The sequence below is a fragment of the Hydrogenophaga sp. BPS33 genome, assembly GCF_009859475.1.
Classification (GTDB): domain Bacteria; phylum Pseudomonadota; class Gammaproteobacteria; order Burkholderiales; family Burkholderiaceae_C; genus Hydrogenophaga.
In genome coordinates, this window is record NZ_CP044549.1 from 3,000,530 (window position 1) to 3,913,300 (window position 912,771).

Here is a 912,771-nt window from a genome sequence, read left to right on the forward strand (position 1 = left end):
GCGATCGATCGGCAGAGGCAGGGGCTCGAGGCCTTTGAGCGTTTGCTTCCAGTAGTTCAACTGATCGCCCAGTGCCTCGCTGTTCAACGCCTGGCGCTGCCAGCTGGCGTAGTCGGCGAAGTCGATCAGCAGCGGTGCCAGGGCGGGTTCACGCCCACGCAGAACCGCTGAATAGATCAGCGACAGCTCCTTCATCAGAATGCCGGTGGACCAGCCATCACCGATGGCATGGTGCACAGACCAGTACAGGACGTGGTCCTGCTCGTCGAGTTGGAGCAGCGTCGGCCGGTGCAACGGCCCCTGGGCCAGGTCGTAGGTGCGAGAGCTGAATTCGCGCAGCATGGCCGCAGCGGCGGAATCGCGTTCACTCGCCGGCAGGTGCATCAGGTTCACGCGTTGAACGGGGACGCGTTCGACCGGCCCGATGCGCTGCATGGGCTCACCGTCCACGGACACCAGCGTGGTGCGAAACGCTTCGTGCCGTTCCGTGAGCCGATGCAGGGATTCGACCAGAGCAGCCGTGTCCAGCGCGCCGCGCAGGCGGACCGCAAAGGGCATGTTGTAGGCCGTGGTTTCAGGGTTGAACTGCTGCACCAGCCACATGCGGCGTTGCGAATAGGAGGTGGGGAGCAGCTCATCGCGGGAAACGCGCGCCACCACCGGCAGCGCAGGCGCATGCCCACCCGAGGCTTGGTGCAGGTGCGCGTCCACGGCGGCGGCCAGATCCGCGATGCGTGGGGACTCGAAGAGCACGCGCAAGGGCAACTCGACGCCCATCACGTCTCGAATGCGCGCGACCACCTGGGTGGCGAGCAGGGAGTGGCCACCCAATTCGAAGAAGTTTTCGTACACCCCGAACGATTCGGCGCGCAGCACCAGGCGCCAGATGTCCCACAGCGTCTGCTCGAGCGGGCCGCGTGGCATGACGATCACACGGTCTTCTTGCGCGGGCGTTTGCAGATCGCCCGGTGCCGGCAGCTTGCGGCGGTCCACCTTGCCGTTGGCTTGCATGGGCAACGCGGGCAGGAACACGGTGGCGGCGGGGAGGTAAGCCTCGGGGAGTTGCCGAGCCAGGTCGGCCCGCAGCTCTCTGGCGGTGGTTTGCAGACCTGGCTTGGTGACCACATAGGCCACCAGCATGGGCTGCCCGTCCTTGTCCGAACCGGGTACCACGGCGCATTGCTGCACGCTGGCATGGCGCGCCAGCACGGCGGCCACCTCGGCGGGCTCGACGCGCACGCCCCGGATCTTCACCTGATCGTCCAGGCGCCCGGCGATCTCCAGGCTCCCGTCGTGGCGCACGCGACCTCGATCGCCCGTGAAGTACAGCGCGTCTGGAGGTAGCTCTGTGCCCGCTGCGCCGTCACGCCATGGGTTCTGGCGGAACCGCTGCTGGTTTTCCTCCGGACGATTGAGGTAACCCAGGGAGCGCATGGGGGTGCGCAGCACCACTTCACCGCTTTCGCCCACGCCGCAGCGCTGACCCGAGGGTGTCAGGACCAGGACCTGGCTGTCCGGCAAGGCCAGGCCCACGGGCTGGATGCCGCTGCTGGGCACCTCGTCGACCACATGGAAGCAACGCGCCATGGTGGTTTCCGTCGGGCCATAAAGGTTCACGATGCGTCCGGCGGTGCCACAGCGGGTGCGCCAGCCATTGACCAGCGAGTCCAGCAGCGGTTCGCCGGCCGCGAACAGCCAGCGCATCGCATGCAAGGGTTGCTGCAAGCGGGTTCCTCGCAGCCACACCTGCATGACCGACGGTGTGGTGTGCGCAACGGTGATGGACTCGCGGCCCATCCAAGCCAAGGGATCGAGCAGGTCCCTATCCTGCGGAATGCACAGGGTGGCACCGCTGGTCAACGGCAGGAGGATGTCGCGCAGCACCGGATCGAAGGACAGGCCCACCAGTTGCGAAACGCGATCATGTGGCGTGATGTCGAACCTTTCACGCTGCCATTCGATGAAATGGCTCAGGCCGCGGTGGCGGCCGAGAACCGCCTTGGGAACGCCGGTGCTGCCGGAGGTGAAGAAGATGTAGGCAGGATCGTCCGCGCCGACGCGGGCGCACGGGAAGGCCGGAACAGGCTCGGCATGGGCGGCCAGAATGTCGTCCAGCTGGGGGCGAAGCACCAGCATGCCTTCCATGTCGATGGCGTCGTAGTCCTGTGCATCATGGGCGGCGTCTCCGATCAGGCAGATCAGGCGCGGCTTGCATTCGCGCAGCATCGATTGCTTGCGTTGCAAGGGCATCGCGGGATCGACCATGACAAACACGGCACCTTGCATCAGGGCCGCCAGCATCGATGCCACCACCGCCACACTGCGCGCCCCCGAGATGGCGACCACATCGCCCGCCATGACACCCGCGCCGCGCATGCGGTGGGCGATATGGCGCGAAGAGGCTTCCAGCTCGGCATAGGTGTAGGACCTCTGCGCGAATTGCACGGCAACCTCTGCCGGCTGCCGCGCGACGTGCGCCAGCACCCTGTCGATCACGGGCGTGAACGGCCCCGGCTCCAGCGGCACCGATGGGTCTGCCAACAGGGCCTGCCCTTGCGGGGAGAGCAGCGAGAAGTCGGCCAATGGCCGCTCGGGTTCCGTCGCCGCCTGTTGCAGCACCACGCAGAACTGGTCGAGCAGGTGGCCCACCGCGGACGCGCACAGGCGATCGGTGCGGTACGTCACGCCCATGTGCACCTGGCCGGGCAAGGCCTGCATATAGAGGGTGAGGGCGAATTTGGGCGCGGCCGAGCGCAGCGGTAGGGTCTCGGTGGCAAGACCGTCCAGCTTCAGGTGCCCGTCCCAGCGCCCGGCGGCGTTGACGAGCACATCGAAGAACGGCGTGCGGTCCAGTTCGCGCTGGGGCGCGAGTTCGGCCACCAGCCGGTCGAACGGCACGTCCTGGTGGGACCAGGCGTCGAGCATGTTGCTGCGCACGTGCTGCAGCAGATCGGCAAAGTTCCTCAAACCATGGAACTGGCTGCGCAGGACGACGGTGTTGAGCAGGGGGCCGACGATCGGCTCGAGCTCCGGGCTGTCGCGACCCACCACCGGCATGCCGACGGCGACGTCCTGCTGGCCCGAACGGCGCATCAAGACCAGCTTGAACGCGGCCAGCAGCACCATGAAGACGCTGGCGTTGTGGCGCGCGGCCAATGACTCGATGTGCCGGACAAGGGGCGCGGGCAATGTCAGGGCATCCAGGGTGGCCTCGTCGGCCTTTTGCGCATCTGCGCGGTCCAGTTCGAGCGGTAGCCGCAGTGGCTGCAGGTCGTGCAACTGCCCGCGCCAATAGTCCATCGAGTTGGACAATGCGCCCGATTGCGCGCGCGCCTGCTCCCACAGGGCGACGTCGCGCCACTGCAGTGCGGTTGCGGGCAGCTCGGTGGGTGCACGGCGGTGCTGCGTTCCGTATTCGGTGGCGAGTTCGCGCAACAGGATGTCGAGCGACCAACCGTCGCAGGCCAGGTGATGGACCACGAGAAGCAGCACATGGTCTTGCTCGCTGATCTGCACCAGCGTGGCCCGCGCCAGGGGCGCCAGCGCCAGATCGATGCGCTCGTGAGCCAATGCGTCCAGTTCGTGTTGCAGTGCCTTGCCGAGTTGTTGCGCGCCCGACGCCGGCAGGTCGACCCGGTGCAACGGCCAGCGCGCTTCGCTAACTTCTTGCAGCATCGGCACGCCGTCGCTTTCCACCACGTGGCTGTGCAGCAGCGCGTGCCGCTCGCACAGCACCTGAAGACTGCGTTCGAGGGCTGCCACGTCGATCGGGCCGCGCAGCCGTGTGGCGAGCGGAATGTTGTATTGAGCCGAGTCGCCGTCGAGCTTCTGCGCGAACCACATGCCTTGCTGAGCAGCAGTCAAGACGGAGACGGTGCCTGCGGGGGCCCGGGGAATGCCTGCCACCTGCAAGCCGTCGACCGTGTGTCCCAACGCCTGCGCGAATGCCGCTACCGATGGCGCGTCGAACAGGGTGCGCAGTGGCACTTCATGGCCCAGCTGCTTGCGCACCCGCGAAAGAACCTGCATGGCCAGCAGCGAATGGCCGCCCAGCTCGAAGAAGTTCTCGTGCACGCCAAACTGGCTGTGCTGCAACAACTCGGCCCAGATCGCCCAAAGCGTTTGCTCCGTGGCGTTGCGCGGCGCGACGAAGGCGCTGTCGTGGCCGGTGGCCGACTGCTCGGGCACGGGCAAGGCGGCGCGGTCGATCTTGCCGTTGGGCAGGGAGGGCAACTGGGGCAGGGTGACGATGGTGCTGGGCACCATGGCCTCGGGCAGTCGCCGTGCCAGGGCGGACTTGAGTGCGTCGAGGTCGATGTCGTGGCCCACGACGTAGGCCACCAGGCGCTTGAGGCCCGGGGTGTCCTCGCGCACGGTGGCCACCGCCTGGCGCACGGCAGGCAGCTCGAGCAGGGCGGCCTCGATTTCGCCAAGCTCCATGCGGATGCCACGGACCTTGACCTGGCTGTCGGCACGGCCGAGGTAGACCAGGCGGCCGTCGCGCAGTCGGCGCACCAGGTCGCCGGTGCGGTAGAGGCGCTGGTGGGCCTCGATGGGGTGGGGCAGGAAGCGCTCGGCGGTGAGGTCCGCCCGGTTCAGGTAACCCCTGGCCAGGCCGGCGCCGCCGATGTAGAGCTCGCCGATGACGCCCATGGGGACGGGCTGCATGCGCGCATCGAGCACGAAGCACTGGGTGTTGGCAATGGGGCGGCCGATGGGGACGGTGGCGGCGGTGTCGTCGTCGTGCTCCAGTGGCAGGCCGTGCGCGGCGGTCACGGTGGTCTCCGTGGGGCCGTAGAAGTTGCCCAGCGTCGCCTGGGGCAGGCACTGCTGGAACTGGCGCACCAGCGCCCAGGGGAGCGCTTCGCCGCCACAGATAACATGGCGCAGAGCGCTGCATTGGGCCAGCGGTGGCTCCTCAAGCAGAACGCCCAGGTGCGAGGGCACCAGGCTCACGTGGGTGATGCGCTCATCGCGCAGGGTGCGCGCCAGCGCAGCGGCATCGCGCTGTTCGCCCACGGCGGCCAGCACCGCCGTGGCGCCCGCCATCAAGGGCAGGAGCAGATCGACGATGGCCGGGTCGAAGCTGATGGTGATGACCTGCAGCATGCGATCGCCCGGCACCATCTGCACGGTCTCCTGGGTCCAGTGCAGCAGATTGCACAGCGATCGGTGCGTGACCATCACGCCCTTGGGCTGTCCGGTGGAGCCGGAGGTGTAGATGACGTAGGCGAGGTCGTTGGGCCCGCTGGCTGCGGGCGGGTCGTGCGCATCCACCTCGGGCAGGGTGGGCAGCAAGGTGTCCAGGCTCAAGCGCTGCGCGCCATCGGGCGCAGGCAGTCGCTGCAGCAGATGGGACTGCGTGAGCATGAGCGGTGCGGCGGTATCTGCCAGCATGAAGCCCAGGCGCTCGCTGGGCAGGCCGGGGTCCATGGGCACGAAGGCGCCACCGGCCTTCATCACGGCCAGGATGGCCACGCCCAGTTCGATCGAGCGCTCCATGCACACGGCCACGCGCACATCGGGGCCCACGCCCAGCGTGCGCAGGTGGTGGGCCAGGCGGTTGGCCTGGGCGTTGAGCTCGGCAAAGCTCAGGCGTTGCGGCCCGAAGGCCAGCGCCTCGTGCTGGGCGGATGCGCCCGCACGGCGCTCGATGAGCCGGTGCACGGGCTCGTCCAGCGGGTAGGCCTTGGCGTTGGCGTTGCCCGCCAGCCACAAGGCGTGCTGTTCCTCGGGCGAGACGATTTCCAACGCGAGCACGGGCTTCTCGGGCTCCTGCTCCAGGGCGTGCGCCAGTTGTTCCACCGCGTGGGCCAGATACTGTGCGAGCTTTTGCGCGTCGATGCCGCCGACCGCCTGTGCTTCCAGCGCAAACGCTTCGCCCAGGTCGTCGACGGCGATACCGAGGGGGTAGTTCGTGCGCTCTTCAGCGCCCAGCATCTGCAGGCCCTCGGGCCAACGGCTGCCGCCGAGGTGGCTGGGGTTGGCGATGTCGGGAGAGACGCGCATGTCTGCACGGCTGTGCCGGAAATTCAGCGTGCTGTTGAACAGCGGCGTGGCCGGCGCAACGCCGCTGCAACGCTGGGCCAGGACCAGGGAGGCATGCTCGTGCTCGATGAGCTCGCGCAACCGGGCATTGACGCTGTGGACCAGACCGTGCACCGAAGCCTTCAGGGGCACGCGCAGGGGCAGGGTGTTGATGAACAGTCCTACCGTGCGTTCCATGGAGACCGTGCCCTCGAGCCGCCCCGAGAGCACGGTGCCAAAGACCACGTCGTCACTGCCCGAACAGCGCGCGAGCACAAGCGCCCACGCGGCATGGAACAGCACCGCAGGGCTGAACCCCTGGACGCGGGCCAGGTGGCGAAGCCGACCGGCAAGGGCCGGCTCCAGCGACACGCCCATGGTGTTCAAGGGGCCGTTGCCGGTGGGCGAGGGCATCACGCCAAACGCGGTCGTGGGCTCGGTCACATCGCCCAATTGCTGCTGGAAGTAGCGCGCGTGCGATGCATCTGCACCCTGGCGCGAGAGCGCGACGAAATCGCGGTACGCATGGGCAGACTTGGGTGGCGGTTGGCGGCCCTCGAGGAACTCGATGCCTTCTTCCATCATCACCGCAAGCGAAACGTGGTCGCTGACGATGTGGTGCGCGAGTACCGCCATCAAGACGCGGTGGTTCTGCGGATCCTGCGCCACGCGGATCGACAACAGCGGCGCCTGGGTCAGGTCCAGACGGGTGTGCTCAGGATCGGTGTCTGCGCGCAAGGTCTGCAGCGCGTCGGCGCCGGGCGGCACGTCGACCGTGGCCACGTTCAATTTGGCCTGGCGCAGCACCACCTGCACCGGTGTGCCCAGGCCGTCCCAGAAAATGGCGGTGCGCAGGGCTTCGTGCCGGTCCACAGCGGCCTGCAGCGCGGCCACGAAACGCGCGGGCAGGGTGGCGTCTTCGCAGGACAGCAGTGCGCGCGAGAGGTAGATGTCACCCTTGGTGTCCATCCGGTGGTGGAAGAGGATGCCTTCCTGCAAGGGCGCCAGAGGGTAGATGTCCTGGATGTTGCAGGCACCACCAGGCATGTGTGCGCTGATGGTGTCCAGCTCCTCGCGCGTCAAGTCGACCAAGGGGAGCATGTCCGGCTCGATGACCGTGCAGCCCGGCGGAATGCGAGGGGCGGTATCGGACTGCATCGGCACTGCCTGTGCCTGCAGGCGGGGTGAGGCCGAGGCCAGCGCCGCCAGGGTGGGGTTGTTGAAGACGGCGCGCACGGTGACGTCGAACCCAGCCTGCCGCACCAGACCGACCATGCGCATCACCAGCAGCGAGTGGCCGCCCAGTTCGAAGAAGGAATCGTGGCGGCCCACACGCGGTACGCCGAGCAGCTCAGACCAGATTGCGGCCATGCGGGACTCGACGTCTCCCACGGGAGCTTCGTACACCGGCCCGCTTTGCGCCGTCGTGGCATCGGGCACGGGCAAGGCGGCGCGGTCGATCTTGCCGTTGGGCAGGGAGGGCAATTGGGGAAGGGTGACGATGGTGCTGGGCACCATGGCCTCGGGCAGTCGCCGTGCCAGGGCGGACTTGAGTGCGTCGAGGTCGATGTCGTGGCCCACGACATAGGCCACCAGGCGCTTGAGGCCCGGGGTGTCCTCGCGCACGGTGGCCACCGCCTGGCGCACGGCAGGCAGCTCGAGCAGGGCGGCCTCGATTTCGCCAAGCTCCATGCGGATGCCACGGACCTTGACCTGGCTGTCGGCACGGCCGAGGTAGACCAGGCGGCCGTCGCGCAGTCGGCGCACCAGGTCGCCGGTGCGGTAGAGGCGCTGGTGGGCCTCGATGGGGTGGGGCAGGAAGCGCTCGGCGGTGAGGTCCGCCCGGTTCAGGTAACCCCTGGCCAGGCCGGCGCCCCCGATGTAGAGCTCGCCGATGACGCCCATGGGGACGGGCTGCATGCGCGCATCGAGCACGAAGCACTGGGTGTTGGCAATGGGGCGGCCGATGGGGACGGTGGCGGCGGTGTCGTCGTCGTGCTCCAGTGGCAGGCCGTGCGCGGCGGTCACGGTGGTCTCCGTGGGGCCGTAGAAGTTGCCCAGCGTCGCCTGGGGCAGGCACTGCTGGAACTGGCGCACCAGCGCCCAGGGGAGCGCTTCGCCGCCACAGATGACATGGCGCAGAGCGCTGCATTGGGCCAGCGGTGGCTCCTCAAGCAGAACGCCCAGGTGCGAGGGCACCAGGCTCACGTGGGTGATGCGCTCATCGCGCAGGGTGCGCGCCAGCGCAGCGGCATCGCGCTGTTCGCCCACGGCGGCCAGCACCGCCGTGGCGCCCGCCATCAAGGGCAGGAGCAGATCGACGATGGCCGGGTCGAAGCTGATGGTGATGACCTGCAGCATGCGATCGCCCGGCACCATCTGCACGGTCTCCTGGGTCCAGTGCAGCAGATTGCACAGCGATCGGTGCGTGACCATCACGCCCTTGGGCTGTCCGGTGGAGCCGGAGGTGTAGATGACGTAGGCGAGGTCGTCGGGCCCGCTGGCTGCGGGCGGGTCGTGCGCATCCACCTCGGGCAGGGTGGGCAGCAAGGTGTCCAGGCTCAAGCGCTGCGCGCCATCGGGCGCAGGCAGTCGCTGCAGCAGATGGGACTGCGTGAGCATGAGCGGTGCGGCGGTATCTGCCAGCATGAAGCCCAGGCGCTCGCTGGGCAGCTCGGGGTCCATGGGGACGAAGGCGCCACCGGCCTTCATCACGGCCAGGATGGCCACGCCCAGTTCGATCGAGCGCTCCATGCACACGGCCACGCGCACATCGGGGCCCACGCCCAGCGTGCGCAGGTGGTGGGCCAGGCGGTTGGCCTGGGCGTTGAGCTCGGCAAAGCTCAGGCGTTGCGGCCCGAAGGCCAGCGCCTCGTGCTGGGCGGATGCGCCCGCACGGCGCTCGATGAGCCGGTGCACGGGCTCGTCCAGCGGGTAGGCCTTGGCGTTGGCGTTGCCCGCCAGCCACAAGGCGTGCTGTTCCTCGGGCGAAATGATTTCCAACGCGAGCACGGGCTTCTCGGGCTCCTGCTCCAGGGCGTGCGCCAGCTGTTCCACCGCGTGGGCCAGATACTGTGCGAGCTTTTGCGCGTCGATGCCGCCGACCGCCTGTGCTTCCAGCGCGAAGCCATCGGCCAGGTCGTCGACCGAAATGCCCATGGGATAGTGGGTACGCTCCTGAGCCCCCAGCATCTTCAGGCCCGCCGGAAGGCGCGGCAGGTGAGCGCCGCTGCTGGTCACGTGCATGTCGGCGCGCCCGTGCCGGTAATTGAGAATGTTGTTGAACAGGGGCAAGGTCGTCGGCACGGCGCTGCAGTGCTGCGCCAACGCCAGAGAGGCGTGCTCGTGTTCAACCAGTTCGATCAGCCGCTGGTAGGTGGCCTGCACCGCGTCTTTCACGGACTGTCCGGCCAGCGGCACGCGAACGGGCAGGGTGTTGATGAACAGCCCCACGGTGCGTTCCAGGCCCGTGGTGCCTTGCAGGCGGCCTGAGAGCACGGTGCCGAACACCACATCGTCCACGCTGGCGCAGCGGGCGACCACGAGCGCCCACGCAACGTGGAACAGCACCGCAGGACTGACGCCATGGACGCGCGCTGCCCGCCGGATGAGGGCAGCCAGGGTGTGGTCCAGTGCCAGGCCGGCGACGCCGGCTTCGCGTTGGTCGGCGGAGACGCTCAGCACGCCAAAGGGGGCGGTGGGCTCGCTCACACCGGCCAGCTGCCGTTCGAAGTAGCGCTGGTGCGCCTGCAGATCGGTCTGGCGCGAGAGCGCGACGAAGTCCCGGTAGGGCTGGCTCGAAACGCGGGGCGGCGTGTGGCCTTCGAGAATGTCGAGACCTTCTTCCAGCATGACCGCGATCGACACGTGATCGCTGATGAGGTGGTGCGTGAGCAGGGCGACCAGGATCCGCCGTTGGCTCGGATCCTGTGCGACGAACACCGAAATGAGTGGCGCGCGGCTCAGATCGAGTCGCACACGGTTGGCGTCGGTGGCGGCGCGAAGGGTTTCCAGCGCGTCAGCGCCTGCAGGCACGTCGACCTGGACGACGTTCAGAGGTGCATGGCGCAGCACAACCTGCGTGGGCTCGCTCAAACCCTCCCACAGCACCGCGGTGCGCAGCGCCTCGTGCCGGTCGACCACGGCCTGGATCGATGTCACAAGGCGGTTCTGGAGGTCGGCGTCGTCGCAAGCAATGAGCACGCGGGTGAGGTAGATGTCGCCTTCGGTGTCCAACTGGTGGTGGAACAGGATGCCCTCTTGCAGCGGCGCGAGCGGGTAGATGTCCTGGATGTTCGCCACGCCGCCGGGGACGCGAGCGCCGAGGCTGTCGAGTTCCGCCTGGGTCAGGGCGCACAGGGGCACCATGCTGGGCTGGATCGACATGCAGCCGGTCGGAATGACGCCTTTGGCCACCCAGGGCGCGTCGGGCACCGGCTGGAGTGGTTGTGCCATGCTCGCGAGTGCGGACAGCGTTGGTGTGTTGAACACGTCGCGAACGCTCAGGTCGTAGCCCGCGTGCCGCAGCAGGCTCACCATGCGCATCACCAGCAGCGAGTGGCCACCGAGTTCGAAGAAGGTGTCGTGACGGCCCACGTGCGGCACGCCGAGCAGCTCGGACCAGATCGCGGCCATGCGGGACTCGACGTCTCCTTGCGGCGCTTCGTATGCCGGCCCGCTCTGCGATGCAGTGGCATGGGGCGCGGGCAACGCCGCGCGGTCGAGCTTGCCGTTGGGCAGGGTGGGCAGCTCGGGCAATGGCACGATGGCACTGGGTACCATGGCTTCGGGCAATTGCTGCCGCAATGCCTGCCTCAGGGTGGGTGGGTCGGTTTGTTCGCCCACCACATAGGCCACCAGCTGCTTGAGGTCGGCGACGTCTTCGCGCACCAGCACCACGGCCTGGCGGACCCCCGGCAGGCTCTTGAGGGCAGCTTCGATCTCGCCGAGCTCCATGCGCACGCCGCGGATCTTGACCTGAAAATCCCGGCGACCGATGTATTCGAGTTGGCCGTCGGGCAACCAGCGCACCAGATCGCCCGTACGGTACACCCGCTGGCCCTGCTCGAAAGGGTGGGGGACGAACAGCGCAGCGGTCAGATCGGGGCGGTTGAGGTAGCCGCGCGCCAGACCAGCGCCGCCGATGTGGAGTTCGCCCACGGCACCTGCGGGCATCAGTTCCCCGCAGGCATCCAGCACGTAGCACTGGGCATTGGCGACAGGGCGTCCGATCGGCACAGTGTCGGCATCCTTCAACGGCCCCGTCGCCTCGAAAAGGGTGGTGTCGATAGTGGCTTCGCTCGGACCGTAGAAATTGCCCAGGATGGCATGGGGCAACTGCAGGCGGAATCGCTGCGCGAGCTCCAGGCTCAACGCCTCCCCTCCCGAGCAGACCCAGCGCAGGTCGCGGCAGTTGGCGAAGTCGGGGTCGTCCAGCAGCGCCTGCAGTTGCGAGGGCACGAGCACCAGCTGTGTGATTCGCTCATCTCGGATGGCGCGTATGAGGTAGCCCGTGTCGCGGTGCATGCCGGGTTCGGCCATCACGATGGTCGAGCCGGCCAGCAGCGGATGGTAGAAGTCCGAGATGCTGGCGTCGAAGCTGATGGTGGTCTTCTGCAACAGGCGGTCGTGCGGGGCCATCGAGAGCTTGTCGACCTGCCACAGCGCGTGGTTGCTCAGGGCGCGATGCGGCACCATCACGCCCCGCGGCTGCCCGGTCGAGCCCGAGGTGTAGATGACGTAGGCCAGGTCGTCCGGCGCGTTGACGCAAACAGGGTCCAGGTCGTCTTCGAGTGGGCCGGTGGCGGGCCCGGCGTCGGGGGGGAGCTCCAGAAATTGGCAGGGGGTGGCGCCAACGGACGCCGGCAGCCGCTCCTTCAGGTGCGCTTGCGTCAGCACCACAGGGGCCGAGGTGTCGTGCAGCAGGAAGGCCAGGCGCTCCGATGGCAGTTCCGGGTCGAGAGGCACAAAGGCACCGCCGGCCTTGAGGACCGCCAGGTAGGCGACCACCAGTTCCACCGAGCGCTCCATGCAGATGCCCACCCGCACATCGGGCTTCACACCGAGTCGGCGCAGCTGGTGCGCGACGCGGTTGGCGCGGCGGTTGAGTTCCTTGTAGCTGATGCGCTGCTGGCCCGACACCACCGCTTCGTGGTCGGGCGCCTCGCGCACGCGCTGCTCGATCAGTGTATGGATAGGGGCGTCGCTGGCCAAGGCGCGGGCCGTGCCGTTCCACTCGACCAGCTGGGTGTGGCGTTCCACCGGTGTGAGCATCTCCAGATGACCGATGGCTTTCGCGGGATGGGCACAAAGGTCGGCCTGCACATTGGCCAGATGGCTCGCCAAGCGCGCGATGCTGGCGTGCTCGAAGAGGTCGCGGTCGTATTCGATCCAGCCGCGCAGGCCCTCGTCGGTCTCTTGCAGTTCCAGGCTCAAGTCGAACTTGGCGACCGTGCTGCCCAACGGCAGGCGTCGGGCCACCACATCTCCCATGCCATATTGGGCGGGCTCGCGTGGCTGCAGGACGAAGAAGGTCTGCGTCAGCGGCATGCGGCTTCGATCTCGGGGCAGATCGAGCGCTTCGATCACCTCTTCGAACGGGACGTGGTGGTGCTCAAAAGCGCCCAGGGAGGTGGCCTTGACCTGGGAGAGCAGCTCAGCAACCGTCATGCCCGGTGCGAAGTCGCTGCGCAAGGGCAGGGTGTTGGCAAAGTAGCCTACGACACGGTCGAACTCGACACGCGAACGGTTGGCAATGGCCGAGGCAGTGACCACGGTGGATTGGCCGCTGTAGCGGTGCATCAACACTTGCCATGCCGCCAACAGCACCATGAAGAGCGTGGTGTCGCTGGCCTTGGCGGCCTGCAGCAATGCCTGGTGCTGCGCCGCCGTGAAATGCAGATCGAGACGCCCGCCACGGAATTGCTGGTGGACCGGGCGTCGGTGGTCGGTGGGGAGTTCGAGGCAGAGCGGGGCATCGCGCAGCTGGTTCTTCCAGTAACCCAGTTCGCGTTCGCGCACGCCGCTGTCCAGCCACCGGGATTCCCATTCGGCAAAGTCGAGGTACTGGAGGTGCGCCGCCGCAAGCTGGGGGTCCTCCCCTTTGGCTCGGGCGGCGTAGAGCTGGCTCAACTCGTCCAGGATCAGCTGGATGGACCAGCCATCGCTCACGCTGTGGTGGAAGATCCAGAGCAATTGGTGCAGTTGCGGGGTCAGCGTCACCAGGGTGGCACGCACCGCGGGTTCGTTCAGCAGGTCGAAGGCGTAGGCGGCTTCCTCGGTGGCAATGGCGTCGAGCTGTCGCCGGGCCGCCTGCTCGTCGTGTGGGTCCAGCAGGACGTGGCGCATGCGCCAGTCTTCCAGGGGCTCCACACGCTGGCGCTGGACCCCCTCCACATTGACCCAGCGCAGGCGCAGGATTTCATGGCGCTGGATCAGTTCCATCAGGCAGCGTTGCAGGAGCGCCGCGTCCAGCGGACCCTCCATGCGCAGGGAAATCGGAATGTTGTACAGCGCGGTGCCCGGGGCGAGCTCCTGCCAGAACCACATGCGCTGCTGGCGCGTCGAGAGCGCCAGCAGGCCCTCGCGCCGGGCCAGGGCGTCTCGAACCAGAACGCTCGGCTGGGCGCTGCCTTCGTTCAGCAGCCCCTGGATGCGCGTGGCGGTGCTGCGCAGATCGGGTGCGGCCAGCATGAGGGAGGAGGGCAGCGCGCAATCCAGAATCGCCTCCAGCGACTGGAGCATCCGGAAGCTGGTGAGCGAATCCAGCCCGCATTCGATGGCCGAGGCATCCAGTGAGAGCTCGTCCTGCGACCTGCGCGTGAAATGGGCGACACGGTTGAGCAGCAACTGCTCCAGGGCGTGGCGCTGGGCCGCCGGGTCGGTGAGCTGGCGCAGTTGCGATGCCAGGGCGGGCAGATGGTCGTCGTCCGCTTCGGCCACGTCCACGAGCATGGCTTCGTCGCGGTGCAGCACCTGCAAGCGACCTTCAAGGTAGTCCTGGCGGCAGCTCTTGCGACGGATCTTGCCGCTCGACGTCCGTGGCAGAGAGCCCGCCTGCACCAGCACGACGGCGTGCAAGGGCAGTTCGTAGGTCTCGGCGATGGCTTTGCGGATCTGGACCGCGACATGGCCGAGGTCCTTGGACTTTTCGCGCCGCTCGACTTCCTGCACCAGTGCGACTTCTTCGCCTTCCGGTCCTTCAATGGAGAAAGCAGCACCATAGCCCACGCGCAAGGCGGTGTCGGTCGATTGCGCCGTCCACTCCAGATCGTGGGGATAGAGGTTGCGCCCGCGAACGATGATCAGGTCTTTGAGGCGCCCGGTGACGAAGACTTCCCCGTCGTCCAGGAATCCAAGGTCACCTGTGCGCAGAAACGGGCCCTCGCCGTCTGCGAGGCAGGCCTGGAAGGTGGCTTGCGAGGCTTGCGGTTGCTCCCAGTAGCCCTGTCCGACGCTTGTGCCGCGCACCCAGATTTCGCCCACCGATGTACTGGGCAGGGCCAGTTGCGTGTGGGGGTCGACGATGCGCAGCTCCATGCCCTCGAAAGGCACGCCGCAACCCACGATGGCGCGGCTGTCGCTCGTGCCATCGGCGACATACACGACCTGATGGTTCTCCAGCGAAGGCACGTGCAACGTGCGCGCGCGGCAGCCTTGGTTCATCCGTGTGGTGGTGATGCCCAGCACGGTCTCGGCCATGCCGTAGGACGGCATGATCGCGGTGCCTGAAAGGCCATGCGGCGCAAAGGAAGCTGCGAACGCTTCCATGGTGGCCAGCTGAATGGGTTCGGCGCCGCAGCTGACCGATCGCAGGCTGCTCAGGTCGGCGTGCCACTCGGGTTGTTGCTGGCGCGCGCGCACGCAGGCGGCGTAGGCAAAGTTGGGACCGCCTGTGTGGGTGATCTCGAAACGGGCAATGGCTTCCAACCAGCGCAACGGACGGCGCAGAAAGGTCAGCGACGACATCAGGTACGAAGAAATACCCGTGTCGAATGGCCACAGCAGGCCCAGCACCAGGCCGTAGTCGTGGTGATGGGGCAGCCAGGTCAGGGCGCGGCTTTGCGGGGTCATGCCCATTGCGCGCGCGCCGCTGTGGCATTGCGCCACGATGTTGCGGTGCGTCAGGATCACGCCGCGCGGCGCGGACGTGGAGCCCGAGGTGTATTGCAGGTACGCAATGGTGTCCGGCGTCACGAGCTGGCTGTCGGCGGGCAGCTGGCCGGGGGCCGTGGCGCGAGGAAGCATGTCCAGGCTGCTGCACAGGATGCGCTGCTCTCCCGCCACCATCTCCTGCAGGGCCGTCAGGGTTTCGCCAAGCTCGCTGCCCACCATCATCAGCCGAGCGGAGGCGTCCTTGAGAATGGTCAGCAGGCGGGGGGCACTGTTCTTGAAGCGCGCGGCATCGGGAGCCGGGACGGGGATGGCAATGCGGCCGGTGATGACGCAGGCCCAGAAGGCGCGCACGAAATCGAGGCCGGGAGGGTAGACCAGCAGGACGCGATCTCCCCATCGGGTCTGGGCCACCAGAGCGTCTGCGACTTGGCACACCTGCTCGAACAACTCGGCATGGGTGATGGACTCGGATAGCCCCAGTGTGTCTCGAACAAAGGCGTATGCGAGGCGTTGCGGATGTTGCTCGCAGCGCGTGGCGAACATCGATGCCAGTGTCTCGGTCTCCGTGCCGCTGTTGTCTGTCAATGGCAGCAGCACGCCGAGCCCAGCAGAATCGATCATTGTTTCAAAATCCTTTGGCGCAGCCAGAGTTCGGTCATGGAAAGAAAGGCCGATTGCGCCTTGAGGCTGGTGACCAGATGGTCTGAAACCTCAAGGTAGTGGAACGCCACCTTGTCGAAGAAGGGGTATCGGCCAAACATGGCCTTGAATTGTCCTTTGTGATTGAAGAACTCCGGTTCACCACCGGAGAAAACGAAGAACAATTCCACGCCGTCGGCGGTTAATGTCTGCGCGCGCTGCACGAACTCCTCTATGGGCGGCGAGGTCGACATGCCGATCCAGCGCGCGGTCTCGGGCGCCGCATCGGGCGTGGCGCGAAAGCCCGCAGAGACTCTTGCCCACAACTTTTTCATGGCGCCCACCATGCCTGCACGCCGCAGCTTGTAGAGGAAAGTACGCACGCGGAACTCAAGCGTGGGGTAGGCATAGAGGTCCCAGAGCAAGACGGCGCGCATGCGCCTGTCTTGCAGGGCCACGAGATGGCCGACCACCGCCCCCGAGCAAAAGCCGATCATGAGGAACTGGTCGCAGCCATAGCGCGCCTGCGCCGCGTCCATGACGGCTTGGGTGTCCGCCACCCATTGGTCAATCACAGGCAGGTTGCCGCTGGCGCGCAAGCTGTCGCCCAAGCCGCTCATGTCAAAGCGCACCGACGGCACGCCCAATGCCGCAAAGCGGCGCGCGAGCTGCACATTCATGCGGTGGGGGCCCACGCGGGGGATCACGCCCGAGTTGGACAGGATGGCGACGCAACGGGGCGGATCCGAGGAAGGGTGCGCGGCGGGGGTGAATGTGGCGACGAGGTGGTTGTCGGTGCCCAGGATCAGCGTTTGCTCTGCCATGGTCATGAGAGGGTGGAGATGAGCGTGCGCGGAATGTCCGGCGGTGCGATCGCCGTTCCCATGGCCTGACTCGACATCCAGTCGGTGCGGGTTTCGACGGTGTGAAGATGGAACAGGGCTTGAGCGCCCATCGTTTCGAACATCGGCCGTTGCTCGGCGTGGACGGCACAGACGACGCGAATGCCCCGGCGCAGCGCGGGCAGCAGGTTGATGTCGCCCATCTCCTGCAAGTCTTCGCTCAACTTGGGGCCGAATTCGAAGCCCAGCAGGTTGCCCGGCAACTGCGGTTGCACAGCCTTGCCCGAAGACAGCAGCCGTTCCCATGGCACACGGAACATGCGAACGAGTTCGGCACAGTGGCCGTCTTTCAAGGCTTGGACGTAGGCCTTTCCGTTGAACACAGGTTCCCACAGCACCAGTTGGGCAGGCGGCGCCTTCGCGCGCAGGGCCGCGCGCAAAGCGATGTTGGCGCCCAATCCCATGCCGAACCAGTGCACCGGCGCCTGGCCGCCTTGTTCGAGCGAGGCGTGGGCATCCAGAACATCGTCGACCCACTGGGCAATCGACTGATCGCCTTCATCGCCGGGTGAGTCGCCCGTTCCGTGGTAGTCGAACCGCAGCGTCTCGCCGCCCTCGCGCGCCAAGCGGTCGGCTACCACGCGGTAGATGGCTGCCGTGCGCACGGCTTCCTGGCCGAGCGGACGGCACAGCAGAAACTTCGCCCGCAGGGCGGTGCCTGTTTCTGCGGCCATGTGCACGCCCACCATGCCTCTGGAGGGGCGTCCGAAATGTCGAATGGATAAGGTCATGTGCTGGCGTAACCCGGTTCCTCCCCAGCTCAGGCGCGGTGAACCAGGCGGACAAGTCGCTCGATCAGACTGGGACTTGGCGCGGGTTTTTCCTTCACGGTCGAAGCTTGGGTGCTCGCGGTATTTTCGCCATCATAGGCGGCTGCCAGCTGAGCCAGGGTTTCGGACACATAGCGGCGTGGGCTGATCTGCTTACCGATGCGTTGTTCGAGCTTTTGCACCGCCTGCATGGCGGTCAATGAGGTGCCGCCCAGATCGAAGAAATTGTCGTGTGGACGGATGTGGGCGATGCCCAGCAACTCGCTCCACACCGCCTGGATCTCCTGCGCGGTGGTGTTGCCGCTGGGCCGTGTCGGCACGGCTGCCTGGTGCGGGCGCAGCTGGACCGATTGGGAGAGGTGCAACAGGTCATCGGACGTGCGGGCAATGCGTTCAAACCAGCGCACGTCCAGCGCACCGCGCGCGGCCGGGGGCAGAGCGGCCTTCAGGCTCGCCATGGCCCGGTCGTTGTCGATCGGCACGTCGCCGGTGGGCTGCAGGCCCACGACGAGTCGGCGCCCCAGCGCATCCCAGCCCAGGCCGACGGCGGCCGCAGCCACGCCGGGCAGTGCAATGGCGACGCGCTCCAAGGCTTCCAGTGAGATCCGCTGTCCCGCGAGAATGGTTTCGGCGCGTGTTTCGCCCAGGTATTGCAACTGGCCATCGCTGCGCCAGCGCACCAGGGCTCCTGGCGCGGTCCAGCGCTCGCCGTGCGGAGCGCGCAACCACAAGGGCGCGCTCATGCCAACCGCCACCGGTTCGCCAGCGCGCTCGGCCACCTGCAGCGTCTGGGTGACCAGTGGGCGGCCAAAGAGGTTGAAGTCCTGGACCTGCGCGATCCAGCCCACCGCCACCGGCAATGCGCCGGTCCCTGGTTGGTAGACCGACAACACGTTGGCGCCCGCGTCCAGCAGGCCAGCGACCAGGTCGGTGGAGCTCTCCTGGACATCGATCGCCGCGATCACGGGCAGACAAGCGCCTTGGCGGGCGTCGCGGATGCGCTTCCAGACGTTGACTTCGGCATGCACCAGGCCCACACGTTCCGTGGTCATGCGCCGGATCAGTTCGTCGGCGTTGTTGACGATGGCCTGGGTGGCGAACACCAGCTGGGCGCCTGTGCACAGGGCCAGGCCCAGCAAGGCCAGGTGGGCGGCGGGCGTGGGGGACAGCGCCAGAATCTGATCGCCGTCGAGCAGCTTGACCTGCGCCGCCAGCGCGGCGCTCACCAGCGCCCATTGCTCCCGGCTGACGGGCAATGCAGGCGATTTGGACAGCGCGGCGGCGTCCTGTGGCTGCAACGACGCTGAGGGGGCCGCACTGTATGCTGTCACGGCCGAGGCGTCGAGGCGCACCACCTGGGTGGGAAGGCCGGCAGCGGGCAGCGTGTCCACCAGCACCCATCGCGCGGCCTCGCTGGCGCTGTCCAGGCATGCGCTCAGGCTGTCGGCATCGACGCTCAGGCAGGTGTGGCCTGCCCGCAGCACCGCCAGCGCGGCGACAAGCTGGGCGACCGGGTCGGACAAGGCAATGATCACCGTGCCAGGCGTTCCGCTGGACGGCAGTGCCAGGGCTTGTGCCGTGGTCACGACCCGGCGCTCGAGCTCCTTCGCGTCCACCGAGGCGGACGCGGTGCGCACCACGACGGTGTCGCCTTGCTGCTGCGCAAGCTTGGACAGGGCATCAAGCAGGTCCTTGCTCGGAACCACCGGCGCGTCGAGCGCCTGAAGGGCCTGCAGCGCCGACGCGTCGGGAGCCATCAGGCTGGACACGGTCCGGGTCGGATCCACCGCCACAGCCGCCAGCATGGACAGGAAGCGATCGCGCACGGCCTGTGCCGTGGTGGACAGGTACACGCCCGTGTCGTACTGCACGCTGACTTCGATGCCCGAGGGGATTTCGACCAGTCCCAGATTCAGGTCTTCGGTCGAACCCTTGTGGTGGACCAGCACGCGTTCGTGCGCCAGATCGCCCCATTGCGTGGGGCGGTTGCGGGCGTCCTGGAAGGTGAACATGGCCTGGTACAGGCTGCCATGCACGCCGGGTTGTTCGGCTTCGAGTGCGCTTGCAATGCGCTCGAACGGGACATCCTGGTTCGAGAAGGCCGCGACCACCGTGGCGCGCACGCGCGCGATCCAATCGACCCAGGTGAGGGACGGGTCCACCGGCAGGCGCACCGGCAGCATGTTGTTGAAGAAGCCCATGATGGGCTCCAGGTCTGCGTGCGGACGTCCGCGAACCGGCACGCCGACCGTGGGCGTGGGCTCGCGCAGCAACTGCGACAGGATCACCGCATAGACCGACAGGGCCACGATGCTCAGCGTGGATCCTGTGCGCTTGGCGACATCGCGCACGTGATCGGCTTCGGCGGCGGTGACCTTGCGGAACTCGATGGCCCCGATGCGGTGGGCGCCGGGTTGGCGGGTCAAGTCGGCTTGCGGCGTCTTGACGGGATGCTTGTGGAACTGGTCTTTCCAGAACGCCATCTGCTGGGCCAGCTCTTCGCCTTCCAGCCACTTGCCGTGCCAGTCGGCGAAGTCGCCGTAGGACAGCGCCAGGGCGGGCAGCTGGGACGGCTTGCCCTCGCAGAAGGCCTTGTAGTGGGCGTTCATCTCTTCGTAAAGAAGATCGAACGACCAACCATCCCAGATCAGGTGGTGCGTCATGAAGAACAACACATGGTGCTGCTCCTCCAGGCGGAACAGCCGGGCCTTGAACAAGGGGCTGTGGTCCAGCGCGAAGGGATGCGACACCAGCTCCTGTATGCGCGCTTGCAGCGCCGCTTCGCGTTGTGCGGCCGGAAGTGCGCTCAGGTCTTCCAGGGGCAGCAGGGAGAACGGGACGTCGTCGGCGACAACCTGAACGAATGCATTGCCGACGCGGGCGACGCTGGTGCGCAGTGCATGCTGACGTCGCACGACTTCCTGGAAGGCGCGGTCGAAGGCCTCCAACTGCATGGGACCGCGCAGGCGGTGCGCCGAGGGCACGTTGTAGACCACCCGATCGGGTTGCATTTCCTCGATGAAGCGGATGCGCTCCTGCATCAGCGTGAGCGGCGCTTGCTGTTGCTGCGGCCTGTGCACGATGGGTGTGCGCTGTGGCGCGCTGCTGCCGCGCTGTTCGTCGATGCGGCGTGCCAGCTTCTCTGCCGAAGGCGACTCGAACAGCATGCGCAGGTTGAGCTGCAGGCCAAGCGACTTGTTGAGCTGGGCCACCACCTTGGCTGCGAGCAGGGAGTGACCACCCAGCGCGAAGAAGTCCTCGTCGATGCCGACCGCAGACAGTTTGAGAACCGTCTGCATGGCTTGGACCACGGCCTTCTCGGTGTCGTTGCGCGCGGATTTGACCGCACCGCTGGACATGGCGGGCGCCGGGCCGGTAGGCGCGGGCAAGGCCTTGCGGTCGATCTTGCCGTTGGGCAACAAGGGCATGGCGTCGAGCAGCACGATCTGTTGCGGCAGCATGTAGTCGGGCAGCCCGGTGCGCAGCGCTTCGCGCAGCGCGTTGGGCTCGGGCCGGGTGCCAGTGCGGGGTACCGCGTAGCCGATGAGGCGCACGTCGCCCGGGCTGTCTTCCCGCGCCATCACGACGGTGCGGGCAATGTCGGGCAGCGCGGCCAGGCGGGCTTCGATCTCGCCCAGTTCGATGCGGTAACCGCGGATCTTGACCTGGAAGTCCAGGCGGCCCAGGTGTTCCAGCGTGCCGTCTTCGCGCCAGCGGGCGAGATCCCCTGTGCGGTAGAGGCGCGCACCAGGTGCGCCATCAAACGGATCGGCAACGAATTTTTCGGCTGTGAGTTCAGGGCGCTTGAAATAGCCGGTGGCAACGCCAGCCCCGCCTATGCACAGTTCGCCTTCCTGGCCGATGGCGCAGGGACGCATCTGCTCGTCGAGCACCCAGACCTGGGTGTTGTCGATGGGGTGGCCGACGGTGATCTTCTGCGAGGCGTCGGTGATACGGCACAGCGTGGACCAGACCGTGGTCTCGGTGGGGCCGTACATGTTCCAGAGTTCCACGCCCGCGCCGAGCAGGCGTTCGGCCAGCGACGGCGGCAAGGGCTCGCCCCCGCACAGGGCACGCATGCCGTTGGGTGCGCGCCAGCCGGCGTCGAGCAGCATGTGCCAGGTGGTGGGCGTGGCCTGCATCACGTTGATGCGGTGTTCGGCGATCAGCCGAGCCAGGGCTTCGCCGTCCATGGCGTCTTCGCGCTGGGCCAGCACCACGCTGGCGCCGACGGTCAAGGGCAGGAACAGCTCGAGCACGGCGATGTCGAAGGACAGGGTGGTGACGGCCAGGAGTCGGTCGTCCGGACGCAGCCCCGGTTCGCGGCGCATGCTCGCGAGGAAGTTGCACACCGCGTTGTGCGGCAGTACCACGCCCTTGGGCTTGCCGGTGGAGCCCGAGGTGTAGATCACGTACATGGGGGCGTCGTCCGCCCAATCGGCCTGAGGCGGCAGAGCGCTGTCCGAGGCGGCGGCGATCGCGGCAGCGTCGTCGTCGAGGCGGATCTGCTGCTCGCGCGGGACACCGGACAGGCTGGCATGGGCGGCGTCGGTGATCACCAGGCGCACACCGGCGTCTTCGGCCATGTAATGCAGACGGTCCTTGGGGAACCCGGGATCCAGCGGGACATAAGCGGCGCCGGTTTTCAGGATGCCGAGCAGGGCGGGCACGAGATCGGGGCCGCGGGTGAGGCAAACGCCCACCAGCATGTCCGCGCCAATACCGCGCGAGCGCAGCAGTTGGCCCAGGCGATTGGCACGCGATTCGAGCGCGGCGTAGGTCAGGCGCGTGCCGTTGGCCACCAGGGCAGGCGCATCGGGGGTCGCCGCGGCTTGGCGTGCAACCCATTGCTCCACACGGGCGCGGGCTTCCTGCGGCGTGGCGGTGGCTTTGTTCCAGGCGACCAGGCGCGGGTCCACCGCAGGCGCGGCGGTTGCCACGGGAGGGGCGACCACGGCGGTGAGCACGGGCAGAGGGGCGTGGCCCACCATGTCGAAGATCTGCGTCTTGAGCTGGTCGACCAGGTCGCGCGCGCGCTCAGGGCTGAAGTATTCGCTGCTGTGGTGCAGGTCGAGGGTGAGCGCGTCATCCTGCTCGTAGAAATTGAAGAACAGCTGGCTGAGCAGACCGCGCTTGCGCCCCTCGTGCATGGTGGCTTCCAGCGGCGCGTAGGCCGAGAGATCCACCTTGGGATTGAGGTTGAAGTAAATCCCGGTGAGGGCCGGACGGTCGCCGCTGCTGCGGATGCCCAGCGCGCGGGCCACCGTGCCCTGGGTGATGAGCGGATGTTCCAACGCGTCCATCAGATGGGAGCGCACCCGCTGCAACACCGCGCCGGTGTGCTCGCCAGGGGCGCAGGTCAGGCGCAGCGGAAGGTCCAGCACGCCATCGGCCATCAGCGGGCCGTGCCGCTGCAGGCTCTGGCTTGCATAGGGAATGCACACCACGAAGTCTCCCTGTCCACTGCGCTTGTGCAGCATCAGCGTGACGGCGGTGAGCAAGAGCTGGAACAGCGTGGCGCCCGATTGCCTTGCGTGCGCGCGCAGACGGCCAAAGGCATCGCCATCGATGCGCATGGAGCAGGTGTCCGCCGCGAAGCTGCGCGGCGTTGCCGGCGTGCGATCGCCCAGGTTCAAAGGGGCGGGCGGGTTGCGCAGTTGTTGCTGCCAGAAGCGAAGGGCCTCCTGTCCGTCCGGGCCTTCGAAGCGCGCCTGCTCTTCTTCAGCGAAGTCCAACGGGGATTCGGCCGCTTTGAACGGCGGTGGCATCCCCATGCTGCGGGCCTTGTAGGCGGTGGCGAGTTCGACGTTGAAGACGCTGGAGGCCCAGCCGTCGAATACCAAGTGGCTGGCCACCACGTGCACCACGGTCCGGCCGTCGCTCAGGTCGAGCAGGCTCACGGCGGCCAGGGGTGCCTGGTCGAGCGGGAACTCTCGCAGGCTGGCCTGGCTGCAGAAGTCGTCCAGTGCCTTGTCCGCGTCGGCCTGCTGGCGCAGGTCGACCTCTGCGATCGGAATGGGCTTGGCCGGTGCGAGTGTCTGGCGCGGTTCGTCGAGGCTGAATTGCACCCGGAAGGTGTCGTGGCGGGTCAGAACATCGTGCAGCGCTTGCTGGAGCGCTGCACGATCGACCGGCCCCTTGAGGCTGACGCACAGCGATTCGTTCAGGGCACGGCGCGCCGAGGGGTCGAAGCCGCCAGCAAGCCAGCGCTCGTTCTGTCCCGGGGTGATCTGGGCTTCGGTGCGCGGAGCAGTGCCCGCGTCAACCCCGCCTTTGGGCGGCGGTGGGGGCGTGCCGTCCTTGGGCAGGATGAAGCCCTCGGCCATGAGTTCGTCGATCGTGTCGGTGAACGCGCGGAAGATGCGATCGGTGTGCTCGTCGGTCATGCCGGCGGTCACAAAGTGGCCGAACTGCTCGTACAGGTGCATGCCCTTGAAGCGAGCCAGGTGGTAGAACAGGCTCACGTACGGCTGGTTGTCGTCCCATTGCAGGCGCCAGATGGAGGCGCAGTGCACCGCCTTCACCGGCGCGCCGCGCACCGCGAAGGCGGTGTTGAGGCGGTCGATCAGGCGCTGGGTGCGGTCGTTGAGATCGCGGTAGAAGCCCCTGCCGCCTTGCTTGATCTGCAGCAAGGTGGCGTGCGCGGCAGCCAGTGCAAGCGGGTGGCGCACGAAGGTTCCGGCGAAATAGGTGACGCCGGCTTCGGGGTAGGAGTCGTCTCCGAATTGCCAGTGGCCACCGTCCAGCGCATCGAGCCAGTTGGCGTTGCCGGCGATGGCTGCGAACGGCAGGCCTCCGCCGATGACCTTTCCGTAGGTGGCGATGTCGGCACGCACGCCGTAGAACTCCTGGGCGCCACCAGGTGCGACGCGAAAGCCTGTCACCACCTCGTCAAAGATCAGCGCGCAGCCGGCTTTGTCGGCGATCTGGCGCAACGACTGCACGAACTCGCGGGGCTGGATCGTGGGGTACTTGTTCTGGATCGGCTCGGTCATGATGGCCGCCAGTTCGTGCCCGCGTTCGCGCAGGATGCGCAGCGAGTCTTCGCTGTTCCAGTCCAGCACCAGAATGTTCTCTACCGTGTTGGCCAGGATGCCGGGAGCGGCCGAGACCGAGCGAAGCTGCTTGGTACCGCGCACCACCACCTCGTCGAAGATGCCGTGGTAGGAGTTGCTGAAGATGGCAATGGTCTTGCGGCCGGTGACGGTGCGTGCAATGCGCATGGCACCCATGACGGCCTCGGAACCGGTATTGCAGAAGCCCACGCGTTCCATGCCGGTGAACTCGGTCATGAGTTTGGCGACCTCGGCGGCCAAGGGGTGCTGCGGGCCCACTTCGAAGCCCTGGTCGACCTGCTGGTGCAAGGCTTGTGCCACGCTGGCGGGCTGGTAGCCCAGCAGGTTGCCGCCAAAGCAGGAGAGCAGGTCGATGTATTCGTTGCCGTCCAGGTCCCACATGCAGGCGCCGCTGGAGCGGTTGACCACCAATGGGTAGATCAGGTCTTTCCAAAGCGGGTTGAAGCCCGTCACCACGCGCGGATCGGCCATGACCTTGCGGTATTGCTGGCTGAACGCCTTGGACTTGGCGCTGCGGGCGTTGGAGCGCGCGATGAAGTCGTCGAGCCAGCGCCGTTGCGCCGGGGTGAAGTCGCCCTGGGCCTGCAAGGTGAGGCGCGGCGATGCGCCGAAGGGCTTTTCGACCAGCGACTTGAGCGAGGGCTGCGCCGGTTCGGCGGCGTTACCAGGCTCGGCCATGGCGACAGACGCCGGTGTCGTGGGCAGCGGCGCGGTGGCAGGCGCTGACACCGCCACAGGTGGGGGCATGGCCGCAGCGGGCGCACTGGTCAACATGGGCTGTCCGGCGAGCACGGCGAGTTGCTGCGCCATCAACTGCATCTGCTGTTGCATCAATTGGTGAACGGCGCTGGCGTCGCCCGGCAGCAGCGCCATTGGCATGGCAACCGGCATCGCCGCGGGGGCGACATAGGTGGCGGTGGCGCCGGGCATCGCAGCGGGCATGGCCGTAGACGCTGTCGCGGCGACGGGCGCCGGGGCAGCGACGGAGGCCGCAGGTGCAGGCGGTGCGAACTGATCGGGCGGCAGTTCGCCGTCAAGGAACTGCGCGAGCGTGTCGATGCTGCGGTACTTCTCCATCAGCTGGCGGAAGGTGAGCGCGACATTGAACGTCTTCTTTACCTGCAGCGCCGCTTGTGTGAGGCTCAGGGAGTCAAGCCCGAGCTCCAGAAAACCGGTGGCCGAGTCGGCGCTTTCGATCTCGACGCCCGCGACGTCCTCGAACAGTGCACGCAGTCGCGCAGCCAACAGTGCGGGCCGCGCGTTCGACGGGGTGGCGGGGGCGGGTGAAGACATGGCGGTGGACATGATCGTGGTGCTGATGGTGGGTGCGACGGCGGTCGCGCTGACATCGGATGGGACAGAGGCAGAAGGCGTGGGCAGCACGGCTTGGGGCAACGGCGCCGATGGCAGCGCTGCGTCGAGCCAGAATCGCTTGCGTTCGAAAGGGTAGGTGGGCAGCCGCACACGGCGCCGTTGCTGGTCGCTCGCCAGTGGCGCAAGTTCCAGACCCAGTGTCCAGAGCTGACCGCGCGCGTGAAGGAGCAGGGCCGTCTCCGCCTCGGGTGCATCGCCCAGACTGGGCACGCAGACCGCCGCGCGCTTGCCAGCGCCATGCTGGCGAACCAGCGTGGACAACGTGCCGCGTGGGCCGATTTCAAGGAAGGCGACATCACCGGTGGCCAGCGCGCTTTTGATCGCTGGCGAAAAGCGCACGGCTTCGCGCAGGTGGCGCGCCCAGTAGCCCGGGTCGGTGGCTTCGCTCGCCTGCATCGGCTGGCCCGTGAGCGTCGAGATGATAGGAATCTGCGGCGCCGAAAGATGCACCTGGCGAACCGCTTCTTCGAACGGCGCGACGGCGCTGTGCATCATCGATGAGTGGAAGGCGTGGGAGGTCTGCAGCAGCCGCGCGACAACGCCTTCGGCCTCCAGCCGAGCCTGCCAGGCTTGCACGGCGGGCGTCGGGCCGGCCACAACGCATGCGCTGGGCCCGTTTTCAGCGGCGAGCGAGAGTTCGGGCGGCAGCAGCGGCATCAGCTTGTCGAGCGGGAGCCGAACCGAGAGCATGCTGCCGCCCGGCAGGGCTTGCATCAGCGCCCCGCGCCGGGCCACCAGCCGGGCTGCGTCTGCCAGCGGCATCACGCCCGCGAGCACCGCTGCCGCAAACTCGCCCACGCTGTGACCGATGAGGGCCTGCGGACGCGCGCCTTGTGCCAGCCAGGACCGGGCCAGCGCGACCTCCAGCACGAACGTGGCGGGCTGCGTGGTGTCCGTGGCCACCAGCGCGTCCGCGGCGCCGTCGAACATGCGGGCCTTCAGATCGTAGGGGAGCACGTCTTTCAGCGCGTCGAGGCATTCGTCAAACGCGGCGCGGAACGCTGCGTCGTGGGCATACAGCTCACGGCCCATGCCAGCGTACTGCGCGCCCTGTCCTGGGAACAGCCAGACCAGCGGCGGCACGGCCGCTGCGACTTCGCGCAGCGCGCGCTGCGGGTGGTCGATGGTGCGCAGCGCCTCCAGGCACTCGCCCACTGAAGCGCCCACCACCGTGAGCCGGTGGGCAAAGCGGCTGCGGCCCACGAGCAAGGTGTGGGCCGCATCGGCGAGGTTCAGATCCGGGTGCGCGCTCAGATGGTCGTCCAGCTGCTGCGCCATGGCGTCCAGCGCGGAGCGCGTTCGCGCCGAAAGCTGAAGCAACTGGGGGCCGCTCACTGCGGGCGAAGGGGTTGCCAGCGGCGCTTCCTCGATCACGGCGTGGGCATTGGTGCCACCGACGCCAAAACTGCTGACGCCCGCGCGGCGCGGTTGTGGCCCGCGCGGCCAGGCCGTGGCCTCGCCGTTGACGACGAAGGGGCTGTTGGCGAAATCGATGTTCGGGTTCGGCCGATCGAAGTGGATCGTGGCTGGCAGTTGTTCTGTGACCAGTGCCAGCGCCGTCTTGATCACGCCGGTGGCGCCCGCCGCAGTGATCAGATGGCCCAGGTTGCTCTTGACCGAGCCGATACGGCAGAAACCGGTGTCCTGGGTGCCCCGGCGGAAGGCGCGGGTGAGGCCTTCCACCTCGACCGGATCGCCCAGTGGGGTGGCCGTGCCATGCGCCTCGACGTAGGAAATGCTGCGCGGCTCGACGCCGGCATCTTCATGGGCCGCGGCGATGACCGCCGCCTGCCCCTGCACGCTGGGCGCCGTGAAGCTGGCCTTGCCACCGCCGTCATTGTTGGTGGCGATGCCCCGGATGAGCGCGAACACTTGGTCGCCGTCGGCCTGCGCATCCGACAGCCGCTTGAGCAGCAGCACGGCCGCGCCGTCGTTGAAGGCGGTTCCGCTGGCGTCGGCATCGAAGGTGCGCGTGTGGCCATCCTTCGACAGCATGGCGCCTTCCTGGTAGAGGTAGCCGCTGCGGGGCGGGGAGGTCACGGAGGCCGCGCCGGCCAGCGCCATGTCGCAACGTCCCAGGCGCAAGCTGTCTACCGCCTGTGCAATCGCCACCAGGGAGGTGGAGCAGGCGGTGTTGATGGCAATGGCCGGGCCCTTGAGGTTGAGCTTGTGCGCCACGCGCGTGGCCACGTAGTCCTTGTCGTTGGCCACCATCACCTGGAACTCGCCGATGCGCTCGATGGCCTCGGGGTGGGCCAAGACATGGCGCTGCAGGTAGGTGGGCGTGTAGACGCCGGCGAACACGCCCACAGCCTGCTCGGTCCGATCGGGCGCGTAGCCGGCGCGCTCCAGGCATTCCCAGGCGATCTCGAGAAACACGCGGTGCTGCGGATCCATGATTTCGGCTTCGCGCGCCGAAATGCCGAAGAACGTGTTGTCGAACAGCTCGATGCCGTCGACCACGCCGCGGGCTCTCACGTAGTTGGGGTCGTCGCGCAGCGAAGGCGGAATGCTCGGGTCGAGCGTTTCGAGCGAGAACGGCGTGATGGCATCGCGACCGGCGATCAGGTTGTCCCACAGGGCTTCCACGGTGGAGGCACCGGGGAAGCGCCCGGCCATGCCGACGATGGCGATCGGGTCGTCGTCGCGGGTGGTGCGCCGGCGTGACTTGGCCGAAGTGGCCAGGGGCACTTCATTCTCACCAGCGGGCGGCGTCAGGCATTCGACCAGCGCGGCCGGTGTGGGCGAGGCAAAGATGGTCGGCGCGGACAAGGTCTTGCCCGTCAAGCGGGTCAGCCCCTCCAGCACGCGCATGGCCAGCAGCGAGTTGCCGCCGAGCTCGAAAAAGTTGTCGTGGCGCCCCACCTGGTCGATGCTGAGCACGCTGCCGAACACCTCGCAGCAACCTGCTTCCAGCGCACCGACGGGTGCCTGGTACGGCACCGAGAGCTCAGGGCGGGCGCCACTGGGCGGCGGCAGCGCATGGCGGTTGATCTTGCCGTTGGGCAACAGCGGGATCTCCGACATTGGCACGAAATGCTGCGGCACCATGTACTCGGGCAACAGCGCTGAGAGATGCTCCCGCATCGACGACACCGACGGCATGGCCTGGTGTGGCACCACATAGGCCACCAGTCGCACATCGCCCGGGCGGTCTTCGCGCGTGATCACCACGGCGCGCGCTACCGCGGGGTGGGCACACAGCTGCACCTCGATCTCACCGAGCTCGATCCGGTAACCGCGCACCTTGACCTGGTGGTCGGCGCGGCCCAGGCATTCCAGGATGCCGTCAGCGCGCCAACGTCCGAGGTCGCCGGTCTTGTACAGGCTGGCCCCCGGCGCTGTGGAGAACGGATCGGACACGAAGCGCTCGGCGGTGAGGTCCGGCCGGTTCAGGTACCCCAGCGTGACGCCGTCGCCACCGATCCACAGTTCACCCGTGACACCCACGGGCAATGGGCGCATGCCCGCGTCCAGCACGTGGAATTGTGTGTTGAGAACGGGCTTGCCGATAGGAATCGGCACTGCGGAAGAGGTGACGTGGTGAAAACTCGACCACACCGTGGTCTCGGTGGGTCCATAGCCGTTCCACAGCTCGGCCACGCGTGGGATGAGTTCGTTGGCCAGGTCGGGTGGCAAGGGCTCGCCTGTGCAGATGGCCTTCATTCCCTTGTGGCCAGGCCATCCGGCGGCCAGCAGCAGCCGCCAGGTTGACGGCGTGGCATCGATGAAATTGACCTTCTGGTGTTCGATGAGCGTGCGCAGGGCCGACCCGTCGGTCGTCTCGGCGCGGTTGGCCACCACGATCCGCGCGCCAACCGTCATCGGGAGGATGACCTCGGAGACCGCAATGTCGAACGAGAGGGTGGTGACCGCCAGGACCACATCGGACGTACCCATGCCAGGCACCTGCGCCACGCTTTGCAGTAGGTTGACGACCGAGCGGTGCGGTACACGAACGCCTTTGGGCTTGCCGGTCGAGCCCGAGGTGTAGATCACGTAGGCGGGCATTTCGCTGTGAGCGCCCAGCGCCGTTGACACCGCCGGAGCCGAGGCAATGGTGTCCAGCATGACCACGGTGGACTGGGCCGGCTGCCAGCCGTCGGCCACGGATTCGTCGCGCAGCACCAGGCTGAGGGCGGCGTCTTCGGCCATGAAGTCGAGCCGGTCCACAGGGAAGGTCGGGTCCAGAGGGACATAGCCCGCGCCCGCCTTCAGAATGCCGTACACGCCGACCATCATCAGGTGGTTGCGTCCGCATGACAGGCCCACCAGATCGCCGGCTTGCACGCCACGCCGCCGCAGTTCTTCGGCCACACCGCAGGCGCGCTGCTGAAGCTCGATGAAGGTCAGGCGCTCCTCTCCAGCGACGACCGCGACCGCATCGGGCGTGCGCTGGACCTGGGCATCGATCATGGCCTCAACACGCAAGGAGCGGTCCAGCCTGGCCTGGGTGGCGTTGAACCGCGCCAGAAGCGTCTGGTCTTCGCCGATCGGTGCGAGCAGTCCTGCCAGTGGCTGGTCAAGCCGGTCGGCCAGACCGACAAGGATCTGCTGGTACAGGCCCAGCCAGCGCCGAACCGTGGCGGCGTCGAACAGGTCGCTGTTGTACTGGCAGTACAGCACCAGGCCCTGGGCGTCTTGCTCTGCGTTGAGGAAGAGCTCAAAATGCTCGGCCACACGCGCAGGCGTCCACACCTGGGTTTGCACATCGGGCAAAGGGGCTGCAGCGGCGTCCAGGCTCGGGTTTAGGTTGAACTTGACGCATGCGAGGGGTAGGCGGCCTTGTTCGGCGGCGGGCTTGTAGTGCTCCAGCAGAAGTTCGAGGCCGCAACTCATGTGGTCGTATGCATCGAGCACAGCGCTCTGAGTCGTGGCCAGCAACTGGCTGGCGGGCGCTTCGAGGTCGACCGCCAGCCGCAGAGGCAAGTGCGAAACGCACTGGCCCACGAGACGCTCAAGACCTTCGCGCAGTTGCGCCGCCGCCGGCACGGCGATCACCACATCCGTGCTGCCGCTGAGGCGGGCCACCAGCGCCGCATAGCCCGCGCACAGCACGCTGAAAAAGCTGGCGCCTTGCCGGCCTGCGGTTGTTTTCAGACGCGCAATCAACTCGGGGTCCAGGCGCAGTTCCGCCCTTGCTGCGTTCAGGGTGCGCTGTGCGCCACGAGGTCGATCCGTTGGCAGGTCCAGCGTGGGCCACGCGTCGGCGTACACCCCGGCCCAGTAGGTGAGATCCTTCTCGCGCTCGATCGCCGCCGCACCCGCGATCTCGTCCCGGGCGAATTGCACGAAGCTGGGCGCAGCGTCGAGCGTGGCTACCGTACCGCTCACGCCGGCCTTGTAGAGCGCGACGATGTCCTCGATCAGAACGCCAAACGACCAACCGTCGCAGACGACATGGTGTGCCACCATGCCCAGACAGGTGTCGTCCGCGCCAAGTTCGAGCAGCACGGCCTTGAACACCTGTCCCTGTCCGATATTCAGCGGCGTGTCCACCAGTTGTTGCAGCGTGCGCTGAAGCCGCTCCTCACGTTCAGGCTGCGGCAGCCCGCGCAGATCCAGGCGTTCGATCTGCAGGGATGGGGGCGACGCGGCCGACATCCCGGCGCCATCGATCCGCAAATGCAGGGCGTCTTGGCGCCGCACGGCTTGATCCACGGCGGCAAGAAATGCTTCGCGCTGCAGAGGCCCGCGGATGCGCAAGGCGCGGGCTTCGTTCCAGGCAAGCGTGGCACGCGTATCCAGAGACAGGGTTTGAAGAACCGACCTTTGGGAGGAGGTCAAAGGTATGCGTTGGACATCAAGGATCGATGTTTGTGTCGAATTCGGTTTCACGAAATCACTCCTTGGCGCATTGCCATTCCGGTTTCGCGCCTCCTGCGGGTGTCGCTGGCGGCCATCAGCGGCGTGCAAACGAGTACCATCGGAAACTTGTGTAACAAATCATAGCGGTGAAATGTTTCCATTTTTCGCCTTTGTATGAGCATTCTGCGCGACGTAGTCCACGAAGCGCCCGGAAATTCAACCGCCGTGTGTTCGCTCATCGTTGCGCCATGCCATGCTTCGGCGCGAATTGCCATTGTTGCTGCTGCAAGGCCGCGCTTGCTGTGAAAAAGTTACAAGCCTCTTCCTTTGTTTTAGGTGCGCTCTGTGCCGGAGGCACATTGGCGCTGGCCGTATGGGCTGCGGCAACATGGCCGGGTATTGCCGACGGCTTCTTCTGGCGTTACGAGCGATGGGAGGCTCGCCCCACGCTGGGACAAAGGCTCTTTGAGCGCCGTCTGCTCGCCCATCAACTGGGGCAGGACCGGTTGGTGCCTGAGGGCGCGGTTGTCTTCCTGGGTGACAGCCATCTTCAGGTCTTGCCCGTGGGCGCCCTGTCTCAGGCTTACAACTTTGCCATTGGCGGCCAGTCCGCTCAAAGGTTGAGCGAGCGGATTGGGCGCTACACCTCGGTGCGGCAAGCGCGTGCCGTCGTCATCGGTGCGGGTTCCAACGACCTGTTCGAAGGCCGCGGCCCCGAGGAAGTCGCTGAGGCTTGGGCGTCGTTGCTGGACCAGGTGCCTGCTTCGGTGAAGGTGGTCTGCGTCGGCCTGCCAGTGCAGGGGCCGGGGACGGCGCACCGCAAACTTCAGTCTTCCGCGAATCAACGCATCGGCGACATGTGTGCCCGGCGGCGCCACGAGATGATCGACGTGGTGCCGGGCGAAGGCGCATTTGCCGATGTCTCGTTTGCCGCCGATGGCGTTCATCTGGACGACCAGGGCTCGCGCCGCCTGTTGTCCCGCATTGACGCCGTGCTGCCGAAAAGCTGAATCCTGCCAACTCTGGATGTCATGACCGAACATACGCACGCACTGGACCAGCGTCAGCCGTCCCTGGACTGGCTTCGCGGAGTTGCCGCCATGATGGTGGTGCTGTTTCACTATTGCCATGCCGGGTTGCGCGATGGCTGGTTCAAGGGCGAGCAACACCCCGTCGTCTACGCCGTCACGGCCTACGGTTATGTGGGTGTGCATCTTTTCTTCATGATCAGTGGGTACGTGATCATGATGACCGCGCAACATGCAAACACGCGGCGGTTCATGGCCTCGAGGGTGTCCCGCTTGGCCCCTGCACTCTGGGTTTGCGTGACCTTGACGGCGCTGGTGGAGTTGGCGGTGCCGACGGCACCCATCAAACCCGAATCATGGGCGCAATACTTCGCCAATCTCACGCTGGTGCCGCGCGTTTTCGATGAGGCGTACATGGACGGGGCCTATTGGTCTTTGGCCGTGGAGATCAACTTTTACGCCATGGTGGCCCTGGCGATTGCCACAGGGCAGCTCAAGCGCATCGAGACCTTGCTGCTGCTCTGGCTGGCGCTTTCGTTGGTCAACTACCTGCGGCCCATGCACACGGTTCAAGTCTTTACCAGCGCCCAATGGGCGCCGTTGTTCACGGCAGGTGCCATCTTCTATCTGGTCAAGCAATCTGGCTGGACTGCGCGCCGCCTGCTCTCGATATCCGGGTCGACCCTGTTAGCGTGTCTGTATCTCTGGCGGGAGAATGGTGTTGTTCCCGACCTTGAGCATCTGTTGCGCCTGGACGCAGGCCCCAACCATTTGGTTATCGAAGCCATCCTGCTGTCCTTCTTCGGCTTCTTTTTCTGCATGGTTCACGGCAAGGTGCGGGTCAAGAGTTCGAGGTGGAGTTTGCTCGCAGGGCGCCTGACCTACCCGTTGTATCTGGTGCATCAACACGCCGGCTATGCCTTGTTCAGTCTCGCGGCAGCCTCGGGACTCACCGCTGCAGTGGGTCTGTCCTGGGTAACCGTCGGATTGCTCGCGTTGGCAGTGGCGGCGGCATGGCTGGTTAACGTGTGTGTCGAGGAGCCTTGGTCAGCGCCTTTGCGCCGGTGGTTGGCAGGCGCGGGCCGGACAAAACAGATGCAAGTGCATCGCAAGGCGCTCAAGGCGTCGAAATAGGAGGTCTGCGAGATACGTCGCGGATACCATGGAGGAGTAAGGGAAATGACCGATTCGGAGGAGGCACCGAGGCCTGGCAAGTGGAAGTATGAAGCGCCCTTGCTGCTTGTGGTCGTCGATACGGAGGAGGAGTTCAACTGGGGTCTGCCTTTTGACCGGCAGGCTACCGCGACGCACTCGATCACGGCGCAGGATCGGGTGCACGGCGTGTACGACAAGCTCGGTGTCGTGCCGACCTATGTCATGGACTACCCGGTGGCCGCTTCACGCACGGCGGCGCACTACCTGCGCACGCTGGTCGACGCGGGAAAGGCCGAGTTTGGTACGCATTGCCACCCCTGGGTGACGCCGCCGTACAGCGAGCAGGTGTCGGTTTTCAATTCCTATCATGGAAACCTGCCGCGTGAGTTGGAGGCCGAGAAAATCCGGCTGACCACCGAGGCGGTTGCTCAGGCGTTCGGACGCTCACCGCGCGTCTTCAAGGCGGGCAGGTATGGTCTTGGGCCGAATACCTTCGGCATCCTGCGCGAACTGGGTTACAGCGTCGATTGCAGTGTCGTGCCACATACCAGCTTTGCTCACGAAGGCGGCCCCAATTACCAAGGCATGCCGGATCAACCGTATTTCCCTGACGCTTCGCACGCGCTGCTCGAGGTGCCTCTTACCGTGGGGTACTCGGGCTCATTGCGCCGATGGGGCGTGACCAGGCCTGCGTTGATGCAGAACCACTTCGCGCAACGCCTGCATCTCCCAGGCATCATGAGCCGCATGGGTTTGCTGGAGCGGGTTCGGCTGAGTCCGGAGGGCTTTGATGAGAACACGCTCAAGCGGCTTCTGAGGACCATGGTGCAGGATGGTGTGCAGGTGTTCACCATGACCTACCATTCGCCCACGCTGCAGCCAGGCAACACGCCATACGTTCGAACGCCTGCCGATCTGGAGGCTTTCCTCCGCACCATTGAAAATGTGTTGCGCTATTTCCAATCGGAGCTGGGAGGGCGCTTTTCAACCCTGGAGAGGTTAGAAAGGCTGATTCGGGTTCAAGACAGCCGCGCGCGCGCCGAACCTTGCCCGCTTGAAACAGGATCAACCCTGGCGCCAGGACACCAGGGTTGATCGGGGTCAGCGTGGCACGATGGCCCAGGTGGGATCGCTCAGGAAAGCCGCATCGATCAGGGGTGTGAATCCCTTCCAGCGTGTGTAAGCAGAAGAGGCGTTGGTCACGCCAGCGTTCACGGCCGATGCCAGAGACGCGCGTGAGATGGCAGCGTAGCCTTCCGCGGTCGCGGGATACGCCTCCACGTTCATGGCCAGACTCGAACAGGGGCTGTTCACCGCTTCCGGATAGTTGCGCGCGAACAGCTCGCGCCAGGTGGTGATCAGGCGCCCACCCGTGTCGCGGATCCACCAGTAATATCCTGGCGCCTTCACTGTGCAGAATCCATCGCTTTCAGCAAGATAGCGTCCCACGTTGAAGCGGCTGAACCAATCCAGAATGTCTTTCGACTTGGGTTCGTCGTTTTCGGCCATCCAGCTGAACACAATGCCCATGAAATCGTTGTTCCAGGGCACCGCTCGCCCGGCTTCATAGCGGTTTTCGATCGCCCCCAGCGGCGAAACGCCCGCATTGTTGGTGTAGTTGGTCTGGTACCAGGTCAGGTTGTTCGACAGGATGGTCTTGAAATAGCTCTTTTGAGGGTGCGTTTCGGGCAACGCAAAGGCCGCCTCGGCGATCGACCTCATGCCCCATGCCTGGCCACGGATCTGGTTTTCGTAGATCAGGCCTTTGCCAGCTTCCCGAGAGATGGGGTGGACGTTTGCAATGTTCCAGGATGCCCAGAACATCATTTCGTCCAGATAGAACTCATCGCCGGTGAGGAGGTAGGGAATGTATGCGAACGACCCTTGGTGGGGCGTGTCGGGCTCCCAGATGGTGCTGCCGGAAACCGCGGGCAAGACCGGGCTCGATGTGCCGAACAGCACCGTCACATTCGGGTTTCTCTGAACGTCCAACGGCTGGCCGGTGCCTTCGTCGCGGTAGTGCACGGGCACTGCGGCGGACGCGTCCGCGTTGGCCATCATGCTCGCCCGGGCCCGCTCGTCTTGTGTGAGGAGGTACAACACCGTCCAGCGCGGCAGCGCGCCAATCTCCGGGCGCCCACCCGTGGAAGGGAAGTAGGGGTTCAGCATGGCGCGTCCCATGGGGCTCGTGTCCGAGGCAGCGAGATCACGGGCCTCCTGGGCCAGTACGCTATCGGGGATTCTCAGCGCGAGATCAAAATTCCAGGTCGCCTTGCTTGCAAGGAAGTAAGGCATGTGATGTCGAATCCTGTACTGAGGCGCAGTGGCACCCGTCCATAGAACCTTGTGCCAACGCGAATGATGGTTGTGCGTGAACCTGGGCTGCGTGTGGATCAATTGCCCGTTTTTGCGGACGTTCAGTTCGTAGGTGATGTTTCCGGGGCCCGTCTTGAAGGTCCAGTTGTTCTCGAGCACCATGTCCGTGCGAATCCGCGCGCCGTTTTCGTACAGACGGGTATGCAAGCGAGCATTGAGATGGGGATGTTCCTCGTTGGTGGAGCTGTTCTTGAATGGGGCCAGGACCGTGTACTCGGTGGCCACGGTGCCATTGAGCCTTCGACTGGTGCCTTGGGCGATGCTTTGTTTGAGCAGATCTTGGGGCCGAGAGACCCACGTCGAGACCAAGGTGCTGCCGTTGTATACCTTGGCTTCCAGTTCAAGATTCCAGTCAGGATCGGCAGGAATGCTCTGGGTGGATGTGTTCTTTGCGCCCAGGAAAAGGTTGATCAGCTTGGGCTGGTTGGCTTGAAGATTGCTGACCTTTGCACTCAAGACGGCGAATCGAACCGACCCGTCACGGTGCGAGGCCGTTTGGTCCACCTGCAGGGGGACGGCCGCGCCGGTGCTGTCGGTGGCAACGAGTCCCTGCGAGCTGGGCCAGTTCCCAGCCTTGAAGGGCTGGCCGAAGGTCACGGGAACCGACGTTTGTGTGGTGGTTGATGAGACTTCGATGCACGTGATGGCCTGTGCGGCACAGGCAAGTCCGTTGGCACCTGGAGCTGGAGCCGGTGCCGGTGCCGGTGCTGGTGCCGGTGCTGGTGCTGGTGCTGGTGCTGGTGCTGGTGCTGGTGCCGGTGCCGGTGCTGGTGCTGGTGCTGGTGCTGGTGCTGGTGCTGGTGCTGGTGCTGGTGCTGGTGCTGGTGCTGGTGCTGGTGCTGGTGCCGGTGCTGGTGCCGGTGCTGGTGCCGGTGCTGGTGCCGGTGCTGGTGCCGGTGCTGGTGCCGGTGCTGGTGCTGGTGCTGGTGCCGGGCGAGGAGCCGGAGCTGGTGCGGGCGAGGATGCAATCGCTTCACCGGGGGTGTTGGCCGCGGCTGAACCACCTCCGCCACCGCCACAGGCCGATACGGCTGCAAGCAGGAAAAGCACAGACAGCCGCTTCAGATCGCTGGCGTTTGCAGAGTTGGAGAGGTTCATGATGGGCGTCAGCTGATGGAGCTGGAAGGGGGACCGTTGGAATCAGATGAAAAGGGGACTGCCGCTGCCGTGTTCGTTCTTGGGAGGGCTGGACAGGGCCTCGATGGAATCTTCGTCCGACGGGGGAGGGCCGGTAGGACGGCCCGACAGAGCGTCTGTCCAAAACGATATGTGGCACAAGAATGGGACTGTAATTTACAGATTCCATGCAGTCGAAACATCTAGACACTTTTTCCGTGGGCAAACCGCCTTTCGGGCATTGATTGGACGATGCGAGGAGCCAAGAAGGCGTGGACCATCGGAATTGCCATGGGCAACCCAAAGCCATCTGACGCCACGGCATTGCCCGGAACGTTAGATCGATGAATTCTTGGAGGCCTCCGCGAGATGCGCATTCCACAAATTAAGCTATTCGCGTGAATGTGCGGCATGGATTGTCGAGGCGATGTCCTCGGCCTGGTGTAGTGACGTGTTACCAGTTGCAGGCACTGTTGAGCGGTTCAATTCCGCCCGGTTGGGGCTTGAAATCCCCATGACGGCGCTTCGATCGCACCCGGAAGCGTCATGAAAATTCGACGCGCCTTGTTGAAATCATCGGTTACAAACCCGGTCATAGGGATGGGTGCGGGCGGCTGTACCCACCGCAGGAGAAGCGCATCCATGCGCAGGAAGTTTTGCTCCGCCTCCAGAAAAACATTCAACTCCGAGCGCACGTCTGCGTGGTCGCGAACGGCGATGGTTCCTTCGAAATGGTTGCCCCGCAGAGACACCTGGGTGGGGCTGCCGCGCGCCAAAAAACCCGCCGTGTTGATAAGCGTGTTGTGAGCCAAGACGATGTCGGACGAGGCATTTACGTCGATGCCCGCATCATTGCAGTGCGCAACGATGTTGTTCGCGGCCAATCCGTGACGGTGCTGGAAGTCTTGGCAAGCGTTTTGACGGCAAATGGCTTCGGCGTTACCGCCCCCCCCACCGAAAGAAATGCCCACGCGTACCCCCGGATGAGAAATTTGCTGCGGTGAGCACACGACCAGATTGCGCTCAATGCGCCCACCCTCGCTGGCGCCCTTCATGAACAGGCCATAGGCAATCCGGTTGCCCTGGCCTTTGGCAAAGCCCACGACCAAGTTGTCTTGAACCCTCCACTGGTGGGCGCCCACCAGATCGAGCATCACCACAGGATTCCCCGTCTGGCGCGGGGAGGCATTGGTCAGGGAATTGAAGGCGACCAGCCCATGGTCGGGCCAATCGCCGTTCAAACCATTCACTTTGATGTGCGCGTTGAAGTCTTCTATTCGATTGTTTCGAAGAACCACGAATGCGCCACGGCCAAGCACGTGGAAAGCGTGTTCGCAATTGTCGTGGTCGGTGCACACGCCCTTGATGTTCAAGTTTTCAAATGACCAATGCGGGCGATCGACACGGATGCCGCTGACTTGCGAGAACTCCAATTGCACGCTGCCAGGACGGATTGCGCTGACCACGATAGGCATGTCACGGTGCCCGTCCTTGCCCAATTGCAGCGTTCGAGAGAAGCGGTAGAGGCCCGGCTCGATGACGATGTGGGTGCCGGGCTCGGCCACCAAGAGGGCCTGCTCAAGCGCAAAGGCCGTGCGGACCCGCACGACCGTTCCCTTGATCGGCACGGCCGGGGCCATTGACGTGGCTTGCTGTCCTTTTCCCAATGTCGGCAATGCACCGAGGGGAGGTGGCCGCTCGTATCGGATTTGCACGGCACGCAAGGTGGGGCCGACAAGCGCCACAAGCCAAGGGTGTCCTTCCAGGCGGAGCTGGATGTAGCGAATGATCTCCTGCGGGCTGCGCGAGCTTGCCGCCTCCAGCGCTCGCTGTCCGAGACTGCTTGCCATGCTGGCCAGCATCAACAGCAAAATGCCCGCGATCGCAAAGGAGACGTGCCGCCGCCACGATTTCAATGGAGTTCTCCTTTGTGCGCCGCAAAGATGATAGCTCCGAGCGTGCAAGAAGCAACGCTATGGCCGTTCAAGATCGGAATTGACGAATGCGGTCGCTATCATTTGCGCCTTCCAAAGAAGTTTCCAGAAAAGTTGCACCATGAAAATTACTGTGGTCGGGACCGGTTATGTGGGTTTGGTCAGTGGGGCCTGCCTTGCAGAAGTGGGCAACGACGTTCTATGTCTGGACGTGAATCCCGACAAGATCCGCATCCTGGAAGAGGGCGGTATTCCCATCTACGAGCCGGGCTTGCAGGACATGGTTCGGCGCAACGTCGCGGCCGGCCGCTTGCACTTCACCACCGACATAGATCGCGCCGTGCAGCACGGCACCATTCAGTTCATCGCGGTGGGGACGCCACCGGACGAGGATGGTTCGGCCGACATGCGCTATGTGCTTGCGGCGGCACGCAACATCGGTCAACGCATGACGGACTACAAGGTGGTCGTGGACAAGAGCACCGTGCCCGTGGGCACCGCAGATCGGGTTCGCGAAGCGATTGCTGAAGAATTGCACAAGCGTGGCGTGCAAACGCCGTTTGCGGTGGTGTCCAACCCCGAATTCCTCAAGGAAGGTGCGGCCGTGGACGACTTCATGCGTCCGGACCGCATCATCGTCGGCGCCAGCGACGAGCAGGCGGTGCACCTCATGCGTGCGCTGTACGCGCCGTTCCAGCGCAACCATGAGCGGTTGATTGTCACCGATGTGCGCAGCGCCGAGCTGACCAAGTACGCCGCCAACGCCATGCTGGCCACGCGCATCAGCTTCATGAACGAACTGGCCAATCTGGCCGAAAAGCTCGGCGCCGATATCGAGATGGTCCGTCAGGGCATCGGCTCGGATCCACGCATCGGCTACCACTTCCTGTATCCGGGCGCCGGCTATGGGGGATCCTGTTTCCCCAAGGACGTCAAGGCGCTGATCAAAACCGCTGCCGACGACGCCGGCCTCGATTTGAAGGTCCTGACCGCGGTGGAGGCGGCCAATGACGCGCAGAAGCATGTGCTGGGCGACAAAGTCAAACGCAAATTCGGCGCCGATCTGAAGGGGCGGCATTTTGCGGTCTGGGGGCTGGCTTTCAAACCCAATACCGATGACATGCGCGAAGCTCCCGCGCTGGAGTTGCTGGCCGATCTGCTGGCCGCCGGCGCCACTGCGACCGCCTACGACCCGGTGGCCATGCACGAAGCGCAGCGCATCCTGGGCGATGAACCGCGCGTCACTTTTGCCAAGTCGCCCAATGACGCTCTCGAAAATGCGGATGCACTGGTGATCGTGACCGAATGGAAGGAGTTCCGCAGCCCCGACTTCGACACCATCAAGACCAAGCTCAAGCAGGCGCTGATCGTGGACGGGCGCAACCTGTACGACCCGGCAGTCGTGCGCAGCCAGGGCTTTGAGTACCTGCCGATAGGCCGCTGAGCCATGGCGCGCTGGGGTGCGCCGGTGGTGGCCATCCTGGCGGCGGCAGCGTGTCTCAGCCTGGCTGTTGGGCATCCGCTGGCATCGGTATCGCTGGCGGTGGTGCTGTGCTGTGTCACCATGGGTTGGGCCGCCTGGCGGCCTTGGACCATCGGATGTCTGTTGGCGACGTTGTTGCCAGTGGCCAGCCTCGCGCCCTCGACGGGCTGGTGGCTGATCGACGAATTCGATCTGGTCGTGCTGGCCGTGCTGGCCGGCGCCTACGCACGCATGAGCTTCGATGCCTGGAGGGGTGGCGCTGCAGACGCTGCGGCGGTTCGCGATCGCGTGGGCTTCGGCTTGTGGATGGCGTTGGGCGTTTCCAGTACTTTGAGTCTGGTCATCGGGCTGCTGGATGCGGGCGCTGGCACAGGTGCGCAGCCGGATCTATGGACACGCGCCTTGTATGGCGGCTACGCCAGCGTTTTCAATCCTGTGCGTGTCTCCAAGAGTCTTCTTTGGGCGCTCCTCTTGCTGCCCGTTCTGCAGCACCTGCCCGAGTCGCGGCGCAAGTTCATGGTTGCTTCCACGGTGCAGGGGCTGGCCTTCGGCCTGGCCATGGTCTGTGCCCTTGTGCTTTGGGAGCGTTGGCGGTATGTGGGCATCTTCAACTTCACCGACTCATACCGCACGGTGGCGGGCTTTTGGGAAATGCACGTGGGAGGCGGCGCGATCGACGCGTACCTCGCAATGGCGGTGCCTGTCGCGTTCTGGGCGGTTTGGTGGGTGCCTGCCGGCTGGCGCTGGAGCGGCGCGGCACTGTTGGCGCTTCTGAGCACCTATGCCGTGCTGACCACCTATTCGCGAGGGCTGTACCTCGCGGTGGCGATTTCTATCGTGTTCATGCTGATCGTCGCTCGGGTTTGCCGCATTCAGCCTGCCGCCGGTTCGCGCGTGCGCGGCTGGTCGCTCAAGGGCCTGTCGCTGGTGCTGGTGGCTCAGGCGGTATGGGTGTTGGGCGGGCATACGTTCATGGCGGGGCGCGTCGCCCGCGTGGACGCCGATCTGCTGGACCGTGCGGCGCATTGGCGCGATGGTCTGGGTCTGCTCAAGACGCCCACGGACTGGATGTTCGGGCTAGGTGCGGGGCGCCTGCCGGCGCACTACAGCGCCGAGGTACCGGGCGGGGAGTTCGCGGGGCAGGCGCTGTGGCGGCACGGACCGGACGGCACCGCAGTGGTGGAACTTTCAGGGCCCGCGACACGCCAGGACATGGCCTATGACTTCGGCCTCACGCAGCGCGTCGATCTCTGGTCCGAAGGCAACTACCGGGTGCGGATCCGGTACCAGACCGACGCACCGTTGGTGTTGCTGTTGAGTGTGTGCGAGCGGCACCTCCTGTACGACTTCCGCTGCCAGTGGAAGCATGTACGTCCCGAGGCCGCCGTGGCGGACCCGGATCAGTGGCACGAGATGGTGTTGCCCGGCAAGGCATTCGCGCCCGCCGGACGGGCCGTCGCTCTGCGAGACGGCATGTTCACCATGACCGTGTTGAGCGTGGGCCGGACTGCACGCATCCATGAAGTGGCACTGTGGGACGCCCGAGGACACCAGGTCTTGAAGAACGGCGACTTCGCGCGAGGGCTGATGCATTGGTTTCCCGCCGCGCAAGGCAGCTTCAAGCCTTGGCACATCGACAACCTCTACCTGGAGATTCTGATCGAGCGGGGCCTGTTGGGTTGGCTGGTGGTGGCGCTGTTGGCGGCCTGGACAGGCCATGGCCTCGCCCGTGCTCTCCAGCATCGCGAACCCTGGGCCCTTGCGCTGTCCGGTTCTCTGGTGAGCATGGGGGTGCTCGGTCTGGTCATCAGCGTCACCGAGTTGCCTCGTGTCGCCTTTATGCTGCTGCTCATCCTGTTGACCACGTCACGGTTGAGGCGTTCTCCACAATCCCTCTCTTGTAACGGCATGTAGCCAATGCGTATCAACGGGTATCCTCGCACTGTTCTCAAGTGCCGGGCACTGCTGCCCTTATTTCAGGAACCGGAAGTTTGATCAAGCTCTTCAACCACTACTTCGATCGCCGCACGCTGGCGAAGATGTTCATGGATCTGCTGTTGATCACCGTGGCGTTCATGGCCACTCTGGTGATCCTCACCGACGCAGAAGAATTGACCGTCGCGCAGTTCGGCCAGGGGCTGTTCCGTGCAGTGCTCATGAGCGCCGGTTTTCTGGGCGTCAACTCCGCGCTGGGCCTCTACGACCGGGGCACGGCCCTTAACAACACCCAATTGCGCGCACGCGTGCTGGTGTCATTCCTGATGATGGGCGTCATCGTGGTCGGGGTGCTGTTGCTGCTGCCTGTGAAGGCGTTTTGGGGGCACACCTGGGCCGTCGTGATTGTGATGATGGCCACGGGCCTGCTGCTGGTCATCCAGGTGTTGACGGGTGAGATTCTGGCCAAATCGCTCGCCAGGCGCCGCGTGCTGGTCTACGGCACGGGTGTGAAGGCGCAGGCGGTGGGAGACAGTCTGAAGCGACCCGCCTCGAGCGCCGAGTTGTGCGGCTATTTCGCCAGTCCGAACGAGCGCGAGCATCTGGTGACCAGTTGGGGCACGCTGGGGTCCGACCAGACGCTCACGGAGGTGGTGACGCAGAAGCGGATCGACGAAATCGTGGTCGCGCTGTCCGAGCGCCGAGGTGGCAGCATGCCGATGCGCGAATTGCTGGATTGCAAGCTGGCGGGGGTGCGCGTCACGGACATCGCCACCTATTTCGAGCAGGAGCTTGGTCAGATCCGGCTGGACGCCGTATCGGCGGGCTGGCTGATCTTCGGCGATGGGTTTGACCAGGGTTTCGTGCGCACGACCATCAAGCGCCTGTTCGATCTGGCGGGTGCGGTGGTTCTGATCTTGCTGGCTTTGCCGATCATGGCGGTGACGGCGCTCATCATCAAGCTGGAGAGCTCGGGCCCGGTGCTCTACAAGCAGGAACGCGTCGGGCTCAACAACAAGCCCTTCAACGTGGTGAAGTTCCGCAGCATGCGCACCGACGCGGAGAAGGACGGTGTACCCCGCTGGGCCACCGCGGGCGACAGCCGCGTCACGCGCGTGGGCAAGGTGATCCGCAAGCTGCGCATCGACGAGTTGCCACAGCTCTTCAGCGTGCTCAATGGCGACATGAGTCTGGTGGGCCCGCGCCCGGAGCGCGCGTTCTTCGTCGAGAAACTCGCGCAGGAGATTCCGTTCTACGCCGTGCGCCACAGCGTCAAGCCGGGTGTGACGGGGTGGGCGCAGGTGCGTTTCCCGTACGGCGCCACCGTGGAAGACACGAAGAAGAAACTGCAGTTCGACCTGTACTACGTGAAGAACCACTCGTTGTTCCTGGACCTGGTGGTGATCTTCGAAACCATCGGCGTGGTGCTCACGGGCAAGGGCGCCCAGTAGGCGCTGCGCGCGTCCTGGGTATCTTGGCGTCAGGCCAGGGTATGCAGTGGAATGTCTTTCTCCGCGGCCAGGGCGTCGAGCTGCCGGCGGGTCTTGCGCTCGATGAAGCTGGCGATCGCGGCGTGGGTGTCGGGCTTGAAAAGCGTGCGAAACCCCGTGTACTCCAGACCCGCGGCCGCGCACAGCGCGGCGGCGAAATGTGGCTCCAGTGCCGCCACGGCGACTCGGCCGTCCTGGCAGGCATAGACGCGGTAGCCCGCGTGCGCGCCGCCGATCGCCCCACTGGGCAATGACAGGCCCCAGGTGCGAGGCAGGGCGAGCCAGGCTGCCGCATCGGACAGAGGAACCTCCTGTACGCAGCCCTTGCCCGAGGTCTTTTGCGTCAGCACCGCCTTGAGCACGGCCTCGCTGGCCATGACGGAGCCACACATGTCGGCAAAGAGCGTCGGGGGCAGATCCAGGCCCGTGATGAGCCCGGCCTCCGACAGGTAGGTGAGGTCATGGCCGGGTTCCTCGGCGCGCGCACCGGGCGCGCCCACGATGCAGACCAACGAGAGCGCCGGGTAGCGTTTGCGCAAGTCAGGCCACCGCAGGCCGAGCTTGTGCAGCGCGGAGGGGCGAAAGGAGGTCAGCAACACGTCGGTACGGGCCAGTTCCTTGTGCAGCGTGGCCTGGCCTTTCTCGGACTTCAGGTCCATCGCCACCACCTTCACGCCCGCGTGCAGTGTCGCGTAGGTGGTCGGGCTGTACTGGCCCATGGGATCGCCGCTGCCGCCACCGGGCGCGGGCGGTTCGACCTTCAGGCAGGTGGCGCCCATGTGTTTCAGGCGCATGAGGGCCGCTGGGCCGGGCAGGTTGAGCGCAAGGCTGAGCACGCGCACGCCGCGCAGTGGCTTGAGCGTGGGGGCTGGGCGGGGGGCGATGTTCATCGCCACACTGTACCGGCGAACCGCGCCGCGCGCGTGCTCAGCGTTCGCCAAAGTTCAGGGGCAGTCCCACGTAGTTTTCCGCGAGCGAGCGCGAAAGCGATTCGGAGTTCACCAGGTAGTCCAGCTCAGCTTCCTGCACTTTCTGTCCAAAGCCTGCGGTGTCGGGAAAACGGTGCATCAGCGAGGTCAACCACCAGGAGAACCGCTCGGCTTTCCACACGCGCCGCAGGCAGCGCTCGGAGTAGCTGTCGATGCCGGCCGAGGTCATGTCGCGGTAGTACTCGATGAACGCGCCCGAGAGGTACTTGACGTCGCTGGCCGCGAGGTTGAGTCCTTTCGCGCCGGTGGGCGGCACGATGTGGGCCGCATCGCCTGCGAGGAACAGGCGACCGAAGCGCATCGGCTCTGCCACGAAGCTGCGCAGCGGCGCGATGCTCTTTTCGATGGTGGGGCCGGTGATCACGCGGGATGCCATCTCCGGATCGAGGCGCCGCCGCAGCTCGTCCCAGAAGCGCTGGTCGCTCCAGTCCTCGACCTTGTCGTCCAACGGGCATTGCACGTAGTAGCGGCTGCGCGTCGGGCTGCGCATGGAACACAGCGCGAAGCCGCGCTCGCTGTTGGCGTAGACGATCGCGTGCGGAGACACTGGTGGCACGTCGGCCAGGATGCCGAGCCAGCCGAAGGGATAGACCTTCTCGTATTCGGTGATCGAACCCTCGGGCACGCTGGCGCGGCACACGCCATGGAAGCCATCGCAGCCCGCAATGAAATCGCAGGCGATCTCGTGTGTCTGCCCGTCCTTGCGGTAGCGCACGCGCGGCTTGTCGCTGCCGTAGTCCAGCACCTCCACGTCGGCCGCCTCGTACACCGTCGGCAGGTTGGCCGCGCTGCGGGCTTCCATGAGGTCGCGCGTCATCTCGGTCTGACCATAGGCGGTGACCACCTTGCCGTGGGTGAGCCCGTGCACGTCGATGGCGTGGCGCGTGCCTGCGAACACCAGTTCGATGCTGTGGTGCACCGTGCCTTGCGCATCAAGGCGCTCTCCCACGCCGGCCTCGCGCATCAGATCGGTGGTGATCTGTTCGAGAATGCCCGCGCGGATGCGGCCCAGCACGTACGCGCCGCTCTGGCGCTCGACGACGATGTTGTCGATGCCGGCCTTGTGCAGCAGTTGGCCAAGCAACAGCCCGGCAGGGCCGGCGCCGATGATGGCAACCTGGGTTCGCGTCATGGAAAGGTCTCCTGGTTCAAGCGGGTTCGAGCATAGAAACAGGTGATGTCCGCCACAAGCGCAGGACGGAGCCGTTGCGCGATGATCGGATTCATTGCGCGATCATCGCGCATAATTTGCCCATGACCACCACGCCACCCATCGCCAAGGCCGACCTCATCGAGGGCATGGCCAAAGGCATGGCGGTGCTGGAGAGCTTCGACACCGAGCGCCAGCGCCTCAACGCCACGCAAGCCGCCGAGCGCGCCGGCCTCACGCGCGCGGCGGCGCGCCGCCACCTGCTCACGCTCGCACACCTGGGCTATCTGGAGTCCGACGGCAGCCACTACTGGCTCGCCCCGAAAGTGTTGCGCTTCTCCGGCAGCTACCTGGCATCGGCGCGTCTGCCGCGCTTGTTGCAGCCTACGCTGAACCGCCTGGCGGCCCAGACGCGAGAGTCGTTTTCCGCCGCCGTGCTGGATGGCGACCAGGTCGTGATCGTGGCGCGCAATGTGTCGCTCGGGGGCCAGCGCCTGATGGCCTACGGCCTGCACCTGGGCGCACGCTTGCCCGCGCACGCCACCTCCACCGGCCGCGTGCTGCTGGCTGGCCTGCCGCGTGCCGAGTTCTCCACCTGGCTCAAGGGCCGCGAATTGCCGCGCCTGACACCCCGCACCACGGTGGAGCACAAGGCGTTTCGCGAGCTCATCGCGCGGGTTCGCCGCGAGGATCTGGCCATCGCGCGTGAAGAGCACGAACTGGGCGTGTTCGCGTTGGCCGTGCCACTGCGCAACATGCAAGGCCACGCCGTGGCGGCGCTCAACGTGGTGGCCTCGCCCGATCGCTTCGATGCGCCCCGGTTCCTGCAGGACATGCTGCCGCTGCTGCAGGATGCGGCGCGGGAGTTGCGGCCGCTGCTGTGAGCGCCGCTACGTGGCCGAACGGCATCGAAGGCGCCAGGGGTGGCTTCAAACGCCCAGGTACTGCGCCAGCAGCTCGGGCTGCGCGTGCAGTTGTGCCGAGCTGCCTTCGTACACCACCTCGCCCTTGACGAGGATCACATTGCGGTCGGTGATCTGGGTGACGTGCTTCCAGTTCTTGTCGACGATCACGCTGCTGATGCCGCTCTCGCGGATCAGGCCGCAGATGCGCCAGATCTCGCGCGCGATCAACGGGGCCAGGCCTTCGGTGGCTTCGTCGAGGATGAGCAGGTCGGGGTTGGTCATGAGCGCGCGGCCGATGGTGAGCATCTGCTGCTCGCCGCCGCTGAGCTGTTGTCCGCCGTGGTTCAGGCGTTCGGCCAGGCGGGGGAACGTATCGAGCACGCGCTCGTAGGTCCACCCGCGTTGTCCCTGCGTGCCGGCGCGCGCCGACATCACCAGGTTCTCCTTCACGCTGAGGTTGCCGAAGATGCCGCGGCCTTCGGGCACGTAGGCAATGCCCTGGCGCGCGATCTCGAAGGTGGGCGCGCCGGTCATGAGCCGGCCCTTGACCTGCACCTGGCCACCGCTGGGTTTGACGATGCCCATGAGTGTCTTGAGCAGCGTGGTCTTGCCCATGCCGTTGCGGCCCATGAGGCCGATGGTCTGGCCCTTGCCGACGGTGAAATCGACACCGCGCAGGATGTGGCTGGCGCCGTAGTGGGTGTGCAGGCCCTTGGCTTCGATGAGGGTGCTCATTGGACTACCTTCCATGCTGCGCATTGCGGGGCCGGGCGGCGCTCATGTGTGTTCCTCTTCGCCCAGATAGGCAGCTTGCACGCCGGCATCCGCCCGCACTTGCGCGGGTGTACCACTGGCGATCACCTGGCCGTTGACCATCACCGTGAGCAGGTCGGCCAGGGAGAACACGGCATCCATGTCGTGCTCCACGAGCATCATGGCGTGGTCCTTCTTGATGCGCAGTAGCAGCTCGACCATGCGCTCGGCCTCCGCATGGCCCATGCCGGCCAGCGGCTCGTCGAGCAGCAGCACGGTGGGCTCGGTGGCCAACGTCATGGCGATCTCGAGCTGGCGCTGCTCGCCATGGCTGGTGGTGCCGGCGATGGTGTGGGCACGCGCCGTGAGGCCGGCGAGTTCGATCGCGCGCTCGCAGCGCCGGTTCACCTCGGTCATGGCGCTCGCGGCGGTGAGCCAGCGCACCGGGTTCCAGGGCGTGTGGCGTTCGCGCGATTGCGCGGCCAGCCGCACGTTGTCCCAGACGGTGAAGGGCAGGAAGATGTTGGTCTTCTGGTAGCTGCGGCCCAGGCCCAGGCGCGAGATGCGCTCGGCGCTCTTGCCCTGCGTCTGGGCGCCGTTGAGCGTGATGCGGCCCGAAGTGGGCGGCAGGTCGCCCGAGAGCAGGTTGGTCAGCGTGGACTTGCCCGCGCCGTTGGGCCCGATCACCGCGTGGATGCGGTCGCGGTGCAGCTCGACCGACACGTCGTTCACTGCGGCCAGGCCGCCAAAGCGCTTGGTGAGGTTCTTCGCGCTGAGAAGCAGCGTGCTCATGGTGCCGTCTCCCGCTTCTTCGAAAACCGTTCTACCAGGCCCAGCAGACCGCGCGGAGCAAAGACCACCACCAACACGATGAAGCTGCCCATGAGCAACTGCCAGTGTTTGGTCAGGTCCTTGAAGAAGTGCATGACGTACTCGAAGGCAAACGCGCCGACGATCGCGCCCGCGAAATTGCCCATGCCACCGAGGATCACCATCATGATCGCGTGCGCGCTCATGTGAAAGCCCATCAACTCGGGGTTCATGAAGCCGGTCTGCGCCGCCCAGAGAAAGCCCGCCACGCCGGCGAGCGCGCCGGCCAGCGTGAAGGCCGCGAGCTTGTGGCCGAAGGTGCCGTAGCCCACCGCGCGCATGCGGTGTTCGTTCACGCGGATGCCGGCGAGCACGCGGCCAAAGGGCGAGAACAACAGCCGGCGCAGGAAGGCATAGACCAGCACCAGCAGCAGCAAGGTGAAGTAGTAGAACGTGGTCTTGTTCTCCAGATCGATGCCGGTCCAGCCGAACAGCGAGGCGTCGGGGCGGAAGTTGATATAGATGCCGTCGGAGCCGCCCAAGACCTTGTTGTCGAAGAACAGAAAGAACACCATCTGCGCAAACGCCATGGTGACCATGATGAAGTAGATGCCATGCGTGCGCACCACGAAGAAGCCGATGACCAGCGCCGCCAGCGCAGCGCCCAGCACCGACACCGGCAAGGACCACCACAGACTGATGGGCGCATCTGCCGGCGTGAGAAAGGCCAGGGCATAGCCCGCCAGGCCGAAGTACGCGGCGTGGCCGAGCGACACGAGGCCGGTCACGCCCTGCAGCAAGTCCAGGCTCATCGCGAAGATCGCCAGGATCATCATCTGCGAGAGCATCTGCAGGTAGAAGCCGCCGCCATCCAGCGGAATCAGCGGAAACGCGGCCAGCGCGATCGCGCCCAGCCACAGGATGAACTGGATGCTGCGTGGCAGTCTTTCGAGTTGGGCGGTGGGTGCACTCATGACCTAGCCCCCACGTTGGTCACTTCGTGTACTGCGCTGCCCCCCAAGGGGGCCTTCGCATCTTGGAGCGGTCCGGCGATGCTCATTGCTTGAAGAGCCCCTCAGGCTTGTAGAGAAGAACCAGGGCCATGAGCATGTAGACCGCCATGCCGGCGATCTGCGGCACCAGCACCTTGCCAAAGGTATCGACCAGGCCCACGAGCAGGGCGGCCACCAGGGCGCCGCGCACCGAGCCGATGCCGCCGATGACCACGACCACGAAGCACATGATCAGCACCGAGCTGCCCATGCCGGGGTACACGCTGGAGATGGGCGCGGCGATCATGCCCGCGATGGCCGCGAGCGCCACGCCCAGCGCGAACACCACGCCGTGGATGAGGCGGATGTTGATGCCCAGCGACTCGGTCATTTCGCGGTTGAACGCGCCAGCGCGGATCTTCATGCCCAGGCGCGTCTTGGAGATCAGCAGGTACAGCCCCAGTGCAAGCGCAACGCACACGCCTGACATCACCAGGCGGTAGACCGGGTAGGAGAGGTTGTCGGTGAGCGGGATCGACCAGTTCAGCATCTCCGGCACCGGCACCGAGTGCACGTCGTCGCCCCACAGAATCGAGCGCATTTCCTCGAAGATGTAGATCAGGCCGAAGGTGAGCAGCACCTGGTCGAGGTGATCGCGCTTGTAGAAGTGGCGAAACAGCAGCCATTCGAGCAGCCAGCCGAACACCACGGCCAGCATGGTGCCGAGCACGATCGCCACCACCAGGCTGTTGAATTGGCCCACGAGGAACCAGGCCAGGTAGGCGCCCAGCATGTAGAAGCTGCCATGCGCGAGGTTGACCACGCCCATGATGCCGAAGATCAGGGTGAGCCCGGCGGCCAGCATGAACAGCAGCAGGCCGTACTGCAGGCTGTTGAGCAGCTGGATCAGGAGGTTGGCGAAGTCCATGGGGGAAGCTCAGACGGAGAGGCGGTCAAAAACCAGACCAGCGCCCGGGGCGCTGGTTTGTGGTGTCGCAAACCTGGGGTGCGGCTCGATCAGCCCATGCGGCAGCCGGTGGCCGGGTCGGCCACAGCCTTCTGCGCGATGCCGATCACCTTGTTCTCCTTGTTCTCGACCTTGCGCATGTACATGTCCTGGATCGGGTTGTGGGCCTTGCTCATGGTCCATTTGCCGCGCGGACTGTCGATCACGGCCCCCTCCATGGCGGCATACAGGGCCTTCTTGTTGTTGAGGTCGCCCTTGACGGCGTTGGCGCCCTTGATCAGCAGCAGGCCGGTGTCATAGCCTTGCACGGCGTACACGTCGGGCTGGAGCTTGAAGGCCTTGGCGTATTCCAGGCGGAATTGCTTGTCGCGCGGCGTGTTGAGCGAGTCGCCGTAGTGCATGGTGGTGAGCACGCCGTTGGCCGCTGGGCCAGCCGCTTCGAGCACGCCCTCGGTGAGGAAGCCCGAACCATAGAGTTGGATGGACTTGTTCAGGCCCGCAGCGGCGAAATCGCTCATGAACTTGGCCGCGCCGCCACCGGCGAAGAAGCAAGCCACGGCATCGGGCTTGAGCGAGGCGATTTCGGTCAGCAGTGCCTGGAACTCGACGTTGGGGAAGGGCAGGCCGAGCTTCTTCATGATGGTGCCGCCGGCTGCCGTGTAGCTCTGCTCGAAACCCTCGAAGGCCTCGTCCCCCGCGGCATAGCTCCAGGTGATCCACACCGCCTTCTTGTGGCCGTTGGCGACCATGGCCTTGCCCAGGGCCAGCGTGGGCTGCGAGTTCGTGAACGAGGTGCGGAACACGTTGGGCGCACACTGCGCGCGGGTGGCAATGTGCACGCCCGCGTTGGGAATCAGGTTGAGCACGCCCGTGTCGCGCGCCACCTTGTGGATGCCCATCTGCACGCCGGAGTGCACGGTGCCGACGAGCACATCCACCTTGTCGCGTTGTACCAGCCGGGTGGCGTTCTCGATGCCCTTGGCGGGGTTGGATTCGTCGTCCACCTTGAAGTACTCGACCTCGCGCCCGCCCAGCTTGCCGCCCTGCTCGTTGAGCGCCATGCGAAAGCCGTTTTCGATCGCCGCGCCGAGTTGGGCGAAGGTGCCGGTATAAGGCAGCATGAAGCCCACCCGCACCTTGTTGGACTGGGCGCGCACGATCTGCGGCAGCAGCAGGCCGGAAGAGGCGGCGCCGATCACGGCGGCGCTGCGGGTCAGAACGATTCGGCGGGTGGTCATGGAAGTCTCCTGTGGGTGGTTGCCTGAATGCGATTCACTGTAGACGGGTGGAGCAGGGTGTGGCGATCCAGAATTACCCGTACTTGAGGTTTAAAACATTCACAAATGAATTTCACGCCGGCAGAGCGGCCCGCATGGCCAGCGCCAGCCATTTGCGGCACCAGGCGTTGCCGAGCGCTGCGGCATCGGTGCCGTCGGAGGCATCGTGGCGGAAAACCTCGCCGACGCGCACCGCGCCCAGGTCGGCCAGGCGTTCATCGAAACACAGGCCGCCGTTGCAGAAGGTCTGGGCATATGCGCTGTCGCCCAAAGCCATCACGCCATAGCGCACGTGGCCCAGATAGCGCGGCTCGCTGCCCAGGGAGTCGTACAAGCGGCGGGCGTTCGCCGGCACGTCCCCCGAGCCGTGGGTGGATGTGCAGATGAGATATATTGCATCCGCCTCGAACGCTTGTATGTTCAGACCGTCCATGCGCCGCACCTCGATGCGATCGATCAGATCGGCGCAACCCATCTCGACAGCCTGAGCCACCGCTTCAGCATTGCCGGTGACAGTGCCAACCAGGATGAGGAGTTTGGTGGGTGGATTCATGATGAATGGCCTGCAATATATTTCATGAATCCAGGTTGCGATGACCGGGTAAACCCGGTTATTCGGCGCTGCCGTCGGTTTGCCGTGGTGGGCGCCGGCGCTCTGGAATTGGCCTGCCCGGAGGGACTCGAACCCCCGACCTGCTGCTTAGAAGGCAGCTGCTCTATCCAGTTGAGCTACGGGCAGACAGGGTGACCAGTTGACACGAAAAAGGCCCACACTGTGGGCCTTTTTGTTCTTGAAAAGAAATGGTCGGAGCGGCGGGATTCGAACTCGCGACCCTCTGCTCCCAAAGCAGATGCGCTACCAGGCTGCGCTACGCTCCGACTAAGCGGCGAATTGTACCTGCTCGGAACGCGGGTTTTGGGCGGGTCAGCGTTTTTCGTATTGCGTCTTGCCAAAAAGAATGTCGCGCGACTTGTCGTCGGTGAGGGGCTTGCGCGCGTCAGCCAGCACCGCCACGCCGCGCTGCACCGCCGGGCGCGCGGCGATGGCATCGAACCACACCTTCAAGCGCGGATAGTCCGCCCAGTCGATGCCCTGGTTCTGCCAGCTGCGCAGCCACGGGAAAATGGCGATGTCGGCGATGCTGTACTGGTTGCCTGCGATGAATTTCTGCCCGGCCAGCTGCCGGTCCATCACACCATAGAGCCGCTTGGCCTCGTTGGTGTAGCGATCGACGGCATACCCGATCTTCTCGGGCGCGTACATGCGGAAGTGGTGCGCCTGCCCCAGCATGGGACCCACGCCGCCCATCTGGAACATCAGCCATTCCATGACCTTGAACTTGGCGCGGTCGCTGCCGGGCAGGAACTTGCCGGTCTTGCTGGCGAGGTAGAGCAGGATGGCGCCCGATTCGAACAGGCTGATGGGCTTGCCATCGGGCCCGATCGGATCGACCAGGGCCGGGATCTTGTTGTTCGGACTGATCTTCAGAAACGCCGGCTCGAACTGGTCACCCTTGCCGATGTTGACCGCGTGCACCTGCCAGTCGCGGCCCAGGCGCAAGCCGCATTCCTCCAGCATGATGTGGACCTTGTGGCCGTTTGGCGTGGGCCAGGAGTAGACGTCGATCATGGGGCCAGCCTTTCGTTGAAGAGCGTGTGCACAAGCGCCGCACTCTACGGGAATTCAAATGGCCGTACCCACGCAGGGGCGCGCGATCAACTGCCGCGCGTGATGGGCATCTCGACGTCGTTCTTCACCAGCATGTGCTTGGCCAGCTCCAGCTTGGCGATGGCCACGCGGTGCACCTCGTCGGGGCCATCGGCAAAGCGCAGCGTGCGCTGCATCGCGTAGGCATAGGCCAACGGGAAATCGTCGCTCACGCCGCCACCGCCGTGCGCCTGGATGGCCATGTCGATGATGTCGCAGGCCATGTTGGGCGCGATCACCTTGATCATCGCGATCTCGGCCTTGGCCACCTTGTTGCCCACCGTGTCCATCATGTAGGCGGCCTTGAGCGTGAGCAGGCGCGCCATCTCGATGCGGCAGCGCGCGTCGGCAATGCGTTCGTGCCACACCGATTGCGCCGAGATCGGTTTGCCGAAGGCGACGCGGCTGTTGAGCCGCTTGCACATCAGCTCCAGCGCGCGCTCGGCGATGCCGATGGAGCGCATGCAGTGGTGGATGCGGCCCGGGCCCAGGCGGCCTTGCGCGATCTCGAAACCGCGGCCTTCGCCCAGCAGGATGTTGCCCACCGGCACGCGCACGTTCTTGAGCACCACTTCCATGTGGCCATGCGGGGCATCGTCGTAGCCGAACACCGAGAGCGCCCGCACCACGGTGATGCCCTGGCTGTTGGCGGGCACGATCACCATCGACTGCTGCGAGTGCCGCGGCGCGTCGGGGTTGGTCTTGCCCATGAGGATGTAGACCGCGCAGCGCGGGTCACCCGCGCCGGAGGACCACCATTTGCGGCCGTTGATCACGTAGTGGTCACCATCGCGCTCGATGGTGCACTGGATGTTGGTGGCGTCGCTGGAGGCCACGTCCGGCTCGGTCATCAGGAAGGTGGAGCGGATCTCGCCGCGCAGCAGCGGCTCCAGCCATTGGTCTTTGAGCTCTTCGCTGGCGTAGCGCTCGAAGGTTTCCATGTTGCCGGTGTCGGGCGCGGAGCAGTTGAACACCTCGGCGGCGAAGGGCACGCGCCCCATGATCTCGCACAGCGTGGCGTACTCCAGGTTGGACAGGCCCTGGGGCGCGCGCGGGCTGCGCGGCAGGAAGAGGTTCCACAGGCCGGCCTCGCGTGCCTTGGGTTTGAGCTCCTCGACGATGCGTGTGGGAATCCAGGCGTTGCCCTGGGCGCGGTTGGCTGCGATCTCTTCGAAGAAACGCGCTTCATTGGGGTAGATGTGTTCGTCCATGAACGCGAGCAATTGCTCGCGCATGGCCTTGACCTTGTCGGTGTAGTCGAAGTTCATGGGGGCTCCAGGAGGGATGCAGTTGGGACGGTCGGGGCGTTCAGCGGACGGCGCTGGCGAATTGCCAGGCCATCTCGGCCAGAGGGCGGGCGCCCGCGCCGGAGGCTTTGGCCTCGGCGCTGGAGGCGGTTCCTGCTTCGGCGCGCTTGGCGATGCCTTGCAGGATGGCGGCGAGGCGGAACAGGTTGTAGGCGAGGTAGAAGTTCCAGTCGGCCTTGAGCTGCTCGGGGCTGGCAAAGCCGGTGCGCTCGCAGTAGCGCGCGATGTACTCGGCTTCCGACGGAATGCCCAGGGCCGCGAGGTCCAGGCCCTGGATGCCCCGGAACATGCCGGGCGGGATGTGCCACGACATGCAGTGGTAGCTGAAATCGGCCAGCGGATGGCCCAGGGTGGAAAGCTCCCAGTCGAGCACGGCGAGCACGCGCGGCTCCTGCGGGTGGAACATCAGGTTGTCGAGCCGGTAGTCACCGTGCACCACCGAGACCATGGATTCGTCGCGCGCCATGGCCGGAATGTTCTGCGGCAGCCACGCCATGAGCCGGTCCATCTCGGGAATGGGCTGGGTGATCGAGGCCTGGTACTGTTTGCTCCAGCGGCCGATCTGGCGTTCGAAATAATTGCCGGGCTTGCCATAGTCGCCCAGGCCGACGGCCGTCGGCTGGACGGTGTGCAGCGCGGCGATGACGCGGTTCATCTCGTCGTAGATGCCGGCGCGCTGCGCGCTCGACATGCCGGGCAGCGACTGGTCCCACATCACGCGGCCGTCCACGCACTCCATCACGTAGAAGGCGCGCCCGATCACCGATTCGTCTTCGCACAGCAGGTGCATCTGCGCCACGGGCACGCCTTTGCCGTGCAGCGCCCCCATGACGCGAAACTCGCGCTCGATCGCGTGCGCCGAGGGCAGCAGCTGGGCCACCGGCCCGGGCTTGGCACGCATCACATAGGCGCGCGCGGGCGTGATGAGTTTGTAGGTCGGGTTGGACTGGCCGCCCTTGAACATCTCGACCGAGAGCGGTCCGGCGAAGCCCGGCAGGCGCGGTTGCAACCAGCGTTCGAGCGCCTCGACATCAAAGGCGTGACGGTCCGAGACGGCGCGGGTGCCTACGTAGTTCTGGGTATCGGTCATGCGGCAGGCTCCGTGTTCCGTGCGGGGAGTGCCTGCCGCCGCCGTGCCGCGACGTTCAGGCCTCGGTTTCTGCGATGCGCATCAACATCTCCCGGTTGCGCACCACCAGGCCGCCTTGTTCGATGCGGATCGCGTTCTCGCGCTCCATCGACTTGAGTTCCTGGTTCACGCGCTGGCGCGAAGCGCCGAGCAACTGCGCCAATTCTTCCTGCGCCAGTTGCAGGCCGATGCGCATCTCGCTGCCATCGGACAGGCACGGCACACCGTAGCTGCGCACCAGGTGCAGCAACTGCTTGGCCAGGCGCGCGCGCAAGGGCAGGGTGTTGAGGTCTTCGACCAGGCCGAACAGCGTGCGGATGCGCCGCGCCTGCAGGCGCATCAAGGCCTCGTACAGCTCGACGTGGTTGGACAGGATTTTCTGGAAGTCGCTGCGCGCCACACACAGCAGGGTGGTTGCGCCATGCGCATAGGCGTCGTGCGTGCGCTGGTCGCCATCGAACATCGCCACGTCGCCGAGCCACACGCCAGGCTCCACATAGGTGAGCGTGATCTGCTTGCCCGAGAGCGACGTGGAGCTCACGCGCACCGCGCCACGCGCCACGGCCGACCACTCGGTGGGTGGGTCGCCGCGCGCGACGATCAGGTCGCCGTCCTTGAACCGCTTGACGTGGGCGCATCGGAGAATGTCGTGACGCAGGGAAGGGGAGAGGGTGTTGAACCAGCGACCACCATTGATCGCCTCGCGTTCTTCCATTGTCAGAATCGGTTCGTCCATGGGCTGTCTTTTGCGTGACTGGGGATGGGCTTCATTGTCGCCACTGGGACGTGGCGTGCGGGTCAGAGTATGCGTGCAGCGGTACGCCGGTTCAGCGGTACTGGGCCGGCCGCTTCTCCAGGAACGCGCCGATGCCTTCGCCCGCGTTGGGATGGTGCAGGTTGCGCACGAAGTGCTCGCGCTCGGCATTCAGTTGCGTGTGCAGGGGCGCGGCGACGGCTTCGTTGGCCAGTTCCTTGACGCTGGCCAGCGCGTTGGGCGCGCGCGCATTCAGGCGCTCGCATACCGCCAAGGCCTCGGAGAGCGCGTTGCCGTCGTCGCATACCTGGGAGATCACGCCCAACTGCAGCAGGCGTTCGGCGCTGATGCGCTCGCCCGCGAGCAGCAGCTGCAGGGCGGTGGCGCGGGGCACGGCGCGCATCAGGCTCCAGGTAGCGCCACCGTCGGGCGAGAGGCCCACGCTGGTGTACGACATGGCGAACACGCTTTTCTGCGCCGCGACGATCAGGTCGCAGGCCAGCGCCAGCGAGAAGCCCGCGCCCGCGCAAGCCCCTTCGACCGCGGCTACCACCGGCTTGGGAAAGGTGTGGATGGCTTCGATCCAGTTGCCCAGGCCCTCGACGCTTTGCGACTGCACCTCGGGCGGGAGTTGCCGGTTGCCCAACAGGCGCTGCAGGTTGCCGCCAGCGCAGAAGTGCGCCCCCTCGCCGGTGATGACGACGCTGCGCACCTCGGCGCTGCGTTCGGCTGCGTTGAGCGCTTCCACGCCGGCGGCGTACATGTCGGGGCCCAGCGCGTTGCGGTGCTCGGGGTTGCTGATGGTCAGCACCATGGTCTGTCCATGGCTGTGGCTCTTGAGGCTGGCGGTCATGGTCAAGCCTCCTCGTGGGTCAGGCTCAGGCCCAGCGCGCCGCGTCGGCGCAGCCAGGGCGAAGGGCGGTAACGCGGATCGCCATAGACGGTCTGCAGGTTGAACAGGATCTCCAGCACGTTGGTGGGGCCGATGCGGTCGCCCATGGCCAGCGGGCCCAGTGGGTACCCCAGGCCGAGCGTGACCGCCACGTCCAGATCGGCTGGCGAGCACACGCCCTGCTGGCACATGTCGGCCGCGATGTTCACGATGGTGGCCACCACGCGCTGCGTGACGAAGCCGCCACTGTCGCGCACCACGCTCACGGCCTTTCCGTCGCTGGCGAAGAGGGCGTGGGCGGCATCGCGCATGTCGGGGCGCGTGGCCGGGTTGGTGGCGAGCACGCGGCGGCGCGTGGCGGCGTCTTCCAGCATCATGTCGATGCCCATGGTGCGCGTGGCGTCCAGGCGTTCGACAGCGGCCAGCGTGGTCACGTCCATGCCCAGCGGGGCCACGAGGATGAGCGCCGAGTCGGACGGCGCGGCGGCCGTTTCGATGCGCGCGCCCAGGTTCTTGAGCAACTGGTACAGCTCGGCGCGGCGCGCGGCCTTGGGCGAGACCCAGACCGGCGGCAGCTCGGCCACCGTGGGCACGGCGGGCTCGGCGGGCACCTGGGCCACACCCTTGTCGTAGACGTAGAAGCCTTCGCCGACCTTCTTGCCTACCACGCCACCGGCCATGCGCTGCGCGGTGATCACGCTCGGGCGGTAGCGCGGCTCCTCGAAGTACTGGTGGTAGATCGAGGTCATCACGGGGTGCGAGACGTCCAGTGCCGTCAGGTCGAACAGCTCGAACGGGCCGAGCTTGAAGCCCATCTGGTCCTTGAGGATGCGGTCGATGGTGGCGAAGTCCGCCACACGTTCGCCCACCACGCGCAGCGCCTCGGTGCCGTAGCCACGGCCGGCGTGGTTCACGATGAAGCCGGGGGTGTCCTGCGCGGCCACCGGCGTGTGGCCGTATTGGCGCGTGTAGTCGGTCAGGCGCTGGCACACCGCGGCGCTGGTCTTGAGGCCGGCGATGACTTCTACCACCTTCATGAGCGGCACCGGGTTGAAGAAGTGGTAACCCGCGAGCTGGGCCGGGCGTTGCAGGCCAGCAGCGATGGCGGTCACGGAGAGCGATGAGGTGTTGGTGGCCAGCACCGTGTCAGGGCCGACGATGCCTTCGAGTTCGGCGAAGAGCTTTTGCTTGACGTCCAACCGTTCGACCACCGCTTCGATCACCAGATCGCAGGTGGACAGATCGGTCAATGCAGAGGCCACATGGAGGCGGGAGAGACACGCTTCCATCTGGTGGGCTTCCATGCGGCCTTTACCCACCAGGGTTTTCCAGGTCGCTTCGAGCGCGGTGCGCGCGGTCTCGGCGGCACCGGCCTGCACGTCAAAAAGCCAGACTTCGCTGCCGGCCTGGGCCGCCATCTGGGCGATGCCGCGGCCCATGGCACCGGCGCCGACGATGGCAGCGCGGGGAAAAATGGGATTCATAAAGTGTGTTGAAGTTGGAAAGGACGGGAGGGGGAGCTATGACAGAATGCCCGGACGAAAAGGATGAGGACATTCAACGTGCGCCAGATCTGGACAGGCTGTATTTTGCTATTAACTGCATGGAGCAGTTCGGCGGTTACCCTCGGGAGACACAGCGGCGGCGCCATCCTTGGACAACCCTTGGACATCCGCGTTCAAGTTCTGCTGGCCCTCGGCGAAGACGTGGCCAACCAATGCCTCAGCGCCGACGTGCTGTATGGCGACGTGCAATTGCCCGGCAGCCTGGTGCGCCTCACCCCGCAGAAAGCGGTTGCCGACGCGCAGGCCTCGGTGCGGATCCAGTCGCCGCAGGCAATCAACGAGCCCATCGTCACGGTGTTCGTGCGGGCCGGTTGCAGCACGGCCTTCACCCGGCGTTTTGTGCTGCTGGCCGACCCGTTGACGGAGCCCGCACCCAGCGCCAGCGGCTCCTCGCCCGTGGTGGTGCCGGCCCTGCCGTCCGTGGAATCACCTTCTGCCGCTGCACCGACGCGGGGCGCTGGCGGCTCCGTGCGCTCGAACAACGCCTCTGCACCTGCCGTGCGCTCCGCGCCGCGCGAGCGCCAGGCCACGACAGCACCGGCCGCACCACGCGTGCCCAGCGTCGTGCGCCGCTCCTCGCCTCCTGTGCCGAAGGCGGCCACGCCGCGCCTGCAATTGGATCCGATCGATCTGAGCCTGACCGTCGAACGCGATCCCACGCTCAAGCTCTCGCCCCTCCTGTTGAGCGAGCCGGCCGCTTCGCCAGAGGCGCGGGCCGCGGCCGGGCAATTGTGGAAGGCGCTCAGTGCGTCGCCGGAACAGGCGCTGCAAGATGGCGGCAAGCTGGCCGCGCTGGAGGCCGAGGTCGCGCAACTGCGCAGCGCACAAACCCAGGCGCAGACACGTCTGGACGCACTCAACGCCGAGGTGGAGCAAGCGCGCGACCAGCGCTACCGCAACTGGCTGGTCTACCTGCTCGGCGGCCTCCTGTTGGTGGCCTTGTTGGCGCTGCTCATGCTCTCGCGCCGCCGCCCGGCGCGCGACGAGGGCTCGAACGCCTCGCTCGCGTGGTGGTCGCCGCACGAGGCGCAGAGGGCGGACAAGGCCGCTCCAGCCACGGTCGGGTCCGTCGCCGGCCCGCGCAAAGGCCCAGGGCCCGTGCCCGGCAAGGCTGCCGGGCACCGCCGGGATCTGGACCAAGACTCAGGCCCGGACAGCCTGTCTGGTCTGGACGACGACGGTCCCTCTGAGCCTGCGCGCACCGATGCGCCCGTGCCGGCGCAAGCCACGCGCGAACGGCGCGACTTTTCGCCCAGTGCCTTGGGTATCTCGCGCTCGGTTGCGGCGGAAGAGCTGTTCGACGTGCAACAGCAGGCCGACTTCTTCGTGTCGCTGGGCGAAGACGATCGCGCCATCCAGGTGCTGCGCAGCCACATCGCCGAGAGCCACGAGCCCAGCCCGCTGGCGTACCTGGACCTGTTCAAGCTGTACCACCGCCTGGACCGGCGCGAAGCCTATGACGCGCTGCGCGACGAGTTCAACCACGTCTTCAATGCCGGCGCGCCGCCCTTTCACCGCTACACGGCGCAGGGACAGGGCCTGGAGGCCTACGAGTCGGCCTTCAGCCGCATCCAGTCGCTGTGGCCGCAGCCGCGCGTGCTGGACTTGATCGAACGCTCCATCTTCCGCGATGCCAACGACGACCAGGTGGAGGTGTTCGACCTGGAGGCCTACCGCGAATTGCTGTTGTTGCACGCCATCGCCAAGGACCTGATCCAGCGCGATGGCGTGGCCCTGGCCGACCATGCCGACTTCAGCCACACCAACATGCGCCCGCTCAAGGCCGATGGCCGGCATGGCGATGATGCGCGCGAGGGGCGGCGCACGGAGCCCATGCCGCTGGACCGCATGCATCCGGTGTCGTCGCACCTGGGGCTGGACATCGACCTGGACGCGCTGGAGGCACTGCAGGCGTCCTCCGAGATCTCGGCTTTCGAGGCGTCCTTGCCCGAGGTGAATGTCCCTGTCAGACCCGCTACCGGGCACGAGCGTGGGGATCGCCCGCACGGCGATGGCCACCTGATGGACTTCGAGATCGTGGATTTCATGCCACCCGATGAAGACCCGGCAGTGGATCCGAACGGGCGCGACGGCGCGCGCAAGAACCGGTCTTAGGCACCAGCGGTCTGGGCGCTCGAACGGGGCGCTTCCTGACGTTCAGCGAGAGAATTCAGCGAGAGAAGCTGGCGCGTGCGCTGGCCGCGGCTTCCAGCACCAGGCTGCGGAACTCTGCCAGCGTGGGGTCGTTGACCGCCTGCGGATCGGACACCAGCAACACCGCGGTGCTGGGCAAGGCCGGCGCCACACGCAGCACGCGCAACAAGCCCACGCTCTCGTAGAAGCGCGCCACCGACTCGGGCAACAGGGACAGCAGATCGGTGGAGGTGACCAGCGCGGCACTGGTGTCCAGGCTGCGGGTTTCCACAAAGGGCTGGATGCGGGGCATGCCTTGCTCTTCGCAGAAGCGGTCCAGCACGCTGCGCGACGTGCTGCCCGCGGCGGTCAGAGCCCAGCGGTGTTGCAGCAAGGTGTGCAACGGCAACTGCCGGCGCCGCGCGAGGGGGTGCTGTGCCGAAGCGACCACCAGTGGCCGCTCTTCGTACAGGCGTTCGGCCACCAGTTGCCGGCCGATCGCCTCTTCGCCGCCGACGTGGCGCATGACGGCGAAATCCAGGCTTGCGCGCTGAACCGCTGCGTGCAGGGAAGCTGAGGCGTCCTCGACCAGTTGCAGTTTGTAGTGCGCGTGCTGGGACAGCCGGTTGACGATGTGGGGCATGAGCGTGCGCATGGAGCGGGGAATGCAGCCCAGGCGCACAACCACCGCTTCGGACCTGGCCGCCAGGTCCATGCGCTCGATGCTGCTGACCAGGAAGCGCGCCTGTGCCACCAATGCGTGGCCTTTTTCGGTCAACGCGCTGCCGGCGGCGGTGCGCTCGAACAACCGGGCGCCGAAACTGTGTTCGATGTCTGCAAGCACCTTGGAGACGGCGGGTTGGCTGATGCCCAACTGCTGGGCTGCCTTGTGGATCGAACCGCTGTCGGCGATCGTGACCAGGACTTCCATGTGGCGTCGTTGAAAGCGCATGGGGATATGTTTTGGTTATTGCTAGATGCGATAAATACATTATTTACGTTATCTGCAAGGGCCGATAGAGTGCGCTCAGCCATGCCGCTTCGGCAGGCGAGAACCGATGGAGAACGCCTTGTGAAGATCGTGAAAGTGGAATGTCTGCCGGTGCACCCGGGCTGGCGCAAGAACCTGGTGTTTGTGCGCGTCGAGACCAGCGACGGCGTCGTCGGCTGGGGCGAGGCCTACAGCCAGTACGACCGCGATGGTGCCATCGCGGCGCAGGTCGAGTCGCTCGGCCAGTACCTGGTGGGCCGCGAAGCCTGGAACATCCGGCATTTCCTGCAGATCGCGTACGACGACTACGCGCAGCGCCGCGCCTCGCTGGAATTCTGGTGCGCGGTCTCCGGACTGGAGCAGGCCTTGTGGGATATCGCCGGCAAAGTCGCCAACCAGCCGGTCTACAACCTGCTGGGCGGCACCTGCCGCCAGAAGATCCGCGTCTATGCCAACGGCTGGAGCTACAAGATGTCTTCGCCGGCCGACTTCGCGGCGGCCGCCGAGAAAGTGGTGCGCCAGGGCTTCGATGCGCTGAAGTTCGACCCCTTGCCGCGGCCCTGGCGCACCCACGTGCCGCGCGAGCACATCCGCCAAGCAGTGGCCGTGGTGAAAGCGGTGCGCGACGCGGTGGGGCCGAAGGTCGATCTGTTGCTCGATATCCATCGGCGGCTGTCGCCCACGGCGGCGATCGCCTTGTCCAGGGCCGTGCAGGAGTTCGACATCTACTGGTTCGAGGAGCCGTGCCCGAGCGAGAACCTGGAGGCGATCGGCGAAGTGCGGCGCGCGACCGAGATTCCGGTGGTCGCCGGCGAAGCGCTGTACGGGCGCGCCGATTTCCGCCGCTTGCTCGGCGCGCGGTGCGTGGACATCATCAACCCCGACGTGTCGAACTGCGGCGGCATTCTGGAGCTGAGCCACATCGCCGCGGCGGCAGAGGCCGAACTGGTCGCGGTATCGCCCCACAACTACAACTCCACCACGCTCTCGCTGTCGGCCACGGTGCACGCGGCTGCCTGCATGCCCAACTTCATCATCACCGAGTACTTCCTGCCCTACGAGTCGTTTGGCGGTGTCGTGTCGCGCAACCCGCTGGTGCCGAAGAACGGCTACATCGATCTGCCCACCGAGCCCGGACTCGGCCTGGAGATCCTGGAAGACGTGGTGCGTGCCCATCCGGGGAAGTCCTACACCCCGCGCACCTTCCGCGTCGCCGAGGACGCGGTGGTTGCGGGCGTCGAATAAGTCCGATTTCGATGGTTCCAACAAACCCAGGAGACAAACCATGACCTTTCTTCGCATCCTGATCGCCGGCCTGATCGCCCTGGCCGCAGCCGTGGCCCATGCGGCGACGTTCCCCAGCCAGCCCATCCGCATCATCTGCACCGCCGCGGCGGGCTCGCCGCTCGACGCCATGGCGCGGGCCGCGGGCAAGCAGTTGGGCGAGGTCTTGAAAGTGCCGGTGGTGGTGGAGAACCGCGTCGGTGGCACGGGGACGGTGGGCATGTCCTTGGCGGCCAATCTGCCGGCGGATGGCTATACCCTGGTCACTGCCACCGGGTCCACCTCGTTCCTGCTGGCCGACCCCGCGACGACCTTCAAGCCCTCGGACTTCCTGTTTTTCCGCGGCCTGCAGGCCGAACCCTCGAGCATGGCAGTAGCGGCGAACAGTCCGTACAAGACGCTCAAGGATCTGGTGAATGCGCTGAAGGCGGACCCCAGCAAGGTCACGATCGGCGGGTTTGCCGCGGCCGGCTTCCACCAGTACGTGCTGTACCGGCTGCAGCAGCAGGCCGGCTTCGAGTCGGTGTGGGTGCCGTTCAACGGCGGCAACCAGGCGGTACTGGCCGTGCTGGGTGGGCACGTGGACGCCGTGGGCATCACACCGAGTTCGGCTCTGGGCCAGATTCAGAAAGGCGAGATGCGGCTGCTGGGCATCAGCTCGTCCGCGCGGGACAAGAACTTTCCCGATGTACCGACCTACAAGGAGCAGGGCTATGACGTGGTGGAGGAAATCTGGCGCGGCCTGATGGTCAAGCGCGGCACGCCGCCCGAGGTGCTGGCGACCTTGAACGCGGCGCTGGACAAGGTGGAGGCCTCTGCCGAATGGCAGGGTTTCATGAAGGCAAACATGCAGGCACCCATGGGTTTGAGCAGCGCGCAAATGCAGCGCCACGTGGAAGCGGAAGTGGCTTCGCGGCGTGAGTTCCTCGGCCGCATCGGCAACGTGAAAAAATGAGCGTGACCGACATGCAGGCGGACACGGGTACCACCTCGCTGGTCGTCGCTTTGTTGGCGCCCATGCCCGAGCGCTTGTTGCAGGCCCTGGGTGACGCCGGTCATCGCATTGCCCAGCCAGGTGACGCCTGGTGGGCCGAGGCCAGTGTGGCGGTCACGCGAGGTTCGCTGCCCACGGGCGATGAGATATTGGCGACGCTGCCACGGCTGGCTTTGCTGTGTTGCTGGGGCAGCGGATTCGACGGCATCGATCTGCAGGCCATGGCGCACCGGGGCGTTGCGGTTGCCCGTTCGCCGGGCAGCAATTCGGCCAGCGTGGCCGACCTGGCCATGGGCTTTGTCATCGCCTTGTTGCGCGGCCTGCCGCAGGCCCAGGCGCATGTGCGTTCGGGCGCCTGGCAGAAGGCCGAGCTGCGTTTGCCGCCCGCGCGCGGACTCACGGGTTCGCGCCTGGGCATCTTCGGCGCCGGTGACGTCGGCCGCCGTGTGCTGGCGCGCGCACAAGCGTTTGAGATGGAGCTGGCTTGCTGCAGCCGTCGCGATCCGGGCCTGCCGGGAGTGCGCTACTTTGCGCAATTGCGGGAGCTGGCCCAGTGGTGCGACGTGCTGGTGCTGTCGGTGCGTGCGGATGCCTCGACGCGCCACGCCGTGGACGCGCAGGTGCTGCAGGCGCTGGGGCCACAAGGCTGTCTGGTGAACGTGGCGCGCGGTTCTGTCGTGGACGAGGCCGCGCTCTGTGTGGCCTTGGCGCAGCGCACGCTCGGCGGCTTCGCCAGCGACGTGTTCGAACACGAACCCGTGGTGCCGTCACCCATGCTGCGCTTTGCGAACGCGGTACTGACGCCGCACGTGGGCGGCGCCACGCAGCAAGCGCAACAAGCGCAGGTGGACGCCGTGATGCACAACCTGCAGAGCTTCCTCGCGACCGGACAGCCCGCGCACCCAGTGACAACGGCCTAGTCCGGTCACCCTTGCATCGCCCGTGGGCGTGGCTTCAGCGGCGGACCTGCAACGCCCCAGGGTTGACGATGTTCGTCGGCGTGCCCTTGATGTAGTTCACGACGTTGTCGAAAGCCGCCGAGAAATAGGTTTCATAACTGTCCTGCTCCACGTAACCGATGTGCGGCGTGCAAATGCAGTTCTCCAGACGCAGAAGTGCGTGGCCTTGCAGGATGGGTTCGGACTCGAAAACGTCGATCGCCGCCAGTCCGGGGCGGCCACGGTTCAACGCGGCGATCAAGGCGTCGGGCTGGATGAGCTCGGCGCGCGAGGTGTTGACGAGCAATGCCGTGGTCTTCATGCAGGCCAGGTCTTCGGATGTGACGCAACCCGCGCTGGACTCGCTCAGGCGCAGGTGAAGACTGATCACGTCGGCGGCTTCGAACAACGCGGTCTTGCTGGTGGCTACGTCATAGCCATCGGCCGCCGCGCGGGCGCGGCTTTCTTCGCGGCCCCAGATGATGACCCGCATGCCGAAGGCCCGGCCATAGCCCGCGACGATCTGGCCGATGCGCCCATAGCTCCAGACCCCCAGCGTCTTGCCCTTGAGCACCATGCCCACGCCGAAGTTGGGTGGCATGGCGGCGGCCTTCAGGCCAGCTTGCTGCCAGGCGCCGTGCTTCAGGTTGGACACGTATTGCGGAATGCGGCGCATCGAGGTCATGATCAGCGCCCAGGCGAGCTCTGCCGTGGACACTGGCGAGCCCACGCCCTCGGCCACGGCAATGCCGCGCTCGGTGCACGCGGCCACGTCCACGTGGCTGCCCACTCGGCCGGTCTGGGCGATGAGCTTGAGCCGGGGCAATTTCTCGATCAGCTGGCGCGTGATCACGGTGCGTTCGCGGATCAGCACGAGCACGTCGGCGTCGCGCAAACGAATGGACAACTGTCCGACACCTTTGACGGTGTTGGTGAAAACTTTGGCGGGAAAGGCTTCCAGCTTTTCGGCACAACGCAGCTTGCGCACAGCGTCCTGATAGTCATCAAGGATCACAATATTCATGGGGCCGTATTGTGCCTGCCCATGTTGTGGCTCCCTGGACGGGTCCAGGTAACAAAACGCGCCGAACCGCACCATGCCGCATGCGCGTATGCGGCGAGCTTGGCCCCTCGCTGCGTTACGCGACCCGTGCAGCGCGCCTGTTTTCCTGGTCCACCAGGCGATCAAGTTCGGCGCAGACGTCGTTGATCCGACCCGAAATGACCAGCCGCACGCCCGAGCGGTGGACAGGTGCAACGTCGGCTTGGCGCAGCACACGCACGCGGCTCAAGGAAGATGCGGGAACCGGCGCGGCAGCGCACGCCGGGTCGATCGAGGTGCCACCGGATACACGCCGTCCCAGCCAGCCCGCCTTGGCGAAGCGCTGCACCGCCCGCGTGACCAGCGGCTCGTTGGCAGCAGGCGTGCTTCGAATGGATGGCGTGGGCAGCCAGCAGTCGATCAACTGCAGAGGCGCGCGCCAGGTGTTGGTGGTGAAAAGCTTTCCCATGTGAAACTCCATCGTTGGGGTTGAACACAGGCAGGATTGCAAACAAAGGCGCCTTGGCAGGGATGTGTCCATCAACGCGGAATGCCATCCAGCAATCCGCAGGACAAAACGCCCGCCACCTGCCAAGGCGACTCTGGCCGAAGCCGGTCAGAGCTGGAAACTGTTGCGGATCAGGCCCACGGCAAGGCCTTCGATTTCGAACGGCTCTCCCGGCTCGACCACGATGGTTTTGTAGTCCGGGTTCTCGGCATGCAGCTCGATCAGGTGCTGGCGCCGCATGAAGCGTTTGACGGTGACGTCATCCCCCAGGCGGGCGACCACGATCTGGCCGTTTTTCGCCTCCTTGGTGGATTGCACGGCGAGCAGGTCGCCATCCATGATGCCGATGTCGCGCATGGACATGCCGCGCACCTTGAGCAGGTAATCGGGCGTGCGCTGGAACAGGCTGCGTTCCACCTGGTAGGTCTGGTCCACATGCTCCTGCGCCAGGATGGGCGAGCCGGCGGCGACACGGCCAATGAGGGGCAGCACCAGCTGGCCCAGGCTGGGGATCGGCAGTGTAAGCTGGCGCCCGCGCGAGTCGTTGATGGATTGCAGGTCTTCGCTGCGCAGGCGAATGCCGCGCGACGTGCCGCTGACCAGCTCGATGACCCCCTTGCGCGCCAGCGCCTGCAAATGCTCTTCGGCCGCGTTGGCCGACTTGAAACCGAGCTCGCTGGCGATTTCGGCCCGGGTGGGCGGCGCGCCGGTGCGGGCGATGGCACTCTGGATCAATTCCAGAATCTGCTGTTGCCGTGCGGTGAGCTTCGGTGCGGTATGGGGCATGTCAAACATGGAGACCTCGTTGAAAACGTGGGTGCCAAGGGGTGGATTGCCTTGTGGATCAGCCGGTGCGCCGCTGAGCGGGTGGTACCTGTTTGCTTATCCAGTGGCTGTATTTTTAACCAGTTTCAAAGGATTGGCAAGTGTTGGATGAAAACCGGGGCCAGCGGCTCGTGATACTGGGCACCGGCGGCACGATCGCTGGCCGGGCGGCCCAGTCGGGCGACAACGTGGGCTATGTGGCGGGGCAGGTGTCGGTGGCTGACTTGGTCGCGGCGGTGCCGGCGCTGGCGCACCTGCCGTTGGTGGTGGAGCAGGTGGCCCAGATCGATAGCAAGGACATGGGCTTGCCGGTCTGGCAGGCCTTGGCACGCTCGCTCGCGGCCCATCTGGACGATCCTGCCGTGTCGTCCGTGCTGGTGACGCACGGCACCGACACGCTGGAGGAAACCGCGTTCGTGCTGCAGCAGGTGCTGCAGCCCAGAAAACCCGTGGTGCTGACCTGCGCCATGCGCCCGGCCTCGGCCTTGTCGCCAGACGGTCCGCAGAATCTCAGCGACGCCGTGGCCGTGGCGCGGCAGGCCACGGGCGGCTGCGTGGTCGTGGTCTGCGCGGGGCAGGTGCACGCGGCGCGTGACGTGGCCAAGGTGCACACCTACCAGCTCAACGCGTTCGATTCCGGTGATGCCGGTCCATTGGCGCGTGTGGAAGAGGGCGGAGTGCGCCGCTTTCGGGCTTGGAGCGCCGGGGATTCGCGCGACGCTGCACCCGCCCAGGCTTCGCCCGATCTTCTCGAGCGCTTCCTGGCGGCCGAGGCGCTGCCGCGCGTCGAGCTCGTCACCAGCCACGCCGATGCGGATGGCAATCTGGTGCGCGCCTTGGCGGCGCAACCCGCGCCGGCGCGCCCACTGAAGGGCATCGTGGTCGCGGCCACCGGCAATGGCACGGTGCACCGATCGCTGGTCGAGGCGCTGAACGAAGCCAAGGCCAGCGGCGTGCGCGTGGTGCTCGCCAGCCGCTGTGCAAGGGGGCGGGTGGTGCCGCACGCGGGTCTGGCGTTCGAGCATTCGCACGGCCTCTCGCCGGTCAAGGCGCGACTGGCGCTGGCACTCGAGTTGCTGATGGGCTGAGCGCATGTTCGCCGCGCTCGGCGCCCATCCGTGGGCCTATCCGATGCTGGAGGTGGTCCACCTGCTGGGCGTGGCGTTGCTGCTGGGCAATCTCACGCTGCTGGAGCTGCGCGTGTTCGGTTGGGGCAGGGCATTGCCGATCGAACCGCTGGCCCGTTTGAGCCTGGGCATCGTCGCGCTGGGATTCGTGCTGGCCGCGGCCTCGGGTCTTTTGATGTTTGCGACGCAGGCTGGGGAACTGCTGGCCAATCGCGTGTTCACAGCCAAGATGGTGTTGATCATGCTGGCGGGTGGCAACGCCGGCTGGTTCCATGCCCGCCGCTCCCTGCAGCGGCAGGACCGCATGGCGCGTGTCCTGATGCTGCTGTCGACGGTGCTGTGGCTGCTGGTATTGACCTGCGGCCGTTGGATTGGCTACGTGTGAAGGAGATGGTCATGCAGCGACGAGATCTGATGCAGGCGGGCGCGGCGTTCGGATGGGGCGGCTGGAGCGCGCTCGCGCAGGCCCACCACGGCTGGAGCAGCTTCGACCAGGACCGCCCGCTCTACCTGGAGGGCCGGGCGGCCAGCGTACGCTGGCGCAACCCGCATGCGGAGCTGGTGCTGGACGTGCCCGAGTCGCTGCGCCTGCCGCCCGATCTGGCGCAGCGCAGCCTGCCGGCGCAGACGGCATCCATCGACGGTCCCGCGCTGCTCGCCAGGACCGTGCTGCCCACCCGGCGCGACCGCCGTTGGGAAATCGAGTTGGCGCCGCTGTTTCGCCTGGGCCAGTGGCAGGTGCCCGAGATCAAGAACGGCATGCCGCTGTCCGTGGTGGGATTCGCGTTCAAGGACGAGAAGGGCGAGGCGATCCTGCGCGCCGAGTACCTGTTTCTGGACGGCAAGACTTACGGCCTGCGCTCCAGTCCGGCCTGAGTGCGCGGATGCAAAAAACCCGGCGCGTGGCCGGGTTCTGGATGGGGTGTTGAGCGCGCCTTATTTCGACAACGCTTCAAAGACGCGCGCCGTGATGTCTTCCACCGAGCCGGTGCCGCTGATGGCGCGGTACTTCGGCGCGTCGGCGCCGTTGCCACGGGCCCAGCTGCTGTAGTAGTCCACCAACGGGCGGGTCTGCGCGCTGTAGACCTCCAGGCGCTTCTTCACGGTCTCTTCCTTGTCGTCTTCGCGCTGGATCAGCGGCTCGCCGGTCACGTCGTCCTGGCCGGCGACCTTGGGCGGGTTGAACTTGACGTGGTAGGTGCGGCCCGAGGCGGGGTGCGAACGGCGCCCGCTCATGCGCTCGATGATGGCGTCGAACGGCACATCGATTTCCAGCACGTAGTCCAGCTTCACACCCGCGGCCTTCATCGCGTCGGCTTGCGGGATCGTGCGGGGAAAACCATCGAACAGGAAACCGTTGGCGCAGTCGGCCTGCGCAATGCGTTCCTTGACCAGATTGATGATGAGGTCGTCGCTGACCAAACCACCCGACTCCATCACCGACTTGGCTTGCAGGCCCAGTGGGGTGCCGGCCTTCACAGCGGCGCGCAGCATGTCGCCGGTGGAGATTTGCGGGATGCCGTATTTTTGGCAAATGAACGTGGCTTGCGTTCCTTTGCCCGCACCCGGGGCGCCCAACAGAATCAGTCTCATCGTCTTCCTTCTCTCAGAGTTTCAAAGCGTCGCCGCGTGTCTCGCGCGGTCCCGGGCATGGCTGCCGGGGTATCCATTCGAGGATAGCATGGGCACCCCACGGCCAAACTGACAGCGAAAGACGGGGTTTAGCGGGCCGCTCAACGGCTGGCTTGCAGCAGTTCGCGCACGCGTTGCAGGTCTTGCGGTGTGTCGACGCCGGGTCCTGGAGCGTGCTCGGTCAGGTGCACCGCGATGCGCTGCCCGTGCCACAACACGCGCAACTGTTCCAGCGACTCCGTGCGTTCCAGCGGTGCTGGCTCCAGCACGGGGAATTGCCGCAGGAAACCCGCGCGGTAACCGTAGATGCCGATGTGGCGCAGCGGCGCGGGCGAGGGCAGGACCGCGCTGGCCGGGCCCGCTTGCAGCGCCGCCATGCCGTCGCGCCACCAGGCAATGGGAGCGCGGCTGAAATACAGCGCGGTGCCCGCGCGGTCGAGCACCACCTTGACGACGTTGGGATTGAGAAAATCGTCCGCGCTGGCAATGGCGTGGGCGGCGGTGCTCATGACGCAGTCGTGGCGGGACTGCAGTTCCGCGGCCACGGCGTCGATCAGCCGGGGTTCGATCAGCGGCTCGTCGCCTTGCACGTTCACCACCACGGCGTCGTCGGGCAGTTCGAGTTGCGCGCAGGCCTCGGCCAGGCGGTCGCTGCCCGAGGGATGGTCTGTGCGCGTGAGAAGGGCTTGAACGCCGTGCGCCTGGCAGGCTTGGACGATGCGCGCGTCGTCGGCCGCCACCACACACCGGTTCGCGCCACTTTGCAGCGCGCGCTGCGCCACGCGCACCACCATGGGCACGCCGGCGATGTCGGCCAGCGGCTTGTCGGGCAGCCGGGTCGATGCCAGCCGCGCGGGGATCAGGACCGTGAAACCCTGGGCAGCGTTCATGCCAGCGGCGCAGGCGCCGAGGGGCGGGCTGCTTCCTCATCGCTGAGGGTGCGGGCTTCGTGTTCGAGGAGGATCGGAATGCCGTCGCGCACCGGGTAGGCCAGGCGCGCGCTGCGGGAGAGCAACTCCTGCTTGTCGCGATCGAAGATCAGAGGGCCTTTGGTGACCGGGCAGACCAGCAGTTCGAGCAGTTTGGTGTCCATCGCGCGATGATAGTCGCGCCGCGCCTCAACGCCCGGCCTCAACGCCCGGCTGTGACGGCCGCCAGGCGGGCCTCGACTGCGGCGAAGAACGCGGGGTCGGGTGCCAGCTCCAAAGGCACCGCCCAGGCCTGCCGTGTGCCGTCGGCAGGCAATAGCGGAAAGAGCTTCACTGCGTCTTTTTCGGTGCAGACCACCACGTCCGCGGGATGGCGCAGCAGCTCGGCGTAGGCGGTCGCGTCAGCATGATCGGGCAGGGGAATTTCCTGCTCGGGCACGAGGCCGCTTTCGCGCAGCATGCTGAAGAACACCTCGGGCCTGGCAATGCCGGCGGTGGCCGTGAGGGCCTGCCCGCGCAGTTGCGCCAATGGCACGCGCTGGCCTTGCGGCCCGAGCGCGTGTGTGGCCAAACGCCGCAGCGCGTCGAACACCGGCAGGCCGTGCGCATCCACGGGCTGGCCTGGTTGGCCCTCGCGGCTTTGCCGCAGCACCAGATCGGGCCTGAAGGGCGAGCCGGGCGCAGGCGGCCAGGGTTCTCGCAGCAAACCGGCGGGCAGCAGCCAGCCGTTGCCCACGCCCCGGTCGTCGAACACCACGATGGCGAGATCGCGGCCGAGCGCAAGGTGCTGCAAGCCGTCGTCGCAGACCAGCACGTTCACCTGTGGATGTGCCGCGAGCAGGGCACGCGCCGCGTCCACTCGGCGCGCGGCCACGCACACCGGCACGCCGGTGCGCTGATGGATCAGCAGCGGCTCGTCGCCCACATCGGCGGCCGAGGCGTTGGCGTGTACCGGCGTCGCATCGGCTCCCTGGCGGCCGTGCCCACGCGACACCACGCCGGGCCGCCAGCCGCGCGACACCAGGTGGTTGACCAGAGCGATGGTGCAAGGCGTCTTGCCGGCGCCACCGAGCACCACGTTGCCGACCACGATGACGGGCACCTCCAGGCGGTGCACGCGCAGCACGCCCATGGCGTACAGGCGCCGGCGCAGGGCGATGAGGCTTCGGTACAGGAGGGAGACGGGCCAGAGCAGGCGCATGGGCCCGCCGCGTTGCTGCGCGGCCCGCAGCCAGCGCGTCTGGCGCCGGGTGTCCGCCTTGCCCTGGCTCATGGCACGCGGCCGGGGCGCACGGCCTGCGTCAGGATCTGCCCCGGGCGCCGCCCGACTGCTGGGTGGCGAACGTGATCTGGATCAGGCCCGCGCGCCGCGCGGCGTCCATCACGTTGATGACCGATTGGTGGGTGGCGGCGGCATCGGCGCTGATGATCACCACGGTTTCGCGGTTGTTCTGCGAGGCCGCCGACAACACCCGCGTGAGGGCTTCGACGCTTGTGCTCTCGACCACCTGGCGATTGATCGAGTAGCGGCCATCGCTGCCCACCGCCACCACGATTTCCTTGGGGTTCTGCTTGGGCGCCTGGGCATCGGCCGTGGGCAGGTTCACCTGGAGCTCGGTGAACTTGCTGTAGGTGGTGGTGAGCATCAGGAAGATCAGCACCACCAGCAGGATGTCGATGAACGGGATCAGGTTGATCTCGGGTTCATCGCGCTCGCCGCGCCGGAAGTTCATACCGTGGGCTTCCGCAGCGAGAGCAGGTGGCGCGCGAAGCGCTCGGACGCCAGCTCCATGCCCAGCAGGTAGCTGTCAACCCGTGCGCGGAAATAGCGCCAGAAGATCAGCGCCGGGATGGCGATGATCAGGCCGAAGGCGGTGTTGTAGAGGGCAATGGAAATGCCGTGGGCCAGTTGCTCCGGGTTGCCCATGCCGGGCACCGCTCCCGAGCCCTGCGCGGCCTGCGAGCCGAAGATCTCGATCATGCCGATCACCGTGCCCAGCAGGCCCAGCAGCGGGGCGGCCGAGGCGATGGTGGCCAGCGCGCCCAGGTACTTCTGCAGCTTGGCCGCAGCCTCGCGGCCCGCACCCTCCAGGCTGGCGCGCAGATCGTCTTCGCTGGCACGGGGATTGATGTTGAAGGTGCGAAAGCCGGTGGCCAGCACCGTGCCGAGCACCGAGTTCTGTTCCAGTTGCCTGACCACGTCGGGGCCGGGGATGCCATTGCGCGAGACCATGATGGCTTCGTCGAGCAATTTGGGGGGGGCGATCTTGCGCGTCTTGAGGCTGACGAAGCGTTCGATGATCAGCGCCATGCCCAGCACAGAGCAGATGATCAGGGGCCAGATCGGCCAGCCGGCCGCTTGTATGATGGAAAACAAATCAGGGCTCCAGACAATTGCAGGCGACGGCCATGGGTTTCAGTGGCCTTGAATGGTCGCAGGATTATGTCTCAGGCCATGGCCGCCCCTCTGCGAATCGCGGCCGTTCGGCCATTGCGCTTCGGTCCCACACCCGCATCGGCTTGCCCCCCCGCCCATGCACAGATCTTGTGGATAACTTTGTGAAAAACCCCTTCGCATTTCCGTCAAACGCAGCGCTGCCCTGGCTTGGCGACGCATTGATCACAAAACAGGCAGTGCAAAACGCTTTGGAATCAAGGCTCTTTGCGCGATCGCGCGCCACGCTTGCCGCATTCGCGGCCAGGCCCAGCTTTCATGCGCCCTGTGGACATATTCGCTCCGGAGACGCTTGTGTCTGAGCCATTCCCGATGGGCGATCCAGCATCGGCGCGCCGCGTGTGGGCGGTTGGTCCGCTGATGCGAGCCGTGGCCGACACGCTCGCGGCGCGCTTCAATCCGGTGGCAGTGCGCGGCGAGCTTTCGGGCTTCTCGCGCGCGGCCAGCGGGCATTGTTATTTCTCGTTGAAGGACGACACCGGCCAGGTGCGCTGCGCGTTGTTTCGCCGCTCTGCCGAGCAGCTCACGTTCGCGCCGCGCGATGGCCAACTGGTGGAGGCACGCGGCAAGCTCGACGTCTACGGCCCACGCGGTGACCTGCAACTCATCGTCGAGACTTTGCAGCCCGCCGGGCAGGGCGCCTTGTTCGAGCAGTTCCTCAAGCTCAAGGCGCAGCTCGAAGCCGAAGGCCTGTTCGATGCCGATCGCAAGCGTGCGCTGCCGGTCCAGCCGCGCAGCATCGGCGTGGTGACCTCGCTCGGGGCGGCCGCCTTGCGCGACGTGGTCACCGCGCTCAGGCGGCGCGTGCCGCACATTCCGGTGGTGGTCTACCCGGCGGCGGTGCAGGGCGGGCAGGCGCCATCGGAGTTGTGCGCGGCCTTGCAGACCGCCTATCGCCGGCACGCCGAGACCGGCGAGAGCGAGGTGCTGCTGCTGGTGCGTGGCGGTGGTTCGCTGGAAGACCTGTGGTCGTTCAACGACCCGAACCTGGTTCGCACCGTCGCGCAAGCGCCCATGCCCGTGGTCTGCGGCGTGGGGCACGAGACCGACTTCACCCTGGCCGACTTCGTGGCCGATCTGCGCGCGCCCACGCCCACCGCGGCGGCCGAGCTGTGCGCGCCGGCGCGCGAGCAGCGACTGGGCGAACTGGTCTACCTGCGCGAGCGGTTGGCCGATGGCGTGCGCAGCGATCTCGACCAGCGCGGCCAGCGTCTGGACCGCGTGGCCCAGCGCATGGGACGGCCCTCGGGCCGTGTGCACGAAAGCCAGCAGCAGCTCGCCGGCTTGCAGCACCGCCTGCAAGGCGGGCTGGTCCTGGCGGCGCAGCAGCATCGCCACCGCTGGCAAGTGCTGGCACGCGCCTTGCCACCGTCGCTGCAGCGCGCGATGGATGGGCAGCGGCAACGCCTGCAGCGCGCGCAAGCCGCGTTGGGCCTGCTCGACCCGCAACTCGTGCTGGAACGCGGCTACGCCTTCCTCACCGACGAACACGGGCAGGCCGTGACCAGCACCACGCAGACCCAACCCGGCCAGGCCTTGCAGGCCACGCTGGCCGATGGCCGCATCGGTCTGCACGTGGACAGGGCGGCCGAGTAACCCTGTTCGGCGAGCCCTCGATGACCGTGCCTACAATGCACGGTCCAACGGCCGGGCGGCCCCGCAGGCCCCGACCGACATGCGCAGCTTCACAACACCAACGCAAGAGGAACCCCATGGAACATACCCTGCCCAAACTGCCTTACGACCTCGACGCCCTGGCGCCGCACTACAGCCGTGAAACGCTGGAGTTCCACCATGGCAAGCACCACAACGCCTACGTGGTCAACCTCAACAACCTGCAAAAGGGCACCGAGTTCGAGAGCATGGACCTCGAGTCCATCGTGAAGAAGTCCAGCGGTGGCATCTACAACAACGCCGCGCAGATCTGGAACCACACCTTCTTCTGGAACTGCATGAAGCCCAACGGCGGTGGCGAACCTTCGGGCGCGCTGGCCGCGGCCATCACCGCCAAGTTCGGCAGCTACGCTGCGTTCAAGGAAGCCTTCGTGAAGTCCGCAGTGGGCAACTTCGGTTCGGGCTGGACCTGGCTGGTGAAGAAGGCCGACGGCTCGGTGGACATCGTCAACATGGGCGCCGCCGGCACGCCGCTGACCACTGGCGACAAGGCCCTGCTGACGGTGGACGTTTGGGAGCACGCCTACTACATCGATTACCGCAACCTGCGTCCCAAGTTCGTCGAGACCTTCCTCGACAAGCTGGTGAACTGGTCGTTCGCCGAAGCCAACTTCGCTTGAGGCGTCCGCGCTGAACGCTAGGGCTCGAAGGGCAACCTTCGAGCCCTTTTTGCTTACTGGCAGTCGAAACTGCAGCATTTTTTTTGATCGTGTTTTTGCATCGTGAGACCTGGCTTGCAAAAACGGGGTCTTGGCGCCAACGCGCATCGCAAAATCACGGGTTGGTCCGATGATCCGGTCACCGAGAGACACGTGTCGTGCAGAACGCGGCATATCCAACCTATTCTGGAGATACACATGAGCAGCCAGCAACCCACCATCATCTACACCCTGACGGACGAAGCGCCGCTGCTGGCCACCAGCTCGTTCCTGCCCATCATTCGCACCTTCGCGGCGCCCGCCGGCATCGACGTGGCCACGCGCGACATCTCCGTTGCCGCACGTGTGCTGGCTGCTTTCCCCGAGCACCTGACCGATGAACAGCGTGTTTCCGACGACTTGGCCGAACTGGGCAAGCTGACGCTCAAGCCCGAGGCCAACATCATCAAGCTGCCCAACATCAGCGCGTCCGTGGCGCAGTTGAAGGCCGTGATCAAGGAGTTGCAGGACAAGGGCTACAAGATCCCCGACTTCCCGGAGAGCCCGAAGAACGACGAAGAGAAGGACATTCGCGCACGCTACAACAAGTGCACCGGCAGCGCCGTGAACCCGGTGCTGCGCGAAGGCAACTCGGACCGCCGCGCGCCCAAGGCCGTCAAGGAATACGCGCGCAAGAACCCGCACAGCATGGGCGAGTGGAGCCAGGCCTCGCGCTCGCACGTCTCGCACATGCACCACGGCGACTTCTACCACGGTGAGAAGTCGATGACGCTGGACCGCGCGCGCGACGTGAAGATGGAGCTCATCACCAAGAGCGGCAAGACCATCGTGCTCAAGCCCAAGGTCTCGCTGCTGGACCGCGAGGTCATCGACTCGATGTTCATGAGCAAGAAGGCCCTGCTGGCTTTCTACGAGAAAGAAATCGAAGACGCACACAAGACCGGCGTGATGTTCTCGCTGCACGTGAAGGCGACCATGATGAAGGTGTCGCACCCGATCGTCTTCGGCCACTGCGTGCGCATCTTCTACCGCGAAGCCTTCGAGAAGCACGGCAAGCTGTTCGACGAGCTGGGCGTGAACGTCAACAACGGCATGGTCGATCTCTACAACAAGATCGCCTCGCTGCCGCAAAGCAAGCAGGACGAGATCAAGCGCGACCTGCACGCGTGCCACGAAGGTCGCCCCGAACTGGCCATGGTGGACTCGGCCAAGGGCATCACCAACTTCCATTCGCCCAACGACGTGATCGTCGACGCCTCGATGCCCGCCATGATCCGCAACAGCGGCAAGATGTGGGGCGCCGATGGCCGCTTGAAGGACGTGAAGGCCGTCATGCCCGAGTCGACCTTCGCCCGCATCTACCAGGAGATCATCAACTTCTGCAAGTGGCATGGCGCGTTCGACCCCAAGACCATGGGCACGGTGCCCAACGTGGGCCTGATGGCGCAGCAGGCCGAGGAATACGGCTCGCACGACAAGACCTTCGAAGTGCCCGAAGACGGTGTGGCCAACATCACCGACCTGAACACGGGTGAGGTGCTGATGAGCCAGGACGTGGAAGCCGGCGACATCTGGCGCATGTGCCAGGTGAAGGACGCCGCCATCCGCGACTGGGTCAAGCTGGCCGTCACGCGCGCGCGCAACTCGGGCATGCCCGTGGTGTTCTGGCTGGACTCGTACCGCCCGCACGAGGCGCAGCTGATCACCAAGGTCAAGATGTACCTGCACGAGCACAACACGGCCGGTCTGGACATCCAGATCATGAGCCAGGTGCGCGCCATGCGTTACACCCTGGAGCGCGTGATCCGTGGCCAGGACACCATCAGCGCCACTGGCAACATCCTGCGCGACTACCTCACCGACCTGTTCCCCATCATGGAACTGGGCACCTCGGCCAAGATGCTGTCCATCGTGCCGCTGATGGCCGGTGGTGGCATGTACGAAACGGGTGCGGGCGGCTCGGCGCCCAAGCACGTGCAACAACTGGTGGAAGAAAACCACCTGCGCTGGGATTCGCTGGGTGAGTTCCTGGCCCTGGCCGTGTCCTTCGAGGACTTGGGGCTCAAGACCGGCAACGAGAAGGCCAAGATCCTGGCCAAGACGCTGGACACCGCCACGGGCCAACTGCTGGACAACAACAAGAACCCTTCGCCCAAGACCGGCCAGCTCGACAACCGTGGCAGCCAGTTCTATCTGGCGCTGTACTGGGCACAGGCACTCGCCGCACAAACCGAAGACGCGGCCCTGGCCGCCAAGTTCGCGCCGCTGGCCAAGCAACTGGCCGAGAACGAGAAGGCCATCGTCGCTGAGCTGACCGAGGTGCAGGGCAAGTCGGTGGACATCGGTGGCTACTACAAGCCGGACTTCGCCAAACTGGAAACGGTGATGCGCCCGAGCAAGACCTTCAACGCGGCGCTGGCATCCGTGAAGTCCTGAGCGCGTTCATCCGCACGGCAAGGATGACGAGGCCGCCGGCAACGGCGGCCTTTTTCATTTGCCGAAAAGCGCGCCGCTCAGGCGCGTGCCGGCTTTGATGCCGCGCTGGGCGAACCAGCCCTGGTGCATCTCCAGCACGTAACGCACCGGCTTGGCCGAGCAGTGCGAGTCCAGGCTTTGCGGCTTCATGTCCGCGAGGTTCACGATGGTGCCATCGTCGGCAACGAACGCTGCTGTCAGAGGCAGCAAGGTGTTTTTCATCCAGAAGCACTGGCCGGCCGGCTGTTCGAAGACGAACAGCATGCCTTCGTTCGTGCCCATGTCGCGCCGGTGCATCAGGCCGATTTCGCGTTGCTGTGGCGTGGCTGCCACCTGGGCGTCGATCAGACGCATGCCCACCGACAGGGAGACGCGGGGAAGGTCGAGTTGCGGTGTGTTCTGGGACCAGGCCGCGCCGTTGAGCGCGAAGAGCAGGCCGCAGAGGGAGAGAAGTGATTTCATGATTCGAAGTGCGTGAGGCGGTCGAACAGGCCCGGATTGTCGGCTAAGGTGGGGGCCGGGCGCGTGGCGGAGGGCTTGCGCATGTTGAGTCTAGAATTTCGCGGCTTGTTCCCGTCCCCGTTTCCTGGAGCGTTCCCCGCATGTACCAGCACATCCAAGTGCCGACCCAAGGTCAGAAGATCACCGTCAACAGCGATTTCTCGCTCAACGTGCCCGACCAGGTCGTGCTGCCGTACATCCAGGGCGATGGCACCGGGGTTGACATCATGCCGGTGGCGCTCAAGCTGGTTGACGCCGCAGTGGCCAAGGCCTATGCGGGCCGCCGCCAGATCCACTGGATGGAGGCCTACGCCGGCGAGAAGGCCACGGCGCTGTATGGCCCCGATGCCTGGCTGCCCACCGAAACCGTGACCGCTCTGCGCGAGCACGTGGTCTCGCTCAAGGGCCCGCTCACCACCCCGGCGGGCAGCGGCATCCGCTCGCTCAACGTGGCCTTGCGTCAGGCGCTCGATCTGTATGTGTGCCTGCGCCCGGTGCAGTACCTGCCGGGCGTCCCCTCGCCCTTGAAGGAGCCGGAGAAGACCCACATGGTCGTGTTCCGCGAAAACTCCGAAGACATCTACGCCGGTATCGAGTTCGAAGCCGGCTCGCCGCAGGCGCAAAAGCTCATTGGCCTGTTGCAGGACGAGATGGGCGTGACCTCGATCCGTTTCCCTGGCACCTCGGGCGTGGGCATCAAGACCGTGTCGCGCGAGGGGACCGAGCGGCTGATGCGCAAGGCGATCCAGTACGCGATCGACCACGACAAGCCCAGCGTGACCATCGTGCACAAGGGCAACATCATGCGGTACACCGAAGGCGCGTTCCGCGACTGGGCCTACGCGCTGGCGCAAACGGAGTTCGGTGCCGAGTTGCTGGACGGCGGCCCTTTGTGCCAGATGCGCAACCCGAAGACGGGCCGGGAGATCCTCATCAAAGACTGCTTCGCCGACGACTTCCTGCAGCAAAGCCTGCTGCGGCCGCTGGAGTTCTCGGTGGTGGCCACGCTCAACCTCAACGGCGACTACATCGCCGACGCACTGGCCGCGCAGGTCGGGGGCATTGCCATCGCGCCCGGTGCCAACCTGTCGGACACGCTGGCCAGTTTCGAACCGACGCACGGCCCGGTGCCCAAACTGGCTGGGCGCGACTACGCCAACCCGTGCGCGCAGATCCTGGCCGCCGAGATGCTGCTGCGCCACCTGGGCTGGAAAGAGGGTGCCGACATCCTCATCGCCGCGCTCAAGGCGGCCATCGCCAGCAAGCAGGTGCCGCACGACTTTGCCCGCGCCATGCAGGGCGCGGTGCAGGTCAGCACCTCGCGTTTTGGCCAGGTGATGGAAGAGTTCATCGAAGAGATGTGAGCCGCGCGCGGGCGTGCACCGGCAAGCCGCGCTGAGCGCTCAGGGCAGGCGTTGAAAGCCTCCGAGCTTCAGTCCGGCCCGAACGCTTCACCGATGTCTCGCGCGGTGGCCTTGGCCACCGGCACCATGCGCGCCAGCCAGCTCGGCGACATGCTGCGCGAAAAGGTCGAGCAGGCCAGCACGCCAAGCAACTGTCCCGAGCGGCTGCGAACAGGGACTGCGATCGCGCTGCTTTCGTCGTTGCGCTGGCCGTTGCGCTGGGTGTGGCCACGCTGGCGCGCGTTGCGCATCATCTGACGCAAGGCCGGCGCGTTCCAGCGCGCAAGACCGCAGTCTTGTTGGTTCAGCAGGTCGATCAGGATGCGGCGTTCCTTGCGGTCGCAGAAGGCCAGGTAAGCGTTGCCCAGGGCCGTCGACAGCAGATCGTAGGCCTGGCCGATGGAGGTCGGCTTCATGGAGTACGGGCTGTACGGCATCGAACACACATTGGCGCGCACCACCGGGCCGTCGATCACGCCCATGGCCATGGGCCACTTGCTGTCCCTGGTGGCGGCGATCACGATCGGCCGCGCCACATCGGCCAAGCGGTTCTTCTGCGTCACGCCCCGGCTGAGTTCGGTCACCGACTGCGTCAGACGGTAGCGGCCCGCCATCTCCGGGCCGCTGTAGACGCAGTGCTCGGCCTGCAGCGTGCTCAGCAGACGGTGCAAGGTGGACTTGGGCAGACCCGTGCGCTCCTGCAGCGCCTGCAGGCTCCAGACCTCGCGCTCGTTCATGAGGCGCAGCAGGTTCAGCACGCGCTGGACGGCGCGTATCGGGTCGTCTTTCATGGGGGCAGATTACCGCACCAAGCCCGGAAAACCGGTGCGCCCTTGCATTCCGACAGTCGGAATCCGCCGTTTCAGCCGAGCCGCGACGCTCATTTTGGGCGGCTGCGTGCCTAGACTGCCGCACGCACTTCAACAACAGAGACAAACACATGCAAGCGATTCCCACACGTCGACGCCAACTGACCGCTGCTCTGGCCTTGCTGCCTTTCGCGGGCCTCTCCGGCTTCTCGGGCGCAGCCCTGGCCAACACCACCTACCCCAACAAGCCCATCCGCCTGGTCGTGCCGTACCCACCGGGTGGGTCCACGGACTTGCTGGCGCGTCTGTTGAGCAAGCAGTTCTTCCCCGCCGCGAACCAGCCGACCGTGGTGGAAAACACCGGTGGCGCTGGCGGCAACATCGGCGCGCAGATGGTGGTGCGCGCGCCGGCCGACGGCTACACGCTGGAGGTGGGCGCGATGTCGCAACACGCAATGAACGGCTCGCTGTACAAGGGCCTCACGTTCGACCCCATGGCCGACTTCGTGCCCGTGGCCATGCTGGCCTATGTGGTCAACGTGATCGCCGTGTCCACGCGGCTGCCGGTGAACAACCTCGCCGAACTGCTGGCCTACATCAAGTCCCACCCGGGCAAGGTGAACTATTCGTCGGGTGGCATCGGTTCGCACAACCACCTCACGCTCGAATACCTGGCGCGGTTTGCAAATCTGAAGATGACGCACGTGCCTTACCGCGGCGGCGGGCCGGCCGTGGCCGCGCTGGTGGCGGGCGAGGTCGATCTGTTCGCCGGCGGCGCCTCGCTGCTGATGCCGCAGGCCCATGCCGGCAAGGTCAAGCTGATCGCGGTGACCGAGGCCAGGCGCTCCGAGCTGCTGCCCGACGTGCCCGCCGTGGCCGAGAGCATTTCCAACTTCGAGGTCAGCAACTGGTACGGCATCTTTGCGCGCAGCAACCTGCCGGGCCCGTTGCTGGCGCAGATCAACCGGGAAGTGGACCGCGCCATGAGCGAGCCCGCGACGAAGCAGCAGCTGCGCGATCGTGGCATGACGCACACCGTCATGTCGCCCGCGCAGCTCGACAAGCTGCTCAAGGCCGAGCACAAGCGGTGGTCGGACATCATCACGTCCATGAACATCGCGGCCGAATGATGGGCGCGCGTGACTTTGCCGCCGAAGCGCTGGCCCGCCAGGCGATCGACGCGCTGAACGCGCGCTTCGCCTACCAGATCGACAACGGTCAGTCCGCACAGGTGCCCGAGCTGTTCACCGTCGACGGCCACTACGCCATCGCCCATGGCGCAGAACGGCGCGTGAGCACGGGCCAGGCGGCCATCCGCGCCGCCTACGAAGAGCGCGCGGCCCGTGGTGCGCGGACTTCGTGCCATTTGTTCACCAACCTGCATGTGTCTGGGGCCACGACCGACACCGCTCACAGCCATTGTTTCCTGCTGCTGTTCGCGCAAGACGGTCTGCCGCCACACCCGGCGCAGCCGCTGCTGGTGGCGCGCTACGACGACATCTGCGAACGCGACGCGCAAGGCCTATGGCGCTACCGCTCGCGCGAGGCCACAGTGCTTTTCGTGAGCGACGACCACCGCCCCATCGCTTTGCCGCTGGCCAAGGCCTGACGCCTTCTCCAACCCCCCATACGAGACAGACCATGAACCCCTTCCAGACCTTGGGCCGCGTGGCCCGGGTGGCTGCGGTGTGCGCGATGGCGTGCATTGCCGGCACCACACTGGCCCAGGACAACGCCGCGCGCAGCAGCACCTGGCCGCAGCGCGCGGTCACCATCGTGGTGCCTTATCCACCGGGCGGCTCGCTCGACGCCATCGTTCGCCCCTACGCCCTGGCCCTGCAGCACCTTTGGGGCCAGCCGGTGGTCATCGACAACAAGCCGGGCGCCAACGAATCCATCGGCGTGCAAACCTTGCTCAAGGCGCCGGCCGATGGCTACACCTTGCTCGCGGCCACCGACTCGGCCATGGTGCTCAACCCCTTGCTCAATCCCAACCTGGCTTACAAGCCGCAGCAGGACTTCGCACCGATCACGCAACTGGTCGACATGCCCATGGTCTTCGTGGTTCCCGACAACTCGCCCGCGCGCAGCATGGCCGACTTCGTGCAGCTGGCCCGCGACGCCTCGCGCCAGCAACGCGATCTCAGCTACGGCTCCAGCGGCGTGGGGGGGCCGCTGCACCTGGCGTTGGCCGGTTTCGTGGCCGATCACCAGCTCAAGATGGTGCACGTGCCGTACAAGGGTGCGGCCGAGATGCTCAAGGACGTGTCCACCGGTCTGGTCGATGCGTCCGTCTCGGGCGTGGCCTCGGCTCGCCCGCTGCTCGAAGCCCACCGCCTGCGCGCCCTGGCAGTGTCCAGCGCACAGCGCATGGCCTCGCTGCCGGGCGTGCCGACCTTGTCCGAAGCCGGCATCGCCGATTTCGGTGCCAGCTTCTTCATTGGCCTCGTGGCGCGCACCGGCACGCCGCTCGAGGTGGTGCGCGCGGTGCAGGAGGCGGTGAAGAAAGCCGCCGCCGATCCGGCGGGCCGACAGCGGCTGGAGACGGCAGGGGCGATCAATGTCGCTTCCTCGCCCGCGGAGTTCGCGGCGGTGGTCACGGCACGGCACGCTGCGCTCCAGGCGCGCCTGGGCAAGATCAAGATCGAGATGCGATGACGCCCGGTTTTCGCGACCAACTCGTGGGCGGCGCTGCCCTGTTCGGCAGCTTCATCAAGACGCCATCGCCGCACGCCACCGAAATCCTGGGCGACCTGGGCTTCGACTTCGTGGTGATCGACGCCGAGCACGCGCCGTTCGAGCGCCACGCGATGGACACCATGCTGCTGGGAGCGCGGGCCGCCGGCATTGCGGCGCTGGTGCGTGTGCCAGCGCTCAGCGGGCCGCACATCCTCGCGGCGCTGGACGACGGGGCGGCCGGCGTTCTCGTGCCGCACATCGATTCGGTGGACAAGGCGCGCGAACTCGTGACACTGAGCCGCTACGCGGGCCGCCGCGGATTCTCGAATTCGACCCGGGCCGGTGGTTATGGTGGGCGCGCGATGTGGGACCACGTGGACATGGCCGATCGCGCGATCGCGGTGATCGCCATGGTTGAAGACGTGGCCGGTGTCGATGCCATCGACGCGATCGTCGATGTGCCGGGACTCGATGGCGTCTTCATCGGCCGGGGCGACCTCGCCGTGGCCCTGCAAGACCGCACGCCGAATGCCGAGCGCGTGGCCGCGATGACCGAACGCGTGCTGCAGGCCACACGCCGCGCTGGCAAAGCCGCGTGGGTGATGACAGCCAGCGCGCAGGAGGCCGCGCGCCTGCAGCCGTTGGGTGTAAGGGGCTTCATCGTTTCGTCCGACCAGGGTTTCCTTCGCAGCGCAGCTTCTCAGGCGCTGGGCAGCTTTCGTACCGCCTGCGCCGCAGGAGTCTGATGCCTTCGTTTTCTATGTTCCGCGCCATGTCTCCCACGTCTCCCGATCCCCGTGCCAGCCTGGCCGCTTACGGTCCCTCCACCTCGACACAAGGGTTCTCGCCCGCCGAGATCGCGCGTTTCCACGACGGCCCACCGCAGCACGAAGCTGCGGGCTTGAGGATGTGGTTCGCGCGCGGCCAGAACTTCATCGTGGCCTACGTCGAGGCGCAAGCCGGTGCCTGTTTCGAGCGCGCCGATCAGCCCGACGAATACGTGCTGCTGCAGCCCGATGAGAGCGCGGCGGTGGACATCGAATGGCAGGGCCGTACCACGGCCGTGGCGGGCCACCGCATCGCCTTCGTGCCCGCCGGGGCGAGCGCCTTGCGCGTGCGCCAGGCCGGCCGGCTGGTGTTGCTTTTCAGCACGCAATCGGCCGATCTGTGCGCACGCTGCAGCAACCAGGCTGCGTACGAAGCGCCGCATCCTTACATGCCACCGTTCGCGCCCTGGCCCACGGCGGCCGATGGCCCATGCGTGCGCCACCACAGCCTGGACGTGGCCGACGAACCCGGGCGTTTCGGCCGCATCTGGCGCTGCTCGACCTTCATGGTCAATGTGCTGCCGGCGCAAGTGGGCCCGCGCGACGTGGCCCAGCTCTCGCCCCACCACCACGACGACTTCGAGCAAGGCTCGCTGGCGTTGGAGGGGGCTTTTGTGCACCACCTGCGCTGGCCGTGGACGGGCAACATGCACCACTGGCGCGAAGACGAAGCGGTGCACTGCGGCGCTCCCTCGATCGCGGTGATTCCGCCGCGTGCCATCCACACCTCGCGCGCTGTGCTCGAAGGGTTGAACCAGCTGGTCGACATTTTTTCGCCGCCCCGCTGGGACTTCTCGCTCAAGCCCGGCTGGGTGCTCAACGCCGACGACTACCCGCTGCCCAAGGAGGGCGCGCCATGACCACCACCCCAACCCCACGCCGTCCCCTGGTGGTGCTGGCGCACCCGAACCTGGGTTGCTCGCGCCTGAACGCGGCCATGCTCGCGCCGCTGCGCGCCCGCGGCTCGGCCGACGTGCTGGATCTCGTCGCCGAGAGCCCGAACGGCGATTGGGACATTGCCCAGCACCAGCAGCGGCTGGTCGCCGCCGATCGCATCGTGCTGCAGTTTCCACTGACCTGGTACAGCGCACCGCCCGTGCTCTCGACCTGGCTGGTGCGCATCTGCCAGCGTGGCTGGGCCTATGGGCCGGGCGGGCGGGCGCTGAACTTCAAGACCTTTGGCGTCGCCGTGACCACGGGCTCGCACGGCCGCGACTACACGCACGAAGGCCGCTACCGCCATTCGTTGGCCGAGGTGCTCACGCCCTACGAACTGCTGGCGCGCCACACCGGCATGCACTACCTGGCGCCGTTTGCCATTACCGCCGCGCGGGAAATTGACGACGGTGCGCTCGCCGTGCAGGCACTGGCCTATGAGCAGCACGTGCTGCACGCCACGCCCAAGGTCCAGTTCGCAGGCCGGGACGACGACCGCGCCAAGACCGTTTACACCCGACCCGTCACCACTTGACACCACCGACAGCCCACCATGAGCACCCCAAACCCCACGCAGGCCGACCACGGCACAACCGCACCTCGAGCCTTCATTGCGCCCGCGCAGCTCATGAATTGGAACGATTTGCCGCGCGAGAAGATGCGCCCGGGCATCGAGCGCGCCGGCTTTGGCGGCGACCACGTGCTGTGCCAGTTCGCCTGGGTGCAACCCGGCGCCACACTGCGCCCGCACAGCCACGACTTTGACCAGTTGGTGGTGGTGGTGGAGGGCGAGTGCATCTTTCACGTGGGCGGCGTGCCGCACGCCTGCAGGCCGGGCAGCCTGTTGCGCGTGCCGCCACACACCGAGCATTACATCGAGGTGGTGGGCGACAAGCCCGTCTTCGAGATCGACCTGTTCGCGCCGGTGCGCGAAGACTACGCCCACCTCATGGACCACCAGCGCGAGCCGGCGGCATAAGAACGCTCAACGCGGCGCGCGCCAGCCGCCTCCCAGCGCCGCTACCAGCGCCATGCTGGCGCTCAGGCGCTCGGCCTGCACGTCCAGCGCGGCGCGGCGGGCCGAGAGCGCGAGGTTCTGCGCGGTGGCCACTTCGAGAAAGCCGATCTCGCCGGCTTCGTACCGGTAACCCACCACCCGTTCGTTTTCCGCCGCCAGCGCCACCAGGCGCTGTTGCTGCTGGTCTTGCTCGGCGAGTGTGGACAGCTGTGCCAGCGCGTCCTCGGTCTCGCGCACCGCGCTGAGCACGCCCGTGCGCCAGGCCGCGGCCTGTTCGTCATAGGCGGCCATCGCCACCGCCTCGTCCGCGCGGCGCGTGCCGCCATCGAACAAGGTGGCCGCCAATTGCGGCCCGAGCGACCACACGCGCGCCGGTGCGTCCAGCAGACGCGCCAGACTGCTGGCCTGCAGCGTGCCACTGGCCGAGAGCGTGAGGTCGGGCAGCCACGCGGTCTGTGCCACGCCCAGGCGCGCGTGAGAGGCGGCCAGCAGGCGCTCGGCCGCGGCCAGGTCGGGGCGGCGGCGCAGCAGTTCGCCAGGCACCGCGGTGGGCACGCTCGGCAGCGGTGGCAGCGCGTTCGCTCTGGATGCGATGGGAAATTCGCCCGGCGTGCTGCCGACGAGCAAGGCCAGCGCGTTGGCCTCCAGCGCGCGCTGGCGCTGCAGCGCAAAGACCTGCGTGCGCAGCGACTGCAGCTGCGTCTCGGCCTGGATCACGTCGGCGCGCGCGACCACGCCGGCCTCGTACTGGTAACGCGTGACTTGCAGCGAGCGCTCGTAGGCGGCATCGGCCTGGGCCTGGAGCGCCAGGTGCGCGTCCAGCGCACGCAGCCGCACGTAGCCCTGTGCGGCGGCCAGTTGCAGCGCGAGCCGTGCCGCATCCACCAGCGCGGCCTGCGCCTGCGCACTGGCCATGGCCGCCTCGCGCGTGCGCGCCACGCGGCCCCAGAGATCGGGTGTCCAGGAAAGGTCCAGCCCCGCGCTGTAGAGCTGGCGCGTGCCGGTGTTGGTGGTGACGCCACTGGCGCTGCCGCCACTCCTTGTGGCTGCCACGCCCGCGCCCAGCTGCGGCAGCGCGAGGGCACGCGCCGCGTCCACCTGCGCCAGGGCCTGGCGCCAGCGCGCCTCGGCCTGCGCCAGTTCGGTGTTGGCGCTGGCCACGCGGCGCAGCAACTGGTCCAGTTCGGGGTCGGCGTAGGCCGCCCACCAGTCGCTTTCGGGCATGGCCTGGGGCGGGGCTTTGCCGCTGTCGTGGTGAAAGCGGGCGGGCAGTTCGATCTCGGGCGCGCGGTGGTCGCCCGTGCTGGCGCAGGCGGCGAGCAGCCAGGGCAGGGTGGCGATGGCGAGTGGGCGCAAGGGCGTCGAAGCGGGCATGGGTCAGGCGGTCTTGGCCGCGGTCGGATCGGCTGAGGAAGCCTGGGGAGCGCGGCGGCGCAGGCGCTCGAGCACCAGGTAGACGACAGGCGTGGTGTAGAGCGTGAGCAACTGGCTCACCATCAGGCCGCCGATGATGGCGATGCCCAGCGGGCGCCGCAGCTCGGAGCCTTCGCCCAGGCCCAGCACCAGGGGTACCGCGCCGAGCAGTGCCGCCAGGTTGGTCATGAGGATGGGGCGCAGACGGCGTTGCGCGGCCTCAAAGATCGCGTCCTGCGCCGAGAGGCCGCGCGTGCGCTGCGCGCTCAGCGCGAAGTCGATCATGAGGATGGCGTTCTTCATCACCACACCGATCAGAAGGAACAGGCCCAGCAACGCGATCAGGCTGAACTCGGTGTCGGAGATGCGCAAGGCCAGCAGCGCACCCACGCCGGCCGAGGGCAGTGTGGAGAGAATGGTCAGCGGGTGCAAGGTGCTCTCGTACAGCATGCCCAGCACCAGGTACACCGTGACGAGCACGGCCAGGATCAGCCAGGGCTGGCGCTTGAGCGTCTGTTGCAGGCTGTTGGGATCGCCCTTGTACTCGCCAGTGGCGATGCTCGTGGGCAGCAGCAGGCCGCCCACGGCGCGCTCGATCGCCTGCTGCGCCTGCTGCAGGCTCACGCCGGGCGCCAGGCCGTAGCCGATGCCGGCGGAGGCGAACTGCGCGTCGTGGTTCACGCGGTCGCGCGTGAGGCCGTACCGCCAAGTCGCGATCGCGCTCAGCGGCACGCGTTCGCCAGCGTCGTTCTGCAGTTGCAGGTGGTCCAGGGCCGAGGGCTCGCTGTTGCCGCGCGGGTCGGCTTCCATCACCACGCGGTACTGGTTGAGCGCGTCGTACAGCGTGGCCACCTGGCGCTGCGAGAAGGCATTGTTCAAGGCCGTGGTGACCGTGTCCATGCGCACGCCCAGGCGGCGCGCGGCCTCGCGGTCCACGGACAGCACCACTTGCTGCGCGTCCTCGCCGCCGGGGATGTCGACGTCGGCCAGTTCGGGCAGCGCGCGCAGCGCCTCGCCCACCGGCCGCGTCCAGCGCCGCAGGTCCTCCAGCGAGTCCGAGCGCATCACAAACGCATATTCACCGTCGCCACCGCCGCTGGAGAGGCGGATGTCCTGGTCGACCGAGACGAACAGAATGCCACCGGCGATCTTGGGGGCGGCCGCGCGCAGCCGCGCGACCACGGCGGAGGCCGGTTCGCGCCGCTCGGCCAGCGGTTTCAGGCGGATGCGGAACCAGGAATTGCTGGTGCCGGTGCGCCCGCCGCTCACGCCGGTGACGTCGGCCACAGCCGGGTCGGCCACCAGCAGGCGCCGGAAAGCCTCCACCTTGGGCTGCATGCCCTGGAACGAAAAGCCGTCGTCACCGCGCACGAAGCCGCTGAGCTGGCCCGTGTCCTGCTGCGGCAGCATGCCTTTGGGGATCGCGACGTAAAGCCAGACGTTGAGCGCCACCGTGGCCAGCAGCAGCAACAGGGTGAGAAAACGGTGGCGCAGCGCGAAGTCCAGGCTGCGCGCGTAACCGTGCTGCACGTCGGCCAGCAGGCTGTGGAAGAAGCGCGCGAGCGCACCAGGCTGGCGCAAAGGCGGGCCGGCTGGCAGGCCGTGTGCGCACAGGGCTGGTGTGAGCGTGACCGACACCGCCAGCGAAATCAGCATGGCCGCCACCAGCGTGATGGCGAACTCGCGGAACAGCCGCTCGACCACGCCACCCATGAACAGCACCGAGACGAACACCACGATCAGCGCCAGGTTCATGGCCAGCAGCGTGAAGCCGACTTCGCCCGCACCGGTGAGCGCGGCACGCCAGACGGTGCGCCGCCCGACCTCGCGCTGCCCCGCAGCGGCCTGCGCGGCGCGCGCGGTCTCGATGTGGCGCTGGATGTTCTCCAGCACCACGATGGCGTCGTCCACCACCAGGCCGGCCGCGACGATCAGCGCCATGAGCGAGAGGTTGTTGAGCGAGAAGCCCTGCCACCACATCACCGCGAAACTGCCGACGAGCGAGACGGGCAGCGCCAGCGCCGGGATCAGCGCGGTTCGAAAACTGGCCAGGAAAGCCCAGACCACGGCCATCACCAGCACGCAGGTGAGCACCAGGGTGAACTGCGCCTCGCGCAGAGTGGCGCGGATGCCGGGTGAGCGGTCCATGACCACGCGCAACGCGGTGTCGGCTGGCAGCAGGGCGCGCAGCTGGGGCAGTTGGGCGTTGATGGCGTCGATGGTCTCGACGATGTTCGCGCCCGGGCGACGGCTCACCAGCAGCACCACGGCCGGCCGGTCGTTGTGGTAGCCGGCGGTGTAGCGGTTTTCCACCGAATCGGTCACGCTGGCCACTTCGTGCAGGCGCACCAGCGTGCCCGCGTCGTGGCGCACCACCAGTTGCTCGAAATCGGCCGCCGTGCGCAGGGGCGCGGGCAGGGCGATCTGCCAGCGTTGCGCGTCCTGCTCGATCTGCCCGACCGGCCGCCAGGCATTGGCGTCGGCGATCGCGCTGCGCACATCGTCGAGCGACAAGCCGCGGTGCGCCAGCGCCTCGGGCCGGGCCTGCACGCGCACGGCTGGCAGGGAGGAACCGTCCACCGTGACCTCGCCCACGCCCACCACCTGTGCCAGTTTCTGTGCCAGCACGGTCGAGGCGTTGTCGTACAGCGCCGAAGGCGGCAGGCGCGGCGAAGACAGGGCCAGCGCCATGATCGGCGCTTGCGAAGGGTTCACCTTCACGAAGCTGGGATTGCCGCTCATGCCCGAGGGCAATTGCCCGCGCGAGGCGTTGATGGCCGCCTGCACTTCGCGCGCGGCGTCGTCGATGTCGCGCGTGAGGTCGAACTGCAGCGTCACGTTCGTGCTGCCCTGGTTGCTGCTGGAGCGGATGCCGGTGACCCCCGCGATGCTGCCCAGCGCGCGTTCCAGTGGCGCGGCCACGGTGGAGGCCATGCTCTCGGGACTGGCGCCCGGCAGGCTGGCGCGCACCTGGATCACGGGGAAGTCCACGCGCGGCAGCGGGGCCACCGGCAGCAGGCGCAAGGCCAGCAGCCCGGCCAGCACGATCGCGATGGCCAGCAAGATGCAGCCGATCGGGCGGCGGATGAAGAAGCGGGACAGCGCGTTCATGGCGGTGCGGGCTCAGGTCGCCGTGGGCGCGGCGCGCCGGCGGCCCAGCCGGTCGAAGGCCAGGTACACCACCGGCGTGGTGAACAGCGTGAGCACCTGGCTCACGATCAGGCCACCCACCATCACGATGCCCAGCGGTTGCCGCAGTTCCGCGCCCGAGCCGCTGGCCAGCATCAGCGGCACCGCGCCGAACAGCGCGGCCAGCGTGGTCATGAGGATCGGGCGAAAGCGCAGCAGCGCCGCGCGGTGGATCGCCTCGCGCGGCGACAGGCCCAGGCGGCGCTGCGCGTCGAGCGCGAAGTCCACCATCATGATCCCGTTCTTCTTCACCAGGCCGATCAGCAGCACGATGCCGATGACCGCGATCAGGTCCAGCGAACGACCCATCAGCAGCAGCGCGGCGAGCGCGCCGACCGTGGCCGAGGGCAGGGTGGACAGGATGGTCAGCGGGTGCACCGCGCTTTCGTACAGCATGCCCAGCACCAGGTACATCACCACCACCGCCGCCAGCACGAGCCACAGCGTGTTCGTGAGCGAGTTGCGAAAGGCCTGCGCGGCGCCCTGGTACACCAGCTCCACCGCGATCGGCAGTTCGATCTGCTGGCGCACCTGCTCGATCGCCTGCACCGCCTCGCCCAGCGAGTGGCCGCGGCCCAGGTTGAAGGACAGCGTGACCGCCGGGAATTGGCCCTGGTGCTCCACCGCCAAGGGTGCACGCCGCTCGACCACCTTGGCCACGGCCGAGAGCGGCACGGGCCGCGCGTCAGCGCCGCCCGTGGCCGGGTTGATGAAGATCCCTTCGAGCGCGCGCAGGCCACCCTGCGCGGCGTCGTCGCTCTCCAGCACCACGCGGTACTGGCTGGCGTGTGTGAACAGCGTGCTGATCTGGCGCTGGCCGAAAGCGTTCTGCAGCGCCGAGGCCACGTCGCCCATGCGCAGTCCCAGGCGCGCGGCCGCGTCGCGGTCGACCTCCAGATAGGCCTGCAGGCCCTCGCGCTGCAGGTTGCTCGCCACGTCGGCCAGCTCGGGCCGCGCGGCCAGCGCGTCTTGCATGCGTTGGCTCCAGTCGGCAAGCAAGGCGCTGTCGGGCGAACTCAAGGTCAACTGGTATTGCGTGCGGCTCACCCGGTCTTCCAGCGACAGTTCCTGCACGGGCTGGAACCAGGCCTCGATGCCGGGCACCTCCTGCGCGCGTTCGCGCAGGCGCTCGATGAGCTGCGGCGCGGTGATCGAGCGCTCGGCGTGCGGCGCCAGCGTGAGCAGCATGCGGCCGCTGTTGAGCGTGGCGTTGCTGCCGTCCACACCGATGTAGGAGGCGATGCTGTGCACCGGCGCTTCCTTCAGCAGCACCTCGGCCAGTGCCTGCTGCCGCTCGGCCATCGCCCCGAACGACACGCTTTGCGGCGCCTCGGTCACCACCTGGATCGCGCCCGCGTCCTGCACCGGAAAGAAGCCCTTGGCACGGCGAGGTAGAGCAGGGCGGTGAGGGCCAGCGTGCCGGCCATCACCACCAGCGCCAGCGGCTGTCGCGCCAGTACCCATTCGAGTGCGCGGCCGTAGCGCTCGATGGTGCCGCTGAGCCAGTCGCGCCGTTCGCCGTGCGCGGCTGAGTGTGTGGGTGAATCGCGCAACATGCGCGCGGCCATCATCGGTGTGAGCGTGAGCGACACCACCAGCGAAATGCCGATGGCCACGGCCAGCGTGACCGCGAACTCGTGGAACAGGCGGCCCACGACGTCGGCCATGAACAGCAGCGGAATCAGCACCGCCACCAGCGAGACCGTGAGCGAGACCAGCGTGAAGCCGATCTCGCTCGCGCCCTTGAGCGCGGCCTCCATGGGCCCCGCGCCTTGCTCGCGGTGGCGCGCGATGTTCTCCAGCATCACGATGGCGTCGTCCACCACGAAGCCGGTGGCGATGGTCAGCGCCATCAGGCTCAGGTTGTTGAGCGAATAGCCCAGCAACAGCATGGCCGCGAAGGTGCCGACCAGCGACAGCGGCACCGCCACGCTGGGGATGAGGGTGGCGGGCAGCGTGCGCAGGAACACGAACGTCACCAGCACCACCAGGGCGATGGCGAACAACAGTTCCTTCTGCACGTCGCGCACCGAGGCGCGGATGCTCTCGGTGCGGTCCGACACCACTTGCACCTTCACTGTGGCGGGCAGGCTGGCCGTGAGCTGCGGCAGCAATGCACGCACCTGATCGGCCACGGCGATCACGTTCGCGCCGGGCTGGCGCTGGATGTTGAGCAGCACCGCGGGGGCCAGTCCGCAGCCGGTGGCGTGCGCGTCGCCGCACACCGTGCCGGCCCAGGCGGCGAGAAAGCGGTCTTCCGCGCCCTGGCTCACATTCGCTACGTCGGCCAGTCTCAGCGGCGCGCCATCGCGCCAGGCGACGATCAGGCGCTGGTATTCCTCCGCCGAGCGCAACTGGTCGTTGGCGTCCAGCATGGTGCTGCGCAACTGGCCATCGAAGCTGCCCTTGGGCTGGTTGTTGTTGGCCGCGGCGATGGTGCTGCGCAGGTCTTCCAGCGTGAGCCCGTTGGCCGCCAGCGCCCGGCTGTTGGCTCGCACCCGGATCGCCGGGCGCTGGCCACCCGCCAGGCTGACCAGGCCCACGCCAGGCAGGCGCGAGAGATGGCCGGCCATGCGCGTGTCCACCAGGTCCACCACGCGCGGCAGGGGGAGTGTTTCCGAGCCGATGGCCAGGGTGAGGATCGGCACGTCCGCCGGATTCACCTTGCGGTAGATCGGCGGCGCCGGCAGGTCGGACGGCAGCAGGCTGGAGGCGGTGTTCAGGGCGGCCTGCACATCCTGCTCGGCCACACCCAGGTCAACTTCCAGCGCGAACTTCAGTGTGATGACGGACGCGCCGGCCGAGCTGGTGGAGGAGATCTGCGACAGGCCCGGGATCTGCCCGAGCCGCCGTTCCAGCGGAGCGGTGACCGTGCGCGCGGTCACGTCGGGGCTGGCGCCGGGCTGGAATGTGAAGACCTGGATGACCGGGTAGTCCACCTGCGGCAGCGCGGCCACCGGCAGTTGCCGCCAGGCCAGCAGGCCGGCGATCAGCACCGCCAGCATCAGCAGCGAAGTGGCCACCGGCCGCAGGATGAACGGGCGCGAGAGCGAAGCCTGTGTGGGCGACATGGCTCAGCGCGCCGTCGACGCCTCGGGCGCCAGTGGCGAGGTGCTGGGCAGTTGCGTCTGCTCCACCACCAGCACCGCGCGGCCGTCTTCCAGCCGGTCCAGGCCTTCCAGCACCACCGGTTCGCCATGGGTCAGACCTTGCGTGACCACGGTGCGACCACCGCTGGCCGGCCCCAGCGAGAGAACCCGCACCTGAGCCTTTCCATCGGCGATCACGTACACATAGCTGCCGCGCGAGCCGTGCTGCACCGCGTCGGTGGGAATCGTCACCGCGCCAGGCAATTGGCGCAGGGCCAATCGCACGTTCACGAACTGGTTCGGAAACAGCGCATCGTCGGCGTTCTCAAAGCGCGCTTTCAGGCGCAGCGTGCCGGTGGCCACGTCGATCTGGTTGTCCAGCGTGTCCAGCCTCCCTGTGGCCAGGCGTTGGCGGTTGTCGCGGTCCCAGGCCTCGGCCCGTGGGGGCTTGTCGGCAGCGTGCGCGGCGCGCACATCCGCCACCAGAGGCTCGGGCACGCTGAAGGTGACCGATACCGGTTGTGTCTGGGTGAGCGTGAACAGACCGTTCGCGTCGTTGGCCGAGAGCAGGTTGCCGGCGTCGACACGTCGCAAGCCGATGCGCCCGGCGATCGGCGCCACGATGCGGGTGTACGAGAGTTGCAACTGGGCGTTGTCGACCTGTGCCTGGTCCGATTTCAGCGTGCCCCGCAATTGCTGCACCAGCGCGGCCTGGCGCTCCAGCGTCAGGCGCGCGACCGCGTCTTTCTTGAACAGGTCCTGGTAACGTGCGAGTTCGCTTTCGGCATTGCGCAATTGCGCCTGGTTCTGCTGTTGTTGACCCTGCGCCTGCGCCAGGGCCACGCGCAGCGGCTCGGGATCGATCTCGGCCAGCAACTGACCTTGCTTGACGCGTTCACCTTCGCGCACCCGCACGCTCGCCAGCTGCCCATCCACGCGGCTGCGCACCGTGACCGTGTTGTACGGCGTGACCGTGCCCACGGCGCGCGCCTGCACGGTGAAGTCCTCGGTGCGCGCCGCCTCCACGCGCACGGGCACCGGCTGTCGCCAGGCGTTGGGCAAGGGCGGCGGCACGGGTTGTGGGCGCAGGAACCACCAGGCCAGCGCGAGCACGCCCAGCACAATGGACAGCCACAGCAGGCGGCGCGGCCATGGGCGGAGAGAAGGGCGAGTCGTGGCGTCGTCCGGCAAGGGCATGTTGGATGGAAATGGCGGCGAGACGCCGATGGTGGCGCATGACGCACACGGCGACAACAGCTGCGCGCGGGTGCGCTGCGCCGCTTGTGACGAGGTGTGGATGGGAGGAATATGGAGTGATGAATGATAACCACTCTCAATGGCGGGCCGTTGCCGATGGGTGGCACAAGAAGTCCTTGGAAAGCCTTGCAACAAGCCCTGGTTTGTCGCCCAACTTCACACTTCGTGTGATCACTTTCGTCTCACAATGGGCCATGCTCAAACACGCGCTTCTCACTTTGCGAGCAGGCATGCGGCCTGCCGGGGTTTCGCGCCTGCGCGAATCCCGGGACGGGGTTGGGGCCGCGAGCGCACCGCTAGAATCGTTTTCATGGCCACCCAGAACCCGAGAAAACCGCCCGAACCGCTCGTCAACCCGCCGGCGGGCAACGACGATTCGGTTGTGCTGGAGCGCCGCACCCAGCGCACCCAGCCCCCGCAGATGTTCCAGGTCGTACTGCTCAACGACGACTTCACCCCCATGGAGTTCGTCGTGCACGTCATTCAGGAATTTTTCAGCAAGGACCGCGAAACCGCGACCCAGATCATGCTCAAGATCCATTTGGAGGGAAAGGGTATTTGCGGCGTGTACTCGCGCGATGTCGCGAGCACCAAAGTCGACCAGGTCCTCCAGGCCGCCCGCGCGGCAGGCCATCCTTTGCAGTGTCTGAGTGAACCGGTTGAATAAATCCGAGTCCACCCCATCTGAGCACCAGTCTTCCATTTTTCCAAGCCCAAAGGACGTGCACCATGATTGCCCAGGAACTTGAAGTCAGCTTGCATATGGCCTTTGTCGAGGCCCGGCAACAGCGGCACGAATTCATCACCGTCGAGCACCTGTTGCTCGCGCTGTTGGACAACCCCAGCGCCGCCGAGGTGTTGCGCGCCTGCTCGGCCAACATCGACGATCTGCGCAAATCCTTGACCAACTTCATCAAGGACAACACCCCGCAGGTGGCGGGCACCGACGAGGTGGACACGCAGCCCACGCTGGGTTTCCAGCGGGTGATCCAGCGCGCGATCATGCACGTGCAGTCCACCGGCAACGGCAAGAAGGAAGTCACCGGCGCCAACGTGCTGGTGGCCATCTTCGGCGAAAAGGATTCGCACGCCGTGTACTACCTGCACCAGCAGGGCGTGACGCGCCTGGACGTGGTGAACTTCATCGCCCACGGCATCCGCAAGAGCGATCCGCCCGAGGCCGCCAAGCCCGGTGAGAGCGCGGCCGAGAACGAAGAGGCCGGCGAAACCAAGAGCAACGAAAAAGCCTCGCCGCTGGAGCAGTTCACCCAGAACCTCAACCAGCTGGCCAAGGACGGCAAGATCGATCCGCTCATCGGCCGCGAGTACGAGGTGGAGCGCGTGATCCAGATCCTGTGCCGCCGTCGCAAGAACAACCCGCTGCTCGTGGGTGAGGCTGGCGTGGGCAAGACCGCGATCGCCGAGGGCCTGGCCTGGCGCATCACGCAGGGCGACGTGCCCGAAATCCTGGCCGAATCGCAGGTCTATTCGCTCGACATGGGCGCGCTGCTGGCGGGCACCAAGTACCGCGGTGACTTCGAGCAGCGCTTGAAAGGCGTGCTCAAGTCGCTCAAGGACAAGCCCAACGCCATCCTGTTCATCGACGAGATCCACACCCTCATCGGGGCCGGCGCGGCCTCGGGTGGCACGCTGGACGCGTCCAACCTGCTCAAGCCGGCCCTCTCCAGCGGCCAGCTCAAGTGCATCGGCGCGACCACCTTCACCGAGTACCGTGGCATCTTCGAGAAAGACGCCGCGCTCAGCCGCCGCTTCCAGAAGGTGGACGTGGTCGAGCCGACCGTGCCCGAGACCATTGAAATCCTCAAGGGCCTCAAGAGCCGCTTCGAAGAGCACCACAGCGTGAAGTACGCGGTGGCGGCCCTGCAGGCGGCGGCGGAACTCTCGGCCAAGTACATCAACGACCGGCACCTGCCCGACAAGGCGATCGACGTGATCGACGAAGCCGGCGCGGCCCAGCGCATCCTGTCGCCCTCCAAGCGCAAGAAGACCATCGGCAAGGCCGAGGTCGAGGAGATCGTGGCCAAGATCGCGCGCATTCCGCCCGCGAACGTGTCCAACGACGACCGCAGCAAGCTGCAGACGCTGGAGCGCGACTTGAAGAGCGTGGTGTTCGGCCAGGACAAGGCGCTGGAAGTGCTGTCGTCTTCGGTGAAGATGGCACGCTCGGGCCTGGGCAAGGCGGACAAGCCGATCGGCGCCTTCCTGTTCAGCGGCCCCACCGGTGTCGGCAAGACCGAGGCTGCCAAGCAGCTCGCCTTCATCATGGGCATCGACCTGCTGCGCTTCGACATGTCGGAGTACATGGAACGCCATGCGGTGAGCCGTCTGATCGGCGCGCCTCCGGGCTACGTGGGCTTCGATCAGGGCGGTCTGTTGACCGAAGCGATCACCAAGAAGCCGCACTGCGTGCTGCTGCTCGACGAAATCGAGAAGGCGCACCCGGACATCTTCAACGTGCTGCTGCAGGTCATGGACCACGGCACGCTCACGGACAACAACGGACGCAAGGCCGACTTCCGCAACGTCATCATCATCATGACGACGAACGCGGGTGCCGAGACCATGAACAAGGCGACCATCGGCTTCACCAACCCGCGCGAATCGGGCGACGAAATGGCCGACATCAAGCGCCTGTTCACGCCCGAGTTCCGCAACCGTCTGGATGCGACCGTGAGCTTCAAGGCGCTCGATGAAAACATCATCATGCGTGTGGTCGACAAGTTCCTGCTCCAGCTGGAGACGCAACTGGCCGAGAAGAAGGTGGAGGTCACCTTCACCGACGCCCTGCGCAAGCACCTGGCGAAGAAGGGCTTCGATCCGCTCATGGGTGCCCGACCCATGCAGCGCCTGATCCAGGACACGATCCGCCGTGCGCTGGCCGACGAGTTGCTGTTCGGTCGCCTGACCGATGGTGGTCGCCTCACGGTGGACATCGAGACGAAGAAGGACGACGCCGGCAAGGAAACGCAGGAAGTCCTGCTCGACATCCAGCCCCTGCCGAAGAAGGAAGGCAAGGCCAAGTCCGAGGAAGCCACGGCAGGCTGATCGGCTCGCCCCTTCGACATGCAAAAGGCCCGGTTTCCCGGGCCTTTTGCTTTTGCTTTCCTGTGCTCGGGTATCCGTCTGTCTCAGCGTTTCCCGCCAAGCAATCCGCCCAGGATGCCACGCACCAGTTGGCGGCCCAGGCCGCTGGCCACGCTGCGCGCCGCGGTCTTGGCCATGGTCTGCACCAGGCCGTCGTACTGCCCGCCGCGCGGGCCGGTGCGGCCGAACAGGGCCTCGTTGACCATGCCACCAATGCCGCCGCCCTCGGCCTGTGCGGGTTGTTGGGAACCGCCCGGTATGCGCGGCGTTTTTGTGGCGGACGGCCGATCGGTTTGTGCTTGTGCTTGTGCGTCGTCCCCGCGCTTGCCGGCGTGCTGGGCAAACATTTCGTACGCGCTTTCCCGGTCCACCGTCTTTTCGTAGACGCCGGCCACCAGCGAATCGCGCCGCAACTGCCCGCGTTGCTCCGGTGTGATAGGGCCGAGCTGGCTGCCCGGTGGCAGCACGAACACGCGCTCGGTTTCGCTGGGGCGTCCCTTGGCGTCCAGCAAGCTCACGAGCGCTTCGCCCACGGCCAGCTCGGTGATGGCTGCTTCAATGTCCAGCCCCGCCTTGGGGCGCATGGTCTGCGCGGTGGACTTCACGGCCTTCTGGTCGCGCGGTGTGAAGGCGCGCAGCGCATGTTGCACGCGGTTGCCCAGCTGACCCAGCACGCTGTCGGGAATGTCCAGCGGGTTCTGGGTCACGAAGTACACGCCCACGCCTTTGGAGCGCACCAACCGCACCACCAGTTCGATGCGCTCGATCAGCACCTTGGGGGCTTCGTTGAACAGGAGGTGCGCCTCGTCGAAGAAGAACACCAGCTTGGGCTTGTCCGGGTCGCCAATTTCGGGCAGCGTTTCGAACAGTTCCGACAGCATCCAGAGCAGGAAGGTGGCGTACAGGCGCGGTGCGTTCATGAGCTTGTCGGCCGCCAGGATGTTGATCACGCCCTTGCCGTCGACGGTTTGCATGAAGTCGTTGATGTCGAGCATGGGCTCGCCAAAGAACTTGTCGCCGCCTTGTTGCTCCACCTGCATGAGCCCGCGCTGGATGGCACCGATGCTGGCCGCGCTGATGTTGCCGTACTCGGTGGTGAACTGCTTGGCGTTGTCGCCGATGTGCTGCAGCATGGCCCGCAGGTCTTTCATGTCCAGCAGCAGCAGGCCGTTGTCGTCGGCGATCTTGAACACCAGGTTGAGCACGCCCGACTGGGTGTCGTTCAGGTTCAGCATGCGCGCCAGCAGCAGCGGGCCCATGTCGCTGATGGTGGCGCGCACGGGGTGGCCGAGTTCGCCGAACACGTCCCACAGCGCCGTGGGGCAGGCTTGGGAGGCGGGCGGGGTGATGCCCCGGTCCTTGAGCACCTGGGTCATCTTCTCGCCGAAGCTGCCACGTTGGCTGATGCCGCTCAAATCACCCTTCACGTCGGCCATGAACACTGGCACCCCGATGTTGGAAAACTGCTCGGCCAGGGTTTGCAGAGTCACGGTCTTGCCTGTGCCGGTGGCGCCGGTGATGAGCCCGTGGCGGTTGGCCAGGCCGGGCAGAAGATGGGTTTGTACTTGGGCGTTCTGGGCGATCAGCAAGGGCTCGGCCATGGGATCCTCGGTGCGGTTGGGAAAACGGGGCTGCCGCATTGCACCATGAAACGGGGGCTTCGTCATCGGGCGGCTCCGAGCCGTCCAGGCCCCGGCGAAGGAGGGTACCGGGCGAAACGTAAAATCGCTCCCTTACCTCCAACAGGCACAAGGAACCGAGTCGATGGCTGGACACAGCAAATGGGCCAATATTCAGCACCGCAAGGGCCGGCAGGACGAGAAGCGCGGCAAGATCTGGACCCGCGTCATCCGTGAAATCACCGTGGCCGCGCGACAGGGCGGCGGCGACCCGGGCATGAATCCGCGCCTTCGGCTGGCGATCGACAAGGCCAAGGCGGCCAACATGCCGGCCGACCGCATCAAATACAACGTGGACAAGGCCTCGGGCAATCTGGAAGGCCAGGCGCTCGAAGAGATCCGCTATGAAGGTTATGGCATTGGTGGCGCGGCGGTGATCGTCGACACCATGACCGACAACCGCGTGCGCACCGTGGCCGATGTGCGCCATGCGTTCAGCAAATACGGCGGCAACCTGGGCACCGAGGGTTCGGTGGCCTTTCAGTTCAAGCACTGTGGCCAGCTGATCTTCGCCCCCGGCACATCCGAGGACAAGGTCATGGAGGTCGCGCTGGACGCCGGCGCGGACGACGTGATCGGCCACGACGACGGCGCGATCGAAGTGCTCACCCCGCCCACCGAATTCGAAGCCGTGAAAAACGCGCTGGAGGCCGCCGGCCTCAAACCCGAGGTGGCCGAGGTCACCATGCGTGCCGAAAACACCATCGAACTGGCCGGCGACGACGCCGCGCGCATGCAGAAGCTGCTGGATGTGCTGGAAGACCTGGACGACGTGCAGGACGTGTTCCACAACGCCGAGATCGGCGAATAAAGGTCTGATCCGATGAACGTACTGGTTATCGGCGGCGGAGGCCGCGAACACGCCCTGGCCTGGAAAATGGCGCAATCCGAAGGCGTGCAGCAGGTGTTCGTGGCGCCCGGCAATGCCGGCACCGCGCGCGACCCGGCTTTGACGAACCTGGATATCACCGACAAGACGGCGCTGCGCCAATGGGCGCAGGCACAAGGCATCGCGCTGACCGTGGTCGGCCCGGAAGCGCCGCTGGCCGCTGGCGTGGTGGACGAGTTCCGCGCCCATGGCCTGGCGATCTTCGGCCCGACCCAGGCCGCCGCCCAACTGGAGAGCTCGAAGGCGTTTTCCAAGGCCTTCATGCAGCGCCATGGCATTCCCACGGCGAAATACCAGACCTTCACCGACCCCGCCCAAGCCCATGCCTACGTGGACGCGCAGGGTGCGCCCATCGTCATCAAGGCCGACGGCCTGGCGGCGGGCAAGGGCGTGGTGGTGGCCATGACCGTGGCCGAGGCGCACGAAGCGATCGACTTCATGCTGCTGGACAACACCCTGGGCGTGGTGCACAACGAAGGTGGCGCGCGCGTGGTGATCGAAGAGTTCCTCACCGGCGAAGAAGCCAGCTTCATCGTGCTGTGCGATGGCGAGCACGCCCTGGCCCTGGCCACCAGCCAGGACCACAAGCGCCTGCTGGACGCCGACCAGGGGCCCAACACCGGTGGCATGGGCGCGTACTCGCCCGCGCCCGTGGTCACACCTGCGATCCACCAGCGCGCGATGGACGAGGTGATCCTGCCGACCCTGCGCGGCATGAAGGCCGACGGCATTCCGTACACCGGTTTCCTCTATGCCGGCCTGATGATCACGCCCGATGGCCAGGTGAAAACGTTGGAATTCAACTGCCGCATGGGCGACCCCGAAACGCAGCCCATCATGATGCGCCTGCGCAGCAACCTGGCGCAGGTGCTGCTGGCCGCCACGCGGGGCGAACTGGACCGCACCACCATTGAGTGGGACCCGCGCGTGGCGCTGGGCGTGGTGATGGCGGCGGCGGGTTACCCGCTGAGCCCGCGCAAGGGCGACACCATCCAAGGCTTGCCGGCCGATGAGGCCGATCGCATGGTTTTTCATGCCGGAACGGCCGACAAGGCGGGCGAAGTGCAGGTGTCGGGCGGTCGGGTGCTCTGCGTGACCGCGCTGGCGGACTCCGTGGCCCAGGCCCGCGAGCGTGCCTACGAGGTGGTGGACGCCATCCGCTTCGACGGTGCGCAGTGCCGGCGTGACATCGGGTACCGGGCGCTGTGAATCGGGCCATGCATTCCCAGGATGCCGTGCAACCCCTGTCCCTGAGCGCCAGCGCCACGCCATGAGCCTTCAACCGAGCCCGACCGCCATGGTCCGCGAGTACCTCACCGACTTGCAGGACCGCATCGTGTCGACCGTGGCGATGGTCGACGGAGGAAGCTTCGTGGTGGACCGCTGGACCAAACCCGCTGGGGAGCGGCTGCAGGGCAGTGGCATCACGCAGATCCTCGAAGACGGTATGGTGTTCGAGCGTGCTGGCTGTGGTTTTTCCCATGTGAGCGGCCCACAATTGCCGCCGTCGGCCACCCAGCACAGGCCCGAGCTGGCGGGCGCACCGTTCGAGGCCATGGGCGTGTCGCTGGTGTTCCACCCGCGCAACCCCTATGTGCCTACGGTGCACATGAACGTGCGCATGATCGCGGCCACGCCTGCCAATGGGGCGCCGGTGTGCTGGTTCGGTGGCGGCATGGATCTCACGCCGTACTACGGTTTCGAAGAGGACGCGGTGCATTTCCACCGCTCGTGCAAGCAGGCGCTCGACCCTTTCGGGGTGGACAAGTACCCGCGCTTCAAGACCTGGTGCGACGACTACTTCTTCCTGAAGCACCGCAACGAGCAGCGTGGCATTGGCGGCGTGTTCTTCGACGATTTCTCCGACCTCGGCTTCGACGGCAGCTTTGCCATGACCAGTTCGGTGGGCGACGCGTTCCTGGACGCCTACCTGCCCATTGTCGACCGGCGCAAGAACACGCCCTATGGTCAGCGCGAGCGCAGCTTCCAGCTCTACCGCCGTGGCCGCTATGTCGAGTTCAACCTGGTCTGGGACCGGGGGACCCACTTCGGCCTGCAATCGGGCGGGCGCAGCGAATCGATTCTGTTGTCCATGCCACCGTTGGTGAGCTGGGCCTACAACCGCCAGACCAAACAGGGCACGGCGGAAGACCGGTTGTACAAGGAGTTTCTGGTGCGCAAGGACTGGCTGTGACGGCAAAGACGAACCACGCTCCCAGGCGGGTGGGCATGTTTGGCGGCGCGTTCGATCCGCCCCATTGGGCGCACCGCGCGCTGGCCGAAACCGCGCTGGGCCAGTTGAACCTGGATGCGCTGCACATCCTGCCCACCGGCCACGCCTGGCACAAGTCGCGCGTGCTCTCGCCCGCCACTGACCGTGTGGCCATGTGCGAACTGGCCTTCGGGGATTTGCCCAAGGTGCGGCTGGACGAGCGCGAAATCCACCGCGAGGGGCCGAGCTACACCGCCGACACCTTGCGCGAACTCCAGCGCGAATACCCGCAGGCGCAGCTGTTCCTCGTGTTGGGCGCCGATCAGTTGCTGGCGTTCAAGAACTGGGTCCGCTGGCAGGAGGTGCTCGAACTCGCGACGCTGGCGGTGGCCAACCGCGCCACCAACATCGGTGCCGAGGTGCCGCTGGACAGCGCCGCCGAGACCGATCTCTCCAGCGTGGACCTGCCGTTCGAACTGCTCAACATGCCCCTGAAAAACATCAGCGCCACGGCCGTGCGGGCCCGCGTGGGGCAGGCCGCACAGCGCGGCGCGGCGCTCGACGTTCTGGTGCCAGAGCCCGTCGCACGCTATATTTCACAACATCTTCTTTACCAATCTCCTACATGAGCAGCGAAACCACAGCCAAGAAAGACATCCAGCGACTCCAGCGAGCCATCGTCGATGGCCTGGAGGACGTCAAGGGTCAGGACATCGTGGTTTTCAACACCGAACACCTTTCGCCCCTGTTTGAGCGGGTCATCGTGGCCAGCGGCACCTCCAACCGGCAGACCAAGGCCCTGGCCGCCAGCGTGCGCGACGCGGTGCGCGAGGCCGGCTTTGACAAGCCGCGCATCGAGGGCGAAGACAACGGGGAATGGATCATCGTGGACTGCGGCGCGGCCGTGGCGCACGTGATGCAGCCCGTGATCCGCCAGTACTACCGTCTGGAAGAGATCTGGGGCGCCAAGCCCGTGCGCCTGAAGCACGGTGCCGACAAGCCTGCCGAAGCAGCCAGACCGGCGGCGAAGAAGAAAGCTGCCAAGACCGCTGAAGCGGCGCCGGTATCGGCCAAGACGGTGGCCCGAAAAGCCGCTGCGAAGAAGGCCCCGGCGGCCCAACCCGCCAAACAGCCCGCCAAGAGCACGGCGGCCAAGACGGCCGCACCCAAGCGCGCACCGGCCAAGACCAGCACCGCCAAACTCGTGGTGGGCAAACCGGTGGCGAAGAAGGCCGCCGGCAAACCCGCCGCCAAGCCCGCCGCAAAGAAGACCAGCAAGCCGGCCGCCAAGAAGAAGGCATGAGGCTGCTGATCGTCGCGGTCGGGCAGCGTGTGCCCGACTGGGCCCAGACCGCCTACGACGATTACGCCAAGCGCTTTCCACCCGAGTTGCGGGTGGAGCTCAAATCCGTCAAGACCGAACCGCGCGGCTCCAAGACCTTGGAGACGCTGCTGGCGGCCGAGCGCGAGCGCATCGAAGCGGCCATTCCACGCGGCAGCCGCGTGGTGGCGCTCGATGAGCGTGGCACCACCCTGACCACCAAGGCCCTGGCGCAGCAACTGCAGCAATGGCAACTGGAAGGCGATGACGTGGCGCTGGTGATCGGCGGGCCCGATGGGCTGGAGCCCGCGTTTCGCGCGAAGGCGCACCAGCGCATCCGCCTGTCCGACCTGACCCTGCCGCACGCCATGGTGCGTGTGCTGCTGATCGAGCAGCTTTACCGCGCCTGGTCGGTCAATGCCAACCATCCCTACCACCGCGAGTGAGCATGTCTGATTTCATCTATCTCGCGTCCCAGAGCCCACGCCGCAAGCAATTGCTGGAGCAATGGGGCGTGCGCTGCGAGCTGTTGCTGCCCGACGCGAACGAGGACGTGGAGTCGCTCGAAGAGGCCCGGGCTGGCGAGGCGCCCACGGCTTACGTGCAACGCGTTACGGCGCTCAAGCTGCGGGCGGCGCTGGAGCGCTTGAAGCAAAGGGGCTTGACGCCCGCGCCGGTGCTGTGCGCCGACACCACGGTGGCGCTGGGGCGCCGCATTCTGGGCAAGCCGGCCGATGCGGCCGAGGCGCGCCAGATGCTGGCCGAGCTGGCAGGCAAGCGTCATCGGGTGCTGACCGCCGTGGCCGTGGGCAAACCGAGAGGCCGGGTGTGGTCTGCCTTGTCGGCATCCTCGGTGACGTTCGCGCCGCTCAGCGCCGCACAGATCAAGCGCTATGTGGACAGCGGCGAACCCATGGGAAAGGCAGGTGCCTACGGTATCCAGGGTCGCGCAGGGCTCTGGGTGAGCCATATCAGCGGCAGTTATTCGGGCATCATGGGTCTGCCCGCGCACGAGACGGCGCAGGTGCTGCACGCCGCAGGCGTGCGGCTGATCTGAGACACCACAACCACAACGCTGCGAAGAGGGGCCTCATGAGCCAGGACATTCTGATCAATTGGTCGCCGCAGGAAACGCGCGTGGCCGTGGTGGAGCTGGGGGCCGTGCAGGAGGTACACCTGGAACGCACGCTGGAGCGCGGCCTGGTCGGCAACATCTACCTGGGCAAGGTCTCGCGCGTGCTGCCTGGCATGCAGTCCGCCTTCATCGACATCGGGCTGGACCGTGCCGCGTTTCTGCACGTGGCCGATCTCATGCCCAACATCGCCGCCAAGCATGCCACGCCGCGCGCCAGCGCCCCGGTGGCACCGGTACCCCCGGCTGCGGCCGACGCGGCGGTGGCCGCCACCACCGCCCCCAAAGTGCTCACGCCCAACCCGGTGTTGCCGATCGAGCGCCAGATTTTCGAAGGCCAGGCGCTGATGGTGCAGGTGCTCAAGGACCCCATCGGCACCAAGGGCGCGCGTCTCACGGCGCAGATCAGCATTGCCGGCCGCTTGCTGGTGTTCCTGCCGCAGGACAACCACATCGGTGTCTCGCAAAAGATCCCGCCCGCGCAGCGCGAGGCCTTGCGCCAGCGGCTGGTGCGCCTGACGGCCAACCCCGATGGCAGCCCCGCGGGCGGCTTCATCCTGCGCACCAACGCCGAAGACGCCACCGATGAGGAACTGGTGGAGGACACGGCGTACCTGCGCAAGACCTGGCTGCGCATCAAGGATGCGGCCACGCGCCAGCCACCGGCCACGCTGCTGCACGAAGACCTGAACCTGATGCAGCGCGTGCTGCGCGATCTCGTGGGGGCGGACACGCAGTCCATCCGCATCGACTCGCGCGAGCAGCATGGCCTGCTGCTCGGCTTTGCGGGCGAGTTCATGCCCGACACGGTCAAGAAGCTGCAGCACTACAGCGGCGAGCGGCCGATCTTCGACCTGTACAACATCGACGAAGACATCGTGCGCGCGCTCAGCCGCCGGGTCGACCTGAAGTCGGGTGGCTACCTGGTGATCGACCAGACCGAGGCGTTGACCACGGTGGACGTGAACACCGGTGGCTTCGTGGGGGCGCGCAACTTCGACGACACGGTGTTCCGCACCAACCTGGAGGCCGCGCAAGCCATCGCGCGCCAGCTGCGCCTGCGCAACCTGGGCGGCATCGTGATCGTGGACTTCATCGACATGGTGCGCGACGACCACCGCGATGCGGTGCTGACCGAATTCCGCAAGCAGATCGCGCGCGACCGCGTAAAGACCATGATCGGTGGCTTCTCCCAACTGGGCCTGCTGGAGATGACGCGCAAGCGCACGCGCGAGTCGCTGGCCCACATGCTCAGCGAATCCTGCGAAGCCTGCGCCGGCAGGGGCGTGGTAAAGACCGCGCGCAGCGTGTGCTACGACATCCTGCGCGAGATCCTGCGCGAGGCCCGCGCCTTTAACCCGCGCGAATTCCGCGTGGTCGGCTCGCCCAAGGTGATCGAACTCTTTCTGGACGAGGAGCGGGCGCATCTCGCGGGCCTGTCCGATTTCATCGGCAAACCGATCTCGCTGCAGAGCGAAGGATCGATGACGCAGGAGCAGTACGACATCGTGCTGCTCTGAGGAGCGTGTCGATGTCGCGTGATGGCGTGACAGTCAAACGGGTGATGTGCATCATCACCCATGTCACGTTGACCGATGTGGCCCAAGCGCCAATGATGGCACCCTGAGGGAGCGCGCCGCCGCCCCACGGTGATCACGACAGGAGACGCCCCATGACGAGAAATCCTTCCACCGTCTTTCCCGAGCAGATCCAGTGGGAAACGGACGGCACCAGCCGCATTCCGTTCCAGGCCTACACCGACCCGGCGCTGTACCGGCAGGAACTCGACCGGTTCTTCTATCGAAGCCATTGGTGCTACGTCGGGCTGGAGGCCGAGGTGCCCAACGCGGGCGACTTCAAGCGCACCGTGATCGGCGAGCGCTCGGTGTTGATGACCCGCGACAAGGACGGCTCGATCCACGTGGTCGAAAACGTCTGCGCGCACCGCGGCATGGCGTTCTGCCGCGAACGCCATGGCAACCGGCGCAACCTGACATGCCCCTACCACCAGTGGAGCTACAGCTTGTCGGGCGACTTGCAGGGCGTGCCTTTTCGCCGTGGTGTGCGGCAAGACGGCAAGCTCAACGGTGGCATGCCGGAGGACTTCAACCCCGCCGACCACGGCCTGACGAAGCTCAAGGTGGCGCGGCGTGGCGGGGTGGTGTTCGCCTCGTTCGACCATGGCGTGGAGCCCTTGGAGGACTTCCTCGGCCCTGCCATGCTGGGCTACTTCGATCGCCTGTTCGATGGCCGCCAGCTCCGGATCCTGGGCTACAACCGGCAGCGCATTCCGGGCAACTGGAAGCTGATGCAGGAGAACATCAAGGATCCGTACCACCCAGGCTTGCTGCACACCTGGTTCGTCACGTTCGGCTTGTGGCGCGCCGACAACAAGTCGCAACTGCTGATGGACACGCACCACCGCCATGCGGCGATGGTCTCCACGCGCGGCGCGGCCGGCAACGCCGAGCAGGTCACCCAGGTGTCGAGCTTCAAGGCCGGGATGGCGCTGAACGACGCGCGTTTTCTGGACATCGTGCACGAACCCTGGTGGGGCGAGCCCACCGCGGTGATGATGACGGTGTTCCCCAGCGTGATCTTCCAGCAGCAGGTCAACAGCGTGTCCACGCGCCACATCCAGCCCGATGGGAACGGCGCCTTCGATTTCGTCTGGACCCATTTCGGCTTTGAAGACGACGAGGAGGCGATGACGCAGCGCCGCCTGCGCCAGGCCAATCTGTTCGGTCCGGCCGGCTTCGTGTCGGCCGATGACGGTGAGGTGATCGAGTGGTCGCAGGAAGCGTTCGAGACCAAGCCGGTGCACCGCACGCTGGCCGAACTGGGTGGACGCGACGTTGGCGATACCGACCACATGGTCACGGAGACATTGATTCGGGGCATGTACGCCTACTGGCGCAAGGTGATGGAAGCTCAATGACCATGGACCTTCAGCACTACTTCGAACTGACGCAGCTCTACGCGCGCTACGCCTCGGCGCTGGACGCGGCCGACTGGGACGCCTGGCCCGAGTTCTTCACCGACGACTGCCTCTACAAACTGCAGCCGCGCGAAAACCACGAGCGCGGCTTTCCCTTGGCCACGCTGGCGTTCGAGAGCAAGGGCATGCTCAAGGATCGCGTCTATGGCATCCGCGAGACCTTGTTCCACGACCCCTACTACCAGCGCCACGTGGTGGGCGCACCGCTGGTGCAACGGGTGGATGCCGACGGCCGCATCCACGCCGAGGCCAACTACGCCGTGTTCCGCACGCGCCTGTCCAGGGAGTCGACCGTGTTCAACGTGGGCCGCACGCTGGACCAGGTGGTGCACACGCCGCAAGGCTTGAAGTTCGCCGCACGGCTGGTGGTGTACGACAGCGAGCTGATTCCCAACTCGCTCATCTACCCCATCTGAGAGGCTGAGAGTCTTTTGCTCATGCCGACGGCCCTCGCCGAGCCACTGAGGGAGGCCGTGCCCTCGCTTTAGATTTCAGGCCGGAAACTCTGCGCGTGCAGGCGCGCATACAAGCCGTTGGCGTTCAGCAATTCCCGGTGTGTGCCTTGCTCGCGAATGCGCCCATCGGCCAACACGATCACGCGGTCCGCGTGTTCGATGGTCGAAAGCCGGTGCGCGATCACCAGCGTTGTGCGGCCTTTCATGAGGCCTGCCAGCGCTTCCTGTACCAATCGCTCGGACTCGTTGTCCAGCGCCGAGGTGGCTTCGTCCAGGATCAGGATCGGTGCGTCCTTGTAGATAGCGCGCGCAATGGCCAGGCGCTGACGTTGTCCACCTGACAACTCCGCCGCGTTGTGGCCCACTGTGCTGTGGATGCCTTGTGGCAGACGCTCGATCAATTCCCCGAGGTTGGCCGACTTCAACGCGGTGAGCACCCGGGCTTCGTCTATCTGGTCATCGGAGGCGCCCAGGGCCACGTTGGCCGCGAGCGTGTCGTTGAGCATCACGACGTCCTGGCTCACCATGGCGTACTGGCGGCGCAGGCTGCGCAGTTGCCAGTCGGTCAGCGCCACGCCATCCAGGCGGATGTCGCCGCGCTCGATCTCCACGAAGCGCGGCAGCAGGTTGACCAGGGTGGTCTTGCCCGAGCCGGACGGGCCGACGAAAGCCACCACCTCGCCCGGGTGGATCTCCAGCGACACGCCGCGCAGCGCGACCAGGCTGTCGTCGTCCAACGGCTGCGCCGCGCGGCCACTGGCGTCTTCCTTGGCCGGGTAGCGCACCCAGACATCGCGCAGCGAGATCGCCCCCTCCACGCGCTCGGTGGTGTGCGTGCCCTCGGCCTGCTCGGGCGTGTGTTCGATGAGCTCCAGACCCCGCTCGATCGCGGCCAACCCGCGCGTGATCGGCGCGGCGATCTCGGCCAGGTGGCGAATGGGCGTGATCAGCATCAGCATCGCCGTCACGAAGGCCACGAAGTTGCCCACGGTCACGCCGCTGGTGCTGCTCTGCCACAGCGCGACCGAGATCACCGCCGACAGCGCCGCCGAGGCCAGCAGCTGGGTCAGTGGGGTCATGGCTGCGGTGGCGATCGTCGACTTCAACGCCAGCCTGCGCAGAGTGACGCTGAGCGCATCGAAGCGCAGCGATTGCCGCTCCTGGGCGCCGTGCAGGCGCACCATGCGGTGGGCGAGCGCGTTTTCCTCCACCACATAGGCCAGGGCGTCGGTCGCTTGCTGGCTGTCGCGCGTGAGCTTGTAGAAGCGTCTGGAGAGCACGCGCATGATCACGATCAGGCCTGGGAACACCAGCAGCACGATGAGCGTGAGTTTCCAGTTCAGGTAGATCAGGTAGCCCATCAGCGCGATCACGGCCAGGCTGTCCTTGGTCATGGTGAGGATCGCGGTGACCAGCATCTGCGAGCCGGTCTGCACTTCGTAGACCAGGGTGTTGGAGAGCTTGCTCGCACTCTGGCGCGCAAACAGGCTCAATTGCGCATCGTTGAGCTTGGTGAACATGGCGCGGCGCAGGTTCAGCAGGCCCAGGCTGGCGGTATAGGACAGCGCGTACTGCGCGATGTAGCCGGCCAGGCCACGGATGGCGAACAGGCCCATCAAGGCCACGGGCACCATCCACAGGGCAATGTTGCCTTGCGCGAAACCGCGGTCCAGCAAGGTCTTGAGCAGGGCGGGGACCAGGGGTTCGGTCAGTGCGCCGATCAAGGTGCACACAGCGGCCAGCGCGATGCCCGCCTTGGCCGAGCGGAAGTAGGGCCAGAGCCGAAACAGCCGTTGCGTGATGCTGCCGGCTGGGGGCTGGTGCGAGGGGGTGGAGTCGGTCAAGGGCAGGTCGCTTCAGAAAATCGTGCGGATCACGGGAACATTGCGGCGCGAGAGGAGTCAAGCTGCGACAGCGTGCCAGGCGAGCACTGCGCACACATCTTGTCACGGAAGGCCCTAGGCCCTCCGTTATTATCAGTTGGTTGTCTGCAGCGCCAACCGGCGCTGCAATTCCATGCACACGCGACACACACAGGATGCAGGATTTGAATCCACACGACATGCCAGCCTCGCTCCCGAGGCGATCCGTTCTCGGCCTGGTCTCCTCCCTCCCACTGCTCACCTGGCCCGCCTCGCAGGCCCTGGCGCAATTCCGCGTTGAAGTGGCCGGCGTGGGCCTCACGCAGTACCCGTTCTCGGCGGTGGCTTTCCGCGGCAACGACGCCGCGAGCGAGAACATCGCCAACATCGTGCGCGCCGACCTCGAGCGCAGCGGCCAGTTCCGCTTCGTCAACCCGGTGCCGGGCGCACTGGACGAAACCTCGCGCTCTTTTGACTTTGCTCCTTGGCGTGAACGTGGCTCCGACACCTTGCTCACCGGCAGCGTCACGCGCCTGGCCGACGGCCGCTTCGATGTGCGTTTCCGCCTGTGGGACGTGGTGAAGGCGCAGGACCTCGGTGGCCTGAGCTACCCCGTGGGCGCCACCGACCTGCGCCTGGCGGCCCACCGCATCGCCGATCACGTCTACGAGAAGATCACCGGCGTCAAAGGCGTGTTCTCCACCCGCATCGCCTACGTGACCAAGGCGGGTGCGCGCTACAACCTGTGGGTGGCCGATGCCGATGGCGAAAACGCCCGCGCCGCACTCACCAGCCCCGAGCCCATCATCTCGCCGAGCTGGGCCCCTGGCGGCGCGCAACTGGCCTACGTGTCGTTCGAAGCGCGCAAACCGGTGATCTACGCGCACGACGTGGCCACTGGCAAACGGCGCCTGCTCGCGAACTTCAAGGGCTCCAACAGCGCGCCGGCGTGGTCGCCCGACGGCCGCTCGGTCGTGGCCACGCTGTCGCTCTCGGGCAACGCGCAGATCTACGCCATGGACGCCAACGGCGGCGAGCCCCGGCGCCTGAGCCAGTCGGCCAGCATCGACACCGAGCCGGTGTTCAGCGCCGATGGCAAGAGCATCTATTTCGTGAGCGACCGTGGTGGCTCGCCGCAGATCTACCGCATGGGCGCCCAGGGCGGCAGCGCCCAGCGCCTCACCTTCAACGGCAACTACAACATCTCGCCCGCGCCCAGCCCCGATGGCCGTTGGCTGGCTTTCATCTCGCGCGTGAGCGGCGCGTTCCGCCTGCACGTGATGGACCTGGCCAGCGGCACGGTCACCGCGCTGAGCGAATCCGGCGGCGACGAAAGCCCCAGCTTCGCGGCCAACAGCCGCATGATCATCTACGCCACGCGCGACCGCGGCCAGGAAGCGCTCATGACCACCACGGTGGACGGTCGCATCAAGACCCGCCTGGCGGGCGCGCAAGGCGATATCCGCGAACCCGAGTGGGGCCCATTCCTCAAATAACGCATCCGTCCTACGCGCTTCGGCCGTGGGATTCCCCATACTGTTTTCTTTTTTTATCCTAAGGTCACTGCCATGTTCAACGCCTCTGCCTTCGTCCCCTCCACGGCTCATCGCACGGTCCGTGCCGTTGCCGTTCTCGGCCTGGTCGCCGTCCTCGCCGCGTGCGGCTCCAACGTCAAGCTCGACGACGTGCCGGTGGTCGACCGCACGGGCACGGGCGTGGCTGGTGGTGCGGGTGCAGGTGGCCAGTCGGGTGCGGTCGATCCGCGTGGCGTCTCGGGTGTGTCCGTCGGTGGTGACAACGCGGCCCAGCCCAACGCCATGAGCCGCATCGTGTACTTCGACTACGACAGCTTCGAAGTCAAGGGCGACTTCGCCGCGGTGCTGGAAACCAATGCGCGCTACCTCAATGCCAACCGCAGCCGCCGCGTGAACCTCGAAGGCCACACCGACGAACGCGGTGGCCGCGAATACAACCTGGCACTGGGCCAGAAGCGTTCCGAGGCCGTGCGCCGCTCCCTGTCGCTGCTGGGCGTGCAGGAGTCGCAAATGGAAGCCGTGAGCTTCGGTGAGGAAAAGCCCGCGCAGACCGGCTTCGACGAGGCCGCCTTCAGCAAGAACCGCCGCGTTGAACTGACCTACCGTTGAACACCACCATGGCCTTTCGTATGCGCCGCTTTCCTGGCCTGTTGAGTGCCAGTGCGCTGGCAGCGGCCGCCCTGTGGCCCTTGCAGGCCCACGCCTTGTTCGGTGACGACGAGGCCCGCCGGGCCATCGTCGAATTGCGGCAGAAGGTCGAGGCCAACCAGAAGGCCACCGATGCCGCCAACGCCGAAGCGCGCGAGAGCAATGCCGCCACGCGCCGCAGCCTGATCGAACTCTCCAACCAGATCGAGCAACTGCGTGCCGAACTCGCCCGCCTGCGCGGGCAGAACGAACAACTGGCGCGCGAGGTCTCCGAGCTGCAGCGCCAGCAGAAGGACGTGCAGGCCGGTGTGGACGAGCGCTTGCGCAAGGTGGAGCCCTTGCGCATCGAGCACGAGGGCCAGGCGTTCAGCGTCTCGCCCAACGAGAAGCGCGATTTCGATGCCGCGATGGAGCTGTTGCGCAAATCGGAATTTGGCCCCGCATCGGCCGCGTTCGGCGGTTTCCTGCAGCGCTACCCAGCCAGCGGCTACCGGCCTTCGGTGCTGTACTGGCTGGGCAATACGCAGTACGCCAACCGGGCGTACAAGGAGTCGGTGGAGAGCCATCGGCGGCTGGTGAGCGAATTCCCCACCCACCTGCGCACGCCCGAGGCGATGCTGGCCATGGCCAACAGCCAGATCGAACTCAAGGACCCGAAGGCCTCGCGCCGCACGCTGGAAGAATTGGTCAAGGCCTACCCGAACTCCGAGGCCGCGGCCGCGGGGCGCGAGCGTCTCGCCCGTCTGCGCTGAGCATGGCGTGAACACGGCACAGTCCCCTGGCGGGACCGTGCCGTGAGGCCATGGGCCGCCTCCTACAATGGCGGCCATGGAAATCGCCGACCTTCTCAAGCTCCAGACCCAGGTACTCTGGGCCGCCTTTGCCGTGGCCGTGGCCTTCGGCTTCATCGCGCAACGCACCCACTTCTGCACGATGGGGGCCATCAGCGACATCGTGAACATGGGCGACTGGACCCGCATGCGCATGTGGGGCATGGCTGTGGGCGTGGCGATGGTGGGCTTCTACGCCATGGCCTGGCTCGGATGGATCGATCCGGACAAGTCGATCTACACCACGGGCCGCGTCATCTGGCTCTCGGCGCTGGTGGGCGGCGCGTTGTTCGGCTTCGGCATGGTGCTGGCCTCGGGCTGTGGCAGCAAGACGCTGGTGCGCATCGGCGCGGGCAGCCTCAAGTCGCTGGTGGTGTTCTTCGTGATGGGACTGGCCGCGTTCGCCACCTTGCGTGGCGTGTTCGGCGTGCTGCGCGTCAACACGGTGGACCGCGTGGCCTTCGACGTCGCCGCCGGTGGCGCGATGCCCGCGTGGATCGCCAGCGGCTTCGGCCTGGACCCGGCGCTCACGGCGCTGTGCATGGCGGTGCTGGTGGGCGGCGGCCTGGTGGTCTGGGCCTTGATGGGCAGCGGTTTTCGCACCGCCAACAACCTGTTCGCTGGCCTGGGCATCGGCCTGGTCATCGTGGCCATGTGGTGGGTCAGTGGCAGCCTGGGTTTCGTGCCCGAGCACCCCGAAACGCTGGACGCCGTGTACCTCGGCTCCAACACCGGCCGCATGGAGTCGCTCACCTTTACCGCGCCCATGGCGTATGCGCTGGACTGGTTGATCTTCTTTAGCGACACCTCCAAGGTGCTCACCTTCGGCGTGGTGACTGTCGCCGGCGTGGTGGTGGGGGCGCTCGTCTGTGCATTGCTCGAAGGCAGCTTCCGCTGGGAGGGTTTTCGCAGCACGCAGGACACCGCCTTGCACATCGCGGGCGGTGCGCTCATGGGCATTGGCGGCGTGACGGCCCTGGGCTGCACCATCGGCCAGGGCCTCTCGGGCTTGTCCACGCTGAGCTTCGTGAGCGTGGTGGCGGTCACCGGCATCGTGCTTGGTGCCATTGCCAGCCTGCGCTTTCAGATGTGGTTGCTGGAGCGCGAGTGAGCTCCAACGCATTGCCGTCCGAGGTCTTCGAGCGCCGCTTTGGCGGGCTGCGCCGGCTCTACGGCGTGGCCGGTGCGCAGTGCATTTTCGATGCGCACGTGGTGGTGGTGGGCATTGGCGGCGTGGGCTCGTGGGCGGTGGAAGCATTGGCGCGCAGCGGCGTGCGCCGACTGACGCTGATCGATCTGGACCACGTGTCCGAATCCAACATCAACCGCCAGATCCATGCGCTCGAACCCACGCTGGGACAAGCGAAGGCCGAGGCCATGCGCGAGCGCATCGCGCTGTTCCACCCCGGCTGTGTGGTCGACGTGATCGACGACTTCGTGGCTCCAGACAACTGGCCCGCCTTGCTCGACGCGCTGCCGGCGGAGGCGCGCCAGCCCTCGGCATTGATCGACGCCTGCGATCAGATGCGTGCGAAAACCGTGCTGGCCCATTGGGCGGGCATCCATGCCGTGCCCTTCGTGACCGTGGGTGCGGCCGGGGGCAAACGCCAGGCACAAGCCGTGGAAGTGACCGATCTCGCCGAGACCACGCACGACCCCTTGCTGGCGCAGTTGCGTTACCAGCTGCGCAAGCACCACCAGGGCGCGCGCCAGGGGCGCATGGGCGTGGCCTGCGTGTTCAGCCGCGAAGCGGTGGCGCCACCCGACGCGTCCTGCGCCATCGAGGGGGACGTCGGCGATGGTTCGTTGAACTGCCACGGCTATGGGTCGGTGGTGAGCGTGACGGCCACCTTTGGCATGGCGGCAGCGGGGTGGGTGATGAACGTGCTGGCGAATGCGCACGCAAAAAAATCGCGGGACCCTCAAAGGCCGGTGTCAACGACGCTATAATCTGAGGCTTCGCGCAGTCGACAAGACTCGAATCCCACAGCTTTCGCTCGGTGTTCACGCGAAATCCCTTCGGGGGGCGTTAGCTCAGTTGGTAGAGCAGCGGACTCTTAATCCGTAGGTCGAGTGTTCGAGTCACTCACGCCCCACCACCGCATCCGATTCAAGTTGCCTGCGTCCGCAGGCAACCTGGTTTTGATGGGACGTTAGCTCAGTTGGTAGAGCAGCGGACTTTTAATCCGTTGGTCACAAGTTCGAATCTTGTACGTCCTACCAAATAAAAAGCCCTGATCGCAAGACCAGGGCTTTTTCATTGGTGCCCTGCGCAGGGCACCCTGAACTCACTTCTTCTTGAAGAACCCGTAGATCACCAGCAGGATGATCGCGCCGATGACCGAGGCGATGAAGCCGACCGCTTCGCCCGGCTGGTACAGGCCCAAGGCAGCACCAAGGTAGCCGGCCAGGAAGGAGCCGGCCACGCCGAGGATGGCGGTCATGATCCAGCCCATGCCGTCGTCGCCGGGCTTGATGGCGCGCGCGATGAAGCCCGCGATGAGACCAATGAACAAGGTAGCAAGTATCGACATCATTTGATGGTTCCTCCTCAGGGTGGGTGGTGTGCCGAACGGCCGGCGCCGCCAGCATACCCCACTGGGTGGTTCAGGCGCTGGCCGCTTCAATGGCTTCCTGCAGCTCCAGCCAGCGCGCTTCGAGGGATTCGTTTTCGTCGCTCAAGGCCTTGAGCCGGCGACCCGCCTCCGCGAGCTCGGCGGGCTTGGCCGGTTGGCTCATGGCTGCTTCGAGGTCGGCCTTTTCCTGGGCCAGTTGCGCCATGCGCTTCTCGGCTTTTTCCAGTTCTTTTTTCAGCGGCTTGGCTTTTTCGGCCTGTTGCTGGCGGCGCTGCGCGTCCTGCCGTTTCTGTTCCGGCGTGGTGCGGTTGGGCTCGCTCGCCACGGGCATCGCGGCAGGTTCGGGGGCGCGCTGCTGCTGGCTGCGCTGTTCCTGGCGTTGTGCCTCGCGTGCCTGCTTGGCCACGTCGAGCAGGTAACGCTGGTAGTCGTCCAGGTCGCCATCGAACGGGCCGATGCCGCCGCGCGAGACCAGCCAGAACTCGTCGCACACGGCGCGCAACAAGGCGCGGTCGTGGCTGACCAGCATGACGGTGCCTTCGAACTCGTTGAGCGCGACCGACAAGGCTTCTCGCGTGGCCAAGTCCAGGTGGTTGGTGGGCTCGTCGAGCAGCAGCAGGTTGGGGCGTTGCCACACGATCATGCACAGCACCAGGCGGGCTTTCTCGCCCCCGCTCATGCTGCCCACGGCCTGCTTGACCTGATCGCCGGTGAAGTTGAAGCTGCCCAGGAAGCTGCGCAGGTCCTGCTCGCGCGTGGCCTGGCCGCTCAGGCGGCCCTGTGCCGTGCAATCGCGCACCAGGCGGATCATGTGCTCCAGCGGCGTGTCAGCAGGGCGCAGCACGTCGAGTTCCTGCTGCGCGAAGTAGCCGATGTTCAGGCCCTTGCCTTCGGTGATCACGCCGCTCAAGGGCGCGAGATCGCGCGCGATGGTCTTGACCACGGTGGACTTGCCCTGGCCGTTGGCTCCGAGGATGCCGATGCGTTGGCCCGCGAGCACCGACTTGCTCACGTCGCGCACGATGGTGGTGGGCGGGTCGCCGTCGTTCGCGCCCGGGTAGCCGAAGCTGACGTCGGCCATGGCGAGCATGGGGTTGGGCAGGTTCTGCGGCTCGGTGAATTCGAAGGTGAACTCCGCATCGGCCAGCACCGGGCCGATCTTCTCCATGCGCTCGAGCGCCTTCACGCGGCTCTGCGCCTGCTTGGCCTTGCTGGCCTTGGCCTTGAAGCGGTCGATGAACTTCTGCAGGTGCGCCATCTTGTCCTGCTGGCGCGCATAGGCCGATTGCTGCAAGGCCATCTGTTCGGCGCGCATGTCTTCGAAGCGGCTGTAGTTGCCACCGTAGCGTGTGAGCTGCGCGGCGTGGATGTGGAGGGTGACGTTGGTGACCGAGTCCAGGAATTCGCGGTCGTGGCTGATCACGAGCATGGTGCCGTCGTATCGCTGCAGCCAGGCTTCGAGCCAGACCAGCGCGTCCAGGTCCAGGTGGTTGGTAGGTTCGTCGAGCAGCAGCAGGTCGCTGGGGCACATGAGCGCGCGCGCGAGTTGCAGGCGCATGCGCCAACCGCCGGAGAAACTGTCGACCGGGCGTTCCAGCTCGTCGGTGCGGAAACCGAGGCCGAGGATGAGGGCCTGAGCGCGCGCCGGGGCGTCGTGCGCGCCCGCGTCGTGCAGCGCCATGTAGGCGTGCGCCATGCGCTCGCCGTCGCCGCTGTCTTCGGCGGCCGTCACTTCCTGCTGGGCCGCCAGCAGCGTGGTGTCGCCCTCGATGACGAATTGCGTGGCCGACATGCCGGTCTCGGGCATGTCCTGCGCGACTTGCGCCATGCGCCATTGCGCGGGCACGTAAAAGTCGCCCTTGTCCTCGTGCAGCGCGCCATCGAGCAGGCGGAACAGGCTGGATTTGCCCGCGCCGTTGCGGCCGACCAGGCCGACTTTTTCGCCCGGGTTGATGACGCAGGATGCGCCATCGAGCAAGACCTTCGCACCGCGGCGAAGGACGACGTTCTTCAATGTGATCATGGGGTGGACGGCTGCGCGTGGCGCAGCGTCATGTGGGATTCAAGAGGGATTCGCGCGTGAGCAGCAGCACCTGGTCGTCGCCGGCACTCGTCTCGAGCCAGATGGCTTCCAGTTGGGGGAATGCGGCCTCGAAATGCGCGCGCTCGTTGCCGATTTCCAGCACCAGCACGCCATTGGGTTTCAGGCAGGCCGGTGCCTCGCGCAGCAGGGTGCGCACGAAGTCCATGCCGTCGGTGCCGCCCGCCGTGTTGCCGTCGAGCGCCAGGCTGGGTTCGGCGCGGTATTCCGGCGGCAGCGCTGCCATGCTCCGCGCGTTGACGTAAGGGGGGTTGCACAGGATCAGGTCCCACGGGCCGGGGCAGGCGTCCAGGCCGTCGGACTCGATCAGCCCGATGCGGTTCTGCAACCCATGGCGCTCGACGTTGATGAGGGCGACTTCCAGGGCGTCGGCAGAAAGGTCGGCGCCGGTCACGCGCACGTCCGGGTAGGCCATGGCCGCGAGCACGGCCAGGCTGCCGTTGCCGGTGCACAGGTCGAGCACGTCGCGCGTGGTCTCGTCCAGCCAGGGGTCGATGGAGCCTTCGGCCAGCAGCTCGGCGATGAAGCTGCGCGGCACGATCGCGCGCCGGTCCACATGGAAGGACACGCCTTGCAACCAGGCTTCGCCCGTGAGGTAGGCGGCGGGTTCGCGGGTGTCGATGCGGCGCTGGACGAGTGCGAGCACCTGGGCGTGCTCGTCCGGGGTGACGGGGCGGCGGGCGAGTGCGTCGACATCGCTGTCCAGCGGCAGGCCCAGTTGCCACAGCACGAGCCACACGGCTTCGTCCTGCGCGTTGGTGGTGCCGTGGCCATAGGCGAGCTGTGCGGCGTCGAGTCGCTGGCGGGCTTGGGCCAGAAGGTCTTTCAGGATCACGGTCGGTTCAGGGTTCAGGTCTTGGCCTGGGCACCGAGGTGCTCCAGGGTGCGTCGGTAGATGTTCTTCAAGGGTTCGATGTCGGCCACGGCCACGTGCTCGTCGATCTTGTGGATGGTGGCGTTGGGTGGGCCGAGCTCGATCACCTGCGGGCAGACCTGGGCGATGAAGCGCCCGTCGCTGGTGCCGCCGGTGGTGGAGAGCGTGGTTTCCAGGCCGACTTCGTCGCGCACCGCCGCGCGCACCGCGTCGACCAGCGCGCCCGGTGGGGTGAGGAAAGGCCGGCCACCCAGCGTCCATTGCAGGTCGAAGTCGGCTTCGGGCTGCAGGCCGTGGCGCTGCAGCAGTTCGACCACGCGCTGCTGCAGGCCTTCGGGTGTGGACTCGGTGGAAAAGCGGAAGTTGAAGTCGATCACCACGGTGCCGGGGATCACGTTGCTCGCGCCGGTGCCGCCGTGGATGTTGCTCACCTGCCAGCTGGTGGGCGGGAAGTAGTCGTTGCCCTGGTCCCAGACCGTGGCGGCGAGCTCGGCCAGTGCCGGCGCCGCGAGGTGGATCGGGTTCTTCGCCAGGTGCGGGTAGGCGATGTGGCCCTGGATGCCCTTGACCGTGAGCTTGCCGCTCATGGTGCCGCGCCGGCCGTTCTTGATCATGTCGCCGGTGCGCTCGACCGAGGTCGGTTCGCCGACGATGCACCAGTCCAGCCGCTCGCCGCGCTGGCGCAATGCGTTGCAGACGACCACGGTGCCGTCCAGTGCGGGGCCTTCCTCGTCGCTGGTGAGCAGGAAGGCGACGTCGATCGCGGGCTGCGGATGGGCGGCCACGAATTCTTCGCAGGCCACCACCATGGCCGCCAGCGAGGCTTTCATGTCACTTGCGCCGCGCCCGTACAGCCTGCCGTCGCGGTGGCTGGGCACGAAGGGGTCGCTGGCCCAGTCCGTGACCGGCCCGGTGGGCACCACGTCGGTATGCCCGGCGAAGACGAGTGTGGGGCGCAGGCCTGTGCCCAGGCGGGCCCAGAGGTTGGTGACGCGGAAATCCGCCGGACCGCTTTCGATGGTTTCGCAGACAAAACCCAGCCGCTGCAGACGCGTGGCGATCAGCGCCTGGCAACCTTCGTCGCGGGGGGTGACGGAGGGACGGGCGATCAGCTCTTCGGTCAGGCGCAGGGTCGAGGTCATGGGTCAGTGCTTCACGTCCAGCGTGAACTCGGTGAAGGTGGCGAGTTCGCCGCCTTCGTCTTCGGCATGGGCCGCTTCGGCGGCCTTGCTGGTGTTGAAGTCGTTCTGCAGGCGCCAGAGCAGGTTGTTGGGGGAGTCCGCGTGGGCCAGGCCTTCGTTGCGCGAGACCAGGCCGTCGCGAATGAGGCGCGCCAGGTCCTGCTCGAAGCTTTGCGAGCCTTCGGCCAGCGATTTCTCCATGGCTTCGCGCACGCCCGAGAAGTCGGCTTTCTGGATCAGGTCGGCGACCAGCGCGGTGTTGAGCATGACTTCCATGGCCGGCACACGCCCGCCCGTGTGGGTGCGCAGCAGGCGTTGCGAGACGATGGCGCGCAGTGCCGCGGCCAGGTCGCCCAGCAGGGTGGGGCGGACCTCGACCGGGTAGAAGCTCAGGATGCGGTTGAGCGCCTGGTAGCTGTTGTTGGCGTGCAGCGTGGCCAGGCACAGGTGGCCCGATTGCGCATAGGCGATGGCGGCCGACATGGTTTCGCGGTCGCGGATCTCGCCGATCAGGATCACGTCGGGGGCCTGGCGCAGCGCGTTCTTCAGCGCGATCTGCAGCGAGGCGGTGTCCGAGCCGATCTCGCGCTGGTTCACGACCGACTTCTTGTTGCGGTACACGTACTCGACGGGGTCTTCAATGGTGAGCACGTGGCCGGTGGTGCGTTCGTTGCGGTGGTCGATCATGGCCGCGAGCGTGGTGGTCTTGCCCGCGCCGGTGGCGCCGACCATGAGCACCAGCCCACGCTTCTCCAGAATCAAATCGGCCAGTATCGGCGCGACGTTGAGCGTGTCGAGCGGTGGGATGTCGGTGGGCACGAAACGGATCACCACCGCGATGTTGCCGCGTTGGCGGAAGGCGCTGACGCGGAAGTTGCCTACCGATTCCAGCGGCACCGCCATGTTGAGCTCACCCGTTTCCTGCAGCTCTTCCAGGCGGGTGGGCGGCACGATCTCGGCCAGCAGGTTGCGCGGCGCATCGGCGGGCAGCACCTGGCTGTTGACCGGGATGGTCTGCCCGTTGATCTTGATCATCGCCGGGGCATGTGCCGTCAGGTACACGTCCGAAGCCTTCTTCTCGGCCATCAGGCGCAGGATGCGCTCCATCGTTCCGCTGCTCATACCGAACTCCCTTCCATGTGCGTTGTGATCGGGGTCGCGTCAGGTCAGCATCAATCCCGCAGCAGGTCGTTCAGGCTGGTCTTGGAGCGGGTTTGCGCGTCGACCGTCTTCACGATCACGGCGGCGTACGTGCTGTAGTCCTTGCCCGAAGCCGTCTTCTTGGGCAGGTTGCCGCTGATCACCACGCTGCCGGCCGGCACGCGGCCGTACGAGACTTCACCGGTGTCGCGGTTGAAGATGGGGGTGCTCTGGCCGAGGTACACGCCCATGCCCAGCACCGAGTTCTCTTCGACGATCACGCCTTCGACCACTTCGGAGCGCGCGCCGATGAAGCAGTTGTCTTCGATGATGGTCGGGTTGGCCTGCAGGGGTTCGAGCACGCCGCCCAGGCCCACGCCGCCGGAGAGGTGCACGTTGGCGCCGACCTGCGCGCACGAGCCCACGGTGGCCCAGGTATCGACCATGGAGCCTTCGCCCACGTAGGCGCCGATGTTCACGTAGCTGGGCATGAGGATCGCGCCCTTGGCGATGAAGCTGCCGCGGCGCGCCACAGCCGGTGGCACCACGCGCACGCCGGTGGCCTTGAGTTCGGCTTCGCTCAGGTGCGAGAACTTGGTCTGCACCTTGTCGAAGAAGCCGAGATCGCCGGCGCGCATCATTTCGTTGTCCTTGAGGCGGAAGGACAGCAGCACGGCTTTTTTGATCCACTGGTGCACGGTCCACTGGCCCACGCCTTCGCGCGTGGCCACGCGCAGATGGCCGTTGTTGAGTTCGGCGATCACGTGCTCCACGGCATCCGTCACCTCTTTGGGTGCCGAGGCGGGCGAGAGTTCGGCGCGGTTGTCCCAGGCGGTGTCGATCAGGGTTTGCAGTTGTTGGCTCATGTGATGTGATGCTCGAGGCTGAGGTAGGAAAGAGAAGCGGGAAAAAGATGGCAGCGGGGCGTCAGGCGTGGCGCTGCACAAAGGAGTGGATGCGTTGGGCGGCTTCGAGGCATTCGGCGGTCTCGGCCACCAGGGCCATGCGGATGCGCCCGGCGCCGGGGTTCACGCCAGCGACTTCGCGGGCCAGGTAGCTGCCGGGCAGAACCGTGACATTGTATTGAGCCAGCAGTTCGCGCGCGAACGCCTCGTCGGCGCTCAGCCCGGGCACGGCCTGGGCGAACGAGGCCGGCACGCCGGCCCAGAGGTAGAAGGCGGCATCGGGCAGGGCGACGTCGAGCACCTCGGCCAGCACCGGCGTGGCCTGGGCGAACTTCTCACGGTATTGGCGGCGGTTGTCGACCACGTGCGCTTCGTCGCCCCAGGCGGCGATGCTGGCGGCCTGCACTACCGTGCTCATGGCGCCCCCGTGGTAGGTGCGGTAGAGCTGGAAGGGCTGGATCAGCGACGCGTCGCCGGCCACGAAGCCGCTGCGCAGGCCGGGCACGTTGCTGCGCTTGGACAGGCTGGTGAACATCACCAGGCGGCGGAAATCGTGCCGGCCGAGTTTCGTGGCGGCCTCCAGCCCACCCAGCGGCGGCTCGTCGCGGAAGTAGATCTCGCTGTAGCACTCGTCGGAGGCGATCACGAAGCCGTGGCGGTCGCTGAGTTCGAACAGGGTCTTCCACTCGTCCAGCGGCATGACCGCGCCGGCCGGGTTGCCGGGCGAACACACGTAGAGCAGTTGGGTGCGGGCCCAGACCTCGCCGGGCACGCTGGCCCAGTCGGGCGCGAAGTTGCGCGCCGGGTCGCTGGCCACGTAATGCGGCACCGCGCCACCGAGCAGCGCCGCGCCTTCGTAGATTTGATAGAACGGGTTGGGCATGACCACCGTGGCGCCTTCGCGCGTGGGGTCGATGACGGTCTGGGCAAAGGCGAACAGCGCCTCGCGCGTGCCGTTGACCGGCAGGACCTGCGTGGCCGCGTCCAGCGCCACGCCGTAGCGTCGCTGCATCCAGCCCGCGCAGGCTTCGCGAAAGGCCGGGGTGCCGGCGGTGGGCGGGTAGTTGCTCAGGCCGGTTTCCAGCGCGTCCGTGAAGGTTTGCTTGAGGAAGGCCGGGGCTTCGTGCTTGGGCTCGCCAATGCCCAGGCTGATGGGGCGAAGCGCGGGGTTGGGGGTGACGTCGGCGAACAACTGGCGCAGCCGCTCGAAGGGGTAGGGCTGCAGGCGCGAGAGCAATGGGTTCATGGCCGCCGATTATCGTGCAGGCGCACGGTATCATCGTCGCCACCCTCACCGCGCGCGCCGCGGTGAAATTGCCTTTGAATTCAACCACTTGGCCTTGCCAAGGGAGCTCTCAAGCGTGCGCCTCAACTCGATCAAGCTCTCCGGCTTCAAGTCTTTCGCCGAACCGACCAACTTCATGCTGCCCGGCCAACTCGTCGGCGTGGTGGGTCCCAACGGGTGCGGCAAGTCCAACATCATGGACGCGGTGCGCTGGGTGCTGGGCGAGTCCAAGGCCTCGGAGCTGCGCGGCGAATCCATGCAGGACGTGATCTTCAACGGCACGACCTCGCGCAAGCCCGCCAGCCGTTCCAGCGTCGAACTGGTGTTCGACAACAGCGACCACCGTGCGGGCGGCCAATGGGGCCAGTTCGCCGAAATCGCCGTCAAGCGCGTGCTCACGCGCGATGGCACGAGCAGCTACTACATCAACAACCAGCCGGTGCGCCGCCGCGACGTGCAGGACGTGTTCCTCGGCACGGGCCTCGGCCCGCGCGCCTACGCCATCATCGGCCAGGGCACCATCAGCCGCATCATCGAGAGCAAGCCGGAAGAGCTGCGCCTGTTTCTCGAGGAAGCCGCGGGCGTCTCCAAATACAAGGAGCGCCGCCGCGAAACCGCCAACCGCCTGTCAGACACGCGCGAGAACCTCACGCGGGTGGAAGACATCCTGCGCGAACTCAACGCCAACCTGGAGAAGCTGGAGAAGCAGGCCGAGGTGGCCGCGCGCTACAACGAGCTGCAGTCCGGTGCCACGCTCAAGCAGCACCAGTTGTGGTTTCTCAAGCGCAGCGAGGCCGAGGCCGACCAGGTCAAGGTGAAGAACGATGCCGCGCAGGCGGTCAACAACCTGGAGTCGCGCACCGCCGACCTGCGCCGCGTCGAGTCCGAACTGGAAACCATCCGCCAGGCGCACTACGCCGCGGGCGACCAGGTGAACCAGGCGCAGGGCAAGCTGTACGAGGCCAGCGCGGAGGTCGGCAAGCTCGAAGCCGAGATCCGCTTCGTGGTCGAAGGCCGCCAGCGCGTCGAACAGCGCCTGGTGCAGCTCAAAGAGCAGATCGCCTCCTGGGCCACGCGCAGCGAGGACGCGACGGTCGAGCTGGAGCAACTGGCCGAGTCCATGGTGCAGGCCGAGGAACAGTCGGTCGTGCTGGCCGCGCAGGGCGAGGAGCAGGCGGGCGCGTTGCCCACGCTCGAAGACCACCTGCGCCAGGCGCAGATCCGTGCCAACGAGCAGCGCGGCAGCGTCACGCAGGTGCAGCAGCAGATCCAGGTGCTGGCCGCCGAGCAGCGCAACGTGGAAGAGCAAAGCCGCGCGCTCAACCAGCGCCGCGAACGCCTGGACACCGACCGCAAGGCGCTGGCCGCGCCCGACGAGGCACGCCTGCTCGAAGCGCAGGCGCAACTGGCCGCGGCCCAGGAGAGCGCCGAACTCAACGACGCCGTGCTGCACGAATTGCAGGACAGCGTGCCGCAACTCGACGAGCAGCGCCGCGCCGCGCAGCAGGCCGTGAACCAGGAATCGGCCAGGCAGGCCGATCTGTCCGCGCGCATGGAAGCGCTCAAGGCGCTGCAGGACAAGGTCAAGACCGACGGCAAGCTCAGGCCCTGGCTGGCCAAGCACGGGCTGGACAGCCTGCAGGGTCTGTGGAGCCGCATCCATATCGAACCCGGTTGGGAAAACGCGCTCGAAGCGGCGTTGCGCGAACGCATGGGCGCGCTGGAGGTCTCGCGCCTGGACATGGTGCGCGCCTTCGGCAACGACGCGCCGCCGGCCAAGCTCGCGTTCTACAGTCCGCCTGCGGGCGCAACGGCGGCGACCAGCGCCACCAGCCTCAAGCCCCTGGTGCAATGGCTGCGCCTGAACGACGCAGCGCAGCAGGCCCTTTTGAACGAGTGGCTGCACGGCTGCCTCACGGCTGCCAGCCTGGAAGAAGCGCTGGCCCAGCGTGCGCAGTTGCAACCCGGCGAAGTGATCTTCGTCGCCAGCGGCCATGCCGTCACCGCGCACAGCGTGAGCTTCTACGCGCCCGACAGCGAGCAGGCCGGCCTGCTGGCGCGCGCGCAGGAAATCGAGAATATCGACAAGCAGCTCAAGGGGCAGGTGCTGATCGCCGAGCAGGCGCGCACGGCCTTGGTGCGTGCCGAGGCCGCCTACAGCGACGCCTCGCAGCGCCTGGTGAGCGCAAGGCGCGAAGCGGCCGAGTCGCGCAGCCGCGCGCACGCATTGCAGGTGGAGGCCTTGCGCCTGACCCAGCTGGCCGAGCAGACGCGCGCGCGCAGCGAGCAGATCGGCGCCGATCTGTCCGAGGTCGATGCGCAGCTCGAAGAACTGCAGGAGCGCCGCGTGACGGCCGAAGCGCGCTTCGAAGAACTGGACATGCAGCTGGCCGACAGCCAGGAGCGCCACGCCCAGCTGGACGACAAGGTCATCGAGGCCGAGCGGGCCCTGAACCAGGCGCGCGAGCAGCAGCGTTCGCTGGAGCGCACCGCGCAGGAAGCGGTGTTCGCCCTGCGCAGCCTGCAGGCGCGCCAGAGCGAATTGCAGCGCTCCATGGAAACCGCCGCCACGCAGGAGAAGTCGCTCGCCGAAGAAGAACAGCGCGCCAGCGAGGAGCTGGGACGCCTGAACGATGCGGCGGCCCAGGCCGGGCTGCAGAGCGCGCTGGACGTGAAGCTGGAGCGCGAGCAGGCGCTGGGCGCGCTGCGCAGCCAATACGACGACCTCACCACCAAGCTGCGCGCCAGCGACGAGCGCCGCCTGCAGCTCGAACGCGAGCTGGAGCCGCTGCGCAACCGCATCACCGACTTCCAGCTGAAGGAACAGGCCGCGCGCCTGGGCGTGGAGCAGTACAGCCAGTTGCTCGACGAGGCGCAGGCCGATCTGGCGGCGGTGGCACAGAGCATCACCGAAGGCAACGTGCGGCTCAATGGTCTGCAAGGCGAGATCGACCGCTACCACCGCGAGATCCAGTCGCTCGGCGCGGTCAACCTCGCCGCGCTCGACGAACTCACGGCCGCGCGCGAGCGCAAGACCTTCCTCGACGCGCAGACGGCCGACCTGGTGGAAGCCATGAACACGCTGGAAGACGCGATCAAGAAGATCGACAACGAAACGCGCGAACTCCTGGGCAGCACCTTCGAGACTGTCAACGGCCACTTCGGCCGCATGTTCCCCGAGCTGTTTGGCGGCGGCAATGCCAAGCTGATGATGACCGGCGAGGAAATCCTGGACGCGGGCGTGCAGGTGATGGCGCAGCCCCCGGGCAAGAAGAACCAGACCATCCACCTGCTCTCGGGCGGGGAAAAGGCGCTCACCGCCATCGCGCTGGTGTTCGCCATCTTCCAGCTCAACCCGGCGCCGTTCTGTCTGCTCGACGAGGTGGACGCGCCGCTGGACGACGCCAACACCGAGCGCTACGCCAAACTGGTCACGGCCATGTCCAAGGACACCCAGTTCCTCTTCATCAGCCACAACAAGATCGCCATGGAAATGGCCAAACAACTGATCGGCGTGACCATGCAGGAGCAGGGCGTCTCGCGGATCGTGGCGGTGGACATGGAGTCCGCCGCCGGCATGCTCGAAACCTCCTGATCGAAACCCTTCAGCACGCACCATGAGCACACTGCAAATCGGTCTGGCCATCATCGGAGGGCTCGTGTTGGCGGGCGTCGTCGCCTACAACGCCTGGGTCACCAGCAAGAGCGCGCCGCGCACGGTGCGCGAACGCGCGGGCGGCGGCGCATCGCCGGACGAACGCGCCGGCGACGAAACCTTGCCCTACACCCCGGCCGACCTGACCGAGCACGAGATGCAACGCGTCGATCCGGTGTTTGGCGATACACCGGGCGCACCGGAACCGGCCGATCCCGCCGAGGTGGCTGCGGCAACGGCTTCTGTCAGCATCAACCCCTTGATGGGCCAGCCACCGGAGAAGCGGCCGGGCCTGGACGCGCTGATCGACGTGATCGCCCCCCTGGTGCTGGAGCACGAGGTCTCGGGCGATGCCGTGTTGGCGGCTTTGCCGGGCACGCGGCGCGTGGGCAGCAAGCCGTTCGCGGTGGAAGGACAGAGCGAGGCCACCGGCGAATGGGAAGGCCCGCGCGCCGGGCAGCGCTACCGCGCGCTGCAGGCCGGCGTGCAACTGGCCAACCGCTCGGGCGCGCTCAACGACATCGAGTTCTCGGAGTTCGTGGTGAAGGCCCAGGCGTTTGCCGACGCGGTCGGTGCGGCGCCCGATTTCCCCGACATGCGCGCCGAAGTGGCCCGCGCGCGCGAACTCGACGCTTTCGCCAGTGGGCACGATGCGCAACTCGGCTTCACGCTGCGCGCGCGCCGCACGGCCTGGAGCCCGGGCTACGTGGCGCAACACGCCGCCCGGCTGGGCTTCGTGGCCGGGGCCTTGCCCGGGCGCATGGTGCTGGCCAGCGGCCAGAACGGGCAGGCCCCCATCCTGAGCCTCGTGTTCGATTCCCAGGCCGCGATGGCCGAAGACCCCGAGCAGAGTGCCTTGCGCGAAATCGCGCTGTCGCTGGAAGTCACGCACGTGCCGCGCGGCGAGCAGCCTTTTGCGCGCATGCGCCAGGTGGCAACCGCGTTGGCCGACGCCATGGAAGGCGTGATCACCGACGACGGTGGCCAGCCGCTGTCGGCCGACACCATGGACCGCATCGGCGCCGACCTGGAAAGCCTCTACGACGCGCTGGACAGCCGGGACCTCGCGGCCGGCTCGGCCCAGGCGCGGCGCCTCTTCTCTTGACCTCCGTGTGCCTTCACGCTCCACCGCTTCGCCGGTATGACCTCTGATCTTTTTGCCGAGCCTGCGTCGCCGGCCGAGCGCGCCGCCGAGCTGCGCGCACAACTGCATTACCACGCCCACCGCTACTACACACAGGACGATCCGGAGATTCCGGACGCGGCCTACGACGCGCTGTTTCGCGAACTGCAGGCCATCGAGTCCGCGCACCCCGAGCTCTTGACCCCCGATTCGCCGACCCAGCGCGTGGGCGGCGCCATCCTCAAGGAATTGGCGCCCGTGCGGCACGCCGTGCCCATGCTCAGCATCCGCACCGAGACCGACACCGAGGCCAGCGGCGCGGTGGCGTTCGACGCACGGGTGCGGCGCGAGCTGCGCCTGGGCGAGTCGGACCCCCCTGTGGATTACCTGGCCGAACTCAAGTTCGACGGTCTGGCCATGAGCCTGCGCTACGAACAGGGCGTGCTGGTGCGGGCCGCTACGCGCGGCGATGGCGAAACCGGGGAAGACGTGACGCACAACGTGCGCACGATCGGGCAGATCCCGTTGCGCCTGCCGGCCGAGGTGCCCGAGGTGCTGGAAGTGCGTGGCGAGGTCTACATGCGCCGCGACCAGTTCGAGGCGCTCAACGAGCGCCAGCGCGAGAAGATCGCCAGCGGCGCCAAGGGCGAGAAGACCTTCGTAAACCCGCGCAACGCCGCAGCGGGCGCCGTGCGCCAGCTCGATTCGAAGATCGCCAGCGAACGGCCGTTGAGTTTTTTCGTGTATTCCTGGGGTGAGGTGCTGGGCGATGCCCAACCGCCGGCCACGCAGTACGACTGGCTCATGCGCCTGAAAGCCTGGGGCTTCCCCGTGGCCGAGCAGACCACCCGCTGCCGGGGTGCGGACGACCTGGTGGCGTTCCACCAGCGCATTGGCGCCCTGCGCGACAGCCTGCCGTTCGACATCGACGGTGTGGTCTACAAGGTCGACTCGCTGGACCTGCAGAAGCAGATCGGCTTCGTCTCGCGCGAGCCCCGCTGGGCGGTGGCGCACAAGTACCCGGCGCAGGAACAGCTCACCACGGTGCAGGCGATCGACGTGCAGGTGGGGCGCACCGGCAAGCTCACGCCGGTGGCCAAGCTCGCGCCCGTGTTCGTGGGCGGCGTCACGGTGACCAATGCGACCTTGCACAACGAACTGGAAGCGCGCCGCAAGGACGTGCGCGTGGGCGACACGGTGGTCGTGCGCCGCGCGGGCGACGTGATTCCCGAGGTGGTGTCCGTGCTGGCGGACAAGCGCGTGGGCGATCCGCCGCCGTTCACCATGCCGAGCCAGTGCCCGGTCTGCGGCAGCGATGCCGTGCGCGAGGAGGGCGAGGCCGACCACCGCTGCACCGGTGGCCTGTTCTGCGCCGCGCAGCGCAAGGAAGCCATCCTGCACTACGCGCACCGCCGCGCGGTGGAGGTCGAAGGGCTGGGCGACAAGCTGGTGGAACAACTGGTCGACAGCGGCCTGATCAAGACGCTGCCCGATCTCTACAAACTTGGTTTCACCGCCTTGGCCGGGCTGGAACGCATGGCCGAGAAGTCGGCGAACAACATCGTGGCGGCGCTGGAAAAGTCCAAGCACACCACGCTGCCCCGCTTCCTCTTCGGCCTGGGCATCCGCCACGTGGGCGAAGCCACCGCCAAAGACCTGGCGCGCCATTTCGGCAACCTGGATCGTGTCATGGCCGCCAGCGTGGACGAGCTGCTGCAAGTCAACGACGTCGGCCCGGTGGTGGCCCAGAGCATCCACACCTTCTTCGAGCAGCCGCACAACCGCGAGGTGGTGGCCCAGCTGCGCGCGGCCGGCGTGACCTGGTCGGAGAACGAAGGCGAGCAGAACACGCCGCAACCCTTGCTGGGCAAGACCTTCGTGCTCACCGGCACCTTCCCGACCTTGACCCGCGACCAGGCCAAGGACTTGCTCGAAGCGGCTGGCGCCAAGGTGGCGGGCTCGGTGAGCAAGAAGACCGACTACGTGGTGGCCGGCGCGGAAGCTGGCAGCAAGCTGGACAAGGCGCAGACGCTGGGCGTGGCGGTGATCGACGAGGCGGCGATGCTCGACATGCTCCAACCACCCGCAGGCGGTTGAGCGCGCTACACCGCCGCCTTATTCGCCCAACCGATAACTCAGCGTGAGGCTGGCGCGCCAGTCGCGCTCCGTGTTTTCCACGGGCCGGTCGCCGGTGGCCCTGGACACCGCCAGGTCCAGGCTGTATTGCTTGTGGTTGGTCAGGCGCACGCCCAGGCTGACCGAACGCAAACGTTCGGGGTTGGGCGTGCCCAAGCGGGCGTAGACGCGCGCCGCTTCCAGCAACACATAGGGCTGCCACTGCCGCAGCCACACGCTGTCGACCACAAAGCTGCGGTTGAGTTCGAGCCCGAGACCCCAACCCGAGTCGCCCACCGCTTCGCCCGCGCCGTAGCCGCGCGCGAAGCGGTTGCCGCCGAAAGAAAGCTTTTCGCCGCTGGGCAGGTTGTGCGGGCTGTACTGCACCGCAAACGAGGCGGCGGTGCCGAAGCGGTTCGCGAAGCGGTGTTGGTGGCCGCCTTCGATCAACAGTTTCGAGAAGTCCAGTTCCACCGAGCTCGGCCCCGCCAGACCCGTTACGTTGCTGGTGATGCGGGCGCGCGCGCCCATGCTGTCGATGCCCTGGGTCAGCCGCAGGTTGAGCTGCACGCTGTCGTTGGGCATCTGGCGCGAATACGCCACCTGGGCGAACACGGCGCGCACCTGGGTGTCGTCGACGAGTTGCGCGCCATTGGCCGGGTTGGTGATCGCATCGCGCGTGTTCGTGCCGTAGAGGCCGGTGCTCACCACCCAACTGGCCTCGCGGGTGAGCTTGAGCGGCAGCGTGGCGGCAAGCTCGGCGCGTTCCACCTCGGTTTCGCGCTGCAGCGGATTGCTCACGCCCAACTGCTCGTCGGGGTCGCCTCGATAGTGCGACAGCGACCCCTTCAGCGACCATCCTTCGTCTCCCACGAACTGCTCGTAGTGCGCTGCGCTGTAGTGGTCGTTCCTGGCCGAGGACAGGAGCGTCGAAGCGCCAAGCTGACTGCCGGACACCAAGGGATTGTTCAACACGCCGCTGACCACCGCGCGGGGATGGGGCTTGCGCGTCTCCAGACCTGCCACCACGTCATAGGGTTTGTGTCGCGCGGTGATCACCAAGGCGCTGGCACCGTCCGTGCTGGTGGGCAACTGCATCTGGGCCTGTATGCCTACGCCGGGCAGGCGCCCAAGCAGATTGGTGAAATGCTCGAAGGTGCTCGAGCGCAGAGGCTTCTCGTGCAGGATGTGGTTGGCGATCTCGCGCAGTTTGGACTCGGCCTTGCCCGCATCGCCTTCGATGCGGACCGTTTGCACATGCCCTTCCACCGCCACGATGCGCACCACGCCGTTGGCGAAATCCTGCATCGGCACGTAAAAGAACGACAAGGCGTAGCCGCGCCGCTGGTACAGCGCGGTGGCCTGTTGGCTGCGCTCGACGAGCGTGCCGACCGACGTGGGCGTGCCCGCCAGCGGCGCGAACAGCGCTGCCACGTCGTCAAAAGGGATGGACCGCACGCCCTCGATGGCGAACTTCGTGGGCGTGACCTGGGTGTTGAGCACGGCAGCGGCCGGCGGTTCAGGCCGCTGGACGTCGACTTGCACGGGCGTCTCGGGCTGCATCGGCAACTCGGGACGGGGGAGGGTGTCCAGTGGACTGCCGACGGGGGCGGCGCTTTGCGCGCCCACCCCCGTGGTCACCCACCAGGACGCCCCAGCGAGCAGAAGCTGCCGGGTAACGCGTCGGGGCATGGACTGCTCTTTCTCCTGGAACCGAGGTTCAGCGTTGCAGCGCGCCGGTGAGGCCACCGGTGATCGAGCCGACGGCGTTCACCACCGGGGTGAGGATGTTGCCGGCACCGGTGTCCGTGCCACCGCTGGCCACGGTGCTGGTGAGCCCGGTGACAACGCCGACCACAGGCGCGAGAACGCCGGTGCCTGCTGTACCGCCGGTGGTTCCGCCGACGGTGTTGGTCAAGCCAGTGACGAGTCCGGTGACGGGCGCCAGCAAGCCGCCAGTCGTGCCGCCCTCGGTGCCTCCCAGGGCGACCCCGACGTTGGTGACCAGTCCGCCGGTCTGCCCCACCACTTGGCCGAGGCTGTTGACGATGGGTTGGTTGCCATTGCCTGACACGCCCACGCCCAACTGCTCCGCCGTGCCGCCCACACCGACGACCAGATTGCCCACCAGGTTGCCCGCACCCGTGGCGCCACCCGCGCTGGAGGTGAGTTGCGATGCGGTGGCGGTGATCGGAACGATCAGGCTGTTGACCGTGCTGCCCACTTGCTGGACGGGGCTGGTGGCGCTGGCGTTGGGCGGCGCGTCCACCAGACCGCTTGCATGGCCGAGGGTGTTCGAGGTGTTGCCCAGAATGCTGCCCACCGGAGCGGCGAGCGGTGCATTGCTGCCGCCCACCGCGGTGCCAGCCTGGCCCAGCGCCTGCGTGATCGGTTGCACGAGCTGCCCCACCGGCGCGCCCAGGCCGGTGGCGGACCCCACCGTCTGGGTAGCGCCCACGACCGTGTTGGCCACCGTTTCCACCGCGTTGCTGCCCTGGCCCAGCACCTGGTTGAGCGGACCGGTGCTCGCCTGTGTCTCGACCGTCTGACCCACGCGGCTGACCACGCCGCCGACCTGATTCACCAGCTGTCCCGCCACGTTGGTGACCGGGCGCAGCGCGGAAGTGGCGGGGTTGCTGCCCAGGCCGGTGACGACGTCGCCGGCACTTGAGACGGTGCGGCCTGTCTGGGTCACCGTGCCCCCCACGCCGGCGGCCGTGACGCCCAGGGGATTGTCGACCTCGCCCATTTGACCCAGGCCATTGGCCAACGCGGCGCCGAGCGTGCCCACGGTGTCGCCCGCGTTCGTCACCAGTTGGTTCGTGGCTTGCGCCGACTCGGTGCCGACCACGGGCTGGACCACGTTGCCCAGCGTGCCACCGAGGCCAGACACGGTCTGGCCCAGGTCGGTCACCGTGTTGCCTTGTTCGCGCACGATTTCGGCCAATGGCGACGAGCCACCCGAGCCAGAGCCGCCACCGCCGCCGCCTGTGGCCACACTGCCACCACCGGCATCGCTGGCCAGCGTGCCAGACCCCGAGCAACCGGCCAAAACCAGCGTTGCTGCGGCCAATAGGGTTAGACCGGCGCGCGCCGGACCTTGGGAGCGATTGCTTGTCTTCATGGAAATATCCTCCGAAAAATGGGACGCCGCACAAACCCCGGAATGGGGAAGCAGCCAGCTGATTTTTGGCAACGAATTGAATTGCCTGGGTTGGGTTGGATTCACGCTATTGATCGCCAATAGACGTGACCAATCGGTCAAATTAACTGGTGCCCAGATGAACTCTAGTACGTTGTCCGTCAAGCAGAAATAGGACTTTCGCCCCCTGTCACTAGCGGTATTTGCAAGCCCGGAGTTGAATTGATGGGGTATATTGGCGACGGGAAACTTGTATTGCAATGGAAAAATGTGGCCTTTTCTTTGCAATGCCATGGAGTCTTTTTATTGGATTTGGCTTTGGCCGACATTTCTACGTCAAGGACATTCCCTACAATGAAATTGGAAATATGTCACATTCGCGCGTGGCCGCATTGCCCGTGCAATGCCTGCGATTTGCTGAAAACCCAAGCCCATGACCATTCAGACCATCTTGAAGATGGGCGACGAGCGCCTCTTGCGCCACGCCCAACCGGTGACCGTGTTCGACACCCCCGAACTGCACCAGCTCATTGCCGATCTGCAGGACACCATGGCCGCTGCCCGCGGCGCGGGCCTGGCCGCACCGCAGATCGGGGTCGACCTGCAGGTGGTGCTGTTCGGCAGCGGCCTGCCGAATCCCCGCTACCCGGACGCGCCGCCGGTGCCGCGCACGGTGCTCATCAATCCGACCATCACACCGCTGGGCGACGAGGAAGAAGAAGAGGACTGGGAAGGTTGCCTGTCGGTGCCCGGCATGCGAGGCGTGGTCCCGCGCTGGCGGCGCATCCGCTACCAGGGCCTGGACGCGCAGGGGCGCGCGATCGACCGCGAGGCCGAGGGTTTCCATGCGCGCGTGGTGCAGCACGAGTGCGACCACCTGTGGGGCACGCTGTATCCCATGCGTGTGCGCGATTTCCGCCGCTTCGGTTTCACCGAGGTGCTCTTTCCCGGGCTCGGCGTGGTCGAAGACGACTGAAGCCACACGCTCACACTGGCTCAGGCCTCGCATACAAACCGTATCGCTTCTGAAACGAATTGAAATGTTCGGCCGGTGAAATCGACTAGAGTCGGTCCCCGGAATAACAACCGAACAGGGACTCCCGTTCATGAAGCGATTGCTTGCCATGATGGCCAGCGCCGCCGTGCTGAGCGCGTGCAGCGTGACCAAACCACCTGCCGAGGTGCCGGTGGAATTGCCCAGCACCTGGTATGCCCCGCCGCTGCCGCACCAGGGCAGCACCGAACAACTCACGGCCTGGTGGAGCGCGTTCGACGACCCGCTGCTCGCCGACTGGATTGCGCGCGCCCAGACCGTGAGCCCTTCCGTGGCATCGGCGCGTGCACAGGTGTATGCGGCGCGCGCGGCGCGCCTGGGTGTCGAGGCACAGACCGGCCCGCAACTCAACGCGGTCGCGAATGCCTCGCGCGGCATCACCGACACGAGCCTGCCGCTGGGCACCACCTTGAGCGCCGGCCTGCAGGCTTCCTGGGCCATCGGCCTGTGGGGTGAAGCGGGCGCACGCCGCAGCGCTGCGCAGGCGCAGCAGGAAGCGGCGGGCGCTGGCTGGCACGAAGCCCGTGTGCTGGTGGCTTCCGAATTGGCGCAGTTGTATTTCGGGCAGCGCCTGTGCCGCGAACAACTGGCGGTGGCCGCACGCGACCGCGACTCGCGCGCCATCACGGCCGAGAACAACGCCACGTCCGAACGCGCCGGGCTCACTGCCCCGTCCGTCGCTGCCCTGGCCCGCGCCAGTGGGGCCGAAGGCGCGGCGCGCTACCGCCAGCAGGAGGCGCTGTGTGAGGGGCAGGTGAAGTCGCTCACCGCGCTCACCCACCTGCCCGAGCCCGAGGTGCGCCAGCGCCTGGCCGGCGCGCCAGACCTGCAGGCTTTGCTGCGCACCGATCGCATGGACCGCATGCTGTCGGTGAACGCGGTGCCGGCCGATGCGATCCGCCAGCGGCCCGACGTGTACCGCGCTCAACGCGAGCTCGTGGCCGCCAGCGAAGAGGTGGGCGTGGCCAAGGCCGCCTTGTTGCCCAGCCTGTCGTTCTCCGGCAGTGTGTTGCGCAACCGCTTCTCGGGCGGTGGCATGCAGGTCTCGGCCACGTCGTGGTCGGTCGGGCCGCTCACGCTGAGCATGCCGCTGCTCGGACGCGGCGCCCTGCAGGCCAACACCGACAGTGCCCAGGCGCGCTACGAGGCGGCCGCGGCCGCCTACGCGGGCACCGTGCGACAGGCCGTGGCCGAGGTGGAGCAAGCGCTGGTCACGCTCTCGGGCCTGCGCGAGCGCGTGGCGGCCACCGACACCGCGGTGACCGGTTATGGCCAATCGTTCCAGGGCACCGAAGCGCGTTACCGGGTGGGCCTGGCCAGCCTGAACGAGCTGGAGGAGGCGCGCCGCCTCAAACTCAACGCCGACAGCAGCGCCGTGGCCTTGCAGCAGGAACGCATCAACGCCTGGATCCAGCTGTACGTCGCGCTCGGCGGTGGCTTCGATCCCGTGAACAACCCCGACGCCTTCATCAAAGACCCATCATGAACGCAGCTCCCTCGACATCGCGCAAACGCTGGCTCTGGCTGGCCATCGCTCTCGCCCTGGTGCTTCTGGCGGTCTTCGTCGTCTTCCTCCAGAAGTCGGCGAGCGCACCGGACGAAGCGGCTTCTGCGGAAGACCAGGCACCCCGGCCTTCGCTGACCGTCACCGTGGCCAAGCCCGAGCGCCTCAATCTGCCCATCCGCCTGCAGGCCAACGGCAACATCACGGCCTGGCAGGAAGCCAGCGTGGGCGCCGAGGTGAACGGCCTGCGCCTGGCCTCGGTGAACGTGAACGTGGGCGACGTGGTGCGCAAGGGCCAGGTGCTGGCCGTGTTCGCCAGCGAAACCACCCGCGCCGACAGCCTGCAGAGCCAGGCCAGCCTGGCGCAGGCCGAAGCCAGTTTCGAGAACGCCAAGGCCGACGCCGACCGCGCGCGCTCGATCCAGGACTCCGGCGCCTTGTCCAAGTCACAGGTGGCGCAGTACCTCACGCAGGAGCGTGTGGCCAAGGCACAGTTCGAAGCCGCCAAGGCCGTGCTCAGTGCCACCGAGGTGCGCCTGGGCAACACCCGCGTGCTCGCGCCCGACGACGGCGTGATCTCCGCGCGCACCGCCACCGTGGGCGCGGTGGTCGGCGCGGGGCAGGAATTGTTTCGCATGGTGCGCCAGAGCCGCATGGAGTGGCGTGGCGAGGTCACGCCCAGCGAAGTGGGGCGCGTGCGCGTGGGGCAGAAGGTGGACGTGACGGCGGCCACGGGGCTTGAGATCGTGGGCAAGGTGCGCGCGATCGCGCCCGGTGCCGATCCGCAGACGCGCAACATCCTGGTGTTCGTGGACCTGCCGCGCCATGCCGAGCTCAAGGCCGGCACCTTCGCGCGTGGCAGCTTCGACCTCGGCCAGAGCGAAGCGCTCACCGTGCCTGCGCAGGCGATCGTGGTGCGCGATGGCAGCAACTACGTGTTCGTGGTCGATGACCAGGCCAAGGTCGCTCAGCGCAAGGTGCGCACCGGGCGCCGTGTGGACGAGCGCGTCGAGGTGCTCGAAGGCGTGAAGCAAGAGGAGGCGGTGGCCGTGCAAGGCGCGGGGTTCCTCAACGACGGCGATCTGGTGAAGATCGTTCAATGAGGGCCGCCAGATGAACGTTTCCGCGTGGTCCATCAAAAATCCGATTCCGGCAGCGATGCTGTTCGTCATGCTCACGCTCGCCGGCCTGTTCTCCTTCAAACAGATGAAGGTGCAGAACTTCCCGGACCTGGACCTGCCCACCATCACCGTGGTGGCGGCCCTGCCGGGCGCCTCGCCCAACCAGCTCGAGAACGACGTCGCCCGCATCATCGAGAACAGCCTGGCTTCGCTGCAGGGCTTGAAGCACATCTACACCAAGGTGCAGGACGGGACGGTCTCGCTCACGGCCGAATTCCGCATCGAGAAGAACACCCAGGAAGCGCTGGACGACGTGCGCTCGGCCGTGGCCAAGGTGCGCAGCGAACTGCCCACCGACCTGCGCGACCCGATCGTCAACAAGGTCGAACTGGCGGGCGGCGCGGTGCTGGCCTACACCGTCTCGTCCGACAAGATGGACGCCGAGGCCCTGTCCTGGTTCGTCGACAACGACGTCTCCAAGCAGTTGCTCTCGGTCACCGGCGTGGGCGCGGTCAGCCGCGTGGGCGGTGTCGACCGCGAGGTGCAGGTGCTGCTCGACCCGCTCAAGCTGCAGGCGCTGGGCACCACGGCCACCGATGTGTCGCGCCAGTTGGCGCGGGTGCAGATCGAGAGCGCGGGTGGGCGCGTCGACCTGGGCGGCAGCCAGCAGCCGCTGCGCACGCTGTCGCAATTGGCCTCCGCCGAGGCCTTGTCGAAGATGGAGATCGCGCTCTCCGATGGCCGCTACGTGCGCCTGGAGCAGATCGCCGAGGTGCGCGACACCATCGCCGAGCCGACCGCCGCCGCCTTTCTCGACGGCAAGCCGGTGGTGGGCTTCGAAGTGGCGCGCAGCCGGGGCGCGAGCGAGATCGAGGTGGGCGACGGCGTGCGCGCACGCCTGAAGGACCTGCAGACCGCGCGGCCCGACCTGCACATCACCGAATCGTTCGATTTCGTGACGCCCGTGGCGGAAGAATTCGACGCGTCCATGACGCTGCTCTACGAGGGCGCGCTGCTGGCCGTGCTGGTGGTCTGGCTGTTCCTGCGCGACATCCGCGCCACCTTCGTCTCGGCCATTGCGCTGCCGCTGTCGGCCATTCCGGCCTTCATTGGCATGTACTACATGGGCTTCACCATCAACGTGGTGACGCTGCTGGCGCTCTCGCTCGTCATCGGCATCCTGGTGGACGACGCGATCGTGGAGGTGGAGAACATCGTGCGCCACATGCGCATGGGCAAGTCGCCGTACCAGGCCGCGATGGAGGCGGCCGACGAGATCGGCCTGGCCGTGATCGCCACCACCTTCACGCTGATCGCGGTGTTCCTGCCCACGGCCTTCATGGCCGGCATTCCGGGCAAGTTCTTCAAGCAGTTCGGCTGGACGGCGGCCCTGGCGGTGTTCGCCTCGCTGATCGTGGCGCGCGCACTCACGCCCATGATGGCGGCCTACATCCTCAAGCCCTTCATCCGCAAGGACATGCCGCGCTGGGCCGACTCCAACCCGGTCACACGCGGTTTCTGGCGCTGGTCCAACAACCAGGAAGAGCCGGCGTGGCTGAACCGCTACCAGGACTGGGCGCGCTGGTGCATTCGCCACCGCTGGATCACCAGCCTGGGCGCGGGCGCGTTCTTCGTCGGCTCTCTGGCGCTGATCCCGCTGCTGCCGCAGGGCTTCATTCCGCCGGACGACAACTCGCAAACCCAGGTGTTCCTGGAGCTCTCACCGGGCGCCACGTTGGAGCAGACGATTGCCACGGCCGAGCGCGCGCGTCAATTGGTGACGGCCGTGCCGCACGTGCGCTCGGTCTACACCACCATCGGCTCGGGCACGGCCGGCACCGATCCGTTCGCGCCACAGGGCGCGGCCGAGTCGCGCAAGGCGGCGCTGACCATTCAGCTCGACCCACGGGGCGAGCGGCCGCGCAAACAGGGCATCGAAAACCAGTTGCGCGAGGCCATGTCCAACCTGCCGGGCGTGCGCAGCAAGGTCGGCCTGGGGGGCTCCGGGGAGAAATACATCCTCACGCTTACCGGCGCGGACGCACACGCACTGAGCACCGCAGCGCGCGCCATCGAGCGCGACCTGCGCACCATCCGCGGCGTGGGCAGCATCCAGTCCACGGCGGCCCTGGTGCGCACGGAAATCATCGTCACACCCGATCTGGCGCGCGCCGCCGAACTGGGCGTGACCAGCAGCGCGATCGCAGAAACCCTGCGTGTGGCCACGGTCGGCGACTACGACAACGCCTTGCCCAAGATGAACCTGCCCGAGCGGCAGATCCCGATCGTGGTCAAGCTCGATGAAGGCGCCCGGCACGACCTGGATGTGCTCAACCGCCTGGCGGTTCCAGGCAGCCGAGGCCCGGTGATGCTGGGGCAGGTGGCCTCGCTCGAGTTCGGTGGCGGGCCAGCCGTGATCGACCGCTACGACCGTGCGCGCAACATCAACTTCGAAGTGGAGTTGGCCGGTATTCCGCTGGGCGACATGAAGATGGCCGTGGAGAAGCTGCCCAGCCTGCGCAACCTGCCACCGGGCGTCTCGGTGCTGGAGATCGGCGACGCCGAAGTGCAGGGCGAACTGTTCGCCAGCTTCGGCCTGGCCATGCTGACCGGCGTGCTTTGCATCTACATCGTGCTGGTGCTGCTGTTCAAGGCCTTCCTGCACCCGGTCACCATTCTGGCCGCGCTGCCGCTGTCGCTGGGCGGCGCCTTCGTGGCCCTGTTGCTGACGGGCAAGAGCTTCTCTATGCCTTCGCTGATCGGCCTGATCATGCTCATGGGCGTGGCGACGAAGAACTCGATCCTGCTGGTGGAATACGCCATCGAGGCGCGGCGCGAGCACGGCCTGAGCCGGCTCGACGCGATCCTGGACGCCTGCCACAAGCGCGCGCGCCCGATCGTGATGACGACGATTGCCATGGGCGCGGGCATGCTGCCCATTGCCATCGGCTGGGGCGCGGCCGATGGCAGCTTCCGTTCCCCGATGGCGGTGGCGGTGATCGGCGGCCTGATCACCTCGACCTTCCTCAGCCTGCTGGTGATCCCGGCGGTGTTCACCATCGTGGACGATGTGTCGATCTGGGCGTCTGGGTTGTTTCGCCGCAAGGGCTCGGCGGGGCTGGATGCCGCTGAGCGCACCAGGGCCTGAGAGGCTTTTCTCCTCCCTCCGGCACCGTGGGCATCTACAGCGAAGTGTTTGACCGCTGTGGCCACCGGCAATGGAATGGCTCCCACAGCCCTTCAGCCTTCCCCTTCACTGCTGCGCCCACTGGACCAGACTTTCATGCTCGTCGTACATCGGCAACTTTGGTGAGATGTCGTAGGCACCAGACTCAATGATCGCAATAGCGAACCTGCATGCCTGAAGCTTGTCGGGGTGGTCAAGCCAGGCGTTGACAGCCGCTTCACCACTTCGGCGAACGAGGGCCGTGAGTTCGTCCATGGTGGCCTTGCGTCTGGCTACACCGCCTGCCGCTTCGTCCTCTGCGAAGCGTGCCCCCATGTACTTCTCAGAAGCCAGGATGTATTTGACGTTGCGTGCTTGCCATCTAAGGCTACGCTGATCAAGCCATCGAATTGAGCGATGTACCTTGCTGAGCGTGACCGACGTTGGGAAGTCGGTCAAATTCGCGGCGAGCCGCTGCCTTTCCGCCCCGAGATGCGCACTTGAGGTGCGCTGCGGGCGCACTCATGCCATGAGGCGCTGTCGCGCCAAGTAGATGTTCGCCAAACCCAGAACCACGAATGCGCGCGTGGCGTTCTTGGCAAGACCTCGGTAGCGCACCTTGGCAAAGCCCCACAGCCGGACATCGGCTTTGTGAAAGCAGGGCAATCGGCGGTCGTGAAGGTCGAGACGTTTCAATACACCAGGTACGGCACTCTCGATGCCGAGGTCTCTTCGGTGTCGCACGACGCGATCAACGACAAGACACGAGGGCTGATTTACGCCAGCCGCGTGCGCATGGGCAAGACTTCGTTGATGGTGGATGACACGCTGGTTGGCTTGAGTCCGGGGATGGCGGTGACGGGGGCAGTGAAGACCGGGCGTAGACGGGTGATCGAGTATTTTCTGGCGCCGTTGTTGCAGCCACAAGCAAGCGTTTGAGGAAGCGTTGAGGTGGTGAATGACGCGTCGCGCTTGGCTTGTGCTGCCTCAGGCCTCTTGAAGTTCGGCGTCGAGCAGGGCCTGCGCCATCGGGTGCGCCGAAGCCAATGGGGGCGTCCCATGCACCGTGGCGCGCAGCCCGCTGCGCCGCGCGGGGAAGTAGTCGAAGATGGACTGGTGCTGTGTGCAGCGGTTGTCCCAGATCGCCACGGAATGCGGCTGCCAGCGGAAGCGGCACATGAAACGGGGGTTCTCGATGTGCCGGTACAGCATGGCCAGCAGCGTTTCACTCTCGAGTTCCGAGAGCCCGTCCACATGCGACGTAAAGACCTTGTTGACGAACAGCAGCTTGCGGCCCGTTTCTGGGTGAACCGCCACCACGGGGTGCGCGTTGCGCGGGTAAGCCATGTCCGGGCGCACGCCGTTGACCTTGGACCAAATCCTGGCGGCATCGTGCACCGCCGTGAGGCCTTCGAGAAACTGCTGCATCGGCGGCGACAGAGCGTCGAAGGCGGTGGTCATGCTCGCAAACAAGGTGTCCCCTCCCACCGGCGGCACCTCGTTCAGGTAGAGCATGCTCGCCATGGGCGGCGCCTGTTGGGCGCTGAGGTCGGTGTGCCAGATCTCGCCTGCGACGGCCTTGGAGTTCTCGTCGGCATAGACGCGCAGCAGCTCGGGGTGCACGGGGTGGTTGAACTGCGACATGGGATGCACCTGCAGCGACCCGAAGCGTTGCGCAAACGCAATGTGCTGTTCGCAGCTCAGGTGCTGGTCCCGGAAGAAAACGACCTGATGATCCAGAAGTGCGCGCCGGATCGAGGCGAACTGCGCGTCCTTGAGCCTTGCGAGGTCGACGTTCAGGATTTCTGCGCCGATCGTGGGGGTCAATGGGCGAACGTCGAACGCGGTGGACTGGATCATGGGGAAATGCCTCCTGGGTTTTTCTGGTGGTGGAAAACGGCGCTCATTCTGACAAACGAATCGCGTTGTACAACCCAGCCATGAGGCCTGTCTTATCGCCCCAGCCTCAACCCTCCAACGTCTCCAGCAACTCCGTCTCCAGCTCGATCTGCCGCTTGTTCATCTGCAACTGCGCGCCGCTGATGAGGAAGGTATCTTCCACCCGCTCACCCAGCGTGGTCACCTTGGCCAGCTGCACGCCGATCTCGTAGCGCGCCAGCACGCGGGTGATGCCGTAGAGCAGTCCCGCGCGGTCGCTCGCCGAGACCGAGAGCAGCCAGCGCTGCGCCTTGTCGTCGGGCCGCAGGTCCACGCGCGGCGTGACCGGAAAGCTTTTGACACGGCGCGAGATGCGGCCTTTCACGGGTGTGGGCAACGGGCCGCGCTCGTCGATCGTGCGCGCGAGGTTGTTTTCCACCATGGCGATCAGCTCGCGGTAGTGCTCCGACATGTCGGGTGCGACCACCTGGAAGGTGTCGAGCGCGTGTCCGGTGAGCGTGGTGTGCACGCGCGCGTCCAGGATGCTGAAGTGCGAGCTGTCGAAATAGCCGCAGATGCGCGCGAACAGGTCGCTCTGGTCGCCGGCGTAGACCAGCACCTGCAGGCCTTCCACGTCGGGTGAGATGCGCGCGCGCACGATGCATTTGTCCGCCGCAGCGGGCGCGCCCTCCTTGAGCGCGGCTTTGGCCGCCGCCTGCTGCGCGATCTGGCGCGAGAGCACGCGCGTGTGCCAGGCGATCTCGTCGGCCTGGTGGCGCATGAAGTAGCTCACGTCCAGCGTGTCCCACAGCGCCTTGTGCGCCATGTGGGGCAGGGCGTGCAGGGCCAGCATGGACAGGGCCTCGCGCTTGCGCGCCTCGATCACCGCGTCCGGGTCGGGTGCGCGGCCGCCCAGGGCCCGCAGGGTGTAGCGGTACAGGTCTTCGAGCAGCTTGCCCTTCCACGCGTTCCACACCTTCGGGCTGGTGCCGCGGATGTCGGCCACGGTGAGCAGGTAGAGCGCGGTGAGGTAGCGCTCGTTGCCCACGCGTCGGGCGAAGGCCGCGATCACGTCGGGGTCGCTCAGGTCTTCCTTCTGCGCCATGCGACTCATGGTGAGGTGTTCGGACACCAGGAACTGGATCAGCTTCGTGTCTTCGCGCGCGATGCCGTGCTGGCGGCAGAAGGTGCGCACGTCGCGCGCGCCCAGGTCGGAATGGTCGCCGCCGCGTCCCTTTGCGATGTCGTGGAACAGCGCGGCGATGTACAGGATCCAGGGCTTGTCCCAGCCTGCCGAGAGCTGCGAGCAGAAGGGGTACTCGTGCGAATGCTCGGCAATGAAGAAGCGGCGCACGTTGCGCAGCACCATCAGGATGTGCTGGTCCACGGTGTAGACGTGGAACAGGTCGTGCTGCATCTGGCCCACGATGTGGCGGAACACCCAGAGGTAGCGCCCGAGCACGGAGGTCTGGTTCATCAGCCGCATGGCGTGGGTGATGCCTTCGGGCTCCTGCAGGATCCGCAGGAAGCGCGCACGGTTCACCGGGTCGGCGCGGAAACGCGCGTTCATCACCGGACGCGCGTTGTACAGCGCGCGCAGGGTGCGCGCCGACAGACCCTTGATGCCCACCGTGGTCTGGTAGAGGTGGAAGGTCTCCAGGATGGCGTGCGGCTGCTGCACGTAAAGGCTGTCGCTGGCCACTTCCAGCATGCCGCCCTTGTCGAAGAAGCGTTCGTTGATCGGGCGCAGGCGGTCCACGCCGGGCTCGTCGCTTTGCAGGCGCTCGTGAATGTTGAGCAGCAGGATCTGGTTGAGCTGGCTCACTGCCTTGGCGGCCCAGTAGTAGCGCTTCATCAGCGCTTCGCTGGCGCGGCGCGTGCCACGCGCGTCGGGCTTGCCAGGCTCCGGTACCTGGGCCTTGAAGCCGAAGGATTCGGCCACCGCGGTCTGCAGATCGAACACCAGGCGGTCTTCGCGCCGGCGGGCCAGCAGGTGCAGGCGTGCCCGGATCAGGTTCAGCAGGGCCTCGTTGCTCTTGATCTGGCGCGCCTCCAGCGGTGTGGCCAGGCCCTTGCGGGCGAGTTCGTCCCAGCTGCGCCCCAGGCCCGCGGCCTTGGCGACCCACAGGATGATCTGCAGATCGCGCAGGCCACCTGGCGACTCCTTGCAGTTGGGCTCCAGCGAATACGGCGTGTTCTCGAACTTGTGGTGGCGCTGGCGCATCTCCAGCGTCTTGGCCACAAAGAAGGCCTTGGGGTCCATCGCCTCGGCCAACTCGCCCACGAGCCGGGTGAAGGCGTTCTTGCTGCCGCTGACGAGACGGCACTCCAGCAGCGAAGTCTGGACCGTCACATCCTTGGAGGCCTCTTCGACGCACTCGGCCGCGGTGCGCACGCTGGAGCCTATTTCCAGCCCCAGGTCCCAGCAGGCGCCGATGAAGGCTTCCAGCCGGGCCTTCAGGGCGTCGTCGGTGTCGGGCGCGCTGCCATCGGGCAGCAGGACCAGCACGTCCACGTCGGAGTAGGGGAACAGTTCGCCGCGGCCGTAGCCGCCCACGGCCAGCAGCGCGAAGGCCGGGCCGAAGCCGGCGCGCGACCAGAGTTCGCCCAGGGTCCGGTCGGTCAGGCGGGAGAGGTCGTGCAGCGCCTTGCGCACGCCGCGCGTGGAAGCGCCCTGCACACCGAGTTCGGCGAACAGCGCGGCCTTGCCGTCGCGGTATTGCTGGCGAAGGGGGCCGAGGTCTTGCACGGCGGTGGTGGCGGGCGCCTGCGGCGCCACGGCCTCAGGCAAGGGCGGTGGCCGGTGGCGGCGTCACAAAGGCCGGCGCGGGCAGGCTGCCGGCGGACAGCGTCAACACCTCGTAGCCGGTCTCGGTCACCAGCACCGTGTGTTCCCACTGGGCGGAGAGCGAGCGGTCGCGCGTGACGATCGTCCAGCCATCGCCCATTTCCTTGATGTCGCGCTTGCCGGCGTTGATCATGGGCTCGATGGTGAAGGTCATACCCGGTTTGAGTTCCTCCAGCGTGCCGGGGCGGCCGTAGTGCAGCACCTGCGGCTCCTCATGGAAGCGCTGGCCGATGCCATGGCCGCAGAACTCGCGCACCACCGAGAAGCCGTTGCCCTCGGCGAAGGTCTGGATGGCATGGCCGATGTCGCCCAGGCGGATGCCGGGGCGCACCATCACGATGCCTTTCCACATGGCCTCGTAGGTCACCTGGGTCAGGCGGCGTGCCTGCACCGAGCAGGCCGCTTCGCCGCCGATGAGGAACATGCGGCTGTTGTCGCCGAACCAGCCGTCCTTGATGACGGTCACGTCGACGTTGAGGATGTCGCCCTTCTTGAGCGGTTTCTCGTTCGGAATGCCGTGGCAGACCACGTGGTTGATCGAGGTGCAGAGGTGGCCGGGGTAGGGCGGGTAGCCGCTGGGCTGGTAGCCGATGGTGGCAGAGACCGTGCCCTGCTGCTTCATGTACTCGGCCGCGAGGCGGTCGATCTCGAGCGTGGTGACGCCCGGCTGGATCAGTGGCGTGAGGTAGTCCAGCACTTCGGAGGCTAGGCGGCAGGCGGTGCGCATGCCCGCGATGCCGGCTTCGTCTTTGTAGGTGATGCTCATGAACGCGATTATGGACTCCCCCCTGCGCCGCTGCGCGGCTTCCCACCTCTGTGGCGCGCCTTCGGCGCTTCGAGGAGGGACGGCGCCTTGGGCCGGCTGAGCCGTCCCTTGGCGCCTCTGGACGAGGACCCTTCTCTCCGGAGAGCGTGCCTTCGCTCCCTTGCCCCTTTGGTTACGTTGTTCCATGCGAGGGGCACAGCAAGCGGCATCATTCGATGATAAATTTGATGCCTTTCATCCTGATGGAGAACGCGTTATGCGCACCACCCTTGCACTGGACGACGACCTGCTCGCACAGGCTCAGCAAATGACCGGTCTGGTGGAAAAGTCCACTCTCGTTCGCGAAGCCTTGCGTGCCTTGATTCAACGCGAAAGCGCCAAGCGTTTGGCCTTGTTGGGTGGCACTGAGCCCGATCTGGTCGACGTGCCGCGCCGGCGCGAAGGACGTGCGGAGCGCACATGATTCTGGTCGACACCTCCGTGTGGATCGACCACTTGCGAAGCAGCGATGCAGCTTTGGTGGAAAGGCTTCATCAGGGCGCGGTGCTGGGACACCCGTTCGTGACGGGTGAACTGGCCCTGGGCAGCTTGCGCCAACGTGCCGCTGTGCTTGAAGCCCTTCGGGCGTTGCCGCAGGCGACACCGGCGCGCGACGACGAGGTCTTGCTTTTCGTCGAGCAGCATGCCCTGCATGGCTTGGGCATTGGTTGGGTGGATGCGCATCTTCTGGCCGCCACCCGGCTCACTGCAGGGGCGCAACTGTGGACGCGAGACAAGCGGCTTTTGGCCACATGTCAGCGTCTGGGATTGGCCCACCAAGCCGCGCATTGATGCCCATCGATGGGAATGGCCGGCGGGTAAAATTCCGGGTTTTCCCGCCCCACCCACCCGTCCTTCCGGGTCAACGCACCTCAGGCTCTCCAACGTGTCCCTGCACCTGCGCTTTTTTGAAGGCGGCAACGCCGTCAGCGACTTCAAAGTCCAGCAAATCCTGCCCCGCCTCGTGGGCATTTCCGACAAGATCACCAGCCTCTCGGCGCGCTTTGTGCACCTGGCCAGCTTCGACGCCGAGCCCGACGCCGCCGCGCTGCAGCGCGTGGGCGAGCTGCTGACCTATGGCGAACCCGGCACCGCCGCGCACGCGCAACTGGAAGCCGCTGGCGCACCGGCCCTGCTGGTGATGCCGCGCCTGGGCACCGTCTCGCCCTGGGCGTCCAAGGCCACCGACATCGCCCACAACTGCGGTCTCGCGCTGCACCGCGTGGAGCGCCTGGTGGAATACCGCGTAGGCCTCAAGTCGGGTTTGCTGGGCAAGAAGGGCAGCCTGTCCGAAGAACAACTGCGCGCCGTGGCCGATCTGCTGCACGACCGCATGACGGAAAACGTCTCGCTCGACCGCAGCCAGGCGCAGGCGCTGTTCACCGAACTGCAGCCCGCTCCCATGGAGCAGGTGGACGTGCTGGGCGGCGGGCGCGCGGCGCTGGAGCGGGCCAACACCGACTGGGGCCTGGCCCTGGCCGAGGACGAGATCGATTACCTCGTCAACGCCTTCAATGGCCTCCAGCGCAACCCGACCGACGTCGAACTCATGATGTTCGCGCAGGCCAACAGCGAGCACTGCCGCCACAAGATCTTCAACGCGCAATTCACCATCGACGGCGTGGCGCAGGACAAGAGCCTGTTCGGCATGATCCGCAACACCCACCAGCTGGCACCGCAGCACACCGTGGTGGCCTATTCGGACAATGCCTCCATCATGGAAGGCAGCGCGGTCGAGCGTTTCGTGGCCCGCGCAGGTGGCAACGCGTCTCCGGCCTATGCCGCCGAACCGGCCACGCACCACGTGCTGATGAAGGTGGAAACGCACAACCACCCCACCGCGATTTCCCCGTTCCCCGGCGCCTCCACCGGCGCGGGCGGCGAGATCCGCGACGAGGGCGCCACCGGCCGTGGTTCCAAGCCCAAGGCAGGCCTCACGGGCTTCACGGTCGGCAAGCTGTGGGGCGGCTTGAGCGACCAGCCGGGCGGCAAGCCCGAGCACATCGCCAGCCCTCTGCAGATCATGACCGAGGGGCCGCTGGGCGGCGCGGCCTTCAACAACGAGTTCGGCCGGCCCAACCTGCTGGGCTATTTCCGCGAGTACGAATTGGCGGTGGACGGCGTGCAGCGCGGTTACCACAAGCCGATCATGATCGCCGGAGGCGTGGGCGTGATCGACGCCGAGCAGACGAAGAAGATCGAGTTTCCTGCCGGCTCCTTGCTGATCCAGTTGGGCGGCCCAGGCATGAAGATTGGCATGGGCGGCAGCGCGGCCAGTTCCATGGCCACCGGCACCAACGCCGCGTCGCTGGACTTCGACTCCGTGCAGCGTGGCAACCCCGAGATCGAGCGTCGCGCGCAAGAGGTCATCAACCATTGCTGGCAGCAAGGCGCGGACAACCCGATCCTCGCGATCCACGACGTGGGCGCGGGTGGTTTGTCCAACGCCTTCCCGGAGCTGACCAACGACGCCGGACGTGGCGCGCGCTTCGACCTGCGCGCGGTGCCGCTGGAAGAGTCGGGACTGGCGCCCAAGGAAATCTGGTGCAACGAAAGCCAGGAGCGGTACGTGCTGGCGATCGCGCCCGAATCGCTGGAGGTCTTCAAAGGCTTCTGCGAGCGCGAGCGCTGCCCGTTCGCTGTGATCGGGGTGGCCACCGAAGAACGCCAGCTGGTGCTGGCCGACGAGGGGCAGCCGAGCCCGGTCGACATGCCGATGAACGTGCTGCTGGGCAAGCCACCCAAGATGCACCGCGACGTCAAGACCGTGGTCCGCACGCCCACGCCATTGAACCTCACCGGCGTGGACCTGCAGAAGGCCGTGATCGATGTGCTGAGCCACCCGACCGTGGCCTCCAAGCGCTTTCTCATCACCATCGGCGACCGCACCGTGGGCGGCCTCTCGCACCGCGACCAGATGGTCGGCCCCTGGCAAGTGCCGGTGGCCGATTGCGCCGTCACCCTCGCCGATTTCAAAGGCTTCGCAGGCGAAGCCATGAGCATGGGCGAGCGCACGCCGCTGGCCGCGCTGGACGCCGCCGCTTCGGGCCGCATGGCGGTGGCCGAGGCCATCACCAACCTGCTGGCCGCGCCGATCGAGTTGCCGCGCGTGAAGCTCTCCGCCAACTGGATGGCCGCCTGCGGCGAACCGGGCGAAGACGCCGCGCTGTACGACACCGTCAAGGCTGTGGGCATGGAACTGTGCCCGGCGCTGGGCATTTCCATTCCGGTGGGCAAGGACAGCCTGTCCATGCGCACGCAATGGAAAGAGGGCACGGAGACGAAGAAGGTCACCTCGCCGGTAAGCCTGATCGTGAGCGCCTTTGCCACCTTGGCCGATGTGCGCGGCACGCTCACGCCGCAGTTGAACCGCCAGCTCGATGACACCACGCTGGTGCTGATCGACCTGGGCAAGGGCCGCCACCGCATGGGCGGCAGCGTGCTGGCCCAGGCGCTGGGGCAAGGCGGCGGCGAGGTGCCCGACCTGGACGACCCGCGGGACCTGGTGAACCTGGTGAACGCGGTGAACACCTTGCGCGCCCAAAGCCGGATCTTGGCCTACCACGACCGCAGCGACGGTGGCCTGCTGGCCGCCGCGGCCGAGATGGCTTTCGCGGGCCAGGTGGGCGTGGCGCTCAACGTGGACCTGCTCGTCACCGAGAGCGACGGTATCCGCGACAGCCGCGCCGAGATGGGCGATGCCAAGAACTGGGCCAGCCAGGTCAGCGCGCGGCGCGAAGAGCTCACGCTCAAGGCGCTGTTCAGCGAAGAACTGGGCGTGCTTCTTCAGGTGCGCACGGAAGACCGCAATGCCGTCATGCAGACCCTGCGCGAGCACGGCCTGAGCAGGCACAGCCACGTGGTGGGAAAGACGCGTCCCGCCTCGTCGGCGATCGACGCCGGCAAGGGCCAGTTGCAGGTCTGGCGCGACACCAAGGCGGTGTTCTCGGCCAGCCTGTTCGACCTGCAGCAGGTGTGGGACAGCGTGAGCTGGAAGATCAACCAGCAGCGCGACAACCCGGCCTGTGCCGATGCCGAACACGCGGCCGCGGGCCGCCCGGACGATCCGGGCCTGCATGTTTTTCTCCCTCTCCCGCTCGCCGGAGAGGGTCTCCCCGCGCCGGCGCTGAACCTCTCGCGTCCGAAGGTCGCGATCCTGCGCGAGCAAGGTGTGAACTCGCACGTGGAAATGGCCTACGCCTTCACGCAGGCCGGCTTCGAAGCCTTCGACGTGCACATGACCGACCTGCAGACCGGCCGCGCCAGGCTGGCCGATTTCAAGGGCGTGGTGGCCTGTGGCGGCTTCAGTTACGGTGACACGCTGGGCGCGGGCATCGGCTGGGCGCGCAGCATCACCTTCAACCCCGCGCTGTCCGCGCACTTCCAGGCCTTCTTCGCCCGCCCCGACACCTTTGGCCTGGGCGTGTGCAACGGCTGTCAGATGTTCGCTGAGCTGGCCGACATCATTCCCGGCGCCCAGGCCTGGCCGCGCTTCACCACCAACCAGAGCGAACGCTTCGAGGCGCGTCTGTCGATGGTGGAGGTGCTCGAATCGCCCAGCCTGTTCCTGCAGGGCATGGCCGGCAGCCGCCTGCCGATCGCGGTCGCGCACGGCGAGGGCTACGCCAACTTCCACCACCGGGGCGATGCGGCCCAGGCCATCGCGGCGATGCGCTTCACCGACAACACCGGCGCGGCCACCGAGGCCTACCCGTTCAATCCCAACGGCAGCCCGGGTGGCCTGACCGCCGTGACCACGGCCGACGGCCGCTTCACGGCCATGATGCCGCACCCCGAGCGCGTGTTCCGCAACATCCAGATGAGCTGGACCGACCAGGACCCGTCTGCCGCCAGTGCCTGGATGCAACTCTGGCACAACGCGCGCCGGTGGATTGGGTGAACTCCCCCCTGCGCCGCTGACGCGGCTTCCCCCCTCTGTGGCGCGCCTTCGGCGCTTCGAGGGGGGACGGCATCTTGGGCCGGCGCAGCCGTCCCTCGATGCCCCTGGATCGAGGCACGCGCGCCGGAGAAGATGTGGCATCTTGAGTGGGCGGAGTCGCACGTTTGAACCAATAACTGGAGAACGCACCATGGCCATCGAGATACCCAAGGACGCCCGAGACCAGGCCATCGCCTCGATCCAGCGCTACTTCGAGGAAAACATGGACGAGCGCATCGGCAACATCGCCGCCGGTGGCCTGCTGGGTTTCTTCGTGGAGGAGATCGGGCCCGTGGTCTACAACCAGGCGGTGGCCGAGGTGCAGGAACGGCTGCAGATGCGCGTGTCCGAACTCGACATCGAGGTGCACGAAGACGCGTTCACCTACTGGCGCAAACGCGAGAAGACCGGCGGCAAGGGCCGTTGATGGGCGGTGTGCCGCAGGCGTTAGAGTGACGGCCATCGCTCACTTTTGCCCAAGGGAACACGCACATGGCCGGATCCAGTCTGCTCGCGCTGATCGACGACATCGCCACCCTTCTCGACGACGTGGCCCTCATGACCAAGGTGGCTGCCCGCAAAAGCGCGGCCGTGGCCGACGATGTGGCGGGCATGACCAAGCTGGCCACCCAGAAGACGGCCGGCGTGCTGGGCGATGACCTCGCGCTCAACGCGCAGCAGGTCACCGGCGTGAAGGCCGACCGCGAGTTGCCGGTGGTGTGGGCCGTGGCCAAGGGCTCGATGATCAACAAGGCCATCCTCGTGCCTTCCGCCTTGCTCATCAGCGTGATCGCCCCCTGGGCGATCACGCCCTTGCTCATGCTGGGCGGTCTGTTCCTCTGTTTCGAGGGGGCGGAAAAGCTCTGGCACGCCTTTGCCCCGCACAAGGCCGAAGAGCAGGCGCAGCGCGAGCAAAGAATCGAAGCCCTGGCGAACGAAAACGTCGACCTCGTGGCACTGGAGAAAGACAAGATCAAGGGCGCGGTGCGCACCGACTTCATCCTCTCCGCCGAAATCATCGTCATCACCCTCGGCACGGTGGCGGCCGCCAGCATGGGCATGCGCGTGGCCGTGCTGGTGGGCATCTCGCTGATCATGACTGCGGGCGTCTACGGTCTGGTGGCGGCCATCGTGAAACTGGACGACCTGGGGCTGCACCTCCACCAGCAGGCCGCGGCCTGGAAACAGTCGCTGGGGCGCGGCATTCTCGCCGCCGCGCCCTGGCTGATGAAGACGCTCTCGGTGGTGGGCACGGCCGCCATGTTCCTGGTGGGCGGTGGCATCCTGGTGCACGGCATTCCGGCGCTGGGGCACGGCATCGAAGCCTTCACCGCCACGCTGGGCTGGATCGGCTCGCTGGCGTCGAGCCTGGCCGGTGGTCTGGCGGGCCTGGTGGCCGGCGGTGTGGTGCTGGGCGTGGTCAGCCTTCTCAAACGCCTGCGCCGCGGGCCGACGCCGGCCTGAACGCGTCGACTTCCTTCCCTGTCTGGGGATGGCGCCGTCCCGAGGGCCGGCCTAGAATGGCCCCGCCACACCGCGCGGGCCATGGCATCCCAACACACCCGAGCCCGCGCAACCCGGGCGTGGCCACGAGGGGTGAGGGCGGCATGGACGGCATCTTCATCAGCTACCGGCGCGACGACTCCGCAGGTTACGCGGGTCGCCTGTACGACCGGCTGATTCCCCACTTCGGCGCCGAGCGCGTGTTCATGGACGTGGAGGGCATCGAACTCGGTGCCGACTTCGTCACCGCGATCGAAGAAGCGGTGGGCTCCTGCCGCGTGCTGGTCGTCATCATCGGCGACGAGTGGCTCAGCACCCAGGACAAAGCCGGGCGCCGTCGGCTCGAGGACCCGCACGACTTCATCCGGCTGGAGACCGTGACCGCGTTGCAACGCGGCATCCGCGTGGTGCCGGTGCTGGTGGGCGGCGCGCTCATGCCCCGCGCGGAGGATCTGCCGCAAGACCTCAAACCGCTGGCGCGGCGGCAGGCGATCGAGGTCAGCCACAAGCAGTGGGATGCGACCACCGCGGAATTGATCCAGGCGCTCGAAGGCATGTTGGCGCCCGGGACCGCGAGAGAGTCCCGGCCGCAACCGCTGGTGGACCCGTCGGCGCTGTCCGGCGGGTCGGGCAACGGGTCGGCGCAGCCCTTCGTGCGGCGCGCCTGGCCGAAAGCCGCCGGTGCGATGGCGGTCTTGTTGGTGGCGTTGGCCGCTGGCTGGGTTTGGTTGGGCGGGAACAGCGGTGAGGCGGATTCGAAGCGCGCCGACAGCGAGCGGTGGATGACCGCGGAGAAGCCGCCCGACGATCGCGAAACAGCCCCGGTGGCCCCGGTGGTTGCGGCGGCCGCGCCGCCGGCTACAACACCCACCACGCCATCGGCCACAACAGCCGCCGCACGGCCGGCGGCCGTGGCAGCAAGAGTACCCCCTGCACCCCCCGCCGTGGCGGTGGAAACGCCCCCGGCAGCAGCCTCGCCCCCACCCAAGCCGGTGATCCGGGTGTTCCAGGCGCAGGCAGACCCCGCGGGTGCGCGGCTGTGCTACGCCGTCGCCCATGCCGAGTTCCTCACCTTGTCGCCCCATCCGGGCGAGTTGCAAAGACTGGTAAAGGACTGCGTGGTCGTGGCGGTCACCGAAACCACCACGTTCACACTGCGGGCGCGCAACGCGGTGGACACGGTGTACAAGTCGATCTCGGTGTCGCCACGGCCGCTCGCCGTGGCACCGCCCGCTGCGACGCCAGTCCCCGAAGCCCCACGCCCCGCAGCGGAGGCCGCCCCTGCCGGCTTGCCCCGCGTGGGCGAGAGCTGGACCTACCGCACCAGCGGCAAATGGCCAACCAGTCCGAAACGCAGCATCGTCATTGCCGTGCAATCGGTGGCCAACGGCGTGGTCACCGACGGTTTGCGCGCCGAAGGCCTGGCCAGCGACACGCGCCGCTCCAACGGCTCGCGGCCCATGTTCATGAGCTGGCCCGCTATCGGCAACGAATTCAGCCCCTACCTGGCGGCTTTCGTCGACATGAACCGCATGGAGACCCTGCGCGGTTTCTCCACGCCGGACATGGAGCCGAACTGGAGCCAGTGGTATTCGGAGGCCAAACGGATCGGGCAGGAGACGGTGAACGTGCCGGCCGGCAGCTTCCATGCCTACAAGGTCGAGGTCTGGAGCAGCCGCAGCGCCACGGGCGGCCCGATGCAAGCGGGTATCGAACCGGTGCGCGTGCACTACCTGATCTGGTATGCGCCCGATGCCAAGCGCTATGTGAAGATGCAGCGGCGCGTGCTCATGGCCTCAGGGCTGGAGGCCGAGCGCGACATCTTTGAACTGGTCGCCCGAAGATAGGAGCTCCCCCCTGCGCCGCTGCGCGGCTTCCCCCCTCACTTGCGCGCCTTCGGCGCTTGGAGGGGGGACGGCATCTTGGGCCGGCGCAGCCGTCCCTCGATGCCTCTGGAGCAAGGCACGCTCGCCGGAGAGGAGACTGTGCCTCTGGATGCTTGACCTCAAGCGGGGCGGGTGCGGAAGAACTTGAGCGGGCTGGCTTTCGTGGCCGCCATCACCGCGGGCTTGATGCGCCCGACCACATGCATCTCGCAAGGCTTGCAGTCGAAGCGCAGCGTGAGCTTTTCGTGGTTGTGGGTGATGGTCATGGGCTCGGCGCGGATCGTGCCCTGCACGCCCTTGACTCCCTTGGCCTGCTTGGGACACAGGCTGAGCGAGAAACGCACGCAGTGCTTGGTGATCATCAGGCTGACTTCGCCTTCTTCCTCGTGGCTCTCGTAGGCGGAGGCGATCACCTTCACGCCATGTTTCGCGTAGAAATCGCGCGCTTTGTGGTTGAACACGTTGGCCAGATAGGTGAGCGTGTCTTCCGGGTAGGGCGTGGGTGGCGTCACCGGCACGGCGCGTGGCAGCCGTTGCCAGGCCGCCTCGCGCGCGGCTTCGAGCGCGGCAATGGCTTCGCGGCGCAGCGGGTTGAGCAGGGAACTGGGCACGAACCAAGGCTGCGAAAGGCTGAGCGAGACCTCGATGGGCTCGAAGCAGGTTTCGCCCAGGCGGCCCAGGCTCTCGCGCAGGCGGGCTTGGGCCTGTGCGGCGTCCTTGGCGCGTTCCAGCGCGCAGGGCAGGTGGGCGTGGGCGCTGTGCCCGTCCTCGTCGGTCACGGTGAGGCTCAGGCCTTCGGCGGTGTCCTCCAGCCGCAGCCACACGCCAATGCGCCGCTCGGCGGACTTCTTCTCCAACGTGCGCACCCAGTCCATGTCGCGGTTGCGGTTGACGATGGTGTCGCGCTTGAGGTGGCGCAGGGTGTCCATCGCATCCTTGGGAAACACGCGCCAGCGGCCCGGTGGGCCGGCGGGCTCGGCCCGGTTGATCTGCAGGCCCACGAGTTCCTTGTGCAGGTCCAGGTAACACAGGCCGTCACCGTTGTGGACGACCGTGGCCGGGTCGTCGGTCTGGAGCTCGACGAAATCGGCGCCGACCTTCGTCACCCAACCGATCGGGCGTCCGGGGTTCTTGGGCGTGTCGAACGCGCCGATGTCGTCCTGGCGGCCCTGCACGAAGTAGTCGGTGAATTCGCGGTTGAAGTTCTGGTCCGGGTCGGGCGTGAAGCTGAAGGTGGCGCGCCCGCTGGCGCCGCGCGCGAGCTCGGGCCGCTCGTCCAGGATCTCGTCGAACAGGCGCCGGTAGTGCGCGGTGATGTTCTTGACGTAACCCATGTCCTTGTAGCGGCCTTCGATCTTGAAGCTGCGCGCGCCCGCGTCGATCAGGGCACGCAGGTTGTCGCTCTGGTTGTTGTCCTTCATCGAGAGCACGTGCTTGTCGTGCGCCACGATGCGGCCCAGGTGGTCCGTAACGTCGTAGGGCAGGCGGCAGGCCTGCGAGCAGTCGCCCCGGTTGGCGCTGCGCCCGGTGTGCGCATGGCTCACGTAGCACTGGCCGCTGTAGGCCACGCACAGCGCGCCGTGGACGAAGAATTCGATCAGGCAGCGATGAGGGTCGAGCACGTCGCGCACGGCCGCGATCTGCTCCAGCGTGAGCTCGCGCGCCAGCACGAGTTTGGACAGGCCCGCGTCCTGCAGGAAACGCGCTTTCTCGGGCGTGCGGATGTCGGTCTGCGTGCTCGCGTGCAACTGGATCGGCGGCAGGTCGATCTCCAGCAGGCCCATGTCCTGGACGATGAGCGCGTCCGCGCCCGCGTCGTACAGCTGCCAGGCCAGCTTGCGCGCGGGCTCGAGCTCGTCGTCGCGCAGGATGGTGTTCATCGTCACGTAGATGCGGCTGCCGAAGCGGTGCGCGTGCCGGGCCAGGCGGGCAATGTCCTGCACGCGGTTGTCGGCGCTGGTGCGCGCGCCGAACGAGGGGCCGCCGATGTACACGGCGTCGGCACCGTGCTGGATGGCTTCGATGCCGATATCGGCGTCGCGCGCCGGGGAAAGCAGTTCGATCTGGTGGGGCAGCATGTCGTTCGAGGAGCAGGCAGAATCGGGCGGGCCCGGTATTGTCCAGGAGAACGCCGATGACATCCAAGTCCGAATCCCCTCAGACCGCGTTCGTGCTCGTGCACGGCGCCTGGCATGGCGCGTGGTGCTGGCGCCGGCTGTTGCCCCTGCTGCGCGGTGCCGGGGTGGAGACCCACGCCGTCACGCTTACCGGCGTGGGCGAACGCGCCCACCTGCTGAGCCCGGCGGTGGACCTGCACACCCACATCCAGGACGTGTGCGGCCTGATCGAAGCCGAAGAATTGCAGCGCATCGTGCTGGTGGGCCACAGCTATGCGGGCGTGGTGGTCACCGGCGTGGCCGACCGCCTGCAGCGCGACCACCCAGGCCTGCTGGCGCACCTGGTCTACCTGGACGCGGCCTTGCCTTATCCCGGTGACAGCTGGAGCAGCCACCAGTCGCAAGAAACGCGGCAGGCCCGCATCGACGCGTCCAAACCCAGCGGGGGCCTGAGTTTTCCGCCGCCCGACGCCTCGGTCTTCGGCCTCGAAGGCGCCGACCGCGACTGGGTCAACCGGCGCCAGACGCCGCAGCCGTTTCGCCTGTACCAGCAGCCGCTGGACTTTGACGGCGCGCGCGTGGCGGCCGTGCCGCGCACCTTCATCGACTGCACCTCGCCCGCCTTGCCCACCATCGCACCCGCGCGCCAGCGCGCGCGCAGCGAACCGGGCTGGCAGGTGCTGGAGCTGGCCACGGGCCACGACCCGATGGTGAGCGAACCCCGGAAACTGGCGGACATGCTGCTGGGCATCCACCGCGGCACCCAACCCTGACCCGCCGCCATGGCACACGACACCCAGCGCCTGGACCGCATCGACCTGCTGCGCGCAGCGGCCATGCTGTGGATGACGGCCTTCCACTTCTGTTTCGACCTCGACTTCTTCGGCCTGATCCAGGAGAACTTCTACCGCGACCCGTTCTGGACCTGGCAGCGCACCGCCATCGTGAGCCTGTTCCTGTTCACCGCGGGTCTGTCGCAGGCGGTCGCGCACCACCAGAGACTGCCGTGGTCGCGGTTCTGGCGGCGCTGGGGGCAGGTGGCGGGGGCTGCGCTGCTGGTGACGGTGGCCTCGATGCAGATGTTTCCCAACAGCTTCATCTACTTCGGCGTGTTGCACGCCATCGCGGTGATGCTCATCGTCGTGCGCCTCACGGCGGGGTGGGGCGCGTGGTTGTGGCCATTGGGCGCGCTGGTGATCGCGCTCAAGTTCGCCGCACCGTGGGCCATGGCCGCGTGGCCGGTGCTTGACGTGCTCAACACGCCGGCACTCAACTGGCTCGGCCTGATCGACCGGTTGCCCATCACCGAAGACTACGTGCCGCTGGCACCCTGGCTGGGCGTGATGTGGTGGGGCATGGCCGCTGGGCAGTGGGCCTTGCGCCATCGGCCGCATTGGCTGGGCTCCAGCGATGCCAAAGCCACGGGCGTGCGCCGTGGCCTGGTCACGCTGGGGCGCTGGAGCCTGAGCTACTACCTGCTGCACCAACCGGTGATGATCGGTCTGGTGTGGCTGGGGGCGCAGATGCTGTGACGCCGGAACCGCAAAGGCCGTCCGGACCTCAGCTGTTGGGCTGAGCGGCCTGCTGGGCGCCGCCTTGCGCCATGGCCGCGGGTTTGGCTTTCCACCGGTTTGCCGTATCGGCCAACCGGCCAAAGGCGTCCGAGTCCAACTTCTTCTCGTGGATGGCCAGCAGGGCGTTGGCCTTTTTAAGCGGTTCGATGTAGTGCAACACGGTATTGCCGTCAGGGCCCTTTTGATGGGGGTCGATGGCGGGCTTCGCCAGCAGCAACCTCACCACCGCTTCGGCTTCGTCCGCGTCGACCTCGTCAAGGTTCTCGGCCCCGTCGAGCTCGTCCGAATCGTGGACCGCGGCGATTCTTTCGCCGGCCTGGATGGCCAGCAGCAAGGGTGTGTTGCCGGCGCTATCGCGCCGGTTCAGCATCTATGCCAAGCGTTGCTGTTGCTGTTGATCCTCCCGCGAAGACATCTGCAGCACCTTCGCGGTGCTCAACAGGAACTGGACCATGCGCTTGTTCATCGATTCGACCGCCAGATGCAAAGGTGTTCGTCCGTCCAGTGTGGGCTGGTTCAGCACGGCGTCCAGCGTGAGGTTCTCGCTCTTGCTTTGCAAGATCGGGGTGTCAGTCAACAGCCATTGAACGGTCTTGACGTCGCCGTACAGACAGGCGGCATGCAAGGGCCGGCGACCGTCTTTCGTGGGTTGGTGAACATCGGCTTTCTTCTCCAACAGAAGAGGCAGCATAAGCCGGGGCAATTCCGCGTGCTGATGCTGGACCGCAAGGAAGAAGGGGGTAGCGCCCTCGCGGTTCACGCTTTCGATGTCGGCGTCGCCCTTGTTGCGGGCATGGCGCATGGGGCTGTCGGGCGCAACCGGGGAAACCTTCGAGATGGGCGAGGTTTGAGAGAGCATGGCGGTCTCTCATGGAAATGGTCGCCTTGGGAAACCATGCACAAAAGATTGTTCCGCCCCATGCAAAACGCCCGGTGCGCAGCATCGGGCGTTTCAGGCCCGTCGTGCGTCAACGGGCAGGGGTTGGGTCGAAACCTTATTCGATCTTGGCCTTGTCGCGCAGCGACTGCTGGAATTCCACCAGCTTTTGCTGCTGCATCTGCTGGGAAATCTGCGGCTTGAGTTCTTCCAGTTTGGGGATCACGGCGGTGCGCTCGTCTTCGAGGCGGATGACGTGGTAGCCGAACTGCGTCTTCACCGGGGTTTGCGTGAGCTCGCCCTTTTTCAGCTTGACCATGGCTTCGGAGAACTCCGGCACATAGCTGCCCGCGGCCGCCCAGTCGAGGTCGCCACCGTTGGCACCGGAGCCCGGGTCCTTGGACTGCTTCTTGGCGATGTCTTCGAACTTGCCGCCCTTTTTCAAGCTGGCGATGATGGCCTTGGCCTGGTCTTCCTTTTCCACCAGGATGTGGCGGGCGCGGTATTCCTTGCCACTGTTGGCCGCGGCGAACTTGTCGTACTCGGCCTGGATGTCCGCGTCGGTCACCGGGTTGGCTTTCTGGTACTCGGTGAACAGGGCGCGGATCATGATGGTCTGGCGCGCCAGCTCCATCTGGTTCTTGTAGTCGTCGGTGGCGGCCACGCCGCGCTTCTCGGCTTCCTGGATGAAGATCTCGCGCAGCACCACTTCTTCCTTCAGCTGGGCACGAACGTTGTCGTCGACCGGGCGACCCGAGGCTGCGATCTGCTGTTCCAGCACCGTCACCCGCGCGGTGGGCACGGCCTTGCCATTGACGATGGCCACGTTCTGCGCCAAGGCCCAGGGAGCTGCCGTGAGGAGGGCCGCCGCCGTGAGGGCCGTCAGGGGAAATTTCATGGTGTTCCTCGGGAAGAAAAAAGAAGTTGGAGCCGCCGCGAAGGGCAGGGTTTCAGCGAACAGGTATCAGAACGTAGCGAAGGGATGGGCGTCGACCGTGATCAGGTCTGGATCTCGATGGCCAGCGCGTGAAGGCCGGCGGCTGTGAATTTTTGCAGCGCATCATACACAAGGCGGTGCTGCGCGATCCGGCTCTTCCCGGCGAATGCCGGCCCGCCAATGCGGACCCGAAAGTGCGTGCCATAGCCCAGGCTATTGGCCCCGGCATGGCCTGCGTGTGCGGCACTTTCGTCCAGCACTTCCAACCGTGTGGGCGACAGCGCTTCGCGAAGGCACGCCTTGATGGCGGCGGCGGTGGGCACGGTGGTGGATGGGCTCATGGCTTCTTCTCCGCCACGTCGTCCTTCAGATGGCGCGCGATGTACAGCCCCTGGCCCACGATGAAGACCACCGGGAACACATATCCCCAGAGCTTGAAATTCACCCAGTCTTCGGTGGAGTAGTAGGCCGCCACATAGGCGTTGATGCCGGCCATGAACAGGAAATAGCCCACCCAGGCCACCGTCAGCCGCGCCCAGACGTTGTCGGGGAGCTGGAGTTGGCTGCCCAGAAGCAGCTGCAGGAAGTTTTTCTTCCAGATCCACAGGGCCGCAGCCAGCACGATCGCCATGCTCGCGTAGAGCACCGTGGGTTTCCATTTGATGAAGCGCTCGTCCTGCAGAAACAGCGTGAGCGCGCCGAACACGAGCACCAATACCAGCGTGACTTTGTGCAAGGTCTGCAACTTGCGGTCGATGGCGTAGATCAGGCCGGTCTGCACCACGGTGGCGGCCATCAGCACCGCCGTGGCGGTGTAGATGTCGGCCATCTTGTAGGCCAGCACGAAGAGGGCAATGGGGAAAAAGTCGATCAGAAGGCGCATCGCGCGATTATCGGGCTTGGCGCGTCGGCTTCCTTAGGCAGGGCTTTGGCCGGCCAGCGCGGAACTTGCTCGCGCCAAGGCTGTCTCTATGGGAGTTTTGAGATCGATCGCTGTCATGACCACCGGAGGGAAAGCCGCATGAACACCCAGGAACAACAAGCCATCCTCACCATCGCCTTGCTGGCCGCGTTTGCCGACGGCAACAAGGCCGACACCGAGCGCGAGTCCATTCGCCGGTTGGCCGAGTCGCTCAATCCCGAAGCCAGTGGCATTGCCTTGCCGCGCCTGTACCAGGACGTGCTGCTCAAGCGCGTCACGCTGGCCGATGCGGTGGCCGGGTTGGGCGATGCTGGCCACCGCCAACTGGCCTACGAAATGGCGGTGTGCGTGTGCGATGCGGATGGGCGCCAGGGCCCGGCCGAAAGCGCGTTCCTGCAAGACCTCAAGAAGCGCCTGGCGCTGGATGCGGGCGAGGTCGCGGCCTTCGAGCGCGAAGAGCAGGCCGTGGTGGCCGCGGCCGAGCAGGCGGCGCCCGTGGTGGCGGCCTCGGTGGCCGCCGGGGCGGATCTGGACAAGTCGATCCTGAACCATGCACTGCTCAACGGGGCCCTTGAGCTGCTGCCGCAGTCCTGGGCGTCGATGGCCATCATTCCGCTGCAGATCAAGATGGTCTATGGCATCGGCAAGGCACACGGCGTGGAGCTGGACCAGGGCCACATCCGCGAGTTCATCGCCGCGGCCGGTGTGGGCCTGACGTCCCAGTACCTGGAGCAGTTCGGCCGCAAGCTCCTGGGCGGCTTGCTGGGCAAGGCCGCCGGGCGCACCATGGGCCGTATCGGTGGCGCGGCCACCGGCATGGCGTTCTCGTTTGCCACGACCTATGCGCTGGGGCAGGTGGCCAAGCGCTATTACGCGGGCGGCCGGGCGATGAGCACCGAGTTGCTCAAGCAGACGTTCCAGGACTTGCTGGGCCCGGCCAAGCAGATGCAGACGCAGTACTTACCGCAGATCCAGCAGAAGGCGGCCACGCTGGACATGGGGCAGGTGATGAAGATGGTCAAGGGTTAGGAGCCCTGCGCCCGCGCATGCTCCTGGGCCAAGATCGCGAGGACGAAGCCCGCTTTCTCGTGTGGCAAGAAGAAAGGAGGCCCGGGCCTCCTTGTGTTCAGACCACCGCGGGGGCCGTCGACGCCATGGCTTCGCTGGCGATCGTCATCGAGCGTAGCCGCAGCGCCGGATCGAACACGTCGCTCACCATCATGAATTCGTCGGCCTGCGTCACCTTGGCCAGCGACTCCAACCCCTCGCGCACCGTCTGCGGCCCACCGATCACGGCCACGGCCAGGAAGTCCGCGATCGCCGCCCGTTCCTGCGAATGCAGGCCTTGCATGAAGTTCTGGACCGGTGGCGGCAGCTGGCCGCGTTTGCCGGTGAGGATGCCCAGCACCCGCTGGTAGGTGCTGCTGGCCAGGTACTCCGCCTCGTCGTCGGTCGGCGCGGCAATCAGCGGTACGCCGACGATGGCGTAGGGCTCGGCCAGGGTGGCCGAAGCTTGGAAGTGCGTGCGGTACACGTCCAGCGCCTGCAACAGCAGGCGCGGCGCGAAGTGCGAGGCGAAGGCGTAGGGCAGGCCGCGTTCGGCTGCCAGCTGCGCCGAAAAAAGGCTTGACCCCAGCAGCCAGATCGGCACGTTGGTGCCCGCGCCCGGGTTGGCGATCAGTCGCTGGCCGGGCGTGGCGGGACCGAGCAGGTGCTGCAGTTCGGCCACGTCGCGCGGGAAGTCGGCCTCGGTCTCCACGCGGTCGCGCCGCAGCGCGCGCATGGTGTGCGGGTCGGTGCCAGGCGCGCGGCCCAGGCCCAGGTCGATGCGGCCGGGGTAGAGCTCGGCGAGGGTGCCGAAGGCCTCGGCCACCACCAGCGGCGCGTGGTTGGGCAGCATCACGCCGCCCGAGCCGATGCGCATGGTCTTGGTGCCACTGGCGATGTGTCCGATCAGCACCGCCGTGGCGGAGCTGGCGATGCCGCTCATGTTGTGGTGTTCGGCCAGCCAGTAGCGGGTGAAGCCCAGCGATTCGGCGTGCTGAGCGGTGCGCAGGGCGATGGCCAGCGCGTTGGCCACGGTGCTGCCTTCGCGCACCGCGACCAGGTCTAGCATGGACAGGTGGATGTCAGAGAGCGGTTTCATGCCGGGAGGAATCCTTCGATCGACAGGTAGCGTTCGCCCGTGTCGTAGTTGAAGCCCAGCACGACCGCGTTGGCGGGCAGTTCGGGCAGCTTCTGCGCGATGGCGGCCAGCGTGGCACCCGAGGAAATGCCGACCAGAATGCCTTCTTCGCGCGCGCAGCGGCGTGCCATCTCGCGCGCGGGCTCGGCGTCGACCTGGATCACGCCGTCGAGCAGGCTGGTGTCGAGGTTGTTGGGGATGAAGCCCGCGCCAATGCCCTGGATGGGGTGGGGCGCGGGCGCGCCGCCGGAGATGACGGGCGAGGCCGTCGGCTCCACCGCGAATACCTTGAGTTGGGGCCAGCGGGCCTTGAGCACGCGCGCAATGCCGGTGATGTGGCCGCCGGTGCCAACGCCGGTGATGATTGCGTCGATGCCATCGGGGAAGTCGGCCGCGATTTCCACCGCGGTGGTGCGCATGTGCACGTCGACGTTGGCGATGTTGTTGAACTGCTGCGGCATCCATGCGCCGGGCGTGCTGGCGACGATTTCCTCGGCGCGCGCGATCGAGCCCTTCATGCCTTTTTCGCGTGGCGTGAGGTCGAAGGTGGCGCCGTAGGCCAGCATGAGGCGGCGGCGCTCGACCGACATGCTGTCGGGCATGACCAGGATGAGTTTGTAGCCCTTGACCGCGGCCACCATGGCCAGGCCGATGCCGGTGTTGCCCGAGGTCGGCTCGACGATGGTGCCGCCCGGTTGGAGCGCGCCCGAGCGCTCGGCGTCTTCCACCATGGCCAGCGCAATGCGGTCCTTGATGGAGCCACCCGGGTTGCTGCGCTCGGATTTGATCCACACCTGCTGCCCCGCGTTGCCGAACAGGCGCTGCAGGCGGATGTGCGGCGTGCGGCCGATGGTCTCGAGGATGTTCTGGGCCTTCATGCGGTGTCCTTCTGGGGTTGGTGTTCGAGCGATGCGGAGTTCATGCAGTAGCGCAGGCCGGTGGGCGCGGGGCCGTCTTCGAACACGTGGCCCAGGTGCGCGCCGCATTGGCTGCACACGGTTTCCACGCGCACCATGCCGTGGCTGCGGTCGGTGATCTCGGTGATCGACCCTGGCACCGCTTGCGAGAAGCTGGGCCAGCCGCAACCGGCGTCGAACTTGGTGTCGGCGTCGAAGAGCTTGTTGCCGCAGCAGATGCAGTGGTAGCTGCCGTCGGCCCACACGCGCTCGTATTTGCCGCTGTACGGGCGCTCGGTGTGGGCGTGTCGGGTGACGTCGAAGGCGTGCGGCTCGGCGCCTTTGGCCGCGAGCACTTCGCGCCACTCGGCCTCGGTTTTCTGGATGGGGAAGGTCATGGCGTGTCTCCGGTCATGATGAACAGCTGATCTCGATCTGGCGGGCCCAGTCGGGCGGGAAGTCCGCGAGGTCTTCCTGGCCCGCGACATCGTCAAATGGGCGCTCCAGCGCGCTTTGCAAGCGCGCGACTTCGCTGTGGTCGCCTTGTTTCGCGCGCTGAATGGCGACTTCGCCCAGGTGGTTGCGCAGCACCACGCGCGGGTTGGTGCGCAGCATCTGCGCCAGCGTGGTTTCTGCGTCGAATCCAGTTTGCGCCTGCAAGCGCTCGCGCCAGCGCGCGGCCCAGGCGTCGAAGGCCTCGCGCTGCAGGAACAGGTCGCGCACGGCGTCCAGCGGGCCCGCCACCGCCTGGCTCAGGCGGCGCCAGAAGATGGTGAAGTCCACCGCATCGGTGGCCATGAGTTTCATCAAGGTATCGGTGAGCGCGGCGTCTGTCTCGCGCACCTCACCCAGGCCGAGCTTGGCGTTCATGCGCCGCTGCAGCGCGGCGGGCATCCGGGCCTTGTAGGGCTCCAGCGCGTCCAGCGCGTCCTGCTGGTCGTCCATCAGGGGCAGCAGCGCCTGGCCGAGCGCGAACAGGTTCCAGTAGGCGATGTTGGGCTGGCGGTTGTAGGCGTAGCGTCCGCCGGTGTCGGAGTGGTTGCAGATGTGACCGGGGTTGAAGGCGTCGAGAAACTGGAACGGACCGTAGTCGATGGTCAGTCCCAGGATGCTCATGTTGTCGGTGTTCATCACGCCGTGGCAGAAACCCACGGCCTGCCATTGCGCCACCATCTCGGCGGTGCGCGCGCTCACGGCTTCGAGCAAGGCCGCATAGGGGTTGCCTGGAGCCTCGCGGCAGGCCGGGTAGAAGCGGTCGATGACGAAGTCGGCCAATTGACGCAGTTCGTCGTGCAGGCCGTTGTGCGAGAAGTGCTCGAAGTGGCCGAAGCGGATGAAGCTGGGCGCCACGCGCGTGACCACGGCCGCGGTCTCGATCTCTTCGCGGCGCACTGGCGCGGGCGAGCCCGTGACGCACAGCGCACGGCTGGTGGGGATGCCCAAGGCATGCATGGCTTCGCTGCAGAGGAATTCGCGGATCGAGCTGCGCAGCACCGCGCGGCCATCTCCCATGCGGGAGTACGGCGTGAGGCCCGCGCCTTTCAATTGCACTTCCTGCGGACCCGATGCGGTGTCGACCTCGCCCAGCAAGATGGCGCGGCCGTCGCCCAGTTGCCCTGCCCAGTGGCCGAACTGGTGGCCGCTGTACACGCTGGTCAGCGGCTGCGTGCCCGCGATGGGCAGGTTGCCGGTGAAGGCCTCGAGCGCGGCGGGCGAGGCGAGCCAGGCGCGGTCCAGTCCGATCAGGTCGGCCACGGCCGGGCTGGTGCCGACCCATTCGGGCGCAGGCAGGGGAGTAGGGGATCGCAAGGTGTAGAAGGCTTCGCCCAGGTCCGCAAAGCGGTTGCGCCAGGGCAGGCCCAGGTCCAGGCCGAGGTCGGTGGCCTTGTCAAAGGGTCGGTTCATGTGTGCCATTGTCCCCATCGGGCCCGACATGAGGGGGCGCAGGGTCAATCCGGTTGGGCCATCAACTGTGGACGTCCAGGGGCTGCTCTTCCTGCAGGCGGCTGCGGTACTGGCCTGGCGACACGCCGAACCAGCGCTTGTTGGCGCGGAAGAAGTTGCTCTGGTCGGCAAAGCCCAGCAGGTCGGCCACCTGGCCCAAGGTGTGGCGCGACTCGGCCAGGTACTTCTGTGCAAGGTCGCGCCGTGCGCCGTCCAGCAGTTGCTGGAAGCTGGTGTTTTCCTCGTGCAGGCGGCGCTGCAGCGTGCGGTCCGCCATGGCCAGGCTGCTGGCCACATCCTCGCGCCGGGGTTCGCCCAGGTGCAGGCGGCGCAGGATTTCTTCGCTGACGCGGTGCGCGGTGCTGCTGCTGCCCAGGCGCACCAGGCGTGCTTCGATCACGCGCTGGTGCATGTCGAACAGCACCGGGTCGCGCGAAAGCAGGGGCATGTCCAGGTCGGCGCGCGTGAGCAGCAGGCGGTTGCGCGGCTGTCCAAAGCGAACCGGACAGCCGAAGGCGCGCAAGTAGGGTTCGGCCTCCAGCGGCTCGGGATCGACGAATTCCACGGCCAGCGCCTGCACCTCGCGCCGCGTGATCCAGCGGCACAGCGAGGCCACTGTGAGCAGGCTGTATTCAAGCCGCTGGCGCGGCAGGGGGCGGGCGTTGCCGATGAGGCCGAGCACCAGCCAGCAGTTGTCCCCTTCGGGTTCGAGCTCGAGCGTGATGGCGTCGGAGATGACCGCGTAATAACGCGCCAGACTCATCAAGCCGGCTTTGAGCGACGGGCTGGCCAGCATCACATAGCCGATCGCATCGAAGTTGACATGGCGCGCTGGCAATTCGCGGTCCATGCCCAGCGCCGGCTTGCCGGACCAAGCCACCGCCACTTCCCACAGGCGGGAGATCTTCTCGACTTCGACGCGCGCATCGGGGTCGCGCAGCACGGCGCCGTCGATACCGGCAGCGCACAGAAGGCGGGGCGCGTCCAGCCCCTGCGAGGCAAACATGTCGGCCAGGCATCGGACCCAACTGGCCGAGCTGGTTCGGCGGGGGCGGGATTGGCGTTGTGAAGTCACTCGATTGGCGTTGTTGCGATAGCGGCGCTTGGGCGCCCGTTCCTAGAATTCCTGAGCAGGCAGGCGCTGTCGGAAAGCTCGGATTCAACGGGATTTCAGGCGTGGGCGCAAGTGCTTTCTGGCTTCAAAAAACGGCAGGAGACAAGACATGAATGGCGCCACGGCATGGGCTCGAACCCCATGTCACGCAATGGACAACCCCGGGGCGCTCCGGGTAGAACCCCTGGGTGTCCAGGGTGGGCAAGCGGCTACGATGGCCGCCACAACCCATCCCTATTTTCAGGAGACCTCCATGCTGGGCCAGATGCAGAGCCAACCCCTTTTGATTTCGTCGCTGATCGTGCACGCCGAACGGCACCACGCGAGCGGGGAGATCGTGTCCCGGCGCGTGGAGGGCGACCTTCACCGCAGCACCTGGGGCCAGATCGCCAGCCGCTCGCGCCAGGTGGCCAACGCGCTCGACGGCCTGGGCCTGGCGCAGGGCGATCGCGTGGCCACGCTGGCCTGGAACGGCTACCGCCACCTCGAGCTCTATTTCGGCGTGAGCGGTACCGGACGTGTGCTGCACACGCTCAACCCCCGCCTGCACCCGGAGCAACTGGTCTGGATCGTCAACCACGCCGAGGACCAGGCCTTGTGCTTCGACATGACCTTCCTGCCCCTGGTCAAGGCCGTCGCGGCCAAGTGTCCGACGGTGAAGCACTGGATCGCGCTGTGCGATGCCGACAAACTGCCCGCCGACAGCGGCATCCCGGGCCTGCAGAGCTACGAAGCCTGGATAGGCCAGCACCCCACCACCTACCACTGGCCCAGCTTCGACGAGAACTCTGCCTCCAGCATGTGCTATACGAGCGGCACCACCGGCAATCCCAAGGCCGCGCTGTACTCGCACCGTTCGACGTTGTTGCACGCCTTCGGTGCGGCGCTGCCCGACGCCATGTGCCTCTCGGCGCGCGACAGCGTGCTGCCGGTGGTGCCCATGTTCCACGTCAATGCGTGGGGCCTGCCGTACGCGGCCGCGGCCATCGGCTGCAAGCTGGTGTTCCCCGGTCCGGCACTCGATGGCAAATCGGTGTATGAACTCATCGAGGCCGAGAAGGTCACCATGGCCGCGGGCGTGCCCACGGTGTGGCAGATGCTGCTGGGCCACCTGCAGTCGAACAACCTCAAGTTCAGCACGCTCAAGCGCACTGTCATCGGCGGCTCGGCCTGTCCGCCTGCCATGATCCGCGCCTTCAACGACGTCTACGGCGTGGAAGTGCTGCACGCCTGGGGCATGACCGAAATGTCGCCACTGGGCACGGTCTGCACACTGAAGAACGCGCAACTCGAGCTGCCGCCAGAGGAGCAGCTCAAGGTCCGGCTCAAACAGGGTCGAGGCATCTTTGGTGTAGACATGAAGATCGTCGACGACGCTGGCCAAGAGCTGCCCTGGGACGGCAAGGCGTATGGCGATCTGCTGGTGCGCGGTCCCTGGATCATCGCCAGTTACTTCAAGGGCGAGGGCGGCGACCCGTTGCAGTACGACGCGCAGGGCCAGGGCTGGTTCCCCACCGGCGATGTGGCCACCATCGACGCCGACGGCTTCATGCAGATCACCGACCGCAGCAAGGACGTGATCAAGTCGGGCGGCGAATGGATCAGCTCGATCGACGTGGAGAACATCGCCATGGCCCACCCGGCCGTGGCCATGGCGGCCTGTGTGGGCATGAAACACCCGAAGTGGGACGAACGTCCCATCGTGGTGGTGGTGAAGAAGCCCGGCGCGGAACTCACGCGCGAAGAGTTGCTGAGCTTCTACGAGGGCAAAACCGCCAAGTGGCAGATCCCCGACGACGTGGTCTTCGTCGATGCGATCCCACTCGGTGCCACCGGCAAGATGCAGAAGATGACCTTGCGCCAGCAACTCAAAGACTATGTGTTGCCCGGTGTGTGAAGCGCATGCGTTTCGCGAAGTGGCGCAGAGGTTGTTTCACACGTGCCCCTCACCCCAGCCCTCTCCCCAGAGGGGCGAGGGAGCAATACACGGCCTCCGGAGAGCAGTGCCTCTTCCAGAGGCATCGAGGGACGGCTGCGCCGGCCCAAGATGCCGTCCCCCCTCGAAGCGCCGAAGGCGCGCTACAGAGGGGGGAAGCCGCGCAGCGGCGCAGGGGGGTGTTCCCCTATTTGTCGCGTGCGCGATAGAAGGCCGGGCAATCCCCTACGCGGTGCTGCGCGCTATGCATTTACGCTGCGCCTACCCGATTCGTCAACCAGGAGACAAGACATGAAATGGACCGTGAAGATCATTGCCGGCGCCTCGATGTTGGTGGCCGCCAGTGCCGCGTTTTCCCAGGCGGGTCAAACCGTCAAGATGGTGCGGATCGACCCTCTCACAGGCCTGCTGGGTCCCGTGGGTGTGAGCCAGAACAAGGGTTACCAGTTCTTCGCCGAGAAGTTCAGCGGCAAGGGCAACCCCGCCGGCGTGAAGTTCGAAGTGACCGCGATCGACAACAAGCTCAGCCCCGCCGAGAGCCTGAACGCGCTGAAGGCCGCGATCGACCAGGGCGTGCGCTACATCATCCAGGGCAATGGCTCCTCCGTTGCGCTGGCCCTGGCCGACGCGGTCGAGAAGCACAACGCGCGCAACCCGGGCAAGGAGGTGCTCTACCTCAATGACTCCGCCGTCGACCCCGATCTCACCAACAGCAAGTGCAGCTACTGGCACTTCCGCTTCGACGCCGACACCTCGATGAAGATGGAGGCCATGGCCAGCTTCATGGCCAAACAGCCCGACATCAAGAAGGTGTACTTCCTGAACCAGAACTACTCGCACGGCCATCAGGTGGTGAAGTTCGGCAAGGAGGCGTTGGGCCGCAAGCGCCCGGACATCCAGTTCGTGGGCGAAGACCTGACGCCGCTGGCGCAGACGCGCGATTTCGCGCCTTACATCGCCAAGATCAAAGCGTCGGGTGCTGACACGGTGATCACCGGCAACTGGGGTTCCGACCTTTCGCTGATGATCAAGGCCGCCAACGAAAACGGTTACACGGGCAAGTTCTTCACTTACTACGCGGGGGTTACCGGCACGCCGACGGCGCTGGGCACCAACGGCGCGGGCCGGGTCTACCAGATCGCCTACAACCACTACAACATGGGTGGGCAGATGGACCGGTGGATGAAGGAGTTCAACGCCAAGTACAACGACGACTTCTACACCGGCTCCACCATCCGCATCTTCGAGTTCCTCGGTGCCGCGATGGCCAAGGCCAAGTCCACCGACCCGGTGAAGGTGGCCGCCGCCATGGAGGGCCTGACGGTCAAGAGCTTCAATGGCGAAGTGACGATGCGCAAGAACGATCACCAACTGCAGCAGCCGCTGTACATGTCGGTCTGGCAGAAGGCGGACGCCAAGTACCCGTACAGCCCGGAGAAGACCGGCATGACGCTGGCGCCCGTGGCGGAGTACCCGAACTACGTCTCGAGCACACCCACGAGCTGCCAGATGAAGCGGCCGAGCTAAGAGCCACCCCCGCCGCGCTGCGCGCGACCCCCTCGAGGGGGCGACACTGCGGCCCGGCGGAGCCGGTTCCGCGTCGTCTCTGGACGGGTACATTTCGCGCCGGCTGATTTCGCTTGCTGCTCAAGAGCCCGATCGGGTTGCCGGATCGGGCTCTTCCATATTTCGTGATGAAAGGTCTTGGGGAATGGAGTTTTTCATCATCTCGATGTTGAACGGTTTGAGCTACGGGCTCCTGCTGTTCATGCTGAGTTCGGGCCTCACGCTGATCTTCAGCATGATGGGCGTGCTGAACTTCGCACACGCCAGCTTCTACATGCTGGGGGCCTACATCGGCTACACGGTGGCGCAGTTCGTGGGCTTCTGGCCGGCGCTGCTGATCGCGCCCCTTGTGGTGGGCCTGCTCGGCGCGGCATTCGAACGCCAGTGCCTGCGCAAGGTGCACAAGTATGGCCACGTGCCCGAACTGCTGGTGACCTTCGGCCTGTCCTACGTCATCGTCGAACTGGTGCAACTCATCTGGGGCCGCATCGCGGTGGAATTCCGTCCGCCCGAAGAACTGCGCGGCCCGGTCTTCACGCTCATCAACCATTCGGTGGAGGGCCTGCGCATGGTCTGGGGCAGTGCCGCACCCGAGCTGTGCAGTGTCGCCGACGCCGCCGTGCGCGTGGTCTGCTCGCCGTTCCCCGCCACACGCGGCTTCATGATGCTGGTGGCCGTGGTGATGCTGGCGTCGGTCTGGTTGCTGCTCACGCGCACCCGCATCGGCCTGGTGATCCAGGCCGCGCTCACGCACCCGGATGCGGTCGAATCGCTCGGGCACAACGTGCCGCGGGTGTTCATGCTGGTGTTTGGCGCCGGCTCGGCACTGGCCGGGTTGGCCGGCGTCATCGGCGGCAGTACCTTCCTGACCGAACCCGCCATGGCTGCCACGGTCGGCTCGGTGATCTTCGTGGTGGTGGTGGTCGGCGGCATGGGCTCGCTCTCGGGTGCGTTCGTCGCTTCGCTGCTCATCGGTGTCATCCAGACCTTCGCCGTGGCGTTCGAATATTCGCTGCTCACGCTGGCCCAGCAGATCGGTCTGCCGCTGTCGGATGCGGTTGCCAACAACTCGTACGTCAAGCTCACCCTGTCGCAGGTGGCACCGATCCTGCCGTACCTGTTCCTGGTGCTGATCCTGATCTTCCGGCCGCGCGGCCTGCTCGGCAAACGGGAGGGCTGAATGACGACCACGCACTACAGCTTCAAACCCCTCAACGTCGGCCGCTGGATCGTCTGGGGTCTCTTTGCGCTGCTGCTCATCGTGGCGCCGAAGGTCTTCACCAGCGGACTGGGCATGACCGTGCTTTCGCAGATGGGCATCGCCATCATCGCCTGCCTGTCCTACAACATCCTGTTGGGGCAGGGCGGCATGCTCAGCTTCGGGCATGCGGTCTACACGGGCCTGGGCTCGTTCCTCGCCATCCACGCGCTCAACAGCGTGGGAGACGGATCGCTGCCAATGCCCGTGTCGCTGGTGCCGATCGTGGGCGGTCTGGCGGGCATCGGCTTCGCGGTGCTGTTCGGCTACGTGACCACGCGCAAGGCCGGTACAACCTTCGCCATGATCACCCTCGGCCTGGGCGAGCTCGTGTTCGCGCTGTCCCTGATGATCCCCGAGTTCTTCGGTGGTGAGGGCGGCGTCTCCAGCGACCGCATGGTGGGCAAGCCGTTCATGGGCATCACCTATGGCCCGCAGGTGCAGGTGTACTACCTCATCGCGGTCTACACCTTCATCTGCGTGGCGCTCATGTTCGCGTTTACGCGCACGCCGCTGGGCCGCATGCTCAATGCCGTGCGCGACAACCCCGAACGCGTGGAGTTCGTCGGTTACGACACGCAGAAGGTGCGCTATTTCGCCTTCATCATTGCCGGCTTCTTCGCGGGCATCTCAGGCGGCCTGGGCGCGCTGAACTTCGAGATCGTCACCGCAGAAGTGGTGGGCGCCGCACGCTCGGGCGCCTACCTGCTGTTCACGTTCCTGGGCGGTGCCACGTTCTTCTTCGGCCCCATCATCGGCGGCGTTCTGATGGTGCTGGCCTTCGTGCTGCTGTCGGAGTTCACCAAGGCCTGGCTGCTCTACCTGGGCCTGATCTTCCTCTTCATGGTGATATACGCGCCCGGCGGCATCGCCAGCCTGATCATGATGAACCTGCGCGTCGCGTCCTTTGGCCGATTGCGCGAGCTGTGGGTGAGCTACATCGCGCTGGCGGGCACGGCGCTGGTGATGTTGCTCGGCCTGGGCGCGATGATCGAGATGGTCTACCACCTGCAGCTCAATACCACGCTGGGGTCGGAGCTGCGCTTCCTGGGCGTGCCGCTGGACGCGCACGGCGTCAACAGTTGGTTCGGTGCCGCCCTGGTGGCGGTGACGGGGTTTGGCCTGTTCGAACTCACGCGCCGCGCTTTCCTGCGCCAGTGGAGCGAGATCCAGGAGTTCATCGAGAAAGAAATCAAGCGGAGGGAGGCGCTGTGACGCACGCACTCGAACTCAGGGACCTGCGCAAGAGCTTCGGCAAGACCGAGATCATCCGCGGCGTGAACCTGGCGGTGAATGCCGGCGAGCGCGTGGGCATCATCGGCCCCAACGGCGCGGGCAAGTCCACGCTGTTCAACCTCATCAGCGGCCGCTTCGCCCCCACCAGCGGGCAGGTGCTGCTCAATGGCCAGCGCATCGACGGCAAGAAGCCGTTCGAGATCAACCGCGCCGGCCTCTCGCGCAGCTTCCAGATCACCAACATTTTCCCCAAGCTCAGCGTGTTCGAGAACCTGCGCTGCGGTGTGCTCTGGAGCCTGGGCTACAAGTACACCTTCCTGAGGTTCCTAGCCGACCTGGACGACGCCAACGAGCGTGCCGAGCAACTGATGGAGATGATCCACCTCGACCGCAAGCGCGACGTGCTGGCCATGAACCTCACCTATGCCGAACAGCGCGCGCTGGAGATCGGCATCACCATCGGCGGCGGTGCCAATGTGATCCTGCTCGACGAGCCCACGGCGGGCATGAGCAAGAGCGAGACCACGCGTTTCATCAACCTGATCAAGGAAGTAACCGTGGGCAAGACCTTGCTCACGGTGGAGCACGACATGGGCGTGGTGTTCGGCCTGGCCGACCGCATCGCCGTGGTGGTGTACGGCGAGGTCCTGGCCTTCGACACGCCCGACGCCGTGCGCGCCAACCAGCGCGTGCAAGAAGCGTATCTGGGCTCGCACGTGGCCGATGCACAAGGGGCGGCCGCATGAGCGCCGCGCGGAGGGTAGTCCAGTGAACGCCGCATGGAGGATGGTCCAGTGAGCATGCTGAGAATCGACAACCTGCACGCCTACTACGGCAAGAGCCACGTGTTGCATGGCGTGGGCTTCGAGGTACAAGCCGGCGAAATCGTGGCGCTGCTCGGGCGCAACGGCTCGGGTCGCTCCACCACCGCCAAGGCCATCATGGGGCTGGTGGACTGCAGCGGCAGCATCCACTGGAAAGGCCAGGAGATCCTGGGCAGGAAGGCCTACGAGGTCGCGCATCTCGGTGTGGGCTACGTGCCCGAGAACCGGGACATCTTCCCCACACTCACCGTGCACCAGAACCTGATGCTGGGCCAGAAAGGCAAGGGCAAAGGCTCGCGTTGGAGCTTCGACGACATGTACACCATGTTCCCGCGCCTCAAGGAGCGGCAACACACCGAAGCCGGCGTGCTTTCGGGCGGCGAGCAGCAGATGCTCACGCTGTGCCGCACGCTCATGGGCGACCCGGACCTGATCATCATCGACGAGCCCACCGAGGGCCTGGCACCCAAGATCGTGGAGCTGGTGGGCGAGTACCTCAAGACGCTCAAACAACGCGGTGTGTCGGTGTTGCTGATCGAGCAGAAGTTGACCATTGCCATGGCCATCTCGGACCGCGCCTTGGTCATGGGGCACGGCAGCATCGTGTTCCAGGGCACGCCCGATAGCCTGCGCGCGGACCCCTACACGCGCAAGGAATGGCTGGAGGTGTAGGTGGGTTCCACCGCTGATCATCCAGGGCAAATCGCTCGTCGGGCTGCGGGGATTTCCCATTTCTGCAGTGCTGTCATTTTGCTGACCTCACGTGTTGTTGGGTTGCAATTTTCGGTCCGAACTCTGCCCGGTATTGGAACTTTAGGATTTATTCCAGCATTGCCGTGCCACAATCGCCGCTCGCACGACTTTGCGCCCGGTGCTATCCTTTTCAGGAGTACCGCCTGGGGCTTGCGGCCCGCACAAAAAAAGCAAGCGTGAGTTCGGGGAGCTGATGTTTGTGGGCGCGGTCGAACCAATCGAGCCCTTGTGGGAGCATGTCCAGTGGAAGAGGCGCAAGTCAGTCCCAAACTCAAACTACTCGTCGCCGACGATCACCATCTGGTGCGCGAAGGATTGAAGCTCGCCCTGCGCGAGATCGATCCCGAGGTCATCGTGATCGAGGCCGACACGCTGGGCAAGGCGATCGACGCCTACCGGACCCACGGCTATTTCGATCTCGTCCTCCTGGACCTCACCATGCCGGGGAACTCGGGCATGAGTGTTCTGGAAGGTTTCGAGCAGAGTTGTCCCGAGGCCAGGGTGGTCGTGATTTCGGCCTCCTACGATCTTCAGACGGTGCAAGCCGCGGTGCGCCGTGGCGTGCTGGGCTTCATCCCCAAGTTGTCCGGCAAAGACGCCTTGATCAGTGCGGTCCGCTTCATCCTGGCGGGCGGTATCTACGTGCCGCTGGAGGCCATGATGGCCATGCCGGAAGAAGACCGTCCCGCGCACGCCGGCAACCGAGGCCCGGGCGCGGTGACGGTGTCCCAGACGCCACGCGACGTCGGTCTGACCACACGGCAGATCGAGGTGCTGCGCCAGTTGCTCGAAGGCAAATCGAACAAGCAGATCTGCCGCGAAATGAACCTGGCGATGGGCACCGTCAAGGGCCATGTGGCCGCCATCCTGGTCGCGCTCAAGGTCAGCAGCCGTGCGGAAGCCATCGCCGCGGCCATGAAGATGGGGTGGGCGCCCTTGCTGGCCAACGGGCACGACGCCTGACCAGGGGCCATGACCATCAGCGCCGTTGTGGGGTCATGGCGTTGAATCTCGATCCATCCCACCGACAACCCTTGCACGTGCTTGACACCGTGCTCAACCACGCACCGGACTCGGTGCAGGTGATCGACCCGGACTCGGGCGAATACCTGTACGTCAACGATGCCGCCGTGCGCCTCTATGGCCTGTCGCGCGAGGTCATGATGGAGCGAGGCGTGATGTGGGTCACCCGGTATCTGCACATCTGGACAGAAGAGCAGCAGTGCGAGCAATTCCGCAAGCTGATCGAGCTGTCCCCGAAGCCGATCTCGACCGTGCAGCCCTTGCAACGTGCGGGCCGTGAAACCGTCTGGATCGAGACCACGGCGCGCGCCCTGGAAATGGAGGGCAAGTGGCTGATCGTCACGATGGCCCGCGACATCTCCGAGCGCAAGGCGGCCGGCCGCAAGGCCCAGTTGCTGTTCGCAGCGGTGAACCAGGCGCCGGACGCCATCATGATCGTGGATCCGGAGACGCTCGAATTCATCGATTTCAACGAAGGCAGCGCACGCATGGCCGGCCTGACCCGCGACGAGATGATGCGCATGGGCCTGCGCAAGATGAACGACCTGGGGCGCATCTCGACCGAAGCGGAGTTGCGCGAACGCTATGACGCGTTGATCGCCAGCCATCCGAGGTCCGAAACCGAGACGCGCGAATGGCATATGCCCGGGCAGCCCCCGATCTTGCTGGAAACCACGCGGCGTGCGGTGAAGGTGGAGGGGAAGTGGGTCATCATCACGGTCTCGCGCGATGTCACCGAACGCGAGCGCGCCGGCCAGGACATGGCCGCGCACGTCGTGGAGCTGGCCCGCTCCAACCGCGAGCTGGAGCAGTTCGCCAACGTGACGTCGCACGACCTGTCCGAACCGTTGCGCATGGTGGCCAGCTTCACGCAGTTGCTGGCCCGGCGTTACCACGCCCAGCTGGACGATGAGGGCAGGGAGTACATCGACTACATCGTCTCCGGGGCGCAGCGCATGAAGCAGTTGATCGACGATCTGCTGTTCTATTCCAAGGCCGGCCGGCCGGACGCGCAGACCCAATGCGCGCCCTTGGGTCTGGCGCTCGACGCCGCGCTGGAAAACCTGGCGCACGCGATGGCCGACTCGAACGCGGTGATCAGGCGTCCCGTCACGCTGCCCACCTTGCGGTACGAACGTACCGGCATGACGCAGGTATTCCAGAACCTGGTCAGCAATGCATTGAAATTCAGGCGGGCGAACGCGCCCGCGACCGTCACCATCACCGCGCAGCGCTCGGAGGCCGAATGGACGATTGCCATCGCGGACAACGGCATCGGCGTGGACCCGGCGTACTTCGATCGCATCTTCGTGATCTTCCAGCGCCTGCACAGCCGCGAGGAATACGAAGGCACCGGCATCGGTCTGGCGATCTGCGAGAAGATCGTGGAGCGCCACGGTGGGCGCATCTGGGTGGAGGCGGCGGGGCCCGAGGGGGGCGCCTGTTTCAAGTTCACCTTGCCACTTCAGCCTTCCAGCACCGCGACGAGCTGACCGTCTTGCACCGGATCGCCTTCGGCGACGAGCAGTTCGAGGACCGTGCCGTCCTGTTCGCTGCCGGCCGGAATCTCCATCTTCATGGATTCGACGATCAGCACGGGCTGGCCCGCTTCCACACGGGTGCCCACGGGGGCCTCGATCTTCCAGACCTTGCCGGTGACGTCTGCGCGAACTTCGATACGTGCCATGGAATGACTCCTGGAAATGTTGACTGTGGGATGGGCGCCCTCACACGGGCGCAGGGACGGTGGGTTGCTTCCTGGCCTGTTCCAGCACTTCGGCGCCCAGGCCGGTGTGCACTTCGCCGGCGTTGAACGACGGGCTTTGCAGGACCTGCCGGACGAAGGCGATGTTGGTCTTCACGCCTTCGATGGTGGTGGCGTCCAGCGCGGCCACCAGGCGCTCGATGGCCTGCGCGCGCGTGGTGCCGTGTGCGATCAGCTTGCCGATCATGGGGTCGTAGAACGGCGTGATCGTGTTGCCTTCGGCGAAGCCGGTTTCCACACGAACCCCTTCAGCGCGGGGAAACCGCAATGTCTTGAGCGGGCCCGGCGAGGGAAAGAAGCGCACCGGGTCTTCGGCGTAGATGCGTGCTTCGATGGCGTGCCCCTGCAGCTCGATGTCCTTCGGCAGCACGTCGTCCAGCCGATCGCCCCAGGCCAGGCGCACCTGGGCACGGACCAGGTCGATACCCGTCACGGCCTCGGTGACCGCGTGCTCGACTTGCAGCCGCGTGTTCATCTCCAGGAAATGGAAGTGCCCCGCGCCGTCGTACAGCGTTTCCACGGTGCCGATGACGTCGTAGCCCAGGCCGGCCAGGATGCTGGCCGCCTGGTCGGCCGCCGCGTCCACCTGCGCGCGCGGGATGGCGGGCGCACCGGCTTCCTCGATGACTTTCTGGTGGCGCCGCTGCACGGAACAGTCCCGTTCGAACAGGTGGCGCACGTTGCCGTGCCGGTCGGCGAGGATCTGGAACTCCACGTGGCGTGGCCGTTCGACCAGGCGTTCGAGGTACAACTCGGCGTTGCCGAAACTGCGCTGTGCGAGCGAACGCGCCTGCTCGACGGCCTTGAGCAGTTGCGCGTCGTCGCGCGCGGCCAGCATCCCGATGCCGCCACCACCGCCGGCCGGCTTCACCAGCACGGGGTAGCCCACGCGCGCCGCCTCGGCCAGCGTGCGGGCCTCGTTCGTGTCCAGCAGCTCGGAGCTCGCGCCCATGGGCATGCCGTGTTGCGCCATCAGCTCGCGCGCGCGCGTCTTGTGCCCCATGGCTTCGATCCAGCGTGGGCTGGGGCCGATGAAGCAGGCACCGCTGTCGTTGACACGCTGCGCGAAACCGGCGTTTTCCGACAGGAAGCCGTAGCCCGGGTGCAGGCCGTCCGCACCAGAGCGTTGCATGACGTCGAGCAAGGCGTCCTGGTTGAGGTAGCTGGCGCGCGGATCGGAGGCGCCGATGGCGTAGACCTCGTCGGCCAGTGCAAGGTAGGGCAGATCCTGGTCCGCCTCGGAGTGCACGGCCACCGTGCGGATGCCCAGCGCCTTGAGCGAGCGCAGCACGCGCGCGGCGACGGCACCCCGGTTGGCGATCATCACTTTGTGGAACATGGCTGGTGCACCTTCAACCGAAAGCGGCCTGGGAGGCGCCAGCGTGCGCCGACTCGGCGGGGGACGGGCCGCACCAGATCGCGCGCGCCGCTTCGAGACGCGTCAGATCCGCTTCGCTCATGCCCAGGTCGTTCAGCAACACGTCGCGCGTGTCTTCGCCGATGCCCGAACCCACCTTCGTCACCTCGCCCGGCGTGCGAGACAGCTTGGGCACGACGCCGGTCATCGTCACCTCGCCCAGCGTGGGATGCGGCATCTTCAGCAGCATCTCGCGTGCCCGGTAGTGCTGGTCTTCGAAGATGTCGGCAATGGTGTTCACGCGCGACGTGGGCACCTCGGCTTCCATCAGGATGCGCACCGCGTCATCGGCCGTCTGCTGCGAACTCCAGGCGGTGACGAGGCCGTCGATCTCCTCCACGCGTTCACCGCGCGCGCGCTGCGTGGCATAACGCGGGTCGGTGGCCCACTCGGGGTGCCCCATCGCGTTGGCCAGCCGTCGGAAGATGGCGTCGTTGTTGGCCGCGATCAGCACCCAGTGGCCGTCCTGCGTGGGGTACAGGCTGTTGGGCGCGGTGTTCATCAGGCGCGAACCCTGGCGCTTGGGCACATAGCCGGTGCGGGCATAGGTGGGCACGGCTTCTTCCATTTGCGAAAACGCACTTTCGTACAAGGCCACGTCGATCATCTGGCCGATGCCACTGCGCGTGCGCTCGTACAGCGCCATGACGGTGCCGAACGCGGCGTAGACGGCGGTGAGGTAGTCGGTGGTGGCCAGCGCGCAGCGCGCGGGCGGGCGGTCCGGGTCGCCGGTGAGGTGGCGCACGCCGGCCACGGCTTCGCAGATGGCGCCGTAGCCCGGCAGGTCGCGGTAAGGGCCGCTCTGGCCATAGCCGCTGATGCGCACCGTCACCAGGCCGGGGTTGCGCTGGCGCAGCACTTCTTCGCCCAAGCCGAGCCGGTCGAGCACGCCGGGGCGGAAGTTCTCGACCAGGATGTCGGCCTTGTCGAGGAGTTGCAGCGCGATGTCGCGTCCCTGCGGGGTCTTCAGGTCCAGCGCGATGGCGCGCTTGTTGCGGTACATCGACGAGGCATAGAGCGACACGCCGTCGATCTGGGCGCCGAAGTTGCGTCCCGGGTCGCCTTCGTGGGACTCGATCTTGATCACGTCGGCGCCGAAGTCCGCGAGCAGCCGCGCACACACGGGGCCGGCGATGGTGGAGGAGAGTTCGACGACGCGGTGGCCGGCCAGCGGGCCGCGGCGCTCAGGTGAAGGTGCGTTCATGTTGAGCCTTGGAGGACGGTGGGTTCGCTATGGGCGTGGGGCAGGGCGTGGCGGGCCACGTCCAGAATGCCGCGCACGATGTAAGGCACGGCGATGGCTTCGGCGAAGCGGCCGTTGGTGGGTGGGCCGATGGCGAACAAGCGGTCGTGCACGCGGCCATGGGCATCGAGCAGGCGCCCGCCCATGTCCACATCGATGCCCGCGCCGCCCGGCGCGTCGCGGCCCACGCCATCGGCGATCAGGGCTTGCCAGAATGGGTTTTGCGAGGCGCTGGGCCGAGGCTGCGGGCCGGTGCAGTTGATGATTGCGTCGACGTGCAGGGTCTGGCATTCGCCGCGTTCCCGCGACGCGTACGACACGTGCAGCCCATGGCCGCGCCGATGTGCGCCACGCAGACGGCCGGCCGCAAAACCCAATTGCCCGCGCTCCACACCTGCCCGCGCGATCGCCTCGGTCTGGGGCGGGTTGCGGAAGCGGAAACTGTCGTACCAGCTCTTGACGTGGCGCTGGTACTGGCGCTGTTCCGCCGGCGACCATTGGTTCCAGAGGATCCAGGCGGCATCGCGGAATTCGTCGAACGGCACGTGCCAGCTGGACGTGGCTTCATCGACCTCGGCGATCTTGCGGCGCAGCAGGGCCACTGTTTGCCGCATCGAGAGCGCGTGCCCGGCCTCGCGCAGGAGCGGGGGGTCTTGCTCGAACACGCGTTCCCACATCGAACGCGTCGACCGGTGCGGATTCTGCGAGGCCGGGCGCAAGCCACGCCGCGACAGCGCCAGGACCGGGCCTTGGTGGCCTTTCGCGGCCAGCACCGCGAAGGTGTCGGAGGCGGTGAGGCCGGAGCCGATCAGCAGGACCGAGGCCCCGCTGCCGATCGCGTCGAACCGGTGCGTGGCCCAGGGGTTGCCGAACCAGCCCGGGTGGTCAGAGATGGCGGACAGCTCGCGCGGCGTGCCGACCGCGTTCCAGCCCAGGGCGAGAATGCAGTGATCCGCACGGATGCGCTGTCCACCGTGCAGCCCCACCTCCACGTGCGCGGCACCGGGCGACGCGCGCAGGGCTTGTTGCTGGACGTGGTCGATGGCCGAGCCACTCGGGTTGGACCGTGCGTGGCGTGCGACCTCGGCCGCCATGTAGCGGCCGAAGGCGCCGCGCCGCGCGAACACCAGGCCGCTGGCCGCCGTGGCCTGCGGGTCCAGCGCCGCCTCGCCGGTTCGCGCCATCCAGTCCGCGAAGTCGCCCGGGGCATCCGGGTAGGGCGAGTGGATGTGGGCAGGGCCGTTGAGCCGCAGGTCGGGGTCGACGGCCGCGTGGGCAATGCCCATGCCCAGCGCGGCGCTGGGCTCGACGATGCGGATGTCCAGCGGCTCCTGCGAGCGCTGGCTCAGGTGGATGGCGCACGCGGCGCCACTGAAGCCGCCGCCCACGATCACGACAACGCGTCGATCGGTCATGGCGCCCTTACTCGAAAGAGAGCTTGGCGTCCTGCGTCAGCTTGTTCAGGCGATCGGTCTCGGTCTTGATGAAGGTCGCGAAGGACGCCGAACTGCCGCCCACGATGTCCATGCGCGTGCCCAGTTGCTGGCGCACGTCGGGCAGCGCGAGCGCGCGGTTGAGTTCGGCATTGAGCCTCTGCACGATCTCCGGGGGCGTCCCCTTGGGCGCGTGAAAGCCCACCCAGCCCGCCGTTTCCACCGTGCCCAGGCCCGCCTCGGCGGCGGTCATCACATCGGGCAACGAGGCGTTGCGCTTCGCGGCGGTCACCGCCAGCGGAACCACGCGGCCCGATTTGATCAGCGGCAGGGCCGAGGTGATCGAGTCGATGGCGACGGGAACGACGGAGGACAGCAAGGCGGTCTGCATCGCGGCCGGACCGCTGTGGGGCACATGGACCAGGGGGATTTTCGAGTGGGCCCGCAGCGTCTCGATCGCGAAATGCGAGGGCGATCCCACGCCGTACGAACCGATGTTGAGTCCGCCCGGCGTGGACTTGGCCTGGGCCAGGAAGTCCGCCGCCGTCTTGATGCCGGAGGTCGGCAGCGTGATGAGCACCAGGGGCGACACGCCGACCAGGCCGATCGGAATCAGATCGTTTTCGGGGGAGTACTGCAGCTTGTCCTTGAAGATCGCACGGGCCGCCGTGGTCGAGCCGGGCACCGTGGCCATGATGGTGTAGCCGTCGCCCGCCATGCGCGCAACCGTCGTGGCCGCGAGAACGCCGCTGGCGCCGGGCTTGTTCTCGATCACCAAGGGTTGCCCCATGCTTTCGGACATCTTCGGCCCGAGCAGACGCGCGATGAAGTCGGTGGCGCTGCCCGGCGGATAGCCGACCACGACCTGGATCGGGCGGGAAGGGTAGGCCTGCGCGCCGGCCACGCCGGGCCACAGGCCCGCGCCAAGCGTGCCCATGGTGCCGAACGCACCCAGGGTGCCGAGAACCTGTCGTCTGCTGGGGAATGCCATGTCTTGTCTCCTGTTGGATGTCGGTGGGGAAATGACGGTCCGCATGAGGGCGATGCCAGTATGGGGTTGCCCACCTATGTGGTCAACCAGGTTTACCATGTGGGTAAAAAAAATCAGCGCATCGGGCGCAACTTGGGTCCGAGGTTGCGCTGCGTCTTGCGGTAGGCGTCGCCCACCCAGTCGCACAGCAGGCTGCGGGTCTGGGCGGGTTCGATGATGTCCACCACGCCAAAGCGTTCGGCTGTGCGGTAGGGCGAGCCCAGCGGTGCGAAGCTGGCTTCGAGTTCGTCGCGCGTTTTCTGCGGATCGTCCGACGCCTCGATCTCGCGCTTGAAGGCCGCGGCGACGCCGCCTTCGATGGGGATCGAGCCCCAGCGCGCGGAGGGCCAGCCGAAGCGGTGCGGCAGCGCCGTGCCCGAAGGACCGACCCACGGCCCGAGCATGCTGCCGGCCAGGCCGAAGGTGCGCCGCAGCACCACGGAGATCCAGGGCACGGTGGATTGCTCGATGGCCGCCGAGGCCTTGAGCGTGGCGATCATCGTGCCTTCGCGTTCGGCGTTCGGGCCGGTCATGGTGCCCGGTTGGTCGGGCAGGTTGACGATGGGCAGGTGGAAGGTGTCGCACATGTCGACGAAGCGCTCCAGCTTGCGGGCGGCGGCGGCAGTGAGGGCGCCGCCCATGATGGCGGGGTTGTTCGTGATCACGCCGACCGGGTAGCCGTGCAGGCGCGCCAGCGCGGTCACGGTGGAGCGGCCGTATTGCGGCGAGATCTCGAAGACGGAGTCCGTGTCGAAGATGGCCTTGAGAATGGGCAGCGGCGCGAAGGTCTTGCGCCGGTTGCGCGGAATCGCATCGTTGAGCCAGGGCTCTTCGCGATGGGGGTCGTCGGCCGTTGCGCCTCTTGAGGGCTGCTCCCATACGTTGGCGGGCATGTACGATAGGAACTTGCGCACCATCTCGAACGCGTCGTCCTGCGAGTTCGCGATGTTGTTCACCAGTCCGCTTTCGCGGTGCACGTCGGCGCCGCCCAGGGCTTCCTTGTCAATGTCGATGCCCAACGCCTGTTTGACCACAGGCGGCCCGGCGGCGAACACCTGGCTCTGGCCGCGCACCATGACGGTGAAATGCGCGGTGGCCACGCGCAATGCTCCCAGGCCGGCACAGGCCCCGACGGCCACACCGACCACCGGCACTTCGCCCAGAAGCGCCTGCGAAGGCAGGAGCGCGTAGCCCGGAATCTTTGTGTGCCCCATTTGCTGCAGCAGCTTCACGCTGCCGCCGGCCGTGTCGACGAAGCGCACCAGCGGCAGCTTGTACTCGTTGGCGTAGCGGTCTGCGTAGATCCACTTCTCGGAGACCGCCGCCTCGGACGAGCCGCCACGGATCGAGGAGTCGTCGGCGATGACCACGGTGCGGCGGCCGTTCAGATGGGCCAGCCCCATGACGTGGTTCGACGGCGTGAACGACTCCAGCTGGCCCTGTGCGCCGTACCGGCCTTTGCCCGCCAGCATGCCCAGTTCGCGAAAGCTGCCCGGGTCGGCGATGGCGAGCAGATGTTCTCTTGCCGTGCGTTTGCCCGCGGCCCGCAGCCGGGCGACGGCTTCTTCGCCGCCGTGTGCGGCCGCGCCGGCCCGGCGCTGCGCCATCTCGTCGAGCTCGGGCTGCCATTCGGAAGAGGGGTGTGTCATGCGTGGTTCCTCAAACGTTTCGATGGTTTTGCCTGCCGTCTCCTGCAAGCGCATCCGCAGTATGCAGGCATGTCCTCAATTGGTCAACCATGTTTACTATATGCGCTCATCCACCTGCGCGCTAGACTCTGCGCATGCCTTCATCCTCGCCGTCGAAAACTTCCAGAACAGCATCCTCTACCGACAAGCTGGCCGTCGTTCGGGCCAACGCCATCGGGCGCTTGCTGCTGCTGGCGCGCAAGAGTTTCATGCGCCGGGTGACGCAGGAACTGCGCGACCAGGGCAAGCCGGAACTGCCTGCCGCCTTCCTCAGCCTCTCCCCCTACATCGACGCCGAAGGCACGCGCAACACCGATCTGGCCGAGCGCGCCGGCGTGACCAAACAAGCCATCGGAAAAATCGTCAAGGAGTACGAGCTCAACGGTCTGCTCATGCGCACCCCCGATGAAAGCGACGGACGTGCGTGGCGGGTCAGCATCACGGCCGAGGGCTTGCGGCAACTGGCGCAAACGTACCGCGTGGTGGCCCGGATCGAAAAACACTACGAAGCGCTCATCGGGCCAGACCTGTTCCCCGAGGTCCGCAGAGCCTTGCGCCTGATCGTCGACGACGCAGCAGCGCCTGGCGCGGTCGCCAAGCACCGCTCCCGGGGCGGGAAGAAAGGGCTATGAATCCTCCGCTGCCTTTTGTTTGGGCAGTGTGAAGTGGAATGCCGTGCCTTCGCCGGGGCGCGACTCCACCCAGATGTGCCCGCCATGGCGCTCCACGATCTTCTTGCAGATGGACAGGCCAATGCCCGCACCTTCGTAGGTACTGCGCGTGTGCAGGCGCTGGAAGGCCTGGAAGATGCGGTCGAAGAACTCTGGCGCGATGCCGATGCCGTTGTCTTCCACGGAGATCTGCCAGTGTGTTTCCAGGTCCTGGATCCGGATGCGCACCTGCGGGTCGGTCTCGCTGCGGAACTTGAGCGCGTTGCCTATCAGGTTCTGGAATAGCTGCATCATGCCGATCGGGTCCGCTACCACCGAGGGCAGTGGCGTGCGCACGATCCGCACCTCGCTGTCGCTCACGGCCTTGGCCAGATTCGCCAGGGCGTCGTTCAACGCATCGTCGAGCGCCAGTGGCTTCATCTGGGTGGTCGCGCGGCCTGCTCGGGAGTACAGGAGCAGCGCATCGATCAGCAGGCGCATGCGTTGCGCGCCACCGAGGATGAACTCGATGAACTCGAGCCCTTCGCTGTCCAGCCGGTCCGCGTAGCGCCGTTTGATCAGTTGGGCGTAGCTGGACATCATGCGCAGCGGCTCCATCAGGTCGTGTGAGGTGACGTAGGCGAACTGCTCCAGATCCAGGTTGGAGCGCGCGAGCTCGGCCATGCGCCGCCGGATCTCTTCTTCCGCGGCCTTGCGCTGGGAGATGTCGCGCGCCACGCTGGCGATCAGCCAGCGGTCGTGCAGGTACACGGCGCGACGGGTCGACTCGATGGTGGTGATGCTGCCGTCGTCGCGCCGCAACTGGCGTTCGTTGGTGAGCGAAAGCGGGTAGTTGCGGATCAGTTCGGCGTAGACCTCCCGCAACTCCGCTTCCTCGACGTTGGCCTCTTTCATGACCCACTTCAAGCCGCGCGCGAGCAAGGTCTTGCGGTCGGTGCCGTAGAGCTTGCCGGCGCCTTCGTTGAGGTCGACGTACTCCAGACTTTGCGGGTCGATCATGTACACGCCGTCCACCGCCTCGTTCACGGCCAGGCGCATCTGCTCGATCTGCTGCTGGGCGAACAGGCGCTCGGCCAGGTCCCGCATCGTGACCGCCACGATCCATTCTTCGCCCATCTGGAACGCGTGCTTGGTCAGTTCGACCGGACAGCGGTAGCCCTGCCTGTGGTAGCCCTGAACCTCGGAGATCAGGGGCTGCGGGTACTGCCCTATGAGCTTGCGGAAATCGCGCTCGATGGCCTCGCGGTCCAGGTACTCCCACCACGGCCCATAGGGTTGCGCGCCGATGAGCTGCTCGCGGGTGTGCCGCAGCATGCGGCAGGCCACTTCATTGGCATCCAGGATGGTCCAGGTCGCCGGGCGGATCAGCAGCATGCCGTCGGGGCAGAGATCGAGCGCGCGCACGAGACGCTCCAGGTGTTGCGAAGGGCTGGGTGGCGCGTCCACGTCGGAGGCGGGCGCAGCCATCGACACGCGGATCACCATTTCGCCGGCGTCGTCGTCGTGCGCCAGTCGCAGTTCGGTGGAGACCGTCGAGCCATCGCAGCGCCGGGTGACCACGGAGCAGGGCGACACGGTGTGCCGCCCGATGCCCTCCCAGCCCAGATCGGACAAGGCCATGCCCACAAGGTAGACGTGGGGCATGGCGGGGGCCAGGAACTGGTGCGCCGCGCAGTTCGCAAAGGAGATTCTGCCGCCCGAGGCGCACAGCCAGATTTCCGACGATAGCTCCAGCAGATGCTTGAAATTCATGAGCGCCGATGTATCGCTTTCACTGGACTGGGAATGATAGGCCCCTACCGGCATCTGTATGGCACGATGTGCGCCGCAGGCGGCCATTGGGACCGGTGTGTGGATGGAGACAAGCCGGTGACACCTGCCTCTTGCGGCGCTGCACAAACTTTCTAGAATCGAACGGTCGTTCTTTTCATGACCATGCGGCGGTCCTTGACCGCCGACACACCCAGGAGATTCCATGACCGCTGAGTACCAGGTCCACGGCGATGTGGCCGTCATCACCATGAACAACCCGCCGGTCAACGGCCTGGGACTGGCGACCCGCCAGGGCATCACCGACAGCCTGGCGAAGGCGGAAGCCGACCCGGCGGTCAAGGCCATCGTGCTCACGGGCGCGGGCAAGGCGTTCTCGGGCGGCGCGGACATCCGCGAGTTCGGCACGCCCAAGGCCCTGGCCGAGCCCAACCTGCTGTCGGTGATCCTGGCGGTGGAGAACGCCGCCAAGCCGGTGGTTGCCGCGATCCATTCGGTGTGCATGGGCGGTGGCCTGGAGTTGGCGCTGGGTTGCCACTACCGCATTGCCGCGCCCGGCACCAGCGTGGCACTGCCCGAAGTGAAGCTCGGCCTGATCCCCGGTGCCGGTGGTACGCAGCGCCTGCCGCGCGCCCTGGGCGTGGAGCCGGCGCTGAACATGATCGTGAGCGGTGAGCCGGTCAAGAGCGAACTGCTGGCCCAGGTACCCGGCCAGAAGCTGTTCGACAAGATCGCCGCGGCGCCCGAAAGCCTGGCCGAGGAAGCGCTGGCCCTGGCCCGCGAAATGGCCACGAAGCACGCCGACGGCAGCGCCTTGCCCAAGGTGCGCAACCTGCCGTGCAAACACCCGCAGGGCGATGCCTATTTCCAGTTCGCGCGCAACATGGTCAAGGGCATGGCGAAGAACTTCCCGGCGCCAGCCAAATGCGTGGACGCGGTGGAGGCCGCGACCAAGAAGAAGTTCGACGACGGCATGGTGTTCGAGCGCGAGATCTTCATCAACCTGATGTGGACGCCCGAATGCCGCGCGCTGCGCCACCTGTTCACCGCCGAGCGCGCCGCCGGCAAGATCCCGGATGTGCCCGAAGACACGCCCAGGCGCGAGATCGCTTCGGTGGCCATCATTGGCGCGGGCACCATGGGCGGCGGCATTGCCATGAACTTCCTCAACGCCGGCATCCCGGTGAAGATCCTGGAGATGAAGCAGGAAGCGCTGGACCGCGGCATCGCGACCATCCGCAAGAACTACGAAGCCCAGGTGAAGAAGGGCAAGCTCAAGCAGGACAAGTACGAACAGCGCATGGCCTTGCTCACCACCACGCTCAGCTACGACGACATCGGTTCGGCCGACCTCGTGATCGAGGCCGTGTTCGAAGAGATCGGCGTGAAGGAAAAGGTGTTCAAGGAACTCGACCGCGTGATGAAGCCGGGTGCGATCCTCGCGTCCAACACCTCCACGCTGGACGTGAACCAGATCGCCGGCTTCACGAAACGCCCGCAGGACGTGGTGGGCCTGCACTTCTTCAGCCCGGCCAACGTGATGAAGCTGCTGGAGGTGGTGCGCGGCGACAAGACCGCCAAGGACGTGCTGGCCACCGTGATGGCCCTGGCCAAGAAGATCAAGAAGACCGCCGTGGTCTCGGGCGTGTGCGACGGCTTCATCGGCAACCGCATGGTCGAGCAATACGGCCGCCAGGGCGGCTTCCTGCTCGACGAGGGCTGCACGCCCGAGCAGGTGGACAAGGCGATCGAGAAGTTCGGCTTCGCGATGGGTCCGTTCCGCATGGGCGACCTGGCCGGCAACGACATCGGCTGGGCGATCCGCAAGCGCCGGTATGTGGAAAAGCCCGACATGAAGTACAGCAAGACCGCCGACCTGCTGTGCGAGAAGGGGCGCTTCGGGCAGAAGACCGGCGCGGGCTGGTACGACTACGTACCGGGCAAGCGCGACGCGATTCCCAATGCCGAGGTGGTGAAGATGATCGAGGAACACCGCAAGTCCCTCGGCATCACGCCGCGCAAGATCTCCGACGAGGAGATCGTGCAGCGCCTGGTGTACTCGCTGGTGAACGAAGCCGCGCACATCCTGGAAGAGGGCATCGCCAACAAGGCCAGCGACATCGACGTGGTCTACATCTTTGGCTACGGCTTCCCGATCCACCGCGGCGGCCCGATGATCTACGCGGACACCGTGGGCCTGTTCAACGTGGTGCAGAGCATGAAACGCTTTGCGAAGAATCCGCTGGACGACGCGAAGTTCTGGGAGCCGGCGCCGCTGCTCCAACGTTTGGTCGCTGAGGGAAAAACCTTCAACTGATCCCACCCACACAAGACCGAACAGGAGAACATTCCATGACCAACGCCGTCATCGTTTCCACCGCCCGCACGCCCCTGGCCAAGAGCTGGAAGGGCGCCTTCAACATGACCCACGGCGCCACGCTCGGCGGCCACGCGGTGCAGCACGCCGTGCAGCGCGCCGGTATCGACGCCGCCGAAGTCGACGACGTCCTCATGGGCTGCGCCAACCCCGAGGGCGCCACGGGGGCCAACATCGCGCGCCAGATCGCGCTGCGCGCGGGCCTGCCCATCACCACCTCGGGCGTCACCGTCAACCGCTTCTGCTCTTCGGGTCTGCAGACCATCGCCATGGCGGCGCAGCGCATCATCGCCAACGAAGGCGACGTGTACGTGGCCGGTGGCGTGGAGAGCATTTCCTGCGTGCAGCAGGAAATGAACACCCACATGCTGGCCGACCCGTGGCTGGTGAAGCACAAGCCCGAGATCTACTGGAACATGCTGCAGACCGCCGAGCAGGTGGCCAAGCGCTACAACATCGGGCGCGACGCCATGGACGAGTACGGCGCGGCCAGCCAGCAGAAGGCCACGGCCGCGCTGGAAGCCGGGCTGTTCAAGGCCGAGATCGCGCCCATCACCGTGACCGCCGGCGTGGCCGACAAAGTCATGGGCCTGACCACGAAGCAGGTGACGGTGGAGAACGACGAAGGCATCCGTGCCGGCACCACCCAGGAAGGCATCAGCGGCATCCGCCCGGCCATGCCTGGTGGGCTGATCTCCGCTGGCAACGCCAGCCAGTTCAGCGATGGTGGTGGAGCCTGCGTGGTGATGAACGAAACCCTGGCCGAGAAGCGCGGCCTCAAACCGCTGGGTCGATTCCTCGGTTTCGCGGTCGCCGGTTGCGAGCCCGATGAAATGGGCATCGGCCCGGTGTTCGCCATTCCCAAGGTGCTCAAGCGCCTGGGGCTGAAGATGGACGACATCGACCTGTGGGAGCTCAACGAAGCCTTTGCGGTGCAGGTGATCTACTGCCGCGACAAGCTGGGCATTCCGGGTGACCGCTTGAACGTCAATGGTGGCGCGATCGCCGTGGGCCACCCCTATGGCGTGTCGGGCCAGCGCCTGACCGGCCACGCGCTGATCGAAGGCAAGCGCCGCGGCGCCAAGCGCGTCTGCGTGACGATGTGCATTGGTGGTGGCATGGGTGCCGCCGGGGTATTCGAAGTGCTCTGACGAGCACGCCCCCCGCGCCGCCTTCGGCGTCACCCCCCTCGGGGGGCGATGCCTAGGACCGGCGGAGCCGGATCCGCGGCATCTCTGGATGGGGTCACGCGCTCCGGCTTCGTGGATTGTTCTGGAAGGGATTCATGTCATTGCGCCCCACGGTCGATTTTCTGCTGTACGAGTGGCTGGATGTGCCGTCGCTGAACGCGCGCGCGCGTTTCGCCGACCACAGCCGCGAGACGTTTGACGCGGTGCTTGACACCTGCGAGCGCATCGCGCGTGAGAAGTACGCGCCGTTCAACCGCGTGGTGGACGCGCAGGAACCGTACGTCGACGGCGACAAGGTGGTGCTCCCCCAGGCCACGCACGACGCGCAGAAAGCCTATGCCGAGAGCGGCATGCTCAGCGCCGCGCAAGACTACGAAGTGGGCGGCATGCAGTTGCCCTACACGGTGGAGGCGGCGGCCAATGCGTTCTTTGCCATGGCCTCGGTCAGCATCGGCAGCGGCATGCTCACCATTGGCAATGCCAACCTGCTGATGGCGCATGGCACCGAGGCGCAGAAGAGGGTGTTTGCCCTCAACGAATTCAGCGGCCGCTTCTCGGGCACGATGTGCCTGTCCGAACCGCAGGCGGGCTCGTCGTTGAGCGACGTGGCCACGCGCGCCGTGCCGGACGGTGCCGATTTCGCCGACGACCCGCTGGGGCCACGTTACCGGCTCAAGGGCAACAAGATGTGGATCTCGGCCGGCGAGCACGAGCTCACCGAAAACATCATCCACCTGGTGCTGGCGAAGATTCCGGACGAGAGTGGCAGGCTGGTGCCCGGCACGCGCGGCATTTCGTTGTTCATCGTGCCGAAGTGGTTGGTGGCGCTCGAAGACCCTCACCCCAACCCTCTCCCGCAGGCGGGAGAGGGAGCAAATGCCCTTCTGTCCGAAGACCGTGCCTTCCCCCCTCTCCCGCTTGCGGGAGAGGGTAGGGGTGAGGGTCTGCGCGTCCAACTGACGCAACGCAACGACGTGGCCCTGGCCGGCCTGAACCACAAGTGCGGCTGGCGCGGCACCACCAACACGCTGCTCAACTTCGGCGAAGGCAGGTACCCCGTGAACGGCGAAGCCGGCGCCGTGGGCTACCTCGTGGGCGAAGCCGGCAAAGGCCTGCACTGCATGTTCCACATGATGAACGAGGCCCGCATCGGCGTGGGCATGGCCGCCACCATGTTGGGCATGGCCGGCTACCACGCCAGCCTGGACTATGCGAAGAACCGCCCACAAGGCCGCCCCATGGGCCCGGGCGGCAAGGACCCGGCCCAGGCACCCGTGCGCATCATCGAACACGCCGACGTCAAGCGCATGCTGCTGGCGCAGAAGGCGTATTGCGAGGGCGCGCTCGCGCTGGAGCTGTACTGCGCCCGACTGGTGGACGAACAGCACACGGGCGACGCCGCCACGGCGGACGACGCGCGGTTGCTGCTCGAAGTGCTCACGCCGATCGCGAAAAGCTGGCCGAGCGAATGGTGCCTGGAAGCCAATTCGCTCGCCATCCAGATCCACGGTGGCTATGGCTACACACGCGACTTCCCGGTGGAGCAGTACTGGCGCGACAACCGCCTGAACATGATCCACGAAGGCACGCACGGCATCCAGGCGATGGACCTGCTGGGCCGCAAGGTGCTGATGGAGGGTGGCAAGGGCCTGAGCCTGCTGGCCGCGCGCATCAATGACACCCTCCAGCGCGCGATCCCCATCCCCGAACTCGCCGCCCACGCCAATGCCCTGGGCCAGGCGCTCGCGCAAGTGGGCAAGGCCACCAAGGCCGCCTGGGCCACAGGCGAGCCCACCGACGCCCTGGCCAACGCCGTGCCGTACATGCAGGCCTTCGGCCACACGGTGCTGGCCTGGATCTGGCTGGACGTGGCCCTGGTCGCACAGGCCGCCCCCGACTCGAACGCGCGCACCGGGCGCCTGGCCGCGATGCGCTATTTTTTCCACTATGAGCTGCCGAAAATCGGCGCCTGGTTGCAGGTGGTGGGCCAGCGCGACCAGACTTGTGCCGACGTTCCCGAAGCCGCTTTCTGAAAAACAGGAGACATGTCCATGACCCGAACCGTGACCCAACTCTTCGACCTCAAGGGCAAAACCGCCTTGATCACCGGTGGCTCGCGCGGCCTGGGCCTGCAGATGGCGCATGCGCTGGGCGAGGCCGGTGCGCGTGTGCTGGTGAGTTCGCGCAAGGCCGAAGACCTGGAGAGCGCGGTGGCCGAATTGCAGGCCGCCAACATCGACGCGCGCTGGATTGCCGCCGACTGCTCGAAGGAAGAAGACATTGCACGCCTGGCCGACGAGAGCCTGCAGCGCCTGGGCGACATCGACATCCTGGTCAACAACGCCGGCGCTGCCTGGGGCGCACCGGCCGAAGACCACCCGGTGGACGCCTGGGACAAGGTCATGAACCTCAACGTGCGCAGCTATTTCCTGCTGAGCCAGGCCATCGCCAAGCGCAGCATGATCGCGCGCAAGTCGGGCCGCATCCTCAACACCGCCTCCATCGCCGGCCTGGGCGGCAATCCCCCGGGCATGCACACCATCGCCTACAACACCTCCAAGGGGGCGGTGATCAACTTCACCCGCGCGCTGGCCGCGGAGTGGGGCCGGTACGGCATCACCGTCAATGCCATCTGCCCGGGCTTCTTCCCGAGCAAGATGACCGTGGGCACCTTGAAGGCCATGGGCGAGGAACAGCTCGCTTCGCACGCGCCGCTGCGCCGCCTGGGCGACGACGAAGACTTGAAGGGCATCACGGTGCTCTATGCGTCCGACGCCGGCAAGCACATCACGGGCCAATGGCTGGCGGTGGACGGTGGTGTCAGCGTGATCACGGGGGGCTGAGCGTGGTCGGCGTCGAGCGGTTATCGTCGACGCCTCAAGACCAATGACCTCTCCTTCGACACCATGGAATTCAGCGTTCACATTCCCTTCGTCCAGCACCTGGGCTTCACCCTGCACAAATTCGAAGGCGGCGAGTCCGAACTGCGCTTCGACCCCAGGGAAGAACACCACAACTCGTTCAGCGTGGTGCACGGCGGCGCGAGCATGACCCTGCTGGATGTGGCCATGGGCCATGCCGCGCGCTCGCTCGAACTCAAGATGGGAGTGGTCACGATCGAAATGAAGACCAGCTTCCCTCGCGCTGCCAAAGGGCCCCTCACGGCGTTGGGCAAGGTTCTGCACCGCACCGCCACCATGGCCTTCACGGAAGGGCGTATCGTGGACGCGTCGGGCCAACTTTGCGCGCACGCCACCGGTACCTTCAAATACGTCCCGCAGTTGCCAGTGGGTTCGCGCAGCACCCAACCTTTGAATCTCATTCCCACCGATTGACCCGGAGAACACCATGCCCACCAACCACCAGATCCTGCTCGACAACCGCCCCGAAGGCGAAGCCACGACCGCCAACTTCAAGCTGGTCACGGCCCAGACGCCGGCGCTCACCGATGGCCAGGTGCTGGTGCGCCACCATTTCCTCAGCCTGGACCCGTACATGCGCGGCCGCATGAACGACAGCAAGAGCTATGCGGCCTCGCAGCCCCTGGGCGAGGTCATGATCGGCGGCACGGTCGGTGAAGTGGCCGAATCGAAACACCCGAAGTACCAGGTCGGCGACAAGGTGGTCGGCATGGGCGGCTGGCAGGAATACAGCGTGGTCGACGCGAACCAGCCCGGCGCACTGCGCAAGGTGGATACCACCCACGTGCCGCTGTCGCACTACCTGGGTGCGGTGGGCATGCCCGGCGTGACGGCCTGGTATGGCCTGGTCAAGATCATCAACCCCAAGGCCGGCGACACCGTGGTGGTGAGCGCGGCCACGGGCGCGGTGGGCAGCGCGTTCGCCGCATTGGCCAAGGCGCGTGGCTGCCGCGCGGTGGGCATCGCCGGCGGACCGGACAAGTGCAAGTACGCGGTGGAAGAGCTCGGTTTCGACGCTTGCATCGACTACAAGTTGCACAAGGACGCGTACTCGCTGGCCAAGGCCCTCAAGGCCGAATGCCCGAACGGCATCGACGGCTACTTCGAGAACGTCGGCGGCATGGTGCTCGACGCCGTGCTGCTGCGCATGAACGCCTTCGGCCGCATCGCCGTCTGCGGCATGATCGCCGGCTACGACGGCCAGCCGTTGCCACTGACCAACCCGGCCTTGATCCTGATCAACCGCTTGAAGATCGAGGGCTTCATCGTCAGCGAGCACATGGAGGTATGGCCCGAAGCGCTCACCGAGCTCGGCACGCTGGTCGGCACGGGCAAACTGCGCCCGCGCGAGACGGTGGCGCAGGGACTTGCATCCGCCCCCGAAGCCTTTTTGGGTTTGCTCAAGGGCAGGAACTTTGGCAAACAACTCGTGAAGTTGATTTGATGCCCTAAAGGAGCGCGCCATGGCCGCTGCCACGCACGAGGTGTTCAACCAGCCCAAGCCGCTGGTGGATGTAAATCTGTTCGACGGCAACCAGGCTCTGCAGGCGGCGTTGAAGTTCAACGCGCCGTCGTTGAACACCGCGCCCCTGCAGGCCTTGGGCGCGGTGGTGGGCAGCGGCGAGATGCAGGTGCATGCGCGGCTGGCCAACGTGCACACCCCGCTGCTCAAGACGCACAACCGTTTTGGCGAGCGCATCGACCAGGTGGAGTTCCACCCGAGCTACCACGCGCTGATGGCGCTGGCGGTGGGCGCGGGTTTGCATGGGGCGGCCTGGGGTGAGGGTGCCACGAATGCGCACCTCCAACGGGCCGCCGGCTTCATGCTCTTCACCGAACTGGAACCCTCGGTTCTGTGCCCCATCTCCATGAGCTACGCGGTCGCGCCCGCGCTCAGGGACAACGCCGCCATCCACCAGGACTGGTCGCCCGGCCTCACCAGCCGTGTCTACGACCCCGTGCTCAAGGTCTGGCGCGACAAGGCCGGTCTCACCATGGGCATGGGCATGACGGAGAAACAAGGCGGCTCCGACGTGCGCGCCAACACCACCCACGCCGAGCCCGCCGGCCGCGACGCCTGGGGCCAGCGCTACGCCGTCACCGGCCACAAGTGGTTCTTCTCGGCGCCCATGTGCGACGCCTTCCTCATCCTCGCGCAGACCGCCAGCGGCCTGAGCTGCCTGTTCCTGCCACGCGTGCTGCCCGATGGCACGCTCAATGCGCTCTACATCCAGCGCCTGAAGGACAAACTCGGCAACAAGGCCAACGCGAGCTCGGAAGTGGAGTTCGTGGGCGCCACCGCCTGGCTGGTCGGCGAGGAAGGCCGCGGCATTCCGCAGATCCTTGCCATGGGCACCATGACGCGGCTCGATTGCGCGCTCGGCACCAGTGGCCTGATGCGCCAGGCACTCTCCATCGCGCTCAACCACACCCGCCAGCGCAAGGCTTTCGGCAAGGCGCTGATCGATCAGCCGCTGATGCAGAACGTGCTGGCCGATCTCGCGCTCGAATCCGAGGCATCCACCGCGCTGGCACTGCGCCTGGCGCACAGCTTCGACCGCATCGACGACCCGCACGAGCAGGTGATGACGCGCCTGCTCACGCCCGTGGCCAAATTCTGGATCTGCAAGCGCGGCAGCCACTTTGCGCAGGAAGCCATGGAATGCCTGGGTGGCAATGGTTATGTGGAAGAGGGCGGCGAAGGCGTGATGGCGCGCATCTACCGCGAGATGCCGCTCAACTCGATCTGGGAAGGCGCGGGCAACATCATGGCGCTGGACCTGCTGCGCGCACTGCGCAAGGCCGACACCGCGGCCGCCCTGGCCCACGAACTCGCCCCCGCGCGCGGCATGCACCGCGCGTTGGACCACCTGGCCGAGCGGCTGCCGCTGCGTGTGGAAGCCATGGCCACCGAAATGGAAGCACGCCGGCTTGCGCAGGACGTGGCGCTGGCGGTGCAGGCCGCGCTGCTGGCGCAGACCGCCCCCGCCGCCGTGTTCAGCGCGTTCTGCGATTCGCGCCTCGACGGTCAATGGGGCCACAGCTTCGGCTCGCTCGGCGCCAGCGTCGATGTCGGTGCCATCATCGAACGCGCTTTGCCGCACTGACATCTTTTCACACCACGATGCCCATGCCCGACCTCATCCTCCATCACTACCCCATGTCGCCGTTCGCCGAGAAGGCGCGGCTGATGCTCGGCCACAAAGGTTTTTCCTGGCAGAGCGTGACCATCCCCAGCGTCATGCCCAAGCCCGATGTGCTCGCGCTTACCGGTGGCTACCGGCGCACGCCCCTCCTGCAGGTCGGCGCCGACATCTATTGCGACACGGCCTTGATCTGCGACGTGCTCGAACACCGCCAGCCCACGCCGCCGCTGTACCCCGAACACCAGAAGGGTGTGGCGCGCGTGCTGGCGCAGTGGGCCGACAGCACCCTGTTCTGGGCCGCCATGGGTTATGCCTTGAGCCCCAAGGGCGCCGCTGCTCTGTTTGCGAAACAAGCACCCGAAGTGGGGCAGGCTTTCGCCGCCGACCGTGCCGCGATGCGCACCGGCATGGTCAACCTGCGCGCGGGCGACGCCACCGCCGCCTTGCGCAGTTACCTGCGCCGCCTCTCCACCATGGTCGAGGAACAACCCTACTTGCTCGGCCAGGCGCCCTGCGTGGCCGACTTCGCGGCCTACCACCCCTTGTGGTTCATCCGCGTGATCAACCCTGCCATGGCGGGCATTCTCGAGGCCACGCCCCACGTGACCGAGTGGCTGGACCGCATGGCGGCCATCGGCCATGGCACGTCGTCCAAGATCACGTCCACCGATGCCATTGCCGTTGCCGCCGCCGCGCAGCCCGCGCCGCTGGCCGATGACGCGTTCCAGGACGAGCACGGCATCGACCTGGGCAGCCGTGTCACCGTGGCGGCCGAAGTCTTCGGCCAGGAGCCCACCGAAGGCATCCTGCGCGCGGCCACGCGCACCCGCTACACGCTGGAGCGCACCGACGCGCGGGCAGGGCGGCTGCACGTGCATTTCCCGCGCATCGGCTATGTGCTGAGGGAAGTGCGCGCTTGAGCTCGCCTGCGATCGCCTGGCGTTGCCTGCCTTTCGATGCCCTGCATGCCCGCACGCTCTACGCCTTGCTGCAACTGCGCACCGAGGTCTTCGTGATGGAGCAGACCTGTCTGTTCCAGGACATGGACGGCGCCGACGCCTTGTGTTTTCATCTGCTGGGCGAGCGCGCGGACCAGCTCATCGCCTACGCCCGCCTGGTTCCCGCTGGCCTGAAATTCCGCGAGGCCAGCATTGGGCGCGTGGTGACCTTTCCGGGCGCGCGAGGCGGCGGCCTGGGCCACGTGCTCATGCGCGAAGCCGTGCGGTCGCTGCACGGCCTGTGGGGCGCGCAGCCCATCCGCATCGGCGCGCAGGCGCGGCTGCAAGCGTTCTACCAACAACATGGTTTCGAGCCTGACGGTGCGCTCTACGTCGAAGATGGCATCGACCACATCGAAATGCTCAAGCGATAAGGAGACCCACATGATCCAAGACTTCCAAGGCAAGACCGCAGTGCTCACCGGCGCAGGCTCGGGTTTCGGCCTCGAATGGGCGCGCATCGGCGCGCAACGCGGCATGAACCTGGTGCTGGTGGACGTGCAGCAGGACGCGCTGGACAAGGCCACCGCCGAGATGGAGGCCACCGGCGTGCCGGTGCTCGCGCGGCGGGTCGATGTGTCCAGCCAGGCGCAGATGGAGGCGCTGGCCGCTGAGGTGCAGCAGCGGTTTGGCGCGCCGCATTTCGTCTTCAACAACGCGGGCGTGGGCTCCGCGGGCCTGATCTGGGAGAACTCGGTGCGCGACTGGGAGTGGGTGCTGGGCGTGAACGTGTGGGGCGTGATCCATGGCGTGCGCCTGTTCACCCCCATGATGCTCGCCGCCGCGAAGCAGGACCCGGCGTGGCGCGGCCACATCGTCAACACCGCCAGCATGGCCGGCCTGCTCACGCCGCCCAACATGGGCATCTACAACGTCAGCAAGCACGCGGTGGTGAGCCTGACCGAGACGCTCTACCAGGACCTGAAGCTGGTGAGCGACCAGGTCAGCGCCAGCGTGTTGTGCCCGTACTTCGTGCCCACCGGCATCAACGCCAGCCACCGCAACCGCCCGGCCGCAATGGCCGATGAAAAGCCCACGTCAAGCCAGCTGATCGGGCAGGCCATGACCGACAAGGCCGTGGGCTCGGGCAAGGTCACGGCCGCCGAGGTGGCGCAGCGTGTGTTCGACGCGATCAGCGCAGACCAGTTCTACATCTTCAGCCACCCGCGCGCGCTGGGCAACGTGCGCTCGCGCATGGAAGGCATCGTCAACCAAAGCAACCCGGCCGACCCCTTCCTGGAGCGGCCCGAGATCGGTGCAAGCCTGCGGGCGGCGCTGCGCGCGGGCTGACCATGAGAGAGGGCGGCCACACGCTGTTTCCCACCGCCATCGGCACCTGCGGCATCGCCTGGGGGCCGGCTGGCGTGGTGGCGGTGCAGTTGCCCGAAGCCGACGCGCCGCGCACCCGCGCACGCCTGCTCAAGGGCTTGCCACCGCTGCCGGCCGTGGACCAGCCGCCTGCCGCGGTGCAGGCGGCCATCGCTGGCGTGCAGGCCTTGCTCAAGGGCGAGGCGCGAGACTTGCTGGAGATCGAACTCGACATGGCCAAGCTCACGCCGTTTCAGCGCCAGGTCTACGCCATCGCCCGCGCCATCCCGCCGGGCCAGACCCGCACCTACGGTGAGATCGCGCGCGAACTCGGCGACGTGGGTTTGTCCCGCGCGGTGGGCCAGGCCATGGGGCACAACCCGTTCGCACCCATCGTGCCGTGCCACCGCGTGTTGGCGGCGGGTAACCGGCCCGGTGGTTTTTCCGCGGGGGGTGGAGCGGTCACCAAGCTGCGCATGCTGGCGATCGAGGGCGCGCTCGAGCCGGATCTGTTCGACGGAGAAGGTCGGTGATCACCGCCACCGAACTGCTCTCAGGCGCTGTTCGGGTGGTCGATTACCGCTGCAGCGCCGGCCCCGTCGAGCGGCCGTTCACCGAACTGCACGAAGGGCACTCGATCTCGTACGTGCGCAAGGGAACCTTCGGCTACCGGGCGCGTGGAGCCTCCTACGAACTGGTGGCCGGCTCGGTGCTGGTGGGCCACCCCGGCGACGAGTTCATGTGCACGCACGACCACCACGTCTGCGGCGACGAATGCCTCGCGTTTCACCTCTCCCCCGGTTTCGTGGAACTGCTGGGTGGCGACAAGGCCACCTGGCGCACGTGCGGTCTGCCGCCGTTGCCAGAGCTCATGGTGTTGGGGGAGCTCGCGCAGGCCGTGGCCAGTGGCCGCCACGATGCCGGCCTGGACGAAGTCGGCCTGTGCTTCGCGTCCCGTTTCGTCGCGGTCGTGACGGGTCGTCAACTGGCGCCACAAACGGCGGCCGAGCGCGACCGCCGCCGGGCCGTGGAGGCCGCGATGTGGATCGCCGCCCATTCGCACGAAGACATCGACCTGGACCGCGCGGCCAGCGAAGCCGCCTTGAGCCCGTTTCACTTTCTGAGGCTGTTCTCGCGTGTGCTCGGCGTCACGCCACACCAATACCTGGTGCGCTCGCGGTTGCGGCACGCAGCGTCGCTGCTGGCCGACAGCGACCGGCCCGTGACCGAGGTGGCGCTGGAGGTGGGTTTTGCCGACCTGAGCAACTTCGTGCGCACCTTCCACCGCGCGGCCGGCGTTGCGCCGGGCGGCTTTCGCCAGGCCGCGCGAACCGGCGCGAAACAAGACCGCAAGATTCTCCAAGACCGCGTGACGGCCCTGATCGACGATGGACGCCTCATCCACCCATGAACAGGACACACACCATGGCCACCATCGTCAAAGAATTCGTCGTAGAAGCGCGCCTGGAGCAGGTCTGGGACGCGTTGCGCGACTTCCATGCCGTGCACCAGCGCCTGGCGCCCGGCTTCGTCAGCGACTGCCGCGCCGAGGAAGGCGCGCGCGTCGTGACCTTCGCCAACGGCATGGTCGCGCGCGAGCTGTTCGTGGGACTGGACGAGCAGACCCATCGCCTGAGCTACAGTGCCGTCGGCGAGCCACTGGGGCACCACAACGCGTCGGCGCAACTGTTCGCCGAAGGTCCGCAGCGCACGCGCTTCGTGTGGGTCACCGATGTGCTGCCCAACCGGATGGCCGGCTTCATCGACACCATGATGGAGCAAGGCGCCGCCACGATGAAGCGCACGCTGGAGGCCCAAGACTGATGGGGCTTCTTGAAGCCAAAAGCCTCCTGTGCACAGGGGGTTCGAGCGGTCACGGCGCACGCCGGTGGGTGCATCTGCACAATGCAGCACAGAGAGCGTGGCGAACACCATTGTGTCGCCACGCTCGGGGTGCCCGCAGGCACCCGCGCTGCCATCGCCGCGCAACCCGTTTGTCGCCATAACAATGAAAGGAAATGAGGAATGGCCAACCACAAACTGAACACACCGCTCACACGAGCACCCGAGGGAGGAGGGCGCTGGCCGCTGATCCTGTTCGGTGTCGTGCTGCTGCTCATCGGCCTGGTGCTCGCCGTAGGCGGCGTGCGCCTGGCCACCCTCGGTGGCTCCTGGTACTACCTCATCACCGGCGTGACGCTGGTGGTCAGCGGCTTGCTTTACGCCACGCGCCGCATGGCCGGCTTCTGGCTCTTCGCTGCGGCCTTCTTCGGCACGGTGGTGTGGTCGCTGGCCGAAGTGGGGCTGGATTTCTGGCCGCTGGTGCCACGGCTTGCCCCGATGCTGGTGCTCGCGCTGCTGGCCTTTCTGGTGCTGCCGCGCCTGTCGTTCGGACGCACGCGCGCGCCCGCCTGGGGAGGCGCACTGGTCATGGCCGTGTTGCTGATCGCCGGCGGCGCAGCCATGTTCGTGCCTCACGGTGTGATCGAAGGTTCGGCGAGCGCCAGCGCGGGCGCCGCGCCCACGGCGAGCGGCGAATCGCGCTGGCAGTACTACGGCCGCACCCCCAGCGGCACGCGCTACGCGCCGTTCGCGCAGATCAACACCTCCAACGTCAACCAGTTGGAAGAGGCCTGGACCTTCCGCACCGGCGACATCGCCGGCCCGGGTTCTGAGAACCAGAACACGCCCACGCAGATCGGCGACACGCTGTACGTGTGCACGCCGCACAGCCAGGTGATCGCGCTCGATGCCGATACCGGCGAACAGAAATGGAAGTTCGACCCCAAGGCCGATGCCAAGATCTGGAACCGTTGCCGTGGCGTGGCTTACTACGAACCGTCGACCGTGACCGCCCGCATCGGCGACGTGCCGGCTTCCCCGCCGGCACAGGCCTGCGCACAACGCATCGTGCTCACCACGGTGGACGCGCGCATGATCCAGCTCGACGCCAAGACCGGCGAACCCTGCGCCGGCTTCGGCAACGGTGGCACCGTCGACCTGAAACAAGGCATGGGCGAAGTCAAGCCGCTGTATTACTTCCAGACCTCCATGCCCACCGTGGTGCGCAACGTGGTGGTAGTCGGCGGCTGGGTGTTCGATGGCCGTGAGATCGACGAGCCTTCGGGCGTGGTGCGCGCCTTCAGCGCCGACACCGGCGAACTGGTCTGGGCCTGGGACCTGGGCAATCCGAACATCACCAAGCTGCCGCCACCCGGCGAGAGCTACACCCGCAGCACGCCCAACGTGTGGTCCACGCCCGCGTTCGACGACGAACTGGGCCTGATCTACCTGCCCACCGGCAACAACCCGCCCGACTTCTGGGGTGCGCAGCGCTCCAAGGCCTCGGAGGCATATTCGTCGTCCATCGTGGCGGTGGATGTGACCACCGGCAAGGAACGCTGGAAGTTCCAGACCGTGCACCACGACATCTGGGACTACGACGTGCCCGCGCAGCCCGCGCTGTACGACGTGCCCGATGGACAGGGCGGCAAGGTGCCCGCGCTGATCCAGATCACCAAGCGCGGCCAGATCTTCATGCTCGACCGCCGCGACGGCAAACCCATTGCCGAGGTGAAGGAGCTGCCCGTGCCGCAAGGCGGACAGGAAGGCGACTGGACCAGCAAGACCCAGCCTTACTCGGTGGGCATGCCCGCCATCGGCACCGAGCCGCTGTCCGAAGCCCGCATGTGGGGCGCGACCTGGTTCGACCAGCTGGCTTGCCGCATCGCCTTCAAGCAACTGCGGTACGAAGGCGAGTTCACGCCGCCCACGACCACGCCCAGCCTGATCTACCCCGGCTACTACGGTGGCATGAACTGGGGCAGCGCCTCGATCGACGAGCACAACGGCATCCTGGTGGTGAACGACATCCGCATGCCGCAGCTGGTGCGCCTGGTGCCGCGCGCGGACGTGGACGACAAGAAGATCACGCTCAGCCACGGCGTGGGCATGCACCCGCAGGCGGGCACGCCTTACGCCATCACGCAGCAGGCCTTCAACTCGCCGCTGGGCATTCCCTGCCACGCGCCGGCCTGGGGCACCGTGACCGGCATCGACCTCAAGACCCGGCAGATCGTCTGGCAGCGCCCGGCCGGCACGGTCGAAGATGCCGTGGTGAGCGGCGTAAAGGCCGGCGTGCCGGTGCCGCTGGGCATGCCCACCCTGGGTGGCCCGATCACCACCGCTGGCGGCCTGACGTTCTACGGTGGCACGCAGGACTACTACCTGCGCGCCTACGACACGCTGAGCGGCAAGGAGCTCTGGAAAGGCCGCATGCCCGTGGGCGGCCAGGCCACGCCCATGAGCTACGTGTCGCCCAAGAGCGGCCAGCAGTACGTGGTGATGTCGGCCGGCGGTTCGCGCCAGTCGCCCGACCGGGGTGACTACGTCATCGCCTACCGGCTCAAGCGCTGAGCGTCTCACCCGCACCGCGCGCCGTGCAGCAGCCTTCCCGCCGCGAAGCGCTGCCCGACGTGCTGCGCGCGCTGGCGCTGGTATCGGTGCTGGTCGTCAACGCCGTGGGTTACGCGGTGGCGCCCTATGGTTCGCCGCTGGGACTGCGCACCCCGCCCGACAGCACCTGGGCGGCGCTGACCCAGGGCCTGGTCGCGGCCGTGCTGCAGGGCAAGGGCTACACCTTGCTGGCGTTCGTGTTCGGCATGTCGCTGTGGTTGGCGGCGCGCGGGCGCTCCAGGCCCGACGCGCTGCGCCGAGGCCAGGTGCGCAACCAGCGCCTGCTGGGCCTGGGCGTCGTCCACGGTGTCTTCATCTATTTCGGTGACATCCTGACGATGTACGCCCTGGTCGGGCGCACGCTCCTGGCGCGGCTGCACATGCCCTGGAGCCGGCTGCGGCGCCACTTCCGGCGCGCGCTGGTCTGGGCCGTGCTGGCCAAGGCGGGACTGCTGACGCTCATGTTCGTGTGGTTGCCCGAGCGCACCGATATTGCAGACGGATCCTCGCTGTCGACCGTGCAGGGCGCCTGGTCGTTTCTGAAACTCAACGCCAGCAACTACCTGGCCAACCAGGTGGTGGCGCTCGTGTTCCTCGGGCCGGTGTTGTACCTGTGCATGCTGGCGGGTGTCGCCGCGGCACGCTTGCGGCTCCTGACGCACCCGCGCTGGCGCGCGGCGCTGCGCCGTTTCCTGCGTCGGTTCGGCCTGCCCGTGCTGGCGTTGACTGCCGTGTACGGATGTGGTGTTGCATGGACCGCCCCGACCGCGGTGCTCAACCCCTGGCTGGAGGCGCTGGGCGATGTGAGCGCCATTCCTGTGGCGGCCGTGTATGTCGCGGCCTTGGCGCTGGCCAGCTCGGGAGGACAGGCGCGCTGGTGCCATGGGCTGGTGCCACTGGGTCGGCGAACGCTGAGCTTGTATGTCGGGCACAGCGCGCTGTGCCTGGCCCTGTTTTCCGGTGTGGGCCTGGCGTGGTTGCCCACCACCGCACAGACGGTGCTGTTGTCGCTGGGCTTGTGGGGCCTGGCTTGGGCCGTGGCCAGGCGCAGTGGTGACCGGCGCTGGCCGCTGGAAGCGTGGATGGCGCGGCGCTGAACGCCAAGTTGCTCGCCAGGTGGCTCGCCGGGCTGCGGGTCGGACAGATCAGGCGTCCGCGCCGCCCTGCTGGTCGGCCAGCGTCCGCCCCATCACCAGCGCGCGCCCAGCGAACATGCCGCCCGTGGCTTCCAGGGCCATGCGCTCCGCATCGCGCTGGCGCAGATCGTCCATGATCGCGTCTGCTTCGGCTTCGTCCGCCCCCATGGTCAGCACGGCCTGGCGGCCCATGGCCATGGCCGACTCGAAGGTCTCGCGCACGATGTAGCCCACGTCGGCCTTGCGCAGCTCCAGGATGTGTTCGCGGTCGAACGCCCGCACCAGCAGTTGCGCCTGGGGGAAGTCGGTCCTGGCCAGTTCGGCCACCCGGGTGGCGGCTTCCTTGTTGTCGATGCAGACCAGAATGGCCTGCGCCGAATGCGCGCCCGCGGCGTGCAGCACATCGGCGCGGCAGCCGTCGCCGTAGTAGACCTTGAAGCCATAGGCCTCGGCGTCGCGGATCATCTGCACGTTGTTGTCGATGATGGTGATGCTCGCGCCACGCGCGATCACGCCCTGGCTGGCGATCTGCCCGAAGCGCCCGAAGCCGATCACCAGCACGCTGGCGTTCTGGTGGCCATCCACCGCTTCGATGCCGTCCATCGACACCCCGGCCTTGGGCGCGAGCCGCTGGTGCACCAGCACCACCAGCGGCGTGAGCGCCATGGACAGCACCACGATGGCCGTCATGTTGGCGTTGACCACCGGGTCGATCACGCGCGCGCCCAGCGCGGCGGCAAACAACACGAACGCGAACTCACCGCCTTGCGCCATGAGCACCGCGCGGTCCAGTGCGTCGGTGTGCGAGCTTCGCGCAAACCGCGCCACGCCGTAGATACACAAAGCCTTCACCACCATCATGGCCAGCACGCCGCCCACGATCAGCGGCCAGTTGCGCGCGACCACGGCCAAGTCCAGCGACATGCCCACGCTCAGGAAGAAGAGGCCGAGCAGCAGACCGCGGAAGGGTTCGATGTCGGCTTCCAGCTGGTGCCGGAAGGTCGATTCGGAGAGCAGCACGCCCGCGAGGAACGCGCCCATGGCCATCGACAAACCGCCCAACTGCATCAGCAGCGCCGCGCCCAGCACCACCAGCAGGGCGGCGGCGGTCATGACCTCGCGCGCCTTGGCATTGGCCAGGATGCGAAACAGCGGGTTGAGCAGCCACACCCCGGCGGCCACCAGCGCGACCAGAGCGCCCAGCGCCAGGCCGATGCTGGCCCAGCGCGAACCCTGCGCCGCCACCGCGCCGCCCACATCGGCCGGGGCGATGAAGGCCACCACCGCCAGCAAGGGCACGATCAACAGGTCTTCAAACAACAGGATGGCCACGATCTTCTGCCCGCGTGGCTGGGCAATGTCGCCGCGCTCGCCGAGCAACTGCATGACCACGGCGGTGGAGGTGAGCACGAAACCCATGGCGCTGACGAAGGACACGCCCAGGGGAAAACCGAACGCCAGACCGACGGCCGTGAGCAGCAGGCCACACACCACCACCTGCAGGCTGCCCAGGCCGAAGATGGCGCGGCGCAGGCTCCAGAGGTGCGAGGGTTGCATCTCCAGCCCGATCACGAACAGGTACATCACCACGCCCAGCTCGGCGGTGTGCAGGATGGTGGCCGGGTCGCTGATGAGGCCCATGCCGAAAGGCCCGATGGCCAGGCCGGCGGCCAGATAGCCCAGCACCGAGCCCAGCCCCAGGCGCTTGAACAGAGGCACGGCCACCACGGCGGCGCCCAGCAAGGTCACGACTTTGAGCAGATCGCCTGCGCTGCCTTCTACGGCCATGGGATTCTCCGGGTGAAAAGAAGAGGGAAGAAGAGGGAGGGGGAAAGGCGAAATTGTGACGTACGCGAAGATCGCGCCAGGCCCGACCCCGCGGCCACTACGCCATTCGAGTCGCGCGACAATCGCCGGCTTATGTTTTTTTCCCGCTTCCTCAAATTGGCCCTGATCCTGGGCCTGCTCTCGGCCATCGGTCCCTTCGCCATCGACATGTACCTGCCCGCGCTGCCCGACATCGGCCACAGCCTGGGGGGCGACGTGGGCGCGGTGCAGATGAGCCTGACCGCCTTTTTCCTGTCGCTCGGCGTGGGCCAACTGCTGTACGGGCCGGTGTCCGACATGGTCGGGCGCAAACCACCGCTGTACTTCGGCCTGGGCCTGTTCACCCTGGCCAGCGTGGGCTGCGCTCTGTCCACCGACATCCAGACGCTGGTGGCCCTGCGTTTCCTGCAAGGCCTGGGTGCTGCGGCCGGCATGGCCATTCCGCGTGCCGTGGTGCGCGACCTGCACACCGGCAACGACGCCGCGCGCCTCATGTCCCTGCTGATGCTGGTCTTCAGCGTCTCGCCCATCCTCGCGCCTCTGGCAGGCAGCGGCGTGATCGCACTGACCGGCTGGCGCGGCGTGTTCTGGGTCGTGGCGCTGGCGTCCGTGGCCGGCCTGGCCCTGGTCTATGCCACGCTGCAGGAAACGCGCTCCGAGGCCGAGCGGGTGGAGAGCAGCCTGGGCAGCGCGCTGCGCGGCTACGGTGTGCTGCTGCGCGACTGGCACTACCTGGGCCTGGTGGGCATTGGCGCAACCGCCATGGCCGGCTTCTTCGTCTACCTGGCCGGTTCGCCCTTTGTGCTGATCAACCACTACGGCCTCACGCCCACGCAGTACAGCCTGGCGTTTTCCTTCAACGCCGTGGCCTTCATCGGCGCGTCGCAATTCACTGGCCTGCTGGGACGCCGCTTTGGCCTGGTGCGCCTGGTGAAGGCCGCGGCCACGGCTTCGGGCGCGACCATGGCCGTGCTGCTGGCCTACTACCTGCTGGGCGGCGATGAACTGCCCGTCCTGATCGCGCTGTATTTCATCGCCAGCGGCTTCATGGGCCTGGTGATTCCCACCGCCTCGGTACTGGCGCTGGAAAAACACGGCGCCATTGCCGGCACCGCCTCTGCGCTGATGGGCACGCTGCAGATGCTGCTGGGCGCGGCCGCCATGGGCCTGGTGAGCCTGTTCGCCAACGGAAAGCCTTTGCCCATGGTGATCGGCATGGCCTGCGGCGCCTTGCTCGGGGTGTTGCTGACTTGGGTCACGCTTGCCGGCGATACCGCCACGCATCTGGCCGCCGAGGCGAACGGGTGACACGGCAGGACGGCCTGCCGTTGCCCCAGCGCACCACCGCCGTGCTGGTGGTGGTGCTGGGTATCGCCATTTCGGTGATCGACAGCAGCATCCTCAACCTCGCGCTGCCCGACATCGCGCGCGAACTCCAAGCCACGCCCACCCACGCCATCTGGGTCGTCAACGCGTACCAGATCGCCTCGCTCGTCATGTTGCTGCCGCTGGCCGCGCTGGGCGACCGGCTGGGTTATCGGCGGGTCTATCTGGTGGGCATGGCGCTGTTCGCGCTCTCGTCCATCGCGGCCATGCTGGCGAATTCGCTGCCCATGCTGATCGCGGCGCGCGCGCTGCAGGGCTTGGGCGCGGCCGGCGTCATGAGCGTGAACACCGCGCTGATGCGCCTGATCTACCCCAGCCACCGCCTGGGCCGGGGCATCGCGCTGAACTCCATGGTGGTGGCAACGTCGACCATGGCCGGGCCGGCGGTGGCGGCGGGCATTCTGTCGGTCGCGTCCTGGCATTGGCTGTTCGCGATCAACGTGCCCATCGGCCTGCTCATCTTCTGGCTGGGGCGGCGGGCCTTGCCTTTCAACCCGGAGCGCGAGAACGCCGCTTCGCGCTTTTCGTGGGTCGACGTGGTGCTCAACGTGCTCATGTTCACGCTGGTCTTCGTGGGTGCGGAGCAGTTGGGCGTGGGCGGCGCGGAGCCACTGGGTGCGCTGTTCCTGGTGGCGGGCCTGCTGGTGGGTGTGTTCTACATTCGCCGCCAGTCGCACCAGGCCACGCCGATGTTCCCGGTCGACCTGTGGCGCAATCCGGTGTTCGCGCTGTCCATGTGCTCGTCCCTGGGCGCTTTCTGTGCGCAGATGCTGGCCTTTCTGTGCCTGCCGTTCCTGCTGCTGGAAGTGCAAGGGCGATCGCACCTGGAGGCCGGCCTGCTGATGACGGGCTGGCCCATCGCCACGGTGGTCGTGGCGCCGATCGCGGGCCGCCTGATCGGGCGCGTGCCGGCGGGGTGGCTCGGCGGCATCGGCATGGTGGTGTTCGCGGCGGGCCTGCTGTCGCTGGCCGTGCTGCCCGAACACGCGTCCAGCGCCCATGTGGCGTGGCGCATGGCACTGTGCGGTGCGGGCTTTGCCCTGTTCCAGTCGCCCAACAACCACACCATCGTCACTTCGGCGCCCCTGCACCGCAGCGGCGCGGCCAGCGGCATGCTGGGCACGGCACGGCTCACGGGCCAGACCATTGGGGCAGTGGTGCTGGCGGTGGTGTACGCGGTGTGGAGCCAGAAGGACGGGCAGGGCGAGACGGTGGCGCTGTGCGTGGCGGCCGGGTGTGCTTTGCTGGCGGGCGTGACGAGTTCGCTGCGGGTGAGGGCCGGCGGGCCACCCTTGCCGCCGGCGGCATCCGCGGTTTGAGGGCGCGTCGCTGCGTGCCATGGCGGATGGCCGGGAACCGGCTGCCCGAACCCCGTTACGAACGGTCAGGTTCCCCGAAGCCACGCCCAAAGGACTCTCATGCAAGCAGGCACCCAAAGAATCACCAAAGATAAGCACCTTGGCCGCGAAGCGTTTGCAGAGATCGACAAACATGGGACGACTGCGGTCTTTGTCCGTGAGGTGCCTCATCCCAGGCGCTCAGGGTTCGCCGCGGTGCGCGAAGCGATCTCGAACCTGAAGGCAAGGGTGATTTATCGGATGAATGCCGAGCAAGCTCGCCGCAAGTTGGACGACGCGGCACTTCTGGCGTCAAGCCGGGCGCTGAGCGCAGCCAACGAAGCGCTTCGCCAACAGTTGCACATCAATGATGCAGACGCATCTCAGAGGCCTCCCAAGCGTCACCCTGACGGCACGCCCATCGTGCTCACGCCTAAGGAGGAAAACAAGGAACTTCAAGCCACCAACTTCGTTCTGCGCCAGATGGTCCAGGCGGACGGGCAACTGGTGGATGCCCTGAACATCGCAGTGCACGACCGTGACACCAACGGGGCGGCTCTTGCAGAAAGGGTTGACGCGCTGTATGAAACCCTGAAGCTATTGGACGCCGATCGCAAGATCGAAGCCCAGATCGCGGGCCTCTACCTGCGCCGCGTGCAGGGCTACGTGAGCAGTAAGAAGATGGACGTGCAGAAGCTCGGCTACTTGGTTGCAGCGGCCGATGTCTGTCGTGGTGGCAACGAACTCAACGAGGGAGGAAAGGCCGTACTCGACAACATCGTCTTCTGTGCTCGGGCCGAACTTTTGCGGCGAGACGCTGTGTCAGGGCTTGACAAGGTCGACCGGCAGAAACTCAAGGTGATCTCGGACGACGCCAACACGCTGTTGGAGATGACCAACCAACGATGGTCCCATTTGACGTCGACCGACGTGATTCCTGGGACGAAGCTCACGCTCTCTAACCTGGGACAGTTGATCAATGACGCCGCCGACAGGCAGGCGGCCTTCCGGGCCGCCGACATCATTCTCAAAGTGGCTGGCAAACAAAATCCCAAGAATCTGTCTGACCGGGAGCGCAAAGATCTTGAGGCGGCGTTCGATCTTTGCAAGAAGCGTCCGAAGCTGTTCAATCAGACGCAGACGCAAGCGCTGAAAAACTTTCACGAAAGCCTCCATCCGAAACCGAAGGCCACGGTTCTCTCGATGCCCCTGCGACCCGTCGAGAACGTGATGACGATCATGACGCCGGCCACCCATCAAAAGACAAAGGCGAACCCGCAGAATCCCGTTCGGCAGCCGGCTCCGTCAACGACGGTCCAGGTGTCGAGCACCAAGGTGGACAAGGCCACGCTGTTGAGGGCGGAGCAGAAGAAGGTCCAGAACGAGTTCCAGAAGTTGCTGAGCGAAGCCATGGGTTACATGTGGGACCCTTCGCCTGATTTCGACGACAGCCTCGATGAGTTCAATCGTGCTGCCGCTGTTTGTTTGGTCGATGCGGCGCGAATGTTCCAGAAGGCCATGGCGCAACCCCGACTCCAGCTCACCGACTACGAGCAGTCCAAGTGGATCCGCGAGAGTGTTAAGAAGATGAGCCCCACCGTGCTGGAAGAGATAGAGACCCGGCTGGACGATGGACTGCTCGGTGATCTTTTCAGTTGGATGAGGTCGATGAACAGTGTTCCGATGGATATGGAGGATTTCGTGGGGCATTGGGCGCACGAGGTTCGGAACGCCGGTGCCGAGAGCGATTGAGCAGGAGCCCCAAAATGCCCAAAACCGTTTCCCACCAAGATCGTCGCGTCGCCATCTCCGGGACCGATGCCCAGAGCACCAAAAAAGTCTGGGTCCCCAAGGTGCCCACACCCAGGCGCTCCGCGTTCAGTGAGGCGCGCCAGGCGGTGTCAAGGGCGGTCAGTCATCTCAAATCCAGCTCAGCCCGCCTTGCCGACGGGTTAGAGCGCGCCGCAAAGTCAAACGACCGTCTACGCCAGGAGAACGAGACGCTTCGCCGGCAACTGCACATCCCGCAGCCGAAGAAGCCGAGCCCCCGGGCTTCGGAGTTCTTCGGCATGAAGGTGAAGCTCCATGAGCTTCAAGAAGAGCACAAGCAACTTGAAGCCAGTCAATTCGTTCTGGGAGAAATCGCCTCGGCCGACGCGCAACTGACGCGGGTGATAGACGCCTTGACAGGCCTGGACCACGCCGAGATTGCCTTGGAGGCCCACGCGTTCTTTCAACAGCTCGAAGACCTGGACGCGCATCGGCGGGACCCCAAAAAGCCCGAACACACAACGGCTGCGCTCTTTGGCGCGCGGATCCAGGTTCGCTTGAAGGGAATCTCTGTGGTTCGAGCGGCTGCATTGCAGCGCAGTGCGATGGCTTTTCTGAACAAGAAGGATCCGCCGTCGGCGGCCGAACGAGCGGTGGTCGAATCCATTCTGTTTGGGGTGCGCGCGCGGGCCTTGCCGAGCAAGACCAGCAAAGAATTCCTCCAAATGCTTGACAGCCAGCAGCTCGGCGCAGTGTCGACGAGCGCCACGCTCCTCTTGGCAGAGCCGGGCAACCGTGGATTGGCTCTCAAGCCCAAGGACGCGGTGCCGGGAACGGGATGGACCGTCAAAGCATTGCAACGCCTGCAAAAAAACGTCGACGCACTGCAAAAGAAGAGGGCGATCACGCCGACCACCGGCCAGAACCTTGGCGTTCCCACGACCCAGGCCAACCCGGTCCGCAAGTCGCTCGCGCCCTCGGCCATCCAGCCGTCCGTGGTGGCCCAGACCACGGCAAAGCGCGACAAGACCCAGGCAGATGCCGCCCAGCAGGCGTTTCAGCGCACCTTGGTGGAGGCCATGAACTTCATGTGGAACGAGGACGGTTCCGAAGACGGTTTTGCCGAGATGATGGACACCTCCGCTTCGGGCCTTTTTGTCAAGGCCATGGCTCAGCTGCAGGCGGCAGGTTTGGACGACGATGGGCAACGCCAATGGATTCGCGATGCGCTGGGATCGCTGAACCCAGACCTTCTGCAGCATCTGCGCACGCGGATGGACAAAGGACTTCTGAAGCGCCTGGTGCAAGAGATTGACGACAGCCATTTCGACGGGAAGCAGGACCTGGAGAACCTTGAGAACGTCTGGTGGCACGAGGTGATGGCGCTCAGCGACCCCAGCGCCTGAGCAGTTCCGTGTCGCCGGCCCTGGGTACTACGGCACGGGACCGGCTACCAAGCCCTCGGCAAGGGCCCGCGCCGACAGCGGCGCACACCCCTCGGCCTTGTTGCTGATCGTCACGTACACGTTCTGGCCCGCGCCCGCGATCCCGGCGATGGTCTTCACCAGCAGCGCCCGGGTCTCTTCGTCCACGTCGTGGATGCGGTCGTACGGGCTGTACTCGCGCTGCGCGTCCTCGTACCCATAGGCCCCGTGCAGCGGGTTGAGGTTCCAGCGGCACACCATCGGCCCTGGCCATAGCCGACGCAACAGGGGCAACTGGTCCGCCAGGCGCGGCATCTTGGCGTGCAGGCACAGGCACCAGGTGGCACCGGCCTCGCGCAGCACGGCCGCCAGCTCGGGCACGAACACCGGGTCCAGCCATTGCGGGTCGCGCACCTCCAGCGCCAGCACGCCGTCGGGTGCGGTGGGCGACAGCGGCGGCTGGGCCAGCAACAGCGTGCGCACGCGCTGCAGCACGAGCGGCAGGTTGTGCAGCAAGTGCCGAGGCATCGGGCTGAGCTGGAACACCAGGGCGCCGACCTTGTGGCCCAGGCCCGCGAGCGCGGGTGCCACGAAATCCTGCGTGGCCAGCGCGGGGTCGAGGAAGGCGGGGTTGGCTTGCAGGCCACGTCCGTCCTCGCCGCGCACCAGCGCATCGGTCACGTGGCTCGGGGCCTTGACCACGAAGCGGAAATCGTCCGGCACTTGCGCCGCGTAGCGCGCGTATTGGTCTTGCGTGAGAGGGCGGTAGAAGCTGCGGTCCACGCTCACGGTGCGCATCAGAGGGTGCTGGCCGTAGGCGCGCAAGCCCTCCTTGGACAGCAAGGAGTCGCTGTAGTGGCCGTCGTCCCACACCAGATTCGCCCAGCCCGGGTAGCTCCAGGACGACGTGCCCAGGCGCACGCGCGTAGGCAGGGCCGCCGCCAGCGCCTGCAACGCGGGATCGGCTGGTGCAGGTGCGACCTCGGCCGCGCGTTTGCGCCGCGCCGGGGCGGCCACGGGCTCTGGCGCCGGGGCGGCCGTGGGGGATGGCGGTGGTGGCGGCAGTGGCGGCGATGGGCCGAACAGGTCGTCTTGCATGGTGAGAGCCGGTTGGTTTGCGTACCACAAACCGCAGCCGGACCCGCGCCATGTTAGCCGCGGCGGGTGTGGCAAACTTCCGCGCTTCTTTTGTTTCCACATCGACGGGGCATGCAGCAGATCATTCGGCAGATCGCCACAGAAATCAGGGTTGAAGAACGTCAGGTGCAGGCAGCCGTGGAGCTGCTGGATGGTGGGGCCACGGTGCCCTTCATTGCGCGCTACCGCAAGGAGGTCACGGGCGGGCTTGACGACACGCAGCTGCGTGAACTGGCCTACCGGCTGGACTACCTGCGTGAACTCGAAGACCGTCGCGCCACGGTGCTCAAGAGCATCGACGAGCAAGGCAAGCTCACCGACGCGCTGCGGGCCGCTATCGCCGCCGCGCCGACCAAGCAGGAGCTTGAAGACCTCTACCTGCCGTTCAAGCAGAAGCGCCGCACCAAAGGCCAGATCGCGCGGGAATTTGGCATCGAGCCGCTGGCCGACAAGCTGTTCGCCGATCCCACCCTGGACCCGGCTACGGAGGCCGCCGCGTTCACCAAACCGCCCGAGGTGCTGGACGACGGCAAGCCCGGCGCCGACTTCTCCACCGTGCCGGCCGTGCTCGATGGCGTGCGCGACATCCTCTCCGAGCGCTGGGCCGAAGATGCCGCGCTGGTGCAGAGCCTGCGCGAATGGCTCTGGGCCGAGGGCCTGCTCAAGAGCACGCTGGTAGCAGGCAAGGACGAGAACCACCCCGACAACGCCAAGTTCCGCGACTACTTCGAGTACGACGAACCGATCTCGCGCGTGCCCTCGCACCGCGCGCTGGCCGTGTTCCGTGGCCGTGCCTTAGAAATCCTGGACGCCAAGCTGGTGTTGCCCGAACCCGAGGCGGCGCCCACCGCCACGGCCAAGCCCGGCCCCGTGGTCTCGCTGGCCGAAGGCCGCATCGCGCTGCACCTGGGCTGGAGCCACAAGGGCCGCGCCGCCGACGATCTGCTGCGCAAGTGCGTGGCCTGGACCTGGCGCGTGAAGCTCTCGCTCTCCAGCGAGCGCGACCTCTTTGCCCGCCTGCGCGAGAGCGCCGAGGCGGTGGCGATCAAGGTGTTTGCCGACAACCTGCGCGACCTGCTGCTGGCCGCGCCGGCCGGCCCCAAGGTGGTGATGGGCCTGGATCCGGGCATCCGCACCGGTGTGAAGGTGGCCGTGGTCGATGCCACCGGCAAGCTGGTCGACACGTCCACCGTGTACCCGCACGAACCCCGGCGCGATTGGGACGGATCGCTGCACACGCTCGCGTTGCTCGCGCGCAAGCACGGTGTGAACCTGATCGCCATCGGCAATGGCACGGCCAGCCGTGAAACCGACAAACTGGCGGCCGACCTCATCAAGATGCTGGAGAAAGCCGGCCAGAGCGGCGTGCTGAAGGTGGTGGTGAGCGAAGCGGGCGCCTCGGTGTATTCCGCAAGCGAGTTCGCTTCCCAGGAAATGCCCGATGTGGACGTGAGCCTGCGCGGCGCGGCCAGCATCGCGCGCCGCCTGCAGGACCCGCTGGCCGAACTGGTGAAAATCGATCCGAAGAGCATCGGCGTGGGCCAGTACCAGCACGATGTGAACCAGAGCGAACTCGCCCGCACGCTCGAAGCGGTGGTGGAAGATTGCGTGAACGGCGTGGGCGTGGACCTGAACACCGCCAGCGTGCCGCTGCTCTCGCGCGTCTCCGGCCTGTCGGGCAGCGTGGCCAAGGCCGTGGTGCGCTGGCGCGAGACGCACGGCGCGTTCAAGAGCCGCCAGCAGCTCATGGAAGTGTCGGGCCTGGGCGCCAAGACCTTCGAGCAGAGCGCTGGCTTCCTGCGCATCCGCGGCGGCGACAACCCGCTGGACATGACGGGCGTGCACCCCGAAACCTACGCCGTGGTCGAGCAGATCATGGAGAAAACCGGCAAGCCGGTGGCCGAGCTGATGGGCCGAGCCGACATGCTCAAGACCTTGCGGCCCGAGCTGTTCGCCAATGAGAAATTCGGCGTCATCACGGTCAAGGACATCTTGGGTGAACTGGAAAAGCCAGGCCGCGACCCGCGTCCGGATTTCCAGGTGGCCCGGTTCAACGAAGGCGTGGACGACATCAGCGACCTGCGCGAGGGCATGATCCTCGAGGGCACGGTGAGCAACGTGGCGCAGTTCGGCGCCTTCGTCGACCTCGGCGTGCACCAGGACGGGCTGGTGCACGTGAGCCAGCTCGCGCACAAGTTCGTGAACGATGCGCGCGAAATCGTCAAGACCGGCGACATCGTCAAGGTCAAGGTGATGGAAGTGGACGTGGCGCGCAAGCGCATCGGCCTGTCGATGAAGCTGGGCGACGCGCCCAGTCGCAGCGGCGCTGGCGGCGGCCCGCGCGACAACCGCTTCGAGCCCGCGCGTGGCGGTGCCCAGCGCGGTGGACGCCCAGGCGGGCAGGGCGGTTACACCTCACCCGCCGCGCCGGTGGCGTCCGCGATGGCGTCGGCATTTGCCAAGCTGAAGCGGTAGGCGAGACCGGGCGAGAGGGAGCGAAGGGGGGCGGGCTCAAGTCCTTGGGCGCGCTGCCGATACAGGGGCATTCCAAAGACCCCTGCATCGGACTCCTACGCCTTATGGAACTCGAAGCCCTCTTGAACTACCCGCGGGCTTTGCCCGCCATGTCGCGCACCGTCTCGGACCTGCTGGCCGAGATGAACAAGGAGGATCCGAGTCCCAAGCGGGTGGCCGGCCTGGTGGCGCAAGACCCGGCGCTCACCACCCGCGTGCTGCGCCTGTCCAATTCCGCGTTCTTTCGCGTCAGCCGCCAGATCGGCAGTGCCGACGAGGCGGTGGCCCTGCTGGGCATGACCCACGTGCGCTCGCTGGTCATGGCGGCCGCCCTGGGTTCGAGCTTCAAGAACGTGCCCGGCGTGGACCTGATGCAGTTCTGGCGCTACAGCCTGCGCGTGGCCGACATTTCGCGCTCCCTGGCCGCGCTGCTGCGCCAGAACGAGGGCAACGCTTTCACAGCCGGCCTGGTGCACGCCATCGGTGACCTGCTCATGCACATCGCCATGCCCGACCTCATCGGCCCGATCGACATGGGCACGCCCCCGCTGGACCTGCGCCGCGCCGATGTGGAGCGTGCGACGCTGGGCTACAGCTATGCCGACGTGGGGGCGGCCATGGCCGAAAAGTGGCAATTTCCGGCCGTCATCGTCTCGGCGCTCAAGAACCAGGCCTCGCCTTTCGAAGACGATTCGTACGACCCGCTGGGCGGCGTGCTGCACCTGGCTTCCTGGCGCGCGCGCGCCGAAGAGATCCGGTTGGACGAAGGCGGCCTGGCCGCCACTTTTCCCGACATGGTGGGCCTCAGTCTCGGTCTGGATCTGGACAGCGTGCTGGGCAAGGACCCGACGGAATGGTCGTTCTCACAGGCACTCAGCGCGTTCATCGACTGAGAAGGTGCAAACGAATCCGCCAGGGCCGCTCTGCGGTCCAAAGGACATCAAAAAGTCTCAAGTGCGACACCCCAGCGCCGAAAACACAGGTACCTCCTGTGGATCGTCGTGCAACCCAAGGGCCTATCACCATGCAACTCGAAAAGCTCCTCAAGCAACCGGATGCGCTTCCTTCCATCCCCAAAGTGGTGCGAAAGCTCATCGACACGTTCGACCATGAGGATGTGGATGCGATGTTGGTCGCGTCCCTGATCGAAGACGACCCTGTGCTCACGGCGCGGCTGCTCAAGACCGCCAATTCCGCCTTTTTCGGCTTGACCCGCTCGGTGTACACCGCGCGCGACGCCATCAACGTGCTGGGCCTTATCAAGGTGCGCGCCCTGGTGATCGCCGCGTCCTTCGGTGAAGGCTTCCACACGGTGGGCGGCGTCAACCTCAATCAGTTCTGGCGCTACAGCCTCAACAGTGCCAACCTCTCGCGCTACATCGCACTGCCCATCAAGATGGACGAGAACACCGCCTTCACCGCCGGCCTCATTCACGGCGTGGGCGAGCTGGTGATGCATGTGGGCATGCCCGAGGCCATGATCGACCTCGACCGCAGCGTGCCCATGCTCGACCTGAAACGCAGCAAGGCCGAACGCGGGTTGTTCGGCTACAGCTACGCCGAAGTGGGCGCGGCGCTGGCACGCGAGTGGAGCTTTCCCAAGCGCATGATCAACGCCATCCTTCACCAGACGGCGCCGTTCGACAACGAGGTGTACGAGCCCATGGCGGGCGTGATCCACATTGCGTCCTGGCGCGCCCGCGCCGAAGAACAGCAGATGCGCTCGGAAGTGCTTATCAACACCTACCCCGATCCGGTCGGGCTGGTGCTCGGCATCGACCCCGACACCGTGGTCGCCGAGGACATCCCGTCCCTTTCGCGCCAAGCCGAGACGGAAGGCTCGTCCTCCCCTTAAGAGTGCCCTCATCGGGTTGCGCGAAAATCGCAGCCCTATGTCAGCGCTTCGTCTCTACGCCGGCCCTCGGGCCCGGCGCCATCTCGAACAACACGGCCTGCTTCCCCAACACGTCGGTGTGATTCCCGCAGCCGCTGGCGGGCCCAAGGGCCTCATCCTCGGCCCCCTTGACCGGTTTGTCTTCGGCCACTGGCTGCCCCAGACCACGCAACCGGTGCACCTTGTGGGCGCTTCCATCGGTGCCTGGCGCATGGCCACGGCCTGCCTGAACGAGCCCTTGGCCGCCCTGGAGCGGCTCGAACGCGATTACATCGCCCAGCACTACGAGCTGCCGCCTGGGCAGAAACGGCTCACCGCCAGCCAGGTGAGCCATCGGTTCAGCGACAACCTGCGCCTGTTCTATGGCGGGCGGGAAGAAGAGGTGCTGCAGCATGCGCGCTACCGCCTGCACATCATCGCCTCGCGTGGACGCCTGCTGCTGCAGCGCGAGGGCGCCCTGCGCACGCCCCTGGGCTACCTGGGCGCCTACGCCGCCAATGCCGTGCGCCGCGAGGCCCTGGGTGCCTGGCTCGAACGCGTGGTGTTTTCGTCGGTGCCGCCCTTGAGCGGCGGTGTGAGCGCATTGCCCTTCGCCACGCAGGACTACCGCACCCGCCAGGTGCCGATGATGGCGGACAATTTTCTAGACGCGCTGCAAGCGAGCTGCTCGATCCCCTTCATGTTGCAGCCGGTGCTTGGCATCGCGGGCGCGCCCCCCGGCGCCTACTGGGACGGCGGCCTGACCGACTACCACCTGCACCTGCAGTACCGGCCCGCGGCCGACGCGCCGATCGTGCTCTACCCGCACTTCCAGAAAGCCGTGGTGCCGGGCTGGCTCGACAAAGCCTGGACCGGCCGGCACCGCAGCAGCCCGGCACTGGATGCGATGCTGGTCATCGCGCCCGATCCGGCTTGGGTGCGCGCGCTGCCCAACGGCAAACTGCCCGACCGCAACGATTTCGTGCGCTATGGACAGAACCTGGCCGCGCGCATGCAGGTCTGGAACGGGGCCGTGAGCGCGGCGCAGCAACTGGCCGATGAATTCGCGCAGTGGGTGGAAAAGCCCGATCTGTCGCGGGTGGAGCCCTTGTAGGCTTCTGGCCAGGGGGGCACGGGGATAATCGAGCCCATGCCTTCCTTCCTCACCGCCGCCCTGTACCAGTTTGTCGACCTGCCCGATTTCGCCGAGCGGCGCGATCCGCTGCAAGCCTGCTGCGAGGCGAACGGGGTCAAGGGCACCTTGCTGCTGGCGCGCGAGGGCATCAACGGCACCATTGCCGGCCCGGCCGCCGGTGTGCATGCGGTGCTGGCGCACCTGCGGGCCGACCCGCGGCTGGCGCAACTGCCGCACAAGGAATCCTGGAGCGAGCACCCGCCGTTCCACCGCATGAAGGTGCGGCTGAAGAAGGAAATCGTCACCCTGCGTGTGCCCGGGCTCGACCCGAACAAGACCGTGGGCCAGTACGTGAAACCGCAGGACTGGAATGCTTTGCTGGCCGATCCCGACGTGTTGCTGATCGACACGCGCAACGACTACGAAGTGGCCATCGGCACGTTCGAAGGCGCGGTCAATCCGGACATCAAGACCTTCACCGAACTGCCGGCCTGGCTCGATGCCCAACCCGCGCTGCAGGGCAACGGCCGCAAGCCCAAGGTCGCGATGTTCTGCACCGGCGGCATCCGCTGCGAGAAGTCCACCGCCCTCATGAAGATGCGTGGCTTCGACGAGGTCTACCACCTCGAAGGCGGCATTCTCAAATACCTGGAAGAAGTGCCGCCCGAACAGAGCGCCTGGCGCGGGGAGTGCTTCGTGTTCGACGAGCGCGTGAGCGTGGGCCACGGCCTGGCCCAGGGCCCTCATGAGCTGTGCCGCTCCTGCCGTTGGCCGCTCGGCCCTGAGGACAAGGTCTCACCGCATTACGTCAGGGGCGTGAGCTGCGCCCATTGCCACGACCAACGCAGTCCGGAAGAAAAAGCCCGCCTGGCCGAGCGCCAGCGGCAGGTGGAGCTGGCCGAGGCCCGGGGCGAAGTGCATGTGGGCGCGCGCATGCCCGACACCACGGCCTGACGCGCTTCACATCGAGGCCCGCAGCATCGCCTCGTAGTCGTCCGCGCTGGCCAAACGCGGATTGGTCTTGTGGCAGTGGTCGGCCAGCGCACCCTCGATCACACGGGGGAACAGATCGGGCGTCACGCCCATGGCCGCCAGGCCCGAAGGCAAGCCCAGCCGCTGGTTCATCGCCTGGATCGCCTCGGGCACGTCGCTGCCACTGGAAAGGCCCATGGCGTGCGCCATGCGCTGCAGTCGCTGGTCCTTCTGCATCGACTCGGCTTGGGCATTGAAGCGGATCACCGCTGGCAGAAACACGGCGTTCAAGGTGCCGTGGTGCAGGCGCGGGTTCACGCCGCCCAGGCTGTGGCTGAGCGAATGCACGCAGCCCAGGCCCTTCTGGAACGCCATCGCGCCTTGCATCGACGCGCTCATCATGTTCAGGCGCGCCTCGCGGTCCTGGCCGTTCTTCGTGGCGCGTTCGATGTGCGCCCAGCCGCGCAGCAGGCCATCGAGCCCGATGCCATCGGCCGGTGGGTTGAAGGGGGGAGCCATGAAGGTTTCCATGCAGTGCGCGATGGCGTCCATGCCGGTGGCTGCGGTCAGCAACGGCGGCAGGCCCAGCGTAAGTTCCGGGTCGAGCAGCGCGGTTTTGGGCACCAGATGCCAGCTGTGAAAGCCGAGCTTGCGCCCGTCGTCCACGATCACGATCGCGCCCCGCGCCACCTCGCTGCCCGTGCCGGCCGTGGTGGGCACTGCGATCAGCGGCGGCACGCGCTCGGTGATTCTGGGCGAGCCGCCTTCGATGGTGGCGTAGGTCTTGAGCGGCCCTTCGTGTGAGGACGCGATGGCCACGCCCTTGGCACAGTCGATGGCGCTGCCACCGCCGAGCGCGATCAGGCCATTGCAATCCGCCTGCCGGTACACCTCGACAGCCGCGCGCACCGCGGCTTCCGTCGGGTTGGAGGGCGTCTGGTCGAACACGACCGGTGTCCAGCCGGGCAGGGCGGCCACCGCCTTGTCGAGCAGCCCCGCGGCCTTGACGCCCGCGTCGGTGACGATGAGCGGGCGCGTGATGCCCACGCGTTCGCATTCGGCCTGCAATTGCGTCAACGCGCCGAAGTCGATCAGGATGTTGGTCACGTACAGAATCTGGGCCATGGGTGTGTCTCCGTTGAGCAAAACTATACGGGTGCCTCACGGGTTTGCCCATGGTGCGCGGGTCACGCAAAAGACAGCCACAATCGGTGCCCATGTCCCACCGCGCCGCCCCCCGTTCCTTGCTCACCCCCGTCACACGCCGCCTGCTGGAGAACATCGAACGCGCTGGGCATCCGCCCCTGCAGACCCTGTCGCCCGACGAGGCGAAGTTGTCCTACGAGACCGCCGCGGGCATCCTCGAAGTGGCGCCGCAGCCCTTGGCCCGTGTGGACGATCTGGGTATGCCAACCCGCGATGGGCAGACCTTGCACGCCCGCCTGTTCGCGCCCGCGTCCGAACAAGCCTTGCCCGTGCTGCTGTTCTTTCATGGCGGTGGTTTCACCGTCGGCAGTGTCGCGACCCACGAACCGCTGTGCCGCCAACTCGCGCACCTGGCGCAGTGCGCGGTGGTCTCGGTGGACTACCGGCTCGCGCCCGCCGCGAAATTCCCCACCGCCGCGAACGACGCCTGGGACAGCCTTGCATGGCTGCGCGAGCAGGCCGGCGCGCTGGGGCTCGATGGCACGCGCATCGCGGTCGGAGGCGACAGCGCTGGCGGTACATTGGCCACGGTCACGGCCATCGGGGCGCGCGACATGGGCTGGCCGCTGGCCTTGCAATGCCTGTTCTACCCCGGCTGCGCCGGCCACCAGGACACCGCCTCGCACAAGACCTTCTCGCAGGGTTTCCTGCTCGACGAAGCGCTCATCACCTACTTTTTCGACCAATACGTGCGCAGTCCGGCCGACCGCGACGACTGGCGCTTTGCCCCTCTGGACGGCGTGGACGAGAGTGGCCATGTGCGCGACCTGGAAGGTCTGGCGCCCGCGTGGATCGGCCTGGCCGAATGCGACCCGCTGGTGGACGAAGGCGTGATGTACGCCGACCGCCTGCGCCATGCCGGTGTGCCGGTGGACCTGGAGATCTACGCCGGCGTCGTGCACGGCTTTGTCAATTTCGGCCGTGCCATTCCCGAGGCGCGTACCGCCCATCAACATGCAGCCGCCGCGCTGCGCCAAGCCTTTGGAGTTGCCTGAGATGCCTTCCCTGAGCCGTTCCGACTTCCGCTTCTTCCACCGCATGCGCGTGCGCTGGGCCGAGGTGGACATGCAGAAGATCGTGTTCAACGCGCACTACCTGATGTACTTCGACACGGCCATCAGCGACTACTGGCGCGCGCTGGCATTGCCGTACCACGAGAGCATGGAGCAGCTCGAAGGCGACCTCTACGTGGTCAAGGCCACGGTGGAATTCCACGCCTCGGCGCGCATCGACGACCAGATCGACGTGGGCATGAAGCTCAGCCGCGTGGGCAATACCTCGCTGACGTTCACCGGCGCGATCTTTCGGGGCAACGAGCACCTCATTACCGGCGAATTGATTTATGTGTTCGCCGACCCGGCCACGCAGACCTCGCGCCCGGTGCCCGTGGCACTGCGCGACACGCTCCAGGGCTACGAGGCCGGCGAGGCCATGACCCAGGTGCGTTTGGGCGGCTGGGAGAAGCTCGGTGCCGACGCGCAGCAGTTGCGCACAGCTGTGTTTGTGGAAGAGCAGCGCATTCCCAAGGAGCTGGAGTGGGACGAGGCCGATGCGGTGGCGGTGCACGCGGTGGCCTACAACCGCCTGGGCCGGCCGGTCGCCACCGGCCGTTTGCTGCCGCACGAACCCGGCGTGGCGCGCATCGGCCGCATGGCGGTGGAACGCTCGCTGCGTGGCGGGCGGCTGGGGCGCGACGTGCTGCATGCGCTCATGGACGCGGCGCGCCAGCGCGGGGACAGGGAAGTGGTGCTGCACGCGCAGAACACCGCCGAGGGGTTCTATGCGCGGCTGGGGTATGAGCGGCGAGGGGAGCCGTTCGAAGAGGCGGGGATTGCGCACCAGGAGATGGTGGCGAAGCTGTAGCCATCGGCGAACGGGCCAAGCCGTGCTTGAAACTACCAGCGCAAGGTTTCGAGGCGGTGTTCAGCGTGGCCGATGCCGGGGGCGATGCGAGGGTCGTGCGTCCACTCGTTCATCTGCACGTTCCAATCGCAGGGGCCCGGAGTCGCTCTGACCACCAGGCTGCTGCGCGTGCCATAGGCGCGTCCCGGCATGCGCACGAACGGGCTGGACAATGCCCGCTCCATATCATCGGGCACGCCGGTGTGCGGCAGTTCGAGTGCGTTGGCCACGCCCGAATCCAACAGCGTGTTCGTGAGCAGTGTCATCCAGGCCTCGTCGGTGGCGTGCTCGCGCAAGCCGGCCAGCGATTCGTTCACCGCCTGCTTCAAGCGCAGGGTCTTGGGCCAGGGTGTGTCGAGACTGGCATTGGACAGGCCGTACACGCCCGCACCCAACGTCTTGCGGTGCAAGGTGGGCGCACGAGGCTCGTGCGGGGCCTCGGGGTCGCGGTTGCCCAGCCAGCTCCAGCGCTGTAGGTGGAAGTCGCCCACCACCAGGTTGAAACCGCCGTAGGCCTCGGGGTCGATCCCGTCGGCAAACCGGTCTTGGTCGCCATCGCTTTGCAGCCAGCGTGTGACGAGCTCTCCCCGGCTGCGCGAGCCCGGACCCGCAACCGACTGGCGCACATTGGTCAGCATGGCCACGCGGCCTTTCGGGCTCAAGGCGAGCCAGGTGCCGCCATCGCGCAAGTCGCGCCCGGCCACCACCTCCGTGCCGTCGTCCAGCGTCCAGCGATGCAGCGCCGCGGTAGGGCGGTCGTGGAACTCGTCGCGGTTGGCCGCGATGAGCAAGGGACAACGCGGCTCGGCGTTCAGGGCAAAGGCGATGAGGCACATGGCAGCACCGGCCGAGGTGGTCAGATGTCTTCGAGCAGGGAGTAGGGCAGGGGCAGCAACTGCAACGCCGCACCGCTGGCGCTGCCGGCGTGCAGGCTGCCGTCGGTGGTCGCGTTGGTCTGCATGGAGACGATGGCGTCGAACCCGCCGGCGGGGTGGGCCGCGGCCTGCACCACGGTGCCGCAGGGTTGTTCGGCGTCGCGGCTGTGAAAGACTTCCTCGCCCGCTGCCATAGGCGCATCGCCGTGCACCACATAGGCCCGACGCTTGAGGGTGCCGCGGAACTGGCTGCGTGCCACCACTTCCTGTCCGGGGTAGCAGCCCTTCTTGAAGTTCACGCCACCCACCGATTCGTAGTTCAGCATCTGCGGCACGAAGGCGTCGAACACCGGCTGGCTCAGCGTGGCCACGCCGCTGCGCACCTCAAGCCATTGCCACAGCGGCTCGGCCAGGGGTTCGCCCTGGGGTGCATCGTTCTGTGCCGGTGCCACCCAGAGGGCTCGCGCCAGGCCTTCTGCGGGGTACAGGCGCACCACACTGGCATCGCCATCGCGCCATTGGCTCCAGGGCGCATCGGGCAGCGCGGGTGGCACGGCCGAGCCGACCATGCCGTACAGCGCGTAGGCCTCGCTCGCATCGCTCAGCCGGACCTTGGCGCGCAGCACGAACATGGTCAGGCGCTTGAGCGTCGGGGCCAGCAGGTCGCGGCCGCAGACGAGCAGGATCTCGGTTTCGCTGCGCTTGAAGCCGACGAAGCTGGCCTGCATGCGGCCTTTGGCCGAACAGAACGCGGCCAGGCGTGCTTCGGACAGCTTGAGCAAGGCAAAGTCCTGCGTGAGCTGGCCTTGCAGGAAGGTGGCAGCGTCTTCGCCTTCCACGCGAATCACGCCGAGATTTGCAAGACGGGTGATGCCGCTGGTGGCGAGGCCGGCGGCGGCGCTGTGGGGGATCGTCGAGGTGCTCATCGCGTGGATTATCATGGCCGACCCGATTCCCCGTCGCCTGTTCCCGCCTTGTCCCTGACGAGCCTAAGCCCGTGATCCGCTTCCTGAAATTCCTGGTGGTTTTGCCCTTGCTGGCAGGCCTGTTGGCGGCCGTCGGGGGCCTGTGGTGGCTCCAGCAGCCACTGCCGCTGTCCGCGTCGCAACCCGCACCGCTGGTGGTGACGATCGGGCCGGGATCTTCCGCGCAAAAAGTCGCCGATACCATCGTGGACGCGGGCGTCAACACCCCACCGGGCTTGCTTTACGCCTGGTTCCGCCTCTCCGGCCAGGCGCGCGACATCAAGGCCGGCACCTACGAAGTCGCCACCGGCACCACGCCCCGGGCCTTGTTGTCCAAGCTGGTGCGCGGGGAGCAGGCGTTGCGCAGCGTCACGCTGGTGGAGGGGTGGAATATCCGCCAGGTTCTGCAGGCGGTGCGCAGTTCGCCCGATCTCACGCAGGACATGGACGGCATGAGCCACAGCGACATCATGGCGCTCATCGGCTACCCAGGCCGCCATCCCGAAGGCCGTTTCTTTCCCGATACCTACCGCGTCGTCACGCGCGCGCCTGCCTCCAGTGTGCTCAAACAGGCCGCCCAGGCCATGGAGCAGCGGCTGGCCCAGGCCTGGGAGCAACGCGACGGCGCGTCGCCCTTGCGCACGCCAGACGAAGCGCTCGTCCTCGCCAGCATCGTCGAGAAGGAAACTGGTCTGGAGAGCGACCGTCGGCGCGTGGCCTCCGTGTTTTCGAACCGGCTGCGCGTCGGCATGCGGCTGCAGACCGATCCCGCGGTGATCTACGGCCTGGGTGAACGCTTCGATGGCAACCTGCGTCGGGCCGACCTGGACACGGACACGCACTACAACACCTATACCCGGGCAGGGTTGCCGCCCACGCCGATCGCCATGCCTGGCATGGCGTCGTTGTTGGCGGCCGTGCGCCCGGCGTCCAGCGACGCCATGTATTTCGTGTCGCGTGGCGACGGCTCCAGCCAGTTCAGCGCCACGCTCGAAGAACACAATGCGGCGGTGCGGCGCTACATCCTGCGCCGCTGACCCGCATCCTTTCCCCGTTCCCAACCTCCATACATGCCCTCGGCCGGACTCTTCATCACCTTCGAAGGCATCGACGGCGCGGGCAAGTCTACGCACATTGCGGGTCTGGCCGATGCCTTTCGCGCCGCCGGGCGCATGGTGGTCCTCACGCGCGAACCCGGCGGCACACCGCTGGCGGAGAAACTGCGCGACCTGGTCTTGAACGACGCGATGGATCCGCTGAGCGAGGCCCTGTTGATGTTCGCCGCGCGCCGCGACCACCTGCAGCAAGTGATCGAGCCCGCGCTGCGGCGCGGCGAGGTCGTGCTCTGTGACCGCTTCACGGACGCCACTTTCGCCTACCAGGGCAGTGGTCGGGGCTTCGATCTGGACGTGCTGCGCCAGCTCGAGCAATGGGTGCAAGCCCGGCCAGACGGCGAGCCCTTGCGCCAGCCCGATCTCACCGTGTGGTTCGACCTGCCACCGGTGGTCGCGGCCCAACGCCTGGCCGCTGCGCGTTCGCCGGACCGCTTCGAGTCACAGCCCCAGGCGTTCTTCGAGCGCGTGGCGGCAGGCTACGCCGCGCGCATGACGCAGGCGCCTGCTCGCTTTGCCCGTATTGCATCGGACCAGCCGAAGGAGCAGGTCTGGCAACAGGTGCACACGGCAGTGGCGCAGCGGGGTTGGTTGAAAGGAGGCGCTGCATGAGCGCCGCCCGGCCGTTCCTAAGGCGCTTGGCCCCCCAGTGCGCAGCACGGAGGGAAGTCCATTGAGCGCGACACCCTTGGCACCCTGGCTGCAAGGCCAGTTGCGCAGTTTGCTGGGCCACCGGGGACATGCGCTCCTGCTGGCCGGGCCGTCGGGTCTGGGGCAATACGACCTCGCGCTGGCGCTGGCGCGGGCTTGGCTCTGCGAAAACCCCAGCGCCGACGGTGCCTGTGGCGTCTGCGGCAGTTGCCATGCCATCGACGTGCGCACGCACGCCGATCTGTGCGTGCTGATGCCCGAGACCCAGTGCCAGGCCCTGGGCTGGCCGCTGGACGAGGGCGCGCAGAAAGAGATCGACGACAAGAAGCGCAAGCCCAGCAAGCTGATCCGGGTAGAGGCGGCGCGCGAAGCGGTGGCCTTCACACAGTTCACGCGCTCGCGCGGCCGCACGAAGGTGATCCTGGTGCATCCCGCCGAGCGCATGAACGTCGAATCGGCCAACACGCTGCTCAAGACACTGGAAGAGCCTCTGGGCGAGGTGCGCTTTGTGCTCGCCACCGAAGCGGCGCACCAGTTGCTGCCGACCATCCGCAGCCGTTGCCAGACGCATGCCATGGTGTGGCCCACCGAGCCTGAGGCCCTGGACTGGCTGGTGCAACAGACCAGTGCGGCGGGCAAGGCGGTGGACCGCGCCCAGGCCCAGGCCTGGTTGCAGGCGGCGGGCGGCCGTCCCGACGACGCCCTGGCCCTGGCCGATAGCGGATTGCAAGGGGCCACCTGGGCGCAACTGCCGCAAGCCCTTTCCCGGGGCGATTGGGGAACGCTGGCAGGCTGGCCGCCGGCTCAGCAATTGGCCGTGCTGCAAAAACTGTGTCACGACCTGATGGCACACGCCGCTGGCGCGCCGCCGCGCTTTTTCCCGACCGAGCAACTGCCACCGGCGCCCCGCTGGGCGGTGCTTGCGCAATGGTCGCGTGAGTTGGTCGCGGCCGCGCGCACGGTCGAGCATCCGTACAGTGCAAACCTGACGCAAGAAGCCTGGGCGGCCCGAACGCGGCAGGTGCTGGCCAGCGGAGCAGGGCGCAGGGACGGCTGAAGCCGGGCCTCGCACCGATGTGCGAGGCGACGAATCACGGATTTCTCACGGGTTCGGCGAAAAGTTGGTGCAGCAGGACCCGCCGCTCACGGGAGTGTTGCCGCTAAACTCGCGCCTCATGAGCACCTCTCCGGCCCCAACAGCGACGACGGCGCGTCCGAGCGTGATCCAGCTCTCCATCAAGGAGAAGGCCGCTCTGTATGCCGCCTACATTCCCTTGTTCGCCGACGGCGGGATCTTCATCCCCTCCGCTCGCGAGTACCGGCTCGGCGATGACGTGTATGTGTTGCTCAGCCTTCCCGATGACCCGCAACGCTATCCGGTGGCCGGCAAGGTGGCCTGGGTGACGCCCGCCAAGGCGCAAGGCGCCCGCACCCAGGGCGTGGGCATCCGGTTCCCCTCCGACGAGAAGTCGCGCCAGCTCAAACTCAAGATCGAAGAGATCCTGGGCTCCAGCCTGGGCTCTGACCGCGCCACGCAGACACTCTGAGCGCAAGCCCAATGGCCGGTGGGGCGCACAATGCGTGCCCATCGGCTTTTTTTTGTGTCCGCGCCTTCCCTTCATGTTCACCGATTCCCATTGCCATCTGAGTTTCCCGGAGCTGAGAGCCCGGTTGCCTGAAATCCTGGCCGAGATGTCGCAAGCGCAGGTCGACCGCGCGCTGTGCATCTGCACCACCCTGGAAGAGTTCGACGACGTGCTCGGCCTGGCCCAGGCCCATGGCCATCTGTGGGCCACCGTCGGCGTTCACCCCGACAACGAAGACGTTCGGGAGCCCTGCCTGGAGGATCTCTTGCGCAGCGCAGCGCATCCCAAGGTCATTGGCATTGGTGAGACCGGGCTGGACTACTACCGGCTGGGCGAACGGACCGTGGCCGATATGGCGTGGCAGCGCGAGCGCTTTCGCACCCACATCCGCGCTGGGCGTCAAACCGATTTGCCTCTCGTGATCCACACCCGCAGCGCGTCGGCCGACACCTTGGCGATCCTGGCCGAGGAGGGCGGTTTCCGTTCGGCGTCAGGTGTTGGCCAGGCTTTGTCCAAGGGCGTGTTCCATTGCTTCACGGAAACCATGGACGTCGCCCGCGCGGCGCTCGACCTGGGTTTCTATGTGTCCTTCTCCGGCATCCTGACCTTTCGCAACGCTGCCGATCTGCGCGAAGTCGCGGCGTTCGTGCCGCTCGATCGCACACTCATCGAAACCGACAGCCCCTACCTGGCGCCGGTGCCCCACCGGGGAAAGACCAATACCCCGGCCTGGGTGCCCTGGGTGGCACAACAGGTTGCCGACATCAAGGGCCTGGCAGTGGACACAGTGGCCGAGGCCACCAGCCGCAATTTCGAGCGGCTTTTTGACAAGGTCAACGGCCGCCCCGTGGCTGACAACATTTAAATATTTACATTAAAAACATGAAAAATCACGTTGTTTTTAAATGGATATTTTCTCTGCTTGTCACCATATCAACGGCCGTGCAAGCCAGTTCGTTCGAAGATTTTTTCATTGCCATCAAACGCAACGACGTGCCCGCGCTGCGCCAGTTGGCGCAGCGCGGATTCGATATGAACACCCGCAACGAAGCCGGCGACCCCGGGCTCGTGCTGGCCATCCGCGATGGATCGGGCGCTGTCGCGCAGTATCTGGTCAGCGAGAAGTCGGTGAACATCGAGGCCCGCACAGCCAAGGACGAGAGCGCCCTCATGCTGGCGGCGCTCAAGGGCGAGCTGGATCTGGCGCGTCGATTGATCGCACGCCAAGCCGAGGTCAACAAACCCGGCTGGACGCCGTTGCATTACGCCGCCACGCACCCCGGCAACGCCAGCGTCGACATGGTGCGGCTCATGCTGGAGCACCACGCCTATATCGACGCCGAGTCGCCCAACGGCACTACGCCGCTGATGATGGCGGCCCAGTACGGCCAACCGGCCGTGGTCCAGCTCCTGCTGGACGAGGGCGCCGACCCCTTGATCAAAAACCAGAGGGGACTGACCGCAATGGATTTCGCGCACCGCGCCGGCCGCGCGGCATCGGCAGAAATGATCGCGGCCGTTGTACGTGCGCGTCAACCCAAGGGAAAGTGGTGAGCGAGAGCATGTAGCAAGGCCTTGTGGCCCAACTTGGTGCAGCCAAAAGTAGGTGTAACCCACATGAGCCGATCGGCTGAGTGGCATCACAATCGCCCGCGGATCTACAAAACCAGGAGACGCCATGAAATTGGCCAGCCAAAAAGACTTCTTTTCAGGATTGATGTTCACCGCCGTCGGCGTCGCGTTCGCGATAGGTGCCACCAACTTCACCATTGGCAGCGCCGCGCGTATGGGCCCAGGCTATTTCCCGTTGTTGCTCGGCATCGTGCTGATCCTTTTGGGATTCACGATCACGGCGCAGTCGTTCAGGAGCAATGCGCCCAATGGCGATCCCGTCGGGCGCTTTGCCTGGCGGCCTCTTGGCTTCATCATCGGAGCCAACCTGGCCTTCGGTGTGTTGCTGGTCGGCGTACCTGCCCTGGGCATCCCGGCCTTCGGCATGATCATCGCGATCTATGCGCTGGTGCTGATTGCGGGTTACGCCCGTCCCAACTGCAGCTTCAAGGAGTCCGTGGTCCTCGCCACGGTCCTCGCGGTGGGCAGCTATTTCGCCTTCGTATACGCATTGAATCTGCAGTTCCCGGTGTGGCCTGCGTTCGTGTCCGCCTGACCCGGAGACTATCGAATGGAACTTCTTGATCATTTGGCGCTGGGCTTCGGCGTCGCCTTCACCTTTCAGAACATCCTGTACGCGCTGATCGGGTGTCTGCTGGGCACCTTGATCGGCGTGTTGCCAGGCATCGGGCCGGTGGCCACGATCGCCATGCTGCTGCCGGCCACTTACGGTCTGCCTCCCGTGGCGGCGCTGATCATGCTGGCCGGTATCTATTACGGTGCGCAATATGGTGGATCCACCACTGCCATTCTGGTCAACCTGCCGGGCGAGTCTTCGTCCGTGGTCACGGTGATCGATGGTCACCAGATGGCCAAGAAGGGCAGGGCGGGTCCCGCCTTGGCTGCAGCGGGCATTGGCTCGTTCTTCGCCGGCTGTGTGGGCACCTTGTGGCTGGCCGCCTTCGCGCCACCCCTTACCGAAGTTGCCCTGAGCTTTGGTCCTGCCGAGTACTTCTCGCTCATGATCGTCGGCTTGATCGGCTCGGTGGTGCTGGCTTCGGGATCGCTCGTCAAGGCATTGGCCATGATCGTGCTCGGCTTGCTGCTGGGCCTGGTGGGCACCGACGTGAACTCGGGTGTCGCCCGCTTCAGCTTCGACATTCCGGAACTCACCGACGGCATCAGCTTCACCGTGATCGCCATGGGCGTGTTCGGCTACGGGGAAATCATTTCCAACCTGTCCACGCCCGAAGGCGAGCGCAGCGTGTTCACCGACAAGGTGCAAGGCTTGATGCCCACGAAGGAAGACTTCAAGAACATGGTGCCTGCTGTGCTCCGTGGTACGGCCTTGGGCTCTTGCCTGGGCATTCTGCCTGGCGGTGGTGCGTTGCTGTCTGCTTTCGCCGCGTACACGATCGAGAAGAAGGTCAAGATGAAGCCGGGCGAAATTCCGTTCGGCCAAGGCAATATCCGTGGTGTGGCCGGTCCTGAGTCTGCCAACAACGCCGGTGCGCAAGCGTCCTTCATTCCGCTGCTGACACTGGGTATTCCGCCCAACGCCGTGATGGCTCTGATGGTGGGTGCGATGACGATCCACAACATCCAGCCGGGCCCGCAGGTCATGACCAGCAACCCCGAGTTGTTCTGGGGCCTGATTGCCTCCATGTGGATCGGCAACGCCATGCTGATCATCCTGAACCTGCCGCTGATCGGCATATGGATCAAGCTGCTGGCCGTGCCTTACCGCTGGTTGTTCCCGGCCATCGTGTTGTTCTGTGCGATCGGGGTGTACTCGACCAACAACAACAACTTCGACATCTGGATGGTCGCCATCTTCGGTGTGATCGGCTACATCTTCATCAAGCTCGGCTGTGAACCCGCGCCCCTGCTGCTGGGTTTCATTCTGGGCCCCATGATGGAGGAATATCTGCGGCGCGCGTTGCTGATTTCTCGCGGCGACTGGAGCGTCTTCGTAACCCGTCCCATTTCCGCCTCATTGCTGGGTGTGGCTGCACTGATGTTGGTCATCGTGCTGCTGCCATCGATCAAGAAGAAACGCGAAGAAGCTTTCGTCGAAGAGTGATGCTTGGCCGCCGGGTGCGAACCACCCGGTAGGAGAGGTCCGATAAGCCCGAACCGTTGCAAGATGGTTTGGGCTTTTTTGCGTTTCATGCGCTCGTTCGAGGAGGTCGCCTGGTATCCAAACGCGTTTCTGCCCAGCCAAGGTGCGGAATTGACGCAGGTCAAGGAAGGACGGGGAAGGGGCCACCAGGGCCGATAGCTGGCGGCAACGCGATCGATTACCCTCGCGCCATGGGCGCAAGGTATTCACTGTCGACAAAGCTGATGTGCATTGGCGTGGGACTTCTTCTCGTTGCTCTCACCTCCATCAGCCTGACGCTTTGGATCACTCGGCAACTCGAAGGCGGCGCTGCCGCGGTCAACGAGGCCGGGCGCATGCGCATGCAGACCTGGCGAATCGCCAGCGTGGCGCAGGCCGGGCGCTCCCCGCCCGAGCTGGCGGCCCTGGTGCAGCAGTTTGACCAGAACCTGGATCTGCTGCGCCGAGGGGACGCCAGCCGTCCGCTGTTCGTGCCTTGGGACGATGCGGTCGGCCAGGCGTTCGCCACCGTGGAAACGCTGTGGCAGAACCAGCGCCCGCTGTGGTTGCAGGACCGCCCGCCCGAGCCAGCGCAGGCGCTGGCAGCGGCCGGCGCGCTCGTCGAAGCCATCGACGGCCTGGTGCTGGCGATCGAGAAGCAGCTCTCGGGCTTCACCGCCATCCTCAACCTGATCCAGTTCCTCATGATGGCCTTGGCCATCGCCGGCGCAGTGGTGATGCTCTACACCGGGTACATGTATGTCATCCACCCGCTGGCGCACTTGCGCGAGAGCCTGCGTCGGCTGGAGTCGGGTGACTTCAAGGTGCGCGCAGGGGTCGAGACGCTCGACGAGTTCGGCCAGGTGGCAGCAGGCTTCAACCGCATGGCCTCCGCGCTGCAGTCGATGTATGCGGGGCTGGAGAGCCAGGTCGAAACCAAGACGCAACGCATTGAGGCGCAGCGCGCGCGGCTGGAGACGCTTTACGAGGTCAGTGCATTCATGGCGCAGGCCGGCAGCATCGAGGAGCTTTCGCGCGGTTTTTCCCAGCGCGTGCGCGCGGTGGTGAAGGCCGATGCGGCGGCGGTGCGCTGGAGCGATGAGGCCAGCCAGCGGTACCTGCTGCTGGCCTCCGATTGCTTCCCGCAGGACATGTTGGCGCATGAGCGCAGCCTGCTGGCCGGGGCCTGCGCCTGCGGCAACCTGCAGCCCGATGCCAGGACACGCGTCATTCCCATCCACAGCCACGACGAGGCCCAGGTGCGCCGCTGCGCGTGCGTCGGTTTCGAGACGCTGGTGAGTGTGCCGGTGCGGCTGCAAAACCGGGTGTTGGGCGAGATCGACTTGTTCTACCGCGCGAAGGTCAGCCTGAGCGTGGGCGAGACCGAGTTGCTCGATGCCCTGGCCAGCCACCTGGCGAATGCGCTGGAGAGCCTGCGTGCCTCCGCCCTGGAGCGCGAGGCGGCGGTGGGCGAGGAGCGCACACTGATCGCACGCGAACTGCACGACTCCATCGCCCAGTCGCTGGCCTTCCTCAAGATCCAGGTCCAACTGCTGCGCGACGCAGTGCAAAAGAAGCAGGAAGCGCGGGTGACCAGCACGCTCGATGAGCTCGACGAGGGTCTGCGCGAGAGTTTCAACGACGTGCGCGAGCTGCTGGTGCACTTCCGCACCCGCACCAACACGGACGATATCGAACGCGCGTTGCAGGAAACGCTGCAGAAGTTCCAGCACCAGACAGGCCTGCCGGCGAAGCTGCACGTCGAAGGGCATGGCTTGCCCTTGCCCGCCGATGTGCAGGTGCAAGTACTGCACGTGCTGCAGGAGTCGCTCTCCAACGTGCGCAAGCACGCCCGTGCCCAGCATGTCCAGCTCGACGTGGTCAAGGGCGCGCAATGGCGCTTTTGCGTGCGCGACGACGGCGCGGGCTTCGACGCGCTGGACGCGCCCGGCGAATCCCACGTGGGCCTCAAGATCATGCACGAGCGCGCGGCCCTCGTCGGCGCCCGCGTGGACGTGAGTTCCGAGCCCGGCCGAGGCACAGCCGTCACCCTGACCCTGCCGCCCCATCCGGTGGCGGAAAACGCCATCGCCACACCCGTTACCGAGCACGCCATTCCATGACCGACACCATCGCCCGTCCGATCCAGTTGCTCGTGGTCGACGACCACTCGTTGTTCCGCCGCGGACTCATGGCGCTGCTCGCGCAGGACCCGCGTTTTGAAGTGGCTTGCGAGGCGGGTGACGTGGGCGAAGCGTTGCGCTGCGTGGCGCGCCAGCGACCCGACGTGATCCTGCTCGACAACCACCTGCCGGGCGTACTGGGCGTGGACGCCATCCCCGCACTGCGCGAAGCCGCACCGGGTAGCCGCGTGCTCATGCTCACCGTGAGCGAGAACGAGTCCGATCTGGTGGCCGCGCTCAAGGCCGGCGCCGACGGCTACCTGGTCAAGACAGTGGAGGCGCAACACCTGTGCGAGGGCATCGTCAAGGTGATGGAGGGCGAGTCGGTGGTCAGTCCCGAGATGACCACCAAGCTGGTGTCGGCGTTGCGATCACCGCCGTCTGCCAACGGCAAAGCGGCCGATGCACCGGTGTGCACCGCCACCTCTGCTCCCGAACTCGCCGCGCTCTCGGCGCGTGAACTCGAGATCCTGCACCTGATCGCGTGCGGCGACAGCAACAAACACATTGCCCGCCAGCTCGACATTGCCGAGACCACGGTCAAGATCCACGTACAGCACATCCTGCGCAAGCTCCACCTCACCTCGCGTGTGCAGGCGGCGGTGTTCGCGGCCCGTCACGCGTCCTAGTGGGCTGACATGCCCCCGTGACGCCATCGTGTCCCGGCATCGCTCTCGCCCCCGCCGGGGGAGGAGCACTTTCACTTCTTTGCTCATACGTCGTGACTATCGTGCCGGGGTCGACGAATCGACCCGGAGGCATTGATACAGATCAATTGCCGGCCATCAACCGGCCCGCCTAGTTCTTCCGGACACACGGCGCCCTGCCGCCATCGTTCTTCCGCACCGCCTCGCATGCCCGGCAGGCGGATAGCCACCAGCGCACCCAGCGCCGACAGTCTTGCCATGCCCCGCGTGGAGAAAGACATCATGGCCTCTGAGCTGAACAACGACAAAAAAGCCTGGTCGGTGCTGATCGTCAGCACGCTGGCCTTCACCGTGTGCTTCATGGTCTGGATGATGTTCGGTGTCATCGGCATCCCGATCAAGAAGGCACTCGACCTCAATTCCACCCAGTTCGGCCTGCTCATGGCCACACCCGTGCTCACCGGTTCGCTGGTGCGCGTGCCGCTGGGCATCTGGACCGACCGCTACGGTGGCCGCATCGTGATGGCCATTCTCATGGCCATCACCGTGCCGGCGATCTGGCTCATGAGCTACGCCACGGCTTACTGGCACTTCCTCACCATCGGCCTGTTCGTGGGCTTGGCGGGCGGCTCCTTCTCGGTCGGCACGCCCTACGTGGCGCGCTGGTTCCCCAAGCACCGCCAGGGCATGGCCATGGGCGTGTACGGCGCGGGCAACTCGGGCTCTGCCGTCAACAAGTTCGTGGCGCCGGTGCTGCTGGTGGCCTTCGGCTGGGCTGCGGTGCCGCAGGTGTACGCGGCCATCATGCTGGGCACGGTGGTGCTGTTCTGGCTGTTCAGCCACAGCGACCCGTCGCACCTGGTGCCGAGCAACGTGTCTTTCATGGACCAGCTCAAGGCACTCAAGGATCCCAAGGTGCTCAAGTATTGCCAGTACTACAGCATCGTCTTCGGTGGCTATGTGGCGCTCTCGCTGTGGATGGTGCAGTACTACGTGGGCGAGTTCGGCCTGGACATCCGCGTGGCCGCGCTGCTGGCGGCGTGCTTCTCGCTGCCCGGTGGCGTGCTGCGCGCGGTGGGCGGCGTGATGTCGGACAAGTTCGGCGCGCACAAGGTCACCTGGTGGGTGCTGTGGGTGAGCTGGATCTGCCTGTTCCTGCTGTCGTATCCGCAGACCGACTTCACCGTGCTCACCGTCAATGGCCCGCGCTCCTTCCACATCGGCCTCAACGTCTACCTCTTCACCGGCCTGATGTTCATCCTGGGCATCGCCTGGGCCTTCGGCAAGGCCAGCGTCTTCAAGTACATCAGCGACGACTATCCGAAAAACATCGGCGCCATCAGCGGCATCGTCGGCCTGGCCGGGGGCATGGGTGGGTTTGTGCTGCCGATCCTGTTCGGCGCGCTCATGGACCTCACCGGTATCCGTTCCAGCGCCTTCATGCTGATGTACGGCGTGGTCTGGGTATCGCTCATCTGGATGTACTGGACCGAGGTGCGCCAGACCGAAGTCATGGGCGCCAACGCAAAACCATTTTCCTTTCAGAACTGACGCTTTGCGTTGGTCAACACATCATGAACAACACCAACAAGGTCGGTCCAGACATCGTGGACTGGAGGCCGGAGGATGAAACCTTCTGGAACCTCACCGGCAAAAAAATCGCGTACCGCAACCTCTGGATCTCCATCCCGGCCCTGCTCTGCGGTTTCGCGGTGTGGAGCATGTGGGGAATCATCACGGTGCAGATGATGAACCTGGGCTATCCGTTCACCCAGGCCGAGCTCTTCACCCTGACCGCCATTGCCGGCCTGGCCGGGGCCACGATGCGCATCCCGGCTTCGTTTCTGATCCGACTCTCGGGTGGGCGAAATACCATTTTTCTGACCACCGCCATGCTGCTCGCGCCTGCCCTGGGTACCGGCATCGTGCTACAGCACCCCGAGTGGCCCCTGTGGTCGTTCCAGTTGATGGCTTTGTGGTGTGGCGTGGGAGGGGGCAACTTTGCCTCCTCCATGTCCAACATCAGTACGTTTTTCCCCAAGCGCCTGCAAGGCACCGGCCTGGGGCTGAACGCAGGCCTGGGCAACTTTGGCGTGACCACGATGCAGATCGTGATCCCGCTGGTGATGACCGTGCCTTTGCTGGGGACGTTTGGTGGTGACGCGATGGTGCTGCAAAAGGAAAGCGGCTGGATCTTGGGCGCCATCCCCCCTGGCACTCCCACCTGGATCCAGAACGCCGGTTTTGCCTGGGTGCTGTCTCTCGTGCCGTTGTCGGTCCTGTGCTGGTTCGGCATGAACAACCTCAAGACGGTTTCTCCCAACACCGGCGGGCCGATCGCCGCGTTTCTCAAGATCATCTGGCTCTACACCCTGTCCTTCGTCCCGGCCGGTGTTGGCCTGTATCTCTACTTGCCGGCACCCAGCGGTCTGGGACTGCTCAACATGTGGCTTGCCATGCCTTTCATCATTGTCAGCACGCTGATGGTGATGAAGATCACCGCCTTTGGCACGATGAAGGAAAACGTGGCCAAGCAGTTTGCGATCTTCCGCAACAAGCACACATGGTCGTTGACCATTCTCTATATCGTCACATTCGGCTCGTTCATCGGTTTCTCCATGGCGCTGCCGCTGTCGATGAAGGTGATCTTTGGTGTCAGCCACGTGGTGGATGCCAATGGCGTCCTGCAGCACACGCTGGTCAATCCCAAGGGCCCGCCCATCCTGGCCTACGCCTGGATCGGCCCTTTCGTTGGTGCAGCGATTCGCCCGTTGGGTGGCTGGATGGCCGACAAGCTCGGTGGCTCCATCGTGACCCAATGGGTGTGCGGCGTGATGGCTATCGCGGGGGTTGCCGTCGGGTATGTGATGCAACTCGCCTACCAGTCGGCCACGCCGGAACAGTATTTCTTTATCTTCCTTGCGCTGTTCATGTTGCTGTTTGCCGCCAGTGGCATCGGAAACGGCTCGACCTTTCGAAGCATCGGCGTGATCTTTGACAGCCAGCAGGCCGGTCCGGTCCTGGGCTGGACCTCGGCAGTGGCCGCCTATGGCGCCTTCATTGCGCCGGTGGTGATCGGTGAGCAGATCAAGCTCGGCACGCCGCAAACGGCCATGTACGGCTTCGCCATCTTCTACGCCGCCTGCCTGGTGCTGAACTGGTGGTTCTACCTGCGCAAGGGCGCCGAGATCCAGAACCCATGAACACGTCGCACGCCTGCCGCAATGCCCCCATTTCCGGAGACCTTCATGAGCCACTTTCTCGACCGCCTCACCCATTTCAGCCTGCCCAGGGAGTCTTTCTCGGGCAACCACGGCCAGAGCACCGGCGAAGACCGCACTTGGGAAGACGCCTACCGCAACCGCTGGGCGCACGACAAGATCGTGCGCAGCACCCACGGCGTGAACTGCACCGGCTCGTGCTCGTGGAAGATCTACGTCAAGGGCGGCATCGTGACCTGGGAAACCCAGCAGACCGACTACCCGCGCACGCGCTGGGACATGCCCAACCACGAGCCGCGTGGCTGTGCGCGTGGCGCCTCCTACAGCTGGTACCTCTACAGCGCCAACCGGGTGAAGTACCCGATGGTGCGCGGGCGCCTGCTGGAGCGCTGGCGTGCCGCGCTGAATGTCGCGAAAACCCCGGTGGACGCCTGGGCCAGCATCGTCGAGAACCCCGAAGCCCGGCGCGACTACCAGCAGGTGCGCGGCATGGGCGGCTTCGTGCGCAGCACCTGGGACGAGGTCAACCAGCTGATCGCCGCAGCCAACGTGTACACCATCAAGCAGCACGGGCCTGACCGCATCATCGGCTTCAGCCCGATCCCCGCCATGAGCATGGTGAGCTACGCCGCCGGTTCGCGCTACCTCTCGCTCATCGGTGGCGTGTGCATGAGCTTCTACGACTGGTACTGCGACCTGCCACCGGCCAGCCCGCAGGTCTGGGGCGAGCAGACCGACGTGCCCGAATCGGCCGACTGGTACAACAGCTCGTTCATCATCGCCTGGGGCTCCAACGTGCCGCAGACGCGCACGCCCGACGCCCACTTCTTCACCGAGGTGCGCTACAAAGGCGCCAAGACGGTGGCCGTGACGCCCGACTACTCAGAGGTCGCCAAGCTCTCCGACCTCTGGCTGCACCCCAAGCAAGGCACCGACGCAGCACTCGCCATGGCCATGGGCCACGTGGTGCTCAAGAACTTCTATTTCCCGGATGGTGGCAAGCCACGCAGCAGCTATTTCGACGACTACGCACGCCGCTACACGGACCTGCCGCTGCTGGTGATGCTCAAGGAACACGTGTTGGCCGACGGCACCACCACCCTGGTGCCCGACCGCTATCTGCGCGCCAGCGATTTCAACGGCCAGCTCGGCCAGAAGAACAACCCCGAGTGGAAGACCGTGGCCTTCGACACGGGTGGCAAGGCCGTGCTGCCCAACGGCTCGATCGGCTTTCGCTGGGGTGAGGCGGGACGCAGCGACGAAGGCAAGTGGAATCTGGAGGCCAAAGAGGCTCGCAGCGACACCGAGGTGAAGCTCAAGCTCTCGGTGATCGAAGACGGCGAGCAGGACCACCAGGTGGTGGACGTGGCCTTTCCTTACTTCGGCGGCGAGGCCGCGCCGCATTTCACCGCCAACGCGCAGAACGGCGCCATCAACCACGCCCGCGTGCCGGCCGTGCGCCTGCGCCTGGGCAAGGCCGGCGAAGAGCGCCACGCCATGGTTGCCACCGTGTTCGACCTGCAGGTCGCGCAGTACGGTATCGACCGGGGCCTCGGCGGGGGCGCGAAGAACTTCGACGACAACGCCGCCTACACGCCGGCCTGGCAGGAAAGCATCACCGGTGTGCCGCGCGACCAGGTCGTCACCGTGGCGCAGCAGTTCGCCGACAACGCGGACAAGACGCACGGCAAGTCGATGGTGATCATCGGCGCAGCCATGAACCACTGGTACCACGCCGACATGAACTACCGCGGCGTGATCAACCTGCTGATGATGTGCGGCTGCATCGGCCAGAGTGGTGGCGGCTGGGCGCACTACGTGGGCCAGGAAAAGCTGCGCCCGCAAACCGGCTGGACCGCGCTGGCCTTCGCGCTCGACTGGATCCGCCCGCCGCGCCAGATGAACAGCACCAGCTTCTTCTACGCGCACACCGACCAGTGGCGCTACGAGAAGCTCGGCATGGAAGAGATCGTGAGCCCGCTGGCCGACAGGGCCGCGTTCGGCGGCAGCATGATCGACTTCAACGTGCGTGCCGAGCGCATGGGCTGGCTGCCGAGTGCGCCGCAGCTCAAGACCAATCCGCTGCAGGTGGTGAAGGACGCCACCGCCGCCGGGCTTGATGCCAAGGATTACGTGGTGCGCGCCCTGAAAGACGGCACGCTGGCGATGAGCTGCGAAGACCCGGACGCACCGCAGAACTGGCCACGCAACATGTTCGTGTGGCGCAGCAACCTGCTGGGCTCCAGCGGCAAGGGCCACGAATACTTCTGCAAGCACCTGCTGGGCACCGAGAACGGTGTGCAGGGCAGGGACCTTGGGACGGATGAGGCAAAGCCACAAGAGGTCGTGTGGCACGAGCAGGCGCCGCAGGGCAAGCTCGATCTGCTGGTCACGCTCGACTTCCGCATGAGCACCACCTGCCTGTATTCGGACATCGTGCTGCCCACCGCGAGCTGGTACGAGAAGAACGACCTCAATACCAGCGACATGCACCCCTTCATCCATCCACTGTCCGCAGCGGTGGACCCGGTGTGGCAAAGCCGCAGCGACTGGGAGATCTACAAGGGTTTTGCGCAGGCTTTCAGCGAAGTCTGCGTGGGCCATCTCGGGGTGGAGAAAGAGGTGGTGCTCACGCCCATCATGCACGACACCCCCGGCGAACTCGCCCAGCCTTTCGACGTGAAGGAATGGCGCAAGGGCCACTGCGAACCCATCCCTGGCAAGACCGCGCCGCAGATCAGCGTGGTCGAGCGCGACTACCCCAACGTGTTCAAACGTTTCACCGCGCTCGGGCCGCTGATGGACAAGCTGGGCAACGGCGGCAAGGGCATTGGCTGGAAGACCGGCGTCGAGGTCGAGCAACTCGGCCAGCTCAACGGCACCACGCTCGACGAGGGCGTGACCCAGGGCATGCCGAAGATCGTGACCGACATCGACGCCTGCGAGGTGATCCTGCAGCTCGCGCCCGAGACCAACGGTCATGTGGCGGTGAAGGCATGGGAAGCGCTGGGCAAGCAGACCGGCCGCGACCACACGCACCTGGCGCTGTACCGCGAGGACGAGAAGATCCGCTACCGCGACATCCAGGCCCAGCCGCGCAAGATCATCAGCAGCCCGACCTGGAGCGGCATCGAGAGCGAGACGGTGAGCTACAACGCCGGCTACACCAACGTGCACGAACTCATTCCATGGCGCACCCTCACGGGCCGCCAGCAGTTCTACCAGGACCACCCCTGGATGATTGCCTTCGGTGAAGGCCTGGGCAGCTACCGGCCGCCGGTGGATCTGAAGACCACCCAAGGTATCCACAACATCAAGCCCAACGGCAACAAAGAGATCCAGCTGAACTTCATCACGCCGCACCAGAAGTGGGGCATCCACTCGACCTACAGCGACAACCTGATGATGCTCACCCTCAACCGGGGCGGCACCGTGGTGTGGTTGAGCGAAGACGATGCGAAGAGCGCGGGCATCGAAGACAACGACTGGGTCGAGCTGTTCAACATCAACGGCGCGGTGGCGGCGCGCGCGGTGGTCAGCCAACGGGTGAATCCAGGCATGGTGATGATGTACCACTCGCAGGAAAAGATCATCAACACCCCGGGCTCGGAGATCACCGGCGTGCGCGGCGGTATCCACAACTCGGTCACGCGCATCGTGCTCAAGCCGACCCACATGATCGGCGGCTACGCGCAGCTCAGCTACGGCTTCAACTACTACGGAACGATCGGCACCAACCGCGACGAGTTCGTGGTGGTGCGCAAGATGGACAAGGTGGACTGGCTCGATACACCGGCCGACGACCACCTGATCCGCGCCTACCAATCTCAAGGCGAAAACCCTTGAGCACCCGCCGAATCGAAGGAGCCTGAATCATGAAAATACGCGCACAAATCGGCATGGTGCTCAACCTGGACAAGTGCATCGGTTGCCACACCTGTTCGGTCACCTGCAAGAACGTCTGGACCAACCGCCCCGGTGTGGAATACGCCTGGTTCAACAACGTCGAAACCAAGCCCGGCATCGGCTACCCGAAGGAGTGGGAGAACCAGGAGAAGTGGCAGGGCGGCTGGATCCGCCGTGCCGACGGCTCCATCGTGCCCAAACAGGGTGGCAAATGGCAGCTGTTGATGAAGATCTTTGCGAACCCGCACCTGCCGGAGATCGACGACTACTACGAACCCTTCACCTTCGACTACGACCACCTGCAGTCAGCACCCGAGATGAAGCACGCGCCCACCGCGCGCCCGCGCAGCCTGATCACCGGCAAGCGCATGGAGAAGATCGAGTGGGGACCGAACTGGGAGGAGATCCTGGGCGGCGAGTTCGCCAAGCGCAGCAAAGACAGCAACTTCAACGGCTTCGAAGCCGCGCAGAAGGCCATGGTGGGGGAGTTCGAGAACACCTTCATGATGTACCTGCCGCGCCTGTGCGAACACTGCCTCAACCCGGCCTGCGTGGCGAGCTGCCCCTCGGGCTCCATCTACAAACGCGAGGAAGACGGCATCGTGCTGATCGACCAGGACAAGTGCCGTGGCTGGCGCATGTGCGTGAGCGGATGCCCCTACAAGAAGATCTACTACAACTGGAAGAGCGGCAAGGCCGAGAAGTGCATCTTCTGCTACCCACGCATCGAGGCCGGCCAGCCCACCGTGTGCAGCGAGACCTGCGTGGGCCGCATCCGCTACCTCGGCGTGCTGCTGTACGACGCCGACCGCATCCAGGAAGCCGCCAGCGTGCCCAACGAGACCGATCTCTACAAGGCGCAGATCGACCTGTTCCTGGACCCGCACGACCCAGCGGTGATCGCGCAGGCGCGCGCCGATGGCATCCCCGACAACTGGCTGGAGGCCGCGCGCCATAGCCCCGTCTACAAGATGGCGGTGGACTGGAAAGTGGCGCTGCCGCTGCACCCCGAATACCGCACGCTGCCCATGGTCTGGTACGTGCCGCCGCTCTCTCCCATCACCGCCGCGGCCAACGCCGGGTACCTGGGCGACAACGGCGAGATTCCGGACGTGAGCCAGTTGCGCATTCCGGTGAAGTACCTCGCCAACCTGCTGACGGCGGGCGACACCGCGCCGGTGGTGCGCGCGCTCGAACGCATGCTGGCCATGCGCAGCTACCAGCGCGCCAAGCATGTGGACGGCGTGATCAACCAGGACGTGCTTGAACAAGTGAGCTTGAGCGTGCGCGAGGTCGAGGACATGTACCAGACCATGGCGATCGCCAACTACGAAGACCGCTTCGTGATTCCCACCACGCACCGCGAATACGCCGAGAACACCTTCAACATCAAGGGCGGCTGCGGCTTCAGCTTCGGCAACGGCTGCTCGGAAGGGCAGACGGAAACCAGCCTGTTCGGCAGCGAGAAAAAGCGAACGATACCCATCAAGGCGGGGGTCTGACATGGGCCTGTTTTCCACCCCCCCGAAACCCGCCGTTCACACACTGCGTGTGCTTGCCCACCTGCTGCGCTACCCCACCGCCGACCTGCGCGCCCACGCCGCTGAACTGCGCGACGCGCTGCATGCGGAGGCCGCGTTGCCGGCCGCGCGGCTGGTCGAGCTCGATGCGCTGCTGGCGCACCTGAGCCAGCAGCCCGCGCTGGAGGTCGAGGCCGACTACGTCGAGCTGTTCGACCGCGGTCGCAGCACCGCGCTGCACCTGTTCGAGCACGTGCTGGGCGACTCGCGCGACCGGGGGCCGGCCATGATCGACCTGATCCAGACCTACGAGAAGGCCGGGCTCTACCTCGGACCGGCAGAGCTGCCCGACCACCTGAGCGTGCTGCTGGAGTTCGCCTCTACCCAGCCTGCTGCGGTGGCGCGCGAGTTCCTTGGCGAGAGCGCACACATCGTGCGCGTGATTTTCAGCGCTCTGAAGAAGCGCCAGAGCCCCTACGCCAGCGTGCTGGCCGCCGTGCTGGAGATCGCGGGTGAGAAGGCCGAGCCCGTGCCCGTGGCCCCCGATCCCGGTGTGGATGAGAGCTGGGCCGAGCCCGCGGTGTTCGGGGGCTGCTCCACCGAAGGTCAGGCGCGGCCCGGCCAGCCGCAACCCATCCGCATCGTGAAGGCGGCCACCGGTCGCCACCCATCCCCCCCAACAGGAGCACAGGCATGACCTCACTGCACCACTTCCTCTTCGGCGTCTATCCCTACATCTGCCTGGCGGTTTTCCTCATGGGCAGCCTGGCCCGCTTCGACCGCGACCAGTACACCTGGAAAAGCGATTCCTCGCAGTTGCTGCGCCGGGGCCAGTTGCGGTGGGGCAGCAACCTGTTCCATGTCGGCATCCTGTTCCTGTTCTTCGGGCACGCCGTGGGCCTGCTCACGCCGCATTTTTTCTACGAAGGCTTCCTGGATGCCGCGGTCAAGCAGCGGCTGGCCATCTATGCGGGCGGCACCGCCGGTGTGATCTGCTTCGTCGGCCTCTCACTGTTGCTGCACCGGCGCATCTTCGACCCGCGCATCCGCCTGACCAGCCACCGCACCGACCTCGCCATCCTGGTCATCCTGTGGGTGCAGCTCACGCTGGGCCTGATCACGCTGCCGTACTCGTATGCGCACGCCGACGGCAGCGCCATGCTGGTGCTGGCCGAATGGGCGCAGCGCATCGTCACCTTCCGCCCCGATGCCTCGGCCCTGGTCAACATGGACTGGCCCTACAAGGTGCACCTGGTCCTGGGCATGACGATCTTCCTGCTGTTCCCGTTCTCGCGGCTGGTCCATGTGTGGAGCGGCTTCGCCAGCGTGGCCTACCTGGTGCGGCCTTACCAGGTGGTGCGCAGCCGCCGCCTGGGCGTGCCGGCCAATCCGACCAACCCTGCCCACCCTTCCAAGCCCCGCTGATCCACCTCACCCACGGGAGCCCCCATGAGCCAGGACCTTTCCACATCGCCCTCCACCGGTTGCGGCAGCAGCGCCTGCGCTTGCAAAAGCCCTGCGGCCGCTGCGGCCCCGGCCGAGATCGCCAGCGTCAACGGCATCCAACTGCACAAAGCCGGCGAGGTGCTGGACGCGCAGACCCTGCGCGAGCGCGCCTGCACCGAACTGTTGCGCCAGCAGGCGGTGAGCGCCGGCCTGCTGCCGCGCTTCACCGGCGTGAGCGCACCCGAGCCCGACGCCGGCACGCGCAGCGCGATCGAGGCCCTGCTCGAAGCCGAAGTGCACTCGCCCGAGCCGGGCGCCGAAGAATGCCGGCGCCACTACGAGGCCCACAAGCCGCGCTTCGTCGTGGGCCAGGCGCTGCACGTTCGGCACATTCTGTTCGCGGTCACGCCGGGCGTGCCGGTGAATGCGCTGGCCCAGCGCGCCGAGGCGGCGCTGCTGGAGCTCTCGCGCCAGGGGGGGCCCTCCGATCGTTTTGCGCAGCTCGCGAGCGAACTCTCCAATTGCCCATCCAGCGCCCAGGGCGGTGACCTCGGCTGGATCACACCGCAGGACTGCGCGCCCGAACTGGCCAAGGCCCTTTTCCTGCAGAACGACGCCATCCAGACCGTCGGCCTGCACCCGCGTCTGGTGCACAGCCGCTTCGGCTTGCACATCGTCGAAGTGCTGGAGCGCGACCCAGGCCGCCTGCCCGAATTCTCCGAGTTGCAGGCACAGATTGCCGCACGCCTGACGCTGCAGTCGCAGGCCACGGCGCTTCGCCAGTACATGCAGTTGCTGGTGGGTCAGGCACAAGTGGAAGGTGTACAACTGGAGGGAGCAGACACGCCCCTGGTGCAATGACGCCACCTGTCGCCAGCGCACCACCGGACGACCTGCTGTAGCGTCTGCGGCGCCATCACAAGGCACGCCGCTCGGCGCGGGGGAGCAAATGATCGGAAGGAAACCTCGAACATGAAACGCGACGCGCCCAAGAACGCCACCATCGCCATCGGCCAGCAGCCCATCACCCTGGACGTGCTCCAGGAAAAATACCTCAAGGACGGTGAGACCAGCGAACAAGGCATCTTCCGCCGGGTGGCGCGTGCCCTGGCCTCGGTGGAGCCCGAGGCCGACCGCGCTCTGTGGGAACAGCGCTTCTTCGACAACCTGCAGGCCGGCGCCATCGGTGCCGGCCGCATCATGAGCGCGGCCGGCACAGCGATCCAGGCCACGCTGATCAACTGCTTCGTGCAGCCCGTGGGCGACTGCATCCAGGGCGTGGACGAAGGCGGCTACCCTGGCATCTACGAGGCCCTGCGCGAGGCCGCCGAGACCATGCGGCGTGGCGGCGGCGTGGGCTACGACTTCTCGCGCATCCGTCCGCGCGGCGCCGAGGTCAAGGCCACCGCCTCGCTGGCCTCGGGCCCGTGCAGCTACATCAACGTGTTCGACCAGTCCTGCGCCACCGTGGAGAGCGCTGGGGCGCGGCGCGGCGCGCAGATGGGCGTGCTGCGCATCGACCACCCCGACGTGATCGAGTTCATCACCGCCAAGCGCACGCCGGGGCGCTGGAACAACTTCAACGTGTCAGTCGGCGTGAGCGACGACTTCATGCGCGCGCTGGCCGACGACCAGCCCTGGGCGCTGGTGCACCGCGCGCGCCCCGGTCCCGCGCTGCTGGCCCAGGGCGCCCACCAGCGCGCCGACGGCCTGTGGGTCTACCGCAGCCTGCCCGCGTGTGAACTGTGGGACACGGTCATGCGCTCCACCTACGACTTCGCCGAGCCCGGCATCCTGTTCCTCGACCATATCCAGCAAGACAACAACCTGCGCTACTGCGAGACCATTGAGGCGACGAATCCCTGCGGCGAACAGCCGCTCCCCCCCTACGGCTGCTGCGACCTCGGGCCAGTGATCCTGCCGCGCTTCGTGCGCCACCCCTTCGGCTTCGGTGGCTTGCCCACGTTCGACTTCGAGGCCTTCGAGCGGGTGGTGGCGCTGCAGGTGCGCGCGCTGGACAACGTGCTCGACGTGACCTACTGGCCGCTGCCGCAGCAGCGCGAGGAAGCCGCGGCCAAGCGGCGCGTCGGCGTGGGTTTTACCGGCATGGGCAATGCGTTGGCCATGCTGTGCGTGCGCTACGATCGCGCCGAGGGGCGCGCCCTGGCCGCGCAGATCGCCGAGCGCATGCGCGACGCGGCTTACGCGGCCTCCGTGGCGCTGGCGCAGGAGAAGGGCGCGTTCCCCAAATTCGACGCCGACGGCTACCTGGCCGAGGGCACCTTTGCCAGCCGCCTGCCCGAGGCGCTTCGCAAGGCGATCCGCACCTACGGCATCCGCAACAGCCACCTGCTGTCGATCGCGCCGACCGGCACCGTCAGCCTGGCCTTCGCCGACAACGCGTCCAATGGCATCGAGCCGCCGTTTTCCTGGATGTACCGGCGCAAGAAGCGCGAGGCCGACGGCAGCACCACCGACTACGCGGTGGAAGACCATGCGTGGCGGCTCTACCGCGAGCTCGGCGGCGACACGGGCCAGTTGCCCGAGTACTTCGTGAGCGCCCTGTCCATGCCGGCGTCCGACCACCTGGCCATGATGGAAGCCGTGCAGCCCTTCGTGGACACGGCAATCTCAAAAACCGTGAACGTGCCGGCCGACTGCCCGTACGACGATTTCAAAGACTTGTACAGACAGGCCTGGCACGCACAGCTCAAGGGCCTGGCCACCTACCGGCCCAACGCCATCCTCGGTTCGGTGCTCGACACCAGCGCTACGCCTGAAACGACGGCGAGCGTGGCCAACGTGGACCCGATGCGCACGGTGATCGAGAGCCGGCCCAAGGGCGCGTTGGCGGCGGTCGCCGACAAGATCGAGTACTGGACGCAGGAGGGCCAGCAGACGCTGTATCTGGTCGTCTCCTTCCTGCCGGTGCCGGCGGCCGACGGCTCGGGCATGGTTGAACGGGCGATCGAGTTCTTCATGCCGGTGGGGCAGAGCGGCGAGTCGCAACAGTGGGTCACCTCCAGCATGCGCCTGCTGTCGCTGGCCGCGCGCGGTGGCTTCCTCGATCGCGCGCTGAGCGACATGCGCAAGGTGGTGTGGGACCGAGGTCCGGTGCGTCTGGGCACGCACGAAAAGGCCGATGGCACGAGCGTGCCGATGTGGCACGACTCGGTGGTGGCCGCCATTGCCTATGCGGTTCAGATCCTGATCGCGCAGCGCAACGGGGTCACGCCCGCAAGCCTGCCCCCGCCGGTGGCAGTGGCGCCCACGCCGGGCGCGATGCCGGGCCGCAAATGCAGCGAGTGTGGCGCGCACGCGATGATCCGCAAGGACGGCTGTGACTACTGCACGCAGTGCGGCCATCTCGGGACATGCGGATGAGCACGGCCCAGCACATTCCGGCATCGCTGGCCCATGCAAGCCCACAGCCGATGGTCTTGTACGAACGCAGTGCCAGCAAGGTCGATGCGGTCGAGCGCGAATACGCGCGCATGGTGGCCGACCTGATCCAGACGCGACAGACCGTTCTACCCAAGCGCCTGCTGTCGCCCGCGCCGGCCAACCTGGAGACCCCATGAACATCGAAAACTTCGACGACCTGCTGCGCGCCGCGCGCCGGCAGCCCCTGCCGCAGCGCCTGCTGTTCGTTTTTGCCGACATCGAGCTGCCCGACGACGCCACAGAAATCCAGCGGCTCGAATTCGAGCAAGGCGAGGGCGGGGCGCTGGTGCCGCGGATGTGCGTGGACAAGGCGCTGGACGAACTCGAATCGTTCGAGCAGCTGGCGCGCGAGGCCCAGGCCTACGGCCAGCCCTGGGGCATGGTGTTCGCCGCCGCGCTCTCGGGCTCGCCAAGCCGCTCGCCCAGCAGCGCTGAGGCTGAGCAGGCGCTGCAGGATATGGTGGAGGCCATCCGCCGAGGCCAGTTGCAGGCCTTCATCCCGTTTAATCCGCAGGGGCAGGCTGTTGTGCTGGGCTGAGAGGCTGAGAGGGCCTCCACAATGGATATCTCTGGCAAGTCTTTGTGGCGCCCAAACCGGCAAGGCGCGGCTTCACAAACCTTCATCGATCATGAGACGCTTGTCTGAGACCGCCGCCCAGGTGTCGGCGTCGGGCAGCGCGGGCTTGGTGCGCGAGATGGTCGGCCACGAGCGGGCGAGGCGGGCGTTGATGTCCAGGAAATCGCGCTGCATTGGCGGCGTGTCTTCTTCCGCATAGATGGCATCCACAGGGCATTCCGGCACGCAGACCGCGCAATCGATGCAGTCGTCCGGGTCGATCACCAACATGTTGGGGCCTTCGCGAAAAGCGTCGACCGGGCATACATCGACACAATCCGTGTACTTGCAACGGATGCAGGATTCTGTGACGACAAAAGTCATGGGATGTGGCACGTCGCGGCCAACACGGGGCCGGCGCGCAGTGCGTCCAAAAAAAGGGCAGTGGTGTTTCTCACTCTCATGGTTTTTCTCCTTGGCGTAAAAAATCGAATGGGTGATGCCGCTCTGGTGCGGGTGCACCGGAGCATGAGACCTCAAACGCGCACATCGCTCAAGCGTTGCCCAGGGCGAAGCGGAGGACGCGCTGCGTCGCTACAGCTGGCCGGGCAACGTGCGTGAGCTGGAGCATGTAATCAGTCTCGCGGCGTTGAAAGCCGTGAGCTCGTCGAGGACTGTCAGCGCCAGGCGATCCGGCAGGCACTCTCGTTGCATCAGGAAGAGGTGGCGCTGTCTGGCCAGTTCAGGAACGGAACAATGCCCTTTCATTGAATGGGAGACGCATACAGCGAATCACCTGGCGCCATCGCCTCCTCTATATTTGCACAACCATGACCAACACTTTCACAGCAGCCTCGACTGCCGGACCCAAGACATCGATCGACAAGAGCAAGATCCGCTTTCTGTTGCTGGAGGGCATTCACCCCTCGGCCATTGCGGTGCTGAAGGCGGCCGGCTACTCTCAGATCGAGAGCCTGCCCGGTGCACTGGCTGACGACGAACTCAAGGCCAGGATCGCGGATGTCCATTTCGTGGGTATCCGCTCCCGCACCCAACTCAGCGCCGAGGTGTTGGCCCATGCCAACCGGTTGACGGCGGTGGGCTGCTTCTGCATCGGCACCAACCAGGTGGATCTGAGCGCGGCGCGCGAACGCGGCATTGCCGTGTTCAACGCACCGTTCTCCAACACCCGATCCGTTGCAGAACTGGTGCTTGCCGAAGCCATTCTGTTGATGCGCGGCATTCCCGAAAAGAACGCCGTGGCCCATCGAGGCGGCTGGTTGAAATCGGCCAGCAACGCGTACGAAATTCGCGGCAAGACCTTGGGCATTGTGGGCTATGGGGCCATCGGCACGCAGCTGTCCGTGCTCGCCGAAGCGCTGGGCATGAAGGTGGTGTTTTTTGATATCGCCACCAAGCTGCCCATGGGCAATTCGCGGCCGCTGACCAGCTTGGCCGAGTTGCTGACCACCGCTGATGTGGTGAGCCTTCATGTGCCGGAAACGGCCGACACCCAATGGATGATCGACGCGCCACAGCTCGCGCTCATGAAGCCCAATGCGGTGCTGATCAATGCGTCGCGCGGCAGCGTGGTGAGGCTTGAAGCGCTGGCTAGCGCGCTGCAATGCAAGGCGTTGCTGGGCGCCGCTATCGACGTCTTCCCGCAAGAGCCCCACAGCAACCACGACAACTTCGAGTCGCCTTTGCGCGGCCTGGACAGTGTGATCCTCACGCCCCACATCGGAGGCTCAACGCTGGAAGCCCAGGAGAACATCGGCGTCGAGGTGGCGGAGAAACTCGTCAAATACAGCGACAACGGCACCACCACCTCAGCGGTCAACTTTCCCGAAGTGGCCTTGCCGGCACACCCCGGCAAGCACCGACTGCTGCACATCCATCGCAATGTGCCCGGCATGCTCTCTCGCATCAACGGCATTTTTTCGGATCACCAGATCAACATTGCCGCGCAATATCTTCAGACGCGCGAGGACGTGGGTTACGTGGTGATGGACATCGATGCCACCCACTCGGAATTGGCATTGACCCAGCTGACCGAGGTGCCCGGAACGCTGCGCAGCCGTGTCCTGTTCTGAGACCCACGGGACCATGGCATTTCCTCGGAGTTGATGTGGATCAATCCATTCTCTTCATGGCTGGTCGTGGTCCTTTAAGATGCATAGAATATACATCTTATAAGGCCTTGCGATCGGCAAGCCAAGGAGTCCGAATTGATGGTCACCGAACTGTGTTCCGAGGATGACGTTTCCAACCTGGTCCACGCGTTCTACGCACGGGTGCGGCAGGACGAGGTCCTCGGCCCCATCTTCGACGCGCACGTAGACGAATGGGAGCACCATCTGGCGAAGCTGGTGGACTTCTGGTCGTCCATCCTGCGCCGTACCGGGCGTTTTGCCGGCGCGCCCATGCCCAAGCACGCCGTTCTTCCAGGTCTGACCGCCGAACTGTTCCAGCGCTGGTTGGCATTGTTCCGGGAGACCGCCGCAGCACAGCCCAATCGCGCCATGGGCGAGCAGGCTTGCGCGATGGCCGAACGCATCGCGCAAAGCCTGTGGATGGGCTACCAGATGAACCGCGATCCAGATGCCATCCCGACCGCGCTGTCACATGACTGAGTTGATGCGAATCGACGAGCCGGGGCAGGCGAGGGCGCTTGTCCCGCAGTGGTCTGCATTTCTCGAGATGGGCTTCCGGCCTCTGTACCTAGCAGGCTGCTTCTGGGCTGCTGTCGCGGTAGCGCTTTGGCTTTTCGCGCCAAGTCTGCTGCGTGGACAGCTTGCCGGCGTGATCTGGCATGCGCACGAGATGCTCTGGGGCTTCATCGCCACCATTGCCGTTGGTTTCCTGCTCACGGCGGGCAACAACTGGACGGGAATGAATCTGCTCAAGGGCCGCGCACTGGGTGCCTTGGGTCTGCTGTGGGTGCTGGCGCGCGTGGGCTACCTCGTTCCCGGCGCGGCCTCCTTCTGGCTGGCCGCGGCTTGCGAGCTTCTGTTCTTTGCCTGGGCGGCCGCAGCGCTGGGTCGCGCCATCTACGGTGCTTTGAACCAGCGCAATTACGGTGTGCCCTTGCTCGTGCTGGCGCTGGGCGTGGCCGACGCCTTGTTCCTGCTCGCCGCGTGGCAGGGTGACTACGTGCTTCTGATGCAGCGCTTCAACGCGGGACTGCTGTGCATGGCCGTGGTTGCACTGCTGGTGGCACGTCGGGTGATTCCGTTTTTCGCCATGCGGGCGGTGCCGGGGTTGACGATTCCCATGCATACCCGCAGCGGCCATTGGCAACTCGGCGCGAGTGGCCTGGCCATCGCCTTCGGGCTGTTGGGGTGGATGTCGGCCATGGCCACTTTCCTGGCCGCAGCCGGCGTGATCGCACTGGTCCAGGTGCTGGCCTGGAAACCGTGGGCGGTGCGGCGCGTGCCTTTGCTCTGGATTCTCTATGTCGGTTACGCCGCGCTCGGTATGGGCCTGCTGGTGGCGGCTGCGCATGCGTCGGGATGGCTGTTGCGCGCCGCATGGCCAGTGCATGTGATCGGCGTGGCCGGATTTTCGGTGCTCATCATCGGGATGGTGACGCGCACGGCGCTGGGGCATCTGGGACGACCGCTGCGTGCCGGTAGCCTCATCGTGTGGTGCTATGTGCTGGTGATCGCCGCCGCCGCGCTCCGCCTGCTGGCCTTGTTGCCGACCAGCTGGGCGATGATCGCGTTGCACGCCTCGGCCGGTGCCTGGGTGCTGGCGTTTGGGTTGTATGGTTGGCGTTTTTTCCCGATGATGATTCGCCCAGGCCTTGACCAGAAAGCGACGTCGGTGCTCAAGGCGGTGAAGATTTCCACGCCATCGCGCACATCCCGATGATCGGAGTCCATCGATGCGGCTGACCACGATGACCGACTATGCGCTGCGCCTGTTGATGTACGTGGCGCAGCAGCCGGAGCGTCTGTGCACGATCTCGGAGGTCGCACAGGCTTACGGCATCTCCGAGGCACATCTGATGAAAGTCACGCACCAACTCGGCCTGCAGGGCTGGATCGAGACCGTGCGTGGCAAGGGAGGCGGGATGCGCCTGGCGCATTCCCCCCAGACCATCAACCTCGGCGCCGTGGTGCGCAGCATCGAGCCGGACTTCGCGCTGGTGGAGTGCTTCGCCACTGGGGGCCAGTGCACGTTGACAGGCCAGTGCCGGCTCGCCGACGTGCTCGGCGGCGCCTTGCAGAGCTTCATGGCGCACCTGGACGGTTTCACGTTGGCCGACCTGCTGCCGGGAGGGGGTCTTCAACTCGCAAAAGGGCGCCGCATCCGCATTGAGCGGAGGAGGTCGGTTTGAGCATCTGTGTGCTGTTGGCGAAGACCATGCATTGTTTGCAAGGGTGATGCATGGTGCTGGCCGACTTATATCCCTTCATAAAGGCGACCCACGTGGGGCTGGCGTTGCTCAGTGGCGGTCTGTTCGCGGGGCGGGGCCTGGGCGTGCTGCTGAGTGCGACCGCACCCATGGCGCCATGGGTGCGCCGTTTGAGCCAGGTTATCGACACCGCCTTGTTGGGCGCGGCATTGCTGTTGCTGTGGATACTGCGGATCAATCCCTTTGCCACGCCGTGGCTGCTGGTCAAGCTCACACTGCTGGTGGCCTACATCGTGTTCGGGACACTCGCGCTCAGACGGGCGTCGACCCGTACCGGCAAGGCGCTGGCATTCGTTTTGGCCTTGTGTTGTTTCGCGGTGATGGCGGCCATTGCCCGCACGCACGACCCGATGGGCATGTTGCGCATGATGGGCTTGTGACGGCGGTGCGTCCCGAAGGAAGCCCATATGCACGTTTTCCGCATCTACCGCTACGACCCGGATCTCGATGTCATGCCCCGCATGCAGACGCTGGAGATCGAAGTCAACCGGGGCGACCGCATGTTGCTCGATGTGCTGATGCGCCTGAAGGCCATGGACCCGAGTCTGAGCTTTCGCCGCTCTTGCCGCGAGGGCATTTGCGGCTCGGACGCCATGAACATCAACGGCAAGAACGGCCTGGCCTGCATCACCAACATGAACACACTGCCACGCCAGGTGGTGCTCAAGCCGCTGCCCGGGCTGCCAGTCATACGCGATCTGATCGTGGACATGACCGCCTTTTTCAAGCAATACCACTCGATCAAGCCCTATCTCGTCAACCCGGCGCCGGCCCCCGAGCGCGAACGCTTGCAGTCGCCCGAACAGCGCGACGAACTCAACGGCCTGTACGAATGCATCCTGTGCGCCTGCTGCACGTCGGCATGTCCGAGCTTCTGGTGGAATCCGGACAAATACGTCGGGCCGGCCGGCTTGCTGCAGGCCTATCGCTTTCTCGTGGACAGCCGCGACACGGCCACCGCCGAGCGGCTCGACAACCTGAACGACCCGTATCGCCTGTTCCGATGCCGCTCCATTCTGAACTGCGTGGACGTGTGTCCGAAGGGCTTGCGGCCCGTGGGAGCCATCAGCAAGATCAAGGAAATGATGGTTCGGCGAAGCCTTTGACGTTTCTGGCAGCACCGTTCAAGCTTGCCTCGCGCACCCATCCGTGTCACGCGTCTACCACCCGTCTCAACCAGGAAACCCCATGGCACTGCATCATCTTCAGCCGGGCGAGATCGCCAACCTGCAACATGTTGGCGGTGATGCACTGAGCAGCCAATCCAGCGCCTTGTTCAAAACCGATCAGTTGGAGGTCATGCGCCTGGTGTTGCCCCTGGGCAGCTCCTTGCCGTTGCATTCGGTGGCGGGCGAGATCACGGTGCAATGTTTGCAGGGCGCTATCGAGTTTGAGACGCCGGGGCATTTGCAGAAGCTGCAGGCGGGGCAACTGCTCTACCTGCGCGGTGGAGAGCCACACAGCCTGCTCGCGCTGGAGGATGCCTGCGTGCTGGTCACCGTCGTACTGGGTGCATGACCACGCCGGTTTAAAGGCGGCTGGTGATGCGACGCAGCAAGCGGGACCGTGAGCGGTCCGGAAGGAAAGCCACGCAACACCGTAAGGTGATCTTTAAACATTCCACGATGTATATTATGTATATATAAACAAAGACAAACGCGGATGTTGCGCTGCGTCCAGCCGGTCTTTGCATCGCATGCCAGCGCGCCGGAGAAAATCCATCGACCCGTCTGCGAGTGCGCCAGGACGCGAAGCGCCGCCGTTGAGTGATTCAAGGTGCCTGGATGCGGCTGATGTACTCGAGAAGCACCAGGATACGGGCGCGCACCAGCCCGGCCGAGTCGTAGTGTCCGCGGGCTTCCCGCATCTGCTGGGCGTCTTCGATTCTGTACTCACGGCCCCAGACCGGCATATCTCGGGAACCGTGGCTGGGCACGTCCGCACCATCGATGACGGCGTACAGGCGATTGATCGGCAGCACCCCCTGGTTTTTCTTCGCCAGCTGCGTGAGGTCTGGCGGGCTCTTGCGCAGGAGGTCCACTATCGGTCCGTTGCCTTTGCCTCCAACGCCATGGCAACTGGCACAGTTGTCGGCGAATTCCTGCTTGCCGGGATCGAAGACGGCGGGCTGCGCCAACGCAGTGCCCCAGCAGGAAACGATGGCGAGTGTGAGAAGTGCTCTCGGGATAGGCTTCATGAATGTTCTCCTGGTTGCGTTGGTTGTCCGTTCGACGGGTGTGTCCATGCCGTCACTGGATCGCAATGCGCTTGCTGGAAACGTCGGTCTTCTTCGGAAGCGTCAGGGCCAGGATGCCGTTCTTGTAGCTGGCCTGGACCTTGCCCTCGTCCACGGGACAAGCCAGGGTGAAGCTGCGGCTGGCGTAGCCCTCCTGGCGTTCACGGCGAAGCACCCGGTCACCGTTGCCCTTCTCTTCCTTGTCCGACTTCACCTCAGCGCTGATGGTGACCTGGTTGCCGTCGACACGCACGTCGATGTCATCCTTCTGCACGCCGGGGATCTCGGCCTTGACGGTGTAACTGCCGTTGTGCTCGGAGAGGTCGATCTTGATGCGCGGAACCGCGTCGGGCATGTCTACCCGCCATGGTCGCAATAGCGAGCGAAACGCATCGTCGAAGGGATCGATGGCAAAAGGGTCAATCGCACGAAGTTCGTTCATGGTGGTGCTCCTTGGTGACAGTGAACAGGTTCGTCTGTGAGGTCCGTCGCACGACGGAACTCCGGTGCACAGGCATATTGCGACAGCGCAGCGGAAGGCCGATTGAGCACACGCAACAAAGGCAGAAAAAGCCACAAAGGTCGCGTCGGGCCCGCTCGCCAGCGTTGACGCCACACCGTTCATTTCAATGGTCATCGCGGCTCTGAAAAGAGATGGCCCGCCGTCCTTTCGGAGGGCGGGCCCTGGTGTGCATTGAGCAGGCTCAACAGAACGCTCGTGCACGGTCTGGCGGTGCTGTCCAAAAGCCCACCAGATGCGCGACGTGAAAAACCCGTGTCAGGACCCCAAGGTGCGTGAATTGCTTTCGCGCACGCGCAAGGCCTACACCAAGCGGGGTGAGATGCCCAAGAAGAAAGAAGCACTGACCAAGGGTCTTCTCGAAAACGAACCAGAGTGGTGTCGACCGGCCCTAAAACCACAAGCCGGTGCTTGGGCCAGCAGGTGCTGCACTGGAGGATTGGCTACTGACCTGCGGGATCCACGAGGGCGCCCTCTTCCGCCGGGTGCTCAAGGGCGGCCACCTGGGCGGCACGCTGTCGGCCGCCGCCGTGTCAGCGGCAGGGTGGATCCAGCAACGTGCTCAGCGCCTGGCCACCGCCGTAGCTGCCCTGAATTGGCGCCTCACCGCCCAAGGAAATGCGGATCGCACAGTACTTGAACTCGGGGATCTTTGCGAACGGATCGAGCGCCGCGTTCGTCAGCCGGTTGATCGCCGCCTCGTAGTAACAGAACGGCACGAACACGGCACCGCGCGGCGAACTGTCGTCGGCCCGCGCGTACAGCACCACTTGGCCGCGACGCGACACGATCGTCACAAGGTCGCCCGGGCGTCCGCCCATCGCTGCGAGATCCAGCGGATGCACCAGCGCGACCGGATCGGGCTCGAGAGCATCCAGTGCGGTCGCGCGACGCGTCATGCTGCCCGTGTGCCAGTGCTCGAGTTGACGCCCCGTGATCAACACCGTCGGGTATTCGGCATCGGGGCGTTCGTCGGCCGGGATGATGTCTGCCGGCACGAAGCGCGCACGGCCACTCTCACGCGGAAAGTCGTCGGTGAAGACGACCGGAACTCCGGGATCGCCTTCGTTGACGCAGGGGTACGTGACGGCATGCTCGCGCTCGAGGCGGTCCCACGTAATGCCGCCGATGCTGGGCATCGTGTGGCGCATCTCCTCGAACACCTCCGACACATGGCTGTACTGCCAGTCTAGGCCGAGACGCTTGGCGACCTCTTGAATGATCCACAGGTCCTGCCGCGCTTGGCCTGGCGGGTCGGTCGCCTGACGCCCCATCTGAACCAGCCGGTCGGTGTTGGTGAAGGTCCCGGTCTTCTCGGGAAAGGCACTGGCCGGCAGGATCACGTCGGCGAGGTAGGCGGTCTCGGTGAGAAAGATGTCCTGCACGACGAGGTGATCAAGGGCGGCCAGTGCTTCGCGCGCATGATTGGCATCGGGGTCCGACATGGCGGGGTTCTCGCCCATCACGTACATGCCGCGAATGCCGCCCGCCTTGATGGCGTGCATGACCTCGACCACGGTCAGGCCGGGCTTGTCGTCGAGCGTGCCGGCGGGCAGTTTCCAGGCCTGTTCGAAACGCGCGCGCACCGCGCCGTCGGACACATGCTGGTAGTCCGGGTACATCATCGGGATCAGACCCGCATCGGACGCGCCTTGGACATTGTTCTGGCCACGCAGCGGATGCAGCCCGGTGCCGGGCCGACCAATCTGGCCCGTCATCAGCGCGAGTGCAATCAGGCAGCGCGCATTGTCGGTGCCATGCACATGCTGCGAGAGGCCCATGCCCCACAGAATCATCGATGCCTTCGACGTGGCGAACAGACGTGCCACTTCGCGGATCGTGTCGGCGTCGATGCCACAGATCGGCGCCATGGCATCGGGCCCGTAGCCTTCGACGTTCCTGCGCAGCTCGTCGTAGCCGATGGTGCGGCTGGCGATGAAGTCCTTGTCGACCAAGCCTTCGGTCACGATGACGTTCATCATCGCGTTAAGCAGCGCCACGTCGGTATCGGGCTTGAACTGCAGGTAGCGGTGGGTGATGCGCGCGAGCTCGGAGCGGCGCGGGTCGCAGACAATGAGCTTGGTGCCGTTCTTGATGGCGTTCTTGATCCACGTTGCAGCCACCGGATGATTCACAGTCGGGTTGGCGCCAATGAGAAGCACCACCTCGGCCTTCATCACGTCCATCACCGGATTCGATACGGCCGCCGAGCCGATGCCCTCCAACAGGGCAAACACCGACGAGGCGTGGCACAGGCGCGTGCAATGGTCGACGTTGTTGCTGCCGAAACCGGTGCGTACCAATTTCTGGAATAGGTACGCTTCCTCGTTGCTGCCCTTGGCAGAGCCGAAGCCGGCGAGCGACTTCTTGCCGTAGAGGTCGCGAATCTGCCTGAGCTTGCCACCGGCCAGCGCGAGCGCCTCCTCCCACGTCGCTTCGCGGAATACGTCCTTCACCCGCGCGGGGTCCATCGTGAAGTCGCCGCGCTTGGGTACGTCGGCACGCCGGATCAGCGGTTGGGTGAGCCGGTGCGGGTGGTGTGCGTAGTCGAACCCGTAACGACCCTTGACACACAGGCGTTCTTGGTTGGCCGGGCCATCTCTTCCTTCCACATAGAGGATCTTGCCGTCCTTGACGTTGTAGGTGAGTTGACACCCGACGCCGCAATACGGGCACACCGAGGCCACTTGCTTGTCCGGCACGGCAAGCGCGACCTCGCGCGCCGGCATCAGTGCCCCGGTGGGGCAGGCCTGCACGCACTCGCCGCAAGCCACGCAGGTCGACGTGCCCATGGTGTCGTCCATGTCGAACACGATCTTGGCCCGGTCGCCGCGGAAAGCGAGGCCGATGACGTCGTTGACCTGCTCGTCTCGGCAGGCGCGTAGGCAGCGCGTGCACTGGATGCACGCGTCGAGGTTCACTGCAATGGCGGGGTGCGAGAGGTCATGAGAAACCCGCGCGCGTGCCTCGAACCGCGGCTTGCCGACGCCGAGCTTGCGAGCCCATTCGTCGACTTCGTTGTGACGGGTATAGGCCTTTTCCGGCATGTCCGACAACAACAGCTCCAGCACCAGTTTCTGCGACTTGAGTGCTCGCTCGCTGTCGGTCGTGACCTTCATGCCGGCGGAGGGAGCCCGGCAGCAGGCGGCGGCCAGCACGCGCTCGCCGTCGATTTCGACCATGCACGAGCGGCAGTTGCCGACGGCGCCGAGCCCCTCCTTGTAGCAAAGGTGCGGGATCTCCACGCCTTCGCGCTTGGCGATCTCGATAAGGGTTTCGGTCGTCCGGCCCGCCACGTCGCGTCCATTGAGCTGGAAGGTGAGGAGCGGCGCATCGAGATGGGCCGCTTCGTTCTGGGTGATCGCGTCCATGGCGGTGTCCTGGCTCTAGGCCAACTCGTGCGGGAAATACTTGACCACGCAATCAACAGGATTCGGCGCCGCCTGGCCGAGGCCGCAGATGGATGCGTCACGCATCACGATCGACAAGTCGGCCAGCAGCTCGACATCCCAGTTCGGCTTGTCGATCAGCGCGGAAGCCTTGGCCGTGCCGTTGCGGCACGGCGTGCACTGCCCGCACGACTCGTGCTTGAAGAAGCGCATCAGGTTGCGCGCCGCACCGACCGCGGTGTCGCGGTCCGACAGTACGATCACGGCGGCCGAGCCGATGAAGCAGCCATGGGGTTGCAAGGTGTCGAAGTCGAGCGGGATGTCGTTCATCGCCGCCGGCAGGATGCCGCCCGACGCACCGCCCGGCAGGTAGGCGTAAAACGCGTGGCCGTCCTGCATGCCACCGCAGTATTCGTCGATCAGTTGCTGGATGGTGATGCCGGCCGGAGCGAGCTTGACGCCGGGATGCCTCACGCGGCCCGACACCGAGAAGGAGCGCAAGCCCTTGCGGCCGTTACGGCCCTGCCCGGCAAACCAGGCACTGCCCTTTTCCACCAGTTCGCGCACCCAGAACAGTGTCTCGAAGTTGTGCTGCAGCGTCGGCCGCTTGAACAGGCCGACCTGTGCAACATAGGGCGGGCGCAATCGAGGCATGCCGCGCTTGCCTTCAATCGATTCGATCATCGCGGACTCTTCGCCGCAGATGTAGGCGCCGGCGCCGCGCCGCAGGATGATCTCCGGCATCGCGGCGAGGGGCGGACGCGAGCGAAGCTTCTCGAGCTCGGCTTCCAGAATGGCGCGGCAGCCGTGGTATTCGTCGCGTAGGTAAATGTAGATGCGAGCGATGCCCACAGCCCAGGCCGCGATCAGCATCCCTTCCAGAAAGCGGTGCGGGTCGCGTTCCAGCAACACCCGGTCCTTGAAGGTGCCGGGTTCGCCCTCGTCGATGTTGACGGCCATCAGGCGCGGCGCCGCTTCGACGCGAACGATGCGCCATTTTCGCCCCGCGGGGAACCCGGCGCCTCCGAGCCCACGCAGGCCCGAATCCTCGAGCGTCTTGATGACCGATTCGACATCGCGGGCGCCCGAGTCGCACGCTTTCAGCAGCGCGTAGCCGCCCTTCGCCAGGTAGGCGCCGAAATCGATGTACCCTTCGGGCAGGTGACGTGTTGCGTTATCGGCAACCTTGGCCACAACCGTCTCGCAGTTCGCGTGGGGCACGGGGTTCTGTCCGACGGCCACCGCCGGCGCCTGCTCGCAGCGGCCGATGCAGGGCGTCGCAATCACCCGCACTCCCTCGCCTAGCAGCCCGGGCAGCCGCGCCAGCAGATCCTGGGCGCCTGCCATCTTGCAGGACAGCCCGTCGCAGACGCGCACGGTCAGCGCAGGCGGCGCCGATTCGCCTTCTTTCACGATATCGAAGTGGTGGTAGAAGCTCGCGACTTCGTACACCTCGGTCTGCGCAAGGCGCATCTCCTGCGCCAGGGCCGCCAGGTGCGCGGCCGACAGGTGGCCGAAGCCGTCCTGGATCTTGTGCAGGTGTTCGATCAGCAGGTCGCGCTGGCGCGATTCATGGCCCAGCAGCCGCTGCACATCTTCCAGTGCGCCGGCATCAACGCGGCGGCCCTTTGGCGCCTGGCGCTTGCGTTGCTTGGAAACTTCGACTTCCAGCACTGAGACCGGTATGACCGTTGGATTCATATCATGTAGTCCAGGATTCACAGTCCTGCTGCGAGAACAATTTCGCGACGCCAAGGTCGTCCGCGGCGCCTGGTTGCCATGTTGCCGTATCAGCTATGGTCGCACCATTTTGGTCCTTAATCTTGCTGCTGTGTTGCTGTGCTGCTGTGCGCCACCGCTTCGGGCGAGAGCTCGCGGATCGCTTGGTACTGCATGATGGCGACGATCAGCGCCGCCACACCGTCGCCGAGCAGTGTCTCGCGGTTGTACGCCCTGCCCCACTGCAACACCGGTAGCGACGGCAGCCACTCACGCCGGCGGGGCGGCGGGTTCATGCGCTCGGGCCCAACGCGTTCGCGAGTGGCGCCAGCCCGACCTGGCGGGTCGCTGTCGTCATAGCCAGCCGATCCAAGCGCGGGGTGGCCACGTCAGGCCCCCATCCGGCGGCGCAAGCCGGTGCGCTCGGCCACTTCGAAGATCACCATCCCGACAACCATGGCCGCCACGAACACAGCGGCCTTCCATTCGCCGGACGCCATGGAGACGATGCCAGGCCCCGGGCAAAAACCTGCCAGGCCCCAGCCGGCGCCAAACGTCAGGCCGCCGATGACCAGACGTTTGTCGATCTGGGTCGCCTTGGGCATGTGCAGCGCGCCACCGAGAAGGTTGGTGGTGCGCTTGCGAGCCAAAGCGAAGGCAAAGAAGCCCACGGCGATCGCGCCGCCCATGACGAAGGCGAGCGAAGGGTCCCAGGCGCCGAAAAGGTCCAGGAAGCCAAGCACCTTGCCAGGGTCGGCCATGCCGGAAAGCAGCAGACCCAGGCCGAACAGCAGGCCCACGAAAAATTCAGTGATGCGGTGCACGTGAACGCTCCTTACAGCACGTGGCGAACCACGAAGACCATGGCGAAACCTGCGCCCATGAAAGCAAGGGTGGCCACCAGCGAGCGGGGCGACAGGCGCGAGAGCCCGCACACCCCGTGCCCGCTGGTGCAACCCGAGCCGTAGCGCGTGCCCAGGCCCACCAGCAACCCAGCGGCCACTATGGTGACGGAGCCCGCGTCGATGCGCGGTGCCTGCGCGAAGCCGGCGGGCGCCAGCAGGCCATAGACCAGCGGAGCCGCTAGCATGCCGAGCAGGAAGGCGATGCGCCAGCCGGCGTCGCCCGCCTTCGGCGGCAGCAGGCCTCCCAGGATGCCGCTGATGCCCAGCACCCGGCCATTGAGCAGGATGAACAAGGCCGACGCCACGCCCAGCAGGATGCCGCCGGACAGCGAAGCCCACGGCGTGAAATTCGCCCAATCGATGTTCATCGCTTTTTCCCCTTCTTTCCGCAGAACTGTGCGTACAGCACCTGCATCACCGCCAGCGCCTGGGGACTGTCGAGCAGGTAATAAATGTTTTTGCCTTCGCGGCGCGTGCTCACCAGCGCTTCTTCGCGCAGCACGGTGAGCTGTTGCGACAGCGTGGGCTGCACGATGCCGAGCAGTTCCTCAAGCTCACCGACGCGGTGTTCGCCCTGAGAGAGCTGGCAAAGGATCAACAGGCGGTCCGGGTTGGACAGCACCTTCATCAGCCGGCAGGCTTCGGCCGCGGCCTCCTGCATGTCCTCGAGGTCAAGGGTGGCGTTCTTCATCGCAATGGAATCTCCGGTTCGTCGTCGATGCTCAGACTATATTGACCGACAATATATTTGTCAATAAACTATCCAAAGCTTATTTGAAGGAGCCCGCCATGAACCCATCCGGTACCGCACCGCAAGTGCACGGCCAGTTCGACCCGGCCACCTGGACCGTGACCTACGTCGTTCACAACGGCCAGGGCAGCGAGTGCGCCATCATCGACTCGGTGCTCGACTACGACCCCAAGTCCGGCCGCACGCGGCACGCCTCGGCCGACCGGGTGATCGAATACGTGCGCGCCCACGACCTGAAAGTGCGCTGGATCCTGGAGACCCATGCCCATGCTGACCACCTCTCGGCCGCCCCCTACCTGCGGGCCCAGTTGGGTGGGCAGATCGGCATCGGCGCCCACATCACCACGGTGCAAAAAGTGTTCAAGGGCGTCTTCAACCTCGAACCCGGCTTCCAGATGGACGGCTCGCAGTTCGACCACCTGTTCCAGGAAGGGGAGTCCATCCCGCTGGGCACCTTGTCTGGCGAAGTGATGTTCGTGCCCGGCCACACGCCGGCCTGCGCCGCCTACCGATTCGGCGACGCGGTGTTCGTGGGTGACACACTGTTCATGCCCGACGTGGGCACGGCGCGCTGTGACTTCCCTGGCGGCAACGCCCGGGCGCTATACGCCTCCACCCGCAAGCTGCTGAGCTTGCCGCCCGAAACGCGCCTGTTCATGTGCCACGACTACCCGCCGGACGACCGCCCGGTGGCGTTCGAGACCACGGTGGCCGAACAGCGCGCCAGGAACATCCACGTGCACGACGGCGTGAGCGAAGACGCGTTCGTGGCCATGCGCACGAAGCGCGACGCCACGCTGGAGATGCCCACGCTGATCTTGCCTTCGGTGCAGGTCAACATCCGCGCCGGCGAGCTGCCGCCCAAGGAAGACAACGGCGTGGCCTACCTGAAGATCCCCCTCAACACACTCTGATCGAGTGCATTCCCTCTCCTCCATAACCTCCGGAGAACTTCCATGACCAAGAACGTCGGCGGCATCGACCGCTCCCTGCGCATCGTCATCGGCCTGGCCCTTATCGTGGCCGCGGCCACTGGCACCATCGGTCTGTGGGGCTACATTGGCGCCCTGCCCCTGGTCACGGGCCTGGTTGGCTGGTGCCCGCCCTACGCCATCTTCGGCTTCAACACCTGCTCGATGAAGAAGTCATGACGGCGGTGTCTGTGTCGCTCCAGCAGCAGGCTGACTACCGCTTCGAAATCCGCTTCGGCAGCGACCTTCCGGCGCTGATCGCGGACGAGCCCGCGCCACTGGGTCAGGGCGAGGGCCCTTCGCCCGCGCAGCTGCTCTGCGCCTCGGTGGGCAACTGCCTGAGCGACTCGCTGCTGTTCGCGTTGCGAAAATTCAAGCAGGCGCCCGAACCCTTGCACTGCGAAGTGCAGGCCGAAGTCGGGCGCAACCCGGAAGGCCGGCTGCGCATCCTCGGCATCCACGCCACAATCCGTCTCGGTGTGGCGGCCAGCTCGCTGCTGCACCTGGATCGCGCGCTGGCCCAATTCGAGACCTTTTGCACCGTCACGCAAAGCGTGCGCCAAGCCATCCCTGTGCGCGTGACCGTGGTCGATACCGAAGGCGCGAACCTGCACGATGGGACCTGAAGTGGCCTGGTCCGATCGTTTCGCAGCAGGCGGCTCGGCTAGGCAATGGCAAGAGCGTTGACCACGCTGCCCACGCCCGGCGCAGACCAGGCCGCACTCTGCGCAGCCTCCCGTTCGGCCCACGAGTGCACTTTGCCGTGCAAAGTCACTTGTGCACCGTTCACAGTCACCTCGATGCCCTTGGCTTCCCGTTCGGCTTGGCGGGTGAGTGCATCCCGGATGGACTTCTCCACACTGCTCATGGTCACACGAGGCGCCACAGTGATGCCGTTGCTCACGCCGACCACACCGGTGAGGTTGCGCGCCGATGAATAGGCGGCTCGGCGCTGATACTCCCATTCGACTTTCCCGCTCAAGGTGACCCAGCCTTTCTCGACCTTGAGATGAACGGCGTCCCGGGGCACCCGCGTGTTCCACGCCAACGCCTGCTTGGCGGCTGCCGCTATGTCTCCATCGTCGCGTTGGCTGGAAGTGGGCAGCTTGACGTCGATTTCCACCGCGAGCGCCTTGACCCCATTCACGCGCTGGGCTGCGCGTTCGGCAGCGTGCTTTTCTGCATAAGACGGGAGATGTCCCGTCAGCGTGACGACACCGTCCTTGACGATGACGCCCACATCGGCTTCGTTGACATCTGGCGTCCATTTCAGTTCCGCAAGGATGTCGTCCTTCAGTTGCATGTCGGTCTTCATGGTGATTACCCCTTTGTGGATTGGCGCGGACCTACGCCATTTGGCGACGCATTTGTTCCGCATCAGCCAGTCTAGAAAGGGCTGCTCGTCGCATGTTGAGCATTGTCAATCTGTGCTCAACACCGCACCGCGAGCGGCGTTGGGCCGGTAGACCGCAAGCCCTTTGAGCCGGGCGTTGCGTATCTCCAGCGCTTAGCGCCGTATGAAATTTGGCACCCACCTTTTTCGCCCGGGCTTGATCCTGCTCAAGCCACTGGCTTTAGCAGCGCGCAAGTTCAGAGTTTGATTTTTCCGAATTCAACCTCGACGCAAACCTTGTAAGGTCAATCACATCGACGGAGCAGCATGAGCATCCGAACAACTGATCTCCTATTGGGCTTGCAGTTGCTGCTGTTGCTGGCTGCGGCCAACACGGCGCCGCTGGTGGCCAAACGCATTCTCAAGAAAAAATGGTCCTGCGCGCTGGACGGAGGGTGGCATTTTTTGGATGGGCGCCCTCTGCTGGGAGCTTCCAAGACCTGGCGAGGTGTGTTGGCGGCCCTCCTGTTGTGCACGCTGATCGCCCCTCTTCTTGGCTTCTCGCTCGGGGTTGCTGCCCTGATGGCAACAGGTGCGATGGCTGGCGATGCGATTGCCAGTTTCATCAAACGACGGCTTGCCATCCCGCCGAGCGGACAGGCGTATGGACTGGATCAGATCCCGGAAGCCTTGCTGCCCTTGTTGCTGGTGCAGCAGGTCCTGCCAGTGTCACTGCTGATGGTGGCGGCACTCACGCTTCTGTTCCTGTTGCTGGAGCCGCCATTGGCTCGCTGGAGCCACCGGATTGGCTTCAAGGATCGCCCATACTGAGAGAGAAATCCGGGCTTCGACCATCCTCTCTCGCAACGGATCTTCTCGATGGCCTCGAGCATCAGCAGTGCCATGTGTCTTCGGTCTCATCGAGCGGGCTCTGTGGACGGCGCGCCCGAGGGAACTCCTGCGCGATCCGCAAGCGCCTGGCGAAGCCGATCGGCCTTGTCCGTCTTCACTCGACCCGCAACAATGTCTTCAAGCCGCGTCTTGCGGCCGTAGAACGCATCGGTTTGCCTGGAGCTGAAGCGCACGTCGCTGACGGCAACGGACCAGTTTGCGACGGTCAGTCCAGCGTCGGCATTCAGCGAGAAATCAGAGTCATGGCAATCTCCGTGGGCGTTCGGGAAGCATAGGTACAGCGGTTGTGCCAGGCCTTGAGATTGCTCAATCGATGGCGCTCTCGCTGCAACCACGACGGCCCTTCAACATCCCATCAGTGGCAGATGCGAGCCCGACGTTCTTCGAGGCTTGGCTGTCCGCATTGAGTGAAATCAATCCGTCTCTTCGATGCCGCTCCATCATGTCGACGAGCCCTATTCCTCTGTCAATCCACCCAGGAGTCCATCATGCAAGTGGGATCGTTTTGCACGCGAAAGGTCATCACCGTCGATGACCGCAGCAGCATTGCGCAGGCCGCCGCGCTCATGCGCGAGCACCATGTCGGTGCTCTGGTGGTCGTGCAATCGCTGGCGACGACCTCACAGGTCACCGGTATCGTGACAGACCGCGATCTGGTGACGCGGGTACTGGCCGATCCCAAGGTCAGCCTGCTCGATCCGATCGCGCAATGGGCTCAAGGTCCCTTGGCCGTGCTTCTGGAGAGCGACGCGCTGGACGATGCCGTGACGGCGATGAAGCAGCGCGGTGTGCGCCGGCTCCTTGTGAAGGACGCCAAGGACGAACTCGTGGGCATCCTTTCGCTCGATGACCTTCTGGCGGCATTCGCCTTTCAACTGGCGGAACTTTCTGCAGCCATCGAAAGCGGATTGCGCCGCGAAAAGAGCCTGGCGCCAGTGGCCTCGGCGACGCCCCGCTCAGAGATGCGCTTTCCTTGTTTCGGCACGGGCACCTGGTTTCCAGCTGTCGATCGGGACGAACGGTCATGACATGGTTGGGCAGGCGTCGCATCCCGTGTTGACGCCTTTGACCGAATTCAGCGCGCTTCAACAGCAGGATCTTCAGAAAGATGGCCCGCCTTCCGTACGGAGGGCGGGCCCAGGTGAAGGTCCCTCATTGAGCGCGCTCAATGAAACCGCAGATACCCGGCAGGTGGAGAAATGCCGCGGGCCGGCTCGTTTTCCTGGTCCCGCCACACGCTCATGCTATGAGGCCGCATTGCTCATGATCAATGCAATGCCTTCAAACCCGCACCAACATGCGCTTTCCATCGCCAGTCGGCCCCTTCACCAAGAGGAGTTCAACGAACATGAGCGCCAAACAACTTCTGTTTCGAGACGACGCGCGCGTGCGCATCCGCAAGGGGGTCGACGTTCTCGCCGATGCGGTTCGCATTACCCTGGGCCCCAGAGGTCGCACCGTTGTGCTGGAGCGCGATTTTGGTGCGCCTCAAATCGTCAACTCGGGTGTGATCGTCGCGAAATCGATTGAACTCGAAGACCGATTCGAGAACATGGGCGCGCAGCTCATGCGCGAGGTGGCGTCTCGAACCAGCGATCAGGCTGGAGACGGAACCACCACGGCCACGGTGCTGGCGCACGCCATGATCCATCGAGGTCTGCGCTATCTGGCTGGCGGCATGAATCCGATGGAACTCAAGCGCGGCATGGAGCAGGCCATTGAGGTGGTGGTCGCGGAACTGCGCGGCATGGCGCGCCCGTGCGCCGATTCACAGGAGATCGCGCACGTGGCTTCGATCTCTGCCAACAACGACCGCTCCATCGGCGCGTTGCTGGCTCAGGCGATCGACAAGGTGGGAGCCGCAACGGAAACCGAACTGAAAGAGCGCAAGGTTCGGGTCGAAGACGCACTGCATGCCACTCGCGCGGCGATCGACGAAGGCATCGTTCCGGGAGGCGGCGTCGCTCTGCTGCGCGCGCGTCGCGCACTGCGCAAACTCCAGGGCCCATCGCTGGACCATGACTCGGGTATTCGCCTCGTCGAGCAGGCGCTGGAGGAGCCATTGCGTTGCATTGCCGCAAACGCTGGCGTAGAACCCTCGGTGGTGGTGCAGCGCGTCGAGGATGCCGCGGTGCAACAGCATGGCTTCAACGCCGCCACGCTCACCTACGGCGACATGCTGCAGATGGGTGTGTTGGACCCCGCCAAAGTGACACGGTTGGCGCTGCAGAACGCAGGCTCCATCGCAGCCCTGGTGCTGACCACCGATTGCATGATCGCCAAGGCCCCGAGTCCCCAGCAGCATGGCCACGAAGAAGGTGATCCCTCTCTCCTCCCGGACTTTTGATGCCTCAGATCTTCTTGACGGAATTCGTCCGGGTCGGTGAAGCTGGCCACGAGCAGGTGCTGGCCTTTGCGGCTGAGCGGGGCGACCCCTTGCCGCCGGGAGACCGGCTGCGGCCATGGTGTCATTGAATGGCAATGCGCTTTTGCGAGACGTCGGCCTTCTTGGGCAGCGTCAGTTCCAGGATGCCGTTCTTGTAGCTGGCCTGCACCTTGGCCTCGTCCACCGGGCAAGCCAGCGTGAAACTGCGGCTGGCATAACCTTCCTGGCGCTCACGTCGCAGCACGCGACCACCGTTGGCCTTCTCCTTTGTGTCCGACCGCAACTCTGCGCTGATGGTGACCATGTTTCCATCGACGCGAACGTCGATGTCCTCCTTCTGCACGCCGGGGATCTCGGCCTTGACGGCATATTTGCCATCTTGTTCCGAGAGGTCGATCTTGATGCGTGGTGCGGCGTCTGGCAGCCCCGTTCCCCATGGCCGCATGAGGGAGCGAAATGGCGATTCAAAGAGATCGAAACCAAAGGGTTCCAGGGTGCGAAGTTCTTTCATGGTGAAGCTCCTTTGAAAAAGCAGTGAGAAGGGACGCTCTGGACGGCCAGCCGCATCACAACGGTGTTCGAGCGAAGCACCATGTTGCGGCGCAATCTCTCGTGGCGAATTGAGCATGCGCAACAAGAACCGGCGGCGCTGAAGGGATGCGGTGGCAACGACCGCCGGGTCTGCTCCATCAGCGCGGCGTTTGATCTGGGTCAATCCCTCTCGTTTGGCAATCAATAGGCTTGTCAAAGCAGCTTCGTGCCCCTGTCCACTGCGGCACGCCATGACTTTCCGAGGACACCACCATGAAATCGCTCTCGACGATCCTCGCCATCTCAACCGCAACCCTGCTGACGGCCTGCGCCGGCCCGATAGGGGCGCCGGGGCACATGGCGGGCAGACACCGACCCGCCGCCGACAGTGCCCCGGTCATGCAGGAGCACCTGGAACACATGCAAACCATGCGCGACAAGATGAGCCGTGCACAGTCGCCCCAGGAGCGGCAAGCCTTGATGGAGGAACACATGAAGGCCATGCGCAACGGCATGGATTCCTTGAAGAGGATGGAGGGTTTGCACGGCAAACCGGGGCCGGCCATGGACTTCTCGCAGCGCCAGCAAAGGATGGAAGCGCAAATGGACATGATGCAGACCATGATGGACATGATGCTGCAGCGCATGCCACGCTGAAGCGCGTGAAGCGGGTTCGCGAGCCACGGAAAATGCAACTCCAGTTCCTGGGTGCCACAGGCACCGTGACGGGCTCCAAGTACATGGTGCGGCACGGCAAGGCGCGGCTCTTGATCGACTGCGGCCTGTTCCAGGGTTACAAGCAGTTGCGTCTGCGCAATTGGGCGCCCTTGCCCGTTCGAGCCGACCACATCGATGCCGTCGTTCTGACACATGCGCACATCGACCACAGCGGCTACCTGCCTCTGCTGGTGAAGCAAGGTTTCAGAGGCGCGGTGTACTGCACACCTGCCACGCGCGACCTGTGCCGCATCATGTTGCCCGACAGCGGTGGCCTGCAAGAGGAAGAGGCCGAGTTTCTCAACCGCCATCGCCTGAGCAAGCACTCGCCGGCCCTCCCCCTGTACACACGCAAGGACGCGGTCCATTGCCTCGAACGCTTTCACACCGTTCCCTGGGATACGCCTTGGGAACCTGTACACGGCGTGAAAGCGCGGCTGTATCGCGCAGGCCACATCCTGGGCGCGGCCTCGGTGCTGCTGGACAACAGCGTGTCCACCCTGCTCTTCTCGGGCGACCTGGGTCGACCCGCCGACATCCTGATGCCCGCGCCGGACCCCATCGTGTCGGCGGACCGCGTGGTCGTCGAGTCAACCTACGGTGATCGCCTGCATCCCGACATCGATCCGTGGCAGCAACTGGCGCACATCATCCGTCGCACAGCCGCGCGAGGGGGCGTCGTTATCGTGCCGGCGTTTGCCGTGGGGCGTGCGCAGACCCTGTTGCACATGGTTCAGGTGCTGATGCAGCGTGGCACGATCCCCCATCTCCCGGTGTACCTGGACAGCCCCATGGCGGAAGATGCCACTGCCGTGTTCGTGCGCCATGCGTCGGAACTGCGCATTTCGGCGCAGGCGTGCCGGGCATTGCCTCTGAGCGCCACCCAGGTCCGCACGACGGACCAATCCCGGGAGCTCTGTGCCCGGCGTGGGCCGATGGTGATCATCGCCGGCAGTGGCATGGCCACGGGCGGCCGCGTGCTGCATCACATCAAGAAGTTCGCACCAGACAGGCGCAATACGATCCTGTTGTCGGGTTTCCAGGCCGGCGGTACACGTGGCGCCGCGCTGGCGTCCGGTGCGAGGAGCTTGCGCATTCACGCAGAGGATGTGCCCATCCACTGCGAAGTCGCGCAACTGTCCTGCGCTTCCGCGCACGCCGACGCTGCGGAGGTTCAAGCATGGTTGGCGGGCATGAAAACAGCGCCGGTCGCCACGTTCGTCACGCACGGTGAACCTGCCGCCGCCGACGCCATGCGCCAGCGCATTGAACGCGGACTCGGGTGGAACGTCTGCGTTCCCGACTACCTTGAAACCTACGCCGTCTAGCCCATGTACAAACGCATTCTTGTTCCTGTGGACGGCAGCCCCACGTCAGACCAGGCCCTGGACGCCGCGATCGACCTCGCCCTGTCCGGCGGCGGCCACCTGCGCTTGGTTCATGCGCTGGATGAACCCCTGTGGTTGGCCGCGTATGGCATTCACGGCCGCACCGGTGCCGGCCTTTATGACGCCATGCGCGACAGCGGCCATGAGCTGCTACAGGCGTGCATGGAGAAGGCGCAGTCCGCGGGGGTCGAGACGGACATGATGCTGCTCGACAAGCCAGGCGTTCGGCTCGGCGAGGCCGTCGCCCAGGCCGCCAAGCGCTGGAACGCAGATCTTGTCGTGCTCGGCTCGCACGGCCGAAGGGGATTCCATCGGGCGGTTCTGGGCAGCGGCGCCGAAGAGGTGATCCGCCAGGCGCCTGTGCCCGTTCTGGTGGTTCGGTGCCGCACGGGCGTCCCTGCGGCGACGTGATCCGGCACGCGCATGTCGGCTGCCGGCCCCGCAACGGGCGCGTTTGACAAGGATCAATACGCCGAAAGGGCGTCGCCCCACAATGGGTTTTCCTTTGCGAGGACTCACCATGGATGCGACGAAAAACCCTCTCTATCAGCAGTTGCTCTCGACACTGCGGCAGCGCGAAGGCGAACTGCGGACCTTGCTCCAGGCCGACGACGACCAGGCTCTCGCATCGGCAACGGGCGATGCCGAAGTCATCGACTTCAAGGAGCTCGCAGCGCAAGGCGCTGCCAGCGCCGTGGCGGATGTCCAGATGGCCCATGCGGCCGAGGAGCTTGCCAACGTCCTGACCGCTCAGCGCCGACTGGATGACGGCACCTATGGGTTCTGCGCCGACTGTGGCGAGCCGATCACCGAGCAGCGCCTGCTGGCCATGCCGCAGGCCCTGTACTGCACCGCGTGCCAGGCCGCGCACGAACAGGCCTCGGGCAGGCTTGCGCCATCGAGGAAGACCCCATCATGAGCAACCTGAGAGTTCTGGATCCCCCAGCGAGGATCCAGATCCCGATCCGGTGACCGAGGCCGGCGTTCGCCCTCGCGCAGGATCCGGCAGGCCACTCCTGCGCGCCCACGCCGTGTGCAAAACCTACGGCAGCGGTGAGACGACCGTGCATGCGCTGCGCTCGGTGGACCTGGAGGTCCTCGAAGGCGAGTTCATCGTCTTGCTGGGTGCTTCGGGCAGTGGCAAATCCACCCTGCTCAACATTCTCGGCGGGCTGGATCGCCCGAGCTCGGGCGAGGTGTCGTTCCTCGATGAGGCGCTGACAACGGCGAGTGAAGACAGCCTCACCCGTTACCGCCGCGAGCACGTCGGGTTCATCTTCCAGTTCTACAACCTCATCCCCAGTCTCACGGTCGCCGAGAACGTGGCGCTGGTCACCGACATTTCGCGCGACCCCATGCCGGTGGACGAAGCGCTCGCGCTGGTGGCGCTCACGCCCCGGCGCAACCACTTTCCCTCTCAACTCTCTGGAGGCGAACAGCAGCGCGTGGCCATCGCCCGCGCCATCGCCAAGCGGCCCCAGCTTTTGCTGTGCGACGAGCCGACCGGCGCGCTGGACTACGCCACCGGGAAACTGGTGCTCGAAGTCATTGCCCGCATCAACGTGGAACTGGGTACGACGGCCATCGTGATCACCCACAACGCGGCCATCGCCGGAATGGCCGACCGCGTCGTGCGTCTGGCGGACGGGCGCATCGCCAGCGTGGAGAAGCCGCCGCGGCGGCTGACACCGGCCGAACTGTCGTGGTGACTGCGATGAAAGCGCTGGACCGCAAAGTCTTCCGGGATCTGCGTCTCCTCTGGAGCCAGGCCCTCACCATCGCCCTGGTGGTGGCCAGCGGCATCGGCGGATTCCTCGCCATGCTGTCCGCGGTGGATTCCCTGGCACGCGCGCGAGACGCCTTCTACGTCGAGGGTCGATTCGGTGACGTCTTTGCGGCGGTGCGCCGCGCACCCGCCTCTCTCGCGCCACGACTGGCGGAACTGCCGGGCGTGATCGACGTGCAGACCACCGTGGAAGCCATGGCGCGTGTGAGCGTGCCAGGCAGCGTGGACCCGGTGATGGGGCAATTGATCGGCCTGGACCCACAACAGCCGCCCCGCCTCAATCAGGTGCTCCTGCGCTCGGGGCGGTGGGCCGAAGGCGGCACCCGCAGCGGCGAACTGGAGACGGTGGTGACGGAGAGCTTCGCACAGGCACACCGGCTTGCACCCGGCGCGACGGTCAACGCGCTCGTCAACGGCAAGCGCAGGACCTTGCGCATCACCGGGACGGCCCTGTCCCCCGAATACATCTTCGGCGGCATGATGGGCGCGCCGGACCTGCGGTCCTTTGGTGTCTTCTGGCTGGACCGCAACGAACTGGCCGCCGCGCTGGACATGGCGGGCGCGTTCACACGCGTGACGCTCAAGCTGGCGCCGCAGGCGTCTCAGGGCGCGGTCATCGACGCCGTCACCCGCTTGCTCGCCCCGCTGGGGGGATCCCCCGCGCACGGGCGCGACGAGCAGACCTCGCATGCGATGCTGAACAACGAAATCAAGGAGCAACGGGTCTTGGGCACGGTGTTGCCCGCCATCTTCCTGGCGGTTGCCGGGTTTCTGCTCCATGTCGTCACCGCCCGACTCGTCGCGACACAACGCGAGCAGGTGGCCGCGCTCAAGGCGCTGGGGTATGCGAACCGAGCCATCGCATGGCACTACCTCAAGCTCGTCGCGCCCATGGTGGGTGGCGGCTATCTGCTGGGACTGGCGCTGGGGAATTGGCTTGGGGAAGGCCTGACGCGGCTCTACGCGGACTTCTTTCACTTTCCGAGCTTCGAACACCGCATTCCCCTGCTCCTGGCGGCGCTGGCCCTGGTCATCGTGGGGCTCACAGCGCTTCTGGGCACGCTGACCGCCATTGCAGCCACGGTTCGACTCTCCCCGGCCGAGGCGATGCAGCCACCCGCGCCAGGCCGCTACCACCGCGCGTGGCTGGAACGCCTGCCGGGGATTCGCCCCACACCGGCACTGCGCATGATCCTGCGCAACATCGAGCGCAAACCGCTGCGCGCCGCCGTCACCACCGGCGGCATTGCCGCCGCCGTGGCCATCGTCATCATGGGCAACTTCTTTCGCGATGCGATGGACGCGATCGTCCATACGCAGTTCGACCTGGCGATGCGCGGCGATCTCATCGTCTGGGCCAACGACCAGGTCGACGAGAGCGCCGCCCGTGAGCTGGCCAGGCTGCCGGGGGTGCTGCAGGTGGAGGCGGGGTACCGGGTGGCGGTCCGCTTCAGCCACGGCTCGCGCAGCGAAAACAGCCTGGTGGACGGGCTGTCGGTCTCGCCCGAACTGCAGCGCGTGGTGGATGTGGACCGCAAGGTCGCCTTTGCGGGCCTCCATGGCGTGCTGATGACCGATCGCCTCGCGGACAAGCTCGGCGTCAAACCGGGCGACACCGTGACCATGCAGGTGCGCGAGGGGCGCCGGCAGACGCGAGAGGTCGTCGTGGAACGCACGGTGCGCGACATCATGGGCCTGAACAGCTTCATGGAGCGCAGTGCCTTGCTGCAGCTGCTGGGGGAAGGCCACGTCGCCAACAACTTCAGCCTGCGCGTGGCAAAGGGCGCATTGCCGCAGGTGCTGGAAGCCACGCGAGATCTTCCCCGCATCGCGGGGGCGTTCAGCAAAGCCACATTGCTGCGCAACATGCAGGAGGTGAGCGGGCGCAACATTCTCATCATGAGTTCGATCCTGACCGCGTTCGCGATCGTGATTGCCGTGGGGGTGGTCTACAACAACGCGCGCATCGCGTTGGCCGAGCGGACATGGGAGCTGGCCAGCCTTCGGGTGCTGGGCTTCACCCGAGCCGAGGTCTCGTTCATTCTGCTGGGTGAACTGGCCCTGGGCATCGCCATCGCGCTGCCGCTGGGCATGGGTCTGGGCTGGGGTCTTACGCACACCGTCGTGGAGCTGATGCGATCCGATCAGTTTCTCTTTCCGGTGGACATCCAGCCCCGCACCTATGCCTGGTCCGCGCTGGCCGTCGTCGCGGCGGGCGTGGCCAGTGCCCTGGTGGTGCGCCGCCGCATCGACCGCCTGGACATGGTGGCGGCACTGAAAACGAGGGAGTGATGACGATGCCCAAACGGAGAATGGCCCTATATGGCGCAGTCGCCCTGGCCGCCCTGGCCCTGCTGGCCTGGGCACTGGCGCCCAGGCCGGTGGAGGTGGAGGCCGCGCGGGTGGAACGCGGCCATTTCGAATATGCCATTGAGGAAGACGGGCGAACCCGCCTGCGAGATCGGTACGTGGTGGCGGCGCCCGTGGCGGCCCACCTGTCGCGCATGACACTGCGCGAAGGCGATCGTGTGCAAGCGGGTGACACCGTGGCGGTGCTCACGCCGGTGATGTCCTCCCTGTTCGACGAGCGCAGCCTGCGCGAAGCCACGGCGCGCGCCCGGGCCGCGCAAGCGGCGGTTGCGGGCGCACAGGCGCGGCTGGAGCGCGCACGGCTCACGCAGGACGAGGCCGGGCTGGATTTCCACCGCACCGAAACGCTCGCCAGAGACGGATTTGTTGCCCCTTCGCGCCTGGACAGCGCCCGGCTGGCGCTCGATGCATCGCGGCGCGAACGCCAGGCCGCCCAGGCCGCGCTCGAGATGGCGGTGCATGAACGGGAGCAAGCACAGGCATCCGTACTGCCTGCAAATCCCGGCACGGCCGCCGGGCGGCCCCTCGCGGTGCGCGCGCCGGTCTCGGGCGTGGTGCTGCGAGTGCCATTGCCCAGCGAAAACACCGTGGCGTCCGGTGCCCCGCTGCTCGACATCGGAGACCCGTCGCAAATGGAAGTGGTGGCCGAGCTGCTCACCACGGATGCCGTTCAGGCCACGCCCGGCACACGCGCCTCGATTGAGCGATGGGGCGGACCTCCCGTGCAGGGACAGGTCCGTCGCGTCGAACCCGCGGCCTTCACCAAGATTTCCGCGCTGGGCATCGAAGAGCAGCGCGTCAAGGTGCTGATCGACATCACCTCTCCCCCAGCCCAGTGGCTTGCACTGGGCGACGGGTTTCGTGTGACCGTGCGCGTGATCACCATCAGCACCGACGATGCGGTGATGGTGCCAGTGGGCGCGCTGTTCCCGCACGGCAGTGGGGAGATGGCGGTCTATGTGCTGGATGCAAACACGGCGCGGGTGCGACCGGTGCGCATCACCGCCCGCAACAGCAACATGGGCTGGGTCCGCGAGGGGCTGACGCCGGGCGAGCGCGTCATTGTCTACCCGCCGCCCGGTGTGACCGATGGCCGGCGCGTGAGCGTGCTGATGCCTTAGCACGGCCGCCCTCCACTTCCTGCGCGCCACTGGTCGCATCGATCGCAGCCAGCGCAGGCGCCTGCTCGGCGGTTGAGAAATATCAAGATCCTAGGCGCGGCGCGGCCTAGAGTGGGCATCTCATCACTGATGGAAACGGGCCGTTTCCGGATTCGATTGACCTTGCAAGGAGAAACAGCGTGAAGACAGATGCATTGCTCAAGGCGGACGTCACGTCCGAACTCGCCTGGGACCCTTCGGTGGGTGAACGCGCCGGCATTGGCATTGCCGTCAGGGACGGCGTGGTCACATTGAGCGGCCAGGTCGACAACTACATGCGCAAGTACGCGGTCGAGCGGGCGGTGCGGCGCGTCTCTGGCGTTCGGGGAATCGCCGTGGACCTCGAAGTCCTGTTGGCCGACGGCGCGAAGACCAGTGACACGGACATTGCGCAGGCCGCCTTGAGTGCCATGCACTGGCACTCCGCAGTGCCCGACGACCGCGTGCGTATCGAGGTGGATGACGGCCATGTGACGTTGACCGGCGAGGTGGACTGGGCCTATCAAATGGCCGGTGCCGAACAGTGTGTTCGTCCGCTGCGGGGCGTCAAGGGCGTGACGAACAACATCCGCATCCGCCCTCACGCGAACGTCGCGGACATCGCCACCGGTATTTCATCCGCGCTGACCCGTCACGCCCAGCGTGAGGCCCGCAACATTTCGATCCAGGTCGACGGTGGCGTGGTCACCCTGCGCGGCAAGGTGGACTCTCTGCGGGAGCGCGAGGCCGCCGTCGGCACGGCCTGGTCTGCCAAAGGCGTGACACGCGTCGTGGATGAACTCGAGATTGGCGCCTGAGCGCCCTCTTCTTCCAATCATTTTTCAAGAGAGTCTTCCATGTCTTACAAGCGCATTCTGGTGCCCTACGACGGGAGCGAAACGTCCGACAAGGCGCTGGTCGCCGCACTCAATATGGCCCGTGAACAGGGCGGTCGCGTGCGGGTGATACACGACATTGACGAGCTCGCGATGGCCAGCGGATACGAGTACGCCGGCGAGTTGGCCCAACTCGCCCGCGACCAGGGCAAGAAGCTGCTGGACGACGCGCTCGTCATGGTCCGTGCAGCAGGCGTGGAAGGCGACACCCGTCTGCTTGACGTGCCGGGCAGGCGCCTGGGCGATGCCGTGTCGGACGAGGCCGCGGTATGGCAGGCGGATCTGGTCGTCGTCGGCACGCACGGCCGGCGTGGCCTGAGCCGGGTGCTGCTGGGCAGCGGCGCGGAGAGCGTGATCCGCCTGTCCACCGTCCCCGTACTCGTGATCCGGGGTGATGACAAGGGCGTCGGCTCCTGACGCTGCTCTTTCGGCCATGCAAGCCCGCGCTCGATGGCTGGTGACGGCACTGGTGATCGGTGCGATGGCGCTCGCGGGGGCTTTGCCAGCACGGGCGCAGGCGCCAGCGCCGGCGCGTGAGGTACCCGCTCTCTCGGTCGGGTTCACGCCCAACTACCGCGCCATCATGAGACGCGCGGGTCCGGCGGTCGTGGGTGTTCTCGTGGACGGCGTTCAGATGCCTTCATCGGTCAACGACCCGGCCGATGCAAGACGGTCTGCCCGCCCGTTCAGATCGCCATTTCCATTCCATGGCCAGGGATCGGGTTTCATCATCAGCCCCGACGGGCTGGTGCTCACCAGCGCACACGTCGTTGCCGAGGCGCGGCAGGTCACGGTGCGCCTGAGCGATCGCCGCGAGTTTCGCGCCAGCGTGCTGGGCCGCGACGACTTGACCGACGTCGCGGTATTGCGCATCGCGGCCCACGAGCTGCCGATCCTCACGACCGGCCATGTCGATAGCCTTCAGGTCGGCGACCCGGTCGTGGCCATTGGCGCGCCCTTCGGTCTGGAGCAGAGCATCTCGCATGGGATCGTGAGCGCTTTGGGCCGATCCATCGTCGGATTCACCTCGGTGCCCAACATCCAGACCGATGCGCCCGTCAATCCCGGTCATTCCGGCGGCCCACTTCTGGATGCCAGTGCCTCCGTGGTCGGCATGCATGCAACGATCTTCTCGATCTCGGGTGGCTACCAGGGCGTCTCGTTTGCCGTACCGATCGACGTGGTGCTTCGGGTCAAGGACCACATCGTCGCGCACGGTCGCATGCGCCACGCCTACCTGGGTGCAACGATCCAGAATCTGGACCGCACCCTCGCCGCGGCGTTCGGTCAGGAACGGCCGCGAGGGGCGCTGGTCTCCGGGGTGGCCGTTGGCAGCCCCGCAGCGGCGGCCGGGTTGACGGCGGGCGACATCATCACCGCCTACAACGGAACGCAGATCGACCGCACCGGAGACCTCCTTGGCCATCTCAGCCTGGCAGCGCCCGGTGAGCGGATTCGCCTGGGGTTGTGGCGCGCGCGCGGCGCTGGCGAGCTCACCGTGCGTCTGGGCGAAGCCACGGGCGACGATGACCAGAGCGATGCGGAGGAAACGGATGCGCAGGAGCTGGGCTGGCATCTGCGGCCGCTGACGAACCAGGAGCGCGAGTCGCTGGGCGTGTCCAGCGGTGTCTGGGTGGATGAGGTGGCGCATTTCAGCGCGCAAGCCGGCTTGCTCGCGGGTGATGCCATCCTGTCCATCAATCTCAAACCAGTGCGGTCTGTTCAGGATGTCCTTGCGGCGGTCAGAGGCCGGCCGTCGCACCTGGCGCTCCTGATCGACCGAGATGGCGTGCGCCTGTTCATTCCGATGTGGCTCGAATGAGCGCAGATCAACGCGCCAAGATTTCCCTCAACGCGCCTGGATCCAGGCGCTCACTTTCAGGAGTATCACCATGACCTTCAACGTCGGCGGCCTTGACCGCACCCTTCGCATCCTCTTCGGCCTGGCCCTGGTGGCGGCGGCCGTCACGGGCACCGTGGGCCTCTGGGGTTATGTGGGCCTCATTCCACTGATCACGGGCCTGATGGGCTGGTGCCCGCTCTATGCCGTCCTCGGGCTCAAGACCTGCCGCACCGCAAAGTGATCCGGCACGCGGCGCGGATACGGCCGCGCGAGCTTGCCTTCGTGCGTCCTTGACTCTTGTCAAGGTGCGCCTGCGACAGGGGGTTCACCATGGAGCCAGATGCCGCGCCAGCCCCCCGCCCTTGCGAGGTGGCGGTGTCGGCATCACTGGAGGCACACACCATGGAAAACACAGCACGTCCGAGCGCGCGATTGACACCCGCGCCCGCCTTTCAAGACCGGTTCCCCACCGCGTACACCATCCTCTTCGGGCTCATCATCCTGATGGCGGCGCTCACCTGGATCCTGCCCGCAGGCCAATACGAACGCGTCGCCAACCAGGCCCTGGGCAAGGATGCGCCGGTGCCGGGCACCTACAAGGTGGTGGAGGCCGCCCACCAGGGCGTTCTTGACGTGTTGATGGCACCCATTTCGGGGTTTTACAACCAGGCCACCGGCGTCGCCAATGCCATCGACGTCTCGCTCTTCGTGCTCATCATCGGTGGCTTCCTGGGCGTGGTAAACGCCACGGGCGCCATCAACACCGGCATCGAGCGCGTGATGCTGCGCCTCAAAGGCCGTGAAAAATGGATGATCCCGGCGCTGATGCTCCTCTTTGCCGCCGGTGGCACGACCTACGGCATGGCGGAAGAAACGCTGGCGTTCTACGTGCTGCTGCTGCCGCTGATGATCGCGGTGGGCTACGACGCGCTCACGGGCGTGGCCGTGATCATGGTGGGCGCGGGCATCGGGGTGCTGGGCTCCACCATCAATCCGTTTTCCACCGCCATCGCGTCCAACGCGGCGGGCATTCCTTTCACGCAAGGCATGGCGTTGCGGTTGGCCATCCTGGCACTGGGTTGGCTGATCTGCGTGGCCTACGTCATGCGGTACGCCGAACGTGTTCGCAAGGATCCGTCCAAGTCGCTGGTGGCCGACCTCAAGGTCTCCAATGAAGCGCACTTCCTGCGCCATCGCGACGAGCACCGGGATGCGGTGCTCACCGGTCGGCAAAAACTCATCCTGCTCATGTTCGGCGCCACCTTCATCGCCATGGTCTGGGGCGTGGCCCTGCGTGGCTGGTGGATGGCCGAGATGTCGGCCCTGTTCCTGGCCTCGGCGATCGCCATCGGGCTGGTGGACTGGATGGGCGAGAAACCCTTCACCACCGCCTTCGTCGACGGATCGCGTGAGCTGCTGGGTGTGGCGCTGGTGATCGGCCTGGCGCGTGGCATCGTGGTCATCATGGACCAGGGCAAGATCACCGACACCATTCTGCACACCTTCGAAGGCTGGATCGGTGGCATGTCCGATGTGGCCTTTGTGAACGCGCTCTTTGCCACCGAAGGCCTGCTCAGCCTGCTGGTGCCCTCCACCTCCGGGCTGGCGGTGTTGAGCATGCCCATTCTTGCGCCGCTGTCGGACTTCGCTGGCGTGCCCCGCCACCTCGCTGTCACGGCATTCCAGACCGCAATCGGCATCACCAATCTGGTCACGCCCACCTATGCGGTGGTGGTGGGCGCGCTGGCCATCGGGCGCGTGCCCTATCAACGGTGGGTGCGCTTCATCTGGCCGCTCATGCTGATGTTGGCCGTGCTGAGCATGGCGTCCTTGAGCGTGGCGGTGCTGCTGTGAGCGCGCCGACACCGGCGCCAGGCGGCGCGCCCCGGTTGGGTGTGCACTCGGAGGTGGGCAAGCTTCGACGGGTGCTGGTGGGTTCGCCCGGGCTCGCGCACGAACGCCTCACGCCCGCCAATTGCGAAGCCATGTTGTTCGACGACGTGTTCTGGGTGCAGCAGGCGCGCACCGACCATTTCGACTTCGTCTCGAAGATGCAGGATCGCGGCGTGGAAGTGCTGGAGATCGGCCAGTTGCTGGCCGAGACCCTGGCGCTGCCCGCCGCGCGGGATTGGGTGTTGCAGCGCAAGGTCACGCCGGACCACGTGGGCGTGGGCATGCTGGATGAGCTCAAGGGCTGGTTGGGGGAACTTCCCGCCGATGCGCTGGCGCGCCACCTCGTGGGCGGCGTGGCGGTGCACGACCTGCCCTTCAAGCCGCAAGGCATGTTCGGCCCCTCCCTGGGCCCTGACGGCTTTGTCCTGCCGCCGCTGCCCAACTACATGTTCACCCGCGACACCAGTGCCTGGATCTACGGCGGTGTGACGCTCAACCCCATGCACTGGCCGGCGCGCCGGCAAGAGACCTTGCTGACCGCGGCGGTGTATCGCTTCCATCCGCTGTTTGCGCAACCGGGTGTGCGTGTGTGGTGGGGCGATCCCGATGTCGACCACGGACCCGCGACCCTGGAGGGTGGCGACATCATGCCCATTGGCAACGGCGTGGTGCTGGTCGGCATGGGCGAGCGCAGCACGCCGCAAGCCGTGGGGCAGCTCGCACAGGCGCTGTTCGCGGCTGGTGCGGCCCAGCGCGTGGTGGCCTGCCAGATGCCGCCATCGCGTGCGGCCATGCACCTTGACACGGTGTTTTCCTTCTGCGACCGCGACACCGTCACCAGTTTCGTGGACGTGGCCGCGCAGATCGTCTGCCACAGCCTGTATCCCGACGGCCGAGGCGGCGTCGACCACCGCCGCGAGAACAAGCCCTTGTTCGACGTGGTGGCGCAATGCCTGGGCCTGAAGCAGTTGCGCGTCATCCCGACCGGTGGCGACGGCTACGAACAGGCGCGCGAGCAATGGGACGACGGCAACAACGTGGTGGCGATCGAACCGGGTGTCGTGATCGGCTACGACCGCAACACCCACACCAACACCCTGTTGCGCAAGGCCGGCATCGAGGTCATCACCATTCGCGGCGGCGAGCTGGGCCGGGGCCGGGGCGGTGGGCATTGCATGACCTGCCCGTTGTGGCGCGAGGCATGACGGCCGCGAATCCTCCCGAACACGAAAGACCGACTCCCGTTTGCGCATGGTCAATGTCCGCAAGCGGGTCGAGGGGTAGATTGAAGTGCATCGTCAAAGGAGAACACCCTCATGAGCAAGAACGTATTGGTCGTCGTGTACTCCTACACGGGCACGTCCATGGCCGTCGCGAAACTGATGGCCATCCAGCAGAACTGGTCTCTCGGCTGGATCGAGGAAAAGCGGTCACGCCGGGGTGCCTGGGGCAGTTGGCGATGCCTGCTGGATTCCTTCCTGCGCCGCCATCCGCCCATCCGGTACCACGGCTCCTCGCCGGGCCACTTCGACGCGGTGGTGCTGGTGTCGCCGATCTGGGCCTTGCGACTGGCCGGCCCCATGCGCAGCTTCGTCGTGGCCGAGCGGGAGCGGCTGCGCGACGTCGCGGTGGTGTCCGTGATGGGAGGCCAGGGTGGCCCCAACGCGGTGGCCGAGGTGGCCGACATCCTCGGCCGGGCGCCCTTCATGAGCATGACCGTCACGGCACGGGAGGTCGATGACGGAAGCTGTGCGGCAAGGCTGCAAGCCTTTGGCACAGCGGTGCAAGGCGCCGAGGATTCGCGCGAGGTGGTCCGACCGACCACCTTGTCCACCGAAGCCGTCTGAGCCATTGCAAGCGCCTCGCCGCAGCCCTCCTCACGGTTGTGCAAGGCAGGGCTGGGCTCTTGGCGCACGGCGGATTGAAGGTCAGGTGGGCGTTGTGGCCGCTTGCCAGCGCGCCACGAGAGCGTCCACATCCACCCCGTCTTCGGTGCAGACCTCGATGGCGAAAGCCTGTTCGTCGGTTTCCAGAGGCTGGCGGTTGGCCAGTTGGCGCTCCAGCACCTTCACATCCGCCTCGGAGGCGTCCGCGCCAGAAGCGTTGCGGGCGGCCAGGCGATGGCGCAGCGTTTCAGGGCTTGCCTTGCAATGAAGCACGGAGAACGGCACCCGCAGTTCGGCAGCCAGCGTCTGAAACCGGCGCCGCTCGCGGGCTAGCAAAAAGGCGGCGTCCACAATCACCGGGTAATCCGCCTGCAGCGCTTCGCGCGCCCGGTGCCACAGGCTGTCGAACGTGTCGAGCGTGGCCTGCTCTGTGTAGATGTCCAGACCGAGCGCCATGGAGCGCTCCAGGGGGGCGAGACCGAACAGGCGCTTTCGCTCCACGTCCGAGCGGATGCGGATGGCTTGCGCCGTGCGCAGCAATTGGGAGGCCAGCGTGGATTTTCCGGAGCCTGACAGGCCATAGGTGATCATCAGACGCGCGTTGTCACGCGTCGGGGCGCACCCTTGGACCGCACACGCCAGGTAATCCGGGCTGGGCATCTGCGGCGGGGGCGGTTTGCTCAGGCCGCAGGTCATGGCCCGGACCATCGCCCGGTAGACCTCATAGAACCGCAAGACCGCCAAACCCGCATAGTCTCCGCTGCACTGCAGCCAGGCGTCCAGAAAACGGAACGCCAGATCCGCCCGGCCATGCGCCTTCAGATCCATGGTGAGAAAGGCCACGTCGCTCATCACGTCGATCCAGCGCAAACCCGGGTCGAACTCGATGCAGTCGAACGGCACCAGTTCGCCGTCGATCAGGGCGACATTGCCCATGTGCAGATCGCCGTGGCATTCGCGGACCGATCCGCCGCGCTGGCGTGCGGACCATGTCGACGACAAGGCCGCGTCCTGCGCCTGCAGCCAGACACCGAGCGCGCCATGGCGAGGATCTTCGCCTTTGGCTTGCAGCGCGGCCAGCACGTCTGCGGCCAATCGGAAGATGCGCCGCGGGCTGCCCCAGCCCGATGACCGCGAGACCGGCGCGGTGGCATGCAGCTGCGCCAGGTGCCGGGCCAGGCCATCGAGCCAGACGGGCTCCAGCCCACCCGACAACAGCAGGTTGCGCAGCAGCGACGATTGGGCGAACCTGCGCATGCGGACCACGTGGTCGATGGGCTCGCCGGCGTTGCCACCGTCCAGCCTGGGAGCCTTGGGGGTGCCGCGCACGGGCACCACGTCCAGGTAGAGGCGAGGAGCGAACCGCCGGTTGAGACGCAGCTCTTCTTCGCAGAAGTGTTTTCTCGCCTGGACACTGCTGAAGTCCACGAACGGCAAACGCACCGGCTTCTTGAGCTTGTAGGCGTATACAGGTGCGAGCAAGATCCACGAGAGGTGGGTCTCGATCAGCTCGATCGATTGCCCCGTCTCCCGGCTCAACACCTTGCGCAGCGCTGCGATCAGTTTCGTGTCCATATGGAAGGACCCATGATGGGTGCTTTGCCCGGACAAGGCTTGATGCAGGTCAAGCTCTCGGGCGCTCCCCCCCACACGTGCGTGAAGTCCTGCGCGGATTGACTTGCGTCAAGTGGGAGGCGAGCATGAAGGATCACCATCCACCCTATTCTTGGGAAGCACCGTGACGATTCGCTACATTGATCGCCTGCTGTCACCGTCCTCTGTGGTCGTGGTGGGGGCATCCGCTCGGCCCGGCAGTGTGGGTGCGACGGTCTGGAGAAACCTGCGCAGCGGTCCGTTCAACGGGCCGGTATACGGCGTGAACCCCCGTCACACCGAACTCGACGGTGTGCCCATTTTCGCCACGCTAGATCGCTTGCCCGCCGTCCCGGATCTCGCTCTGATCTGCACCCCGGCGTCCACCGTGTCAGCGCTGGTCGGGCAACTGGGCCAACTGGGCACACGTGCGGCGGTGATCATCACGGCAGGATTGAGCGCAGAAGACAAGCGCGCGGCATTGAGCGCGGCGCGCCCCTTCACGCTGCGGCTGCTGGGACCCAACTGCCTGGGCGTGCTGAGCCCCCACATCGGTCTCAACGCCAGCTTCGCGCACACGGACGCACTGGCGGGCGACGTGGCCTTTGTGTCGCAGTCGGGTGCGCTCGTCACCGCCGTTCTGGACTGGACGCGAAGCCACGGTGTGGGACTCTCGCACCTGATCTCGCTGGGTGACCATCTTGACGTGGACTTTGGCGATCTGCTGGACCACCTCGCCAGCGATGCCCGAACACGTTCGATCCTGCTCTATGTGGAGTCGATCGAATCGCCGAGAAAGTTCATGTCCGCCGCGCGCGCGGCAGCGCGCAACAAGCCGGTGATCGTGGTCAAGGCCGGGCGCGCGGGCCATGGTGTGAAAGCGGCGGCGTCCCACACCGGCGCGCTCGCGGGCTCCGACAAGGTGTACGACGCGGCCATCCGCCGTGCCGGGATGCTGCGCGTCGATACCCTGCAGGAGCTGTTCATCGCCGCGGAAACCCTCTCGCGGTTTCGTGGCAATTCGTGCGCCACGCTCAGCATCATGACGAATGGCGGCGGGGCCGGTGTCATGGCGGCCGATGCGGCGGCCCACCAGGGTGTCGTGCTCAGCGAACCCGGCGCAGCCCTGATGGCACAGCTTGATGCCGTGTTGCCCGCCCATTGGTCGCGTGCCAATCCCATCGACATCATCGGGGACGCTCCCATCGAACGCTACACGCAGACCCTCTCTGCGCTGTTGGCCGACGAGTCGGCCGGCGCCGTGCTGTTCCTGCATGCACCTACCGCCATCGTGCGCAGCGAGGACATCGCGCGCGCCTGTCTTCCGCTGGTGCGCGCGAACACCGATCGGGTGATGAGCGCCTGGCTCGGCGAGGACGCGGTGGCCCAAGCCCGCCGGCGTTTCCAGGAGGCTGGCGTGGCCGACTACGCCACGCCCGAAGAAGCGGTGCGCGCTTTCGCGATGTTGCAGACTTACCGGCGCAATCAGGCCACGTTGATGGAAATGCCCAGCGCGGGCCCCACGGTCACACCCGACCTGGCGGCGGTACAAGCCAGCCTGGACGCGGCCATGGCCCAGGGGCGCGAATGGCTGGACGAGCAGGACGTCCGGGCATTGCTGGCGGCATACGGCATCGCCACCGTGACCTCGGCGACAGTGGCAGCCACGCCGCAGGCGGCGGTGGAGGCGGCCCATCGCCTGGGTTACCCCGTGACGCTCAAGATCCTCTCGCCCGACATCACGCACAAATCGGATGTCGGCGGTGTGCGGCTCGGGCTGGACAGCGACGTCGCCTTGACCGACGCGGTCAACGCGATGCTGCAGGCGGTGCACGCCGCCCGGCCGCAGGCGCGCATCGACGGATTCACGCTGCAGACCATGGTGCGGCGCCCCCACGCACACGAATTGATCGTCGGCGCCAGCGTGGACCCCGTGTTCGGTCCTGTGCTGCTCTTCGGCCAGGGCGGCACGGCGGTGGAGGTCATCGACGACACGGCCATGGCCCTGCCACCGCTGAACCGGGCATTGGCGCGAGAACTGGTCTCGCGCACCCGCGTGGCCAAACTGCTGGCAGGGTACCGCGACCGCCCGCCTGCGCAACTCGACGCCCTGTGCGACGTGCTGGTGGCCGTCTCCCGGATGCAGGCCGATCTGCCGGCGATGGCGGAGCTGGACATCAATCCGCTGTGGCTGGACGAAGACGGCGCGCTGGCGCTTGACGCGCGGGTGCGGCTGTCCCTGGCACCCGTGTCGGGTGCCTCGCGCTTTGCCATCCTGCCCTATCCGACACAGTGGGTGCGCGAATGCCTCTGGGACGGGCGAAAGCTGCTGATTCGCCCGATCCGGCCAGAGGACGAGATGCAGCACCGGCGCTTTCTCGAATCCCTTGCCCCGGAAGACGTGCGCCTGCGCATCTTCTATTCGCGCCACGACCTCCCGCGCAGCGAGCTCGCGCGCCTCACTCAGATCGATTACGACCGCGAGATGGCCTTCGTGGCCGAGGCCGCTGACGAACAAGGCTCGCCTCAGACACTGGGCGTGGCGCGCGCCCTGAGCGATCCGGACGGCGTGGAGGCGGAGTTCGCCATCATCGTGCGCTCCGACCTCAAAGGCCGCGGCCTGGGTACCCTCCTCTTCGAGCGGCTCATCGAACACGCAAGGCACCGGGGCACATGTCGCCTGGTTGGGTTCGTATTGCACGAGAACACCCGCATGCTCAGTCTGGCTCGCGCCATGGGCTTGCGGGCCGATCCTGGCGATGGGAGCGATCCGGGCACCGTCCGCATGGTCCTGGACATGAAGGACTGCCCTGCTGCGGCCCCCGCAGCGAGGGAGTAACCCCTGCGACGCAAAAAGCAAGCCTGGCGAAAGCTGGCCGTGCTACGCTTTCGGCCGATTTGGTGTTCACGGTCGGATTGGCGCAATTTTTTGTGTGTACCTCGCATGAAATCAGCCCCTCATATCGCGGTGCTCGACGATGAAGTCGACATCACACAGCTCTTGGCCAATTACCTGCCGAGCCACGGATTTCGCGTGTCGCAGGTTCATGACGGGGATGCCCTGATTCGGCTCATGGAGCACGATCCCGCCGATCTGGTGTTGCTAGACCTGGGCCTGCCCGGCGAGGACGGCTTTTCCATCGCGCGGCGCCTTCGGGGCCGCTGGCAGATCGGCCTCATCATCGTCACGGGCCGCGGCGATGCGGTCGACAAGGTCGTGGGCCTGGAAGTGGGTGCCGACGACTACGTGACCAAACCGTTTGACTTGCGCGAGCTGGTGGCACGCATCAAGGCCGTGCTGCGGCGGCTGCTCGCTCATCCGCTCACCCCGCCCGCGGGTTCCTCGCTGCAATTCGCCGGCTGGCGCCTGGACGTGCAAGCCCGCAGCCTGCGCAACCCACAGGGCACCGATGTGGCGCTCACCAGCGGCGAGTTCGAGTTGCTCAGCGCCTTCGCCCAACACCCGGGGCGCGTGTTGTCGCGCGACTTCCTGCTGGAACACACCCGAGGCCGGGAGGCAGCGCCGTTCGACCGCACGATTGACGTGCAGGTGGGACGGCTGCGAAGAAAGCTGCAGGCGCAGCAGGGTGGCACCGAGATCATCAAGTCCGTGCGCGGTGCCGGGTACATCCTGGTGCCTCCCGTCGCCCATGGCTGACGCTGACACGCAACCGCCGCCACCGGGCGACGACACGGACGACGTCTTCAGGACGATCTTCCAGGCTTACCCCGATTCCTTGCTGGTGGTCGACAGCGCAGGCCTGATTGCCATGGCCAACGCCGCGGCAGCGACGCTGCTGGGCTACACCGTCGATGAACTGGTAGGTTTGCCTGTGGACGCGCTCGTGCCGCAGAAGATCCGTTCGCGACACGCTTCCTACCGCAAGGTCTACGGACAGGCCCCCACACCACGGCCGATGGGCCGCCGCATGGACCTGACGGCTCAGCGCAAGGACGGCACCGAGGTCATGGTGGAGATCGCGCTGAGTCCGCTGCAAAGCCATGGCCTACCTTTCGTGGTCGCGGCGATCCGCGACATCGGAGCCTATCCTCGCGTTCAGCAGGCCTTGCAACGCGCTCGCTACAGTGAGCATCTGGCTCAGTTGGGGCGCCTCGCCGTGGATACGCGAGACCTGCAGGTGATGCTGGAACACGTTCCCAGCATCATCACCACGGCGCTTCAGGTCGAGGTGGCCGCGGTCTGGCTGCTCGATGGCGAAGGGCAGGAGTTCGCCCTGGTCAGCGGCGTGGGGCTGCTGCCGGGAGAACACATCGGCACCCGCATGGCAAACACCCCCGACACGCCCCTGGGATACACGGCATCCCGTGCGGAGCTGTTGGTCATCCCGGACTACCGCCATGAAACCCGTTTCATCGTGCCGCCGCTGTACCTCGACAGTGGGCTGGCGAGCGCGCTGGCGGCGCCGCTGTCCGACCGAGGGCGCGTGATCGGCATGCTGTCTGTGCGCTCCAAGGAAGTGGATCGTTTTGGCGTTGAGGAACTGCGGTTCCTGGAATCACTCTCCAGCCTGCTGGCCACCAGCCTGCAGCGCGTGCAGTCGGAGGAAGCGCTCAGCCACTCGCAACGGATGGAGAGCGTAGGTCAACTCACGGGCGGCATCGCGCACGACTTCAACAACCTGCTCACCGTCATCCAGGGCAATCTGCAAGTTCTGGAGGAGTCGCCGACGCTCGCTGACAACGGCCATGCCCGGCAACTGGTCGGCGCAGCCACCAGAGCCACCCGCCGGGGCGCCGAACTCACCGGCAAGCTGCTGGCGTTTTCCCGCCGCCAGGTGCTGCAACCCACCGCCGTCGACACCCATGCCCTCCTGCAGTCGCTCACGGGCATGCTGTTGCGCACGTTCGACCAGCGCATCCGCATCGAGGTCGACGCGGCACACGGTGTCGCGTCCGTGCTGGCGGATCCCGTGCAGCTGGAGTCGGCCTTGCTGAACATCGCCTTGAACGCGCGCGATGCCATGCCGGAGGGAGGCACGCTGCGCTTCCATGTCGACATGTGCAACGGATTGCCGTTGACACTTCGGGAGGGGCAAGGCACGACGTCCGGCGGCAGCTATGTGGCGATTTCGCTTTCAGACACGGGCACCGGCATGGCGGAGAGCGTCAAGGAACGCGCCTTCGAGCCATTTTTCACCACCAAGGAGGCCGGTCGTGGTACGGGGCTGGGTCTGAGCACCGTCTATGGCTTCGTCCACCAGTCCCGGGGAGCGATCACGATCGACAGCAGCCCGGGCCGTGGCACCACCGTCACGATCTACCTTCCCGCCGTGCGCGAGGCCCCTGCCGTGGCCAGCGAGGACGAGGTGGTCGAAGCGCTGCCTGTGGGACTTCGGGTCATGCTGGTCGAAGACGATACCGAAGTGCGCAAGGTCGTTCAGTTGTTTCTGGAGAGCCTCCAGTGCAAGGTGGTCACCGCCGCGACGGCCCGGCAGGCGCTGGCCATCATGAAAGCGGAACCGCTGCCCTTTGGCCTGCTGTTGAGCGACATCGCGCTGGGCGCCGGCATGCGCGGAACGCTTCTGGCCGCCGAGGCGCAAAAGCAGTTTCCGCACCTGGCCGTGCTGTTGATGTCGGGCTTTCCCGTGAATCCGGTCGCTGCCGACGATGGGGACCAAATCCGCTGGGAGGTGCTTCGCAAGCCCTACACCCGGTCTGAACTGTCACGCGCGATGGCGCGCGCCCTCTCAAGCGCCTGAGAAGGCCGGCTCACTGCATCGCGACGGGCACCGGGGAGAGGTGGCGTTGCACGAAGGCGGACAAGGCGCTGACATCCGGAATCTGGACATCGCGGCGGCCCTGCGTGGCGAAGCCGATGACGTGGTCGCGCGCCAGGCGCGACAGTGCACGGCTGACCGACTCCAGCGTCATGCCCAGGTGGTTGCCGATCTCCGCGCGGGTCATGCGCAGGGTGATCTGGTCGGTGCGGATGCCGCGCTCGGCCAGCGAGCCCGCCCAACACAGCAGGAAGTCGGCCACGCGTGCCACGGCGGGCAGTGTGCAGATCGACATCAATGCCCCCTGGTCGCGGGCAAGGGCCAGACTCATCGCGGCATGCATCGCGTGCAAAACCGCCGGGCAGGACGCGCTCGCCTCCATCAAGGACTGGTACGGAATCACCCAGATCTCGCCCGTGTCCATGGCGATCGCGTCCGAGCCATGGTGTCCGTCTGCAATGCCGTCGAACCCGAGCCAGTCGCCACGGAAGTTCAGGCTGACCAACTGCTCGCGCCCGTCGGCCGCCAGGTTGACGATCTTGCACAGGCCCGAATTCAGGATGTACAGGTGGACAAACCGCTCGCCAACACGGTAGATGACGTCTCCCGCGTGAACGACACGGCGCTGGGGGGCGAGCTGCTGCCCCAGCAGACCCAGCATCTCCGATATCTGGCGGCCCGCCGCCAAGGGGGCCTGGGCGGGCGGCGGCGCTGCGTTGCTGCAGCCGCGCGCCAGCGGCGCGAATGGGGTGGGGTTCTTCGCTGGCAAAGCGCGCGCGATGGTGTGCATGGGAACTCCTGTCGTGTGTTCAAGAGGCAGGACTCCGATGCTAGGCACCGTCTGGAAACGCCGCGACAACGGACAGAATCGTTGCGTATCGCTCGGTGAACGATCGATGTCTCGTCTGTAACGGCGGGATCGGCCCTCGCGCGTCAGTGCGCCATCAGCACGGGCAGCGTCATGGTTTGCAGGATGGTGCGCGTCGCGCCGCCCAGAACCCACTCCCGCGCCCGGCTGTGACCGTAGCTGCCCATCACCAGCAGATCCGCGCCCAGATCCGCTGCCCTCGACAACAGGGCGTTGCCCATGTCGCGCTCCTCCGCCCCACCCGCGTGCAGGGTGGCGTGAACCTTTTGCGCGCCCAGATAGCGCTCGAGCGATCGCAGGGCGTCGTCAACGCCCTCCCCGTGCGCCACCACATGCACCTGAGCGGCGCGCTTCAACCACGGCATGGCGGCGGAGACGGCACGGGCAGCCTCCCGGGTCTCCTTCCATGCCACCAGCACCGTGCGGCCCACGGTTTCAACGCGGCCCGCGTAGGGCAGCACGAGTGCCGGGCGACCGCTCTGCACGAGCACACTGGGTAAAAAGTCGGCGGGCACTTCACCGTCGGCAGGGTCGTCTTCGTGTCGCTGCCCCAGGATCAGCAGATCGGCGTAAAGCGCCCGCTGCGCAAAGCCCCATGGTCCGTCCGCCAATGGCTCGGCCCAATGGAGCCGTGGGGAACCCGCCGCCGCCTTGACGAAGGTGGCATGCGCGCGGTCCAGGCCTTCTTTGTCAAGAGCCAGCAACAGCTCCACGGCAGCCGCCGCGCCTTCCACCGCATAGGGATAGCGCGTCAAGGAGGTCAGCATGCAAGGCTGGGCAATGACCTCGGCATCAAAATCTTCCGCCAATTGGCGGGCCACGGCGGTGCGAACGGCCGAATGTTCGGAACTGTCGATATGAAGCAGGATGGAGCGAAGGGCTTGCATGGAGAACTCCTTGATGGGATGCGAGGCAGGTTACGCCGCTGGCGCTTGCTGAGGCTTGCGCAACGTCAAGGTGCACGAACACCCTGTGCCGTCGGACTTGCGTTACGTCAAACCCCGTAGGGAGCGCGAGCTTTAAGGTCGGTCGTGCAGCCGTACACCTCCCACCACCCCGCGAACGGAGCAATCCATGTCCTTCCGCCATGCCGTGATCTGGATGGATCACCACAGCGCCCATGTCATCGAATTCGACGCCGAGCACATGCAGGAGCGCCACCACCGGGCCCATGACCACCCCACCCGCCAACACCGCAGCCAGGTGCGCAGCGAGCACGAGTTCTTTGCCGAGGTCTGCGATGCCTTGGCCAGCATGGAGTCCATCCTGCTGACCGGCGCTCACAAGGTGCAGGCCGATTTCCACCACTTCATCGACAAACATCGGCCGGCACTGCTGCCCCGGATCAGCGGTTGGGAAGTCGTGAACCACCCCACCTCGGCACAGTTGGTGGCATTGGCACGGCATCGTCAGCACCAGGCCGCCATCGGCCTGGCGACCAGACCCTGACCGCGGCGAAGGCAGCCATGATGCGCGCCATGGTGCTGACGCAATGCGGCCAGGCGTTGCGCCTGCAGGTGCGGCCGGTTCCGCAACCGGGTCCGACGGAAGTCCGTCTGCGTGTTCTGGCCTGCGCAGTGTGCCGAACCGATCTGCACATCGTCGACGCGGAACTGTCTGTGCCGCGCCTGCCCCTGGTTCCAGGCCACGAGATCGTCGGCATCGTCGAGGCGTTGGGCCGAGCCGTGAACACCCTTCGCGTGGCGCCTTGCGCTCGGTGCGCAAGGGTGGGCGCGTCGTGTGCGGCGGCATCCACATGAGCGACATCCCTGGCTTCCCGTACGCTTGGCTCTGGGAGGAGCGCCAGTTGCTGTCGGTGGCCAACCTCACGCGTGCGGACGCCATCGGGTTTCTGGCATTCGCCGCGGAGCATCCATTGCAGGTCGAGATCAGCCGGTATCCCCTGGAGCGAGCCAACGAGGCGCTGGACGACCTGCGGGCTGGCCGCGTGCAGGGCGCCGCGGTGCTCGAGCCGTGAGCAGCGGCAACAGGCTCGGCACGGTTTCGCTGGTGGACACCCGCCGCTCGCAGCGGCCCGACTGGTCACCACCACCGCGCTGAGTCGAAACATGAAAACCATCGGCCCATGGAGATTGCAGCGCGGCTTGAGAAAGCTCGGGCCGGGTCTCATCACTGGCGCGGCCGACGACGATCCCAGCGGCATCGCCACGTACTCCCAAGCCGGTGCCCAGTTCGGCTTGTCGATGCTCTGGACGGTGGTTTTCACACTCCCGCTACGCCGTGGCCGAGGCTGCCGGCTGGCCAGGGCTTCTATGCCGTGATCGGCGCGCGCGTGCGCCGCCTGGGCTGGGTCGCCACACTGGCGATGGCATTGACGGTGCTGGGCATGTTGGTGACCTCGGCTTAATCTGGCGCAAATTTTGGGCAAGCACCATCGCGGCTCCTCAGAGGAGTACCTATGCCCATGGCATCGCCCAGCATGTCCGCAGACCCCCACTTGCCACCCCCGGTGGCCACCGCCCCCACCTTGAGCATCTGCCGGGAGAACGATCCCGAGCGAGCACAGGTGGAGTCCTTCATCCGGGAGGTATACGCCCGCCGCTACGGTGCGCAGGTCCGCCACTTCGCCCCGGTGCTCGCGTTCCTGCGCGATGCCACGGGCATCGTCTCGGCTGCCGGGTATCGCCAGGCGCACCAATCGCCGTTGTTCCTCGAGCGCTATCTGGACGCGCCGGTGGAGACCCTGCTCGCTTCGGGCCATGGGGCTGCCCCCGCGCGCCAATCCATCGTCGAGGTGGGCCATCTGGCGGCCACACGCGCGGGCGAGGGGCAGCGCCTCATCCTGATGCTGAGCGTGCATCTGGCGCAGCAGGAATTTCAATGGGTCGTGAGCACCCTGACCCACGAGCTCAGGATGCTCTTCCTGCGCATCGGCGTCACCCCTTTGACCCTGGGCGTCGCCGATCCCGCGGCGTTGGGCGATGAAGCCGTGCATTGGGGCAGCTACTACGAACACAGCCCACTGGTCCTGGCCGGCCATCTGCCTCAGGCGATGCGACGTCTGTCGCTGCGCCATGGTGGGGGCGTGCAATGACCACGGCGATGGAGAGTCCCGCCGTGCTGGATGACGGCACCCGCACCTGGAGCGCCACCGAACTGGAATCGGCCGTCGCCACCTTCACCGCCGTGTTGCGAGCGCAGGACGTGAAGGTTCTGGCCACCTTGTTGGACAACTCGGTGGCATGGGTCGTGGTCGATCGAGCCGCCGAACGCGCCGGCGTCGTGCATGTGCCTCTGCCGGTGTTCTTTGTCCGGGACCAGATCACCCACGCGCTGCAAGCGACGGGTGCCGACGCCATCCTGCTGCCCGCCACCGCGCCGTGGCCACAGGGCTCGCCATCGCCTTGCCACGTGGCCGGCGAAGCGCTGGCGCTGTGGCGCCTGCCAGGCCACCCGGTGCCCATGCCCGAAGGCACTGCCAAGATCACCTTCACCTCGGGCACGACCGGCATGCCCAAGGGGGTGTGCCTGCGCGCGTCGACCATCGACGGTGTGTCGCGCGGCGTGGTGCAAGCGTTGGCGCCGCTGGGGATCCAGCGCCACCTCTGCGTGCTGCCCTTCGCCGTGCTGCTGGAAAACATCGCTGGACTGAGCGCGTCGCTGAGGAACGGCACCACCTGCATCGTGGTGCCGCTGTGGCAAGTCGGGCTGACCGGTTCGTCGAGCTTTGATGTGGCCCAGTTCCATGCGGCGGTGTTGCGCCTTCGTCCCGACAGCCTGATTCTGTTGCCGCAGATGCTGCGCATGTGGGTCGGCTATCTCGCTGCCACGCGACAACGCGCATCCGCCGGACTCCAATTCGTCGCCGTGGGTGGAGCGTCCGTGGGCGCAGGGCTGGTGGCAGCGAGTCGCGCCTTGGGCATACCGGCCTACGAAGGCTATGGCCTGTCCGAAGGTGCTTCCGTGCAGACCCTCAACCTGCCCGGGGCCGACCTGGCCGGGAGCGCGGGCGGGGCGCTGCCCCACGCGCGCCTGCGCATCAGCGAAGAAGGCGAGGTGGAGGTGGCAGGCAGCCTGTTCGCGGGCTATCTGGGTGACCCCCGTCCCGTGCCCGAATGGTGGCCCACGGGCGACCTCGGCTCCATCGACGCGCAAGGCTTCCTGCAAGTGCACGGCCGGCGCAAGAACGTGCTTATCACTTCCTTTGGGCGCAATGTCTCCCCCGAGTGGGTGGAAGGCGCCTTGCAGGAGGCCGGCGTTGCCGTGGCGGTGGTGTTTGGCGACGACCAGCCCACGCTCAGCGCGGTGCTCTGGCCTGCGAATGCCCAGGTGTCCGATGCCGCGTTGCAGGCGGCGGTGGACACCGCCAATGCCGCCCTGCCCGACTACGCCCGTGTGCACCGTTGGGTGCGCGCCAGACGCGCCTTCGACACCGCATCCGGCATGGCCACGGCCAACGGGCGGCCGCTGCGTGCGGCCATCTTCCATGCCCATGCGGACGCGCTGGCCGATGTCCTTCCATCCCCCATTTCCACCACGGAGCCTTCATGAGTTTTTACACACAACTGCTGGCGCAGACCGAGCTCGATCGCATGTCATTGCTCTCCACCCCCATCATCCAGGGCTGCCTGCGCGGCGAAGTTTCGCTGCCCAGCTACATCGCCTTTCTTCGCGAGGCCTACCACCATGTGCGCCACACCGTGCCGCTGATGCAGGCCTTTCGCGCGCGCATCCCCGCGGGACGCGAATGGCTCGCCCCGGCGCTGGACGAGTACATCGAGGAGGAGCAAGGCCACGATGAATGGATCCTGGACGACATCCGCGCCTGTGGCGACACCAGCGACGTGCGCAACAGCCGCCCCGGCATCGCCACCGAGGTGATGGTGGCCTACGCGTACGACACCATTGCGCGGGGCAACCCGTTGGCCTTCTTTGGCATGGTTCACGTGCTGGAGGGCACCAGCGTCTCGCTGGCGCTGCTGGCGGCCGACCAGATTCAGAAGCCACTGGCCCTGCCCGACGCCGCCTTCAGCTACCTGCGCTCGCATGGCACGCTGGACCAGGAACACGTCCAGCACTTTCAACTGCTGATGGACCGGATCACGGACCCGAAAGACCAGGCCGACATCGTGCACGCCGCGCGCGTCTTCTTCCGTCTCTATGGGGATGTGTTCCGCGGCCTTCCGCTGCCGCAGGCGTCTGCCGTGGCCGAGGGGGTCGCGGCATGAAGGCTTCGCAAGCACGTGTTGTGCTCACGGGAGCCAATGGCGGCATCGGACAGGCCGTTGCGGCTGCACTGGCACAGGCCGGTGCCTCCCTGCTGCTGACGGGCCGCTCGCCCGCGCGGCTGTCCGCCCAGGCGCGCGCACTCCAGCAACGCATGCCCAAGGTGCAGGTGGACTGGCACGAAGTGGACCTGCAGTACCTGGACTCCATCGCATCGCTGGCGAAGCAGGCGGCCGACTGGCGGTGCAACGTGCTCATTCACGGCGCCGGCGTTGCGGAGTTCGGACGGTTCGACACCGCGACGCCCGATCGGATGTCGAGGATTCTCCACACCAACCTGCTCGCGCCCATGGTGCTCACGCAGGCTCTGCTGCCCCACCTGCGCAGCCAACCCCAGGCACAGGTCATCTGTATAGGTTCCGTCCTGGGCGCAATGGGCTTGCCCGGTTTCAGCGTCTATGGCGCCAGCAAGTTCGGCCTGCGCGGCTTTGCGCAGGCACTGCGGCGCGAGCTGTCCGACACCTCGGTGCGCGTGCAATACCTGGGTCCGCGAAGCACCCGAACGGCCTTCAACTCGGCCGAAGTTGCCGACTACAACCAGGCGACCGGGACGGCCATGGACACGCCCGAGGTGGTGGCGAAAGCGCTGCTGCGGATGCTCGAAGCCGGGACCGCCGAGCGCTTCCTCGGATTCCCGGAAAAGCTCGGCGTGCGCCTCAACGGTCTCATGCCCGGCCTGCTGGACGGCGCTTTCGAGAAGCACCGTGCCAGCCTGCCCAGCCGTTTGAAGACACCCAACCCATCCATCCCAAAGGAAATGAAAAATGCGAATTGACCGAAACACGTTTCTGCGCGCGGGTTGCGCCGCCTTTCTGGCCGCCTCAGGCGCCTTTCCCCTGATGGCGCTCGCCGCACCCGTGGATGACGCCGTGGCCGATCTGCAGCGCGACTGGGAGGTCATCCGCTACCAGACGGCTGCAGCCGAGCGCGAGAAGCGTTTCGAGGCGCTGGCGGCGAAGGCGCACAAGGTGAGCGAGTCGTTTCCCGGCCGCAGCGAGCCGCTGGTCTGGGAAGGCATCATCGTCAGTTCGTATGCCGGCGAAAAGGGTGGGCTCGGCGCCCTGGGCCTGGTCAAACAGGCCAAGGCACTGTATGAGGCCGCGATCCAGATCGACGGCAACGCGCTGGAAGGATCGGCCTACAACAGCCTGGGGGTTCTCTACTACAAGGTGCCGGGCTGGCCCATGGCCTTCGGCGACAAGGCCAAGGCGAGCGAGCTGCTGCAGAAGGCGCTGTCCATCAACCCCAAAGGCATCGATCCCAACTTCTTCTACGGTGAGTACCTGATCGAAACCAGGCAGGCGGAGAAGGCGGCCGCCTACCTGGAGCGGGCACTGCAGGCACCGCCGCGCCCGGGGCGCCAGGTGGCGGACACGGGGCGCCGCGAGGAGGCCCGCCAGCTGCTCGACAAGATCAAGGAGAAGTGATCTGCGCGAAGCGGACCGTGGCGCGCACCGCGTTGCCGTGCGCACCGGCGTCGTACACGATCTCCAACCCGTGCAGCGCTGCGATGCGCTGCGCGATCGACACCCCCAGCCCGCTGCCGCCCTCTTCCTGGCCCGGCGGCCGGTGGAAGCGCTGGCCCAAACCGGCCAGTTGCTCGTCAGACAAGGGACCACCCGCGTTCTCCACTTCGATCTGCGTGCTGCCCATGCGCAGCAAGACGGTGCTGTCCGCTGGCGCGTAACGCGCGGCGTTGTCGACCAGGTTGCGTAACAGCACCGTCACCAAGTGGGTGCTGCCGATAAGCGGCAGGGCCGGCCTGTTGGTCTCGGGCCACTCGCAGGCGAGTTCGATGCGGCGGCGATCGGCCAGCTCCAGGCAATCGCTCATCACCTGCTCCACGATCGGCGGCCAGTCGATCTCCACGCTCAACAGATTGGCCGTGGCCGTTTCGGCGCGCGACAGCGCCAGCATCTGCGTCACCAGACGGTCCATGCGCGTCAAGCCGGCATCCATCTGTTGCTGCGCCAGCCTGCGCTCTTCATCGCTCTTGGATCGCTTGACCACATCCCACTGCGCGCGCAGCACCGCCAGCGGCGTGCGCAGTTCATGCGCCGCATCGGCTGTGAACCGCCGCTCGCGCTTCAACAGGCTGTCAATGCGCTCGAACAGGCTGTTCATCGCAGCCAGCAAAGGCTTGAGCTCTGCTGGCGCGCGCGCATCGGGCACGGGTGCGAGATCGCCGCCGTCGCGGGTGTGGAGATTGCCGGTCAGTGCATGAATCGGGGCCAGCGCCCGGCGCACAGCCCAGGCCATGGCCACCAACAACAGGGGCAACACCAGGACCCAGGGCAGAACCTGGCTGGCGACGAGCGCAAAAACCACCTCGTCACGCTCGTACGCACCTTGGCCCACGGCAACCAGCCACTGGCCCGAGGTGGATTGAAGGTAGTAGACGCGCCACGGCTGGCCGGCCACCAGGTCATCCACAAAGCCGACCGCATTGGCACGAAACGGCAGGCCCCCGCCCTCGCGGTCCGACATGACGATCTTTCCCTCACGGTCCCACACCGCCACAGCCAGGTCGCGCACGTCGCCTTCACCACTGTCGGCTTGCCCGGCCTGCGGCAGCGGGGGCAGGCTCGGTTCGCCTTGTAGGGACAGCGCAGGCAGCATGGTCGCCTGGATCTGCCTGGCCAGCCGGATCAGCTCGGTGTCGTAGAGCTCATTGACTTCATGGCGCGAGCGGTTCACGGACATCCACACGGCGACCGCCCACACGAGGGGCGCGCAGACCAGCAGGTAGAGCATCAGGCGCCGTTGAAGGCTCATGGGGCCACCTCTGCCGCACCCAGTGCATAGCCCACACCGCGCACGGTGCGGACGATGCCGGGATCGATCTTGCGGCGCAGATGGTGGATATGGACCTCCAGTGAGTTGCTCTCGGGTTCGGTCTCGCTCCAGTCGTACAGTTTTTCCCGTAGCAGCGCCTTCGACAGCACGCGCTGGGGATCGAGCATCAGAGCCTCGAGAAGCGCCAGCTCGCGGGCGGTAAGCTCCACACCCTGTCCCTTCCATCGCACCAGCTTGCTCGCCGGGTCGTATTCAAGCTCGCCGTGTCGCCAGGTGGGCTGTGCGCGGCCCGAAGCGCGGCGCAGCAAGGCGCGCAGGCGTGCGGCCAGTTCATCGATGGTGATGGGCTTGAGCAGGTAGTCGTCCGCGCCGGAGTCCAGACCGGCGATGCGCTGGTCGATGCCATCGCGCGCGGTCAGCACGAGCACGGGCAACTGCACGCCGCGATCGCGCCAGCGGCGCAGCCAGTAAAGGCCATCGCCACCGGGCAGGCCCAGGTCCAGCACAAGGGCATCGTAGGGAGCGGCCACGAGCGCGCCATCGGCATCCTTGCCATTGGTGAACCAATCGGCGGCATGACCGAGCTGGCGCAGCCCCGCCGCCAGGGCCTGCCCCAGCAGCACATCGTCTTCCACGAACAGCACTCGCATGAACGGTTCACTCCTGGTCCACGCAAGCGCGCAGATGGGGAGCCATTATGAGGAGCAGACGCGCAGCAGCCCGCAGAACCATCGAGGCGCCTGCTGCGCCACCAACGCCAACGAGGGCGGCTCGCCCGTCAAGGCGAGATAGACCGCGCAGTCGACACCCAGAACGAGCAGCGCGGCCATTCCGATGGCCACCACCGTGCTTGCAAACACCAGGCTGCGCCGCACGGGCAACGCCAGCCTCGTGCGCGGGTGCAATTTCCTACCGTGGGCGAGATCGTTCATCGACAGGGATCGTGGCAGGCGAAGATTGGCTCCACCTTAAGACGACTGGGAACGCCTGTCGTTCATGCGGTCAGTTGTCGAAGTCGCGCTCCAGGCTGGCCATGCGCCTGACGCGATGAAGGTCATGGACGTCGAAGCGCAGCGCCTCCCGCGCCGGTAGGTTCGAGGGCGCGATCAGGGATCGAGCGAGCTTTCGTTTGGGCGGATGGAGATGGCTGCCTGGCCTTCGCGCCCCTGGCGCGAGCGCTGCAGCAACAAGCCCACCAGCACCATGGCCGCCGCCGATCCGGAAAGGCCCGGCGACGCGAGCACCAGGCTGGCAAGGCCATCCACCGCGGCCACGCTGACCTGCTGCGCATGGTCCACGAGTGCAACGATGTGCGCGCCCTGGACGTTGTTGATGTCTTCCAGCCGCACGCTCAGGTCCTGCCAGCCGCCGCGAAAACGGATCTTGGCGAAGATGCCATCGGCAATTGCCACGAGCGACAGCACGCCCAGGGGGCGCAGCAGTTGCTCCAGCATGTGTCCCCGGTCGCTCGGCAGTGCGGTTTCGTATACCTCGGCCACCAGCTCCGGGATCGCCCTCTCTTTCTCGGGCGTCGCGGTCATGAGGGCCTGACGTTCTGGGCCGTGATGGCGCGCATGTGCGCCAGCGCCGTTTCCAGCGCTTCTTCCGCGTGAACGAAATCGTTGTGCCGGGTGAACCAGGCCGCTTCGTCCAGCGCGAGCAGGGTTTCGGCGACACCGGCGGTGGACGTGGTGCGCAGTGCGCGACGCGCCTCGCGAATGGCCCACATGGCGTGGCTGTTGTGGCTGGTGTAGATGTCGACCTGCGCGCGCCGGACGTGTTCCATGGCCGCTGTCGAGAACTGCTCGGCGCTGGCTTCATGGAACGGGTGCGCGTAGGCGGTTGCCCCCACCATCGCGTCAACAAACATCAGAGTCGAGAGATCGTTTGACATATGCCGCCTTCTTTGAAAGTGAGTTGGTGTGGGTGTCACTTTGATCCGCGCGTGGCGATTGGAGGTTGCAAATGAAGAAGCCGCAGATGACATATGTCATCTGCGGCTTCTTGAGGCAACCGGGTGAGCCGCTCGTTTGCCGCGAGCGTGTGCTCCCCTGCCCTGCTTCGCTGTCAAGCCGCTGGCTTCGGAGCAGCCGGCATCGTCTTCTTGGTCGTGGACTTCTTGGCCACGTGCTTCTTGTGCGCAGGGGCCTTGGCCTTGTGCTTCTCAGCGGGCATCTTCTGCGCCATTGGTGCGGCGGCAGGCGCCGCAGCCGGGCTTGCCATCGGGGTGGCGGGCTTGGGCGATTCCATGGTGCTTTGCGCAAAAGCGCTGGCCCCCATGGCTGCGATCGCGGCGGTGATGAGGACGGTACGTAATTTCATTCGAAGCTCCAGGTTCGCAGCGTTCTTGAATTGCGGTCGATGCTGCGTTTCGTCAACCACGGCCCCAATGCTGCGTGCCCCCGCTGCGTCCCTGGTTTCAATCCACCCGCCTGCACATTTCACTTGCAACGGGTGGTGCGCGGCCCAACCCCGCCGCCGAGGCGAACCGCGTCCGGCGTCAGAACAGCGTTTCCACGTCGCTGGACAGCAGGTACCCGGCGCCCCGCTCGGTGAGGATCAAGGTGGGGTTGGTCGGGTTCGGCTCGATCTTCAGGCGCAGGCGGCGGATCTGCACATCAATCGTGCGGTCGTACACCTCGGCTTCGTGCAGGCGCGACATTGACAGCAACTGATCGCGGCTCAACACCCGCCGTGCCGCCCGGCACAGCGCGTTCAGCAAGCTGAATTCGCCGTTGGACAACTCCACCGATTCGCCGGCCGGCGACGTGAGGCGGCGGGTGCGCAGGTTCAGCTCCCAACCCGAGAAACGGTAGGCTCGGCGGGTGTTGTCGCGCTCGGGCAGCGTGGCTTGCACCTGGTAGCGGCGCAGCACCGCGCGCACGCGGGCGAGCAGCTCGCGCGGGCTGAACGGTTTGGTGACGTAGTCGTCGGCGCCCAGTTCCAGGCCCATGACGCGATCGGCCTCTTCGCTGCGGCCCGTCAGCAGCACGATCGGCACCGTGGCCCGCTCGCGCAGCAAGCGCGCCAGCTGCATGCCGTCCTCGCCCGGCAATTTGAGGTCCAGCAGCACGAGGTCGATGGCTTCCTTGTCGAACAGGGCAAACATGTCCTTGCCCGAGCGACCGGCGCTCACGCGCATGTCGTTCTTGCCCAGGTACTCGACCACAAGATCGCACACGTCGTCGTCGTCGTCGATCACGAGAATGTGGGGAACGTTGGTGGTGTTCATCGCGTCGTGCTCAATGGGAGTCGGGCGAGCCACCCGGCCGCAGCGGATGGTAGCGCATGGCACTGCAGCCGCCGCGCTGCAGCGCATACTCGACCACCTTGTGCAAAGGTGCTTTGTTGAACCCTTTGAATTCCGACACCTCTTCCCGCCCGTTGGCCGCCTGGCTGCCGTGGCTGTTTGCATTGGCGCTGTGGTTGCTGCTGGTGGCCGTGACCGCGTTGTCGCTGTGGCAATTGCACCGCACCGCACTGGACAGCCAGCGGCGGGAAATGGCGTTGCTGTCGCTCGCCCTCACCGACGAACTCGACAGAGGCCTGCGTGGGGCCGAAGAGGGTTTGCAGGCGCTGGGCACGGAACTCGGCAGTCGCCAATCGCCCGCCACGGGCGGCGACACCGTGCAGGCGCTGCGCACGCGCGAAGCCCTGATGCCGATGGTGAGCGCGCTCTGGTTGCTGGGCCACGACCGGGCGCTGATCGCCTCGTCCGAAGCATCCCCCGTGCCCGACCTGCAGACCTTTGTGCCGCGCCTGGAAACGCTGGCTCCTGGGGCCACGGCCCTGAGCCGGCCGTTCGCGCAGGCTGACAGCCCGAACAAGCTGGTGGCGCTGGCGTTTCGCGTGGGTGCCCTGCGCGAGCACCCGGGCGGCTGGATCATCGCCGCCATTCCCGCCAACAACCTGCTGGGCGCATTCGGTGTGGCGCTGCCCGCGTCGGACGCGCGCATGGCGATCTTTCGCCGCGACGGCGAGCGTCTGGCCGCCGTCAACGTGGGCCATCTCAGCGCCGACGAAGCCGCGCAGGCCAAACGGCACCGCGCCGGCATCCTGCGCTTCAGCGATGGCACCGACAACCTGGTGGACTCGCACCGGGTCCCGCGCTACGGTCTTGATGTGGTGTTGTCGCGCGAACTCGGGGCCGTGCTCGAAGGCTGGCGTGGCGCGCTGAAGCTGTCGGTCGGGGCGCTGGCGTTCCTGCTGGTGACGATGGCGGTGGCGGTGCACATCGTGACGCGCTCCGAACTCCAGCGCATGGCCGCACAGCAAGCCCTGCAGGTGCAGCTGGGCCGTACCAGCCGGCTGGAAGCGCTGGGCGCACTGGCCGGTGGCGTGTCGCACGACTTCAACAACGTGCTGGCCGGCATCGTGGGCTACGGCGAAATGGCGCAGGATGCCGCCCCAGTGGGCAGCGCCCAGGCTCGGCACCTCGACAAGGTGTTGCAGGCGGCCCAGCGTGGCAAGTTGCTGATCGAGCGCATCCTGTCATTCAGCCGGGGCGGCGCGCGCGCCTCGACCGTCTTCGAACTGGAGCCAGTGGTCGAAGAGGTGCTGACGCTGCTGACCGCGTCCCTGCGTCCCGGGGTGGTGCTGGAGCGTGTGCTGGGCGCCCCGGGCGCGAGGCTGCGCGGCGATGCCACCCAGGTCTTCGAAGCGGTCATGAACCTGTGCACCAACGCCATGCAGGCCATGCCCGAGGGGGGCATGCTCAGCGTTCAGCTGGAGCGCCGGCGGGTGAGCACGCCGCAGGTGCTGTCCCACTCGCCGCTGCCCGTCGGCGAGTATCTGGCGCTGAGCGTGAGCGACCAGGGCGATGGGATCACACCCGATGTCATGGAGCACCTGTTCGAGCCCTTCTTTTCGGCACGCACCACGCAGACGGGCACCGGCCTCGGGCTGGCAGTGGTGTTCGGGGTGGTGGCCGAGTTCGGCGGTGCCATCGACGTGGACAGCCGGCCTGGCGAGGGTGCGCGTTTCACCTTGTACCTGCCCGAGTGCACCGACGCGCTGCCCGGGGCGGCAGAAACGGTGACGGTCGTGCCCGAAGGCGCGGGTCAGCGCTTGCTGGTGGTCGACGACGAACCGGCGCTGCTGGCCATGGCCGAAGAATTGCTGAGCGGCCTGGGCTACGAGCCGGTGTGTTTTGCGGATGCCCGTGACGCCCTGCAGGCCATCACCGAAGCGCCCGACCGGTTCGCAGCGGTCGTCACCGACGAGATGATGCCGGGACTGAGCGGCACGGCGTTGGCGAGCGCCCTGCGCGAACAGGCCGTGCACCTGCCGGTGGTGCTGGTGAGTGGCTACGGCGGCGCCTTGCTGGCCCGGCGCGCCAGCGACGCCGGCGTGACCCGCGTGCTCATGAAACCTCTGCGGCGCGACGAACTCGCGCACACCCTGGGCGAACTCCTCTGAGCGCAGAGGACGCGTGCCAGGCTGGCCCGGGCGTGGTTCGGCCTGTGTGACAGATGGCATACAGGTCCATCCCGTGCGACACATACCGCCACATCGGGCGCACCAAGATGTGTCCATGCCGGATAGCCAGTCCCCTGAGACCGTTATGTCACGCCTGTTGATCCACGCCTCGGTAAACGGTGACGGCGGCCGCGGGATGTTGGGCGCGCTGGTGCGCCGCGCGTGGGCCTGCGTGCGGCACACACCCGACAGTGGTGTGGCGACACTGGAGATCCACGACCTGCAAGGCCACCGCATGCTCACTTTGACGGACGCGAGCGCGTTGGTCGACATCGTTCTGCCCACCGGAACCTACCATGTCACCACGCAAGTCGGCGAGAAACGGCGCAGCTACACCGCCGCGCTGCAGCCCGGCACCACCACCGTCCTGTATCTGCAACCGCATGCCGCCGCGCGCATTCCCCACGCCGCGTCTCCGGCGCGATAGTTGCTTTGTCCATCGGGGCAAATACGGGGCTGCTCCCGCCAAGTGACCCGAAGCCCAGAACTACAATGATTTCACCGCCCGTGCCGCCCCGGCACGCACATTCAAAGGTATATCGATGAAGACACTGTTGCTGTCATTGAGTCTGATTGGCGCCGCTGCCCTGGTGGGTTGCGGCAAAACCGAAACGCCCGCACCTGAAGCGGCTGCTCCGGCTACCGCACCGTCGGCCGCGCCGGCGCCTGCGCCAGCCGAATTGCCGGAGTTGAAGGTCGCCATCGACCCGACCTACGAGCCCTTCACCTACAAAACCGCCGACGGCAAGCCCACCGGCTTCGACGTGGACATCGCCAACGCCCTGTGTACCGAAATCAAGCGCAAGTGCGTGTTCGTCGAACAGGTCTGGGACAGCATGATCCCCGGCCTGCAGGCCAAGAAGTACGACGTCATCGTCAGCTCCATGTCGATCACCGAAGAGCGCCTGCAGGTCGTCGACTTCACGGACAAGTACTACTTCACGCCGAGCCGCATCGTTGTCAAGACCGGCACGCCGTATACCGATCCGGCCTCGCTCAAAGGCAAGAAGATCGGCGTGCTCAAGGGCAGCACGCAAGAGAAATACGCCATGGGTGAACTCAAGCCCGCTGGCGCCAGCATCGTGCCCTACGAAGCACAAGACCAGGTCTACCTCGACATCAAATCGGGCCGACTGGATGGCACTGTCGCCGATCAGGTCGAGGTCACGGGGGGCTTCCTGAGCAAGCCCGAAGGTGCGGGCTACGGCTTCGTCGGCCCGGTGCTCAACGAGCCCAAGTACTACGGCACCGGCGTGGGCGTGGCCCTGCGCAAGGGCGAAACGGCTCTCAAGGACGAGCTCAACGCCGGTATCAAGACCATCCGCTCCAACGGCGTCTACGACACCGTGGCCAAGAAGTACTTCGACTTCGACGTCTACGGCAACTGAGCCGTTGCGGTTTGTCCGGCTACTTCGTCTCGATCCTGCAAGGCGCCCTCCTGACGGTGGGCGTTTCACTGGCCGCCCTCGTGGTGGCCATTTTGTTGGGCCTGCTGGGCGCGGTGGCCAAGCTCTCCGGTCGACCGCTCCTGGTGGTTCCGGCCACGGTCTACACCACGCTGGTGCGCGGTGTGCCCGAACTGGTGCTGATGCTGCTGATCTTCTATGGCGGCACCATCGGGCTCAACCACTTGCTGGCTGCATTGGGCAGCAAGTCCTCGGTGGACATCAATCCCTTTCTGGCGGGCACGCTCACCATCGGCTTCATCTACGGCGCCTACATGACCGAGACGTTTCGCGGCGCCATTCTCTCGATCCCCAAAGGGCAGATGGAGGCCGCCTGGGCCTTCGGCATGGGGCCGGTGCGCACCTTCCTGCGCATCACGGCCCCCCAGATGGTGCGCTACGCCCTGCCCGGCTTCACCAACAACTGGCTGGTGTTGATCAAGGCCACGGCCCTGGTCAGCCTCATCGGCTTGAAGGAGATGACCTACCTGTCGAAACAGGCCAGCGCGGCCACCCGCGAACCGTTCACGTTCTTCCTCTTCGCGGCGGCGCTGTTCCTGGTCTATACCTCGGTGTCCCTCTGGGCTCTGCGCCGGCTCGAGCGGCGTTTCAGCCTGGGCGTGAAGCGCGCCCAAACCTGAGCAGCAAGCCATGCGCTGGGACGTCATCTTCCAATCCAAGCACCTGGCCATGTATGGCGAGGGTCTGATCACGACCCTGTGGTTGCTGCTGTCTTCGTTGGGCGTGGGGGCGGTACTGGCCCTGTTGTTCGCACTCGCGCTCACGAGTTCGATCGCGCCCTTGCGCTGGATCGTCGGTGCCTACACCTATGTGATCCGTGGCACACCGCTGCTCATTCAGCTCTATCTCATCTATTACGGCCTGGGCCAGCTGGAATGGATCCAGGCGCGATGGGATGAAGTCTGGCCGTGGACGCACTTCAAGGAGCCCTTCTTCTGCGCCCTGCTCGCCTTCAGTCTGAACACGGCCGGCTACACCGCTGAAATGCTGGCCGGCGCGATCCGCGAAACCCCGGCCGGCGAAATCGAAGCGGCACAGGCCATGGGCATGGGCCGCGCGCAGGCCATGCGCCGCATCGTGCTGCCCAGCGCCCTGCGCCGCACGCTGCCCGCCTACAGCAACGAAGTGGTGATGATGCTGCACGCCACCAGCCTGGCCAGCACGGTGCCCGCGATGTTGGACGTGACGGCCGCCGCCAGCCGCATCTACTCCGACTTCTACCTGCCTTTCGAGGCCTACATCTTCGCGGCAGCCATCTACCTCACCATCACCTTCACCCTGGTGGGCATGTTCAAGCTCGCCGAGCGCCGCTTCCTGGCCCATCTGGCGCCGCGAGCGCACTGAAAACCCCGGACAGCCCGTGTTCGCCCCATGCAACGCCTCGAATACCCCCTGCTGAGTGCCAGTCTGGGCCACCAGAAGACCCTGGTCGGCTTTCGGTATGGCACGCCGGGCGCGCGTCCCAAGGCCTACATCCAGGCGAGCCTGCATGCCGAGGAACTGCCCGGCATGTTGGTCGCCCACCACCTGCGGCAATCCCTTGAGGCCGCGGAAACGGCCGGGCGCCTGCGGGGCGAAGTGATCCTGGTGCCCGTCGCCAACCCCATCGGCTTGAGCCAGCGGCTGCTTCACCGGCCTGCGGGGCGCTTCGAGTTCGGGTCGGCCGAGAACTTCAACCGCCACTACCCCGACATGGCCGCCGCGGTGCTGGCCGATGCCCAACCGCTGATGGGCGCGAATGCCGAGGCCAATGTGGCCACGGTACGCCGTCTCGTCGGCCAATGGCTCGCGCGCTGGCAGCCCACGAGCGAACTCGAGAGCCAGCGGCGCCAATTGCTGCTGCTGTCACACGATGCCGACCTGGTGCTGGACCTTCACTGCGACATGGACGCGGTGATGCACCTCTACAGCGAAGAGGCGTGCTGGCCGGCGTTCGAACCCCTGGCGCGGCTGCTGGGCTGCCAGGCGGTGCTGCTGGCGCACGAGTCGGGCGGTGGTCCCTTTGATGAACGCCTGTCGGGCTTGTGGTGGCAGCTCGCTGCTGCCTTGAAATCGGCCGGTGTGAACGCGCCATTGCCTCAGGCTTGCGCCAGCACCACCGTGGAACTGCGCGGCGAAGGTGACGTGTCGCACGACCTGGCCAGGCAGGATGCGCAGGCCATCGTCGCGTTTCTCGAGCACGCGGGCGCCCTCGCCTCTACCGCGCCGATGCACTTGCCGCCCATGGCCTGCCAGCCCACGCCCTTGGCCGGTTCTCAAACGCTGCATGCGCCTGTTCCCGGCGTCCTGGTTTTCCTGGCCCGACCGGGTGACACGCTTGGGGCCGGCGACGTGGTGGCCGAAGTCATCGACCCGACGGCTGCTGGCCAGGCCCGCGTGCACGAGGTGCGTGCCGAAGTGGCCGGTGTGTTCTATGCCAGCGTGCGCGAGCGCTACGTGGTGGCAGGCGGTGAAATCGGCAAAATCGCCGGCGCCACGCCGTTTCGCTCGGGCAATCTGCTGGGCGCATGAGTTTCCCTTTTTCTTCCGGGCATCCCAGAACATGACCACCGAATCCAATGCCACCCGAACGCCCGGTCGTCCCTTGCTGGAAGTCCAGGACATCCACAAACGCTTCGGCGCGAACGAAGTGCTCAAGGGCGTGTCGCTGCAGGCGCGCGCGGGCGACGTGATCAGCCTGATCGGCAGTTCCGGCTCGGGCAAGAGCACGCTCTTGCGTTGCATCAACCTGCTGGAGAACCCCAACAGCGGCCGCATCGTCCTGGGCGGCGAGGAGTTGCAACTCAAGCCCGACCGGCATGGCGAGCTGCGGGCGGTCAACGCGGCGCAGTTGCAGCGCTTGCGCACCAAGCTGGCCATGGTGTTCCAGCACTTCAACCTGTGGGCCCACATGACGGTGCTGCAGAACGTCATCGAAGCGCCCGTTCACGTGCTTGGCATCCCGAAGGACAAGGCCGTGGAGACCGCGCGCCGTTATCTGGAGCGCGTGGGTTTGCGCGGTGTGGAGGACCGCTACCCCTCGCACATGAGCGGCGGCCAGCAGCAGCGCGTGGCGATTGCGCGGGCGTTGGCGGTGGAGCCGGACGTGATGCTGTTCGACGAGCCCACCAGCGCGCTCGACCCGGAGCTGGTGGGCGAGGTGCTGCGCGTCATGAAGCTGCTGGCCGAAGAAGGCCGCACCATGGTGGTGGTGACGCACGAAATGGGCTTCGCGCGCGAGGTGTCGTCGCACCTCATCTTCCTGCACCAGGGCTGCATCGAGGAGCAAGGCGTCCCGCGTGAGGTGCTGGCACACCCCAAGAGCGAACGTCTGGCGCAGTTCCTCTCGGGCAACCTCAAGTAACAGGTCCGCTCAGCCTCTCCGCCTTTCAGGGGCGCAGCTCCAGCGTCGATCGCCATTGCTGCGGCTTCATGCTCAGGGTGCGGTACTGCACCTCGACCCAGCTGTCGGCCATGTCGCGGTAGCGGCCGGAAAACACATTGCCGCTCTGCCCCGTCTGGTAAATGAAGCGCGAGTTGTCCATGTCGGCCAGGTCGTACACCGCGCGCAGGCTGGCGGCGTGGCGGTTGGCGTATGGAGCGCCGGCCTTGTCCAGATGGTATTGCCCCACGTTCACCGTGAACGGATCGCCGCCCGTGGGCCGGCGCACTTCGAAGAACCTGGCCAGGGGCTTCACGTTGCTGAAAGGGCGGTGGATCGAAATCGCGGGGTGCGCCCTTCCCCAGCGCCAGTTCGCCACATCATCGCCCTGCTCGGCTTGCAAGCGCTTGAGCGCATCCGTCAGTGCCTGGCCGCTGGCCACCGAACAACCGGCAGCGCCGCACCAGCTCGCATCGTTGCGCTCCAGAATGCCTTCGACCGCGCTGCGGAACAGGCGCTTGCCGTACAGGCCGGCAAAACGCTGCTGCCCCACGCGTTCACCAATCACGCGGCGGGTGAAGCTGTCCACCCAGGCGGTGTAGATCAGCGGCGCGGCCGCGTCGGCCCGCATCTCCCCCTTGAAGTCGCGCAACGCCGCCTGGGCAGCCGGAGCCAGCGGGTGGTCCGAGACGGCTTTTTGCAGGAACGGCAGCAAGCGCATGGTGGCCGCCGAATACACGTCGGCATGCAGGGCCTGGAAGGACTCCAGAGAATGCTTCGGCGTTTGTTCCAGCAAGGCTTCGATGCGCTCCTGGCGGTACGGAGCAACCCAGTCCTGCGTGAGGAAGTGCGGGTAGTCGGCCGCGTGGATGCGCTGATTGGCGGTGGCAATCCAGCCACGGGCGCCATCGTCTTGCGGTGTGTCTTCGTAGGGCAACCAACCCGTCCAGTCGTAGCGCGTGTCCCAGCCGGGCGAAGGCGCGATGCCGCGGATGTCGTTCTCTGGCGTGCGCACCGGCACCCGGCCTGCCGCCTTGAAGGCGATACGCCCTGTCCGGTCGGCCATCACGATGCTCTGCATCGGGGAGTTGAAGTCGCGAAATGCGTTCAGAAGCTCGTCGACCGACTGCGCCTGGTTCGCCACCAAGGTGGCCACGACGTTGCTGTTGTCCGTGTCCAGTGCGGTCCAGCGCAGGGACAGCACGTAGCGGCTGGTGTCCAGCACGCGGCCGTGGCTGGCTTGCGCATCGCTGAGCACCGGCCCGTGGCGCGTGCTGCGCACCATGTGGCTCACATCGGGCTTGCCTTTGACGCGGATGGTTTCCATGCGCATGCCGAAGTTGGCCCAGGCAGGTTCACTGCCCGTGGATGGCACGCGGTACTGCGCCGGGTTGGCCGGGTTGATCTGCTCCAGGTAGAGGTCCTGCACGTCCGGCCCCGTGTTCGTGAAGCCCCAGGCCACCTGCTCGGTGCGCCCCAGCACCACGAAGGGCGTGCCGGGCAGCGTCGCGCCGATCACGTCCATGCCCTTGACGCCGTCGGCCGCCGGCGCCTGGAGGCGCGCGAAGTACCAGATGGCCGGCGCGCTCAGGCCCAGGTGCGGGTCGTTGGCCAGCAACGGCATGCCCGAAACCGTGCGCGAACCGTTGACCACCCAGTTGTTCGAACCCTTGCCCTCGTTGTCGCCCAGACCGTCGGCCCAGCGCTGCAGGTCCGCGCCGATCTGTTCGCGCACGGACGCCAGCAGGCCTGACGCCTCGGCCGCGGCCGGCGTGGCGGATATCTTGACCGGCGTATTCCGGTACACACCGAGATCGCGGTACAGCTTGGCCAGGTCGGCCGTGGCGGCAGGCCGTTCCCCGGGGTAAGGCGGAAACAGCTCCCACAGGGCCTGGGTGTCCAGCGTTTCCAACGTGCTCAGCCGGGCGAACTCGTTGCCCCAGTTGCCGCCGAGGTCGAGCGCCATCATGAGCGACCAGCCTACGCTGTCCAGCGGATCCCAATAACGGCCGGCCAAAGCCTCTTCTTTCGGATCGATGCCCAGCAGCAGAAACTCCGGCGACAGCGCCTGCTCGGTGTGGGCAAAGAAGGCGTTCACCCCGTCGCTGTAGGCCTGCAGGGCGTCTTTCGATTCGGTGGGCAGCATGTCGAACTGCCGGCGAGACGCCTCGCGGATACCCAGCGTGCGCATCAGCTTGTCGGTCTCCAGCGTGGCCTCGCCCAGCACCTCGGACAAGGTGCCGCGCATGACGCGCCGGTTGAACTCCAGTTGCCAGCCGCGCTCCTGCGCATGCACGTAGCCGATGGCCATCCAGGCGTCGTGCGGGCGGCTGGCCAGCACATGGGTGACGTCGCTGGCATCGCGCTGCACCTTGACGCTTGCCGAGAGGCCGGCCAGGTGGAGGGAGCCATCCATCTTGGGCAAGGAACGCAAGGCGTAGAAAGCCAGCAGCGCAGCACCGGCCACGAGCAAGACCATAAAAAGGCCGAGGAGTCGCTTGATCCAACGCACGGGTGTCTCCGAAAAAGCGTGTCGAACAATGCAGCGCCCATCGCGGCGCCACGGCGGCCGCGCCGCTTACTTGCGCGCGCCGCCCGGCCCCAACGCCAGGTTCCCCTCGATGAGCTTGAACCTCACGGTGGGTGCGCTGAAATCGCTGAACGGCGCACCCATGGCGATCTCGCCGTCGCTGTGCAACAGGCATTCCTGCCGGCGCAGCGCGATCACATGATCGCCGCCCACAAAGCGCACCCAGGTGCCATAGCTGCTGATGTCTTCGAGCACATAGTTGCCCGAGCGGATGTCGATCGAAACATGCAACCGCGACACACGCGGATCGCTGACCACGAAATCGGCCTCGGGCACGCGCCCGATCTTCATGGGCAGATCGGTCAGGCTGAACGGCTGGAGGCTGTCCAGCCAACCCAGTTCAATGCCCCCGAAGACGGCATCCTTGGTCGGGACCAAGGCCTGCAGATCGGCTGGCAAGGTGAGGAACTCCGACAACATTTCGGGCTGCCATTCGATGCGGAATACCTCGCAAGGCTCCACCCGGCCCTTGATGCGCATGGGGCCCAGGCTGCGGCTGCGCACGTTGTGGCGCGGCCCCAGTTTGCGGATCACGGTGTCGGTGGCCATGATCTGCTCAGGGCCCGCCAGATCGCTCAGCCGCGAAGCCACGTTGACCGCGTCGCCGAAACAATCACCATCGACCACCACGACCTGGCCACGCGCCATGCCGATCTGCATCATGAGTTTGAGACGGTCCGGCCACTGCAGAAGGCGCTTGGCATGCTCCTGCTGGATCTGGACCATGGCGTCCACCGCTTCGTGGTTGTTGGCGAACGACATCAGCACGCCATCGCCCAGCATCTTCACCACCGTCCCCCCACCTTGAGCACCCATGGAGCCGATCCATTGGGTCAATTTGGTGACCGCCTTGGTGGCACGGTCGTTACCCAGTGTTTCAAACACCGAGACGCTACCGGTCAAATCCACAAATGCAATGGTCAGTTCTGCCATAAGACGCTAGGAATAACCGCTGGATTACAACACACCGCCCCCCGGTATCCGACCCGGCTGCCCCGACCACGCACGGCCTGGGGCCGTCGGTATGCACAAAAGTGTATTAATGTACTAAAAACATTAGAAACAAACTCAGAAGTCGGCGCTAAGCACCTGATTTATTTGTTGTTTTTTGCTTTGATACAGGTGTTTGAGATTGCAAGTTTGTGCAAGCTCGCCGTATCCTGTGGCCCATTGCAGCCATTTCATTTGCTCCACCTCCATGCGCTGGTTCAAGCCCGGTATTCGCAACAGCATTTCGGCCCTTCTGGGGCCGGACGCGCGCAGAGATTCGCTCGAATCGCTGGAGCCGGTGCGTGAAGCCATGCTGGCCTTGCTCGGCGAGGACGGCGCCCGCGCCCATCCTGAACTTTCCCGCAAGCTGCGGTATGTGCGCGACGCGCACAGCCTGTGGTACGCGCGCGCCGAAATGGTCGCGGTGCTGAGCGAATTGCATGGCGAGGCGCTGGCGGTGCACCGGGTGCAAAGCCTGTCGCCCGCGTTTCAAGGCCTCCTGCCCAAGAGCCTGATGAACGCCAGCCTGCAGCGCCGCTAGGTCTTATCCCCAGAAAATCAGGGCATCGCGCCCGTCCACCAGCAGATCCACCTGGCGCCCCACCGGCAGCAGCACCTTGGTCGGCACATGGCCAAACGGCAAGCCGGTGAAGACCGGCGTTTTCGTGCGCGTGCGCAGCCAATCGATCACCGTCTGCAGCTTGAAGCCACGGTCGTAACCAGGCACCAGCTTGAAGCGGTTGAACGAGCCCAGCAGCACGGCCTTCTGACGACCGATGACGCCGGCGTTGAGCAATTGCGTGAGCTGCCGTTCGATCCGGTACGGGTGTTCGTTGGCATCCTCCAGAAACAGGATACCGCCCTCCACCTGCGGCAGGTGCGGCGTGCCGATGAGTGCGCAGATCACGTTGAGATTGCCGCCCCACAGCGTGGCGCCGTTGAGCTTGAGGCGGTAAGGTTTGTCACCCTTGCCCGGATAGGCTTTGGCGTCCGATGCGGGCAATGTCCAGCCCGCGCCTTCGCCATGGCCGAGCAGCAGATCGTCGAAACAAGCCTCCATGATCTCGTCCGTGGCCTGCGCGCCAAAGTCCTCGCCCAGCGCGGGCCCGGCCCAGGTGATGGCGCCGGTCTTGGCCATCAACGCCATCTGCAGGGCGGTGAAATCGCTCAGGCCCACGAACTGGGTGCCTCGCTCGATCGCTTTGGTGATGGCCTTGAACGGCAGCTCGCCCACGATGCGCGTGAGGCCGTAACCGCCACGCGTGATCAGCGCGACATCGGCGCCGCTGGCAGCGGCGCGGCCGATCGCAGCCAGGCGCGTGGCGTCGTCGCCGGCGAAGCGCATATGGCTGCTGAGCGCGCTCTCATCGATTTCCACCTCATGGCCCAGCGCCTTGAGCCGCGCCACGCCACGGCGAAACGCGGCCTTGTCGCGCACCGCGCTGGAGGGGGAATAGAGGTAGATGTGGCGCGGGCCGTGGCGATGACTGTGGTCATGACCGCAAGTGGGACTGCAAACGTGATCGTCGTGGCGCATGACAAGGAGGCGGGCAAAGGGTGGGATTATCGCGGGGTGAAATAGTGCACGGCGGCCTGGGCAATTGCTTCGCCGTGCTCCTGCACGAAATGGCCGGCATGGGGCAACAGCATCGGCGGCGGGCAACCGCGGATCGACGCGTGCAAAGCGCGCATGACCGGCTCCCCCAGCACCGGGTCCTGCTGCCCGATCACCATCAGGCTCTGTCCCTGCCATTGGCCCGACCAGAAGTCCCTGGCCCGCCGGCCGAGGACCGCACCCTCGTCCTGCGTGTGCTCGGGCACCATGGGTGGGAAGGCGCGCAAGGCCGCGCGGTGTCCGCGGTCCGGAAACGGTGCGTTGTAGGCCTGGCATTCCTCGGGGGACATGTGCGGGTTGCCGCGCGCGAACAGGCGCGCCACGTCGAAGCCGGGGTTTTGCGCGCACATCTTGCGCCACGCCAGGAAGCCGGGCGGGAGCGGCACATCGCCCGTGGCCAGGGTGGTGTTCATCACGAGCAAGCCGGCGTAGCGTGAGGGAGCTTCCATGGGCAGCGTGAGGCCGAGCAGGCCGCCCCAGTCCTGCACCACCAGCACCACATGCCGCAGATCGAGCCGTTCCACGAACTCGAGCAGCACCTGCCGGTGCCAGCCGAAACGGTGTGCGCCGTCCTTCTTGGGCTTGTCGCTGCGGCCAAAACCGATGAGATCGGGCGCGACCACCCTCGCGCCGCTGACCACCCACGATGGGATCATCTTGCGGTACAGGTAGCTCCACGCCGGGTTGCCATGCAGGCAGAGATAGGTCAACGGCGCGCCCTGCTTCGGGCCTTCGTCCAGGTAATGCAGCCGCAGTCCTGCCAGGGCCGGCAGGTCGCTCAGGTAGTGGGGCGCCCAGGGGTAGTCCGGCAATCCGGCGAAGCACGCCTCGGATGTGCGCAACGCATCTTCTCGCAGCGGGTGCAGGTTCACCCGGCGGTCCTTGAAGAAATCGCGCAGCAACAGCGCGCCCTCCTCGGCCAGCACACCGCCTCGCACCTCGGTCTGGTGGTTGATCTGCGCATGCCCGAAGAGATCGAGCACCGAGCCGGCCGCGCCGGTCTTGGGGTCGGCCGTGCCAAACACCACGCGCGATAGCCGCGCGTGCAGCATGGCGCCGCTGCACATGGCACAGGGCTCCAGGGTGACGTAGAGCGTGCAGCCGTCGAGCCGGTAGTTGCCCAGGGCCTGCGCGGCGGCGCGCAGCGCGACGATCTCGGCGTGGGCGGTGGGGTCGTGGCCTTCGATCGGCGCATTGCGCCCGATCGCGATCACCTGGCCATCCTTGACCACCACGGCACCCACCGGCACCTCACCCGCCTGCGCGGCGGCGCGGGCTTCGCCCAGTGCCAGGCGCATCCAATGGGCGTCGTCTGTGGCGGGCGTGGTGGGCATGCGGCGAGTGTAGGCCAGAGCTGTCAAGCGGCCGCGCATGTCGGCCCTTGTAAAATGGCTGCGGGTGTTCTTGCGGCAAGGTGCCGTGAACAGGTTCAAGCGCTGGTCGGGCCGCCGCGCGGAATGGATGCGACCATGAACCGAACCCCGTCTCGGCAGACCCTGCCGCGTGCTCAGATCCTTGCCGAGCGCGCCTTCTCCACCCTCGAACGATTTCTCCACATCGAAGCCGTCAGCGGCATCGTGCTGTTGCTGGCCGCGACCGTCGCACTGATCTGGGCCAACTCGGCGGCGGCCGGCAGCTACCACGCGCTCTGGCACGCCCCACTCACGATCGGCCTGGGCGGCCATGTGGTGTCCCAGTCGCTGCACTTCTGGATCAACGACGCTCTGATGGCGGTGTTCTTCCTGGTCGTGGGGATGGAGATCCGGCGCGAGATCCACGAAGGCGCGCTGGCCAATTTCAAACTCGCCGCGCTGCCCCTGGCTGCCGCGCTGGGAGGCGTGGCCCTGCCGGCGTTGATCTACGCCGCGCTCAACAGCACGCCGGTCCAGCTCCGCGGCTGGGCTGTGCCCACCGCGACCGATATTGCCTTCGCCGTGGGCGTGCTCGCGCTGCTGGGCCGGTCGATTCCGGGCAACCTGCGCGTTCTGCTCCTGGCGCTGGCGATCATCGACGACATCGTCGCGGTGCTCATCATCGCGGCCTTCTATTCGGGCGGGCTGGACTTCAGCGGCCTGTGGGTGGCCGGCCTGGGGGTGTTGATGGTGCTGGGCCTGCAGCAGATCGGCGTGGGTTCGGCCTGGGCCTACGTGCTGCCGGGTGCCGTGCTGTGGCTGGGCTTGCTGAAGACGGGCGTGCACCCTACCCTGGCCGGCGTGGTGCTGGGCCTGATGACACCGGTGCTGCCCGGGCGCGCGCGCGAACGGGCGCTGGACACCGCCACGCGCGTCGTGCAGGACCTCAACGGCCGCACCGACCTCACACCCCATGCGCTCGCCGGCCCCTTGAAGGAGCTGCGGCAGGCGCAGCGCGAGGTGCTGGCGCCGGTGACCCGCGTGCAGATGGCCCTGCACCCTTGGGTGGCCTATGGCGTCATGCCGCTGTTCGCGCTGGCCAACGCCGGCGTCTCCATCGATGGCGTGGATCTCGGCGCGGACGGCGCCCAGGCGGTGACAGCGGGTGTGTTGCTCGCCCTGGTGCTCGGCAAGCCGCTGGGCGTGGTCCTGGCGAGCTGGCTGGCGGTGCGCCTGGGCTGGTGTCGCCTGCCGGAGGGGGTCTCGTGGTCGGGGGTCTGGCTGGTCGGGCTGTTGGCCGGCATCGGTTTCACCATGTCGATCTTCATCGCGACCCTGGCCTTTGACAACGCCAACCTGCTCAACGCCGCCAAGCTGGGCGTGCTGCTCGCTTCGCTCGTGGCTGCTGTGCTGGGTCTCGCGTGGGGGGCCGTGCTGGCCTGGCGCGGGCGCCGGCACCGAGCTCTGGCATGATCGCGCCCTATTCTCGTTTTCCCTGATGCCAAACCCGCTTCAAAGACGTTGGGAGCTGGACGCCTTGCGCGGCCTCATGCTCGTCCTGATGACGCTGACCCACATGCCGACGATGTACTCGTTGCCATCGGGTCAGCCGTTCGGCTTTGTCTCGGCGGCCGAGGGCTTCGTGTTTCTCTCGGCTTATATGGCGGGTCGCGTGTACGGAAGACGCGCGCTTCGCGACGGTTTGCCCGCCATGCAGATCGCGTTCCACGAACGCGCGCTCAAGCTCTACCTGTGCCAGATGGCCCTGCTGCTGCTGGCGTTCACGGTGATCGCCTGGCTGGGCGTCACCAACCGCCAAGGGGGCGTGACCGGCTTGCTGGAGTTCCTGTTCATCGATCCCACGCTGGCGGTGCCCGGCGCCGCGCTACTGGTTTACAACCCACCGTTGCTGGACATCCTGCCGATGTACATCGTGTTCATGCTGGCCAGCCCCTGGCTGCTGCGCCGCGGTCTGCAATCGGGCTGGAGCGGCATCCTCATGGTCAGCGGCCTGCTCTGGCTGGGCGAGCAATGGGGGCTGGGCCATGTCTTGCACGGCACGGCCGTGGAGCTCACGGGCCTGGCGATTCCGTACAAGGACACCGGTGCCTTCCACTGGACGGCATGGCAGGCGCTCTGGGTGATCGGTTTGTGGCTCGGGGCGCGCACGCAACCGTTGCCCCGCATACCGATGTGGCTGCTCCTGCCGGCCGCTGCGTACGCGCTGGGCATGCTGGTGTGGCGCCACGTCGCGGGCCAGGCGCCGTTGCCCTGGTTGCCGGCGGTGGACCTGCTGCTCAACAAGTGGTCGCTCGGCCCGATGCGGGTGCTGAACTTCGCCAGTGTGTTCGTGGTGCTGGTGTCGGCCGGTCCGTGGCTCGTGCGCGTGCTGCCGCGTTTGCGGGCGCTGGAGTTGCTGGGACGGCATTCGCTTTCGGTGTTCTGCGCCCACATCGTGATCGCGCTGTTCACCCTTGCCTTCTTCGGTTCGACGCAGGTGATCCGCCCATGGAGCACCGACGTCACCCTGCTGCTTGCAGCGTTCGCCGGCCTGTTCGCGGTGGCGCTGATCGGGGAAGAGCGGGATCGCAAGGGTTGGCAGGGCTTGCTGCCATTCTGGCGCGCGCGCTCCCAGGGTTCCTGAAGCGCGGCCGCAGGCCGTCGGAACTTTCCCGTCGCCGCGCATCCCCAATCCGGCATGAACTCCGCCGACCGTCAGTGGGAACTCGACGCCCTGCGCGGCCTGATGCTTGTGCTGATGACCCTCACGCACCTGCCCACCCGCCTGGCCGACCCCCTGGGCCAGCCACTGGGGTTCGTCTCCGCGGCCGAAGGCTTCGTGCTGCTCTCGGCGTACATGGCGGGTCGGGTGTACACGGCCAAGGCCGATCGCCAAGGCCCCGAGGCGATGAAAAATGCCTTCTTCAACCGGGCGCTCAAACTCTATGCCTGCCAGCTCGCGTTGCTGGTCTTCGCCTTCACCGTCATCGCCGGCCTGGGCTTGGCGCTGAGCGAAGTGGCCATCACCGATTTGTTGAGCTTCTTCCTGGAGCGCCCGGTGGTGGCGGCCCTCAGCGCGGGCCTGTTGCTGTACAGCCCGGCGCTGCTGGACATCCTGCCCATCTATATCGTGTTCATGCTGCTCAGCCCATTGGTATTGCTGCACGGCATGGAGCACGGTTGGCGAACGGTGATGGCGCTGAGCCTGCTGTTGTGGGTCGGCGCGCAGTTCGGGCTGGGGCCTGCCGTCAACCGTTGGGCCATGGGCTGGTTCGACATGCCCGTGCGCTACCAGGACATGGGCGCGTTCGAGATATTCGCCTGGCAATTCCTTTGGGTGCTGGGCTTGTGGATGGGCTTCACCCACAGCCAGCCAGGCCACGCGCCAACGTCCTTCCCGCGCTGGATGGTCGGCGCGGCCATGGCCTTGGCGATCGTGGGTTTTCTGTGGCGGCACACCGCAGGCCAGACGCCCATGCCCGACGGCTCTGCGGTCAACCTCATGTTCGACAAATGGCATCTGGGACCGTTGCGGCTCATCAACCTGCTTGCGCTCCTGGTGCTGGTGATGCACTTCGCGCCCTGGCTCCAGCGGCACCTGCCACGCTGGCGCGTGCTGGAGACGCTGGGCAAGGCGGCCTTGCCGGTGTTCTGCGCCCATCTGGTGGCGGCGCTGCTGGCGCTGGCGGTGTTCGGGCCGGCCCGCCCGGAGCGGCCTTGGTCGGTGGACCTGCTGGTGCTTTTTGTCGCCTTCTATGCGCTGTGGATCACCGCGCGCCTGTCTTTGGCCGCCGACCGCCGCGCGGATCGGCAGCGGGCAAGCAAGGTCCCGGCGGCAGATCTCAGCTCTTCAGGTGCAGCGCGATGATGCGCTGCCAAAGGGCGTAACCTTCCGTGTTGAGGTGCAGGCGATCACCGAGAAACAGCTCCGGGCGCGCCTGGCCTTGGGCATCGACCATGGACGAATACACGTCGATGAAATCGAGCTGGGGTTCGACTTGGCTGTACGCCTTGACCATCGCGTTGGTTTCGCGCACCGCGGCGAGCATGCCGGCGCGCGACGGGCTGGGCTTGATGGACACAAAGGCGATGCGTGCCTGAGGCAGCTCGGCCTTGACCGATTGCACGAAGTCCGCGAAACGCTGCGTTACCGCCCAAGGCGACACCCCCTCGGCCAGATCGTTTTCGCCCGCGTACACCACCACCAACCGGGGCTTGTAGGGCAACACCAGGCGGTGGACCAGCTTCACGCAATCGATCAGTTGGGAGCCGCCGAAGCCGCGCTTGATCACCACCGGCTGGTCGGCGAAGCTCGTCTCCAGGTTGTTCCACATGCGGATGGAAGAGCTGCCGACGAACACGACGCCGCCCGATTGGGGCGCTTGCTTCAGGTCGGCGGCGGCGAAGGCTTCCATGCTGGCCGTCCAGCGCGGATCGATCGCCGCCAGTTGCTGCGAGCCATCCGGCACGGCCGGTACCACGGAAAGCATCGCGTTCGGCTTGAGCGGTTCGGCTTGAGCGCCTTGCAATAGACCCGCGCCCAGCACGCAGGTCAGGACCGCATTTCTCAGGGGAGCCGCCAGGCGTGAACGACGGGAAATGGTGTGTGGCAAGGCGAACATGGAAAGTTTTGAGGCGCTGAATGGACCCGGCTCTGGCGCAAAAAGTTCAGATCGCAGCAGTGTAAGCAAGCGTGTTTTTCCCGTCCATGGCGAGGTTGGTATCAGGCAACACCGCCGGCCATGCCGAGCTGGCGCATCCATCCCGCGAGCGCACGCTCATCGGCATTGCCGGCTTCGTAGGCGGCCAACAGGGCGGTGTGGGATTCCGGCCGGTGCTGGTTGAGCTTCACCTTGCACTGCAGCTCGGTGACGCGCAGTTCAAACGCCACGATGCCCTGCGCCATCTTGCGCTGGTAGTCGCCATCCAGGGCCCGCCACTGGTCCGCGTAGGCCGGGTCGTGGTCGTGGATCAGGTGCTTGAGCAGCCGGTCCTTGTCGTCAAAATGCTCCAGGATGCGCGCCTGCACCGTCGCGTGCACCGCGAGGTAGTTCCAGGTCGGCACGCGCACCAGATCGGGGTAGACGCGCGGCGTCATGTAGGCATGCGGGCCGAGAAACGTCACGAGGGCACGGGGACGGGCCTGCAGATAGCGCCCGTGTGGATTGGGCTTGGCGCAGTGGCCCAGCAGCGTCAGAGCGCCCTCTTCTTCCAGCAGGTGCAGTGGCAGCTGCGTCACGAACGGCAGGCCATCGTCATCGACCGAGATCAGGCTGGCGAAGGGGTGGCTTCGCATCAGCGACACGGCGATCGCGGGATCCTTGGCGGCGAACTGGGGTGGCAGGTACATGCCGCCATCATCCCGCATCCGAGGGGTTCGGGCTCAGGCGCCGTTGGGCACCACCAACACGTCGTTCTCGGCGATTTCGAGCATGCGTTGCGCCACGCTGCCCAGCAACAGGCCGAGCACCCCGCCGCGCTGCTTCGTGCCCATCACCACCAGGTCGGCCGGGTGTTCCTGACCGTGGGCATTGAGCAGCAGGCCGGGATCCCCGTGTTCCAGCCAGGTCTGCAGGCGCGCGTGCGTGCTCTCGGGCAGCGCGCAAGACTGGATGAAGGCTTCGGCTTCGCGCTGCGCCTGCGCCAGCCCATCGGCGCGCACCTTGGTCTGGTCCACACCGCCGATGGCCGGGTAAGGGTTGTCGAAGGCATGGAACAAGGTGATGTCGGCGTCGGGAAACAGGTCGTTGGCCACCCGCTGCAAGGTGTGGCGCGAGGCCGGCGAGAAGTCGCTGGCCACGACTACCTGCCGGTACGGCGCGCGGGCCCTGTTGCGCACCACCAGCAAGGGCACAGGCGAGCGGCGCACGAGCGCGTCCACGGTCGATCCCAATACCACACGGCTCAAGGCCCCGTTGCGCGCCACGCCGATGACGATGAGGCCGCAGCCTTCGGCGGTGGCCACGGTGAGCACCGTGTCGGTCACCGCGCCCTGCTCCACCATGGGCACCAGCGTGAGGCCTTCGGCCTGCTCCACGTCGGCGCGCAAGTGGCGTTCGGCGCGCACCATGCGCATGCGGTCACCGCCTATCTGCCCCGTGGCACGCGCCAGCACCGAGGTGGCGGCTTCGGCAGGTTCGCTCTCCACGACGGTGAGCGCGACCAGGCGAGCTTGCCATTGGCGCGCGATCCACACGGCGCGGTCGAGCGCGCGGTCGCTGCGGCTGCCGAGGTCGGTGGCGAGCAGGATATGGCGGGGCGTGGCGGATGGATTCAAGCGAAGGCTCCTTTCTGCCGTTGCGGCACAGGCGTCGACCTTAACCGCTGCGGCGCGCCGGGGCCACCGCAGCCTTTGAGCGGGATCAAGTATCCCGAAAGCGGGCATGGGGTCTGCCCATCGAGCGGGCAAGCTGCGATGATGGGACCACCATGAACGCGCTCTTCAACCACCCCGCCATGCAAAGCCTGGTGCTGCCACCGCTGATGACGTGGCTCGCGGTCTGGCTGCTGCGCCGCGCAGCGGGTCCGCGCTGGGCACCGCTGGGCGCGGCCCTGGGCCTGCTGGCGGCACTGGCGTTGCTGCCGGGTTTCGACTGGCCGGCCTTGTCGCGCGTGCAGAAACTGCCCTGGGCCGTGCTCGGCGCAACGTTGGTGTCGGCGACCTGGCTGGCCTTGGCATCGGCCCCGGTCGGCAGCCGCCTGCGGGGTGTGGTCCTGTCGGCCTTGCTGACCGTGGCTGCACTGGGGCTTGCCGCCATGGGCGCGCTCGGTGGTTCCTTGCTGCTGGCGCAACTGGCGCTGATGGTGGCGGCCACCACGGCGGCGCTGGGTCTGTGGGTCTGGTGGCGCCCCGCATCGGGTTTGCGCGTCCCGCTCGCGGCCTTGCTGCCGGGCTTGGTGGCGGCGCTGCTTATCGCATCGTCCCTGTTCGGCGCACCTGGGAGCACCAGCGCGAGCGGCGAGGACGACGTTTACTACTCCCCGCAATGGAAATGAGGTAACGGCATGCCGATGGTGGTTCAGGAATGCGATGTGACGACGCTGGCGCCCAACGCCCCCAGCACCCCGCCTACCGTCGTGACCGATATTCCGCCCGACTGGCATGAGCTCTGGTCCCAAGTGCTGCAGGCGGCTGCGACCGCCAGCACGACCCGCCTGTTGAGCCATGCCAGCGGACGCGGCTGGGTTCTGTCGGGCCGGTGCAGCGAGCGCAGCGCAGCCTTGTTCGGCCTGTACAAACCCGTGCTCGATGCCCGCACGGCGCGCCGCCACGCGCCCTTGTCGATGCCCTGGGTGGTGGCGCAGATGGGGCAAAGCCTCGATGGTTTCGTGGCCACCTCGACGGGAGACTCCTACTACGTCAACGGCCCGCATGGGCTGCTGCACCTGCACCGCCTGCGCGCTCTGTGCGACGCGGTGATCGTGGGCGCGGGCACGGTGGCAATCGACAATCCGCAACTCACCACGCGGCGTGTGCCCGGGCCACAACCGGTGCGGGTCGTGATGGACCCTTCGGCGCGGCTCGACGGGCAGTCCCGCGTGTTCCACGATGGCCAGGCACCCAGCCTCTGGCTCTGCGACACGCGCCACGCAGCGCTGGCCCGTCGGCGCCTGGGCGCGTCAGCGCCCCACACCACCGAGGTGCTCGCGGTGGACGGCTTGCTCGACGGCACCGGCACCTGCCGGCCGGAGCGTGCCGTGGCTGCGCTCGGCCTGCGCGGGTTCTCGCTGCTCTTCGTGGAGGGCGGCGGCACGACCGTGTCGCGCTTCTTCAGGGCGGGCGTCATCGACCGCCTGCACCTGGTCATCGCCCCGGTGCTGATCGGCAACGGCCGCCGCGGTCTGCAGGTGCCGGCGCACGAAGTCATGGCCGATTGCCCGCGTCCACGCGCACGCACCCTGGCCCTGGGCGAAGACATGTTGTGGGACCTGGCGCTGCGCCCGGGCGAGCTTCAGTGAGGCGGCAGCGCGAGCAGGTCCACATGGCCCACGCGCAGACAGCTCGCGCCGACCACGGACGCTCTTCTTTCGCGCCAGGCCCGTAGCAACGCGCTGGACTGGGGCCCTTGCTCACACGCAGCGGCTGCCATGCCGTCGACCAAGGCGCGCTGCAGGCCGACGGCGGGTGCGCCCGCGCGGCCATCGATCCACCAGTCGCTCGGTGCGGTGAACACGCGGTAGCCGGCGTCGCGCAGCGCACGCCGGCAGACGCCGATCGCGTCAGCGCCCAGCGCGGGGCCAAACCCCTTGTCTCGCCGTTGGTGGGCGCGGAACAGCCGGGCCACCGTGGCGTCGCCCGGTTCTGGGGGTGACCAGACATGGCGGCCATCGACATTGAGCGTGAACAACACGGTTGCGCGCGCCGCCGCGATGTGGGCCAGCGCCTGCCGCAGCCAGGCCAGGCCCACCAGATCGAGCAACGCCGAGGCCGTGACCAGATGGGCCGCGTGCCAGGGCAAGCGGTCGACGTGCTGCGCCAGATCGGTCCGCTGCCGCACCGTGCGGGCCTGAAAACCCGGGCCCGACAGGGCCGGCGGCAGGCGCTGCAACAGCGCGGCGTCGTGGTCGAGCATCAACCACTCTTGCTCGCCGCCCAGCACGGGCGCCAGCCAGCGCAGATTCGCGCCGGTGCCGCAGGCCAGATCGATCACGCGCCACGGCACACCCTGCGGCGGCCGAAGCGCGCTCAAGCGGGTCGGCAAGCGCAGGCGGCCCGCTGCGCCATTTCGAGCTGCCGCGTCGAAAGGCTCTCTTTGCCGCAGCCAATCGGCGCTGAAGCTGGCCTTGGGGTCTTTCATGCCACCCCCTCCAGCACGGCCGCGAAGCGCGCTGCCTGTTGCGGCCATGTGGGCAACTGCCGGGCCGCTGCGCGGGCGCCTTCGGCCAGGTGCGCGCGCAGTCCGGCGTCGGTGATCACGCGTGCCAATGCCGCTTGCAAGGACAGCGCATCGCCGGCGGGCACCAGCAGGCCAGCAGCGCGAGGCAAGGTGTGGGCCAACGCGCCGCCATCGGTGCAGACCACCACAAGGCCATGGGCGATCGCCTCGGCCACCACCATGCCGTAGCCCTCGTACAGCGACGGCAGCACGAAAACATCGGCCGCGGCGTAGTGGGCGTGCAGGGCCGCAGCGGGCAGTTCGCCGTGCCAGACCACGCGCTCGCCCAGGGGCGCGGCCTGGGCTTGCACGCGCGCGGCGGTGCCTGGCGCCCGCGCGGTGCTGCCTACGAGATGCAGCACCCACGGCAAATGCACCAGCCCGGCCAGCGCTTCCAGCAGCACGGCGTGCCCTTTGCGCGGTGTGAGCGTGGCCACGCAAAGCAACTGGACCGGGCCACCTTCGTGGCGTGGCGCATGGCTCGGCGACACCGCATCGGTGCCCGGCTCCACCACCGCGATGCGGTCCAAACGAACCCCCATGGCCGCCACGTCGTCCACCGTGCTGCGGCTGGTCACCACGACGTGCCGCGCGAGTTGCAAGGCCTGTGATTCACGGGCCTGCAAACGGGAGCGTTCGTGCGCGTCCAACCCTGTCTCCAGGTGCAGAGGGTGGTGCACCAGCGCCACCCAGCGCAACCGTTGGGCATGAGGCTGCACCTGTTGCGCCAGGCCACCAAAGGCCAGGCCATCGGCGACCACCAGGGCGCCATCGGGCAAGGCCGCGATGCGGCCCGCCGCATGGGCGAGATCGGCGGCCTCTGCACGCGGCCAGCAGCCCTCGAGCGTGTGCACGTCCACCGTCCAGCCCGCCTCGCGCAAGGCCAGCACCAGCCGGCGGTCGTAGGTGTATCCACCAGTTGGCGTGTTCCAGTCGCCCGGTATCAGGACATGGCAAGCCCGCTCGGCCATCGGTTCAGGCGCCCGTGTGCGCCGGTAGCGCACCCTCGTGGGCCGCCCACGCCACGTGCGATTCGTGCAGCGTGACACGCATCTGTTGCAGGCCACTGGCCGTGGCCGTGGGCGCGGCGTGCGGTCCCATCGCGCCGGCGGCGATGCGCGCGGCGATCCGGTCGAAGATCGCCCGCGCCAGAAATTCGGTCGTGGTATTGCGGCCTCGGAACTCAGGCACCTCGTCCAGGTTGCGGAAGTTGAGCGCGGCCAGTTCGTCGCGCAGCACCTGTGTGGCCAGGCCGATGTCGACCACGATGCCATCGGGGTCGAGCGCCTCGCGGCGCAGCTCCAGATCGACCACGTAGGTCGCGCCATGCAGGCGTTGCGCGGGGCCGAACACCGCGCCCTGGAAGCTGTGGGCAATCATGAAATGGTCTCTGACGTTGACGGCGTACATGGGGCTCTCAAGGTAGGGGTGGGTAATCGATGCGCTGGCACAGCGTCGCCGGTGCGCCAGAGCCGGCCAGGCGCTCCAGCACCTGCGGCAGTTCCGCGAACGGCGCGGTGTCGGTGATGAGACGGTCCAGCACCGGAGCGGTGAGCAGCGAAAGCGCCAGCTCCAGCCGCGTGCGGTGGCTCCAGCGCCCACGTTGCCGGGGCGCCACGTGGCCGACCTGCGAGCTCTTGAGCGTGAGCCGCTGCGAATGGAAGGCCTCGCCCAGCGGCACGCTGACGGCACGGCTGCCGTACCAGCTGAGTTCCAACACGGTGGCTTCGAATGCGGCCAGGTTCAGCGCGGTGGCCAGTCCGGCCGGCTGTCCGCTGGTGTGGATGACCAGATCGGCCGGCGTGCGCGCCTGTGCCGGCAGGGCGAAGTCCGCACCCAGCGCGGCGGCGATGCCGGCACGCGAAGGGTTGGTGTCCACCACCTGCACCGAGCCTTCGGGCAAGCGCGCGGCCAGCCAGGCCACCAGCAGACCCAGCGTGCCACCACCCACCACGGCAATGTGCTGACCGGGGCTGGGGTTGGCATCCCAAAGGGCGTTGATGGCGGTCTCCATGTTCGCTGCCAGCACGGCGCGCGCGGCCGGCACGCCGTCGGGCAGCGGCACCACTGCGGTGGCCGGCACCTGGAACACGGTTTGGTGCGGGAACAGGCTGAACACGGTGCGCCCGAGCAGCTCGGGTTGCCCTGCCTCGACCACACCCACGTTCACGTAGCCATACTTCACCGCGCCGCCGAAGCTGCCGGCCTGGAACGGGCCGCGCATGCGCTCGAACTCGCTGGTGGGCACCTCGCCGCGAAACACCAGGCCTTCGGTGCCCCGGCTCACGGCGGTGTGCAGGGTGCGCACGCGGACCTCGCCCTCGCCCAGGGCGGGCAGCGTTTCGGGGCGAATCTCGGCCCGGCCGGGCTCGACCACCCAACAGGCGTGGGCCAGCACTGCAGGGGCATCGTCGACAAGGGTCATGAACGAAAGGATGAAAGTGGTGTCGGAGCAGAAGAGCGTGCATGATCGCCGAGAACCCGGGGTCCGACCACGCACGGATGCAAAACCGATGAAAACCGCCCGCCCAGCTCCAGCTTCTCACGACGCCCTTGCGCAGGTCTTCGGCGCACTGCGGCGCGACGCGGCGCGTGAGCTCATCGCCATGGGTGCGCTGGTATTGGCGCTCGCGTGGTTCCTGAGCGACATGGCGGGCCTGGGCGTGGACTACCGCCTCAAGGCTTTGCTGTGTTTTGCGGCCGGTGCCGCGCTGGTCTGGCGTGGTCTGCCCCACCATCCGCACCCGCGCTTCGGCCCGGCCAACCGCGTGACGCTGGCGCGCCTGGCCCTGATGGCCCTGGTCGCGGCCCTGATCGGCGAAGCCCTGCCCCGCCCGCCCCTGAGCGCCACCTCTCCCGCCGTGTGGTGGCTGGTGGTCGTGGCCACGGCCACGGCGCTGCTCGATGCGGTGGACGGCGCACTGGCGCGCCGCACCGGGCTGTCCAGCGTCTTCGGTGCACGCTTCGACATGGAGACCGACGCCGCCTTCACCCTCGTGCTCTGCGCGCTGGTGCTGCAGGCTGGCCAGGCGGGGCCCTGGGTGCTCGCCTCGGGCCTGATGCGCTATACCTTCGTGGCCGCGGCCCGGCATTGGCCGTGGCTGAGCGCGCCGCTGGCGCCGAGCAAGCGCCGCCAGACGGTGTGCGTGGTCCAGATCACGGTGCTGATCGTGTGCCTGGGCCCGATCGTGCCGCCGTGGCTGGCCAGCGCGCTGGCAGCACTCGGCCTCGCCTTGTTGACCCTCTCGTTCGCCACCGACGTGCGAACCCTGGCGCGCCTGCGCCCCACTCCCCTGGAGGCCTGACCATGCGAATGCCGTTTCTCTCTACCGCCGCCCTGTCGCTGCTACTCGCCACGGGCACCCCGGCCCAGGCGCAGGCCGCGCGCTACCAGCTCGATCCGGACCACATCACGATCGGCTTTCTGGTCGACCACATCGGCTACGCCAAGGTGCTCGGCATGTTCCGCGCGGCACGCGGCAGCTACCGCTTCGACGAGGCGAGCGCCACGCTGTCCGAAGTGCGCATCGAGGTCGAGTCCGCCAGCGTCTTCACCAACCAGCGCAAGCGCGACGACCACCTGAAAGGCCCCGACTTTCTCAACAGCGGCGAATTCCCGCGCATGGTCTTCACCGCCAGCGGTGCCAAGCGCACGGGCGAGCGCACGTTCGAGATCGCCGGCCAGCTCGAACTGTTGGGCAAATCCTTGCCGCTGACGCTGCAGGCCACCTGGAACAAGAGCGCCGAATCGCCCATGGGCGGCCCGCTGAGCAAGCCCTACACGATGGGCGTCTCCGCCCGTGGCAGCTTCAAACGCAGCGCCTATGGCATGAACTACGCGGTGGCCAACGGCTGGGTGGGCGACGAGGTGCCGCTGATCATCGAGTTCGAAGCGGTCCGTCAATGAGCCGCTTCGTGTGAGCACAGCCCCGCCATCGGTGCTCGGCTGGCTGTGGCGCTTCACCCTGGCGTTCGGGGTGCTGAACACGCTGCTGACCTTCGAAAACCGCTGGCCGGGTTTTGGCGTGCACGTCATGCCGCGCCTGTCGTTCGAGCTGTGCGTGGGCGTGGCGCTGCTGCTGGCCTGGGTGGCGTGGCGGGGAGCGCTGTCCGCGCGCGGTGCGACGGTGGCGACCCTCGGCTTCGTCGTGCTCGTCGCCGTGCGTTACGCCGACGTGACCGCGCCCGCGGTCCTGGGCCGCCCCGTCAACCTGTTTTGGGATGGACGCCATGGCGCCGAATTGCTGCGCCTTGCCGCGCAATCGTCTTCCACCGAGCAGTTGACCCTGGGGACGATCGCGCTGGTGCTGGGCACCTTGCTGCTGTTCTTCACAACGCGTGCGGCCATTGCCCTGCTGGCCCGGTGTCTCCGCTGGAAGCCACCGCGTCCCTGGCTGTTGACCGCCGTGACGGCTCTGGCCTTGAGCTTTGCCGCTTACGCACCCGATAGGCGAGACACGCGCTGGTTTTTTTCCCTGCCGCTCACGCCCACGTTGTGGCACCAGGCTCACTTGCTGGCGGGCGCGTGGTGGCCGGCACACCGCGAGGCGGCGCTTGGCCCTGGCCCGGCATTCGACGGTGATTTGTCCGGTCTGGTGGGCGCGCAGAGTCCGGCGGACGTGCTGCTGGTGTTCGCCGAGTCGTACGGAGCCGTGACCTTCGACCATCCGGATCAAGCCACCGCATTGGCCGCTGCCCGCGCGGCCCTGGACAACGCCATCCACCTCAGCGGACGCACTGTGGTGACGGGGCGCGTCACCGCACCTACCTTCGGCGGCGCGTCGTGGTTGTCGCATGCGGCGTTGCTCGCGGGCGTGGACACCTCCCAACCCGCCGACCACGACCTGCTGCTCGCCAGCCAACGGCCTACCCTGGTGAGCCACTTCGCACGCCATGGCTACCGCACGGTGGGCTGGATGCCCGGCCTCAAACGACCTTGGCCCGAGGGTGCTTTCTATGGATTCGAGCGCCTCGCCGACGATGCGGGCATCGGCTATCGCGGCCCGGACTTCGGCTACTGGCGCATTCCCGATCAGGCCGCAATGGCGCTGCTGCATGCGCAGGAACTCGGGCCGCCTCGTTCGTCGGCACAGCCGCGCTTCGTCTTCTTTCCGACCACCAGCACCCACGCCCCGTTCTACCCACTCGCGCCGATCGCACCGGACTGGTCGCGCCTGAGTGGGCCCGATGCCTACACCCAGGCGCAAGTCCAGTCGGCACTGGCCCAGCCACCCTCGCCACAGCAGACCATGGCGCGCTACATCGACAGCTTGCGCTACCAACATGCGTGGATGGCGGACTTCCTCCAACACCACGCGTCGCCTTCCCTGGTGATGGTGGTGCTGGGTGACCACCAGCCGCCCGCGCTGGTCAGCGGACCCAAGGCATCGTGGGACGTGCCAGTGCATGTGATCAGCGACAACCGGGCCTTGCTGCAACGCTTGCTGGGCAGCGGGTTCGTGCCCGGTCTGGTGCCGCCTCCACACGCGCTGGGGCCCCTGCATGCCCTGACGCCCATTCTTCTCAAAGCGTTCGAAGCGCCGAGCGCGCACGAGTCGACGGGGGTCGAACACGTCTCCACCTCAAGCGCTTCTCCCGGCTCCTGAGCGCGCGTCGAGCCAGGCGTGCACGTCGCCCGAGGGCGCGTCGGCTGGCAGGTCGCGCAGCCACTGGCACATCGCGTGGGCAGAGCCGCCGTCGGAATCGAGCAAGCGCAGCCGTTCGCCGATGGACACCGCGTAGCGATAGCGGCCGGGGCCGGCCAGCCACTCCAGCCGGTCGATGCATCCGAGGGCGACATCGCGCACGGCGGGCAGGAACTCGAAGGACAACGCCGGCAGTGGCTGGCTCAAACCCCGCAGCACCTCCAGTTCGAAGCCCTCCACATCGATCTTCACGAAATCGGGAGTGCCGTAATGGGCGATCAACATGTCCAAGGTGCCGACCGCGACCAACGGCCCCTCGTGCCAGCGCACCCTCTGGAAGGACGGGGCGGCACCCGCGCGCCGCACGAAGTCGGTCGACAAAGTCGCCACCGTCGGCGTGCGCGGACTCGCCATCAAGCGCGCGTGTCCAGGCGCGCTGGCGAGCGCCTGGGGCAGCACGACCACCTGCACATCGTCACCGAAACGGCGCTGCAGCAGGCGCACGAAATCCGCCTGGGGCTCCAGCGCGACCACGCGGGCGCCGAGCGCCCGAAACGCCGCCACACGATTCCCTGCATGCGCTCCAACGTCAAACGCCAAACCACTTGCAGGCACAAAGCGCCGGTAGAAGCGCCGCAGTTGCGCGCCGCGCCAGGGGATGGCGCGGTACACAAGCCAGGAGCGCAAGAGACCAAGTTGTCGGTCGCAGCGCAATCGAAGGGAGGAACCTCGGGACATCACGCTATTGTGCGAGGGGGAAACCGCCATCGGAGGTCATAGGAACTGCCGTGCAGGCGTTGTTACGCATTTGCCATTCAGTGTGCCGCAGACCCGGTCCACCCAGTGGAGGCCTCCCATGACCTTGAATATCAAACCGTCGTTGCCTTCGGTCACCTCGACCCCATCCACCCCCTCCAGCGCACCCGACGCGCCGAAGGCCTCCACCTTGGAGGTGGCGAAAGCGGTGGCCACCTTCCGGCAAATTGAAGTCCAGGAAGAGGCGCTCGTCCAGCAGATCAACCAAGGCGACCTGTGGCGCCTTGAACTTAAGCGCATCTGTCGGACACTGGCGGGCGACCTGAGCAATTACTCCCGGACAGATGTTGAAGAGATGGCAAAAGAGGCTCTCAACATCGAATCCAAACTCGAGGCATTGAACAACCCGGAGAGGGCCCGGACCGACGGCCCAAGATTTTGACCAAAAGACAGGAACTTCACCATGAACCAAGAACTTGCCGATCCGAAAGACGTCGCCGCTTGCCTGGAAAAGGTACGCACCACGCTGGGCCAATTGGACGAACTGCAGGACAGCTTGAAGCGGCGCGCCGCCACCCTGTCCGCCAACGCCGAAGAGATCACCGGCCAGCTGCGTTCTGTCGGCATCGACACACCCGAGGCGATCGAAAAGATCTATGAGTCGTTGGACGACGATGTCAAGGCGTCGGTGCGCTCTGTGGCGAGCTTTTCTCCAACGCTTTCCCCTAGCGGTTCGACACCCAAATCCAGGCACATGGGGCGCATGGTTTAAGCGACGAACCATCGCAAGCGATTCCCGCTTGCGTTGGCGCGCAGGCTCACCTCAGGCGTTCGTTCCTCATTCCCACTCAATAGTGGCCGGTGGCTTGCTGCTGACGTCGTAGGTCACGCGGTTGATGCCGCGCACCTCGTTGATGATGCGACCGCTGACCTTCTTGAGCAGCGCGTACGGCAACTCAGCCCAATCGGCCGTCATGAAGTCGCTGGTTTGCACTGCGCGCAGGGCCACCACGTAGTCGTAGGTGCGACCGTCGCCCATCACGCCCACGCTCTTGACAGGAAGGAACACGGTGAAGGCCTGGCTGGTGAGGTCGTACCAGGTCTTGCCGCTGTGCGGGTCTACCGTGGAGCGCAGTTCCTCGATGAAGATCGCGTCGGCACGGCGCAGAAGATCGGCATATTCTTTTCTCACCTCGCCCAGAATGCGCACGCCCAGACCCGGACCAGGGAACGGATGGCGGTAAACCATGTCATGCGGCAAGCCCAGCGCCACACCCAGTTCGCGCACCTCGTCCTTGAACAGATCGCGCAGCGGTTCGAGCAGTTTCAAGCCCAACTGCTCCGGCAAACCGCCCACATTGTGGTGGCTCTTGATCGTGACGGCCTTTTTGCTTTTGGCACCACCAGACTCGATCACATCGGGATAAATTGTTCCCTGTGCCAACCACTTGGCACCTTTTGTTGATGCACCACTTGAAGTCAGTTTGGCGGCTTCGGCCTTGAAGACTTCGACAAATTCGCGGCCGATGATCTTGCGCTTGGCCTCCGGATCGCTGACGCCGGACAGGTGACCCAGGAACTGATCGGCCGCGTCCACGCGGATCACCTTGGCGTGCAGCTTGCCGACGAACATGTCCATCACCATGTCGCCCTCGTTCAGGCGCAGCAGGCCATGGTCGACGAACACACAGGTCAGCTGGTCGCCAATGGCGCGGTGGATCAGGGCTGCGGCCACGGACGAATCGACGCCGCCCGACAAACCCAGAATGACCTCTTCGTCGCCCACCTGTTCGCGGATCTTCTCGACTGCTTCGGCAATATGGTCGCGCATCACCCAGTCAGGGTCGGTGTCGCAGATCTCGAGCACGAAGCGCTCCAACAGCGCCCTGCCCTGCACCGTGTGCGTGACCTCGGGGTGGAACTGCACCGCGTAGAAGCGGCGCTCTTCATCGGCCATGCCGGCGATGGGGCATGAATCGGTGCTGGCCATGAGCTTGAACCCCGGGGGCAGCTCGGTGACTTTGTCGCCGTGGCTCATCCAGACCTTGAGCATGCCGTGGCCTTGCGGCGTGGTGAAGTCGGCGATGTTCTTGAGCAACGCGGTGTGCCCACGCGCTCGCACCTCGGCGTAACCGAACTCGCGCGTGTGCGAGCCTTCCACCTTGCCCCCCAGTTGTTGCGCCATGGTCTGCATGCCGTAGCAGATGCCGAGGACGGGCACGCCGAGCTCGTAGACCGCGTCAGGCGCCTTGTCGTCCACCTCGTACACGCTGGCGTGGCTGCCCGAGAGGATCACGCCCTTGAGCTGACCATCGGCGGCGAATTCGCGCACCCATTCGCTGCTGACGTCACAGGGATGTACTTCGCAGTACACGTGTGCCTCGCGCACGCGGCGCGCGATCAGTTGGGTGACCTGGGAACCGAAATCGAGAATGAGGATTTTCTGGTGCTGCATGGCGGGTTGGATCGTCGCGTCAGGGAAAAGAAAAAGGCCGTCTCGCGGACGGCCTGTGGGGTGGACCTGATCAGTCCGCCCGGTAGTTGGGCGCCTCTTTCGTGATCTGCACGTCGTGCACGTGGCTCTCGCGGATGCCGGCCGACGTGATCTCGACGAATTCGGCCTTGTTGCGCATGTCTTCAATGCTGGGGCAGCCGCAGTAACCCATGGCCGCGCGAAGGCCGCCGGCCATCTGGAAGATGATGGAGACCACGGAACCCTTGTAAGGCACGCGCCCCTCGATGCCCTCGGGCACCAGTTTGTCGGCGTTGGGGTTGCCGGTGCTGCTCTCCTGGAAGTAGCGGTCGGCGCTGCCTTGCTGCATGGCACCGATGGAGCCCATGCCACGGTAGCTCTTGTAACTGCGGCCCTGGTACAGCACGATCTCGCCAGGTGCCTCTTCGGTGCCGGCAAAAATACCGCCCATCATGACGGTGTTGGCGCCCGCCGCGATGGCCTTGGCGATGTCGCCGCTGTAGCGAATGCCGCCGTCGGCGATCATGGGCACGCCCGTACCCTGCAAAGCGCTGGCGACGTTGTCGATGGCCATGATCTGCGGCACGCCCACACCCGCCACGATGCGGGTCGTGCAGATGGAGCCAGGACCAATGCCGACCTTGACCGCATCGGCGCCGGCTTCCACCAGCGCCAAGGCCGCAGCGCCGGTGGCGATGTTGCCGCCGACCACGTCGATATGCGGGTAGTTCTGCTTGACCCAGCGCACGCGGTCGATCACGCCTTTGCTGTGGCCGTGCGCGGTGTCGACCACGATGGCGTCGACGCCGGCCTTGACCAGCGCCTCCACGCGCTCCTCGGTACCCTCTCCCACCCCCACCGCAGCACCCACGCGCAGGCGGCCGGCGGCGTCGCGCGCGGCGTTGGGGAAGTTGAGCTGCTTGGTGATGTCCTTGACCGTGATCAGGCCCTTGAGCTCGAAGGCGTCGTTGACCAGCAGCAGGCGCTCGAGCTTGTGCTTGTTCAGCAGCGTCTTGGCCTCGGCCGGCGTCGTGCCATCGGGCACGGTGATCAGACGATCGCGCGGCGTCATGATTTCGCTCACCGGCAGGTCATAGCGGGTTTCAAAGCGCAGGTCGCGCCCCGTCACGATGCCGACCACCTTGCCGGCGTCGACCACCGGGAAACCGGAAACGCCCAGGTCGTCCGAGAGCTTCATCACCTGGCGGATTGTGGTCTGCGGAGAAATCACCACGGGATCGCGCAACACGCCCGATTCGTAGCGCTTGACCTTGGCGACATGGGCCGCCTGCTCTTGCGCGGTGAGGTTCTTGTGAATGATGCCGATGCCGCCTTCCTGGGCAATTGCAATGGCCAGGCGGGCCTCGGTCACCGTGTCCATGGCCGCGGAGACCAGGGGCAGATTCAGGGTGATATTGCGGGAGAACTGGGTGGCAAGCGAGGCGTCCTTGGGCAGGACCTGGGAGTACGCTGGCACCAGCAACACGTCGTCGAAGGTGAGCGCTTTGCCGAGGAGGCGCATGGGTAAAGCTCCAAAAGGGTGGATTGTAGCCGGGCGTCCCTAGGACAAACCCGCGCCGGGGTTGCCGTGCCCACAACCGCCCATGTGCCCAAATCGACCGCTCCCGCGCTTCTTCGGCCCACGCGCCATGGCCCATGCAGGCCCCTCGCTACACTCGCCGAATGCTTCAAAAAACCACCTTTTCCCCGTTGTGGCGCGCCCTCGCGTTGACCGGGCTGTTGCTGACGTCCAGCGTGTCGGCTCTCGCGCAATGGCAATGGGTGGACGACGGTGGTCGCAAAGTCTTCAGCGACACCGCGCCGCCCGCCAGCGTGCCCGAGCGGAACATTCTCAAACGCCCCAATGGCGCCCCCGCCGCGCCTCGCGTGGCCGCCCCTGCGGCACAGGACGACAAGGCCGCGTCCAACCCGACCCCGCAGGCGCCCACCGTCGACAAGGAACTCGAGGCCCGCAAGAAGCAGGCCGAACAGGCTGAAGAGGCCAAGCAGAAGGCCGAGGAGCAGCGCGTGGCCAAGGCCCGCAGCGACAACTGCGAGCGCGCCCGTAAAGCCAAGGCCGCTATCGATTCCGGCGTGCGTCTAGCCACCACCAACGCCAAGGGTGAGCGCGAGATCATGGACGACAAGGCGCGTGCCGCCGAGTCTCGGCGTCTCGACGAGATCGTGCGCAGCGACTGCGGCCCCATGCCCAGGCCCACGGCTCAGTCGGCGGTTCAGTAACCTGCTTTGGAGCCCGGGCGCCGCCGGGCGAACAAGCCTGTGGAGCGCGCGCCCTGTCCCGCAAAGCGCTCGCGACGTGCCACTTTGGGGTCCACCCGCAGACCGCGCACCACTTCCACGCGATCACCCTCTTTCAGCACACGATCCCACGCGGCCTTGCGGCCCCAGATGCCTGCCGTCAGCGCTTCTGTTTCGATTTCGGGAAAGCGCTGCAACCACCCTGCGAGCTCCAGCGCGCCGCGCAAGGTGCATCCTTCGCGCACCGTCAATGCGACTTCATGCACCGCGCGCGGTGCCAGGGCGTAGAGAAGAACAATCTTCATGGCCGCGCCGATCAGTTCGTGCCATAGACCTGATCGGCCCGCTTCACGAAGGCGTCCATCAGGCTGCCGGCGATCTTGTCGAACACGGGCCCGATCAGTGCCGCCAAGGTGCCACTGGAAAAGCCATAGCTCAGCTGAAACTCGACTTTGCAGGCCCGCTGCGCGCCATCGCCCAAGGGGGTGAACGACCAGACGCCATCAAGGGCGGAGAAGGGTCCGTCGACCAGCTTCATGAGCACTTTGCGGTCGGACTCATGGGTGTTGCGGGTCGTGAAGGTCTGGCGCAAACCGCTGATGGAGATGCCCACCCGGGCCACGACACCATCGTTCAATCGCTCCAGGACCTCACCGTGATCGCACCAGGGAAGAAACTGCGGGTAGCGCTCGATGTCGGTGACCAGCGCAAACATTTCGTGTGCGCTGTGCCACAGCAGGACGGACTTGTGAATGGTTTTCATACAATCCAGCCCATTGTATTGGCCTCAAACGGCCTCACCTTGCCCCTTCATGGCCACCAAAAGCAGCAAAGAATCCTCCGCGAAAACCGGCACCGACAGCCGCATTGCCGACAACAAGAAAGCCCTCTTCAACTACGCCATTGAAGAGCGCTTCGAGGCCGGCATGGTGCTGGACGGCTGGGAGGTCAAGGCCTTGCGCGAAGGCAAGGTGCAACTCACCGATGGCTACGTGGTGATCCGTGACGGTGAGATGTTCCTCATCGGCTGTCAGATCAACCCTTTGCACACGGCGTCTTCCCACGTCAGCCCGGATGCCGTTCGCACCAAGAAGCTGTTGCTGCACAAAGAGCAGATTCGCCGCCTCATTGGCAAGGTCGAGCAGAAGGGCTACACCCTGGTGCCGCTGAACCTGCATTGGAAGGGCCGCAACGTGAAATGCGAGATCGCGCTCGGCAAGGGCAAGGCCGAGCACGACAAGCGCAACACCATCAAGGACCGCGAAGGCCAGCGCGAAGTGGATCGCGCCATGAAGTCGCGCAACCGGTGATGCGGTTTTTTTTGCGCTTCACCCGAGCTGTTTGAGCGGGTGCGAATCCGCCGACCAAGGGCTCTCGAAGAACGCGTCGACCTGCGCGGGCGTCACGTCTTCGATGCGGGCGGGGTTCCACTTCGGCGCATGGTCCTTGTCCACCGCGAGTGCGCGGATGCCCTCTACCGTCTCGCTGGCCGCACCGGGGCGCAGGTGGAAACAGCGGTGCACCATGTCGCGTTCCATGCGCAGGTCGTCGGCCAGCCCCATGCTGCGTGCCCTGCGGATCTGCGCCAGCACGACATGCAGCATCAAGGGCGAGCGTTGGCGCAGCGTGGCAGCCGTCTGGCGCGCCCATTCGCTGTCGGTACTTTCCAGCGCGGTCACGATCTGCGGCACATCGGGTAGCCCGAACACGCGGTCCACCTCCTTCACGGGCCATGGCGGTGGCGTGACCACGGTGCTCAGGTGGCTCGCACACCAGCGCTCGACCGCCGCGCCGTTCTCGAAGGGCGTCTTTTCGAGCGACGCCCACAGGCCGGGCAAGCGGCCCGAGTCGATGTAACCGTCCGCCAAACCCGCGGCCATGGCCTCTTGGCCGCCAAGGACAAGACCGGTCAGCGCGAGGTATTCGCCCAGGTGCCCGCGGCAGCGGCTGAGAAAGTAGCCGCCCCCCACGTCCGGGAACAAACCGATGTTCGTCTCGGGCATCGCAAGCTTGCTGCGCTCGGTCACGACGCGCAGACTCGCGCCCTGGCTGATACCCATGCCGCCTCCCATGACGATGCCGTCCATGAGCGCAATGTAGGGCTTGGGGTAGGTGTGGATCAGGTGGTTGAGCGCGTATTCCTCGGTGAAGAAATCCTCGAGTTCGGGGTTGCCGGCCAGCGCAGCCTGGTGGAAGAAACGAATGTCGCCGCCCGCGCAGAAGGCCCCGAAGGGCCCTTCCTTGCCCATGCCGCGCACGACCACGGCGAGGACCGCCGCGTCGTCCTTCCAGTCGAGCAGCGCGCGGGTGATGTCGCGGATCATGCTCAACGACAGCGCGTTGAGCGCCTTCGCACGGTTGAGCGTGATGCAGCCCACGCGCCCGCGGACTTCGGCGATCACAGGGTTGTCGGTGGATGCGGTGGCGTTCATCATTTTTCCAATGCAATGCAACAGTGGGTCAGGGCAGTTGTTTGTCGAGGGTCTGCAGCCGCGGCGTGCCCATGCGCGAGCGCCAGCCCAGCAGTTCGTTGATCATGAGCGCGCCGATGACCAACGAGCCACCGAGGAGCACTTCGCGCCCGGGGGCCTCGCCCGCGCCGAGCCACACCAGCAGAATGCCGAAGATCACTTCCAGCAAGGCCAGCAGCGAGACTTCGGGTGCCTTGAGGGAGCGCGCACAGACCACCGCCAGCGCACATGGGGTCGCCAGTTGCACCGCACCCAGCAAGGCCAGCCAGGCGATGTCGGTGCCGGAAGCCTGGAACGGCAGCGCCAGGGGCAAGGTCACCAGGGACGACAGCACACCGCCCAGCAGCACCGAAGGCACGAGGTCGATCTTTTCACCCTGGGTCTGGCCGCGCTGCATCACGGTCCAGTTGACTGCGCTGGCAATGGGCACGCAAAGTGCCACCAGCGACCCGATGACGAGACCACCTGATTCGGTGGTCGGGTCCGAGAAGGCGTGCAGGAACTGACTTCCGTACATGTAGACGATGCCAACACCCGCAGCCACGATGGCGACCCACGTGCGCAGGGCCAGTCGATGACCAACGACCGCGCGGGCCACCAGCGCGGTGAATAACGGCCCCACCGCCATGATGATGAGCACGTTGGCCACGGTCGTGAACGTCAACGCGAGCATGAAAGCCGTGAACATGACGCTCCAGCACACGCCCGAGATCCAGAAGACTTTGGAGTGCGCCAGCACACCCCAATGCCGCTCCAACGGGGTTTGCTTGGGATCGTCTGCGATGACCCCGCAAGCCCTGTCCGACGTGCGCCACAACGGCAAAATGACCAGCAGCGAGAGCGCGGTGAACGCGCTGCGCCAGAAGGTCACTTCGAAGCGGGCGGCCGACTCCAGCTGGCGCGTCACCACCCCGGCGATGGACCACATCAGCGTCACGGCGATCATCATGAACACCGCCTGGGTGTGCGTGAGTCGGTTCAGAAGGCGAAACGGCATGGCTGCAACGTAAAAAAGGCCGCGTTCCGGAGAACGGCGGCCTGTGCGGGTGGGTCAAGCGTCGCGGCTGGCGCGCTTGCGCTCGTGCTCCTTCAGGTGGCGCTTGCGAAGGCGCACGCTCTTGGGCGTGATTTCGACCAGTTCGTCGTCCTCGATGAATTCCACGCCGTACTCCAACGTGAGGTCGATGGGCGGTGTGATCTTGATCGCATCTTCCTTGCCACTGACGCGGAAGTTGGTGAGCTGCTTGGTGCGCGTGGCGTTCACCACGAGGTCGTTGTCGCGGCTGTGGATGCCGACGATCATGCCTTCGTACACCGGGTCGTTGGCCCTTACGAACATGCGGCCACGGTCGTCGAGCTTGCCCAGGGCGTAAGTGAAGATTTCACCGTCGTCCATGGAGATCAGCACGCCGTTCTTGCGCCCGCCAATGTCGCCACGGTGCGGTTCGTAGCAATCGAAGATGTTGGCGATAAGGCCCGAACCGCGCGTCAGGTTCAGGAATTCGTTGGTGAAGCCAATCAGGCCACGGGCCGGAATGCGGTACTCCAGGCGCACACGGCCACGTCCGTCCGACTCCATGTTCACCAGCTCGCCCTTGCGCTCACCCAGGGCCTGCATCACGCCGCCCTGGTGGCTTTCTTCGATGTCGGCGGTCACCAGCTCGATAGGTTCGTGCTTGACGCCGTCCACGTCGCGGAACACCACACGCGGCTTGGAAACGGCCATCTCGTAGCCCTCGCGGCGCATGTTCTCCAACAGGATGGTCAGGTGCAATTCGCCCCGGCCCATCACCTCGAAGATGCCCTCTTCATCGGTCTCGTTCACGCGCAGCGCCACGTTGTGCTGCAGTTCCTTCTGCAGTCGATCCCAGAGCTGGCGGCTGGTCACGAACTTGCCTTCACGGCCCGCCAGTGGCGAGGTGTTCACGCAAAAGTTCATGGTCAGCGTGGGTTCGTCCACGCGCAGCATGGGCAGGGGCGCCGGGTTGGCAGGGTCGGTCACGGTCACCCCGATGCCGATGCCCTCGATGCCGTTGATCAGCACGATGTCGCCGGGGCCGGCCACCGGGGTCTGCACGCGGTCCAGGCCTTGGAAGGTCAGCACCTGGTTGACGCGGCCCTTGATGGCCTTGCCGTCCGGACCTTCCATCACGAGCACGTCTTGCATGGGCTTGAGGGTGCCCTGGCTGATGCGTCCCACGCCGATACGACCCACGAACGTGGAGAAGTCGAGCGCGGAGATCTGCAGTTGCAGAGGCGCAGCGGGGTCACCGGAGTTGGCCGGCACGTGCTTGAGGATGGTGTCGAACAGGGCCGACATGTCAGGGCCCCATTGTTCGCCCGGAGCGCCCTCTTCCAGCGAGGTCCAGCCGTTGATGCCTGAGGCGTAGACCACGGGGAAATCGAGTTGTTCGTCGGTTGCGCCCAGTTTGTCGAACAAATCGAAGGCGGCATTCACCACCTTCTGGGGGTTGGCACCGGGCTTGTCGACCTTGTTGACCACCAGGATGGGACGCAGGCCCAGGGCCAAGGCTTTCTTCGTCACGAAGCGCGTCTGGGGCATGGGGCCTTCCTGCGCATCGATCAGCAGCACCACGCTGTCCACCATGGACAGCGCGCGCTCCACTTCACCACCGAAGTCCGCGTGGCCCGGGGTGTCGACGATGTTGATGTGCGTGCCTTGCCAGCTCACGGCGCAGTTCTTGGCCAGGATGGTGATGCCGCGCTCGCGCTCGATCGCGTTGTTGTCCATCACGGTGTCAACCACCTTCTCGTGGTCGGCAAAGGTGCCCGACTGGCGCAGCAGTTGGTCAACCATGGTGGTCTTGCCATGGTCGACGTGGGCAATGATGGCGATGTTGCGGATTTGTTTGCTCATGATGCGAGTTCCGGTGAGGTTTCCAGGATTTGCTGTATTTCGGTGGGGCTCAGCAGCCGCCCCGGGATGAGTTCACCTGCCACGGTGCGCGCGCTGCCGAGCAGCACGGGCGGCGATGCGGGTGGGTCGTGGGCGCCGTGCGGGACCGGGCCAAACACCGCCACGCGCGCGCTGTCCGCCCAATCGCCGCAGCGTCGCATGCCGCTGAGAAACCGCCCGGCATCGTCGGCACCGAGCGTGACAGCGTCGTGACCGTCCAGCAGTGCCTGCACGGGCAACAACCGTTCGATGCGATCGTTTTCACCCAGGGCTTCGAGCGCGTCGAGGGTGATGCATTGCGACACCTCGAACGGGCCGGTGGCGGTACGGCGCAGCATGGAGAGATGGCCGCCGCAACCCAGGGCTTCGCCGATGTCCTCGCCCAGCGTGCGGATGTAGGTCCCCTTGCTGCAACGCACCCGAAGCCGCACATGCGGCGCGTCGCCCTGCAATTGCAGGTCGAGCAACTCCAGTTCGTGGATGACGACGTTGCGCGCCTCGCGCTCCACCGTTTCACCCTCGCGCGCATATTCGTAGAGCGCCTTGCCGTCCTTCTTCAAGGCGCTGTGCATGGGCGGCACCTGGGCGATCGGACCCGTGAAGCGGTCGAGCACCTCGACCACCTGGCCCACACTGCAATTCACAGGGCGGGTTTCAAGGACATCGCCTTCGGCATCGGCGGTGCGGGTCTTCACCCCCAGGCGGACGGTGGTTTCGTAGGTCTTGTTCGCATCCAGGTGCAACTGGCTGAACTTCGTGGCCGCGCCAAAACACAGCGGCAGCACGCCGGTGGCCAGCGGATCGAGCGTGCCGGTGTGGCCCGCCTTCTCCGCGCGCAGCAACCACTTGGCCTTCTGCAGGGCCTGGTTGCTGGAGAGTCCCAGCGGCTTGTCGAGCAACAACACCCCATGCACAGGGCGCCGTTGCACCCGTGTGCGTGGCGCGTGCATCTTCAACCCTCGTCTTTGGAGCGTGAAGCGACGGCCTTGGAAATCAAGGCATTCATGTCGGCCGCACGCTCGGTGGTGCGGTCGAACACGAAGTGCAAGGTCGGCACCGTGTGGATGTGCAGACGCTTGAAAAGGCCGTTGCGCAGGAAGCCGGCTGCGGCGTTGAGGCCCTCCCGGGCCTCATCGGGATTGCCGGTGAGCAGGCTGAAGAACACCTTGGCGTGCGCGTAGTCGGGCGTCACCTCGACCGCGTTGATCGTCACCATGCCCACCCGCGGGTCCTTGAGCTCGCGCGCGATCAGCTCGGCCAGATCGCGCTGGATCTGGTCGGCCACGCGGAAACCGCGGTTGGGGGTGGAAGACGCTTTGCGGGGCATGGTGGGTTACAGCGTACGCGCCACTTCCTTGACCTCGAAGAATTCGAGCTGGTCGCCTTCCTTGATGTCGTTGTAGTTCTTCAGCTTGATACCGCACTCGAAGCCTTCGCGGACTTCGCGCACGTCGTCCTTGAGGCGTTTGAGCGTGTCGATCTCGCCGGTGTAGACCACGACGTTGTCGCGCAGCAGGCGGAAATGCGCGCTGCGCGTGACCATGCCCGAAGTGACCATACAACCCGCAACCGTACCGATCTTGGAGGCCACGAACACGGTGCGGATCTCGGCCGCGCCAATCACTTCCTCGCGCTTCTCCGGCGCCAGCATGCCCGACATGGCCGCCTTCAACTCGTCCACCGCGTCGTAGATGATGTTGTAGTAACGCAGGTCCACGTCGTTGCCTTCGGCCAGCTTGCGCGCGCCCACGTCGGCACGCACGTTGAAGCCGATGACCACGGCCTTCGAGGCAATCGCCAGGTTGACGTCGGACTCGCTGATACCGCCCACGCCGGCAAACACCAACTGCACCTTGACTTCGTCGGTCGAGAGCTTGAGCAGCGACGCCGACAGTGCCTCCTGCGAACCTTGCACGTCGGCCTTGACGATGATCGGCAGCAGCTTGACTTCGCCCGCCGACATGTCGGAGAACATGTTCTCCAGCTTGGCGGCCTGTTGCTTGGCCAGCTTGGTGTTGCGGAATTTGCCCGCGCGGTAGGTGGCGATTTCGCGCGCACGGCGCTCGTCGGTCATCACCATGAAATCGTCGCCCGCCTGCGGCACTTCCGCCAGACCCTGGATTTCCACCGGAATCGATGGCCCAGCCGACTTGATCGTCTTGCCATTCTCGTCGAGCATGGCGCGCACGCGGCCCGAGGTCTGGCCGACCAGGATCACGTCGCCGGTCTTGAGCGTACCGCTTTGCACCAGCACGGTGGCCACCGAGCCGCGGCCCTTGTCCAGGCGCGCTTCGATCACCAGGCCCTTGGCCATGGCATCGACCGGCGCCTTGAGTTCGAGCACTTCGGCTTGCAGGAGCACCTGCTCCAACAAAGCGTCAATGCCCTCGCCGGTCTTGGCCGACACACCCACGAAGGGAATGTCGCCACCGAACTCTTCGGGCACGACTTCTTCGGCGACCAGCTCGGAGCGCACCTTCTCGATGTTGGTGCCCGGCTTGTCGATCTTGGTGATGGCCACGACCATCGGCACACCTGCCGCCTTCGCGTGCTTGATCGCTTCCTTGGTTTGCGGCATGACACCGTCATCGGCCGCGCACACCAGAATCACGATGTCGGTCGCCTGGGCGCCCCGCGCCCGCATGGCGGTGAACGCCTCGTGGCCCGGGGTGTCGAGGAAGGAGATCATGCCGCGTGGTGTCTCCACGTGGTAAGCCCCGATGTGCTGCGTGATGCCGCCGGCTTCGCCCGCAGCCACCTTCGCGCGGCGGATGTAGTCCAGCAGCGAGGTCTTGCCGTGGTCGACGTGCCCCATAACGGTGACCACCGGTGCGCGTGGCAAAGCTTCGGCGTCTGTTTGCGCCGCTTCTTCGTCGGTGAAGGCTTCCGGATCGTCCAGCGCTGCCACGACGGCCTTGTGTCCCAGTTCTTCCACCACGATCATGGCGGTGTCCTGGTCCAGCGGCTGGTTGATGGTGACCATCTGCCCCAGCTTCATCAATTGCTTGATGACCTCCGAGGACTTCAGGCTCATCTTGTGCGCGAGCTCGGCCACGGTGATCGTTTCGGGCACGTGCACCTCGATCGACTTGAACTCGGTCGGCGCCACGAAGCTGCCCGAGCCCGAGTCGCGTGAATCGCGGTCATTGCGCCGGCCACGCGGGCCTCCGCGCCAGTTGGAACGTCCGGCCGTGGTGTCGCCACGGGTCTTGATTTCCTTCTTCTTGGCCGCGTCGTCCTTCCAGGTGGAGGACAGGTTTTCGGATTTGACTTCCTTCTTGCCTGCGGCACCCGCAGCGCCTGGCGCTGCCGTGGCCGCTTGTGGGGCCTTGCCGGGCGTGCCTGCTGGTTTGTGCAACGTGCCCTTGATGCCGGCCTTCGGATCGGCGCTGGGCTCGGGCTTCTTCGCCACCAAGGTTTTGGCAGGCGCGGACATCATCGCGCGGATGCTGGCGGCTTCGGCCTCGGCCTTGCGGCGGCGCTCGTTCAAGTCCTGTGCGCGCTGCTCTTCCTGGCGCTTGGCTTCCGCGGCCTTCTCGGCGGCCACGCGGGCTGCGGACTCGCGCTCCAGCGCGGCGGCCTTGGCTTCGGCTTCCTTGCTGGCCTTGAGCGCAGCCGTGTCGACCTCTGGCTGCGGCGCAGCGGCTTCACGGGCAGCCGCTTCCTCGGCCGCGCGTGCCTGCTCTGCCTTTTCCTTTTCCGCTTGAGCCTGGGCCTGACGGGCCTCTTCGGCCTCACGTGCCTTGCGCTTCTCGGTCAATTCTTCTTCCTGACGGCGCAGCAGCTCCGCCTGACGACGGGCCGCCTCTTCGCGGCGCGCGAGTTCCTCGGCATCGATCAAGGGAGCCGCCGGCGCAGCGGCAGGCTCGGCAACCGTCTCGGGCACCGCCACGTCGTCGTCGCGCTTGATGAAGGTGCGCTTCTTGCGCACTTCCACCTGGATCGTGCGGGCGCGACCGGTCGCGTCGGCCTGCTTGATCTCGGAGGTCGACTTCTTGACGAGGGTGATCTTCTTGCGTTCACCGCCGGCAGTGCCATGGCTGGCCTTGAGGTGGCCGAGCAGCGACTGCTTGTCGGCATCGGTGACCGCGTCGGCCCCGGACGTCTTGGGCACACCGGCTGCGGAGAGTTGCTCCAGCAGGACGGTGGTGGGTTTGTTCAGCTCAGCAGCCAATTCGGCAACAGTGGTACTGGTCATGGGTTCTTTCTCTCCGCGTGGGCCTCCGCTGGTCAGTTCGTGGACGGCGCTTCGTCACCGGTAAACCAGTGCGCGCGTGCCAACATGATCAGCGCCGTGGCCTCTTCAGGCGTCTGTCCGGTGATATCGGTGAGTTCGTCGGTGGCCAGATCGGCCAGCTCGTCTCGCGTATGGATGCCGCCTTCGGCCAGCTTGGCGATGAGCTCCGGCGTCAGACCTTCGAGGTGGCGCAGGTCCTGCGACACTTCCTCGACGCTTTCCTCGCGGGCGATTTCCATCGTCAGCAAAGCGTCCTTGGCGCGCGTGCGCAGCTCGTTGACGGTGTCTTCGTCGAACGACTCGATTTCGAGCATTTCCTGCAGGGGCACATAGGCCACTTCCTCGAGGCTGGTGAAACCTTCCTCGATCAGGATGTCGGCGATTTCCTGGTCCACGTCCAGCTTGGCCATGAACACCTTGCGGATGCCATCGGCCTCTTCGGCCTGCTTCTGGGCCGACTCGTCGGCCGTCATGATGTTGATGCGCCAGCCAGTCAGCTCGGAGGCCAGCCGCACGTTCTGACCTCCGCGGCCGATCGCGATGGCGAGGTTTTCCTCGTCCACCACCACGTCCATGGCGTGGCGCTCTTCGTCCACCACGATGGAGACCACGTTGGCCGGCGCCAATGCGCCGATGACGAACTGGGCCGGATCTTCCGACCACAGCACGATGTCCACGCGCTCACCGGCCAGCTCGTTGGTCACACCGTTGACGCGCGAACCGCGCACGCCGACACAGGTGCCGATGGGATCGATGCGCTTGTCGTAGCTGTGCACGGCGATCTTGGCGCGCGAGCCAGGGTCTCGGGCACAGTTCTTGATCTCGAGCAGACCTTGCTCGATTTCGGGCACTTCCTGGCGGAAGAGCTCGATCATGAAAGCTGGCGCGGCGCGCGAGAGCAGGATGGGCGCGCCACGCAGCGTCAGGTCGACTTCCATGATCATGGCGCGCACCCGGTCGCCGGTGCGGAAGTTCTCCTTGGGGATCATCTCGCCGCGCTTGAGGCGCCCTTCCACGCGGCCACTCTCGACGATGAGGTCGCCCTTGTCCATGCGCTTGACGGTGCCCACGAAGACCTTGTCGCCGCGCGACATGAAGTCGTTGAGCAGCATTTCGCGCTCGGCATCCCGGATCTTCTGCAGGATCACCTGCTTGGCGGCCATGGCGCCGATGCGGCCGATGGGCACGCTCTCGACCGGCTTCTCGATGTAGTCGCCGGGCTCGAGGTCGGCGAGCTCGTCGCGCGCATCGCTGAGCATTTCCTCGGCATCGGGGTTCTGCAGACCGGCCTCGTCGGGCACCACCAGCCAGCGGCGGAAGGTTTCGTAGGCGCCGGTGTCGGGGTCCATGGCGACACGGATGTCGACCTCGCCCTTGTAGAGTTTTTTGGTGGCCGAGGCCAACGCGAGTTCAACAGCGCCCAGCACGACGTCGCGCTCGACGTTCTTCTCGCGTGAAATCGCATCGATCAGCATCAACATTTCGCGGTTCATTTCACTCGCCCACCTTTCCGAATAGCTTTTTCGTAGTCACAACGTTTTCTCTCATTCATCGCCCGGCGCGGCAGCCGCGCCAGGCGCCTGACGACCCTTGAAACTCACGATCGGCGCCAAGCGTGCCTGCTGGATGTCGGCCAGCGAAAAGACCATGGCCTGCAGCGGCACCGCAGCCCGCTTCTTGCTCACCCGCTGCCCTGGCTTGGGCTCGGGCGCGTCGCTCCACACCACTTGCCACTGAACGCCATCGGCGGCACGTTCGAGCGTGCCGCGAAACTTCTTGCGGTTGGCCGCCACATCGGAGCCGGTTGCACCGATCGGCGCCTTCAGCGTCAGGTCCACCACATGGCCTTCGAACCGCACATAGTCCAGCTCGCGCTTGAGCGGCCGGTCAATGCCGGGGGAGCCCACTTCAAGGCGTCGGTATTCCAAACCTTCCACTTCCAGCAGGTATTGCAACTGCCGCGTGATCTGCTCGCAATCTTCCACCGTCACAAACCGTTCCGCCGGCCGCGGCTGGCCGGCTTCTGGTGCGCTCCAGGGCAAGTCGATCGTGACCCGCAGCAACCCGCCAGCGGAGCGTTCGAGCTCCACCAGGTCAAAACCCAGTCCGGTAACGGTTTGCTCTACGGTGTCTTGCCAAGCCATGCGGTGTGGTGTCTTGCCCAGGGTTTGCATTGCCCTGGGTCGTCCGCAGGGCGAAAATCGTTCGGCCAAAAAAAATGGGCCGGTGAGAACCCGCCCATTTGGTCGTGAAGCAAGGATTGTAACCCTTTTACACGCCGCCTTCAAGGCTCGCTCAACCGGCGGCCTGGACCAGCGCCCGCGTATAGGGGTGCGTCGGGGCTTGCAGCACCTGTCGCACGGTACCGCTTTCGACCACATTGCCATCCTTCATGACCAGCACGTCGTGCGCCATGGCCTGGATCACGTCCACATCGTGGGTGATGAGCAGGTAGCTCAGCCCCCGTTCGCGTTGCAGTCGCTGCAACAAGGCCAACACCTGTTTCTGCACCGTCACGTCCAGGGCGCTGGTGGGCTCGTCCAGCACGAGCAACTCGGGACCGATGATGAGCGCACGCGCAATCGCCAGACGTTGGCGCTGGCCACCGGAGAATTCGTGCGGATAGCGTTGCAGCCAGTCGCCGCCGTGCGTCGGGTCTTCCACCAGGCCCACATCGGCAAGAGCGGCCACCACCCGCTCGCGCCGCTGCTGCGCCGAGAGCCCGGGTTGGTGCACCTCCAGGCCTTCCCCCACGATCTGTTCGACCGTCATGCGGGGCGACAGAGAGGAAAACGGGTCCTGGAACACCACCTGGGCGCGCTGGCGCAAGGCTTTGTCTTTCTGACCACCATGCCATGCCGTGCCGGCCAGTTGAAGCTGGCCCTGGTGCGGCAGAAGTCCCAGCACGGCAAGCGCCAAAGTGGACTTGCCCGAGCCGGATTCGCCGATCACGCCCAGGGTGCGCCCGGGTGCGACCGACATGTCCGCGCCCCGCACGGCCACGAATTCGCCCTTGCGGAACCAGCCTTTCAAACCCGGCAACTTCACCGGATAGGCCACCCGCAGATCTTTCGTCATCAGCACAGATGCCGCATCGGCCTGGATCTCGTCCTCGACCACATCGCGCACCGGTTTGCTCGCCAGCAGCTTGCGGGTGTAGGCATGCCGTGGCGCGGCGAACACGTCGCGCACCCCGCCCTGCTCCACCAGATGCCCGCGCTCCATCACGGCCACGCGGTCGGCGAAGCGGCGCACCAGGTTCAAGTCGTGCGTGATCAGCAGCACCGCCATGCCATGCTGGCGCTGCAGTTCGGACAGCAGATCCAGGATCTGCTCGCGCAGGCTCACATCCAGTGCGGTGGTGGGCTCGTCGGCGATCAGCAGCCGGGGCTTGCTGGCCAGGGCCATGGCGATCATGGCGCGTTGGCGTTGGCCGCCGCTCAGCTGGTGCGGGAAGGCGTTGGCACGCCGCGCGGGCTCCGGAATGCCGGTGGAGGCCAGCAGCTCGACGGCCGCGGCGCTGGCCTGCCGGGGCGAGAGGCCCTTCTTGAGTTGCAACACCTCGCGGATCTGGTCACCCACCGTATAGAGCGGGTTGAGTGCGCTCATGGGCTCCTGAAACACGAAAGCCACTTCGTCGCCACGCACGCCGCGCAACTGCCGCTCGGTAAGCGCGAGCAGGTCTTGCCCGTTGAGCAGCACGGTGCCCGAGACCTCGGCGTTGTGCACCAGGCGCAGCAGCGACAAGGCCGAGACGGTCTTGCCGGAGCCGGACTCGCCCACCAACGCCAGCTTCTCGCCCGTGCGGATGGCGAAATCAATGCCGTGCACGACTTCCTGAGCGCCGAACGCCACCCGCAGGCCTTGCACTTGCAACAGGGCTTCCTGGCTCATCGGTCGGCCTTTCGGGGGTCTAGCGCATCGCGCAGGGCGTCGCCCATGAAGGTCAGCAACAACAGCGTGAGAACGAGCACGGCGAAGGTGGAGAGCGAGATCCACCAGGCGTCGATGCTGTTCTTGCCCTGGCTGAGCAGTTCGCCCAGCGACGGTGTGCCCGGCGGCACGCCCAGGCCGAGGAAGTCGAGCGAGGTCAGCGCCAGGATGGCCGCGCTCATGCGAAACGGCAGAAAGGTCACCACGGGTGTGAGGCTGTTGGGCAACACGTGGCGCCAGATGATCTGCCCGTTGGATAGGCCCATCGCGCGCGCCGCGCGCACGTAGTCCAGCTGGCGGTTGCGCAAAAATTCGGCCCGCACGTAGTCGGACAGGCCCATCCAGCCGAACAGGCTCAGCAGGATCAGCAGCAGGCCGACGCTGGGCGAGAACACGGCGGAGAAGATGATGAGCAAGTACAGCTCGGGCATCGAGCCCCAGATTTCGATGAAGCGCTGAAACGCCAGATCGGTCTTGCCCCCGAAGAAGCCCTGGATGGCGCCGGTGACGATGCCCAGCACCACGCCGATGGCGGTGAGCGCCAGCGCGAACAGCACGCTGACCCGAAAACCGTAGATCAATTGCGCCAGCAGATCGCGGCCCCGGTCGTCGGTGCCGAACCAATTGGCGCGGGTTGGCGCGGAAGGGTTGGGCTTTTCGGCAAAGTAGTTGATCGTTTGCGCGCCGTAGGGGTTCGGCGCGTAGACCGCCCAGTTGTCACCGCGGGTAATCTGCTCGCGGATGAACGGGTCGAGGTAGTCGGCGGGTGTTTCGAAGTCACCGCCGAACGTGGTTTCGGCATAGTCCCGCACGATGGGGAAATAGGTCTTGCCCTCGTAGCGCACCACCAGCGGACGGTCGTTGGAGAGCACTTCGGCGAACAGGCTGGCGATCACCAGGACACAGAAGATGATGAGGCTCCAGTAGCCCAATCGGTTGCGCTTGAAGCGCTGCCAGGCGCGCCGGGCCGGGCTGAGCGAAGTGTGCGCCGCCATCAGTCGAACTTGACGCGGGGATCGACCCACACGTAGCAAAGATCGGAGATGAGCTTGGTCACCAGGCCGATCAGGGTGAAGAGAAACAGCGTGCCCATGACCACCGGGTAGTCGCGCCGGATCACGCTCTCGTAGCTCAGCAGGCCCAGCCCGTCGAGCGAGAACAGGGTTTCGATGAGCAGTGCGCCGGTGAAGAAAGCCCCGATAAAGGCGGAAGGAAAGCCTGTGATGATGGGGATGAGCGCGTTGCGGAACACGTGCTTCCACAGCACCTGCCGCTCGTCCAGCCCTTTGGCGCGCGCGGTCATCACGTACTGCTTGCGGATCTCTTCGAGGAAGGCGTTCTTGGTCAGCATCGCGGTGACGGCGAAACTGCCCAGTACCATGGCCGTGACCGGCAAGGTGATGTGCCAGAGGTAGTCGATGATGCGAGCCCCCCAGCTCAGCTCATCCCAGTTGGAAGAGGTCAGGCCGCGCAAAGGGAACCACTGCAGTTGCCCCCCGAAGATCACCAGCAGTGCCACGCCGAGCACGAAACCCGGGATGGCGTAGCCCACCAGCACCAGCAGGGTCGTGACGAAGTCGAACTTCGAGCCCGCGCGCACTGCCTTGGCCACGCCCAGCGGCACGGCCACGCCGTAGCTGATGAGGAAGGTCCAGAGGCCGAGCGTGATGGAGACCGGCAGTTTTTCCAGGATGAGTTCGCCCACCGGTTTGTTCTGGAAGAAGCTGTTGCCCAGGTCGAAACGCGCGAAGCGGCCCAGCATTTCCACGAAGCGCACGTGCGCGGGCTTGTCAAATCCGTAGAGGGCCTTGATCTGCTCCAGCCGCTCGGCGTCCACGCCCTGCCCTCCGCGGTAGGCCATGCCACTGCCCTCGGTCCCACCGGGGCCCGCGCCGGCTCGGGCTTCGGCCAGGTACTGCTCCACCGGACCACCGGGCACGAACTGGATGACCACAAAGGTGAGCAGCAGCACGCCAAAAAGGGTGGGCAGCATGAGCAGCAGGCGCTTGAGAATGTAGACCCACATATGGCTTTACCTTTTTGCCCACCAGGTGCTGATGGCCCAGGTTTCGGCCTGGGTGTAGGGCGGCATCTGCGCCGGTTTGTCCAAACGCGCCGCGTTGTACGCCATGCGATGCACGTTGACGGTCCATTGCGGGATCAGGTAGTGGCTGTGGGCGATCACGCGCTCCAGGGCATGGCAGGCGGGCAGCAGTTCGGCCTTGTTTTTGGCGCTGGTCATGCGGCGGATGAGGGAATCCACGGCGGGACTCTTGACGCCAGCGAAGTTCCCCGAGCTCGGCGTGTCCGCGGCCTTGCTGCCGAACATGTCGGCATACTCCTGCCCCGGATTGTTGGTGCCGGCAAAGGCGATGGAGATGATCTCGTACTCAAACCGGTCCACCCGCTGCTGGTACAGCGCGTAATCGACCGAGCGGAAGTTCAGGCGGATGCCCAGCTTCTCGAGGCTTTGGATCCACGGCCCGACGGAGCGCACGCCACCCTCCCGGCTGTCGAGGTACTCCAGCACCATCGGCTGACCTTGCGCATTGCGCAGTGCGCCATCGCGGTACACCCAACCCGCCTCCTGCAACAGCGTGCGGGCACGGCGCAGATTGGCGCGCAGCGACGAATCGCCGTCGGTGCGCGGCGGCACCGTCATCGGGCCGAACACGGTGTCGGGCACCTTCCCGCGCCAGGGTTCGAGCAGCGCCAGTTCTTCGGGCGACGGCGTGCCATGCGTCTCGCAATCGGTATTGCCGAACAGGCCGTTCACCCGCTGGTACGAGTTGTAGAACATCTGCCGGTTCATCCACTCGTAGTCCAGCGCCAGGCCCAGGGCCTCGCGCACGCGCACGTCGGCCAGCTTGGGGTTGCGCGTGTTGAGCACGTAGCTCTGGAAGCCCGAGGGCAGCCGGTGTGCGAACTCCCCCTTCACCAACTCACCGCTGTCAAAGCGCTTGCCGCTCATGCGGCGCGCCCAGTCGCCCGCCGAAAACACCTGCATCAAGTCGTACTCGCTGGCTTTGAAACCTTCCAGGCGGGCCGTGTTGTCCTTGTAGATTTTGACCGTGATGCGGTCAAAGTTGTCGGTGCCGCGCTTGACATTGAGGTCGCGCGCCCAATAGTTCGGATCGCGCACGTAGGTGATGTCGCGGCCGAAGGTCACCGGCCCGATCTTGTAGCGGCCGCTGCCGATCGGAATGTCCATGACCACCTGGTCGAAGGGCTTGGGCTTGCCGTTCTCCATGCCCCATTGGCGGCTGAACACGGGAATCGTGCCGACGGTCAGGGGCAGTTCGCGGTTGGGCCGCTTGAAGCGAAAGCGCACGGTGCGCTCGTCGATCACGTCCACACCCACCACGTCCTCCAGCAAGGACTTGTAGGCCGGCATGGTCTGCGGGCTCATCAAGGTGTCGTAGCTGTGGCGCACGTCGGCGGCCAGCACCGGGTCGCCATTGTGGAATCGCGCCTCAGGCCGCAACTTGAACGTGGCCGACAGACCATCAGCCGCGACGTTGACGTCTTGGGCGAGCAGGCCGTAGGCCGACGCGGTCTCGTCCAGGGAGGGCGTGAGCAGGGTGTCGAACATGAGCGCAGCCAGGTAGGCCGGCGCCGAACCGCGGATGGTGAACGGGTTGTACTTGTCGAAGGTGGAGACCCGTTGGTTGCTCACCAGCCGCAAATCCCCGCCCTGCGGGGCTTGCGGGTTGACGTAGTCGAAATGCGCGAAACCTGGTGGGTACTTGAGATCGCCCCAGAGCGCATAACCGTGGGCTGCCCAGCCCAGCGGGCTCCACGCCACCAAGGCCACGGCCACGCCCCAGGTGGCGAGGTGGCGGTGGAGGTTGGGAAGGATGACGCGCATGAGACAATTCTGAAGGAATTTTCTCTGGAGATTGAAAAATGGGTTTCCTCGCAGGCAAGAAGCTGCTGATCACGGGCGTGTTGTCCAACCGATCCATCGCCTACGGCATTGCCAAGGCTTGCCACCAACAAGGCGCCGAACTCGCGTTCAGCTATGTCGGCGAACGGTTCAAGGACCGCATCACCGAGTTCGCGGCCGACTTCAATTCGACGCTCATCTTCGACTGCGACGTGAGCGATGACGCGCAGATCGACAAGCTCTTCGCCGACCTGGCGCAGACCTGGCCCAAGTTCGACGGCTTCGTGCACAGCATCGGCTTCGCCCCGCGCGAAGCGATCACCGGCGACTTCCTCGAAGGCCTTTCCCGCGAAGCCTTCCGCATCGCGCACGATATCAGCGCCTACAGCTTCCCCGGCATGGCCAAGGCGGCCCTGCCCTATCTGAACGACAAGGCGTCGCTGCTCACGCTGAGCTACATGGGCGCCATCCGCGCCGTGCCCAACTACAACACCATGGGCCTGGCCAAGGCCAGCCTGGAAGCCTCGGTGCGTTACCTGGCCGAGTCGCTGGGCCCCAAGGGCATGCGCGTCAACGGCATCAGCGCCGGCCCGATCAAGACGCTCGCGGCCAGCGGCATCAAGGACTTCAGCAAACTGCTCAACCTGGTCGCCAGCGCGGCCCCGATCCGCCGCAACATCACGATCGAGGAAGTCGGCAATGTGGCCGCGTTCCTGCTGTCCGACCTGGCTTCCGGCGTGTCAGCGGAAATCACCTACGTGGACGGCGGCTACGCCCAGACCACGGGGGTGAGCCGCGACAGCCAGGCCATGCTCTGACCTTCCCTTCCATCCACAAGACCCCGGTACCCTGAAGCGGGCTGGGGCACACGCCATCGCATGCCTTTGCAACGACGCAAATGGTTGTCCGGGCTCGGAGCGACGCTGCTCCTGAGCGCCTTGAACGCCTCGGCCCAGGCTGCCGACGCACCCGCCCTGATGCTGGCGGGCGTCTACCGCCCGGGCATGCCTCTGGCCGCCTATTGGCTCAGCGAAAAATACGACGGCTTGCGCGCCTTCTGGGACGGGCAGCGCCTGCTGTCCCGAGGCGGCGAGACCATCGTGGCACCGGCCTGGTTCACCGCTGGCTGGCCTGCCGAACCCATGGATGGCGAACTCTGGGCCGGTCGAGGGCGCTTCGAGGAAGCGCTGTCCACGGTGCGCCAGCAGACGCCCAACGAAGAAGCCTGGCGCCGCATCCGCTTCATGGTGTTTGACATGCCCGCCCACCCCGGGCCGTTCTCGGACCGCATCACGGCCTACCACGGACTGGTGTCGCGCATCGACCAGCCCTGGGTGCGCGCGGTGCCGCAGGAACGCGTGCCCAACCACGCGGTGCTCATGGCACGGCTGGACCGCATGGTGAAGGATGGCGGCGAGGGCCTGATGCTGCACAAGGCCGATTCGCACTATCGCGCCGTGCGCAGCGACGACCTGCTCAAGGTGAAAACGCACGACGACGCCGAAGCCCGCGTGATCGGCTACGTGCCGGGCCAAGGCCGGCATGCAGGGCGCATGGGTGCCTTGCTGGTGCAGACGCCAGCGGGCCTGCGGTTCCGGCTGGGCACCGGGTTCACCGATGCCCAGCGCGAGCGCCCGCCCGCCGTGGGCGAATGGGTGACCTACCGGTTCAGGGGTATCAACACCAGCGGTGTGCCGCGTTTTGCAAGCTTCGTAAGGATGCGGCCCGACGCGCCGGGTTAGCAAGCCTTTCACGGCGCGCGTGCCCAGATCCAGGGGCAGCAAGGGACGGCTTTGCCGGCCCAAGATGCCGTCCCCCCTCGAAGCGCCAAAGGCGCGCCACAGAGGGGGGAAGCCGCGAAGCGGCGCAGGGGGGTGTTCCTACTTCACGCAGTCGGCGAAGAAACGCTTGCGGCCATCGTCGCCCACCACTTCCACCAGACCGTGGATGTCGGTCTCGAAGCCCGGGCACTGCAGGTTGAATTCGCGCGCGAACTTCAGGTAGTCGACGATCTTCTTGTTGAAGACCTCACCGGGGATCAGCAGCGGAATGCCCGGCGGATACGGCGTCACCAGGCTGGTGGTGATGCGGCCTTCGAGCTCGTCGATGGGCACCCGCTCGGTGGTGCGCTGCGCGATGTGCGCGAACGCGTCGGACGGCTTCATGGCCGGCGTGAGGTCGCTCAGGTACATCTCGGTGGTCAGGCGTGCGATGTCGTAGCGGGCGTAGAGCTCGTGCACGTGCTGGCACAGGTCGCGCAGGCCCATCTGCTCGTAGCGCGGGTGCTTCTGGCAGAACTCGGGCAGGATGCGCCACATCGGCTGGTTCTTGGCGTAGTCGTCCTTGAACTGTTGCAGCGCGGTGAGCAGCGTGTTCCAGCGGCCCTTGGTGATGCCGATGGTGAACATGATGAAGAAGCTGTACAGGCCCGTCTTCTCGACCACCACGCCGTGCTCGGCCAGGAACTTGGTGACGATGGACGCCGGTATGCCTTCGGCCTCGAAGCGGCCGTCCAGATTCAAGCCCGGGGTGACGATGGTGGCCTTGATCGGGTCCAGCATGTTGAAGCCCGGCGCCATGTCGCCAAAGCCATGCCAGTCCTTGCCGTTGAAGGACACGTCCTTCTGCTTGAGCACCCAGTCGCCGGTCTCGCCCATGCCCTCGTCGGCCAGATCGTCCGGCCCCCAGACCTTGAACCACCAGTCGTCTTCGCCGAACTCGGCCTCCACCTTGCGCATGGCGCGGCGGAAATCGAGCGCCTCGAAAATGCTCTCTTCCACCAGCGCGCGGCCGCCGGGCGGCTCCATCATGGCGGCGGCCACGTCGCAGCTGGCGATGATGGCGTACTGCGGGCTGGTGCTGGTGTGCATCAGGTACGACTCGTTGAACAGGTGGCGGTCCAGCTTCACGTTCTGCGAATCCTGCACCAGCACGTGGCTGGCCTGGCTGATGCCGGCAAGCAGCTTGTGGATCGACTGCGTGGCGTACACCACCGACTCCATCGGCCGCGCGCGTTTCTTGCCCATGGCGTGGAAGTTGCCGTAGAACGGGTGGAACGCCGCGTGCGGCAGCCAGGCTTCGTCGAAATGCAGGTTGGCCACATACCCGTCGAGCATCTGCTTGATGGCCTCGGTGTTGTAGAGCACACCGTCGTAGGTGGACTGCGTCAGTGTGAGTACGCGCGGTTTGACGGTGGCCGCGTCGACGCCGTCCAGCAACGGGTTGGCGCGGATCTTGGCCTGGATCGATTCGATCTCGAACTCGCTCTGCGGAATCGGGCCGATGATGCCGTAGTGGTTGCGCGTGGGCTTGAGGAAGACGGGGATCGCGCCCGTCATGATGATGCTGTGCAGGATGGACTTGTGGCAGTTGCGGTCCACCACCACCACATCGCCCGGCGCCACGGTGTGGTGCCACACCATCTTGTTGCTGGTGCTGGTGCCGTTGGTGACGAAGAAGCAGTGGTCGGCGTTGAAGATGCGTGCCGCGTTGCGTTCGCTCGCGCCGATCGCGCCATTGTGGTCCAGCAACTGGCCGAGTTCTTCCACCGCGTTGCACACGTCGGCGCGCAGCATGTTCTCGCCGAAGAACTGGTGGAACATCTGGCCGACAGGGCTCTTCAGGAAGGCCACGCCCCCGGAGTGGCCCGGGCAGTGCCAAGAGTACGAGCCGTCTTCGGCGTAGTCGAGCAGCGCCTTGAAGAACGGCGGTTGAATGCCTTCGAGATAACTTTTGGCTTCGCGGATGATGTGGCGCGCCACGAACTCCGGTGTGTCCTCGAACATGTGGATGAAGCCATGCAGCTCGCGCAACACGTCGTTGGGCAGGTGCCGGCTGGTCTTGGTTTCGCCGTAGATGTAGATCGGCACGTCCGAATTCTTGCGCCGCACCTCGTCGATGAAGTTGCGCAGGTTCAGCACCACCGGGTCGATGTCCTCGCCCGAACTGAACTCCTCGTCGTCGATCGACAGGATGAACGCGCTCGCGCGGCTTTGCTGCTGCGCGAACTGGCTCATGTCGCCATAACTCGTCACCCCCACAACCTCGAAGCCCTCGACCTCGATCGCCTGCGCCAACGCGCGAATGCCCAGGCCCGAAGCGTTCTCGGAGCGGAAGTCCTCATCGATGATGACGATGGGAAAGCGGAATTTCATGTCGTTCTCCAGCCGCACGGCGCCGGCCACAGGGGAAAAGGTACCGACGGGCTCGAAGGGCCATCGGTGGCAAAGCAGGCGCGAAGTGTACGGAAATCGCGTGTCACCCTGCAGAACATGCCGGGCTTTTGCCGCAGAATGTGGCGCGAGCCAGACATACCGGCCTGCTTCAGGTAGGGTCGACCTCCCTCTTTATCGTTCCCCAGTCAGGAGTATTCGTTCATGTCGGAATCAACCTTGTGGTGGCTGTTGGCCGGTGCTGCCGTGGCGCTGGAGCTGTTCACCGGCACGTTCTACCTGCTCATGCTGGCGGTGGGCATCGCGGCCGGGGCCTTGGCCGCACACGCGGGCTTCGGGATCACGGCGCAGATCATCGTTGCAGCGGTGGTGGGATCGGCGGCGGTGGTGGGCTGGTATCTCATCAAGCGGCGGCGCGATGGCGACCCGTCGGTGCGCTCCATGCGCAGCGTCAACCTCGACGTGGGCGAGGTTCTGCACATCGACGAGTGGCATGCCGATGGCACCGCCACCGTGAAGTACCGCGGTGCGCAGTGGACCGTGATCCAGCGGCCGGGCAACGCACCCACGCCGGGCAGCTACCGCGTGGCCGAGCTGGTGGGCAGCCGGTTGCTCGTCGAAAAAGTCTGAGCACGCATGCGCTACCCTCGCCCCTTCTGAAACTTTTAGAGACACGAACGCCATGGAACTCGCCATCATCCTGCTCGTCATTGCGGTGATCTTCATCACCCGCTCCATCAAAGTCGTTCCGCAGCAAAACGCGTGGGTGGTTGAGCGGCTGGGCAAGTACCACGCCTCGCTGGCTCCGGGCCTGAACTTTCTCGTTCCCTTCGTCGACAAGGTCGCCTACAAGCACAGCCTGAAGGAAATTCCGCTGGACGTGCCGAGCCAGGTCTGCATCACGCGCGACAACACGCAATTGCAGGTGGACGGCATCCTGTATTTCCAGGTCACCGACCCGATGCGCGCGAGCTACGGCTCGTCGAACTACATCGTGGCCGTGACGCAGCTGGCCCAGACCTCGCTGCGTTCGGTCATCGGCAAACTGGAACTCGACAAGACCTTTGAAGAGCGCGACATCATCAACGCGCAAGTGGTGCAGGCCATTGACGAAGCGGCGCTGAACTGGGGCGTGAAGGTGCTGCGCTATGAAATCAAGGATCTGACGCCCCCCGCCGAAATCCTGCGCTCCATGCAGGCACAGATCACGGCCGAGCGCGAGAAGCGCGCGTTGATCGCGGCCTCCGAAGGCCGTCGTCAGGAACAGATCAACATCGCCACCGGTGAGCGCGAGGCCTACATCGCCCGCTCCGAAGGCGAGAAGCAGGCGGAAATCAACAACGCGCAAGGTGAAGCCGCAGCCATTCTCGCAGTGGCCGAAGCCAACGCCGAAGCCATTCGCAAAGTTGCGGAAGCCATTCGCCAGCCTGGCGGCCAGGAAGCGGTGCAGTTGAAGGTGGCCGAGAAAGCCGTTGAGGCCTACAGCAAGGTAGCGGCCGATGCGACCACCACCCTGATCGTGCCCAGCAACATGACCGAGGTGTCTGCGCTTATCGCGTCTGCCATGAAGATGGTCGGCACCGGCAAAAACGTCTGATTCCGAGCCGGACCTGTTGATTGGCCTGCTACAATCGCAGGCTTCGCGGAGAGGTGGATGAGTGGTTTAAGTCGCACGCCTGGAAAGCGTGTGTGGGCTAATCCCCACCGCGGGTTCGAATCCCGCCCTCTCCGCCAACGATCGGTCCGAAGACGTCCCAAAGCGTCCAAGGCAACCCCCTAAAAGCCCTGCAAGTCCATGATTTGCGGGGCTTTTTTGTTTTTCCACGCCAAACACGTTCGTTGGCAACCACGGCCTCTTCCTGGACGCCGCTGACACCGTCCCGTTTAGCGAAATGTGGTCGCTGCAGGAACGCTGAGCTGGCCCATCTGATGAACGCGCAGCGACGTCTTGACGATGGCACCTATGGTTTCTGCGCGGACTGCGGCGAGCAGATCGCCGAGCAGCGGCTGATCGCCATGCCACAGGCGCCCTATTGCATGACTTGCCAGGCCCAGCATGAGAGTCCGCTTGATCGACATGGGTCGGTCTTGCGCACCTGAAATTCCGGAACACGCCCACTTGGCTCTTGCGCCATGGGCGCGCTGCCCGAAGTCAGGTGGGCGTACGAGGCAACACCAGTTGGGCTTCCAGGCCGCCTTGTGGGCGGTTGCGCAGGGTGAGGCTGCCGCCGTGCATTTCAGCGATGCTTCTGGCGATCGTCAGGCCCAGCCCGGTGCCTCCTGTATCTCGGCTGCGCGACGCATCGACGCGGTAGAACGGCTCGAACACACGTTGGAGTTCATGGGGCGGCAAGCCGGGTCCCTCATCGCGCACGGTGATGCGCAGGGCTGCGGGGTCGTCCTGCACTTCCACCGCAGCAACGTCGCCGTACTTGACCGCGTTTTCGACCAGGTTGCGCACGCAGCGTTTCAAGGCCGTGGGTTGCGCCGGATACGGCTGCAGCGCCCGCCCTGTGAGGGTCATGCGACCGCCCGTCTCGATCACGTCGGCCTGCAAACTTTCGAGCAAGGCGCCCACGTCGATCGGCTGCGCGTCCTCTGCCCCGTAGGCGCCGCGCAGGTAGTCCAGCGTTGCCGCCACCATCGCTTCCATTTCCTCCAGATCCTGCGTGAACTTGCGCCGTTGCTGCGCGTCGGGCAGCATTTCGGCGCGCAGCCGAAGCCGCGTCACCGGCGTCTTGAGGTCGTGGGACATGGCCGCCAGCACGCTGGTTCGTTCGCGCAGGTAGACGACCAGGCGGGCCTGCATCGCGTTGAAAGCGTGCGCGGCACGCACCACCTCGATCGGCCCCGACTCCGCCATCGGCGGGCGATGGATATGGCGTCCGAGTTCGTCGGCCGCGTCGGCCAGCACCTTCAGTGGGCGGGTCACCCAGCGCACGGCCACGAGTGACACGGCGATCACCGCCGTCAGCAGCACCGCCAGGCTGGCAAGCAGCCGGTAAGGCCACCCGATCGCCTGTTCCGGCTGGCGGGCGTCGAAGGTCACCAGCGTGCCGTCGTGAAGCCGCACCTGCGCGACGAACGACAGTCCGCGCTGCGCCGCTTGCGCATGCATGGCGCCATGCGGCCCACCCGATCCCCCACGCACCGCGCCGGGTCCAAAGGCGCCCGGCCCATGCAGCGGTGCTGCCCAGGTGGCGGCATCGTCGATCGCCACCGCCTCCACAGCCCAGCCATCGCCAAGAGCGCGGCGAATCACCGTGCCAAACAAGGCCGTGCGGGAGCCCGGCGGCGGTGCCGCAGGCAGCGCGGCCCTGTCGAGGCTCACCACCAGGGGCGGCTCGGCCAGCACTTGGGCGATCTGGCGCCGGCCCGATGCATCCGACGATTCCAGCAGCCGAACGATGTCGGCGATGCGCTGCGCCGACTGCGCACCGCTCGCGCGCAACAGCAGCTCGCCCCGCTCCTGACTGTGAATCGCAAAGCTCACCAGTTGGGCGACCGTCAGCCCGGCGAGCAGCACCAGCACGAGTCGGCTGAACAAGGACCGTGGCAGCAGGTTCATGGCGGCGCGTTCTCGACCACGGCGGCCAGCACATAGCCCTGTCCACGCACGGTCTTGATGATGGACGGTTCGCGCGCATCTTCTCGCAAGCGTTGGCGCAGGCGGCTCACCTGCACATCGAGGGCGCGGTCGAAAGGGTCGGCATCGCGCGACAGCATCAACTCGATCAGCTGATCGCGTGTAAGCACCTGGCCCGGATGGTCCAGCAAGGTGCGCAGCAGCTTGAACTCCGTGGCACCGAGTGGGACCACCACGCCGTCCGGTGCCGTTAGGTTGCGCGTCACGGCGTCCAGCAGCCAACCCGCGAAGCGGAACCAGCGCAATTCCACCCGCCGCAGGTTGGGTGGAAGGGCTTTCGATCGGCGCAGCACGCTCTTGACGCGGGCGAGCAGTTCGCGCGGGCTGAAAGGTTTGGGCACATAGTCGTCTGCCCCCACTTCCAGGCCGACGATGCGGTCGGTTTCGTCGCCGCGCGCGGTCAGCATGATGATGGGCACCTGTGAGCGTGCTCGCACCGAGCGGCACAGGCTGATGCCATCCTCCCCCGGGAGCATCACGTCCAGCACGATCAGGTCCGGGTCACCGGCAGCGAGCGCCGCCCGCATGCCGCGGCCATCCGCTACCGCTGTCACACGGTAGCCATTCTCTTGCAGGTAGCGGCTGAGCAGATCGCGGATGTCCGCGTCGTCGTCGACGACCAGCAGGTGTTCAGGCGTGGTGTTCATGGCGTCGATGGTGAGCTCCGGGGGACCCGTTTCTCCAGATAAATTGCATCGCCACCTGTCAGGCGAGGCGCTTGCAAGATGGCGATACAAAACCAGGGCGCAGTGACACACGCCCGCTGGCGGTGGGTGGTCTGATACATGCTCCTCCCAACCACTTGAAAGATCAGACCATGAAACGAAACGTCAAAACGGCACTCGGCGTCATTGCCACGCTCGGCATCGCACTCGGCGCTTCCGCCGTGGCTGCCCACCCGGACCGGATGGGCAACATGGAAGGCGGCATGGGCCAGCACGGCCCGATGTCTGGCGCCATGCACGGCAGTGGCGGCATGGCCGGCCAACAGCTGATGACCCCACAGGAGCGCGATGCCCTGCGCGAGAAGATGGCCGCAGCGAAAACGCCCGAGGAGCGCCAGGCGCTGGCGGCGGCGACGCATGCCGATATGGAAAAACGGGCCAAGGAACAGGGCATCGCCCTGCCAGCGCACCGCGGACCGCATGGCGCGATGGGCGCACAGCAAGGCCCCGGCAGCAAGCATCGGCATTGAACGGCGAAGCATCCGGCGAGCCTGGCCGCGATGCGGGGCAACGTGAAGCGTCGGCGCAGGCATAGCGAAGACACTACAGGAGCGCTTCGGGCGCCAGAGCCCCGAGCAGCCCAACCAGCCAGCGCCGCCACGGGCTGGCCAGCGGGTCGCTCGTGTAGCGCGCCGGCAGCCCCTTTTCCCGCGTGTCCCAATGCAGTGATGCGCCGGCATTGCCGGGCTCGTCGAGCGCCACCTGGAACACCTGGTCGGGCACGATGGCTTCGTCAAACAGGCGGGTCAGTTGTCCGCCCAGTTCGCGGCTCTCGATCCGCAAGGCCACTTCGGTGTTCAGCAGTCGCGAGCGTGGGTCCAGGTTCATCGAGCCGATGAACACCGTCTCCCCATCCACGACGACCGCCTTGGAGTGCAGGCTCGCGCCGGACGACAAGCCCAGCCGCGGGGCGCCCTCCGTGGCCCCGCCCGGCCGCAACTCATGTACGGTGATCCCGCACGCCAGCAGTTGAGGGCGGTAGCGGGCGTATGCCGCGTGCACCAGTGGAACGTCCGTGGACGCCAGCGAATTCGTGAGGATGCGCACCGGCACGCCACGCCGCGCCACGCCACAGAGGACCTCCACGCCCGATGGAGCAGGAACCAGGTAGGGCGAGACCAACACAACGTCCCTTTGCGCGTTTTCGATCGAGCGCCGCAGCTGCGAGAAGATCGTGCCCGTCGGCGCCAGCGCATCGGCATCGGCATCGGCGGGCAATTGGTCGAGGATTTGTGCCGGTGCGGCCACCATCGGGACCCCACCCATGCGCACAAGCCCGCCGAATGCCGTCTTGCGCAGCTCGCGCACATAGTCACTGTCGCGAAAGCGCAGCGTCCGCGCGGCCATGTCGTCCCACAGTTTTTGCAACTCGACTGCTGCCTGAGGCAGGCCGGCGATCGACGCGATCGGCACGGCCATGTCGCTGTTCCAGTAGCGGTCGAAGCTGCGCCCCATGTCGCTCACCACCGGACCGGCTGCCAGCACGTCGAGATCGGCAAAGTCGCCCTCCGTCGACAGGTTGAAGTAGGCGTCGCCCAGGTTGCGCCCGCCCATCACGGCAACTGCACCATCGGCGATCCACAGCTTGTTGTGCATGCGGCGGTTCAGCCGGTCGGTATCGGTCAGCCATTCCAGCAGTTGCGAGAACCCGAGCTGGCCTCGCTCGGCAAACGGATTGAACAGCCTCACTTCGAGGTTCGGTTCCTCCGCGAGACTCGCGAGGCGGAGTTCGTGGTCGCCGACGTTCAGGTCGTCGACCAGCAGGCGCACGCGCACGCCGCGCCGCGCGGCCCGCAACGCCGCATCCATCAGCGCGGTGGCGCTCGCATCGTGGGCAATGATGTAGTACTGCAGATCGAGCGTCTTCTGTGCTGTTTCTGCCAGTGAAGCCCGCGCGGCAAATGCCTCGGGGCCGGAGACCAGCAGGTGAAACGCTGACTGCCCGGGCCCTGTTGCCAACGGTGCATACGTTTGACCCAGCGGCGTGCGCAAGGGCTGGTCGAACGCATGGGACGGCGTGCGGACAAGGTTTGTCGGATACGGCGTGCAACCCGCGACGAGCAGCGCGATCAGAACGGCGACGATCCGTGGAACGCTGGCCTGGCAACGTCCTTCGGTCATTCTTGCGGGCCGCTCCGGATACAAAGGCCCCGTTGCGCGAACGGTTCGAATGCATCGGGCGTGCTGTAAACCGGGGCGAAGCCACCGCCAGGCGTGCGGAAGTTGGTGGTCTGGCCCTGGTACAGGCGCGCCGCATTCCATTGGGTCGCGCCGTCGTAGACATAGGCGCGCAGATCGAACTTCATCGCCTGCGCTGGGTCGTGCTTGTCGATCCTGCGCTCCCCCGGTGTGACGATCGCCTGAGCCACGTAGTCGCCAGCGAGGATGTCCTGCCAGACCCGCCTGGTCAGCTTGTCGCCCCGGTAGGCGGCACGGCTACCGAAACCGGCCACCGGCTTGAAGAACAAACCACGGCGTGCGTCCCACAGCCTTTGCGCCTGATCGATGGCGACCACCTCTGTGCGGGGAACATGTTCCAGCAAAACCTGCCGGGTGGATGCGGGCACGCCCAAGCCCTTCAGGCGCGCCGCGTCGCTGAACAACGCAAGGTGGCGCTTGTCGGCGTACAACGCATGCGCTTGCGGGTGCGGTGTCAGTACGACGCCCTGCTCCATGTAGGCCTGGCGCAGCGCCGCGCTTGCCGGCTGCTCCAGGTAGAAGTCGGTCAGCCGGTTGTAGACGAGGTCGATGACCTGCTCGCCGTGCCACAAGCGGCCCGCGCGCCACTCAAGCGCTTGCGGATCGGCGATCACGGTTCTCAGACCGTGCCGCTCGAACAGTTGCTGGAACAGCAGGAACTCGGGATAAAGGTATTGATGCGGCGGCGCGGTATCGACGATGGCTATGCTGGCGAGAGGCCGCGTTGCACCCGCACGCATCCACTCCTGACGGAACATATCGACGATGCGCTGCTCGAAGGTGCCCACGCTGGACAGGGTGGGCACCAACGGATCCATGGCGTTGCAGCAGGCCCTCTGAGCACGGGCCAGCACCGCATTGAGCATGGCCCCACCTGCGTTGGTGTTGATCTCGATCAGCCCCAGTTGGTCTCCATGGAGGTGGAAGTCGTGGCCAAAAAAAACGCCCCGCGGACCGCCCTCCCCGAGTCGCGCAATGGCCGGCGCAGCGGCCAACACCTGCTCCCGATACGCGGGCAGCGCCACCACCGACTCGACCGCCTGTACCACCTGCGCCATGCGCCGCAGGTGCCGCGCGCTGACGAACACCGGCCTTGCAGCGAACAGGAAAGGACAACGCTCCCGCACCATCGCCGACAAGCCGGCCTGGCCCAGTTCGACATTGAGCGCAAGCGCCAGGGCATCCTCGTCCAGGCTGAAGCAAAAGCATTCCTGGTTGAGCGCCTCGACGTCACTCGCGCACGGAAACATTCCGGGTTGCGGTGAGACGGCAGGCTCCTGAAGCCCGCTGGCATCAAGGGAAGTCATGTTCCGGGCACTCCTGCGCAGGTGGTTCCAGGCATGAAGGTACCGGGCGATAGGCGATCGAGCTTGATATGCGTCAACGGCGTCGTCGATCGCGCCCACTTACGCCACTTCAGGCGAAAGCTGGTGAACGGCCTGGTAGTGCGTAAGGAAGACCTCGCCGCTGAGCCTGTGCAGAAACTCGGTCGACTTCAATCGGTCCATGACCGGCCCCTTCACCTCCGACAGGTGCAGCCGCACACCGGCATCGCGCAGCCGCCGGTCGATGGCCTCCAGGCTCTCAAGCGCGCTGGCATCGATGTCGTTGATGGCCGAACACTGCAGCACCACGTGCTCCAGCTCGGGGTGGCTCGCCACGGCGTTGTTGATGCGGTCTTCCAGCGCGCGCGAGTTGGCGAAATACAAACTCTCGTCCACCCGCAAACTCAGCACACGCGGACTCACACGCACGGCATGGCGCAGCACATTGCGGAAATGCTCGGTGCCCGCCACCAGACCCACTTCGGCCATGTGGGGCCGGCTCGTGCGGTAGAGATACAAGGCCAGCGATACGCCCACGCCCACGACCAGTCCGCTCTCCACGCCCACGGTGAGCGTCGTCACCAGCGTGGCCAGCACCGCGGCGAAATCCGACTTTCCGTAGTGCCACGTCTTGCGCAGGATGCCCAGGTCCACCAGCGACAGCACCGCCACCACGATGGTCGCGGCCAGCGTGGCCTGTGGCAGGTAATACAGTGCCGGCGTGAGAAACAGCGAAGCCAGCGTGATGCCGAGCGCCGTGAAGACGCCAGCCGCCGGTGTCTGCGCCCCGGCGTCGAAATTGACCACCGATCGCGCAAACCCGCCGGTGACTGGAAATCCTCCGGTGAATGCAGCACCCAGGTTGCTCGACCCCAATGCCACCAGCTCCTGGTCCGGATCGATGCGCTGGCGCCGCTTGGCCGCCAAGGTCTGCCCGACAGAAACCGACTCGACGAAACCGACCACGCTGATGAGCAATGCGGGCACCAACAGTTGCTGCCACAGCTCCAGATTCCACAGTGGCAGCGTGAACGGCGGCAAGCCCTGTGGCACGGCACCCACGATCTTCACGCCCTGCCCTTGCCAGTCCAGCGCCCAGGTGAGCAGGGTCGTGACCAGAATGGCCGCGACAGGACCGGTCTTGGCCACCGCGTCTGCGGCGCGCGGGCCCATGCCGGCACGCTGCAGCAGTGGCTTGAGGCCGCTGCGCACCCAGAACAGGAAGGCCACTGTCAGCACCCCAATGCCCAGCGTCAGCACGTGCACCTGACCGATCTGCGTCAAGAGTGACAAGCTCAGTTCGACAAAGGTGTGGCCATCTGCCTTCACACCCATCAGCGTCTTGAGCTGGCTCGCCGCGATGAGTATCCCCGAGGCGGAAATGAAGCCGGAGATGACCGGGTGGCTCAGGAAGTTGGCGAGAAAACCCAGGCGCAGCAAGCCCATGGCCAACAGCAGCACTCCCGAGAGAAACGCCAGCGTGATCGCCACCGCCCAGTACTGCGGTGTACCTGCGACGGCGTGCTGTCCGATGGCTGCCGCCGTCATGAGGGAGACCACGGCCACCGGCCCCACGGCCAGCACGCGGCTGGTGCCGAAAATGGCGTAGAGCAGCAGCGGGGCCACGCTGGCATACAGGCCGACTTCAGCCGGCAGACCGGCGAGCATGGCGTAGGCCAGGCTCTGCGGAATCAACATGAGGGTGACGATGAGCGCCGCCAGGCTGTCGCTCGCCAGCGCCTCACGGTTGTAAGCGCGGCCCCACTGCAACACCGGCAAGGACGGCAGCCACTGGCGCCAGGGGAACGAGAGGTTCATGCCATGCAGCTCACGTCAGGCCCCGAGGCGCCGGCGCAAGCCCGTTCGCTCGGCAAGCTCGAAGATCACCATGCCCGCGAGCATGGCCGCCACGAACAGCGCGGCCTTCACCTCGCCAGAGGCCATGGAGACGATGCCCGGCCCTGGGCAGAACCCCGCCAGGCCCCAGCCCGCGCCAAAGGTCAGTCCGCCGATGACCAGCCGCTTGTCGATCTGGCTCGTCTTGGGCAAGTGCAGCGCGCCGCCCAGCAAGTTCGTGGTGCGTTTGCGGGCCAGCGCAAAGGCGAAGAAGCCCACGGCAATGGCGCCGCCCATGACGAGCGCCAATGAAGGATCCCAGACGCCAAACAGGTCCAGGAAGCCGAGCACCTTGGCAGGGTCGGTCATGCCGGAGAGCAGCAGGCCCAGGCCAAACAGCAGGCCCACAAGAAATTCGGTGATGCGGTGCATATGTGTGCTCCTTACAGAACGTGGCGGACCACGAAGACCATGGCAAAGCCCGCGCCCATGAAGGCCAGGGTGGCGACCATGGAACGGGGCGACAGGCGCGAGAGTCCACACACGCCGTGCCCGCTGGTGCAACCCGAGCCATAGCGTGTGCCCAGGCCGACCAGCAGCCCGGCTGCGACGATGGTGGCAAAGCCCGCATCGATGCGCGGCGCCTGCACAAACCCGGCCGGCGCGAGCAGGCCATACACCAGTGGCGCTGCCAGCATGCCCAGCAGGAAGGCCACGCGCCAGCCCGCGTCGCCCGACTTCGGTGGCAACAAGCCGCCCAGGATGCCGCTGATGCCCAACACCCGGCCATTGACCAGGATGAAGAAGGCCGAGGCGACACCCAGCAAAACGCCGCCCGACAGTGACGCCCACGGCGTGAAATTGGCCCAATCAATCGTCATGGCTTACTCCTTCTTGTCCACACAGAATTGTTCGTACAGCACCCGCATCACTGCCAGCGCTTCTGTGCTGGCCAGTGCGTAATAGATGCTCTTTCCCTCGCGGCGGGTGCTCACCAGACCCTCGTCACGCAGCACCGTGAGCTGCTGCGACAAGGTCGGCTGCACGATACCGAGCAAGGCCTCCAGCTCCCCCACGCGCAGCTCGCCCTGCGAGAGCTGGCACAGGATCAACAGACGGTCGGGGTTGGAGAGCACTTTCATCAGCCGGCAAGCGCGCTCGGCACCCAGGTGCATCTGCTCCAGATCCAGCAACGCAGTTTTCATCGCTCTTGCTTCCGGTTCGTTGATATGGCGCAAGGCAGCGCCAGCGAATGGTGCGAATATATTGACATACAATATATCTGTCAATATATTATTGGCGACTTATTTACAGGAACTGTCATGTCTCCTCTTCCGCGCTCCGCCGCCCATCCCCAAGTGCACGGCATGTTTGATCCTGCCACCTGGACCGTGACCTACGTCGTTCACAACGGCCCGGGCAGCGACTGCGCGATCATTGATTCGGTGCTCGACTACGACCCCAAATCCGGGCGCACGCACCACGCCTCGGCCGACAGGGTTGGCGACTACGTCCGCGCCAACCACTTGAACGTGCGATGGATTCTGGAAACCCACGCGCACGCAGACCACCTCTCTGCCGCGCCCTACCTCCGCGCGCAACTGGGCGGCCAGATCGGCATCGGCGGGCGCATCACCCAGGTGCAAAAGGTGTTCAAGGGCATCTTCAACCTGGAGCCTGACTTCCGGCAGGACGGCTCGCAGTTCGACCACCTGTTCCAGGAGGGTGAAACCATCCCGCTGGGCGCACTGTCTGGCGAAGTGATGTTCGTGCCCGGCCACACGCCGGCCTGCGCCGCCTACCGCTTTGGTGACGCCGTTTTTGTGGGCGACACGCTGTTCATGCCCGATGTGGGCACGGCGCGCTGTGACTTTCCCGGTGGGGATGCCAAGACGCTCTACGCCTCCACCCGCAAGCTGCTGAGCCTGCCGCCCGAGACGCGCCTGTTCATGTGCCACGACTACCCGCCGCCCGGTCGCGCGGTGGCGTTCGAGACGACCGTGGCGGAGCAACGCGCGAAGAACATCCACGTGCACGACGGTGTGAGCGAAGCCGAGTTCGTGGCCATGCGCACGCGGCGCGACGCCACCCTGGAAATGCCTACGCTGATCTTGCCCTCTGTGCAGATCAACATCCGCGCCGGCGCGATGCCGCCCAAGGAAGACAACGGCGTGGCCTATCTGAAGATCCCCTTGAACGTACTCTGATCGGGTGCCTTGATTCCTGTCTGCCTGTCCATCCACCATTTCTGGAGAATCACCATGACCAAGAACGTCGGCTCTATTGACCGCACACTGCGCATCGTCATCGGCCTTGGCCTCATCGCGGCTGCCGCCACCGGCACCATCGGCCTGTGGGGCTACCTGGGCGTCGTCCCTTTGCTCACCGGCCTGATCGGCTGGTGCCCGCCTTACGCGATGCTGGGCTTCAATACCTGCGCCACGAAGAAGTGAAGCGCTTCGCGTTGTGGTGCGTCCATTTGAAGGCCGACCGCTTCGACCACGGCACCCAACGAGTTGCCATGGACATCACCTCCAACCCATGGGTACGCCCAACGTGAACTATGGCGGCATTTGCAGAAGCCCCTTTGGATCATGCAACTGCCGGATCACGTGAGCCAGGAACCGCCCCCCTACGGCCCCGTCAATCACCCGGTGGTCATACACCAGGGTCAGTGGCAGAAACAGACGCGTCGCCAAAACACCGTCCAAATCGACCACCCTTGGGCTGGCGCGGCCTACACCGAGGATGCCCACCTCCGGCGCATTGATGATCGGCGTGAACCCAGTGCCACCCAGCAGACCGAGATTGGTGATCGTGAAACAGGCGCCCTCCGCGTCGCTCATCGCAAGCCTTCCCGCCTTCGCCTTGTCCGCCAGGATCTGAATGGCTGCCGCGGTCTGCAAAACATCCTTCCGGTCAGCGTCGCGCACCACAGGCGCCAGCAGTCCGATCGGCGTTTCGGCGGCAAATGCGATGTGGCAGTATTTCTTGAGCACCAGTTCATTGGCCTGCGTGTCCAACGACGCGTTGAAGTCGGGAAAGAACTTGAGCGCACTGGCGCACGCTTTCATGACAAACGCCAACAACGTGAGCTTGATGCCCGGACTCTGGGCGGCCATGTCATGTTGCAATGCCATCAGCGCCGTCAAATCGCATTCGTCGAACTGTGCCACGTGCGGCACCTCGGCCCAACTGGCCGACAGACGCCGGGCAATGACCTGGCGGACCCGGCTGAAGGGCTTGCGTTCGACCTCGCCGAACAGCGCGTAGTCGTAGGTCTCAACCTGTGGTGGGGAGATCATGGCGGTTACCTGCAGGCGTCAGGCCAGACCAAATACCTGATCGCCACTTTTGCCACCCAGACCTGGATGGATATCAAAGCGCACCACGCCCACAGCGACACCGGAGCCCGCCGCAGCAGCGATGCGGGCCGTTCCCGCAGTGCCAAAGCCGCCACACAACTCGACGGCCACTATGCCCTGATCCAGCAGAGAACGCACGACCAACTCGGCCTGTTCATAGTTGGGAGCTCCGATCGTGGTGAGTTCCACCTCGGGGGTGCGCACGACACTGCGGTGCTCGGCCGGATTTGCACCCGGTGCAAGAAAAATGAAGGCGGCTTTCAATGCCATGAGCATCTCCTTGGTGATGGGGATTCAAACCTGTTTCTCGGGCTGAAATCCGGCCACGAATCGATCGATTTCCTCTTCGCTCACGTTGCCAGCGGCGATCACGCCGATCAGTGCCCCCACCGGCAATACCGTGCCCTGAGCAGCGACCTGCCTGCGCAGAACACCAGCAGCCTGCGCCTCGCATTCGTTGGTGACCTTTTCGGTCTCCACATCGAATACGCGCTGGCCCGCCTCGATCACCGCGCCCGGCACCACGTGCCAAGCTGCTACCGTGCCTTCCTTCATGGTGAGACCAAGCTTGGGCATGGTGAGAGCCTGAATGGCCGCCGCACTCATCGAGCGATCGCCGCTTTGGCGCCATAGGCCACTGCATCTCTCACCGCGTGGGCGATGGACGCCGCGTCGGGGATATACGCGTCCTCCAGGTTCGGCGCAAATGGAACCGGCGTATGCGGCGGCGTCACCATCCGCACGGGCGCACGCAGCGATTCGAACGCCTCTTGCGCCACAAGCGCCGACACATCGGTGGCGATATTGCAACGCGGGCTCGCCTCGTCCACCGCCACCAGCCGGCCAGTTTTGCGCACGCTGCGCAAGATCGCATTGGTGTCCATGGGCGAGGTCGTGCGCAGATCAATGACGTCACAGTGGATCTGCTCGGCCTCCAGCATGGCCGCCGCCGCAATGCAGAACTTCACCATCCTTCCCACCGCGACGATCGTGGCATCCTCGCCGGTGCGCACCAACTTGGCCCTTCCGAAGGGGATGGCATAAGGTTCATCGGGCACTTCTTCCACGTCATCGTACATAGCCTTGTGCTCGAAGAAGATCACTGGATCGTCATCTCGAATGGCCTGGATCATCAGGCCCTTGGCTTCGTAGGGCGACGACGGGATCACCACCTTGAGCCCGGGAATGTGGGTGAAGACGGGGTACAGGCACTGGCTGTGCTGACTGGCCGCACGAGAACCGGCGCCATACAGTGTTCGCACCACCACCGGCGTGGTGGCTTTGCCTCCGAACATATAGCGGAACTTGGCCATCTGATTGATGATCTGGTCGCCGCAGACACCAAAAAAATCGACAAACATCAGTTGCGCCACCGGACGCAAGCCGGCCACCGCAGCCCCTGCGGCGGCGCCGATGAAAGCGCTTTCGCTGATAGGGGTATCGATGACCCGCTCTCGGCCAAATGCGCCCAGCAGGCCCTTGCTCGCGCCAAGCACGTCGCCCCAGGCGTCCTGTTGTCCTTTTGCGCCCATGCCACCGGCAATATCCTCGCCCATCACGATCACTCTCGCGTCGCGCTCCATTTCCTGGCGCATGGCTTCGTTCAAAGCTGCGCGAAACGATTTCGTGCTCATGCTGGTTCTCCTGCGTAGCTCTTGTAGACATCGGTCAACAATTCGGATTTGTCAGGCGGCGCCGATGCGCGGGCCTGCGCCACGGCGACGTCGATCAGGCAAGCCACATCGGTTTCGATCCGATCCAGGACCGGCGCTTCGACCTGTCCGGAACTCGTGAGTCGCGCGCGCAGGAATTTGAGGCAGTCGAGAAAGTTGCGCTCCTCCCGGACCTCGCCCGGGGGGCGATAGGTCATCTGATCGCCTTCGAAATGGCCGAAGTAGCGGGTGAACTCGATATGAATGAATTCCGGCCCACCGCCGGCGCGCAGTCGGGCCACCGCCTCCTGGGCCGTGCGGTACACGGCAAAAAAATCGTGCCCATCGATGCGCATCCCCGGGATGCCAAAGCCTTCCGCGCGGCGCACTGGGTTGTGCCCGCCAATGGACCAAGCGCTGGCGGTGCTTTCTGCGTAGCCGTTGTCTTCGAGAACGAACAGCACCGGCAGTTGGTAGACCGAAGCGAAATTCAGGGACTCCAACGTGGTCCCCTGGTTGAAAGCGCCGTCGCCAAAGAAGGCGACCGCCACCGCTTTGCTGTGCGTTACCTTGGCGGCCAGCGCGGCACCGCATACCAGGGGTGGCCCACCGCCTACGATGCCGTTGGCGCCCAGCATCCCTTTGCCGATATCGGCGATGTGCATTGAACCGCCCTTGCCCTTGCACAGCCCATTGCCGCGCCCGAAGATTTCTTTCATCATCGCTCCCACGTCGCAGCCCTTGGCAATGGCATGGCCATGACCGCGGTGTGTGCTGGCAATGTGGTCGCCATCTTCCAGTTGCATGCACACGCCAACGGCCGATGCCTCCTCGCCAGCGTAGAGATGCACGAAGCCCGGAATTTGTCCGGTGGCAAATTCCTTGTGAACACGCTCCTCGAACTCGCGGATCGTGCACATGTCACGATACGCTCGTATCAGTTCTTCCATTTCGATCTGCATACCGAGTCTCCTTGGGTTGACACTGGTTTGCCGCGCTGATGATTTTCTGCGCGACGCAAGCCAACGATAGGCGCGCTGCGAGCAGACCTCTTGAGTTGACGCAATGAAGTGCAAATTCATCGGCGTTCGAAGGCGTTTGAGCGAGCGCGCCCCACCCCGTCCAGCAGGCGCCTATTCGGCAGCCTTGGGGTATCCCACGGTCTGCGACAGCAGCACTTGCTGGCCGTGATCCAGTCCGAGTGCCTCCGCAATCGCCTCGCGATCGATCCAGGCGCGTAACACTGTTGCCAGCCCATTGCTTGCGGCGAACAGGTAGACGTTTTGTGCCACTGCACCAGCCGCGACATGCGCGAAGGCATCGCGCTGCGCCACCGGCACCATGCTCATGCGCGCGTGATGGGCCACGTAGACCAGGTCCAGGGGCGCCTCGTCGACAAAATCCTGATAACCCGTGATGCGACGCAGGTCCACGCCCGCGGCCAGTTCAAGCGCATGGGCCACCGGGTCGTAGCGGTAGGCGCCGCCGGGGAGGGCTGCATAGACCTCGATCTCCTGGGCATTGAGCGCCGAAGGCGATGTGCGCCCGCCATCAGAACGGTTCACGCCAAACGCAGCCCACAACAATTCCGACAGCATCTGCAACGGCAACGGCCGAGATGCGAACTCCCGCACCGAACGGCGCTCCGCCAAGGCGCGCATCAGTTCCATGCCGCCTGACGTACGAGGTTCAGGCAGTTCGATGGAGGATGCAGCAGAGCCCGCCACCGGTTTGGCGCGCAAACGTCCCATGGCGCCCAGGACGAGTTTGGTCATTGTCTTCATGGCGTTTTCTCAGCGCATCTCGCGGCCCACTGCACCGCAGAATTTCAGGCCACATCCTCTCCAATGCGCATGACGACACGCCCCTCGATGTCCCCCGCGCGCATCCGCTGCAACACCTGGTTGATGTTGTCCAGGCGGTCCTCGGCATAGACCGTGTGCACTTTGCCCTCGGCGGCGAAAGCCAGGGCCTCCTGCAAGTCCTTGCGCGTGCCAACGATGGAGCCACGAACAGTCTTGGCGTTGAGCACCACGTCGAAGATCGGCAGAGGAAAGTCGCCTGGGGGTAGCCCAACGAGCGCCATGGTTCCTCGCTTGTGCAACATGTCCAGCGCCTGCGCGAACGCGCTGCGCGAAACCGCCGTCACCAGAACACCATGCGCACCGCGTATGGCGCGTTGTATCTCCTGCGCGGGATTCTGTGAATGGGCGTTGACGGTCATCTCCGCGCCAAGGGTGCGCGCCAGAGCAAGCTTGGCGTCATCAATGTCTACGGCAATAACGTGAAAGCCCATGGCCTTGGCATACTGCACCGCCAGATGGCCAAGGCCCCCGATGCCGGACACTGCCACCCAATCGCCAGGCTTGCATTCGAGCATCTTCAGGCCCTTGTATACCGTCACGCCTGCGCACAACACAGGCGCTATCTCAAAAAAGCCGACGTTGGCGGGCAGGTGCCCGACGTAGGCAGGATCGGCCAACACGTACTCGGCGTAGCCGCCGTTGACGGTGTAACCCGTCATCTGCTGGCTATCGCACAAAGTCTCCCAGCCAGTGATGCAGTGTTCGCATTGGCCGCATGCGGTGTGCAGCCAAGGCACGCCAATGCGGTCGCCTTCCTTGATTCCAGAGACGCCTTTTCCCAGCGCGGCGACGAACCCCACGCCCTCATGACCGGGAATAAAAGGCAGCGAAGGCTTCACAGGCCAGTCACCGTCGGCCGCATGCAGATCGGTGTGGCATACACCCGAGGCCATCACCTTGACGAGAACCTGGCCAGGCAAGACCTCCGGTATGGGAACTTCATCGATTTGCAGCGGTTGACCGAAGGCGTGAACGACGGCGGCTTTCATCAGGGGCATGGAAATCTCCATTGGCGCTGGGAACATGGGGTCGATGGATTCGTTACAAAGAATAGAAGGCGATGTCGACCGACCCTTTGAGCCAACTCAAGCGAGAGCACGAAAGGTCTTGGACCACGGGTTGCGCCGCTTGGAAGTCGCACCCGATGTTGGCAGGCCCGAACGTGAATCGGCGCCTTTCAAAGTGGGGCCGCGACGGCTCGGTAGAACTTGATCAAACGCAATCCCCTCACCCCCGCCCATGTCTAACCTCGTGCGCTCCACTCAACGCGAAGGAGTCAAGATATGTCCACGAAGATCGAACAGGAGAGGCGAAAGGCCGCGGAAATGGCTCGCGCCATCAGTTGTGTGCACGAAGTCATCAACGACATCCGTCTGCGGTGAACCTCCAGAGTCTCATTGACGCGCTGGGCGAACGCGTCCGAGTCCCCTTCTCGCTGACCATGCCGGGTGGTCACGGGTATCGCAGTGGCGTGGGCAGCCCCCTCTTCCACATCATTCTTCGATCCGAAGCCACATTGGCTTCGTGCGTGATGCACGGCCACATCGGACTGCTTGATGCCTACTTCAACCAGGATGTCGATATTGAAGGCGATCTTGGCGCAGCGCTCGCCGCAGGAATGGCTGGCGGGCTTGATCGGCTACCCAGTGCCATCGGCCAAGTTGAAAACGAGCTCCATGAGTTGCGATTTTTCAACCGGCGCAAGCATCACGCCAAGTCCAATGCCCGCGCCCACTATGGCCTGGGAACCGAATTCTTCCGACTTTGGCTCGACGACCCGCTGATGATGTACACATGCGTCTACTGGCCGCAAGGGACTCTGACACTTGAGGACGCTCAGCGTCAAAAGATCGATCATGTCTGCCGCAAACTGCGCCTGTCTGCGGGTGAACGGTTTGTCGACATCGGTTGCGGCTTCGGCGGCTTCATCGTCTGGTAGAGCGCGAGGTGATGCGGCTGGGCGGAATCAAATCGCTGTACTCCGACAGCTTCTTCTCGTTCAAGGAGTTCGCCGAGGCTTATGGCATGGAACAGTTCGCCAGCTTGAAGGCCAAGTACGACCCGCAAGGACGGGCGCAAAGCCTCTATGAAAAATGTGTGTTGCGCGCATGATGCCCCTTTCACGGCAATCTCGATGCTCTTGGCCTCGCGCTCTGCTTGGCGTGTTAGCGCATCGCGAATCGATTTCTCCACGCTGCTCATGGTCACACGCGGCTTGAGCGTGACATCGTTGCTGACGCCCACCACACCCAAGAGGTTGCGAACCGCCGAACTGGCGGCACTGCGCTCGTATTCCCATTCGACCTGGCCGCTGAGCGTGATCCAACCTTTCTCCACCTTGGCGTGCACCGTATTGGGCACCATCGTGTTCCATGCCAATGCCTGCTTCGCAGCGGCGGCGATGTCCGCGTCTGTGCGTTAATTGCTGTTGGGCAGGTTCACCGTGATCTCCATCGCCAACGCCTTCACTCCATTGACGCGCTGTGTGGCTCGCCCGGCGGCATATTTCTCCGCATACGAAGAAAGGTGCCCCGTCAGTGTGACGACGCCATCTTTGACGATCACGCCCACTTCGGTCTCATTGACATCAGGCGCCCACTTCAGTTCGGCCAGGATGTCGTCCTTGAGTTGCATGTCAGTTTTTCATGGTGATTTCGTAGCCAGACACCTTGTGTGAGATCGCGGACCGGCTGCCCAGGCAGAAATTTAGAAGTTCACAAGGCGCGCAAGCACCTGTCCACGTGCGAACGGCTCTCCGACGGGAACGCAGATTTCCTCAAGAACGCCGTCATGTGGCGCTTCGATATCGACGCGCCAGTCGGCCAGGCGAGCGCTCCCCAATCGCTGCCCCGACCGGACACGGTCACCTTCGCATGCAAGCCATCCCTCGACGAACGCGGCACCTGCACCTTCGATCGATTCCCATCTTGCTGGATCAACCATGACATCGCTCACAATATCGGCTCCCTCGCAGTAGGGTGACGGCATGGCGGCAGCACAGGGCCAAGCCTCGATTCTGTGGCTCCAGCGGCAATGTACGGTGGCGGACAGACCAGACGGGGCGTCATCGTGATCATTTGGAAATGCCAAACCATCACTTTGTGGACCAGACTGCGCCAGCACCGTGCGCCACGTCCCCGTTGGAGCGCATCACACGCCGCGCGCGGGTCATCAAGCCGTTGACCTACCGGAACAGCGCCGGCCGAAAAAAGATCGTACCCATCGGTCCTTGCCTGATAGAGCACAGCCCAGGTACCCATGTCGACATTGTCTGGGGGGCATCGGGCCAACACTCGGCTCAACTGCCGAAAGAGGCCATCGAGAACGCCGAAGCCGATGGTCAACTCGTCCTGTTGGAGTGACGGGGTTGAACTCATCTCGCATCGTCGAAGGGTTCGAGGGAAAATGGGTCGAGGGTGCGAAGTTCGCTCATGGTGTTGCTCCTGTTTGAACGGTGGAAATAGATCACCTGGCAGGTCCGCGACATCACGTGACAAGGTGCCGGCGCGAAGGGAATTGCAGCGTGTCGTGTGTCTGTGCTGGTTGTATTGAGCATGCTCAACAAATCATCAGGTCACGTGCAACTTGATGAAGTGCCAGGCTCAACCTGCAGGGCCGCGGCAATCTCCTGGCGCTGGCTTGTTGCAAGGGCGTCAAGAGCGCTTCGTAGAAGCAGCCTGCGGATTGCGCTGGCTCAGTGCAACGGCACTCTCCCCCTCCAACAATGGCTTCTTCTGTGCGCTGCGCCCACGGTGTCGAGGCGACGCACAACCAAAGAATTTCCGGAGCTGTCCGGGGCAAGGTACTCGAATGGCAAATGTGTTCAAGACGAAACCGCTGCCACACGGTTCGTTGCAGTTGGATGGGGATCTGGTCATTCCTAGCCAAGCGCAGGGGCTCGTCGTTTTCGCGCACTGCAGTGGCAGCGGGCGGCAGAGCCCGCGCGATCAATGGGTGGCCCGCGCGCTGCAACGCTCGCAAATGGCCACTCTGCAAATCGACCTGCTCACGGAGGACGAGTCCCGCGATGGCCGGCGGTTGTTTGACATCGATCTTCTGGCGCACCGCATGATCGAGACCATCCGATGGACCTCGCTCCACCCCGATTTGACCGACCTGCGCCTGGGCCTGTTTGGTGCCAGCGCGAGCGCGGGAGCTGCGCTGGTAGCTGCCGCTGCCCGACCAGACCGTGTGGCGGCCGTGGTGTCGCGCGGGGGGCGTCCGAACCTGGTCATGGACCACCTGGAGCAAGTGCAGGCGCCCACGCTATTGATCGTGGGCGGGCTGGATGACGAAGTACTGGCGCTCAACCGCGAAGCAATGCGCCGGCTGCACGTGCCCCGGCGGCTGGAGGTGATACCCGGAGCGGGCCATCGGTTCGAGGAGCCAGGTGCCTTGGGCAGTGTCGCAATTTTTGCGTCGAGCTGGTTCTCTCAATACCTGTGCGCAGCGAGGCCCACATGAACCAGCACCACTGGAGCGACTCCGGCCAACTGTCGCACGCGCGCGCCTATGCCTCGTTCAGCCCGGATATGGCGACGGCCTGGGTACCCTTCGAGAACCGGGCGCAGGCCGGCCGAGCGCTGGCCGACCAGTTGCAACACCTGCGCATGAAAGGACCGTTGGTGGTGCTGGCCCTACCACGAGGCGGCGCACCCGTTGCCGCAGAAATCGCCCGCACGCTCGGTGCGCCGCTGGACCTGCTGTTGCTGCGCAAGATTGGTGCGCCATTCCATCCCGAACTGTCGGTGGCGACTGTGGTGGAGGGATCGCCACCCGAGGTGGTGGTCAACGAAGAAACTGCCGAACTGCCTGGCGTGGACGAGGCCTGGATCGAGGCTGAGCTGCCTGCGGCGCTGCGTGAGCTCGAACGCAGCCGCAGTGTGTACCTGGGGGACAGACTGCGACAGCAGGTGCAAGGTGCCACCGTGATCGTGGTCGACGACGGCATCACCACGGGCATCACAATGACCGCGGCGTTGCGGGCACTGCGACGGCGCCATCCGGCCCGTCTGGTCGTAGCGGTACCGGTGGGGCCGTATGCCGCCCTCATGGCCTTGCGTGAGGAGGCGGACGAGGTGGTCTGCTTGATCACGCCAAGACCGTTTCACGCCATCGCCCTGCACTTCCTTGAATTCCACCAACTTGGCGACGCGGAAGTGTGCGTCGCGCTGAACGCGACCACCGCCACACTGCGGCCCAGTTGAGCCGGCTACGCCAGTGAATGTGTGTTTGACCGCGCGCTCCTTGATGCCCCGCATCGTCACCCCGGCGCCAACCTGATCTTCTCAGGGGAGCCAGGTGTCGTGCCCGGATCGAACCCATCGAGCCGGTGTTCCAGCCCGAAGCGGATCAGAGCGGCGGTGCTGTCAAGCTGAAGCTTTTCGAGGATGCGGGTCTTGTGCGTGCTCACCGTCTTGATGGAAAGGTGCAAGGCGACAGCGATATCCACCGGGCGCTCACCCGCCACGATGCGCTGCATGATTTCCAGTTCGCGGTTGGACAGCGCGGTGAGGGCGGATGCCTGGCGGATCCCGCTGAGTTGCTGAACCACCTGCTCGGCCAGCGCCGCGGTCACGAAGATCCCCCCTGAGGCGACCTTGCGCACCGCCGCGATCAACTCGTCTCCCGCACTTTCCTTGGTGACGTAGCCGCTGGCGCCCACCTGGAAGGCACGCAGCGCGTACTGCTCCTCGCTGTGCATGGTCAACACCAGCACGGCAACGGCGGGGAAGCTTTCCTTGATGCGGCGGATCATCTCCAGTCCGCTCATCCCGGGCAGAGACAGATCGGCGATCACCAGATCAAATGGCTCACGCCGCAGGCATTCCAGGGCATGAAAACCGGTACCGGCCTCCGCGACGGACCACTGGTTGCTCAATGGGTCAAGCAGACGTTTGAGACCCTCGCGCACCACGGTGTGATCGTCCACCAGCAACAGGCGGAGCTGTATGTTCCGGCCAGTGCTGTTCATGGCGTTTGCCCAGGTGGGTTGATCGGGGGTTCGAGGGTTCCTCGTGTGGACTCGTCGAACAGCGGCTCTGTCGCTGCCCAGTAGAGCTCTTCCAGCGCCTGGTCCGTTGGCTTTGCCAACGGCACTTGCACCACCAGGCGAGCGCCGCCGTCGTGCGAATTGCCCACGGAGAGATGTCCGCCCAGCATCAGCACCCGCTCCCGGATGCCCAGCAAGCCAAAGGAGCCCGCGCTGCGCGTGCGGGTGCCCTTGGGAAAACCCACGCCATTGTCCTGGATGGTCAGCAGCAATGCCTGGCCGTCGTTCTTGAATTCGACCAACACCTGGGTAGCGCGTGCGTGGCGTGCGATGTTGGTTAGGGCCTCTTGCACGATGCGGTAGAGCGTGATCGCCTGGTTGGGCGAGATCTCGCGCACGCCCACATCCAAGCGGGCATGGCTCTTGATGCCGGTGCGCCGCATGAACTCCTTCAATTGCCAGTCGATCGCCTCAGGCAAGCCCAGGTCGTCCAGCATGGGTGGACGCAGGTCCATGGAGATGCGGCGGGTCGATGCCATCGTTTCGTCCAGCATGTCCAGCATAAGTTGGGTGCGCTCGCTCAGGGATGTGTGGGGTTGGTCGCGTTGGCAGGCGATCATCTCCAGCTTGAGGGCGGTGAGCCGCTGACCTAGCTCGTCGTGCAATTCGCGAGCTATGCGCCGGCGCTCTTCTTCCCTCGCCTCGACCATTCTGGCCGAGAACTCGCGCAAGGTACGGCGTGAACGCTGCAGTTCCTTCTTCTCGCGCGTATGCTGGGTAATGTCGTTGATCACCATCTGAACGAAGCTGCTCTCGTGATCGGGCAGCGTCGCCATCACCAGTTCCACCTCGCGCAACCTGCCATCGGCGCGCTGGAGGGAGCCAGCCAGCACCGTTCCCCTTTCCGACTGCGCCAACTCCAGCAGTTTGCTGCGCACGGCGAGGTGCGTCGCGGACGGGAGAAACTCGACAATGGAGCGGCCGATCAGGTTCTCGGGGCGTTCAAGTCCGACGAGTTTGGCACAGGCGGTATTGGCAAATACGACGCGCTCCTTCTCGAGGATCCAGATCGCCACGGGTGCGCGCTCAAAGATGGAACGCAGGCGCTGATTGAGCTGTTCGATGACCGAGCTCATGCGCCTGAACTCGCTCAAGTCGCGCAGCAATGCGGTGTAGTACATCAACGGGCCACTGGCGTTCGCCACCTCACTTTTGAAGATCGCCGCCTCCAGCGGAAACTCCTCGCCGTTGGCGCGCAAGCCCAGCACCTGGCCACGCTGCCCCATCGGGCGCTCGGTCTGAACGGAATCACAGAACTGCCGGACCAGATGCCCATGCGCGGCACGCAGGCGCTCAGGGATGAGCTGGCCAAGCTCCATGCCCAGCGCCTGCTCGCTCGTGAGGCCGAACATGGTCAGGCCCGCCGGATTGATCATGACGATGCGCTGTTGTTGATCGACCGTGATCACCGCTTCCAGCGCTGCGTGTGCAAAACGATGCGCTGCCATCGCTTCAAAGGGAAAAAAAGCGCTGGATTCAACACTGAACGTCATGCGAACAAGCTCCCGAAGTTGCCTAAGGGCATCTTAGAAAGCAATTGGCGGATCAACCAGCCCTCGGGACCCAGCAAGCTTGATTTACATCAAGGCCCTACTCCACGGCTAGGATTTTTCCGAATCACGCGTGGGAATCGGTCGATTCGCAAGCCGCCTCAATCCGAGCGCAGGTCGCGCCGAAGTCTGATGGCGCGCGGCGCACCAACGCGGCATCCTTGTCCCATACCTGTCACGCACGTCCACCACCTCCCAAGGAGCTCCTCTTGAACCCATCGACTTCTCCTGCAACGTGCCAGACGCCGCGCAGCGTCTCGGGCACAGCCCAGTGTGGGCATAGCACCCTGGCCGACCTCATGCGCATGCTATGCACCGACACAACGGGCATCCCCGATACGCAGCAGGCCGCCGAAATGGCCGTGAGCCTGCGCAGGGTTCCCGCTGGCGCCACCCTCATCCACATGGGTGCCTCGAGCGATGCGTTGTACTTCGTATGCTCAGGCACCTTCAAGATCTTCCGTACCGACGAAGACGGTTACGAGCAGGTGCTTGCCTTCGCTGGACGCCGAGAGGTGCTGGCCTTTGACGCGCTGTGCATGGAAACCCACCCCACCGCTGCCAGCGCGCTGGAAGACTCCACCGTCTACGTGATCCGGAAGGTCGAACTGCACGACTTCAGCCGGTCCGTGCCGGCATTCGAGCACGAACTGCAGCGCGCCGGCAGCCGTGCGCTTGGCCGCACCAACGAACTGGCGGAGTTGATGGCGGCCGTGGCAGCTGAGGTACGGCTTGCAAGATTCCTCCTGCTGCTCTCGCGCCGCATGGCCACCAACGGGCAGTCGCCACGGCGCTTCCACCTGCGCATGGGCCGGCGCGACATCGCCAGCATACTGGGCGTGGCACACGAAACAGTGAGCCGCTCTTTCACCGCTCTGGTGGCGGCCCGCCTCGTTCATGTGAGCGACCGCGACGTTGAGATCCTCGACATGGATGGACTCAAAGCCTATTCGCGAAGCACCCGTCGGGCACAGGACGAGGGAGGACTCGTGCGCGCGCGCCGCCCGGCATCTCCGCTCGCCATGGTCCAAAAAGCGCAGAGTTTGTGCCCGCTGGCGGCTTGACAATGGTTGTCGGCACCGCAGGCGCTCGCACCCGTGGAACGAGGGCATTTCGAACACGCCATTGAAGAGGATGGGCGCACGCGTCTGCGGGAGCGCTACATGGTTTGCGCACCGCTTGCGGCCCACCGTTCAATCAGACAGCGCCAACATCCAGATGATGCCCCAGCCGATTAGCGCGGTGACCACCACGACGGCCAGGGCTACCACCGCACAGAGAACCCAACTGCCTGCGAACGGAAGCATGGAGGTCTCCTTCTGGAAAACTTTCGTTGGCCGGAAAGCGGCGCGCTTGCGCAAAATTCTGGAGTGCTTCATAGCGCAACTTTTGCGCACAGCGGGTCTTCTTCGTTTGATTCAACGCAATGACCACGCATCCATGTCCGCGCCATCCATCGCGCTGCTGGCCGGACTGTGCGCTGGTTGAGAAATGTCAAGCCGCGTCGCTGCCGTCGGCATAGATTGAGGCATTCCCCCATGCTTGGAGACGCACATGACGCAACCCGATCCCGACAAGATGCTGTGGATGTACGAGACGATGCTCGTCATCCGGCACTACGAGGAAACGCTCGCCCAGGTCTATCTGGAAGGCAAGTTGCCGCCGAACATCCAGAAGGGCCTGGCGTTCGACATCGCTTCGGGGCCCGTGCCTGGGGAGATGCACCTGTCCGCTGGGCAGGAGCCGGTGGCAGTGGGCGTCTGTGCGCATCTCACCGATGCGGACACGGTGGTCGGTACCCACCGGCCTCACCACTTCGCCATTGCCAAGGGTGTGCCGCTGCCACAGATGACCGCCGAGATATTCGGCAAAGTCACAGGTCTGGGCCGCGGCAAGGGAGGCCATATGCACCTGTTCGATCTGCCACACCGCTTCAGTTGCAGTGGCATCGTCGGCGCGAGCATGCCACCGGCCTGCGGCGCGGCGCTGGCCGCCAAGATGACCGGCAGCGGTGCAGTGGCTGTGGCCTTCTTCGGCGAAGGCGCGGCGAACCAGGGCGCGTTTCACGAGTCGCTCAACCTCGCGGCACTCTGGATGCTGCCGGTCGTTTTCGTGTGCGAAGACAACCGCTGGGCGATCTCGGTTGCCAAGGAAAAGGCCACGTCGGTGGCCTCCAACGCCAGGCGCGCCGTGGCCTATGGCATCGAAGGCGTCGAAGTCGATCACAACGACGCGCTGGCGGTCTTCCAGGCAGCAGGGCCGGCCATACGCAAAGCCCGTGAGGGCGGTGGCCCCACCTTGATCGAGGTAAAGACCGATCGCTACATGGGCCACTTCCAGGGGGATGCCGAGGTGTACCGCTCGAAAGCTGAAGTTCCATCCCTGCGCCAGCACGACCCCATCCGCGTGCTGGAAGCCAGCATGCGCAGGCAAGGCGATCTCGACGATGTTGCGGTGGAGCGCTTGCGCACGCGAGCGCAAGCGCAGGTCACCACCGCGTTCGAGTTCGCACGCGCCAGCGCCTACCCTGCCGCTGAAGAGGCTCTTCAGCACGTGTTTGCCTGAATCCCGGGAGATCGATCATGACGCAACGCAAGCTCACCATGGCCCAGGCGATCGCGGAGGCCATTGGCCAGGAAATGGAACGCGACCCACGGGTCTTCGCCATGGGCGAAGACATTGGCATTTACGGCGGCATCTTCAGCGCCACGTCGGGGCTGCTGGAGCGCTTCGGGCCAGAGCGCATCCGCGACACGCCGATCTCTGAAACGGCCTTCATCGGCGCGGCCACCGGCGCCGCGGCCGCCGGCATGCGGCCCATCGCCGAACTGATGTTCGTCGACTTCTTTGGTGTCTGCATGGACCAGATTTACAACCATCTGGCCAAGAACACTTACATGTCGGGTGGCGCGCTCAAACTGCCAGTGGTGCTGACCACCGCCATCGGCGGGGGCTATGGCGATGCGGCACAGCACTCGCAGTGTCTTTACTCAACCTTCGCGCACATGCCCGGACTCAAGGTGGTGGTGCCTTCGAACGCATACGACGCCAAAGGCCTGATGATCCAGGCCATCCGCGACGACAACCCCGTGCTGTACATGTTCCACAAAGGCATCATGGGGCTGCCGTGGATGCAGTACCACGAAGGCGCGACCACCGAGGTTCCTACGGATGCGTATACCTTGCCTTTCGGCCAGGCGGCCGTGGTTCGGGAAGGTCGCCACGTGACGATCGTGACGCTTAGCCAGATGGTGCACAAGGCGATGCTGGCGGCCAGGACGTTGGCGGCTGAAGGCATCGAGGTCGAAATCATCGACTTGCGCACGCTGGTGCCGCTGGACACCGCAACGGTGCTGCGCTCGGTCGCCAAAACCGGTCGTCTGCTGGTGGTGGACGAGGACTATCTGAACTTCGGCTTGTCGGGAGAGATCGCGGCCGTGGTGGCGGAGCACCTGGACGACATCGAGCTCAAGGCGCCGGTGCGGCGGCTCGGTGTGCCGGCAGTGCCGATCCCTTACAGCCCGGCACTCGAACCGCAGGTCATCCCGTCGATCAACCGCATCGCAGAGGTCTGCCGTGCGTTGGTCGATGCCAAGCTGAAAGCTGCCGCATGAACGCCGATGTTGTTCTGCCGGAACCCGCTTGGGAAGGCATTGATGCTGGCGTCCACGCGCTGCTCGACAGCTGGTTGGTGCAGCCGGGTGCCCAGGTGCAGGAAGGCGATGCGCTCGCCCACGCCGTGCTCGTGAAGAGCACGCTTGACGTGGTCGCACCGGTGTCGGGTCGCCTGGCGGAGCAGCTCGTGGGCGCAGGTGAAACCTTCGCCCGCGGGCAGCCCGTCGCACGCATCGCGGCGTAACCACCATGAAGCGCGCTCGTATCTGGACCGGGATCGACCGGCGGGCCTCACTCTCGCTGGGGCGTTCCATGCGCGGGCTGCAGACAGCCGCCTTGCTGCCGGTCCGCTTGCGGATCACTGGCGGCGGTGCGGTGTTGCGTGGCCCCTGGATGTTGCGCTGCGCAGTGCGCCTGCCCAGAGAGCATGAACTGCTTCGCGGCGGGCCGGCGCAAGCAGCCCGCTGGCTCGGAGGTGTACACGTCAAATGGCTGCGCCGCATGGGCATGGCCCATGTCGAGTGCTACGAAGGCCCTGTCCTGGAGCACTGGTCGTGCTTTGCGGGGCGGGTACCAGGCGAGGTGGTGATGCACCGGCAGAAGATCACCGGCATTGCACAAACCTGGCGACGCCACGACGTGCTGCTGACCTCAGGGACGCTGCTGTCGGCCGTGCCTTGGTCGCTGTTGTGCGACGCCATGCACCGCAGCAGGCTGTTCGAAGCGGACGCACTCAAAGTGCGGGCCATTGACGTGCAGCAATGTCTTGGCTCCCTCCCTCCCCAACCCTGGGCCGAAAGCCTGTTTGTCACACTGAGCGAGGCATTGCTCAGCGCCCAACCGCTTGCACCCAACGCAAGCGAAATCAGACCCATTGCGCACAGCGGATGTGACCGCTGACCCCGCCCTTTGATGTCCCCCCCTCACCCTTGAAAGGTCTCGCCATGTCGTACAAACGCATCCTGGTTCCCATCGATGGAAGCCCAACGTCTACCAAAGCACTGGTCGCGGCACTCGAATTGGCCCGTGAAAATGATGGCCGCGTGCGGTTGATGTACGCCCTGGATGAACTCGCGCTGATCAGCGGCTTCGAGTACTCGGGCGAGCTGATGAAAGCCGCCCGCGAGCAGGGCCAGAAGGCACTGGACGATGCGCTTGCAATCGTTCAGTCGTCGGGCGTCGAAGGCGATACCCGTCTGATCTCAACGCCAGGCAAGCGGCTCGGCGAGGCCGTGGCGGAGCAGTCGTCCGACTGGCAGGCAGACCTTGTCGTGGTCGGCACGCATGGCAGACGCGGCCTGAGCCGTGTGGTGCTGGGCAGCGGCGCAGAAAGCGTGCTGCGTTTGGCCATCGTACCGGTGCTTGTGATCCGCGGGGACGACAAGTCCTGATGCGCTCCCCATGTTTTTGACAGGACGCGCCACGCGCAAGCTGAGCGCGCCTGTTTTTGGCCTCGTCGCGAACGCTGGCGCCTTGCTTTCCGGGGCCAGCCTTGCTGAAAACTCCGCGTTGTTCCTACGCGTTCTTTCCTGAACGCTTCAGAGCCTTGCTTGCTGCATCCTTGGCGGACTGCGCGGCGTCGCGTGTTGCCTTTTCGGCCTTTTCGAAGGCTTCGCGTGCAGCGGCAGCGGCCTTTTCAGCCTCTTCCTTGCCCTTCTGCACATCGGCTTTTGCCAGCTCCTTGGCACGCGCAAGGGCTTCGCCGGTGGCATGCGCCGCGTTCGCCATTTCCTGCTGCACGCGCAGGATTTCTTCTCGCGCTTCGCCCCGTGCAGCGTCGGCCTCCACCTTCCACCGCCGTGCCGCATCGCGAGCGGCTTCGTCGGCTATGTGCGCGAGCCGAACGATCATCTGCGTGGTGCGTTGGGACCAGTCACCCACGGCGGCCTTGCCGCGTTCGGCAGCCGCCTTCGCGTGCTCGGCCATTTGTTGCGCGGCCAGGTCGGCCTTTCGCAGCCTGCTCGCGTCGGCGGGTTTGGTGTCCGCGGGCTGCGTGGCGACAGGCCCCTGCGCGGCCGACGGCTGTGGTGTTGGAGCGGTCGGGTCGGACGCCGCATGGACGGTGCCTGCCAGGAAAAAGACGGCGCACGCGATGAGTGAGGGCTTTGCTGTCATGGTGAATTCTCCGCATCAAAAGAGAAAACGATAGGCGCTTTCAGCGTGCGACAACTTGACAAGCATCAAGTCCGGCGAGCGTCAACGCGCATAGGGTTGGAGCAACGCATGAAGGAGCTCAAAATGTACCCACGCATTCTCTTTCCCCGTCGCAGGGAGACCGCTCACAGGAATCTGTGGGTGCGGCATTTTCGAATCCACCGTGTCGTGGCACTCCTGGCCACAGGTGGCTTGCTCTGCACAGCCGTGATGGCCCAGAACCGTGGCCAACTGCTCTACGAAACGCATTGCATCGCCTGCCACTCCGCCCAGATGCACTGGCGTGACAAACGGCTCGCCCAAGACTGGGGCAGCTTGCGTGGGGAGGTGCAACGGTGGCAGGCAAACGCTGCGCTGAACTGGACAGAGGAAGACGTCACCGATGTGTCGCGCTATCTGAACCAACACTACTACCGCTTCTCGGAGCCGGCGTCTCCGGTGGCCGCCGGGGTACCGATGCGCCAAAGTAGCGTGCCGTAATCCTCAGCCAGCGCCACGTTCACCGGAGAATGCCCATGGCTGCCGAAGGCTTCGTCCAGGTCGGCCCAGTCCTCTTCCGTCAATACGCGCTCGGCCAGCGGCAACACCATCTCTTCCTCCAGACGCATGTGCTCGAGATAGAAGTCGACATAGGCCTTCATCGCGGCCTCGAATGCGCGGCGCCGCCGCGTGCCCAGCATCTCGAAAGCCAGCAGGGCGTGCTCGACGTCGCGAATCTTCCGACCACCGTGCTCGTGCTCATAGTCGAGCTGGTCGAGCAACTCGCGTTCCTGCGGCGCACGCGCACGAAGCTTGGGGAAGAAAATCTCCGATTCCCTGCGGTGATGCTGCTTCTCGGGAAAGTCATCCAGGTAGAAGAGCGTCGCGCGCAACGTATCGAAGTCGGGCATCGATTCAGCCTCGCGGTGCCGCTCCAGAAGCTCCAGCACCGATCGCAGCAATGTCGCGAGCGAAGCGTGCTCGGAAGTGATGACACGGATTGTCTGGCGCATGGCTGTCCCCTCTGGATCCCCGTTCGTGTTCGGGCCAGTCGCCCATCGGGCGAGCGCCCTCGGCAAGTCGCTGGCCACTGTAAGTTCCCCCATCGGGTTGAACATTGATACAGCGCAAGATCTCCCTCACTGGCGCCAGCGGCCCCTGTCATCCCGATGCATTGAGCCATGTCAAAGCACGCCGTGGAGGAACACGTATCTTCGATTCCATTCGTATCGGAGAACGTTTTGAAATGCACATGGCCCGCTTCGCACATTGGCGGGAACGCTTCCCGGTGGATGGGCGCTGCGCTCGGGGGAACGGCGTTGCTGCTCTGCGCGCTGGTGGTGGGCCCTTCCCCGGTGCGGGCGAACGATCTGGTCGATGCTGCGCCGGCCTTGTCGGTGGGGTTCACACCCAACTACCGCGCGATCGTGAAACACGCGGGACCTGCGGTGGTCGGTATCGTGGTGGAAGGGGTGCGCACGCCATCAGCGCTTGAGCTTGTGTCCGATGCGGGAGCGCCTGCGCTGCTTTTCAAAACCCCTCTGCCCTTTCACGGCCAGGGATCGGGCTTCATCATCAGCGCCGACGGACTGGTGCTCACGAGCGCGCATGTGATTCAGGGTGCCCGACGGATCACGGTGCGCATGAGCGACCGCCGCGAATTTCGCGCCCAGGTGGTGGGCAGCGACAGCGTGACGGATGTGGCGGTATTGCGCATCGGGGCCCGGGATTTGCCGGTTCTGAGGGCGGGGGCGATAACGCAACTGCAAGTTGGCGACCCGGTGGTGGCCATCGGCGCGCCGTTCGGCCTGGAACAGAGCGTCTCGCACGGTATTGTGAGTGCCATGCGACGCTCACTGCCTGGTTTGTCCGCCGTGCCACAGATTCAGACCGACGCTCCCGTGAACCCGGGCCACTCCGGGGGACCACTGCTTGACGCAAGTGCCTCGGTGATGGGCATGCTCGCGCAGATCTACTCGCTCTCCGGCGGCTATGAAGGTCTTTCGTTCGCCGTCCCCATCGATGTGGTGCTGCGCGTCAAGGACAACATCCTTGCCCACGGACGCATGGCGCACGGCTACCTGGGTGTGACGATGCAGAACCTGAGCCTGACGCTGGCCAGCGCCTTTGGTCAGGAGCGGCCCCACGGGGCGCTGGTGGCGGGCGTGGACGTGGGCAGCGCTGCCGAAACAGCAGGGCTGAAAGTGGGCGACATCATCACGGCTGTCAATGGTCAAACGCTCGGTCACGCCAGTGAGCTCACCGGCCATCTGGGCGTGGCATCTCCTGGCGATCGGATGCGTCTGACCGTGTGGCGTGCACGGACGTCGCAAGAAGTGGTGGTGCGCCTTGACGAAGCGACGGATCTCGATGAGGTGGACAGCGCCGATGCGGCCACTTCCGCCAAAGAGCCGCAAGAGCTGGGTTGGCGGCTACGAGCGCTGTCGAATCAGGAGCGCAATCTGCTCGGCGTGGCCAGTGGCGTCTGGGTCGATGAGGTCAGCGCCGTCAGTGCGCAAGCCGGGTTGCGCGCGGGCGATGTTCTGCTGGCAATCAACCTCAAGCCCATCCTGTCCACCGACGATGTGGACAGGGCCGTGCGGGAACGCCCGCTGCAACTGGCGCTGCTGATCGACCGCGACGGCACGCGCATGTTCATTCCACTCGCGATGGAATGACGCGACACAAAAGCTCTGTCTCATTTTCCGTCCTTTGCGCGTCCTTGATACTTGTCAAGGTGCAACGGCAACGTCAAGTCCAACATGGAAAGGGATGCTGCGCACGCCCCTCGACAGAACCTGGCCCACGAAAGACACACCATGGCATTCAACCTGCACCAACGCTGCTTTCTGACGCTGCGCGATTTTTCTGCCGGCGAGATCGGCTTTCTGCTCAAGCTCGCGGCCGATCTGAAGACCGCCAAAACCACGGGCACGGAGCAACCTCTGCTGCGCGGCAGGGAGATCGCGCTGATCTTCGAAAAGGACTCCACCCGCACCCGCGTCGGCTTCGAGGTGGCGGCCCACGACCAGGGCGCCACCGTGACCTACCTGGGTCCATCGGGCAGCCACATCGGCCACAAGGAGTCGATCAAGGACACGGCGCGCGTGCTGGGGCGCGTGTACGACGCGATCGAGTACCGCGGCTTTGGACAGGCGGTGGTCGAGACCCTGGCCACATGGGCCGGCGTGCCGGTCTACAACGGGCTCACCGACCAGTTCCACCCGACGCAGATCCTGGCCGACTTTCTGACCATGCGCGAACACAGCGAGAAACCGCTGCGCGACATGGCCTTCTGCTTCCTGGGCGACACGGGCAACAACATGGGGGCCACGCTGCTGACGGCAGCCGCCAAGATGGGCATGGATGTGCGCCTGTGCGGGCCGCAAAGTCTGTGGCCAAGCAAGGACATCGTCGATGAGGCGCTATCGCTGGCCCAGGAGAGCGGAGCTCGCATCCTTCTGACCGAGGACGTGGCCGCTGGCGTGAAGGATTGCGACTTCCTTTACACCGATGTCTGGGTGTCGATGGGCGAACCCGAATCGGTCTGGGCCGAGCGCATCCGGCTGCTGCTGCCTTACCAGGTCAACGCGCAGACGATGGAACTGACGGGCAACCCGCGCGTGCGCTTCATGCATTGCCTGCCCGCCTTTCACAACACCGAGACCGAGGTGGGTGCGCAGATTCACAAGCTGCACGGCATCAGCGCGATGGAGGTCACCGACGAGGTGTTCGAGAGCCCCGCGTCCATCGTGTTCGACCAGGCCGAGAACCGCATGCACACCATCAAGGCGGTGTTGGTGGCGACCCTCGGAGGCTGACATGGCACGTGTCGTGGTGGCTCTGGGCGGCAATGCGCTGTTGCGACGGGGCGAACCCGTGAGCGCGTCGACCCAGCGTGACAACATCCGCCGCGCCGCGAAAGCGCTCGCGCAACTCATGGGCGAGGGGCACCAGTTGGTCATCACCCACGGCAACGGCCCCCAGGTGGGCTTGCTCGCGCTGCAGGGCGAGGCCGCTGGCAAGGGCGCGTTTCCGCTGGACGTGCTCGGCGCCGAAACCGAGGGCATGATCGGCTACGTGTTGCAGCAGGAGCTGGACAACGCGTACGCAGGGCCGGCGCAATTTGCCACACTGCTGACGCAGGTCGAGGTGGATCCCGGCGATGCGGCCTTTCGCACGCCGCGCAAGCCCGTGGGCCCCGTCTACACCGAAGGCGATGCGCGGCGGCTGGCCGAGCAGCGCGGGTGGGCCATCGCGCGCGATGGCGATGCCTGGCGCCGCGTCGTGGCGTCGCCACGGCCGGTGCGCATTCTGGAGATCGACGTGATCCGCCTGCTGGTGGATCAAGGGGTGACCGTGATCTGTGCGGGCGGTGGCGGCATTCCCGTGGCGCAGCGACCTGACGGCAGCTTTGTCGGCGTGGAAGCCGTGATCGACAAGGACCACGCAAGCGGTTTGCTGGCCGCCGAGCTGAAGGCGGACGCATTCCTCATGCTGACCGACGTGCCCGCGGTGTTCACCGACTGGGGCGCTCCCGCCCAGCGCGCGCTGGGTGACGTGACGCCGCAAGACCTGGCGGCCCTGGACTTTGCCGCCGGCTCCATGGGCCCCAAGGTGCAGGCCGCCTGCGATTTCGTGAACCGCACCGGCGACATGGCTGGCATCGGCGCGCTGGAGGACGCATCCGCCATCCTGGCGTGCCAGGCCGGCACACGCGTGGTGCCGGCGCTGTCGCGGTGACCAGACCCGTCATGTCCGCAGGCATCCCCTCTTCCCAGGCATCGCAATCGAACGTCGAGCACCTGCTGAGCCTCGCAGCGGTGGACGGCACCTGCGGGCTGGCTGCGGCCGACGCCGAACAACGGCGCGCCCGGCATGGGCCCAATGCATTCGACGTTCAGCGGCCGCGCTCGGCCTGGCTGAACTTCCTGGACCAGTTCCGCGACCCGCTGGTCTACCTGCTGCTGATTGCCGCGTGCGTCACGCTCGTGGCCTGGTGGGTCGAGGCCGAAGGGGGCTTGCCGGTCGACGGCATCGTGATCCTCTCGATCGTGGCGCTCAACGCGGTGCTGGGCTTCCTGCAGGAGGCCAAGTCCCAGCGCGCCGCCGCCGCGCTGGCGCGGCTGGCGTCGGCCACGTCCGGCGTCTTGCGCAGCGGCACGGTGCTGCGCATACCGAGCACGGAGCTGGTCAGCGGCGACATTCTGTTGCTGGCCGAGGGTGACCGGGTGGGCGCCGATGCCCGGCTGATCGACGCCCATGCGCTGCTGGTGCAGCAGGCGTCGCTGACCGGCGAGAGCGAAGCCGTTCAGAAGCAGGCCGGCGAGCTGAGTGGCGAGCATCCCCTGGCCGATCGCCACAACATGGTGTTCAAGGGCACGGAAGTGGTTCGGGGCAATGGCCGCGCGCTGGTCACGGCCATTGGCATGCAGACGGAAATGGGCGCGATCGCCCATTTGCTCGCCACGACACCCGATGAAGCGACACCGCTGCAAAAAGAGGTGCGCCACATCGGGCGGGTGCTGGGCGGGGCGGTGCTGGTGATTGCCACCATCGTGATCCTGACGGAGCTCTGGACCGCCGACATCCGCACCTGGACCGAGGCCGTGCCGGTGTTGCTGCTGGGCGTGTCGCTGGCCGTGGCCGCCGTGCCCGAGGGCCTGCCGGCCATCCTCTCTCTGGTGCTGGCCCTGGGTGTGCAGCGCATGGCCGCACAGAAGGCCATCGTCAAGAAGCTGTCCTCGGTCGAGACACTGGGTTCCGCGTCCGTCATCTGCACCGACAAGACGGGCACGCTGACGCGTTCCGAGATGACCATCCAGCGGGTCATGACGGCCTCGGGCAGCAGCAGCGCGGATGGCGTGGGCTACGCGCCCGAAGGCCGGATGCACCACAAGGGCGAAACACTGCAGCCCGGTGCGCTGCACAGCGAAGTGGTGGCACTGCTCAGCGGCGGCAGCCTGGCCGGCAACGCCGACCTGCGCCAGGACGCCGATGGCAATTGGGTCATCCAGGGCGACCCCACCGAGGCCGCCTTCCTCGTGGCCGAGCGCAAGCTGGACGCGCACGAGCGGCGGCTGCAGCGTTTCGACCGCATCGCCGAGGTGCCCTTCACCTCCGAGCGAAAAATGATGTCCGTGGTGGCGATCGACCACGCGCACGCCGACCAGCTGGTGTTGATCAGCAAGGGCGCGCCGGACGTGCTGCTCGACCATTGCACGCGCGCGCGCGTCGGCATGGACGCCGTGCCGCTCACCGCGGACGCGAGGGCGCGGGTGCTGGCCGATGTCGAACAGCTGTCCCATGCCGCGCTGCGCACGCTGTCGGTGGCCTATCGCCCGCTGGAGGCAGGTGAGGATGCACAGGCGGGTGAGGCGCTGGAGCAAGACCTGGTGTTCCTGGGCACGGTGGGCATCATCGACCCGCCGCGCACGGAGGTGGCGCCGGCGATCGAGGCGGCGCGCGCGGCGGGCATTCGCATCATCTTGATCACCGGCGACCATCCGCGCACGGCCGAGCGCATTGCCGAAGACCTGGGCATCATCCAGGCCGGTGCCACCGGGCTCACCGGTCTCGACATCGACCGGCTCGACGACGCGGCCCTGGGCGACGCGGTGCGAACCGCCTCGGTGTTCGCGCGGGTGGCACCGGCGCACAAGCTGCGCATCGTGGACGCCCTGCAGGCACAGGGGCATGTGGTGGCCATGACCGGTGACGGCGTGAACGATGCGCCAGCCCTCAAGTCGGCCGACATCGGGGTGGCCATGGGCGTCACGGGAACCGAAGTGACCAAGGAAGCCAGCAAGATGATCCTGGCCGACGACAACTTCGCCACCATCATCGCGGCGGTGCGCGAGGGCCGCGGCATCCTGGACAACATCCGCAAGTTCCTGCGCTACCTGCTCTCGTCCAACATGGGCGAGGTGCTGACCGTGTTCCTGGGCATTGTGCTGGCGCGCTCGCTCGGGTTGGTGGACGCCGCGGGTGCGGTGGTGTTGCCGCTGTTTGCCACACAGATCCTGTGGATCAACCTGATCACCGACACCGGCCCGGCGCTGGCGATGGGGGTCGACCCCCATGCCGACGACGTCATGACCCGCCCGCCCCGCCCGCCGAACGAGCGCGTGATCGATGCCCGCATGTGGGTCACCGTGGGCGTCACCGGCATCACCATGGCGGTGGTCACGCTGCTGACGTTGGACCTGTTGCTGCCCGGTGGCTGGATCGAAGGCGAGCACGGTCTTGACGTGGCCCGAACGGCGGCATTCACCGTGCTGGTGCTGGCCCAGCTCTTCAATGCGTTCAATGCGCGCTCGGACACCACCAGTGCCTTCGTGGGCGTGCTCAGCAATCGCTGGCTCTGGGCTGCCGTGTTGCTGGGCGCCACGCTGCAGATCCTGGTGGTGCACTGGCCGGTGCTGAACCTGGCTTTCAGCACCACGCCTCTGTCGGCAGGGCAATGGCTGCTGTGCCTGTGCATGGCCAGCGCCGTGCTGTGGGTGAGCGAACTGCACAAGTTCTTCAGGCGACGCCCATCGCAGCGGCGTGCGGTAGCCGCGACTTGAGCCGCAACGCCGCCGGCACACGGGTGGCCGCTTCCGTCCCCCGCTCGCCGCTTCATGACACGCTCAGGTAGACCAACGCCGCGTTCACCGCGTACGCCGCCACCAGTCCCACGCTCACCCAACTGAGCACACGCAGGGCGCGACCTTGCGGGCGCATCACCAGGCCGATGATGACCAGGCCTGTCATCACCAAGGCCGTCACCGCCGTGCCCGCGTGCACGGCCGAGGCATCGGCCAGCAGCGGACCGCGAACATAGAAGGCATCGTCCACCGCCAGAATGGCGACGTTGAACAGGTTGCTGCCCAGCAGGTTGCCGATGGCCATGTCCAGTGCCCCCAGTCGCAGGGCGCCCAGCGTCACGGCCATCTCCGGCAACGTGGTGACGACGGCCATGAGCACGGTGCCGACGAAGCTGCGCGACAGCCCCAGCGCCTGCGCCAGGCCGTCGGCCACCTGGGGCAGCCAGCTTCCCGCAGCCAGCACCACCAGCGCGGCCAGGCCGAAGGCGCGCCAGTCGCGGCGGGTCTGTCCCAGCGGCGCCGACGCCACGGGCGCGAGCGACGCAGCAGCATCGGCCATGGCTTGGCGCTCGTGCCCGTGCACGCCCCGCAGCGCCAGCAGGTACAGCGCCAGCAACAAGGGGCTGTACACCCCCACGTGCAGCACCGCCGGCGCACGCGCGCCCGTGAGCAGGCTCAAGGCGACAAAGCCCAGCATCACCACGCCGAAGCCAGCCGACAGCAGGTGCGTCGCGCTGGCCTCGCGGTACATCGGCTGCTCGCGCTGCAGCGCATCGATGACGACGAGGAACAGCAGGTTGATGACGCAAGCGCCGAGCGCATTGCCCACGGCGAGGTTGGGCGCGTCGACGAAGGCCACCGCGCTGATGCCCGAGGCCAGTTCTGGCAGGGAGGTGACCGTGGCCAGCAGCGCCAGACCGACCCAGCCACGCCCCCAGCCGTAGGCCACGGCCAGGCGGTCGGCGCTGCGGCTGAGCACGAAGCCTGCGCGCGCGATCAGCACGGCGCAGACCGCGAGCTGGATCACCAGCCAGGCCAGTGTCACGACCATCCCCTGCTGCGGACCCAACCCCAAAGCGTGTGCGCCTCTTCCGCCGCCTGCACGGTGCTGGCAGCCCTCTGCAGCGGCAGCAACACAAGTACCTCGGCCAGCGAAGCGGCCAACAGAGACCGGATCAACTTCCACGGGCCGGGGGAGACGCCGCAACTCTGTTCGACCGCGCTGCCGATGTCGGCAACGCCCTCATCAGCCATTCAACAACTCACGACGCCTCGGGGCGCGCATTGCCCTTGAAGAATGTCATCCAGTTGCTCGCCAGCGCATGCACTTCGTCTGCGGACGCCCCAGCGGGCAGCACGCCGCCGTCGTTGACCAGATGACCGAAGCGGCTGATCAGCTCGTTCTGCATGTCCACGGCCACCGCGCCGATCTGTTGCCAGTAGCGGGTGGCGCCATCGACGTCAAAGCGCATCAGGTCGGCCTGGATTTCCAGCAGTTGCGCAGGGTCGCTGGCTTCCTTGAGCCTCTGTGCCGCGTTCGAGTAGTGGGTCAGTGCTTCATGCGCCGCTTTCTCCTGAATGTGGCGAATGGCTTCGAAGCCGTGGAACATCGAGCAGGCACCCTCGGCCGCCAGCGCCATCTGCTGGCGCGGCACATCGAGTGCGGCGTTCAATGCGTCGGTGGGCGCCGGGACGGTCGGCGCGGTTTTGGTGGATCGTCGGGTGGCCATGGTCGTGTCCTTTCCTGAGAAGACGTGGAGGTTGCCAGGACGGCCCGTTCATGATGTGCACGAGAACCATGCCGAGCATTGACGAACATCAATCTCCAACGTGGCGGTGACACTTATCTTGAAGGCTGTGCAAGTGTTTCCAGGAGACTGCCATGTCCACCGAATGGTTTCTGATCGCCAACGCCGCGCGAGGCTTCATCGCACAACGCTGCAGAGGCCAACCGCTGACCGTCATCGCGCACTTCGAGCACCCGGCCAGCCGACTCAAGTCGGCCGCGTTGGGCGAAGACAAAGCCGGCCGCGCGCTGGCGCCGGCCGGCTTCGGCGGTGCGGCTTTCGAACCGCGTGCCGATGCGCAGCGCAAGGAGCACCTGCGCTTCGCACACGAACTCGCCACGCATCTGGAAGAAGCGGCCCTCGTGGAGGGCTACGACACACTGGTGCTGTTCGCAGGCAACCCCTTTCTTGGCGAATTGAAGGGCGCACTGGCCGAGGCCACCCTGCGCCGGCTAGCCCACAGCGTGCCCGTGGACCTCACGCGTGTGGGGCAGGCGGAACTGGGGCGGCGCATCGCGGACGAACTCGCGGCCGCGTCCTGAACGTGGGCCTCACGGCGCGAGCGCCTGTGCAATGCGCAGCGTCCTTGATGTAACGCAAGTGCGCGCCGGGTGGGTGACCGAACATGGCGGCATGCAAAGATCCGCAGCGCTCAAGCCACCTGCATCGCACGGCCCCCCCGGCCATGGATGTGCCACTCAAACTCTGGATCGCCCGCCTGGCCAGCGGTCTGTCACCCGCCGCGCTCGTCCTGGCACCGATGGACTGGTGGCTGCACCTGCTGGTCTCACCGGCCAAGCAGGCGCAACTGACCGCCAGCGGGCTGAACAAGGTGCAAGCCTGGGCCTTCTATCTCTGGCGCGCCGCGCATGGTCCGTGCGAGGATTGCGTGACACCCGCGCCGCAAGAGAAACGTTTCAGCCAACCAGAATGGCAGCAGTTGCCATTCAATGCCCTCGCCCAGGGATTCCTTCTGCAGTTCGCGTCAGCGCGGACCCACGCTGGCTCGTGGTGGTCTCACTGGCAAGGGTGGCTGGCCACGCACTCTTCACGGCGCGTGAAGGCGCGGCCCGTGGCGGGCCTGAGGCTGCACGGGCGCTCCGTTCCCGCGCCCGGCACCTATGTGCACGACAGGGCGCCAGCGCACCGGTGATCGCTTGCGCCGTGGCAGGCGCCGTCTCACCCCGTCAGAGTGACACATCGGAGGCCAACGCCCTGGCAGCCCCCCATTTGGCCGCAAGGGAATCGATGTCCACCGTGTCCTGCGTCGATACGGCCATGGTGAACGCCTGTTCGTCGGTCTCCAGCGGCTGGTGGGTTGCGAGCTGGTGCTCCAGCACCTCGACACCCGCTTCCGAGGCGTCCAAGCCGGTGGCAGCGCGAGCCATCACGCGATGGCGCAGCTTGGACGGGCTCGCATGGCAATCCAAGATCGAGAATGGCACATGAAGTTCTTCCGCCAGCGCTTGGAAGCGGCGCCGCCAGTCGCTTTGCAGGAAGGCAGCATCCACGATCACCGGGTAGCCCGCCCGCAGCGCATCGCTTGCGCGCTTGCGCAGGCTCTCGAAGGTGTCGTTCGTGGCTTGTTCGGTGTAGATGTCGAGTCCAAGCGCCGTGGAGCACTCCTGTGGATCAAGACCGAACAGACGCTTTCGCTCCACATCCGATCGAATGCGGACGGCCCCGGCGGCGCGCAACAGTTGCGACGCGACCGTGGATTTCCCCGAACCCGAGAAGCCATGCGTGATCAGCAGGCGGGCGTTGTCCCGCGGCGAGGCTGCCCATTCGGCCGCGCGCGCCAGGTAATCGGGTCTGGATGCCGCGTTTGAGGATTGTTTTCCCAGGCCGGACGTCATGGCCCGGACCAGCGCGCGGTAGACCTCATAAAAATGCAGCACCTGCAAGCCGGCATGGTCCCCGCTGCGTTGCAGCCATTCATCCAGGAAGCGAAAGGCAAGATCCCGGCGCCCGTGCGCTTTCAAGTCCATCGTCAGGAAGGCGATGTCGCTCATCACATCGATCCATCGAAGCCCGGGGTCGAACTCGATGCAGTCAAACGGCACCAGTTCACCCTCGATCAACACGACGTTGCCGGTGTGCAGATCTCCATGGCATTCGCGGATCCATCCGCCCCGCTGGCGTGCTGTCCACGCGGGTCGCAATGCCCTGGCCTGCTCGTTCATCCACCCGTGCAAGCGCACATGGCGGCTGTCTTCGCAGCGTTCCTGAAGCGAAGTCAGGACATCTGTGACTTTTCGAACGATCATGTCCGGACCGCCAATGGGCGACGCTGGCGAGACCGCCGGTGCCGATGCGTGAAACTCGGCCATGCGGCTCGCCAGCCCATCGAGCCATGCGGGTTCGATTCTTCCGGATTCCAGCAGGTTTCGCAGCAGCGATGACTGCGGGAATCGCCGCATTCGGATCACATGGTCGATGGGCATTCCATCTTTGATGCCGCCCATGCGCGGGGACTCGGGCGAGCCGTAAACCGGCAGCACGTCGATATACAACGGGGGCGCGAAACGCTGGTTGAGACGCAGTTCTTCCTCACAGAAGTGCTTGCGGGCATCCACACTGCTGAAGTCCACGAACGGAAAGCGCACCGGCTTCTTGAGCTTGTAGGCGTAAATGGGGGTGAGCAAAACCCAGGAGATGTGCGTTTCGATCAGCTCGACCGGCTGACCAGTCTCCCGACTCAGCATCTTGCTCAGCGATGCAACCAATGTTGTGTCCATATCTCTCGGCCATCACAGCCATGTTCCGACGTCCCGAAAAGAATTCGCCCCCTTTTCGTCAGGGTTCAGCCGTCCAGCGGCACCCCACCGCCGAAACGGCAAATCCATTGATCCATGTACTCGCGCTGCGCAATGCCGAGTGAGCGCTGCCACACGGCCAGCATTTCCCACGGGAAGGAATACGAGCGCATCAGGTTCTCGCCCATGGCGATCTGCCAGCTCGTGAGCGCTTGAAGGAAGCCGTCCGGAAATGTCAACAAGTCGGGCGAAGTGTCTTTGATGGACATGGCGGTCTCCAGAATTGATGAGGACTTCATCTTGTGCGATTTCGCCGCCGGACCGCTTGATGGAAATCAAACCCGGCGGTGAGGGACGCCCGGGACGATTTCAGTGATAGGGCCTGTTGACACCATTGCTCCAAGTGCGAAGGGCTTGCCTTGGGGTTGCAGCCCAAAAGGCCATGCGCCGCGTCGCTGACGACTGCCGGCTCACTGCAGCACCGCGGGTGCGGGAGACAGGTGGCCTTGCACGAAGGCAGATAAAGCGCCGAGGTCCGGAATCTGAACGTCCCGGCGGCCTTGCGTGGCAAAACCGATGATGTGGACTCGCGCCAAACGCGACAGCGCGCGGCTGACGGACTCCAACGTCATGCCCAGATGGTTGCCGATCTCAGCACGTGTCATGCGAAGGGTGATCTCATCCGTCCGCATGCCCCGCTCGGCCAGCGAGTCGGCCCAGTTGAGCAGGAAGTCGGCCACGCGCGCAATTGCCGGCAACGTGCAGACGGACATCAGCGCGCCACGATCGCGGGCAATGGCCTGGCTCATGGCCGCGTGCAGCGCGTGCAGGATGGCCGGGCAATTCTTGCTGGCCTCCATGAGGACCTCGTAAGACACCACCCAGATCTCGCCTGTGTCCATGGCAATCGCATCAGCGCTGTAGTGCCCGTGGGCAAGACCATCGAAACCCAGCCAATCACCGCGAAAGCTCAGGCTGACCAATTGCTCACGCCCATCGGCCGCCAGGTTCACGAACTTGCACAGGCCCGAATTCAGGATGTACAGATTGAAAAAACGCTCGCCCGACCGGTAGATGACATCGCCCGCGTGAACGACCCGGCGCTTGGGTTCGATCTGTTCGCGCAGCAAGCCGAGCGTGGCCGATATCTGCCGGCTCGCGGCGACAGGGTCCTGCGCGGGTATGTGCGCCGCAGTGCCGCTGCCATCGGCCACCGGATCGGACATGGCGAGGCTGGCTTTGGGAAAGGGTCGCGCGGTCGTGTGCATGTGTGCTCCTGTGCGGTTTCCGGGGGGACACATCGATGCTAGGTTCCGCCTGAAAACGCCCGGACAACGAACGGAATCGGCGCGCAACGCTTGGTAAACCGAATGTGTCCGGCGTGTGACACACAAGTCCCCCCCTCCTCCGTATTGGTCGCGCTGGCCCAGGACGAGCAGATCCGCGTACGAGGTCTTGGGCAAGAAGTCCCACGCTCCTTCTGCCAGGGTTTTGGCCCACTGCAGGCGTGAAGACCCCGCACTGGCCTTGGTGAAGGTGGCATGGGCCTTGTCCAGGCCTTCCCTGTCCAGGGCCAACATCATCTCGATGGCTTGCGCTGCGTCAATCCGCGCAGGGGGCTCGTGTCTTAAGGTGCACCACTACCCCGACCAACCCCAGCGGCGCATACGGGCCGCTACCGGAGAAATCCCATGGCATTCATTCACGCCGTGATCTGGCTGGATCACCACCACGCCCATGTCATCGAGTTCGACCCCGAACACACCCAAGAGCACCATCTTCAAGCCCATGGCCACAACACCCGCCAGCATCGAAGCGAGGTGCGAAGCGAACATGAATTCTTCGCCCAGGTTTGCGATGCCGTGGCCGACATGGCATCCATTCTGGTGACCGGCGCGCACAAGGTGCAGGCGGACTTTCGCCACTACATCGAAAAACACCGGCCGAGCCTCGCACCAAAGATCAGCGGCTGGGAAACCGTGGACCATCCCACTGCAGCGCAGTTGGTGGCACGGGCGCGCCATCGGCAACACCAGGCCGCCAACGGTCTGCTCACCCGGTCCTGAGCTTGCCGGGAACAGCCATGATGCGGGCGATGGCCACAAAGAGCACGCGCATGATTTGCTCAGGCTTGAGCCCGAGGTGCTCGAACCACCATGGCGGTCTGCCGGCTCATCCGCCCAGGCGCAGCAGCTTCGCTCGCAGGTGCGCGAGCTCTTGCTCCAGGTCGACCACGAGTGAGGCCAGTTCCGGCACGGCATCAAAATCCCGCTCGAGATGGGCCATGCGCACCGCCCGGTGCAGGTCGTTGGCGTCGAAGCGCAACACCTCAAACGCCGGCACGGCTTGCGGATTGAGCAATCCCTCCTCGAGCCGCTGCTGCACCCAGGCCTCGGTCACACCGGCCAGGCGGCTCAGTTGCGCGAGGTCGAGCCAGACATCGTCCAGCACCACTTGCACCTGGTAAACGGGGTCTTTCATCGCGCACCTCCTTTGGCCACGGGCGCCTGCTCGGCGACATGCTGTTTGCGCGCGTCGAAATCTGGCAGCGCGTTGGCCATCTGTTCGTAGAGCTCCCGTACCCTGGGGTCGTGGGCACTGGGCAAGATCACCCCCACGTGCAAATCCAGATCACCGGGTTGTTTGGCCGGCAAGCCGCGACCGCGCACCGTGATCACCTGGCCATTCTTCGTCCCCGCCGGCACGCGTACCTTGAGGACACGACCATCGGGCAAGCTCACGGGCACCACCGCGCCCAGGGCGGCTTCCCACGGCGCAAGCGGCAGCGCCACGATCAAATCGGCGCCATCCACCTGGAACCGGGCATGCGGGCGCAAGCGCACTTCCAACAGCAAATCACCTGGCGCGCCGCCACCGAACCCCGCGGAGCCCTGGCCCGCGAGGCGAATCAGCTGCCCTGCCTTCACCCCGGGAGGAATTGTCACCTCGAGGGTTCTTTCAACCAGTCGCAGGTGCCCTTCGGCGTCGATGGTCGGTGACCTGAGCGAGATCACGCGGCGCACACCCTGCCAGGCCTCTTCGATGTCGAGCAGGATAGAGGCATGGTGGTCTTCGCCCCGTGCTCGGAAGTGGTCCGCCCCTTGCTCGCCGCGCGGCGGCTGCCGGGCCTGTCGGCCCATCCGCCCAAACAGCTCCTCGAAAAACGCGCTGCGGTCGCCGCTGCCCATGGTCGACCCGCTGCCGCTGAACTCGAACCCCTCATCCCATCCCGGTGGCGGGGTGAAGCTCTCGCCCGCCTGCCGGCCCTGGCCAATAGCATCGTAAGCGGCGCGTTTTTCGATATCAGAGAGCACCGCATAGGCCTCGTTGAGTTCGCTCATGCGCTCGGCCGCGTCGGGCACCTTGCTCACGTCGGGATGGTACTTGCGCGCGAGCTTGCGGTAGGCCTTCTTGATGTCCTCGGCGCTCGCATCGTGGGCCGAGCCCAGCACCTTGTAGTAGTCCTTGAACTCCATCAGATACCTCTATGCCGCCACCAGAATGGGCAGAAGCCGATCGTATTCGCGTTTGACGACGGCGTGGCACTCGCAACTGCGGCGCTCCAGGCCTCTTCGATCCAGCACCGTGATGTGGCCCGGGTGGTAGCGGATCAAGCCGGCGGCCTGCAGTTTCAGCGCGGCCTCGGTCACGCCACCGCGCCGCACGCCGAGCATGTTGGCGATGAGTTCGTGCGTCATCAACAGCTCGTTGCTCGACAACCGGTCCTGGCAGTGCAACAGGCACCGGCAAAGCTGTTGGTCGACGGTGTGATGGCGGTTGCAGACCGCTGTCTGGGACATCTGGACCATGAGGGCCTGCGTGTAGCGCAGCATCAGGTGCTTCACCGGCGTCTGGAATTCGAACTCGTCCCGGACAACGGCCGCCTTGAGCCGAAAACCCAGACCCGCGCTGCGCACCACGGCCTGGCTGGGGGTACTTTCGCCGCCCATGAAGGCCGCAACGCCCACCACGCCTTCGCACCCGACCATGGCCACCTCCGCCGAGCCGCCGTCGTGCAGCAGGTAGAGCAAGGACACAATGGCGGTGGTGGGGAAGTAGACGTGGGCGGGTATTCGACCTGACTCGCACAACACCCTTCCCAGCGGCAGTTCCACGGGCTCGATATATCCCAGCCACCGATGCAGGTCGGCATCGGGCAGAGCGGCCACCAAATGGTTGTCGGTCGCGTTGCATTCAAAACCCATGGGTCACCTCCTGAAGCGGCGTCGCGCGTCGTTGGCACCCTTGAGTGAAGAGCTCTTTGCGCCGTGCCCGACATGGCGCCAGCTTGCCGCTCCCGGCCCCCCGCCCCGTTGATCTGCGTCAACCTCTGCGCAAGGTGGTCATTGGCTTTCTTGAACCCGATGACAGGCATCGGTGACCATCGATCCACGCTCATTGCCAGCCATACCGGCGGATGTACACGCGCTTCATCAGCGTGGTGAGCGTCGCGTAAGCCAGCAGGATCGCCACCAGCCAGCCGTAGTAGGCGGGGGGCAAGGCCTGCAACTGGAAATACCCGGCGAGAGGCCCCACCGGCAGCCAGAGTCCAATACCCATGAGAGCCGGCGTCATGGCCATGAGTGGCCACGCGGCACGGCTCTGCACGAAAGGCAGTTTCGGCGTGCGCAACAGGTGAACCACCAGCGTCTGCGTGAGCAGGCCGACCACGAACCAACCCGACTGGAACAAGCCCTGCTGGCCCAGGCTGTTGGCCTGGAACACCCACCACATCACGCCAAAGGTGAGGATGTCGAACAGCGAGCTGATGGGGCCGAAGAACAGCATGAAGCGGCCGATGTCGGACGGGTTCCACATCAGCGGCAGGGCCACCAGCTCGGCGTCGACGTTGTCGAACGGAATGCCGGTTTGCCCGATGTCGTACAACAGGTTCTGCACCAGCAATTGCAGCGGCAGCATCGGCAGAAACGGCAGGAAGGCGCTGGCGACCAGCACGCTCAGCACGTTGCCAAAGTTGGAGCTGGCCGTCATGCGGATGTACTTGAGCATGTTGCAAAAGGTGGTGCGGCCTTCGACCACACCATCGACCAGCACGAGCAGGCTCTTCTCCAGCAGGATGATGTCGGCCGCCTCCTTGGCAATGTCCACCGCGCTGTCGACCGAGATGCCGACATCGGCGGCGCGCAGCGCAGCGGCATCGTTGATGCCGTCGCCCACGAAGCCCACCACGTGCCCGTGGGCCCGCAGAGCACGCACGATGCGCTCTTTTTGCAACGGGGTGAGTTTGGCAAAAACGCTGTGTGTTTCGACCGCGGCCTCAAGCCCCTCGTCGCTCAGCGCGTCCACGTCCGAGCCCAGCAGCACGCGATCGCTCTGCAGGCCGACCTGTTGGCACACATGCCGGGTCACGACTTCGTTGTCGCCGGTGAGCACCTTCACGCCGATGCCGTGCACGGCCAGCTTCTTCAGGGCCGGCGCAGCCGATTCCTTGGGTGGGTCGAGAAACGCGATGTAGCCAACGAGCGTGAGGCCCGCCTCGTCCGCTTTCGTGTAGGTGGTCTGTCCTGGCGGCAGCGTGCGCACCGCCACGGCGACCACGCGCAGGCCTTCGGCGTTGAGGCCATCCACCACGGCCTGCGTGCGCTCCCGCAAGGCCTGGTCCAGCGGTACCGTGGGCATCTCGCGCTCGCCATCGAGGCTGGCATCCACGTCCTCGGGCATATGGGCTCGCGTGCACACGGCGAGCACCTCTTCGACGGCACCCTTGCAGATGAGTTCGTGGTGCTGCTCTCGCCCCTCAGACATGGCCGCCACCACCACCGACATGCGCCGGCGTTCGAAGTCGAAGGGGATCTCGTCGACCTTGCGGTACACGTGCTCGAGCTTCAATCCCGCCACCCGTTCGACGTTCTCGAGCACCGCGTGATCGAGCAGGTTCTTCAGGCCGGTCTGGTAGTAGCTGTTCAGGAAAGCGAAGTTGAGCACCTCGTCGGTGTCGTGGCCCTCCACGTCGACATGGTGTGCCAGCGCGATCTTGTCCTGCGTCAGCGTGCCGGTCTTGTCGGTGCACAGGATGTCCATCGCGCCCAGGTTCTGGATCGCGTCGAGCCGCTTGACGACCACCTTCTTTCGCGACAACAGCACCGCACCCTTGGCCAATGTGCTGGTCACGATCATGGGCAGCATCTCGGGCGTCAGGCCCACCGCTACCGACAGCGAAAACAGGAAGGCCTGCAGCCAGTCTCCCTTGGTAAAGCCGTTGACGAGAAAGACAATGGGCACCATCACCGCCGCGAAGCGGATCAGCAACCAGCTCACGCTGTTGACGCCGGCCTGGAATGCGTTGGGCGTTGTCTCGGTGGCTGCGGCATGCGTGGCCAGCGTGCCGAAATAACTGCGGCCACCGGTCGCGACCACAAGTGCCGTGGCCGAGCCCGAAACCACATTGGTGCCCATGAACACCAGATTGCGCTGGTCCAGCGCGGCGGTGCTGAGGGGCGCCTGGGAACCAGGGGAAAGGCCCTCCACGAACTTCTCCACCGGCAGCGATTCGCCGGTCATCGCTGCCTGTGCCACGAACAAGTCGCGCGCGCCAAGCACGCGGCAATCTGCCGGCACCATGTCCCCGGCCGACAGTGCCACCACGTCGCCAGCCACGAGTTCGCGCAAGGGAATGTCGTGCTGCCCTGCCCCGTGGCGCAGCACGGTCACAGTGTTGCTGACCATTGCGCGCAAACCTTCCGCCGCGCGGTGGGAGCGGCCTTCCTGCACAAAGCGGATGCCCGTACTCAGGGCCACCATCGCGTCAATCACCACGGTGGCCTTGGCATCCGCACTCAAGAAGGACAGTGAGGCCAGTGCGCTCAGCAACAGGTTGAATGGGTTGAGGTAGCAGCGCCACAAGCGCAGCCAGCCAGGCAACGGCGGCTCGTGCTGGACCTCATTGGGTCCGTCATGGGCCAGGCGCGTGGCCGCCTCGGCTGGCTCGAGCCCGTCGGCTTGAGACCGCAGGCGCATCAGGGCCAGCGAGGGGGATTCCCGGGCCACGAACAGGAGCTGTGCGCCGACGGTTGCCATCGGTGCACCGGCTTGCGCCTTGTGCCAGGGTTGCGCCACCAGGGCTTCCAGCAAGGGCCGGCGCTCGAAGTGCTTCTTCGCGCGCCGGCGACGCAGAAACGTGCTGAAGCCTTCGGTGAGGGCGGTGTGCATGGTGCTGTGGGGTTGGGACGCCTATTGACGACGCCGTTCGTGCGCAGACGTCGGCGCAAAAACCTCAGCCTATGCAGAAATTCATCCACGCGCCGTCCGGTACCGAACACCAGGAACACCGCGCATGCACATGGGCGTCCGCTGCCGTACGGACGTCGTCGTCGCAACGGCACACTCTTGAAGATCCGCCACCAAGCAGGTCAACGACCATGAAAACCGATACCCAAGACACGCCGCGATGTATAAAACGGCCATGGTCCGCGCATCCCGTTCGCCCCCATCGCTCAATGTCCTGATCGAGTCCCTGTACGACGCAGCGGTAGACGCGCGGGCCTGGGACGGCATGGCGCCCGCGCTGGCGACCACGTTCGGCGCCGACAGCGCCATCTTCAAGCTCCATGGCAGCACCGGCGTGCATCTCCTGGAACGGACCGACAACCTCCACACAGCCCCCGCAGACAAGACTTGGGCCGATCACTGGCACCACAACGACCTATGGGTGGAACGCACGCAAGCTCTGAAGACATCGGGCATCGTCACCAGCCAGCAGTTGCTTCCCGACAGCGAGTTCGAGCGAAGCGGCTACTACCAGGACTGGAATCGACATCTCGGCGTGTACCACATGATCGGCTCGGTGTTCCCAATGGCATCCGGCCTCAGTGGCGTGGTGGGCATCCACCGCCCCCGAAGCAGTGCCGCATTCGGTGCGGCGGACCGGCGGCGCATGGCCCGCCTGTTGCCCCACCTGCAACGCGCCATGCGCATTCGCAGCCATCTGGCGCCTTCCCGGCTGGCTGCAGACGCGCAGGCGGCTGCGTTTGACCGCCTGCACACACCCGCCCTGGTTCTCGATGCGGACGGGCGGCTTCTGCATGCCAATGCTCAGGGCGAAGGCTTGCTGCGCGAGGGTTCGAGCTTGAGCCTGAGCGCGGACCGCGTGATCGCGGTGAATCCGAATTCGAGGTTTCGGTGGCGCATGCTCGTGCAACAAGCCGCGCTGACCGAGGGTGGATCGCTGCTGCTCGCACGCGCGGGCCGTGCCCCCGTCACCGCACTCTTCGCGCCGCTGCGGGTTGCATCTCAGAACAACGCTGCGGTGCTGGTGTTGTTGCGCGACCCCGAACAGCAAGTCGCCTCGCCCGATGTGCTGGGTCAGCTGTTCGGCCTCACGCCGACAGAAGCCAGGGTGGCGGCAGCGATTGCCGAAGGCCTTGCGCCCGAGCAGATCGCGCAGAGGCTGGGCATTGGCGTGGGCACCGTGCGCTCGCACCTGCGCCAGGTACTGAGCAAAACAGGCACCCACCGCCAGAACGGGTTGGCTGCATTGATCACGCGCAGCGTGGCCATGTTGGGCGAGACGACCCACTCGCTGCGCGGCTGAGCGCTCCCTTTCGGATCTGCGCCTCTTCCATTTGGCAGAGGCGCGCTACCCGTGCGGTGGCTATCCTGCGCCCCAAGCCACTGAAAGGAATCTCGTCATGCGCAGGCAATCCGCTCCAAGCCGTACCACCCTGCTGGCTTTGCTGCTCGGGACCGTACTCGTCCCGGCGCTTGCCGCGCCCGACCACTTCGACATCGTTGGCTTGCGTCTCGGCATGACCGAGCAACAGGTTCGCAGCACCCTCAACGCGCACAACCCGCAACTGCAGCTCAACAGCAAGACCGTGAGCTACACCTATTCCGATGGAACGAAGCAGCACCAGACCGCACCCGCATTGGCCGAAATCGTGGCGGTGGCCATGAATGGAACAGAGAACATCACCCTGCTGTTCTCCCAGCCGCCCAAACCGGCGCGCCTGGTGGGCGTGCGCCGTGTTGCCTCGTTGCCCAACCCACCCACGCACGAACAGATGGTGCAGGCCACGTTGCAGAAGTACGGCCCACCCGCCGTGAACCGACCTCGTGAGCGGCTCAAGCCTGAGACGCGGTTGATCTGGATCGAACCTGGCAAGCCCCAGTGCTGGCGCAGCAGTGCCAAGCAGGTGGCGGTGTTCACCGCCGCATCGCCCGTGCTCGACGTTCTCCAGCAATTCGCTCAGCGCCAGAAAATGGGATTCGCACCGGCAGACCTGTCGCAATGCGGCGCAATCGCCCAGTTCGTCACCGCCTCCGACCCGGTACGGAACTTCACCATGGAGATGACCGACACGGGCCCGTGGCTGGACACGCTGCAAGCCACCCGCGCCTGGGTATCGGGCTTGGAAGCGCAGGCGAAGAAGGCCCGTGTGGGCGCTGGCACAACGCCCAAGCTTTAAGAGCTTGCCTTACCCTTCGCCTGTGGTCACGCCCACAAGTCCTGCAACATGTGCTTACTCGATATGTGCCCTACCGATAGACACGACACTGGATAGAGCGCACCGTATTGGGTGGTGGAGCGTCTTGACTCCACCACGTCAGGAGATGGTGATGAATGCAGAGACACCAGGGAGCAGACGCAGCGCGTGGACCTCTTACCACTATGCACGGATCTGCTGCACCCCAGCAGCCAGAAACACCAAGCGCGAGGCCTCCACCACAAGCCAATGGCAGCCTGCAGATATTGCCGTTCTTGAAACCCTCAGGGTGCTGGTGAACGCTGGCAACGAGGTCTACGGATCCGACTCCCATTGGATCGAGCGACGGTACAGCGCAACACCTGGCAGCCAGTAAGCCGTACTGCGCGAGCTCCGGCCCACCCTCCGGTGGGCTTTTTTACGTCCGCTCGCCCTCCAACGCTTGAAACACATCCACGGCGCTCGGAGGCGGCTCAATACGCGCTGTGTGCCCGAGCGAACAGACCGGACCTGTGCAGGAGAGGACGATGAATCGGTCTCTCTTCACTATCCGGAGTTCACCATGGCGAAATGCGAAGCATGCGGCAACGACTACGACAAGTCGTTCGAGGTTGTTGTGGAGGGAAGAACCCACACCTTCGACAGTTTCGAATGTGCGATCTTCGCGCTGGCGCCAGCTTGTACGCACTGCGGCGTGCGCATCGTCGGCCATGGACTGGAGAAAGACGGACAGATGTTCTGCTGCAACCATTGCGCCGAACACTTCGGAGTCAAGGAGTTGCGCGACCGCGCTTGAGCGAAGCACGCAAAGATCTTAACCACCATCCAGGAGATCCGTATGCAACTATTGAAAGAAGTGATGAGTCGCGATGTCAAAGTCATCAGCCCGGATATGACAATCAGGGAAGCCGCCAAGCTGATGCACGATGAAGGTTTCGGAATGATGCCGGTGGGCGAGAACGACCGCATGATTGGCGCGATCTCGGATCGCGACATCGTCATTCGCGCCGTGTCCGAAGGAAAGGATTGCGACACCAAAGTTCGCGATGTCATGTCCGAAGGGATCACCTGGGCGTATGAAAACGATACGGTGGCCCGGGGCGCAGGCATCATGAGTGAGAAACAGATCCGGCGTCTTCCTGTAGTGGATCGAGACAAGAGACTGGTTGGCATCGTCTCGCTAGGTGACTTTGCTGTCGAGGCCGACGACATTGAGCCTGCGGCCGATGCGTTGGTCGACATCTCCCGCTCCTGATCGGCCCCCATCAAGGACCGATGAGAAGGGGTACGGCTAAGCATGTGCGCGGACCGGCGTGTGCGAACAGCTGCACGCCGAACATCCCCAGGCACATGGAACACACGGGGCCTCGCGCCCCGTTATCGTTTTTGCTCCCGCGTAAGCACGCTCAACGTGCCAGGCCCGCGTCCAAACGCGGCAGTCCTTCGAACTTGCCCACGGAGCCTCTTCGGCGTCCGCCTTGACGGCGGTCCGCCTTCTCCTGCAGCGGCCGGGAGTTCACCAGCTCCTCCGCGGCGCTGGTCAGTTTCGTCAAAGCGATGTCGAACGCCGCCAGTTCCGACGGGCTCAGGGTGGCCAACACGAGGTTGTTGAGTTGTACCGATTGGGGAAAGAACTCCGCATGCAAGGCGAGGCCGCGCGCGGTGATGTCGACCCGGGCGCGGCGGCGATCGTCGGGGTCGGCGATGCGTGCGAAGAGCTTCTTGGTCACCAGGTCGGATATGTGGCGCGAAACCCGTGGGCGCTCGAGGTGCGAACGTTCTGCCAACTGGGAAGGCGACATCGCGCCGTGGTCCGCCAGGATGCAGATCAGGCGCCATTCGCGCCGGGTGATGCCGTAGCGCCCTTCGCAAATGCGCGTCACGAGCGCGCCGCTGCTGGCCAGCAGGCAGTTGAGCCGGTAGTTCAGCAAGTCGTCGACGGTGGCGGGTTGGGCGAAGGACATGGTGCGAATCAAGCCAAAAAAGAAGCTTGCGAAGTGTGAACGTGCCCTGCGGCATTGGCAAGCCAGTGCGATACCAGCGGCCAGGTAGTTGTATAGAAGAACTACCTCCTTCGCTCCTAGACTGGTTTTCACCCACCCACTCTGGAGCCTTTGAATGACGCCGCAACTGCCCCCACAGGGCTTGAAAATCTCCGACTCGGATGTGTTCGACCTCAACATGTCCTGGCGCGGCCTGCGCATCAACACGATGTGCAACGCGCTCTGCGACCCCACCAACCGCGAGGCCTGCAAAGCCGACGAAGAAGCCTTCATGGCGCGCTTCGGCCTGACCGAGGATGAGAAGAGACTGGTGCGCGCGCGCGACTTCAGCGGCCTGCTCGCTGCCGGCGGCAACATCTACTTCCTGCTCAAGCTGGGCGTGGTCACCGGCAACGGCCTGTACCGGATGGGCGCCTCGATGCGTGGGGAAACGCACGAGCAATTTCTGGCCACCCGCAACGACGCGGGAGCGGTGTGATGGGCGGCAAGATCATCGCCGGCATCGGCACTTCCCACGTGCCCTCCATCGGCGGCGCCTACGACCGCGGCCGCACCCAGACCCCCGCCTGGAAGCCCTTGTTCGATGCCTACGTGCCGGTGCGCGAATGGCTCCGAGAGATCCGGCCCGACGTGGCCATCATGGTCTACAACGACCACGGCGCCGACTTCTTCTTCGACAAGTACCCCACTTTCGCGGTCGGCTGCGCCGACCAGTACGCCATTGCCGACGAAGGTTTCGGCACGCGACCGCTGCCGGCCATTCCGGGCGATCTGGCGTTTTCGCAGCACCTGTGCCGCTCGCTGGTGTACGACGAGTTCGACATCACGGTGTGCCAGAAGATGGCTGTGGAACACGGCTTCCTGGTGCCCATGCACCTGTGCTTCGACCACGACGAAACCTGGCCCGTGGCCTCGGTGCCGATCGCGGTCAACGTGCTGCAGCACCCACTGCCCACCGCGCGCCGCTGCTTCCGGCTGGGTCAATCGATCCGCCGTGCCGTGGAAAGTTATGAGCGCGATCTGCGCGTGGCCATCATCGGCACGGGCGGCATGTCGCACCAGCTCACCGGCAAACACTTCGGTGACATGCAGCGCGACAACGACCTGCACTTTCTGGAGCGCATCGAGCACGACCCCGAGAGCCTGGCCGGGCTCACGCACCAGACCCTGATGGAGAAGTTCGGCGTGGAAGGCATCGAACTGATCATGTGGCTGGTGATGCGCGGCGCGCTCTCCAACGACGTGCAGCGCGTGCACCGCCACTACTACGCGCCCATGACCACCGGCATGGGCTTGATCACGCTCGAGGAGAAGGTCTGATGCGCACCCAAGTCGGCATCATTGGCGCAGGACCGGCGGGGCTGATGCTCGCGCACATGCTGCACCTCGAAGGCATCGAGTCCGTGATCATCGAACGTTCCAAGAGAGAGCACGTGCAGAACCGCCTGCGCGCGGGCGTGCTGGAACAGGGAACGGTGGAGATGATGCGCGAGCTCGGCCTGGGCGAGCGCATCGGCCAGCTGGGCCTGGAACAACACCGCATCGATTTCCGCTTCGGTGGCGAGTCGCACCCGATCGACTTCCACGAGGCCACGGGCGGGCGCAGCGCCTGGGTGTACCCGCAGCACGAGGTGGTGAAGGATCTGATGGCCGCGCGCACCGCCGCCGGTGCGCAGATGCTGTTCGAAACCCCGGTGACCGCGATCGAGGGCATCGACGGCACCCGCCCGGTGGTGCGTTTCGAAAAAGACGGCGTGGCCGGCGAACTGCACTGCGACTTCGTGGTCGGCTGCGACGGCTTTCGCGGCATCAGCCGCCGGGCCATTCCCGCGCGGGAAGGCCAGGTGCACGACCGCATCTACCCCTTCGGCTGGCTCGGCATCCTGGCCGAAGCACCGCCCGCCACGAACGAAGTCACCTGGGGTTGCCACGAAGACGGCTTCGCGATGATGAGCATCCGCACGCCCTCGGTCACGCGCCTGTACCTGCAGTGCGAACCCGACGAGAACCCCGACCACTGGTCCGACGACCGCATCTGGTCGGCATTGCACAAACGGCTCGACGTGCCCGGTCTGCCGCCGATCAACGAAGGCCGCATCACGCAAAAAGGCGTGACGGCGATGCGCAGTTTCCTGTTCGAACCCATGCAGCACGGCCGCCTGTTCCTGGCGGGTGACGCGGCCCACATCGTGCCGCCCACAGGCGCGAAAGGCTTGAACTCGGCCATGGCCGACGTGAAGGTGCTGGCGCGCGCGCTGGAGCAGCACTACCAGCGCGGTTCGCAAGACCTGCTGGCCCGCTATTCGAAGACCTGCCTCAAGCGCATGTGGCTGGTGCAGCGCTTCTCCGCCGGGCTTTGCACGATGGTGCACAGCTTCGCGGGCGACAGCTCGTTCGTGCGGCGCCTCCAACGCGCCGACCTCGACTACATGACCGGCACCACCGCCGGCCGTCTGCAGTTTTCCGAGAATTTCACCGGTCTTCCCATCGATGCCTGAAGGAGCTTTCCCATGACACCCCCGACTGCCATTTCTTCTTCGGTGCGCCGTGCCTTGCTGGGCGGCATCAGCGCTGCGCTGCTGCTGGGGGCGACGCCCCTCGCCGCACTGGCCCAGGCCTGGCCGTCCAAGCCGGTCCGCATCGTGGTGAACTTTCCACCCGGCAGCTCGCCCGACGTGCTCGCACGCGCGGTCTCACAGCCGCTGCAGCAGGCCCTGGGCCAGCCGGTCATCATTGAGAACCGCGCGGGTGCCAGCGGCATGATCGGCGCAGAAGCCGTGGCGAAGTCCGTGGCTGATGGGCACACGCTGCTGATGACCGCAGGCAGCGCCATCACCACCAACCCGTTCATCTACGCCTCGATTCCTTACGACACCGAGAAGGACCTCACGCCCGTGGCCGCCGTGGCGCGCATCGTGCTGTTCCTGGAAGCGAAAGCCAGCCTGCCGGTGAAGGATGCGAAAGAGTTCCTCGCCTATCTCAAGGCCCATCCGGGCAAGCTGAGCTACGCCTCGGCCGGCAACGCGACCGGCCTGCACCTGGCGGGCGAAATGCTCAAGAGCCAGGCCGGTGTGTATGCGCTGCACGTGCCCTACCGGGGATCGGCCCCTGCGTTGCAAGACCTGCTGGCGGGCCAGGTGGACTTCTTCTTCGATCCGGGCATTGGCCTGACCCATGTGCGGGCCGGCAAGCTGCGCCTGCTGGCGGTGGCCGGCATGAGCCGGTCGGCGGCATTTCCCGAGGTGCCGACCCTGGACGAAGTCGGCCTCAAGGGCTTTGACGCCGGCCAGACGCACGGCTTCTACGCCCCGGCTGGCACGCCCGCGCCGGTGGTGGAGCGGCTCAACCGCGAGATCAACCTTATCCTGGCGATGCCGGCGGTGAAGACGCAGATCGAGACGATCGGCGCCGAGGCCACACCGCTGTCGGTGCAACAGTTCACCACCGTGATGGCCGACGACAGCAAACGCTACGGGGCGATCATCAAGGAACGCAACATCAAGGCGGACTGAACGCAGCGCACTTCAAATTGTGGAGCTGCCACCAGCACGGACCTGAACGCTTCCCTCCTGCGGCACCCCCGCCTGCGCGGTGGCCTGCGTGGCTGCCGTCGCCCTGGCCGCGAAGGGCGAACCGCATTCGTTCGCATACACCTTGGTGAACTCGGCGCCCAGCAGGAAGATCTGCGCCGCGTAGTACACCCAGGCCAGCAGCACCACCAGCGAACCGGCGGCCTGGAAAGACTCGGTGATGCCGCTCTTGCTGATGTAGAGCCCGATGAGGAACTTGCCCACCTCGAACAGCAGCGCCGTCACCACCGCCCCGATCCACACCTCGTGCCAGCGCACCGGCGTGCTCGGCATGAACTTGAAGATCATCGCGAAGATCACGGTGGTGAAGGCCAGCGACACCAGCAGGTTGATCGCGTACAGCACCGCGGCCGACCCGGGCATCAAGGTGCCCAGCCAGTTGGCCATCGCTGCCGTCACCGCGCCCGCCACCAGCGACACCATGAGCATGAAAGCCAGGCCCAGGATGAGCCCGAAGGAGAGCAAGCGCGCCCGCAGCACGGCCCACACGCCCTGAGGCTTTTCGCGCTCGGGCACATGCCAGATGCGGTCCAGCGCGCTTTGAAGTTCTGCGAACACAGTGGTGGCGCCCACCAGCAGCACCGCGATGCTGATGGACCCGGCGACCATGCCGCGTTCGGTGTCGCTGGCGGCGGCCACGAGGCCTTGCACGAGGCGGGCACCCTCAACGCCGAGGAGACCGCTCAACTGTCCGGTGATCTGCCCGGTGACCGCTTCGTGGCCGAAGATGGCGCCCGCCACGGCGATGACGATGACCAGCAGCGGCGCCAGCGAAAACACCGTGTAGTAGGCAATGGCGGCACCCATGCTGGGTGCGAAGTCGTCGAGCCAGGCCACGATGGTTTTCTGGATGAGTGAGAAGGCGCGCTTCACGTTCATGGGAGCATTGGATCAAAGCTGCGCGCAATAGGGTGTAGGACGACAGGCCCTCCTCCTTGCCCGTACCATCCCGAAGAAATTCCACCGAACGGACCCATGACACTCTCTCTCGTTGAAGGCCTGAGCCTGCTGGCCGCCTTGCTGGTCGGCCTCTCCAAAGGCGGCATTCCCGCCATCGGCATGATCGCCGTGCCCCTGCTCACGCTGGTCACATCGCCCATGAAGGCCGCCGTGCTGCTGCTGCCGATCTTCGTGGTCTCGGACATCGTCGGCGTCTGGCTGTACCGCCACAGCTACAGCCTGGAGAACCTGAAGATCCTGATACCCGCGGGCATCGCTGGCGTCGTGGTGGGCTGGCTCACCGCCTCGCACGTGCCGGACCGGGCGCTGGCTTTCCTGCTGGGCGCGGTGGGCATCGGCTTCTGCCTGAACGTGTGGCTGCGCAAGGGATCGGTGTCGCCGCCGCTTGCGCCCAGCGGCCCCAAGGGATGGTTCTGGGGAACGCTCTCGGGCTTCACCAGTTTCATCTCGCACGCGGGCGCGCCGCCGTTCCAGATCTACCTGCTGCCCCAGCGGCTGCCCAAGGCGGTGTTCGCGGGCACGGCCACCATCTTCTTTGCGGTGATCAATGCCGCCAAGATTCCGCCCTACCAGAACCTGCAGCCCTACTCGCTGGAATCGCTCTGGAGCGCGGCGGCGCTCGTGCCGGCGGCACTCATCGGCACGGTGCTGGGCGCCTACCTCACCCGGCGCATCGCGGATGCCTGGTTCTTCAAGCTCGTGCAGGTGAGCCTGTTTTCGGTGTCGGCCAAGGTGCTCTACGACGCCATCTGGGGTGGATGACGGCGCATCAGCACGGTGTGGCCGCCGCCAGCACGCTTTGCCGCCGCCGCTGCTGCCACAGCGAGCCGGCGAACACCACCAGGCCCGCGGCCGCGAGCAGCGCGCCGACCCAACCGGTTGACGTCCAGCCCATGCCCGCGGCAATCGCCAAGCCGCCCAGCCAGGCGCCCAAGGCATTGGCCAGGTTGAAGGCCGAGTGGTTCAGCGCGGCGGCCAGGGCCTGCGCCTCGCCGGCCACGTCCATCAAGCGGATCTGCAGCGCCGGCGCCAGCGCGACGACGGTGCCGACCAGCAAGACGTTGAACGACACCGCGGCCGCGTAGGGGGCGGTCACCAGCATCAGCAACAAGACCAGGGCCGACCACACCAGCGTGCCGCCGATGGTGGGCAACAAAGCCTTGTCGGCCAGGCGCGCGCCCACCAGGTTGCCCGCGATCATGCCGACGCCGAACAGTGCCAGCACCAGCGGCACGGCGCCCAGGGAAAGGCCGGTGACTTCGATCAAGGTCGGCTTGATGTAGCTGAACACCGCGAACATGCCACCGAAGCCGATGGCGCCCGTGCCCAGCGTGAGCCAGACCTGCGGGTTCTTCAGCGCACCCAATTCGCGCAAGGGACTCGCGCCTTCGGGTGCCGGCAGATGCGGCAGCGCGCGGTGGATCAACACACTGGCCACCAGGGCGACCCCGCCCACCAGCACGAAGGCGCTGCGCCAGCCCCAGTGCTGCCCCAGCCACGCCGCCATGGGCACGCCCACCAGCGTGGCACCGGTGAGGCCCAGCATCATCAGGCCCACGGCCTGCGCGCGCCGCCCCGGCGGCACCAGCGAAGCCGCCACGAGAGACGCCACGCCGAAGTAGGTGCCGTGCGGCATGCCGGCGACGAAGCGCAGCAGATTCAGGCTCGGGTAGCCCGGCGCTGCAGCGCTGGCCAAGTTGCCCAGTCCGAACAACAGCATCAGCACCACAAGCAACAGCCGCCGAGGCCAATGGGCGGTGAGCACCGCCAACAGCGGCGCACCCACCACGACGCCCAGCGCGTAGGCGCTGATCACATGGCCGGCCTGGGGGATGCTGATCGACAGGCTGTTGGCCACCTCGGGCAGCAGGCCCATGATGACGAACTCACCCGTGCCAATGGCGAACCCGCTGAGCCCGAGGGCCCAGACGGTGCGGCGGAAAGCAGGATCGGTGGTGGAGGTGGAGGTTGAGACAGTGGTGACCGCGTCGGCGGTCTCGGGAACAGCATAGGCAGGCATGCGGCGATTTTGCTGCGATGCAGCAAACCTTGTGCACCCGAAGGACTTGCGTTCAGCGGATGGTCACTTGGACCCGGCGGTTGCGGGGTTCCGCCACGCCGTCCCGGGTGGGCACGAGCGGGTTCGTCTTGCCATGCGACTCCAGCGTCAGTGCCGAATACTTCAAGCCCGAAGCGCGCAGTCGATCTGCCACGGCCTGCGCCCGCTGCGCGGACAGCACGAGGTTGTCGTCGGCGCTGCCCACGGTGTCGGTGTGGCCGATCACCACCAGCTCCACCACCGCATCAGCTCCCCGCGCTCGGACCCGATTCAAGATCTCGGCGAATTGGCGTTCCGATTCCGCGGTCAATCGCGCACCCCCGGTGAAGAAATACAGCATGAAATGTTCGGGGGGTGCCGGTTGTGCCGCCTTCGCATCGGAAAAGTCGGCATTGAATTGCGCCGGCTGGAGCTCGGTTTTCACCTCGCGGCCATCAATGCCCGCCACTTGGCCGGCGCGCGTCAATACCTGCTGACCTTGTGCGCCCGTCACCATTACCTGCCCCACCGCCCCGTCTGGATCCGGCACCAGCACGACGTACGATGCTGGCATTTTGGAAGCGCAGGCGGTCAACAGCAACAGCATGCCGGCACAAACCACCATTCGCAATCGGGATGAAAATTTTTGCATTTCGATTTCGCCTCGTTGGGTGCCCACGATTCGGCCAATTGCGATCCGTGATCGGCGTTCGATGATGCCATCTTTGCAAATCTTGAATACCGCCCTGAGGTATTCAGTACACTCATTCATTTCCCCTCGGGCTGGCCACATGCAACAAGAAGACATCGAGTGCGAGCAGCGGCGCGACGCATTGGCGGCATTTCTCGTCGGCAATTTCCCCGACGTGGATGCACAGACACTGCAAGAGGTTCAGTCGCGCGTCGAATGGCTTCACTTGCGGGCCGGCGAGGTGTTGATGGAACAGGGGGCGCCCGGCGATGCCGCCTACCTCACGATCAGCGGGCGCCTGCGCGTGTACGTCAAGGGCGATGACGGCGCATCGCGCATGGTCCGCGAACTCGGGCGCGGCGAGATCACGGGGGAAATCAGCCTGTACAACGACGCGCCGCGTTCGGCCACCGTGGTGGCGATCCGCAACACCGTGGTGGCGCGGCTGGACAAGGCGCAGTTCACCGCGCTCGTGGAACGCCATCCGCAGGTGTCCATGGCGCTCACGCGCAAGATCATCGAGCGCCTGCAAACCCAGAACGATCGCCGCCCCCTGCCCCCGCCCGTGACCGTGACCTTGCTGCCCATCACCGGCGGCCAGATCGATGCCACGGGCTTCGTGCAGCGTCTGGCGCAGGCCTTGGAACCGTTCGGCCGTGTCTGCTGGGTGGACGCGGCCCATGCGACCTCCACCACGCCCGCCGCACTGGAAGATCTGGAGGCCGGGCACGACTTCGTGCTGATGATGGCCGACCCGCAGCCCACGGCCTGGACGCAGCTGTGCGTCAGCCAGAGCGACGAGGTGCTGCTGCTGGCCGATGCGAACCAGCCCGCCGCGATCGCGCCGGTGGAACAGGCCTGCATGGTCGACCCGCCGCAACGCAGCGAGGTGGCGCAAACGCTGGTGCTGCTGCACCCGGCCAGCACCCAGTCGCCACTGGGCATGCGCCGCTGGGTCGACCGCCGCCCCGTCACCGGCCACGTCAACCTGCGCCCCGAACTCGATGGCGACATCGCGCGCCTGGCACGCCTGCTCAGCCGCAATGCGGTCGGCCTGGTGCTCGCCGGTGGGGGCGCGCGCGGCTTCGCGCACCTGGGGGCCTGGAAGGCGCTCAAGGAACAGGGCATCGAGATCGACTGCGTCGGCGGCACCAGCATGGGTGCCGTGATGGCGGCGGCCATCGCCGCCGACCGGGACATCCCCAGGACCCTGGACGTGCTCAAGCAGGCCTTCAAGGTCAACCCCACCGGAGACTACAACCTGCTGCCCCTGATCTCGCTCATCAAAGGCGGGCGCGTGCGGACCATCGTCGAACGCTCCATCGACTCGCTCATGGGCGGGCCGGTCGACATCGTCGACCTCTGGAAAGGCTATTTCTGCATCGCCAGCAACTACTCGCAAGGCAGCGAGACCCATTTGCACAAAGGCGACCTGGGCCGGGCCTTGCGCGCCAGCATCGCCATTCCCGGCGCCCTGCCGCCGGTGTTGATGGACGGTGAAATGTTCTGCGACGGCGGCACCTTCAACAACTTCCCCGCCAATGTGATGCGCAACATGCGTGGCGTGGGCAAGGTGATCGGCGTGGACCTCAGCGCGCGCCGCACGCGGCGTTTCGAGTTCGACGAGATGCCCGGGGCCTGGCAGGTGCTGTTCGACCGGCTCAGGCCGCGCGCGAAGCGGCGCTACCGCGTGCCCTCGCTGATCGCGTACCTGCTCAACGTCTCGGTGCTCTACAGCGTGTCGCGGCAGGCGGAGTCGCGCAAGCAGACCGACCTGTACTTCAACCCCGAGCTGTTCAAGTTCGGCTTCCTGCAATGGTCCCGCTTTGGCGCCATCGTGGCGCAAGGCGATGCCCATGCGCGCGAGGTGCTGGGTGCGCTCAGCCCCCACGAAAAGCAGGCGTGGGGCATTCGCGAGTTCTGATGGCCACCGCCCGCGGCATTCGCACATGAAGCTGCGCCTGTTGTCCCTGCGCGCGGTCGCGGCCCTGCTCAGCATCGCCACGGCCGCCCTGGGCCTGCTGCTGGTGCTGGCCGATCCCCTGCCGCTGCAGGCCTTGCGCCACCAGGGCTTCGACCAGTACCAGCGCTGGCAACCCCGGACGTACGAAGCGGCGCCGGTGCGCATCGTCGACATCGACGAGGCCAGCCTTGCGAAGTTGGGCCAGTGGCCCTGGTCGCGCGACAAGCTCGCCACGCTCGTGACCCAGCTCGGCGCGCAAGGGGCTGCGGCGATCGGCTTCGACGTGGTGTTCGCCGAACCCGACCGCACCTCGCCGCGCCGCGCGTCGGCGGACTGGGCCTTGTCGCCGGAGCAGGCGCGCTCGATCGCGGCACTGCCGGACAACGACGAAACCTTCGCCAAAGCCATTGCGCAGCACAACGTGGTGCTGGGCTTCGCGCTGCGCAGCGACACCCGCGCGGCCACGGCACCGCCCGCCTTGCCCAACGCGCGGTACCGCACGGTGTGGCTGGGCGAACCCAGCCCGCAAGCCTTGCACACCTTTGCCTCGGCCGTGCCCGCGCTGCCCGTGCTGGATGCAGCCGCCAGCGGCAGCGGCGCGTTGACCTTCGTGCCCGATACCGACGGCGTGGTGCGCCGCGTGCCCCTGCTGATGGCGCTGGGCCAGACGCCGGTGCCCGGTCTGAGCACCGAGCTGCTGCGCGTGGCGCAGGGCGAACACAACCTCGTCGTGCGGCGTGCCGAAGGCGATGCGCCGGCCCTGGCGCAGCTGCGCATCGGCCAGGCCAGCATCCCCACCAATGCACAAGGCGAGCTGTGGCTGCACTACACCGAGGCCCGGCCCGAGCGCTACCTGCCGGCCTGGAAAGTGCTGGCAGGAAATGCCGACCCGGCCCTGCTGGAGGGCCACATCGTGCTGGTGGGCAGCTCCGCGCAGGGCCTGCTGGACTTGCGCTTCAACCCCTTGGGCCGCGTGATGCCCGGCGTGGAAGCGCACGCACAAGCCATGGAACAGGTGCTCACCCAGCACTACCTGAACCGGCCGAGCTGGGCGGTGGCGGCCGAGGCACTGGCGGTGGTGCTGGGTTGCGTGGCCCTGGTGTGGGTCGGCGTCTTCGTGCCCTCGCTGTGGGCCGCGGCCACCGCGTTGGCGCTGGTGGCGGGCGCGCTCTGGGGCGGCTGGCTGGCCTTCTCGAACCAGCGCCTGCTGCTCGACAGCTTCACACCCGCACTGACATGGGCGCTGGCGTTCGTGCTGGCCAGCCTGTGCCGGCACTTCTGGAGCGAGCGGCAACAGCGCTGGGTGAAGGAAGCGTTCTCGCGCTACGTCTCGCCCAACCGGGTGGAACACCTGATGAAGAACCCGGGCCAGCTGGAACTGGGGGGCAAGCGCCAGGACTGCAGTTTCATCTTCACCGACCTCGCCGGCTTCACCAGCCTCATGGAGGCGATTGATCCGGCCCAGGCGGTCTCCCTGCTCAACCGCTACCTGGAAGAGATGATCTCGATCGCGTTCCGCCACCAGGGCACGCTGGACCGCATCGTGGGCGACGCCCTGGCCATCATGTTCTCCGCACCGGTGGTGCAGCCCGACCACGCGCAGCGCGCCATGGACTGCGCCCTCGAGATGCACGCCTTCGCCACCGCCTACGCGCGCGAAGTGCAAGGCCAGGGCATCGCCTTTGGTCTCACGCGCTTTGGCGTGCACTCGGGCGAAGTCATCGTCGGCAACTTCGGCGGTGGCGCCCTGTTCGACTACCGTGCGCTGGGCGACCCGGTCAACACCGCAGCCCGGCTGGAAAGCGTGAACAAGCACCTGGGAACGCTGATCTGCGCTTCCGAGACCACGTTGTCGGCCTGCACCGGCGTGCGGGCCCGTCCGGTGGGTGAACTCGTGCTCATGGGCAAGACCCAGGCGCTGCAGGTGCACGAGCCGCTGCCCGACCCGCCGCCCGAAGACTATGCCCCGATCGAGCTGTACCAGGCCGCGTACGGCGCGTTGCGCGACGGGGATGCACGGGCGCGCGAGTGCTTCGAGCAATTGCAGGCGCTCTACCCCGGCGATCCCCTGGTGGCGCTGTACGGCGCGCGGCTGGCGCAGAACGAACCCGGCGTGCGGATCGTGCTCAGCGCGAAGTGATCACGGTTCCTCGACCTTGACCAGGAATTGCGTGCCACGCACGCCGATCATGCCGCTGGGCGTCTTGACGTTGACCGCCTCGGGCTGCAGCTTGGCGATGACGCCCGAGACGTAGTTCAGCGTGCCCTTGCCCATGCGGGCACCCAACTTGAGCTTGCCCTCGGCGGGCTCGTACAGGTAGTCCTCGACGGTGAGCTCGGTGCTCGGACCGAAAGACATGACGGTGTTGTCCTTGAACATCACGCCCATGCTGGACTGCGCCTCGGTCTTGAGCGCGCTGCCCTGGTGCAGCGGCGTTCCGGGCTGGGCCTGCACCACCTTGCCGTCGGTGGTGACAGTGGCCGTGCCCTTGACGTTCTTCACGTAGCCCACTGGCGCAGCACTGGGGTCCTGCGCGTGGGCCGCACCCATGGCGCTCACCCACACCGACCCCGCAGCGGCCAGAAGGATGAGAGGGGAACGTCGCGTGGATGGTGCGCGCATGGCAGGATCTCCGAGAAAGGGGTCGAGGGCCTCATTGCCCCAACTTTCCAAGCACAGAGATCACCCCACGCCGAAATGCGACCGACGAGCGGAATCATAAACGTTATGACCGGAAATCAATCACATCAACGAGCCGGCCCCCGAATTTTCTAGAACTTTTTCGCACGGGACCGGCACCACCCCGCCACCGCCCAAGGGTTTTAACTGGTTAATTTCATCATCTATTTTGTTTCTTGCGGAAACCAATATGGTTTAATCCGGTTCTTCGAAACGAGGATCTGGAGCGTCCCTTGAGCACAGGCAGCAGCGAGCCCACCCGTTGGGCGATCGACGAGGTCACGGTCACCCCTTGCATCCAGCGGCAGGAAGATCCCACCTGGCAATTCGCGCGCGGTGGCATCCCGCAGATCCAGGGTTGGATCGTCACGCTGCGCAGCGCGTCTGGGCACGAAGGCTGGGGCCACGTGTTGACGACACCCATCGCCCAGCCCGATGCACACGGCATGCGCCTCGCCGTCGAGGCCGCCGCGTCTGCGGTGCGCGGCCTCGGTGCGCTGGACCAGGAAGCGCTCTGCGCGGTGCTCGGGGAAGTCTGCCCGGACCGGCCCAGCGTGCAGGCGGGCTTTAGCAGCGCCGCCCTGGAGCTCTCGGCGCGCAGCTTGAACCTGCCGCTGCATGCGCTCCTGGGTGGCGCGGTGAGACGCTCCATCCCCGCCACACGGCTGATCCCCATCAAACCGCCCGAGGCCATGGCCGAGCAGGCGCACCGCCTGCAGGCCCAGGGCTACCGCGGCCTCAAGCTCAAGCTCAACGGCCAAGCCGATGCCGACATCGCCCGCGTGCGCGCAGTCCGCGCCGTGGTCGGCAACGGCATGCTGCTCACGGTCGACGCCAACCAGGCCTACGACGCGGCCAATGCCATCGAGGTCTGCCGCGCCCTGGCGCACGAGAACGTCACGCTGATGGAGCAGCCCGTGCCCGCCGCGGACGTCGACGGGCTCAAGCGCGTCACCGACGCCGGCCTCATGCGCATCGAGGCCGACGAATCGATCGGCTCGCTCGCCGGACTGGTCCGCCTGATCAAGATGGACGCGGCGCATTCCTACAACCTCAAGGTGCCCTACCTGGGTGGCCTGCGCAACACGCTCAAGGCCGCGCAGATCTGCGAAGCCGCCGGCGTGCGCTGCCGCCTGGGCGCCATCTTCGCGCCCCGCATCGCCTCCGCCCAGGCGGCGCACCTGGCCGCCGTTCTGAAGTCGGTCGACGGCGGCGCGGAGATCGCGGAATCGGAACACCTGCTCGACGACCCCTTCAGTGGCTTCGACGCGCGCGATGGCCTGGTGCCGGTGCTGGCCGGCCCGGGCAGCGGCGTGCGCTGGAGCCGCACACACGAAAACCTCAACGAAAGGAGACCACACCATGCCTGAAACCACCCTGCCCCGCCCCGACCGGCGCCTCGCCTTGCGCCACATGGGCGCGGCTGCCATCGCGTCCACCGTTCCCATGGGAAGCGTCTGGGCCAAGGAGGGCTTCCCCGAGCGGCCCATCCGCGTCGTGGTGCCCTACACCCCGGGGGCGATCAACGACGTGCTCGCCCGCGCCATCGGCGACAAGATGTCGCGCACGATCGGCCAATCCGTCATCGTCGACAACCGGCCCGGTGGCAACACGCTCATCGGCACCCAGTTCGTGGCCAAGTCGCCGGCCGATGGCTATACGCTGCTGCAGATCCCGGCCGCGCACGCCATCAACGCGGCCCTGCTGCCCAAACTGCCTTACGACTCCATCAACGACTTCAGCTTCATCGCGCTCGTGGCCCGTGCCCCGTTCCTGCTGATCGTCAACAGCGAGCTGCCCTTCAAGACGGTGGCAGAGTTCGTGGCCGCGGCGAAGCAGAAGCCCGGTCACTACTCCTTCGCGTCCTCGGGCAACGGCGGCAACGCCCACCTGATGGGCGAGCTGCTGAACATGCAGGCCGGCGTGCAGATGCTGCACGTGCCGTACAAGGGCACGACGCCAGCGCTCAACGATGTGATGGCCGGTCAGGTGCATGCCACTTTCAGCACCTATTCCGGCGCGGCTGCGGCGATCCGCTCGGGCAAGGTGCGCGCCCTGGCCATCACCAGCGCGCGCCGGGCCGCCGCGTTCGCGGACATTCCCACCATCGCGGAGTCGGGCTACCCGAACTACGACGTGGCGGGCTGGTGGGGCTTCGCCGCACCCGCCGGCACACCCGCGCCCATCGTGGCCAAGCTGCACCAGGAGCTCTCGGCGGCCTGCCAGGCGCCCGACCTGGTGCAGAAGATGAAGTCCGAAGGCGTGGACATGCAGGTCTCCAGCCCGGCCGAATTCAAGGCCCATCTGGAGCGCGAGATCGTGGTGTGGAAGGACGTGGTGCGCAAGGCCAACATCAAGGCCGAATAAGCAAAGCCCTGACTGGTCAACCGGCCATGCGGCCAGGCCCTCCATTGCTGAATAGGTGCTAGATTTCGCCGCCTTGCCCAACACGGGGTAAGCGGAAAGAACCTAGACAGGGAGGAGGTCTCGATGAGACAAGGCGTTTTTGTGCCTGGGGCCCAGCGCGGTGCCGCGCGGCAGGCCATCACTTGGGGCCGTTGCGGCCTCGCGCATCTCGCGACGGCTGGGTGTTCCTTCCTGCTGGCGCTCGGCCCCTCGCTGCTGCAAGCCCAGGTGGTCGAACCCGCCAGCCAACTGAGCAGCACCCGGGTGGTGGTCTACGAACGCGACCCGCTCACAGGCGTGGTCACGGCCGAGACCACGCAGCCCGACGTGGCGCCACACTGCGTGCGGCGCGAGTTCACGCACGACGCCCACGGCAACGTCACCGCCACGCGCGAGCGCAACTGCGCCAGCGGCACCGCCTCCGGCACCGCCGCCTTCGACACCCGCGTGCACCAGACCGCCTACGCCGCCACCGCCCAAAGCACTGCTGGCATCTACCCCAGCAGCCGCACCAACCCGGCCGGCCACGGTCAACAACTCGAATACGACAACGCCTGGGGCAGCCCCACCCGCGAGACCGACCCCAACGGCCTGTCCACCACCCACACCCAAGACAGCCTGGGGCGGCGCACCCGCAGCGTCTGGCCCGACGGCCGGGTGACGAACTGGCGCTACGACTACTGCAACGCCCAGGGCACCAGCTCGGGCAGCGTGCCCGTGCCCAGCGGCGTGGCCCCCTGCGCGCCCCGCGCCGTGCTGCGCGTGCTCGAAGTGCCCACGCGTGGCGAGGGCGGCCCCATCAACGGCGCCGTGCGCGCCACCTACTTCGACCCCCAGGGGCGCGAAGTGCAACAGCAAACCCTGAGCTTCGCCGCGGGCGACGGTGCTGCGCCCGGCACCAACCGGCGCTGGGCCACCGTGCGCACCGAATACGACGTGGCCGGCCGCGTGCAGCGCAAGAGCGACCCCTTCTTCGACGGCGACACCCCGGTCTACACCCGCTTCACCTACGACGCGCTGGGCCGAACCACGCTGCAGAGCAAGCCCAGCCCCTACGCGCCCGGCGGCCTGCAACAGACCGCACACCGCTACGGCCCGCGCAAGGTGATCTCCGTCAACGCACGCGGCCAGCAGCAAACCCGCGAGTTCGACGAACACGGCCGCATCCTGCGCGTGATCGACGCGCTGGCCCAACAACAGCGCTACCACTTCAGCGCCTGGGCCGGTGTGCACCTGATCCGCGACGCCCTGGGCCACACCACCCAGATCCACTACGACCAGGGCGGGCACAAGGCGCGCATGGTCGACCCCGGCATGGGCACCTGGACCTACCAGCACGACCCGCTGGGCCAGTTGCGCGCGCAGACCAGTCCCAAAGGCCAGACCGCCACCTTGCACTACGACACCCTGGGCCGCATGGTGCAGCGCACCGAGCCCGACCTGGTGAGCCACTGGCACTACGACACCACCGCTTCGGGCGCTTCGTGCGCCACCAGTGCAACAAGCACAACGAGCAAAGGCCAACTGTGCGAAGCCACGGCCGACAACCAATACCGCCGGCTGCGCCAGTTCGATGCATGGGGCCGCCTCGTGCAGGAGCGCACCACGCTCGATGCAGGCACGGCCTACGTAAGCCAACTCCACTACGACGCCGACAGCCGCGTGGCGCGCCAGACCTGGCCCACCGGTCTGGCCGTGGACCACCTGTACGACGGCCCCACCGGCGCGCTCACCGAGCTGCGCCTGGCGCCCAGCGGCCAGTCGATCTGGAAACGCCAGGGCAACGACGCGCGCGGCCAGTTCACCCAGGTCTGGTACGGCAACGGCGCGCAGACTCTCAACACCTACGACAGCCAGACCGGCCTGCTGCAAGCCTCGCGTGCAGGCCCCAGCGGCGCGCCCACGACGCTCATCGACCAGGCCTACGACTACAACCCCCTGGGCCACCTGAGCAAGCGCAGCGACCACCGGCACGGCACCGAAGAAATCTTCACCTACGACGAACTCAACCGTCTCACGCGCAGCCTGCTCAACAACACCGCCCGTGCGCAACTGCTGCGCAACATCGCCTACGGGTACGACGCGCTGGGCAACATCAGCTCCAACTCCGAGGTCGGCACCTACACCTATGCCCGCGGCCCGGGCGCGCGCCCGCACGCCTTGCTGCGCATCGACGGGCAGGCCGGCAAACTGGCCAACCCCACCTACACCTACGACCCCAACGGCAACGTGCTCAGCGTCGCGGGCACCAACGGCCCACAGCGCAGCCACACCTGGACCAGCTTCGACAACCCCTTGAGCTTCTCGCTCAGCCAGGGCGAGGTGCAAGTCGACTTCCTCTACGGCCCGGAGCACCAGCGCATCCGCGAAGTCAAGCGCAAGGCCACCGAAGGCGTCGCCAGCCAGAAGACCGTGCACGTGCTGCACCCGGACAACGAAGGTGCGCTGTACTTCGAGCGCGAGGTGACCCAGGCCGGCCCGGGTACCGGCCAGGCTGAAAACCGCCACTACATCAGCGCGGAAAAGGGTGCCTTCCTGCTCATCACCAATGCCTCGGCCCTGCAGGCCAGCCCTGTGGCCACCACGCTCACCGACGCCGAGCAGCGCTACTGGCACAAAGACCACCTGGGCTCCATCGTGGCCAGCACCAGCGCCAACATGGACGTGATCGAGCGCATGGCCTACGACCCGTTTGGCAAGCGCCGCCACATCGACGGCAGCTTCGACCAGACCGGCAGCATCGACGCGAGCAGCACCAACCGCGGTTTCACCGGCCACGAGCACCTGGACGAGCTCGACTTCATCCACATGAACGCGCGGGTGTACGACCCGGACGTGGGCCGCTTCTTGAGCCCCGACCCCACGGTGCCCGAGTTCACCAACCCGCAGGCTTACAACCGGTACGCGTACACCATCAACAACCCGCTGAATCTGGTGGACCGCAATGGGTTTGCGCATACCTCGCCGGGCTCCGATGGTGGCGAGAGCAACTCGTCAAACGGCACTCCGTCTGGAGACGGAAACGGTCCGAGTGGGGGGAGTGGGGATGCGGGTGGAGATTCGATAGGTGTGGGGCCGAAGCCTGGAGACAAGGACACCCTTGCTGCAACAGGCGTGGTGGGAACGACGGTCGCACAACTTTCCTTGCGAACCGTGCCGGTGCCAGGCATTCCCAAGACGCCACCCAAAACGCCTTCACAAGCAGACGCGATGGGCGTGCCGCCGACGGTGGCACCACCTGCGCCGGTGCAGTTGCCGACGCCGCCCAGCATGGTGGATAGTCTCCGCTTGGCAAGTCCAGCATGGGGGCTGATTCATGACATCGCAACGTCAATTTCATGGGGGGCTTTGACAACCAACCAGGTAGCGAGCGATGAAACAAATCCACAAAAAATTTCTGATGATGCAGTGAATAATCTGACACGTGGGTTACGTCCAGAACTAGATAAGAGACAACGCATGGTCAGAGGTCACTTCGTCAGCGACAAAGGTGATGCACAAGAGAGTTTTAACTCATTGCCAGGAGAAATGGGCCCGAATGATCAGAAAACTTTGCCAGACAAAAGTGTCGCTGGTATTCATACTTCAACAACGACCGGTCTTACGACGGTTCACGTCAATCGTCCCCCAGGACGACAGGATGTGAAGGTTCGTCATACAAAATGAGGAGAGTTCTGTGAGACGAGTTCGCGAATTTGAAATCTGGTCTAAAAGGAGGGAGCTGCTGCCTGCTGATTTTGGCAAAGCGCTTGCGGTGCGACTTTGGGCGCTAGGTGTGCCGGAGCATGTAGTTCTTGGATTGAACTTCATTCCAGACGAGACTGATTCATTGAATTTAAAATCAATGATAGAGGATGGAGAGTTGACTCTAGAAGAGTTTGTGATTTTTTGCAAAGAAAACTCTCTTGTTCAGAATATTTCCTCAGTAGTCTCAGCTGGTTTATATCTCGAGTACTGCTTTGGCAGATGTCTAGCATGGATTCATTTTCCAGAAGATTGCTCGCAAGAAAGTTTTGTGAAATTGGTGCGAATGGTCGAGTTGCAAGGATGTCGCGTTGTCGACCCCGAGACCTTGATGGATGTCGTTGTCTAGGCAAGATCTAATACGAAGCGGGAATTTACTGATAAAGGGAGAGAGATATGCGATCGAAATTTCAACAAAGAAGGTTGTTTGAACAGACGCTGAACAAGATTATTGGGTGTAATTTGAAGGCGCTCCCAACGACCTGCTTGATCGCTGCGGATGACTTCAACGATGAAGCATCATTCAAAAGACTGGTTGCAGATTTGCTTGCTTATGACTGTCGCTATTTCATGACCTATGGGCTTGTTGCCGAAGTACTTCACGACAAGATCGATGAGGTTATCAGTGATCTCGAGTTGGGCTCCAAAGGAATTCTTACCGCAGCTCACTCAGATGAGCCAATCGATGAAATTGCATGGTTCTTCGTAAATGCGACGGCACCGGAAGAGGATTGTGTGCAGTATTTTTTTGGATTTGACGACAAGGCGGCATTTAATGAGCTATCTCGCGCAGTAAAAAAAGAAGTTCAGAAATTGAATGCCAAATTTAATGACTGATTATTTTTAGGATAAATTCAAGTGATCTCTCCATTTGAAATAGATGGCAATGCAATTTGGACTATTCCGGCATCGAGTGGCCGGGAGTCCATTCTTTGCAAGAAGCTATCCGATTTGGAAGGCGAGCTCATTCTGTGCAGCGTAGGCATTTCTGGGGATTTCTGGGGTCGTAAGCCGTCACCTGAGCAGTCTCAATTGGTTCGACCCAGAAATTTTGAAAGACGATGGTGAGGTGCTGTGAAGAAATGTGTCTTTTCCAGCTCCGGATCCATGATCGTTCCTGAAGTGCATGATTCGCTCATAGATCGGATTGATTTTGATGCCAAAGCATTGGCCATTTATGTTCGCAATCCGGCTGGTTAATTAAGCAAGTTGTCGTTTTCAGGTGTCGTCTATTTTTTCTGCAACGGAATGAGGCAGCAAAACTTGATTCTTGACATATGGATAGATGATAGGGAGGAATCCATCGCAAGGATGGCAGAAACTCTTGTTCACGATGAATCTGATGTCCAAAAAATGCACCGCTCCAATATGCTCGAAAAGCTTTCCAGCTCCGAATTGAAGATCATCCAGTGCTCTCCATCGTATGGGGGAGAGTTTGCATTGGTTTGTAATGATGTTTTTTACCAAGAGTGCATCGGCGAGACGAAAGTGCCGTAATGCGAGTTCGCGAGTTCGCGAGTTCGCGAGTTTGCCGATCATTCGGCATCTCAAGGCAGACCACCGCATGGAGCGCTGTCACCTCAAGGGCGAAACCGGCGACCGGCTGCACGCGGTGCTGTGTGCGGCGGCAGGCAGCAGGCACTCCACGCAGGGCTGGCGTCGACCTCACGCCGACCGACTCCAGGCATTGCGCCAGCCTGAAAATAAATCAGATCCAACTCCTTAGAATGAGCCGATGTCTGATTTCCCGCGGGTGAAGCACCCATGAGCAGTTCCAAGCGCACGGTGCCCGCACCCCGGGTGATGAGCGATCTGATTTCCACCCGGATTCACGCCCTGGCCAATCTCTCCTCGGCCACGACGACCTTGCGCGTGGAACGCAAGTACGGCCTGAGCCTGCTCGAGTGGCGGTCGCTGGGTCAGCTTGGTGGCTTCGCCCCGTTGTCGCTGAAAGAGCTGGCGCGCCGCGCCGGCCTGGAAAAGAGCTACGCCAGCCGCACGGTCTCGGGCTTGATCGAGCGCGGTCTGGTGGCCAGCGAGCGCAGCGATTCGGATGGCCGTGGCGTCATACTCAGCCTCACGCCCAAAGGCAAGGCCTTGTACGAAACCGCGTTCGAAGATGCCGTGGCCCGCAACGAGCGCCTGCTGAGCCCGTTGAAAGACGAGCAGCGGCTGCAGCTGATCGAGATCCTGGGCCTGCTCACCGTGAGCGCCCGGCGTGCGCTGGAGAACGAGCGCAACGGCGTGGACGATGGCAGCGACGCGGATGCCAGCCCGGCATCGCGCAAGAAAGCGCGCTCCGCGAGCTCGCCCAAGGACGGCGCCGAAGGCTCGGTCGATCTGGTGGAGATGCGCTACCTGCTCTCGCGCCTGAACGAGCTGGCAGGCAAGTCATAGAGACACCCCCTGCGCCGCTTCGCGGCTTCCCCCCTCCGTGGCGCGCCTTCGGCGCTTCGAGGGGGGACGGCATCTTGGGCCGGCGCAGCCGTCCCTCGATGCCTCTGGATCGCGCCTCGCGCTCCGGACACTTGGCGTGGTCTAGTCGTGCCCCGAGGGCCTTCGCAGCGGGTTGAGCCCGCTTCGCGCCACGCGGCCATGCAGTTCGCGGCCCAGTGCCTGCTCGCAGGCCTCCACGGTGGCGAGCAGGCCGTCCATGTCGATGCCGGTCTTCACGCCCATGTTCTCGAACAGGTCGACCAGGTCTTCAGTGCACACATTGCCGGTGTGGCCACCGCCGTATTTCACCTTGGTCGGGTGCCCGCCCACGCCCCCGAAGGCGCAGTCGAAATGGCGCACGCCCGCCTCCAGCGCCGCCACGTAGTTGACGAGGCCGGTGCCGCGCGTGTCGTGGAAGTGGGCGATCGGGATGACGTCGGGAAATTCGGCCCGCATGCGGGTGAACAAGGCCTTGGTGGTTACCGGCGTGGCGGTGCCGGTGGTGTCGCCCAGCGCCACGTGCCGCACGCCCGCATCGCGCAGGCGGCCCACGTCGGCGAGCACGCTGTCGGGGTTCACCGCCCCTTCGAACGGACAACCGAAGGCCATGGACACTGTGCCGATCAGGCGGAAACGCCCATTCGCCCGCGCCGCCATCTCGCGGATGTTGGCCCATTGGTCCTCGCGCGTGCGTGCCAGGTTCTTCAGCGAGTGCGTGTCGGTGGCCGACACGAGCAGGCTGATTTCGTTGGCGCCGAAGCCGGCGTCGGCATCGGCCAGGGCGCGCTCGACCGCGCGCACGTTGGCGCAGGTGGCCTTGTAGAACGCACCTTCGCGGCGCGGCAAGGCCTGCAGCATGGCGCTGGCATCGCCGAACTGGGGAATCACCTTGGGGTTGCTGTACGAGGTGGCTTCCACGCGGGCAAAGCCGAGTTCGGCAAAGCGCTGCACCAGCGCCACCTTGGTGGCGGTGGGCATGAAGTCCGGTTCGTGCTGCAGGCCGTCGCGCGCGAAGCACTCGCAGAGCGCCACGTCGCGGCCGTCGTCTTCGAGGGAGAAAGTCTGCGCGTCCGTCATGCCGCCACCGTGTCGCTTTGGATGTTCCAGTGCCGGATCGCGTGCTCGCGCAGCTTGTTCTTCTGCACCTTGCTGCTGCCCGTCATGCCGATGTGCTCGAAGCTCTCGACCAGCGCGATGTAGCGCGGCACCTTGAAGTTGGCGCAGCGCGCCTTGCACCAGGCCACCAGTTCGTCGCCACTGGCCTCGTGGCCGGCCTTGAGCAGCACGAAAGCGCCGGTCACCTCGCCCAGGCGCGCATCGGGCACGCCGATGACCTGCGCCTGCTGCACGGCGGGGTGCGCGTGCAGCACTTCCTCCACCTCGGCCGGGGCGACGTTCTCGCCGCCGACGCGGAACATGTCCTTCAGGCGGCCCACCATGCGCATGCGGCCATCGGCGCGCTGTTCGCCCAGGTCACCCGTGCGCAGCCAGCCGTCGGCCGTGAAAGCCTTGGCCGTGGCCTCGGCCATCTGGTAGTAGCCGCGCATCACGTTCCAGCCGCGCACCTGGATCTCGCCCGCGCCTGCGCCGGGCGCCACCACGGCCCCGCTCTCGGCATCCACCAGGCGCACTTCGACGCCGGGATGCGGGTGCATGAAGCCGTCGCGGCGCAGCTCGAACGCGTCGTCGTGGTCGCTCAGCAGCACGTTGGGCGAGGCTTCGGACTGGCCGTAGGCATTGCAGATGTGGGGCACGCGCATGACGTCGCGGATTTTCTGCATCACCTCGGGCCCGGCCGCCGCCCAACCGCCTCGGAGGTGCAAACGCTGGGCGTCGAAATCCGGGTGGCCCATGAGCATGAGAAAGATGGTGTCGTTGCCCGAGGTCAGCGTGCAGCGCTCGGCTTCGAGCACGTCCAGCGCCTGCTTTACGTCGAACTTCGGCAGGCTCAGCAGGCAGCAGCCGGTGGTGAGGCTCACCAGCACCGAGAGCGTGCTGCCCGCCACGTGGAAGAAGGGGCGGATGCTGAAGTAACGGTCTTCGGCGCGCACGTTCATGCGGCGCGCGACCGAGGCCGCGTCGCCCAGCATGTTGGCGTGGCTGAGCATCACGCCCTTGGGGAAGGAGGTGGTGCCCGAGGTGTACTGGATCAGCAGCGTGTCGTGGGGCGACACGCCCTGGGCGATCTGCGCGAGCTCACCCTCGCTCACGCTGGTGCCATCCGCCACAAACGCATCGAAGCTGCGCACGCCGCGTGGCGTTTCGCCCGCCCCCACCACCACGGCCTGCGCCAGCAGCGGCAAGGCCTTGCCTGGCAACTGCGCATCGATGGCCGGCTCGACCTCGCGCAGCAAGGCCGTGAAATCGATGCCGAGGAAGCGGTCGACATAGATCAGCAGTTTCACGTCCGCCTGTTGCAGGCAGAACGCCAGCTCTTCGGCCTTGAAGCGGGTGTTGACCGGTACCGTCACCGCGCCCAGGGACGCGCAGGCGAAGAAGGCCGCGATCCACTGCGCGCCATTGCCCAGCATCAGGCCGACGTGATCGCCCTGGCGGATGCCGGCTGCGTGCAAGGCCGCTGCGATCTGGCGGCTTTGCGCCTGGAGTTCCTGCCAGGTCACGCGCTCGTCCGGGCCCACGTAGGCTTCCTCGGCGCCACGCGCCTGCACCGTGGCCGCCAACACCTGAGAGAGTGTCAGCGGCAGCGGCACCCGGTGTTCATCGAGCAGGCGCATCGCTGCCCTCCTTCGCGCCGAAGCCCGCGATCGCCTTCTGCCAATCGCTGCCGCGCAGGTTCTCCTGGATCGCCAGCAGTTCGATCGCCATCGCGCCTTCGCGGCTGGTGCCCAGGCCGTCGTCGATGCTTTTTTTGGTCAGACGCACCGTCAATGGGTTGGCCGCGGCGATCTGCGCCGCCATCTCGGCGATGCGCGCATCGAATGCCTCGGGCGCGATCACGTGGTTGACCAGGCCCAGCGCCAGGGCTTCCTGTGCGTCCACCACGCGGCCGGTGAACAGCAGTTCCTTGGCCATGCGCCGGCCCACGATGCGCGGCAGGCGCTGCGTCGCGCCCACCGTGCCCCAGCCCACTTCGGGGTATTTGAAAGCGGCCTGGGTCGTGGCCAGCACGAAGTCGCAGGCGGCCGCGATCTCGCCGCCCGAGCCGAAGGCCGGCCCTTGCACGGCCGCGATCACCGGCTTGGACAGGGCTTCGAGCGCGCCGTAGGCGGTGAAGCCTTCGACGCGGCGCGCCACCAGATCGGCGGTGCTGAAGCCCTGGCGCTCCTTGAGGTCCGCGCCGGCGCAGAACACGGCGCCGCGTGCGCGCACCACCACCACGCGCACGGCGTCGTCGGCGTCCAGCGCTTCGCACACGGCGGTGATCTCGCGGCACATGGCCAGATTGAGTGCGTTGCGGCTTTCAGGCCGGTTCAGCCAGACGGTGGCCACCGGGCCTTGCAGCTCCAGCTGCAGCATCGTGAGTTCGGGCAGGGTCTTCATCGTGTCGTTCAGTCTTGCAGTTTCATGCCGGTGGCCTTGACCAGCTCGGCCAGTCGCTTGCCATCGGCGCGGATGTAGTCGGTGGCCTGGGCCTTCATCTGCGGCATCACCTCCGCATTCTGGGCCGCCAGGAGCTTCTTGAATTCGGGTTGGCCCTGCACCTTCTGCAGCGCCTGCGCCAGCTTGTCCACGATGGCCGCTGGCGTCTTGGCCGGCACAGCCAGGCTGTACCAGCTGCCGGTCTCCATGCCGGGGAGGCCGGCTTCGGCGAAGGTCGGCACATCGGGCAGATCGGCCGAGCGCTTGCTTCCGCCGTAGGCCAGCGCACGCAGGCGATCGGTCTTGACGAAGGGCAGCACGCCGGAGATGTTCAAAAGGCCCACCTGCACCGAGCCGGCCACCATGTCGGTGGCAGCGGGCGCCGCGCCCCGGTAGGGCACGTGCATGAGGCTCACGCCGGCTGCGTGCTTGAACATTTCCCCGCCGATGTGCGGCGAGCTGCCCATGCCGGCCGAGGCGTAGCTCAGCTTGCCCGGCTGCGCCTTGGCCAAGGCGATGAGTTCCTTCAGGCTCTTGGCCGGCACCGAAGGGTGCACGGTGAGCAGGTTGGGCACGTTGGCCACCATGCCGACGAACTCGAAGTCGGCGATGCCGTCGTAGGGCACCTTGGTGGCGGTCGGCGTCACTGTGTGTGCGGCGGCGGTACCGAGCAGCAGCGTGTAGCCATCGGGCGCGGCCTTGGCCACAAAGGCCGCGCCGATGCTGGCGCCGCCACCGGCCTTGTTTTCAACGACCACGGGCTGGCCGAGCGCATCGCCCAGGTCCTTGGCCAGTGCGCGGCCCAGCAAGTCGGCCGGGCCGCCCACGGCGTAGGGGTTGACCAGCACGATCGGGCGCGAGGGGTAATGGTCCTGCGCCACGGCATGTGCCAGGGGCAAGGCTGCCAGAACGGCGGCGATCAGGGTGCGGCGAATCAGCTTCATGCTTGTCTCCAGGTTTCGTTGGTGAAAATCAAATGGCTCCGGCCTCGCGCAGCGCGTGGCGTTCTTCGTCGCCCAGGCCCAGCTTCTCGCGCAGTACGTCGTCGGTGTGTTCGCCCAGCAGCGGTGGCCGGCTGGCTTCGGGGTCGTCCAGGCCCTCGAAACGCAACGGCACTTTCAGGCCTTTGAAGCGGCCGATCTGCGGGTGCTCGTACTCGATCACCATGCCGCGCGCGGCCACGTGTTCGTTGGAGACGACCTCGTCGACCTGCAGGATCGGCCCCGCCGGTACACCCACGGCATCGCAGCGGCGGCAGAGTTCGTCGCGTTCCAGCCGGCCGATGGCGGCCTGCAGGCCGGCCATGACCTCTTCGCGCCGCGCCAGGCGCTCGGCGTTGCGCGCCAGGCCCGCGTCCGCGGCCCAGGCTTCGAGGCCGAGCAGGTTGCACAGCGGCGCCCAGTGCTGGTCGCTGCCGGTGATCTGCACCCACTTGCCGTCGGCGCACACGAAGGCGGCCGACGGAATGCGCCCGGGGTGTTCGGTGCCCAGGCGCTCAGGCACCTCGCCCAGCGTGAACCAGCGCGCGGCGGCGAGCGAGAGCAGGCCGACCTGGCCGTCGAACATGGAGAAGTCCACGTGGCTGCCGCGCCCGGTCTTCTCGCGCCCGGCCAGCGCCGAGAGGATCGCGACGCAGACCCACAGGCCCGAGCTCAGGTCGGCCACCGGCAGGCCCGGCTTCACCGGTCCGCCACCGCGCTCGCCCGTGAGGCTCATGATGCCGGCCATGGCCTGGAACACGGTGTCGTAGCCCTTGCGTTTCGCGTAGGGCCCGGTCATGCCGAAGCCGGTGCAACTCACATGGATCAGGCGTTCGTTGAGCGCGGACAGCGCCGCGTAGTCCAGCCCGAACTTCTTCATGGTGCCCACCGGGAAGTTCTCCAGCACCACGTCGGCCTGTGCGGCCAGCCGGCGCACGATGTCCTGGCCTTCGGCACTGCGCAGGTTGACGGTCATGGACCGCTTGCTGCGGTTGAACGCCAGGTAGTAGGCCGAGACGTCGCCGCCCTGCCCGTGCACCACCGGTTCGAAATCGCGCGTCTCGTCGCCGCTGCCCGGTTGTTCCACCTTGATCACGTCGGCACCCAGCTCGGCCAGGATCATGGAGGCGAAGGGACAGGCCAGGACGCGCGAGAGGTCCAGGATGGTGAGGCCCTGCAGCGGCTTCATGCCTTGGCCTTGCGAAAGCCGCGCATCATCACGTTGGCGTCGCGCCCGACGTCCAGGGCCGGGCCGAGCGCCAGATCGGCCACGCGGTGGAAGCTGCGCTTGGTGGTGGCCATGGCGATCGGGCTCCAGCCCGCGATGGTGGTGGCCATCTTCACCGCCTCTTCCAGCACCTCGCCATCGGGCACCACGCGGTTGCACAGGCCCCAGGCCTTGGCGCCCGCGCCATCGAGCGGCTCGGCCAGCGACACGAGCTCGAACGCCTGCTTGCGGCCGACCTGGCGCACCAGGTTGGCCATGACCACGGCAGCCACGATGCCGTGCTTGAGCTCGGGGTAGCCAAAGCGCACGGTGGCCGACATCACGCTCAGGTCGCACGCGATCGCCAGGCCCGCGCCACCGCCCAGCGCGTTGCCGCGCACGGCCGAGACCACCGGCTTGTTCATCTGCGAGAACACCAGGTGCAGCGCGGTGGTGAGGTCGGCACGCGCGGTCACGGCCTGCGGGTCTTCGGGCGTGAGGGCCGAGAACTCGGTGGTGTCCGCGCCGGCACAGAAGGACTTGCCCGCGCCGGTGAGCACCACGGCGTGGATGGCGCTGTCCTGGTCGGCGGCGCGCAGGCTGTCGAGCAGTTCCTGCGTCAGGCGTGTGTTGAGCGCGTTGTGTTTTTCCGGGCGGTTGAGGGTGAGGATGCGGACGGCGCCGCGGTCTTCGATGAGCAGGTGTTCCATCGCGTGGGTTTCCTTGGTCGGTGTGTTCAGGTGTTGCTTCGGGCGTCTTGCTCGCCCATGGCCCGCAGGCGTTCGGTGGCTTCGCGCAATTCGCGCACGAGCTGGGCCATGACCTCGGCGGCCGGTTCGATGCGCTGCACCAGTCCGGCCGACTGGCCCAGCTCGACCTTGCCCCACTCGATGTCGCCATCGAGCGCGGCCTGCTTGAGCGTGCTCTTCTTGAACAGGGCTTCGTAGTCGTCCTGCGCCACCTGGTCGCGCTCGGCGTCGAAGATGGCCTGGGCAAAGGCATTGCGCAGGCCTCGCACCGGCAGGCTGCGCCGGCCCACTAGCACGGTGTCGTGCACGTCGGCGTCGAGCACGGCGGCCTTGTATTTGTCGTGCACCGTGGCCTCTTCGGTGAGCAGGAAGCGCGTGCCGAGCTGCACCGCGTCCGCGCCGAGCGCCAGCAAGGCCGCGATGCCCCAGCCATCGGCCACGCCACCGCCGGCGATCACGGGAATCGACACCTCCTGCAGCACGCGCCGCACGGTCACCAGGGTGCTCACGTCGTTGACCGGTGGATGCCCGCCGGCCTCGGAGCCCACCACGATCAGCGCGTCCACGCCCGCGTCCGCCGCCTTTTTCGCGTGTTCCAGCGTGGAGACCACCTGGATCCAGGTGGAGCCAATGTCGCGAAAGCGTTGCAGGTGCGCGCGCGGGCCGCCTTGCGAGGCGATCACCACCGGCACACGCTGCAGGTGCATGGCGTCCAGCAGGTCCTGCGCGCCGGGCCGGTACAGCGGGATGTTGACGGCGAAGGGTCGGTTGGTGGCGGCGGCCAGTTCGCTCAGCATGCGCACGAAATCGGGCGTGCGCAGCGGACCTGCGGCCAACACGCCCAGACCACCGGCGTTGGACACGGCAGCCGGCAGCGCCACGCTGGACGAGGCCCAGCTCATGCCGGCCTGGACGATGGGATGGGCAATGCCCAGCAGTTGGGTGATTCGGGTTTTCATCGAGAATTTGCGGTCTATTTGGTTTCTAGAATAAACCATTTAGAAGATTTAAGCAACTATTTATGCAAACCTCGAACCCACTCGGTAGCGCGAAGCTGAGCGGCCAACTTGCGGCCAGCGGCAACATTCCCTTGCCGGGCGGCCCGCAGGCGCACGACCAGTTGGTGAAGGAAGAGCGGGTGGCTTATGCCGCGTTGATCAAGCGGCCGAGGGCTTCTTCTCGATGGGGTTGGCGGTGAGCCCCTCGGCCGGATACGCCCGCATGAATTCGCGCGCTTTCTCCGGATGGGCCGCGTTCAGCCAGGCGCCATACGAACCTTCGTTCAAAATCGCCAACATCCGCTTTTCGCTGCCCGGTTGTCCGTAACGGTGCATCAGCGCGTGGCTGTTGGCGTTCACCGTGAGCAGGCAGAAACTGGCGATCACCCCGCCCTGCGCACCCGTCCAGCACTCCCACAGACCGGCCACGCCCATGGGTTTGCCGTCCACCCGCGCCACACGCGTGGGCACGGCCTTGCCGCTGCGCAAGTCGTCTACCTGAAACGCCATCATGGGCACGATGCAACGCTGCGCACCCAGCCAGGCGCCGCGAAAGTTGTTGGACGTGCTCGCGGTTTCCGAGCGTGCGTTGACCAGCTTGGTCGAACGCAGTTTTGCGTCGGAAGCGGATTTCACCCAGGGCGGGACCAGGCCGAACTGACCCACGACGAGCTCGCGCTCGATCGCGCCTGGGGTCGGGTGTTCGGCGCCTTCGCCCGAAGGCGGTGCCGGTGGGTTGCGGATGAACACGCCGGGGCGACGAGGCCACACCTGGCGCCCCACCGCAGTGTCGATGGGCGCGTCGACGTCAAAAATATCCCGGTACAGGTGGTCGGGACGCAGGCATTCGTATTGGGAGGTCATGGCGAGGATGGTAGGCGTCAAGGCCCTCACATTCCTGCCTATGCTGCGCCGGTCAAGCCGAAAAGGGGCTTGATACGGGATTGGACTCCTGTCAAAACTCCCCTACAGCGAGAGCCGTGGGGTCTACATATCCGCAGAGCCTGCGGCTTCTTCGCTCGTGAGCCAATTTTTGGCGGCCCGGGTGGAGAGCCCTCGGGCTCGCCGGTTCCCGCAGGGGAGTTTTCCGGTAGTCCAATCCCCTCGGGCCGCCGCCCCTCTCGCCACCGTCACGGTCACGGCGCAATGCATCTCGTTGATGGGCAAGGTCTGTGATCAGGTGGTCGAGCTGTCGTCGCGCAATGAGGGCTCGCGCAACCACTCAAGCAGCAACGCGTTGATCGTATCGGCGCGCTCGTATTGCACCCAGTGCCCCGCGTCCTTGAGCACGTGCACGGGGTTGCGCGGAAACATCGTGCGCAGCTTCGGTGCGAGTGTGGCGGGATCGGCCGTCACGTCGTGCTCGCCCCAGGCCATGAAGGTCGGCGCCTGGCGTTGCGCGAGCAGTTCGAGCAGACCGCCTTTGAGCGCGACGTCCTTGCTGCGAAAACGCGTGTGCACGCAGGCATCGGTGTGCAGGCGCAAGGCCAGCGGGTCGACCTGCTCTGCGGGCATGCTGAGCATGTGCACCGCCAGGTTGTGGCGCATCGCGCTGTCGAGCGCTGGAGCATCACCCTTGCGATAGGCTTCGCGCCATTGCACCAGTTCACCGTTGGGACGCCGCCGCGTGCCATGGCCCGCGCTGCCCAGCAAAACAAGCCGCCGTACAGGCCGCCGCGCGGCCAGGTGCGCAGCCACCAGACCGCCAAACGAAAAGCCCACAAGATCGAAAAGCGTGTGAGATCCGATCACAACGTTCAGGCTGCCCAGCATAGCCTCCAGCAAATCGGGCAAACCCTCGCCGTGCAGGTCGGAGTCGCCATAGCCCGGCATATTGGGCACCCACACCGTGTGCTGGGTCGCCAGGGCATCCACGTTGCCCACCCAGTGCAACCAGCTGCCGTGCCCGCCGTGCAGCAAGACCAGGGGCTGGCCGGTGCCGAAAGCGCGCCAGGTGATCACGCCCCGCTCGGTCTTGACGCGTTCGACGCGCGCGCGCCGCTCAAGGTCGTCGATCAGGCCGTGGGCTTGCAGCAGGTCGTTCATGGTGTGCACTGTAGCGGCAGTGCACAACCCGACCCCGACCACCGAACGCGAGCGCTGAACGTCAGCGCACCTCACCCGTGCGGGTTTCGCTCAGGAAGGGCAAGGTCATGGGGGACGCGGCACTGCGTTGTTGCTGCAGCCGCCGTTGTTCCCCCCGTTCCACCGAGTCGTGCAACACCGCGACGAACCAGGCCAACAACAGGCCTGCGCCCACCAGGGCGATCCAGATCAGCGCATGCGTCAGGAAGCTGAACCACGAAACGTCGTGAGGACTCGCCATGGGAGCGTTGCGGTTCATGGGACCTCCTTGGGGAATTTGAATGTCTCTCTTCACCATGCCAGCGCGGCACGTCGCTGTCTGTAGGCGTTGGCCTACAACGATCAGGCTACGACCTCGCGCATGCGGCTGAGATCGCGGCGGTAGCGCGTGGCCAGCCCGACCTTCTGTTTGTCGCTCAGGATTTTTCCCGAGAGCTGAAAGAATTTTTTCTCTTCTTCCCGCAGGTGGTGGTGCACCTCATGGGACAGCTTGCGCACCAGCTCGGGCCAGGCTTCTGGCTTGTCGCGCGCGTCCTCCAGGGCTTCCACGCATTCGTCGATCTCGTGGTGCTCGTGCAGGGCGTGGCGCGACGATTTCAAGCCCATGTCGTCAAAAAGAATCTGTGCGTACAGGTAACGCTCTTCGGCGGCCGCGTGCGCAGCGAGCTCCACACGCAGTGTCTTGAAGGTTTCCCAGGCGCGCGCGTCATCGGGCTTGAGATGGGTCAGGCGACGGCAAAGGGTGCGCTGGGTTTCGTGGCTCTCGCGAAGGGCTTCGTAGATGTTGTCCATGGATTCTCCTTTGGGACAAGTCTAGGAACGCGCGGGGCTTGTGCCTGTCGGCCTGGCGCGAAGCGGCTTGTAGGACAGACCCTCCCCCGCGCACAAAAAAAAGCCACCGCGCGAACGGTGGCTTCGAATGCCGCATTCCCGCAAAGCAGGATCAACGCGGCGAACGGTCTCCGAAAAGACCTTCAGGGAATCTGGTCAGCGGATCACGGCCAAGTTGGTGCGCACGCCGCCCTTGAAGGTCATGAGCGTGAGCGCGCCGTTCTTGATGTCGCCCTTTTCGTCGAAGGCGATGTTGCCGGTCACACCCTTGTAGTTGGTGGCCTTGAGTGCGGGCAGGTAGACCTTGGGGTCGGCGGAGCCAGCGGTGACCATGGCGTTGGCCATGACCTTCACGGCGTCGTACACGTACGGGGCATACACCTTCACGTCATCGCCGAACTTGGCCTTGAAGTCGGCGCGGAACTTGTCCATGCCTTCCTTCTGTTCGCCTTCCACGCCACCGGCTTCCGCGCAGTAGACCTGCTCGTCGCCCAGGCCATCGGCGGCCAGCTTCGGCAGTTCGGTGGTGCAGATGCCGTCGCCGCCCATGAACTTGGCGGTGATGCCCAGTTGCTTCATCTGCTTGAGCATCGGGCCGGCCACGGCGTCCATGCCACCGAAGAACACAACGTCGGGCTTCTTGGCCTTCAGCGTGGTCAGGATGGCGTTGAAGTCGGTCGCCTTGTCGTTGGTGAACTCGCGGCCCACCACGGTGCCGCCCGCGGCCGTCACGCCCTTCTCGAATTCGTCCGCGACGCCCTGGCCGTACGCGGTGCGGTCGTCGATCACGGCCACGTTCTTGGCCTTGAGCGTTTCGACCGCGTACTTGCCCAGCGTGCCGCCGAGGTGCACATCGTCGGCCACGACGCGGAACGCGCCTGCGTAGCCCTGGCGGGTGTACTTGGGGTTGGTGGCCGAGGGCGAGATCTGGGGAATGCCCGCGTCGTTGTAGATCTGCGAAGCCGGAATGGTGGTGCCGGAGTTCAGGTGGCCGATGACGCCAGCGACCTTGGCGTCGACCAGCTTGGTGGCTGCGGCCGTGCCTTGCTTCGGATCGGCCGCATCGTCTTCTGCCAGCAGCTCGAACTTGACCGGTGCACCAGCGATGCTCAGGCCGGCGGCGTTGAGCTCTTCGATCGCCATCTTGGCGCCGTTTTCATTGTCTTTGCCGAGGTGGGCGATTGCGCCGCTGGTGGGACCAACGTGACCGATCTTGATGACCTGGGCCGACGGCGCAGGCGCCGCGGCAGGAGCCGCCGCAGGGGCCGCTTCTTCCTTTTTGCCGCAAGCGGCAAGTGCGACAGCCGCCGCGATGACAGCCAGTTTGGTGTTCAGTTGCATGGTTTTCCTCGGAAAGGATAAGAATTGGAATGCGGAGGGAACTTTATTTCTCCACGCACATAAAGATACTCCAAAAAACCTGCAGATTTCACGCTGCGCGGCGCGGCGCCAACGGATCGAGGGTTCTCCCGAACGCAGCAGCAACGCGCCGCATGCCGCATAAGTCTTACGTATGCGGCCCGACGATCTCATTCCTGCGGTGCGAGCTTGAGGTCGTGCCGCTGAGGTTCGATACCCTGCGCCTTGTAGCGCTTCCAGCGCTCGCGCGCGTGGCTGCGGTCGCCCTCGTCGTTGGTCACGACCTCGATCACGCGGGCAAAACGCCCGTACCCAGGGGGCATCTCGGCGCGCAGGTTCACCAACACCGACGCTCCATGGTCGTGGTCGGTGGCGCTGGCGAGGTGGATCGGCGAGTGGGCCTGCACATGCGGCGGGTCGTTTGGCCCACTGTGGGGCAAGAACTCCCCGACCACCGAGGTCCAGAGCGCCGCATCGAGCGCGGCGCGCTCGCCATCGTCCACCAACACGAGCAGCCGTGCGCCCTTGAGGTACGCCTTGCGCAACAACCGGCAGGCGTAACCCAGCCGGTCTGGCGCGTTGAAGTGGAAAGCGACCTCGGTCATCTCGCTCGGCTGGGTCAGGCCACGTCAGGCTTTGGCGGTCTTGCGGGCTTTTGCGCGCGGCGCAGCAACGCTTGCCCGACCCGTGGCGACCTGGTCCAGCAGGTATTGCAGCAGCAAGGGTACCGGCCGGCCGGTGGAGCCTTTGGCCGCGCCGCTCTTCCACGCGGTGCCGGCAATGTCCAGGTGCGCCCAGGGCAGTTCGGCGGTGAACTTCTGCAGGAACTTGGCCGCGGTGATCGCACCGCCCGCACGGCCCGCGACGTTGCCCATGTCGGCGAAGTTGGATTTCAGGCCTTCGGCGTATTCGTCGTCCAGCGGCATGCGCCAGCACGGGTCCAGCGCCGTTTCGCCGGCCTGCTGGAGCGCCTGGGCCAGATCGTCGCGGGTAGAGAACAGGCCCGAGCGCACGCCGCCCAGGGCGATCACGCAGGCGCCGGTCAGGGTGGCGATGTCGATCACGCTGTGCGGCTTGAAGCGCGCGGCGTAGGTCAGCGCATCGCACAGGATCAGGCGGCCTTCGGCATCGGTGTTGAGAATTTCGATGGTCTGCCCGCTCATGCTGGTGACCACGTCACCGGGCTTCACGGCCATGCCATCGGGCATGTTTTCGCACGAAGGGATCAGCCCCACGACGTTGATCGCCGGTTGCAGCTCGGCCAGCGCCGCGAAGGTGCCGAGCACGCTGGCCGCACCGCCCATGTCGAACTTCATCTCGTCCATTTCGGCGGCCGGCTTGATGGAGATGCCGCCGGTGTCGAAGGTGATGCCCTTGCCCACCAGCACCACCGGGGCGGCGTCTTTGGCGCCGCCGTTGTAGTGCATGACGATGAAGCGCAGCGGCTCGGCCGAGCCCTTGGCCACCGCCAGGAACGAGCCCATGCCCAGCGCCTCGACCTGCTTGGGGCCGAGCACGTCGACCTTCATGCGCGGCTTGCGCCCGAGCTTGCGCGCCGCTTCGGCGAGCAGGCTGGGCGTGGCGTGGTTGGCCGGGCGGTTGGCCCATTCCTTGGCGAACTCCACACCGGTGACGAGCGCACGGCCCGCCTCGAAACCCGCGCGCACGGCGGCGATCTGGCCCACGCCCAGCACCACCTGCTGCAGCGTGCGGGCCTTGGCCGACGGCTTGGTGGTGGTGTAGACGTAGGTCGCGTCCGCGCAGGCCTGCACGGCGGCCCGCACCGCCCCCGCGTCCGCCTCGAACAGGCTGAGCAACAGGCCCAGTTTCTTCACGCCAGGCTGCTTGAGGGCGCCGACGCCAGCGGCGACCGCCTTGCGCACCGAGGCAGAGGAACCGTCGCCCACGCCCACCAGCAGCACGCGCGCGGCCTTCAACCCGGCCGGGCGGTAACACAGCAACTGCTTGCCCACGCCCTTTTCCAGGTCGCCACGCTGCAGCGCCTGCCCCACCAGCTGCGACAGGGCACCGGCCTCGGCCTTGCCTGGCGGCGTATCGGGCACGAGCACCAGCAAGGCATCGACAGCCCATGAGGCAGCTTGGGTGGGCGAGAGTGATTTGAGTTCGAAGTCCATAATCGTGTTTTCCTGTTCTCGATCGATGTTATTCCATTCCTCCATCCGCAAAGAGCTGGCGCGCAGCTTCGGGGCCACGCTGCTGGTGCTCTTCACCATCGTGCTGACCATGTTGCTGATCCGCACGGTCGGGCTGGCCTCGCGTGGCAGCGTGAACCCGCAGGAGATCGCACTGGTGCTGGGCTACACCGTGATCGGCCGCATGCCCACGGTGCTCACGCTCGCGCTGTTCATCGCCATCGTCTTCACGCTCTCGCGCATGTACCGCGACAGCGAAATGATCATCTGGTTCTCCAGCGGGCGCTCGCTCGGGGGCTTTCTGGGCCCGGTCATGCGTTTTTCGTGGCCGATCCTGTTGGTCATCACGCTGGGGGTGTTCTTCGTCTGGCCCTGGGCCAACCAGCAGACCGACGCGCTGCGCGACCGGTTCGAGCGCCGGGGCGACCTGGAGCGCATTGCGCCCGGGCAGTTCCAGGAATCGTCGAGTGGCAGGCGTGTGTTCTTCATCGACAAGGACACCGCCGATGGCACCGAGGGGCGCAACATTTTTATCTCCAGCACCGAGAAGGACGGCAGTGAAACCGTGACCTCGGCGCGCTCCGGGCGCATCGAGTGGATCGAGGACCGCCAGATCCTGATGCTCAACAACGGCCAGCGCCTGGAGGCCGCCGCCGACCAGAGCACCCTTCAGGTGAGCGAGTTCGAGGAGTACGGCACCCAGATCGGGGGCACGACCCTCAGCGACCGTGGCGAGGCGCTCAAGGCCCGCAGCAGTTGGGACCTGCTGGCCGACCCGACGCGCCCCAACCTGGGCGAATTCGGCTGGCGCGTGGGCATGGCACTGACCGCCATGAACTTCGTGCTGATCGCGGTGGCCACCACCACCGGCAACCCTCGCGCTGGGCGCGGGGGCAATCTGTTCTTCACCCTCTTCTCGTTCGTGTTTTATTACAACCTGCTCAACCTCGGGCAGAGCTGGGTGGCCAGCGGCCTGTTCAGCCTGGGCGGTTACATGCTGACCCTGCACGGCGGCGTGTTCGCGGTGACCGTGTTGTGGATGCTCAAGCGCCACCACAACCTGAGCTTGCGCAACTGGCTGCGGGCCCGGCGTGTCGCGCGCGCCGAATTGCAAGGCGCCGCCCCATGAAAACCATCCGCCGCCTCATCTACGGCGAAGTGTTCGCCGCCGTGTTCTTCGTGCTGCTGGCCTTTCTCTCGCTGTTCTTCTTCTTCGATTTCGTGGACGAGCTGCCCGAATTGGGCAAACCCTCCGCACTCGACCCCAAGCTGATCTACGAAGTCCCGCATGCCTTGCTCTACGTGGCCCTGGGCATGCCCAGCCGCATCTACGAGCTGTTCCCGATCGCCGTGCTGATCGGCTCGGTGTTCGTGCTGGCGCGCCTGGCGCAGGGCTCGGAATACACCATCCTGCGCACCAGCGGCCTGGGGCCCTGGCGGGCGCTGCGCACCATGCTGGGCCTGGGCGCGATCTTCGTGGTGCTCACCTTCGCCATTGGCGACTACCTCGCGCCGATCTCGGACAAGACGGCGCAACTGCTCAAGGCCCGCTACCAGGGCAACATCAGCCTGGGCCAGACGGGGGCCTGGCTCAAGGAGAAGCAGCCGTACAGCAACTTCTCGGTCAACGTGGGCTCCCTGTCGCCGCAGGGCGGGCTGGGCAACGTGCGCATCTTCGAGTTCAACAACCAGGGCTTCCTGGTCTCGACGCTGCGAGCGGACACGGGCCAGATCGAGGCCGACGACTCCTGGACCTTGCGCCAGGTGCAGCGCAGCGAATTCGACACCGCCGGCCAGACCTCGGCGCGCGTGCTGCGGCAGAACCTCGAGACCTTCCGCTGGCCCAGTGGCATCAACGCCGAAATGGTGTCGGTGGCCTTGCTCAAGCCCGACCGCATGCCCACCGCCGACCTGTTCGGCTACATCCGCCACCTGGAGGCCAACGGCCAGACCGCGCAACGCTACGAGATCGAGTTCTGGCGCAAGGTGTTCTACCCCTTGAGCTGCCTGGTGATGGTGGTGCTCGCCCTGCCCTTCGCCTACCTGCACTTTCGCTCCGGCAGCATCACGGCCTACGTGTTCGGCGGCGTGATGATCGGCATCAGCTTCTTCCTGCTCAACAACGTGTTCGGCTACATCGGCAACCTCAACCAGTGGCAACCGTGGCTGGCTGCAGCCTCGCCGGCCATGATCTACTCCATCTTCTCGCTCGGCGCCTTCGGGTGGCTGGTGCTGCGCAGGTAAGGCCATGCTGGGTGTGATTGTCCTGGCGCATGGGTCGCGCGACCCTTTGTGGCGCGCACCGATTGAGTCCGTGGCGCGACAGATCGCCGACCGCGATGCCTCGGCGCTCGTGTCTTGCGCCTACCTCGAACTCTGCGAGCCCGATCTGGCCACGGCCGCGCGCGACATGGTGGCCCAAGGCGCCACCCGCATCCGCGTGCTGCCGCTCTTCTTCGGCATGGGCAAGCACGCCCGCGAAGACCTGCCACAGCGCATGGCCGATCTGGCCGCCGCCCACACCGACACCGCCTTCGAACGCCTGCCCACCGCAGGCGAGGACCCCCGCTTGACCGCATTGCTTGCAAAAATCGCGCTGGAGACCCAGGCATGAACCTGCACCAATTTCGCTTCGTGCAGGAAGCGGTGCGCCGCAACCTGAACCTCACGGAAGCCGCCAAGGCCCTGCACACTTCGCAGCCGGGCGTGTCCAAGGCCATCATCGAGCTGGAGGACGAGCTCGGCATCGAGATCTTTGCCCGCCACGGCAAGCGCATCAAGCGCGTGACCGAGCCGGGCCAGCAGGTGCTCAAAAGCATCGAGGTCATCCTGCGTGAGGTGAACAACCTCAAGCGCATCGGCGAGCAGTATTCGGCGCAGGACAGCGGCACGCTCTCCATCGCCACCACCCACACGCAGGCGCGCTACGTGTTGCCCGGCCCGGTGGCGGCGCTGCGGCAGGCCTACCCCAAGGTCGGCATCAGCCTGCACCAGGGTTCGCCCGACCAGGTGGCCAAGATGCTGATGGAGGAAGTGGCCGAAATCGGCATGGCGACCGAGTCGCTGGTGAACTACCCCGAACTGGTCACCTTGCCCGCCTACGAATGGCAGCACGTGCTGGTGCTGCCGTTCGACCACCCGCTGCTCGATCGCGAGCACATCACGCTGGACGACCTGGCGCAGGTGCCGCTGATCACCTACCACCCCAGCTTCACCGGCCGCACGCGTATCGACCAGGCGTTCGCGCTGCGCCACCTCACCCCGACCATCGTGCTCGAAGCGATCGATTCGGACGTGATCAAGACCTATGTGAAGCTCGGCATGGGCGTGGGCATCGTGGCCGAGATGGCGATGCAGGGCGAGAACCAGACGCCCGATCTGGTGGCGCGCCCGGCGGCCCAGCTATTCGGCCACAACCTGGCGCGTGTGGCCTTCAAACGGGGCACCTACCTGCGCCATTTCGTGCTGCGTTTTGCCGAGCTGCTGAGCGACCGCCTCTCACGCGATCTGATCCTGCGCGCGATGAGCGGCACGCCCGATGACTACGAGCTATGACCCCATGACGGCCCCTCGCACACCCACGTTCCCCTCCCGCCTGCCCAAGGTCGGCACCACCATCTTCAGCGTCATGTCGGCCTTGGCGGTCGAACACGACGCGGTCAACCTCGGCCAGGGGTTTCCCGATTTCGATTGCGACCCGGCCCTGGTCGACGCCGTCACACACGCCATGCAGGCCGGCCACAACCAGTACCCGCCCATGCCCGGCGCGCCCGCGTTGCGCCAGGCCATGGCGGCCAAGATGCAGGCGCTGTATGGCCTGGCGTGCGACCCGGACAGCGAGATCACGGTCACGGCGGGCGCCACGCAGGCCATCCTCACGGCCATCCTGGCGGTGGTGCAGCCGGGCGATGAGGTGATCGTTCTCGAACCCTGCTACGACAGCTACGTGCCCAACATCGAGCTGGCCGGCGGCGTGCCGGTGCGCGTGCCGCTGACCCCTGGCAGCTTCCGACCCGACTTCGATCGCATCGCCGCGGCCATCACCCCGCGCACGCGCGCCCTGCTCATCAACAGCCCGCACAACCCCAGTGGCACGGTCTGGAGCGCCGCCGACATGCAACGCCTGCAAGCACTGCTGGCGCCCACCGACATCGTCCTGATCAGCGACGAGGTCTACGAGCACATGGTGTTCGACGGCCAGGCACACCAGAGCGTGGCGCGTTTCCCCGGCCTGGCCGCGCGCGCCTTCATCATCAGCAGCTTCGGCAAGACCTACCACGTCACGGGCTGGAAGGTGGGCACCGTGGTGGCGCCCGCCGCGCTCACCGCCGAGTTCCGCAAGGTGCACCAGTTCAACGTGTTCACCGTGAACACGCCGGTGCAGCACGCGCTGGCCCGCTACATGGCCGATCCGGCGCCGTACGTGGAGCTGGCGGCCTTCTACCAGCGCAAGCGCGATCTGTTCCGCGAAGGACTGAGCACCACGCGCTTTCGGTTGCTGCCCGGTGAAGGCACGTACTTCCAGTGCGTGGAGATATCGAACCTGGCCGTCGCCGAGCGCGATCTGCCCGAAGGCGACTTCTGCCAATGGCTCACGAAAGAGATCGGCGTGGCCGCCATCCCCTTGTCGGCGTTCTATGGCGACGGGTTCGATCAGAAGGTGGTGCGCTTCTGCTTCGCGAAGAAGGACGAAACCCTGCGGGAGGCGCTCAAGCGCCTCGCTCGACTCTGAGCGAAGACCGGCTCATGTGTTGAGCTGCGCCCAGGCCTTGTCCAGGCGCTTCACGCTCACCGGCTGGGGCGTGCGCAACTCTTGCGCGAAGAAGCTCACGCGCAATTCTTCCAGCAGCCAGCGCAGCTCTTGCAAGCGCGCATCCTGCACACCCTTGCGCTCGGCCACCAGGCGCCAGAAGCGCTGGTCCTGAGGGCGCAGTTCGGCCAGTTTGCCTGCATCGCGCGCGGGGTCGGCGCGCAGCTTGTCCAGCCGCAGTTGCACGGCCTTCAGATAGCGCGGCAGGTGCTGCAGTTGCGCGTACGGCGTCTGCAGCAAGAAGCGCTTGGGCACCAGACGCTGCAGCTGTTGGCCAATGTCGGCCGCGACCTCGGCCGGTGGCTTGCTGTCCTTGAGCTTGCGCGCGGCGGCCGCGAATTCGCCGAGCACCGTGCCCGCCGTGCGAGCGATCTCGTTGGCGATGAGCGTGAGCCGTCCACGGCCCTCTTCCACACGGCGCTTGAAGGCGGCCTCGTCGGTGGGCAAGGGGTCGCCCAGGAAGGCGCGGTCCAGCGCGAGTTCGAGGATCTGTGCGCGCAACTCTTCCAGCGTGCCGCCCCCGCCCGCCTCCTTGCCCACCTGCATGTAGGCCACGCCCATGGCCTGCAGGCCGGGCAGGTTCTTCTCCAGGTATTTCAGCGCATCGCGGATCTGCAGGGCAAACAGCCGCCGCAGGCCTTCGCGGTGGCGCGACTGGGCCACCTCGGGCTCGTCGAAAACTTCGATGCGCACCGCATCGCCATCGTCCACCAGCGCGGGAAAGCCGATCAGCGTCTGGCGGCCTTGCTGGATTTCCATCAGCTCGGGCAGTTCGCCGAAGTTCCAGGTGGTGTGCCGCTGGGTGGCGCTGGTGCGGTCTGTTGGAGAAGAGGCTTTGGCTGTTGCTCCCTCTCCCGCTCGCGGGAGAGGCTTGGCCTGTCCTGAGCTTGTCGAAGGAGGGTGAGGGCCTCGCGCCTGCGGGGGACCCTCACCCTGCCCTCTCCCGCGAGCGGGAGAGGGTGAAGGCACTTCGCCGGCGGCGTCCGACGTCGTCGTTGCAGACAGCTTCAATTGCGCCAGCGCCTGGAAGGCCCCGCGCGCCTTCGCACCCAGCTCGGCTTTCAGCGCAGCCAGGTTGCGGCCTTGCCCGAGTTGCCGGCCGTGCTCGTCTACCACACGCAGGTGCATGAAGTGGTGCGGACTGAGCATGTCGACCTTGATGTCGTTGCGCACGATGTCGAGTTGCGTGGCCTGGCGCACGAGCTTGAGCACCGCGTCCATGAGGTTGCCCGATGCAAACGCGGCCGGCTCGCACAGCGCCTGCGTGAACTTCTCGGCCGTGGCGGGCAAGGGAACCAGGCGCGAACGCGGGCGCTGGTGCAGGGTCTTGAGCAGCGCCAGCACCTTGTCCTTGAGCATGCCGGGTACCAGCCAGTCGCAGCGGTCTTCGCTGGCCTGGTTGAGCGCGAAGATGGGCAAGGTGACCGAGAGGCCATCGCGCGGGTCGCCGGGTTCGTGCAGGTAGCTGCAGGCGCAGTCCACACCGCCCAGGCGCAGCGTCTTGGGAAAGGTCTGCGTGGTGATACCGGCCGCTTCGTGGCGCATCAGCTCCTCGCGCGTGAGCAGCAGGAGCTTGGGGTTCTCGCGCACCGCATCGCGGAACCAGCGCTCCATGGAAGCCCCGGTGCAGACGTTCGCCGGCACCTGCTGGTCGTAGAAGGCGTAGATCAGTTCGTCGTCCACCAGCACGTCCTGCCGGCGCGACTTGTGCTCCAGCTCGGCCACCTGCCGCACCAGTTTCTGGTTCGCGGCCAGGAACGGCAGGCGCGTGTCCCATTCGCCCGCCACCAGGGCTTCGCGGATGAAGATCTCGCGTGCGCCCACCGGATCCACCCGGCCGTAGTCGGTACGCCGGTTGCTGTAGACCACCAGGCCGTACAGCGTGGCGCGCTCCAGCGCCGTGACCTGCGCGGCCTTCTTCTCCCAATGCGGGTCGAGCAACTGTTTCTTGATCAGGTGCGCGCCCACCTGCTCCAGCCATGGCGGCTCGATGTTGGCAATGCCCCGGCCGAACAGGCGCGTGGTCTCCACCAGCTCGGCGCAGACGATCCAGCGACCCGGCCGCTTGCTCAGGTTCGCACCAGGATGGCGGTGGAACTTGATGCCGCGCGCACCGAGGTACACGTCTTCGGTTTCGTGTTTCTGCCCGATGTTGCCGAGCAGGCCCGAGAGCATGGCCAGGTGCAGCTGTTCGTAGCTGGCCGGCTTGTCGTTGAGCTTCCACTGGTGTTCGGCAACGACGGTGTGCAGTTGGGTATGGATGTCGCGCCACTCGCGCACACGCCGCACGTTGATGAAGTTTTCTCGCAGCGCGTTCTCGTATTGCCGGTGGCTCAGCTTGTGGTCTTTGCCGTGGCCACCCTTCGTGTCGTCCAGCCATTTCCACAGCTTGAGCGTGCCACTGAACTCGCTCTTCTCGTCGTCGAACTTGGCTTGCGCCTGGTCGGCCTGGGCCTGCTTGTCCAGCGGGCGGTCGCGCACGTCCTGCACGGAGAGGGCCGAGGCAATCACCAGCACCTCGTCGAGCGCACCGCGCTGCTGCGCTTCCAGGATCATGCGGCCCACGCGCGGGTCCAGCGGCAGGCGCGATAGGGTCTGGCCGATGGCGGTGAGTTCGTTGGTGTCGTCCACCGCGCCGAGTTCGGCGAGCAGCTGGTAGCCGTCGACGATGGCGCGTTTCTGCGGTGCCTCGATGAAGGCGAAGTCTTCCACCGCGCCCAGGCGCAGCGCCTTCATGCGCAGGATGACACCTGCGAGCGAGCTGCGCAGGATCTCGGGGTCGGTGAACTTCGGACGCCCGATGAAGCCCGCCTCGTCGTACAGCCGGATGCAGATGCCATCGGCCACGCGCCCGCAACGCCCGGCGCGCTGGTTGGCGGCGGCCTGGCTGATGGGTTCGACCAGCAACTGCTCCACTTTCTGGCGGAAGCTGTAGCGCTTGACGCGCGCGGTGCCGGCGTCGACCACGAAGCGGATGCCGGGCACGGTGAGCGAGGTCTCGGCCACGTTGGTCGAGAGCACGATGCGCCGACCGCTGTGGTCTTGAAAAATGCGCTCCTGTTCGGCCTGGGACAGCCGCGCGAACAAGGGCAGCACCTCGGCGTTGCGCAGCGTCGGAACATGGCTGAGGTGCTTGCGCAAGTGGTCAGCAGCTTCTCGAATCTCGCGCTCGCCCGGCAGGAACACAAGGATGTCCCCACCTTGCGGCCCGCGCCACAGCTCGTCCACCGCATCGGCGATGGCGTTGTTCAAGTCGTACTCGCGGCTTTCCTCGAAGGGCCGCCAGCGTACTTCCACCGGAAAGGTGCGGCCCGAGACCATCAGCACCGGTGCCTTGCCCTTGCTGGAGGAGAAGTAATCGGCAAAGCGGTCGGCATCGATGGTGGCCGAGGTCACCACCAGCTTGAGGTCGGGCCGGCGCGGCAGGAGTTGGCGCAGGTAGCCCAGCAGGAAGTCGATGTTGAGGCTGCGCTCGTGCGCCTCGTCGATGATGATGGTGTCGTAGGCGCGCAGCTCGGGGTCGGTCTGCGTCTCGGCCAGCAGGATGCCGTCGGTCATGAGCTTGACGGAGGCATCGCGTGAGAGGCGGTCCTGGAACCGCACCTTGTATCCGACCACATCGCCCAGCGGTGTCTTCAATTCCTCCGCAATGCGTTTGGCCACGCTGGAGGCGGCGATGCGCCGTGGCTGTGTGTGGCCGATGAGCTGGCCCCGCTGCCCAGGTTTGGCGTTGCATTTGCCGCGGCCCATGCCCAGCAGGATCTTGGGCAGTTGCGTGGTCTTGCCCGAGCCCGTTTCGCCGCAGACGATGACCACCTGATGGTCGCGCAAGGCGGCCTCGATCTCGTGGCGGCGGGCCGAGACGGGCAGCGACTCGGGAAACTCAATGTGCAGCGGCGTGGAAGACAAGTGGGGAACTTCGGTCAAAATCGGGCAGCCGGCCATTATCCGCGCCCGCAAAGCCCCTCGCCCGCAGCCCTTCGACACCTTCATGTCCAACGTCTTCAACTTCACCTTCGTTCCATGGTTCCGTTCGGTCGCGCCATACATCCACAAGCACCGCCACAACACGCTGGTGGTGGGCATCGCGGGCGAGGCGATCGCGGCGGGGAAGCTGGAAAAACTGGCGCAGGATCTGGCGCTGATCCAGAGCATGGGCGTGGAGATCGTGCTGGTGCACGGCTTTCGACCGCAGGTGAACGAGCAACTGCGCCTCAAGGGGCAGGAGGCCAGGTACTCGCATGGCATGCGCATCACCGACTCGGTGGCGCTGGACTGCGCGCAGGAAGCGGCTGGGCAGTTGCGCTATGAAATCGAAGCTGCGTTCAGTCAGGGCTTGCCCAACACGCCCATGGCCGGCGCGACGGTGCGCGTGATCTCGGGCAACTTCATCACCGCGCGTCCCGTGGGCCTGATCGACGGGGTGGACTTCCTGCACTCGGGCCTGGTGCGCAAGGTCGACACCGAAGGCATCCAGCGCACGCTGGACATGGGCGCGATGGTACTGCTCTCGCCGTTCGGCTTCTCGCCCACCGGCGAAGCCTTCAACCTGCAGATGGAAGACGTGGCCACCTCGGTCGCCGTGGCGCTGCAGGCCGACAAGCTCATGTTCCTGACCGAGGTCCCCGGCATCCGCGTGGACGGCTCGGACCCCGAAAGCGATATCGACACCGAACTGCCGCTGGCCGACGCCAAGAAGCTGCTGGCCTCGCTGCCCCCGCCGATGCTGCCCACCGACCCGGCGTTCTACCTGCAGCACTGCATCCGCGCCTGCGAAGGTGGTGTCGACCGCAGCCACATCCTGCCCTTCTCGGTCGATGGCGCGCTGCTGCTGGAGATCTACACCCACGACGGCATCGGCACCATGGTGGTGGACGAAAAGCTGGAGAGCGTGCGCGAAGCCACCATGGACGATGTGAGCGGCATCGTCGCGCTGATCGAGCCGTTCGAGAAGGACGGTACCCTGGTCAAGCGCGAACGCCACGAGATCGAGCGCGACGCGGGCAACTACACCATCATCGAGCACGACGGCGTGATCTTCGGCTGCGCCGCGCTCTACCCCTACCCGGAAGCGCGCACCGGCGAAATGGCCGCGCTCACCGTGTCGCCCGACACCCAGAGCCAGGGCGACGGCGAACGCCTGCTCAAGCGCATCGAGACGCGCGCCAAGGCCCAGGGCCTGCAAAGCATCTTCGTGCTCACCACGCGCACCATGCACTGGTTCATCAAGCGCGGCTTCGTACAGGTGAGCGCCGATTGGCTGCCCGAGGCGCGCAAGCGCAAATACAACTGGGACCGCAGAAGCCAGGTGCTGGTGAAAAAGCTCAACTGACGCGGGCCCGAGGCCCATGCACCATCAGGCGGTGGGCTTCTTCATCCAGAGCGCGATGGCCAGCAGCGCGATGGCCGCGAAGCACAGGAAGGACCAGTTCGCGATCGACAGGCCGAGAAAGGTCCAGTCGATCACCGAGCAATCGCCGCTGCCACGAAAGATCATCGGAATGGCGCGGCGCAGCGGGAACGATTCGATCATGCCGAAGAAGTCGCGCCCGCAGCTCATGATCTCCGGCGGATTCCATTGCAGCCAGCTCTGGCGCGCGGCGGTGAAGGCACCGAACACCGACAGCAGACCCATCAACACCACGCCGCCGTACAACGCGATACGCTGGCGGAACAAGGCAGCGACACCCGCCACCACCGCAACGCCCACCAGCGCGTAACGCTGCACGATGCACATGGGACAAGGCTCCAGGCCCACCACGTGTTGCAAATACATGCCGAAGGCCAGCATGGCCACGCAGACCAGCGCCACACCCGCCAGGATCCGGCGAGGATGTTGCGTCAGGAACGAGGCGATGCCTGGGGAGGTAAGGGCTGTCAAAGGAAGTCCTGAAGAAGGGAAAACGCGGCCGCCAGGCGGGACAGAGCACTGAGCCCGCAAGTCTGCCGCAAGTTCCCGGCCTCAGCGCTCTCAGCTCACGAACGCGCGCTCGATGACGAAGTCACCCGGCGTGGTCGTGTTGCCTTCCTTGAAGCCGCGCTTTTCGCACAAAGCCTTGAGGTCGCGCAGCATTTCTGGGCTGCCGCAGATCATGACGCGGTCTTCGGCCGGATTGAGCGGGGGAATGCCCAGGTCCTTGGCGACCACGCCATCGGCCAGCAACTGCGGAATGCGGCCCTGGTGCATGAAAGGCTCGCGCGTGACCGTGGGGTAATACAGCAGCTTTTGCTTGACCGCATCGCCCAGAAACTCGTCGTGCCGCAGCTGTTCGGAGATCAGTTCGCGATAGGCCAGTTCCTTGACCTGGCGCACACCGTGGATCAGCACCACCTGCTCGAAGCGCTCATAGGTTTCCGGATCGCGGATGACGCTGAGGAACGGCGCAAGACCGGTGCCCGTGCCCAGCAGGTACAGGCGCTTGGCGGGCAGCAGATAGTCGATCAGCAATGTACCCGTGGGTTTGCGCCCCACCACCAGGGTGTCGCCCACCTGGATGTGTTGCAGGCGAGAGGTCAGCGGGCCATCCTGCACCTTGATGCTGAGGAATTCGAGGTGATCGGCCCAGTTCGGGCTCACGATGCTGTAGGCGCGCAGCAGCGGTTTGCCGTCCACCCGCAGTCCGATCATGGTGAAGTGGCCATTGGAGAACCGCAGCGAGGTGTCGCGCGTGGTCGTGAAGCTGAACAACCGATCGGTCCAGTGGTGAACGCTGAGCACGCGCTCTTCCAGAAATGCACTCATGAAAGGTCCTGATGGGGGAAACCCCGTATTGTAAAAACTTGGGCTGGCCTGGGAGCTGGCGTGGGCATCGGCAGTCCCCACAGGTCCAGCGGGCTCCGAAACCTTGCTACAGTGGCGGCCTGCCAGGGCAAGTCGCCCTCGCCGGCCAATGGCGAACCACGCCAGTAAAACAAGAGCTGGATCATGCCAACGATCGCCAAGCTCTGGAACGAATAAATTCTTCCGTTCGTTATAACCAAACCATCTAATCCCACCCCAAGGAAACGACCATGGCACGCACTGTTCATTGCATCAAGCTCGGCAAGGAAGCCGAAGGCCTGGACTTTCCCCCCTATCCCGGCGAAATGGGCAAGCGCCTGTATGAGAACGTCAGCAAGGAAGCCTGGGCGGCCTGGCTCAAGCACCAGACCATGCTGCTCAATGAAAACCGCCTGAACCTGGCCGACGCTCGCGCCCGCCAGTACCTGGCGCGTCAGATGGAAAAACACTTCTTCGGCGAAGGTGCCGACGCCGCCGCCGGCTTTGTGCCCCCGCCTGCCGAAGGCCAATAAGCCACCCGGCGCTGTACCCGCGGTCGCGCCCTCCTCGTGCCCGATTCTTCTGCTCGCCACGCCCTGGTGATCGGCGCCGGCTTGGCAGGCGCTGCCACATGCGCGGCGCTCGCCCGGCGCGGCTGGCGGCTCACGCTGCTGGATGCCGCAACTGGCCCGGCCCAGGGCGCATCGGCCCTTCCCGTGGGCATGCTGAGTCCGCACGTCACGCGCGCGCCCACGCCGATGTCGCGCTTGAGCGCGCTGGGCGTGGCGGCCACGCTCGACGAATTGCAACGACGGGTCCCGCAGGGACACGGCTGGCGCACCTGCGAAGTGGACAACCTGGGGCACCACCCTGGTCGCTGGCCGGCCGCGATGGTGCGCCCCGCTGCCCTGGTGAAGGCCTGGCTGGACGAATCGGCGCAGCTGGGCCTGTTGGAGTGTCGTTGGCAGGCCAACGTCCACAAACTCTTGCGCCAGTCCGGTCTCTGGCAAGCCCTGGATACCCACGGCGAGTGCCTGGCGCAAGCGCCGGTGGTGGTGGTGGCCAGCGCCTACGGCAGCCACGCCTTGCTGACTGGCGCCTCCTCACTCGTGGATGGCGATGCCCTGCCCTTGCGTCCCGTCAAGGGGCAAATGAGTCTGGGGGAGCTTCACGAAGCACCATGGGCCGCCCGCCCCCAGCGCGATGACGGCGTGTTCGTTCCCTGCTACGAAGATGCGGGGCTGGCACCCCAATGGCCCACCCGCCTCTGGGCCATGGGCTCCACCTACGAACGGGGCGAAAACAGCACCCACCTGAGCGCGTCGGCACACGAACGCAATGCCATCGGCCTGGAGTCGCTCTGCGCACCTGCCGCCGCCGCCCTGCGAGAAGCGCAAGCCCAGGGAAGTTTGCTGGGCTGGGCCCAGGTGCGCTGCGCCTCGCAAGATCGCCTGCCTCTTGTGGGCGCTGTGCCCGATGGCAAAACCTTGGAGGAGAGGATGGTGCAAGCGGGGCCTCGACGCGGTCGGATGTCGCTGGCAGAGACGCCACGCCATGACGGCCTGTTCATGCTGAGCGCCCTGGGATCTCGCGGCATCGCACTGGCACCTTGGTGCGCGAGCCGCCTGGCCGCCACCATGGAGGGCGAACCCACGCCAGACGAGCAAGCCGATCTGCTGCGCGCCATCGATCCCGCTCGCTTCGCCTCGAAGCGGGCACGCCGGTAGTCAAACTAAATCAGATCCAGCCACTGCGAGACCTGGCTGGGCCGGAACGGCCGCTCCAGCAATGCCGAGATGCCGACCCGGTACACGTCGCGGCGCACGCGCATGCGTCGCCACCAGCCCGCCAGCGGACCGGCCAGCTCGGTCGTGGCCAAGGTCAAGGCCTGCGGATAACGCTCGACGAAATGGCGCATGAGCGCCCACACGTCCATGCGGTGGTCGTCCAGGTTGAACACGCCGCACACGTAGCGGTAACGCGACATGAGCTCGAGCGCATGGGCGGCATCCGAGGCCTCGTCCACGTGCGCCACGCCGGCGAGGGCCAGGCGCGTACGCAGGTAAGTGCCCTCCTGCTCGTCGGTGCCGACCACCACCGCCCGCCGCACGAAATCGCCCGGTTCGCTCAACGCGCCCAACGCCACGTCCAGCGGTGCGGGCGAGGTCACATCCAGGTCCACCATGCCCGAATCCCACCGGTGCGCGGCATACACCGCGTCCAGGTCGTGCAGAACGGCCGCCCAGTCCATGGGGCGCTGCATCACGCGCCAGGCGTGGGCGGGGGCGTCCGGGCCCACCCAGATCAGCCGCTGGCCCGGTGGCATTTCCTTGGCATGGGACAGCACCGCCTCCAGGCTTTCCCCATCGACCAACGCAACCTGCGCGACCGCGGCGGGCGATGGCGCCGAGGGCGAGCGCGAGGGCATCCACAGCGCATACGTCAACTCACGGTCCTGGGACAGGCGAAAGATGGTGTTGAGCGCGTGCCGCTCGACATCCGAGAACCCCACCACGCTGACCAGAATGCGCTGCTTGTGCATGGCGCGGATGTTAAGTCCGCCCCACCCCTCTCCCGCGCCAGCCGCCGCAACAAGCCGCGATTTCCCGTGCGATCCGGCACGTGCCGTCCTTCATATTCTGGACGGGCATATATGCATGAGCAAAAAATCGTTTGGGATATATCACTGCGTCTCTACAGTTCGGCCCATGCCTGACATCGCCATCATCCTGGCCGGATTTTTTGTGGGACTCATCGTGGGTCTCACGGGTGTGGGTGGCGGCTCGTTGATGACGCCCATCCTGATCTTCTTCTTCGGCGTCAAACCGTATCTCGCGGTCGGCACCGATCTGCTGTTCGCGGCCGTCACCAAAATGGGGGGCACCGTCAACCTGGCCCGGCAAAAGCTGGTGCCCTGGCGTGTGGTGGGTCAGCTCAGCGCCGGCAGCTTGCCTGCCGCCGTCGTGACGCTGCTGGTCCTGCGGCAATTGGGTCCGGCCAGCGCCGCCGTCCAAGCCCTCATGACCAACACCCTGGGCCTGGCGCTGTTGCTCACGGCCGCCGCCATGCTTTTCAAGGCGGTGCGCGGCAAACAACTGCCACGCCACCTGCCCGAGGACCAGTGGGACAAAGCCACACATGCGCGCCATTGGAGCCTGCCCGTCCTGTTCGGTGCGGTGATCGGCACCCTGGTCACGCTCACCTCGGTCGGTGCCGGTGCCATTGGCGTGTCGGTGTTGCTGCTGCTGTTCCCCCTGCTGCCGCTGCCCCGCATCGTGGCGACCGACATTGCCTACGCCGTGCCGCTGACCCTGGTCGCGGGCCTCGGCCATGCCAGTCTCGGCTCGGTCGACTGGCCTTTGCTCACCCAGCTGCTGCTCGGCTCGCTGCCCGGTATCTGGCTCGGCACGCGCCTCATGCGCCACACGCCCGAACGCCTGGTGCGCTCGGCCCTCTCAGCGCTGCTGGCCTATGCCGGTCTGAAACTGATTGCCTTTTGATTCCTGAAGCCCACGAAGACGATGTACCAATATTCCGACTTTGACCGCCAGTTCGTGCGTCTGCGCGCCGCCCAGTTTCGCGATCAACTGACCCGCTGGCAGGCCGGCACGCTGGCCGAAGACGAGTTCAAGCCCCTGCGGCTGCAGAACGGCTGGTATGTGCAACGGTTTGCACCCATGCTGCGCGTGGCAGTGCCTTACGGTGAGATCTCCAGCGCGCAGCTGCGCGTGCTTGCCACACTGGCACGCGACTTTGACCACAAGGAAGACAACGACGTCTCCAACGCCAACGCTGGCCTGGCCGAGGTGCCGACCCTGCCCGACCGCTGCGGCCACTTCACCACCCGCTCGAACGTCCAGTACAACTGGATACCGCTGTCGCGCGCCGCAGACGCAATGGATCTTCTGGCCAGCGTAGGCATGCACGGCATTCAGACCAGCGGGAACTGCATCCGCAACACCACCACCGACGCACTCGCCGGCATCGCGGTGGACGAAGTGGCCGACCCACGCCCGTTTGCCGAAATCCTGCGCCAGTGGAGCACGCTGCACCACGAGTTCGCCTTCCTTCCGCGCAAGTTCAAGGTGGCCATCACCGGCGCGCGCGAAGACCGCGCCGCCACGCCCTGGCACGACGTGGGCCTGCGCTTGCTACGCAACGTGGATGGCGACCTGGGCTTCCAGGTCCGCGTGGGCGGCGGCATGGGCCGCACCCCCATCATTGGCAGCGTGATCCGCGAGTTCCTGCCCTGGAACCAACTGCTGAACTACCTGGAAGCCGTGATCCGCGCCTACAACCGCTATGGCCGCCGGGACAACATCTACAAGGCCCGCATCAAGATTCTGGTGAAGGCAGAAGGCCAGGCGTTCACCGATCAGGTTGAAGCCGAATACCGCGACATCATCGAGAAAGACGGTGCACCCCACACCATTAGCCAGGAGGAACTCGACCGCGTGAGCGCCTTCTTCGCGCCACCACAGCTCAACTGCGACCGCAAGAGCGCAGACGCCAAGATCGCGAACATCCTCAAAGCAGCGGCCGAAGACGACCTGGAGTTCAGCCGCTGGCTGCAGCAGAACGTGACGGCGCACAAGAACCCCGACTTGCGCGCGGTCACGCTGTCGTTCAAGCGCCTGGGCCAGTCCCCGGGCGACGCCACGGCGGACCAGCTCGACCGCGCCGCCGACCTGGCCGAGCGCTTCTCCGCAGGCGAAGCCCGTGTGACCCACGAGCAGAACCTGCTGCTGCCCTGGGTGCGCTGCGATCAGTTGCCAGAACTCTGGCGCGAGGCGCGCCGACTCGGCCTTGCCAAGCCCAACATCGGTTTGCTGACCGACATGATCGTCTGCCCCGGTGGCGACTTCTGCGACCTCGCCAATGCGCGCTCGCTGCCGTTGGCGCAAGCGATCCTGAGCCGCTACAAGGATCTCGACGAGTTGTACGACCTGGGCGAGATCGACCTGCACATGAGCGGGTGCATCAACTCCTGCGGCCACCACCACAGCGGGCACATCGGTGTGCTCGGCGTCGACAAGGACGGCAAGGAGTGGTACCAGATCACGCTCGGCGGCTCGGACGGCTCGCGCCTCTCCGGCGAAGCCCAAGCCGGCAAGGTCATCGGCCCCTCGTTCGCGGCCAGCGAAGTGCCCGACGTGATCGAAGCCCTGCTCGACACCTACCGCGCACAGCGCAACGATGGAGAAACCTTCGTGGCCACCCTGCGCCGCACCGGCGCCGACGCCTTCAAGACCGCCGCCAATGCGGTGCGCACGAGCACGGCCCGCGCCACGGCCTGAGGACAGACAGATGAGCCAGAACCTCCAACTCTTTCGCGCCGACAGCTTCGTGGCCACGGAAGCCGAAGCACAACGCCTCTCGATCGGCAACGACGCCGATCCACGCGAGGCAAAACTCGACGGCATCACCGCCATCGAACTGCACTTCCCCAAGTTCAACGACGGCCGTGCTTTCAGCCAGGCTTTTTTGCTGCGCCGCCGCCTCGGCTTCACCGGCGAGATCCGCGCCACCGGCGACGTGCTGATCGACCAGTTGGTGCAGATGCAACGCAGCGGCTTCACCCAGGCCGTGCTGCGTGCCGACCAGAACCTGGCCCACGGCCAAACCTTGCTGTCGCACTACCCCGCGTTCTACCAAGGCGACGCGGTGCACACCACGCCGCACTTTGCCGAAGCTGCCTGAGCACCGAGAAACCACACCATGAGCGACATCGACCTCCCACGCATCAACACCGAACTGGGCCGCAACGCTGACGGGCTGGTGGCGTGGGCACTCGGCCTGGGCCAGCCCGCCATCGTCACCACCAATTTCCGGCCCTTCGAGGCCGTGATCCTGCACCTCGTCACGCGCGTGAAACCCGATGTGCCCGTGGTCTGGATGGACAACGGCTACAACACCGAGGCCACCTACCGCTTTGCCGACGAAGTGAGCAAGAAGCTCGATCTGAATCTGCGCATCTACCTGCCGCGGCGCTCTCGCGCCCACCTCGAGGCGGTTGACGGACCCGCACCAGCACTCGACGATCCGCGCCACGCCGCGTTCACCGAAGAAGTGAAGCTGGAGCCGTTCGCCCGCGCGTTGCGCGAAACGGCACCCAAGGTCTGGTTTACCGCTCTCAGGGCCACGGACACCGCCGTTCGTGCCCAGATGGACCCCGTGAGCATCAATCCCGATGGCCTGATCAAGGTCGCGCCGCTGCTGCACTGGTCGTCCAAGGAGCTGCACCAGTACTGCGAGGCCCACGGCCTGCCCAACAACTTCGACTACCTCGACCCTACCAAGGGCGAAGACAACCGCGAATGCGGTCTTCATCTGGCCCACTGACTTCGACATACCCATGAACGCCCGCACCGAAAACGCCGTGATCCAGACCGCCTTGCAACAGGCCCATGATCACCATCTGAGCAACGCCCACCTGGACGCGCTGGAAGAAGAAACCATCTTCATCCTGCGCGAAGTGGCTGCGGCGTTCGAACGCCCCGCGCTGCTGTTCTCCGGCGGCAAGGACTCGCTGGTCATGCTCAAGTGCGCGGAGAAGGCTTTCGGCGTCGGCCGCATTCCTTACCCACTGCTGATGATCGATACCGGGCACAATTTTCCCGAAGTGACCGACTTCCGCGACCAACGCGCGAAGGAACTGGGCGCCGAACTGATCGTGCGCAACGTCGAAGACTCCATGGCGCGCGGCACCGTTCGTCTGGCGCATCCGGGTGAGAGCCGCAACGTGCACCAGTCGGTCACCTTGCTCGAAGCCATCGAGGAATTCCGCTTCGACGCCCTGATCGGCGGCGCACGCCGCGACGAGGAAAAAGCGCGCGCCAAGGAGCGCATCTTCAGCCACCGCGACAGCTTCGGCCAATGGCAACCCAAGGCCCAGCGTCCCGAACTCTGGACGCTGTTCAACACCCGCCTGCAGCAGGGCGAGCACTTCCGCGTGTTCCCGATCAGCAACTGGACCGAGCTCGACGTGTGGCAATACATCGCGCGCGAGAACATCGCCCTGCCCTCCATCTACTACACCCACCAGCGTGAAGTGGTGGACCGCCGCGGCCTGCTCGTGCCCGTCACCGAGCTCACGCCACCGCGCGATGGCGAAACAGTGCAAGTGCGCGACGTGCGCTTTCGCACCGTGGGCGACATCACCTGCACCTGCCCGGTGGAAAGCCTGGCCGCCACGCCCGACGACATCGTCATCGAAACACTCGCCGCCGAGGTGAGCGAGCGCGGCGCCACGCGCATGGACGACAAGACCTCCGACGCCTCGATGGAGAAGCGCAAGAAAGACGGGTATTTTTGACCCCCCGCGCCGCGCCTGACGGCGCGTCACCCCCCAGGGGGCGGCGCTGGCGGCCCGGCAAAGCCGGTTCCGCTGCGCCACTTGAAAAGACATCTCCCGCTGAAAGATCACCATGACTGTTGCTGAACTCTCTCCCACCGCCCAGGACACCCGCTCCGCCTTGCGACTCATCACCTGCGGCAGCGTGGACGATGGCAAGAGCACCCTGATCGGCCGCCTGCTGGTCGACAGCAAGGCTGTATTGCAAGACCACCTGGCCGGGGTGCAACGCCACGGCCAGACCGACCTGGCGCTGTTGACCGATGGCCTGTCCGCCGAGCGCGAACAAGGCATCACCATCGACGTGGCCTACCGCTACTTCAGCACCGAGGCGCGCAAGTTCATCATCGGCGATGCGCCGGGCCACGAACAGTACACCCGCAACATGGTGACGGCGGCCTCCAGCGCCGACGCGGCTGTGGTGCTGGTCGATGCCACCAAGCTGAACTGGGCCGATGCCGCCCTGCAACTGCTGCCGCAGACGCGCCGCCACAGCCTCTTGCTCAAACTGCTGCGTGTGCCCTCAATCGTCTTCGCAGTGAACAAGCTGGATGCGGTCGAAGACAGTGCCGTGGCCTTCCGCCACATCACCGACGCACTGCAAGCCTTCGCCGCGCAAGCAGAAATTCCCGTGACCGCCGTCGTACCGGTCTCGGCGCTCAAGGGCTGGAACGTGGTGGACGCCAGTGAACATGCCGGCTGGTGCGATTACAACGGCCCGACGTTGCTGGAGATTCTGGAAGGTCTGCCGGTGACGCCCTCCGATACCGCTCTGCCCTTCGCCTTTGCCGTGCAGTGGGTGGAGAAGTTCAGCGGCTCGTCCGACACCTCGCAAGGCCGTCGCGTCTTCTGGGGCCGCGTGGCCACGGGCAGCGTGCAGCCCGGTCAGTCGGTGCGCATCATGCCCAACGGACAGACCGCCGTGGTCGCACAGGTGCTCAACCACGTGCGCAACCCACAAGCCGTCACGGCGGGCCACAGCGCAGGCATCGTGCTCGATCGCGAGGTCGACGTCTCCCGTGGCGACTGGCTGCTGGCGGTTGAAGACGGCTCCCCGGCCACCCTCGAAGCGAAGCGCGAGATACGCGCCACCGTGGCCTGGCTCGACGACGAGACACTGGTGCCCGGGCGCGTGTACTGGGCCTTGCACGGCCACCGCTGGGTCAAAGCCAAGATCAAGCGCATCGTGCACCGCCTGGACATCCACACCCTCGCCGAGGAAGACGCCCAGCAACTTGAACCCAATGCCATCGGCCACATCGAGCTGGCCCTGCAGGAGCCCTTGGCCACGCTGCCTTTCGAGCGCTCGCGCACCCTCGGGTCTCTCGTCCTGGTCGACACCGCGAGCCACCGCACATCGGGCGCGTTGCTCGTGCTCTGAAAACCATAACCCCTTAATGCGTACCCGCCCGAGGGGCATGTGCCCTCGGTGGGTTCCGGGAAACTCTAAAATCCCGTGTTCTACCGATTCCCGATACCACCATGACCCACGTTGTCACCGAAGCCTGCATCCGCTGCAAATACACCGATTGTGTGGACGTCTGTCCCGTGGACTGTTTCCGCGAAGGCCCGAACTTCCTCACCATCGATCCGGATGAGTGCATCGACTGCGCCGTGTGCATCCCCGAGTGCCCCGTCAGCGCGATCTACGCTGAAGAAGACCTGCCCAAGGACCAGCAGCACATGATCGAGATCAATGCCGAGCTGGCCCGCCTGCCCAACTGGAAGAGCATCACCAAGCGCAAGGACGCATTGCCCGATGCCGAAGAGTGGAAAGACCGCACCGCCAAGCTTTCCGAGTTGATCCGCTGATCCTGCCGGCCGCGACGCGGCCCGCAGCGTTAAGCTCCACGGCATGACTCTCGCCAACACACCCGACGGCCTCATCGAAACCGACGCCGTCATCGTGGGCGCCGGCCCCGTCGGCCTGTTCCAGGTCTTCGAACTGGGCCTGCTGGAGATCAAGGCCCACGTGATCGACGCGCTCACCGTCCCTGGCGGCCAGCCGTCCGAGCTTTATCCCGACAAGCCCATCTACGACATCCCCGCCATTCCGGTGTGTACCGGGCAGGAGCTTGTCGATCGGCTGCTCGCGCAGATCAAGCCCTTCGGCGCCACCTTCCATCTCGGCCAGGAAGTCAGCACCGTGCAAGCGCAGGACGACGGCCGTTTCTTCGTGGCTACATCCACGGGCACGAGCTTTCTCACCAAGACCATCTTCATCGCCGCGGGCGTGGGCGCATTCCAACCACGCCCGCTCAACGTCGATGGATTAGAGCGTTTCAAGGACACGCAGCTGTTCTACAGCGTGAAGGACCCGAGCCGGTTTGGCGACCAGCATGTGGTCGTCATCGGCGGTGGCGACTCGGCGCTGGACTGGTCCTTGAACCTGGCGGCCGACGGTCCGCACCGCGCCAAGAGCCTCACATTGATCCATCGCCGCGATGGTTTTCAGGCCGCTCCAGCCAGCGTGGCCCGCATGCGCGATCTGTGCGAGCAGCATCGCATGCGGTTCATGGTGGGACAGGTCACGGGGTTTGAAGAAGAGGCGGGCCGGCTGGCCACCTTGAACGTCACCAACCCCGATGACGAAACGCACACCGTGCCGGTGGACATGCTGCTGGTGTTCTTCGGCCTCTCGCCCAGGCTGGGTCCCATCGCCGAATGGGGCCTGGACATCGAGCGCCGGCAACTGCGGGTCGACACCGAAAAGTTCTCCACCAATGTGCCAGGCATCTTCGCGGTCGGTGACATCAACACCTACCCCGGAAAAAAGAAGCTCATTCTGTCGGGCTTCCACGAATGTGCCTTGGCCGCGTTCGGCGCTGCGCCCATCATCTTTCCCGACAAGAAGGTGATGCTGCAGTACACCACCACCAGCCCCAAGCTGCACAAGGCGCTGGGTGTAGCTTCCCCCATCCTCGACTAAGCCTGGGACTGCGTGAAAATCAACGGCGCACGACGAACGCCAGAAACGCAAAAGGCCTTCCGAAGAAGGCCTTTTGCATTTGTTGTTCTGGCTCCCCGACCTGGACTCGAACCAGGGACCTGCGGATTAACAGACCAAAGGGGAACTCCGTGCGTTATTCATCATACTCGGAAAAACGCGCTTCCAGGAGAGTCCCACCGCCGGAGAAGATGTCAAAAAAAATGGAGCCTCCGAAGAGGCCCCATGACAGCACTTTGCCGTTCACCGATCAGATCAAGATCGGGCAGAGACAGAGCGTAAATGGCCGCGCTCTATTTCGGCTTTGCCCAGAAGCGGAACACTTTTCCCCTTTTGGGGAAGATCACTCGCCCATTCTTGAGTCGAATGGAGCGCGTGAACACCCAGTGCCCGCCCTGGCTACTTTCGTTGGTTGTCATAAGACCCCCATAACCATGCGTTACCGGGATGTTCTTGCCCAAACGACAACCGCAGCGCTACACTGAAGCTATCTCCTCAAGAGATGTTCGGGGGGACCGGTCAAACCCGCTTCGCCTGATCCCAGCCCTGGAGTGTTAGCGCACCCAGGGCTTTTTTCGTCTGTGCATGTGTACAGTGACACCGCGACGGGCCCACTATATCTGGTGTCCAGGCCTCATTCAAGTCACTACGGGTAGTGTTTTCTGAGAAGTTGCCGTGTGTCGGAGAGACAGCGGGAAAATGGCAGCTACTAGCTGAGTTTCCCTGTTACAAATTTAGACGGGTGACTCCCCTACACGCCCCTACACACATTTTTGGGCAGAAACCTGTAACAGCGGCAGAGATCTTGGTTACCTTCCATCAGACATTGCGAGCCGACGAACGGCAATGCCTCAGCGAGCACTGCAAGGGTGCCACTTCGTTTCCGACCCCGGGCACCTTGCGTTGCAGTCAGCCCTTGACCGGGGCGTATTGCTGAGCGAGCGTAAGGCCGCTGAGCACCGCAGCCAGATCCACAGGCTCGAACGAGACGCCTTTACCCGTGGGCTTGTGATCGCCGCTGCCCTTGCCCCGGGCGTACAGGCGCAGGTCGATGATCTGGCGACCCTCCCAGACCTTGAGATGAATTCGGATCTGCGTCCGTTCGCTCTTGGGCACGGTGGCGATGAGCACGCTGCTCTCGGGCTCGGTGACTTTGCGCCGCGGCGGCTTCTCGCGTGGTGCAGTTCGCGGCAGCAGGCGGTCGATGTCCTTGATCAGCTTCTTCAAGTCCTCGGCCTGTGGATCACCCGCAGGTAGGCCAGCGGCCGCTGCCTCCAGCTTTTCGCGTTGCGACTGCAGCCGCTCCATGCGATGTTGATCCATGGTCAGTGCGCGGTGGCGACGTGGGCAGGATCCAAGCTGGCGGCGTAGGACTGGACCAGCGTCTGCGCTCCAGGCTGCGCGGTGTAGAACAGCGCGATGCCGCTGCCTGCGGCCCAAGCTTCGGGGACCGGCCGGAACCCAAGCGCCTGATACCAGCGGGCTTGCACCTTGTCGCCCCACTCGGCAGAGCCGACCATGGCCATGGCATCCCCCTGGACGTGCCTGCGCGTGGCGTTCATGACATCGCGATCAAACTCGCCGACCTGCTCCGCGTGCGGAGTCAGGCCGAGATAGACCAGCCGCAGCCCCAGGTCCCTGCAGGGGCTCGCGCAGAGCTGGCCCACTGGTGTGCCCCCCACGTTGATCACCGCGCTGCTCAGTGCGCCGTTGTGGATGCCCAGGAAGGTCAGTTGTGCGCGCTGCTTGGGGTCGAAGCGCTTGAGGCGATCGGCCTCCTCGTCGCGCAGGCATTGCCCGATGAATTGCGCGTGGTGTTCTTTGGCGGGGTGCCAGTTGAGTGTGGTCATGTTGGATTCCTGTGTTGATCATTGGCCGCCGACGGCGGTGGTGAGGTCTGGGGCGCGCTGTGGCCCCTGCATGCCCTGGTCGCTAAATACGCCAGAGTCCTGGGGTTCCCAGAAGTAGGTGCTGTCCCAGTCGCGTTCAGCTCGGGCGCGCATCTTGTCGAGGTAGCCCGGCGAAAGCGCTTCCTGCATCTGATTCAGGAACGCCTGATCGATCGCAAGCTTGGCATACCAGAGGTTGATGGCAGGCATGTGCCCGCGCGCCCAGCGCCAGGCCTCGGCGCCCACGTGAGTGTCCTTGCCCTGGGCCGCTTCGCGCACGTTCTCGGCCACCACGTCATAGGCGAGTTCAAAGGCGCTGCCCGCCACCGGCCCAGCGATACCACTGAGCGCAGCGCTCGCTCCCGACTGGCCTCCACGGCCCTCGCCGCTGAGCATCATGTCGCCGAGAAAGCCAGCACCACCACCCTGCGAGAACGCTGCCAGCCAGAACTTGCTCAGCTTGCCCAGGTTCTCGCCCTCGTCGCCAGTCACATCGCGCGGGTCGCGGCCGGCGGCCAGGTCTTTCAGCTGCAGCGCGAGCGCGCCGAATAGGGTCATGCCAAAGCCCAACGCCGCGCCGTAGGTCAGGCGGCCTGCCGGCGCCAGGTCACCGGACAGCGCCCGATCCCAGTGGCGCGAAATCATGGCCACGGGGAAGCTCTTGAACAGCATCAACGATCGCCACAGCTCGCCCTTGCCGGTGCCCTTTCGCAGACCGCCGGCCTGCAGCGTGCGCGTGGCCAGGTCAGGCGCCAGCGAGGCGTATTCCGACTCATCGGTGATGAAACCCAGCACACGCGAGATCGCCCGGTCCTTCAGGCCGCGCTCGACGCCGTGAGCCATTGCGATGCTCTGAGGCGTGAGCATCTTGGTGTTGCGCCACACCTCGGGCGTAGCTTGGTTGAGCACGGCCCACTCATCCGATGTGAAGCCCTTGGACTCCAGCCGTGCGCGGTCGCTAGCCTGCAGGTGCTCCCAGGGCGTGCGCGAAATGCGGGCCAGGCCACCCATCATGGTGACGCTGAAACCGCGCCTGAGCGCGTCCGTCCACGCATTCATGAAACTGGCCTTCATCGTTGCGTTGGCGAGCCTGGCGGTCCAGCCCTGGCCGATGTTTCCATCTGCCCAGCGGTTCATGTCAGAGATCTTGGACTCAGCGATCAAGCCCGCCATGTCGCCGAACTCGCGCGAGTCTCGACCGAAGGCACGGAGCAGGTTCACAGTCCCCTGCCACATGGGCAGACGGTTGTACCCCAGGGTGGTGAAGTACGTGGGGATGTCGGTTACGGCCGACAGCGTGGCGCCCTGCAGCTTGCCGAACACTTCAATGTTTCGAATGCCCTGACCGATGCGCGCAGCGCTCTGGCTCTGTGGGTTGTTCAGGTCGCCCTTGAGCGTCTTCCACATGTCCTCCGTGTCCATGATTCCGGCCACCCGATCAGCGCCACCGGCCTGCTGCGCGGTGTCGTGCATGGTGCGGAACAGCGCTGCGGGATTGGGCCCCATCTCCTCCGTAAGCCCGATGTTGCGCGCCATCCAGCCGATGTGCCCATTCAACGCATCGAACACAGTGCCGGCGCCGTACTTGCCCAGGTACTGCACATAGCCCTCCGGCTCCGCGAAGTGGATCACCCGGGCGTGGCTACCAGCGTTCGCCAGCGATCCCTCGCCACGGTACACGCCGGGCTCCACCTTGGACCAGCCGTCCGATGCGATCGTGCGCCATGCCTCCTCCAGAGCCTCGCCGAGCTCCGCATCGCTCATGCGTCGGCCGTCCTCGTTGACGTAGCGCGAGCGGTCGACGATCGGCAGCACGTCACGCACCCAGGTCTCGATGCCGGCCTCGCGGATGCGCCCGCCATCGTGCGGCTGGGGCAGGTAGCCATAGCTCAGCTTGCGCACGTCGCCCCCCGCGTCGTTGAAGCGTGTGCGCATGTCCTCGGCGGTCTGCAGCCAGGCCTTCGCCGCGGCTTTGGCACCCTTGTCGCCGCTGTCCTTGCCGAACACCTCGCGCACGAATGCCAGCGACTTTTCGGGGTTCTCCAGGTTGGAGATCCAGCGCACGCCGCGCATCACGAGCGATCCGGTGTCCTGCTTCGTGGCGAAATCAATGGCGTCCAGCGCTTGGGTCAGGTACTGGCGCGAGATGCCCTTCACGTAGGCGTCCGCCTGCTCGAGCTTTTTCTGGATGACCTTGAACCCGTTCTTGCCCGCGCGCTCCACCTCGGGCACGTGCCGGGCGTGGGCCTCGACGGTCAGGGCTGCGCGCTGCTCTTTCAAGGTCGCCGCGTGCTGGAGGTCCTTGCTGGCCATCTCCGCAGCCTGGCGCAGGCGCTCGGCCTTGCCCATGCGGCGCCATGCGTCCGGGTTCTTCGCAGCAAGGCGACGATGGGCCTCCACCAGCTTGTCCTCGATGCCGCGCGCCTCGGCCTGAGTGATCTCTCGCCCTATGGCCGTCTGCACGGCCTGCACACATTCAACTCTCATGATCCGACCCTCAACATGCATTCAACTGCGGCCTCGAAGGCCTTGGAATCCGCCAGATCCTGCTTGGCCGCCAGGCGCGCCTGGTTTACGGTGTCCTCTGCCCGCATGGGCCGGTCTCCATCGTCCATGCGGACCAGCAGCGTGGGGTGCTCACGGGCGACCATCTCCGCGCGCGCCAGCGGGCGATTGGGCACTTCCGGAGGCAACGCACGCGACAGCCTGTCGTACGCGTCGGCGAGCATCTCGATTGGCTGCACCAGGCCGCCGCGGTTGGCATCGATCGCGCGGTATTGCTCGACCAACTCAGGGATGCGCTTCGGGTGTTGTTCAACCGCGCTCATGGCGCTGGCCATCAACGGCGACACCTGCCCGCCGCGCTGGAGTTCTTCGAGGGCCTCCACGGCGGTGCGCCCGGTGCCGAGCAGATGCCTCGCGTTCTCCATCACCTGCGAAATGTCCAGGCCGCCGGGCAGGTTCCAGTCCTCGCCGCGCGGTACGAAATCGGCGCGCACGGGTGCACCATCGTCCACATGGTCGAGTTGATCCACCACGCCGCGCAGACGTTGCTGCATGTCGCCGATTACCTCTGCCGCCCGCACGGGGTCCACAGTCACGTCCAGCGCTTGAACTGGCGCCCCCTCATCCAGCGCCCTGGCGGCGTCGTCTAGCGCCTTGGTGTGGCTGTTGGCCACCTCGGGCTGGGTGATGTCGCCCAGCGCGCGCTCGGTCACGGTCTGCGTGCGATGTGAGACGAGCGCGGCGTCCACCAGGTCCGGGTCCTGTGCCATGTCCTCGATCGGTGACTGCTTGCCCCGACGCCCGCGTGCTCTGTGGAGGGCCACGCCAACCGCGCCCGGCACCACAGCCGAAAGCGCGAGGCCCAGCGGGTCCAGAGGGTCGTATTCCTGCGCGATGTCGTCATAACGGGCGTTCTCCAGAATTTGGCGGGTGATCGCCTGCTCGGCGACGAACGCCCCAGGGCCACCAGCAGCCACCAGGGCGGCCGTGCGCAGCGCTGTGGTGCCCACGGCAGGCAATGCCACGCTGAGGCCCACAGCGGCGCCACGAACCGCGCCAGCCTTCGCCGCGGTCTTGGGGTCCACCCCCCTGTCCATCAGCTCCTGCGCGCCCGTCACGCCTTCGTCGATGCCCGTGCCCACAACGGCACCCACTGGGCCGGCCATGACGGCGTACCCCGCCACCTTGCCCAGTACGCGCGCGCCCTCCTGCAGGAACTGGCTGGCCACGGTCGAGGTGGCCGGGTCGGGTCGAAGCGATTGAACGCCGCGCCTCAGATCCCGGTCCATGGCTTGGCGGGTGATGGAGCTATCGGCCAGCATCTCCTCCTGCTCGGCCGCGGTCATTGCCATGGGGTTGCCAACCACTGACGGCGCCACGGTGTTCGCCACGCGCGCGGTCTGCATGCCGCCCTGTGCCAGACCCTTGAACGGTGATGCCGCGATCTCGCCGGCTTGAGCCCATGCGCTCACCTTGGGCGGCTTCGGCTCCGGCGGGTTCGCTGCCCGGTGCGCCAGCGCGCGCTCGGTCTCGTCTGCGAAAAGTGCGTCCCACATGGTCAGTCCTCCACCGCGATGCGCAACGGCACCTTGTTGCCGGTCATCACGAGCTGCCCGCCCGACTCCAGGGCATAGCTGCCCACGCCCGCGGGAATGAGCTTCACCGCGCCCATGTTGCTCACCAGCTTGTCGACGCTCATGGCCTGGCCACCAATGAAAACCTGATCGCCGCCGGCCTGCAGTTGCACAGCCTTCGAGTCCAAGCGCTGCATGCGCTGGCGGAACTGCCGCGGCGTCATGCCGTACGGGATGGGCACCTTCGATCCAGCCCATTCGGTCAGGCCTCCGGTGGCCAGATCTACGGCTTGCCGCCAGTCCCTGCGGCCTTCTGCGCGCAGTCCGTCATAGACCCCTTGAGCTGCGGAGATCGCGGCATCACGGGCCTGCGTGGTGGCCCAGGGCACGGCCGACAGTTCTTCTGCGATGCGGCGGTGCTGCTCGCTGGTCACAGCGTCAGCACTTGCATCCTTGAGGCGGCCGGACTTCTTGGCGTCGGCCCCGTTCAGGATCAGCTCAGCCGGGTCTCGCGGTGCGCGCTTGGCATTGGCCGCAAGGAACATGGCTTCGCCGAGCACGCTCTCCTTGCCGCCCAACTGCTTGGCCAGCGCCTGAGCCTGTCTTGCGTCCAGTGTGTTCGCGATCTGTCGAACGGCCACGTTCTGCTGCGCGACTGGCAGCATCGAGAGCATCCGTTCGACGGTCTTGGCCTCGGACTTCAACAGCGGTGAGACCGGCCGCCCCACCCGCGCGGAGATGGTCGCGGCCTGGTCTGCGCGTGCGACGAGTTGCGGGCCGAGTTGATCCAGGCTGCTCAGATCGATGGGCCGCACTTCGTCGATCAACCGACGATTCACGCCGTAGAGCAGCGGATCGTCTTCCAACTGCGTGCGCGATTCCGACGCCAGTTTTTCCCAACTGGCAATGCGTGCTTCGTTGGCAGGTGTGGTGCCGTTTTTGGTGGCCTGCGCACGGGCTTCGAGGATCTTGGCCTCCTGCTGCTGCGGGCTCAAGGTCGCGAAGCCGGCGCGTTCGGTTGCCTGCACCAGTAGCTCGCGCAGCGCGGGGGCGTAGGCGGTGCCCGCCGTCCTGGCGCTTACCTGGTCGAGATACTGCGGGGATGGGATGCCGCCGCTGTCGATGATGGTCTGAGTCGCCTTGAGGGACGCTTCGGCCTCGCGCGCGCGCCGTGCGGCTGCGGCTTCGGCTCGTGCAATGCGCGTCTGTTCCTTCTGCTCAAGGTAGCCTTTGCGCGCGAGGATCTGGTTTTCCAGCTGACCACGACGCTCGGGCGTGAGGTCCGCGAACTCGTCGCTGTCCAGCTTCTTCATCGCGGCGTCAAGGCCCTTCATGTCCTCAGACGCGCCACGCACGAGAGCCTGTCCTCGGTTGCCGGCCACGCGCTCGCGAAACCCCCACGAGAGTTTTTCCAAGTCGTCGGCACCATAGCCTGCAGCTGGGCCCAGACTCGCAAGCGCTGCGGTCGCCGCTTCGGTCGCGCGCTTCGGGTCCGTCACAGCGAACCGCTCCTGGCTCTCCAGGTAGCTGAGCAAGCCTGCACGCGTGTCGTCACGGTCTCGCCGCGCAACACCTTCGCGCACGGTGCTGCTGAGCCGGCGCATGCGAAGCTCCAGCTGGCTCTGCGCGAGTTGGCGATGCTCCACCGGCACCGTGGCCAGTGTGTCATCCATGCGGCTCTGTGCGAGCGCGCGCCATTCGTCATCGGCCCTGGTCTTGTCCAGGGCGCCGGAAGCTACCCGGGTCGCCACATCATCGGCCACGTCCACCAGGTCCTGCTCGCCGCTTTGCATGCGCTGCAGCGCGGTGGCCTTGTCTGCCTGCACGCGCAGCAGGCGGGCGCGTTCGATCTCCTCGGCTTGGCGCGCGGCCTCGCGCCGCTCCTGTGCGACAAGCTGTTCACCTGTGCCTTCTACTGCCTGGGCCAGGGCGCCGCCATAGGCCGCCTCGGACCCTGCCGCATCTCGCATTCCACCGCCACGGGCCACCACCTCGCCAAGCCCTTCGCCTCTCGGTATACGTGCCATGTCAATCTCCCATCCCGGTCTTGCCGTCAAAGTAGAAGGCACTCACCGGATCGACCGCTTTCTTGGCCCCTTTCCAGTTGCCATAGGCCTGTCCGGCGCTGCTGAAAAGCGATGCCATCAGTTTGTTGTTTCCGGCCTTCTCAGCCATGCGACCGGCGCGCAGCAACGCGTCCGAACGCCTGTTACCGCTCAGGATCAGCATCTCTGCATCCTGTGCGCCAAGCAGGCCAATCTCATGCTCAGGACCAAGGGCGAACTCGTCGAGCCGTGCACCGCTTGCTGCGGTGGCCGCCCGCGCCGCGCCCTTCTGGCGTATCACCTCGCGGCGCACGCGTGTGGCCTGCTGCTCGGCGGTGTCGCGCTCGTACGCGGCGTCCACCTTCGCGAGCGCGTTCTGGGTTTTCCCCATCTCGGCGCTGGCTAAACCCCCGCCGATTTGGCCGACCATCGAGAGCATGGAGCCGGTGGACATGAAGGTGTTGGTGGTCATGCCCATATCAGACCCCCAGGGTTTGACCTGTTGCGGGTGCTGATCCACCAGCGCCACCGGTGAACAGGGAGTTTTGGCGCAGCGCCTGGCGGCGCATCTGGGTCTGAGCGTATGCGTCCTGCGTAGCCTTGGCCTCCGCTGCCTTGCGCTCAGCCTCCACGCCGGCCGCCTTGGCCTGCATTTCCTTGCGGTCCTTCTTTGCATCTTGAGCGCTGTCAACGCTCACCGCCGTGCCGATTCCGGCAAGGATGAGTCCACCAGTCATTGCCATGATTCAAAGTCCTTTCGAAAAAATGACGTCCTGAACGCCATAACCCATGCGGGGGAGAAGCCCTTCAAGCGGTGTCCCCTGCTTGGCGTGCCACAGCAGCATCTGCACCCCGCGGTCCTTCGCCGCGGCCTCAGTTCGCTGGATCAACCCGATGCCCAAACTGCCGAAGCGATGTTCTTTCGAGACGAACACGACATCGTTGTGCGCGGTGCGCAGCGAGGCGTAGTGCAGCGCTTGGCCGAGAATGCTCACGGAGTACCCCACCATCTGTTCGCCCGAGAAGGCGCCCAAGGCAATCAAGCGGTCGGCACGCTCCAGCTCCGCGTATGCAATCAGGTCGGGTTCGAGCCTCATCAGGTCCTTGTTCAGCGCCACCTCCTGGTAGTGCTCGTCAAGCAGCGGGCCCACTTTGTCGATCCATTCCGTGACCTTGATCGGCCGGATGCTGGTCTTGGGCTTCTCCATGAACATCACGCCGGTGTGCGTCATAACGGGGTTGCTCATGTCCATGTTCATCCTCCTGCCTGGTCCACGACTGCCACCTCGGTGCTCGCGGCGTCCTCGGCACCTACGGCCGCGATCACGGCGGGATCGAAGTTGTCATCGCCCAGCAACATCTGGATGCTCTGCCCTACTTGAAGGAAGTTGGCATGGGCTGAGATCGCGAAGTTCTCACCGGGCGGGATGTTCTCCGGCCAGTTCAGGACAGTCTTGATTTGCCGGGCCATCCACCACGTGTATTGCGATGGCTTGGCGATCTCTGCAATAGAGCTGTATGCAATGTGTCCGTCTTTCGTGAGGGTGTTCCTCCCGCGCACTCCGCGCAGCTTCTCAACGACGCCACCGGTCACGTCCGCCAAGCGCAGGAGATGGTGAAGGACTGTGTTGAGCGAAGCGCCGACCTCACTGGAAATCTTGGTGGCCTGCTCCATGTCGCGTTCGATCTCCTGGCGCAGCTTGCGCACCGACCGATACACCGCCATGCCTTCACGGCGCCCCAGGAACGCCTTGGCACCCTCCAGCGAAGTCACTGCTTGCTGCAGCTCCGCATTGAGCCGCAAACGCTGCGCGCGGCGTTCCTTTGCGCGGGGCGACTCAAGATCCAGAAAGTCGGTCGTGTCCTCAATCTCCAGCTGCGCAAGGTCGTTGCGCAAGCGCTCGACAGTGCGATCACGCTCGCAGATCAGTCGGTGCACCTCGCCGATCATTGGATCGCTGGGCAGTTCGGGGGTTTTGAGATTTTGCAGGTGTTCCATGTTCTCTCCGAGTTCAGGCGCTCAGGCCGTCATATGGTTCTTCGCCACCGGCTGTGCGCTCGAAGTGGTTGCGGACCTGTGCGCTGACGCGCGCATGGTCCTTGTGGCGAGGATTGCGGTACGCCTCGGAGCCCATCAAGGCTGTCACGTCTTGACCGCCCGTTGCGCCGCCTGCTGGTGCTGCTGGTCGGTCTTCGCCGACCTCTTTGCCGAAGTGCGCGGCAAAGCGCCAAAAAACAGGGTCGGTGCCGAAACGGGCCTTCACGTCCTCCTGGAGGTCCGGGGGCATGGCCGCCACGGCACGCTCTGCGGCCCGCATGTTCCGCTGCATGTCCGCAGGGTCTGGCCAGGCCTGAGCAAGCTCCGCTTTCGCTTGATCCAGCGTGACCGCGGCCGCATCGTTCATGAAGGCGGGCAATGCCTGGAAGTACTCGCCCATCACGAAATCGAGTTGCGCCTGCGACAGGCCGGCCTCATGCGCGCGTTCGAAGAATGGGGCGAAGGTCCCCTCGGGGATCTCGAGCTCCAGGTGCTCGGGGATGGTCAACGCATACGCGCTCGGACTCTCCGGCGCGCCTTCCGGTTTGCCGAAGCGCCTCACGGCGTGGTCGTAGGCCTGGGCCAACTTCTGGCTGGATGCCTCCAGGTCCATGTTGCCGTCAGCGCCGCGCACCTGGAACTTCTGGGGCATCCACTGGGCTACCTCCGCGGGAGTGTTGGTGTCCACATGCGAAGGACTGAACAGCGAGCCAGGAGCGGCTGGCACGGCCTCGGCAACGGGTGCCGGCGTGGTGGGTTGGGCAATGGCGATTTCGTTCACAAAGGTCTCCTGTGGTGGTCAAACGGTGATGCCCTCGCGCGCGTGCGAAAACGCGCGTGCGCGACCCCAGACAGGGCTTTCGGGGGACAAATGGGTGTTTCGGGCGGGGCTCATATGGCGTCTGCGAAGAAGTGGTTCCTGCCGTTGCCGCCGCTCTGCATGTTCTCGTCGAGGTCGTGCTCGATCGCGATCTGCTTCCCGGCGGTGTTGAGCTTCCATACGCCGTCGTCGCCCCGGTACCAGACGCGAATCCATCCCTTGCGCAGGTAGTTCAGGAAGGTCTGGCGCCAGTCCTTCTGGGCTTTGGCCTTGCCGTTTTGATCAGCCTTGAACCACAGCCACGCAACTTCACCGAGCTCTTTGCTGATCCCGATGCTGCTGAGGTACGCGTACATGGGGTCTTCGTCAGCGAACATCTTCGAGCCGCTTGCTTTCACCTCTGCGTACCAGGCATCAAAGGTCTGTCCATCAATTGATCGACGAGCACGCTTCGCGCGCACTGGTGGTTCTTGATGGTTCAATGATGGTTCGGGTGCAGTGGGCTGCATCCCTTCCATGCAGAGAACTGCAGGGGTTGGCGCAGTGGGCTGCAGGGGTGCAGTTCTCTGCAGGGGTGCAGAACCTTGCACCCCTCCCGACACCAAAACGATGCGGTACAGGTTGGTCCCGCGAGGCCCTTCGTTCGGCCGAACCTCAAGCTCGCCGCTGTTGCGAAGCGTGCTGAGAATCGCCTGCGCGTTGCGCTGCTGCATGCGGCATTTCTCTGCCAACGTCGTGACGCTCGGGTACGCGTGGCCCTGATCGTCAGCGAAGTCGGCGATCGCCAGAAGCATGAGCAGATGGGTCCCGCCGTGCTGGGAAAACTCCCAGACCCTGGCCATGGTGCGCACGCTCATCGGATGGCACCCACCTGACGCGCAAACGCCTCCAGGGCGTCCACGTCACCACAATGACGACTGCACCCCTTCCAGACCACCAGGAAGCCGCCAGTGGCCAGCGCGTGGCACTGGTGACCCTTGAGGGCGAGCGCGGCCTGCAGCGTGCTCTGCAGCTTCACAGCGTCGTGCGTGGTGGGCTCGGCGACGGCGCTCATTTCTCTCCCCTTAGCTTGGCGTAATCCCGCGCAAGCCGCTGAGAGGCAGAAATCTTTGCCTTGACGCTCCGCGCCAACTTACGCCGCGCGTTCCCTTCGTCGTCCGCGGCGTCGGCGATCGCGAGCAGCTTCAGCAGCTCGCCTGCGGAGGGCGCGGGTTTGTCCCAGGACATGGTGATGGTGCGAATGCTCATGCGGCCTCCAGGAATCGCTCGCTGGCAGCTATCCGCCCCGCCTGCATCACGTAGGTGTCGAAGGCCTGCGGATCGATCAGCCGGCGCTTGGCGACCAGCAGGAGGGCGCCGCATTCCGCGAGCTTGGCCCTGTTGTTCCGCACGTACCACTCCAGCGACTGGGCCGCGGGGAAAAGGTGCTTCCGACTCTCCTGGTACTGGGTCATTGACACCAGGCCCATCACTGCGCTGTCTTGCATATCGAACTCCTATGTGTTGATGGCCCCTGTCAAGGCCCCTGTGACTAACTGCGTCACGCACGCATCTTTGAGCCGACCATCGTTTGGTTTCTCGAAGATTTAGCGTGTGGGCATCTTCTGACGGAGTGCCGTTCTGATTCCCGATAATCTGACGGAGGCAAGCCCCCGAACCGGAACGTGATCGAGGCAGCGTGCGGAAACAAAAAAGCCGCCTCGGGGGCGGCTTGTGTCAGGGCCGGATGGGCTACCTGATGCGGGTCTTCTGGGAAGCCTTGCGGATCAGCTGCTGCACCGCGTGATCGTGCTTTGCAGCCCGGGCGCGGCGCCATTGAGCATGCTGGGGGTTCTCGAAAACCTCGCCCCGCTCCACCAGGGCGACCATCTCAGCGGCCAGCTCGAAGAAGCGCTGCTGCACCTCGTCCGAGTACTTCCATTCGATATCGCCGTCGTCGGTGTGATTGATCGCACGCGCAAGATTTGCAACCCCCAACCGGGCGCATAGGCGCGCACCCTCGCGGGCCTTTTCTTCTGTGAAGAGTGGTGAATGCGTCACAGCCTCTGCTGCTGTGGGGCGGGTAGACTTTGGATTAGCCATGGTGCACGTCCTTTCAGGTTGGTGCGTTGTGGTCAGGGCACAGCGGATCCGAAGCGGTGGCTGGCGAGCTGACCCGACGACGCCAGGGCATACACCTTGCGCGCCGAGATGGCCAACTGCTTCGCGACATCGGACGCCGACAGCATGCTCATGGAAGCCTCCGCCGTTACTGGATCTGCCCCAGCACACGGTTGACCAGTTCGGCCTTGTGGCCCACGGTCAGGTGGCTGTAGCGCTTCGTGACCTGCAACTGACGATGCCCCAGAAGGTCGCCGATTTCAAGCAGGGTTGCCCCTGACTGCGCGAGCATGGAGGCGCAGGAGTGCCGCAGGTCATGGAAGCGGAAGCTCTTGATCTTGGCCACGCGCAGAACATCCTTCCACATTGGCTCGAAGGCATAGGGCTGGTCAGGTCGACGTGGAGACAGGAACACCAGAGAAGTGGGCGCTGCGGCGAACCGTCGCAGTTCCTCCACCACGGCAGGCACGAGCGGCAAGACCTTGGGATCGCCATTCTTGGTGCGCCCAACGTGCGCCAGTCCGCGCTCGAGATCCACTTCGCTCCAGCGCAGGCCCTGCAATTCACCCTTGCGGGCCCCGGTGGTCAACGCCATGAGCACCAGCAGATACAGGCGCGGCCAGGATGCCGCCTTCACCGCGTCCAGAAGCCGCTGGCGCTCAGCATCCGAAAGGTATCGAGTTTGCTCGTTGTTTTCCTCGCGGCGCTCCACAGCGCGGCACGGGTGCACCCAGCCCTTCGGTGCAATGCGGCGCTTGATCGCCCAGGTGAACACCGCAGCGATGCTGGCACCGTATCGGTTGATCGTGGCGGGCGAGATGCGGCTGCGCTTGGCCTTGTAGATGGGTTTGCCGTGGGCGTCGTTGCCCGCGAAGTAGGTAGCGGGCTGATTGGCCAGGGCTTCGAGTGCAGCGTGGATGTGGTCGTCGCTGACCTGATCCAAGGTGAGGCCTGGCAGGCGTGCGCGCCACCAACTCAGGCGCTGCAGGCGCGTGACATCACGGCCGGCGTAGTGGGCCATGTAGAGGTCGATGAGACGGTCAATCTCAAGCGACCCCGCGCGCATTGGGAGGGTGGGAGGACCGGTTTGCGCCTCGCTGACAGACGAGACGCCGCCACCGGCGGACAGTGGGAAATGCTCCATGATCGAACTCCGTGAAGTTTTGAAACCTCCGTCACCGGAGGACTTAACACGGAGCCCTGAAAAGGGCCATCTACACTAGGAAATCTGGCTCCCCGACCTGGACTCGAACCAGGGACCTGCGGATTAACAGTCCGTCGCTCTACCGACTGAGCTATCAGGGAACAGCCTCGAATTATAGCGTCGTTTTATCCAATTTTTTTCCAGCCCCGCAATGTCTTTGATCAAACCTCTTTTTTGGCTCAGCGCCCTCGCACTCGCTATCGCATCGCTGGTCCCCGTGACGCTGCTTGAAGGCACCGTCTTCAACTTCTGGGACAAGGCGCAACACGCCAGCGGCTTTGCATGGCTTGCGGTCTTGGGGGTGCTTTCGTATCCAAAGAAACCGCGAGGCGTGGCCCTGTCTTTGTTGGCGTATGGCGCGGCCATCGAACTGGCGCAGGCCGCCACCGGTTGGCGCTACGGCGAGTGGTCCGACCTGGCCGCGGATGGCGTGGGCATTCTGATCGGCATGTTCATTGCCGCGTGGGTTTTGCGCAAAACGCCACGCACGGCCTCTTGAACCCACGGGGACGCCGCGCACAATAGCGGCATGTCACAGTCCCCTCCCACCCGCGCATTGCCTTGGCTGGAGCCAGGCCAGGCATTTCCGCCTGTGGAAACGGCGTGGGGCGCAGCCGATCCGGCACCGGGTTTGCTGGCCGCGGGTGGTGTGCTCGACATGCCCACCTTGGTCGCCGCGTACTCGCGGGGCATTTTCCCGTGGTACAGCAGTGGTCAACCCATTCTCTGGTGGAGCACAGACCCTCGCATGGTGCTGGAGCCATCGGCCTTTCGCTTGCACCGCTCCTTGCGCAAGACCCTGCAACGCTGGTTGCGCGAAGGCCGCCTTGAGATCCGAATCGACCAGGAGTTCGAACGCGTGATCCGCGCTTGTGCACATACCGCGCGGGATGGCCAAGCGGGCACATGGATCCTGCCCGCCATGGTGGAAGCCTATGTCAGGTTGCATCAAGCGGGCTTGGCGCACAGCGTGGAAACCTGGCTCGACGGCGAGCTGGCCGGCGGGCTCTATTGCGTCAACCTGGGCGGCATGGTTTATGGAGAGTCCATGTTCAGCCGTCGAACCGATGCCTCCAAGGCAGCACTGGGTGCCCTGGTCGCTTTCTGCAAGGCCCAGGGCCTGCCTTTGATCGACTGCCAGCAGAACACGGCGCACCTGACCTCGCTGGGTGCGCATCTCATGTCCCGCGCGGACTTCTGCGACCACGTTCGCACGGCCCTGGCACAACCTTCACCGCCCTGGAAATTCCTCCCCGTATACTGGCAACACCTCCTCTCTGACGACGGTCCTCGCGCGTGACCCATCTCAAAGAACTCCCGTTGCAGGCGCTGCAGTTCTACGCCACAGCGCCCTATCCCTGCAGCTATCTGCCGGATCGCCAGGCGCGCTCACAGGTGGCCACGCCGAGCCATCTGATCCACAACGACGCCTATTCCGATCTCGTCACGCACGGCTTTCGCCGCAGCGGCATGTTCACCTACCGTCCCTACTGCGACGGCTGCCAGGCCTGTGTGCCATTGAGAGTTCCTGTTGCCACATTCAAGCCCAGTCGCAGCCAGCGGCGCTCGATGGCTCAGCATGGCGCTTTGCAAACGCGCGTGCTCAAACTGTGCTTCATTCCCGAGCACTACCAGCTCTATCTCCGATACCAGAACAGCCGCCATGCGGGCGGCGGCATGGACCACGACAGCATCGATCAGTACACGCAGTTCCTGCTGCAAAGCCGTGTCAACTCCCGACTGGTGGAGTTCTACGAGCCCACGTCATCGGGCGCCCCGACAAAACTCAAGATGGTCTCGATCGTCGATGTGCTCAACGATGGTTTGTCGGCCGTCTACACGTTTTACGAACCTGAAGAGAAGGCCAGCTATGGCACCTACAGCGTGCTCTGGCAGATCGAACAGGCACGCGCACTGAAGCTGCAGAACGTCTACCTCGGCTATTGGATTGGCCAGAGCAGCAAGATGAGCTACAAGGCCAGCTTCCGGCCACACGAGCTGCTGTTGAATAACCACTGGGTCGAGGCGCACCGGCAAGCGTAGACCGGGGCCATTGAGCCCGCAGCGCCAGGGCGCCGATTTCATCTCGTAAAATCGACGGCAACCTTAGGCATCCATGACCAAACGTTCCGAGTCCCTCCCCAGCACGCCGACCGTCCAGGTCATCGAACGCATGTTCAACCTGCTCGAAGTCCTGGCGTCGCGCGAAGATCCCGTGTCGCTGAAGGAAATCAGCGAAAAGACCGGTCTTCATCCTTCCACGGCACACCGCATCCTCAACGACCTGACCATAGGCCGTTTCGTCGATCGCCCTGAAGCGGGCAGCTACCGGCTGGGCATGCGGCTGCTTGAACTGGGCAACCTCGTGAAAGCGCGCCTGAGCGTGCGCGACGCCGCCCTGCTGCCCATGCGCGAACTGCACAAGCTCATCCAGCAGCCCGTCAACCTGAGCGTGCGCCAGGGTGACGAGATCGTGTACGTCGAGCGCGCCTACAGCGAACGCTCGGGCATGCAAGTGGTTCGCGCCATTGGGGGGCGGGCTCCTTTACACCTCACCTCGGTCGGCAAGCTGTTCCTGGCGGACGACGAGCCCCAACGCGTGCGTGCCTATGCCACGCGCACGGGATTGGCTGGCAACACGCGCAACAGTCTCACGCAATTGGCCACACTGGAGCGTGAGTTGGCGCAGTGCCGCCAAGCCGGGGTCGCACGGGACAACGAAGAGCTCGAATTGGGAGTGCGTTGCATGGCCGCCGGCATCTACGACGATCAGAGCAAGTTGGTCGCAGGCCTTTCCATCTCCGCACCCGCCGACCGCATCGACGAAAACTGGGTGCCCAAATTGCGCGCAACGGCGGCAGAAATCTCCACCGCGCTGGGCTGCCCCAAATCACCATCGGGGACGTTGATCCGCTGAGTGCGTTGCCCTGCAGCCATAAAAAAACGGCCCTTGTGGGCCGTTTCTTCATTGGGTGGCGCCGTCAGCCTTGGGGGCGAGCGACCATGCGCGCATCGGTCTGCACTTCCACCCAACGCCTCACGCGCTCGGCATCCTGCATACGGCCCCATTTTCCGGAGGCATCCAGAAACACCATGATGAGTTGCCGGCCGGCCACCTTGGCCTGCATCACCAGGCAACGGCCCGCTTCAGAGATGTAGCCCGTTTTCTGCAGACCGATGTCCCACGACGGGTTCTTGATCAGGCCGTTCGAGTTGTTGTAGTGCAGCGTGCGGCGGCCCAGGTCCACCTCGTAGCTGGGCGACGTAGAGAGGTCGCGCAGGATGGGCATTTGGTAGGCCACCGACACCAGGGTAGCCAGGTCCCGCGCGCTCGACTGGTTTGAACTGGACAAGCCCGTGGGCTCCACGTACCGTGTATCGCGCATGCCCAACTCCGCAGCCTTGCGATTCATCAGGCGCACGAACTCCGACAGGCCCGCAGGATGGGTGCGACCCAACGCATGTGCCGCACGGTTTTCGCTGGACATCAACGCCAGGTGCATCAGCTCACCGCGACTCAGCGTTGTGCCCACTGCCAGTCGCGAACTGCTGCCCTTGTAGGTGTCCACATCGTCCTGCGTGATGGTGATCATCTCCTGCATGTTCAGCTTCGCCTCTGCGACCACCAAACCGGTCATGAGCTTGGTCAATGAAGCAATCGGCAACACAGCGCCATCGTTCTTGCTGAAGAGCACTTCGTTGGTGTCCTGATCGATCACCAGCGCCACGGTGGAATTGAGCTCAAGCGGATCGTCGATGCCACGCAAACCCAGCCGCGCGCCTTCGGACATGCGAGGTGCCACGGCGGTCCGCATCACGGCCGCTCCGCTGGCAGATTTGCGTTGCACGGCCACCTTGTGCAGCGTCCCGGACTTGCCCGCCGCCATCTGCACCTTCACCCGTCCCTTTTGCTTGGCGGCTACCGTGACCGACTTGCGGCTCGGCGCCTTTGCCACGGTCGACTTGGTCTTGCGAGAAGCGGTCACGGCGCGCTTGGGCGCCGTCTTGGCCGTTACCGTTTTCTTGGTCGTCTTGGCCGTTTTCGCCTTTGTAGCAGCTAGCGCATGCATGGGCGCCATGGACAGCGCCATCCAGCTGGCCGCAGCCACCAGCAACAATATCTTGCGAAAGCGATCGACGCTTATGACCATGAATCCACTCCAGCAACATGAAACGCGCAGGAGCGGAGTATAAACATCTTGAAAAATCTAGCAATATCAATTGCTTGTGAAACTGTCTTCAATGAACGGTAGAACAGAGGCGGTTTTGGGTACCATTTTCTCCGTTTCTTGAAGCAGATTCAGCTAAGTCTTTGATTTAATTGAATTTATCCCTGAGCTGCCACGCGATCCGCTTTGCTGTGCAGTTTGTTCAGCGCGCTGAGGTAGGCCTTGGCGGAGGCGACGACGATGTCCGGGTCCGCACCCACCCCATTGACCACACGACCGCCGTGTTGCAATCGCACGGTGACCTCACCCTGGCTTTCTGTCGAACCGCTCGTGATGGCATTGACCGAGTAGAGCAGCATTTCCGCACCACTCTTGACGTGGGTTTCGATCGCTTTGAGCGACGCGTCCACTGGCCCATTGCCATCGCTCTCGCCCTCCACTTCCTTGCCATCCACGGTGAAGACCACGTTCGCATGAGGGCGCTCACCGGTTTCGCTTCTTTGCTTGAGCGAGACCAGGCCGTACTGCTCCTTTTCTGCGGTCACGCTTTCGTCGCTGCACAGCGCCAGGATGTCCTCATCAAAGATCTCGCTCTTGCGATCGGCGAGTTCCTTGAACGCGGCGAAAGCGGTGTTGATTTCGCTCTCGGACTCCATCTCGATACCCAGCTCCTGCAGGCGCTGCTTGAACGCGTTGCGCCCGCTCAGCTTGCCCAGCACGATCTTGTTGGCACTCCAGCCCACGTCTTCGGCGCGCATGATCTCGTAGGTATCCCGCGCCTTGAGCACGCCGTCCTGGTGGATGCCGCTGGCGTGGGCGAACGCGTTGGCACCCACCACGGCCTTGTTGGGCTGCACCACGAAACCGGTGGTCTGGCTCACCATGCGGCTGGCCGGCACGATCTGCGCCGCATCGACCCCGACATCGAGGTCGAAGTAGTCGCGCCGCGTACGCACCGCCATCACGATCTCCTCCAGCGAGCAGTTGCCCGCGCGCTCGCCCAGGCCGTTGATGGTGCATTCCACCTGGCGCGCTCCACCCAGCTTCACGCCGGCCAGCGAATTGGCCACCGCCATGCCCAGGTCGTTGTGACAATGCACCGACCAGATCGCCTTGTCGGAATTGGGCACGCGCTCGCGCAGGTTGCGGATGAACTCGCCATAGAGCTCCGGAATGGCGTAGCCCACGGTGTCGGGAATGTTGAGCGTGGTCGCGCCTTCCTTGATGACGGCCTCCAGTACGCGGCAGAGGAAATCGGGATCGCTGCGGTAGCCATCTTCAGGACTGAACTCAATGTCGTCTACCAGGTTGCGCGCGAATCGCACCGATTGCACCGCCTGCTCCAGCACCTCTTCGGGTGTCATGCGCAGCTTTTTTTCCATGTGCAGCGCACTGGTGGCGATGAAGGTGTGGATGCGCGCACGGCGAGCGCCTTTCAAGGCCTCTGCAGCACGCGCGATGTCGCGGTCGTTGGCGCGCGCCAGCGAACACACTGTGGACTCCTTGATGGTGTTGGCAATCGCCTGCACGCAGTCGAAGTCGCCATTGGAGCTGGCGGCAAACCCCGCCTCGATGACGTCGACCTTGAGGCGCTCAAGCTGGCGCGCGATGCGCAGCTTCTCATCCTTGGTCATCGACGCGCCGGGCGATTGCTCGCCGTCGCGCAAGGTGGTGTCAAAAATGATCAGTTTGTCGCTCATGGGGAAACTCCATTGGAATGGTTGTCGTGAGCAGCCTGCATCAGGCCGCTTGAGAGATTTCGGATCCGCGGGCATGCGCCGCCAGCCCTGCGCGCTGCATGCCGGAGACGATGGCCTTGAAGGAGGCGGACACGATGTTCGCATCGATGCCCACGCCAAACAACGTGCGATGGTCATCGATCCGCAGCTCGACATACGCCACAGCGCGGGCTTCGGCTCCGGAACCGATGGCGTGCTCATGGTAATCCAGCACGCGCAATTGTCGGCCCGTGGCGGCGGCAATGCCATTGACAACAGCGTCGATGGGGCCGTTGCCCTGCCCGTCCACAGCCACCACCTGCCCTGCGATCGGCAACTGCGCGGACACGCGCACGCGCTGCCCATCCACATTGGCAATCGTCGGCTGCACTGGCGCCTGTTTCGGCGAGAGGCCGTATTCGCGCTCGAAGATGGACCAGAGATCGCTGGCGCTCAGTTCCTTGCCCTCGGCGTCCATGACGCGCTGCACCACCTGGCTGAATTCGATCTGCAGCCGGCGTGGCAACTCGAGTCCGTATTCGCTCTCGAGCAGGTAGGCCATGCCCCCCTTGCCCGACTGGCTGTTGACCCGGATGACCGCCTCATAGCTGCGCCCCAGATCCTTGGGGTCGATGGGGAGATAGGGAATCGCCCAGACATCGCCGTCCCGCCGAACCGCGAACGCCTTCTTGATCGCGTCCTGGTGCGAGCCCGAGAACGACGTGTAGACCAGCTCGCCCACATACGGGTGGCGGGGATGCACCGGCAATTGATTGCAGTACTCCACCTCGCGCCGGATGGCATCGATATCGGAGAAGTCGAGCTGGGGCGATACACCTTGCACGTAGAGGTTGAGCGCGACATTGACGACATCGAGGTTGCCCGTGCGCTCACCGTTGCCGAAGAGGCAGCCTTCGACGCGGTGCGCACCGGCCATCATGGCCATCTCGGCGGCGGCGGTGCCAGTGCCGCGGTCGTTGTGCGGGTGCACCGACAACACCACGTTGGGCCGATCGGCGAAGCGCCGGCTCATCCACTCGATCTGGTCGGCGAAAACATTGGGCGTTGCGTTCTCCACCGTCGTGGGCAGGTTGAGAATCACCGGCCGCCCTGCGCCCCACGCGGCAATCGCGGTTTCGCACGCCTGCCAGGACACCTCCAACTCGGCCATGCTGAAGGTTTCGGGCGAGTATTGCAGCACCCATTCGGTCTCGGGCTGTGCATCGGTGAGGCGCTTGATCTGCCCCACGCTGCGCTCGATCAATGCCATCACCTCGGGCACGCTCATGCCGAACACCACGTCGCGCCACACGGGAGCCACCGCGTTGTAGACGTGCACGATGGCTTTGCGCGCACCACGAAGAGACTCGACCGTGCGCGCAATCAACTCTTCACGGGCAGGCGTCATGACCTGAATGGCCACATCCGAGGGAATACGACCTTCGTCGATGAGACGGCGCAGGAAGTCGAACTCCACCTGAGAGGCCGCCGGGAAGCCCACTTCGATTTCCTTGAAACCGATCTTCACCAGCAGATCGAACATGCGCAGCTTGCGCTCCACATCCATCGGTTCGATCAGCGCCTGGTTGCCATCGCGCAAGTCGGTGCTCAGCCAGATGGGTGCCTGGGTCAGCACGGCGTCGGGCCAGATGCGGTCCTTGAGGCCGATGGGTTTGAAAGCGGGGTACTTGCTGGTAGGTTGTTTCAACATGGTGCACTCTCGATGGTCTGTGAAACCCGCAACCCCAAACTAAAACGGCCCGTTGCGGGAGCAAACGGGCCGTTTTGAAGGAATGCGCGCGCGCTATCCAGACTGCCCGTGACGGACATCCAGTAGTAGAGCGAAAGCGCGAAAACTCATGCGGGGAACTCTATCACAAGTTTTTGGTGACGCCGCTCAATCGTCGTGCAGACCGCGTTCATCGGGCTCATCGGTGGAGGTGCTGATCACGCTGGTGGGTTTCCCCTTGGCCTTGCGCCAGCAGTACACCGCGTACCCCGAAAGGCCATACACCACGAACAGCGCGAACAGCACGGTGGGCGGGTGGATGTTGATGACCGCGATCCCCAACGCCACCAGCACGATGGCCGCGAACGGCACGCTCTTCTTCAGGCTCAGGTCCTTGAAGCTGTAGAACGGCACGTTGGTGACCATGGTCAGGCCGGTGTAGAGCGTGATGACGAACATGGGCCAGGTCACGTCCTGCGGCGCGATCTCCAGCTCGGTCATGAGCCAGATGAAACCCGCCACCAGGGCAGCAGCAGCCGGCGATGGCAAGCCCTGGAAATAGCGCTTGTCCACCACCCCGGTGTTGACATTGAAGCGCGCCAGTCGCAATGCCGCACAGGCGCAATAGACGAACGCCGCAATCCATCCCCAGCGGCCAATGTCGCGCAGCGTCCACTCGTAGGCAATCAGCGCCGGCGCCGCGCCGAAGGACACCATGTCGGACAGGGAATCCATCTGTTCGCCAAAGGCGCTCTGGGTATTGGTCATGCGCGCCACGCGCCCATCCAGGCTGTCGAGCACCATGGCCACAAAAATCCCGACGGTCGCCAGATCGAAGCGGCCGTTCATGGCCATGACCACGGAATAGAAGCCGCCGAACAGCGCAGCCAGTGTGATCATGTTGGGCAACATGTAGATGCCCTTGGGACGCCGCGGGCGTTCCTCGTGTTGCGTCATGTGCGGTTCTGTTCCATCGTGCATGGGAGGCCTCTCCTGTCTTCTTGTGTCGGGCGTCGGCCGCTGCGACAGCGATCTGCGTCAAATGTGCAGTGTACGGCAGGGCTGGCAGGGTGAAAAACGACAAAGGCCACCGAAGTGGCCTCTGTCTTTGACCCGCCGCGTGGACGGGTCGCGCGCGCTCCAAGGGATCAGTTGCGCGTCTGGTCCACCAGCTTGTTCTTGGCGATCCAGGGCATCATGGCGCGCAGTTGGGCACCCACCACTTCGATGCTGTGATCGGCCGTGTTACGACGGCGTGCGGTCATCGAGGGGTAGTTCGTGCGGCCTTCGCTGATGAACATCTTGGCGTATTCACCGTTCTGGATGCGCTTGAGCGCGTTGCGCATGGCCACGCGCGACTGCTCGTTGATCACCTCGGGACCCGTCACGTACTCGCCGTATTCGGCGTTGTTCGAGATCGAGTAGTTCATGTTGGCGATGCCGCCTTCGTAGATCAGGTCGACGATGAGCTTGAGTTCGTGCAGGCACTCGAAGTAGGCCATTTCGGGTGCATAGCCCGCTTCCACTAGCGTCTCGTAACCCATCTTGATCAACTCGACCGCGCCACCGCACAACACGGCTTGTTCGCCGAACAAGTCGGTCTCGGTCTCTTCCTTGAAGTTGGTTTCGATGATGCCAGCCTTGCCGCCACCGTTGGCCATGGCATAGGACAGGGCCAGGTCACGCGCCTTGCCGGTCTTGTCCTGGTGTACCGCCACCAGGTGGGGCACGCCGCCGCCTTGCGTGTACGTGTTGCGCACGGTGTGGCCAGGGGCCTTGGGCGCGACCATCCACACGTCCAGATCGGCGCGCGGGATAACCTGGTTGTAATGCACGTTGAAGCCGTGGGCGAACGCCAGCGAAGCGCCTTGCTTGATGTTGGGCGCCACGTTGTTGTTGTAGACCTCGGCGATCTGCTCGTCGGGCAACAGGATCATGACCACGTCGGCGGCCTTCACGGCGTCGTTCACTTCCAGAACGTTCAGTCCCGCTTTGCCGACCTTGTCCCACGAGGCGCCGCCCTTGCGCAGGCCGACCACGACCTTCACGCCGCTGTCGTTCAGGTTTTGCGCATGGGCGTGGCCCTGGCTGCCGTAGCCGATGATGGCCACGGTCTTGCCCTTGATCAGGGACAGGTCACAGTCTTTGTCGTAGAAAACTTTCATCTCATTGCTCCAATAGATTGATGGGTTGTGCCGTTCTTCGCGAGCCTGTCGAAGGGCTCTCGGTACCCTGCCCCGCCTCAGCAGCGGAACAAGGCTTCGACAGGCTCAGCGCGAACGGGCGAAAGGCTGAGCCCCGAAAAAGTCAAACGCGCAGGATTCTCTCACCTCGGCCGATGCCGCTGGCACCGGTGCGCACGGTTTCGAGAATGGCCGAGCGGTCGATAGCCTCCAGGAAGGCGTCGTTCTTGCCCTGGTCGCCCGTGAGTTCGATGGTGTAACTCTTCTCGGTCACGTCGATGATGCGACCGCGGAAGATGTCGGCCATGCGCTTCATTTCCTCGCGCTCCTTGCCCACCGCACGCACCTTCACCATCATGAGCTCGCGCTCGGTGTAGGCGCCTTCGGTGAGGTCGACCACCTTGACGACTTCGATCAGGCGGTTCAGGTGCTTGGTGATCTGCTCAATGACATCGTCCGACCCCGTGGTCTGGATCGTCATGCGCGAGAGGCTCGGGTCTTCGGTGGGCGCCACCGTGAGCGATTCGATGTTGTAACCACGGGCGGAGAAGAGTCCCACCACGCGCGACAAGGCGCCGGGTTCGTTCTCCAGCAAGACAGCAATGATGTGTTTCATGGGTGCGATTCCTCTTTTCGCCGCCCTCCCCCGTGCACGGTAATGCACGGGCTCGACGGACAATAGATTCGTCTAGGGGGATGAAGCGGCACGTTGACCGACGCCGCTTCGCTTGAAGGTGTTTACAGGTCCTCGGAACCCAGCAGCATCTCGGTGATGCCTTTACCGGCCTGGACCATGGGGAACACGTTCTCCGTGGGGTCGGTGCGGAAGTCCATGAACACGGTGCGGTCCTTGAGCTTGCGCGCCTCGCGCAGTGCCGGCTCCACGTCCTGCGGCTTTTCGATCAGCATGCCGACGTGGCCATAGGCCTCGGCAAGCTTCACGAAATCGGGCAAGGCGTCCATGTAGCTGTGGCTGTAACGGCCTTCGTAGTCCAGCTCCTGCCACTGCCGCACCATGCCGAGGTAGCGGTTGTTCAACGAGCAGATCTTGATCGGCGTCTTGTACTGGAAGCAGGTGGACAGTTCCTGGATGTTCATCTGCACCGAGCCTTCGCCGGTAATGGTGAACACCTCGGCGTCCGGTTTGGCCAGCTTGATGCCCATGGCATAGGGAATGCCCACGCCCATGGTGCCCAGGCCTCCGGAGTTGATCCAGCGGCGTGGTTCGTCGAAGCGGTAGTACTGCGCCGCCCACATCTGGTGCTGACCGACGTCGGACGTGATGTAGGCGTCGGCATCCTTGGTCATGTTCCAGAGCGTTTCGATCACGTACTGGGGCTTGATGACGTCCTGGTTGCCACGGTCGTACTTCAGGCAGTCCCTGGAGCGCCAGGCCTCGATGGTCTTCCACCATTCGCCCAACGCCTTCTCATCAGGACGCGAGGCGTTCTCGCGCACCATGTTGATCAGCTCGGTCAGCACGTCCTTGACGTCGCCGACGATGGGCACATCGACCTTGACGCGCTTGGAGATGCTCGAAGGGTCGATGTCGATGTGGATGATCTTGCGCTCGTTCTGCGCGAAGTGCTTGGGGTTGCCGATCACCCGGTCGTCAAAGCGCGCGCCCACGGCCAGCAACACGTCGCAGTTCTGCATGGCGTTGTTGGCTTCGATCGTGCCGTGCATGCCCAGCATGCCGAGGAACTTGCGGTCCGACGCGGGGTACGCGCCCAGTCCCATCAAGGTGTTGGTGACCGGGTAGCCCAGCATGTCCACCAAGGTGCGCAGCTCCTGGGTGGCATTGCCCAGCAGCACGCCGCCGCCGGTGTAGATGTAGGGCCGTTTCGCCGTCAGCAGCAGTTGCAGGGCCTTGCGGATCTGGCCGCCATGGCCTTTGCGCACGGGGTTGTACGAGCGCATTTCAACCGACTCGGGGTAGCCGTGGTATGGCACCTTGTTGAACGACACGTCCTTCGGGATATCCACCACCACGGGACCGGGACGGCCAGTGCGCGCGATGTGAAAGGCCTTTTTCATCACCGCGGCCATGTCGCGCGCATCCTTCACCAGGAAGTTGTGCTTGACGATGGGGCGCGTGATGCCGACGGTGTCGCACTCCTGGAAGGCGTCCAGACCGATCGCGGCCGTGGGCACCTGGCCGGAGATGATGACCATCGGAATGCTGTCCATGTAGGCGGTGGCGATGCCGGTCACGGCATTCGTCAGGCCCGGGCCGGAGGTGACCAGGGCCACGCCCACGTCACCGGTGGCGCGCGCATAGCCGTCGGCCGCGTGCACTGCCGCCTGCTCGTGGCGCACCAGCACGTGCTGGATGGTGTCCTGCTTGTAGAAAGCGTCGTAGATGTGCAGCACAGCACCACCGGGGTAGCCCCAGATGTACTTCACCTGCTCGGCCTGGAGGGCCTTGACGAGGATTTCTGCGCCGCGGAGGTCTTGGGGGGCTGCGCCTGTACCCGACTGGGCGGCGGCAGCCGAGGCCAGTTCGGCCTTGCTGATTTCCATGATGAACCTTTCGAGAATTTCTCTGACGAAAAACCTTGGGTGCCTCTAGACCAACTCTTGTGAAGCGGTGTCGAGACTTAAGACCAATGGCCATGGGCGGGCACATACCCCGCCGGACCTTGATCCGTTTGCCTTTTTGAATTGCAGCCGCGATTATCGCACCGCAACACGAAGAACATGCCGCGATCGCCGCCAAATGCGTGCTCGCGCCCTTGAATTTGCTGCGATGCGACAATCGCCGCTCCGCGTTTTTTCGATGCGCGCCCCGCGCCACGGCCCCTTTTCATGACCGAACACCCACCCGACAACCGCCCTGCGCTGACGGCGCCCTCCCTGCGCCGGCGCATGGCGTGCTGGCTCTACGAAGGCATGCTGATGTTCGGCGTTGTCTTCATCGCGGGCTATCTGTTCTCCACCCTTACCCAGACCCGCCACGCGCTGGACAACCGCCACGCCCAGCAGGCCTTTCTGTTCGTGGTGTTCGGCATCTACTTCACCTGGTTCTGGGCCAAGGGCCAGACCCTGGCCATGAAGACCTGGCACATCCGCGTCGTCGACCGCCACGGCCAGGCCCTGACCCAGTCCCGCGCCTTGCTGCGCTACCTGCTGTCCTGGCTCTGGCTGCTACCGCCCTTGGCCGTCTCGGGGCTCTTCAAACTGGCCGGCGGCGAACTCACCGTGTTGCTGATCGGCTGGATCGTGATCTGGGCCCTGCTCTCGCGCTTTCATCCGCAGCGACAATTCCTCCACGACGCGCTGGCCGGCACACGGCTGGTGCACCATCTCTCACCCGCCAAGCGATGACCGCACGCCCCGACCAGGAACCGGTAGACGCCCAAAAGCGGCGCACGGGCCTCTCCCGCATCGCCCACGCCTTCGGCTACTCCGTGGCGGGCCTGCGCGCGGGCTGGGGCGAAACCGCCTTCCGCCAGGAGGCCCTGGCGGCCGTCATATTGGTTCCCACCGCATTCTGGCTGGGCAACACGTGGGTGGAAACCGCGTTGTTGATCGCCTCCGTGGTGGCGGTGATGGTGGTGGAGCTGCTCAACACCGGCATCGAAACGGCCATCGACCGCATCGGCCCCGAATGGCACAACCTGTCCAAGCGCGCCAAGGACATGGGCAGCGCCGCTGTGCTCCTGAGCCTGCTGCTGTGCGGCGGCATCTGGCTGGCCGCCCTGTGGGCGCGCTGGGCCTGAAAAACAACCATCCCCATCTCCTGAACATGACCACTCCCGCCTTTTCCCTCTGCGTGTATTGCGGCTCCCGCCCGGGTGTCGACCCGGCTTTTGCCGAAGTGGCCCGCGCCACCGGCACCTGGATCGGATCGCATGGGGGCCAGTTGGTCTATGGGGGCGGCCGCAACGGCCTCATGGGCCTGCTCTCCGAGGCCACGCTGAAGGCCGGCGGACGCGTGGTCGGCATCATTCCCAAGGCACTGGTCGAGAAGGAATGGGCCGACGACCGCTGCACCGAACTGCACGTGGTCGACACCATGCACGAGCGCAAACGCATGATGGCCGAGAAGGCCGATGCGTTTCTGGCACTGCCCGGTGGCATCGGTACGTTCGAGGAGTTTTTCGAGGTCTGGACCTGGCGCCAGCTCGGCTACCACGACAAACCCGTGGGCCTGCTCAACGTGGCAGGTTACTACGACGGCCTGATGACCTTCCTGCGCACCGGCGTCGAACAGGCGTTCATGAACGCGTGGCAGATGGACCTGATCCGCGTGGGCTCGGACCTCTCCAGCCTGCTGCCCGAACTGGTGCAATCGGCCGGGCTCTCGCCCGAGCCGCGCATCGAGGCGATCTGAGCGGGATCAGACCGCCGTTTCGTCCTGCTCGCCGGTGCGGATGCGCACCACGCGCTCCACTTCCGTCACGAAGATCTTGCCGTCACCGATCTTGCCGGTGCGCGCTGCGCGGATGATCGCGTCGACACAGCGGTCCACGTCGTCGGACTTCACCACCACCTCGATCTTGACCTTGGGCAGGAAGTCGACCACGTATTCGGCACCGCGGTAGAGCTCGGTGTGGCCCTTCTGGCGGCCAAAGCCCTTGACCTCCGTCACGGTCAAGCCGGTCACGCCCTGCTCGGCCAGAGCCTCGCGCACCTCTTCGAGCTTGAACGGTTTGATGACGGCGGTGATTTGCTTCATGCGGGGTCTCCAGGACGGTACGGTGTTTCGCGGGGGATTATGCCCAAGGGCGCCATCCCCAGCGGCGCGCTGCGGCAATGGTTCAGCCAGATCTCAAGCGCGGTACTTGCTGGTGATCGGATAACGCCAGTCCTTGCCGAAGCTGCGGTGCGTCACGCGAATGCCCACAGGCGCTTGCCGGCGCTTGTACTCGTTGATGCGGATGAGGCGCACCACCTTGTCCACGTCGGCACGCTCGAAACCCGCTGCCACGATGCTCTCGGGGCTCTGGTCGTTCTCCATGTAGCGCTCGATGATGGCGTCGAGCACGGCGTATTCGGGCAGGCTGTCCTGGTCCTTCTGGTCGGGTCGCAATTCCGCGCTAGGCGGGCGCGTGATGATGCGCTCTGGGATCGGGTTGGCCCCGGTGCCGTACGGATCGTGTGCATTGCGCCAGCGCGCCAGCTTGAACACCATGGTCTTGGCCACGTCCTTGATGACCGCGAAACCGCCCGCCATGTCGCCGTACAGCGTGCAGTAGCCGGTGGCCATCTCGCTCTTGTTGCCGGTGGTCAGCACGATGCTGCCGAACTTGTTGGACAAGGCCATGAGCAAGGTGCCGCGGATGCGCGCCTGCAGGTTTTCTTCGGTCGTGTCTTCGGGCAAACCGGCGAACTCGTTGGCCAGGCTGGCCTTGAACGCTTCGAACTGCGGCGCAATCGCGATCTCGTCGTAGCGCACACCCAGGCGCTCGGCCATGTCGCGCGCGTCGATCCAGGAAATGTCCGCCGTGTAGGGCGAGGGCATCATCACCGTGCGCACCTTGTCCTTGCCCAAGGCATCGACCGCGATCGCCAGCACGAGCGCCGAATCGATGCCCCCCGACAGGCCGAGGATCGCGCCGGGAAAACCGTTCTTGCCCAGGTAGTCGCGCACGCCCAGCACCAGTGCGTGCCAGAGATCGGCCTCGGGACTGTGCGCGCGGTCGGTCTCGGCGGCAATCTGCCAGCCCGCACCGTGCCGCGCGAAGGCCACGTCGAACAAGGTTTCTTCAAAGCTCACCGCACGGCCCGCAAGCGCGCCATCGGCCCCCAGCACGAAGCTGCGGCCTTCGAACACGATCTCGTCCTGCCCGCCCACCAGGTGGGCGTAGACCAGCGGCAGGCCCGTGGCGCGCACACGCTCGCGCATGGTGGCTTCACGCTCGCCGCCCTTGCCGGCATGGAAGGGGGAGGCGTTGATGACCGCGAGCACCTCGGCGCCGGCGGCTTTCGCGTCGGCCGCGGGCACGTCGAACCAGGCGTCTTCGCAGATCAGCAAACCCACGCGCACACCTTCCACGACGATCACACAAGCGCCATGACCGGGCACGAAATAGCGGCGTTCGTCGAACACCTGGTAGTTGGGCAGTTCGCGCTTGGCATAGGTATGGATCACGCGGCCCTCGCACAGCACGCTCGCCGCGTTGTGCAAGCAAGACACGGCCACGCTGCGCTCGCGCCGTTCCACCGCCACGCCCGCGGCGCGCGCCGGATGTCCCACCACGATGTGCAGGCCTTTGAGATGCGCCGTACCGCTGGCCACCACTTTGAGGGCATCATCGCAGGCGTCGATGAAAGCGGGCCGCAGGAACAGGTCTTCGGCCGCGTAACCGCACACCGCCAGTTCCGGCGTGAGCAGCAGGCGCACGCCGCGCCCATAAGCCTGCGTGGCGGCATCGACGATTTTTTGGGCATTGCCCACCATGTCGCCCACCACGAAATTGAGCTGGGCCACGCAAATGGAGAGAGTCATGGAGTTGTCTGGAAATCGGGCTGGAGTTGCCGCGCGCAAGCGGTGGCCGGGAGCCGTGATTGGCTGAAATCGATTATGTCACCCGGGTCTTCGTGTCGCCGCGCGAGATCGACGCGCACGCGTGGAATGCCTTGCTCGCGCTGCAGACCGATCCGAGTCCCTTCGTGCGGCACGAGTATCTGAGCGCCCTGCACGACAGCGGCAGTGCCAACGCAAGCACCGGCTGGCAGCCGCAGTTCCTGACGCTGTGGCATGGCGAAGCGCTGCACGCGGCCTGCCCCATGTACCTCAAGAGCCATTCGTACGGCGAGTACGTGTTCGACTGGGCCTGGGCCAACGCCTACGAGCAGCATGGCATGCGCTACTACCCCAAGGCGCTGGTCGCGGTGCCGTTCACGCCGGTACCCGGAGCGCGCCTGCTGGCGCGTGACGCCACGGCGCGAGCCGCTCTCGTGCGCGCACTGATCGATCGCGCACGCGATGAGAAACTCTCCTCCCTACACCTGCTGTTCGCGCAGCCGCAGGACATCGCCGCCTGCGAAGCCGCCGGACTGATGCTGCGCCACACCGTGCAGTTCCACTGGCAGAACGAAGACGCCCACAGCGGCGCGCCGTTCCGCGATTTCGACCATTTCCTCGCCAGTCTGCAGCAGGAAAAGCGCAAGAAGATCCGGCAGGAGCGGCGCAAGGTGTTCGATGCCGGCGTGCGTTTCCGCTCGGCGCGCGGCAAAGACATTTCCGATGCCGACTGGGACTTCTTCTACCGCTGCTACGAGCGCACCTACCTCGAACACGGCAATGCACCCTACCTCAGCCGCGATTTCTTCCACCGCATGGCGCAGAGCATGCCGGAGAACTGGCTGCTCTTCGTCGCCGAATTCGATGGCCGCGCCATCGCCTGCAGCCTGATCGGCATCGACAGCGCCACGCTCACCGCCTACGGGCGCTACTGGGGCGCGCTGGAGCGGGTGGATTGCCTGCACTTCGAGGCCTGCTACTACCAGCCATTGATCTGGTGCATCCTGAACGGCTTCGCGCGCTTCGAAGGTGGCGCACAAGGCGAACACAAGATGGCGCGTGCCCTGCTCCCGGTGAAGACCACCAGCGCGCACTGGCTGGCACACCCGGCGTTCGCGGATGCGGTCGACCGTTTCCTGCAACGCGAAGGCCAGGGCATCGGGGAGTACCTCGACCACCTGGCCTTGCGCAATCCGTTCAAGGCAGAGCCTTGAACACCTGAGCGATCAGGCCTTCTGGGCCTTCTCGTAGTTCGCGATGCCGTCCAGGATCTCCTGGTGAGCGGCGTCCTTGCCTTCCCAGCCCAGCACCTTCACCCACTTGCCCGGCTCCAGGTCCTTGTAGTGCTCAAAGAAGTGCTGGATGGTGTTCAACCGCATCGGGTTCAGGTCCTCGGGCTTCTGCCACTGGGTGTAGATCGACAGGATCTTGTCGGTCGGCACGGCCAGCACCTTGCCGTCTTCACCGGCCTCATCCTGCATCTTCAGGATGCCGATCGCACGGCAGGGCACGACCACGCCAGGGATCAGCGGCACGGGGGTGATCACCAGCACGTCCACCGGGTCGCCGTCGCCCGAGATGGTTTTGGGCACGTAGCCGTAGTTGGTCGGGTAGTGCATGGCGGTGCTCATGAAGCGGTCCACGAAGATCGCACCGGTTTCCTTGTCCACCTCGTACTTGATCGGATCGGCGTTCATCGGGATTTCGATGATCACGTTGAACGAGTCGGGCACGTTTTTGCCTGGAGTGACGTTGTCGAGAGCCATAAGGTTGTGGGAAGTAGTTGAAACGAAAGAATTCGCCCGAAGACCGGCGGGTACACAAAGGCGCGTACAGACAAGTCTGACGCGCCTAGGATTTACCCTGATTTTACTGATTCAGAACTGACTTCCCGTGCGATCGGCACGCGCATTCGCGCAATTGCCCTTAAATTCGTAGCGTTGGCCAATCGCCCTGTCCCGACGCTGCGCAACGCAGCATCCACTGGCAGCGAGGAAGCAACGCAGCGGGGGCATCCCCGGAGGCGTTGCCCCCTCCAAGTCGAAAACGAGCAGGAGCAAATCTGATGGTTGGACAATCTGCGCTGATTTTTGCGTTGGTGTGTGGACTCATTGCCGTGGTCTACGGCTTCTGGTCCCGAAGTTGGATTCTTTCGCAGGACGCGGGCAACGCCCGCATGCAGGAGATCGCGGGCGCCATTCAAACCGGTGCCGCGGCCTATCTGGCGCGGCAGTACAAGACCATTGGCATCGTCGGCGTGGTGCTCGCCGTGCTGATCGGCATCTTTCTCAACCCCATCACCGCCATCGGCTTCGTGCTGGGCGCGGTGCTCTCGGGCGCGTGCGGCTTCATCGGCATGAACATCTCGGTGCGCGCCAATGTGCGCACCGCACAAGCCGCCACCAAGGGCATCGGCCCGGCGCTGGATGTGGCCTTTCGCGGCGGCGCCATCACCGGCATGCTGGTGGTGGGCCTGGGCCTGCTGGGCGTGGCCGGCTTCTTCTGGTTCCTGCTGAGCCAGGCAGGCACGAGCGGAGCCAACAGCCTGAGCCAATTGCTCAACCCGTTGATCGGTTTTGCCTTCGGCTCCTCGCTCATCTCCATCTTCGCGCGGCTGGGCGGCGGTATTTTCACCAAGGGCGCTGACGTCGGCGCCGACCTGGTGGGCAAGGTGGAAGCCGGCATCCCGGAAGACGATCCGCGCAACCCGGCCGTGATCGCCGACAACGTGGGCGACAACGTGGGTGACTGTGCCGGCATGGCGGCCGACCTGTTCGAAACCTATGCGGTCACGCTCATCGCCACCATGGTGCTGGGCGCGCTCATGGTCACCGCCGCGCCGATGCAGGCCGTGCTCTACCCGCTGGTGCTGGGGGCCGTGTCCATCATCGCGTCGATCATCGGCTGCTTCTTCGTCAAGGCCAGCCCCGGCATGAAGAACGTGATGCCCGCGCTCTACAAGGGCCTGGCCATCGCCGGCGTGCTCTCGCTCATCGCCTTCTGGTTCGTCACCGGCTGGATCGTGCCGGACAACGCCATCACCGCCAGCGGCAGCCAACTGCGCCTCTTCGGCGCCTGCGCCGTGGGCCTGGTACTGACCGCCTTGCTGGTGTGGATCACCGAGTTCTACACCGGCACGCAATACTCACCGGTGAAGCACATCGCGCAAGCGTCCACCACCGGCCATGGCACCAACATCATTGCCGGCCTCGGTGTCTCCATGCGCTCCACGGCATGGCCGGTGCTGTTCGTCTGCGCGGCCATCATTGCGGCCTACGCGCTGGCCGGCCTGTACGGCATTGCCACCGCCGCCACCGCGATGTTGAGCATGGCAGGCATCGTGGTCGCGCTGGACGCCTATGGTCCCATCACCGACAACGCCGGCGGCATCGCCGAAATGGCCGAGCTGCCCAGCAGCGTGCGCGACATCACCGACCCGCTGGACGCCGTGGGCAACACCACCAAGGCGGTGACCAAGGGCTACGCCATCGGCTCGGCCGGCCTGGCCTCGCTGGTGCTGTTCGCCGACTACACGCACAAGCTGGAAACCTACGGTGCCAAGGTCAGCTTCGACCTGAGCGACCCGATGGTGATCATCGGCCTGTTCATCGGCGGCATGATCCCCTACCTGTTCGGTGCCATGGCCATGGAAGCGGTGGGCCGCGCCGCCGGTTCGGTGGTGGTGGAGGTGCGCCGCCAGTTCAAGGAGATCCCCGGCATCATGGAAGGCACGGCCAAGCCCGAGTACGGCAAGGCGGTGGACATGCTGACCTCGGCGGCCATCAAGGAAATGATCATCCCCAGCCTGCTGCCGGTGATCGTGCCCATTCTGGTCGGCGTGTTCCTCGGTCCGAAGGCCTTGGGCGGCCTGCTCATGGGAACCATCGTCACCGGCCTGTTCGTCGCCATCTCCATGTGCACGGGCGGTGGCGCGTGGGACAACGCCAAGAAATACATCGAAGACGGCCACCACGGCGGCAAGGGCAGCGAAGCGCACAAGGCCGCCGTGACCGGCGACACCGTGGGCGACCCCTACAAGGACACCGCCGGCCCGGCCGTGAACCCGTTGATCAAGATCATCAACATCGTGGCGCTGCTGATCGTGCCGCTGCTGCCCCTGGCGACCTGAGCTTTCTTTCGCCACGGCTTGAAGGCCCGCTTCGGCGGGCTTTTTCATGTCCGCACCCGCAGTGCGGTGCCTGCGGGCCTGCCCGTCCACGCGCGGGCACACTCGCCCATAATCGGACCATGTCCGAACGCGTCATTCCCCTGATCGACCAGCGCCTGGTCTCGGTGCCCGCGCGCGTTCCTTCGGGCGTGATCGCACCGCGCGGCCTGCTCAGCGATGCGCGTGGCCGCCCGCTGCGCGATCTGCGCATCAGCGTGACCGACCGCTGCAACTTCCGCTGCAGCTACTGCATGCCCAAGGACATCTTCGACAAGGACTATCCCTACCTGCCGCACAGCGCGCTGCTCAGCTTCGAGGAAATCACACGCGTGGCGCGCCAGTTCGTCGCGCACGGCGTGCAGAAGATCCGCCTGACTGGCGGTGAGCCGCTGCTGCGCAAGAACCTGGAGATCCTGATCGACCAGCTCGCCGCCTTGCGCACGGTCGAAGGCCAGCCGCTGGACATCACGCTCACCACCAACGGCTCGCTGCTGGCGCGCAAGGCGCAGGCGCTCAAGGCGGCCGGGCTGCAACGCGTCACCGTGAGCCTGGACGGTCTGGACGACGCCATCTTCCGCGCCATGAACGACGTGGACTTTCCCGTGGCCGACGTGCTCGACGGCATCGCTGCCGCGCAGGCCGCGGGCCTGGGGCCGATCAAGGTCAACATGGTGGTCAAGCGCGGCACCAACGACGACCAGATCCTGCCCATGGCGCGCCATTTCAAGGGCAGCGGCATCGTCCTGCGCTTCATCGAGTACATGGACGTGGGCGCCACCAACGGCTGGCGCATGGACGAGGTGCTGCCCAGCGCACAGGTGGTGCAGCGCATCCACCGCGAACTGCCGCTGGTGCCACTGGGCGCTTCGGCACCGGGAGAAACCGCCGAGCGCTGGGGCTATGCCGATGGCAGCGGCGAAATCGGCGTGATCAGCAGCGTCACGCAGGCCTTCTGCGGCGACTGCAACCGCGCGCGCCTGTCCACCGAGGGCCAGCTCTACCTCTGCCTGTTCGCCAGCCAGGGCCACGATCTGCGCCACCTGGTCCGCGGCGATGCCACCGACGAGCAGCTCGCCAGCGCCATCGCCGCGATCTGGCAAGGTCGCAGCGACCGGTATTCCGAGCTGCGCGCCAGCCTGCCGCCCGATGCGGGCCACGGGAGACGCCGCGTCGAGATGAGCTACATCGGCGGGTGACGATGAGCATGGACCCCGTGGGTGCCGCCGCCGCGCAGGACCTTGCCATCAGCACCGCCGCCGAACGTCTGGCCCACCTGGTCCAGCCTGTCGCCGAGGCCGAAGATGTCGCACTGCGCCACGCCCAGGGCCGCGTGCTGGCGCGGGACATCGTCTCGCCCATCGACGTTCCGCCGCACGACAACTCGGCCATGGACGGCTATGCGTTCGACGGCTTGCAACTGGCCGCCGGTCAGGCGCTGCGGCTGCGCGTGATCGGTACCGTGCTGGCCGGCAGGGTCTGGAGCGGCGAGATCGGCGTGGGCGAATGCGTGAAGATCATGACCGGCGCGCCCATGCCGCAAGGTCTGGACACGGTGGTGCCCTTCGAACTCGCGGCCCTGCAAGGCGATACGCACATCGTTGTGGCGCCTGGTGCGGTCCGCCGGGGCGACAACCGCCGCCGGCGCGGGGAAGACCTGAAAGCCGGCCACAGCGCGCTGCGCCAGGGCCAAGCCCTGGGCCCGGCCGCATTGGGCCTGATCGCCAGCCTCGGCCTGCCGAGCGCGCCGGTCTGGCGCCGCGTGCGGGTGGCCTATTTCTCCACCGGCGACGAAATCCTGAACCCAGGCGACCCGCCCCGCGAAGGCGCGGTGTACGACAGCAACGGCTTCAGCCTCATGGGCCTGCTCACGCGCCTGGGTGTGGACGTGATCGACCTGGGCGTGGTGCGCGACACGCCCGCGCAGCTGGAGGCTGCACTGCGCGCTGCGGCGCAGCAGGCCGACGCGATCGTCACCAGCGGCGGCGTGAGCATGGGCGATGCCGACCACACCAAGGCCACGATGGCACAGCTCGGTGAGGTGGCGTTCTGGCGCATCGCCATGCGCCCGGGCAGGCCCATGGCGGTGGGGCACATCCGCCGTGCCGGGCACGGCGCCCCTGCCCTGCTGTTCGGTCTGCCCGGCAATCCGGTGGCCGCGATGGTGACCTTCCTGGTCTTCGTGCGCCCCGCTCTGCAGCGTCTCATGGGCGCGGTAGTGACCGACCCCGTGTGTCTGCGCGCCACCAGTTCAGAGCGCCTGCGCAAGAAACCTGGGCGCACCGAGTACCAGCGCGGCATCGTCACGCGGGCCGCCGACGGCGCGCTGAGCGCGCGCACCACGGGCCCTCAAGGCTCGGGCGTGCTGCGTTCGATGGTCGAGGCCAACGGCTTGATCGTGCTGCCCCACGAACAGGGCGACGTGGCCGTGGGGGATACGGTAGAGGTCATGATGTTCGATGGGGCGATTTGAAGCACGCGATCGGCGCAGGGTCGGGCGGCGTGTCGGGTATTGATATGTCTTCGCAACGGCCCTGCGTGTCGAACGCGACGTGGGGTTGCAATGGCATGAGCAGCGCGCGGGTGGTCAAGTCGCTCTTCATGAACCTCTCCTGTTCAATGCGGCGTTCGGATTCGCGCGGCGCTAGCGCCGGCGCCTAGTGCAACGTCCGCAGCCGGTCTTCGGTCTCGGCATCGATCGGGCGGAAGTGCTCCACCTCGAGAGGATCCGCGCGATGCCGCAGTTGGACGCTATGGTCGCTGTTCGCAAGCATCTCGAGCAGCTCGTGCATGGTCCGACGCGCCTGGGCGGACAGGCCCTCGGGAACCACGAAGTGCGCTTCGCAAGGTGAGAGCAGAAGGTCGCCTTCGTGCGCCTTTCCATGACGGCCCAAGGCATCGAGCCATGCCACCAGGTTCATCGCACCGTGCACCACGGTCTCGCCCAGAGAGGGAAGTGCCAGGAGCGCCATGAACGTCGTCGAGACGTCCAGCAAGGGAGCGTCCACGTGGAGGTGCAGTTGGTCCATGCGCGGCTGGCTCTGGCACAGCACGTCGACGATCTCGGGCGTGGCACGAAGATGGAGCTCTGTCCAGGCATCTCGACTCGACAGGAGCGGCTCGCACTGCTGGGCGTCCAGCGGGGACCGGCTCAGGTCCAGCACGGTGGCATCCGACAAGGCGATGACCGTGGCCCAACGGCTCTTCTTCTCATTGCCTTCCCGGGGTAGCGCGACGTCCAGCACCAGTCTCTCGCAGCGAACGCCCGCCAGGCATGCTTCATCGTGCCCGCGGCTGCTGACGGACAACTCCCCCAAGGCAGTGCTCCGCGCAAGGAGTGCCCAGCCTTGGGAAGCGTGCGAGTTCAACGCCTCGTCCATGTCCAGATGCAAGTTGGGCTTGGGCAGTTGCTGGAGAAACTCGACGAGGCGTTCAACCTCAACGGCAGGCAGGGACGTTGCCAGGCGCAGCGCCACTTCCGTCGCCTCCGGCCAATCCTGCGCGCATTTCTGCAAGGTCTGGGCCTTGCCTGGGTCGCCCCCCACGTTCAACGTATAGGATCCGGGGTAGGCCTGCACCAGACGGGACAACAGGCGGTGCTGGTGGCGGTCCAGCAGCAGATCGGTGGCGTACTGGCGGGCGTCGTCGCCAATGTCGTGCGGCTCACCGCCGTCGAGCAGGGTCCGGATGGCATCCGCAGCGACATGCTCGACGGCATCCCGAGCACTGCTCCGCACCAGCGCATCCAGCAGATCGTACAGAGACTCGGCGGGCTGCACACCGTGGGGTGTGAAGACCGGATCGGCCAGGGTTTCCGGTGGGGTCTTGCGAGGGGATGGCCCGTCAGCCAGAACCGATGCGAAAGCCGGCTCGGGTCGGTATTGCGGTGTGTTGGAGGAGATCATGGCGAAGCGTCCTGGTTGAAAAGGACCCCTTGGTAACCGGCTCAGCGCCTTGGTTTCCTGCCAGCTCCCTGCAAGACCCGATCAGCTGGGCACGCCCCGGTTGGCCAATAGGTCGGCGCGCTCATTGCCCGGATCGCCCGCATGGCCCCTGACCCAATGCCAGTCGATCTTGTGCACGCCACCATGCACCAGCGCGTCGAGCCGCTGCCAGAGGTCGGCGTTCTTCACCGGTTGCTTCGACGCCGTCACCCAACCCTTGCGCTTCCAGCCGTGGATCCATTCGGTGATGCCCTGGCGCACGTACTGGCTGTCGAGATACAGCGAGACCTGGCAAGGGCGCTTGAGCGCGGTCAGGCCTTCGATCACGGCGGTGAGTTCCATGCGGTTGTTGGTGGTGTTGCGCTCGCCGCCCCACAGCTCCTTCTCGAAGCCCTCGGACTTGAGATACACGCCCCAGCCGCCCGGGCCCGGGTTGCCCTTGCAGGCGCCGTCGGTATAGATAACCACATGGTTCAAGAAAAATGCTCCTCGATGAAAACAGAATGTGAATTCAGTGCCGGTTGGCCACCGACACGGGCGCGGACGCGGTAGCGCGCCGCGGCTTCCAGGCCGGCCCCAGCAGACGCATGCCGCGCACGCGCTTGACCGCGACCACGAAATACACCGCACCGAAAATCGGCCACCAGCGCGCGCCGGCACGGTCCAGCCAGGCGTATCGGTTGAGCCACTTCTGCGAGTGCATCGCTGGCCGGTAGCAGCCGAAGCGGTCCGACTCGATCTCGAAACTGAGCAGGCGCAACCAGTCGCGCAAACGCCAGGGCCCGATGAAGTCGCCCGCTTCGGGCAGGTACAGCTGCGGGGCACCGAGCAGCCGACCCCGCGACTGCCGAAAACCCCACAGGCTGGCCGGGTTGAAGCCCGAGATGACCACCCGCCCTTCGGGTACCAGCACGCGCTCGACCTCGCGCAAGACGTGGTGCGGGTCGGCGCTGAACTCCAGCGTGTGCGGCAGCACCACCAGGTCCAGGCTGGCCTCTGGAAACGGCAGCGCAGCGGCATCGGTCACCAGTGCCAGGCGCGGCGGACGGCGCTCCCGGGACAACGCGCCCTCCCACGCCAGCGCTTCGGGCAGCGCCAGCCAGCGCTGCGGCATGCGGTTGGCATGCAGGCCATCAAGTTCGGGCAAACCCAGCTGCAAAGCGTTGAAGCCGAACAGATCGGCCACCGCCAGGTCGAACTGCGCCCGCTCCCACGCCAGCAGGTACTCGCCCGGCGCGGTCGCGAACCACTCGGTCAATCCTATAATTTTCTCGGTCATGTGGTGCGGGAATGGACTCGTTGCCCCACCGAAGTCTGCGACACTGCAGACCACCGGGAAGGCCAAGCCCCGCACTCTACACGCCCCAACCCGCCATGCACCTCACTCCCATCCCGGCGTTCAGCGACAACTACATCTGGGCGCTTCACGACGGCCAGCAGGCCCTGGTGGTCGACCCTGGCGAGTCCGAAGGCGTCACGGCCTGGCTGCACCAGAACGCGCTGCGGCTGGACACCATCCTCATCACCCACCACCACGCCGACCACACCGGCGGCGTGGCCGCGCTGCGCGAGGCCACCGGCGCGCGCGTGATCGGCCCGGCCTACGAGACCATGCCCGAACCGCTGCAGCGCGTGTCGCAAGGTGATGAGGTCGAGGTGCTCGGCCTGCGCCTGTCGGTGATGGAAGTGCCTGGCCACACCGCCGGCCACATCGCGTACTACACGCCCGAGATGGATGGCGCACCGCTGCTCTTCTGCGGCGACACGCTGTTTTCCGGCGGCTGCGGCCGCCTGTTCGAAGGCACGCCGGCCCAGATGCTGGACTCGCTCACCCGGTTGGCCGCCCTGCCCGGCGACACACGCGTGTGCTGCACCCACGAGTACACGCTCTCCAACCTGAAGTTTGCGCAAGCGGTCGAACCCGGCAACGCCAAGCTGCTCGCCTACACCGAGCGCTGCAAAGTGCAGCGCGCGCAGAACTTTCCCACGCTGCCCAGCTCCATTGCCCTGGAAAAGCACATCAATCCCTTTTTGCGCACCCGTGAACCGGCCGTCGTGCGCGCCGCCCTGGCCCATGCGCCGGGCAGCGCCGACGACGAGGTGACGGTCTTCGCCACCCTGCGCGAATGGAAGAACGTTTTCAAATGACCCTTGATTTCCCGATAGCCCCAGCCTCGCCACGCGCCGCACACGCCCTGGCATCCGTGCCCCGATGGGCCTTGCCGGCCGCGCTCGCCGTGGTTCTCTTCGTCTCCGGCTGCGCCACCACGACCTCCACCGCCCCGGATGCGGCCCGCACGGGGGACGCCACCACCAGCGCCCCGGCCAACCCACCCACCCCCAGCCTGCCCTCGTACCGCCTGCCCAGCCACGTGCCGCTGAGCGACATCACCGCCGCCAGCACCAGCACCAGTCCCTACAACGTGGCCACGCTGGACGCGCCAGCCGATCTGTGGGACCGCATCCGCCGCGGCTTTGCCATGCCGGACCTGCAGAACGAACTGGTGGTCGACCGCGAACAGTGGTACGCCACGCGCCCGGATTACATGCAGCGCATGACCGAGCGCTCCAGCCGCTACCTGTTCCACATCGTCGAAGAGATCGAGGTGCGCAACATGCCGATGGAGCTGGCGCTGCTGCCCTTCATCGAAAGCGCGTTCAATCCGCAAGCCGTCTCCAGCGCGCGCGCCGCCGGCATGTGGCAATTCATGCCCGCCACGGGCGCTTCCTTCGACCTCAAGCAAAACGCCTTTCGCGACGACCGGCGCGACGTGCTCGCCTCCACGCGCGCGGCACTGGACTACCTGCAGCAGCTCTACACCCGCTTTGGCGACTGGCACCTGGCCCTGGCGGCCTACAACTGGGGCCAGGGCAACGTCAACCGCGCCATCACGAACAACCAGCGCCAAGGCAAGCCGACCGGCTACACCGATCTCAGCATGCCGGCGGAAACGCGGCTGTACGTGCCCAAGCTGCAGGCCGTCAAGAACATCCTGGCGCGCCCGGAGGCCTTCAACACCACGCTGCCCTTGATCGGCAACCACCCCTTCTTCGACACCGTCGCGCTGCAGCGCGACATGGACGTGGCGCTCATCGCGCGCTTGGCCGAAGTCGAAGAGAAAGACTTCCGCGCGCTCAATCCCTCGCTGCGCCAACCCGTGGTGATGGCCGCCGGCACGCCCAACGTGCTGCTGCCCTGGGACAACGCCATCATCTTCCAGCGCAACCTGCAAAATTACACCGGCCCTCTGGCCAGCTGGACCGCGTGGGTCGTGCCCAGCACCATGACCGTGGCGCAGGCCGCGGCCCGCACCGGCATGAGCGAATCCACGTTGCGCGAGGTGAACCACATTCCACCCCGCATGCGGGTGCGTGCCGGCTCCAGCCTGCTCGTGCCGCGCAGCGAGACGCGCAACAACGACGTGCCCGTGCACGTGGCGGACAACGGCCAGATCAGCTTCCAGCCGGAAGTGGTCTTGCGGCGCACAGTGGTGAAGGCGCGCAAGGGTGAGAACGTCACCAAACTGGCCCGCCGCTATGGCGTCAGCCCCGTGAGCGTGGCCGAGTGGAACAAGCTCGGGGTGAATTCGGCGCTCAAGGCGGGCCAGAGCGTGGCGCTCATGCTGCCCCACCGTGCGAAGGCCACGACAGCCAAAGGCGGCAGCAGCAAGAAGCAGGCGGCGACCAAGCCGACCCGCAAGCAGGCGGCCGCCAAGCCCACGAAGAGCACGAAGCAGCCGGCCAAGACGCGCGTGGCCAGCAGCAGCGCCAAGAAGCCCGTCAAGAAGAAGCCGTAGAGAGCTTCGCGCGCGCCGCCTCTCAGGCTCTGAAGCGCTGCTTGGCCTTGCGCGCGAAATCGTTGGTGAAGGTGCGCGACAGGTCGACCTTCTGCACCGCCTCACCGTCCTCGAACTGCGCCAGCATGCGCGCGGCGGTGGCGGGTCCGGTTTCAGGCATCAGGCCATCGACCGTCCAGGCTTCGCGCAGGCGCATGAAAGCCGACAGGTACAGCGAACGGTCGCCCTGGAAATAGCGCTCGGGCACAGTCTTGACGATGTCGGAAGGCCCTGCCGTCTGCAGCCACTTGAGCGCATGCACCAGGGCATCGGCGAGGGCCTGGCTGGCCTTGGGATGCTGTGCGAGGAACTCGGGCGGCGCACACAGGCAGGCCGATGGCATGGGGCCGCCGAACACCTCCGAGGTGCCGCGCGTGCTGCGCGTGTCCGCCACCACCCGCAAGGTGCCCAGTTGCTCCAGTTGCGTCATGGTCGGATCGTTGTAGCTGATGGCGTCCAGCTCACCGCGCCGAAATGCCTGCACCGCTGCGGCGGCGTTGGGCAAGGGCACGAACTGCACGTCCACCGAGCGCAAGCCCACTTTGCCCAGCACCACGCTCACCACCTGCTGCGATGCGGCCCCGGAGGCCATGATGCCGACCCGCGCGCCGCGCAGGTCGTTGGGCGTGCGGTAGTGCCCCATGGTGTCCTTCGACACGCCCACCACCACCTGGGGCGCACGCCCTTGCAGCACGAAGGACTGCAACGGCAGGCCGCGCGCCTGCATGGCGATGGTGTTCGCATAGGTGCCCGAAAGAATGTGCGCGGCCCCGGTGCGCATGGCTTGCAGCGACTGCGTTTCGTCGGCGAACTCGCGCACCTCCACGTCCAGCCCCTCCTGCACGAAATAGCCCAGGCGCTCGGCAATGGTCAGCGGCAGGTAGGAGAACGAGGTGCGCTGATCGACCGCGATGGCCAGCCGGGTCGCACCGGGGCGCGGTGATGGTGGCGTGACCGGTGCGCTGGCCGACGGCGTCTGGGCGCGCAGCGGCGGCAGTGCTGCGGCGATCACGCCCAGCGCACAGGCTCGGCTCCAGTTGCGACGACTCCACATGGCCCCTTGTCCTCTCCGGCGGTGTTCTTTTCAGTGAGGACTCCAGCGTAAGGCTGGTGAAAGAATCGCGCATCAGGACCAATCCCGAGCGGGTTTTCACCGACGGACGGCCCGTCGATGTAACGACCTGCAACACCGCTGTGGGGTGGTTCCGACACTCAGACAAACAGGATGGCGATGTTCACCAGCAGCGCCAAGGCCCACACCGCGCTGCGCGCGGTGGCGAGGTCGGCGACGTACATCATCACGTACAGCAGGCGCAGCACGACGAACAGGAACGCCAGCACGTCCACGCGCATCTGCACCGCGCCGAGCTGGTGCGCGATGACCACCGCGCCGATGAAGAACGGCAGCGCCTCGAAGGTGTTGTCCTGAGCGGCGTTGGCGCGTGCGCGCCAATCGGTCTGGCGCGCGAGCCAGGCACGCGGGTTGTGGTTGTCAAAGCCCCCTTGGCGCCGGGGCTTGCCCAGTTGTCCCGCCTTGGCGAGCCAGGCGCAGCCCATGGGCACCAGGGCCATCACGAGCACACACCAGTAGGCGATGGTCAATCCAGCGAGTTTCATGCGTTGCCTTCTTGAAAGAGAAACCGCGCGCAGCGGCTGGGCTCAGCGCCGATCCACCAGGGCGTGGGCGATGGTGCCGAGGTCCACATATTCCAGCTCGCTGCCCACCGGCACGCCACGCGCCAGGCGCGTCACCTGCACGTCGTTGCGGCCCTTGAGTGCCTGCGCAATCACGTGCGCGGTGGTTTCGCCCTCGGCAGTGAAGTTGGTGGCCAGGATCAGTTCGCGCACCGGCGTTTCGCCCGGCGCGGGCGGCGCGTTGATGCGATCGAACAGCTTTTGCAAGCCAATGTCGCGCGGGCCCACGTCATCCAGCGGGCTGAGCTTGCCCATGAGCACGAAGAACAAGCCCTTGTATGCGCCCGTGCGCTCCATCGCGGCCTGGTCGGCCGGCGTTTCCACCACGCACAGTTGCGAATGGTCGCGCCGTGGGTCGCGGCAAGTGGGGCAGACCTCGTCTTCGGTGAAGGTGTGGCACAGGCTGCAATGCCGCACCGATGCGGTGGCGTGGTCGAGTGCGCGCGCCAGTTGCGTGGCGCCCGCGCGGTCGTGCTGCAGCAAATGGAACGCCATGCGCTGCGCCGACTTCACACCCACGCCGGGCAGGCGCCTGAGCGCCTGGACAAGCAGCTCCAGCGAATGGGTTTCGGCCATCGACAGGTGGGCTCGTTCGGACCTGGCGGCCCGCTCAGAACGGGAACTTCATGCCACCGGGCAAGCCGGGCATCCCCGGCATGCCGGCGGTGATCTTGCCCATCTTCTCGGTGGACGTTTCCTCGGCCTTGCGCACCGCTGCGTTGAACGCGGCCGCCACCAGGTCTTCGAGCATGTCCTTGTCTTCGCCCAGCAGGCTGGGGTCGATGGTGACGCGCTTGACGTCGTGCTTGCAGGTCATGAGCACCTTCACCAGGCCGGCGCCGGACTCGCCGGTGACCTCGATGTGGGCCAGTTCGTCCTGGGCCTTCTTCAGGTTGTCCTGCATGGCCTGGGCCTGCTTCATGAGGCCGGCAAGTTGTCCTTTGTTGAACATGGTCTTCCTTGGGTTTCGAAAAATGGAGATGGATCAGGCGGTGATGGCCTTGAGCGTACCGGGCACGATTCTGCCGCCAAAGTCGCGCATCATCGTCTGCACGAACGGGTCGGCCAGGATCTGCGCCTCGGCCTCGCGCTGCCGGCGTGCGGCGGCGGCGGCCACGCGCATGGCCGGTGAGTCGGTGACAGGGCCGATCTCGACCGTCAAACGCACATGGTGCCCGATCGTCTGCAAGGCCGCGGCAAAGCGCTCGCGGGTATTGCCCTGGTTGAGCGACATGCGCTCGACGCGCAGCATCCATTGATCGGTATCGCGCGCCACCAGTTGCGACTGCAGGCCAAGCTCGCGCACCAGCGCGGTGACGGCCTCGGCGCGCACGAGTTGCATGACGGTCTCGAACCAGAAATCGCCTTCGACACTCCCCCCCGGCGCGGCCGGCAACACCGTTTGCGTGCCAGGCTCGGCGCGCGCCTGGGGTTGGTCCAGCGGGCTAGGCTCTCCGGCATCGACCACGGGAATCGCCATCACGCGGCGCACCGTGCTGGAGGCCGGCGCGGCTTCTTCTTCCCATGGCGGGCCGTCGTCGTCGGGCCAGGGTGCGTCGTCTTCCGGTGGCTCTGAAGATGCTTTGGGGTGAACCACCGCAGCGGGAGCCACGGGTGCTGAGACTGGGCGCGCGGCAACCGCATGGGGCGCGCGCACGGGCAAGGTCACCAGGGCGGGATCGGTGGCGGGGGTGGGTGTCGGCGCGGCCGCCGGCGTCGACACAGGCGCAGCTGCCGGTAGCACAGCGGCGCGAACCGCCGCAGGCATGGTCGCCGGAACCACGGCCGAGGCCGGTTCAGCCGTTTTCAGTGTTTTTTTTTCCGCTGTTGCGCTGGTGGCGACGCCGGCGGGTTTGAAGGCCATGAGCCGCAACAGCACCATGGTGAGCGCGGCGTACTCGTCGGGTGCCAGACCCAGCTCGGCGCGGCCATGCAGGCACAGGCTGTAGAGCAATTGCGTTTCGTCGGCAGGCAGGCTTTGTGCGAGTTGCGCGATCTGCGCCTCGTCCGGATCCTCCAACCCATCGGTGGCCTGCGCGCGCTCGGGCACGGCCTGCAACACCGCCATGCGCTGCAGCACGCCGGTCATTTCCTCCAGCGTGGAGGCCGCGTTCAGGCCGTTGAGGCGCAAGGCGTCGACGGTGTCCACCACGGCAGCGCCATCGGCACGGGCCAGGGCATCGATCAGGCGCAGCACATACGAGCGGTCCACCGCGCCCAACATCTGGCGCACCCCGGCTTCCTGCAACTGGCCGCCGCCAAACGCGATGGCCTGGTCGGTCAGCGAGAGCGCGTCGCGCATCGAACCGCGCGCGGCGCGCGACAACAGGCGCAGTGCCTGCACATCGGCCGGCACGTTTTCGGCCTGCAGCACCTGCTGCAGGTGTTCCAGCACCGTCTCGGGCGCCATCGGGCGCAGGTTGAACTGCAGACAGCGCGAGAGCACGGTCACCGGCACCTTCTGCGGATCGGTCGTGGCCAGCACGAACTTGAGGTATTCGGGCGGCTCTTCCAGCGTCTTCAACATGGCGTTGAACGCCGTGTTGGTCAGCATGTGCACCTCGTCGATCATGAAGACCTTGACGCGGCCTTGCACGGGCTTGTAGACCGCCTGTTCGAGCAGCGCCTGCACCTCGTCCACGCCGCGGTTGGAGGCGGCGTCGAGTTCGGTGTAGTCGACGAAGCGGCCGCTGTCGATGTCGGTGCAGGCCTGGCACACGCCACACGGTTCGGCGGTGATGCCGCCCTGCCCGTCCGCGCCGAGGCAGTTGAGCGACTTGGCCAGGATGCGCGAGACGGTGGTCTTGCCCACGCCGCGCGTGCCGGTGAACAGGTAGGCGTGGTGCAGTCGCTGGGTGGTCAATGCGTTCGAGAGTGCCTGCACCACGTGACCCTGCCCCACCATTTCGGTGAAGGTGCGCGGGCGGTATTTGCGGGCCAGAACGACATAGGACATGCGGACGATTCTAAGCTGCGGGTTATCGCGCTCTCGGCCCACGGCGGCCTTTCTCATCGCCTACAATCGACCCCGACGGGCCTTCCCGCATGGTGAAGCGGCCAACCGGGTCAGGTGGGGAACCAAGCAGCCCTAACTGTGAATCCAGTGCCGGGGTCAAGGCTCGTCACCTTCTTCAAATTGTGCAAGCGTCGTGGCCTATTGGCCATTTCGTGAGGGCTGAGCGCATACATGGAACGTTACGCGTTCTCCACTGGCGTCAGCCTCGACAAGACTCCCGCACGGCAGACCTCCAGAATTTCATCGGCGAGCGGCGACCCGTCAGGGCAGGCGCGCGAAAGCACCATGGCGCCCACCATCTGCGCGATCACTTCAATGCGTCTGGCGCGCAAGGCGTCTACTGCTTGGCCGCCCTCCAGCTCAGCGTATGGCTCTGCAAGTGTCGCCAGCATGCTTTCAAGGCCGGTCTCGAAAACCATCTTGATAGGCTCAGGCTGACGCGCTGCGTCTGTGCACAGCGCGGCCATGGTGCAACCCTCATCGCGCGCGTCGCGGTGCTTCCGCGACAGGTAGTGCTTGACGACCACCGATGCGTCGACACCTTCGGCCTTGGCAGCCGATTGCGCAAAACCACAGGCCGCCGCTTCTGCCAGCAGCTCGGCCTTGGAAGAGAAGTGCTTGTAGAACCCGCCGTGGGTGAAGCCCGCGACCGCCATCAGTTCCGCGATACCCACTCCGTCGTACCCACACTCGCGAAACAGCGCAGAAGCCGTTTCGACGATGTGCGCACGGTTGGCCTGCGCCTGCACTTTGGTGACTCTCATGTCTGTGAACCCCTCTGGATATGCCAACGGTGGACGCGAAAATATTCATTGATGTCGATCATCATAAAACATCTTGACAACAAAGATTATGATTGACATCATTAATAATGGCACATCCGGAAAGAACCTGAACACGCGTGTTTCCCACGTGACCGCACCCCCAGTTACACGCGGTTCAGTTTCTTGAGGAGTGACTCATGACCGACCACGCACTTCGCCAGCCCCGCACGCAGGATTCACAGCGCCATCGGACGATGGCAGCACCGGGTCGCAACCTCGACAACACAAGAGACGGCATATGACATTCAAGGCTCTGCTCGCCACAAAGAACGGCGACACCATTTCATCCCAGTTGGTCGACTTCAAAGAAGAGCAACTGATGCCGGGCGACGTCACCGTCGCGGTTGAGTATTCGACGGTGAACTACAAGGACGCGCTGGCGCTCAGTGGCCGCTCGCCCGTCATTCGCCAGTTTCCATTGATCCCCGGCATCGACTTCGCGGGCATTGTCGAGACCTCGACCTACCCAGGCATCGAGGCCGGCGACCGCGTGCTGGCCAACGGGTGGGGGCTCAGCCAGACGCACCACGGCGGCTTCGCGCAGAAGGCTCGGGTGAGCGGCGAATGGCTGGTCAAGATTCCTGCGGTCCTGTCGACCCGGGACGCCATGGCCATCGGTACCGCCGGATACACCGCCATGCTGTCCGTGTTGGCGCTTGAGCATGGTGGTCTGACGCCCTCGCATGGCGACATCCTGGTGACGGGCGCCAATGGGGGTGCCGGGTCGGTGGCGATTGCCCTGCTGTCCCAACTCGGCTATCGCGTGATCGCATCGACCGGCCGACTCGAGGAAGCCGACTATCTGCGCGCGCTGGGTGCAGCGGAAATCATCGACCGCCACACGCTGTCCGAGCCGGGCGCACCAATGGGCAAGGAGCGCTGGGCCGGGGCCATCGATTCCGTGGGCAGCCACACGCTGGCGAACGTGCTGGCGCAGACCCGCTACCGCGGCGTGGTCGCTGCCTTTGGCCTCGCACAGGGGGTGGATCTGCTGGCATCGGTCCTGCCCTTCATCTTGCGCAACGTCACGCTCGCGGGCATCGACTCGGTCCAAGCACCGCAGCCAGCGCGTCTGCAGGCCTGGTCGCGTCTGGCCAGCGACCTGGATCTGGGCAAGCTTGCGCGGACCACCCAGATGATCGGCCTGGCAGCGGTTGCAGAAATCGCGGCGAAGGTGCTCGAAGGGAAGGTTCAAGGGCGCACCATCGTCGATGTGAACGCGTGACCCTGGAACACCGCATTCCCACTCCCGACCCGCATCAAGAATTGATGCAGAAAGTTTCCCCATGAAAGCCTTCATCATCGATCGGTATGGCAAGAACGAAACGGGCCGTGTCGCCGACATGCCGGAACCCGAGGTGGGGGACGATGACGTTCTGATCCAGATCCACGCGGCGAGCGTCAATGCGCTGGACATGAAGATCATGAGCGGCGAATTCAAAATGATTCTTCCTTACCGCCTGCCTCTGATCATGGGCAACGATGTGGCCGGTATGGTCGTTCGCGTGGGTGCTCGTGTTCGCAACTTCAAGCCGGGCGACGAGGTCTATGCACGCCCCGACGACGACCGCATCGGCACCTTTGCCGAGTTCATCGCCGTCAAGGCATCGTCGCTGGCGCTCAAGCCCAAGAATCTCAGCATGGTCGAGACCGCGTCCCTTCCACTGGTGGCGCTCACGGCCTGGCAGGTGCTGGTCGAATCCGCTCAACTGAAAAAGGGGCAGAAGGTGTTGATCCATGCGGGCTCCGGTGGCGTCGGCACCATCGCGATCCAACTGGCCAAGCACCTCGGGGCTTTTGTGGCAACGACCACCGGCACAAGCAACGTCGAGTGGGTGAAGGCTTTGGGCGCGGACGTGGTCATCGACTACAAGAAGCAGGATTTCGCCACGGTGCTACGAGACTACGACGTGGTGCTGAACAGTCTCGGCACCGACGAGCTGAACAAATCGCTGCAGATTCTCAAGCCGGGGGGGCATCTCATCTCCATCTCAGGGCCACCCACGCCGGCATTCGCCAAAGCGCGGGGATTGGCCTGGCCGCTGCAACAGGTGCTGCGCCTGCTGAGTTTCGGGATCCGGGGCAAGGTGAAGAAGAAAGCCGGCGCATACACGTTCGTCTTCATGCGGGCTGATGGAGCCCAGTTGCGCGAAATCACGGCCCTGGTTGAATCGGGTGCCATCCGCCCCGTGGTCGACAAGGTGTTCGCGTTTCAGGACATCCGCGAAGCGTTGACCTACGTCGACGCGGGACGCGCCAAAGGCAAGGTGGGGATACGAATGATGTAGGTGTCGCCGGTCTTGCCGAAGCCGCGCCTCGGCTCTGGGAATTTCAGCAGCCTGCTCACCGTGGAGCCAGTGCGGGGGCCAAGGCTCGTCGCATTGTTCATCGAACTTCGCGCGACACCTTCAGCATGTCGTCAAAAAACACCACGGCCCTGGCGCCGATGTGTTGGTGCAGTGCCGCGCGGTCCACACCCGCTGGGTCGACGCAACCCGCGGGCATCATGTCGCGGCCAAAAGTGTCGCATTCAGTGTCGCATTCGTTGACGAAGATTTCGTGATCCACCGGGCCTGGCAACACCTCCAGTAGCGTGCGCGGCGCGTGCCGAGCGGCAAATGCTGCGTGTTCTTCGGCCGGGGTCTGGGTGTCCTGCGCGCCCACGATGATGTAGGCCGGTATCTTGAGTTGCGCCAGCCCCTCTTCGTCCATGCCAAATCCAGGAAAGACCCCCGGTGCCATCGAGAACGCGGCCTTGACCCGGGGATCGCGCACACGCAGCGCAGGCGTGGCATCAAGCGGCATTTGCGCTCGCAGGGATGCGGCCAGCAAGGGGTTGCTCTTCCAGGCACGCAGGAACGCCAGGTACTTCTCGGCATTCACCATGGCACCCCCGATCCACAGCGAGGCAAAACCGCCCTGGGAATGGCCCGCCACACCAATGCGCTGCGGATCGATCTAGCCTACATGGGGCTCACTGCGGCCACGTTGTTTCCAGGTTTAGACGGCGCTGCAAGAGCGCTTCGGCACAAGATGAGCTTCAAGCGCCACGGTACTTAATAACTCTTCCATCCTCAGCGCAGCCTCTTCAAGCTCCAACAACCCCACAACGAAAAACGCACGGCCCAGGCAGTGCGTTTTTGCTGAGGGCGGCGCAAGCGCCCGCCTCACACCTGCGCTTCAGCGCCTTGCCTGCGCGCCTGCACAAACTTGCCCAAGCCCACCACCAGCACCGCGCCCGCCGCCGCCGCGACATAGTGCAGCCATGGATGTGCCATGGTGTAGCCGTGCACCAGGTTGTCGTTGACGATGGTTTCGCCGCCGACCCAGCCGATCAGCGCGGCGCCCAGCGTGATGATGACGGGAAAACGCCCCATGAGTTTGATCATCAGCGTGGAGCCGAAAATCACCAGCGGAATGCTGATGGCCAGGCCCAGCACCAGCAGCACCATGTTGCCGTGCGCGCTCGCGGCCACGGCGATCACGTTGTCCAGGCTCATCACGAGGTCGGCAATGAGAATGGTGCGGATGGCGGCCATCATCGTGCTCGTGCCCTTGTGTCCGTCGTCGTCCTCTTCTTCGCTGGTCAGCAGTTGGTAGCCGATCCAGAGCAGCAGAACGCCACCGATGACCTGCAGGAACGAGAGCTCCAGCAGCTTGGCCGCCACCACCGTGAGCACGATGCGCAACACCACGGCCGCGCCGGAACCGAACATGACGGCTTTGCGTTGTTGCTCCGCGGGCAGCGAGCGGGCCGCCAGAGCAATGACGACGGCGTTGTCGCCCGAGAGAATGATGTTGATCCAGATGATCTTCAACAGATCGATCCAGAAGTCGGAGGTACTCAGAAATTCCATGCAAACCTCATCCGTTGAATGCAAAAGCGCCGCATCGATGCGGCGCTTTTGAAAGAATTGCATCACTGTAGGATGTAAATTCAGGTTTTTCTGTTCGTGATACTGCGTAATTTGCGCAGCCTTGTACCCTTCAATTCCATGATCGCGCGCGACCCCCATCTCATCACCAGTTGGCATGCCCACGTGTACTTCGACGCCCCCAGTCGCGATGCGGCCTGGGCGTTGCGCGAGGTGATTGCCAATGAGTTGGGCGCGCGCGTGGAGATCGGGCGCTTTCACGAACGGCCCGTGGGGCCCCACCCGGCGTGGACGTACCAGGTGGCGTTTGGTGCACGCGAGTTCGCCTACGTCGTGAGCTGGCTCTCGCTCAACCACGGCACACTGGACGTGCTGGTGCACCCGAACACCGGCGACGAACTGCGCGATCACCGCGACGGCGCGATGTGGATCGGAAAGTCCTACACGCTGGACTTGAGCGTGTTGGGCGACTGAACCACCCTCAAGGCGTACAGAAGCGCAGCGCACCCTGCCCCGCCGCGACGCCGCTGGCCAGGCAAGCCGTGAGCAGGTAGCCGCCGGTAGGGGCCTCCCAGTCGAGCATTTCCCCCGCGCAGAACAAGCCGGGACGCGCGCGCGCCATGAGGTGCTCGTCCAAGGCCTCCCAGCGCACGCCCCCGGCGCTGCTGATGGCCTCGTCGATCGGACGCGCCGCCACCAAGGTGATCGGCAGCGCCTTGAGCGCTACGGCCAGCCGCGCGGGCTCGTGCATCGAAGCCTTGTCGAGCAATTCGTTGACGATCGCCATCTTGATGCCCTCCAGGCCCAGGCGGCTCTTGAGGTGGCTGGAGAGGCTGCGCGAGCCGCGCGGGTGCGCGACCTGGGCCAGCACATGTTCTGGCGTGCGGTCGGGCAGCAGATCGAGTTCGAACGTGGCCTGGCCGTGTTGTGCGATCTCGTCGCGCAAGAGGCTGGACGCGGCGTAGATGAGGCTGCCTTCCACCCCCGTGGCCGTGGCGACGAATTCACCCTTGCGCTGGAAGACGTGGCCCTGACTGTCCACCACGCGAATGGCCACCGACTTGAAGGGCTGGCCCGCGAAGCGTTCGCTGAAAAACGCGCTCCAGCCACGGGCCACGTCGAAGCCGCAGTTGCTCGGCCGCAGAGGGGCGACGTCCACCCCCACGGCCTGCAAGCGCGGCGCCCACGCGCCGTCGGAGCCCAGGCGGGCCCAACTGGCGCCACCGAGCGCCAGCACCGTGGCCCGGGCTTGCACGCGCGAAGGTCCTTGAGGCGTTTCGAAGACGAGGCAACCGTCTTCGTCCCATCCGGTCCAACGGTGCCGCATGTGAAAGTGCACCGGTGCGCTGCCCTCGCCCTGCGGATGGCGCAGGCGGTGCAGCCAGGCGCGCAAGAGCGGCGCGGCTTTCATGTCGGTAGGGAACACGCGCTGCGAGCTGCCGACGAAGGTGTCGATGCCCAGGCCTGCAGCCCAATCGCGCACGGCCTGCGGGCCAAAGGCGTCGAGCAAGGGCCGCAGGCGCGCGGCCTGCGCACCGTAGCGACCGATGAAGGCGGGCAAAGCTTCGGCATGCGTGAGGTTCATGCCGCCTTTGCCGGCCAGCAGAAACTTGCGCCCGACCGAGGGCATGGCATCGAACAGATGCACCCCCAGGCCGGCACGGCCCATCACTTCGGCGGCCATCAGGCCAGCCGGCCCGCCGCCGACTACGGCGACATCGGTTTGAATGAGGTTCAAGGAATCAGAAAGGCTCATGGCGTGAGGAGATGTCGATCCAGGGGCATCGAGGGACGGCTACGCCGGCCCAAGATGCCGTCCCCCCTCGAAGCGCCGAAGGCGCGCCACTGAGGGGGGAAGCCGCGTCAGCGGCGCAGGGGGGAGTTTCAGTCTTGCAGTTCGATGAGGCGCCCTTGGGCGTTGATGAAGGCCAGCCGCACGGTATCTCCCGGATTGGCCGCCGCAACGGCCTGCCGATAACCGCGCATCTGCGCGATCAGCGCGGGCTGTCGTTCGGGGTGCGCGGCGCTTTTGTGGTCGAGCACCCACCATTCGCCGGTGTCGCGCCGGCGCACCAGGCGGTCCAGGCGCAACAGCTCGCCCTGGTGGAACAGTTCGACCTCGCTGCCCCAGTGGTGCAGCAGCTCGGCATCCCAGGCCCAGGCGGCATCACCGCCGATGATGCGACGAGCCATGGCCAGGGCGTCGCGCGCCTGCACGGTGTCGAGCGCGAATTCGCGCGCCACGGCTTGCGCGTGCTCGGGCCCCCAATCGAAATCCTCGCTGGGCGTGGGCCACCATTGCAGCAGGCGGTGCAGCGCCAGGCCGATGCGGCTGGCGGTGTCGTCCATGGCCTCGCGCGCCGCGGGTGCTGGCGTCGGCGCAGGCGCGGGCTGCACAGCGGGCAGCCCCAGCAGCTCGAAGCTCAAAGCGCCGTTGCCGCCTTCGCCGCTTTGCGCATGGGTGGTGGCGGGCGGCGGCGTGTCCATCGGTGCGGCCAGCGGCTGCAGGCGCTGGTACCAGGTGGGCGCGTTGGCGCGCAGGTGCGGCTCGAAGCTGGAGATCAGCAGGCGCGATTCGGCGCGCGTCATGGCCACGTAGAGCCCGTTGAGTTCTTCCAGCGCGCGCGCTTCCTGTTCTTGCTGCAGGGCTTCGACCGCGCACGCGGGTGGCGCCTTTTCGCTGGCGAGGAACACGAAGCGGCGCGGCAAGGGTGCTTCGCCCGGCCAGTCCACCAGCACGCCCATGCTCTCGGGCCGCGCCGGGCCGGTGTCGGTGTCGAGCATCAGCACGGTATGGGCTTCCAGGCCTTTGGCGCCATGCACGGTGAGCAGGCGCACGGCATCGGGCGTCTGCACGGCCGTGGCCTTGATGCCACCGGCCTTGAGCGCGCGCACGAAGCGGTACGTCGTGAGAAAGCGCCCACCGTCCTGCGCCAGGGACTGTGTGAGCAGATCGCGCAGTTGCGCGAGCACGGCGGCGCGCTGGCCCGGGGGCACGTGCTGCGCGAAACGCGCGAGCACATCGCCATGGTCGTACAACGCGGAGAGCGCGTCGTGCGGCGGCAGTGTGCGCAACCAGTCGCGGTAGAGCGCGAGGCGTTGTGCGGTGTCCACGAAGCGCGTGGCTTGTTCGGGCGCTTGCGCCTGCCCGGCCTGCTCGTGCACCGGCAGGCTGCCGAAGCGCTGCAACACGTCCCACCACGAAGGCCGCACGCGCGCGCCATCGACACCGGGTGGTGGCGTCCACCGCGTGCGCAGCCGCGCAAGCTGCGCCAGATCGTCGTCGCTCCAGCCGCACAGCGGCGACTTGAGCGCGCGCGCCAGGCTCAGGTCGTGCCGGGTGGACACGAGCGCATCCAGCAGCGCGACCACGTCCAGCACGGCGGGCGATTCGCCGAGATCGAGCTTCTCGGGTTGTTCGCTCAAAATGCCGCGCTCGCGCAAGGCTTCGTGCATCCAGCCCAGGCGTTCGCGCCGGCGCGCGAGCACCATGATGTCGCCGGCGTGCAGCCCCTCTTCTTCGATCTGCAGCGCCACCCAGTCGGCTGCCTGCGCGGCTTCGAGCGCGGCCAGGCTGTCTTCGGGCAAGACGCGCGGCGTGGTGAGGCTGTCGCGCCATTCGCCGCTGTCGCATGCGCCGGTGTGGCGATCGCGCAGGCTGCGCGGCAATTGCGGCAGGCTGCGCACCTCACCGGGCGCGGTGCTCTCGGTGGTGTGTGCGCGGTAGTCGCTGCTGTACTGGCCGGCCTGAACAGCCGCGCCCATGGCGGCGTTGAGCACCTCGACCACCGCAGGCGCACAACGGCGCGTGTGGTCGCAACTGAGCAGCGCACCCGAGAGCCCCTGCACCACGAAGGCCTGGGCGGCTTTGAACACCTGGGGTTCGGCACGGCGGAAGCGGTAGATCGACTGCTTGGGGTCGCCCACCAGGAACACGCACGGCGCCTCGCCCGGGCCCGCGCCGGCATAGGCCGAGAGCCAGCCGTACAGCGCCTGCCACTGCAGCGGGTTGGTGTCCTGGAACTCGTCGATCAGCACGTGGCGCACGCGCGCGTCCAGGCGCTGCTGGAGCCAGCCGGAGAGTTCGGCGTCGCCCAGCAGGCGGCGGGCCGCGCCTTCCACGTCGTTCATGTCGACCCAGCCGCGCTCGCGCTTGAGGGCCGCGTAACTGGCGAGCAACACGCGTGCGAGCCGCGCCATGCGCTGGTGGTGCGCCCAGGCCCTGTGCTGGCGCAGGGCACCGCAGAGTTCGATGAGTTCGAGCTCGGCGGCTTGCGCGGCTTCGAACTTGGCCAGGCGGCTGTTGAGCCGGTCTTCGTCGGCCACCAGAAAGGCCTTGCGCAGCAGCGCCAGGCGCTGCTGCATGCGTGAGGGTTCGTCGGGCAGTTCGAAGGCGTCGATGATCTTGGCGGCGCTGTCCTTGGGCGTCTTGTTGGCCTCGGTGCCCAACACCTTAGCCCAGGCGTGCCAGCGGCTGCGGGCCTCGGGGCGCAGCAGCGCCAGCTCGGGGGTTGCCAGGTCGCCCAAGGCCGGGTAGCGCTCGGCAAACGGCTCGACCGAAGCCGCCACCACGCCGGCCGCATCGGCCAGCGCGAACTCCACGCGCTTGTCCAGGGCCTTCTTCAGGGCCACCAGGGTCTGGTGCCGGCCGTGCTGGGCCACGCTGTCCATGAAGTCCTGACGGTCGGCCGGGCTCGCGGCCAAGGCGGCGTAGAAACGCGGCCAGACCTGCGCCACGGCGCGCGCATCGTCTTCCAGCAGTTCGTATTGCACGGGCAATTGCATGTCCTGCAACACCGACAAGGGCGAGCCGCGCAGCAAGGCGGCGAACCAGCTGTGGAAGGTGCGCACCTGCACCGTGCGGCCGAGCGCGTTGACGCGCGCGTGCAGGCCACGCGCCTCGGGCACGCGGCGCAGGGCGTCGGCGGCGCTCAGGCCGCGCGCGCGCAATTCGCCAGTCAGTTGTTCGTCGCTCAATCCAGACCAGCGCCGCAGTTCGGTGTTGAGCCGGTCGCGCATTTCACCGGCCGCTTTCTTGGTGAAGGTGATCGCGAGGATGTCTTGGGGTGCGCAGCCGTCGAGCAGCGCGCGCAGGATGCGCGAGACCAGCATCCAGGTCTTGCCGGCACCGGCGCAGGCCTCCACCGCGATGCTGCGGGTGGGGTCGCATGCGAGAACGTAAAAGGCCTCGCGCTCGGCACTCACGCCATTGATGCGGTAGGCGGGTGCGGTCACTGGAGTACCTTCGCCCTGCGGGCTGCGGTGCGAGCGTGCTTGGGAACGGCCCGGCGCTGCGCTCATGCGGCACTCCAGAAATCTTTGCGGCACAGGCCACGCGCGGCGCAGAAGTCGCACACGCGGCCTTCGCCCAGCGCGGGCATGGGCTGGCCGGCGGCCACGCGCGCCATGTCGTGCGCCAAACCTTCGCGCAGTTGCTCGCGCGCCATCAGCACGTCGGGCTGCTCGACCAGCCAGGTCGGGGTGTCCTTGCCACTGTCGCCACGCTTGTCGGTGATGCTGAGGTACGCGGCGCGCAGGTTCTCATCGGGCAGCAAGGCGGCGTAGAAGGCCAACTGCGTGTCCTCCAGCGGTTCCTTCACGCGCTCCTGGGTCTTGCTGCGGCTCTCGGTCTTGTAGTCGAGCACGAAGGGAATCGGGCCTTCGGGGCTGTGCTGCAGGTCGATGCGGTCGAGCTTGCCGTAGAGCTTCCACGGCCCTGTGTGGCTGGTGCGTTCGGCCTCGGCTTGTGCGAAGCGCGGCCCGGGTCCGTGTTCGGTGGCTTCGAAACCGGTCAGCCAATCCAGATAGCCTTCGCGCAGGGCCGGCCACACCGCCTGGTAGGGCAGAAAGCCGGCACCGCCCTCGCCTGCGTTGAGGCCCATGGCGCTCGCGGTTTCGTCGGCGAGCCGGTCGAGCGCGGCGCGGTCGGCTTCGCGCCCAGGCCGGGCATCGCGGCGCTGTTCGTGAAAGCTGCGCAACACGGCGTGCAGCCAGTTGCCCATGTCGCGCTGATCGGGCTCGGCTTCGAGTTCGGCCGCTTCGGACAGGCGCAGCTGCCGCAAGGCGAAGAAGCGGTAGGGGCAGTCGCGCAGGTCCTGGTAGGCACTGGCCGAGAGTGCTTCGGGCAGCACGTCGCGCGCGCTGGGCATTGGCTTTTCCTGCGGCACGCACACGAGCACGCGGGGCTCACGGGGGTCCCGCGCCGCGTGCGGCAAAAGCGCTTGCAACCAGGCACTGGGCAAGGTGGCTTCACCACGGTCTTGGGTGCGCCACAGCAGGTCGAGCTGCGGCAAGGCCAGCGTGGCCTGCCAGGCTTTCGCCGCCGCCTGCGCCAGCGCCTCGCGCGACGGCAGGCCCAGCAGCTCGCGCTGGGCCGCCGTCCAGTCGCCCGGGGGCTCGGGGCTGGGGCTCAGGTGCGTCTCGTCGCAGCCGGGCACCACGGTGGCAGGGAAATGGCGGCCCAGCAGTTGTGCCATGGGCAAGACCACCACGGGGGTCTCGCCCTCGCTGCGCGGCATGAAGCTCGCGCCTTCCAGCACGTCGCGCACCCAGGCAGTGAACGCGCTCAAGGACATGCGCGAACCGCTGCGCGCCGCAGCGTCCACCGCTTGCGCCACACCGGCCAACTCCATCGCCGCGCCGTCGCCCAGACGCAGGGCCTGCAGCAATTGCTGCCCGGCCGGGTCGGTTTCGAACGATGTCCACAGGCCACAGGCCTTGAGCGCGAGCGCGAGATCGCCCAGCCACACCGTCAAGGGGCGCGCGGCCTGAAGGCCTTCGATCCAGGCCGGCAGGCCCTGCGGGATGGCGGGTGCGAGCCGCGCGTGCTGCACCGCGGCCTTCCAGCGCGACACGCCGAATTCGCGCGCGAGTTGCTCCAGCTGCTGGCCCTGTGCGTCGGGCCACGCCGTGGCTTGTTTGAGCAGGTCCAGCACGTCGTCCATCGCGGCACGGGCATCGGCCGCGCGCAGCACACTCATGAGTTGCGCGGCGGCGCGCGTGGTAGAGAGCTTCCAGCCGGTTTCGTCGCGCACCGAGATGCCCGCGCGGTGCAGCATGGCGCTCACGCGGCGCGTGAGCAGGCGGTCGTTGGCCACCAGGGCCACCGGCGTGCGGCCCTGGTTGATGTGCTCGATCACACAGGCGGCGGCGCGTTGCGCTTCGTCTTCCGCATCGCCACAGGCATGCAGGCGGCGGTCTTCGCCGGCGCGCCAGTCGCTCTCGCCCAAGGGAAGCACAAGCGCGCGATCGCCCCACCGAGCGGCCAGCGCCGTGGCCAAGGGATCGTCTTGAAAGCCCTGCAGCACCACCAGCAGATCGGCATGCGCGCCGGGTTGTGCCATCGGTGCCCACAGCACGTCGGTGGCGTAGGCGGACGTGCTCACCCAGGTCAGCGCCAGGGTCGCCAGAAGGCCTTCCCAATGCAGCGCGGACGTGGTGGGTGCCATGGCCGCGCGCAAGGGCTCGGCCCAGGCCAGTCGATGCTCGGGCGGCACGGCCGCAGCCCATGGCGCGAGCTGACGCGCGGCGTCGACCAGCCGCCCCACCATGACGGTGCGCAAGGCCGCATCGGCGCGCGCGGGCGCCACGCGCTCGATCAGCGCGGCGGCCATGAGACTGTCGCGTGCCATGTCCATGCTGAGGTCGCCAGGGCCGGGCAGAAAGGGGCGCAGGCTCGCGGCCCAGTTGCGCGTGGACTCGAAGCGCGGCGCAAAACCGCTCGGGTGTGCGGCGGCCCAGGCGCGCCGGCCTGCATCCATCAGCTGCGCATAGGGCACGAGCACGACCACGCGGCCGGCGGGCAAGGCGCGCTCGCGGGCGGCCGCGTCAATGTGCGCAATGCCGGCGGCCCAATGTCGAACCGAAGGGTGCCCAGGGTCTGGCGCGGGCGTCGTGGCCGCGCCGATCGGGCTTACATGCGTCATGGAAATGGGTGTTTCTGTCACAATGGTGCGGACCGAACGCTCAGCGAGCGGCAGAGAGAGGAAGCAAGAGCACCTTGAACTGTCTGCATGGGCCCCAAACTGTACCCCCTCCCCGATCAACGACTTTTAGGATGAATCATGGCCAGCGACCTGATCAAACACGTTTCCGATGCCAGCTTCCAGGCTGATGTGCTGGATGCCGGTGCACCGGTGCTCGTGGACTTCTGGGCCGAATGGTGTGGTCCTTGCAAGATGATCGCGCCCATCCTCGACGAAGTGGCGGGCTCGTACAACGGCAAGCTGCAGATCGCCAAGCTCAACGTCGACGACAACCGCGACGTGCCCGCCAAGTTCGGCATCCGCGGCATCCCCACGCTCATGCTGTTCAAGGACGGCCAGCTCGCCGCCACCAAGGTGGGAGCCGTGAGCAAGGCACAGCTCACCGCCTTCATCGATCAGCAACTGACCTGAGGCCACGCCAAAGGGCGACCGGGTGCAATGCCCGGTCGCTGTTTTCTTGAGCGAATTTTTCCTGTCATAATTTGCCGCAGCGGGCCCGACAGACACCCGCCCCTCTTTCCCGCGCACCGTTCGCCATCCGGACGCTGTCGCCCCCTCCCCCGGTTTTTGACTCAACTCCCTTTCGGAGTGAATTCCATGCACCTTAACGAACTCAAGGCACTGCACGTGTCTGAAGTCCTCAAGCAGGCCGAAGCCCTTGAGATCGAAAACCCCGGCCGCATGCGCAAGCAGGAGCTGATGTTCGCCATCATCAAGAAGCGCGCCAAGGGCGGCGAGCTGGTGTATGCCGACGGCGTGCTCGAAGTGCTGCCCGATGGCTTCGGCTTCCTCCGCGCGCCGGACACCAGCTACACGGCCAGCACCGACGACATCTACATCTCGCCCAGCCAGATCCGCCGCTTCAACCTGCACACCGGCGACATGATCGAAGGCGAAGTGCGCATCCCCAAGGACGGCGAACGCTACTTCGCGCTCAACAAGCTCGACAAGATCAACAGCCTGCCTCCCGAGGACAACAAGCACAAGATCATGTTCGAGAACCTGACGCCGCTGTTCCCCAAGGAACAGATGCGCCTGGAACGCGACATCAAGAGCGAAGAGAACATCACCGGCCGCGTGATCGACATCATCGCCCCCATCGGCCGCGGCCAGCGCGCGCTGATCGTCGCACCACCCAAGAGCGGCAAGACGGTGATGATGCAGCACCTGTGCCACGCGATCACCGCCAACCACCCTGAAGTGGTGCTGATGGTGCTGCTGGTGGACGAGCGCCCTGAGGAAGTGACCGAAATGCAGCGCACCGTGCGCGGCGAGGTCATCGCCTCCACCTTCGACGAACCCGCTGCCCGCCACGTGCACGTGGCCGAGATGGTGATCGAGCGCGCCAAGCGCCTGGTCGAGCTCGGCAAGGACGTCGTGATCATGCTCGACTCCATCACCCGCCTGGCCCGCGCCTACAACAACGTGCTGCCCTCCAGCGGCAAGGTGCTCACCGGTGGCGTCGACGCCAATGCCCTGCAACGTCCCAAGCGCTTCTTCGGCGCGGCGCGCAAGATCGAGGAAGGCGGCTCGCTCACCATCATCGCCACCGCCCTGGTCGACACCGGCAGCCGGATGGACGAAGTGATCTTTGAAGAGTTCAAGGGCACCGGCAACTGCGAAATCCACCTGGACCGCCGCCTGTACGAAAAGCGCGTGTTCCCCTCGATCCAGCTCAACCGCAGCGGCACGCGCCGCGAAGAATTGCTGCTGCAGCCCGAGATCCTGCAGAAGACCCGCATCCTGCGCCAGTTCATGTACAACATGGACGAAATCGAGGCCATGGAGATGGTGCTCAAGAGCATGAAGTCCACGAAGAACAATTCCGAGTTCTTCGACATGATGCGGCGGGGCGGCTAAACAAGCGTCAGAGAGCTATAATCCGAGGCTTTGCAAATCGCGGCAAGTACTGGGGAATGGTTCCCCTGCGGCTCCCGCACCTGACCTGAAGGAAACGCCATGAAAGAAGGCATTCACCCCAACTACCGCGAAGTCTGCTTCCAGGACCTCTCCAACGGTTTCAAGTTCGTGACCCGCTCCTGCGCCAACACGAAAGAGATGATCAAGATGGAAGACGGCCGCGAACTGCCGCTGTACAAGCTGGACACCTCCAGCGAATCGCACCCCTTCTACACCGGCACGCAAAAGAGCGTGGACAACATGGGTGGCCGCGTCGAGCGCTTCCGCAACCGCTACGGCAAAACCGCCGCCAAGTAAGCGATCATCCGGGCACCTCAGCGTGCCTGCATCTCGCCCCGAAAAGAGCAGCCCACCCGGCTGCTTTTTTTTCGCCGGCCCCCGCTTGCGCAGAGTCCGCTCACCGCGCAACGCACCTGTATATTCGCCGCAGTGAATCAACCTACCCCCGCCATCGTCACCCAGTCGGCCGTGCGCCGCTTGCCGCGCGTCGCGCTCATCCTGTTCTGCGTGGCCTACGTGCTGCCCGGCTTCCTGGGCCGCGAACCCTGGAAGAACGCCGACGTGTCCGCCTTTGGCGTGATGCTGGAGATGGCCGCCGGCCACAGCGGCTGGTGGAACCCGCAAGTGCTGGGGGTCGCGGTGGAGGAAACGGGCCCGCTTCCGTACTGGCTGGGCGCGGCCTTCATTCGCCTGCTTCCGTTTGTATCGCCCGATTTCGCGGTGCGCATTCCGTTCGCGCTCCTGCTGGCGCTCACGCTGGTCTGTACCTGGTACACGGTGTACCACCTCGCACGCCAGCCCGCGGCGCAGCCCGTGGCGTTCGCCTTCGGCGGCGAAGCCAAGCCCACCGACTATGCCCGCGCCCTGGCCGACGCGGGTCTGCTGGCGCTGATGGCCTGCCTGGGCCTGGCCCAGCTCTCCCACGAAACCACGCCCGATCTGGCGCGCCTGGCCTGGGTGTCCCTGTTGCTGTTCTCGGCAGCCCGGTTGGCCCACGCCCAGAGTCGCCATCCGATGCGCGGCGTGGTCGCCTGGGCCGTGGCGGTGGTGGCCCTGGTGCTCAGCGGTGCCCCCTGGGTCGCGGGCCTGCTGGCCAGCGGTCTGCTGCTGGTGCTATGGCTTTCGAGCAAGGCGTCTGAGTCGCTGGAGCCTCAGACCGACTGGGCGCTGGACACCACACACGCCTCGTCGCGACCTCGCCTGGCCTGGGCCACGGCGTCGCTGGCGCTGGCATTTGGCGCAGCGGTGCTCATCGGCCTCGTGCCCTCACCGGCCCTGCAGACGCCGCTGAACGAGGTGCAATGGCGCAGCTGGACCAAGCTGCTCGCCTGGTTCACCTGGCCCGCCTGGCCGCTGGTGCTCTGGACGCTCTGGCGCTGGCGCCACCAGTTGCTGCGCCCCCACGTGGCACTGCCGCTGTGGGCGGTGCTCGTGAGCGTGGCGGACAGCGCCTTGTCGGACGAGCGCGACCGCGCCCTGCTGCTCGCCCTGCCGGCACTGGCAGCATTGGCCGCTTTTGCCTTGCCCACCTTGCGCCGCAGCGTCTCTGCCTTGGTGGACTGGTTCACCCTCGTGTTCTTTTCCGGCTGCGCGCTGATCATCTGGGTGGTCTGGGTGGCCATGCAGACGGGCATACCGGCCAAGCCGGCGGCCAACGTGGCCAGGCTCGCGCCGGGTTTCGTGCCCGAATTTTCGTTCGTGCTGTTCCTGCTGGCGGCGCTGGCGACGGTGGCCTGGCTCTGGCTGGTGGCCTGGCGCGCCGGCAAGCACCGCCAGTCCTTGTGGAAAAGCCTCGTGCTGCCGGCCGCCGGCAGCACCTTGTGCTGGCTGTTGCTGATGACGCTGTGGCTGCCTGTGCTGGACTTCGGGCGCAGCTATGGCCCGATTTCACGCCGCATCGCCAGCCTGGTGACCCCGAACAGCTGTGTGCTGGTCGATAGCCTGAGCCAGGCCCAGATCGCCGCGCTGCAGTACCACGGCAAACTGGAGCTCGTGCGCACGGGATCGAGCGGCGAAGGCCGCTGCCGCAGCCTGGTCGCGTCCCCGGAACAGCAGGCTACCCTGGACCAACGCATCGACCTCACGCAGTGGGCCTTCAAGGCCACCGTGCGGCGGCTGACGGACAACAAGGAAAGCCTGCTGGTGTACCAGCGCGTCAGCCGCTGACGCGCTCCCGGACACGAGACGGTGGCAATGCCATGGTGAAGGTGGAGCCTTCGCCCAAGGCGCTCTGCACGTCGATGCGCCCCCCGTGCCGTTGCGCCACGTGCTTCACGATGGCCAGCCCCAGGCCGGTGCCACCGGTTTCGCGCGAACGGCTGCGGTCCACGCGGTAGAAGCGCTCGGTCAGGCGTGGCACATGCTCTGCCGCGATGCCTGGCCCCGTGTCGCTGACAAAGAATTCCCCCCAGCCATCGGGGCGCATGCGCCATCCCGCCTGGATCTTTCCACCCCCCGGCGTATAGCGCACGGCGTTGCTCATCAGATTCGACATCGCGCTCAACAACTCCGTCTTGGCCCCCGACACCCCGATCCCGGGGCCTTCGACGGGCTCGATCTCGTGCGGTGTGGCCGCGATGGCCTGGGTCAGGCCCCTGGCCTCCGAGACCACGTGCCGCAGCAGTTCTTCGCCGTCGATCCATTCGCCCGCTCCGGGTGACGGACTGCCCTCCAGGCGCGAGAGCGTGAGCAGATCGCTCACCAGCGTCTGCATGCGGTGGGCCTGCTGGCTCATGAGTTCGAGATAACGCGTGCGATCGGCCTCTTCGAGAGGAATGCTCTGCATCGTCTCGACAAAACCGCTGAGCACGGTCAAGGGCGTGCGGATCTCGTGGGACACGTTGGCCACGAAATCGCGTCGCATGGCTTCGGCCAGTTGCACCGCCGTCACGTCCCGCGTGATCATCAGCTTGCGCTTCTTGCCGTACGGGTGGATCTGCAACAAGATCTTGGTGGGCTGGGACGGCCGCGGGCCCGGACCATCGATCTGGATCTCGTGGCCGAAATCGCCACCGGCCATGTACGCGGTGAAGGCCGGGTTTCGAACCATGTTGCGCACGTACTGGCCGAGATCGCCTTGCGCGTCGAACCCGAGGTGGTTGGCTGCGGTCAGGTTGGACCACTCGATGCGGCCCGATGCATCGAGCAACACCACACCATTGGGCGAAGCCTGGATGGCGGCCAGAAAATCCTCCAGCCGCGCATCGCTGCTTTGCGCCTTCTTCTCCAGCTTCTTGATGACCTTGCGGCAACGCTCCACCAGGTCGCCCCAGGTGCCCCCGAGGTTGGGCGCCCGCGCCGCCTCCCCTTTGTTGAGCCAGTGCAGCACGCGCCGCGCGCGCATGCCGTCCAGGAAGGACCATGCCAAGGCGCCCACCAGCCCACCAGCAAAGGTGATGGCGGGAGATCCTTTGGTCCAGCCCCACACCGCCCCCAGCGCAACCAGGAGCAGCAGTTCGATGGCGCGACGGGTCATGTCGTCGAAATGGAAGCGCTCTTGGCCGTTTTCCCGGTCTGCTGCGCGGTGAGGCGGTAGCCGGCGCCGCGCACCGTCTCCACCATCGAAGAAGCTTCGCCCAATGACTCTCGCAATCGCTTCACGTGCACGTCCACGGTACGCTCCTCGATGAACACATGGTCTCCCCAGACCTTGTCGAGCAGCGTACCACGGGTGTGCACGCGCTCGGCGTGCTTCATGAGGTAATGCAGCAGCTTGAACTCGGTCGGTCCGACCTTGAGTTCGCTGCCGCGGAAGGTGACGCGGTAGGTCGCGGCATCCAGCGCGAGCTCCCCCACTTGCACCGAGTCGTTGACGATCTCCGGCGCACGCCGGCGCAGCACCGCACGGATGCGCGCGAGCAACTCCTGCGTGGAAAACGGCTTGGTGATGTAGTCGTCGGCACCCGCGTCCAGGCCCTGCACCTTGTCGCTTTCGTCGCTGCGCGCGGTGAGCATGAGGATGGGCACAGTCTTGGTGCGTTCGTTCTTGCGCCACTGGCGCGCCAGCACCGCCCCGCTCTCGCCAGGCAACATCCAGTCGAGCAGGATCACATCGGGCAACACCGCGTCGACCTCGCGCTGGGCGGCCGCGCCGTCGAATACGACCGTGGGCGCGAAGCCGTTGTGGCGCAGGTTGACCGCGATCAACTCGGCGATGGAGGGTTCGTCCTCGACGACGAGGACGCGTGGGAGCTTTCTCATCCTACGACCGACTCCACGGCGGACATCGGCGCGTGGCGCACGTCTTCACCCTTGACGATGAAGATGATCTGCTCGGCGATGTTCTTGGCATGGTCGCCCACACGCTCGATCGACTTGGCCAGGAACAGCAGGTCCAGGCTGGGCGAGATGGTGCGTGGGTCTTCCATCATGTAGGTGATGAGCTTGCGCAGGAAGCCGTTGTACTCGCGGTCGATGGCGTCGTCGCCCTTGATGATGGCCACGGCCATGGCGGTGTCCAGGCGTGCGAACGAGTCCAGCGAATTGCGCAGCAGCGCGGCGGCGAGGTCGGCAGCCATGCGCAGCTCGGAGCTGGGCAGGTTGCGCGGAGATCCGTTTTGAATGATGGACTTGACCATGCGCGCGATGCGGGCCACTTCATCGCCCGCACGCTCCAGATTCTGCGTGGTGCGCGAGATGGCCATCAGAAAGCGCAGATCGCGCGCGGTGGGCTGGCGCCGGCCGATCGTGGAGATGATTTCGTGATCGATCTGCACTTCCATCTGGTTGATGCGGTTTTCGTTCTCCTGCACCTGCTCGGCGGACTCCAGGCTCATGTGGATCAGCGCGTAGACGGCCTGGTGCAGCTGGGATTCGACCAGCCCACCCATTTCAAGCACGTGCGTGGAGATGGAGTTCAGCTCGGCGTCGAACTGGCTGGAGAGGTGTTTGTCGCTCATAGGGTCTCCGTTGGGTCGCTGGGTATGAGGGCGGTGCGGGCTCAACCAAAGCGGCCCGTGATGTAGTCTTCCGTCTCGGTCTTCTGGGGCTTGAAGAAGATCTGCTCGGTCGAGCCGAACTCGATCAGCTCGCCCAGGTACATGTAGGCGGTGTAGTCGCTGCAACGCGCGGCCTGCTGCATGTTGTGCGTGACGATGGCGATGGTGTAGTCGCGCTTGAGTTCGTGCACCAGCTCTTCGACCTTGCCGGTGGAGATCGGGTCCAGCGCCGAGGTGGGCTCGTCCAGCAGCAGCACCGAGGGCTTCACCGCCACGCTGCGCGCGATGCACAGGCGTTGCTGCTGGCCACCGGAGAGCGAGAGGCCGCTCTGGTTGAGCTTGTCCTTCACCTCGTTCCACAGCGCCGCCTTGGACAGCGCCCATTCGACGCGGTCGTCCATCTCGCCACGGCTCAGATCTTCGTACAGCTTCACGCCGAAGGCGATGTTGTCGTAAATCGACATGGGAAACGGTGTGGGCTTCTGGAACACCATGCCGATGCGCGCGCGCAGCAGGTTGATGTCCTGCTTGGTGTCCAGGATGTTCTGGCCGTAGAAGCTGATTTCGCCCTCGGCGCGCTGGCCTGGGTACAGGCTGTACATGCGGTTGAGCGTGCGCAGCAAGGTGGACTTGCCACAACCCGAGGGGCCGATGAACGCCGTGACCTTGCGCTCCTCGATGTTCATATTGACGTTCTTCAGACCCTGGAAGGTGCCGTAGAAGAAGTTCAGGTTGCGCAATTCGAGCGCGTTTTTGGCTTGGGTGGCAGGTGCGGCGGCCGTGGCGGTAGTGGGCATGGTCGATTCCGTGTCTTGAAAAAGGGCGTGTGTGTTCAAACGTGCCGGCATCAACCAGCTTTCTTCTCGCGCAGGAACACCCGCGCCACGACGTTGAGGGCCAGGACCGAGAGCGTGATCAGCAACGCGCCACCCCAGGCCAGCCGAACCCAGTTGTCGTACGGGCTGAGGGCAAACTGGAAGATCACCACCGGCAGGTTGGCCATGGGGGCGCCCATGTCGGTGCTGAAGAACTGGTTGTTCAGCGCGGTGAAGAGCAGCGGTGCGGTTTCACCGCTGATGCGGGCCACGGCGAGCAGCAGGCCGGTCATGACGCCGCTCTTGGCCGCCCGCAGCGTTACCAGCGTGGCCACCTTCCAGCGCGGTGCGCCCAGGGCGAAGGCCGCTTCGCGCAGGCTGCCCGGCACCAGGCGCAGCATGTTCTCGGTGGTGCGCACGACCACGGGCACCGCGATGAGCGACAGCGCCAGGCTGCCGGCCCAGCCGGAGAAATTGCCGACAGTGGCCACCGCGATGGCGTACACGAACAGGCCCAGCACGATGGAGGGCGCCGACAGCATGATGTCGGTGACGAAGCGCGTGAGTTCGGCGGTCTTGCTGGTATCGCCATACTCGGCCAGGTACACGCCGGCAAAGATGCCGATGGGCGTGGACACCAGCACTGAAAAGCCGACCATCATCAGGCTGCCGACGATAGCGTTGGCCAAGCCACCGCCTTCACTGCCGGGCGCCGGTGTGGAGTGGGTGAACATGTTCCAGTCCAGCGCGGCCAGACCGTTGCTGAACAGCACGCTCAGGATCCAGAGCAGCGCGAACAGGCCCAGCACCATGGCGCCCATGGAGAGCGTCAAGCCAACGGCGTTGGCGCGCTGACGGCGTTTGTAGAGGGATTGATTGAATTCCATGGTGTGATGTCTCAAAGACCCTTGGCCTTCTCGGCGCGCAGCAGCATGATCTTGGCCGCCGACAGCACGATGAAGGTAATGACGAAGAGCAGGAAGCCGAGCGCGAACAGCGTGGAGAGATGGAAATCCGCCGCTTCACCAAACTCGTTGGCCAATGTCGAGGCGATGGATGTGCCCGGCGAAAACAGCGAGGTCGGCATGCGGTTGGCGTTACCGATGACGAAGGTGACTGCCATGGTCTCTCCCAGCGCGCGACCCAGACCGAGCATGATTCCGCCAATGACGCCTTTTTGCGTGTAGGGCAGCACCACGCGGCGCACCACCTCCCAGGTGGTGCAACCCAGGCCGTAGGCCGATTCGCGCAGGATGGGTGGGACGATCTCGAACACGTCGCGCATCACCGCCGCAATGAAGGGCAGCACCATGAAGGCCAGTACGATGCCGGCCGCCAGAATGCCGAAGCCGTTGGTGCTGCCGCCGAACAGAAACCCCACCAAGGGCATGCCGCCGAGCATCTGCTGCACAGGCATCTGGAAATGGTCGGCGAACAACGGCGCAAAAACGAACAGGCCGAACATCCCGTAAATGATGGAGGGCACCGCCGCCAGCAACTCGACCGCAGTGCCCAGCGGACGCCGCAGCCATACAGGGCAGGTTTCGGTGAGGAACAGCGCAATGCCGAAAGCCAGAGGCACTGCAATCAGCAGCGCAATGCTCGCGCTCGCCAGCGTGCCCACAATGGCGATCGCTGCGCCGAATTCTTCGTTGATGATGTCCCACTCGACGCGCCAGATGAACTGGACACCGAACTTCTGAAAGGCTGGCCAGGCGTTGATGAACAAGGAAACGATGATGCCCAGAAGCGCGACCAGCACCAGCAGCGAGAAGCCCTGGGTGACGCGGTGAAAGACCATGTCTTCGACGCGTTGCCGTTTGGCAATCGACATCATGTCGGGGTTGTCGGTCGTCGCCGACGCGGATTTCGCACCCATGGTTGTTCCCACGCTCATATTGATTCCCATATTGTGATCCTGAGAACAATGTGGTCCGCCGGCAGGATTCATCCCGCCGGCGATCCCTCCAGAAAGAACCTTCGTGTTATTTCTGGATCTGCGTCCAGACCTTGGAACGGATTTGCGCTGTCAGGGTGTCGGGCAGTGGCACATAGTCCAGTTCGGCTGCCATGCCCTTGCCGTTCTTGAACGCCCAGTCAAAGAACTTCAGCACCTCGGCGGATTGCGCTTTGTCGGCCGGATTCTTGTACATCAGGATGAACGAAGCCGTGCTCACGGGCCAGCTTTCGGCGCCCTTGGCGTTCACCATCGAAATGCCCATGCCGGGAGCGCTGAACCAGTCGGCGCTGGCGGCGGCGGCGGCGAAGGCCTTGTCGTCTGGGCTCACGTACTTTCCGTCGGCATTCTGCAATTGCAGGAAGTTCATGTTGTTCTTCTTGACGTATGCGTATTCCACATAGCCCAGTGCGCCCTTGACACGGTTCACGTTGGCGGCCACACCTTCGTTGCCCTTGCCCCCGACGGATGAGGCGGCCGGCCATTTGACGGCGGCGCCCTTGCCCACGGTGTCGGCCCACTCCTTGCTGACCACGGTCAGGTAATCGGTCCAGTTGAACGTGGTACCCGAACCGTCGGCACGGTGCACAACGGTGATGTTGGCATCAGGCAGGGTCTTGCCAGGGTTCAGGGCCGCCAGCTTGGGGTCGTTCCACTTGACGATCTTGCCCAGGAACATCTCGGCCAGCACCGGGCCGCTCACGCGCAGCTCGCCGGGCTTGAAGCCATCCAGGTTGATCACGGGCACCGTGCCGCCGATGATGGCGGGGAACTGCACCATGGCGTCCTTGTCCAGGTCTGCGCCGGGCACAGGGGCGTCGGACGCGCCGAAGGCGACGGTCTTGGCGCGGATCTGGCGGATGCCACCGGACGAACCGATGGATTGGTAGTTCAGGCCGATGCCGGTTTCTTTCTTGTAGGCCTCCGCCCACTTGGCATAGATCGGGAAGGGGAAGGTCGCGCCCGCGCCGGTGATGTCGGCGGCCAGTGCGGAGCCCATGCCTGCGGTGGCCATGGCGGCAGCGGCCACGGTCTTGAGGAAAATGCGTTTGTTGATCATGAAGAGACTCCTTGCGGTTGGGAATTCAGAACAAGGGGGACTTTAGGCAGGCAATGTGACAACCACATGACATAAAACGCCTGTCACAAAGCACCCTGGCAGGGCTGCTACCTCGCCGTCGCGCAGTCGGTCACGGGCATGCGTCACAATCCGGGTTTTCCCGCCCACCCCAGCGCCGCTGTCTCGCATGCAAAACGGAACCCTTCTCGCCGCCATCGACCTCGGCTCCAACAGTTTCCGGCTCGAGATCGGCCGCCACCACTCCGGCCATATCGAGCGCATCGAATACATCAAGGAGACCGTGCGCCAAGGCAGCGGGCTCGACGAGGAGAAAAACCTCAGCCAGGCCGCGATGGAGCGCGGCTGGGAGTGCCTGGCGCGCTTTGCCGAGCGGCTGCACGGCTTCAAGAAGCAACAGGTGCGCGCGGTGGCTACGCAAACGCTGCGCGAGGCCAAGAACCGCGACGAATTCCTGCGCCAGGCGCAAGCCATTCTGGGATTCAACATCGACGTGGTCTCGGGCTACGAAGAAGCGCGCCTGATCTACCAGGGCGTCTCGCGCCTGCTGCCACACTCCGACGAAAAGCGGCTGGTGGTGGACATCGGAGGACGCTCCACCGAAATGATTCTGGGCCAGGGCTATACGGCGCGCACCATGGAGTCCTACCGACTGGGCAGCGTGGCGTGGTCCACGCGCTATTTCCCACGCGGCCAGTTCAGCGCATCTGCCTTCAAGACCGCCGAGGTGGCGGCCAAGGCGGTGATCGACGAGGCGCTGGACAAGTTTCCGCCCGCCGAATGGACCGTGGCCTATGGCTCTTCGGGGACGGTGAGCGCGGTGGCCGACATGCTCGGCGCCAATGGCTGGGCCAGCGGGGTGGTGACGCGCTCGGGCCTGGACTGGTTGACCGACAGACTCATCAAGGCCGGCAGTGCCGACCAGTTGCGCCTCGAGGGCATCAAGGACGATCGGCGACCGGTGATTGGCGGTGGCGTGGCCGTGCTTCGAGCGATCTTCGATCTGTTCGGCATCGAACAGATGCTGCCCGCGCAAGGTGCGCTGCGGCATGGCGCGTTGTACGACCTGATCGACCGTGTCACCGATGGTGGCGACGTGCGCGAGCGCACGGTGCGCTGGCTGGTGCAGCGCTTCTCGGCCGATGAAGCGCAAGGCAAACGCGTGAGCGATGTCAGCACCGCGCTGTTTTCCCAGATCGCCGCGCTCGATGCCCAGAACGAGCGGTATTCGCAGAAGCTGGCCTGGGCGGGTCGCCTGCACGAGATCGGCACGCATATCTCGCACGATCGCGCGCACCACCACGGCGCCTACATCCTCGACCATGTGGATGCCCCTGGCTTTTCTCTGCCCGAATTGCACCGCATGAGTCAGTTGGTGATGGGCCAGCGCGGCAAGTTGCGCAAGCTCGAAGAGGCCTTGACGGACGAACTGTTCGCCAAGCAGTTGATGGCGCTTCGCCTGGCCGTGTTGCTGTGCCATGCGCGACAGATGCCGGAATACCAGTCCGTCAAGCTCAGCTACAAGCCACGTGCCTTCAAGCTCTCGACCAACCCGGGCTGGGCCAGGCGCTACCCGCAATCGGCCTGGCTATTGGGCGAAGAGGTACTGGCCTGGCAGAAGTCGGCCTGGAAATTCACCGCCGATATTCGCTGAGCGCTTGCGTTTTGTCATGCTGCTGTCATATTCGTATAAACGGTATATACGGTTTAAAATCGGACTTTCATCATCCATTCCGGAGTCCGTACATGGCCAGTCAGAGCAACAAGATCAGCAACAAGAAGCCCAAGCTGGTGCGCGACAGCTTCACCATCCCCAAGGCTGAGTTCGCGGCCATCGACAGCCTCAAGACCCGCGCGATTGCGCTGGGTACCAGCGTGAAGAAGAGCGAACTGCTGCGTGCGGGCCTGATGGTGTTGCAAGGCCTGAACGATGCGGCGTACAAGGCCGCGGTGGCCGCCGTGCCCACGCTCAAGACCGGTCGTCCCTCCGCCGCGCCACAGGCCAAACCCGCCTCGAAAGCGCCGGCGAAGCCCGTGGCCAAGGCACCGGTGAAGGCCGCTGCAAAACCCGTCGCCAAGCCCGTCTCAAAGACTGCAACCAAGCCGGTGAGCAAGGCCACCACCAAACCAGCGGCTCCCAAAACGGCGGTGGCGGCGCCCCGGCCCGCCGCGAAGCGCCCTGCCCCGAGCCGCCGCCCGGCGCCGGCCAAGAAGGCAGCCTGAGCGGCACAGGGCGTTACATCAACTCCGGCGTCTGCACGGTAACGATCACCGTCTGATCGGCGCCATCGCGTTCGCGGTGGCGCAACCACCAGACTGCGCCCTTCTTCATCGAGCACTCCGGCTCCACCAGGCCGAGCAGGCGCGACACCACCCGCCCCAGCGTGGGCTGATGGCCGACCACCACCACCGGTGACTTGCCCTGCGGCCACTGCACCAGCTCCAGCAGCGCCAGCACATCGCCGTCCGGGGCCAGTTCGTCACGCAGCTTGAATTTGCGCCCCAGGGCCAGCACGGTCTGCTCGCAGCGCGCGGCCGGACTGCTCCAGATGCGCGCGCCATCGGGCAACTGCCGGTCGAGCCAGCCCGCCATGCGCGTGGCCTGCTTTTCCCCTCGCGGCGTGAGGCGCCGCGCCAGATCGACAGCGTCACCGGGCAGGCCGGTCTGCAGATCGGGGTGGTCGTGCGCCTCGGCATGCCGCCACAGGATCAGGTCCATGGATCGGCCCTCCTTCGTGTTCATCCTTTGCCTCCGTAGCGGGCCATCAGGCTGACTTGTGCCGAATGCAGCACGGTACCTGAGCGCTCCAGAGAGCCTGCGGGCACGTAATGGCCATCGGGTTGCAGCAGCCAGGCGTCCTTGGTGTCGTGCATATAGGCCAGCAGGCACTCTTCCACGAGGCGGTGGCGCAGCGCGGCATCGGTCACCGGCCAGGCCAGCTCGATGCGCCGCAGCATGTTGCGGTTCATCCAGTCGGCGCTGGAGAGCCACAACTCTTCCACCTCCGCGGTGCGGAAATAAAACACCCGGGAGTGCTCCAGCAAGCGGCCGATGACGGAGCGCACGCGCACGTTGTCGGTGAATCCAGGCACCTGGGCCGGCAGGATGCAGGCACCGCGCACGATGAGATCGATCTTCACGCCCTCTTGCGAAGCCACGGCCAGCGCACGCGCCAGCGGCTCGTCGGTCAAGGCGTTCATCTTGAGAATGACCCGGGCGTCCAGGCCCGCCTTGGCGGCCGCCCCCGCGGCCTCCACCTTGTCCAGCATCGCCTTGTGCAGGTGAAAGGGTGCGATCAAGGCCTTGTTGAGCTTGGGCAGGCGGTTCTGGCTGGCCAGGTGCAGGAAGATGTGCTCCAGGTCGGCCGTGAGCGCATCGTCGGCGGTGAGGTAACTCAGGTCGGTGTAGAGGCGTGCGGTGCCGGGGTTGTAGTTGCCGGTGGAGATGTGCGCATAGCGGCGCAGGCCCTGGGGCTCGCGCCGCGTGACGAGCAGCATCTTCGCGTGTGTCTTCAGGCCCACCACGCCATACACCACCTGCGCCCCCACCGATTCCAGCCGCTCGGCGTAGTTGATGTTGGCCTCTTCGTCGAACCGCGCTTTGAGTTCGACCACCGCCGTGACTTCCTTGCCCCGGCGCACCGCTTCGCGCAGCAAGTCCATGAGCTCGGACTTGGCACCGGTGCGGTAGATGGTCTGCTTGATGGCGAGCACATCCGGGTCTTCCACGGCTTCGCGCAGAAAAGCGAGCACCGCATCGAAGCTCTCGTATGGCTGGTGGATCAGCACATCGCCCTTCTTCAGGCGTTCGAAATACGACTCCCCGGGATGGAGCTGCACCGGCCAGCAGGCGTTGTAGCTGTCGAAGTGCAGTGCGGGCGTGTCGACCTTGTCGATCAACTGGTTCAGCCGCACCAGATTCACCGGACCGGACACGCGGTAGAGATCGCTTTCCTGGAGCCCGAACTGTGCCAGCAGAAAATTGGACAGATACAGCGAGCAGCCGGCCGACACCTCCAGCCGCAGCGCCTGGCCGTAGTGCCGCTGTTGCAAGCCCTTGCGCAAGGCGGTGCGCAGGTTCTTCACCTCTTCTTCATCCACCGCCAGATCGGAGTGGCGCGTGACGCGGAATTGCGAGAACTCGGTGACCTGGCGCCCGGGAAACAGGTCGTTCAGGTGCGAACGGATCAGGCTGGAGATGGAGACGAAGTGCGTCTGCTTCGAGCCTTTGACCGGTGGCATGCGAAAGAAGCGCGGCAGGATGCGCGGCACCTTCACGATGGCGATTTCGTTCTCGCGGCCAAAGGCATCCCGGCCACTCAGGCGCACGATGAAATTGAGCGACTTGTTCGCGACCTGGGGAAACGGGTGTGACGGGTCCAGGCCCACGGGCATGAGCAGGGGCTGGACTTCCTTGGTGAAAAAGTCCTTGACCCAGCGCCTTTGCCGCGCATTGCGCTCACCATGGGAAACGATCTTGACGCCCTTCTTCTCCAGCAGCGGCAGCAGCTCGTCGTTGTAGATGGTGTACTGCTGCCCCACCAGCGCATGCACCTTCTGCGACAACGCTTCGTAGGTGTGTGCGGTGTACGCGCCGCGCTGTTCGTTGGCCCGGGCCGCGCTCAGGTGCGGGGCCACGCGCACTTCGAAGAACTCGTCGAGATTGCTCGACACGATGCTGAGGTAGCGCAGGCGTTCGAGCAAGGGCACGTCAGCCCGCCGGGCCCAGTCCATGACCCGCTCGTTGAAAGCGAGGATGCTGTGATCGCGATCGAGAAAGGGAATCCTGGAATGGGGGTTGGTGCCGCTCATGGAGGCGATTATTCAACGACCGGACGACCATTGGGCGACAAGCTCTGCTGGCTTGAGCGGCCCGAGCCGACATGGTGCCTGGGCCTGCGCGGAGGGTTGAGCGGACTCAGGTGCGAGACAAACAACTCGGCCACCTTTCCCCAGTCGAATTCCAGTGCGCGTTCCCGCGCTTCGTGGCGTTTGACCTTGAGCGCGTCCATCCAGGCTTCGCGCAGGTCTTCGTGCAAGGCACCCGCGCGGCTCTCGCCGATCACCTGCAAGGGGCCGTCCACCGGGTACGCTGCGACCGGCACGCCGCAGGCCATGGCCTCGAGCATGACCAGGCCGAAGGTTTCGCTGCGGCTGGGAAACACGAAAACGTCTGCAGCGGCGTACACCTTCGCCAACTCGTGGCGCGGCATCACCCCCAGCCAGTGCACATTGGGGTACCGCTGCTGCAGCGTGGAGGCCAGAGGCCCCACCCCACACACCACCTTGCTGCCCGGCACGTCCAGGTCGAGAAAGGCTTCGATGTTTTTCTCGTACGAGACACGCCCCACGTAAAGGCTGACGGGATGTGCCAGCGGTCCCAGCAAGGGGTAGGTCGAGGGCGTGTCCGTCAATGCGAACAAGCGTGTATCCACACCATGGGTCCAACCGCGCAGTTGGCAGAATCCACGCGCCTGAAGCATCTCCATCACGCCTTCGGTGGGCACCATCACGCCGCGGCTGGGGCGGTGGAACCAGCGAAACAACGCATAGCCCCAGGAGAGCGGCACACCCAGCGCGGCGTGCAGGATTTCGGGGAACTTGGTGTGAAACGCGGTGGTGAAGGCCAGCTTGCGGCGCAGGCAGTAGCGGCGCGCCGCCCAACCCAACGGTCCTTCGGTGGCGATGTGGATGGCATCGGCCTGGGCCGCGTCCATCAGGGCGCGCAGGCGACGGCCGGGAAAGAGCGCCAGATCGATGCCCGCGTAGCCCGGACATGGCCGCGTGCGGAACTGGCCGGGCTGGATGACCACCACCTCGTGGCTGCGGGCCTGCAGCTCGCGCACGAGTTCGACCAGGGTCGTCACCACGCCATTGACCTGTGGCTGCCAGGCGTCCGTCACGATCAGAATCTTCATGCCTTGTCTCCCTGACATGTTTTTGGTGGCGGGTTCAGGACAGTTGGCGTTCTGCCTGCGGTGCGGGGGAGGACACCGGAGCGATGCGCTCACCCCAGTGCACGAGCTCGAGCCGACCATCCAGGTGTTCCACCAGCGCCGTCAGGCTCTCCACCCAATCGCCGTCGTTGCAGTACAGCGTGCCGTCGATGGTGCGCATCTCGGCGCGGTGGATGTGACCGCAGACCACGCCCTGGTACCCGCGCGAGCGCGCTTCCGCGGCCACGGCGCGCTCGAAGTCGGTCACATAGTTGAGCGCGCTCTTGACCTTGTGCTTGAGGTACTGCGACAGCGACCAGTAGGGCAGGCCCAGGCGCGCACGCAGCGAGTTGAGGTGCCGGTTCAGGCGCAGCGTGAGTTCGTAGGCGTTGTCGCCCAGGTAGGCGAGCCATTTGGCGCACTGGATCACGCCATCGAAATGGTCGCCGTGCACCACCCAGAGGCGGCGGCCGTCGGCCGTGGTGTGCACGGCTTCGTTCGCCACTTCGATGCCGCCGAAGTTGTGGCCATCGAACTGGCGCGCAAACTCGTCGTGGTTGCCCGGCACGAACACCACGCGGCAACCTTTGCGCGAGCGGCGCAACAGCTTCTGCACCACATCGTTGTGCGCCTGCGGCCAATACCATTTTCGGCGCAGTTGCCAGCCGTCGATGATGTCGCCCACCAGGTACAGCGTGTGGCTGGGGTGGTGCTTGAGGAAATTCAGCAAGGGCCGGGCCTGGCAGCCCGCGGTGCCCAGGTGCAGATCGGAAATGAAAACGGCCCGGTAGCGGGCGCGTTCGGTGGGCTCGTGGGCGTCGTCTTCAAGCGGGTCCAGTTCGATGGGCAAAGCCCCGAAACCTCCGGCAGCCCCACCCCGGCGCGCGAGGTTTTCCAGACCAGAGGTGCCGTGGAACCGGCTTTGCCGGGCCATAGGCACCGCCCCCGGAAGGGGGTCACGCGAAGCGTGGCGGGGGAGATCCATGGCTAAGCTCCCAGGAAATGCTTGCGGTACCGCGCGGGCAAGTCCGAGATGCGCATCAGCATGGGCAGGTCGGCGGCGTTGAAGTCCGGATCCCACGCCGGGGGGCCCAGTACCTTGGCACCCAGGCGCAGGTAGCCTTTGATGAGCGCGGGAGGCTCCACGTCGAGCGTGTCGTCCAGCCGCTCCACCGGCAGCGGCAGGCGCGGGCGCACATGGCAGTCGATCGGCGCGAGGTGCATTTCCTTCACCTGGCGCCAGATGCTGGCGGCCACATGCCCGCCACCCACGACGCCATTCGGCCCCTCGTGCCGCATCGGGATGCTGGCGCAACCGATCATCGTGTCCAGCCCGTTGCGCACCATGAACTCGGCCAGAGCGCCCCACAGCGCCATGATCACGCCCCCGTGGCGGTGGTCGCGGTGCACACAGCTGCGGCCCAGCTCCACCATGCGTTCGCGCACCTGGCGCAGGCGGGTCAGGTCGAACTCGGTATCGCTGTAGGTGCTGCCCACGCGCTTGGCCTGGGCCGGCGTGAGCACGCGGTAGGTGCCGATCACGTCGCGGCTGGCGGCGTCGCGCACCAGCAGGTGCTCGCAGAAATCGTCGAACAGGTCCACGTCATGGCCGGGTACCTGCTGCGGCAACCGGGCGCCCATTTCGTTGGAGAACACCTCATACCTCAACCGTTGCGCTTCACGAACCTCATCCAGATCCCGCGCCCACGAAACATCAATGCCCCCAGCGAGGGGGGTTGCAGCGGTCGTGGCGACCACGGGCGTGGGCGCGAAAAGCGGGCGGGGATGAAGCGACCCCCGAGGCAAGGCGATGGGCGAGATGTCCAGCGTCGGGGTAGGCAGTTCTTTCATGGCATGCTCCTGAAGCAATGCGCCGCTCTTGGGCGCCGAGACGGATGAAGCTGTGGTCATGAAAAAGCAGTGTGCGAACCGGCCATGTCCATCGCGTGGCAAGCACATGAAGTTTTGGTGACAAACCACTGGCCGGGACGGCCTGCCAGAATGCAGGGCTGTGAACGCCAGCCTCGACCTTCTGCGCACCCAGTTGCGCCACCACCCCGCCACGCCCCCCGGTACGCCCCTGTCGCTGACCGTGGAACTGCGCACACAGGGCGATGGCTTGCGGCTGCGCTACACGCTGAGCGGCCACACGGCGGCCCTTTGCATCCCCGCGCCCGCAGCCCCGACGCCCACCGATGGCCTTTGGCGGCACACCTGCTTCGAAGCCTTCGTCGCCGCAACGGGTGAGGCCGCCTACCGCGAATTCAATTTCTCGCCCTCGAGCCAATGGGCGGCCTACCGCTTCAGCGCCGAGCGTGAGCGCGACACGGCCGCCGAAGCGCGCGAACCCGTGCTGCCGATGCCGCCACCGGCGGCCCAGGCCACGCCACGCGCGCTCACCCTCACCGCCCGCCTGCCCTTGAACGCCTTGCCCCGCAGCGCCTCGGTGCTGGACATCGGCCTGTGCGCCGTCATCGAGGAGCGCGATGGCCGCCTGAGCTACTGGGCGCTGCACCACCCGGGCGCACGCCCCGATTTCCACCATCCCGATGGCCGCACCCTGCGACTGGCCTCGCCCTTGATCTGAACACCATGCAATTCGGCATCGAACGTTTCCTGAACGACCCCGCTCTGCGCGCCCCCCTCGAAGGCCGCCGCGTGGCCCTGCTGGCCCACCCGGCATCGGTCACACGCGACCTGACCCATTCGCTGGATGCGCTGGCCGCCCTGCCCGACGTGAAGCTCAGCGCCGCGTTCGGCCCGCAGCACGGCCTGCGCGGAGACAAGCAGGACAACATGGTCGAGTCGCCCGACTTCCAGGACCCGCGCCTGGGCATCCCGGTGTTCAGCCTATACGGCACGGTGCGCCGCCCGACCGATGCCATGATGGCCAGCTTCGACGTGCTGCTGGTCGACCTGCAAGACCTCGGCTGCCGCATCTATACCTTCATCACCACCCTTCGATACGTGCTGGAAGCCGCGGCGAAGCACGGCAAGGCCGTGTGGGTGCTCGACCGCCCCAATCCCGCGGGCCGCCCCGTGGAAGGTCTCACGCTGCGCGAAGGCTGGGAGAGCTTCGTCGGCGCGGGCCCCATGCCCATGCGCCATGGCATGACCATGGGCGAACTGGGCCAGTGGTTCATCGCCACGCTCGGCCTTCAACTGGAGTACCGCGTCATCACCATGAGCGCCTGGGAGCCCGACACCGCGCCCGGCTTCGGCTGGCCGCTAGGCCGTACCTGGGTGAACCCCAGCCCGAACGCGGCCAACCTGTCGATGGCACGCGCCTACGCGGGCACGGTCATGCTCGAAGGCACCACGCTCAGCGAGGGCCGAGGCACCACGCGGCCACTGGAGTTGTTTGGCGCGCCGGGCATCGACATCCGCCGTCTGATGGCCGACATGCGCCGCATCGCGGCGCAGTGGCTGCAGGGCTGCGTGCTGCGCGAGTGCTTCTTCGAGCCCACCTTCCACAAGCATGTGGGCCAACTCTGCGCGGGCGTGCAAATCCACGTGGAAGACCCTGCGCACTACGACCACGCCGCCTTCAAACCCTGGCGCCTGCAAGCGCTGGCATTTCGAGCGCTGCGGCTGCAATCCCCCGACTACCCGTTGTGGCGCGACTTCCCCTACGAATACGAGCACGACCGACTGGCCATCGACCTCATCAACGGCGGACCCTTGCTGCGGGAATGGGTGGATGACGTGTCGGCTGCGCCCGAGGTGCTCGAACAAGCCGCCAGCGCGGATGAAGCGGCCTGGCTGGAAGCGCGCAAGCCCTATCTGCTGTACTAGGGCCTGTTCACACTATTTTTCCAAGTGCGAAGGTGTTGAAAACAGCGCCTAGGCCGGCACCTGCGCCTGCACCGCCGCCACCAGCCGCTCGGCGCACGCCTGGGCTTGCTGCGCATCACGCGCTTCCACCATCACGCGCAACAACGGCTCCGTGCCGCTGGCCCGGATCAACACGCGCCCTGAGTCGCCCAACTCGGCTTCCACCGCGCGCGTCTCCTCGGCAAGGACGGTGTTGCTCTTCCAGTCCTGGCCGGGCTGCAGTCGCACGTTGATCAGCGTCTGCGGAAACAGCGTGACATCGATCAGCAACTCGGCGATGGTCTTGCCCGTGTCCACACACGCATGCAGCACCTGCAAGGCCGACACTAAGCCATCGCCCGTGCTGTGCCGGTCGAGCACGAGCAAGTGGCCCGAGCCCTCGCCCCCCAGCAACCAGCCCTGGCGCTCCAGCTCTTCGAGCACGTAGCGGTCGCCCACCTTGGCGCGCACGAACTTCACTCCGCGCGCCTTGAGCGCGACCTCCACCGCCATGTTCGTCATCAGCGTACCCACCACGCCCGGCACGCTCTCGCCACGGTCCAGGCGTTCGGAAGCGATCAGATACAACAATTCGTCGCCGTTGAACAGGCGGCCCTGTGCATCGACCATCTGCAAGCGGTCGGCGTCGCCGTCCAGCGCGATGCCGAAGTGCGCACCATGCGCCTTCACGGCGTCCAACAGGGCCTGCGGATGGGTCGCGCCCACGTCCTTGTTGATGTTCAATCCATCGGGCGAGCAACCCACCTTGATGACTTCGGCCCCCAACTCGTGGAACACCGCCGGCGCGATCTGGTACGCCGCACCGTTCGCGCCGTCCACCACGATCTTCAGGCCCTTGAGGGTCAGATGGTGCGAGCAGGTGCTCTTGCAGAATTCGATGTAGCGGCCGGCGGCATCGTCCAGCCTGCGCGATTTGCCCAGTTCGGCCGACGCCACCCACACCGGCGCCTCTTCCAGCGCGGCCTCGACTGCAAGCTCCCAATCGTCGGGCAACTTGGTGCCCAAAGCGCTGAAGAACTTGATGCCGTTGTCGGCGAACGGGTTGTGGCTGGCGGAGATCACCACCCCCAGACTGGCGCGCTGCGCGCGCGTGAGGTAGGCCACGGCGGGCGTCGGCACCGGGCCGAGCAGCACCACATCCACCCCGGCAGAGTTGAAGCCCGATTCGAGCGCGGACTCGAGCATGTACCCGGAGATGCGCGTGTCCTTGCCGATCAACACGGTCGGGTGCGCCTCGGTACGCCGCAGCACCCGCCCCACGGCATGCGCCAGGCGCAGCACGAAATCGGGCGTGATCGGCGCCTGCCCCACGGTGCCTCGGATGCCATCGGTGCCAAAGTATTTGCGGGCCATGGTGTGGTTGTCCTCTTTCTTGTCGTGTTTGTTGGGTCTGGGAATTATCGCGGGGCAGCCTCGTTCTGCATGGCCTGCCAGAGCTTGAGCGCGTCGACTGTGTCACGCACATCGTGTACACGCACCACGCGCGCGCCCCGGTCCACGGCGAGCAGGGCCGCCGCCACACTGGCGGCCGCGCGATCGGCTGGCCGCTCGTGGCCGGTGACCGCACCCAGCGTCGACTTGCGCGACCAGCCCGCCAACACCGGCAACCCCAGTGGCAACAGCTCGGACTGGCGCGCGAGCAAGCTCAGGTTCTGCGCTACCGTCTTGCCAAAGCCCACACCCGGGTCGAGCACGATGCGACCGCGCGCCACGCCTCGCGCGGCCAGCGCCTCGGCGCGTTCGCGCAGAAACGCGCTGACACCGGGCAGCACGTCTCCCTCCATGGGCGCCACCTGCATGGTCTGCGGATCGCGGTGCATGTGCATCAGGCAGATGCCGCACCGCGCATGGGCGGCGACCACGTCCAGGGCATCGCCTTGGCGCAGCGCCCAGATGTCGTTGATGATGTCCACTCCGGCGTCGAGCGCGGCGCGCATCACCTCGGGCTTGTAGGTGTCGATCGACACTGGCACACCCAGGCGGGCGGCTTCACGCAACACAGGCAGCACCCGCGCCAGTTCGTCCTCCAGAGACACGGCCGGGCTGCCTGGCCGTGTGGATTCGCCGCCAATGTCGAGGATGTCCGCCCCTTCCTTCAGCAAGACTTCGCAATGCGCCAGCGCCGCCGATGTGCTGGCGAATCGCCCGCCATCGGAAAAGGAATCGGGCGTCACGTTGACGATGCCCATCACGCGCGGGCTGGAGAGGTCGATGTCGAAACGGGAGGTCAACCAATGCATGGATGGCGAAGGCGATGGAAGTAGAAACGACAACGGGGCCGAAGCCCCGTGTGTGGATACGAAATGACCGGGTCGGCCGCGCTCAGGCTGCCGAGGGCGAAGGATCCGTCGACACCGCAGGCGTGCCGCCGTCACCGCCACCACCCACCGGCGGGTTGCGCGGCGTCCAGTCTTTCGGGGGGCGCGGCGGCTTGCCGGCCATGATGTCGTCGATCTGGTCGGCATCGATGGTTTCCCATTCGAGCAGCGCGGTTGCCATGGCGTGCATCTTGTCGCTGTGCTGCTCAATCAGGTCGCGCGCCAGCTTGTATTGGGCGTCGATGATGCGGCGCACCTCGGCGTCCACCTTCTGCATGGTGGATTCGCTCATGTTGGTGGTCTTGGTCACCGAGCGGCCCAGGAACACCTCGCCTTCGTTTTCCGCATAGACCATCGGCCCCAGCGCGTCGCTCATGCCATAACGCATGACCATGTCGCGGGCGATCTGCGTCGCACGCTCGAAGTCGTTGCTGGCGCCGGTGGTCATCTGGTTCATGAACACCTCTTCGGCGATGCGGCCACCGAACAGCATGCTGATCTGGTTCAGCATGTAGTCCTTGTCGTAGCTGTAGCGGTCCTGCGAAGGCAGACTCATGGTCACGCCCAGCGCCCGGCCACGCGGGATGATGGTGACCTTGTGCACCGGGTCGCACTTGGGCAGCAGCTTGCCAATCAGCGCGTGGCCCGACTCGTGGTACGCGGTGTTGCGGCGCTCTTCCTCGGGCATCACCATGCTCTTGCGCTCGGGGCCCATGAAGATCTTGTCCTTGGCCTTCTCGAAGTCCTGCATTTCCACCACGCGGGCGTTGCGGCGCGCGGCCATCAGGGCGGCTTCGTTGCAGAGGTTGGCCAGATCGGCACCACTCATGCCTGGCGTGCCGCGTGCGATCACACTGGCATTCACGTCGGTGCCGAGCGGCACCTTGCGCATGTGCACGTTCAGGATCTGCTCGCGGCCACGGATGTCGGGCAAGGTCACGTAGACTTGGCGGTCGAAACGGCCGGGGCGCAGCAAGGCAGCGTCCAGAATGTCCGGGCGGTTGGTGGCCGCGACCACGATCACACCCAGGTTCGTCTCGAACCCGTCCATCTCGACCAGCATCTGGTTCAACGTCTGCTCGCGCTCGTCGTTGCCGCCGCCCAGGCCGGCGCCACGCTGGCGTCCCACGGCGTCGATTTCATCGATGAAGATGATGCAGGGCGCGTTCTTCTTCGCGTTCTCGAACATGTCGCGCACACGGGCCGCGCCCACGCCGACGAACATTTCAACGAAGTCAGAACCCGAGATGCTGAAGAACGGCACCTTGGCTTCGCCCGCGATGCCCTTGGCCAGCAGCGTTTTACCGGTGCCAGGAGGGCCCACCAACAGCAGGCCACGCGGAATGCGCCCGCCGAGTTTCTGGAATTTGGCCGGGTCCTTCAGGAAATCCACGACCTCCTTCACTTCTTCCTTGGCCTCGTCACAACCCGCGACGTCGGCGAAGGTAATGGTGTTGTTGTTCTCATCGAGCATGCGGGCCTTGCTCTTGCCGAAGCTGAACGCGCCGCCCTTGCCACCGCCCTGCATCTGTCGCATGAAGTAGATCCAGACGCCGATCAACAGCAGCATCGGGCCCCAGCTGACCAGCAGCGTCATGAGCACCGAGCTTTCTTCGCGCGGGCGCACGTCGAACTTCACGTTGTTGTTGATCAGGTCGCCGACCAGACCGCGGTCCAGATAGGTGGCCGTGGTGCGCACGCGCCGATCGTCCTGGGTGACGGCCACGATTTCGGTGCCGCCCTGGCCTTCCTGGATCGTGGCGCTCTTGATGCGCTGGGCCTTGACCTCATCCAGGAATTCGGAGTACCCCATGTACCCCGAGCCTGCAGCAGAGCGCGTGTCGAACTGCTTGAAGACGGTGAAAAGCACCATGGCGATCACCATCCACACGGCGATTTTCGAGAACCATTGGTTGTTCAAGTGCAGCTCCTGGAAGCGATGGAAATATCGACTGACATACTCATATGCTGCCCATTCTAGGACTTTCAAGCGCCTGGTCTGCCGCACGTGACAGTGGCATGACCACGGGAAAGAGGCGGGTATTCAAGGTTTTTCACGCTTTTTCAGACCCATGCCAACCAGGAAGGTTTCCGACGATTTGTCCCGTGAGGCCTTGGGCTTGATCGTTTTGACAGTGAGAAAGGTCTTTCTGAACAGCGCCACGAGCGGATCGTAGGCGGCCCCGTGAAACAGTTTGACCACCAGCACGCCCTCAGGCTTGAGGTGATGAACGGCGAAATCCACCGCCAGCTCCACGAGGTCGGTGATGCGCGCGGCATCGGTCATGCCGATGCCAGACAGGTTGGGCGCCATGTCCGACACCACGACGTCGACCTGTTGCACATCGCGGTCGAGCAAACACTGCTCCAGCTCCGCCAGCACGGCAGCCTCGCGGAAATCGCCCTGGATGAAATGAACACCTTCGACCGGCTCCATGGGCAGCATGTCCAGGGCCACGATCGTGCCGTGCAGCTCGCCCACGGCGGCACCTTGCGGGCTGAGGCGCCGGCGCAGGTATTGGCTCCATGCACCCGGCGTGGAGCCCAGGTCCACCACGCACTGGCCGGGCCGCACGAGGCCCAGCAACTCGTCGATTTCCTTGAGCTTGTAGGCCGCACGCGCGCGGTAACCGTCCTTTTGCGCCAGACGCACGTAGGGATCGTTGACGTGCTGGTTGAGCCAGGCCTTGTTGACCTTCTTGCTCTGGGTCTTGACTTTCATGCCCATAAGGGTCGCCTGGGGTCTGTGTAAACGATAATTGTCCCATGCCCCAGATCACACTTACCCCCGCCCAGCGCAAAGTCCACCGAGCCGAGGCGCACCACCTCGATCCTGTCGTCCATATTGGTGGCGACGGCCTGAGCGCAGCGGTCAAGAAAGAAACCGACGCGGCCCTCAAAGCCCATGGTCTGATCAAGATCCGGGTGCTCAACGACGACCGAGCCGCGCGCGACACCATGTTGCAAACCCTTGCCAATGAACTGGACGCGGCACCGATCCAGCACATCGGCAAGCTGCTCGTCCTGTGGCGGCCCATGCCGGAAAAGGAAAAAGTGGTCAACGAAGACCGCAAACCCGGCCCGCGCGACGTGAAAGTGCTCAAGTTCAGCAAACGCGGCGGCCAGCGCCCCGAGGTCAAGATGGTGCGCGTGCTGGGCAACCAGCGCCTCACACCTGGCGGACAGGTCAAACGCGCCAAGGTGCTGAAGAAAAGCGTGAAGAAAAGCGCCCAATCCCAATAGGCGCGCCCGTGGGCGTGCAGCCCGCTCGCCTTGAACTTCCCCCACTGCACCACATCTGAGAACGCATGAACGACCGCTCCACACCATCCGTCCTCAACCCCTTGCTCGACTTCGGCGATCTGCCGTTGTTCAACGCCATCACCCCGGCTTCGGTCGCAACGGCGATGGACGAGCTGCTTGACGCCGCCAACCGCGCGCTGGAGGAAGTGACGGCGGTGGATTTTCCGAACGATTGGTCCCGCATCTCGCGCACCCTGGACGTGTCCACCGAGCGCCTCTCACGCGCCTGGGGCGCCGTGAGCCACCTCAACAGCGTGGCAGACACCCCTGAGCTGCGCGCCGCCTACAACGAAGCGCTGCCCAAGGTCACCGAGTTCTGGACCCGGCTGGGCGCCGACGAGCGCCTGTACGACAAGTACAAAGCCATGGACCCGCGTTCGCTCAACCCTGAACAGGCGCAGGCGCACCACAACGCCATTCGAGGCTTCGTGCTGGGCGGCGCGGCCCTGCAGGGCGAGGCCAAGGCGCGCTTCGCCTGGCTGCAGGAACGGCAGGCGGAACTGGGACAGAAGTTCAGCGAAAACGCGCTCGACGCCACCGACGCGTTTGCGCTCTATGCCACAGCGGACGACATGGCCGGTGCGCCTGACGATGTCTTGCAAGCCACCGCCGCAGCCGCCAAGGCCGAAGGCAAGACTGGCCACAAGCTCACGCTGAAGATGCCCTGCTACCTGCCGGTGATGCAATTCGCCCACAGCAGCCCCCTGCGCGAAAAGCTCTACCGCGCGTACGCCACGCGGGCCAGCGACCAGGCCGGTGGCGATGCGGTGAAGTTCGACAACACCGCCATCATGGCCGAGCTGCTGGCCTTGCGCCACGAAGAAGCCCAACTGCTCGGCTACCGCCACTATGCCGACGTGTCCCTGGTGCCCAAGATGGCCGAATCGCCCGAGCAGGTCGTGGCCTTCCTGCGCGATCTGGCGGCCAAGGCCCGGCCCTACGCCGAAAAAGACCTGGCAGACCTGCGAGCATTCGCGTCCACGGAACTGGGCCTCAACGATCCACAGGCCTGGGACTGGCCCTACATCGGCGAAAAGCTCAAGGAGGCGCGTTACGCCTTCAGCGAACAGGAAGTCAAACCCTACTTCACGGCGCCCAAGGTGCTCGCCGGTCTGTTCCAGATCGTTGAAACCTTGTTCGAAGTGGCCATCCGCGAAGACCGCGCCCCGGTCTGGAACCCCGGCGTCGCGTTCTACCGCATTGAGCGCTCGGGCGCGAAAGGCACGGAACTGGTGGGTCAGTTCTACCTCGACCCTGCGGCGCGCACCGGCAAACGAGGCGGCGCGTGGATGGACGACGTGCGCGCGCGCTGGCTGCGGCCCGACACCGGCACGCTGCAAACCCCCGTGGCGCACCTGGTGTGCAACTTCGCCGAAGGCGTGAATGGCAAACCCGCCCTGCTCACGCACGACGACGTGATCACCCTCTTCCACGAGTTCGGCCACGGCCTGCACCACATGCTCACGAAAGTGAACGAGCGCGATGTCTCCGGCATCAGCGGCGTGGAGTGGGACGCGGTCGAACTGCCCAGCCAGTTCATGGAGAACTTCTGCTGGGAATGGGACGTGCTCAAACACATGACGGCCCACGTGGATACCGGCGAACCCCTGCCGCGCCCACTGTTCGACAAGATGCTCGCCGCCAAGAACTACCAGAGCGGTCTGCAAACCCTGCGCCAGGTGGAGTTCTCGCTGTTCGACATGCTCCTGCACAGCCAGCCCACGCCGGTCTCCAGCGGCGAAGCCATCCTTGCGCTGCAGCAACAGGTGCGCGACGAAGTGGCCGTGATGCAGCCACCGCCGTACAGCCGCACGCCCCATACCTTTAGTCACATCTTTGCGGGCGGGTATTCGGCCGGCTACTACAGTTACAAGTGGGCGGAAGTGCTGTCGGCCGATGCGTATGCTGCGTTCGAAGAAGCGGCGCAGAAGAGCGGCCACAGCACGTTGGACGTGGCCACGGGGCGTCGCTATCGACAGGCGATCCTCGAGGCAGGCGGCGGCCGTCCGGCCATGGAGTCGTTCAAAGCCTTCCGTGGTCGAGAACCGAGCATTGATGCCCTGCTGCGCCACCAGGGCATGGCTTGATCTGTCCCGTGGCCCGCAGAGAGGAACTGTCATGAATGCCACACCTTGCGCCCTCCGGCTGTCGACGCTGGCCGTGGTCGCCAGCCTTTTCGCCTTGCCGGTGTTGGCGCAAGGTGTCTACCGCATCGTCGGCCCGGATGGACGGGTCACGTTTTCCGACCAACCTCCGCCCGGCGGCACGCCACAACGGACTTCGGGTAGCCCGGCACCTGGCGCGGCCTCGTCAGGCGCCACAAGCGCTCAACTCCCGTTCGAACTGCGCCAGACCAGCAGCCGCTTCCCGGTCACCCTGTATACCAGCAGCGAGTGCGCGCCCTGTAACAGCGGGCGCAACCTGCTCAACGCCAGAGGCATCCCCTATACCGAAAAAACGGTGGAAACGCCGCAAGACAGCATGGCGTTCAAGCGCGTCAGCGGTGACGGCACGCTGCCTTTCCTGAGCATTGGCGGTCAGCAGATCAAAGGCTATTCCGACAGCGAATGGACCCAGTTCCTCGACGCCGCGGGCTATCCCAAGCAGTCGGCACTTCCGGCCAACTACCGCAGGCCTGTAGCAACGCCACTGGTGACCGTGACGGGACCGGGGAGCACCAACGCACCCTCCTCTTCAGCGTCTGACAGCCCACCACCCAGAGCTGAAACTCCCGTGACCCCGTCGCAGCAGAATCCCGCGGGCATTCGCTTCTGACCGACGAGCGTCCTTCAAAAGGTCAGCGTCTTCACGCCATCGGCGGTGCCCAACAGGCACACATCGGCCTTCTGGTGCGCGAACACCCCGATGGTCACCACCCCAGGCCATTGATTGACCTGGCTCTCAAACGCCAAGGGATCGCCGATCTGCAAACCGGTGACGTCCAGAATGTGCTGGCCGTTGTCGGTCACCAGCGGTATGCCATCTTTCAAGCGCACTTGCGCGGTACCCCCCATCTGTGCGAACTGGCGTGCGACGCGGGCCGTTGCCATGGGAATCACCTCGACCGGTAGTGGAAAGCGGCCCAGCACCTTGACCAACTTGGACTCATCGGCAATGCAGACGAAGCGGCGCGATTGCGCCGCCACGATCTTTTCGCGCGTGAGCGCGGCGCCACCGCCCTTGACCATATACCCTTGCGCGTCGATCTCGTCCGCGCCGTCGATATAAACAGAGAGTTCGCCCACCGCATTGGCTTCGAACACGGGGATGCCCAGCGCCTTCAGGCGCGCGGTCGAGGCCTCCGAACTCGACACAGCGCCGGGAATCCGATCCTTCATGCTGGCCAGGGCGTCGATGAATTTGTTGACGGTCGAGCCCGTCCCCACGCCCACGATGTCACCAGGGGTCACGTATTGCAGGGCGGCCTGGCCCACCAGGGCTTTGAGTTCATCTTGGGTCATTTGAGACAATCGGTTGGAACAACACGCCGGATTATCCAATGTCGCTTCTCCCCTACTCCCTCGCCCGCCCATTCCTCTTCGGGCTGGATCCCGAAGCCGCCCACGAGCTCACCCTGGCGTCCATTGCCAAGATACAGCACTCGCCGCTGACCTGCCTCTACAGCGAACCCCGCGTACAGGACCCGTACACACTGGCTGGACTGCGCTTCCCCAACCGCGTCGGACTGGCGGCAGGCCTGGACAAGAACGCTCGCTGCATCGACGGCCTGGCGGCCATGGGTTTCGGCTTCGTGGAAGTGGGCACGGTCACCCCGAAGGCCCAGCCGGGCAACCCCAAGCCGCGCCTGTTCCGCCTTCCCAAGGCCCATGCGCTCATCAACCGGCTGGGATTCAACAACGAAGGTCTCGACGCCTTTGTCGACAACGTGAAGCAGGCGCGGTTTCGCAAGCTAGCAGGTGGGAGCCCGATGCTGCTGGGGCTGAACATCGGCAAGAACGCCGCCACCCCGATCGAACGCGCAACCGAGGACTACCTGACCTGCCTCGATGGCGTCTACCCCCACGCCGACTACGTCACGGTCAACATCTCCAGCCCCAACACGAAGAACCTGCGCAGCCTGCAAAGCGACGAGGCCCTGGACGCGCTGGTGAGTGCCGTCGCCGAGCGACGTGAGCAACTCGCGCAACGCTTTGGCCGACGCATCCCGGTGTTCGTGAAGATCGCGCCCGACCTGGACGATGCACAGATCGGCATCATCGCGACCACGCTCAAACGGTATGGCGCGGACAGCAACGGTGTTGCCAATGGCGCGCTGGGTGTGATCGCCACCAACACCACGCTCAACCGCGACGCCATTGAAGGCCTGCCACACGCCCAGGAAGCCGGCGGGGTGTCCGGAGCGCCGGTGCTGGAAGCCAGCAACCGTGTGATCAGCAAACTGCGCAGCGACTTGGGCGAGAGCTTCCCCATCATCGGCGTAGGAGGCGTGATGAGCGCGGACGACGCGGTCAGCAAGATCCGCTCGGGCGCAAACCTGGTCCAGATCTACACCGGCCTGATCTACCAAGGACCGTCACTGGTCCACGCATCGGCGCGCGCCATTCAGGCATCCGGCAAAAAAGCCTGATCAACCCAGCGCAGCCACCCTCTGCGCGATGGCCATGCAACTGGTGAGGCCCGGCGACTCGATGCCCAACAGGTTGACCAGACCCGGCACACCATGCGAGGCAGGCCCCTGGATCACGAAGTCGGCCGCAGGCTCATGCGGGCCATGGATCTTGGGTCGCATGCCCGCGTAGCCCGGCTGCAAGGCGCCGTCGGGCAAATCGGGCCAGTAACGTCGCACCTCCGCATAGAACGCCTCACCCCGCGCGGGATCCACCTCCAGTTCGTCAGGGCTCTCGACCCACTGCACATCCGGCCCGAACTTGGCTTGGCCACCCAGGTCGAGCGTGAGGTGAACGCCCAGTCCCGCCAAGTGCTTGTCGGGCTCCGGCGCAGGGTAGATGAGATGTTGAAACGGCGCACGCCCCGACAGAGTGAAGTAGTTTCCCTTGGCGTACCAGGCTTTCGGCACATGCCGCGCATCCAGGCCCTCTGCACGCCGCGCCAGATCGCAAGCGCCCAAGCCCGCCGCGTTGACCACCGTGCGGGCGCGCAAACGGGTGCCATCGAACATGCGCACATCCATGCCCACGTCTGTTGCGAACAACTGCTCAACGCCCGCATGGCACACCACCATGCCACCGGCGCTTTCCAGCTCGCCCTGCAGCGACAACATCAAACCGTGGCTGTCCACGATGCCTGTAGAGGGCGAATACACCGCCCCCAGGCAGGCCAGATGCGGCTCGAGCTCCAAAGCTTGGTCACGATCCAGGAGGCGCAAATCGTGCACGCCATTGGCGCGCGCCTTCTCCAGAATCGACGGCAACGCGGCGAGTTGCGATGGGGAGTTGGCCACGATGAGCTTGCCGCACCGCTTGTGGGCCACGCCGCGATCAGCGCAATACGCGTAAAGCGCCTGCTTGCCTTCCACGCAAAGCTGGGCCTTCAATGAACCTGTGGGGTAGTAGATGCCCGCATGAATCACCTCGCTGTTGCGCGAACTGGTCTCCGTGCCAATGTCGCCTTCGCGCTCCAACACCATGACCTCGCGCCCCGCCAGCGCCAGAGCACGGGCCACCGCAAGCCCGACGACGCCCGCACCCACCACAACCGCATCGACCCGTTCGATGTCACCCATGAACGCTCCTCAACGGTGGCGGTCCACCAACTCCTGCACATAGCGGCTGGGAACGGCGTAAGAAATGCCAGAGGGTTGACTCAATGCCGACTCGCGCGTGCCCTTGATCAGCACCATGTTCATCACACCGACCACATCGCCGGTATCCGGATCAAACAAGGGCCCTCCGCTGTTGCCCGGATATGCCGTGGCATCAAGTTGAAAAATGTCGAAGGTACCGCTGCGCAAACTGCGGATTGCCTGTTCCTTCAAACGCTCCGCAGAAGGGCTCGGCAAGGCTGCCGACGTGATGCTCGATACCGTCGCGCGATGCGTCACATGCGAAAAGCCCAACACCCCACCGATGGGAAAGCCCATGAACGCGAGGGAGTCGCCTTCCTTCACCCGCCTGGAGTCTCCAATCTTCAAAGACGGGCCGGGCTGTCCATCAATGCGCATAAGCGCCAGGTCTCGCGCCGCATCCACCTCCAGAACCGAGGCCGACCGCATTTGCCAATCACCCGCCCCACCTCGAACATGCACCACCAACGACGCCATCTCCGATAAACCCGCACCGCTGCTCGGCAGCACATGGGCGTTGGTCACCACCAAATCACCACCGGCCACTAGAAAGCCCGCGCCGCGCAGTTGAAATCGTGGGTTGTCCGTGGATTTGAATGTTCCGACGAGGACCACCGAGGGTTTCACACGCAACACCGTGTCGGGCAACCCTGCCCAGGCGGACAGACTCCACGTCAGCGCGATTACCCACAGGCCGAGAACACGAAACAACCAACGTGAGGTCATTTCGCCTCCGCGGGCGTGGAGTACGCCGACTTGACAAGCTTGCGCATCAAATGCCAGGTCAACTTTGCAGGAGGCATGCGCAACCAATGCCCGCGCAGGTACAACAGAAATCGCGCCGTCGATGTCCATCGATCCGCTGCCGACGCATGCGCGGGACGCAAGGCGCGCAAGAACAAGGCATCCAAGGCGCGCTGACGCCATGGTGCGATTTGCACACCTGGGCTGGTCAACAATGCCTGCGTCACGTGCGAAGGAGTCTCGGTCCCCAGCAACATGCCGGTGTATCGCAACGCTTGATGCAGGGGCCAATCCAGCTGCAGGGCACGTGCACGGCCAATCAGTTCGCGCCAGAAGTCCGGGGCCGCCGCAAACTCACGTAAAAGAGCATCCAGATCCACCAAGCCTCGAAGGCCCAACTCCAGATCGCCTTCGTGAAAGAGGTGCGCAGCACTGTGCAACACCATGTCGACGGGCGCCAACACGAGAATTCGAGCGTCATTGCCAGGCGCACGAGCGCTGCGCAGGAGCAGGTTGGCATCGGGCTTGAGCCGGGCTGTCAGCGGCATGATGGCGTGGTGCACGTCCAGCACCGTTCCCCGCTTCATGTGCTTGAGCGGCGGCAACTCGTGCATCGAGGTGCGGTAATAGCGCTGATCGTAGGCGTCGCGGTTCGTCGACACCCAGCCACCCACCATCAGCGCGGATTCCACCTCGGGCAAGCGCTCGCGCGGCACCAGGATGTCGACATCCGACACCATGCGCCCACGCGAGGCATCCAGCCCCGCCATGGCGTACGCCGCACCCTTGAGCAGCACCACCGGTACGCCGATGCTCTCCAAGACCTGCGCGATCTCCAGCACCTCGTAGCGCAGCTCGGTCTGCTGTCGTGCAGCCAAATTCATGGCCGATGCGAGATGACGGCGCGGCGCAAGCGGCAACGCGTCCCAATGGCCTTCGTCCTGCGCCAAACGACCAATGCGAGCCAGCAAATCCGCCTGACGCGCTTGGCGGACGAGCAAATCCCACTCGTTCGGATCCAAAGCCCCCAGACTGGCTGGCTGCTTCAAAGCCGCGACAAGCATTTCAATCTTGGGCAACGTCATGCGGGCATGTCGGCAAGCGCTGAAAACCATGCCAGGGCCTCATCGAGATTCCCATACTCGAGGTCATAGCAGCCACATTCGTCCACCAACCTCGCCAAGGCCTGGAAACCAGCACGCCCGTGCACATGGTGATTGAAGCTGTTGGATGCAAGTTCGACCAGCGCATGGGCCTTGGGCCGGTCTTGCACTGACAGCGCTGCCATTTTCTTAAACCGAGGAAAGATCACCCAGGCAGGCTTGGCCAACTCGCCTGCTCGGGTCAAACTCTGCGCAGAGATGCGCATATGAGCCACCGATCCCTTCATCGTGTCGTGAGCGACAGGACCGAAACTCGCACCAGGTGCGCGGCCTCGAATGACTTCGATGGACTCGTTTTTCAGGCTCACGGGACGTGGGGAGGGCGTGACCAGTCCCGAAACGGGATCGAGCAATGCCATCTCGTCCGACAAGAGACGCCAGCCATTCAGCATGAGCGCTGCGCACAACGTGCTTTTCCCTGAGCCGGGCGGCGCCGGCAAGACCAACACCCGCCCGCCACGTTCGAGGACAGCAGAGTGCAGCGTGATCCATGTGTGGCAATAGCTGGTCACGCACCAGTTCATGCCCCATTCCAGGAACGCGTACGCCTCGCCATAAGCCAGGGGCGTGAAGGGTTGAAACCCGTCCATCTCGAATATGCAGACCGACTTGAACAGCCGCCGTCTTGGCTTTACCGATACATGGAAGTCCGCAAAAACCTCTTCACCCTGCAAGAGTTCGTGTTCGGCATACAGCGCATGCAAGCCCTGCGCAACCACCGGGATGGGACTGCGAATGTGCATGACGAAAGGCGGTATGCGCAGCGTCACGCCGTCAGAGCGGAGGCGCTGCGCCAGTTCCGCAGAAGAAACTTCTGAAAGCGTCCGCGTGGACTTCACCCCTGAGTGCACGCGATCAAACCCATCGACTCGAATTGCAAAAGCAAAGATTGCAACATGCTCAGATCTTCCGCCTCTGGCTCATCGAGGCCCAAGGCATGTGCCAGGCTTTGAGCATTGGAAGCACGTTGAGCTTGAAGCAGAGCAAACGCCTCGCCGGCGATTGGGGTTAGCGCATGCAAGCTACCGTTGGCATCGTCATAGACGACCACGCCATCTGGCCAACTCTGAACGGCAAATTGATCGACTCTTGGGCAATGGTAGTTGCCCAGAGCCTGCTCAAAACTCACAGAAAAGCTCGACCGAAAACCGCTTCAAAGTACTGCATCGTTTGATCGAGAGACCAGGTTGCACCCGCGAAAGGAGACCACCGGCCCTGCCCTTCCCAAATGGCCTTGCACTGCGCCCTCGTCAACAGGACTTGAGTGGGGTCGTCGTTGCAGGCCCGAGCACTGAGGAACGCGGCAGCAACGTGGCGGGCCAACGCCGCATTGTTGCGATTGCCGCCCTGTTCAAGCACCTGCTGGATCGTCAAGTCACGATAGGCATTGCCGGGGTCTTGTTTGAAGCCTGTGGCGTCCGACAAAAACTTGGTGGTTTCCTTGAAATTCGTTGGCAAGCGCCCGCTATTGTTCTTCCAGTAACCGTGGGACTTGCACTCGTAGTCGGTCTTGAGGGCACGGCCTTGACTGACTTTCCAATTCGCAGCGGCCAACGACGAAAACGACGATGGACGGATACAGGTGTGATCCCCTGCAAGAACGCTATTGCTCTTCAGCGCAGCAACAACCGGCGCAGCAGACAACCCTGCGCGCACCAACCGGCGGCGAGAGAGACCAGAGGACGAGGAAGGCGTGGAGTGCGATGAGTCGGTCATCATGAGTACCTCTAAACAACGGAACTGGATCCGGCGCGATCAATGACGGTCAGTATAGATGCATCGCAACAAAAAGTAAGCAATCAAGAACCGAAAAACCGGGCAAATTACCGCCACAGTACGTCTTGACGTCGCTCATGTCCTTAAAAAAACAAAGAAAAAGCCCGGGATCTTTCGATCCCGGGCTTTTTGGGGCAAGAAATGGTCGGCGTGGCGGGATTCGAACTCGCGACCCCTTGCACCCCATGCAAGTGCGCTACCAGGCTGCGCTACACGCCGACAAGCCTCAAATTATAGCGTTCAAAACAGGGGTTTCAGGCTGCGCGTGCGAGAAGCTCTCGAATTTCAAGCAACTCACGGCGCACGTCTCGCAGCAAGGCGCCGGAAGCACCATGCGCCGACATTTCGCTGCTGTTCGACAAGGGGTCCTCTTGCATGCCCTCAGAAGCAGAAGCGCCAAGCTCCATCACATCAATGGCCTCGTCTTCGTCCCCGCGTCGCTTCTCCCGCTCTGCTTGCACAAGCTCTTGGAGCTTGTTGCGAGCGCCACTGATGGTGAAGCCCTGGTCGTACAGCAGTTCCCGAATCCGGCGAATCATCAGCACCTCATGATGCTGGTAATACCTCCGATTGCCTCGCCGTTTCATGGGTCGAAGCTGCGTGAACTCTTGCTCCCAATACCTCAGGACATGCGGTTTAACACCGCACAACTCCCCGACTTCACCAATCGTGAAGTAGCGTTTAGCAGGAATGGTTGGGAGATTTTTTTCCATGAAAATCAAGGCAGTATGAGCCGAACCTTGAAATCTACTCTAACTGACGTTGCCATGCGCGGCGGATCGCGCCTTTCCGGGAGAAATGTTGCAACTCACACTCAAAAAAAACGCACCCTCGTGGATGCGTCTATGGGGTTGATCCCGCGTCAGCGGCGGGAGATCAACTGCCAATCACAGCCGTCTGGACCTGCTCCTTTAGCTTGGGACTGGCATGAAATGTGACAACTCGACGCGCCTCGATGGCCACCGGCTCTCCGGTCCGCGGATTCCGGCCGGGGCGAGGAGCCTTGGTACGGATCTGAAAATTGCCGAACCCAGAGATCTTCACGTCGGTGCCCTCGACCAGGCTATCCGTGATCAGGTCAAAAAAAGCGTCGATCATGTCTTTGGACTCGCGCTTGTTCAAACCGATCTGGTCGAACAACAATTCGGCGAGTTGCGCCTTTGTCAAGGCGGGCGTTTCCAAACTTTCGACAGCAAGTTCCATTCAAGATCTCCTCCTTGTTCGTTCAGGCGCGAAGCCGCCCATCAACACCTTGCACCATCGCATCGACAGCGGCTTGCACCGTTGATTCGATATCGTCCTCGGTCAGTGTAGCGTCGTCGCGCATCAGCACCAGGCGCACCGCCAAGCTCTTCTCGTCTTGAGCCAGACCACCTGCTTGAACCACGTCATGGGCCGCGACCTTCTTTGGCCGGTACACATCGAACAACACCACATCGCGCAACCATGAACGGTTGGCCGCGCGAATCGCTTTGATCACGTTGTCGTGCGTCACCGACTCTTTGACCACAATGGCCAGATCGCGCTCGACCACCTGGTAACGGCTGACTGGCTGGTACAGGGGCACTGGCCGCGCCAAGACCGCATCAAGCGCCAGCTCGAACAGGACCGGTGCTTGCGCCAAGTCGTACACTTGGCGCCATTTAGGGTGCAGTTCACCCACGTGTCCGATGCAACGATCGTCCTGCCAGATGCTTGCACTGCGCCCAGGATGCATGGCGGGATGCTGCGCAGCGATGAATCGCAGTGAATGCGATGACAACAGGGCCTGCACATCGCCCTTGACATCAAAGAAATCCACGGATCGCTCGTTCGCACCCCATTGCAGGATGTCAACGCCGCCATACGCGATTCCAGCCACGCGCATGGGCTGCTGAAAGCCTGCCACGGTGGTGTCGCTGTCGCGGACGGACGGGTCCTTGGAAAACACCCGCCCGACTTCGAAGAGCCGTACGCGATCAGCGCGGCGGTCCAGGTTGAATTTGAGCGTGGAAATCAATCCTCCCAGGAGCGACGAGCGCATCACACTCATCTGGCTGGCGATGGGGTTGAGCAACCGAATCGGATCGTTGTTGCCGGCAAGCTCCCGCTCCCACCGCTCTTCCACGAAACTGAAGTTGATGGTCTCCTGGTAACCGAGCCGAGCCAGGTCACGGCGAACGTCGAAGGGGCCTCGGCGCGATTCCGCACGGATCTTTGCCGTGATGGGTGCTTGTGGCGGTGTATCGGGCAGATGTTCGTAACCGACAACGCGGGCAACTTCTTCAATCAAGTCCTCTTCAATCTGCAGGTCAAACCGGTAAGCTGGCGCCACGACGGTGATTTCACCCTCACCCTCCTCGACCCGCAAGCCCAGACGGCGCAAGGCATCCGCACATTGCACCTGAGTGATCGGCATGCCTATCACCTTGGCCGCGCGAGCCACCCTCAGCCTCACCGTCGCAGGCTGGGGGGTGTTAACGATCTGGTCATCGAGCACACTGGCCTGGCCACCACAGATCTCGAGCACCAACTGCGTGATGCGCTCGACATGCTGACGTGTGGTGGAAGGATCTACGCCGCGCTCGAAACGATGGCCTGCATCGGTGGAGAAATTAAAACGGCGCGAGCGGCCGGCGATGGACTTGGGCCACCAGAAGGCCGCCTCGATATAAATGTTCTGCGTGTCATCGGACACTGCCGTCGAATCGCCGCCCATGATGCCGGCCAGCGACTCCACCGATTGGTCGTCTGCGATGACACCGACTTGCGCGTCTACCTGGATCGTATTGCCGTTGAGCAGCTTCAGCGATTCGCCTTCGCGCCCCCAGCGCACCTGCAAGCCGCCGTGGATCTTGTCCAGATCGAAGATGTGCGACGGTCGGCCGAGTTCAAACATCACGTAGTTCGAGATGTCCACCAATGGCGAGACACTGCGCTGGCCGCATCGCTCCAACCGGTCGACCATCCAGGCAGGCGTCGTTGCACGCGTATTGACGCCACGCACGATGCGACCGGTGAAACGACCGCAAAGATCGGGGGCCAACACCTGGACCGCCAACCGGTCTTGCAACGTCGGCGTCACGGCAGAGAACGTCGGCTCGATCAATGGCGAACCCGTCAACGCGGACAGCTCGCGTGCGATGCCATACACGCTCAGGCAGTGCGCAAGATTGGGCGTGAGCTTGAGAGTGAACAACATGTCATCCAACGCAAGCTGCTCGCGGATATCGCGCCCCACCAAGGCATCTCCAGGCAACTCCAGCAAACCTCCATGGTCATCGGACAGCTTGAGTTCGCGCGCCGAGCACAGCATGCCCTGGCTCTCGACACCACGCAGCTTGCCCAGCTTGATCTGGAAAGACTTGCCATCTTCTCCCGGGGGCAGCGCCGCGCCCACCAGCGCGCAGGGCACCTTGAGACCCACGCGTGCGTTGGGCGCACCACAGACAATCTGGAGCAAATCGCCCGGCCCCGCGTTCACTTGGCAAACGCGGAGGCGATCGGCATTCGGATGCTGCTCGGCAGAAACGATTTCGGCGACCACCACCTTCGAAAACGGAGGTGCAACGGGTTGCATCTCCTCGACCTCAAGACCCGCCATGGTCAAGGTGTCGGCGAGTTGTTGGCTGCTCAGCGGCGGGTTGCAGAAGGCGCGCAGCCAGGATTCGGGAAATTGCATGTCTTGGTCTCAGCGGAACTGGGCGAGAAAACGGATGTCACCGTCGAAGAACAATCGCAGGTCGTTGACGCCATAGCGCAGCATGGTCAACCGGTCAGGACCCATGCCAAAGGCGAAACCGATGTAGCGCTCCGGATCCAGTCCCATGTTTCGAACCACATTCGGATGCACCTGACCAGAACCCGCCACCTCCAACCAGCGGCCTGCCAAAGGACCTTGCTGGAACTGAATGTCGATTTCTGCGCTGGGCTCGGTGAAGGGAAAGAAGCTGGGACGGAACCGCAGCACCAGATCATCCGATTCGAAGAATGTCCGGCAGAAATCGGTGAAGACGTATTTCAGGTCCTTGAAGCTGACGTTCTCGCCAATCCAAAGCCCCTCGCACTGGTGAAACATCGGAGAATGCGTCGCATCGCTGTCCACGCGGTAGGTGCGGCCCGGCGCGATCACGCGAATCTCCGGCATGGAGTGCCCCGCATCGAGATCGGCGCGGTGGCGCTTGACGTGCTGCACGGCATGACGGATCTGCATCGGGCTGGTATGGGTGCGCAGCAGGTTCGGCGCCTTCTCACTCCCGCCTTCCACATAGAAGGTGTCGTGCATGGAACGCGCCGGATGGTCTTCTGGCGTATTGAGCGCAGTGAAGTTGAACCAGTCCGATTCGATCTCGGGACCATCCGCCACCTCAAACCCCATGGAGCCAAAAATGGCCTCGATGCGCTCCAAGGTGAGGCTCACGGGATGCAGGCCTCCCTGGCCGTGCCGGCGGCCCGGCAACGTGACATCCAGCGCCTCCGCCTTCAGTTGCGCTTGCAACTCCGCATCGGCCAAGGCCTGCCGGCGCTCGGTCAGCGCAAGTTCGATGGCCTGTTTTGACTGGTTGATGGCCGCGCCGCGGGACTTCTTCTCGACCACGGTCAGCGCACCCAGCCCCTTCATCAGCTCGGTGATACGCCCCGATTTTCCGAGATACTGAGCCTTGGCATTCTCCAGATCGGCCGGCGTGTTGGCCTGTGCAAAATCGTTGCGGGCACTATCGACCAGTGCGTCCAACTCGTTCATGTGTGTGCTTGAATCGTTGGGAAAATAAAAAAAGGGATTGAAGCCATTGAGGGAATCCCTCCAGCTTCAACCCCTTTGAGCGACCAGGAAACACCGCGTTGCCGCGGCACGTCCCGGCCGTGAATCAAGCGGCCAGCTTGGCTTTGACCTGCTCCACGATGCTGCCAAAGGCAGCGGGATCGTTCACCGCCAGATCGGCCAGGACCTTGCGGTCGATTTCGATCTGAGCCTTCTTCAAGCCGTTGGCGAATTGGCTGTACGTCAGGCCGCATGCGCGGGCACCGGCGTTGATACGGGCAATCCACAACTGGCGGAAGACGCGCTTCTTGGTGCGGCGGTCACGGTAGGCATATTGCCCGGCCTTCATCACCGCTTGCTTGGCGATGCGGAAGACGTTGCCGCGGCGGCCGCGGAAACCTTTGGCCAGAGCCAGTACTTTTTTGTGTCGGGCGCGAGCCGTTACACCACGTTTGACGCGAGGCATGTGTGTTCTCCTTGTTCGTCGTTGATCAAATGCCCGTGCCGGGCAGCATCTGTGCCATGTGACCCATGTTGGTCTCATGCACGGTGACTGCTCCACGCAGGTGGCGCTTGTTCTTGGTGGTCTTCTTGGTCAGGATGTGACGCTTGAAGGCTTGGCCGCGCTTGACGGTACCACCGGGACGAACGCGAAAACGTTTCTTCGCGCTGCTCTTGGTCTTCATTTTGGGCATCTTCATGCTCCTTTTCATTTGTGCTCGTGAGGCGCCGCGAACCTTCCGCGGACTTGTTGGCCCCGAGCCACTTTTGGGGATGGCCTTTCGACCATCCGATTCGGCGCCGAGCCTTTCAGCCTGCGCCTCGGACCAGCAGGAGACTACCCTGCCCATCCAATCCTGTTCTTGTCAATCGGCGGTGTTCAGGTCACCGGCTGACTTGCCGCTTCGGCAGGTTTGGCCACACCACCTGAAGCCTTCTTTCGTCCAGGCGCGATCATCATGATCATCTGACGCCCTTCCAGCTTGGGAAACTGCTCCACCACAATGGAATCCGCCAACTCGTCGCGGATGCGGTTCAACAGAGCCAATCCGAGGTCCTGGTGGGTGATCTCACGGCCGCGGAACCGCAGCGTGATCTTGCATTTGTCACCGTCGTCCAGGAAGCGGCGGATGTTCCGCATCTTGATGTTGTAGTCGCCATCATCGGTACCGGGTCGGAATTTGACCTCCTTGATTTCGATGACCGTTTGCTTGGCCTTGGCTTCCGCCGCCTTCTTCTGCTCCTGGTACTTGAACTTTCCGTAGTCCATCAAGCGACACACGGGAGGCACGGCCGTGGCCGCGATTTCGACCAGGTCCACGTCCAGTTCGCCGGCCATGCGCAGCGCTTCTTGCAGACTGACGATGCCCAGGGGCTCGTTTTCAGGTCCGTTGAGGCGAACCTCAGGAGCCATGATTTCCCGATTCAGTCTGTGTGCGCGCTCTTCACGTTGGCGGCGGTCGCGAAAGTTGGTAGCTATGGTGAGTTCCTTTGTGTGGGCTTGATCAAGCGGAATGGCGGCACGACGGCCGCCACTGTGCACCCGAGGTGCGCCACAGCAGCGGGGGCATCAACCGAAGCGTTTGACTTCAAACTTTGGATGAAACGTCTGCCGCAATGAGTTTGGAAAAGGCTTCCAGCGGCATGACACCGAGGTCTTTGTTCCCTCGAGCCCGCACAGCCACGGCGCCAGCTTCTCTTTCCTTGTCGCCCACGACAACGATAAAAGGCAGCTTTTGCAACGCGTGCTCCCGTATTTTATACGTAATTTTTTCGTTGCGCAGATCTGAGATAACCCTAAGCCCTTGATTCTGCAGAGTTTTCGCGATTTCACGACAGTAATCAGCTTGCCCATCGGTGATGTTGAGCACCGCAACCTGCACCGGAGACAGCCAGGTCGGCAAAGCGCCGGCATGCTGTTCGATCAAGATGCCGATGAAGCGCTCCAGACTGCCCACAATGGCGCGGTGCAGAACGATGGGGCGGTGGCGCGCACCGTCCTCGCCCACATATTCCGCGTCCAGGCGCTCGGGCAAGTTGGGGTCGACCTGGATCGTTCCGCATTGCCACGGCCGCCCCAAAGCATCCTTGAGCGTGTATTCAACCTTTGGCCCATAGAACGCGCCCTCGCCCGGCAGATACTCGAACTCACAGCCGGAAGCACGCAAGCCTTCGGCCAACGCGTTTTCCGCGCGGTCCCAGCTCTCTTCAGAGCCGATGCGCTTCTCCGGCCGCGTGGACAGCTTGTAGATGATGTCGTTGAAACCGAAGTCCTTGTAGACCTTTTTCAGCAGTGCCGTAAATGCCACCACTTCCGCCTGGATCTGGTCTTCGGTACAGAAGATGTGGCCGTCGTCCTGCGTAAAGCCGCGCACGCGCATGATGCCGTGCAGGCCGCCCGATGGCTCGTTGCGGTGGCACTGACCGAACTCCCCATAACGCAGCGGGAGATCGCGGTAGCTCTTGATCCCTTGTTTGAAGATCAGGATGTGCCCGGGACAGTTCATCGGCTTGAGCGCGTAGTCGCGCTTTTCCGATTCCGTCACAAACATGTTCTCGCGGTACTTGTCCCAGTGGCCGGTTTTCTCCCATAGGCTTTGATCGAGGATCTGCGGGCCTTTGACCTCCTGATAACCGTTCTCGCGGTACACGCGGCGCATGTACTGCTCCACCTCCTGCCACACGGTCCAGCCCTTGGGATGCCAGAACACGGTGCCGGGCGAATGCTCGTCGATATGGAACAGGTCGAGCTCGCGGCCGAGTTTGCGGTGGTCCCGCTTCTCAGCCTCCTCCAACATGGTGAGGTACTGCTGCAGTTCCTCCTTGCTCGCCCAGGCCGTGCCGTAGATGCGTTGCAGCATCTCGTTGCGGTGGTCGCCGCGCCAATACGCCCCAGCCACCTTCATGAGTTTGAAGTGCTTGAGCTTGCCGGTGCTGGGCACGTGCGGGCCACGGCACAGGTCTTCGAAAGTGCCTTCGCGATACAGCGACACGTCTTCGTTGCTGGGAATGCTGGCAATGATCTCAGCCTTGTAGTGCTCGCCCTGCCCCTTGAAATACGCCACGGCCTCGTCGCGCGGCAGCACGCGGCGCACCACCGGTTCGTCCTTGGCCGCCAATTGCGCCATGCGCTTTTCAATGGCGACAAGATCCTCCGGCGTGAAGGGGCGCTTGTAGGAGAAGTCGTAGAAAAAGCCGTTCTCGATCACCGGGCCGATGGTCACCTGGGCGTCCGGGAACAATTCCTTGACGGCGTAGGCCAGCAAGTGCGCGGTGGAATGGCGGATCACCTCCAGCCCGTCCGGATCCTTGGCTGTGACGATGGACAGCGGGCTGTCCTGCGTGATGAGATGGCTGGTATCCACCACTTTGTCGCCAATCTTGCCGGCCAGCGCGGCCTTGGCCAGGCCAGAACCGATAGAGGCCGCGACTTCGGCCACGGTGACCGGTCCGGGATATTCGCGTTGAGATCCGTCGGGGAGCGTGATGTGCAACATGGGAGGTCCAGAAACAAAAAAAGCGCGGCATGGGCCGCGCTGGTGTGGGTCAAAAGGAGAAACGATCGGGCAGGCGCGAACTGCGGGCCTCAACGGGCCGTGGAGGTGGTCTCCATAGTTCGCGGTGTCATAACCAGATGTGCCTTTCTCGCTCTTGCCGATTCAAGGAAAAGGCGATTTTTACACAAAATGCGCCAGACGGTCCCTCATGACCAGAACATGGCCCTCGGACGATCATCGTCCCATCGAGGCGACGTGCGACGGCGTCGTGCCCAAGCCGTCATGCACTGAAGGCAAGGCCCTCGTCAAACCAGGCTGACTGGCCGCTGTTCTGGAAATGGCGCCGTCGAGCAGCCAGTCCGAAAGATTCGCCTCGTCGCTCGCACGGGACTGAGACCGATTCCGGGTGACGGTGTAGAGCGTACTGAACAGCACACCGCCCTGGATGCGCAAGCCGGCCAAGCGTCCTGCCCTGATTTCTTGCGCAATGCTCCCATAAGGAAGCACGCTGGCCGCGCTGCCTCTGAGCAGCATGTCGCGGATCCCGGTCACAGACTGCAGTTCATAGCGCACCTTGAGCGCCTCGGGTGCCATTCCCGCTGCGCGCGCCAGCGCTCTTCGCCCGATGTCCTGGGATGTGCCCAGCGCGAGCTGGCGCTCAAGGATGTAGGCTAGTTCGACCGTAGGACCTTCGGGCGCAAGGTCGGGCCGGCAGGTAAACAGCAACTCTTCTTCGAGGACCGGCCGCAACTTCAGTGCCGGTCGCGGTGCCACGTCGTAGGCAAGCGCCAGGTCGAGTTCGCCATTCTCAACAGCCGCCACCAGTTTGAAGCTGGGCTCCTCCCAGATGCGCAATTGCCAGTGCGGCGCTTTCTCGACAAAGGCCAACTGGAGATCGGTGCCGATCAGCAGGGTGAGGCTGGGCGTGAGCCCCAAGGTGATGGTGCGGGCCACGCCGCCTCCCAGCGCCACAACTTCCCGCTGCGTGCGGGCGATCAGGTCGAAGATCTCCAGGCTGCGGGTGTACAAGGCCTCTCCGGCCGCGGTGGCGGTGACGCCGCGCGAATGCCGATCCAGCAAGGGCACGCCCAGCTCGGCCTCCAATGCCCGGATATGCTGCCCCAGGGCCGGCTGGGCAACGTGCAGGCGCTCTGCCGCACGCGTGACGCTGCGGTGCTCGACCGCCGCAGCAAAGTACCGAAGTTGCCGTAGATTCATCCGAGGAGCTTGCAAGGCCAGGCGGCGATGCGACCCGCCGAACGGGGCATCATAAGCCCGCACCGCGGCGAAACTACGTGGCAGGCAGCGCGGTCAGATACGCCTGGGCTTCGGACAAGCCCACGACGTCGCCGTATTTGGTATCGATGTCGAAAAGGCTTTGCTGGTGCGACGCATGCGAGCGGTCTCCGACGCCCTCGGCGACGACCATGGGCCGAAACCCCAACTGCACGGCGTCGACCACCGTGGCCCGAACGCATCCACTCGTGGACGTGCCTGTGATGATCAAGGTGTCGATGCCTTCGTTGACCAGACGCGATGTCAGATCGGAGCCGAAGAAGCAGGAGGCGTACTTCTTGTACAGCACTTCGTCACCCTCCTCGCGCAGCAGCCTGGGGTCCAGCTCGTGCCCATCGCCGTCGATGTGCAGGGTGGATTGCCCCCGCATCTTCTGGTACCAGAGCCCGGCATCGCGCAGGTTCCTGCCTTCGTACCGCACGGCACTGAAGATCACGGGAACCCGCTGGGTTCGGGCCGCGCGGATCAGCACATTGGTGGCCGCGATCTGGCCCGACAGATCGGACCCCAATGGCTGAACGGGGTCGGTGAATCCCTTGCTGAGATCGATCACCAGGAGGGCCGGCTTGCGACCAAAACTCAATCGTCCGCCAAACCCCCGGGCCTTGAAGAAGTCGGCATCCTCTGAACCCAAACTTTTCGCCAGTTCGCTCACGTCGGTGCCTTCCAGGTCATTCCACGCGAAGCTGGGCTTTGTCGATCACGCTTTGCCATTGCCTGCCTTCCTGCGCGAACCGCTCCAGCCAAGCGCCGTGGTCGATGAGATCGGGCTCGATGCCTTGCACGGCGATGGCATTGCGAACCTCAGCGGAGTCCATCACCTTTCGGACCTCATCGAACCACTTCTTCCTGACCAGCTCCGGAATGCCTCGGGGTGCCAACAAGCTGACACGGAAGGTCGCCTGGTAGTCGGGAACACCCGCCTCGGCCACCGTGGGCACGTTGGGAAGGGCCTGTGCCCGCGCCCCACCGGTCACGGCGAGCGCCTTGAGCTTGCCGGCCTTGATGTGAGGTAGAACGGAGCTGATCGGCGAAAACACCGCCGTCACCTGACCGCCCAGCAAACCGTTGATGGCCGGCGCAGTCCCCTGGTACGGAACGTGCAACAAGGACACACCGGCTTTCGAGGCGAACAGCTCGGCCGTCAGTTGGTGGATGCTCCCCACACCGGCCGAGCCGTACGAAGCCTGACCGGGCTTCTGGGCAGCATAAGCCACCAGCTCCTTGATGTTCGACACCGGCAACGAGGGGTTCACCGTCACGACAATGGGCACTTCCGCCACCGGAGCCAACTGCATCAGTTGCTTGTGCGTGTCGTACGGCAGGCGCTTGCCATAGAGGACAGGTGCCACGGTCCACAACTCGTTGGGAATGACCAGGACGTTGTAGCCGTCGGCCTCGGAACGCGCCACCCAGCCGGTGCCGACCTGCCCCGCCGCCCCGGCGCGGTTCTCCACGATGAGGGAAGCCTTCCAATCCGCCCCAATCCGGTTGGCGATCTGGCGCGCCAGGTAGTCGGTGCTGCCGCCGGGCGGAAACGCATCGACGATCCGGATGGTGCGACTGGGATTGGGATAGGTCGAAGCCACGCTGTTGTCCGATTGCGCCCATGGGGTGGTCGCTGCGATCGCGGACAGCGCCGCCACGCTGAGTCGCCCGACGAGAAGGCTCACATGCATCGTTTTTTCTCCTGTGGCTCTGATGTGGGAATGCGCCGCATTGGAACAGCGCGATGCAACGCCGTCCAAGACTGTTTGCGGCTGGCAGGCATCGCAAAGCCGTCTACCTCCCAGAAACAAAAAGCCACCCCGAAGGGTGGCGATTTGTCTCCTCTGTGAGGCGGATTCAGCTCAGTGGAACTGCTCTTCCTCGGTCGAACCCGTCAGCGCCTTCACGCTGGAAGAACCGCCCTGGATCACCGTGGTCACGTCGTCGAAGTAACCCGCGCCCACTTCCTGCTGGTGCGACACGAAGGTGTAGCCCTTTTCGCGTGCGGCGAATTCGGGTTCCTGCACCATTTCCGTGTAGTGCTTCATGCCTTCGCCGCGGGCGTAGGCGTGGGCGAACTGGAAGGTGTTGATTCTGCCGGACATAGAGAATCCCGAACATCGTCAAGTAGTTAGGTGTGGCCGGGAGGCACTTGGAGCCCCGCACCCACCGCCCACCCAACGGGGCCGGCTATGGAGACTTGGGCATCCGCCCGGGGTGCACACGGCGGGAACATACGCACGCCGGTGGGTTCCCACCACAGACCCACACCAAAGGGGGCACGGGGGCAGTGCAAGCAACTTTGGTTGCGGAGAAATTTTGCCCAGTTTTTGTGTGGTGCGCTCGACTTCTTCGTGTGCGGCTACTATGGAGTCTTACGGCCGGAATCAGAGTGCAGTAATTTCCCTTCATTGTTGAAATTGTGCTGCAGAGCCAAGCCTTCCAAATCAATCTCCTCCCTTCATGAAGTCTTCCATCACACGAATGCACACCGCATACGCAGCCCTCATTCTGACTGCACTGACTGGTTGCGCGTCCGTTAGCTACGGCGACAAGAATGTCGAAGCAAACCTCAAGACACTGGCCCCGGTAGTCGGCAAAGCAAGTCTCTACGTTTGCCGCGAGCCTGCTGTATGGGTGGGTGCCGGAGCTAGATCAACGGTCATCGTCGACGACAAACCTATTGGTACCCTGAAGCCAAATAACTTCGCTCACGTGCTTTTGGAACCTGGGGAGCATGGCGTCAAGGTCAAGAATTCACCCGGGGGCGAAAGTGGCATCCTGAACGTCACTGCAAAAGCGGGGGAAGTGCAGATCATTTGGTTGGGAATTACCGGCGGCGGATTTGGCACTTTGACCGTCGACTTTTTCTCGAACCGAATCGAGGCAGAGCAATGCGTGAAAAAGGCCGAGTACGCGGTCCCGAGCGCTCAGTAATGCTCCCTTCCTTACGGAGCCTCCTTGGGACACCGTCCACGGGCGGCAACACAATGACGCTGCGCAGCATTCGCCTTCCACAGTTGGCAAATGGACCAACATTATTCAGACGTATCGGAATTCATTTTTTTTCGGCCTGCAGAAACACCGCGATGGATCAGTAGCGCGATTGCACAAACCAGCAGGACGATGAGTGCGGCAATCATCGTATGCGCCGTCGGGGACAAGATAGCCAATGCTACCGTCGCCACCAACGGAACGCCCAGCGAGACCACAACAACCGCCGTCGAGAGGAGATTGAGGAACTTCTTCATTTGACTTCCCACGCAATGTGGTGCGCATTTGACGACCACTCATGGCCGATAGACGTCATCGTAGCCGAGAGTCTCAGCACGTCTAACATGGCGTGCATGGATCTCGACGCCATCGACCCCGCCGAACTGCGCACTTCCATGCTGCTGGCCATGGACTTCCTGACCGCGCATCGAGTTGCCCGGGATCACACATACGACGTCGGCCGAATCACGGCAATGCGGGCTGTCTTGGAGGAGAGGGTTCTTCGGGCACTCGCGGAGACCGACACAGCACAGATGCCCGCCGATTGGTCCTGGAGGCACGCTGCACATGAGATCGCTGTCCGGATTGCGCTGGACCTGGTCGAAGAGGAGCGGTGAGCCTTAGCCAAGTTACGGCAGCACAAGCCTCGCCCGAATCTCTCGGAGCAAGCCCTCCCCATCCGCAATGCTGATGAGGCCCACGGGAGCTTCTGCTGTAAGCCAAGCGTTCGTGTTCTGATACTCGTCGGCGCTGAGCAGCACGAAGCGAATGGCGCACTCCGTGATCTCCATTTGCGCCAGGAGAATCCAGTCAGCTTCCGGCGGCCGGGCTTTGAATATCTTCCACTGCTGTGCGCCTCGATTGGTGCGTGGCCACACCAGCTGCAATCGAATCTTTGGCCCTGCCCCGAGCAGCAAGAGGCGGCTCTTTGGATAGATTCCGCAGGCGATGCTGTTGCTCTCCAACAGCGAACAAATATCCCGGGTCATGCGTTTCCCAACCCTCATGGCATCCCTGCGTCTCAAATGGTGCTGCGCTCGGACCAACGCACGATCTCGGCCGGCAAGTTCAAATGCGCGTGACACTGAGCCGAACGCTCCTTCGAGAGCGCTTTTGGGATACCCCATCGCCTCCAAATCCAAGGCGCACAGTCCCGGTTTCTCCGCGACCATCTCCCGCAACCGTTGCAGCAGATCTTCCTTATCCCATGTCCTCTTTCTGCGCGCCCAAAGCTTCTTCTGCACCTGTTGCCAGAGGTCGGCCGGAACGATCGGCTCAATGACATTTTCTGCGCGTGATATCGGAGCCTTCCGGTGCTTGGGCTGCTTCGGGTGGCGATCCCTGCCCCAAACAAAATTCCCCGCGAACGCTTCATTTCGAAGCAACTGGTCCACTGTGTAGGCGGTGAACGATCGCCCCATCGCGGTGGTGAGCCCCTCGTCGCACAGTTGCCGCGCCAGACCGACGATCGTTGTATTTGGCTCGGCGTATATCGTGAAAATTCGGTTGACCAGGTCGACCTCTGTTTGCGGCCCCGGCACCCATACGATGTGTTCGCTCTGCATCGCTTTGTGCTGGCTGCGCGAGAGTGGTCTCCTGTTTCCGTCGCGATCAATCGCAACCCGACTCAGCCCGATGCAGGGAAGGCCCCCCATCTGAAATCCAAGTTTGACCGCGCGGTCTTGCCCCGCCCTTGTTTTCACACCCAAATCGCGAGAGTACTTGGCCGCCATCGTCCTCTGCATGGCCTTCAAGAGTGCGGTCATTGGATCGTCATCCGCCCCGAACTTCTCCTGGACGTACACCACCCGGGCACCGTGGAGCTTGCATGTGTACTCGTAGTAGGCGGCGGCGTCGACATCCTGAAAGCGTCCCCACCGGCTCACGTCATATACAAGAATCACGTCGAATGGGCGCGGGTCCTCCATCACATCACGCAGCATCTGTTTCATGCCCTCCCGCTTGGAGATCGCTAGGCCGCTGCGCCCTGCATCCTTGTAGATCCTCGCGACGTCAAGCTCATTTTCTTGTGCGTAGGCCTCAATGGCGTCGAGCTGGGTTCCGATAGAAAGATCTTGCTGATCCGTCGACATCCGAACATAGGCGGCAGCTATCAGTGACATGAGCACCATCCTCCAGTACCGGCCAGAAATTGAACTGGGCACCCAAGGGGATCATCGACCATAGCGAGGAATGAGCGCAAGCAGCACACGCCGGAGTCATTGCCGACCGCACTGCAAATAGCTGTACATACATACAGTTATTTGCGGTACCATTACGCAAATGGACGCCCTCCCCGCAAACATCTGGATCGCCGCCTGCGCTCATCAGCTGCAGCAGCACTGGCGCTCGGTTGACCCTGCACAGCTGGAAGATCTCGCAGGCGACCTCTGGCGGGATGAGCGGCTGCGCGCGATGGGCCCAGATGAGGCTGCGCGGGTTTGGCTTGAGCCGGTGACCAACCTCTCGTGAAGGCCACCGATGCGCGTGACGTTGACCATGCTTCGTCGAGGCGGACGAGCACTCCGCGCTGAGACCCAAAAGTCGCTCACGGGCGATGTGCACACCAAGCGGTTCAAGGCTGGAGACACGTGGGTGAAGGTTCTAGCGTTCCACCAGTCCGGTTGCGCACCGGGAATGATTGAGCTCTACGATCCCAAGATCAAGGAGTGCGTTCAGGGGCAGGCCACCATGGTGCTTGCGGGCGTCGAGAGAGATGACGATGCCTGGGTCGTCCAGGAGTGGCGGATTGAAGTCTCGCCCCCTCCTCCCGAGACGCCCGTGGGAAAGGGCTGGCATAAACCCGAGCGCAGGTACCCATCAATGGATCGGGTCGGGTGACGCACAGCAGGTATGCTGACCTCCGAAGATCCATTCAATGGAGGCCAGCCATGTGCTACTCAGCTCAAATCTGGGCGGACTACCGACGGTACAAGCGGGCGTACGGCACGGAGATCGACATTGCCACCTTCGCCGAGCTGTTTTGGTCGCGGCTGGAGAATCCCCGCATCGTGATTCCCCGGGGTTTAGAGGCGACGTTTGAGCACCCGACCAATGAGGCCGAGCGGAGCATCTGGGAGGCGATCGAGCTGCACCGCACCCGCACATCCGCCACCATTGAGCAGGACCTCTTCAAACAGCGCAAGCGCCTGGCCGACGCCGAGCGGTCTCTTCTGACGAAGCACACCAAGAAGGCGACGGAGGACGTGCGCATTGCCGGTGACAAGATCGCGCGCGGGCTGTCCAGGCTGGAGGAGATGCGGCGCACCGAGCTCACACCAAATGACTCACGGATCTACCCCGGCAACTACGCCCCGGTGATGGTGATGGAGAACGGGCGGCGAGTCGTGAAGCCCATGCGCTACCAGTGCCGTCCTGCAGGCAAACCGGCGATCTACGACACCAAATATCCGGGCACCTACAACGCCCGACGGAACAACCTCACGGGCTTCTGGCGCGGGCAGTTTGGTGTGACTCACGGCCTAATGGTGGTGGATGTGTTCTACGAGAACGTGAGCACGCCGGACGGCAATGTGGTGCTGGAGTTTCGTCCTCGATCGGGTGAGCCCATGCTGATCGCCTGCCTGTGGTCGAAGTGGACTGCGCCGGCGGAACCTGACCTGCTGTCGTTCGCGGCCATCACGAGTGATCCGCCGCCCGAGGTCGCAGCTGCTGGACATGACCGATGCATCGTGCAGATACGGCCAGAGAACGTGGACCGGTGGCTGCGTGCAGGGGGCAACGATGCGGAGCTACTCGCGATTCTCGATGACCCGGCGCCCACCTACTACGAGCATCGACTGGCTGCTTAGAATGACTGTCATCGGCCCATCGCGGCCATCGTAGCCGAGAGTGTCGCCACACCCAACCCAGCAACAGTAGTCGCCGAGCTGGGTGTGATCTAGGCTACCTTCTGCGTCTCTGCACACGACACAGATGCCACCGCGTTTGCCGCCTCCTCCATGGCCGACATGAGCACTGTGTCCGAGAGATGCGCATACCGCTGAGTCGTCTTCACCTGCGTGTGTCCCAGCAGCCGCCCCACCTCATAGATCGACCGCCCGGAGTTCACCAGGTTGCTCGCGAAGCTGTGCCGCAGATCGTGGATACGCACACCATCCAGACCGGCCCGCTTCCGTATCGCATCCCATTGGTGATGCAGATTGCCCCATGGCTTCAGGGTTGAGGGGTTCGGTACCACGTATGAGCAGCCATCGAATCGGGGCAATGAGGCGAGCACATCGACGGCCGCCGACGACAGGGGAACATTGCGCGCCCTCCCCGACTTCGACATCGGTATGTGCCACATCCGACGTTCAAGGTCTACGTGCTCCCAGCGAGCCTCCAGCAGTTCCCTCTTGCGGCAACCCAGCATCAGCAGCAGCGGGACAATGACCCTCATCTGCTCGTAGGGGCACGCCTCCAGCACCGTGCGCAGCCGCTGGACCTCCTCGGCGGTCAGGTAGCGCTCCCGGCCATTGTTGAGCTGAAACAGCTTCAGTGACTGAGCCGGGTTGTTCGACGCCCCCTGCACCTTCATTCGACGACCGAGGTTGTAGAAGATCTTGAACAGGGTCGGCATCTTATTGGCCGTCGAGAGTGCATAGCCGCGGGCCTTCAGTTCATCATGAGCATCACCGATCATCTTGGGTGTGATCTCGTCCAGCCGACGCGAGCCAAATCGCGGCAGGATGTGATGCTTCAGGAAGCTCACCGTGGATTGGTAGTTGCGACGATGTGCGCGTATGTGCGGCATGTAGACGTCGCGGATGAACTCCGACAGGGTGGGAACCGTGCGCTGTGCTCGGCGCTCATCCATGGGACTATCGCCGCCGACGACGCGGGAGCGGACCCGCTGTGCTGTGTCGCGTGCACGGGTGAAGTTGATGGACGCGGCATCGCCGATCTTGTACTGGCGCTGCTTGCCGTACTGGTCGCGGTAGCGCAGGTGGTAGGTCTTGCCGCCCGACGCACGGACCTCCAGGATGAAGCCCGGCACGGCGGTGTCGTAGAGGTCGATCTTGCTGCGACCCTCCGGGCACGTAGCGGTGTTGACGATGGATGTGGACAGGGTGACGGTGGGCACGATGGTGACTCCTCAGAAAAGTACAGACGAAAAAAAACCCCACCGGCAGCGAGTGCAGGCAGGGCCTGTGATTGGGTGATCTATTGGTTGGTTAGACTAGGTGGATCTCCTTGATTTGTGTGAACCGATGCGGGCTCGCAGCGGCTCTGAGACATGGGTTTCTTCTGGGCGGGCCACACACCCAACGGTCGGGGGGACGGGAGGCAACGGAAGCAACTTTGCCAACCTTGGCCGGCCCAGCTGTGGCGGCGGAAGCGCCAGGCAGGTCTTTGCGCGTGTTTCTGCTACCCGTGCCTCCGCCCTGAGTTAGCGTTGCATGCGGTCATGCCAATAGAAAGTCGTGTTCTCTGCCCCCCGTGCTACCGCCCGGTTGAGCTCACACCAAAAAAAAGGGAGACCCTTTTGAGGACTCCCTTTGGCATCTCTGCAGAGACTTGACTGACTTAGAACACCACTTCCGGCACTTCCCTTTCGGTACGTGCGCTTACGCCATAAACCGACGGAGCCCTGAACGGGACTAGCCACCGCTCACGATCCCGGATCTTCTTACTGCCGCCGAAGAACTCTCTCAGCAGCCTGGCGCACTCCTTGGCCTGTCCATTGGTGGGATACGAGATGCCGAGCTTTACGAGCACTTCGCTGGAGGTAAAAGCCTCACACCCACTTCGATCGCTGCACTCCACATCGACCTTTTCAAGGAACGCCTCACGAATCACGCTAACTGCGCGGTGCTTGCGGTTCTCGTACTCCAGGAGTGCTTCCTCCTCTTGATTGAGCCACCACGTTGCACCCTCGTCCAGCATCACCAGAGCCTGCGCATACAACTGCTGCATGTTGATGCCATGCTGGTAGTTGATGTGTTCGGTCTCGATGGTCCAGAACCTTGAATTTCCCGTTGAATCCTCCAAAAAGTTGTACTCATTCACAGAAGCACAGAACACTGTCCGCCTGCGATATTCCGATTCGGTCCGTGCATACGGCTTCCGAATCTTGTCCTGATCACTCGTCAAAAAGCCCTTCAATCGAGCGAAATCCTTCCCGATAGTGCTGTCCAGTTCTCCCAGCTCGACGATCAGATGCTTGATCGCACCAAGCTTTGAGTCCTTGTTGTGTACGTCCAGATGATGGTCGATCTTGACTAGTCGCTCGCGCAACTCGGGATCGTCCACCAAGCCCCGGAACCAGCTCGTCTTGCCGAGGCCCTGCCGCCCCTGCATGGTCAGTACACCGCGACCGCTGAAGTTCGTCTGAGTCGCTGCGGCCGCAACGCTCAAGACAAACTTCACGACCAGGATGTCCCGCAGAAACTTGGGGTAGCTCTTCGCCGGAGTGATGGTTTCAGCAATGGCCGCCATCCGATCAACGCCGTCCCATGGTTCGGAGCGCATCCACTCCTCAGCACAGTTCGTCTCGTTGTCTTTGGCCATCACCTCGATATAGCCCGAGATGTTCGCCGCCGGCAACTTGTTCAACTGAGCCAGGCTAATGACCGTGGCCAGCAGGGCTTCCTGCATGCCTTCGGTGTTGGCTACGCCGTCCATGAACAGCGCTGTGGACTTGGTGATCAAGTCGTTTGACACCGAAATGCCGTAACCCTTGAGCATGTGGGCGAGATTCTCGATCGTGCCCGGTAGTGCGTGATGTGGTAACTCTGGTTGGTGTGGAAAGCTGGCCTTGTCCAGCGGCTGGAAAACCCTGGTCAGACTTGGCAAGAAGGACTTGCGTCCTGCGCGCTTTGTTGCTTTCACTACCGTATCTTCGTATTCCTTTGTCATCGTTGTGTTCCCTTTTTTTTGTATTTATTAGAACTTTATTAATAGCATCAAGCGTTCAAGCCTGAAGCCGCTGGTCTGAGAAACTCTGATCAGGAGTAACTCAGGACCGCTAGTTTAGGGCGGGGCCAAATGGGGCCAGGGCGCAGATGCATCTACATGTAACGGCACAAATTCGAGCTCGATTTGCCTAATTTGATAACGGGAAAATAGCCGCAAACTTGCACATTGAATACTATGACACCAAAACATAAAAACCACCCCATTGATACTTACCAATAAGTAGTACCAAATTTTGTAGAAATTAGCATTTTTGATTATCGCCAGCGATACATCACATTGCAATTGAAATAAAGAGGGACGAAATGCATTTCCTCCACTATAGATACGTGCTTTTCCCCACGCTGCTTGCCCGTCAGACCCCGGCAAGAGCGCAGGAGCTGATGCCCTTGCGTGGTCATCATTGACCGCACTTAGAACCGGCCCCGGAACCCTTTTCGAAAAGTTGGTCAGGCTGCCCCCCGTGCCCCCGTCTGGTTGCCCGAGCCGAGCCGCTGCCCCGGGTGGTGCCCGAGGTTGCCCAGGTTTGGCCATAGCGGCCCCGTCGGCGCCCCGGCATGGCCACCCCCATTGCTCGCACCTGCGCGGCCCTGGCGGTCACATTCGGCGGCCCACGCGCGGTCTGGCTGGTCAGCGGCGGCGGCCCGGTCCAACTTGCTGCGTCGGTGATGCATGACATGGATGACTCCCTACTTGAATAGGTACAGAACGAAGGTGATGGCCAGCACGATCAGGCAGGCCGCTACGATTGGCTTGAGGTAGCAGACAGCAACTAGGCAGACAATGCCGAACCCCCTCGTACTCGCGAAGAGCATCGAGAGCAGCGCAGCCGCCAGCAGAGCGCCGATCACGCCCGTCATTGCGCACCCCGGGACTTGCGCTTGGGTGCCTCAGTTGTGGGTGTGAACACAGAGGCCAGCGGCACGTCGGGATTGCGTGCATAGCCACGTGCGCCCTCCGGCATCGGCACCAGCACACCGAGCCCCAGCAGCACGGCCATGAGGAAGCCGCCCGTGTTGATGGAGCGACCGGCGTACAGCTCGCGGAAAGCCGATGACGTGATCGGACCATCGCCCGCGATCACACCATCAATCTCCTTGGCGAAGATCCAATCCCGCGCGAACATGCCCCGCCCGGTGTTGTCGTGGATGCGGATGAAGTGCTCGCGCTCTCCGATGTGGCCCAGGTGGTAGGTCAGCACGGAGCGGCCGGATACTGATGGACATTGGCCCTCACGCAGGACCTGAACGAGGTCGTCGAGGGTCGGTGCTTCTGCGATGGTGATTTCTTCGTTGGACATGGATAGCTCCTATTGGTTGGCGGTGTGGATCAAATGAGCCGCGCAAGGACGGCGGGGTACTGACGGATGACCAGCAGCAGCGCGAGCGCCTCGGCCAGATCACGGGGGATGCCGGCATCGAACTGCATGACGGCCGCCCTCTCCTCCCACGCTTCACGCAGGTTCTCGTCGAGCAGCGCGGCGAAGTCGGCGACGATGGGGTGGCTCTCATGCATACAAATCTCCGGACGTAAAAAAACCGCCAGAGAGGCGGTTGGGGGTGGGGGGACGGGGGGCGACATTCATGACATTGCCTCGCGACAATGAGCAAGCAGATCGGGATCGACGTTGGGGCGCACAGGTACGTACACCACCACGCCCGATCCGTCGTCGCTCAATACGATGGTCAGCTCGATCCAATGCTTATGGGACTCGATGACGTCCAGCGGGCGCTCCAGCAGCGGGAATCCCAACTCGGCGTCGATCGCGGCAAGTGCATCGCCGGGTTCGACAATGACCAGCCGCACCATCTCCGTGAGGTCGCAGCCGTCATCGTCCAGGTCCGCCACTAGCCGCGCGATGAGCACCGACAGTGATGGTTCGTCGGGGTCTGCTCCGGCACTTCGGATCGAGGCCGAATCACGCAATACGCGCATATGTAGTTCTCCGTTTGTTGTGTGAAATGAAAAAGGGCCCCACGGAGTGAACCGAGGGACCCATCGGGGGTTACTGCAGAGATCGACTATTGAATTTTTCGGCGTCTCCTACGCAGGGTCCACACCAGCACAGCGGCCAGCAGGACGACCAGCACCGTGACCGCCAGCCGCAGCACCGAGGCCATGGCGAGGGCCGCACCTAGCTGGAACATGGCGAGCGCGGCGGGGATCGCCAGCAGGGATATCCAGATCATTGATTTCCTTTCATACAGACAAAAAAAAAGCCCCGGGATTTCTCCTGGGGCGCGGGGTGGGGATGGCTTTGGGTTAGTTAGAGGCTCACGATGATTGACGCGCACTTTGGGAAATCCACGTCCTTCGTCGCCATGAAGTGCCATGAGCCCTCCAGGAACGACACAAAGGCCATCTGAAAGCCGGTGTAGCCGCCGAATCGATTCTTGGAATTGACAGCAACACACGCGTGCTTATTGGGAAGAACAAGGACGTCACCGAAGCGAGCAGAGTCAGGATCGATCAGAGAGCGCTGAACCGCCTGAGTGATTTGAAGCTTCTCGCTGCTTGTGGCAGGTCGGACCGCTTTCAACTTTTCAGCCTCGCTGGGGTTCTGGGCCGCGCTGTGCTGCACCACCCCACAGACAGCCACTACCGCCAACAGGCACTGGCCGATGATTTTTCGCGCGGTAATGGATTGAACAAACAAACTCATGGTTCTCCTTGGTATCGATGAAGTGAAAGACAGCGAGCGGCCGCGACGGACCATCCGCAAAGGGACAATCAATGTCACGTTTTTCGTGACGACAGATTATCACCACGTCACGAGACTCGTGACATGGGTTCAGAGCCTGCTCACACCACAAATCTCATCGGGAAGCGCATTCGCTCACGCCGTGAAGATTTGGGCTGGTCGCAGGAAAAGTTGGGTGTGCTGATAGGCATCGACGAGTCGTCGAGCCGGGCAAGAATCAGCCGCTATGAGTTGGGCAACCATGAACCCCAGTTGGGCATTGCGCGCAACATCGCGAAAGCATTGGAGGTGCCGCTGGCCTACCTCTACTGTGAGGAGAACGACGTGGCCGAGTTGCTGCTTGCGATGCAGGCCGTGAAAGGCAAACGGCGAACAGCTCTGATTGCCTCTTGGCTGGAACAGGTCGGATAGTTTGAGGTCGCGTCGCGCTGAGGACTTATGCAGCCTCGCACACGGGCGGACGTGGACCGACGCCACATCTCGGAGATCGAGCTAGGGCGGAATACCCCGGGCCTGCGTCTCATCTTCAAGCTCTGCGATGCACTTGACATCGCGCCCTCGGATCTGCTGAAGGACATCGAGAGGCGCATGCGGGTGCAGGCCCCGCGTTAGTGCCGGTCCGGGCCGGGTGCCCGGGGGGTGCCCAGGTTGGCCCCGGGTGACGCCAACGTGGCCCAGCCATGACCACCCCCATGGCCCGGGGTTGCGCGTCGCCTGCGGCCAGTTGTGCGGCGGCCCACCACACCCAATCAAACTACCATCAGCGCCACCGTCCCGCTCAATGGAGGCCAGATGAATCGCACTGATCAGCTGATTGCCGATCTCGACTATCTTGAAAACGCAGGCATGACGGTCGAGCAACTCCGGTCTCTGCATCATTGGTCGGACAAGGAGACACGTGAGCGCGTGACGTTCAGCAGTGCGCGCGACTACTTCTCCCATGGGCACGATATGAGGACCAACAACGCGGCTTTTGCGGACAGACTGCGCGTCGTGGCAGATCTGCATCAGCGAGGGCTCGCAGGACTTGTTGAGATCGCCCTGCTTAGGCGCCCCTTCTGACCCAATGCTGTTTAAAGCACGTACATGCCCCTCGCGCAGCTCGGACCATGGACATTCAATCTGGTCCGTCGCCAACAGCTCGTATATGAAGGGCCTGCGTTGCGCGCGCTGCCCGGGGGTGTTCTACCAGGCAGGCATGGGCGTCTGGCTCTGGTCGTCGCTGCTGATGCCGATCACACCATTCTTCCTGATCCATTGGGCTGTGGGCATCGTGGCGATGGTCGCGGAAGTCTTGCATGTGATGGTGTATATCAATCGAAGAATGCCACTGTTGGCAGCGCAGCGAAGCTAGGAATGAGGCGCATGTGAGATCTATTACGGCGCACGCATAATCCAAGTGGGCCAAAGGTACCAAACTAGCGATCCCACAACGCATACTGGGGGAACAGTCACGTCACACGCCTGATTGCATGCTCGGCGAGGACTGAACAAACCAATCTGACTCCGCTATTTCTTGCCGCAATGCTGGTCAATAAATATTGCACCGCAAAAAGTCCAAAGGCCTGGAAAATCGTAATGATTGACACCACAGAGAATGTCATAACGAGCGGCACGAGCAGCATAAGGAGGAATGACAATCCAGCCATTTCGCGAAAACGAAGAAAGCTCCGGTTTGCATCGATCACGCTGGTCTTTGCATCCACCCTTCGATACAGCTTGTACCACAACTCGTTCTGTTCACGGGGAACCTTCGGGAAAGATCCCACGTTCTGCTGCAACGATGCCATATCAATCCGGGGGTCGGCAGGACCGTGTCGTGTGAATGCTCTGCAGCCTGGTAGATGATCCTTAATCCGCCAAAAAACAAGCATTTCTTTAAGTGTTGCAGGCAGAAGACCTGCCAGAATCAAAATTGGCACAGGCAAGAGAGCATTCAATGCAACCCGCACTCCACTAATTTGGCTCAATGATGTGTTAGCGACAACACTTGGGAAAACTATGCCAATCAAGACAAGAATATCAAGTGCGACAAGTGCTACCAACCATGGTAGGTTCCATGCCTTTACGTGACTACTACGTGTGTTAGCCATCTTAGTGATACTCAGTATCGATAGTGAAGCTTCCGTTCTCCGCTACGATGAAAATAATATGCCCATCTCGCCGCGTCGTCAACACTCGGCGCCTTTTCATGTTTGACCGCACCAATAATCCATCTGGGTGATTAGAAATAACTTCAGCGCGATATGTCTGCGCCATTCGCTGAGTGTCGTGAGCTATTGCCTTATCTGACATTACGACTAATCTTGGACATGCCACATTGAACAAAGGTGCATAGTAGCCATTTTCACGCCCATGATGAGACGCTACAAGCACATCAATATCTTTCAATTCCTCCAAGAAAGCCGGCTGTTCGAACATTGCCTCCCATCCCGCCTTTTCGAGGTCACCCGGAAAGAGAATTTTGAATCCTCGAAATGTTATAAAAACTGCCAAACTTAAGTTGTTAGTATCTTGAAAACGAGGATAGGCATTCGAAAATGATTTCACCGTGATGCCGCCCATGTACTCGTTAAACGGTTCAGGCACAGCACTGGTATAACTCCCATGAATGCTTAAGTACCGCTCAATGTCGTTGCTAGTACCGCCGGCCATCTTGATCCGGCGAAGATCCTCCACCGATACCTTGCGATTGCGGGTCAAAGTCGCAACATGAATACCCTCTTCCCAGAGCGAATTGAGGTCACTCATATGATCTTGGTCGGCGTTCGTGATGAACAGGTAGTCCAGGCGACTTCGCTTCAACGTGTTCTTGATGAACTTGCTAGGAGTCCACTCTTCAGTGCATCCAGAATCGATCATGGCCAGCCTTCCCTCGACGCCGTTAGTACGGGGTGCAATCAACGCACACGCTCCGTGTCGGACATCGCAAATGCGAAGCACCATTTCATTGCTCATTTGATCGACCCCATGCAAAATCAACTAGAACGACATGCGTTTGGCGCAACAGTGCTGCATCTGCGCGGCCACTCTCGATACACTACTGGTAGTGTATGTCATATTTCGTAGACACCAAATGTGCGGTTCTCGAACTTCTGATTCGCACGCAAGGCCGCACATGGCTTAAATCCAACTCCAAACGGCACTGTGGCCTTTGCGAAAGAACGAAACTATGATGCCCAGTAAACTCAAGCTTGTTGACGTACTAAGCAGGCGAATCAGGCAACTTTCTCAAAGTAAAGCTGCCTCCAGCATAAAATGGAAACTGCATTGGCTTGCACCCAATCTAATGCGCCATCCACACTTTAGCGCGGGAGAGGCAGACTACCATTTCAAACGCGATGAGAAATTAAACAGGGAGACATGCCCTGCGGGCGATGAGGAAATAAGGTCGCCAATGGTTTGGGGGCTAGAGTTGTATGGCCCTCAAGAAATAGGCGCTCTATATCGCGCACTTGAAAGATTCAAGTGGCAAGCTGGGTGGGGCCGTAGCGAAAAGGAAAGCGCTATAGCTTGGTTGCAGAATGAACGCGCATATGGTAGAGATGGCAGTTGGTACAATGTTGGAATTGTCGTCCCCAACTCTCAAAGACAAAATTATGTCACAGCAGACAATTATGCAGACCCACCAAAACAAGCAAATCATCTATTGGTTAGATTGTTTCAACCAACGCCCTCACTCACATGCCTGCTTATTGGCTTCTCGCTCAAAGAAGAGCTCGCAAGCAGCTATCACAACCAACTTAAATTAGATCGTAAAAGCCACTATAGACGAATTCGCAGAAGATGGGCCATCGAACATCTATCACCCGAACACATTAAATCAAAATCCATCGACGACACGCGAAATCAACTCCAAGATTTGGCATCTAACTGGTTTTCAAAAAATGCACCTGGATACTTCTCCAACACAATTTCAAGAGTGATAACAGCCGAACTTATTACAACGAAAAACCAGTCCTTATTTCCCAACTCGAAGAATGATCACGTTAGAGATTGGCGCTCTATCGTTAGCGCAACGACTCCATTCAACATTTGGACTCTTGAAGACTGCCCCGCCATGCAATTTATTGTTGAAAATCGCAAGGAATACGACAAACGCTTTCATTTAATCACAAATCTGCATACAGATAAAATCCCCGAAGATAAGATCAAACACTTGGGCGGCCATCAGCCTCACGCATACACATATTTCTGCCACGAGCACCTTGATGAAATCCTGGTCAATTTTGCTGCAATAGAGTTTTTGGTTGAAGTGTCAAAAAATCTAAAAACAAGCACAACATCACTTAAACTAGATCAAGTTCGCAAACGTACCAGCGCTAAATCATTGGAGAAGATTCAGCGTTTCTTTGACATGTCAATCGGCACTCCTCTGATCGCATCGGAACTAAAAATGCGTACTGAGGATAAGAGCCTATATAGCTTCCAGTGCTCCAAATTTTCCGCAACATCCTTGTGGGACGAGAAGAAATCAAAGCCACTAGCTGAGCTTCTCTGCGAACACACAAAATATCTAGCGTCACGCACAATTTCGGAAGAGGGTCTGACAAGGGATCATTTTGCGCAATTGGCAAATATTGTCAGCGTGCGGGAGAGCGTCAAAGCGCAGAGCCGCATGGAATGGCTAACTCTGATGGCTCTAGTTGTAGCTCTCATCTCTCTCTGGGTGTCTTTCAGTAAATCGTGACCTGCCGAGGCTCGAAATACCTATTCAGTATGCCCCCTAAAAAAAAGCCACCCCGAAGGGTGGCCCTGTCTCCTCTGTGAGGCGGATTCAGCTCAGTGGAACTGCTCTTCCTCGGTCGACCCCGTCAGCGCCTTCACGCTGGACGAGCCACCCTGGATCACCGTGGTCACGTCGTCGAAGTAACCCGCGCCCACTTCCTGCTGGTGCGACACGAAGGTGTAGCCCTTGTCGCGTGCGGCGAATTCGGGTTCCTGCACCATTTCCGTGTAGTGCTTCATGCCTTCGCCGCGTGCGTAGGCATGGGCGAACTGGAAGGTGTTGAACCAGTTGATGTGGATGCCGGCCAGCGTGATGAACTGGTACTTGTAGCCCAACGCGGCCAGGTCTTCCTGGAACGACGCGATCTGCTTGTCGTTGAGGTTCTTCTTCCAGTTGAACGACGGCGAGCAGTTGTAAGACAGCAGCTTGCCCGGGCACGCGGCCTGCACCGCCTGGGCGAACTCGCGGGCGAAGCCGATGTCGGGCACGCCGGTTTCGCACCACACTAGGTCGGCATATGGCGCGTAGGCAACGCCGCGGCTGATGGCCTGCTCCAGGCCGTTCTTCACGCGGTAGAAGCCTTCTTGCGTGCGCTCACCGGTCAGGAAAGGCTTGTCGTTGGCGTCGTGGTCGCTGGTGATCAGGTTGGCGGCTTCCGCATCGGTGCGGGCCAGCACGATGGTGGACACGCCCATCACGTCGGCCGCAAAACGGGCAGCGATCAGCTTTTCGCAGGCCTCTTGCGTCGGCACGAGCACCTTGCCACCCATGTGGCCGCACTTCTTCACAGCGGCCAGTTGGTCTTCGAAGTGCACGCCTGCCGCGCCAGCGGCGATCATGTTCTTCATCAGTTCGAAGGCGTTCAACACGCCGCCGAAACCGGCTTCCGCGTCGGCCACGATGGGGAGGAAGTAGTCGATGAATTCAGCGCTGCCCGGCTCGATGCCACGGCCCCATTGGATTTCGTCGGCGCGCTTGAAGGTGTTGTTGATGCGGCGGACCATGGTGGGGACCGAGTCGTAGGCGTAGAGCGACTGGTCCGGGTACATGGTTTCAGACGTGTTGCCATCGGCGGCCACTTGCCAGCCCGACAGGTACACCGCTTCCAGGCCAGCCTTGGCCTGTTGCATCGCCTGGCCGGCGGAGATCGCGCCGAAGGCGTTCACATAGCCCTTCTTGGCACCGCCGTTGACCTTGTCCCACAGCTTTTCGGCGCCACGCTTGGCCAGCGTGTGCTCGATTTGCATGCTGCCGCGCAGGCGCACCACGTCGGCCGCGCTGTAGCCACGCTTCACACCTTTCCACCGGGGGTTGGTCGCCCAGTCTTTTTCCAGGGCATCGATCTGCTGCTGACGGCTCAGTTGCTCGGTGAGGGATTGGGGCATTTGAAGACTCCTTGAGGTTGATGAAACAGCCCGGCAAGCTTGCATGCAATGGCGATGCCGTTGGACAGACTTTAAGTCTTATAGAAGACCATGAGAAGCTCTTATGTCTTATATAAGAGAAAAAATTTCTCATTGTTTTTAAAGGATATTTTCGACAAATATCTCAATGCAAAAATCGTTTTCTTACATTGAGAAAATTTCTTGCGCCGCAACATTCTGTAATTTCACATTGAGAAAAGAAAATCTCTCATTCTGAAAAATGACACAGCACTTGGGGCATCATGCGCTCCAGTTCAGTGCACTCCCATGACATCGCCATGACTTCCCCGAACCGTGGATGGGCCTACGCCAGCCTGGCCTTGAGCATGTCGCTGGTCGGCAGCTACGTCGCACTGTCCAAACCGCTGGTGCTGGTGTTTCCGGTGTTCCTGCTCGCCTGGCTGCGCTTTGGCATCGGCGGCGTGGCGATGTGGAACTGGCTGCGCAAGCCGGCGCACGAGCCGTCCCTGTCGCGCCGCACACGTGTGCTGTTGTTTCTGGAATCGTTCCTGGGCAACTTCCTGTTTTCCGTTTGCATGCTGTTCGGCGTGAGCATGACCACCGCCGTGGCGGCAGGTGTGGTGATGTCGTCCATCCCCGCGGTGGTCGCCGCGCTGAGCTGGGTGTTCCTGCGCGAACGCCTGGGGTGGCGAAGCGCGGCCGGCATTGCCTGCGCGGCCATCGGCATCGGACTCTTCTCGCTGCAGAAGGTGGACGCTGGCGCGGCGGTCGACCGGGCGGGGCCGTTCGGCATGGATAAGGCCTTGCTGGGCAATCTGCTCGTGTTCGCGGCGGTCGTGTGCGAAGCGTCCTATGTGGTGATCGGGAAACTGCTCACCGAAGGCCTGGGACCCAAGCGGATCTCGGCCATCATCAATCTCTGGGGATTCGCCCTGGTGACGCCCTTGGGCCTGTGGGCCGCCTGGTCGTTCGATTTCTCCACGGTCGCCCTGCCCGTCTGGGCCTTGCTGGTGTTCTACGCGCTGGCCGCGAGCGTGTGGACGGTATGGCTCTGGATGACGGGTCTCAAGGCGGTGCCGGCTTCGCAGGCGGGCGTTTTCACGGTAATGCTGCCGATCAGCGCCGCAGCGATCGGGGTGTTGTTCATGGGCGAACGGCTCACAGGCATGCAGGGTGTCGCGTTCGGCATCGCGCTGTTGGGTCTGGTGTTGGCGACCCTGCCTGAACGCACGTCAGGCTAAGCGCACCACAAACCGGATGGATGCGCGACGCCCATCCAGAGTGCCCAGCCCGAGGTCGCCATCAACGCCAATCCGGCGAGCCGGATACCCCAGCCACCGGAGCGCGCGCCACGCAAGCGCAGCAGCAACCACGGCCCGGCCAGCAGCGACACCGAGGTGCCGAGCGCGAACAGTGCCATGACGGCCGCGCCCTCGAACGCGTGGGCCGTCAACGACGCCACCAGCAAGGCGGAGTACAACAGGCCGCAGGGCATGAGCGCCCACCCCAGGCCCAGCACGAACGGCGCGCGCGGCCCCAGCGCGGCCATCGTGGGCCTGGCCTTGCGCCACACGGCCTGCCCCAGGTTCTCGATCCAGGCGGGCTGGCGCGCACGCCACAGCAACGCCATGCCCAGCAGCAGCGCCCCCACATGGAACATGGTCCACACCGGACGCAGCACCGCGGTGTTCGTGCCCAGCCACGCCAGCCCCTGCACCGAGCCCGCGGCAAAGGCGCCGAACAGCGCGTAGCCGGCGATGCGGCTGAGCTGGAAACTCAGCAAGGCTTGCGTGCTGCGCGCCCCCGCCGCTCGGCCCACGCCCGCGCACGCGGCACCGCACATGGCCACGCAATGCGGGCCGCCCACCAGGCCCATGAACAACGCGGTGATCGCCATCGAGGTTTGCATGCTCGGACGCGTTCGCGCGGGTCAGATGATGCGGGAGAAACGCGCCCGGTCACGATCTGCCTGCAAGTGGCGGTCGAACACCATGGCAATGGCGCGCACCAGGAACCAGCCGGTCTCGGTCACCTGCACGCTCGCGTCGTCCAGGCGGATCAGGCCCTCGTCGGCCAGCGTTTTCAGGGCGTCCATCTCGCGAGCGAAATAGCGCTTGAAATCGATCAGATGCCCGAGTTCGATCGACTCGAACTGCACCTCGCCCTGGCACATCAAGGCCATGATGACCGCGCGCCGCAGCAGGTCGTCGCGCGTGAGGGCCAGGCCGCGCACCACGGGCAGGCGGCCCTGGTCGAGCAGGTCGCGGTATTCGTCCAGCGTCTTGGCGTTCTGGCTGTAGGTGGCGCCGATGCGGCCGATGGCAGAGACACCCAGCGCGATCAGGTCGCAGTCGGGCTGGGTGCTGTAGCCCTGGAAGTTGCGGTGCAGGCGGCCTTGGCGTTTGGCCACGGCCAACGCATCGTTGGGCAAGGCGAAATGGTCCATGCCCACATAGACGTAGCCCGCGTCCATCAGCGCGTCGAGCGAGAGGGCCAGCATGCCGAGCTTGTCGCTCGGGCTGGGCAGCTCCACGGCGGAAATGCGCCGCTGCGGCTTGAAGCGCGCGGGCAAGTGGGCATACCCGTAGAGCGCGATGCGGTCGGGCCGCAGCGTGTTCACCTGCGCCAGCGTGCGCGCGAAGGACTCCGGCGTTTGCAGCGGCAGGCCGTAGATCAGGTCCACGTTCACCGACTCGAAGCCGATGCGCCGCGCGGCCGCCACCAGCGCGAACACCTGCTCGGCCGGCTGCACCCGGTGCACAGCTTTCTGCACGGCCGGGTCGAAGTCCTGCACGCCAAAGCTCAGGCGGTTGAAGCCCAGGCGCGCCAGGGTCTCGAGACGTTCTTCCGTGACCGTGCGCGGGTCCACCTCCACCGAGTACTCGCCGCCCGGCACCAGCGTGAAGTGACGCCGCAGCATGGTCATGAGGTCGCCGAGTTCGGCGTCTGACAGGAAGGTGGGGGTGCCTCCGCCCAGGTGAAGTTGCGAGACGTTCTGGCCTTTGCCGATGTGCGCCACCTGCAGCTCCACTTCACGCGCCAGGTAGCGCAGGTACTCGGTCGCGCGCGAATGGTGTTTGGTGATGACCTTGTTGCAGGCGCAGTAGTAGCAGACCGACTCGCAAAACGGAATGTGCACGTAGAGCGACAGCGGCAGCGCCATCGAACCGGCCCGGCGCTGCTCCAGCGCCTGGACGTAGTCGCTCTCGGTGAACGCCTCGACAAACCGGTCGGCGGTGGGGTACGAGGTGTAGCGCGGGCCGGGAACGTCGAACCGGCGCAACAGCTCCTCGGAAATGGCGTGGCTCAAAATGAAATCTCCATCAAGGCCCTCACTGTGCGGCAGACTGGGCTGCCGCCCCTTGATCTCGGTCAACAAGTGCCCAGATCGCATTTCGCCCCCAATGCTTACGGGGGTATGCTTCGCCCTATGGACGCCCAAAGCATCAAAGTCGCCTGCTCGAGTTGCAACCTGCGGGAGCTGTGCCTGCCCATGGGACTCAACCCGGGGGAAATGGACAAGCTCGACGCCATCGTCTCCAAGCGCCGCCGCATCCCGCGCGGCGCCGCGCTCTTCAACGTGGGCGACAAGTTCACGTCGCTCTACGCGGTGCGTTCAGGGTTTTTCAAGACATGCGTCACCACCGCCGATGGCCGCGACCAGGTGACCGGCTTCCAGATGACGGGCGAGATCATCGGCTTGGACGGCATCGTGAACGACCACCACTCGTGCAACGCGGTGGCGCTGGAGGATGCCGAGGTCTGCATCATGCCGTTCGACCAGGTGGAAGAGCTTTCACGCGAATTCACCACGCTGCAGCACCACGTGCACAAGATCATGAGCCGCGAGATCGTGCGCGACCACGGCGTGATGCTGCTGCTGGGCAGCATGCGCGCAGAAGAGCGGCTGGCGGCATTCCTGCTGAACCTGGTGCAACGGCTGCACGCGCGGGGGTTCTCGCAGTCGGAGCTGGTGCTGCGCATGACGCGCGAGGAGATCGGCAGCTACCTGGGCATGAAGCTGGAGACGGTCAGTCGAACGTTCTCGAAGTTCGTCGACGACGGCATCATTGACGTCAAGCAGCGCTACGTGCGCATCAAGGACACGGACGGCCTGCGCCGCATCGTGAACCCGCAGCCCTGTGGATGATGTCGCTTCGCGGGTCGCTGCCCCCCCCAAGGGGGCTGATCCGCCTTGGGGCGGCCCGGCGGCGGATCGCGTCCCTTCTCCATTTCAGTCTCGCGCCAGCCACACGCTGAGCGCGCCCGAGAGCGCCGTCACCGCCCAGAACACGAAGAACGCCACGGTGTAGACCATCTGGCGCGAGCCTTCGAGCGGCTGGCCGCCGAGCCAGTGCAGGTCGCCCGGGTCGACCATCGCGAACACCAGCATCTCCAGCAATGCGGCAGTGAGGAAGGTGGGCCAGGCGATGCCCATCCATTGGCGCACGTTCATTTCATCGCTCCTGCGGCACGACGGGCGAGGCCGCGTGGTTGCGCGCCTGGTGGGCGGGCTGCAGCTGGATCAGGGCTTCGTCACGCGCCTGGCCTTGCAGCACGGAAGCCGCCGCGCGGTCGCGCTCGAAAGCGGTTTTGTCGAGCACCGGGTCGGCATGGGTCACGGCAATGTAGACCATGACGAGACTGGCCAGCACCACGATCAGCGGGCCACCTACCACCAGCCACATTTGCGGCACGCGCCACCAAGCCACGCTCGGTATCTGGACGGTGGGAGAGGACGATGGGTTCACGCGAGCTCCTTCAAAGACGGAAAACAAGTTCAACGCGGCACGAGGAACACGGCCTTTTCGGACACGTGGATGCCCTCGTCGCCTGTGGCGCGGATGTCGAAGCGGATCGGATGCGATCCGCTGCTGGCCGCGTCCGGCGGGATCTGCACGCGCACGGCCACGGCGCGCACTTCGGTCGACAGCACCTCGACCTCGGCCGGCGTGTCCAGCGCGATGCCGGGCAGGCCCGAGACCTGGATGGCATAGCGCTGCGGCAATTCGGTGGCGTTCATGATCTGCAGGCGGAACACGTTCTCGATCCGGCCCTCTTCCACCATGCGCGCGAGCGCCCCCCGGTCGCGTATCACGTCGACCTTGAGCGGCGTGCGCAGGAACAGGCTCAGGCCCACCGCGATCGTGATGACACCCAGAATGGCCGTGTAGACCAGCACGCGGGGGCGCAACGCCCGGCGCAGCATCTGGCGCGTGCCCCAGCCTTGCTCAATGCCGTTCTGCGTGGAGAAGCGGATCAGCCCGCGCGGGTAGCCCACCTTGTCCATCACGGTGTCGCACACGTCAATGCAGGCAGCGCAGCCGATGCATTCGTATTGCAGGCCGTTGCGGATGTCAATGCCGGTCGGGCACACCTGCACGCACAGCGTGCAATCCACGCAGGCACCCAGGCCCAGCGCCGTGGGGTCGGCCTTCTTCGAGCGCGCGCCGCGCGGCTCGCCGCGTTGCTCGTCGTAGGTGACGATCATGGTGTCGCGGTCGAACATCGCGCTCTGGAAGCGCGCGTAGGGGCACATGTACTTGCACACCTGCTCGCGCAGGAAGCCGGCGTTGCCGTAGGTGGCCAGGCCGTAGAAGAAGATCCAGAACCACTGCCAGGGCCCGAGCGCGGCGGCCATGGAGAGCGCGCCCAGTTCGCGGATGGGCGTGAAGTAGCCCACGAAGGTAAAGCCGGTCCACAGCGAGAACACCAGCCACAGCGCGTGCTTGAGCGAGCGCTTGGCCAGCTTCTCGGCCGAGAGGCCCGCACGGTCGAGCTTCAGGCGCGCGCTGCGGTCGCCCTCCACCCGCTTCTCGATCCACAGAAAAATTTCGGTGTAGACCGTCTGCGGACAGGCAAAGCCGCACCACAGACGCCCGGCCACGGCGGTGAACAAAAACAGCGCCAGCGCCGAGATGACGAGCAGGCCGGTGAGGTAGATGAAGTCCTGCGGGTACAGGACGAGGTTGAAGATGTAGAAGCGGCGCGCCTCCAGATCGAACAGCACGGCCTGGCGGGCGTGCCACTGCAACCAGGGCAGACCATAGAACACGATCTGCGTGAGCCAGACCATGATCCAGCGCCAGCGCGAGAACAGGCCCGAGACCGAGCGCGGCTGGATCTTCTCGCGCGCGGCGTACAGGGACACCATCACCTCGTCGTCGGCGGGCACTGCGACGATGGGAATGGTGGCTTTTCGATCGGTCATGAAGGATTCTTCTCGCGCGCGTCGGTCGGTCGGTCGATCAGTTGGGCGCTGGCGACGCCTTGTTCGACATGCCCCACACATACGCGCTCAACACGTGGATCTGGTCGGCATTGAGCTTGTCAGCCTGGGCCGGCATCTGGTTGTTGAAGCCCTTGGTGATGGCCCGCACCACGGCCTCTTCGCCCCAGCCGTGCAGCCAGACCTTGTCGCTCAGGTTGGGTGCGCCCATGGCGGTGTTGCCCTTGCCGTCCGCGCCATGGCACGCCGCGCAGGCGGCGAAGGCGGGTCGGCCCAGAGCCGCGCGTACCGAGTCGTGCGGGCTGCCCGAGAGGCTGAGCACGAAGTGGGCGACGTTGCGCACGTCTTCGGGCGAGCCCACGGCCGCGGCCATGGGAGGCATCACGCCCATGCGCCCGGAGATGATGGTGGCCTTGATCGTGGCCGGGTCACCACCCCAGAGCCAATCGCCATCGGTCAGGTTGGGAAAGCTGCGCGCGCCGCGCGCGTCAGAGCCGTGGCAGGTGGCGCAGTTGTTCATGAACAGGCGCTCGCCGATCGCCATGGCCTGTGCGTTGCCCGCGAGCTGCTGGGGCTCCATGCCGTTGAATTGCGCGTACAACGGCGCGATCTCTTCGGCTCGCTTGGCCACTTCGTTCTGGTAGCGGCTGCCGGACGTCCAGTTCAACATGCCCGGGTACTTGCCGTACATGGGGTACAGCAAGCCGTAGAGCAGCGAGAACACCACAGTGATGATGAAGAGATAGACCCACCAGCGCGGCAGCGGGTTGTTCATTTCGCGCAGGTCTTCGTCCCACACGTGGCCGGTGGTGTTGTCGGCCGTGGCCTTGACCTTGGCGGTGCCGCTGACCCACAGCAGCACCAGGCACGCCAGGATGCTGACCAGCGTGAGGCCGGCCACGTACCAGGACCAGAAATCGCTCGTAAAGTCGCTCATGAGGGTTCTCTCGTGCTGTCTTGGGGCGCTTCGTCGCGAAACGGCAGCAGGGCCGCGTCGTCGAAGCGGGCCTGGTTGCGCCGGGACCAGGCCCAGACAACGATGCCCAGGAAGGTCAACAGGCTGATCACGGTGACAGTGCTGCGCAGAACGTTGATGTCCATGTGTGCTCTCCAGGTGCTCACTTGATTGCGGTGCCGAGCACCTGCAGATAGGCGATCAGTGCGTCCAAGTCGGTCTTGCCTTTCACCTCGTCGCTGGACGCGGCGATCTCTTCGTCGGTGTACGGCGCGCCCAGCGTGCGCAGCGCTTGCATGCGCCTGGGCAGGCCGGCCGCGTCCACGGTCTTCTTCTCCAGCCAGGGGTAGGCCGGCATGTTGGACTCGGGCACCAGATCGCGCGGGTTGATCAGGTGGATGCGGTGCCATTCGTCGCTATAGCGGCCGCCCACGCGGTGCAGGTCGGGGCCGGTGCGCTTGCTGCCCCACTGGAACGGGCGGTCGTAGACGAACTCGCCCGCCACCGAGTAGTGGCCGTAGCGCAGCGTCTCGGCCTGGAAGGGGCGGATCATCTGCGAGTGGCAGTTGTAGCAACCCTCGCGCACGTACACGTCGCGTCCGGCGATCTGCAAGGCGGAGTACGGCTTGAGGCCGGGCACCGGTTGCGTGGTGGATTTCTGGAAGAACAGCGGAACGATTTCCACCAGACCGCCCACCGCGATCACCAGCACGATGAGCACGATCATCAGGAAGTTGTTGGTCTCGATCCGCTCGTGGGTGAAACCTTGTGGCTTTTCTTGGGCCATGTGCGTGTCCTCAGGCTTGAGCCGGATTCAGGGTTGGAATGCGGGCCTCTTGCACCCGTCCGTTGCGCGCGGTCATGACCATGTTCCAGAACATCAGCACCATGCCGGCGAGGTAGAGCACGCCGCCGCTCAGGCGGATCAGATAGAAGGGGAAGGTGGCCTTCACCGACTCGACGAAGGTGTAGGTCAGGCTGCCATCGGGGTTGACCGCACGCCACATCAGGCCCTGCATCACGCCGGCGATCCACATCGCGGCGATGTAGAGCACGATGCCGATGGTCGAGATCCAGAAGTGCAGTTCGATGGCGGGCACCGAGTACATCTGCTTCTGGCCGTAGAGGCGCGGGATCAGGTAGTACATCGTGCCCATGGTGATCAGGCCGACCCAGCCCAATGCACCGGCGTGCACGTGGCCCACGGTCCAGTCGGTGTAGTGCGAGAGCGCGTTCACCGTCTTGATCGACATCATCGGCCCCTCGAAAGTGGCCATGCCGTAGAACGACAGGGAGACGATCAGGAAGCGCAGGATCGGGTCTTCGCGCAGCTTGTGCCAGGCGCCCGAGAGGGTCATGATGCCGTTGATCATGCCGCCCCAGCTGGGCGCCAGCAGGATGAGCGAGAACACCATGCCGACCGATTGCGCCCAGTCGGGCAAGGCCGTGTAGTGCAGGTGGTGCGGGCCGGCCCACATGTAGGTGAAGATCAGCGCCCAGAAGTGCACGATGGACAGGCGGTAGCTGTACACGGGGCGCTCGGCCTGCTTGGGGATGAAGTAATACACCATGCCCAGGAAACCGGCGGTGAGGAAGAAGCCGACCGCGTTGTGGCCGTACCACCACTGCACCATCGCGTCCTGCACGCCGGCGTAGGCCGAGTAGCTCTTGAACAGGTCCACCGGCAACGCGGCGCTGTTGACCAGGTGCAACACCGCCACGGCCAGGATGAAGGCGCCGAAGAACCAGTTGGCCACGTAGATGTGGCGCACCTTGCGCATGCCAATGGTGCCGAAGAACACGATGGCGTAGGACACCCACACGAACGTGATCAGGATGTCGATCGGCCACTCCAGCTCCGCGTATTCCTTGCCCGAGGTGTAGCCCATGGGCAGCGTGATCGCGGCCAGCACGATGACCAGTTGCCAACCCCAGAAGGTGAAGGCCGCGAGCCGGTCGGAGATCAGGCGGACCTGGCAGGTGCGCTGCACCACGTAGTAGCTGGCGGCGAACAGGCCGCAACCACCGAAGGCGAAGATCACCGCGTTGGTGTGCAAGGGCCGCAGGCGGCCATACGACAGCCATTCGATGCCCAGATTGAGCGCAGGCCAGGTGAGCTGCGCGGCGATGATCACGCCCACCAGCATGCCCACCACGCCCCATACCACCGTCATGATGGCGAATTGCCGAACGACTTTGTCGTTGTAGACCTCTGCCGATGGGCGGGTCCCGCTGGTCACTGACATACACAACTCCTCGCAAGTGTCATGCAAGCAGTGTCGGCAAGGCGCGGCGTTCGCACCTTGACCTACGTCAATCGTTCTTCAGAATGCGCTCGCCTTCGCGTTCGACGTTGTCGAACTGGCCGCCTTGCAGCGCCCACCAGAACACGCCGATGATGCCGAAGACCAGCAGCACGGAGAGCGGAATCAGGAGAAAGAGAACGTCCATGCTTTCAGGTTCGCGCCAGGCGCAAGGCATTGCCGATCACTAGCAAGGAACTCGCCGCCATGCCCAGGCCGGCGAGCCACGGCGGCATATAGCCCAGCAGCGCCAGGGGCACGCACACCAGGTTGTAGCCGGCGGCCCAGGCCAGGTTCTGGCGCACCGTGCGCAGCGTGTTGCGCGCCTGGGTCAGGGTGCGCACCACGTCCATCACCTGGCCGCCCTGCACGATGAAGTCCGATTGCGCCTGCGCCAGTGGGGCCGCATGGCCGAGCGCGAACGAGGTGTCGGCCCGCGCGAGCACCGGACCGTCGTTGAGGCCATCGCCCACCATCGCGACTTTCAGGCCGCGCGCCTGCAGTGCCTGGATTTCGGCGAGCTTTTGCTCCGGCGACGCGCCACCGATGATGTGGTCCACCCCCACGGCCTGCCCCACCCGAAGCGCCGCGAGGCCATGATCGCCCGAGAGCAGCCAGGTGCGCACGCCCTTCTCGCGCAAGGCCGCCACCGCCTGCGCCGCGTCGTCGCGCAAACCTTCTTCGAGGCGGAAACTGGCCAACCAGCCGCTCGGGTCGGCCAGGTGCACCGTGGGCGCCTCCGGATGGTTTTCCCAGGACGCGGCACCGCAGAAGGCCGCAGAGCCCAGGCGCACCCAAGCGCCATCGGGCTGCACCGCCTGCATGCCCTGCCCCGCCTGTTCGGTGTGGCCGGCCAGGGGTGCCAGCACAACGTGTTCGGCCAGCGCTTGCGCGACGATGGCGCGCGAGGCCGGGTGCAAGGAGCCTTCGGCCAAGGCCCCTGCGAGCGCGAGCGCCTGGGCGCGATCCACGCCATCGCGCGTGCGGATCTCGCGCACCGCGGGCCGGTCGTGTGTGAGCGTGCCGGTCTTGTCGAACACCACCGCGTCCACCTGGGCCAGGGTCTCGAAGGCTTGCAGCCGCCGCACCAGAACACCGCGGCGCGCCAGGGCGCCGGCGGAGGTGAGCATGGCCGCCGGCGTGGCGAGCGAGAGCGCACAGGGACAGGTGACGATCAGCACTGCGACCGCGACGGCCAGGGCCTGCGAATGGTCGAGCTGCCACCAGGTCACGCCCGCGAGCGCCGCGGCCAGCAACACCAGCAGCAGGAACGGCGCGGCCACGCGGTCGGCCAGCACGGCCAGGCGCGGCTTCTCTGTCGAGGCCCGCTCCATCAGCTGCACGATCTGCGCGAAGCGCGTGTCCCGGCCCAGGCGCGCCACCCGCACGCGCACCGGCCCGCCCAGGTTGAAGCTGCCGGCCACCAGCGCCTGGCCCTGCCGCCGCGCGACCGGGTGCGACTCGCCGGTGAGCAGCGCCTCGTCGACCAGCGCGTCGGCATCGAGCAGTTCGCCATCGGCGGGAAACGCCTGCGCTGCGCGCACGCGCAGCACGTCACCCACCTGCAGGCGGCGCAGCGAGACCGATTCGAAGCTGCCATCGGGCTTCTGCCGGTCGCACACCTGCGGCAAACGGTTCATCAGCTCGTCCAGCGCACCCGCGGTGTGGTCGCGCGCCTTGTGTTCGAGGTAGCGCCCGCCCAGCAAGAAGAACACGAACATGGTCAGCGAGTCGAACCAGACCTCCGAGCCCCAGGGACCATGGGGGTCGAAGGTCGCGGCAGAGCTGGCCAGGAAGGTCACGAGGATGCCGATGGACACCGGCGTGTCCATGCCCACGCGGCCGTGCCGAAGATCGCGCCAGGCGTTGGCGAAGAACGGGCCGCTGGCAAAGAACACCACCGGCAGGCTGACCACCCAGCTGGCCCAGCGCAGCAGTTGGTCGATGTCGGCAGGGATCTCACCCGGCTCGGCGACGTACGCGGGCCACGCGAACATCATCACCTGCATCATGCAGAAGCCGGCCACGAACAGGCGCCAGAGGGCCTGCCGGGTTTCGCGCAGGCGCTCGCTGACCGAGGCAGCCTGGGGCATCGGCAGCACCCGGTAACCCCGTTGACCGAGCGCGCGGGCCAGCGTGGACAGGCGCGTGAGCGCCGGGTCCCACTGCAGGGCCAGGCGCCGCGTGGCCGCGTGGACCTGGGCGCCCAGAAAGCCCGGCATGCCTTGCAAGGCCGACTCCACCGCGTCGGCGCAGGCCGCGCAATACATGCCCTGCACCACGAGGACCGACTCGGCCCCGCTGCCGGCCGGCGCATCCGCGGTCAACGACCGGGTGAACGCTTCCTGCTCCACGGGATCGTCCAGCACCGCGAAATCGTCGGTGACCGTCAGCGATCCCCGGTGTTCGTCCACCCAGTCCCCGACCAGCCCGGGCACACGGCTTGCGGCAAGAGATGGGGAGACTGCAGAATGCATGGCGCAAGCGTAGTCCACGCCGTGAGCTGCGCTCTTGACATAGATCAAGCACAAATGCCGATGCTTTGTTACGCTGGACCGGTCAACCACAGAAGGAGAATCAACATGTACAAGCGAATTCTGATTGCCACCGACGGGTCGAAGCTGTCCGATCAGGCGGTAGAACACGGCCTCAATCTGGCCGACCTGACAGGCGCGGACGTGGTGGCGCTCAAGGTGGTCCCGCGCTATCCGCAGTCCTACTTCGAAGGCGGTGTGGCGCTGGCCGCCGCCGAGGTGGGCCGCATCGAAAAGCAATGGCAGGAACAGGCATTGGTCGCCGTGAACGCGGTGAAGTCGGCCGGGCAACTGCGCGAGGTGAAGGTCAAGCCGGTCACGGTGAAGTCCGACCTGGTGTCCGAAGCCATCATCGCCACGGCCAAGCGCAACAAGTGCGACCTGATCGTGATGGCCTCGCACGGCCGCCGCGGCATCAAGCGCCTGTTGCTGGGCAGCGAAACGCAACAGGTGCTGACGCACTCGCACATTCCCGTGCTGGTGCTGAGGTAAGGCCTCACGGGCGTCGGCTCAGCCTCTGACCGGGGCCCGGGCGGGGAGCAGAAAAAGCGCCAGGAACGCCAGGAGCCCCACGGCGGATGACAGCACCAGCGCGCCCGCCCCCCAGTGGTCAAGCGCCAGCCCGAACAGCCAGGGCGCCAACGCCTGAGCGAACCTGGCAGGCACCATCAACACACCCTGGCGCTGGCCGTACCCGTGCGGGCCGAAGACGACCAGGGGCAGCGTGCCCTTGGCGATGGTCAGAATGCCATTGCCCGCGCCATGCAGGATGCCGAACACCGCCGCCGCTGGCGCACCCCAAAGCGCCAGCGCCGCGGCGCCCAACGGGTGCAGAGCCGACGCCAGCCGGGCCGACAGCAGCGGATGGACCTTGCTCAGAAAACCGAACTCCAGCAAGCGCGCGCCCACCTGGGCAGGCCCGATAAGCGCCCCCACAAACACAGCACTGGCGAGGGTGGCGCCCGCTGCCTGGAGCAAGCGTGGCAGGTGCGCGGCCATTGCCGTGGAGATGAACCACGTCGTGGCGAACACGAAAGAAAGCACCCAAGTCGCCCGCCCCACGGACGCACTTTTCACCACCTCGCGCGGCATGGGGTCTGCGCGTGCTGGCTGGGGCAGCGTTGTCGGCGCCCGTGCGAGCAAGGCATTGAGCGGCAGCCCCAGCACCAGGTGCAGTGCCGCCCAGACCAGGCAGGCACCGCGCCACCCGATGTGCGCTTCCATCCATGCCGACAGGGGCCAGCCCACCGTGCTGGCGAACCCGGCGATGAGCGTGATGCCCGTGATGGCGCCGCGCGCCTCCTTGCCATACAAGCGCACCAGCGAGGCAAACGCGGCCTCGTACAGGCCACTGCCCATGCCGATGCCGATGACGATCCAGGAGGCAAAGAGTCCGATGGGCCCCTGCGCAAATCCGAGCCCCATCAAACCGAGCGCGAAGAGAACATTGGTTGCCATCAACACCGGCCGGCCGCCCCACCGATCGATCGCCGCACCGGCACGGGGCCCCAACAAGGCCGAGACCACCAACGCGACCGAGAAAGCCGCGAAGACCGTCGGAACCGAGACACCCAGTTCGCGTGCCATGGGCGCTGCCAGCATGGCCGGCAGGTAGTACGAAGACGCCCAGGCCAGGGTCTGCGCGGCGCCCAACGCCGCCACGCTCAGGCCGCGCCGCTCACCTTGCATGGCTTGCGTCAAGCACGCCGCGCGCCCGTGTCCACGACCACCTCCCCGTCCTCCTTGGTGAACGGTGGCAGCGGCCCCACCGGCAGCAGCTCCAGCACCACTTCCGATGGCCGACACAGTGCCGTGCCCAGCGGCGTCTCCACGATGGGGCGGTTCATCAGGATCGGGTACTGCGCCATGAAGTCCAGCAACTGCTCGTCGCTCCAATGCGCATCGCCGAGTTGAAGCTCCGCGTACGGCGTGCCCTTTTCGCGCAGCAGCGCCCGAACGGGCATGCCCATCGCCGCGAGCAGTTGCCGGATACGCGCCTGGGACGGCGGTGTCTTCAGGTACTCGACGACGGTGGGCTCGATACCCGCATGCCGGATCAGCGCCAGCGTGTTGCGCGACGTGCCGCACAGGGGGTTGTGAAAAATCGTGATGCTCATGGGATCCTCGGCGTCATGCCGCGCTCGTACCAGCCCTGCGACCGGTTGACGATGGCCACCATCGCCAGCATCACTGGCACCTCGATGAGCACACCGACGACCGTGGCCAAGGCCGCGCCCGACTGGAAGAAACCGGGCATCGCCTGACCCAGCGCCATGCCGGCGAGGATGCACAGCCCAACACACAGGGACAGATAACGCTCGAAGAATCCCATGGCGCTTGCGGGTGCCGCGCGCAGCGCGGTCTCAGCAGCCACAAGCCGCCCCCGAGGGTTCGGCGGCGCAGGCTGCGCCCGCGCAGCAGTTGTCGGTGAGATAGCCGAGCAAGGCATTCATGCGGTCGAAGGCTGCCCGGTAGATGAGGTTCTTGCCGACCCGCTCGCAGGTGACCAGGCCCGCCGTTGCCAGCTCCTTCAAATGGAACGACAGGGTGGTGGCGGGAATGCCCAAGCCCTCGTGCATCACGCCAGGGGTCATGCCGGAAGGGCCGCAGACCACCAGTGCGCGAAACACCTGGAGCCGCACGGTATGGGCCAACGCGGCCAGCGATTGAATGACGTCTTCTTCGTTCACGGCATGACAATACCACAATTCTCGAATTATGAACTCATAAGACTGCCTTCGCATCCGCGAACTGCGTCTCCAGCCAATCCTGAAACGCCTTCATCGCCGTGCTCTTGCGCCGTGTCTTCACCCGTGTGAGCCAGTAACCGCCTACATTCACCTCGACGTCGAACAGGCGCGCCAGGCGCCCGCTGCGCAAGTCACGATCGAACAACGCGACTGGCAACAGCGCCACGCCAGCGCCTTGCGCGGCAGCCTCAGCCGACACCAGAGACGCATCGAACACGGGACCGGTCAGCAACGAACACGGCGTGCCGGCGGCCTCGAACCATTGCGGCCACTCGTCCGACCGGAAGGAGCGCAGCAAGGTCTCGCGCCCCAGGTCGGCGGGCGCGCGGATGCGGTGGACCAGCGAAGGCGCGCACAGCGGCGTCAACGGCGCGTCGAGCAAATGGCGCGTCTGCATGCCGGGCCATTGCCCATCGCCGAAGCGGATCGCGCAGTCCAGGCCTTCCGCGGCCAGATCGATGCGGTTGTTGTGCGTGGACAGCCGCAACTCGACAAATGGGTGGCGCGCCTGGAAATCGCGCAGGCGGGGCAGCAGCCAGCCCACCGCGAACGTGCCGACCACGCCCACGGAGAGCACCTCACGCTTCTGTGCCCCTTTGAACGACTCCAGCGTGGCGGACATGCGCGCAAAGGCATCCACCAGCGCGGGCAACAAGGCCAGGCCTTCGTCGGTCAGCGCCAGGCCGCGGGGCACCCGCCGAAACAGCGGTTTTCCCAGGCGCTGCTCCAGGTTCTTCACATGTTGGCTCACGGCGGTCTGCGTGAGGTGAAGCTCCTGCGCGGCGCGCGTGAAGCTCAGGTGCCGCGCCGAGACTTCGAAGGCGCGCAAGGCATTGAGTGGCAGATCCATGGAAAGCCCCAAGTTTTTCTTTGGTAAGGCCTCGATTATTTCCGTTTGAATGCAAGGCAGGACATTTCTACGATACGCGCCTTCTCTTTAACTTTTACAGGAAAACCATGATCCATCGACGCAGCTTCTGCCTGTCTTGCGGCTCCGCCCTTCTTGCGGCATCCCTTCAAAATGCTTGGGCCGATCAAAGCCCCTTGCAAGAGGCTCTGCGCGACATCGAGCGCAAGGCCAAAGGCCGCCTGGGCGTGCACATCATCGACACCAGCACCGGGCTGGAGCTGGGCTGGCGGTCGGAGGAGCGTTTCCTCATGCTCAGCTCGTTCAAGCTGCTGGCCAGCGCCCTGGTGCTGGACCGCGTGGACCGGGGCGTGGAGTCGCTGCAGCGGCGCATCCGGTTCTCCAAGGAGGACCTGGTTTCCTGGTCGCCGGTGACCGAGCGCCATGTGGGCGGCCACGGCATGAGCCTGGCGCAGCTCTGCGAAGCCACCCTCACCACCAGCGACAACACCGCGGCCAACCTTATCCTCGCGAGCTACGGCGGCCCGGCCGCGCTCACCGCCTACGCGCGCCGCCTGGGCGATAGCGAGACACGTCTGGACCGCACCGAACCCGCACTCAACCGCCGCGCCGCCAGTGGCGAACCCTTGGACACCACCACACCGCGCGCCATGGCGAACACGCTGCGCACACTGCTTCTGGGCAAGGCACTCGCGCCCGAATCGCGCGACCGTCTGACGCAATGGCTGCTGGCCAACACCACCGGCGGCAAGCGCTTGCGGGCGGGGCTGCCGGTCGGCTGGCAAATCGGCGAGAAAACGGGCACGGCAGGCGACGACGCGAACGACATCGGCATCGCGTTCCCGGTGCAACGCGCACCGATCATCGTCACCGCCTACCTGGCGGAAAGCGCCACCGATGCAGCGACCAGGGAGAACGCCTTGGCCAGCGTAGGCCGCCTGCTGACACGCATTTAAAGCACGCACACCCAAAGGCCCTCGGTGATCGGGGTTTCCGGCGCAGCCGGTCCGGGGGACACCCGCGGAGCCGGGCACCCCGGTCGCCGAGGGCCGTTCCAGCAGGAGAAGAACCCCAGCAGCGAAAAACTTCAGGAAACGAACAACCCTTTGTGCTCCTCGCGCAAGAGGTTCTTCTGCACCTTCCCCATGGTGTTGCGGGGCAACTCCGCCACCACCAAGCATCGCTTGGGAATCTTGAAATTCGCCAGCGAGGCTTTCAGGGAAGCAATGATCCGATCCGTGTCCAAGGCCGCGCCCGGCTTGGCAATCACCACCGCCACCCCCACCTCCCCGAAGTCCGGGTGCGGCACGCCCACCACCGCGCTCTCGGCCACACCCGGCATTTCGTTGATTGCGGCCTCGATCTCGGCCGGGTACACGTTGTAGCCACCGGAGATGATCAGGTCCTTGCTGCGCCCCACGATGCTCACGTAGCCCCGCGCATCCACACGGCCCACGTCACCCGTGCGGAAGAAGCCATCGGCCGTGAACTCCTCGGCCGTCTTCTCCGGCATGCGCCAATAGCCCTTGAATACGTTCGGCCCGCGCACCTGGATGCCACCGATCTCACCGGTGGGCATCGGCTGGTTCGCATCGTCCACCACGCGCAGCTCGTTGCCCGGCAGAGGAAAGCCCACCGTGCTGCCGCGCCGCTCGCCCTGCCCGCCGAAACGCGCGTCCGCCTCGTAGGGGTTGGAGGTGATCATCACGGTTTCGCTCATGCCATAGCGCTCCAGAATGGTCTGCCCGGTGCGCGCCTTCCACTCGTCGAAGGTCTCGATCAGCAGCGGCGCCGAACCCGAGATGAACAACCGCATGTGCGCGGCCTGGGCTTTCGTCAGACCCGGCTCGGCCAGCAGGCGCACATACAAGGTGGGCACCCCCATGAACACCGTGGCGCGCGGGAACAGCTCCACCACCGCACGCGGCTCGAACTTGTTGAGCCACAGCATCGGGCTGCCATTGATCATCGCGCCGTGGATCGCCACGAACAGCCCGTGCACGTGGAAGATCGGCAAAGCGTGGATCAGCACGTCGTCCGCCTGCCAGCCCCAATAGTCCTTGAGCACCCGCGCATTGCTCAGCATGTTGCCGTGCGAGAGCATCGCGCCCTTGCTGCGCCCGGTGGTGCCGCTGGTGTAGATGATCACCGCCAGGTCCTCGGCACGGCTTTGGGCTGGCTCGTGCACGTCGCTGTGGTGCGCGGCGCGGTCCAGCAGCGTGCCCGTGCGGTCATCGCCCAGGGTGAACACATGGCGCGTGCCGGCCTTGAAGGCGATCTTGGACACCCAGCCGAAATTGCCCGGGCTGCACACCACCACGGCGGGCTCGGCATTGCCCACGAAGTACGCGATCTCGCCGGCCTGGTAGGCCGTGTTGAGGGGCAGAAACACATGGCCCGAACGCAGCGTGGCCAGGTACAGCACCAAGGCCTCCACCGACTTCTCCACCTGCACCGCGATGCGCGAACCTTCGGGCAACTGCATCGAGGCGAACAGGTTGGCCATCATGGCGCTGGCGCGGTCCAGATCGCGCCAGGAATAGCGCAGGCCGGCGTGCGCGCCGCCCACGGTTTCCACCGCCGTGCTGTCCAGGTCGACGGGAAAGGCCGCGCGCAAGGCGGCGTACAGGTTCTGGTTGTTCATGGTTCGAATTCGGGGGCAGAAACGAAAAGGAAAACGAAAAAAGGGTCAGGAGAACACCGGCTGGCGCTTGGCAAGAAAGGCCGCGATGCCTTCGCGGTGCTCGGCCTCGTCCGCGTAATCGTAGGCATGCGTCACCAGCGCATGCACCGGCTGTCCCCCGCGCAACGCGCGCAAGGTCTGTTTGTTCAAGCGCGCGGCCTGCGGCGCCAGGCGCGCGATGCGCTGCGCGCGGGCTTGCACGTCGCACGCCACCTCGGCATCGGGCAACACCGCGTTCAGGAAGCCGCGCGCTTTCATCTCCGCGGCATCGAACACGGACGCCTCGAACAACATCTCGCGCGCCGTGGCCACACCCGCCTCGCTGGCCACGAGCTGGGCTTCGCGCGGCGCCATGGGAAACCCCAGCCGGGCAATCGGCGCGCCAAAACGCGCCCCTTGCCCCGCCACGCGGATGTCGCAGCAGCTCGCGATTTCCACGCCTGCTCCCATGCAGTTGCCCTCGATCTGCGCGAGCACGGGCAGGTCGCAGGCGAGCATGGCGCCCAAGCCGCCCCACACGTCGTTCTCGTGGAAGTCGCGCAGTTCGCGCGCATCGAAACGGAAGTCGGGGTACTCGGCAATGTCACCGCCGGCGCAGAAGTGTCCGCCCTCCCCGGCCACGGTCACGCCGCGCACATCGGAGCGCGCCTGCAAAGCGGTGAACACCGCCTTGAGCTCGCGCCACATCGTGCGCGACATGGCGTTGAACTTGCCCGGGTTGGAGAGCGTCACGCGCGCCAGCGCGTGCTCGACGACACACTGAACATGCCCGCTCATTCGAGCTTCGCGCCCGAGGCCTTCACCACCTGCGCCCATTTCTGAATTTCACCTTTGACGAAAGCATCGAACTGCGGGCCGCTCACATTGGCGAACTCCGCGCCCTGGTTGGCCCAGACGGCCTTGGCTTCGTCGGTCGACACCGCCTTGCGGATCTCTTCGATGGCTCCCTTCTGCGCCTCGGCCGGCGTGCCTTTGGGCGCCCAGACGCCGTACCAGGTGGTCACGTTGTAGTCGGGCAGCCCCATCTCGGCCGCGCAAGGCACATCCGGCAGGGCGGGACTGCGCTGTTTGCCCGAGACCATCAGCGCCTTGATGCGGCCACCCTTGATGTGGCCCGCCGAAGAACCCAGGCCATCGAACATCACATCCACCTGGCCGGCAATGAGGTCGTTGAGCGCCGGGCCGGCACCGCGGTAGGGAATGTGGGTGATGAAGGTGTTGGTCTGCTGCTTGAACAATTCGCCCGCGAGGTGGTGCGAGGTGCCGCTGCCCGCCGAGGCGTAGTTGAGCTTGCCCGGGTTGGACTTTGCCAAGGCCAGGAATTCCTTGAAGTTGTTGGATGCGACGCGCTTGGGGTTGATCACCACCACCTGCGGCACGCTGGCCACGAGGATGAGCGGGACCAGGTCCTTTTCGAGGTCGTAGTCGAGCTTGGGGTACATGCTGGGCGCGATGGTGTGGTGCACCGCGCCCATGAACAAGGTGTAGCCATCGGGTGCTGCCTTCGCGGCAATGCCCGCGCCCAGCGTGCCGCCCGCGCCACCCCGGTTGTCGATGACCAGGCTCTTGCCCGAGAGGCGGGCGAACTGCGCGGCCATCGGCCGGGCGAAGGCATCGGTGCCGCCGCCGGCCGGGAACGGCACGATCAGCGTCACCGGCTTGCTGGGCCAGGCCGATTGGGCGCGCGCCGCCGATCCGACAAGGGCAGCGCCGGCCACCGCCGCGCGCAGGATGTCTCTTCTGTTCAGGCTGTCCGTCATGGGGTTGTCTCCTCGGGTTGAAATAGGCAGTGTCAAAGGTAGAGGCTCTTGATCGCCGCCGCTATCGGGACTTTTCCTTGCGCCAGCGACAGGCGGTGCTTGTCCAGGCGCTTGAGATCGTAAAGGTAGTTGACCATCAGCCCATAGGACTGTTTCTGTCCCTTGGGCGAGGGGTCGGCGGCCCAGTTCAGGCGCTCCACGCGCGCGCCGTTGCCCAGGTGGAAACGGGCCACGGGATCGCGCGGCCGGCCCTCGTCCATCTCCTCCCCGAGGTAGCGCGCGGCCCAACCCATGAGGGCGCGGCGCTCGGGCGCGCTCTCCGGCCATTCCTGCGTGCGCTCCCAGGCTTTGAGCAGGTCGGCCGGTGCATTCTTCGAGAGCCAGGCGCGCAGGCCGGGAATGGGCGACAGGGTGACGAAGGTCCGCAAGCGCGGGAATTCCGCCTTGAGCGTGTCCACCACGTGCTTGATGAGCGAGTCGCCAAAGCTCACACCCTTGAGGCCGGCCTGGGTGCTGCTGATCGAATAGAAGACCGCCGTGGTCGCCTTGTCCAGGTCGGCTGGCGCGGCGGTTTCGTCCAGCAGCGGCGTGATGCTGGTGGCGATCTCGTTCATGAGAGCGACCTCCACGAAGATCAGCGGCTCGCCCGGCAGGCGCGGGTGGAAGAAACCGTAGCAGCGGCGGTCGCTGTCGAGCCGGTTCTTCACGTCGGCCCAGCTGCGGATGTCGTGCACCGCTTCGTACTGGATGAGCTTTTCCACCAGCGAAGCCGGCGAGTCCCAGCTGATGCGGCGCAGCTCCAGAAAGCCCACGTCGAACCAGGTGGAGAACATGTACTCCATCTCCACGTCGAGCGCGGCCAGGCGTTTGTCGCTGCGCAGGTACGGTTGCAATTCGGCGCGCATGTCCACCAGGAAGCGCACGCCATCCGGGTTGGCGCTGAAGCGCTGCAGCACACGCCGCCGAGGCGATACCGTGGCGCGCCGGTAGCGCACCTCGGCCGCGGCTTCGTCGGGCGTGCCCACGGCCGCGGCGAACTGTTCTTGCGCCTTCTTCGCCCGATCCGGATCGGCCACGAAATGCTCGCTCAGGAGCAGCCACAGGTCGCGCCGGTGCGGCAGGCTGGCCGAGGCATAGCCGTCCATCATCGCCTGCGCGCGGCGCCCGCCTTCCACCTCGCTCACCACCGGGTCGACGATGGCCTGCAGTTGCTTGAGCGCCTGGCGCAGCATGCGCGGCGACATCGCCTCCTCCTCGTGCCGCAGCGTGGCCTTGAGCCGCTCGCGGGTGGTCCGGGGCGTGTGGGCCTTGGTGCCGGGACGCAGGAGGGAGACGCCCTGGGCGAGCCAATCGGGAGGTGTCATGGTCTAGGGCCTGTTAACACTATTTTTCCAAGTGCGAAGGGGTTGAAAACAGCGCCAATCGAGGCGCGCGACGACGGCCAGACTGGGCGTCTGGCCTAGGAGTGCAACGAAGAGTGGCGCTGTTTTCAACCCCTTCCCTTCGGGTTGCGGCCCAAAAGGCCATGCGCCGCGTTGCGAAGCCTCGCCGGGCCACCGGCCCGTCTGCGTTTCGCGCCTTGCGCATGGCCTTTTGGTTCCGCAACGCATCTTGGAAAAATAGTGTTAATAGGCCCTAGGTTCCGTCAATCGAGAGGTCTGGCTGCGCGCCAGTTCGCGCAGCGCCACGCGCTGGCGCGTGAGGTGCGTGCGCATGGCGGCTTCGGCACCTTCGGCATCGTGCGCCTTGAGCGCCGCGAACACCGCCATGTGCTCGGACAGGCTTTGGTCCAGCCGCCCGGGTGCGTGCAGCTGTTGCAGGCGCGCCAGCTTGACGATCTTGCGCAGATCGCCGATCACTTGCGCCAGCCAGCGGTTGTTTGCCAGGGTGATGATGGCCTCGTGGATGGCGTAGTTCGCATCGAAGTAGTCCTGGATGCGCCGTGCCTGCGCGCTCTCGTTGAGCCGGTCGTGCAGTTGTTGCAGGGCCGCGAGGTCGGCATCGGTGGCGTTGCGCGCCGCTTCGAACGCACAGCGCCCTTCCAGCAAGGCGATGACGGGGAAGATTTCATCCAGATCGCGCTCCGTCACCTGGCGCACGAAACAGCCCCGCCGTGGCTCGTGCCGCACCAGGCCTTCGGCGCTCAGCACCTTGAGCGCCTCGCGCAAGGGCGTGCGAGAAATCGACAGCTGCGCGCACAGGGCATGCTCGTCCACGAAGCTGCCCGGCGCCAGCTCGCCCGCGAAGATGCGTTCGCGCAGCTTCGTGGCCACTTCGTCGTGCAGGGAGTTGAGCATGCGAATGTTTCTGTAATCACACGTAATTACGCGTAATTCTACAAACAGACCATGCCGCACCCACCCGGACTTACCCGGATGGGCGCAGCTCTTCGACCGCTGGCAGCGTCCGTTTGGGGCCGAACCGGCCTGTGCTCATCAGACGCCGCAAATCGCCGCCCCGTTGCCCCTCGACTTCCCGGCCGCAATTCGACCACCTCGCTATTTGAACCGAGTGGTCAGAAATAGGATGGACTATCGGTCGCATCAAAACCAGCGATTGGTGGGAATTGTCTGAAATACGACTTTGGACCCAGGCGATTCCAGTCCACATTTGCCGGGAGACCTCAATAGCCCCATTCCGTTCGTTAATGGAATGCAAAAAATCTCACAATGGCGCCATGAAAGGCGGCTAATGAAGGGTAAATACCCGCATATTTGCTTCACCATGGAAACGCCTCGCCGATAGCATCTGTATCGCAAGGAAAGTCTCCCACCTCTCATGGGTCACTCGAAAAAATCCTTTAAAAACAAGGATAAATTGATCGTAGGGAAATATTGAATGTCCGTGTAAGGAATGTTTGACAAGAGAACCATTGGATTCATTGTTGAATTGGAATTGAGGAGGATAAGTTATTAAAAACACACTTGGAATGCTGCTGGCTTTCCCAGCCACACGAGGTCCAAGGACCTAATTTGATTGCACGATGGGCAGCACAAAACAACCGAATAGACGGCCCAATGGATTCAGCAAAACCTCAATGACCGACAAAATTTAGACCCAAAGTTTTCTATTTTCAACAACCGCTTGTTTCACCAAGGAGTCCATCATGAACGCACATATCCGCCAATTTCTGCGCGACGAAGAAGGTGCTACCGCCATCGAATACGGGATCATCGCCGGCCTCATGGCCGTGATCCTGCTCGCGGTCTTCAACAGCGACGCTGGCGTCAAGGGCACCCTCAACGCCATCTTCACCCACGTGAAAACCGTGGCCACCACGGGCGCGACCGGCGGCTGAGCCGCATGCCACCGAGGCCGTCCGACATGAAGCTCGCCTTGCTTCTCTGGCTGCTGATCGCCATCGCTCAGGATGGTCTTCAGCGCCGGGTGCGCAACACGTTCGTTCTGGTCGGCATCGCGCTCGCACTGGGCGCCGTGGCGTTCGACGCGCAACCCTTCGGACTGGGCTGGACGCCGGCGCTGCTGGGCGGCGCGGCCGCGTTCCTGGGCCTCTTGTGCTTCTACGCCTTCGGGCTCATGGGCGCTGGGGACGTGAAGTTCGCGGGGGCCCTGGGCCTGTGGGTGGGACTTGAACCGCTGCTGCCGATCTGGCTGGTGGCCAGCCTGCTGGCCGGCCTTCACGGCTTGCTCTGGGTAGCCCTGCAACACTGGCCCGTCGCCCCACGCCTGGCACTCGCGCTCTCTGGACGGCCGCGCGAAGACGGCACGCATTCGCGCCCGATTCCCCTGGCCGCCTACCTCGCGGTTTCCACCCTCGTTTTCATGGCTTCGGGCCTCCCGGCCTGAACGCCCCACAGCAGACGCCACGACCCCACACCACCATGATCCGATTCTCCAAAATCATCGCCGTCATCCTGGTGTTGCTCGCGCTCGTGCTCTGCGCCTACGCCTGGATGCTCAGCCGCAAGCCTGCGCCCGCCGTGGTCGCCCCGCCCAGCGTGGCCAAGGTCGCGCCGGCCGAAGCCACTTTTCCGATCGTCGTGGCGACCCAGCCCCTGCCCGCCGGGCAGGCCATCGAGGCCTCCGCGCTGCGCGTGGCCCAACTCACCATCAACCCCGGTGGCGCGTTCATGAGCGTCTCCGAAGTCGTGGGCCGCGTGCCGGTGTTCGACCTCGGCACCGGCTCGCCCTTGTTGGAAAACCAGCTCGTCTCCGGCCTGTCCATGCGGCTGGAAGCGGGCGAACGCGCCGTGGCCGTCAAGGCCGACGAAGTGATGGGCGTGGGCAACAGCGTGCGCCCGGGCGACTTCGTCGACGTGTTCTTTGCCTTGAAGGCCGACGGCCGCGACGTCGAGCGCAGCCAATCGCGCCTGTTGCTCGCCCGCACACGCGTGCTGGCCTATGGCAGCGCCTCGGTAGACGGCATGCCCACCCATGGCGAGGGCCGCGCCTCCCAGAAGCCGCAGGCCGGCTCGGGCCAACCTGCGCGCACCGCGGTGCTGGCGGTGGCGGTGGAAGACGTGAACCGCCTGGCGCTGGGCGAGGCCCACGGGCGGCTCTTGCTGGCGCTGCGCCATCCGAACGACACCGCCGAGCCGGACCCGACCCTCTTCGCCGAACTGCAGGCCGCCTTGCAACCCCAGGCCGGCAAGCGGGGCACAGCGCCTCTGAGCGGCGTGGACCGCGCGGTCGCCGGATTGACCACGCAGGACCTGGCCAGCGGCGGCAGCACGGCGCGCAGCCGCGCCAACTTCACGCCATCGGCCCAGGCCCGCCCCGTACGCACCGCTGCGCCGGCATCGGGCCATGAGGTCGAGATCTTCCGCGGCGACCGCCGCGACACCGTTCGCTACTGAACGCTCGCGCCCCCAACCACCAGGTGCAACGCATGTTCCTTATGTCCTCCACCCGAACGTCTTCCAGTGCCTCACTGTGGTCCGGCCTGCTGTTGCTCGGCACCTGCGGTACCGTGGCGGCGCAGGTCGGTACTGCGCAGCCTGCCGCACAGCAAGTGCAGCTGTCCGTCGGCACCCAGCGGGAACTCTTGATCGACAAAGGTGTAGACCGCATTGCCATCGCCAACGAACAAGTCGCCTCGGTCATGGTGTCGCGCAAGACGCAAGGCGCGGGCAGCACCGCCGCCGCCCGGTTGCTGATCACGGCCAAGGCACCGGGCAGCACGTCGATGATGGTGTGGGAACGCGGCAGCGCCGTGGCCACCACCTACTCGATCGAGGTGCAACGCGATGCGGCGGTGTTGCAGGGCAGCTTCCCCTCGGCGGCCGAACACCAGGCCGCGCGCGACGCCGCGCTCGCCACGCAGCCCGAGAAGGCGGCCCTCTCCGACCGCTCCACACTCAACGTGAAAAGCCAGAGCGTGCAGGTCGAAGTGAAGATCGTCGAGTTCAACAAGCGGGTGCTCAAGCAGGCCGGCCTGAACCTCTTCAGCACCGCGCCGAACCGGCACGGCTTCAGCTTCGGCGTGTTCTCGCCCAGCTCGCTCAACCGCACCAGCGTCGCCCAGAACGGCGCGCTCAGTTTCGAAGCCACCTCGCCGTTCGCGCAGGCCTTCGGTCTGCTGGCCAGCTTCAGCAAGGCCAACATCGCGCTCAACCTGGGCCTGCTCGAAGGCAACGGGCTGGCCCGTGTGCTGGCCGAACCCACACTGGTTGCGCTCTCGGGCCAAAGCGCCAACTTCCTCTCCGGCGGCGAGATTCCCGTGCCCGTCGCCCAAAGCCTGGGCACCACCACCGTCGAATACAAACCCTTCGGCGTGGGCCTCACCGTCTCGCCCACCGTGCTGTCGAACCAGCGCATCGTGCTCAAGGTCGCGCCCGAAGCCAGCGAGCTGGACTACACCAACGCGATTTCGCTCAGCGGCCTCACGCTGCCGGCCATTGCCACGCGCCGCGCCGACACCACCGTGGAGCTCGGCGACGGCGAAAGCTTCGTCATCGGCGGGCTGGTGAGCCGCACCACCACCTCCAACGTGGACAAGGTGCCCGGACTGGGCGACATCCCCGTGTTGGGCACGGTGTTCAAGCGCCAGGACCTGCAGCAGAACGAACGAGAACTGGTGATCGTGGTCACCCCGCACCTCGTCAAGCCCTTCGCACAAGGCACGGCGCTGGACAAGGCCCTGCCCGGCCAGAACGAAAAGCGCGACCCCTCATTCTGGCGCGACTACTTCGTGGGTGTCGGCGGCGATGAAGCCCTGCCCGGCTTCTCCCGCTGAAGCCCCACCCGACCACCATGACCAGCATGCCCACCCCCCTCCAAGCCAGCGTCCAAGGCCGCGGCGTGTACCTGTTCGCGTCGGACAACCGCGAACACACGGGCTGGCTGAATGCGGCCTTGGGTCAGCTCGGTCAGGTCACCACGGTCGCACTCGACGAGCGCTTCCTGAACGAACAGATCCAGGCCAGCACGCCGCGCTCGGTGTTCCTGGACTTCTCCGGTGATCAGGCCTTGCGCAGCACACGCCTGGCCGCCAGCCTGCGGCGCGACTGGCCCGAACTGCTGCTCATCGGCACCGGCCATGCCAACGAAGCGAACACCACGCTGGCCGCCCTGCGCGCCGGCGTGGACGATTTCCTGGATGTCGATGGCCCGCTCGGCGAAGTGCTGCCGGTGCTGCAGGACCTGATGACCCGCCGGCAGAGCGCGCGCGCCGCACCCCAGACCAAGGGCCGCACCGTCGCCCTGCTGGGCGCGCGCGCTGGCCTGGGCGTGAGCACGCTGGCCTGCAACCTCACCGCCCTGCTGCAGGCGCAACGCAGCGCCACGCAGCCGCGCATGCCCGCACAAGCGGGGCGCCGCCAAGGCGTTGCCTTGCTGGACCTGGGCCTGCCCGCGCGCGACAACCTGCTCTACCTCGGCCTAAAAAGCGAATTCAGCTTCGTCGACGGCGTGCAGAACCTGCACCGCCTGGACCCCACCTTGCTGCACACCGCGCTGGCCCAGCACGACAGTGGCGCTGCGGTGCTGCCCCTGCCCGCCAACCTGGCGCAGATCCGCGAGATCTCGCACACCGAATCGGCCTCGCTGATCCAGCGCCTCACCGAGTTCTTCGACCTGCAGATTGCCGATCTGGGTGGGTTCAGTTCGATCGACTTCGTGGCCCACGTGGCGCGCGATGCCGACAAGATCTGGATCGTGTGCGACCAGTCCATCGGCGGCATCGTCTCCACCGCGTCCTTGCTGCGCGAGCTGCGCGACCATGACGTGAACGTCCAGCAGATCTCGCTCGTGGTCAACAAGTTCGAGCCGTTCGTGAACCTGACCGCGCTGGACATCGCGAACCAGCTCGGCCTGCCGCTGGCGCACGTGCTGCCGGCCCGCGCGAGTGCACTGCTGAGCGCCTCCTGCCAGGGCCAGTTGCTGGCCCGCACCGCGCGCAACGACCCGTATGTGACCGCCGTGGGCGAGATGGCGCGCCACCTCATGCCCTTGCTCGACGGCAGTGCGGCGTCCGAGGGCATCGAATTCCCCAGCCGCACACCGCGCATGGCGCAAATGCTCAACAAGTGGATCCGGAGATAGCAGACATGGCCGCACACGTCGAGTTTTCCGACAACCAGCAGGCGTTCCTGAACTCCTCGGAGTTCCAGTCCGTCAAGACCTTTATCCATGAACACCTGCTCAACCGCATCGAAGAACTGGGCGCCGAGTTCGGGCGCTGGTCGCGCAGTTCCGTGCAGCAGTTCGTGCACCTCGAATGCGAAACGCAGGTACGCCAGAACCGCGTGCCGATCAACGCCCGCGAGACCCTCCTCCTGGCCGATGCGCTCACCAAGGAGTTCGCCGGTTTCGGACCGCTGGAGGATCTGCTCAACGACCCCACGGTCGAGGACATCCTCATCAACGGCTGCAAGCAGGTGTACGTCTCGCGCCGCGGCAAGCTGCAGAAGGAACAGCTGAACTTCACCGACAACGAGCACCTGATGCGCATCGTGCGCCGCATCCTGGCGCCCATTGGCCGTCGCCTGGACGAATCCAACCCCATGGTCGACGCGCGCATGAGCGACGGAGGCCGCATCAACGTCATCATCGAGCCCCTGGTCATCGAAGGTCCGGCGGTCTCCATTCGCAAGTTCCGCAAGGATCCGCTCAGCCCCGAGGAGCTCTTCGAACTCGGCACCTTCGACCAGGCCATCGGCCATCTGCTGGAGATGGCGGTGCGCTCGCGCTGCAACATTCTGGTGAGCGGTGGCACCAGCTCGGGCAAGACCTCGCTGCTCAACGCACTGGCCAGCTTCGTGCCCGAATCCGAGCGCGTGGTCACGATCGAAGACACCGCCGAACTCGCGCTCAAGCATTCGCACGTCGTGCGGCTGGAGAGCCGCCCGGGCGGCTACGACGGGAGTGGCAATGTGGCCATCCGCGACCTGCTGCGCAACACCCTGCGCATGCGGCCCGACCGCATCATCGTGGGCGAAGTGCGCGGGGGCGAAGTCGTGGAGATGCTGCAGGCGATGAACACCGGCCATGACGGCTCCATGGGCACGATTCACGCCAGTTCTCCGCGCGAATGCCTCTACCGCCTGGAAATGCTGGCCGGCTTCGCGGGATACCAGGGGAGCGAACTCAGCCTGCGCCGCCAGATCGCCAACGCGATCGATTTCATCGTGCAGATCGGCCGATTGCCCAACGGCACGCGGCGCATTCTCTCGGTGAGCGAAATCACCGGCGTGAACGACAACATGGTCGCCATGCAGGAGCTGTTCCGCCACGAGCCCGTGGCGCAGGCCGACGGCAAGGAAACCGACCGTTGGGTGGCCATGGGCGTGCTGCCGCACTCGCCCAAGATCGCGCGCCTGCGCCAGAGCCTGCTGAAGCAACAGCAGCCGTCACGGGATCCGGTCCATGTCTGAAGCGGCCGCCATCGCCCTGGCCCTGGCGCTGCTGCTGGGGGCGGGCGGCGTGCTGCTGTGGGATGGCTCCGTGCGCCGCCAGCAACGCCGCTTCGCACAGCGCCATGTCGCCGACAAGATCGACGAAAAGGCCGAGCCCGTGCTCGCCACTCCTCTGGCCCACAGCGGCCTGCGGTTCGTGGCACCGGCCACCATCTCGCCCCCCGCGCCGGTGCCGACCCGCAAGACGAAGCTGCGCCTGCCCGGCTGGTTGCTGGGCGCCTTGCCGCCGGCCGCCTTGGTCAGCGGCGCGGCCGCCATCGTGGTGGCAGTGGGCACCACCGCGGTACTCTCGGGTCCGGTCAGCGCGCTCGGCCTGTTCGTGCTGATGCTGGTCGCTGGCGCTTTTTTCATCTGGCTGCGCGTGCAGCGCATGCGGCGTGACATCGTGCGCCAATTGCCGGGCTTCCTCGATGTGATTGTGCGGCTGATCGTGATGGGCCACTCCACCCAGGCGGCGTTCCAGACCGCCGTGGCCGGCACCAAATACCCGCTGCGCCACCACATGGACAACACCCTGGGACTGATCAAGGCCGGCATGGAGATCGACCAGGCGCTTCTGCAGATCGCCCGCAAGGCACGCATCGAGGAGTTGTACCTGGTGGCGTCCATCCTGGGGCTGGGCGTGCGCTATGGCGGGCGCTCCGACCTGTTGCTCGAACGGGTGGCGCACTTCATGCGTGACCACGAAGAAGCCGAGCAGGAGCTGGTCGCCATGTCGTCCGAGACACGCCTCTCCGCCTGGATCCTGGGCTTGCTGCCGCTCTTGCTGGGCGGCGCCATCGTCACCACCAATGGCGACTATTTCTCCCACATGTGGACCGACGCCACCGGCCGCATGATGGTGTTCGGCGCGCTGGGCCTTCAGGCGATGGGTGGCCTGCTGCTGTACCGGCTGGCACGGCTGTCCTGATTGGAGATCCGTATGAACAGCTCGCAAATGGCCATCCTCGCACTGGTGCTGCTGGCACTGGGCCTGCTCACGTTCGCGGGGCTTGTGCTGCACCGCCACCTGCAGCGCGCGGCCACCACCAAGGTTCTTCATCGCGCGCTGGGCGAGAACGCCCACCCGATCGACGCGCTGCCCGATGAACTGGCTTTTCTTCGCACCGGCCAGTGGTCCGTGCGCTGGCTCGAAAGCCGCCTGGGCCAGGCCCTCGTCGCCGACGAAGACCGCCGGCTGATCCAGCAATGCGGCTTTTCTCCGGCGCGCGCGCAACTGGTGTTTCTGGTCGCACGCCTTGCACTCGCACTGGCATTGCCCATCACCATCCAGGTGCTGTGGGGCGATACACCCAATGGGCTGCTGTGGTCCGCCGCCGGCTTCGCCGTGGGGTTCATGCTGCCCAAGTGGCTGCTCAAGCGCCGCGCGGGCCAGCAATGCGAGCGGGTCGCGCACGAGTTGCCCTTGTTCGTCGACATGCTCGGCCTGCTGCAAAGCGTGGGCTTGAGCCTGGACCAGAGCCTGCAGGTGATCGCCAGCGATTTTCAGCATGTCATGCCCGTGATCGGCTCGGAAGTGGCCGCCGGCAACCGGCAATACAGCCAGGGCCGTACCCGCGAGCAGGCCTACCAGCGCCTGGCGCGGTTGCACGACAACCAGCACCTGATGGACTTCATCGCGCTCGTGAACCAGGTCGACAAGCACGGTGGTGCCATCCAGGAACCGATCCGCCAGTTCAGCGAACGCCTGCGCGTGCATCGCAAGGCCGAGATGAAATCGCGCATCGGAAAAATCACCGTGAAGATGACCGTCGTGATGGTCACCACCCTGTTGCCGGCGCTGGTGATCGTCACCGCCGGGCCCGGCTTCATCGCCATCATCCGCTCCGTCGGGAGCATGACCGGATCATGAACACCACCGTTCGCCTGCACACCCTGCTCGCCCTCGTGGGTGCCGCCGCACTCAGTGCCTGCACCACCCTGCCCGATGCGGCACAGGCCGAAGCGGCCCAGGCCGCCGCGCGCGAACCCAGCCTGGAGAACCAGCCCACGTATCTTTCCCTGGTGCGCCAGATGCAGGGCAACGGCATGTGGTTCGCCTCGCTCGCGCACATCGACGCGCTGGAACAGCGCTGGGGCATCTCCAACGAAACGCGTCTGATGCGCGCCGATGCGTTGCGCCACACCGATCAACCCGCGGCCAGCGCGGCCCTGTACGACAAGCTGCTCGACTCGCCCGAACGCGCCGCGGCCTACCGTGGCCTGGGCCTGCTCGCCGGCGCCGCCCAGGACTACGCGCGCGCAGCCGACATGCTCGAGCGCGCGCGCCAGCTGCAACCCACCGACGGCGTGCTGCTCAGCGACCTCGGCTATGCCTTGCTGCGCGCGCAGCGGTTCGACGTGGCCCGCCTGCCGGTGCTGCAGTCGGCCCAACTGCTGCCCCACAACGCCAAGGTGCGCAGCAACCTCGCGCTCTACCTGTTCACCCAGGGCCAGGCCGACCAGGCCCGCCAGGTGATGCAAGACGCAGGTTTCGGCGAGCGCACGCGCGAAGCCATCGAACAACTGGCCCTGGAGCTGGCGCCGCAGCGCCAGACCGCGAGTGGCCTGGCCGTGCCCACAGGCTTGCGGATGAGCCCCATGCTCTCCACGGCCCCGGCACTGGCCACCCCCTGATCCGCTGTCACACCACCGTTTTTGTCACACCACCGAGGACGCACCATGCATAAAAACAAGCGCTTCAAGCCCATGCTTCGAAGCCTCTTCCTGTGCGCAGCGTTGTCTGGCCCCGCACTCCTGTGGGCGCAGGCCATTCCCGCTGCGCCGCCTTCGGGCAACGACCCTGCCGCTTTGCCGGTGGGCGACAGCACACGCAGCCTGCTGCAACGCCAGCGCGATGGACGCGAAGCGTCTGCCACGCCCAGACCCATCGATGGCCGGGTGGCCGAGCTCAGCCACCAGCGCCATCTGAAGAGCTTCGAACACCCGATACCCGCATGGTTCGACTCCCGGCTGAAAGGAAAGCCCTGAGACACGGCGTGTTCGTGGCCCAGCGTCTCAAGCCCATGCGCCCGAGTCCGCTTTCTCGCTCAAAGGCGCGCCACCAGCGTGGCGTCTACGCCATCGAGTACGCCATGGCCTTCCTGCTGTTCTTCGGCCTCATTTACGCCATCATCTGCTACAGCATCGTCTTCACCTTTCGCTTCGGCCTGCAGAATGCCGCTGAAGACGGCGCGCGCGCGGCCCTGAGGCACCAGGCCACGCTGGCCGCGCGGCAACTCAAGGCGCAACAGGTGGCACAGGACCGCTCCCTGCCCTGGAAGCCCGCAGCAGCCGTGCTCACCATCCCGCTCCCCGATGTTTGCCAGTCCGACACGGGCACTTGCTTGCAGCCTGAGGGCACCCTGGTCTGCGGCACCACCTGGGCACAGCGCTGCCAGGTGAGCGTGTCCGTGCGCATGAGCGATCTGCACAAGGTGCTGCCACCCTTCCCGGCGTTTGCGTTGCCCGACGAACTCATCGGACGCGCCAGCGTGCTGCTGGATGGGAGTGCCTTGTGAAGAGCGGCCGGCCAGCGCAGCAGGGCGTGGCGGCGATCGAATTCGCCTTCGTGCTGCTCGGCCTGCTGATCGCGCTGTATGGCATCGTCACGTTTGGCATCGTGCTGTACACCCAGCAGGCCATGGCGCGTGCGGCGTCGGACGGGGCGCGCGCCGTTCAGATGTTTCCCCAGTTGCGCACGGCCAGTGGCACCGATCTCGCCACCGCCAAGACCCACATCGAAACCGTGGTCTGGGACTCGTTGAGCGGCTCCATCATCGTGCCCCTGGCCCACAGCGACACACCGGCCAAGCGCCGCGCGTGGCTGGTGCAGAACATGAGCATCGACGTGGCCGTGCCCAGCACCACGCTCGTGGTGACGGTCCACTTCCCCTACGCCGCTGGCCGGCTGCTGCCCTGGGTGCCCTTGTTCGACAGCAGCCAGTGGATGCCCGAAACGCTGACCAGCCGGGCCACTGCCGCGCTCTGAACCCCATGCCTGCTGCACTGCTTCGCCGACTTGCCCGCAAGAGCCCTCAATCCGGCTCCATCGTCATCAACACGGCCATCGCGCTCAGCCTGATCGTCATCGCGCTGGTGGGCACCGAGCTGGGCTATCTGTTCGTGATGAAGCGCGAACTGCAAAAAACCGCTGACCTCGCGGCCATCGCGGGAGCCTCCTCGGTACAAGCCAACGACTGCACCGCTGCCCAATCGGCCGCTCTGGCCAACGCGGCGCAGAACCTCACCGGCTTCACGCCCGTGGTGAATTGCGGTCGCTGGGACCCTGCCAAGAACACGGAGCGCAATTTCACCGCCGCAGAAGCCGCCTACAACGCGGTGCATGTGCTGATCGAAGGCGCGCCACCGTCCTTGCTCGCGTTCTTCCCCGGTGAGCGCACCTTGCGCGCGGAGGCGGTGGCCGCCGTGACGGACCCGCTGGCGTCGTTTTCCGTCGGCAGCACCCTGCTGCGCACGGGCGACTCGGTCTTGGGCGATCTGCTCAAGGGCATTGGCCTGGACCTCACCGGCACCTCGCTGGTGGGCTACGACGGTCTCGCCCAGGCCCGGATCAAACCCGCCGGCCTGCTCGCGGCCTTGGGCATTCCCGTCAGCACCGACGTGGGCGTGGGCGAATTCAATACCTTGCTCGCCGCGCGCCAGGTGCAGCTCGGCGAGGTGCTGAACGCCATCGTGACCCTGGCGGGCCAGGACGCACTGCTCGCTGCCAACGCCGGCCTGCTCAACAGCATCGTCACCAAGCTGGGTACCTCCGACCTGGGGGTGCAGTTGGGCAGTGCGGCCGGCGAAGGCGCGGGCCTCTTCGCCGAAATCATCGCACCCGATGCGAGCACGGCATCGGCCTTGCAAGTGGATGTGGGCGCGCTCGACCTGTTGTATTCCGCCATCGGCGTGGCCACCCAGAAACGGGCACTGTCGGTGACGGCAGGCGTGCCCGGCGTGATCAGCGCCCGCACGGTGTTGGTCGAGCCGCCGTCCATCGCGATCGGCGGCGTGGGCGCCACGGCCTACACCGCCCAGGTTCGCGCCTTCGTCGACGTGGACACCGGCAACCTGCCTGTGATCGGCAACATCGCGCGCGTCAAGTTGCCCATCATGATCGACGTCGTCAACGGCCGGGGCACACTCACCGAGATGTGCACGCCCGCCCTGCGCCGGCCCGACGGCACGGAGCGCGCGTCCATTGCGGTGAATGCCTCGATCGCCAAAGTCTGCGTGGGCCGGCCCGGCGCCAACCCCGCAGACGAAAGCCAGATTTTTTCCACCGTCTCCAGCTGCGACCAGAACCTGGCCGACGAAGACCTTTTGCGCGTGAGCCTGCTCGGCGTGAACCTGGTGAGCCTGCGCAAGCACCTGCAACTGGATGCCTTGCCGCTGCAGGCCAGCGTGACCCTGGCCGCGGGCGAAACCGGCACCGTGGGCAACGAACTGCTGCTGGGCACCACGATCAAGAACCTCACCGACGCCTTGCTCGCCACCCTGCTGGTGGAGACGCTGGACCGTGGGCCGGCGCTCTCACTCGCGCAACGCCAGGCGAATGCCCAGAACCTGTGGGGAGCGGCCTGCACCACCCGCGCCTGCCGCGTGACGCGCCTCACCGACGTCAAGGCCAGCATGGAGAACAGCACCTCGGGCCTGGGTGGGTTCCTGGGTGGACTGAACAACGACGTGCTGGCGCTGCTGGGCCACACGCTCACGCTCAACGTCATCGGCCTGCTCAATAGCGTGGGCAGCCTCGTCACGAACCTGCTGACCGGCATCGGCAATCTGTTGGGTGCCGTGCTGGGTGGCCTGGTGGGAGGGTGCACCGCGTTGATCGGCTCCAACGACACAGCCTGCGTGGCCGAAATCGCCAACAGCATGGACGGCAGCCAATCCGCCGGCAGTGACAGCGTGCCCAACGCCATCACCATCCTCGCCGGCTACCTGCTGCAGGTGTTGCAACCGATCCTGGACGCCGTGGGCAGCAACGTGCTCACGCCCATCCTGCGCGACCTGCTGGGCCTGCGTCTGGGCGAGATCGACGTCAATCTGATGACGCTGAACTGCCAGGCGCGGGCGCACCTGGTGTATTGACTAGCGCACCCGCGCCTTGCCCATGAGACGTGGCCAGGCCTCGTCGAACAGCTCGCAGAACCGCTGCGCCAGACGCGACAGCGGACGCTCGCCGTGGTGCATCAGGCGCGCTTCGAGTTGCACGCCGCACCGGTACGGCAGGGACACCAGGCCCGGGAACGCTGCGCCCGCGATGGCGGTGGCATCGACCACGGCGACCCCGGCACCCGCCAGACAGTACCAGCACGCTGCCTGGCCCGAGCGCACCTCGACCGAGGCGCGGATCTCCTCCGCGTACGCACCGTACAGATCGCGCGGCGAGATGCCATAGCTCAGGGACTGGGGAAACGAGATGATCTGCTGCCCCCGCAGGTCCACCGCGCGGATGGCGCGCCTGTTCGACAGCGGGTGCCCCGTGGGCATGACGCAGACCAGACCGCACGGGTAGCGCGAGAGCAGTTCCAGGCTGGGATGGGGCTGGACGCCCATGGTGACCCCGATGTCGGTGGTGCCGTCGAGCAGCGACTGCACCAGCAGGTGCGGCACCAATTGCTCGATGCGCACCACGGCTTGCGGCGCCGAGCGGATCAAGGCCTGCACGGTGGTGGGCACCACGGTGGCCCCCAGACTCGCCGACACACCCACCACCAGGGTGCCGCCGCTGGGGTTGGAGAGTTCCTGGGACAGATCGCGCACCCGGTCGACACGTTCCCAGAGCCGCTCGACTTCGGCATACAGCTGGTGCGCTTCGGGCGTGGGCACCAGGCGGTTCTTCACCCGTGCGAAAAGCTGCAGGGCGCTGCGGCGCTCGGCCGCCGCCAGCAACTTGCTCACCGCCGGCTGGCTGACGTGCAGCAGTTCGGCTGCACCCTTGATGGAGCCGGTCTGCATGACGTGGCGAAACACTTCCATCTGGCGCAGGTTCATCGCGTCCCCAAGAGATTAACCAAAGGTTATGAGCCTACATCAAGAATTCAATTTACCCCGCGAACACCTCGGCCAACAATGCCCACGCGTTCGACACATCCTGGAGACAAACATGGTTCTTTCAACGCTTCGCGCCACTGCCTGCGCCCTGCTGTGCGCCCTGGCGCTCCACCCCTCGCATGCGCAGCCCGCGCCGCCCGAGGCCTACCCCGCCAAGCCGATCCGCTTCGTGGTGGCCTTCGCCGCCGGCAGTGCCACCGACACCGTGGCCCGCTTCGTGGGCAACCACATCACCAAGGTCACCGGCCAGCCGGTGGTGATCGAGAACCGCCCCGGCGGCAACGGCTTCCTGGCGGCCGGTTTCGTGGCCAAGGCGCCCAACGACGGGTATACCGCGCTGGTCACCACGCAGACCACCCACGCGGCCAACCCTGCGCTGTTCAAACGCCTGCCCTACGACCCGGTCAAGGACTTCACGCCCATCGCCACCGTCAGCAAAGGCGCCACGGTCCTGCTGGCACGCAAGGACTTCCCGGCCAACAACGTGCGCGAACTGACCGAGATGGCCAAGAAGAGCCCCGGCAAGCTCACGTTCGGCAGCTCCAGTGCCTCGGCCCGCGCGGGTGGCGAACTCTACAAACTTCTGGCCGGCGTGGACCTGCTGCACGTGCCCTACCAGAGCCCCTCGCAAATCCTCACCGATATCGCCGGCGGGCGCGTGGACCTCACCTGGTCCGACGGCCTGAACGCGATGACCAACATCAAGAGCGGCAAGATGAAGGCCCTGGCCACCACGGGCGCGGAGCGCATGAGCAGCACGCCAGACATTCCCACCTTCGCCGAGCAGGGCATGGCCGACTACCAGCTGTACGCCTGGACGGCGGTCTACCTGCCCGCGCATGCGCCCGAGGGCGTGGCCCGTCGGCTCAACGAACTGGTGCGCGACGCCATCGTCAGCGACCCGAGCTATTTCCGCCAGAGCGGCAGCGAACCCAACCCGTTGACGATGGAGCAGTTCGCACGCTTCCAGGAAAAGGAAATCGCCCTGTGGTCGCGCATCGTCAAGGCCGCGGGCATGGAGCAGGAGTGAAGCAGCATGGTGGATGAAGAGATCCTGCAGGTCTCACGCGATGCGCACGTGCTACTGCTCAAGCTGAACCGGCCCGAGCGCCGCAACGCGCTGTCCCGGGGCTTGCTCCAAGCGCTGTCCGAGGCGGTGCTGGCCGCCGGGGACGATGGCACCACGCGCTGTGTGGTGCTGAGCGGCGAAGGCCCGGTGTTCTGCTCGGGCGCCGATCTGAAAGACATGGGACAGCAGGACGAGCATGCCAGCGAAGGCAGCGCTGCCGCCTGGCGCGGCCCGAACGCGCGCGTCGAGCGCACCGTGTTCGAGATCCTGCTGGACTGCCCGGTGCCGGTTGTGGCCGCGCTCAATGGCAGCGCCATAGCCGGTGGCTTCGAGCTGGCACTGGCCTGCGACATGCGCCTGTCCCACGCCGGCGCACGCTTCGGCCTGCCAGAGGCCAAGATCGGCATGGGCGCGAACTTCGGCTCCGTCATGCTGGCGCGCCGCGTGGCGGCCGCGCTGGCCATGGAAATGCTGTGCACCGGCGACACCATGGACGCCCAGCGCGCCTTGCAAATCGGCTTTCTCAACGCGCTGGTGGACGAAGACCAGGTGCTCGCCAGCAGCATGGCGCTGGCGCACCGGATCGCAGCCAACGCACCGCTGTCGGTGCGGCGCATGAAAGCCAACGCGCTCAAGACGCTGGACCTGCCGGTGGCCGCCGCGCTGCGCATGGACATCGGACCGAGCCCCTACACCAGCGAAGATCGCCGCGAAGGTGTGCGGGCCTTTCTCGAAAAGCGCGCGCCCGTGTGGCGCGGCCGCTGACGCCCCCTCCCGCGACCCACACCCAAGCCCATGACAAGACCGAGACCCGGTGGCGTTCCGCCACGCCTCTTCCACCCGCGCAGCGTCGCCATCGTTGGCGCATCTGCCGACCCGCTCAAGCTGAGCCACAGGCCCCTGGAGTACCTGCGCCACGGCGGCTACGAAGGCGAGATCTTCGTCGTCAACGCACGTGCAAGCGAAGTGGCCGGGCTGCGCAGCTACGCCCGGATCGCCGATCTGCCGGCCGTGCCCGACGTCGCCTTTCTGGTGGTCCCCGGCGCGCAGGCACTGCAGGCGGCCACCGAGTGCGCGCGGCTTGGCGTGGGCTCGGCCGTCGTCGCCTCCACCGGCTTCGCCGAGGCCGGTGACGAGGGCGCGCAGCGCCAGCTCGCGTTGACGGCGCTGACCGAGGAATGGGGCATTCGCTTCATCGGGCCGAACACCAACGGCCTGTACGCCACCCACCAGCGACTCTCACTGGGCTACAACGCGGCGCACGCCCAGCGGCTGGCCGAAGGGCCGGTGTCCATCATCTCGCACAGCGGCGCGCTGTTCTCCACGCTGTCCGCGCGCATGAACGCCGGTGCCGTGGGCCTGGCCAAGTTCGTGGCGGTGGGCAACGAGGCCGACCTGGACATGCTCGACTTCTTCGCCTACCTGGTCGACGACCCACAGACGCAAGTCATTCTGCTGGTGCTGGAAGCCCTGCGCGATGGCGAGCGCTTCCTGGAGATAGCGGCCCGCGCCCGCGCTGCGGGCAAACCGGTGGCCGTGCTCAAACTGGGCACAACGCAGGCGGGCGCGGCGTCCACCAACGCCCATTCCAGCCGTCTGGCGGGCAGCGCCCGCGCCTACCGCGCACTCCTGGATGCCGCCGGCGTTGCGCAGGTGAGTTCGGTCGAAGCATTGGTCGCTTTCTCGCGCCTGGCGCTGACCCACCCGAGCGGCTGGCAGCCGCGAGGCGTCGGGCTGGGCGTGCTCACCGCCTCGGGAGGCGGAGGCACGCTGATCGCCGACGCGGTGGTCGGCCATGGTCTGGAGGTGGCTGCGCTGGACCGTGCGACGGCCAACGCGCTGACCGCCATCAAGGGATCGCCCGGTCTCACGAATCCGTTGGACGTCACCAGCATCGGCGGCACCCTGCGCAGCGGCGAGACGGCGAAGTTGCTCGCGGCCGATGCGTCGGTGGATGCCGTGGTCGCCTTCCTGCACACCCTGCCTTCGGCCCAGGGCCGGGCCGCGTTCGCGCGCGCCATCGCCGAGGCCCGCCGCCACAGCGCAAAGCCCCATCTCGTGATCGCGCCGGGCGCCCTGCCTGCCGAGCAGGTGGCGTTGCTCGCGGCCGAGGACGTGCCGGTCTTCAGCGACAGCGCCAGCGCCATCGAGGCCCTGGCCGCCACACTGAAGACCGCGCGCCCGCCGCTGGCGCACACGTCCGCCTCGGCGAAGGCGCCGCAGGCCCGGGACGCCGAGGACGTGGACGGGCGCGCCGCCGCTCTGCAGGTAGAACCCGGACAGCCGCGCGTCTTGAACGAGGTTGCCGCGATGAAGCTGTTTGCCGGGGCCGGCATTGCCTGCGTAGCGCGCGGCTTCGTGGCCGACCCGGCCGAGGCACGGGCGTTTGCCGCGCGCTGCGGCGGGCCGATCGTGCTCAAGGGCGTGGTGGACGGCGTGGAGCACAAGTCGGATGCCGGACTCGTGCACCTGCACCTGGACACACCCGAGAAGGTCGACCACGCATTCGCTCAGCTTCAACGTGCGCTGGCGGACATGCCCGTGCCCGGGCGCATCTGCGCGCAACAGATGATGCGCGGTGAGGTCGAGCTGATCGTGGGCGTGGTGCACGAGGCGCCGCTGGGGCGTTTCCTGCTGCTGGGCATGGGCGGTCGCTACGCGGAGGCGATCGACGACGTGCAACTGCTGCGCATGCCGGCGAGCCGGGCCGCGATGCACGCGTTCGTGTGCAGCGGCACGGTCGGGCGCGTGTTGAACGCCGCGCGCTGGCCACGCCCGCGCACGCCAGAAGACATCGTCGACGTGCTCGATCGCCTCCAGACCCTGGCCACCGCCCTGGGCCCTGCCCTGCAGGCCATGGAGATCAACCCCCTGCTCATCGGCGACGCCGCACCCGTGGCGCTCGACGCATTGATGGTTCTGAAACCCGAAGGAGATCACCCGTGAGACTGGGAACCCTGCTGCGCGATGGTGCGCACCATACCGCCCTGAAGATGGACGACGGCCCGGTCGTCGACCTGCACGTGGCATGGCCCTTGTTGCAGCGCGAGGGCCTGTTGAACGGTCTGGCGACCGAGGCCGCCCCCGACATCCTGAAGCTGATCGCCTGGGACACGCGCGCCCTCGAGGTCGAGCAGGCCGTCGCCTCCGCGCTGCCCCGCCTGGGCCTGGCCCGCGTGGCGCCCGACGCGCTGCAGCTGCTGGCGCCCATCCCGCGCACGCCAAAGAACGTCTTCTGCCTGGGGCGCAACTACGTCGACCACATTCAGGAAGACAACGCCTCGCGCGACAAGGCCACGCCCCTGCCCGAAGCGCCCCAGTTCTTCACCAAACCCGCCACCGCCATCACCGGGCCGCACGCCGACATCGAACTGGACAGCGCGGTCACGCGCCGGCTGGACTACGAGGTCGAACTCGCCTTCGTGATCGGCCGAGGCGGGCGCGACATACCGGCCAAGGACGCCTGGCGGCATGTGTTCGGCTACACCATCGTGAACGACGTGACGGCACGCGACCTGCAACGCCGCCACGACCAGTGGTTCAAGGGCAAAGGCCTGGACACCTTCTGCCCCATGGGGCCCTGGATCGTGCACGCCAGCCGGGTACCCGATCCACATGCCTTGCGCATCGAGCTCGATGTGAACGGCGAGCGCCGGCAGGACGCGAGCACCGCCGACATGATCTTCAAGATTCCCGCCATCATCGAGTCGCTCTCGGCGGGCATGACGCTGGAGCCCGGCGACGTCGTCGCCACAGGCACGCCCAGCGGCGTCGGCTACGCCATGAACCCGCGCCGCTTCCTCGCCGAGGGCGATGTGGTCACCTGCCGCATCGAGGGACTGGGCGAGCTGACCAACCGGGTACGCGGCGTGAATTGAGGGGAGGGACGCCGCGCAGCGGCGCAAGGGGGGTGTTTCACCGCCTCTTGCCGAACCACCACCACAGAAAAGCGCCGCCCAAAATCATCGGCACGCACAACCACTGGCCCATGCTCATGCCCAGCGACAGCAGGCCCAGATGGGCATCGGGCTCGCGGAAGAACTCGGCGATGAAGCGGAACACGCCGTAACCGAACAGGAACACCGCCGAGACCTGCCCTTGCGCGCGCTCCTTGCGCGCGTAGAGCCACAGCAGCACGAACAGCAACAGGCCTTCCATCAGCAACTGGTACAGCTGGGACGGGTGGCGCGGCAGATCGCCCGCGCCGCGAAACACCATGCCCCAAGGCAGCGAGGGATCGGCCACGCGGCCCCAGAGTTCGCCGTTGATGAAGTTGCCCAGGCGACCGGCCGCCAGGCCCGTGGGCACGCAGGGGGCGACGAAATCCATCACTTGCATGAAGGGCCGGCGGCGGCTGTGTGCATACCAGACCATGGCCAGCATCACGCCGAGCAGCCCGCCGTGAAAGCTCATGCCGCCTTGCCACACGGCAAAGATCTCCAAAGGGTTGGCCAGGTAGTAGGCCGGCTTGTAGAACAGGCAGTAGCCGATGCGCCCGCCGGCCACCACGCCCACCACGCCGAGAAACAGAATGTCCTCCACGTCGCGGCGCGTCCACGGCGGCTCGGTGATGTGGGCATACGGCGGGTGGCGCAGGCGTGCGCGGCCCAGCAGCATGAACAGGCCGAACGCCAGCAGATAGGTCAGGCCATACCAGTGAATGGCCAAGGGGCCAATCTGCAGGGCAACGGGGTCGATCTGGGGATGTTGGAGCATGGCCTATTGTGCCTTCTGCGTTCTTGGCACACCCTGTCGACTGCCGGCATCCATCCCTGCCGAGACCGCGAGAACAGCGCCCAGGCATTCGGCATCCGGAAAACGGATGCGCTTCATGCGTCGCAGGGGGTTGCGATGCCCGGACCAGCCTCACGATACTGCGCCCATGACGCAGAAATTGTTGGAAGTGACCTTGTCCCGGGTGTGGCAACAGACCGAAGAAATCCGTACGTTCGAACTGAGCCCTACCGAAGGCGCGTTGCCCTCGTTCGAGGCAGGAGCGCACATCGACATCTATACCGATGTCGGCCCGCGCCCATACTCGCTGTGTCATCTGCACGTCGTCGACGGGCCGTATGTGGTGGGCATCAAGCGAGAGCCAGACGGACGGGGCGCATCGCGCTGGTTGCATGACACCTGCCGGGTGGGCCATCGCCTGCAGATCGGCCCGCCGCGCAACAACTTCCGACTCGCACCGCAGGCGGCACACCATTGCCTGATGGCTGGTGGCATCGGCATCACACCGGTACTGGCCATGGCAAAGGCACTGTGGCAACGCGGCAGCAGTTTCGAGCTGGTCTGCTTTTTCCGCGGCCGCTCCCATGCGCCGTTTCTGGAGGAAATGCGGACAGCGCCCTGGAACCAGCGTGTGCGCTTTCACTTCGACGATTCACCAGCACACCAGGTGCATCTGGACGACCTGTGCGCGGCACAGCCCGTTGGAACACATTTCTATGCTTGTGGCCCGGCCGGCTTCATGGCAGCAGTTCGACAGGCCACGCGCCTGCGTCCGCCCGAACAGGTGCATCAAGAGAGTTTCTCTGCCCTGCCAGCCGCGGAAAAATCCGGACGCACCACGTTCACGGTGGAGCTCGCACGCAGCGGCAAGACGGTGCTGGTCGAACACGGGGAAAGCCTGTTGCAGGCCTTGCGTCGCGCCGGCCACCCTCCGATCACATCGTGTGAAATGGGCGTGTGTGGCAGTTGCGTGACGCGGTATCTGTCGGGTACCCCCGTGCACGCAGACGCGTTCCTGAGTGCGGATGAGCGTTTGCGTGAGCTTGCGATCTGCTGCGCAGGATCTCTGAGCGAACGGCTTGTGCTCGACCTCTGAGAGGCACTTCAAAGGTCGCCCAGCAGCTGTTCCTTGAACCAGATATGGTCCAGGTGGTTGTGGGTGCGCTCGTGCCAGTAGAGATAGACCTCATAGGGCGGCACATCAAATGGCACGTCGATCCGCGCAAGTGCAAACCGCTCGCAGAACCGGCCGGCCAGTGACTCAGGCATCAACGCCACCATGCTGGTCGACTCGATCAGATAAGGGGCGGACAGGTAACCGGGTGTCGTGAGCCGGGTGTTGCGCGCCAGTCCCAGGCGGGTCAACGCTTCGTCGACATCGTCACCAAAGGCACGCACGCTCGGCTTGATCACGATGTGATCGAGCGCGGCGAACTCTTTCGGGCTGAGCACTCGCCCCAACGCGGCATGGCCCTTGGAGGCCACGCAGGCAATGCGATCGCGAAAGATCAATCGGTGGCGCAAGTCCTCCAGGGTGGGCGGCAGCATGCCCACGCAAAAATCCGCCTCGCCGCTCTCGAGCACCTGGCTCAGGTGCCGGGGATCGACGGGGTGGCAGGCCGTCACCGAGATGCCCGGAAACTGTTGGGAGAGGCGCGTGACCAACGGGTCCAGAAACACGCACTCGAGGTAGTCCGTGGCCACCACCCGGAAGTTGCGCCGCGCCTGCACCGGGTCGAATGCGATCGCTTGCCCGAGCAACTGGTCCATCTCGTAGAGGATGCGCTGCGCGAACTCGCGCAGTTGCATGGCCTTGGCAGTCGGCACGAGGCCGACCTGCGCCTTCACCAGAATCGGGTCACCCGTCAGTAGGCGCAACTGGCTCATGGCCCTGCTCATGGCCGGCTGGCTCATGTTCAGCGCGTCGGCGGCCCGTGTCACCTGGGAGTGGTCCACCAGGGCCACCAGGCACCTGAGCAGGAAGAAGTTCAGGGACAGATCATCTCTTTGGCGCATGATTTTTATACGCAGTCCGCATGGACTGGGAGTTTCCACTTCGGGATACTAGTTCAACTCAAGCGTGAAAAGCACCGGCGCAAAAGACGCCAGGCACACAAGCCACAGAGACAAGCCGGGGCGATGCAAAGCCCGGCACCCACGAGGAGCAGTGAGTTTGAACACAGCAGCCTTGCGCGACGTCAGCGTCCCGCTTCCCCCTGGTGTCAGCACCCTGGTTTCCAGGCGATCGGCACCGATCATTCAGGTGAGCCGCGTGGGCAAGCGGTACGCCAACGGCACGGTGGCCCTGGCCCGGGCCGACCTCGACATCTGTGGCGGCGACTTCGTCACCCTGATCGGCCCATCGGGTTGCGGCAAGAGCACGCTGCTGCGCATCCTGTCCGGGCTCGGTGGCGTTACCGAAGGACAAGTCCAATGGTGGGGCGAGACCACGCCGGTGCTGGAGCGGACCGACCAGAAGCTGGCCTTCGTGTTCCAGGACCCGACGCTCATGCCCTGGGCGCGCGTGGCCGAAAACGTCGCCTTGCCCCTGGAGCTCAAAGGCACATTGAGCCGCCAGGCCATCCAGTCCAAGGTGAACGAGGTGCTGGAGCTGGTGGGCCTGGGCGCGTTTCACCAGTCCTATCCGCGCGAACTGTCGGGCGGCATGCAGATGCGGGTGTCGATTGCCCGCGCGCTCATCACCGAACCCGACCTGATGCTGATGGACGAGCCCTTCGGCGCGCTCGACGAGATGACGCGCAACAAACTCAACGACGACCTGCTGCGCATCCAGCACGAACGCAAGCTCACCGTGGTGTTCGTGACGCACAGCCTGCACGAGGCGGTCTACCTCTCGTCACGGGTCGTCGTCATGGCCGCCAGGCCCGGGCGGGTGATCGCGGAGGTGGACATCGACGCGCCCTTCCCCCGCGGGCCGGCCTTCCGCCTCTCGTCCGACTACCTGCAGTACATGACCCGTTTGACGGCCGCCCTGGACGCCGCCAGCCGGGGCGAGGAGATCGCACCATGAAAGTCGTCGACCTGTCCCGCGGCGTGTCCCGGCAAGTGAACTGGAGCAACAGCAAGATCCCGGTGCTGGCAATCGGCATCGGCCTGATCGCGGCCTGGCAATTCCTGGTGGTGGCGCTGTCGCTGCCGGTCTATGTGGTGCCGGGGCCGCTCGATGTGCTGAAGGCGCTGCACGAGGACGCGGCGCTGCTCTTCACCGGCTTGCTGTTCACCCTCAAGGTCACGGTGCTGGCCTTTTCGGTGGCGGTCATTGCTGGCGTGCTGATCTCGTTCCTGTTGTCGCAAAACCGGCTGGTGGAACAGAGCGTCATGCCCTACATGGTGATCCTGCAGGTGACGCCCATCGTGGCGATCGCGCCCCTGATCATCATCTGGGTCAGCAACACCTTCGTGGCCCTGGTCACCATCGCAAGCATCACGGCCTTGTTCCCGATCGTGGCCAACATGACGCTGGGCCTGCGTTCCGTAGCGCCCAACCTGCAGAGCCTGTTCCGGATCTACCGCGCCTCCAGCTGGCAGACGCTCACGCGTCTCAAGCTCAAGGCCGCGCTGCCGTACTTTTTTGCCGGCGCGCGCATCAGCAGCGGCCTGGCTTTGATCGGTGCGGTGGTCGCCGAGTTCGTGGCGGGCACGGGCGGCACGCAGTCGGGACTGGCCTACATCATTCTCGAGTCGGGTGTGCAGCTGAAGGTGCCGCGCATGTTCGCCGCCCTCTTCCTCATCTCGCTCACCGGCATCACGCTCTTCGCGGTCATGGTGTTCGTTTCGAACCGGGTGCTCGGCGCCTGGCACGAGAGCACGGTGAAGACCGAGCACTGAGCCCCCACCTCCCCCCTACCTCCCCACACACCAGGAGTTCCTGTATGACGATCCGATCTCTTCTGATGGCGGTCCGCGGCACCGCCGCCGTTTTCCTGGCGGTGGCCACCACCGCCGGCACGGCCCATGCCCAGGCCCTGCGCGATGTCAACGTGGCCCTGAGCTTCTATGCGTCCGCGGAGCATGGCGGCTACTACGCCGCGATGGCCGAAGGCATTTACGAGAAGCACGGCCTGAACGTCAAGGTGACGCAGGTGGGCCCGCAGGGCAACAACATGCAGCAGATGGTCTCCGGCAAGGTGGACTTCGTGAACGGGTGGAACATGCGCGCGCTCAACGCCGTGCGCGAAGACATTCCGCTGGTCTCGGTGGCCGCAATCTTCCAGCGCGACCCGCAGTGCCTGGTGCACCACCAGGGCACCTACCCCAAGCTGGAGAACATGAAGGGCGCGCCCATGCGCGTGGCACAGCTTGCGCGCGGCAGCTGGTGGCCCTGGCTGAAAGCCCGCCATGGGTTTGACGACAGCCAGCTGCGCCCTTTCGACGCGAGCTACGCGGCGCTGCTGCAGGACCCGAAGATGGTGCAGCAGGGCTTCATCACCAACGACGGTTTCCAGTTCAAGCGCCAGAACCTTGCCATGGAGTGCATGCTGCTCGCCGACTACGGCTGGTCCAGCTACAACTACACCATCGACACCACGCAGAAGCTGATCAAGGAGAACCCGAAGCTGGTGGCGGACTTCATCAAGGCCACGGTGGAAGGCTGGCGCGCCTTCCTGCGCGACCCTGGACCGGCATCGCGCCTCATCAAGGCCAACAACCCCACCATGGCCGACGAGCAGATCGCCTATGCGATGGCGCAGATGAAACAGCACGGCCTGCTCGAATCCGGCGATGCGGCCAACGGCCGGATCGGCAACATGAGCGATGCCCGCTGGGCCGGCTTCTACCAGGAGATGGTCGCGGCCAAGGCGCTGCCCCCTGGCATGGATGTGCGCAAAGCCTACGACATGCAGTTCGTCAAGCAGCTGTATCCCTCCAACTGAGAACGAGACAGAGAGTTCCCCATGCTGATCACCCAACAAAACATGTTCCGCCACTTCTGGTACCCGGTCATGCCCACCCACCTGCTGGATGCGGGCAGCCCGCAAGCCTTTCGCCTGCTGGGCGAAGACATCGTGCTCTGGAAGGTGGGCGACGGGCGCTACGCCTCGATGGAAGACCGCTGCTGCCACCGCACCGCCAAGCTCTCGATGGGCTGGCTGGAAAACGACCGCATCGTGTGCGGCTACCACGGCTGGGCCTATGACTGCACCGGCCAGTGCGTGTCCATGCCGCAAAGCCCTGAGGCCGTGAAGATCCCCTACAAGGTCAAGAGCCACCTGACGGACGTGCGCTATGGCTACGTTTGGGTGTGCCTGGAGCCCGATCCGATCAACACCATTCCGGTGCTGGAAGAAGACGGCGCGCCGGGCTTCCGCCTGATCCACGAGTTCTACGAGCCCTGCCGTGCGAGCGGCCTGCGCCTGATGGAGAACTTCTTCGACTTCTCGCACACCAGTTTCGTGCACAAGGGCACCTTCGGCAACATGGTGGATGCCACACCGCGCAAGACCGAGATCGAAGAAACCGAGCATGGCATCGTGCTGCGCGGGGATGTGCCGGTGTTGAATGCCGACGAGCACATCCAGCGCGTGGTGCGCGACCAGGGGGTGGAGTCGGTGCGCCACATGGTGAGCAACTGGTACATGCCCTTCATGCGCAAGTCGCAGATCACCTACCCCAACGGCCTGATCCATTCGCTGGTGACCTCGGCCACGCCCATCGACGACGAGCGCTCCATGCTGTGCCAGTGGATCTACCGCAACGACACGGAAGCCGAGGTCAGCGCCGCCGACTGCATCGAGATGGACCGCCGCATCACCAACGAGGACATCCTGATTCTCGAAGGGCTCGACCACGACGTGCCACTGGCCCCCGCGAACGCGGAGGAAGCCCACATGTACACCGACCGCCCGGGCCTGGCCATGCGTCGGCGGCTGCTGAAGATGCTGGAGGCGCGCGGCGAGAAGGAGGTGCGAACACCCCGCAACCTGGCGCGCTACGGCATCCGTGTCGAAACCGTGTCCGCGTGAAGGACACCGCCATGGCCAACACCTTTGCCGCCTCGGTACCGTCCCGCTTCTGGGCCGACCTGACCAGCGAGGCCTTCTCGCGGCTGGACCGCCCGAGCGTGATCGCCGTGTTGCCCGTGGGCGCGATCGAACAGCACGGCCCGCACCTGCCGATGTCGGTCGACACGGCCACCGTCAATGCGATGGTGGCGGCCACGCTGGCGCACCTGGGCGCCGACCTGCCGGTGCTGTTCCTGCCCACGCAACCCATCGGCAAGAGCAACGAGCATTCGCGCTACCCGGGCACCTTGACCTTGTCGGCCCAGACGCTGATCACGCTCTGGAGCGAGATCGGCGCCTGCGTGGCCGCGGCCGGCGTGCGCAAGCTGGTGCTGTTCAACAGCCACGGCGGGCAGGAATCGGTCATGGACATCGTCGCGCGCGATCTGCGCGAACGCTTCGGCATGCTCGTGGTGTGCGTGAACTGGTACCAGTTGGGACTGCCCGATGGGCTGATTGGCGATGACGAGATGCGCCACGGTATCCACGCCGGTGAACTGGAGAGTTCGATCCTGCTCGAGATCCACCCCGATCTGGTGCACATGGAGCGGGCCGGAAATTTCGCCAGCACCGACCGGGCGCTGAGCGCAGGGTCGCGTTACCTGTCTTACGTGGAGGGCAAGGCCCGCGTGGCCTGGCAGACGCAGGACCTGAACCCGCAAGGCGCCTGTGGCAACGCCGCGCTGGCCACCGCGCAAAAAGGGCGCGCCACGCTGGACCACGTGGGTGAACAGTTCGCCCTGGTGCTGGAAGACATCCACCGCGTGCCACTCGAATCGCTGGACAGCGCAACGGCGTGGTAGCGGGACCAGCCTTTCCCGCCAGCGGCTGCTGGCTGGCCCGGGCGCGTGTGCCCGATCGATTGCTCGACGTGCCGCAACGCGACGCACTCGCGCCGGCTGCGCCGGGGTTTCGCGCGGTCCAGCTGCGCATCCAAGACGGTCACATCACCGCGCTGGCCGCCGCCGTGGCCAACGACGGCCTGCCGGTGGTGGACCTCGCCGACGGCATCGTCACCCCGTGCTGGGTGGACCTGCACACCCATCTCGACAAGAGCCACACGGCCACCCGCATCGGCCGCACCCACCACGCGCTGCGCGACGCGGTGGCGGCCTCCGGTGAAGACCGCGATCGATGGACCGTGGACGACATCCGCCGGCGCATGGACTTTTCCTTGCGAACCGCCTACACGCAGGGCACACGCGCGATCCGCACCCACATCGATTGGGTGGGCGCGTCCATGCCGCAGGCCTGGCCCGTGGCGCAAGCCCTGCGCGGCGAGTGGTCGGCGCGCGTCGAACTGCAGCCGACGAGCCTCTCGCCCCTGCAGCTGTTCGCCCAGGCCGACGCGGGCACGGCGATAGCCGCTGTACTGGCGAAACAAGGGGGTGTGCTTGGAGCATCGGTGCATCCGGTGCCGGGTCAGCGCAGCTTGCTCGAACGGGTGTTCGAGCTGGCGGTGGCGCACGACCTGGACCTCGACTTCCACGCCGACGAGCACCTGCAGAACGACATCGAAGGACTGCGCACCATCGCCCGGTTGACCATGCGGTACGGCTGGGAAGGCCGCGTGGCTTGCGGACACGCTTGCGCCCTGTCGGTCGCACCCGTCGACGCGTGTGCGTCGGTGCTGCGCGCGCTGGCCGACGCCGGCATCGTGCTCATCGGATTGCCACTGGCCAACCTGCAACTGCAGGACGGCAGCGCGGGCCGCACACCCCGTCTGCGTGGCATCGCCCCTTTGCAGGAAGCACGCGACCTCGGCGTGCGGGTCGGCCTGGCGTCCGACAATGTGCAGGACGCCTTCGTGCCGTTCGCCGATTTCGACCTGCTGCAGGTGTTGGCCGTGGGCGCGCTGGCGGCCCATCTGGACGATCCGCTCGCGCGCTGGATCGACTGCATCGGCACCACGCCGGCCGCCGCGATGGGCCTGGCCTGGGACGGCACATTGCGCGTCGGCGCACCGGCCGATCTGGTGCTGCTCACGGGTCGCAACAGCTTCGAAGTCTGTGGTCGTCCTGAGCGTCGGGTCCTGCGCGGTGGCCGCCTGATCGACGCCGCGCTGCCCGACTTTCGCGAACTCGATAGGCCCGGGCCCGCGAACTAGTGGCTCGCGAGCCCTTGGGCTCAGGACGTGGCCATGGCGAGCGTGAGCAGATCACCCTTCGCGATCTTGCCCGTCGGCGTCATGGGAAGTTCGTCGATGGCCACCACCTCCATCGAACCGAGGTCGTAGGACACTTCGGCCTGCACCGCCGTCTTGAGACGCGCGGCATCGATCTCGCTGTCCGGACGGCGGGTGACGAAGGCGCGCGGCAGCACGCCGCCGTCGCCGCCCGGCAAGCCGATCAGCGCAGCCTGGCGCACGCCAGGCTGGCGGCACAGAGCCTCTTCGACATCGCGTGGAAACCAGCTCACACCGTTCACATGCAGGAGCTCGGAGCGCCTCCCTCGCATGGTCACATGGCCGTCGTGATCCATCAGTCCGATGTCGCCCGTGCGCAGCAGTCCGTCGGCGGTCACTTCCTGCGTCTTGCCGGGCTTGTTCCAGTAGCCCCACATGAAGCCGCCGCGCAGCACGATTTCACCCAATTGCCCTGGAGCGAGGCGTCGGCCATCGGGGCCCATCATCCACACCTCCTTGTCGGGCAAGGCCGGGCCCACGCGCATCAGCTTGCTGTCATCCGGTTCGAGTTCGGGGTAACCCAGCGCCATGAAGCCGCCAAGCTCGCTCTGGCCGAAACTCTCCACCAAGGGCAGTTGCAATTCATCGCGCCAGGCGCGCTTGAGGGTGGCGGGCACCGGACCACCACCGGAGAGCCCCATGCGCAGGCGACCAGGTGCGCGGCCCCGCAGCGCGCTTTCGGCGCGCAGCTCTTCCAGCAGCGTGGGGTTGCCCACGAGGATGGTGGCCTGAGCCTTGTCGAGCGCCTCCCACCCGGCCTGCTGCGTCCAGAACCGCATCACATGCACGGTCGCACCGCGCGAGAGCGCCGGCAGCAGGTTGCCGACGAGCTGGTACGAGCTGGACAACGCGGTTGGACCGAACGAGATGTCGTCCGCCCGCACGCGCAGGCGCTCGGCGATGCAGCGGCTGGCCCGCACAGTCGGTTCGTGCGCCAGGCAGGCACCCTTGGGCTTGCCAGTGGTGCCGGAGGTGTAGGACAGGTGCGCGATGGCGCTCTCGTCTTGCGGGTCGGATGGCACGGCGAACCCTTGCGCCATCAGCTCGGGCAGCGCGTGCGCGCCCGGCTGCGCACCGTCCATGCACACCAGGTGTTCGATGCCCGGCACCTGGGCCACTGCGGTGTCCACGGCATCGCGCATGTCGTGCGTGTAGATGACCACGCGGGGCTGGTGGTCGGCCAGGTAGTAGGTGAGATCGTCCTTGAACTTCACGTTGACCAGCGCAGCAATGGCACCGATGCGCCACGCCCCCAGCATGGCCAACAGGTAGTCCATGCCGTTGTGCGCGAACACGGTGACACGGTCGCCCTTGCGCACGCCCAGGTGCGCCAGCGCACCCGCCATGCGCTCCATCTGCGCCACGGCTTCTGCATACGACAGGCTGGCCTGGCGGTCCACCCAGACGAAGGCGGTCTTGTCGGGGTGGCGCATCGCGCCGTCGGTGATCAACTGGTGCATCAGCATGGGGAAATTCCTTTCTGTTGGGGAAGGTGGTTGTGGAAAGCGGGCGATTCCTGGCAGTGCACGGTGACCTCAAGGCTCGCCAGGTCTTGCACGTATTCGAAGGACGCCTGCAGACCGTCGAGCCAGTCCAGCGAAGGCGTGTGGGCATGAAAGGCCATGGCGCCCTGGTAGACGATGGTGTTGCCTTGCCGTTGTCCCCGGCCCCAACTGCGCGTGGTGACGGTGCCAGCGCTCAGAAAGAGCGCGCCCCGTCCCTGCCACTGGTATCGGCCCCCGGGTTCGAGGTGCCCGATGAAACTGCAGGCGGCACTGCCCGACCCGAGCCGGCCGGATGTCAACGCGGCACTGAAGCTGATTTCCATGCGCGGTCCGTCCTGCGCAGGCCGCAGCACCCGCCGCGACTCGACGCGGCCGACAAGACGCATGAGCGTGGCGGATTCGGTGGGGGTGGGGTCTGGCATGCCGCCGAGTATGGGAACAGGGCACGCTGCACTCAATGCCCGATCCGGATGATGCCTATCCACTTCGCGCATGGACGGCATTGGAGGCCGCTCCCGATACTCGGGCGCACCATGAATACCGCCCCCACCAGACCCCGCCTCCTGATTGCGCGCGCCATCTTTCCCGAAGTGATCGACCGGCTGACGCCGTTTTTCGACGTGGACAGCAACCAGGCCGACGACGTACTGAGCGCTACGCAGATGGCCACCCGGTTGGTGGACAAACAGGGCCTTCTCTGCACCGCGAGCGATGTCATCGACGCGCCCCTGCTGGCGCAGTGCCACGCGCTGCGCATCTGCGCCAACATGGCGGTGGGCTTCGGCAACCTGGATCTCGCGGCCCTGTCGGCGCGCGGCGTGGTGGCCACCCACACACCGGGCGTCCTGAGCGACACCACGGCCGACTTCGGCTTCGCACTGCTGATGGCAGCCGCGAGAAGAACGGGCGAAGCCGAGCGTTGCGTGCGCGAAGGCCGGTGGCACAAATGGTCGTACGACTTCATGGCCGGACAGGACGTCCACGGCAGCACGCTCGGCATTCTGGGCATGGGACGCATCGGACAAGGCGTGGCCCGGCGCGGCGCGCACGGTTTCGGCATGCGTGTCATCTACCACAACCGCAACCGGCTCGACGCGGCCGGCGAGGCATCCATCCCCGCCCGATTCGTTGACATGGACACGCTGTTGCGAGAGTCGGACCATCTGGTGCTCACAGTGGCCCACAGCGCTGCCACGCACCATGTGATCGATGCCCAGGCGCTGGCGCGCATGAAGCGCACCGCGACGCTCGTGAACATCGCGCGCGGGGGCGTGGTGGACGAGGACGCCCTGATCGAGGCCCTGTGCAACGGCGTGATCGCTGCGGCCGCGCTGGATGTATTCGAGAACGAACCGGCCGTGCATCCGGCCCTGGTGTCGCTACCGAACGTGGTGCTGACACCGCACATGGCCAGCGCGAGCCGCGCGACGCGCCTGCGCATGGCCCATCTGGCCGCCGACAACCTCCTCGCCTACTTCCAAACCGGTCGGGCACTGACGCCGGTACCGCCGCTCTCCCCTAGCCTGCCGGCGTGAGCCGCGCCGTCAGCGCTTGCCGTGCGGTGTCCGTCGCGGCCCGGCCCTCAACGCCTGCTCAAGAGGCTGCGGCGAAACGGGGAGCGTGACCTGTGTCTGCGCGAACCCGATGAAATGGGCCAGCGCGGGGCTCACGGCTTGCGCTCGCCAGACCAGGCTGGTCTCGCACATCGGCAGTGCGCGTCCCCGAGAAGGCCGTGTGTTGCGGTAGACCACGCCCGGACGCTGGAACTGCCGCACGCTCTGGGGGACCCAGGCAATCCCGAGTCCCGCCGACACCAGGTTGACGATGGTCTGCATCTGGATCGCCTCCTGCGCCACCCGCGGCACGCGACCGGCCGCGTGGTACATCGCGAAGATCGCATCCTGCAGCGTGGGCAGGATGCGGCGTGGGAACACCACCAGCGGCTCCGCCAGCAAGGCCGCCAGAGCGGGACGGTCGGTCGCGGCCAACGGATGGGACTCGGGCAAGGCCACCACAAAAGGTTCACTGGCGATGCGCATGTGCGCCAGTCCGGGAAGCAGCGCGCCCGGCGAATGCAGCACCATGCCGGCGTCCACTTCGCCGCGTGCCAACAGTTCCTGCTGCACGTCGCCCGTGGCCTCGATCAGCTCCAGCGACACCTGTGGCCAGCGCTGGCGAAAAGCCTGCACCCACCGGGGCAGCAACTCGAAACCCACGGTGGACACGAACGCCAGCCGCAGGCGGCCCACTTCGCCACAGGCCGCGGCGCGGGCCAGTTCGGGCAAGGCATGCGCACGGGCCAGCAGGTCGCGCACCTCGGGCAACAAGGCCGCACCGGCCGGCGAGATCTGCACGCTGCGCTGTGTGCGCTCGAACAACACCACGCCCAGCGCGGCCTCCAGCCCGGCAATGGCCTGGGTCAACGGAGGCTGCGTCATGTGCAAGCGGGCTGCAGCCCGGCCGAAGTGCAACTCTTCGGCCAGAACGGTGAACTGGCGCCATTGGCGCAATTCAATGCGCAGTGCTTTCTTGATGTCATTCATATGCCAAGCATATCAATGACGGCCGCCAAACCAATTGGCATCTGTCGCCCGCCGAACGCATACTCGCGGCTGGAAATGGTCGGGCGCGACCTCGCCGCCCTCAAGCACAACCCACGAGACATCGCCATGGCACACAGCAAATCCATCCCCATCCAGCCCATCAACAGCCGCAGCGCCCACATCACGCAAGGCAAATCGCGCGCACCCAACCGCTCGATGTTCTACGCCATGGGCTACGAGGAGAGCGACTTCAAGAAACCCATGGTGGGCGTGGCCAATGGGCACAGCACCATCACGCCATGCAACAGCGGCCTGCAGAAGCTGGCCGACGCGGCCGTGGCCGGCATCGAGGAAGCCGGCGGCAATGCGCAGATCTTCGGCACGCCCACCATCTCCGACGGCATGGCCATGGGCACCGAGGGCATGAAGTACTCGCTGGTCAGCCGCGAGGTCATTGCTGACTGCATCGAGACCTGCGTGCAGGGCCAGTGGATGGATGGCGTGGTGGTGGTCGGCGGCTGCGACAAGAACATGCCCGGCGGCATGATGGGCATGCTGCGCGCCAACGTGCCGGCCATCTACGTGTACGGCGGCACCATCCTGCCGGGGCGCTACAAGGGGCAGGACCTGAACATCGTCAGCGTGTTCGAGGCCGTGGGCCAGAATGCGGCAGGCAACCTGAGCGACGAGGACCTGCGCGAGATCGAGATGCGCGCCATCCCCGGCACCGGCTCCTGCGGCGGCATGTACACGGCCAACACCATGTCGTCCTCGTTCGAAGCGCTGGGCCTGTCGCTGCCCTACTCCAGCACGATGGCCAACCCGCACGACGAGAAGCAGAACTCGGCCCGGGAATCGGCCAAGGTGTTGATCGAGGCGATCAGGAAGGACATCAAGCCGCGCGACATCGTGACGAAGAAGGCGATCGAAAACGCGGTGGCGGTGATCATGGCCACGGGCGGCTCCACCAACGCCGTGCTGCACTTCCTGGCGATTGCGCACGCGGCCGGTGTGGCATGGTCGATCGACGACTTCGAGCGCATCCGCCAGCGCACGCCGGTGCTGTGCGACCTCAAACCCTCGGGCCAGTACCTCGCGGTCGACCTGCACAAGGCCGGGGGCATTCCGCAGGTGATGAAAATCCTGCTCAAGGCCGGCCTGCTGCACGGCGACTGCCTCACCATCACCGGCCAGACGATCGCCGAGGTTTTGCAAGACGTGCCCGACGCACCGCGCGCCGACCAGGATGTGATCCGTCCGATCGACAAGCCGCTGTACGCCCAGGGCCACCTCGCCATCCTCAAGGGCAATCTCTCACCCGAGGGCGCGGTGGCCAAGATCACCGGACTCAAGAACCCGGTCATCACCGGCCCGGCGCGCGTGTTCGACGACGAGCAGTCGGCGCTGCAAGCCATTCTGGACGGCCGGATCCAGGCCGGCGACGTGATGGTGCTGCGCTACCTGGGCCCCAAGGGCGGACCTGGCATGCCCGAGATGCTCGCCCCCACCGGCGCGCTGATCGGCGCGGGTCTGGGCGAGAGCGTGGGCCTGATCACCGACGGCCGCTTCAGCGGCGGCACCTGGGGCATGGTGGTGGGCCACGTAGCGCCCGAGGCGGCGGCGGGTGGCACGATCGCGTTCGTGCGCGAAGGCGACACCATCACCATCGATGCGCACCGCCTGCTGTTGGAGTTGCACGTGCCCGAGGCGGAGATCGCCCAGCGCCGCCAGGGCTGGAGCGCGCCGGCACCGCGCTACACGCGCGGCGTGCAGGCCAAGTTCGCCTTCAATGCGGCCAGCGCCAGCAAGGGCGCCGTGCTGGACAATTTTTAACCTCTCCCGAAGCGCCTTCGGCGCCTCCCCAGGGCAACACCAGCGGCCCGGCAAAGCCGGTTCCGCGGTGTTTCTGGACGGGCGTCACTTCAGGCGCGATGGCAGCGCCCTCCGAGAGACAACATTCAGCGCGAGCGCCGCTTGGTCTTGATGCCCAGGCTTTCGCGCTGCTTGTCGATGCGGTCCTGCTTCTTCTGGTCCATCTTCTCCATGGCCTTGCGCTTGGTATAGCCCGTGGCGTCGGCCCAGGCCCACCAGACCACCGCCAAGGCGAAGGGCGCCAACACCACCCACCAGGACCATTCGGCCACGACGCCGAACTCCAGGTACTTCATCAACAACAGCAGAACGCCGGCGATCAGCAAATACATCACAAACTCCGGTAAAGGCCCCGTGAAGCGGGCAAGGAACTGTAAGCGTTCGTTTCGCCGGTTTCTTGGCTCGATAGAATCAACGGCACGATCTCCCTCCCGAGATTCAACAGAAGGACCCCCCATGAAACGCGCTCTCCTGATTATGGCTGCCATCACCACCCTGGCAGCGCCCGCCATGGCCGACGAAGCGCTGGCCAAGAGCAAGAACTGCATGGCCTGCCACGCCGTGGACAAGAAACTCGTGGGCCCGTCGTACAAGGACGTGGCCAAGAAGTACGGCAGCGACGCCAAGGCGGTGGACGCGCTGGCCGCCAAGATCATGAAGGGCGGCTCCGGCGTGTGGGGCGCGATTCCCATGCCGGCCAACCCACAAGTCAACGAAGCCGACGCCAAGAAGCTGGCCGCCTGGGTGCTGAACCAGAAGTAAGGACAGCCACTCACTCGCCAAGAACCCGCTGGACACGCAGCGGGTTTTTTTATGGCCGCAAGCCGGACGGTCCATGATCCGCGCTGGCCCTTGCACGACAGGGTCGCGTGCGCTCTGGATGTCGAAGACCATCTGTCTGCACACGAGATCGACGACAGGGCCTCGTTGTTCTCACCCGACCCTCCTGAGCAGGCCAACCGGCAGTTTGGAACGGCACTATGCCTTGAACTGGTTGGTTGGCGATGCAGACGATGAATGGGACGACGTCTCGACCAACACGTGAGCAGTCGTTGACCTTGTCGTCGTCGTTGTGGTGGTTGTGGGCGTCGTGTTCGTCGTGGTCGGTACCGCTGGAGTGCCGCTGAACTCAAGCATCCTCAAGTTCAACGCTTCACAGTCGAGGTCTGTGCACCGCTCCACGACCGATGCCGGTGTACGCCCCACACGCCTCAGCTCGGGCGACACGGCGAGTTCTTCGTAGAGCTGCACCAGCGCCGGATGGCCGAGCGCGAGATGTTCGAGCGTGTCGCACCACAGCAGCCCGCGCAGCACGTTGGCGCTGCTATTGCGCATGTCGTCCGACACGAACCCGGCCGCCGCCGGCATGTGCAGGTCCAGCTCGACCCGGCGCAGTTGGCTGCCGACGAGGGCGCTGGTGACCCGGTTGCTCGTGTGCACGTTCAGGCAGGCGCTCAGACAGAACTCGGTCGCGCCATTCTTCAACAACGTCACCAGGCAGCCGTTGAGCGCCTCGGCCACGGGCATGGTCGGTGGCACCGGCTGGTCTTCGGCGCGCAGGTGCTCGAACGTGAGGCAAGGCGGCGGCAACACCACCACCCTCTGCACCCGAACGTTCGAGAACGCCTGCTCCAGCGCAACGGTGTATTGCGGGTCCCAGTCGGCCGGCAGTGCCAGGGTCAATGTGGGCACAAAGGGTTCGCCCGAGGGGTCCGTTGGTGCGTTTGCCCGGGAGCGGTTCCACAGCGCAAAGGCTTCGACGAACACGGTGTATTCCTCGTAGTACACCAGCCGGTTGAACAGGGCGTCGGCCAGGACGCCTTCCAGGGCCTGGTCCTTGGCAATGTGCTCCAGAGCGCCCAGCACGTCGAACCCGTGCAAGGGCACGCGCTCCAATCGGGACGACCAGTTGCTCAGCAATGCCTCGCGCGCCTGTGGGGTGGCCGGCACCGCCCCCAGACTCGGCTGCTGCGCCGGGTTGTGCCGGAAGTTGTTGTTGCTGCCGTAGCGCGCTTCGCGCGGGGGCGGATGTTGCATGTGCGGAGTTCCAGAACCATGGCGATGGCCCAAGCTACCTCTCGCGCGGCACCCGCCTGTCCGTTTCAGTTCGCGCTCAGGTCAATTTTCGCGGCGACGGCTTCGAAGGCTTTCAGTTCGCTCGACATCTTGGTGGCGAACTGCGCCGGCGTCACCGGCTTCGCCGCCACGTTGCCTTGCGCGACCAGGGCCTCCTGGAACTCGCGCGTCTGGATGATGGCGTTGATGTCGGCGTTGATCTTCGCCACGATCGCCGGCGGTGTGCCGGCCGGAGCCAGCACGCCGTGCCAGGTGCCGATGACGAAATCGGAAATGCCGGCTTCGGCGAAGGTGGGCACGTCCTTGAGGTAAGGGAAGCGCTGGTTCGACGAGACGGCGAGTGGGCGCAGCTTGCCGCCCGACACGAAGGCGGTGATAGAGCCGGGTGACGGGAACGACATGTCCACCACACCGCCCACCAGGTCGGTCATGCCCTGCGCCGCGCCCTTGTACGGCACGTGGACCATCTCGGTGCCGGTGCGCAGCTTGAACATTTCGCCCGCGAGGTGCGGAATGCCGCCCACCCCTTGCGAGGCATAGGTGAACTCCTTCTTCTTTGCACGCAAGGCCGTGACCAGTTCGTTGACGTTCTTGTAGGGCGAATTGGCATTCACCACCAGCACGTTGGGCACATCCACGGTCAGCGCGATCGGCACGAAGGCCTTTTCCACGTCGTAGCGCAGGCCCTTGACGACGAACTTGTTGAGCGTGTGGCTGGTGGCGGTCACCAGCAGGGTGTAGCCATCGGGCTTGGCGGCCGCGACCGCGGCGGCGGCAATGGTGCCGTTGGCGCCAGCGCGGTTCTCGATCACCACCGACTGGCCCCACTTGGCCGCCAGTGCCTGGCCCACCAGGCGGGCCGACTGGTCGATCGCGCCGCCAGCGGCGTAGCCCACCATCAGGGTCACATTGCGGTTGGGGAAGTCCTGCTGCGCTTGAGCGGCGCCACAGGCGAGGGATGCGGCGAGCGCGCAGCCGGCCAGCAGCGTGCCCCGGCGGTTGAGGGAATCGGTCATCTTGTCTCCGTTGAGCCCACGCAATCGGGGCGGTTGCTGCGCATCCTAGGAAGCGCAGCAACGGGCGTCAACGAAGCTGCTTCAATGTTTCTCTAGGAGAAACGTTGGCGCGCAGCCTCGATCAGTTGTTCTCCGACAACTGATCCAGAATCGCCGGGTTCTCCAGTGTCGACGTGTCCTGCGTGATCGCTTCGCCCTTGGCGATCGAACGCAACAGCCGGCGCATGATCTTGCCCGAGCGCGTCTTGGGCAGGTTGTCGCCGAAACGGATGTCCTTCGGTTTGGCGATCGGGCCGATTTCCTTGCCCACCCAGTCGCGCAGTTCCTTGGCAATGGCCTTGGCTTCTTCGCCCGTAGGGCGCGAACGCTTGAGCACCACGAAGGCCACGATGGCCTCACCGGTGAGGTCGTCGGGACGGCCCACCACGGCCGCTTCGGCCACGAGATCGGATTTGCCGACCAGGGCGGATTCGATCTCCATCGTACCCATGCGGTGGCCTGAGACGTTGAGCACGTCGTCGATGCGGCCCGTGATGCGGAAGTAACCGCGGTCGGCACTGCGCACCGCGCCATCGCCGGCCAGGTAGTAGCCCTTGAGCTCCTCGGGGAAGTAGCTTTTCTTGAAACGCTCGGGATCGCCCCAGATCGTGCGGATCATCGAAGGCCACGGTTTCTTCACCACCAGAATGCCGCCCGAGCCGTTGGGCACGTCGTTGCCCGCCTCGTCCACGATCGCGGCCGTGATGCCCGGCAAGGGCAGCGTGCACGAACCGGGCACCAGCGGCGTGGCCCCCGGCAGCGGCGTGATCATGTGGCCGCCGGTCTCGGTCTGCCAGAAGGTGTCGACGATGGGGCAACGCTCGCCGCCCACGTGCTTGTAGTACCACATCCAGGCTTCGGGGTTGATCGGCTCACCCACCGAGCCGAGCAGGCGCAGGCTGGAGAGATCGGAACGCGCAGGATGCACGTTCTCGTCGCCCTCCGCCGCCTTGATCAGCGAGCGGATCGCGGTCGGCGCGGTGTAGAAGATCGTGACCTTGTGCTTCTCGATCATCTGCCAGAAGCGCCCGGCGTTCGGGTAGGTCGGCACGCCCTCGAACACCACCTGCGTGCCACCCGCGGCCAGCGGGCCATAGGCCACATAGGTGTGGCCCGTGACCCAGCCAATGTCGGCCGTGCACCAGAAGATGTCTTCGGGCCGCAGATCGAAGGTCCAGTTCATGGTGAGCTGGGCCCACAGCAGGTAGCCACCGGTGCTGTGCTGCACGCCCTTGGGCTTGCCGGTGGAGCCCGAGGTGTAGAGCACGAACAACGGGTGCTCGGCGCTCACCATCTCGGCCGGGCAATCGGTGGACTGGCCGGCCATCGCCTCGTGCATGAAGGTGTCGCGGCCCGCGACCATGTTGCAGGCGGTGGTCGTGCGCTGGAACACGATCACGTTCTGGATCGTGTCACAGCCGCCCATGGCGATGCCTTCGTCCACGATGGCCTTGAGCGGCAGTTCCTTGCCGCCGCGCATCTGGTAGTTGGCGGTGATCACCGCCACGGCGCCCGCGTCTTGAATGCGCTCCTGCAGCGCCTTGGCGGAGAAGCCGCCGAACACCACGCTGTGCGTGGCGCCGATGCGCGCGCAGGCCTGCATGGCCACCACGCCCTCGACCGTCATGGGCATGTAGATGACGACGCGGTCCCCCTTCTTCACGCCACGCGCCTTCAGCGCATTCGCGAACTGCGAGACCTTGTCGAGCAACTCGCGGTAGCTGACCTTGGTCACCGCACCGTCATCGGCTTCGAAGACGATGGCGGTCTTGTGTTCGACCGGCGTGCCCATGTGGCGGTCGAGGCAGTTATAGGAGGCGTTGAGTTCGCCGTCCTCGAACCACTTGTAGAACGGGGCCTTGGAGCTGTCCAGCGTCTTGGTGAACGGCTTGTGCCACACCAGGGTTTCGCGCGCGAGCCGGGCCCAGAAACCTTCGAAGTCCTTGTCGGCCTCGGCGCACAGCGCGTGGTAAGCCTCCATGCCCGAGATGCGCGCCGCCTTGACGGTGGCCGGCGACGGCTCGAAGACGCGGTTTTCAACGAGGGTGGATTCGATCGCGGACATGGGCAGTCTCCTGGATGTTGTGAAAAACGAAACTGGTACGACTGTGCGCAGCGCCTCTTACGGGCCACTTACGTGGGTCGGTGGGAATAGGCAAAAACCCGAGGATACCAGCGGCTCTCCCTCTAAAATACCGCAGCATTTCTGGCGTCCCGCACGCTCTCCCCTGCACCACCCTCCCTATGACAAAACCCGTCAATCCTCCGCCATCCATGCGCGCGCTTCCCAACCTGATCTTTGCCAGCCGCTGGCTGCAACTGCCTCTCTACATCGGTTTGATCGCCGCGCAAGGCATCTACGTTTTCCACTTCTGGGTTGAACTGGTTCACCTGATCGAGGCCGCGTTCGGCAGCGAAGTCGCACTCCAGAAGCTGGTCACCAGCATCGGCTACAAGAGCGACGTCGCGCTCACCGGCCTGAACGAAACGGTGATCATGCTGGTGGTGCTGGCCCTGATCGACGTGGTCATGATCTCCAACCTCCTGATCATGGTCATCATCGGCGGCTACGAAACCTTCGTCAGCCGCATGAACCTCGAAGGCCACCCGGACCAGCCCGAGTGGCTCAGCCACGTGAACGCGTCGGTGCTCAAGGTCAAGCTGGCCACGGCCATCATCGGCATCAGCTCCATCCACCTGCTCAAGACCTTCATCAACGCAGCGAACTACGACGTGAAGGTCTTGATGTGGCAGACCATCATCCATGTGGTGTTCCTGCTCAGCGCCATGGCCATCGCGTTGACCGACCGGCTGATGTCGCACCCTGCGCCAGCGGACCACTGAGACCGTCTTCCGGTACGGCCCCCAAGGTCTTTTGAGGGGCCGCGCACGGGCTTGCCGTGCGCATCGTTACAATGCACACCCTCAGTCACCGTGCCAATGGCCGGTGACGCTCGCGTGCTACTCGCGGATCGAACCCCTCGTATCCCGTCGCGGCACAGAGATTTCAATGGCCGGTCTTCCGGCCGCGACGCCGCATCTCTCCCGCACCGTGTAAGTCCCCTCGACCGGGCTCGCTGCATGGTCCGAGCGATGGCAGGCGCTGGGTTTGCCGATTCGTCGCTGTCAGTGTCTGCCTGCGGTCTTGTTGACCCGGCCGGGCACGCCTGTGCTCCCGAATTGCACGACCGTTTGCGGTGCCTTGTCAACCAGCACAGGAGCATCAGCGCATGGCCAAGCACATCCGCATCGAACACGTTTTCAAGGTGTTCGGAGACCAACCCGACCTGGCGTTGAAGCGCGTTCGCGAAGGACGCAGCAAGCAAGAGATCCTGGCCGAGACCGGCCAGTCCATCGGTGTTTTCGACGCCGACCTGGAAATCGCCGCCGGCGAAATCTTCGTCATCATGGGCCTTTCGGGCTCGGGCAAATCCACCCTGGTGCGTTTGCTCAACCGCCTGATCGAACCCACGGCCGGGCGCATTCTGGTGGAGGGCCAGAACATCAACGACCTGTCGGACGCGAAGCTGCGCGCCCTGCGCCGCAAGGACATCAGCATGGTGTTCCAGTCGTTCGCGCTCATGCCGCACATGACCGTGCGCGACAACACCGCCTTTGGCCTGGAGCTGGCCGGAGTGAAACGCGAAGAGCGGCTGGCGCAAGCCGATCTGGCCCTGGAGCAAGTGGGCCTGGCGGGCTGGGGCGACAGCTACCCCGACGAACTCTCGGGCGGCATGCAGCAGCGCGTGGGCCTGGCGCGCGCGCTGGCATCCGACCCCTCCATCCTGCTGATGGACGAAGCCTTCTCCGCGCTGGACCCGATTATCCGCACCGAAATGCAGAGCGAGCTGGTGCGGCTGCAACAGGTGAAGCGACGCACCATCGTTTTCATCTCGCACGACCTGGACGAGGCCATGCGCATCGGCGACCGCATCGCCATCATGAAAGACGGCCAGGTCGTGCAAGTCGGCACACCCGAAGAAATCCTGCGCCAGCCGGCCGACGACTACGTGCGCAACTTCGTGCGCGGCGTGGACGCGGCCGCCGTGTTCAAGGCTGGTGACATCGCACGCAAGACCCAGGTGGTGGTGGCCGAACACCCGAACCGGGGCGCGCGCGCCGCGCTGCAACAACTCGAAGACAAGGACCGCGACTGGGCCTATGTCGTCGGCACCGACCAGCGCTACCTGGGCCTGGTCTCGGCCGACTCGCTGCGCGCCGCGCTGAAGGACCACGACGGCCCGCTCGGCCTCGCGCGTGCCTACCTGCCCGATGTGCAGGTGGTCAACGCGCTGCACCCTGTGGCCGAGCTGTTCGGCCAGGCCGCGCAGGCGCCCTACCCGCTGCCTGTCGTCGATGGCAACGGCCGCTACCAAGGTGCCATCAGCAAGAACACCTTGCTGAAGTTCCTCGACCGCGCTGCGGCCTGAGCCCGCGCCCTGGCAGGCCCGCGCGCCTGCACGTCCCGATCTGAACGTTATGGAAAGGCATGTTCATATGAACGACACAGAAACGACCTCCCTTCCCGCCGCAGCCACCCCGAACACCGACCCGTGGGGCGGCACCGCAACACCTCCCGCAGACACCGCGCCAGCCGCAGCCGCCGACGCCTGGGGCAACCCGAGTGCCCCCGCCGAAAGCGACTGGCTGGCCAACAGCGACGCGGCCACCACGCTTGCCACCACCGACGGTGGTTTTCGCCTCAGCCAACTCTGGGACGGCAGCCTGCCCGTGGAACGCTGGATCAACGACGGCCTGAGCTGGACCGTGGAGCACTTCCGCCCCTTCTTTCAAACCGTGCGCGCACCCATCGACGCCACGCTCACCGGCGTGGAGCAGTTGCTGCAAAGCGTGCCCACCCTGGCCATGATCGCCATCATGGGCCTGCTGGCCTGGCAGTTCGCCAGCCGCGCCATTGCCATCGGCACCGTGGTCTCGTTGCTGTTGGTGGCCATGCTCGGCATCTGGCCCGAAGCCATGATCACGCTCTCGCTGGTGCTGACCTCGCTTTTCTTCTGCATCGCCATCGGCCTGCCCATGGGCATTCTGCTGGCCAGCAGCGACCGCACGCAGCGCCTGATGCGCCCGCTGCTCGACGCCATGCAGACCACACCGGCCTTCGTCTACCTGGTGCCGGTGGTGATGCTGTTTGGCATCGGCAATGTGCCCGGCGTCATCGTCACCATCGTCTTCGCCTTGCCACCGCTGGTGCGCCTGACCGACCTGGGCATCCGCCAGGTCCGGCCCGACCTGATCGAGGCCGCGCGCGCCTACGGCGCATCTCCTTGGCAGATGCTCACCAAGGTGCAACTGCCGCTGGCCATGCCCTCCATCATGGCCGGTATCAACCAGGCCCTGATGCTCTCGCTGTCCATGGTGGTGATCGCTTCGATGATCGCCGTCGGCGGCCTGGGGCAGATGGTGCTGCGCGGCATTGGCCGGCTGGACATGGGCATGGCCACCGTGGGTGGCCTGGGCATCGTCTTGCTCGCCATCGCGCTCGACCGCATCACCCAGGCGCTGGGCCGCCCCACCCGCGGCGCGCGCCACTGGTGGCAACAAGGCCCGGCCGGTCTGGTCGTGCGCCTGTTGCGCCCGGCCCCTGCCCCGGCCACCGAGCCCCGCTCGACTGCCGTACCCACCACACCGCTTTCCACGTCCTGAGCGCGCGCGCCCAGGCTCTTCTCCCACCATCGAAAGGAAACCGATGACACACCCACTGCCCTCTTCACTCTGGCGCACCCTGCTCGGCAGCGGCCTCATGGCCTTTGCCCTGAGCGGCCCCGCTGCGGCGCAAAGCCTGCCCGGCAAAGGCATCAAGGTGCAGCCGCTGCAAAGCTCGATCGCGGAAGAGACCTTCCAGACCCTGCTGGTCTCGCGCGCCCTCACCAAGCTCGGCTACGACGTGCAAGGCATCAAGGAAGTGGAGTACCCCACCGCCCACATCGCACTGGCCAATGGCGACGCCACCTTCATGGCCGACCACTGGGACCCGCTGCACGCCGACTTCTACAAAAATGCTGGCGGCGACGCCAAGCTCTACCGCCAGGGCGCTTACTCGCCCGGCGCAGCGCAGGGCTACCTGATCGACAAGAAAACCGCCGACGCCCACAAGATCACGCACGTCAGCCAGTTGAGCGACCCGGCCATTGCCAAGCTGTTCGACCACAACGGCGACGGCAAAGCCGACCTGGCCGGCTGCACGCCCGGCTGGGGCTGCGAGGCGGTCATCGAACACCACCTCAACGCCTACAAGCTGCGCGACACTGTCACCCACGTGCAAGGCAGCTACGCAGCCCTGATGGCCGACACCATCACGCGCCAGAAAGCCGGCAAGCCCATCCTGTACTACACCTGGACGCCCTACTGGGTGAGCGGCGTGCTGCGCCCCGGCCAGGAAGTGGTGTGGCTGCAGGTGCCGTTCTCTTCGCTGCCCGGCGAACAGGCCAAGCTCGACACCAAGCTGCCCAACGGCCAGAACTACGGCTTCGTGCTCAACACGCAGCGCATCGTGGCCAACAAGCAATTCGCCCAAACCAACCCGGCGGCCGCCAAGCTGTTTGAAATCATGGCGCTGCCGGTGGGCGACATCAACGCGCAGAACCTGCGCATGCGCGACGGCGAAAACAAGCCGCAAGACATCGAGCGCCACACCGACGCCTGGATCAAGGCGCACCAGAAGACCTTTGACGGCTGGATCGCGCAGGCCCTGGCCGCCGCGAAGAAGTAAGCAAAAAAAGCCATCACGCCACCGGCCGCGCCACGCGCCGCCGGTGGTGCTCGCGCGCCGCGCACCGACTTCACCCAAAACCAGCATAGACCTGAACAGATAGAAAGATCCCGACCGGATGACGATGACAACGACCACCCGCCACCTCGCGCGCAGCTTCCTGGCCACCGGCCTGCTGGCGTGGGGCCTGGCCAGCGCCCAGGCGGCCAACGACCTGCCCGGCAAAGGCGTGCAAGTGCTGCCGCTGCAAAGCAACCTGAGCGAAGAGAGCTTCCAGACCGTGTTGGTCACCCGGGCCCTGAAGCGGCTGGGGTATGACGTCCAGCCGATCAAGGAAGTCGAATACCCGATGGCGCACATTGCGGTGGCCAATGGCGACGCCACCTTCATGGCCAACCACTGGAACCCGCACCACTCCGAGTTCTACAAATCCGCCGGCGGCGACGACAAGCTCTCACGCAAGGGCGTGTACGCACGCGGCGCGACCCAGGGCTACATGATCGACCGGAAGACCGCCGACCGCTACAAGATCACGCACCTGAGCCAGCTCACCGACCCCAAGCTGGCCAAGCTGTTCGACACCACCGGCGATGGCAAGGCCAACCTGATCGGCCCCAGCGCCGGCTGGGGTGGCGAGGCCGTGGTCAACCACCAGTTGGGCGCGTACAAGCTGCAGGGCACCGTGACCTATACGCAGGGCAACTACCCCGCGCTGATCGCCGACACCGTGGCGCGCTTCAAACAAGGCCAACCCGTGCTGTTCTACGCCTGGACGCCGTACTGGCTCAGCAATGTGCTGCGGCCCGGCATCGACGTGGTCTGGCTGGAAGTGCCCTTCTCCGCCATGCCCGGCGTGCAGGCCGGCACCAACACGAAGCAAACCAACGGACGGGACTACGGTTTTCCGGTGAACAACGAATACATCGTGGCCAACAAGGCGTGGGTGGCGAAACACCCGGCGGCGGCCAGGCTGTTCGAAGTCATGGAGCTACCGGTGGCCGACATCAGCGCGCAGAACCAGCGCATGCGCCAAGGCGAGAACCGCCCGCAGGACATCGAACGCCATACCGATGCGTGGATCAAGGCGCACCAGAAGACGTTTGATGGGTGGATTGCGCAGGCGCTGGCGGCTGCCGAGCACTGAGGTAGTGCTCGGTCAAATGTTCCGTTTTTTCGTCAAATGTTTGCAATGAACGAAAAAACGGAACACTCCGTTCCTTGCGTCGCTCGACATGGCTGAAGTCATCTCGCCAAGCTCAGAAATTCGCTGCGCAACCGCGCGACAACCTCGGATAGAACAAGCTGCTCAAGCCGGTTCCTCTTGAGGAAACCCGCCCACTGGTTTTGCTTCGTCGCGTCCTGTGCAAATGCGTCGCTCAAACCAGCGGGAAGCACACTGGGCAGCGCCAGTTGTCGCCGAGAAAAGGTGGCCTCTATTGCACTGCGCAACTCGGCGCGCTCCAGGACGCCTTCGCTCAGCAGCACCCAGAGATCGAAGTAGTCCTTCATGCGGGTGTTGGCCATGCCCAGCAGACATACTGCATGGAACTTCTCAGCCACCACCGTGTATTTCGGATAGGCGCGCAACTGCGGCGCGGGCAGGTCTGAGAGCAGCACAGGGTAGTTCACGGATTCGGGCGCTGGCGTGACCACATCGCCAAAGCCAATATCGACCTGCAGCGCCATGCGCGCGCCGTCCAAGCTTGCCAGCAAGTCGACTCGCACCCCCCCATAGCCTGCGTCTTTGCGGATCAGCGATCCCTTGACCGAGGCCGAATCGAATGCGATGCCATCGTCCACCTGGATCTGGCAGATCTCGCGGAATACCGACACAGCGGTATCGATGCTGTCTGAGCCAAATCCCAGCAGGTCCGCATCGCGTGTGGGTCGATGCGGCCGGTCGTACCAGAGCGAGAACAGCAGTGCGCCTTTCAGCAGGTAGTTCGCGGCATGCGGTGAGATCGACAACCGATACAGAAGTCGCTCCAACCCGTAGTGGGTCAGCGTCAGATCGAAGTCCTGGTTCTTGGTGCTGGCGCTCTGCTTCAAGCGGGCGCGAATGGACGCTGCGACGTTGCGGGTCATGACGTGATGCTCTCCAGATAGGGCCGCATGACGTTGGCAACGCGATCCACCGTCGCGTAGTGCCACAGCGCATCCATGGACAGCTTGCGTTGCGACCAGCCATCCCGCAGCGCTTCCAGCGCCACGTCCAGGCCGATCTTGTTGCGGTACTTGAAGCAGTCGGCCACCGTCTTGGCCGCATTGAACACCGGGACCTTCACGCCGTCGATCGTGAAATGCTCGATGCCATCCGTCAGGGATTCGCCCGACATGCGCACCACGCGCAGTGCCGGCTGGTCGATGCGGGGCGTGGGCGAGTTGTGGGGAATGGCCACCCACACTTCAAACGGGGCCTGCGTACCTATGCCGTGGACGCGCAAGGCCGACAGCAGGCACACCACACTGCGCGGCGCGAGCAAGGCCACTTCGGCAAGCGATCGGTGTTCGTGCAGCGAGCGGCCCGGCAGGCTGTACACACCCCGGGCGACACGTTCGAGCTTGCCGGCCGATACCAGCCGGCTGAGCATCACGCGGGGAAGACCGTGCTCAGCGAGATCTCGCGCACGCAGAAGCGTCTGGTGCTCAGCAAGCGCCAGGACGGCCTGTTCCAGCGTGGGGTCCGAGGTCGGTGTCATCTCCGCAGTTTGTTTCAACATTTAGGCATTTGTCAACAACTGCATAGAGATTGCATCACGCAAATGACACGTGACGTGTTGATGCATCGTGACGTCCTGGCGGCACCACAAAGAAAAGCTGAGGTAAAGTCTGGACCACTCACGACAAAGGTGAGTCGGGCCTGAGAACCCGCGAAGCGCAGTCCAAGAGGCTGCATCTGTCCGACAGGGAACGCAGCCTTTGTCGTTCTGGCTCCATTTATGGCGGCCCGGACGGGAGGCCGCAAGGCCTGCCGGTTGCCGCTGCGTTTCCCGGTTCTCAGCCCGTTCGGGCCGCCGCCACTCTGTCACGTGGCGGCGGCGGTCCATCACACCGAACGATCAGGGAAGGCGCAGCATGACCCGACTGCAGCACAAGCAACAGAGACTCGCCGTGTTGTTCGACTCGGCCAACATCTCCTACACACTGACCCGCCCCATCCTGCAGCGCGCCGCCAACTACGGCGTGCTCACCGTGAAGCGCGCGTATGGCGACTGGTCTCTGCCAGGCATGAGCCGCCTGCGCAGCGTGCTGCTGCACAACGCGATCGAGCCGGTGCAGCTGTTCCCGTACACCAAGGGCAAAAACGCCGCCGACATCCTGCTCAGCCTGGAGGCGATGGCGCTGGTGAACACGGGGCAGTTCGATGGCGTGTGCATTGCGTCGTCGGACAGCGATCTCACGCCGCTGGCCTACTGCATACGGCGCGAGGGTCTGCGGGTGTATGGCTTCGGCGGGCGGCAGACGCCCAGGCCCTTCGTGGCGGCCTGCGACAACTTCATCTACACCGAGTCGATCGCGGCAGCGTAAAGCTGCGTAAGGCTGCGGTACGGCGCGCTCAACGCACCAGCCCGCCGATCACCAGCGCGTTGACCAGGTCGATGAAGAAGCCACACACCAGCGGCACCACGATGAAGGCGCGTGGCGCGGCGCCGTAAGCCCGCACCACCGCGCTCATGTTGGCGATGGCGGTGGCCGTGGAGCCCAGCGCAATGCCACCGAAACCCGAGCAGATCACCACCGCTTCGTAGTCGCGCCCCATGCAGCGGAACACCACGAAGGCGGTGAACACGACAGCCAACAGCACCTGCAGCGCCAGCGCGGTGGCGATGAAGCCCACCACCGGCTCCAGCTCCCACAGGCGCAAGCCCATGAGCGCCATGGTGAGAAACAGGCCCAGGCTGATGTCGGAGATGAGTGCCACGCCCAAGCGCATGCGCGGCCAGTTCCACAGCCGCCACGGCTTGGGTGCCAGCAGTTGCCCCACGCTGCGCAGCGCGATGCCGGCCATAAGACAGCCCAGAAAGGCGGGCAGCGTCAAGCCGGTCAACGCCACCAGGCTGTTCAGGCCTTCGCCCAGCATCAGGGCGAGGTTGAGCCAGAGCAGCGCCAGCAGCACGCCGTTGTAGTCCAGCCGCAGATGGGCTTCGTCCTCATACCGGGCGCCCACCTCCACATCGGACTGGCCTGAAGGTGTGATCGCATGCCGCCGCATCAACCAGGCCGCCATGGGGCCCCCTACCAGGCAGGCGGCGATCATGCCCAGCATGTTGGCGGCCAGGCCGAGTTCACCGGCGTTCGCGATGCCCAGCGTCTCCACGAAATATGGCGTCCACGCCAGGGTGGTGCCCACGCCACCGGTGAGCGAGATCGAGCTGGCCATGAGCCCGGCGCGCGGGTCGAGGCCAAAAGCCTCTGCCACCGCCATGCCCAGGCCGTTCTGCAACAGCATGAAGCCACAGGCCAGCACCAGCAACACCACCAGCGGCCGGCCCCCTTCGCGCAGCGTGCGCACGTCGGTGCCCATGCCGATGGCGGCGAAGAAATACAGCAACAGCATGTCGCGTGCGCCCAGCTCGAACACCACGCGCAGCCCGACGAGGTAGTAGAGACCGCACACCGCCAGCGCACAGAACATGCCGCCCACCACCGCCTCGGGGATGTTGTAGCGCTGAAGCCAGCTGTATCGACGGGTCAGCCCTTTGCCGATGAAGAGCAGCAGGATGGCAAGGGTGAAGCTGGTGAAGGGATCGACGTCGAATGACGCGCGCATGGGAAGCGGGAACATGCGGGCGATGTTAAGCGGGTACAGCGTCGATAGCGGCGGCGCGAAAAGAGCGATGGTCTGCATGGCACCCTCCCCCCGCCCCCAAAACACCCTGCCAAGGGCTCGGCGCCCTCGGGCCAGTGCCCCGAGCCCTTGGCGCGCTCACTACCGTCCCGTCATCTTCTCCGGCACCACCCACTGGTCGAACTGCTCGCCCGTCACATGGCCCGACGCCACCGCGGCCTCGCGCAAGGTCGTGCCTTCCTTGTGCGCCTTCTTCGCAATGAAGGCTGCCTTGTCGTAGCCAATGTGTGTGTTCAGCGCCGTCACCAACATCAACGAGCGCTCCACCAGCTCGGTGATGCGCTCGCGGTTGGGCTCGATGCCGACGGCGCAGTGGTCGTTGAAGCTCTTCATGCCGTCGGCCAGCAGGCGCACGCTCTGCAGGAAGTTGTGCGACACCATGGGACGGAACACGTTGAGCTCGAAGTTGCCCGACGCCCCACCGATGTTGATCGCCACGTCGTTGCCGAACACCTGCGCGGCCAGCATCGTGACGGCCTCGCTCTGCGTCGGGTTGACCTTGCCCGGCATGATCGACGAACCCGGCTCGTTCTCGGGAATGCTCAGTTCGCCGATGCCGCTGCGCGGGCCGCTGGCAAGCCAGCGCACGTCGTTGGCGATCTTCATCATGCTGGCCGCCAGCGTCTTGAGCGCGCCGTGCGCGTGCACCAGCGCATCCACGGAAGCCATGGCCTCGAACTTGTTGGGCGCGGTCACGAAGGGCAGGCCCGTGAGCTGCGCCAGCTCGGCCGCCACCTGCTCCGCATAGCCCTTGGGCGCGTTCAGCCCGGTGCCCACCGCCGTACCGCCCAAGGCCAGTTCGCACAAATGCGGCAATGCCGCGCGCACATGCGCTTCGCCGTGCGCGAGCTGTGCCACCCAGCCGGAGAACTCCTGGCCCAGCGTGAGCGGCGTGGCGTCTTGCAGATGGGTGCGGCCAATCTTCACGATGCCGTCGAAGGCCTGCGCCTTCTGCTCCAGCGTGCCGCGCAGCAGCGCGATGGCCGGCAGCAGGCGGTGCGTGATCGCCTCGACCGCGGCCACGTGCATGGCGGTCGGGAACACGTCGTTGCTGGACTGGCTGCGGTTCACGTCGTCGTTCGGGTGCACCAAGCGCCCTTCCCCGCGCTCGCCGCCGAGCAGCTCGCTGGCGCGGTTGGCCAGCACCTCGTTCATGTTCATGTTGGTCTGCGTGCCCGAACCGGTCTGCCAGACCACGAGGGGGAACTCGCCCTCGTGCCGGCCCGCGATCACCTCGTCGGCCGCCGCCACGATGGCCTGGGTCTTCTTCTCGTCCTGCAAGCCCAAGGCGTGGTTGACCACGGCGGAGGCGCGCTTGACCTGTGCCAGCGCACGGATCAGCTCGCGCGGTTGGCGCTCGCCCGAAATATCGAAGTTCTGCAGCGAGCGCTGCGTCTGTGCGCCCCAGAGCCGATCGGCCGGCACGTTGATGGGCCCGAATGTGTCCTTTTCGGTACGTGTCTTCATCACTTCTCCTTGCGGGAAATTTCCCATGGCGGGGACTGCTGCGTCAAATATCGTGCAGCTGATTACAAATATCGCAAAGCACACAGGTTCTGCTAGATTGGCCCGCGTCACCGGGCGGGTGACTCGAATGTCAACAAGCTCGTCACCAGGCGGGAGCGCATGATGAGGCACCACCGAGGGCTCCATCTGCAATGGGCTACCTGCGCCGTCAGTACCTGTGTGTGCTGCGCCGTTGCGCTCTGAAGAACGCGATGATGACACTGGGTGCCTGTCTGGTGGGAGGCGGGCCCGCACTGGCCGGCATCGTCCCGGATGGTCGCAGCAGCGCCTGGAAGGATGCCCATCGCAAGACGTTCAAGCCGCGTCCCACCCACCACCGATGGCCCGGATCAGCCGCACCGTGGCTTGCTGCTGCGCCGCTTGCACGCGCTGCGCCTGCCGGCGGTTGAGCAGTTCGTTGCGGCGCGCGTCCAGCAGCTCGAGCTGGCTCACCAAGCCGTTGCGGTAACGCGTTTCCGAGATCGCACTGGCGCGCTGCGCGGCGCTGACCGCGCGGCCCTGGGCCTGCGACTGGTCTTTCAGCAAACGCAGGGCCGAGAGCTGGTCTTCCACCTCGCGCAAGGCATTCAGCACCTGGCCACGGTAGCTCGCGGCGGCGGCATCGAGTTGCGCCTGGGCGCCCTCCACGCCAGCCTCGCGCCGTCCACCGTCGAACAGTGGCACGGACAGCAGCGCACCGATGCCCCAGGCGCGGGCCGACCACTTGAACAGATCGCCGATGTCGGGCGAGGCGTACCCCGCCGCACCGGTGAGCGAGATGCTGGGGAACCACGCGGCCTGGGCCACGCCGACGCGGGCCTGCGCGGCCAGCAGTGAGGCTTGCGCCGCCGCGACGTCGGGCCGGCGTGCGAGCACCGTGCCCGGTACGCCCGCAGGGATCATGGGCAGGGTGCTGGCGCTGTCGGCCGAGGCGAGCTCGAAGTTCGATGCCGGCTCGCCCGCCAACACCGCAATCGCGTTCTCCAGCTCGGCGCGGCTGCGGTCCAGCGCAAACACCTCGGCCTCGGTGGCGGCGAGTTCGGTCTGAATGCGGATCACATCGAGTTCGGCCACGTCGCCCGCCTCGAAGCGGCGTTGTGTGAGGCGCAGCGTGTCGCTATAGGCCTTGGCGGTATCCTGCACCAGCGTGCGTTCGGCGTCGACCGCGCGCAGCGCCAAGTAGCTCTGGGCCACCTCGGCCTGTACCAGCAGGCGCGTGCTTTGCAGCAGCGCTGCGCGCGATTGCGCGTCCAATGTGGCCGCGTCACGCGCGCGGGCCAGGCGTCCGAACAAGTCCACTTCGTACGAGAGGTTCACGCCGGCTTGCAGCAGCGTGGCCGGCGTGGCGCCGTTGGCGGCGTTGGCGCCGGCACCTCGGGACGCATTGGCGCCCACGCCGATCTGCGGCGCGCGCTCGGCCTGCGCGCCACGCACCAATGAGCGGGCCTGCGCCAGGCGAGCCGCAGCCTCCTGGATGTTGGTGTTGTTCGCGCCGGCGCGTTCGACCAGATCGTCGAGCACGGGATCTTCAAACACCTTCCACCAGGTGCCGCGGCTGTGGGCTTCGGCGGGTGCGGCGATGGTCCAGTGCTCGCGACCTTTTTCGTTGTGTTCCTTGAAATGGAGGGGCGTCTCCAGCGCAGCGGGCAACGGAGGCAGGGCCGTGGCGCAGCCGGCCAGCAAGAGGGCTGAGGCCAGCGGCAACAGGTGGTGGAGCTTCTTTTTCATGGTGTGTGCATTCAGTGGGTCAATGGGGCAGCGGGCATCGCGCGCGCGCTGCCTCCACCGCCAGAGGCAAAGCCTTCGAGATGGGGCACGGTGCCATGCAGCTTGAGCGCGCGGTTGCCGGCCAGGCGGCGCAGGAGCACATAGAACACCGGCGTGAGGAACAGGCCGAAGGCCGTCACGCCGATCATGCCGGCGAACACGGCCACGCCCATGGCCGATCGCATCTCGGCGCCCGCGCCGGTGGCCAGCACCAGCGGCAGCACACCCATCACGAATGCCAGCGAGGTCATGAGAATCGGGCGCAGGCGCAGGCGGCTGGCTTCGATCGCGGCCTGCACCGGGGACCTGCCCGCAAACTCCAGCTCGCGCGCGAACTCCACGATCAGGATCGCGTTCTTCGCCGACAAGCCCACCAGCACGATCAGCCCGATCTGCGTGAACACGTTGTTGTCGCCCCCGTCCAGCCAGACCCCGGTCATGGCCGCGAGCAAGCCCATCGGCACGATCAGGATGATGGACAGCGGCAGCGTCAGGCTTTCGTATTGCGCCGCGAGCACCAGGAACACCAGCAGGATCGCGAGCGGGAACACCCACAGCGCGGAGTTGCCGGCCAGGATTTCCTGGTACGTGAGCTCGGTCCATTCGTAGCCAATGCCCTTGGGCAGCGTCTCGGCGGCGATGCGTTCGATCGCGTCCTGTGCCTGGCCGGACGAGAAGCCGGGCGCGGGGCCGCCATTGATGTCGGCTGCGAGGTAGCCGTTGTAGCGCATGGCGCGCTCGGGGCCGAAGCTTGAATTGACTTGCATCAGCGCCGACAGTGGCACCATCTCGCCCGAGGTCGAGCGCACCTTGAGCAGGCCCACGTCTTCGGCGCGCGCGCGGTAGGGCGCATCGGCCTGGGCGCGCACGCTGTAGGTGCGGCCGAACTGGTTGAAGTCGTTCACGTACAGGCTGCCGAGGTAGATCTGCATGGTGTCGAAGATGTCTGTCACCGGTACGCCGAGCTGGCGTGCCTTGGTGCGGTCGATGTCGGCATACAGCTGCGGCACGTTGACCTGCCAGCTGGTGAACATACCGGCGAGCTCGGGCGTCTGGTACGCCTTTGCCATGAAGGCTTTCACCGCCGCATCCATCGCTTCGTATCCCAGCGAGGCCTTGTCTTCCAGCTGCAGCTTGAAGCCGCCCGTGGTGCCCAGGCCCGCTACCGGGGGCGGCGGGAACATCACGATGAACGCGTCCTGGATAGCGCCGTAGGCCTGGTTCAACTGGCCCGCGACCGCGCCGCCGCTTTGATCGGCGCGCTTGCGTTCGGCAAAGGGCTTGAGCGTGGCGAACACGATGCCGGAGTTGGAGCTGTTGGTGAAGCCGTTGATGGACAGGCCCGGAAAGGCGATGGCGTCCTCTACGTTCGGGTTCTGTTTGGTGATTTCGCCCATGCGGTGGATCACCTCTTCGGTGCGGTCCAGCGTGGCGCCATCGGGCAACTGCGCGAAGCCGATCAGGTACTGCTTGTCCTGCGCAGGCACGAAGCCGCCGGGCACGGCCTTGAACAGACCAAAGGTCACGCCCACCAGCACGAGGTAGATCACCATCATCAGCGTCTTGCGCGAGATGACGTGCCGCACGCCGCCGCTGTAGGCCTCGGCGCCGCGGTGGAAAAAGCGGTTGAAGCCACGGAACAACGGGCCGAAGACCCGGTCCATGCCGCGCGTGAGCGCGTCCTTCGGCGCATCGTGGCCGCGCAGCAGCAACGCGGCCAGCGCGGGCGACAGCGTGAGCGAGTTGACCGCCGAGATCACGGTAGAGATCGCAATGGTCACGGCGAACTGCTTGTAGAACTGGCCAGTGAGGCCGCTGATGAACGCCAGCGGCACGAACACCGCGACCAGCACCAGCGCGATGGCGATGATGGGGCCGGACACCTCCTTCATCGCGCGGTAGGTCGCGTCGCGCGGCGACAAGCCGGCTTCGATGTTGCGTTCCACGTTCTCCACCACCACGATGGCGTCGTCCACCACGATGCCGATGGCCAGCACGAGGCCGAACAGCGAGAGCGCGTTGATCGAGAAGCCCAGCAGGTGCAGCACCGCGAAAGTGCCCACCACCGACACCGGCACCGCCAGCAGCGGAATGATGGAGGCGCGCCAGGTCTGCAGGAACACGATCACCACCAGCACCACCAGCGCGATGGCTTCCAGCAAGGTGGTGATCACCGACTGGATGGAGGCGCGCACGAACTGCGTGGGGTCGTAGGCGATGCGGAATTCAACGCCCTCGGGCATGTTCTTCTGCAGCTCGGCCATGGTCGAACGCACCTCCGCCGAAATGTCGAGCGCATTGGAGCCCGGTGCCTGGAACACACCCATGCCGACGGCGGGCTTGTTGTTGAGCAGCGAACGCAGCGAGTAGTCGGCCGCGCCCATTTCCAGCCGGGCGATGTCGCGCAGCCGGGTCACCGCGCCGTCGCCACCGGTCTTGACGATGATGTCGCCGAACTCTTCTTCGGTCTGCAGCCGTCCCTGGGCGTTGATGGACAACTGCATGTCCACGCCGGGCAGGCCCGGCGAAGCGCCGACCACGCCGGCAGCGGCCTGCACGTTCTGGCCGCGGATCGCGCTCACCACATCGCTGGCCGAGAGGCCGCGTTGCGCCACTTTCTGCGGGTCGAGCCAGACGCGCATGGAATAGTCGCCGCCGCCGAAAATCTGCACCTGGCCCACGCCCGGGATGCGGGCAAGCCGGTCTTTCACGTTGAGCACCGCGTAGTTGCGCAGGTAGTTGATGTCGTAGCGGTCGTTGGGCGAGACCAGATGCACCACCATCGTGATGTCGGGCGCGCTCTTGACCGTGGTCACGCCCAGGCGACGCACTTCCTCGGGCAGGCGCGGTTCGGCCTGGGAGACGCGGTTCTGCACCAGTTGCTGCGCCTTGTCGGGGTCGGTGCCGAGCTTGAAGGTGACGGTGAGGGTCATCACGCCGTCGGTCGTGGCCTGACTGCCCATGTAGAGCATGCCTTCGACGCCGTTGATGGACTCCTCCAGCGGCGTGGCCACGGTTTCGGCGATGACCTTCGGGTTGGCTCCGGGGTACTGGGCGCGCACCACCACGGAAGGCGGTGCGACTTCGGGGTACTCGGAGATCGGCAGGCCGCGCAACGCCACCAGGCCGGCGATCAGGATCAGCAGCGAGAGCACGCCCGCGAAGATCGGCCTGTCGATGAAGAATTTCGAGAGATTCATGGTGTTCTTTTCACGGGCTCGGTGGCTCAGGACTTGGCCACGGCCCCCGCTGAGGTGTCGGCGCGGGCATTCATGGGAACCGTCTGTGGTTGCACCACATCGCCGGGGCGCACGCGCTGCAGGCCATTGACGACAACGCGTTCGCCCGGCTTCAAACCGCTGAGCACCGTACGCAGGCCATCGACCGGTGCACCCAGCGTGACGGCGCGGTATTCGGTCTTGTCACCGGCGCCCACCACCAGCACGTATTTCTTGTCCTGGTCGGTGCCGACGGCGCGTTCGCTCACCAGCAGCGTGCGCGCGGTCTGCGGCTGGCCCATGCGTATGCGCGCGAATTGCCCGGGCATGAGGCTTCCGTCCTTGTTCTCAAAGACGGCGCGCACACGCACCGTGCCGCTGCGCGGGTCGACCTGGTTGTCGATCAGCTGCAGTTGGCCGGTGTAGGGTGTGTCGCTCGTGGCGGAGGTGCCCATCTGCACCGGAATGCGTTCGACTGCCGGACGTGCACCGGCCGTGAGGCCCTTGAGCGCTCCGGCCACGGTTTTCTCATCGGCGTCGAAGCTGGCGTAGATCGGGCTGACCGAGACCAGCGTGGCAAGCACCGGCGCACCCGGGCCAGCGGCAATCAGGTTGCCCACCGTCACTTCCAGCCGGCCAATGCGCCCGGCCACGGGTGCCCGCACCTGCGTGTAGCCCAGGCTCAGGCGTGTGGTCTGTAGTTGGGCCTGCGCGGCCTTGAGGTTGGCCTCGGCCTCGCGCAGCACGTTCTCGCGGTCGTCGAGTTCGCGCTGCGCGATCGCCTTGTCGTCCCACAGGCGGCGTGCCCGCGCGTGTTCGTTGCTCGCATGGGTCACACGGGCCTGCGCCGCGACGGTCTGCGCCTCGGCACGTGCGACCTCGGCTTCATAGGGTGCGGGGTCGATAGACACGAGCAAATCGCCCTTGGCCACCAGCGCGCCTTCGCGGAAATGCGTGGCCTGCACCACACCCGCAACGCGGGAGCGGATATCCACGCGCGCCACGGCTTCAAGGCGGCCCGAGAACTCCTCCCAGGCGGCGATGTCGCTCTCGGTCACGGTGGCCACCGAGACCGGCATGGGCGGTGGCGCGCTCGCCGGCACGCTGGCGCGGGCCACGCTGGCTTCCTTCAACAGCAGAACGCCGCCGATGGTGATGGCAGCCAGCACGGCCACGGTGGGCCACCAAAGGCGGCGCTTGGAAGGGGGCAGATGGGACATGGTTGTTCCTATTTCAGGGCGAGCGGGACCGTTCCCGGTGGATCACCGGGTACAGCGTTTCAAAATGGCGGGATAAGGGTTGCGGCGTCCGTCAGGACGGTGGCGGTGGCGGTGGCGTCGCGGCTTGGAAGAAAGCGCGCAATCGGGTGTGTACCTGCGCCGCGCACGGACAATGCCCGGGCGGCTGCACACCCAGCGAGTCGGGCCAGCCGGTGGCGGTCTGCACCACGCTGCTGCGCACGTCGATGCCGGCATCGCGCAAGCGCTCGGCATAGGCGAGTGCTTCATCGCGCATCGGGTCATCGGCACCCGTCAGAATCAAGGTCGGCGGCAAGCCCGCGAGCCGCTGGGCGAGGCCGGGCACTGCGTAAGGGTGCTCCGCGTCCATCGGGCCGCGAAGGTATTGCTGCCAGCCGTCGCTCCATTTGCAGCCAGTGGCCTCGCCCAAGGACTGGCGCAGCGAGGCGGTGGCGTTGCACGGGTTGAGCATCGGCGCGACCAGGATCTGCCCGGCCAGCGGCGGATGCGCACGGTCGCGCACCATCAGCGCCACCGCCGCGGCGATATTGCCGCCCGCCTCCTCACCGGCCACGAAGAGCGGCGCGCCATTGCCCGCCAAACGGGTGCGTTGCTTGTACAGCCATGCCAGGGCGGCGTAACCCGCCTCCACTGCGTCGGGAAAGCGGTGCGTGGGAGCCAGTGGATAGTCCAGCGACGCCACCACCGCCCCCGTGCTGGCGATCAACTCGGCCATGCAGGCGCCGCTGTCCAGGTCGCCAGCAACGAAGGCGCCTCCATGGAAGTGCAGCACCAGCGGCAAGACGTGACCGCGCGTCTTCTTCCCCCACACGCGCAACGACAGCGGCGGCGTGCCGGGTAACGACACGGTCTGGGTCGGCGCAAGCACGGCGGAGATGGCGGAAGTTGAAACCATGGAACGAACTATAGGCACACCCTTTCTGCGGATAAAGCCACCCTGCACCAGATGTGTGTTTCGAATGCGCGAACAATCCGGCCACAAAACAGCACACCGAGGGCCGAGGGCATGGATCAGATTCAATCAATACGCGTGTTCGCGCGGGTGGTGGAGGCCGGCACCTTCACCAAAGCCGCGGAGTCGCTCGATCTGCCCAAGGGCACCGTGACCAAGCTGGTGCAACACCTGGAGTCGCGACTGAAGGTCAAGCTGCTCAACCGCACCACTCGGCGCGTCACCGTCACGCCCGACGGCGCGGCGTACTACGAGCGCACCGTGCGCGTACTCAACGATCTGGACGACATCGAAGCCAGCATGACCAATGCCCAGGCCCGCCCGAGCGGACGCCTGCGCGTAGACGTGGGCACTTCGGTAGCGCGGGAAATCATCATTCCCGCGCTGAGTGATTTCTACCGCCGCTACCCCGACATCCAGCTTGACCTGGGCGTGACGGACCGTTCGGTGGACCTGCTGGCCGACAACGTGGACTGCGTCATCCGTGGCGGTGAATTGCTCGACCAGTCGCTCGTGGCACGGCGCGTGGCGAACGTGCCGCTGGTTGCGGTCGCCTCGCCCGCGTATGTGCGGGCGCACGGCACGCCCACCCACCCGGAGCAGCTGGAGAGTGAGCACACCATCGTGAACTACTTCTCCACGCGCAATGGACGGCCGTTTTCAAACACCTTCACCAAGGACGGACAGACCCTGGAGATCGCCGGTCGGTACAAGCTGGCGGTGAACGAGAGCAACGCGATGACAGCGGCCGTGCTGGCGGGTCTGGGCGTGGCGCAGGTCGCGGCCCTGACGGCCATGCCGCTGATCGAACGCGGTGAGCTCGTGCGCGTGTTGAGCGACTGGACCTGCGAGACGATTCCCTTGTACGTGGTCTATCCACCCAACCGGCACCTGAGCGCCAAAGTGCGCGCATTCGTGGAATGGGTGGCCGAACTGATGGCCTCGCTACCCCACACAACGCGCTAACGAGGCGAAACAACGTGCCTTGGGGGCCCAAAGACGGTCTGTCAAAATACCGTGTTCCCTACCCATGCCTCCAACGCCCCACGAACGCCCGCCATGTCGACCATCAAGCAAGCTGACCTGATTGAATCCATCGCTGCCGCCCTGCAGTACATCAGTTACTACCACCCCGCTGACTACATCGCCCACCTGGCCCGTGCCTACGAGCGCGAGCAAAGCGCAGCGGCCAAGGACGCTATTGCGCAGATCCTCACCAACAGCAAGATGAGCGCCACCGGCCAGCGCCCGATCTGCCAGGACACCGGCATCGTCAACGTCTTCCTCAAGGTCGGCATGAACGTGCGCTGGGAAGGCTTCACCGGCAGCCTGGAAGACGCCATCAACGAAGGCGTGCGCCAGGGCTACAACCACCCCGACAACACGCTGCGCGCCTCGGTCGTGGCCGATCCGCAGTTCGCCCGCAAGAACACCAAGGACAACACGCCCGCCGTGATCTTCACCCAGATCGTGCCCGGCGACACGGTGGACATCACCGTCGCCGCCAAGGGCGGTGGCAGCGAGAACAAGAGCAAGATGGTCATGCTCAACCCCGGCGACTCGGTGGTCGACTGGGTGCTCAAGACCGTGCCGACCATGGGCGCCGGCTGGTGCCCGCCGGGCATGCTGGGCATCGGCATCGGCGGTACGGCCGAGAAGGCCGTGCTGATGGCCAAGGAAAGCCTGATGGACGACCTCGACATGTACGAGCTGCAGGCCAAGGCGTCCAAGGGTGAGAAGCTCAGCCAGGTGGAAGCGCTGCGCCTGGAGCTGTATGAGAAGGTCAACGCACTGGGCATCGGCGCGCAAGGCCTGGGGGGCCTCACCACCGTGCTGGACGTGAAGATCCAGATGTACCCCACCCACGCGGCCAGCAAGCCCGTGGCCATGATCCCCAACTGCGCCGCCACCCGCCACGCCCACTTCGTGATGGACGGCTCCGGCCCGGTCTACCTCGAAGCGCCCAGCCTGGATCTGTGGCCCAGCGTGAACTGGGTGCCCGACACGCAGAAGAGCCAGCGCGTGGACCTCAACACGCTCACGCCCGCCGAAGTCGCGAGCTGGAAGCCCGGCCAAACCCTGCTGCTCAACGGCAAGATGCTCACCGGCCGCGACGCCGCGCACAAGCGCATCCAGGACATGCTGGCCAAGGGCGAGAAGCTGCCGGTGGATTTCACCAACCGCGTCATCTACTACGTCGGCCCGGTCGACCCGGTGCGCGACGAGGCCGTGGGCCCCGCCGGCCCCACCACCGCCACCCGCATGGACGGCTTCACCGAGATGATGCTGGCCGAGACCGGCCTGATCGCCATGATCGGCAAGTCCGAGCGCGGCCCGGTCGCCATCGACGCCATCAAGAAACACAAGAGCGCCTACCTGATGGCCGTGGGCGGCGCGGCCTACCTCGTGTCCAAGGCCATCAAGCACGCCAAAGTGGTCGGCTTCCAAGACCTGGGCATGGAAGCCATCTACGAATTCGACGTGGTCGACATGCCGGTGACGGTGGCGGTGGACGCCGGCGGCACCAGCGCGCACATCACCGGCCCGGCCGAGTGGCAGAAGCGCATCGCCACGGGCGAGTTCAAGGGCATCGAGGTGGCGGCCGCTTGAAAACCATCGGTGTGTTCGACAGCGGGGTCGGCGGCCTGAGCGTGCTGCGGGCCTTGCTCGCCGAACTGCCCGGGCAGCGCTTCGTCTACGCGGCCGACGGCGGTCACGCGCCTTACGGCGAGCGCACGCCCGAATTCGTCTCGCAACGCACCCACCTCGTCACGCAGCATCTGCGAGAGACCTATGCGATCGATGCTTTGGTGGTCGCCTGCAACACCGCCACGGCGCTTGCCATCGACGATCTGCGCCTGCAATACCCGCACATGCCCATCGTGGGCGTGGAGCCGGCCCTCAAGCCCGCCGCGGCACTGAGCCGCAATGGCCGCATCGGTGTGCTGGCCACACGCGGCACGCTCGGCAGCGCGCGCGTGGCCGCCTTGCGCGATCGGCTGGTGGCCACCTCGCCCCGTCCTCTGCATTTCCGGTTCCAGCCGTGCGACGGCCTGGCCGGCGCCATCGAGCGCCACGACACCGCTGCCATCGAGACCTTGAGCGCGCGCTATGTCCACGAACTGCTGCACGCCGGCGTGTCCGGAGACGAAGAGCCCATCGACACCGTGGTGCTCGGCTGCACGCACTACCCGTTCGCGGCCGACCTGCTGGGCGAATTGAGCGGTCCGGGCGTGATGCTGGTGGAAACCGGCGTGCCAGTGGCGCGCCGCACGCGCGAGGTACTGGGACTGCCGGCGCCGGAAGAAGGCATGACGCCGGCATCGACCACCCTGCTGTCCACTGGTGACCCGCTGGCGCTGGCCGATGCAGCACACCGCTGGCTGGGGCTGCGCGTGGATGCGCACGCGCTGGCCGTGTAGCTTTTAGGTGCGCTCGCTGCCCAAGCCGCATCGGCTCAGGTCGCGCTTCGTTGACGAGATTCAGTCTGTGTCGCCAACCAAATGCGGTTGAGCACGGGATTGCTCAAATCGCTGGTGTCAGACGCAAATGCGGCAGTCACTTTCTCAAACTGCGCCTGTGGCATTGCGGCAAGCTGCCGGTGCAAACACTTGCCGAAATCCGGGGAAGAAACGGCTTTGCGGACATCATCTTCAGTGAACGCCTCATTCCCGGATCGACCTGAAGCCTGTGCCGCCTTGTTGAAGACATCAACGCTCGGTAGCACGGTGCTGTCTTCGCCGGACGCCAACGCTTTCAGAACATTCCCCAAGTGGTGGTCCATCGTCTGAAGTTCGGGAGACATTCTCTGCAGCAGGACAATGCTGGCGGCCAGGCTCACGTACTGCGCCGTGGCTCCGTCCATATAGGCATGGGGTCTCTCCACGGCCCGCCTTGCAGCCGGGGCCACATCATTCAGATCCTGCTCTGACAGTTCGCCCAGTCTCATCAACAACCGATCGTTGTAGTTCAAACCAAGCGCCGTCAACGGTCGCAAGATCGCCGAGAACGCCGCGTCAGGCGCACGCATGTCGGAAAAATTTCCCTTCAAGAGATGTTGGAGAAATTGATCCATGGGACCGTCTGCCGACCGCAAGACAGCATCGCGCCTCGCAATCTCCATCTGTATGCCGACGCTCAGTACTGCAACAGCCTGAGTGGGCGAGTTGTTTAGAAATGTGTTCGCGGCCTCGCCGAGCGATTTGAGTGCCTTTGAGGGCACTTCACCCAACTGGGTTTTCAAATGCTCCACGTCCGTTGTGCCGGCAATGTCTGCACTGCTGGACGAGTTCTGTTGCAAAGTTTCCAGGGCCGCGTTGAACTGCTGGATGATCCGCTGGCAATCGGGGTCCGCGCTCGCTGACAAGGCCACGATGAGCCGCGACATTTCTTTGTCCACTGCTTCTTTGACTTGCGGCGTACGGGTCGATGCATCGGGTGCTGCCTTGCTTGCGTCGCTCGACCGCCGAGGCACAGGTGCCGTGACGGCTGGTGAACGCGCACCGGGCCTTGGCGCCTCTTGACGGTTCATCGCCTTCTTTGAATTGGCCTGCGGCGCGTTGTCCCGTCTTGACCGTTTAAGGGATGTGTCAACGATGACCCCCTTGTTCCCCATCGTGCCCTGATCGGGTGCCTTCTGTGACTTGTCACCCGACTTCAGGTTTGGCAATGCCAGAAGCACCACGTTAGTTAATGCGTGCATGTCAGCCCTTTCGCCGGTTCACCAGACGCGCAGAGATATGGCACCGGACCGACATAATGATTAAGTACCCATTTCAAGCTTCGGGTTTCATCACATACCCCTTTGGGGTGATGGGTGGCACGACGGCCGGTCCGCAAAGGCCGTCAGGAAGACTGACCGCCGTTAAGACCGCCTGGTGAGGTTCGGGCGGGCTGCCGCTGTTTCAGCTGCGCCTCAATGGCGAGGCGAATGCCATCGACAACTCGATCTTCCACGTGAAGCAGATAGCCTTTGATCGCCACCGCCAAGGCTTGCAATTCACTGTGCGTCATCCGGATCAATCGCTTGTTCAATCTGTCGGCGTATAGACCCAAAGCGGCATCGTCGTCGATGGGGTTGCCGTGGGGGGCTTGCATGGCCTCCACGAAATCCTTAACGGCCGTCACCGCATTGAGATTGAAGGGATCTGTCGACAGCAGTGCAGCGAAGATCGCCGCCATTTTCGCGTCCGCTGTCTCAAGCCGTGCCTGCGCTTCGGTCTGGGCTTCTTGGCGGCGCTGGACCGCGCTGCTCACTGCCCGACCGAGTCGCCCGACGAGCGAATTCCCCTGGTCCACCGCATTCGTCCCCCGTGCCCTGTGTTGTTCCCCACCCGCGCGATCCGCCAGCACCGCCTTGGCCGCTGCGTGAATGTCTGCGACGACAGCATTTCCGCCTTTCAATTTCGCGGTCGCATCGACAAGGGCTTCCACGGCTCCCGGGCCTTTCGTTTCCAGTCGCGCCCGCAGGCGACGGATGTAGTTGTTATTCCCAATGGCCTGGACTTGGGACGAATTGTTTTTCTCCCGATTCTGCGAGGTTAAAAAACGCCGACTCTGTTCTTGAACCTGAGCGGCCGTCGCATCGCCAGACAAGAGGATCGTCAGGAGCGCGCTCATTTCTTCGTCTGCAGATTCGAGGGGCTTCTCGGGTTCTTTGCTCATCGGCGTTTGCGTTGCCAAGACACTTTTGCCAAATGCCCTGGTTCGCGTGATCAAGGGCGGCACGTCCGTCGTGGAAGTGGAGCCGCTCTCCGCTCGATTGGAGGACTGGGCTGCATCGAAAGCCGTGAGGCGTTGTTCCAGCCGCAGCAGTTGTTGGTTAAACGGGTCCTTTGTGGCAGTCGAAGCATCTTTGTCTACTTCAGGGGCCCGGACATTCCAGCGTCTTGAAAGCCGCACAGCCCACGCGGCGTCGTCGCGCTCTTCCACCGTCATCCGTTCGATAGACCGCAGGTGATATTCCCTCACGATCCGCATCGCCAAATTTTGGTTCACCACATTGTTGAAGTCGGTGAGCTCTTGCAGCGTGAAGGAAGCGCCCGGAATTCGCTCCTTGGCATCGGCGTTTGGTGCGCGTTTCTGCGCTGTGTCGAACAGATAGGCAGCCTTCACGGCCAAGTCGTTCATCTCCACGCGAGACATCTGTGCCAAGACAGCCTCAGGGCCGTTTCTCTGTACGTTGGGCAATCGGCGCCGCAATTCGTCCGCCACGATGGCGTATTGCAGATGTGCGATGACGGCATCCGCACCCTCTTTTGCATAGGACCATACCGCCTCGCCCAGCTCCACCAAGCTGTTCGTTGACATCGTCTGCAATCGCCATTGCAGGCGATCCATATACCCATCAATGGCGAACACGTCACCATGAGCGGATGGAACCTCCCGCGCCACCGTTTCCTGGAAACGCTGAATGCACTGTGCAATGTGGAGGCTGTCTCTTGCTGGAAGGACATCCAACAGAGTCCCCAAGACCCTATCGACCCTTGCGAGAGGTGTACTCATGCGCAAGGACGGCGCCTCGTTCATGACATCCACCAGATCGGCAATCCATGGCTTGCGCCCTCTTTCCATAAAGTCCACGGCCGCGAGACGGGCTGCTTCCAGGTCTTTGCGATTCCACTTGTCAAAAATCTGGCACCAGAGATCTCGGCAATCGGCGAACGTCCCGACCGACTTCATGGCCGCATCGAACTGGCCAAAGTGGTGCCGAGCCACCGTGGTGTTTCCAGATACAAGACTGCGGAGGAATTGCATCCCTTCGCGTTCGACAGACTTCAACGCGTCTTCGCGCCTCAATAGCTCTGCTTGAGCAGCCACATGGATGCGAGCGACGACTGCATGCACGTCTTGCAGAATCGACGCACTCTTGCTGAGAACATTCAGTTTGTCCCGCGGCATGGTTTCCAGTCTCGCTCGCAAGAGACCGTCGTACGGCTGGACAGAACTTGCAGACGAGTTCGGATCTGCAGTTGTGAGCGCCTTGACGAAATCTTCGGTCCGGGCCAACACCTTGTCCGCGGTTCCACCATCCGTGGCATGTCGCCTCAACGCCAGGAAGACCATCGTCATTTTCTGGCTCGCAAGGTCCTTGCCGTCTTTGCGACCGCTTGTGTCATCGCCTCGGGCACTCTTGCTCGCGTTCAAGGGATCCGAGGATTTGCGAGTGTTGTGCGCAAGACGGACGTCTCCGGATTCGACGACGGTCGCCGCGCGTACGTGCGACGTCGTCGTTCCCCCTTTGTTCGAGCGAGGCTTTTCAGCCTTCTCTACTTCGACCCCCCTGTTGGAGGACGTGTTCGCGGCCGTGTGGCCGCGAGGGCTTGCGGTTCGGCGATCGGGGACAGACCCGGGCTTTCCCTTTGTGGAGGTGATGTCGATTCGAGACATAGGTGGCTTCCCGCCGGATCAACCGCTGCACACCGATGTGGCACCGTGCCGACACCCCTGCGTGTAACCGTCGGGGGTATGTGGTTCCCGGACATAGCGGTTGGACCGGTTGCGCGAGCTCGTGTCGACAAACACTCGAGCGCAATCACATGGCGAGGCAGCTTCCCGTTATGCCCCGGAGCGAAGACCCTATTGACGAATCTTGCCGTCCGGCACTTTGCCCGCGCCATCGCGGATCGCTTCAAGCTGCGCCCGAGTGAACGTGGTTCCAGGAATGACGGTTGCCGAGGAGGCCTTTGCGGCAGTATTCGATGGGTGCGCAAGAAGGTGAGACGCGAAAGCTGTACGCAGATTCCGTTGATCTTTTCGCCAATGATTGCAATCTCGGGATCCTTCGCTTTGCCTTGAAGTTTCCAGCGAATCGCCCCCGCCATGACCCCGATTCTTTCGATCAACGCGTTGCCGGCGAAGGGGTCACTACCGTTTTCAGACTGAGCCGATGCCCCCACGCCTCCACCGTCTCGCGCAGCAGGCGCGCGACGATCTTGCTGGCCGGCGTGAGCTGGCCCTGCCTGGGCAGCGCGAGCGTGACGTGGCGGCGCAGATCGGGGTTGACCACGCGCGCGGCCTGCAAGTGGCCCGCGCGCAACTCGGCATCGATGGAAAATGGGCCGAGCAGCGAGTACAGGCCCGGCGTGTGCGCCACCAACTCCTTCTGCACGCGCAGCGAATCCGCCTCCACCTCGGCCTGCAGCACGAAGCCCTTGCTGCGCGCCGTCTCGTCGAGCACGGCGCGCCAGTGCGCGGGCCGGCGTGGCAACACCAGGCGCAGCCCGGCGAGCCGCGCGAACTCGAACGAATCGTGCTGCGTCAGCGGATCGCCCGGACGCGACACAAGGTAGGTGCCGGCCACCGCGAGCAGTTGCTCGTCCGCGCCCGTGGGCTTCTGGTAGCGGAACAAAATCGCCATGTCCACGCTGCCCATGTCCAGCAGCGTGTCGAGCTCGCCGCCCTGCCCTTCGCGCACATTGAGCTTGATCTTCGGAAACTCTGCCTTGAGACGCAAGAAAACGTGGGTGATCAGCGGGTGCGCCGCCGAGGGCAGGATGCCCAGCCGCACCTCGCCCATGGGCTCGCCTGCATCGACGCGGATGTCCGCCAGCAACTGGTCGGTCTCGCGCACCCAGCTGCGCACCCGGGCCTGCACGTGCTGGCCCAGATCGGTCAGCGTCACACCCCGCCCGGTGCGGCGGAACAGCGCGCCGCCGCATTGTTTTTCCAGGTCGCCGATCTGCCGGCTGATGTGCGACTGCACCGTCTGCCGCAAGGCGGCGGCCTTGGTGAAGCTGCCCAGTTCGGCCACTTCGAGGAACAGCCGGAAGTCATTGGGGTTCATGGGACATCTCCATTTTCTGATATGCCAATCGAGGCATGACTGAAATCTGGGTTTGCATTCTATGCAGATGGCAACCGCATTTCTAGACTCCGCTTCCATCACCCCGCGCTGTCCGCAGCGCCTCTTGATCACGGAGACAAACCGCATGCAACTCGCCAGCTTTGAACACGACGGCCGCGCCAGCTACGGCCTGGTGGGTGCCGATGGCCGCCACCTTCCTGCCCCGGCCGCGTTCCAGGCGCGCTTCGCCGACCTCAAGGCCGCGATCGCGGCCGGCGAACTTACCGCGCTCAAGACCGCCGCCGAGGCGGCTGGCGTGTCGCTCACCGCCCAGCAGGTGCGCCTGCTGCCGGTGATCCCCAACCCGGGCAAGCTGATTTGCGTGGGCCTCAACTACAAGACCCACGTGGCCGAAACCAAGCGCGCAGACAGCGAATTCCCTTCGTTGTTCCTGCGATTCAACGACAGTCTGGCCGCGCACGGCGAGACCGTGCTGCGGCCTTCTTTCTCCGAGCGCTTCGACTGGGAAGGCGAGCTCGCCTTCGTGATCGGCAAGGGCGGACGCCACATCGCCAAGGAAAACGCCTTCGAGCACATCGCCGGTTATGCCTGCTTCAACGACGTGAGCGTGCGCGACTGGCAGCGCCACACCCACCAGTTCACGCCCGGCAAGAACTTCCCCGGTACGGGCCCGTTCGGCCCGTTCCTGGCCACGCGCGACGAGGTGCCCGACGTGACGGCGCTGCAACTGCAGACCCGCCTGAACGGCCAGGTGGTGCAGAACGCCAGCGTGGGCGACCTGATCTTCGACATTCCGACCATCGTCGCCTACATCTCGCGCTTCACGCCGCTCTCGCCCGGCGACGTGATCGCCACCGGCACGCCCGGTGGCGTGGGCGACCGCCGCGAGCCGCCGCTCTACATGAAGGAAGGCGACGTGGTCGAGGTCGAAATCACCGGCCTGGGCATCCTCCGCAACCCCATCGGCGTCGTATGAGGAACACCCCCCTGCGCCGCTGCGCGGCTTCCCCCCTCCGTGGCGCGCCTGCGGCGCTTCGAGGGGGGACGGCATCTCGGGCCGGCACGGCCGGACCCTTGATGCCCCTGGATCGCGTCGTCTCCCTAAACAACCCAACACCATGAGCAACACAAACCTCACCCCGCCCGACGCGCGACTGCGCGTGGCCGTCGACATCGGCGGCACCTTCACCGACATGGCCGCGTTCGATGAGGTCACCGGCCAGCTGCTGTTCGGCAAGGCCTTGTCCACGCACGGCCAGTTGGTCAACGGCATCCAGGCCACGCTGGACAGCGCCGACATCGACCTGCGCGACGGCCACCTGTTCCTGCACGGCTCCACCATCGCCATCAACACGCTGCTGGAACGCAATGGCGCGAAGACCGCGTTGCTGATCACCGAAGGCTTTCGCGACATTTACGAGATCGGCCGCGTCAACCGGCCCGATGCCTACAACCTGTTTTTCAACAAGCACGAACCGCTGGTGAAGCGCTCGCTGCGCTTTGAAGTGGCCGAGCGCCTGCGCGCCGATGGCAGCACGCACAAGCCGCTGAACGAAGACGCCGTGCGCGAGCTGGCGCGCGAACTCGGTGGCAAGGACATCGAGGCCGTGGCCGTGCTGCTGCTGCACTCCTACCGCAACCCGGCGCACGAACAGCGCGTGAAGCAGATCCTGCAAGAGGAACTGCCCGCTGCCTTCGTGTGCGCTTCGCACGAACTGAGCCAGGAATACCGCGAGTTCGAACGCGTCTCCACCGCCGTGGCCAACGCGTATGTCGGCCCACGCGTGTCGGCCTACCTCGGCCAGCTCGAAGAACACCTGGGCAACAAGGGCTTCGAAGGCGACTTCTACGTGGTGCAGTCCACCGGCGGCCTGTTCCCCAGCGAGCACGCCCGCCGCGATTGTGTGCGCATGCTCGAATCCGGCCCGGCGGCCGGCGTGATCGGCGCGCAGGCCATCTGCGCGCAGCTCGGCATGGGCGATGCGATTGCCTTCGACATGGGCGGCACCACGGCCAAGGCCGGCGTCATCAGCGAAGGCCGGCCTTTGACCACAGGCAGTGCACTGATCGGCGGCTACGAGCGCGCCCTGCCGATCCAGATTCCGATGATGGACATCCACGAAGTCGGCACGGGCGGCGGCTCCATCGCCCGCGTGGAAACCGGCAACGCGCTGCGCGTGGGCCCGCAAAGCGCGGGCTCCATTCCCGGCCCGGTGGCCTACGGCAGGGGCGGCACCGAACCCACGGTGACCGACGCCAACCTGCTGCTCGGCCGTCTCGATGCGGATCACTTCCTCGGCGGCGAACTCAAACTCGACCTGGCCGGCACACAACGCCAGATGGACGAGCGCGTGGCCAAGCCTTTGGGGCTGGACGCCACCGCTGCGGCCGACGGCATCCTGCGCATCGCGGTGACGCAGATGTCGCACGCGGTGAAGGCCGTGACCACCGAGCGCGGCCTGGACGCCGGCAGCTTCACCATGGTGGTCTACGGAGGCGCAGGCCCGTTGCACGCCTCGGCCATCGCCCGCGAAATCGGCATCCGCAAGGTGCTCATTCCGTACGCGCCCGGCTACTTCTCGGCCTACGGCATGTTGTTCTCCGACCTGCGCTACGACTACGTGCGCTCGGTGTTCCGCAAACTCAACGACGTGTCCTTCGACGAGATCGAGACACTCTACAAGGGCATGGAAGACGAAGGCCGCGCGGCGTTGGCGCAGTCCGGCATTCAGCCCGACGGCATCGTGATCGAGCGCGCCGCCGACATGCGTTACGTGGGCCAGGAACACGCGGTCACGGTGGACCTGCCTGCCGCCTTCTTCGCCGACAAGGACCGCTCGGCCATCAAAAACCATTTCGACCAGGTGCACAAGGTGCGCTACGGCACCTCCGCACCGGCCGAACCGGCCGACCTGGTGAGCCTGCGCGTGACCGTGCTGGGCACCATGAAGAAGCCACCGCGCCACCACGTGGACGAAGGCGCGGCGCAGCCCGAAGCCGCCGCCCTGCGCGGCACCAAGGCGGTGTACTTCCGCAGCGGCGGCTGGGCCGACACGCCGGTGTACAAGCGCGATCTGCTGCGCGCCGGCAACCTCATCGCCGGGCCGGCGCTGATCGAAGAACACGCCTCCACCACCGTGGTCCAGCCCGGCGACGAACTGCGCGTCGATGGCCTGGGCAATCTGCAAATCGCCATTGGGAGCGACCGCTCATGAACGCACGAGACATCCAGAACAACACGGCAGCGGTGGTCGACCCCGTCACTGTCGAGATCATCCGCAACGGCCTCTTCGCCGTGACGGAGGAAATGAAGACCAACCTCACGCGCACCGCGTACAACCTCATCATCTACGAGGCACTGGACTTCACGGTGGGCCTGTTCACCAAGGAAGGCGACACGGTCTCCATCGGCCTGGGTCTGCCCATGTTCATCCGGGGCATGGCCGAGACGGTGAAGGCGAAGATCCAACACTTCGGCTACGACAACATCAAACCGGGCGACATCCTCGTCACCAACGACGCGTACACCACCGGCAGCCACCTGAACCACTTCACCTTCACCATGCCGGTGTTCCACGAAGGCCGGCTCGAAGGCTTCACCTGCTGCATGGCGCACTGGCTGGACGTGGGCGGCACACTGGGCAACGTGACCACCGACATCTTCAGCGAAGGCATTCAGATCCCGATCGTGAAGTACCAGCGCGAAGGTGTGGTCAACCAGGACCTGATCGACATCATCGCGATGAACGTGCGCATGCCCGAACGCGCGCTGGGCGACCTGCGCGCGCAGATCACCGCCATCACCACCGGCCAGCGCCGCTACGTGGAACTGCTGCAGCGCTATGGCGCCGACGCAGTGAACGGCTCCATTCGCCAGATCATGGATTCGAGCGAAGCCGTGGCGCGCAAGAACACGCTCTCGATTCCCGATGGCGTGTACGAAGCCGAGTCCTACATGGACGACGACGGCCTGGAGATCGGCAAGCGCATTCCCATCCGCGTGAAGGTCACCGTGAGCGGCGACGAGATGACGGTCGACCTGTCGGACGTGAGCAAGCAGGTGCGCGGCTTCTACAACTCCGGCTTTACCACCGGCATTGCCTGCGCGCAGGTGGCCTACAAGTGCCTCACCACGCCCACCGACTACCCGGTGAACGACGGCAGCTTCCGCTCGCTCAAGGTGGTGATGCCCATGGGCACGGTGATCAGCGCCGAGCGCCCCTACCCGATGCGCGTCTGGATGACCTTCCCGATGACGGTGATCGACACCATCTTCAAGGCCCTAGCGCCGGCCATTCCGGACCGCGCCATCGCCGGCCACCACGCCGACCTGGTATTCCCCAACATCCACGGCATCTCGCCGGAAGATGGCCGCCTGTTCATCGTCGGCATCGGCCCGCTGGGTGGCGGCTGGGGTGCGAAGAGCTCGGAAGACGGCGTGTCCGTCACCGTCTGCATCAACGACGGCGACACCCACAACAGCCCGACCGAACAGCTCGAAGCCAAGTACCCGGTGCTGGTAGAGAAATACGAGATCCGCCAGGACAGCGCGGGCGCCGGCCAGTACCGGGGCGGCCTGGGCGCGGAGATGGTGGTGCAGGCGCTCTCGCCCTTCACCGTCACCACCCGCATCGACCGCGTGCACTGCAAGCCCTGGGGCCTGGAAGGTGGCGGCGACGCCATGGGCAACGGCCTGGCCGTGCGCCACAAGGGTGTGTGGAAGGAAGACCACCTCAATGCCAAGATCTTCAACGTGCGGCTGGAACGCGGCGACGCCTACAAGATGCTCTCGGGCGGCGGCGGCGGCTTCGGCAGCCCGCTGGACCGCGAGGCCGAGAAGGTGGCCGAAGACGTGCGTGAAGGTTATGTGAGCGCCGAGGTGGCGCGCGAGGTCTATCGCGTGGCGCTGAACGCGCAGCAACAGGTGGACACCGTCGCCACCGCCCAACTGCGCGCTGCGGCAGCGCAGGCCTGACATGGACGCCGTCGCCGTGGCAACCGACCCGCGCGCTGCCCACCTGCTCGGGCTGTGGAGCCGCCTGAGCGCCCAGCACGTCACGCTGGGTTCGGGCTGCGGCTGTGGTGTGGGTGGCGTGAGCGTGTCGCTGCAGGACTTCGAGCTCGACATCGCCGACTACCTCTGGGCCGAAAGCGAACGCCTGGGCGAGAAGAGCGTGGAAGCCTTCCTGCTGCTGCCGGGTCCCATCCACGAGCAAGGCCAGGCGGTGATGCGCCTGCTCACGCGGCTCGAAGCGGGTGAAGCCGATGAGCGCGACGCCGACTGGTTGCTGACGCGCCTGGCGCGCACGCTCGAATCGTTTGCCAAATTGCACGGCCCCATGGGCACCGCCGCATGAAAACCGTGCCTTCACTGGTCCCGGTGACCGTGCTCACCGGCTTCCTCGGCAGCGGCAAAACCACCCTGCTCAACCGCCTGCTGCGCGAACCCGGCATGCACGGCACGGCCGTGGTCATCAACGAATTCGGCGCCGTGGGCCTGGACCACGACCTGATCGACCACACCGAAGAGAACATGGTCCTGCTGGCCAACGGCTGCATCTGCTGCACCATCCGCGGCGACCTGGTCGAGGCCTTCGAACGCCTGGCACAAACGCCCGCCGCGTTGAACGGCGAACTGCGCCATGTGGTGCTGGAGACCACCGGCCTGGCCGACCCCGCGCCCATCCTGCACACGCTGATGGGCGATGCGCGCCTGCACGGCGCCTGGCGCCTGGCCGGCGTGGCCTGCACGGTGGACTGCTACCACGCCATGGCCACGCTGGACCACCACCCCGAGGCCGTGAAGCAAGTGGCCGTGGCCGACCGGTTGCTGCTCACCAAGACCGACCTACAGCCCGCGCCCGAGGCACTGCTGAAACGTCTGCAAGACATCAACCCCCTGGCCGAGATCCGCACCGACGCCGATGGCGCGTTGAGCGCGCTGCAGGCCTTGCTGGTGCGCCCGGCCGCCGCCTTCAACGCCCTGCCCGACGCGGGGGGGCGCTCCAGCTTCTTCCCCGCGTCGGCGTCCGGCAACGGCGCCGGTGCCAGCCACCACGACGACCGCATCCGCTCGCACGTGATCCTGCGCGAGCGACCCCTCTCGCGCGAAGGGTTCTTCGCCTGGCTCGACATGATCGCGAAGCTGCGCGGCGACGATCTGCTGCGCGTCAAAGGCATCGTGCACCTGGACGACGACCCCGAGCACCCGTTGGTGATCCACGGCGTGCAGCACCTGTTCCACCCGCCCGAGACGCTGCCCCATTGGCCCAGCGACGACCGGCGCACGCGCATCGTGTTCATCACGCGCGGCATCGATGTGGAAGACATCGACGCCACGCTCCGCGTTTTCGAACGGCGCCGCCCGCGCACCGCCGTTCCTTCCCCTCAACCCGATTGACCCGAGAACCCAAAGGAGACAAGCATGAGATTGAAGCACTGGATAACCGGCCTGGCACTCGCGGCCGTGAGCGTGGTACCCGCCCTGGCGCAGGGCGGCGGCAAGTTCCCCGACAACATGATCCGGATCGTCGTGCCGTTCGCGGCCGGCGGTGGTGTCGACGCCGCTGCCCGCCTGCTGGCCCGGCAATTGCAGACCGATCTGAACGTGAACGTCGTGGTGGACAACCGCACCGGCGGCAGCGGCACCATCGGTGGCAAATCCGTGCAGGTTGCGCCCGCCGATGGCTACACCCTGCTGTTCTCCGCCGCCACGCACGTGCTGGCCAGCCACGTGCTCGCCACGCCACCGTATGACCCGGTGACCGATTTCGCGCCCGTGGCGCGCGTGGGCGAAGCGCCGCTGCTCATCGTGATCCCGCCCAACGCACCGCAGAAGAACCTGCGCGAGGTGGTCGACGCCGCCAGCAAACCCGGTGTCAGCTGGAACGCCGCCATTCCCGCTCTGGGCGCGCCCAGCCACCTGGCCACGCTGCTGCTGGCCAAACAGGCCAAGCTGAACCTCTCCATGACGCCGTACCGGGGCACTGCACCCGCCGCGACCGACGTGGCCGGTGGCCATGTGCAGCTGCTGGTCGATTCCATCATCTCGCTGCAACCCATGGCCAAGGGGGGGCGTGTAAAGCCCATCGCGCAAACCTCGGCCAAGCGCAGCAGCGTGGCGCCCGAAGTGCCCACCGCTGCCGAGAGCGGCTACCCTGGTCTGGTGTATGTGTCGTGGTACGGTCTGTGGGCCCCCAAAGGCACGCCCGATGAACGCGTGCAGTTCCTCAACAGGGCGGTGAACAAGGCCGTGTCAGAACTGGCCAAGGCCGGCTCGTTCGCCACCATCGGGGTCGAGCCGGTGACCGAATCGGTGGAGCAGTTCCGCAAGTACATCACCGCCGATGTGGCGCAGAGCGCTGAGCTGCTGAAGGGCGCGGGCTTCAAGCCGGAGTGAGGCCAACGCGCCCGGGTCTACAGGCTGTCCCAGGCCTTACAGACCCGCGCCCGCCAGCGCCGCCGCGCGCCCACGCTGCATGTTCACCGGCATGAGCAACGCCAACCCGGCGACGAACAGCACGGCCGTGAACCCGATCGCCAGACGCTGGTTGCCCCCGGTCATCCAGGTAATGGCGCCGTAGCTCAAAGGGCCCACGATACTCGCCACGCGCGTGGCAAACGTCCACAAGCCGAAGAACTCAGCCAACTGCGCGGGCGGCGCCAGCATGCCGGCCATCGCACGGCCCGAAGACTGGCTCGCCCCCATGCACACCCCGGCAATTGCGGCGGCGTACCAGAAACCGCCCTTGGTGGTGGTAAGCGCGGCGATGATGCAGGTCGCCACCCAGCCCACCAGGGTGATGCCCAGCGCCAGCTTGTGGCCCAGGCGGTCCTGCCAATAGCCGAAGGCGAATGCGCCCAGGGCAGCAGCGATGTTGAGCACGAAGATCAGCACCATGGTTTCCTGCTGCACGAAACCAATCACCTGCTCGGCGTAGATGGCCGCCAGCGTGATCGCCACCGCCACCCCGCCCTGGTAGGCCGCCACGCAGGCCAGCAGCCACATGAAGTCCTTGTAGCGGCGCGCCTCGAGGAAGGTGTGTTGCAACTGGCGCAGCGACTCGCGCCAGCCCGCCACGCCCGAGGTGTGCGACAAGGGTTGCGCGCGCTCGCGCAGCAGCGCGAGCGTGAACAAGGCCGCCACCGCAAAGAAAGACGGCCGCCGTGATGAGCATGGTCACCGGTACGAACTGGGCCGCCTTCTGACCCTGCGCCTGCGCCCACAACACGTAGGCCAGGCTCAGCCCCAAGGCCAGCATGCCGCCCACATAGCCCAGACTCCAGCCCCAACCGCTCACACGGCCCAGGGACGCGGGGCGCGCCAGCTCCGGCAGAAAGGCCGCCGCCAGCGACTCGCCCCAGGCAAAAAACACGTTGGAGAGCACGATCAGCAGCATGCCCAGCGCCACCGCACCCGGCTCCACCAGGCCCAGCGCCGCCGTCGCCAGCACACAGCCCAGGGCGGTCAACATCAGCAGCCGCTTCTTCGCCGCGTGGCGGTCCGCCCAAGCCCCCATGGCCGGAATGGTGAACATCACGATCAGGTGCGACAGGCTCAGCGCTGCGGTCCACGCAAACGTGGCCCAGTCGGCGCCACCGGCGACCGCCCCCACGAAGTAAGCCGCGAACACCGCCGTCAGTACCACCGTGGTGTAGCCCGAGTTGGCGAAGTCGAACATCGCCCAGCCAAACACCTCGCGCTTGCGCACGCCGGGGTTGAGGGCATCGGTGGAGAAAAATGCCATGCAGACTCCCAATGGCGGGTCTCGGTCGCCCGCGCTGCCCGGAGTCTAGTCGGTGTGGTCGGCAGGCCCGAAACGGGCTGCGCAAGCCGGATTCAGTGCAGGTGGCGCGGCTTGCGCGGGCCGCCATGGCCCGACTGCCCGCCGTGGCCACGCGGCGGCTTGCCGAGTTGCATGGAGTTCACCAGGGCGTCAAAGCGCTGGGTGAAGAGCTTGTCGATCGCGCCGACGACCTCGCCGAGTTCGGTGGCATCGAAATGGCGCTCCATGATGTGCATCACGTCCTGCACCAGCAGGTCGCGTTGCACCTGCATGATGGCCGCTGGCGTCGGGCCGACAAAACACATCACGAAGTCGTCGCGCGCCTCGTCTTCCGCGCTCTCGTCTTCCTCGTCGAACTCGGCATCGTAGAAAGACACTTCCAGCGGTGCGCCGGCCGAGGCGATTTCGTTCAGGCCCATGCAGGCTTCTTCCATCACCTGGCGGAAGTCTTCATCGCCTGGAACGGTCCAGCAGATCTGCAGCACATGGGCCTCGGCGTCGAAGCGGATGCCCGGTTCGTCTTCGTAGCTGCTCTCGGCGGCGGCCGCCAGGGAACGGGCGCCCGCGTACTGCCAAACGGGTTTGAGCGCATCCTGGATCTGGGCATAGGCCACGTCCTCGCGCAAGGGAACGTCTCCATGCACATGGATTTCGAAGGGCGCGTTGAATCGGGTCATGGGAAACTCACTGTAGCGGCGAACCCGCAAAAATCCTAGGGTGGCGTGGTGCCTCGAGGCGGACTTGAACCGCCAAGTCTTGCGACGGGGGATTTTAAGTCTATATCTAACTCAACCCGGCACCATGGAACACGCGTAAGCACTTGATTTTGCTAGGTTTCCAGTGTGCAGCGCTGCGCTGCGTGGTGCCGAATTGTCTCACACGGTGGTCACTTGCTACGCACGGTTTACGCACCGGGTATCATGCCTAGCAGCCTTGCGCGGGTGGCGAAATCGGTAGACGCCCGAGACTTAAAATCTCGTATCCGTAAGGGTGTGCGGGTTCGATCCCCGCCCCGCGCACCATTGAAAAAGGCCCCGAAGGGCCTCGCCGAGGGGCGTCACGCGGCCTCAGGCGCGACAAGCTGTGCGTTGGCAAGATGTAGCAGCACCGATGCCGCATACAACAACTGGTCGTCGATGTCGGCATTGACCTTGTCAATGAGGTCGGCCAGGCAGCCAATCCGCACGAAGGCAGCCGATTGCGCATCGCGCGCGCCCTCCTTCATCGCGGCTTCCGCGTGCGAGAGTAGCCCCTCCGCGGCATGCTGCAACGAAAGGATGACATCGCTGTCTCGCTCGATTGCTGAGGCTTTGAGAGCGGCGATTGCGTTGTAGATGTTGCTCAGGCTGTCCAAAAGTCCGGCGTGGTCTAGAGTGATCTCAGCCATGCTGCACCTCCAACGCTTCTCGGTTGCCCTCAGTGGTGCTGATCTGTTGCCCCATGGCGTGCAAATGGAGGCGGCACAGGTGCAGCAGGCTCTCGCATGCAAAGGCCAAACTGTCAGCGCATCCCGCGCCACCGCAATATTGGGAGACGGAATGCAGCAACGCATCGACGCACTGGCCGGCGCGATCGACTTGTTCGCGGCCGCACTGCGACATTGCCAGATCGACGCTGGTCAGAGTGGCCTCGGACATGAGGCGCAGTCCCAACAGCTCGGGGCCGCTTTCTGCGTTGGGAGCGTCAATGGCCATGAGACATGCAAGCGCCTGATCGATGCACGAGTAGGCGTCGCCAAATCGATCCAGATTTTCGATAGCCATCTCAAGCCTCCTTACCTGCGCCGGCGAAGGCCCGGCCGTAGTTCCAGCAATCGTGATTGCCAATGATTGCGCCGCCAGGGCGCGCCGCGTTGTCTGCCATACCGCCGATGTACGTGGCAAGCATTTTCCCGGCGTCGATCAGGTTTGTGACCTGATGCTCTTCAGCCTCGATCGCCTCAATCAGTACGTTTCTGAGCGTATCGCAGCAGCCGGCGATCCTTTCAAGAACTATTCGGTACTGCTCGGCAGTGAGTGCATTTGAATGCCTTGCGAGATCTGCAGGGGTGGCGGGGATAGACTTCAAGGTAGCCATGATGTGCGGTCCTTTCAGAGTTGCACGTTTTGGTCAGACGGTCCTTGGTGTTCCCGCACCTTGGGCCGTCGCTTTTTGCCTCAGACAAGGATGTGGAAAATTTTCCACATCCTCCGCCCCGAGGCACGGCGTTATTCCTTTGGCTCCTTGGCCTTGTCGATCTTCTCGCGCACCCAGGGCGCGCCGCCCAGCCGCTTCAGCTTGTCGCGCTGCGGCCCGGTCATCTTGATCGAGACGGGGTCCATGGCTTCACTTTGTTCCTTCGGCTTGCGGCCTGCGCCTGGGCGTGAGCCACCTCTGCCACTTGGTTTGCTGTTTTCCATTTGATTAATCGTATTACCAATAATCAAAAAGCGCAAACTGTTTTTTCGGCGGCCGATGAGCGGGTCCCCATGATCGGCGGTGTTTGAGGCCCACCGTGAAAAACTACGCGGACGGAAGCACCTGCAACCGAACAGAATCTCTTCGATGTGAAAGTCTCCGGTGAGACGGGGATCTACCTGCATCGTGTGGGCGGGCCATTCACGACGAGGAAGAGCTATGCGAGTATTTTTGCTGCTGGCCGCCATGATGCTCACAGGCTGCGCAACCCCACCCCCGCAGATGGATCGCGCAGCCTGGTTGGAGATGACGACGCGCATCGTGGACGCGAAGCCGGAGCAGGCTATTTCTACCGCCGAAAAGGTGCTCAAGCTTGCGGACCCAAATGACACACGGTTCAACCACCGCAACGATGGGTTCGACGCCGTGCGTCACTCAGTGACATGGGTGATATTTGCCTTTATCGACGAGTATTTCCTTTGGACTGTCACGGCAATGCCAGAAGGCCAACGGACTTCTCTGCGGGTGAATGCCTCGAGAACGAGTGCGTCCACCACCGCGGCCATGGTCGCGCCTGGTGTCGCAGCGCCGCTGATGACTGGCGCCGCTCCCGGCCACGCGATCCAAGACCCCAAGCTATACGCGCTGTTCTGGTCGCGGTTCGATAGCCTCCAAGGCAAAGGAAAGTGGACCACCTGCGATGAGTTCGGGGCGCCGAATACCGGCAGCACCGCGCTCGCCCTGTGTGGCATCGGGCGTGAGGACTTCAAGCCGTGAAGATCACGCTGGCCGCTCTGATACCCGCTGTGCTCGCGGCTGGATGCATGTCGCCTGATAGCGAGCATCGCGAGTATGTGAAGCTTTTCCTGAATGACCCCGAGTCGGCGCAGTTCAGGAGCGTCGAGCAATCAAGGCGCCGAGCGTTGGCGTGGTGCGGCGAGGTGAACGCAAAGAACCGTATGGGCGGCTTGGCCGGCTTCACCCGCTATGTGCTGGTGATGCCGGATGCCGACTTGAAAATCAAGGTCAAGACAGAGGTGGAGGAAGCCAAAATGTTTGCGGAGTTCACCACCGAAGGCCAATCCGGCTTTGAAGGGAAGTGGTCGATCTGGTGTAGGTAGCCGACACCCCTCTGACAGCCCGCCACGAGTTCGACATGATCAAGACCAACGACTTTAAAAGTATCCTCGCCAACAAGTGGAAGGATTTTCTGACGATGTTCGATGGGCGAGGGCTAGAGGCTGCCGTCTTCGCGGTGTTGCTAGCTGGCGTGATCATCATTGGTGCGTATGTGCTCAACTTTGCTTTTGAGCCAGATACAGTGCTTTCAAAGGACCCGGGCAAATGGGGTTCGTTCGGTGACTACGTGGGCGGGCTACTGAACCCCATCGTGGCGCTCGCAGCGCTCGGTTTGCTCGCCTACTCTGTTCGGATTCAGCGGCAAGAATTAGCTGCGACGCGCAAAGCATTGCGAGATCAGGCAGACCATTCACGGGACATGGTGCGCCTCAATGCCATGGTGACGGTGATCGACGCGCACGAGAGGCAGATCGCGCAGCTACGCGCGGCTGGACAGCGCGTCCGTGAAACCCGGCACCAGGTGGACCCTGAGGCAGACGCCATCAGTGAGAATTTGCGAGAGAAGCTGGACAGAGAAGTCAAAGGCCGGGACAAGTGGCTACGCGAAGTCGAGAGCCTGCTCAAATCGAGCTCCATTCAGGACATTGCCCGGGAATACGCTCGGAGATTTGGACTTTAGAGTCCTGAAAAACACCTTCGCTGAGCTGCGGCGCTTCAACTCATCGCCGGACGCACGCCGTATCCGCCCTCTAGGACACGCGCCACCGCCCTACGGCGAATCGAGTGTGTAAGTCACCTTCACTCCGAGAGCTGAGCACAGCTTCGCCACGGTGGAGGTCCGCAGATCGCGTTTGTCCTTCTCGAACTCGGCGATGGCGGTTTGGCTGATGCCGGCCTTGGCAGCGAGGTCGGCTTGTGTGATGCCACGAAGGGCGCGGATTTCGCGAAGTTTTGAGCCGGTCATCACGCCGCTCCTTCAATCTGTTCATGCGATTGCAGCACGCCAAGTTCTCGTCCGAGATCCTGGAGATCTACATGCGTGCTAGTTGCAATGTTCCGTGCGCTCAAGACGTACCATTCGCCGAGATCGAGTTCCGCGCGAGATCCTGCTCGAGTCCGGCACAGGCGCGACGCGTCCTCTCGGGAGAGCGCACGAGAAATGCGCCGTGTGAGGGCGCGTTCAGAGATCGTGTTCATGTCGGTCCTTTCGTTGAAAAACAAAAGGGCCTCTGGGGGCCGGGTGGATCGAGCGCCGTTCCCAGTGGCCCGAAAAGGGGCCGCGCCATTCCGCGAGTCGCATCAAGATTTCTCTTGAAGGCATGAGGGCTCCCCTCACGCACAGCGGGATCAAAGTCCCGCTGAGTCAATCCACGAGAGGATTCTAACGCCCCCACACAGCTGCAGGTAAGCATTCGCGCACCGCCACGCCAAGGTCAGCTCACCGCCGTCCGCAGGCCGAAGCGGTTCTCCATGGCACGCGTCACCGGCCCGCTGCCGTTGCTGATGGTGTCCGCCACTGCAGTCAGAACGAGATCTAGCAGCTGCGTGCCGTCGGGCGCGGTGCCGCGCTGCTGAACCGACCCCTGCACCTGCGTGCCGGTCTGATTGATGATGGTCAAGGAAACTCCGCCACCAGAACCGCCGGACGTTACCGAGCCGGCGCCGGTAGGGATCACTGTGCCGCCCTGGTTTCCCATCATCAGGTACTGCTTACCGCCCATGGCGAGCATCTCCGGGCCGTTCTCGTTGACCTCGTACAGGCCGCCGGCCATCACACCGCCGCCGTTGGCCTTGCCAGAGGCTCCGGTTATCCATTTCATGAACGTTCCGAAGGCGTCTCCAACTGCACCGGATCCTGTCCCGCCTTGCACCATGTCACCGAACAGGTGACGCGCAAGCTTTGCAGCCATTGCCTCCGCGATCATTCGATTGAGCATCTTGGCGAAGCCTTGAGCAATGTTGTCGTATTCACCGTTCAATATGTCGGCGAGTCCGGAGCCCAGAGCGCCCTGGATGTTCTCCGCCGCGGTCTTTGCGAACTTGTCCATCTCGTTGACGGTCTTCTTACTTCCGCTGGTTGCAGCTTCGTACGCGTCCTGAGCGCCGAACACCGCACGCGCGTACGTGTCCCAGTCGACAGCACCCTGCGTCAGCAGATCGTTGAGCTTGGCGAGTTCGACATTCAGCTCTTCAGCCGGCGTGCGCGTCGACTCGTACACAGCCAAGCCGGCGTCCTTCAAGGCCTTCTTGCGCTCGATGGTCTCCTCGTCGAGCTTCTTGAATTGCTCTGTCGCCGCCAGCAGCTGCTTGTCCAGGTCGAGCTGCTGCGCCAGGGCGACCAGTTGTTCCTGCGTGACCCCGCCCACAAGCTTTAGGCGCCCCTCCTGGATGTCGCGCAGCACCGTCTCCTCGACACTCAGTTGCTCGGTGGCGCGCAGCTGCTTCTCGAGGTTTTCAAGGTACGTCTGCGCTTCGCGGATCGCCGGGTCTGCACGAGGTGTCTTGATCGGTTTGACGTCTTCCGGGATGTCGAGCGACGGCAGAGTCGACGCGTTGGGCGGGTTGACGAAACCACGGCCGCCGCCGACTTGCTTGGGGCGATTCACGTCGGCAGCGTTGAACTTCGCCCGCGCGGCCTCGAGCTTTCGGGCCGCCTCTGCAATCTGCGAGTCGAGGTCGGCGGCGAAGTTGAACGGGCTGCCCTTTCGGTCCTGCAGTGCATCGAGTTCCTTCTTGAACTTGCGCACATCGGATGCGAGGCCGGCCAGCGCCGCCTTCTCACCGAACGTGGTGATGTCGTCGAACACACGATTGAAAGCAGGCACCAGATAGCTCGCCAGGGACCGCGATACATCCTCGATGTTGGACTCGAATTTCGCCAGCTCCTTGTTGAACTTGTCGACCTCGACCGCGGTCTGGGTGGTCACCGACCCGACAAGCTTCTGCTCTTCGGCCAAGTCGTTCAGGAACGGGATGATGTCCTTCGCCGCCTTGCCAAACAGCTCCTGCGCCGCCCGCGCCTTTGAACCGTCGTCGGCAAAACCTTTCATGGCAACCGCCGTCTGGCGTAGTGCCTCTGCCGGGTCCAGGCGCTTGAGTTCCTCGATGTCGAGATTCAGAGCCTTCAGCACGGCGCCGGGCCCCTTGTCGGGGTCTGCTTCGTTCAGAACCTGATTGAACTTGATCAAGGTGCCGCTGACCTGGTCAAAGCCGTGGCCGGTCCTGCGTGCAACATCGTCGAGCGCGCTGATGTTCTCGATCGTGGCGCCGGACACGTCGCGCAAGTCGTTGAACTGATCGATGGCAGTGATCGATCCGCGGATCCAGACGGCGAGCGCAGTGGTGGCCGCAGTGAAGCCAACGCCTATCGCAGTGCCCGCGTTCGCCCAGGCCTTTTGCGTGTCCTCTGCGCTCTTCTTCTGGTCGCGGGCGATCTGCGCAGCGGTGCGGCTGGACTTGCGTTCGGCCTGGTCCATGCCGCGTTCGAAGCCGCCGATTTTTGCCAAAATGTCGAGCGTTAAAACGCCCAATGATCTGCTTGCGATGATGTTCTCCTTGGGTTCGTGGGTTGGTCAGCGGTTGTTGACCACAAGGCGCGGAGGGGTGGAGGCCTTGAACCTTCCGCTACTCCGCTCCGCCTTGGCTTGCCGATCTGCCTTCTTGCCGCCGTCGGCTTTCTTCACGTGCGTGTACTGCACCGCCGCAATGGCCGCTCGGACCTGCGTAGGCGACGCGTTGACAACACCCAAGGCAACGTTTTGAAGGAGGCTGAGCATGTCGGTCTCCGGCACGCGTACGGGTTCCTGCTTGGGTTTGGGCTTCCGCCCCGCACCAGGCCGAGCACCGCCCGCGTTCGCACGGGGGCCTCCGCTCTTTCCTTTAACTCCGGCCATTTGCTGATTCCTTTGAAAAGGGGGCTAAGTTCTGCGCGTGCGGGAGGGCGCGGTCAGAAAAAAACGTTTCCCCTGCCATGGCGCATAGCCCCCCAGGGTTTGCAACCCCCGGTTTTGCACACATCGGATAGAACGAACCAAGGGGCTCGGTCATCGATCCCGCGCACGCATGATTGCGGCATGCCCCGCATCCTTCTCGCGCGCGCACACGAGAGGCGAGTTGTGGGATAGCGATGAAGCGAACCTAGAGGCGCGGTCATGGAGTGGGTCGAGCTATCCATGGCCTGGTCCCCCCGGGTCTATGCCTCGCTCGCGCAGGTACTCCGCCGTGATCTTGTGGGCCGTGCCTTGCTGGTAGCTCGGGCCTTCTGGCCATCCGTCAATGCCCACGCGGTGGCGCGCGGTCTTGTCGTTCTCCATCAGGCGCTTGGTGCTGTCGTGACAGGGCTTGCACAACGACTGCCAGTTCGATCGATCCCAGAACAGCTTTTGATCGCCTTGGTGCGGGATTACGTGGTCGACCACGTTGGCGACCTCCACCCGCCCATTGCGCGCGCAGAAGATGCAGAGCGGATTGCGATCGAGGAACACCGCACGCGCCTTCTGCCACCGGCCGCCATAGCCACGCTCAGCAGTGGTGCGGCCATCACGCCAAGAGCCCGCTGCGGTGCGCAGGGTGGAGGTGGGAAGGGTGCGCACGGTGCTCTTGAGGGTGCGCAGTGTCACGCTTCCACCTCTTCGGGCTCGTCGCCATCGGCGCAGTCACAGCACATGGCCTGGCCATTGCAGACCGGGCAGCGCTCAACGCAGCAAGTCGGCACGTGCAGCTGGCCGTGGGCGACGCCGCAATCCCGGCAGGTCGTGGCGCCATTGGGGTAGTCCGTGCCGTATGGGATCCGACGATAGGGAATGCCGCACAAGGTGATGTGCGTGTCGGCTTGGGCCTCAGCGATCCGGAAGGCCCAGGCTTGGGCATGCGCGGTCACAGGCCGGTCTCCTTGCGGTGTGCGGTGCACAGCCAGCCGACGCACAGGCGTTTGCAGCCTGGCGCGTGGCAGCGGTAGATCTGGGCCAGAGTCATCGCTGCGCCACCTCTTCAAGCATCTCGCGCACGGCCGCAATGTCCGGCGGCAGCTTGTGACAGGCCGCCTGCTCCATACCGGGATGGCCAGGCACGTCCGCCCAGAGGAAGAGATGCGGCGTGCCATTGAATCGGGGGAACATTGCCGTGCTCACGGCGGTGACCACCTTTCCGTCCAACTGACGCAGGCAGTCGACGAAAGCCGCAGGCCAGCGCTCGCAAGCTTCAGCCATTGAGATGAATGCCTCGCCATCGGGGCGGGCGGCTTCGGGGATGTCATGGAGTTTCATGTGCTTTCCTTAAAGGACTCGTTCCCAGCCGCTGCCCTCGCGTGAGGAGAAGACCGATCCGGCCTTGATGGCCTTCACGGACACGTATGTCCCACCATCGCGGCGCACAAGTGAGCCAGGGGGGTAGTCGAGTGCTGATTGATGGTCGCCCGCGAAGGTCATGCACTTGTCCAGCTTGGCTTGCATGCCGTCGACGCGCTTCTCGAGAGGCTCGACAGCTTCACGGATCAGGTCGCCCATAGCGGCACCGAAGGCTTCGTGATCAAACATGGGTGATCCTTTGTTGCTTGTTCCTCTCATAGTCCGGATGGTCTATGAGGAGAACGGCGCCTGCGCGAGGCGGGGAGATGAGGCGAACGGCGCCGAGAGAACGCTGAATGGAAGCGTCTGGGTTTGCGGGGATGACCACCGCACTGACCTCGTAGAGCTCCCAGTCGGTGTAGCGACGCCCACCGCTTGGCAACGGCTCCCAACTGCGCCCCATGAAGCCGATAGAAAAGCCAGTCACCAGGCCCGCTTCGACCATGCGCCAAACCTCATCCGCCTGGCCAATGCCCTCGGCGAACTCGGCTTCGATCCACAGTCCGCGCCCACGCACCTCGACGCTGCGGATCCAACCAATGGGCACATCGTGTTTGTGCTGCCAGAGCATCGGTAGTGGTGTCTTCCACTTGCCGCCTTTGGGATCAACGATGTCGCCCACGCGGTCAACCGAATCGGTGGACGCGAAGCCGCGGACGTGACGCGTGCCAGACGCAACGAACTTCTCCACACCACTGAGTTGCAGGTCGAGGCGCTTGCTCACCAATGGGTCTGCGCTCCACGGCGGACGCTCCAGAGCGTCGATTGCAGCCTTCACGGCTTGCCAGGTGTGGCTCATAGGCCCTCCAGCACCACCACGGCGCCAGGCCGTTGACGGCTCCAATTCGCTGCCAATTCCACTCTCATCGCAACGCTGTTGGTCTGCCACATGCTCACCGGCAGAACGGGCGAGCCGGCGTCATTGGGATCGTCGGACATCTGCAAGGTGACCTCACCAGCCGAATCCACGCTGAATGCGCCAAGCGCAGCTGCAATGCCGGTGGGGTCGATCAAGGTCAGCGTGCTGCCCGACGTGCTCGCCGTGTCGGCGCGCGACGTCAGCACCGGGATGCCGAGCAGCTCGCCGCCGCGTGGGCCGATGCCGGGGAACAGGTAGCGGCCGCCCGCGTCGGTCATCGTCGCGATCCCCGTGGCCGTTGCAGGGTCGGTCACGAAATAGGCAGATGCCAGATCGCCGCGGAAGGCTTGAATCATGGCCTTCAGGTCTGCGCCGAAATCGGTGGTCGCCGACAACTGCGTTGCTCCGAAGGCGATGCTTGCCGGCACCTCACCCGCGACGCCGGCATTGTCTGGATCGAGCAGCGCTTCGTCCATCACAACCGTCACCGCGCGCAACAGGTCGTCCTGCAGCGTTGCTTCCAGCCCTGGTTCATTCGCGAGGAGCATTTCCTTCGTCGTGACAATGATCGCTGCGACCTTCAATGGATCAAGCGAACTGCCCGCAAGCGTGGCGCGCGAGAGAGGCTTCGACTTTCCTTGGCTTACCCAGTAGCCACGCGCACCGGCCTGTACCGCAAGCATTCGGGTGACGAAGGGGACACGGCGAAGGCCTTCCATGCGACCGAGCACCGATTCATCCCGGGCCAGGCCGAAGAATTCCCGCGCGTCCAGACCTGTGTCGACTGTCCCCATTGCGCTCACAGCGGCCTTGGTGACGTCGGCGGCGAGACCCTCACCCCAGCGCGTGCGCGCGAAGGCGTGAATGGCGTCGGCGTCCGTTGAGTTGGTGAGGGTTCGAGCGATCAGGCCGCGCACGTAGTTGCGACCTGGCGTTGCGATTGCGAGTGATTTGTTCATGCGTTGATCATTGAGCGTGGTGCCGATTCAGCCAATCAGGCTGCGTTGGGATTTGTGGGGTTTCGTGGGCTTTTGTGAGGTGATTTCTCACCAGCCCGAGACGCACCGGCCGCGCTCGATCAACTCGGCGAGACTGCGCAATCTGTAGGTGGGTCGACCGCTCACGCGATAGAACGCCGGCCCGGTTCCCGCGCGCCGTTGGTTGGCGAGCGTGCCCGGTGCGATGCCCAGCAATGCCGCGGCTATCTCTTCCGTCACGCGACCGTCACCGCTCACGAATGCGCCGGCGTCCCTGGCCGCGCTGCGAAGGGCCGCCTCGCACGCGTCGATTCGTTCGATCTCGTTCATGGTCGGCCTCAGTGCGGTTTGCCGAAGAACTCATCGGCGGCGTCTTCGTCGTCGTCACCGGCATGAGTCACCTTGGACTCATCAACCGGCGTCGCACCGAGCTTTGACAGGAGCGAACTCAGCGCCTTCATCGACTCGACTCCGACCTCACCCTCGTCCATCCGTGCGGACAACCGGCAGGCCATGCGAAGCAGCAACCGATGGGCCGAGTGCAGCCATGGCAGGTCCCGCACCAGCTCATTCCAGGTGGCAATCTCCGCCTCGGTCATGGCGGCGTATGGCTCGCCGATCGATCGCGTGCGCTTCGGGCCTGTTCGGTCTCTGTAGCGCTGCGGATCGTGGGCAGCCGCGCCGGAAACTGCGGCCTTGGCTTTTGGTGTTCTTGCTCTAGGCATGGGTCAACCTCTGAATTGCGGATGCGCGTACGGACGGTGGGGCTCGGTCAGCAGGTGGAAAGGGCTACACATGACCACTTCCCCCCCGGACCTTCTCCGGCGCCGGCATGAGACGCAACGCCTCGTCGGAATCCCTCACGGCGAGCCACAGGCTGATGCGGAAGCCACCGGTCTTCAGCTGTCGCATCCTGAGTTCAAGTTCGCCGTTGGTCTGCATCGCAGCGTGGACACGCGCCTTGTCGGCAAAGGTGGCGCTGGCCAGAAAGGCCTGCATGAGTTGCGCGCCGGGGTCGGGCTTCTTCGGGGCAAATGGGTTTCTCATCGTGGTTCCTTTGGGTAAGCCGACCGCAGGTGATCGAGCAGGTCGGCGCGGAGGTGGGCGGGCGTGTCTTCGATCTCTTGGCGCATCTGCTGGCGCGCGGCTGGGCTGTCACCCCAGTGGTCGCAGGCGCGTGCTGCGGTTTCGAGTAGCGCCTCCGTGGTGGCATGCGCCTCAAGCAGGAAGTCCAACAGCTCCGGCTTGTGCGCAAGCACGGTAGCGCGCAATTCAGGCGTAAGGCGTTCGGCGGGCTTCACCACCAGGGCGTCGCCGTCGGCCCGTACCGTCATGCCGGCGGCGTAGATGGCCTGGCAGAGTTCGGCGGATGTCATAGCCGGGCCTCCGCGTTTTCCTCATCGGCTGGCGAACTATGCGAACTTGGCGAACATTGAGCGTGCGCGCGGTCTCCAGGCGGTTTTTGCTCTTCGCTAACAATGCGAACTTGCGAACTTACTTCCGTCCCAATGGGCTTTTGTTCGCTTCGTTCGCTTTCTTCGCCGGGGCCTGAATCGGCTTGAACCGCGCGCCGTTGCTTGTTGTTCGCATAGTTTGCTTTGTTCGCGCTCAGTTCATAGAACTTCGTCGGCCGGCCTGGGCCGCTGCGATCTTCTTCCACCACGATGCGCGGCGGTGTGGCCGTCAGCAGTTCATCGAGTGCGGCGTCGATCCTCGTCTTGTTGACGTGGCCCCGAAAGCAGTTCACCGTGATCTGCTTTCGCGTCACCCTGGTGTTGGCTTCCAGGAACGCCACGATCTTGGCGGCGGTGTCGTTGGTTTCGGCCACTTCGGCCTCGTCGGCTGCGCTCCCAAAAACGAACTTCACCGACTCGACTGAGTAGCGCACCCATGCGAGGGCGGCGTCGATGTGATCCACCTCGACCGTGGTGGTCAAGTCGCACAGCGCGAACAGCATGGCGATGCGCAGCAGCATCGGCGCTCGCCGCTCGATCAGGGCGTTGATGCGTTCACCGTTGCTTCGATCGTTCAACTCACCCAAGTAGAGCTTGCGCCATCTGGCCGCAGCGCCTGGCGACAACTCAATCCGCATGGTGTCGCGCTCTGCCCACCGATCGGCTTGGCAGAACTGCAGCACCTCCAGTACCCGGCCGGCGAGGCGCTCGATCTCATCCTTGGGTGTCGCCTTGGGGAATGGCAGCATCTTGGTTCGCTCTGCCCAGAAGGGCATGAAGCGATTCATGAAGCCGTTGGTCAAATCCTTGGCCGCGATGCTGGACATCAGCTCGCTGGGCGTGATGGCCACCGACAGGCATATGTGCGGATGGCTCGCCCAGAGGCGGTTCGTCTTTGTCGCAGGCCTCAGTGAACCACCGTCCCACGCATCTCGAAGCGCGGAGGAAAGGGTGTTGCCGTCGCGCTTGCCCTGCGTGAGGATGTTGACGAACTCGGACTCGATCACCAGCAGGCGCTTATCCAGGATCGGCGGGACTTCCTCCTTGCCTTCGCGGTAGCCGTCATGGATCAGAAACACGAGCCCTTCACGCGAGGACAGTCCACCGGTGTGGATCTGCGGCGCGAGTTCGCCATTCATGTCCTGCACAGCGTGGGCAATGCGCTTGATGATCGAAACGCTGTCGCCTTTCCGACCCTCCCCGGATCGGCCGACGTGCATCGTGAATAGCCGGGCGTGGTGCCAGGTGTTGCCCACGGGCATGTACGGGCCTCGACCCACTGCGCAGCTTAGGTACGCCATGGCGTTGGCCGCGATGGCATAAGGGTTGGCTTCTGTGGTTTCACCGCCTGCACGGGCGATTTCGCCCACCAAGCCGTACAGACAGGATGCTGACGGGCGCGGGGCGTTGCGGTGGTTGTCAGGCGCGTCATCGTCGATCGGGAACGCCGCCTCGACACTCTCAAGTACCGGCTTCAAGATTGCACCTCCACGGCGGCGCCGAGCCGATGCAGATCATTGAAGTCCGTGTCTTTGGCACCCCTCGGCAGATCACCGAATTGCGGCAGCGCCAGCAGGCCCCCGACAGCGCGAGCGGCCTCGGTTGCGGCGGTGAGGCCGGGATTGCCATCAGTCGTCCAATCGTCGTCTGCGGCCACTACCAAGATGAGGCTTGGAAACTTGCTGCGCAGGGCCGCGGCGACCGGCAATAGGTTCCCTGCATTGAAGGCGACGGCGACGGCCAGGTCGGTGACTTCGTGGAGGGTGGCGCCGGTTGCGTATCCCTCGCACACGATCAAGCGGCCAGAGGGCTTTCCAATGGGGTGATAGCACCCCTTGACACGGCCGCCCGGCATAAAGCGCTTGGAGCCGTCCGCGGCGATGCTTTGGAGGCTGTGCAGGTTGCCAGCGGCATCGCGCAAAGGAATCAGCAAGTTGTTGCAGGCATCGACGCGCAAGCCGTGAGCCTGGACACCCTTGGCTTGAAGGTAAGGGTGATCCCCCACCGGGGTAGCAGTTGCCCAGCGCCGGGCCGACGCATCAGCCGCTTGAGCCTGGCGGCGCAGCTGCTCAGCGGCATGCTGGCGCCGCAGTTCGTTCATGCGGTTGGAAAACGCTTTGCGCTCCGCCGGGCTCAGTTCCCGATCCTCGCGGCGATTCAGAACGATGCCGCATTTGAAGCAGTGCGCGACGCCATGCGAGTCGTCGAGGATCGTGATGCCCATGTCCTTGACGCTCGGCTTCTTGCCGCAGGCCGGGCACATGATGCGATGGTCGCCGGGCGCGTGGTCAGTCCAGACAATCATTGCGCACCTCCGGCTTGGCTGAGGTGCGCAAGCACGTCGTTCCAGTGGCCGAACGTGTGTGCTTCGTTCCAGCGGCTCACGGTCCAGATGTGTCGACCATCACCGGCACGGCGACTCAGGGTGAGCGCGCGGCCAAGAATGGCAAATTCAGCGCGCGCCGTGTCGAATGCCTTGCGGTCGGGGACGTCTTGCGCGAAAATCGAGGCCTCAGCTTTTTGGTCTTCTTCCTGCGTCACCCAGCCCGCCAGCTGGGTTTCGCTTTTGTGGGGGGCCATCAGATTGCACCTCCACGCGTCGGCAGCCACCTCTCGTAGCTGGGTCGATGGATCAGCAGCTTTTTGCCGACGCGCACGCACGCATGGCCAAGGCCATTGGTGTCGCGGTGGCGGAGCTGCCACCGGAGAGTGGGGACGGTCAAGATTCTGGGATACGCCTCGACCAGTTGCTCGATGGTGATAAGGTCGTCGAGCGACATCGTGTCGCAGACCTGGGGGCGGGGGGGGGGGGGGGGGGGGGGGGGGGGGGGGGGGGGGGGGGGGGGGCTGCACGGAGAGTGGGACGGTCAAGATTCTGGGATACGCCTCGACCAGTTGCTCGATGGTGATAAGGTCGTCGAGCGACATCGTGTCGCAGACCTGCGGGTCGTTCTGTTGCTTCGCCGTAGTTGGCATGTGGCACCTTTCGGATGGTGCGCGGCGCCACGACGATTGTTTGTGCGGCACCGCGCTGGGTTGCGGTGCTGCAATGAAACCAATGGCGTGTCGTGTTAACCCGGTTTCTTTTTGAGCGAATTCAGCTTTTTCAGATCACTGATGCCATCCCGCACGCCGGTCCAGATCAACTTTTTGGCCCGCCCCTCTTCGACCCACTCCGCCGCAATGTCTTCATAGCACTCCCGCTTTGAGAGCGTGGGCCGATGCTTTTGCTTGTACTCCAGCCTACGCTTCCATTCCATCCATGCGACTTCTGCAAGTGGTCGGCCTCCGCCACCTTCCCTACTACGCATTGAAGCGATCAACATTTCGACGGGTGCAAGAATGTCTTCGATGGGTTCTCCCGGTTCGCTCGCACTGATCGCGTCACGCAGGATGTTGGCAAGAGTTATGAGCGCGGGCGACTTGATCAGCAGCGGGTCAACACATGCCAAGTTCAGGATCTCGAAGAACCTGGCATGCGCACGGCCTTCGTCGCTATTTCGGCTCGCTACGCCGTACGCGATTACCCCTTTCGTCGACAGCACCAATGGCCACCGTGGCCGGTTTCGTTGAATGTAGGAACCATGCTCACCATGCACCACCACGGTGAGCGGCTTCTTCGCTGACTTGGAAGCTTTCGGAGCAGACTTCTTCTTTGCGACCATGTCAGCCCTTCCCTTCCAGATGCTGCTCGGCGATCGCGACAGCATCCGCGGCCGCAAGGTGCTCGTACCGCTTGAGCATGGCCAGGGTCTGGTGACCACTGACGACGGCCGCCTGAGCCAGATTGGCGCCACCTCGGAGCATCTTCGTCACGCTGGTGTGCCTCGTGGTGTGCAGCACAACACGGTCAAGTGGATCGTCGCGATCGGCCCAAAGGCCGGCATCAATGCGGCACTGCTTCCACGCGGCGTCGGGGTTGAACACCTTGGATGGGTCGCGCGGATTGAAGAACACGAAGTCGCTCTTCAGGGGCTTCACCTTCTGGGCCTCCGAAAGCGCGGCGCGCACGCTGGTGACCAACGGCAGTGCCCGGGCCTTCCCATTCTTGGTCTTTCCGAGGATGGCCACCGACTCGTCAAAGTTCACGTCTTTCCAACGAAGGTTCAGCACCTCCGAGCGGCGTGCAGCCGTCGTCAGACACATGCGAACAAACAGCCCCAGCATGGGCCAGGTGCTGCGATCAGCCTGCTCGAGCAGCTCGCCCTCCTCTTTCGCAGTCAGGATGCGCGTGCGGCCTGTGCCCTCCGTGAGCTTCTTCACCTTGCCGCCCTTCATGGGATGCGCGTCGATGATCTCGTGCTCCATGGCGTAGTTCAGAACGCTTGAAAGCGATGCCAGGTAGCGATTGACTGTTGCGGGCGTGACCTTGGCAGTGGTCGCGATTGAGCCGCCCGGGACGCTGCGGTATGCAGCCTTGTTCTGGAGCTTGGCCTTCGCCGCGTTGATGTCTTTGCGCGAGATCTCGCCGATGCGCATCAGCCCCATGTGAGCTATCCAAAAATCGAGGTGCGATGCGGACCAGTACTTGGTGCCCTTCATTGCCGGCGCGCTGGTGAAGTCTTCGATCACCGACGCAAGTGTGGTGCCGCTTACGGCCTTTTCCTGAACGGCATCGGCGTCGTTATTGCGGATCCATTCCTTTGCCTCGCGCTCGGTGTCGCAGACCTTCGACTTGCTTGCGAAACCTTGGCGGCGAACGTAGGCCCGGAACTTCGCGACGGGCTTGCCTGACGACTTGTCGACCTTCATGGTCTTGGTGATTGAACCCATGGTGCGCTCCAGATTGAGACGTCGTTACGCACAATTACGCACATCACCGCTCAAACCCGCATCAAATATACACCTTCAGATGATTTTAAGTCCCCTGTGTTTACCGATTTCACCATCGAGGCCCGGAGGGAGATTGTCGCAGCTTACAAATCGGCCGCTGGCCGGTGTCGCCGGCCCGTGGAAGGCACCGTCCGGCCCATGGTTTAGCGCCTCGAACACGCACGGCCCATGCGGCTGGCGTCAACTTTTCATTCAGTGAAAACTTGAAGAATTCGGCTTGTGGCACGCCCCTTGGCGGCGCATGATCGGCACCAAACAAGGACATTCCCCACGCCATGCCCATTTCCAGTGCAACCATCCGGGCGGTCACCGCGTCGTTGTACGAACGCTCGCTCAAGAAAATCCCCGACGACACGCGCGCCGTGCTCGGCAAGGCGAGCGAGCGCGAGACCGATGCCACCGCACGCCGCACCTTCACCATGATGCTGGAGAGCGCCGACAGCGCCGCGCGCAACGGCCAGTTGGTGTGCAGCGACGTGGGCATTCCGACCTACAGCGTGAAGATCGGCACCCGGGTGCAGTTCGAGGGCCCGGTGCGCCAGGCCATGGTCGACGGGCTGGCCGACATGGCCGCCAACATCGACCCCCCCATCCTCAAGATGGTCACGCACCCGCTGACGCACGAGCGCAGCTACGCGGGCAAGGACATCCCTATCGTCAGCTTCGACGTGATCGACGATGCCGACTACGTGGACATGGTCTGCGCGCCCAAGGCCATGGGCACGGGCCGCTGGGAAGCCGTGGAAGCCTTCGTCTACCCCACCGTCGAGGACGTGGAGAAGTACGTGCTCGACGTGATCCTGCGCGCCGGCTCGCAACCCTGCCTGCCGATCGTGGTGGGCGTGGGCATCGGCGGCACCTTCGACCAGGCCACGCGCCTGGCCAAGGAGGCGGTGCTGCGCCCCCACGGCAAACCGCAGCCCGATCCGCTGCTGGCCGGCATGGAGCAACGCCTGCTCGACGCGATCAACCAGATGGGCTTCGGCGCCATGGGCACCGGTGGCGACTGCAGCGCCATGGCGGTCAACATCGACTACTCGGCCAGCCACGGCTTCGTGCCCGTGGCCGTGTGCCTGAACTGCTGGATCAACCGCCGCACCGCTGCGCGCATCCACGGCGATGGCCGCGTGGAAATGCTCTACGAGTGAGGCCTGCACGATGAGCCGCCTGCACGAACTGACCCTGCCCCTGTCCGAAGAACGCGTGCGCGACCTGCGCGTGGGCGACATGGTGACCCTCACCGGCGCGGTGACGGTGAGCATCGGCATTCCCACCCACAAGCGCATGGCCGAAGCGGTTCGCAAGGGCGAGGCCCTGCCCGTGGACCTGAACGGGGGCGCCTTCTTCCACCTCAGCACCTATGTGCGCGAGCAGGACGGCATCTCGGTGCCGCTCTATCTGAACCCGAGCACCAGCACGCGCTACAACGCCTGGATGCCCGACATCGTGCGAGGCCTGGGCCTGCGCCTCGTGGGCGGCAAAGGCGGGCTGGACGACGCCAGCGTGGCCGCGCTGCGCGAATGCGGCTGCGCCTACCTGTCGTTCCTGGGCGGCGGCCTGCCGCTGCTCTCGCGTGCGCTGCGCGGCGTGCGCAGCTCGCACTGGAACGAATACATCTCGCAATTCCGCCTGCTCACGCTGGACGTGGCGGCGCTCGGCCCTTGCACCGTGGCGATCGATGCCCACGGCGCGAGCATCTACGACAACCTGCGCGAACGCGCACAAGGGCGCATGCCCGACATCCTCGATCGGCTGCGCCGCGCGCGGCAAGCGACCTGAACGCCGGGTCGCGACAGCGGTCACCTTTTCCCCACTCCCCTTCTCTCCAGGAAACACCATGATGATGAAACGCAGAACCTTCCAGACCGCCGTGGCCGCCGCTTGCCTGGCCGCTGGTTTCGCCGCCAGCGCCCCGGCACTGGCCCAGACCGGTGGCTGGCCCAACAAGCCGGTGCGCCTGGTCGTCCCCTTCCCGGCCGGCGGCAGCACCGACGTGGTGGCGCGCTTCATCGCACAAGGCCTGAGCGACAAGTTCGGCCAGTCCTTCGTGGTCGACAACCGCGGCGGCGCGGGCGGCAACATCGGCACCGACGCCGTGGCCAAGGCCGCGCCCGACGGCTACACGATCGGCCTGTCCACCTCCGGCCCGCTGGTGAACAACAAGTTCCTCTACAAGAACATGCCGTTCGACTCGGACAAGGACCTCGCGCCCATCGCACTGGTTTGCGAAATCCCGCTGGTGATCGCGAGCACCCCCAAGGTGTCGGCGAAGAACCTCAAGGAATTCATCCAGCAAGCCAAAGCCAAACCCGACGCCTACACCGTGGGCCAGCCGGGCAACGGCACCATCGGCCACCTGGCGCTGGAACAACTCTCGATGGTGACCAACACCAAGCTGTCCACGGTGGCCTACCGGGGCGACACGCCTCTCATGACCGACCTGCTGGGCGCCAACATCCAGGGTCTTTCGGCGCCGATCACGGCGTTCATTCCCAACCTCGCTTCGGGCAAGCTCAACGGTCTGGCCGTGACCTCGGCCACGCGCTTCCCTGGTCTGCCGAACATTCCGACCGCCAAGGAGCAAGGCATCGACATGGTCGCCACGGTGTGGTTCGCGGTCGTCGGCCCGGCCGGCACGCCGCCCGAGGTCATCAAGGCGCTCAACACCGAGATCAACAACATCGTCAGCTCCACGTATGGCAAGGCCAAGCTGCAGACCTACGGCGCCGTCGTCAACGTGGGCGCGCCCGACCTGCTGCGCAAGATGATCAACGAAGACTCCAAGAAGTGGCAGAAGGTCATCTCCACCGCCAACGTCAAGCTGGACTGACCCGACACCCTTTCAACCGTGGCCCCCAGGGGCCACCCTTCACGACCCGATGCCCATGAGCGCTTCTGCCCGCCCCCTCTTGTTCGACGCCCACGCCCACCTGGTCGCCGACGACCAGACCGCCTACCCGCGCAAGCCGATGCAGCGCGCGGCCAACGCGCCGCCGCGCATGCCCGGCGTGATCGGCACGCCCGGTGGCCACCACGGTCCCAACCCCATCAATGAAGTGCCCGACGTGGCGCGCATGCTGGAGTGGATGAAAGAAGAAAACGTCGACGGCGCGGTGGCGGTGCAAAAGCGCATGATCTACCGCTACGACAACAGCTACATCCTGGACTCGTCGGACAAGCACCCCGAGATCTTTTCCGCCGTGGTGATCCTCGATGCGGAAGATGCGGGCACCGCGCCCCTGGTGCGCCAATACATCCAGAACCACGGCCTGGCCGGTGTGCGCCTCTTTGGTGGCCGCGAGCCCGATGGCAGCATGCCCTGGCTCAACTCGCCCATGGCGCTCAAGACCTGGGAAGTGGCCAACGAGTTCGGCCTGGTGATGAACCTGGAGGTGTTGTCCGTCGGCGGTGGCGGCCCGTCGGTCCCGGCGCTGATCGAGCTGACGAAGCAGTACCCCAACGTGAACATCGCGATCGACCACCTGCTCGAACCCGAGATGGAAAAAAGCGGGCACTACGGCCTGGACGAGAACTTCGAAGCCCTCGTGCCCTGGAAGAACATCTCGTTCAAGTGGACGTCGATCAACCTCGACATCTGCCGCGAGGAAGGCATTCCGGCCGACAAGGTGCTGCGCCGCGCGATCGACCTCTACGGCGCGGACCGCCTGATGTGGGGCTCGGACATCGGCACCTCTTCCGGCACCTACAAGGACATGGTGCAGCGCGCGCTCGACTCCGCCGTGCTGCTCAACGATGACGAAAAGCGCGCCCTGTTCCACGACACCGGCCGCCGCATCTTCCAGAAGGGCGGCAGCGGCCGCCGCGCCTGAAGGCAGGAAGCAGGACCCGCGACGATGTCTGCAACCGGCTTCACCACCCTGGACGCCACCACCATGGACACGGCCACGGCCTACCGGCTGCTGGTCGGCGCCGTGGTGCCGCGCCCGGTGGCCTGGATCACCACGCGCGGCAAGGACGGCGTGGTCAACGCCGCGCCCTTCAGCTCCTACAACTACGTGGCCCACAGCCCGCCCATGGTGGCGGTGAACATCGGCACCAAGGACGGCCAGCTCAAGGACACGGCGCGCAACATCGTTGAGACCGGCGAGTTCGTGGTCAACGTGGCCACGCTGGACACCATGGACCTGATGCACGGCTGCAGCGCCGATTACCCGTCAGAGACCAGCGAGATCGAGGCCCTGGGCATCGAATTGCTGCCGGGCGAGCGCATCGCCGTGCCGCGCGTGGCGGCCTCACCGATCCAGATGGAATGCCGGCTCGAACGCGCCCTCACGCTCGGGCGTGGCCTGAACACGCTCTACATCGGTGAAGTGCTGCTGTTCCACCTCTCCTCCACCGTGTTCGACGGCCGCTACGTCGACAGCGTGAAGATGCGCCCGATCTCGCGCCTGGGCGGCCCGCTCTACGCCGAGCTGGGCGAGCTGCACAACCGACCGCAACTGCAGAAGCCTCCGAAATAACACCGCACCTCAGTGCCTCGACCATGACCCAAGCCTACCAACTCGGCACCTTCGTCAAGACCGCCTCGCCTCACATCATCGAAGTGCTGGGCACCACGAAGCTGGACTTCGTGTGCATCGATGCCGAACACGCCCCCTTCGACCGCGCCACGCTCGATCTGATGGTGCTGGCCACGCGCGCCACCCACCTCAAGGCCTTCATCCGCATCGCCGAGGTCAACCCGGCCGTGATCCTCTCGGCACTGGACATCGGCGCCGCCGGCATTCTGGTGCCCCACGTCGACAGCGCCGACGACGCGCGCAACGTGGTGGCCATGGCGCGCTACAAGGGTGGCGCGCGCGGCTACTCCAGTTCGCCCCGCTTCGCCGGTTACGGCAGCCTGGGCATGAAGGAGGCGCTGCGCATCGGTGACGAGGCGCAGGTGATCTGCCAGATCGAATCCGACGCCGCCGTGAAAGACGCCGAAGCCATCGCCGCCGTGCCCGGCGTGGGCGGCCTCTTCGTCGGCCGCGCCGACCTGGCCCTCTCCATGGGGCTGGACAACCCGCGCGAGCCGCGCGTGCTCGAAGCCACGCGCCATGTGCTCGCCGTCGCCCGCAAGGCCGGCATACGCGCGGGCATGTTCGTGGCCGGCAACGCCGAGCGCGACGAATTCGCCGCGCTCGGTGCCGACTGGTTCATCGTGTCGTCCGACCAGACCCTGCTGCGCCAGGGCGCACAGGCGATCGCCCACGCGGCCTGACCCACTTCATTCAGGAAACGCCATGTCCTTGCTGCCTTCCCAACTCGCCACCTACGCCCGCCACCACGAGCAAACGCCGCGCGCCGTGCCGGGCGACAGCGCACCGGCGTGGATCACGCGCGGCGCCAACTTCGTCGTCGTGGTCTCGCGCGTGCAAACGGGCGACACGCTGCAACGCGACAACCTCGACGAGTACGTGCTGCTGGTGCCCGACACCGCCGGCCTGTCGCTGCAGGTACAGGCCGGCGCCGAGTCGCTGCAGGCCGGCCCCGACAGCCTGACCATCGTGCCGCCCGGCCCGAGCACGCTGCGCGTACAAGGCGCGGGTCTGGTGGTGCGCATCTTCTCCAGCGATGTGAGCGACCTGGCGGCGCTGGCCGACAACCAGGCCACCTACGCCACGCCCAACCCCGATGCCGCGCCCCTGGTGGCCTGGCCCGAGCCCGTGGGCGGCTACAAGCTGCGCCACTACCGCCTGGCCGACTACGTTGCAGAAGGCAGCCAGATGCGCATCTTCCGCACCCGCAAGCTGATGGTGAACCCGCTGCTCAAGCGCCCGGTGGCGCGCGACGTGCGCAAGCTCAGCCCGCACAGCCACACCGATTTCGAACAGGGATCGCTGGCACTGTCGGGCACCTATGTGCACCACCTGCGCTACCCGTGGGGCCCGGACATGACCTTGTGGCAAGAAGACCAGGCCGAGGAAATGGGCAGTCCATCGCTGCTCGTGGTGCCGCCCAAGGTCGTGCACACCAGCCGCAACATTGATGCGCCCGGTGTGCTGGTGGACATCTTCGCGCCACCGCGTTGGGACTTCTCGAAGAAGGGTGTGGTCTGCAACGGCGACGAGTACCCGATGCCGGCGGAGCAGGAGTGAACACCCCCTGCGCCGCTGACGCGGCTTCCCCTCTCTCTGGCGCGCCTTCGGCGCTTGGAGGGGGGACGACACCTTGGGCCGTCGTGCATGGGGAGCCCCCCCCCTGCGCTGCTCCGCAGCTTCCCCCCTCTCTGACGCGCCTTCGGCGCTTGGAGGGGGGACGACACCTTGGGCCGGCGGAGCCGTCCCTTGGTGTCTCTGGATGAAGGCACGTCTCGCCGGAGCCGTGCCTTAGCTCCCTCGCCCCTCTGGGGAGAGGGCTGGGGTGAGGGGCACGCCAGAGACAATGCCCCTTTTCCCCCACGAAATCACTCCACCTTGAACCCCGAAGCCTTGATCGGCGCTTCCCAGCGCTTGAGCTGAGCCGCCTGCACACTGGCCAGTTCCTGCGGACCGCCATGGTCCGTCACCAGCCCGGCGGCCTGAATCTTCTCGCGCACATCCGGCTGCGCCAGAACCTGCCCCACCGCGCGATCGATGCGGTTGACCGTGTCGACCGGCATGCCCGCCGGGCCGTACAGGCCGAAGAAGTTGTCGATCGCCAGGTTCACGCCGGCTTCCTGCAACGTCGGCACATCCGGCAATGCGGGCAGGCGTGTCTTGCCGGTCACCGCGACGATGCGCAGCTTGCCGGTGCGGTGCAGGTCGATGGTGGTGCTGGTGGGGCTGTCGATCATCATCGGCACGTGCCCGCCAATCAGTTCCTGCTCGGCCTGCGGCCCGCCTTTGTAGGCCACGTGGGTGAGTTGCAGACCCAAGGTCTGCGCCAGCAGCAGGCCGGAGAAATGCGGCACCGAACCCGCACCCGAGGTGGCGTACATCGCCTTGCCCGGATTCGCCTTGGCCCAGGCGATCAAGCCCTTGAGGTCGGTCACCGGCGCGGCCGGGCCGACCGAGATCACGAAGCCCAGCGAAGTAACGCGAGACACCGGCGAGAAGTCCTTCACCGGGTTGTAGCCCAGCGTGCCCGGGTACAGCCAGGGAAAGATCACCATGGCGCCGCCAGCGGCCAGCACCAGCGTGCGGCCATCGGGCCGCGCGCGCTGCACCTCACCCAGCGCCACACGCCCGGTCGCGCCGGGCTTGTTCTCCACGATCACGTTCATGCCCAGCGGCTCCTTCAGCCGCTCGGCCAACAAGCGCGCCACCGCGTCCACCGAGCCACCGGGCGAGAAGCCCACGAGGATGCGCATCGGCGCGCCGTCCTGCGCCAGCACAGGCAGGCTGCTCACGCTGGCGGCGGCCAGCGCCGCAAGGCGGGTGTTGAAGTGTCGTCGTTGCATCATCGTGCGTCTCCGGTAGTGGTTGGGGGAATTGAATCGAGTTGCCAGTCCAGCCTTTCCAGCGCCTCCAGCACCGGAGCGGGATGCGGCACGCGCTGCGCGCCGCCTGCGTGCGGCACGAGGCCCCGCACGAAGCCGTGCAGCTTCGAGGTGCCCGCGCCCAAACGCGGCGGCTGCCGCAGGTCCACGGCCTGCGCGGCCACCACGAGCTCGACCGCCAGGATGGACTTGCACAGCTGCGCCAGTTCCAACGTGCGGCGTGCGGCCAGGCTGGCCATGCTCACGCGGTCGAGATTGCCGTTGGAATGGCTGGAGCTGGGCAACTCGGTGACCACGGGTGCCGCGAGCAGACGCGCTTCGGCGGTGATGCCCTTGTGCACTTGGGCCATGCCGTTGAAACCAGGCAAGCCCACGTCGTCCTGCGCCAGAAGGCCCGAGTCCAGTCCGGACCAGAACGAGTCGACCAGCTTGGCCACGCGCTCGGTTGAACTGGTGACCAGCGGCGCGATGCCCAGCCGCAACGTGTCGAGCGCCATCGAGAGCGCCAGCAGGTCGAAGTTGGCCACCGACACCAGGCGCTGCTCTTCGATGGACACCACCGGGTTGTTCTGGCTCGCATTGAGCTCGATCGCGAACTGACCGGCCGCGAAGTCGTGGCTGTCGAAGGCATTGCCCAGCGTGATCGGCAGCGAGCGGAAGGCCAGCGGGTCCTGCAGGTGCCGGGGGCCGCCAGCGCTCATCAGGTGGCTGCCGTGCAACTGTGCGGCGATGGCTTGCGCCGCGCGCTGGAGCCCTTTGAATGGCCGCGAGCGCACGGCCACGTCGGACACGGGGGACGGGTTGGCGCCATAGCCCTCCATGCTGAGCGCCGCCGCCAGCGGCCACGACGCCAGGATGTTCCCAAGGTCGGCCATGGCCAAAGCCGCCAGTCCGATGGAAACAGGGCTGGAGTTGATCAGCGCAATGGTCTCGCCGGCGGCCAGTTCGGTGCCTGCATACAGATCGAGTGCGATGTTGGCCACCGCCGCCATGTCGCTCTCGCCGGTCGAGCCCCACAGGTGGACCTTGAATTCGCGCTGCGTGTTGAGCGCGTCGACCAGAAGGTTCGCCAGCACAGGCCGAACACCCAGGCGGCCCGACGCCATGTTGTTGAGCATGACCACCAGCATGGCGCGCACCATCTCGCGCGAAGCCAGCGGCCCCATGCCCATGTCGTGCGTCTCCAGCAGGCGGCGGTTGAATTCCCCATAGCGGCGCGGATCGAGCGGCGTGCCGGTCTTGGTGGCGACGCTGCTGGTGACACCGTAGACCAGCTCGCCGCTGGCCACGATACGCTCGACCACGGCGCGAGACGCCTCCATGCGTGCGAGCGCGGCGGGCGCCAAGGCCACCGCCGCGCCATGACGGGCGATCTGCACGACATCGCGTGCGCTGAGGGTCTGGCCGTCGAGTTCGATCTGAGGAAGCGTCACCATAAGTGGACGGCATTGGACACACAATCCAGCGGTCTGCGAAGCAACTTTTCTTTGGCGATTTATTAGAAGAAGTTCATGACCATTGCGTCTCAATACGTCTCTCTGCGCCAACTGCGCGTGCTGCTCTCGGTCGGCGAAACCGGCAGCTTCAGTGCCACGGCCAACGCCATCGGCCTGACGCAGTCGGCCGTCAGCCAGTCGTTGCGCACCCTGGAAGAAGCGCTGGAGATCCCGTTGGTGGACCGGACCACGCGGCAAGTGGTGCTGAGCGATGCGGGTCGGCGGCTGGTCGGGCCGCTGCGCGAGGCGCTCGACCATCTGGAGCGTGTGCTGTCACAAGCCAAGACCGAAGCCTCGGCCACGCGCGGCGTGGTGCGGCTGGCATGCAGCCAATCGGTCGGCGGCGACTTCCTGCCCGGGCGCATCACGGCGATGCAGCGCGCGTGGCCCGACATCCGGTTGCAGCTGCGCGAGCAGCCGCATGCCGATGTGCTGGAGGGCGTCATGCGCGGCACGGCCGAGCTCGGCCTCGTCGTGGGCGACGGCCTGCCCAGCGAGCTCAGCGGCACCGCCCTGCTCACCGAGCCCTACTTCGTGTATTGCAGCCTGCAGCACCCGTTCGCGCGCCGGTCGTATGTGAGCGCCGCATCGCTGCGCTACGAGAAATTGGTCCTTCTCGACGCATCGGCCGGGGGCCGGTTCCAGTTGGACCGCTTTCTGCACACGCACGACGTCGCGACGGCAGAGGCGCAGGAGGTGACGCAAGTCGCGATGGCGATGGCCCTGGTGTCCGGGCAAGTCGGCGTGGCCGTGCTGCCCGGCGGCGACCATGCCACGTTGGCGCGCGCGGACGGGCCCGGCGTGAAAGCGATCCCGCTCACGCCTGGCTTCGAGCGCACGGTCTCGCTGGTCACGCGGCGCAACACAGCGCTGTCTCCCGTGGTCGAACGGGCGGCGGGCGCGCTGGTCGACCCGAACGGGGGAACGAGCACCTCGTCGCGCCAGCGCACGACGCTGGTCGTTCCCTTCCATTCCAGCGGGCCGGCCGACCGCTTCGGCCGCAGCTTCGCCGTGGCGCTGGCCAAGGTGATGGGGCAGCCCGTGGATGTCGAAAATGTGATCGGCCTGGGCGGTGTGCTCGGGGTGCACCGGGTCACGCGTTCGGTGGCCGATGGCTGCACCATTGGCCTGGCCGGCACTGGCGCGACGGTGTTTGACCGCCTGCTGAACCAAGACGAATTGTTCGATGTCTTCAGCGACATCACGTGCCTGAGTGGCCTGGTCCGAATCCCCAACGTGCTGCTGGTGGGAAAACACGTGGCGGCCAGCACGCTCGCCGAACTCATCGCGCAGGTCCGGCTGCGCCCCGACGGTTTCACCACCGCGGCCATTGCCCGTGGGCCGCTCGCCGTGCTGCCCGAGCTGTTCCAGAAGCGCACCGAAACGCGCATGCTGTCGCGCCACTACGACGGACTGGTGCCTGCAATGGTCGACCTGGTGCGCGGCCGGCTCGACGTGTTGTTCGCGGAAGTGGGCGGAAGCGTGATGGACGCCATCCGCAGCCATGCCGTACAACCCTTGATGATCGCCGGCCACGACCGCGCCCACGGCCTGCCCGATGTGCCGACGGCGCCCGAGTGCGGCCTGCCCGACGTCGTGGCGGACGGCGGCTACTGTGTGGTGGCGCCGGCATCGTTCCCGGCCAGCAGGCAGAAGGCGCTGCAGGCGCAGATTCATGCGGCGCTGCGCTCGCCGGCCATCGTGGAAGGTTTCCTCAGCCAAGGGGGAACGCCCGACCTGCGAACGGGCGCCGAGTACATCGCCTATGTCAGGCACGAGCAGGAGCGCTGGGCGGCATTGCTCGGGAAAGCCTGAGACAGGCGCTTCAGGGGTACAGGCCGGCGCCCTCTGCCCGCAAACAAGCCAGCGCAAACACCTCCTGCAGGCGCGGCACCGGTTGGCCCACCGCTTGCGCGCACTCGATCGGCGCGCCAAGAATGGCGTCGAGCTCCACGCTGCGACCGGCCTCCAGGTCCTGCAGCATGGAGCTGCGGATGGCGCCGAGCTGGCGCGTCTGCGCCATGCGCTGTTCGGTCGTGGTGTCCAGCGTCAGGCCGAGGCGGCGGCCCAGCGCGATGCACTCCTCCATCATGGCCGCGAACAGGCTGCGCACGCCCGGGTCGTCGATCATGCGGTCGGTGGTCACGCCGGTCAGCAGGCTCAATGGGTTCGCGCAGATGTTGCCCAGCAGCTTGAGCCAGATGTCGACGCGGATCTGCGGGCTGGCCACCGCGCCCAGGCCCGCGTCGGCCAGCACACCGCTCCACAACGCGGCGCGTTCGCTCAAACCGCCACCGGGCTCGCCCAGTGCGAGGCGCGCGCCCGCGCTGTGCACCACCACCCCAGGCTCGGGGCAATGGCACGAGGTCATGATCGTGCCGCCCAGCACGCGCGAGATGTCCACGGCGCGCTCGGTCTCGCCCAACGGGTCCACGCGCGCGAGACGCTGTCCTTCGAGGGCCTGCCCCGGCACCAGGAAGTACCACCAGGGCAAGCCGTTGTTCAGGGTCAGCACGGGTGTGTCGGCAGCGAGCATGGGGCCAAGCGTAGGCACCACCGTGGGCAAGGCCTGTGACTTCAGCGCGAGGATCACGAGATCTTGAGCGCCCATGGCCTGCGGCGTCGCTTCGGCGCGCACCTCGACACGTTGGGAGGCCTGGCCGCCCGTGGCATAGCGCAGGCCATGCGCACGCACCGCCTCCAGGGTAGCGCCGCGCGCCAGCAGCGTGACCTGGTGCCCCGCGAGCGCCAGGCGGGCCGCCACATGGCCGCCGACCGCGCCGGCACCGACGATGCCGATGCGGCGGGGATGTGAGGTTGAGACGGAGTTCATGGATGAGGACTTTCAATGTTTCGGCGAGCGTGCCTTGTTCCAGAGATGCCGAGGAACCGGCTTTGCCGGGCCTCTGGCATCGTCCCCCCCTCCAAGCGCCGAAGGCGCGCCAGAGAGGAGGGAAGCCGCGAGCGGCGCAGGGGGGAGCTTCGAATGCTCCGGCGAGCATGCCCCCATCCAGAGGCATCGAGGGACGGCTGCGCCGGCCCAAGATGCCGTCCCCCCTCCAAGCGCCGAAGGCGCGCAAGAGAGGGGGGAAGCCGCGCAGCGGCGCAGGGGGGTGTCATAGATTCACCAGCCGCGTGCTGATGAGGCGCGACAAGCCCTGCAGCGGCTCCAGGTAACGCTCCACCGCCTGCTCGTTGCTGACCGCGGAGGCGATCCAGGTCATGCCCAGGGTCGCGACCACGCGCTGCCCCTCCATCACCGGCACGGCCAGCGTGCCCGAGACCGGTCGGATGCCCGGCGCACGCAGCGCATAGCCCTGCTGGCGGATCTTCTTCAAGGTGGCGAGCATGGCAGGCCGGTCCTTCGCCGAAGCATCTTCCTCGCTGCTGGAGAGGTTCAGGATGTCGAGCAGCGCACGCCGCTCCTCGCGTCCGCAAAACGCCAGGTAGGCGCGGCCCATGGCGCGCCCCACGAGCGAGAGGCGCATGTTGATGGTCGAGTGCAGCAGCGACAGCGGCGAATCGGGGATGGTGCTGTAGCGCACCACCACCGCGTCGTAGTCGGGCACCGCCACCGCCAGCGGCCACTTGATCTTGCGCGTGAGCGCGTTGGCCGGCGCGGCGGCCGCTTCCACGATGCGTGGCTCGCCGTGGTAACCCGCGGACAGCATCTTCACGCCCGACGACAGGCTGTACGCGCCGTACTGCGGCGCGCGCGCCACCATGCCCCGCTTCTGCAAGGTCTCCAGCAGCCGCACCAACGTCGGCTTGGGAATGCGCGTCTGCTGGTACAGCTGGTCGAGCGTGCTGATCGGGCCGCGGTTCAAGGCCAGCAGCACGTCGAGCGCGCGCTCGACCGAACGGATGGGCGCGAACGAGGCCATGACGGATCCGTGCGCTCGGTGCGGCCCGGTCCTCCCGCTTAGACCTTTTCCAGGATCACCGCGATGCCCTGCCCCACGCCGATGCACATCGTGCACAGCGCATAGCGGCCACCGATGCGGTGCAGCTGGCTGGTCGCAGTGGTGGCCAGGCGCGCACCGCTGGCACCCAGCGGATGTCCCAGCGCGATGGCGCCTCCCCATTGGTTCACGCGGGCATCGTCGTCCTTCAAGCCGAGATCGCGCAAGACCGCCAGACCTTGGGCGGCAAAAGCTTCGTTGAGTTCGATCACGTCCATTTGCGCCAGCGACAGGCCGGTGAGTTCCAACACCTTGCGCGTGGCCGGCGCCGGGCCCATGCCCATGATGCGCGGCGCCAGACCGGCGGTGGCCATGCCCACCACTCGGGCCTTGGGCGTGAGACCGTGTTTCGCGGCCGTGGCTTCATCGGCCAGTAGCAGCGCACAAGCGCCGTCGTTCACGCCGCTGGCGTTGCCGGCCGTCACCGTGCCATCGGGGCGCACCACACCCTTCAACTTCGCCAGCGCTTCCAGGCTGGTTTCGCGCGGGTGCTCGTCCTTGTCCACCACGATCGCATCGCCCTTCTTCTGCGGAATGGTCACGGGCGTGATCTCGGCGGCCAGATGGCCGGCCTTCTGCGCGGCCACGGCCTTGAGCTGGCTGGCCATGGCCATGCGGTCCTGTGCCTCGCGCTCGATCTTGAAGTCGGTCGCCACGTTCTCGGCGGTTTCGGGCATCGCGTCCACGCCGTACTGCGCCTTCATCAGCGGGTTGACGAAACGCCAGCCGATCGTGGTGTCGTACACCGCGTTGTTGCGGCTGAAGGCGCTCTCGGCCTTGGGCATGACGAAGGGCGCGCGGCTCATGCTCTCCACGCCACCGGCGATCATCAACGTGGCTTCGCCCGACTTGATGGCGCGCGCGGCGGTACCCAGCGCATCCAGACCCGAGCCGCAGAGGCGGTTGATGGTGGCGCCCGGCACATCCATCGGCAGGCCCGCGAGCAGCGCGGCCATGCGCGCGACGTTGCGGTTGTCTTCACCGGCCTGGTTGGCGCAACCGTAGATCACGTCGGTGATCGCGGCCCAGTCCACGCCGGGGTTGCGCGCCATCAGCGCCTTGAGCGGCACGGCACCGAGGTTGTCGGTGCGCACGCTGCTGAGCGCGCCGCCGTAGCGGCCGAAGGGGGTGCGGATGGCGTCGCAGATGAAGGCTTGGCGTTGGGTCATGTCGTCTCCGGGGTTGCTGCAAAGGTTGAGAGGTGTGTTTGGGTCAAGCTGCCACGGGCAGGCCGATCAGACGTTCGAGTTCTGCGCGATCCAGGCCGTCCACCGTGTCGATCAGGCGCAGGCCCTGAGGCGTGCATTCGAGCGTGGCCAGGTCGGAATACACGCGCTTGACGCAGGCCACGCCGGTGAGCGGGTAACTGCACTGCTGCACCAACTTGCTCTGGCCCTGCTTGGTGAGCAGGTCCATCATGACCCAGGTCTGGCGCGCGCCCACGGCAAGGTCCATGGCGCCGCCGACGGCGGGAATCGCGTCGGGTTCGCCCGTGCTCCAGTTGGCCAGATCGCCCGTGGCAGACACCTGGAAGGCGCCGAGCACACAGATGTCGATATGGCCACCGCGCATCATGCCGAAGCTGTCGGCATGGTGAAAGAAGCTGCCGCCAGGCAGCAAGGTCACCGGCTGCTTGCCGGCGTTGATGAGGTCGTAATCCTCTTCGCCAGCGGCTGGCGCGGGCCCCATGCCGAGGATGCCGTTCTCGCTGTGCAACACCACCTCGATGCCAGGTGGAAGATGGTTGGCCACCAGCGTGGGTTGGCCGATGCCCAGATTGACGTAGGCGCCGTCGTGGATGTCGCGCGCCACGCGTTGGGCCAGCTCGACTTTGGTGCGTCGTGTGTAAGTCATGGGAAGGTCCTCGTTCAGGCTGCGGCCTTGAAGCCGCCGGCGCGCGTGACCGTGCGTTCGATGCGCACGACCTGGCTCACGTGAATGCCGGGGGTGATGACGATTTCAGGATCGAGCTCGCCGAGTTCGGCGATCTCGTGCACGGTGGCCACCGTCTTGCGCGCGGCCATGGCCATCACCGGGCCGAAGTTGCGCGCGGCCTTGCGGTACGTGAGGTTGCCCCAGCGGTCGCCACGTTCGGCCTTGATGAGCGCGAGGTCGCCATGGATCGGCGTTTCGAACACATAGCCTTTGCCATCGATGATGCGCGTTTCCTTGCCCTTGGCCAGCTCGGTGCCATAGCCCGTGGGCGTGAAGAAGCCGCCGATGCCGGCACCCGCAGCGCGCAAGCGCTCGGCCAGGTTGCCTTGCGGCACCAGTTCGAGTTCGAGCGCGCCGCTGCGGTAGAGGCCGTCGAACACGTGGCTGTCCACCTGGCGCGGAAAACTGCAGATCACCTTGCGCACGCGGCCGGCCTTGAGCAACGCGGCCAAGCCCGTGTCGCCATTGCCGGCGTTGTTGTTCACCACGGTCAGGTCGCGCGCGCCATGGGCGATCAGGCCATCGATGAGTTCATTGGGAATGCCCGACGTACCAAAGCCGCCAATGAGCACGGTCGCGCCGTCGGCGGTGTCTGCCAAAGCCGTCTCGATCGAGTCGGCCAGTTTGTTGATCATCGGGAGTCCTTTCTAGGCGTCACGGGCATCTGTTCGCAGTCTGTTCGTACAGCGAACATTTGTTCATAATAAGAATTATAGAAAACTTCCCGTCTCCTGACCATGCCCTCTTCCTCCAAAGCCGCACCACCCCGTCCCGGCGACACCTATGTCCAGTCTTTTGCGCGCGGTCTGCAGGTGGTGCGCAGCTTCAGCGCAAACGCGCCCGAGCAGACCTTGAGCGAAGTGGCCGAGCGCTCGGGCCTCACGCGCGCGGGCGCGCGGCGCATCCTGCTCACGCTGCAAACCCTGGGCTACGTCGAGGGCGATGGCAAATGGTTTCGCCTGACACCGCGCATCCTCGAACTGGGCTTCGCGTATCTCTCGTCCATGCCCATCTGGGATCTGGCCGAACCCGTGGTGCAGGCGCTGGTGGACCGTGTCAGCGAATCGAGCTCGATCGCCGTGCTCGATGGGGCGGACATCGTGTACGTCATGCGTGTGCCCACGCAGAAGATCATGAAGATCTCGCTGGGCATCGGCTCGCGCCTGCCCGCGTTCTGCACGTCGCTCGGTCGCGTGCTGCTGGCACAACTCGATGACGAAGACATCCTGCGCCGCCTTGAAGAATCACCCCGCACCGCGTTGACGCGACACACCGTGACCGACACCACGACCTTGCTCAAGCGCATCCATCAAGTGCGCCGACAAGGCTGGAGTGTGGTCGATCAGGAACTGGAAGAAGGTTTGATCTCGGTCGCAGCGCCCATCCAGGGCGCGGACGGCCGCGTGAACGCAGCCATCAACCTCAGCGGCCAGGCCAACCGCACCAACGCGCGTGCGGTGCAGGAGCAGCTGCTCCCACCGCTGCTGGAAGCGGCCCAGGCCATCACGCAACTGCTGCAACGCAAGACACGAATGGGCCGTTGAGTGGCCGTTGCGCGCATGCCCATTTTTGTGGCAAGCCGTTGCAAGCCAGGCAGGCCGCGGCCTGCGGCGGTTGTTCCTGCGCTTATCCACAAGCTTGGGCACAGTTGCTGGGGAGAAGACAGACCACGCCACCCACAGCTGGATCGCGCGCGCAAAGGACGAAAAAAAACCCGCGATCGGCGGGCCAACAAAAAAGGGAAGCCGAAGCGTCCCTTTGAGAATGTGGAGCGGGAAACGAGATTCGAACTCGCGACCTCAACCTTGGCAAGGTTGCGCTCTACCAACTGAGCTATTCCCGCAATTTTCCGGTTGCGTTCCGGTATCTGGAGGCGCGATCCGGAGTCGAACCGGACTAACCGGATTTGCAATCCGGGGCATAACCGCTTTGCTATCGCGCCATCAAAGTCGGCACACCAAAGCACCGACTTGAACCCTGACAAAAAAGGGAAGCAGAAGCTTCCCTTTTGAATTTGGAGCGGGAAACGAGATTCGAACTCGCGACCTCAACCTTGGCAAGGTTGCGCTCTACCAACTGAGCTATTCCCGCATTTTTACCGCTTGGTTTGCGTCTACCGATGTTCGTCGGTAAGCCAGGATTCTAACCTGAAAAATGACGCTCTTTCAAGGCAGCGTCATTTTTTCATTCAATGTTTGACCGCGTCAGAAGCAGCAGCCGGCTTGCTCACACTAGCGGCCGCAATCTGCGCAGCAACTTCCTCTTCGGTCAGCGGAACAGGCTGGCGTTCCAGCGCGATCGCGAGCACCTTGTCGATCCATTTCACGGGCACGATCTCAAGACCTTGCTTCACGTTGTCCGGAATCTCGGCCAGGTCCTTCACGTTTTCTTCCGGAATGATCACGGTCTTGATCCCGCCACGCAATGCGGCCAGTAGCTTCTCTTTCAAACCACCGATGGCCGTCACTTCTCCGCGCAACGTGATCTCGCCCGTCATCGCGACATCGGCACGCACCGGAATGCCTGTGATGGCCGACACCAACGCCGTGGTCATGGCCGCACCCGCGCTCGGACCATCCTTGGGTGTCGCGCCGTCGGGGACGTGGATGTGAATGTCGCGCTTGTCGAACTGTTCGTCCTTGATGCCCAGCACGCGCGCGCGGCTGCGCACCACGGTGCGGGCGGCTTCAACAGACTCCTTCATCACATCACCGAGCGAACCCGTGCGCGTGATCACCCCCTTGCCGGGCATGATCGCGACCTCGATGGTGAGCAGATCGCCGCCCACTTCCGTCCAGGCCAGCCCCACCACCTGACCCACCTGGTTGGTGGCTTCGGCGCGGCCGTAGCTGTACTTGCGCACACCAAGAAACTCGCTGAGATTTTCGGTATTCACCACCACCGTCGGCGTGTACTTCTTGAGCAGCAAACCCTTGACTACCTTGCGGCAGATCTTGGACAGCTCGCGTTCCAGCGAACGCACGCCAGCCTCACGCGTGTAGTAGCGAACGATGTCGCGCACCGCATCGTTTTCCACCGTCAACTCGCCTTCGCGAATGCCGTTGTTCTTGAGCTGCTTGGGCAGCAGGTAGCGGATCGCGATATTGGTCTTTTCCTCCTCGGTGTAACCCGAGAGGCGAATCACTTCCATGCGGTCCAGCAGGGCCGGTGGAATGTTCATGGAGTTCGACGTCGCGACGAACATCACATCGGACAGGTCGAAATCAACCTCGATGTAATGATCCCCAAACGTGTGGTTCTGCTCGGGGTCCAACACCTCCAGCAGCGCGCTCGATGGATCGCCACGGAAGTCGGTACCGAGCTTGTCGATTTCGTCGAGCAGGAACAAGGGGTTGCGCGTGCCCACCTTGTTCAGGCTCTGCAACACCTTGCCCGGCATCGCGCCGATGTACGTGCGGCGGTGACCGCGGATCTCGGCCTCGTCGCGCATGCCGCCGAGCGCCATGCGCACGTATTTGCGACCCGTGGCCTTGGCCACGGACTGACCCAGCGAGGTCTTGCCCACACCGGGTGGCCCGACCAGGCAGAGGATGGGTGCCTTGACCTTGTCCACGCGCTGTTGCACCGCAAGGTACTCGAGGATACGGTCCTTGACCTTCTCCAAGCCATAGTGGTCTTCGTTGAGCACCGCCTCGGCATGCGCCAGATCGTGCTTGATCTTGGTCTTCTTGCTCCACGGCAAGCCGACCAGGGCATCGATGTAGTTGCGCACCACCGTCGCCTCGGCCGACATGGGCGACATCAGCTTGAGCTTCTTGAACTCGGCATCGGCCTTCTTGCGCGCTTCGGCGGGCATCTTGGCCAGCTTGATCTTTTTCTCGATCTCCTCGATGTCCGCGCCCTCTTCGCCTTCGCCCAGTTCCTTCTGGATCGCCTTGACCTGTTCGTTGAGGTAGAAGTCGCGCTGGTTCTTCTCCATCTGGCGCTTCACGCGACCACGGATCTTCTTGTCGACGTTGAGGATGTCCACCTCGCGCTCGAGCTGCTCGAACAGGTTCTCCAGGCGCTTGTTGATCTGGTCGAGATCGAGCACGACCTGCTTGGACTCCAGCTTGAGCGGCAGGTGGGCCGCGATGGTGTCGGCCAGGCGACCGGCGTCGTCGATGCTGGAGATCGAAGTGAGGATTTCCGAAGGGATCTTCTTGTTGAGTTTGACGTACTGGTCAAACTGCTGCATCACCGCGCGCCGCAGGGCTTCGAGCTCGTTGACCTGCAGGTTGCTCTGCTCCGCGACAGGGTCGACCGGCGTCACATTGGCCACGAAATGGCTCTCGCCATCGCGGATATCGAGCACCTTGGCGCGCTGCAAGCCTTCGACCAGCACCTTGACCGTGCCATCGGGCAACTTGAGCATTTGAAGGATCGTGGCGACACAACCCATCTCGAACATGTCTTCGGTCGAGGGCTCGTCCTTGGCTGCGGCTTTCTGCGCCACCAGCATGATGCGGCGCTCGGATTCCATGGCCGCTTCCAGCGCCTTGATGCTCTTGGGCCGCCCGACAAAGAGCGGAATGACCATATGCGGAAACACCACCACGTCGCGCAAGGGCAACAGCGGAAGTTCAATCGACGTACTGGGCAATGGGGTTTGTCCGGACATTTCAACCTCGACTAGGACGGGTAAATGGGGTCGGTGCGGGCGATCTCAACCGGACGCATCCGTGACGGTGCCGGCAGACCAGAAAAGCCTGGCCGGCAACCGTTCAAGCCTGCTTGGCCGCTTCGCGGTACACCAGCAGGGGCGGCTTGTTTTCATCGATGGTCGATTCATCCACCACCACCTTCTCGACATTGCTCATACCGGGCAGATCGAACATGGTGTCGATCAGCGCGTTTTCCAGGATCGATCGCAAACCGCGTGCGCCGGTCTTGCGCGCGAGTGCCTTGCGGGCGATGGCCTTGAGCGCGCCAGGCCGCACTTCCAGCTCTGCCCCTTCCATGGACAGCAAGCGGGAAAACTGCTTGACCACGGCGTTCTTGGGCTCGGTGAGAATTTCGACCAGAGCGTCTTCGCTGAGTTCCGCCAAAGCGGCGATCACGGGGACGCGACCGACGAGCTCGGGAATCAGTCCGAACTTGATCAGGTCCTCGGGCTCGATTTCCTTGAAAGCCTCGGTGATGCTGCGCTGCTGTTTGCTTTTCACCAGCGCCCCAAAACCGATGCCCGAAGCTTCGGTGCGGTTTTCGATGATCTTTTCCAGGCCCGCAAACGCGCCGCCACAAATGAACAGGATGTTGGTGGTGTCCACCTGCAGGAAATCCTGGTTCGGGTGCTTGCGCCCACCCTGCGGCGGCACCGAAGCCATGGTGCCCTCGATGAGCTTGAGCAAGGCCTGCTGCACGCCCTCGCCCGACACGTCGCGCGTGATGGAGGGGTTGTCGGACTTGCGTGTGATCTTGTCGATTTCGTCGATGTAGACAATGCCTTGCTGGGCACGTTCGACGTCGTAGTTGCAGCTCTGCAGCAGCTTGGCCACGATGTTTTCCACGTCCTCGCCCACATAGCCGGCTTCGGTCAGCGTGGTGGCATCGGCCATCACGAAAGGCACGTTGAGCATGCGCGCCATGGTCTGGGCCAGCAGCGTCTTGCCAGAGCCCGTGGGGCCGATCAGCAGGATGTTGCTCTTGGCCAGTTCCACATCGTCCTTGCGGGCGTTCTGCTTGTGGCGCAGGCGCTTGTAGTGGTTGTAGACCGCGACCGCCAGCGCGCGCTTGGCCTGCTGCTGGCCGATCACGTAGTTGTCGAGGTTGCTCTTGAGCTGCGCAGGCGTCGGAACCTCATCACCCGAGGCCTTGACCGCTTCGAGGCCGGGCAACTCATCGCGGATGATGTCGTTGCACAGGTCGATGCATTCGTCGCAGATGAACACCGAGGGACCGGCGATCAGCTTCTTGACCTCGTGCTGGCTCTTGCCGCAGAACGAGCAGTAGAGCGCTTTTTCACTGGTGGTGCCTTTTTTGTCGGCCATATGTCTGAGGTCTCAGGGCGAAAAACGAGGTAAGAACAATGATAGATCAAGCCCCGGGAGGCCAAAATGGGCAATAACCAGCCCATTTCATACCGTCTTCGGGGCTTGAGGGGCCTCAGACCGCGCTGGGGCGCTTCTCGATCACTTTGTCGATCAGGCCATATTCCTGCGCTTCCGGTGCCGTCAGAAAGTAATCGCGCTCGGTGTCGTGCTGGATCTTTTCCAGGGGCTGTCCCGTGCGCTCGGCCAGGATGCGGTTCATCTGGTCTTTCGTGCGAAGGATGTCGCGGGCGTGGATTTCGATGTCGGTCGCCTGACCGCGCGCACCACCCAGCACCTGGTGGATCATGACCTTGGAGTTGGGCAGCGAGAAGCGCTTGCCCTTGGCACCAGCGGCCAGCAGGAACGCGCCCATGCTCGCCGCGAAGCCGCAGCACAGCGTGGACACATCGGGCTTGATGAAATTCATGGTGTCGTAGATCGCCATGCCGGCGGTCACGCTGCCACCGGGGGAGTTGATGTAGAACGAGATGTCCTTGTCCGGGTTCTCGCTCTCCAGGAAAAGCAACTGGGCTACCACCAGGTTGGCGGTCTGGTCGTTCACCTCCCCCACCAGGAAGATCACGCGCTCTTTCAACAGGCGCGAATAAATGTCGTACGAACGCTCGCCGCGGCCCGACTGCTCGATGACCATGGGCACCATGCCCAAACCTTGAATGTCCATTGCGCTCATGCGTTTCTCCAAGTATTGAACCCACTATTTAACTACTGTAACCAACCCGCCGATGCCCCTGGGGCCGGACTGGCCGGAAAACCGGAACGGCCACAGGGCTGCAGGTGATCACAGATGGGGGAGGATCTGAAAAAAGAAAGGGCGGATCGCTCCGCCCTGCTCCGTCACGGTGCGACGCGTTCGATCAGGCCTGTTGCGCCATCAACTCGTCGAAGTTCACCGCCTTCTCGGTGACCTGTGCCTTGGAGAGCACGAACTCGGTGACGTTGTTCTCGATCACGATGGCTTCGACTTCGGCCATGCGGCGGTTGTCGCCGGTGTACCAGCGCACCACGTCGGCGGGCTTCTCGTAGGAAGCAGCCAGTTCGTCGATGTGGGCCTTGATCTGCTCGGGCTTGGCCTGCAGGTCATTGGCGCGCACCAGTTCGGCCACCACCAGGCCCAGGCGCACGCGGCGCTCGGCTTGCGGTTTGAACAGCTCTTCGGGGATCGGGGCCTTGTCGGCATCCTTCACGCCGCGCTGCTTCAGGTCGGCGCGCGCGCCTTCCACCAGGCGGTCCATCTCGGCTTGCACGACCGAATTGGGCAGGTCGAGCTCGGCCTTGGAGACCAGGGCGTCCATCACGGCTTGTTTGTTACGGGCCTGCAGGCGGAACTTGACTTCGCGCTCCAGGTTCTTGCGGATGTCGGCGCGCAGGCCTTCGACCGTGCCGTCGGCGATGCCCAGCGCCTTGGCCAGGGCTTCGTCCACCGCCGGCAGGTTGGCGGCTTCCAGCTTGTTGACGGTCACCAGGAAGTCGGCGGTTTTGCCGGCCACGTCCTTGCCGTGGTAGTCGGCGGGGAACGCCAGCGGGAAGGTCTTGGACTCGCCGGTCTTCATGCCACGCACGGCGTCTTCGAATTCCTTGAGCATCTGGCCATCGCCGACGATGAACTGGAACGCCTCGGCCTTGCCGCCTTCGAAGGGTTCGCCGTCGATCTTGCCGGCGAAGTCGATGGTGGCGCGGTCGCCATCCTGGGCGGCCTGGTCCTGCGCGCGTTGGGCGAAGGTACGGCGCTGCTTGCGCAGGATTTCAACCGTGCGGTCGATGGCGGCGTCGTCGACTTCGGCGGACACCTTCTCCACGGTGGCGCTAGACAGGTCTTCGATCTTCACTTCGGGGTACACCTCGAACACCGCGTCGAAGGTCAGTTGGCCTTCGGGCGCGCCTTCCTTCTCGGTGATCTTGGGCTGGCCGGCCACGCGCAGCTGCGCTTCGTTGGCCGCGCTGGCGAAAGCCTCGCCCACCTTGTCGTTCATGACTTCGTAGTGCACCGAATAGCCATAGCGCTGGGCCACGACGTTCATCGGCACCTTGCCCGGACGGAAGCCATCCATCTTCACGTCGCGCGCGATGCGCTTGAGGCGGCTGGACACCTCGTTCTGGATCACATCGGCTGGCAGCGTGAGCGTGATCTTGCGCTCGAGCTTTTCCAGGGTTTCAACGGTTACGGTCATGAAAATCTCCAATAGGTGTCGGTCGACCAGCCTGTCTGGCCAACCCGTGAAGCGTTCGTCGTCTGTCTGTGAGGTGGTGCGCGGGGGGGGACTCGAACCCCCACACCATTGCTGGCGTCAGGACCTAAACCTGGTGCGTCTACCAATTTCGCCACCCGCGCCCGCTGGGAAGACCGCGAAACCACGGATCCGTCCCAACTGGGGAACCCGAGATTGTAGCCGCGCGGCCATGGCAGCTTATGGCCGCTTCACCCGGAACCAGGCGGCGTACATCGCGGGCAGCGCCAACAGGGTCAGGACCGTGGCGACGATCAGGCCGCCCATGATGGCCACGGCCATCGGGCCCCAGAACACGCTGCGGGACAAGGGGATCATCGCCAGCACGGCGGCCGCAGCGGTCAGCACGATGGGCCGCATGCGGCGCACCGCCGCTTCGACGATGGCGTCCCAGGCGGGCACGCCGCGCGCGCGGTCCTGCTCGATCTGGTCGATCAGGATCACCGAGTTGCGCTGGATCATGCCCATCAAGGCGATCACACCCAACAGCGCGACGAAGCCGAAGGGCCGGTTGAGCAGCAACAGCGCACCCGCCACCCCGGCCATGCCCAGCGGACCGGTCAGGAAGACGAGCAGGGAGCGGCTGAAGCTTTGCAGTTGCAGCATCAGCAGGGTGAAGACGATGAACAGCATCAAGGGCACGCCCGCCACGATGGACGACGAACCCTTGCTGCTTTCTTCCACCGCGCCCGCCACCTCGATGTGGTACGCGCCCAGGCCGCGCGCGGCCCAGGCATCGCTGATCGTCTTGAGTCTGGGCTGCAACTCGGCCGTCACGGTCGCGCCTTGCAGGCCTTCAACCACGTCGCCCTGCACGGTGATCGCGTAGTCGCGGTTCTCGCGCCAGAGCACTCCGGGCTCCCATTCGAACACCGGCTTGGCGATCTGCAGCAGCGGAATCGCCTGGCCGCTGGCCGTGGGCAGGTAGGCGTCGGCCAGGTCGGTGATGGCATCGCGTTCGTCCAGGGGTTGGCGCAGCACGATGTCGATGAGCTTGTCGCCGTCGCGGTACTGGCCCACCGTGGTGCCCGAGAGCAAGGTGCGCGAGGCCTGCGCGATGGACTGGCTGGACACGCCGAGCGCGCGCGCCTTGGCCTGGTCCACCTCCAGGCGCAGTTTCTTCACCGACTCGTTCCAGTTGTCGTTCACGCCGCGCATGTTCGGGCTCTCGCGCAGGGCCTGCTTCACCTCGTCGGCCAGGCCGCGCAGCACCTGCGGGTCGGTGCCGACGACGCGGAACTGCACCGGATACGGCACCGGTGGTCCGTTGGGCAGGAGCTTCACGCGCCCGCGCACTTCCGGGAACTCGCTCGCCAGCAGGGCCGGCAAAGCATGCCGAAGGCTTTCGCGGGTCTTCAGATCCTGCGGCAACACAATCAGTTGCGACACGTTGGTCTGCGGAAAGATCTGGTCCAGCGGGAGGTAGAAACGCGGCACACCCGAGCCGATCCAGCTCGTCACGCTGCGAACGCCCGTCTCCTTCGACAGGCGCTCCTCGAGTCGGCGCGTCACGTCGTCCATCGCCCGGATGCTGCTGCCTTCGGGCAGCCAGATGTCCACCAGGATTTCCGGGCGGCTCGAATCGGGAAAGAACTGCTGCTGCACCTTGCCCATGCCGGCGATGCCGAGCACGAAGGTGAGGATGGTGGCGCCGATGGTCAGCCAGCGGTGCTGCACGCACCCGTCGACCAGGGCGCGAAAGCGCACGTAGAACGGGCCGTCGAACACTTCGTGCGGCTCGCTCCCTTCGGCATGCGGCTTCACCTTCAACAGCAGCACACCCAGGTAAGGCACGAAGAGCACCGCCACCACCCACGAGATCACCAGCGCGAGCACGGTCACCGCGAAGATGGCGAAGGTGTATTCGCCGGTCATGGAGTTGGCCAGGCCGATCGGCAGGAAACCGGCCGCCGTGATCAGCGTGCCCGTGAGCATCGGCATGGCCGTGGCGTCCCAGGTGAAGGTGGCCGCACGCACCATGCTGTAGCCTTCCTCCAGTTTTCGCACCATCATCTCCACCGCGATGATGGCGTCGTCCACCAGCAAGCCGAGCGCGATGATCAGCGAGCCCAGCGAGATCTTGTGCAGGCCGATACCCCAGTAGTTCATCGCCAGGAAGGTGATGGCCAGCACCAGTGGAATGGTGATGAACACCACCAGGCCAGGGCGCATGTCGAGCACGTAGCGCTTCAGGCCTCGGCCGCCCGGGCGCCTGTGCAGGCCCAGCGCAAGGAAACTCACGGCCAGCACGATCACCACCGCTTCGATCAGCACCTTCACGAACTCGTTGACCGAGCCCGTCACCGCGCTGGGCTGGTCCTGCACCTGCGACAGCGTCATGCCCGCGGGCAATGTCGCCTCGATGTCGGCCACCGCGCTCTTGAGCGATTGGCCCAGCGCGATGATGTCACCGCCCTCGGCCATGGAAATGCCTAGCGCGATGCTGCTCTTGCCGTCGTGGCGCACCAGCGTCTGCGGTGGATCGACGTAGCCCAGAGCGATCTGCGCGATATCGCCCAGGCGGATCTGCGTGCCGCTGGCCGAGCGGATCGGCATGGCGCGCAGTTGCTCCACCGAGTTGAAGGCCCCGCCCACGCGCACCTGCACCACGTCCTGCGGTGTCTGCACCGCGCCGGCCGATTCCATCGCGTTCTGCTGCCCGAGCGCGTCCAACACCTGCTGCAGGTTCAGGCCCAACGTGGCCAGGCGCTTCTGCGAGATCTCGATGTAGAGCTTCTCGTCCTGCACACCGAAGAGCTCGACCTTGCTCACGTCGCGCACGCGCAGCAGCCGCTGGCGCACGCCGTCGGCCACGAGCTTCTTGTCGGCGGGCGAAAAGCCTTCTCCCTGCAGCGCGTAGATCACGCCATACACGTCGCCGAACTCGTCGTTGAAGAAGGGCCCGACCACGCCCTGCGGCAGTGTGCCGCGCATGTCGCCGATCTTCTTGCGCGCGGTGTACCAGGTCTGCGGCACCTCGTGCGGCGGCGAGGAGTCCTTGAGCTGGAAGATGATGAGCGACTCGCCGGGCTTGGAGTAGCTGCGGATCTTGTCCGCGTAGGGCACCTCCTGCAGCGTCTTCTCGATGCGATCGGCCACCTGCTCGGCCACTTGCTGCGCGGTCGCGCCAGGCCAGTAGGCGCGCACCACCATGGCACGGAAGGTGAACGGCGGGTCCTCGTCCTGGCCGAGCTGGAAGTAGGCTGCCACGCCCAGCACCATCAGCACGATCATCAGATAGCGGGTGAAGGCCTGGTGGTCCAGCGCCCACTGCGAGAGGTTGAAGCGCGAGACCCATGCGGAGGGTTGCTCGGCGTCCGTGGGAGAAGCGTCTTGCATGCCGGGCCTCACTGCGTCGCCGGGGCCGCGAAACGGGTCACCTTCTGGCCGGGCGAGAGCACGTGCACCCCAGCGGCCACCACCTCCTCGCCCGGTTTCAGCCCGGCGACGATCACGGCATCGTTGCCGTCCGCGGTGGCCACCTGCACTTCGCGCGGCTGCACGGTGCCCGCTGCCGCGTCGAACACCCACACCGAGGTGCCTTTGCGGTCCCCCGTCTCGGAACGCATCAGCGCGGTCGTGGGCAATTTGATGGCCACGGGTGCCGCCGCCGCGCTGCCGAGCGTCACGTAGGCGGTCGCGCCCAAGGTGACGTCGGCCGCATCGGGCAAAGAGAGCTTGACCTGGTAGGTGCGGGTGACCGGGTCGGCGCTGGCCGCCACCTCGCGCACCCGCGCCTCCAGCGGGGCGGCGTCGGCCGCCGCGCCCAGGCCCGCCCACAGCCGCACCTGCGCCGGTGCACCGGGTTTGACCTGTACCACGCGGTCTTCGGGCACGGCGATGACCACGTCGCGCGCGCCATCGCGCGCCAGGCGCACCACCGGGGCGCCTGACGAAACCACCTGGCCAATTTCGGCGTCGACCCCGATCACCACGCCCGGGCCATCCGCGAGCAGCCGCGCATAACCCGCCTGGTTGCCCTGCACCGCGCTCTGCGCCCTGGCCTGGCGCAGCGTGGCCTCGGCAGACTGGAACGTGGCCTGGCGGCGCTGGATCTCAGCACCGCTCACGAAGCCTTGCGCCTGCAAATCCTGGTAACGCTTGAGATCGGCCGCCGCCAGATCGCGCTGCGTCTGCGCCGCGCTCACCTGGGCCTGGGCGGCCTGGCTGGACAGCGCCAGATCCTGCGCGTCGAGCTGCGCCAGCAACTGGCCGGCTTTCACCCGTTGGCCCACTTCGGCCGGTCGTTGCACCAGCTTGCCGCCGACCCGAAAACCCAGGCGCGACTCGGTGCGCGCACGCACGTCTCCCGCGTATTCGTGTGCCAGCAACACACCACTCAAACCCACCGTGAGCAGCTTGACCGAGCGGATCGGCTCTTCGGGCGGCGCGGCCGGCGAACAGGCCACCAAGGCCATCGCCATGCTCACGAACAGGACAAAATGCGGTGTTTTCATGGCAGGCTCACTAATGACTGACCGGTTAGTAACAAAAAATTGTAGTGCAATTCAAGCACCGCGTTCATGAGTCCATCGCCCTCTTCCTCCTCTGTCCGGTCGTCCTCGCAGGCCATCGGCGTAGGGCACTACGAGAATTTCCCGGTGGCGTCCTGGCTGTGCCCGCCCGCGCTGCGCCCGGCCGTGGCCGCCATCTACCACTTCGCCCGCACCGCCGACGACATCGCCGACGAGGGCCAGGCGCCGCCCGAACAGCGCCTGGCCGATCTGCTGGCCTACCGCTACACGCTGAACCTGTGCCTGGAGGGCGCCAGCGCCATCGAGCCGCGCTGGCCGGCGATCTTCGGGCCGTTGTCGCAAGCGGTGCAGCGCCACCAGTTGCCCGGCGAGTTGCTGCACGACCTGCTCAGCGCCTTCGAGCAAGACGTGCGCCACACGGCCAACGCGCATCGCTACGCCGATCTGGACGAACTGCTGGCCTACAGCCGCCTCTCCGCCAACCCGGTGGGCCGCCTGCTGCTGCATCTGTACGGCGTGCACGACGACACTGCCTTGCAGCAGAGCGACCAGATCTGCAGTGCGCTCCAGCTCATCAATTTCTGGCAGGACATCGGCGTGGACCTGCCGCGCCAGCGCTGCTATCTACCGGCCGATGTGTTGCAGCGCCACGGCGTGCGCGTGTCCGATTTCGCGCTGGACAACCCGCAGCAGGCGGGCGCCATGGCGGGCGTGGTCGGCGAGCTCTGCGCGCACGCCAGCCACCTCATGCACCAGGGCGCGCCGCTGGTGCACCGCGTGCCCGGCCGCGCGGGCTGGGAACTGCGCCTGGTGGTGCAAGGCGGGCTGCGCATCCTGGAGCGCATCGCGCAAGCGCATCACCGCAGTTGGCAGGTGCGCGTGACGCTGCGCAGGGTCGATGCACCGCGCCTGCTGTGGCGCGCCTTGAGGATGTGAGGGGCCCGGCCCGTCAGACCTCGGCCGCCGCCTCCAGGTGCGCCGTGCGGTTGCGCCGCCAGGTTGCCGGCGGCACACCGTATTCGCGCCGGAACGCCCGGATGAAGGCGGTGTCGGTCTGGTAGCCGACGTCTTCGGCAATGCGCATGAGCGGTGCCTTGCTGCGGCACAGCAAGTTGCCCGCCAGCGTCATGCGCCATTGCATCAGGTATTGCATGGGTGAGCTGCCCACCAGGTGCTGAAACCGCTCGGCCAGCAACGAACGGGAGGCGCCAGCCTCGCGCGCGAGTTCTTCCAATGTCCAGGCATGCGCCGGCTGCCGGTGCATGGCATTGAGCGCCCCTCCCACCACGCGGTCGCCCAGGCCTGCGAGCCAGCCGGTGCGGCCCGCGCTCTGCTCGTGGATGTAGAGCCGCAGCACTTCGATGAACAGCACCTCGGCCAGTTTGGACAGCACGCCCGCGCCACCGGGCCGCGGCGATCGTGCCTCGGCCAGCGCATAGCGCACCGAGGCTTCGAGCCAGGCGCCCGCGCTGGAGCCGCGCACATGAACCCGCAGCATCGGCGGCAGGCCCGCGAGCAGCAGGCGCGCCAGCCGCGCATCGCAGGCCGGTAGCCGCACAACAAGCGCGTGCTGGAGCCGCCACCGCCGAAGTTGAGTTGCCGCGGACGGCGTTGCAGCAACTCCTTCAAAGGCCGTCCGGACACGGGTGCGAGGCCTTGCGCCGAGGCCATGCGGTGCGCATGCCCTTGCGGGAACACGATCACGTCGCCGGCCGTCAACCACAGCGGCGGCTGTGTTTCCAGCTCCACCACGCACCTGCCCTCGGTGACCATGTGAAAGATCACCACGCGCTCAGCCCCCGGCTCCAGCAGCGGTGCGGCCGCATCGGCATGCGGCGACTGGTAGCTCCACGGGGCGGTGAAACGCCCTTGCAGAAAAATGGCGCCGACCAATTGCACCACGCGCAGGGTTTCGGAGAGTGCATCCATGGTGGGTGCCTCAGGCGGTATCGATGCGCAGGGCCAGCGGCGTGGCCGACTGCAGCGCGCGGGGAATCGGCGAGCGGTCCACCGCCGCCTGCACCAGACTGCGCAGCCGTTCGTGGGAGACGCCTTCGGCCTGGACGCGCACCGACAGTTGCACCTCGCCCGGGCCGGCATGCACGGGCTTGTCGTCGGCATCGGGAATGCCGAGCAGGCCACGCGAATCGGACCAGCTCGTGGCCTTCACCTCCAGGCTGGTGAGTTCGATGCCTTCGGCCGCCGCCACCAGCACGATGGAGGTGGTGGCGCAGGATGCTAGGCCGGCGCGAAACAGCCAGCCGGGTGTCACCAGGCCACCGGTGCCGCCGAGTTCGCTCGGCATGTCGGTGGGTACCTGCGTGCCGTTGGCGTGGTGCACCACCACGCGCGTGCTGCCGGCCCAACGGGCGGTGGCGGGGCCGTCTTCGTGCCATCCCGCTTCGGGCCGGCGCCGCAGCACTGCGGTAACGCGCTGGAGGGCGTCTGCGATGGGTTGTAGCGTCATGCGGCCACTCCTTCCCGAGGAATGCAGGCCCCGGGGCCCGGGGATTATGGGCGCCTCCAACGCGCCGCGCCAGTGCGGCGCGCCGGACGGACGCTCGAACGGTTTTCCTGGACGCGCGGGCAGGACAGCACAGGCCCACGCGCGCTCCACTGCATGCCGGGCCTTCGCCCGCACCGCCAACCACCCACATGAGAAACCACACCATGAACGCACCGAACGAATTCGCTGCCCTGAAAACCCGCCAGCAAGCCGCTTGGGCCAGCGGCGACTACGCCGTCATCGGCACCACCTTGCAGATCGTCGGCGAGTCGCTCGCCGAGGCCTGCGACCTGCGCACCGACGAGCGCGTGCTCGATGCGGCCGCCGGCAACGGCAACGCCACGCTGGCCGCCGCGCGCCGGGGGGCGAAGGTCACATCCACCGACTATGTCGACACCCTGCTGCAACGCGGCGCCGAGCGCGCCCGGGCCGAGCGCCTGGACGCGGCCTTCCAGGTAGCTGACGTGGAAGACCTGCCGTTCGAAGACGCGAGCTTCGACGCGGTGCTGTCGACCTTCGGTGTGATGTTCGCCCCCGACCACGCCCGCAGCGCCAGCGAGATGGCGCGCGTCTGCCGCCCTGGCGGGCGCATCGGCCTGGCGAACTGGACGCCCGAAGGCTTCATCGGGCAATTGTTCAAAGTGCTGGGGCGCCATGTGCCGCCGCCTGCGGGCTTGCAACCGCCCTCGCTGTGGGGCACGCAGGCGCACCTGCACGCGCTGTTTGCGCAGACCGCCGAGAAGATCGACGCAACGCCCAGACAGTTCAACTTCCGCTACCGCTCGGCGGCGCATTTCATCGACGTGTTCCGCACCTGGTACGGGCCGGTGCATAAAGCCTTTGCCGCCTTGCCCGCCGACAAGGCGGTGGCGCTGGAGAACGACCTCACCGAGCTACTGAACCGCCTGAACCGCGCCGGACCCGACGCGCTGGTGGTGCCCAGCGAGTACCTCGAAGCCGTCATCACCCGCCGCTGAACCGGCCGCGCGCCGTGTGCGCGTGCTTTTGTCGTCTACAGTGGATGCCATTTTTCCACTGAGGCAGCAACACATGCAGCAACGGATCGTGATCGTGGGTGGTGGTGCAGGCGGCCTGGAACTGGCCTGCAAGCTGGGGCGCAAACTTGGCGCGGAGCAGGTGACCTTGGTGGACATGCAACTCTTCCACATCTGGAAGCCCTCGCTGCACGAAGTGGCCGCGGGCACGCTGGACATCCACCAGGAAGGACTGTCGTACGAAATGCTCGCGCACGACAACCGCTTCACCTTCTGCTTCGGCGCCATGACCGCGCTGGACAGCGAGGCCAGGACCGTCACGGTGTCGGCGGTCACGGACGACAACGGCGAAGAACTCGTGCCCGAGCGCACCCTGCCCTTCGACCAGTTGGTGGTGTCGGTGGGCAGCACCGCGAACCATTTCAACGTGCCCGGCGCGGCCGAACACACGCTCTCGCTCAACCGCCCGGCCGACGCCGAGCAGTTCCGCCTGCGCATGCTCAAGCTGCTCACCGCCGCCGAGTTGCGCAAGAGCGCGGGCAACGAGGCGCAAGTGCGCATCGTGATCATTGGCGGCGGGGCCACCGGCGTCGAACTGGCGGCCGAACTGCGCGAAGCCAGCGTGGTGCATTCGCGCTACGGCTTTCGCCGGCTCGACCCGAACACGGATGTGCGGATCACGCTGCTCGAAGGCGCAGACCGCATCCTCGCGCCCTTGCCGAAGAAAGTGTCCATCGCGGCGGCGCATTTGCTCAAGGAGCGCCATGTGACCATCGAGACCGACTGCCGCGTCGCGCGCATCACCCCCGAGCAGGTCGAAGACGCCACGGGCCGCGTGTTTGCCGCCGATCTGGTGGTGTGGGCCGCCGGCATCAAGGCCCCCAGCCTGCTCGCCGAACTGGGCCTGCCCACCAACCGCTCGGGCCAGTTGGAGGTGGAGGGCAATCTGCAGGTCAAGGGCCACACGAACATCTTCGCGCTGGGCGACTGCGCGGCCTGCCCGATGGCCGACGGCAAGCTGGTGCCGCCGCGTGCGCAGGCGGCGCACCAGCAGGCGAGTTACCTCGTGACGCGGCTGATGCGCCGCGCCATGGAGCAGCCCGAGCGCGACGATGCCTACGTCTACAAGGACCATGGCTCGCTGGTCTCGGTCGGCACGCAGACCTCGGTGGGCAACCTCATGGGCAACCTGTTCCGTTCCACCTGGTACGTGCAAGGCGTGCTGGCGCGCACCATGTACGTGAGCCTGCACCTGATGCACCACCAGGCCGTGCTAGGAACGCTGCGCACGGGCGTGCTGGCAGTGGCTCGCTTCCTGGTGAAACGCGCCACGCCGCTGGTGAAGCTGCACTGAATCAACGCAGGCGAAGGAAGAACACCACCGTCATGCCCAGGCCCACCAGCACGACGAAGCCACGCACGAACGCCACCGGCAGGCGCTGCGCGAGCCGCGCGCCGGCATAACCGCCGGCCGTGGCGCTCAGCGCCATCACCCACACCGAGCTCCAGTCGATCAGGCCCCCCACGATATACACCACCACCGCCACGGCGGTGAGCAAGGTGGAGACCAGGTTCTTCAGGCCGATCGACACCTGCAGGTTGCGCTCGCCCACGAGGCCGAAGAAGGCCATCAGCAAGATGCCCAGTCCGCCGTTGAAATAGCCACCGTAGACACTGATGGCGAACAGCCCGGCACGGCCCGCGCTGGGCACGGGCGCGCGTTGTGCCAGGCGCCGCGAGACGGCCGGCCCCACCATGAACAGCAGCGTGGCGGCCAGCAGCAACCACGGCACCAGGCGCGCGAACCCGTCACTGGAAGTGAAGAGCAACAACACCGCGCCCGCGATGCCGCCGATCAAGGCAAGCCCGATGAGCTGCGACATGCGCATGCCTGCCGACGCGCGGATGGCATCGCGGTAGGCCCAGGCGCCCGACAGGTAGCCCGGCAACAGCGCCAGCGTGCCGGTGGCGTTGGCCACGACCGGTGGCACACCGGTGAAGACAAGAGCAGGCAAGGTGAGGAAGCTGCCGCCACCGGCCACCGCGTTCAAGGCGCCCGCCAGAAAGGCGGCCGCGCACAGGATCAGCACATCGGTCATTGGATCGCGCAGGCCTCGTCGAACGTCAGGCGGGGCAGGCGCGCAAACAGCCGCTGCGGGTCGCCGTGGCCCAGGCCACAGAGGAAGTTGGTCTTGACCTGCGTGCCTGGCCAGAACGTGGCGTCCACGCCCGCAGCGTCGAAGCCCGACATGGGGCCGCAGTCCAGCCCCAGGGCGCGCGCGGCCAGCATCAGGTACGCACCTTGCAGGCTGCCGTTTCTGAAAGCGGTCTGTTCGGCATGCGCCTGGTTCTGCGGACCTTCGAACGCAGCGCCGGCTTGAGGACGGTGGGGGAACAACTGGGGGACCTTTTCATAAAAGGCGAGATCGTAGCCAACCACCACCACCACCGGCGCGCTCATCGCTTTCTCCACATTGCCCGCCGCGAGGTGTGGCCGCAAGCGCTCCCGGGCCAGCGGCGTGCGCAAAAAGAGAAAACGCGCGGGCGAACAGTTGACCGAGGTCGGCCCCCACTTCAGCAGTTCGTACAGCGCGTGGATCTGTTCGGTGGAGACCTCGCGGTCCAGCCAGCCGTTGTGCGAACGCGCATGGCGAAACAAGGCGTCCTGCGCCACATCGTCGATCATGGAATGGCTTTCCGGGGGCGCGGTGTCGCGCCCCCTTGGGAGCACGGCCTTCAGGCCAGTGCGGTTTCGGCAGTGGCGGGCGAAGACAGCGTGCGCCGCGCTTCGGCGGCAATGCGTTCGACCACCTGCTGGAGATCGCGGCGCACCTGGGGAGAGAGCCCGGCGATGGGCGCGCGCGCCGGGCCGGCGTTGCGTCCGGCCAGGGCCATGGCCTCCTTGATGACGACCGGGAACGAGCCCCAGGCCCAGGCGGCGCGCAGGGGCGCGAACACGTTGGAGATGCGCAGCGCTTCGTCCATCTGCCCGCCGCGCAGCGCGGTGTAGAGGCGCACCATCAGTTCGGGGAACACATTGGCCGCGGGCGAGACCGTGCCTTGCGCGCCGTGCACCATCATCGCCAGCGCGATCGTGTCGCGGCCCGAGAACAGCAGCGCGGGCCTCGGCGCCTCCAGCAGGTATTCGATGGACTGGGTGAGATCGCCCGCCGAGTCCTTCACGCCCACGATGTTCTCGCAGGCCTGCATGCAGCGCACCAGCGTGCGCGGCAGCACGTTGACGCTGGTGCGTGGCGGGTTGTTGTAGAGCATCACCGGCAACGAGGTGGCGCGCGCGATGGCGGTGTAGTGCGCCACCAGCTCGTCCTGCGAGGGCTGTACGAAGTACGGCGTGATCACCAGCGCGAGATCGACGCCCATGGCCTGGGCGGCCTGCGTGAGGCGGATGGCCTGGCGCGTGTTGCCGGCACCGGTGCCGGCATACACGGGCACCCGCCCAGCGCAGACGCGCGTGGTGATCTCGATGAGTTTCAAATGCTCGGCCTCGTCCAGCGCGAAGAACTCGCCCTGGCTGCCGGCGATGGAAATGCCGTGCACGCCGGCGCCGATGTAACCCTCGACGAGCTCGGCCACGCGCGCTTCGTCCAGGCGTTGATCGGCGGTGAAAGGCGTGGCCATGGCGGGCACCACGCCGTGAAACTGGCTTGTATTCAAGAGGACTCCTGTGGTTGGGCGTGAAGCTGGGGGGCGGGGTTCAGTCCACGCCCATGAGGTGGCCGAGCTGGACCATGTAGTGGCCGAACGCGGGGTGTTCCTTGGTGGCGCGCGGATCGCGCGGGCGCGGCAGGTCGATGCGCATGTCTTCGATCACATGGCCCGGCCGCTCCGACATCACGAGCACGCGGTCTGAGAGGAACACCGCCTCGGCAATGCTGTGCGTGATCAGCACCACGGTCTGGCGCATCTCCTGCCACAGGCGCAGCAGCTCCACGTTGAGCTGGTCGCGCGTGAGCGCATCGAGCGCGCCGAAAGGCTCGTCCAGCAGCAGCACCTGCGGCCGCAGCAGCAGGATCTGGCCGAGCGCGGCGCGCTGGCGCATGCCACCCGAGAGTTCGTGCGGGTAGCTGCGGCGGAACTTCTCCAGCTTGAGGATGGGCAGCAAGGCGTCCAGGCGCTCGCGGATGTCGGCCGCGGGCAGGCCGCGCACTTCGCCCGCGAGGCGGATGTTGGCCTCCACCGTCTCCCACGGCAGCATGTTGTGGGTCTGGAACACCACGCCCACTTCATCGGGCACGCCCTTCTGCGGTCGGCCAAAGATGCTCACCTGGCCACCGGCGTCGGGCTCGACCAGGCCGGCGATCACGCGCAGCAAGGTGCTCTTGCCGCAACCGCTGGGACCCAGGATGGAGACGAACTCGCCGCGCGGAACATGGAAGTCGACCTGGTCCAGGGCCCTCACGCGCTCGCGCGCATCGAAGGTCTTGCACACGGCCTTCACGTCGATGGCCACCTCGGCCGCCACCGCGCGTGTGGATCCCAGCGAAGGGTTTTCAGGCCTCACTTGCGGGCTCCCACCCAGCCGCCTTCGGAGATGTCGAACACCACGCCATCGAGGTCGCGGAACTTCATTTCGTAGTACAGGCTTTTCTTGTCGTGCGGCAGGTCCATGAAGAACTGGCCACCGTGGTCTTCGATGCGCTTGCGCTGCGCGTCGAGGTCGTCGCACCAGAAGCCGAAGTGGTGGGTGCCGATCCAGTTCTTGCCGCGCTCCAGGCCGGCGGCTTCGTCGGTCTTGTAGTTCAGCAGGGCCAGGCAGATGGTGCCGTCGGACAGGTACACGCCCGAGGCGATGGGCGAATGCGTGGGCTCCACGATCTGCAGGTCGAACACCTCGCTGTAGAACTTGGCGGCCTTCTCGGGGTCGGGAACGGCGAGTGCGATGTGGCGAAGTTTGGCCATGGAATTGCTCCTGTAGGAAGAGTGAAAAGGGTTGAAATGGAAGGAAGAGGAAAAGCTCAGAACCCGCGCCACCACACGCGCCGTGACACGAGTTCGACCAGCAGGTACAGCACGCCGGCCACGACCGAGGTGGCGACCAGGGCGGCGAACAGGTAGTCGGTGCGGGCGTTGGCGTTGGCCTCCAGAATCAGGTAACCCAGGCCACGCTCGGAGCCCACGAATTCGCCGACGATGGCGCCGATCACCGCCAGCGGCATGGCGGACTTGCAGCCATCGAGGATCGAAGGCAGGGCCGAGGGCACGTGCAGCCGCCGGAAGGTGACCCAGGCCGGTGCGCGGATGGCACGGAAGTGCTCGACCAGATGCGCCGGTGTGCCGGCCAGGCCCCCCATGGTGCCGATCACCACGGGAAAGAAGGCGAAGAGAAAGGCCATCAGCACCTTGGAGGTTTCGCCGTAGCCGAACCAGATCACCATCAACGGTGCCAACGCGATCTTGGGCAGACCCTGGAACACGACGATGAGCGGGTACACCGTGCGGCGCACCAGCGGCCAGGCGTGGATCACCATGCCCAGCGCGATGCCGATGACCACGGCGAAGATGAAGCCCACCATCACTTCCTGGGTGGTGACCCAGGCGTGCTCGAGCAAGGGGCGGCGGTTCTCCCAGAGGCTGCCCATCACGCGGCTGAGCGGGGGCAGCAGGTACTGCTTGATGCCGAAGAGTTCAACCGCCTTTTCCCAGAGGATGGCCAGCAGGGCGACGAGCAGCAGCGGGTCGGTGTAGAGGCGCCAGGGCGCGGTCTTGTGGGGAGATGTCATGGGTGCAAGGTCAAAAGGTCATGCGGTGGGTTCACTGGCGGGAAGGCCCCCAGTCGGGCGGATCGACGACGAAACGGCCGAACTCCCATTGGTCGAACGCCTTGAGATCGTTCTTCCACACCGAGGCCTGGTAAGGCTTCTGCGGCGTCACCTGCAGCATCTCGGCGTAGAACTCGCAGTAGTTGCCGTCCGGGTCCTGAAACACCAGGAAGAGGTTTTCGCCCGGCCCGTGCTTGCCGATGCCGCGCACGATCTCCACGTTCTTCGAGCGCAGGAATGCCGCTGCCTGCTCGATCTCTTCCAGCGACTCGAGCTGGTAGGCGAAGTGCTCCAGGCCCGGGCGCTGCGGCCGGTAGGTGTTGTGCCACTCGGCCGCGTCCTTCGGGATCTGCGCCAGCGCCAGATCGTGGTGGTCCTGCGCGCAGCGCAGGAACGCCATCTGGTCCTCGATGTAGTCCGAGACCTGCAGACCGACGATGTCGGTGTAGAAGCGCACCGAGGCCTGCAGATCGCGCACGTTGAGCACCACGTGGCCCAGGCGGCGTGGGCGGGGACGGTTCATGGGTGGGTTCATTGCAGCAACGCGTTGGTGTAGGTGTCTTGCGCCTTGACCTTGCCGTTCAGGCCGAAAGCCTTGTCGACGAACTGCAGCGTGGCGCGCATGCGGTCTTCGCGCAGATGGCCCAGGCCCTTGTCCTTGGCCTGTGCATCGGCGATCAAGGCATTGATCTCGCGGATCTGCTGCAGCGCGATCGCGCGGTCCACCGTGGGAAAGCTCTTGAGCATGAGGTCGGCCGCCTGCTCGGGATTGGCCTGCGCGAACTCGAAGCCCCGGTAGGACGCGCGCAGGAACTTGCGGACCATGTCCGGGCGCTTCTGGATCACGTCCTCGGTGGTGGCGAAACCGCTGCCATAGGCGTCCAGCCCGAAGTCGCTGTACTCCACCCAGCCCAGCTTCACACCGGCGGTGGCGGCCTGCTTCTGCGTCACGGCGCGGTTGCTGGCCAACCAGCATTCGGCCATGTCGATGCGGCCTTCGATGAGCGACGCGTCCACCACCGCCGGGTCCATGCGCAGCAGGCGGATATGGTCCTTCGGCTTGCCGTTGTTCTCCAGCCAGGCGGGCACCACGTTGTGCACCGGAGAAGCCGAGCCGCCACCCAGCAGCAGCCCTTTCATCTGGTCCAGCGTCTTGATGTCGTGCTTGCCCGCGTTGAAGCAGATGCCCGCGGGCCAGCGGGTGTTGATGGCACCCACCAGCCGGATCTTGCCGCCGTTGGCCCGGTTCAGCACCAGGCTGATCGGATCGACATAGCCGAACTCGAATTGCCCTTGGTCGAGCTCGTTGGCGGTGCGGTTGCCGCCGTAGCCGCGCACGATGCGCGTCTCCAGGCCGGCTTCGCGAAAGAAGCCCTTCTCCTGCGCCACGATCACGCCGATCGAGCTGCCCTGCGGCAACCACGCCATGTTGTACGTGACCTTCTCCTGCGCGCTGGCCACGCCGAGCGCGCCCGCGATGCCCAGGACGAAAATGGCCAGCCGCTGCAGGGTCTGGGATCGGAATCCACGCTGATGTCGTTCCATGCTTGTCTCCTATAGTGGTTTTGCGGGAGCGGGCCTCGCATGCGCCAGGCCCGCTTCTTTCACGCTCTCTGTCAGACGCTCTCGGCCTCGATCGCGTTGGCGATGCTGCCAATGCCCTCGATGCTGGCGACCATGCGGTCTCCTGCCTTCAGGAAAATCCCGCGGCCCATGCCCACGCCGGTGGGGGTGCCGGTGGCAACCACGTCCCCCGGCTGCAGCGTGACGATGGTGGAGAGGTAGGCGATCTGTTCGCGCACGCTCCAGATCATGTTGGCCGTGCTGTCCTGCTGCATGGGTTCGCCGTTGACGTCCAGGCGCAGGTTCACGCGCTGCGGGTCGGGGATCTGCGATGCCGGCACCAACCAGGGGCCGAAGGGCGCGAAGGTGTCGTGGCACTTGCCCTGGAACCAGTCGTGCTTGAACGGGTAGTCGGTGCGCAGGTTCAGATCGCGCGCGGTGACGTCGTTGACGATGGTGTAGAAGGCCACCGCATCCAGCGCTTCCTCCACCGACACCCGGCGGCAAGGCCGGCCGATCACCGCGGCCAGCTCCACTTCCCAGTCGAGCTTGCCCGTCTCCGGTGGCAGTTGCACCACGTCGTCGGGCCCGACCACGCTGTTGGCGAGCTTGAGGAACATGTAGGGCTTGCTCAGCGCCTTCGCCGCCAGCACCGTGCCCATTTCGTTGGCGTGCGAGGCGTAGTTGGAGGCCGCGCAGAAGATGCGCTGCGGTACGTACGGCGCGACCACCCGCACACCTTCGTGTGGCAACGGCTGGACCTTGCCCTGTGCGACCAGCGCCGCCATGGACTGGGCCGCGTCCCCCAGCCAGTCGGAAGCGCCGCCCTCGCGCACCATGGCCTCCACCCCCCGCTGCGCCCAGCCCGCGGGAACGCCCTGCAGACCGGCGGCGATGCACGCCTGCAAGTCGTACAAGCGCCCGTTGTCCACCAGGGCCGTGCCCCGTTTCCCCGCTTGCTCGTAGGTCGCCAATGCAATCCAAGACATCTGTTCACTCCTCGTTGATAAAAACCGACCGCAGGACCATCCTGCACTCTATTTCTGAAATTTGTATGCAATTTTAAGAACTCACACACAAATAAGTCAACGAGTCGACAGCTAGGGGTTTTCCAGTAGGAGAACGAACGGTCCGAAAACGACAACGCCCGGACAAATCCGGGCGTTGATTGCGCAGGAGGAGGAGGAGAAAGAAGCCGGTCAGGCGGCTCGGGTCAGCGCGGGCATGCCGGAGCCCGGCCCGAAGTGCTGCAGCACGTTCATGGCGGAATTGGCGGCGTGCTTGTGCATGGCGCGGGCGGCGCCCTCCCCGTCCTGCGCCAGGATGGCCTGGATCAGTTCGCCGTGTTCGACGTGAGAGCGCTGCAGCCGGTTGTCCACCACGAAAAAGCCGCGCGCGCGAAACGGCGCCAGACGCTGGCGCAAGCCCATGGCCATCTCTTCCAGGATGCGGTTGCGGCAGCCGGCGTAGATCAAGGCGTGGAATTCTTCGTTGTACTGCGCGTAGGCCTTGGCATCCTGCCGGGCGATTGCCTCGGTGGCCTGTTCGTGCACGTACTCCAGGCGCCGCCGCTCGGTGGGGCCGGCACGCAGGGCGCACATGCGCGCGCACAGCGCTTCCAGTTCGCCCGAGGCCTCGAACAGGCCGTCGAGGTCGTTCGACTCCACCTTGGCCACCGAAAAACCCCGGCGCGGCTGGTGCGCGACCAGGCGCGTGGTCGCCAATTGCCGCAGCGCGTCGCGCACCGGGCTGCGCGAGACACCAAAGCGCTGGGCGATGGACTGCTCGTCCAGCCGCGTGCCAGGCGGCAAGCGGTTCATCACGATCTCCTCGGCCAGCTGGTCCGCAATGGTCTGGGACAAGGTCTTGCCGACCTTGGCTTCGGTGTCTTCTGCTTCTTCCATGGGCTGTTCCCTTCGTGTCAGGCGCTAATTTGTCGACATTTTTTTATTTTCGCATACGAATTCGCGCAGTTACAAGCATTTCGTTCCATGGTTGAACCGACGCAAAGGCATTTCCGAGCGCGGCGCCGCATCCGACCAAAGGCCTATCCGGGCGTTAAGAAAAGCGAGACGGGTGCCGATATGGGGGCATCACATCTTTCACCCGGATCCATGGACCACATGCCCGCCTCGGCCAGCCTCTCTCCCTCTGCCTCGACACGCCGCCCAGCGCTCGCGCCCGCCAGCGCCGGTGAATTCCTGAGTTTTCGCCTGGGCGCCGAGGAATACGGCATCGATATCCTGCGCGTGCAGGAAATCCGCTCTTACGAAGAGCCCACCCGCATGGCCAACGCTGCGGCGTTCATCAAGGGCGTGGTCAACCTGCGCGGGGTGATCGTGCCGGTGGTGGACATGCGCATCAAGCTGGGGTGCGAGAAGGTCGACTACAACGATTTCACCGTGGTGATCGTGCTCAGCGTGTTCGGCCGCGTGGTCGGCATGGTGGTGGACTCGGTGTGCGACGTGATCGCCCTGTCCCAAGACCACATCAAGGAAGCGCCGCAGATCAGCAGCACGCAGGACGCCAGCTTCATCACCGGCATCGCCAGCGTGGGCGAGCGCATGCTCATCCTGGCCGACATCGAAGCCTTGATCGGCAGCGCCGAGATGGGCCTGACCGAGGCCAGTCTCTCGCTGCAGTAAATCCCGTTTCGAACGCGCGGCGCGGCACTCTGCATTGCGCTGCCGCGCGTTCATCTCCCGCTCTTCGTTTCCTTTTCCATCCCCATGACCTTCTTTCGCAATCTTTCCGTGGGCGCCAAGCTGTGGGCTGGCGTCGTCGCCATCATCGCTGCCCTGTTCATCGTCGTGGGCACCGCCGGCATGCGTTCGGCCGAGCTCAACGAATCGTCCGAGCGGGCCATGGCCCTGCTCAATGAAAAAACCGAGATCGCCACGCAATGGGCCGGGCTCACCGAACTCAGCGTCACGCGCACCCAAGCCTCCGTGGTCAGCAGCGACCCCACCGTCGCCGAGATGTACAAGGACCTGGTACCCGCCGGCATCGCCGCGATCAACGAACTGCAGAAAAAGCTGCAGTCGCTCGAACTGAGCGCGGACGAGAAGGCCCAGCTGGACAAGATCGACCAGTTGCGCAAGGCCGTGCTGGCCTCGCATGCCAAGGCCATCGAGCTGAAGAAGGCCGACGACTTCGCCGGCGCCGCCGACGAAATCCGCTCGCGCTTCAACCCAGCCGTCACGCCCTACCTTGCCGCGTTGCGCGAGTTCGCCACCATCCAGGACACGGTGCGCGACAAGGCCCAGCTGGAATTCGAAGCCCAACGTGCCACCAGCCTGACCATCGCGGCCTTCCAGGTACTGGCCCTGGTCATCGGCATCGTCGTCGGCGCGTTCTTCCTGATCCGCAACATCCGCAATCCGCTGCGCGACGCCATGGCATTCGCCGAGCAGATCGCCGGCGGCGACCTCACCGCGCAGATCCGCAACGAGCGCAAGGACGAGTTCGGCGCCATGACGGCGGCCCTCATCACCATGCGCGACCGCCTGGTGAACGTGGTGTCCGACGTCAAGCGCGGCACCGAGAACATCAACGTTGCCGCCAAGGAAATCGCCACCGGCAACAACGACCTCTCGGCGCGCACCGAGCAGACCGCCTCCAACCTGCAGCAGACCGCGGCCAGCATGGAACAGATGTCGGGCGCGATCCGCCAGTCCGCCGACTCGGCGCGCGTGGCCAACCAGCTGGCCGACGTGGCCGGCCAGAGCGCCCAGCGCGGTGGCGACGTGGTGCAGCAGGTGGTGAGCACGATGGACGAGATCAACCAGTCCTCCCGCAAGATCGGCGACATCATCGGCGTCATCGACGGCATCGCCTTCCAGACCAACATCCTCGCGCTCAACGCCGCGGTGGAAGCCGCGCGTGCCGGCGAACAAGGCCGTGGCTTCGCGGTGGTGGCCGGCGAGGTGCGCAACCTCGCGCAGCGCAGCGCGCAAGCCGCCAAGGAAATCAAGGTGCTGATCGGCGCCAGCGTGGACAAGGTGGCCGCGGGCACCGAACTGGTCAACGAAGCCGGCAAGACCATGGGCGAGATCGTCGACAACGTGGTGCGCGTGCGCGACATGATCGGCGAGATCGCCAGCGCGTCCGGCGAACAGGCCGATGGCGTCAACCAGATCAACGCGGCCGTCTCCAACCTGGACCAGCTGACACAGCAGAACGCCGCCCTGGTCGAAGAGAGCGCGGCAGCCGCATCGAGCATGAACGAACAGGCCGAGCGCCTGGCCGAGGTGGTGCGCGTCTTCCGCGTGGACGCTGGCGCGGCCGCGCGCAGCACCATCGGCGAAATCCGCTCGACGGATCTGCACAAGCCCATGGTCAAGCCCACATCCATCGCGCACGCCGCACCCAAGGCACTGCCCGTGCAGGCACCCAAGGCAGTGGCGTCTTCGGCACCCGTACCCAAAGCACGGCCCCCCGTGCTCCACAAGCCGGCAGCGGCCAAGGCCGCGCCCCAACCCGTGGCGGCGGGCAACGGGGGCACGGACGAGTGGGAATCCTTCTGATTTTTTGACGCGCCGGAGTTCACACCGGCGGGGAGGCCATCGCACAATAGCGCGATGAACAGCGCGAAAACCTCCCCTCAATACTGGCTGATGAAGTCCGAGCCCGACGAGTGCTCGATCGACGATGCGCTGGCCGCGCCCCGGCACACCGTGCCCTGGACCGGCGTGCGCAACTACCAGGCGCGCAACTTCATGCGCGATGCGATGCGCGTGGGCGATGGTGTGCTGTTCTACCACTCCAGTTGCCCCGAGCCGGGCATCGCGGGATTGGCTGAAGTGGCCTCCACCACACGGCCCGACCCCACCCAGTTCGACGCGAAGTCGCCCTACTTCGACGCCACCTCCCAACCCGACGCGCCGCGCTGGCTGTTGCTGGACGTGAAGGCCACGCGCAAGACGCGGCTGATCGGCCTGCCCGAGTTGCGCGACACCCCCGAGCTGGCGGACATGGTCGTGCTCAAGCGCGGCAACCGGCTTTCCATCACGCCGGTGAGCCCGGCGCACTGGAAGCTCATCACCGAACGGCTGATGGGCAAGCACTCGGAATAATCCCGGTGGGTGCTGGGTGCGCCCTACCTTCCATCAACCTCGCATGTTCACATCCACCTTCACGTTCGCCAAACGGGAATTCGACGAAGCGTTCCACGCCCTCGACCAGGTCATCGCCGACACCGCCAAGTCCATCCCTGGCTACCTAGGTGAAGAGAGCTGGGAAAACGCCACCACCGGGCTGATCTCCAACGTCTACTACTGGGAGACCATGGAGGCGCTGCAGGTGTTGATGCAGCACCCGGCACACCTCGAAGCCAAAGCGCAGCAGTCGCGCTGGCTGAACGGCTACCACATCGTCATTGCGCAGGTGGTGGGGTCGTACGGAGATGGTGGTATTGCGCATCCGCTCAATGCAGTCCTGCCAACAAGGCCTCAGCAACAGACATCCGCCTCGGAGTGACGGTCTGCAGCGTCGTGTCATGTCTGCCCGGCTGAGCGCGGCCATGCTGGCGTTCAACGAGAGCGTCTCTCAATGAAAATCCCGGCTCACCGTCGACAGCCCGTTGAGCAGCGGGGTGAGGTCTTCCAGGTGGCCCGCGATGAGGTTGCTCACCTCGCCTTCGCGCTGCCACACGCCACGCACCGCCAGCAGGCGCGAACCGGTCAGCACCGCGCGCTGGCGCTCGCGCAGCTGGCGCCACACGATCACCTGCACCACACCGGTTTCGTCCTCCAGGCTCACGAACACCACGCCCGATGACGTGCCGGGCTGCTGGCGCAGGGTGACGATGCCGCAGTGGCGCACCAGGCGGCCGTTGGGCGCGCTCCGGAGTTCTTCGGCGGTCATGAGGCGGCGCTTCTTCAGCTCGTCGCGCAGCAGTGCCAGCGGATGGCGGCGCAGCGTAAGGCCGGTGCTGGCGTAGTCCCACACGATGGCTTCGCCCTCGGGGGCTTCGGGCAAAGCCCATGGCGCTTCGTCCACCGGTGCATGCCTGAGCAGCGCGGGTGCCGCGCGCAGTGCGGCGGCGTCCCACACCTGCTGGCGGCGGTGGCCGCTCAGGCCCACCAGGGCATCGGCGGCGGCCAGGGCCTTCATTTGCGTCTGGTCGAGGCGGGCGCGGCGGGCGAGATCTTGGGCACTTTGAAAGGGTTGCTGGGCGCGGGCCTGCTGGATGCGTTCAGCCGCTTCCTGGCGGATACCGCTGACCAGGTGCAGGCCCAGGCGGACGATCGGCTGGGTGGGTTGGCGTGCCCTCACCCCAACCCTCTCCCGCGAGCGGGAGAGGGAGCAAGGCACTTCGCTTGCATGTGGGCGCTCTTCGATGGCGCTGTCCCAACCGCTGTAGCGCACGTCCACCGGGTGCACGGTCACACCGTGGCGCTTGGCGTCCTGCACCAGTTGGCTGGGTGTGTAGAAACCCATGGGCTGGCTGTTGAGCAAGGCGGTGAGGAACTCGGCTGGGTGGTGGCATTTGATCCAGGCGCTCACGTAGACCAGCAACGCGAAACTGGCGGCGTGGCTTTCGGGGAAGCCGTAGCTGGAGAAGCCTTTGATCTGCTCGAACACGCTCTGCGCGAACGCCAGTTCGTAGCCGCGCGCGGTCATGCCGTCGACCAGGCGCTTTTCGTATTTCTGCAGATTGCCATGGCGCTTCCACGCGGCCATGGCGCGGCGCAACTCATCCGCCTCGCCATTCGTGAATCCGGCAGCGAGCATGGCAATCTGCATGCACTGCTCCTGAAAGATCGGCACACCCATCGTGCGCCCCAGCGCTTTTTTCAAAGCCTTTCCACCATCGGGGCCGGGGTAAGTCTCCTCCTCTTTGCCTTGACGGCGGTTCAGATAGGGGTGCACCGCACCGCCTTGAATCGGGCCGGGTCGCACCAGCGCAACCTCGATCACCAGGTCGTAATACTCGCGTGGTCTCAGACGCGGCAGCATGCTCATCTGCGCGCGGCTTTCGATCTGGAACACGCCCACGGTGTCGGCGGCGCAGATCATGTCGTAAGTGGGGCCGTCGTCCTGGGTCGCATCCTCCATCGTGAAAGTGCGTCCCTCTTTCTCGCCGATCAGCACCATGGCCTTGCGCAAGGCGGTGAGCATGCCCAGCGCGAGCACGTCGACCTTGAGCAAGCCGACGGCATCGAGATCGTCCTTGTCCCACTCGATCACGGTGCGGTCTTTCATGGTGGCGTTCTCAATCGGCACCAGGCGCGAGAGTGGCAGTTGTGTGAGCACGAAACCGCCCGTGTGCTGCGAGAGGTGGCGCGGGAAGCCCATCAAGGTCGAGGTGTGTTCCAGCAGCTGGCGTACCTTCAACCGATCCGGGTCGAGACCCGCTTCCACCAAGCGCTCGGGCGCGATGCCGTGGCCGTCCCACCAGCGCGACTGTTTGGCCAACACACCCAGCGCGCCTTCCTCAAACCCCAATGCCTTGCCCACGTCACGCAAGGCGCTGCGCGGCCGGTAACTGATGACGGTGGCTGTGAGCGCGGCACGCTCGCGGCCGTATTTCTCGTACAGGTACTGGATGACCTCCTCGCGCCGCTCGTGCTCGAAGTCCACGTCGATGTCGGGGGGCTCGTCGCGCTCGCGCGAGATGAAACGCTCGAACAATAAGCCCGTCAGATCCGGGTTCACGGCGGTGATGCCAAGGCAATAGCACACCACGCTGTTGGCCGCTGACCCCCGGCCCTGGCACAGGATGTTCTTCGAGCGGGCAAAGGCCACGATGTCATGCACCGTCAAGAAGTAGTGTTCGTATTTCTTGTCGGCGATCAATTCGAGTTCGTGTTCGATCTGCTTCGAGATCTTCTCGCTCAGGCCTTGCGGCCATTTTTTGCGAGCACCTTCTTCGGTCAACCGGCGCAAATGGCTTTGCGGCGTCTGGCCTTCAGGAACCACCTCGCTCGGGTACTGGTAGCGCAGTTCGTCCAATGAGAAGTCGCAACGCGCCATGACCGTCAGCGTCTGGGCCAACACATCCTCGGGGTACAGCCAGGCCAGCGTCAGGCGCGAGCGCAGGTACTGCTCGGCGCTGGGCTCCAGCGCGAAGCCGCATTCGGTGAGCGGCTTGCCAATGCGCGTGGCGGTGAGCACGTCGTGCAGCGGTTTGCGCGAACGCACGTGCATGCGCACGTCGCCCACGGCCACCAGCGGCACGGCGGTGAGTTCGCTGCTCTGGCGCAGGCGGTACAGGCGCATTTCATCGTCGAGCTGGCGCAGTTGCTCCACGCCCAGCCAGCAGCGGCCCCGGAAGTGCTGCAGCAGCCAGCGTGCGATGCAGTCCATCGGCGCCTGCTCGCTGCGCGGATCGGGCACGGCGATCACCACGCAGTCGGCCAGCGCTTCGGCGTCGATGTCGGCCTGCGTCAGGTGGTACGTGCCCTTGGGTGCGCGGCGGCGCAGGCGCGTGATGAACTCGCACAGGTTGCCGTAGCCATTCAGCTTGCATGGCAACACCACCAGCGTGAACGGCGCGTCGCACTGCACGCGGAACTGGCTGCCGACCAGCAGCCTGAATTTGTGCTGCTTCGCGGCCACGTGCGCGCGCACGATGCCGGCCAGCGAGCATTCGTCCACCACCGCCAACGCGGCGTAGCCCAGGGTCTTCGCGCGCTCGACCAGTTCCTCCGGGTGGCTGGCGCCGCGCAGAAAACTGAAATTCGACAGACACCGCAGTTCGGCATAGTCGGGCAGCGAGGCCGCCGTGTTCACGCAAACCTCCCATGCAAGAACCACGCGGGCGCACCGTCCAGCCGGGTCTGGAACACCCACAGCACGCCGGCCTCGGGCGACAAGGCCACCCAATAATCGCGCACCACGTTGTGCATGCGGTCTTCGTCCTCCACGCGGTCCCACCAGCCGCCCTCTACGCGCTGCGGCCCGACCAGCAGCACCAGCTCACCGCCATAGAGCGGCCGGTGATCGCGCACCAGCAATTTCAACGGCTGCGGCAGCACGAAACCAGGCTGCGGCAGCTCGGTGCCGGGCGCGCCCTTGCGCGGCAAGGCTTGGTCGGCCGGTTGCCAACGGCACATCCACTCCGGCCGATGGTCTTCGCACAGCACCGGGCGCAGCACGCGCTGCGCCCCCAGACGGGCCGCCAGCCGCTCCAGCACCAGGCCCAGCTTCTCGCCCTGGCGCACCGTGTCGGGCAACAGCGAGGCGCTCACGTCGTGCAAGGGATGCACCTCGGTCGCCACCAGACGCAGATCGCCCACGGGCGCCAGCAGTTGCACCCGCGCCAGGTGCTCGGACAGCAGGCGGCACAAGTGCGTGGTGTCGCGCGTGGGCTCGGCCGTGCGGATGGTGATCGCACAGCCCTCGCCCGCGGCGCGCGAGCGCATCGCGTCGTGCGCCCAATGCAGGGTGAAAGCGGTCACGCCCGCGCGCCGCGCGGCCAGCCAGCCACTGAGCACGCGCAGCAGGCGCTGGGCACCGAATACCAGGGCCGGGGCCTGCTCCACGCGCGCCATGAGCTCCAGACGCTCTTCGAAGTGCTCGGGCAGCGCCACCCATTCGTGTGCCTCGGGCAATCTCCCGTAGGCCTGGTCGAAGGCCTGCAGCAGTTGCGGATCGAAGCGCCGCGCAAGGCCACTGCGCGGCAGCGCGCACACGTCACCGAGCGTGCGGCAACCGATGTGTTCGAGTGTGAGCCGGTGCGCCAGCACGGCGCTCAGCGTGTCCATGGGCAAGGGATCGAGCCGCTCGGCCAGCGGTGAACGCAGGCCGTTCTCGATACCCGCGCGCGCCAGCGCCAGCGCGGCCAGGCCGTTGGGCGCCCAGGCCAGGCGCTCCACGCCCAGCGCGTGCGCCTCGGCCTGCACGCGCTCGCGCAAGGCCCGCGGCCCACCGAACAGGCGCACGCTGGCGGCCAGTTCCATGAGCACGGCTTCGTCGGCCAGCGCCACGCGCGGTGTGAACTGCAAGGCCCAGACCGCCAGCGCGCGCTGCGCCACCACCGCTTCAGTGGGCGGGGCTGCGGTGTCGCTGGTCGAAAGGCTCGGCAGGAGCGCGCACCACAACATGGCCGTTGCCCTCCTTCGGGTCTGTGCGCAGAGGCATCAGCCGGCTCGGCTGGCGCATGCGCGGGGTGAGAACCTGGGCCAGCGCGCCCGGCACCGAGGCCAGGCGCAGGGTCTGCTCCAACGGCGGCCCCTTGCGCTTGACGATGTCGACGTGCAGCGCCCAATCGAGATCCACCCGGGCCTGCAGGCGCAGCGGCGCGGCAGATGACTCGCGCAGCGCCGCCACCGGCCGGCACACGAAGACCGGCGCCTCGAAGCTGGTGGCCAGCACCTGCAGGCGGCGGATCTGCGCCGCCTTGGCCCGCGGCAGCCAGGCCACGAGCGCACCGCAGGCCTGGGCCTTGATGAGTTGCTCGGTCGACCACAGGCGCTCGGCCGTGGTGTCGGCCTGCACCCAGACCAGGTGGCGCTCGTCCAGGCCCTCGAAGCGCAGGCCGGGCGGGTGCGGCGGCAGCGGCGGCCCCAGCAGCACCACCGTCTGCCCGGCGGCACAGATCGGGCGCAAGGCCGGCGCGAGCAGGCGCCATTCCAGAATGCCGCCAGGGGCACAAAGGATTTCGGTCAGCCCATGGCCGGGCCAGCCGCCCCCGGGCAGGTGCGCGTCGAGCGCGGCAAAACCGCTGGGCCAAACGGCAGAGACGGGAGCGCAGAGCTGGTCACCACGCCACAAGGCCGACGCGACGCGCGCCGGCCAGCCGCCTGAAAACAGCGGCGTTGCCGGGCGAACCGGTGAAGAGGCTGGGGACGGCTGGTCCTCCTGCCACAGAGGGGCGGGATACATGGCTGGACTTAAAATACTGTATCTATGTACAGTATATAAAAGTCCAACGCCTGTCCAGCAACGTTACAGCGCGGGCAGCCCTGGAGGCTTGCTTGGCTCTTGACGAGGCGCTGACCGCCCGCCTCCAGCCTGCACGCAGTCAGCCCACCGCATGCCCCAAACGCCCCACCCCCTCCTCGATCTTCTCCAGCCCCACGGTCGCAAAGCTCAGGCGCAGCGTGGCGTGGTCGGGGTTGCAGGCGTAGAACGGTGCGCCCGGCACGAAGGCCACGCCCTTTTCGATCGCGCGCTTGGCGAATTCGCCGCCGTCCTTCACCTTGCCACCCGCGCCCGTGAGCCGCGCCCAGACGAACAGGCCGCCTTGCGGTTGCACGAACTCGATCGCGTCCCCCAGTTCGCGGCGCAGCGCGTTGCCCATGGTGGCGGCGCGCTCGGCGTACACCTGGCGCACCTTGGCCAGCGTGGCGGGCATGCGGCCGGCCTTGAGGTATTGCGCGGCCGTGGCCTGCGCGAAGGTGCTGGTGTGCGCATCGCTGAACTGCTTGCACATGGTGGCCTTGGCCAGCAACTCGGCCGGGCCGACCATCCAACCCACGCGCAGCCCCGGGCTGAGCACCTTGCTCAAGGAACCGCAATGCACCAGGCGCTCGCGGCTGCCCGGCACCGTGTGGCTCAGCGCCAGCAGGCTGGGCGGCGGCGCGGCGCCGAAGTACAGATCGCCATACGGGTCGTCTTCCACGATCAGGGTGTTGTGCTTCACCGCCATCGCCAGCACGGCCTTGCGGCGCTCCAGGCTGAGCATGGCGCCACTGGGGTTGCCGAAGGTGGGAATGAGGTAGACGAACTTGGGCTTGTGCTCGGCGATGAGCTGTTCGAGCACGTCGGCCTTCACGCCGTCGCCATCCACCGGCGCGCTGATGAGCTCGGCGCCATACAGGCGGAAACACTGGATGGTGGCCAGGAAGGTCGGGCCTTCGACGATGACCTTGTCACCCGGGGAAATGAGCGTCTTGCCCAGCAGGTCCAGCGCCTGCTGGCTGCCGGTGGTGACGATGAGATCGTTCGCATCCACGTTCTGCGCGCCCTTCGTGGCCATGAACGCGGCCAGTTGTTCGCGCAAGGGCTGGTAGCCCTCGGTCGCGCCGTACTGCAGCGCACCGCCCGCCTCTTCTGCCAGCGCGGTGTTCACCGCCTCGCGGATGCCGTCGACGTCGAACATGGCACTGTCTGGAAAGCCCCCGGCGAAGCTGATGATGCCGGGCTTGCCCAGCAGCTTGAAGAGTTCGCGGATGGCGGAGGTTTCGACGTTGTCGAGGCGGTCGGCGAAAGGAACGGCAAAAGACATGAGGCGGTTTCCATGAGGTCGTGAGCAACGGCCTCCATTCTCGCGCAGCCGCCCGGGTGCAGGCCCTTCAGGCCAACGCCGGCCCTGCGGGACGGCCACGCAGGCGCTGCGGCAGCCAGCGCCAACGCGGCACCTCGGCCACCTGTTCCATGGGCAGCGCCTCCATCCGCAACACGGCCGACTGCAGCGCGTAGACGATCACGCGGTCTTGCGGCCGCGTGAGAAATACGTCGCCAGCGTTCAAGATCACATCCTGCTGGTCATGGTCCAACGTGAGCCACACGGCGCCCTCGCGGCAGACCAGGCGCAATGCGCCCTGGGGAATGGATTGCAAGGCCCGGCGGGGCATGTTCAGGTCGACGGTCAGGCTTTCGGCGTTCATGAAGAGACTCCTTTCGCATCAGGTATGCGCATGACTTTACGGAGCCCTCCTATACTTCACAAACGTTCATTTCGAATGTTTCGCATGCCATTCAAGAATGTGAAAACCGAACCTCTCGCGCGCTCGCAAATGCTGCGGCTGGACCTGCTGCCCTGCTTCGATGCGGCAGCACGCACCCTGAGCTTCACGCAGGCCGCACACGAGCTCAACCTCACACAATCGGCGGTGAGCCGGCAGATCCAGTTGCTCGAAGACAGTCTGGGCACACCGCTGTTCGAGCGGCGCCACCGAGCGCTCGCCCTCACCGAAGCTGGCGAGGTGATGCAACGCGCCACCCGCGACGCGCTGGAGCGCTTGCGCGACGCTGCGGCACGCGTGCGCCCTGGCCCGGGTCTGCGTCAGGTGGCCATGACCTGCACGCAGGGCTTCGCCTCGCTCTGGCTCATCCCGCGGCTCGCGCGCTTCGCCGCTGACCATCCACAGGTGGACGTGCGCATCTCGGCCACCATGGACATCATGGATCTCGAACGCCATAGGCTCGACGTCGCAGTGCGCTTCGTGCCTTCCAGCGCCGGCCGCGGCAAGGCGCTGTTCGAAGAAACCGTGTTGCCCCTGTGCGCGCCCGCGTTGCTGCGCGACAAAGCCGCTCCGCTGCGCCAGCCCGCCGATCTCGCGCGCCACACCTTGCTGACCGTGGAACGACCGGCCGGGCACGTCATCACGTCGGACTGGGCCCCGTGGTTCCAGGTGATGGGCTTGCAAGAGATGCGAATGAAGAATGCCGTGCAGTTCACGCAGTACGCCGACGCGGTCACCGCGGCCGTGGCCGGACAAGGCGTGGTGATCGGCCGCCTGCCCTTGCTGCAGTCGCTGATCGACGAAAAAAAACTGGTGGCACCCTTTCGCAGCGGCGCGGCCACACAGCGCGGCTATTACGTGGAGCTTGCGGCCCACGCCCACAACAACCCCGACGCGCAGGATTTCGCGAACTGGCTGCGCGCCGAGGCCGAACGCGGATGAGAGAATCCGCGCCCATGACGCCTACCCAGATCGAAGCCTTCTTCGCCACGCTCAAGGCCGCCAACCCAACCCCGCAGACCGAGCTGGAGTACACCAGCGTGTTCGAGCTGCTCACTGCGGTGCTGCTCTCCGCGCAAGCGACCGACGTGGGCGTCAACAAGGCCACGCGCAAGCTGTTTCCGGTGGCCAACACGCCGCAGGCCATACTCGACCTGGGCCTCGAAGGCCTGGAGAGCCATATCAAAACCATCGGCCTCTACCGCAGCAAGGCCAAACACCTGATGCAGACCTGCCGCATGCTGGTGGAGCAGCACGGCGGCGAGGTACCAGGCACCCGCGAGGCGCTCGAAGCCTTGCCGGGCGTGGGCCGCAAGACCGCCAACGTGGTGCTCAACGTGGCTTTTGGCGAGCCCACCATGGCGGTGGACACGCACATCTTTCGCGTCAGCAACCGCACCGGCCTGGCGCCGGGCAAGACACCGCTGGCGGTCGAGCTGCAGTTGATGAAACGCGTGCCGCCCGCCTACGCCGTGGACTCGCACCACTGGCTCATCCTGCACGGGCGCTATGTCTGCCAGGCGCGCAAGCCGCTGTGCCCGCGCTGCGCGGTCTCGGCCTGGTGCGGCTTCAAGGACAAAACCGTCAACCTTTGACTGACGGTTCTTCCTCCGGCCTTCCGCCGAGTTAGATGAACGGCACGTTCGTCGTCAACCGGCCATTCGACCTTCTTCCACCCGGCCAAGATGACGGCCTCCATGGACATCGCACCGAACATGAAAGCACTGCATCTCTGCGCCGCACTGGCCTTGGCCATGAGCGCGAGCGCCTTGCACGCCAAGGACCTGATCCTGGCGATCAGCGAAGGCACCTCCGGCGGCACCGACCACGCGCGCGTGATTGCCAAGTACCAGGGCCTGGCCGATGTGATCGGCAAGAGCATCAACCAGAAGGTGAACGTGGTGTTCATCCGCGAATTCGCCTCGCTCGAAGAAGGCATGAAGGCCCGCCGCTTCTCGCTGGCGATGGCACGCCCGAGCGACTTTCCTGCGCGCGGCATGCGCGACTACGGCTACAAATACGTGGCCTCGGCCAAGCCCGATGGTCAATGCCTGATCGTGGTGCCCAAGGAGTCGGACTACAAGACCCTGGCCGACATCAAAGGCAAGCGCATCGTGCTGCCCGAAATCGCCGCCTACATGGCCAAGTTCTGCGCCTCGGCGCTGCGCGACGAAGGCATCGACATTGCCAAGGAAAAGGTGCAGCGCGTGCGCGAGCAGGCAGCCGTGCCGTTCTACCTCACCAACAAGTTCGCCGACGTGGGCGGCGTGGCTTCTTACTCGGGCGTGGCCAAGTCGCTCGACAAGACCGGCCAGCGCGTGCTGTTCACCAGCGCGTCGCAGCCCTACTTCCCGTTGATCGCGGACCGCGAGTTCACCGCCGCACAGATCGACGCCATGCAGCGCGCCCTGCGCGCCCTGCCCGAGAGCGAGGCGGGCCAGGACGTGCTCAAGAGCGTGGGCATCAAGGCCTTCGACACCACCGCCGAGAAGAAGCTGGGCGAATTGCTGGGTTGGCTTGGCTTGTAAACACCCGGCACGCTCAGACATCGCCATCGTCGGTGCAATTGCCCCAGGTACCCGCATTGGCAACCTTGAGCAACGGTGAGGCGTTGCCCGACATGGCCAGTTCGTCCGCAGCAGCCACCCGTGCGCAACCAAAGCGCGCCATGTTCTTCGACGTCAGCCGCGCCGACGGTCCCGCGATTACCACCACGCCGGTGGCCGGTTCCCCGTTGCCCCACACGGGCGCTGCCATCGAACTCATGCCGGGCGCATAGCCGTCTGCGGCAAGACGGTGCGGCTCTCGACCGTTGCGATCTGGCGCTCGTGCCTTCAAGGTACATAGCGTTCGCACGAGCCAACGACAATTCGACCGGCAACGCCGCTGGCCATCAAGACGCTGCCGTCCCCGAGCAAGGCTGCCGCGGCCCTGTGGCGCCCCGCCTCCATTGGCGCAGCGGCGGTCCAGACATTGACGTCGGGGTTGTAGATCTCGGCGGTGTTCTGGCTCGATCCACCGGCCAGCAGCACGCGTCCATCGGACAGCATGGTGAGCATATACGCCGCGCTGCTGCTGGTCCTCAGGCTCGTGGTCCAGGTCGATGTGCGGGGGTAGAAGCGGCGCGTCATGGTGCTGTTGTTGGAAACGATCAACACGCTTCCATCGTCGAGCAGCAGACCCTGCTCTCCGAACTCGCTGCCGGCGTAAGGAATCGCCCGGGTGGCGCTACCGTCCACCGCGTAGAACTCCGCCGTGGTCACCGGGCCCGATGCATTGGATCCACCCACCAGCATCAAGGTGGTGCCACCCGCCAACAGCACCCCCACGGCTGCAATTCGCGGGGTGGACATAGGCGTTGGCAACAGTGTCCAGGTCTCCTTGCCCGGGTCGTACAGTTCGACCGTATCGTGGACCTCATCCAAGGACTCGGTGTTTCCGCTTCCACCTGCGACCAGCACCTTGCCGCCGGGAAGCAGTTGGACGGTCGAGAAGGCGCGCCGCTTGTTCAGACTGGTGGTTGGCGTCCAGGCATTGGCGGCAGGATCGTATATCTCTGCCTGATCGTTGCTGGCATTTCCGCCAAACACCATCACGCGCCCCCCGGACAAGGTCACTGCCGACGGCAATGCACGCGCCAGTTGCATGGAAGCGGCTGCAAGCCAGGTCGCCGTCGTGCTGTCAAAGATCTCCGCCGATGCAGTGGCATTCGGACCATCCGATCCCCCAGCGACGAGGAACCGACCATTGCGCAGCGATGAGATAGTGGCACCCTGTCTCGGAATGGCCATCCGTGCCGCGGGGAACCATGCACCCCGCCCCGTGACGGTGATGCGCACCTGCGTGTCCGCAAAGCCCTTGTTGTTGGTCGCCACCACGAGGTGCGTGCCTTGCCGCTTCAGCTTGGTCGGCGTGCCCGAGATCACCCCGGTTTGCGCATTCAGCGTCAGCCCAGCCGGTAGCGGCGGGAAGACCGTGAACCTGGGTGCGGTGTGGCCGGGAGGGGGTGGGTTGGGAGGGGCCGGCTGCGGCTTGTTGGGCGTGATGGCTTCACCCACGAAGTACAGTGCCTGCTCGGGGTCGTAGCTCAGGTCGGCACCACCGCCGCACGCTGTGAGCCACGTGGGCAACGCGACTGCTGCGGGTAAGGTCAACAACAGACGGCGATTGCGTTGAGTGGGTACTGCCGCGAGAGGGGAAAGGATGGGAAGGGTCATGGCTTGAAACTCCTGGTGGGTAATCAAAGACAAGTGAGACCGACACCCGCACCCGAGAGCAACGGCCTCTTGTGGAATCAAGGTAGGTAGCGTTCGCTCGCGTCGACGGAGGCGTCGCCTGACTTGCCGCCAACCAGCAGCACGCTGCCGTCGCCCAGCAAGGCGGCCGCCGCCCCAAAACGCCTGACGTCCATAGGTGTCGCGGTGGTCCACTGATTCACGTCCGGGTTGTAGATCTCGGCCGCGCTGGAGGGCAGCCCCCCGCCGTCCATCAGCACGCGACCGTCGGCCAGCAGCGTCAGCGTGTAGAAGGAGCGTCGGCCGTGCACCGCTGTGCTCGTGGTCCAGGTCGAGGTGGTGGGGTGGTAGCGCCTGGACTGCTCACTGCCGTCGGTCGTGACCAGCACGCTGCCATCGTCCAGCTTCACCGCCTTGTAGCTGTTGCCCTCCACACCGTAGGGAATCACCTTGGTCGCACTGCCATTCACCTTGTAGAGCTCGGCCGTCCCAACCCCGTCGCCACCCGCCACCAGCAGCGTCTTGCCATCGGGCAGCAGTGCAGCCGCGTGCCGCGCTCGCGGCGTCGACAGCCGCGTGAGCAACGGGGTCCAGACGCCTTCGGCGGGGTCATACAGTTCGGCGGTATCGTGGAAGTTTTCATTGCCGCTGCTGAGGGTGATGCCCCCCACGACCAACACCTTGCCACTGGCCAGCAGATGGGCCGTACAAAAAGCGCGCGTTTCGTTCGTTTGGCCCGCCGCCGTCCAGGTATTGGCAACCGGGTCGTAAAGCTCCGACCCGCCGACGTCGGCATTGACATTTCGTCCGGCCACGACCAGCACGCGCCCATCGCGCAGCGTCACGGCCACGTGGAAGGCCCGGGCCTCCAGCATGGAAGCCGCTGCGCTCCACGTGGCCGTGGAGGGATCGTAGATCTGTGCCGAAGCGGTCGCGCCTTCATTTCTCTGTCCACCGGCGACCAGGAACTTGCCACCAGGAAGCGGCGAAATGCTCGCGAAGGCTCTGGCGCCCGGCACGGGTGCAACCGGACTCCAGGAGCCCCGCCCCGTGACGGTGATGCGCACCTGCGTGTCCGCAAAGCCTTTGTTGTTGGTCGCCACCACGAGGTGCGTGCCTTGCCGCTTCAGCTTGGTCGGCGTGCCCGAGATCACCCCGGTCTGCGCATTCAACGTCAGCCCAGCCGGTAGCGGCGGGAAGACCGTGAACCTAGGTGCGGTGTGGCCGGGAGGGGGTGGGTTGGGAGGGGCCGGCTGCGGCTTGTTGGGCGTGATGGCTTCACCCACGAAGTACAGCGCCTGCTCGGTGTCGTAGCTCAGGTCGGCACCGCCGCCGCACGCTGTGAGCCACGTGGGCAACGCGCAAGCCGCTGGCAACGTCAACAACAACCGCCGATTGCGTTGGGGTTCCGATGCCGTGAAAGGGGAAACGAACAAGTGGGTCATGGCAAGCTCCATTCAGACGACTGCACGCGGACATTGGCCTCAAACCGTTCAAGGTATGTAACGCTCACTCGCGTCGACGAGACCTTCGTCTCCACCGCCGCTCACCATCAGCACGCTGCCGTCGGCCAACAAGGTCGCGACGGCCCATTGGCGCGCGGCGGCCATGGGCGCAGCGGCAGACCAGCGATTGACGTCCGGGTTGTAGACCTCGGCGGTGTTCGAAACCGAACCACCCGCCATCAACACGCGGCCATCGGCCAGCACCGTCACGGTGGGAAAATTGCGCCCCCCGCCCAGCAAGGCGCTCGTGGTCCAACTTGAATTGGCGGGGTTGAAACGCTTGGACTGGTCGCTGCCGCTGGAGACGACCAACACGCTGCCGTCGTCCAGTTTCACCGCCTGGTGTGCCTGGCCTTGCACGCCATAGGGGATGACTTTGGTGGCGCTGCCATCCACCTTGTAGAGCTCGGCGGAAGTGATGTCTGCGCCGCCGGCCACCAGCAGCGTCTTGCCATCCGGCAGCAGTGCAGCCGCGTGCCCCACGCGCGGCGCCGACAACGGTGTTGGCAACAGCGTCCAGACTCCTGTGATGGGGTCATACACCTCGGCGGTGCTGAGGGGATCGTATGCGCCGCTGGTCATATTGAGGCCACCGACAACCAACACCTTGCCACTGGGCAGCAGATGGGCCGTGAAAAAATTGCGCGACACGTTCATGCTGCCGGTCGCGGCCCAGGTATCGGCGACAGGGTCATAAAGCTCCGTTGCGCGGGACTGGAAGTCGTAGCCGTAACCGCCCATGACCATGACACGGCCATTGCGCAGTGTCACAGACACGGGGGTATCGCGGCGGTTCAACATGGGCGCCGCCGAACGCCAAGTGGCCGACGCCGCGTCGTAGATTTCGGCCGAATCGGTCGCACCGTTCCAGCCTCCACCAGCCAGTCCGCCAGCGACCAGAAACTTACCTCCCGGAAGCGGCGAGATACAGGCCGCCTGTCTGGCGTCGGGCACCGTTGCAACAGGAACCCATGCGCCCCGCCCCGTGACGGTGATGCGCACCTGCGTGTCCGCAAAGCCCTTGTTGTTGGTCGCCACCACGAGGTGCGTGCCTTGCCGCTTCAGCTTGGTCGGCGTGCCCGAGATCACCCCGGTTTGCGCATTCAGCGTCAAGCCAGCAGGTAGCGGCGGGAAGACCGTGAACTTGGGCGCGGTGTGGCCCGGAGGGGGTGGGTTGGGAGGGGCCGGCTCCGGCTTGTTGGGCGTGATGGCTTCACCCACGAAGTACAGCGCCTGCTCCGTGTCGTAACTCAGATCGGCGCCACCACCGCAAGCACTGAGCAACGATGGCAGCGCAGCGGCCGCTGGCAACGTCAACAACAGACGGCGGTTGCGCTGGGTGGGGACCGCCGTGGATGGGGAAACGATGGAACGGGTCATGAGGGGAGCTCCAGGTAGGCGACTGTGGGAACCCGGACCCGGCAGACAGTGGACTGGGCACCACTGCGGGGTCCGACGATGTGCTTCTGACCACGCTCCATAGGCGCCAAGCCGTCAGACCCCCTCACGCGCAAAATCTTGCGCCCACAACAGCCTCTTGAACCTCCGCCTCATGGCCGATTTAGATACAGACCCACTACTGTCCGGTTAAAAGTCGAACAAATTCAATTGGTTAACGGCGTCGGGCATATCGGTCTGGGACGCGTCGGCCTGCAAGGCGCATGAAATCTCGGTTTTCTCGAAGACCGACACCGACAAGATCTGTAGACATGTGTAAAGCGAGACATCGAGTTGAAGCTCCTTCTTGACGATGGCAATGAGCACGTAGGTGGCCACGGCACACCACACCTGCGTCTTCACGGCGTTCTCGCTGTTGCCGAGAAACTTCTTGATGCGCAGATGCTGCTTGATCCATTTGAAGAACAGCTCGACTCGCCAGCGGCTCTTGTACAGCGCGGCGATCGTCAGCGCCGGCAGCGCCGTGTTGTTGGTCAGGAAGATCAGTGTTTTGCCGGACTCGGGATCCTTGAATCGCACACGCCGCAAATGCTCGGGATACTTCTTGGCCGAGTAGTGACCGTTGAGCATGACCTGCTGGTCGCTGATGACGCCAGTGCTGCGGTCGGTGGGTGCCGAGTAGACACGTCTGGCATCCATCGGCGACTTCGCGCGCGTAACGAAGAAGGCGCCAGCCTGGTGCAGCGCATACAGCCGTGCGAAGTCCACATAGCCGCGATCCATCACGTAGAACGCACCGGCCTCGAAACTCAGCATGTCCAGCACGTTCACGTCGTGCAGCTTGCCATCGCTGATGTGGATGAAGGCCGGGATAGCGCCGCGCAGATCCAGCAGCGTGTGCAGCTTGATGGCCGCCTTGGTCGATCGAAACGGTGCCCAGTCGAACAGGCTCAAGCACAGATCGATGGTGCTGGAGTCCAGCGCATAGACCGTGTTGTCCAAGTCGACGCCGAGCGCATCGTTCGCGTACAGCTTGCGTGCGCGCCGGATCAGCAAGGCAGCCAGGTCCGACCAGATGCGCCAGTCGCGCGATTCGTTGGCGTCGGCCAGCGTGGAGCGCTTGACCGCCGAGCGAAACCCCATCGCATACAGCTTGCCGGCATTGGCCGACAAGCTGGCCTCGATGTCGCGCAGACTCTCTCGCCAAGTCAGCTGCGCGAAGGCCATCGCCCGGAACTGCTCGGCGCACGACAGCGCTCGCACACCCGAGTTGCCTCCATGGCGCTGCACGATGCGCGCGAAGCTGGTCCATGGGACGAACTCCATGATCTGAGAAAACAAGGTCTTGCCGATGTGCACGCGCTTCCCCAGAGACAGTCAAGCCCGGGAAAGTACGCGGTTTTGGAAGAGCGAAGTTCAAATCGGCACCAAACGAAATCGGTCTGCAACCCGCGCCAATGCTTGATCTCAGGCTCGGCGCGGACCATTTAACCGGACAGTAGTGATACAGACCAAAGACTTATCTTCACACCCGGATCGCGACGTCTTGGCCTGCTGCGTGCGCCGAAGGCGTGGTGCTTTCATCCCCCTCAGATGCGAATCGTGGACCACGGCGCCCCACTCGCCGTCGGGAACCAGGAGCGCCACTACCGGGTTTGCGCCTGTCCATCGCGCATCTGCGCCTGCAGCACCGACGTGGCAAGCGCGAGCGCGTCGATGTGCCGTCGCACGTCGGCATTGAGGGCGCGCAGCATCGCGCCCAACTGAGCGCGCGAAGGCGGCACGCTGGCGCGCGCCTCGTCGACGTATTCGGGCAACACGAAATGCTGCAACGCGTAGTGCCCTTCGAACGCGTCCGACCACTCGTTCACCTGATCACAGACCCTGCCGATCAGCGAAAGGCATGGGGTGGCGGCTGCGGAACAAGCGCTTGCTTGTGCGGCATCGGCATCGGCATCGGCATCGGCATGCGTTGGACGCGTGACGCGGGTGGACAGTGCGTTGGATGCGGTCAATTCCGATCAAGCTGTTTTTGCTCGACCGACGCAGCGTAGCCACGGAGCTGAAGCCGATGGGGGCAAGGCGTTGCCGCGTGGGCGCGATGGAGGTCGGCTAGCATGGCGACTTCGGCCAAAAATTTACATCCATCGCTTGCGGCCTATCGCCGTTGTTCGACATCCATGATTTGAACCCCACCGATCGCCCCAGTCCCTTCCCATGAACAAAGACACATCGAAGATGACCTCGGACGAATTGCGCGCAATGGCCGCTGCATTGATAAAGCAGGCCGAGGCGCAAAGCACACGTGAGTTTGAGAGCACGATGAACTTCCTTTCCGACAAGCTCAAGCGCATGGGGAAGACGAAGAAGGATGCCGTGCTGTACCTGATCAAGATGATGCGCACCCACGAGGCCGAGGCAACGCTGGCTGAGCTATCTGCCGGCACGCCCTCTGCAACGAAAGGCCGCAAGAACAAGGAGCGCGCCGATCTGGACAGTGAGGGCAACCCCCCCGAGGTGGGCGTGACGTATCGACTGCCAACGGGCGAGAGCTGGCAGCGCAAGGGAAAGGTGGGGGCGACCAAGCGAGAATTCGCGGAGCATGCGCAGACGACGACCTGGGCTGCGATGAGAGCGTGAAGCAGCGAAGTCCGGCGTGTTGTTGGAGCTCGCAGGCCACCGCATGGCACCGCGATGACGAGCAGGAACTCAACGAGAATGGTCGTCATGACCGATAAAAACCTCGACGAGCGCACCGTTTACGAAGCTGGATGCCATTGCGGAACCGTGCGCTTTACTTTGCGCTTGACCGATGGCTTGCGCACTGCCCGGAGATGCAACTGCTCGTACTGCCGTATGCGTGGAGCCGTAGCGGTTTCTGCCAACCTGGACGACATCAAAGTCACGCAAGGTGAAGATGCGCTCACCCTGTACCGGTTCAATACAGGCGAAGCGAAACACTATTTCTGCTCCCAATGTGGCATCTACACCTTTCACCAGCGCCGGTCGTCCCCCCACCAGTACGGGGTCAATGTGGCGTGCATAGAAGGTATGAGTCCTTTTGATTTCGCTGAAGTCCCGGTCAACGAAGGTCGCATGCACCCCAAAGACCGTGCGGGAGGTGGCTCGGTGGTCGCTGGCTGGTTGAGATACCAGGCCAATCCTGAAGCAGACCCAAGCTGAACGGTTTCAACGCGAGCCCTCAGAACTCCAACGACATCCACGCCCCAGGCAAGGGCGCGTCCTTCGGCCATTCGCCCGCCTCCCGGATGTGCGGCCCCCCGCTGCCCACGATGTGTTGCACCGCGCGGATCACGCCAGCATGCGTGACCCAGACCACGTCGGTGCTGGTCGCCGGACGCAGATCGCCCAGTGCGGCGGCCACGCGGTAGAGCAGTTGCTGCGTGCTCTCCATGCCACCAAAACGGTGGTGCGCGAAGTCGGCCATCCACTCGTCGAACGCGCTGCGTGGCACCGCGTCCCAGCGTTGCAACTCCCAGGTACCGAAGTCCATTTCGTTCAAACGCGTGTCGACGCGCACCGCACCCAGATCGGGACGCTCGGTTTGCAGTGCGCCAGCCAGTTGTTGCGCACGCTGCAGACCAGAGACCCACACGGGCGTGCCTTGCGGCGGCAACGGCGCGAAGGCTTTGGCGGCTTCGCGTGTGAGCGCGGTGTCGGCCGCGACATCGCTCGCGCCGTAGCACAGGCCAGGCGGCAGCAGCACCGGCGCGTGGCGCAACATCCAGAGTTTCATGGCGACGAAAAAGGCAGGAAAGACAGGAAGGGCGAGAACGAGACGCACACGCCCAGGTAGAACAGCACTTCGCACACCTGCTGGGTCGCGCCCAGGCCGTCACCGGTGAAGCCTTGCAGGCGGCGTTGCAGCAGCCGCCACATCCACGCCAGGCCGAGCAGCGAGGCCAGCACCGCCACCGCCCAGGTGGCCCCCGGCCGTTGCCACCACACCAGGGCCATGGCCAGCGCCCACCACAACAGGCCTGCCCACAGGCCCGCGTTGGACAAACTCTCCGCCAAGGGCTTGCTCTTGGATTGCGCGGTGTCACCCACGTGTGGCAGCGTGCGAATGATGAACAACGGCAAGGTGCGCGAGGTGACGTGCGCGGCGAACAGCGCCACCACCGCGAGCCACGGACCCATCTGCGCCAGCAGGGCCAGCAGCGCGGTCTTGGTGAGCAGCGCGAGCACCAGCGCGATCGCGCCGTAGCTGCCGATGCGCGAGTCTTTCATGATGTCCAGCGCGCGCTCGCGCTGGGCGCTGCCGCCCAGGCCATCGGCCAGGTCGGCCAGGCCGTCTTCGTGGAACGCGCCGGTGAGCAGGACGCTGAAGATGGTGCAGACCAGGGCCGCCACCCAGGGCGCGGCGGGCAGCGGCGGCAGCAGCCACAGCGCGCCATAGAACACGGCCGCCGAGAGCAGGCCCACCACCCAACCCACACCCGGGAAATGCGCGGCGCTGGCGCGCAGCATGGCCGGGCTGAAACCGACCCATTCGGCCACGCGGCCGGTGACCGGAATGCGCGTGAAGAACTGCAGCGCCAGCAGGAAATGCCTGAGGAAGCGGCTCATGTCACGGCGTCGACGGGGTAGCTTCGCCGCTGCGCGACACACCGGCCGATTCGAAGCTCGCCATCTCGCGCAGCACGGCACACGCGCTCATCAACAAAGGCCAGGCCAGCGCCGCGCCCGACCCTTCGCCCAGCCGCAGGCCCAGGTCGAGCAAGGGTTCGGCACGCAAGTGCGCGAGCATGAGCGCATGGCCGCGCTCGCCCGAGCGGTGCGCGAACACGCAGCGCTGCAATACGTGAGGCTGCAGGTGCGATGCCACGAGCACGGCCGAGGTGGCAATGAAGCCGTCGACCACGATCACGCGCCGCTCTTCGGCCGCCTGCAGCACCGCGCCCACGAGCGTGGCGATTTCGAAGCCGCCGAACGCGGCGAGCACGTCCAACGGTGCTCGCGCGTCTGCGTGGCGCGCGAGCACGTCACGCAGGATGGCGATCTTGCGCTGCACCGCTTCGGCGTCCAGCCCGGTGCCCGCGCCGGTCACGTCGGCAATGCCCAGGCCCGCCAGGCGCGCCAGCAGCAGGGACGCGGCCGAGGTGTTGCCGATGCCCATCTCGCCGAGCAGCAAGGCGTTGCCCGGCAAACCACGCACCACCGCGCGGCCGTTGTCGATGGCTTGCTGGCATTGCTCGGCGGTCATCGCCGGGCCTTCGAGCGCATCGGCGGTGCCGGGAGCGATCTTGCGGATCAGCAGGCCTTCTCTTGGCGCGAAGTCGTGCCGCACCCCGCAATCGACCACGGTGAGGCCGATGCCGTGCTGGCGCGCCAGCACGCTCACGGCCGCACCACCGGCAAGGAAGTTCTCCACCATCTGCCAGGTCACGTCGCTCGGGTAGGCCGAGACACCGCGCGCGGCCAGGCCGTGGTCGGCCGCGCACACCAGCATCTGCGGCGCGTGCAACTCGGGCGTGGCCGTGCCCAGGATCAGGCCGATGCGCTGTGCCAGCGCTTCCAGGCGGCCGAGCGAGCCCAGGGGTTTGGTCTTGTTGTCCAGCGCGTGTTGCAGGGTCTGCGCGAGTTCGGCCTGGGTGATGTCGGGAATGGTGGTGTTCATGGTGTAGGGGACGCAATGAGTTGATCGAGCACGCCCGGCTCGAAATGGGTCTGGATGTAGTCGGCCAGGCCGTCGAACACGGTGTCCAGCGTGGGCACGGTGGCGCCGAACAGGGCCTGCAGCACGCGCGGGTCTTCGAACAGGCCGTGCAGGTACACGCCGAGCACGTTGCCGCGCGCGTTCTGCCAGCCCAGGCCGTGGGGCAAGGCCTCGCGCGCCACGTCGCCGGCAGCGGCCATGGCGGCGTGCGGCAGCGTCTGGCCGTGGTGGATTTCATAACCTGCCGCCTCCACCCGCGAGAGCGCGGCCCAGGGCCCTTGCAGTTCGCCGAAGGTGGTGTGGGTGTGCCGCACGGTCTTCTGCGGGTCGAACTGGGTCACCAGCGGCAGCAGGCCGAGGCCGGGTGCGTTGCCATCGATGCCGTGCGTGTCGACGAGCGCCTCGCCCAGCATCTGCAGGCCGCCGCACACGCCCAGCACCGCCCCGCCCTGTTCGGCGTGCGCGGCCACCGCGCGGTCCAGGCCTTGCGCGCGCAGCCAGGCGAGGTCGGCGGCCGTTGCCTTGCTGCCGGGCAGCACGATCCAGTCGGCACCGGCGCAATCGGCCGGCGTGCGCGCCCAGACCAGGCGCACGCCTGGCACGTTCTTGAGCGGCTGGAATTCGTCGAGGTTGCTGAGGCGCGGGTACGCAATGACCGCGATGGTTGTTTGCACCGTGCCGGATGCGCGGGTCTTGTCATCGAAAACACCGTCCTCTTCCGGCAGGCCGTGCTGCCACCACATCGGCAGCGTCGCCACGGTGGGCACGCCGGTGAGGTCTTGCAGCTGCTGCGGTGCGGGGGCGAGCAGCGTGGCGTCGCCGCGGAACTTGTTGAGCACGAAGCCGTGGATGAGCGCACGTTCCTCGGGTGGCAGCAGGGCCCAGGTGCCATAGAGGTGGGCGAAGGCGCCGCCCCGGTCGATGTCGGTCACGAGCAGGCAGCGGGCCTGCGCGTGCAGCGCCACCCGCATGTTCACGATGTCGCTGGCGTGCAGGTTGATCTCGGCCGGCGAGCCCGCGCCTTCGATCACCACCACGTCGTTCTCTTCGCGCAGGGCATCCAGCGCGGCGGCGATCTGCGGCCACACGTGCAGGCTGCGGCCACGCCAGGGCATGTTGGAGAGGGCTTCGCTTACCTGCCCCATCAGCACCACCTGGCTGCGCGTGTCGGCCTCGGGCTTGAGCAGCAGCGGGTTCATGCGCACGTCGGGTTCGGCGCGTGCGGCGAGCGACTGGAAATACTGCGCGGAGCCGATTTCGCCGGCATCCACCACCCGAGCGTTGTTGCTCATGTTCTGCGCCTTGAACGGCGCGACTTTCAAACCTTGGCGCGCGTAGTGGCGGCACAGCGCGGTGGTGAGCCAGCTCTTGCCCGCGCCGCTGGTGGTGCCCAGCACCATCACGCAACACGCCGTCATGCCACCCGCTCCCGCTGCGCAAGCAGCGCATGGTGCAAGGCGTGCAGCGCTTCGGGCGGCTGGGCGCTCAGGCGGAAGTGGCCCGGCAGGCCGAAGGACGTGGTGTCGCGCAGCTTGATGCCGTGCGCGCGCAGGGCCGGCAGATGGAGTGCTTGCGGCGGCGCGGCGCAGAAGAAGTTGGCGTCGCTCGGCAACACGGTCCAGCCCAGATCGCTCAGCATGGCCGTCAGGTTCTGCTTCCATTGGCGCAGGGTGGGCAGGCTCTGCGCCAACCAGTCCTGCGACGCGCAGGACAGCCAGGCGTCGAGCAGCGCCACGGCGTGCGCGCCCAGCGGCCAGGACGGCGCGAGCTGGTCGAGCGCGCGCGCCTCGGCCAGCGCATGTTCAGGGGCAATGGCGTAGGCACCGCGCACGCCCGTGAGGCCCAGGGCCTTGTTGGGCGTCCAGAGTTGCCACACGCGGTTCTGCGCCACCGGATCGAGGCTGCACACGCCGCGCAGGCGCAGCGGCTCGTAGGCGCGGTCCAGCACCACCTGCAGCGCCGAGCCGGCCACGGCCTGCGCCAGCGGATCGGCAGCACCCAGAGGGCTGGCGGGCTCGCACAGCCACGCCAGATCGGCCTGCGCGGGCTCTCGCGTGCGCTCGAAACGCCAGGCCTGCGCGGCCTGCGCGTAGTCGCCATAGGCGAGCGCCGGCCACCACGCGCGACGCCCGCCTTCGCGCGCCACCCAGGCCGTGATGCGGCCGATGAACTCGCTGGCGCTGCCCGCGAGCACGATGCGCCCGGCGTCCACTGCGTGAAAGGCGGCGATGGCTTCGCGCAGGCTGGTGTAGGCCGGGTCGGCGTAGTGGCGCGCATCGGCGCCTTGTACCGCCGCCCGCGCCGTGGGGCATGGGCCGCAGGCGTTGGCGTTGGTGGAGAAATCCCAGGCCGCCACGCCGAGTGCGTCGGGGCCGCCGTGTGTGCGGTTCATACGAATGCTTTCCAGAAAAATGCCGCCCAAACGAGCGCGGCCAGCGCCAGCACGCGCACCACGCGGCCGGCCAGTTGCAAGGCTTGCGCCGTATCGCCCGATTGTGCGAGATGGCCGTCGCCGTGCAGCTCGTACACGCCCGGCTTGGACAGGCGCACGTCCAGCGCCAGCGCCATCGCGGCCATGGGCCAGCCGCTGTTGGGCGAAGGCGTGCGCCGCGCCTGCGCGGGCAAGGCGCGCAGGCGCGGCGCCGCGCCGAGCAGGCCAAGCAGCACGCCGGTGAGGCGGGCGGGCAGCCAGGACAGCACGTCGTCCGCGCGCGCGGCCCACTTGCCGGCCCAGGTCCAGTCGCGTCCGTGGCGTTCGCCCCGGTAACCCCACATGGCGTCGGCGGTATTGGCAAAACGGTAGAGGGCCGCGCCGGGCAGGCCGGCGATGGCAAACCAGAACAGGGGCGCAACCACCGAATCGTTGAGGTTTTCCGCGAGCGATTCGATGGCGCTCTCGCGCACCTGCTGCGCGCTCAGCGCGCTGGTGTCGCGGCTCACCAGCCACGACAGGCGTTCGCGCCCGGCTTGCAGCGAGGTGCCCAGGGCCGCTTCGACCGCGCGCACTTCGTCGCGCAACATGCGCCAGGCCAGCAGCGGCTTGAGCAACACGCCCAGCACCACAGCTTGCAGCCACCAGGGCCAAGCGGCCATGGCGCTCACCAGAGCGAATGCCAGCGCCACCATGGCGGACGCGCCCAGGCACCAGGCCAGCGCGCCGAGCAGGAAGGCCCGCAGGGCGAAGGCCGCCGCAGCCGCAGCCACAGTCGGGGTGGCGGGCGGCGCGATGCGCTGGCCCATGAACGACAGGTAGCGCCCGATGCCCACGACCGGGTGCCAGCGCGCGGGTGGTTCGCCCCACGCACCGTCCAGCGCGAGCGCCACCAACAGCGCGAGCGGCGCCACGATGGAAGGCGTGATGAGCTCGAACATGGCGCTCACCATGCGCTCAGGCCTCTTCAAGCTCGCGCGAAGCACCCGCGCAGGTGCGCGCGGCGGTGCGCAGCGCGCGCAGCAGCGCGTCCACATCGGCAGCTTCGTGCGCGGCCGACAGCGCGATGCGCAGGCGCGCCGTGCCCGCGGGCACGGTGGGCGGGCGGATCGCCGGCACCCACAGGCCTTGCTCGCGCAGCGAGGCCATCACGGTCAACGCGTCTTCGTTGTCGCCGATCACCAGGGGCTGGATCGCCGTGTCCGAGGGCATGAGCGACCAGCCGGCCGCATCCAGTGCGGGGTCGACGCCGCGGGCCAGGCCTTCGCGCAGTTGCGCGATGCGCGCGTGCAACTGGTGGCGGCGGCGCTCGCCGTCTTCACCGAGCACGCAGCGCAAGCCGGCACGCACGGCCTCGGCCAGCAAGGCGGGCGCGGCCGTGGCGTAGGTGTAGCTGCGGGTTTTCTGCAGCAGCCATTCCACCAGCCGCTCGGGCCCGGCCACGAACGCGCCGGCCACGCCCAGGGCCTTGCCCAGCGTGGCCATGTAGAGGATGCGCGGCGAGAGGTTCGCGCCGGTCAGGCCCACGGCCGCGAGCGCGCCACGTCCTTGCGGGCCGAGCACGCCGAAGCCGTGTGCGTCGTCGATCAGCAGCAAGGCGTCGTGCCGCTCGCACAGCGCGTGCAGCGCCGCGAGCTCGGCGACGTCGCCGTCCATGCTGAACACCGCGTCGCTGATGACGAGTTTGCGCCGCGCGGCGCTGGCCGCCAGTTGCGCGTCGAGTTGCGCCAGATCGGCGTGGCGAAAGCGGTGCACCGTGGCCTTGGACAGGCGCGCGCCATCGATCAGGCAGGCATGGTTCAACGCGTCGGAGAACAGCGCATCGCCCTCGCCCACCAGTGCGGGCACGATGCTCGCGTTGGTCGCATAGCCGGCGTAGAAGTAGAGCGCGCGCGGCAGGCCCACGGCCTCGGCCAGTTCGCGTTCCAGCGCGCCGTTGGCCACGCTGTGCCCGCTCACCATGGGCGATGCGCCCGAGCCCACGCCGTAGCGCTCCACCGCGGCGTGCACCGCTTCGCGCAAGGCCGGCGACTGCGCCAGGCCCAGGTAGTCGTTGCTGCAGAAAGCCAGCAGGGAAACGCCCTCCACGTTCAGGCGCGCGCCTTGCTCGGGCACCACCTCGCGGCGGCGGCGGCGCAGGGTCTGCGCGTCCAGCGCGGCCAGGCGGTCGTCGAATTCGTTCAACCAGGTCATCGTGTGATGTTCTTTCTATTGCCAGGACTCGGGCAGGTCCAGCACGATCTCGCCCGCAGCGGGTGCGGGGGTTTGGTACGGCACGCGGCCCAGCAGGGGCGCGGGCAGCCAGCGGCGCAGCGTGTGAATGTTCTCTTCGCGGCAGGGCATGTCGGGATCAATGGCATTGGCCACCCAGCCCGCGAGTTCCAGCCCATCGGCGCGGATCGCTTCGGCCGTGAGCAGCGCGTGGTTGAGGCAGCCCAGCCGCAAGCCGACCACCAGCACCACGGGCGCACCGATAGCGCGCGCCAGATCGGCCAGCGTCTCGGTGCCGTTCAAAGGCACACGCCAACCACCCGCGCCTTCGACCAGCACCACGTCGGCCTGCGCCTTCAGCGCGCGATGCGCGGCCAGCAGTTCGGTCACGCCCACGTGGCGGCCCGCATGCGCGGCCGCGAGGTGCGGCGCGATGGGTTCGGCCAGGGCCACCGGGTTGTCGAGTTCCGGCGGCACCGCCACCGTGGACGCGGCGCGCAGGGCCAGCACGTCTTCGCTGACCCAGGCGCCCTGATGCTCGATCAAACCGGCCGCCACGGGCTTCATGCCGACCACGCGGCGGTGCCGCCGCGCCAGCGCTTGCAACAAGGCCGTGCTGATCAGCGTCTTGCCCACGCCGGTGTCGGTGCCAGTGACGAAGCAGCCGTCAAACGCCATCGCGCAGCGCCTCCACCGTGGCCTGGCCCGGTTCCTCTTGCGCCAGCGTGGCCTGCAAGGCGGCCTGCGCGCCACGTGCAAGAAAGGCACACGCCTCCTCGTCGATCACGTACGGCGGCATGGCATAGAGCGTGTGGCCGATGGGCCGCAGCACCAGGCCCTGGTCCAGGGCATGGCGCGCGTAGCGGCGCGCGAAGTCCGGCAGGCTGCAAGCGATGTCCCACGCGAACACCATGCCCTGGCGGCGCGGGTGCCGCACGCGCGGGTGTTGCGACAGCGGTTCGAAGCACGCGGCCAAGGTGTGGGCGGTGGCCACGTTGCGCCGCAGCGCATCGGTCTGCTCGAACAGGTCGAGCGTGGCCAGCGCCGCGCGGCAGGCCAGCGGGTTGCCGGTGTAGCTGTGCGAATGCAGGAAAGCGCGCGCGACCTGATCGTCGTAGAACGCGGCGTAGACCGCGTCGGTGGTGAGCACCACCGACAAGGGCAGCGTGCCACCGGTCAGGCCTTTGGATAGGCAGAGAAAGTCGGGCCGGATGCCGGCCTGCTCGTGCGCGAACAGCGTGCCGGTGCGACCGAAGCCGACCGCGATTTCGTCCAGCACCAGGTGCACTTCGTATTGGTCGCACAGCTCGCGTGCGCGCCGCAGGTAGTGCGGGTCGTGCATCGCCATGCCGGCCGCGCATTGGATCAGGGGTTCGACGATCAGCGCCGCCGTGTCTTCGTGGTGTGCTTCCAGCCACGCGGCCAGGGCCTGGGCGGCTCGCTCGGCCACGCCGGCGGCGGATTCGCCGGGCGCGGCGGTGCGCGCATCGGGGCTGGGCGCGGTATCGGCCAGGCGCACCAACGGCGCATAGGCTTCGCGGAACAGCGCGATGTCGGTCACGGCCAGCGCGCCCACGGTCTCACCATGGTAACCACCGGCCACGCCGACGAAGCGGTGCTTGCGCGCGCGCCCCGCGTTGCGCCAGTGGTGCGCGCTCATCTTGAGCGCGATCTCGGTGGCGCTCGCGCCATCGCTGCCGTAGAACGCGTGGCCCAGGCCGGTGAGCGCGTGCAGGCGTTCGGACAGCTCGACCACCGGCGCGTGGGTGAAGCCGGCAAGCATGACGTGGTCCAACTGGTCGAGCTGGTCTTTCAGCGCATCGCGAATGGCCGGATGGTTGTGGCCGAACAGGTTGACCCACCAGGAACTGATCGCGTCGAGGTAGCGCCGGCCCTCGTGGTCGTGCAGCCAGACACCTTCGGCGCGCGCGATCGGCACCAGCGGCACACGGGCTCCTTCGGGCGCGTGCAGTTTCATCTGCGTGCAGGGGTGCCACACGGCAGCTAGGCTGCGCTGGCGCCAGGTGTCGTTGAGCGACATTCAGTCCGCCGAGACGTGCCGGGGCCGCAAGCCGAGTTTGTTCAGCAAGCCCATGTCGGCCGCCACATCGGGGTTGCCGGTGGTCAGCAGCTTCTCGCCGTAGAAGATGGAGTTCGCGCCGGCCAGGAAGCACAGCGCCTGCACGGCTTCGCTCATCTGCTGGCGCCCGGCCGACAGGCGCACCCGCGCGCGGGGCATGGTGATGCGCGCCACGGCAATGGTGCGCACGAATTCCAGCGGGTCCAGGTCGGGCTGGTCGGCCAGCGGCGGGCCCTGCACTTTCACCAGGTGGTTGATCGGCACCGACTCGGGGTAGTCGGGCGCGAGGTTGGCCAGCTGGGCCACGAGCGCGGCGCGCTGCAGGCGCGATTCGCCCATGCCCACGATGCCGCCGCAGCACACCTTCACACCCGCGCCGCGCACGCGCGCCAGGGTGTCCAGGCGGTCCTGGTAGTCGCGCGTGGTGATGATCTCGCAGTAGAAATCGGGCGCGCTGTCCAGGTTGTGGTTGTAGTAGTCCAGCCCGGCGTCGCGCAGGATTTCGGCATGGCCTTCGCCCAGCATGCCCAGCGTGGCGCAAGCCTCCAGGCCTTCGGCCTTCACGATACGCACCAGTTCGGCCACGGCGTCCACGTCGCGGTCCTTCGGTGCGCGCCAGGCAGCGCCCATGCAGAAGCGCGTGGCCCCTGCCTGCCTGGCGCGCTGCGCGGCTTCGCGCACCGCGTCCACGCCCATGAGCTTGCCGGCGGTCAGGCCGGTGTCGAAATGCACCGACTGCGGGCAATAGCCGCAGTCCTCCGGGCAACCGCCGGTCTTCACCGACAGCAGCGTGGCGAGTTCCACCTCGCCCGGGTCGAACTGCTCGCGGTGCACGGTCTGCGCGCGGTGCAGCAGCTCGGAGAACGGCAGGTCGAACAGGGCCTGCACCTCTTCCACACGCCAGGCGCTCGTGCCCACGTCAGACACCGGCTTGGCCGGCGCGACAAACTTCAGGGGTTGTGCCGTGCCGATGGAGGGCGGGGTATCGATCGTGGTCGTCATTGTTTTCTCTCCTGGATTCCGTTGGGAGGCCGCATTCTGCCTGCCCCGATCGGGCAGGCAGACGGCCTTCCATCAGGCGGTCTTTGGCAGTTTGCCGACCGATCCCAATGTGTCCTGCAGCGCGGGTTGCACCCAACGCTGGAACGCCCAGCCGCAGGCCAGGCCCATGAGCACCCAGAACGAGATCGAGACCCAGCGGGTGGCCCAGACGAACTGCGTGCCCAGGTCGCGCAGCACCACTTGCGCTTCGCCCTGGAAGCCGGCGAGCGGATCGGCCGTGATATGCGGCGCGCCGACCACGAAAGGCAGCGCCAGCAGTGCCGCGGCGATGATCCAGCGCAAGTGGCTGCGCATGCCGGCCGCGATGGCGCAGGCTGCGGCCGCGCTCACGGCCGCCAGCGTCCACCAGCCTTGGCGCGAGCCCAGGCGGGCGGCGTCCATGCCGGGGATCTCGGCGTGCAGGCCGATCGAGGGCCACAGGTAGAACACCAGCCAGCCGGCAGCGGCCGTCACAAGGGCGAGCGGCAACGCGCGCAGTCGGGTGCCACGCCAGACGGTCACGCCCATCACCGCGAACACCAGCAGCGCCATGCTGAAGGCGTGCAGCACATTGGCCACGAAGGTCCAGGCCGTGCGATCGAAGCCCTCGGCTGGCGCCCATTCTTCGGCTTCCTCGGCCATCGCGTGGCCGTCGTGCCCGGCGTGCGCCTTGGGTTCGGCGGCTTCAGCGGCAGGCGCTTCGATCTTCTGGTCCTCGAAGACCTCCGCGGCCAGGATGATGGGCACGGCCTGCAGCCGCTGCACGCCGGTCTGCACGATGCCCACGGCCAGGGCCACCACGAGGCTGGCCCAGATCAGTCGTTGAAAAATCATGGTCAAACTCCAAAAAAACTTGCCGGAGCGAAATGCCCCATCCAGAGGTGCCACGGAACTGGCTTTGCCAAGCCGTAGGCGCCGCCCCCCTTGAGGGGGGTCGCGCGAAGCGCGGCGGGGGGTGTTCTCTCAATGACAGGGCTTCACAGTGACGTGCCGCACGTCGTGCGCCGCGTTGTGCACCACCGGGCTTTCCGCGAAGGCCACGCCGTACAACACGACGAAGGCGAGTGCGGCGGCAGCGCCCAGTTGCAGCAGCAGACTGCGCGCGGCGGACGAGGCGCTCGAGGACGCCGAGGTGGTGGTTCCGTTCATGTGTTGCTCCATTCAAAAAAAGAAGTTGAGGCAGGTGGAAAGAAGAGAAGAAGCCATGGCGTCACGCCCTTTGATGCCATGGCAGGACAACCGCAAAAAGGCGTCTCATGCAAGGTCGACCTCCGGCGGCGGCAGCCGCGCCAGGATGCCGCTGCGCACGCGCGCCGGCCGTTCGTTGCGCGGCAGGTTGCCGTCGCTGGCGGCGGCATGCAGGCCGGCGCAAACCAGCAGGTGCTCGGCGGTTTCGGCATCGGGCACCAGATCGCCGAAGAGGTAGGTGTGTTTGCCGGGCGCCTGGAAGGCGACCGAGCAGGCCCGCCCGCAACTGCTCAGGCAGGCCATGCCGCGCACGCGCACCGACGGTGCAGCGCCATGTTGGCGTTGCGCCGCCTGCACCGCGTCGAACAACAAGGCGCCAGCCGCTGGCAACCCGCGCGACGCGCCCGGTGGGCGGCAAGTGGTGCAAACGATCATCTCGGTGATCGGTGAGGAGGACGCAGATGAAGACATGGTCGGCAGATGGGATTCAAGTGATCGGCCGGTGCTCGGCATGCCAGCGTTTGGCCCAGGCCGCGCAGCGGCCCACGGGTTTCATTGGGTCGTCGAAATCGACGATCACGGTGTGGTCCGCCGTGGGCGCGGCGGGTTGTTCGAGCGTGCGGCCGTCGGTGAGCAGCCACAGGCAGTTCGCACCCGCCGTGCCGCTCTTGCGCTGGACCTGGCGCAGCAAGCGACCAGCTTCGGCGAGACACGCCGACAACGGCGTGCCACCGCCGCCACCCAGCGGCTTCACGCGCGCCGTGCCCGCCGCGCGCGCCGGTCCTGGCGGCAGCAACAGCTCCACCCCACGGCCCCCGAAGCACAGCAGCGCCACGTGGTCGCCTGCGCGCGCGGCCTGTTCGATCAGGTGCGCCGCGTAGCCCTTGGCATGCGCCAGGCGAGCGCCACTGCGCATGGAGCCCGAGGTGTCGAGCGCGATCAGGTGCAGGCGGGGCACGCGCGTGTTCGGTGGCTGGTAGCGCAGGTGCGCGGGGGCCAGGCGTTGCGGGCCTTTGCCGATCAAGGTGCGCACCCAATCGATGCCGGCGCTCATGGCCCGCGCCGCAGGCGCTGCGTGCCGGGCCAGGGCCGGTCGGGGGGAACGGTTCGGGGATGGCCACCGCCAGCGGCCGCTCGCCGTGGCCGGCGCGCGCGGGCTGGGGTGGCTCATGCTTTTTTTGGGGGCCATGCCCCCGTGTTCTTGACGCGCACCATGCCCTGCGGCAGCGGTGGCAATGCGCCCCAGTCGCCTTCGGGCGTGGCTTCGTTCGACGCATCGCCGCCCTGCCCGCTTGCCGCAGGGGGCATGGAGCGCGGTGGCGGCTGCGAGGCGCGGCCCGCAGGCGGCGCAATTTCGGGCGCACGGCGGTGCGCCAGCGCAAGTTCGGCCACCGCGTCCACGTCGTCCACCCGCACCGTGTCGCGCTGCTCCAGCGCCACCAGCGCGCGCGCCGCGCGCAGCATCACCAGATCGGCGCGCACGCCATCGACGCCGGCTTGCTGCGCGAGCGACGCGGCGCGCTGCACCACGCCGTCCGGCCAGTCGAGGCGGGCGAGTGCGGTGCGCGCGGCGGCCACGCGGGCCACCAACGCCGCCAGTTCGACAGCGTGCTGCGCCGCGAGCGCTTGCGGGTCGGCGTCGAACGCGAGCCGTGCGCGCACGATGGCCTGGCGTTGCGCGGTGTCGTGCGGGTTGGCCAGCGCGACCGAGAGGCCGAAGCGGTCCAGCAACTGGGGCCGCAGTTCGCCCTCCTCCGGGTTCATGGTGCCCACGAGCACGAAGCGCGCGGCGTGCTGGCGCGAGAGGCCGTCGCGCTCCACCGTGTTCACGCCGCTGGCGGCCACGTCGAGCAAGGCATCCACCAGCGCGTCGGGCAGCAGGTTGACCTCGTCGACATACAACACACCGCCGTGCGCGCGCGCCACCAGGCCGGGGGCCAGGCGCACCGTGCCGTCGCGCAGCACGTCTTCCAGGTGCAGCGTGCCCACCAGTTGCTCCAGGCTCGCGGCCAGCGGCAGCGTGACGAAAGGGGCTTGCGGCAACAACGCGGCCAGTGCGCGCGCCGAGGTCGACTTGGCGGTGCCGCGCGGGCCACTGATGAGCACGCCGCCCATGCCGGGGTCGATGGCCGCCAGCAGCAAGGCGCGTTGCAGCGGGGCTTGGCCTACCAAGGCCGTGAAGGGGAACGCCGGGTTCGAGACGGCGTGCAGTTCGGGAATGGGGGTGTTCATGGCAGGCTGTTCTCCAGGTGCTGCTCCAGGGTCAGCAGGTGTTCTTCGATGCGCTCGCGGTGCTCGCCCGGCTCGGCCCACAGCCCGCGCTGCATGGCTTCGAGCAGGCGTTCACCGATGCCGCGCATGGCCAGCGGGTTGTGCTGTTGCAGGAAGCCGCGCGTGTCGTCGTCGTGCAGGTAGGCGTCGGCCATCAGCGCGTATTGGTGGTCGCCCACCACGCCGGTGGTGGCGTCGAAGGCGAACAGGTAGTCGACCGTGGCCGCGATCTCGAACGCGCCCTTGTAGCCATGGCATTTGACGCCCTCGATCCATTTGGGGTTGACCGCGCGCGCACGCACCACCCGCGCCACTTCTTCGCCCAGGGTGCGCACGCGCGGCGCGCCGGGCACGCTGAAGTCGCCGTGGTAGAGCGCGGCGGGCGCGCCCGCGAGCTGCTGCACGGCCGCGGCCATGCCGCCATGGAACTGGTAGTAGTCGTCGGAGTCGAGGATGTCGTGCTCGCGGTTGTCCTGGTTGTGCAGCACCGCGTCCACGCGCGCCAGGCGCTGCTCGAAGGCTTCGCGCGCGGCCGTGCCGTGGCCGTCCTGCCCGTAGGCGTAGGCGCCCGCGCGCAGATAGGCCTGCGCCAAGTCGGCTTGCTGCGCCCAACGGCCACTGTCGATCAGTTCCTGCAAGCCAGCGCCGTAGCCGCCCGGGCGCGGGCCGAACACACGCCAGGTGGCGTGGCGTTGCGCCTCTTCCGGTGTGCTCCCGCGCGCCAGCGCCTCGGCCGCCTCGCGCCGCACGCGGACTCGGATCGGGTTCACCTCGTCGGGCTCGTCGTCTTCGCTGATCGCGGCGACCGCGCGCACCGCCGTGTCGAACAGGTCGATCACGTTGGGAAAGGCGTCGCGGAAAAAGCCGGAGACGCGCAGGGTCACGTCGATGCGCGGGCGGTGGCGGATCGCCATGGGCAGCACCTCGACGTCCACCACGCGGTGGCTGCCGGGTGCCCACTTGGGCCGCACGCCGAGCAGCGCGAAAGCCTGGCCGATGTCTTCACCGCCGGTGCGCATGGTGCTGGTGCCCCACACCGACAGGCCCACGGCCTGCGGGAAGTTGCCGTGGTCCTGCAGATGGCGCTCGACCACGCGCTCGGCCGCCTGCGCACCCATGGCATAGGCCGTGGGCGTGGGCACGGCGCGCGTGTCCACCGAATAGAAGTTGCGCCCGGTGGGCAGCACGTCGGGCCGGCCGCGCGAGGGCGCACCGCTCGGACCGGCGGGCACGAAGCGGCCCGCAAGACCGCGCAGCAGTTGCGCGATTTCGTTCGGGCCGCAGGCATCGAGCCGGGGCGCGAGCACCCCGCGCAGGCGCTGCATCACTTGCGCGGTTTGCGGCCATGCGCTTGCGTCGATCGGCGCAGCGTCTTCGCCCAGACATTTCTTCACGGTATCGATGGCCAGCAACTCCAGCCGCTCGCGCGTGTGGCCGGCGTGGCGCCAGGGCTCGCTGCTCTGCGCTTGCAGCGCGGCCGGGCGCGGACCGTTCCAGGCATCGGCCCACGTGGGGTTCAAAGGATCGAAACCCGCCAGCCCAAGATCGTGCGCCAGCGCGGTGAGCAGACTGCCTTGCCCCACTGCGCTGCCGCCGGGAAAGCGCGCCAGCGCCACCAGCGTGTCGGTGCGTTGTCGGTCTTGCGGCGAGCGCCCGAAGATGTGCAGGCCGTCGCGGATCTGCGACTCCTTGATCTCGCACAGGTAGGCGTCCAGTTTGTTCAGCAGTTGTTCGCGCTGCGCGTCGTCGGCCGGCGGCTCGAAGCCGAGCTCGCGGTGCAACTGGTGCTCGATCACCTGCGCCAGGATGCCTTCGCGCAGCCGCTTGGCGCGGCGCGGGTCGAGCGCGAGTGCTTCGTAGAACTCGTCCATCTGCCGTTCGAGCTCCTGCAGCGGGCCGTAGGTTTCGGCGCGCGTGATGGCGGGCATGAGGTGGTCGATGATCACCGCCTGCGTGCGGCGCTTGGCCTGGCTGCCCTCGCCGGGGTCGTTGACGATGAAGGGATAGAGGTGCGGCAGCGGTCCCAGGATGGCGTCGGGCCAGCAGGCCGCACCCAGCGCCACACTTTTGCCGGGCAGCCATTCGAGGTTGCCGTGTTTGCCCACGTGCACCACCGCGTCCACTTTGAGGACGCGGCGCAGCCAGAAGTAGAAGGCGAGGTAGGCGTGCGTGGGCACGAGGTCGGCGTCGTGGTAGGTGGCCACCAGGTCCAGGTCGCGTCCGCGCGCGGGCTGGACGCCGACAAAGACCTGGCCCACGCGCAAGCCCGGCACGATGAAGCGGCCACTGCGCAGCATCGGGTCTTGTTCGGGCGCGCCCCACAGCGCGTTCACCGCTTGCTGGCTCTCCAGTGGGAGCGCTTCGAAATCGGCCAGGTAGTCGGCCAGGGACAGGCTCTGGTGCGCGGGCCGGTGGTGATTGGCATCGAGGTCGTTGGTGACGCCTTGCACCAGCGCGTCCATCAGATCGGCGCTGTCGGTGGGCACGTCGCCCACGGCGTAACCGGCTTCGCACAAGGCTTGCAGGATGTGCACGGTGGAGGCCGGGGTGTCCAGCCCCACGCCGTTGGCCAGGCGTGCATCGTTGTTCGGGTAGTTGGCGAGGATGAGCGCGAGGCGCTTGCTGGCATTGGGCTTCTCGCGCAGCGCGCACCAGCGGCGCGCGAGTTCGGCCACGAAACGGATGCGCTCTGGCTCGGGTTGGTAACGCACCACGTCGACCTCGGTGCGCTCGCAGCGCCAGGCCAGGCCCTTGAAGCTGATGGCGCGCGTGCCGATGCGCCCGTCCACCTCGGGCAGCACGACTTGCATGGCGAGGTCGCGCGGCGCCAGGCCGTGCGGATCGGCGTCCCACTGCTCGCGCGCGCAACCGGCGGTGATGAGCTGCAGCACGGGTGCGTCGCCGAACAGGCCTTCGGGCAGCGCTTCGCCCGCACCGTCGCTGCCGTCGATAGACGCCACGGCGAAGCTGGTGGCATTGAGCACCACGCCTACCCGGTGCTCGGCCACCAGGGTCTGCAACACGGTCAGGCTGGCCGGTGTTTTCAGGGAATCGATCGCCACCGCGAACGCGTTGAGCCCGACGTCGGCCAGGGCGGCGAGCACCGCATCGAACACGGCCGTATTGCCCGACTGCAGATGCGCACGGTAGAACACCAGCAAGGCCACCGGCGCCTCGGGCGACCACGGCGTGGCCGCGCCTTGGGGTGCGTACGGCAACACCGGCGGCAGGGGTGCGGGCGGCGGCGGTCGCGCGCCGATGCCGAATGCCGCATGGCCGATGAGCGAGAAAAACAAGCGGGCGTTGTCGCGCCCGCCTTCGCGCAGGCAGCGCCAGAGCCGGTGGCAATCGTCGGGCGCGGCCGTGCTGCGAAGCATCAACTGCGGGTCCTGCACGTTGTCGCCCGAGAACAGCGCGAGCCATTGGCCTTTGCGGGCGGCGAGCGAGACCACCTGCTCCACCACGTAGGCCCAGTCGCTGGGTGCGCCGAGGTGGTCGATGACCACCACGCGCGCGTGGCGCAGCACGTCGTCCACATACATGTCGGTGGACGCGGGCTGGCGCAACCACATCAGGTTGGCCAGGCGCACGCTGGGGAAGCCCTCGCCGAGGTGGGCGGCGGCGGCGGCCAGCAAGGAGAGCGTGGTGTCGGCCGCACTCAGCACCACGATGTCGCCCGGCGTCTGTTCGACGCGCACGATGCCCTGCCCGCCGTCTTCGACGTGGCCTCCAGGGCGGGCGTTGAGCAGGTGCATCAGGCAGCCGCTGTGTCGGCGAGCAGCGCGGACTGCACTTCTTGTTGCAACGCCACGGCATCGAGGTGATCGCCGATCAACACCAGGCGCGTGGCGCGCGCCTCGTCGGCGCGCCAGGGCCGGTCGAAGTGGCTGTCGAAGCGCGCGCCCACGCCCTGCACCACCAGGCGCATGGCCGCGCCAGGCAAGGCGACGAAGCCTTTAACGCGGTAGATCTCGTGGCGCTGCACCAAGGCCACGAGCGTGTCGATCAGCCGCTGGCGGTCGGCCACGTCAAGCGCGATCGAGACCGATTCGAACTCATCGTGGTCGTGGTCCTCTTCTTCGTCGTGGTGGGTCTTGCGCTGGTGAATCGCGTCTTCCACCGCGCGCTCCATGCCAAGCAGCACGCCCAGATCGAGCTGACCGTGTTGCGCGCGCACCAGCTTCACACCGGCGGGGGTCTCGGCGCGGATGGTTTTCTCCACCTCGGCCAGCACGGCTTCTTCCATGCCATCGGTCTTGTGCACGATCACCAGGTCGGCGGTGGCGAGTTGGTCTTCGAACAACTCGGCCAGCGGCGATTCGTGGTCCAGGTTCTCGTCGGCGCGGCGTTGCGCGTCCACCGCCACCGGGTCTTCGGCGAAGCGGCCGGCGGCCACGGCCGGTGCGTCCACCACGGTGATGACCGCGTCCACCGTGAAGGCGTTGCGCAGCGCGGGCCATTGGAAGGCTTGCACCAGCGGCTTGGGCAGCGCGAGGCCCGAGGTTTCGATGACCAGGTGGTCGATCTGGTCGCGCCGCGCGGCCAATTGCTCCATCACCGGCGCGAACTCTTCCTGCACCGTGCAGCACAGGCAGCCGTTGGCCAGTTCGTAGAGCTGGCCGTTTTCTTCGCCGTTCTCGTCGCAGCCAATGCCACAGCCGCGCAGCAGTTCGCCGTCGATGCCGAGTTCGCCGAACTCGTTGACGATGACGGCGATGCGCTTGCCCTGCGCGTTCGTGAGCAGGTGGCGCAGCAGCGTGGTCTTGCCAGCGCCGAGGAAGCCGGTGACGATGGTGGCGGGGATCTTGCGGGTTTGCATGGGGGTGTTCTCCAAGTCAATGTTTCGTGGGCAGGGCGAGCAGGCAATCGACCAGCATGTGCGCAGCTTCTCCCAGGCGCGGGCCGGGGCGCGAGAGCAGGTCCATGCGCTCGGCGTCGAGCTGGCAGACCTGCTGTTGGCGCAGCGCGCGCATGCCGGCCCAACCCGGGCGGTCGGCCACGGTCGAGAGCGTGGTTTGCGGGCCGATGATCAGATCGGGCGCGCGGCGCACCACCATCTCGGGGTTCACGCGCGGGAATAGCGCGCCCTCGCCGCCGCTCAGCACGATGTTCTGCAGCCCCAGCCGGGCCACGGTTTCGCCGATGAAGCTGCGGTCGCTCGCGGCGGTGGGGCCGATGCCGACCTCGATGTACACGGTGCGACCGCGCAACGCGGCCGGCACGCGGCGCGCCGCGGCGTCGAGCTCGCGTTCGATGCGCTGCACCAGTTCCTGGGCGCGCAGCGGTTCGCCGAGCGAGTGGCCGAGCGCGAGCAGCATGCGCCGGAGATCGGCGTGGGTGCGCGCGTCGAACACCTGCACCGGCACACCGAGTTGCGCCAGGCGCTCGCCCGCGCGGCTGCGCGGCCCGAGCAAGACCATGTCGGGCTTGAGCGCGACGATGCCTTCGATCTGCGCGTCCTGCAGGCCGCCGAGCTTGGGTAGCCTGGCCACGTGGCCAGGCCCGCTCGAATAGCGGTCGGTGCCGACCAGCTCGGCGCAGTGGCCGAGTGCGCAGACGGCTTCGGTGAGCGAGGGCGACATGGTGACGATGCGGTGCTGGGCGAGCGCGGGCGCCGCCATGCCGCCGAGCAGACCCAGCATCGCCAACGCGGGCACGGGCAGCATCGAGCCCATCAGTCCTCGATACCTCGCTGAGCGGGAACGCCTGCTTTGAAATGGTGCTTCACCAGCGCCATCTCGGTCACCGTGTCGGCCAGTTCGATCAATTCGGCCGGCGCACCGCGCCCGGTGAGCACCACGTGCACCTGGCTCGGCCGCTCGCGCAGGCACGCCAGCACCGCGTCCAGCGGCACCCAGCCATAACGCAGCGGGTACATGATTTCGTCGAGCACCACCATGAAGTGTTCGCCCGAGCGGATGGTGGCCTCGGCCTTGGCCCAGCCTTCGCGCGCGAGCTCGGCGGAGTGGTCCAGGTCGCGGCTCTTCCAGCTGAAGCCATCGCCCAAACCTTCGATCGGAATGCCCAACTGCTCGAACAGCCGGTGCTCGCCGAAACGCGCCGATGGCACCTTCATGAACTGGTACACCTTCACCGACTTGCCGCGACCATGCGCGCGCAAGGCCAGGCCGAACGCAGCCGTGCTCTTGCCCTTGCCGGTGCCGGTGTGCACGATCACCAGGCCGCGCCGTTCACCCTGGGGTTTGGGGGTGTCGCGCAGCACGGGAGGTTGTTCGATTTCCATCTTCGTACTCCAAAAATCAACGGGGCAGCGCGACCCACTGGTCGCCCAGCGGATGGATCGCGATGCGGTGGTCAAAGACCTGTTCAAGGGCTTGGTGCGTGGCCGAGTCGTTGCAGCCGCCCTGGTGGCACACGCGGCCCTGGGCCATCACCACCATCTGGTCGGCGTGCAGTGCCATGCCGATTTCGTGCAGCACGCTCACCACGGTCTTGCCCTGGGCCACGAGTTCGCGCACCAGCAGCAGCCAGTCGGCCTGGTGCGGCGGGTCCAGGTTGGCCAGGGGTTCGTCCATCAACATCACCTCGGCCTGCACCGCGAGCAGGCGGGCCAGCAACACGCGCTGGCGCTCACCGCCCGAGAGCGCGCCCAGCGGCCGTTCGCGCCAGTCCCAGGCCTGGGTGGCGCGCAGCGCCTGTTCGACCGCCGCGCGATCCACTTCCGAAGGCGGCGCGAGCCAGGCCTGGTGCGGCAGGCGGCCGAGCATGGCCACGTCCCACACGCTGAGGTCGTCCGCGCCCGGCTCGCCCTGCCCCAGCCAGGCCAGGCAGCGCGCGCGTTCGCGGCCACGCCATTGCGCCAGGGGCCGCTCAAACAGTTGCACCCCGCCGCTGTGGGGCAGCAGGCCGGCCAAGGTTTTCAGCAAGGTCGACTTGCCCGCGCCGTTGGGGCCGACGATGCTGGTCCAGCGCGCGGCGGGCAGCGCCACGTCGATGCCGTGCAGCACGGGCGCGCCACCCAGCGCCACGCCGATGCCTTCGGCGAGCAGCGCGGCGCTCACAGACCACCTCCCGGCCGGCGGCGCCGGTGCATCAACCACAACAGATAGGTGCCACCGAGCACGGCCGTGAGCACCCCCACCGGCAGTTCCTGCGGCGCGATGATCCAGCGCGCCAGCACATCGGCCGCCATCAGCAACAGGCCGCCCATGAAGGCACTGAGCACGATCAGGCGGCCGTGCGTGGTCTTCACGATCGAGCGCACCAGGTGCGGCGAGGCCAGGCCCACGAAGGCGATCAGGCCGGTCTGCGCCACGGCCGCGCCGGTGGCCAGCGCGAGCACCGCCACCAGCACCGCGCGCACCGCACCCAGCGGCAGGCCCAGGCTGATGGCCGTGGCCTCGCCCAGCGCCAGGCCGTCGAGCACGCGGCCCAACGATGCCGCCACCAACACGGCCGCCAACAGCATGGCGGCCATCACGCCGCACGCGGTCCAGCCGACAAAGCCGGTGCTGCCGAGCATGAAGCCCTGCATGGCCTGCAAGGTGTCGGGCGAGGCGATGGTGACCAGGTCGCGTCCCGCGCCCAGTACAACGCCCACGATGACGCCGGCCAGCAGCAGGCGCAGCGTGTGCTGCACGCCCTTGGCCAGCGCCAGCGTGAGCACCACGCCGATCACCGCGCCCGCGAAGGCGGCGCCGGTCAGGCCCAGGCGCACCAGCCATTGCGTGGCGAAGGGCGTGGTGCCGAACAAGGCCAGGGCGATTGCCACGCCCAGCGCGGCACCCGAAGCGCTGCCCAGCAGATACGGATCGGCCAGCGGATTGCGGAACAGGCCTTGCGCCACCGCGCCGGCCAGCCCCAGCAGCGCACCGGCCACCCAGGCACCGAGGGTGCGCGGCAGGCGGATGTCCCAGAGGATCTGCCAGGCCACGGGGTCGTGGCGCGCGTGCAGCACGCTGTCAAAGCCGGTGCTGCCCACGCCCACGCCGAGCAGCAGCACGGCAGCCGCCACGACCAGCAAGGCGGTGCCTAGCCAGAGGCTGTGGCGCGCGCCACTCATCTCTGTTGCTCCTCTGCGCCGAAGCACAACCCGCAACGCATGAAACAGTCCAGCCCAGGGGCACCGAGGGTCCGGCTTCGCCGGCCCCAGGTGCCGCCCCCCTTCCAGGGGGGAGCGCCGAAGGCGCGCAGGGGGTGTTTCATTTCTTGCCTTTCTCGGTGATGCAGCGCGCCATCAACCGCGCGGCCTCGGCCATGCGCGGCCCGGGGCGCACCAACACGTCGGACTCATCCGCCGTGAACACGCACACGCGCTGCTCGCGCAAGGCACGCATGCCGCGCCAGCCGGGTCGCAACTCCAGCCCTTGCACGTTGCGCGAGCCGATCATGATCAGGTCCGGGTTGGCGCGCACCACGTACTCCGGGTTGACGCGCGGGAACGGGCCGAGTGAGGGCGCGACGATGTTCTGCACACCCAGGCGCGCCATCATCTCGCCGATGAAAGAACCCGTGCCGGCGGCGTAGCCCCCGGCGCTCACTTCGTAATACACGCGCAGGGAGCGCGCTGCCGGTGGCAGGGACTGCGCCGCCGCCGACACGCCCGCGTCGATGGCGCGCCAGATGCGCTGCGCGTCGGGCACCTCCAGCAGCTCGCCGAGCTTGCCCATGACGCGCTGCGCACCCGCCGAATCCTTGGGCTCCATGGCCAGCACCTTCACACCCAGCGATTCGAGCCGCTGCACGCCGCGCGACGAGGTGGCCATGAGCACCACGTCGGGCTTCAAGGCGACGATGGCTTCGATGTTGGGGTCGATGCCACCACCGACCTGCGGCAGTTGGCGCACCGAGGCGGGGTAGTTGGAGTACCGGTCCACGCCCACCAGGCGGTGGCATTGGCCGAGTTCGCACACGGTTTCGGTGAGCGAGGGCAAGACCGAGACGATGCGTTGCGGCGATGCCGGCAGGGTTACTGCCATGCCTCGGTCGTCGGTGACGGTGAGGGGTGCAGCTTGCAGCGTGCCCATGAACGTCAACAGCGACACGACGACGCCCCACCGCCAAGCTGTCCTGCCGCGAGAGCGGTGCCTTGCTCCCTCGCCCCTCTGGGGAGAGGGTGGGGGTGAGGGGCACGCGAGAAGTGCTGCGGCTTCTTGCCAACAACCCTCACCCCCACCCTCTCCCGCCAGCGGGAGAGGGAGCCATGCACGCACGCCGGCAAGGCCACCAAACACCCCCGCCAGAGAGGAAGCCCGCTCCCTCTCCCGCTTTGCGGGAGAGGGTTGGGGTGAGGGTGCCCCCGTTCCCGCATGCAGGATAAGGAGAAGGCGCAGCCGGCGAGCGAAGGCGTTACGCATGCGCATCTTTCAACGTCAAAGCCAAACCCGCGGCCATCAAGGTCACACGTTCGCACGCGGCCGCCACGGCCTGGTTCAGACCGCCGAGCGCATCGACGAAGGCACGCGTCTCGCGCCCCAGGGGGATCACGCCCAGGCCGATCTCGTTGCCCACCAGCACCACCGGCCCTGGCGCGGCGGCGATCGCCTCGCACAAGGCGCGCGTCGGCCCGGCCGCATCGAGCGTGGCCACGCCCTCGGCGGGCATGGTCAGGTTGGTCAGCCACAGCGTGAGGCAGTCCACCACCACCAGCGTGCCGGGCGCGCTGTGCGCGCGCAGGGCCTCGGGCAGGGCCAAGGGTTCTTCCACCGTGGCCACGCCCGGCACGCGCTCGGCGCGGTCGCGCTGGTGGCGCGCGATGCGCTCGCGCATTTCCTCGTCCCAGGCCTGGCCGGTGGCGACCATCACGGCGCGGTGGTGGGGTGCGGCGTCCAGCCATTGCCGCGCCAGCAGCTCCGCGCGGCGCGACTTGCCGCTGCGCTGGCCGCCGAGAATGAATTCGCTGCGCGCGATCGTGTCAACCATGCGCGTTCATCCAGCTTGTGACGATGCGGTGCATCTGGCCCACACCATCGGTGAGCGACGCCGGCCCGGGCTGCAGGATGTCGGCCGACTTGATCTCGAACAACTGGCCGGTCTTCACCGCATTCACGGCTTGCCAGCCTTCGCGCGCCGCCACCTTCTCGGCACGGAAATGCTTGCCGCACCAGGAGCCGATGACGATGTCGGGATTGCGCCGCACGATCTCGGCGCCGTCGGCGATGATGCGGTCCTTGCCCATGGGCATGGCCGCGAGTTCGGGAAACACGTCGTCGCCCCCGGCGATGCCCAGCAGTTCGGACACCCAGCGGATGCCCGAGATGTGCGGCTCGTCCCATTCTTCGAAGAACACGCGCGGGCGGCGCCGGCCAGCGGCCTGCAACGCGGCCACGGAGGCACGGATGCCGTCGAGCCGCTCGCGCGTGGTGTCGATCCAGGCCTGCCCTTCTTGCGCGCAGCCCACAATGGCCGCGACCTGGAACAGCATGGAAAAAATCTCGTCCACGCTGCGCTGGTTGAACACCGTCACCTGCACGCCGGCACGGATGAGCGAGGCCGCAATGTCGGCCTGCAGATCGGAGAAGCCGAACACACAGTCGGGCTTCAAGGCCAGGATCTTGTCGATCTTGGCGCTGAGGAACGCGCTGACCTTGGGCTTCTCCTCGCGCGCCCGGCGCGGGCGCACGGTGTAGCCCGAGATGCCGACGATGCGGTGCTCCTGCCCGAGCAGGTAGAGCCATTCGGTGGTCTCCTCGGTGAGGCAGACGATGCGTTGTGGACCCAGAGGCTTATTCACACGGAATCTCCTGGCAGAAACAGCGATGCGGCAGCGGTGGGGCTGGACGCAAACCAGGCATGGAAGTAGCTGGCTTGCACCGAACCCACGCGGTACACGGCCTCGCCCAGGCCGCGCACGCCACCACGCAGGGCCTGGGTGTGCATCGCCGGGGTCAAGGCGGTCTCGCAGCGCGAATAGTGAAAGGTGTGGCCGCGCAAGCTGCCTTGGGCCAGGTCCAGTTGCTGCGGGCCGAGCGCGGCAAGGCGCTTGTGCATGCGCACCTCGCCGGGCAGCAGGCCCCAAGTGGCGTGTGCCGCACCCTCGCCATCCACGATGCGGTCGAACAAGGGCATCATGCCGCCGCACTCGGCCCACACCGGCCGGCCGGCCCCGGCGTGCGCGCGCAGGCTCTCTTGCGTGCGGCGAGCGCCGGACAAGGCGGCCAGGTGCAGTTCGGGATAACCACCGGGCAACCAGGCCGCATCGCAAGCGGGCAGCGGCTCGTTGGCCAACGGCGAGAAGAAGACCAGCTCGGCACCGAGCGCGCACAGCGCATCGAGGTTGGCCGGGTAGATGAAACAGAAGGCCGCATCGCGCGCGATGGCGATGGTCCGGCCCTGCAGCAGCGGCGCGACGGCCTGCGCCTGGCGAGGCGCTTCGAAGCCCACGGACCAGCGGGCCAGCGCCGCGCCGTCCATCTGACCCAGCGCCGTGGCGGCCAGCGCGTCGGCGGCCGCGTCGAGCCGGGCCAGGGCATCGGGCAACTCGGCGGCCACGGTCAGCCCCAGATGGCGTTCGGGCAGCGCGAAGGCCGCATCGCGCGGCACGGCGCCCAGCCACGCCGACGGATCCTGGGCCAGCGCGTCCTGCAGCATCTGCGCATGGCGCTCGCCGGCCACGCGGTTGGCCAGCACACCGGCCCAGCGCAGTCCGGTGCGGTAATGCTGCAAGCCGAAGGCCAACGCGCCGAAGGTGCCGGCCATGGCCGAGGCGTCGATCACCGCGAGCACCGGCAAACCGAAGCGCTGCGCCAGGTCGGCCGCGCTGGGTTCGCCGTCGAACAGGCCCATCACGCCTTCGACCACGATCAGATCGGACTGGGCGGCGGCGGCATGCAGGCGCGCGCGGGCATCGTCCTCGCCCGTCATCCAGAGATCGAGGTTGTGCACCGGCTGGCCGGTGGCCAGCGCGAGCCAGTGCGGGTCGAGAAAGTCCGGCCCGCACTTGAAGGCCCGCACCCGCCGGCCGGCGCGCGCGTGCAGGCGTGTCAGTGCCGCGGCCACGGTGGTCTTGCCCTGGCCCGAGGCCGGGGCTGCCACCAGAATGGCCGGGCAAGCCTGCGTCACTTCTGCGGCGCCCAGTTCAGCGTGAGGAAGGCCGCGCGGCCCGGCTGGTTGTAGCCGTACGCGGTCTCGTAGAACTTGTCGCCCGCGTTGTTCAGGCGCAGCGCCAGCGACCAGTCCTTGTTCAGCGCATAACGCGCGTGCAGGTCCACCGTGCCGAAGCCCGGCAGGCGCCGCGCGTTGGCGGCATCGTCGAAGCGCTCGGCCACGAGCTGCACGGAAGCGCCCCAGGTCCAGGCGCCGAGCTTGTGGTCCAGGCTGGCGGACAGCACCTCGTCGGCACGGCGCTGCAGCTTGCGGTTGTTCTGCAGGTTGCGCGCGTCCAGCAGCTCCAGGTTGGTGGTCCAGCTCCACGCGCCAGCCGAGCCGGTGTAGGTGAGCGACCAACCTTCGATGCGCACACGCGGCACGTTGGCCACCGCCGGCTGCAGGGTGATGAAGCCGCGCACCCGGTTGTCAAAACGCGTGAGCTTGACCTCGTGCGCGCCCTGCGTGTAGGTCAGGCCCGCTTCCCGGTTCTTGCCGCGCTCGGGTTGCGTACTCGGGTTGCCGTTGAAGAATGGGGACACGTAGTACAGCGTGTTGAACGACGGCGCCTTGAACGAGGTGCCGTAGGCGATGTGCGGCCGCCAGTTCGGATTGAGCTGGTACCCATAGCTGGCGAAGCCGGTGGTGGCGCCGCCGAACTGCGAGTTCTCGTCGCGCCGCAGGTTGGCCTGCCAGAGGTGCTTGCCGGCCTGGCCGGTGAGGCCGACGAAGGCCGCATCGGTCGTGCGCGCGTTCACCGAATAGGCCTGCGTGCCCGACACCGATTCCTTGATCGACTCCGCCCCCACGAGCAGATTGCCGATGGCGGTGTTCCAGTCGTGCTGCAGCGTGATCTGCGTCTGGGTGGTGTTGAACACCGAGGGCACGACCGAGTTCTCGAAGCTGTCGGACTTGTCGTCGCTGCGCGAGATGCGCAACTGGGTGCGCGAGTCGGCCGACCATTGCCGGGTCAGGCCCCAGCCGGCCACGCGGGTCACCGCCTCCGAGCGCACGTCGAAGGTGCCCGGCCCCTGGTCGAACTGGCTGGTGGCGTTGGCTTGGGTGAAGTTGAGATCGGTGGTCCAGCCCGGCGCGAGCTTCCAGCGCAAGGAGGCGGAGAGGCTGTCCTGGTCGAAGCCGTCCTTGTCGGGGTTGTGGTTGCCGAAGGCCACGTTCGGGTTGGTCGACGAAAAGCCGTCTTCGCGCAGCGAGCCGACGCTCAGGTTGTAGGTGAGGCTGTCGTTGCCGCCGCTGAAACCGGCGGTGACTTCGTGGTGCCCGAAGCTGCCCACCGTCACGCTGGCTTGCGGGTGGAAACCTTTGGCGCCGCGCTTGGTGAAGACCTGCACCACACCACCCACCGCGTCACTGCCGTACAGCGCCGATGCCGGTCCCTTGAGCACCTCGATGCGGTCGATCGCGCTCAGCGGGATGTTGTCCCAGCTGGCCGAGCCGGCGGTGCTGGAGCCGACACGCACGCCGTCCACCAGCAACAGCACGTGGCGGGTTTCGGTGCCCCGCACGAACAGGCCCGACTGCTTGCCGCGCCCGCCGTTGGCCGACATCTGCAGGCCGGCGCGGCGCGACAGCACCTCGGACAGCGAGCGCGCCGTGGACTGCGCGATGACCTCGGCGTCGATCAGGACGACGTCGCTGAGCACCTCGTCGGTGCGGGTTTCGACCCGTGTGGCCGTGACCACGGTCTCGGCCAGGGAAGCTTCAGGGACAGATTGGGCGTGAACGGTGGACGTGCACAGGCACGCCAGCGTGGCCAGCGAAATGGCGGCCAGTGGGGCGCGCGGTTTGCGGTTTTTCATGATGAGAGAACAAGCGACACAGCCCTCACCGTCTTCCCCGACGGTGCCTGGGCGTCACGGTGGTGCGGCTGTCATGGACAGACGCACCACCACCTTGTTGGCCGGTATCCGGGCTGGCAGAACGACCTCCATCGCCTTCCCGGTCGACGCCTTCGCGTCATCCAGTGGCTGCGGGATGAAAGTTGAAGATGCCATGGGCACCTTCGTCTGCTTACCGTTGCGGGGGCAGCGCAGGTTAGGCGGTTCCAGCGATGGTCGCGCCCTCCTGCTTCCCGTTGAACTGCGGCATGTGAACCACACCGCGAGCACCAACAGCGCGCATTCTAAGCCGGCGCTGCGGGGCAACCCTACAATGCCCCAACAGCAAGTCCCGACCATGGCCGATCCCAAGCACTTAGACCAGATCACCGAACGCGTGGAGCGGCTGTTGCTGCGCCACGAGGAACTGCAACGCACCAACAGCCTGCTGGTCGATCAGGTGCAGGCCCTGCAGGCCGAACGCGATGCGCTCAAATCCCGGTTGATGGCCGCGCGCGCGCGCATTGATGCGCTGCTCGAACGCCTGCCACCCGACGTGGTGCAGGCCATCCACGAAACCCGCAAGGAGCGGTCATGAGCGCTGCGCCGGGCCGCCCCAAGCAAGCCCGCACCGCAGGCGGAGCCGAAGGTTCACTTATGAGCGCAGTGCGCAGCACGGAGGTATTCCCATGAGCAAGCCCGGCAGCAAACAGATCGAAGTGCAGATCATGGGCCAGAGCTACCTGCTCTCGTGCCCACCCGGTGGCGAAGCCTCGCTGCTCGACGCGGTGGAACGCGTGGACACCGCCATGTGCCGCATCCGCGACGCGGGCAAGGTCAAGGCGCGCGACCGCATCGCGGTGCTGGCCTCGCTCAACCTCGCGTTCGAGCTCTCGCAAAAAGAGGCCGAGAGTTTTCAGGCATCGTCTTTTGCGCAGGCCGAGAACAGCGCCTTCGCCGAAGCCAGCTTCGATGCCGAGCCCCTGGACCCGCAGACCCAGGCCCGCGTGGAAGACTTGATGCGCCGCCTCGATCAGACGCTGGACAAAGACGGTCGCCTGCTCTGAGGCAGGTGAGCGCGCCGCCCGTCATCGCGCGAACTTTATCGACCGATGGTGCGCCCGCACCATGAGCAGCGCCTACAATCCAAACCGTCTGCAGTGCGCGCCGGGCTTTATATTTCCTTGAACCAATGCTCATTGAGCCCGGGCTTGGTACATTGCGTGGCTGGTGCGAGCGTCTCGCGTCAGATGAACCCGAAGCCACGCTGCCCTTGCCCACCTGAACCCCGGTTCAGGATGCCGGTCCGGCGGCACTTGCAGACACCTTTTCTCCCATGCCCCTTGATCCCCTGTTGATCGCAGAGTTGGCCGCGCTCGGCCTTGGCACCGGTTTTCTCGCAGGCTTGCTGGGCGTCGGTGGAGGCATGTTGATGGTGCCCTTCATCACCTTCATCCTCGCGCAACAAGGCGTCGAGGCGGACCTCGCGGTCAAGATGGCCATCGCCACGTCCATGGCCACCATCATCTTCACGTCCATCTCCAGCGTTCGCGCGCACCACAAACGCGGTGCCGTGCGCTGGGACATCGTCAAGGGCCTGGCACCGGGCATCGTGCTGGGCTCGGCCATCACCAGCCTGGGCATCTTCGCCCTGCTCAAAGGCTCCTGGCTGGCTTTTGTCTTCGCGGGCTTCGTCGGTTTCTCGGCCACGCAGATGCTGATCGACCGCAAACCCAAGCCGTCTCGCACGCTGCCCCGCACAACGGGACTCGTGGGCGCCGGCGGCGTCATCGGCATGCTCTCGGGCTTGGTCGGCGCGGGCGGCGGCTTCGTCAGCGTGCCCTTCATGACCTGGTGCAACGTGACCATTCACAACGCAGTGGCCACGAGCGCCGCGCTGGGTTTTCCGATCGCGCTGGCCAATGCCATCGGCTACGTCATATCGGGCCGCAACCTGCAGAACCTGCCGACAGGGTCGTTCGGCTACCTCTATCTGCCCGCGCTGGTGGTCATCGCGAGCATGAGCGTGCTGATGGCGCCGCTGGGCGTGAAGGCCGCGCACGCACTGCCCGTGCGAGCGCTCAAGCGGGTGTTCGCCTGCCTGCTCTACTCGCTCGCGGCGTACATGCTCTACAAGGGGCTGACCGCCTGAGAGGCTGAGAAGGCCCCTCTGAAGCGCCTGCGTGAGGGGAAGTGTTGTTTTCCTCTACAAAAACCGGTGTTCCTCTTGCGCAAAGCTTGAAAAAACCGGGCCCCCCTCCTTGGATTGCGCATGCAACTCCATTAGCATGCGAGACACCAGTGAGAGAGCGCGTTCTCCGCTGGCGATTCGTCAACTTCTAGAAGGAAAATCATCATGGCAACTGCGAAAAAAGCGCCCGCTAAAAAAGCGGCACCGGCCAAGAAGGCCGCAGCTCCTGCAAAGAAGGCCGCACCGGCCAAGAAGGCAGCAGCTCCTGCGAAGAAGGCTGCACCGGCCAAGAAGGCTGCAGCACCCGCGAAGAAGGCCGCTCCGGCCAAGAAGGCAGCAGCTCCTGCGAAGAAGGCTGCTCCCGCCAAGAAGCGCACCCCCAACGCTGCGTTCATGAAGGCCCTGACCCCCAGCGCCGCTCTGGCCGCCATCGTGGGCGCCGCTCCGCTGCCACGCACCGAAGTCACCAAGAAGATCTGGGACTACATCAAGAAGAACAAGCTGCAGGACTCGGTCAACCGCCGCATGATCAACGCCGACGCCAAGCTGAAGGAAATCTTCAAGAAGGCCCAGGCGTCCATGTTCGAGATGACCAAGCTGGTCAATGCGCACCTGAAGTGATCTGCTTGCCCACGCTGCAACGGCGTGGCGACGATCCTCGAGCAAAGCCGACGCGAGTCGGCTTTGCCGTTTGTGCGCCCACCGCGCTCCAGGCGCTGCGGGACATGTGAGAAACTGCAACACCATGTTCGATACCCCCTCTGGCATGACCGACGCACCGCCACCGAACGCACGCACCGCGCCGGCCGAGCAAGGGGCCTCGCCGCCCGAACTCTCACTGCCCCAGCAGCGGCACAAGGTGGTGCTGGTGATGGATCTGGTCGAGTCGGTTCGGCTGATGGCGGCCAACGAAGCAGCGATCGTGAGCCACTGGCGGGGGTTCATGCACCATGCCACTTCGCAGGTCCTGCCGGCCAACCAGGGCCGCCTGGTCAAGAGCCTGGGCGACGGCCTGCTGGTCGAATTCGATCAACCCGTGCATGCGGTGCGGGCCGCGCTGGCGCTGCACCGGTACTTCGCACCGCTGAACGAGAACTTGCCCGCGGCGCAGCGCTTGCATCTGCGCGCCGGCCTCAACGCCACCCAGCTGTACGTGGACGAAAACGACGTGTACGGCCAAGGCGTGAACCTGGCCGCGCGCGTGGCCGACCTCGCCGCGCCGGGCGAAACCATCGTGACGGCCAGCATATTCGACGGCATCGTGATCGGCATCGATGCCGAGGTGGAAGACCGGGGCGAGAACTACCTCAAGCACTGGCCCGAGCCGGTGCGCACCTGGTTGGTGTACCCGGTCTCCAAAGACTCTCAGGCCGTGCGCCCGCGCGTGCCCGAGGGCATCCCCACCGACTTCCGGCCGGCGATTGCGGTCGTGCCCTTCGAAACCCGCAGCCACGCGGCCGAGCAGTTCGTCATTGGCGAACTCATCGCCGATGGTGTGATCGCCCAGCTCTCGCGCAGCCAGCACCTGCGCGTGATCTCGCGCCTGTCCACCACCGCCTTTCGCGGCCGCCAGAGCAGCACCCAGGAAATCGGCCAGCACCTCGAGGCCAACTTCGTGCTGGGCGGCAGCTACGTCACCTACGGCGAGAAGGTCGTCATCATGGCCGAGCTGTCCGACCGCAAGCGCGGCGAGGTGGTCTGGGCCGAGCGCATCACCGGCGACATCCGCGACCTGCTCGAAACGCAGAGTTCCCTGCTGGACCAGCTCAGCAGCGCCTGCGCGCATGCCCTGCTGCACGACGTGGTGCAGCGCACCCTGGTCGCGCCTGTGCCGCAACTGGACAGCAATGCGCTGATGCTGGGCGGCATCACGCTCATGCACCGCTCCACGCCGCGCGACCTGCAGCGCAGCCAGCAGTTGCTCGAAGCCGTCGTGCAGCGGCACAAACGCGTGGCCACCCCGTGGGCCTGGATGGCCAAGTGGCACATCATGCAGGTGGTGCAAGGCCTCTCCGATGAACCCGCGCGCGACTTCCAGCGCGCCATCGATACCGCCGACCGCGCCCTCGACCTCGAGCCCACCAGCTCGCTGGCCATGGCCATCAAGGGCCATGCGCTGTGCCATCTCGGGGCAGACGTCGAAGCCTCCCGCCGCTTGCTGCGAGAGGCCACGCAAAGCAATCCGAACGACCCCATGGCCTGGCTGTACAACAGCGTGTGGTCGCAGATGTGGGGCAAGGACGAAGACGCGATCCGCGAGGCCGAGCAAGCCTTGCATCTTTCGCCGCTGGACCCGCAGAAATACTATTTCGAGATGATGCTGGCGGCGAGCTATGCCGCCACCTGCCAGTGGCAGGAGGCGGTTCGCTACAGCCACGCCTCGTTGCAGAAGAACCGTTACCACCTGCCCACCATCCGGTGCCTGCTGGTAGCGCAGTACGAGTTGGGCGCGACGGAAGAAGCCCGGGAAGCCTTCCAGCTTCTGCTGAGCCTGCAACCCAACCTGACCCTGAGCCACTACCTGTCCGCAGGCGGCCAAAGCCCGTTGCGCCAGCGTGTCGCGAATGCCTTGTCCAACCTGGGCTTGCCCAGCAACTGATTTTTTTCTGGAGGTCTCATGAGCGGTGGAACGAGTGGCGGAACCAGTGGTGGCACAAGTGGTGGCACAAGTGGCGGAACCAGTGGCGGCACGGGTATCGCGAACGCGACCCTTGCGTCCGATGCCCTGATCCTGAGCCGAGCGGCCATCGTCGGCCCGTACATCGGCCCGGTGCTGCACGCCCACGAGCCGGGCTTCGACAAGCCCGCCAACCTCGCGCTGTGGAGCGATGGGCCACGCGTGGAGGCGTGTTTCACCGAACTGGTGGAAGGCCTGCTGTTCAAGACCCACAACGGCAGCAAGCAGGCGATGCTGGAATTCGCCAACCTGCAGGCCAACAACATCCAGCGCAAGACCCTCGTGCGCATGCGGGCGCCCACCAAGGCACAGTTCAAGAAACAGCTCGACCTGGTGGCCGCCTACGCCGACCTGCGGGCCGACCGCTCGATGGAGATCAGCGCGCAGATGGCGCCGCCGGTGGCGTTCTGGTCGTCGGTGGTCGGCTTGCTGCCGCACCGGCACAAGAAGACCTTGCAGCTCCTGGACCTGGCGTTCCTGCTGTGCGTGCATGTGGAAATGCGCTTCAAGCAGATCTTCGCCAGCGTCCGCCCGATGGTGTTCTCGCCCCAGATCCAGCCCATGATCGAGACGCCCGGCCATGGCAGTTGGCCCAGCGGCCACGCCACCGAAGCGTTCGCCGTCGCGGCCCTTCTGGAGGCCTTGCTCAACGCGGCCTCGCCCACGGGCACCACGCCCAACGGCACCGAGAGCCGCGAACAACTGCAGCGCCTGGCCGCGCGCATCGCCACCAACCGCGTGGTGGCCGGCGTGCACTATCCGGTCGACAGCGCCGCCGGGCGCCTGCTGGGCACCGCCCTGGCCGAGTTCCTGGTGGCCCGCGCCACCGGTACCCGCGTGCACGAGCGCGGTTTCGATGGCCGCCTGTTCGAAGGCCCGCAGGGCGAGCCGCTGGACTTCAGCCTGAACCAGCCGATGGACCAGACCAGCGGCAGCGCCTACACGCGCGCGGCCGCCAGCACCGCGGTGGGCCACGCGCCCTTGCTGAATTGGCTGTGGGACGAAGCGCTCAAGGAATGGGCGTGATGGCTTGGCAGCCGCTGCCCACGGGCGCGTTCACCGGCATTCACTGGCAGACACCGGGCGCCATCGACGGTGAAGACCCCTACCTGATCTGGGCCGAGGCCAACCGCTTCGCCGGCTACCACTGCCACCACGGCAAGCCCTTGCCGAAGTGGCTACCGATCGTGATCGAGCTGAGCGCGCAGGCGGACGTGCCCGCGCTGGTGGCGGCCTCCTCCACCCGTTGGCTGCAGATTCCGCGTGTGTACCTGGACGTGCCCGGCCTGCGCTTTTGCAGTGCGCGCGTGAAGCGCCGCTTCTTCGAGCAGTTGCGCCACGACGCGCACCTGCGCGGCCTCATTCAGCGCTTCGAGCTGGGCTTGCCCGTGGGCCACCACACGCACGCCCTGGTCAATCCCTGCACGCCCCACAGCCCGCCCACGCCCCCGCACAAGCTGCTCACCGGCAAGGTGCTGGGCCTGATCGATGGCGGCCTGGCCTTTGCCAACGAGCAATTTCTCAACCGGCACGGCCAGGCGCGCGTGAAGCACTTCTGGCGGCAGGACGGCACCCTCCATGGCCAATGGCCTGGCAACCAGCCGCAGCACTGCGTGCCGCTGGACCCGGCCCGCGCCGGCCCCACGCCGCCGGACATGGGCTACGGCCACGAACTCTCGGCGTCGCGCATCGATGCAGCTATGGCGGCGTTCTCGCGCCATGGCCTGGTCGACGAAGACGCGCTGTACGAACACTTCCAACTCTGGGACCTCACACGCCCGGTCAACCACGGCACACACGTGATGGCCCAGGCCTGCGGCAAGGGCAGCCTGCTGCGACCGATGAACGACGACGCCAGCCGCTGCGATCTGGTGGCGGTGCAACTCGACTGGTCGAACGTGCTCGACACCTCGGGCGGCGCGATGAACGTGAGCGTGCTCGACGGCCTCATGTACATCCTCGCGCGCTGCGCGCCCAGCGCCCAGGTGGTGGTGAACATCAGTTGGGGCACGCTGGCCGGCCCGCACGACGGCACCTCGGTGCTCGAAGCGGCGATGGACCAGCTGGTCGCGCTGTACGGCGGCCGGCTGCAGATCGCCGTGCCGGCGGGCAACGCCTACCAGAGCCGCACCCACGCCAACGGCACGCTGGCGCCCGGCGCCTCCGAAACCCTGCATTGGCGTGTGCAACCTGATGACCGCACCGAGAGCTACCTGGAGATCTGGTTGCCCGATGGCGCGCAAGACCTGCAGATCGAAGTGACGCCACCGGGCCACGCACAGCCGCTGCCGGCCATGCCGATGGGACGCGGTGGCCTGTGGAACAACGCCCATGGCGCGCCCCTGTGCGGCCTGATCTACCCGAGCTCGACCGCCCTGGGACACCACGGCACCTGCGCCCTGCTCGCGATCGCCCCCACCTTCAGCCGCGACCCTTCGGTGGCCACCACCCTGCCCGGCTCCTGGAGCGTCACGCTGAAAAACACCGGGACCACCGCCACCCTGTTCGACGCCTACATCGAACGCGACGACGTGGCCATTGGCCAGAACACGGGCGCGAAGCAGTCGTACCTGGAAGACCGGCGCTACGACACGAGCGGCAACCTCGGCGCCTTCGTGGACCATGCCGGCAACACCACGCCGATCCGGCGCAGCGGCACCTTCAACAGCCTGTCCACCGGTCAGCGCACGGTGAGCGTGGGCGGTGTGCGCGAGCACGCCTCATCCAGCGGCCACTTCGCGCTTTACTCGCCGCGCAAACCCGATCCCGATGCCGGCCGCGCGCAGCGCCCTGGCGTGCGCAAGGTCCCGCAGACGCTGCAGGCCTGCGACGACAACCCGGCCCTGCCGGGCAGGCTGGGCACGGGCAGCCTCAGCGGCAGCGCGGTGCGCATGGCGGGCACCAGCATCGCCGCGCCGCTGCAGGCGCGCCACATGCTCAATGGGCCTGGAGCGTGAGGTCCATGGCCTGCGATACAGTCGCAGCATGAATGGGCTCTACTCTCTGATCCGCCGCTCCCCCAAAGCCACCCTGGTGCTCGGCAAGACCTTGTTGCTGGCCGGCGCGATCCTGATCGTCGGCGCGGTGTTCGCGCGGGCCGACCTGATGAACCTCAATGCCGAGCGTGCCCAGGCCCAGCTCCCCGCGCTGAAGTTCCTGGCCGAGGCCTATCCGCAGTACCCGACCTGGCTGGTCCCCGAAACCGCCCTCGGCTTCACCATCTCGGGCGTTCTGGTGGTCGCCGGCATGCTGCTGGTCCACTTCGCCGAAAAAGCGCGCTCGCTGAGCGGGCGCTGAACAGGCCCTGCCCGCGCCTCACCACCGCGCGGGCAATGCCCGGCGCAGCACGATCCAGCGCTCGCGCACTTCGATGTAGTCGCCACGCTCCAGGTCCTTGAGCAGGCGGCTGACCATTTCGCGCGAACACGCCAGGTGCTGCGCGATCTGCTGGTGCGTCACGCGCTCCTTCAGGGTCCGTTCGCCCGCGGCATTCGGCGCGCGGGCCATGCCGTTGAGCAGGTGCACGAGGCGGCCATAGACGTCGATCAGGGCCACGCTGCGCGCGCTCTCGGTCGCCAGGCGCGCGCGGCGGATCAAACGGGCCATGAGCTCCAGCGCGAATTCCGGGTGTTCGGCGATGTAAGCCAGCAAGGTGGCACGTGTCACCACGGAACAGGTGGCGTTTTCCGTCGCTTCCACGTGGGCCGAACGGGGGCCGCCATCGAGCGCCATTTCGCCCACGTACTCCAGCGGACCGTACAGGCCCAGGGTCAATTCGCGCCCCTCGTTGTCGGAGACGAAGGCGCGCAGCCGCCCCTGCATCACGATGTAGAGCGTGTCGCCGCTGTCGCCGGCCTGGATCAGCAGCGCCCCGCGCCGGTACCGGCGCTGCATCCCGAGGGCGGCGAGGGCTTCGATGTGGTGGGTCTTGGGAGGATCAGCGAGAGAGGCGACGGCGGCAGGCATCCATGCTCACGGGTGGGAAAACTCCGTGGCATTGTGCGACATGGGCGTGACCACGCGCAAGGCGGGCACCACCGGCGGCAGGCTGTTGACCCGGTGCAGCAGGCTGCGGATGCTGGGCGCACCGGTTTTTTCGCGCAGGGTTTTGATCTGGCTGCGCACGGTGGACTCGGCCACGCGGTGCAGCGCCGCAATCTCGGGAATCTGCAGCCCTCGGCACAGGGCGACCAGCACCGCCTCCTCGCCGCGGCTCAGGTTGAGCGAGCGCGCGAACAGGCGCACCGACAGGTTGTCGGAACTGTTCTGGCGCGACATCAGCACCAGCACCGACGGTGCATCGGCTTCCAGCGGATGGCTCAGCGGCGTGAAGGCCAGCGAGAGCTCCCGGCCGTCGGCGCTCATCATCACCAGCTTGCGCTGCCCGCGAAACGAGGTTTCGATGGCCTCCTGGATCTGGGCGGTGAACTCGGCTTTGCTCCCGAGCAGGCAATTGCCGCGCGAATGCACAATGCGGCCGTTGGCCAGTTCGTGGCGCGCCAGGTGGTTGGCGTGCAGGATGGCGCCCCGCGCGTCGATGATGACCATGCCGTAGTCGATCTCGTCGAACACCCGCATCAGGTGTTGGCGCCCGATGCCAGGGCGCACGCCACCGTCGCTCAGGGGCGCCGGACCTTCGCCGCTCCAAGCCGATTCTGTCGTGTGCAACATGCGCTTCCCCAGTCCTCTTGATGGATGAGGCAGTCTAGGGGGCACTGCGGCGCAGGACGTGTGCGGCAATGCCCTCGGTTTTGTGATCCATTCACACAAACCCATGCCCCGGGCGCGTGCCACGCGAGCCCGGGGCATGCGGTCACAGCCCGAGCTGCGCCTTCATCGCAGCCCAGGCCGTGCCATTGAGGCGCCTGGCTTCGGAGTGCGCGACGTCGATGTGCGGCTTGGCCTGGCGCACGGCGTATACCCAGTCACCCGCGCCCACCACGCTGTTGGACTGGGTCGACGCCTTGACCTCGGCATGCAGGCGCACATGGTCCATCACGGTGGGCGTGAAACCGCTGTAGCGCAGGACGCGGGCGCCGTTCACGGTTTCGATGGCGTAGGTGCCGGTGTTGGTGGGGGCGCAGTTGGAGCGGATGGTCTGCGTCGCGTCCAGGTCGCATTCGAAGTACTGCACCTCACCCGGCGTGGAGGTGAAACCCACGCGCAGGTTCTTGAGGTTGCCGGTTCCCAGCCCCAGGTTCAAACCACCAGTGGTCGCCGTGACCGCGCTGCTGGGATACGCCGCGATCAAGTCCTCCAGCGTCGTCGCCACGCCTTGTGCAATGGCATCGCCGCTGATGCTGTTGATGAAAATCGGTTGGGTCAGGCTGACGTTGGCGCGCAGGCGGACACTGGAGCCGGGGGGGAAGGTGGCCGCGCCCAGGGCCGCCAGCAGGTTGTCGGCTGCCATGCCGTTGTTGATGATGTTGCTGGCCGCGTCCGCGCGCAGCTCGTTCACCACATCCACCATCGGCCGCCCGCTGATGTCCACGGAGGGCGCCGCGAAGCCGAAGGTGTCGATGGCCAGACACGGCTTGCTCCAGCTGGGCGTGCCCTGCGAGAACGGGAAGTCCACCGAGGTATCGCAGCGGGTCCAGCCATTGGGGTTCAGGTAGGCCGCGTTGTAGAGCGCCGCGTCGGAGGTGGCCACGCCTGCGGTAAGGCCGCCGCGCACATCGGTGAGGCTGAAGCGCGCGGCACCGGCGGGCTTGGCGGGTAGTGCGAGGCTGCGGTGGTAGACGTTGGCGGCGTCGGTGTAGCGCAGGGTCAGCAGGTCCGAGGCCACGGCCGTCTGCGCGCGCGTCTGTTCGTCGACAAACAAGTCCATGCCCTCGCTCAGCGCGGCACCCGTGATGAAAGCCTTCATGCGCGCCGTATTGCGGACGTTCTGGAAGTCGTAGGCTGGGTCGTCGAGGTAGTTGTCGATCTTGCCCTCGGGAATGACGAGCATCTGCGACACGTTGCGCCGCGCATCTGCGGTGGATTGGCCCGCCGCCCTGGCGGTCTCGACCAGTGTGGTCAAGGGGTTGATCTGCGCGCCATCGGCCACGGCCGCGCGCATGACGAAGGCCTGGTCGAACACCTCACCCGGTGCGCTGGTGTCGCGCGCCGTGGTGGGCACCTGGGCCAGCAGGGTGCCGGCGTTCACCGCGGCGGTGGTGTGCTGCGTGATGTCGTAAGTCACCACGTAGCGGCCATCCGCGCCGGTGGGTGCGGCCGTGGGTTCGGCCGCATCGCACGCCAGGTTCGCATCGAGGTCGACGCAGACGGTCGCGCCGGTGATGGCGGCATTGATCACGACCTGCCCCTGCAGGCGCACTTCGTTGGGGTTGGGCGGCGGGCCAGGGTCTTGCGGGTCGGCTGAGGCGCCGCCACCCCCACCGCCGCAGGCGGCCAGGCCCAACGCGACCAGCGCGCTGCCCAGCGCCAGGGACAAGGGGGATTTGCGAATGTGGTGAACGGATGCCATGGAAAGCTCCTCGGTTGGATGGGGCCTCCAGTGTTCGAGCAGACGCTTGCCTTGCCCATCTGCCGTACGGCATAGTCAGGCCCGCGAGGACCATCCGCCATTTGGTGGATGGGCATGTGCACGGCTCAGCTCTAAGGTGTCCCACAACCATGAACCACCCTGCCTCCGCCGTGAACCCTGCCGCCTTGCCCGCGTTGCCCGAGCTCGTCCTGCAGCGCAGCGTGGAGCTGGTGATCGGTCAAAGCCGGCTGGGCTGCGTCACCGCCATCGTGGTGTCGCTGCTGCTGGGCACCGTGTTCGTGCCCGAGGTCGGCTGGCCCAGCTTTGGCCTGTGGTTCGGCGTGGTGGCCACGGGCTTCGTGACGCGGCAGGTGTGGTTCGAGCGTTTGCGCAAGACGGCGGTGGTCAGCGCGGACCAGCTCACGCGGATCACCGTGGCCTCGGCCTTCACAGGCTGGCTGGTGGTGCTCTGCATGCCCCTGTTCGCACCGCAACTCTCTCAGGACGAGGCGGCGTTCGTGTTCGCCCTGATGATTTCCTGGATCGCCGCGGCCGTGGCCGTGCTGGGCGTGCAACCGCGCGTCTATGGCGCCTACCTGTGCGTGACCTTGCCGACGGCGCTGTACCCGATGACCTCGCACGCCAGCGTGCCGCCCGTGCTCTTGCTGGCCATGGTGTTGGGGGGCTACATGATGTTTCGCCTCTCGGTCGGCATCCGCGCGCTGCTGGAAGAGGCCGTCACCACCGGACAGCGCAGCGAATGGCTGGCACAGGATCTGGAGCGCGCCATGCGCCAGCAGAAGGCCGCGTTCGTGGCGCGCTCGCGTTTCCTGGCCGCCGCCAGCCACGACCTGCGCCAGCCCGTGCACGCCCTGTCCTTGCTGGTCAACGTGCTCAAGAAGACGCGCGACGTGCAACGCCACGAGGAGGTGGTGAGCGAAATCGAGCGCACGTCGCACTCGATCCAGTCGATGTTCCGCAGCCTGCTGGAGATGGCGCAGATCGACGCGGACAGCATGCACGCGCGGGTCGAGCGGGTGGACCTGCAGCCTTTGCTGCAGTCGGTGCTGGCGGGCTACGCCGACCGCTGCCGCGAGAAAGGGTTCCATTTGCAGACCCGGGGAATCGAGGCCTGCGTGGTGCAGGCCGATGCGATGCTGCTCGAACGGGTGTTGCGCAACCTGCTGGACAACGCCGTGAAGTACACCCGACAAGGCCACGTGGCGCTCACCATGGAGACGCGAGGAGAGCGCGTGGAGATCGCGATCAGCGATACCGGCGTGGGCATGTCCGAGGAGGACCTGGACAACCTGTACCAACCCTTTCACCGTGGCCAGTCCTCGCGGGGCAGCGGTACGGACGGTCTGGGCCTGGGACTGGCGATCGCGCGCCACATGGTCGAGCTGATGGGCGCCGAACTGCACATTGCCGCCGCGCCGCACCAGGGCACAACAGCCACCGTGTCCCTGTTGACCGCATCCCTGCTCGAGCCCGGCACCCGGCCGAACGTCCCCGCGTCGCTGCTGGCCGGACTGCAGGTGCTGCTGGTGGAAGACGACGCGGCCGCCCGTCTCGCGCTGAGCCTGTGGCTGCAGGAATCGGGCGCCAACGTGCTCGCGCTGTCCAACGGCCAGGAAGCGTTGGACCAGCTGGCACGCGCAGCCAGCCATGCGCCCGACCTGCTCCTGGCGGACTACACGCTGGACCCCGGTCCCGATGGCCTCGCCGTCATAAGCGCCTGGCGCAAACAACACCCCAGCCTGCCCGCCGTGCTCGTCACTGGCGAAGACGAGGTGCCGAACCTGCCCGATGCACTGCCCGTGCTGAAGAAGCCGGTGCCTCCCCAAGCCCTCGTCTCCGCCCTTCAGTCGCTGTTGCCGCAGCGACCGCACGACCATGAGCCTGGACCTCCGCCCCACCGATGACACAGCGCCGGACCTGCAGCAGCCGCTCTCGTGCACCTGGCGCGAATGGATCGTGCGCCCGCCCCGCGAGCGGGCGGTCGATGCCATCGTCGTCGGCTCGGGGTATGGCGGCAGCGTGGCCGCACTGCGCCTGGCCGAAAAAGGCTACCGCGTGCTGCTGCTGGAGCGGGGCAGCGAATACCTGCCCGGTGACTTTCCGAACGACTTCTCGGGCGTGCCCAAGCACTTCCGGCTCAACATCCCCGGGCGCGGCGTTCCCGTGGGGCGCGCCTCGGGCCTGATCGAGGTGTCCGTGGGCCAGGGCATGGTGGCCATCACCGGCAACGGGCTGGGCGGCGGCAGCCTGATCAACGCGGGTGTGGTGGTGCGCCCCGATCCCGATGTGTTCGCACAGGAGGCCTGGCCCGGCGCGATCCGGCACCATCGCGACATCGGCCCGCGCTCGCTGCAAGAGGCCTTCGAGCTGGCCGAAAAAACACTCCAGGGCCACGTGTACCGCCCGCCGGCGGCGGACCACCTCTTGTGCAAGACGGTCGCCCTGCACCGGGTGGCCGAGCGGTTGAGCGAAGGCCATGAGCCCCTGCAGACCCAGCCCGCCAAGCTCACGATCGACCCGGACAAGTGCCGGGCTTGCGGCGACTGCGTCTCCGGCTGCAACGTGCCCGGCGCCAAGCTCACGCTGTCCACCAGCTACCTGTCCGCGGCCTTGAAGACCCAGCGCGTGCAGATCGTGACGCAGGCGCAGGTGTACCGCTTCGAACCCTGCACCGAGGGCCAACACCGCCAATGGAAGCTGACCGTGTTCGCCACCGACGCGCAGCACCAGGTGCTCACGCAGCGCGAAGCCGCTGCCGCGCTGGTCGAAGGTCCGGCGGGCGATCCCGGCCATACGCAGCGCGAGTTGCGCGCCAGCATGCTGGTGATCGCGGCGGGCACGCTCGGTTCGACGCAATTGCTGCAACGCTCCCAGGCCCTCTCGGGCGAAGCGCTGGCGTTCTCGCAGGCCCTGGGCACGCGCCTGTCGGGCAACGGGGATTCGGTCTCCATCAAGACCGCCGAAGCACAGCGCGTCAACGCGGTCGGCCATGGCGCCGATGCCGAACTGCGCGCACTCGAGCGCCGCGACCCGGCGCAACAACACAAGCTCGTCGGCCCCACCATCACCACCCACCTCGATCTGCGCGACCGCAGCAAGCCGCTGGACCAACGCATCCTGCTGCAGGACGGCGCCATTCCCGGTGCCATCGCCCGCCCCTTTGCCGAACTGCTCGCCACCGCGTACAGCGTGTCGCAACTGGGCCGCGGGTGGTTTCGCAACCCGCAGCCGCGCACCGGCCCGGCGCGCGACCCGCTGGCCGCCAGCCGCGCCATGGCCCAGCACACGCAGATTTTTCTGGCGATGGGGCACGACGGATCACCCGGGCGCATGGTGTGGTTGCCGGGCCTGGACACCAGCGCGCCGGTGTTCTCCGGCGCCGAGCACCTGCGCACCTACGTGGAGCAGCAGCGCCTGTTCGACCGCTTGCGCCCCGCCGGCACACACGTGCACTCGCCGCTGTGGCGCTGGCTACCCGAGAACATGAGCCGTTTCTTCCTGGGTGCACAACCCACGGCCACCGTCACCACCGTGCACCCCCTGGGCGGCTGCCCGATGGGCGACGATCCGCAGACCAGCGTGGTGAACCACCGGGGCCAGGTGTGGATCCACGAACCCGCGGAGCCCCGCCGGCAAGGCAAGCAACCGGCTCCACCGCTGCGGCCCAACCAACCCCAGGTGTACGACGGCCTGTACGTGCTGGACGGCTCCATCGTGCCCACCTCCCTGGGCTGCAATCCTTTGCTCACCATCACGGCGTTGGCCGAGCGGGCCATGGCCCATGTGGCGGTGCGCCAGCACCGCCCTCGCCGCACCCAGGCGGCGCACGTTTCCGCCGCACGCCCTCGCGCCCATTTCGAAACCCCGCGCTTCTGCCGCGACGTGAGCCTGGGCGAAACCCTGCGCAGCAACGGCGATGCCTTGGGCGACGGCGCCACCGCCTTGCGCGGCCCCTGGATGCGTGGCAAGGACGACGAGCGCCGGTGCCTGGTGTTCAAGGCCCGGCTCGACAGCGACCACTTTGAAAAGACCCTGATCGAACCGGACCATCGCATGGCCATCCGGCAGGCTTCGCTGTGCCTGCTGCGCATGCCCGAGCACGATGGGCTCGCCTCGCCACCGCTCCCGCCAGAGGAGCTGGTGACCTACCAGGCCACCGAAGGCCGCTTCGAATTCCTGCGCGCGAACGCGCTGAGCAGCGGCCCGTGGCTGCCCTTGCTGTGCCTGCTGCAAGGGCTCGCATTTCTCATGGCCGCACTGGCGCCCGTCTGGGCCCGAGGGCTTCTCCTGGTCTGCTGGCCCGCGCTGGTGCTGCTGGCGTGCGCCCTGCCCTATCCCCGCACCTTCTTCACCTGGTTCGCGCTGCGCGGCTGGTCGGACATTCGCTTCCATCCGTCCCCGCTCACCGGATGGAAGCGCTTCAAGTCATGGCCGGCCTACATCCTGCAATTGCTGACGCAATTGGCACACGCCAGCGAGAAGCGCCACATGCACTACCGCGTGGCTTTCAAGCGCCAAGGCCACGACCCGGGCGGGGCCGTCTTCCCCGCACATGTCATCATGACCGCCCGCAAACGCGTGACCTACCGCGCCTCCGTTGTCGAGTGGGCGCGCTGGCTGGCGCGGCATGCGTGGCGCCGCACGCGCCTGCCCGGCTCGAAAGCCGAGATTCCCCCGCTGCGCCCCGGCCTCTGGGCGCAGGTGATGGACGCGGACATCCGCGTGTGGAGAGGCACGCCACACCTGTCCCGCCCACTGGCCCACGGCCGCATGGCCATGGGCCAGGACAACCTGTTCGACCGTGCGATGGCGCAACTGGGCCAAAAGGGCGACACCACCAGCGGCCTGGTTCTGCTGGCGGGCTACCCGCTGCTGCTGGCCCGCTTCGCGATCAAGACGCGCCTGCTCGACTTCCGCCTGCCCAACTTCAGCCACCGGCCTGTGAGCGACGTCGCCGACGCCCACGACATGCGCATCCGCAACAGCGACGACGACGAGGACTTCTGCACGCCCGAACCGCACATGTTCGTGGTTCCCCGGGGCACCTCCAGCAGCGACCAGGGCACCGAGAACATGGATGGCCTGAGCCTGCGGCTGTGGCGCTACCGCAGCACGAAAGGCGACGGCGGAAAACCCCCGGTGGAGCCGGGCCTGTGGCAAGACCAGAAAGTCCGGCGCGCCCGATCGGTTCTGCTGCTGCACGCTTTCGGCCAATCGGGCCTGAGCTTCACCCACCAGGCGAGCGAATCCAAGGCCGGGAGCAACCTCGCCGAAGCGTTCCACCATGCAGGCTACGAAGTCTGGGTGCTGGACAGCCGCATGTCGACGCGCAGCGGCTACGCTGGCGACGCCAGCACGGTCGACATGCAGGCACGGCACGACGTGCCCTTGGCGGTGGACCGCATCCTCGGCATCCTGGCAGACGAGCTGGGCAGCGGACCACCCGTGCAGATTTCGGCCTTTGCCCAATGCATCGGCGCGGCCTCGCTGTGGATGGCCCTGCTCGACGGCCGCCTCTCGCACGAGCCGCCGCTCGAACGCACGGCCTGCGCCACGCCGCGCCTGTCCAAGATCGCCAGCGTGGCCTTCAGCCAGGTGCACGCGCTGACCATGGGCAAACCGGTGCCGCGCGCCAAGAGCTGGCTTCCCGGTCTTCTCCAGGCCCTGGCGCCGCGCGGCGTGATCCCGTTTGCCGTGCGAGGCGCGCAGGACAGCGTGGCGCTCAACTTCCTGGACCGTCTGCTCTCCACCCTGCCCGTGCCGGCGGCCGAGCGCGCGCACGCGAAGAACGAAGACAGCCTGGCCACCTGCAAGCGCATCCGCTTCATCGAAGCACCGCTGTTCCGGCACGAGAACCTGCACCCCTCTACCGTGGCGCAGATGAACCGCCTGTTCGGCGAAGCCAACATCCGCCTGTTCGCGCAGGCGCGCCGTTTTCTGGAGCGCGGCCGCCTGGTCGACGAAGACGGCGTGAACCGCTACGTGACCGACGACAACATCCGCGCCCACCTCACCATGCCGGTGCAGCTGCTGCACGGAGAGAAAAACGAGCTGTTCGATCTGCGCAGTGCGATCGATACCGACGAACTGCTCACCCGGCTGGACTGCAAGAAGTTCGAACACATCCCGCGCCCGCTGCGCGTCCCGGGCTACGGGCACCTCGACGTGCTGTTCGGCATCGACGCGGGCAAAAAGGTGTTCAAGCCCTTGCTGGAGTTCTTCGACCAGGCGCAGACCTACACCGCCGCGCCCGGCGAGGCTGCGCGAGACGGTCTGCTGCTGCGCGCGCCACTGGTCGGCCCCTGGCTGGGCAAGCTCGAAGAACGCGACGGCCAACGCCTGGCGCGCGTGGTGTTCCTGGTGGACGATCTGCACGGCGGCAGCCGGGACCGCGATGGCATCACCCGCGTCGTCGTGCGGCAAAGGCAGGCCGACGGGCGCTACCGGCAACTGCCCGAGGTCGCGCATGGGTTCTTCGAAGTGGACGCCTACGACCCAGCTGCGGCGGATGACCGTCCCGACGGTGTGCCCCTGCAACGCGCCTACCGCACGGCGTGGATCGACGTTCCGCTCACGGACGACGCCCGGTCCTTCCAGGTCTTCACGGCACACCCTGTGCACCGCAGCAGCTCGCAGCAACAAGAGACGCCATGGGCGCAACTCGACATCACGCGGGTCCCGGCCTTCGTGCCGCCCCGGTTGTCGATACCGCCGCTCGACCTGGGCGAGCGGTACCGATCCTGGACGCCGTGCACCCGGTTCCTGCCCGAGCGGGTCCTGTCCGAGCGGGTCCTGTCCGTCGGCGTGGACGATGAGACCATCGACCTTGAGCTCACCAAGAACCAGAACGATTTCGCGGCCTACGAGCTGACTTGGCGCACCGACGGCATGCCGATCGAATCGGCCATGCAGCAGCGTTGCCATGTCGAGCTGCCCGAATCGAGCCTGAACGCGCTGCGGCGCGACGCCACGGCGGTGCAGTTCGTGGCCGCCTCCTGCCGCCATCCCGGGCTCGACGTGGACGCCACGCGCACCGACCGCGTGCTCGCGCCCTACGAGGCGCCCACGGACGCGGCCTTTGCGCTGCTGGTCGGCGACCAGATCTATGCCGACGCCACCGCCGGTCTGGTGGACCCGCTCAGCCCCGCCGAACGTTACCTGGAGCGCTACGAACTGGCCTTCGGCCCCAGGGGCATGGGCCACTTCCTGTCCCACACACCCACCTACATGGTCCCGGACGACCATGAGTGGACCGATGCGCAACCCAATGGCAGCCCGCTGCTCAAATGGTCGTGGTCCGACCGCGCAAAGGACAAGCCCTATCGCGCACAGGAGAAGGCCATCTACCGCTGGGCCGGCAACGCCTTGACCGCTTTCCAGCGTTCGCTCTCCTGGCCGCTGGACTACCTGTGGCAGGAGGACCCGCGCGATCGGCCTGGCGTCACCGAACACCGGCACGGCTGCGTGAACCTCGTGCTGATCGACAGCCGCTCCTGGCGCAACCGTCAGGTCGAAGGCAGCGCCGCCGCGCGTGTGATGGACGCCATCGCTTTTCAATCCCTGCTGGACAGCCTCTACCAATCCCGAAACAGCGGCCTGCTGCAGGTGATCGTCACCGGCTCGGTGGTCATTCCCGGGCTGTACCCCAACGCGGACCCCGCCAACCCCGGCGTGAGCGACACCTGGCAGTACGCGCCCGAACAACGGCTGCGGCTGCTCGATGCCTTGGTGAAGCACCACCCGCGCCGCTTCCTGCTGATCTCGGGGGACTACCACGTGAGCGGCGCGCTCTCCCTGCAACTCAACGGCAGGACCGTGGGCGCGGCCATTGTGGCACCGCCGATCTACGCGCCATTGCCGTACGCCAACGCCGCCCCTGAACATGTGTTCACGCGGGAGTCGCTGGCACTGCCGAGCGGCCTGTTGACGCAGCAGGTCTGCGAAGGCGGCCAGGTTCGGCGAGGCAACGGCGTGGCGCACATCGGCGTGGAGCGCCTGGGCGAGGACTACAGGATCGTCTGCAAGCGCAAACTCACCGTGCTGGAGGTGGGACGTGACACAGAGTCGGATTGCGAGATCGCTCTCTGACTCAAGCGCCGGGGTCTACCAGGTCCTGGATGCGGATGCCCAGGCGCGCGAGGCGGATCACGACCTTCGAGCGCGAGTCGACCTCCAGCACCTCGAAAATGTGGTCCACATGGGTCTTGACCGTGCCATCGGAAATGCCGAGCTCGCGCGCAATCACTTTGTTGGACTTGCCCTGCACCAGGCCGCGCAGCACCTCGGCCTGCCGCGGCGTGATGTGCAGCCCAGCTTGCGACCACACGCTCGGCGGCCGACCCGAAGGCCCCTTGCCCAACACGCTCACGGCGCTGGCGGGCAGCCAGGCGTTGCCCGTCACCATGCAATCGATGGCCTGGGCGACCTGCGCCGCATCGGCCGACTTCGGGATGAAACAGAAAGCGCCTTTTTCCACGCATTCGCCGACCTCGTCTGAAGACAGCTCCTGGCCCGAGACCACCGCGCAAGGAATCTCGGGACACAGGCCGCGAAAGTAGGCCAGCGCTTCGAGCCCCTTGAACCCGGGCATGCCCAGGTCCAGCACGATCACGTCAAAAGGCAAGGTGGATTCCTGCAGCAGCTTGCGCGCCTGCGCAGGTCCCTCGCATTCCAGCGTCACTGCGCCGGGCCGCAACAGCTTCACCTGCATGGCCAGCCCCGCGCGGAACATGGTGTGATCGTCGACCAGAAGAATGCGCATGGAAACCTCCGGACTTCGGCGCTTCAGCCTGGCGGACGCGCCAGGGCACTTTCACGGATCTGCATCAAGGTGCCGCGCGTGGTGATCACTTCCACATCGAGCGGTACCTCGATCAGGCTGCCGGTGGGCGCGGCCAGCGCGCGCAGCAACGCGGCCTCGAATTCTTCGGTGCGCGTGACGCGTTCGGCCGCATACCCATAGGCGCGGGCCAGCGCGCAGAAGTCGGGGTTGGACAGGCCCGAGCCGCTCACATGCGCCGGGAACTCGCGCTCCTGGTGCATGCGGATGGTGCCGAAGCTGCCGTTGTTGAGCAGCAGCACGATGCTTTTGGCGCCGTGCTGCACCGCCGTGGCCAGTTCCTGCCCGTTCATGAGGAAATCGCCATCGCCCGCGATGGTGAACACCGTACGCCCGGTGAGAATGGCCGCGCCGATGCCCGCCGGCACGCCGTAGCCCATGGCGCCGTTGGTGGGCGCGAGCTGCGTCTTGTGCCCCTTGGCCAGCCCGGGGTAACGGTAGAACCGGTGCAGCCAGCTCGCGAAGTTGCCCGCGCCATTGGTGAGCACGGCGTCTGCGGGCAAGTGCTTTTGCAGCGTGTGGATGAGCGCGGGCATGTCGATGGAGCCAGGCAGCACGGTGCCACCGTTGGCCACGTCGATGTTGGCTTCGTAATCGGTGTGGCAACCCTGCGCCCATTCGCGCCAAGGCACTTCGGTGGGCGCGGCCAACACCTCCAGGCTGCGCGCGGCCGCGTTCATGGTCGCGTTGATCGCCAGCGTGGCCTGGTACACCCGGCCCAGCTCTTCCGCGCTGCCGTGGATGTGCACCAGCTTCTGCGCCGGCACCGGCGCTTCGATCAAGGTGTAGCCACTGGTCGTGGACTCGCCCAGCCGCGCACCGATGGCGATGAGCAGGTCGCTCTCGCGCACGCGCCGCGCCAGCGCGGGGTTGATGCCCAGGCCCACGTCGCCCGCATACAGCGGATGGTGGTTGTCGAAGCAGTCCTGGAACCGGAACGCATTGGCCACCGGCAGTTGCCAGTTCTCCGCAAAGCGCTGCAGCGCGGCGGCGGACTGCGGCGTCCAGCCGCCGCCGCCCGCAATGACCAAAGGCCGCTCGCTGGCCAACAGCAGCGCACGCAATTCGCGCAGCGCGCCAGGGTCGCTCCAGGCCTGCACCGGCTCCACGCGTGCCAGCGGCTCGGCCTGCACCACCTGGGTGAGCATGTCCTCCGGCAGCACCAGCACCACCGGCCCGGGCCGCCCGTTCATGGCGGTGGCGAAGGCGCGCGCCACGTACTCGGGAATGCGGCGCGCGTCGTCGATGCGCTCCACGCGCTTGGCCATGCCCTTGGTGGAGGGGCCGAAAAACACGGCATAGTCCACCTCCTGGAACGCCTCGCGGTCGCGCGCGTCGCTGGCGACGTCGCCCACGAAGAGCACCATGGGCGTCGAATCCTGAAAGGCCGTGTGCAGGCCGATGGAGGCATTGGTCGCGCCCGGCCCGCGTGTCACGAAACACACCCCGGGACGCCCGGTAAGCTTGCCCTGGGCCTCGGCCATGAAGGCTGCGCCACCTTCCTGGCGGTTGGTGACGAAGCGGATGCGATCGGCATGCGCGTGAAAACCATCGAGGACCGCGAGATAACTTTCGCCAGGAACGCCAAAAGCGTGTGTCACCCCTTGGGCGATCAGGCATTGCACGAGCAGGTGACCGGCGATCTGAGGCATGCGTTTGACTTTATTAACCTATTGGTGAATTATTAGAATATGAGCAACACACCCACACCGGTTGCCGAAGAGCGTCTGCGCGACGCGGAGCGATCGCAGAATACCATTCTGTCCGCGGCGCGGGACGAGTTCGCCGAGCACGGCCTGGGCGGCGCGCGCGTGGACCGCATCGCCGAACGCGCGGGGCTGAACAAGCGCTTGATCTACTACTACTTCGAGGACAAGGAAAAGCTGTTCCAGGCGGTGCTGGAGCAGGTGTACCGCCACATCCGCGAAGAAGAACAGAAGCTCAACCTGCTGCACGTCAAGCCCACCACCGCCGTGCGCCGGCTGGTGGAGTTCACCTGGAACTACTACCTCGAACACCCCGAGTTCCTCACGCTGCTCAACAGCGCCAACCTGCACCGTGCACGCCACCTGCAGCAGTCGCATCGCGCGCGCCAGCTCAACTCGCCGCTCATCGCCACGCTGGGCGAAGTGCTGGAGCGCGGACGCGCCGAAGGCACCTTCCGCGGCGGCATCGACCCGCTGCAGCTGTACGTGTCGATCGCCGGGCTGGCCTACTTCTACCTCTCGAACAACCACACGCTGTCGGCGATCTTCGGGCGCGACCTCATGACGCCCAAGGCGCACAGCGAACGCCTCTCGCACATGTGCGATGTGATCCTAGGGTATGTCCTGAGAAGCTGAACGGCCCGGTGGCTTGACGCTGGTGAAGGCGGTTTCTATTATTAACCGCTCGGTGAATTACAACCCAGGAGACCTGCCATGAAGCCCGTTCCAGTACGCCAGATTCTCGTCACCGCCGTGCTCGCGGCGGCCTCGGTCAGCGCCATGGCGCAATGGAAGCCTGACCGCCCCATCACCCTGATCGTGCCGTGGGCGCCCGGCGGCTCTACGGACCAGGTCACGCGTGTCACGGCCGCGGAGCTGGAAAAGCACCTCGGCCAAAAGATCGTGGTGATGAACCAGCCCGGCGCCTCGGGCTCGGTGGGCACCAAGAACGCCCTGGCCGCGCCGGCCGATGGCTACACCTGGACCGCCGGTGGCGCGAAGGACCTGGGCACCTACAAGGTGCTGGGCATGCTCGACACCTCGGCCAGCGACTGGAACCTGTACCTGAACGTGGCGCACATCGCCGTGGTCGGCGTGAACGCGGACGCGCCCTTCAAGAACATGAACGAGCTGCTCGCGGCCATGAAGGCCCGCCCGGGCACGGTCTCGGTGGCCACCGCCGGCGTAAACTCCAGCGGGCACTCGGCCATCGAGGCGATCGCGCGCGCGGCCAACGTGAGCTACAAGCACGTCACCTACGACGGTGGCGCGCCCGCCGCCGTGGCCGCTGCCTCGGGCGAAACGCAGGTGACCACGCAACTGGCCGCCGAGCAGACCGACATGATCCGCGCCAAGAAGATCCGCCCGCTGGCGGTGGTGGGCGACAAGTCGATCGAGATCGAGGGCTTCGGCAGCATCCCGCCGCTGTCGCAATTCATCCCGGGCTTCAAGGATCCGATCAACTACTTCGGCATCTTCGTGCCCAAGGCTGCGCCGCCCGAAGTGGCGGCCACGCTGAACAAGATCTGGTCCACCGAAATGGTCAAGAGCGATGCGCTGAAGAAGTACGCGCAGGCACGCGGCGCCATGTTCGCGCCGATGTCGGGTGACGAAGCGCAGAAGGCGGTGTTCCCGGCCATCCAGTCCTACGCCTGGACGCAGCAAGCCGCCGGCAAGGCCAAGGTGTCGCCCGACACCGTCGGCATCCCCAGACCCTGATATGACATCCCCCTGCGCCGCTGACGCGGCTTCCCCCTTCTCTTGCGCGCCTGCGGCGCTTGGAAGGGGGACGGCATCTCGGGCCGGCACAGCCGTCCCTTGATGCCCCTGGAGAGAGGCACGCGCGCCGGAGGAGGAGTCCGATCCCGATCCCGCCTTCCGCCTTCCGCCGTCGGGCCGGGCTGAGCAGCGCAGGGGTGCGGGGAAAAGAAGTTCGCGTGTTTGAGTCCGCGAAGCGGGCGAGTTTGCGAACTTCTCCCCGCACACCGAGCAGCGCAAGGAACCCCGCAGGGGCCCGGTCTTCGGCTCGCCTTTCTTTTGGGTACTTTTCTTTGGCGAAGCAAAGAAAAGTGCCTCGGCCGCCGGGCCGAGACCCGGCCAGCCACGAAAGCGACATCGCAACGCCAGAAGAAAAATAAGAAGACAGTGCGACTTGGACGCAGTGAACAACCGAAACGAAAGGCAAAAGCAGATGGTCGAGGAAGGAAAAAGCCCAAGGTCCGATCTCTGGGGCGGTGCGGCATGGGTGGTGTTCGGCCTGTTGATCGTGGTCGGCTCCCTGCGCATGGACCGCTTCGAGTCCATGGGCGCACAGCTCTACACCATGCCGGGTTTCGTGCCGGGCTTGATCGGTGGCATGGTCGCGTTGCTCGGCCTGTTGCTGGTGCTGCGCGGCTGGCTGCGCCACGCGAAGGAAACCGCTTCTGCCGACTCGCAGCCGACCGGGCCCCTGTTGAACCGGCGCATCACCATCACCATGGCGCTGGCACTGGTGTACGCCGGCCTCTTGCTGGGCCGCGCACCGTTCTCGCTGGTCACCGCGCTCTTCGTGGCGGCCTTCGTCGCCGTCTTCAGCCCGCCCGAATACCCGCCGCTGCGCCGCGCGGTGGTGGCGCTGGTGGCCGGTGTGCTGACGTCGGCGGTCGTCACCGTCGTCTTCGAACAGCTCTTCCTCGTCCGTCTTCCTTGAGCCCCCACCATGTTTGAAGGCTTGATCATGTTCGGCGAGTCGATCGCCCGCTTCAGTGGCCCCGAGACGATTGCCTACGCCCTGCTCGCCTCGTTGATCGGCGTGGTCATGGGCGCCCTGCCCGGCCTCACCGCCACCATGTCATTGGCGCTGGTGACCACGCTCACGCTCAAGCTGCCGCCCAGCCAGGCGCTGCTGATCCTCATCTGCACCTACGTGGGCAGCATCTACGGGGGGTCGCGCTCGGCGATTCTGCTCAACATCCCGGGCACGCCGGCATCCGCAGCCTCGTGCCTGGACGGCTACGCGCTCGCGCGCCAGGGCATGGCCGGTCGCGCCATGGGCATTGCCACCACCGGCTCGGTCATGGGCACCTTCATCGGCATGTTCTTTCTCGCCACGTTCACGCCGGTGCTGGGCAATCTGGCGCTGAAATTCGGCGCCTACGAATTCTTCTGGCTCGCCCTCTTTGGCGTCATCATCGCCGGCACGCTCACCGGCGACGACCCGCTCAAGGGCTGGATCGCGGGCATCGCGGGCCTGTTCATCGCCACCATCGGGCAGGAGCCGCAATACGGCTACGAACGCTTCGCCTGGGGACTGCGCGATCTGGCCGGGGGCATCCAGCTGGTGCCGGCGCTGGTGGGCGCCTTCGGTTTCGCCGAACTGCTCACCGCGATGCGCGATCGGCAGGCGCCTGTGAAGATCAGCGCCTTCGACACCGTCATTCCCAAAGTGCGCGACGTGCTGCAGTACTGGCGCACCATCCTGCGCTCGGGCCTCATCGGCACCGGCGTGGGCATCGTGCCCGGGGTGGGCGAAGACGTGGCGGCGTGGTCGTCCTACGCCGCGGCCAAGCGCGCGAGCAAGGAAAAGGAGAAATTCGGCAAGGGCTCGGTGGAAGGCCTGATGGCCGCCGAGACCGGCGACAACGCCTGTGTGCCGGGCGCGGTCATTCCGGTGCTCACGCTGGCCATTCCGGGCTCGGCGCCGGCGGCCGTGCTGATGGCCGCGATGATCATCCACGGCGTCAAGCCCGGCCCGCTGATCATGGTGGAGAACCCCACCTTCGTGTACGACGTGGTCACCATGATGCTGTTCGCCACCATCGGCATCCTCATCTTCGGCCTGGTGCTCACCAAGGCGCTGGTGCAGGTTCTGCGCGTGCCGCAGCACCTGATCGTGCCGATCGTCTTCGTGCTCTGCGCGGTCGGCAGCTTCGCCATTGCCGGTCGCCTGTTCGACGTCTACGTGATGCTGGCCTTCGGCCTCATCGGCTTCTTCCTTCGCCACTACGGCTACCCCATGGCACCGCTGGTGCTGGGCATCGTGCTGGGCGACCTGATGGAGAAGAACCTGCGCCGCGCCTTGATCCTGTCCGATGGCGATCTCTCGCCTTTCTTCACCCGTCCCATCGCCGGCACGGTGGCCGCCCTCATCTTCGCCACCATTGGCTTCAAGCTCTGGTCGCTCTACCGCAACAAGCGCCGCCACGCGCCCCCCCTCGCATGAAACTCGCTTTGTGCAACGAGGTGCTGCAGCCCTTGCCATTGGCCGCGCAGTGCGAAGCCGCCGCGCGCATGGGCTACGACGCGCTGGAGATCGCGCCCTTCACGCTGACCGACGACCCCACCACGCTCGACGAGGCCGCCGCCCGCCGCGTTCGCACCGCCGCGCACGACCATGGCCTGCAAATCGCCAGCCTGCATTGGCTGCTGGTGAAACCCGAAGGCCTGTCGCTGGTCAGCGACGACGCGGCTTTGCGCCGCCGCACGCTGGACCTGCTGCGCCGCCTGATTCACTTCGCAGCCGCGTGCGGCGCGCGCGTGCTCGTGCACGGTTCGCCCAGGCAGCGCTCCCCCTTGCCCCACCAATCCGTGGCCGACGCCACCGCGCACTTCGAAGCCGCGCTGGCCGAGCTCGCGCCACATGCCGAGGCAGCGGACGTCACCTATTGCGTCGAACCGCTGGGGCCATTCGAAACGCAGGTGATCAACACCGTGGCCCAAGCCGCTGCGCTCGTCGATCGCATCGGCTCGCCCGCCATCCGCACCATGCTCGACGTGAGCGCGGCCTCGCACAGCGAAAGCGAACCGGTGCACGAGGTGCTGCGCCGCTTCCTGGCCAGCGGGCACATTGCCCACGTGCAGGTCAACGACAAGAACCGCCGAGGCCCTGGCCAAGGCGACACCGACCAGCGCCCCGTGCTGCAGACGCTCAAGGACACGGGCTATGCCGGCTGGGTAGTGGTCGAACCCTTCGAATACGTGCCCGATGGCCCCGGCGCTGCCGAGGCCTCGGCCCGACATGTCCGAGAACTCTGGAAAAAATTGAGATGACCCCCGTCAGCCTGCGCATCCGCGAGGTGCAGCTCTTCGAACGCCACGTCACCCTGCGCCTGCCCTTTCGTTTTGGCGCTGCCACCGTCACCCAGTGCCCGCAAGCTTTCGTGCAGGTGCGCGCCGAAGTGCATGGCAAAACCGTCGAAGGCGCGAGCGCCGAACTGATGGTGCCCAAGTGGTTCGACAAATCGCCGAACCTCACCCACGAACAGAACTTCGAGCAACTGCGCGAAGCGCTGCGCAACGCGCGCACGGCCTTCCTCGCCACGCCCGATGCGTTGGGCCCATACGCCCATGCGCAGACCGCGGGCGACAGCGCCATCGCCGTGTCGGTGGCGCGCGGCCTGCCACGTCTGGTCGCACAGTTCGGCACCGCCCTGCTCGACAAGGCTGTGGCCGACGCCGCACTGCGCGCCGCCAACCTTTCCTGGGTGGACGGCGTGGTCGCGGGCGCGCTGGGCGACCCTTGGAGCGCGCAACTGCGTCTGGCCCGCCCGGAGCGCGTGGTGCTGCGCCACACCGTCGGTCTGGCCGACCGCCTCACCGACGAGGAGCCCGGCCACGATCCGCAAGATGGCCTGCCCGCCACACTGGAGGCCGCGATCCGCCACTACGGCCTGCACCATTTCAAGCTCAAACTCAGTGGTCAGATCGAGGCCGACATTCATCGGCTCACCCGCATCGGCGAGGTGCTGCGGCGCACGGCGGGCGACTACCGCGTCACGCTCGATGGCAACGAAACCTTCACCGACGCCACCAGCCTCGGGCGTTTCTGGCACACGCTGCGCACCACTCCCGCGCTGGCCGACATGCTGCAACGCACCCTGCTGCTCGAACAGCCGCTGGCCCGCGCGGTGGCGCTGCGCGAATCCATCGCCTCGCTGGGCATCGAAGTGCCGGTGATCCTGGACGAGTCCGACGACCACACCAGCGCGCTCGACGAAGGCCTGGCCCTGGGCTACAACGGCATCTCCAGCAAGGCGTGCAAGGGCATCTACCGCTCGCTGCGCAACGCCCATCGCATCGCGCAGGATCCGCGTTTGCTTCTGTCCGGCGAAGACCTCACCTGCCAGGCCGGCCTGGCGGTGCAGCAGGACACGCTGCTTGCGGCCAGCCTGGGCGTGACGCACATCGAGCGCAATGGGCACCACTATGTGGACGGGTTCGGCACCGCGCCGCAGGAGGAGGCGCAGGCGTTTGCTGCGGCGCATGCGGGCTTCTACGACAACAGCGCCACCCGCCCACACCTGGCGGTGCGCAATGGCCAGCTCGACCTCAGGTCCCTGCACGTCGCCGGCTTTGCGACGGCTGCGATGCCGCTTTGGCGCAGCTTGCAGGCGATCGTCTGACTTGCCCTGGTCCGGGCCGGCTGCACCGGCCTTGGGCCTTGGAATGAGGCCCTCCTTCCAGCGAAAGTGGGCGCTGGTGCGCTGAACCAACCGTTGTTCATTACACGATTTCACCCTGTCGTGGGTGCTTCTTCGCCCGGAGATGGGGGAAAGCCGGGCAGCAAATTACCGGCAAATTGCGTCATTGATCCACGGCATGCCGCACCCCAAAATGCCCCTGGTCCATCTACCCAATCACCAGGAGTTTCGATGAAAAACAAGCCCATGTCCGGGATGCTCAAAGGCGCAGCCATCCTGGTCGCCGCGACCATTTCCTCCTACGCCACGGCGGCCACCGAGTGGAAATTCTTCACCTACTTCCCGGTCAACGACAAACCCGCCCAGCTCAACCGGGACTTCGCCCAGGACGTTTTCAACGCCACCGGCGGCAAGCTGCGCATCAGGGTCATGGCCGCAGGCGAACTGCCATTCAAAGCCCCCGACGTGTTGCGCGCCGTGGCCACCAACCAGGTGCAGATGGGAGACGTGGCCATCGGCTTCCTGGCAGGTGAACTGCCGGCACTGAACGTGCTGCAACTGCCCTTCCTGTGCACCAGCTACCCGCAGTTCGACCGCGCCATACAGGCCGTGGCGCCGATCGCCGAGCAGGAGGTGCAGACGCGCTACAAGGTGTCCATCGGCATGCACTGGACCATGCCTCCACAGAACATCTGGCTCAACCGCACGGTCGAGAACATCGGGGACCTGAAAGGCCTGAAGGTCCGGGCATGGAACCCCGAGCAAGTCGACATGATGAGGCGCCTGGGTGGCAATGCCATTTCCATCACGTCCGCCGAGGTGATTCCCGCCCTGGAGCGAAGGGTGATCGACGCGGCCATCACCTCTGCCTTGTCGGCCAACGACTGGAAGGCCTATGACATCGTCAAGACCGGCTACCTGGTCAACATGACGATGGGCCACCAGGTCATGCTGATCAACGATGCACAGATGCAAGCGCTGGAGCCGGGCGTGCGGGCCACGCTGCAGGCCAAGCTCAAGGAATGGGCGCCCAAGTTCCGCGCCATGTCCGAGCAAGGTGAGATGGCCGCGCGCGCCAACCTCCAGGCCCACAAGGTCACGCTCAAGGAAGCCAGCGCCCAGGATCTGCGCCAGGCACGCGCGCTGATGGAACCGTCGTGGAACGAATGGGCCACCAAACATGGCGCTGTCGCCCAGCAGTTGCTGTCGGCGGTGCGCACCGGGTGCACCGTTCCATGAGCGCCCACGAACTGGCCCAGGACATCGCACCCGAGTCCGGCCTGCAGCGCTGGACCGGCTGGTGTTGCGATGCCGCCGGACTGATGCTCGTGGTCATGGCCGCGCTGATCGGCGTCGAGATCGTCGTGCGCACGGTGTTCGGCACCTCGACCATGGTCGCTGACGAGTTCTCCGGTTATCTGTTCGTCTGGATCACCCTGCTGGGCTTTGCTCATGCCTTGCAAAGCGGCGCCTTCCTGCGGGTGGACAACTTCGTGGCGCGTCGGTCGCCGCGTGCGCAGGCGGCCCTGGAATGCGTCTCGGCCCTGGCCGGCATGGCCGTGACCGCCGTGTGCGCCTATGCCACCGGCCTGCTGTGGCTGAACAGCTGGAACTTCGGCACGGTGTCGATCCAGCCCTCGGCAACGCCGTTGTACCTGCCGCAAGCCATCCTGCCGGTCGGGTTCGCCTTGCTCTTCGCTCTCTACGCGGCCAGCGCCGTCCGCGCGCTGCGCGCGACCCTTTCCACTCAGGAGTAGCACCATGGCGTGGCAATGGATCGCCGCCATGTACGGCGTGGTTCTGGCGTGCCTGCTCGTCTTTGGCGTGGGCATTGGTTCGGCAATGGGCCTGCTCGGCATCATCGCCATCTCGGTCGCTTCGGGCTTCAGCCTCTGGCCCACCCTGGGCGACATCGTGTGGAACTCCACCGAGTCGTTCACGCTGGTGGCGGTGCCCCTGTTCGTGTTGATGGGCGAGGTGATCCTGCGCAGCGGCGTGTCGCGGCGCTTCTATGCCGGTCTGTCGACGCTCATGTACGGCGTGCGCGGCGGCCTTGCCCAGTCGAACCTGGTCGGTTGCGCCATCTTCGCGGCCGTCAGCGGTTCGTCCACGGCCACGGCCATGACCATCGGCACCGTCGCCATTCCGGAGATGCGCAAACGCGGATACGCGGATTCGCTCTCGCTGGGCACGCTCACCGGCGGTGGCTGCCTGGGCATTCTGATCCCGCCCTCGATCCCGTTGGTGATCTACGCCTCGGTGGTGCAGGAGTCGGTGATCGACCTGTTCATGGGCGCGGTGATTCCGGGCCTGCTGCTGGTGCTGCTGTTCATGCTGTGGGTCGGCTTGATCGTGCGCTTGCGCCCGTCTCTCGCGCCGGCCAAAGGCCGCCGGCCGACGCGTGCCGAGGCTGTGCGCGCCATGGTGGACTGCCTGCCCGTGGTGCTGCTGCTGGTGGTCATCCTCGGCGGCATGTACTTCGGCATCGTGACGCCGACAGAGGCCGCCGCGCTGGGCTGCATCGGCGCCATGGTGCTGGCGCTGCTGTACCGCGAACTGAGCTGGACCGGCATGCGCAGCGCCGTGCGCAACGCCGTGGTCACGAACGCGGTGGTGATGTTCATCATCGTGAACTCGCAGATCCTCAGCTTCTCGCTGACGACCACGGGACTCGGCCACGAGGTGGCCCAAGCACTGGTGTCTACCGGGCTCTCGCCGTTCCTGTTCTTCTGCGTGCTGGTGGTGGTGTACATGGTCCTGGGCATGTTCATCGACGGCATCTCGATGATGTTGCTCACGGTGCCGCTGCTGTACCCGGCGATCCAGGCCATGGGCTTTGACGGGCTCTGGTTCGGCATTGTCATCGTGGTGTTGATCGAATTGGGTCAACTGACACCGCCGATGGGACTGAACCTGTTCGCCATCCAATCCATCGCGGCGCCCGCCACCATGGGCACCATCGCCCGATCGTCGTTGCCCTATGCGGTGCTGATCATCGTCCTGGCCTTCGTCCTCTACGCCTTCCCGGCGTTGGTGCTGTGGCTGCCCGCGAGTCTCAAGGGATGAGCATGGACCTGATCGACCTGCGCAGCGATTTTCTGGCGCCGCTCAGCCAGGCCATGCGTGCGGCCGCCGCAACGGCCGCCGACGCACGGCACTTCGGCCTGCGCGAAGACCCCTGGCAGCAGCGCCTGGAGGCGCGCGTGGCCGAGCTGCTGGGCAAGGAGGACGCGCTCATCTTCCCGACCTGCTCCATGGCCAACACGGTCGCGCTGATGGCGCAATGCCGCCCCGGCGACACCGTGCTATGCCCGGCCGATGCGCATGTGCTGTTGTCGGAGGGCAATGCGGCCGCTGCGCTGGCGGGTGTCGCCCTGCATGCCGTGGCAGACCCGGGCGAGGCGGCAGAGCGGCAATGGTTCGCACCAACCGCCGCCTGGGCCCAGGCCCTGGGTACAGGCGCGGACGCGCAACGCGCCCCGGTGACGCTGTGCGTGCTGGAGAACACGCACAACCGAGCCGGCGGCTGGGCCCTGCCCGTCGACCATCTCGATGCCGTCGCGCAGGCGGCCGCAAGCGCCGGCGTGGGTCTGCACATGGACGGCGCGCGGCTGCTGTACGCGGCGGCCGCACAGGGCGTGGCACCCGCCCGGCTGGCGCGCGGCTGCGACAGCATCGCCTTGAGCCTGAACAAGCACACGGGAGCGCCAGTGGCGGCATTGCTCGTGGGCAGCCGGGCATTGATCGAACGGGCCCTGGTGCTGCGGCAACGCCTGGGCGGCGGGCTTCGGCCCGTGGGAGCGGCGTGCGCGGCGGCACTGCAAGGCCTGAGCGAGCTGGATGAACTCCCCGCGGTGATCGAGCGCACACGGCGACTCGCGCACGCGCTGGCCGCGTTGCCGCGCATCACCGTGAACGAACCCGAGCGCAGCACCAACCTCGTCGTCGTCGAATTCGCCCCGTCCCTGGGCACCGACCACGCGTTGTCGGAACTGGCCTCGCGCAACGTTCTGGCCCTGCCCTTCGGCCCGGGCCGCCTGCGACTGGCCTTGCACCGCGGCATCACCGATGCACAGGTGGACGCCGTGCTGGCCGCGGCCACCCTGATTTCTTCACGTCTTTGATTCGCCACCCGGCGAGGTTTTCTTTTTCCTGGAGCAACCCAAACCATGAGCTGTAGAGTTGGTATTGACATCGGTGGCACCTTCACCGATTTCGCCCTTTTCGACGACGAGCGCAAGGATGTCACCATCCACAAGGCGCTCACCACCCCGGCCGAGCCGGAGCAGGCCGTGCTGGCCGGCATCACCACGCTGGCACAGCGCGCCGGGGTGGCCATTGCCGACATCTCCATGGTCGTGCACGGCACCACCCTGGTGACGAATGCCGCGATCGAGCGGCGCGGCACACCCACCGCCATGCTGGTCACGCGGGGTTTCCGCGACGTGCTGGACATCGCCATGGAGCAGCGCTACGACCTGTACGACATGCGCCTGCGATTCCCTGCCCCGCTGGTGTCGCGCCATCTGCGCATCGAGGTGGACGAACGCATGGACTGGGAGGGCAAGGTGCGAACGCCGCTGTCGCTCGACGGACTGGAAGCATCGGTTCGCAACGCCGTGGAGCAAAGCGGCGTGCAATCGGTCGCGGTGTGCCTGATGCACGCCTATATCAATGACGCCCACGAACAGCGCATCGGTGCCTGGCTGGCCGAGAAGTTTCCCCAGCTTCGCGTCTCGCTGTCCAGCGTGGTGTTTCCCTTCGCCCGTGAATACCAGCGCTGGACCACGACCTGTCTCAATGCCTATGTGCAACCGCTGGTGGACGACTATGTGAACCGCCTGGAGAACGGCCTGGCGCAGGCCGGCTTCAAAGGTGAATTCTTCATCATGAGTTCCAGCGGAAGCACGCTCACGCCCGAGATGGCACGCCGATTTCCGGTGCGCCTGCTGGAATCGGGTCCGGCGGCCGGCGCCTTGATGTCGGCACGCCACAGCCAATCGTTGGAGCGTCCGCAGATCCTGTCCTTCGACATGGGCGGCACCACCGCCAAGGGCTGCGTGGTGCTCGACCACACACCGCTCAAGCGCTACGACTTCGAGGTCGGGCGGGTGCACGGCTTCAAACGCGGCAGCGGCCTGCCGGTGAAGATCCCGGTGATCGACATGATCGAAATCGGCGCCGGTGGCGGCAGCATTGCCGAACTGGACGACCGCGGCGTGGTGCGCGTCGGGCCCCGCAGCGCCAGCTCCGTTCCGGGGCCGGCATGTTATGCGCGTGGTGGCGTCGAGCCGACCCTGACCGATGCCAACCTCGTGCTGGGCTATCTGGATGCCGACAGCTTTCTGGGGGGCACGATGAAGCTCGACGTCGAGGCCGCGCGGCGGGCGATTGGCGAGCGCATCGGTGAGCCCCTGGGTGCCGACGCCGAGCGAGGCGCATGGGGAATTCACGAGGTGATCAACGAAGACGTGGCCAAGGCCTTCCGGGTGCACGCCTCCGAGCGCGGCGTGGACTACCGCCGTTGCAGCATGATCGTCTTCGGCGGCTCCGGCCCGCTGCATGGCGCCCGCATTGCGCGCAAGCTGCGCGTGCCCCAGGTCGTCTGCCCCAACGGCGCCGGTGTGATGTCGGCCTTTGGCCTGCTGTCGAGCCCGGTGGGCTTCGAGGTGGTGCAGTCCTTGCGCATCCCCTTGGCGCAGCTCACGCCTGCCCAGTACCTGGAGATCGTGCAAGGCCTGGAGCAGCGCGTGCGCGCCGAATTCAAGGGCGGCGAGCTGGCACAGGCCGACGGCCGCCTGCAACTCAAGCTGGACATGCGCTACGTCGGCCAGGGCTATGAAGTCGAGGTGGACCTGCCCGATCCGCGCAATGCCGCCGTGGTGGACCAGCTCAAGACCTTGTTCGGCAAGGCCTACGCCGCCATCTTTGGCCAGAGCTTCGACGACAAGGAGATCGAAGTGGTGGCCTGGAAAGCCGAAGTGCAAGGCGCGGTGCCCGGCGACGGCAGCACCTACCGCCTGCGAGACGGCCAACGCGATGCCAGCGCCGCACTCAAGGGCCACCGTCGCGCCTATTGCGCCGAGCGCCATGTCTTTGCATCCACACCGGTGTACGACCGTTACCGGCTGCGGAGCGGGGACACGATCGACGGCCCGGCCCTGATCGAAGAAACCGAATCGACCTGCGTGATTGCGCTGGGCGACCAGGCCGTGGTCGACCACCAGGGCAATCTCATCATCCACATCGACATCGAAAGCACCCCATCGTGACCATCGACGCCATTTCCCTGGGGGTCCAGTGGGACCGCCTGATCTCCATCGGAGACGAAATCATCAATTCACTGGTGCGCACCTCTTTCTCAACCAATGTGCGCGAGAGCTACGACCTGTCGTGCCTGGTGTTCGACAGCAAAGGGCGTGCGGTGGCCCAGGGCAGCTACAGCGTGCCGTCCTTCACCGGTACGGCCGCGGCCACACTGGCGGCGATGCTGGCCGTTTACCCGGCGTCCACGCTGCGACCGGGTGATGTGATCATGACCAACGACCCCTGGCTGGGCACGGGCCATCTGTTCGACGTGAACGTCATGCAACCGATCTTCCGCCAGGGGCGCATCGTCGGCTACAGCATGAGCATCACCCACCTGCCCGACATTGGCGGCGCGGGCTTCTCGGCCACGGCGCGCGAGATCTACGAGGAAGGCCTGAGGCTGCCCGTGTGCTTCCTCGCCCGTGCAGGCGTGCTCAACGAACAGGTGCTGGACATCGTGCGCGCCAACGTGCGCGTGCCGGACCAGACGCTGGGCGACCTGATGGCGAACATGGCCTGCACCACCGTGGGCGCGCGAATGGTCAACGAGTTCCTGGACGAGTACCGCATGGACGGCATCGACACACTGGCCGACGCCATCCTGGCCCAGTCCGAGCAGGCCATGCGCGCCCAGATCGCGCTGCTGCCCGACGGCGTGTACCGCAATGCCATCCAGATCGAAGGAGCAGACCGGCCGCTCACGCTGGCCTGTGCCGTGACCATCGCGGGCGACCAGGTGCATGTGGACTTCACCGGGACTGACGCTGCGGTGCAGTCGGCCATCAATGTGCCTATGTGCTACACGCGCGCCATGAGCATCTATGCGATCAAGTGCCTCACCACGCCCTCCATCCCGAACAACGAAGGCAGCGTGGCACCCGTGTCGGTGTCGGCTCCGGAGGGATGTCTGCTCAACGCCGTGACACCGTCGCCCACCGGTGGACGCCACATCGTCGGCCACTTCGTCGTGCCGTTGATCTTTGGTGCGCTGGCCGACGTGGCGCCCGAGCGCGTGCAAGCCGACTCCGGCATGCTGGACCTGATCAACATGAGCGGCGTGACCCGCGACGGCCGACCGGTGGCCAGCATCTTCTTTGCCTCGGGTGGGTTTGGCGCGCTGCACCAGCTCGATGGTGCACCCACCACGCCCTCCCCCTCGAACATGACGGGAACCTCGATCGAAGTGTGGGAGAACCTCACGGGGATGTTCATCGAATCCAAAACCCTGCTCACCGACAGCGGCGGAGCGGGTGAGTACCGGGGCGGTCTGGGCCAGCGCATCGAGTTCATCAACGACAGCGCGGGTGACGTGGTGATCTCCTGCCTGGCGGGTCGCACGGAGTTCGCGCCCAAGGGCATGCGTGGGGGCCATGAAGGCGCGCTGCGCCGCTTGCAGGTGAACGGCAAGGAGGTGCACCCGAAGGGCCGCTACATCCTGCAACGCGGAGACCGCCTCACCACGCTCGAGGCCGGTGGGGGTGGCTTTGGCGACCCCACGAAGCGCGATCCGCAGGCCATCGCCGAGGACCTCGCGCAGGGCTTTGTCTCCGCCGAGGCGGCCGCAGCTGTCTATGGCCACACCATCGCGGGTTGAGCGGCGGCGGGCCACGGCAATAATCGGGTCTGTTTATCCCTGGCCCCCTGCCGTGGCGCCGCTGAAGTCATGCCGAAACCCAAGTCCTCCAAACGCCTTGTCGCCGCCACCGCACCCAGCGGCGGTTCGGGCGCGGCAGAATTTCAGCCCAACGCCGTGAGCCGCGACCTCAGCGACTTCGAGTACGCGCTCATCACCTTGATGTTCGGCTTCCAGACCTGGAGCGAGAACTGCCTGGACGCCGCCGACTTCCGGGGCCTGAAGTCCCTCGACATCCTGGTGCTGCATGCCGTGAACCACCGGGCGCGCCGACGCCGGCTGAACGAGGTGTGCATGGTGATGAACATCAGCGACACCCACCTGGTGGCCTATGCTTTGAAGAAACTCATCGCCGCGGACCTGGTGGCCGTGCACCTGCAAGGACGGGAGCGCGTGTTCGAGGCCACGGCCAAGGGCGAAGAAGCGTGCCTGGCCTACCGGAAGGTGCGCGAGCAATACCTGGTGCCGGGCGTGGACTGGATCGCGGACGTTTCCCAGCGCAGCAAGCAGGCGGCGAACTTCATGCAGGCCATGACGGCCTTGTATGCGCAGGCCGGACGCATCGCGACCGCCGAGACCGCCGGGAATCCGAAGTCACCGCCGCTGCACACCAAGCGTTGAGTCCTTGGCCGCTAGAGATCGGCGTCGTGACGCACGTGCGGCGGGGTGGTGCTGGGTCGCGCCATCACGTCACCCGCCTCACCGACGAGGAGCCCGGGCGGCGCGACGGGCCTCCTGGTCAAGTTGACGCCCCCCAAATTGGCGGGCGCCTCAGACCTCGACACGGGCTTCTGGCCGCCGTTGACGCTCGTTGCCTAGCCTCCGGGCCGCCGCTGGCATGCGTTGCGTTACCTCCGGGCCGCTGGTGCGTGTGCCCGTTCTCCGGCGCACGCTCGCGGTCGGATGCCCGAGCGCTCAAGACCCCCCGCATCAACACCGCATGCAGGACGCCCCCGTGCAGGCAACCGCGAATGGCGCCTGCGCCCGGACACCCACACCATCGACCTCAGTAGCACCTGGGCGCACCACCGGAGGGACCGGAGAAAACCCGATGTGTGCCACCCTCCCACTCTCGACGGATGGTGGGGTTCGCGGGCGCAGGCGCCATTCGCGGTTGCCTGCACGGGGGCGTCCTGCATGCGGTGTTGACGAAGGGGTGAAGGCTTGCATGGGTATGCGACCGAGAGGTGCGCCGGAGAACTCGGACCACGCCAGCCGTCAGCGGGAGGTGCAGGCCCGACGTCGCCACGATGCAGCGGCACCAAAATCACCAAATAGTTAATACAAACCAGGCTAGCGGGTACAGGCCCCATCGACAACCATCCTCAACTCAGCGCATTTACCCCCGACAAAACCAGGGAAAACCCTGAACACCTTCCACAAACGAAGCGCTTGCGGATCCTCAAAAGGGAATCCTATAATCCCCTCTATTCACCGTTCAGTTAATTAACAGACCAACAAGGTCCTTACTGGAGACAACGCAGATGAAACCGATCCACAGCGCCATCCTCGCCGTGCTCGCCCTCGCCACCAGCTTGCCCGCGCTCGCGCAACAGGGCTACCCGAACAAGCCCATCCGCGTGATCGTGCCGTTCGCCGCCGGCAGCACCACCGACATCATTGCGCGCGCCATCACCGACAAGATGAGCACCAGCATGGGCCAACCCATTGTGGTGGACAACCGCGGCGGCGCCAGCGGCACCATCGGCCAGGCGGCAGTGGCCACGGCCGCGCCCGATGGCTACACCATCATGATCCACTCGTCGTCGCACACGGTGAGCCCCTCCACTTTCAGCAAGCTCTCGTTCGACACCGCGCAAGACTTCGCCGGCATCACCCCGATTTCCTCCACACCCAACGTGCTGGTGATCGCCCCGAGCAAGAACATCCGGACCCTGCCCGCACTCGTGGCCAACGCCAAGGCCAACCCCGGCAAGATGAACTTCGCCTCCGCCGGCCAAGGCAGCGCCACCCACCTCAACGCCGAGAAGTTCAAGATGGCCGCGCAGATCGACGCCATGAACATCCCGTTCAAAGGCTCGGCCGAAGCGGTGACCGAAGTGCTCGCCGGCCGCGTGGACTATTACTTCTCGCCCATCGCCCCGGTGATCGGCCAGATCAGGGAAGGCCAACTGCTCGCGCTCGCTGTGGGCTCGCCGCGCCGCGCCAGCGCCCTGCCCGACGTGCCCACCACGGCGGAGGCCGGCGTGCCCGGCTCCGAATTCAACTTCTGGATCGGCATGATGGCGCCCGCCAAGACCCCGCGCGACATCGTCAACCGCCTGCACGACGAAGTCGTGAAAGCGCTGGCCACGCCCGAAGTGAAGGAACGTTTCCTCAAGCTGGGTGCAGACGCCTGGACGCTCAAGCCCGAGCAGTTCGACGCTTACATCAAAGACGAAATCAAGAGCAACGCCGCGCTGGTGAAAGCCGCCGGCCTGCAAGTGACCAACTGACCCACTGCCCACACCCACGGGTTTTCACAAAGCGAAGAGAAGGAACCACAGAATGGCCGTTCAACAACTCGGGATCATCATGCACGGCGTGACCGGACGCATGGGCATGAACCAGCACCTGATCCGCTCCATCTGCGCCATCCGTGCGCAAGGCGGCGTGACGCTCTCCAACGGCGACCGCGTCATGCCCGACCCGATCCTGATCGGCCGCAACGCCGAAAAAATGGAAGCGCTGGCCAAGGCCCACAACATCGCCCGCTGGGGCACCGACCTCGACGCCGCCTTGGCCAACAAGAGCGACACGATCTTCTTCGACGCCGGCACCACGCAGATGCGCCCCACCCTGCTGGCCAAAGCCATCCGCGCCGGCAAGCACGTGTACTGCGAGAAGCCGATTGCCACCAACCTCAACGAAGCGGTGGAGATCGCGCGCCTGGCCGAAGGCTCTGGCCTGAAACACGGCGCGGTGCAGGACAAGCTGTTCCTGCCTGGCCTGCGCAAGCTCGACATGCTGCGCCGCGCGGGCTTCTTCGGTCGCATGCTCAGCGTGCGCCTGGAGTTCGGCTACTGGGTGTTCGAAGGCGACCTGCAGCCCATCCAACGCCCGAGCTGGAACTACCGCAAGGAAGACGGCGGCGGCATGATCCTGGACATGATGTGCCACTGGCGCTACGTGCTCGACAACCTGTTTGGCGAGGTGAAATCGGTCTCGTGCATCGGCACCACCCACATTCCCACCCGCTGGGACGAAGCCGGCAAGCCCTACGAGTGCACCGCCGACGACGCGGCCTATGCCACGGCAGAGCTCACCGGCCACAACGGCGAACACGTGATCGCGCAGCTCAACATGAGCTGGGCCACGCGCGTGAACCGCGACGACCTCGTCACCTTCCACGTTGACGGCACGCACGGCTCGGCCGTGGCCACGCTCACCGGCTGCAAGGCGCAGAGCCGCGTGAACACACCGCGCCCGGTGTGGAATCCGGACGTCAAGAACACCATGAACTTCTCCGAGCAGTGGCAGGACGTTCCAGACACCCAGGTGTACGACAACGGCTTCAAGATCCAGTGGGAACATTTCATCCGCCACGTGGTGGAGAACGAGCCCTACAAGTGGACGCTGCCCGAAGGTGCCAAGGGCGTGCAGTTGGTGGAGGCCGCGCTGGACAGCTGGAAAGAGCGCCGCTGGATCGACGTTCCCGCCTTGAAGGTCTGAAGCCATGGCCCTGTCGCTGAAACTGCCCAACGCCTCGGGCAAAGTCGAGGCCTACACCCTGCGCGGCACCGCCCCGGTGAAGCCCGCGCCGGGCGTGAAGTTCAACCGCATCGCCTACTCGGCCGCGCACGTGGTGGCCGACCCGCTCGCCGCCATCGACCCCTGGCTGCAATGCGCGGTCGACTGGGACGCCACCATCGCCTACCGCCAGCGCCTGTGGTCGCTCGGCCTGGGCGTGGCCGAGGCGATGGACACCGCGCAGCGCGGCATGGGTCTGGATTGGCCGACCTCGCTCGAACTCATCCGCCGCTCGCTCGACGCGGCGAAGGACGTGCCGGGCGCGCTCGTGGCCTCGGGCTGCGGCACCGACCACCTGGTGCTGGAGAACGTGAAGACGGTCGATGAGGTCATCGCAGGGTATGAGGAGCAGATGGCCGCGATCGAGAAACTCGGCGGCAAGCTGATCGTCATGGCCAGCCGCGCCCTGGCCCGCGTGGCCAGGAGCCCGGCGGACTACGAACGCGTGTACGACCGCATCCTGAGCCAGGCCCGACAACCTGTGGTGCTGCACTGGCTGGGCGACATGTTCGACCCCGCGCTCAAGGGCTACTGGGGCAACGACGACCCCGACAAGGCCATGGACACGGCATTGGCCGTGATCGCCGCGCACCCCGAGAAGGTCGACGGCATCAAGATTTCGCTGCTCGACAAGGACAAGGAAATCGCCATGCGCCGCCGCCTGCCCAAGGGCGTGCGCATGTACACCGGCGACGATTTCAACTACGCTGAACTCATCGCGGGTGATGGCTTGGGCACCGAGAAAACGCATGGCCAGAGCGATGCCTTGCTCGGCATCTTCGACGCCATCGCCCCCGCCGCGAGTGCTGCGCTGGGCGAGCTCGCACAAGGCAACGTGCAGAAGTTCCACGACATCCTGGGCCCCACGGTGCCGCTGTCGCGCCACATCTTTGCCGCGCCCACGCGCTTCTACAAAACAGGCGTGGTGTTCATGGCCTGGCTCAACGGCCACCAGTCGCACTTCACCATGGTCGGTGGCCAGCAGAGCACGCGTTCGCTGCCGCACTTCGCCGAGCTGTTCCGCCTGGCCGACGCGGCCCACCTGCTGGAGCAACCCGAACTCGCGACCCAGCGCATGAACACGCTGCTCGCCTTGCACGGAGTGGCATGACATGCGCGACTTTTCCCAGGACCACCGCTGGCTCTCCATCAACACCGCCACCGTGCGCAAGAGCCGGGGCCAGGAAGTGCCGCTGCCCGACATTCTCGATGCCTGCGCGCGCCACGGCATCGGCGCCATTTCGCCCTGGCGCGACCAAGTGGCCGCCACCGGCCTGAAAACCATTTCGGCCCAGGTGAAGTCGCACGGCCTCAAGCTCTCGGGCTATTGCCGCGGCGGCATGTTCCCGGCCTCCGATGCGGCCGGCCTCAAGGCCGCACTGGACGACAACCGCCGCGCGGTCGACGAAGCCTGTGAACTCAATGCCGCCTGCCTCGTGCTGGTGGTCGGCGGACTGCCCGGCGCGCTCGCGGGCAAGGCCGCGCACAAAGACATTGCCCTGGCGCGGCAACAAGTCAGCGACGGCATTGGCGAGCTGCTGGAATTCGCGCGCAACAGCGGCATGCCGCTGGCCATCGAACCGCTGCACCCCATGTACGCGGCCGACCGCGCCTGCATCAACACCTTGGAGCAGGCGCTGGACGTGTGCGACGCGCTCGACCCCGGCCAGAGCGGCGCGCTCGGCGTGGCGGTGGACATGTACCACGTGTGGTGGGACCCGAAGCTGCAGGCGCAGATCGAGCGCGCGGGCCGCAACCGCTTGCTCGCCTTTCACGTGTGCGACTGGCTCACCCCCACCACCGACCTGCTCAACGACCGGGGCATGATGGGCGACGGCGTGATCGACATCCCGCGCGCACGCGCCTGGGTTGAAGCGCAAGGTTTCGCCGGCTTCAGCGAGGTGGAGATTTTCTCCACCGGCCACTGGTGGCAGCGCGAGACCGACGAGATTCTGAAGACCTGCATCGAGCGGCACCGCAGCGCCGTGTGAGTTACCGGGAGAAAGCGATCGCCCTTGGAATGCTCGCGAGCGCTCCGCTGTAGACCACAGGGCCGCTCAAGGCGCCCGAAGCGGCATCGATGGCGAAGCGCGTCACCGTGGATGACTGCCAGTGCACCACATAGGCAAACCGGCCCGTGGGGTCGACGGACACGAAAATGGGCTCTGAGCCGCTCGAAGGGAAGGTCGCCATCGGGCTCAGCGCACCAGACACCGCGTCGATGGTGTAGGCGGAGACGGTGTTGGCGTTCGAGTTCGCCACATAAGCGAAGCGTCCTGTGGGATCCACCGTTATCGAGACGGGGATGCTCCCGGCTGCCACTGGGGGCACGGCCATGGCACTCAGAGCGCCGGTGCCCGCATCCACGGTGTACGCCGTCACATTGTCGTCGCCCTGGTTCGCCACATAGGCAAACCGTCCGTTGGGCGACAGGCTGATCGAGAAGGGCAGATTGTCTGTGTCGGCCTTCGGTGCTGCGATGGCGGTCAGCCCACCCGACGCGGCATCGATGGCGAAGACAGTCACGTTGTTGGCCAACGAGTTGCTCGCATACAGGAAGCGACCGGCGGGATCGGTGGTAGCCGAAAACGCCCCAAGCCCGGACGTGAAGGGAGATCCCAGCATCTCGCTCAGAGCGCCCGAGACCGGATCGATGGCGTAGGCCGACACGGTGTTGGAGCCGCTGTTGGCCACATAGGCAAACGCCCCGGTGGGATGCACGGCGATCGTCGACGGCGCGGTGCCCGCGGCCACATTCGACACGCCGATGGCGCTCAAAGCGCCCGTGGTGCCATCGATCCTGTACGCGGAGACGTCGTTGGAGACCGTGTTCGCGACATACGCGAACCGTCCCGAGGGATGCACGGCAACGAAAACGGGCTGGTTGCCGGTCGCGACATCGGCCCCCAGCGAACTGAGCACACCGGAGACGGCGTCGACCGCGAATGCGGAGATGCTGTCCACGCTCTGGTTGACCACATACGCAAACCGCGCAGGTGGAGCGGCGCAGGTCACCACGATGTTCGCCACATCCGCACCGGCGACGCTGCCGCTGCCATTGCCGACGGTGCACACGCGGGTCAGGACGTTCGGCTGCGACTTGACGGTGACATCGAAGCTCGCGCCGTTGGCCAGCGGTGTCGCAAAGCTGAAGCTGCCATCGGCGGCAATCTCCAGATCGTCGGCTCCGTTGTTCTGCAGTGCCAGGCCCGTGCCGAGCAGTCCGCGAACCGTTCCTCCAACGGCGTAGTTGCTCGCTGCTGGGGGCACTGGCGGCGTCGGCGTGGAAGGTGCACCACTCCCGCTGCTCCCGCCCCCACCACCGCCACAAGCGCCGAGCGCCAGCAGAGAGCCCAGCACAAGGGCACGACACCCGCGGCCTCGCTGGCTCCAGAACGGGGAAGACAGGGGGCCAAGAACAGCGCGGGCTCGGCGCACAAGCTCGGAACAAGTCATGACAGTGGGCTCTATGAAAAGAGCCTTGTGAGGCCCTTGGTTGAAGAAATCGTGAACCTCTGAGTAACAGAGCCCTGTCGCATTGTTCCGGTGTCGTTCGCGCTAACCGCGCGCTACCCAGGCGGTATAGAGGCCTCCCCGCCTGCACCATATAGATGCCCCCAGGCATTCTTCACCCTGCCCCCACGACGGGAACGCAATTTGCTCGCACAGGCGCATGACACAGCCCGCCTTTGCTCTCTTCGGTCCCGAGCATGCCGACGTCGCCGCCGATGCGCAGAAAGACGAAGAGCCGGGCGAGCCATTGCTTCTGGGCAACCAGGCCGATCTCTTCGCGCACACCGACGAGGTACGGGCAGCCCTCGTGGGCACACTGCATGGCAGGATTCGACGGAATGGCAGTGGCTCTCAGAGGCCGGGTGCCTGGCTGCCTTTGTCGCCTCGTGGCTCCCTCAGCTCCTCGTCTTTCAGCTCGTTCGTTTCCCGCGACACGGTGGGGGCTTGCAGTTCCTGCGCCGATGCGGTGCGCTCGGCTTCGTCTCTCTCGCCCTCGACCCAATCGCCCGAACGGGCCGACCCGTCGTGGCCGCGAAGGCTGGACGGATCGTCGGGGCGCCAGTCACCGTAGTTGCTGCCTTGGCGCGTGCGCGTGCCGCCAGAGGCCGCGCTGACAGGACCTTGCTGCCCCGGCCGGTGCAGCGCGTCCTGGCGAATGCGTTTGTCATTGTCTTGCGAAGCCATGGCTATTCCCTTCTGTCGGTGGGTTCGCTGGACCACTGCGGCCCGGCGTTGGAACGGAGACGGCAAGCCCGGTGCCCGGCACGTCGATTCTGTCGATCACTTCTTCAGCGCCCCACCCCTGCGCCGCCAAGGCAGGCGCAGCAAAGCGTGCGGCACTTTTTGCCGCACAGGCCGCGCCCGTCTGACGCAGGCCGCAATGAGCGCCCCTCGCCGCCGGCAGGCGCATGGCACGCCCATTGCCATCAGAGAGAACCGTCTCCCTTTGCCACCGCGCACGTCACATGAATCTCTCCGTCCCCTCGACCGTTTTCACGCTGCTCAAGCAATGGGATGGCCTGGACAAGCTGCCCATATGAGCGCCATCAAGATCTGTGCGCGTGCCGACCTGAAGCGCCGGGCCGCCGGGCTTGCGCAGCCGCACGTCTTCACCAATGGCATGTTCGACCTGCTGCACCGCGGACACATCGACTACCTGTGCGAGGCACGCTACCTGGGGTGCAGCCTGATCGTGGGCATCCACAGCGACGCCTCGGCGCGCGCCCTCAACAAAGGCGCCGGACGCCCACTGAACAACCAGGCCGATCGTGCCGCCGTGGTCGCCGCGCTCGAATGCGTGAGCCTGGTGGTGGTGTTCGACGAACCCACGCTGCTGACCGTGCTCGAGGAGCTTCGCCCCCGGGTATACGTCAGGGGCGGCCCCTACAGCCTGGACCGTCCGCCCGAGGCCGAACGCATAGGGCAATGGGGCGGACGGACCGTGGTGCTGAACCACCGGGCGGGCTGCTCCACCACCCTCCTGATCGACCGCGCGCGTCAGACCGCCGTCCCTGAACGCAAGGACACCGTGGCATGAGCACCGTTTTGAGCTGTTTCCTCCAGGCCCCCGCCGAGGCCGAAAGCGGCTTCATGCACGGCCCGCAGCAGCACCTGGACGCGTTGTGCGCCCTCGTGGAAGACCACCCCGGCCAGGCCCGCCTGCTGTGATCCACCCCATGCAACATGTCCCACGCATTGCCGACAAACTTGCCGATGAAGACACCGTCTCGCCGGGCGCACACCCCACGCCCGAGGGCGTGCGCTTCAGCGTCTGGGCACCCAACGCCTGGCAGGTGGAGCTGATCGGGGATTTCAACGGCTGGCAGGGCCAGCCCATGGAGCGCGATGGCACCACTGGCCGGTGGAGCGCGCAGATACCGCACGCGCGGCACGGCGAGTTCTACAAATACCGCGTGCACGGGGTGGACGGTGTGATGCGCGACAAGGCCGACCCGTGCGCACACCGCTGCGAACTGCCGCCGGGCACCGCCTCGCAGATCTGGTCGCTCGGTTTCGAATGGGGCGACGCCGACTGGATGGCCACGCGCGGCGAACGCCAGGGTGGCGCGCGCCCGATGTCGATCTACGAAGTGCATCTCGGTTCCTGGCAGCGCGACGCCGATGGCCGTTTCCTGAACTACCGCGAACTCGGCCAGCGTCTGGCCGCCCACTGCACCGCGCTCGGCTTCACCCACGTCGAGCTCATGCCCGTCGCCGAGCACCCGTTCTACGGCTCCTGGGGCTACCAGACCACGGGCTATTTCGCGCCCACGGCGCGCTACGGCACACCGCAGGACCTCATGGCCCTGGTCGACACCTTGCACCGCGCGGGCATCGGCGTCGTGCTCGACTGGGTGGGTTCGCACTTCCCGGGCGATCCGCATGCGCTGGAGCGCTTCGACGGTACCGCGCTCTACGAACACGCCGATCCGCGGCAAGGCTTCCACCCGGAGTGGAACAGCCTGATCTTCAACTACGGGCGGCACGAGGTGCGCGACTTCCTCATCGACAGCGTGCTGTTCTGGCTGCGTCATTACCACTTCGACGCGGTGCGCGTGGACGCGGTCTCTTCCATGCTCTACCTCGACTTCGCGCGCCGCCCGGGCGAGTGGATCCCGAACCACCAGGGCGGCCACCACAACCTGGAGGCGGTGCGGTTCCTGCAGGACCTCAATACCCAGGTCTACGCACAGTTCCCCGACGTGCACACGATCGCCGAGGAATCCACCGCGTGGCCTGGCGTGTCCCGCCCCGTGCATCACGGCGGGCTGGGTTTCGGCATGAAATGGAACATGGGCTGGATGAACGATACCCTGCGCTACATGCAGCGGCCCATGGTGTACCGGCGCTGGCACGAGAAGGACATCCGATTCTCGGCGGTCTACGCGTTCGACGAGAACTTCGTGCTGCCGCTTTCGCACGACGAGGTGGTGTATGGCAAGGGCAGTCTGCTGCAGCGCCACCCCGGTGACGAATGGCAGCGCTTCGCCGGCCTGCGCAACCTGTACGGCTACATGTGGGGGCACCCGGGCAAGAAGCTGCTTTTCATGGGCGGCGAATTCGGCCAGCCCCACGAATGGCACCACGAGGCGGTGCTGGCCTGGCCGCTGTGCCAGCAGCCGCTGCACGCGGGGCTGCTGCGATGGGTGGCCGACCTCAACCGGGTGTATCGCGCGCTGCCCGCGATGCACGCGCAGGACTTCGGGCCGGCGCACTTCGAATGGTTGCCGCTGGAACACGGCGATCCGGACATCCTGGCCTTCCTGCGCCGACACGGCGACGAGGTGGTCCTCGTGATCTGCAACTTCTCGGCGCAAGCCAGGCCCGGACTGCGGATGGGCACGCCGTTTGCCATTGAATGGCATGAGCTCCTCAACAGCGATGCGAACGCCTATGGCGGCAGTGGCGCGGGCAACTTCGGTGGCGCGCAAGCGCAGCCGGTGGCCTGCGGCGGCATGCCCGCCTCGCTGTTGCTCACCGCGCCGCCTCTGGCGACCGTGTTGCTTTCCAACCGCTCCCTTCCACCACTCGAATCCTTAATCCAGGGAGCTCCCCATGTCTCGCAGCAAGAACATACTGGCGTTCGTGATGGCGGGAGGTGAAGGCTCGCGCCTGCACCCCCTGACCGCCGAACGCTGCAAGCCCGCCGTGCCCTTCAACGGCAAACACCGCATCGTCGACTTCGTGCTCTCCAACCTGGTCAACTCCGAGGTCTATTCGATCTACCTTCTCGTCCAGTACAAGTCGCAGTCGCTCATCGAGCACATCCGGCAATCGTGGACGATGACGCGTTTCATACCGCAGCACTTCGTGACGGTGGTGCCGCCCCAGATGCGCAACGGCCCCGAGTGGTTCCAGGGAACGGCCGATTCGGTCTACCAGAACATCCACCTGATCGAGAGCTTCCGGCCCGACATCGTCGTGGTGTTCGGCGCCGACCACATTTACCGCATGGACGTGCGCCAGATGATCGATTTCCACGTGGCCAACGACGCGCAGGTGAGCGTGGCCACGTTACCCGTCGTGCTGTCGCAATGCGACCAGTTCGGCATCGTCGAGACCGACGAGGACCACCGCATCACGGGTTTCGTGGAGAAGCCCCAGGCCACGCGCCCCATGCCGGGCAGCCGCACGCACACACTGGCCTCCATGGGCAACTACGTCTTCAATGCCGACGTGCTGCTCGCGGCGCTGCGCAGTGCCCATGAGACCGGCCACAGCGACTTCGGAAAACACATCCTGCCGGCCATGCTCAAGACCCACAAGCTGATGGCCTACGACTTCCACACCAATACCATCCCCGGCACCGAACCTTACGAGGAGTCCGGCTACTGGCGCGACGTGGGCACCCTGGACGCGTACTACGAGGCCCATTTCGACACCCTGGGCGCTCGGCCCAAGTTCCGCATGACCAACCGCCATTGGCCCATCTACGCCAGCCCCGACCAGGCCGAGTCTGCTCAGATCGAGAACGGCTTGATCAACCGCAGCATCGTGGGCTCGGGCAGCATCGTCGACAACGCACGGCTGGACCATGCCATGCTGCGCCGCTCGGTGCTGGTGGAGCCGGGCGCGGAAATCGAGCACTGCATCGTCATGGAGCGTTCTCGCGTGGGCCGAGGTGCGCGCATCCGGCGCGCCATCGTCGACCAGGACAATGACATCCCGCCGGGCGAATCCATCGGCTTCGACCTGGAGGAAGACCGCCGCCGTTTCCACGTGACCCCCAGCGGCATTGTCGTGGTGCCGGCGCGGTTCTTCCCCGCGCGAAAGCAGGTGGTGGCCGCGCCCACACCCAGTGAACAGGCCCCGCCGGTCGCGCAGATCGAATGGCTCACCGGCGAACCGCGACTCGGAGCCATGGCATGAGCCAGGGGCCCGGCACACCCCTGCACGCTCCCTCCCCTCCCCCTCGAACCCGCCGTCCGCGCGCCCGGCACCACACGGTCGGAGACGGACGGCCGTGGCCCCTGGGTGCCACGCTGGACCGCGATGGCGTCAACTTCGCGGTGTACTCCAGCGCAGCCTCGTGCGTGGAAGTGTGTCTCTACGCCGAGGATGGGCGCACGGAAGTCGAACGCATCGCACTGCCCTGCGCGACCCATGACGTGTGGCACGGTCACGTCAAGGGATTGCGCGCGGGCCAGCGCTACGGCCTGCGCGCGCACGGCCCCTACGAACCGCCCGCCGGCCAGCGTTTCAACCCGGTCAAGCTCCTGCTCGACCCGTATGCGAAGCGCATCGACCGCTCCTTGCGCGGCGACGGGACGCAGTTTGCCTATGTGCTGGGACACGACGAGGAAGACCTCGCCCAGGACACGAGCGACAACGGTGCCACGGCGGTCAAGGCCCAGGTGGTGCGCAACAGCTTCGACTGGGGCCAGGACGCGCCACCCGCGCACCGTCCGGAAGACACCGTGTTCTACGAACTGCACGTGCGCGGCTTCACGCACGGCATGCCAGGCGTGCCGCCCGAACTGCAAGGCACCTACGCGGGGTTGGGCAGCCCTGCCGCCATCGCGCACCTGCAGTCCCTGGGTGTGACCAGCGTGGAGTTGCTCCCTGTACAGGCCTTCATCGACGACATGCACCTGCTGGAAAAGGGCCTGTCCAACCACTGGGGCTACAACACCGTGGCGTTCTTCGCGCCCGAGCCACGCTACGGCACTGCCGACCCGGTGGACGAATTCAAGATCATGGTGAAGTCGCTGCACGCGGCGGGCATCGAGGTGATCCTCGACGTGGTCTACAACCACACCGGCGAAGGCAACCACCTGGGTCCGACGCTGTCGTTCAAGGGTCTGGACAACGCCGCTTACTACCGGCTCGCCGAGGAGCCGCGCTTCTACACCGACTTCACCGGCACGGGCAACACGCTCGACACCAGCAGTCCGCCCGCGTTGCAGTTGGTGCTCGACAGCCTGCGCTATTGGGTCACCGAGATGCACGTGGACGGCTTTCGCTTCGATCTGGCCAGTGCGCTGGGCCGCGATGCGTCGGGCGCCTTCACGCACCGGTCTCCCTTCTTCGGCGCGATCGCGCAGGACCCGGTGCTGCGCAAGGTCAAGCTCATTGCCGAACCCTGGGACCTCGGCCCCGAGGGCTACCAGGTGGGCGGTTTCCCGCAGGGTTGGCAGGAGTGGAACGGGCGCTACCGCGATGCCGTGCGCGATTACTGGCGCAATGCTGACGGCAGCCTGGGCGCGTTCGCCGCGGCGTTGTGCGGCGGCGCCGACATGCTCGCACCGCGGCGGCGCGCGCCTTGGAGCAGTGTGAACCTGGTCACCGTGCACGACGGCTTCACGCTCCACGATCTGGTGAGCTACAACGACAAGCACAACGAGGCCAACGGCGAAGACAACCAGGACGGCGAATCGCACAACCGCAGCTGGAACTGCGGCCTGGAAGGCCCGGCCGACGGCAACCTCGAAGTGAGCACCTTGCGCCAGCGGCAGATGCGCAATTTCCTCACCACCCTCTTCTGCTCGCACGGCGTGCCGTTGCTGCTGGCCGGTGACGAATTCGCGCGCACCCAGGGCGGCAACAACAACGGCTACTGCCAGGACAACGCCATCAGCTGGGTCGACTGGGCGTTGGCCGAGCGCCACGACGAACAGCTCGCCTTCACACGCGCGCTCGCGGCGCTGCGGCGCGAACTCGGCGTGCTGCGCCTGCGTGCGTGGCCGCACGGCGCCGAGGACGACCTGCCGTGCCCCAGCGTGCAATGGCACAGCGTGTGGGGCCTGCCCATGACGCCGGAGGAATGGGACGACCCCCAGGCGCGTTGCGTGGCCGCCTGGATCGAAAGCGGCGTCGAAGCGCAGGCCGTCCTGCTGCTGTTCAACGCCACACCGCAAGACGCCGTTTTCACCCTGCCTGCCGACGAATCCGCCCGCGACTGGACCGTGCGCGTGGACACGCGCCACGCCACCGTGGCCACCCAGGGCGACGCCGTGGCCAGCGGCGGGCAGATCACCCTGGTGCCGCATTCGATGGCCGTTCTCACCACGGCCGCCCGGGACGCGACATGAAACACCAGCACACCATGCCCTTTGGCGCCACGCTGCGCCCAGAAGGCGGCGCTGAGTTCCGGTTGTGGGCGCCCGACGCCCAGGAGCCGGTGCTGGTCTACCGCAACGCCCACGACAACCTCTGCCGCGTGACGGCCCGCTGCGAAGGGGATGGGCTGTGGCACTGCAGCGTGAACGACGCCGATGCGCACACGCTCTACGAATGGGAAGTGAACGGTGGGCAGCGCGTGCCCGATCCGGCCTCGCGCCACAACCCGCACGGCCCCATGGGTCCCAGCCGCGTCACCGATCCCCTCGCGTTCGAATGGGACGCAGGCTGGCGAGGTCGGCCATGGTGCGACGCCGTGATATACGAAATGCACGTCGGCACGTTCACCGCACAAGGCACGTTCGCGGCCGCTGCGCAACGCCTGGCGCAACTGTCCGACCTGGGCGTGACCGCCATCGAACTCATGCCTGTGGCGGCCTTCCCCGGGCAGTTCGGCTGGGGCTACGACGGCGTGCTGCCCTATGCGCCGCACAGCGCCTATGGCGCCCCGGACGAACTCAAGGCCTTTGTGCAGTCCGCTCACCGACTGGGCTTGATGGTGTTCCTCGACGTGGTCTACAACCACTTCGGACCGCAGGGAAACTTCCTAGACCGGTACGCGCCGCAGTTCTTCTCGGACACGCACAAGAGCCCGTGGGGTGCGGCGCTGAACTTCGATGGCGCGGGCAGCCACAGCGTGCGCGACTTTTTCATCCACAACGCGCTGTACTGGATCCAAGAGTTCCGCTTCGATGGCCTGCGGCTGGATGCGGTGCATGCCATCGAAGACCGCAGCGCGCCCGATGTAATCGACGAGCTCTCGCAGCGCGTGCGCGAAACCACGGCTGGCCGACACGTGCATCTCATTCTGGAAAACGAGAAGAACGAGCGCCGACGCCTGGCCGCCACACCCCAGCCAGGCCACTTCGACGCCCAATGGAACGACGACTTCCACCACGCCCTGCACGTGCTGCTCACCGGTGAACGCCAGGGCTACTACGGCGACTACGCGCACGCCCCGCTCGACCTGCTCGCGCGCGCGCTCACGCACGGCTTCGTGTTCAAGGAAACGACGCGCCTCGAAGGCGGCCGCCGTGCCTCCTGCAGCCCGGCCCCCGCGCAGCCGCTGGGCGCCATGGTGAACTTCGTGAACAACCACGATCAGGTCGGCAACCGCGCCTTCGGCGAGCGGCTGGACCAGCTCGCACCGCCCGGTGCCATCGAACTCGCCCTGCTGCTTGCTCTGTTGACACCCGCCACGCCCATGCTCTTCCAGGGCGATGAGCGGGCGGCCGACACGCCCTTTCTTTACTTCGCCAATTGGGACGGCGAATTGCGCGAGGCGGTGCGTGCCGGACGGCGGCGCGAATTCGGGCACGAGGAAACGCCCGGCCACCCGCTGCCCGACCCGTGCAGCGAAGCCACGTTCCAGGCCAGCGCCCTGCCCTGGTCGCAAGCCCGCGGCGAGGCGCGGCAAGCCCTGGTGCGTGCCGCACTCGCGGTGCGCCGCGAATGGATCGCGCCGCGCCAGGCCGCGCTGAACCACGGCGCGCACGCCGCGCGCAGGGTCGGTGCAACCGGACTGCATGTGCGCTGGCACTACACCACCGGGCCCGCGTTGCTGCTCGACATCAACCTCGGCGACGAGCCGGTGGAGGGCACCGTGCTCGAACCCTCCGGCCGCCTGCAAACCGTGTTCGCGCACAACCGCCCGGATGCCCACGGGTCATGGCCTGCCTGGTCGGCGCGATGGCGCGTGTGGGAGCCGACATGAGCGAAGAAGAACTGCAGGCGCGCGCGGCGGCGGCCGGTATCGCGCTGCACTACACCAGCTTCTGGGGCGAGCACCAGCAGGTACCGCCTGCGGTGCTTCGCAAGCTGCTCAACGCCATGGGCGACCCGGGTGCGCCGGTGCCGCCGCCGCCCGTGCTGCTGCGGCAGGGCGAGGCTGCGCGATGGGCGGCCGAAGACGGCCCCTGGCAACTGCGCGAGGCCCGCAGTGGCGACGTGGTGTGCGCCGGGACCTCGCCGTACGTGGACTGCCCCGACTCGCTGGTACCGGGCTGCTACCGCCTGTGCACGGCGTCGAGCACGTCGCTGGTCATCGTTGCGCCGGCCACCTGCTGGATGCCCCCCGAATGGCACGAAGGCCAGCGCTGGTGGGGCCTGAGCGCGCAGCTCTACGCGTTGCGCTCCCTGCGCAACTGGGGCATCGGCGATTTCACCGATCTGCGTGACTTGGTGGACATTGCCGCGGCGCAAGGCGCGGCCTTCGTCGGCGTGAGCCCGTTGCACGCTCTGTTCGCGCACCAGCCCGAAGCCGCCACGCCTTACAGCCCCTGCAGCCGCCTGGCGCTCAACCCCTTGTTCATCGACGTCGAGGCGGTGCCCGAGTTCGAGACTTGCGACTCCGCCCGGACCCTGGTGACGAGCACGGGCTTCCAACGCCAGCTGCATGCCCTGCGCGACGCGCGCGAAGTGCGGTACGCGGACGTAGCGGCCACCAAGCACGAAGTCTTGCGCCTGCTGTGGTCGCACTTTCGCGCGCAGGGCGCAGGCACCGACCGGCGGCAACGTTTCTTGCGTTTCCAGCACGGGCACGCCGACACACTGGGCCGCCACGCGCTGTGGGAAGTGATCCAGTTGCGCCTGCACGCATCGGACCCCACGGTTTGGGGCTGGCCCGCCTGGCCGCTGGAGCTGCAGGACCACGAGGGCCTCGCGGTGCGCAATTTCGAATGCGAACACGCCGACGAGGTGGACTTCCGCTTCTGGCTTCAGTGGCTGGCCCACGAGCAACTGGCGCAAACCCAGCAACACGCCCGCGAGCGCATGCCCGTGGGCCTGTACGGCGACCTCGCCGTCGGCGCCAACGAGGGCGGTTCGGAAACCTGGGTGATGCGCGGCCTGTATGCCCGGGGGGCGCACGTGGGCGCGCCGCCCGATCCGCTGAACCGGCTGGGACAGGATTGGGGCCTGCCGCCCATGAGTCCCACAGCCCTGGCCGCCGCGCACTTCGAGCCCTTCATCGCGCTGCTCGGTGCCGCGATGCGCCACGCAGGTGCACTGCGCATGGACCACGTCATGGCCCTCATGCGCCTGTTCTGGAACACCTCGGAGGGCGGCAGCTATGTCCGCTACCCGCTCGACACCTTGCTGGCCATTGTGGCGGTGGAGAGCCACCGCCACCGCTGCGCCGTGATCGGCGAGGACCTGGGCAATGTGCCGCCCGAGATGCGCGAAGCCATGGCGCGCTGCGCGATGCTGTCGTACCGGCCGCTGTGGTTCGAACGCGCACCCGACGAAGCATTTCGCCGGCCGGCCGATTGGCCACCCCAGGCGCTCGCCGTGGTGAGCACGCACGACCTACCCACCCTGGCGGGCTTCTGGCGTGGCGCGGACGTCGCCACGCAACACCGCCTGCAACTGCTGCCCGACGCGGCGGCGCACGAACGCCTGCTGGGTGAGCGCGCGCAGGACCGGGCGCGGCTGTGGCGCGCGCTCGAGCAGGAAGGCCTGCTGCCCGAGGGGGCCGCGCCGCCACCGCCGCACGAGCAACCCGGCCCGGCGCTGATCGCCGCGGTGCACGCCTACCTCGCGCGCACGCCGTGCTGGCTGGCCGCCGTACAGCTCGAAGACGTGACCGGCCAGGTGGCGCAGGTGAACGTACCCGGCACCAGCGAAGCGCAGCACCCCAACTGGCGCCACCGCGTGGAGGTCGCGCTGGAAGCGCTGAGCACCCTGCCCGCCTGGACCGCGGTGTGCGCGGCCATGCGACGCGAACGCGATCTGGCGCTGCCTGGTCTGGAAACCGCCGACATCCCGCTGGCCACGTACCGCATGCAGTTCCACGCCGGCCACACTTTCGCCCAGGCGCGCGCTGCCGTGCCCTACCTCGCCGCGTTGGGCGTGAGCCATCTCTACGGCTCGCCTTACCTGATGGCGCGCCCCGGCAGCACGCACGGTTACGACGCGGTCGACCCCACGCGGCTCAATCCCGAGATTGGCGACGACGATGCCCACGCGGCGCTTTGCGCCGAACTGGACGCGCACGGCATGGGCCAGGTGCTCGACGTCGTGCCCAACCACATGGCTGTGCTGGAAGCCCGCAACCCATGGTGGGAGGATGTACTCGAACACGGCGAGGCCTCGCCGCACGCACCCACCTTCGACATCGAGTGGCACCCGGCCGCTCCCGAGATGCAAGGACGCCTGCTGCTGCCCATCCTGGGCAACCACTACGGCCGCGTGCTCGCAGCCGGTGAATTGCAGCTGCGTTTCGACGTCGAAACCGGGCGCTTCGCCGTGCACCATTGGGATCACCGCGCACCGATCGACCCGCGCGACGTGCCCGCCGTGCTGGCCGCCGCCCCCCCGCCCACCGCCCAGGAAGCCGAGATGGCCGAGGTGCACGCGCTGCTCGGAGCGTTCGGTGAGCTGGTGCCGCGCCACACGGCGGATGCGCAGGCGCGCCGCGTGCGTTGGCGCGAGGCGCGCGCCTTGCAGCAACGTTTTGCGGCGCTCGTGCACTCCAACGGTGACTTGCGCGCCTGGATCGACGATGCGCTGCGCGCCCTCAACGGCACGCCGGGCGACGCCGCGAGCTTCGATGCGCTGGACGCACTGCTGCGCCGCCAGGCCTACCGGCTGGCGCACTGGCGCACCGCCAACGACGACATCAACTACCGGCGCTTCTTCGATATCAACGCCCTGGCCGCCTTGCGCATGGAAGACGCCAGCGTGTTCGAGGCCACGCACCAGCGCGTGCTGGGCTGGCTGCGCGACCGCAAGGTCAGCGGCCTGCGCGTGGACCACCCCGACGGCCTGAGCCGGCCGCACGCCTACTTCCGCCTGCTGCAGCAGCGCTACGCCGCCATGGCGCGCGCCGCGCAGCGTGAGCCGCGCGCGCTCTACCTTGTGGTGGAGAAGATCCTGGCCGACCACGAGCCGATGCCCGAGGCATGGCCGGTGCACGGCGGCACGGGCTACCGTTTCAGCAGCCTGGTCAATGGCTTGTTCGTCGACCCGGCGGGTGAGAGCGCTTTCGACGACGCCTATGAGAGCTTCACCGGCGACACCACCTCGTTCGAAGACACGGTGCACGCCTGCAAGAAGCTGGTGATCGATTCGGCCTTCGGCGCGGAGCTGAACTGGCTCACCGAAACGCTGCACCGCATCACGCGCGCCGAGCGCCGCATGAGCGACTTCACGCGCCAACGCCTGCGCAGCGCCCTGGCCGAGGTGGCGGCGGCCTTTCCGGTGTACCGCACCTACGTCAGTGCGGACACGCCCGGCCCGAGCGAGACCGACCGCCAGCACGTGGCCTGGGCCTTGTCGCGCGCGCGCCAGCGGCTGGAGCGCACCGAGGCCGATCTGCTCGACAGCCTGGGACCCATCCTGCTCGGCGAGGCCGGGCCTGCACAGGCCCTGCGGGAACGTTTCGTCGAACGCTGGCAGCAGTTCACCGCCCCCGTGATGGCCAAGGCGGTGGAAGACACGGCCTTCTACCGCTATGTGCGACTCGCCTCGCTAAACGACGTGGGCGCCGAACCGCGCCGCTTCGGCGTGTCGGTGGCCGCGTTTCACAACGCCAACGTGCAGCGCGCGCGCCACCGGCCGCATTGGCTGCTGGCCACCTCCACCCACGACAGCAAACGCTCGGAGGACGTGCGGGCGCGCCTGAATGTGCTCTCGGAGATCCCGGCGCAGTGGGCCGAGACCGTCAGCGAACTCGATCGCCTGGGCGAGCGTTTCCAGTCGGAAGTCGACGGTGTCGCGGCCCCGTCCACACAGGACCGCTGGACGTTGTTCCAGGCGCTGGTGGGCATCTGGCCGGCCCATGGCGCCACGCAAGCCGAGCGCGGCGAACTCCGGCAGCGCCTGCAGCAAACCATGCAGAAAGCCATGCGCGAGGCCAAGCGTGAGTCGCACTGGCTGAGCCCGAACGAAGCCTACGAGCAGGCGATGGAACGCTACATCGAGAGCGCGCTGTCGTTCGAGAGCTTCGTGCAGCGGCTGGAAGCCTGCGTGCGCGGGATCGCACCCACCGGCTTTCGCAACAGCCTGGCCCAGCTTGCATTGAAGATGACCGTGCCCGGCGTGCCCGACATCTACCAAGGCTGCGAGCAGTGGAATTTCAGCCTGGTGGACCCGGACAACCGCCGCCCCGTGGACTTCCCCGAACTCGCCGCCGCGTTGCAACGCCACCAGCCGCTGTACGCCCACGGTGCATGGCCGAGCGAGGCGCTCTGGCGCGCCTTGCTGCCGGCCTGCCCCGGCGCGGAACTCAAACAGATGGTCACCTGGCGTCTGTTGCAGTTGCGCCGTGCGCACGCCGGCCTGTTCCGCGATGGCGCCTACCTGCCACTGGCCGTTGCAGGCACAGCGGGCGAACACCTGCTGGCGTTTGCCCGCCTGCACGAAGGACGCGCGGTGGTCGTGCTGGTCGCGCGTCTGCTGCACGGACTGGCGCAGCGGGGCTGGGGCGACACCCTCGTTCACATCGCGGCAGCGCACCCCACGCTGGACAGGACCGAACACTGGCAGAACACGATGACCGGAGAAGTCCTGGCCGACGACGGCCGCGGGCTGCGTGCGCAGGACGTGCTCGGCGACGTTGGCGCGCAAGGCCACCGCCTGCCGTTCGCGGTGCTGGTGCGGCAGGAGGCAGCATGAACATCCTCTTCGTCACTCCCGAATGCGCGCCGCTGGTGAAGACGGGCGGCCTGGGCGACGTGAGCGCCGCCCTGCCGCGCGCGCTGGCGGCGCTGGGGCACGACGTGCGCGTGCTCATGCCGGCTTACGGCCACATGCAGGCCCGGGGCGAACTCACCGGCCACTTCGTGCTGCCGGCCTTCGGCCCCTGGCCCGCCGCGCAACTGCTCCAACTCGAACGCCCCGGCACGGCGCCGATGTGGTTGTTGTCCTGTCCCGAGCTGTATGCGCGCGGCGGCAGCCCTTACGGCGAAGCCGCAGGACCAGACCATGCCGACAACGCCCGGCGCTTCGGCATGCTCAGCCGCGTCGCCGCATGGATGGGCACGGCCGCCACGCCCTGCGGCTGGCAGGCCGACATCGTGCATGGCAACGACTGGCCTTGTGGTCTCGCGCCGCTGTTCCTGCGCCATGCGCGCGTAGGTGCCACGACGCCGGTGGCCCGCAGCATCATGACCGTGCACAACCTGGCGTTCCAAGGACTGTTTCCCATGGACGCCTGCGACTCGCTCGGCATTCCCGCGCAAGACCGCGGCATCGACGGCGTGGAGTTCTGGGGACAGGCGTCCATGCTCAAGGCCGGCTTGCAGTTCGCCGACGCCATCACCACCGTCAGCCCGACGTACGCGCACGAAATCCAGCAGGCCGACAACGGCTTTGGACTGGACGGCGTGCTGCTCAGCCGCCGCCAAGACCTGCACGGCATCCTGAACGGCATCGACACGCAGGTGTGGAACCCGGCCACCGACAAGCTCATTGCCGCTCGCTACAGCGCGGCCGACCTCTCGGGCAAGGCGGCCAACAAGACCGCGCTGCAAGCCCACTGCGAGCTGCAGCCCACGCGCAACCGCATGCTCTTCGGCCTGGTGGGCCGCCTCACTGACCAAAAGGGCGTAGACCTGGTGGCGCGGGCGGCGCCCGCCATCGTGCAGGGTAGCGGCCAGCTGGTCGTGCTCGGCGCGGGCGATACCGCGCTGCAGGATGCCCTGCGGGACGCTGCGGCTGCCCACCCGGGTCAGGTGAGCGTGACCCTCGGCTTCGACGAAACCCTGGCCCACCAGATCGAGGCCGGCGCCGATGCCTTCCTCATGCCCTCGCGCTTCGAGCCCTGCGGCCTGAACCAGATGTACAGCCAGGCCTACGGCACACCGCCCATCGTCGCGCCCGTCGGCGGTTTGCGGGACTCGGTGACCGACGCGGCCGATGGCGGTGGTGGCTTCGTGATGGCGTCGCACGATCAGGCAGCGTTCGGCGATGCGATCGTCCGTGCGACCAACGCCTGGCGCGACACCGGCACCTGGCGCGCGGTGCAACGCGCCGGCATGGCGCGCGAGTTCGCTTGGGACGCGCCAGCGCGGCGCTACGCATCGCTCTACGAAAACCTGCTCAACGCCGCGCCTTGACCCCTCAGCGCGCGCTGGTCTTGCTCATGTGCCAGGCCACCAGCGCATTGGCATGGCCGTGGCCCATGCCGTGTTCCGTCTTCAGCAGGCTCACCAGCTCCATGTGCTTCATCGGGCCGGCCTTCTGAAGCACCTGCATCCAATGGTCGATCGGCTGGCCGTATTTCTTTTCGATGGACGGGAAATAGGACGCGGGGCCTTTGACGGGAGGTTGGGTAGGCATCAGGACACGCTTTCGGTAGTCGTCATAGGAAAATGCAGATGGGTGCCAACATGCCGCCGCTGCCCTACTCCTGCGGTGGCAGTTGAATCCCCTTCAACAACTGCTTCATCGAATCGTCCACCTCATGCGAGGTCGGCCGCGCCGGCCGTCCGCTCTCCAGCAACTGCGCGACCAGCTCCAACAACGCATCCACGTCGAAAGGCTTGACCAGAAGGGCGTCGTAGTCGCTGAAGCTCTGGCGCACCACCTCTTCGCTCGTCCCGCTCATGAAGATGAACGGAATCTGCGCCAGCGCCGGGTCGCTACGCACGATCTGACCGAGTTCGCCGCCGTTCATGGTGGGCATCATGAAGTCGGACAGAATGAGCGCCGGCGCCTCGCCTTTCAGCAACTCGACGGCGACCTTGCCGTTGGACGCGTTGGCCACACGGTAGCCGGCCGTCTCCAGCAACAGCCGCATGACCTCCGCGTTGCCGTATTCGTCTTCGACGACCAAGACCAGTTTCACCGTGGTGGTCCCGCTTGCATGGCGTTGTGTGGTGTTGCGTTCAGGAGCCCGAGGGCCGGCGGCTGGACACGGCGAGCTGCACGTCGACCGACTGCTGGCTGGCGTGGCCGCCGCGCACCTTGGTCACGCCCAGCCAGCGGCGACCGACGCCTTCGGCAGCCGTCTCCCGGCTGGCGGCGAGCGATCTGGGCTCCGAGGAGAAGTCGAACGCGTTGTCGAACAGGCCCACCACGCCATCGGCCAACGCGGTACCGGCCGCGACGGCCAGGGCCGCCGGGTCGACCGTGAAAAGCGAGGTCACGCCGCGTTCCCGCAGTTCGGCCAACAGCCTCCCCAGGAACCGGTAGCCGCGTTCGGGAAAGGCCAGGGTGTCGGCCAGGCCAGCCAGGCCGTCGATGACCAAGCGGCGTGCGCCCAGCTCGTCCACGAGGCGAAGCACCTTGTGCCCCATCTCGTCCATGGACTCGTCTTCGAGGCCCAGCCGTTCGATCTGCAAGGCGCCGGAGTCCACTGCTTCGGCAATGGCCAGGCCGAGGTTGCTGCCCGCGCGCTGAAGATCGTCGGCGGTCTCTGTGCAGGTCATGAACAGCGCAGGCTCTTCCACGGTGGCCGAGGACGCGAACGCGAGCGCGACGGTGGTCTTTCCGCTGCCGCTCTCGCCCACCACGATGCCGGCGCTGCCCGCCAGCAGCCCGCGTTCGCGCAATACACCGTCGAGCCCGGGCATACCGGAGGACACGTGCTGCACGGCCAGTTGGGGGCTGTTGTCCTTCTTCGGGTCGATGGGCAGGCTCTCCAGGCGCGGGAAGAACCGCAGGCCTTTGTCGGAAATGCAGAACGTGTGGCTGCCGCGAATGACCATGCTGCCGCGGAACTTGCGCACTTGCAGGCGGCGCTCGGCGCGCCAGTGGAAGCCGTGGTCTTCGAAGGCAAAGATGCCGTCGACCATGGTCTGCTCGGCGCTCAGCGCATTGCCGTGCCCGCTGGTCAGCACCAGACAGGTGCAGGACATCACGCTCACCAGGCTCTGCAGTTCGTGAACGAACTGCCGCACGGATTCGTCGGCGGACATGGCCTCGCGGTTCACGACCAGACCATCGATCACGAGCAGGGACGCGCGATGGCGAGCCAACTCGGCGCGCAACAGGCCCACCACGCCCTTGAGGCCGTCGGTCTCGAATTCGCGGTAGCCGCTGATGTAGAAGACGCGCGCGTTGACCTGCGATCTTTGGAAGAAGTCCTGCCCTTCCATGTGCTGCAGCATGCGCGCGTGCGATTCGGCGAGCATGGTGACGTACAGGGTGCACACGTCACCTTGGGCCAGGGTGTAGGCGATCTGGTTGGCCAGGGTGGTCTTACCTACACCGGGCGGGCCTTCGAAGATGTATACGCCCCCTCCAAACAGGCCACCGTGCAGGATTTCGTCCAAACCGGGGACTTGGGTCGGCAATCTTTTCATTCTCATGGGGACAGGTCGGTTCACGGACTTGCTGGCAATCGTCCGAGGATACGCCAACCTGCCGCACCCGCCGTCTGCACAGCCCGTCCCGGTGTCAAGGCGCGCCGGGCTGCCTTGCCGTCATCGAACCGAAAGCAATGCCGTATCCGCCGACACCGATGTGCGCACCTCGTCCCCCAGCAGCACCGAGCCGGTGGCACGCTGGTGCTGGCGCCGCATTTCGCCGCGCTCGGCGATATCGTCCAGTACGGAGAGAAAACCTGCCATCAGCATCCCGGCCATCACCAGCATCACGCCGATCAGGACATGCGGGAGGTAGTGGATCAGCAGGTCGTCGCCACTGTCCGCGCGCTGATGGTTGGGGCTCATGGTCTTCTCCGAGGTGCGTTGATCGCGTCAACGGATGATCCTCGCGGGCCATGCCCCGCCATGTCGGCTCAGCTCGACGGCCGATGTAGGAGAGCACCGACAGAGGCCAGCGCCCCCTGCTCGCGGACCACATCCTTGGGCTTGCCGACCGTCTTCAGGGATTGCAGCGCCTTCTCCACCACGGCGCCCGGTGCGTTGACCGGACGCAGCAGGCGGTTGGCGATCAGGCGTTCGCAGCTGCGCTTGGTCATGGAGTGCGGCCGGCCACCCCGGCTCACGAACATGAACAAGGTGCTCTTGCTGCTGGCCCAGATGAGTTGCGCGCGCAGCCATTCGCGGTGCGAATACAGGTCGACCCAGTCGCCTTCGCGCAGCGAAATGAGCACGGCCGCGGCGTTGATGTCCGCCCGCTCGGCTTCCTGGGCCAACGCGGCTGCCTGGGAATCGTCTGCGCTGGCGCGCGCCTGCACCTGGGACTCGATCAAGTCGTCGAAATCGCTGGGCATCGTGTCCTGGAAGCCGGCCGCCTCCAGCTCGACCTTGCCCAGCCAGGGCTGCGCCTTCGGGCGGGGGTTGCGCTGTTCCGGCGTGGCCGGCAGGGTTTCGTCCAGATCCATTGACATCGACGACGGGATGTCGTCCATCGGCAGGGAAGACGGCACACCCTCCACCGACCCCGGCTCGGACAGGCTGGCGTCGTGGCGGATGCGCGCGCGCCGCAAGCCCAGCACCGGTTGGTGCAGGCGCATGAGCGCGTCGAAGAAAGGCTTGGTTTCCTCGCGCGTCTTGCCCAGCATGTCCAGACCCGAGTGCAACGTGGCCAGCATGGCCGGGACCATGGCGAACAGCTCCTTGGGTCGCTTGAGCGTGACCTCTTTCTTCACGCTCCACAACAGGTTGGAGACCACCTTGCGGTAGCCGCCCGGGTCCAGTTGCTGTCCCGCGTCGTCCAGCTGGGCCGAGGCGATCACGAGCGCCCACGGGCCATAGAGGAAATCGAGGATCACGCCCGGGGCATTCTCGACGTCGGGACGCTGGCTCAGCTCCCAGGCGATCTGGTCGGCCATCGCCTGGCGCTCTTCGGCGTAGCGGATGGACTGCAGGCCGTTGTCCTGCAGCGCGAGTTCGTTGCGGTCCTGGGCGTCCCAGCTTTCGCGCAGCGCGGTCAGCGCGTCTGCGAAGGGCTGCGGATCGCTGGAAGCATTGGCGTTGAGCGCGTTGAACGCCTGCTGCACCGGCTGGAAGAAACCGCCGAATTCCTCGGTGAACTCGTCGTTGAACTTGAAGCTGCGCTGCGCCACGCTCTCGACCAGGCGCCGCGCCGGGTGCTCTTCTTCGTTGAAGAACTTCGGGTTGGCCATGGCCAGGCGCAGCAAAGCCGGCTCCAGCGCCACCACCGCTTCGCGAACGGGCCCCAGCAGCAGCGGGTCGCTCGCCACCTGGCTCACCAGCGTGCGCACCAGGTCCAGGCCCACGGCCTGGTGGACGCGCTGCGCCTTCTGCTTGAGGTGCATCAGCACCCGCTCGCGCTCGTGGGCCGCGGCGTAGGTGCCCCAGGCTTGCCGGCTCAGCTGGCTGCCAATGCCGACCTCGCGCGCCGGCCGGTCCACAGCGGGCAGATCGCGGTACTGCGTCTGCCGCTCGATGATCATGGACTCGTCGAGCAAGGGAATCGCGGCGTAGGCCTCGATCGCGGCGAGCTCTTCGCTCACCTGCTCGTAGTACTCGGGCGTGAGATGGCGGTCGTATTGCGCGCCACCCTCGTTGAGGAATTCGTGGAAGACGTGGTGGCCCACGCCCGGCTGGCGGCGCCCGAGCGACGGCATGGGCGGCAGGTGCGTGGCGCTTCCCCAGGTGGAATTCCTGTGCGTGCCATGGCCAGAGGTCTGCCACTGGCTGGCGAGTTCGCCGTGAGAAGACGTGTCGAACGGGGCCGCGCGGGTGGAGGCGCTGCCGCCCACGCCCGGGCGGGTGGCGCCGCTCGCCAACCGCACGCGGTAGCCGGCTTCCTGCACGTTCGCGCGTTGCAGGATCAGGGCCACGCGCTCGTAGAGCTTCTGCAGTTCATGGCCCAGGGCCTTGTCCATGTGGCGCAGCCACATCGCGCGCACCTCGGGTTCCGATTCGCTCGCGGCCATCAGCGCGCGCAAGGCCCGCACGAATACCGAAGGCCGCATCGGGTTGCGTTCGGCCTGCACGGTCGGCAACCCGACCACGGAACTCATCAGCGCGTCGAGCACCGAAAGTTGCTGCTCCACCACCGGCAAAAGATCGTGCACCAGCCGCGCGGATTCGAGCGATTCGTTGACCGCCTGGTCCTCGACCAGCGAGAGCATGGACGTGGTCGACAGCAGTCCCGGCCGCGAAGAATTCGACTCTGGCGACGTGTCCAACGCCTCGCGCAGGTGCTGGGTGAACTGCGAACCCCAGGGGATCTTGTTTTGCAGCAGGCCCCACCAGGCCTTGGCGAACTGGTCGCGCTCCCGCACGTCCATCGAAGCCTTTTCGGCCGCCTGCAGGCTGGCGATGGCCGCGTCCGCGCAGCGCGCCAGCATCTCTGGCGCACTCGACAGTGCTTCTTCAAAACACTGCTGCAGCAAACGGGAGGAGGCCGGCATGGAAACGGAATCTGCGGGGATCGGCCTTCAGGCGAAGGAATGACGTCGGGAGACACTTTTATACCCGGACGGGTAGATTAGCATCTTGACGCATCGCAAATAAACGTTGGCCGGCCCCAACATGGCACTGGGCGGCGCGCGCCCTGTGCAAGCGTGAAGAAGAAAGAACTCAAGCCACCAGCGGGACAGCCGTGCGGCGCACGCGCCGCACGTTGAAGGCACTGGCGATCAGGACGCCCTGCACCACCGCCAGGCCGATGAACACGGCCTGGTAGCGGCCCTGGTCCATCAGCACGCCAAAGATCAGGGGAGAAATGGCCTGCCCGATGTCCAGGCCCGAATACACCACACCATACACGCGCCCGGTCGCGTTCTCTGGCGTGGAGCGCTTGACCAGCAAGTCGCGCGAAGGGCCGGCGATGCCTGCGGCCGCGCCCATGGCGCCAAACAGCACCGGCACCGCGGCGGCCGGCAGGTTCGCGAAGGCCAGCACCAGGGCAAAGCAAGCCGCCAAACCAAAACCGATGCCCACGATGCGCTCGCAGCGCGCCGGGTCAGAGGCGAGGAAGCCGCCCAACACCATGGAGCCGGCCGAGCACAGCATGTAGGTGGTCAGGCACACGGCCACCAGGGTCAGCGGCACGTTGTGCAGATGGCGCGCGGCCTCGGGCGCGAAGGCTTGCACCACGCCCAGCGCCATGGCGTAGAAAAAGAAGAAGGCGAAACACATCCACACCGCCGGAATGCGCAGGAAGGCCATGGGGTTTTCCACCGGCACGTGCGGGTGGCCCGCGGCCGGCTTGGGCGTTGCCGGCAGGCTCAGGCGTTCGCGGTTGAACCACAGCACCGCCACGACCGTGAAGGCCAGCACGCCGGCGCCGGCCAGGGCGACGCGCCACGAATACGCCAGGGTGAGCGAGACCATCATGGCCGGTGCGAGCGCCCAACCCAGGCTGCCGGTGATACCGTGCACGCTGTAGGCATGGCCCAGGCGCGGCGCGCTCACCTTGCGGTTGAGCAAGGTGTAGTCCACCGGGTGGAACACGCCGTTGCCCACGCCCGCCACAACGGCGAAGAGCGCCAGCATCCAATAGCTCGTGCTGAAGGCATAACCGAATGCGGCCAGGCCCAGCAGGGCAAGGCCGGCGAAGAGCACTGGGCGCGGGCCAAAGCGGTCCACCACGAAACCCGACACCGCCTGCACCAGGCAAGAGACGACAAAGAACACCGACATCAGGAAGCCCAGCTGGGCATAGCTCACGTTGAACACGTCTTTCAGCCAGGGAAACAAGGGTGGCAGCAGCAACTGGCTGAAGTGGCTGATCAGGTGCGCGAGGCCCACCAGGCCGATGAGGCTGGCGTCCTGCCGCAAGGCCACGGGAGGCAAGGGATGGGTGGTGCTTGAGGAAGACATGGCGCGATCGTAGACTCAAGCCCATCTTCCGGATCGCGACGATGAGCCACTTTATTGCGAAAACCCGCCAACACCGGCGAAAGCTGGCCGAGCCGATGGGCGACACCGATCCTTACGTGCCCGATGGCGACCGCCCGGTGCGGGTGCGTGCCCGGGCGCTGACGGCCGACACCCACTTCGAACCGCACCGCCATGCCTGGGGCCAGCTCGCCTACTGCGGAACCGGCATCGTGCAGGTGTTCGCCGCGCCCGACGACCCGATGCTGCAGGCCGTGAGCTACATCGTGCCGCCCTCGCGCGCGGTGTGGATCCCGCCCGGGATGCGGCATGCCGTCACCGTGCTCGAAACGGCCGAGCTGCGCACGCTCTACGTGCACGCCGATGCCGCGCCGCCGGGTTGGGACGGCAGCCGCATGATCGTGGTCTCGCCTTTGCTGCGCGAGCTGGTCCAGGCCATGGACGCGGACACACGCCGCGCCGCCGAACCGTCGCGCGACCAGTTGCTGATCCGGCTGGTGCTCGACGAACTCGCGCACGCCGACACCCAGACCCTGGGCGTGCCATTGCCCCGCGACAAACGCCTGCGCGCCTTGTGCGAAGCCGTGCTCAATGCCCCCGGCGAGCGCGCCACGCTGGCCGAATGGGCAGCCAACACCGGTGCGAGCGAGCGCACCGTGGCGCGGCTGTTTCGCGAGGAACTGGGCACGACCTACCAGCAATGGCGCCAGCAGGCGGTGCTCGCGCATGCCCTGCCGCTGCTGGCGCGTGGCACACCGATTGCGCAGGTGGCGGCGGCCACCGGATATGCGAGCGACAGTGCCTTCAGCGCGATGTTCAAAGCGGCCATGGGCCACCCGCCCACCCGCTGGGGCGCGCACGCCCACTGACTCGGTGACGCCAATGTGGTTATCAAACACTTGTCATATTTGACAGGCACCCTACGACGGAATTCGGACCAGAATTCGCACCTGTATTTCAGGGGAGAACAACATGGACGACAACCTCCGCCGCTACGCCAAGACGCCCCGCGCCTGGCAGGCCATTGCGCGACGTGACTTCGTGGGCCGAGAGGCCCACACGCTGCTGCTCATGGCCAACGGCAAACGCACCGACCAGGAAATTGCCCGCCTGCTGGGCGCCGACGTCACACCGCTGCTGCAAGACCTGGAGCAGCAGGGTTATCTGCAATACGCTGCCATCCTCGTGCCGGAAACGGACGACGACGACGACGAGCGGGAAGGGATCTGAAGCCAGGCGCTCCCAAGGCCAGCCCCTCGCTCCTCACTCCAGCCGCGCACGCCATACACCGCGCAAGCGGGTGCCTGCGAAAGGGCTGGCAATGGCCGTGCCGCCGGTAGCCACGATGCTCTCCACACGCCAAGTGCCAGGCGTCTCGTTCCGGTTCAGCGCGGCAGTCACATCGGAACTCTGCCCCACGGGGTCGAGTTCGATCTCCAAGCGCGCGTCTCCCGTCTCCGCCTCAAAGCTCAGTTGCACCATCCGCACGGCGGTGAGTTCGGCGCTTTCGATCGTGTCGTAGAGGCGATTCCAGTCCCGCTGCATCAAGCGCCAGGCCGACCGTTCGCTCGCCTCGCGCAGGTTGACGGCGGGCGCCGCCGTGACCGACCTCGCCTGCAAATCGGCTTGCAAGCGGGCCAACTCGGTTTGGAGGGTTCGTTGAACCGAGTGCTGCTGCCACACCTGCCACCCCGTGAACACGGCCAGGCACAACAGCCACATGCCCGCGAAACGCCATGCGATCGCCGATGCGCGCGAAGGCACGAACTGCAGGGTAGCGCCATATGGACCAGCGGCAGCGGGCACCAACGATGCCAGGCGACCTCCGTGCAACGCGGCCCATTCGCGAATCTGCTGGTGCGTTGCGGCCAGGAGCGCCGCAACCTCCGACTTGCGCTGCGGGTCGACCGCGCAATCCAGCTCGTGCGCCTGCTCCGGTGGAAATCCCCAAGCTTGAGCGGCGCTCGCGCGCGCCACGGCCATCGTTTCGGACCCACGTTCAACACCCTGAGGAAGGTCAAGAGACGTGACAGGGCACAGTGCTGCGCCCAATGACACGTGCAAGCGCCAAGGTCTTCCCTTGCTTCGTTCGCAGGCTTCGTTCACCTGAGCCAACACGTCGGCCAACGGCAGGCTTGCGGGATGCTCAAGACACACCTCGCCACAGCCCTGCCGCAGCACCCGCACCACGCCCACGTCGATGAGCAGCTCTACCTTCTCACGCCAGACCCACCACACGGCTCACCTCCTCCAGGGTTGTTCTTCCTCGCCGGACAAGGTCCAGCGCCTGCACCAGCAGGCGATCGGCCTCCTGGCGGTACACCGCCTGCTTGAACGCGGTCATGCTGGCCCTGGCCACCATGAGGTCTCGCACCACGTCGCTGAGCACATGCACCTCGGCCACCACAAACCGCCCCCGGTAACCGGTCTGGCGGCAGTGCGCGCAGCCCGCCGGCGCAGGAAGCGCAAGGGGCACGGGCAGCCCGACCGCCTCCAGCCGTTGCGCCTCTTCCTGCGTCGCGGATCGCCAGGCCAGGCAATGCGGGCACACCTGCCGCAACAAGCGTTGAACCACCACGCCATTCAGTGCGGAGGCCAGCGCAAAGGGCTCAATGCCGAAGTGCTGGAACCGCCCCAGCACGTCGAACAAGCTGTTGGCGTGCACGGTGGTGAACACGAGGTGCCCGGTCAGCGACGATTGCACCGCGATCTGTGCGGTCTCGGCATCGCGGATCTCGCCCACCAGAATCTTGTCCGGGTCGTGGCGCAGGATGGAACGCAGGCCGCTGGCGAACGTGAGGCCCTTTTGCTCGTTCACCGGGATCTGCAGCACCCCCGGCAACTCGTATTCCACCGGATCTTCGATGGTGATGATCTTTTCCAGGCCATCGTTCACCTCGGTCAATGCCGCATAGACGGTGGTGGTCTTGCCGCTGCCCGTGGGCCCGGTGATCAGCAACATGCCATGCGGATGCCGGGCCAACTGGCGAATCCGCCCCGCAGCTTCGGGCTCGAAACCCAACAAGTCCAGCGACACACCGCTTTGGCTGTGCCGCAGCTGGGCCTTGTCCAGCAGCCTCAAGACGGCGTCTTCGCCAAAGATGCTGGGCATGATGGACACCCGCAGGTCCACCGCATCGCCGCCATCCGATGGCGGCCAATGGATGCGACCGTCCTGCGGCCTGCGCCGTTCGGTGATGTCGAGATGCGCCATCACCTTGATGCGCGAAATGACCTCTTCGGCCCGCTGTGCATCGGCCAGACGATCCCCCGGGGACATCACCCCGTCGAGTCGAAACTTCACCGACACGCCATGCCGATCGGTCTCGAAGTGGATGTCGCTCGCGCCCTCGGCATAGGCCCTTTCGATCGCCGCCCCCACAAACGCCACGACCGGGCTCTGCCCGCCATGGCCGATTGCCCCGGCTGCCGCCGGCGGCTTGCCTGAACCCGATCGGCCTGCCTGTTGCAGCAGCATCTGCATGTGGCCGCTACGGGCCAGGGCCAGCCGGGCCTGCGCGCTGCGCGCCAGCGACTGCGTGGCCACGTCGCTCCAGGGATCGTCGAAGAGCAGAAACGTCTGTCGGTCTACCGTCAGCCGCCACCCGGGCGGATCGCAGGGCAGCCGCACCGCCCCTGCCATGCAGGCGGCCAACTCGGCGTCGGACAGCACGGCAATGCCCTGATGGCGGCGCAACGCCCATTGCAGTGCTTCTTCCGTGCACGCGAGGCGCTCCATCAGATCCGCCATCAGATCCGCCACCCCCTTGCCAGCCATCGTCGACGCGCCACCGCGGACGTCCGTGAGGGCTTGTGCCAACGTGGCGGCATCCGGTGCGCAGTGGTTCATGAGCATCAACCCAAACGGGTGGCCATGTCGAAGACCGGCAGGTACATCATGACCACAATGCTGCCCACCATGAGGGCCACCAGCATCAACAGCACGGGCTCCACCACGCGCGTCAAGCGCTCGACGAACAACTCGAATCTCTCGCCGTGCATGCGGGACACCACATCGGCCGCCAGATAAAAATCGCCGTTGCGCTCGGCTGCGGCCATGAGGCGCCGGCCCACTTCGTCGCAAAGGCCGGCGCCGGCCAAAGAAGGTGCCACGGCGCCACCCTGCTCTATGCGCGCCAGCGCTTGTGCCAATGCCGTTGCCGTCCGCGCCTGCAATGCCGATCGACTGGCCACGACCAGGGCCTCCGTCATGGGGTATCCGCCTCGGAGCATCAGCGCGAGGGCCTGGTACATCATGGCCAACTGAAAGTCGTCCATTCGCCTGCGCATCCACGGAATTCGCGAGGCGAGCGCCAACCCGTGCCGCCGTGCCGCCCCTCGCCACACCCACCAGGCGATGCACGCCACGACAAAGGCCACACCCGAGAAGGTCACTATCTGGTGCTGAGCAACCCATTGGCTCAGCGCCATCATCCCAGCCGTGGCACCGCTCGATCCACCCCGCAGGTTCGTGTACATCCGCGCGAAATTGGGCATCACCACCAGCAGCAGGAAGAGCGAGATGCCCACACCCAGCGAAGTCACCAAGGCCGGATAGATCGACGCGCTGATCACTTTGCGGCGCAGTTGCTCCACGAGCGTGTCGAACTTCAAGTAGTCGCTCAACGACTGCGCCAGGTCGCTGGTGCGCTCCCCGGCGCGCACGGCAGCCACCAGGACGGCGGGCGCCTGGGGCAGTTGCTCCAACGCGTTGGACAGGGACATGCCGTGCTGCAGACGTTCGAGCAGTTCTGCGGCCAGACCATTTGCTCGTCCGGACAGGCGCTCGCGCGCCGACAAGGTGTCCACCGCTTCCACCACCGACATGCCCGCCTGGATCAGGGTGCTCAGCTCGCGGCAGAAGAGCGCAAACTGGCTTCGAGCCGATGGGGCTGCCGCGACAGGTTTGACGGCCTTCACGCTCAACACGGTCCAACCCTGGCTGGCCAAGGTCTGGCGCAAGGCGGTTTCGGAACTGGCGGCCATGGTTTGCTCGGACACTTGCGTATCGCCCAGGCGCATGCAGCGGACGTGGAAGAACAGGGTCATCGCGCGGAGTCCGGTGCGGGTTGAGGTGCGGGTTGATAGACGAACTTCCAGTCGCTGTAGCGCTCGGCCCGGGCCAAGCCCAAGGCGTCGAGCGCTGCGCCCGCCGAACGGATGGGCGCCAGATCGCTTCGGCTGAAGATGCCTGCCACGCCACCGTCTGGCGCGGGCACCAAGCCCCACTCACCGCCTCTTGTGATGGGGTCCGCGTACGCCTTGCGCAAGTGGCGCTGCAGGTTGACGAAGCGTTTGTCATCGGTGAGTGCGTCCAACGACGGTGGCCAGCGCTTGACGCTACCGGGAGACCGCTCGTGGTAGGCACCGATGGCCGCCACGTACGCCGCACCGATGCGCAGCAATGCGGCCTCCCGCTCCCGCTGCGCCTGCTGGGACACCACGGCCATGACCTGCTGGGTCGCCAGCGCCACCATGAACAGCGCCGCCAGCGCCACCACCAGCGTGAAACCACCCTGCTCGGAACGCGAGGACACGGAACGGCTCATCTCGTCACCATTGCTGAAAATCCGTGCCGTCCTTGGACCGGCCCGTCGCACCGCTTTTCACGTCGTACACGGCATTCGACGCACCGAGACTGGGCGGCAGGACGACCCAGGTGTCTGCGCGCTGGGTGACCGGGTCTTGCGGAATGGCGCGCAGGTAGCGCTGCTCCACCAGCTCGGGCAGGGATTTCGGGTAGCGGCCCTTGTCGCGGTAGAACTGGTCGATGGCCTGGCGCATGCCCACGAGATTCTGGCGCAGCACGGTCTCGCGCGCGTCGTCCACGCGGTCCAGGTACAGGGGCGTGACGATGCCGGCCAACACGGCGAGCACCGCCAGCACCACCAGCAGCTCGATGAGCGTGAAGCCATGGTCATGGCCATGGCGGTGGGCTGCGCGGGATCTACCACGATGCATAAGGTGTTCCATCCAGGGCCATGGCGTCGGAAGACGAGCGCACGTCGAACACGTCCGCGCCGGGTGCCGGGCGGTCTGGCGGCGACGCGTAGCTGCGCAGGCGCCAGGTCTGTTCCGCGGGAAGGTCGGCCGGCGCGAACGGGTCGCGCGGAATCTGCCGCAGGAAGTACAGGCGGCGAGCAGCGCTCGGCGCGCTGGCATCGTCGACACCGGACACGAGCACGTCCAGGGTCGGCGGGTAGCCCGAGGCAGGCGCCTCGGCCGCTACCGCACCGCGCGCGGCCTGGGCCTTGTACGCGTCGATGCCATCGCGGATCTCCCACAAGGCACGCCGCAGCTCGCGCTCCTTCTGCGAGACCACCAGGGTTTCGCCCAACGGCAGGACCGCCGCGGCCAGGATGCCGAGAATGCCCATGACGACCAACAGCTCGATCAGGGTGAAGCCACACTGGCGCAACGACGGGTACATGGCGAGGTGCATGCGAGAAAACATCATTCGCCACTCACTCGATCTGCAGCTTGAACGCGGGCTTGTTCGCCGCGGGCACCACCCCGCTGAGGCCCAGCGGGTCTACCGTCTCAAGGCGCACTTCGGCCGCACCCGCCCGCAGGGCCTTGAAACGGATGAGCATCACGTCACCTTCGCCGCGCACGCCCTTGTCCGCGCCGCTGAGTACCCCCACGCTGATGCGGCCACCCGGAGCATTCACCGCGTGGGTGAAACTGCTGGGCGCGGGGGATTGCTTGAAGTAGTCCCCTTCGGCCACGCCCACCACTTGCAGCGTGTCGCTTGAAAACCCCACCGACAGCGGCAGGCCCGCCAGGGGCACGCCCGAAGTGGCATGCAAGGCGAGAGCAAAGGTGTCGCCGGCCTTCACTTGTGGTGGCCCGGTGAACTTCAAATCCAGACCGCTTGCAAGCGCGGGTGGTTGCGCCGCCGTCGCGCGGGCCGACGCAGTTGGTGCGGCCGATGAGGCAGTTCCAGATGAAGCCGCCGACGCCACCCGCATGGCAGGTGATGGCCGCAACCGCGTGAAGCTCTCGGTACCGACCCACATCTCGGCCATGGCCACATCCGGCCGCGCCGCACTGCGCAAAATGCGGGGCGTGATGGCCAGGACCAGCTCCGTGCGCTGCACGTCGTCCTTCTGGCTGGAGAACAGGCGCCCGGCCAGTGGCAGATCGCCCAGGCCCGGCACCCGGTTGGCGTTGGTGCGGTCTTCGTTGCTGATGAGCCCGCCCAGCAGCTGGGTTTCGCCATCGCGCAAACGCAGTTGCGTGTTGGCATTGCGCGTGCCGATGCGGTATGCAACCGAGCCTCCAGCGGTGCGCACCTCACCCGCCAACGAACTCACCTCCAGCCCGAGCTTGATGGTCACGTCATCGTCCGGCGACACGATGGGTTCTACCTCCAGCTTCAGGCCCACGTCCAGGTAGTTCACGTTCTCGGACACAAAACCGCCGGTGCCAGCCGTGGTCGTGATCACAGGCACCTTGTCGCCAATCAGGATGGTCGCCTTCTCGCGGCTGCGCGAACGGATGCGCGGATTGGCCAGCGTGTTGAAGTCGCCCACTTCGCGCCGCAGGTTGATCAACAAGCCGGCCACGCTCACGCCCACCCGGCCGGAATTGAGGCTGCGCACGCTGTCCACGGTCAACCCGGTCTGGCCTGGCAGCGGCAAAGGTGTCAACGCCAAGGAACTCGGGAAGTGGATGCCCAGCTCGGTCAGGCGCGTGGTTTTCACCTCCAGCACCTCCACCTCCAGCATCACCTCCGCCTCGCCCAGATCGTGCAAGGCCACCAGCCGCTCGGCCAGCGCGACGATGTCGGGCGACTCGCGCAACGCCAGAAAGTTGGCCCGCTCGTCCACAAAAGGCGGCTGAATACGCAGCATGGTTTGCAGCAACGAGGCCGTGGACTTCGCCTGGGCGTGCGCCAGATGAAACACGCGGATCACCTGCTCGCGGTGTTCCTTGTGCTTCTCCGGCGTGTTCGGGTACACCAGCACCGTCTTCGGGTCGACGATGCGGCGCGACAACTGGTAGGCGCTCAGCACCAGGTCCAACGCGTCCTCCACCCGCGTGGAGCGGATGAACACACTCGCGCGCTGGTCCATCTGCACATCGCGGTCCACCACGAAGTTGATGCCACTGCCATCGCGCAGGGCCTCCAGCAGAAACGACAAAGGCGCATCCCGAAAGTCCAGGCTGATGGGCCGCGTTTCTGCCAAGGCGAGCCGGTGGGCGGACGCACCTGCTTCCAGGCGTTGCTCGGTCTCCAGTTGCCGCTTGAGCGACAACAATTCGGCGTGGCGCGGGGCCACGGCCAGCGTGCCTTCGAGGGTGCGCAAAGCGGCCTCCTTCTGCCCGCTCTGCATCTGTTGGCGCGCAACCTCCAGCGTGTTCTGCACATGCCGCTCGTTGCGCAAGTCGGCCAACAAATCGGCCACGCGCGGGTTCTCCGGCTCCAGCTTGCGCGCGCGCTCCAGCACCTCGACGGCGGCGTCCAGCCGACCCTGCATGCGCTCCTGAACCGCCTGGGCCACCAGGCGCGCCACCACGTCGCCGCGCGTGGCATGCAAGCCGGCGCGCAACAAGGCGCTGTCCGGGTAGCGTGCAACGCCCTCCTTCAAAGTCGCCAGCGCCGATTCGTACTGGCCTTCGCGCAGTTGCGTGCTGGCCTCTTCGCGAATGCGTTGCTGTGCGCATCCGGCCAGGCCAATGGCCAAGACCCACATCGCCACCACCCACTTGAAACGGGCGACCCTCTGCCGCCACCTGTCGCTCGTCGTCATCAATCGGTTCACCGGGTTTCAAAACGAGGCATTGCGGGCAAGCTCAGTTGCACCATGCCCTGCGTCTGGGGGTTGAGCAGCGTCACGCTCTGCTTGCTCATACGTTCCACGCGAAAGCCTTTGCCAACGTCCTTGCCGGCTTCCAGTCGCGCGGGTGTGCCATCGGCCCATTGGGCGAGCACGACTGTGCGGCCGTCGGGGGCCAGCATGCGGCCGGCAAACCGCAGGCTGGGCGTGGGCTCGTGGGGCACGATCGGAGCCACCACCACGGGCGCTGCGACCACCACGGCAGGCGGCGCGGATCGCGGCAACGGCACCGGTAGCTGAAAGGGGTCTCGCGGCGCCAACGTGAGCGCGGCCCGTTGCCCCAGTGAGCCGACGGTGTTTGCCGCTGCGGTAGATGCTGCGTCCGGGTCTTGAACCGGCAGCACCCATACCGACTGCATGTCGAGCCCAGAGCCACCCATGCTCCCTTGGGCGTTCTGAATACGAAGATTGGCCACCGACAAGGCCGGAAAATGCTCTTGCATCGCCGCCTGCCAGGCCTTCAAAGCACCGTGCGATCCCGTGGCCGACACCTCCAGCGTCACCTTGCCCCAGGCGCGCTCGGTCGCGGCGGTGTGGGCCACCGTCAACGAGCGCAGGAGCACGCCGCCTGCGTCGGCCGATGCGCCGGCGAACTGCAGCACCTCGTCGACTGCCATTCGTTGCGGCCATTGCGCGGGTTGTGTTGCGCCGTCTGCATGGGGCAAATGCTCGCCCGTGCGTGGGTCAACCGCTGGACCTGCGGCAAGCGCCGCCAACGCCTGGCGTGCCTCAAGCGCTTGCTGCACGGCCTGCGTTTGCGCGCGCTGCGTGTGAAGCACCGCCCACGCGCATGCCGTTGAGACAGCCAGCACCACAGCGGCCGCCAGGGGTGCGGCCCACCAAGACATGTTGTGCTTCACGGTGCGACGAAGGCGGGGAGCGGCGGAGATTCCCGCCTGAAATAGGCTTTGTCGTAGCTGGGTGTGATGCTCAAGCCGTATTTAAATAGGGCATCGGCAAAATTCCGCCGAGCCGGATCGGCATCGATACGGGTCGGGTGCCACGGCGAATCTTTCATTTCTGTGATTGCGGGATTATCCATCCCGTAGGTTTCTGGAAAAAGATATTGCCGAACCTGCAGATAATAACCCATATCCCCGTACCGCTCATATTCAAGCATTAGTGCTTTGTCATCGTGCTGAATACTCTTGGTCGCCATCAATGCAAGCAGTTCCTTTGACACTTTATGGTCTTGCTGCCAAAACCAAACGGGGCGCAACGAGAGGCATTTCTGCTTGTATAGAGAGGTGCCGAAATCGTCTTTGGCAAGGATCGGGGTCGTCTTGCACAGATCCCATTTGTACTCAACATTATTAATGCCATTCACTTTCATTGTGATGTCCAGAACGGATTTCAGCTGGTTACCATCCAACTGCGCAAGCTGTACATCTCGAAATTCAACTGCGGCGTAGCCCTTTCCAGGAAACACTGACGTACGCAGAACCTCCCACTTCCCTGGAGGCAGTGGAACCTCAGCAAAAACGCTCTTGTTGCTTGGGGTATTAAAAGCCACACGGTTTTCCACTATATCCCCAGCGGTTTGTGCCCCAACACTTGCAGACATCAAAATGCCCACCAAGACCAACATCAACCGACCTCCACCCTGGATTATCTTGATCATTTATAAATCCAAAAACGTTTAAAACCTGAAATCGAAGCACGATCTCGTGCGATTAAGTCATATTCAAAATACTCTCAAATTACACACCTCCCTTCAACAATCAAGTTCCATGTCAACACCACAATTTAACCGAGCGCCCCCTCACCGCCCCGCACTCACGCGGAAGGGTGTGCCTTCGCTTCATCAAATGACTCAACTCTTATGCTTTTCGCAAGGATTATTGCCGCAGCCCCATATATGGGCTCAATGACCATAAGATTTAGCGCCCCATATTTCAAGCGTTCAAAAATATCCTGAAAAACGACTGAGCCAACGGATTCTTCCTCTTGCATGCACTTCAGCATACCAAGATGGCCTCTGACTTCATCAACATTGAGCAGGATATTGGAAGCCAAAAAAAGGGATACGCGATCAATGATGTTTGAAAGACGCGTATCGTTTAGCAGGAAATCCTCTACATCATCCGCCATCACCCTCATTTTTTCGCCACCTCTCCAAGCAGATGAGACAATTTTCACACTCTTCAGTTAACATAAAACTCCAACAACATATCCTAAAGCCCATGCCTATACGCAATGGTGCGCAATCCATGCGAAGCCGTGCTCACAGAACAATAACATCACCCACGAGCCTCTTAAATTGCAACAAAGTGCTAGCGCCGAGTCTCAAAGTCTTTGGCATAAATTCTCATAACACTGGCAGTGGACGAGGTTTCAATTCGAAAGCACTGAAGCGCGTCAAGATTCACTGCCACATCTGCCCACTTCTTCCGGATGTTGTGCAACTCAGCATCCTTCTCGTCAACATATGCATTCAGGATTTGCTCTTCGCAAATTACTCCAAAATTCATATAAAGATGTGCCGCATAGCAGTTCTTAAACACGACTTTTTCCGAGAAATCTTCGGACCACGCAATCTCCAAGCAGACCTCATCTTTCTCGCCAGCGTTAGTTCTATCAACTGAAATCCTCAAAAGGACTGCGTCATGCCAAGGCAGAGTGTCGAAGCTTTTTTTCATTTCTTGAATCCTGGATCTTTGTCACCTGTTCGCGGACTGAAATGTCCGGGCTTGCCATCCACATGGTAGTGAGAGTAGTTTGGCCCTTTTTGACTAGAGGGAGTCGCTTGATCTATACGCAGCCTTTCTCTAAACCGCCCCGCCTCTATGTCCCCATAGCTGCCGGGCCGGTGCGGATTTTGAACGTAGGTTCTAGGGATTTGATATTTCTGGTTTGAGGGAATCGCAACTCCGTTCGGGGTGACGGCTATTGGCGGCGTCTCCCGAGGCTCCCGAACCGTTACCTCCGACAAGCTCTTCACTTCACTATCCGACTTGCGCTCTGCCTGCGGCTTGCTCACTTTGGCCGGAGCGGTCGTCGTGGGCGCGCTCACTCGCCCTGGCATCACAGCCCCCGCGCCGACTCCTTGCACTTCATTGTCGACATGGCGCTTCCCCAACAATCCTGCCACCTGCTGAGACGCCTCCTTCTGCGCCTCAGACTTGGACAGATCCCCGCCCGTCACCCCCTGCGCCGACGTCTTGTTGGGGTTGTCTGGCTTGCTCGCCACCCCAGTCGAATCCCCAGCCGAATCCCCATTCCCCCCACTGGGGCCCTCTCCCCCTCCCGACGCCGTGCCCGATGAGGAATCGCCACCATCGGAGCCCGGCGAGGTATGCGCAAACCCATTGCGGTCCACCAGGTTCAACGGGTTGTTGATGGTGTACGCATACCGGTTGTAAGCCTGCGGGTTGGTGAACTCGGGCACCGTGGGGTCGGGGCTCAAGAAGCGGCCCACGTCCGGGTCGTACACCCGCGCGTTCATGTGGATGAAGTCCAGCTCGTCCAGGTGCTCGTGGCCGGTAAAACCCCGGGTGGTGCTGCTCGCGTCGATGCTGCCGGTCTGGTCGAAGCTGCCATCGACGTGGCGGCGCTTGCCAAACGGGTCGTAGGCCATGCGCTCGATCACGTCCATGCTGGCGCTGGTGCTGGCCACGATGGAGCCCAGGTGGTCTTTGTGCCAGTAGCGCTGCTCGGCGTCGCCCAGCGTGGTGGCCACGGGGTTGGCCTGCAGGGCCGAGGCATTGGTGATGAGCAGGAAGGCGCCTTTCTCCGCGCTGATGTAGTGGCGGTTTTCTGCCTGGCCGGTACCCGGGCCGGCCTGGGTCACCTCGCGCTCGAAGTACAGCCCACCTTCGTTGTCCGGGTGCAGCACGTGCACGGTCTTCTGGCTGGCGACGCCCTCGGTGGTCTTGCGCTGGACTTCGCGGATGCGCTGGTGCTCCGGGCCGTAGAGGAAGTCGACTTGCACATCGCCCTGGCTGAGCGAGAAGCTCAAGGGGTTGTCGAAGCTGGTCCAGGTGTGGATGCGCTGTGGGCCGTTGCTGCCCGCGACGCTGAGCACGTTGCCGTTGGGGTCGTAGGTGTAGGTGGGGTTGGCCAGTTTGCCGGCCTGCCCGTCGATGCGCAGCAAGGCGTGCGGGCGCGCGCCCGGGCCGCGGGCATAGGTGTAGGTGCCGACCTCGGAGTTGGAGCTGATGTTGCCCAGCGCGTCGTACCCGTAGGCGATGTTGCGCAGCAGTTGCGCACGGGCGGTGTTGTTGAGCAGGCTGCGCGTGAGACGGTTGAGTTCGTCGTAGGTGAAGATTTCTTCGGTGCCGTGCCGGTGGTCGCTGCGCTTGCTCAGGTGGCCCAGGGGGTTGTAGTCGTAGGCTTGGTCGATGAGGGTCGTGGGCGCGCCACTGGGGCCTGCACGGGAGACTTGCAACAAGCCGGTCTGGCTGTCGTAGGTGTTGAGGGTCTGCGCGCCGTTGCCGTACCAGACCTGGGTGAACTGGCCGCGTGCGTCGTTGCCCTGGCGCCTCCAGATCGCCTGGCCGCTGGGCGCCAGACGCAGTTCGGTGAGCGCGCCGGTGGGGCCGTCGTACAGGTGGTCCACGGCCAGACCGGTGGGCCAGGTCTGGCGCGCCACGCGGCTGTCGGCGTCGTAGCTGAGTTGGCTCACGTAGGCGGTGCCGGCATCGAGCGTGGTGCGCTCCTGCACGAGGCGGCCCCATGCATCGAACTGGCGCAGCCGGCGGTATTGGTTGTCGGCCGTGGCTTCGCACAGTTGGCCCTTGCTGGTGGCGCCGCTGGCACACGCAGCACCCGAGGCGGTGGTGTCGTAGTGCCAGTGGCTCACCAGGTCGGGCTCGGTGCGCTGGACCATGCGGCCCAGGGTGTCGTAGTGCAGGGTGGCGCTCTGGCCTTTGGGGCTGGTCTGCGCGCGCAACTGGCCCAGCGGGTCGTGCTGGTAGGTCCAGGTGCCCATGCCGGGGTCGACCATGCGCGCCTTGTGGCCGCCTTGGTCGTAGTGGATCTGGGTGGTGTGGCCCAGGGCGTCGCGGATCAGGTGCACACCGGCCCAGGCGCTGAAGTGGTAGCGCTGTTGCTGGCCCAACGCGTCGGTCACGCGCAGGATGCGGCCGTGTTCGTCGAACTCGCGGGTTTGCTGCTGGCCGCGTGCGTTGGTCGAGACAACTTTGCGCGGGCCGTAGCGGTGTGCGGTCTGTTGCAGGCCGCCGGGCGCGTAGGGGCTGGGTTTGCTCTGCAGCGTGGTGCGGCCCAGGGCGTCGTAGGTGAAGCTGGTGTAGACGGGTGTGTCGCCGTCGAAGAAGGGTTCGCTCTTGCGCTGCACGCGCCCGGCCACGTCGTATTCGGTGCGCACGGTGGCCCAGCGCCGGTTCACACCGGCCGCAGCGCCGTCGCCCGCGGCGAAGCTCAGGGTTTGCTGTTGCACTTCGCGCCCCTGGGGGTCGAAGTAGGTGGCGCGCACGGCGCCGTTGATGGGGCCGCCTTCACCGCGCGTGGGCACTTCGAGCACGCGCAGCACGGCGCGGGGCGCGCAGGGGGCCACGCCGCTGGGCACGGGCACGCTGCCCGAGCTGGTGCCCTGGGCGTTGCAGTAGTCGTAGCGCCAGTTCGTCACCCGGCCGTCGGGCCAGACGCTGCGGGTGCGCCGCCCCAGGCTGTCTTGGGTGTGGGTGGTGGACAGGCCGTTGGGGTCGGTCTCGCGGGTGGGGCTGCCCCAGGCGTTGTCGACTTCGAGTTGTTGACCGTGGCCGGCCGGGTCGGTGCGGCTGCTGGGGTAGATGCCAGCGGCGCTTTGGCCGGCGGCTGCGTAGGCGGTCTGGTGCACGCGGGGTTCGAAGGTGGCGGTGCCAGAGGCGGCGCCGCTGGCGCAGGGGCGCTCGCGTGTGGTGGTGACGTTGCCGTGGGCGTCGCGCGTGAACTCGCGCCGCACGCAGTGTGGCGCCACGTCGGGCTGCTCGGTCTCGGCCGTGACCACGCCCGTGATCGGGTCGCGCTCGTAGACCACCACCCGGGTGCTGCTCAGCTGGCTGGCGGGTTCGACCACCTGGGCTTGCAGCGGCGAGGGGCCGAGCGCCAGCACGATGGAACACCCCACCGACATGAAGCGCCACAGGCCAGCTCGCCCAACACCTGGCATGCCACGCGCATGCGCACCGTTTGAAAAGTTCACTTCCACTCCCTTCGGATCGCGATCGATCTCACCGTTCCGGCTGCTCGGCGCAGCCACCGTTGTTGCTTGTTGGGTTGTTGTGCGATCGGCACTAAGGGCTCAGGCAATGCTGGCCCTGCAAGGCACTGCCTGCGGCACATGCGTACACGGGTTGAGCGGCCACCGTTTGGGGCGTGGTGAGGAAGCCGTGGCATTGGCTGCCATTCAAGGTGCTGCCTGCGGGACAGGTCAGCGCCATGCTGGCCGCCTGCGACATGGGCCTCAAGCATTGGGAGCCACTGAGGGCCGTGCCGGCCGGGCAGGTGTAGCTCACGCTGTAGTCACAGCGCGTCACCGCGTCGTTGACCATTTCTTGGTGGATCAAGGACACACCCACCGTGGCAGCTTGCAGGCTACACAACGAAGCTGTTCCAAAGCCCCGGCACCGCGTGTTCGAGTCGACCAAGGTCGTGCCAGGCACGGCGCAATAGGGGCTGCCGGCCACCGCATGGTTCGCGGTGCAGGCCGTCCCGCTCAAGGCCCAGCCGCTCGGGCAGCTGTACACCGGCGTGGCGGCCGTGACGGAGGGCGTGGTGACGAGCTTGACGCAATCCGTTCCCGTCAAGGTGTGCTCCGGCGGACAGGTGTAAGACACCGTGGCAGGAACGAGCATGTCGGAGGCACGCAGGTTCGTGCGCGTCGTCGTGGCCCGGGCCATCAGGCCTATCAACCATGGGGCGGCGTCGTGCTGGTAGACGTACTCCGACACCGAACGGCTGCTGGCCTGGGCGTTGGCGTCCTTGTGTTCGGTGGTCACCCTTGCAGGGAAGCCATAGCTGTCGAAGCCCTCGGAGACCTCGGTCACCGAGCCGACCCGCGCCCCAGGCTGCGCGAGGTCGAACTGGGTGGTTTCGGTCTTGCTCAGATGCACTTGCGCGGAAAGCGCCGTGGCACTGGGCACGCCCACGCCGCGCTGCAGGTAGGTGTAGCGCTGGTCTTCCAGGGTCTGTGGCGCGGCATCCGAGCCCACGTAGGTGTGCATGCGCGACCGCAGGCCGGTCAAGGGATAGGCCTGGTGGTAGTGCGTCGCGACGCTGACCCCGGTGAGCGCGCGCCGTTCGACGACGCGCTCGAACCCGAGCGTGCCCGAACTGCGCAGGTTGGCGCGCAGGGCGTGGTAGCGGTAGGTGGTGGCATCGAAGCCCGCGTCGGCCGTGCCGCGCTCCAGGCCCGTGACGACGATCAAGGGGATCTGCAAGTCGACCATGGGATGCACCGCGCCGCTGCCCTTGGTGTAGATGCTGTCGTGGGTGATCGTGCCGTAGGACAGCTTCTGCACCAGCCCACCGTCGGAGCGGATGTCGATCAGGCGGTCCACGTCCAGCGGCAGCGCATTGATCCAGTACGCCTGGTTGACGGCCACGTCGGTGAGGCCATCGCCGTTCCAGTCACCGCAACCGGCGAACCAGTTCATGGGGTACAGGGAGTGCGCCACGCGGTGGCTGCCCGTGCCGGTGGAGAGCACAAGGTTGGGGGCCATCGCGTCGGTGAAGATGTCGGTGCGGCCATCGCCATTGAAGTCGCCCATGCAGACGATTTTTCCGGTGCTGGTCCACGACGGGCTGCCGTTGGTGGCGTCACCTTGCGACAGCACCACAGAGGCGGCGCCGGTGATCCAATCGGTCCTGCCGTCGCCATTGAAGTCGCCCAAGGTGGTCTTGGGGTGGGTGGCGCTGACGCTGATCGGCTGGCGAACCAGGGCGCTGCCGTTGTACGAGAGCAGCGTGGGAATGTCTGTGGCACTGGTGATCAGCAACTCGGCGCGGCCATCGCCGTCGAGGTCCAGAGACTTGCAGGCCACGGGCATTTGATCGCCGAAGTCGAAAGCGCTGCCCGTTCGGTGTTCCTTCAACGCATGGTGCACGCGGCCGCCCCCCAGCGTTCTGTGCGTGACCTCCAGCGGTTCGCTCACGCCGTCGCCATCCAGGTCCGCAAAGCACAGATAGCCCGTGAGACCGAAACTGGGCAGCACCCGCGAGGACTCCTGCCCGTTGCCATACTGGGTTTTCTCATAGAAGACCTGCGGTACTTTCGCGTTGGGCGGCCCTTGGATGTACACGCGATCGGACTTCTGGTCGCCATCGATGTCCCAGACGAAGCTGTCGTTGAGGGTGTTGGAGCGCACGAACGAATGAATGGTCTGGCGGCCGCTGCCCGCGAAATCCGCCACCGCGAAGGGGCCTTTGCCGCCCGCGCCCGGGTGCGCGCCTGCATGCACGAACTGCCCCGGTGTGCCCGTGCGGTAGGTCAGCACAAGCTCGGGCAGGCACTGGCCGTCCGGGGCGCAGCGCGTGACCCTGCTGAGCAGACTGCGACGGCTCGATGGGCTTTGTATATACGCAAAGCCGATCGTTTGCACCAGCCGCTCTTGCACCGCGCCGGACACCATGGGCCGGTGCATCACGTCGATGGCGCTGAGGCGGCTGTGCGTGGAGCCGTACTGGACACCATCCGCATAGGCCACGATGAGATCGTCGGAAGGCCGGCCCTCGTAGCGGAAGTGCACGACGCCATTGCTGTAGGCGATGCGCACCAGGCGCTGCTCGCCCAGCGTGGCGTTTTTGTCGTAGGTGTACTGGATCGCGTTGCCGAAGCGGTCCTTGATGCGGTCCAGCATCCACACGCGGATGGCCCCTTTCGACGGATGCTCGAGCCGGCTGGCATCGGCCGTGCCGAACTCGTAGATGCGCCCGTCCTTGGCCTCAAGGGTGAAGGACCGGGGACCGCCCCCGACGGAGCCCTGTGACCGGATGCGAGCGTAGTTGTCGAGCGCCAGCCGGTACTCCGCCCCGTCCGCCCCATAGGTGCCGCTGAACGCGCGCAACTTCTTGCCGTCGAGACAGAACACGTCGGACGCGTTGTTCGCAATACCCCACCGCGCGCCCTCTTCCGCGGGAACCTTCGCGCAGCGGGTCACGGAAGAAACACCAGTGACAGCCCACCCCAGACCCAGCACCCCATTGCCACGCTGGGAGCGGTGCTCCAGCGCCAATTCGGCGCTGACATCGCCCGCCCCCTGCGGCAAGGCAATGGGCATGCTGAAGACGGCACTGCCCGCCGAGTCGACAAACACTTCGTTGGATTTGCGGCCGTCCTGCGCGAACGCGGACCAGCACAATGCCGCGCAAAAAAGCCAAAGCACGCCTTGTCTCATGGAGACACCCTCCCCCGTAAAAAGAGTCTTTCTGGTTATCCAGAAATAAGAAAGGCGCGAAATCTAACACCTATTCAGAACATCAACACCCAGCCTGATGGCTGATGTTCCAGCAGGCCTCGGTGTCACGTGCCGGGGCGCCGCGCCCCGCGCGACGGGTGCCTTCGCACGAAATCCATCGCGTTCTCCACGAAGCTCGCGGCCGCAGGCGACATCGCGCGGTGGGCCAACCGGTAGATGCTCACCTCGCGGTAGAACGCCGGGGCCTCCAGCGGCACCATGTGCAGGCCGTGGGCGCGCACCAGGGACTCCGAGTACGTGGGACACGCGGTCACGCCCAGGCCCGCAGCCACGAGGCCCATGGCGGTGGTGAGGTACGAGACTTCCATCGCAGGCGGTGACAGGATCGCGCGAGCCGCCTCATCGTCTTGCAACTCGGGCAGCACACGGCGCACGAAGTCGCGCGTGGGCGCGATGAAGGGCCAGGGCCCCAGTTCGTTCCAGCGCACGCGCCGGCGTTTGCGCAGCGGGTGGTCTTCGGGGCAGACCAGCCAGTGCCGGTCTTCGAGCAGCACGTGGCGCTCCAGCGTGGCCTCGGCGGCATCGCCATCGCTGCCCGGCCCACGGTCCGGGCCGATGGCCAGCTCGGCCTCGCCCTCGTACAAGGTGGCCAGCAGGTGCTCGGGCGGCGTGTCGGCCAGCCGCACTTCAACGTCGGGGTAACGGCGGCGCCAGTCGGCCACCAGGCGCGGCAGCAACGTGCAGGCCATGAGCTGCGGCGCGGCCAGGCGCAGCACGCCACGGCGTTTGTCGCGCAGCTCGCCCACGTTGGCCACCGCGCCGGCCAGGTCGCTCAGCATGCGGCGCACGGCCGGCTGCAGCTCCGCACCGGCTTCGGTGAGCGACACGCGGCGCGTGCTGCGGTCGAACAGGCGCACGCCGAGTTCGCGCTCCATCTCGCGCACCAGCACGCTCAAGGCCGACTGGGTGAGGTGCAGTTGGCGCGAGGCTTCGGTAAAGCTGCCGGCATCGGCCACGGCGACGAAGGCGCGCAGTTGGCGCAGGGTCAGATTCATATGGTCTGTTCATCAATCCATGAAATCATTTCGATTGCATCATAAAAAAGATCGGCTTGTAATCGCCGGCACCTTTGCACAACGGAGACAACATCCATGGCCATCACCCGCGAGGCCGCGCGCGGCGCGCCCTCTTCCCCAGCGCTTTCTGCGCAAGCCACACCCACACCCGAATCGGCCCGCAGGGTGGCCATCGCCTGCCTGGTCGGCGCCACCATCGAGTGGTTCGATTTCTTCATCTACGGCACCGCTGCCGCACTGATCTTCAGCACGCAGTTCTTCCCCAAGTTCTCGCCCGTGGCGGCCACGCTCGCGGCGTTCAGCACCTTTGCCATCGGCTTCTTCGCGCGCCCCATCGGCGGCATCGTGATGGGCCACTTCGGCGACCGCATCGGCCGCAAGGCGATGCTGGTGCTCTCGCTGTTGCTCATGGGCTTCGGCACCTTTGCCATCGGCCTGCTGCCAACCTATGCGCAGATCGGTCTGGCCGCGCCCGTCCTGCTGGTGCTGCTGCGCCTGTGCCAGGGCTTTGGCGTGGGCGGTGAATGGAGCGGCGCCATCCTCATGGCGGTGGAACACGCGCCGCCAGACAGGCGCGGCTTCTATGGCGGCTTTCCCCAGCTCGGCGTGGCCGCCGGCCTGGTGCTGGCCAACCTGGTGTTCCTGGTGATCGGCTGGTTCCTCACGGAAGAACAGTTCCAGAGCTGGGGCTGGCGTCTTCCCTTCCTCTTCAGCATCGTGCTGGTGCTCGTGGGCCTGTACGTGCGCCACAAGGTGAGCGAGAGCCCGATCTTCGAAGAGGCGCAGCGCCGTGGCAAGGCCGCGCGCTCGCCGCTGAAGGAGGTGCTGAAGAACCACAAGAAGCCGGTGTTCATCGCCGCGCTGGCCTGCCTGGCGCAGAACGGTATGGGCTACATCGTGCTGGTCTACGTGCTGAACTACGGCATCACGCAACTGGGCCTCACGCGCTCGACGATGTTGAGCTTCATCATCATCGCCAACATCCTGGAGATCTTCGCCACGCTGTATTTCGCGGGCCTGTCCGACCGCATCGGCCGGCGCAGGGTGTTCCTGATGGGCACCGGCGCGGGTGTGTTGTGGGCGCTGGCCTTCTTCCCCATCGTGGACACCGCCGTGCCGGCACTGGTGCTGCTGGCGATCGTGGTGGCGCGCCTGTGCATCGCCGCGATGTACGGCCCCATGGCCGCGCTGTTCTGCGAGCTGTTCGAGCCGGCCGTGCGCTTCAGCGGCACCTCACTGGGCTACCAGGCCGGCTCCATCGTGGGCGGGGCGCTTGCGCCCTTCATCGCCACGCTGCTGTTCGTCTCCACCGGCACGTCCATGTCGATCTCGCTCTACATGGCGGGCTTGTGCCTGATCAGCTTCATCGCGATCTACAGCATTGCCGAAACGCACGTGAACAGGCCCGTTCGATGAACCTGGAAACCGTGGACTGCGACCTGCTCGTGGTCGGCTCCGGTGCCGCCGGCATGGCCGCAGCGATCACCGCGAAGCTGCACGGGCTGGACGTGCTGCTGGTGGAGAAAGCCGATGTGTTCGGCGGCACCACCGCGCTCTCGGGCGGTGGGCTCTGGGTACCGGGCAACCCGGTGTCCGAGCGGGTGGGCCTGACGGACTCGCGGGACGCGGCGCGCCAGTACATGGCCATCGAAGCGGGCGCGTTCGCGCGTCCCGACATGGTGGAGGCGTTCCTCGACCAGGGGCCGGCGATGGTCGCGTTCTTCGAAGACAAGACCGCTGTGCGCTTCGTACCCGCGCCCCTGTTCCCCGACTACCACCCCGGCCAGCCTGGCGCATCGCAGGGCGGGCGCACCTTGTACGCGGCCCCTTACGATGGCCGCGAACTGGGCGCGCGCATCAGGACCTTGCGCCCACCGCTGCAGGAGATGACGCTGTTCGGCCTGGTGACCGTCTCGGGTGACGAAGTGCGCCATTTCCTCAACGCCACGCGTTCGCTGCGCTCGGCGCGCTACGTGGCCGGCGTGTTCCTGCGCCACCTGCGCGACACGCTGCGCCACGGGCGCGGCATGCGCCTGACCAACGGCAACGCGCTGGCCGCGCGGCTGGCGCGCAGCGTGTTCGACCTGGAGATCCCCTTGTGGCTGAACGCGCCGGTGTGCTCGCTCACCCAGGACGGCGCGCGCGCCAGCGGCGCGATCGTGCGCCGCGAAGGCCGCGATGTGCGCGTGCACGCGCGGCGTGGCGTGGTGCTGGCCTGCGGCGGTTTCCCGCAAGACCGCGTGCGCCAGCAGCGTCTGTTCCCGCACGTGCAACGCGGAGGTTTGCACCACTCGCCGGCACCGGCCAGCAACACCGGTGACGGGCTCGCGTTCGGCGAGCAAGCGGGCGGGCGCGTCGACACGCACCTGGCCCACCCGGCCGCCTGGGCCGTGTTCTCGCGCGTGCCGCGCAAGGGCGGCAGCATGGGCGTGTACCCGCACTTCATCGACCGCGCCAAGCCCGGCATGATCGCCATCGACGCGCGCGGCCAGCGCTTCGTCAACGAATCCGACTCGTACCACGACGTGATCGCCGCCGCGCTGCGAGCGGCCGCGCCCGACGGCCGTGGCCTTTACCTGCTGTGCGACCACCGCGCGATCCGCCAGTACGGCCTGGGTTTCGCCAAACCGTTTCCCATGCCGCTGGGCGGCCTGCTGCGCAAGGGCTATCTCAAACGCGGGCGCACGCTGGCCGAGCTGGCGACGCAAATCGGCGTCGATCCGGCCGCGTTGCAAGCGACGGTAGACCGCTACAACGCCGACGCACAACACGGACGCGACCCGCAGTTCGGCAAGGGCGGCAATGCCTACAACCGCTTCAACGGCGACCCCACCTGGAGCGGCCCCAACCCTTGCGTCGCACCGGTGCAAGACGCGCCGTTCTACGCCGTCGAGCTGGTGGTGGGCGACCTGGGCACCTTCGCGGGCCTGCGCACCGACGCGCATGCGCGCGTGCTCGACGCGCGCGAACAACCCATCCCCGGCCTCTATGCGGCCGGCAACGACATGGCCAGCATCATGGGCGGCAACTACCCGGGCGGTGGCATCACGCTCGGGCCCGCCATGACCTTTGGCTACATCGCGGGCCGCCACGCGGCCTCGAACCCTTCATGAACCGCATGACCAAACACCTCCCCGCCGCCATCCAGGGCCTGCACCATTTCGCCTGGCGCTGCCGCGACACCGAAGAGACCCGGCATTTCTACGAAGACCTGCTGGGCCTGCCGCTGGTGCACGTGATCAAGGCCGACCACGTGCCGAGCACTGGCGAGTACTGCCCCTACGTGCACATCTTCTTCGCCATGCGCGACGGCTCCTTCATCGCCTTCTTCGACCTGGGCGACGACGTGGTCGCCCTGCCCTCGCCCAACACGCCTTCGTGGGTCAACCACATCGCCCTGCGGGTGGACTCGGTCGACGCACTGCAAGCGGCCAAGGCGCGCCTGCAGGCGGCCGGCGTGGAGGTGCTGGGCCTGACCGACCACCACATCATCCAGTCGATCTACTTCTTCGACCCCAACGGCCTGCGCGTGGAGCTCACCACGCCCACCGTGCCGCAAGACGAGATGGACGCGCACGCACGCCGCGCGCACGCCGACCTGAAGGAATGGGCGGTGCGCAAGGCGGTCTTGCGGTCGCAGGGAGCCTCACATGGCGGATGAAAGCACCCTGCCCGAACTGAAACTGGTCGCGATCGACGTCAAGCCCGGCGCGGCATTGGAGAGCCAGTCGGGCCTGCAGATGCTGCGCCCGCGCATCTACGGCGCCTGGCGCGCACCAGCGGGCCGCAAGAAGATCGCGGCCATCGTCATGCACCCGGCGAGCAACTTCATGGGGCACTACCTGATCGGCCCGCTGGCCGCGCGCGGCATTGCCTGCATGGGGCTCAATTCGCGCTACAGCGGCAACGACACAGTGCTGCTGATGGAGCGCGTGATTCAAGACCTGGGCGCGGGCGTGCGGTACCTGCGCGATCAAGGCTATGAGAAGGTGGTGCTGATCGGCAATTCCGGCGGCGCGGCGCTCGCGGCGTTCTACCAGGCCCAGGCGGAAAACCTCACCGCCACGCACTTCGCCGATGGCGACCCCACGCATCTGCACGCCAGCGACCTGCCACCAGTGGACGGCATCGCCCTTTGCGCCGCGCACCTGGGCCGCTCGCGGCTGCTGCGCGACTGGATCGACCCGGCCGTGACCGACGAGCACGACCCGATGTCGCTCGACCCCGAACTGGACATGTACGACAAGCGCCACGGCCCGCCCTACAGCGCCGAATTCCTCGCGCGCTTCAGCGCGGCGCAGCAGGCACGGCTGGAGCGCATCGAGCGCTGGGCGCTGGAGCGTTTGCAGTTCCTGCGCGGCACGCCGGGCGCGCCGCGCGACCAGGCCTTCATCGTCTACCGCACGCATGCCGATCCGCGCTGCGTGGACCTGTCGCTGGATGCGAATCACCGCGCCCTGGGCAGCGTGTGGGGCAGCGGCCCGGACGGAGCGCGCCAGGTGAACACCTCGGCCAACGCCATGGGCCGCACGACATCGCTCACCGCGTTTCTCTCGCAATGGTCCTCGCGCTCGCAGGCCGACGGGCCGACCAACCTGGCGCGCACCAGCGTGCCCGCGCTGCTGCTGACCTACACCGCCGACCAGAGCACCTTCCCCAGCACGCGCGACGCCTGGCTGGAAGCGGGCGGCGAACGCATCCACAACATCGACATCGTCGGTGGCAACCACTACCTCGCCGGCCAGCCCGCGCTGGTGGAAGCCGCCGCCGACCACTTGGCCTCCTGGCTGCACACGCGCTTTGGCTGACCCTCTGCAAGAACCGATATGAACACCACGATCGCCGCCCCTTCCTTTGCCTCGGCCTCCGACACACGCGAGCAGAAACCCCGCATCGAAGAACTCGCGCCCAAGGTCTACGGCTACATCAGCGACTTCGATCCCAACTGCGGCTTCGTCGTGGGCGACGACCACGTGATCGTGATCGACACGCGCCCCACGCCGCGCATGGCGCGCGGCTTCCTGGAAGACATCCGCCGCGTCACCGACAAACCGGTGAAGTTCATCGTGCTCACGCACTACCACGCGGTGCGCGTCCTCGGCGCTAGCGCATTCGGCGGAGACGCCACCGTGATCGCGAGCAACGGCACGCTGGACTGGATCCGCACGCGCGGCCAGGCCGATTTCGACTCCGAAGCCGGGCGCTTCCCACGCCTGTTCCAGGGCATCGAAGAAATCCCGGGTCTCACCTTTCCCGCCATCAGCTTCGAACGGAAAATGAGCCTGTGGCTGGGCGATCGCGAGCTGCGCCTGCAGTGCCTGGGCCGTGGCCATTCCAACGGCGACACGGTGGTGTGGCTGCCGGACTGCGGCGTGCTGTTCTCGGGCGACGTGGTGGAAAACCGCTGCGGCGTTTACGCGGGCGACGCCTATCTGCGCGACTGGCACGGCACGCTGGACGCCACCGCCGCGCTGCAACCGCGCGTGCTGGTGCCCGGGCGTGGCGCGGTGGTGCGCGGGGCGGCGGCGTGTGCCGAAGCGATCGCGATGACGCAGGATTTTCTGGGCACGTTGTTCGCCAGTGTGCAGGCGGGCATCGACGCCGGCGAAGACCTGCGCGGCTGCTTCGAACGCACCGACGCGGCCATGCGCCCGCGCTTTGGCGACTGGCCGGTGTACCAGCATGTGCTGCCGTTCGACGTGGCGCGTGCGTGGGACGAGTTGCACGGCATCGAGCACCCGACGGTGTGGACGGCAGAGCGCGACCGCGGGCTGTGGCAGACCTTGCGCGGCTGACCTCGGCTCAGAACAGACGCTTGAGCAACCCCATCACGCGATGGAAGCGCGCGCCATACGGCGGGTAGAACAGATGCCCCATGGCCCAGCGCGATTGCAGCAGCACCGGCTTTTGCTGGGTGAAGCGCAGAAAGCCGGTCTCGCCGTGGTAGGCGCCCCAGCCGCTCTCGCCCACGCCGCCAAACGGCAGGCCTTCGTGCGCGATGTGCATGAGCGTGTCGTTCACCGACACCCCCCCGCTCACGGTGCGCGACAGCAGCCGGTCGCGCGCCACGGTGTCGCGGCCGAACCAGTAGAGCGCCAGTGGGCGTGGACGCAGGTTGATGTAGGTGATGGCGTCGTCGACGCCGTCGTAGGGCAGCACGGGCAGGATGGGGCCGAAGATCTCTTCCTGCATCAGGCGCAGATCGGGCTGGGGATCGAACACCAGGGTGGGGCCCATCTGCCGCGCGCCCTGCGCATCGCCCCCGGGCGTTGAAACATTCACCACGCGCGCACCCCTGGCCTGCGCTTCGTCCAGCAAGGCCCCCAGCCGCGCGTGGTGGCGCTCGCTCACGATGGCGGCGTAGTCGGGGTTGCCGGCGATGGAGGGGAAAAGGCGCGCCACCGCCTGGGCATAGGCCTGCTCGAACGCCGTTTCCATGCCGCGCGGCAGCAGCACGTAATCGGGCGCGATGCAGGTCTGCCCCGCATTGAGCAGCTTGCCGTGCGCGATCTTGATGGCGGCCTCGTCCAGGTCACACGAGCCGTCGACCACACAAGGCGACTTGCCGCCCAGTTCGAGCGTGGTGGGCGTGAGGTTGACCGCCGCTGCCGCCGCCACCTGGCGCCCCACCGCCGTGGAGCCGGTGAAGAACAGGTGGTCGAAGGGCAGGCTGGAAAATTCCCGCGCCACGTCGGGGCCGCCGAGCACCACGCTGAACTCATCGGCCGCGAAAACCTGCTGCACCAACTCGGCCATGAGGGCCGAGGTGTGCGGCGTGAGTTCGCTGGGCTTGAGCATCACGCGGTTGCCCGCCGCGAGCGCCGTGGCTGTTGGGCCGAAGGTGAGCTGCAGCGGGTAGTTCCAGGGGCCGATGACACCGACCACGCCCAGCGGCTGTCGCTGCAGGTGGGCGCGCGCCGGCAGCAGGTAGAGCGGCGTGCGCACGCGCTGCGGCTTCATCCACGCTGGCAGGTGTTTCGCCAATTGCGCCATGCCCGCGCGCAGGACGAAAAAGTCCGCCGCTTCGGTCAGGTCCGGCGAGCGCACGCCGAAGTCGGCCTGTACCGCTTCCGACAGCTTCCCGGCATGGGTATCGACAAGGGTGCGCAAGCGGCCCAGCCGATCGCGCCGCAGCGCCAGGGGCACGTCGATCTGCGCCCGGCTCGCGTGGTATTGCGCATCGAACAGCGCGCGCAAGGGAAGGGTCGGAGGGATCTGCGTCATGAAGGCCATGATAGGCCGCTGCCTCCCCCAAGGGTAGGGCCGCGTCCCCATCCGCGACGGACGGGGACGGGCTGGCGCCTCAAGCCTCGGCGACGGCTTCGCCGAACTCGAACACCCCCGGATTGCGCACCGGATCCACGCTCACCGGGATCGACGACTTCGGCGGGTAGCGCCCTTCCAGGAGGAACTTCGAGAGCGGGTTCTCGATGCGCTGCTGGATCGCGCGCTTGAGGGGCCGCGCGCCGAACACCGGGTCGAAGCCGACCTTGGCCAATTCGGCCAACGCGGACGGTGCGACGCGCAGGTGCAGGTCCATCTTGGCCAGGCGCGCTTCGAGCACGCGCAGCTGGATGGCGGCGATCGACTCGATGTGCTGGGCGTCGAGCGCGTGGAACACCACCGTTTCGTCGATGCGGTTGAGGAATTCCGGGCGGAAGTGGTTCTTCAGCTCGTCCCACACCGCTTCCTTCACCTCTTCGTAGGGCTGGCCCACCATGGCCTGGATCATGTGCGAGCCGATGTTGCTCGTCATCACGATCACCGTGTTCTTGAAGTCCACGGTGCGGCCCTGGCCATCGGTGAGGCGGCCATCGTCGAGCACCTGCAGCAGCACGTTGAACACGTCCGGGTGCGCCTTCTCCACTTCGTCGAGCAGCACCACGCTGTAGGGCTTGCGCCGCACGGCTTCGGTGAGGTAACCGCCCTCTTCGTAGCCCACGTAGCCGGGCGGCGCGCCGATGAGGCGGGCGACCGAGTGCTTCTCCATGAACTCGCTCATGTCGATGCGGATGAGGTGATCTTCGCTGTCGAACAGGAAGCCCGCCAGCGCCTTGCACAGCTCGGTCTTGCCCACGCCGGTGGGACCGAGAAACAGGAACGAGCCAGTGGGTCGGTTCGGGTCGGACAGGCCCGAGCGAGAGCGGCGGATGGCGTTGGCCACGGCACCGATGGCCTCGTCCTGGCCGACCACGCGCTCGTGCAGCTTGCCTTCCATGAGCAGCAGCTTGTCGCGCTCGCCCTGCATGAGCTTGGACACCGGGATGCCGGTGGCGCGCGCCACCACCTCGGCGATCTCTTCAGCGCCGACCTGGGTGCGCAGCAGTTGCGGGCGGCCAGTGCCATCCTTGTTCTGCGCCTTGCCCGACTCGACCTCCTGCGCGTCCTTCAAGCGCTTTTCCAGCTCGGGCAGCTTGCCGTATTGCAGCTCGGCGACTTTGTTGAAGTCGCCCTTCTCGGTGAAGGTCTTGATCTGGGAGCGGATGCGGTCCATCTCCTCCATCACGTCCTTGGAGCCCAGCGCGGCGGCCTTCTCGGCCTTCCAGATTTCGTCGTAGTCGGAAATTTCCTTTTCCAACCGGCCGATCTCTTCTTCGATCAGGCCAAAGCGCTTCTGCGAGGACTCGTCCTTTTCTCGGCGCACGGCTTCGCGCTCGATCTGCAACTGGATCAGGCGGCGGTCGAGCCGGTCCATGACCTCGGGCTTGGAATCGAGCTCGATCTTGATCTTGGATGCAGCCTCGTCGATCAGGTCGATCGCCTTGTCCGGCAGGAACCGATCGGTGATGTAGCGGTGGCTCAGCTCGGCCGCGGCGACGATGGCCGGGTCGGTGATCTGCACACCATGGTGCACTTCGTACTTTTCCTGCAGGCCGCGCAGGATGGCGATGGTCGCCTCCACGCTCGGTTCGCCCACGAGGATTTTCTGGAAGCGGCGCTCCAGCGCCGCGTCTTTTTCGATGTACTTGCGGTATTCGTCGAGCGTGGTCGCGCCCACGCAGTGCAGCTCACCGCGCGCCAGCGCCGGTTTGAGCATGTTGCCCGCGTCCATCGCGCCTTCGGCCTTGCCCGCACCCACCATGGTGTGCAACTCGTCGATGAAGACGATGGTCTGGCCTTCGTCTTTGGCCAGTTCGTTCAGCACGGTTTTCAGGCGTTCTTCGAACTCGCCGCGGAACTTGGCACCGGCCAGCAGCGCGGCCATGTCCAGGCTGAGCACGCGCTTGCCCTTGAGGGAGTCCGGCACTTCGCCGGCCACGATGCGCTGCGCCAGGCCTTCGACGATGGCGGTCTTGCCCACGCCAGGTTCGCCGATGAGCACCGGGTTGTTCTTGGTGCGGCGTTGCAGCACCTGGATGGCGCGGCGGATTTCGTCGTCGCGGCCGATCACCGGATCGAGCTTGCCCAGGCGGGCCCGCTCGGTAAGGTCCAGCGTGTATTTCTTGAGCGCCTCGCGCTGGCCTTCGGCCTCGGGACTGTCCATTTTCTGGCCACCGCGCACGGCGGTGATCGCCGCCTCCAGACTCTTGCGGGTCAGGCCGTTTTCATTGGCGATGCGGGCCAGTTCGCCCTTGCTGTCGGTCACGGCGAGCAGGAACAGTTCGCTGGCCACGAACTGGTCGCCGCGCTTGATGGCTTCTTTTTCGGTGGCCTGCAGCAACTTGGCCAGCTCGGGGCCGACCTGCACCTGCTCCTGCCCCTGCACCTCGGGCAGGCGCTTGACCGCCGCTTCGGCGGCCTTGGTCAGGCCCGGCACGTTCACACCCGCGCGCTGCAGCAGCGACTGCGGGCCATCGGCCTGGCGCAGCAGCGCCAGCAGCAGGTGGGCGGGTTCGATGTAGGCGTGGTCGCTGCCCAGGGCGATCGTCTGGGCTTCGCTCAGGGCTTCCTGGAACTTGGTGGTGAGTTTGTCGAGACGCATGAATGGGCTCTCCTGTGATTCAGAACTGAAGCACACATGGCGCCCATCATCCTGTTTTCAAGATGCGGGCGCCCTCTGTACTGCACCGCATTTGACGCAGATCAAGCCGCGTGCGGCACGGGAGCACGGCGCCAGTATGCATAGGCCCAGGCGCTCTGGAAACCCAGGCGGCGGTAGAGCGCCAGCGCGCCCGTATTGCCGGCATCGACCTGCAGGAACGTGTGGGCGATGCCCTGGCGCTGTGCTTCCTGGGCCATGGCCCGCATCAAGGCCCCGGCCAGACCGCGTCCGCGGTGCGCGGCGGCGGTGCGCATGCCATGCACGCCGAGCCAGCCGTGGCTGAAGGAAGCCGCCCCGCAGGCCACCGTTTCGCCGTTCTCGCGCAGGCTGGCAAAGCGCGTGCCGACGGCGCGGCTGAGCGATCGGGCGCGGTGGGCACCGTCCACCGGGTCGAGACATTCGCCCAGGTACATCGCCATCCAGGCTGCGTCGGGGGTGTCGGCGAGCTCGACCCGCATCGCGGGCACCCTGGCCTGGGCCAGTGCGGCGGTGGCACAAGTCTGGGTGAAGGTGGTTTGGTGCGGCTCGAAGCCCTGGGCCCGCAAGAGGTGCAGCCCGGCCTCGAAGGCCGGGACCTCGGGCAGGCGAAACACCGGCGCAAGGCCGGCGGCGGTGTAGCGTTCCCGGATCGCATCGAACAGGGCCGCGTCGTGCGCGCCGTGGTGCAGCGGCACAGCGCTGCGCGCGCGGTTGATCGTGCCGTGGTCCATCGGCAGCAGCCAGCCCGCCAGCGTGTCTACCTGCGCGGGCGCCACGGCCTGCACGGTGGCGCGTTCGATCGCTTCGACGTCGGCGGCGTTGAGGTGCACGCCCGCCTCAGCCGTTGCTTGATTCGATGCCCCAGCGCGCCAGCGCCGCGTCGTCGCTCACGCGGGCATCGACCCAGCGCGCCCCCTCAGGCGTCTGCTCCTTCTTCCAGAACGGGGCCTGGGTCTTGAGGTAGTCCATCAGGAACTCGCAGGCCTGGAAGCTCTGGCCTCGGTGCGCGGAAGTCACCGCCACGAGCACGATCTGGTCCAGCGGCTGCAGCAGGCCCACGCGGTGGATGACGCGCGCACCCAGTAGATCAAAGCGCTCGAAGGCCTCGTCGATCATGGCCTCGATCGACTTCTCGGTCATGCCCGGGTAGTGCTCCAGCTCCAGGGTGCTCACGGCGAGGCCATCGTTGCGGTCGCGCACCGTGCCAATGAAACTGCAGACGGCGCCGACACCTTTGTCCAGCGCGCGCAGTTGCGCAACCTCCGTGGAGAGATCGAAGTCCTCGGTCTGGATGCTCACGCGCGGCGTCATGTCAGCCCCCCGTGACTGGCGGGAAGAAGCCCACCTCGGCACCCTCGGTGAGCGCCGCGGACTCTTCGCTCATGGTCTGGTTCATCGCCACACGCACGGCCTTGTGCGGTGCGAGCGCCTCGGCGTAGGCGCCACCGCGCGCCACCAGTTCGGCGCGCAACTGGGCCAACGTGGTGGCCTGGGTCTGGAGCGATTCGTTGCCCGTGCCCAAGGCCTCGCGGATGGCGGCGAAGTAACGCAGTTGGATGTTCATGCGAGCAGATCCGCCAAGGAGATGTACGACACCGGGTCGCCGTGCGCGATGGTCGTGCCGGCCGGGTTGTCCACCAGGCCATCACCCCACACCATCGAGGTCAGCACGCCCGAGCTCTGGTTGGGAAAAAGATCGAGCCCGCCCGCTGCATTGCGGCGCACGCGCAAGAACTCGCGGCGCTTGTCCGCGCGTGCCACGGTGAAGTGCGCGGGCAAGGTGATGGCCGCAGGCAAGGCGTGGATGCGGCTAGCGGGCACCCCTTGCAACTGGAGCAGGAAGGGGCGCACCAGCAGCAGGAAGGTCACGAAGCTGGAGACCGGGTTGCCCGGCAGGCCGATGAAGTGGCAGGCTTCCCCAGCCGCCGCGCCCGCGCCGGCATCGCGGCGCACGGTGCCATAGGCGAAGGGTTTGCCGGGCTTCATGCCGATCTGCCAGAGGTCGAGCGAACCCAGTTGCTGCACGGCGGGCTTCACATGGTCTTCCTCGCCCACCGAGACCCCCCCGCTGGTGAGGATCAGGTCGTGGTGGTCGGCCGCGGTCTTGAGCGCGGCCAGGGTGGCGTCGCGCCGGTCGGGCACGATGCCCAGATCGCTCACCTCGCAGCCCAGGCGTTGCAGCAGCGTGCGCAGGAAGAAGCGGTTCGAGTTGTAGATCGTGCCGGGCTTCATGGCCTCGGGCGGCACGTCGCCCGGCATCACGAGTTCGTCGCCGGTGGAGAACATGGCCACGCGCGGGCGCACGCGCACCGCCAGGTGGGCCAGGCCCAGGCTGGCCGCCAGGCCCAGGCTGGCGGCCGAGAGGCGTTCGCCCTGGGCCAGCACCACGGCGCCACGCGTGACGTCCTCGCCCGCGCGCCGCACCCACTGGCCCGGTTCGGGCACCTGCTGGATGTGCACCGCGTGGATGTCGCCGCCAACCTCGACCGTGTCTTCCTGCATCACCACCGTGTCGGCGCCGGGCGGCATGGGCGCGCCGGTGAAGATGCGCGCGCAGGTGCCGGGCTCCAGCGAAGTGCCGATGTGCCCGGCGGCGATGCGCTGGCTCACACGCAGGACCTGACCGGGCTCGGTGACGTCGGCCGCGCGCAGCGCATAGCCGTCCATGGACGAGTTGTCGTTGGGCGGCACCTGCAGCACAGACACCAGGTCTTGTGCGAGCACACGACCGTCGGCCTCGAAGGTGGCGACGGTTTCGCTGGCCGTGATCGCGTCTACGCGCGAGAGCAGATCGGCCTGGGCCTGGTCCAGCGACATCAGCGGCGCGCGGCCGGTGGGGGATTTGGGAGCGGTCATGGCATGTAGGGTAGCGGGTCGAACGGCAAAGCGGTTTGCATTGTCGAGCAAGCCGGTCGCCACGTCATGCCACTGGCGCTGTTCCAGCACCCGTGGTGGGGTGCGGGTGGGGATGCGCAGTTCAGGCTGCAGCGCAGTGCTCGGCGATGAAAGCCTGAACAGCCTCCGTGCGGGCGGGCATCACCTTCACGCGCTTGGGGAGATTCTCGATGCCTTCGAACTGCTTCGGACGATCGGGATGTCGGCCCAGCGCTTCGACGATGGTGTCGGCGAACTTGATCGGCAAGGCGGTTTCCAGCACGACCATGGGCACGCCGGCTTCGCGGTGCTCACGCGCCACTTTCACGCCATCGGCGGTGTGGGTGTCGATCATCACGCCGTGGCGCTGGAACACATCGCGAATGGTGGCCAGGCGGTCGGCATGCGTGCTCTTGCCGCTGCGAAAGCCGTAATGCGTGGCGGCCTCGGCGAACACCGGGTCGGCACTGAGGTCGAAGCGGCCTTCGCGCGCGAGGCCTTCGCCGAAGAAGGCCTTGACGCGCTCGCCGTTGCGCCCGAGCAGGTCGAACACGAAGCGCTCGAAATTGCTGGCCTTGGAAATGTCCATCGAGGGGCTGGAGGTCTCGTGCGTGTCGGCGCTGCCGCGCACGCGGTACACGCCGGTGCGGAAGAACTCGTCGAGCACGTCGTTTTCGTTCGTGGCCACCACCAGGGTGCGGATCGGCAGGCCCATCTGGCGCGCCACGTGGCCGGCGCAGACGTTGCCGAAATTGCCGCTGGGCACGGTGAAGGACACCTGCTGGCCGTTGTTTGCCGTCGCCTGGAAATAGCCCGCGAAGTAGTAGACCACCTGCGCCAGCAGGCGCGCCCAGTTGATCGAGTTCACCGTGCCGATCTTGTACTGGCGCTTGAACACGAGGTCGTTGCTGACGTCCTTGACGATGTCCTGGCAATCGTCGAACACGCCTTCGATGGCGATGTTGTGGATGTTCTCGTCCATCAGGCTGAACATCTGCGCCTGCTGGAACGGGCTCATGCGGCCGTGCGGGCTGAGCATGAACACGCGCACCCCCTTCTTGCCGCGCATGGCGTACTCGGCCGCGCTGCCGGTGTCGCCCGATGTGGCGCCCAGGATGTTGAGCTCCTCGCCACGGCGCGCCAGCTCGTACTCGAACAGGTTGCCCAGCAGTTGCATGGCCATGTCCTTGAAGGCCAGGGTGGGGCCGTTGGACAGGGCTTCGAGCTGGACATCGCGTTCGAGCGTCTTCAGCGGCACGATCTGTGGCGTGCCATACACCGCTTCGGTGTAGGTCTTGTCGCACAGCGCGCGCAGGTCGGCGGCGGGAATGTCGTCGATGTAGAGCGAGAGGATTTCGAAGGCCAGCGCCGCGTAGCCGCCCGGCGCGCCCTGGTTGAACACCTGGCGCAGGCGCTGCAGCGCGGCGGCATCGACCTGCGGATAACGCTCCGGCAGGTACAGGCCGCCGTCGGGGGCGAGCCCCTCCAGCAGGATTTCGCAGAAGCGCTTGCGGTCAAGGTGACCGCGCGTGGAGAGATACAACATCAGTTCAGCTCTTCCTTGCGGATGCGCACGATGGGCCCCAGCACACTGGGCAATTGCTGCAACTGCACCAGCGCGTCATTGAGCGTGCCCTCGCGCGTGTCGTGCGTGAGGATGATCAGATCGGTCGACGTGCCGCCTTCACCGCTGACCTCGTCGGCCTCGCGCTGCAGCACGGCATCGATGCTGATGCCCACGCCCGCCAGCAGGCCCGTGACCTTGGCCAGCACGCCCGCCTCGTCCGCGACGCGCAGACGCAGGTAGTAGCTCGTCACCACCTCGCTCATCGGCAGCACCGGCAGATCGCTCATGGCATTGGGCTGGAAGGCCAGGTGCGGCACGCGGTGGTGCGGGTCGGCCGTGTGCAGGCGGGTGATGTCCACGAGGTCGGCGATCACCGCGCTGGCCGTGGGCTCGCTGCCCGCGCCCTTGCCGTAATACAGCGTCGCGCCCACCGCATCCCCGTTCACGACCACGGCATTCATCGCGCCTTCCACATTGGCGATCAGGCGCTTGGACGGCACCAGGCTCGGGTGCACGCGCAGTTCGATGCCCTGGGCCGTGCGCTTGGTGATGCCCAGCAGCTTGATGCGGTAGCCCAGTTGCTCGGCGTACTTGATGTCGGTCGCGCCGAGCTGCGTGATGCCCTCGACATAGGCCTTGTCGAACTGCACGGGAATGCCGAACGCGATCGCGCTCATCAGGGTGACCTTGTGCGCCGCGTCCACGCCTTCGATGTCGAAGGTCGGGTCGGCTTCGGCGTAACCCAGGCGTTGTGCTTCCTGGAGCACGACCGCAAAATCCAGCCCCTTGTCGCGCATCTCGGACAGGATGAAGTTGGTCGTGCCGTTGATGATGCCGGCGATCCACTGGATGCTGTTGGCCGTGAGGCCTTCGCGCAGCGCCTTGATGATCGGGATGCCACCGGCCACGGCGGCCTCGAAGGCCACCATCACCCCCTTGGCGGATGCGGCGGCGAAGATCTCGGTGCCGTGCACCGCGAGCAGCGCCTTGTTGGCCGTGACCACGTGCTTGCCGGCCGCGATGGCTTCCAGCACCAGGGCCTTGGCAATGCCATAGCCACCAATGAGTTCGATCACGATGTCGATCTCGGGGTTGGCGATGACCGCGCGCGCGTCGTTCACCACCTGCACACCTTCGCCCACGACCGACTGCGCCCGCGCCACATCCAGGTCGGCCACCATGGTGATTTCAATGCCGCGGCCAGCGCGGCGGCGAATCTCTTCCTGGTTGCGCTTGAGCACGCTGAAGGTGCCACTGCCCACGGTGCCTATGCCCAGAAGGCCTACTTGGATCGGTTTCATGTCGGTCATGGTTGGGGAACAAAAAAATCAGGCGCCGCGTTTTCGGCGGCCTTCGAGAAACTTGGCGATGCGCTCGATCGCTTCGCGCAGATCGTCTTCGTGCGGGAGGAACACGATGCGAAAATGCTGGTTGTCGGGGTAGTTGAAGCCCGAGCCCTGCACCAGCATCACGCGCGTTTCGCGCAACACTTCCATGAAGAACTGGCGGTCGTCGGCGATGGGGTACATCTGCGGATCCAGCCGCGGGAACATGTACAGCGCGGCCTCGGGTTTGACGCAGGTCACGCCCGGAATGGCGGTGATGAGCTCGTAGGCGAGGTCGCGCTGGCGGCGCAGGCGGCCACCCTCCTTCACCAGGTCGTTGATGCTCTGGTACCCCCCCAAGGCGGTCTGGATCGCCCACTGCCCCGGCACGTTGGAGCCCAGCTTGAGGTTGGCCAGCATGTTCAGGCCTTCGATGAAGTCCTTCGCGATGTGCTTGGGACCCGAGAGGACCATCCAGCCCGCGCGGTAGCCGCACGAGCGGTATGCCTTGGACAGCGAGTTGAAGGTGAGCGTGAGCACGTCGGTGGACAGGCTGGCCATCGCCGTGTGCTTCACGCCATCGTAGAGCACCTTGTCGTAGACCTCGTCGGCCAGCAACACCAGGCCGAACTCACGCGCCAACGCCACGACGCCCTTGAGCAGCTCATCGCTGTAGAGCACGCCAGTGGGGTTGTTGGGGTTGATCACCACAATGCCCTTGGTGCGCGGCGTGATCTTCGCGCGCATGTCGTCCAGATCGGGCTGCCAGCCGTTGGATTCGTCGCAACGGTAATGCACGGGAGAACCACCGGCCAGGCTGGTGGCAGCGGTCCACAGCGGATAGTCGGGCGACGGCACCAGCAGCTCGTCGCCGTTGTCCAGCAGCGCGTTGGCCGCCATCACGATCAACTCGCTCGCGCCATTGCCGAGGTAGATGTCCTCCAGCGTCACACCCGCCACGCCTTGCTGCTGGGTGTAGTGCATCACCGCCTTGCGCGCCGCGAAGATGCCCTTGCTGTCGGAATAGCCCGCCGAATTCGGCAGGTTGCGGATCATGTCCTGCTGGATCTCTTCTGGCGCATCGAAGCCGAACGGGGCGAGATTACCGATGTTCAGCTTGATGATCTTCTGGCCCTCGTCCTCCATCTGCTTGGCCGCGTCCACGATCGGGCCGCGAACGTCGTAGAGCACATTGGCCAGCTTGGCGGATTTCTGGATGGTTTTCAAAGTCCCTCCGGGGGGTTTGGGGATTGCGGCGTGTAAAGCCCGGCGGTGGGAAGCCATCGTTGTATTCTTGGGTCTCACCAGCAGGGAAAACCTGCAATTTGACCACAGTTGCCACCATGAAATTGCACGCCGACAAGCCCGACACCTTGGCCATCACCGCCTACGGAGAGGGATGGGTCGCGGTCAACGGCCAGCACCACACCACCAGTCTGATCCTGACCTCCGAGGGCCAGGTGTTGCCATGGGAGAGCCAGCGCTTCGAAGATCTCACGCCGGCGCACTTCGAGCACCTGGCCGAGGTGATGAGCGAACCGCCCGAGCTGGTGGTGTTCGGCAGCGGGTCGCGGCTGCGCTTCGTGCGCCCTGCCGTGCTGCAGGGCCTCATGGCACGGCGCATCGGCGTCGAAACCATGGACACCTCGGCCGCTTGCCGCACCTACAACATCCTGGCAGGCGAAGGCCGCCGCGTGGTCCTCGCCTTGCTGATGGACACCTGAATTGCACCCAGCGTTCGAGGGCGCATTGGTGCCTAGGCTGTGACGGAGTGCACCCATTCAGGTTAAAATACCGGATTGTTTCCTGCCGCGTCTTCCCTTGCATCCTGTATGCCAGGCGTGCCGCGAAGCAGCCGGGAAGCCAACGCATCACCACCAACCTACGTCAGGGGTCCACGCAGTATGGCAGTCGTTGTCAACAAACCCATTCCCGAATTCGAATCGCAGGCCACAGGCGGTGTGAAAGTCAGCAACCAGACCCATCTGGGTCAAACCATCGTGTTGTACTTCTACCCCAAGGACAATACACCGGGCTGCACCACCGAGGCTATGCAATTCCGAGACAAGTACAAGGATTTTGTCAAGGCCGGCGCCGAGGTCTTCGGCGTCTCGCGCGACAACATGAAGTCGCACGACGATTTCAAGACCAAACTGGAGCTGCCCTTTGAATTGATCGCCGACACAGAAGAAAAAATGTGTCACATGTTCGGCGTCGTCAAGAACAAGATCATGTACGGCAAGAAGGTCAAGGGCATCGAGCGCAGCACCTTCCTGATCGGCCCCGATGGCGTGCTCAAGCAGGAATGGCGCGGCCTGAAGGTGCCGGGCCACGTCGAGGACGTGCTCAAAGCCGTCAAGACACTCAAGAAAGCCTCTTGAAAGAAGGGGAATGGCAGGCGCTTGGCATGCCGTTTCGCTGTCGCCCCAGTCGTGCATAATGAATTCATGACTCCGGGAAGCTACCCAGCCCGCCCCTCTTTCGACAAGCTTCGCAGTTCCGAAAGCCGCCCGGTTTACCGAGCGGCTTTTTGTTTTCCGGCCTCGCGCTGAATTCACCCGCCCTCCATGCCACTGCCCCCCGCCCCCTCCAAACGTGCAGCCCTTCTAGCCCCCGAGGCTTACGCCCTTCGAGCAGCCGAGGAACCGCTGGAACTGCTCCCCCCCCCCGAAGCACCCGAGCCCCGCACGGCACCCGCCCCCACCCCCCGTGCGGGCGAGCGGTCGCGCGGTCGCGCTCGAAAAACGGTCGCACCCGCACCCACGTTGAAAGCAGTGGCCGAGGCGCCTCTGTTGCCCGCTGCGCCCGCCACGGCGCCACAGGCCCTTCTGGTTCGGGCCGAAGCACCGACGGCGGACAAGCCGGCCCAGCCCTCGCCCGTGGCAAGCGCCCGTCGGCGCACCAACGGAAAATCCACGCACGCGGGCCCTGCGCGCTTGTTCGTGCTGGACACCAACGTGCTGCTGCACGACCCCACGAGCCTCTTTCGCTTCGAGGAACACGACATCTTCCTGCCGATGATCGTGTTGGAAGAGCTGGATGGCCACAAGAAGGGCATGACCGAAGTGGCGCGCAACGGTCGGCAGACCAGCCGCACCCTCGATGCCCTGGTGGCGCAACAAGGCGGCGACATGACCAAGGGCCTCAAGCTCTCGGCAACCGGTCACCAGTCCGCGCGCGGCCTGCTGTTTTTCCAGACCGAACCTCTGGACAACAACCTGCCGTCCAGCCTGCCCCAGGGCAAGGCGGACAACCAGATCCTGGGCGTGGTCCATTCGCTGCGCGGCCGCCACCCGGATCGCGAAGTCATTCTGGTGTCGAAAGACATCAACATGCGCGTCAAGGCGCGTGCGCTGGGCCTGGCCGCTGAGGACTACCAGAACGACAAGACCCTGGACGACGGCGAACTGCTGTATGCCGGGGCGCTGGCCTTGCCGCAGGATTTCTGGACGCGCCAGAGCAAGACCATCGAAAGCTGGCAAAGCGGCAGCCACACGTTCTACCGGGTCAGCGGGCCTGCGGTGGGACAGTTCTACATCAACCAGTTTGTCTACTTCGAAGCGCCGGGAGAGCCTTCGCTGTATGCCCGCGTCACCGAAATCCGCGACAAGACCGCGGTGCTCAAGACGCTCAAGGACTACACACACCTGAAAAATGCGGTGTGGGGCGTGACCAGCCGCAACCGCGAACAGAACTTTGCCCTCAACCTGTTGATGGACCCGGAGATCGACTTCGTGACGCTGGCCGGCACGGCCGGCACCGGCAAGACCTTGATGGCCTTGGCCAGCGGCTTGACACAGGTGCTGGACGACCGCCGCTACACCGAGATCATCATGACCCGCGCCACTGTGAGCGTGGGCGAGGACATCGGCTTCCTCCCCGGCACCGAGGAAGAAAAGATGGGGCCCTGGATGGGCGCACTCGACGACAACCTGGAATTCCTGGCCAAGGGTGATGGCGGCAACGCGGGCGAATGGGGGCGCGCGGCCACCAACGAGCTCATCCGCAGCCGCATCAAGGTCAAGAGCATGAACTTCATGCGCGGCCGCACGTTCATGAACAAGTACGTGATCATCGACGAGGCGCAGAACCTCACGCCCAAGCAGATGAAGACCTTGATCACGCGCGCGGGCCCCGGCACGAAGATCATCTGCATGGGCAACCTGGCGCAGATCGACACGCCCTACCTCACGGAAGGCTCGTCAGGGCTGACCTATGCGGTCGACCGGTTCAAGGGATGGCCCCACGGCGGGCACATCACGCTGGCGCGCGGCGAGCGCTCGCGCCTGGCGGATTTCGCCAGCGAGGTGCTGTAGGCGCAAATCCCGCCGCGCAGCCCAACAACAAAAAACCGGCCATCCAGGCCGGTTTTTTGTTGGGCTCGTAAACGAATGCCTCAGTAGTCGCTGCCGCCCCCCATACCGCCGCCCACCAGGGTCTCGAAGCGGGTCAGCATGTTGAGGAAGGCCAGCTTCACCACGCCGGTCGGGCCGTTTCGCTGCTTGCCAATGATGATTTCCGCCACGCCGGGTTCCTTGCAGTTCTCACGGTTGTAGTACTCGTCGCGGTAGATGAACATGATGATGTCCGCATCCTGCTCGATGGCGCCAGACTCTCGCAGATCCGACATCATGGGACGCTTGTCGGTGCGCTGTTCGACCGAACGGTTGAGCTGCGAGAGCGCGATCACCGGGCATTGCAGTTCCTTGGCCAGCATCTTCAGGCCCCGGGAAATTTCGCCCAGTTCGGTAGCGCGGTTGTCACCGCCGCTCGAACCCGAGCCGCTCATGAGCTGCAGGTAGTCGACCACGATCAGGCCGAGCTTGCCGCATTGGCGCGCCAGTCGCCGGGAGTTGGCCCGCAGCTCGCTGGGGGTGAGGCCCGGCGTCTCGTCGATGTGCAGGGACACCGTGCGCAACTTCTCGATGGCCTCGGTGAGGCGCGGCCATTCGTCGTCGGTGAGCTTGCCCGTGCGCAAATGCCCCTGGTTGATCCGTCCGATCGAGCCCACGATACGCACAGCCAGCTGCGAGGCACCCATTTCCATGGAGAACACCGCCACCGGCAGCCCCTCGTTGAGGGCCACGTGTTCGGCGATGTTGATCGCGAACGCGGTCTTGCCCATGGAAGGACGCGCGGCCAACACCACCAGGTCGCCGGCCTGCAAGCCCGAGGTCATGCGGTCCAGATCGATGAAGCCGGTGGGCACACCGGTCACGTCCGCCGGGTTGTCGGCCATTTCCTGCACGCGGTCCAGCAGGTCGACCACGAGCGTGTCCATGCTCTGGAAGCCCTCCTTCATCCGCGAGCCCTCTTCGCCGATCTTGAAGACCTTCTGCTCGGCCTCGTCCAGGATCTTGGCCACCGGCCGCCCTTGCGGGTTGAAGGCCGCGGTCGCGATCTCGTCGCTGGCGGTCACGAGTTTGCGCAGGATGGCGCGCTCGCGCACGATCTCGGCATAACGCCGGATGTTGGCCGCGCTCGGCACGTACTGAGCCAGTGAGTTCAGGTACGCCAGGCCTCCGGCCTCTTCGGACTTGCCCAGGTTCTGCAGATGCTCGAACACCGTGACCACGTCGGCCGGCTTGCTCCCGTTGACGAGGGTGGCGATCGCCGAATAGGTCAGCCGGTGTTCGTGCCGGTAGAAGTCGGAATCGTTGATCAGATCCGCCACGCGGTCCCAGGCGCTGTTGTCGAGCAGCAGGCCGCCCAGCACGCTGGACTCGGCCTCGATCGAATGCGGTGGAACACGCAGTTGGGCGACCTGGCGATCGCTCGCAGCGTCTTCGAAGCCCGCGTCGAACTCGGGGAAGGGACTGGAAAAGGCAGTGGACATGGAGGGTTTGCAGCGAAAAAGCGATGGTACGCCCAGGGGGATCGCTCAGGGGTGGACAACCCTGTGGAAATCCGGTGTGAATGGAGTGCAGAACCCGGGACAACCGCGATATCCCACAAAGAAAAAAGCCGCTGCCCGAAGGCAGCGGCTTTTTGGCAGAACGCTGCGAGGAACTCAGGCGGTTTCGCCGAGCACCGAGACGTTCACGTCGACCGTCACATCGGTGTGCAGGTTGACGCTGACCGTGTAGTCGCCCACGTTCTTCAGCGGGCCGTTGGGCATGCGCACTTGCGACTTGACCACGGCGAAGCCTTGCTTGTTCAGCTCTTCGGACACGTCGTGGTTGGTCACGGAGCCGAACAGGCGGCCATCGACGCCAGCCTTTTGCGACAGCTTGACCGTGACGGCAGCGAGCTTCTCACCCAGGGCTTGGGCTTCAGCGTGTTTGGCGGCGGCCACCTTCTCGAGTTCCGCACGGCGGGCTTCGAATTCGGCAATGGCGTTCTGGGTCGCGCGGCGGGCACGGCCGGTGGGGATCAGGAAGTTGCGGGCATAGCCGTCCTTGACCTTGACCACATCGCCCAGGGCGCCGAGGTTGACAACTTTGTCGAGCAGGATGATTTGCATGTCAGGCTCTCTTTCAGACGCGGTGCTGGTCGCTGTAGGGCAGCATGGCCAGGAAGCGTGCGCGCTTGATGGCGGTGTTGACCTGGCGCTGGTAGAAGGCACGGGTGCCGGTCAGACGCGCGGGGATGATCTTGCCGTTTTCCGCAATGAAGTCGCGCAGGACGTCCACGTCCTTGTAGTCGACTTCTTCGACATTGGCCACGGTGAAGCGGCAGAAGCGCTTGCGCTTGAAGAGCAGCGACTGGGTGTTGCGCTTGGGGCGCTTGTCTTTGTTGTTGAAACGTTTGGGTGCAGCCATGATGGGCCTTCCTATGTTTTGCTGAATTCTTGGATGTGGAACACCACGCCTTTGCCGTTGCGCTGGTTCGTCATGAAACCGTGAAACTCACAGACCGCGTCAAGCCCCTGTCGGGACAGCACTTCGGCCTGGGCACCGAAGGCCACGGCCCTCAGCTGCAATTTCACCTGTCTCGGTAAGTCCATCTCGACGACCTGGGACTCGTGTTCAAGCACGAGGTTGACGGCCGGGATGCCTGCCGGTGTGTAACGCAGGCTCTGTACCTGCACCACCACGGCGGACAACTGAAGACGGTTCACCCGATGACGACGTCACGCCGCGGGCTTACGCGGCGGCCTGTTCCTGCGCTTGGTGGGAAGGAGCGGGCTGTTGAAGCTTGCGGGCTTCTTCGCGCTCGACCGACTTCATCATGGCCGAAGGACCGGTATCGGCCTTCTTGCGCAACACCGTGAGGTGGCGCAGAACCGCGTCGTTGAACTTGAAAGCATGTTCCAGTTCGGACATCACGGCCTGATCGGCTTCGATGTTGACGCACAGGTAGTGGGCCTTGGACAGCTTGTTGATCTGATAAGCCATCTGGCGACGGCCCCAGTCTTCAACGCGGTGGATCTTGCCGCCGCCAGCGGTGATCATGCCCTTGTAGCGCTCCAGCATGGCCGGAACTTGTTCGCTTTGATCCGGGTGGATCAGCAAGACGATTTCATAGTGACGCATAGACACTCCTTCAGGATGGACCGTGCAACGAAGCACAGCAGGTTCAGCCACCCGCCGCGTCTGGAAGCGGTGTGGCAAGGCGAAAAGCCTGCGATTATAGCAACAGGATGTCTGGGCCTTGCGCCAAGGTGAGCAGACCGCCCTCAGCGTCCGCCCAGGGCAGCGGCCAATGGGGCGAACTTCTTCGCGCCAATGGCCTCCTGGATCCGCGGGGACAAGGCGAGCAATTGCTCGTAGTTGCCGGCCGCCTCTACCGCCAGGTTCAGGCGGAAACCGCGCAAGCCCAGGGCCGCAGTGAGCTGGGTGGCGATGGGGTAGGCGTCCTGGTAACGCTGCGCGGGGCTGCGTTCCGGGGCCTCGGAAACGACCTCTTCCTGGGCCAGTGCCGCAGCGGCTTGCGCCACCGCTGGCGGGGGCGCGGCATCGGCAATCAACCCCAGCTCGAACAAGCGCTCGACGTCTTCATCGGCCGCCCCCAAGGCAGCGGATGCGGCCAGCACTTCCCGCATGGAGCGTTTGCCATCGATCAGGACGAAGACCGAACGTTGCCGAGGGGTCAAGGGTACCGACCGGTCCTTCAGGACCCGTTGCCCGGCTTCGGTTTTCACAATGCTCATGCTGCTCCAAAGTCGTTCTTCAACACAGGACATCGCCAAAAACGAGCTTTACATACCGGGACAGGCATTTGAATTGGGGTTTGTCCATACGGTGCCGCCCAGCAAAAAGCCCGCACAAAGGCGGGCTTTGATGGGTCGAGGCATCCCGAAGTGCTCGGGATGCACACTTTCCACTCAATCGTGGGCGTAGATGTCCACGTCCTTGGTCTCGCGGATGAAGATCATGCCGATGATGAAGGTGCCGGCGGCGACGATCACGGGGTACCAGAGGCCGTAGAAGATGTCGCCGGTGGCGGCCACCATGGCGAACGCGGTGGTCGGCAGCAGGCCGCCGAACCAGCCGTTGCCGATGTGGTACGGCAGGCTCATCGAGGTGTAGCGGATGCGTGTGGGGAACAACTCCACCAGCATGGCGGCGATCGGGCCGTACACCATGGTCACCAGGATCACGAGGAACACGAGGATCAGCAGCACCATGCCCTTGTTCATCTTCGCGGGGTCTGCCGGCGTGGTCAGGCCTTCGGCCTTGGCGGTGTCGGTCAGTTCCTTGCGGAAGTCGCCGATGGCCTTGCCGCTCTCGGCGCTGAAGCCATCGCGCTTGTCGTTGAGCACACCCACGGGCGCGTTCAACACCTTGGAGCCCATGGTGACGGTGGCCGGTGCGCCGACCGCACCTTGCACGGTGGTGTAAGGGATGTAGGACTGCGTAAGGGCGCGCTTGGCGATATCGCACGAGGTGCGGAAATCGATGTCGCGGGCGATCGGACTGCCCTGGAACGAGCATTCCTTCAGGTCGGCCGTCACGGTCACCTTGTTGGCTTGCTGTGCGGCCACCAGCGCCGGGTTGGCGTAGTTCAGCAGCATCGGGAACACCGTGAAGTACGTCAGCGCGGCGATCAGGCAGCCCCCCATGATGATGGGCTTGCGGCCGATCTTGTCGGAGAGCGAACCGAACACGATGAAGAACGGTGTGCCGATCAGCAGCGAAGCGGCGATGAACAGGTTGGCCGTGGTGGCGTCGACCTTGGCGATCGTCGTCAGGAAGAACAACGCGTAGAACTGACCGGTGTACCAGACCACGGCCTGGCCGGCGGTCAGGCCCAGCAGTGCCAGGATCACGACCTTGAGGTTCTTCCATTGGCCGAAGGATTCGGTCAGCGGCGCCTTGGAGGTCTTGCCTTCCGCTTTCATTTTCTGGAACGCGGGCGACTCGTTGAGGCTCAGGCGAATCCAGACCGAGACGCCCAGGAGCAGGATGGACACCAGGAACGGAATGCGCCAGCCCCATTCGGCGAACTCCTTGTCGCCCATCGCGGTACGCACGCCCAGGATCACCAGCAGCGACAGGAACAGGCCCAGCGTGGCGGTGGTCTGGATCCACGCGGTGTAGGCGCCGCGTTTGCCGTGCGGCGCATGCTCGGCCACGTACGTGGCAGCACCACCGTATTCACCGCCCAGCGCCAAGCCTTGCAGCATGCGCAGGATGATGAGGATGATCGGCGCGGCAACGCCGATGGAGGCATAGGTGGGCAGCAAACCCACGATGAACGTGGACGCCCCCATCAGCAGGATCGTGACCAGGAAGGTGTACTTGCGCCCGATCATGTCGCCCAGACGGCCGAAGACGATCGCGCCGAAGGGCCGCACTAGGAAGCCCGCCGCGAACGCCAGCAAGGCGAAGATGTAGGCGGAGGTGGCGTCCAGTCCGGAGAAGAATTGGCGCGCGATGATGGCCGCGAGCGACCCATAGAGATAGAAGTCGTACCACTCGAAAACCGTACCCAGAGAGGAAGCAAAGATCACCTTCCTCTCCTCCTTGGTCATCGGTGCAGATGCACTGGCCGTTGAGGTTGCCATGATGTTGAAGTCTCCTAAGTTGAATGGATGGCACGAGAAGCCATCGCAGTGTTTTAGGAGCGTCTGACTGGAACCTGACACACGCCGGCACAGGCTCGCCAACGACACGGAAATCGGGAAAACCCCTAGGGCCAGTTCACACGATTTTTCCAAGTGCGAAAGGGTGAACAGGCCCTAAGCGCCGACCGTCTCACGGCGCCGCAGCAAGGTCAGCAGCACGATCACGGCGAAGCCCACCGGCACGCCGAACACACCGGCCGACAGGGGCTGGATGCCGAACCAGAGATCCTGCCCGCCGCTCACGCCGAAGAAGCCGCGCACGGTGGGTGCATTGATCATCATGTAGGTAACCGTGGTGCCCAGACCGAGCAGCATGCCCGCGACGGCGGCCGAGCCCCGGGTGCGCGACCAGAAGATGCCCATGATCATGGCGGGCACGAAGGCCGAGGCCGCGAGCGAGAACGATGAAGCCACCAGGGGCAGGATTTCCGCGGGCCTGAGCGCGGCGACGAACGCGGCCACCGTGGCCACGCTGAGCAAGGCGAACTTGGAGAGGATCACGCGCTGCTCGGGTGTGACGTTGCGCCGCACCTCGTGGCAATAGGTGTCGCGCACCAGCGAGTTGCTGATGGTCAGCAGCAGGCCATCGGCGGTGGACAGCGCGGCGGCGAGACCTCCCGCCGCCACCAGCCCCGACACCACGTAAGGCATGCCGCCCAGCTCGGGCGTGGCGAGCATGATCACGTCGGCCCCCAGCCGCAGCTCGCCGAACTGCAGGATGCCGTCGCCGTTGACATCGCTCACGGAGATCAGCGAATCGTCGAGCCGCGACCATTGCCCGATCCACGCGGGCAAGGCATCGAAACTGCTGCCCACCACGTTCGCCATGACTTCGTACTTCACCAGCACCGCGAGCGCGGGTGCGCTCAGGTACAAGAGGGTGATGAAGAAGAGCGACCACGCGACCGATTCGCGCGCGGTCGCCACGGAGGGGGTGGTGTAGTAGCGCGTGAGCAGGTGCGGCAGCCCCGCGGTGCCCACCATCAGGCAGAACATGAGGGCCAGGAAGTTGGCGCGCGCGGACTGGAACACCGCACGCTCGGCCGGCGTGCCGTCGGGGTCGCCCGCAAACGCCTGGCTGTGCGGGATGAGCCCGCCCAGCGGCCGGGACCTTTCTTCGCTTTCCTGCAAGGCACGCGTCCAGCGCTCGCGCGCCGTGGGCACGTCGGGCGGCAATGCCGCCAGTTCGCGGGTAGCGGCGATCACCAGTTCCATGTCGGCGTTCTGCGATTTCAAGGTGCGCACGCGCTCCTGCTTGGCCGCGCGCTGGCGCTTGAGCGTGCCCTCCACATCCTGCAGCCACACCGCGTATTCACGGGCACGCCGGCCAAAAGCCTCCTGCACCGCCCTTTCCGCGGGAGATGCGAGCAAGTCCTTTTCGAGCTCCGCGATCTTCGTCAACTGCTGGCCGTACACCAACGGTGCGAGCGGGTTGCCCAACTGCTTGTACGCCAGCCACGACACCGGGATGAGGAACGCCAGCAGCAAGATGACGTACTGCGCCACCTGGGTCCAGGTGATCGCGCGCATGCCACCCAGAAACGAACACAGCACCACGCCCCCCAGGCCGAGCATGATGCCGATCTCGAACTGCACGCCGGTCAGGCGCGAGGCCACCAGGCCGATGCCGTAGATCTGCGCGATCACGTAGGTGAACGAGCACAGCACCGCGGAGAATGCCGCGATGCGCCGTGGCCAGCGCCCGCCAAAGCGCACCTCGAAATAGTCGGGCACGGTGTACAGATTGAGCCTGCGCAGGTGCGGCGCGATGAGCAGGGCCACCAGGCAGAAGCCACCGGTCCAGCCCAGCACATACGCCAGGCCACCGGCCTGCCACTCGGTGCCGCCAAACCCCTGCAGATACAGCCCACCCGCCAGGCTGATGAAGGAGGCCGCGCTCATCCAGTCGGCCGCCGCGGCCATGCCGTTGTAGACCGGCGGGATGCGCCTGCCGGCCACGTAGTACTCGTCCGGCACGGCGGTGCGGCCATAGATGCCGATGCCACCGTACATCATCACCGTTGCGAACAGAAAGATCGGCCCTAGCCAGCGGCGCGACAGACCGCTGTGCTCGGCCCACGCCATCAACAGCATGAAGGCGATGAGCGCCAGCACGTAGAACGCCAGGATGCGGCGCAGGCGGCGTTTGTAGGCCGCGTAGGCCGGGGCGTCAGACATCGGTGGACCTGGCGCCCTCTTCTTCGTTTTTCTCCAGCCGGCGCATGGCGACGGCGTAGACCACGACGACGCCGATGAACACCAGGACCGCGCCCTGGGCCGCCATCCAGAAATGCACAGGCCAGCCGTTGACGACGAAGCTCAGTTCGCGCGCGAAGAAGCAGACGCCGAACGACGCCAGAAACATGACCGACAACAAGACCGCCTTGAGCACCAGGGCACGGCGGTCGTGTGTGTCGGTCGAGGATGGCGCGGACATCGCCCGATCATCGCATTGCGATGACCGGTGATGCCTAGGTGTTTGCTCGGAACCCTCTGAGCATGATCAACCCTGGGCGAGTTGCTTCCAGGTGTCGACCACGCTGTCGGGGTTGAGCGAGATCGAGCTGATGCCCTCGTCGCGCAGCCATTCGGCGAAGTCGGGATGGTCGCTGGGGCCCTGGCCGCAGATGCCGACGTACTTGCCCTCGGCCTTGCAGGCGGCGATGGCCAGGCGCAGCAAGGCCTTGACCGCCGGGTCGCGCTCGTCGAAGTCGTGCGCCAGCAACTCCAGGCCCGAGTCGCGGTCCAGACCGAGCGTGAGCTGGGTCAGGTCGTTGGAGCCGATGGAGAAGCCGTCGAAGTACTGCAGGAACTCCTTGGCCAGCACGGCGTTGCTCGGGATCTCGCACATCATGATGACCTTGAGCTCGTTCACGCCGCGCTTCAGGCCCTTCTCGGCCAGCAGGCCGGTCACGCGCTCGGCCTGGGCCAGCGTGCGCACGAAGGGCACCATCACCTGCACGTTGGTCAGGCCCATGTCTTCGCGCACGCGCTTGAGCGCTTCGCACTCCATGGCGAAGGCTTCGCGAAAGTCTTCGCTGACGTAGCGCGCCGCACCCCGGAAGCCCAGCATCGGGTTCTCTTCCTCGGGCTCGTAGCGCGAACCACCGACGAGCTTGCGGTACTCGTTGCTCTTGAAGTCCGAGAGCCGCACGATCACCGGCTTGGGCCAGTAAGCCGCGGCGATGGTGGCCACGCCCTCCGCGACCTTGTCGACGTAGAACGCGCGCGGCGACGCGTGACCGCGCGCCACCGACTCGACCGCCTTCTTCAGGTCGGCATCGACGTTGGGGTAGTCCAGGATGGCCTTGGGATGCACGCCGATGTTGTTGTTGATGATGAACTCCAGCCGCGCCAGGCCCACGCCGGCGTTGGGGATCTGGGCGAAGTCGAAGGCCAGTTGCGGGTTGCCCACGTTCATCATGATCTTCACGTCCAGCGCCGGCATCTCGCCGCGTTGCACTTCGGTGATCTCGGTTTCCAGCAGGCCGTCGTAGATGTTGCCGGTGTCGCCCTCGGCGCAGCTCACAGTGACCAGCGTGCCGTCCTTGAGCAGGTCGGTCGCATCACCACAACCCACCACCGCCGGAATGCCGAGCTCGCGCGCGATGATGGCGGCGTGGCAGGTGCGCCCGCCCCGGTTGGTCACGATGGCGCTGGCGCGCTTCATCACCGGCTCCCAGTTCGGGTCGGTCATGTCGGTCACGAGCACGTCACCGGGTTGCACCTTGTCCATCTCGCTGATGTTGTGCACCAGGCGCACCGGGCCGGTGCCCACCTTCTGGCCGATCGCGCGGCCGCTGGCCAGCACGGAGCCCTTGCCCTTGAGCTTGTAGCGCACCTCGGTCTTGCCGGCGCTCTGGCTCTTCACGGTTTCCGGGCGGGCCTGGAGGATGTAGATCTGGCCGTCGGTGCCGTCCTTGCCCCACTCGATGTCCATCGGGCGGCCGTAGTGCTGTTCGATCACCAGCGCGTATCTCGCCAGTTGCTCGACGTCGGCATCGCTCAGGCTGTAGCGGTTGCGCTGTTCCACCGGCACGTCAACCGTCTTCACGAGCTTGCCGCTGGTGGCCTTTTCCTCGGGGGTGCTGAACACCATCTGGATCAGCTTGGAGCCCAGGTTGCGGCGGATCAGCGCGCGTTTGCCGGCCTTGAGCATGGGCTTGTGCACATAGAACTCGTCGGGATTCACCGCGCCCTGCACCACCGTTTCGCCCAGGCCGTAGCTGGAGGTGATGAAGACCACGTCTTCAAAGCCGCTTTCGGTGTCGATGGTGAACATCACGCCGGCCGCGCCGGTGTCGGAGCGCACCATGCGCTGCACGCCGGCCGACAGCGCCACATCGGCGTGGGCGAAGCCCTTGTGTACGCGGTAGCTGATGGCGCGGTCGTTGTAGAGGGAAGCGAACACCTCCTTCATCTTGTGCAGCACCTCTTCGATGCCGACCACGTTGAGGAAGGTTTCCTGTTGGCCGGCGAAGGACGCATCGGGCAGGTCTTCGGCGGTGGCCGAGGAACGCACGGCGAAAGAGGCCTTGGCATTGCCCGCGCTGAGTTTGGCGAACTCATCAGCGATGGCCTTTTCCAGATCGGCGGGGAACGGCTGGTTTTCCACCATGGCGCGGATCTCGGCGCCGGCCTCGGCCAGCGCGCGCACGTCTTCGGTGTCCAGCTTGTCCAGGCGCGCGTTGATGCGCTCGGTCAGGCCGTCGTGCTTGAGGAATTCGCGGAAGGCATGGGCGGTGGTGGCAAAGCCGGTGGGCACCTTCACGCCGGTGGGCAGCTGCGAAATCATTTCGCCGAGGCTGGCGTTTTTACCGCCAACGGACTCGACGTCGCTCATTCGCAACTTCTCGAAGGGCACGACGAGGTCTGTCGCTCCAAACAACTGGGACATGGGACTAGCTCCTAAGGTTAAAAAACCGGGGCGTACCCTGCGCAGCGTGGTGACCTGTTGTTCTGTTATGGGTCTGAGGCCGGGGCAGGGAAACAGGGTCGGGGCGGCGGGCGGTCGATAATCGGCGCCAGCAAAACACTCCGCATTGTAAGGACGCGCCACCATGGCCCTTCGCACGGTCTTCTTCATCTCGGACGGTACCGGCATCACCGCCGAGACTTTTGGCAATGCCATCCTGAACCAGTTCGAAGCCCAGATGCGCCGCGTGCGCCTGCCCTTTCTGGACAGCGTGGACAAGGCCCACCAGGCCGTGCGCCAGATCAACCATGCGGCCGATCTGGAAGGCAACCGCCCGCTGGTATTCACGACCGTGGTCGACCTGGACGTGCTCAACGTGTTCCGTACCCAGTGCAAGGGCGTGCTGCTGGACATGTTCGGCACGTTCATCGCACCGCTGGAACACGAGCTGGGCATCAAATCCAACCACCGCGTGGGCCGTTTCTCGGACGCTTCCAAGAGCCAGGCCTACCACGACCGTATCGAGGCGATCAACTTCTCGCTGGAGCACGACGACGGCCAGAGCCACAAGGACCTGGAAGGCTCGGACGTGATCCTGGTGGGCGTGAGCCGCAGCGGCAAGACGCCGACCTCGCTCTACCTGGCCATGCAGTACGGGCTCAAGGCCTCGAACTACCCGCTCATTCCGGAGGATTTCGAGCGCCGCCAGCTCCCGCCGGCCCTGGTGAAGCACCGCAAGAAAATCTTCGGGCTGACCATCGCGCCCGAGCGCCTGAGCGAGATCCGCAACGAACGCCGGCCCAATTCACGCTACGCCGACCTCTCCAACTGCCGCATGGAAGTGAGCGAGGCCGAGGCCATGATGCGGCGCGAGGGCATCCGCTGGCTCTCGACCACCACCAAGTCGATCGAGGAAATCGCCACCACCATCCTGCAGGAGGTCCGCCCTGAACGCCTGGAGTACTAGATAGGACTCCCCCCTGCGCCGCTGACGCGGCTTCCCCCCTCTCTTGCGCGCCTTCGGCGCTTGGAGGGGGGACGGCATCTTGGGCCGGCGCAGCCGTCCCTTGATGCCTCTGGATGAGGCACGCTCGCCAGAGAGAGAGTGTGTGGCGTTTGGGGCCGGTGCGGCCTCCCCTTGTGGGGAACGGCCTCGCGTCAGAGATACGTCAGTCAGAGCCCAAAGAATGCGCGGGCGGGCGATGTCCGTTCCCGCCCAACCCATGCCCCGCGGCATGCCTCAGCCCTATCCGAGACCATGATCAAGATCTTCATCGCCTTCGCCATCTTTGCCGCCATTGCCCTGTTCGCCCTCATGAAGGGCGGCGATATCGACATGGGTGGTGAGAAACACGGCATGGACGCACCCCACGCCGAACAGGCAGCACCCGCAGCACCGGCGGCAACACCCGCTGCGCCCGCGCCGGCCGAGCCTGCCAAGTAAAAAGTCCAACGCCCGTCCGACCGTGGCCACCCGGGGGAAGCCCGCGTGGCCACATTTATTTACAAGTTGCCATTTGCCTGACCCCGGCGGACACTACAGAATCCGCGACGGATTTCACATTCAGAAACCACCCGGGAGGAGCGCCATGGTCAACAAGGCAACCAGCGAATCCAAGAGGCCCAAGGCCCACTCGCTGCACATTGGTCTCAACGAAGTCAGCGCGGCCCATTACGAAGGTTGGACCGGGCCGCTGGCGGCCTGTGAATTCGACGCGCACGACATGGCCGCGCTGGCCAAGGCCCAGGGCATCAAGAGCAGCTTGCTCATCACCAAAAAGGCCACACGGGCACAGGTGCTGGCGGCGATCCGCAAGGCCGCCGAGGCGCTGGTCAGCGGTGACTTTTTCTTCATGACCTTCTCCGGCCATGGCGGACAGATCCCCGATGTGAGCGGCGAGGAAGAGGACAAGCTGGACGAAACCTGGTGTCTGTTCGACGGCCAGTTGATCGACGACGAGCTGTACTACGAGCTGAGCCGCTTCAAGGCGGGTGTGCGCATCCTGGTGCTCTCCGACAGCTGCCACAGCGGCACCGTCGTTCGTGCCCGCGTGCCCGCCGCCGCAACGCCCGAGCAGCGCCCGCGCATCATGCCGCGCCCTGTCGCGCTGCGGGTCTACGCGGGCCACAAAGCCTTCTACGACAAGCTCCAGAGCGATGTGGCCAAGGCCGCGGGCGGCCGTGTGGAAGATCCCGACACCGCCCTGGCCAATGTAACTGTGAGCACCCGGCTCACCGCCATCGTCAAGAAGTTCTCACCCTCGCTGATCCTCATCTCGGGATGCCAGGACAACCAGTTCTCCATGGACGGCAACCACAACGGGGCCTTCACCGAGCAGTTGCTGAGTGTGTGGAACAACGGGGGATTCAAGGGGAGCTACGCCAGCTTCCACGCGCGCATCCGAGCGGGCATGCCGCCCTCGCAATCGCCCAACCTGTTCACGCTCGGTCCTGCGGCGGCCTTTCTGAAGCAGGCGCCTTTCGCGGTCTGAGCCGCACCACTGCATTTCCGCTTCTCCCACCAAGGAGGTCTCATGCTGGGTATTCAGGACCACCGCCTCACCGGCGACGACGTGAGCTTTCGGCAGACACCCAACGCGGGCGGCAGCCTGCGCGCACGCTATGTGCTGCTGCACTACACCGCGGGCCGCAACCTGGAGAGTTCGGTGGAGTCCTTGTGCACGAAGAAGCCGCAGGGCAATGCGTCGGCGCACATCGTGCTCGGGCGCGATGGCCGCATCGTGCAGCTCGCGCCGTTCAACGTGGTCACCTGGCACGCCGGTGTGAGCCAGTGGAACGGGCTCGATGGGCTGAACCACCACGCCATCGGCATCGAGATGGACAACGCCGGCCTGTTGCAGCGCGATGGCGAACGCTATGTGTCGTGGTTCGGCAA

At 65.8% G+C, this 912,771-nt stretch carries 832 protein-coding genes, 12 tRNA genes, 2 other RNA genes, 11 pseudogenes and 1 riboswitch (2 of these 858 only partly in view); of the genes and pseudogenes, 398 read left to right on the forward strand and 459 right to left on the reverse strand.

The window, feature by feature from the left end:
- The 4 genes from F9K07_RS13975 to F9K07_RS13990 form a co-directional block, all read right to left on the reverse strand.
- Positions 1-15,762, reverse strand: partial view of a non-ribosomal peptide synthase/polyketide synthase gene (locus F9K07_RS13975; protein WP_159594015.1) — the 5' portion only. 2,556 nt of this gene lie to the left of the window's left edge; 15,762 of the gene's 18,318 nt are visible here — the first part of the coding sequence; its start codon is at positions 15,760-15,762; its stop codon lies beyond the left edge, outside the window.
- Complete coding sequence (locus F9K07_RS13980) at positions 15,759-16,604, reverse strand: serine aminopeptidase domain-containing protein (protein ID WP_159594016.1); 846 nt, start codon at positions 16,602-16,604, stop codon at positions 15,759-15,761. Before F9K07_RS13980 ends, F9K07_RS13975 begins: the two co-directional genes overlap by 4 nt.
- A gap of 2 nt (positions 16,605-16,606) precedes the next feature.
- Positions 16,607-17,356 (reverse strand): alpha/beta fold hydrolase, encoded by a 750-nt coding sequence (locus tag F9K07_RS13985; RefSeq protein ID WP_159594017.1) that lies wholly within the window; start codon positions 17,354-17,356, stop codon positions 16,607-16,609.
- A gap of 86 nt (positions 17,357-17,442) precedes the next feature.
- Positions 17,443-31,689, reverse strand: coding sequence for a non-ribosomal peptide synthetase/type I polyketide synthase (locus tag F9K07_RS13990; RefSeq protein ID WP_159594018.1), 14,247 nt, complete (start codon positions 31,687-31,689; stop codon positions 17,443-17,445).
- Positions 31,690-31,958: 269 nt separating this feature from the next.
- On the opposite strand from F9K07_RS13990, the gene F9K07_RS13995 reads away from it, so the two are divergent.
- Genes F9K07_RS13995 through F9K07_RS14005 form a run of 3 tightly spaced genes read left to right on the forward strand, consistent with a single transcriptional unit; the run spans position 31,959 to position 34,988 of the window.
- Positions 31,959-32,720 (forward strand): SGNH/GDSL hydrolase family protein, encoded by a 762-nt coding sequence (locus F9K07_RS13995; protein WP_159594019.1) that lies wholly within the window; start codon positions 31,959-31,961, stop codon positions 32,718-32,720.
- Between the two features lie 21 nt (positions 32,721-32,741).
- Entirely contained in the window at positions 32,742-33,872 is a 1,131-nt protein-coding gene (locus tag F9K07_RS14000; protein WP_159594020.1) for an acyltransferase family protein, read from the forward strand.
- A 45-nt stretch (positions 33,873-33,917) separates the two neighbouring features.
- A complete protein-coding gene (locus F9K07_RS14005) occupies positions 33,918-34,988 on the forward strand; it encodes a polysaccharide deacetylase family protein (RefSeq protein WP_159594021.1) in 1,071 nt (356 codons plus the stop codon).
- Between the two features lie 6 nt (positions 34,989-34,994).
- Here F9K07_RS14005 and F9K07_RS14010 read toward each other — a convergent pair whose 3' ends face one another.
- The gene (locus F9K07_RS14010) at positions 34,995-36,914 is read right to left on the reverse strand and encodes a hypothetical protein (protein ID WP_268894760.1); all 1,920 of its coding nucleotides are present in this window, start codon (positions 36,912-36,914) and stop codon (positions 34,995-34,997) included.
- A 5-nt stretch (positions 36,915-36,919) separates the two neighbouring features.
- Between F9K07_RS14010 and F9K07_RS32095 the strand changes: the two genes are divergently transcribed.
- On the forward strand, positions 36,920-37,369 hold the full coding sequence (locus F9K07_RS32095) for a hypothetical protein (protein WP_201451618.1): 450 nt from the start codon (positions 36,920-36,922) through the stop codon (positions 37,367-37,369).
- Positions 37,370-37,867: 498 nt separating this feature from the next.
- Here the strand turns inward: F9K07_RS32095 and F9K07_RS14015 are convergent, their stop codons facing one another.
- Positions 37,868-39,301 carry a hypothetical protein gene (locus F9K07_RS14015; protein WP_159594022.1) on the reverse strand — a complete coding sequence of 478 codons (1,434 nt, stop codon included), beginning with the start codon at positions 39,299-39,301 and terminating at the stop codon, positions 37,868-37,870.
- Between the two features lie 139 nt (positions 39,302-39,440).
- Between F9K07_RS14015 and F9K07_RS14020 the strand changes: the two genes are divergently transcribed.
- From F9K07_RS14020 to F9K07_RS14030, 3 genes are all read left to right on the forward strand, one after another.
- Positions 39,441-40,763: a UDP-glucose dehydrogenase family protein gene (locus F9K07_RS14020; protein WP_159594023.1), complete on the forward strand. Its 1,323-nt coding sequence runs from the start codon at positions 39,441-39,443 to the stop codon at positions 40,761-40,763.
- Between the two features lie 3 nt (positions 40,764-40,766).
- Positions 40,767-42,716 carry an O-antigen ligase family protein gene (locus tag F9K07_RS14025; RefSeq protein WP_159594024.1) on the forward strand — a complete coding sequence of 650 codons (1,950 nt, stop codon included), beginning with the start codon at positions 40,767-40,769 and terminating at the stop codon, positions 42,714-42,716.
- 77 nt (positions 42,717-42,793) lie between these two features.
- On the forward strand, positions 42,794-44,188 hold the full coding sequence (locus tag F9K07_RS14030; protein ID WP_159594025.1) for a TIGR03013 family XrtA/PEP-CTERM system glycosyltransferase: 1,395 nt from the start codon (positions 42,794-42,796) through the stop codon (positions 44,186-44,188).
- A 29-nt stretch (positions 44,189-44,217) separates the two neighbouring features.
- Here the strand turns inward: F9K07_RS14030 and F9K07_RS14035 are convergent, their stop codons facing one another.
- Together F9K07_RS14035 and pobA are read right to left on the reverse strand one after the other, a co-directional pair.
- Positions 44,218-45,117: a CoA transferase gene (locus F9K07_RS14035; RefSeq protein WP_159594026.1), complete on the reverse strand. Its 900-nt coding sequence runs from the start codon at positions 45,115-45,117 to the stop codon at positions 44,218-44,220.
- A gap of 37 nt (positions 45,118-45,154) precedes the next feature.
- Positions 45,155-46,348: a 4-hydroxybenzoate 3-monooxygenase gene (gene pobA, locus F9K07_RS14040; protein ID WP_159594027.1), complete on the reverse strand. Its 1,194-nt coding sequence runs from the start codon at positions 46,346-46,348 to the stop codon at positions 45,155-45,157.
- Between the two features lie 122 nt (positions 46,349-46,470).
- Between pobA and F9K07_RS14045 the strand changes: the two genes are divergently transcribed.
- Positions 46,471-47,250 carry an IclR family transcriptional regulator domain-containing protein gene (locus F9K07_RS14045; RefSeq protein ID WP_159594028.1) on the forward strand — a complete coding sequence of 260 codons (780 nt, stop codon included), beginning with the start codon at positions 46,471-46,473 and terminating at the stop codon, positions 47,248-47,250.
- A gap of 45 nt (positions 47,251-47,295) precedes the next feature.
- On the opposite strand, the gene F9K07_RS14050 is transcribed toward F9K07_RS14045, so the two are convergent.
- The 14 genes from F9K07_RS14050 to F9K07_RS14115 form a co-directional block, all read right to left on the reverse strand.
- Entirely contained in the window at positions 47,296-48,006 is a 711-nt protein-coding gene (locus F9K07_RS14050) for an ABC transporter ATP-binding protein (RefSeq protein WP_159594029.1), read from the reverse strand.
- 42 nt (positions 48,007-48,048) lie between these two features.
- Positions 48,049-48,816: an ABC transporter ATP-binding protein gene (locus F9K07_RS14055; protein ID WP_159594030.1), complete on the reverse strand. Its 768-nt coding sequence runs from the start codon at positions 48,814-48,816 to the stop codon at positions 48,049-48,051.
- Positions 48,813-49,808: a branched-chain amino acid ABC transporter permease gene (locus F9K07_RS14060; RefSeq protein ID WP_159594031.1), complete on the reverse strand. Its 996-nt coding sequence runs from the start codon at positions 49,806-49,808 to the stop codon at positions 48,813-48,815. The genes F9K07_RS14055 and F9K07_RS14060 overlap by 4 nt, the downstream gene beginning before the upstream one ends.
- 82 nt (positions 49,809-49,890) lie before the next feature.
- The gene (locus F9K07_RS14065; RefSeq protein ID WP_159594032.1) at positions 49,891-50,754 is read right to left on the reverse strand and encodes a branched-chain amino acid ABC transporter permease; all 864 of its coding nucleotides are present in this window, start codon (positions 50,752-50,754) and stop codon (positions 49,891-49,893) included.
- An 89-nt stretch (positions 50,755-50,843) separates the two neighbouring features.
- Positions 50,844-52,031, reverse strand: coding sequence for an ABC transporter substrate-binding protein (locus F9K07_RS14070; protein ID WP_159594033.1), 1,188 nt, complete (start codon positions 52,029-52,031; stop codon positions 50,844-50,846).
- 112 nt (positions 52,032-52,143) lie between these two features.
- Entirely contained in the window at positions 52,144-52,623 is a 480-nt protein-coding gene (locus F9K07_RS14075) for a flavodoxin domain-containing protein (protein WP_159594034.1), read from the reverse strand.
- Positions 52,624-52,732: 109 nt separating this feature from the next.
- A tRNA-Arg gene (locus F9K07_RS14080) sits at positions 52,733-52,809 on the reverse strand.
- 63 nt (positions 52,810-52,872) lie between these two features.
- A tRNA-Pro gene (locus tag F9K07_RS14085) sits at positions 52,873-52,949 on the reverse strand.
- A gap of 46 nt (positions 52,950-52,995) precedes the next feature.
- Positions 52,996-53,700: a glutathione binding-like protein gene (locus F9K07_RS14090; RefSeq protein ID WP_159594035.1), complete on the reverse strand. Its 705-nt coding sequence runs from the start codon at positions 53,698-53,700 to the stop codon at positions 52,996-52,998.
- Positions 53,701-53,786: 86 nt separating this feature from the next.
- The gene (locus tag F9K07_RS14095; protein WP_159594036.1) at positions 53,787-55,046 is read right to left on the reverse strand and encodes an acyl-CoA dehydrogenase family protein; all 1,260 of its coding nucleotides are present in this window, start codon (positions 55,044-55,046) and stop codon (positions 53,787-53,789) included.
- A gap of 40 nt (positions 55,047-55,086) precedes the next feature.
- Positions 55,087-56,175, reverse strand: coding sequence for a phosphotransferase family protein (locus F9K07_RS14100; protein WP_159594037.1), 1,089 nt, complete (start codon positions 56,173-56,175; stop codon positions 55,087-55,089).
- Between the two features lie 55 nt (positions 56,176-56,230).
- A complete protein-coding gene (locus F9K07_RS14105) occupies positions 56,231-56,950 on the reverse strand; it encodes a Crp/Fnr family transcriptional regulator (protein ID WP_159594038.1) in 720 nt (239 codons plus the stop codon).
- 91 nt (positions 56,951-57,041) lie between these two features.
- A complete protein-coding gene (locus tag F9K07_RS14110) occupies positions 57,042-57,821 on the reverse strand; it encodes an oxepin-CoA hydrolase, alternative type (RefSeq protein ID WP_159594039.1) in 780 nt (259 codons plus the stop codon).
- A 2-nt stretch (positions 57,822-57,823) separates the two neighbouring features.
- Positions 57,824-59,344, reverse strand: a complete 1,521-nt coding sequence (locus F9K07_RS14115) for a 3-hydroxyacyl-CoA dehydrogenase (RefSeq protein WP_159594040.1) — start codon at positions 59,342-59,344, stop codon at positions 57,824-57,826.
- 180 nt (positions 59,345-59,524) lie between these two features.
- Here F9K07_RS14115 and F9K07_RS14120 point away from each other — a divergent pair, with 180 nt between their 5' ends.
- Positions 59,525-61,540, forward strand: a complete 2,016-nt coding sequence (locus tag F9K07_RS14120) for a hypothetical protein (protein ID WP_159594041.1) — start codon at positions 59,525-59,527, stop codon at positions 61,538-61,540.
- 55 nt (positions 61,541-61,595) lie between these two features.
- Here F9K07_RS14120 and F9K07_RS14125 read toward each other — a convergent pair whose 3' ends face one another.
- Positions 61,596-62,510, reverse strand: a complete 915-nt coding sequence (locus F9K07_RS14125; protein WP_159594042.1) for a LysR family transcriptional regulator — start codon at positions 62,508-62,510, stop codon at positions 61,596-61,598.
- Positions 62,511-62,630: 120 nt separating this feature from the next.
- On the opposite strand from F9K07_RS14125, the gene F9K07_RS14130 reads away from it, so the two are divergent.
- Genes F9K07_RS14130 through F9K07_RS14140 form a run of 3 tightly spaced genes read left to right on the forward strand, consistent with a single transcriptional unit; the run spans position 62,631 to position 65,747 of the window.
- Positions 62,631-63,794, forward strand: coding sequence for a mandelate racemase/muconate lactonizing enzyme family protein (locus F9K07_RS14130; RefSeq protein ID WP_159594043.1), 1,164 nt, complete (start codon positions 62,631-62,633; stop codon positions 63,792-63,794).
- A gap of 40 nt (positions 63,795-63,834) precedes the next feature.
- Positions 63,835-64,788, forward strand: a complete 954-nt coding sequence (locus tag F9K07_RS14135) for a tripartite tricarboxylate transporter substrate binding protein (protein WP_159594044.1) — start codon at positions 63,835-63,837, stop codon at positions 64,786-64,788.
- Entirely contained in the window at positions 64,785-65,747 is a 963-nt protein-coding gene (locus F9K07_RS14140) for an NAD(P)-dependent oxidoreductase (protein ID WP_159594045.1), read from the forward strand. Before F9K07_RS14135 ends, F9K07_RS14140 begins: the two co-directional genes overlap by 4 nt.
- Positions 65,748-65,781: 34 nt before the next feature.
- On the opposite strand, the gene F9K07_RS14145 is transcribed toward F9K07_RS14140, so the two are convergent.
- From F9K07_RS14145 to lexA, 3 genes are all read right to left on the reverse strand, one after another.
- Positions 65,782-66,789 (reverse strand): D-2-hydroxyacid dehydrogenase family protein, encoded by a 1,008-nt coding sequence (locus F9K07_RS14145; RefSeq protein WP_159594046.1) that lies wholly within the window; start codon positions 66,787-66,789, stop codon positions 65,782-65,784.
- A gap of 115 nt (positions 66,790-66,904) precedes the next feature.
- On the reverse strand, positions 66,905-67,276 hold the full coding sequence (locus F9K07_RS14150) for a hypothetical protein (RefSeq protein ID WP_159594047.1): 372 nt from the start codon (positions 67,274-67,276) through the stop codon (positions 66,905-66,907).
- 147 nt (positions 67,277-67,423) lie between these two features.
- The gene (gene lexA / locus F9K07_RS14155) at positions 67,424-68,101 is read right to left on the reverse strand and encodes a transcriptional repressor LexA (protein WP_159596932.1); all 678 of its coding nucleotides are present in this window, start codon (positions 68,099-68,101) and stop codon (positions 67,424-67,426) included.
- A gap of 140 nt (positions 68,102-68,241) precedes the next feature.
- Here lexA and F9K07_RS14160 point away from each other — a divergent pair, with 140 nt between their 5' ends.
- Genes F9K07_RS14160 through F9K07_RS14170 form a run of 3 tightly spaced genes read left to right on the forward strand, consistent with a single transcriptional unit; the run spans position 68,242 to position 70,143 of the window.
- A complete protein-coding gene (locus F9K07_RS14160; RefSeq protein WP_236581961.1) occupies positions 68,242-69,228 on the forward strand; it encodes an asparaginase in 987 nt (328 codons plus the stop codon).
- Positions 69,229-69,232: 4 nt separating this feature from the next.
- Positions 69,233-69,652 carry a hypothetical protein gene (locus F9K07_RS14165; protein ID WP_159594048.1) on the forward strand — a complete coding sequence of 140 codons (420 nt, stop codon included), beginning with the start codon at positions 69,233-69,235 and terminating at the stop codon, positions 69,650-69,652.
- Positions 69,653-69,663: 11 nt separating this feature from the next.
- Positions 69,664-70,143, forward strand: coding sequence for a DUF6152 family protein (locus F9K07_RS14170; RefSeq protein ID WP_236581962.1), 480 nt, complete (start codon positions 69,664-69,666; stop codon positions 70,141-70,143).
- Positions 70,144-70,203: 60 nt separating this feature from the next.
- Here the strand turns inward: F9K07_RS14170 and adk are convergent, their stop codons facing one another.
- From adk to F9K07_RS14200, 6 genes are all read right to left on the reverse strand, one after another.
- On the reverse strand, positions 70,204-70,860 hold the full coding sequence (gene adk, locus F9K07_RS14175) for an adenylate kinase (protein ID WP_159594049.1): 657 nt from the start codon (positions 70,858-70,860) through the stop codon (positions 70,204-70,206).
- A gap of 140 nt (positions 70,861-71,000) precedes the next feature.
- Positions 71,001-71,789, reverse strand: a complete 789-nt coding sequence (kdsB, locus tag F9K07_RS14180) for a 3-deoxy-manno-octulosonate cytidylyltransferase (protein WP_159594050.1) — start codon at positions 71,787-71,789, stop codon at positions 71,001-71,003.
- Entirely contained in the window at positions 71,786-71,992 is a 207-nt protein-coding gene (locus tag F9K07_RS14185) for a Trm112 family protein (RefSeq protein ID WP_159594051.1), read from the reverse strand. Before F9K07_RS14185 ends, kdsB begins: the two co-directional genes overlap by 4 nt.
- Positions 71,993-72,030: 38 nt before the next feature.
- Positions 72,031-73,101 carry a tetraacyldisaccharide 4'-kinase gene (lpxK, locus tag F9K07_RS14190; RefSeq protein ID WP_159594052.1) on the reverse strand — a complete coding sequence of 357 codons (1,071 nt, stop codon included), beginning with the start codon at positions 73,099-73,101 and terminating at the stop codon, positions 72,031-72,033.
- Between the two features lie 28 nt (positions 73,102-73,129).
- A complete protein-coding gene (locus tag F9K07_RS14195) occupies positions 73,130-73,561 on the reverse strand; it encodes an ExbD/TolR family protein (protein WP_159594053.1) in 432 nt (143 codons plus the stop codon).
- On the reverse strand, positions 73,558-74,205 hold the full coding sequence (locus F9K07_RS14200) for a MotA/TolQ/ExbB proton channel family protein (protein ID WP_159594054.1): 648 nt from the start codon (positions 74,203-74,205) through the stop codon (positions 73,558-73,560). Before F9K07_RS14200 ends, F9K07_RS14195 begins: the two co-directional genes overlap by 4 nt.
- A 390-nt stretch (positions 74,206-74,595) precedes the next feature.
- Between F9K07_RS14200 and xseA the strand changes: the two genes are divergently transcribed.
- The 3 genes from xseA (at position 74,596) to F9K07_RS14215 (ending at position 79,052) form a co-directional block, all read left to right on the forward strand.
- Positions 74,596-75,879 carry an exodeoxyribonuclease VII large subunit gene (gene xseA / locus F9K07_RS14205; RefSeq protein ID WP_159596935.1) on the forward strand — a complete coding sequence of 428 codons (1,284 nt, stop codon included), beginning with the start codon at positions 74,596-74,598 and terminating at the stop codon, positions 75,877-75,879.
- 116 nt (positions 75,880-75,995) lie between these two features.
- Positions 75,996-76,577, forward strand: a complete 582-nt coding sequence (locus F9K07_RS14210; RefSeq protein WP_159594055.1) for a superoxide dismutase — start codon at positions 75,996-75,998, stop codon at positions 76,575-76,577.
- A gap of 237 nt (positions 76,578-76,814) precedes the next feature.
- Complete coding sequence (locus F9K07_RS14215) at positions 76,815-79,052, forward strand: NADP-dependent isocitrate dehydrogenase (RefSeq protein WP_159594056.1); 2,238 nt, start codon at positions 76,815-76,817, stop codon at positions 79,050-79,052.
- Between the two features lie 54 nt (positions 79,053-79,106).
- On the opposite strand, the gene F9K07_RS14220 is transcribed toward F9K07_RS14215, so the two are convergent.
- Positions 79,107-79,553 carry a DUF192 domain-containing protein gene (locus F9K07_RS14220; RefSeq protein ID WP_159594057.1) on the reverse strand — a complete coding sequence of 149 codons (447 nt, stop codon included), beginning with the start codon at positions 79,551-79,553 and terminating at the stop codon, positions 79,107-79,109.
- 140 nt (positions 79,554-79,693) lie between these two features.
- Between F9K07_RS14220 and icd the strand changes: the two genes are divergently transcribed.
- Positions 79,694-80,956, forward strand: a complete 1,263-nt coding sequence (icd, locus tag F9K07_RS14225) for an NADP-dependent isocitrate dehydrogenase (RefSeq protein WP_159594058.1) — start codon at positions 79,694-79,696, stop codon at positions 80,954-80,956.
- Between the two features lie 68 nt (positions 80,957-81,024).
- Here icd and F9K07_RS14230 read toward each other — a convergent pair whose 3' ends face one another.
- Entirely contained in the window at positions 81,025-81,786 is a 762-nt protein-coding gene (locus F9K07_RS14230; RefSeq protein ID WP_159594059.1) for an IclR family transcriptional regulator domain-containing protein, read from the reverse strand.
- Positions 81,787-81,935: 149 nt separating this feature from the next.
- Here F9K07_RS14230 and F9K07_RS14235 point away from each other — a divergent pair, with 149 nt between their 5' ends.
- Genes F9K07_RS14235 through F9K07_RS14265 form a run of 7 tightly spaced genes read left to right on the forward strand, consistent with a single transcriptional unit; the run spans position 81,936 to position 87,225 of the window.
- Positions 81,936-82,934: a Bug family tripartite tricarboxylate transporter substrate binding protein gene (locus F9K07_RS14235; protein WP_159594060.1), complete on the forward strand. Its 999-nt coding sequence runs from the start codon at positions 81,936-81,938 to the stop codon at positions 82,932-82,934.
- The gene (locus F9K07_RS14240) at positions 82,931-83,413 is read left to right on the forward strand and encodes a nuclear transport factor 2 family protein (RefSeq protein WP_159594061.1); all 483 of its coding nucleotides are present in this window, start codon (positions 82,931-82,933) and stop codon (positions 83,411-83,413) included. The genes F9K07_RS14235 and F9K07_RS14240 overlap by 4 nt, the downstream gene beginning before the upstream one ends.
- A gap of 32 nt (positions 83,414-83,445) precedes the next feature.
- On the forward strand, positions 83,446-84,462 hold the full coding sequence (locus F9K07_RS14245) for a Bug family tripartite tricarboxylate transporter substrate binding protein (protein WP_159594062.1): 1,017 nt from the start codon (positions 83,446-83,448) through the stop codon (positions 84,460-84,462).
- On the forward strand, positions 84,459-85,229 hold the full coding sequence (locus F9K07_RS14250) for an HpcH/HpaI aldolase family protein (protein ID WP_159594063.1): 771 nt from the start codon (positions 84,459-84,461) through the stop codon (positions 85,227-85,229). Before F9K07_RS14245 ends, F9K07_RS14250 begins: the two co-directional genes overlap by 4 nt.
- Entirely contained in the window at positions 85,229-86,170 is a 942-nt protein-coding gene (locus F9K07_RS14255; RefSeq protein WP_201451554.1) for a hypothetical protein, read from the forward strand. Before F9K07_RS14250 ends, F9K07_RS14255 begins: the two co-directional genes overlap by 1 nt.
- Entirely contained in the window at positions 86,167-86,781 is a 615-nt protein-coding gene (locus F9K07_RS14260) for an NAD(P)H-dependent oxidoreductase (protein ID WP_159594064.1), read from the forward strand. The genes F9K07_RS14255 and F9K07_RS14260 overlap by 4 nt, the downstream gene beginning before the upstream one ends.
- Before the next feature lie 18 nt (positions 86,782-86,799).
- Positions 86,800-87,225: a cupin domain-containing protein gene (locus F9K07_RS14265; protein ID WP_159594065.1), complete on the forward strand. Its 426-nt coding sequence runs from the start codon at positions 86,800-86,802 to the stop codon at positions 87,223-87,225.
- 6 nt (positions 87,226-87,231) lie between these two features.
- On the opposite strand, the gene F9K07_RS14270 is transcribed toward F9K07_RS14265, so the two are convergent.
- The 4 genes and pseudogenes from F9K07_RS14270 to F9K07_RS14285 all read right to left on the reverse strand — a co-directional run bounded on the left by F9K07_RS14270 (position 87,232) and on the right by F9K07_RS14285 (position 96,146).
- Positions 87,232-88,638: an efflux transporter outer membrane subunit gene (locus F9K07_RS14270; RefSeq protein WP_159594066.1), complete on the reverse strand. Its 1,407-nt coding sequence runs from the start codon at positions 88,636-88,638 to the stop codon at positions 87,232-87,234.
- Positions 88,639-88,641: 3 nt separating this feature from the next.
- Positions 88,642-91,788 (reverse strand): efflux RND transporter permease subunit, encoded by a 3,147-nt coding sequence (locus F9K07_RS14275; protein ID WP_159594067.1) that lies wholly within the window; start codon positions 91,786-91,788, stop codon positions 88,642-88,644.
- 12 nt (positions 91,789-91,800) lie between these two features.
- Positions 91,801-94,937 (reverse strand): annotated as a pseudogene (locus tag F9K07_RS14280) (efflux RND transporter permease subunit).
- 3 nt (positions 94,938-94,940) lie between these two features.
- Positions 94,941-96,146, reverse strand: a complete 1,206-nt coding sequence (locus F9K07_RS14285; protein WP_442907436.1) for an efflux RND transporter periplasmic adaptor subunit — start codon at positions 96,144-96,146, stop codon at positions 94,941-94,943.
- 367 nt (positions 96,147-96,513) lie between these two features.
- Between F9K07_RS14285 and clpS the strand changes: the two genes are divergently transcribed.
- Complete coding sequence (gene clpS / locus F9K07_RS14290; protein WP_442907437.1) at positions 96,514-96,879, forward strand: ATP-dependent Clp protease adapter ClpS; 366 nt, start codon at positions 96,514-96,516, stop codon at positions 96,877-96,879.
- A gap of 62 nt (positions 96,880-96,941) precedes the next feature.
- Positions 96,942-99,278 carry an ATP-dependent Clp protease ATP-binding subunit ClpA gene (gene clpA / locus F9K07_RS14295; protein ID WP_159594070.1) on the forward strand — a complete coding sequence of 779 codons (2,337 nt, stop codon included), beginning with the start codon at positions 96,942-96,944 and terminating at the stop codon, positions 99,276-99,278.
- A gap of 83 nt (positions 99,279-99,361) precedes the next feature.
- Here clpA and F9K07_RS14300 read toward each other — a convergent pair whose 3' ends face one another.
- Entirely contained in the window at positions 99,362-100,918 is a 1,557-nt protein-coding gene (locus F9K07_RS14300) for a helicase HerA-like C-terminal domain-containing protein (protein WP_159596937.1), read from the reverse strand.
- Between the two features lie 163 nt (positions 100,919-101,081).
- Between F9K07_RS14300 and F9K07_RS14305 the strand changes: the two genes are divergently transcribed.
- From F9K07_RS14305 to F9K07_RS14350, 10 genes are all read left to right on the forward strand, one after another.
- Positions 101,082-101,807 carry a YebC/PmpR family DNA-binding transcriptional regulator gene (locus tag F9K07_RS14305; RefSeq protein WP_159594071.1) on the forward strand — a complete coding sequence of 242 codons (726 nt, stop codon included), beginning with the start codon at positions 101,082-101,084 and terminating at the stop codon, positions 101,805-101,807.
- A 12-nt stretch (positions 101,808-101,819) separates the two neighbouring features.
- Complete coding sequence (gene purD / locus F9K07_RS14310) at positions 101,820-103,094, forward strand: phosphoribosylamine--glycine ligase (RefSeq protein ID WP_159594072.1); 1,275 nt, start codon at positions 101,820-101,822, stop codon at positions 103,092-103,094.
- 61 nt (positions 103,095-103,155) lie between these two features.
- A complete protein-coding gene (hemF, locus tag F9K07_RS14315; RefSeq protein WP_159594073.1) occupies positions 103,156-104,079 on the forward strand; it encodes an oxygen-dependent coproporphyrinogen oxidase in 924 nt (307 codons plus the stop codon).
- A gap of 35 nt (positions 104,080-104,114) precedes the next feature.
- The gene (nadD, locus tag F9K07_RS14320; RefSeq protein ID WP_159594074.1) at positions 104,115-104,726 is read left to right on the forward strand and encodes a nicotinate (nicotinamide) nucleotide adenylyltransferase; all 612 of its coding nucleotides are present in this window, start codon (positions 104,115-104,117) and stop codon (positions 104,724-104,726) included.
- Entirely contained in the window at positions 104,723-105,400 is a 678-nt protein-coding gene (gene rsfS, locus F9K07_RS14325) for a ribosome silencing factor (RefSeq protein ID WP_159594075.1), read from the forward strand. The genes nadD and rsfS overlap by 4 nt, the downstream gene beginning before the upstream one ends.
- Positions 105,397-105,864, forward strand: coding sequence for a 23S rRNA (pseudouridine(1915)-N(3))-methyltransferase RlmH (gene rlmH, locus F9K07_RS14330; RefSeq protein WP_159594076.1), 468 nt, complete (start codon positions 105,397-105,399; stop codon positions 105,862-105,864). Before rsfS ends, rlmH begins: the two co-directional genes overlap by 4 nt.
- 2 nt (positions 105,865-105,866) lie before the next feature.
- Positions 105,867-106,475, forward strand: a complete 609-nt coding sequence (locus tag F9K07_RS14335) for a Maf family protein (protein ID WP_159594077.1) — start codon at positions 105,867-105,869, stop codon at positions 106,473-106,475.
- 35 nt (positions 106,476-106,510) lie between these two features.
- Positions 106,511-108,070, forward strand: a complete 1,560-nt coding sequence (locus F9K07_RS14340; RefSeq protein WP_159594078.1) for an Rne/Rng family ribonuclease — start codon at positions 106,511-106,513, stop codon at positions 108,068-108,070.
- 152 nt (positions 108,071-108,222) lie between these two features.
- Positions 108,223-109,488, forward strand: coding sequence for an aromatic ring-hydroxylating dioxygenase subunit alpha (locus F9K07_RS14345; protein ID WP_159594079.1), 1,266 nt, complete (start codon positions 108,223-108,225; stop codon positions 109,486-109,488).
- A gap of 2 nt (positions 109,489-109,490) precedes the next feature.
- Positions 109,491-109,964: an aromatic-ring-hydroxylating dioxygenase subunit beta gene (locus F9K07_RS14350; protein WP_159596938.1), complete on the forward strand. Its 474-nt coding sequence runs from the start codon at positions 109,491-109,493 to the stop codon at positions 109,962-109,964.
- 68 nt (positions 109,965-110,032) lie between these two features.
- Here F9K07_RS14350 and msbA read toward each other — a convergent pair whose 3' ends face one another.
- Positions 110,033-111,853, reverse strand: a complete 1,821-nt coding sequence (msbA, locus tag F9K07_RS14355; protein ID WP_159596939.1) for a lipid A export permease/ATP-binding protein MsbA — start codon at positions 111,851-111,853, stop codon at positions 110,033-110,035.
- Positions 111,854-112,065: 212 nt separating this feature from the next.
- On the opposite strand from msbA, the gene tolB reads away from it, so the two are divergent.
- From tolB to F9K07_RS14390, 7 genes are all read left to right on the forward strand, one after another.
- A complete protein-coding gene (tolB, locus tag F9K07_RS14360) occupies positions 112,066-113,361 on the forward strand; it encodes a Tol-Pal system beta propeller repeat protein TolB (protein ID WP_236581963.1) in 1,296 nt (431 codons plus the stop codon).
- 72 nt (positions 113,362-113,433) lie between these two features.
- A complete protein-coding gene (pal, locus tag F9K07_RS14365) occupies positions 113,434-114,009 on the forward strand; it encodes a peptidoglycan-associated lipoprotein Pal (protein WP_159594081.1) in 576 nt (191 codons plus the stop codon).
- An 8-nt stretch (positions 114,010-114,017) separates the two neighbouring features.
- Positions 114,018-114,800 carry a tol-pal system protein YbgF gene (ybgF, locus tag F9K07_RS14370; RefSeq protein ID WP_159594082.1) on the forward strand — a complete coding sequence of 261 codons (783 nt, stop codon included), beginning with the start codon at positions 114,018-114,020 and terminating at the stop codon, positions 114,798-114,800.
- A 76-nt stretch (positions 114,801-114,876) separates the two neighbouring features.
- Entirely contained in the window at positions 114,877-115,989 is a 1,113-nt protein-coding gene (locus tag F9K07_RS14375) for a YeeE/YedE family protein (protein WP_159594083.1), read from the forward strand.
- Complete coding sequence (locus tag F9K07_RS14380; RefSeq protein WP_159594084.1) at positions 115,986-116,828, forward strand: tRNA threonylcarbamoyladenosine dehydratase; 843 nt, start codon at positions 115,986-115,988, stop codon at positions 116,826-116,828. The genes F9K07_RS14375 and F9K07_RS14380 overlap by 4 nt, the downstream gene beginning before the upstream one ends.
- Before the next feature lie 73 nt (positions 116,829-116,901).
- Positions 116,902-116,977 (forward strand) — tRNA-Lys (locus tag F9K07_RS14385).
- 48 nt (positions 116,978-117,025) lie between these two features.
- A tRNA-Lys gene (locus tag F9K07_RS14390) sits at positions 117,026-117,101 on the forward strand.
- 65 nt (positions 117,102-117,166) lie between these two features.
- Here F9K07_RS14390 and F9K07_RS14395 read toward each other — a convergent pair.
- The 7 genes from F9K07_RS14395 to dapC form a co-directional block, all read right to left on the reverse strand.
- Entirely contained in the window at positions 117,167-117,415 is a 249-nt protein-coding gene (locus F9K07_RS14395) for a GlsB/YeaQ/YmgE family stress response membrane protein (protein WP_159594085.1), read from the reverse strand.
- A 70-nt stretch (positions 117,416-117,485) separates the two neighbouring features.
- Complete coding sequence (locus F9K07_RS14400) at positions 117,486-119,477, reverse strand: ABC-F family ATP-binding cassette domain-containing protein (protein WP_159594086.1); 1,992 nt, start codon at positions 119,475-119,477, stop codon at positions 117,486-117,488.
- Positions 119,478-119,505: 28 nt separating this feature from the next.
- On the reverse strand, positions 119,506-120,390 hold the full coding sequence (gene prmB / locus F9K07_RS14405; protein WP_159594087.1) for a 50S ribosomal protein L3 N(5)-glutamine methyltransferase: 885 nt from the start codon (positions 120,388-120,390) through the stop codon (positions 119,506-119,508).
- Between the two features lie 14 nt (positions 120,391-120,404).
- On the reverse strand, positions 120,405-121,571 hold the full coding sequence (gene dapE / locus F9K07_RS14410; protein ID WP_159594088.1) for a succinyl-diaminopimelate desuccinylase: 1,167 nt from the start codon (positions 121,569-121,571) through the stop codon (positions 120,405-120,407).
- 3 nt (positions 121,572-121,574) lie between these two features.
- On the reverse strand, positions 121,575-122,732 hold the full coding sequence (locus F9K07_RS14415; RefSeq protein ID WP_159594089.1) for a PilT/PilU family type 4a pilus ATPase: 1,158 nt from the start codon (positions 122,730-122,732) through the stop codon (positions 121,575-121,577).
- Positions 122,733-122,782: 50 nt separating this feature from the next.
- Positions 122,783-123,616 (reverse strand): 2,3,4,5-tetrahydropyridine-2,6-dicarboxylate N-succinyltransferase, encoded by an 834-nt coding sequence (dapD, locus tag F9K07_RS14420; RefSeq protein WP_159594090.1) that lies wholly within the window; start codon positions 123,614-123,616, stop codon positions 122,783-122,785.
- A gap of 61 nt (positions 123,617-123,677) precedes the next feature.
- Positions 123,678-124,901, reverse strand: coding sequence for a succinyldiaminopimelate transaminase (gene dapC / locus F9K07_RS14425; protein WP_159594091.1), 1,224 nt, complete (start codon positions 124,899-124,901; stop codon positions 123,678-123,680).
- 115 nt (positions 124,902-125,016) lie between these two features.
- On the opposite strand from dapC, the gene smc reads away from it, so the two are divergent.
- From smc to ligA, 3 genes are read left to right on the forward strand one after another with little or no spacing between them, the layout of a single operon-like run.
- Positions 125,017-128,535, forward strand: coding sequence for a chromosome segregation protein SMC (gene smc, locus F9K07_RS14430; protein WP_159594092.1), 3,519 nt, complete (start codon positions 125,017-125,019; stop codon positions 128,533-128,535).
- Positions 128,536-128,557: 22 nt separating this feature from the next.
- Positions 128,558-129,700 (forward strand): cell division protein ZipA C-terminal FtsZ-binding domain-containing protein, encoded by a 1,143-nt coding sequence (locus tag F9K07_RS14435; RefSeq protein WP_159594093.1) that lies wholly within the window; start codon positions 128,558-128,560, stop codon positions 129,698-129,700.
- A gap of 36 nt (positions 129,701-129,736) precedes the next feature.
- Positions 129,737-131,815 carry an NAD-dependent DNA ligase LigA gene (gene ligA, locus F9K07_RS14440; protein ID WP_159594094.1) on the forward strand — a complete coding sequence of 693 codons (2,079 nt, stop codon included), beginning with the start codon at positions 129,737-129,739 and terminating at the stop codon, positions 131,813-131,815.
- Between the two features lie 18 nt (positions 131,816-131,833).
- On the opposite strand, the gene F9K07_RS14445 is transcribed toward ligA, so the two are convergent.
- Positions 131,834-133,525: a ShlB/FhaC/HecB family hemolysin secretion/activation protein gene (locus F9K07_RS14445; RefSeq protein WP_159594095.1), complete on the reverse strand. Its 1,692-nt coding sequence runs from the start codon at positions 133,523-133,525 to the stop codon at positions 131,834-131,836.
- Between the two features lie 28 nt (positions 133,526-133,553).
- Positions 133,554-134,957 carry a collagen-like triple helix repeat-containing protein gene (locus tag F9K07_RS14450; RefSeq protein WP_159594096.1) on the reverse strand — a complete coding sequence of 468 codons (1,404 nt, stop codon included), beginning with the start codon at positions 134,955-134,957 and terminating at the stop codon, positions 133,554-133,556.
- A gap of 451 nt (positions 134,958-135,408) precedes the next feature.
- On the opposite strand from F9K07_RS14450, the gene def reads away from it, so the two are divergent.
- The 4 genes from def (at position 135,409) to F9K07_RS14470 (ending at position 141,802) form a co-directional block, all read left to right on the forward strand.
- Complete coding sequence (def, locus tag F9K07_RS14455; protein WP_159594097.1) at positions 135,409-135,951, forward strand: peptide deformylase; 543 nt, start codon at positions 135,409-135,411, stop codon at positions 135,949-135,951.
- Positions 135,952-136,081: 130 nt separating this feature from the next.
- Positions 136,082-137,515: an efflux transporter outer membrane subunit gene (locus tag F9K07_RS14460; RefSeq protein ID WP_159594098.1), complete on the forward strand. Its 1,434-nt coding sequence runs from the start codon at positions 136,082-136,084 to the stop codon at positions 137,513-137,515.
- Positions 137,512-138,636: an efflux RND transporter periplasmic adaptor subunit gene (locus F9K07_RS14465; RefSeq protein ID WP_159594099.1), complete on the forward strand. Its 1,125-nt coding sequence runs from the start codon at positions 137,512-137,514 to the stop codon at positions 138,634-138,636. The genes F9K07_RS14460 and F9K07_RS14465 overlap by 4 nt, the downstream gene beginning before the upstream one ends.
- A gap of 10 nt (positions 138,637-138,646) precedes the next feature.
- Positions 138,647-141,802: an efflux RND transporter permease subunit gene (locus F9K07_RS14470; protein ID WP_159594100.1), complete on the forward strand. Its 3,156-nt coding sequence runs from the start codon at positions 138,647-138,649 to the stop codon at positions 141,800-141,802.
- A 105-nt stretch (positions 141,803-141,907) separates the two neighbouring features.
- Here the strand turns inward: F9K07_RS14470 and F9K07_RS14475 are convergent, their stop codons facing one another.
- Together F9K07_RS14475 and F9K07_RS31590 are read right to left on the reverse strand one after the other, a co-directional pair.
- Entirely contained in the window at positions 141,908-142,342 is a 435-nt protein-coding gene (locus tag F9K07_RS14475; RefSeq protein ID WP_159594101.1) for a hypothetical protein, read from the reverse strand.
- Positions 142,343-142,459, reverse strand: a pseudogene (locus F9K07_RS31590) (IS5/IS1182 family transposase); the annotation flags it as partial.
- Between the two features lie 12 nt (positions 142,460-142,471).
- Between F9K07_RS31590 and F9K07_RS14480 the strand changes: the two are divergent.
- Positions 142,472-142,759, forward strand: a complete 288-nt coding sequence (locus F9K07_RS14480) for a hypothetical protein (RefSeq protein WP_201451619.1) — start codon at positions 142,472-142,474, stop codon at positions 142,757-142,759.
- A gap of 48 nt (positions 142,760-142,807) precedes the next feature.
- On the opposite strand, the gene F9K07_RS14485 is transcribed toward F9K07_RS14480, so the two are convergent.
- The 3 genes from F9K07_RS14485 to map form a co-directional block, all read right to left on the reverse strand.
- A complete protein-coding gene (locus tag F9K07_RS14485) occupies positions 142,808-143,680 on the reverse strand; it encodes a TauD/TfdA dioxygenase family protein (protein WP_159594102.1) in 873 nt (290 codons plus the stop codon).
- A gap of 106 nt (positions 143,681-143,786) precedes the next feature.
- Entirely contained in the window at positions 143,787-146,447 is a 2,661-nt protein-coding gene (locus F9K07_RS14490; protein WP_159596940.1) for a [protein-PII] uridylyltransferase, read from the reverse strand.
- A 34-nt stretch (positions 146,448-146,481) separates the two neighbouring features.
- Positions 146,482-147,312, reverse strand: coding sequence for a type I methionyl aminopeptidase (map, locus tag F9K07_RS14495; RefSeq protein ID WP_159594103.1), 831 nt, complete (start codon positions 147,310-147,312; stop codon positions 146,482-146,484).
- A 256-nt stretch (positions 147,313-147,568) separates the two neighbouring features.
- Here map and F9K07_RS14500 point away from each other — a divergent pair, with 256 nt between their 5' ends.
- The 6 genes from F9K07_RS14500 (at position 147,569) to F9K07_RS14525 (ending at position 155,640) form a co-directional block, all read left to right on the forward strand.
- Positions 147,569-147,775: a type II toxin-antitoxin system VapB family antitoxin gene (locus tag F9K07_RS14500; protein ID WP_159594104.1), complete on the forward strand. Its 207-nt coding sequence runs from the start codon at positions 147,569-147,571 to the stop codon at positions 147,773-147,775.
- Positions 147,772-148,143 (forward strand): type II toxin-antitoxin system VapC family toxin, encoded by a 372-nt coding sequence (locus F9K07_RS14505; protein WP_159594105.1) that lies wholly within the window; start codon positions 147,772-147,774, stop codon positions 148,141-148,143. Before F9K07_RS14500 ends, F9K07_RS14505 begins: the two co-directional genes overlap by 4 nt.
- A 94-nt stretch (positions 148,144-148,237) precedes the next feature.
- A complete protein-coding gene (gene purL / locus F9K07_RS14510; RefSeq protein WP_159594106.1) occupies positions 148,238-152,251 on the forward strand; it encodes a phosphoribosylformylglycinamidine synthase in 4,014 nt (1,337 codons plus the stop codon).
- Between the two features lie 190 nt (positions 152,252-152,441).
- Positions 152,442-152,717 carry a DUF2164 domain-containing protein gene (locus F9K07_RS14515; RefSeq protein WP_159594107.1) on the forward strand — a complete coding sequence of 92 codons (276 nt, stop codon included), beginning with the start codon at positions 152,442-152,444 and terminating at the stop codon, positions 152,715-152,717.
- A gap of 65 nt (positions 152,718-152,782) precedes the next feature.
- On the forward strand, positions 152,783-153,754 hold the full coding sequence (locus F9K07_RS14520) for a DUF808 domain-containing protein (RefSeq protein ID WP_159594108.1): 972 nt from the start codon (positions 152,783-152,785) through the stop codon (positions 153,752-153,754).
- 56 nt (positions 153,755-153,810) lie between these two features.
- Positions 153,811-155,640, forward strand: a complete 1,830-nt coding sequence (locus tag F9K07_RS14525; RefSeq protein WP_201451555.1) for a toll/interleukin-1 receptor domain-containing protein — start codon at positions 153,811-153,813, stop codon at positions 155,638-155,640.
- Between the two features lie 158 nt (positions 155,641-155,798).
- Here the strand turns inward: F9K07_RS14525 and F9K07_RS14530 are convergent, their stop codons facing one another.
- Entirely contained in the window at positions 155,799-157,757 is a 1,959-nt protein-coding gene (locus F9K07_RS14530) for a peptidase U32 family protein (protein ID WP_159594109.1), read from the reverse strand.
- A 56-nt stretch (positions 157,758-157,813) separates the two neighbouring features.
- Between F9K07_RS14530 and F9K07_RS14535 the strand changes: the two genes are divergently transcribed.
- The gene (locus F9K07_RS14535) at positions 157,814-158,569 is read left to right on the forward strand and encodes an alpha/beta fold hydrolase (RefSeq protein ID WP_159594110.1); all 756 of its coding nucleotides are present in this window, start codon (positions 157,814-157,816) and stop codon (positions 158,567-158,569) included.
- A 9-nt stretch (positions 158,570-158,578) separates the two neighbouring features.
- On the forward strand, positions 158,579-159,328 hold the full coding sequence (locus tag F9K07_RS14540) for a heparan-alpha-glucosaminide N-acetyltransferase (RefSeq protein ID WP_159594111.1): 750 nt from the start codon (positions 158,579-158,581) through the stop codon (positions 159,326-159,328).
- Between the two features lie 28 nt (positions 159,329-159,356).
- Here F9K07_RS14540 and F9K07_RS14545 read toward each other — a convergent pair whose 3' ends face one another.
- The 5 genes from F9K07_RS14545 to F9K07_RS14565 all read right to left on the reverse strand — a co-directional run bounded on the left by F9K07_RS14545 (position 159,357) and on the right by F9K07_RS14565 (position 162,067).
- Complete coding sequence (locus tag F9K07_RS14545) at positions 159,357-159,704, reverse strand: hypothetical protein (RefSeq protein ID WP_159594112.1); 348 nt, start codon at positions 159,702-159,704, stop codon at positions 159,357-159,359.
- A 36-nt stretch (positions 159,705-159,740) separates the two neighbouring features.
- Positions 159,741-160,229 (reverse strand): ankyrin repeat domain-containing protein, encoded by a 489-nt coding sequence (locus F9K07_RS14550; RefSeq protein WP_159594113.1) that lies wholly within the window; start codon positions 160,227-160,229, stop codon positions 159,741-159,743.
- A 136-nt stretch (positions 160,230-160,365) separates the two neighbouring features.
- Positions 160,366-161,145 (reverse strand): peptidylprolyl isomerase, encoded by a 780-nt coding sequence (locus F9K07_RS14555; protein WP_159594114.1) that lies wholly within the window; start codon positions 161,143-161,145, stop codon positions 160,366-160,368.
- 101 nt (positions 161,146-161,246) lie between these two features.
- The gene (locus F9K07_RS14560; protein WP_159594115.1) at positions 161,247-161,525 is read right to left on the reverse strand and encodes a BolA family protein; all 279 of its coding nucleotides are present in this window, start codon (positions 161,523-161,525) and stop codon (positions 161,247-161,249) included.
- Positions 161,522-162,067, reverse strand: coding sequence for a septation protein A (locus F9K07_RS14565; RefSeq protein WP_159594116.1), 546 nt, complete (start codon positions 162,065-162,067; stop codon positions 161,522-161,524). The genes F9K07_RS14560 and F9K07_RS14565 overlap by 4 nt, the downstream gene beginning before the upstream one ends.
- Here F9K07_RS14565 and F9K07_RS14570 point away from each other — a divergent pair.
- Positions 161,960-163,135: a YcjF family protein gene (locus F9K07_RS14570; protein ID WP_159596942.1), complete on the forward strand. Its 1,176-nt coding sequence runs from the start codon at positions 161,960-161,962 to the stop codon at positions 163,133-163,135. The genes F9K07_RS14565 and F9K07_RS14570 overlap by 108 nt on opposite strands.
- A gap of 97 nt (positions 163,136-163,232) precedes the next feature.
- Here the strand turns inward: F9K07_RS14570 and F9K07_RS14575 are convergent, their stop codons facing one another.
- From F9K07_RS14575 to F9K07_RS14595, 5 genes are all read right to left on the reverse strand, one after another.
- Complete coding sequence (locus F9K07_RS14575) at positions 163,233-164,252, reverse strand: LLM class flavin-dependent oxidoreductase (protein WP_159594117.1); 1,020 nt, start codon at positions 164,250-164,252, stop codon at positions 163,233-163,235.
- Positions 164,249-165,169 carry a cysteine synthase A gene (gene cysK, locus F9K07_RS14580; protein ID WP_159594118.1) on the reverse strand — a complete coding sequence of 307 codons (921 nt, stop codon included), beginning with the start codon at positions 165,167-165,169 and terminating at the stop codon, positions 164,249-164,251. Before cysK ends, F9K07_RS14575 begins: the two co-directional genes overlap by 4 nt.
- Positions 165,166-165,585 carry a peptide-methionine (R)-S-oxide reductase MsrB gene (gene msrB, locus F9K07_RS14585; RefSeq protein WP_159594119.1) on the reverse strand — a complete coding sequence of 140 codons (420 nt, stop codon included), beginning with the start codon at positions 165,583-165,585 and terminating at the stop codon, positions 165,166-165,168. The genes cysK and msrB overlap by 4 nt, the downstream gene beginning before the upstream one ends.
- Positions 165,586-165,598: 13 nt before the next feature.
- Complete coding sequence (locus F9K07_RS14590) at positions 165,599-167,092, reverse strand: protein adenylyltransferase SelO (protein WP_159594120.1); 1,494 nt, start codon at positions 167,090-167,092, stop codon at positions 165,599-165,601.
- 61 nt (positions 167,093-167,153) lie between these two features.
- A complete protein-coding gene (locus tag F9K07_RS14595; RefSeq protein ID WP_159594121.1) occupies positions 167,154-168,137 on the reverse strand; it encodes an AraC family transcriptional regulator in 984 nt (327 codons plus the stop codon).
- Positions 168,138-168,498: 361 nt separating this feature from the next.
- Here F9K07_RS14595 and F9K07_RS14600 point away from each other — a divergent pair, with 361 nt between their 5' ends.
- The 8 genes from F9K07_RS14600 (at position 168,499) to F9K07_RS14635 (ending at position 178,334) form a co-directional block, all read left to right on the forward strand.
- Entirely contained in the window at positions 168,499-170,142 is a 1,644-nt protein-coding gene (locus F9K07_RS14600) for a 3-(methylthio)propionyl-CoA ligase (RefSeq protein ID WP_159594122.1), read from the forward strand.
- Positions 170,143-170,472: 330 nt separating this feature from the next.
- The gene (locus tag F9K07_RS14605; protein WP_159594123.1) at positions 170,473-171,708 is read left to right on the forward strand and encodes a branched-chain amino acid ABC transporter substrate-binding protein; all 1,236 of its coding nucleotides are present in this window, start codon (positions 170,473-170,475) and stop codon (positions 171,706-171,708) included.
- Positions 171,709-171,892: 184 nt separating this feature from the next.
- Positions 171,893-172,927 carry a branched-chain amino acid ABC transporter permease gene (locus tag F9K07_RS14610; RefSeq protein ID WP_159594124.1) on the forward strand — a complete coding sequence of 345 codons (1,035 nt, stop codon included), beginning with the start codon at positions 171,893-171,895 and terminating at the stop codon, positions 172,925-172,927.
- Entirely contained in the window at positions 172,928-174,220 is a 1,293-nt protein-coding gene (locus tag F9K07_RS14615) for a branched-chain amino acid ABC transporter permease (protein ID WP_159594125.1), read from the forward strand.
- On the forward strand, positions 174,217-174,987 hold the full coding sequence (locus F9K07_RS14620) for an ABC transporter ATP-binding protein (RefSeq protein ID WP_159594126.1): 771 nt from the start codon (positions 174,217-174,219) through the stop codon (positions 174,985-174,987). Before F9K07_RS14615 ends, F9K07_RS14620 begins: the two co-directional genes overlap by 4 nt.
- A gap of 54 nt (positions 174,988-175,041) precedes the next feature.
- Positions 175,042-175,737 carry an ABC transporter ATP-binding protein gene (locus F9K07_RS14625; RefSeq protein WP_159596943.1) on the forward strand — a complete coding sequence of 232 codons (696 nt, stop codon included), beginning with the start codon at positions 175,042-175,044 and terminating at the stop codon, positions 175,735-175,737.
- A gap of 324 nt (positions 175,738-176,061) precedes the next feature.
- The gene (locus tag F9K07_RS14630; RefSeq protein ID WP_159594127.1) at positions 176,062-176,781 is read left to right on the forward strand and encodes a response regulator; all 720 of its coding nucleotides are present in this window, start codon (positions 176,062-176,064) and stop codon (positions 176,779-176,781) included.
- A gap of 77 nt (positions 176,782-176,858) precedes the next feature.
- Positions 176,859-178,334 (forward strand): sensor histidine kinase, encoded by a 1,476-nt coding sequence (locus F9K07_RS14635; RefSeq protein WP_236581253.1) that lies wholly within the window; start codon positions 176,859-176,861, stop codon positions 178,332-178,334.
- Here F9K07_RS14635 and F9K07_RS14640 read toward each other — a convergent pair.
- The 6 genes from F9K07_RS14640 to F9K07_RS14665 form a co-directional block, all read right to left on the reverse strand.
- Positions 178,307-178,528, reverse strand: coding sequence for a biotin/lipoyl-binding carrier protein (locus F9K07_RS14640; RefSeq protein ID WP_159594129.1), 222 nt, complete (start codon positions 178,526-178,528; stop codon positions 178,307-178,309). The genes F9K07_RS14635 and F9K07_RS14640 overlap by 28 nt on opposite strands.
- A 40-nt stretch (positions 178,529-178,568) precedes the next feature.
- Entirely contained in the window at positions 178,569-179,945 is a 1,377-nt protein-coding gene (locus tag F9K07_RS14645; protein ID WP_159594130.1) for an acetyl-CoA carboxylase biotin carboxylase subunit, read from the reverse strand.
- Between the two features lie 13 nt (positions 179,946-179,958).
- On the reverse strand, positions 179,959-181,227 hold the full coding sequence (locus F9K07_RS14650; protein ID WP_159594131.1) for a CaiB/BaiF CoA transferase family protein: 1,269 nt from the start codon (positions 181,225-181,227) through the stop codon (positions 179,959-179,961).
- A complete protein-coding gene (locus tag F9K07_RS14655; protein WP_159594132.1) occupies positions 181,224-182,681 on the reverse strand; it encodes an FAD/NAD(P)-binding protein in 1,458 nt (485 codons plus the stop codon). The genes F9K07_RS14650 and F9K07_RS14655 overlap by 4 nt, the downstream gene beginning before the upstream one ends.
- A 7-nt stretch (positions 182,682-182,688) precedes the next feature.
- Positions 182,689-183,690: a Bug family tripartite tricarboxylate transporter substrate binding protein gene (locus tag F9K07_RS14660; RefSeq protein WP_159594133.1), complete on the reverse strand. Its 1,002-nt coding sequence runs from the start codon at positions 183,688-183,690 to the stop codon at positions 182,689-182,691.
- 113 nt (positions 183,691-183,803) lie between these two features.
- Positions 183,804-185,378, reverse strand: coding sequence for an acyl-CoA carboxylase subunit beta (locus tag F9K07_RS14665; protein ID WP_159594134.1), 1,575 nt, complete (start codon positions 185,376-185,378; stop codon positions 183,804-183,806).
- 134 nt (positions 185,379-185,512) lie between these two features.
- Here F9K07_RS14665 and F9K07_RS14670 point away from each other — a divergent pair, with 134 nt between their 5' ends.
- A complete protein-coding gene (locus tag F9K07_RS14670) occupies positions 185,513-186,049 on the forward strand; it encodes a MarR family winged helix-turn-helix transcriptional regulator (RefSeq protein ID WP_201451429.1) in 537 nt (178 codons plus the stop codon).
- Here the strand turns inward: F9K07_RS14670 and F9K07_RS14675 are convergent.
- A complete protein-coding gene (locus F9K07_RS14675) occupies positions 186,044-187,840 on the reverse strand; it encodes a sensor histidine kinase (protein ID WP_159594135.1) in 1,797 nt (598 codons plus the stop codon). The two genes, F9K07_RS14670 and F9K07_RS14675, sit on opposite strands and share 6 nt — an antisense overlap.
- Before the next feature lie 223 nt (positions 187,841-188,063).
- Between F9K07_RS14675 and F9K07_RS14680 the strand changes: the two genes are divergently transcribed.
- From F9K07_RS14680 to F9K07_RS14750, 15 genes are all read left to right on the forward strand, one after another.
- On the forward strand, positions 188,064-190,175 hold the full coding sequence (locus tag F9K07_RS14680) for a 3-hydroxyacyl-CoA dehydrogenase NAD-binding domain-containing protein (RefSeq protein ID WP_159594136.1): 2,112 nt from the start codon (positions 188,064-188,066) through the stop codon (positions 190,173-190,175).
- Between the two features lie 35 nt (positions 190,176-190,210).
- Complete coding sequence (locus F9K07_RS14685; protein ID WP_159594137.1) at positions 190,211-191,386, forward strand: acetyl-CoA C-acyltransferase; 1,176 nt, start codon at positions 190,211-190,213, stop codon at positions 191,384-191,386.
- Between the two features lie 134 nt (positions 191,387-191,520).
- Complete coding sequence (locus F9K07_RS14690; RefSeq protein WP_159594138.1) at positions 191,521-193,458, forward strand: acyl-CoA dehydrogenase; 1,938 nt, start codon at positions 191,521-191,523, stop codon at positions 193,456-193,458.
- An 18-nt stretch (positions 193,459-193,476) separates the two neighbouring features.
- Positions 193,477-194,268: an SDR family oxidoreductase gene (locus F9K07_RS14695; RefSeq protein ID WP_159594139.1), complete on the forward strand. Its 792-nt coding sequence runs from the start codon at positions 193,477-193,479 to the stop codon at positions 194,266-194,268.
- 63 nt (positions 194,269-194,331) lie between these two features.
- The gene (locus tag F9K07_RS14700) at positions 194,332-194,760 is read left to right on the forward strand and encodes a PaaI family thioesterase (protein ID WP_159594140.1); all 429 of its coding nucleotides are present in this window, start codon (positions 194,332-194,334) and stop codon (positions 194,758-194,760) included.
- 13 nt (positions 194,761-194,773) lie between these two features.
- Entirely contained in the window at positions 194,774-195,790 is a 1,017-nt protein-coding gene (locus tag F9K07_RS14705) for an NADP-dependent oxidoreductase (protein WP_159594141.1), read from the forward strand.
- A gap of 19 nt (positions 195,791-195,809) precedes the next feature.
- Positions 195,810-197,453, forward strand: a complete 1,644-nt coding sequence (locus F9K07_RS14710) for an isovaleryl-CoA dehydrogenase (protein ID WP_159594142.1) — start codon at positions 195,810-195,812, stop codon at positions 197,451-197,453.
- Positions 197,454-197,476: 23 nt separating this feature from the next.
- Complete coding sequence (locus tag F9K07_RS14715; protein WP_159594143.1) at positions 197,477-198,412, forward strand: glutathione S-transferase family protein; 936 nt, start codon at positions 197,477-197,479, stop codon at positions 198,410-198,412.
- Positions 198,409-198,864 (forward strand): GNAT family N-acetyltransferase, encoded by a 456-nt coding sequence (locus F9K07_RS14720; RefSeq protein ID WP_236581254.1) that lies wholly within the window; start codon positions 198,409-198,411, stop codon positions 198,862-198,864. The genes F9K07_RS14715 and F9K07_RS14720 overlap by 4 nt, the downstream gene beginning before the upstream one ends.
- Positions 198,865-198,874: 10 nt before the next feature.
- The gene (locus tag F9K07_RS14725) at positions 198,875-199,780 is read left to right on the forward strand and encodes an SDR family oxidoreductase (RefSeq protein WP_159594144.1); all 906 of its coding nucleotides are present in this window, start codon (positions 198,875-198,877) and stop codon (positions 199,778-199,780) included.
- Positions 199,781-199,782: 2 nt separating this feature from the next.
- On the forward strand, positions 199,783-200,331 hold the full coding sequence (locus F9K07_RS14730) for a methylated-DNA--[protein]-cysteine S-methyltransferase (protein WP_159594145.1): 549 nt from the start codon (positions 199,783-199,785) through the stop codon (positions 200,329-200,331).
- Positions 200,328-201,209, forward strand: coding sequence for an AraC family transcriptional regulator (locus F9K07_RS14735; RefSeq protein ID WP_159594146.1), 882 nt, complete (start codon positions 200,328-200,330; stop codon positions 201,207-201,209). Before F9K07_RS14730 ends, F9K07_RS14735 begins: the two co-directional genes overlap by 4 nt.
- 14 nt (positions 201,210-201,223) lie before the next feature.
- Complete coding sequence (locus F9K07_RS14740) at positions 201,224-201,622, forward strand: SRPBCC family protein (RefSeq protein ID WP_159594147.1); 399 nt, start codon at positions 201,224-201,226, stop codon at positions 201,620-201,622.
- A 201-nt stretch (positions 201,623-201,823) separates the two neighbouring features.
- Positions 201,824-204,214, forward strand: a complete 2,391-nt coding sequence (locus tag F9K07_RS14745; protein WP_159594148.1) for a membrane-bound PQQ-dependent dehydrogenase, glucose/quinate/shikimate family — start codon at positions 201,824-201,826, stop codon at positions 204,212-204,214.
- Between the two features lie 23 nt (positions 204,215-204,237).
- Entirely contained in the window at positions 204,238-205,350 is a 1,113-nt protein-coding gene (locus F9K07_RS14750; protein WP_159594149.1) for a DUF418 domain-containing protein, read from the forward strand.
- 48 nt (positions 205,351-205,398) lie between these two features.
- Here the strand turns inward: F9K07_RS14750 and F9K07_RS14755 are convergent, their stop codons facing one another.
- Complete coding sequence (locus F9K07_RS14755) at positions 205,399-207,177, reverse strand: monovalent cation:proton antiporter-2 (CPA2) family protein (protein ID WP_159594150.1); 1,779 nt, start codon at positions 207,175-207,177, stop codon at positions 205,399-205,401.
- Positions 207,178-207,309: 132 nt separating this feature from the next.
- On the opposite strand from F9K07_RS14755, the gene F9K07_RS14760 reads away from it, so the two are divergent.
- From F9K07_RS14760 to F9K07_RS14775, 4 genes are all read left to right on the forward strand, one after another.
- A complete protein-coding gene (locus F9K07_RS14760; protein WP_159594151.1) occupies positions 207,310-208,524 on the forward strand; it encodes a multidrug effflux MFS transporter in 1,215 nt (404 codons plus the stop codon).
- Positions 208,521-209,921: an MFS transporter gene (locus F9K07_RS14765; RefSeq protein WP_236581257.1), complete on the forward strand. Its 1,401-nt coding sequence runs from the start codon at positions 208,521-208,523 to the stop codon at positions 209,919-209,921. Before F9K07_RS14760 ends, F9K07_RS14765 begins: the two co-directional genes overlap by 4 nt.
- A gap of 99 nt (positions 209,922-210,020) precedes the next feature.
- Complete coding sequence (locus tag F9K07_RS14770; protein WP_159594152.1) at positions 210,021-211,691, forward strand: hypothetical protein; 1,671 nt, start codon at positions 210,021-210,023, stop codon at positions 211,689-211,691.
- A 14-nt stretch (positions 211,692-211,705) separates the two neighbouring features.
- Positions 211,706-213,115 carry a hypothetical protein gene (locus F9K07_RS14775; RefSeq protein ID WP_159594153.1) on the forward strand — a complete coding sequence of 470 codons (1,410 nt, stop codon included), beginning with the start codon at positions 211,706-211,708 and terminating at the stop codon, positions 213,113-213,115.
- A 27-nt stretch (positions 213,116-213,142) separates the two neighbouring features.
- Here F9K07_RS14775 and F9K07_RS14780 read toward each other — a convergent pair whose 3' ends face one another.
- Positions 213,143-214,231: a DUF72 domain-containing protein gene (locus F9K07_RS14780; RefSeq protein WP_159594154.1), complete on the reverse strand. Its 1,089-nt coding sequence runs from the start codon at positions 214,229-214,231 to the stop codon at positions 213,143-213,145.
- Positions 214,232-214,342: 111 nt separating this feature from the next.
- On the opposite strand from F9K07_RS14780, the gene F9K07_RS14785 reads away from it, so the two are divergent.
- From F9K07_RS14785 to trhO, 5 genes are all read left to right on the forward strand, one after another.
- Positions 214,343-216,745, forward strand: coding sequence for a Tex family protein (locus F9K07_RS14785; protein ID WP_159594155.1), 2,403 nt, complete (start codon positions 214,343-214,345; stop codon positions 216,743-216,745).
- 104 nt (positions 216,746-216,849) lie between these two features.
- Positions 216,850-217,677, forward strand: a complete 828-nt coding sequence (locus F9K07_RS14790) for an HDOD domain-containing protein (RefSeq protein ID WP_159594156.1) — start codon at positions 216,850-216,852, stop codon at positions 217,675-217,677.
- Between the two features lie 131 nt (positions 217,678-217,808).
- Entirely contained in the window at positions 217,809-218,639 is an 831-nt protein-coding gene (locus F9K07_RS14795) for an HDOD domain-containing protein (RefSeq protein WP_159594157.1), read from the forward strand.
- A gap of 37 nt (positions 218,640-218,676) precedes the next feature.
- On the forward strand, positions 218,677-219,771 hold the full coding sequence (locus F9K07_RS14800) for a patatin-like phospholipase family protein (RefSeq protein ID WP_159594158.1): 1,095 nt from the start codon (positions 218,677-218,679) through the stop codon (positions 219,769-219,771).
- A gap of 36 nt (positions 219,772-219,807) precedes the next feature.
- The gene (gene trhO / locus F9K07_RS14805; RefSeq protein WP_159594159.1) at positions 219,808-220,746 is read left to right on the forward strand and encodes an oxygen-dependent tRNA uridine(34) hydroxylase TrhO; all 939 of its coding nucleotides are present in this window, start codon (positions 219,808-219,810) and stop codon (positions 220,744-220,746) included.
- Positions 220,747-220,752: 6 nt separating this feature from the next.
- On the opposite strand, the gene F9K07_RS14810 is transcribed toward trhO, so the two are convergent.
- Positions 220,753-221,889, reverse strand: a complete 1,137-nt coding sequence (locus F9K07_RS14810) for an iron-containing alcohol dehydrogenase (RefSeq protein ID WP_159594160.1) — start codon at positions 221,887-221,889, stop codon at positions 220,753-220,755.
- Positions 221,890-221,981: 92 nt separating this feature from the next.
- On the opposite strand from F9K07_RS14810, the gene F9K07_RS14815 reads away from it, so the two are divergent.
- A complete protein-coding gene (locus tag F9K07_RS14815) occupies positions 221,982-222,965 on the forward strand; it encodes an alpha/beta hydrolase (protein ID WP_159594161.1) in 984 nt (327 codons plus the stop codon).
- 1 nt (position 222,966) lies between these two features.
- Positions 222,967-223,833 (forward strand): YbgC/FadM family acyl-CoA thioesterase, encoded by an 867-nt coding sequence (locus F9K07_RS14820; protein ID WP_159594162.1) that lies wholly within the window; start codon positions 222,967-222,969, stop codon positions 223,831-223,833.
- A gap of 32 nt (positions 223,834-223,865) precedes the next feature.
- Here F9K07_RS14820 and F9K07_RS14825 read toward each other — a convergent pair whose 3' ends face one another.
- Positions 223,866-224,708 carry an NRDE family protein gene (locus F9K07_RS14825; protein WP_159594163.1) on the reverse strand — a complete coding sequence of 281 codons (843 nt, stop codon included), beginning with the start codon at positions 224,706-224,708 and terminating at the stop codon, positions 223,866-223,868.
- A 20-nt stretch (positions 224,709-224,728) separates the two neighbouring features.
- Positions 224,729-225,673: a CAF17-like 4Fe-4S cluster assembly/insertion protein YgfZ gene (gene ygfZ / locus F9K07_RS14830; protein ID WP_236581261.1), complete on the reverse strand. Its 945-nt coding sequence runs from the start codon at positions 225,671-225,673 to the stop codon at positions 224,729-224,731.
- 71 nt (positions 225,674-225,744) lie between these two features.
- On the opposite strand from ygfZ, the gene mltG reads away from it, so the two are divergent.
- The 20 genes from mltG (at position 225,745) to F9K07_RS14930 (ending at position 249,678) form a co-directional block, all read left to right on the forward strand.
- On the forward strand, positions 225,745-226,749 hold the full coding sequence (mltG, locus tag F9K07_RS14835; RefSeq protein ID WP_201451430.1) for an endolytic transglycosylase MltG: 1,005 nt from the start codon (positions 225,745-225,747) through the stop codon (positions 226,747-226,749).
- A gap of 33 nt (positions 226,750-226,782) precedes the next feature.
- Positions 226,783-227,436: a dTMP kinase gene (gene tmk, locus F9K07_RS14840; RefSeq protein ID WP_159594165.1), complete on the forward strand. Its 654-nt coding sequence runs from the start codon at positions 226,783-226,785 to the stop codon at positions 227,434-227,436.
- A 61-nt stretch (positions 227,437-227,497) separates the two neighbouring features.
- Positions 227,498-228,532, forward strand: coding sequence for a DNA polymerase III subunit delta' (locus F9K07_RS14845; protein ID WP_159594166.1), 1,035 nt, complete (start codon positions 227,498-227,500; stop codon positions 228,530-228,532).
- Between the two features lie 118 nt (positions 228,533-228,650).
- Complete coding sequence (locus F9K07_RS14850; RefSeq protein WP_159594167.1) at positions 228,651-229,022, forward strand: PilZ domain-containing protein; 372 nt, start codon at positions 228,651-228,653, stop codon at positions 229,020-229,022.
- A 73-nt stretch (positions 229,023-229,095) separates the two neighbouring features.
- Complete coding sequence (locus F9K07_RS14855; protein ID WP_159594168.1) at positions 229,096-229,926, forward strand: TatD family hydrolase; 831 nt, start codon at positions 229,096-229,098, stop codon at positions 229,924-229,926.
- Positions 229,927-230,003: 77 nt separating this feature from the next.
- On the forward strand, positions 230,004-230,615 hold the full coding sequence (locus F9K07_RS14860) for an ankyrin repeat domain-containing protein (RefSeq protein ID WP_328793983.1): 612 nt from the start codon (positions 230,004-230,006) through the stop codon (positions 230,613-230,615).
- A gap of 124 nt (positions 230,616-230,739) precedes the next feature.
- On the forward strand, positions 230,740-231,228 hold the full coding sequence (locus F9K07_RS14865; protein WP_159594170.1) for a tripartite tricarboxylate transporter TctB family protein: 489 nt from the start codon (positions 230,740-230,742) through the stop codon (positions 231,226-231,228).
- A 15-nt stretch (positions 231,229-231,243) separates the two neighbouring features.
- On the forward strand, positions 231,244-232,755 hold the full coding sequence (locus tag F9K07_RS14870) for a tripartite tricarboxylate transporter permease (RefSeq protein ID WP_159594171.1): 1,512 nt from the start codon (positions 231,244-231,246) through the stop codon (positions 232,753-232,755).
- Positions 232,756-233,030: 275 nt separating this feature from the next.
- Positions 233,031-234,896 (forward strand): type IV pili methyl-accepting chemotaxis transducer N-terminal domain-containing protein, encoded by a 1,866-nt coding sequence (locus F9K07_RS14875; RefSeq protein WP_328793984.1) that lies wholly within the window; start codon positions 233,031-233,033, stop codon positions 234,894-234,896.
- The gene (locus tag F9K07_RS14880) at positions 234,893-235,585 is read left to right on the forward strand and encodes a response regulator (protein WP_159594173.1); all 693 of its coding nucleotides are present in this window, start codon (positions 234,893-234,895) and stop codon (positions 235,583-235,585) included. Before F9K07_RS14875 ends, F9K07_RS14880 begins: the two co-directional genes overlap by 4 nt.
- Before the next feature lie 300 nt (positions 235,586-235,885).
- A complete protein-coding gene (locus F9K07_RS32100; RefSeq protein WP_159594174.1) occupies positions 235,886-237,154 on the forward strand; it encodes an MFS transporter in 1,269 nt (422 codons plus the stop codon).
- Positions 237,155-237,177: 23 nt separating this feature from the next.
- Positions 237,178-238,806: an MFS transporter gene (locus F9K07_RS14890; RefSeq protein ID WP_159594175.1), complete on the forward strand. Its 1,629-nt coding sequence runs from the start codon at positions 237,178-237,180 to the stop codon at positions 238,804-238,806.
- Positions 238,807-238,851: 45 nt separating this feature from the next.
- On the forward strand, positions 238,852-242,670 hold the full coding sequence (locus F9K07_RS14895; RefSeq protein ID WP_159594176.1) for a nitrate reductase subunit alpha: 3,819 nt from the start codon (positions 238,852-238,854) through the stop codon (positions 242,668-242,670).
- Positions 242,671-242,699: 29 nt separating this feature from the next.
- Positions 242,700-244,232: a nitrate reductase subunit beta gene (gene narH, locus F9K07_RS14900; RefSeq protein ID WP_159594177.1), complete on the forward strand. Its 1,533-nt coding sequence runs from the start codon at positions 242,700-242,702 to the stop codon at positions 244,230-244,232.
- A 1-nt stretch (position 244,233) separates the two neighbouring features.
- On the forward strand, positions 244,234-244,947 hold the full coding sequence (narJ, locus tag F9K07_RS14905) for a nitrate reductase molybdenum cofactor assembly chaperone (RefSeq protein WP_159594178.1): 714 nt from the start codon (positions 244,234-244,236) through the stop codon (positions 244,945-244,947).
- Positions 244,944-245,675, forward strand: a complete 732-nt coding sequence (narI, locus tag F9K07_RS14910; RefSeq protein ID WP_159594179.1) for a respiratory nitrate reductase subunit gamma — start codon at positions 244,944-244,946, stop codon at positions 245,673-245,675. Before narJ ends, narI begins: the two co-directional genes overlap by 4 nt.
- A gap of 24 nt (positions 245,676-245,699) precedes the next feature.
- Positions 245,700-246,557, forward strand: a complete 858-nt coding sequence (locus F9K07_RS14915; RefSeq protein ID WP_159594180.1) for a peptidylprolyl isomerase — start codon at positions 245,700-245,702, stop codon at positions 246,555-246,557.
- A gap of 111 nt (positions 246,558-246,668) precedes the next feature.
- Positions 246,669-249,080, forward strand: coding sequence for an adenosylcobalamin-dependent ribonucleoside-diphosphate reductase (locus F9K07_RS14920; RefSeq protein ID WP_159594181.1), 2,412 nt, complete (start codon positions 246,669-246,671; stop codon positions 249,078-249,080).
- Entirely contained in the window at positions 249,077-249,277 is a 201-nt protein-coding gene (locus tag F9K07_RS14925; protein ID WP_159594182.1) for a hypothetical protein, read from the forward strand. The genes F9K07_RS14920 and F9K07_RS14925 overlap by 4 nt, the downstream gene beginning before the upstream one ends.
- Entirely contained in the window at positions 249,274-249,678 is a 405-nt protein-coding gene (locus F9K07_RS14930) for a ribonucleotide reductase subunit alpha (RefSeq protein ID WP_159594183.1), read from the forward strand. Before F9K07_RS14925 ends, F9K07_RS14930 begins: the two co-directional genes overlap by 4 nt.
- A gap of 72 nt (positions 249,679-249,750) precedes the next feature.
- Here F9K07_RS14930 and fdxA (F9K07_RS14935) read toward each other — a convergent pair whose 3' ends face one another.
- Entirely contained in the window at positions 249,751-250,080 is a 330-nt protein-coding gene (fdxA, locus tag F9K07_RS14935; RefSeq protein WP_159594184.1) for a ferredoxin FdxA, read from the reverse strand.
- 157 nt (positions 250,081-250,237) lie between these two features.
- Here fdxA (F9K07_RS14935) and F9K07_RS32285 point away from each other — a divergent pair.
- From F9K07_RS32285 to F9K07_RS14970, 8 genes and pseudogenes are all read left to right on the forward strand, one after another.
- A pseudogene (locus tag F9K07_RS32285) lies at positions 250,238-250,360 on the forward strand (hypothetical protein); the annotation flags it as partial.
- Between the two features lie 166 nt (positions 250,361-250,526).
- Positions 250,527-251,789: a phosphoglycerate dehydrogenase gene (gene serA / locus F9K07_RS14940; protein ID WP_159594185.1), complete on the forward strand. Its 1,263-nt coding sequence runs from the start codon at positions 250,527-250,529 to the stop codon at positions 251,787-251,789.
- 138 nt (positions 251,790-251,927) lie between these two features.
- Positions 251,928-252,329, forward strand: coding sequence for a group III truncated hemoglobin (locus tag F9K07_RS14945; protein WP_442907329.1), 402 nt, complete (start codon positions 251,928-251,930; stop codon positions 252,327-252,329).
- Complete coding sequence (locus tag F9K07_RS14950; RefSeq protein ID WP_159594187.1) at positions 252,322-253,569, forward strand: NnrS family protein; 1,248 nt, start codon at positions 252,322-252,324, stop codon at positions 253,567-253,569. The genes F9K07_RS14945 and F9K07_RS14950 overlap by 8 nt, the downstream gene beginning before the upstream one ends.
- Before the next feature lie 13 nt (positions 253,570-253,582).
- Positions 253,583-254,038: an RrF2 family transcriptional regulator gene (locus tag F9K07_RS14955; protein ID WP_159594188.1), complete on the forward strand. Its 456-nt coding sequence runs from the start codon at positions 253,583-253,585 to the stop codon at positions 254,036-254,038.
- A gap of 50 nt (positions 254,039-254,088) precedes the next feature.
- Entirely contained in the window at positions 254,089-254,496 is a 408-nt protein-coding gene (locus tag F9K07_RS14960; protein WP_159594189.1) for a SirB2 family protein, read from the forward strand.
- Positions 254,497-254,523: 27 nt separating this feature from the next.
- Positions 254,524-255,222: a succinate dehydrogenase iron-sulfur subunit gene (locus F9K07_RS14965; RefSeq protein ID WP_159594190.1), complete on the forward strand. Its 699-nt coding sequence runs from the start codon at positions 254,524-254,526 to the stop codon at positions 255,220-255,222.
- Between the two features lie 82 nt (positions 255,223-255,304).
- Entirely contained in the window at positions 255,305-255,634 is a 330-nt protein-coding gene (locus F9K07_RS14970; protein WP_159594191.1) for a cupin domain-containing protein, read from the forward strand.
- 253 nt (positions 255,635-255,887) lie between these two features.
- Here F9K07_RS14970 and F9K07_RS14975 read toward each other — a convergent pair whose 3' ends face one another.
- Both F9K07_RS14975 and F9K07_RS14980 read right to left on the reverse strand, forming a co-directional pair.
- Positions 255,888-256,313, reverse strand: a complete 426-nt coding sequence (locus F9K07_RS14975) for a c-type cytochrome (protein ID WP_159594192.1) — start codon at positions 256,311-256,313, stop codon at positions 255,888-255,890.
- 52 nt (positions 256,314-256,365) lie between these two features.
- On the reverse strand, positions 256,366-256,794 hold the full coding sequence (locus F9K07_RS14980; RefSeq protein WP_159594193.1) for an Hsp20/alpha crystallin family protein: 429 nt from the start codon (positions 256,792-256,794) through the stop codon (positions 256,366-256,368).
- 270 nt (positions 256,795-257,064) lie between these two features.
- On the opposite strand from F9K07_RS14980, the pseudogene F9K07_RS31870 reads away from it, so the two are divergent.
- Positions 257,065-257,405 (forward strand): annotated as a pseudogene (locus F9K07_RS31870) (integrase); the annotation flags it as partial.
- Here F9K07_RS31870 and fdhF read toward each other — a convergent pair.
- The 6 genes from fdhF to F9K07_RS15010 all read right to left on the reverse strand — a co-directional run bounded on the left by fdhF (position 257,406) and on the right by F9K07_RS15010 (position 263,576).
- Positions 257,406-260,243, reverse strand: coding sequence for a formate dehydrogenase subunit alpha (fdhF, locus tag F9K07_RS14985; protein ID WP_159594194.1), 2,838 nt, complete (start codon positions 260,241-260,243; stop codon positions 257,406-257,408). It abuts the pseudogene before it with no gap.
- Positions 260,244-260,258: 15 nt separating this feature from the next.
- Positions 260,259-261,962: an NADH-ubiquinone oxidoreductase-F iron-sulfur binding region domain-containing protein gene (locus F9K07_RS14990; protein WP_159594195.1), complete on the reverse strand. Its 1,704-nt coding sequence runs from the start codon at positions 261,960-261,962 to the stop codon at positions 260,259-260,261.
- A 116-nt stretch (positions 261,963-262,078) separates the two neighbouring features.
- On the reverse strand, positions 262,079-262,276 hold the full coding sequence (locus tag F9K07_RS14995) for a hypothetical protein (RefSeq protein WP_159594196.1): 198 nt from the start codon (positions 262,274-262,276) through the stop codon (positions 262,079-262,081).
- A gap of 93 nt (positions 262,277-262,369) precedes the next feature.
- Entirely contained in the window at positions 262,370-262,804 is a 435-nt protein-coding gene (locus tag F9K07_RS15000; RefSeq protein WP_159594197.1) for a DUF6691 family protein, read from the reverse strand.
- Positions 262,805-262,815: 11 nt separating this feature from the next.
- Complete coding sequence (locus tag F9K07_RS15005; RefSeq protein ID WP_159594198.1) at positions 262,816-263,253, reverse strand: YeeE/YedE family protein; 438 nt, start codon at positions 263,251-263,253, stop codon at positions 262,816-262,818.
- Positions 263,250-263,576 (reverse strand): ArsR/SmtB family transcription factor, encoded by a 327-nt coding sequence (locus F9K07_RS15010; protein WP_159594199.1) that lies wholly within the window; start codon positions 263,574-263,576, stop codon positions 263,250-263,252. The genes F9K07_RS15005 and F9K07_RS15010 overlap by 4 nt, the downstream gene beginning before the upstream one ends.
- A gap of 98 nt (positions 263,577-263,674) precedes the next feature.
- Between F9K07_RS15010 and F9K07_RS15015 the strand changes: the two genes are divergently transcribed.
- From F9K07_RS15015 to F9K07_RS15025, 3 genes are read left to right on the forward strand one after another with little or no spacing between them, the layout of a single operon-like run.
- A complete protein-coding gene (locus F9K07_RS15015) occupies positions 263,675-264,550 on the forward strand; it encodes an MBL fold metallo-hydrolase (RefSeq protein ID WP_159594200.1) in 876 nt (291 codons plus the stop codon).
- Between the two features lie 42 nt (positions 264,551-264,592).
- Positions 264,593-264,787: a YgaP family membrane protein gene (locus F9K07_RS15020; RefSeq protein ID WP_159594201.1), complete on the forward strand. Its 195-nt coding sequence runs from the start codon at positions 264,593-264,595 to the stop codon at positions 264,785-264,787.
- Complete coding sequence (locus F9K07_RS15025; protein ID WP_159594202.1) at positions 264,784-265,233, forward strand: OsmC family protein; 450 nt, start codon at positions 264,784-264,786, stop codon at positions 265,231-265,233. The genes F9K07_RS15020 and F9K07_RS15025 overlap by 4 nt, the downstream gene beginning before the upstream one ends.
- 38 nt (positions 265,234-265,271) lie before the next feature.
- On the opposite strand, the gene F9K07_RS15030 is transcribed toward F9K07_RS15025, so the two are convergent.
- Complete coding sequence (locus tag F9K07_RS15030) at positions 265,272-265,922, reverse strand: BON domain-containing protein (RefSeq protein ID WP_159594203.1); 651 nt, start codon at positions 265,920-265,922, stop codon at positions 265,272-265,274.
- Between the two features lie 345 nt (positions 265,923-266,267).
- Here F9K07_RS15030 and F9K07_RS15035 point away from each other — a divergent pair, with 345 nt between their 5' ends.
- The 3 genes from F9K07_RS15035 (at position 266,268) to F9K07_RS15045 (ending at position 269,199) form a co-directional block, all read left to right on the forward strand.
- Positions 266,268-266,771 (forward strand): CDP-archaeol synthase, encoded by a 504-nt coding sequence (locus tag F9K07_RS15035; protein WP_159594204.1) that lies wholly within the window; start codon positions 266,268-266,270, stop codon positions 266,769-266,771.
- A 488-nt stretch (positions 266,772-267,259) separates the two neighbouring features.
- Positions 267,260-267,880: a CBS domain-containing protein gene (locus tag F9K07_RS15040; protein WP_159594205.1), complete on the forward strand. Its 621-nt coding sequence runs from the start codon at positions 267,260-267,262 to the stop codon at positions 267,878-267,880.
- A gap of 320 nt (positions 267,881-268,200) precedes the next feature.
- Positions 268,201-269,199, forward strand: a complete 999-nt coding sequence (locus F9K07_RS15045) for a TCP-1/cpn60 chaperonin family protein (RefSeq protein WP_159594206.1) — start codon at positions 268,201-268,203, stop codon at positions 269,197-269,199.
- A gap of 121 nt (positions 269,200-269,320) precedes the next feature.
- On the opposite strand, the gene F9K07_RS15050 is transcribed toward F9K07_RS15045, so the two are convergent.
- Positions 269,321-270,022: an Hsp20/alpha crystallin family protein gene (locus F9K07_RS15050; RefSeq protein WP_159594207.1), complete on the reverse strand. Its 702-nt coding sequence runs from the start codon at positions 270,020-270,022 to the stop codon at positions 269,321-269,323.
- Positions 270,023-270,042: 20 nt separating this feature from the next.
- Here F9K07_RS15050 and F9K07_RS15055 point away from each other — a divergent pair, with 20 nt between their 5' ends.
- The 14 genes from F9K07_RS15055 (at position 270,043) to F9K07_RS15120 (ending at position 283,648) form a co-directional block, all read left to right on the forward strand.
- Positions 270,043-270,426: a hypothetical protein gene (locus F9K07_RS15055; RefSeq protein ID WP_159594208.1), complete on the forward strand. Its 384-nt coding sequence runs from the start codon at positions 270,043-270,045 to the stop codon at positions 270,424-270,426.
- A 32-nt stretch (positions 270,427-270,458) separates the two neighbouring features.
- Positions 270,459-271,814 carry an MBL fold metallo-hydrolase RNA specificity domain-containing protein gene (locus F9K07_RS15060; RefSeq protein ID WP_159594209.1) on the forward strand — a complete coding sequence of 452 codons (1,356 nt, stop codon included), beginning with the start codon at positions 270,459-270,461 and terminating at the stop codon, positions 271,812-271,814.
- Between the two features lie 3 nt (positions 271,815-271,817).
- On the forward strand, positions 271,818-272,285 hold the full coding sequence (locus F9K07_RS15065; protein WP_159594210.1) for a universal stress protein: 468 nt from the start codon (positions 271,818-271,820) through the stop codon (positions 272,283-272,285).
- 109 nt (positions 272,286-272,394) lie between these two features.
- On the forward strand, positions 272,395-272,793 hold the full coding sequence (locus tag F9K07_RS15070) for a TraR/DksA family transcriptional regulator (RefSeq protein WP_159594211.1): 399 nt from the start codon (positions 272,395-272,397) through the stop codon (positions 272,791-272,793).
- Between the two features lie 97 nt (positions 272,794-272,890).
- The gene (locus F9K07_RS15075; protein ID WP_442907438.1) at positions 272,891-273,583 is read left to right on the forward strand and encodes an ABC transporter ATP-binding protein; all 693 of its coding nucleotides are present in this window, start codon (positions 272,891-272,893) and stop codon (positions 273,581-273,583) included.
- 5 nt (positions 273,584-273,588) lie between these two features.
- Positions 273,589-275,952 carry an ABC transporter permease gene (locus F9K07_RS15080; protein ID WP_159594213.1) on the forward strand — a complete coding sequence of 788 codons (2,364 nt, stop codon included), beginning with the start codon at positions 273,589-273,591 and terminating at the stop codon, positions 275,950-275,952.
- 20 nt (positions 275,953-275,972) lie between these two features.
- Positions 275,973-277,151 carry an efflux RND transporter periplasmic adaptor subunit gene (locus tag F9K07_RS15085; RefSeq protein WP_236581263.1) on the forward strand — a complete coding sequence of 393 codons (1,179 nt, stop codon included), beginning with the start codon at positions 275,973-275,975 and terminating at the stop codon, positions 277,149-277,151.
- Positions 277,152-277,330: 179 nt separating this feature from the next.
- The gene (locus tag F9K07_RS15090; RefSeq protein ID WP_159594215.1) at positions 277,331-277,987 is read left to right on the forward strand and encodes a BON domain-containing protein; all 657 of its coding nucleotides are present in this window, start codon (positions 277,331-277,333) and stop codon (positions 277,985-277,987) included.
- Positions 277,988-278,026: 39 nt separating this feature from the next.
- The gene (locus F9K07_RS15095) at positions 278,027-278,482 is read left to right on the forward strand and encodes a universal stress protein (RefSeq protein WP_159594216.1); all 456 of its coding nucleotides are present in this window, start codon (positions 278,027-278,029) and stop codon (positions 278,480-278,482) included.
- A gap of 16 nt (positions 278,483-278,498) precedes the next feature.
- Positions 278,499-279,887, forward strand: a complete 1,389-nt coding sequence (locus tag F9K07_RS15100; protein WP_159594217.1) for a trypsin-like peptidase domain-containing protein — start codon at positions 278,499-278,501, stop codon at positions 279,885-279,887.
- 70 nt (positions 279,888-279,957) lie between these two features.
- Positions 279,958-280,149 carry a YgaP family membrane protein gene (locus tag F9K07_RS15105; RefSeq protein WP_159594218.1) on the forward strand — a complete coding sequence of 64 codons (192 nt, stop codon included), beginning with the start codon at positions 279,958-279,960 and terminating at the stop codon, positions 280,147-280,149.
- 161 nt (positions 280,150-280,310) lie between these two features.
- The gene (locus tag F9K07_RS15110) at positions 280,311-281,762 is read left to right on the forward strand and encodes a YfcC family protein (RefSeq protein ID WP_159594219.1); all 1,452 of its coding nucleotides are present in this window, start codon (positions 280,311-280,313) and stop codon (positions 281,760-281,762) included.
- Positions 281,759-283,006 carry an arginine deiminase gene (locus F9K07_RS15115; RefSeq protein ID WP_159594220.1) on the forward strand — a complete coding sequence of 416 codons (1,248 nt, stop codon included), beginning with the start codon at positions 281,759-281,761 and terminating at the stop codon, positions 283,004-283,006. The genes F9K07_RS15110 and F9K07_RS15115 overlap by 4 nt, the downstream gene beginning before the upstream one ends.
- Before the next feature lie 111 nt (positions 283,007-283,117).
- The gene (locus tag F9K07_RS15120) at positions 283,118-283,648 is read left to right on the forward strand and encodes a flavodoxin family protein (protein WP_159594221.1); all 531 of its coding nucleotides are present in this window, start codon (positions 283,118-283,120) and stop codon (positions 283,646-283,648) included.
- Between the two features lie 81 nt (positions 283,649-283,729).
- Here F9K07_RS15120 and F9K07_RS15125 read toward each other — a convergent pair whose 3' ends face one another.
- Positions 283,730-285,262 (reverse strand): bifunctional aminoglycoside phosphotransferase/ATP-binding protein, encoded by a 1,533-nt coding sequence (locus tag F9K07_RS15125; RefSeq protein WP_159594222.1) that lies wholly within the window; start codon positions 285,260-285,262, stop codon positions 283,730-283,732.
- 163 nt (positions 285,263-285,425) lie between these two features.
- On the opposite strand from F9K07_RS15125, the gene F9K07_RS15130 reads away from it, so the two are divergent.
- The 3 genes from F9K07_RS15130 (at position 285,426) to F9K07_RS15140 (ending at position 291,000) form a co-directional block, all read left to right on the forward strand.
- On the forward strand, positions 285,426-288,119 hold the full coding sequence (locus F9K07_RS15130; RefSeq protein ID WP_159594223.1) for a bifunctional acetate--CoA ligase family protein/GNAT family N-acetyltransferase: 2,694 nt from the start codon (positions 285,426-285,428) through the stop codon (positions 288,117-288,119).
- Positions 288,120-288,224: 105 nt separating this feature from the next.
- The gene (locus F9K07_RS15135; protein ID WP_159594224.1) at positions 288,225-288,938 is read left to right on the forward strand and encodes a response regulator; all 714 of its coding nucleotides are present in this window, start codon (positions 288,225-288,227) and stop codon (positions 288,936-288,938) included.
- A complete protein-coding gene (locus tag F9K07_RS15140) occupies positions 288,931-291,000 on the forward strand; it encodes a PAS domain S-box protein (RefSeq protein WP_159594225.1) in 2,070 nt (689 codons plus the stop codon). Before F9K07_RS15135 ends, F9K07_RS15140 begins: the two co-directional genes overlap by 8 nt.
- 10 nt (positions 291,001-291,010) lie before the next feature.
- Here the strand turns inward: F9K07_RS15140 and F9K07_RS15145 are convergent, their stop codons facing one another.
- Positions 291,011-291,808 carry a Crp/Fnr family transcriptional regulator gene (locus F9K07_RS15145; protein ID WP_159594226.1) on the reverse strand — a complete coding sequence of 266 codons (798 nt, stop codon included), beginning with the start codon at positions 291,806-291,808 and terminating at the stop codon, positions 291,011-291,013.
- 143 nt (positions 291,809-291,951) lie between these two features.
- Positions 291,952-292,773, reverse strand: a complete 822-nt coding sequence (locus F9K07_RS15150; protein WP_159594227.1) for a universal stress protein — start codon at positions 292,771-292,773, stop codon at positions 291,952-291,954.
- A 187-nt stretch (positions 292,774-292,960) separates the two neighbouring features.
- Between F9K07_RS15150 and F9K07_RS15155 the strand changes: the two genes are divergently transcribed.
- From F9K07_RS15155 to F9K07_RS15190, 8 genes and pseudogenes are all read left to right on the forward strand, one after another.
- The gene (locus F9K07_RS15155; protein WP_159594228.1) at positions 292,961-293,335 is read left to right on the forward strand and encodes a hypothetical protein; all 375 of its coding nucleotides are present in this window, start codon (positions 292,961-292,963) and stop codon (positions 293,333-293,335) included.
- Positions 293,336-293,355: 20 nt separating this feature from the next.
- Positions 293,356-293,864, forward strand: a pseudogene (locus F9K07_RS15160) (alcohol dehydrogenase catalytic domain-containing protein).
- Positions 293,865-293,955: 91 nt separating this feature from the next.
- A pseudogene (locus F9K07_RS15165) lies at positions 293,956-294,123 on the forward strand (divalent metal cation transporter); the annotation flags it as partial.
- A gap of 188 nt (positions 294,124-294,311) precedes the next feature.
- Positions 294,312-294,941 (forward strand): thermostable hemolysin, encoded by a 630-nt coding sequence (locus F9K07_RS15170; RefSeq protein WP_236581266.1) that lies wholly within the window; start codon positions 294,312-294,314, stop codon positions 294,939-294,941.
- A complete protein-coding gene (locus F9K07_RS15175) occupies positions 294,938-296,398 on the forward strand; it encodes an AMP-binding protein (protein ID WP_236581268.1) in 1,461 nt (486 codons plus the stop codon). Before F9K07_RS15170 ends, F9K07_RS15175 begins: the two co-directional genes overlap by 4 nt.
- Positions 296,395-297,075, forward strand: coding sequence for a TenA family transcriptional regulator (locus F9K07_RS15180; protein ID WP_159594229.1), 681 nt, complete (start codon positions 296,395-296,397; stop codon positions 297,073-297,075). Before F9K07_RS15175 ends, F9K07_RS15180 begins: the two co-directional genes overlap by 4 nt.
- Entirely contained in the window at positions 297,072-297,908 is an 837-nt protein-coding gene (locus tag F9K07_RS15185; protein WP_159594230.1) for an SDR family oxidoreductase, read from the forward strand. Before F9K07_RS15180 ends, F9K07_RS15185 begins: the two co-directional genes overlap by 4 nt.
- Positions 297,898-298,560, forward strand: a complete 663-nt coding sequence (locus F9K07_RS15190) for a tetratricopeptide repeat protein (protein WP_201451431.1) — start codon at positions 297,898-297,900, stop codon at positions 298,558-298,560. Before F9K07_RS15185 ends, F9K07_RS15190 begins: the two co-directional genes overlap by 11 nt.
- On the opposite strand, the gene F9K07_RS15195 is transcribed toward F9K07_RS15190, so the two are convergent.
- The 7 genes from F9K07_RS15195 to F9K07_RS15225 all read right to left on the reverse strand — a co-directional run bounded on the left by F9K07_RS15195 (position 298,547) and on the right by F9K07_RS15225 (position 303,161).
- A complete protein-coding gene (locus tag F9K07_RS15195) occupies positions 298,547-299,908 on the reverse strand; it encodes a sensor histidine kinase N-terminal domain-containing protein (RefSeq protein WP_159594231.1) in 1,362 nt (453 codons plus the stop codon). The genes F9K07_RS15190 and F9K07_RS15195 overlap by 14 nt on opposite strands.
- Entirely contained in the window at positions 299,905-300,579 is a 675-nt protein-coding gene (locus F9K07_RS15200; RefSeq protein WP_159594232.1) for a response regulator, read from the reverse strand. The genes F9K07_RS15195 and F9K07_RS15200 overlap by 4 nt, the downstream gene beginning before the upstream one ends.
- Before the next feature lie 45 nt (positions 300,580-300,624).
- The gene (locus tag F9K07_RS15205) at positions 300,625-300,861 is read right to left on the reverse strand and encodes a hypothetical protein (RefSeq protein WP_159594233.1); all 237 of its coding nucleotides are present in this window, start codon (positions 300,859-300,861) and stop codon (positions 300,625-300,627) included.
- Between the two features lie 174 nt (positions 300,862-301,035).
- Complete coding sequence (locus tag F9K07_RS15210; RefSeq protein ID WP_159594234.1) at positions 301,036-301,470, reverse strand: hypothetical protein; 435 nt, start codon at positions 301,468-301,470, stop codon at positions 301,036-301,038.
- Complete coding sequence (locus F9K07_RS15215) at positions 301,467-301,823, reverse strand: hypothetical protein (RefSeq protein WP_159594235.1); 357 nt, start codon at positions 301,821-301,823, stop codon at positions 301,467-301,469. Before F9K07_RS15215 ends, F9K07_RS15210 begins: the two co-directional genes overlap by 4 nt.
- Before the next feature lie 173 nt (positions 301,824-301,996).
- Positions 301,997-302,251, reverse strand: a complete 255-nt coding sequence (locus tag F9K07_RS15220; RefSeq protein WP_159594236.1) for a hypothetical protein — start codon at positions 302,249-302,251, stop codon at positions 301,997-301,999.
- A gap of 178 nt (positions 302,252-302,429) precedes the next feature.
- Positions 302,430-303,161, reverse strand: a complete 732-nt coding sequence (locus F9K07_RS15225) for a response regulator (protein WP_159594237.1) — start codon at positions 303,159-303,161, stop codon at positions 302,430-302,432.
- A gap of 116 nt (positions 303,162-303,277) precedes the next feature.
- Here F9K07_RS15225 and F9K07_RS15230 point away from each other — a divergent pair, with 116 nt between their 5' ends.
- The 7 genes from F9K07_RS15230 (at position 303,278) to F9K07_RS15260 (ending at position 310,216) form a co-directional block, all read left to right on the forward strand.
- Entirely contained in the window at positions 303,278-305,347 is a 2,070-nt protein-coding gene (locus tag F9K07_RS15230; protein WP_159594238.1) for an ATP-binding protein, read from the forward strand.
- 145 nt (positions 305,348-305,492) lie between these two features.
- Positions 305,493-305,834, forward strand: a complete 342-nt coding sequence (locus F9K07_RS15235) for a T9SS type A sorting domain-containing protein (RefSeq protein WP_159594239.1) — start codon at positions 305,493-305,495, stop codon at positions 305,832-305,834.
- Positions 305,835-305,949: 115 nt separating this feature from the next.
- On the forward strand, positions 305,950-306,795 hold the full coding sequence (locus F9K07_RS15240) for an ABC transporter substrate-binding protein (protein ID WP_159594240.1): 846 nt from the start codon (positions 305,950-305,952) through the stop codon (positions 306,793-306,795).
- Between the two features lie 11 nt (positions 306,796-306,806).
- Positions 306,807-307,493 carry an ABC transporter permease gene (locus tag F9K07_RS15245; RefSeq protein WP_159594241.1) on the forward strand — a complete coding sequence of 229 codons (687 nt, stop codon included), beginning with the start codon at positions 306,807-306,809 and terminating at the stop codon, positions 307,491-307,493.
- Positions 307,494-307,503: 10 nt separating this feature from the next.
- On the forward strand, positions 307,504-308,217 hold the full coding sequence (locus tag F9K07_RS15250; RefSeq protein ID WP_159594242.1) for an ABC transporter permease: 714 nt from the start codon (positions 307,504-307,506) through the stop codon (positions 308,215-308,217).
- A gap of 27 nt (positions 308,218-308,244) precedes the next feature.
- A complete protein-coding gene (locus tag F9K07_RS15255) occupies positions 308,245-309,384 on the forward strand; it encodes a succinylglutamate desuccinylase/aspartoacylase family protein (RefSeq protein ID WP_159594243.1) in 1,140 nt (379 codons plus the stop codon).
- Between the two features lie 31 nt (positions 309,385-309,415).
- Positions 309,416-310,216, forward strand: coding sequence for an ABC transporter ATP-binding protein (locus F9K07_RS15260; RefSeq protein ID WP_159594244.1), 801 nt, complete (start codon positions 309,416-309,418; stop codon positions 310,214-310,216).
- Between the two features lie 25 nt (positions 310,217-310,241).
- Here F9K07_RS15260 and F9K07_RS15265 read toward each other — a convergent pair whose 3' ends face one another.
- The 3 genes from F9K07_RS15265 to F9K07_RS15275 form a co-directional block, all read right to left on the reverse strand.
- Complete coding sequence (locus F9K07_RS15265) at positions 310,242-312,713, reverse strand: penicillin acylase family protein (RefSeq protein WP_159596951.1); 2,472 nt, start codon at positions 312,711-312,713, stop codon at positions 310,242-310,244.
- A 99-nt stretch (positions 312,714-312,812) separates the two neighbouring features.
- Complete coding sequence (locus tag F9K07_RS15270) at positions 312,813-313,757, reverse strand: adenylate/guanylate cyclase domain-containing protein (protein ID WP_159594245.1); 945 nt, start codon at positions 313,755-313,757, stop codon at positions 312,813-312,815.
- Between the two features lie 135 nt (positions 313,758-313,892).
- The gene (locus F9K07_RS15275) at positions 313,893-314,126 is read right to left on the reverse strand and encodes a hypothetical protein (protein ID WP_159594246.1); all 234 of its coding nucleotides are present in this window, start codon (positions 314,124-314,126) and stop codon (positions 313,893-313,895) included.
- Here F9K07_RS15275 and F9K07_RS15280 point away from each other — a divergent pair.
- On the forward strand, positions 314,125-314,355 hold the full coding sequence (locus F9K07_RS15280; protein WP_159594247.1) for a hypothetical protein: 231 nt from the start codon (positions 314,125-314,127) through the stop codon (positions 314,353-314,355). The genes F9K07_RS15275 and F9K07_RS15280 overlap by 2 nt on opposite strands.
- A 3-nt stretch (positions 314,356-314,358) precedes the next feature.
- Here F9K07_RS15280 and F9K07_RS15285 read toward each other — a convergent pair whose 3' ends face one another.
- A complete protein-coding gene (locus F9K07_RS15285; RefSeq protein ID WP_159594248.1) occupies positions 314,359-315,351 on the reverse strand; it encodes an LD-carboxypeptidase in 993 nt (330 codons plus the stop codon).
- Positions 315,352-315,377: 26 nt separating this feature from the next.
- Positions 315,378-316,763, reverse strand: coding sequence for a tRNA adenosine(34) deaminase TadA (tadA, locus tag F9K07_RS15290; RefSeq protein WP_159594249.1), 1,386 nt, complete (start codon positions 316,761-316,763; stop codon positions 315,378-315,380).
- A gap of 135 nt (positions 316,764-316,898) precedes the next feature.
- Between tadA and nhaA the strand changes: the two genes are divergently transcribed.
- From nhaA to opgC (F9K07_RS15305), 3 genes are read left to right on the forward strand one after another with little or no spacing between them, the layout of a single operon-like run.
- Complete coding sequence (gene nhaA / locus F9K07_RS15295) at positions 316,899-318,254, forward strand: Na+/H+ antiporter NhaA (protein WP_201451432.1); 1,356 nt, start codon at positions 316,899-316,901, stop codon at positions 318,252-318,254.
- A gap of 25 nt (positions 318,255-318,279) precedes the next feature.
- Positions 318,280-319,425: an OpgC domain-containing protein gene (opgC, locus tag F9K07_RS15300; RefSeq protein WP_159594250.1), complete on the forward strand. Its 1,146-nt coding sequence runs from the start codon at positions 318,280-318,282 to the stop codon at positions 319,423-319,425.
- Positions 319,426-319,479: 54 nt separating this feature from the next.
- On the forward strand, positions 319,480-320,649 hold the full coding sequence (opgC, locus tag F9K07_RS15305; RefSeq protein ID WP_159594251.1) for an OpgC domain-containing protein: 1,170 nt from the start codon (positions 319,480-319,482) through the stop codon (positions 320,647-320,649).
- Here opgC (F9K07_RS15305) and F9K07_RS15310 read toward each other — a convergent pair.
- The 3 genes from F9K07_RS15310 to F9K07_RS15320 all read right to left on the reverse strand — a co-directional run bounded on the left by F9K07_RS15310 (position 320,624) and on the right by F9K07_RS15320 (position 323,058).
- Positions 320,624-321,403 (reverse strand): SGNH/GDSL hydrolase family protein, encoded by a 780-nt coding sequence (locus F9K07_RS15310; RefSeq protein WP_159594252.1) that lies wholly within the window; start codon positions 321,401-321,403, stop codon positions 320,624-320,626. The two genes, opgC (F9K07_RS15305) and F9K07_RS15310, sit on opposite strands and share 26 nt — an antisense overlap.
- A gap of 101 nt (positions 321,404-321,504) precedes the next feature.
- The gene (locus tag F9K07_RS15315; RefSeq protein WP_159594253.1) at positions 321,505-322,131 is read right to left on the reverse strand and encodes an FMN-binding negative transcriptional regulator; all 627 of its coding nucleotides are present in this window, start codon (positions 322,129-322,131) and stop codon (positions 321,505-321,507) included.
- Positions 322,132-322,164: 33 nt separating this feature from the next.
- Positions 322,165-323,058 carry a universal stress protein gene (locus F9K07_RS15320; RefSeq protein WP_159594254.1) on the reverse strand — a complete coding sequence of 298 codons (894 nt, stop codon included), beginning with the start codon at positions 323,056-323,058 and terminating at the stop codon, positions 322,165-322,167.
- Positions 323,059-323,210: 152 nt separating this feature from the next.
- On the opposite strand from F9K07_RS15320, the gene F9K07_RS15325 reads away from it, so the two are divergent.
- Both F9K07_RS15325 and F9K07_RS15330 read left to right on the forward strand, forming a co-directional pair.
- Complete coding sequence (locus tag F9K07_RS15325) at positions 323,211-323,777, forward strand: hypothetical protein (RefSeq protein WP_159594255.1); 567 nt, start codon at positions 323,211-323,213, stop codon at positions 323,775-323,777.
- Between the two features lie 9 nt (positions 323,778-323,786).
- On the forward strand, positions 323,787-324,740 hold the full coding sequence (locus F9K07_RS15330) for a RibD family protein (RefSeq protein WP_159594256.1): 954 nt from the start codon (positions 323,787-323,789) through the stop codon (positions 324,738-324,740).
- On the opposite strand, the gene F9K07_RS15335 is transcribed toward F9K07_RS15330, so the two are convergent.
- Genes F9K07_RS15335 through F9K07_RS15350 form a run of 4 tightly spaced genes read right to left on the reverse strand, consistent with a single transcriptional unit; the run spans position 324,734 to position 328,082 of the window.
- Positions 324,734-325,579, reverse strand: a complete 846-nt coding sequence (locus F9K07_RS15335) for a class I SAM-dependent methyltransferase (RefSeq protein ID WP_159594257.1) — start codon at positions 325,577-325,579, stop codon at positions 324,734-324,736. The genes F9K07_RS15330 and F9K07_RS15335 overlap by 7 nt on opposite strands.
- Complete coding sequence (locus tag F9K07_RS15340; RefSeq protein WP_159594258.1) at positions 325,576-326,628, reverse strand: glycosyltransferase family 4 protein; 1,053 nt, start codon at positions 326,626-326,628, stop codon at positions 325,576-325,578. Before F9K07_RS15340 ends, F9K07_RS15335 begins: the two co-directional genes overlap by 4 nt.
- Before the next feature lie 4 nt (positions 326,629-326,632).
- Positions 326,633-327,067: a 6-pyruvoyl trahydropterin synthase family protein gene (locus tag F9K07_RS15345; protein WP_159594259.1), complete on the reverse strand. Its 435-nt coding sequence runs from the start codon at positions 327,065-327,067 to the stop codon at positions 326,633-326,635.
- A gap of 7 nt (positions 327,068-327,074) precedes the next feature.
- The gene (locus tag F9K07_RS15350; protein ID WP_159594260.1) at positions 327,075-328,082 is read right to left on the reverse strand and encodes a zinc-dependent alcohol dehydrogenase; all 1,008 of its coding nucleotides are present in this window, start codon (positions 328,080-328,082) and stop codon (positions 327,075-327,077) included.
- Positions 328,083-328,170: 88 nt separating this feature from the next.
- On the opposite strand from F9K07_RS15350, the gene F9K07_RS15355 reads away from it, so the two are divergent.
- Genes F9K07_RS15355 through F9K07_RS15365 form a run of 3 tightly spaced genes read left to right on the forward strand, consistent with a single transcriptional unit; the run spans position 328,171 to position 331,263 of the window.
- The gene (locus F9K07_RS15355; protein WP_159594261.1) at positions 328,171-328,962 is read left to right on the forward strand and encodes a CDP-alcohol phosphatidyltransferase family protein; all 792 of its coding nucleotides are present in this window, start codon (positions 328,171-328,173) and stop codon (positions 328,960-328,962) included.
- Between the two features lie 2 nt (positions 328,963-328,964).
- Positions 328,965-329,564, forward strand: coding sequence for a YceI family protein (locus tag F9K07_RS15360; RefSeq protein WP_159594262.1), 600 nt, complete (start codon positions 328,965-328,967; stop codon positions 329,562-329,564).
- Positions 329,565-329,574: 10 nt separating this feature from the next.
- Positions 329,575-331,263, forward strand: coding sequence for a sulfatase-like hydrolase/transferase (locus tag F9K07_RS15365; RefSeq protein ID WP_159594263.1), 1,689 nt, complete (start codon positions 329,575-329,577; stop codon positions 331,261-331,263).
- On the opposite strand, the gene F9K07_RS15370 is transcribed toward F9K07_RS15365, so the two are convergent.
- Positions 331,240-331,989 carry an FkbM family methyltransferase gene (locus F9K07_RS15370; RefSeq protein WP_236581272.1) on the reverse strand — a complete coding sequence of 250 codons (750 nt, stop codon included), beginning with the start codon at positions 331,987-331,989 and terminating at the stop codon, positions 331,240-331,242. The genes F9K07_RS15365 and F9K07_RS15370 overlap by 24 nt on opposite strands.
- Positions 331,990-332,158: 169 nt before the next feature.
- On the opposite strand from F9K07_RS15370, the gene F9K07_RS15375 reads away from it, so the two are divergent.
- The gene (locus F9K07_RS15375; RefSeq protein ID WP_159594265.1) at positions 332,159-332,500 is read left to right on the forward strand and encodes a hypothetical protein; all 342 of its coding nucleotides are present in this window, start codon (positions 332,159-332,161) and stop codon (positions 332,498-332,500) included.
- 21 nt (positions 332,501-332,521) lie between these two features.
- On the forward strand, positions 332,522-332,830 hold the full coding sequence (locus F9K07_RS15380) for a hypothetical protein (RefSeq protein ID WP_159594266.1): 309 nt from the start codon (positions 332,522-332,524) through the stop codon (positions 332,828-332,830).
- 66 nt (positions 332,831-332,896) lie between these two features.
- Here F9K07_RS15380 and guaA read toward each other — a convergent pair whose 3' ends face one another.
- The gene (gene guaA / locus F9K07_RS15385) at positions 332,897-334,513 is read right to left on the reverse strand and encodes a glutamine-hydrolyzing GMP synthase (protein WP_159594267.1); all 1,617 of its coding nucleotides are present in this window, start codon (positions 334,511-334,513) and stop codon (positions 332,897-332,899) included.
- A gap of 70 nt (positions 334,514-334,583) precedes the next feature.
- The gene (guaB, locus tag F9K07_RS15390; RefSeq protein WP_159594268.1) at positions 334,584-336,053 is read right to left on the reverse strand and encodes an IMP dehydrogenase; all 1,470 of its coding nucleotides are present in this window, start codon (positions 336,051-336,053) and stop codon (positions 334,584-334,586) included.
- Positions 336,054-336,214: 161 nt separating this feature from the next.
- On the opposite strand from guaB, the gene F9K07_RS15395 reads away from it, so the two are divergent.
- A complete protein-coding gene (locus F9K07_RS15395; protein ID WP_159594269.1) occupies positions 336,215-336,772 on the forward strand; it encodes a DUF4124 domain-containing protein in 558 nt (185 codons plus the stop codon).
- Here F9K07_RS15395 and F9K07_RS15400 read toward each other — a convergent pair.
- Together F9K07_RS15400 and F9K07_RS15405 are read right to left on the reverse strand one after the other, a co-directional pair.
- Positions 336,766-337,095, reverse strand: a complete 330-nt coding sequence (locus F9K07_RS15400) for an RnfH family protein (protein ID WP_159594270.1) — start codon at positions 337,093-337,095, stop codon at positions 336,766-336,768. The genes F9K07_RS15395 and F9K07_RS15400 overlap by 7 nt on opposite strands.
- An 11-nt stretch (positions 337,096-337,106) precedes the next feature.
- Complete coding sequence (locus tag F9K07_RS15405) at positions 337,107-337,553, reverse strand: type II toxin-antitoxin system RatA family toxin (RefSeq protein ID WP_159594271.1); 447 nt, start codon at positions 337,551-337,553, stop codon at positions 337,107-337,109.
- Between the two features lie 49 nt (positions 337,554-337,602).
- Between F9K07_RS15405 and smpB the strand changes: the two genes are divergently transcribed.
- Positions 337,603-338,100, forward strand: a complete 498-nt coding sequence (gene smpB, locus F9K07_RS15410) for an SsrA-binding protein SmpB (protein WP_159594272.1) — start codon at positions 337,603-337,605, stop codon at positions 338,098-338,100.
- An 18-nt stretch (positions 338,101-338,118) separates the two neighbouring features.
- Here smpB and F9K07_RS15415 read toward each other — a convergent pair whose 3' ends face one another.
- From F9K07_RS15415 to F9K07_RS15470, 12 genes are all read right to left on the reverse strand, one after another.
- Positions 338,119-339,225: an enoyl-CoA hydratase/isomerase family protein gene (locus F9K07_RS15415; RefSeq protein WP_442907330.1), complete on the reverse strand. Its 1,107-nt coding sequence runs from the start codon at positions 339,223-339,225 to the stop codon at positions 338,119-338,121.
- Between the two features lie 25 nt (positions 339,226-339,250).
- Positions 339,251-340,258: a DMT family transporter gene (locus F9K07_RS15420; protein WP_159594274.1), complete on the reverse strand. Its 1,008-nt coding sequence runs from the start codon at positions 340,256-340,258 to the stop codon at positions 339,251-339,253.
- Between the two features lie 54 nt (positions 340,259-340,312).
- Complete coding sequence (gene typA, locus F9K07_RS15425) at positions 340,313-342,139, reverse strand: translational GTPase TypA (RefSeq protein WP_159594275.1); 1,827 nt, start codon at positions 342,137-342,139, stop codon at positions 340,313-340,315.
- Positions 342,136-343,128 (reverse strand): tRNA pseudouridine(55) synthase TruB, encoded by a 993-nt coding sequence (truB, locus tag F9K07_RS15430; protein ID WP_159594276.1) that lies wholly within the window; start codon positions 343,126-343,128, stop codon positions 342,136-342,138. Before truB ends, typA begins: the two co-directional genes overlap by 4 nt.
- Positions 343,129-343,130: 2 nt before the next feature.
- On the reverse strand, positions 343,131-343,505 hold the full coding sequence (gene rbfA / locus F9K07_RS15435; protein ID WP_159594277.1) for a 30S ribosome-binding factor RbfA: 375 nt from the start codon (positions 343,503-343,505) through the stop codon (positions 343,131-343,133).
- A 6-nt stretch (positions 343,506-343,511) separates the two neighbouring features.
- A complete protein-coding gene (gene infB / locus F9K07_RS15440; protein WP_159594278.1) occupies positions 343,512-346,376 on the reverse strand; it encodes a translation initiation factor IF-2 in 2,865 nt (954 codons plus the stop codon).
- Positions 346,377-346,408: 32 nt separating this feature from the next.
- Complete coding sequence (nusA, locus tag F9K07_RS15445; protein ID WP_159594279.1) at positions 346,409-347,908, reverse strand: transcription termination factor NusA; 1,500 nt, start codon at positions 347,906-347,908, stop codon at positions 346,409-346,411.
- A gap of 51 nt (positions 347,909-347,959) precedes the next feature.
- A complete protein-coding gene (gene rimP / locus F9K07_RS15450; RefSeq protein WP_159594280.1) occupies positions 347,960-348,559 on the reverse strand; it encodes a ribosome maturation factor RimP in 600 nt (199 codons plus the stop codon).
- 151 nt (positions 348,560-348,710) lie between these two features.
- On the reverse strand, positions 348,711-350,309 hold the full coding sequence (locus F9K07_RS15455) for an ABC transporter ATP-binding protein (RefSeq protein WP_159594281.1): 1,599 nt from the start codon (positions 350,307-350,309) through the stop codon (positions 348,711-348,713).
- Positions 350,306-351,343: an ABC transporter permease gene (locus tag F9K07_RS15460; protein WP_159594282.1), complete on the reverse strand. Its 1,038-nt coding sequence runs from the start codon at positions 351,341-351,343 to the stop codon at positions 350,306-350,308. The genes F9K07_RS15455 and F9K07_RS15460 overlap by 4 nt, the downstream gene beginning before the upstream one ends.
- The gene (locus F9K07_RS15465) at positions 351,343-352,374 is read right to left on the reverse strand and encodes a microcin C ABC transporter permease YejB (RefSeq protein ID WP_159594283.1); all 1,032 of its coding nucleotides are present in this window, start codon (positions 352,372-352,374) and stop codon (positions 351,343-351,345) included. The genes F9K07_RS15460 and F9K07_RS15465 overlap by 1 nt, the downstream gene beginning before the upstream one ends.
- 6 nt (positions 352,375-352,380) lie before the next feature.
- The gene (locus tag F9K07_RS15470; RefSeq protein ID WP_159594284.1) at positions 352,381-354,216 is read right to left on the reverse strand and encodes an extracellular solute-binding protein; all 1,836 of its coding nucleotides are present in this window, start codon (positions 354,214-354,216) and stop codon (positions 352,381-352,383) included.
- A 38-nt stretch (positions 354,217-354,254) separates the two neighbouring features.
- Between F9K07_RS15470 and fabI the strand changes: the two genes are divergently transcribed.
- The gene (gene fabI / locus F9K07_RS15475; protein WP_159594285.1) at positions 354,255-355,052 is read left to right on the forward strand and encodes an enoyl-ACP reductase FabI; all 798 of its coding nucleotides are present in this window, start codon (positions 354,255-354,257) and stop codon (positions 355,050-355,052) included.
- 60 nt (positions 355,053-355,112) lie between these two features.
- Positions 355,113-355,976 (forward strand): DNA ligase, encoded by an 864-nt coding sequence (locus F9K07_RS15480; RefSeq protein WP_159594286.1) that lies wholly within the window; start codon positions 355,113-355,115, stop codon positions 355,974-355,976.
- Between the two features lie 138 nt (positions 355,977-356,114).
- On the opposite strand, the gene F9K07_RS15485 is transcribed toward F9K07_RS15480, so the two are convergent.
- Positions 356,115-358,388, reverse strand: a complete 2,274-nt coding sequence (locus tag F9K07_RS15485) for an arginine/lysine/ornithine decarboxylase (RefSeq protein WP_159594287.1) — start codon at positions 358,386-358,388, stop codon at positions 356,115-356,117.
- 222 nt (positions 358,389-358,610) lie between these two features.
- On the opposite strand from F9K07_RS15485, the gene F9K07_RS15490 reads away from it, so the two are divergent.
- From F9K07_RS15490 to F9K07_RS32290, 4 genes are all read left to right on the forward strand, one after another.
- A complete protein-coding gene (locus F9K07_RS15490; RefSeq protein ID WP_159594288.1) occupies positions 358,611-359,036 on the forward strand; it encodes an NfeD family protein in 426 nt (141 codons plus the stop codon).
- A 52-nt stretch (positions 359,037-359,088) separates the two neighbouring features.
- Complete coding sequence (locus F9K07_RS15495; protein WP_159594289.1) at positions 359,089-360,003, forward strand: SPFH domain-containing protein; 915 nt, start codon at positions 359,089-359,091, stop codon at positions 360,001-360,003.
- A gap of 47 nt (positions 360,004-360,050) precedes the next feature.
- Positions 360,051-360,140, forward strand: a tRNA-Ser gene (locus F9K07_RS15500).
- A gap of 195 nt (positions 360,141-360,335) precedes the next feature.
- Entirely contained in the window at positions 360,336-360,506 is a 171-nt protein-coding gene (locus F9K07_RS32290) for a TraR/DksA family transcriptional regulator (RefSeq protein WP_159594290.1), read from the forward strand.
- Positions 360,507-360,558: 52 nt separating this feature from the next.
- On the opposite strand, the gene F9K07_RS15510 is transcribed toward F9K07_RS32290, so the two are convergent.
- Both F9K07_RS15510 and F9K07_RS15515 read right to left on the reverse strand, forming a co-directional pair.
- A complete protein-coding gene (locus F9K07_RS15510; RefSeq protein ID WP_159594291.1) occupies positions 360,559-361,974 on the reverse strand; it encodes an ATP-binding protein in 1,416 nt (471 codons plus the stop codon).
- Positions 361,971-362,699 carry a response regulator gene (locus tag F9K07_RS15515; protein WP_159594292.1) on the reverse strand — a complete coding sequence of 243 codons (729 nt, stop codon included), beginning with the start codon at positions 362,697-362,699 and terminating at the stop codon, positions 361,971-361,973. Before F9K07_RS15515 ends, F9K07_RS15510 begins: the two co-directional genes overlap by 4 nt.
- Before the next feature lie 170 nt (positions 362,700-362,869).
- Between F9K07_RS15515 and F9K07_RS15520 the strand changes: the two genes are divergently transcribed.
- Positions 362,870-363,247 carry a hypothetical protein gene (locus F9K07_RS15520; RefSeq protein WP_159594293.1) on the forward strand — a complete coding sequence of 126 codons (378 nt, stop codon included), beginning with the start codon at positions 362,870-362,872 and terminating at the stop codon, positions 363,245-363,247.
- Positions 363,248-363,320: 73 nt separating this feature from the next.
- Here the strand turns inward: F9K07_RS15520 and F9K07_RS15525 are convergent, their stop codons facing one another.
- The 6 genes from F9K07_RS15525 to F9K07_RS15550 all read right to left on the reverse strand — a co-directional run bounded on the left by F9K07_RS15525 (position 363,321) and on the right by F9K07_RS15550 (position 369,342).
- Positions 363,321-364,898, reverse strand: a complete 1,578-nt coding sequence (locus F9K07_RS15525) for a phospholipase D family protein (protein ID WP_159594294.1) — start codon at positions 364,896-364,898, stop codon at positions 363,321-363,323.
- Positions 364,895-366,283 (reverse strand): hypothetical protein, encoded by a 1,389-nt coding sequence (locus F9K07_RS15530; protein WP_236581275.1) that lies wholly within the window; start codon positions 366,281-366,283, stop codon positions 364,895-364,897. Before F9K07_RS15530 ends, F9K07_RS15525 begins: the two co-directional genes overlap by 4 nt.
- Positions 366,284-366,382: 99 nt before the next feature.
- A complete protein-coding gene (locus tag F9K07_RS15535; RefSeq protein WP_159594295.1) occupies positions 366,383-368,119 on the reverse strand; it encodes a SulP family inorganic anion transporter in 1,737 nt (578 codons plus the stop codon).
- A gap of 15 nt (positions 368,120-368,134) precedes the next feature.
- Entirely contained in the window at positions 368,135-368,569 is a 435-nt protein-coding gene (locus tag F9K07_RS15540) for a DUF6691 family protein (protein ID WP_159594296.1), read from the reverse strand.
- 11 nt (positions 368,570-368,580) lie between these two features.
- The gene (locus F9K07_RS15545; RefSeq protein WP_159594297.1) at positions 368,581-369,018 is read right to left on the reverse strand and encodes a YeeE/YedE family protein; all 438 of its coding nucleotides are present in this window, start codon (positions 369,016-369,018) and stop codon (positions 368,581-368,583) included.
- Positions 369,019-369,021: 3 nt separating this feature from the next.
- A complete protein-coding gene (locus F9K07_RS15550; RefSeq protein ID WP_159594298.1) occupies positions 369,022-369,342 on the reverse strand; it encodes an ArsR/SmtB family transcription factor in 321 nt (106 codons plus the stop codon).
- A gap of 117 nt (positions 369,343-369,459) precedes the next feature.
- Between F9K07_RS15550 and F9K07_RS15555 the strand changes: the two genes are divergently transcribed.
- Both F9K07_RS15555 and F9K07_RS15560 read left to right on the forward strand, forming a co-directional pair.
- Entirely contained in the window at positions 369,460-370,344 is an 885-nt protein-coding gene (locus F9K07_RS15555; protein WP_159594299.1) for an MBL fold metallo-hydrolase, read from the forward strand.
- 54 nt (positions 370,345-370,398) lie between these two features.
- Positions 370,399-370,590: a YgaP family membrane protein gene (locus F9K07_RS15560; RefSeq protein ID WP_159594300.1), complete on the forward strand. Its 192-nt coding sequence runs from the start codon at positions 370,399-370,401 to the stop codon at positions 370,588-370,590.
- Between the two features lie 108 nt (positions 370,591-370,698).
- On the opposite strand, the gene F9K07_RS15565 is transcribed toward F9K07_RS15560, so the two are convergent.
- From F9K07_RS15565 to adhP, 7 genes are all read right to left on the reverse strand, one after another.
- Positions 370,699-371,442 carry a 2-oxo acid dehydrogenase subunit E2 gene (locus F9K07_RS15565; protein ID WP_159594301.1) on the reverse strand — a complete coding sequence of 248 codons (744 nt, stop codon included), beginning with the start codon at positions 371,440-371,442 and terminating at the stop codon, positions 370,699-370,701.
- Between the two features lie 18 nt (positions 371,443-371,460).
- Entirely contained in the window at positions 371,461-371,772 is a 312-nt protein-coding gene (locus F9K07_RS15570) for a DUF6506 family protein (RefSeq protein WP_159594302.1), read from the reverse strand.
- A 24-nt stretch (positions 371,773-371,796) separates the two neighbouring features.
- Positions 371,797-372,108, reverse strand: coding sequence for a biotin/lipoyl-containing protein (locus F9K07_RS15575; protein WP_159594303.1), 312 nt, complete (start codon positions 372,106-372,108; stop codon positions 371,797-371,799).
- Positions 372,105-373,136 (reverse strand): alpha-ketoacid dehydrogenase subunit beta, encoded by a 1,032-nt coding sequence (locus F9K07_RS15580; RefSeq protein ID WP_159594304.1) that lies wholly within the window; start codon positions 373,134-373,136, stop codon positions 372,105-372,107. Before F9K07_RS15580 ends, F9K07_RS15575 begins: the two co-directional genes overlap by 4 nt.
- The gene (locus F9K07_RS15585; protein ID WP_159594305.1) at positions 373,133-374,116 is read right to left on the reverse strand and encodes a thiamine pyrophosphate-dependent dehydrogenase E1 component subunit alpha; all 984 of its coding nucleotides are present in this window, start codon (positions 374,114-374,116) and stop codon (positions 373,133-373,135) included. The genes F9K07_RS15580 and F9K07_RS15585 overlap by 4 nt, the downstream gene beginning before the upstream one ends.
- Before the next feature lie 171 nt (positions 374,117-374,287).
- On the reverse strand, positions 374,288-374,938 hold the full coding sequence (locus tag F9K07_RS15590) for a SagB/ThcOx family dehydrogenase (protein WP_159594306.1): 651 nt from the start codon (positions 374,936-374,938) through the stop codon (positions 374,288-374,290).
- A 44-nt stretch (positions 374,939-374,982) separates the two neighbouring features.
- Positions 374,983-376,029: an alcohol dehydrogenase AdhP gene (adhP, locus tag F9K07_RS15595; RefSeq protein ID WP_236581277.1), complete on the reverse strand. Its 1,047-nt coding sequence runs from the start codon at positions 376,027-376,029 to the stop codon at positions 374,983-374,985.
- 273 nt (positions 376,030-376,302) lie between these two features.
- On the opposite strand from adhP, the gene F9K07_RS31880 reads away from it, so the two are divergent.
- From F9K07_RS31880 to F9K07_RS15605, 3 genes are read left to right on the forward strand one after another with little or no spacing between them, the layout of a single operon-like run.
- Positions 376,303-376,401 (forward strand): BON domain-containing protein, encoded by a 99-nt coding sequence (locus F9K07_RS31880; RefSeq protein ID WP_236581279.1) that lies wholly within the window; start codon positions 376,303-376,305, stop codon positions 376,399-376,401.
- Positions 376,398-376,958, forward strand: coding sequence for an SAM-dependent methyltransferase (locus tag F9K07_RS15600; RefSeq protein ID WP_159594307.1), 561 nt, complete (start codon positions 376,398-376,400; stop codon positions 376,956-376,958). The genes F9K07_RS31880 and F9K07_RS15600 overlap by 4 nt, the downstream gene beginning before the upstream one ends.
- A gap of 11 nt (positions 376,959-376,969) precedes the next feature.
- Positions 376,970-377,131, forward strand: a complete 162-nt coding sequence (locus F9K07_RS15605) for a hypothetical protein (protein WP_201451609.1) — start codon at positions 376,970-376,972, stop codon at positions 377,129-377,131.
- 159 nt (positions 377,132-377,290) lie between these two features.
- Here F9K07_RS15605 and F9K07_RS31885 read toward each other — a convergent pair.
- The 3 genes and pseudogenes from F9K07_RS31885 to F9K07_RS32295 form a co-directional block, all read right to left on the reverse strand.
- Positions 377,291-377,383: pseudogene (locus tag F9K07_RS31885) on the reverse strand (BON domain-containing protein); the annotation flags it as partial.
- 54 nt (positions 377,384-377,437) lie between these two features.
- The gene (locus tag F9K07_RS31890; RefSeq protein ID WP_236581280.1) at positions 377,438-377,653 is read right to left on the reverse strand and encodes a BON domain-containing protein; all 216 of its coding nucleotides are present in this window, start codon (positions 377,651-377,653) and stop codon (positions 377,438-377,440) included.
- A gap of 72 nt (positions 377,654-377,725) precedes the next feature.
- Positions 377,726-378,007 carry a biotin/lipoyl-containing protein gene (locus F9K07_RS32295; RefSeq protein WP_442907331.1) on the reverse strand — a complete coding sequence of 94 codons (282 nt, stop codon included), beginning with the start codon at positions 378,005-378,007 and terminating at the stop codon, positions 377,726-377,728.
- Between the two features lie 95 nt (positions 378,008-378,102).
- Between F9K07_RS32295 and F9K07_RS15620 the strand changes: the two genes are divergently transcribed.
- The 3 genes from F9K07_RS15620 (at position 378,103) to F9K07_RS15630 (ending at position 380,226) form a co-directional block, all read left to right on the forward strand.
- Positions 378,103-378,381 (forward strand): hypothetical protein, encoded by a 279-nt coding sequence (locus F9K07_RS15620; protein WP_159594309.1) that lies wholly within the window; start codon positions 378,103-378,105, stop codon positions 378,379-378,381.
- 448 nt (positions 378,382-378,829) lie between these two features.
- Complete coding sequence (locus F9K07_RS15625) at positions 378,830-379,483, forward strand: dienelactone hydrolase family protein (protein ID WP_159594310.1); 654 nt, start codon at positions 378,830-378,832, stop codon at positions 379,481-379,483.
- A complete protein-coding gene (locus F9K07_RS15630) occupies positions 379,480-380,226 on the forward strand; it encodes a phosphoribosyltransferase (RefSeq protein WP_201451433.1) in 747 nt (248 codons plus the stop codon). Before F9K07_RS15625 ends, F9K07_RS15630 begins: the two co-directional genes overlap by 4 nt.
- A 56-nt stretch (positions 380,227-380,282) precedes the next feature.
- On the opposite strand, the gene F9K07_RS15635 is transcribed toward F9K07_RS15630, so the two are convergent.
- The gene (locus F9K07_RS15635) at positions 380,283-380,993 is read right to left on the reverse strand and encodes a response regulator (RefSeq protein WP_159594311.1); all 711 of its coding nucleotides are present in this window, start codon (positions 380,991-380,993) and stop codon (positions 380,283-380,285) included.
- Positions 380,990-382,564, reverse strand: coding sequence for a PAS domain-containing sensor histidine kinase (locus F9K07_RS15640; RefSeq protein ID WP_159594312.1), 1,575 nt, complete (start codon positions 382,562-382,564; stop codon positions 380,990-380,992). The genes F9K07_RS15635 and F9K07_RS15640 overlap by 4 nt, the downstream gene beginning before the upstream one ends.
- Before the next feature lie 266 nt (positions 382,565-382,830).
- On the opposite strand from F9K07_RS15640, the gene F9K07_RS15645 reads away from it, so the two are divergent.
- Entirely contained in the window at positions 382,831-383,685 is an 855-nt protein-coding gene (locus F9K07_RS15645) for a Crp/Fnr family transcriptional regulator (RefSeq protein ID WP_159594313.1), read from the forward strand.
- Positions 383,686-383,814: 129 nt separating this feature from the next.
- Here F9K07_RS15645 and F9K07_RS15650 read toward each other — a convergent pair whose 3' ends face one another.
- Entirely contained in the window at positions 383,815-384,000 is a 186-nt protein-coding gene (locus F9K07_RS15650) for a hypothetical protein (RefSeq protein WP_159594314.1), read from the reverse strand.
- Positions 384,001-384,175: 175 nt separating this feature from the next.
- On the opposite strand from F9K07_RS15650, the gene F9K07_RS15655 reads away from it, so the two are divergent.
- The 5 genes from F9K07_RS15655 to F9K07_RS15675 are packed head-to-tail and all read left to right on the forward strand — an operon-like array spanning position 384,176 to position 387,627.
- Complete coding sequence (locus tag F9K07_RS15655) at positions 384,176-385,186, forward strand: thiamine pyrophosphate-dependent dehydrogenase E1 component subunit alpha (protein WP_159594315.1); 1,011 nt, start codon at positions 384,176-384,178, stop codon at positions 385,184-385,186.
- A 17-nt stretch (positions 385,187-385,203) separates the two neighbouring features.
- Positions 385,204-386,235: an alpha-ketoacid dehydrogenase subunit beta gene (locus F9K07_RS15660; RefSeq protein ID WP_159594316.1), complete on the forward strand. Its 1,032-nt coding sequence runs from the start codon at positions 385,204-385,206 to the stop codon at positions 386,233-386,235.
- On the forward strand, positions 386,232-386,480 hold the full coding sequence (locus F9K07_RS15665; protein ID WP_159594317.1) for a biotin/lipoyl-containing protein: 249 nt from the start codon (positions 386,232-386,234) through the stop codon (positions 386,478-386,480). Before F9K07_RS15660 ends, F9K07_RS15665 begins: the two co-directional genes overlap by 4 nt.
- Positions 386,481-386,485: 5 nt before the next feature.
- Positions 386,486-387,136: a hypothetical protein gene (locus tag F9K07_RS15670; RefSeq protein WP_159594318.1), complete on the forward strand. Its 651-nt coding sequence runs from the start codon at positions 386,486-386,488 to the stop codon at positions 387,134-387,136.
- A 44-nt stretch (positions 387,137-387,180) separates the two neighbouring features.
- Complete coding sequence (locus F9K07_RS15675) at positions 387,181-387,627, forward strand: universal stress protein (protein WP_159594319.1); 447 nt, start codon at positions 387,181-387,183, stop codon at positions 387,625-387,627.
- Positions 387,628-387,751: 124 nt separating this feature from the next.
- Here the strand turns inward: F9K07_RS15675 and F9K07_RS15680 are convergent, their stop codons facing one another.
- Together F9K07_RS15680 and F9K07_RS15685 are read right to left on the reverse strand one after the other, a co-directional pair.
- Entirely contained in the window at positions 387,752-388,351 is a 600-nt protein-coding gene (locus tag F9K07_RS15680) for a hypothetical protein (protein WP_159594320.1), read from the reverse strand.
- A gap of 449 nt (positions 388,352-388,800) precedes the next feature.
- Entirely contained in the window at positions 388,801-389,382 is a 582-nt protein-coding gene (locus tag F9K07_RS15685; protein WP_159594321.1) for a hemerythrin domain-containing protein, read from the reverse strand.
- Positions 389,383-389,661: 279 nt separating this feature from the next.
- On the opposite strand from F9K07_RS15685, the gene F9K07_RS15690 reads away from it, so the two are divergent.
- From F9K07_RS15690 to F9K07_RS15705, 4 genes are all read left to right on the forward strand, one after another.
- On the forward strand, positions 389,662-391,047 hold the full coding sequence (locus tag F9K07_RS15690) for a trypsin-like peptidase domain-containing protein (RefSeq protein ID WP_159594322.1): 1,386 nt from the start codon (positions 389,662-389,664) through the stop codon (positions 391,045-391,047).
- Between the two features lie 141 nt (positions 391,048-391,188).
- On the forward strand, positions 391,189-392,190 hold the full coding sequence (gene argF / locus F9K07_RS15695) for an ornithine carbamoyltransferase (RefSeq protein WP_159594323.1): 1,002 nt from the start codon (positions 391,189-391,191) through the stop codon (positions 392,188-392,190).
- Position 392,191: 1 nt separating this feature from the next.
- Entirely contained in the window at positions 392,192-393,112 is a 921-nt protein-coding gene (gene arcC, locus F9K07_RS15700; protein ID WP_159594324.1) for a carbamate kinase, read from the forward strand.
- Between the two features lie 11 nt (positions 393,113-393,123).
- Entirely contained in the window at positions 393,124-395,937 is a 2,814-nt protein-coding gene (locus tag F9K07_RS15705) for a cation-translocating P-type ATPase (RefSeq protein ID WP_159594325.1), read from the forward strand.
- A gap of 52 nt (positions 395,938-395,989) precedes the next feature.
- Here the strand turns inward: F9K07_RS15705 and F9K07_RS15710 are convergent, their stop codons facing one another.
- The 3 genes from F9K07_RS15710 to F9K07_RS15720 are packed head-to-tail and all read right to left on the reverse strand — an operon-like array spanning position 395,990 to position 397,688.
- Positions 395,990-397,003, reverse strand: a complete 1,014-nt coding sequence (locus F9K07_RS15710; RefSeq protein WP_201451434.1) for a sodium:calcium antiporter — start codon at positions 397,001-397,003, stop codon at positions 395,990-395,992.
- Entirely contained in the window at positions 397,000-397,212 is a 213-nt protein-coding gene (locus tag F9K07_RS15715; RefSeq protein ID WP_159594327.1) for a hypothetical protein, read from the reverse strand. Before F9K07_RS15715 ends, F9K07_RS15710 begins: the two co-directional genes overlap by 4 nt.
- 8 nt (positions 397,213-397,220) lie before the next feature.
- Positions 397,221-397,688: a phasin family protein gene (locus F9K07_RS15720; RefSeq protein ID WP_159594328.1), complete on the reverse strand. Its 468-nt coding sequence runs from the start codon at positions 397,686-397,688 to the stop codon at positions 397,221-397,223.
- Positions 397,689-397,840: 152 nt separating this feature from the next.
- Here F9K07_RS15720 and F9K07_RS15725 point away from each other — a divergent pair, with 152 nt between their 5' ends.
- Complete coding sequence (locus tag F9K07_RS15725; RefSeq protein WP_159594329.1) at positions 397,841-398,287, forward strand: host attachment protein; 447 nt, start codon at positions 397,841-397,843, stop codon at positions 398,285-398,287.
- A 143-nt stretch (positions 398,288-398,430) separates the two neighbouring features.
- A complete protein-coding gene (locus F9K07_RS15730) occupies positions 398,431-398,898 on the forward strand; it encodes a poly-beta-hydroxybutyrate polymerase N-terminal domain-containing protein (RefSeq protein ID WP_159594330.1) in 468 nt (155 codons plus the stop codon).
- Between the two features lie 34 nt (positions 398,899-398,932).
- On the opposite strand, the gene F9K07_RS15735 is transcribed toward F9K07_RS15730, so the two are convergent.
- The 3 genes from F9K07_RS15735 to F9K07_RS15745 form a co-directional block, all read right to left on the reverse strand.
- Positions 398,933-400,471 carry a bifunctional aminoglycoside phosphotransferase/ATP-binding protein gene (locus tag F9K07_RS15735; RefSeq protein ID WP_328793988.1) on the reverse strand — a complete coding sequence of 513 codons (1,539 nt, stop codon included), beginning with the start codon at positions 400,469-400,471 and terminating at the stop codon, positions 398,933-398,935.
- 77 nt (positions 400,472-400,548) lie between these two features.
- Positions 400,549-400,770 carry a hypothetical protein gene (locus tag F9K07_RS15740; protein ID WP_159594331.1) on the reverse strand — a complete coding sequence of 74 codons (222 nt, stop codon included), beginning with the start codon at positions 400,768-400,770 and terminating at the stop codon, positions 400,549-400,551.
- 201 nt (positions 400,771-400,971) lie between these two features.
- A complete protein-coding gene (locus F9K07_RS15745) occupies positions 400,972-401,769 on the reverse strand; it encodes a Crp/Fnr family transcriptional regulator (protein WP_236581281.1) in 798 nt (265 codons plus the stop codon).
- A 423-nt stretch (positions 401,770-402,192) separates the two neighbouring features.
- On the opposite strand from F9K07_RS15745, the gene F9K07_RS15750 reads away from it, so the two are divergent.
- Positions 402,193-402,567 carry a hypothetical protein gene (locus F9K07_RS15750; protein WP_159594332.1) on the forward strand — a complete coding sequence of 125 codons (375 nt, stop codon included), beginning with the start codon at positions 402,193-402,195 and terminating at the stop codon, positions 402,565-402,567.
- Between the two features lie 106 nt (positions 402,568-402,673).
- On the opposite strand, the gene F9K07_RS15755 is transcribed toward F9K07_RS15750, so the two are convergent.
- The 4 genes from F9K07_RS15755 to mgtA all read right to left on the reverse strand — a co-directional run bounded on the left by F9K07_RS15755 (position 402,674) and on the right by mgtA (position 407,671).
- Positions 402,674-402,982, reverse strand: a complete 309-nt coding sequence (locus F9K07_RS15755) for a chaperone modulator CbpM (protein ID WP_159594333.1) — start codon at positions 402,980-402,982, stop codon at positions 402,674-402,676.
- Positions 402,979-403,977 carry a DnaJ C-terminal domain-containing protein gene (locus F9K07_RS15760; RefSeq protein ID WP_159594334.1) on the reverse strand — a complete coding sequence of 333 codons (999 nt, stop codon included), beginning with the start codon at positions 403,975-403,977 and terminating at the stop codon, positions 402,979-402,981. The genes F9K07_RS15755 and F9K07_RS15760 overlap by 4 nt, the downstream gene beginning before the upstream one ends.
- A gap of 9 nt (positions 403,978-403,986) precedes the next feature.
- Positions 403,987-404,706, reverse strand: coding sequence for a Crp/Fnr family transcriptional regulator (locus F9K07_RS15765; protein ID WP_159594335.1), 720 nt, complete (start codon positions 404,704-404,706; stop codon positions 403,987-403,989).
- A gap of 190 nt (positions 404,707-404,896) precedes the next feature.
- Entirely contained in the window at positions 404,897-407,671 is a 2,775-nt protein-coding gene (gene mgtA, locus F9K07_RS15770) for a magnesium-translocating P-type ATPase (protein ID WP_159594336.1), read from the reverse strand.
- A 253-nt stretch (positions 407,672-407,924) separates the two neighbouring features.
- Here mgtA and F9K07_RS15775 point away from each other — a divergent pair, with 253 nt between their 5' ends.
- From F9K07_RS15775 to F9K07_RS15790, 4 genes are all read left to right on the forward strand, one after another.
- Complete coding sequence (locus tag F9K07_RS15775; protein ID WP_159594337.1) at positions 407,925-409,052, forward strand: helix-turn-helix transcriptional regulator; 1,128 nt, start codon at positions 407,925-407,927, stop codon at positions 409,050-409,052.
- Between the two features lie 97 nt (positions 409,053-409,149).
- Positions 409,150-409,926, forward strand: coding sequence for a hypothetical protein (locus F9K07_RS15780; RefSeq protein WP_159594338.1), 777 nt, complete (start codon positions 409,150-409,152; stop codon positions 409,924-409,926).
- Between the two features lie 460 nt (positions 409,927-410,386).
- Positions 410,387-410,740: a hypothetical protein gene (locus F9K07_RS15785; RefSeq protein ID WP_236581282.1), complete on the forward strand. Its 354-nt coding sequence runs from the start codon at positions 410,387-410,389 to the stop codon at positions 410,738-410,740.
- Positions 410,741-410,782: 42 nt separating this feature from the next.
- Complete coding sequence (locus tag F9K07_RS15790; RefSeq protein ID WP_159594339.1) at positions 410,783-411,199, forward strand: CBS domain-containing protein; 417 nt, start codon at positions 410,783-410,785, stop codon at positions 411,197-411,199.
- A 151-nt stretch (positions 411,200-411,350) separates the two neighbouring features.
- On the opposite strand, the gene F9K07_RS15795 is transcribed toward F9K07_RS15790, so the two are convergent.
- Positions 411,351-411,908 carry a MarR family winged helix-turn-helix transcriptional regulator gene (locus F9K07_RS15795; protein ID WP_159594340.1) on the reverse strand — a complete coding sequence of 186 codons (558 nt, stop codon included), beginning with the start codon at positions 411,906-411,908 and terminating at the stop codon, positions 411,351-411,353.
- 154 nt (positions 411,909-412,062) lie between these two features.
- On the opposite strand from F9K07_RS15795, the gene F9K07_RS15800 reads away from it, so the two are divergent.
- Genes F9K07_RS15800 through F9K07_RS15815 form a run of 4 tightly spaced genes read left to right on the forward strand, consistent with a single transcriptional unit; the run spans position 412,063 to position 415,459 of the window.
- Positions 412,063-412,425: a protocatechuate 3,4-dioxygenase gene (locus F9K07_RS15800; protein ID WP_159594341.1), complete on the forward strand. Its 363-nt coding sequence runs from the start codon at positions 412,063-412,065 to the stop codon at positions 412,423-412,425.
- Positions 412,425-413,267, forward strand: coding sequence for a class III extradiol dioxygenase family protein (locus F9K07_RS15805; RefSeq protein WP_159594342.1), 843 nt, complete (start codon positions 412,425-412,427; stop codon positions 413,265-413,267). Before F9K07_RS15800 ends, F9K07_RS15805 begins: the two co-directional genes overlap by 1 nt.
- Positions 413,267-414,445: a 4-hydroxybenzoate 3-monooxygenase gene (locus F9K07_RS15810; RefSeq protein WP_159594343.1), complete on the forward strand. Its 1,179-nt coding sequence runs from the start codon at positions 413,267-413,269 to the stop codon at positions 414,443-414,445. The genes F9K07_RS15805 and F9K07_RS15810 overlap by 1 nt, the downstream gene beginning before the upstream one ends.
- A gap of 12 nt (positions 414,446-414,457) precedes the next feature.
- Positions 414,458-415,459, forward strand: a complete 1,002-nt coding sequence (locus tag F9K07_RS15815) for a Bug family tripartite tricarboxylate transporter substrate binding protein (protein WP_159594344.1) — start codon at positions 414,458-414,460, stop codon at positions 415,457-415,459.
- 12 nt (positions 415,460-415,471) lie between these two features.
- Here the strand turns inward: F9K07_RS15815 and F9K07_RS15820 are convergent, their stop codons facing one another.
- A complete protein-coding gene (locus F9K07_RS15820; RefSeq protein ID WP_159594345.1) occupies positions 415,472-416,416 on the reverse strand; it encodes a YihY/virulence factor BrkB family protein in 945 nt (314 codons plus the stop codon).
- 96 nt (positions 416,417-416,512) lie between these two features.
- Between F9K07_RS15820 and F9K07_RS15825 the strand changes: the two genes are divergently transcribed.
- Positions 416,513-417,259: a sulfite exporter TauE/SafE family protein gene (locus F9K07_RS15825; RefSeq protein WP_159594346.1), complete on the forward strand. Its 747-nt coding sequence runs from the start codon at positions 416,513-416,515 to the stop codon at positions 417,257-417,259.
- 7 nt (positions 417,260-417,266) lie between these two features.
- Here F9K07_RS15825 and F9K07_RS15830 read toward each other — a convergent pair whose 3' ends face one another.
- On the reverse strand, positions 417,267-418,517 hold the full coding sequence (locus F9K07_RS15830) for an MFS transporter (RefSeq protein ID WP_159594347.1): 1,251 nt from the start codon (positions 418,515-418,517) through the stop codon (positions 417,267-417,269).
- 52 nt (positions 418,518-418,569) lie between these two features.
- Positions 418,570-419,307, reverse strand: coding sequence for an OmpA family protein (locus tag F9K07_RS15835; RefSeq protein ID WP_159594348.1), 738 nt, complete (start codon positions 419,305-419,307; stop codon positions 418,570-418,572).
- Between the two features lie 19 nt (positions 419,308-419,326).
- Here F9K07_RS15835 and F9K07_RS15840 point away from each other — a divergent pair, with 19 nt between their 5' ends.
- Both F9K07_RS15840 and F9K07_RS15845 read left to right on the forward strand, forming a co-directional pair.
- Positions 419,327-421,150, forward strand: a complete 1,824-nt coding sequence (locus F9K07_RS15840) for a patatin-like phospholipase family protein (RefSeq protein WP_159594349.1) — start codon at positions 419,327-419,329, stop codon at positions 421,148-421,150.
- A 25-nt stretch (positions 421,151-421,175) separates the two neighbouring features.
- Positions 421,176-423,329: a CHASE2 domain-containing protein gene (locus F9K07_RS15845; protein WP_159594350.1), complete on the forward strand. Its 2,154-nt coding sequence runs from the start codon at positions 421,176-421,178 to the stop codon at positions 423,327-423,329.
- On the opposite strand, the gene F9K07_RS15850 is transcribed toward F9K07_RS15845, so the two are convergent.
- Positions 423,330-423,812 carry a FecR family protein gene (locus F9K07_RS15850; protein WP_159594351.1) on the reverse strand — a complete coding sequence of 161 codons (483 nt, stop codon included), beginning with the start codon at positions 423,810-423,812 and terminating at the stop codon, positions 423,330-423,332.
- A gap of 290 nt (positions 423,813-424,102) precedes the next feature.
- Here F9K07_RS15850 and F9K07_RS15855 point away from each other — a divergent pair, with 290 nt between their 5' ends.
- From F9K07_RS15855 to F9K07_RS15875, 5 genes are all read left to right on the forward strand, one after another.
- Positions 424,103-425,239 carry a mandelate racemase/muconate lactonizing enzyme family protein gene (locus F9K07_RS15855; RefSeq protein WP_159594352.1) on the forward strand — a complete coding sequence of 379 codons (1,137 nt, stop codon included), beginning with the start codon at positions 424,103-424,105 and terminating at the stop codon, positions 425,237-425,239.
- Positions 425,232-426,236, forward strand: a complete 1,005-nt coding sequence (locus F9K07_RS15860; protein WP_159594353.1) for a tripartite tricarboxylate transporter substrate binding protein — start codon at positions 425,232-425,234, stop codon at positions 426,234-426,236. Before F9K07_RS15855 ends, F9K07_RS15860 begins: the two co-directional genes overlap by 8 nt.
- Positions 426,237-426,359: 123 nt before the next feature.
- A complete protein-coding gene (locus F9K07_RS15865) occupies positions 426,360-429,941 on the forward strand; it encodes an RHS repeat domain-containing protein (protein WP_159594354.1) in 3,582 nt (1,193 codons plus the stop codon).
- Between the two features lie 10 nt (positions 429,942-429,951).
- Positions 429,952-430,368: a hypothetical protein gene (locus tag F9K07_RS15870; RefSeq protein WP_159594355.1), complete on the forward strand. Its 417-nt coding sequence runs from the start codon at positions 429,952-429,954 to the stop codon at positions 430,366-430,368.
- Positions 430,369-430,415: 47 nt separating this feature from the next.
- Positions 430,416-430,856 carry a DUF7684 family protein gene (locus tag F9K07_RS15875; RefSeq protein WP_159594356.1) on the forward strand — a complete coding sequence of 147 codons (441 nt, stop codon included), beginning with the start codon at positions 430,416-430,418 and terminating at the stop codon, positions 430,854-430,856.
- A gap of 381 nt (positions 430,857-431,237) precedes the next feature.
- On the opposite strand, the gene F9K07_RS15880 is transcribed toward F9K07_RS15875, so the two are convergent.
- A complete protein-coding gene (locus tag F9K07_RS15880) occupies positions 431,238-431,558 on the reverse strand; it encodes a hypothetical protein (protein WP_159594357.1) in 321 nt (106 codons plus the stop codon).
- A gap of 225 nt (positions 431,559-431,783) precedes the next feature.
- On the opposite strand from F9K07_RS15880, the gene F9K07_RS15885 reads away from it, so the two are divergent.
- Positions 431,784-432,416: a MarR family winged helix-turn-helix transcriptional regulator gene (locus F9K07_RS15885; RefSeq protein WP_159594358.1), complete on the forward strand. Its 633-nt coding sequence runs from the start codon at positions 431,784-431,786 to the stop codon at positions 432,414-432,416.
- A gap of 141 nt (positions 432,417-432,557) precedes the next feature.
- On the opposite strand, the gene F9K07_RS15890 is transcribed toward F9K07_RS15885, so the two are convergent.
- From F9K07_RS15890 to F9K07_RS15920, 7 genes are read right to left on the reverse strand one after another with little or no spacing between them, the layout of a single operon-like run.
- The gene (locus F9K07_RS15890) at positions 432,558-433,532 is read right to left on the reverse strand and encodes a hydroxymethylglutaryl-CoA lyase (protein ID WP_159594359.1); all 975 of its coding nucleotides are present in this window, start codon (positions 433,530-433,532) and stop codon (positions 432,558-432,560) included.
- Positions 433,529-435,190 (reverse strand): AMP-binding protein, encoded by a 1,662-nt coding sequence (locus F9K07_RS15895; RefSeq protein ID WP_236581283.1) that lies wholly within the window; start codon positions 435,188-435,190, stop codon positions 433,529-433,531. The genes F9K07_RS15890 and F9K07_RS15895 overlap by 4 nt, the downstream gene beginning before the upstream one ends.
- Entirely contained in the window at positions 435,174-435,956 is a 783-nt protein-coding gene (locus F9K07_RS15900; protein WP_236581284.1) for an enoyl-CoA hydratase/isomerase family protein, read from the reverse strand. The genes F9K07_RS15895 and F9K07_RS15900 overlap by 17 nt, the downstream gene beginning before the upstream one ends.
- A gap of 8 nt (positions 435,957-435,964) precedes the next feature.
- Complete coding sequence (locus tag F9K07_RS15905; protein WP_159594360.1) at positions 435,965-436,939, reverse strand: Bug family tripartite tricarboxylate transporter substrate binding protein; 975 nt, start codon at positions 436,937-436,939, stop codon at positions 435,965-435,967.
- 28 nt (positions 436,940-436,967) lie between these two features.
- Positions 436,968-438,164 (reverse strand): CaiB/BaiF CoA transferase family protein, encoded by a 1,197-nt coding sequence (locus F9K07_RS15910; RefSeq protein ID WP_159594361.1) that lies wholly within the window; start codon positions 438,162-438,164, stop codon positions 436,968-436,970.
- Complete coding sequence (locus F9K07_RS15915) at positions 438,161-438,892, reverse strand: enoyl-CoA hydratase/isomerase family protein (RefSeq protein ID WP_159594362.1); 732 nt, start codon at positions 438,890-438,892, stop codon at positions 438,161-438,163. Before F9K07_RS15915 ends, F9K07_RS15910 begins: the two co-directional genes overlap by 4 nt.
- Before the next feature lie 26 nt (positions 438,893-438,918).
- Positions 438,919-439,929: an NAD(P)H-dependent flavin oxidoreductase gene (locus tag F9K07_RS15920; RefSeq protein ID WP_268894716.1), complete on the reverse strand. Its 1,011-nt coding sequence runs from the start codon at positions 439,927-439,929 to the stop codon at positions 438,919-438,921.
- Positions 439,930-439,952: 23 nt separating this feature from the next.
- Between F9K07_RS15920 and F9K07_RS15925 the strand changes: the two genes are divergently transcribed.
- Complete coding sequence (locus F9K07_RS15925) at positions 439,953-440,129, forward strand: hypothetical protein (RefSeq protein WP_159594364.1); 177 nt, start codon at positions 439,953-439,955, stop codon at positions 440,127-440,129.
- On the opposite strand, the gene F9K07_RS15930 is transcribed toward F9K07_RS15925, so the two are convergent.
- From F9K07_RS15930 to F9K07_RS15960, 7 genes are all read right to left on the reverse strand, one after another.
- Positions 440,089-440,793 carry an SOS response-associated peptidase gene (locus F9K07_RS15930; RefSeq protein WP_159594365.1) on the reverse strand — a complete coding sequence of 235 codons (705 nt, stop codon included), beginning with the start codon at positions 440,791-440,793 and terminating at the stop codon, positions 440,089-440,091. The genes F9K07_RS15925 and F9K07_RS15930 overlap by 41 nt on opposite strands.
- Before the next feature lie 312 nt (positions 440,794-441,105).
- Positions 441,106-441,975, reverse strand: coding sequence for an alpha/beta fold hydrolase (locus F9K07_RS15935; RefSeq protein WP_236581285.1), 870 nt, complete (start codon positions 441,973-441,975; stop codon positions 441,106-441,108).
- A gap of 61 nt (positions 441,976-442,036) precedes the next feature.
- Positions 442,037-442,273, reverse strand: coding sequence for a hypothetical protein (locus F9K07_RS15940; protein WP_159594366.1), 237 nt, complete (start codon positions 442,271-442,273; stop codon positions 442,037-442,039).
- 83 nt (positions 442,274-442,356) lie between these two features.
- A complete protein-coding gene (locus tag F9K07_RS15945) occupies positions 442,357-442,806 on the reverse strand; it encodes a hemerythrin domain-containing protein (protein WP_159594367.1) in 450 nt (149 codons plus the stop codon).
- A 195-nt stretch (positions 442,807-443,001) separates the two neighbouring features.
- Positions 443,002-444,186 (reverse strand): branched-chain amino acid ABC transporter substrate-binding protein, encoded by a 1,185-nt coding sequence (locus F9K07_RS15950; RefSeq protein ID WP_159594368.1) that lies wholly within the window; start codon positions 444,184-444,186, stop codon positions 443,002-443,004.
- Between the two features lie 188 nt (positions 444,187-444,374).
- Complete coding sequence (locus F9K07_RS15955; protein WP_159594369.1) at positions 444,375-444,809, reverse strand: DNA polymerase III subunit chi; 435 nt, start codon at positions 444,807-444,809, stop codon at positions 444,375-444,377.
- Between the two features lie 24 nt (positions 444,810-444,833).
- Entirely contained in the window at positions 444,834-446,339 is a 1,506-nt protein-coding gene (locus F9K07_RS15960) for a leucyl aminopeptidase (protein WP_159594370.1), read from the reverse strand.
- Between the two features lie 25 nt (positions 446,340-446,364).
- On the opposite strand from F9K07_RS15960, the gene lptF reads away from it, so the two are divergent.
- From lptF to F9K07_RS15985, 5 genes are read left to right on the forward strand one after another with little or no spacing between them, the layout of a single operon-like run.
- Positions 446,365-447,486 (forward strand): LPS export ABC transporter permease LptF, encoded by a 1,122-nt coding sequence (lptF, locus tag F9K07_RS15965; RefSeq protein WP_159594371.1) that lies wholly within the window; start codon positions 446,365-446,367, stop codon positions 447,484-447,486.
- Complete coding sequence (gene lptG / locus F9K07_RS15970; RefSeq protein WP_159594372.1) at positions 447,483-448,601, forward strand: LPS export ABC transporter permease LptG; 1,119 nt, start codon at positions 447,483-447,485, stop codon at positions 448,599-448,601. Before lptF ends, lptG begins: the two co-directional genes overlap by 4 nt.
- Positions 448,602-448,605: 4 nt before the next feature.
- Positions 448,606-448,971, forward strand: coding sequence for a sirohydrochlorin chelatase (locus F9K07_RS15975; protein WP_159594373.1), 366 nt, complete (start codon positions 448,606-448,608; stop codon positions 448,969-448,971).
- Positions 448,968-449,912 carry a CysB family HTH-type transcriptional regulator gene (locus F9K07_RS15980; protein WP_159594374.1) on the forward strand — a complete coding sequence of 315 codons (945 nt, stop codon included), beginning with the start codon at positions 448,968-448,970 and terminating at the stop codon, positions 449,910-449,912. Before F9K07_RS15975 ends, F9K07_RS15980 begins: the two co-directional genes overlap by 4 nt.
- A 4-nt stretch (positions 449,913-449,916) precedes the next feature.
- Positions 449,917-451,089 (forward strand): pyridoxal phosphate-dependent aminotransferase, encoded by a 1,173-nt coding sequence (locus F9K07_RS15985; RefSeq protein WP_442907332.1) that lies wholly within the window; start codon positions 449,917-449,919, stop codon positions 451,087-451,089.
- Positions 451,090-451,101: 12 nt separating this feature from the next.
- Here F9K07_RS15985 and hrpA read toward each other — a convergent pair whose 3' ends face one another.
- Positions 451,102-455,112, reverse strand: coding sequence for an ATP-dependent RNA helicase HrpA (gene hrpA / locus F9K07_RS15990; protein WP_159596961.1), 4,011 nt, complete (start codon positions 455,110-455,112; stop codon positions 451,102-451,104).
- 46 nt (positions 455,113-455,158) lie between these two features.
- Between hrpA and argA the strand changes: the two genes are divergently transcribed.
- The gene (gene argA, locus F9K07_RS15995) at positions 455,159-456,499 is read left to right on the forward strand and encodes an amino-acid N-acetyltransferase (RefSeq protein WP_159594376.1); all 1,341 of its coding nucleotides are present in this window, start codon (positions 455,159-455,161) and stop codon (positions 456,497-456,499) included.
- Between the two features lie 24 nt (positions 456,500-456,523).
- Here argA and F9K07_RS16000 read toward each other — a convergent pair whose 3' ends face one another.
- Positions 456,524-457,048, reverse strand: a complete 525-nt coding sequence (locus tag F9K07_RS16000; protein ID WP_236581286.1) for a disulfide bond formation protein B — start codon at positions 457,046-457,048, stop codon at positions 456,524-456,526.
- Between the two features lie 90 nt (positions 457,049-457,138).
- A complete protein-coding gene (locus F9K07_RS16005) occupies positions 457,139-457,909 on the reverse strand; it encodes a ferredoxin--NADP reductase (protein ID WP_159594377.1) in 771 nt (256 codons plus the stop codon).
- Positions 457,910-458,178: 269 nt separating this feature from the next.
- On the opposite strand from F9K07_RS16005, the gene F9K07_RS16010 reads away from it, so the two are divergent.
- Together F9K07_RS16010 and F9K07_RS16015 are read left to right on the forward strand one after the other, a co-directional pair.
- A complete protein-coding gene (locus tag F9K07_RS16010) occupies positions 458,179-458,460 on the forward strand; it encodes an oxidative damage protection protein (RefSeq protein WP_159594378.1) in 282 nt (93 codons plus the stop codon).
- A 36-nt stretch (positions 458,461-458,496) separates the two neighbouring features.
- The gene (locus tag F9K07_RS16015; protein WP_159594379.1) at positions 458,497-459,654 is read left to right on the forward strand and encodes an FAD-dependent oxidoreductase; all 1,158 of its coding nucleotides are present in this window, start codon (positions 458,497-458,499) and stop codon (positions 459,652-459,654) included.
- Between the two features lie 5 nt (positions 459,655-459,659).
- Here F9K07_RS16015 and F9K07_RS16020 read toward each other — a convergent pair whose 3' ends face one another.
- Positions 459,660-460,469 (reverse strand): hypothetical protein, encoded by an 810-nt coding sequence (locus tag F9K07_RS16020; protein ID WP_159594380.1) that lies wholly within the window; start codon positions 460,467-460,469, stop codon positions 459,660-459,662.
- A 166-nt stretch (positions 460,470-460,635) separates the two neighbouring features.
- Here F9K07_RS16020 and F9K07_RS16025 point away from each other — a divergent pair, with 166 nt between their 5' ends.
- The 8 genes from F9K07_RS16025 to F9K07_RS16060 all read left to right on the forward strand — a co-directional run bounded on the left by F9K07_RS16025 (position 460,636) and on the right by F9K07_RS16060 (position 468,210).
- Positions 460,636-461,427 (forward strand): sulfite exporter TauE/SafE family protein, encoded by a 792-nt coding sequence (locus F9K07_RS16025; RefSeq protein WP_159594381.1) that lies wholly within the window; start codon positions 460,636-460,638, stop codon positions 461,425-461,427.
- A 21-nt stretch (positions 461,428-461,448) separates the two neighbouring features.
- The gene (locus F9K07_RS16030) at positions 461,449-463,224 is read left to right on the forward strand and encodes a nitrite/sulfite reductase (protein WP_159594382.1); all 1,776 of its coding nucleotides are present in this window, start codon (positions 461,449-461,451) and stop codon (positions 463,222-463,224) included.
- 10 nt (positions 463,225-463,234) lie between these two features.
- Complete coding sequence (locus tag F9K07_RS16035) at positions 463,235-463,627, forward strand: DUF934 domain-containing protein (protein ID WP_159594383.1); 393 nt, start codon at positions 463,235-463,237, stop codon at positions 463,625-463,627.
- 18 nt (positions 463,628-463,645) lie between these two features.
- Positions 463,646-464,269, forward strand: a complete 624-nt coding sequence (locus tag F9K07_RS16040) for a phosphoadenosine phosphosulfate reductase domain-containing protein (protein WP_159594384.1) — start codon at positions 463,646-463,648, stop codon at positions 464,267-464,269.
- A gap of 13 nt (positions 464,270-464,282) precedes the next feature.
- Positions 464,283-465,242 carry a sulfate adenylyltransferase subunit CysD gene (cysD, locus tag F9K07_RS16045; RefSeq protein ID WP_159594385.1) on the forward strand — a complete coding sequence of 320 codons (960 nt, stop codon included), beginning with the start codon at positions 464,283-464,285 and terminating at the stop codon, positions 465,240-465,242.
- A 112-nt stretch (positions 465,243-465,354) separates the two neighbouring features.
- Positions 465,355-466,662 carry a sulfate adenylyltransferase subunit 1 gene (locus tag F9K07_RS16050; RefSeq protein ID WP_159594386.1) on the forward strand — a complete coding sequence of 436 codons (1,308 nt, stop codon included), beginning with the start codon at positions 465,355-465,357 and terminating at the stop codon, positions 466,660-466,662.
- Between the two features lie 101 nt (positions 466,663-466,763).
- A complete protein-coding gene (gene fdxA, locus F9K07_RS16055) occupies positions 466,764-467,093 on the forward strand; it encodes a ferredoxin FdxA (protein ID WP_159594387.1) in 330 nt (109 codons plus the stop codon).
- 43 nt (positions 467,094-467,136) lie between these two features.
- Entirely contained in the window at positions 467,137-468,210 is a 1,074-nt protein-coding gene (locus tag F9K07_RS16060) for an NAD(P)/FAD-dependent oxidoreductase (RefSeq protein ID WP_159594388.1), read from the forward strand.
- A gap of 927 nt (positions 468,211-469,137) precedes the next feature.
- On the opposite strand, the gene F9K07_RS16065 is transcribed toward F9K07_RS16060, so the two are convergent.
- The 18 genes from F9K07_RS16065 to F9K07_RS16145 all read right to left on the reverse strand — a co-directional run bounded on the left by F9K07_RS16065 (position 469,138) and on the right by F9K07_RS16145 (position 482,504).
- Entirely contained in the window at positions 469,138-469,551 is a 414-nt protein-coding gene (locus F9K07_RS16065; RefSeq protein WP_159594389.1) for a PC4/YdbC family ssDNA-binding protein, read from the reverse strand.
- A gap of 2 nt (positions 469,552-469,553) precedes the next feature.
- Positions 469,554-470,078: a hypothetical protein gene (locus F9K07_RS16070; protein WP_159594390.1), complete on the reverse strand. Its 525-nt coding sequence runs from the start codon at positions 470,076-470,078 to the stop codon at positions 469,554-469,556.
- Positions 470,079-470,096: 18 nt separating this feature from the next.
- On the reverse strand, positions 470,097-472,604 hold the full coding sequence (locus F9K07_RS16075; RefSeq protein WP_159594391.1) for a hypothetical protein: 2,508 nt from the start codon (positions 472,602-472,604) through the stop codon (positions 470,097-470,099).
- Positions 472,601-474,178: a hypothetical protein gene (locus F9K07_RS16080; RefSeq protein ID WP_159594392.1), complete on the reverse strand. Its 1,578-nt coding sequence runs from the start codon at positions 474,176-474,178 to the stop codon at positions 472,601-472,603. The genes F9K07_RS16075 and F9K07_RS16080 overlap by 4 nt, the downstream gene beginning before the upstream one ends.
- A gap of 2 nt (positions 474,179-474,180) precedes the next feature.
- Positions 474,181-476,223, reverse strand: coding sequence for a hypothetical protein (locus F9K07_RS16085; RefSeq protein ID WP_159594393.1), 2,043 nt, complete (start codon positions 476,221-476,223; stop codon positions 474,181-474,183).
- A 1-nt stretch (position 476,224) separates the two neighbouring features.
- Positions 476,225-476,713 carry a hypothetical protein gene (locus F9K07_RS16090; RefSeq protein WP_159594394.1) on the reverse strand — a complete coding sequence of 163 codons (489 nt, stop codon included), beginning with the start codon at positions 476,711-476,713 and terminating at the stop codon, positions 476,225-476,227.
- A gap of 7 nt (positions 476,714-476,720) precedes the next feature.
- Positions 476,721-476,978: a hypothetical protein gene (locus F9K07_RS16095; protein WP_159594395.1), complete on the reverse strand. Its 258-nt coding sequence runs from the start codon at positions 476,976-476,978 to the stop codon at positions 476,721-476,723.
- A gap of 9 nt (positions 476,979-476,987) precedes the next feature.
- Positions 476,988-477,494 carry a hypothetical protein gene (locus F9K07_RS16100; RefSeq protein WP_159594396.1) on the reverse strand — a complete coding sequence of 169 codons (507 nt, stop codon included), beginning with the start codon at positions 477,492-477,494 and terminating at the stop codon, positions 476,988-476,990.
- A 2-nt stretch (positions 477,495-477,496) separates the two neighbouring features.
- Positions 477,497-478,240 (reverse strand): hypothetical protein, encoded by a 744-nt coding sequence (locus F9K07_RS16105; protein WP_159594397.1) that lies wholly within the window; start codon positions 478,238-478,240, stop codon positions 477,497-477,499.
- Positions 478,241-478,253: 13 nt separating this feature from the next.
- Positions 478,254-479,060: a hypothetical protein gene (locus tag F9K07_RS16110; RefSeq protein WP_159594398.1), complete on the reverse strand. Its 807-nt coding sequence runs from the start codon at positions 479,058-479,060 to the stop codon at positions 478,254-478,256.
- Positions 479,061-479,170: 110 nt separating this feature from the next.
- Complete coding sequence (locus F9K07_RS16115) at positions 479,171-479,956, reverse strand: helix-turn-helix domain-containing protein (protein ID WP_159594399.1); 786 nt, start codon at positions 479,954-479,956, stop codon at positions 479,171-479,173.
- Positions 479,953-480,153, reverse strand: coding sequence for a hypothetical protein (locus tag F9K07_RS16120; RefSeq protein WP_159594400.1), 201 nt, complete (start codon positions 480,151-480,153; stop codon positions 479,953-479,955). Before F9K07_RS16120 ends, F9K07_RS16115 begins: the two co-directional genes overlap by 4 nt.
- Positions 480,150-480,347: a hypothetical protein gene (locus F9K07_RS16125; RefSeq protein WP_159594401.1), complete on the reverse strand. Its 198-nt coding sequence runs from the start codon at positions 480,345-480,347 to the stop codon at positions 480,150-480,152. Before F9K07_RS16125 ends, F9K07_RS16120 begins: the two co-directional genes overlap by 4 nt.
- Positions 480,344-480,586: a hypothetical protein gene (locus F9K07_RS16130; protein WP_159594402.1), complete on the reverse strand. Its 243-nt coding sequence runs from the start codon at positions 480,584-480,586 to the stop codon at positions 480,344-480,346. Before F9K07_RS16130 ends, F9K07_RS16125 begins: the two co-directional genes overlap by 4 nt.
- A gap of 244 nt (positions 480,587-480,830) precedes the next feature.
- Positions 480,831-481,181: a hypothetical protein gene (locus F9K07_RS16135; protein ID WP_159594403.1), complete on the reverse strand. Its 351-nt coding sequence runs from the start codon at positions 481,179-481,181 to the stop codon at positions 480,831-480,833.
- A 32-nt stretch (positions 481,182-481,213) separates the two neighbouring features.
- Entirely contained in the window at positions 481,214-481,333 is a 120-nt protein-coding gene (locus F9K07_RS31595) for a helix-turn-helix domain-containing protein (protein ID WP_201451436.1), read from the reverse strand.
- Positions 481,334-481,347: 14 nt separating this feature from the next.
- Positions 481,348-482,343, reverse strand: coding sequence for a tyrosine-type recombinase/integrase (locus F9K07_RS16140; RefSeq protein WP_159594404.1), 996 nt, complete (start codon positions 482,341-482,343; stop codon positions 481,348-481,350).
- A gap of 85 nt (positions 482,344-482,428) precedes the next feature.
- A tRNA-Asn gene (locus tag F9K07_RS16145) sits at positions 482,429-482,504 on the reverse strand.
- Between the two features lie 116 nt (positions 482,505-482,620).
- On the opposite strand from F9K07_RS16145, the gene F9K07_RS16150 reads away from it, so the two are divergent.
- From F9K07_RS16150 to F9K07_RS16165, 4 genes are all read left to right on the forward strand, one after another.
- Entirely contained in the window at positions 482,621-482,902 is a 282-nt protein-coding gene (locus F9K07_RS16150; RefSeq protein WP_201451437.1) for a hypothetical protein, read from the forward strand.
- 30 nt (positions 482,903-482,932) lie between these two features.
- Positions 482,933-483,703 (forward strand): leucyl/phenylalanyl-tRNA--protein transferase, encoded by a 771-nt coding sequence (gene aat / locus F9K07_RS16155; protein WP_159594406.1) that lies wholly within the window; start codon positions 482,933-482,935, stop codon positions 483,701-483,703.
- A complete protein-coding gene (locus tag F9K07_RS16160; RefSeq protein WP_159594407.1) occupies positions 483,700-484,446 on the forward strand; it encodes an arginyltransferase in 747 nt (248 codons plus the stop codon). Before aat ends, F9K07_RS16160 begins: the two co-directional genes overlap by 4 nt.
- A gap of 73 nt (positions 484,447-484,519) precedes the next feature.
- Entirely contained in the window at positions 484,520-485,320 is an 801-nt protein-coding gene (locus tag F9K07_RS16165; RefSeq protein WP_159594408.1) for an IclR family transcriptional regulator, read from the forward strand.
- Positions 485,321-485,384: 64 nt separating this feature from the next.
- Here F9K07_RS16165 and F9K07_RS16170 read toward each other — a convergent pair whose 3' ends face one another.
- The 7 genes from F9K07_RS16170 to F9K07_RS16200 form a co-directional block, all read right to left on the reverse strand.
- Positions 485,385-486,554, reverse strand: a complete 1,170-nt coding sequence (locus tag F9K07_RS16170) for a serine hydrolase (protein ID WP_442907333.1) — start codon at positions 486,552-486,554, stop codon at positions 485,385-485,387.
- A gap of 176 nt (positions 486,555-486,730) precedes the next feature.
- Entirely contained in the window at positions 486,731-488,272 is a 1,542-nt protein-coding gene (locus tag F9K07_RS16175; protein ID WP_159594409.1) for a 2-isopropylmalate synthase, read from the reverse strand.
- Between the two features lie 40 nt (positions 488,273-488,312).
- Positions 488,313-490,001, reverse strand: coding sequence for a 2-isopropylmalate synthase (leuA, locus tag F9K07_RS16180; protein ID WP_159594410.1), 1,689 nt, complete (start codon positions 489,999-490,001; stop codon positions 488,313-488,315).
- A gap of 186 nt (positions 490,002-490,187) precedes the next feature.
- Positions 490,188-491,000: a CDP-diacylglycerol--serine O-phosphatidyltransferase gene (pssA, locus tag F9K07_RS16185; protein ID WP_159594411.1), complete on the reverse strand. Its 813-nt coding sequence runs from the start codon at positions 490,998-491,000 to the stop codon at positions 490,188-490,190.
- 167 nt (positions 491,001-491,167) lie between these two features.
- A complete protein-coding gene (ilvC, locus tag F9K07_RS16190; RefSeq protein ID WP_159594412.1) occupies positions 491,168-492,184 on the reverse strand; it encodes a ketol-acid reductoisomerase in 1,017 nt (338 codons plus the stop codon).
- A 142-nt stretch (positions 492,185-492,326) separates the two neighbouring features.
- Complete coding sequence (gene ilvN, locus F9K07_RS16195; RefSeq protein WP_137918017.1) at positions 492,327-492,818, reverse strand: acetolactate synthase small subunit; 492 nt, start codon at positions 492,816-492,818, stop codon at positions 492,327-492,329.
- Between the two features lie 122 nt (positions 492,819-492,940).
- Entirely contained in the window at positions 492,941-494,725 is a 1,785-nt protein-coding gene (locus tag F9K07_RS16200) for an acetolactate synthase 3 catalytic subunit (protein WP_159594413.1), read from the reverse strand.
- 285 nt (positions 494,726-495,010) lie between these two features.
- Between F9K07_RS16200 and F9K07_RS16205 the strand changes: the two genes are divergently transcribed.
- Genes F9K07_RS16205 through F9K07_RS16215 form a run of 3 tightly spaced genes read left to right on the forward strand, consistent with a single transcriptional unit; the run spans position 495,011 to position 496,538 of the window.
- Positions 495,011-495,529, forward strand: coding sequence for an RDD family protein (locus tag F9K07_RS16205; protein ID WP_159594414.1), 519 nt, complete (start codon positions 495,011-495,013; stop codon positions 495,527-495,529).
- Positions 495,526-495,924, forward strand: a complete 399-nt coding sequence (locus F9K07_RS16210; protein WP_159594415.1) for a diacylglycerol kinase — start codon at positions 495,526-495,528, stop codon at positions 495,922-495,924. Before F9K07_RS16205 ends, F9K07_RS16210 begins: the two co-directional genes overlap by 4 nt.
- Positions 495,925-495,950: 26 nt before the next feature.
- On the forward strand, positions 495,951-496,538 hold the full coding sequence (locus F9K07_RS16215) for a TIGR00730 family Rossman fold protein (RefSeq protein ID WP_159594416.1): 588 nt from the start codon (positions 495,951-495,953) through the stop codon (positions 496,536-496,538).
- Between the two features lie 6 nt (positions 496,539-496,544).
- Here the strand turns inward: F9K07_RS16215 and F9K07_RS16220 are convergent, their stop codons facing one another.
- The gene (locus F9K07_RS16220; RefSeq protein ID WP_159594417.1) at positions 496,545-496,883 is read right to left on the reverse strand and encodes a P-II family nitrogen regulator; all 339 of its coding nucleotides are present in this window, start codon (positions 496,881-496,883) and stop codon (positions 496,545-496,547) included.
- A gap of 93 nt (positions 496,884-496,976) precedes the next feature.
- Positions 496,977-498,656 carry an NAD+ synthase gene (locus F9K07_RS16225; RefSeq protein ID WP_159594418.1) on the reverse strand — a complete coding sequence of 560 codons (1,680 nt, stop codon included), beginning with the start codon at positions 498,654-498,656 and terminating at the stop codon, positions 496,977-496,979.
- A 59-nt stretch (positions 498,657-498,715) separates the two neighbouring features.
- Here F9K07_RS16225 and F9K07_RS16230 point away from each other — a divergent pair, with 59 nt between their 5' ends.
- A complete protein-coding gene (locus tag F9K07_RS16230) occupies positions 498,716-499,888 on the forward strand; it encodes a GNAT family N-acetyltransferase (protein WP_159594419.1) in 1,173 nt (390 codons plus the stop codon).
- Between the two features lie 12 nt (positions 499,889-499,900).
- Here the strand turns inward: F9K07_RS16230 and ppa are convergent, their stop codons facing one another.
- Positions 499,901-500,440 (reverse strand): inorganic diphosphatase, encoded by a 540-nt coding sequence (gene ppa, locus F9K07_RS16235; protein WP_159594420.1) that lies wholly within the window; start codon positions 500,438-500,440, stop codon positions 499,901-499,903.
- Positions 500,441-500,739: 299 nt separating this feature from the next.
- Between ppa and F9K07_RS16240 the strand changes: the two genes are divergently transcribed.
- The 3 genes from F9K07_RS16240 to moeA all read left to right on the forward strand — a co-directional run bounded on the left by F9K07_RS16240 (position 500,740) and on the right by moeA (position 505,312).
- Positions 500,740-502,803, forward strand: a complete 2,064-nt coding sequence (locus F9K07_RS16240; protein WP_159594421.1) for a sodium-translocating pyrophosphatase — start codon at positions 500,740-500,742, stop codon at positions 502,801-502,803.
- A 119-nt stretch (positions 502,804-502,922) separates the two neighbouring features.
- Positions 502,923-504,038: a GTP 3',8-cyclase MoaA gene (gene moaA / locus F9K07_RS16245; protein ID WP_159594422.1), complete on the forward strand. Its 1,116-nt coding sequence runs from the start codon at positions 502,923-502,925 to the stop codon at positions 504,036-504,038.
- Positions 504,039-504,046: 8 nt separating this feature from the next.
- Entirely contained in the window at positions 504,047-505,312 is a 1,266-nt protein-coding gene (moeA, locus tag F9K07_RS16250) for a molybdopterin molybdotransferase MoeA (protein ID WP_236582020.1), read from the forward strand.
- Here moeA and F9K07_RS16255 read toward each other — a convergent pair.
- The 4 genes from F9K07_RS16255 to F9K07_RS16270 all read right to left on the reverse strand — a co-directional run bounded on the left by F9K07_RS16255 (position 505,287) and on the right by F9K07_RS16270 (position 508,062).
- Positions 505,287-505,442, reverse strand: coding sequence for a hypothetical protein (locus F9K07_RS16255; RefSeq protein WP_159594424.1), 156 nt, complete (start codon positions 505,440-505,442; stop codon positions 505,287-505,289). The two genes, moeA and F9K07_RS16255, sit on opposite strands and share 26 nt — an antisense overlap.
- Positions 505,443-505,496: 54 nt before the next feature.
- On the reverse strand, positions 505,497-506,744 hold the full coding sequence (locus F9K07_RS16260) for a hypothetical protein (RefSeq protein WP_159594425.1): 1,248 nt from the start codon (positions 506,742-506,744) through the stop codon (positions 505,497-505,499).
- A gap of 81 nt (positions 506,745-506,825) precedes the next feature.
- Positions 506,826-507,260: a ribonuclease HI gene (gene rnhA, locus F9K07_RS16265; RefSeq protein WP_159594426.1), complete on the reverse strand. Its 435-nt coding sequence runs from the start codon at positions 507,258-507,260 to the stop codon at positions 506,826-506,828.
- Positions 507,261-507,294: 34 nt separating this feature from the next.
- Positions 507,295-508,062 (reverse strand): class I SAM-dependent methyltransferase, encoded by a 768-nt coding sequence (locus F9K07_RS16270; RefSeq protein ID WP_201451438.1) that lies wholly within the window; start codon positions 508,060-508,062, stop codon positions 507,295-507,297.
- A gap of 95 nt (positions 508,063-508,157) precedes the next feature.
- On the opposite strand from F9K07_RS16270, the gene gloB reads away from it, so the two are divergent.
- Together gloB and F9K07_RS16280 are read left to right on the forward strand one after the other, a co-directional pair.
- Positions 508,158-508,931 (forward strand): hydroxyacylglutathione hydrolase, encoded by a 774-nt coding sequence (gene gloB / locus F9K07_RS16275; RefSeq protein WP_159594427.1) that lies wholly within the window; start codon positions 508,158-508,160, stop codon positions 508,929-508,931.
- Complete coding sequence (locus tag F9K07_RS16280; protein WP_159594428.1) at positions 508,928-510,580, forward strand: transglycosylase SLT domain-containing protein; 1,653 nt, start codon at positions 508,928-508,930, stop codon at positions 510,578-510,580. Before gloB ends, F9K07_RS16280 begins: the two co-directional genes overlap by 4 nt.
- 22 nt (positions 510,581-510,602) lie before the next feature.
- Here the strand turns inward: F9K07_RS16280 and F9K07_RS16285 are convergent, their stop codons facing one another.
- The 5 genes from F9K07_RS16285 to dnaX form a co-directional block, all read right to left on the reverse strand.
- Entirely contained in the window at positions 510,603-511,673 is a 1,071-nt protein-coding gene (locus F9K07_RS16285) for an ABC transporter substrate-binding protein (protein WP_159594429.1), read from the reverse strand.
- Positions 511,674-511,831: 158 nt separating this feature from the next.
- A complete protein-coding gene (locus F9K07_RS16290; RefSeq protein WP_159594430.1) occupies positions 511,832-512,236 on the reverse strand; it encodes an MAPEG family protein in 405 nt (134 codons plus the stop codon).
- 42 nt (positions 512,237-512,278) lie between these two features.
- On the reverse strand, positions 512,279-512,890 hold the full coding sequence (gene recR / locus F9K07_RS16295; RefSeq protein ID WP_159594431.1) for a recombination mediator RecR: 612 nt from the start codon (positions 512,888-512,890) through the stop codon (positions 512,279-512,281).
- A gap of 34 nt (positions 512,891-512,924) precedes the next feature.
- Positions 512,925-513,266: a YbaB/EbfC family nucleoid-associated protein gene (locus tag F9K07_RS16300; protein ID WP_159594432.1), complete on the reverse strand. Its 342-nt coding sequence runs from the start codon at positions 513,264-513,266 to the stop codon at positions 512,925-512,927.
- Positions 513,267-513,299: 33 nt separating this feature from the next.
- On the reverse strand, positions 513,300-515,270 hold the full coding sequence (gene dnaX, locus F9K07_RS16305; protein WP_159594433.1) for a DNA polymerase III subunit gamma/tau: 1,971 nt from the start codon (positions 515,268-515,270) through the stop codon (positions 513,300-513,302).
- A 74-nt stretch (positions 515,271-515,344) separates the two neighbouring features.
- On the opposite strand from dnaX, the gene ffs reads away from it, so the two are divergent.
- Positions 515,345-515,441, forward strand: an RNA gene (ffs, locus tag F9K07_RS16310) — signal recognition particle sRNA small type.
- Positions 515,442-515,509: 68 nt separating this feature from the next.
- On the opposite strand, the gene F9K07_RS16315 is transcribed toward ffs, so the two are convergent.
- Positions 515,510-516,094 (reverse strand): TetR/AcrR family transcriptional regulator, encoded by a 585-nt coding sequence (locus tag F9K07_RS16315; protein ID WP_159594434.1) that lies wholly within the window; start codon positions 516,092-516,094, stop codon positions 515,510-515,512.
- 298 nt (positions 516,095-516,392) lie between these two features.
- Between F9K07_RS16315 and acuI the strand changes: the two genes are divergently transcribed.
- Both acuI and F9K07_RS16325 read left to right on the forward strand, forming a co-directional pair.
- A complete protein-coding gene (gene acuI, locus F9K07_RS16320; protein WP_159594435.1) occupies positions 516,393-517,379 on the forward strand; it encodes an acrylyl-CoA reductase (NADPH) in 987 nt (328 codons plus the stop codon).
- 61 nt (positions 517,380-517,440) lie between these two features.
- The gene (locus F9K07_RS16325; RefSeq protein ID WP_159594436.1) at positions 517,441-518,442 is read left to right on the forward strand and encodes an NADP-dependent oxidoreductase; all 1,002 of its coding nucleotides are present in this window, start codon (positions 517,441-517,443) and stop codon (positions 518,440-518,442) included.
- Between the two features lie 97 nt (positions 518,443-518,539).
- Here the strand turns inward: F9K07_RS16325 and F9K07_RS16330 are convergent, their stop codons facing one another.
- Together F9K07_RS16330 and F9K07_RS16335 are read right to left on the reverse strand one after the other, a co-directional pair.
- Positions 518,540-519,091, reverse strand: coding sequence for an alpha/beta hydrolase family protein (locus tag F9K07_RS16330; RefSeq protein ID WP_159594437.1), 552 nt, complete (start codon positions 519,089-519,091; stop codon positions 518,540-518,542).
- A 230-nt stretch (positions 519,092-519,321) separates the two neighbouring features.
- Positions 519,322-520,011: a TerC family protein gene (locus tag F9K07_RS16335; RefSeq protein WP_159594438.1), complete on the reverse strand. Its 690-nt coding sequence runs from the start codon at positions 520,009-520,011 to the stop codon at positions 519,322-519,324.
- A 138-nt stretch (positions 520,012-520,149) separates the two neighbouring features.
- Between F9K07_RS16335 and F9K07_RS16340 the strand changes: the two genes are divergently transcribed.
- Positions 520,150-520,503, forward strand: a complete 354-nt coding sequence (locus tag F9K07_RS16340) for a DOPA 4,5-dioxygenase family protein (RefSeq protein WP_159594439.1) — start codon at positions 520,150-520,152, stop codon at positions 520,501-520,503.
- 7 nt (positions 520,504-520,510) lie between these two features.
- Here the strand turns inward: F9K07_RS16340 and F9K07_RS16345 are convergent, their stop codons facing one another.
- The 3 genes from F9K07_RS16345 to F9K07_RS16355 form a co-directional block, all read right to left on the reverse strand.
- The gene (locus tag F9K07_RS16345) at positions 520,511-521,785 is read right to left on the reverse strand and encodes a TIGR03862 family flavoprotein (protein ID WP_159594440.1); all 1,275 of its coding nucleotides are present in this window, start codon (positions 521,783-521,785) and stop codon (positions 520,511-520,513) included.
- Positions 521,786-521,913: 128 nt separating this feature from the next.
- Positions 521,914-525,330: a UvrD-helicase domain-containing protein gene (locus F9K07_RS16350; protein WP_159594441.1), complete on the reverse strand. Its 3,417-nt coding sequence runs from the start codon at positions 525,328-525,330 to the stop codon at positions 521,914-521,916.
- Complete coding sequence (locus F9K07_RS16355) at positions 525,327-527,954, reverse strand: PD-(D/E)XK nuclease family protein (RefSeq protein ID WP_159594442.1); 2,628 nt, start codon at positions 527,952-527,954, stop codon at positions 525,327-525,329. The genes F9K07_RS16350 and F9K07_RS16355 overlap by 4 nt, the downstream gene beginning before the upstream one ends.
- Positions 527,955-528,092: 138 nt before the next feature.
- On the opposite strand from F9K07_RS16355, the gene trxA reads away from it, so the two are divergent.
- The 4 genes from trxA to F9K07_RS16375 all read left to right on the forward strand — a co-directional run bounded on the left by trxA (position 528,093) and on the right by F9K07_RS16375 (position 532,100).
- Positions 528,093-528,425 (forward strand): thioredoxin TrxA, encoded by a 333-nt coding sequence (gene trxA / locus F9K07_RS16360; protein WP_159594443.1) that lies wholly within the window; start codon positions 528,093-528,095, stop codon positions 528,423-528,425.
- A 186-nt stretch (positions 528,426-528,611) separates the two neighbouring features.
- Entirely contained in the window at positions 528,612-529,874 is a 1,263-nt protein-coding gene (gene rho / locus F9K07_RS16365; protein ID WP_159594444.1) for a transcription termination factor Rho, read from the forward strand.
- A gap of 99 nt (positions 529,875-529,973) precedes the next feature.
- Entirely contained in the window at positions 529,974-530,231 is a 258-nt protein-coding gene (locus F9K07_RS16370; RefSeq protein ID WP_159594445.1) for a type B 50S ribosomal protein L31, read from the forward strand.
- Positions 530,232-530,363: 132 nt separating this feature from the next.
- Entirely contained in the window at positions 530,364-532,100 is a 1,737-nt protein-coding gene (locus F9K07_RS16375) for an ArnT family glycosyltransferase (RefSeq protein ID WP_159594446.1), read from the forward strand.
- Here the strand turns inward: F9K07_RS16375 and phoR are convergent.
- The 7 genes from phoR to pstS form a co-directional block, all read right to left on the reverse strand.
- The gene (gene phoR, locus F9K07_RS16380) at positions 532,090-533,409 is read right to left on the reverse strand and encodes a phosphate regulon sensor histidine kinase PhoR (protein ID WP_159594447.1); all 1,320 of its coding nucleotides are present in this window, start codon (positions 533,407-533,409) and stop codon (positions 532,090-532,092) included. The genes F9K07_RS16375 and phoR overlap by 11 nt on opposite strands.
- Entirely contained in the window at positions 533,406-534,134 is a 729-nt protein-coding gene (gene phoB, locus F9K07_RS16385; protein ID WP_159594448.1) for a phosphate regulon transcriptional regulator PhoB, read from the reverse strand. Before phoB ends, phoR begins: the two co-directional genes overlap by 4 nt.
- Positions 534,131-534,832, reverse strand: coding sequence for a phosphate signaling complex protein PhoU (gene phoU, locus F9K07_RS16390; RefSeq protein WP_159594449.1), 702 nt, complete (start codon positions 534,830-534,832; stop codon positions 534,131-534,133). The genes phoB and phoU overlap by 4 nt, the downstream gene beginning before the upstream one ends.
- A gap of 41 nt (positions 534,833-534,873) precedes the next feature.
- Positions 534,874-535,668 carry a phosphate ABC transporter ATP-binding protein PstB gene (gene pstB, locus F9K07_RS16395; protein ID WP_159594450.1) on the reverse strand — a complete coding sequence of 265 codons (795 nt, stop codon included), beginning with the start codon at positions 535,666-535,668 and terminating at the stop codon, positions 534,874-534,876.
- Positions 535,669-535,718: 50 nt separating this feature from the next.
- Complete coding sequence (gene pstA, locus F9K07_RS16400) at positions 535,719-536,573, reverse strand: phosphate ABC transporter permease PstA (RefSeq protein ID WP_159594451.1); 855 nt, start codon at positions 536,571-536,573, stop codon at positions 535,719-535,721.
- An 11-nt stretch (positions 536,574-536,584) separates the two neighbouring features.
- Positions 536,585-537,583, reverse strand: coding sequence for a phosphate ABC transporter permease subunit PstC (gene pstC / locus F9K07_RS16405; protein WP_442907441.1), 999 nt, complete (start codon positions 537,581-537,583; stop codon positions 536,585-536,587).
- An 88-nt stretch (positions 537,584-537,671) separates the two neighbouring features.
- Complete coding sequence (gene pstS, locus F9K07_RS16410; protein ID WP_159594452.1) at positions 537,672-538,703, reverse strand: phosphate ABC transporter substrate-binding protein PstS; 1,032 nt, start codon at positions 538,701-538,703, stop codon at positions 537,672-537,674.
- A gap of 187 nt (positions 538,704-538,890) precedes the next feature.
- On the opposite strand from pstS, the gene ppx reads away from it, so the two are divergent.
- Together ppx and F9K07_RS16420 are read left to right on the forward strand one after the other, a co-directional pair.
- On the forward strand, positions 538,891-540,375 hold the full coding sequence (ppx, locus tag F9K07_RS16415; protein WP_159594453.1) for an exopolyphosphatase: 1,485 nt from the start codon (positions 538,891-538,893) through the stop codon (positions 540,373-540,375).
- A gap of 92 nt (positions 540,376-540,467) precedes the next feature.
- Positions 540,468-540,944 (forward strand): hypothetical protein, encoded by a 477-nt coding sequence (locus tag F9K07_RS16420; RefSeq protein ID WP_159594454.1) that lies wholly within the window; start codon positions 540,468-540,470, stop codon positions 540,942-540,944.
- Between the two features lie 13 nt (positions 540,945-540,957).
- On the opposite strand, the gene F9K07_RS16425 is transcribed toward F9K07_RS16420, so the two are convergent.
- From F9K07_RS16425 to F9K07_RS16445, 5 genes are read right to left on the reverse strand one after another with little or no spacing between them, the layout of a single operon-like run.
- Complete coding sequence (locus F9K07_RS16425; protein ID WP_159594455.1) at positions 540,958-541,440, reverse strand: SixA phosphatase family protein; 483 nt, start codon at positions 541,438-541,440, stop codon at positions 540,958-540,960.
- Positions 541,441-541,460: 20 nt separating this feature from the next.
- On the reverse strand, positions 541,461-543,533 hold the full coding sequence (gene ppk1, locus F9K07_RS16430; protein ID WP_159594456.1) for a polyphosphate kinase 1: 2,073 nt from the start codon (positions 543,531-543,533) through the stop codon (positions 541,461-541,463).
- Positions 543,534-543,541: 8 nt separating this feature from the next.
- Positions 543,542-544,639 (reverse strand): glycosyltransferase family 4 protein, encoded by a 1,098-nt coding sequence (locus tag F9K07_RS16435; RefSeq protein WP_159594457.1) that lies wholly within the window; start codon positions 544,637-544,639, stop codon positions 543,542-543,544.
- 34 nt (positions 544,640-544,673) lie between these two features.
- The gene (locus F9K07_RS16440) at positions 544,674-545,591 is read right to left on the reverse strand and encodes a UDP-2,3-diacylglucosamine diphosphatase (RefSeq protein ID WP_159596966.1); all 918 of its coding nucleotides are present in this window, start codon (positions 545,589-545,591) and stop codon (positions 544,674-544,676) included.
- A gap of 53 nt (positions 545,592-545,644) precedes the next feature.
- On the reverse strand, positions 545,645-546,508 hold the full coding sequence (locus F9K07_RS16445; RefSeq protein ID WP_159594458.1) for a GNAT family N-acetyltransferase: 864 nt from the start codon (positions 546,506-546,508) through the stop codon (positions 545,645-545,647).
- 160 nt (positions 546,509-546,668) lie between these two features.
- On the opposite strand from F9K07_RS16445, the gene F9K07_RS16450 reads away from it, so the two are divergent.
- Together F9K07_RS16450 and F9K07_RS16455 are read left to right on the forward strand one after the other, a co-directional pair.
- On the forward strand, positions 546,669-547,244 hold the full coding sequence (locus F9K07_RS16450) for a DOMON-like domain-containing protein (RefSeq protein ID WP_159594459.1): 576 nt from the start codon (positions 546,669-546,671) through the stop codon (positions 547,242-547,244).
- A 5-nt stretch (positions 547,245-547,249) separates the two neighbouring features.
- Positions 547,250-548,452 (forward strand): exo-beta-N-acetylmuramidase NamZ family protein, encoded by a 1,203-nt coding sequence (locus F9K07_RS16455; protein ID WP_159594460.1) that lies wholly within the window; start codon positions 547,250-547,252, stop codon positions 548,450-548,452.
- A 48-nt stretch (positions 548,453-548,500) separates the two neighbouring features.
- Here F9K07_RS16455 and glmM read toward each other — a convergent pair whose 3' ends face one another.
- The 4 genes from glmM to F9K07_RS16475 form a co-directional block, all read right to left on the reverse strand.
- Positions 548,501-549,844, reverse strand: a complete 1,344-nt coding sequence (gene glmM, locus F9K07_RS16460; protein ID WP_159594461.1) for a phosphoglucosamine mutase — start codon at positions 549,842-549,844, stop codon at positions 548,501-548,503.
- 44 nt (positions 549,845-549,888) lie between these two features.
- Entirely contained in the window at positions 549,889-550,731 is an 843-nt protein-coding gene (gene folP / locus F9K07_RS16465; protein WP_159594462.1) for a dihydropteroate synthase, read from the reverse strand.
- A gap of 82 nt (positions 550,732-550,813) precedes the next feature.
- A complete protein-coding gene (gene ftsH / locus F9K07_RS16470) occupies positions 550,814-552,730 on the reverse strand; it encodes an ATP-dependent zinc metalloprotease FtsH (protein WP_159594463.1) in 1,917 nt (638 codons plus the stop codon).
- Positions 552,731-552,853: 123 nt separating this feature from the next.
- Complete coding sequence (locus F9K07_RS16475) at positions 552,854-553,531, reverse strand: RlmE family RNA methyltransferase (RefSeq protein ID WP_159594464.1); 678 nt, start codon at positions 553,529-553,531, stop codon at positions 552,854-552,856.
- Between the two features lie 44 nt (positions 553,532-553,575).
- Here F9K07_RS16475 and F9K07_RS16480 point away from each other — a divergent pair, with 44 nt between their 5' ends.
- The 3 genes from F9K07_RS16480 to F9K07_RS16490 all read left to right on the forward strand — a co-directional run bounded on the left by F9K07_RS16480 (position 553,576) and on the right by F9K07_RS16490 (position 556,887).
- Positions 553,576-554,052 carry a YhbY family RNA-binding protein gene (locus F9K07_RS16480; protein ID WP_159594465.1) on the forward strand — a complete coding sequence of 159 codons (477 nt, stop codon included), beginning with the start codon at positions 553,576-553,578 and terminating at the stop codon, positions 554,050-554,052.
- Between the two features lie 65 nt (positions 554,053-554,117).
- A complete protein-coding gene (locus tag F9K07_RS16485; RefSeq protein WP_159594466.1) occupies positions 554,118-556,199 on the forward strand; it encodes a M3 family metallopeptidase in 2,082 nt (693 codons plus the stop codon).
- Between the two features lie 31 nt (positions 556,200-556,230).
- Positions 556,231-556,887: a glutaredoxin family protein gene (locus tag F9K07_RS16490; RefSeq protein ID WP_159594467.1), complete on the forward strand. Its 657-nt coding sequence runs from the start codon at positions 556,231-556,233 to the stop codon at positions 556,885-556,887.
- A 14-nt stretch (positions 556,888-556,901) separates the two neighbouring features.
- On the opposite strand, the gene rpiA is transcribed toward F9K07_RS16490, so the two are convergent.
- Complete coding sequence (rpiA, locus tag F9K07_RS16495) at positions 556,902-557,573, reverse strand: ribose-5-phosphate isomerase RpiA (protein ID WP_159594468.1); 672 nt, start codon at positions 557,571-557,573, stop codon at positions 556,902-556,904.
- A 38-nt stretch (positions 557,574-557,611) separates the two neighbouring features.
- Here rpiA and F9K07_RS16500 point away from each other — a divergent pair, with 38 nt between their 5' ends.
- Complete coding sequence (locus tag F9K07_RS16500) at positions 557,612-558,700, forward strand: quinone-dependent dihydroorotate dehydrogenase (RefSeq protein WP_159594469.1); 1,089 nt, start codon at positions 557,612-557,614, stop codon at positions 558,698-558,700.
- Here the strand turns inward: F9K07_RS16500 and F9K07_RS16505 are convergent, their stop codons facing one another.
- From F9K07_RS16505 to F9K07_RS16595, 19 genes and pseudogenes are all read right to left on the reverse strand, one after another.
- A complete protein-coding gene (locus tag F9K07_RS16505; RefSeq protein ID WP_159594470.1) occupies positions 558,701-559,816 on the reverse strand; it encodes an NAD(P)/FAD-dependent oxidoreductase in 1,116 nt (371 codons plus the stop codon).
- A 9-nt stretch (positions 559,817-559,825) separates the two neighbouring features.
- Positions 559,826-560,602, reverse strand: coding sequence for a S1C family serine protease (locus F9K07_RS16510; RefSeq protein WP_159594471.1), 777 nt, complete (start codon positions 560,600-560,602; stop codon positions 559,826-559,828).
- On the reverse strand, positions 560,599-561,705 hold the full coding sequence (locus F9K07_RS16515) for a nucleotidyltransferase domain-containing protein (protein ID WP_159594472.1): 1,107 nt from the start codon (positions 561,703-561,705) through the stop codon (positions 560,599-560,601). The genes F9K07_RS16510 and F9K07_RS16515 overlap by 4 nt, the downstream gene beginning before the upstream one ends.
- Positions 561,702-562,622 (reverse strand): HprK-related kinase A, encoded by a 921-nt coding sequence (locus F9K07_RS16520; RefSeq protein WP_159594473.1) that lies wholly within the window; start codon positions 562,620-562,622, stop codon positions 561,702-561,704. The genes F9K07_RS16515 and F9K07_RS16520 overlap by 4 nt, the downstream gene beginning before the upstream one ends.
- Complete coding sequence (locus F9K07_RS16525; protein WP_159594474.1) at positions 562,619-562,912, reverse strand: HPr-rel-A system PqqD family peptide chaperone; 294 nt, start codon at positions 562,910-562,912, stop codon at positions 562,619-562,621. Before F9K07_RS16525 ends, F9K07_RS16520 begins: the two co-directional genes overlap by 4 nt.
- Positions 562,909-563,502 (reverse strand): hypothetical protein, encoded by a 594-nt coding sequence (locus F9K07_RS16530; protein ID WP_159594475.1) that lies wholly within the window; start codon positions 563,500-563,502, stop codon positions 562,909-562,911. The genes F9K07_RS16525 and F9K07_RS16530 overlap by 4 nt, the downstream gene beginning before the upstream one ends.
- Before the next feature lie 199 nt (positions 563,503-563,701).
- Positions 563,702-563,778: transfer RNA gene (locus F9K07_RS16535), tRNA-Pro, on the reverse strand.
- Between the two features lie 35 nt (positions 563,779-563,813).
- Positions 563,814-564,272, reverse strand: coding sequence for a MerR family transcriptional regulator (locus F9K07_RS16540; protein WP_159594476.1), 459 nt, complete (start codon positions 564,270-564,272; stop codon positions 563,814-563,816).
- A 163-nt stretch (positions 564,273-564,435) separates the two neighbouring features.
- On the reverse strand, positions 564,436-564,762 hold the full coding sequence (locus F9K07_RS16545) for an integration host factor subunit alpha (protein WP_159594477.1): 327 nt from the start codon (positions 564,760-564,762) through the stop codon (positions 564,436-564,438).
- 22 nt (positions 564,763-564,784) lie between these two features.
- Entirely contained in the window at positions 564,785-567,220 is a 2,436-nt protein-coding gene (gene pheT, locus F9K07_RS16550; protein ID WP_159594478.1) for a phenylalanine--tRNA ligase subunit beta, read from the reverse strand.
- A 9-nt stretch (positions 567,221-567,229) separates the two neighbouring features.
- Positions 567,230-568,282, reverse strand: coding sequence for a phenylalanine--tRNA ligase subunit alpha (gene pheS / locus F9K07_RS16555; protein ID WP_159594479.1), 1,053 nt, complete (start codon positions 568,280-568,282; stop codon positions 567,230-567,232).
- 124 nt (positions 568,283-568,406) lie between these two features.
- On the reverse strand, positions 568,407-568,766 hold the full coding sequence (gene rplT / locus F9K07_RS16560; protein WP_086120609.1) for a 50S ribosomal protein L20: 360 nt from the start codon (positions 568,764-568,766) through the stop codon (positions 568,407-568,409).
- 25 nt (positions 568,767-568,791) lie between these two features.
- Entirely contained in the window at positions 568,792-568,995 is a 204-nt protein-coding gene (gene rpmI, locus F9K07_RS16565) for a 50S ribosomal protein L35 (RefSeq protein WP_159596967.1), read from the reverse strand.
- A 185-nt stretch (positions 568,996-569,180) separates the two neighbouring features.
- Positions 569,181-569,780 carry a translation initiation factor IF-3 gene (infC, locus tag F9K07_RS16570; RefSeq protein WP_268894761.1) on the reverse strand — a complete coding sequence of 200 codons (600 nt, stop codon included), beginning with the start codon at positions 569,778-569,780 and terminating at the stop codon, positions 569,181-569,183.
- 109 nt (positions 569,781-569,889) lie between these two features.
- Positions 569,890-571,797: a threonine--tRNA ligase gene (gene thrS / locus F9K07_RS16575; protein WP_159594480.1), complete on the reverse strand. Its 1,908-nt coding sequence runs from the start codon at positions 571,795-571,797 to the stop codon at positions 569,890-569,892.
- A 234-nt stretch (positions 571,798-572,031) separates the two neighbouring features.
- Entirely contained in the window at positions 572,032-573,015 is a 984-nt protein-coding gene (locus F9K07_RS16580) for a LysR family transcriptional regulator (protein WP_159594481.1), read from the reverse strand.
- Between the two features lie 73 nt (positions 573,016-573,088).
- Positions 573,089-573,748, reverse strand: coding sequence for an isochorismatase family protein (locus F9K07_RS16585; RefSeq protein WP_236581287.1), 660 nt, complete (start codon positions 573,746-573,748; stop codon positions 573,089-573,091).
- 16 nt (positions 573,749-573,764) lie between these two features.
- Complete coding sequence (locus tag F9K07_RS16590) at positions 573,765-574,772, reverse strand: Bug family tripartite tricarboxylate transporter substrate binding protein (RefSeq protein ID WP_159594482.1); 1,008 nt, start codon at positions 574,770-574,772, stop codon at positions 573,765-573,767.
- Positions 574,773-574,943: 171 nt separating this feature from the next.
- A pseudogene (locus tag F9K07_RS16595) lies at positions 574,944-575,171 on the reverse strand (isocitrate lyase); the annotation flags it as partial.
- A 373-nt stretch (positions 575,172-575,544) separates the two neighbouring features.
- Between F9K07_RS16595 and F9K07_RS16600 the strand changes: the two are divergent.
- On the forward strand, positions 575,545-576,018 hold the full coding sequence (locus F9K07_RS16600) for a hypothetical protein (RefSeq protein WP_159594483.1): 474 nt from the start codon (positions 575,545-575,547) through the stop codon (positions 576,016-576,018).
- 101 nt (positions 576,019-576,119) lie between these two features.
- Here F9K07_RS16600 and F9K07_RS16605 read toward each other — a convergent pair whose 3' ends face one another.
- A complete protein-coding gene (locus F9K07_RS16605; RefSeq protein ID WP_159594484.1) occupies positions 576,120-576,332 on the reverse strand; it encodes a hypothetical protein in 213 nt (70 codons plus the stop codon).
- A gap of 96 nt (positions 576,333-576,428) precedes the next feature.
- Between F9K07_RS16605 and F9K07_RS16610 the strand changes: the two genes are divergently transcribed.
- Positions 576,429-576,692: a hypothetical protein gene (locus tag F9K07_RS16610; RefSeq protein ID WP_236581288.1), complete on the forward strand. Its 264-nt coding sequence runs from the start codon at positions 576,429-576,431 to the stop codon at positions 576,690-576,692.
- A gap of 12 nt (positions 576,693-576,704) precedes the next feature.
- Here the strand turns inward: F9K07_RS16610 and F9K07_RS16615 are convergent, their stop codons facing one another.
- A complete protein-coding gene (locus tag F9K07_RS16615; protein ID WP_159594485.1) occupies positions 576,705-578,198 on the reverse strand; it encodes a recombinase family protein in 1,494 nt (497 codons plus the stop codon).
- Positions 578,199-578,358: 160 nt separating this feature from the next.
- Here F9K07_RS16615 and F9K07_RS16620 point away from each other — a divergent pair, with 160 nt between their 5' ends.
- Complete coding sequence (locus tag F9K07_RS16620; RefSeq protein ID WP_159594486.1) at positions 578,359-578,547, forward strand: hypothetical protein; 189 nt, start codon at positions 578,359-578,361, stop codon at positions 578,545-578,547.
- A 419-nt stretch (positions 578,548-578,966) separates the two neighbouring features.
- Complete coding sequence (locus F9K07_RS16625; RefSeq protein ID WP_159594487.1) at positions 578,967-579,887, forward strand: SOS response-associated peptidase family protein; 921 nt, start codon at positions 578,967-578,969, stop codon at positions 579,885-579,887.
- A gap of 89 nt (positions 579,888-579,976) precedes the next feature.
- Here F9K07_RS16625 and F9K07_RS16630 read toward each other — a convergent pair whose 3' ends face one another.
- The 8 genes from F9K07_RS16630 to F9K07_RS16665 all read right to left on the reverse strand — a co-directional run bounded on the left by F9K07_RS16630 (position 579,977) and on the right by F9K07_RS16665 (position 585,655).
- Entirely contained in the window at positions 579,977-581,161 is a 1,185-nt protein-coding gene (locus tag F9K07_RS16630; RefSeq protein ID WP_159594488.1) for a site-specific integrase, read from the reverse strand.
- Between the two features lie 443 nt (positions 581,162-581,604).
- Positions 581,605-582,936 carry a VapE domain-containing protein gene (locus tag F9K07_RS16635; RefSeq protein WP_159594489.1) on the reverse strand — a complete coding sequence of 444 codons (1,332 nt, stop codon included), beginning with the start codon at positions 582,934-582,936 and terminating at the stop codon, positions 581,605-581,607.
- 746 nt (positions 582,937-583,682) lie between these two features.
- Complete coding sequence (locus F9K07_RS16640; protein ID WP_159594490.1) at positions 583,683-583,853, reverse strand: hypothetical protein; 171 nt, start codon at positions 583,851-583,853, stop codon at positions 583,683-583,685.
- Positions 583,850-584,293: a hypothetical protein gene (locus F9K07_RS16645; protein WP_159594491.1), complete on the reverse strand. Its 444-nt coding sequence runs from the start codon at positions 584,291-584,293 to the stop codon at positions 583,850-583,852. The genes F9K07_RS16640 and F9K07_RS16645 overlap by 4 nt, the downstream gene beginning before the upstream one ends.
- A gap of 29 nt (positions 584,294-584,322) precedes the next feature.
- Positions 584,323-584,508 (reverse strand): hypothetical protein, encoded by a 186-nt coding sequence (locus F9K07_RS16650; protein WP_159594492.1) that lies wholly within the window; start codon positions 584,506-584,508, stop codon positions 584,323-584,325.
- A gap of 66 nt (positions 584,509-584,574) precedes the next feature.
- Complete coding sequence (locus F9K07_RS16655) at positions 584,575-584,928, reverse strand: hypothetical protein (RefSeq protein WP_159594493.1); 354 nt, start codon at positions 584,926-584,928, stop codon at positions 584,575-584,577.
- Between the two features lie 86 nt (positions 584,929-585,014).
- Positions 585,015-585,182: a hypothetical protein gene (locus F9K07_RS16660; protein ID WP_159594494.1), complete on the reverse strand. Its 168-nt coding sequence runs from the start codon at positions 585,180-585,182 to the stop codon at positions 585,015-585,017.
- A 77-nt stretch (positions 585,183-585,259) separates the two neighbouring features.
- Complete coding sequence (locus F9K07_RS16665; protein ID WP_159594495.1) at positions 585,260-585,655, reverse strand: hypothetical protein; 396 nt, start codon at positions 585,653-585,655, stop codon at positions 585,260-585,262.
- 123 nt (positions 585,656-585,778) lie between these two features.
- Between F9K07_RS16665 and F9K07_RS16670 the strand changes: the two genes are divergently transcribed.
- From F9K07_RS16670 to F9K07_RS16685, 4 genes are all read left to right on the forward strand, one after another.
- Positions 585,779-586,105 carry a helix-turn-helix domain-containing protein gene (locus F9K07_RS16670; protein ID WP_159594496.1) on the forward strand — a complete coding sequence of 109 codons (327 nt, stop codon included), beginning with the start codon at positions 585,779-585,781 and terminating at the stop codon, positions 586,103-586,105.
- A gap of 27 nt (positions 586,106-586,132) precedes the next feature.
- Positions 586,133-586,306 (forward strand): helix-turn-helix domain-containing protein, encoded by a 174-nt coding sequence (locus F9K07_RS32300; RefSeq protein WP_159594497.1) that lies wholly within the window; start codon positions 586,133-586,135, stop codon positions 586,304-586,306.
- A gap of 180 nt (positions 586,307-586,486) precedes the next feature.
- Complete coding sequence (locus tag F9K07_RS16680; RefSeq protein WP_159594498.1) at positions 586,487-586,756, forward strand: hypothetical protein; 270 nt, start codon at positions 586,487-586,489, stop codon at positions 586,754-586,756.
- Between the two features lie 85 nt (positions 586,757-586,841).
- Entirely contained in the window at positions 586,842-587,048 is a 207-nt protein-coding gene (locus F9K07_RS16685) for a hypothetical protein (protein ID WP_159594499.1), read from the forward strand.
- Between the two features lie 97 nt (positions 587,049-587,145).
- Here the strand turns inward: F9K07_RS16685 and F9K07_RS16690 are convergent, their stop codons facing one another.
- Both F9K07_RS16690 and F9K07_RS16695 read right to left on the reverse strand, forming a co-directional pair.
- Entirely contained in the window at positions 587,146-587,739 is a 594-nt protein-coding gene (locus F9K07_RS16690; protein WP_159594500.1) for a hypothetical protein, read from the reverse strand.
- A 49-nt stretch (positions 587,740-587,788) separates the two neighbouring features.
- Entirely contained in the window at positions 587,789-588,652 is an 864-nt protein-coding gene (locus tag F9K07_RS16695) for a ComEC/Rec2 family competence protein (protein ID WP_159594501.1), read from the reverse strand.
- Between the two features lie 217 nt (positions 588,653-588,869).
- Here F9K07_RS16695 and F9K07_RS16700 point away from each other — a divergent pair, with 217 nt between their 5' ends.
- Entirely contained in the window at positions 588,870-590,384 is a 1,515-nt protein-coding gene (locus F9K07_RS16700; protein WP_159594502.1) for a hypothetical protein, read from the forward strand.
- Positions 590,385-590,476: 92 nt separating this feature from the next.
- Here F9K07_RS16700 and aceA read toward each other — a convergent pair whose 3' ends face one another.
- Complete coding sequence (aceA, locus tag F9K07_RS16705; RefSeq protein ID WP_159594503.1) at positions 590,477-591,808, reverse strand: isocitrate lyase; 1,332 nt, start codon at positions 591,806-591,808, stop codon at positions 590,477-590,479.
- Positions 591,809-592,125: 317 nt separating this feature from the next.
- Between aceA and F9K07_RS16710 the strand changes: the two genes are divergently transcribed.
- A complete protein-coding gene (locus tag F9K07_RS16710; protein WP_159594504.1) occupies positions 592,126-593,049 on the forward strand; it encodes a DMT family transporter in 924 nt (307 codons plus the stop codon).
- Here the strand turns inward: F9K07_RS16710 and F9K07_RS16715 are convergent.
- Positions 593,046-593,717 (reverse strand): sulfite exporter TauE/SafE family protein, encoded by a 672-nt coding sequence (locus tag F9K07_RS16715; RefSeq protein WP_159594505.1) that lies wholly within the window; start codon positions 593,715-593,717, stop codon positions 593,046-593,048. The two genes, F9K07_RS16710 and F9K07_RS16715, sit on opposite strands and share 4 nt — an antisense overlap.
- Before the next feature lie 21 nt (positions 593,718-593,738).
- Positions 593,739-595,118: an oxygen-independent coproporphyrinogen III oxidase gene (hemN, locus tag F9K07_RS16720; protein ID WP_236581289.1), complete on the reverse strand. Its 1,380-nt coding sequence runs from the start codon at positions 595,116-595,118 to the stop codon at positions 593,739-593,741.
- A 120-nt stretch (positions 595,119-595,238) separates the two neighbouring features.
- Between hemN and fnr the strand changes: the two genes are divergently transcribed.
- A complete protein-coding gene (gene fnr / locus F9K07_RS16725) occupies positions 595,239-595,958 on the forward strand; it encodes a fumarate/nitrate reduction transcriptional regulator Fnr (RefSeq protein ID WP_159594507.1) in 720 nt (239 codons plus the stop codon).
- An 84-nt stretch (positions 595,959-596,042) separates the two neighbouring features.
- On the opposite strand, the gene F9K07_RS16730 is transcribed toward fnr, so the two are convergent.
- The 9 genes from F9K07_RS16730 to F9K07_RS16770 form a co-directional block, all read right to left on the reverse strand.
- Positions 596,043-596,264 (reverse strand): hypothetical protein, encoded by a 222-nt coding sequence (locus F9K07_RS16730; RefSeq protein ID WP_159594508.1) that lies wholly within the window; start codon positions 596,262-596,264, stop codon positions 596,043-596,045.
- A 1-nt stretch (position 596,265) separates the two neighbouring features.
- Positions 596,266-596,559: a nitrogen fixation protein FixH gene (locus tag F9K07_RS16735; protein WP_159594509.1), complete on the reverse strand. Its 294-nt coding sequence runs from the start codon at positions 596,557-596,559 to the stop codon at positions 596,266-596,268.
- Between the two features lie 29 nt (positions 596,560-596,588).
- Entirely contained in the window at positions 596,589-598,019 is a 1,431-nt protein-coding gene (ccoG, locus tag F9K07_RS16740) for a cytochrome c oxidase accessory protein CcoG (RefSeq protein ID WP_159594510.1), read from the reverse strand.
- A gap of 37 nt (positions 598,020-598,056) precedes the next feature.
- The gene (gene ccoP, locus F9K07_RS16745) at positions 598,057-598,974 is read right to left on the reverse strand and encodes a cytochrome-c oxidase, cbb3-type subunit III (protein ID WP_159594511.1); all 918 of its coding nucleotides are present in this window, start codon (positions 598,972-598,974) and stop codon (positions 598,057-598,059) included.
- Entirely contained in the window at positions 598,971-599,138 is a 168-nt protein-coding gene (locus tag F9K07_RS16750) for a cbb3-type cytochrome oxidase subunit 3 (RefSeq protein WP_159594512.1), read from the reverse strand. Before F9K07_RS16750 ends, ccoP begins: the two co-directional genes overlap by 4 nt.
- A gap of 17 nt (positions 599,139-599,155) precedes the next feature.
- Positions 599,156-599,779 carry a cytochrome-c oxidase, cbb3-type subunit II gene (ccoO, locus tag F9K07_RS16755; RefSeq protein ID WP_159594513.1) on the reverse strand — a complete coding sequence of 208 codons (624 nt, stop codon included), beginning with the start codon at positions 599,777-599,779 and terminating at the stop codon, positions 599,156-599,158.
- Between the two features lie 10 nt (positions 599,780-599,789).
- Entirely contained in the window at positions 599,790-601,238 is a 1,449-nt protein-coding gene (ccoN, locus tag F9K07_RS16760) for a cytochrome-c oxidase, cbb3-type subunit I (RefSeq protein ID WP_159594514.1), read from the reverse strand.
- Between the two features lie 67 nt (positions 601,239-601,305).
- On the reverse strand, positions 601,306-601,443 hold the full coding sequence (ccoS, locus tag F9K07_RS16765; protein ID WP_159594515.1) for a cbb3-type cytochrome oxidase assembly protein CcoS: 138 nt from the start codon (positions 601,441-601,443) through the stop codon (positions 601,306-601,308).
- A gap of 4 nt (positions 601,444-601,447) precedes the next feature.
- A complete protein-coding gene (locus tag F9K07_RS16770) occupies positions 601,448-603,772 on the reverse strand; it encodes a heavy metal translocating P-type ATPase (RefSeq protein ID WP_159594516.1) in 2,325 nt (774 codons plus the stop codon).
- A 105-nt stretch (positions 603,773-603,877) separates the two neighbouring features.
- Here F9K07_RS16770 and F9K07_RS16775 point away from each other — a divergent pair, with 105 nt between their 5' ends.
- A complete protein-coding gene (locus F9K07_RS16775; protein ID WP_159594517.1) occupies positions 603,878-604,321 on the forward strand; it encodes a universal stress protein in 444 nt (147 codons plus the stop codon).
- A gap of 18 nt (positions 604,322-604,339) precedes the next feature.
- Here the strand turns inward: F9K07_RS16775 and F9K07_RS16780 are convergent, their stop codons facing one another.
- The 5 genes and pseudogenes from F9K07_RS16780 to F9K07_RS16800 form a co-directional block, all read right to left on the reverse strand.
- Positions 604,340-605,518: an MFS transporter gene (locus tag F9K07_RS16780; RefSeq protein ID WP_159596971.1), complete on the reverse strand. Its 1,179-nt coding sequence runs from the start codon at positions 605,516-605,518 to the stop codon at positions 604,340-604,342.
- Positions 605,519-605,526: 8 nt separating this feature from the next.
- Entirely contained in the window at positions 605,527-605,946 is a 420-nt protein-coding gene (gene arsC / locus F9K07_RS16785; RefSeq protein WP_159594518.1) for an arsenate reductase (glutaredoxin), read from the reverse strand.
- A pseudogene (locus tag F9K07_RS16790) lies at positions 605,943-606,068 on the reverse strand (arsenical-resistance protein); the annotation flags it as partial. The gene arsC and the pseudogene F9K07_RS16790, both read right to left, overlap by 4 nt.
- Positions 606,069-606,192: 124 nt before the next feature.
- Positions 606,193-606,519 carry an ArsR/SmtB family transcription factor gene (locus F9K07_RS16795; RefSeq protein WP_159594519.1) on the reverse strand — a complete coding sequence of 109 codons (327 nt, stop codon included), beginning with the start codon at positions 606,517-606,519 and terminating at the stop codon, positions 606,193-606,195.
- A 34-nt stretch (positions 606,520-606,553) separates the two neighbouring features.
- A complete protein-coding gene (locus F9K07_RS16800) occupies positions 606,554-607,429 on the reverse strand; it encodes a LysR family transcriptional regulator (RefSeq protein WP_159594520.1) in 876 nt (291 codons plus the stop codon).
- A 194-nt stretch (positions 607,430-607,623) separates the two neighbouring features.
- Here F9K07_RS16800 and bla point away from each other — a divergent pair, with 194 nt between their 5' ends.
- Complete coding sequence (gene bla, locus F9K07_RS16805) at positions 607,624-608,403, forward strand: class A beta-lactamase (protein ID WP_236581291.1); 780 nt, start codon at positions 607,624-607,626, stop codon at positions 608,401-608,403.
- Positions 608,404-608,534: 131 nt separating this feature from the next.
- Here bla and F9K07_RS16810 read toward each other — a convergent pair whose 3' ends face one another.
- The 5 genes from F9K07_RS16810 to F9K07_RS16830 all read right to left on the reverse strand — a co-directional run bounded on the left by F9K07_RS16810 (position 608,535) and on the right by F9K07_RS16830 (position 614,187).
- Entirely contained in the window at positions 608,535-610,091 is a 1,557-nt protein-coding gene (locus F9K07_RS16810) for a malonate--CoA ligase (protein ID WP_159594522.1), read from the reverse strand.
- 45 nt (positions 610,092-610,136) lie between these two features.
- The gene (locus tag F9K07_RS16815; protein WP_159594523.1) at positions 610,137-610,907 is read right to left on the reverse strand and encodes an enoyl-CoA hydratase/isomerase family protein; all 771 of its coding nucleotides are present in this window, start codon (positions 610,905-610,907) and stop codon (positions 610,137-610,139) included.
- The gene (locus F9K07_RS16820; protein WP_159594524.1) at positions 610,904-611,890 is read right to left on the reverse strand and encodes a Bug family tripartite tricarboxylate transporter substrate binding protein; all 987 of its coding nucleotides are present in this window, start codon (positions 611,888-611,890) and stop codon (positions 610,904-610,906) included. Before F9K07_RS16820 ends, F9K07_RS16815 begins: the two co-directional genes overlap by 4 nt.
- Before the next feature lie 32 nt (positions 611,891-611,922).
- Complete coding sequence (locus F9K07_RS16825; RefSeq protein WP_159594525.1) at positions 611,923-613,254, reverse strand: malonyl-CoA decarboxylase; 1,332 nt, start codon at positions 613,252-613,254, stop codon at positions 611,923-611,925.
- A 261-nt stretch (positions 613,255-613,515) separates the two neighbouring features.
- Positions 613,516-614,187, reverse strand: a complete 672-nt coding sequence (locus tag F9K07_RS16830) for a GntR family transcriptional regulator (RefSeq protein WP_442907334.1) — start codon at positions 614,185-614,187, stop codon at positions 613,516-613,518.
- An 809-nt stretch (positions 614,188-614,996) separates the two neighbouring features.
- Between F9K07_RS16830 and F9K07_RS16835 the strand changes: the two genes are divergently transcribed.
- The 13 genes from F9K07_RS16835 to F9K07_RS16895 are packed head-to-tail and all read left to right on the forward strand — an operon-like array spanning position 614,997 to position 626,844.
- Positions 614,997-615,188, forward strand: coding sequence for a Flp family type IVb pilin (locus F9K07_RS16835; protein ID WP_159594526.1), 192 nt, complete (start codon positions 614,997-614,999; stop codon positions 615,186-615,188).
- Between the two features lie 26 nt (positions 615,189-615,214).
- Complete coding sequence (locus F9K07_RS16840; RefSeq protein WP_159594527.1) at positions 615,215-615,697, forward strand: A24 family peptidase; 483 nt, start codon at positions 615,215-615,217, stop codon at positions 615,695-615,697.
- A 35-nt stretch (positions 615,698-615,732) separates the two neighbouring features.
- Positions 615,733-616,707 carry a Flp pilus assembly protein CpaB gene (gene cpaB / locus F9K07_RS16845; protein ID WP_159594528.1) on the forward strand — a complete coding sequence of 325 codons (975 nt, stop codon included), beginning with the start codon at positions 615,733-615,735 and terminating at the stop codon, positions 616,705-616,707.
- A 41-nt stretch (positions 616,708-616,748) separates the two neighbouring features.
- Positions 616,749-618,086, forward strand: a complete 1,338-nt coding sequence (locus F9K07_RS16850; protein ID WP_236581292.1) for a type II and III secretion system protein family protein — start codon at positions 616,749-616,751, stop codon at positions 618,084-618,086.
- Positions 618,087-618,112: 26 nt separating this feature from the next.
- Positions 618,113-619,393, forward strand: a complete 1,281-nt coding sequence (locus tag F9K07_RS16855; RefSeq protein ID WP_159594530.1) for a histidine kinase — start codon at positions 618,113-618,115, stop codon at positions 619,391-619,393.
- 5 nt (positions 619,394-619,398) lie between these two features.
- Positions 619,399-620,724 carry a CpaF family protein gene (locus F9K07_RS16860; RefSeq protein WP_159594531.1) on the forward strand — a complete coding sequence of 442 codons (1,326 nt, stop codon included), beginning with the start codon at positions 619,399-619,401 and terminating at the stop codon, positions 620,722-620,724.
- Positions 620,717-621,676 (forward strand): type II secretion system F family protein, encoded by a 960-nt coding sequence (locus tag F9K07_RS16865; protein WP_159594532.1) that lies wholly within the window; start codon positions 620,717-620,719, stop codon positions 621,674-621,676. The genes F9K07_RS16860 and F9K07_RS16865 overlap by 8 nt, the downstream gene beginning before the upstream one ends.
- 12 nt (positions 621,677-621,688) lie before the next feature.
- The gene (locus F9K07_RS16870; protein WP_236581295.1) at positions 621,689-622,618 is read left to right on the forward strand and encodes a type II secretion system F family protein; all 930 of its coding nucleotides are present in this window, start codon (positions 621,689-621,691) and stop codon (positions 622,616-622,618) included.
- Complete coding sequence (locus tag F9K07_RS16875; RefSeq protein WP_159594533.1) at positions 622,615-623,382, forward strand: pilus assembly protein; 768 nt, start codon at positions 622,615-622,617, stop codon at positions 623,380-623,382. The genes F9K07_RS16870 and F9K07_RS16875 overlap by 4 nt, the downstream gene beginning before the upstream one ends.
- Positions 623,383-623,427: 45 nt before the next feature.
- Complete coding sequence (locus tag F9K07_RS16880; RefSeq protein WP_159594534.1) at positions 623,428-623,736, forward strand: DUF3613 domain-containing protein; 309 nt, start codon at positions 623,428-623,430, stop codon at positions 623,734-623,736.
- An 8-nt stretch (positions 623,737-623,744) separates the two neighbouring features.
- A complete protein-coding gene (locus tag F9K07_RS16885; RefSeq protein ID WP_236581296.1) occupies positions 623,745-624,266 on the forward strand; it encodes a TadE/TadG family type IV pilus assembly protein in 522 nt (173 codons plus the stop codon).
- Complete coding sequence (locus tag F9K07_RS16890; RefSeq protein WP_159594535.1) at positions 624,263-624,736, forward strand: TadE family protein; 474 nt, start codon at positions 624,263-624,265, stop codon at positions 624,734-624,736. Before F9K07_RS16885 ends, F9K07_RS16890 begins: the two co-directional genes overlap by 4 nt.
- A gap of 5 nt (positions 624,737-624,741) precedes the next feature.
- On the forward strand, positions 624,742-626,844 hold the full coding sequence (locus tag F9K07_RS16895) for a TadG family pilus assembly protein (RefSeq protein ID WP_159594536.1): 2,103 nt from the start codon (positions 624,742-624,744) through the stop codon (positions 626,842-626,844).
- On the opposite strand, the gene F9K07_RS16900 is transcribed toward F9K07_RS16895, so the two are convergent.
- The gene (locus tag F9K07_RS16900; protein ID WP_159594537.1) at positions 626,845-627,750 is read right to left on the reverse strand and encodes a LysR family transcriptional regulator; all 906 of its coding nucleotides are present in this window, start codon (positions 627,748-627,750) and stop codon (positions 626,845-626,847) included.
- A gap of 112 nt (positions 627,751-627,862) precedes the next feature.
- On the opposite strand from F9K07_RS16900, the gene F9K07_RS16905 reads away from it, so the two are divergent.
- The 4 genes from F9K07_RS16905 to F9K07_RS16920 are packed head-to-tail and all read left to right on the forward strand — an operon-like array spanning position 627,863 to position 632,757.
- Positions 627,863-628,840, forward strand: coding sequence for a Bug family tripartite tricarboxylate transporter substrate binding protein (locus F9K07_RS16905; protein WP_159594538.1), 978 nt, complete (start codon positions 627,863-627,865; stop codon positions 628,838-628,840).
- 6 nt (positions 628,841-628,846) lie between these two features.
- Positions 628,847-629,644, forward strand: coding sequence for an enoyl-CoA hydratase/isomerase family protein (locus F9K07_RS16910; protein ID WP_159594539.1), 798 nt, complete (start codon positions 628,847-628,849; stop codon positions 629,642-629,644).
- Between the two features lie 30 nt (positions 629,645-629,674).
- The gene (locus F9K07_RS16915; protein WP_159594540.1) at positions 629,675-631,825 is read left to right on the forward strand and encodes an acetate--CoA ligase family protein; all 2,151 of its coding nucleotides are present in this window, start codon (positions 629,675-629,677) and stop codon (positions 631,823-631,825) included.
- On the forward strand, positions 631,822-632,757 hold the full coding sequence (locus F9K07_RS16920; RefSeq protein WP_236581297.1) for a fumarylacetoacetate hydrolase family protein: 936 nt from the start codon (positions 631,822-631,824) through the stop codon (positions 632,755-632,757). Before F9K07_RS16915 ends, F9K07_RS16920 begins: the two co-directional genes overlap by 4 nt.
- A 37-nt stretch (positions 632,758-632,794) precedes the next feature.
- Here F9K07_RS16920 and lgt read toward each other — a convergent pair whose 3' ends face one another.
- Entirely contained in the window at positions 632,795-633,595 is an 801-nt protein-coding gene (gene lgt / locus F9K07_RS16925) for a prolipoprotein diacylglyceryl transferase (RefSeq protein WP_159594541.1), read from the reverse strand.
- Positions 633,596-633,761: 166 nt separating this feature from the next.
- Between lgt and F9K07_RS16930 the strand changes: the two genes are divergently transcribed.
- Positions 633,762-634,709, forward strand: coding sequence for a PDR/VanB family oxidoreductase (locus F9K07_RS16930; protein ID WP_159594542.1), 948 nt, complete (start codon positions 633,762-633,764; stop codon positions 634,707-634,709).
- A gap of 8 nt (positions 634,710-634,717) precedes the next feature.
- Here F9K07_RS16930 and F9K07_RS16935 read toward each other — a convergent pair whose 3' ends face one another.
- Positions 634,718-635,629 (reverse strand): LysR family transcriptional regulator, encoded by a 912-nt coding sequence (locus F9K07_RS16935; protein ID WP_159594543.1) that lies wholly within the window; start codon positions 635,627-635,629, stop codon positions 634,718-634,720.
- A gap of 157 nt (positions 635,630-635,786) precedes the next feature.
- On the opposite strand from F9K07_RS16935, the gene F9K07_RS16940 reads away from it, so the two are divergent.
- From F9K07_RS16940 to F9K07_RS16965, 6 genes are read left to right on the forward strand one after another with little or no spacing between them, the layout of a single operon-like run.
- A complete protein-coding gene (locus tag F9K07_RS16940; RefSeq protein WP_236581299.1) occupies positions 635,787-636,644 on the forward strand; it encodes an ABC transporter ATP-binding protein in 858 nt (285 codons plus the stop codon).
- Positions 636,641-637,462, forward strand: coding sequence for an ABC transporter permease (locus F9K07_RS16945; RefSeq protein ID WP_159594544.1), 822 nt, complete (start codon positions 636,641-636,643; stop codon positions 637,460-637,462). The genes F9K07_RS16940 and F9K07_RS16945 overlap by 4 nt, the downstream gene beginning before the upstream one ends.
- A gap of 44 nt (positions 637,463-637,506) precedes the next feature.
- Positions 637,507-638,508, forward strand: coding sequence for an ABC transporter substrate-binding protein (locus tag F9K07_RS16950; protein WP_159594545.1), 1,002 nt, complete (start codon positions 637,507-637,509; stop codon positions 638,506-638,508).
- Between the two features lie 21 nt (positions 638,509-638,529).
- A complete protein-coding gene (locus F9K07_RS16955) occupies positions 638,530-639,597 on the forward strand; it encodes an aromatic ring-hydroxylating dioxygenase subunit alpha (RefSeq protein ID WP_159594546.1) in 1,068 nt (355 codons plus the stop codon).
- Positions 639,598-639,608: 11 nt separating this feature from the next.
- Positions 639,609-640,439 (forward strand): creatininase family protein, encoded by an 831-nt coding sequence (locus F9K07_RS16960; protein ID WP_159594547.1) that lies wholly within the window; start codon positions 639,609-639,611, stop codon positions 640,437-640,439.
- Positions 640,433-641,743 carry an amidohydrolase family protein gene (locus F9K07_RS16965; RefSeq protein WP_159594548.1) on the forward strand — a complete coding sequence of 437 codons (1,311 nt, stop codon included), beginning with the start codon at positions 640,433-640,435 and terminating at the stop codon, positions 641,741-641,743. Before F9K07_RS16960 ends, F9K07_RS16965 begins: the two co-directional genes overlap by 7 nt.
- Positions 641,744-641,763: 20 nt before the next feature.
- Here the strand turns inward: F9K07_RS16965 and F9K07_RS16970 are convergent, their stop codons facing one another.
- Positions 641,764-643,287, reverse strand: a complete 1,524-nt coding sequence (locus F9K07_RS16970) for a class I adenylate-forming enzyme family protein (RefSeq protein ID WP_159594549.1) — start codon at positions 643,285-643,287, stop codon at positions 641,764-641,766.
- The gene (locus F9K07_RS16975) at positions 643,281-643,748 is read right to left on the reverse strand and encodes a hypothetical protein (protein WP_159594550.1); all 468 of its coding nucleotides are present in this window, start codon (positions 643,746-643,748) and stop codon (positions 643,281-643,283) included. Before F9K07_RS16975 ends, F9K07_RS16970 begins: the two co-directional genes overlap by 7 nt.
- 111 nt (positions 643,749-643,859) lie before the next feature.
- Between F9K07_RS16975 and F9K07_RS16980 the strand changes: the two genes are divergently transcribed.
- The gene (locus tag F9K07_RS16980) at positions 643,860-644,861 is read left to right on the forward strand and encodes a 2-hydroxyacid dehydrogenase (RefSeq protein ID WP_159594551.1); all 1,002 of its coding nucleotides are present in this window, start codon (positions 643,860-643,862) and stop codon (positions 644,859-644,861) included.
- A 9-nt stretch (positions 644,862-644,870) separates the two neighbouring features.
- Here F9K07_RS16980 and F9K07_RS16985 read toward each other — a convergent pair whose 3' ends face one another.
- A complete protein-coding gene (locus tag F9K07_RS16985; protein WP_201451439.1) occupies positions 644,871-645,869 on the reverse strand; it encodes a LysR family transcriptional regulator in 999 nt (332 codons plus the stop codon).
- 126 nt (positions 645,870-645,995) lie between these two features.
- On the opposite strand from F9K07_RS16985, the gene ilvD reads away from it, so the two are divergent.
- Complete coding sequence (ilvD, locus tag F9K07_RS16990) at positions 645,996-647,702, forward strand: dihydroxy-acid dehydratase (RefSeq protein ID WP_159594552.1); 1,707 nt, start codon at positions 645,996-645,998, stop codon at positions 647,700-647,702.
- 125 nt (positions 647,703-647,827) lie between these two features.
- Here ilvD and F9K07_RS16995 read toward each other — a convergent pair whose 3' ends face one another.
- A complete protein-coding gene (locus F9K07_RS16995; RefSeq protein ID WP_159594553.1) occupies positions 647,828-648,073 on the reverse strand; it encodes a TIGR04438 family Trp-rich protein in 246 nt (81 codons plus the stop codon).
- A 124-nt stretch (positions 648,074-648,197) separates the two neighbouring features.
- Between F9K07_RS16995 and F9K07_RS17000 the strand changes: the two genes are divergently transcribed.
- Positions 648,198-648,503, forward strand: coding sequence for a c-type cytochrome (locus F9K07_RS17000; protein WP_159594554.1), 306 nt, complete (start codon positions 648,198-648,200; stop codon positions 648,501-648,503).
- Between the two features lie 216 nt (positions 648,504-648,719).
- Here the strand turns inward: F9K07_RS17000 and F9K07_RS17005 are convergent, their stop codons facing one another.
- The 3 genes from F9K07_RS17005 to acs all read right to left on the reverse strand — a co-directional run bounded on the left by F9K07_RS17005 (position 648,720) and on the right by acs (position 652,937).
- Positions 648,720-649,778 (reverse strand): hypothetical protein, encoded by a 1,059-nt coding sequence (locus tag F9K07_RS17005; protein ID WP_159594555.1) that lies wholly within the window; start codon positions 649,776-649,778, stop codon positions 648,720-648,722.
- Positions 649,779-649,843: 65 nt separating this feature from the next.
- A complete protein-coding gene (locus F9K07_RS17010) occupies positions 649,844-650,833 on the reverse strand; it encodes a Bug family tripartite tricarboxylate transporter substrate binding protein (RefSeq protein ID WP_159594556.1) in 990 nt (329 codons plus the stop codon).
- A gap of 121 nt (positions 650,834-650,954) precedes the next feature.
- Positions 650,955-652,937 (reverse strand): acetate--CoA ligase, encoded by a 1,983-nt coding sequence (gene acs / locus F9K07_RS17015; protein WP_159594557.1) that lies wholly within the window; start codon positions 652,935-652,937, stop codon positions 650,955-650,957.
- A 209-nt stretch (positions 652,938-653,146) separates the two neighbouring features.
- Here acs and F9K07_RS17020 point away from each other — a divergent pair, with 209 nt between their 5' ends.
- The 5 genes from F9K07_RS17020 to proX (F9K07_RS17040) all read left to right on the forward strand — a co-directional run bounded on the left by F9K07_RS17020 (position 653,147) and on the right by proX (F9K07_RS17040) (position 658,746).
- Entirely contained in the window at positions 653,147-653,716 is a 570-nt protein-coding gene (locus F9K07_RS17020; protein WP_159594558.1) for a YqhA family protein, read from the forward strand.
- 386 nt (positions 653,717-654,102) lie between these two features.
- Positions 654,103-655,302: a glycine betaine/L-proline ABC transporter ATP-binding protein ProV gene (proV, locus tag F9K07_RS17025; protein WP_159594559.1), complete on the forward strand. Its 1,200-nt coding sequence runs from the start codon at positions 654,103-654,105 to the stop codon at positions 655,300-655,302.
- A 67-nt stretch (positions 655,303-655,369) separates the two neighbouring features.
- Positions 655,370-656,536 carry a glycine betaine/L-proline ABC transporter permease ProW gene (proW, locus tag F9K07_RS17030; protein WP_159594560.1) on the forward strand — a complete coding sequence of 389 codons (1,167 nt, stop codon included), beginning with the start codon at positions 655,370-655,372 and terminating at the stop codon, positions 656,534-656,536.
- 43 nt (positions 656,537-656,579) lie between these two features.
- Positions 656,580-657,602 (forward strand): glycine betaine/L-proline ABC transporter substrate-binding protein ProX, encoded by a 1,023-nt coding sequence (gene proX, locus F9K07_RS17035; protein WP_159594561.1) that lies wholly within the window; start codon positions 656,580-656,582, stop codon positions 657,600-657,602.
- Between the two features lie 118 nt (positions 657,603-657,720).
- Positions 657,721-658,746, forward strand: coding sequence for a glycine betaine/L-proline ABC transporter substrate-binding protein ProX (gene proX, locus F9K07_RS17040; protein WP_159594562.1), 1,026 nt, complete (start codon positions 657,721-657,723; stop codon positions 658,744-658,746).
- 98 nt (positions 658,747-658,844) lie between these two features.
- Here proX (F9K07_RS17040) and F9K07_RS17045 read toward each other — a convergent pair whose 3' ends face one another.
- Positions 658,845-659,687, reverse strand: a complete 843-nt coding sequence (locus F9K07_RS17045; protein ID WP_159594563.1) for a nucleotidyl transferase AbiEii/AbiGii toxin family protein — start codon at positions 659,685-659,687, stop codon at positions 658,845-658,847.
- Entirely contained in the window at positions 659,684-660,301 is a 618-nt protein-coding gene (locus tag F9K07_RS17050; RefSeq protein WP_159596978.1) for a type IV toxin-antitoxin system AbiEi family antitoxin domain-containing protein, read from the reverse strand. Before F9K07_RS17050 ends, F9K07_RS17045 begins: the two co-directional genes overlap by 4 nt.
- 376 nt (positions 660,302-660,677) lie before the next feature.
- On the opposite strand from F9K07_RS17050, the gene F9K07_RS17055 reads away from it, so the two are divergent.
- Positions 660,678-661,130: an NYN domain-containing protein gene (locus F9K07_RS17055; protein ID WP_159594564.1), complete on the forward strand. Its 453-nt coding sequence runs from the start codon at positions 660,678-660,680 to the stop codon at positions 661,128-661,130.
- Positions 661,131-661,158: 28 nt separating this feature from the next.
- Here the strand turns inward: F9K07_RS17055 and gltS are convergent, their stop codons facing one another.
- From gltS to F9K07_RS17085, 6 genes are all read right to left on the reverse strand, one after another.
- The gene (gene gltS / locus F9K07_RS17060; protein WP_236581301.1) at positions 661,159-662,451 is read right to left on the reverse strand and encodes a sodium/glutamate symporter; all 1,293 of its coding nucleotides are present in this window, start codon (positions 662,449-662,451) and stop codon (positions 661,159-661,161) included.
- A gap of 81 nt (positions 662,452-662,532) precedes the next feature.
- The gene (fumC, locus tag F9K07_RS17065; RefSeq protein ID WP_159594565.1) at positions 662,533-663,918 is read right to left on the reverse strand and encodes a class II fumarate hydratase; all 1,386 of its coding nucleotides are present in this window, start codon (positions 663,916-663,918) and stop codon (positions 662,533-662,535) included.
- Between the two features lie 354 nt (positions 663,919-664,272).
- The gene (locus tag F9K07_RS17070; protein ID WP_159594566.1) at positions 664,273-665,685 is read right to left on the reverse strand and encodes an efflux transporter outer membrane subunit; all 1,413 of its coding nucleotides are present in this window, start codon (positions 665,683-665,685) and stop codon (positions 664,273-664,275) included.
- Between the two features lie 11 nt (positions 665,686-665,696).
- Positions 665,697-668,924 carry an efflux RND transporter permease subunit gene (locus tag F9K07_RS17075; protein ID WP_159594567.1) on the reverse strand — a complete coding sequence of 1,076 codons (3,228 nt, stop codon included), beginning with the start codon at positions 668,922-668,924 and terminating at the stop codon, positions 665,697-665,699.
- Between the two features lie 26 nt (positions 668,925-668,950).
- Positions 668,951-670,162 carry an efflux RND transporter periplasmic adaptor subunit gene (locus F9K07_RS17080; RefSeq protein WP_159594568.1) on the reverse strand — a complete coding sequence of 404 codons (1,212 nt, stop codon included), beginning with the start codon at positions 670,160-670,162 and terminating at the stop codon, positions 668,951-668,953.
- Positions 670,163-670,253: 91 nt separating this feature from the next.
- Positions 670,254-671,096, reverse strand: a complete 843-nt coding sequence (locus F9K07_RS17085; RefSeq protein ID WP_159594569.1) for an alpha/beta hydrolase — start codon at positions 671,094-671,096, stop codon at positions 670,254-670,256.
- A gap of 111 nt (positions 671,097-671,207) precedes the next feature.
- On the opposite strand from F9K07_RS17085, the gene F9K07_RS17090 reads away from it, so the two are divergent.
- The 3 genes from F9K07_RS17090 (at position 671,208) to murI (ending at position 674,575) form a co-directional block, all read left to right on the forward strand.
- Entirely contained in the window at positions 671,208-672,119 is a 912-nt protein-coding gene (locus F9K07_RS17090; RefSeq protein WP_159594570.1) for a LysR family transcriptional regulator, read from the forward strand.
- 93 nt (positions 672,120-672,212) lie between these two features.
- Positions 672,213-673,763 carry a fumarate hydratase gene (locus F9K07_RS17095; RefSeq protein ID WP_159594571.1) on the forward strand — a complete coding sequence of 517 codons (1,551 nt, stop codon included), beginning with the start codon at positions 672,213-672,215 and terminating at the stop codon, positions 673,761-673,763.
- Positions 673,760-674,575, forward strand: a complete 816-nt coding sequence (gene murI / locus F9K07_RS17100; protein ID WP_159594572.1) for a glutamate racemase — start codon at positions 673,760-673,762, stop codon at positions 674,573-674,575. The genes F9K07_RS17095 and murI overlap by 4 nt, the downstream gene beginning before the upstream one ends.
- Before the next feature lie 35 nt (positions 674,576-674,610).
- Here murI and F9K07_RS17105 read toward each other — a convergent pair whose 3' ends face one another.
- The 3 genes from F9K07_RS17105 to F9K07_RS17115 all read right to left on the reverse strand — a co-directional run bounded on the left by F9K07_RS17105 (position 674,611) and on the right by F9K07_RS17115 (position 679,938).
- The gene (locus F9K07_RS17105) at positions 674,611-675,855 is read right to left on the reverse strand and encodes a hypothetical protein (RefSeq protein ID WP_159594573.1); all 1,245 of its coding nucleotides are present in this window, start codon (positions 675,853-675,855) and stop codon (positions 674,611-674,613) included.
- 143 nt (positions 675,856-675,998) lie between these two features.
- Positions 675,999-678,299, reverse strand: coding sequence for a hypothetical protein (locus F9K07_RS17110; protein ID WP_159594574.1), 2,301 nt, complete (start codon positions 678,297-678,299; stop codon positions 675,999-676,001).
- 694 nt (positions 678,300-678,993) lie between these two features.
- Entirely contained in the window at positions 678,994-679,938 is a 945-nt protein-coding gene (locus F9K07_RS17115; protein ID WP_159594575.1) for a LysR family transcriptional regulator, read from the reverse strand.
- 145 nt (positions 679,939-680,083) lie between these two features.
- On the opposite strand from F9K07_RS17115, the gene F9K07_RS17120 reads away from it, so the two are divergent.
- From F9K07_RS17120 to F9K07_RS17145, 6 genes are all read left to right on the forward strand, one after another.
- A complete protein-coding gene (locus F9K07_RS17120; RefSeq protein WP_159594576.1) occupies positions 680,084-680,935 on the forward strand; it encodes a fumarylacetoacetate hydrolase family protein in 852 nt (283 codons plus the stop codon).
- A gap of 142 nt (positions 680,936-681,077) precedes the next feature.
- Positions 681,078-683,174: a hydantoinase/oxoprolinase family protein gene (locus F9K07_RS17125; protein WP_159594577.1), complete on the forward strand. Its 2,097-nt coding sequence runs from the start codon at positions 681,078-681,080 to the stop codon at positions 683,172-683,174.
- The gene (locus F9K07_RS17130; RefSeq protein WP_159594578.1) at positions 683,171-684,934 is read left to right on the forward strand and encodes a hydantoinase B/oxoprolinase family protein; all 1,764 of its coding nucleotides are present in this window, start codon (positions 683,171-683,173) and stop codon (positions 684,932-684,934) included. Before F9K07_RS17125 ends, F9K07_RS17130 begins: the two co-directional genes overlap by 4 nt.
- Before the next feature lies 1 nt (position 684,935).
- Positions 684,936-685,316, forward strand: coding sequence for a hypothetical protein (locus F9K07_RS17135; protein ID WP_159594579.1), 381 nt, complete (start codon positions 684,936-684,938; stop codon positions 685,314-685,316).
- 5 nt (positions 685,317-685,321) lie between these two features.
- The gene (locus F9K07_RS17140; protein ID WP_236581302.1) at positions 685,322-686,359 is read left to right on the forward strand and encodes a CobW family GTP-binding protein; all 1,038 of its coding nucleotides are present in this window, start codon (positions 685,322-685,324) and stop codon (positions 686,357-686,359) included.
- A gap of 24 nt (positions 686,360-686,383) precedes the next feature.
- Positions 686,384-687,358: a Bug family tripartite tricarboxylate transporter substrate binding protein gene (locus F9K07_RS17145; RefSeq protein WP_159594581.1), complete on the forward strand. Its 975-nt coding sequence runs from the start codon at positions 686,384-686,386 to the stop codon at positions 687,356-687,358.
- 36 nt (positions 687,359-687,394) lie between these two features.
- Here F9K07_RS17145 and F9K07_RS17150 read toward each other — a convergent pair.
- Positions 687,395-688,706 (reverse strand): annotated as a pseudogene (locus F9K07_RS17150) (MFS transporter).
- A 92-nt stretch (positions 688,707-688,798) separates the two neighbouring features.
- Positions 688,799-689,422, reverse strand: a complete 624-nt coding sequence (locus F9K07_RS17155) for a DUF6806 family protein (RefSeq protein ID WP_159594582.1) — start codon at positions 689,420-689,422, stop codon at positions 688,799-688,801.
- Positions 689,423-689,680: 258 nt separating this feature from the next.
- Here F9K07_RS17155 and F9K07_RS17160 point away from each other — a divergent pair.
- Positions 689,681-689,767, forward strand: a tRNA-Leu gene (locus F9K07_RS17160).
- 35 nt (positions 689,768-689,802) lie between these two features.
- On the opposite strand, the gene F9K07_RS17165 is transcribed toward F9K07_RS17160, so the two are convergent.
- The 4 genes from F9K07_RS17165 to F9K07_RS17180 all read right to left on the reverse strand — a co-directional run bounded on the left by F9K07_RS17165 (position 689,803) and on the right by F9K07_RS17180 (position 691,390).
- Entirely contained in the window at positions 689,803-690,132 is a 330-nt protein-coding gene (locus F9K07_RS17165) for a hypothetical protein (protein ID WP_159594583.1), read from the reverse strand.
- Entirely contained in the window at positions 690,125-690,508 is a 384-nt protein-coding gene (locus F9K07_RS17170) for a hypothetical protein (protein WP_159594584.1), read from the reverse strand. The genes F9K07_RS17165 and F9K07_RS17170 overlap by 8 nt, the downstream gene beginning before the upstream one ends.
- A 1-nt stretch (position 690,509) precedes the next feature.
- Positions 690,510-690,821 carry a hypothetical protein gene (locus F9K07_RS17175; RefSeq protein ID WP_159594585.1) on the reverse strand — a complete coding sequence of 104 codons (312 nt, stop codon included), beginning with the start codon at positions 690,819-690,821 and terminating at the stop codon, positions 690,510-690,512.
- A gap of 131 nt (positions 690,822-690,952) precedes the next feature.
- Positions 690,953-691,390 carry a hypothetical protein gene (locus F9K07_RS17180; protein WP_159594586.1) on the reverse strand — a complete coding sequence of 146 codons (438 nt, stop codon included), beginning with the start codon at positions 691,388-691,390 and terminating at the stop codon, positions 690,953-690,955.
- A 58-nt stretch (positions 691,391-691,448) separates the two neighbouring features.
- On the opposite strand from F9K07_RS17180, the gene F9K07_RS17185 reads away from it, so the two are divergent.
- From F9K07_RS17185 to F9K07_RS17195, 3 genes are read left to right on the forward strand one after another with little or no spacing between them, the layout of a single operon-like run.
- Complete coding sequence (locus tag F9K07_RS17185) at positions 691,449-691,919, forward strand: hypothetical protein (RefSeq protein ID WP_159594587.1); 471 nt, start codon at positions 691,449-691,451, stop codon at positions 691,917-691,919.
- On the forward strand, positions 691,916-692,263 hold the full coding sequence (locus F9K07_RS17190; RefSeq protein ID WP_159594588.1) for a hypothetical protein: 348 nt from the start codon (positions 691,916-691,918) through the stop codon (positions 692,261-692,263). The genes F9K07_RS17185 and F9K07_RS17190 overlap by 4 nt, the downstream gene beginning before the upstream one ends.
- Positions 692,264-692,298: 35 nt before the next feature.
- Positions 692,299-692,901 (forward strand): hypothetical protein, encoded by a 603-nt coding sequence (locus F9K07_RS17195; RefSeq protein WP_159594589.1) that lies wholly within the window; start codon positions 692,299-692,301, stop codon positions 692,899-692,901.
- A gap of 90 nt (positions 692,902-692,991) precedes the next feature.
- On the opposite strand, the gene F9K07_RS17200 is transcribed toward F9K07_RS17195, so the two are convergent.
- The 20 genes from F9K07_RS17200 to F9K07_RS17295 all read right to left on the reverse strand — a co-directional run bounded on the left by F9K07_RS17200 (position 692,992) and on the right by F9K07_RS17295 (position 705,630).
- On the reverse strand, positions 692,992-693,186 hold the full coding sequence (locus tag F9K07_RS17200) for a helix-turn-helix transcriptional regulator (protein WP_159594590.1): 195 nt from the start codon (positions 693,184-693,186) through the stop codon (positions 692,992-692,994).
- Positions 693,186-693,419, reverse strand: coding sequence for a hypothetical protein (locus F9K07_RS17205; RefSeq protein WP_159594591.1), 234 nt, complete (start codon positions 693,417-693,419; stop codon positions 693,186-693,188). Before F9K07_RS17205 ends, F9K07_RS17200 begins: the two co-directional genes overlap by 1 nt.
- Before the next feature lie 236 nt (positions 693,420-693,655).
- Positions 693,656-695,728 carry a hypothetical protein gene (locus F9K07_RS17210; RefSeq protein ID WP_159594592.1) on the reverse strand — a complete coding sequence of 691 codons (2,073 nt, stop codon included), beginning with the start codon at positions 695,726-695,728 and terminating at the stop codon, positions 693,656-693,658.
- 66 nt (positions 695,729-695,794) lie between these two features.
- Positions 695,795-695,998, reverse strand: a complete 204-nt coding sequence (locus F9K07_RS17215) for a hypothetical protein (protein WP_201451440.1) — start codon at positions 695,996-695,998, stop codon at positions 695,795-695,797.
- Between the two features lie 390 nt (positions 695,999-696,388).
- Positions 696,389-696,841 carry an HNH endonuclease gene (locus F9K07_RS17220; RefSeq protein WP_159594593.1) on the reverse strand — a complete coding sequence of 151 codons (453 nt, stop codon included), beginning with the start codon at positions 696,839-696,841 and terminating at the stop codon, positions 696,389-696,391.
- Complete coding sequence (locus tag F9K07_RS17225; RefSeq protein ID WP_159594594.1) at positions 696,838-697,101, reverse strand: hypothetical protein; 264 nt, start codon at positions 697,099-697,101, stop codon at positions 696,838-696,840. Before F9K07_RS17225 ends, F9K07_RS17220 begins: the two co-directional genes overlap by 4 nt.
- A 91-nt stretch (positions 697,102-697,192) precedes the next feature.
- Positions 697,193-697,486, reverse strand: coding sequence for a hypothetical protein (locus tag F9K07_RS17230; RefSeq protein WP_159594595.1), 294 nt, complete (start codon positions 697,484-697,486; stop codon positions 697,193-697,195).
- A gap of 9 nt (positions 697,487-697,495) precedes the next feature.
- Positions 697,496-697,756, reverse strand: coding sequence for a hypothetical protein (locus tag F9K07_RS17235; RefSeq protein ID WP_159594596.1), 261 nt, complete (start codon positions 697,754-697,756; stop codon positions 697,496-697,498).
- On the reverse strand, positions 697,749-698,366 hold the full coding sequence (locus tag F9K07_RS17240; protein WP_159594597.1) for an HK97 family phage prohead protease: 618 nt from the start codon (positions 698,364-698,366) through the stop codon (positions 697,749-697,751). The genes F9K07_RS17235 and F9K07_RS17240 overlap by 8 nt, the downstream gene beginning before the upstream one ends.
- On the reverse strand, positions 698,363-699,385 hold the full coding sequence (locus F9K07_RS17245; RefSeq protein ID WP_159594598.1) for a phage major capsid protein: 1,023 nt from the start codon (positions 699,383-699,385) through the stop codon (positions 698,363-698,365). Before F9K07_RS17245 ends, F9K07_RS17240 begins: the two co-directional genes overlap by 4 nt.
- A gap of 87 nt (positions 699,386-699,472) precedes the next feature.
- Positions 699,473-699,733, reverse strand: a complete 261-nt coding sequence (locus F9K07_RS17250; protein WP_159594599.1) for a hypothetical protein — start codon at positions 699,731-699,733, stop codon at positions 699,473-699,475.
- Positions 699,734-699,741: 8 nt separating this feature from the next.
- The gene (locus F9K07_RS17255; protein ID WP_159594600.1) at positions 699,742-700,002 is read right to left on the reverse strand and encodes a hypothetical protein; all 261 of its coding nucleotides are present in this window, start codon (positions 700,000-700,002) and stop codon (positions 699,742-699,744) included.
- A 190-nt stretch (positions 700,003-700,192) separates the two neighbouring features.
- Positions 700,193-700,450, reverse strand: coding sequence for a hypothetical protein (locus tag F9K07_RS17260; protein WP_159594601.1), 258 nt, complete (start codon positions 700,448-700,450; stop codon positions 700,193-700,195).
- Complete coding sequence (locus tag F9K07_RS17265) at positions 700,447-700,779, reverse strand: hypothetical protein (RefSeq protein ID WP_159594602.1); 333 nt, start codon at positions 700,777-700,779, stop codon at positions 700,447-700,449. Before F9K07_RS17265 ends, F9K07_RS17260 begins: the two co-directional genes overlap by 4 nt.
- A complete protein-coding gene (locus F9K07_RS17270) occupies positions 700,776-702,335 on the reverse strand; it encodes a DUF3987 domain-containing protein (RefSeq protein ID WP_236581304.1) in 1,560 nt (519 codons plus the stop codon). Before F9K07_RS17270 ends, F9K07_RS17265 begins: the two co-directional genes overlap by 4 nt.
- Entirely contained in the window at positions 702,332-703,162 is an 831-nt protein-coding gene (locus F9K07_RS17275; RefSeq protein ID WP_159594603.1) for a toprim domain-containing protein, read from the reverse strand. The genes F9K07_RS17270 and F9K07_RS17275 overlap by 4 nt, the downstream gene beginning before the upstream one ends.
- Positions 703,159-703,437 carry a hypothetical protein gene (locus tag F9K07_RS31600; RefSeq protein ID WP_201451610.1) on the reverse strand — a complete coding sequence of 93 codons (279 nt, stop codon included), beginning with the start codon at positions 703,435-703,437 and terminating at the stop codon, positions 703,159-703,161. Before F9K07_RS31600 ends, F9K07_RS17275 begins: the two co-directional genes overlap by 4 nt.
- Positions 703,437-703,637, reverse strand: a complete 201-nt coding sequence (locus F9K07_RS17280) for a hypothetical protein (protein WP_159594604.1) — start codon at positions 703,635-703,637, stop codon at positions 703,437-703,439. The genes F9K07_RS31600 and F9K07_RS17280 overlap by 1 nt, the downstream gene beginning before the upstream one ends.
- A gap of 291 nt (positions 703,638-703,928) precedes the next feature.
- Positions 703,929-704,522, reverse strand: coding sequence for a hypothetical protein (locus F9K07_RS17290; RefSeq protein ID WP_159594605.1), 594 nt, complete (start codon positions 704,520-704,522; stop codon positions 703,929-703,931).
- A 1-nt stretch (position 704,523) separates the two neighbouring features.
- Complete coding sequence (locus F9K07_RS17295; protein ID WP_201451442.1) at positions 704,524-705,630, reverse strand: tyrosine-type recombinase/integrase; 1,107 nt, start codon at positions 705,628-705,630, stop codon at positions 704,524-704,526.
- A gap of 335 nt (positions 705,631-705,965) precedes the next feature.
- Between F9K07_RS17295 and F9K07_RS17300 the strand changes: the two genes are divergently transcribed.
- The 7 genes from F9K07_RS17300 (at position 705,966) to F9K07_RS17330 (ending at position 711,791) form a co-directional block, all read left to right on the forward strand.
- Entirely contained in the window at positions 705,966-706,838 is an 873-nt protein-coding gene (locus F9K07_RS17300; protein ID WP_159594606.1) for a fumarate hydratase, read from the forward strand.
- A gap of 10 nt (positions 706,839-706,848) precedes the next feature.
- Positions 706,849-707,469: a fumarate hydratase C-terminal domain-containing protein gene (locus F9K07_RS17305; protein ID WP_159594607.1), complete on the forward strand. Its 621-nt coding sequence runs from the start codon at positions 706,849-706,851 to the stop codon at positions 707,467-707,469.
- A gap of 64 nt (positions 707,470-707,533) precedes the next feature.
- Positions 707,534-708,520, forward strand: coding sequence for a Bug family tripartite tricarboxylate transporter substrate binding protein (locus F9K07_RS17310; RefSeq protein WP_159594608.1), 987 nt, complete (start codon positions 707,534-707,536; stop codon positions 708,518-708,520).
- A gap of 55 nt (positions 708,521-708,575) precedes the next feature.
- Complete coding sequence (locus F9K07_RS17315; protein WP_236581307.1) at positions 708,576-709,520, forward strand: amidohydrolase family protein; 945 nt, start codon at positions 708,576-708,578, stop codon at positions 709,518-709,520.
- 24 nt (positions 709,521-709,544) lie between these two features.
- Entirely contained in the window at positions 709,545-710,171 is a 627-nt protein-coding gene (locus tag F9K07_RS17320) for a flavin reductase family protein (protein ID WP_159594610.1), read from the forward strand.
- A 23-nt stretch (positions 710,172-710,194) separates the two neighbouring features.
- On the forward strand, positions 710,195-710,914 hold the full coding sequence (locus F9K07_RS17325; protein WP_159594611.1) for an HpcH/HpaI aldolase family protein: 720 nt from the start codon (positions 710,195-710,197) through the stop codon (positions 710,912-710,914).
- A gap of 22 nt (positions 710,915-710,936) precedes the next feature.
- Positions 710,937-711,791, forward strand: coding sequence for a hypothetical protein (locus F9K07_RS17330; RefSeq protein WP_159594612.1), 855 nt, complete (start codon positions 710,937-710,939; stop codon positions 711,789-711,791).
- Between the two features lie 308 nt (positions 711,792-712,099).
- On the opposite strand, the gene F9K07_RS17335 is transcribed toward F9K07_RS17330, so the two are convergent.
- Positions 712,100-713,077 carry a Bug family tripartite tricarboxylate transporter substrate binding protein gene (locus tag F9K07_RS17335; RefSeq protein WP_236581314.1) on the reverse strand — a complete coding sequence of 326 codons (978 nt, stop codon included), beginning with the start codon at positions 713,075-713,077 and terminating at the stop codon, positions 712,100-712,102.
- A complete protein-coding gene (locus F9K07_RS17340) occupies positions 713,074-714,549 on the reverse strand; it encodes an aromatic amino acid ammonia-lyase (protein WP_159594613.1) in 1,476 nt (491 codons plus the stop codon). The genes F9K07_RS17335 and F9K07_RS17340 overlap by 4 nt, the downstream gene beginning before the upstream one ends.
- Positions 714,550-714,624: 75 nt before the next feature.
- On the opposite strand from F9K07_RS17340, the gene F9K07_RS17345 reads away from it, so the two are divergent.
- On the forward strand, positions 714,625-716,424 hold the full coding sequence (locus F9K07_RS17345) for a tripartite tricarboxylate transporter substrate-binding protein (RefSeq protein WP_159594614.1): 1,800 nt from the start codon (positions 714,625-714,627) through the stop codon (positions 716,422-716,424).
- 10 nt (positions 716,425-716,434) lie between these two features.
- On the opposite strand, the gene F9K07_RS17350 is transcribed toward F9K07_RS17345, so the two are convergent.
- From F9K07_RS17350 to F9K07_RS17370, 5 genes are all read right to left on the reverse strand, one after another.
- Positions 716,435-717,442 carry a ketopantoate reductase family protein gene (locus F9K07_RS17350; protein WP_159594615.1) on the reverse strand — a complete coding sequence of 336 codons (1,008 nt, stop codon included), beginning with the start codon at positions 717,440-717,442 and terminating at the stop codon, positions 716,435-716,437.
- A gap of 283 nt (positions 717,443-717,725) precedes the next feature.
- The gene (locus F9K07_RS17355) at positions 717,726-718,493 is read right to left on the reverse strand and encodes a DNA-binding transcriptional regulator (protein ID WP_159594616.1); all 768 of its coding nucleotides are present in this window, start codon (positions 718,491-718,493) and stop codon (positions 717,726-717,728) included.
- A gap of 38 nt (positions 718,494-718,531) precedes the next feature.
- Positions 718,532-719,740 carry a 3-oxoadipyl-CoA thiolase gene (gene pcaF, locus F9K07_RS17360; RefSeq protein ID WP_159594617.1) on the reverse strand — a complete coding sequence of 403 codons (1,209 nt, stop codon included), beginning with the start codon at positions 719,738-719,740 and terminating at the stop codon, positions 718,532-718,534.
- A 43-nt stretch (positions 719,741-719,783) separates the two neighbouring features.
- Positions 719,784-720,425, reverse strand: coding sequence for a 3-oxoacid CoA-transferase subunit B (locus F9K07_RS17365; RefSeq protein ID WP_159594618.1), 642 nt, complete (start codon positions 720,423-720,425; stop codon positions 719,784-719,786).
- Between the two features lie 14 nt (positions 720,426-720,439).
- Positions 720,440-721,141, reverse strand: a complete 702-nt coding sequence (locus tag F9K07_RS17370) for a 3-oxoacid CoA-transferase subunit A (protein WP_159594619.1) — start codon at positions 721,139-721,141, stop codon at positions 720,440-720,442.
- 102 nt (positions 721,142-721,243) lie between these two features.
- Here F9K07_RS17370 and F9K07_RS17375 point away from each other — a divergent pair, with 102 nt between their 5' ends.
- Entirely contained in the window at positions 721,244-722,050 is an 807-nt protein-coding gene (locus F9K07_RS17375) for an IclR family transcriptional regulator domain-containing protein (protein WP_159594620.1), read from the forward strand.
- A 223-nt stretch (positions 722,051-722,273) separates the two neighbouring features.
- Here the strand turns inward: F9K07_RS17375 and F9K07_RS17380 are convergent.
- The 10 genes from F9K07_RS17380 to F9K07_RS17425 form a co-directional block, all read right to left on the reverse strand.
- Positions 722,274-722,349 (reverse strand) — tRNA-Gly (locus F9K07_RS17380).
- A gap of 25 nt (positions 722,350-722,374) precedes the next feature.
- A tRNA-Cys gene (locus F9K07_RS17385) sits at positions 722,375-722,448 on the reverse strand.
- A 73-nt stretch (positions 722,449-722,521) separates the two neighbouring features.
- Positions 722,522-722,597: transfer RNA gene (locus F9K07_RS17390), tRNA-Gly, on the reverse strand.
- A 97-nt stretch (positions 722,598-722,694) separates the two neighbouring features.
- Positions 722,695-725,127 carry an endopeptidase La gene (lon, locus tag F9K07_RS17395; protein ID WP_159594621.1) on the reverse strand — a complete coding sequence of 811 codons (2,433 nt, stop codon included), beginning with the start codon at positions 725,125-725,127 and terminating at the stop codon, positions 722,695-722,697.
- A gap of 103 nt (positions 725,128-725,230) precedes the next feature.
- Positions 725,231-726,496, reverse strand: coding sequence for an ATP-dependent Clp protease ATP-binding subunit ClpX (clpX, locus tag F9K07_RS17400; RefSeq protein WP_159594622.1), 1,266 nt, complete (start codon positions 726,494-726,496; stop codon positions 725,231-725,233).
- Positions 726,497-726,611: 115 nt separating this feature from the next.
- Complete coding sequence (gene clpP / locus F9K07_RS17405) at positions 726,612-727,229, reverse strand: ATP-dependent Clp endopeptidase proteolytic subunit ClpP (RefSeq protein WP_159594623.1); 618 nt, start codon at positions 727,227-727,229, stop codon at positions 726,612-726,614.
- A gap of 184 nt (positions 727,230-727,413) precedes the next feature.
- Positions 727,414-728,727 carry a trigger factor gene (gene tig / locus F9K07_RS17410; protein WP_159594624.1) on the reverse strand — a complete coding sequence of 438 codons (1,314 nt, stop codon included), beginning with the start codon at positions 728,725-728,727 and terminating at the stop codon, positions 727,414-727,416.
- A gap of 74 nt (positions 728,728-728,801) precedes the next feature.
- Positions 728,802-728,888 (reverse strand) — tRNA-Leu (locus F9K07_RS17415).
- Between the two features lie 76 nt (positions 728,889-728,964).
- Positions 728,965-732,123, reverse strand: a complete 3,159-nt coding sequence (locus F9K07_RS17420) for an efflux RND transporter permease subunit (protein WP_159594625.1) — start codon at positions 732,121-732,123, stop codon at positions 728,965-728,967.
- 8 nt (positions 732,124-732,131) lie between these two features.
- Positions 732,132-733,241 (reverse strand): efflux RND transporter periplasmic adaptor subunit, encoded by a 1,110-nt coding sequence (locus tag F9K07_RS17425; protein WP_159594626.1) that lies wholly within the window; start codon positions 733,239-733,241, stop codon positions 732,132-732,134.
- Between the two features lie 66 nt (positions 733,242-733,307).
- Here F9K07_RS17425 and hpnC point away from each other — a divergent pair, with 66 nt between their 5' ends.
- Positions 733,308-734,195: a squalene synthase HpnC gene (gene hpnC / locus F9K07_RS17430; protein WP_159594627.1), complete on the forward strand. Its 888-nt coding sequence runs from the start codon at positions 733,308-733,310 to the stop codon at positions 734,193-734,195.
- 13 nt (positions 734,196-734,208) lie between these two features.
- On the opposite strand, the gene F9K07_RS17435 is transcribed toward hpnC, so the two are convergent.
- The 3 genes and pseudogenes from F9K07_RS17435 to F9K07_RS17440 all read right to left on the reverse strand — a co-directional run bounded on the left by F9K07_RS17435 (position 734,209) and on the right by F9K07_RS17440 (position 735,726).
- Positions 734,209-734,817 carry an AraC family transcriptional regulator gene (locus F9K07_RS17435; RefSeq protein ID WP_442907335.1) on the reverse strand — a complete coding sequence of 203 codons (609 nt, stop codon included), beginning with the start codon at positions 734,815-734,817 and terminating at the stop codon, positions 734,209-734,211.
- 50 nt (positions 734,818-734,867) lie between these two features.
- Positions 734,868-735,188, reverse strand: a pseudogene (locus F9K07_RS32305) (cupin domain-containing protein); the annotation flags it as partial.
- Between the two features lie 10 nt (positions 735,189-735,198).
- On the reverse strand, positions 735,199-735,726 hold the full coding sequence (locus tag F9K07_RS17440; protein ID WP_159594628.1) for an OsmC family protein: 528 nt from the start codon (positions 735,724-735,726) through the stop codon (positions 735,199-735,201).
- Between the two features lie 203 nt (positions 735,727-735,929).
- On the opposite strand from F9K07_RS17440, the gene F9K07_RS17445 reads away from it, so the two are divergent.
- Positions 735,930-736,742: a class I SAM-dependent methyltransferase gene (locus F9K07_RS17445; protein WP_159594629.1), complete on the forward strand. Its 813-nt coding sequence runs from the start codon at positions 735,930-735,932 to the stop codon at positions 736,740-736,742.
- 49 nt (positions 736,743-736,791) lie between these two features.
- Positions 736,792-738,114, forward strand: coding sequence for an NAD(P)/FAD-dependent oxidoreductase (locus F9K07_RS17450; protein WP_328794066.1), 1,323 nt, complete (start codon positions 736,792-736,794; stop codon positions 738,112-738,114).
- Position 738,115: 1 nt separating this feature from the next.
- On the opposite strand, the gene F9K07_RS17455 is transcribed toward F9K07_RS17450, so the two are convergent.
- From F9K07_RS17455 to F9K07_RS17500, 10 genes are all read right to left on the reverse strand, one after another.
- A complete protein-coding gene (locus tag F9K07_RS17455) occupies positions 738,116-738,859 on the reverse strand; it encodes a sulfite exporter TauE/SafE family protein (RefSeq protein WP_159594631.1) in 744 nt (247 codons plus the stop codon).
- Positions 738,856-739,446 carry a malonic semialdehyde reductase gene (locus F9K07_RS17460; protein ID WP_159594632.1) on the reverse strand — a complete coding sequence of 197 codons (591 nt, stop codon included), beginning with the start codon at positions 739,444-739,446 and terminating at the stop codon, positions 738,856-738,858. Before F9K07_RS17460 ends, F9K07_RS17455 begins: the two co-directional genes overlap by 4 nt.
- A gap of 50 nt (positions 739,447-739,496) precedes the next feature.
- Positions 739,497-740,435, reverse strand: a complete 939-nt coding sequence (gene dapA, locus F9K07_RS17465) for a 4-hydroxy-tetrahydrodipicolinate synthase (protein ID WP_159594633.1) — start codon at positions 740,433-740,435, stop codon at positions 739,497-739,499.
- Between the two features lie 40 nt (positions 740,436-740,475).
- Positions 740,476-741,282 carry an ABC transporter ATP-binding protein gene (locus F9K07_RS17470; RefSeq protein ID WP_159594634.1) on the reverse strand — a complete coding sequence of 269 codons (807 nt, stop codon included), beginning with the start codon at positions 741,280-741,282 and terminating at the stop codon, positions 740,476-740,478.
- Positions 741,279-741,680 carry a VOC family protein gene (locus F9K07_RS17475; RefSeq protein WP_159594635.1) on the reverse strand — a complete coding sequence of 134 codons (402 nt, stop codon included), beginning with the start codon at positions 741,678-741,680 and terminating at the stop codon, positions 741,279-741,281. Before F9K07_RS17475 ends, F9K07_RS17470 begins: the two co-directional genes overlap by 4 nt.
- Before the next feature lie 56 nt (positions 741,681-741,736).
- The gene (locus tag F9K07_RS17480) at positions 741,737-742,501 is read right to left on the reverse strand and encodes an ABC transporter permease (RefSeq protein ID WP_159594636.1); all 765 of its coding nucleotides are present in this window, start codon (positions 742,499-742,501) and stop codon (positions 741,737-741,739) included.
- A 31-nt stretch (positions 742,502-742,532) separates the two neighbouring features.
- The gene (locus F9K07_RS17485) at positions 742,533-743,063 is read right to left on the reverse strand and encodes a VOC family protein (RefSeq protein WP_159594637.1); all 531 of its coding nucleotides are present in this window, start codon (positions 743,061-743,063) and stop codon (positions 742,533-742,535) included.
- A gap of 8 nt (positions 743,064-743,071) precedes the next feature.
- The gene (locus tag F9K07_RS17490; RefSeq protein WP_159594638.1) at positions 743,072-744,085 is read right to left on the reverse strand and encodes an ABC transporter substrate-binding protein; all 1,014 of its coding nucleotides are present in this window, start codon (positions 744,083-744,085) and stop codon (positions 743,072-743,074) included.
- 71 nt (positions 744,086-744,156) lie between these two features.
- On the reverse strand, positions 744,157-745,092 hold the full coding sequence (locus F9K07_RS17495; RefSeq protein WP_159594639.1) for a fumarylacetoacetate hydrolase family protein: 936 nt from the start codon (positions 745,090-745,092) through the stop codon (positions 744,157-744,159).
- 210 nt (positions 745,093-745,302) lie between these two features.
- Complete coding sequence (locus F9K07_RS17500; RefSeq protein WP_159594640.1) at positions 745,303-746,007, reverse strand: GntR family transcriptional regulator; 705 nt, start codon at positions 746,005-746,007, stop codon at positions 745,303-745,305.
- Between the two features lie 219 nt (positions 746,008-746,226).
- Between F9K07_RS17500 and F9K07_RS17505 the strand changes: the two genes are divergently transcribed.
- The 4 genes from F9K07_RS17505 (at position 746,227) to F9K07_RS17520 (ending at position 749,581) form a co-directional block, all read left to right on the forward strand.
- A complete protein-coding gene (locus tag F9K07_RS17505; protein ID WP_236582027.1) occupies positions 746,227-746,748 on the forward strand; it encodes a chemotaxis protein CheW in 522 nt (173 codons plus the stop codon).
- 84 nt (positions 746,749-746,832) lie between these two features.
- Positions 746,833-748,629 (forward strand): methyl-accepting chemotaxis protein, encoded by a 1,797-nt coding sequence (locus F9K07_RS32190; protein ID WP_159594642.1) that lies wholly within the window; start codon positions 746,833-746,835, stop codon positions 748,627-748,629.
- Positions 748,630-748,683: 54 nt separating this feature from the next.
- Entirely contained in the window at positions 748,684-749,178 is a 495-nt protein-coding gene (locus tag F9K07_RS17515; RefSeq protein WP_159594643.1) for an EVE domain-containing protein, read from the forward strand.
- Between the two features lie 43 nt (positions 749,179-749,221).
- Positions 749,222-749,581, forward strand: a complete 360-nt coding sequence (locus F9K07_RS17520) for an antibiotic biosynthesis monooxygenase family protein (protein WP_159594644.1) — start codon at positions 749,222-749,224, stop codon at positions 749,579-749,581.
- 69 nt (positions 749,582-749,650) lie between these two features.
- Here the strand turns inward: F9K07_RS17520 and F9K07_RS17525 are convergent, their stop codons facing one another.
- The 5 genes from F9K07_RS17525 to F9K07_RS17545 form a co-directional block, all read right to left on the reverse strand.
- A complete protein-coding gene (locus F9K07_RS17525) occupies positions 749,651-752,839 on the reverse strand; it encodes an error-prone DNA polymerase (RefSeq protein WP_159594645.1) in 3,189 nt (1,062 codons plus the stop codon).
- Positions 752,836-754,152 carry a Y-family DNA polymerase gene (locus F9K07_RS17530; protein WP_201451445.1) on the reverse strand — a complete coding sequence of 439 codons (1,317 nt, stop codon included), beginning with the start codon at positions 754,150-754,152 and terminating at the stop codon, positions 752,836-752,838. The genes F9K07_RS17525 and F9K07_RS17530 overlap by 4 nt, the downstream gene beginning before the upstream one ends.
- On the reverse strand, positions 754,091-754,933 hold the full coding sequence (imuA, locus tag F9K07_RS17535) for a translesion DNA synthesis-associated protein ImuA (protein WP_159594646.1): 843 nt from the start codon (positions 754,931-754,933) through the stop codon (positions 754,091-754,093). Before imuA ends, F9K07_RS17530 begins: the two co-directional genes overlap by 62 nt.
- A gap of 139 nt (positions 754,934-755,072) precedes the next feature.
- The gene (locus tag F9K07_RS17540; RefSeq protein ID WP_159594647.1) at positions 755,073-756,278 is read right to left on the reverse strand and encodes an aminotransferase-like domain-containing protein; all 1,206 of its coding nucleotides are present in this window, start codon (positions 756,276-756,278) and stop codon (positions 755,073-755,075) included.
- Positions 756,279-756,345: 67 nt separating this feature from the next.
- Entirely contained in the window at positions 756,346-756,660 is a 315-nt protein-coding gene (locus F9K07_RS17545) for a DUF2917 domain-containing protein (protein ID WP_159594648.1), read from the reverse strand.
- A gap of 84 nt (positions 756,661-756,744) precedes the next feature.
- Between F9K07_RS17545 and F9K07_RS17550 the strand changes: the two genes are divergently transcribed.
- The 3 genes from F9K07_RS17550 to F9K07_RS17560 all read left to right on the forward strand — a co-directional run bounded on the left by F9K07_RS17550 (position 756,745) and on the right by F9K07_RS17560 (position 759,266).
- A complete protein-coding gene (locus F9K07_RS17550) occupies positions 756,745-757,680 on the forward strand; it encodes a LysR substrate-binding domain-containing protein (RefSeq protein WP_159594649.1) in 936 nt (311 codons plus the stop codon).
- Positions 757,681-757,694: 14 nt separating this feature from the next.
- Entirely contained in the window at positions 757,695-758,333 is a 639-nt protein-coding gene (gene nth / locus F9K07_RS17555; protein ID WP_159594650.1) for an endonuclease III, read from the forward strand.
- Between the two features lie 120 nt (positions 758,334-758,453).
- A complete protein-coding gene (locus F9K07_RS17560; RefSeq protein WP_159594651.1) occupies positions 758,454-759,266 on the forward strand; it encodes a phosphate/phosphite/phosphonate ABC transporter substrate-binding protein in 813 nt (270 codons plus the stop codon).
- A 13-nt stretch (positions 759,267-759,279) separates the two neighbouring features.
- Here F9K07_RS17560 and F9K07_RS17565 read toward each other — a convergent pair whose 3' ends face one another.
- From F9K07_RS17565 to F9K07_RS17590, 6 genes are all read right to left on the reverse strand, one after another.
- On the reverse strand, positions 759,280-759,504 hold the full coding sequence (locus F9K07_RS17565) for a hypothetical protein (protein ID WP_159594652.1): 225 nt from the start codon (positions 759,502-759,504) through the stop codon (positions 759,280-759,282).
- A gap of 68 nt (positions 759,505-759,572) precedes the next feature.
- The gene (locus F9K07_RS17570; protein ID WP_159594653.1) at positions 759,573-760,955 is read right to left on the reverse strand and encodes a Kelch repeat-containing protein; all 1,383 of its coding nucleotides are present in this window, start codon (positions 760,953-760,955) and stop codon (positions 759,573-759,575) included.
- Positions 760,956-761,032: 77 nt separating this feature from the next.
- Complete coding sequence (locus F9K07_RS17575) at positions 761,033-762,418, reverse strand: putative Ig domain-containing protein (RefSeq protein ID WP_159594654.1); 1,386 nt, start codon at positions 762,416-762,418, stop codon at positions 761,033-761,035.
- A gap of 48 nt (positions 762,419-762,466) precedes the next feature.
- Positions 762,467-763,858, reverse strand: a complete 1,392-nt coding sequence (locus F9K07_RS17580) for a kelch repeat-containing protein (protein ID WP_159594655.1) — start codon at positions 763,856-763,858, stop codon at positions 762,467-762,469.
- A gap of 207 nt (positions 763,859-764,065) precedes the next feature.
- On the reverse strand, positions 764,066-765,235 hold the full coding sequence (locus tag F9K07_RS17585; protein WP_159590777.1) for an IS4 family transposase: 1,170 nt from the start codon (positions 765,233-765,235) through the stop codon (positions 764,066-764,068).
- A 287-nt stretch (positions 765,236-765,522) separates the two neighbouring features.
- Positions 765,523-765,891 (reverse strand): hypothetical protein, encoded by a 369-nt coding sequence (locus F9K07_RS17590; protein ID WP_159594656.1) that lies wholly within the window; start codon positions 765,889-765,891, stop codon positions 765,523-765,525.
- 202 nt (positions 765,892-766,093) lie between these two features.
- Between F9K07_RS17590 and F9K07_RS17595 the strand changes: the two genes are divergently transcribed.
- Complete coding sequence (locus F9K07_RS17595; RefSeq protein WP_159594657.1) at positions 766,094-766,516, forward strand: hypothetical protein; 423 nt, start codon at positions 766,094-766,096, stop codon at positions 766,514-766,516.
- An 87-nt stretch (positions 766,517-766,603) separates the two neighbouring features.
- Positions 766,604-767,059 carry a GFA family protein gene (locus F9K07_RS17600; RefSeq protein WP_159594658.1) on the forward strand — a complete coding sequence of 152 codons (456 nt, stop codon included), beginning with the start codon at positions 766,604-766,606 and terminating at the stop codon, positions 767,057-767,059.
- A gap of 19 nt (positions 767,060-767,078) precedes the next feature.
- Here the strand turns inward: F9K07_RS17600 and F9K07_RS17605 are convergent, their stop codons facing one another.
- The 26 genes from F9K07_RS17605 to F9K07_RS17730 all read right to left on the reverse strand — a co-directional run bounded on the left by F9K07_RS17605 (position 767,079) and on the right by F9K07_RS17730 (position 794,640).
- Positions 767,079-767,633, reverse strand: a complete 555-nt coding sequence (locus F9K07_RS17605; protein ID WP_159594659.1) for a histidine phosphatase family protein — start codon at positions 767,631-767,633, stop codon at positions 767,079-767,081.
- Positions 767,630-768,466, reverse strand: coding sequence for an adenosylcobinamide-GDP ribazoletransferase (locus tag F9K07_RS17610; RefSeq protein WP_159594660.1), 837 nt, complete (start codon positions 768,464-768,466; stop codon positions 767,630-767,632). Before F9K07_RS17610 ends, F9K07_RS17605 begins: the two co-directional genes overlap by 4 nt.
- A 1-nt stretch (position 768,467) precedes the next feature.
- On the reverse strand, positions 768,468-769,517 hold the full coding sequence (gene cobT, locus F9K07_RS17615; RefSeq protein ID WP_159594661.1) for a nicotinate-nucleotide--dimethylbenzimidazole phosphoribosyltransferase: 1,050 nt from the start codon (positions 769,515-769,517) through the stop codon (positions 768,468-768,470).
- A complete protein-coding gene (locus tag F9K07_RS17620) occupies positions 769,514-770,974 on the reverse strand; it encodes a cobyric acid synthase (RefSeq protein ID WP_159594662.1) in 1,461 nt (486 codons plus the stop codon). The genes cobT and F9K07_RS17620 overlap by 4 nt, the downstream gene beginning before the upstream one ends.
- Positions 770,971-771,948, reverse strand: a complete 978-nt coding sequence (locus F9K07_RS17625) for an aminotransferase class I/II-fold pyridoxal phosphate-dependent enzyme (RefSeq protein WP_159594663.1) — start codon at positions 771,946-771,948, stop codon at positions 770,971-770,973. The genes F9K07_RS17620 and F9K07_RS17625 overlap by 4 nt, the downstream gene beginning before the upstream one ends.
- On the reverse strand, positions 771,945-772,928 hold the full coding sequence (gene cbiB, locus F9K07_RS17630) for an adenosylcobinamide-phosphate synthase CbiB (protein WP_201451446.1): 984 nt from the start codon (positions 772,926-772,928) through the stop codon (positions 771,945-771,947). Before cbiB ends, F9K07_RS17625 begins: the two co-directional genes overlap by 4 nt.
- Before the next feature lie 16 nt (positions 772,929-772,944).
- Positions 772,945-774,180, reverse strand: coding sequence for an 8-amino-7-oxononanoate synthase (bioF, locus tag F9K07_RS17635; RefSeq protein ID WP_159594665.1), 1,236 nt, complete (start codon positions 774,178-774,180; stop codon positions 772,945-772,947).
- A gap of 15 nt (positions 774,181-774,195) precedes the next feature.
- Positions 774,196-774,876, reverse strand: a complete 681-nt coding sequence (gene bioD / locus F9K07_RS17640) for a dethiobiotin synthase (RefSeq protein ID WP_159594666.1) — start codon at positions 774,874-774,876, stop codon at positions 774,196-774,198.
- Positions 774,866-776,239, reverse strand: coding sequence for an adenosylmethionine--8-amino-7-oxononanoate transaminase (locus F9K07_RS17645; RefSeq protein WP_159594667.1), 1,374 nt, complete (start codon positions 776,237-776,239; stop codon positions 774,866-774,868). The genes bioD and F9K07_RS17645 overlap by 11 nt, the downstream gene beginning before the upstream one ends.
- On the reverse strand, positions 776,240-777,280 hold the full coding sequence (gene bioB, locus F9K07_RS17650) for a biotin synthase BioB (RefSeq protein ID WP_159594668.1): 1,041 nt from the start codon (positions 777,278-777,280) through the stop codon (positions 776,240-776,242).
- A gap of 72 nt (positions 777,281-777,352) precedes the next feature.
- A complete protein-coding gene (locus tag F9K07_RS17655; protein ID WP_159594669.1) occupies positions 777,353-778,153 on the reverse strand; it encodes a CbtA family protein in 801 nt (266 codons plus the stop codon).
- Between the two features lie 129 nt (positions 778,154-778,282).
- The gene (locus tag F9K07_RS17660; protein ID WP_159594670.1) at positions 778,283-778,468 is read right to left on the reverse strand and encodes a CbtB domain-containing protein; all 186 of its coding nucleotides are present in this window, start codon (positions 778,466-778,468) and stop codon (positions 778,283-778,285) included.
- Positions 778,469-778,573: 105 nt separating this feature from the next.
- Positions 778,574-778,978 (reverse strand): DUF1636 family protein, encoded by a 405-nt coding sequence (locus F9K07_RS17665; protein WP_159594671.1) that lies wholly within the window; start codon positions 778,976-778,978, stop codon positions 778,574-778,576.
- A gap of 16 nt (positions 778,979-778,994) precedes the next feature.
- Positions 778,995-779,678, reverse strand: coding sequence for a vWA domain-containing protein (locus tag F9K07_RS17670; RefSeq protein WP_236581315.1), 684 nt, complete (start codon positions 779,676-779,678; stop codon positions 778,995-778,997).
- Positions 779,675-780,739 carry an ATP-binding protein gene (locus tag F9K07_RS17675; protein ID WP_159594673.1) on the reverse strand — a complete coding sequence of 355 codons (1,065 nt, stop codon included), beginning with the start codon at positions 780,737-780,739 and terminating at the stop codon, positions 779,675-779,677. The genes F9K07_RS17670 and F9K07_RS17675 overlap by 4 nt, the downstream gene beginning before the upstream one ends.
- Positions 780,736-784,533 carry a cobaltochelatase subunit CobN gene (gene cobN, locus F9K07_RS17680; protein WP_159594674.1) on the reverse strand — a complete coding sequence of 1,266 codons (3,798 nt, stop codon included), beginning with the start codon at positions 784,531-784,533 and terminating at the stop codon, positions 780,736-780,738. Before cobN ends, F9K07_RS17675 begins: the two co-directional genes overlap by 4 nt.
- Positions 784,533-785,597, reverse strand: a complete 1,065-nt coding sequence (gene cobW / locus F9K07_RS17685) for a cobalamin biosynthesis protein CobW (protein WP_159594675.1) — start codon at positions 785,595-785,597, stop codon at positions 784,533-784,535. The genes cobN and cobW overlap by 1 nt, the downstream gene beginning before the upstream one ends.
- Positions 785,598-785,613: 16 nt before the next feature.
- A complete protein-coding gene (locus F9K07_RS17690) occupies positions 785,614-786,453 on the reverse strand; it encodes an ABC transporter substrate-binding protein (protein ID WP_236581317.1) in 840 nt (279 codons plus the stop codon).
- Positions 786,453-787,022: a cob(I)yrinic acid a,c-diamide adenosyltransferase gene (cobO, locus tag F9K07_RS17695; protein WP_159594676.1), complete on the reverse strand. Its 570-nt coding sequence runs from the start codon at positions 787,020-787,022 to the stop codon at positions 786,453-786,455. The genes F9K07_RS17690 and cobO overlap by 1 nt, the downstream gene beginning before the upstream one ends.
- Before the next feature lie 16 nt (positions 787,023-787,038).
- Positions 787,039-787,800: an ABC transporter ATP-binding protein gene (locus F9K07_RS17700; protein ID WP_159594677.1), complete on the reverse strand. Its 762-nt coding sequence runs from the start codon at positions 787,798-787,800 to the stop codon at positions 787,039-787,041.
- Entirely contained in the window at positions 787,797-788,801 is a 1,005-nt protein-coding gene (locus F9K07_RS17705) for a FecCD family ABC transporter permease (protein WP_159594678.1), read from the reverse strand. Before F9K07_RS17705 ends, F9K07_RS17700 begins: the two co-directional genes overlap by 4 nt.
- Positions 788,802-788,940: 139 nt before the next feature.
- Positions 788,941-789,765, reverse strand: coding sequence for an ABC transporter substrate-binding protein (locus F9K07_RS17710; RefSeq protein ID WP_159596986.1), 825 nt, complete (start codon positions 789,763-789,765; stop codon positions 788,941-788,943).
- 322 nt (positions 789,766-790,087) lie between these two features.
- Positions 790,088-790,660 (reverse strand): bifunctional adenosylcobinamide kinase/adenosylcobinamide-phosphate guanylyltransferase, encoded by a 573-nt coding sequence (locus tag F9K07_RS17715; RefSeq protein WP_159594679.1) that lies wholly within the window; start codon positions 790,658-790,660, stop codon positions 790,088-790,090.
- The gene (locus tag F9K07_RS17720) at positions 790,653-791,471 is read right to left on the reverse strand and encodes a cobalamin-binding protein (protein ID WP_159594680.1); all 819 of its coding nucleotides are present in this window, start codon (positions 791,469-791,471) and stop codon (positions 790,653-790,655) included. The genes F9K07_RS17715 and F9K07_RS17720 overlap by 8 nt, the downstream gene beginning before the upstream one ends.
- The gene (locus F9K07_RS17725) at positions 791,468-792,799 is read right to left on the reverse strand and encodes a cobyrinate a,c-diamide synthase (RefSeq protein WP_236581318.1); all 1,332 of its coding nucleotides are present in this window, start codon (positions 792,797-792,799) and stop codon (positions 791,468-791,470) included. The genes F9K07_RS17720 and F9K07_RS17725 overlap by 4 nt, the downstream gene beginning before the upstream one ends.
- Positions 792,796-794,640: a TonB-dependent receptor domain-containing protein gene (locus tag F9K07_RS17730; RefSeq protein ID WP_159594681.1), complete on the reverse strand. Its 1,845-nt coding sequence runs from the start codon at positions 794,638-794,640 to the stop codon at positions 792,796-792,798. The genes F9K07_RS17725 and F9K07_RS17730 overlap by 4 nt, the downstream gene beginning before the upstream one ends.
- A gap of 82 nt (positions 794,641-794,722) precedes the next feature.
- Positions 794,723-794,968: riboswitch (cobalamin riboswitch) on the reverse strand.
- 48 nt (positions 794,969-795,016) lie between these two features.
- On the opposite strand from F9K07_RS17730, the gene F9K07_RS17735 reads away from it, so the two are divergent.
- From F9K07_RS17735 to F9K07_RS17775, 9 genes are all read left to right on the forward strand, one after another.
- A complete protein-coding gene (locus F9K07_RS17735) occupies positions 795,017-795,256 on the forward strand; it encodes a DUF904 domain-containing protein (protein ID WP_159594682.1) in 240 nt (79 codons plus the stop codon).
- Between the two features lie 91 nt (positions 795,257-795,347).
- A complete protein-coding gene (locus tag F9K07_RS17740) occupies positions 795,348-795,725 on the forward strand; it encodes a cell division protein ZapA (protein ID WP_159594683.1) in 378 nt (125 codons plus the stop codon).
- Between the two features lie 82 nt (positions 795,726-795,807).
- Positions 795,808-795,987, forward strand: a non-coding RNA gene (ssrS, locus tag F9K07_RS17745) — 6S RNA.
- Positions 795,988-795,994: 7 nt separating this feature from the next.
- A complete protein-coding gene (locus F9K07_RS17750; protein ID WP_159594684.1) occupies positions 795,995-796,810 on the forward strand; it encodes a sulfite exporter TauE/SafE family protein in 816 nt (271 codons plus the stop codon).
- A 204-nt stretch (positions 796,811-797,014) separates the two neighbouring features.
- Entirely contained in the window at positions 797,015-797,470 is a 456-nt protein-coding gene (locus F9K07_RS17755) for an SWIB/MDM2 domain-containing protein (protein WP_137918965.1), read from the forward strand.
- 124 nt (positions 797,471-797,594) lie between these two features.
- Entirely contained in the window at positions 797,595-799,448 is a 1,854-nt protein-coding gene (locus F9K07_RS17760) for an adenylate/guanylate cyclase domain-containing protein (protein ID WP_159594685.1), read from the forward strand.
- 18 nt (positions 799,449-799,466) lie between these two features.
- Positions 799,467-800,552, forward strand: a complete 1,086-nt coding sequence (locus tag F9K07_RS17765) for a phosphatase PAP2 family protein (protein WP_159594686.1) — start codon at positions 799,467-799,469, stop codon at positions 800,550-800,552.
- A complete protein-coding gene (locus F9K07_RS17770; RefSeq protein WP_159594687.1) occupies positions 800,552-802,483 on the forward strand; it encodes a hypothetical protein in 1,932 nt (643 codons plus the stop codon). Before F9K07_RS17765 ends, F9K07_RS17770 begins: the two co-directional genes overlap by 1 nt.
- Positions 802,484-802,511: 28 nt before the next feature.
- Positions 802,512-802,823 carry a hypothetical protein gene (locus F9K07_RS17775; protein ID WP_159594688.1) on the forward strand — a complete coding sequence of 104 codons (312 nt, stop codon included), beginning with the start codon at positions 802,512-802,514 and terminating at the stop codon, positions 802,821-802,823.
- Between the two features lie 18 nt (positions 802,824-802,841).
- On the opposite strand, the gene F9K07_RS17780 is transcribed toward F9K07_RS17775, so the two are convergent.
- From F9K07_RS17780 to F9K07_RS17790, 3 genes are all read right to left on the reverse strand, one after another.
- Entirely contained in the window at positions 802,842-803,492 is a 651-nt protein-coding gene (locus F9K07_RS17780) for a Crp/Fnr family transcriptional regulator (RefSeq protein ID WP_159594689.1), read from the reverse strand.
- 6 nt (positions 803,493-803,498) lie between these two features.
- Positions 803,499-804,197, reverse strand: coding sequence for a helix-turn-helix transcriptional regulator (locus F9K07_RS17785; RefSeq protein WP_159594690.1), 699 nt, complete (start codon positions 804,195-804,197; stop codon positions 803,499-803,501).
- A 142-nt stretch (positions 804,198-804,339) separates the two neighbouring features.
- Complete coding sequence (locus tag F9K07_RS17790; protein ID WP_159594691.1) at positions 804,340-805,995, reverse strand: hypothetical protein; 1,656 nt, start codon at positions 805,993-805,995, stop codon at positions 804,340-804,342.
- Positions 805,996-806,144: 149 nt separating this feature from the next.
- Here F9K07_RS17790 and F9K07_RS17795 point away from each other — a divergent pair, with 149 nt between their 5' ends.
- Positions 806,145-807,920, forward strand: a complete 1,776-nt coding sequence (locus tag F9K07_RS17795; protein WP_159594692.1) for an ATP-binding response regulator — start codon at positions 806,145-806,147, stop codon at positions 807,918-807,920.
- Positions 807,892-814,104 (forward strand): GMC oxidoreductase, encoded by a 6,213-nt coding sequence (locus tag F9K07_RS17800; protein WP_159594693.1) that lies wholly within the window; start codon positions 807,892-807,894, stop codon positions 814,102-814,104. The genes F9K07_RS17795 and F9K07_RS17800 overlap by 29 nt, the downstream gene beginning before the upstream one ends.
- 1 nt (position 814,105) lies before the next feature.
- On the opposite strand, the gene F9K07_RS17805 is transcribed toward F9K07_RS17800, so the two are convergent.
- Positions 814,106-814,777, reverse strand: a complete 672-nt coding sequence (locus F9K07_RS17805) for a response regulator (protein ID WP_159594694.1) — start codon at positions 814,775-814,777, stop codon at positions 814,106-814,108.
- 23 nt (positions 814,778-814,800) lie between these two features.
- Positions 814,801-816,507: a thiamine pyrophosphate-binding protein gene (locus F9K07_RS17810; protein WP_159594695.1), complete on the reverse strand. Its 1,707-nt coding sequence runs from the start codon at positions 816,505-816,507 to the stop codon at positions 814,801-814,803.
- A 39-nt stretch (positions 816,508-816,546) separates the two neighbouring features.
- Here F9K07_RS17810 and F9K07_RS17815 point away from each other — a divergent pair, with 39 nt between their 5' ends.
- The 17 genes from F9K07_RS17815 to F9K07_RS17895 all read left to right on the forward strand — a co-directional run bounded on the left by F9K07_RS17815 (position 816,547) and on the right by F9K07_RS17895 (position 836,642).
- Positions 816,547-817,197, forward strand: a complete 651-nt coding sequence (locus F9K07_RS17815; protein ID WP_159594696.1) for a TetR/AcrR family transcriptional regulator — start codon at positions 816,547-816,549, stop codon at positions 817,195-817,197.
- A 78-nt stretch (positions 817,198-817,275) separates the two neighbouring features.
- Positions 817,276-818,280 (forward strand): Bug family tripartite tricarboxylate transporter substrate binding protein, encoded by a 1,005-nt coding sequence (locus F9K07_RS17820; protein WP_159594697.1) that lies wholly within the window; start codon positions 817,276-817,278, stop codon positions 818,278-818,280.
- Between the two features lie 472 nt (positions 818,281-818,752).
- Positions 818,753-819,250 carry a tripartite tricarboxylate transporter TctB family protein gene (locus tag F9K07_RS17825; protein WP_159594698.1) on the forward strand — a complete coding sequence of 166 codons (498 nt, stop codon included), beginning with the start codon at positions 818,753-818,755 and terminating at the stop codon, positions 819,248-819,250.
- 9 nt (positions 819,251-819,259) lie between these two features.
- Positions 819,260-820,762 (forward strand): tripartite tricarboxylate transporter permease, encoded by a 1,503-nt coding sequence (locus F9K07_RS17830; protein WP_159594699.1) that lies wholly within the window; start codon positions 819,260-819,262, stop codon positions 820,760-820,762.
- Positions 820,759-821,589, forward strand: a complete 831-nt coding sequence (locus F9K07_RS17835) for a sugar phosphate isomerase/epimerase family protein (protein ID WP_159594700.1) — start codon at positions 820,759-820,761, stop codon at positions 821,587-821,589. The genes F9K07_RS17830 and F9K07_RS17835 overlap by 4 nt, the downstream gene beginning before the upstream one ends.
- Complete coding sequence (locus F9K07_RS17840; protein ID WP_159594701.1) at positions 821,586-822,941, forward strand: hypothetical protein; 1,356 nt, start codon at positions 821,586-821,588, stop codon at positions 822,939-822,941. The genes F9K07_RS17835 and F9K07_RS17840 overlap by 4 nt, the downstream gene beginning before the upstream one ends.
- A 249-nt stretch (positions 822,942-823,190) precedes the next feature.
- Positions 823,191-824,198, forward strand: a complete 1,008-nt coding sequence (dctP, locus tag F9K07_RS17845) for a TRAP transporter substrate-binding protein DctP (protein ID WP_159594702.1) — start codon at positions 823,191-823,193, stop codon at positions 824,196-824,198.
- On the forward strand, positions 824,195-824,716 hold the full coding sequence (locus F9K07_RS17850; protein ID WP_159594703.1) for a TRAP transporter small permease subunit: 522 nt from the start codon (positions 824,195-824,197) through the stop codon (positions 824,714-824,716). The genes dctP and F9K07_RS17850 overlap by 4 nt, the downstream gene beginning before the upstream one ends.
- 4 nt (positions 824,717-824,720) lie before the next feature.
- Positions 824,721-826,025, forward strand: coding sequence for a TRAP transporter large permease (locus F9K07_RS17855; RefSeq protein ID WP_159594704.1), 1,305 nt, complete (start codon positions 824,721-824,723; stop codon positions 826,023-826,025).
- Between the two features lie 2 nt (positions 826,026-826,027).
- Positions 826,028-827,083 (forward strand): threonine aldolase family protein, encoded by a 1,056-nt coding sequence (locus tag F9K07_RS17860; RefSeq protein WP_159594705.1) that lies wholly within the window; start codon positions 826,028-826,030, stop codon positions 827,081-827,083.
- Positions 827,084-827,128: 45 nt separating this feature from the next.
- Positions 827,129-829,231: a hydantoinase/oxoprolinase family protein gene (locus tag F9K07_RS17865; RefSeq protein WP_159594706.1), complete on the forward strand. Its 2,103-nt coding sequence runs from the start codon at positions 827,129-827,131 to the stop codon at positions 829,229-829,231.
- Positions 829,228-830,862, forward strand: a complete 1,635-nt coding sequence (locus F9K07_RS17870; protein ID WP_159594707.1) for a hydantoinase B/oxoprolinase family protein — start codon at positions 829,228-829,230, stop codon at positions 830,860-830,862. Before F9K07_RS17865 ends, F9K07_RS17870 begins: the two co-directional genes overlap by 4 nt.
- A 69-nt stretch (positions 830,863-830,931) precedes the next feature.
- A complete protein-coding gene (locus tag F9K07_RS17875; RefSeq protein WP_159594708.1) occupies positions 830,932-831,522 on the forward strand; it encodes a winged helix DNA-binding protein in 591 nt (196 codons plus the stop codon).
- Between the two features lie 863 nt (positions 831,523-832,385).
- Positions 832,386-833,357, forward strand: a complete 972-nt coding sequence (locus F9K07_RS17880; RefSeq protein ID WP_159594709.1) for a tripartite tricarboxylate transporter substrate binding protein — start codon at positions 832,386-832,388, stop codon at positions 833,355-833,357.
- Positions 833,358-833,409: 52 nt separating this feature from the next.
- Complete coding sequence (locus F9K07_RS17885; RefSeq protein ID WP_159594710.1) at positions 833,410-834,573, forward strand: Gfo/Idh/MocA family protein; 1,164 nt, start codon at positions 833,410-833,412, stop codon at positions 834,571-834,573.
- A 4-nt stretch (positions 834,574-834,577) separates the two neighbouring features.
- The gene (locus F9K07_RS17890) at positions 834,578-835,762 is read left to right on the forward strand and encodes a dihydrodipicolinate synthase family protein (RefSeq protein ID WP_159594711.1); all 1,185 of its coding nucleotides are present in this window, start codon (positions 834,578-834,580) and stop codon (positions 835,760-835,762) included.
- 1 nt (position 835,763) lies between these two features.
- On the forward strand, positions 835,764-836,642 hold the full coding sequence (locus tag F9K07_RS17895; protein WP_159594712.1) for a sugar phosphate isomerase/epimerase family protein: 879 nt from the start codon (positions 835,764-835,766) through the stop codon (positions 836,640-836,642).
- Position 836,643: 1 nt separating this feature from the next.
- Here the strand turns inward: F9K07_RS17895 and F9K07_RS17900 are convergent, their stop codons facing one another.
- The 3 genes from F9K07_RS17900 to F9K07_RS17910 form a co-directional block, all read right to left on the reverse strand.
- A complete protein-coding gene (locus F9K07_RS17900) occupies positions 836,644-837,921 on the reverse strand; it encodes a lactonase family protein (RefSeq protein ID WP_159594713.1) in 1,278 nt (425 codons plus the stop codon).
- 358 nt (positions 837,922-838,279) lie between these two features.
- Entirely contained in the window at positions 838,280-838,486 is a 207-nt protein-coding gene (locus tag F9K07_RS17905) for a hypothetical protein (protein WP_159594714.1), read from the reverse strand.
- A gap of 29 nt (positions 838,487-838,515) precedes the next feature.
- Positions 838,516-838,848, reverse strand: a complete 333-nt coding sequence (locus tag F9K07_RS17910; RefSeq protein WP_159594715.1) for a hypothetical protein — start codon at positions 838,846-838,848, stop codon at positions 838,516-838,518.
- Between the two features lie 352 nt (positions 838,849-839,200).
- Between F9K07_RS17910 and F9K07_RS17915 the strand changes: the two genes are divergently transcribed.
- The 8 genes from F9K07_RS17915 to glgA are packed head-to-tail and all read left to right on the forward strand — an operon-like array spanning position 839,201 to position 853,340.
- A complete protein-coding gene (locus tag F9K07_RS17915; RefSeq protein WP_159594716.1) occupies positions 839,201-839,701 on the forward strand; it encodes an adenylyltransferase/cytidyltransferase family protein in 501 nt (166 codons plus the stop codon).
- Entirely contained in the window at positions 839,698-839,832 is a 135-nt protein-coding gene (locus F9K07_RS32105) for a hypothetical protein (RefSeq protein WP_268894718.1), read from the forward strand. Before F9K07_RS17915 ends, F9K07_RS32105 begins: the two co-directional genes overlap by 4 nt.
- A gap of 8 nt (positions 839,833-839,840) precedes the next feature.
- On the forward strand, positions 839,841-841,766 hold the full coding sequence (gene glgB / locus F9K07_RS17920) for a 1,4-alpha-glucan branching protein GlgB (RefSeq protein WP_159594717.1): 1,926 nt from the start codon (positions 839,841-839,843) through the stop codon (positions 841,764-841,766).
- Positions 841,720-843,033, forward strand: coding sequence for a glucose-1-phosphate adenylyltransferase (locus F9K07_RS17925; RefSeq protein ID WP_159594718.1), 1,314 nt, complete (start codon positions 841,720-841,722; stop codon positions 843,031-843,033). The genes glgB and F9K07_RS17925 overlap by 47 nt, the downstream gene beginning before the upstream one ends.
- Positions 843,030-845,195 (forward strand): glycogen debranching protein GlgX, encoded by a 2,166-nt coding sequence (gene glgX / locus F9K07_RS17930; protein ID WP_159594719.1) that lies wholly within the window; start codon positions 843,030-843,032, stop codon positions 845,193-845,195. The genes F9K07_RS17925 and glgX overlap by 4 nt, the downstream gene beginning before the upstream one ends.
- On the forward strand, positions 845,192-846,997 hold the full coding sequence (gene treZ, locus F9K07_RS17935; RefSeq protein ID WP_159594720.1) for a malto-oligosyltrehalose trehalohydrolase: 1,806 nt from the start codon (positions 845,192-845,194) through the stop codon (positions 846,995-846,997). The genes glgX and treZ overlap by 4 nt, the downstream gene beginning before the upstream one ends.
- The gene (gene treY / locus F9K07_RS17940; protein WP_159594721.1) at positions 846,994-851,898 is read left to right on the forward strand and encodes a malto-oligosyltrehalose synthase; all 4,905 of its coding nucleotides are present in this window, start codon (positions 846,994-846,996) and stop codon (positions 851,896-851,898) included. Before treZ ends, treY begins: the two co-directional genes overlap by 4 nt.
- A complete protein-coding gene (gene glgA, locus F9K07_RS17945; protein WP_159594722.1) occupies positions 851,895-853,340 on the forward strand; it encodes a glycogen synthase GlgA in 1,446 nt (481 codons plus the stop codon). Before treY ends, glgA begins: the two co-directional genes overlap by 4 nt.
- Positions 853,341-853,344: 4 nt before the next feature.
- Here glgA and F9K07_RS17950 read toward each other — a convergent pair whose 3' ends face one another.
- From F9K07_RS17950 to F9K07_RS17975, 6 genes are all read right to left on the reverse strand, one after another.
- Complete coding sequence (locus F9K07_RS17950; RefSeq protein ID WP_159594723.1) at positions 853,345-853,563, reverse strand: DUF4287 domain-containing protein; 219 nt, start codon at positions 853,561-853,563, stop codon at positions 853,345-853,347.
- Positions 853,564-853,627: 64 nt separating this feature from the next.
- A complete protein-coding gene (locus F9K07_RS17955; RefSeq protein WP_159594724.1) occupies positions 853,628-854,071 on the reverse strand; it encodes a response regulator in 444 nt (147 codons plus the stop codon).
- Positions 854,072-854,111: 40 nt separating this feature from the next.
- Positions 854,112-855,536 (reverse strand): RAD55 family ATPase, encoded by a 1,425-nt coding sequence (locus tag F9K07_RS17960; RefSeq protein ID WP_328793991.1) that lies wholly within the window; start codon positions 855,534-855,536, stop codon positions 854,112-854,114.
- 114 nt (positions 855,537-855,650) lie between these two features.
- Positions 855,651-855,899 (reverse strand): hypothetical protein, encoded by a 249-nt coding sequence (locus F9K07_RS17965; RefSeq protein ID WP_159594726.1) that lies wholly within the window; start codon positions 855,897-855,899, stop codon positions 855,651-855,653.
- A 68-nt stretch (positions 855,900-855,967) separates the two neighbouring features.
- The gene (locus tag F9K07_RS17970) at positions 855,968-858,517 is read right to left on the reverse strand and encodes a DUF1631 family protein (protein ID WP_159594727.1); all 2,550 of its coding nucleotides are present in this window, start codon (positions 858,515-858,517) and stop codon (positions 855,968-855,970) included.
- 169 nt (positions 858,518-858,686) lie between these two features.
- Positions 858,687-859,931 (reverse strand): MFS transporter, encoded by a 1,245-nt coding sequence (locus F9K07_RS17975; protein WP_159594728.1) that lies wholly within the window; start codon positions 859,929-859,931, stop codon positions 858,687-858,689.
- 41 nt (positions 859,932-859,972) lie between these two features.
- Here F9K07_RS17975 and F9K07_RS17980 point away from each other — a divergent pair, with 41 nt between their 5' ends.
- Both F9K07_RS17980 and F9K07_RS17985 read left to right on the forward strand, forming a co-directional pair.
- Positions 859,973-860,818: an AraC family transcriptional regulator gene (locus F9K07_RS17980; protein ID WP_159594729.1), complete on the forward strand. Its 846-nt coding sequence runs from the start codon at positions 859,973-859,975 to the stop codon at positions 860,816-860,818.
- A 103-nt stretch (positions 860,819-860,921) separates the two neighbouring features.
- Positions 860,922-861,179 (forward strand): hypothetical protein, encoded by a 258-nt coding sequence (locus F9K07_RS17985; protein ID WP_159594730.1) that lies wholly within the window; start codon positions 860,922-860,924, stop codon positions 861,177-861,179.
- A 33-nt stretch (positions 861,180-861,212) separates the two neighbouring features.
- On the opposite strand, the gene F9K07_RS17990 is transcribed toward F9K07_RS17985, so the two are convergent.
- The 14 genes from F9K07_RS17990 to F9K07_RS18055 form a co-directional block, all read right to left on the reverse strand.
- Positions 861,213-862,187 carry a hypothetical protein gene (locus F9K07_RS17990; RefSeq protein ID WP_159594731.1) on the reverse strand — a complete coding sequence of 325 codons (975 nt, stop codon included), beginning with the start codon at positions 862,185-862,187 and terminating at the stop codon, positions 861,213-861,215.
- Positions 862,168-863,799 carry a GspE/PulE family protein gene (locus F9K07_RS17995; protein ID WP_159594732.1) on the reverse strand — a complete coding sequence of 544 codons (1,632 nt, stop codon included), beginning with the start codon at positions 863,797-863,799 and terminating at the stop codon, positions 862,168-862,170. The genes F9K07_RS17990 and F9K07_RS17995 overlap by 20 nt, the downstream gene beginning before the upstream one ends.
- 5 nt (positions 863,800-863,804) lie before the next feature.
- Positions 863,805-864,998 carry a type II secretion system F family protein gene (locus F9K07_RS18000; RefSeq protein WP_159594733.1) on the reverse strand — a complete coding sequence of 398 codons (1,194 nt, stop codon included), beginning with the start codon at positions 864,996-864,998 and terminating at the stop codon, positions 863,805-863,807.
- A complete protein-coding gene (locus F9K07_RS18005) occupies positions 864,995-865,486 on the reverse strand; it encodes a type II secretion system protein (protein ID WP_159594734.1) in 492 nt (163 codons plus the stop codon). Before F9K07_RS18005 ends, F9K07_RS18000 begins: the two co-directional genes overlap by 4 nt.
- A gap of 16 nt (positions 865,487-865,502) precedes the next feature.
- Positions 865,503-865,910, reverse strand: a complete 408-nt coding sequence (locus tag F9K07_RS18010; protein WP_159594735.1) for a type II secretion system protein — start codon at positions 865,908-865,910, stop codon at positions 865,503-865,505.
- Positions 865,897-866,406 carry a type II secretion system protein gene (locus tag F9K07_RS18015; protein WP_236581320.1) on the reverse strand — a complete coding sequence of 170 codons (510 nt, stop codon included), beginning with the start codon at positions 866,404-866,406 and terminating at the stop codon, positions 865,897-865,899. Before F9K07_RS18015 ends, F9K07_RS18010 begins: the two co-directional genes overlap by 14 nt.
- Before the next feature lie 7 nt (positions 866,407-866,413).
- On the reverse strand, positions 866,414-868,705 hold the full coding sequence (locus F9K07_RS18020) for a cohesin domain-containing protein (RefSeq protein WP_159594736.1): 2,292 nt from the start codon (positions 868,703-868,705) through the stop codon (positions 866,414-866,416).
- Between the two features lie 8 nt (positions 868,706-868,713).
- A complete protein-coding gene (locus F9K07_RS18025; protein WP_159594737.1) occupies positions 868,714-869,640 on the reverse strand; it encodes a hypothetical protein in 927 nt (308 codons plus the stop codon).
- Positions 869,641-869,648: 8 nt separating this feature from the next.
- Entirely contained in the window at positions 869,649-870,413 is a 765-nt protein-coding gene (locus tag F9K07_RS18030) for a hypothetical protein (RefSeq protein WP_159594738.1), read from the reverse strand.
- Positions 870,414-870,568: 155 nt separating this feature from the next.
- A complete protein-coding gene (locus tag F9K07_RS18035) occupies positions 870,569-870,931 on the reverse strand; it encodes a hypothetical protein (protein ID WP_159594739.1) in 363 nt (120 codons plus the stop codon).
- Between the two features lie 134 nt (positions 870,932-871,065).
- Positions 871,066-871,431 carry a hypothetical protein gene (locus F9K07_RS18040; protein WP_159594740.1) on the reverse strand — a complete coding sequence of 122 codons (366 nt, stop codon included), beginning with the start codon at positions 871,429-871,431 and terminating at the stop codon, positions 871,066-871,068.
- The gene (locus tag F9K07_RS18045) at positions 871,428-874,934 is read right to left on the reverse strand and encodes an RHS repeat domain-containing protein (RefSeq protein WP_159594741.1); all 3,507 of its coding nucleotides are present in this window, start codon (positions 874,932-874,934) and stop codon (positions 871,428-871,430) included. Before F9K07_RS18045 ends, F9K07_RS18040 begins: the two co-directional genes overlap by 4 nt.
- Positions 874,935-875,025: 91 nt before the next feature.
- Positions 875,026-878,115, reverse strand: a complete 3,090-nt coding sequence (locus F9K07_RS18050) for a SpvB/TcaC N-terminal domain-containing protein (protein ID WP_159594742.1) — start codon at positions 878,113-878,115, stop codon at positions 875,026-875,028.
- 137 nt (positions 878,116-878,252) lie between these two features.
- The gene (locus F9K07_RS18055) at positions 878,253-879,203 is read right to left on the reverse strand and encodes a LysR family transcriptional regulator (protein WP_159594743.1); all 951 of its coding nucleotides are present in this window, start codon (positions 879,201-879,203) and stop codon (positions 878,253-878,255) included.
- A gap of 96 nt (positions 879,204-879,299) precedes the next feature.
- Here F9K07_RS18055 and F9K07_RS18060 point away from each other — a divergent pair, with 96 nt between their 5' ends.
- The 5 genes from F9K07_RS18060 to F9K07_RS18080 are packed head-to-tail and all read left to right on the forward strand — an operon-like array spanning position 879,300 to position 885,019.
- Complete coding sequence (locus F9K07_RS18060; RefSeq protein WP_159594744.1) at positions 879,300-880,640, forward strand: MFS transporter; 1,341 nt, start codon at positions 879,300-879,302, stop codon at positions 880,638-880,640.
- The gene (locus F9K07_RS18065; RefSeq protein WP_159594745.1) at positions 880,637-882,337 is read left to right on the forward strand and encodes an FAD-dependent oxidoreductase; all 1,701 of its coding nucleotides are present in this window, start codon (positions 880,637-880,639) and stop codon (positions 882,335-882,337) included. The genes F9K07_RS18060 and F9K07_RS18065 overlap by 4 nt, the downstream gene beginning before the upstream one ends.
- A gap of 5 nt (positions 882,338-882,342) precedes the next feature.
- Positions 882,343-882,885 carry a VOC family protein gene (locus F9K07_RS18070; RefSeq protein ID WP_159594746.1) on the forward strand — a complete coding sequence of 181 codons (543 nt, stop codon included), beginning with the start codon at positions 882,343-882,345 and terminating at the stop codon, positions 882,883-882,885.
- A 7-nt stretch (positions 882,886-882,892) separates the two neighbouring features.
- On the forward strand, positions 882,893-884,032 hold the full coding sequence (locus F9K07_RS18075; protein WP_159596989.1) for an alpha/beta hydrolase: 1,140 nt from the start codon (positions 882,893-882,895) through the stop codon (positions 884,030-884,032).
- 18 nt (positions 884,033-884,050) lie between these two features.
- Entirely contained in the window at positions 884,051-885,019 is a 969-nt protein-coding gene (locus tag F9K07_RS18080; RefSeq protein WP_159594747.1) for an MBL fold metallo-hydrolase, read from the forward strand.
- Between the two features lie 7 nt (positions 885,020-885,026).
- On the opposite strand, the gene F9K07_RS18085 is transcribed toward F9K07_RS18080, so the two are convergent.
- The 9 genes from F9K07_RS18085 to F9K07_RS18125 form a co-directional block, all read right to left on the reverse strand.
- Positions 885,027-886,448 carry a coniferyl aldehyde dehydrogenase gene (locus F9K07_RS18085; RefSeq protein ID WP_201451447.1) on the reverse strand — a complete coding sequence of 474 codons (1,422 nt, stop codon included), beginning with the start codon at positions 886,446-886,448 and terminating at the stop codon, positions 885,027-885,029.
- A 79-nt stretch (positions 886,449-886,527) separates the two neighbouring features.
- Positions 886,528-889,146 carry an ATP-dependent chaperone ClpB gene (gene clpB / locus F9K07_RS18090; protein WP_159594748.1) on the reverse strand — a complete coding sequence of 873 codons (2,619 nt, stop codon included), beginning with the start codon at positions 889,144-889,146 and terminating at the stop codon, positions 886,528-886,530.
- A 101-nt stretch (positions 889,147-889,247) separates the two neighbouring features.
- Positions 889,248-890,015, reverse strand: coding sequence for a GNAT family N-acetyltransferase (locus tag F9K07_RS18095; RefSeq protein ID WP_236581321.1), 768 nt, complete (start codon positions 890,013-890,015; stop codon positions 889,248-889,250).
- Between the two features lie 7 nt (positions 890,016-890,022).
- Positions 890,023-890,496, reverse strand: a complete 474-nt coding sequence (locus F9K07_RS18100) for a molybdenum cofactor biosynthesis protein MoaE (RefSeq protein WP_159594749.1) — start codon at positions 890,494-890,496, stop codon at positions 890,023-890,025.
- Position 890,497: 1 nt separating this feature from the next.
- Positions 890,498-890,749 carry a molybdopterin converting factor subunit 1 gene (moaD, locus tag F9K07_RS18105; protein WP_159594750.1) on the reverse strand — a complete coding sequence of 84 codons (252 nt, stop codon included), beginning with the start codon at positions 890,747-890,749 and terminating at the stop codon, positions 890,498-890,500.
- A complete protein-coding gene (locus tag F9K07_RS18110) occupies positions 890,746-892,041 on the reverse strand; it encodes a molybdopterin molybdotransferase MoeA (protein WP_159594751.1) in 1,296 nt (431 codons plus the stop codon). Before F9K07_RS18110 ends, moaD begins: the two co-directional genes overlap by 4 nt.
- Before the next feature lie 121 nt (positions 892,042-892,162).
- Positions 892,163-893,605, reverse strand: a complete 1,443-nt coding sequence (thrC, locus tag F9K07_RS18115) for a threonine synthase (protein WP_159594752.1) — start codon at positions 893,603-893,605, stop codon at positions 892,163-892,165.
- Positions 893,605-894,927: a homoserine dehydrogenase gene (locus tag F9K07_RS18120; protein WP_159594753.1), complete on the reverse strand. Its 1,323-nt coding sequence runs from the start codon at positions 894,925-894,927 to the stop codon at positions 893,605-893,607. Before F9K07_RS18120 ends, thrC begins: the two co-directional genes overlap by 1 nt.
- A 27-nt stretch (positions 894,928-894,954) precedes the next feature.
- The gene (locus F9K07_RS18125) at positions 894,955-896,178 is read right to left on the reverse strand and encodes a pyridoxal phosphate-dependent aminotransferase (RefSeq protein ID WP_159594754.1); all 1,224 of its coding nucleotides are present in this window, start codon (positions 896,176-896,178) and stop codon (positions 894,955-894,957) included.
- Positions 896,179-896,294: 116 nt separating this feature from the next.
- Here F9K07_RS18125 and F9K07_RS18130 point away from each other — a divergent pair, with 116 nt between their 5' ends.
- From F9K07_RS18130 to F9K07_RS18140, 3 genes are all read left to right on the forward strand, one after another.
- Positions 896,295-896,675, forward strand: a complete 381-nt coding sequence (locus F9K07_RS18130) for an Mth938-like domain-containing protein (protein ID WP_159594755.1) — start codon at positions 896,295-896,297, stop codon at positions 896,673-896,675.
- Between the two features lie 180 nt (positions 896,676-896,855).
- Positions 896,856-897,332 carry a peroxiredoxin gene (locus tag F9K07_RS18135; RefSeq protein WP_159594756.1) on the forward strand — a complete coding sequence of 159 codons (477 nt, stop codon included), beginning with the start codon at positions 896,856-896,858 and terminating at the stop codon, positions 897,330-897,332.
- Between the two features lie 186 nt (positions 897,333-897,518).
- Positions 897,519-899,267 (forward strand): PhoH family protein, encoded by a 1,749-nt coding sequence (locus F9K07_RS18140; RefSeq protein WP_159594757.1) that lies wholly within the window; start codon positions 897,519-897,521, stop codon positions 899,265-899,267.
- Between the two features lie 80 nt (positions 899,268-899,347).
- Here F9K07_RS18140 and dnaB read toward each other — a convergent pair whose 3' ends face one another.
- The 10 genes from dnaB to ppsA all read right to left on the reverse strand — a co-directional run bounded on the left by dnaB (position 899,348) and on the right by ppsA (position 909,857).
- A complete protein-coding gene (dnaB, locus tag F9K07_RS18145) occupies positions 899,348-900,787 on the reverse strand; it encodes a replicative DNA helicase (RefSeq protein WP_159594758.1) in 1,440 nt (479 codons plus the stop codon).
- 174 nt (positions 900,788-900,961) lie between these two features.
- Positions 900,962-901,414 (reverse strand): 50S ribosomal protein L9, encoded by a 453-nt coding sequence (gene rplI / locus F9K07_RS18150; RefSeq protein WP_159594759.1) that lies wholly within the window; start codon positions 901,412-901,414, stop codon positions 900,962-900,964.
- A 13-nt stretch (positions 901,415-901,427) separates the two neighbouring features.
- Positions 901,428-901,712 carry a 30S ribosomal protein S18 gene (gene rpsR, locus F9K07_RS18155; RefSeq protein ID WP_159594760.1) on the reverse strand — a complete coding sequence of 95 codons (285 nt, stop codon included), beginning with the start codon at positions 901,710-901,712 and terminating at the stop codon, positions 901,428-901,430.
- An 11-nt stretch (positions 901,713-901,723) separates the two neighbouring features.
- On the reverse strand, positions 901,724-901,996 hold the full coding sequence (gene priB, locus F9K07_RS18160; RefSeq protein WP_236581322.1) for a primosomal replication protein N: 273 nt from the start codon (positions 901,994-901,996) through the stop codon (positions 901,724-901,726).
- Positions 901,997-902,036: 40 nt separating this feature from the next.
- The gene (gene rpsF, locus F9K07_RS18165; protein ID WP_159594762.1) at positions 902,037-902,426 is read right to left on the reverse strand and encodes a 30S ribosomal protein S6; all 390 of its coding nucleotides are present in this window, start codon (positions 902,424-902,426) and stop codon (positions 902,037-902,039) included.
- Between the two features lie 143 nt (positions 902,427-902,569).
- Positions 902,570-903,043 carry a hypothetical protein gene (locus F9K07_RS18170; protein ID WP_159594763.1) on the reverse strand — a complete coding sequence of 158 codons (474 nt, stop codon included), beginning with the start codon at positions 903,041-903,043 and terminating at the stop codon, positions 902,570-902,572.
- Between the two features lie 174 nt (positions 903,044-903,217).
- Positions 903,218-904,900 carry an MFS transporter gene (locus F9K07_RS18175; RefSeq protein WP_159594764.1) on the reverse strand — a complete coding sequence of 561 codons (1,683 nt, stop codon included), beginning with the start codon at positions 904,898-904,900 and terminating at the stop codon, positions 903,218-903,220.
- A gap of 174 nt (positions 904,901-905,074) precedes the next feature.
- Positions 905,075-907,138, reverse strand: coding sequence for a VC_2705 family sodium/solute symporter (locus F9K07_RS18180; RefSeq protein WP_159594765.1), 2,064 nt, complete (start codon positions 907,136-907,138; stop codon positions 905,075-905,077).
- Positions 907,131-907,397, reverse strand: coding sequence for a DUF4212 domain-containing protein (locus F9K07_RS18185; protein WP_159594766.1), 267 nt, complete (start codon positions 907,395-907,397; stop codon positions 907,131-907,133). Before F9K07_RS18185 ends, F9K07_RS18180 begins: the two co-directional genes overlap by 8 nt.
- A gap of 66 nt (positions 907,398-907,463) precedes the next feature.
- The gene (ppsA, locus tag F9K07_RS18190; protein WP_159594767.1) at positions 907,464-909,857 is read right to left on the reverse strand and encodes a phosphoenolpyruvate synthase; all 2,394 of its coding nucleotides are present in this window, start codon (positions 909,855-909,857) and stop codon (positions 907,464-907,466) included.
- 163 nt (positions 909,858-910,020) lie between these two features.
- Here ppsA and ppsR point away from each other — a divergent pair, with 163 nt between their 5' ends.
- The 4 genes from ppsR to F9K07_RS18210 all read left to right on the forward strand — a co-directional run.
- Positions 910,021-910,842, forward strand: a complete 822-nt coding sequence (gene ppsR, locus F9K07_RS18195) for a posphoenolpyruvate synthetase regulatory kinase/phosphorylase PpsR (RefSeq protein ID WP_159594768.1) — start codon at positions 910,021-910,023, stop codon at positions 910,840-910,842.
- 291 nt (positions 910,843-911,133) lie between these two features.
- Positions 911,134-911,319, forward strand: coding sequence for a hypothetical protein (locus F9K07_RS18200; RefSeq protein ID WP_159594769.1), 186 nt, complete (start codon positions 911,134-911,136; stop codon positions 911,317-911,319).
- 145 nt (positions 911,320-911,464) lie between these two features.
- Positions 911,465-912,367, forward strand: coding sequence for a caspase family protein (locus F9K07_RS18205; protein WP_159594770.1), 903 nt, complete (start codon positions 911,465-911,467; stop codon positions 912,365-912,367).
- Positions 912,368-912,409: 42 nt separating this feature from the next.
- On the forward strand, positions 912,410-912,771 hold the start of the coding sequence (locus F9K07_RS18210) for an N-acetylmuramoyl-L-alanine amidase (RefSeq protein ID WP_159594771.1). The gene runs 586 nt beyond the window's last position; 362 of the gene's 948 nt are visible here — the first part of the coding sequence; its start codon is at positions 912,410-912,412; its stop codon lies beyond the right edge, outside the window.

Excerpts from the sequence above, each read along its gene's own strand:
- F9K07_RS17625 (WP_159594663.1), bottom strand. The coding sequence starts at position 771,948 with ATGAACCGCACACACGGCGGCCCCGACGCACTCGGCGTGGCGGCCTGG.
- F9K07_RS16540 (WP_159594476.1), bottom strand. The coding sequence starts at position 564,272 with ATGGAAAAAAATCTCCCAACCATTCCTGCTAAACGCTACTTCACGATT.
- F9K07_RS16640 (WP_159594490.1), bottom strand. The coding sequence starts at position 583,853 with ATGACGGGCGTGATCGGCGCTCTGCTGGCGGCTGCGCTGCTCTCGATG.
- F9K07_RS15070 (WP_159594211.1), top strand. The coding sequence starts at position 272,395 with ATGGATGCGACGAAAAACCCTCTCTATCAGCAGTTGCTCTCGACACTG.
- F9K07_RS15470 (WP_159594284.1), bottom strand. The coding sequence starts at position 354,216 with ATGCGCGTCATCCTTCCCAACCTCCACCGCCACCTCGCCACCTGGGGC.
- pstC (WP_442907441.1), bottom strand. The coding sequence starts at position 537,583 with ATGAGCGTGGGAACAACCATGGGTGCGAAATCCGCGTCGGCGACGACC.
- F9K07_RS17810 (WP_159594695.1), bottom strand. The coding sequence starts at position 816,507 with ATGCCTCAGATCGCCGGTCACCTGCTCGTGCAATGCCTGATCGCCCAA.
- narI (WP_159594179.1), top strand. The coding sequence starts at position 244,944 with ATGACCTCACTGCACCACTTCCTCTTCGGCGTCTATCCCTACATCTGC.
- F9K07_RS14255 (WP_201451554.1), top strand. The coding sequence starts at position 85,229 with ATGCCTTCGTTTTCTATGTTCCGCGCCATGTCTCCCACGTCTCCCGAT.
- F9K07_RS17600 (WP_159594658.1), top strand. The coding sequence starts at position 766,604 with ATGACCGATAAAAACCTCGACGAGCGCACCGTTTACGAAGCTGGATGC.
- F9K07_RS17215 (WP_201451440.1), bottom strand. The coding sequence starts at position 695,998 with ATGCTCAGCCTCCTTCAAAACGTTGCCTTGGGTGTTGTCAACGCGTCG.
- F9K07_RS17350 (WP_159594615.1), bottom strand. The coding sequence starts at position 717,442 with ATGAACTCCGTCTCAACCTCACATCCCCGCCGCATCGGCATCGTCGGT.
- F9K07_RS14790 (WP_159594156.1), top strand. The coding sequence starts at position 216,850 with ATGGAACTCGAAGCCCTCTTGAACTACCCGCGGGCTTTGCCCGCCATG.
- F9K07_RS16120 (WP_159594400.1), bottom strand. The coding sequence starts at position 480,153 with ATGAGCGCCGTCGCCGAGCCCACCACGCACGACGCTGTGAAGCTGCAG.
- F9K07_RS14335 (WP_159594077.1), top strand. The coding sequence starts at position 105,867 with ATGTCTGATTTCATCTATCTCGCGTCCCAGAGCCCACGCCGCAAGCAA.
- F9K07_RS17280 (WP_159594604.1), bottom strand. The coding sequence starts at position 703,637 with ATGTCGCTCGACGACCTTATCACCATCGAGCAACTGGTCGAGGCGTAT.
- F9K07_RS14110 (WP_159594039.1), bottom strand. The coding sequence starts at position 57,821 with ATGACCGCCAGCCTCAAGAGCCACAGCCATGGACAGACCATGGTGCTG.
- bioF (WP_159594665.1), bottom strand. The coding sequence starts at position 774,180 with ATGACCTGGTTGAACGAATTCGACGACCGCCTGGCCGCGCTGGACGCG.
- F9K07_RS18065 (WP_159594745.1), top strand. The coding sequence starts at position 880,637 with ATGAACCTGGAAACCGTGGACTGCGACCTGCTCGTGGTCGGCTCCGGT.
- ccoP (WP_159594511.1), bottom strand. The coding sequence starts at position 598,974 with ATGAGCGACTTTACGAGCGATTTCTGGTCCTGGTACGTGGCCGGCCTC.
- F9K07_RS16530 (WP_159594475.1), bottom strand. The coding sequence starts at position 563,502 with ATGATGACCGACTCATCGCACTCCACGCCTTCCTCGTCCTCTGGTCTC.
- glgX (WP_159594719.1), top strand. The coding sequence starts at position 843,030 with ATGAGCCAGGGGCCCGGCACACCCCTGCACGCTCCCTCCCCTCCCCCT.
- fdxA (WP_159594184.1), bottom strand. The coding sequence starts at position 250,080 with ATGACTTTTGTCGTCACAGAATCCTGCATCCGTTGCAAGTACACGGAT.
- F9K07_RS16950 (WP_159594545.1), top strand. The coding sequence starts at position 637,507 with ATGACGATCCGATCTCTTCTGATGGCGGTCCGCGGCACCGCCGCCGTT.
- F9K07_RS15220 (WP_159594236.1), bottom strand. The coding sequence starts at position 302,251 with ATGAAATTACGTACCGTCCTCATCACCGCCGCGATCGCAGCCATGGGG.
- F9K07_RS15625 (WP_159594310.1), top strand. The coding sequence starts at position 378,830 with ATGGCAAATGTGTTCAAGACGAAACCGCTGCCACACGGTTCGTTGCAG.
- F9K07_RS15740 (WP_159594331.1), bottom strand. The coding sequence starts at position 400,770 with ATGTCCATCAAAGACACTTCGCCCGACTTGTTGACATTTCCGGACGGC.
- F9K07_RS14265 (WP_159594065.1), top strand. The coding sequence starts at position 86,800 with ATGAGCACCCCAAACCCCACGCAGGCCGACCACGGCACAACCGCACCT.
- F9K07_RS16075 (WP_159594391.1), bottom strand. The coding sequence starts at position 472,604 with ATGAGAGTTGAATGTGTGCAGGCCGTGCAGACGGCCATAGGGCGAGAG.
- F9K07_RS15420 (WP_159594274.1), bottom strand. The coding sequence starts at position 340,258 with ATGCCGTTTCGCCTTCTGAACCGACTCACGCACACCCAGGCGGTGTTC.
- F9K07_RS16825 (WP_159594525.1), bottom strand. The coding sequence starts at position 613,254 with ATGACACCTCCCGATTGGCTCGCCCAGGGCGTCTCCCTCCTGCGTCCC.
- F9K07_RS14500 (WP_159594104.1), top strand. The coding sequence starts at position 147,569 with ATGCGCACCACCCTTGCACTGGACGACGACCTGCTCGCACAGGCTCAG.
- rimP (WP_159594280.1), bottom strand. The coding sequence starts at position 348,559 with ATGGCTTGGCAAGACACCGTAGAGCAAACCGTTACCGGACTGGGTTTT.
- F9K07_RS16130 (WP_159594402.1), bottom strand. The coding sequence starts at position 480,586 with ATGCAAGACAGCGCAGTGATGGGCCTGGTGTCAATGACCCAGTACCAG.
- F9K07_RS15845 (WP_159594350.1), top strand. The coding sequence starts at position 421,176 with ATGAAGCTGCGCCTGTTGTCCCTGCGCGCGGTCGCGGCCCTGCTCAGC.
- hpnC (WP_159594627.1), top strand. The coding sequence starts at position 733,308 with ATGAGTCCATCGCCCTCTTCCTCCTCTGTCCGGTCGTCCTCGCAGGCC.
- F9K07_RS16545 (WP_159594477.1), bottom strand. The coding sequence starts at position 564,762 with ATGGAACTTGCTGTCGAAAGTTTGGAAACGCCCGCCTTGACAAAGGCG.
- F9K07_RS16085 (WP_159594393.1), bottom strand. The coding sequence starts at position 476,223 with ATGGCACGTATACCGAGAGGCGAAGGGCTTGGCGAGGTGGTGGCCCGT.
- F9K07_RS17905 (WP_159594714.1), bottom strand. The coding sequence starts at position 838,486 with ATGCAGTGTGCCCACGAGGGCTGCCCGTACCTCGTCGGTGTGCGCGAA.
- F9K07_RS16010 (WP_159594378.1), top strand. The coding sequence starts at position 458,179 with ATGGCACGCACTGTTCATTGCATCAAGCTCGGCAAGGAAGCCGAAGGC.
- F9K07_RS14975 (WP_159594192.1), bottom strand. The coding sequence starts at position 256,313 with ATGAAGCCTATCCCGAGAGCACTTCTCACACTCGCCATCGTTTCCTGC.
- rpiA (WP_159594468.1), bottom strand. The coding sequence starts at position 557,573 with ATGACCCAAGATGAACTCAAAGCCCTGGTGGGCCAGGCCGCCCTGCAA.
- proV (WP_159594559.1), top strand. The coding sequence starts at position 654,103 with ATGGCCAAGCACATCCGCATCGAACACGTTTTCAAGGTGTTCGGAGAC.
- F9K07_RS17950 (WP_159594723.1), bottom strand. The coding sequence starts at position 853,563 with ATGCCTACCCAACCTCCCGTCAAAGGCCCCGCGTCCTATTTCCCGTCC.
- F9K07_RS18030 (WP_159594738.1), bottom strand. The coding sequence starts at position 870,413 with ATGATCAAGATAATCCAGGGTGGAGGTCGGTTGATGTTGGTCTTGGTG.
- F9K07_RS16485 (WP_159594466.1), top strand. The coding sequence starts at position 554,118 with ATGAACGACCGCTCCACACCATCCGTCCTCAACCCCTTGCTCGACTTC.
- F9K07_RS15565 (WP_159594301.1), bottom strand. The coding sequence starts at position 371,442 with ATGATCTCCCCACCACAGGTTGAGACCTACGACTACGCGCTGTTCGGC.
- F9K07_RS15240 (WP_159594240.1), top strand. The coding sequence starts at position 305,950 with ATGAAGACACTGTTGCTGTCATTGAGTCTGATTGGCGCCGCTGCCCTG.
- F9K07_RS15650 (WP_159594314.1), bottom strand. The coding sequence starts at position 384,000 with ATGAAGCACTCCAGAATTTTGCGCAAGCGCGCCGCTTTCCGGCCAACG.
- F9K07_RS16095 (WP_159594395.1), bottom strand. The coding sequence starts at position 476,978 with ATGACTGGTGGACTCATCCTTGCCGGAATCGGCACGGCGGTGAGCGTT.
- F9K07_RS15355 (WP_159594261.1), top strand. The coding sequence starts at position 328,171 with ATGAAAACCGCCCGCCCAGCTCCAGCTTCTCACGACGCCCTTGCGCAG.
- thrC (WP_159594752.1), bottom strand. The coding sequence starts at position 893,605 with ATGTTGTATCTCTCCACGCGCGGTCACCTTGACCGCAAGCGCTTCTGC.
- F9K07_RS17170 (WP_159594584.1), bottom strand. The coding sequence starts at position 690,508 with ATGGCTATCGAAAATCTGGATCGATTTGGCGACGCCTACTCGTGCATC.
- F9K07_RS15530 (WP_236581275.1), bottom strand. The coding sequence starts at position 366,283 with ATGACTTCCCTTGATGCCAGCGGGCTTCAGGAGCCTGCCGTCTCACCG.
- F9K07_RS16730 (WP_159594508.1), bottom strand. The coding sequence starts at position 596,264 with ATGAACGTGCGCCAATGGATGGGCATCGCCTGGCCCACCTTCCTCACT.
- F9K07_RS14065 (WP_159594032.1), bottom strand. The coding sequence starts at position 50,754 with ATGGACTTCGCCAACCTCCTGATCCAGCTGCTCAACAGCCTGCAGTAC.
- imuA (WP_159594646.1), bottom strand. The coding sequence starts at position 754,933 with ATGTATCCCGCCCCTCTGTGGCAGGAGGACCAGCCGTCCCCAGCCTCT.
- F9K07_RS13995 (WP_159594019.1), top strand. The coding sequence starts at position 31,959 with ATGCCATGCTTCGGCGCGAATTGCCATTGTTGCTGCTGCAAGGCCGCG.
- F9K07_RS15840 (WP_159594349.1), top strand. The coding sequence starts at position 419,327 with ATGCAACAAGAAGACATCGAGTGCGAGCAGCGGCGCGACGCATTGGCG.
- rsfS (WP_159594075.1), top strand. The coding sequence starts at position 104,723 with ATGAGCAGCGAAACCACAGCCAAGAAAGACATCCAGCGACTCCAGCGA.
- F9K07_RS17660 (WP_159594670.1), bottom strand. The coding sequence starts at position 778,468 with ATGAACGGAACCACCACCTCGGCGTCCTCGAGCGCCTCGTCCGCCGCG.
- F9K07_RS14810 (WP_159594160.1), bottom strand. The coding sequence starts at position 221,889 with ATGGCCCAGATTCTGTACGTGACCAACATCCTGATCGACTTCGGCGCG.
- F9K07_RS17530 (WP_201451445.1), bottom strand. The coding sequence starts at position 754,152 with ATGTTGTGGTGCGCGCTCCTGCCGAGCCTTTCGACCAGCGACACCGCA.
- F9K07_RS14670 (WP_201451429.1), top strand. The coding sequence starts at position 185,513 with ATGCCTTCATCCTCGCCGTCGAAAACTTCCAGAACAGCATCCTCTACC.
- rbfA (WP_159594277.1), bottom strand. The coding sequence starts at position 343,505 with ATGCCCCGCAAAGCGTCTTCCACCCCCAACCGCGGTTTCCGCGTGGCC.
- F9K07_RS14785 (WP_159594155.1), top strand. The coding sequence starts at position 214,343 with ATGCAGCAGATCATTCGGCAGATCGCCACAGAAATCAGGGTTGAAGAA.
- F9K07_RS17735 (WP_159594682.1), top strand. The coding sequence starts at position 795,017 with ATGGCCGATCCCAAGCACTTAGACCAGATCACCGAACGCGTGGAGCGG.
- F9K07_RS15935 (WP_236581285.1), bottom strand. The coding sequence starts at position 441,975 with ATGAACGACCTGCTGCAAGCCCACGGCCTGATCGACGACCTTGAGCGG.
- F9K07_RS14705 (WP_159594141.1), top strand. The coding sequence starts at position 194,774 with ATGCCCACCAACCACCAGATCCTGCTCGACAACCGCCCCGAAGGCGAA.
- F9K07_RS16425 (WP_159594455.1), bottom strand. The coding sequence starts at position 541,440 with ATGGACCTGATCCTGTGGCGGCATGCCGAGGCGCACGACCACCCCGAT.
- F9K07_RS17045 (WP_159594563.1), bottom strand. The coding sequence starts at position 659,687 with ATGACCCGCAACGTCGCAGCGTCCATTCGCGCCCGCTTGAAGCAGAGC.
- F9K07_RS16850 (WP_236581292.1), top strand. The coding sequence starts at position 616,749 with ATGTCCTCCACCCGAACGTCTTCCAGTGCCTCACTGTGGTCCGGCCTG.
- guaA (WP_159594267.1), bottom strand. The coding sequence starts at position 334,513 with ATGCAGCACCAGAAAATCCTCATTCTCGATTTCGGTTCCCAGGTCACC.
- F9K07_RS16615 (WP_159594485.1), bottom strand. The coding sequence starts at position 578,198 with ATGTCACTGATAGCTGCCGCCTATGTTCGGATGTCGACGGATCAGCAA.
- dapD (WP_159594090.1), bottom strand. The coding sequence starts at position 123,616 with ATGAGCCAACAACTGCAAACCCTGATCGACACCGCCTGGGACAACCGC.
- F9K07_RS15730 (WP_159594330.1), top strand. The coding sequence starts at position 398,431 with ATGGATGTGCCACTCAAACTCTGGATCGCCCGCCTGGCCAGCGGTCTG.
- F9K07_RS16995 (WP_159594553.1), bottom strand. The coding sequence starts at position 648,073 with ATGTATTTGCTGATCGCCGGCGTTCTGCTGTTGTTGATGAAGTACCTG.
- F9K07_RS16670 (WP_159594496.1), top strand. The coding sequence starts at position 585,779 with ATGGGTTCAGAGCCTGCTCACACCACAAATCTCATCGGGAAGCGCATT.
- F9K07_RS17755 (WP_137918965.1), top strand. The coding sequence starts at position 797,015 with ATGGCAACTGCGAAAAAAGCGCCCGCTAAAAAAGCGGCACCGGCCAAG.
- F9K07_RS14715 (WP_159594143.1), top strand. The coding sequence starts at position 197,477 with ATGCCCGACCTCATCCTCCATCACTACCCCATGTCGCCGTTCGCCGAG.
- pobA (WP_159594027.1), bottom strand. The coding sequence starts at position 46,348 with ATGACGCGAACCCAGGTTGCCATCATCGGCGCCGGCCCTGCCGGGCTG.
- F9K07_RS17740 (WP_159594683.1), top strand. The coding sequence starts at position 795,348 with ATGAGCAAGCCCGGCAGCAAACAGATCGAAGTGCAGATCATGGGCCAG.
- F9K07_RS14925 (WP_159594182.1), top strand. The coding sequence starts at position 249,077 with ATGAGCACGGCCCAGCACATTCCGGCATCGCTGGCCCATGCAAGCCCA.
- F9K07_RS31595 (WP_201451436.1), bottom strand. The coding sequence starts at position 481,333 with ATGAGCATGCTGTCGGCGTCCGATGTCGCGAAGCAGTTGGCCATCTCG.
- F9K07_RS14795 (WP_159594157.1), top strand. The coding sequence starts at position 217,809 with ATGCAACTCGAAAAGCTCCTCAAGCAACCGGATGCGCTTCCTTCCATC.
- F9K07_RS15005 (WP_159594198.1), bottom strand. The coding sequence starts at position 263,253 with ATGAACATCGATTGGGCGAATTTCACGCCGTGGGCTTCGCTGTCCGGC.
- F9K07_RS15060 (WP_159594209.1), top strand. The coding sequence starts at position 270,459 with ATGCAACTCCAGTTCCTGGGTGCCACAGGCACCGTGACGGGCTCCAAG.
- pheS (WP_159594479.1), bottom strand. The coding sequence starts at position 568,282 with ATGAACGAGTTGGACGCACTGGTCGATAGTGCCCGCAACGATTTTGCA.
- F9K07_RS14025 (WP_159594024.1), top strand. The coding sequence starts at position 40,767 with ATGGCGCGCTGGGGTGCGCCGGTGGTGGCCATCCTGGCGGCGGCAGCG.
- F9K07_RS16870 (WP_236581295.1), top strand. The coding sequence starts at position 621,689 with ATGAACAGCTCGCAAATGGCCATCCTCGCACTGGTGCTGCTGGCACTG.
- F9K07_RS17500 (WP_159594640.1), bottom strand. The coding sequence starts at position 746,007 with ATGGAAGAAGCAGAAGACACCGAAGCCAAGGTCGGCAAGACCTTGTCC.
- F9K07_RS17730 (WP_159594681.1), bottom strand. The coding sequence starts at position 794,640 with ATGAAAAACCGCAAACCGCGCGCCCCACTGGCCGCCATTTCGCTGGCC.
- F9K07_RS16280 (WP_159594428.1), top strand. The coding sequence starts at position 508,928 with ATGACCCTTGATTTCCCGATAGCCCCAGCCTCGCCACGCGCCGCACAC.
- F9K07_RS14415 (WP_159594089.1), bottom strand. The coding sequence starts at position 122,732 with ATGAGCAGCGGAACGATGGAGCGCATCCTGCGCCTGATGGCCGAGAAG.
- F9K07_RS16700 (WP_159594502.1), top strand. The coding sequence starts at position 588,870 with ATGCCCAGTAAACTCAAGCTTGTTGACGTACTAAGCAGGCGAATCAGG.
- ccoS (WP_159594515.1), bottom strand. The coding sequence starts at position 601,443 with ATGGACGTTCTCTTTCTCCTGATTCCGCTCTCCGTGCTGCTGGTCTTC.
- F9K07_RS17875 (WP_159594708.1), top strand. The coding sequence starts at position 830,932 with ATGCCGAAACCCAAGTCCTCCAAACGCCTTGTCGCCGCCACCGCACCC.
- F9K07_RS16455 (WP_159594460.1), top strand. The coding sequence starts at position 547,250 with ATGCAATTCGGCATCGAACGTTTCCTGAACGACCCCGCTCTGCGCGCC.
- F9K07_RS16355 (WP_159594442.1), bottom strand. The coding sequence starts at position 527,954 with ATGACGCATGTAAGCCCGATCGGCGCGGCCACGACGCCCGCGCCAGAC.
- F9K07_RS16115 (WP_159594399.1), bottom strand. The coding sequence starts at position 479,956 with ATGAGCGTGCGCACCATGGCCAGGGTCTGGGAGTTTTCCCAGCACGGC.
- F9K07_RS17805 (WP_159594694.1), bottom strand. The coding sequence starts at position 814,777 with ATGCGCATTCTTCTGGTCGACGATCACACCATGTTCCGCGCGGGGCTG.
- F9K07_RS16820 (WP_159594524.1), bottom strand. The coding sequence starts at position 611,890 with ATGACGGACAGCCTGAACAGAAGAGACATCCTGCGCGCGGCGGTGGCC.
- F9K07_RS18175 (WP_159594764.1), bottom strand. The coding sequence starts at position 904,900 with ATGGCAACCTCAACGGCCAGTGCATCTGCACCGATGACCAAGGAGGAG.
- F9K07_RS14625 (WP_159596943.1), top strand. The coding sequence starts at position 175,042 with ATGCTGAGAATCGACAACCTGCACGCCTACTACGGCAAGAGCCACGTG.
- F9K07_RS18140 (WP_159594757.1), top strand. The coding sequence starts at position 897,519 with ATGCCACTGCCCCCCGCCCCCTCCAAACGTGCAGCCCTTCTAGCCCCC.
- F9K07_RS18040 (WP_159594740.1), bottom strand. The coding sequence starts at position 871,431 with ATGAAAAAAAGCTTCGACACTCTGCCTTGGCATGACGCAGTCCTTTTG.
- F9K07_RS16945 (WP_159594544.1), top strand. The coding sequence starts at position 636,641 with ATGAAAGTCGTCGACCTGTCCCGCGGCGTGTCCCGGCAAGTGAACTGG.
- F9K07_RS14060 (WP_159594031.1), bottom strand. The coding sequence starts at position 49,808 with ATGAGTGCACCCACCGCCCAACTCGAAAGACTGCCACGCAGCATCCAG.
- F9K07_RS15550 (WP_159594298.1), bottom strand. The coding sequence starts at position 369,342 with ATGAAAACTGCGTTGCTGGATCTGGAGCAGATGCACCTGGGTGCCGAG.
- F9K07_RS15585 (WP_159594305.1), bottom strand. The coding sequence starts at position 374,116 with ATGCAGATCGAAATGGAAGAACTGATACGAGCGTATCGTGACATGTGC.
- F9K07_RS17300 (WP_159594606.1), top strand. The coding sequence starts at position 705,966 with ATGCCCATTTCCAGTGCAACCATCCGGGCGGTCACCGCGTCGTTGTAC.
- F9K07_RS14235 (WP_159594060.1), top strand. The coding sequence starts at position 81,936 with ATGCAAGCGATTCCCACACGTCGACGCCAACTGACCGCTGCTCTGGCC.
- F9K07_RS14895 (WP_159594176.1), top strand. The coding sequence starts at position 238,852 with ATGAGCCACTTTCTCGACCGCCTCACCCATTTCAGCCTGCCCAGGGAG.
- F9K07_RS17895 (WP_159594712.1), top strand. The coding sequence starts at position 835,764 with ATGCGCGACTTTTCCCAGGACCACCGCTGGCTCTCCATCAACACCGCC.
- F9K07_RS17155 (WP_159594582.1), bottom strand. The coding sequence starts at position 689,422 with ATGACCCGATTCAACGCGCCCTTCGAAATCCATGTGCATGGAGACGTT.
- F9K07_RS16240 (WP_159594421.1), top strand. The coding sequence starts at position 500,740 with ATGGTTGGACAATCTGCGCTGATTTTTGCGTTGGTGTGTGGACTCATT.
- F9K07_RS14680 (WP_159594136.1), top strand. The coding sequence starts at position 188,064 with ATGACCGCTGAGTACCAGGTCCACGGCGATGTGGCCGTCATCACCATG.
- F9K07_RS15330 (WP_159594256.1), top strand. The coding sequence starts at position 323,787 with ATGCCGATGGTGGTTCAGGAATGCGATGTGACGACGCTGGCGCCCAAC.
- F9K07_RS16050 (WP_159594386.1), top strand. The coding sequence starts at position 465,355 with ATGACTGTTGCTGAACTCTCTCCCACCGCCCAGGACACCCGCTCCGCC.
- F9K07_RS15150 (WP_159594227.1), bottom strand. The coding sequence starts at position 292,773 with ATGCAAGCCCTTCGCTCCATCCTGCTTCATATCGACAGTTCCGAACAT.
- F9K07_RS15795 (WP_159594340.1), bottom strand. The coding sequence starts at position 411,908 with ATGTCCTTCGCCCAACCCGCCACCGTCGACGACTTGCTGAACTACCGG.
- F9K07_RS18110 (WP_159594751.1), bottom strand. The coding sequence starts at position 892,041 with ATGACCGCTCCCAAATCCCCCACCGGCCGCGCGCCGCTGATGTCGCTG.
- ilvC (WP_159594412.1), bottom strand. The coding sequence starts at position 492,184 with ATGAAAGTTTTCTACGACAAAGACTGTGACCTGTCCCTGATCAAGGGC.
- F9K07_RS17580 (WP_159594655.1), bottom strand. The coding sequence starts at position 763,858 with ATGACCCGTTCCATCGTTTCCCCATCCACGGCGGTCCCCACCCAGCGC.
- lpxK (WP_159594052.1), bottom strand. The coding sequence starts at position 73,101 with ATGAGCCAGGGCAAGGCGGACACCCGGCGCCAGACGCGCTGGCTGCGG.
- F9K07_RS15105 (WP_159594218.1), top strand. The coding sequence starts at position 279,958 with ATGACCTTCAACGTCGGCGGCCTTGACCGCACCCTTCGCATCCTCTTC.
- F9K07_RS14115 (WP_159594040.1), bottom strand. The coding sequence starts at position 59,344 with ATGAATCCCATTTTTCCCCGCGCTGCCATCGTCGGCGCCGGTGCCATG.
- F9K07_RS14560 (WP_159594115.1), bottom strand. The coding sequence starts at position 161,525 with ATGAGCCCATCCACCACCGTGCCCACCGCCGCCGCCATCAAGGCGTGC.
- F9K07_RS16125 (WP_159594401.1), bottom strand. The coding sequence starts at position 480,347 with ATGAGCATTCGCACCATCACCATGTCCTGGGACAAACCCGCGCCCTCC.
- F9K07_RS17655 (WP_159594669.1), bottom strand. The coding sequence starts at position 778,153 with ATGATTTTTCAACGACTGATCTGGGCCAGCCTCGTGGTGGCCCTGGCC.
- F9K07_RS15835 (WP_159594348.1), bottom strand. The coding sequence starts at position 419,307 with ATGAATGAGTGTACTGAATACCTCAGGGCGGTATTCAAGATTTGCAAA.
- F9K07_RS15285 (WP_159594248.1), bottom strand. The coding sequence starts at position 315,351 with ATGCGCCACGACGATCACGTTTGCAGTCCCACTTGCGGTCATGACCAC.
- F9K07_RS16325 (WP_159594436.1), top strand. The coding sequence starts at position 517,441 with ATGAAAGCCTTCATCATCGATCGGTATGGCAAGAACGAAACGGGCCGT.
- F9K07_RS14525 (WP_201451555.1), top strand. The coding sequence starts at position 153,811 with ATGGCCCCGCCACACCGCGCGGGCCATGGCATCCCAACACACCCGAGC.
- F9K07_RS15065 (WP_159594210.1), top strand. The coding sequence starts at position 271,818 with ATGTACAAACGCATTCTTGTTCCTGTGGACGGCAGCCCCACGTCAGAC.
- F9K07_RS15255 (WP_159594243.1), top strand. The coding sequence starts at position 308,245 with ATGCAACGCCTCGAATACCCCCTGCTGAGTGCCAGTCTGGGCCACCAG.
- F9K07_RS16020 (WP_159594380.1), bottom strand. The coding sequence starts at position 460,469 with ATGCACAAGCAGCGCATTCTGGTCAGCGTGGTGGGGTTCTCGGATGTC.
- F9K07_RS16350 (WP_159594441.1), bottom strand. The coding sequence starts at position 525,330 with ATGAGCGCAGCGCCGGGCCGTTCCCAAGCACGCTCGCACCGCAGCCCG.
- F9K07_RS14825 (WP_159594163.1), bottom strand. The coding sequence starts at position 224,708 with ATGTGCCTCATCGCCTTTGCCCTGAACGCCGAGCCGCGTTGTCCCTTG.
- kdsB (WP_159594050.1), bottom strand. The coding sequence starts at position 71,789 with ATGAACGCTGCCCAGGGTTTCACGGTCCTGATCCCCGCGCGGCTGGCA.
- F9K07_RS16370 (WP_159594445.1), top strand. The coding sequence starts at position 529,974 with ATGAAAGAAGGCATTCACCCCAACTACCGCGAAGTCTGCTTCCAGGAC.
- F9K07_RS15860 (WP_159594353.1), top strand. The coding sequence starts at position 425,232 with ATGCCTGAAACCACCCTGCCCCGCCCCGACCGGCGCCTCGCCTTGCGC.
- F9K07_RS16895 (WP_159594536.1), top strand. The coding sequence starts at position 624,742 with ATGCCTGCTGCACTGCTTCGCCGACTTGCCCGCAAGAGCCCTCAATCC.
- F9K07_RS15185 (WP_159594230.1), top strand. The coding sequence starts at position 297,072 with ATGAAGGCTTCGCAAGCACGTGTTGTGCTCACGGGAGCCAATGGCGGC.
- nth (WP_159594650.1), top strand. The coding sequence starts at position 757,695 with ATGACGCCTACCCAGATCGAAGCCTTCTTCGCCACGCTCAAGGCCGCC.
- F9K07_RS16665 (WP_159594495.1), bottom strand. The coding sequence starts at position 585,655 with ATGAGTTTGTTTGTTCAATCCATTACCGCGCGAAAAATCATCGGCCAG.
- F9K07_RS14105 (WP_159594038.1), bottom strand. The coding sequence starts at position 56,950 with ATGGACGAACCGATTCTGACAATGGAAGAACGCGAGGCGATCAATGGT.
- aceA (WP_159594503.1), bottom strand. The coding sequence starts at position 591,808 with ATGCCCCAATCCCTCACCGAGCAACTGAGCCGTCAGCAGCAGATCGAT.
- lgt (WP_159594541.1), bottom strand. The coding sequence starts at position 633,595 with ATGCTCCAACATCCCCAGATCGACCCCGTTGCCCTGCAGATTGGCCCC.
- F9K07_RS15250 (WP_159594242.1), top strand. The coding sequence starts at position 307,504 with ATGCGCTGGGACGTCATCTTCCAATCCAAGCACCTGGCCATGTATGGC.
- F9K07_RS16635 (WP_159594489.1), bottom strand. The coding sequence starts at position 582,936 with ATGACAAAGGAATACGAAGATACGGTAGTGAAAGCAACAAAGCGCGCA.
- F9K07_RS14535 (WP_159594110.1), top strand. The coding sequence starts at position 157,814 with ATGACATCCAAGTCCGAATCCCCTCAGACCGCGTTCGTGCTCGTGCAC.
- F9K07_RS16715 (WP_159594505.1), bottom strand. The coding sequence starts at position 593,717 with ATGCAAACCTCGATGGCGATCACCGCGTTGTTCATGGGCCTGGTGGGC.
- F9K07_RS15280 (WP_159594247.1), top strand. The coding sequence starts at position 314,125 with ATGCTGGCCTTGCTCGGCGAGGACGGCGCCCGCGCCCATCCTGAACTT.
- F9K07_RS16140 (WP_159594404.1), bottom strand. The coding sequence starts at position 482,343 with ATGGAGCATTTCCCACTGTCCGCCGGTGGCGGCGTCTCGTCTGTCAGC.
- F9K07_RS14055 (WP_159594030.1), bottom strand. The coding sequence starts at position 48,816 with ATGAGCACGCTGCTTCTCAGCGCGAAGAACCTCACCAAGCGCTTTGGC.
- F9K07_RS17910 (WP_159594715.1), bottom strand. The coding sequence starts at position 838,848 with ATGGCTTCGCAAGACAATGACAAACGCATTCGCCAGGACGCGCTGCAC.
- F9K07_RS15890 (WP_159594359.1), bottom strand. The coding sequence starts at position 433,532 with ATGACGGACGCGCAGACTTTCTCCCTCGAAGACGACGGCCGCGACGTG.
- proX (WP_159594562.1), top strand. The coding sequence starts at position 657,721 with ATGACGATGACAACGACCACCCGCCACCTCGCGCGCAGCTTCCTGGCC.
- dapE (WP_159594088.1), bottom strand. The coding sequence starts at position 121,571 with ATGACCTCGACCCTGCGCCTGACCGAAGAGCTGATCGCCCGTCCCTCC.
- map (WP_159594103.1), bottom strand. The coding sequence starts at position 147,312 with ATGAGCATCACCTACAAAGACGAAGCCGGCATCGCGGGCATGCGCACC.
- F9K07_RS18120 (WP_159594753.1), bottom strand. The coding sequence starts at position 894,927 with ATGAAACCGATCCAAGTAGGCCTTCTGGGCATAGGCACCGTGGGCAGT.
- F9K07_RS32190 (WP_159594642.1), top strand. The coding sequence starts at position 746,833 with ATGACCTTCTTTCGCAATCTTTCCGTGGGCGCCAAGCTGTGGGCTGGC.
- F9K07_RS16170 (WP_442907333.1), bottom strand. The coding sequence starts at position 486,554 with ATGGTCATAAGCGTCGATCGCTTTCGCAAGATATTGTTGCTGGTGGCT.
- F9K07_RS15820 (WP_159594345.1), bottom strand. The coding sequence starts at position 416,416 with ATGAACGTGAAGCGCGCCTTCTCACTCATCCAGAAAACCATCGTGGCC.
- F9K07_RS17495 (WP_159594639.1), bottom strand. The coding sequence starts at position 745,092 with ATGTCTTGGATTGCATTGGCGACCTACGAGCAAGCGGGGAAACGGGGC.
- F9K07_RS15490 (WP_159594288.1), top strand. The coding sequence starts at position 358,611 with ATGTCGGAATCAACCTTGTGGTGGCTGTTGGCCGGTGCTGCCGTGGCG.
- ppx (WP_159594453.1), top strand. The coding sequence starts at position 538,891 with ATGCAAAACGGAACCCTTCTCGCCGCCATCGACCTCGGCTCCAACAGT.
- F9K07_RS17310 (WP_159594608.1), top strand. The coding sequence starts at position 707,534 with ATGAAACGCAGAACCTTCCAGACCGCCGTGGCCGCCGCTTGCCTGGCC.
- cobO (WP_159594676.1), bottom strand. The coding sequence starts at position 787,022 with ATGGAAATCGAACAACCTCCCGTGCTGCGCGACACCCCCAAACCCCAG.
- F9K07_RS31600 (WP_201451610.1), bottom strand. The coding sequence starts at position 703,437 with ATGGCCCCCCACAAAAGCGAAACCCAGCTGGCGGGCTGGGTGACGCAG.
- F9K07_RS18130 (WP_159594755.1), top strand. The coding sequence starts at position 896,295 with ATGAAATTGCACGCCGACAAGCCCGACACCTTGGCCATCACCGCCTAC.
- argA (WP_159594376.1), top strand. The coding sequence starts at position 455,159 with ATGTCCAACGTCTTCAACTTCACCTTCGTTCCATGGTTCCGTTCGGTC.
- F9K07_RS14350 (WP_159596938.1), top strand. The coding sequence starts at position 109,491 with ATGGACCTTCAGCACTACTTCGAACTGACGCAGCTCTACGCGCGCTAC.
- F9K07_RS17675 (WP_159594673.1), bottom strand. The coding sequence starts at position 780,739 with ATGAACACCCCCATTCCCGAACTGCACGCCGTCTCGAACCCGGCGTTC.
- F9K07_RS16660 (WP_159594494.1), bottom strand. The coding sequence starts at position 585,182 with ATGATCTGGATATCCCTGCTGGCGATCCCCGCCGCGCTCGCCATGTTC.
- aat (WP_159594406.1), top strand. The coding sequence starts at position 482,933 with ATGTCACAGTCCCCTCCCACCCGCGCATTGCCTTGGCTGGAGCCAGGC.
- F9K07_RS15685 (WP_159594321.1), bottom strand. The coding sequence starts at position 389,382 with ATGCGCCAGACAATCCGTGTCATCACTTCCGAGCACGCTTCGCTCGCG.
- F9K07_RS18015 (WP_236581320.1), bottom strand. The coding sequence starts at position 866,406 with ATGATGTTTTCTCGCATGCACCTCGCCATGTACCCGTCGTTGCGCCAG.
- F9K07_RS16035 (WP_159594383.1), top strand. The coding sequence starts at position 463,235 with ATGAGCCAGAACCTCCAACTCTTTCGCGCCGACAGCTTCGTGGCCACG.
- serA (WP_159594185.1), top strand. The coding sequence starts at position 250,527 with ATGACCAACACTTTCACAGCAGCCTCGACTGCCGGACCCAAGACATCG.
- F9K07_RS17265 (WP_159594602.1), bottom strand. The coding sequence starts at position 700,779 with ATGACATCCGCCGAACTCTGCCAGGCCATCTACGCCGCCGGCATGACG.
- F9K07_RS14135 (WP_159594044.1), top strand. The coding sequence starts at position 63,835 with ATGACCTTTCTTCGCATCCTGATCGCCGGCCTGATCGCCCTGGCCGCA.
- F9K07_RS15275 (WP_159594246.1), bottom strand. The coding sequence starts at position 314,126 with ATGGCTTCACGCACCGGCTCCAGCGATTCGAGCGAATCTCTGCGCGCG.
- F9K07_RS14375 (WP_159594083.1), top strand. The coding sequence starts at position 114,877 with ATGGAAATCGCCGACCTTCTCAAGCTCCAGACCCAGGTACTCTGGGCC.
- bioD (WP_159594666.1), bottom strand. The coding sequence starts at position 774,876 with ATGGCGTTTGACGGCTGCTTCGTCACTGGCACCGACACCGGCGTGGGC.
- F9K07_RS15665 (WP_159594317.1), top strand. The coding sequence starts at position 386,232 with ATGAACGCCGATGTTGTTCTGCCGGAACCCGCTTGGGAAGGCATTGAT.
- F9K07_RS14820 (WP_159594162.1), top strand. The coding sequence starts at position 222,967 with ATGCCTTCCCTGAGCCGTTCCGACTTCCGCTTCTTCCACCGCATGCGC.
- F9K07_RS17200 (WP_159594590.1), bottom strand. The coding sequence starts at position 693,186 with ATGACCGGCTCAAAACTTCGCGAAATCCGCGCCCTTCGTGGCATCACA.
- F9K07_RS15045 (WP_159594206.1), top strand. The coding sequence starts at position 268,201 with ATGAGCGCCAAACAACTTCTGTTTCGAGACGACGCGCGCGTGCGCATC.
- F9K07_RS14145 (WP_159594046.1), bottom strand. The coding sequence starts at position 66,789 with ATGAATATTGTGATCCTTGATGACTATCAGGACGCTGTGCGCAAGCTG.
- ygfZ (WP_236581261.1), bottom strand. The coding sequence starts at position 225,673 with ATGAGCACCTCGACGATCCCCCACAGCGCCGCCGCCGGCCTCGCCACC.
- F9K07_RS16975 (WP_159594550.1), bottom strand. The coding sequence starts at position 643,748 with ATGCCAGACCCCACCCCCACCGAATCCGCCACGCTCATGCGTCTTGTC.
- F9K07_RS15480 (WP_159594286.1), top strand. The coding sequence starts at position 355,113 with ATGCCTTTGCAACGACGCAAATGGTTGTCCGGGCTCGGAGCGACGCTG.
- clpP (WP_159594623.1), bottom strand. The coding sequence starts at position 727,229 with ATGAGCGCAATGGACATTCAAGGTTTGGGCATGGTGCCCATGGTCATC.
- F9K07_RS16060 (WP_159594388.1), top strand. The coding sequence starts at position 467,137 with ATGACTCTCGCCAACACACCCGACGGCCTCATCGAAACCGACGCCGTC.
- F9K07_RS16005 (WP_159594377.1), bottom strand. The coding sequence starts at position 457,909 with ATGAGTGCATTTCTGGAAGAGCGCGTGCTCAGCGTTCACCACTGGACC.
- F9K07_RS17710 (WP_159596986.1), bottom strand. The coding sequence starts at position 789,765 with ATGGGCACGCTGCAAGCTGCACCCCTCACCGTCACCGACGACCGAGGC.
- F9K07_RS17830 (WP_159594699.1), top strand. The coding sequence starts at position 819,260 with ATGTTTGAAGGCTTGATCATGTTCGGCGAGTCGATCGCCCGCTTCAGT.
- F9K07_RS14600 (WP_159594122.1), top strand. The coding sequence starts at position 168,499 with ATGCTGGGCCAGATGCAGAGCCAACCCCTTTTGATTTCGTCGCTGATC.
- F9K07_RS16695 (WP_159594501.1), bottom strand. The coding sequence starts at position 588,652 with ATGAGCAATGAAATGGTGCTTCGCATTTGCGATGTCCGACACGGAGCG.
- F9K07_RS17890 (WP_159594711.1), top strand. The coding sequence starts at position 834,578 with ATGGCCCTGTCGCTGAAACTGCCCAACGCCTCGGGCAAAGTCGAGGCC.
- F9K07_RS16300 (WP_159594432.1), bottom strand. The coding sequence starts at position 513,266 with ATGTTCAACAAAGGACAACTTGCCGGCCTCATGAAGCAGGCCCAGGCC.
- F9K07_RS15080 (WP_159594213.1), top strand. The coding sequence starts at position 273,589 with ATGAAAGCGCTGGACCGCAAAGTCTTCCGGGATCTGCGTCTCCTCTGG.
- cysK (WP_159594118.1), bottom strand. The coding sequence starts at position 165,169 with ATGAAGGCCCAGAACATCCTCGAGACCATCGGCCGCACGCCGCACATC.
- F9K07_RS15415 (WP_442907330.1), bottom strand. The coding sequence starts at position 339,225 with ATGATGAACGCCACCGCATCCACCGACAACCCTGTGATCGCCGAAGTC.
- F9K07_RS15865 (WP_159594354.1), top strand. The coding sequence starts at position 426,360 with ATGAGACAAGGCGTTTTTGTGCCTGGGGCCCAGCGCGGTGCCGCGCGG.
- F9K07_RS18085 (WP_201451447.1), bottom strand. The coding sequence starts at position 886,448 with ATGACGCAGATCCCTCCGACCCTTCCCTTGCGCGCGCTGTTCGATGCG.
- F9K07_RS17125 (WP_159594577.1), top strand. The coding sequence starts at position 681,078 with ATGAGCAACACAAACCTCACCCCGCCCGACGCGCGACTGCGCGTGGCC.
- F9K07_RS14920 (WP_159594181.1), top strand. The coding sequence starts at position 246,669 with ATGAAACGCGACGCGCCCAAGAACGCCACCATCGCCATCGGCCAGCAG.
- rpsF (WP_159594762.1), bottom strand. The coding sequence starts at position 902,426 with ATGCGTCACTATGAAATCGTCTTGCTGATCCACCCGGATCAAAGCGAA.
- ppk1 (WP_159594456.1), bottom strand. The coding sequence starts at position 543,533 with ATGAGCGGCACCAACCCCCATTCCAGGATTCCCTTTCTCGATCGCGAT.
- F9K07_RS17490 (WP_159594638.1), bottom strand. The coding sequence starts at position 744,085 with ATGGAACGACATCAGCGTGGATTCCGATCCCAGACCCTGCAGCGGCTG.
- F9K07_RS16475 (WP_159594464.1), bottom strand. The coding sequence starts at position 553,531 with ATGAAAGTCAAGACCCAGAGCAAGAAGGTCAACAAGGCCTGGCTCAAC.
- F9K07_RS15675 (WP_159594319.1), top strand. The coding sequence starts at position 387,181 with ATGTCGTACAAACGCATCCTGGTTCCCATCGATGGAAGCCCAACGTCT.
- F9K07_RS15745 (WP_236581281.1), bottom strand. The coding sequence starts at position 401,769 with ATGCACACGACCGCGCGACCCTTTCCCAAAGCCAGCCTCGCCATGTCC.
- F9K07_RS15980 (WP_159594374.1), top strand. The coding sequence starts at position 448,968 with ATGAACCTGCACCAATTTCGCTTCGTGCAGGAAGCGGTGCGCCGCAAC.
- msrB (WP_159594119.1), bottom strand. The coding sequence starts at position 165,585 with ATGACCTTCCCCATCCAGAAAACCGAGGCCGAGTGGCGCGAAGTGCTC.
- F9K07_RS14615 (WP_159594125.1), top strand. The coding sequence starts at position 172,928 with ATGACGACCACGCACTACAGCTTCAAACCCCTCAACGTCGGCCGCTGG.
- F9K07_RS16580 (WP_159594481.1), bottom strand. The coding sequence starts at position 573,015 with ATGAATCTACGGCAACTTCGGTACTTTGCTGCGGCGGTCGAGCACCGC.
- glmM (WP_159594461.1), bottom strand. The coding sequence starts at position 549,844 with ATGGCCCGCAAATACTTTGGCACCGATGGCATCCGAGGCACCGTGGGG.
- F9K07_RS15030 (WP_159594203.1), bottom strand. The coding sequence starts at position 265,922 with ATGAAGACCGACATGCAACTGAAGGACGACATCCTTGCGGAACTGAAA.
- F9K07_RS17120 (WP_159594576.1), top strand. The coding sequence starts at position 680,084 with ATGCAACTCGCCAGCTTTGAACACGACGGCCGCGCCAGCTACGGCCTG.
- tadA (WP_159594249.1), bottom strand. The coding sequence starts at position 316,763 with ATGCCCACCACGCCCGCCACAGACGACGCCCATTGGATGCGCCTGGCA.
- F9K07_RS15215 (WP_159594235.1), bottom strand. The coding sequence starts at position 301,823 with ATGTCAAACGATCTCTCGACTCTGATGTTTGTTGACGCGATGGTGGGG.
- F9K07_RS16750 (WP_159594512.1), bottom strand. The coding sequence starts at position 599,138 with ATGGACATCAACGTTCTGCGCAGCACTGTCACCGTGATCAGCCTGTTG.
- F9K07_RS17505 (WP_236582027.1), top strand. The coding sequence starts at position 746,227 with ATGCCCGCCTCGGCCAGCCTCTCTCCCTCTGCCTCGACACGCCGCCCA.
- F9K07_RS17790 (WP_159594691.1), bottom strand. The coding sequence starts at position 805,995 with ATGGCATCCGTTCACCACATTCGCAAATCCCCCTTGTCCCTGGCGCTG.
- F9K07_RS17425 (WP_159594626.1), bottom strand. The coding sequence starts at position 733,241 with ATGAAAACACCGCATTTTGTCCTGTTCGTGAGCATGGCGATGGCCTTG.
- F9K07_RS14245 (WP_159594062.1), top strand. The coding sequence starts at position 83,446 with ATGAACCCCTTCCAGACCTTGGGCCGCGTGGCCCGGGTGGCTGCGGTG.
- F9K07_RS15850 (WP_159594351.1), bottom strand. The coding sequence starts at position 423,812 with ATGCGCGCACCATCCACGCGACGTTCCCCTCTCATCCTTCTGGCCGCT.
- F9K07_RS15590 (WP_159594306.1), bottom strand. The coding sequence starts at position 374,938 with ATGAAGACAATGACCAAACTCGTCCTGGGCGCCATGGGACGTTTGCGC.
- F9K07_RS15690 (WP_159594322.1), top strand. The coding sequence starts at position 389,662 with ATGGGCGCTGCGCTCGGGGGAACGGCGTTGCTGCTCTGCGCGCTGGTG.
- F9K07_RS17690 (WP_236581317.1), bottom strand. The coding sequence starts at position 786,453 with ATGGGCTCGATGCTGCCCGTGCCCGCGTTGGCGATGCTGGGTCTGCTC.
- F9K07_RS15210 (WP_159594234.1), bottom strand. The coding sequence starts at position 301,470 with ATGACCGCGACGCCCGAGAAAGAGAGGGCGATCCCGGAGCTGGTGGCC.
- gloB (WP_159594427.1), top strand. The coding sequence starts at position 508,158 with ATGCACCTCACTCCCATCCCGGCGTTCAGCGACAACTACATCTGGGCG.
- F9K07_RS15815 (WP_159594344.1), top strand. The coding sequence starts at position 414,458 with ATGACACCCCCGACTGCCATTTCTTCTTCGGTGCGCCGTGCCTTGCTG.
- clpA (WP_159594070.1), top strand. The coding sequence starts at position 96,942 with ATGATTGCCCAGGAACTTGAAGTCAGCTTGCATATGGCCTTTGTCGAG.
- F9K07_RS15955 (WP_159594369.1), bottom strand. The coding sequence starts at position 444,809 with ATGACCGAGGTCGCTTTCCACTTCAACGCGCCAGACCGGCTGGGTTAC.
- F9K07_RS16680 (WP_159594498.1), top strand. The coding sequence starts at position 586,487 with ATGAATCGCACTGATCAGCTGATTGCCGATCTCGACTATCTTGAAAAC.
- F9K07_RS16710 (WP_159594504.1), top strand. The coding sequence starts at position 592,126 with ATGACTTCCCCGAACCGTGGATGGGCCTACGCCAGCCTGGCCTTGAGC.
- F9K07_RS14195 (WP_159594053.1), bottom strand. The coding sequence starts at position 73,561 with ATGAACTTCCGGCGCGGCGAGCGCGATGAACCCGAGATCAACCTGATC.
- F9K07_RS16800 (WP_159594520.1), bottom strand. The coding sequence starts at position 607,429 with ATGGATCTGCCACTCAATGCCTTGCGCGCCTTCGAAGTCTCGGCGCGG.
- F9K07_RS15885 (WP_159594358.1), top strand. The coding sequence starts at position 431,784 with ATGAGCAGTTCCAAGCGCACGGTGCCCGCACCCCGGGTGATGAGCGAT.
- F9K07_RS16255 (WP_159594424.1), bottom strand. The coding sequence starts at position 505,442 with ATGAAGAGCGACTTGACCACCCGCGCGCTGCTCATGCCATTGCAACCC.
- F9K07_RS14070 (WP_159594033.1), bottom strand. The coding sequence starts at position 52,031 with ATGACCACCCGCCGAATCGTTCTGACCCGCAGCGCCGCCGTGATCGGC.
- F9K07_RS15170 (WP_236581266.1), top strand. The coding sequence starts at position 294,312 with ATGGCATCGCCCAGCATGTCCGCAGACCCCCACTTGCCACCCCCGGTG.
- F9K07_RS18135 (WP_159594756.1), top strand. The coding sequence starts at position 896,856 with ATGGCAGTCGTTGTCAACAAACCCATTCCCGAATTCGAATCGCAGGCC.
- F9K07_RS16685 (WP_159594499.1), top strand. The coding sequence starts at position 586,842 with ATGAAGGGCCTGCGTTGCGCGCGCTGCCCGGGGGTGTTCTACCAGGCA.
- nhaA (WP_201451432.1), top strand. The coding sequence starts at position 316,899 with ATGAACCGAACCCCGTCTCGGCAGACCCTGCCGCGTGCTCAGATCCTT.
- F9K07_RS14960 (WP_159594189.1), top strand. The coding sequence starts at position 254,089 with ATGGTGCTGGCCGACTTATATCCCTTCATAAAGGCGACCCACGTGGGG.
- F9K07_RS15225 (WP_159594237.1), bottom strand. The coding sequence starts at position 303,161 with ATGAACACCACCAACGTTCCCCACATTCTCGTGATCGACGACGACGAC.
- F9K07_RS14220 (WP_159594057.1), bottom strand. The coding sequence starts at position 79,553 with ATGAAATCACTTCTCTCCCTCTGCGGCCTGCTCTTCGCGCTCAACGGC.
- F9K07_RS14340 (WP_159594078.1), top strand. The coding sequence starts at position 106,511 with ATGAGCCAGGACATTCTGATCAATTGGTCGCCGCAGGAAACGCGCGTG.
- F9K07_RS16080 (WP_159594392.1), bottom strand. The coding sequence starts at position 474,178 with ATGTGGGACGCACTTTTCGCAGACGAGACCGAGCGCGCGCTGGCGCAC.
- pstB (WP_159594450.1), bottom strand. The coding sequence starts at position 535,668 with ATGCCCACTACCGCCACGGCCGCCGCACCTGCCACCCAAGCCAAAAAC.
- F9K07_RS15755 (WP_159594333.1), bottom strand. The coding sequence starts at position 402,982 with ATGAAAGACCCCGTTTACCAGGTGCAAGTGGTGCTGGACGATGTCTGG.
- pstA (WP_159594451.1), bottom strand. The coding sequence starts at position 536,573 with ATGGAATTCAATCAATCCCTCTACAAACGCCGTCAGCGCGCCAACGCC.
- F9K07_RS16915 (WP_159594540.1), top strand. The coding sequence starts at position 629,675 with ATGACAAGACCGAGACCCGGTGGCGTTCCGCCACGCCTCTTCCACCCG.
- F9K07_RS17795 (WP_159594692.1), top strand. The coding sequence starts at position 806,145 with ATGAACCACCCTGCCTCCGCCGTGAACCCTGCCGCCTTGCCCGCGTTG.
- F9K07_RS14685 (WP_159594137.1), top strand. The coding sequence starts at position 190,211 with ATGACCAACGCCGTCATCGTTTCCACCGCCCGCACGCCCCTGGCCAAG.
- F9K07_RS17055 (WP_159594564.1), top strand. The coding sequence starts at position 660,678 with ATGACCCGACTGCAGCACAAGCAACAGAGACTCGCCGTGTTGTTCGAC.
- F9K07_RS15345 (WP_159594259.1), bottom strand. The coding sequence starts at position 327,067 with ATGTACGCCGTCAACGTCAGAGACCATTTCATGATTGCCCACAGCTTC.
- F9K07_RS16285 (WP_159594429.1), bottom strand. The coding sequence starts at position 511,673 with ATGTGGAGTCGTCGCAACTGGAGCCGAGCCTGTGCGCTGGGCGTGATC.
- F9K07_RS17185 (WP_159594587.1), top strand. The coding sequence starts at position 691,449 with ATGACGACGCGCATCGTGGACGCGAAGCCGGAGCAGGCTATTTCTACC.
- F9K07_RS17975 (WP_159594728.1), bottom strand. The coding sequence starts at position 859,931 with ATGTCTTCCTCAAGCACCACCCATCCCTTGCCTCCCGTGGCCTTGCGG.
- F9K07_RS17460 (WP_159594632.1), bottom strand. The coding sequence starts at position 739,446 with ATGATCGACGATGTGGCGCAGGACGCCTTGTTTCGCCATGCGCGTTCG.
- bioB (WP_159594668.1), bottom strand. The coding sequence starts at position 777,280 with ATGACGACCACGATCGATACCCCGCCCTCCATCGGCACGGCACAACCC.
- F9K07_RS15605 (WP_201451609.1), top strand. The coding sequence starts at position 376,970 with ATGCGGCTGGGCGGAATCAAATCGCTGTACTCCGACAGCTTCTTCTCG.
- arcC (WP_159594324.1), top strand. The coding sequence starts at position 392,192 with ATGGCACGTGTCGTGGTGGCTCTGGGCGGCAATGCGCTGTTGCGACGG.
- F9K07_RS14745 (WP_159594148.1), top strand. The coding sequence starts at position 201,824 with ATGGCCAACCACAAACTGAACACACCGCTCACACGAGCACCCGAGGGA.
- ilvN (WP_137918017.1), bottom strand. The coding sequence starts at position 492,818 with ATGAAACACATCATTGCTGTCTTGCTGGAGAACGAACCCGGCGCCTTG.
- F9K07_RS15310 (WP_159594252.1), bottom strand. The coding sequence starts at position 321,403 with ATGTTCGCCTTGCCACACACCATTTCCCGTCGTTCACGCCTGGCGGCT.
- F9K07_RS16290 (WP_159594430.1), bottom strand. The coding sequence starts at position 512,236 with ATGAAACTCGCTGGATTGACCATCGCCTACTGGTGTGTGCTCGTGATG.
- F9K07_RS17115 (WP_159594575.1), bottom strand. The coding sequence starts at position 679,938 with ATGAACCCCAATGACTTCCGGCTGTTCCTCGAAGTGGCCGAACTGGGC.
- F9K07_RS17545 (WP_159594648.1), bottom strand. The coding sequence starts at position 756,660 with ATGAACGCCGAAAGCCTGACCGTCGACCTGAACATGCCCCGCCGGGCC.
- F9K07_RS17880 (WP_159594709.1), top strand. The coding sequence starts at position 832,386 with ATGAAACCGATCCACAGCGCCATCCTCGCCGTGCTCGCCCTCGCCACC.
- F9K07_RS17330 (WP_159594612.1), top strand. The coding sequence starts at position 710,937 with ATGTCCTTGCTGCCTTCCCAACTCGCCACCTACGCCCGCCACCACGAG.
- F9K07_RS16445 (WP_159594458.1), bottom strand. The coding sequence starts at position 546,508 with ATGAAAGAACTGCCTACCCCGACGCTGGACATCTCGCCCATCGCCTTG.
- F9K07_RS14045 (WP_159594028.1), top strand. The coding sequence starts at position 46,471 with ATGACCACCACGCCACCCATCGCCAAGGCCGACCTCATCGAGGGCATG.
- F9K07_RS15930 (WP_159594365.1), bottom strand. The coding sequence starts at position 440,793 with ATGACCTCCCAATACGAATGCCTGCGTCCCGACCACCTGTACCGGGAT.
- smpB (WP_159594272.1), top strand. The coding sequence starts at position 337,603 with ATGGCCACCAAAAGCAGCAAAGAATCCTCCGCGAAAACCGGCACCGAC.
- F9K07_RS15790 (WP_159594339.1), top strand. The coding sequence starts at position 410,783 with ATGCAACTATTGAAAGAAGTGATGAGTCGCGATGTCAAAGTCATCAGC.
- F9K07_RS16315 (WP_159594434.1), bottom strand. The coding sequence starts at position 516,094 with ATGAGAGTCACCAAAGTGCAGGCGCAGGCCAACCGTGCGCACATCGTC.
- phoU (WP_159594449.1), bottom strand. The coding sequence starts at position 534,832 with ATGAGCGACAAACACCTCTCCAGCCAGTTCGACGCCGAGCTGAACTCC.
- F9K07_RS15925 (WP_159594364.1), top strand. The coding sequence starts at position 439,953 with ATGCAAACCTCGAACCCACTCGGTAGCGCGAAGCTGAGCGGCCAACTT.
- F9K07_RS15360 (WP_159594262.1), top strand. The coding sequence starts at position 328,965 with ATGCGAATGCCGTTTCTCTCTACCGCCGCCCTGTCGCTGCTACTCGCC.
- rho (WP_159594444.1), top strand. The coding sequence starts at position 528,612 with ATGCACCTTAACGAACTCAAGGCACTGCACGTGTCTGAAGTCCTCAAG.
- F9K07_RS16335 (WP_159594438.1), bottom strand. The coding sequence starts at position 520,011 with ATGGAATTTCTGAGTACCTCCGACTTCTGGATCGATCTGTTGAAGATC.
- F9K07_RS16345 (WP_159594440.1), bottom strand. The coding sequence starts at position 521,785 with ATGAGCCTTTCTGATTCCTTGAACCTCATTCAAACCGATGTCGCCGTA.
- F9K07_RS15760 (WP_159594334.1), bottom strand. The coding sequence starts at position 403,977 with ATGGAGTTCAAGGACTACTACAAGGTGCTGGGCTCGGCCCACGATGCG.
- F9K07_RS16590 (WP_159594482.1), bottom strand. The coding sequence starts at position 574,772 with ATGCATGTGAGCCTTCTCGTCGGGCGACTCAGCGTGGCGGCGCTGTCC.
- F9K07_RS15315 (WP_159594253.1), bottom strand. The coding sequence starts at position 322,131 with ATGTACCTGCCACCCCAGTTCGCCGCCAAGGATCCCGCGATCGCCGTG.
- F9K07_RS17750 (WP_159594684.1), top strand. The coding sequence starts at position 795,995 with ATGCCCCTTGATCCCCTGTTGATCGCAGAGTTGGCCGCGCTCGGCCTT.
- F9K07_RS15335 (WP_159594257.1), bottom strand. The coding sequence starts at position 325,579 with ATGAAAGACCCCAAGGCCAGCTTCAGCGCCGATTGGCTGCGGCAAAGA.
- F9K07_RS18100 (WP_159594749.1), bottom strand. The coding sequence starts at position 890,496 with ATGACGCCGCGCGTGAGCATCCAGACCGAGGACTTCGATCTCTCCACG.
- F9K07_RS14655 (WP_159594132.1), bottom strand. The coding sequence starts at position 182,681 with ATGACCGATCGACGCGTTGTCGTGATCGTGGGCGGCGGCTTCAGTGGC.
- F9K07_RS16205 (WP_159594414.1), top strand. The coding sequence starts at position 495,011 with ATGACCGAACACCCACCCGACAACCGCCCTGCGCTGACGGCGCCCTCC.
- F9K07_RS16610 (WP_236581288.1), top strand. The coding sequence starts at position 576,429 with ATGGATCTCGACGCCATCGACCCCGCCGAACTGCGCACTTCCATGCTG.
- F9K07_RS14645 (WP_159594130.1), bottom strand. The coding sequence starts at position 179,945 with ATGTTCCACAAAGTGATGATCGCCAACCGGGGTGCCGTCGCCGCGCGC.
- F9K07_RS16025 (WP_159594381.1), top strand. The coding sequence starts at position 460,636 with ATGCCTGACATCGCCATCATCCTGGCCGGATTTTTTGTGGGACTCATC.
- F9K07_RS15875 (WP_159594356.1), top strand. The coding sequence starts at position 430,416 with ATGCGATCGAAATTTCAACAAAGAAGGTTGTTTGAACAGACGCTGAAC.
- F9K07_RS17485 (WP_159594637.1), bottom strand. The coding sequence starts at position 743,063 with ATGAACCGTCCCCGCCCACGCCGCCTGGGCCACGTGGTGCTCAACGTG.
- F9K07_RS15900 (WP_236581284.1), bottom strand. The coding sequence starts at position 435,956 with ATGAAGACCCTGCCCGAACTCACGATGCTGCAGCTGGAGCTGCAAGGC.
- F9K07_RS15235 (WP_159594239.1), top strand. The coding sequence starts at position 305,493 with ATGTCACGCCTGTTGATCCACGCCTCGGTAAACGGTGACGGCGGCCGC.
- F9K07_RS15985 (WP_442907332.1), top strand. The coding sequence starts at position 449,917 with ATGACGGCCCCTCGCACACCCACGTTCCCCTCCCGCCTGCCCAAGGTC.
- F9K07_RS15560 (WP_159594300.1), top strand. The coding sequence starts at position 370,399 with ATGACCAAGAACGTCGGCTCTATTGACCGCACACTGCGCATCGTCATC.
- F9K07_RS17365 (WP_159594618.1), bottom strand. The coding sequence starts at position 720,425 with ATGACTTACACACGACGCACCAAAGTCGAGCTGGCCCAACGCGTGGCG.
- F9K07_RS17785 (WP_159594690.1), bottom strand. The coding sequence starts at position 804,197 with ATGTTGCACACGACAGAATCGGCTTGGAGCGGCGAAGGTCCGGCGCCC.
- F9K07_RS17095 (WP_159594571.1), top strand. The coding sequence starts at position 672,213 with ATGTCGACCATCAAGCAAGCTGACCTGATTGAATCCATCGCTGCCGCC.
- F9K07_RS31890 (WP_236581280.1), bottom strand. The coding sequence starts at position 377,653 with ATGCAACTCAAGGACGACATCCTGGCCGAACTGAAGTGGGCGCCTGAT.
- F9K07_RS14865 (WP_159594170.1), top strand. The coding sequence starts at position 230,740 with ATGAAATTGGCCAGCCAAAAAGACTTCTTTTCAGGATTGATGTTCACC.
- F9K07_RS17960 (WP_328793991.1), bottom strand. The coding sequence starts at position 855,536 with ATGAGAATGAAAAGATTGCCGACCCAAGTCCCCGGTTTGGACGAAATC.
- leuA (WP_159594410.1), bottom strand. The coding sequence starts at position 490,001 with ATGTTGAAACAACCTACCAGCAAGTACCCCGCTTTCAAACCCATCGGC.
- F9K07_RS15655 (WP_159594315.1), top strand. The coding sequence starts at position 384,176 with ATGACGCAACCCGATCCCGACAAGATGCTGTGGATGTACGAGACGATG.
- F9K07_RS17760 (WP_159594685.1), top strand. The coding sequence starts at position 797,595 with ATGTTCGATACCCCCTCTGGCATGACCGACGCACCGCCACCGAACGCA.
- F9K07_RS18205 (WP_159594770.1), top strand. The coding sequence starts at position 911,465 with ATGGTCAACAAGGCAACCAGCGAATCCAAGAGGCCCAAGGCCCACTCG.
- F9K07_RS16105 (WP_159594397.1), bottom strand. The coding sequence starts at position 478,240 with ATGGAACACCTGCAAAATCTCAAAACCCCCGAACTGCCCAGCGATCCA.
- F9K07_RS16100 (WP_159594396.1), bottom strand. The coding sequence starts at position 477,494 with ATGGACATGAGCAACCCCGTTATGACGCACACCGGCGTGATGTTCATG.
- F9K07_RS14140 (WP_159594045.1), top strand. The coding sequence starts at position 64,785 with ATGAGCGTGACCGACATGCAGGCGGACACGGGTACCACCTCGCTGGTC.
- F9K07_RS14465 (WP_159594099.1), top strand. The coding sequence starts at position 137,512 with ATGAACGCAGCTCCCTCGACATCGCGCAAACGCTGGCTCTGGCTGGCC.
- nusA (WP_159594279.1), bottom strand. The coding sequence starts at position 347,908 with ATGAACCGCGAAATGTTGATGCTGATCGATGCGATTTCACGCGAGAAG.
- F9K07_RS17290 (WP_159594605.1), bottom strand. The coding sequence starts at position 704,522 with ATGGTCGCAAAGAAGAAGTCTGCTCCGAAAGCTTCCAAGTCAGCGAAG.
- guaB (WP_159594268.1), bottom strand. The coding sequence starts at position 336,053 with ATGCGCCTCCTCGGCAAAGCGCTCACCTTCGACGACGTGTTGCTGGTG.
- F9K07_RS32105 (WP_268894718.1), top strand. The coding sequence starts at position 839,698 with ATGAGCACCGTTTTGAGCTGTTTCCTCCAGGCCCCCGCCGAGGCCGAA.
- F9K07_RS16830 (WP_442907334.1), bottom strand. The coding sequence starts at position 614,187 with ATGCTCAACTCCCTGCACGACGAAGTGGCCACGAAGCTGCGCGAACGC.
- F9K07_RS15635 (WP_159594311.1), bottom strand. The coding sequence starts at position 380,993 with ATGAACAGCACTGGCCGGAACATACAGCTCCGCCTGTTGCTGGTGGAC.
- F9K07_RS17520 (WP_159594644.1), top strand. The coding sequence starts at position 749,222 with ATGTTCACATCCACCTTCACGTTCGCCAAACGGGAATTCGACGAAGCG.
- F9K07_RS14530 (WP_159594109.1), bottom strand. The coding sequence starts at position 157,757 with ATGCTGCCCCACCAGATCGAACTGCTTTCCCCGGCGCGCGACGCCGAT.
- purD (WP_159594072.1), top strand. The coding sequence starts at position 101,820 with ATGAACGTACTGGTTATCGGCGGCGGAGGCCGCGAACACGCCCTGGCC.
- F9K07_RS15380 (WP_159594266.1), top strand. The coding sequence starts at position 332,522 with ATGAACCAAGAACTTGCCGATCCGAAAGACGTCGCCGCTTGCCTGGAA.
- F9K07_RS15805 (WP_159594342.1), top strand. The coding sequence starts at position 412,425 with ATGGGCGGCAAGATCATCGCCGGCATCGGCACTTCCCACGTGCCCTCC.
- gltS (WP_236581301.1), bottom strand. The coding sequence starts at position 662,451 with ATGCAGACCATCGCTCTTTTCGCGCCGCCGCTATCGACGCTGTACCCG.
- F9K07_RS17970 (WP_159594727.1), bottom strand. The coding sequence starts at position 858,517 with ATGCCGGCCTCCTCCCGTTTGCTGCAGCAGTGTTTTGAAGAAGCACTG.
- F9K07_RS32100 (WP_159594174.1), top strand. The coding sequence starts at position 235,886 with ATGGCCTCTGAGCTGAACAACGACAAAAAAGCCTGGTCGGTGCTGATC.
- F9K07_RS16215 (WP_159594416.1), top strand. The coding sequence starts at position 495,951 with ATGACCACTCCCGCCTTTTCCCTCTGCGTGTATTGCGGCTCCCGCCCG.
- F9K07_RS15705 (WP_159594325.1), top strand. The coding sequence starts at position 393,124 with ATGTCCGCAGGCATCCCCTCTTCCCAGGCATCGCAATCGAACGTCGAG.
- F9K07_RS14170 (WP_236581962.1), top strand. The coding sequence starts at position 69,664 with ATGCAGCGACGAGATCTGATGCAGGCGGGCGCGGCGTTCGGATGGGGC.
- F9K07_RS17995 (WP_159594732.1), bottom strand. The coding sequence starts at position 863,799 with ATGAACCACTGCGCACCGGATGCCGCCACGTTGGCACAAGCCCTCACG.
- ppsR (WP_159594768.1), top strand. The coding sequence starts at position 910,021 with ATGGCCCTTCGCACGGTCTTCTTCATCTCGGACGGTACCGGCATCACC.
- F9K07_RS15135 (WP_159594224.1), top strand. The coding sequence starts at position 288,225 with ATGAAATCAGCCCCTCATATCGCGGTGCTCGACGATGAAGTCGACATC.
- F9K07_RS14555 (WP_159594114.1), bottom strand. The coding sequence starts at position 161,145 with ATGAAATTTCCCCTGACGGCCCTCACGGCGGCGGCCCTCCTCACGGCA.
- F9K07_RS17825 (WP_159594698.1), top strand. The coding sequence starts at position 818,753 with ATGGTCGAGGAAGGAAAAAGCCCAAGGTCCGATCTCTGGGGCGGTGCG.
- F9K07_RS14590 (WP_159594120.1), bottom strand. The coding sequence starts at position 167,092 with ATGAACCGACCCTTTGACAAGGCCACCGACCTCGGCCTGGACCTGGGC.
- F9K07_RS13980 (WP_159594016.1), bottom strand. The coding sequence starts at position 16,604 with ATGGCAGAGCAAACGCTGATCCTGGGCACCGACAACCACCTCGTCGCC.
- F9K07_RS14275 (WP_159594067.1), bottom strand. The coding sequence starts at position 91,788 with ATGAACGCGCTGTCCCGCTTCTTCATCCGCCGCCCGATCGGCTGCATC.
- F9K07_RS15100 (WP_159594217.1), top strand. The coding sequence starts at position 278,499 with ATGCAAGCCCGCGCTCGATGGCTGGTGACGGCACTGGTGATCGGTGCG.
- F9K07_RS16855 (WP_159594530.1), top strand. The coding sequence starts at position 618,113 with ATGCCCACCCCCCTCCAAGCCAGCGTCCAAGGCCGCGGCGTGTACCTG.
- adhP (WP_236581277.1), bottom strand. The coding sequence starts at position 376,029 with ATGGAGATTTCCATGCCCCTGATGAAAGCCGCCGTCGTTCACGCCTTC.
- tig (WP_159594624.1), bottom strand. The coding sequence starts at position 728,727 with ATGACCGTAACCGTTGAAACCCTGGAAAAGCTCGAGCGCAAGATCACG.
- F9K07_RS17865 (WP_159594706.1), top strand. The coding sequence starts at position 827,129 with ATGAGCTGTAGAGTTGGTATTGACATCGGTGGCACCTTCACCGATTTC.
- F9K07_RS16875 (WP_159594533.1), top strand. The coding sequence starts at position 622,615 with ATGAACACCACCGTTCGCCTGCACACCCTGCTCGCCCTCGTGGGTGCC.
- F9K07_RS15715 (WP_159594327.1), bottom strand. The coding sequence starts at position 397,212 with ATGGCTGATGAGGGCGTTGCCGACATCGGCAGCGCGGTCGAACAGAGT.
- F9K07_RS14575 (WP_159594117.1), bottom strand. The coding sequence starts at position 164,252 with ATGAAACCGCTCTCTGACATCCACCTGTCCATGCTAGACCTGGTCGCG.
- rlmH (WP_159594076.1), top strand. The coding sequence starts at position 105,397 with ATGAGGCTGCTGATCGTCGCGGTCGGGCAGCGTGTGCCCGACTGGGCC.
- F9K07_RS17315 (WP_236581307.1), top strand. The coding sequence starts at position 708,576 with ATGAGCGCTTCTGCCCGCCCCCTCTTGTTCGACGCCCACGCCCACCTG.
- F9K07_RS32290 (WP_159594290.1), top strand. The coding sequence starts at position 360,336 with ATGAACGCGCAGCGACGTCTTGACGATGGCACCTATGGTTTCTGCGCG.
- F9K07_RS15680 (WP_159594320.1), bottom strand. The coding sequence starts at position 388,351 with ATGACAGCAAAGCCCTCACTCATCGCGTGCGCCGTCTTTTTCCTGGCA.
- F9K07_RS17475 (WP_159594635.1), bottom strand. The coding sequence starts at position 741,680 with ATGGCCAAACTTCGCCACATCGCACTCGCCGTTCCCGACCCCGAGAAG.
- F9K07_RS17770 (WP_159594687.1), top strand. The coding sequence starts at position 800,552 with ATGGCTTGGCAGCCGCTGCCCACGGGCGCGTTCACCGGCATTCACTGG.
- lon (WP_159594621.1), bottom strand. The coding sequence starts at position 725,127 with ATGTCCGGACAAACCCCATTGCCCAGTACGTCGATTGAACTTCCGCTG.
- F9K07_RS14700 (WP_159594140.1), top strand. The coding sequence starts at position 194,332 with ATGGAATTCAGCGTTCACATTCCCTTCGTCCAGCACCTGGGCTTCACC.
- F9K07_RS15200 (WP_159594232.1), bottom strand. The coding sequence starts at position 300,579 with ATGCGAGTGCTGTTCGTGGAAGACGATGTGCTGCTGGGGCAGGCCCTG.
- F9K07_RS16835 (WP_159594526.1), top strand. The coding sequence starts at position 614,997 with ATGAACGCACATATCCGCCAATTTCTGCGCGACGAAGAAGGTGCTACC.
- F9K07_RS14650 (WP_159594131.1), bottom strand. The coding sequence starts at position 181,227 with ATGAACGCACCTTCACCTGAGCGCCGCGGCCCGCTGGCCGGCCACCGC.
- F9K07_RS15725 (WP_159594329.1), top strand. The coding sequence starts at position 397,841 with ATGTCCACCGAATGGTTTCTGATCGCCAACGCCGCGCGAGGCTTCATC.
- F9K07_RS16815 (WP_159594523.1), bottom strand. The coding sequence starts at position 610,907 with ATGAGCGGGCATGTTCAGTGTGTCGTCGAGCACGCGCTGGCGCGCGTG.
- F9K07_RS17515 (WP_159594643.1), top strand. The coding sequence starts at position 748,684 with ATGAACAGCGCGAAAACCTCCCCTCAATACTGGCTGATGAAGTCCGAG.
- proW (WP_159594560.1), top strand. The coding sequence starts at position 655,370 with ATGAACGACACAGAAACGACCTCCCTTCCCGCCGCAGCCACCCCGAAC.
- phoR (WP_159594447.1), bottom strand. The coding sequence starts at position 533,409 with ATGACCCGTCGCGCCATCGAACTGCTGCTCCTGGTTGCGCTGGGGGCG.
- F9K07_RS16340 (WP_159594439.1), top strand. The coding sequence starts at position 520,150 with ATGATCGCGCGCGACCCCCATCTCATCACCAGTTGGCATGCCCACGTG.
- F9K07_RS17765 (WP_159594686.1), top strand. The coding sequence starts at position 799,467 with ATGAGCGGTGGAACGAGTGGCGGAACCAGTGGTGGCACAAGTGGTGGC.
- F9K07_RS14305 (WP_159594071.1), top strand. The coding sequence starts at position 101,082 with ATGGCTGGACACAGCAAATGGGCCAATATTCAGCACCGCAAGGGCCGG.
- proX (WP_159594561.1), top strand. The coding sequence starts at position 656,580 with ATGACACACCCACTGCCCTCTTCACTCTGGCGCACCCTGCTCGGCAGC.
- F9K07_RS15125 (WP_159594222.1), bottom strand. The coding sequence starts at position 285,262 with ATGGACACGAAACTGATCGCAGCGCTGCGCAAGGTGTTGAGCCGGGAG.
- F9K07_RS15270 (WP_159594245.1), bottom strand. The coding sequence starts at position 313,757 with ATGGCAGAACTGACCATTGCATTTGTGGATTTGACCGGTAGCGTCTCG.
- F9K07_RS16970 (WP_159594549.1), bottom strand. The coding sequence starts at position 643,287 with ATGCTGATGCACCAGTTGATCACCGACGGCGCGATGCGCCACCCCGAC.
- icd (WP_159594058.1), top strand. The coding sequence starts at position 79,694 with ATGTACCAGCACATCCAAGTGCCGACCCAAGGTCAGAAGATCACCGTC.
- F9K07_RS17665 (WP_159594671.1), bottom strand. The coding sequence starts at position 778,978 with ATGTCTTCATCTGCGTCCTCCTCACCGATCACCGAGATGATCGTTTGC.
- F9K07_RS17175 (WP_159594585.1), bottom strand. The coding sequence starts at position 690,821 with ATGGCTACCTTGAAGTCTATCCCCGCCACCCCTGCAGATCTCGCAAGG.
- F9K07_RS17130 (WP_159594578.1), top strand. The coding sequence starts at position 683,171 with ATGAACGCACGAGACATCCAGAACAACACGGCAGCGGTGGTCGACCCC.
- F9K07_RS14460 (WP_159594098.1), top strand. The coding sequence starts at position 136,082 with ATGAAGCGATTGCTTGCCATGATGGCCAGCGCCGCCGTGCTGAGCGCG.
- F9K07_RS14300 (WP_159596937.1), bottom strand. The coding sequence starts at position 100,918 with ATGGCCGAGCCCTTGCTGATCGCCCAGAACGCCCAAGTACAAACCCAT.
- F9K07_RS15895 (WP_236581283.1), bottom strand. The coding sequence starts at position 435,190 with ATGCGCCTGCTCGATGAACACCGGGTGCCGCTGCCGCTGACACTCTCT.
- F9K07_RS15325 (WP_159594255.1), top strand. The coding sequence starts at position 323,211 with ATGAACGCGCTCTTCAACCACCCCGCCATGCAAAGCCTGGTGCTGCCA.
- F9K07_RS16040 (WP_159594384.1), top strand. The coding sequence starts at position 463,646 with ATGAGCGACATCGACCTCCCACGCATCAACACCGAACTGGGCCGCAAC.
- rpsR (WP_159594760.1), bottom strand. The coding sequence starts at position 901,712 with ATGGCTGCACCCAAACGTTTCAACAACAAAGACAAGCGCCCCAAGCGC.
- F9K07_RS13985 (WP_159594017.1), bottom strand. The coding sequence starts at position 17,356 with ATGGCCGCAGAAACAGGCACCGCCCTGCGGGCGAAGTTTCTGCTGTGC.
- F9K07_RS15910 (WP_159594361.1), bottom strand. The coding sequence starts at position 438,164 with ATGAAGCCGCTGCAGGGCCTCACCATCCTGGACCTCTCGCGCGTCCTG.
- F9K07_RS18020 (WP_159594736.1), bottom strand. The coding sequence starts at position 868,705 with ATGACGACGAGCGACAGGTGGCGGCAGAGGGTCGCCCGTTTCAAGTGG.
- F9K07_RS17610 (WP_159594660.1), bottom strand. The coding sequence starts at position 768,466 with ATGAGCCGCTTCCTCAGGCATTTCCTGCTGGCGCTGCAGTTCTTCACG.
- F9K07_RS16810 (WP_159594522.1), bottom strand. The coding sequence starts at position 610,091 with ATGAACAACCAGAACCTGTACGCCGCCTTGCGCGCGGCCTTTCCCGTC.
- F9K07_RS15915 (WP_159594362.1), bottom strand. The coding sequence starts at position 438,892 with ATGGAACACCTGCTCATCGAAGACCGCGGCGCCGTCCGCATCCTCACC.
- F9K07_RS16135 (WP_159594403.1), bottom strand. The coding sequence starts at position 481,181 with ATGGCTAATCCAAAGTCTACCCGCCCCACAGCAGCAGAGGCTGTGACG.
- F9K07_RS14890 (WP_159594175.1), top strand. The coding sequence starts at position 237,178 with ATGAACAACACCAACAAGGTCGGTCCAGACATCGTGGACTGGAGGCCG.
- F9K07_RS14000 (WP_159594020.1), top strand. The coding sequence starts at position 32,742 with ATGACCGAACATACGCACGCACTGGACCAGCGTCAGCCGTCCCTGGAC.
- dapC (WP_159594091.1), bottom strand. The coding sequence starts at position 124,901 with ATGAACCCATTGCTCTCGCGCCTGCAGCCCTACCCCTTCGAGCGGCTG.
- F9K07_RS15155 (WP_159594228.1), top strand. The coding sequence starts at position 292,961 with ATGTCCTTCCGCCATGCCGTGATCTGGATGGATCACCACAGCGCCCAT.
- F9K07_RS17340 (WP_159594613.1), bottom strand. The coding sequence starts at position 714,549 with ATGGTGACGCTTCCTCAGATCGAACTCGACGGCCAGACCCTCAGCGCA.
- F9K07_RS16645 (WP_159594491.1), bottom strand. The coding sequence starts at position 584,293 with ATGTCCAACGAAGAAATCACCATCGCAGAAGCACCGACCCTCGACGAC.
- nadD (WP_159594074.1), top strand. The coding sequence starts at position 104,115 with ATGTTTGGCGGCGCGTTCGATCCGCCCCATTGGGCGCACCGCGCGCTG.
- F9K07_RS16200 (WP_159594413.1), bottom strand. The coding sequence starts at position 494,725 with ATGGAAATCAGCAAGGCCGAACTGGCCTCGGCTGCCGCCGCCCAGTCG.
- dnaB (WP_159594758.1), bottom strand. The coding sequence starts at position 900,787 with ATGTCCACTGCCTTTTCCAGTCCCTTCCCCGAGTTCGACGCGGGCTTC.
- F9K07_RS17205 (WP_159594591.1), bottom strand. The coding sequence starts at position 693,419 with ATGAACACGATCTCTGAACGCGCCCTCACACGGCGCATTTCTCGTGCG.
- F9K07_RS17925 (WP_159594718.1), top strand. The coding sequence starts at position 841,720 with ATGTCTCGCAGCAAGAACATACTGGCGTTCGTGATGGCGGGAGGTGAA.
- F9K07_RS17075 (WP_159594567.1), bottom strand. The coding sequence starts at position 668,924 with ATGAATCTCTCGAAATTCTTCATCGACAGGCCGATCTTCGCGGGCGTG.
- F9K07_RS15750 (WP_159594332.1), top strand. The coding sequence starts at position 402,193 with ATGGCATTCATTCACGCCGTGATCTGGCTGGATCACCACCACGCCCAT.
- ccoO (WP_159594513.1), bottom strand. The coding sequence starts at position 599,779 with ATGGCCCAAGAAAAGCCACAAGGTTTCACCCACGAGCGGATCGAGACC.
- opgC (WP_159594250.1), top strand. The coding sequence starts at position 318,280 with ATGCCAAACCCGCTTCAAAGACGTTGGGAGCTGGACGCCTTGCGCGGC.
- F9K07_RS17420 (WP_159594625.1), bottom strand. The coding sequence starts at position 732,123 with ATGCAAGACGCTTCTCCCACGGACGCCGAGCAACCCTCCGCATGGGTC.
- fdxA (WP_159594387.1), top strand. The coding sequence starts at position 466,764 with ATGACCCACGTTGTCACCGAAGCCTGCATCCGCTGCAAATACACCGAT.
- F9K07_RS14930 (WP_159594183.1), top strand. The coding sequence starts at position 249,274 with ATGAACATCGAAAACTTCGACGACCTGCTGCGCGCCGCGCGCCGGCAG.
- phoB (WP_159594448.1), bottom strand. The coding sequence starts at position 534,134 with ATGAGAAAGCTCCCACGCGTCCTCGTCGTCGAGGACGAACCCTCCATC.
- rplI (WP_159594759.1), bottom strand. The coding sequence starts at position 901,414 with ATGCAAATCATCCTGCTCGACAAAGTTGTCAACCTCGGCGCCCTGGGC.
- tolB (WP_236581963.1), top strand. The coding sequence starts at position 112,066 with ATGCCAGCCTCGCTCCCGAGGCGATCCGTTCTCGGCCTGGTCTCCTCC.
- F9K07_RS17275 (WP_159594603.1), bottom strand. The coding sequence starts at position 703,162 with ATGATTGTCTGGACTGACCACGCGCCCGGCGACCATCGCATCATGTGC.
- F9K07_RS15120 (WP_159594221.1), top strand. The coding sequence starts at position 283,118 with ATGAGCAAGAACGTATTGGTCGTCGTGTACTCCTACACGGGCACGTCC.
- F9K07_RS16435 (WP_159594457.1), bottom strand. The coding sequence starts at position 544,639 with ATGAAGATTCTGATCGTGACGGACGCCTGGCAGCCACAGGTCAATGGC.
- narH (WP_159594177.1), top strand. The coding sequence starts at position 242,700 with ATGAAAATACGCGCACAAATCGGCATGGTGCTCAACCTGGACAAGTGC.
- F9K07_RS14210 (WP_159594055.1), top strand. The coding sequence starts at position 75,996 with ATGGAACATACCCTGCCCAAACTGCCTTACGACCTCGACGCCCTGGCG.
- F9K07_RS16905 (WP_159594538.1), top strand. The coding sequence starts at position 627,863 with ATGGTTCTTTCAACGCTTCGCGCCACTGCCTGCGCCCTGCTGTGCGCC.
- F9K07_RS15015 (WP_159594200.1), top strand. The coding sequence starts at position 263,675 with ATGAACCCATCCGGTACCGCACCGCAAGTGCACGGCCAGTTCGACCCG.
- F9K07_RS14755 (WP_159594150.1), bottom strand. The coding sequence starts at position 207,177 with ATGGCCGTAGAAGGCAGCGCAGGCGATCTGCTCAAAGTCGTGACCTTG.
- F9K07_RS16065 (WP_159594389.1), bottom strand. The coding sequence starts at position 469,551 with ATGGATCAACATCGCATGGAGCGGCTGCAGTCGCAACGCGAAAAGCTG.
- F9K07_RS14470 (WP_159594100.1), top strand. The coding sequence starts at position 138,647 with ATGAACGTTTCCGCGTGGTCCATCAAAAATCCGATTCCGGCAGCGATG.
- F9K07_RS14880 (WP_159594173.1), top strand. The coding sequence starts at position 234,893 with ATGACCGACACCATCGCCCGTCCGATCCAGTTGCTCGTGGTCGACGAC.
- F9K07_RS17915 (WP_159594716.1), top strand. The coding sequence starts at position 839,201 with ATGAGCGCCATCAAGATCTGTGCGCGTGCCGACCTGAAGCGCCGGGCC.
- F9K07_RS15950 (WP_159594368.1), bottom strand. The coding sequence starts at position 444,186 with ATGCAACTGAACACCAAACTGGCTGTCATCGCGGCGGCTGTCGCACTT.
- F9K07_RS17965 (WP_159594726.1), bottom strand. The coding sequence starts at position 855,899 with ATGAGCCCCAACCATCAGCGCGCGGACAGTGGCGACGACCTGCTGATC.
- F9K07_RS15540 (WP_159594296.1), bottom strand. The coding sequence starts at position 368,569 with ATGCACCGCATCACCGAATTTCTTGTGGGCCTGCTGTTTGGCCTGGGC.
- F9K07_RS16605 (WP_159594484.1), bottom strand. The coding sequence starts at position 576,332 with ATGAAGAAGTTCCTCAATCTCCTCTCGACGGCGGTTGTTGTGGTCTCG.
- F9K07_RS17145 (WP_159594581.1), top strand. The coding sequence starts at position 686,384 with ATGAGATTGAAGCACTGGATAACCGGCCTGGCACTCGCGGCCGTGAGC.
- F9K07_RS14445 (WP_159594095.1), bottom strand. The coding sequence starts at position 133,525 with ATGCCCCGACGCGTTACCCGGCAGCTTCTGCTCGCTGGGGCGTCCTGG.
- F9K07_RS16510 (WP_159594471.1), bottom strand. The coding sequence starts at position 560,602 with ATGACCTCACGTTGGTTGTTTCGTGTTCTCGGCCTGTGGGTAATCGCG.
- F9K07_RS14690 (WP_159594138.1), top strand. The coding sequence starts at position 191,521 with ATGTCATTGCGCCCCACGGTCGATTTTCTGCTGTACGAGTGGCTGGAT.
- cobN (WP_159594674.1), bottom strand. The coding sequence starts at position 784,533 with ATGCACCTGCTCAACGCCCGCCCTGGAGGCCACGTCGAAGACGGCGGG.
- F9K07_RS15050 (WP_159594207.1), bottom strand. The coding sequence starts at position 270,022 with ATGGCGTGCCGCAGTGGACAGGGGCACGAAGCTGCTTTGACAAGCCTA.
- F9K07_RS14730 (WP_159594145.1), top strand. The coding sequence starts at position 199,783 with ATGAGAGAGGGCGGCCACACGCTGTTTCCCACCGCCATCGGCACCTGC.
- F9K07_RS17670 (WP_236581315.1), bottom strand. The coding sequence starts at position 779,678 with ATGAGCCACCCCAGCCCGCGCGCGCCGGCCACGGCGAGCGGCCGCTGG.
- F9K07_RS17135 (WP_159594579.1), top strand. The coding sequence starts at position 684,936 with ATGGACGCCGTCGCCGTGGCAACCGACCCGCGCGCTGCCCACCTGCTC.
- F9K07_RS14565 (WP_159594116.1), bottom strand. The coding sequence starts at position 162,067 with ATGCGCCTTCTGATCGACTTTTTCCCCATTGCCCTCTTCGTGCTGGCC.
- F9K07_RS16490 (WP_159594467.1), top strand. The coding sequence starts at position 556,231 with ATGAATGCCACACCTTGCGCCCTCCGGCTGTCGACGCTGGCCGTGGTC.
- cbiB (WP_201451446.1), bottom strand. The coding sequence starts at position 772,928 with ATGTTCGAGCTCATCACGCCTTCCATCGTGGCGCCGCTCGCGCTGTTG.
- F9K07_RS15945 (WP_159594367.1), bottom strand. The coding sequence starts at position 442,806 with ATGGACAACATCTACGAAGCCCTTCGCGAGAGCCACGAAACCCAGCGC.
- F9K07_RS14165 (WP_159594048.1), top strand. The coding sequence starts at position 69,233 with ATGTTCGCCGCGCTCGGCGCCCATCCGTGGGCCTATCCGATGCTGGAG.
- F9K07_RS14125 (WP_159594042.1), bottom strand. The coding sequence starts at position 62,510 with ATGCGCTTTCAACGACGCCACATGGAAGTCCTGGTCACGATCGCCGAC.
- hrpA (WP_159596961.1), bottom strand. The coding sequence starts at position 455,112 with ATGGCCGGCTGCCCGATTTTGACCGAAGTTCCCCACTTGTCTTCCACG.
- F9K07_RS17355 (WP_159594616.1), bottom strand. The coding sequence starts at position 718,493 with ATGGCCTCGTTCGCGCCCATCCGTTCGGTCGAGCGCGCGCTCGACGTG.
- mgtA (WP_159594336.1), bottom strand. The coding sequence starts at position 407,671 with ATGCACACCGCCCTCACCGAAGGCTTCAGCACGTTTCTGCGTCGCCGG.
- F9K07_RS16935 (WP_159594543.1), bottom strand. The coding sequence starts at position 635,629 with ATGCGCCAAAGAGATGATCTGTCCCTGAACTTCTTCCTGCTCAGGTGC.
- F9K07_RS16220 (WP_159594417.1), bottom strand. The coding sequence starts at position 496,883 with ATGAAGCAAATCACCGCCGTCATCAAACCGTTCAAGCTCGAAGAGGTG.
- F9K07_RS17050 (WP_159596978.1), bottom strand. The coding sequence starts at position 660,301 with ATGACACCGACCTCGGACCCCACGCTGGAACAGGCCGTCCTGGCGCTT.
- F9K07_RS15145 (WP_159594226.1), bottom strand. The coding sequence starts at position 291,808 with ATGCACACCATCGCGCGCGCTTTGCCAGCGAAGAACCCCACCCCATTC.
- F9K07_RS16600 (WP_159594483.1), top strand. The coding sequence starts at position 575,545 with ATGAAGTCTTCCATCACACGAATGCACACCGCATACGCAGCCCTCATT.
- F9K07_RS17620 (WP_159594662.1), bottom strand. The coding sequence starts at position 770,974 with ATGACGGCGTGTTGCGTGATGGTGCTGGGCACCACCAGCGGCGCGGGC.
- F9K07_RS14990 (WP_159594195.1), bottom strand. The coding sequence starts at position 261,962 with ATGAATCCAACGGTCATACCGGTCTCAGTGCTGGAAGTCGAAGTTTCC.
- F9K07_RS15485 (WP_159594287.1), bottom strand. The coding sequence starts at position 358,388 with ATGAAATTCCGCTTTCCCATCGTCATCATCGATGAGGACTTCCGCTCC.
- F9K07_RS16910 (WP_159594539.1), top strand. The coding sequence starts at position 628,847 with ATGGTGGATGAAGAGATCCTGCAGGTCTCACGCGATGCGCACGTGCTA.
- F9K07_RS17370 (WP_159594619.1), bottom strand. The coding sequence starts at position 721,141 with ATGATCAACAAACTGGCCGACTCGATCGAGACGGCTTTGGCAGACACC.
- F9K07_RS15465 (WP_159594283.1), bottom strand. The coding sequence starts at position 352,374 with ATGTGGGTCTACATTCTCAAGCGCCTGCTGCTCATGCTGCCCACCCTT.
- F9K07_RS14100 (WP_159594037.1), bottom strand. The coding sequence starts at position 56,175 with ATGACCGATACCCAGAACTACGTAGGCACCCGCGCCGTCTCGGACCGT.
- F9K07_RS14980 (WP_159594193.1), bottom strand. The coding sequence starts at position 256,794 with ATGAACGAACTTCGTGCGATTGACCCTTTTGCCATCGATCCCTTCGAC.
- hemF (WP_159594073.1), top strand. The coding sequence starts at position 103,156 with ATGAGCCTTCAACCGAGCCCGACCGCCATGGTCCGCGAGTACCTCACC.
- F9K07_RS17320 (WP_159594610.1), top strand. The coding sequence starts at position 709,545 with ATGTCTGCAACCGGCTTCACCACCCTGGACGCCACCACCATGGACACG.
- F9K07_RS15460 (WP_159594282.1), bottom strand. The coding sequence starts at position 351,343 with ATGGCGGCGCACACTTCGCTCAGCCCGGCCCGGCGCGCCTGGCAGCGC.
- F9K07_RS17850 (WP_159594703.1), top strand. The coding sequence starts at position 824,195 with ATGAGCGCCCACGAACTGGCCCAGGACATCGCACCCGAGTCCGGCCTG.
- F9K07_RS15375 (WP_159594265.1), top strand. The coding sequence starts at position 332,159 with ATGACCTTGAATATCAAACCGTCGTTGCCTTCGGTCACCTCGACCCCA.
- F9K07_RS17305 (WP_159594607.1), top strand. The coding sequence starts at position 706,849 with ATGAGCCGCCTGCACGAACTGACCCTGCCCCTGTCCGAAGAACGCGTG.
- F9K07_RS18080 (WP_159594747.1), top strand. The coding sequence starts at position 884,051 with ATGAACACCACGATCGCCGCCCCTTCCTTTGCCTCGGCCTCCGACACA.
- F9K07_RS15180 (WP_159594229.1), top strand. The coding sequence starts at position 296,395 with ATGAGTTTTTACACACAACTGCTGGCGCAGACCGAGCTCGATCGCATG.
- F9K07_RS16210 (WP_159594415.1), top strand. The coding sequence starts at position 495,526 with ATGACCGCACGCCCCGACCAGGAACCGGTAGACGCCCAAAAGCGGCGC.
- tmk (WP_159594165.1), top strand. The coding sequence starts at position 226,783 with ATGCCCTCGGCCGGACTCTTCATCACCTTCGAAGGCATCGACGGCGCG.
- F9K07_RS14450 (WP_159594096.1), bottom strand. The coding sequence starts at position 134,957 with ATGAAGACAAGCAATCGCTCCCAAGGTCCGGCGCGCGCCGGTCTAACC.
- cobT (WP_159594661.1), bottom strand. The coding sequence starts at position 769,517 with ATGAACACCACCATTCCCGACATCACCCAGGCCGAACTCGCGCAGACC.
- F9K07_RS17455 (WP_159594631.1), bottom strand. The coding sequence starts at position 738,859 with ATGACCGATGTGCTGATCCTGTGCGCGGCCGCCTTTCTGGCGGGCGCC.
- ccoG (WP_159594510.1), bottom strand. The coding sequence starts at position 598,019 with ATGACCGATCGAAAAGCCACCATTCCCATCGTCGCAGTGCCCGCCGAC.
- F9K07_RS17780 (WP_159594689.1), bottom strand. The coding sequence starts at position 803,492 with ATGCCTGCCGCCGTCGCCTCTCTCGCTGATCCTCCCAAGACCCACCAC.
- F9K07_RS14855 (WP_159594168.1), top strand. The coding sequence starts at position 229,096 with ATGTTCACCGATTCCCATTGCCATCTGAGTTTCCCGGAGCTGAGAGCC.
- F9K07_RS15020 (WP_159594201.1), top strand. The coding sequence starts at position 264,593 with ATGACCAAGAACGTCGGCGGCATCGACCGCTCCCTGCGCATCGTCATC.
- treZ (WP_159594720.1), top strand. The coding sequence starts at position 845,192 with ATGAAACACCAGCACACCATGCCCTTTGGCGCCACGCTGCGCCCAGAA.
- F9K07_RS17540 (WP_159594647.1), bottom strand. The coding sequence starts at position 756,278 with ATGTCTTTTGCCGTTCCTTTCGCCGACCGCCTCGACAACGTCGAAACC.
- narJ (WP_159594178.1), top strand. The coding sequence starts at position 244,234 with ATGGGCCTGTTTTCCACCCCCCCGAAACCCGCCGTTCACACACTGCGT.
- F9K07_RS15195 (WP_159594231.1), bottom strand. The coding sequence starts at position 299,908 with ATGAGCCTTCAACGGCGCCTGATGCTCTACCTGCTGGTCTGCGCGCCC.
- F9K07_RS14250 (WP_159594063.1), top strand. The coding sequence starts at position 84,459 with ATGACGCCCGGTTTTCGCGACCAACTCGTGGGCGGCGCTGCCCTGTTC.
- F9K07_RS14005 (WP_159594021.1), top strand. The coding sequence starts at position 33,918 with ATGACCGATTCGGAGGAGGCACCGAGGCCTGGCAAGTGGAAGTATGAA.
- F9K07_RS14695 (WP_159594139.1), top strand. The coding sequence starts at position 193,477 with ATGACCCGAACCGTGACCCAACTCTTCGACCTCAAGGGCAAAACCGCC.
- F9K07_RS16175 (WP_159594409.1), bottom strand. The coding sequence starts at position 488,272 with ATGAGCGACAAACTGATCATTTTTGACACCACCTTGCGCGACGGCGAG.
- F9K07_RS17105 (WP_159594573.1), bottom strand. The coding sequence starts at position 675,855 with ATGCACGCATTAACTAACGTGGTGCTTCTGGCATTGCCAAACCTGAAG.
- F9K07_RS15810 (WP_159594343.1), top strand. The coding sequence starts at position 413,267 with ATGCGCACCCAAGTCGGCATCATTGGCGCAGGACCGGCGGGGCTGATG.
- F9K07_RS14815 (WP_159594161.1), top strand. The coding sequence starts at position 221,982 with ATGTCCCACCGCGCCGCCCCCCGTTCCTTGCTCACCCCCGTCACACGC.
- F9K07_RS14230 (WP_159594059.1), bottom strand. The coding sequence starts at position 81,786 with ATGAAAGACGACCCGATACGCGCCGTCCAGCGCGTGCTGAACCTGCTG.
- F9K07_RS15405 (WP_159594271.1), bottom strand. The coding sequence starts at position 337,553 with ATGAAAACCATTCACAAGTCCGTCCTGCTGTGGCACAGCGCACACGAA.
- F9K07_RS15765 (WP_159594335.1), bottom strand. The coding sequence starts at position 404,706 with ATGGGTTTTGAATGCAACGCGACCGACAACCATTTGGTGGCCGCTCTG.
- F9K07_RS15555 (WP_159594299.1), top strand. The coding sequence starts at position 369,460 with ATGTCTCCTCTTCCGCGCTCCGCCGCCCATCCCCAAGTGCACGGCATG.
- F9K07_RS15575 (WP_159594303.1), bottom strand. The coding sequence starts at position 372,108 with ATGAGTGCGGCGGCCATTCAGGCTCTCACCATGCCCAAGCTTGGTCTC.
- F9K07_RS16770 (WP_159594516.1), bottom strand. The coding sequence starts at position 603,772 with ATGCATTCTGCAGTCTCCCCATCTCTTGCCGCAAGCCGTGTGCCCGGG.
- F9K07_RS16620 (WP_159594486.1), top strand. The coding sequence starts at position 578,359 with ATGGACGCCCTCCCCGCAAACATCTGGATCGCCGCCTGCGCTCATCAG.
- F9K07_RS16090 (WP_159594394.1), bottom strand. The coding sequence starts at position 476,713 with ATGACCACCAACACCTTCATGTCCACCGGCTCCATGCTCTCGATGGTC.
- F9K07_RS14675 (WP_159594135.1), bottom strand. The coding sequence starts at position 187,840 with ATGAATTTCAAGCATCTGCTGGAGCTATCGTCGGAAATCTGGCTGTGC.
- F9K07_RS14505 (WP_159594105.1), top strand. The coding sequence starts at position 147,772 with ATGATTCTGGTCGACACCTCCGTGTGGATCGACCACTTGCGAAGCAGC.
- F9K07_RS17550 (WP_159594649.1), top strand. The coding sequence starts at position 756,745 with ATGCCATTCAAGAATGTGAAAACCGAACCTCTCGCGCGCTCGCAAATG.
- infB (WP_159594278.1), bottom strand. The coding sequence starts at position 346,376 with ATGACCAGTACCACTGTTGCCGAATTGGCTGCTGAGCTGAACAAACCC.
- F9K07_RS14270 (WP_159594066.1), bottom strand. The coding sequence starts at position 88,638 with ATGCCCGCTTCGACGCCCTTGCGCCCACTCGCCATCGCCACCCTGCCC.
- F9K07_RS14435 (WP_159594093.1), top strand. The coding sequence starts at position 128,558 with ATGAGCACACTGCAAATCGGTCTGGCCATCATCGGAGGGCTCGTGTTG.
- F9K07_RS16960 (WP_159594547.1), top strand. The coding sequence starts at position 639,609 with ATGGCCAACACCTTTGCCGCCTCGGTACCGTCCCGCTTCTGGGCCGAC.
- F9K07_RS15570 (WP_159594302.1), bottom strand. The coding sequence starts at position 371,772 with ATGGCATTGAAAGCCGCCTTCATTTTTCTTGCACCGGGTGCAAATCCG.
- F9K07_RS14150 (WP_159594047.1), bottom strand. The coding sequence starts at position 67,276 with ATGGGAAAGCTTTTCACCACCAACACCTGGCGCGCGCCTCTGCAGTTG.
- F9K07_RS14485 (WP_159594102.1), bottom strand. The coding sequence starts at position 143,680 with ATGATCCAGTCCACCGCGTTCGACGTTCGCCCATTGACCCCCACGATC.
- F9K07_RS14775 (WP_159594153.1), top strand. The coding sequence starts at position 211,706 with ATGCCCAAAACCGTTTCCCACCAAGATCGTCGCGTCGCCATCTCCGGG.
- F9K07_RS15010 (WP_159594199.1), bottom strand. The coding sequence starts at position 263,576 with ATGAAGAACGCCACCCTTGACCTCGAGGACATGCAGGAGGCCGCGGCC.
- F9K07_RS17860 (WP_159594705.1), top strand. The coding sequence starts at position 826,028 with ATGGACCTGATCGACCTGCGCAGCGATTTTCTGGCGCCGCTCAGCCAG.
- F9K07_RS17090 (WP_159594570.1), top strand. The coding sequence starts at position 671,208 with ATGGATCAGATTCAATCAATACGCGTGTTCGCGCGGGTGGTGGAGGCC.
- F9K07_RS15510 (WP_159594291.1), bottom strand. The coding sequence starts at position 361,974 with ATGAACCTGCTGCCACGGTCCTTGTTCAGCCGACTCGTGCTGGTGCTG.
- F9K07_RS17705 (WP_159594678.1), bottom strand. The coding sequence starts at position 788,801 with ATGAGTGGCGCGCGCCACAGCCTCTGGCTAGGCACCGCCTTGCTGGTC.
- F9K07_RS17980 (WP_159594729.1), top strand. The coding sequence starts at position 859,973 with ATGAGCCACTTTATTGCGAAAACCCGCCAACACCGGCGAAAGCTGGCC.
- F9K07_RS15960 (WP_159594370.1), bottom strand. The coding sequence starts at position 446,339 with ATGGACTTCGAACTCAAATCACTCTCGCCCACCCAAGCTGCCTCATGG.
- F9K07_RS17000 (WP_159594554.1), top strand. The coding sequence starts at position 648,198 with ATGAAACGCGCTCTCCTGATTATGGCTGCCATCACCACCCTGGCAGCG.
- F9K07_RS17240 (WP_159594597.1), bottom strand. The coding sequence starts at position 698,366 with ATGAGCCACACCTGGCAAGCCGTGAAGGCTGCAATCGACGCTCTGGAG.
- F9K07_RS14035 (WP_159594026.1), bottom strand. The coding sequence starts at position 45,117 with ATGAACATCGCCCCCCGCCCAGCCCCCACGCTCAAGCCACTGCGCGGC.
- arsC (WP_159594518.1), bottom strand. The coding sequence starts at position 605,946 with ATGAGCATCACGATTTTTCACAACCCCCTGTGCGGCACGTCGCGCAAC.
- F9K07_RS14970 (WP_159594191.1), top strand. The coding sequence starts at position 255,305 with ATGGCACTGCATCATCTTCAGCCGGGCGAGATCGCCAACCTGCAACAT.
- F9K07_RS14075 (WP_159594034.1), bottom strand. The coding sequence starts at position 52,623 with ATGAATCCACCCACCAAACTCCTCATCCTGGTTGGCACTGTCACCGGC.
- F9K07_RS14995 (WP_159594196.1), bottom strand. The coding sequence starts at position 262,276 with ATGAACCCGCCGCCCCGCCGGCGTGAGTGGCTGCCGTCGCTACCGGTG.
- F9K07_RS16270 (WP_201451438.1), bottom strand. The coding sequence starts at position 508,062 with ATGACCGAGAAAATTATAGGATTGACCGAGTGGTTCGCGACCGCGCCG.
- rpmI (WP_159596967.1), bottom strand. The coding sequence starts at position 568,995 with ATGCCCAAAATGAAGACCAAGAGCAGCGCGAAGAAACGTTTTCGCGTT.
- F9K07_RS14395 (WP_159594085.1), bottom strand. The coding sequence starts at position 117,415 with ATGATGTCGATACTTGCTACCTTGTTCATTGGTCTCATCGCGGGCTTC.
- F9K07_RS16440 (WP_159596966.1), bottom strand. The coding sequence starts at position 545,591 with ATGGCCCGGCAAAGCCGGTTCCACGGCACCTCTGGTCTGGAAAACCTC.
- F9K07_RS17180 (WP_159594586.1), bottom strand. The coding sequence starts at position 691,390 with ATGGCGGCCAGCAGCAAAAATACTCGCATAGCTCTTCCTCGTCGTGAA.
- ccoN (WP_159594514.1), bottom strand. The coding sequence starts at position 601,238 with ATGTCAGTGACCAGCGGGACCCGCCCATCGGCAGAGGTCTACAACGAC.
- F9K07_RS16980 (WP_159594551.1), top strand. The coding sequence starts at position 643,860 with ATGAATACCGCCCCCACCAGACCCCGCCTCCTGATTGCGCGCGCCATC.
- F9K07_RS17325 (WP_159594611.1), top strand. The coding sequence starts at position 710,195 with ATGACCCAAGCCTACCAACTCGGCACCTTCGTCAAGACCGCCTCGCCT.
- F9K07_RS14020 (WP_159594023.1), top strand. The coding sequence starts at position 39,441 with ATGAAAATTACTGTGGTCGGGACCGGTTATGTGGGTTTGGTCAGTGGG.
- F9K07_RS17005 (WP_159594555.1), bottom strand. The coding sequence starts at position 649,778 with ATGCAACATCCGCCCCCGCGCGAAGCGCGCTACGGCAGCAACAACAAC.
- F9K07_RS15830 (WP_159594347.1), bottom strand. The coding sequence starts at position 418,517 with ATGCCTGCCTATGCTGTTCCCGAGACCGCCGACGCGGTCACCACTGTC.
- folP (WP_159594462.1), bottom strand. The coding sequence starts at position 550,731 with ATGCATTGGTTGACCTCCCGTTTCGACATCGACCTCTCCAGCCCGCGC.
- lexA (WP_159596932.1), bottom strand. The coding sequence starts at position 68,101 with ATGCCCCATACCGCACCGAAGCTCACCGCACGGCAACAGCAGATTCTG.
- F9K07_RS17885 (WP_159594710.1), top strand. The coding sequence starts at position 833,410 with ATGGCCGTTCAACAACTCGGGATCATCATGCACGGCGTGACCGGACGC.
- F9K07_RS16775 (WP_159594517.1), top strand. The coding sequence starts at position 603,878 with ATGTACAAGCGAATTCTGATTGCCACCGACGGGTCGAAGCTGTCCGAT.
- F9K07_RS16780 (WP_159596971.1), bottom strand. The coding sequence starts at position 605,518 with ATGCAAGGTGAGCGGCGCGGCCTGAGCGTGGCGGCGTTGGGCGCCGCG.
- F9K07_RS17235 (WP_159594596.1), bottom strand. The coding sequence starts at position 697,756 with ATGTTTGATCACGAAGCCTTCGGTGCCGCTATGGGCGACCTGATCCGT.
- F9K07_RS15525 (WP_159594294.1), bottom strand. The coding sequence starts at position 364,898 with ATGACCGAAGGACGTTGCCAGGCCAGCGTTCCACGGATCGTCGCCGTT.
- F9K07_RS15095 (WP_159594216.1), top strand. The coding sequence starts at position 278,027 with ATGTCTTACAAGCGCATTCTGGTGCCCTACGACGGGAGCGAAACGTCC.
- F9K07_RS16625 (WP_159594487.1), top strand. The coding sequence starts at position 578,967 with ATGTGCTACTCAGCTCAAATCTGGGCGGACTACCGACGGTACAAGCGG.
- F9K07_RS14605 (WP_159594123.1), top strand. The coding sequence starts at position 170,473 with ATGAAATGGACCGTGAAGATCATTGCCGGCGCCTCGATGTTGGTGGCC.
- truB (WP_159594276.1), bottom strand. The coding sequence starts at position 343,128 with ATGCACGCGCCACGCACACGGGTGCAACGGCGCCCTGTGCATGGGGTG.
- F9K07_RS17715 (WP_159594679.1), bottom strand. The coding sequence starts at position 790,660 with ATGGTTGACACGATCGCGCGCAGCGAATTCATTCTCGGCGGCCAGCGC.
- F9K07_RS15660 (WP_159594316.1), top strand. The coding sequence starts at position 385,204 with ATGACGCAACGCAAGCTCACCATGGCCCAGGCGATCGCGGAGGCCATT.
- F9K07_RS17070 (WP_159594566.1), bottom strand. The coding sequence starts at position 665,685 with ATGAAAAAGAAGCTCCACCACCTGTTGCCGCTGGCCTCAGCCCTCTTG.
- fabI (WP_159594285.1), top strand. The coding sequence starts at position 354,255 with ATGGGTTTCCTCGCAGGCAAGAAGCTGCTGATCACGGGCGTGTTGTCC.
- F9K07_RS16225 (WP_159594418.1), bottom strand. The coding sequence starts at position 498,656 with ATGACTCTCTCCATTTGCGTGGCCCAGCTCAATTTCGTGGTGGGCGAC.
- F9K07_RS14090 (WP_159594035.1), bottom strand. The coding sequence starts at position 53,700 with ATGATCGACGTCTACTCCTGGCCCACGCCAAACGGCCACAAGGTCCAC.
- F9K07_RS17835 (WP_159594700.1), top strand. The coding sequence starts at position 820,759 with ATGAAACTCGCTTTGTGCAACGAGGTGCTGCAGCCCTTGCCATTGGCC.
- glgB (WP_159594717.1), top strand. The coding sequence starts at position 839,841 with ATGCAACATGTCCCACGCATTGCCGACAAACTTGCCGATGAAGACACC.
- F9K07_RS14540 (WP_159594111.1), top strand. The coding sequence starts at position 158,579 with ATGGCACACGACACCCAGCGCCTGGACCGCATCGACCTGCTGCGCGCA.
- F9K07_RS16930 (WP_159594542.1), top strand. The coding sequence starts at position 633,762 with ATGACGCAGAAATTGTTGGAAGTGACCTTGTCCCGGGTGTGGCAACAG.
- pal (WP_159594081.1), top strand. The coding sequence starts at position 113,434 with ATGTTCAACGCCTCTGCCTTCGTCCCCTCCACGGCTCATCGCACGGTC.
- F9K07_RS15035 (WP_159594204.1), top strand. The coding sequence starts at position 266,268 with ATGAGCATCCGAACAACTGATCTCCTATTGGGCTTGCAGTTGCTGCTG.
- F9K07_RS15350 (WP_159594260.1), bottom strand. The coding sequence starts at position 328,082 with ATGACCCTTGTCGACGATGCCCCTGCAGTGCTGGCCCACGCCTGTTGG.
- F9K07_RS16650 (WP_159594492.1), bottom strand. The coding sequence starts at position 584,508 with ATGCATGAGAGCCACCCCATCGTCGCCGACTTCGCCGCGCTGCTCGAC.
- F9K07_RS15395 (WP_159594269.1), top strand. The coding sequence starts at position 336,215 with ATGCTTCAAAAAACCACCTTTTCCCCGTTGTGGCGCGCCCTCGCGTTG.
- glgA (WP_159594722.1), top strand. The coding sequence starts at position 851,895 with ATGAACATCCTCTTCGTCACTCCCGAATGCGCGCCGCTGGTGAAGACG.
- ilvD (WP_159594552.1), top strand. The coding sequence starts at position 645,996 with ATGGCACACAGCAAATCCATCCCCATCCAGCCCATCAACAGCCGCAGC.
- ligA (WP_159594094.1), top strand. The coding sequence starts at position 129,737 with ATGACCTCTGATCTTTTTGCCGAGCCTGCGTCGCCGGCCGAGCGCGCC.
- F9K07_RS15545 (WP_159594297.1), bottom strand. The coding sequence starts at position 369,018 with ATGACGATTGATTGGGCCAATTTCACGCCGTGGGCGTCACTGTCGGGC.
- F9K07_RS14955 (WP_159594188.1), top strand. The coding sequence starts at position 253,583 with ATGCGGCTGACCACGATGACCGACTATGCGCTGCGCCTGTTGATGTAC.
- F9K07_RS15920 (WP_268894716.1), bottom strand. The coding sequence starts at position 439,929 with ATGGTTTATTCTAGAAACCAAATAGACCGCAAATTCTCGATGAAAACC.
- F9K07_RS14345 (WP_159594079.1), top strand. The coding sequence starts at position 108,223 with ATGACGAGAAATCCTTCCACCGTCTTTCCCGAGCAGATCCAGTGGGAA.
- F9K07_RS18170 (WP_159594763.1), bottom strand. The coding sequence starts at position 903,043 with ATGAGCATTGTGAAAACCGAAGCCGGGCAACGGGTCCTGAAGGACCGG.
- F9K07_RS14800 (WP_159594158.1), top strand. The coding sequence starts at position 218,677 with ATGTCAGCGCTTCGTCTCTACGCCGGCCCTCGGGCCCGGCGCCATCTC.
- F9K07_RS14515 (WP_159594107.1), top strand. The coding sequence starts at position 152,442 with ATGGCCATCGAGATACCCAAGGACGCCCGAGACCAGGCCATCGCCTCG.
- F9K07_RS16480 (WP_159594465.1), top strand. The coding sequence starts at position 553,576 with ATGCCCCAGATCACACTTACCCCCGCCCAGCGCAAAGTCCACCGAGCC.
- pcaF (WP_159594617.1), bottom strand. The coding sequence starts at position 719,740 with ATGACCCAACGCCAAGCCTTCATCTGCGACGCCATCCGCACCCCCTTC.
- rplT (WP_086120609.1), bottom strand. The coding sequence starts at position 568,766 with ATGCCTCGCGTCAAACGTGGTGTAACGGCTCGCGCCCGACACAAAAAA.
- F9K07_RS17570 (WP_159594653.1), bottom strand. The coding sequence starts at position 760,955 with ATGACCCTTCCCATCCTTTCCCCTCTCGCGGCAGTACCCACTCAACGC.
- F9K07_RS17080 (WP_159594568.1), bottom strand. The coding sequence starts at position 670,162 with ATGTCCCATCTGCCCCCTTCCAAGCGCCGCCTTTGGTGGCCCACCGTG.
- adk (WP_159594049.1), bottom strand. The coding sequence starts at position 70,860 with ATGAGACTGATTCTGTTGGGCGCCCCGGGTGCGGGCAAAGGAACGCAA.
- F9K07_RS16955 (WP_159594546.1), top strand. The coding sequence starts at position 638,530 with ATGCTGATCACCCAACAAAACATGTTCCGCCACTTCTGGTACCCGGTC.
- F9K07_RS16500 (WP_159594469.1), top strand. The coding sequence starts at position 557,612 with ATGTCGCTTCTCCCCTACTCCCTCGCCCGCCCATTCCTCTTCGGGCTG.
- F9K07_RS17230 (WP_159594595.1), bottom strand. The coding sequence starts at position 697,486 with ATGAAACTCCATGACATCCCCGAAGCCGCCCGCCCCGATGGCGAGGCA.
- F9K07_RS17255 (WP_159594600.1), bottom strand. The coding sequence starts at position 700,002 with ATGACCGAGGCGGAGATTGCCACCTGGAATGAGCTGGTGCGGGACCTG.
- F9K07_RS15670 (WP_159594318.1), top strand. The coding sequence starts at position 386,486 with ATGAAGCGCGCTCGTATCTGGACCGGGATCGACCGGCGGGCCTCACTC.
- def (WP_159594097.1), top strand. The coding sequence starts at position 135,409 with ATGACCATTCAGACCATCTTGAAGATGGGCGACGAGCGCCTCTTGCGC.
- F9K07_RS17645 (WP_159594667.1), bottom strand. The coding sequence starts at position 776,239 with ATGTCGCTCAACGACACCTGGCGCCAGCGCAGCCTAGCTGCCGTGTGG.
- F9K07_RS18000 (WP_159594733.1), bottom strand. The coding sequence starts at position 864,998 with ATGACCCTGTTCTTCCACGTCCGCTGCATGCGCCTGGGCGATACGCAA.
- F9K07_RS15720 (WP_159594328.1), bottom strand. The coding sequence starts at position 397,688 with ATGGCCACCCGACGATCCACCAAAACCGCGCCGACCGTCCCGGCGCCC.
- F9K07_RS16655 (WP_159594493.1), bottom strand. The coding sequence starts at position 584,928 with ATGCGCGTATTGCGTGATTCGGCCTCGATCCGAAGTGCCGGAGCAGAC.
- F9K07_RS17345 (WP_159594614.1), top strand. The coding sequence starts at position 714,625 with ATGACCATTGCGTCTCAATACGTCTCTCTGCGCCAACTGCGCGTGCTG.
- F9K07_RS17480 (WP_159594636.1), bottom strand. The coding sequence starts at position 742,501 with ATGACATCTCCCCACAAGACCGCGCCCTGGCGCCTCTACACCGACCCG.
- fumC (WP_159594565.1), bottom strand. The coding sequence starts at position 663,918 with ATGAAGACACGTACCGAAAAGGACACATTCGGGCCCATCAACGTGCCG.
- F9K07_RS18055 (WP_159594743.1), bottom strand. The coding sequence starts at position 879,203 with ATGAATCTGACCCTGCGCCAACTGCGCGCCTTCGTCGCCGTGGCCGAT.
- F9K07_RS17335 (WP_236581314.1), bottom strand. The coding sequence starts at position 713,077 with ATGATGCAACGACGACACTTCAACACCCGCCTTGCGGCGCTGGCCGCC.
- F9K07_RS17605 (WP_159594659.1), bottom strand. The coding sequence starts at position 767,633 with ATGAAACTCTGGATGTTGCGCCACGCGCCGGTGCTGCTGCCGCCTGGC.
- F9K07_RS15055 (WP_159594208.1), top strand. The coding sequence starts at position 270,043 with ATGAAATCGCTCTCGACGATCCTCGCCATCTCAACCGCAACCCTGCTG.
- F9K07_RS16030 (WP_159594382.1), top strand. The coding sequence starts at position 461,449 with ATGTACCAATATTCCGACTTTGACCGCCAGTTCGTGCGTCTGCGCGCC.
- ybgF (WP_159594082.1), top strand. The coding sequence starts at position 114,018 with ATGGCCTTTCGTATGCGCCGCTTTCCTGGCCTGTTGAGTGCCAGTGCG.
- F9K07_RS15175 (WP_236581268.1), top strand. The coding sequence starts at position 294,938 with ATGACCACGGCGATGGAGAGTCCCGCCGTGCTGGATGACGGCACCCGC.
- F9K07_RS17020 (WP_159594558.1), top strand. The coding sequence starts at position 653,147 with ATGCGCGCGCTTCCCAACCTGATCTTTGCCAGCCGCTGGCTGCAACTG.
- xseA (WP_159596935.1), top strand. The coding sequence starts at position 74,596 with ATGGGCGATCCAGCATCGGCGCGCCGCGTGTGGGCGGTTGGTCCGCTG.
- F9K07_RS18070 (WP_159594746.1), top strand. The coding sequence starts at position 882,343 with ATGACCAAACACCTCCCCGCCGCCATCCAGGGCCTGCACCATTTCGCC.
- F9K07_RS14610 (WP_159594124.1), top strand. The coding sequence starts at position 171,893 with ATGGAGTTTTTCATCATCTCGATGTTGAACGGTTTGAGCTACGGGCTC.
- F9K07_RS18185 (WP_159594766.1), bottom strand. The coding sequence starts at position 907,397 with ATGTCCGCGCCATCCTCGACCGACACACACGACCGCCGTGCCCTGGTG.
- treY (WP_159594721.1), top strand. The coding sequence starts at position 846,994 with ATGAGCGAAGAAGAACTGCAGGCGCGCGCGGCGGCGGCCGGTATCGCG.
- trhO (WP_159594159.1), top strand. The coding sequence starts at position 219,808 with ATGCCTTCCTTCCTCACCGCCGCCCTGTACCAGTTTGTCGACCTGCCC.
- pstS (WP_159594452.1), bottom strand. The coding sequence starts at position 538,703 with ATGATCAACAAACGCATTTTCCTCAAGACCGTGGCCGCTGCCGCCATG.
- F9K07_RS17840 (WP_159594701.1), top strand. The coding sequence starts at position 821,586 with ATGACCCCCGTCAGCCTGCGCATCCGCGAGGTGCAGCTCTTCGAACGC.
- lptG (WP_159594372.1), top strand. The coding sequence starts at position 447,483 with ATGAAAACCATCCGCCGCCTCATCTACGGCGAAGTGTTCGCCGCCGTG.
- F9K07_RS14945 (WP_442907329.1), top strand. The coding sequence starts at position 251,928 with ATGGTCACCGAACTGTGTTCCGAGGATGACGTTTCCAACCTGGTCCAC.
- F9K07_RS15535 (WP_159594295.1), bottom strand. The coding sequence starts at position 368,119 with ATGAACCTCTCGTTCCCCTGGCGCCAGTGGCTGCCGTCCTTGCCGGTG.
- F9K07_RS15775 (WP_159594337.1), top strand. The coding sequence starts at position 407,925 with ATGGTCCGCGCATCCCGTTCGCCCCCATCGCTCAATGTCCTGATCGAG.
- F9K07_RS17085 (WP_159594569.1), bottom strand. The coding sequence starts at position 671,096 with ATGGTTTCAACTTCCGCCATCTCCGCCGTGCTTGCGCCGACCCAGACC.
- F9K07_RS14740 (WP_159594147.1), top strand. The coding sequence starts at position 201,224 with ATGGCCACCATCGTCAAAGAATTCGTCGTAGAAGCGCGCCTGGAGCAG.
- F9K07_RS17195 (WP_159594589.1), top strand. The coding sequence starts at position 692,299 with ATGATCAAGACCAACGACTTTAAAAGTATCCTCGCCAACAAGTGGAAG.
- moeA (WP_236582020.1), top strand. The coding sequence starts at position 504,047 with ATGGACCCCGTGGGTGCCGCCGCCGCGCAGGACCTTGCCATCAGCACC.
- F9K07_RS16505 (WP_159594470.1), bottom strand. The coding sequence starts at position 559,816 with ATGGGTGACATCGAACGGGTCGATGCGGTTGTGGTGGGTGCGGGCGTC.
- F9K07_RS14660 (WP_159594133.1), bottom strand. The coding sequence starts at position 183,690 with ATGGCATTCCCCAGCAGACGACAGGTTCTCGGCACCCTGGGTGCGTTC.
- F9K07_RS14050 (WP_159594029.1), bottom strand. The coding sequence starts at position 48,006 with ATGAGCACCCTCATCGAAGCCAAGGGCCTGCACACCCACTACGGCGCC.
- F9K07_RS15520 (WP_159594293.1), top strand. The coding sequence starts at position 362,870 with ATGAAACGAAACGTCAAAACGGCACTCGGCGTCATTGCCACGCTCGGC.
- F9K07_RS14950 (WP_159594187.1), top strand. The coding sequence starts at position 252,322 with ATGACTGAGTTGATGCGAATCGACGAGCCGGGGCAGGCGAGGGCGCTT.
- F9K07_RS14185 (WP_159594051.1), bottom strand. The coding sequence starts at position 71,992 with ATGGACACCAAACTGCTCGAACTGCTGGTCTGCCCGGTCACCAAAGGC.
- F9K07_RS15515 (WP_159594292.1), bottom strand. The coding sequence starts at position 362,699 with ATGAACACCACGCCTGAACACCTGCTGGTCGTCGACGACGACGCGGAC.
- F9K07_RS18010 (WP_159594735.1), bottom strand. The coding sequence starts at position 865,910 with ATGCATCGTGGTAGATCCCGCGCAGCCCACCGCCATGGCCATGACCAT.
- F9K07_RS17565 (WP_159594652.1), bottom strand. The coding sequence starts at position 759,504 with ATGAGTTCGATGGCAGCGCCCGTGTGGGGCAACGGGGAACCGGCCACC.
- F9K07_RS15340 (WP_159594258.1), bottom strand. The coding sequence starts at position 326,628 with ATGGCCGAGCGGGCTTGCCATGTCCTGATACCGGGCGACTGGAACACG.
- F9K07_RS15825 (WP_159594346.1), top strand. The coding sequence starts at position 416,513 with ATGACACTCTCTCTCGTTGAAGGCCTGAGCCTGCTGGCCGCCTTGCTG.
- F9K07_RS14640 (WP_159594129.1), bottom strand. The coding sequence starts at position 178,528 with ATGGCACGTATCGAAGTTCGCGCAGACGTCACCGGCAAGGTCTGGAAG.
- F9K07_RS14215 (WP_159594056.1), top strand. The coding sequence starts at position 76,815 with ATGAGCAGCCAGCAACCCACCATCATCTACACCCTGACGGACGAAGCG.
- F9K07_RS15260 (WP_159594244.1), top strand. The coding sequence starts at position 309,416 with ATGACCACCGAATCCAATGCCACCCGAACGCCCGGTCGTCCCTTGCTG.
- argF (WP_159594323.1), top strand. The coding sequence starts at position 391,189 with ATGGCATTCAACCTGCACCAACGCTGCTTTCTGACGCTGCGCGATTTT.
- F9K07_RS16515 (WP_159594472.1), bottom strand. The coding sequence starts at position 561,705 with ATGACGTTGCCCAAGATTGAAATGCTTGTCGCGGCTTTGAAGCAGCCA.
- F9K07_RS14550 (WP_159594113.1), bottom strand. The coding sequence starts at position 160,229 with ATGCTCTCTCAAACCTCGCCCATCTCGAAGGTTTCCCCGGTTGCGCCC.
- F9K07_RS14760 (WP_159594151.1), top strand. The coding sequence starts at position 207,310 with ATGTTTTTTTCCCGCTTCCTCAAATTGGCCCTGATCCTGGGCCTGCTC.
- F9K07_RS14520 (WP_159594108.1), top strand. The coding sequence starts at position 152,783 with ATGGCCGGATCCAGTCTGCTCGCGCTGATCGACGACATCGCCACCCTT.
- F9K07_RS15110 (WP_159594219.1), top strand. The coding sequence starts at position 280,311 with ATGGAAAACACAGCACGTCCGAGCGCGCGATTGACACCCGCGCCCGCC.
- F9K07_RS15205 (WP_159594233.1), bottom strand. The coding sequence starts at position 300,861 with ATGAACGATCTCGCCCACGGTAGGAAATTGCACCCGCGCACGAGGCTG.
- F9K07_RS15630 (WP_201451433.1), top strand. The coding sequence starts at position 379,480 with ATGAACCAGCACCACTGGAGCGACTCCGGCCAACTGTCGCACGCGCGC.
- F9K07_RS16880 (WP_159594534.1), top strand. The coding sequence starts at position 623,428 with ATGCATAAAAACAAGCGCTTCAAGCCCATGCTTCGAAGCCTCTTCCTG.
- F9K07_RS14595 (WP_159594121.1), bottom strand. The coding sequence starts at position 168,137 with ATGTTTGCCTCGCAGGGGCTGGACGCGCCCCGCCTTCTGTGCGCTGCC.
- recR (WP_159594431.1), bottom strand. The coding sequence starts at position 512,890 with ATGGCCGAAACCCATTCGCTGGAGCTGCTTGTCCAGGCGCTCAGGCGC.
- F9K07_RS17440 (WP_159594628.1), bottom strand. The coding sequence starts at position 735,726 with ATGACGCTACAACCCATCGCAGACGCCCTCCAGCGCGTTACCGCAGTG.
- F9K07_RS14965 (WP_159594190.1), top strand. The coding sequence starts at position 254,524 with ATGCACGTTTTCCGCATCTACCGCTACGACCCGGATCTCGATGTCATG.
- F9K07_RS17595 (WP_159594657.1), top strand. The coding sequence starts at position 766,094 with ATGAACAAAGACACATCGAAGATGACCTCGGACGAATTGCGCGCAATG.
- F9K07_RS17165 (WP_159594583.1), bottom strand. The coding sequence starts at position 690,132 with ATGGCTGAGATCACTCTAGACCACGCCGGACTTTTGGACAGCCTGAGC.
- moaA (WP_159594422.1), top strand. The coding sequence starts at position 502,923 with ATGTCCGAACGCGTCATTCCCCTGATCGACCAGCGCCTGGTCTCGGTG.
- ppsA (WP_159594767.1), bottom strand. The coding sequence starts at position 909,857 with ATGTCCCAGTTGTTTGGAGCGACAGACCTCGTCGTGCCCTTCGAGAAG.
- F9K07_RS18180 (WP_159594765.1), bottom strand. The coding sequence starts at position 907,138 with ATGTCTGACGCCCCGGCCTACGCGGCCTACAAACGCCGCCTGCGCCGC.
- F9K07_RS15085 (WP_236581263.1), top strand. The coding sequence starts at position 275,973 with ATGGCCCTATATGGCGCAGTCGCCCTGGCCGCCCTGGCCCTGCTGGCC.
- acs (WP_159594557.1), bottom strand. The coding sequence starts at position 652,937 with ATGTCCGCGATCGAATCCACCCTCGTTGAAAACCGCGTCTTCGAGCCG.
- F9K07_RS15800 (WP_159594341.1), top strand. The coding sequence starts at position 412,063 with ATGACGCCGCAACTGCCCCCACAGGGCTTGAAAATCTCCGACTCGGAT.
- F9K07_RS14400 (WP_159594086.1), bottom strand. The coding sequence starts at position 119,477 with ATGATCACATTGAAGAACGTCGTCCTTCGCCGCGGTGCGAAGGTCTTG.
- F9K07_RS16260 (WP_159594425.1), bottom strand. The coding sequence starts at position 506,744 with ATGATCTCCTCCAACACACCGCAATACCGACCCGAGCCGGCTTTCGCA.
- F9K07_RS15780 (WP_159594338.1), top strand. The coding sequence starts at position 409,150 with ATGCGCAGGCAATCCGCTCCAAGCCGTACCACCCTGCTGGCTTTGCTG.
- F9K07_RS14770 (WP_159594152.1), top strand. The coding sequence starts at position 210,021 with ATGCAAGCAGGCACCCAAAGAATCACCAAAGATAAGCACCTTGGCCGC.
- F9K07_RS17260 (WP_159594601.1), bottom strand. The coding sequence starts at position 700,450 with ATGAGAAACCCATTTGCCCCGAAGAAGCCCGACCCCGGCGCGCAACTC.
- moaD (WP_159594750.1), bottom strand. The coding sequence starts at position 890,749 with ATGAACATCCAACTGCGTTACTTCGCCGCCATCCGCGAGGCCTTGGGC.
- clpX (WP_159594622.1), bottom strand. The coding sequence starts at position 726,496 with ATGGCCGACAAAAAAGGCACCACCAGTGAAAAAGCGCTCTACTGCTCG.
- F9K07_RS18060 (WP_159594744.1), top strand. The coding sequence starts at position 879,300 with ATGGCCATCACCCGCGAGGCCGCGCGCGGCGCGCCCTCTTCCCCAGCG.
- F9K07_RS18200 (WP_159594769.1), top strand. The coding sequence starts at position 911,134 with ATGATCAAGATCTTCATCGCCTTCGCCATCTTTGCCGCCATTGCCCTG.
- F9K07_RS17445 (WP_159594629.1), top strand. The coding sequence starts at position 735,930 with ATGAACGCACCGAACGAATTCGCTGCCCTGAAAACCCGCCAGCAAGCC.
- F9K07_RS17560 (WP_159594651.1), top strand. The coding sequence starts at position 758,454 with ATGAAAGCACTGCATCTCTGCGCCGCACTGGCCTTGGCCATGAGCGCG.
- F9K07_RS31880 (WP_236581279.1), top strand. The coding sequence starts at position 376,303 with ATGTCCACGAAGATCGAACAGGAGAGGCGAAAGGCCGCGGAAATGGCT.
- F9K07_RS15880 (WP_159594357.1), bottom strand. The coding sequence starts at position 431,558 with ATGATCGGCAAACTCGCGAACTCGCGAACTCGCGAACTCGCATTACGG.
- F9K07_RS16900 (WP_159594537.1), bottom strand. The coding sequence starts at position 627,750 with ATGAACCTGCGCCAGATGGAAGTGTTTCGCCACGTCATGCAGACCGGC.
- F9K07_RS15905 (WP_159594360.1), bottom strand. The coding sequence starts at position 436,939 with ATGAAGCTGATTCGCCGCACCCTGATCGCCGCCGTTCTGGCAGCCTTG.
- F9K07_RS14095 (WP_159594036.1), bottom strand. The coding sequence starts at position 55,046 with ATGAACTTCGACTACACCGACAAGGTCAAGGCCATGCGCGAGCAATTG.
- F9K07_RS14260 (WP_159594064.1), top strand. The coding sequence starts at position 86,167 with ATGACCACCACCCCAACCCCACGCCGTCCCCTGGTGGTGCTGGCGCAC.
- F9K07_RS17985 (WP_159594730.1), top strand. The coding sequence starts at position 860,922 with ATGGACGACAACCTCCGCCGCTACGCCAAGACGCCCCGCGCCTGGCAG.
- typA (WP_159594275.1), bottom strand. The coding sequence starts at position 342,139 with ATGAGCAAACAAATCCGCAACATCGCCATCATTGCCCACGTCGACCAT.
- F9K07_RS15265 (WP_159596951.1), bottom strand. The coding sequence starts at position 312,713 with ATGGTCTTGCTCGTGGCCGGTGCTGCGCTGCTGGCTTTCTACGCCTTG.
- F9K07_RS17800 (WP_159594693.1), top strand. The coding sequence starts at position 807,892 with ATGAGCCTGGACCTCCGCCCCACCGATGACACAGCGCCGGACCTGCAG.
- F9K07_RS16985 (WP_201451439.1), bottom strand. The coding sequence starts at position 645,869 with ATGAATGACATCAAGAAAGCACTGCGCATTGAATTGCGCCAATGGCGC.
- F9K07_RS16420 (WP_159594454.1), top strand. The coding sequence starts at position 540,468 with ATGGCCAGTCAGAGCAACAAGATCAGCAACAAGAAGCCCAAGCTGGTG.
- F9K07_RS15495 (WP_159594289.1), top strand. The coding sequence starts at position 359,089 with ATGGAACTCGCCATCATCCTGCTCGTCATTGCGGTGATCTTCATCACC.
- F9K07_RS15940 (WP_159594366.1), bottom strand. The coding sequence starts at position 442,273 with ATGAACCGCAACGCTCCCATGGCGAGTCCTCACGACGTTTCGTGGTTC.
- F9K07_RS15140 (WP_159594225.1), top strand. The coding sequence starts at position 288,931 with ATGGCTGACGCTGACACGCAACCGCCGCCACCGGGCGACGACACGGAC.
- F9K07_RS16840 (WP_159594527.1), top strand. The coding sequence starts at position 615,215 with ATGAAGCTCGCCTTGCTTCTCTGGCTGCTGATCGCCATCGCTCAGGAT.
- ppa (WP_159594420.1), bottom strand. The coding sequence starts at position 500,440 with ATGGCTCTCGACAACGTCACTCCAGGCAAAAACGTGCCCGACTCGTTC.
- F9K07_RS15400 (WP_159594270.1), bottom strand. The coding sequence starts at position 337,095 with ATGAAGATTGTTCTTCTCTACGCCCTGGCACCGCGCGCGGTGCATGAA.
- F9K07_RS16165 (WP_159594408.1), top strand. The coding sequence starts at position 484,520 with ATGACCAAACGTTCCGAGTCCCTCCCCAGCACGCCGACCGTCCAGGTC.
- F9K07_RS15620 (WP_159594309.1), top strand. The coding sequence starts at position 378,103 with ATGCCAAACCATCACTTTGTGGACCAGACTGCGCCAGCACCGTGCGCC.
- cpaB (WP_159594528.1), top strand. The coding sequence starts at position 615,733 with ATGATCCGATTCTCCAAAATCATCGCCGTCATCCTGGTGTTGCTCGCG.
- trxA (WP_159594443.1), top strand. The coding sequence starts at position 528,093 with ATGGCCAGCGACCTGATCAAACACGTTTCCGATGCCAGCTTCCAGGCT.
- F9K07_RS17775 (WP_159594688.1), top strand. The coding sequence starts at position 802,512 with ATGAATGGGCTCTACTCTCTGATCCGCCGCTCCCCCAAAGCCACCCTG.
- cobW (WP_159594675.1), bottom strand. The coding sequence starts at position 785,597 with ATGCAAACCCGCAAGATCCCCGCCACCATCGTCACCGGCTTCCTCGGC.
- F9K07_RS17295 (WP_201451442.1), bottom strand. The coding sequence starts at position 705,630 with ATGGGTTCAATCACCAAGACCATGAAGGTCGACAAGTCGTCAGGCAAG.
- lptF (WP_159594371.1), top strand. The coding sequence starts at position 446,365 with ATGTTATTCCATTCCTCCATCCGCAAAGAGCTGGCGCGCAGCTTCGGG.
- F9K07_RS16860 (WP_159594531.1), top strand. The coding sequence starts at position 619,399 with ATGGCCGCACACGTCGAGTTTTCCGACAACCAGCAGGCGTTCCTGAAC.
- dctP (WP_159594702.1), top strand. The coding sequence starts at position 823,191 with ATGAAAAACAAGCCCATGTCCGGGATGCTCAAAGGCGCAGCCATCCTG.
- F9K07_RS17815 (WP_159594696.1), top strand. The coding sequence starts at position 816,547 with ATGAGCAACACACCCACACCGGTTGCCGAAGAGCGTCTGCGCGACGCG.
- F9K07_RS32300 (WP_159594497.1), top strand. The coding sequence starts at position 586,133 with ATGCAGCCTCGCACACGGGCGGACGTGGACCGACGCCACATCTCGGAG.
- F9K07_RS14780 (WP_159594154.1), bottom strand. The coding sequence starts at position 214,231 with ATGCAAGACGACCTGTTCGGCCCATCGCCGCCACTGCCGCCACCACCG.
- F9K07_RS14915 (WP_159594180.1), top strand. The coding sequence starts at position 245,700 with ATGAGCCAGGACCTTTCCACATCGCCCTCCACCGGTTGCGGCAGCAGC.
- F9K07_RS32295 (WP_442907331.1), bottom strand. The coding sequence starts at position 378,007 with ATGCCGTCACCCTACTGCGAGGGAGCCGATATTGTGAGCGATGTCATG.
- dnaX (WP_159594433.1), bottom strand. The coding sequence starts at position 515,270 with ATGTCCTATGTCGTTCTGGCCCGCAAATACCGCCCGCGCACCTTCACC.
- F9K07_RS14240 (WP_159594061.1), top strand. The coding sequence starts at position 82,931 with ATGATGGGCGCGCGTGACTTTGCCGCCGAAGCGCTGGCCCGCCAGGCG.
- fdhF (WP_159594194.1), bottom strand. The coding sequence starts at position 260,243 with ATGGACGCGATCACCCAGAACGAAGCGGCCCATCTCGATGCGCCGCTC.
- F9K07_RS15025 (WP_159594202.1), top strand. The coding sequence starts at position 264,784 with ATGACGGCGGTGTCTGTGTCGCTCCAGCAGCAGGCTGACTACCGCTTC.
- F9K07_RS15640 (WP_159594312.1), bottom strand. The coding sequence starts at position 382,564 with ATGACGTTCAGTGTTGAATCCAGCGCTTTTTTTCCCTTTGAAGCGATG.
- F9K07_RS14665 (WP_159594134.1), bottom strand. The coding sequence starts at position 185,378 with ATGACACACCCCTCTTCCGAATGGCAGCCCGAGCTCGACGAGATGGCG.
- pheT (WP_159594478.1), bottom strand. The coding sequence starts at position 567,220 with ATGCAATTTCCCGAATCCTGGCTGCGCGCCTTCTGCAACCCGCCGCTG.
- F9K07_RS16865 (WP_159594532.1), top strand. The coding sequence starts at position 620,717 with ATGTCTGAAGCGGCCGCCATCGCCCTGGCCCTGGCGCTGCTGCTGGGG.
- F9K07_RS17575 (WP_159594654.1), bottom strand. The coding sequence starts at position 762,418 with ATGACCCACTTGTTCGTTTCCCCTTTCACGGCATCGGAACCCCAACGC.
- F9K07_RS17250 (WP_159594599.1), bottom strand. The coding sequence starts at position 699,733 with ATGAACGAGATCGAACGAATCGACGCGTGCGAGGCGGCCCTTCGCAGC.
- F9K07_RS15190 (WP_201451431.1), top strand. The coding sequence starts at position 297,898 with ATGCGAATTGACCGAAACACGTTTCTGCGCGCGGGTTGCGCCGCCTTT.
- F9K07_RS14850 (WP_159594167.1), top strand. The coding sequence starts at position 228,651 with ATGAGCACCTCTCCGGCCCCAACAGCGACGACGGCGCGTCCGAGCGTG.
- F9K07_RS15975 (WP_159594373.1), top strand. The coding sequence starts at position 448,606 with ATGCTGGGTGTGATTGTCCTGGCGCATGGGTCGCGCGACCCTTTGTGG.
- F9K07_RS14710 (WP_159594142.1), top strand. The coding sequence starts at position 195,810 with ATGGCCGCTGCCACGCACGAGGTGTTCAACCAGCCCAAGCCGCTGGTG.
- acuI (WP_159594435.1), top strand. The coding sequence starts at position 516,393 with ATGACATTCAAGGCTCTGCTCGCCACAAAGAACGGCGACACCATTTCA.
- clpB (WP_159594748.1), bottom strand. The coding sequence starts at position 889,146 with ATGCGTCTCGACAAACTCACCACCAAGTTCCAGGAAGCCCTGAGCGAA.
- opgC (WP_159594251.1), top strand. The coding sequence starts at position 319,480 with ATGAACTCCGCCGACCGTCAGTGGGAACTCGACGCCCTGCGCGGCCTG.
- F9K07_RS17010 (WP_159594556.1), bottom strand. The coding sequence starts at position 650,833 with ATGACCGATTCCCTCAACCGCCGGGGCACGCTGCTGGCCGGCTGCGCG.
- F9K07_RS17375 (WP_159594620.1), top strand. The coding sequence starts at position 721,244 with ATGCCCTCTTCCTCCAAAGCCGCACCACCCCGTCCCGGCGACACCTAT.
- F9K07_RS18025 (WP_159594737.1), bottom strand. The coding sequence starts at position 869,640 with ATGTCTTGGTGGGCCGCACCCCTGGCGGCCGCTGTGGTGCTGGCTGTC.
- F9K07_RS15455 (WP_159594281.1), bottom strand. The coding sequence starts at position 350,309 with ATGAGCCAGGAAGCCCTGTTGCAAGTGCAAGGCCTGCGGGTGGCGTTC.
- F9K07_RS17820 (WP_159594697.1), top strand. The coding sequence starts at position 817,276 with ATGAAGCCCGTTCCAGTACGCCAGATTCTCGTCACCGCCGTGCTCGCG.
- thrS (WP_159594480.1), bottom strand. The coding sequence starts at position 571,797 with ATGTTGCACATCACGCTCCCCGACGGATCTCAACGCGAATATCCCGGA.
- F9K07_RS15580 (WP_159594304.1), bottom strand. The coding sequence starts at position 373,136 with ATGAGCACGAAATCGTTTCGCGCAGCTTTGAACGAAGCCATGCGCCAG.
- F9K07_RS17245 (WP_159594598.1), bottom strand. The coding sequence starts at position 699,385 with ATGAACAAATCACTCGCAATCGCAACGCCAGGTCGCAACTACGTGCGC.
- fnr (WP_159594507.1), top strand. The coding sequence starts at position 595,239 with ATGGACGCCCAAAGCATCAAAGTCGCCTGCTCGAGTTGCAACCTGCGG.
- pssA (WP_159594411.1), bottom strand. The coding sequence starts at position 491,000 with ATGCACGATGGAACAGAACCGCACATGACGCAACACGAGGAACGCCCG.
- F9K07_RS14725 (WP_159594144.1), top strand. The coding sequence starts at position 198,875 with ATGATCCAAGACTTCCAAGGCAAGACCGCAGTGCTCACCGGCGCAGGC.
- cysD (WP_159594385.1), top strand. The coding sequence starts at position 464,283 with ATGAACGCCCGCACCGAAAACGCCGTGATCCAGACCGCCTTGCAACAG.
- F9K07_RS14870 (WP_159594171.1), top strand. The coding sequence starts at position 231,244 with ATGGAACTTCTTGATCATTTGGCGCTGGGCTTCGGCGTCGCCTTCACC.
- F9K07_RS16070 (WP_159594390.1), bottom strand. The coding sequence starts at position 470,078 with ATGACCACACTCAACTGGCACCCCGCCAAAGAACACCACGCGCAATTC.
- F9K07_RS17855 (WP_159594704.1), top strand. The coding sequence starts at position 824,721 with ATGGCGTGGCAATGGATCGCCGCCATGTACGGCGTGGTTCTGGCGTGC.